General features: G+C 68.4%; 791 protein-coding genes, 12 tRNA genes, 81 pseudogenes and 4 riboswitches (2 of these 888 running past the window's edge). Of the genes and pseudogenes, 369 read left to right on the plus strand and 515 right to left on the minus strand.

The features are described 5' to 3' along the window. A protein-coding gene (locus ACZZ93_RS04145) for a CitMHS family transporter (protein WP_463510516.1) crosses the window boundary here: on the minus strand, positions 1 to 378 show its 5' portion. 1,167 nt of this gene lie to the left of the window's left edge; 378 of the gene's 1,545 nt are visible here — the first part of the coding sequence; its start codon is at positions 376 to 378; its stop codon lies beyond the left edge, outside the window. Between the two features lie 157 nt (positions 379 to 535). Here ACZZ93_RS04145 and ACZZ93_RS04150 point away from each other — a divergent pair, with 157 nt between their 5' ends. Then, positions 536 to 2,185, plus strand: a complete 1,650-nt coding sequence (locus tag ACZZ93_RS04150; protein ID WP_463510517.1) for a sensor histidine kinase — start codon at positions 536 to 538, stop codon at positions 2,183 to 2,185. Further along, a complete protein-coding gene (locus tag ACZZ93_RS04155; RefSeq protein ID WP_056278385.1) occupies positions 2,182 to 2,835 on the plus strand; it encodes a response regulator in 654 nt (217 codons plus the stop codon). Before ACZZ93_RS04150 ends, ACZZ93_RS04155 begins: the two co-directional genes overlap by 4 nt. Positions 2,836 to 2,862: 27 nt before the next feature. Here ACZZ93_RS04155 and prfA read toward each other — a convergent pair whose 3' ends face one another. The 5 genes from prfA to lysA form a co-directional block, all read right to left on the minus strand. After that, positions 2,863 to 3,942 carry a peptide chain release factor 1 gene (gene prfA, locus ACZZ93_RS04160; protein ID WP_056278381.1) on the minus strand — a complete coding sequence of 360 codons (1,080 nt, stop codon included), beginning with the start codon at positions 3,940 to 3,942 and terminating at the stop codon, positions 2,863 to 2,865. A gap of 11 nt (positions 3,943 to 3,953) precedes the next feature. Next, complete coding sequence (gene rho, locus ACZZ93_RS04165; RefSeq protein WP_463510518.1) at positions 3,954 to 5,936, minus strand: transcription termination factor Rho; 1,983 nt, start codon at positions 5,934 to 5,936, stop codon at positions 3,954 to 3,956. A gap of 198 nt (positions 5,937 to 6,134) precedes the next feature. Beyond that, the gene (gene thrB, locus ACZZ93_RS04170; protein ID WP_463510519.1) at positions 6,135 to 7,064 is read right to left on the minus strand and encodes a homoserine kinase; all 930 of its coding nucleotides are present in this window, start codon (positions 7,062 to 7,064) and stop codon (positions 6,135 to 6,137) included. Between the two features lie 2 nt (positions 7,065 to 7,066). Next, complete coding sequence (locus tag ACZZ93_RS04175; RefSeq protein WP_053095745.1) at positions 7,067 to 8,374, minus strand: homoserine dehydrogenase; 1,308 nt, start codon at positions 8,372 to 8,374, stop codon at positions 7,067 to 7,069. Between the two features lie 66 nt (positions 8,375 to 8,440). After that, positions 8,441 to 9,850 carry a diaminopimelate decarboxylase gene (gene lysA, locus ACZZ93_RS04180; RefSeq protein WP_261987733.1) on the minus strand — a complete coding sequence of 470 codons (1,410 nt, stop codon included), beginning with the start codon at positions 9,848 to 9,850 and terminating at the stop codon, positions 8,441 to 8,443. A gap of 285 nt (positions 9,851 to 10,135) precedes the next feature. Between lysA and ACZZ93_RS04185 the strand changes: the two are divergent. Both ACZZ93_RS04185 and ACZZ93_RS04190 read left to right on the plus strand, forming a co-directional pair. Beyond that, a pseudogene (locus ACZZ93_RS04185) lies at positions 10,136 to 10,840 on the plus strand (YhjD/YihY/BrkB family envelope integrity protein); the annotation flags it as partial. Positions 10,841 to 10,872: 32 nt separating this feature from the next. Further along, positions 10,873 to 11,055 (plus strand): hypothetical protein, encoded by a 183-nt coding sequence (locus ACZZ93_RS04190; protein WP_463510520.1) that lies wholly within the window; start codon positions 10,873 to 10,875, stop codon positions 11,053 to 11,055. A gap of 7 nt (positions 11,056 to 11,062) precedes the next feature. Here the strand turns inward: ACZZ93_RS04190 and ACZZ93_RS04195 are convergent, their stop codons facing one another. Next, positions 11,063 to 11,914: a DUF2993 domain-containing protein gene (locus ACZZ93_RS04195; protein WP_463510521.1), complete on the minus strand. Its 852-nt coding sequence runs from the start codon at positions 11,912 to 11,914 to the stop codon at positions 11,063 to 11,065. 38 nt (positions 11,915 to 11,952) lie between these two features. Further along, a pseudogene (gene argS / locus ACZZ93_RS04200) lies at positions 11,953 to 13,616 on the minus strand (arginine--tRNA ligase). A 70-nt stretch (positions 13,617 to 13,686) separates the two neighbouring features. On the opposite strand from argS, the gene ACZZ93_RS04205 reads away from it, so the two are divergent. After that, positions 13,687 to 14,496 carry an SGNH/GDSL hydrolase family protein gene (locus ACZZ93_RS04205; protein WP_463510522.1) on the plus strand — a complete coding sequence of 270 codons (810 nt, stop codon included), beginning with the start codon at positions 13,687 to 13,689 and terminating at the stop codon, positions 14,494 to 14,496. Between the two features lie 16 nt (positions 14,497 to 14,512). After that, positions 14,513 to 14,585, plus strand: a tRNA-Arg gene (locus tag ACZZ93_RS04210). Between the two features lie 106 nt (positions 14,586 to 14,691). Here the strand turns inward: ACZZ93_RS04210 and ACZZ93_RS04215 are convergent. Beyond that, positions 14,692 to 15,249, minus strand: a complete 558-nt coding sequence (locus ACZZ93_RS04215; protein WP_463510523.1) for a YegP family protein — start codon at positions 15,247 to 15,249, stop codon at positions 14,692 to 14,694. 57 nt (positions 15,250 to 15,306) lie between these two features. Next, positions 15,307 to 15,528, minus strand: coding sequence for a hypothetical protein (locus ACZZ93_RS04220; protein ID WP_230100619.1), 222 nt, complete (start codon positions 15,526 to 15,528; stop codon positions 15,307 to 15,309). Between the two features lie 106 nt (positions 15,529 to 15,634). Here ACZZ93_RS04220 and ACZZ93_RS04225 point away from each other — a divergent pair, with 106 nt between their 5' ends. Beyond that, entirely contained in the window at positions 15,635 to 15,949 is a 315-nt protein-coding gene (locus ACZZ93_RS04225; protein WP_072591100.1) for a hypothetical protein, read from the plus strand. A gap of 373 nt (positions 15,950 to 16,322) precedes the next feature. Here the strand turns inward: ACZZ93_RS04225 and ACZZ93_RS04230 are convergent, their stop codons facing one another. Both ACZZ93_RS04230 and ACZZ93_RS04235 read right to left on the minus strand, forming a co-directional pair. After that, a complete protein-coding gene (locus ACZZ93_RS04230; protein WP_463510524.1) occupies positions 16,323 to 17,930 on the minus strand; it encodes a DHA2 family efflux MFS transporter permease subunit in 1,608 nt (535 codons plus the stop codon). 14 nt (positions 17,931 to 17,944) lie between these two features. Continuing rightward, complete coding sequence (locus ACZZ93_RS04235; RefSeq protein ID WP_463510525.1) at positions 17,945 to 18,784, minus strand: SDR family NAD(P)-dependent oxidoreductase; 840 nt, start codon at positions 18,782 to 18,784, stop codon at positions 17,945 to 17,947. Positions 18,785 to 19,034: 250 nt separating this feature from the next. Between ACZZ93_RS04235 and ACZZ93_RS04240 the strand changes: the two genes are divergently transcribed. From ACZZ93_RS04240 to ACZZ93_RS04260, 5 genes are all read left to right on the plus strand, one after another. Next, positions 19,035 to 19,409: a MarR family winged helix-turn-helix transcriptional regulator gene (locus tag ACZZ93_RS04240; protein ID WP_463511720.1), complete on the plus strand. Its 375-nt coding sequence runs from the start codon at positions 19,035 to 19,037 to the stop codon at positions 19,407 to 19,409. Between the two features lie 129 nt (positions 19,410 to 19,538). Beyond that, positions 19,539 to 20,495: an HAD family hydrolase gene (locus ACZZ93_RS04245; RefSeq protein WP_400340834.1), complete on the plus strand. Its 957-nt coding sequence runs from the start codon at positions 19,539 to 19,541 to the stop codon at positions 20,493 to 20,495. Between the two features lie 31 nt (positions 20,496 to 20,526). After that, the gene (locus ACZZ93_RS04250; RefSeq protein ID WP_463510526.1) at positions 20,527 to 21,609 is read left to right on the plus strand and encodes an AI-2E family transporter; all 1,083 of its coding nucleotides are present in this window, start codon (positions 20,527 to 20,529) and stop codon (positions 21,607 to 21,609) included. Next, positions 21,606 to 22,313, plus strand: coding sequence for a potassium channel family protein (locus ACZZ93_RS04255; protein ID WP_198032394.1), 708 nt, complete (start codon positions 21,606 to 21,608; stop codon positions 22,311 to 22,313). The genes ACZZ93_RS04250 and ACZZ93_RS04255 overlap by 4 nt, the downstream gene beginning before the upstream one ends. Before the next feature lie 74 nt (positions 22,314 to 22,387). Continuing rightward, positions 22,388 to 24,016 (plus strand): SulP family inorganic anion transporter, encoded by a 1,629-nt coding sequence (locus ACZZ93_RS04260; RefSeq protein WP_463510527.1) that lies wholly within the window; start codon positions 22,388 to 22,390, stop codon positions 24,014 to 24,016. A 16-nt stretch (positions 24,017 to 24,032) separates the two neighbouring features. Here the strand turns inward: ACZZ93_RS04260 and ACZZ93_RS04265 are convergent, their stop codons facing one another. The 11 genes from ACZZ93_RS04265 to ACZZ93_RS04315 all read right to left on the minus strand — a co-directional run bounded on the left by ACZZ93_RS04265 (position 24,033) and on the right by ACZZ93_RS04315 (position 34,674). Further along, on the minus strand, positions 24,033 to 24,161 hold the full coding sequence (locus ACZZ93_RS04265) for a hypothetical protein (protein ID WP_463506679.1): 129 nt from the start codon (positions 24,159 to 24,161) through the stop codon (positions 24,033 to 24,035). Continuing rightward, positions 24,158 to 26,365, minus strand: coding sequence for an arylsulfatase (locus tag ACZZ93_RS04270; protein ID WP_463510528.1), 2,208 nt, complete (start codon positions 26,363 to 26,365; stop codon positions 24,158 to 24,160). Before ACZZ93_RS04270 ends, ACZZ93_RS04265 begins: the two co-directional genes overlap by 4 nt. Before the next feature lie 105 nt (positions 26,366 to 26,470). Further along, entirely contained in the window at positions 26,471 to 28,168 is a 1,698-nt protein-coding gene (locus ACZZ93_RS04275) for a SulP family inorganic anion transporter (protein ID WP_222839166.1), read from the minus strand. Positions 28,169 to 28,178: 10 nt separating this feature from the next. Next, positions 28,179 to 28,808 (minus strand): hypothetical protein, encoded by a 630-nt coding sequence (locus tag ACZZ93_RS04280; protein ID WP_463510529.1) that lies wholly within the window; start codon positions 28,806 to 28,808, stop codon positions 28,179 to 28,181. A gap of 76 nt (positions 28,809 to 28,884) precedes the next feature. After that, positions 28,885 to 30,249, minus strand: a complete 1,365-nt coding sequence (locus tag ACZZ93_RS04285) for a coiled-coil domain-containing protein (RefSeq protein ID WP_463510530.1) — start codon at positions 30,247 to 30,249, stop codon at positions 28,885 to 28,887. 25 nt (positions 30,250 to 30,274) lie between these two features. After that, positions 30,275 to 30,949, minus strand: coding sequence for a GAP family protein (locus ACZZ93_RS04290; protein WP_072591091.1), 675 nt, complete (start codon positions 30,947 to 30,949; stop codon positions 30,275 to 30,277). Between the two features lie 31 nt (positions 30,950 to 30,980). Then, positions 30,981 to 31,076 carry an SHOCT domain-containing protein gene (locus tag ACZZ93_RS04295; RefSeq protein WP_463510531.1) on the minus strand — a complete coding sequence of 32 codons (96 nt, stop codon included), beginning with the start codon at positions 31,074 to 31,076 and terminating at the stop codon, positions 30,981 to 30,983. Beyond that, the gene (locus tag ACZZ93_RS04300; RefSeq protein WP_463510532.1) at positions 31,073 to 31,336 is read right to left on the minus strand and encodes an SHOCT domain-containing protein; all 264 of its coding nucleotides are present in this window, start codon (positions 31,334 to 31,336) and stop codon (positions 31,073 to 31,075) included. Before ACZZ93_RS04300 ends, ACZZ93_RS04295 begins: the two co-directional genes overlap by 4 nt. A gap of 1 nt (position 31,337) precedes the next feature. Next, positions 31,338 to 31,769: a DUF6325 family protein gene (locus ACZZ93_RS04305; protein ID WP_053095726.1), complete on the minus strand. Its 432-nt coding sequence runs from the start codon at positions 31,767 to 31,769 to the stop codon at positions 31,338 to 31,340. Then, on the minus strand, positions 31,762 to 33,435 hold the full coding sequence (locus tag ACZZ93_RS04310; protein ID WP_295101634.1) for a SulP family inorganic anion transporter: 1,674 nt from the start codon (positions 33,433 to 33,435) through the stop codon (positions 31,762 to 31,764). The genes ACZZ93_RS04305 and ACZZ93_RS04310 overlap by 8 nt, the downstream gene beginning before the upstream one ends. Before the next feature lie 108 nt (positions 33,436 to 33,543). Continuing rightward, positions 33,544 to 34,674: an AI-2E family transporter gene (locus ACZZ93_RS04315; protein ID WP_463510533.1), complete on the minus strand. Its 1,131-nt coding sequence runs from the start codon at positions 34,672 to 34,674 to the stop codon at positions 33,544 to 33,546. Positions 34,675 to 34,805: 131 nt separating this feature from the next. Between ACZZ93_RS04315 and ACZZ93_RS04320 the strand changes: the two genes are divergently transcribed. Next, positions 34,806 to 35,192, plus strand: coding sequence for an SHOCT domain-containing protein (locus ACZZ93_RS04320; RefSeq protein WP_053095723.1), 387 nt, complete (start codon positions 34,806 to 34,808; stop codon positions 35,190 to 35,192). Positions 35,193 to 35,472: 280 nt separating this feature from the next. Beyond that, positions 35,473 to 35,640, plus strand: coding sequence for a hypothetical protein (locus tag ACZZ93_RS04325; RefSeq protein WP_463510534.1), 168 nt, complete (start codon positions 35,473 to 35,475; stop codon positions 35,638 to 35,640). 34 nt (positions 35,641 to 35,674) lie between these two features. Here ACZZ93_RS04325 and ACZZ93_RS04330 read toward each other — a convergent pair whose 3' ends face one another. Further along, positions 35,675 to 36,793 carry a helix-turn-helix transcriptional regulator gene (locus ACZZ93_RS04330; RefSeq protein WP_463510535.1) on the minus strand — a complete coding sequence of 373 codons (1,119 nt, stop codon included), beginning with the start codon at positions 36,791 to 36,793 and terminating at the stop codon, positions 35,675 to 35,677. A gap of 571 nt (positions 36,794 to 37,364) precedes the next feature. Further along, positions 37,365 to 38,213, minus strand: coding sequence for an AAA family ATPase (locus tag ACZZ93_RS04335; protein ID WP_463510536.1), 849 nt, complete (start codon positions 38,211 to 38,213; stop codon positions 37,365 to 37,367). A gap of 225 nt (positions 38,214 to 38,438) precedes the next feature. On the opposite strand from ACZZ93_RS04335, the gene ACZZ93_RS04340 reads away from it, so the two are divergent. The 9 genes from ACZZ93_RS04340 to ACZZ93_RS04380 all read left to right on the plus strand — a co-directional run bounded on the left by ACZZ93_RS04340 (position 38,439) and on the right by ACZZ93_RS04380 (position 48,276). Beyond that, positions 38,439 to 39,152 carry a GAP family protein gene (locus tag ACZZ93_RS04340; protein ID WP_072591087.1) on the plus strand — a complete coding sequence of 238 codons (714 nt, stop codon included), beginning with the start codon at positions 38,439 to 38,441 and terminating at the stop codon, positions 39,150 to 39,152. 111 nt (positions 39,153 to 39,263) lie between these two features. Next, entirely contained in the window at positions 39,264 to 41,606 is a 2,343-nt protein-coding gene (locus ACZZ93_RS04345) for an arylsulfatase (protein ID WP_400340819.1), read from the plus strand. Between the two features lie 90 nt (positions 41,607 to 41,696). Further along, positions 41,697 to 41,978 carry a MarR family winged helix-turn-helix transcriptional regulator gene (locus ACZZ93_RS04350; RefSeq protein WP_463510537.1) on the plus strand — a complete coding sequence of 94 codons (282 nt, stop codon included), beginning with the start codon at positions 41,697 to 41,699 and terminating at the stop codon, positions 41,976 to 41,978. Next, positions 41,897 to 42,124, plus strand: coding sequence for a transcriptional regulator, SarA/Rot family (locus ACZZ93_RS04355; RefSeq protein WP_463511721.1), 228 nt, complete (start codon positions 41,897 to 41,899; stop codon positions 42,122 to 42,124). The genes ACZZ93_RS04350 and ACZZ93_RS04355 overlap by 82 nt, the downstream gene beginning before the upstream one ends. A 25-nt stretch (positions 42,125 to 42,149) precedes the next feature. Further along, the gene (locus ACZZ93_RS04360) at positions 42,150 to 42,572 is read left to right on the plus strand and encodes an organic hydroperoxide resistance protein (protein ID WP_053095718.1); all 423 of its coding nucleotides are present in this window, start codon (positions 42,150 to 42,152) and stop codon (positions 42,570 to 42,572) included. Positions 42,573 to 42,616: 44 nt separating this feature from the next. Further along, on the plus strand, positions 42,617 to 43,594 hold the full coding sequence (locus ACZZ93_RS04365; RefSeq protein ID WP_463510538.1) for a zinc-binding dehydrogenase: 978 nt from the start codon (positions 42,617 to 42,619) through the stop codon (positions 43,592 to 43,594). Positions 43,595 to 43,692: 98 nt separating this feature from the next. Then, positions 43,693 to 46,116: a glycosyl hydrolase family 95 catalytic domain-containing protein gene (locus tag ACZZ93_RS04370; RefSeq protein ID WP_463510539.1), complete on the plus strand. Its 2,424-nt coding sequence runs from the start codon at positions 43,693 to 43,695 to the stop codon at positions 46,114 to 46,116. Continuing rightward, positions 46,106 to 47,110 carry an acetylxylan esterase gene (locus ACZZ93_RS04375; protein WP_463510540.1) on the plus strand — a complete coding sequence of 335 codons (1,005 nt, stop codon included), beginning with the start codon at positions 46,106 to 46,108 and terminating at the stop codon, positions 47,108 to 47,110. Before ACZZ93_RS04370 ends, ACZZ93_RS04375 begins: the two co-directional genes overlap by 11 nt. Beyond that, a complete protein-coding gene (locus tag ACZZ93_RS04380; protein WP_083569309.1) occupies positions 47,110 to 48,276 on the plus strand; it encodes an ROK family transcriptional regulator in 1,167 nt (388 codons plus the stop codon). The genes ACZZ93_RS04375 and ACZZ93_RS04380 overlap by 1 nt, the downstream gene beginning before the upstream one ends. Positions 48,277 to 48,406: 130 nt before the next feature. Here the strand turns inward: ACZZ93_RS04380 and ACZZ93_RS04385 are convergent, their stop codons facing one another. The 3 genes from ACZZ93_RS04385 to ACZZ93_RS04395 all read right to left on the minus strand — a co-directional run bounded on the left by ACZZ93_RS04385 (position 48,407) and on the right by ACZZ93_RS04395 (position 52,055). After that, complete coding sequence (locus tag ACZZ93_RS04385; RefSeq protein ID WP_053095713.1) at positions 48,407 to 50,035, minus strand: extracellular solute-binding protein; 1,629 nt, start codon at positions 50,033 to 50,035, stop codon at positions 48,407 to 48,409. Positions 50,036 to 50,100: 65 nt separating this feature from the next. Next, complete coding sequence (locus tag ACZZ93_RS04390; protein WP_230100627.1) at positions 50,101 to 51,084, minus strand: carbohydrate ABC transporter permease; 984 nt, start codon at positions 51,082 to 51,084, stop codon at positions 50,101 to 50,103. Continuing rightward, entirely contained in the window at positions 51,081 to 52,055 is a 975-nt protein-coding gene (locus ACZZ93_RS04395) for an ABC transporter permease (protein ID WP_463510541.1), read from the minus strand. Before ACZZ93_RS04395 ends, ACZZ93_RS04390 begins: the two co-directional genes overlap by 4 nt. 453 nt (positions 52,056 to 52,508) lie before the next feature. Here ACZZ93_RS04395 and ACZZ93_RS04400 point away from each other — a divergent pair, with 453 nt between their 5' ends. From ACZZ93_RS04400 to ACZZ93_RS04410, 3 genes are all read left to right on the plus strand, one after another. After that, on the plus strand, positions 52,509 to 54,422 hold the full coding sequence (locus ACZZ93_RS04400) for an alpha-galactosidase (RefSeq protein WP_463510542.1): 1,914 nt from the start codon (positions 52,509 to 52,511) through the stop codon (positions 54,420 to 54,422). An 89-nt stretch (positions 54,423 to 54,511) separates the two neighbouring features. Then, the gene (locus tag ACZZ93_RS04405) at positions 54,512 to 57,091 is read left to right on the plus strand and encodes a X2-like carbohydrate binding domain-containing protein (RefSeq protein ID WP_463510543.1); all 2,580 of its coding nucleotides are present in this window, start codon (positions 54,512 to 54,514) and stop codon (positions 57,089 to 57,091) included. An 88-nt stretch (positions 57,092 to 57,179) separates the two neighbouring features. Further along, positions 57,180 to 57,581, plus strand: a complete 402-nt coding sequence (locus tag ACZZ93_RS04410) for a RidA family protein (RefSeq protein ID WP_463510544.1) — start codon at positions 57,180 to 57,182, stop codon at positions 57,579 to 57,581. 15 nt (positions 57,582 to 57,596) lie between these two features. Here the strand turns inward: ACZZ93_RS04410 and ACZZ93_RS04415 are convergent, their stop codons facing one another. The 5 genes and pseudogenes from ACZZ93_RS04415 to ACZZ93_RS04435 form a co-directional block, all read right to left on the minus strand. Next, on the minus strand, positions 57,597 to 58,673 hold the full coding sequence (locus ACZZ93_RS04415; protein ID WP_463510545.1) for a DNA polymerase IV: 1,077 nt from the start codon (positions 58,671 to 58,673) through the stop codon (positions 57,597 to 57,599). Positions 58,674 to 58,737: 64 nt separating this feature from the next. Beyond that, a complete protein-coding gene (locus tag ACZZ93_RS04420) occupies positions 58,738 to 59,130 on the minus strand; it encodes a DUF1304 domain-containing protein (RefSeq protein WP_053095709.1) in 393 nt (130 codons plus the stop codon). Between the two features lie 28 nt (positions 59,131 to 59,158). Continuing rightward, on the minus strand, positions 59,159 to 60,052 hold the full coding sequence (locus ACZZ93_RS04425) for a CPBP family intramembrane glutamic endopeptidase (protein WP_463510546.1): 894 nt from the start codon (positions 60,050 to 60,052) through the stop codon (positions 59,159 to 59,161). Beyond that, positions 60,049 to 60,774: a tRNA (guanosine(46)-N7)-methyltransferase TrmB gene (gene trmB / locus ACZZ93_RS04430; RefSeq protein WP_463510547.1), complete on the minus strand. Its 726-nt coding sequence runs from the start codon at positions 60,772 to 60,774 to the stop codon at positions 60,049 to 60,051. Before trmB ends, ACZZ93_RS04425 begins: the two co-directional genes overlap by 4 nt. A 43-nt stretch (positions 60,775 to 60,817) precedes the next feature. Further along, positions 60,818 to 61,656: pseudogene (locus tag ACZZ93_RS04435) on the minus strand (DUF3097 domain-containing protein). Between the two features lie 122 nt (positions 61,657 to 61,778). On the opposite strand from ACZZ93_RS04435, the gene ACZZ93_RS04440 reads away from it, so the two are divergent. The 4 genes from ACZZ93_RS04440 to ACZZ93_RS04455 all read left to right on the plus strand — a co-directional run bounded on the left by ACZZ93_RS04440 (position 61,779) and on the right by ACZZ93_RS04455 (position 65,938). Beyond that, on the plus strand, positions 61,779 to 63,827 hold the full coding sequence (locus ACZZ93_RS04440; protein ID WP_372984425.1) for a TPM domain-containing protein: 2,049 nt from the start codon (positions 61,779 to 61,781) through the stop codon (positions 63,825 to 63,827). Positions 63,828 to 63,882: 55 nt separating this feature from the next. After that, positions 63,883 to 64,626 carry a PspA/IM30 family protein gene (locus ACZZ93_RS04445; RefSeq protein ID WP_053095704.1) on the plus strand — a complete coding sequence of 248 codons (744 nt, stop codon included), beginning with the start codon at positions 63,883 to 63,885 and terminating at the stop codon, positions 64,624 to 64,626. 93 nt (positions 64,627 to 64,719) lie between these two features. Further along, positions 64,720 to 65,361 (plus strand): arginase family protein, encoded by a 642-nt coding sequence (locus tag ACZZ93_RS04450; RefSeq protein WP_463510548.1) that lies wholly within the window; start codon positions 64,720 to 64,722, stop codon positions 65,359 to 65,361. Positions 65,362 to 65,491: 130 nt separating this feature from the next. Further along, the gene (locus ACZZ93_RS04455) at positions 65,492 to 65,938 is read left to right on the plus strand and encodes a hypothetical protein (protein ID WP_053095702.1); all 447 of its coding nucleotides are present in this window, start codon (positions 65,492 to 65,494) and stop codon (positions 65,936 to 65,938) included. A gap of 13 nt (positions 65,939 to 65,951) precedes the next feature. Here the strand turns inward: ACZZ93_RS04455 and ACZZ93_RS04460 are convergent, their stop codons facing one another. Genes ACZZ93_RS04460 through ACZZ93_RS04470 form a run of 3 tightly spaced genes read right to left on the minus strand, consistent with a single transcriptional unit; the run spans position 65,952 to position 67,657 of the window. Then, positions 65,952 to 66,422 (minus strand): SIP domain-containing protein, encoded by a 471-nt coding sequence (locus tag ACZZ93_RS04460; RefSeq protein WP_053095701.1) that lies wholly within the window; start codon positions 66,420 to 66,422, stop codon positions 65,952 to 65,954. Between the two features lie 33 nt (positions 66,423 to 66,455). Beyond that, positions 66,456 to 67,178, minus strand: coding sequence for a tyrosine-protein phosphatase (locus ACZZ93_RS04465; RefSeq protein ID WP_187249459.1), 723 nt, complete (start codon positions 67,176 to 67,178; stop codon positions 66,456 to 66,458). Then, positions 67,175 to 67,657 (minus strand): carboxymuconolactone decarboxylase family protein, encoded by a 483-nt coding sequence (locus tag ACZZ93_RS04470; protein WP_056278311.1) that lies wholly within the window; start codon positions 67,655 to 67,657, stop codon positions 67,175 to 67,177. Before ACZZ93_RS04470 ends, ACZZ93_RS04465 begins: the two co-directional genes overlap by 4 nt. Positions 67,658 to 68,091: 434 nt before the next feature. On the opposite strand from ACZZ93_RS04470, the gene ACZZ93_RS04475 reads away from it, so the two are divergent. The 6 genes and pseudogenes from ACZZ93_RS04475 to ACZZ93_RS04500 all read left to right on the plus strand — a co-directional run bounded on the left by ACZZ93_RS04475 (position 68,092) and on the right by ACZZ93_RS04500 (position 73,773). After that, a complete protein-coding gene (locus ACZZ93_RS04475; protein WP_463510549.1) occupies positions 68,092 to 68,754 on the plus strand; it encodes an alpha/beta fold hydrolase in 663 nt (220 codons plus the stop codon). 94 nt (positions 68,755 to 68,848) lie between these two features. Continuing rightward, complete coding sequence (locus tag ACZZ93_RS04480; RefSeq protein ID WP_463510550.1) at positions 68,849 to 70,369, plus strand: ABC transporter substrate-binding protein; 1,521 nt, start codon at positions 68,849 to 68,851, stop codon at positions 70,367 to 70,369. A gap of 13 nt (positions 70,370 to 70,382) precedes the next feature. Further along, positions 70,383 to 71,328, plus strand: a pseudogene (locus ACZZ93_RS04485) (ABC transporter permease). Next, positions 71,328 to 72,194, plus strand: coding sequence for an ABC transporter permease (locus ACZZ93_RS04490; RefSeq protein ID WP_463510551.1), 867 nt, complete (start codon positions 71,328 to 71,330; stop codon positions 72,192 to 72,194). Before ACZZ93_RS04485 ends, ACZZ93_RS04490 begins: the two are co-directional and overlap by 1 nt. After that, positions 72,191 to 72,982, plus strand: coding sequence for an ATP-binding cassette domain-containing protein (locus ACZZ93_RS04495; RefSeq protein WP_463510552.1), 792 nt, complete (start codon positions 72,191 to 72,193; stop codon positions 72,980 to 72,982). Before ACZZ93_RS04490 ends, ACZZ93_RS04495 begins: the two co-directional genes overlap by 4 nt. Further along, the gene (locus tag ACZZ93_RS04500; protein WP_463510553.1) at positions 72,979 to 73,773 is read left to right on the plus strand and encodes an ABC transporter ATP-binding protein; all 795 of its coding nucleotides are present in this window, start codon (positions 72,979 to 72,981) and stop codon (positions 73,771 to 73,773) included. The genes ACZZ93_RS04495 and ACZZ93_RS04500 overlap by 4 nt, the downstream gene beginning before the upstream one ends. Positions 73,774 to 73,782: 9 nt before the next feature. On the opposite strand, the gene ACZZ93_RS04505 is transcribed toward ACZZ93_RS04500, so the two are convergent. The 4 genes and pseudogenes from ACZZ93_RS04505 to ACZZ93_RS04520 all read right to left on the minus strand — a co-directional run bounded on the left by ACZZ93_RS04505 (position 73,783) and on the right by ACZZ93_RS04520 (position 76,881). Beyond that, on the minus strand, positions 73,783 to 74,400 hold the full coding sequence (locus ACZZ93_RS04505; protein ID WP_320487976.1) for a GNAT family N-acetyltransferase: 618 nt from the start codon (positions 74,398 to 74,400) through the stop codon (positions 73,783 to 73,785). A gap of 9 nt (positions 74,401 to 74,409) precedes the next feature. Then, entirely contained in the window at positions 74,410 to 75,114 is a 705-nt protein-coding gene (locus ACZZ93_RS04510; protein ID WP_463510554.1) for a uracil-DNA glycosylase, read from the minus strand. Positions 75,115 to 75,116: 2 nt separating this feature from the next. After that, positions 75,117 to 75,898 (minus strand): annotated as a pseudogene (locus ACZZ93_RS04515) (SDR family oxidoreductase). After that, positions 75,892 to 76,881, minus strand: a complete 990-nt coding sequence (locus tag ACZZ93_RS04520; RefSeq protein WP_463510555.1) for a DMT family transporter — start codon at positions 76,879 to 76,881, stop codon at positions 75,892 to 75,894. The pseudogene ACZZ93_RS04515 and the gene ACZZ93_RS04520 overlap by 7 nt, the downstream one beginning before the upstream one ends. A gap of 34 nt (positions 76,882 to 76,915) precedes the next feature. Between ACZZ93_RS04520 and ACZZ93_RS04525 the strand changes: the two genes are divergently transcribed. From ACZZ93_RS04525 to metX, 4 genes are all read left to right on the plus strand, one after another. Next, on the plus strand, positions 76,916 to 77,506 hold the full coding sequence (locus tag ACZZ93_RS04525; protein ID WP_400340783.1) for a TetR/AcrR family transcriptional regulator: 591 nt from the start codon (positions 76,916 to 76,918) through the stop codon (positions 77,504 to 77,506). A gap of 143 nt (positions 77,507 to 77,649) precedes the next feature. Beyond that, positions 77,650 to 78,972, plus strand: coding sequence for a bifunctional o-acetylhomoserine/o-acetylserine sulfhydrylase (locus tag ACZZ93_RS04530; protein WP_056278296.1), 1,323 nt, complete (start codon positions 77,650 to 77,652; stop codon positions 78,970 to 78,972). Between the two features lie 209 nt (positions 78,973 to 79,181). After that, entirely contained in the window at positions 79,182 to 80,027 is an 846-nt protein-coding gene (locus ACZZ93_RS04535; protein WP_463508076.1) for an endonuclease/exonuclease/phosphatase family protein, read from the plus strand. Positions 80,028 to 80,110: 83 nt separating this feature from the next. Then, positions 80,111 to 81,319 carry a homoserine O-acetyltransferase MetX gene (gene metX / locus ACZZ93_RS04540; RefSeq protein WP_053095688.1) on the plus strand — a complete coding sequence of 403 codons (1,209 nt, stop codon included), beginning with the start codon at positions 80,111 to 80,113 and terminating at the stop codon, positions 81,317 to 81,319. Here metX and ACZZ93_RS04545 read toward each other — a convergent pair. The 5 genes and pseudogenes from ACZZ93_RS04545 to ACZZ93_RS04565 all read right to left on the minus strand — a co-directional run bounded on the left by ACZZ93_RS04545 (position 81,316) and on the right by ACZZ93_RS04565 (position 85,590). Continuing rightward, positions 81,316 to 81,924 (minus strand): NUDIX hydrolase, encoded by a 609-nt coding sequence (locus ACZZ93_RS04545; protein WP_463510556.1) that lies wholly within the window; start codon positions 81,922 to 81,924, stop codon positions 81,316 to 81,318. The genes metX and ACZZ93_RS04545 overlap by 4 nt on opposite strands. A 28-nt stretch (positions 81,925 to 81,952) precedes the next feature. After that, positions 81,953 to 83,173 (minus strand): MFS transporter, encoded by a 1,221-nt coding sequence (locus ACZZ93_RS04550; protein WP_372984416.1) that lies wholly within the window; start codon positions 83,171 to 83,173, stop codon positions 81,953 to 81,955. A 9-nt stretch (positions 83,174 to 83,182) separates the two neighbouring features. After that, positions 83,183 to 83,514, minus strand: a pseudogene (locus ACZZ93_RS04555) (thiamine-binding protein). A gap of 4 nt (positions 83,515 to 83,518) precedes the next feature. Continuing rightward, positions 83,519 to 84,757 (minus strand): glycosyltransferase 87 family protein, encoded by a 1,239-nt coding sequence (locus ACZZ93_RS04560; RefSeq protein WP_072591066.1) that lies wholly within the window; start codon positions 84,755 to 84,757, stop codon positions 83,519 to 83,521. After that, positions 84,754 to 85,590: an NAD(P)H-hydrate dehydratase gene (locus ACZZ93_RS04565; RefSeq protein ID WP_072591065.1), complete on the minus strand. Its 837-nt coding sequence runs from the start codon at positions 85,588 to 85,590 to the stop codon at positions 84,754 to 84,756. The genes ACZZ93_RS04560 and ACZZ93_RS04565 overlap by 4 nt, the downstream gene beginning before the upstream one ends. Before the next feature lie 56 nt (positions 85,591 to 85,646). Between ACZZ93_RS04565 and ACZZ93_RS04570 the strand changes: the two genes are divergently transcribed. Next, complete coding sequence (locus ACZZ93_RS04570) at positions 85,647 to 86,714, plus strand: NADH:flavin oxidoreductase/NADH oxidase (protein WP_463510557.1); 1,068 nt, start codon at positions 85,647 to 85,649, stop codon at positions 86,712 to 86,714. Between the two features lie 60 nt (positions 86,715 to 86,774). Here ACZZ93_RS04570 and ACZZ93_RS04575 read toward each other — a convergent pair whose 3' ends face one another. The 3 genes from ACZZ93_RS04575 to guaB1 form a co-directional block, all read right to left on the minus strand. Continuing rightward, on the minus strand, positions 86,775 to 87,836 hold the full coding sequence (locus ACZZ93_RS04575) for a hemolysin family protein (RefSeq protein WP_053095682.1): 1,062 nt from the start codon (positions 87,834 to 87,836) through the stop codon (positions 86,775 to 86,777). Continuing rightward, on the minus strand, positions 87,833 to 89,149 hold the full coding sequence (locus ACZZ93_RS04580; protein ID WP_053095681.1) for a hemolysin family protein: 1,317 nt from the start codon (positions 89,147 to 89,149) through the stop codon (positions 87,833 to 87,835). Before ACZZ93_RS04580 ends, ACZZ93_RS04575 begins: the two co-directional genes overlap by 4 nt. Before the next feature lie 114 nt (positions 89,150 to 89,263). Continuing rightward, positions 89,264 to 90,718, minus strand: a complete 1,455-nt coding sequence (gene guaB1, locus ACZZ93_RS04585) for a GMP reductase (RefSeq protein WP_463510558.1) — start codon at positions 90,716 to 90,718, stop codon at positions 89,264 to 89,266. A gap of 218 nt (positions 90,719 to 90,936) precedes the next feature. Between guaB1 and ACZZ93_RS04590 the strand changes: the two genes are divergently transcribed. Further along, complete coding sequence (locus ACZZ93_RS04590; protein WP_463510559.1) at positions 90,937 to 94,560, plus strand: multifunctional oxoglutarate decarboxylase/oxoglutarate dehydrogenase thiamine pyrophosphate-binding subunit/dihydrolipoyllysine-residue succinyltransferase subunit; 3,624 nt, start codon at positions 90,937 to 90,939, stop codon at positions 94,558 to 94,560. A 61-nt stretch (positions 94,561 to 94,621) separates the two neighbouring features. Here ACZZ93_RS04590 and ACZZ93_RS04595 read toward each other — a convergent pair whose 3' ends face one another. The 3 genes from ACZZ93_RS04595 to ACZZ93_RS04605 all read right to left on the minus strand — a co-directional run bounded on the left by ACZZ93_RS04595 (position 94,622) and on the right by ACZZ93_RS04605 (position 96,901). Further along, positions 94,622 to 95,926, minus strand: coding sequence for a GNAT family N-acetyltransferase (locus ACZZ93_RS04595; RefSeq protein WP_463510560.1), 1,305 nt, complete (start codon positions 95,924 to 95,926; stop codon positions 94,622 to 94,624). 64 nt (positions 95,927 to 95,990) lie between these two features. After that, positions 95,991 to 96,236, minus strand: coding sequence for a zf-HC2 domain-containing protein (locus ACZZ93_RS04600; protein ID WP_053095677.1), 246 nt, complete (start codon positions 96,234 to 96,236; stop codon positions 95,991 to 95,993). Further along, positions 96,233 to 96,901, minus strand: a complete 669-nt coding sequence (locus tag ACZZ93_RS04605; RefSeq protein WP_053095676.1) for a sigma-70 family RNA polymerase sigma factor — start codon at positions 96,899 to 96,901, stop codon at positions 96,233 to 96,235. Before ACZZ93_RS04605 ends, ACZZ93_RS04600 begins: the two co-directional genes overlap by 4 nt. 85 nt (positions 96,902 to 96,986) lie before the next feature. On the opposite strand from ACZZ93_RS04605, the gene aroA reads away from it, so the two are divergent. The 3 genes from aroA to bcp are packed head-to-tail and all read left to right on the plus strand — an operon-like array spanning position 96,987 to position 99,844. Then, positions 96,987 to 98,294: a 3-phosphoshikimate 1-carboxyvinyltransferase gene (aroA, locus tag ACZZ93_RS04610; RefSeq protein ID WP_463511722.1), complete on the plus strand. Its 1,308-nt coding sequence runs from the start codon at positions 96,987 to 96,989 to the stop codon at positions 98,292 to 98,294. After that, a complete protein-coding gene (rsgA, locus tag ACZZ93_RS04615) occupies positions 98,291 to 99,361 on the plus strand; it encodes a ribosome small subunit-dependent GTPase A (protein ID WP_053099066.1) in 1,071 nt (356 codons plus the stop codon). The genes aroA and rsgA overlap by 4 nt, the downstream gene beginning before the upstream one ends. Positions 99,362 to 99,370: 9 nt before the next feature. Continuing rightward, on the plus strand, positions 99,371 to 99,844 hold the full coding sequence (gene bcp / locus ACZZ93_RS04620; protein ID WP_463510561.1) for a thioredoxin-dependent thiol peroxidase: 474 nt from the start codon (positions 99,371 to 99,373) through the stop codon (positions 99,842 to 99,844). Positions 99,845 to 99,847: 3 nt separating this feature from the next. Here bcp and ACZZ93_RS04625 read toward each other — a convergent pair whose 3' ends face one another. Next, complete coding sequence (locus ACZZ93_RS04625) at positions 99,848 to 100,231, minus strand: hypothetical protein (protein ID WP_053095673.1); 384 nt, start codon at positions 100,229 to 100,231, stop codon at positions 99,848 to 99,850. A gap of 235 nt (positions 100,232 to 100,466) precedes the next feature. Between ACZZ93_RS04625 and ACZZ93_RS04630 the strand changes: the two genes are divergently transcribed. Then, positions 100,467 to 100,715 (plus strand): WhiB family transcriptional regulator, encoded by a 249-nt coding sequence (locus ACZZ93_RS04630; RefSeq protein ID WP_028503730.1) that lies wholly within the window; start codon positions 100,467 to 100,469, stop codon positions 100,713 to 100,715. A 71-nt stretch (positions 100,716 to 100,786) separates the two neighbouring features. On the opposite strand, the pseudogene ACZZ93_RS04635 reads toward ACZZ93_RS04630, so the two are convergent. Both ACZZ93_RS04635 and ACZZ93_RS04640 read right to left on the minus strand, forming a co-directional pair. Then, a pseudogene (locus ACZZ93_RS04635) lies at positions 100,787 to 102,270 on the minus strand (sensor histidine kinase). A gap of 24 nt (positions 102,271 to 102,294) precedes the next feature. Beyond that, positions 102,295 to 102,680, minus strand: a pseudogene (locus ACZZ93_RS04640) (Rv3235 family protein). A 94-nt stretch (positions 102,681 to 102,774) separates the two neighbouring features. On the opposite strand from ACZZ93_RS04640, the gene ACZZ93_RS04645 reads away from it, so the two are divergent. After that, positions 102,775 to 103,419 carry a hypothetical protein gene (locus tag ACZZ93_RS04645; protein ID WP_222839164.1) on the plus strand — a complete coding sequence of 215 codons (645 nt, stop codon included), beginning with the start codon at positions 102,775 to 102,777 and terminating at the stop codon, positions 103,417 to 103,419. Here the strand turns inward: ACZZ93_RS04645 and ACZZ93_RS04650 are convergent. Then, complete coding sequence (locus tag ACZZ93_RS04650) at positions 103,407 to 103,685, minus strand: helix-turn-helix domain-containing protein (protein WP_053095671.1); 279 nt, start codon at positions 103,683 to 103,685, stop codon at positions 103,407 to 103,409. The genes ACZZ93_RS04645 and ACZZ93_RS04650 overlap by 13 nt on opposite strands. A gap of 97 nt (positions 103,686 to 103,782) precedes the next feature. On the opposite strand from ACZZ93_RS04650, the gene ACZZ93_RS04655 reads away from it, so the two are divergent. Both ACZZ93_RS04655 and ACZZ93_RS04660 read left to right on the plus strand, forming a co-directional pair. After that, positions 103,783 to 104,403, plus strand: a complete 621-nt coding sequence (locus ACZZ93_RS04655) for a CpaB family protein (RefSeq protein ID WP_056278253.1) — start codon at positions 103,783 to 103,785, stop codon at positions 104,401 to 104,403. Continuing rightward, positions 104,400 to 105,641 (plus strand): AAA family ATPase, encoded by a 1,242-nt coding sequence (locus ACZZ93_RS04660; RefSeq protein WP_463510562.1) that lies wholly within the window; start codon positions 104,400 to 104,402, stop codon positions 105,639 to 105,641. Before ACZZ93_RS04655 ends, ACZZ93_RS04660 begins: the two co-directional genes overlap by 4 nt. On the opposite strand, the pseudogene ACZZ93_RS04665 reads toward ACZZ93_RS04660, so the two are convergent. Together ACZZ93_RS04665 and secA are read right to left on the minus strand one after the other, a co-directional pair. Beyond that, a pseudogene (locus ACZZ93_RS04665) lies at positions 105,565 to 106,790 on the minus strand (pyridoxal phosphate-dependent aminotransferase). The gene ACZZ93_RS04660 and the pseudogene ACZZ93_RS04665 overlap by 77 nt on opposite strands. Positions 106,791 to 106,857: 67 nt before the next feature. After that, positions 106,858 to 109,665 carry a preprotein translocase subunit SecA gene (gene secA, locus ACZZ93_RS04670; RefSeq protein ID WP_463510563.1) on the minus strand — a complete coding sequence of 936 codons (2,808 nt, stop codon included), beginning with the start codon at positions 109,663 to 109,665 and terminating at the stop codon, positions 106,858 to 106,860. A 175-nt stretch (positions 109,666 to 109,840) separates the two neighbouring features. On the opposite strand from secA, the gene ACZZ93_RS04675 reads away from it, so the two are divergent. Beyond that, on the plus strand, positions 109,841 to 110,443 hold the full coding sequence (locus ACZZ93_RS04675) for a PadR family transcriptional regulator (protein ID WP_053095667.1): 603 nt from the start codon (positions 109,841 to 109,843) through the stop codon (positions 110,441 to 110,443). A gap of 62 nt (positions 110,444 to 110,505) precedes the next feature. Beyond that, a complete protein-coding gene (locus ACZZ93_RS04680) occupies positions 110,506 to 111,843 on the plus strand; it encodes a coiled-coil domain-containing protein (protein ID WP_463510564.1) in 1,338 nt (445 codons plus the stop codon). A gap of 63 nt (positions 111,844 to 111,906) precedes the next feature. On the opposite strand, the gene hpf is transcribed toward ACZZ93_RS04680, so the two are convergent. The 5 genes and pseudogenes from hpf to mtrA all read right to left on the minus strand — a co-directional run bounded on the left by hpf (position 111,907) and on the right by mtrA (position 117,535). Beyond that, positions 111,907 to 112,563, minus strand: coding sequence for a ribosome hibernation-promoting factor, HPF/YfiA family (gene hpf / locus ACZZ93_RS04685; RefSeq protein ID WP_053095665.1), 657 nt, complete (start codon positions 112,561 to 112,563; stop codon positions 111,907 to 111,909). 94 nt (positions 112,564 to 112,657) lie between these two features. After that, positions 112,658 to 113,347 (minus strand): ComF family protein, encoded by a 690-nt coding sequence (locus ACZZ93_RS04690; RefSeq protein WP_072591055.1) that lies wholly within the window; start codon positions 113,345 to 113,347, stop codon positions 112,658 to 112,660. Between the two features lie 109 nt (positions 113,348 to 113,456). Further along, entirely contained in the window at positions 113,457 to 115,175 is a 1,719-nt protein-coding gene (locus tag ACZZ93_RS04695) for a GerMN domain-containing protein (RefSeq protein WP_053095663.1), read from the minus strand. Then, positions 115,172 to 116,848, minus strand: coding sequence for an MtrAB system histidine kinase MtrB (gene mtrB, locus ACZZ93_RS04700; protein ID WP_053095662.1), 1,677 nt, complete (start codon positions 116,846 to 116,848; stop codon positions 115,172 to 115,174). Before mtrB ends, ACZZ93_RS04695 begins: the two co-directional genes overlap by 4 nt. A gap of 7 nt (positions 116,849 to 116,855) precedes the next feature. Further along, positions 116,856 to 117,535 (minus strand): annotated as a pseudogene (gene mtrA / locus ACZZ93_RS04705) (MtrAB system response regulator MtrA). A gap of 96 nt (positions 117,536 to 117,631) precedes the next feature. On the opposite strand from mtrA, the gene ACZZ93_RS04710 reads away from it, so the two are divergent. From ACZZ93_RS04710 to ACZZ93_RS04735, 6 genes and pseudogenes are all read left to right on the plus strand, one after another. Continuing rightward, positions 117,632 to 117,901 carry a hypothetical protein gene (locus ACZZ93_RS04710; protein WP_463510565.1) on the plus strand — a complete coding sequence of 90 codons (270 nt, stop codon included), beginning with the start codon at positions 117,632 to 117,634 and terminating at the stop codon, positions 117,899 to 117,901. Then, positions 117,898 to 118,230: a hypothetical protein gene (locus tag ACZZ93_RS04715; RefSeq protein WP_463510566.1), complete on the plus strand. Its 333-nt coding sequence runs from the start codon at positions 117,898 to 117,900 to the stop codon at positions 118,228 to 118,230. Before ACZZ93_RS04710 ends, ACZZ93_RS04715 begins: the two co-directional genes overlap by 4 nt. Before the next feature lie 17 nt (positions 118,231 to 118,247). Then, a complete protein-coding gene (locus ACZZ93_RS04720; RefSeq protein ID WP_463510567.1) occupies positions 118,248 to 119,660 on the plus strand; it encodes a DUF4129 domain-containing protein in 1,413 nt (470 codons plus the stop codon). Next, complete coding sequence (locus ACZZ93_RS04725; protein ID WP_463510568.1) at positions 119,657 to 120,850, plus strand: DUF4350 domain-containing protein; 1,194 nt, start codon at positions 119,657 to 119,659, stop codon at positions 120,848 to 120,850. The genes ACZZ93_RS04720 and ACZZ93_RS04725 overlap by 4 nt, the downstream gene beginning before the upstream one ends. Before the next feature lie 99 nt (positions 120,851 to 120,949). Further along, positions 120,950 to 121,873, plus strand: a complete 924-nt coding sequence (locus tag ACZZ93_RS04730; protein ID WP_222839202.1) for an AAA family ATPase — start codon at positions 120,950 to 120,952, stop codon at positions 121,871 to 121,873. Continuing rightward, positions 121,874 to 123,179: pseudogene (locus tag ACZZ93_RS04735) on the plus strand (DUF58 domain-containing protein). Between the two features lie 10 nt (positions 123,180 to 123,189). On the opposite strand, the gene ACZZ93_RS04740 reads toward ACZZ93_RS04735, so the two are convergent. Continuing rightward, the gene (locus ACZZ93_RS04740) at positions 123,190 to 124,182 is read right to left on the minus strand and encodes a stage II sporulation protein M (RefSeq protein ID WP_053095656.1); all 993 of its coding nucleotides are present in this window, start codon (positions 124,180 to 124,182) and stop codon (positions 123,190 to 123,192) included. Positions 124,183 to 124,198: 16 nt separating this feature from the next. Between ACZZ93_RS04740 and ACZZ93_RS04745 the strand changes: the two genes are divergently transcribed. Continuing rightward, positions 124,199 to 125,008, plus strand: coding sequence for an RDD family protein (locus tag ACZZ93_RS04745; protein ID WP_053095655.1), 810 nt, complete (start codon positions 124,199 to 124,201; stop codon positions 125,006 to 125,008). 32 nt (positions 125,009 to 125,040) lie between these two features. Here the strand turns inward: ACZZ93_RS04745 and ACZZ93_RS04750 are convergent, their stop codons facing one another. The 5 genes from ACZZ93_RS04750 to ACZZ93_RS04770 all read right to left on the minus strand — a co-directional run bounded on the left by ACZZ93_RS04750 (position 125,041) and on the right by ACZZ93_RS04770 (position 128,348). Then, on the minus strand, positions 125,041 to 126,255 hold the full coding sequence (locus ACZZ93_RS04750; protein WP_320487955.1) for an ABC transporter permease: 1,215 nt from the start codon (positions 126,253 to 126,255) through the stop codon (positions 125,041 to 125,043). Continuing rightward, positions 126,252 to 127,106: an ABC transporter ATP-binding protein gene (locus ACZZ93_RS04755; protein WP_372984452.1), complete on the minus strand. Its 855-nt coding sequence runs from the start codon at positions 127,104 to 127,106 to the stop codon at positions 126,252 to 126,254. The genes ACZZ93_RS04750 and ACZZ93_RS04755 overlap by 4 nt, the downstream gene beginning before the upstream one ends. Continuing rightward, entirely contained in the window at positions 127,103 to 127,471 is a 369-nt protein-coding gene (locus tag ACZZ93_RS04760) for a hypothetical protein (RefSeq protein WP_463510569.1), read from the minus strand. The genes ACZZ93_RS04755 and ACZZ93_RS04760 overlap by 4 nt, the downstream gene beginning before the upstream one ends. Further along, positions 127,468 to 128,061, minus strand: coding sequence for a biotin/lipoyl-containing protein (locus ACZZ93_RS04765; protein WP_463510570.1), 594 nt, complete (start codon positions 128,059 to 128,061; stop codon positions 127,468 to 127,470). Before ACZZ93_RS04765 ends, ACZZ93_RS04760 begins: the two co-directional genes overlap by 4 nt. 80 nt (positions 128,062 to 128,141) lie before the next feature. Further along, positions 128,142 to 128,348 (minus strand): DUF3499 family protein, encoded by a 207-nt coding sequence (locus ACZZ93_RS04770; protein WP_053095653.1) that lies wholly within the window; start codon positions 128,346 to 128,348, stop codon positions 128,142 to 128,144. Between the two features lie 165 nt (positions 128,349 to 128,513). On the opposite strand from ACZZ93_RS04770, the gene ACZZ93_RS04775 reads away from it, so the two are divergent. Further along, the gene (locus ACZZ93_RS04775) at positions 128,514 to 128,855 is read left to right on the plus strand and encodes a metallopeptidase family protein (protein ID WP_053095652.1); all 342 of its coding nucleotides are present in this window, start codon (positions 128,514 to 128,516) and stop codon (positions 128,853 to 128,855) included. A 30-nt stretch (positions 128,856 to 128,885) separates the two neighbouring features. Here the strand turns inward: ACZZ93_RS04775 and ACZZ93_RS04780 are convergent, their stop codons facing one another. From ACZZ93_RS04780 to manA, 4 genes are all read right to left on the minus strand, one after another. After that, on the minus strand, positions 128,886 to 130,268 hold the full coding sequence (locus tag ACZZ93_RS04780) for a DUF5719 family protein (protein WP_463510571.1): 1,383 nt from the start codon (positions 130,266 to 130,268) through the stop codon (positions 128,886 to 128,888). After that, positions 130,265 to 133,246: a glycosyltransferase gene (locus ACZZ93_RS04785; protein ID WP_463510572.1), complete on the minus strand. Its 2,982-nt coding sequence runs from the start codon at positions 133,244 to 133,246 to the stop codon at positions 130,265 to 130,267. The genes ACZZ93_RS04780 and ACZZ93_RS04785 overlap by 4 nt, the downstream gene beginning before the upstream one ends. Positions 133,247 to 133,338: 92 nt before the next feature. Continuing rightward, positions 133,339 to 133,656 carry a WhiB family transcriptional regulator gene (locus tag ACZZ93_RS04790; protein WP_072591048.1) on the minus strand — a complete coding sequence of 106 codons (318 nt, stop codon included), beginning with the start codon at positions 133,654 to 133,656 and terminating at the stop codon, positions 133,339 to 133,341. A 158-nt stretch (positions 133,657 to 133,814) separates the two neighbouring features. Beyond that, complete coding sequence (gene manA, locus ACZZ93_RS04795; protein ID WP_463510573.1) at positions 133,815 to 134,957, minus strand: mannose-6-phosphate isomerase, class I; 1,143 nt, start codon at positions 134,955 to 134,957, stop codon at positions 133,815 to 133,817. Between the two features lie 84 nt (positions 134,958 to 135,041). Between manA and ACZZ93_RS04800 the strand changes: the two genes are divergently transcribed. The 4 genes from ACZZ93_RS04800 (at position 135,042) to ACZZ93_RS04815 (ending at position 139,432) form a co-directional block, all read left to right on the plus strand. Continuing rightward, the gene (locus ACZZ93_RS04800) at positions 135,042 to 136,457 is read left to right on the plus strand and encodes an O-antigen ligase family protein (protein ID WP_463510574.1); all 1,416 of its coding nucleotides are present in this window, start codon (positions 135,042 to 135,044) and stop codon (positions 136,455 to 136,457) included. Beyond that, complete coding sequence (locus ACZZ93_RS04805; protein ID WP_053095648.1) at positions 136,454 to 137,752, plus strand: O-antigen ligase family protein; 1,299 nt, start codon at positions 136,454 to 136,456, stop codon at positions 137,750 to 137,752. The genes ACZZ93_RS04800 and ACZZ93_RS04805 overlap by 4 nt, the downstream gene beginning before the upstream one ends. Positions 137,753 to 137,850: 98 nt before the next feature. Continuing rightward, positions 137,851 to 138,807, plus strand: a complete 957-nt coding sequence (locus ACZZ93_RS04810; protein WP_463510575.1) for a glycosyltransferase family 2 protein — start codon at positions 137,851 to 137,853, stop codon at positions 138,805 to 138,807. 4 nt (positions 138,808 to 138,811) lie between these two features. Further along, positions 138,812 to 139,432 carry a hypothetical protein gene (locus tag ACZZ93_RS04815; RefSeq protein ID WP_463510576.1) on the plus strand — a complete coding sequence of 207 codons (621 nt, stop codon included), beginning with the start codon at positions 138,812 to 138,814 and terminating at the stop codon, positions 139,430 to 139,432. A 29-nt stretch (positions 139,433 to 139,461) separates the two neighbouring features. Here ACZZ93_RS04815 and ACZZ93_RS04820 read toward each other — a convergent pair whose 3' ends face one another. Further along, positions 139,462 to 139,827, minus strand: a complete 366-nt coding sequence (locus tag ACZZ93_RS04820) for a hypothetical protein (protein ID WP_053095645.1) — start codon at positions 139,825 to 139,827, stop codon at positions 139,462 to 139,464. Beyond that, positions 139,828 to 140,559 carry a hypothetical protein gene (locus tag ACZZ93_RS04825; protein WP_463510577.1) on the minus strand — a complete coding sequence of 244 codons (732 nt, stop codon included), beginning with the start codon at positions 140,557 to 140,559 and terminating at the stop codon, positions 139,828 to 139,830. 92 nt (positions 140,560 to 140,651) lie between these two features. On the opposite strand from ACZZ93_RS04825, the gene pseI reads away from it, so the two are divergent. Beyond that, the gene (gene pseI / locus ACZZ93_RS04830) at positions 140,652 to 141,713 is read left to right on the plus strand and encodes a pseudaminic acid synthase (RefSeq protein ID WP_463510578.1); all 1,062 of its coding nucleotides are present in this window, start codon (positions 140,652 to 140,654) and stop codon (positions 141,711 to 141,713) included. Positions 141,714 to 141,723: 10 nt separating this feature from the next. Here pseI and ACZZ93_RS04835 read toward each other — a convergent pair whose 3' ends face one another. Then, entirely contained in the window at positions 141,724 to 143,208 is a 1,485-nt protein-coding gene (locus ACZZ93_RS04835; RefSeq protein WP_463510579.1) for a GNAT family N-acetyltransferase, read from the minus strand. A 106-nt stretch (positions 143,209 to 143,314) separates the two neighbouring features. On the opposite strand from ACZZ93_RS04835, the gene pseB reads away from it, so the two are divergent. Genes pseB through ACZZ93_RS04850 form a run of 3 tightly spaced genes read left to right on the plus strand, consistent with a single transcriptional unit; the run spans position 143,315 to position 146,159 of the window. After that, a complete protein-coding gene (gene pseB / locus ACZZ93_RS04840; protein ID WP_056278197.1) occupies positions 143,315 to 144,304 on the plus strand; it encodes a UDP-N-acetylglucosamine 4,6-dehydratase (inverting) in 990 nt (329 codons plus the stop codon). 2 nt (positions 144,305 to 144,306) lie between these two features. After that, positions 144,307 to 145,431, plus strand: a complete 1,125-nt coding sequence (locus ACZZ93_RS04845) for a DegT/DnrJ/EryC1/StrS family aminotransferase (protein WP_463497428.1) — start codon at positions 144,307 to 144,309, stop codon at positions 145,429 to 145,431. Next, positions 145,317 to 146,159, plus strand: coding sequence for a cytidylyltransferase domain-containing protein (locus tag ACZZ93_RS04850; RefSeq protein ID WP_463497431.1), 843 nt, complete (start codon positions 145,317 to 145,319; stop codon positions 146,157 to 146,159). The genes ACZZ93_RS04845 and ACZZ93_RS04850 overlap by 115 nt, the downstream gene beginning before the upstream one ends. A gap of 25 nt (positions 146,160 to 146,184) precedes the next feature. Here the strand turns inward: ACZZ93_RS04850 and ACZZ93_RS04855 are convergent, their stop codons facing one another. From ACZZ93_RS04855 to rfbA, 9 genes and pseudogenes are all read right to left on the minus strand, one after another. Then, positions 146,185 to 146,922, minus strand: coding sequence for an ABC transporter ATP-binding protein (locus ACZZ93_RS04855; protein WP_053095640.1), 738 nt, complete (start codon positions 146,920 to 146,922; stop codon positions 146,185 to 146,187). Next, positions 146,919 to 147,740, minus strand: coding sequence for an ABC transporter permease (locus tag ACZZ93_RS04860; protein WP_295105250.1), 822 nt, complete (start codon positions 147,738 to 147,740; stop codon positions 146,919 to 146,921). Before ACZZ93_RS04860 ends, ACZZ93_RS04855 begins: the two co-directional genes overlap by 4 nt. Before the next feature lie 10 nt (positions 147,741 to 147,750). Beyond that, complete coding sequence (gene glf / locus ACZZ93_RS04865; protein ID WP_320487942.1) at positions 147,751 to 148,887, minus strand: UDP-galactopyranose mutase; 1,137 nt, start codon at positions 148,885 to 148,887, stop codon at positions 147,751 to 147,753. 92 nt (positions 148,888 to 148,979) lie between these two features. Then, entirely contained in the window at positions 148,980 to 149,618 is a 639-nt protein-coding gene (locus ACZZ93_RS04870) for an SGNH hydrolase domain-containing protein (RefSeq protein ID WP_463510580.1), read from the minus strand. After that, positions 149,618 to 151,057, minus strand: a complete 1,440-nt coding sequence (locus ACZZ93_RS04875) for an acyltransferase family protein (RefSeq protein ID WP_463510581.1) — start codon at positions 151,055 to 151,057, stop codon at positions 149,618 to 149,620. The genes ACZZ93_RS04870 and ACZZ93_RS04875 overlap by 1 nt, the downstream gene beginning before the upstream one ends. 67 nt (positions 151,058 to 151,124) lie before the next feature. Beyond that, on the minus strand, positions 151,125 to 153,215 hold the full coding sequence (locus ACZZ93_RS04880) for an acyltransferase family protein (RefSeq protein WP_463510582.1): 2,091 nt from the start codon (positions 153,213 to 153,215) through the stop codon (positions 151,125 to 151,127). A gap of 50 nt (positions 153,216 to 153,265) precedes the next feature. After that, positions 153,266 to 154,680: pseudogene (gene rfbD, locus ACZZ93_RS04885) on the minus strand (dTDP-4-dehydrorhamnose reductase). 4 nt (positions 154,681 to 154,684) lie between these two features. Then, positions 154,685 to 155,683 (minus strand): dTDP-glucose 4,6-dehydratase, encoded by a 999-nt coding sequence (gene rfbB / locus ACZZ93_RS04890; RefSeq protein ID WP_053095634.1) that lies wholly within the window; start codon positions 155,681 to 155,683, stop codon positions 154,685 to 154,687. Beyond that, a complete protein-coding gene (gene rfbA / locus ACZZ93_RS04895) occupies positions 155,683 to 156,552 on the minus strand; it encodes a glucose-1-phosphate thymidylyltransferase RfbA (RefSeq protein ID WP_053095633.1) in 870 nt (289 codons plus the stop codon). The genes rfbB and rfbA overlap by 1 nt, the downstream gene beginning before the upstream one ends. 181 nt (positions 156,553 to 156,733) lie before the next feature. Here rfbA and ACZZ93_RS04900 point away from each other — a divergent pair, with 181 nt between their 5' ends. The 4 genes from ACZZ93_RS04900 to ACZZ93_RS04915 are packed head-to-tail and all read left to right on the plus strand — an operon-like array spanning position 156,734 to position 161,061. Beyond that, positions 156,734 to 158,947, plus strand: coding sequence for a hypothetical protein (locus ACZZ93_RS04900; protein ID WP_463510583.1), 2,214 nt, complete (start codon positions 156,734 to 156,736; stop codon positions 158,945 to 158,947). A 37-nt stretch (positions 158,948 to 158,984) separates the two neighbouring features. Next, a complete protein-coding gene (locus ACZZ93_RS04905) occupies positions 158,985 to 159,740 on the plus strand; it encodes a glycosyltransferase family 2 protein (RefSeq protein ID WP_053095631.1) in 756 nt (251 codons plus the stop codon). Next, on the plus strand, positions 159,737 to 160,135 hold the full coding sequence (locus ACZZ93_RS04910) for a DUF2304 domain-containing protein (RefSeq protein ID WP_053095630.1): 399 nt from the start codon (positions 159,737 to 159,739) through the stop codon (positions 160,133 to 160,135). The genes ACZZ93_RS04905 and ACZZ93_RS04910 overlap by 4 nt, the downstream gene beginning before the upstream one ends. Beyond that, positions 160,132 to 161,061: a glycosyltransferase gene (locus ACZZ93_RS04915; RefSeq protein WP_463510584.1), complete on the plus strand. Its 930-nt coding sequence runs from the start codon at positions 160,132 to 160,134 to the stop codon at positions 161,059 to 161,061. The genes ACZZ93_RS04910 and ACZZ93_RS04915 overlap by 4 nt, the downstream gene beginning before the upstream one ends. Positions 161,062 to 161,088: 27 nt before the next feature. Here ACZZ93_RS04915 and ACZZ93_RS04920 read toward each other — a convergent pair whose 3' ends face one another. Continuing rightward, positions 161,089 to 162,090 (minus strand): glycosyltransferase, encoded by a 1,002-nt coding sequence (locus ACZZ93_RS04920; RefSeq protein ID WP_400340726.1) that lies wholly within the window; start codon positions 162,088 to 162,090, stop codon positions 161,089 to 161,091. 110 nt (positions 162,091 to 162,200) lie between these two features. Here ACZZ93_RS04920 and ACZZ93_RS04925 point away from each other — a divergent pair, with 110 nt between their 5' ends. After that, entirely contained in the window at positions 162,201 to 163,463 is a 1,263-nt protein-coding gene (locus ACZZ93_RS04925) for a lipopolysaccharide biosynthesis protein (protein WP_372984657.1), read from the plus strand. Continuing rightward, positions 163,456 to 164,229 carry a glycosyltransferase gene (locus ACZZ93_RS04930; protein WP_372984656.1) on the plus strand — a complete coding sequence of 258 codons (774 nt, stop codon included), beginning with the start codon at positions 163,456 to 163,458 and terminating at the stop codon, positions 164,227 to 164,229. Before ACZZ93_RS04925 ends, ACZZ93_RS04930 begins: the two co-directional genes overlap by 8 nt. Before the next feature lie 32 nt (positions 164,230 to 164,261). Here the strand turns inward: ACZZ93_RS04930 and ACZZ93_RS04935 are convergent, their stop codons facing one another. The 6 genes and pseudogenes from ACZZ93_RS04935 to ACZZ93_RS04960 all read right to left on the minus strand — a co-directional run bounded on the left by ACZZ93_RS04935 (position 164,262) and on the right by ACZZ93_RS04960 (position 169,665). Beyond that, positions 164,262 to 165,152, minus strand: a complete 891-nt coding sequence (locus ACZZ93_RS04935; RefSeq protein ID WP_372984655.1) for a glycosyltransferase — start codon at positions 165,150 to 165,152, stop codon at positions 164,262 to 164,264. Beyond that, complete coding sequence (locus ACZZ93_RS04940) at positions 165,149 to 167,089, minus strand: DUF6541 family protein (protein ID WP_372984654.1); 1,941 nt, start codon at positions 167,087 to 167,089, stop codon at positions 165,149 to 165,151. Before ACZZ93_RS04940 ends, ACZZ93_RS04935 begins: the two co-directional genes overlap by 4 nt. Beyond that, positions 167,086 to 167,718: a glycosyltransferase family protein gene (locus ACZZ93_RS04945; RefSeq protein ID WP_463511777.1), complete on the minus strand. Its 633-nt coding sequence runs from the start codon at positions 167,716 to 167,718 to the stop codon at positions 167,086 to 167,088. Before ACZZ93_RS04945 ends, ACZZ93_RS04940 begins: the two co-directional genes overlap by 4 nt. Positions 167,719 to 167,840: 122 nt before the next feature. Beyond that, positions 167,841 to 168,011 (minus strand): annotated as a pseudogene (locus ACZZ93_RS04950) (glycosyltransferase); the annotation flags it as partial. Beyond that, the gene (locus ACZZ93_RS04955; protein WP_463510585.1) at positions 167,981 to 169,105 is read right to left on the minus strand and encodes a glycosyltransferase; all 1,125 of its coding nucleotides are present in this window, start codon (positions 169,103 to 169,105) and stop codon (positions 167,981 to 167,983) included. The gene ACZZ93_RS04955 and the pseudogene ACZZ93_RS04950, both read right to left, overlap by 31 nt. Next, positions 169,102 to 169,665, minus strand: a complete 564-nt coding sequence (locus ACZZ93_RS04960; RefSeq protein ID WP_463510586.1) for a hypothetical protein — start codon at positions 169,663 to 169,665, stop codon at positions 169,102 to 169,104. Before ACZZ93_RS04960 ends, ACZZ93_RS04955 begins: the two co-directional genes overlap by 4 nt. 231 nt (positions 169,666 to 169,896) lie before the next feature. Between ACZZ93_RS04960 and ACZZ93_RS04965 the strand changes: the two genes are divergently transcribed. The 3 genes from ACZZ93_RS04965 to ACZZ93_RS04975 are packed head-to-tail and all read left to right on the plus strand — an operon-like array spanning position 169,897 to position 171,456. Next, entirely contained in the window at positions 169,897 to 170,481 is a 585-nt protein-coding gene (locus tag ACZZ93_RS04965) for an ABC transporter permease (protein WP_463510587.1), read from the plus strand. After that, complete coding sequence (locus tag ACZZ93_RS04970; protein WP_463510588.1) at positions 170,478 to 170,729, plus strand: hypothetical protein; 252 nt, start codon at positions 170,478 to 170,480, stop codon at positions 170,727 to 170,729. The genes ACZZ93_RS04965 and ACZZ93_RS04970 overlap by 4 nt, the downstream gene beginning before the upstream one ends. Further along, complete coding sequence (locus tag ACZZ93_RS04975) at positions 170,713 to 171,456, plus strand: ABC transporter ATP-binding protein (RefSeq protein WP_053095621.1); 744 nt, start codon at positions 170,713 to 170,715, stop codon at positions 171,454 to 171,456. The genes ACZZ93_RS04970 and ACZZ93_RS04975 overlap by 17 nt, the downstream gene beginning before the upstream one ends. Positions 171,457 to 171,509: 53 nt before the next feature. On the opposite strand, the gene ACZZ93_RS04980 is transcribed toward ACZZ93_RS04975, so the two are convergent. Continuing rightward, positions 171,510 to 172,583, minus strand: a complete 1,074-nt coding sequence (locus ACZZ93_RS04980) for a glycosyltransferase (RefSeq protein ID WP_372984653.1) — start codon at positions 172,581 to 172,583, stop codon at positions 171,510 to 171,512. A 109-nt stretch (positions 172,584 to 172,692) separates the two neighbouring features. Between ACZZ93_RS04980 and ACZZ93_RS04985 the strand changes: the two genes are divergently transcribed. After that, on the plus strand, positions 172,693 to 174,453 hold the full coding sequence (locus tag ACZZ93_RS04985; protein ID WP_372984652.1) for a DUF4012 domain-containing protein: 1,761 nt from the start codon (positions 172,693 to 172,695) through the stop codon (positions 174,451 to 174,453). A 143-nt stretch (positions 174,454 to 174,596) separates the two neighbouring features. Beyond that, positions 174,597 to 175,178, plus strand: coding sequence for a hypothetical protein (locus ACZZ93_RS04990; RefSeq protein ID WP_053095618.1), 582 nt, complete (start codon positions 174,597 to 174,599; stop codon positions 175,176 to 175,178). Positions 175,179 to 175,366: 188 nt separating this feature from the next. On the opposite strand, the gene ACZZ93_RS04995 is transcribed toward ACZZ93_RS04990, so the two are convergent. The 6 genes from ACZZ93_RS04995 to ACZZ93_RS05020 form a co-directional block, all read right to left on the minus strand. After that, on the minus strand, positions 175,367 to 176,737 hold the full coding sequence (locus tag ACZZ93_RS04995) for an LCP family glycopolymer transferase (protein ID WP_463510589.1): 1,371 nt from the start codon (positions 176,735 to 176,737) through the stop codon (positions 175,367 to 175,369). 80 nt (positions 176,738 to 176,817) lie between these two features. Then, on the minus strand, positions 176,818 to 177,285 hold the full coding sequence (gene purE, locus ACZZ93_RS05000; RefSeq protein ID WP_053099056.1) for a 5-(carboxyamino)imidazole ribonucleotide mutase: 468 nt from the start codon (positions 177,283 to 177,285) through the stop codon (positions 176,818 to 176,820). A gap of 109 nt (positions 177,286 to 177,394) precedes the next feature. Then, the gene (locus ACZZ93_RS05005) at positions 177,395 to 178,519 is read right to left on the minus strand and encodes a 5-(carboxyamino)imidazole ribonucleotide synthase (RefSeq protein ID WP_053095616.1); all 1,125 of its coding nucleotides are present in this window, start codon (positions 178,517 to 178,519) and stop codon (positions 177,395 to 177,397) included. A 90-nt stretch (positions 178,520 to 178,609) separates the two neighbouring features. After that, positions 178,610 to 179,164 (minus strand): PH domain-containing protein, encoded by a 555-nt coding sequence (locus ACZZ93_RS05010; RefSeq protein WP_056278146.1) that lies wholly within the window; start codon positions 179,162 to 179,164, stop codon positions 178,610 to 178,612. A gap of 57 nt (positions 179,165 to 179,221) precedes the next feature. Then, positions 179,222 to 179,986 carry a biotin--[acetyl-CoA-carboxylase] ligase gene (locus ACZZ93_RS05015; protein ID WP_372984649.1) on the minus strand — a complete coding sequence of 255 codons (765 nt, stop codon included), beginning with the start codon at positions 179,984 to 179,986 and terminating at the stop codon, positions 179,222 to 179,224. Between the two features lies 1 nt (position 179,987). Further along, on the minus strand, positions 179,988 to 181,271 hold the full coding sequence (locus tag ACZZ93_RS05020) for a CDP-glycerol glycerophosphotransferase family protein (RefSeq protein WP_072591026.1): 1,284 nt from the start codon (positions 181,269 to 181,271) through the stop codon (positions 179,988 to 179,990). Positions 181,272 to 181,424: 153 nt separating this feature from the next. Here ACZZ93_RS05020 and ACZZ93_RS05025 point away from each other — a divergent pair. Next, positions 181,425 to 182,448, plus strand: a pseudogene (locus ACZZ93_RS05025) (glycosyltransferase family 2 protein). Between the two features lie 21 nt (positions 182,449 to 182,469). Here ACZZ93_RS05025 and ACZZ93_RS05030 read toward each other — a convergent pair. The 3 genes from ACZZ93_RS05030 to ACZZ93_RS05040 form a co-directional block, all read right to left on the minus strand. After that, positions 182,470 to 183,906, minus strand: a complete 1,437-nt coding sequence (locus tag ACZZ93_RS05030) for a CDP-glycerol glycerophosphotransferase family protein (protein WP_230100651.1) — start codon at positions 183,904 to 183,906, stop codon at positions 182,470 to 182,472. Beyond that, complete coding sequence (locus tag ACZZ93_RS05035) at positions 183,903 to 185,048, minus strand: CDP-glycerol glycerophosphotransferase family protein (protein ID WP_463510590.1); 1,146 nt, start codon at positions 185,046 to 185,048, stop codon at positions 183,903 to 183,905. Before ACZZ93_RS05035 ends, ACZZ93_RS05030 begins: the two co-directional genes overlap by 4 nt. A gap of 160 nt (positions 185,049 to 185,208) precedes the next feature. Next, entirely contained in the window at positions 185,209 to 186,801 is a 1,593-nt protein-coding gene (locus tag ACZZ93_RS05040; RefSeq protein ID WP_463510591.1) for a S1C family serine protease, read from the minus strand. Between the two features lie 100 nt (positions 186,802 to 186,901). On the opposite strand from ACZZ93_RS05040, the gene ACZZ93_RS05045 reads away from it, so the two are divergent. Then, positions 186,902 to 188,101, plus strand: a complete 1,200-nt coding sequence (locus tag ACZZ93_RS05045) for an aminotransferase class I/II-fold pyridoxal phosphate-dependent enzyme (protein ID WP_463510592.1) — start codon at positions 186,902 to 186,904, stop codon at positions 188,099 to 188,101. 10 nt (positions 188,102 to 188,111) lie between these two features. Here the strand turns inward: ACZZ93_RS05045 and ACZZ93_RS05050 are convergent, their stop codons facing one another. After that, complete coding sequence (locus ACZZ93_RS05050; protein ID WP_463510593.1) at positions 188,112 to 188,933, minus strand: carbon-nitrogen hydrolase family protein; 822 nt, start codon at positions 188,931 to 188,933, stop codon at positions 188,112 to 188,114. Positions 188,934 to 189,012: 79 nt separating this feature from the next. On the opposite strand from ACZZ93_RS05050, the gene ACZZ93_RS05055 reads away from it, so the two are divergent. Then, positions 189,013 to 189,086: transfer RNA gene (locus ACZZ93_RS05055), tRNA-Met, on the plus strand. Between the two features lie 120 nt (positions 189,087 to 189,206). On the opposite strand, the gene ACZZ93_RS05060 is transcribed toward ACZZ93_RS05055, so the two are convergent. Together ACZZ93_RS05060 and ACZZ93_RS05065 are read right to left on the minus strand one after the other, a co-directional pair. Then, the gene (locus tag ACZZ93_RS05060; RefSeq protein ID WP_463510594.1) at positions 189,207 to 189,674 is read right to left on the minus strand and encodes a hypothetical protein; all 468 of its coding nucleotides are present in this window, start codon (positions 189,672 to 189,674) and stop codon (positions 189,207 to 189,209) included. A gap of 4 nt (positions 189,675 to 189,678) precedes the next feature. Beyond that, positions 189,679 to 190,998, minus strand: coding sequence for a hypothetical protein (locus ACZZ93_RS05065; RefSeq protein WP_053095606.1), 1,320 nt, complete (start codon positions 190,996 to 190,998; stop codon positions 189,679 to 189,681). Positions 190,999 to 191,216: 218 nt separating this feature from the next. Between ACZZ93_RS05065 and ACZZ93_RS05070 the strand changes: the two genes are divergently transcribed. After that, positions 191,217 to 191,810 (plus strand): hypothetical protein, encoded by a 594-nt coding sequence (locus ACZZ93_RS05070; RefSeq protein WP_072591017.1) that lies wholly within the window; start codon positions 191,217 to 191,219, stop codon positions 191,808 to 191,810. A 151-nt stretch (positions 191,811 to 191,961) separates the two neighbouring features. On the opposite strand, the gene ACZZ93_RS05075 is transcribed toward ACZZ93_RS05070, so the two are convergent. Both ACZZ93_RS05075 and ACZZ93_RS05080 read right to left on the minus strand, forming a co-directional pair. Next, positions 191,962 to 194,856 carry a UPF0182 family membrane protein gene (locus ACZZ93_RS05075; protein WP_053095604.1) on the minus strand — a complete coding sequence of 965 codons (2,895 nt, stop codon included), beginning with the start codon at positions 194,854 to 194,856 and terminating at the stop codon, positions 191,962 to 191,964. A gap of 46 nt (positions 194,857 to 194,902) precedes the next feature. Next, on the minus strand, positions 194,903 to 195,997 hold the full coding sequence (locus ACZZ93_RS05080; RefSeq protein WP_463506742.1) for a YlbL family protein: 1,095 nt from the start codon (positions 195,995 to 195,997) through the stop codon (positions 194,903 to 194,905). A 117-nt stretch (positions 195,998 to 196,114) separates the two neighbouring features. Between ACZZ93_RS05080 and ACZZ93_RS05085 the strand changes: the two genes are divergently transcribed. Further along, entirely contained in the window at positions 196,115 to 197,521 is a 1,407-nt protein-coding gene (locus tag ACZZ93_RS05085) for a zinc-dependent metalloprotease (RefSeq protein ID WP_394194306.1), read from the plus strand. 789 nt (positions 197,522 to 198,310) lie between these two features. On the opposite strand, the pseudogene ACZZ93_RS05090 reads toward ACZZ93_RS05085, so the two are convergent. Together ACZZ93_RS05090 and nudC are read right to left on the minus strand one after the other, a co-directional pair. Then, positions 198,311 to 200,031, minus strand: a pseudogene (locus tag ACZZ93_RS05090) (ATP-dependent helicase). Beyond that, the gene (gene nudC, locus ACZZ93_RS05095) at positions 200,028 to 200,927 is read right to left on the minus strand and encodes an NAD(+) diphosphatase (protein ID WP_463510595.1); all 900 of its coding nucleotides are present in this window, start codon (positions 200,925 to 200,927) and stop codon (positions 200,028 to 200,030) included. The pseudogene ACZZ93_RS05090 and the gene nudC overlap by 4 nt, the downstream one beginning before the upstream one ends. 64 nt (positions 200,928 to 200,991) lie before the next feature. On the opposite strand from nudC, the gene ACZZ93_RS05100 reads away from it, so the two are divergent. Continuing rightward, positions 200,992 to 202,341 (plus strand): phosphotransferase, encoded by a 1,350-nt coding sequence (locus ACZZ93_RS05100; protein WP_463510596.1) that lies wholly within the window; start codon positions 200,992 to 200,994, stop codon positions 202,339 to 202,341. Here ACZZ93_RS05100 and ACZZ93_RS05105 read toward each other — a convergent pair. The 4 genes and pseudogenes from ACZZ93_RS05105 to ACZZ93_RS05120 all read right to left on the minus strand — a co-directional run. Beyond that, positions 202,290 to 205,724: pseudogene (locus ACZZ93_RS05105) on the minus strand (UvrD-helicase domain-containing protein); the annotation flags it as partial. The gene ACZZ93_RS05100 and the pseudogene ACZZ93_RS05105 overlap by 52 nt on opposite strands. 4 nt (positions 205,725 to 205,728) lie before the next feature. Further along, positions 205,729 to 206,214, minus strand: a complete 486-nt coding sequence (locus ACZZ93_RS05110; RefSeq protein WP_463510597.1) for a PD-(D/E)XK nuclease family protein — start codon at positions 206,212 to 206,214, stop codon at positions 205,729 to 205,731. A gap of 10 nt (positions 206,215 to 206,224) precedes the next feature. Next, a pseudogene (locus ACZZ93_RS05115) lies at positions 206,225 to 207,361 on the minus strand (PD-(D/E)XK nuclease family protein); the annotation flags it as partial. Positions 207,362 to 208,143: 782 nt separating this feature from the next. Further along, positions 208,144 to 208,989, minus strand: a pseudogene (locus ACZZ93_RS05120) (UvrD-helicase domain-containing protein); the annotation flags it as partial. A gap of 156 nt (positions 208,990 to 209,145) precedes the next feature. Here ACZZ93_RS05120 and ACZZ93_RS05125 point away from each other — a divergent pair. Together ACZZ93_RS05125 and ACZZ93_RS05130 are read left to right on the plus strand one after the other, a co-directional pair. Next, positions 209,146 to 209,370 (plus strand): DUF3107 domain-containing protein, encoded by a 225-nt coding sequence (locus tag ACZZ93_RS05125; protein WP_053095596.1) that lies wholly within the window; start codon positions 209,146 to 209,148, stop codon positions 209,368 to 209,370. A 7-nt stretch (positions 209,371 to 209,377) separates the two neighbouring features. Next, complete coding sequence (locus tag ACZZ93_RS05130) at positions 209,378 to 209,665, plus strand: hypothetical protein (protein ID WP_072591011.1); 288 nt, start codon at positions 209,378 to 209,380, stop codon at positions 209,663 to 209,665. Between the two features lie 22 nt (positions 209,666 to 209,687). On the opposite strand, the gene ACZZ93_RS05135 is transcribed toward ACZZ93_RS05130, so the two are convergent. Beyond that, positions 209,688 to 210,401, minus strand: coding sequence for a ferritin-like fold-containing protein (locus ACZZ93_RS05135; protein ID WP_053095594.1), 714 nt, complete (start codon positions 210,399 to 210,401; stop codon positions 209,688 to 209,690). A gap of 167 nt (positions 210,402 to 210,568) precedes the next feature. On the opposite strand from ACZZ93_RS05135, the gene ACZZ93_RS05140 reads away from it, so the two are divergent. Next, on the plus strand, positions 210,569 to 212,092 hold the full coding sequence (locus ACZZ93_RS05140) for a DEAD/DEAH box helicase (protein ID WP_053095593.1): 1,524 nt from the start codon (positions 210,569 to 210,571) through the stop codon (positions 212,090 to 212,092). 73 nt (positions 212,093 to 212,165) lie between these two features. On the opposite strand, the gene ACZZ93_RS05145 is transcribed toward ACZZ93_RS05140, so the two are convergent. Next, positions 212,166 to 213,041 carry a PHP domain-containing protein gene (locus ACZZ93_RS05145; protein WP_187249398.1) on the minus strand — a complete coding sequence of 292 codons (876 nt, stop codon included), beginning with the start codon at positions 213,039 to 213,041 and terminating at the stop codon, positions 212,166 to 212,168. Positions 213,042 to 213,129: 88 nt separating this feature from the next. Between ACZZ93_RS05145 and ACZZ93_RS05150 the strand changes: the two genes are divergently transcribed. The 3 genes from ACZZ93_RS05150 to ACZZ93_RS05160 are packed head-to-tail and all read left to right on the plus strand — an operon-like array spanning position 213,130 to position 216,507. Continuing rightward, the gene (locus ACZZ93_RS05150; protein WP_463510598.1) at positions 213,130 to 214,149 is read left to right on the plus strand and encodes an endonuclease/exonuclease/phosphatase family protein; all 1,020 of its coding nucleotides are present in this window, start codon (positions 213,130 to 213,132) and stop codon (positions 214,147 to 214,149) included. A gap of 37 nt (positions 214,150 to 214,186) precedes the next feature. Further along, the gene (locus ACZZ93_RS05155) at positions 214,187 to 215,608 is read left to right on the plus strand and encodes an aminopeptidase P family protein (RefSeq protein ID WP_072591008.1); all 1,422 of its coding nucleotides are present in this window, start codon (positions 214,187 to 214,189) and stop codon (positions 215,606 to 215,608) included. An 8-nt stretch (positions 215,609 to 215,616) separates the two neighbouring features. After that, a complete protein-coding gene (locus tag ACZZ93_RS05160) occupies positions 215,617 to 216,507 on the plus strand; it encodes a phosphotransferase (protein ID WP_463510599.1) in 891 nt (296 codons plus the stop codon). Between the two features lie 4 nt (positions 216,508 to 216,511). Here the strand turns inward: ACZZ93_RS05160 and ACZZ93_RS05165 are convergent, their stop codons facing one another. Genes ACZZ93_RS05165 through ACZZ93_RS05180 form a run of 4 tightly spaced genes read right to left on the minus strand, consistent with a single transcriptional unit; the run spans position 216,512 to position 219,476 of the window. Further along, positions 216,512 to 217,267, minus strand: a complete 756-nt coding sequence (locus ACZZ93_RS05165) for a metallophosphoesterase family protein (protein ID WP_230100663.1) — start codon at positions 217,265 to 217,267, stop codon at positions 216,512 to 216,514. 12 nt (positions 217,268 to 217,279) lie between these two features. Then, positions 217,280 to 217,930, minus strand: a complete 651-nt coding sequence (locus ACZZ93_RS05170; RefSeq protein WP_463510600.1) for an alpha/beta hydrolase family protein — start codon at positions 217,928 to 217,930, stop codon at positions 217,280 to 217,282. Next, positions 217,930 to 218,709 (minus strand): DUF4870 domain-containing protein, encoded by a 780-nt coding sequence (locus ACZZ93_RS05175; RefSeq protein ID WP_463510601.1) that lies wholly within the window; start codon positions 218,707 to 218,709, stop codon positions 217,930 to 217,932. The genes ACZZ93_RS05170 and ACZZ93_RS05175 overlap by 1 nt, the downstream gene beginning before the upstream one ends. Next, the gene (locus ACZZ93_RS05180; RefSeq protein ID WP_463510602.1) at positions 218,709 to 219,476 is read right to left on the minus strand and encodes a YflT domain-containing protein; all 768 of its coding nucleotides are present in this window, start codon (positions 219,474 to 219,476) and stop codon (positions 218,709 to 218,711) included. The genes ACZZ93_RS05175 and ACZZ93_RS05180 overlap by 1 nt, the downstream gene beginning before the upstream one ends. Before the next feature lie 101 nt (positions 219,477 to 219,577). On the opposite strand from ACZZ93_RS05180, the gene ACZZ93_RS05185 reads away from it, so the two are divergent. From ACZZ93_RS05185 to ACZZ93_RS05200, 4 genes are read left to right on the plus strand one after another with little or no spacing between them, the layout of a single operon-like run. Continuing rightward, complete coding sequence (locus ACZZ93_RS05185) at positions 219,578 to 220,843, plus strand: magnesium transporter MgtE N-terminal domain-containing protein (protein WP_053095585.1); 1,266 nt, start codon at positions 219,578 to 219,580, stop codon at positions 220,841 to 220,843. After that, positions 220,843 to 221,382 carry a DUF1003 domain-containing protein gene (locus tag ACZZ93_RS05190; protein WP_463497482.1) on the plus strand — a complete coding sequence of 180 codons (540 nt, stop codon included), beginning with the start codon at positions 220,843 to 220,845 and terminating at the stop codon, positions 221,380 to 221,382. Before ACZZ93_RS05185 ends, ACZZ93_RS05190 begins: the two co-directional genes overlap by 1 nt. Continuing rightward, entirely contained in the window at positions 221,379 to 222,497 is a 1,119-nt protein-coding gene (locus tag ACZZ93_RS05195; protein ID WP_463510603.1) for an Mrp/NBP35 family ATP-binding protein, read from the plus strand. The genes ACZZ93_RS05190 and ACZZ93_RS05195 overlap by 4 nt, the downstream gene beginning before the upstream one ends. Before the next feature lie 8 nt (positions 222,498 to 222,505). Next, positions 222,506 to 222,979 (plus strand): YcxB family protein, encoded by a 474-nt coding sequence (locus tag ACZZ93_RS05200; protein WP_372984634.1) that lies wholly within the window; start codon positions 222,506 to 222,508, stop codon positions 222,977 to 222,979. 38 nt (positions 222,980 to 223,017) lie between these two features. Here the strand turns inward: ACZZ93_RS05200 and ACZZ93_RS05205 are convergent, their stop codons facing one another. Next, positions 223,018 to 223,404 carry a Sec-independent protein translocase family protein gene (locus tag ACZZ93_RS05205; protein ID WP_053095581.1) on the minus strand — a complete coding sequence of 129 codons (387 nt, stop codon included), beginning with the start codon at positions 223,402 to 223,404 and terminating at the stop codon, positions 223,018 to 223,020. A gap of 89 nt (positions 223,405 to 223,493) precedes the next feature. Between ACZZ93_RS05205 and ACZZ93_RS05210 the strand changes: the two genes are divergently transcribed. Further along, positions 223,494 to 224,129 carry an O-methyltransferase gene (locus ACZZ93_RS05210; RefSeq protein ID WP_053095580.1) on the plus strand — a complete coding sequence of 212 codons (636 nt, stop codon included), beginning with the start codon at positions 223,494 to 223,496 and terminating at the stop codon, positions 224,127 to 224,129. A gap of 91 nt (positions 224,130 to 224,220) precedes the next feature. On the opposite strand, the gene ACZZ93_RS05215 is transcribed toward ACZZ93_RS05210, so the two are convergent. The 3 genes from ACZZ93_RS05215 to dapE form a co-directional block, all read right to left on the minus strand. Continuing rightward, positions 224,221 to 224,394, minus strand: a complete 174-nt coding sequence (locus ACZZ93_RS05215) for a DUF3117 domain-containing protein (protein WP_067122349.1) — start codon at positions 224,392 to 224,394, stop codon at positions 224,221 to 224,223. Positions 224,395 to 224,490: 96 nt separating this feature from the next. Next, positions 224,491 to 225,708 (minus strand): hypothetical protein, encoded by a 1,218-nt coding sequence (locus ACZZ93_RS05220; RefSeq protein WP_187249392.1) that lies wholly within the window; start codon positions 225,706 to 225,708, stop codon positions 224,491 to 224,493. Continuing rightward, the gene (gene dapE / locus ACZZ93_RS05225) at positions 225,690 to 226,763 is read right to left on the minus strand and encodes a succinyl-diaminopimelate desuccinylase (protein WP_463510604.1); all 1,074 of its coding nucleotides are present in this window, start codon (positions 226,761 to 226,763) and stop codon (positions 225,690 to 225,692) included. Before dapE ends, ACZZ93_RS05220 begins: the two co-directional genes overlap by 19 nt. A 65-nt stretch (positions 226,764 to 226,828) precedes the next feature. Here dapE and dapD point away from each other — a divergent pair, with 65 nt between their 5' ends. Together dapD and ACZZ93_RS05235 are read left to right on the plus strand one after the other, a co-directional pair. Continuing rightward, a complete protein-coding gene (gene dapD, locus ACZZ93_RS05230; RefSeq protein ID WP_463510605.1) occupies positions 226,829 to 227,782 on the plus strand; it encodes a 2,3,4,5-tetrahydropyridine-2,6-dicarboxylate N-succinyltransferase in 954 nt (317 codons plus the stop codon). 227 nt (positions 227,783 to 228,009) lie between these two features. Further along, positions 228,010 to 229,410 (plus strand): DEAD/DEAH box helicase, encoded by a 1,401-nt coding sequence (locus ACZZ93_RS05235; RefSeq protein ID WP_463510606.1) that lies wholly within the window; start codon positions 228,010 to 228,012, stop codon positions 229,408 to 229,410. Positions 229,411 to 229,485: 75 nt separating this feature from the next. Here the strand turns inward: ACZZ93_RS05235 and ACZZ93_RS05240 are convergent, their stop codons facing one another. From ACZZ93_RS05240 to ACZZ93_RS05270, 7 genes and pseudogenes are all read right to left on the minus strand, one after another. Further along, a complete protein-coding gene (locus tag ACZZ93_RS05240) occupies positions 229,486 to 229,956 on the minus strand; it encodes an SRPBCC family protein (protein WP_053095575.1) in 471 nt (156 codons plus the stop codon). 11 nt (positions 229,957 to 229,967) lie between these two features. Beyond that, positions 229,968 to 231,287, minus strand: coding sequence for a citrate synthase (locus ACZZ93_RS05245; protein WP_187249390.1), 1,320 nt, complete (start codon positions 231,285 to 231,287; stop codon positions 229,968 to 229,970). Positions 231,288 to 231,431: 144 nt separating this feature from the next. Then, positions 231,432 to 232,543 (minus strand): annotated as a pseudogene (dapC, locus tag ACZZ93_RS05250) (succinyldiaminopimelate transaminase). Between the two features lie 3 nt (positions 232,544 to 232,546). Further along, the gene (gene fdxA, locus ACZZ93_RS05255; RefSeq protein ID WP_042542002.1) at positions 232,547 to 232,867 is read right to left on the minus strand and encodes a ferredoxin; all 321 of its coding nucleotides are present in this window, start codon (positions 232,865 to 232,867) and stop codon (positions 232,547 to 232,549) included. A 9-nt stretch (positions 232,868 to 232,876) separates the two neighbouring features. Beyond that, complete coding sequence (locus ACZZ93_RS05260) at positions 232,877 to 233,353, minus strand: histidinol dehydrogenase (RefSeq protein ID WP_230100669.1); 477 nt, start codon at positions 233,351 to 233,353, stop codon at positions 232,877 to 232,879. A gap of 35 nt (positions 233,354 to 233,388) precedes the next feature. After that, the gene (locus ACZZ93_RS05265) at positions 233,389 to 233,703 is read right to left on the minus strand and encodes an AzlD domain-containing protein (RefSeq protein WP_053095573.1); all 315 of its coding nucleotides are present in this window, start codon (positions 233,701 to 233,703) and stop codon (positions 233,389 to 233,391) included. Beyond that, positions 233,700 to 234,407: an AzlC family ABC transporter permease gene (locus tag ACZZ93_RS05270; RefSeq protein WP_463510607.1), complete on the minus strand. Its 708-nt coding sequence runs from the start codon at positions 234,405 to 234,407 to the stop codon at positions 233,700 to 233,702. Before ACZZ93_RS05270 ends, ACZZ93_RS05265 begins: the two co-directional genes overlap by 4 nt. Before the next feature lie 93 nt (positions 234,408 to 234,500). Between ACZZ93_RS05270 and ACZZ93_RS05275 the strand changes: the two genes are divergently transcribed. Continuing rightward, complete coding sequence (locus tag ACZZ93_RS05275) at positions 234,501 to 235,049, plus strand: helix-turn-helix domain-containing protein (protein WP_463497496.1); 549 nt, start codon at positions 234,501 to 234,503, stop codon at positions 235,047 to 235,049. A 3-nt stretch (positions 235,050 to 235,052) separates the two neighbouring features. On the opposite strand, the gene ACZZ93_RS05280 is transcribed toward ACZZ93_RS05275, so the two are convergent. The 4 genes from ACZZ93_RS05280 to typA all read right to left on the minus strand — a co-directional run bounded on the left by ACZZ93_RS05280 (position 235,053) and on the right by typA (position 240,861). Further along, the gene (locus ACZZ93_RS05280) at positions 235,053 to 236,684 is read right to left on the minus strand and encodes an MFS transporter (RefSeq protein ID WP_463510608.1); all 1,632 of its coding nucleotides are present in this window, start codon (positions 236,682 to 236,684) and stop codon (positions 235,053 to 235,055) included. Positions 236,685 to 236,712: 28 nt separating this feature from the next. Next, positions 236,713 to 237,726 (minus strand): glutaminase A, encoded by a 1,014-nt coding sequence (gene glsA / locus ACZZ93_RS05285; RefSeq protein WP_053095570.1) that lies wholly within the window; start codon positions 237,724 to 237,726, stop codon positions 236,713 to 236,715. 172 nt (positions 237,727 to 237,898) lie between these two features. Further along, positions 237,899 to 238,783, minus strand: a complete 885-nt coding sequence (locus ACZZ93_RS05290; protein WP_463510609.1) for an aggregation-promoting factor C-terminal-like domain-containing protein — start codon at positions 238,781 to 238,783, stop codon at positions 237,899 to 237,901. 164 nt (positions 238,784 to 238,947) lie between these two features. Continuing rightward, positions 238,948 to 240,861, minus strand: coding sequence for a translational GTPase TypA (gene typA, locus ACZZ93_RS05295; protein WP_053095568.1), 1,914 nt, complete (start codon positions 240,859 to 240,861; stop codon positions 238,948 to 238,950). Positions 240,862 to 241,017: 156 nt separating this feature from the next. Between typA and ACZZ93_RS05300 the strand changes: the two genes are divergently transcribed. Next, positions 241,018 to 241,749 carry a CPBP family intramembrane glutamic endopeptidase gene (locus ACZZ93_RS05300; RefSeq protein WP_463510610.1) on the plus strand — a complete coding sequence of 244 codons (732 nt, stop codon included), beginning with the start codon at positions 241,018 to 241,020 and terminating at the stop codon, positions 241,747 to 241,749. Between the two features lie 14 nt (positions 241,750 to 241,763). On the opposite strand, the gene ACZZ93_RS05305 is transcribed toward ACZZ93_RS05300, so the two are convergent. The 13 genes and pseudogenes from ACZZ93_RS05305 to ACZZ93_RS05365 form a co-directional block, all read right to left on the minus strand. Continuing rightward, positions 241,764 to 242,324, minus strand: a complete 561-nt coding sequence (locus ACZZ93_RS05305) for a PH domain-containing protein (RefSeq protein ID WP_295104154.1) — start codon at positions 242,322 to 242,324, stop codon at positions 241,764 to 241,766. Positions 242,325 to 242,326: 2 nt separating this feature from the next. After that, positions 242,327 to 244,000: a dipeptide ABC transporter ATP-binding protein gene (locus ACZZ93_RS05310; RefSeq protein WP_053095566.1), complete on the minus strand. Its 1,674-nt coding sequence runs from the start codon at positions 243,998 to 244,000 to the stop codon at positions 242,327 to 242,329. Beyond that, positions 243,997 to 244,941: an ABC transporter permease gene (locus ACZZ93_RS05315; RefSeq protein ID WP_053095565.1), complete on the minus strand. Its 945-nt coding sequence runs from the start codon at positions 244,939 to 244,941 to the stop codon at positions 243,997 to 243,999. Before ACZZ93_RS05315 ends, ACZZ93_RS05310 begins: the two co-directional genes overlap by 4 nt. Next, complete coding sequence (locus tag ACZZ93_RS05320) at positions 244,934 to 245,860, minus strand: ABC transporter permease (protein WP_053095564.1); 927 nt, start codon at positions 245,858 to 245,860, stop codon at positions 244,934 to 244,936. The genes ACZZ93_RS05315 and ACZZ93_RS05320 overlap by 8 nt, the downstream gene beginning before the upstream one ends. Positions 245,861 to 245,961: 101 nt before the next feature. Beyond that, positions 245,962 to 247,599 carry a peptide ABC transporter substrate-binding protein gene (locus ACZZ93_RS05325; RefSeq protein WP_150115049.1) on the minus strand — a complete coding sequence of 546 codons (1,638 nt, stop codon included), beginning with the start codon at positions 247,597 to 247,599 and terminating at the stop codon, positions 245,962 to 245,964. Between the two features lie 225 nt (positions 247,600 to 247,824). Then, entirely contained in the window at positions 247,825 to 250,656 is a 2,832-nt protein-coding gene (gene gcvP, locus ACZZ93_RS05330) for an aminomethyl-transferring glycine dehydrogenase (RefSeq protein ID WP_463511723.1), read from the minus strand. A gap of 61 nt (positions 250,657 to 250,717) precedes the next feature. Then, the gene (gene gcvH / locus ACZZ93_RS05335; RefSeq protein WP_463497501.1) at positions 250,718 to 251,095 is read right to left on the minus strand and encodes a glycine cleavage system protein GcvH; all 378 of its coding nucleotides are present in this window, start codon (positions 251,093 to 251,095) and stop codon (positions 250,718 to 250,720) included. Then, positions 251,092 to 252,276: a glycine cleavage system aminomethyltransferase GcvT gene (locus ACZZ93_RS05340; protein ID WP_463510611.1), complete on the minus strand. Its 1,185-nt coding sequence runs from the start codon at positions 252,274 to 252,276 to the stop codon at positions 251,092 to 251,094. The genes gcvH and ACZZ93_RS05340 overlap by 4 nt, the downstream gene beginning before the upstream one ends. 50 nt (positions 252,277 to 252,326) lie before the next feature. Then, positions 252,327 to 252,429: riboswitch (glycine riboswitch) on the minus strand. Position 252,430: 1 nt separating this feature from the next. Then, positions 252,431 to 252,525, minus strand: a riboswitch (glycine riboswitch). Between the two features lie 127 nt (positions 252,526 to 252,652). After that, positions 252,653 to 253,489 (minus strand): ABC transporter ATP-binding protein, encoded by an 837-nt coding sequence (locus ACZZ93_RS05345; RefSeq protein ID WP_463510612.1) that lies wholly within the window; start codon positions 253,487 to 253,489, stop codon positions 252,653 to 252,655. After that, positions 253,486 to 254,346: pseudogene (locus ACZZ93_RS05350) on the minus strand (ABC transporter ATP-binding protein). Before ACZZ93_RS05350 ends, ACZZ93_RS05345 begins: the two are co-directional and overlap by 4 nt. Further along, on the minus strand, positions 254,343 to 255,323 hold the full coding sequence (locus tag ACZZ93_RS05355) for an ABC transporter permease (RefSeq protein ID WP_053095558.1): 981 nt from the start codon (positions 255,321 to 255,323) through the stop codon (positions 254,343 to 254,345). Before ACZZ93_RS05355 ends, ACZZ93_RS05350 begins: the two are co-directional and overlap by 4 nt. Beyond that, the gene (locus ACZZ93_RS05360; RefSeq protein WP_053095557.1) at positions 255,316 to 256,311 is read right to left on the minus strand and encodes an ABC transporter permease; all 996 of its coding nucleotides are present in this window, start codon (positions 256,309 to 256,311) and stop codon (positions 255,316 to 255,318) included. The genes ACZZ93_RS05355 and ACZZ93_RS05360 overlap by 8 nt, the downstream gene beginning before the upstream one ends. 39 nt (positions 256,312 to 256,350) lie before the next feature. Beyond that, the gene (locus ACZZ93_RS05365; RefSeq protein WP_056278036.1) at positions 256,351 to 258,042 is read right to left on the minus strand and encodes an ABC transporter substrate-binding protein; all 1,692 of its coding nucleotides are present in this window, start codon (positions 258,040 to 258,042) and stop codon (positions 256,351 to 256,353) included. Between the two features lie 243 nt (positions 258,043 to 258,285). On the opposite strand from ACZZ93_RS05365, the pseudogene ACZZ93_RS05370 reads away from it, so the two are divergent. The 8 genes and pseudogenes from ACZZ93_RS05370 to ACZZ93_RS05405 all read left to right on the plus strand — a co-directional run. Continuing rightward, a pseudogene (locus ACZZ93_RS05370) lies at positions 258,286 to 258,981 on the plus strand (NUDIX hydrolase); the annotation flags it as partial. A 16-nt stretch (positions 258,982 to 258,997) separates the two neighbouring features. Further along, positions 258,998 to 260,335: a quinolinate synthase NadA gene (gene nadA / locus ACZZ93_RS05375; RefSeq protein ID WP_463510613.1), complete on the plus strand. Its 1,338-nt coding sequence runs from the start codon at positions 258,998 to 259,000 to the stop codon at positions 260,333 to 260,335. After that, positions 260,332 to 261,845, plus strand: a pseudogene (nadB, locus tag ACZZ93_RS05380) (L-aspartate oxidase). Before nadA ends, nadB begins: the two are co-directional and overlap by 4 nt. After that, positions 261,845 to 262,695 (plus strand): annotated as a pseudogene (gene nadC / locus ACZZ93_RS05385) (carboxylating nicotinate-nucleotide diphosphorylase). The pseudogenes nadB and nadC overlap by 1 nt, the downstream one beginning before the upstream one ends. Positions 262,696 to 262,700: 5 nt before the next feature. Next, positions 262,701 to 263,838: pseudogene (locus ACZZ93_RS05390) on the plus strand (cysteine desulfurase family protein). A gap of 36 nt (positions 263,839 to 263,874) precedes the next feature. Beyond that, a complete protein-coding gene (locus ACZZ93_RS05395; protein ID WP_463510614.1) occupies positions 263,875 to 264,141 on the plus strand; it encodes a glycosyltransferase family 2 protein in 267 nt (88 codons plus the stop codon). A gap of 101 nt (positions 264,142 to 264,242) precedes the next feature. Next, positions 264,243 to 264,821, plus strand: a complete 579-nt coding sequence (locus ACZZ93_RS05400) for a hypothetical protein (RefSeq protein ID WP_463510615.1) — start codon at positions 264,243 to 264,245, stop codon at positions 264,819 to 264,821. Between the two features lie 20 nt (positions 264,822 to 264,841). Continuing rightward, positions 264,842 to 265,615: an SDR family NAD(P)-dependent oxidoreductase gene (locus ACZZ93_RS05405; protein ID WP_463510616.1), complete on the plus strand. Its 774-nt coding sequence runs from the start codon at positions 264,842 to 264,844 to the stop codon at positions 265,613 to 265,615. A 7-nt stretch (positions 265,616 to 265,622) separates the two neighbouring features. Here the strand turns inward: ACZZ93_RS05405 and ACZZ93_RS05410 are convergent, their stop codons facing one another. Next, on the minus strand, positions 265,623 to 267,668 hold the full coding sequence (locus ACZZ93_RS05410) for an ABC transporter ATP-binding protein (RefSeq protein WP_053099050.1): 2,046 nt from the start codon (positions 267,666 to 267,668) through the stop codon (positions 265,623 to 265,625). 241 nt (positions 267,669 to 267,909) lie between these two features. On the opposite strand from ACZZ93_RS05410, the gene ACZZ93_RS05415 reads away from it, so the two are divergent. After that, the gene (locus tag ACZZ93_RS05415; protein ID WP_463511724.1) at positions 267,910 to 269,316 is read left to right on the plus strand and encodes an MDR family MFS transporter; all 1,407 of its coding nucleotides are present in this window, start codon (positions 267,910 to 267,912) and stop codon (positions 269,314 to 269,316) included. Between the two features lie 26 nt (positions 269,317 to 269,342). Here ACZZ93_RS05415 and ACZZ93_RS05420 read toward each other — a convergent pair whose 3' ends face one another. Beyond that, positions 269,343 to 269,486 (minus strand): hypothetical protein, encoded by a 144-nt coding sequence (locus ACZZ93_RS05420; RefSeq protein WP_164481686.1) that lies wholly within the window; start codon positions 269,484 to 269,486, stop codon positions 269,343 to 269,345. Between the two features lie 96 nt (positions 269,487 to 269,582). Between ACZZ93_RS05420 and ACZZ93_RS05425 the strand changes: the two genes are divergently transcribed. Then, the gene (locus ACZZ93_RS05425) at positions 269,583 to 270,164 is read left to right on the plus strand and encodes a 1-acyl-sn-glycerol-3-phosphate acyltransferase (RefSeq protein WP_187249373.1); all 582 of its coding nucleotides are present in this window, start codon (positions 269,583 to 269,585) and stop codon (positions 270,162 to 270,164) included. Between the two features lie 10 nt (positions 270,165 to 270,174). Here the strand turns inward: ACZZ93_RS05425 and ACZZ93_RS05430 are convergent, their stop codons facing one another. Then, a complete protein-coding gene (locus tag ACZZ93_RS05430; RefSeq protein ID WP_053095546.1) occupies positions 270,175 to 270,396 on the minus strand; it encodes a hypothetical protein in 222 nt (73 codons plus the stop codon). 69 nt (positions 270,397 to 270,465) lie between these two features. Here ACZZ93_RS05430 and ACZZ93_RS05435 point away from each other — a divergent pair, with 69 nt between their 5' ends. Then, positions 270,466 to 270,999 (plus strand): DUF6328 family protein, encoded by a 534-nt coding sequence (locus tag ACZZ93_RS05435; protein ID WP_053095545.1) that lies wholly within the window; start codon positions 270,466 to 270,468, stop codon positions 270,997 to 270,999. A 9-nt stretch (positions 271,000 to 271,008) separates the two neighbouring features. Here ACZZ93_RS05435 and ACZZ93_RS05440 read toward each other — a convergent pair whose 3' ends face one another. Then, positions 271,009 to 271,563, minus strand: a complete 555-nt coding sequence (locus tag ACZZ93_RS05440; protein WP_053095544.1) for a Dps family protein — start codon at positions 271,561 to 271,563, stop codon at positions 271,009 to 271,011. 96 nt (positions 271,564 to 271,659) lie between these two features. Between ACZZ93_RS05440 and ACZZ93_RS05445 the strand changes: the two genes are divergently transcribed. From ACZZ93_RS05445 to ACZZ93_RS05455, 3 genes are all read left to right on the plus strand, one after another. Further along, the gene (locus ACZZ93_RS05445; RefSeq protein ID WP_463510617.1) at positions 271,660 to 272,169 is read left to right on the plus strand and encodes a GNAT family N-acetyltransferase; all 510 of its coding nucleotides are present in this window, start codon (positions 271,660 to 271,662) and stop codon (positions 272,167 to 272,169) included. Positions 272,170 to 272,273: 104 nt separating this feature from the next. Continuing rightward, positions 272,274 to 272,573, plus strand: coding sequence for a Fe-S cluster assembly protein HesB (locus ACZZ93_RS05450; protein ID WP_053095543.1), 300 nt, complete (start codon positions 272,274 to 272,276; stop codon positions 272,571 to 272,573). 131 nt (positions 272,574 to 272,704) lie between these two features. Next, complete coding sequence (locus ACZZ93_RS05455; protein ID WP_463510618.1) at positions 272,705 to 273,007, plus strand: LysR family transcriptional regulator; 303 nt, start codon at positions 272,705 to 272,707, stop codon at positions 273,005 to 273,007. Between the two features lie 44 nt (positions 273,008 to 273,051). Here ACZZ93_RS05455 and ACZZ93_RS05460 read toward each other — a convergent pair whose 3' ends face one another. From ACZZ93_RS05460 to ACZZ93_RS05475, 4 genes are read right to left on the minus strand one after another with little or no spacing between them, the layout of a single operon-like run. Beyond that, positions 273,052 to 274,716 carry an ABC-F family ATP-binding cassette domain-containing protein gene (locus ACZZ93_RS05460; protein WP_463510619.1) on the minus strand — a complete coding sequence of 555 codons (1,665 nt, stop codon included), beginning with the start codon at positions 274,714 to 274,716 and terminating at the stop codon, positions 273,052 to 273,054. 55 nt (positions 274,717 to 274,771) lie between these two features. Then, positions 274,772 to 275,020 carry a DUF4190 domain-containing protein gene (locus ACZZ93_RS05465; protein ID WP_463510620.1) on the minus strand — a complete coding sequence of 83 codons (249 nt, stop codon included), beginning with the start codon at positions 275,018 to 275,020 and terminating at the stop codon, positions 274,772 to 274,774. Positions 275,021 to 275,046: 26 nt separating this feature from the next. Continuing rightward, positions 275,047 to 275,583 (minus strand): isochorismatase family protein, encoded by a 537-nt coding sequence (locus ACZZ93_RS05470; RefSeq protein ID WP_463510621.1) that lies wholly within the window; start codon positions 275,581 to 275,583, stop codon positions 275,047 to 275,049. A gap of 5 nt (positions 275,584 to 275,588) precedes the next feature. Beyond that, positions 275,589 to 276,152, minus strand: a complete 564-nt coding sequence (locus ACZZ93_RS05475) for an alpha/beta fold hydrolase (RefSeq protein WP_053095540.1) — start codon at positions 276,150 to 276,152, stop codon at positions 275,589 to 275,591. A 232-nt stretch (positions 276,153 to 276,384) separates the two neighbouring features. Between ACZZ93_RS05475 and ACZZ93_RS05480 the strand changes: the two genes are divergently transcribed. Beyond that, positions 276,385 to 277,491 (plus strand): N(5)-(carboxyethyl)ornithine synthase, encoded by a 1,107-nt coding sequence (locus ACZZ93_RS05480; protein ID WP_053099047.1) that lies wholly within the window; start codon positions 276,385 to 276,387, stop codon positions 277,489 to 277,491. Here the strand turns inward: ACZZ93_RS05480 and ACZZ93_RS05485 are convergent. Then, positions 277,467 to 279,269 (minus strand): GNAT family N-acetyltransferase, encoded by a 1,803-nt coding sequence (locus ACZZ93_RS05485; RefSeq protein WP_463510622.1) that lies wholly within the window; start codon positions 279,267 to 279,269, stop codon positions 277,467 to 277,469. The two genes, ACZZ93_RS05480 and ACZZ93_RS05485, sit on opposite strands and share 25 nt — an antisense overlap. A gap of 84 nt (positions 279,270 to 279,353) precedes the next feature. Between ACZZ93_RS05485 and ACZZ93_RS05490 the strand changes: the two genes are divergently transcribed. Together ACZZ93_RS05490 and ACZZ93_RS05495 are read left to right on the plus strand one after the other, a co-directional pair. Continuing rightward, positions 279,354 to 280,133, plus strand: a complete 780-nt coding sequence (locus ACZZ93_RS05490; protein ID WP_463510623.1) for an alpha/beta fold hydrolase — start codon at positions 279,354 to 279,356, stop codon at positions 280,131 to 280,133. 106 nt (positions 280,134 to 280,239) lie between these two features. After that, positions 280,240 to 280,572, plus strand: coding sequence for a hypothetical protein (locus ACZZ93_RS05495; RefSeq protein ID WP_463510624.1), 333 nt, complete (start codon positions 280,240 to 280,242; stop codon positions 280,570 to 280,572). 63 nt (positions 280,573 to 280,635) lie between these two features. On the opposite strand, the gene ychF is transcribed toward ACZZ93_RS05495, so the two are convergent. Then, positions 280,636 to 281,709 carry a redox-regulated ATPase YchF gene (gene ychF / locus ACZZ93_RS05500; protein ID WP_056277996.1) on the minus strand — a complete coding sequence of 358 codons (1,074 nt, stop codon included), beginning with the start codon at positions 281,707 to 281,709 and terminating at the stop codon, positions 280,636 to 280,638. 50 nt (positions 281,710 to 281,759) lie between these two features. After that, positions 281,760 to 282,512, minus strand: a complete 753-nt coding sequence (locus ACZZ93_RS05505; protein ID WP_463510625.1) for a class I SAM-dependent methyltransferase — start codon at positions 282,510 to 282,512, stop codon at positions 281,760 to 281,762. Positions 282,513 to 282,571: 59 nt separating this feature from the next. On the opposite strand from ACZZ93_RS05505, the gene ACZZ93_RS05510 reads away from it, so the two are divergent. Further along, on the plus strand, positions 282,572 to 283,165 hold the full coding sequence (locus tag ACZZ93_RS05510; RefSeq protein ID WP_053095533.1) for an exonuclease domain-containing protein: 594 nt from the start codon (positions 282,572 to 282,574) through the stop codon (positions 283,163 to 283,165). A 44-nt stretch (positions 283,166 to 283,209) separates the two neighbouring features. Further along, a complete protein-coding gene (locus tag ACZZ93_RS05515; protein WP_463511725.1) occupies positions 283,210 to 284,562 on the plus strand; it encodes a DNA recombination protein RmuC in 1,353 nt (450 codons plus the stop codon). Between the two features lie 2 nt (positions 284,563 to 284,564). Here ACZZ93_RS05515 and ACZZ93_RS05520 read toward each other — a convergent pair whose 3' ends face one another. Together ACZZ93_RS05520 and glpX are read right to left on the minus strand one after the other, a co-directional pair. Then, entirely contained in the window at positions 284,565 to 284,861 is a 297-nt protein-coding gene (locus ACZZ93_RS05520) for a hypothetical protein (protein ID WP_053095531.1), read from the minus strand. A gap of 170 nt (positions 284,862 to 285,031) precedes the next feature. After that, on the minus strand, positions 285,032 to 285,964 hold the full coding sequence (glpX, locus tag ACZZ93_RS05525; protein WP_463510626.1) for a class II fructose-bisphosphatase: 933 nt from the start codon (positions 285,962 to 285,964) through the stop codon (positions 285,032 to 285,034). 236 nt (positions 285,965 to 286,200) lie between these two features. Here glpX and fbaA point away from each other — a divergent pair, with 236 nt between their 5' ends. Further along, a complete protein-coding gene (fbaA, locus tag ACZZ93_RS05530) occupies positions 286,201 to 287,229 on the plus strand; it encodes a class II fructose-bisphosphate aldolase (protein ID WP_053095529.1) in 1,029 nt (342 codons plus the stop codon). A gap of 62 nt (positions 287,230 to 287,291) precedes the next feature. Here the strand turns inward: fbaA and ACZZ93_RS05535 are convergent, their stop codons facing one another. From ACZZ93_RS05535 to ACZZ93_RS05545, 3 genes are all read right to left on the minus strand, one after another. Continuing rightward, positions 287,292 to 287,831, minus strand: a complete 540-nt coding sequence (locus ACZZ93_RS05535; protein ID WP_463510627.1) for a DUF6264 family protein — start codon at positions 287,829 to 287,831, stop codon at positions 287,292 to 287,294. 275 nt (positions 287,832 to 288,106) lie between these two features. Continuing rightward, the gene (locus ACZZ93_RS05540; RefSeq protein WP_053095527.1) at positions 288,107 to 288,898 is read right to left on the minus strand and encodes an IclR family transcriptional regulator; all 792 of its coding nucleotides are present in this window, start codon (positions 288,896 to 288,898) and stop codon (positions 288,107 to 288,109) included. Between the two features lie 2 nt (positions 288,899 to 288,900). Continuing rightward, positions 288,901 to 289,944 carry a 4-hydroxy-3-methylbut-2-enyl diphosphate reductase gene (locus ACZZ93_RS05545; RefSeq protein WP_053099044.1) on the minus strand — a complete coding sequence of 348 codons (1,044 nt, stop codon included), beginning with the start codon at positions 289,942 to 289,944 and terminating at the stop codon, positions 288,901 to 288,903. 90 nt (positions 289,945 to 290,034) lie between these two features. Here ACZZ93_RS05545 and xseA point away from each other — a divergent pair. From xseA to ACZZ93_RS05570, 5 genes and pseudogenes are all read left to right on the plus strand, one after another. Then, a pseudogene (gene xseA, locus ACZZ93_RS05550) lies at positions 290,035 to 291,326 on the plus strand (exodeoxyribonuclease VII large subunit). A 31-nt stretch (positions 291,327 to 291,357) separates the two neighbouring features. Beyond that, the gene (locus tag ACZZ93_RS05555) at positions 291,358 to 291,597 is read left to right on the plus strand and encodes an exodeoxyribonuclease VII small subunit (RefSeq protein ID WP_053095525.1); all 240 of its coding nucleotides are present in this window, start codon (positions 291,358 to 291,360) and stop codon (positions 291,595 to 291,597) included. Beyond that, positions 291,594 to 292,232 (plus strand): DUF4245 family protein, encoded by a 639-nt coding sequence (locus tag ACZZ93_RS05560; RefSeq protein WP_053095524.1) that lies wholly within the window; start codon positions 291,594 to 291,596, stop codon positions 292,230 to 292,232. Before ACZZ93_RS05555 ends, ACZZ93_RS05560 begins: the two co-directional genes overlap by 4 nt. A 5-nt stretch (positions 292,233 to 292,237) precedes the next feature. Then, entirely contained in the window at positions 292,238 to 292,927 is a 690-nt protein-coding gene (locus ACZZ93_RS05565; protein ID WP_053095523.1) for a carbonic anhydrase, read from the plus strand. Beyond that, the gene (locus tag ACZZ93_RS05570) at positions 292,924 to 294,339 is read left to right on the plus strand and encodes a class II fumarate hydratase (RefSeq protein ID WP_053095522.1); all 1,416 of its coding nucleotides are present in this window, start codon (positions 292,924 to 292,926) and stop codon (positions 294,337 to 294,339) included. Before ACZZ93_RS05565 ends, ACZZ93_RS05570 begins: the two co-directional genes overlap by 4 nt. A gap of 68 nt (positions 294,340 to 294,407) precedes the next feature. Here the strand turns inward: ACZZ93_RS05570 and ACZZ93_RS05575 are convergent, their stop codons facing one another. The 4 genes from ACZZ93_RS05575 to ACZZ93_RS05590 all read right to left on the minus strand — a co-directional run bounded on the left by ACZZ93_RS05575 (position 294,408) and on the right by ACZZ93_RS05590 (position 299,348). Then, on the minus strand, positions 294,408 to 294,614 hold the full coding sequence (locus tag ACZZ93_RS05575) for a YbdD/YjiX family protein (protein ID WP_463510628.1): 207 nt from the start codon (positions 294,612 to 294,614) through the stop codon (positions 294,408 to 294,410). Next, positions 294,614 to 296,845 carry a carbon starvation CstA family protein gene (locus tag ACZZ93_RS05580; RefSeq protein ID WP_072590977.1) on the minus strand — a complete coding sequence of 744 codons (2,232 nt, stop codon included), beginning with the start codon at positions 296,843 to 296,845 and terminating at the stop codon, positions 294,614 to 294,616. The genes ACZZ93_RS05575 and ACZZ93_RS05580 overlap by 1 nt, the downstream gene beginning before the upstream one ends. Positions 296,846 to 296,988: 143 nt before the next feature. Then, positions 296,989 to 298,371 carry a PhoH family protein gene (locus ACZZ93_RS05585; protein ID WP_372984294.1) on the minus strand — a complete coding sequence of 461 codons (1,383 nt, stop codon included), beginning with the start codon at positions 298,369 to 298,371 and terminating at the stop codon, positions 296,989 to 296,991. A gap of 197 nt (positions 298,372 to 298,568) precedes the next feature. Beyond that, positions 298,569 to 299,348: an isoprenyl transferase gene (locus ACZZ93_RS05590; RefSeq protein ID WP_056277965.1), complete on the minus strand. Its 780-nt coding sequence runs from the start codon at positions 299,346 to 299,348 to the stop codon at positions 298,569 to 298,571. 96 nt (positions 299,349 to 299,444) lie between these two features. Between ACZZ93_RS05590 and trhA the strand changes: the two are divergent. After that, positions 299,445 to 300,172: pseudogene (gene trhA / locus ACZZ93_RS05595) on the plus strand (PAQR family membrane homeostasis protein TrhA). A gap of 16 nt (positions 300,173 to 300,188) precedes the next feature. Here the strand turns inward: trhA and ACZZ93_RS05600 are convergent. Continuing rightward, positions 300,189 to 300,473 (minus strand): hypothetical protein, encoded by a 285-nt coding sequence (locus tag ACZZ93_RS05600; protein ID WP_053095516.1) that lies wholly within the window; start codon positions 300,471 to 300,473, stop codon positions 300,189 to 300,191. A 69-nt stretch (positions 300,474 to 300,542) separates the two neighbouring features. Between ACZZ93_RS05600 and ACZZ93_RS05605 the strand changes: the two genes are divergently transcribed. Together ACZZ93_RS05605 and greA are read left to right on the plus strand one after the other, a co-directional pair. After that, positions 300,543 to 300,929: a DUF4307 domain-containing protein gene (locus ACZZ93_RS05605; RefSeq protein WP_053095515.1), complete on the plus strand. Its 387-nt coding sequence runs from the start codon at positions 300,543 to 300,545 to the stop codon at positions 300,927 to 300,929. 96 nt (positions 300,930 to 301,025) lie between these two features. Further along, positions 301,026 to 301,514 (plus strand): transcription elongation factor GreA, encoded by a 489-nt coding sequence (gene greA / locus ACZZ93_RS05610; protein ID WP_463510629.1) that lies wholly within the window; start codon positions 301,026 to 301,028, stop codon positions 301,512 to 301,514. A gap of 76 nt (positions 301,515 to 301,590) precedes the next feature. Here the strand turns inward: greA and ilvA are convergent, their stop codons facing one another. Beyond that, positions 301,591 to 302,820, minus strand: coding sequence for a threonine ammonia-lyase (ilvA, locus tag ACZZ93_RS05615; RefSeq protein ID WP_053095513.1), 1,230 nt, complete (start codon positions 302,818 to 302,820; stop codon positions 301,591 to 301,593). After that, positions 302,817 to 304,013 carry an AI-2E family transporter gene (locus ACZZ93_RS05620; protein WP_463510630.1) on the minus strand — a complete coding sequence of 399 codons (1,197 nt, stop codon included), beginning with the start codon at positions 304,011 to 304,013 and terminating at the stop codon, positions 302,817 to 302,819. The genes ilvA and ACZZ93_RS05620 overlap by 4 nt, the downstream gene beginning before the upstream one ends. Before the next feature lie 79 nt (positions 304,014 to 304,092). Between ACZZ93_RS05620 and ACZZ93_RS05625 the strand changes: the two genes are divergently transcribed. Continuing rightward, positions 304,093 to 305,355 carry a winged helix-turn-helix domain-containing protein gene (locus tag ACZZ93_RS05625; RefSeq protein ID WP_056277957.1) on the plus strand — a complete coding sequence of 421 codons (1,263 nt, stop codon included), beginning with the start codon at positions 304,093 to 304,095 and terminating at the stop codon, positions 305,353 to 305,355. Continuing rightward, a complete protein-coding gene (locus ACZZ93_RS05630) occupies positions 305,352 to 305,837 on the plus strand; it encodes a hypothetical protein (RefSeq protein ID WP_320491299.1) in 486 nt (161 codons plus the stop codon). The genes ACZZ93_RS05625 and ACZZ93_RS05630 overlap by 4 nt, the downstream gene beginning before the upstream one ends. A 90-nt stretch (positions 305,838 to 305,927) precedes the next feature. Here ACZZ93_RS05630 and ACZZ93_RS05635 read toward each other — a convergent pair whose 3' ends face one another. From ACZZ93_RS05635 to ACZZ93_RS05645, 3 genes are all read right to left on the minus strand, one after another. After that, complete coding sequence (locus ACZZ93_RS05635; RefSeq protein WP_042542063.1) at positions 305,928 to 306,494, minus strand: LemA family protein; 567 nt, start codon at positions 306,492 to 306,494, stop codon at positions 305,928 to 305,930. Between the two features lie 87 nt (positions 306,495 to 306,581). Continuing rightward, positions 306,582 to 307,895, minus strand: coding sequence for a D-arabinono-1,4-lactone oxidase (locus ACZZ93_RS05640; protein ID WP_372984291.1), 1,314 nt, complete (start codon positions 307,893 to 307,895; stop codon positions 306,582 to 306,584). Then, the gene (locus ACZZ93_RS05645; protein WP_053095509.1) at positions 307,892 to 309,139 is read right to left on the minus strand and encodes an alanine racemase; all 1,248 of its coding nucleotides are present in this window, start codon (positions 309,137 to 309,139) and stop codon (positions 307,892 to 307,894) included. Before ACZZ93_RS05645 ends, ACZZ93_RS05640 begins: the two co-directional genes overlap by 4 nt. 322 nt (positions 309,140 to 309,461) lie before the next feature. Here ACZZ93_RS05645 and ACZZ93_RS05650 point away from each other — a divergent pair. Further along, a tRNA-Leu gene (locus ACZZ93_RS05650) sits at positions 309,462 to 309,534 on the plus strand. An 11-nt stretch (positions 309,535 to 309,545) separates the two neighbouring features. Here the strand turns inward: ACZZ93_RS05650 and ACZZ93_RS05655 are convergent. From ACZZ93_RS05655 to ACZZ93_RS05705, 11 genes are all read right to left on the minus strand, one after another. Further along, entirely contained in the window at positions 309,546 to 310,256 is a 711-nt protein-coding gene (locus tag ACZZ93_RS05655) for a DedA family protein (RefSeq protein WP_463510631.1), read from the minus strand. Positions 310,257 to 311,352: 1,096 nt separating this feature from the next. Continuing rightward, on the minus strand, positions 311,353 to 312,822 hold the full coding sequence (locus ACZZ93_RS05660; protein ID WP_053099042.1) for an NAD(P)/FAD-dependent oxidoreductase: 1,470 nt from the start codon (positions 312,820 to 312,822) through the stop codon (positions 311,353 to 311,355). Positions 312,823 to 312,861: 39 nt separating this feature from the next. Continuing rightward, entirely contained in the window at positions 312,862 to 314,139 is a 1,278-nt protein-coding gene (locus ACZZ93_RS05665; protein WP_463510632.1) for a S8 family serine peptidase, read from the minus strand. A gap of 11 nt (positions 314,140 to 314,150) precedes the next feature. Then, complete coding sequence (locus ACZZ93_RS05670; protein ID WP_053095505.1) at positions 314,151 to 314,693, minus strand: DUF501 domain-containing protein; 543 nt, start codon at positions 314,691 to 314,693, stop codon at positions 314,151 to 314,153. A gap of 68 nt (positions 314,694 to 314,761) precedes the next feature. Continuing rightward, entirely contained in the window at positions 314,762 to 315,325 is a 564-nt protein-coding gene (locus ACZZ93_RS05675) for an FtsB family cell division protein (RefSeq protein ID WP_463510633.1), read from the minus strand. 53 nt (positions 315,326 to 315,378) lie between these two features. Beyond that, entirely contained in the window at positions 315,379 to 316,659 is a 1,281-nt protein-coding gene (eno, locus tag ACZZ93_RS05680) for a phosphopyruvate hydratase (RefSeq protein WP_463510634.1), read from the minus strand. A 99-nt stretch (positions 316,660 to 316,758) separates the two neighbouring features. Continuing rightward, complete coding sequence (locus ACZZ93_RS05685; protein ID WP_053095503.1) at positions 316,759 to 317,418, minus strand: O-methyltransferase; 660 nt, start codon at positions 317,416 to 317,418, stop codon at positions 316,759 to 316,761. 31 nt (positions 317,419 to 317,449) lie between these two features. Next, a complete protein-coding gene (locus ACZZ93_RS05690) occupies positions 317,450 to 318,400 on the minus strand; it encodes a lysostaphin resistance A-like protein (protein WP_463510635.1) in 951 nt (316 codons plus the stop codon). A gap of 109 nt (positions 318,401 to 318,509) precedes the next feature. Beyond that, positions 318,510 to 318,962 carry a hypothetical protein gene (locus ACZZ93_RS05695; RefSeq protein ID WP_463510636.1) on the minus strand — a complete coding sequence of 151 codons (453 nt, stop codon included), beginning with the start codon at positions 318,960 to 318,962 and terminating at the stop codon, positions 318,510 to 318,512. Then, positions 318,959 to 319,528: a DUF1648 domain-containing protein gene (locus ACZZ93_RS05700; protein ID WP_463510637.1), complete on the minus strand. Its 570-nt coding sequence runs from the start codon at positions 319,526 to 319,528 to the stop codon at positions 318,959 to 318,961. Before ACZZ93_RS05700 ends, ACZZ93_RS05695 begins: the two co-directional genes overlap by 4 nt. Beyond that, positions 319,525 to 319,875, minus strand: a complete 351-nt coding sequence (locus tag ACZZ93_RS05705) for a GntR family transcriptional regulator (protein WP_072590965.1) — start codon at positions 319,873 to 319,875, stop codon at positions 319,525 to 319,527. Before ACZZ93_RS05705 ends, ACZZ93_RS05700 begins: the two co-directional genes overlap by 4 nt. Before the next feature lie 100 nt (positions 319,876 to 319,975). On the opposite strand from ACZZ93_RS05705, the gene ACZZ93_RS05710 reads away from it, so the two are divergent. After that, positions 319,976 to 320,446: a PaaI family thioesterase gene (locus ACZZ93_RS05710; protein WP_053095499.1), complete on the plus strand. Its 471-nt coding sequence runs from the start codon at positions 319,976 to 319,978 to the stop codon at positions 320,444 to 320,446. A 48-nt stretch (positions 320,447 to 320,494) separates the two neighbouring features. After that, a pseudogene (locus ACZZ93_RS05715) lies at positions 320,495 to 321,720 on the plus strand (APC family permease). Here the strand turns inward: ACZZ93_RS05715 and ACZZ93_RS05720 are convergent. Further along, a complete protein-coding gene (locus ACZZ93_RS05720) occupies positions 321,721 to 322,524 on the minus strand; it encodes an AraC family transcriptional regulator (RefSeq protein WP_463510638.1) in 804 nt (267 codons plus the stop codon). Between the two features lie 155 nt (positions 322,525 to 322,679). On the opposite strand from ACZZ93_RS05720, the gene ACZZ93_RS05725 reads away from it, so the two are divergent. Next, entirely contained in the window at positions 322,680 to 323,204 is a 525-nt protein-coding gene (locus tag ACZZ93_RS05725; RefSeq protein WP_056279003.1) for a VOC family protein, read from the plus strand. Here the strand turns inward: ACZZ93_RS05725 and ACZZ93_RS05730 are convergent. From ACZZ93_RS05730 to ACZZ93_RS05745, 4 genes are all read right to left on the minus strand, one after another. After that, positions 323,173 to 323,985 (minus strand): SGNH/GDSL hydrolase family protein, encoded by an 813-nt coding sequence (locus ACZZ93_RS05730; protein ID WP_463510639.1) that lies wholly within the window; start codon positions 323,983 to 323,985, stop codon positions 323,173 to 323,175. The genes ACZZ93_RS05725 and ACZZ93_RS05730 overlap by 32 nt on opposite strands. Before the next feature lie 53 nt (positions 323,986 to 324,038). Further along, positions 324,039 to 325,289, minus strand: a complete 1,251-nt coding sequence (locus tag ACZZ93_RS05735) for a histidine--tRNA ligase (RefSeq protein WP_463511726.1) — start codon at positions 325,287 to 325,289, stop codon at positions 324,039 to 324,041. Between the two features lie 65 nt (positions 325,290 to 325,354). Further along, on the minus strand, positions 325,355 to 325,969 hold the full coding sequence (locus tag ACZZ93_RS05740; protein ID WP_053099038.1) for a nucleoside triphosphate pyrophosphohydrolase: 615 nt from the start codon (positions 325,967 to 325,969) through the stop codon (positions 325,355 to 325,357). A gap of 85 nt (positions 325,970 to 326,054) precedes the next feature. Next, positions 326,055 to 327,221 carry a Na+/H+ antiporter NhaA gene (locus ACZZ93_RS05745; protein ID WP_187249349.1) on the minus strand — a complete coding sequence of 389 codons (1,167 nt, stop codon included), beginning with the start codon at positions 327,219 to 327,221 and terminating at the stop codon, positions 326,055 to 326,057. A gap of 44 nt (positions 327,222 to 327,265) precedes the next feature. Between ACZZ93_RS05745 and ACZZ93_RS05750 the strand changes: the two are divergent. Then, a pseudogene (locus tag ACZZ93_RS05750) lies at positions 327,266 to 329,993 on the plus strand (phosphoenolpyruvate carboxylase). Positions 329,994 to 330,144: 151 nt separating this feature from the next. Continuing rightward, on the plus strand, positions 330,145 to 331,515 hold the full coding sequence (gene gdhA, locus ACZZ93_RS05755; protein ID WP_056277909.1) for an NADP-specific glutamate dehydrogenase: 1,371 nt from the start codon (positions 330,145 to 330,147) through the stop codon (positions 331,513 to 331,515). An 84-nt stretch (positions 331,516 to 331,599) separates the two neighbouring features. Here gdhA and ACZZ93_RS05760 read toward each other — a convergent pair whose 3' ends face one another. From ACZZ93_RS05760 to ACZZ93_RS05770, 3 genes are all read right to left on the minus strand, one after another. Then, positions 331,600 to 333,033 (minus strand): APC family permease, encoded by a 1,434-nt coding sequence (locus ACZZ93_RS05760; protein ID WP_463510640.1) that lies wholly within the window; start codon positions 333,031 to 333,033, stop codon positions 331,600 to 331,602. A 157-nt stretch (positions 333,034 to 333,190) separates the two neighbouring features. Next, complete coding sequence (locus tag ACZZ93_RS05765) at positions 333,191 to 336,271, minus strand: aminotransferase (RefSeq protein WP_463510641.1); 3,081 nt, start codon at positions 336,269 to 336,271, stop codon at positions 333,191 to 333,193. Next, the gene (locus ACZZ93_RS05770) at positions 336,268 to 336,894 is read right to left on the minus strand and encodes a gamma carbonic anhydrase family protein (protein WP_072590958.1); all 627 of its coding nucleotides are present in this window, start codon (positions 336,892 to 336,894) and stop codon (positions 336,268 to 336,270) included. Before ACZZ93_RS05770 ends, ACZZ93_RS05765 begins: the two co-directional genes overlap by 4 nt. 152 nt (positions 336,895 to 337,046) lie before the next feature. Here ACZZ93_RS05770 and ACZZ93_RS05775 point away from each other — a divergent pair, with 152 nt between their 5' ends. Next, positions 337,047 to 337,928, plus strand: coding sequence for an SDR family oxidoreductase (locus tag ACZZ93_RS05775; RefSeq protein ID WP_463510642.1), 882 nt, complete (start codon positions 337,047 to 337,049; stop codon positions 337,926 to 337,928). Positions 337,929 to 337,953: 25 nt separating this feature from the next. On the opposite strand, the pseudogene mfd reads toward ACZZ93_RS05775, so the two are convergent. Further along, a pseudogene (gene mfd, locus ACZZ93_RS05780) lies at positions 337,954 to 341,530 on the minus strand (transcription-repair coupling factor). 80 nt (positions 341,531 to 341,610) lie between these two features. On the opposite strand from mfd, the gene ACZZ93_RS05785 reads away from it, so the two are divergent. The 7 genes and pseudogenes from ACZZ93_RS05785 to ACZZ93_RS05815 all read left to right on the plus strand — a co-directional run bounded on the left by ACZZ93_RS05785 (position 341,611) and on the right by ACZZ93_RS05815 (position 347,193). Continuing rightward, positions 341,611 to 342,174, plus strand: a complete 564-nt coding sequence (locus ACZZ93_RS05785; RefSeq protein ID WP_053095489.1) for a GNAT family N-acetyltransferase — start codon at positions 341,611 to 341,613, stop codon at positions 342,172 to 342,174. 33 nt (positions 342,175 to 342,207) lie between these two features. Next, a complete protein-coding gene (locus ACZZ93_RS05790) occupies positions 342,208 to 343,071 on the plus strand; it encodes an Fpg/Nei family DNA glycosylase (RefSeq protein ID WP_394194348.1) in 864 nt (287 codons plus the stop codon). Positions 343,072 to 343,125: 54 nt separating this feature from the next. Beyond that, positions 343,126 to 343,271, plus strand: a riboswitch (FMN riboswitch). Positions 343,272 to 343,342: 71 nt separating this feature from the next. After that, a pseudogene (gene ribD, locus ACZZ93_RS05795) lies at positions 343,343 to 344,376 on the plus strand (bifunctional diaminohydroxyphosphoribosylaminopyrimidine deaminase/5-amino-6-(5-phosphoribosylamino)uracil reductase RibD). Beyond that, positions 344,376 to 345,005, plus strand: coding sequence for a riboflavin synthase (locus ACZZ93_RS05800; RefSeq protein WP_072590953.1), 630 nt, complete (start codon positions 344,376 to 344,378; stop codon positions 345,003 to 345,005). The pseudogene ribD and the gene ACZZ93_RS05800 overlap by 1 nt, the downstream one beginning before the upstream one ends. Next, positions 345,002 to 346,270 carry a bifunctional 3,4-dihydroxy-2-butanone-4-phosphate synthase/GTP cyclohydrolase II gene (locus ACZZ93_RS05805; RefSeq protein ID WP_053095485.1) on the plus strand — a complete coding sequence of 423 codons (1,269 nt, stop codon included), beginning with the start codon at positions 345,002 to 345,004 and terminating at the stop codon, positions 346,268 to 346,270. Before ACZZ93_RS05800 ends, ACZZ93_RS05805 begins: the two co-directional genes overlap by 4 nt. Next, the gene (ribH, locus tag ACZZ93_RS05810; RefSeq protein ID WP_053095484.1) at positions 346,267 to 346,740 is read left to right on the plus strand and encodes a 6,7-dimethyl-8-ribityllumazine synthase; all 474 of its coding nucleotides are present in this window, start codon (positions 346,267 to 346,269) and stop codon (positions 346,738 to 346,740) included. Before ACZZ93_RS05805 ends, ribH begins: the two co-directional genes overlap by 4 nt. A gap of 93 nt (positions 346,741 to 346,833) precedes the next feature. Continuing rightward, complete coding sequence (locus tag ACZZ93_RS05815; protein WP_072590951.1) at positions 346,834 to 347,193, plus strand: Fe-S protein; 360 nt, start codon at positions 346,834 to 346,836, stop codon at positions 347,191 to 347,193. Positions 347,194 to 347,273: 80 nt separating this feature from the next. Here ACZZ93_RS05815 and ACZZ93_RS05820 read toward each other — a convergent pair whose 3' ends face one another. Further along, complete coding sequence (locus ACZZ93_RS05820) at positions 347,274 to 348,263, minus strand: LacI family DNA-binding transcriptional regulator (RefSeq protein WP_463511727.1); 990 nt, start codon at positions 348,261 to 348,263, stop codon at positions 347,274 to 347,276. Between the two features lie 160 nt (positions 348,264 to 348,423). Here ACZZ93_RS05820 and ACZZ93_RS05825 point away from each other — a divergent pair, with 160 nt between their 5' ends. The 5 genes and pseudogenes from ACZZ93_RS05825 to ACZZ93_RS05845 all read left to right on the plus strand — a co-directional run bounded on the left by ACZZ93_RS05825 (position 348,424) and on the right by ACZZ93_RS05845 (position 353,868). Beyond that, on the plus strand, positions 348,424 to 349,341 hold the full coding sequence (locus ACZZ93_RS05825; protein WP_056277859.1) for a carbohydrate ABC transporter permease: 918 nt from the start codon (positions 348,424 to 348,426) through the stop codon (positions 349,339 to 349,341). Positions 349,342 to 349,386: 45 nt separating this feature from the next. Beyond that, a complete protein-coding gene (locus tag ACZZ93_RS05830; RefSeq protein ID WP_056277856.1) occupies positions 349,387 to 350,232 on the plus strand; it encodes a carbohydrate ABC transporter permease in 846 nt (281 codons plus the stop codon). 67 nt (positions 350,233 to 350,299) lie between these two features. Further along, positions 350,300 to 351,657: pseudogene (locus ACZZ93_RS05835) on the plus strand (ABC transporter substrate-binding protein). Between the two features lie 65 nt (positions 351,658 to 351,722). Then, positions 351,723 to 353,465, plus strand: coding sequence for a glycoside hydrolase family 35 protein (locus tag ACZZ93_RS05840; RefSeq protein WP_463510643.1), 1,743 nt, complete (start codon positions 351,723 to 351,725; stop codon positions 353,463 to 353,465). A 37-nt stretch (positions 353,466 to 353,502) separates the two neighbouring features. Beyond that, positions 353,503 to 353,868, plus strand: coding sequence for an HNH endonuclease (locus ACZZ93_RS05845; RefSeq protein ID WP_053099033.1), 366 nt, complete (start codon positions 353,503 to 353,505; stop codon positions 353,866 to 353,868). Positions 353,869 to 353,877: 9 nt separating this feature from the next. On the opposite strand, the gene ACZZ93_RS05850 is transcribed toward ACZZ93_RS05845, so the two are convergent. Together ACZZ93_RS05850 and ACZZ93_RS05855 are read right to left on the minus strand one after the other, a co-directional pair. Next, positions 353,878 to 354,399, minus strand: a complete 522-nt coding sequence (locus tag ACZZ93_RS05850; RefSeq protein WP_053095477.1) for a hypothetical protein — start codon at positions 354,397 to 354,399, stop codon at positions 353,878 to 353,880. Then, positions 354,396 to 354,893, minus strand: coding sequence for a metallophosphoesterase family protein (locus ACZZ93_RS05855; protein WP_056277844.1), 498 nt, complete (start codon positions 354,891 to 354,893; stop codon positions 354,396 to 354,398). The genes ACZZ93_RS05850 and ACZZ93_RS05855 overlap by 4 nt, the downstream gene beginning before the upstream one ends. 147 nt (positions 354,894 to 355,040) lie before the next feature. On the opposite strand from ACZZ93_RS05855, the gene ACZZ93_RS05860 reads away from it, so the two are divergent. After that, the gene (locus ACZZ93_RS05860; protein ID WP_463510644.1) at positions 355,041 to 356,501 is read left to right on the plus strand and encodes an MFS transporter; all 1,461 of its coding nucleotides are present in this window, start codon (positions 355,041 to 355,043) and stop codon (positions 356,499 to 356,501) included. Between the two features lie 62 nt (positions 356,502 to 356,563). On the opposite strand, the gene ACZZ93_RS05865 is transcribed toward ACZZ93_RS05860, so the two are convergent. After that, positions 356,564 to 357,595, minus strand: a complete 1,032-nt coding sequence (locus ACZZ93_RS05865; RefSeq protein WP_463510645.1) for a S66 family peptidase — start codon at positions 357,593 to 357,595, stop codon at positions 356,564 to 356,566. Positions 357,596 to 357,687: 92 nt separating this feature from the next. On the opposite strand from ACZZ93_RS05865, the gene ACZZ93_RS05870 reads away from it, so the two are divergent. Next, the gene (locus ACZZ93_RS05870) at positions 357,688 to 357,894 is read left to right on the plus strand and encodes an AsnC family protein (protein WP_463510646.1); all 207 of its coding nucleotides are present in this window, start codon (positions 357,688 to 357,690) and stop codon (positions 357,892 to 357,894) included. Positions 357,895 to 357,972: 78 nt separating this feature from the next. Next, positions 357,973 to 359,854 (plus strand): annotated as a pseudogene (locus ACZZ93_RS05875) (ABC transporter ATP-binding protein). 160 nt (positions 359,855 to 360,014) lie between these two features. On the opposite strand, the gene ACZZ93_RS05880 reads toward ACZZ93_RS05875, so the two are convergent. Next, a complete protein-coding gene (locus ACZZ93_RS05880; RefSeq protein ID WP_463510647.1) occupies positions 360,015 to 361,787 on the minus strand; it encodes a phosphoenolpyruvate carboxykinase (GTP) in 1,773 nt (590 codons plus the stop codon). A gap of 198 nt (positions 361,788 to 361,985) precedes the next feature. On the opposite strand from ACZZ93_RS05880, the pseudogene ACZZ93_RS05885 reads away from it, so the two are divergent. Continuing rightward, a pseudogene (locus ACZZ93_RS05885) lies at positions 361,986 to 363,427 on the plus strand (helix-turn-helix domain-containing protein). Positions 363,428 to 363,446: 19 nt separating this feature from the next. Here the strand turns inward: ACZZ93_RS05885 and ACZZ93_RS05890 are convergent. The 3 genes and pseudogenes from ACZZ93_RS05890 to ACZZ93_RS05900 form a co-directional block, all read right to left on the minus strand. Further along, entirely contained in the window at positions 363,447 to 364,508 is a 1,062-nt protein-coding gene (locus ACZZ93_RS05890; protein WP_463510648.1) for a winged helix DNA-binding domain-containing protein, read from the minus strand. A gap of 36 nt (positions 364,509 to 364,544) precedes the next feature. Beyond that, a pseudogene (locus tag ACZZ93_RS05895) lies at positions 364,545 to 365,992 on the minus strand (glyceraldehyde-3-phosphate dehydrogenase). A gap of 163 nt (positions 365,993 to 366,155) precedes the next feature. Continuing rightward, positions 366,156 to 366,695, minus strand: coding sequence for a hypothetical protein (locus tag ACZZ93_RS05900; RefSeq protein ID WP_463510649.1), 540 nt, complete (start codon positions 366,693 to 366,695; stop codon positions 366,156 to 366,158). A 58-nt stretch (positions 366,696 to 366,753) separates the two neighbouring features. Here ACZZ93_RS05900 and ACZZ93_RS05905 point away from each other — a divergent pair, with 58 nt between their 5' ends. Together ACZZ93_RS05905 and ACZZ93_RS05910 are read left to right on the plus strand one after the other, a co-directional pair. Continuing rightward, complete coding sequence (locus tag ACZZ93_RS05905) at positions 366,754 to 367,347, plus strand: TetR/AcrR family transcriptional regulator (protein WP_222839151.1); 594 nt, start codon at positions 366,754 to 366,756, stop codon at positions 367,345 to 367,347. Between the two features lie 152 nt (positions 367,348 to 367,499). Beyond that, the gene (locus ACZZ93_RS05910; RefSeq protein ID WP_463510650.1) at positions 367,500 to 369,479 is read left to right on the plus strand and encodes a primary-amine oxidase; all 1,980 of its coding nucleotides are present in this window, start codon (positions 367,500 to 367,502) and stop codon (positions 369,477 to 369,479) included. A gap of 79 nt (positions 369,480 to 369,558) precedes the next feature. Here ACZZ93_RS05910 and murQ read toward each other — a convergent pair whose 3' ends face one another. Continuing rightward, positions 369,559 to 370,494, minus strand: coding sequence for an N-acetylmuramic acid 6-phosphate etherase (gene murQ / locus ACZZ93_RS05915; RefSeq protein WP_463510651.1), 936 nt, complete (start codon positions 370,492 to 370,494; stop codon positions 369,559 to 369,561). Further along, positions 370,484 to 371,434, minus strand: coding sequence for a BadF/BadG/BcrA/BcrD ATPase family protein (locus tag ACZZ93_RS05920; protein ID WP_463510652.1), 951 nt, complete (start codon positions 371,432 to 371,434; stop codon positions 370,484 to 370,486). The genes murQ and ACZZ93_RS05920 overlap by 11 nt, the downstream gene beginning before the upstream one ends. 79 nt (positions 371,435 to 371,513) lie before the next feature. Here ACZZ93_RS05920 and ACZZ93_RS05925 point away from each other — a divergent pair, with 79 nt between their 5' ends. Continuing rightward, a complete protein-coding gene (locus tag ACZZ93_RS05925; RefSeq protein ID WP_463510653.1) occupies positions 371,514 to 372,368 on the plus strand; it encodes a MurR/RpiR family transcriptional regulator in 855 nt (284 codons plus the stop codon). A 10-nt stretch (positions 372,369 to 372,378) separates the two neighbouring features. Here the strand turns inward: ACZZ93_RS05925 and ACZZ93_RS05930 are convergent, their stop codons facing one another. Next, complete coding sequence (locus ACZZ93_RS05930; RefSeq protein ID WP_463510654.1) at positions 372,379 to 373,521, minus strand: DUF998 domain-containing protein; 1,143 nt, start codon at positions 373,519 to 373,521, stop codon at positions 372,379 to 372,381. A gap of 112 nt (positions 373,522 to 373,633) precedes the next feature. Between ACZZ93_RS05930 and ACZZ93_RS05935 the strand changes: the two genes are divergently transcribed. Beyond that, positions 373,634 to 374,590, plus strand: coding sequence for an AraC-like ligand-binding domain-containing protein (locus ACZZ93_RS05935; protein WP_053095460.1), 957 nt, complete (start codon positions 373,634 to 373,636; stop codon positions 374,588 to 374,590). A gap of 25 nt (positions 374,591 to 374,615) precedes the next feature. On the opposite strand, the gene ACZZ93_RS05940 is transcribed toward ACZZ93_RS05935, so the two are convergent. Further along, a complete protein-coding gene (locus ACZZ93_RS05940; RefSeq protein WP_295102509.1) occupies positions 374,616 to 375,008 on the minus strand; it encodes a hypothetical protein in 393 nt (130 codons plus the stop codon). A gap of 218 nt (positions 375,009 to 375,226) precedes the next feature. Here ACZZ93_RS05940 and ACZZ93_RS05945 point away from each other — a divergent pair, with 218 nt between their 5' ends. From ACZZ93_RS05945 to ACZZ93_RS05975, 7 genes are all read left to right on the plus strand, one after another. After that, a complete protein-coding gene (locus tag ACZZ93_RS05945; protein ID WP_463510655.1) occupies positions 375,227 to 376,018 on the plus strand; it encodes a MoaF C-terminal domain-containing protein in 792 nt (263 codons plus the stop codon). A 31-nt stretch (positions 376,019 to 376,049) separates the two neighbouring features. Then, entirely contained in the window at positions 376,050 to 376,439 is a 390-nt protein-coding gene (locus tag ACZZ93_RS05950) for a nuclear transport factor 2 family protein (RefSeq protein WP_072590934.1), read from the plus strand. A 36-nt stretch (positions 376,440 to 376,475) separates the two neighbouring features. Then, entirely contained in the window at positions 376,476 to 377,645 is a 1,170-nt protein-coding gene (locus ACZZ93_RS05955; protein WP_072590933.1) for an ABC transporter substrate-binding protein, read from the plus strand. Positions 377,646 to 377,716: 71 nt separating this feature from the next. Continuing rightward, positions 377,717 to 378,577 carry an ABC transporter permease subunit gene (locus tag ACZZ93_RS05960; protein WP_053095455.1) on the plus strand — a complete coding sequence of 287 codons (861 nt, stop codon included), beginning with the start codon at positions 377,717 to 377,719 and terminating at the stop codon, positions 378,575 to 378,577. Then, the gene (locus ACZZ93_RS05965; protein ID WP_463510656.1) at positions 378,564 to 380,336 is read left to right on the plus strand and encodes a branched-chain amino acid ABC transporter ATP-binding protein/permease; all 1,773 of its coding nucleotides are present in this window, start codon (positions 378,564 to 378,566) and stop codon (positions 380,334 to 380,336) included. The genes ACZZ93_RS05960 and ACZZ93_RS05965 overlap by 14 nt, the downstream gene beginning before the upstream one ends. Further along, positions 380,333 to 381,025 (plus strand): ABC transporter ATP-binding protein, encoded by a 693-nt coding sequence (locus ACZZ93_RS05970; protein WP_053095453.1) that lies wholly within the window; start codon positions 380,333 to 380,335, stop codon positions 381,023 to 381,025. Before ACZZ93_RS05965 ends, ACZZ93_RS05970 begins: the two co-directional genes overlap by 4 nt. A 45-nt stretch (positions 381,026 to 381,070) precedes the next feature. Beyond that, on the plus strand, positions 381,071 to 381,721 hold the full coding sequence (locus ACZZ93_RS05975) for an HAD-IA family hydrolase (RefSeq protein ID WP_072590931.1): 651 nt from the start codon (positions 381,071 to 381,073) through the stop codon (positions 381,719 to 381,721). 45 nt (positions 381,722 to 381,766) lie between these two features. Here the strand turns inward: ACZZ93_RS05975 and ACZZ93_RS05980 are convergent, their stop codons facing one another. From ACZZ93_RS05980 to ACZZ93_RS05995, 4 genes are all read right to left on the minus strand, one after another. Beyond that, on the minus strand, positions 381,767 to 382,696 hold the full coding sequence (locus ACZZ93_RS05980; RefSeq protein WP_463510657.1) for an HNH endonuclease signature motif containing protein: 930 nt from the start codon (positions 382,694 to 382,696) through the stop codon (positions 381,767 to 381,769). Further along, on the minus strand, positions 382,641 to 383,210 hold the full coding sequence (locus ACZZ93_RS05985) for a hypothetical protein (RefSeq protein ID WP_463510658.1): 570 nt from the start codon (positions 383,208 to 383,210) through the stop codon (positions 382,641 to 382,643). Before ACZZ93_RS05985 ends, ACZZ93_RS05980 begins: the two co-directional genes overlap by 56 nt. Before the next feature lie 343 nt (positions 383,211 to 383,553). Next, positions 383,554 to 384,369 carry an SDR family NAD(P)-dependent oxidoreductase gene (locus tag ACZZ93_RS05990; RefSeq protein ID WP_053095450.1) on the minus strand — a complete coding sequence of 272 codons (816 nt, stop codon included), beginning with the start codon at positions 384,367 to 384,369 and terminating at the stop codon, positions 383,554 to 383,556. 72 nt (positions 384,370 to 384,441) lie between these two features. After that, positions 384,442 to 385,089: an SDR family NAD(P)-dependent oxidoreductase gene (locus ACZZ93_RS05995; protein WP_463510659.1), complete on the minus strand. Its 648-nt coding sequence runs from the start codon at positions 385,087 to 385,089 to the stop codon at positions 384,442 to 384,444. 341 nt (positions 385,090 to 385,430) lie between these two features. On the opposite strand from ACZZ93_RS05995, the gene ACZZ93_RS06000 reads away from it, so the two are divergent. Genes ACZZ93_RS06000 through ACZZ93_RS06010 form a run of 3 tightly spaced genes read left to right on the plus strand, consistent with a single transcriptional unit; the run spans position 385,431 to position 389,406 of the window. Further along, positions 385,431 to 386,888, plus strand: a complete 1,458-nt coding sequence (locus tag ACZZ93_RS06000; protein ID WP_053095448.1) for an APC family permease — start codon at positions 385,431 to 385,433, stop codon at positions 386,886 to 386,888. A gap of 33 nt (positions 386,889 to 386,921) precedes the next feature. Further along, the gene (locus ACZZ93_RS06005; protein WP_463510660.1) at positions 386,922 to 387,761 is read left to right on the plus strand and encodes a molybdenum cofactor biosynthesis F family protein; all 840 of its coding nucleotides are present in this window, start codon (positions 386,922 to 386,924) and stop codon (positions 387,759 to 387,761) included. A gap of 1 nt (position 387,762) precedes the next feature. Next, on the plus strand, positions 387,763 to 389,406 hold the full coding sequence (locus ACZZ93_RS06010) for an amidohydrolase (protein WP_463506808.1): 1,644 nt from the start codon (positions 387,763 to 387,765) through the stop codon (positions 389,404 to 389,406). 182 nt (positions 389,407 to 389,588) lie between these two features. Here ACZZ93_RS06010 and ACZZ93_RS06015 read toward each other — a convergent pair. The 3 genes and pseudogenes from ACZZ93_RS06015 to ACZZ93_RS06025 form a co-directional block, all read right to left on the minus strand. Next, positions 389,589 to 391,051: pseudogene (locus ACZZ93_RS06015) on the minus strand (GMC family oxidoreductase). Continuing rightward, positions 391,048 to 392,493, minus strand: coding sequence for an aldehyde dehydrogenase family protein (locus ACZZ93_RS06020; RefSeq protein WP_463510661.1), 1,446 nt, complete (start codon positions 392,491 to 392,493; stop codon positions 391,048 to 391,050). Before ACZZ93_RS06020 ends, ACZZ93_RS06015 begins: the two are co-directional and overlap by 4 nt. Before the next feature lie 134 nt (positions 392,494 to 392,627). Beyond that, positions 392,628 to 393,065 carry an Lrp/AsnC family transcriptional regulator gene (locus tag ACZZ93_RS06025; protein WP_187250130.1) on the minus strand — a complete coding sequence of 146 codons (438 nt, stop codon included), beginning with the start codon at positions 393,063 to 393,065 and terminating at the stop codon, positions 392,628 to 392,630. A gap of 151 nt (positions 393,066 to 393,216) precedes the next feature. On the opposite strand from ACZZ93_RS06025, the gene pdhA reads away from it, so the two are divergent. From pdhA to ACZZ93_RS06045, 4 genes are all read left to right on the plus strand, one after another. Beyond that, complete coding sequence (pdhA, locus tag ACZZ93_RS06030; protein ID WP_463510662.1) at positions 393,217 to 394,317, plus strand: pyruvate dehydrogenase (acetyl-transferring) E1 component subunit alpha; 1,101 nt, start codon at positions 393,217 to 393,219, stop codon at positions 394,315 to 394,317. Beyond that, positions 394,314 to 395,342, plus strand: coding sequence for an alpha-ketoacid dehydrogenase subunit beta (locus ACZZ93_RS06035; protein ID WP_363522041.1), 1,029 nt, complete (start codon positions 394,314 to 394,316; stop codon positions 395,340 to 395,342). Before pdhA ends, ACZZ93_RS06035 begins: the two co-directional genes overlap by 4 nt. Beyond that, entirely contained in the window at positions 395,339 to 396,739 is a 1,401-nt protein-coding gene (locus ACZZ93_RS06040; RefSeq protein ID WP_463497646.1) for a dihydrolipoamide acetyltransferase family protein, read from the plus strand. Before ACZZ93_RS06035 ends, ACZZ93_RS06040 begins: the two co-directional genes overlap by 4 nt. Positions 396,740 to 396,888: 149 nt before the next feature. Next, complete coding sequence (locus ACZZ93_RS06045) at positions 396,889 to 398,208, plus strand: MFS transporter (RefSeq protein ID WP_056277770.1); 1,320 nt, start codon at positions 396,889 to 396,891, stop codon at positions 398,206 to 398,208. Between the two features lie 53 nt (positions 398,209 to 398,261). On the opposite strand, the gene ACZZ93_RS06050 is transcribed toward ACZZ93_RS06045, so the two are convergent. From ACZZ93_RS06050 to dhaK, 4 genes and pseudogenes are all read right to left on the minus strand, one after another. Continuing rightward, positions 398,262 to 399,551, minus strand: a complete 1,290-nt coding sequence (locus ACZZ93_RS06050) for a hypothetical protein (RefSeq protein ID WP_463510663.1) — start codon at positions 399,549 to 399,551, stop codon at positions 398,262 to 398,264. Between the two features lie 145 nt (positions 399,552 to 399,696). Continuing rightward, positions 399,697 to 402,069 (minus strand): phosphoenolpyruvate--protein phosphotransferase, encoded by a 2,373-nt coding sequence (ptsP, locus tag ACZZ93_RS06055; protein ID WP_463510664.1) that lies wholly within the window; start codon positions 402,067 to 402,069, stop codon positions 399,697 to 399,699. A 91-nt stretch (positions 402,070 to 402,160) separates the two neighbouring features. After that, positions 402,161 to 402,800 (minus strand): annotated as a pseudogene (gene dhaL, locus ACZZ93_RS06060) (dihydroxyacetone kinase subunit DhaL). Next, positions 402,800 to 403,790, minus strand: a pseudogene (dhaK, locus tag ACZZ93_RS06065) (dihydroxyacetone kinase subunit DhaK). Before dhaK ends, dhaL begins: the two co-directional pseudogenes overlap by 1 nt. Positions 403,791 to 403,948: 158 nt before the next feature. Between dhaK and ACZZ93_RS06070 the strand changes: the two are divergent. Next, positions 403,949 to 404,716, plus strand: a complete 768-nt coding sequence (locus ACZZ93_RS06070; RefSeq protein WP_053099028.1) for an IclR family transcriptional regulator — start codon at positions 403,949 to 403,951, stop codon at positions 404,714 to 404,716. A gap of 32 nt (positions 404,717 to 404,748) precedes the next feature. Here the strand turns inward: ACZZ93_RS06070 and ACZZ93_RS06075 are convergent, their stop codons facing one another. Beyond that, positions 404,749 to 405,333, minus strand: a complete 585-nt coding sequence (locus ACZZ93_RS06075) for a TetR/AcrR family transcriptional regulator (protein ID WP_463510665.1) — start codon at positions 405,331 to 405,333, stop codon at positions 404,749 to 404,751. A gap of 111 nt (positions 405,334 to 405,444) precedes the next feature. On the opposite strand from ACZZ93_RS06075, the pseudogene ACZZ93_RS06080 reads away from it, so the two are divergent. The 6 genes and pseudogenes from ACZZ93_RS06080 to paaK all read left to right on the plus strand — a co-directional run bounded on the left by ACZZ93_RS06080 (position 405,445) and on the right by paaK (position 412,025). Beyond that, positions 405,445 to 406,631, plus strand: a pseudogene (locus ACZZ93_RS06080) (thiolase family protein). Then, positions 406,628 to 407,356 carry an enoyl-CoA hydratase/isomerase family protein gene (locus ACZZ93_RS06085; RefSeq protein WP_463510666.1) on the plus strand — a complete coding sequence of 243 codons (729 nt, stop codon included), beginning with the start codon at positions 406,628 to 406,630 and terminating at the stop codon, positions 407,354 to 407,356. The pseudogene ACZZ93_RS06080 and the gene ACZZ93_RS06085 overlap by 4 nt, the downstream one beginning before the upstream one ends. Continuing rightward, positions 407,353 to 408,218, plus strand: a pseudogene (locus ACZZ93_RS06090) (3-hydroxyacyl-CoA dehydrogenase family protein). Before ACZZ93_RS06085 ends, ACZZ93_RS06090 begins: the two are co-directional and overlap by 4 nt. Further along, a complete protein-coding gene (gene paaZ, locus ACZZ93_RS06095) occupies positions 408,215 to 410,296 on the plus strand; it encodes a phenylacetic acid degradation bifunctional protein PaaZ (protein WP_463510667.1) in 2,082 nt (693 codons plus the stop codon). The pseudogene ACZZ93_RS06090 and the gene paaZ overlap by 4 nt, the downstream one beginning before the upstream one ends. Positions 410,297 to 410,301: 5 nt before the next feature. Further along, positions 410,302 to 410,685: a hydroxyphenylacetyl-CoA thioesterase PaaI gene (gene paaI / locus ACZZ93_RS06100; RefSeq protein WP_082297754.1), complete on the plus strand. Its 384-nt coding sequence runs from the start codon at positions 410,302 to 410,304 to the stop codon at positions 410,683 to 410,685. A gap of 44 nt (positions 410,686 to 410,729) precedes the next feature. Continuing rightward, a complete protein-coding gene (paaK, locus tag ACZZ93_RS06105; protein ID WP_463510668.1) occupies positions 410,730 to 412,025 on the plus strand; it encodes a phenylacetate--CoA ligase PaaK in 1,296 nt (431 codons plus the stop codon). Between the two features lie 24 nt (positions 412,026 to 412,049). On the opposite strand, the pseudogene ACZZ93_RS06110 reads toward paaK, so the two are convergent. Next, a pseudogene (locus ACZZ93_RS06110) lies at positions 412,050 to 414,167 on the minus strand (RecQ family ATP-dependent DNA helicase). 94 nt (positions 414,168 to 414,261) lie between these two features. Here ACZZ93_RS06110 and ACZZ93_RS06115 point away from each other — a divergent pair. From ACZZ93_RS06115 to ACZZ93_RS06150, 8 genes are all read left to right on the plus strand, one after another. Beyond that, the gene (locus ACZZ93_RS06115; RefSeq protein ID WP_053095430.1) at positions 414,262 to 414,681 is read left to right on the plus strand and encodes a hypothetical protein; all 420 of its coding nucleotides are present in this window, start codon (positions 414,262 to 414,264) and stop codon (positions 414,679 to 414,681) included. Between the two features lie 121 nt (positions 414,682 to 414,802). Next, on the plus strand, positions 414,803 to 415,780 hold the full coding sequence (gene paaA, locus ACZZ93_RS06120; RefSeq protein WP_285363146.1) for a 1,2-phenylacetyl-CoA epoxidase subunit PaaA: 978 nt from the start codon (positions 414,803 to 414,805) through the stop codon (positions 415,778 to 415,780). Further along, complete coding sequence (gene paaB / locus ACZZ93_RS06125; protein WP_463510669.1) at positions 415,780 to 416,085, plus strand: 1,2-phenylacetyl-CoA epoxidase subunit PaaB; 306 nt, start codon at positions 415,780 to 415,782, stop codon at positions 416,083 to 416,085. The genes paaA and paaB overlap by 1 nt, the downstream gene beginning before the upstream one ends. Next, positions 416,082 to 416,924, plus strand: a complete 843-nt coding sequence (paaC, locus tag ACZZ93_RS06130) for a 1,2-phenylacetyl-CoA epoxidase subunit PaaC (protein WP_463506817.1) — start codon at positions 416,082 to 416,084, stop codon at positions 416,922 to 416,924. The genes paaB and paaC overlap by 4 nt, the downstream gene beginning before the upstream one ends. Continuing rightward, positions 416,918 to 417,424 carry a 1,2-phenylacetyl-CoA epoxidase subunit PaaD gene (gene paaD / locus ACZZ93_RS06135; RefSeq protein WP_056277465.1) on the plus strand — a complete coding sequence of 169 codons (507 nt, stop codon included), beginning with the start codon at positions 416,918 to 416,920 and terminating at the stop codon, positions 417,422 to 417,424. The genes paaC and paaD overlap by 7 nt, the downstream gene beginning before the upstream one ends. Next, on the plus strand, positions 417,424 to 418,602 hold the full coding sequence (gene paaE / locus ACZZ93_RS06140; protein ID WP_463510670.1) for a 1,2-phenylacetyl-CoA epoxidase subunit PaaE: 1,179 nt from the start codon (positions 417,424 to 417,426) through the stop codon (positions 418,600 to 418,602). Before paaD ends, paaE begins: the two co-directional genes overlap by 1 nt. Before the next feature lie 10 nt (positions 418,603 to 418,612). Next, positions 418,613 to 419,383, plus strand: coding sequence for an enoyl-CoA hydratase/isomerase family protein (locus ACZZ93_RS06145; protein WP_463510671.1), 771 nt, complete (start codon positions 418,613 to 418,615; stop codon positions 419,381 to 419,383). Between the two features lie 78 nt (positions 419,384 to 419,461). Beyond that, a complete protein-coding gene (locus tag ACZZ93_RS06150) occupies positions 419,462 to 420,985 on the plus strand; it encodes an ATP-dependent DNA ligase (RefSeq protein WP_463510672.1) in 1,524 nt (507 codons plus the stop codon). Between the two features lie 6 nt (positions 420,986 to 420,991). Here the strand turns inward: ACZZ93_RS06150 and ACZZ93_RS06155 are convergent, their stop codons facing one another. The 4 genes and pseudogenes from ACZZ93_RS06155 to ACZZ93_RS06170 all read right to left on the minus strand — a co-directional run bounded on the left by ACZZ93_RS06155 (position 420,992) and on the right by ACZZ93_RS06170 (position 425,004). Then, positions 420,992 to 421,501: a phosphoribosyltransferase gene (locus tag ACZZ93_RS06155; RefSeq protein ID WP_053099026.1), complete on the minus strand. Its 510-nt coding sequence runs from the start codon at positions 421,499 to 421,501 to the stop codon at positions 420,992 to 420,994. Next, positions 421,498 to 422,394 carry a transglutaminase family protein gene (locus ACZZ93_RS06160; protein WP_463510673.1) on the minus strand — a complete coding sequence of 299 codons (897 nt, stop codon included), beginning with the start codon at positions 422,392 to 422,394 and terminating at the stop codon, positions 421,498 to 421,500. Before ACZZ93_RS06160 ends, ACZZ93_RS06155 begins: the two co-directional genes overlap by 4 nt. Next, a pseudogene (locus ACZZ93_RS06165) lies at positions 422,391 to 423,316 on the minus strand (alpha-E domain-containing protein). The gene ACZZ93_RS06160 and the pseudogene ACZZ93_RS06165 overlap by 4 nt, the downstream one beginning before the upstream one ends. Then, positions 423,310 to 425,004: a circularly permuted type 2 ATP-grasp protein gene (locus tag ACZZ93_RS06170; RefSeq protein ID WP_400340534.1), complete on the minus strand. Its 1,695-nt coding sequence runs from the start codon at positions 425,002 to 425,004 to the stop codon at positions 423,310 to 423,312. The pseudogene ACZZ93_RS06165 and the gene ACZZ93_RS06170 overlap by 7 nt, the downstream one beginning before the upstream one ends. A gap of 204 nt (positions 425,005 to 425,208) precedes the next feature. On the opposite strand from ACZZ93_RS06170, the gene ACZZ93_RS06175 reads away from it, so the two are divergent. The 3 genes from ACZZ93_RS06175 to ACZZ93_RS06185 are packed head-to-tail and all read left to right on the plus strand — an operon-like array spanning position 425,209 to position 428,332. After that, a complete protein-coding gene (locus ACZZ93_RS06175; protein WP_463510674.1) occupies positions 425,209 to 426,972 on the plus strand; it encodes a thiamine pyrophosphate-binding protein in 1,764 nt (587 codons plus the stop codon). Between the two features lie 27 nt (positions 426,973 to 426,999). Next, entirely contained in the window at positions 427,000 to 427,854 is an 855-nt protein-coding gene (locus ACZZ93_RS06180; protein ID WP_463510675.1) for a PhzF family phenazine biosynthesis protein, read from the plus strand. A gap of 37 nt (positions 427,855 to 427,891) precedes the next feature. Then, positions 427,892 to 428,332, plus strand: a complete 441-nt coding sequence (locus ACZZ93_RS06185) for an NUDIX hydrolase (RefSeq protein ID WP_463510676.1) — start codon at positions 427,892 to 427,894, stop codon at positions 428,330 to 428,332. Between the two features lie 19 nt (positions 428,333 to 428,351). Here the strand turns inward: ACZZ93_RS06185 and ACZZ93_RS06190 are convergent, their stop codons facing one another. Together ACZZ93_RS06190 and ACZZ93_RS06195 are read right to left on the minus strand one after the other, a co-directional pair. Further along, entirely contained in the window at positions 428,352 to 428,732 is a 381-nt protein-coding gene (locus tag ACZZ93_RS06190; protein ID WP_072590904.1) for a VOC family protein, read from the minus strand. A gap of 211 nt (positions 428,733 to 428,943) precedes the next feature. Next, positions 428,944 to 430,815: an FAD-dependent monooxygenase gene (locus tag ACZZ93_RS06195; protein WP_463510677.1), complete on the minus strand. Its 1,872-nt coding sequence runs from the start codon at positions 430,813 to 430,815 to the stop codon at positions 428,944 to 428,946. A gap of 132 nt (positions 430,816 to 430,947) precedes the next feature. Here ACZZ93_RS06195 and ACZZ93_RS06200 point away from each other — a divergent pair, with 132 nt between their 5' ends. Then, the gene (locus ACZZ93_RS06200) at positions 430,948 to 431,649 is read left to right on the plus strand and encodes an IclR family transcriptional regulator (protein WP_053095415.1); all 702 of its coding nucleotides are present in this window, start codon (positions 430,948 to 430,950) and stop codon (positions 431,647 to 431,649) included. A gap of 92 nt (positions 431,650 to 431,741) precedes the next feature. Here the strand turns inward: ACZZ93_RS06200 and ACZZ93_RS06205 are convergent, their stop codons facing one another. Beyond that, positions 431,742 to 433,121, minus strand: coding sequence for an MFS transporter (locus ACZZ93_RS06205; protein WP_053095414.1), 1,380 nt, complete (start codon positions 433,119 to 433,121; stop codon positions 431,742 to 431,744). 154 nt (positions 433,122 to 433,275) lie between these two features. Here ACZZ93_RS06205 and ACZZ93_RS06210 point away from each other — a divergent pair. The 8 genes and pseudogenes from ACZZ93_RS06210 to ACZZ93_RS06245 all read left to right on the plus strand — a co-directional run bounded on the left by ACZZ93_RS06210 (position 433,276) and on the right by ACZZ93_RS06245 (position 441,756). Next, positions 433,276 to 434,729, plus strand: a pseudogene (locus tag ACZZ93_RS06210) (fumarylacetoacetate hydrolase family protein). After that, a complete protein-coding gene (locus tag ACZZ93_RS06215; RefSeq protein ID WP_053095412.1) occupies positions 434,726 to 435,412 on the plus strand; it encodes a GntR family transcriptional regulator in 687 nt (228 codons plus the stop codon). The pseudogene ACZZ93_RS06210 and the gene ACZZ93_RS06215 overlap by 4 nt, the downstream one beginning before the upstream one ends. Further along, entirely contained in the window at positions 435,409 to 436,905 is a 1,497-nt protein-coding gene (hpaE, locus tag ACZZ93_RS06220; RefSeq protein WP_463510678.1) for a 5-carboxymethyl-2-hydroxymuconate semialdehyde dehydrogenase, read from the plus strand. The genes ACZZ93_RS06215 and hpaE overlap by 4 nt, the downstream gene beginning before the upstream one ends. 13 nt (positions 436,906 to 436,918) lie before the next feature. Beyond that, positions 436,919 to 438,081 (plus strand): annotated as a pseudogene (gene hpaD, locus ACZZ93_RS06225) (3,4-dihydroxyphenylacetate 2,3-dioxygenase). Positions 438,082 to 438,131: 50 nt separating this feature from the next. Next, a complete protein-coding gene (locus ACZZ93_RS06230) occupies positions 438,132 to 438,917 on the plus strand; it encodes a fumarylacetoacetate hydrolase family protein (protein WP_295102880.1) in 786 nt (261 codons plus the stop codon). Next, positions 438,902 to 439,705, plus strand: a complete 804-nt coding sequence (locus ACZZ93_RS06235; RefSeq protein ID WP_463510679.1) for an HpcH/HpaI aldolase family protein — start codon at positions 438,902 to 438,904, stop codon at positions 439,703 to 439,705. The genes ACZZ93_RS06230 and ACZZ93_RS06235 overlap by 16 nt, the downstream gene beginning before the upstream one ends. Before the next feature lie 58 nt (positions 439,706 to 439,763). Continuing rightward, entirely contained in the window at positions 439,764 to 441,011 is a 1,248-nt protein-coding gene (locus tag ACZZ93_RS06240; protein ID WP_463510680.1) for an MFS transporter, read from the plus strand. 22 nt (positions 441,012 to 441,033) lie between these two features. Beyond that, entirely contained in the window at positions 441,034 to 441,756 is a 723-nt protein-coding gene (locus ACZZ93_RS06245) for a DUF6882 domain-containing protein (RefSeq protein ID WP_463506830.1), read from the plus strand. A 20-nt stretch (positions 441,757 to 441,776) separates the two neighbouring features. Here ACZZ93_RS06245 and ACZZ93_RS06250 read toward each other — a convergent pair whose 3' ends face one another. Next, complete coding sequence (locus ACZZ93_RS06250) at positions 441,777 to 442,253, minus strand: DUF4188 domain-containing protein (protein WP_072590897.1); 477 nt, start codon at positions 442,251 to 442,253, stop codon at positions 441,777 to 441,779. A gap of 127 nt (positions 442,254 to 442,380) precedes the next feature. On the opposite strand from ACZZ93_RS06250, the gene ACZZ93_RS06255 reads away from it, so the two are divergent. Beyond that, complete coding sequence (locus ACZZ93_RS06255; RefSeq protein ID WP_463510681.1) at positions 442,381 to 443,493, plus strand: TetR/AcrR family transcriptional regulator; 1,113 nt, start codon at positions 442,381 to 442,383, stop codon at positions 443,491 to 443,493. A 101-nt stretch (positions 443,494 to 443,594) separates the two neighbouring features. Here the strand turns inward: ACZZ93_RS06255 and ACZZ93_RS06260 are convergent, their stop codons facing one another. Then, positions 443,595 to 444,473, minus strand: a complete 879-nt coding sequence (locus ACZZ93_RS06260) for a bifunctional methylenetetrahydrofolate dehydrogenase/methenyltetrahydrofolate cyclohydrolase (protein ID WP_285363161.1) — start codon at positions 444,471 to 444,473, stop codon at positions 443,595 to 443,597. Continuing rightward, positions 444,470 to 445,744: a serine hydroxymethyltransferase gene (glyA, locus tag ACZZ93_RS06265; protein ID WP_053095402.1), complete on the minus strand. Its 1,275-nt coding sequence runs from the start codon at positions 445,742 to 445,744 to the stop codon at positions 444,470 to 444,472. Before glyA ends, ACZZ93_RS06260 begins: the two co-directional genes overlap by 4 nt. A gap of 35 nt (positions 445,745 to 445,779) precedes the next feature. Further along, positions 445,780 to 445,864, minus strand: a riboswitch (ZMP/ZTP riboswitch). 52 nt (positions 445,865 to 445,916) lie between these two features. On the opposite strand from glyA, the gene ACZZ93_RS06270 reads away from it, so the two are divergent. The 6 genes from ACZZ93_RS06270 (at position 445,917) to ACZZ93_RS06295 (ending at position 453,569) form a co-directional block, all read left to right on the plus strand. Then, complete coding sequence (locus ACZZ93_RS06270; RefSeq protein ID WP_463510682.1) at positions 445,917 to 447,446, plus strand: family 20 glycosylhydrolase; 1,530 nt, start codon at positions 445,917 to 445,919, stop codon at positions 447,444 to 447,446. Continuing rightward, complete coding sequence (nagA, locus tag ACZZ93_RS06275; RefSeq protein WP_463510683.1) at positions 447,443 to 448,609, plus strand: N-acetylglucosamine-6-phosphate deacetylase; 1,167 nt, start codon at positions 447,443 to 447,445, stop codon at positions 448,607 to 448,609. The genes ACZZ93_RS06270 and nagA overlap by 4 nt, the downstream gene beginning before the upstream one ends. A gap of 424 nt (positions 448,610 to 449,033) precedes the next feature. Then, the gene (locus tag ACZZ93_RS06280) at positions 449,034 to 451,406 is read left to right on the plus strand and encodes a sigma-70 family RNA polymerase sigma factor (protein ID WP_463510684.1); all 2,373 of its coding nucleotides are present in this window, start codon (positions 449,034 to 449,036) and stop codon (positions 451,404 to 451,406) included. 30 nt (positions 451,407 to 451,436) lie between these two features. Next, a complete protein-coding gene (locus ACZZ93_RS06285; RefSeq protein WP_053095398.1) occupies positions 451,437 to 451,808 on the plus strand; it encodes a YrdB family protein in 372 nt (123 codons plus the stop codon). After that, positions 451,805 to 453,169: an FAD-binding oxidoreductase gene (locus ACZZ93_RS06290; protein ID WP_463510685.1), complete on the plus strand. Its 1,365-nt coding sequence runs from the start codon at positions 451,805 to 451,807 to the stop codon at positions 453,167 to 453,169. The genes ACZZ93_RS06285 and ACZZ93_RS06290 overlap by 4 nt, the downstream gene beginning before the upstream one ends. Beyond that, the gene (locus ACZZ93_RS06295) at positions 453,162 to 453,569 is read left to right on the plus strand and encodes an NUDIX hydrolase (RefSeq protein ID WP_072590891.1); all 408 of its coding nucleotides are present in this window, start codon (positions 453,162 to 453,164) and stop codon (positions 453,567 to 453,569) included. The genes ACZZ93_RS06290 and ACZZ93_RS06295 overlap by 8 nt, the downstream gene beginning before the upstream one ends. A gap of 12 nt (positions 453,570 to 453,581) precedes the next feature. Here the strand turns inward: ACZZ93_RS06295 and nagB are convergent, their stop codons facing one another. From nagB to ACZZ93_RS06325, 6 genes are all read right to left on the minus strand, one after another. Continuing rightward, positions 453,582 to 454,361, minus strand: a complete 780-nt coding sequence (gene nagB / locus ACZZ93_RS06300; RefSeq protein WP_072590890.1) for a glucosamine-6-phosphate deaminase — start codon at positions 454,359 to 454,361, stop codon at positions 453,582 to 453,584. Continuing rightward, positions 454,354 to 455,319 carry an ROK family protein gene (locus ACZZ93_RS06305; protein WP_463510686.1) on the minus strand — a complete coding sequence of 322 codons (966 nt, stop codon included), beginning with the start codon at positions 455,317 to 455,319 and terminating at the stop codon, positions 454,354 to 454,356. Before ACZZ93_RS06305 ends, nagB begins: the two co-directional genes overlap by 8 nt. 58 nt (positions 455,320 to 455,377) lie before the next feature. Continuing rightward, positions 455,378 to 456,565, minus strand: coding sequence for an ROK family transcriptional regulator (locus ACZZ93_RS06310; protein ID WP_056277392.1), 1,188 nt, complete (start codon positions 456,563 to 456,565; stop codon positions 455,378 to 455,380). Between the two features lie 79 nt (positions 456,566 to 456,644). Beyond that, entirely contained in the window at positions 456,645 to 457,871 is a 1,227-nt protein-coding gene (locus ACZZ93_RS06315) for a beta-N-acetylhexosaminidase (RefSeq protein WP_463510687.1), read from the minus strand. Next, positions 457,829 to 459,898, minus strand: coding sequence for an N-acyl-D-amino-acid deacylase family protein (locus tag ACZZ93_RS06320; RefSeq protein ID WP_463510688.1), 2,070 nt, complete (start codon positions 459,896 to 459,898; stop codon positions 457,829 to 457,831). The genes ACZZ93_RS06315 and ACZZ93_RS06320 overlap by 43 nt, the downstream gene beginning before the upstream one ends. Continuing rightward, positions 459,889 to 461,106, minus strand: coding sequence for an alanine racemase (locus ACZZ93_RS06325; RefSeq protein WP_463510689.1), 1,218 nt, complete (start codon positions 461,104 to 461,106; stop codon positions 459,889 to 459,891). Before ACZZ93_RS06325 ends, ACZZ93_RS06320 begins: the two co-directional genes overlap by 10 nt. A gap of 25 nt (positions 461,107 to 461,131) precedes the next feature. Between ACZZ93_RS06325 and ACZZ93_RS06330 the strand changes: the two genes are divergently transcribed. Together ACZZ93_RS06330 and ACZZ93_RS06335 are read left to right on the plus strand one after the other, a co-directional pair. Next, positions 461,132 to 461,539 (plus strand): RidA family protein, encoded by a 408-nt coding sequence (locus ACZZ93_RS06330; RefSeq protein WP_053095391.1) that lies wholly within the window; start codon positions 461,132 to 461,134, stop codon positions 461,537 to 461,539. A 99-nt stretch (positions 461,540 to 461,638) separates the two neighbouring features. Next, positions 461,639 to 463,153 (plus strand): L,D-transpeptidase family protein, encoded by a 1,515-nt coding sequence (locus ACZZ93_RS06335; protein ID WP_230101198.1) that lies wholly within the window; start codon positions 461,639 to 461,641, stop codon positions 463,151 to 463,153. Between the two features lie 115 nt (positions 463,154 to 463,268). Here ACZZ93_RS06335 and ACZZ93_RS06340 read toward each other — a convergent pair. Next, positions 463,269 to 465,487 (minus strand): annotated as a pseudogene (locus ACZZ93_RS06340) (NADP-dependent isocitrate dehydrogenase). Positions 465,488 to 465,666: 179 nt separating this feature from the next. Here ACZZ93_RS06340 and ACZZ93_RS06345 point away from each other — a divergent pair. The 7 genes from ACZZ93_RS06345 to ACZZ93_RS06375 all read left to right on the plus strand — a co-directional run bounded on the left by ACZZ93_RS06345 (position 465,667) and on the right by ACZZ93_RS06375 (position 474,357). After that, positions 465,667 to 466,125 carry a GNAT family N-acetyltransferase gene (locus ACZZ93_RS06345; protein WP_053099400.1) on the plus strand — a complete coding sequence of 153 codons (459 nt, stop codon included), beginning with the start codon at positions 465,667 to 465,669 and terminating at the stop codon, positions 466,123 to 466,125. A 212-nt stretch (positions 466,126 to 466,337) separates the two neighbouring features. Beyond that, positions 466,338 to 467,351, plus strand: a complete 1,014-nt coding sequence (locus tag ACZZ93_RS06350; protein WP_463510690.1) for a LacI family DNA-binding transcriptional regulator — start codon at positions 466,338 to 466,340, stop codon at positions 467,349 to 467,351. A 123-nt stretch (positions 467,352 to 467,474) separates the two neighbouring features. Continuing rightward, positions 467,475 to 468,782 (plus strand): ABC transporter substrate-binding protein, encoded by a 1,308-nt coding sequence (locus tag ACZZ93_RS06355; RefSeq protein WP_295102591.1) that lies wholly within the window; start codon positions 467,475 to 467,477, stop codon positions 468,780 to 468,782. A gap of 58 nt (positions 468,783 to 468,840) precedes the next feature. Beyond that, positions 468,841 to 469,806 carry a carbohydrate ABC transporter permease gene (locus tag ACZZ93_RS06360; protein WP_157538122.1) on the plus strand — a complete coding sequence of 322 codons (966 nt, stop codon included), beginning with the start codon at positions 468,841 to 468,843 and terminating at the stop codon, positions 469,804 to 469,806. Further along, positions 469,806 to 470,693, plus strand: a complete 888-nt coding sequence (locus ACZZ93_RS06365; protein ID WP_198032385.1) for a carbohydrate ABC transporter permease — start codon at positions 469,806 to 469,808, stop codon at positions 470,691 to 470,693. Before ACZZ93_RS06360 ends, ACZZ93_RS06365 begins: the two co-directional genes overlap by 1 nt. Continuing rightward, positions 470,693 to 472,927 (plus strand): alpha-xylosidase, encoded by a 2,235-nt coding sequence (gene yicI, locus ACZZ93_RS06370; RefSeq protein WP_463510691.1) that lies wholly within the window; start codon positions 470,693 to 470,695, stop codon positions 472,925 to 472,927. The genes ACZZ93_RS06365 and yicI overlap by 1 nt, the downstream gene beginning before the upstream one ends. After that, on the plus strand, positions 472,924 to 474,357 hold the full coding sequence (locus tag ACZZ93_RS06375; RefSeq protein WP_463510692.1) for a GH1 family beta-glucosidase: 1,434 nt from the start codon (positions 472,924 to 472,926) through the stop codon (positions 474,355 to 474,357). Before yicI ends, ACZZ93_RS06375 begins: the two co-directional genes overlap by 4 nt. Positions 474,358 to 474,411: 54 nt before the next feature. On the opposite strand, the gene ACZZ93_RS06380 is transcribed toward ACZZ93_RS06375, so the two are convergent. Further along, positions 474,412 to 475,215, minus strand: a complete 804-nt coding sequence (locus ACZZ93_RS06380; RefSeq protein WP_072590883.1) for a hypothetical protein — start codon at positions 475,213 to 475,215, stop codon at positions 474,412 to 474,414. Positions 475,216 to 475,632: 417 nt separating this feature from the next. On the opposite strand from ACZZ93_RS06380, the gene ACZZ93_RS06385 reads away from it, so the two are divergent. Beyond that, positions 475,633 to 476,370, plus strand: coding sequence for an endonuclease domain-containing protein (locus ACZZ93_RS06385; RefSeq protein WP_463510693.1), 738 nt, complete (start codon positions 475,633 to 475,635; stop codon positions 476,368 to 476,370). A 125-nt stretch (positions 476,371 to 476,495) separates the two neighbouring features. On the opposite strand, the gene ACZZ93_RS06390 is transcribed toward ACZZ93_RS06385, so the two are convergent. The 7 genes and pseudogenes from ACZZ93_RS06390 to gabT form a co-directional block, all read right to left on the minus strand. Then, positions 476,496 to 478,310 carry an ABC transporter ATP-binding protein gene (locus ACZZ93_RS06390; RefSeq protein ID WP_053099015.1) on the minus strand — a complete coding sequence of 605 codons (1,815 nt, stop codon included), beginning with the start codon at positions 478,308 to 478,310 and terminating at the stop codon, positions 476,496 to 476,498. Further along, a complete protein-coding gene (locus ACZZ93_RS06395; RefSeq protein ID WP_463510694.1) occupies positions 478,307 to 480,238 on the minus strand; it encodes an ABC transporter ATP-binding protein in 1,932 nt (643 codons plus the stop codon). Before ACZZ93_RS06395 ends, ACZZ93_RS06390 begins: the two co-directional genes overlap by 4 nt. Positions 480,239 to 480,509: 271 nt before the next feature. Next, positions 480,510 to 481,007, minus strand: coding sequence for a methylated-DNA--[protein]-cysteine S-methyltransferase (locus ACZZ93_RS06400; protein ID WP_400340497.1), 498 nt, complete (start codon positions 481,005 to 481,007; stop codon positions 480,510 to 480,512). Then, positions 481,004 to 482,503, minus strand: coding sequence for a DNA-3-methyladenine glycosylase 2 family protein (locus ACZZ93_RS06405; RefSeq protein WP_463510695.1), 1,500 nt, complete (start codon positions 482,501 to 482,503; stop codon positions 481,004 to 481,006). Before ACZZ93_RS06405 ends, ACZZ93_RS06400 begins: the two co-directional genes overlap by 4 nt. An 81-nt stretch (positions 482,504 to 482,584) precedes the next feature. Next, a pseudogene (locus ACZZ93_RS06410) lies at positions 482,585 to 484,032 on the minus strand (aldehyde dehydrogenase family protein). Beyond that, positions 484,029 to 485,213 (minus strand): acyl-CoA dehydrogenase family protein, encoded by a 1,185-nt coding sequence (locus ACZZ93_RS06415; protein ID WP_463510696.1) that lies wholly within the window; start codon positions 485,211 to 485,213, stop codon positions 484,029 to 484,031. The pseudogene ACZZ93_RS06410 and the gene ACZZ93_RS06415 overlap by 4 nt, the downstream one beginning before the upstream one ends. After that, positions 485,210 to 486,535 carry a 4-aminobutyrate--2-oxoglutarate transaminase gene (gene gabT / locus ACZZ93_RS06420; protein ID WP_463510697.1) on the minus strand — a complete coding sequence of 442 codons (1,326 nt, stop codon included), beginning with the start codon at positions 486,533 to 486,535 and terminating at the stop codon, positions 485,210 to 485,212. The genes ACZZ93_RS06415 and gabT overlap by 4 nt, the downstream gene beginning before the upstream one ends. Before the next feature lie 89 nt (positions 486,536 to 486,624). Between gabT and ACZZ93_RS06425 the strand changes: the two genes are divergently transcribed. Together ACZZ93_RS06425 and ACZZ93_RS06430 are read left to right on the plus strand one after the other, a co-directional pair. After that, a complete protein-coding gene (locus tag ACZZ93_RS06425) occupies positions 486,625 to 487,284 on the plus strand; it encodes a PucR family transcriptional regulator ligand-binding domain-containing protein (protein ID WP_463510698.1) in 660 nt (219 codons plus the stop codon). Positions 487,285 to 487,504: 220 nt separating this feature from the next. After that, entirely contained in the window at positions 487,505 to 487,972 is a 468-nt protein-coding gene (locus ACZZ93_RS06430) for a helix-turn-helix domain-containing protein (protein ID WP_463510699.1), read from the plus strand. Here ACZZ93_RS06430 and ACZZ93_RS06435 read toward each other — a convergent pair. Further along, positions 487,969 to 489,120: a CaiB/BaiF CoA transferase family protein gene (locus tag ACZZ93_RS06435; RefSeq protein WP_072590877.1), complete on the minus strand. Its 1,152-nt coding sequence runs from the start codon at positions 489,118 to 489,120 to the stop codon at positions 487,969 to 487,971. The two genes, ACZZ93_RS06430 and ACZZ93_RS06435, sit on opposite strands and share 4 nt — an antisense overlap. Then, positions 489,117 to 490,136, minus strand: a complete 1,020-nt coding sequence (locus ACZZ93_RS06440) for a LacI family DNA-binding transcriptional regulator (protein ID WP_072590876.1) — start codon at positions 490,134 to 490,136, stop codon at positions 489,117 to 489,119. Before ACZZ93_RS06440 ends, ACZZ93_RS06435 begins: the two co-directional genes overlap by 4 nt. Positions 490,137 to 490,277: 141 nt before the next feature. Between ACZZ93_RS06440 and ACZZ93_RS06445 the strand changes: the two genes are divergently transcribed. The 12 genes and pseudogenes from ACZZ93_RS06445 (at position 490,278) to ACZZ93_RS06500 (ending at position 500,856) form a co-directional block, all read left to right on the plus strand. Beyond that, a complete protein-coding gene (locus ACZZ93_RS06445; RefSeq protein ID WP_463510700.1) occupies positions 490,278 to 492,305 on the plus strand; it encodes a primary-amine oxidase in 2,028 nt (675 codons plus the stop codon). 37 nt (positions 492,306 to 492,342) lie between these two features. After that, complete coding sequence (locus ACZZ93_RS06450) at positions 492,343 to 493,440, plus strand: ABC transporter substrate-binding protein (protein WP_463510701.1); 1,098 nt, start codon at positions 492,343 to 492,345, stop codon at positions 493,438 to 493,440. Beyond that, the gene (locus tag ACZZ93_RS06455; protein ID WP_463510702.1) at positions 493,437 to 493,952 is read left to right on the plus strand and encodes an ABC transporter substrate-binding protein; all 516 of its coding nucleotides are present in this window, start codon (positions 493,437 to 493,439) and stop codon (positions 493,950 to 493,952) included. The genes ACZZ93_RS06450 and ACZZ93_RS06455 overlap by 4 nt, the downstream gene beginning before the upstream one ends. Position 493,953: 1 nt before the next feature. Continuing rightward, a pseudogene (locus tag ACZZ93_RS06460) lies at positions 493,954 to 494,835 on the plus strand (ABC transporter permease); the annotation flags it as partial. A gap of 79 nt (positions 494,836 to 494,914) precedes the next feature. Beyond that, on the plus strand, positions 494,915 to 495,799 hold the full coding sequence (locus tag ACZZ93_RS06465; protein WP_400340482.1) for an ABC transporter permease: 885 nt from the start codon (positions 494,915 to 494,917) through the stop codon (positions 495,797 to 495,799). Further along, on the plus strand, positions 495,796 to 496,791 hold the full coding sequence (locus ACZZ93_RS06470) for an ABC transporter ATP-binding protein (RefSeq protein WP_463510703.1): 996 nt from the start codon (positions 495,796 to 495,798) through the stop codon (positions 496,789 to 496,791). Before ACZZ93_RS06465 ends, ACZZ93_RS06470 begins: the two co-directional genes overlap by 4 nt. Then, complete coding sequence (locus tag ACZZ93_RS06475; protein ID WP_072590872.1) at positions 496,788 to 497,561, plus strand: ATP-binding cassette domain-containing protein; 774 nt, start codon at positions 496,788 to 496,790, stop codon at positions 497,559 to 497,561. Before ACZZ93_RS06470 ends, ACZZ93_RS06475 begins: the two co-directional genes overlap by 4 nt. Further along, a complete protein-coding gene (locus ACZZ93_RS06480; protein ID WP_463510704.1) occupies positions 497,558 to 498,577 on the plus strand; it encodes a P1 family peptidase in 1,020 nt (339 codons plus the stop codon). The genes ACZZ93_RS06475 and ACZZ93_RS06480 overlap by 4 nt, the downstream gene beginning before the upstream one ends. Next, positions 498,547 to 499,224 carry an FMN-binding negative transcriptional regulator gene (locus tag ACZZ93_RS06485; protein WP_463510705.1) on the plus strand — a complete coding sequence of 226 codons (678 nt, stop codon included), beginning with the start codon at positions 498,547 to 498,549 and terminating at the stop codon, positions 499,222 to 499,224. Before ACZZ93_RS06480 ends, ACZZ93_RS06485 begins: the two co-directional genes overlap by 31 nt. After that, on the plus strand, positions 499,221 to 500,060 hold the full coding sequence (locus tag ACZZ93_RS06490) for a C45 family autoproteolytic acyltransferase/hydolase (RefSeq protein WP_463510706.1): 840 nt from the start codon (positions 499,221 to 499,223) through the stop codon (positions 500,058 to 500,060). The genes ACZZ93_RS06485 and ACZZ93_RS06490 overlap by 4 nt, the downstream gene beginning before the upstream one ends. Positions 500,061 to 500,086: 26 nt before the next feature. Beyond that, positions 500,087 to 500,320, plus strand: coding sequence for a hypothetical protein (locus ACZZ93_RS06495; RefSeq protein ID WP_463510707.1), 234 nt, complete (start codon positions 500,087 to 500,089; stop codon positions 500,318 to 500,320). Beyond that, positions 500,317 to 500,856 carry a hypothetical protein gene (locus ACZZ93_RS06500; protein ID WP_463510708.1) on the plus strand — a complete coding sequence of 180 codons (540 nt, stop codon included), beginning with the start codon at positions 500,317 to 500,319 and terminating at the stop codon, positions 500,854 to 500,856. The genes ACZZ93_RS06495 and ACZZ93_RS06500 overlap by 4 nt, the downstream gene beginning before the upstream one ends. Before the next feature lie 29 nt (positions 500,857 to 500,885). Here the strand turns inward: ACZZ93_RS06500 and purH are convergent, their stop codons facing one another. The 3 genes and pseudogenes from purH to ACZZ93_RS06515 all read right to left on the minus strand — a co-directional run bounded on the left by purH (position 500,886) and on the right by ACZZ93_RS06515 (position 504,557). Next, entirely contained in the window at positions 500,886 to 502,493 is a 1,608-nt protein-coding gene (gene purH / locus ACZZ93_RS06505) for a bifunctional phosphoribosylaminoimidazolecarboxamide formyltransferase/IMP cyclohydrolase (RefSeq protein ID WP_053099011.1), read from the minus strand. 39 nt (positions 502,494 to 502,532) lie between these two features. Continuing rightward, entirely contained in the window at positions 502,533 to 503,120 is a 588-nt protein-coding gene (gene purN, locus ACZZ93_RS06510) for a phosphoribosylglycinamide formyltransferase (RefSeq protein ID WP_056277354.1), read from the minus strand. A gap of 43 nt (positions 503,121 to 503,163) precedes the next feature. After that, positions 503,164 to 504,557, minus strand: a pseudogene (locus tag ACZZ93_RS06515) (cell division protein PerM). Positions 504,558 to 504,648: 91 nt separating this feature from the next. Between ACZZ93_RS06515 and ACZZ93_RS06520 the strand changes: the two are divergent. Further along, the gene (locus ACZZ93_RS06520) at positions 504,649 to 506,106 is read left to right on the plus strand and encodes an NCS2 family permease (RefSeq protein WP_463510709.1); all 1,458 of its coding nucleotides are present in this window, start codon (positions 504,649 to 504,651) and stop codon (positions 506,104 to 506,106) included. A gap of 138 nt (positions 506,107 to 506,244) precedes the next feature. Here ACZZ93_RS06520 and sucD read toward each other — a convergent pair whose 3' ends face one another. Both sucD and sucC read right to left on the minus strand, forming a co-directional pair. After that, entirely contained in the window at positions 506,245 to 507,147 is a 903-nt protein-coding gene (sucD, locus tag ACZZ93_RS06525) for a succinate--CoA ligase subunit alpha (RefSeq protein WP_056277351.1), read from the minus strand. Positions 507,148 to 507,174: 27 nt separating this feature from the next. After that, positions 507,175 to 508,341: an ADP-forming succinate--CoA ligase subunit beta gene (sucC, locus tag ACZZ93_RS06530; RefSeq protein WP_053099006.1), complete on the minus strand. Its 1,167-nt coding sequence runs from the start codon at positions 508,339 to 508,341 to the stop codon at positions 507,175 to 507,177. A 164-nt stretch (positions 508,342 to 508,505) separates the two neighbouring features. Here sucC and ACZZ93_RS06535 point away from each other — a divergent pair, with 164 nt between their 5' ends. The 8 genes and pseudogenes from ACZZ93_RS06535 (at position 508,506) to ACZZ93_RS06570 (ending at position 513,745) form a co-directional block, all read left to right on the plus strand. Next, complete coding sequence (locus tag ACZZ93_RS06535; RefSeq protein ID WP_056277348.1) at positions 508,506 to 508,919, plus strand: YbaB/EbfC family nucleoid-associated protein; 414 nt, start codon at positions 508,506 to 508,508, stop codon at positions 508,917 to 508,919. Continuing rightward, the gene (locus ACZZ93_RS06540) at positions 508,919 to 509,248 is read left to right on the plus strand and encodes a type VII secretion target (RefSeq protein WP_053099004.1); all 330 of its coding nucleotides are present in this window, start codon (positions 508,919 to 508,921) and stop codon (positions 509,246 to 509,248) included. The genes ACZZ93_RS06535 and ACZZ93_RS06540 overlap by 1 nt, the downstream gene beginning before the upstream one ends. After that, the gene (locus ACZZ93_RS06545) at positions 509,245 to 510,705 is read left to right on the plus strand and encodes a glycohydrolase toxin TNT-related protein (protein WP_463510710.1); all 1,461 of its coding nucleotides are present in this window, start codon (positions 509,245 to 509,247) and stop codon (positions 510,703 to 510,705) included. Before ACZZ93_RS06540 ends, ACZZ93_RS06545 begins: the two co-directional genes overlap by 4 nt. After that, positions 510,702 to 510,986 (plus strand): hypothetical protein, encoded by a 285-nt coding sequence (locus ACZZ93_RS06550; RefSeq protein WP_463510711.1) that lies wholly within the window; start codon positions 510,702 to 510,704, stop codon positions 510,984 to 510,986. The genes ACZZ93_RS06545 and ACZZ93_RS06550 overlap by 4 nt, the downstream gene beginning before the upstream one ends. Next, positions 510,983 to 511,426: a hypothetical protein gene (locus ACZZ93_RS06555; RefSeq protein WP_463510712.1), complete on the plus strand. Its 444-nt coding sequence runs from the start codon at positions 510,983 to 510,985 to the stop codon at positions 511,424 to 511,426. The genes ACZZ93_RS06550 and ACZZ93_RS06555 overlap by 4 nt, the downstream gene beginning before the upstream one ends. Further along, positions 511,423 to 511,683, plus strand: a complete 261-nt coding sequence (locus ACZZ93_RS06560) for a hypothetical protein (protein WP_053099000.1) — start codon at positions 511,423 to 511,425, stop codon at positions 511,681 to 511,683. The genes ACZZ93_RS06555 and ACZZ93_RS06560 overlap by 4 nt, the downstream gene beginning before the upstream one ends. A 91-nt stretch (positions 511,684 to 511,774) precedes the next feature. Continuing rightward, on the plus strand, positions 511,775 to 512,437 hold the full coding sequence (locus ACZZ93_RS06565) for a TetR/AcrR family transcriptional regulator (RefSeq protein WP_053098999.1): 663 nt from the start codon (positions 511,775 to 511,777) through the stop codon (positions 512,435 to 512,437). A gap of 95 nt (positions 512,438 to 512,532) precedes the next feature. Then, a pseudogene (locus tag ACZZ93_RS06570) lies at positions 512,533 to 513,745 on the plus strand (acyl-CoA dehydrogenase family protein). A gap of 30 nt (positions 513,746 to 513,775) precedes the next feature. Here ACZZ93_RS06570 and ACZZ93_RS06575 read toward each other — a convergent pair. Beyond that, the gene (locus ACZZ93_RS06575; RefSeq protein ID WP_053098997.1) at positions 513,776 to 514,261 is read right to left on the minus strand and encodes a hypothetical protein; all 486 of its coding nucleotides are present in this window, start codon (positions 514,259 to 514,261) and stop codon (positions 513,776 to 513,778) included. A gap of 41 nt (positions 514,262 to 514,302) precedes the next feature. Here ACZZ93_RS06575 and ACZZ93_RS06580 point away from each other — a divergent pair, with 41 nt between their 5' ends. Next, positions 514,303 to 515,754, plus strand: coding sequence for a phytoene desaturase family protein (locus ACZZ93_RS06580; RefSeq protein ID WP_463497738.1), 1,452 nt, complete (start codon positions 514,303 to 514,305; stop codon positions 515,752 to 515,754). 50 nt (positions 515,755 to 515,804) lie between these two features. Then, positions 515,805 to 516,848: an ATP-dependent DNA ligase gene (locus ACZZ93_RS06585; RefSeq protein WP_463510713.1), complete on the plus strand. Its 1,044-nt coding sequence runs from the start codon at positions 515,805 to 515,807 to the stop codon at positions 516,846 to 516,848. A gap of 3 nt (positions 516,849 to 516,851) precedes the next feature. Here ACZZ93_RS06585 and ligD read toward each other — a convergent pair whose 3' ends face one another. The 5 genes from ligD to ACZZ93_RS06610 all read right to left on the minus strand — a co-directional run bounded on the left by ligD (position 516,852) and on the right by ACZZ93_RS06610 (position 524,508). Continuing rightward, positions 516,852 to 517,904 carry a non-homologous end-joining DNA ligase gene (ligD, locus tag ACZZ93_RS06590; protein ID WP_463510714.1) on the minus strand — a complete coding sequence of 351 codons (1,053 nt, stop codon included), beginning with the start codon at positions 517,902 to 517,904 and terminating at the stop codon, positions 516,852 to 516,854. A 41-nt stretch (positions 517,905 to 517,945) separates the two neighbouring features. Continuing rightward, the gene (locus tag ACZZ93_RS06595; RefSeq protein WP_053098993.1) at positions 517,946 to 519,079 is read right to left on the minus strand and encodes an SseB family protein; all 1,134 of its coding nucleotides are present in this window, start codon (positions 519,077 to 519,079) and stop codon (positions 517,946 to 517,948) included. 26 nt (positions 519,080 to 519,105) lie between these two features. Next, entirely contained in the window at positions 519,106 to 521,550 is a 2,445-nt protein-coding gene (locus ACZZ93_RS06600) for an ATP-dependent helicase (RefSeq protein ID WP_463511728.1), read from the minus strand. Between the two features lie 115 nt (positions 521,551 to 521,665). Beyond that, positions 521,666 to 524,359, minus strand: a complete 2,694-nt coding sequence (locus tag ACZZ93_RS06605; protein WP_463511729.1) for a lamin tail domain-containing protein — start codon at positions 524,357 to 524,359, stop codon at positions 521,666 to 521,668. Further along, complete coding sequence (locus ACZZ93_RS06610) at positions 524,320 to 524,508, minus strand: hypothetical protein (protein WP_463510715.1); 189 nt, start codon at positions 524,506 to 524,508, stop codon at positions 524,320 to 524,322. Before ACZZ93_RS06610 ends, ACZZ93_RS06605 begins: the two co-directional genes overlap by 40 nt. Before the next feature lie 165 nt (positions 524,509 to 524,673). Here ACZZ93_RS06610 and ACZZ93_RS06615 point away from each other — a divergent pair, with 165 nt between their 5' ends. Together ACZZ93_RS06615 and ACZZ93_RS06620 are read left to right on the plus strand one after the other, a co-directional pair. Further along, positions 524,674 to 525,069 carry a YccF domain-containing protein gene (locus tag ACZZ93_RS06615; protein WP_187250071.1) on the plus strand — a complete coding sequence of 132 codons (396 nt, stop codon included), beginning with the start codon at positions 524,674 to 524,676 and terminating at the stop codon, positions 525,067 to 525,069. Positions 525,070 to 525,098: 29 nt separating this feature from the next. After that, positions 525,099 to 525,560: a hemerythrin domain-containing protein gene (locus tag ACZZ93_RS06620; protein WP_187250070.1), complete on the plus strand. Its 462-nt coding sequence runs from the start codon at positions 525,099 to 525,101 to the stop codon at positions 525,558 to 525,560. 6 nt (positions 525,561 to 525,566) lie between these two features. Here the strand turns inward: ACZZ93_RS06620 and ACZZ93_RS06625 are convergent, their stop codons facing one another. Beyond that, on the minus strand, positions 525,567 to 526,553 hold the full coding sequence (locus tag ACZZ93_RS06625; protein ID WP_447647477.1) for a glycerophosphodiester phosphodiesterase family protein: 987 nt from the start codon (positions 526,551 to 526,553) through the stop codon (positions 525,567 to 525,569). Between the two features lie 87 nt (positions 526,554 to 526,640). On the opposite strand from ACZZ93_RS06625, the gene ACZZ93_RS06630 reads away from it, so the two are divergent. Next, positions 526,641 to 527,564 carry a Bax inhibitor-1/YccA family protein gene (locus tag ACZZ93_RS06630; RefSeq protein ID WP_463510716.1) on the plus strand — a complete coding sequence of 308 codons (924 nt, stop codon included), beginning with the start codon at positions 526,641 to 526,643 and terminating at the stop codon, positions 527,562 to 527,564. A gap of 159 nt (positions 527,565 to 527,723) precedes the next feature. Continuing rightward, the gene (locus tag ACZZ93_RS06635; protein ID WP_053098987.1) at positions 527,724 to 527,996 is read left to right on the plus strand and encodes a GlsB/YeaQ/YmgE family stress response membrane protein; all 273 of its coding nucleotides are present in this window, start codon (positions 527,724 to 527,726) and stop codon (positions 527,994 to 527,996) included. Positions 527,997 to 528,073: 77 nt separating this feature from the next. Here ACZZ93_RS06635 and ACZZ93_RS06640 read toward each other — a convergent pair. The 10 genes and pseudogenes from ACZZ93_RS06640 to ACZZ93_RS06685 all read right to left on the minus strand — a co-directional run bounded on the left by ACZZ93_RS06640 (position 528,074) and on the right by ACZZ93_RS06685 (position 539,276). Next, positions 528,074 to 529,362 (minus strand): annotated as a pseudogene (locus ACZZ93_RS06640) (RNA polymerase sigma factor). Position 529,363: 1 nt separating this feature from the next. Next, positions 529,364 to 529,791: pseudogene (locus ACZZ93_RS06645) on the minus strand (YciI family protein). A gap of 112 nt (positions 529,792 to 529,903) precedes the next feature. Next, positions 529,904 to 530,841, minus strand: a pseudogene (locus ACZZ93_RS06650) (L-lactate dehydrogenase). A gap of 81 nt (positions 530,842 to 530,922) precedes the next feature. Next, entirely contained in the window at positions 530,923 to 532,509 is a 1,587-nt protein-coding gene (guaA, locus tag ACZZ93_RS06655; RefSeq protein ID WP_072590861.1) for a glutamine-hydrolyzing GMP synthase, read from the minus strand. Continuing rightward, positions 532,506 to 532,976 carry a DUF3817 domain-containing protein gene (locus ACZZ93_RS06660; protein ID WP_463510717.1) on the minus strand — a complete coding sequence of 157 codons (471 nt, stop codon included), beginning with the start codon at positions 532,974 to 532,976 and terminating at the stop codon, positions 532,506 to 532,508. The genes guaA and ACZZ93_RS06660 overlap by 4 nt, the downstream gene beginning before the upstream one ends. Positions 532,977 to 533,016: 40 nt before the next feature. Then, positions 533,017 to 535,185, minus strand: coding sequence for an ADP-dependent glucokinase/phosphofructokinase (locus ACZZ93_RS06665; RefSeq protein WP_463510718.1), 2,169 nt, complete (start codon positions 535,183 to 535,185; stop codon positions 533,017 to 533,019). A 30-nt stretch (positions 535,186 to 535,215) separates the two neighbouring features. After that, entirely contained in the window at positions 535,216 to 536,079 is an 864-nt protein-coding gene (locus ACZZ93_RS06670) for a ketose-bisphosphate aldolase (RefSeq protein WP_053098979.1), read from the minus strand. 46 nt (positions 536,080 to 536,125) lie between these two features. Continuing rightward, positions 536,126 to 536,971 (minus strand): carbohydrate ABC transporter permease, encoded by an 846-nt coding sequence (locus ACZZ93_RS06675; protein ID WP_053098978.1) that lies wholly within the window; start codon positions 536,969 to 536,971, stop codon positions 536,126 to 536,128. Between the two features lie 2 nt (positions 536,972 to 536,973). Next, the gene (locus tag ACZZ93_RS06680) at positions 536,974 to 537,897 is read right to left on the minus strand and encodes a carbohydrate ABC transporter permease (RefSeq protein ID WP_053098977.1); all 924 of its coding nucleotides are present in this window, start codon (positions 537,895 to 537,897) and stop codon (positions 536,974 to 536,976) included. 83 nt (positions 537,898 to 537,980) lie between these two features. Then, positions 537,981 to 539,276, minus strand: coding sequence for an ABC transporter substrate-binding protein (locus ACZZ93_RS06685; RefSeq protein ID WP_056277298.1), 1,296 nt, complete (start codon positions 539,274 to 539,276; stop codon positions 537,981 to 537,983). Between the two features lie 249 nt (positions 539,277 to 539,525). On the opposite strand from ACZZ93_RS06685, the gene ACZZ93_RS06690 reads away from it, so the two are divergent. Further along, positions 539,526 to 540,332: a DeoR/GlpR family DNA-binding transcription regulator gene (locus ACZZ93_RS06690; protein ID WP_053098975.1), complete on the plus strand. Its 807-nt coding sequence runs from the start codon at positions 539,526 to 539,528 to the stop codon at positions 540,330 to 540,332. Here the strand turns inward: ACZZ93_RS06690 and ACZZ93_RS06695 are convergent. Beyond that, a complete protein-coding gene (locus ACZZ93_RS06695) occupies positions 540,245 to 540,691 on the minus strand; it encodes a hypothetical protein (protein ID WP_463510719.1) in 447 nt (148 codons plus the stop codon). The genes ACZZ93_RS06690 and ACZZ93_RS06695 overlap by 88 nt on opposite strands. A gap of 92 nt (positions 540,692 to 540,783) precedes the next feature. Between ACZZ93_RS06695 and ACZZ93_RS06700 the strand changes: the two genes are divergently transcribed. Then, positions 540,784 to 541,014, plus strand: coding sequence for a hypothetical protein (locus ACZZ93_RS06700; protein WP_463510720.1), 231 nt, complete (start codon positions 540,784 to 540,786; stop codon positions 541,012 to 541,014). A gap of 382 nt (positions 541,015 to 541,396) precedes the next feature. On the opposite strand, the gene ACZZ93_RS06705 is transcribed toward ACZZ93_RS06700, so the two are convergent. The 6 genes from ACZZ93_RS06705 to ACZZ93_RS06730 form a co-directional block, all read right to left on the minus strand. After that, positions 541,397 to 541,744, minus strand: a complete 348-nt coding sequence (locus ACZZ93_RS06705) for a hypothetical protein (protein ID WP_463510721.1) — start codon at positions 541,742 to 541,744, stop codon at positions 541,397 to 541,399. Then, positions 541,737 to 542,285 carry a hypothetical protein gene (locus tag ACZZ93_RS06710; RefSeq protein WP_463510722.1) on the minus strand — a complete coding sequence of 183 codons (549 nt, stop codon included), beginning with the start codon at positions 542,283 to 542,285 and terminating at the stop codon, positions 541,737 to 541,739. Before ACZZ93_RS06710 ends, ACZZ93_RS06705 begins: the two co-directional genes overlap by 8 nt. 22 nt (positions 542,286 to 542,307) lie before the next feature. Continuing rightward, positions 542,308 to 542,598 carry a WXG100 family type VII secretion target gene (locus ACZZ93_RS06715; RefSeq protein ID WP_463510723.1) on the minus strand — a complete coding sequence of 97 codons (291 nt, stop codon included), beginning with the start codon at positions 542,596 to 542,598 and terminating at the stop codon, positions 542,308 to 542,310. 129 nt (positions 542,599 to 542,727) lie between these two features. Further along, the gene (locus tag ACZZ93_RS06720) at positions 542,728 to 547,368 is read right to left on the minus strand and encodes an ExeM/NucH family extracellular endonuclease (protein WP_463510724.1); all 4,641 of its coding nucleotides are present in this window, start codon (positions 547,366 to 547,368) and stop codon (positions 542,728 to 542,730) included. A gap of 245 nt (positions 547,369 to 547,613) precedes the next feature. Next, the gene (locus ACZZ93_RS06725) at positions 547,614 to 548,372 is read right to left on the minus strand and encodes an SURF1 family protein (protein WP_082298004.1); all 759 of its coding nucleotides are present in this window, start codon (positions 548,370 to 548,372) and stop codon (positions 547,614 to 547,616) included. Positions 548,373 to 548,429: 57 nt separating this feature from the next. After that, on the minus strand, positions 548,430 to 549,545 hold the full coding sequence (locus tag ACZZ93_RS06730) for a GuaB3 family IMP dehydrogenase-related protein (RefSeq protein WP_053098967.1): 1,116 nt from the start codon (positions 549,543 to 549,545) through the stop codon (positions 548,430 to 548,432). Between the two features lie 76 nt (positions 549,546 to 549,621). Between ACZZ93_RS06730 and ACZZ93_RS06735 the strand changes: the two genes are divergently transcribed. After that, entirely contained in the window at positions 549,622 to 550,701 is a 1,080-nt protein-coding gene (locus tag ACZZ93_RS06735) for an FAD-dependent oxidoreductase (RefSeq protein WP_463510725.1), read from the plus strand. 2 nt (positions 550,702 to 550,703) lie between these two features. On the opposite strand, the gene ACZZ93_RS06740 is transcribed toward ACZZ93_RS06735, so the two are convergent. The 8 genes and pseudogenes from ACZZ93_RS06740 to ACZZ93_RS06775 form a co-directional block, all read right to left on the minus strand. After that, complete coding sequence (locus ACZZ93_RS06740; protein ID WP_463510726.1) at positions 550,704 to 552,392, minus strand: ABC-F family ATP-binding cassette domain-containing protein; 1,689 nt, start codon at positions 552,390 to 552,392, stop codon at positions 550,704 to 550,706. 65 nt (positions 552,393 to 552,457) lie between these two features. Next, the gene (locus ACZZ93_RS06745; protein ID WP_463510727.1) at positions 552,458 to 554,242 is read right to left on the minus strand and encodes a sensor histidine kinase; all 1,785 of its coding nucleotides are present in this window, start codon (positions 554,240 to 554,242) and stop codon (positions 552,458 to 552,460) included. Continuing rightward, entirely contained in the window at positions 554,239 to 554,586 is a 348-nt protein-coding gene (locus ACZZ93_RS06750; protein WP_053098963.1) for a response regulator transcription factor, read from the minus strand. The genes ACZZ93_RS06745 and ACZZ93_RS06750 overlap by 4 nt, the downstream gene beginning before the upstream one ends. Further along, positions 554,583 to 554,726, minus strand: coding sequence for a hypothetical protein (locus tag ACZZ93_RS06755; RefSeq protein ID WP_171821987.1), 144 nt, complete (start codon positions 554,724 to 554,726; stop codon positions 554,583 to 554,585). The genes ACZZ93_RS06750 and ACZZ93_RS06755 overlap by 4 nt, the downstream gene beginning before the upstream one ends. Then, on the minus strand, positions 554,723 to 556,210 hold the full coding sequence (locus tag ACZZ93_RS06760) for a glycosyltransferase family 2 protein (RefSeq protein WP_463510728.1): 1,488 nt from the start codon (positions 556,208 to 556,210) through the stop codon (positions 554,723 to 554,725). Before ACZZ93_RS06760 ends, ACZZ93_RS06755 begins: the two co-directional genes overlap by 4 nt. Continuing rightward, positions 556,210 to 556,923, minus strand: a complete 714-nt coding sequence (locus ACZZ93_RS06765) for a PHP domain-containing protein (RefSeq protein WP_072590852.1) — start codon at positions 556,921 to 556,923, stop codon at positions 556,210 to 556,212. Before ACZZ93_RS06765 ends, ACZZ93_RS06760 begins: the two co-directional genes overlap by 1 nt. Next, the gene (locus ACZZ93_RS06770) at positions 556,920 to 557,909 is read right to left on the minus strand and encodes an ATP-grasp domain-containing protein (protein ID WP_463510729.1); all 990 of its coding nucleotides are present in this window, start codon (positions 557,907 to 557,909) and stop codon (positions 556,920 to 556,922) included. The genes ACZZ93_RS06765 and ACZZ93_RS06770 overlap by 4 nt, the downstream gene beginning before the upstream one ends. Further along, positions 557,909 to 558,951, minus strand: a pseudogene (locus ACZZ93_RS06775) (PIG-L deacetylase family protein). The gene ACZZ93_RS06770 and the pseudogene ACZZ93_RS06775 overlap by 1 nt, the downstream one beginning before the upstream one ends. Before the next feature lie 217 nt (positions 558,952 to 559,168). Between ACZZ93_RS06775 and ACZZ93_RS06780 the strand changes: the two are divergent. Continuing rightward, on the plus strand, positions 559,169 to 559,582 hold the full coding sequence (locus ACZZ93_RS06780; RefSeq protein ID WP_056277275.1) for a hypothetical protein: 414 nt from the start codon (positions 559,169 to 559,171) through the stop codon (positions 559,580 to 559,582). A 61-nt stretch (positions 559,583 to 559,643) separates the two neighbouring features. Here the strand turns inward: ACZZ93_RS06780 and guaB are convergent, their stop codons facing one another. Then, a complete protein-coding gene (guaB, locus tag ACZZ93_RS06785) occupies positions 559,644 to 561,146 on the minus strand; it encodes an IMP dehydrogenase (protein ID WP_053098958.1) in 1,503 nt (500 codons plus the stop codon). A 300-nt stretch (positions 561,147 to 561,446) separates the two neighbouring features. Between guaB and ACZZ93_RS06790 the strand changes: the two genes are divergently transcribed. The 5 genes and pseudogenes from ACZZ93_RS06790 to ACZZ93_RS06810 all read left to right on the plus strand — a co-directional run bounded on the left by ACZZ93_RS06790 (position 561,447) and on the right by ACZZ93_RS06810 (position 565,517). Further along, complete coding sequence (locus ACZZ93_RS06790; RefSeq protein ID WP_463510730.1) at positions 561,447 to 562,313, plus strand: branched-chain amino acid ABC transporter permease; 867 nt, start codon at positions 561,447 to 561,449, stop codon at positions 562,311 to 562,313. A gap of 8 nt (positions 562,314 to 562,321) precedes the next feature. Continuing rightward, positions 562,322 to 562,762 carry a branched-chain amino acid ABC transporter permease gene (locus ACZZ93_RS06795; RefSeq protein ID WP_463510731.1) on the plus strand — a complete coding sequence of 147 codons (441 nt, stop codon included), beginning with the start codon at positions 562,322 to 562,324 and terminating at the stop codon, positions 562,760 to 562,762. Positions 562,763 to 562,767: 5 nt separating this feature from the next. Continuing rightward, a complete protein-coding gene (locus ACZZ93_RS06800) occupies positions 562,768 to 563,745 on the plus strand; it encodes a branched-chain amino acid ABC transporter permease (RefSeq protein WP_463510732.1) in 978 nt (325 codons plus the stop codon). A gap of 46 nt (positions 563,746 to 563,791) precedes the next feature. Then, entirely contained in the window at positions 563,792 to 564,757 is a 966-nt protein-coding gene (locus tag ACZZ93_RS06805) for an ABC transporter ATP-binding protein (RefSeq protein WP_053099395.1), read from the plus strand. Then, a pseudogene (locus ACZZ93_RS06810) lies at positions 564,754 to 565,517 on the plus strand (ABC transporter ATP-binding protein). The gene ACZZ93_RS06805 and the pseudogene ACZZ93_RS06810 overlap by 4 nt, the downstream one beginning before the upstream one ends. Positions 565,518 to 565,635: 118 nt before the next feature. Here the strand turns inward: ACZZ93_RS06810 and ACZZ93_RS06815 are convergent. From ACZZ93_RS06815 to groES, 3 genes are all read right to left on the minus strand, one after another. Continuing rightward, entirely contained in the window at positions 565,636 to 566,913 is a 1,278-nt protein-coding gene (locus ACZZ93_RS06815) for an ABC transporter substrate-binding protein (protein ID WP_463510733.1), read from the minus strand. Between the two features lie 144 nt (positions 566,914 to 567,057). Beyond that, positions 567,058 to 567,915: an EamA family transporter RarD gene (gene rarD, locus ACZZ93_RS06820; protein ID WP_463510734.1), complete on the minus strand. Its 858-nt coding sequence runs from the start codon at positions 567,913 to 567,915 to the stop codon at positions 567,058 to 567,060. A 223-nt stretch (positions 567,916 to 568,138) separates the two neighbouring features. After that, complete coding sequence (gene groES / locus ACZZ93_RS06825) at positions 568,139 to 568,435, minus strand: co-chaperone GroES (RefSeq protein ID WP_039394204.1); 297 nt, start codon at positions 568,433 to 568,435, stop codon at positions 568,139 to 568,141. Between the two features lie 143 nt (positions 568,436 to 568,578). On the opposite strand from groES, the gene ACZZ93_RS06830 reads away from it, so the two are divergent. Then, positions 568,579 to 569,787: a class I SAM-dependent methyltransferase gene (locus ACZZ93_RS06830; RefSeq protein WP_463510735.1), complete on the plus strand. Its 1,209-nt coding sequence runs from the start codon at positions 568,579 to 568,581 to the stop codon at positions 569,785 to 569,787. Positions 569,788 to 569,801: 14 nt separating this feature from the next. On the opposite strand, the gene ACZZ93_RS06835 is transcribed toward ACZZ93_RS06830, so the two are convergent. The 11 genes and pseudogenes from ACZZ93_RS06835 to coaA form a co-directional block, all read right to left on the minus strand. Continuing rightward, positions 569,802 to 571,025 carry a hypothetical protein gene (locus tag ACZZ93_RS06835; protein WP_400340424.1) on the minus strand — a complete coding sequence of 408 codons (1,224 nt, stop codon included), beginning with the start codon at positions 571,023 to 571,025 and terminating at the stop codon, positions 569,802 to 569,804. After that, positions 571,009 to 572,070, minus strand: a complete 1,062-nt coding sequence (locus ACZZ93_RS06840; RefSeq protein WP_400340422.1) for a hypothetical protein — start codon at positions 572,068 to 572,070, stop codon at positions 571,009 to 571,011. The genes ACZZ93_RS06835 and ACZZ93_RS06840 overlap by 17 nt, the downstream gene beginning before the upstream one ends. A 3-nt stretch (positions 572,071 to 572,073) precedes the next feature. Further along, the gene (locus ACZZ93_RS06845; protein ID WP_053098950.1) at positions 572,074 to 572,586 is read right to left on the minus strand and encodes a hypothetical protein; all 513 of its coding nucleotides are present in this window, start codon (positions 572,584 to 572,586) and stop codon (positions 572,074 to 572,076) included. After that, positions 572,586 to 573,656, minus strand: a complete 1,071-nt coding sequence (tsaD, locus tag ACZZ93_RS06850; protein ID WP_320491066.1) for a tRNA (adenosine(37)-N6)-threonylcarbamoyltransferase complex transferase subunit TsaD — start codon at positions 573,654 to 573,656, stop codon at positions 572,586 to 572,588. Before tsaD ends, ACZZ93_RS06845 begins: the two co-directional genes overlap by 1 nt. Further along, a complete protein-coding gene (gene rimI / locus ACZZ93_RS06855) occupies positions 573,653 to 574,159 on the minus strand; it encodes a ribosomal protein S18-alanine N-acetyltransferase (RefSeq protein WP_053098948.1) in 507 nt (168 codons plus the stop codon). The genes tsaD and rimI overlap by 4 nt, the downstream gene beginning before the upstream one ends. Beyond that, positions 574,156 to 574,779: a tRNA (adenosine(37)-N6)-threonylcarbamoyltransferase complex dimerization subunit type 1 TsaB gene (gene tsaB, locus ACZZ93_RS06860; RefSeq protein ID WP_463510736.1), complete on the minus strand. Its 624-nt coding sequence runs from the start codon at positions 574,777 to 574,779 to the stop codon at positions 574,156 to 574,158. Before tsaB ends, rimI begins: the two co-directional genes overlap by 4 nt. Before the next feature lie 20 nt (positions 574,780 to 574,799). Next, a complete protein-coding gene (gene tsaE, locus ACZZ93_RS06865) occupies positions 574,800 to 575,297 on the minus strand; it encodes a tRNA (adenosine(37)-N6)-threonylcarbamoyltransferase complex ATPase subunit type 1 TsaE (RefSeq protein WP_053098946.1) in 498 nt (165 codons plus the stop codon). Further along, positions 575,294 to 576,400 (minus strand): alanine racemase, encoded by a 1,107-nt coding sequence (alr, locus tag ACZZ93_RS06870; RefSeq protein WP_056277250.1) that lies wholly within the window; start codon positions 576,398 to 576,400, stop codon positions 575,294 to 575,296. Before alr ends, tsaE begins: the two co-directional genes overlap by 4 nt. Next, positions 576,397 to 576,755: pseudogene (locus tag ACZZ93_RS06875) on the minus strand (holo-ACP synthase). Before ACZZ93_RS06875 ends, alr begins: the two are co-directional and overlap by 4 nt. Positions 576,756 to 576,866: 111 nt before the next feature. Continuing rightward, a pseudogene (gene glmS, locus ACZZ93_RS06880) lies at positions 576,867 to 578,713 on the minus strand (glutamine--fructose-6-phosphate transaminase (isomerizing)). A 56-nt stretch (positions 578,714 to 578,769) separates the two neighbouring features. After that, on the minus strand, positions 578,770 to 579,714 hold the full coding sequence (coaA, locus tag ACZZ93_RS06885) for a type I pantothenate kinase (RefSeq protein ID WP_053098942.1): 945 nt from the start codon (positions 579,712 to 579,714) through the stop codon (positions 578,770 to 578,772). A gap of 36 nt (positions 579,715 to 579,750) precedes the next feature. Here coaA and ACZZ93_RS06890 point away from each other — a divergent pair, with 36 nt between their 5' ends. Continuing rightward, positions 579,751 to 580,695, plus strand: a complete 945-nt coding sequence (locus tag ACZZ93_RS06890; RefSeq protein WP_053098941.1) for a Ppx/GppA phosphatase family protein — start codon at positions 579,751 to 579,753, stop codon at positions 580,693 to 580,695. Between the two features lie 34 nt (positions 580,696 to 580,729). Here ACZZ93_RS06890 and glmM read toward each other — a convergent pair whose 3' ends face one another. The 9 genes and pseudogenes from glmM to ACZZ93_RS06935 form a co-directional block, all read right to left on the minus strand. Next, positions 580,730 to 582,088 (minus strand): phosphoglucosamine mutase, encoded by a 1,359-nt coding sequence (gene glmM / locus ACZZ93_RS06895; RefSeq protein WP_053098940.1) that lies wholly within the window; start codon positions 582,086 to 582,088, stop codon positions 580,730 to 580,732. A gap of 14 nt (positions 582,089 to 582,102) precedes the next feature. Continuing rightward, positions 582,103 to 582,588, minus strand: coding sequence for a 30S ribosomal protein S9 (gene rpsI / locus ACZZ93_RS06900; RefSeq protein WP_042539158.1), 486 nt, complete (start codon positions 582,586 to 582,588; stop codon positions 582,103 to 582,105). A 27-nt stretch (positions 582,589 to 582,615) separates the two neighbouring features. Beyond that, on the minus strand, positions 582,616 to 583,062 hold the full coding sequence (gene rplM, locus ACZZ93_RS06905) for a 50S ribosomal protein L13 (RefSeq protein ID WP_045253410.1): 447 nt from the start codon (positions 583,060 to 583,062) through the stop codon (positions 582,616 to 582,618). Between the two features lie 177 nt (positions 583,063 to 583,239). Further along, positions 583,240 to 583,908 (minus strand): endonuclease/exonuclease/phosphatase family protein, encoded by a 669-nt coding sequence (locus ACZZ93_RS06910; RefSeq protein WP_053098939.1) that lies wholly within the window; start codon positions 583,906 to 583,908, stop codon positions 583,240 to 583,242. Between the two features lie 19 nt (positions 583,909 to 583,927). Then, positions 583,928 to 584,107, minus strand: a complete 180-nt coding sequence (locus ACZZ93_RS06915) for a hypothetical protein (protein WP_463510737.1) — start codon at positions 584,105 to 584,107, stop codon at positions 583,928 to 583,930. Next, positions 584,080 to 585,204: a hypothetical protein gene (locus tag ACZZ93_RS06920; protein ID WP_463510738.1), complete on the minus strand. Its 1,125-nt coding sequence runs from the start codon at positions 585,202 to 585,204 to the stop codon at positions 584,080 to 584,082. The genes ACZZ93_RS06915 and ACZZ93_RS06920 overlap by 28 nt, the downstream gene beginning before the upstream one ends. Positions 585,205 to 585,218: 14 nt before the next feature. Next, positions 585,219 to 586,066: pseudogene (gene truA / locus ACZZ93_RS06925) on the minus strand (tRNA pseudouridine(38-40) synthase TruA). 55 nt (positions 586,067 to 586,121) lie between these two features. Continuing rightward, the gene (locus ACZZ93_RS06930) at positions 586,122 to 587,660 is read right to left on the minus strand and encodes an APC family permease (protein ID WP_463510739.1); all 1,539 of its coding nucleotides are present in this window, start codon (positions 587,658 to 587,660) and stop codon (positions 586,122 to 586,124) included. A gap of 90 nt (positions 587,661 to 587,750) precedes the next feature. Next, positions 587,751 to 588,125: a winged helix-turn-helix transcriptional regulator gene (locus tag ACZZ93_RS06935; RefSeq protein ID WP_053098935.1), complete on the minus strand. Its 375-nt coding sequence runs from the start codon at positions 588,123 to 588,125 to the stop codon at positions 587,751 to 587,753. Positions 588,126 to 588,219: 94 nt separating this feature from the next. Between ACZZ93_RS06935 and ACZZ93_RS06940 the strand changes: the two genes are divergently transcribed. Then, positions 588,220 to 589,065: an SDR family oxidoreductase gene (locus ACZZ93_RS06940; protein ID WP_463510740.1), complete on the plus strand. Its 846-nt coding sequence runs from the start codon at positions 588,220 to 588,222 to the stop codon at positions 589,063 to 589,065. Between the two features lie 85 nt (positions 589,066 to 589,150). Here the strand turns inward: ACZZ93_RS06940 and ACZZ93_RS06945 are convergent, their stop codons facing one another. The 8 genes from ACZZ93_RS06945 to ACZZ93_RS06980 all read right to left on the minus strand — a co-directional run bounded on the left by ACZZ93_RS06945 (position 589,151) and on the right by ACZZ93_RS06980 (position 594,674). Beyond that, positions 589,151 to 589,504: a hypothetical protein gene (locus ACZZ93_RS06945; protein WP_187250043.1), complete on the minus strand. Its 354-nt coding sequence runs from the start codon at positions 589,502 to 589,504 to the stop codon at positions 589,151 to 589,153. Further along, positions 589,501 to 590,124, minus strand: coding sequence for an Asp23/Gls24 family envelope stress response protein (locus ACZZ93_RS06950; RefSeq protein ID WP_053098932.1), 624 nt, complete (start codon positions 590,122 to 590,124; stop codon positions 589,501 to 589,503). Before ACZZ93_RS06950 ends, ACZZ93_RS06945 begins: the two co-directional genes overlap by 4 nt. After that, on the minus strand, positions 590,121 to 590,687 hold the full coding sequence (locus ACZZ93_RS06955) for an RNA polymerase sigma factor (RefSeq protein ID WP_056277222.1): 567 nt from the start codon (positions 590,685 to 590,687) through the stop codon (positions 590,121 to 590,123). The genes ACZZ93_RS06950 and ACZZ93_RS06955 overlap by 4 nt, the downstream gene beginning before the upstream one ends. 123 nt (positions 590,688 to 590,810) lie before the next feature. Next, entirely contained in the window at positions 590,811 to 591,278 is a 468-nt protein-coding gene (locus tag ACZZ93_RS06960; RefSeq protein ID WP_463510741.1) for an Asp23/Gls24 family envelope stress response protein, read from the minus strand. 159 nt (positions 591,279 to 591,437) lie between these two features. Then, entirely contained in the window at positions 591,438 to 592,001 is a 564-nt protein-coding gene (locus ACZZ93_RS06965; protein ID WP_463510742.1) for a M20/M25/M40 family metallo-hydrolase, read from the minus strand. Further along, on the minus strand, positions 591,956 to 592,630 hold the full coding sequence (locus tag ACZZ93_RS06970; RefSeq protein ID WP_463510743.1) for a M20 metallopeptidase family protein: 675 nt from the start codon (positions 592,628 to 592,630) through the stop codon (positions 591,956 to 591,958). The genes ACZZ93_RS06965 and ACZZ93_RS06970 overlap by 46 nt, the downstream gene beginning before the upstream one ends. Continuing rightward, the gene (locus ACZZ93_RS06975; protein ID WP_372984332.1) at positions 592,627 to 594,069 is read right to left on the minus strand and encodes an MFS transporter; all 1,443 of its coding nucleotides are present in this window, start codon (positions 594,067 to 594,069) and stop codon (positions 592,627 to 592,629) included. Before ACZZ93_RS06975 ends, ACZZ93_RS06970 begins: the two co-directional genes overlap by 4 nt. After that, positions 594,066 to 594,674 carry a TetR/AcrR family transcriptional regulator gene (locus ACZZ93_RS06980; RefSeq protein WP_372984331.1) on the minus strand — a complete coding sequence of 203 codons (609 nt, stop codon included), beginning with the start codon at positions 594,672 to 594,674 and terminating at the stop codon, positions 594,066 to 594,068. Before ACZZ93_RS06980 ends, ACZZ93_RS06975 begins: the two co-directional genes overlap by 4 nt. Before the next feature lie 107 nt (positions 594,675 to 594,781). Between ACZZ93_RS06980 and ACZZ93_RS06985 the strand changes: the two genes are divergently transcribed. Continuing rightward, positions 594,782 to 595,393 (plus strand): TetR/AcrR family transcriptional regulator, encoded by a 612-nt coding sequence (locus tag ACZZ93_RS06985; RefSeq protein WP_463510744.1) that lies wholly within the window; start codon positions 594,782 to 594,784, stop codon positions 595,391 to 595,393. Then, the gene (locus ACZZ93_RS06990; protein WP_463510745.1) at positions 595,394 to 597,073 is read left to right on the plus strand and encodes an MDR family MFS transporter; all 1,680 of its coding nucleotides are present in this window, start codon (positions 595,394 to 595,396) and stop codon (positions 597,071 to 597,073) included. Between the two features lie 26 nt (positions 597,074 to 597,099). Here the strand turns inward: ACZZ93_RS06990 and ACZZ93_RS06995 are convergent, their stop codons facing one another. The 11 genes and pseudogenes from ACZZ93_RS06995 to ACZZ93_RS07045 all read right to left on the minus strand — a co-directional run bounded on the left by ACZZ93_RS06995 (position 597,100) and on the right by ACZZ93_RS07045 (position 606,006). Beyond that, entirely contained in the window at positions 597,100 to 597,315 is a 216-nt protein-coding gene (locus ACZZ93_RS06995) for a hypothetical protein (protein ID WP_463510746.1), read from the minus strand. A gap of 197 nt (positions 597,316 to 597,512) precedes the next feature. After that, positions 597,513 to 597,586 (minus strand) — tRNA-Met (locus ACZZ93_RS07000). A gap of 34 nt (positions 597,587 to 597,620) precedes the next feature. Next, a tRNA-Thr gene (locus ACZZ93_RS07005) sits at positions 597,621 to 597,692 on the minus strand. A 67-nt stretch (positions 597,693 to 597,759) separates the two neighbouring features. Then, entirely contained in the window at positions 597,760 to 599,061 is a 1,302-nt protein-coding gene (locus ACZZ93_RS07010; protein ID WP_463510747.1) for a M23 family metallopeptidase, read from the minus strand. Between the two features lie 123 nt (positions 599,062 to 599,184). Next, a pseudogene (locus ACZZ93_RS07015) lies at positions 599,185 to 599,978 on the minus strand (inositol monophosphatase family protein). Next, a complete protein-coding gene (locus ACZZ93_RS07020) occupies positions 599,975 to 600,994 on the minus strand; it encodes a hypothetical protein (protein ID WP_157538099.1) in 1,020 nt (339 codons plus the stop codon). Before ACZZ93_RS07020 ends, ACZZ93_RS07015 begins: the two are co-directional and overlap by 4 nt. A 78-nt stretch (positions 600,995 to 601,072) precedes the next feature. Next, on the minus strand, positions 601,073 to 601,867 hold the full coding sequence (locus ACZZ93_RS07025; protein ID WP_463510748.1) for an enoyl-CoA hydratase/isomerase family protein: 795 nt from the start codon (positions 601,865 to 601,867) through the stop codon (positions 601,073 to 601,075). A gap of 45 nt (positions 601,868 to 601,912) precedes the next feature. Further along, entirely contained in the window at positions 601,913 to 602,404 is a 492-nt protein-coding gene (locus tag ACZZ93_RS07030; protein ID WP_053098921.1) for an FBP domain-containing protein, read from the minus strand. 261 nt (positions 602,405 to 602,665) lie between these two features. After that, positions 602,666 to 604,564 (minus strand): helix-turn-helix transcriptional regulator, encoded by a 1,899-nt coding sequence (locus ACZZ93_RS07035; protein ID WP_463510749.1) that lies wholly within the window; start codon positions 604,562 to 604,564, stop codon positions 602,666 to 602,668. Further along, the gene (locus ACZZ93_RS07040; protein WP_463510750.1) at positions 604,564 to 605,307 is read right to left on the minus strand and encodes an ATP-binding protein; all 744 of its coding nucleotides are present in this window, start codon (positions 605,305 to 605,307) and stop codon (positions 604,564 to 604,566) included. The genes ACZZ93_RS07035 and ACZZ93_RS07040 overlap by 1 nt, the downstream gene beginning before the upstream one ends. A 120-nt stretch (positions 605,308 to 605,427) precedes the next feature. After that, the gene (locus tag ACZZ93_RS07045; protein WP_463510751.1) at positions 605,428 to 606,006 is read right to left on the minus strand and encodes a FadR/GntR family transcriptional regulator; all 579 of its coding nucleotides are present in this window, start codon (positions 606,004 to 606,006) and stop codon (positions 605,428 to 605,430) included. A 266-nt stretch (positions 606,007 to 606,272) separates the two neighbouring features. Between ACZZ93_RS07045 and ACZZ93_RS07050 the strand changes: the two genes are divergently transcribed. Both ACZZ93_RS07050 and ACZZ93_RS07055 read left to right on the plus strand, forming a co-directional pair. Then, positions 606,273 to 607,682, plus strand: coding sequence for a GntP family permease (locus tag ACZZ93_RS07050; RefSeq protein ID WP_372984322.1), 1,410 nt, complete (start codon positions 606,273 to 606,275; stop codon positions 607,680 to 607,682). A gap of 10 nt (positions 607,683 to 607,692) precedes the next feature. Beyond that, positions 607,693 to 608,208: a gluconokinase gene (locus ACZZ93_RS07055; protein ID WP_372984381.1), complete on the plus strand. Its 516-nt coding sequence runs from the start codon at positions 607,693 to 607,695 to the stop codon at positions 608,206 to 608,208. Positions 608,209 to 608,728: 520 nt separating this feature from the next. Here ACZZ93_RS07055 and ACZZ93_RS07060 read toward each other — a convergent pair. From ACZZ93_RS07060 to ACZZ93_RS07070, 3 genes are read right to left on the minus strand one after another with little or no spacing between them, the layout of a single operon-like run. After that, entirely contained in the window at positions 608,729 to 609,202 is a 474-nt protein-coding gene (locus ACZZ93_RS07060) for a heme-binding protein (RefSeq protein WP_053098916.1), read from the minus strand. Positions 609,203 to 609,228: 26 nt separating this feature from the next. Next, the gene (locus ACZZ93_RS07065) at positions 609,229 to 610,092 is read right to left on the minus strand and encodes an FHA domain-containing protein (protein ID WP_463510752.1); all 864 of its coding nucleotides are present in this window, start codon (positions 610,090 to 610,092) and stop codon (positions 609,229 to 609,231) included. 12 nt (positions 610,093 to 610,104) lie between these two features. Next, entirely contained in the window at positions 610,105 to 610,371 is a 267-nt protein-coding gene (locus ACZZ93_RS07070) for a hypothetical protein (RefSeq protein WP_463510753.1), read from the minus strand. A gap of 218 nt (positions 610,372 to 610,589) precedes the next feature. Between ACZZ93_RS07070 and ACZZ93_RS07075 the strand changes: the two genes are divergently transcribed. Then, positions 610,590 to 611,183, plus strand: a complete 594-nt coding sequence (locus ACZZ93_RS07075) for a fasciclin domain-containing protein (RefSeq protein ID WP_463510754.1) — start codon at positions 610,590 to 610,592, stop codon at positions 611,181 to 611,183. A gap of 230 nt (positions 611,184 to 611,413) precedes the next feature. Here the strand turns inward: ACZZ93_RS07075 and ACZZ93_RS07080 are convergent, their stop codons facing one another. The 8 genes from ACZZ93_RS07080 to ACZZ93_RS07115 form a co-directional block, all read right to left on the minus strand. Continuing rightward, positions 611,414 to 611,806: a hypothetical protein gene (locus tag ACZZ93_RS07080; RefSeq protein ID WP_463510755.1), complete on the minus strand. Its 393-nt coding sequence runs from the start codon at positions 611,804 to 611,806 to the stop codon at positions 611,414 to 611,416. Between the two features lie 307 nt (positions 611,807 to 612,113). Continuing rightward, a complete protein-coding gene (locus tag ACZZ93_RS07085; RefSeq protein WP_463510756.1) occupies positions 612,114 to 612,629 on the minus strand; it encodes a hypothetical protein in 516 nt (171 codons plus the stop codon). A gap of 66 nt (positions 612,630 to 612,695) precedes the next feature. After that, entirely contained in the window at positions 612,696 to 613,670 is a 975-nt protein-coding gene (locus ACZZ93_RS07090) for a hypothetical protein (RefSeq protein WP_463510757.1), read from the minus strand. After that, positions 613,667 to 614,275, minus strand: a complete 609-nt coding sequence (locus ACZZ93_RS07095) for an RNA polymerase sigma factor (RefSeq protein WP_463510758.1) — start codon at positions 614,273 to 614,275, stop codon at positions 613,667 to 613,669. The genes ACZZ93_RS07090 and ACZZ93_RS07095 overlap by 4 nt, the downstream gene beginning before the upstream one ends. A 26-nt stretch (positions 614,276 to 614,301) precedes the next feature. Continuing rightward, complete coding sequence (locus tag ACZZ93_RS07100) at positions 614,302 to 614,754, minus strand: hypothetical protein (protein WP_463510759.1); 453 nt, start codon at positions 614,752 to 614,754, stop codon at positions 614,302 to 614,304. A gap of 343 nt (positions 614,755 to 615,097) precedes the next feature. Continuing rightward, positions 615,098 to 615,316: a hypothetical protein gene (locus ACZZ93_RS07105; RefSeq protein WP_400340382.1), complete on the minus strand. Its 219-nt coding sequence runs from the start codon at positions 615,314 to 615,316 to the stop codon at positions 615,098 to 615,100. A 284-nt stretch (positions 615,317 to 615,600) separates the two neighbouring features. Then, positions 615,601 to 615,685 (minus strand) — tRNA-Tyr (locus ACZZ93_RS07110). Between the two features lie 86 nt (positions 615,686 to 615,771). Continuing rightward, on the minus strand, positions 615,772 to 616,701 hold the full coding sequence (locus ACZZ93_RS07115) for a carbohydrate kinase family protein (protein ID WP_072590821.1): 930 nt from the start codon (positions 616,699 to 616,701) through the stop codon (positions 615,772 to 615,774). Positions 616,702 to 616,786: 85 nt separating this feature from the next. Between ACZZ93_RS07115 and ACZZ93_RS07120 the strand changes: the two genes are divergently transcribed. Continuing rightward, on the plus strand, positions 616,787 to 617,377 hold the full coding sequence (locus tag ACZZ93_RS07120; protein ID WP_394195296.1) for a hypothetical protein: 591 nt from the start codon (positions 616,787 to 616,789) through the stop codon (positions 617,375 to 617,377). An 87-nt stretch (positions 617,378 to 617,464) separates the two neighbouring features. Here the strand turns inward: ACZZ93_RS07120 and rpoC are convergent, their stop codons facing one another. From rpoC to ACZZ93_RS07150, 6 genes and pseudogenes are all read right to left on the minus strand, one after another. After that, on the minus strand, positions 617,465 to 621,340 hold the full coding sequence (gene rpoC, locus ACZZ93_RS07125; RefSeq protein ID WP_053098902.1) for a DNA-directed RNA polymerase subunit beta': 3,876 nt from the start codon (positions 621,338 to 621,340) through the stop codon (positions 617,465 to 617,467). Between the two features lie 85 nt (positions 621,341 to 621,425). Next, complete coding sequence (rpoB, locus tag ACZZ93_RS07130) at positions 621,426 to 624,929, minus strand: DNA-directed RNA polymerase subunit beta (RefSeq protein WP_053098901.1); 3,504 nt, start codon at positions 624,927 to 624,929, stop codon at positions 621,426 to 621,428. 267 nt (positions 624,930 to 625,196) lie between these two features. Then, positions 625,197 to 626,896, minus strand: a pseudogene (locus ACZZ93_RS07135) (ABC transporter ATP-binding protein). After that, positions 626,893 to 627,857: pseudogene (locus ACZZ93_RS07140) on the minus strand (ABC transporter permease). Before ACZZ93_RS07140 ends, ACZZ93_RS07135 begins: the two co-directional pseudogenes overlap by 4 nt. Before the next feature lie 34 nt (positions 627,858 to 627,891). Further along, positions 627,892 to 628,896, minus strand: coding sequence for an ABC transporter permease (locus tag ACZZ93_RS07145; protein WP_053098898.1), 1,005 nt, complete (start codon positions 628,894 to 628,896; stop codon positions 627,892 to 627,894). 86 nt (positions 628,897 to 628,982) lie between these two features. After that, positions 628,983 to 630,656 carry an ABC transporter substrate-binding protein gene (locus ACZZ93_RS07150; RefSeq protein WP_463510760.1) on the minus strand — a complete coding sequence of 558 codons (1,674 nt, stop codon included), beginning with the start codon at positions 630,654 to 630,656 and terminating at the stop codon, positions 628,983 to 628,985. Positions 630,657 to 630,887: 231 nt separating this feature from the next. Between ACZZ93_RS07150 and ACZZ93_RS07155 the strand changes: the two genes are divergently transcribed. Then, positions 630,888 to 631,745, plus strand: coding sequence for a sugar kinase (locus tag ACZZ93_RS07155; protein WP_463511730.1), 858 nt, complete (start codon positions 630,888 to 630,890; stop codon positions 631,743 to 631,745). A 69-nt stretch (positions 631,746 to 631,814) separates the two neighbouring features. Here ACZZ93_RS07155 and ACZZ93_RS07160 read toward each other — a convergent pair whose 3' ends face one another. Genes ACZZ93_RS07160 through ACZZ93_RS07180 form a run of 5 tightly spaced genes read right to left on the minus strand, consistent with a single transcriptional unit; the run spans position 631,815 to position 637,318 of the window. Beyond that, the gene (locus ACZZ93_RS07160) at positions 631,815 to 632,681 is read right to left on the minus strand and encodes a MurR/RpiR family transcriptional regulator (protein WP_056277179.1); all 867 of its coding nucleotides are present in this window, start codon (positions 632,679 to 632,681) and stop codon (positions 631,815 to 631,817) included. A 14-nt stretch (positions 632,682 to 632,695) separates the two neighbouring features. Further along, the gene (locus ACZZ93_RS07165) at positions 632,696 to 634,207 is read right to left on the minus strand and encodes a glycoside hydrolase family 3 N-terminal domain-containing protein (protein ID WP_463510761.1); all 1,512 of its coding nucleotides are present in this window, start codon (positions 634,205 to 634,207) and stop codon (positions 632,696 to 632,698) included. Next, a complete protein-coding gene (locus tag ACZZ93_RS07170) occupies positions 634,204 to 635,037 on the minus strand; it encodes a carbohydrate ABC transporter permease (RefSeq protein WP_053098893.1) in 834 nt (277 codons plus the stop codon). The genes ACZZ93_RS07165 and ACZZ93_RS07170 overlap by 4 nt, the downstream gene beginning before the upstream one ends. Next, a complete protein-coding gene (locus ACZZ93_RS07175; RefSeq protein WP_053098892.1) occupies positions 635,034 to 636,011 on the minus strand; it encodes a carbohydrate ABC transporter permease in 978 nt (325 codons plus the stop codon). Before ACZZ93_RS07175 ends, ACZZ93_RS07170 begins: the two co-directional genes overlap by 4 nt. 14 nt (positions 636,012 to 636,025) lie before the next feature. Then, positions 636,026 to 637,318: a sugar ABC transporter substrate-binding protein gene (locus ACZZ93_RS07180; protein ID WP_463510762.1), complete on the minus strand. Its 1,293-nt coding sequence runs from the start codon at positions 637,316 to 637,318 to the stop codon at positions 636,026 to 636,028. 222 nt (positions 637,319 to 637,540) lie between these two features. Here ACZZ93_RS07180 and ACZZ93_RS07185 point away from each other — a divergent pair. The 3 genes and pseudogenes from ACZZ93_RS07185 (at position 637,541) to ACZZ93_RS07195 (ending at position 639,582) form a co-directional block, all read left to right on the plus strand. Beyond that, positions 637,541 to 638,399 (plus strand): annotated as a pseudogene (locus tag ACZZ93_RS07185) (spermidine synthase). A gap of 100 nt (positions 638,400 to 638,499) precedes the next feature. Next, a complete protein-coding gene (locus ACZZ93_RS07190) occupies positions 638,500 to 639,027 on the plus strand; it encodes a hypothetical protein (protein WP_056277172.1) in 528 nt (175 codons plus the stop codon). A gap of 66 nt (positions 639,028 to 639,093) precedes the next feature. Further along, the gene (locus ACZZ93_RS07195; RefSeq protein ID WP_053098888.1) at positions 639,094 to 639,582 is read left to right on the plus strand and encodes a SprT-like domain-containing protein; all 489 of its coding nucleotides are present in this window, start codon (positions 639,094 to 639,096) and stop codon (positions 639,580 to 639,582) included. A 51-nt stretch (positions 639,583 to 639,633) separates the two neighbouring features. Here the strand turns inward: ACZZ93_RS07195 and ACZZ93_RS07200 are convergent, their stop codons facing one another. The 13 genes and pseudogenes from ACZZ93_RS07200 to ACZZ93_RS07260 all read right to left on the minus strand — a co-directional run bounded on the left by ACZZ93_RS07200 (position 639,634) and on the right by ACZZ93_RS07260 (position 649,513). Further along, on the minus strand, positions 639,634 to 640,152 hold the full coding sequence (locus tag ACZZ93_RS07200; RefSeq protein WP_295103537.1) for a DUF3054 domain-containing protein: 519 nt from the start codon (positions 640,150 to 640,152) through the stop codon (positions 639,634 to 639,636). Between the two features lie 137 nt (positions 640,153 to 640,289). After that, a complete protein-coding gene (locus tag ACZZ93_RS07205) occupies positions 640,290 to 640,946 on the minus strand; it encodes a 2-phosphosulfolactate phosphatase (protein WP_463510763.1) in 657 nt (218 codons plus the stop codon). An 80-nt stretch (positions 640,947 to 641,026) separates the two neighbouring features. Beyond that, the gene (locus tag ACZZ93_RS07210; RefSeq protein WP_072590816.1) at positions 641,027 to 642,499 is read right to left on the minus strand and encodes an ABC transporter permease; all 1,473 of its coding nucleotides are present in this window, start codon (positions 642,497 to 642,499) and stop codon (positions 641,027 to 641,029) included. Then, complete coding sequence (locus ACZZ93_RS07215; protein ID WP_463511778.1) at positions 642,496 to 642,738, minus strand: hypothetical protein; 243 nt, start codon at positions 642,736 to 642,738, stop codon at positions 642,496 to 642,498. The genes ACZZ93_RS07210 and ACZZ93_RS07215 overlap by 4 nt, the downstream gene beginning before the upstream one ends. Positions 642,739 to 642,777: 39 nt before the next feature. Beyond that, positions 642,778 to 642,828, minus strand: a pseudogene (locus ACZZ93_RS07220) (hypothetical protein); the annotation flags it as partial. A gap of 19 nt (positions 642,829 to 642,847) precedes the next feature. Beyond that, positions 642,848 to 643,255, minus strand: a complete 408-nt coding sequence (locus ACZZ93_RS07225; protein WP_463510764.1) for an ATP-binding cassette domain-containing protein — start codon at positions 643,253 to 643,255, stop codon at positions 642,848 to 642,850. A 94-nt stretch (positions 643,256 to 643,349) separates the two neighbouring features. Beyond that, a complete protein-coding gene (locus ACZZ93_RS07230) occupies positions 643,350 to 643,985 on the minus strand; it encodes a response regulator (protein WP_053098884.1) in 636 nt (211 codons plus the stop codon). Next, positions 643,982 to 645,157: an ATP-binding protein gene (locus ACZZ93_RS07235; protein WP_285365038.1), complete on the minus strand. Its 1,176-nt coding sequence runs from the start codon at positions 645,155 to 645,157 to the stop codon at positions 643,982 to 643,984. Before ACZZ93_RS07235 ends, ACZZ93_RS07230 begins: the two co-directional genes overlap by 4 nt. A gap of 62 nt (positions 645,158 to 645,219) precedes the next feature. Beyond that, on the minus strand, positions 645,220 to 646,011 hold the full coding sequence (locus ACZZ93_RS07240; RefSeq protein WP_463510765.1) for a class I SAM-dependent methyltransferase: 792 nt from the start codon (positions 646,009 to 646,011) through the stop codon (positions 645,220 to 645,222). Positions 646,012 to 646,053: 42 nt separating this feature from the next. Next, positions 646,054 to 647,212: pseudogene (locus tag ACZZ93_RS07245) on the minus strand (AMP-binding protein). 16 nt (positions 647,213 to 647,228) lie between these two features. Next, positions 647,229 to 648,140, minus strand: coding sequence for a 1,4-dihydroxy-2-naphthoyl-CoA synthase (locus ACZZ93_RS07250; protein ID WP_053098880.1), 912 nt, complete (start codon positions 648,138 to 648,140; stop codon positions 647,229 to 647,231). 79 nt (positions 648,141 to 648,219) lie between these two features. After that, on the minus strand, positions 648,220 to 649,179 hold the full coding sequence (locus tag ACZZ93_RS07255) for a permease prefix domain 1-containing protein (RefSeq protein WP_463510766.1): 960 nt from the start codon (positions 649,177 to 649,179) through the stop codon (positions 648,220 to 648,222). Between the two features lies 1 nt (position 649,180). Next, the gene (locus ACZZ93_RS07260; RefSeq protein WP_082586537.1) at positions 649,181 to 649,513 is read right to left on the minus strand and encodes a PadR family transcriptional regulator; all 333 of its coding nucleotides are present in this window, start codon (positions 649,511 to 649,513) and stop codon (positions 649,181 to 649,183) included. A 78-nt stretch (positions 649,514 to 649,591) separates the two neighbouring features. Here ACZZ93_RS07260 and ACZZ93_RS07265 point away from each other — a divergent pair, with 78 nt between their 5' ends. Both ACZZ93_RS07265 and ACZZ93_RS07270 read left to right on the plus strand, forming a co-directional pair. Then, positions 649,592 to 650,611, plus strand: a complete 1,020-nt coding sequence (locus ACZZ93_RS07265; RefSeq protein WP_463510767.1) for a GNAT family N-acetyltransferase — start codon at positions 649,592 to 649,594, stop codon at positions 650,609 to 650,611. Between the two features lie 58 nt (positions 650,612 to 650,669). Next, a complete protein-coding gene (locus ACZZ93_RS07270; protein WP_053098876.1) occupies positions 650,670 to 651,647 on the plus strand; it encodes an o-succinylbenzoate synthase in 978 nt (325 codons plus the stop codon). A gap of 19 nt (positions 651,648 to 651,666) precedes the next feature. On the opposite strand, the gene ACZZ93_RS07275 is transcribed toward ACZZ93_RS07270, so the two are convergent. Then, the gene (locus tag ACZZ93_RS07275) at positions 651,667 to 652,290 is read right to left on the minus strand and encodes a TetR/AcrR family transcriptional regulator (protein WP_053098875.1); all 624 of its coding nucleotides are present in this window, start codon (positions 652,288 to 652,290) and stop codon (positions 651,667 to 651,669) included. A gap of 121 nt (positions 652,291 to 652,411) precedes the next feature. On the opposite strand from ACZZ93_RS07275, the pseudogene ACZZ93_RS07280 reads away from it, so the two are divergent. The 4 genes and pseudogenes from ACZZ93_RS07280 to ACZZ93_RS07295 all read left to right on the plus strand — a co-directional run bounded on the left by ACZZ93_RS07280 (position 652,412) and on the right by ACZZ93_RS07295 (position 657,838). Continuing rightward, positions 652,412 to 655,212 (plus strand): annotated as a pseudogene (locus ACZZ93_RS07280) (MMPL family transporter). Then, the gene (locus ACZZ93_RS07285; protein WP_463510768.1) at positions 655,209 to 656,966 is read left to right on the plus strand and encodes a YhgE/Pip domain-containing protein; all 1,758 of its coding nucleotides are present in this window, start codon (positions 655,209 to 655,211) and stop codon (positions 656,964 to 656,966) included. Before ACZZ93_RS07280 ends, ACZZ93_RS07285 begins: the two are co-directional and overlap by 4 nt. Next, positions 656,912 to 657,091, plus strand: a complete 180-nt coding sequence (locus tag ACZZ93_RS07290) for a hypothetical protein (protein WP_463510769.1) — start codon at positions 656,912 to 656,914, stop codon at positions 657,089 to 657,091. Before ACZZ93_RS07285 ends, ACZZ93_RS07290 begins: the two co-directional genes overlap by 55 nt. Positions 657,092 to 657,256: 165 nt before the next feature. Beyond that, positions 657,257 to 657,838, plus strand: a complete 582-nt coding sequence (locus ACZZ93_RS07295) for a 2'-5' RNA ligase family protein (protein ID WP_083569431.1) — start codon at positions 657,257 to 657,259, stop codon at positions 657,836 to 657,838. Between the two features lie 15 nt (positions 657,839 to 657,853). Here ACZZ93_RS07295 and ccsB read toward each other — a convergent pair whose 3' ends face one another. The 5 genes and pseudogenes from ccsB to ACZZ93_RS07320 form a co-directional block, all read right to left on the minus strand. Beyond that, the gene (ccsB, locus tag ACZZ93_RS07300) at positions 657,854 to 658,840 is read right to left on the minus strand and encodes a c-type cytochrome biogenesis protein CcsB (RefSeq protein WP_463510770.1); all 987 of its coding nucleotides are present in this window, start codon (positions 658,838 to 658,840) and stop codon (positions 657,854 to 657,856) included. Positions 658,841 to 658,931: 91 nt separating this feature from the next. Further along, positions 658,932 to 660,679 (minus strand): annotated as a pseudogene (gene resB, locus ACZZ93_RS07305) (cytochrome c biogenesis protein ResB); the annotation flags it as partial. Between the two features lie 28 nt (positions 660,680 to 660,707). Beyond that, positions 660,708 to 661,487: a cytochrome c biogenesis CcdA family protein gene (locus tag ACZZ93_RS07310; protein ID WP_053098870.1), complete on the minus strand. Its 780-nt coding sequence runs from the start codon at positions 661,485 to 661,487 to the stop codon at positions 660,708 to 660,710. 16 nt (positions 661,488 to 661,503) lie between these two features. Beyond that, positions 661,504 to 662,157 (minus strand): TlpA family protein disulfide reductase, encoded by a 654-nt coding sequence (locus ACZZ93_RS07315; protein WP_082297998.1) that lies wholly within the window; start codon positions 662,155 to 662,157, stop codon positions 661,504 to 661,506. A 64-nt stretch (positions 662,158 to 662,221) separates the two neighbouring features. Then, positions 662,222 to 662,626, minus strand: coding sequence for a MerR family transcriptional regulator (locus ACZZ93_RS07320; RefSeq protein ID WP_463510771.1), 405 nt, complete (start codon positions 662,624 to 662,626; stop codon positions 662,222 to 662,224). A gap of 61 nt (positions 662,627 to 662,687) precedes the next feature. Here ACZZ93_RS07320 and ACZZ93_RS07325 point away from each other — a divergent pair, with 61 nt between their 5' ends. Further along, positions 662,688 to 662,930 carry an FAD-dependent oxidoreductase gene (locus ACZZ93_RS07325; protein WP_463510772.1) on the plus strand — a complete coding sequence of 81 codons (243 nt, stop codon included), beginning with the start codon at positions 662,688 to 662,690 and terminating at the stop codon, positions 662,928 to 662,930. Then, positions 662,927 to 663,586, plus strand: a complete 660-nt coding sequence (locus tag ACZZ93_RS07330) for an NAD(P)/FAD-dependent oxidoreductase (protein ID WP_463510773.1) — start codon at positions 662,927 to 662,929, stop codon at positions 663,584 to 663,586. Before ACZZ93_RS07325 ends, ACZZ93_RS07330 begins: the two co-directional genes overlap by 4 nt. A gap of 29 nt (positions 663,587 to 663,615) precedes the next feature. Here ACZZ93_RS07330 and ACZZ93_RS07335 read toward each other — a convergent pair whose 3' ends face one another. Both ACZZ93_RS07335 and ACZZ93_RS07340 read right to left on the minus strand, forming a co-directional pair. Continuing rightward, complete coding sequence (locus tag ACZZ93_RS07335; RefSeq protein ID WP_187249997.1) at positions 663,616 to 664,245, minus strand: histidine phosphatase family protein; 630 nt, start codon at positions 664,243 to 664,245, stop codon at positions 663,616 to 663,618. Between the two features lies 1 nt (position 664,246). Then, on the minus strand, positions 664,247 to 664,621 hold the full coding sequence (locus ACZZ93_RS07340) for a DUF5684 domain-containing protein (RefSeq protein ID WP_053098866.1): 375 nt from the start codon (positions 664,619 to 664,621) through the stop codon (positions 664,247 to 664,249). A 116-nt stretch (positions 664,622 to 664,737) separates the two neighbouring features. On the opposite strand from ACZZ93_RS07340, the gene aspS reads away from it, so the two are divergent. After that, the gene (gene aspS / locus ACZZ93_RS07345) at positions 664,738 to 666,519 is read left to right on the plus strand and encodes an aspartate--tRNA ligase (protein WP_053098865.1); all 1,782 of its coding nucleotides are present in this window, start codon (positions 664,738 to 664,740) and stop codon (positions 666,517 to 666,519) included. Positions 666,520 to 666,767: 248 nt separating this feature from the next. Here the strand turns inward: aspS and ACZZ93_RS07350 are convergent, their stop codons facing one another. Then, complete coding sequence (locus tag ACZZ93_RS07350) at positions 666,768 to 667,595, minus strand: sulfite exporter TauE/SafE family protein (RefSeq protein ID WP_187249995.1); 828 nt, start codon at positions 667,593 to 667,595, stop codon at positions 666,768 to 666,770. A gap of 169 nt (positions 667,596 to 667,764) precedes the next feature. On the opposite strand from ACZZ93_RS07350, the gene ACZZ93_RS07355 reads away from it, so the two are divergent. From ACZZ93_RS07355 to ACZZ93_RS07375, 5 genes are all read left to right on the plus strand, one after another. Beyond that, positions 667,765 to 668,904 (plus strand): ABC transporter substrate-binding protein, encoded by a 1,140-nt coding sequence (locus ACZZ93_RS07355; RefSeq protein WP_463510774.1) that lies wholly within the window; start codon positions 667,765 to 667,767, stop codon positions 668,902 to 668,904. 127 nt (positions 668,905 to 669,031) lie between these two features. Then, the gene (locus ACZZ93_RS07360) at positions 669,032 to 669,850 is read left to right on the plus strand and encodes an ABC transporter permease (protein ID WP_363519958.1); all 819 of its coding nucleotides are present in this window, start codon (positions 669,032 to 669,034) and stop codon (positions 669,848 to 669,850) included. Next, a complete protein-coding gene (locus tag ACZZ93_RS07365; RefSeq protein WP_072590800.1) occupies positions 669,847 to 670,641 on the plus strand; it encodes an ABC transporter permease in 795 nt (264 codons plus the stop codon). The genes ACZZ93_RS07360 and ACZZ93_RS07365 overlap by 4 nt, the downstream gene beginning before the upstream one ends. Continuing rightward, positions 670,638 to 671,717: an ABC transporter ATP-binding protein gene (locus ACZZ93_RS07370; RefSeq protein ID WP_056277111.1), complete on the plus strand. Its 1,080-nt coding sequence runs from the start codon at positions 670,638 to 670,640 to the stop codon at positions 671,715 to 671,717. Before ACZZ93_RS07365 ends, ACZZ93_RS07370 begins: the two co-directional genes overlap by 4 nt. Before the next feature lie 86 nt (positions 671,718 to 671,803). Next, positions 671,804 to 671,980 carry a YegP family protein gene (locus ACZZ93_RS07375; RefSeq protein WP_463510775.1) on the plus strand — a complete coding sequence of 59 codons (177 nt, stop codon included), beginning with the start codon at positions 671,804 to 671,806 and terminating at the stop codon, positions 671,978 to 671,980. 84 nt (positions 671,981 to 672,064) lie between these two features. On the opposite strand, the gene ACZZ93_RS07380 is transcribed toward ACZZ93_RS07375, so the two are convergent. Genes ACZZ93_RS07380 through ACZZ93_RS07390 form a run of 3 tightly spaced genes read right to left on the minus strand, consistent with a single transcriptional unit; the run spans position 672,065 to position 674,464 of the window. After that, positions 672,065 to 672,820 carry an amino acid ABC transporter ATP-binding protein gene (locus ACZZ93_RS07380; RefSeq protein ID WP_053098859.1) on the minus strand — a complete coding sequence of 252 codons (756 nt, stop codon included), beginning with the start codon at positions 672,818 to 672,820 and terminating at the stop codon, positions 672,065 to 672,067. Then, positions 672,817 to 673,614: an amino acid ABC transporter permease gene (locus ACZZ93_RS07385; RefSeq protein ID WP_053098858.1), complete on the minus strand. Its 798-nt coding sequence runs from the start codon at positions 673,612 to 673,614 to the stop codon at positions 672,817 to 672,819. Before ACZZ93_RS07385 ends, ACZZ93_RS07380 begins: the two co-directional genes overlap by 4 nt. A gap of 34 nt (positions 673,615 to 673,648) precedes the next feature. Continuing rightward, positions 673,649 to 674,464, minus strand: coding sequence for a transporter substrate-binding domain-containing protein (locus ACZZ93_RS07390; RefSeq protein ID WP_053098857.1), 816 nt, complete (start codon positions 674,462 to 674,464; stop codon positions 673,649 to 673,651). A gap of 239 nt (positions 674,465 to 674,703) precedes the next feature. Here ACZZ93_RS07390 and ACZZ93_RS07395 point away from each other — a divergent pair, with 239 nt between their 5' ends. The 3 genes from ACZZ93_RS07395 to ACZZ93_RS07405 all read left to right on the plus strand — a co-directional run bounded on the left by ACZZ93_RS07395 (position 674,704) and on the right by ACZZ93_RS07405 (position 680,573). After that, positions 674,704 to 675,261, plus strand: a complete 558-nt coding sequence (locus ACZZ93_RS07395; RefSeq protein ID WP_463510776.1) for a hypothetical protein — start codon at positions 674,704 to 674,706, stop codon at positions 675,259 to 675,261. A gap of 84 nt (positions 675,262 to 675,345) precedes the next feature. Further along, a complete protein-coding gene (locus tag ACZZ93_RS07400) occupies positions 675,346 to 679,275 on the plus strand; it encodes a Pls/PosA family non-ribosomal peptide synthetase (protein ID WP_463510777.1) in 3,930 nt (1,309 codons plus the stop codon). Beyond that, positions 679,272 to 680,573, plus strand: a complete 1,302-nt coding sequence (locus ACZZ93_RS07405; RefSeq protein ID WP_463510778.1) for a M1 family metallopeptidase — start codon at positions 679,272 to 679,274, stop codon at positions 680,571 to 680,573. Before ACZZ93_RS07400 ends, ACZZ93_RS07405 begins: the two co-directional genes overlap by 4 nt. 682 nt (positions 680,574 to 681,255) lie before the next feature. On the opposite strand, the gene ACZZ93_RS07410 is transcribed toward ACZZ93_RS07405, so the two are convergent. The 6 genes from ACZZ93_RS07410 to ACZZ93_RS07435 all read right to left on the minus strand — a co-directional run bounded on the left by ACZZ93_RS07410 (position 681,256) and on the right by ACZZ93_RS07435 (position 683,389). Further along, positions 681,256 to 681,555 carry a Dabb family protein gene (locus ACZZ93_RS07410; RefSeq protein ID WP_053098852.1) on the minus strand — a complete coding sequence of 100 codons (300 nt, stop codon included), beginning with the start codon at positions 681,553 to 681,555 and terminating at the stop codon, positions 681,256 to 681,258. After that, entirely contained in the window at positions 681,552 to 681,842 is a 291-nt protein-coding gene (locus ACZZ93_RS07415) for a glutaredoxin family protein (RefSeq protein ID WP_053098851.1), read from the minus strand. Before ACZZ93_RS07415 ends, ACZZ93_RS07410 begins: the two co-directional genes overlap by 4 nt. Further along, positions 681,839 to 682,141 carry a rhodanese-like domain-containing protein gene (locus ACZZ93_RS07420; RefSeq protein WP_053098850.1) on the minus strand — a complete coding sequence of 101 codons (303 nt, stop codon included), beginning with the start codon at positions 682,139 to 682,141 and terminating at the stop codon, positions 681,839 to 681,841. The genes ACZZ93_RS07415 and ACZZ93_RS07420 overlap by 4 nt, the downstream gene beginning before the upstream one ends. A gap of 81 nt (positions 682,142 to 682,222) precedes the next feature. Continuing rightward, a complete protein-coding gene (locus ACZZ93_RS07425) occupies positions 682,223 to 682,321 on the minus strand; it encodes a 30S ribosomal protein bS22 (protein ID WP_003792170.1) in 99 nt (32 codons plus the stop codon). Positions 682,322 to 682,456: 135 nt separating this feature from the next. Beyond that, entirely contained in the window at positions 682,457 to 682,648 is a 192-nt protein-coding gene (locus ACZZ93_RS07430; RefSeq protein ID WP_053098849.1) for a helix-turn-helix domain-containing protein, read from the minus strand. A gap of 324 nt (positions 682,649 to 682,972) precedes the next feature. Next, positions 682,973 to 683,389, minus strand: coding sequence for an ArsR/SmtB family transcription factor (locus tag ACZZ93_RS07435; protein ID WP_053099390.1), 417 nt, complete (start codon positions 683,387 to 683,389; stop codon positions 682,973 to 682,975). A 104-nt stretch (positions 683,390 to 683,493) separates the two neighbouring features. Between ACZZ93_RS07435 and ACZZ93_RS07440 the strand changes: the two genes are divergently transcribed. Together ACZZ93_RS07440 and ACZZ93_RS07445 are read left to right on the plus strand one after the other, a co-directional pair. Next, a complete protein-coding gene (locus ACZZ93_RS07440) occupies positions 683,494 to 684,924 on the plus strand; it encodes a TrkH family potassium uptake protein (protein ID WP_053098848.1) in 1,431 nt (476 codons plus the stop codon). Beyond that, the gene (locus ACZZ93_RS07445; RefSeq protein ID WP_047520565.1) at positions 684,917 to 685,588 is read left to right on the plus strand and encodes a potassium channel family protein; all 672 of its coding nucleotides are present in this window, start codon (positions 684,917 to 684,919) and stop codon (positions 685,586 to 685,588) included. The genes ACZZ93_RS07440 and ACZZ93_RS07445 overlap by 8 nt, the downstream gene beginning before the upstream one ends. A gap of 21 nt (positions 685,589 to 685,609) precedes the next feature. Here the strand turns inward: ACZZ93_RS07445 and ACZZ93_RS07450 are convergent, their stop codons facing one another. Together ACZZ93_RS07450 and proC are read right to left on the minus strand one after the other, a co-directional pair. Next, positions 685,610 to 685,897, minus strand: coding sequence for a DUF1905 domain-containing protein (locus ACZZ93_RS07450; protein ID WP_053098847.1), 288 nt, complete (start codon positions 685,895 to 685,897; stop codon positions 685,610 to 685,612). 1 nt (position 685,898) lies between these two features. Next, on the minus strand, positions 685,899 to 686,738 hold the full coding sequence (gene proC, locus ACZZ93_RS07455) for a pyrroline-5-carboxylate reductase (protein ID WP_400340329.1): 840 nt from the start codon (positions 686,736 to 686,738) through the stop codon (positions 685,899 to 685,901). 60 nt (positions 686,739 to 686,798) lie between these two features. Here proC and ACZZ93_RS07460 point away from each other — a divergent pair, with 60 nt between their 5' ends. Next, positions 686,799 to 687,770, plus strand: coding sequence for a cation diffusion facilitator family transporter (locus ACZZ93_RS07460; protein ID WP_072590790.1), 972 nt, complete (start codon positions 686,799 to 686,801; stop codon positions 687,768 to 687,770). A 23-nt stretch (positions 687,771 to 687,793) separates the two neighbouring features. On the opposite strand, the gene tadA is transcribed toward ACZZ93_RS07460, so the two are convergent. Beyond that, complete coding sequence (gene tadA, locus ACZZ93_RS07465) at positions 687,794 to 688,249, minus strand: tRNA adenosine(34) deaminase TadA (protein ID WP_056277087.1); 456 nt, start codon at positions 688,247 to 688,249, stop codon at positions 687,794 to 687,796. 81 nt (positions 688,250 to 688,330) lie between these two features. Here tadA and upp point away from each other — a divergent pair, with 81 nt between their 5' ends. After that, positions 688,331 to 688,963, plus strand: a complete 633-nt coding sequence (upp, locus tag ACZZ93_RS07470; RefSeq protein ID WP_042538962.1) for a uracil phosphoribosyltransferase — start codon at positions 688,331 to 688,333, stop codon at positions 688,961 to 688,963. Here the strand turns inward: upp and ACZZ93_RS07475 are convergent. Then, positions 688,948 to 689,928, minus strand: coding sequence for a LysR family transcriptional regulator (locus tag ACZZ93_RS07475; RefSeq protein ID WP_056277084.1), 981 nt, complete (start codon positions 689,926 to 689,928; stop codon positions 688,948 to 688,950). The two genes, upp and ACZZ93_RS07475, sit on opposite strands and share 16 nt — an antisense overlap. A 122-nt stretch (positions 689,929 to 690,050) precedes the next feature. Here ACZZ93_RS07475 and ACZZ93_RS07480 point away from each other — a divergent pair. Further along, positions 690,051 to 691,057, plus strand: a pseudogene (locus ACZZ93_RS07480) (putative oxygenase MesX). A gap of 20 nt (positions 691,058 to 691,077) precedes the next feature. Then, positions 691,078 to 692,115, plus strand: a complete 1,038-nt coding sequence (locus tag ACZZ93_RS07485; RefSeq protein WP_295101159.1) for a methionine synthase — start codon at positions 691,078 to 691,080, stop codon at positions 692,113 to 692,115. Positions 692,116 to 692,143: 28 nt separating this feature from the next. On the opposite strand, the gene ACZZ93_RS07490 is transcribed toward ACZZ93_RS07485, so the two are convergent. The 3 genes and pseudogenes from ACZZ93_RS07490 to nadE all read right to left on the minus strand — a co-directional run bounded on the left by ACZZ93_RS07490 (position 692,144) and on the right by nadE (position 697,314). Continuing rightward, on the minus strand, positions 692,144 to 692,557 hold the full coding sequence (locus tag ACZZ93_RS07490) for a GNAT family N-acetyltransferase (RefSeq protein ID WP_463510779.1): 414 nt from the start codon (positions 692,555 to 692,557) through the stop codon (positions 692,144 to 692,146). A gap of 401 nt (positions 692,558 to 692,958) precedes the next feature. Beyond that, positions 692,959 to 696,427: pseudogene (locus tag ACZZ93_RS07495) on the minus strand (TM0106 family RecB-like putative nuclease). A gap of 68 nt (positions 696,428 to 696,495) precedes the next feature. Then, a complete protein-coding gene (gene nadE, locus ACZZ93_RS07500) occupies positions 696,496 to 697,314 on the minus strand; it encodes an ammonia-dependent NAD(+) synthetase (protein ID WP_053098839.1) in 819 nt (272 codons plus the stop codon). A 112-nt stretch (positions 697,315 to 697,426) separates the two neighbouring features. On the opposite strand from nadE, the gene ACZZ93_RS07505 reads away from it, so the two are divergent. Beyond that, on the plus strand, positions 697,427 to 697,984 hold the full coding sequence (locus tag ACZZ93_RS07505; RefSeq protein WP_463510780.1) for a phosphorylase family protein: 558 nt from the start codon (positions 697,427 to 697,429) through the stop codon (positions 697,982 to 697,984). Between the two features lie 26 nt (positions 697,985 to 698,010). Here ACZZ93_RS07505 and ACZZ93_RS07510 read toward each other — a convergent pair whose 3' ends face one another. From ACZZ93_RS07510 to ACZZ93_RS07535, 6 genes and pseudogenes are all read right to left on the minus strand, one after another. After that, entirely contained in the window at positions 698,011 to 701,007 is a 2,997-nt protein-coding gene (locus tag ACZZ93_RS07510; RefSeq protein ID WP_463510781.1) for an AAA family ATPase, read from the minus strand. 51 nt (positions 701,008 to 701,058) lie between these two features. Then, positions 701,059 to 701,187: a hypothetical protein gene (locus tag ACZZ93_RS07515; RefSeq protein WP_463511779.1), complete on the minus strand. Its 129-nt coding sequence runs from the start codon at positions 701,185 to 701,187 to the stop codon at positions 701,059 to 701,061. Between the two features lie 63 nt (positions 701,188 to 701,250). Next, a pseudogene (locus tag ACZZ93_RS07520) lies at positions 701,251 to 701,421 on the minus strand (exonuclease SbcCD subunit D C-terminal domain-containing protein); the annotation flags it as partial. Positions 701,422 to 701,576: 155 nt separating this feature from the next. After that, positions 701,577 to 702,212: pseudogene (locus ACZZ93_RS07525) on the minus strand (metallophosphoesterase family protein); the annotation flags it as partial. Between the two features lie 109 nt (positions 702,213 to 702,321). After that, on the minus strand, positions 702,322 to 703,767 hold the full coding sequence (locus tag ACZZ93_RS07530) for an MFS transporter (RefSeq protein WP_053098835.1): 1,446 nt from the start codon (positions 703,765 to 703,767) through the stop codon (positions 702,322 to 702,324). A gap of 153 nt (positions 703,768 to 703,920) precedes the next feature. After that, positions 703,921 to 704,229, minus strand: a complete 309-nt coding sequence (locus tag ACZZ93_RS07535) for a GNAT family N-acetyltransferase (RefSeq protein WP_053099389.1) — start codon at positions 704,227 to 704,229, stop codon at positions 703,921 to 703,923. A gap of 328 nt (positions 704,230 to 704,557) precedes the next feature. On the opposite strand from ACZZ93_RS07535, the gene ACZZ93_RS07540 reads away from it, so the two are divergent. Genes ACZZ93_RS07540 through ACZZ93_RS07550 form a run of 3 tightly spaced genes read left to right on the plus strand, consistent with a single transcriptional unit; the run spans position 704,558 to position 706,488 of the window. Then, positions 704,558 to 705,259, plus strand: coding sequence for a winged helix-turn-helix domain-containing protein (locus ACZZ93_RS07540; RefSeq protein ID WP_463510782.1), 702 nt, complete (start codon positions 704,558 to 704,560; stop codon positions 705,257 to 705,259). A 34-nt stretch (positions 705,260 to 705,293) separates the two neighbouring features. Then, a complete protein-coding gene (locus ACZZ93_RS07545) occupies positions 705,294 to 706,286 on the plus strand; it encodes a DNA-3-methyladenine glycosylase family protein (RefSeq protein WP_463510783.1) in 993 nt (330 codons plus the stop codon). Between the two features lie 4 nt (positions 706,287 to 706,290). Continuing rightward, complete coding sequence (locus ACZZ93_RS07550; protein ID WP_053098832.1) at positions 706,291 to 706,488, plus strand: hypothetical protein; 198 nt, start codon at positions 706,291 to 706,293, stop codon at positions 706,486 to 706,488. 3 nt (positions 706,489 to 706,491) lie between these two features. Here ACZZ93_RS07550 and ACZZ93_RS07555 read toward each other — a convergent pair whose 3' ends face one another. Genes ACZZ93_RS07555 through ACZZ93_RS07570 form a run of 4 tightly spaced genes read right to left on the minus strand, consistent with a single transcriptional unit; the run spans position 706,492 to position 710,305 of the window. Next, complete coding sequence (locus ACZZ93_RS07555; RefSeq protein ID WP_285365125.1) at positions 706,492 to 707,247, minus strand: iron ABC transporter ATP-binding protein; 756 nt, start codon at positions 707,245 to 707,247, stop codon at positions 706,492 to 706,494. After that, entirely contained in the window at positions 707,244 to 708,269 is a 1,026-nt protein-coding gene (locus tag ACZZ93_RS07560) for an iron chelate uptake ABC transporter family permease subunit (RefSeq protein WP_187249980.1), read from the minus strand. Before ACZZ93_RS07560 ends, ACZZ93_RS07555 begins: the two co-directional genes overlap by 4 nt. Beyond that, a complete protein-coding gene (locus ACZZ93_RS07565; RefSeq protein WP_463510784.1) occupies positions 708,262 to 709,260 on the minus strand; it encodes an iron chelate uptake ABC transporter family permease subunit in 999 nt (332 codons plus the stop codon). The genes ACZZ93_RS07560 and ACZZ93_RS07565 overlap by 8 nt, the downstream gene beginning before the upstream one ends. 52 nt (positions 709,261 to 709,312) lie before the next feature. Beyond that, the gene (locus ACZZ93_RS07570; RefSeq protein WP_463510785.1) at positions 709,313 to 710,305 is read right to left on the minus strand and encodes a siderophore ABC transporter substrate-binding protein; all 993 of its coding nucleotides are present in this window, start codon (positions 710,303 to 710,305) and stop codon (positions 709,313 to 709,315) included. Positions 710,306 to 710,407: 102 nt separating this feature from the next. Between ACZZ93_RS07570 and ACZZ93_RS07575 the strand changes: the two genes are divergently transcribed. From ACZZ93_RS07575 to ACZZ93_RS07585, 3 genes are all read left to right on the plus strand, one after another. After that, positions 710,408 to 711,175, plus strand: a complete 768-nt coding sequence (locus ACZZ93_RS07575) for a siderophore-interacting protein (protein WP_187249977.1) — start codon at positions 710,408 to 710,410, stop codon at positions 711,173 to 711,175. 33 nt (positions 711,176 to 711,208) lie between these two features. Then, positions 711,209 to 711,613 (plus strand): VOC family protein, encoded by a 405-nt coding sequence (locus tag ACZZ93_RS07580; protein WP_053098827.1) that lies wholly within the window; start codon positions 711,209 to 711,211, stop codon positions 711,611 to 711,613. A 147-nt stretch (positions 711,614 to 711,760) separates the two neighbouring features. After that, entirely contained in the window at positions 711,761 to 712,018 is a 258-nt protein-coding gene (locus ACZZ93_RS07585) for a hypothetical protein (protein WP_072592217.1), read from the plus strand. Between the two features lie 24 nt (positions 712,019 to 712,042). On the opposite strand, the gene ACZZ93_RS07590 is transcribed toward ACZZ93_RS07585, so the two are convergent. Further along, complete coding sequence (locus ACZZ93_RS07590) at positions 712,043 to 713,497, minus strand: MFS transporter (RefSeq protein WP_463510786.1); 1,455 nt, start codon at positions 713,495 to 713,497, stop codon at positions 712,043 to 712,045. A 151-nt stretch (positions 713,498 to 713,648) separates the two neighbouring features. Next, positions 713,649 to 715,076, minus strand: a pseudogene (locus tag ACZZ93_RS07595) (M20/M25/M40 family metallo-hydrolase); the annotation flags it as partial. On the opposite strand from ACZZ93_RS07595, the gene ACZZ93_RS07600 reads away from it, so the two are divergent. The 4 genes from ACZZ93_RS07600 (at position 714,985) to ACZZ93_RS07615 (ending at position 717,268) form a co-directional block, all read left to right on the plus strand. After that, positions 714,985 to 715,995: an FUSC family protein gene (locus ACZZ93_RS07600; RefSeq protein WP_053098824.1), complete on the plus strand. Its 1,011-nt coding sequence runs from the start codon at positions 714,985 to 714,987 to the stop codon at positions 715,993 to 715,995. The pseudogene ACZZ93_RS07595 and the gene ACZZ93_RS07600 sit on opposite strands and share 92 nt — an antisense overlap. A 40-nt stretch (positions 715,996 to 716,035) precedes the next feature. Then, positions 716,036 to 716,434, plus strand: a complete 399-nt coding sequence (locus ACZZ93_RS07605; protein ID WP_053098823.1) for a DUF1801 domain-containing protein — start codon at positions 716,036 to 716,038, stop codon at positions 716,432 to 716,434. Between the two features lie 62 nt (positions 716,435 to 716,496). Beyond that, on the plus strand, positions 716,497 to 716,763 hold the full coding sequence (locus tag ACZZ93_RS07610) for a thioredoxin domain-containing protein (protein WP_053098822.1): 267 nt from the start codon (positions 716,497 to 716,499) through the stop codon (positions 716,761 to 716,763). Between the two features lie 94 nt (positions 716,764 to 716,857). Then, positions 716,858 to 717,268, plus strand: a complete 411-nt coding sequence (locus ACZZ93_RS07615) for a VOC family protein (protein WP_053098821.1) — start codon at positions 716,858 to 716,860, stop codon at positions 717,266 to 717,268. A gap of 5 nt (positions 717,269 to 717,273) precedes the next feature. Here ACZZ93_RS07615 and thrC read toward each other — a convergent pair whose 3' ends face one another. Continuing rightward, the gene (gene thrC / locus ACZZ93_RS07620) at positions 717,274 to 718,677 is read right to left on the minus strand and encodes a threonine synthase (RefSeq protein WP_072592216.1); all 1,404 of its coding nucleotides are present in this window, start codon (positions 718,675 to 718,677) and stop codon (positions 717,274 to 717,276) included. A 294-nt stretch (positions 718,678 to 718,971) separates the two neighbouring features. Between thrC and ACZZ93_RS07625 the strand changes: the two genes are divergently transcribed. From ACZZ93_RS07625 to treZ, 4 genes and pseudogenes are all read left to right on the plus strand, one after another. Continuing rightward, positions 718,972 to 719,139: a hypothetical protein gene (locus ACZZ93_RS07625; RefSeq protein ID WP_463510787.1), complete on the plus strand. Its 168-nt coding sequence runs from the start codon at positions 718,972 to 718,974 to the stop codon at positions 719,137 to 719,139. Next, positions 719,136 to 721,344, plus strand: a pseudogene (glgX, locus tag ACZZ93_RS07630) (glycogen debranching protein GlgX). Before ACZZ93_RS07625 ends, glgX begins: the two are co-directional and overlap by 4 nt. Beyond that, complete coding sequence (treY, locus tag ACZZ93_RS07635; protein ID WP_463510788.1) at positions 721,341 to 723,689, plus strand: malto-oligosyltrehalose synthase; 2,349 nt, start codon at positions 721,341 to 721,343, stop codon at positions 723,687 to 723,689. The pseudogene glgX and the gene treY overlap by 4 nt, the downstream one beginning before the upstream one ends. Beyond that, positions 723,686 to 725,442, plus strand: a pseudogene (gene treZ, locus ACZZ93_RS07640) (malto-oligosyltrehalose trehalohydrolase). Before treY ends, treZ begins: the two are co-directional and overlap by 4 nt. Positions 725,443 to 725,458: 16 nt before the next feature. Here the strand turns inward: treZ and ACZZ93_RS07645 are convergent. Beyond that, on the minus strand, positions 725,459 to 725,929 hold the full coding sequence (locus ACZZ93_RS07645) for a GNAT family N-acetyltransferase (RefSeq protein WP_463510789.1): 471 nt from the start codon (positions 725,927 to 725,929) through the stop codon (positions 725,459 to 725,461). A 121-nt stretch (positions 725,930 to 726,050) separates the two neighbouring features. Between ACZZ93_RS07645 and ACZZ93_RS07650 the strand changes: the two genes are divergently transcribed. Next, positions 726,051 to 726,386: an ArsR/SmtB family transcription factor gene (locus ACZZ93_RS07650; protein ID WP_053099385.1), complete on the plus strand. Its 336-nt coding sequence runs from the start codon at positions 726,051 to 726,053 to the stop codon at positions 726,384 to 726,386. Beyond that, positions 726,386 to 727,096, plus strand: a complete 711-nt coding sequence (locus tag ACZZ93_RS07655; RefSeq protein ID WP_463510790.1) for a cation efflux transmembrane domain-containing protein — start codon at positions 726,386 to 726,388, stop codon at positions 727,094 to 727,096. The genes ACZZ93_RS07650 and ACZZ93_RS07655 overlap by 1 nt, the downstream gene beginning before the upstream one ends. Positions 727,097 to 727,302: 206 nt before the next feature. On the opposite strand, the gene ACZZ93_RS07660 is transcribed toward ACZZ93_RS07655, so the two are convergent. Both ACZZ93_RS07660 and ACZZ93_RS07665 read right to left on the minus strand, forming a co-directional pair. Further along, entirely contained in the window at positions 727,303 to 727,905 is a 603-nt protein-coding gene (locus ACZZ93_RS07660) for a response regulator transcription factor (RefSeq protein WP_053098815.1), read from the minus strand. Further along, positions 727,902 to 729,122 (minus strand): sensor histidine kinase, encoded by a 1,221-nt coding sequence (locus ACZZ93_RS07665; RefSeq protein WP_463510791.1) that lies wholly within the window; start codon positions 729,120 to 729,122, stop codon positions 727,902 to 727,904. The genes ACZZ93_RS07660 and ACZZ93_RS07665 overlap by 4 nt, the downstream gene beginning before the upstream one ends. 154 nt (positions 729,123 to 729,276) lie before the next feature. On the opposite strand from ACZZ93_RS07665, the gene ACZZ93_RS07670 reads away from it, so the two are divergent. Continuing rightward, positions 729,277 to 729,819 (plus strand): hypothetical protein, encoded by a 543-nt coding sequence (locus ACZZ93_RS07670; protein ID WP_053098813.1) that lies wholly within the window; start codon positions 729,277 to 729,279, stop codon positions 729,817 to 729,819. A 66-nt stretch (positions 729,820 to 729,885) separates the two neighbouring features. On the opposite strand, the gene ACZZ93_RS07675 is transcribed toward ACZZ93_RS07670, so the two are convergent. The 6 genes from ACZZ93_RS07675 to ACZZ93_RS07700 all read right to left on the minus strand — a co-directional run bounded on the left by ACZZ93_RS07675 (position 729,886) and on the right by ACZZ93_RS07700 (position 734,186). Continuing rightward, positions 729,886 to 730,590 (minus strand): DUF5979 domain-containing protein, encoded by a 705-nt coding sequence (locus tag ACZZ93_RS07675; RefSeq protein WP_463510792.1) that lies wholly within the window; start codon positions 730,588 to 730,590, stop codon positions 729,886 to 729,888. Positions 730,591 to 730,874: 284 nt separating this feature from the next. Beyond that, entirely contained in the window at positions 730,875 to 731,435 is a 561-nt protein-coding gene (locus tag ACZZ93_RS07680) for an Ig-like domain-containing protein (protein ID WP_463510793.1), read from the minus strand. Between the two features lie 250 nt (positions 731,436 to 731,685). Next, complete coding sequence (locus ACZZ93_RS07685) at positions 731,686 to 732,372, minus strand: response regulator (protein WP_372983871.1); 687 nt, start codon at positions 732,370 to 732,372, stop codon at positions 731,686 to 731,688. Continuing rightward, positions 732,369 to 733,148, minus strand: a complete 780-nt coding sequence (locus ACZZ93_RS07690) for a sensor histidine kinase (RefSeq protein WP_463510794.1) — start codon at positions 733,146 to 733,148, stop codon at positions 732,369 to 732,371. Before ACZZ93_RS07690 ends, ACZZ93_RS07685 begins: the two co-directional genes overlap by 4 nt. Continuing rightward, positions 733,145 to 733,483: a hypothetical protein gene (locus tag ACZZ93_RS07695; RefSeq protein ID WP_463510795.1), complete on the minus strand. Its 339-nt coding sequence runs from the start codon at positions 733,481 to 733,483 to the stop codon at positions 733,145 to 733,147. Before ACZZ93_RS07695 ends, ACZZ93_RS07690 begins: the two co-directional genes overlap by 4 nt. A gap of 4 nt (positions 733,484 to 733,487) precedes the next feature. Next, a complete protein-coding gene (locus tag ACZZ93_RS07700) occupies positions 733,488 to 734,186 on the minus strand; it encodes a DUF2306 domain-containing protein (RefSeq protein WP_372983869.1) in 699 nt (232 codons plus the stop codon). A gap of 131 nt (positions 734,187 to 734,317) precedes the next feature. Between ACZZ93_RS07700 and ACZZ93_RS07705 the strand changes: the two genes are divergently transcribed. Together ACZZ93_RS07705 and ACZZ93_RS07710 are read left to right on the plus strand one after the other, a co-directional pair. Next, positions 734,318 to 735,334 (plus strand): NAD(P)-dependent alcohol dehydrogenase, encoded by a 1,017-nt coding sequence (locus tag ACZZ93_RS07705; protein ID WP_372983868.1) that lies wholly within the window; start codon positions 734,318 to 734,320, stop codon positions 735,332 to 735,334. A 124-nt stretch (positions 735,335 to 735,458) separates the two neighbouring features. After that, positions 735,459 to 736,361, plus strand: a complete 903-nt coding sequence (locus tag ACZZ93_RS07710; RefSeq protein ID WP_372983867.1) for a PfkB family carbohydrate kinase — start codon at positions 735,459 to 735,461, stop codon at positions 736,359 to 736,361. A 17-nt stretch (positions 736,362 to 736,378) separates the two neighbouring features. Here ACZZ93_RS07710 and ACZZ93_RS07715 read toward each other — a convergent pair whose 3' ends face one another. After that, the gene (locus ACZZ93_RS07715) at positions 736,379 to 737,962 is read right to left on the minus strand and encodes an SLC13 family permease (protein ID WP_372983866.1); all 1,584 of its coding nucleotides are present in this window, start codon (positions 737,960 to 737,962) and stop codon (positions 736,379 to 736,381) included. A gap of 308 nt (positions 737,963 to 738,270) precedes the next feature. Here ACZZ93_RS07715 and ACZZ93_RS07720 point away from each other — a divergent pair, with 308 nt between their 5' ends. The 3 genes and pseudogenes from ACZZ93_RS07720 (at position 738,271) to hrpB (ending at position 743,207) form a co-directional block, all read left to right on the plus strand. Further along, the gene (locus ACZZ93_RS07720) at positions 738,271 to 738,699 is read left to right on the plus strand and encodes a MarR family winged helix-turn-helix transcriptional regulator (protein WP_053098809.1); all 429 of its coding nucleotides are present in this window, start codon (positions 738,271 to 738,273) and stop codon (positions 738,697 to 738,699) included. Positions 738,700 to 738,949: 250 nt separating this feature from the next. Next, entirely contained in the window at positions 738,950 to 740,551 is a 1,602-nt protein-coding gene (locus tag ACZZ93_RS07725) for an SPFH domain-containing protein (RefSeq protein ID WP_053098808.1), read from the plus strand. 74 nt (positions 740,552 to 740,625) lie between these two features. Continuing rightward, positions 740,626 to 743,207 (plus strand): annotated as a pseudogene (gene hrpB, locus ACZZ93_RS07730) (ATP-dependent helicase HrpB). A gap of 7 nt (positions 743,208 to 743,214) precedes the next feature. On the opposite strand, the gene ACZZ93_RS07735 reads toward hrpB, so the two are convergent. The 5 genes from ACZZ93_RS07735 to ACZZ93_RS07755 form a co-directional block, all read right to left on the minus strand. Next, entirely contained in the window at positions 743,215 to 743,949 is a 735-nt protein-coding gene (locus ACZZ93_RS07735) for an ABC transporter permease (protein WP_320490879.1), read from the minus strand. Next, on the minus strand, positions 743,946 to 744,719 hold the full coding sequence (locus tag ACZZ93_RS07740; RefSeq protein WP_463511731.1) for an ABC transporter ATP-binding protein: 774 nt from the start codon (positions 744,717 to 744,719) through the stop codon (positions 743,946 to 743,948). Before ACZZ93_RS07740 ends, ACZZ93_RS07735 begins: the two co-directional genes overlap by 4 nt. A 99-nt stretch (positions 744,720 to 744,818) precedes the next feature. Further along, entirely contained in the window at positions 744,819 to 745,415 is a 597-nt protein-coding gene (locus ACZZ93_RS07745) for a TetR/AcrR family transcriptional regulator (RefSeq protein WP_320490876.1), read from the minus strand. A 34-nt stretch (positions 745,416 to 745,449) separates the two neighbouring features. Beyond that, a complete protein-coding gene (locus ACZZ93_RS07750) occupies positions 745,450 to 746,202 on the minus strand; it encodes an AAA family ATPase (RefSeq protein ID WP_463510796.1) in 753 nt (250 codons plus the stop codon). Positions 746,203 to 746,254: 52 nt separating this feature from the next. After that, entirely contained in the window at positions 746,255 to 747,748 is a 1,494-nt protein-coding gene (locus tag ACZZ93_RS07755; RefSeq protein WP_072590750.1) for an L-serine ammonia-lyase, iron-sulfur-dependent, subunit alpha, read from the minus strand. A 118-nt stretch (positions 747,749 to 747,866) separates the two neighbouring features. On the opposite strand from ACZZ93_RS07755, the gene ACZZ93_RS07760 reads away from it, so the two are divergent. Then, positions 747,867 to 748,184, plus strand: a complete 318-nt coding sequence (locus ACZZ93_RS07760) for a hypothetical protein (protein ID WP_072592208.1) — start codon at positions 747,867 to 747,869, stop codon at positions 748,182 to 748,184. A gap of 74 nt (positions 748,185 to 748,258) precedes the next feature. Here the strand turns inward: ACZZ93_RS07760 and ACZZ93_RS07765 are convergent. Continuing rightward, a pseudogene (locus ACZZ93_RS07765) lies at positions 748,259 to 749,987 on the minus strand (L-aspartate oxidase). A gap of 71 nt (positions 749,988 to 750,058) precedes the next feature. Between ACZZ93_RS07765 and ACZZ93_RS07770 the strand changes: the two are divergent. Further along, complete coding sequence (locus tag ACZZ93_RS07770) at positions 750,059 to 750,991, plus strand: LysR family transcriptional regulator (RefSeq protein ID WP_056276933.1); 933 nt, start codon at positions 750,059 to 750,061, stop codon at positions 750,989 to 750,991. 6 nt (positions 750,992 to 750,997) lie between these two features. On the opposite strand, the gene ACZZ93_RS07775 is transcribed toward ACZZ93_RS07770, so the two are convergent. The 5 genes from ACZZ93_RS07775 to ACZZ93_RS07795 form a co-directional block, all read right to left on the minus strand. Then, the gene (locus ACZZ93_RS07775) at positions 750,998 to 752,044 is read right to left on the minus strand and encodes a family 43 glycosylhydrolase (RefSeq protein WP_463510797.1); all 1,047 of its coding nucleotides are present in this window, start codon (positions 752,042 to 752,044) and stop codon (positions 750,998 to 751,000) included. Next, on the minus strand, positions 752,041 to 754,665 hold the full coding sequence (locus tag ACZZ93_RS07780; RefSeq protein ID WP_463510798.1) for a family 78 glycoside hydrolase catalytic domain: 2,625 nt from the start codon (positions 754,663 to 754,665) through the stop codon (positions 752,041 to 752,043). The genes ACZZ93_RS07775 and ACZZ93_RS07780 overlap by 4 nt, the downstream gene beginning before the upstream one ends. Before the next feature lies 1 nt (position 754,666). Further along, positions 754,667 to 755,572, minus strand: coding sequence for a carbohydrate ABC transporter permease (locus tag ACZZ93_RS07785; RefSeq protein WP_230101259.1), 906 nt, complete (start codon positions 755,570 to 755,572; stop codon positions 754,667 to 754,669). A gap of 4 nt (positions 755,573 to 755,576) precedes the next feature. Further along, positions 755,577 to 756,461: a carbohydrate ABC transporter permease gene (locus tag ACZZ93_RS07790; protein ID WP_053098799.1), complete on the minus strand. Its 885-nt coding sequence runs from the start codon at positions 756,459 to 756,461 to the stop codon at positions 755,577 to 755,579. Between the two features lie 63 nt (positions 756,462 to 756,524). Then, entirely contained in the window at positions 756,525 to 757,850 is a 1,326-nt protein-coding gene (locus tag ACZZ93_RS07795) for an ABC transporter substrate-binding protein (RefSeq protein ID WP_463510799.1), read from the minus strand. A gap of 205 nt (positions 757,851 to 758,055) precedes the next feature. Between ACZZ93_RS07795 and ACZZ93_RS07800 the strand changes: the two genes are divergently transcribed. Next, the gene (locus ACZZ93_RS07800; protein WP_053098797.1) at positions 758,056 to 759,063 is read left to right on the plus strand and encodes a LacI family DNA-binding transcriptional regulator; all 1,008 of its coding nucleotides are present in this window, start codon (positions 758,056 to 758,058) and stop codon (positions 759,061 to 759,063) included. Between the two features lie 218 nt (positions 759,064 to 759,281). On the opposite strand, the gene ACZZ93_RS07805 is transcribed toward ACZZ93_RS07800, so the two are convergent. Together ACZZ93_RS07805 and ACZZ93_RS07810 are read right to left on the minus strand one after the other, a co-directional pair. Continuing rightward, a tRNA-Arg gene (locus ACZZ93_RS07805) sits at positions 759,282 to 759,354 on the minus strand. A 66-nt stretch (positions 759,355 to 759,420) separates the two neighbouring features. Further along, positions 759,421 to 760,002 (minus strand): asparagine synthase, encoded by a 582-nt coding sequence (locus ACZZ93_RS07810; RefSeq protein ID WP_072590748.1) that lies wholly within the window; start codon positions 760,000 to 760,002, stop codon positions 759,421 to 759,423. Positions 760,003 to 760,130: 128 nt separating this feature from the next. On the opposite strand from ACZZ93_RS07810, the gene ACZZ93_RS07815 reads away from it, so the two are divergent. Beyond that, complete coding sequence (locus ACZZ93_RS07815) at positions 760,131 to 760,970, plus strand: SDR family NAD(P)-dependent oxidoreductase (protein WP_372983840.1); 840 nt, start codon at positions 760,131 to 760,133, stop codon at positions 760,968 to 760,970. A 1-nt stretch (position 760,971) separates the two neighbouring features. On the opposite strand, the gene ACZZ93_RS07820 is transcribed toward ACZZ93_RS07815, so the two are convergent. The 9 genes and pseudogenes from ACZZ93_RS07820 to ACZZ93_RS07860 all read right to left on the minus strand — a co-directional run bounded on the left by ACZZ93_RS07820 (position 760,972) and on the right by ACZZ93_RS07860 (position 768,551). Continuing rightward, a complete protein-coding gene (locus ACZZ93_RS07820; RefSeq protein ID WP_372983839.1) occupies positions 760,972 to 761,835 on the minus strand; it encodes a hypothetical protein in 864 nt (287 codons plus the stop codon). 10 nt (positions 761,836 to 761,845) lie between these two features. Continuing rightward, positions 761,846 to 762,091, minus strand: coding sequence for a hypothetical protein (locus ACZZ93_RS07825; RefSeq protein ID WP_072590746.1), 246 nt, complete (start codon positions 762,089 to 762,091; stop codon positions 761,846 to 761,848). Positions 762,092 to 762,242: 151 nt separating this feature from the next. Next, positions 762,243 to 762,893: a GntR family transcriptional regulator gene (locus tag ACZZ93_RS07830; RefSeq protein ID WP_053098794.1), complete on the minus strand. Its 651-nt coding sequence runs from the start codon at positions 762,891 to 762,893 to the stop codon at positions 762,243 to 762,245. Positions 762,894 to 763,029: 136 nt separating this feature from the next. Then, a complete protein-coding gene (locus tag ACZZ93_RS07835; protein WP_285365206.1) occupies positions 763,030 to 763,671 on the minus strand; it encodes an NADPH-dependent F420 reductase in 642 nt (213 codons plus the stop codon). 56 nt (positions 763,672 to 763,727) lie between these two features. Then, a complete protein-coding gene (locus ACZZ93_RS07840) occupies positions 763,728 to 764,675 on the minus strand; it encodes a GNAT family N-acetyltransferase (RefSeq protein WP_372983838.1) in 948 nt (315 codons plus the stop codon). A 31-nt stretch (positions 764,676 to 764,706) separates the two neighbouring features. Next, entirely contained in the window at positions 764,707 to 765,141 is a 435-nt protein-coding gene (gene sufU / locus ACZZ93_RS07845; protein ID WP_056276906.1) for a Fe-S cluster assembly sulfur transfer protein SufU, read from the minus strand. Then, positions 765,138 to 766,441 (minus strand): annotated as a pseudogene (locus ACZZ93_RS07850) (cysteine desulfurase). The gene sufU and the pseudogene ACZZ93_RS07850 overlap by 4 nt, the downstream one beginning before the upstream one ends. Before the next feature lie 74 nt (positions 766,442 to 766,515). Beyond that, on the minus strand, positions 766,516 to 768,261 hold the full coding sequence (locus ACZZ93_RS07855; protein ID WP_463510800.1) for an Ig-like domain-containing protein: 1,746 nt from the start codon (positions 768,259 to 768,261) through the stop codon (positions 766,516 to 766,518). Continuing rightward, positions 768,156 to 768,551 carry an RNA polymerase sigma factor gene (locus ACZZ93_RS07860; protein ID WP_463510801.1) on the minus strand — a complete coding sequence of 132 codons (396 nt, stop codon included), beginning with the start codon at positions 768,549 to 768,551 and terminating at the stop codon, positions 768,156 to 768,158. Before ACZZ93_RS07860 ends, ACZZ93_RS07855 begins: the two co-directional genes overlap by 106 nt. A 272-nt stretch (positions 768,552 to 768,823) precedes the next feature. On the opposite strand from ACZZ93_RS07860, the gene ACZZ93_RS07865 reads away from it, so the two are divergent. After that, positions 768,824 to 770,290: a PucR family transcriptional regulator gene (locus tag ACZZ93_RS07865; RefSeq protein ID WP_463497917.1), complete on the plus strand. Its 1,467-nt coding sequence runs from the start codon at positions 768,824 to 768,826 to the stop codon at positions 770,288 to 770,290. Between the two features lie 4 nt (positions 770,291 to 770,294). On the opposite strand, the gene ACZZ93_RS07870 is transcribed toward ACZZ93_RS07865, so the two are convergent. From ACZZ93_RS07870 to ACZZ93_RS07895, 6 genes are all read right to left on the minus strand, one after another. Further along, positions 770,295 to 772,193, minus strand: coding sequence for a sigma-70 family RNA polymerase sigma factor (locus ACZZ93_RS07870; RefSeq protein WP_463510802.1), 1,899 nt, complete (start codon positions 772,191 to 772,193; stop codon positions 770,295 to 770,297). Between the two features lie 259 nt (positions 772,194 to 772,452). Continuing rightward, a complete protein-coding gene (locus ACZZ93_RS07875; protein WP_463510803.1) occupies positions 772,453 to 772,668 on the minus strand; it encodes a hypothetical protein in 216 nt (71 codons plus the stop codon). Beyond that, positions 772,665 to 773,045, minus strand: a complete 381-nt coding sequence (locus tag ACZZ93_RS07880; protein WP_463510804.1) for a hypothetical protein — start codon at positions 773,043 to 773,045, stop codon at positions 772,665 to 772,667. The genes ACZZ93_RS07875 and ACZZ93_RS07880 overlap by 4 nt, the downstream gene beginning before the upstream one ends. After that, a complete protein-coding gene (locus ACZZ93_RS07885; protein WP_463510805.1) occupies positions 773,042 to 774,004 on the minus strand; it encodes a class C sortase in 963 nt (320 codons plus the stop codon). The genes ACZZ93_RS07880 and ACZZ93_RS07885 overlap by 4 nt, the downstream gene beginning before the upstream one ends. A 100-nt stretch (positions 774,005 to 774,104) precedes the next feature. Continuing rightward, positions 774,105 to 775,586, minus strand: coding sequence for a SpaH/EbpB family LPXTG-anchored major pilin (locus tag ACZZ93_RS07890; RefSeq protein WP_053098784.1), 1,482 nt, complete (start codon positions 775,584 to 775,586; stop codon positions 774,105 to 774,107). 67 nt (positions 775,587 to 775,653) lie between these two features. After that, the gene (locus ACZZ93_RS07895; protein ID WP_463510806.1) at positions 775,654 to 778,179 is read right to left on the minus strand and encodes a prealbumin-like fold domain-containing protein; all 2,526 of its coding nucleotides are present in this window, start codon (positions 778,177 to 778,179) and stop codon (positions 775,654 to 775,656) included. Between the two features lie 209 nt (positions 778,180 to 778,388). On the opposite strand from ACZZ93_RS07895, the gene ACZZ93_RS07900 reads away from it, so the two are divergent. After that, positions 778,389 to 779,036 carry a LysE family translocator gene (locus tag ACZZ93_RS07900; protein ID WP_072590739.1) on the plus strand — a complete coding sequence of 216 codons (648 nt, stop codon included), beginning with the start codon at positions 778,389 to 778,391 and terminating at the stop codon, positions 779,034 to 779,036. A 9-nt stretch (positions 779,037 to 779,045) separates the two neighbouring features. Here ACZZ93_RS07900 and ACZZ93_RS07905 read toward each other — a convergent pair whose 3' ends face one another. The 5 genes from ACZZ93_RS07905 to ACZZ93_RS07925 form a co-directional block, all read right to left on the minus strand. After that, on the minus strand, positions 779,046 to 779,843 hold the full coding sequence (locus ACZZ93_RS07905; protein ID WP_187249947.1) for a DUF1206 domain-containing protein: 798 nt from the start codon (positions 779,841 to 779,843) through the stop codon (positions 779,046 to 779,048). 66 nt (positions 779,844 to 779,909) lie between these two features. Next, positions 779,910 to 780,542: a GyrI-like domain-containing protein gene (locus ACZZ93_RS07910; RefSeq protein ID WP_463510807.1), complete on the minus strand. Its 633-nt coding sequence runs from the start codon at positions 780,540 to 780,542 to the stop codon at positions 779,910 to 779,912. 108 nt (positions 780,543 to 780,650) lie between these two features. Then, positions 780,651 to 781,514, minus strand: a complete 864-nt coding sequence (locus tag ACZZ93_RS07915; RefSeq protein WP_072590736.1) for an AraC family transcriptional regulator — start codon at positions 781,512 to 781,514, stop codon at positions 780,651 to 780,653. Positions 781,515 to 781,603: 89 nt separating this feature from the next. Further along, on the minus strand, positions 781,604 to 781,978 hold the full coding sequence (locus ACZZ93_RS07920) for an ROK family protein (RefSeq protein ID WP_463510808.1): 375 nt from the start codon (positions 781,976 to 781,978) through the stop codon (positions 781,604 to 781,606). Then, the gene (locus ACZZ93_RS07925) at positions 781,975 to 782,772 is read right to left on the minus strand and encodes an ROK family protein (protein WP_463510809.1); all 798 of its coding nucleotides are present in this window, start codon (positions 782,770 to 782,772) and stop codon (positions 781,975 to 781,977) included. Before ACZZ93_RS07925 ends, ACZZ93_RS07920 begins: the two co-directional genes overlap by 4 nt. Before the next feature lie 86 nt (positions 782,773 to 782,858). On the opposite strand from ACZZ93_RS07925, the gene xylA reads away from it, so the two are divergent. Beyond that, on the plus strand, positions 782,859 to 784,046 hold the full coding sequence (xylA, locus tag ACZZ93_RS07930) for a xylose isomerase (RefSeq protein ID WP_056276871.1): 1,188 nt from the start codon (positions 782,859 to 782,861) through the stop codon (positions 784,044 to 784,046). A 5-nt stretch (positions 784,047 to 784,051) separates the two neighbouring features. Continuing rightward, positions 784,052 to 785,337 (plus strand): annotated as a pseudogene (gene xylB, locus ACZZ93_RS07935) (xylulokinase). Between the two features lie 151 nt (positions 785,338 to 785,488). On the opposite strand, the gene ACZZ93_RS07940 reads toward xylB, so the two are convergent. Genes ACZZ93_RS07940 through ACZZ93_RS07955 form a run of 4 tightly spaced genes read right to left on the minus strand, consistent with a single transcriptional unit; the run spans position 785,489 to position 788,403 of the window. Further along, the gene (locus tag ACZZ93_RS07940; protein ID WP_463510810.1) at positions 785,489 to 786,550 is read right to left on the minus strand and encodes a Gfo/Idh/MocA family protein; all 1,062 of its coding nucleotides are present in this window, start codon (positions 786,548 to 786,550) and stop codon (positions 785,489 to 785,491) included. A 19-nt stretch (positions 786,551 to 786,569) separates the two neighbouring features. Next, positions 786,570 to 787,277, minus strand: a complete 708-nt coding sequence (locus ACZZ93_RS07945) for a cupin domain-containing protein (RefSeq protein WP_463510811.1) — start codon at positions 787,275 to 787,277, stop codon at positions 786,570 to 786,572. After that, positions 787,274 to 787,894 carry a Gfo/Idh/MocA family protein gene (locus tag ACZZ93_RS07950; RefSeq protein ID WP_463510812.1) on the minus strand — a complete coding sequence of 207 codons (621 nt, stop codon included), beginning with the start codon at positions 787,892 to 787,894 and terminating at the stop codon, positions 787,274 to 787,276. Before ACZZ93_RS07950 ends, ACZZ93_RS07945 begins: the two co-directional genes overlap by 4 nt. Continuing rightward, positions 787,864 to 788,403, minus strand: coding sequence for a Gfo/Idh/MocA family protein (locus ACZZ93_RS07955; RefSeq protein ID WP_463510813.1), 540 nt, complete (start codon positions 788,401 to 788,403; stop codon positions 787,864 to 787,866). The genes ACZZ93_RS07950 and ACZZ93_RS07955 overlap by 31 nt, the downstream gene beginning before the upstream one ends. A gap of 99 nt (positions 788,404 to 788,502) precedes the next feature. Between ACZZ93_RS07955 and ACZZ93_RS07960 the strand changes: the two genes are divergently transcribed. Genes ACZZ93_RS07960 through ACZZ93_RS07970 form a run of 3 tightly spaced genes read left to right on the plus strand, consistent with a single transcriptional unit; the run spans position 788,503 to position 790,879 of the window. Next, positions 788,503 to 789,486, plus strand: a complete 984-nt coding sequence (locus tag ACZZ93_RS07960; RefSeq protein WP_053098772.1) for a LacI family DNA-binding transcriptional regulator — start codon at positions 788,503 to 788,505, stop codon at positions 789,484 to 789,486. Positions 789,487 to 789,508: 22 nt separating this feature from the next. Continuing rightward, complete coding sequence (locus tag ACZZ93_RS07965) at positions 789,509 to 790,444, plus strand: NAD(P)-dependent oxidoreductase (protein WP_056276856.1); 936 nt, start codon at positions 789,509 to 789,511, stop codon at positions 790,442 to 790,444. 39 nt (positions 790,445 to 790,483) lie between these two features. Beyond that, on the plus strand, positions 790,484 to 790,879 hold the full coding sequence (locus ACZZ93_RS07970) for a VOC family protein (RefSeq protein ID WP_463510814.1): 396 nt from the start codon (positions 790,484 to 790,486) through the stop codon (positions 790,877 to 790,879). Between the two features lie 9 nt (positions 790,880 to 790,888). Here the strand turns inward: ACZZ93_RS07970 and ACZZ93_RS07975 are convergent, their stop codons facing one another. From ACZZ93_RS07975 to ACZZ93_RS07985, 3 genes are all read right to left on the minus strand, one after another. Beyond that, complete coding sequence (locus ACZZ93_RS07975; RefSeq protein WP_463510815.1) at positions 790,889 to 791,863, minus strand: NAD-dependent epimerase/dehydratase family protein; 975 nt, start codon at positions 791,861 to 791,863, stop codon at positions 790,889 to 790,891. A gap of 38 nt (positions 791,864 to 791,901) precedes the next feature. After that, positions 791,902 to 792,558, minus strand: coding sequence for a GntR family transcriptional regulator (locus ACZZ93_RS07980; RefSeq protein WP_463510816.1), 657 nt, complete (start codon positions 792,556 to 792,558; stop codon positions 791,902 to 791,904). A gap of 98 nt (positions 792,559 to 792,656) precedes the next feature. Further along, a complete protein-coding gene (locus ACZZ93_RS07985) occupies positions 792,657 to 793,697 on the minus strand; it encodes an aldo/keto reductase (protein ID WP_463510817.1) in 1,041 nt (346 codons plus the stop codon). Positions 793,698 to 793,924: 227 nt separating this feature from the next. Between ACZZ93_RS07985 and ACZZ93_RS07990 the strand changes: the two genes are divergently transcribed. Further along, positions 793,925 to 796,549 carry an excinuclease ABC subunit UvrA gene (locus tag ACZZ93_RS07990; protein ID WP_463510818.1) on the plus strand — a complete coding sequence of 875 codons (2,625 nt, stop codon included), beginning with the start codon at positions 793,925 to 793,927 and terminating at the stop codon, positions 796,547 to 796,549. A gap of 37 nt (positions 796,550 to 796,586) precedes the next feature. On the opposite strand, the gene ACZZ93_RS07995 is transcribed toward ACZZ93_RS07990, so the two are convergent. The 9 genes from ACZZ93_RS07995 to ACZZ93_RS08035 all read right to left on the minus strand — a co-directional run bounded on the left by ACZZ93_RS07995 (position 796,587) and on the right by ACZZ93_RS08035 (position 805,892). Beyond that, positions 796,587 to 796,675: transfer RNA gene (locus ACZZ93_RS07995), tRNA-Ser, on the minus strand. A gap of 202 nt (positions 796,676 to 796,877) precedes the next feature. Next, complete coding sequence (locus ACZZ93_RS08000) at positions 796,878 to 797,879, minus strand: LacI family DNA-binding transcriptional regulator (RefSeq protein WP_463510819.1); 1,002 nt, start codon at positions 797,877 to 797,879, stop codon at positions 796,878 to 796,880. Positions 797,880 to 797,921: 42 nt separating this feature from the next. Further along, a complete protein-coding gene (locus ACZZ93_RS08005; protein WP_463510820.1) occupies positions 797,922 to 798,599 on the minus strand; it encodes a hypothetical protein in 678 nt (225 codons plus the stop codon). A gap of 2 nt (positions 798,600 to 798,601) precedes the next feature. Next, the gene (locus ACZZ93_RS08010) at positions 798,602 to 799,543 is read right to left on the minus strand and encodes a carbohydrate ABC transporter permease (protein ID WP_053098764.1); all 942 of its coding nucleotides are present in this window, start codon (positions 799,541 to 799,543) and stop codon (positions 798,602 to 798,604) included. Continuing rightward, positions 799,540 to 800,541: a carbohydrate ABC transporter permease gene (locus ACZZ93_RS08015; RefSeq protein WP_053098763.1), complete on the minus strand. Its 1,002-nt coding sequence runs from the start codon at positions 800,539 to 800,541 to the stop codon at positions 799,540 to 799,542. Before ACZZ93_RS08015 ends, ACZZ93_RS08010 begins: the two co-directional genes overlap by 4 nt. A gap of 67 nt (positions 800,542 to 800,608) precedes the next feature. Next, the gene (locus ACZZ93_RS08020) at positions 800,609 to 801,904 is read right to left on the minus strand and encodes an ABC transporter substrate-binding protein (RefSeq protein WP_463510821.1); all 1,296 of its coding nucleotides are present in this window, start codon (positions 801,902 to 801,904) and stop codon (positions 800,609 to 800,611) included. Positions 801,905 to 802,067: 163 nt separating this feature from the next. After that, the gene (locus tag ACZZ93_RS08025; RefSeq protein ID WP_463510822.1) at positions 802,068 to 803,000 is read right to left on the minus strand and encodes a glycoside hydrolase family protein; all 933 of its coding nucleotides are present in this window, start codon (positions 802,998 to 803,000) and stop codon (positions 802,068 to 802,070) included. Continuing rightward, the gene (locus ACZZ93_RS08030; RefSeq protein ID WP_463510823.1) at positions 802,997 to 804,088 is read right to left on the minus strand and encodes a Gfo/Idh/MocA family protein; all 1,092 of its coding nucleotides are present in this window, start codon (positions 804,086 to 804,088) and stop codon (positions 802,997 to 802,999) included. Before ACZZ93_RS08030 ends, ACZZ93_RS08025 begins: the two co-directional genes overlap by 4 nt. A gap of 28 nt (positions 804,089 to 804,116) precedes the next feature. Next, on the minus strand, positions 804,117 to 805,892 hold the full coding sequence (locus ACZZ93_RS08035) for an ABC transporter ATP-binding protein (RefSeq protein ID WP_187249932.1): 1,776 nt from the start codon (positions 805,890 to 805,892) through the stop codon (positions 804,117 to 804,119). A gap of 65 nt (positions 805,893 to 805,957) precedes the next feature. Between ACZZ93_RS08035 and ACZZ93_RS08040 the strand changes: the two genes are divergently transcribed. From ACZZ93_RS08040 to ACZZ93_RS08065, 6 genes are all read left to right on the plus strand, one after another. Further along, positions 805,958 to 806,923, plus strand: a complete 966-nt coding sequence (locus ACZZ93_RS08040) for a serine hydrolase domain-containing protein (RefSeq protein ID WP_463510824.1) — start codon at positions 805,958 to 805,960, stop codon at positions 806,921 to 806,923. 95 nt (positions 806,924 to 807,018) lie between these two features. Beyond that, positions 807,019 to 807,411: an L-rhamnose mutarotase gene (locus ACZZ93_RS08045; protein WP_463510825.1), complete on the plus strand. Its 393-nt coding sequence runs from the start codon at positions 807,019 to 807,021 to the stop codon at positions 807,409 to 807,411. Beyond that, entirely contained in the window at positions 807,408 to 808,574 is a 1,167-nt protein-coding gene (rhaI, locus tag ACZZ93_RS08050; RefSeq protein WP_053098756.1) for an L-rhamnose isomerase, read from the plus strand. The genes ACZZ93_RS08045 and rhaI overlap by 4 nt, the downstream gene beginning before the upstream one ends. A gap of 75 nt (positions 808,575 to 808,649) precedes the next feature. Further along, a complete protein-coding gene (locus tag ACZZ93_RS08055) occupies positions 808,650 to 809,504 on the plus strand; it encodes an alpha/beta hydrolase (protein ID WP_056276823.1) in 855 nt (284 codons plus the stop codon). Further along, on the plus strand, positions 809,501 to 811,537 hold the full coding sequence (locus tag ACZZ93_RS08060) for a bifunctional aldolase/short-chain dehydrogenase (RefSeq protein WP_463510826.1): 2,037 nt from the start codon (positions 809,501 to 809,503) through the stop codon (positions 811,535 to 811,537). Before ACZZ93_RS08055 ends, ACZZ93_RS08060 begins: the two co-directional genes overlap by 4 nt. Next, on the plus strand, positions 811,534 to 812,931 hold the full coding sequence (locus ACZZ93_RS08065; protein ID WP_463510827.1) for a rhamnulokinase: 1,398 nt from the start codon (positions 811,534 to 811,536) through the stop codon (positions 812,929 to 812,931). Before ACZZ93_RS08060 ends, ACZZ93_RS08065 begins: the two co-directional genes overlap by 4 nt. 174 nt (positions 812,932 to 813,105) lie before the next feature. Here ACZZ93_RS08065 and rhaS read toward each other — a convergent pair whose 3' ends face one another. Genes rhaS through ACZZ93_RS08085 form a run of 4 tightly spaced genes read right to left on the minus strand, consistent with a single transcriptional unit; the run spans position 813,106 to position 817,811 of the window. Beyond that, positions 813,106 to 814,149: a rhamnose ABC transporter substrate-binding protein gene (gene rhaS, locus ACZZ93_RS08070; RefSeq protein WP_056276817.1), complete on the minus strand. Its 1,044-nt coding sequence runs from the start codon at positions 814,147 to 814,149 to the stop codon at positions 813,106 to 813,108. 55 nt (positions 814,150 to 814,204) lie between these two features. Continuing rightward, positions 814,205 to 815,257 (minus strand): ABC transporter permease, encoded by a 1,053-nt coding sequence (locus tag ACZZ93_RS08075; protein WP_053098751.1) that lies wholly within the window; start codon positions 815,255 to 815,257, stop codon positions 814,205 to 814,207. Then, complete coding sequence (locus tag ACZZ93_RS08080; RefSeq protein ID WP_463510828.1) at positions 815,254 to 816,285, minus strand: ABC transporter permease; 1,032 nt, start codon at positions 816,283 to 816,285, stop codon at positions 815,254 to 815,256. The genes ACZZ93_RS08075 and ACZZ93_RS08080 overlap by 4 nt, the downstream gene beginning before the upstream one ends. Further along, on the minus strand, positions 816,282 to 817,811 hold the full coding sequence (locus tag ACZZ93_RS08085) for a sugar ABC transporter ATP-binding protein (RefSeq protein WP_463510829.1): 1,530 nt from the start codon (positions 817,809 to 817,811) through the stop codon (positions 816,282 to 816,284). The genes ACZZ93_RS08080 and ACZZ93_RS08085 overlap by 4 nt, the downstream gene beginning before the upstream one ends. Positions 817,812 to 817,961: 150 nt before the next feature. Here ACZZ93_RS08085 and ACZZ93_RS08090 point away from each other — a divergent pair, with 150 nt between their 5' ends. Next, positions 817,962 to 818,969 carry a LacI family DNA-binding transcriptional regulator gene (locus ACZZ93_RS08090; RefSeq protein WP_463510830.1) on the plus strand — a complete coding sequence of 336 codons (1,008 nt, stop codon included), beginning with the start codon at positions 817,962 to 817,964 and terminating at the stop codon, positions 818,967 to 818,969. Positions 818,970 to 819,060: 91 nt separating this feature from the next. On the opposite strand, the gene ACZZ93_RS08095 is transcribed toward ACZZ93_RS08090, so the two are convergent. After that, the gene (locus ACZZ93_RS08095) at positions 819,061 to 820,104 is read right to left on the minus strand and encodes a M24 family metallopeptidase (RefSeq protein WP_463510831.1); all 1,044 of its coding nucleotides are present in this window, start codon (positions 820,102 to 820,104) and stop codon (positions 819,061 to 819,063) included. A gap of 74 nt (positions 820,105 to 820,178) precedes the next feature. On the opposite strand from ACZZ93_RS08095, the gene ACZZ93_RS08100 reads away from it, so the two are divergent. From ACZZ93_RS08100 to ACZZ93_RS08115, 4 genes are all read left to right on the plus strand, one after another. Next, positions 820,179 to 821,183, plus strand: coding sequence for a LacI family DNA-binding transcriptional regulator (locus ACZZ93_RS08100; protein WP_463510832.1), 1,005 nt, complete (start codon positions 820,179 to 820,181; stop codon positions 821,181 to 821,183). Positions 821,184 to 821,268: 85 nt separating this feature from the next. After that, positions 821,269 to 822,597 (plus strand): Gfo/Idh/MocA family protein, encoded by a 1,329-nt coding sequence (locus ACZZ93_RS08105; protein ID WP_056276812.1) that lies wholly within the window; start codon positions 821,269 to 821,271, stop codon positions 822,595 to 822,597. Further along, positions 822,594 to 823,490, plus strand: coding sequence for an NAD-dependent epimerase/dehydratase family protein (locus tag ACZZ93_RS08110; RefSeq protein ID WP_056276808.1), 897 nt, complete (start codon positions 822,594 to 822,596; stop codon positions 823,488 to 823,490). The genes ACZZ93_RS08105 and ACZZ93_RS08110 overlap by 4 nt, the downstream gene beginning before the upstream one ends. After that, positions 823,487 to 824,590: a mandelate racemase/muconate lactonizing enzyme family protein gene (locus tag ACZZ93_RS08115; protein ID WP_463510833.1), complete on the plus strand. Its 1,104-nt coding sequence runs from the start codon at positions 823,487 to 823,489 to the stop codon at positions 824,588 to 824,590. The genes ACZZ93_RS08110 and ACZZ93_RS08115 overlap by 4 nt, the downstream gene beginning before the upstream one ends. 23 nt (positions 824,591 to 824,613) lie before the next feature. Here the strand turns inward: ACZZ93_RS08115 and ACZZ93_RS08120 are convergent, their stop codons facing one another. After that, positions 824,614 to 826,902, minus strand: a complete 2,289-nt coding sequence (locus tag ACZZ93_RS08120; protein WP_463510834.1) for a glycoside hydrolase family 3 C-terminal domain-containing protein — start codon at positions 826,900 to 826,902, stop codon at positions 824,614 to 824,616. Positions 826,903 to 826,995: 93 nt separating this feature from the next. On the opposite strand from ACZZ93_RS08120, the gene ACZZ93_RS08125 reads away from it, so the two are divergent. Beyond that, entirely contained in the window at positions 826,996 to 827,592 is a 597-nt protein-coding gene (locus ACZZ93_RS08125; protein ID WP_463510835.1) for a TetR/AcrR family transcriptional regulator, read from the plus strand. A 69-nt stretch (positions 827,593 to 827,661) separates the two neighbouring features. Here the strand turns inward: ACZZ93_RS08125 and ACZZ93_RS08130 are convergent, their stop codons facing one another. From ACZZ93_RS08130 to serS, 4 genes are all read right to left on the minus strand, one after another. Then, the gene (locus tag ACZZ93_RS08130; RefSeq protein WP_072590709.1) at positions 827,662 to 828,915 is read right to left on the minus strand and encodes an LCP family protein; all 1,254 of its coding nucleotides are present in this window, start codon (positions 828,913 to 828,915) and stop codon (positions 827,662 to 827,664) included. 50 nt (positions 828,916 to 828,965) lie between these two features. After that, positions 828,966 to 829,050: transfer RNA gene (locus ACZZ93_RS08135), tRNA-Ser, on the minus strand. 42 nt (positions 829,051 to 829,092) lie between these two features. Then, positions 829,093 to 829,914, minus strand: coding sequence for an HAD family hydrolase (locus tag ACZZ93_RS08140; protein WP_463510836.1), 822 nt, complete (start codon positions 829,912 to 829,914; stop codon positions 829,093 to 829,095). Continuing rightward, on the minus strand, positions 829,911 to 831,194 hold the full coding sequence (gene serS, locus ACZZ93_RS08145) for a serine--tRNA ligase (protein ID WP_463510837.1): 1,284 nt from the start codon (positions 831,192 to 831,194) through the stop codon (positions 829,911 to 829,913). The genes ACZZ93_RS08140 and serS overlap by 4 nt, the downstream gene beginning before the upstream one ends. 74 nt (positions 831,195 to 831,268) lie before the next feature. On the opposite strand from serS, the gene ACZZ93_RS08150 reads away from it, so the two are divergent. Then, on the plus strand, positions 831,269 to 832,267 hold the full coding sequence (locus tag ACZZ93_RS08150) for a diacylglycerol/lipid kinase family protein (protein ID WP_053098739.1): 999 nt from the start codon (positions 831,269 to 831,271) through the stop codon (positions 832,265 to 832,267). Between the two features lie 28 nt (positions 832,268 to 832,295). Here ACZZ93_RS08150 and ACZZ93_RS08155 read toward each other — a convergent pair whose 3' ends face one another. Then, complete coding sequence (locus ACZZ93_RS08155) at positions 832,296 to 832,490, minus strand: hypothetical protein (protein ID WP_463510838.1); 195 nt, start codon at positions 832,488 to 832,490, stop codon at positions 832,296 to 832,298. 24 nt (positions 832,491 to 832,514) lie between these two features. Between ACZZ93_RS08155 and ACZZ93_RS08160 the strand changes: the two genes are divergently transcribed. Beyond that, positions 832,515 to 832,640: a hypothetical protein gene (locus tag ACZZ93_RS08160; RefSeq protein ID WP_463510839.1), complete on the plus strand. Its 126-nt coding sequence runs from the start codon at positions 832,515 to 832,517 to the stop codon at positions 832,638 to 832,640. Between the two features lie 445 nt (positions 832,641 to 833,085). On the opposite strand, the pseudogene cls reads toward ACZZ93_RS08160, so the two are convergent. Both cls and ACZZ93_RS08170 read right to left on the minus strand, forming a co-directional pair. Further along, positions 833,086 to 834,545 (minus strand): annotated as a pseudogene (gene cls / locus ACZZ93_RS08165) (cardiolipin synthase). Positions 834,546 to 834,645: 100 nt separating this feature from the next. Beyond that, positions 834,646 to 834,819 (minus strand): hypothetical protein, encoded by a 174-nt coding sequence (locus ACZZ93_RS08170; RefSeq protein ID WP_171821981.1) that lies wholly within the window; start codon positions 834,817 to 834,819, stop codon positions 834,646 to 834,648. A 120-nt stretch (positions 834,820 to 834,939) separates the two neighbouring features. Here ACZZ93_RS08170 and ACZZ93_RS08175 point away from each other — a divergent pair, with 120 nt between their 5' ends. Then, complete coding sequence (locus tag ACZZ93_RS08175; RefSeq protein WP_463510840.1) at positions 834,940 to 836,058, plus strand: DUF4192 family protein; 1,119 nt, start codon at positions 834,940 to 834,942, stop codon at positions 836,056 to 836,058. Here the strand turns inward: ACZZ93_RS08175 and lysS are convergent. Then, positions 836,051 to 837,576, minus strand: a pseudogene (gene lysS, locus ACZZ93_RS08180) (lysine--tRNA ligase). The gene ACZZ93_RS08175 and the pseudogene lysS sit on opposite strands and share 8 nt — an antisense overlap. An 80-nt stretch (positions 837,577 to 837,656) precedes the next feature. Here lysS and ACZZ93_RS08185 point away from each other — a divergent pair. Next, on the plus strand, positions 837,657 to 839,498 hold the full coding sequence (locus ACZZ93_RS08185; RefSeq protein ID WP_463510841.1) for a DUF2207 domain-containing protein: 1,842 nt from the start codon (positions 837,657 to 837,659) through the stop codon (positions 839,496 to 839,498). Between the two features lie 2 nt (positions 839,499 to 839,500). Here the strand turns inward: ACZZ93_RS08185 and ACZZ93_RS08190 are convergent, their stop codons facing one another. From ACZZ93_RS08190 to hpt, 10 genes are all read right to left on the minus strand, one after another. Beyond that, positions 839,501 to 840,205 carry a DUF2520 domain-containing protein gene (locus tag ACZZ93_RS08190; protein WP_053098733.1) on the minus strand — a complete coding sequence of 235 codons (705 nt, stop codon included), beginning with the start codon at positions 840,203 to 840,205 and terminating at the stop codon, positions 839,501 to 839,503. Next, a complete protein-coding gene (locus ACZZ93_RS08195; protein ID WP_463510842.1) occupies positions 840,198 to 842,174 on the minus strand; it encodes a PH domain-containing protein in 1,977 nt (658 codons plus the stop codon). Before ACZZ93_RS08195 ends, ACZZ93_RS08190 begins: the two co-directional genes overlap by 8 nt. Continuing rightward, positions 842,171 to 842,767: a PH domain-containing protein gene (locus ACZZ93_RS08200; RefSeq protein WP_053098732.1), complete on the minus strand. Its 597-nt coding sequence runs from the start codon at positions 842,765 to 842,767 to the stop codon at positions 842,171 to 842,173. The genes ACZZ93_RS08195 and ACZZ93_RS08200 overlap by 4 nt, the downstream gene beginning before the upstream one ends. Beyond that, entirely contained in the window at positions 842,703 to 843,200 is a 498-nt protein-coding gene (locus tag ACZZ93_RS08205) for a DUF3180 domain-containing protein (protein ID WP_463510843.1), read from the minus strand. Before ACZZ93_RS08205 ends, ACZZ93_RS08200 begins: the two co-directional genes overlap by 65 nt. Next, a complete protein-coding gene (gene folK / locus ACZZ93_RS08210) occupies positions 843,197 to 843,736 on the minus strand; it encodes a 2-amino-4-hydroxy-6-hydroxymethyldihydropteridine diphosphokinase (RefSeq protein WP_053098730.1) in 540 nt (179 codons plus the stop codon). Before folK ends, ACZZ93_RS08205 begins: the two co-directional genes overlap by 4 nt. Further along, positions 843,733 to 844,125, minus strand: coding sequence for a dihydroneopterin aldolase (folB, locus tag ACZZ93_RS08215; protein WP_056276771.1), 393 nt, complete (start codon positions 844,123 to 844,125; stop codon positions 843,733 to 843,735). The genes folK and folB overlap by 4 nt, the downstream gene beginning before the upstream one ends. A gap of 3 nt (positions 844,126 to 844,128) precedes the next feature. Further along, positions 844,129 to 844,929, minus strand: coding sequence for a dihydropteroate synthase (gene folP / locus ACZZ93_RS08220; protein ID WP_285365292.1), 801 nt, complete (start codon positions 844,927 to 844,929; stop codon positions 844,129 to 844,131). Then, the gene (gene folE, locus ACZZ93_RS08225; RefSeq protein WP_053098727.1) at positions 844,926 to 845,525 is read right to left on the minus strand and encodes a GTP cyclohydrolase I; all 600 of its coding nucleotides are present in this window, start codon (positions 845,523 to 845,525) and stop codon (positions 844,926 to 844,928) included. The genes folP and folE overlap by 4 nt, the downstream gene beginning before the upstream one ends. 3 nt (positions 845,526 to 845,528) lie before the next feature. Next, entirely contained in the window at positions 845,529 to 847,529 is a 2,001-nt protein-coding gene (ftsH, locus tag ACZZ93_RS08230) for an ATP-dependent zinc metalloprotease FtsH (protein ID WP_056276765.1), read from the minus strand. 81 nt (positions 847,530 to 847,610) lie between these two features. Beyond that, positions 847,611 to 848,162: a hypoxanthine phosphoribosyltransferase gene (hpt, locus tag ACZZ93_RS08235; RefSeq protein WP_053098725.1), complete on the minus strand. Its 552-nt coding sequence runs from the start codon at positions 848,160 to 848,162 to the stop codon at positions 847,611 to 847,613. Positions 848,163 to 848,299: 137 nt separating this feature from the next. On the opposite strand from hpt, the gene ACZZ93_RS08240 reads away from it, so the two are divergent. Next, entirely contained in the window at positions 848,300 to 848,887 is a 588-nt protein-coding gene (locus tag ACZZ93_RS08240; protein ID WP_463510844.1) for a DUF937 domain-containing protein, read from the plus strand. A 92-nt stretch (positions 848,888 to 848,979) separates the two neighbouring features. On the opposite strand, the pseudogene tilS reads toward ACZZ93_RS08240, so the two are convergent. After that, positions 848,980 to 849,965 (minus strand): annotated as a pseudogene (gene tilS, locus ACZZ93_RS08245) (tRNA lysidine(34) synthetase TilS). A 77-nt stretch (positions 849,966 to 850,042) separates the two neighbouring features. On the opposite strand from tilS, the gene ACZZ93_RS08250 reads away from it, so the two are divergent. Further along, a complete protein-coding gene (locus tag ACZZ93_RS08250; RefSeq protein ID WP_463510845.1) occupies positions 850,043 to 850,699 on the plus strand; it encodes a TMEM175 family protein in 657 nt (218 codons plus the stop codon). On the opposite strand, the pseudogene ACZZ93_RS08255 reads toward ACZZ93_RS08250, so the two are convergent. Further along, positions 850,666 to 851,462 (minus strand): annotated as a pseudogene (locus ACZZ93_RS08255) (3-hydroxybutyrate dehydrogenase). The gene ACZZ93_RS08250 and the pseudogene ACZZ93_RS08255 overlap by 34 nt on opposite strands. Next, positions 851,459 to 852,838 (minus strand): MFS transporter, encoded by a 1,380-nt coding sequence (locus tag ACZZ93_RS08260; RefSeq protein ID WP_463510846.1) that lies wholly within the window; start codon positions 852,836 to 852,838, stop codon positions 851,459 to 851,461. The pseudogene ACZZ93_RS08255 and the gene ACZZ93_RS08260 overlap by 4 nt, the downstream one beginning before the upstream one ends. Before the next feature lie 111 nt (positions 852,839 to 852,949). Here ACZZ93_RS08260 and ACZZ93_RS08265 point away from each other — a divergent pair, with 111 nt between their 5' ends. Together ACZZ93_RS08265 and ACZZ93_RS08270 are read left to right on the plus strand one after the other, a co-directional pair. Continuing rightward, on the plus strand, positions 852,950 to 853,921 hold the full coding sequence (locus ACZZ93_RS08265) for a LysR family transcriptional regulator (RefSeq protein WP_463510847.1): 972 nt from the start codon (positions 852,950 to 852,952) through the stop codon (positions 853,919 to 853,921). Between the two features lie 68 nt (positions 853,922 to 853,989). Beyond that, positions 853,990 to 854,481: an inorganic diphosphatase gene (locus ACZZ93_RS08270; protein ID WP_053098719.1), complete on the plus strand. Its 492-nt coding sequence runs from the start codon at positions 853,990 to 853,992 to the stop codon at positions 854,479 to 854,481. A gap of 67 nt (positions 854,482 to 854,548) precedes the next feature. Here the strand turns inward: ACZZ93_RS08270 and ACZZ93_RS08275 are convergent, their stop codons facing one another. Further along, complete coding sequence (locus tag ACZZ93_RS08275) at positions 854,549 to 855,916, minus strand: peptidoglycan DD-metalloendopeptidase family protein (protein WP_053098718.1); 1,368 nt, start codon at positions 855,914 to 855,916, stop codon at positions 854,549 to 854,551. A gap of 211 nt (positions 855,917 to 856,127) precedes the next feature. Between ACZZ93_RS08275 and ACZZ93_RS08280 the strand changes: the two genes are divergently transcribed. From ACZZ93_RS08280 to ACZZ93_RS08300, 5 genes are all read left to right on the plus strand, one after another. Beyond that, positions 856,128 to 856,200, plus strand: a tRNA-Glu gene (locus ACZZ93_RS08280). Positions 856,201 to 856,229: 29 nt separating this feature from the next. Next, positions 856,230 to 856,303: transfer RNA gene (locus ACZZ93_RS08285), tRNA-Asp, on the plus strand. 70 nt (positions 856,304 to 856,373) lie between these two features. Next, a tRNA-Phe gene (locus tag ACZZ93_RS08290) sits at positions 856,374 to 856,446 on the plus strand. Positions 856,447 to 856,706: 260 nt separating this feature from the next. After that, positions 856,707 to 857,330 (plus strand): GntR family transcriptional regulator, encoded by a 624-nt coding sequence (locus ACZZ93_RS08295; protein ID WP_082297981.1) that lies wholly within the window; start codon positions 856,707 to 856,709, stop codon positions 857,328 to 857,330. Between the two features lie 317 nt (positions 857,331 to 857,647). Continuing rightward, a complete protein-coding gene (locus ACZZ93_RS08300) occupies positions 857,648 to 858,568 on the plus strand; it encodes an AEC family transporter (protein WP_463510848.1) in 921 nt (306 codons plus the stop codon). Here ACZZ93_RS08300 and ACZZ93_RS08305 read toward each other — a convergent pair. Then, a complete protein-coding gene (locus ACZZ93_RS08305) occupies positions 858,549 to 859,283 on the minus strand; it encodes a DUF2071 domain-containing protein (RefSeq protein WP_463510849.1) in 735 nt (244 codons plus the stop codon). The two genes, ACZZ93_RS08300 and ACZZ93_RS08305, sit on opposite strands and share 20 nt — an antisense overlap. Before the next feature lie 69 nt (positions 859,284 to 859,352). Here ACZZ93_RS08305 and ACZZ93_RS08310 point away from each other — a divergent pair, with 69 nt between their 5' ends. The 4 genes from ACZZ93_RS08310 to ACZZ93_RS08325 all read left to right on the plus strand — a co-directional run bounded on the left by ACZZ93_RS08310 (position 859,353) and on the right by ACZZ93_RS08325 (position 863,294). Further along, positions 859,353 to 859,856 (plus strand): hypothetical protein, encoded by a 504-nt coding sequence (locus tag ACZZ93_RS08310; protein WP_431738718.1) that lies wholly within the window; start codon positions 859,353 to 859,355, stop codon positions 859,854 to 859,856. A gap of 163 nt (positions 859,857 to 860,019) precedes the next feature. Continuing rightward, the gene (locus tag ACZZ93_RS08315; protein WP_463510850.1) at positions 860,020 to 861,450 is read left to right on the plus strand and encodes a cell division initiation protein; all 1,431 of its coding nucleotides are present in this window, start codon (positions 860,020 to 860,022) and stop codon (positions 861,448 to 861,450) included. Positions 861,451 to 861,561: 111 nt separating this feature from the next. After that, entirely contained in the window at positions 861,562 to 862,467 is a 906-nt protein-coding gene (locus ACZZ93_RS08320; protein WP_463510851.1) for an ABC transporter ATP-binding protein, read from the plus strand. Beyond that, on the plus strand, positions 862,464 to 863,294 hold the full coding sequence (locus ACZZ93_RS08325) for an ABC transporter permease (protein WP_053098711.1): 831 nt from the start codon (positions 862,464 to 862,466) through the stop codon (positions 863,292 to 863,294). The genes ACZZ93_RS08320 and ACZZ93_RS08325 overlap by 4 nt, the downstream gene beginning before the upstream one ends. A gap of 79 nt (positions 863,295 to 863,373) precedes the next feature. Here ACZZ93_RS08325 and ACZZ93_RS08330 read toward each other — a convergent pair whose 3' ends face one another. From ACZZ93_RS08330 to ACZZ93_RS08360, 7 genes are all read right to left on the minus strand, one after another. Continuing rightward, positions 863,374 to 864,492 (minus strand): fatty acid desaturase family protein, encoded by a 1,119-nt coding sequence (locus ACZZ93_RS08330; protein WP_053098710.1) that lies wholly within the window; start codon positions 864,490 to 864,492, stop codon positions 863,374 to 863,376. A 148-nt stretch (positions 864,493 to 864,640) separates the two neighbouring features. Then, entirely contained in the window at positions 864,641 to 864,925 is a 285-nt protein-coding gene (locus tag ACZZ93_RS08335; protein WP_150115151.1) for a hypothetical protein, read from the minus strand. A 158-nt stretch (positions 864,926 to 865,083) separates the two neighbouring features. Further along, complete coding sequence (locus ACZZ93_RS08340; protein WP_463510852.1) at positions 865,084 to 865,491, minus strand: Sec-independent protein translocase subunit TatA/TatB; 408 nt, start codon at positions 865,489 to 865,491, stop codon at positions 865,084 to 865,086. Then, positions 865,488 to 866,282, minus strand: a complete 795-nt coding sequence (gene tatC / locus ACZZ93_RS08345) for a twin-arginine translocase subunit TatC (RefSeq protein ID WP_320491445.1) — start codon at positions 866,280 to 866,282, stop codon at positions 865,488 to 865,490. Before tatC ends, ACZZ93_RS08340 begins: the two co-directional genes overlap by 4 nt. Positions 866,283 to 866,285: 3 nt before the next feature. Beyond that, positions 866,286 to 866,528, minus strand: coding sequence for a twin-arginine translocase TatA/TatE family subunit (locus tag ACZZ93_RS08350; RefSeq protein WP_463510853.1), 243 nt, complete (start codon positions 866,526 to 866,528; stop codon positions 866,286 to 866,288). Positions 866,529 to 866,570: 42 nt separating this feature from the next. Beyond that, positions 866,571 to 867,545, minus strand: coding sequence for an intradiol ring-cleavage dioxygenase (locus ACZZ93_RS08355; protein ID WP_463510854.1), 975 nt, complete (start codon positions 867,543 to 867,545; stop codon positions 866,571 to 866,573). 89 nt (positions 867,546 to 867,634) lie between these two features. After that, positions 867,635 to 868,765 (minus strand): low temperature requirement protein A, encoded by a 1,131-nt coding sequence (locus ACZZ93_RS08360; RefSeq protein ID WP_463511732.1) that lies wholly within the window; start codon positions 868,763 to 868,765, stop codon positions 867,635 to 867,637. A gap of 354 nt (positions 868,766 to 869,119) precedes the next feature. On the opposite strand from ACZZ93_RS08360, the gene ACZZ93_RS08365 reads away from it, so the two are divergent. The 8 genes from ACZZ93_RS08365 to ACZZ93_RS08400 all read left to right on the plus strand — a co-directional run bounded on the left by ACZZ93_RS08365 (position 869,120) and on the right by ACZZ93_RS08400 (position 880,619). Beyond that, positions 869,120 to 870,652, plus strand: coding sequence for a sugar transferase (locus ACZZ93_RS08365; RefSeq protein ID WP_053098704.1), 1,533 nt, complete (start codon positions 869,120 to 869,122; stop codon positions 870,650 to 870,652). Between the two features lie 98 nt (positions 870,653 to 870,750). Next, positions 870,751 to 871,899, plus strand: coding sequence for a DUF1972 domain-containing protein (locus ACZZ93_RS08370; protein ID WP_053098703.1), 1,149 nt, complete (start codon positions 870,751 to 870,753; stop codon positions 871,897 to 871,899). Continuing rightward, complete coding sequence (locus ACZZ93_RS08375; RefSeq protein WP_053098702.1) at positions 871,896 to 873,011, plus strand: Gfo/Idh/MocA family protein; 1,116 nt, start codon at positions 871,896 to 871,898, stop codon at positions 873,009 to 873,011. The genes ACZZ93_RS08370 and ACZZ93_RS08375 overlap by 4 nt, the downstream gene beginning before the upstream one ends. 2 nt (positions 873,012 to 873,013) lie before the next feature. Then, positions 873,014 to 873,901, plus strand: coding sequence for a hypothetical protein (locus ACZZ93_RS08380; protein WP_200955152.1), 888 nt, complete (start codon positions 873,014 to 873,016; stop codon positions 873,899 to 873,901). A gap of 1 nt (position 873,902) precedes the next feature. Continuing rightward, a complete protein-coding gene (locus tag ACZZ93_RS08385) occupies positions 873,903 to 875,039 on the plus strand; it encodes a glycosyltransferase family 4 protein (RefSeq protein WP_463510855.1) in 1,137 nt (378 codons plus the stop codon). Positions 875,040 to 875,225: 186 nt separating this feature from the next. Next, complete coding sequence (locus ACZZ93_RS08390; RefSeq protein ID WP_053098699.1) at positions 875,226 to 875,843, plus strand: DUF4352 domain-containing protein; 618 nt, start codon at positions 875,226 to 875,228, stop codon at positions 875,841 to 875,843. Positions 875,844 to 875,907: 64 nt separating this feature from the next. Then, complete coding sequence (locus ACZZ93_RS08395) at positions 875,908 to 876,585, plus strand: hypothetical protein (protein ID WP_463510856.1); 678 nt, start codon at positions 875,908 to 875,910, stop codon at positions 876,583 to 876,585. After that, positions 876,585 to 880,619 carry a PKD domain-containing protein gene (locus ACZZ93_RS08400; RefSeq protein WP_463510857.1) on the plus strand — a complete coding sequence of 1,345 codons (4,035 nt, stop codon included), beginning with the start codon at positions 876,585 to 876,587 and terminating at the stop codon, positions 880,617 to 880,619. The genes ACZZ93_RS08395 and ACZZ93_RS08400 overlap by 1 nt, the downstream gene beginning before the upstream one ends. 57 nt (positions 880,620 to 880,676) lie before the next feature. Here the strand turns inward: ACZZ93_RS08400 and ACZZ93_RS08405 are convergent, their stop codons facing one another. From ACZZ93_RS08405 to ACZZ93_RS08440, 8 genes are all read right to left on the minus strand, one after another. Beyond that, positions 880,677 to 883,076 carry a right-handed parallel beta-helix repeat-containing protein gene (locus ACZZ93_RS08405; protein WP_171821980.1) on the minus strand — a complete coding sequence of 800 codons (2,400 nt, stop codon included), beginning with the start codon at positions 883,074 to 883,076 and terminating at the stop codon, positions 880,677 to 880,679. Between the two features lie 283 nt (positions 883,077 to 883,359). Continuing rightward, complete coding sequence (locus ACZZ93_RS08410; RefSeq protein ID WP_082298073.1) at positions 883,360 to 883,983, minus strand: CDP-alcohol phosphatidyltransferase family protein; 624 nt, start codon at positions 883,981 to 883,983, stop codon at positions 883,360 to 883,362. 89 nt (positions 883,984 to 884,072) lie between these two features. Beyond that, a complete protein-coding gene (locus ACZZ93_RS08415; protein ID WP_463510858.1) occupies positions 884,073 to 889,364 on the minus strand; it encodes a PKD domain-containing protein in 5,292 nt (1,763 codons plus the stop codon). 155 nt (positions 889,365 to 889,519) lie between these two features. Further along, entirely contained in the window at positions 889,520 to 890,074 is a 555-nt protein-coding gene (locus ACZZ93_RS08420) for a hypothetical protein (RefSeq protein WP_463510859.1), read from the minus strand. A 149-nt stretch (positions 890,075 to 890,223) separates the two neighbouring features. Further along, on the minus strand, positions 890,224 to 891,423 hold the full coding sequence (locus tag ACZZ93_RS08425; protein ID WP_150115149.1) for an O-antigen ligase family protein: 1,200 nt from the start codon (positions 891,421 to 891,423) through the stop codon (positions 890,224 to 890,226). A 61-nt stretch (positions 891,424 to 891,484) separates the two neighbouring features. Then, positions 891,485 to 892,810, minus strand: a complete 1,326-nt coding sequence (locus tag ACZZ93_RS08430) for a hypothetical protein (RefSeq protein ID WP_463507005.1) — start codon at positions 892,808 to 892,810, stop codon at positions 891,485 to 891,487. Between the two features lie 36 nt (positions 892,811 to 892,846). Continuing rightward, on the minus strand, positions 892,847 to 894,076 hold the full coding sequence (locus ACZZ93_RS08435) for a lipopolysaccharide biosynthesis protein (protein ID WP_400340164.1): 1,230 nt from the start codon (positions 894,074 to 894,076) through the stop codon (positions 892,847 to 892,849). A gap of 106 nt (positions 894,077 to 894,182) precedes the next feature. Next, positions 894,183 to 895,361: a glycosyltransferase gene (locus ACZZ93_RS08440; RefSeq protein WP_463510860.1), complete on the minus strand. Its 1,179-nt coding sequence runs from the start codon at positions 895,359 to 895,361 to the stop codon at positions 894,183 to 894,185. A 162-nt stretch (positions 895,362 to 895,523) separates the two neighbouring features. On the opposite strand from ACZZ93_RS08440, the gene ACZZ93_RS08445 reads away from it, so the two are divergent. Beyond that, on the plus strand, positions 895,524 to 895,985 hold the full coding sequence (locus ACZZ93_RS08445; RefSeq protein ID WP_463510861.1) for an adenylyltransferase/cytidyltransferase family protein: 462 nt from the start codon (positions 895,524 to 895,526) through the stop codon (positions 895,983 to 895,985). A 49-nt stretch (positions 895,986 to 896,034) separates the two neighbouring features. Here the strand turns inward: ACZZ93_RS08445 and ACZZ93_RS08450 are convergent, their stop codons facing one another. Next, positions 896,035 to 896,427: an SIP domain-containing protein gene (locus tag ACZZ93_RS08450; protein WP_056276678.1), complete on the minus strand. Its 393-nt coding sequence runs from the start codon at positions 896,425 to 896,427 to the stop codon at positions 896,035 to 896,037. Between the two features lie 108 nt (positions 896,428 to 896,535). Between ACZZ93_RS08450 and ACZZ93_RS08455 the strand changes: the two genes are divergently transcribed. The 5 genes from ACZZ93_RS08455 to ACZZ93_RS08475 are packed head-to-tail and all read left to right on the plus strand — an operon-like array spanning position 896,536 to position 900,016. Continuing rightward, entirely contained in the window at positions 896,536 to 896,799 is a 264-nt protein-coding gene (locus ACZZ93_RS08455) for a glutaredoxin family protein (RefSeq protein WP_053098687.1), read from the plus strand. Positions 896,800 to 896,837: 38 nt separating this feature from the next. Then, on the plus strand, positions 896,838 to 897,275 hold the full coding sequence (locus tag ACZZ93_RS08460; RefSeq protein WP_463510862.1) for an MFS transporter: 438 nt from the start codon (positions 896,838 to 896,840) through the stop codon (positions 897,273 to 897,275). Then, positions 897,170 to 898,234, plus strand: a complete 1,065-nt coding sequence (locus tag ACZZ93_RS08465) for an MFS transporter (RefSeq protein WP_463510863.1) — start codon at positions 897,170 to 897,172, stop codon at positions 898,232 to 898,234. Before ACZZ93_RS08460 ends, ACZZ93_RS08465 begins: the two co-directional genes overlap by 106 nt. Before the next feature lie 28 nt (positions 898,235 to 898,262). Further along, the gene (locus ACZZ93_RS08470) at positions 898,263 to 899,720 is read left to right on the plus strand and encodes an aldehyde dehydrogenase family protein (RefSeq protein ID WP_463510864.1); all 1,458 of its coding nucleotides are present in this window, start codon (positions 898,263 to 898,265) and stop codon (positions 899,718 to 899,720) included. Further along, complete coding sequence (locus ACZZ93_RS08475) at positions 899,717 to 900,016, plus strand: hypothetical protein (protein WP_463510865.1); 300 nt, start codon at positions 899,717 to 899,719, stop codon at positions 900,014 to 900,016. Before ACZZ93_RS08470 ends, ACZZ93_RS08475 begins: the two co-directional genes overlap by 4 nt. A 24-nt stretch (positions 900,017 to 900,040) precedes the next feature. On the opposite strand, the gene pip is transcribed toward ACZZ93_RS08475, so the two are convergent. Next, the gene (gene pip / locus ACZZ93_RS08480; RefSeq protein WP_463510866.1) at positions 900,041 to 901,003 is read right to left on the minus strand and encodes a prolyl aminopeptidase; all 963 of its coding nucleotides are present in this window, start codon (positions 901,001 to 901,003) and stop codon (positions 900,041 to 900,043) included. Between the two features lie 9 nt (positions 901,004 to 901,012). Then, positions 901,013 to 901,893, minus strand: a pseudogene (ypfJ, locus tag ACZZ93_RS08485) (KPN_02809 family neutral zinc metallopeptidase). A 50-nt stretch (positions 901,894 to 901,943) separates the two neighbouring features. On the opposite strand from ypfJ, the pseudogene ACZZ93_RS08490 reads away from it, so the two are divergent. Both ACZZ93_RS08490 and ACZZ93_RS08495 read left to right on the plus strand, forming a co-directional pair. Then, positions 901,944 to 902,932 (plus strand): annotated as a pseudogene (locus ACZZ93_RS08490) (malate dehydrogenase). A 52-nt stretch (positions 902,933 to 902,984) separates the two neighbouring features. Beyond that, the gene (locus ACZZ93_RS08495) at positions 902,985 to 903,455 is read left to right on the plus strand and encodes a recombinase family protein (protein WP_056276664.1); all 471 of its coding nucleotides are present in this window, start codon (positions 902,985 to 902,987) and stop codon (positions 903,453 to 903,455) included. 25 nt (positions 903,456 to 903,480) lie between these two features. On the opposite strand, the gene ACZZ93_RS08500 is transcribed toward ACZZ93_RS08495, so the two are convergent. From ACZZ93_RS08500 to ACZZ93_RS08555, 12 genes are all read right to left on the minus strand, one after another. Then, complete coding sequence (locus ACZZ93_RS08500) at positions 903,481 to 904,233, minus strand: hypothetical protein (RefSeq protein ID WP_056276661.1); 753 nt, start codon at positions 904,231 to 904,233, stop codon at positions 903,481 to 903,483. Beyond that, positions 904,233 to 905,444, minus strand: a complete 1,212-nt coding sequence (locus ACZZ93_RS08505) for a hypothetical protein (protein WP_056276658.1) — start codon at positions 905,442 to 905,444, stop codon at positions 904,233 to 904,235. The genes ACZZ93_RS08500 and ACZZ93_RS08505 overlap by 1 nt, the downstream gene beginning before the upstream one ends. Further along, positions 905,444 to 905,740 (minus strand): hypothetical protein, encoded by a 297-nt coding sequence (locus tag ACZZ93_RS08510; RefSeq protein ID WP_053098679.1) that lies wholly within the window; start codon positions 905,738 to 905,740, stop codon positions 905,444 to 905,446. Before ACZZ93_RS08510 ends, ACZZ93_RS08505 begins: the two co-directional genes overlap by 1 nt. Continuing rightward, a complete protein-coding gene (locus ACZZ93_RS08515) occupies positions 905,737 to 906,039 on the minus strand; it encodes an SAV_915 family protein (protein WP_053098678.1) in 303 nt (100 codons plus the stop codon). Before ACZZ93_RS08515 ends, ACZZ93_RS08510 begins: the two co-directional genes overlap by 4 nt. Positions 906,040 to 906,058: 19 nt before the next feature. After that, positions 906,059 to 910,033: a type VII secretion protein EccCa gene (gene eccCa, locus ACZZ93_RS08520; RefSeq protein ID WP_463510867.1), complete on the minus strand. Its 3,975-nt coding sequence runs from the start codon at positions 910,031 to 910,033 to the stop codon at positions 906,059 to 906,061. Further along, positions 910,030 to 911,274, minus strand: a complete 1,245-nt coding sequence (locus ACZZ93_RS08525; RefSeq protein WP_053098676.1) for an FHA domain-containing protein — start codon at positions 911,272 to 911,274, stop codon at positions 910,030 to 910,032. The genes eccCa and ACZZ93_RS08525 overlap by 4 nt, the downstream gene beginning before the upstream one ends. After that, entirely contained in the window at positions 911,271 to 912,635 is a 1,365-nt protein-coding gene (locus ACZZ93_RS08530) for a hypothetical protein (RefSeq protein ID WP_053098675.1), read from the minus strand. Before ACZZ93_RS08530 ends, ACZZ93_RS08525 begins: the two co-directional genes overlap by 4 nt. Before the next feature lie 118 nt (positions 912,636 to 912,753). Next, a complete protein-coding gene (locus ACZZ93_RS08535; RefSeq protein ID WP_053098674.1) occupies positions 912,754 to 914,190 on the minus strand; it encodes a hypothetical protein in 1,437 nt (478 codons plus the stop codon). Continuing rightward, complete coding sequence (locus tag ACZZ93_RS08540; protein ID WP_463510868.1) at positions 914,180 to 915,517, minus strand: S8 family peptidase; 1,338 nt, start codon at positions 915,515 to 915,517, stop codon at positions 914,180 to 914,182. The genes ACZZ93_RS08535 and ACZZ93_RS08540 overlap by 11 nt, the downstream gene beginning before the upstream one ends. Next, positions 915,517 to 915,954, minus strand: coding sequence for a hypothetical protein (locus ACZZ93_RS08545; protein ID WP_053098672.1), 438 nt, complete (start codon positions 915,952 to 915,954; stop codon positions 915,517 to 915,519). The genes ACZZ93_RS08540 and ACZZ93_RS08545 overlap by 1 nt, the downstream gene beginning before the upstream one ends. 127 nt (positions 915,955 to 916,081) lie before the next feature. After that, positions 916,082 to 916,363: a WXG100 family type VII secretion target gene (locus ACZZ93_RS08550; RefSeq protein ID WP_082298072.1), complete on the minus strand. Its 282-nt coding sequence runs from the start codon at positions 916,361 to 916,363 to the stop codon at positions 916,082 to 916,084. 41 nt (positions 916,364 to 916,404) lie between these two features. Beyond that, complete coding sequence (locus ACZZ93_RS08555; RefSeq protein WP_053098670.1) at positions 916,405 to 916,719, minus strand: WXG100 family type VII secretion target; 315 nt, start codon at positions 916,717 to 916,719, stop codon at positions 916,405 to 916,407. Between the two features lie 443 nt (positions 916,720 to 917,162). Between ACZZ93_RS08555 and eccD the strand changes: the two genes are divergently transcribed. Next, positions 917,163 to 917,362, plus strand: partial view of a type VII secretion integral membrane protein EccD gene (gene eccD / locus ACZZ93_RS08560; RefSeq protein ID WP_056276643.1) — the 5' end (the start) only. 1,135 nt of this gene lie beyond the right edge of the window; only the first 200 of its 1,335 coding nucleotides appear in the window; the start codon lies at positions 917,163 to 917,165; its stop codon lies beyond the right edge, outside the window.

The raw sequence follows: 917,362 nt of genomic DNA on the forward strand, positions 1-917,362 counted from the left end.
CAGCACGACCTTCGCCGGGTCATCACCGAGAACACGTGTGATCACCCGGATCAGCGGATCGAACAGGCCGACGTCGATCATGATGCCGAAGAACATGATCGCGAACATCAGCAGCGCTGCGGTCGGGGCCATCGTGGCGATCGAATCGAGGATCATGTCGCCCATGCCGAGCCCCGCACCGGCGAACAGCCCGAACACGGTCGGCACGAGGATCAGCGCCACCATGGGCGTCAGTCGCTTCGTCATGATCAGCGTCATGAAGACCAGCACCATGGTGAATCCCAGGAGGACCAGAACCCATTCGGGCGGCACGAACGCGAGGTCGTAGGTCGGCGCCTCTTCTGCGGCCGTGGACAGGCCGGTGAGTGCATCGAGCATGCTGTGACTCCTTCGTCGAAGCTCCGTCGACTGCGACGGATCCTGACGAGACTAGGCAATCCCTCCCCGCAGAGCGCGGTATGCCGCATTCTCGGATGTTGTGCGCGTAGCGTGGGTTCTGCGCATATTGCGCGGGAGCAGAGAAGGAAGGACCACGGTGTCGACGACGACGACGCGACCTCGGTTCGCGACCCGCACGCTGCTGCTGCATCTCGCCACGGTCGCCCTTGTCGTCGTGATGTGCACCGGCGTGTACCTCCTTCTCGCCGTGCAGCAGCTTCGCACCGAAGCCGAGTCCACCGCCCTCGGCATCGCCCGGACCCTCGCCCAGGACCCGCAGGTCCGCGACGAGGTCGCACGAATCTCGGCCGCCGAAGAGGCGCCGGACCCGGACGAGCTCAGGAAGGGCGAGCTCGCGCGCCTTGCAGCGGACGTCTCTGACCGCACCGGTGCACTGTTCGTCGTCATCGCCGATGAGGACGGCATCCGCCTCGCCCATCCGACCAGTTCACGCATCGGCCAGATGGTGAGCACACCCTTCGAGGAGGTGCTCGCCGGGAACGAGGTGGTCGACTGGCAGACCGGAACCCTCGGCGAGTCGGCTCGCGCCAAGGTCCCCGTGCTCGACGATGCGGGGATCCCCGTCGGCGAGGTCAGCGTCGGATTCGAGCGCACAGGCGTCTTCGATGACCTGCCTCCGCTGCTCGCGGTGATCGGCATTACCGCCGCCGGTGCCCTGGCGCTGGCTCTCCTCGCTTTCCTGCTGCTGCGCCGTCGCTGGGAGCGCCTGACGCTCGGCGTGCAGCCCGAGGAGCTTGTGGCGCTCGTGCAGAACCAGACAGCAGTGCTGAATGGCGTGGATGACGGCGTCCTGGCCGTCGACACGGCAGGGATCGTGCGGGTGAGCAATGATGCGGCCGATCGGATGCTCGGTCTCGACGCCGCTGTGGGACGACGGCTGGCGGAGCTCTCGCTGCCGACCGCTGTCGTCGAGACCGCGACGGGAGCGCCCACGACGTCGAGCACCGTCGTGGACAACCGCGTGCTCTACATCGATTCCCGTCCGGTGATCCGCGACGGCAGGCCGCTCGGACATGTGCTGATCATCCGTGACCGCACCGACCTCATCGCTCTGACGGAGCGACTGGAGACCGTGCAAGCCGTGACCGCCGCCCTGCGCGTGCAGCGTCACGAGTTCGCGAACCGGATGCACGTGGTCGCGGGGCTCATCGACGCAGCCAGGATCGACGATGCCCGGGGATTCCTCGATGAGCTCGTCGAGCGCGGCTCGGTCGCATTCCCCGTCGCCGGGCTCGACCTGCTCAGCGACCCGTTCCTGCACTCTTTCCTGGGCGCCAAGGGGATCGAGGCCGGTGAACGCGGCGTCTCCCTGCGCGTCGCGGACGAGAGCCAGCTGATCGGCAGCGTGGCAGAACCGGAGGACGTCGCCGCCGTCGTGGGCAACCTCGTCGACAACGCGGTGACCGCCGCCGTCGCCGGAGCGCGGACTCCCCGCTGGGTCGAGGTCGCGGTGCTCGGAGACGGCGACGCGCTCGTCGTCACGGTCGCAGACTCGGGACCGGGCCTCGCGGGGATCGACCCGATGGCTCCGAGTCAGCCGCGCGACGACGACACAGACCGCGTGCACGGCCGCGGGCTCGGCATCCCGTTGGCTCGAGACATCGCGCGACGCCGCGGCGGCGATCTCTGGGTCATCGACGCCGGAGGCGAGGAGCACGGTGCCGTGTTCGCCGCTCGACTCGGTGGCGCCGTCACCGACACATCGACGACTGAGGAGAACCGATGAACGATCCCCTGCGGGTGCTGATCCTCGACGACGACTTCCGCGTCGGACGACTGCACCGGAGCATCATCGACGACCAGCCCGGATTCTCGGCACTGGAGCCCGTCCGCACCCTCGCCGAGGCACGGGACGGCATCCGCTCATCACGCCCTGACCTCCTCCTGGCGGACGTCTTCCTCCCGGACGGAGACGGCATCGCCCTCGTGCGCGAGAGCGGCGTGGACGCGATCCTCATCTCGGCCGCCGACGACGCGCCGACGATTCGACGCGCGCTCAGATCGGGCGCCGTCGGGTACCTGCTGAAGCCGTTCGATCGTCGGGCGCTGGTCGGTCTGCTCGAGCGCTACGCGCGGTACCGCAACCTGCTCGCCGGAGATCGTCCCCTTCGCCAGGAGGACACCGATCGCGCCCTGGCGATCCTCCACGGATCCGGAGAACCGGTGTCTGTCTCGCGATCCGCGACCGAGCAGCTGGTGCTCGCCGCTCTCGGCGACGGCGAGGCGTCGGCGGCAGAAGTCGGAGAGCGCGTCGGGATCTCCCGTGCCACCGCGCAGCGCCACCTCGCGGCTCTCGCTGCTCGGACGGTCGTGGAGGTCCGCCTGCGTTACGGGGCGACCGGACGGCCGGAGCACCGGTACGCGGCCCGCTCCTGACCCGCGCCGCAGCTCAGCGGCGTCACCTCAGGAGTCGGAGCCCACCGCGGCGAGTCGAGCCTCTTCGTCGGCCTGGATCGCACTCTCGATGATCGGCTCGAGAGCGCCGTCCATCACCTGATCGAGGTTGTAGGCCTTGAATCCCGTGCGGTGGTCGGCGATGCGATTCTCGGGGAAGTTGTAGGTGCGGATGCGCTCGGACCGATCCATGCCGCGGATCTGCGACTTGCGTGCATCGGATGCCGCGGCATCCAGCTCCTCCTGCTGCTTCGCCAGCAGTCGCGCCCGGAGCACGCGCATCGCGGCCTCACGGTTCTGCAGCTGCGACTTCTCGTTCTGCATCGACACGACGATTCCACTGGGCACGTGGGTGATGCGCACCGCCGAGTCGGTCGTGTTGACCGACTGACCGCCCGGGCCCGAGGACCGGAAGACATCGATCTTCAGGTCGTTCTGATTGATCGCGATCTCGTCGGGCTCGTCGACCTCGGGGAACACCAGCACTCCGGTGGTCGAGGTGTGGATCCGCCCCTGCGACTCGGTCGCGGGCACGCGCTGCACGCGGTGCACGCCGCCTTCGTACTTCAGGTGCGCCCAGACGCCCTGGGCGGGGTCCGAGGACGATCCCTTGATCGCGACCTGGACGTCCTTGTAGCCGCCGAGATCGGATTCGTTGCGCTCGAGGAGCTCGGTCTTCCAGCCCTTGGAGGCTGCGTACTGGATGTACATGCGCAGCAGATCCGCGGCGAACAGCGCCGACTCGGCGCCGCCCTCCCCCGCCTTGATCTCCATGATGACGTCGCGCGCGTCATCGGGATCGCGTGGGATGAGCAGTCGGCGCAGCTTCTCCTGCGATGACTGCACCCCCTCTTCGAGGGTCGGGATCTCAGCGGCGAACGCCTCGTCCTCGCGGGCGAGCTCCCTCGCGGCGTCGAGGTCATCGGATGCCGCCGCCCACGCCTCATAGGCGGCGACGATCCGCGACAGCTCGGCGTAGCGACGGTTGACGCGCTTCGCCCGAGCAGCATCGGCGTGCACCGCCGGGTCGGAGAGCTCCTCCTGCACCCGGCGATGCTCGTCGATCAGAGTCTGGACGGACTCGAACACCCCGGCTCCGCTCAGCGGATGTTGTTGTCGTGTCCGTGCGCACCCGAGGGGAGCGTCGGAATCGACTTCTGCATCTGCACGAGGAACTCGACGTTCGAGTGGGTCTCCCTGAGCTTGCCCAGGACGACCTCGAGCGCCTGCTGCTGGTCGAGGCCTGCAAGGGCGCGACGCAGCTTCCAGGTGATCTTGACCTCGTCGGTCGACAGCAGCATCTCTTCGCGGCGGGTGCTCGACGCGTTGACGTCGACGGCCGGGAAGATGCGCTTGTCGGCGAGCTGGCGCGACAGGCGCAGTTCGCTGTTGCCGGTGCCCTTGAACTCCTCGAAGATCACCTCGTCCATCTTGGAGCCGGTCTCGACCAGCGCCGTGGCGAGGATCGTCAGGGATCCGCCGTTCTCGATGTTGCGCGCAGCACCGAAGAAGCGCTTGGGCGGGTACAGCGCCGAGGCGTCGACGCCACCCGAGAGCACCCGTCCGGATGCCGGAGCAGCGAGGTTGTACGCACGGCCGAGGCGGGTGATCGAGTCGAGCAGCACGACGACGTCGCGGCCCAGCTCGACGAGACGCTTGGCGCGCTCGATGGCGAGCTCGGCGACCGTGGTGTGGTCTTCTGCCGGACGGTCGAAGGTCGAGGCGATGACCTCGCCCTTCACCGTGCGCTCCATGTCGGTGACCTCTTCGGGACGCTCGTCGACGAGCACGACCATGAGGTGGACCTCGGGGTTGTTCTGCGCGATCGCGTTGGCGATCTGCTGCAGGACGATCGTCTTGCCGGCCTTGGGCGGCGCGACGATGAGGCCGCGCTGTCCCTTGCCGATCGGGGCCACGAGATCGATGATGCGCTGCGTGAGCTTCTCGGGCGCCGTCTCGAGACGCAGACGCTCCTGCGGGTAGAGCGGCGTGAGCTTGCCGAACTCCACACGGGTCGCGGCGTCGTCGATCGACAGGCCGTTGATCGAGTCGACCTTCACCAGCGCGTTGTACTTCTGGCGGCCCTGCTGCTCGCCCTCGCGGGGCTGCTTGATCGAGCCGACGATCGCGTCGCCCTTGCGGAGGTTGTACTTCTTGACCTGTCCGAGCGACACGTAGACGTCGCTGGGGCCGGCGAGGTATCCGGTCGTGCGGACGAAGGCGTAGTTGTCGAGCACGTCGAGGATTCCGGCGATCGGGACGAGGACGTCGTCCTCGCCGATCTCGGTGTCGAACTCGTCCGTCGGCGCGCCGCCGCGGCGCTTGTTGCGCTGACGGTTGCGGCCGTTGCCGCCCTCGTCTTCGGCGGGTGCCGTCTGCGGCGGCTGCTGCTGCTGGGGTTGCTGCTCGCCGCCCTGGCCGTTGCCGTTCTGGCCGCGTCCGCGGTTACGGCTGCGGTTGCGGTTGCGGTTGCGACCGCCCTGCTCCTCGCCGTCGCCGGAATCCGAGGAGGAGTCCGCCGCGGGTGCTGCCTCGGCCGGTGCGGCGTCAGCGGGCTTCTCGGCTGCGGGAGTCTCGGCCTCGGCAGCAGGCTTCTTCGCCGTGCGGCGTCCGCGACCGGTGGTCTTCTTCGGCTCGTCGGCAGAACCCGCCTCTGCGGAACCGGCGTCCGCGGAGCCGTTGGACTCTGCGGTCTTCGCTGCGGGAGCCTCGGTGGATTCGGCGGGTGCCGGCGCGGAGGCTGCAGGAGCCTCGGCGGTCGCCGCAGGAGACTCAGCGTTCTCTGCGTCAGCCTTCTTCGCACGGCTGCGGCGAGGGGCCTTCGCCTTGGGTGCCGCGTCTGCGGCGGGTGCCTCGGCTGCGGGAGCCTGGGTGGCCGGTGCGCTGTCGGTGGATGCTGCGGCCTTCTCGGCCTTCTCAGCCTTCGCGGCGGCGGTCGCGGTGCTCGCACGGCGCGGAGCGCGCTTGCGGGCCGGTGCGACCTCGGTCGCGGCGGTCGTCGCGGCGTCGGAGCTCGCGGCCTTCGCCGCAGCCTCGGCGGCGGGTGCCGCCTGGTCGTTCTGGGTCTCGGAGAAATTCTCCACGAGTACTCCCTCTTTGGTCTCGGGGACATGAGCGGCACGCGCACAACGGGTGCTGCGCGCGATCGCACGGGCTGACGCTCGGCGTCAGCCAGCCTCTGCACTGGGTTCTCGGAAAGAACGAGGTTCTCGGTGAGAGCAGTGCGACAGGGGTTTTGCGTGCGGGTCTTGCAGAGTTGCAATGGGGCCAGATTCACGCAGTTACGTGGAGCCCTCCGCTCGATTCCCCACTGTACCACCACGCACGTCGACCGCGAGCAGCAGCGCATCCCACGGGGTGTCGGTCGTCGATTCCGCCAGTTCCACGGCGTCCTGACGACTTCCGGGGCCGTCTGCGAGAACCAGCACGCTGGGTCCGGCGCCGGACACCACGGCGGCGAAACCTGCCGCACGGAGCGTCTGGACGAGCCGCTGCGTCTCGGGCATCGCCTCGGCGCGGTAGTCCTGATGCAGTCGGTCGGCGGTCGCGTCGAACAGCAGCTCCGGGCTCTGCATCAGCGCGGCGATGAGCAGCGCCGAGCGCGAGACGTTGAAGACCGCATCGGCCGTCGACACCTGCGGCGGCTGCAGCGATCGCGCCCTCGACGTCGACATCGTGTACGACGGAACGAGCACGAGCGGCGAGACGCCGCGGTGCACGAGGAGCTTCTTGTGCTGGGGACCTCGTTCGCCGACCCAGGCGATCGTCAGACCGCCGAACAGCGCGGGAGCCACGTTGTCGGGGTGCCCTTCGATCTCGGTGGCGAGGCGCAGCATGTCGGCGTCGTCGATGTCGACGTCGCCCTCGAGCAGGCCCTTCGCCGCGAGGATCCCCGCCGCGACCGCCGCGCCGGAGGACCCGAGTCCGCGCCCGTGGGGCACCCCGTTCTCCGCGACGATGCGCAGGCCCGGGACGGCGCGATCGACGTCGGCGTACACGTGAGCGATCGTGCGGACGATCAGGTTCGAGTCGTCACGAGGGATCTCGCTCGCGCCGGAACCCGAGACCTCGATCTCGAGCTCGCCGGCGGCGAGCTCGGTCACGAGAAGCGTGTCGTAGACGCTGAGCGCGAGTCCGAGCGTGTCGAATCCGGGACCGAGGTTGGCGCTGGTCGCCGGCACGGTCACCTCGACCGTGCGCCCTGCCGCCATCGTCACTCGCCTTCCACGCGGAGCACCGAGACGACCCGCTCGACGACAGAGCTGGCGGCGAGTGCGTCGACCGTGGCGCTGAGCGCGGCGTCCGTGGCCCGGTGCGTGCCGATGACGAGACGAGCGGTGGGCTCGTCCTCTCCTTCGACCGTCTGCACCACGGTCGCGACGGAGACCGATCCGTCGCTGAGGATGCCGGCGACGGTCGCGAGCACACCGGGCGCGTCCGAGACCTCGAGGGTGATCTGGTAGCGGGTGGTGACATGACCGATCGGCACCACCGGGAGGTTGGCCCTGGTGGACTCCCCCACGCCGACGCCGCCGGCGATGTGCCGTCGGGCCGCCGACACGACGTCTCCGAGCACGGCGGATGCGGTCTGCACGCCACCGGCGCCTGCGCCGTAGAACATGAGCGAGCCCGCAGCCTCGGCCTCGACGAACACGGCGTTGTTGGCGCCGTGCACCGACGCGAGAGGGTGCGACGTCGGCACGAGGGCCGGGTAGACGCGCACCGAGATCGACTCGGTGCCGTTGGCCTCGATGCGCTCGCACACGGCGAGCAGCTTGATGACGAAGCCGGCTGCGCGCGCCTCATCGATCATCGACGCGGTGATGGTCGTGATGCCCTCGCGGTACACGGCGTCGAGCGGAACAGCCGTGTGGAAGGCGAGGCTCGCGAGGATCGCGGCCTTCTGCGCGGCGTCGTATCCCTCGACGTCGGCGGTCGGGTCGGCCTCGGCGTATCCGAGACGCTGCGCGTCGGCGAGCACATCGGCGAAGTCGGCGCCCTCGGTGTCCATGCGGTCGAGGATGTAGTTGGTCGTTCCGTTCACGATTCCCATGATGCGCACCACGCGGTCACCGGCGAGAGAGTCGCGCAGCGGGCGGATGATCGGGATGGCACCGGCGGCGGCGGCCTCATAGTAGACGGATGCGCCCACGCGGTCGGCCGCTTCGAAGAGCTCGGGGCCGTGAGTGGCCAGCAGCGCCTTGTTGGCGGTCACGACGTCGGCACCGGAGCCGATCGCCTGCAGGATGCTCGTGCGGGCGGGCTCGATGCCGCCGATCAGCTCGATCACGATGTCGGAGCCGAGGATCAGCGATTCGGCATCGGTCGTGAACAGCTCTTTCGGCAGATCGGTCTCGCGCGGCGCATCGAGGTTGCGCACCGCGATGCCGGCCAGCTCCAGCGTGGCACCGGCCCGGTCGGCGAGCTCATCGCCGTGGCGCAGCAGCAGGGCGGCCACCTGGGAGCCGACCGCTCCGGCGCCGAGGAGCGCCACCCGAAGTCGTCGATACTCAGTCGTCATTGCATCTCTCCTTAGGAGGGTGGTTCAGTCGTGCTTCGCCGGGGACCGCGTCGTTCGTCGCGCGGATCACCCGTGGCTCTCGGGGGCCGCGACACCGACGTCGCGAGACAGCACGTCGGCGATCGTCTCACCGCGGACGATGACCGCCGATCGGCCGTCGCTCACAGCGACGATCGGAGGGCGAGGGACATGGTTGTAGTTGCTCGCGAGCGGCGCACAGTACGCACCGGTCGAGGGGACCGCGAGCAGATCGCCGGGAGAGACGTCGGCCGGAAGGTACTCATGGTCGACGACGATGTCGCCGGACTCGCAGTGCTTGCCCACGACCCTGCTGAGCTGCGGCGAGCCGATGCCGATCCGGGAGGCGAGTCGAGCCGAGAACTGCGCGTCGTACAGCGCCGTCCTGGCGTTGTCGCTCATTCCGCCGTCGACGCTGATGTAGCGCCGGGTCGCGCCCGAATCGAGCGCGACGTCCTTGGTCGTCCCGACCTCGTAGAGCGTCACTCCGGCAGTGCCGACGATGGCCCTGCCCGGCTCGAACGACAGCGCGGGCACGGGGATGCCTCGCGCGGCGCAGCCTTCGGCGACGGCGGCGACGATCTCGCCCGCGAGGGTCTCGATCGGCGTCGGATCGTCGACGCTCGTGTAGGCGATTCCGAACCCTCCGCCGAGGTTGAGCTGCGGAACCGGTCCGCCCTCGAGGAGAGTCGCATGGAGCTCGAGCACGCGCGACGCCGACTCGCGGAAGCCCGCGACGCCGAAGATCTGCGATCCGATGTGGCAGTGAAGGCCGGCGAACTCGATTCCCGGGATCTCCCTGATGCGGGCGACGGCCTGCTCGGCCTCGGGCAGCGGGAAGCCGAACTTCTGGTCTTCGTGGGCCGTCGCGAGGAAGTCGTGCGTCTCGGCGTGCACGCCGCTGATGACCCGCACCAGCACCCGCTGCACAGCGCCGGTCCTGGCGGTGATCGCCGCGAGACGCTCGATCTCGATCGCGCTGTCGACGATGATCGTGCCGATGCCCACCTCGACCGCGCGCTCGAGCTCGGCGACCGACTTGTTGTTCCCGTGGAACCCCAGCGACGACGGAGAGACGCCGGCCGCGAGTGCGACCTCGAGTTCACCACCGGTGCACACGTCGACGTTGAGTCCCTCTTCGGTCACCCAGCGCGCGATCGTCGTGGTCAGCAGCGCCTTGCCGGCGTAATACACCCGCGCAGTCGTGCCGTGGGCGGCGGCGGCCGCGTCGAAGGACGAGCGGAAGGCGCGGGCCCGAGATCGCACCTCGTCCTCGTCGATCACGAGCAGCGGCGTGCCGTACGACTCCGCGAGATCGGTGGCGGAGATCCCCGCGAGCCGCAGCGCTCCGTCGTCACCGCGGACGGCGGACGCCGGCCACACGGCGGTGGGAAGATCATTCGCGTCGTCGGGCACGACGAGCCATTCCGGGGCGAGCGAGTCGGCAGGGGAAAGCAAGGAACACCAATCGTGGGACGGGTCTCGGGCGGATGCGCGCACTGCGAGGTTGCCCCCGATTCTAGGGCACCGTGCATGCCGCATCAGTCATGGTGACGCCCGGCGTCAACCCCCTGCGGACACATCCCACCGACTCCTAAGGTGGTGGAGATGAGCACCGAATCCGCAGCACCCGATGCCCGACGCCCCGGCTTGATCGCGCGCGTCAGCGCGTCGGCGATCCGCTGGGCTCTGACACGGCGCCCGGTCCGCGCGTTCCTGCTCTACTCCGAGCGGCGGGGCCCGATGCTCGCCGACAGCGTGACATACCGCGCTCTGTTCAGCGTCTTCGCCGCCGTGCTCCTGGGGTTCTCGATCGCCGCTCTCTGGCTCGCAGGCAATCCCGACGTCTGGAACGCGATCGTCTCCGCCGTGCAGTCCGTGGTTCCCGGTCTCATCGGCGAAGACGGCGTCGTCAACCCCGACGATCTCAAGGAGCCGATCTCGCTCTCCGTCGCGGGCGCCATCTCGACGGTCGCGCTGATCGGCTCGGCGCTCGGCGCCGTCGGATCGCTGCGCACCGCGGTGCGCGTCCTCGCCGGAACCGCGCATGCCGACGTGCTGTTCATCTGGGTCATGCTCCGCAACCTGCTGCTCGCGGCCGGCGTCGCCGTGCTGTTCGTCGCCGCAGCGGCCGTCACATTCGCCGGTCGGCTCGGGATCACCTGGATCAGCGGTCTGCTCGGCATTCCCGAGGATTCGCCCGCTGCATCCTGGAGCATCCGGATCGTCTCCCTGGTCGTCGTGCTGGCACTCGACACGGTGCTCATCGCCGGGGTGTTCCGTCTGCTCTCCGGGCTGCGCCCCGCAGCCCGCTCGCTCTGGATCGGGTCCCTCATCGGCGGAGTCGGGCTGCTCGTGCTGCAGGAGCTGTCCGGCCTGTTCATCGGCGGCGCGACGAGCAACCCCCTCCTCGCCTCCTTCGCCACCCTGCTGGCGCTGCTCATCTGGCTCAACCTGTCGACCCAGGTCATCCTGATCGCGTGCGCCTACATCGTCACGTCGGAGGAGGAACGCAAGGACCGGGTGCACGCGCGGTTCGGCGCGACGACCTTCCCCAGCGACGTGTGCAGCGCGCCGAAGCGGAGGTCGCGCTGGCGACGTCCGAGCTTCGGGAGGCGCAGAAGGCCGAGCGCGAGGCCCGTCTCGGAACCGACGAGGACTGAGCCCGTCTCAGGGGCAGGTGCCCTTCTCGAGCAGGGTCTGATCGGTCGCGATCGCACCGTCGACGTCGACGTCGATCACAGCCTCCGATCCGTCGATCTGGAGGCCCGTGAGGGTGATGCCAGCGGGAAGCTGGTCCGCGATGCAGATGCGCTGCGTCTGAGTGAGCTGCTCCCCCAGAGCACCGAGACTCGAGCCGACCTGATCCGCGTCGACCTCGAGTCCGCCGACGGTGAGGCCGACAGGAGTGAGCTCGAGATCTCCCTCGGCCACCCCCGGGGTCACCGTGAGCGATACCGGGATGGCGAGGCCGAGAACGCTCACCGAACCCGCGACCGTCGCGTTCGGCGATTCGAGCGTGACCGTGTCGATCGGCAACTCGGTGTTCGAGAGCAGGGACGTGAACTGGGACTCGTCGATGCGGATCGTGCCGGATGCGGATGCGAGGTCACCACCGCGCAGCGGCACGCCCGTGGCGGTGACGTCGACGGCGCCCGTGATCCCCTCCAGCGTGACCGAGTCGGTCGACAGATGCAGGGTGTCCAGCGTTCCGCCGATCAGCTGCGGGATCAGGATGCCGTCGGCTTCGACGGCGAGCTTCTGGTCGGCCGGCAGGTCGAGCTGCTCGATCACCATGTCCCGCACGATGCCGGGCAGGACAGCGCGCGCGATGAGCTCCGCAGCGACGGCGAGAACAGCGAGAACGACCACGACGATCAGCAGCACCCAGGGCCAGCGCTTGCGCGCGCGCTTCGGCGGTGTGGCACCGGCATCCCCGCCGTCCTTCCCACCAGGGATCACGAGCGTCGGATGCTCGGAATCCGCGGACGGGTAAGGAAGGGTGTGATTGTCGTCGCTCATGCTGCCATCCTGCCCTACGGCACGGACGACAGCAGAGGTCACATGCGCTCGGGAGCGGACACGCCGAGCAGGTCGAGGCCGTTGCGGAAGACCTGCCCTGCGGCGTCATTGAGCCACAGACGCGTGCGGTGCACGGTCTCGATGGGGTCGTCGCCCTGCGGGATCACGCGGCAGTTGTCGTACCAGCGGTGGTACAGACCGGCGAGCTCCTCGAGGTAGCGCGCGACGCGGTGCGGCTCGCGCACCTCGGCTGCAAACGCCACGATGCGCGGGAACTCCTGCAGAGCGCCGAGCAGAGCGCTCTCGGTCTCATGCGTGAGCGTCTCGGGCGCGAACTCCGAGCGATCCACACCGGAGTCGGCGGCATTGCGGGCCACGTTGTGCGTGCGAGCATGCGCGTACTGCACGTAGAACACCGGGTTGTCGTTCGTGCGCTTCTGCAGCAGCTCAGGATCGAGAGCGAGCGGGGAGTCAGCAGGCGAACGCTCGAGCGAGTAGCGCAGCGCATCGGTGCCGAGCCATTCGCGCAGATCGTCCATCTCGATGATGTTGCCCGCACGCTTGCTCAGCCGCGCTCCCCCGACCGAGACCAGCTGACCGATCAGCACCTCGACGTTCTTCTCGGGGTCTTCCCCGGCGGCTCCGGCGATCGCCTTGAGGCGGTGGACGTAGCCGTGGTGGTCGGCTCCGAGAAGGTACAGCTTGTACTCGAAGCCTCGGTCACCCTTGTTCAGGTAGTACGCGGCGTCGGCGGCGAAGTACGTGTACTCGCCGTTGGAGCGACGGATCACGCGATCCTTGTCGTCACCGAAGTCGGTGGTGCGCACCCACACTGCACCCTCGTCGTCGAACACGTGTCCCTGCTCGCGCAGGCGGTCGACGGCGCGATCGACGAAGCTGACGCCGGCCGCGTCCTTGGCGTGCAGCGTGCGCTCCGAGAACCACACGTCGAAGTCGACGTTGAACTTCGAGAGCGACTGCTTCTGCTCCTCCAGCTGGAAACCGTAGGCGAGCTCCCGCGCGACGACCACCTGCTCGTCACCGGAGAGCTCGAGCAGGTCCGGACGCGCCTCGAGAACACGAGCGGCCAGATCGCCGATGTAGCTGCCGGCGTACCCGCCCTCGGGAGTTGGTTCGCCCTTGACTGCGGCCAGCACCGAATTCGCGAAGCGCTCCATCTGCACTCCGGCATCGTTGATGTAGTACTCCTCGCGACCTTCGCGCCGGAGGCCGCGAGCACCCGGGCGATCGCATCGCCGAGCGCCGCCCAGCGAGTGTGGCCGATGTGCAGCGGCCCGGTCGGGTTCGCGCTCACGAACTCGATGTTGATGCTGTGACCGGCCTGCGTGTCGTTGCGCCCGTACTCGGCGCCGGCTTCGACGATGAGCTTCGCCAGCGCGCCGGCGGCAGCCGCGTCGAGGCGGATGTTGATGAAGCCCGGCCCTGCGACCTCGGCGGTCTGCACGCCATCCACCTGCGCGAGGCCGTCGGCGATCTGCTGCGCCAGCTCGCGCGGGTTCGTGCCGAACGGCTTCGCCAGGCGCATCGCGATGTTCGAGGCCCAGTCGCCGTGGTCGCGGTTGCGCGGACGTTCGAACACGATGTCCGACGCGGACAGCGAGAACGGCTCGCCAGGACGTCGTTCCTCGGCGATCGGTGCGAGGACGGCGAGGAGGGCTGTGGCGAGCGATTCAGGGTTCATAGGCCTCCCAGTTTACGGCGCGTCACGCGCCCGAATTTGCGAGGGCGGATTCGTGATCTACAGTCATGCCATGAAGGCCGCATCCGCCCGCTATCGTCTGCCCGTCGCGGGCCTCGCCGTCGCAGTGATCCTGGCGGTCGCGGCAGTCGTCCTCGGCGTGTGGCGGCCCTGGGTTCCGATGCCGTCTTCGGCACCCGTCGGTGCTGCGGCGGCAGCGGACGAATCGGTCGCGATCGCGCCGGTTCCCCTTCTTCTTCCGGAGCATCCGACCGTTCTCGTGTTCGGCGACTCCTGGACCTACGGCTCGGCCGCGACCGAGCCGACCCTCGGATACGCCTATCAGCTCGCCGACCTGATCGACGGACAGACGATCGTCGACGGAGTCCGCGGCAGCGGGTACCTCAAGCCCGGACTCGATGGCCCGGCCTTCGGTGTGCGCATCGCCGCTCTGGACCCGACACTCACTCCCGACCTGATCATCCTCCAGGGGTCGATCAACGACCGGGCGCAGGGCGAGGCCGGATACCGCGAGGCCGTCACCGCCGCGTGGGATGCCATGGCTGCGAAGTATCCGCAGGCATCGATCGTCATTCTGGGGCCGGCGCCGCACGAACTTCCCGTGGGCGCTGAGACCGCGCGCATCGACGCCGATCTCGGTGAACTCGCCGCCGCTCGCGGATGGTGGTACATCTCCCCCGTCGCACAGAACTGGATCACCGACCAGAACTACCTGTCGGTCATCGACGTCGAGATCGGCCGCAAGCATCCGTCGACCGACGGCCACCGCTACCTCGCCGAGAAGCTGGCCGCAGCGCTCGGCGAACTGGGCGACGCGCCGGTGACCGAGGCCGGTGGGTCGGAGACCACTCCCGAGCAGTGATATTGTCGATCGGTACGCCTCCGTAGCTCAGTGGATAGAGCGCCGGTTTCCGGTACCGTAGGTCGCAGGTTCGACTCCTGTCGGGGGCACACACGGGTCACGCGCTGCATAAATGAGAATTCGCACGCGGAGCCCGAGATATCGAGAAAGGCCGCCTGGTTCCAGGCGGCCTTTCTCGTTGCGCTCGCGGCCCACTTACTCCGGTGGCTCGCTGCCGAGTTCACGACGGGCCAGTTCGAGCGAGCTCATTGCGGCAGCCTTGCTGGAATGCCCCTCACTGACGGCCAGGTAGTGGCCTCCCGCGCTCTTGAGGCGCCATCGGTAGTCTCCGGACGCGTCGCGGTAGACCTCGAACCGGCCCTTCGGCCCTGGCTCCACTCTGCCGAGCGCAGCGGCGACCGCCGGGTTCCTGACATCCGCGAGGATCGTCGCGCGCAGCTGCGCCGCCGGCGCCTCAGCCACCCTCGTGAGAGACGAGAGGATGCTCACCGCGGTCGCCCGATCCTCGTCCGTGACCCACCGCTCGCGCGCGAGCGCCTCGATGAGCGTGAGGCCGCTCGCTGCCTCCTTGAGATCGGAGCTGAACGCGAGCGCGTGTGCGTGCTCGAATCGGCGCGACCACTCCTGACGAGCATCCGTGGCTCGCTGGGTCCGCCTCGTCAGCATGAAGCTGACGACAGACCAGATCAGTCCGACTCCTGCCGCGCCGGCCGCGATGATCGCGGCAAGGAGTGTCGCGCCGGAGTCCGTCATGCCCACACGATAGCGCGCACCGACCGAGCCGGGACAAGGATTCCGTCCGCCTGACCCCTAGTCGTAGCTGTGGTGCACATGCCACCCGTCCTCACCCCGGAAGACGTCGAACACCAGGGAGTGGCCCTCGTCATCCGTGCCCTGGAACCGCCATCCGTACAACCCTCGCTCCGACTCCGGCGCCGCTGACCAGATCGAGTCCCTGAGTCGCGTGGGCGTGTCGGAGACCTTCCACCGACGCCCGGCGAAGACCATTCGCGACGGGATGTCGTCGACCATCCATATAGTCGCAGGCAGATGAGCAGGAGCTGGTCGCATGAGTCGAGAATAGAACAAATCTTCGAATCTTGCTACCGTTGTCACTGGGCCGGAGAAGGGAGCCGGCATGGGCACGAGCAAGCGCCTGGCAGCCCACTACGACATGCGCTCTCAGCATCAGACCATCCTCACCGCAGCGCGCGCCGGCGCTCTTCAATCCCTGACGGAGCGCGAGCTCGCGCTCCGGGAACAGCCCGTCACGATCTATCCGCAGCCGTATCGTGCGGTCCGCGCGTGGGTGCGCTTCGGGCCCGAAGCGGTGCGGGTCGATGCGAAGCTCGCGCGGTCGACACCGTTGGCCGCAGGCATCGAGTTCCGGGCAGGCGACCGGACGTTCCGGTGCTGGGTGTGGGGCAATGCGGTGACCGTCGATGAGGGCTAGCGAGACCGACTTCGGAGCAGAGGCTCTCGACGCCGGAACAGAAGTTCGTCGGGAGACCTCCTGCTCGCCATCGGCCAGCTATCGAGCCACTGGACTCTGACGGACGAGCAGCACGCCACTCTGATCGACATGCTCGTCGATGCGGGCGGGCTCACGGTGCTGGCTGAGTCGCAGGACCGGCTCGGCCGAGACTCGGTCGGGCTCCGGGTGAGCGATGAGGGGACGTCCTACGAGAACACCCTCCTCATCTCCGAGGACACCGGCCGGATCACAGGCATCGAGAACGAGCTGACGAAAGCCGATGGAGTTCATCCCGGCCGGCGTCGTCGGCTACACGGTGTGGGACATCGAGTAGCCCCGGCACTTGACGGAATCAGGCGGCCGACGTCGCGTCGGGCTGGTCCTCACGTCGGGTCTTGGCGGTCGCTCCGAGGGAGATCGTCGACAGGAGACCGAGGGACAGGAACCCTGCCGCCGTCCACGCCGCGAAACGCGTGCCGTCGGAGAACGCGGCCTTGGCGTCGTCGGCGATGTCAGCCGTCTCGGGCTGCGCCTCCAGTCCGCTGATCGCTCCGCCCGCACTGTCGACGACGGCCGACACGATCTGATCACGCTGCTCGGCCGGGAGTCCCCGAGCGTCGAGTGATGACGCGAGTATCCCCGCCGTGCTCGTGAACAGCACGGTGCCGAGCACTGCGACCCCGAGTGCTGCACCGAGCTGTCGTGACGTCGACTGCGTGCCCGAAGCCGCGCCGCTGTCGTCGACCGGCACATCGGCGAGCACGACGCCGGTCAGCTGAGCGGTGGCGAGGCCGACACCGAGGCCGTAGACGAAGAGGAACGGGATCAGCGGCACCCACGACGCATCGGGGGCGATGACGAAGCCGACTCCGGCGACGCCGATGATCTCGGCGATGAGGCCCGCACGGACGACCCACACCGGAGCGATCTTTCCGCTGGCCGCCCCCGCGGCACCGCTCGCGACGAAGGATCCGAGGGCGAGCGCGAGCAGCAGGAGTCCGGTCTGCAGCGCATCGAAGCCGAGGACGAACTGCAGCCACAGCGGCAGAGCGAGGATGATGCCGAACTCTCCCAGCGACACGACTGTCGCCGCGATGTTGCCGTTGCGGAACGAGGGGATGGAGAACAGACGCAGAGCAAGCAGCGTGGACCTGCCCTGCCGCTCGCGATGCACACCCCATGTGATGAACGCGACGAGTGCCACGATCGCCAGCGCGAAGGCGAAGGGGATCGGAGAGACATCGAGCGGCCAGGCCCAGTCGCCGATCTGCGGACGTTGGTCGACGAGCCACCAGCCGTACGTGCGCCCCTCGATGAGGCCGAACACGAGGCTGGCCATGGTGATGACCGAGAGGATCGCCCCGACCACATCGATCTTCGACGTCCGGTCGCTGCGCGACTCCGCCACCGTGAGCAGCACGCCGATGACGATGATGATGCCCAGCGGGATGTTGATCCCGAACGCCCACCGCCAGGAGAAGGCAGTCGTCAGCCATCCGCCGAGCAGCGGTCCCACAGCGGCCATTCCGCCGATCGTCGACCCCCACACCGCGAAGGCGATCCCCCGCTCGCGGCCGCGGAAGGTGGCGTTGATGATCGACAGCGTGGTCGGCAGGATCATCGATCCGCCCACTCCCTGCGCAAGACGGGCGAGGATCAGCATCCCGCCGTCCGGAGCGAAGGCCGCGAGCACCGAGGATGCGGCGAAGACCAGGACTCCGATGATCATCACGCGCCGACGCCCAAACCGATCCGCGAGGCTGCCGAACACGAGCAGCAGCGCGGCGAACACCAGCGTGTACGCCTCCTGCACCCACTGCACTTCGGTGGAGGTGATGCCGAGATCGTCGACGATCGCCGGAATCGCCACATTCACGATCGTCGAGTCGACGATGATCAGCGAGACGGCGATGCTGATGAAGACCAGGCCCACCCAGCGCAGGCGAATGTAGCGTTCCATGACTACTAGCTTAGCTAGCAATAAGCGCGGCGTGCGGTTTTTTCGATCTCGCGGTGCACCCGGCTACAGCATCGCGGTGAGCACTCCCCCTCCGCCCGCAGCGCCGCGCCGTTGGTAGCCGATGAGCGAGGACTGGCGATGTAGGTCACCAGACTCGCGATCTCATCGGGGTCGATGAACCGCTCGAGCAGCGTCGTACGGTTCTGACCGATGATGGAGCCTTTCATCACCTCGGGCGGAAGGGACTGCGCCTCTGCCACGGCTGCAACGCTCGCCGCCACCCCGTCCGAATACGTCGGCCCTCCGAGGATCGTGTTCACGGTCACCGCGGTGCCTCTGGTGCGCTTGGCCAGCCCGCTGCCGAGAGCGGCCATCGCGGCCTTCGTCGTGCCGTAGTGCACCATGTCGGCGGGGATGTTCACCCCGGACTCGCTGCTGATGAAGACGACACGGCCCCACCCCCGCGCGAGCATGCCTGCGAGAAGGTGGCGGGACAGCCGGACTCCGCTCATGACGTTCACCTCGAAGTAGCGAGTCCAGTCGTCGTCCGTGATCGTCTCGAACTCGGCAAGGCCGAAGATTCCCACATTGTTGACGAGAATGTCGACGTCGCCCAAGGCTTCCGTCAGTCGCTCCACCTCTTCTCGCCTCGCGAAGTCCGCCGCCAGCCCTGAGACCGTCGAGCCGGGGTGCTCCGCACGCAGTCGCCGGACCGCCGCATCCACACGCTGCTCATCACGTCCGTTCACCGTCACGTCCACGCCTTCGCGGGCGAGCGCGGAGGCGATCGCGAACCCGATGCCCTGCGTCGAGCCGCTGATGAACGCCGTCTTCCCGTGCAGCTGCAGATCCATGGTGCTTCCTCTCCTCGACGCACACGCGTCTCTTTACTTGCTTGGGAAAGTTAACCGTAGATCCTGGGGCTTGCTCAGGCAAGTTCACCGATAACCATCTCCGAGGCACGATGACCTAGTCTGAGGTCATGTCAGAGCAGCCGGACGCCTCCCCCTGACCACGGAACAGCTCGAGATCTGGGCATCCGTCGCCACGCTCATCGAACGACTGCCGACGGCACTCGACGCGCAGCTGCAACGCGACAGCGGTCTGACGCACTTCGAGCACGGCATACTGTTCGCTCTCGACTCGGCGCCCGAACGATCGCTGCGCCTGAGTGTGCTCGCCGGGTACGCGAGCTGCACCCTCTCGCGCCTCTCGCGGGCGATCACCCGTCTCGAATCGAGAGACTGGGTGCGTCGCGTCGCGGACCCCGATGACGGGCGCTTCACGCTCGGAGTGCTGACGGCGGCGGGACACGAGAAGGTCACACGGTCGACGCCCGGCCACCACGCTCTCGTGCAGCAGCTCGTCTTCGACGCGATCACCGCCGCGCAAGCTCGACAGCTCGCGACGATCAGTCGACGGATCTCGTCGGCTGTCGGGCCGGACTCCGGCTGGAGCCCCACGGCAGCAGCCGGCTGAGGCCCGAGCACGGCTGCGCTCCCTCGCCCGAAGCGGGTGACGGGGTCTCCACCGCGCGCTCGGCCGGTGTCAGGATGGGCCGACGAACGGCCTGCACGACGCACCAGTATCGAGAGAATCGAGAGCGCGATGGACGACCCGGCACAGCTGCGATCCTGGAACCAGGGCGCGACGCGCGACGCGATCGAGCGCTTCGTCCTGTCGGTCACGGAAGGTGCGGACGCGGTTCCCGTCGAAGAGCGCATCGCCGTGTTCGACAACGACGGCACCCTCTGGTCGGAGAAGCCCATGCCGACGCAGCTCCACTACGTCGTCGAGCAGTGGCGTGTGGCCGCCGAGCTCGACCCGGAGCTCGCGCAGAAGCAGCCGTACCGCGCCGCCGTGAGCGGAGATCTCGCGTGGCTGGGCGCGGCCATCGACAAGCACTATTCGGGTGACGACTCGGATCTGGGCGTCATCCTCCAAGCCCTCGGCGGACTCACCGATGGCGTCAGCGTGGAGAAGTACGCCGAGTCGGTGGCGGAGTTCTTCGCGACCGCGACACATCCCGTGCTGCAGCGACGCTACGCCGACGCGGTCTATCAGCCGATGGTGGAGCTCCTCCGGTATCTCGAGCAGCACGGCTTCACCTGCTACATCGTGTCAGGCGGCGAGCGCGATTTCATGCGACCCATGACGCAGAGCAACTACGGCATACCGCCGGAACGCGTCATCGGCTCGGCGTTCGGGCTCGGCTACGACGCGGAGAAGGCGGTGGTGCGCTACGCGCCGTCTTTGGCGTTCTTCGATGACGGGCCGGAGAAGCCCGTGCGGATCTGGAGCAGGATCGGACGCCGACCGCTCTTCGCAGCCGGGAACTCCAACGGCGACATGCCGATGCTCGATTTCGCTCGCCGTGGCCCCCGTCCGGGCCTGGCCCTGCTGATCCACCATGACGACGACTCCCGCGAGGACACTCCGTACGATGCCGGTGCAGAGACGGCTCTCGCGAGCGCCGTCGACGCCGGTTACATCGTCGTGAGCGTGCGAGACGACTGGGAGACGGTGTTCCCGGGCGTTTCCGGATCACCCGCAGACGTGCCGTGAGCACCCCCGCGCCGCCGGCACCCACGTCCTCGTGGTGCTGGCGTGCGCGACGATCGCACTGGCGGGAGCATGGCTCCTCCGCGACGTGATCGCGCCGCTCGCGGTCGCTCTGGTGGTCGTCGTGATCTGCAGCCCGGCGAGCAGCGCTCTCGTCCGGCGCGGGTGGCCACGAGGACTCGGCGTGACGGCGATCATCCTCCTCGCCTACTCTGTGCTGCTCACGATGGGCGCCTTGGTGTGGATCGCCGGAGTGCAGTTCATCGATCTCCTCGGCGACCTCTCCCCCGGCGGCGATCTCACGCATGTCGCATCGCAGCTCGACAGCTGGGCCGCTCTGGGCACCGGAGGCCCGAGCTCGGACTCCGGTGACGCCGCGCGCATCGTCGTGCCCGCTCTCATCGCCGTCGCCCAGGGCGTGAGCAGCGCTGTCCTCGGCATCGCCGTCGCTCTCTTCCTGGTCTGCGCCTACGTGGTCGTGATGGCGGTGGATGCCGGACGCTACCAGCATGCGTCGACCGTGTTCGGCGCTCACAAGGCCGAGACGATCGCGCGCATATCGCGGCTGAACACGAACATCCGGCGCTACTACGTGGTGAACACCGTGTTCGGCGCCATCGTCGCGACGCTGGACGGCCTCGCGCTCTGGTGGCTGGGAGTGCCGGCCCCCGTCCTCTGGGCCGTCCTGGCCTTCGTGACGAACTTCATCCCCAACATCGGATTCGTCATCGGACTCGTGCCCCCGGCGATCATGGCTCTCGCGGTGGGTGGGTGGCCGCTGCTTCTCGGCGTGGTGATCGTGTACTGCGTCGTCAACGTCGTTCTGCAGGTGTTCGTTCAGCCGGCTTTCGTCAGTGATGCCGTCGGGCTCAGCGTCACGCTGAGCTTCTTCGCCGTCGTGTTCTGGACCGTGATCATCGGACCGGTCGGTGCTCTGCTGGCTGTGCCGCTGACTCTCCTGGCGCGCACTCTGCTTCTCGAAGGCAGTGACGACACCCTCTGGCTGCGCTGGGTATCGGGAGACCGCGGCGCTCGCCCGTCACCGGCGACCAGGGAAGGGCGCGTCGTTCGTCGCATCCCCTGGGATTCACGCCGCGTCCGACGGTGGTCGCGGTGACCGACGACGTGACCGGCACCGCCCGAGACGAGCCGCAGGGTGCGCGGGAGACGCTGCAGCGCTGGGAGTCCGCTGCGACCGTTCCCCTCACGGTGCTCGGCCTCGGCTTCATCGTCGCGTACTCGGTGATCGTGCTCGTGCCGGGCCTTCCAGACTGGGTACGCCTCGTGCTCGTGGTCGAGATCGCGATCACCTGGCTCGCATTGGTCATCGACCTCATCGTGCGGGTGGCGCTCACCCCGGCCGGGAGCCGCGTCGCATTCCTGGTGCACCATCCCGTCGAAGTCCTGTCCGTTGTCGTCCCCCTGTTCCGAGCGTTCCGAGTCGTCGAGCTCGCACGTGGCCTCCCCTATTTCCATCGTCGCACCGGCGACGCGGTCCGGGCGCAGATCATCACCTTCGCCCTCGCGTACACGGTGCTCTTCGTCTACTTCATCTCGCTCGCCACCCTGCAGGTGGAGCGCGGCGCCCCTGAGGCGACGATCATCGACTTCGGCACGGCGATCTGGTGGGCGTGCGTCACCATCGCGACAGTCGGCTACGGCGACACCTACCCGGTGACGACTCTCGGACGGGTGTACGCGGTGTGTCTGATGATCGGGGGCATCGCGATCGTGGGCACCACCTCGGCGCTCGTCATCTCGTACATCGGAGACCGGGTGCGACGGATCACCCACCGCGACGAGACCCGTGAGCAGCTGTGACCGACACGACGCTCCTCGCCCTCGACGGGTGACATGCCGGCGACCGGTCTGCGTCTCGATGCCAGCATGAGCATATGAGCGACCACGCCACGCGACGCGCCCCGCGAGTCCTCCTGCCGAGCATGGCGGGGTACCGTCGCGAATGGCTGATGCGCGATGTCGTCGCCGGCCTCGCAGCCGGTGCCGTCGTGGTGCCGCAGGCGATGGCATACGCCACCATCGCGAACCTGCCCGTGCAGGTAGGGCTCTACACGTGCATCATCCCGATGCTGGTGTATGCGCTGCTCGGCGGGTCCCGCGCGATGAGCGTGTCGACGACGTCGACCATCGCCACTCTCACGGCCACGACGCTGGTGACGGCATCCGTCGCGTCGAGCGTCGAGGACCCGGCCGGAAGCCTGATGACCCTGGCGATGCTGGTCGGTCTGCTGCTCATCGGTGCGCGCCTGCTGCGGTGGGGATCCCTGGTCGAGAACATCAGTGCGGCGACGATCCTGGGGGTCAAGATCGGTGTCGGCGGCACAGTCGCCGTGGGGCAGCTCCCGAAGCTTCTGGGCGAGACATCGGAAGTCTCGGGAGAGGGGTTCTTCCGAACCATCGAGGCCGCGATCGCGGCCGCTGCGAGCATCAACCTGCCCACGGTCGCGCTCTCGGTCGGGAGCCTGATCGTCCTCCTCGTGCTGAAGCGGTTCGCCCCTAGGATCCCCGGAACCCTCGTCGTCGTGGTCGGCGGAATCGTCCTCGTCGCACTCGCGAACCTCGACGAGAGAGGTGTGGCGCTCATCGATCCCGTGCCCTCGGGACTCCCGACCCCCGGCATTCCCGACCTCACGCAGATCGGAGCGCTGCTTCCCGGCGCCCTCGCGATCGCGGTGATGGTCTTCCTCGAGACCGCGGCAGTCGCGCGCAGCATGCGCCGCATGACCGAGCCCGCCATCGACGCCGACCAGGAGCTCGTCGCCGTGGGAGCCGCCAACCTCGCCGGCACCTTCTTCACCGTGCTCCCCGCCGCCGGCGGGTTCTCGCAGAGCGCGGTCAATCGGGACGCCGGTGCCAGGACCCAGCTCGCGACGCTCGTCACTGTCGCGCTCGCGATCGTGGTCGCCGTCTTCCTCGGCCCGGTGGTCTCGCTGCTTCCCCAGGCGACTCTCGCGGCGATGGTCTTCCTCGCCGTGGCCGGGCTCATCGACATCCCCCTGCTGGTCCGGTGGGCGCGGATCAGTCCGACGGACTTCTGGATCGCGCTCATCGTCGCCGTGCTCGGCCTGACCGTCGGGCTGCTGGCCGCAGTGGCCGCCGGAGTGGCGTTGACGCTGATCCTGGTACTGCGAGAGCTCAACATCCCGCGGCTCGAGATCATCGGAGAGCGCGACGGACGCCTCGCGATCCACACTGTCCGCGGGCTCTACACGGCCAACGCTCTCGCATGCGAGAGGGCGATCATGGACATCGTCGCCGAACGGCCCGAACCGGTGCGCATCGTGATCCTCGACGCCCTGCGGCTCGACATCGTCACGATCACGGTCCTCGACATGCTGGAGGACCTCGACCGTGAGCTTACCGCGATGGGCAGCACGCTGCACATCGCCGCGCTGCCGGAACGTGCCACGGCGATCGCGGTGAAGACCGAGTGGTATCAGCGCATGATCGCCGAGGGCCGGGTGCATGCGAACGTCGACGAGGCGTTCACCGCGACCGGCTAGAGGCCGGGCCTGCGGTCTACTCCCGGGAGAGCATCGCGGCGGCCTCCAGTTCGAGATCGAGGTACTGCTCGCCGCTGACGTCGACACCGACCCCGAGCAGCTTGCCCCCGGTGAACGGGAACGGCACCCCGTACTGGCTGCTCACCGGATCCGCGCTGTCCCATCCGATGCAGAGCCCGTCTCCGCACAGCGTGAACTTGCCGATCTGGGCACGCATCGGTCCGGAGGCGACCGCCTGGTCGTCGACGTAGAGCGTGGCTGTGCCGAGCGACTCTCCGTGCTCCCCCGCCCCTCCCGCACGAACTCCACGCCGAGGGTGTGCGGACCGGGAGTCAGCTCCTCGGAAGTGAAGGTCTGCTCCGGCGGGATGCCGAGGAAGTTGTACACGTAGGTGAGGCGGTTGTCCTTGATGAACAGCGAGTGCCCGCCGAACCTCGATCCGTGGGCGAACAGCACCCCCTGTGCGCCCTCGTCGAGCACGACGTCGGCGATGATCATGTACGAGCGCCCTCGCACGTTGACCGCGACGCTCTCGGGCACCGCTGCGGTGTCGGGGTAGTAGACGTACCGCTCCCGGGGCTTCTCGGCCTGGGGCCGATCGATGGTGAGCTGCTCTCTCGCGGAGCGGTCGTCCAGAGGAAGGACGAAGTTGGCATCGGCCTCCTCGAACCACGCGGCGATGAGCTCCTTCAGCTTCTCAGGCTCGCTGGCCGCGAGGTCGTTCGACTCCGAACGGTCGACCTCGACGTTGTAGAGCTCCCATACGTCGTCCTCGAAGTGTCCTTTGCCGGTCAGCGGCGCGTGCACGGCAGCCGCCTTCCAGCCGTCCTTCCAGATCCCTCTCGTGCCGAGCATCGAGTAATACTGCGTCTTCTTCTCGGTCGCCGCATCCGGCGCCGCGTCGAAGCTGTACTTCATCGAGACCCCGTCGAGCGGATGCTGCTCCACGCCACGGAAGACCTCAGGCATGTCGATGCCGACCACGTCGAGCACCGTGGCGACCACGTCGACCGAGTGGTGGTACTGGTGACGCAGCTCTCCCTGCGCGCGGATGCCCTTCGGCCAGTGGATGACCATCGGGTCGCACGTGCCGCCGGCGAACTGCGAGTAGCGCTTGAACATCTGGAACGGTGTCGAGAACGCCACCGCCCAACCCGTCGGATAGTGGTTGTAGGTGTCAGCAGACCCCAGGCGATCGAGCATCGCCAGGTTCTCGGCGAGGTCGTCCGGGTATCCGTTGAAGAACTTGTTCTCATTGACGGAGCCGTTGGGGCTGCCCTCGCCCGACGCACCGTTGTCGGCGCAGTAGAAGACCAGCGTGTTGTCCAGCTGGCCGCTCTCCTCGAGATAGTCGATGATGCGCCCGACCTGCGCGTCGGTGTACTCGGAGAACCCGGCGAACACCTCCGCGAACCTCGCGAACAGACGCTTCTCGTCGTCGTTCAGCTCGTCCCAGGGGCGCACCTCGTCGGCGGGGTTCGCGACGTCGTCCGGCAGCGGGTTGATCGGCGTCAGGGCAGTCCCCTCCGGGACGATGCCCTTCTCGACCATGCGGGCGAGCACCCACTCGCGATACGCGTCATAGCCGTCGTCGAACGCGCCCTTGTACTTGTCGATGTACTCCTGCGGCGCGTGGTGGGGCGCGTGGTTGGCACCCGGGCAGAACCACATGTACCAGGGCTTCGACGGGTTCGAGGACTGCTGGTTGCGGATCATCCGCAGAGCCTGATCCGCGAGGTCCTTCGAGAGGTGGTATCCCTCCTCCGGCGTCGCGGGGGCGTCGATGAAGTGGTTGTCCTCGACGAGATCGGGATACCAGTTGTTCGTCTCGCCGCCGAGGAAGCCGTAGAAGCGGTCGAAGCCGAGCTGAAGGGGCCACATCGAGCGGTTGCCGCCCGGGGCGACGTCCTCCTCGGGGACGTTGTGGTTCTTGCCGACCCAGAACGTCGAGTATCCGTTCTGCTGCAGGATCTGACCGACCGTGGCGCATTCGGCAGGGAGCCGCCCCGCGAACCCCGGGAAGCCGTTCGTACCCTCCATGATCACGCCCGCACGGTTGACGTGATGGTTGCGGCCGGTGAGCATGGTCGACCGGGTCGGCGAGCACAGCGACGTGGTGTGCCACTGCGTGTACGTGAGACCCGCTTGCGCGAGGCGATCCATGGTCGGCATGTTGATGCGTCCGCCGTACGGGGACCAGGAGGCGAGGCCGGTGTCGTCGTAGAGGACCACCAGCACGTTCGGCGCGCCCTCGGGTGCCACCGGCAGCTCGTACGGCGACCAGTCGGGCACGGAGTCCCGGACGTCCAGCTCGATCCTGCCCGAGAAGTCCGCGTTGAATTCCGACATCGTCTCTCCTTCGTCGCCGTATGAGAAATGGTCCGTCCCGAGGAGGCTAGTCATGCCGCGATCCCCCACCCTCACGCGTCACCCGTGAAGGGTGAGGGACATCGATCACCCGGCGTCGAGTCGGCGACGCGACACCTCGGCGAGCGCGTCCTGCAGCGCGTCTCCGAGTCGGGGCTGCTCGACGAAGATGTTCTCCTCGCCGACGACGGCGCGCACCCCCGTCGACGCCAGCTGCGCCTGCACCCGGGGGCCGACGCCCGCGACCATCAGAGTGGCCCCCACCGCCGCAAGCTCTTGGGCGTAAGTGCGGATCATCGTGAGGAAGGTCACTCCCAGCTCGTCCGTGCCGCGGAGGCGGATGATCACGAATGCTCCGGGGCTGCTGTGCTCGGCGTCGGGCAGCTGCTGACGGAACGAGGGCGCGGAGGCGAAGAACAGACTACCGTAGGGGGTCAGCACGACCGTCTCCCCCGGTTCGAGGGTCGGGGGCGGATCCTGCTCGATCGGACGCCCGTTCGGCTCGTCGAACACCCACCGACGCACCCGCACGCGATTCGACTGGCGTGCGATCTGCAGCACCACGGCGAGACCGACACCTGCGAGCACCGCGTACTGCAGCGGGATGAGGAGCGTGAGCGCGAAGGTGACGAGGAACACGGCGATCTGCACGGCGCCCGTCTTGAACACCATGACGATCTGCCGCGGCTTGACCGTGCGGACTCCGACCAGGATCAGGAGGCCGGCGAGCGCGGGCATCGCGATGTATCCGATGAGCGGCCCGAACACGAGCACGCTGAGCACCATCACGACGGCGGCGATGAGATTGCCGGCCGCACTGCGGGCGCCTGCTGCCCGGGACAGCGCCGTCGCCGACATGGATCCTCCGACGGGGATGCCCTGCAGCATCCCGGTGGCGATGTTGGCGATGCCCTGCCCGCGGAAGTCGGCGGAGGCATCGGGGTAGCGACCGTCGGGGTTCGGGATGGACCCGGAGATCGCGGCTCCCTGCACGAGACCGACCAGTGCGAGCGACAGCGCGGGGACGATGAGCACGAAGATCATCGACAGGTCGGGCAAGGAGATCGAGGGAAGACTCCGACCCGCCTCTGCCACGTCGGAGATCGTCGCGACCGCGCCGTCGGGCAGCACCACGGCGAGCGCGGATCCGACGATGATCGCGACGACCATCGAGAGCGCGCCGAGCGGGGTGCGCTCGAGCAGAAGAATCAGTCCGATCGTGACGGTGCCCACGATCACGGACCACCAGCTGATCTGCAGCAGGTTCGCGGCGATGTCGACGACCCTCAGCAGACGAGCGTCGGCATCGCTGTCGAACCCCGTGAAGTTCTCGAGCTGACTGAGCACGATGTTGACGGCGACGGCGTTGACGAATCCGATCAGCACCGCCGTCGGGATGAAGCGCACGAGGCTGCCCAGCCGTGCGACGCCGAGCACCAGCATCACGATGCCTGCCATCACGGTCAGCATCGCCATCGCGCCCATGCCGTCGTCTCCGTGGACCTCGGGCACATCGGCGATGATCACCGCCATCGCGCCTGTCGCCTGCACGGACATGAAGACCGATCCGGTGGCCAGCGCGCCGGCGAACGTCCCGACGATGTAGGCGTTCAACCCCATCACGGGGTTCACCCCGGCGAGCAGACCCGACGCGAGCCCGTCGGGGACGCTCTCGACCCCCAGCACGATTCCGGCCTTCAGATCGCTGAGGATGGTGCGGCGCGAGCCGAACCGACGCCGATAGCGCAACCAGCGCTGTCGCAGCTCCTCCCCGGTCATCTGCATCGGAGCGGAGTCAGATCTTGATCGGGAACGTCAGCAGGATCACGAGCCCCACGAGGGCGATCACACCGCTGAGTGCGAGGAATGTCCTGCGCCGCCAGACCGCGCTCTGGTGCTGCGACAGTGCGGCGAAGAACAGCACCAGGGCGAACAGCACCGTCAGCAGCGAATAGTCGTCGCCGCGCTGGTTGTTGGCGAGGGCCTCGTCGAATTTCGCATCGGCTCGCGCGTTGAGCTCCTCGGCCTCCCTCGTGCCCGGGGGCACGTACTCCTTCATCACGAACGGTCCCTGCGATTCGCGGTCTTCAGCGATCCAGGCGTCGAACGCGACCGTGAACTCGGGGGTGAACCGCTGCTCGATGAACTGCACCAGCTCCTGCCTGCCGTCCGCCTCCGCCAGCACCCACTCGGTGTAGATGGTGAGGTCGTACTGACGCGCGGCCTGGGCTGTCGACTGGGCCGACGCCGCCTGCACCCGGGCACTGGATGCCTGGCTGAAGGCGATCGACATCTCGCCGCCCCACTTCGACGCCTCGAATCCGCACCATGCCGTGACGACCGCGGTGATCGAGAGCAGGACGACCGTGACGATGTCGAGGATCCGCGTGGCTCTCGTGCGTTCGGGTGTCGAGTCGTCCGTCATGCGCCCATCTTCTGCGTTGATCCGTGTCGAATGCAGCGGCGCTCACCCGTCGAGGGTGAGCGCCGCCGGGGCCGGGCTAGCTCACGGCATCCGGAGCACGCTCCGTCAGAGTCTCCGACACCGGTTCGGCTCGCGGATCACGTGCCACTGGCGCGATGTCCGCGTCCCCCTCCGGCCGACGCAGCAGCTCGATGAGGATCGCGAGGACCAGCAGGCCCGCTCCGACTCCGATGACCACCCCGAACGACACCGGTCGCGTGACGATCAGCAGCGTCATCGCCGCGAGCGCACCGACGAGGAAGATCGGACCTCGGAAGCGGTCCACCCCTCGACCGAAGGCACCGGTCGTGAGGCCTCGCCGCTCGGCCGCACCGCGTACGGCCGAGAACCCGCTCTCGAGGAGTCCCCTGAACGCGACCGCCGTTCGACCCGAGCCTGCGAGCCACGCCCAGATCGCGATCAGCACACCGACGAGGGCGAGCGCGGCGATCGTTCCCGCAAGGAGCGACGTGAGCTGTTCGAACAGCGCCGTCGCCGCCGCGGCCGACATGATCGACGGGCTCACCGCGCGGATGAACACACCTCGCCCGATGCCCATGCCCGCCGTGAGCAGCAGGAACACGAGAGCGAAACCTGCGCTCGACCAGAAGAGCGCTCGAGGTCGATCGCGCATCAGCAGCACGCCGGCGACGAAGAGGCCGAGCACGAGCCACGGCAGCCAGAAGCCGCCGATGTCCGCGACCTGGTACACCGTGCGCACCAGTGCGAGGGCATCCGCCTGGGCGATGGGAATCGACCTGTCGATCTCGGGGATCACGTCGGCGAGGCCGATCCCGCGCTCCGACATCGCCTCTTTGACCCGGTCGATCACCACTCCGAGTTCGATCGTGACCGCACCGTCGTCGCCGAGCTGCACCGCCGTGCCCGGTGCGTTCTGGATGATCGCCGTGGCCCGCTCATGGGTGAAGCGCAGCGACTGCGTCCAGATGTCGGCGAACTGGTCTGACCGCACCACATCGCGCACCACTCCGTCGATCAGCGAGATCGCGCCGTTCGCGGCGGGGCCCTCGAGCAGCGAGATCGCCGTGTCGGCGCGCGGTGGAAGCCCGAGCGACCGGATGCCGTCGAACACCTCGCCGACGACCGCCGAGATGTCGACCTGCTCGTCTATCGCGGTGGTCACCTGATCGGCGACGAAATCCTGCACATCCGGATCGGACGCGAGCGGGGCGAATGTGGCGACGAAGCGCTCGGTGTCGACCAACTGCAGACGGGCCCAGGTTCCCATCGCGGCGACGGGCGCGAGCACCACAGCCAGCACGAGCAGGATCGCACCGACGACGCTCTTCGCTCGGAATCGTCGCTTCTTCGGCGTGCGGAGTTCGTCGTTCTCCCGTTCGAGCGCGACGACGCGCTCGCGGAGCTCATCCAGTTCACTCATCCGAGTCCCCTCCGTTCTGCGTCGCTCACCCGAAGGCGGCGATGCCCTTGCCGATGATCACCACACCCAGCACGAGAAGCAGCACCGTCATGATGACGGCGTTCTCCGCCTGCAGCCAGTCGCGCAATCTGCCCAGCGGCGCGCGCAGGCGCTCCGACGCGAGCAGGAATCCGACGACCGGGATCAACACCGTCGACGACGCGAGGATCGTGTAGATCACCACCACGACGACCATGTCTCCGACACCGAGCCCCGCGCCACCCAGAGTCACGCCGGCACTGGCTCCGAGCAGCAGGTTCTTGGGGTTCAGCGCCGCGAGCAGCAGTCCGAGCCCGAGTGCCGCGAAGAACGTCATCCCGTCGATCTGCGCCATCCACTTCGGCATCTCGGGCTGTGCGCCCGGCTTCGGCCGACCCCGCCATTGGCGCACCGCCATGAGCAGCATCAGCACACCGAGGACGAGCTGCACCACCCCGAGAATCGGAGTGGCTCCGTCGCCGGACTGGTCCGGGAGGACCGACGAGAGGGCGGCGAACAGCACAGCCACGATCACGATCCCCCCGAGCCATCCGACGAGGAAGCCGACCCCTGTGGAGCGGGCGCGGGGAGACATCAGCATCAGGATGCCGGCGATCACCGGCAGCGGGCTGATCGCGATGCCCACCGCGAGCGGCAGCAGCTGACCGATCACCGGACCCATGACGTCTCCCTCTCCTCGCCCGCTCGGCCGCTCAGCTCAGCAGCTTCTGCTTCGCGGCGGAGAACTCCTCCTCCGACAGCACGCCGGAGTCTCGCAGCGATGCCAGCTGCTGGAGCTTGGCGATCATGTCGTCTGCGCCGCCCGCAGCCGGAGGCGCAGGGGAGCTGCGGGAGCGGCTGCGTACTGCGCCGCCGCGTTCTGGGCTGCAGCATCTATCTGCGCCTGCTGCTGGGCGGCCTCGTACTGCTGCTGCTCGTACTGTCCTTCCGCCCGCTGCTGCTGGTGACGCATCGACGCCCCCGACACCGCCGACGCGGTTCCTGCGACGACTGCTGTTCTCGCGGCGAGTCCGATCAGTCCCGGACGGCCGAATCTCCTCAGAGGCATGTCACTCTCCTTCCTGCTCGAGGATGTCCATCATGGCGTTGACGACCGGGGCGGGGATGCGGTCGGTCCGCAGCACCTCTCCCCCGGCACGTGCGAGGTTCTCGGCGAGCGCCCTCGCGAAGGCGAGCTCGAGCACGACGATCGCGGCCGAGCTGCCGGCGGGCACGAGCTCGGCGAGCATCTCGATGTCCTCGTCGCCGGCGAGGCCTGCGGCCAGCGGGTCGAGCTCGCTGAGGCCCGGCACCTCGCCCGCTTCGAGGTCGAAGACCTCGATCTCCCCGTCGTCCGATTTCGCGAGGACGACGACATCGAGCAGTCGCACCGTCCCCGCGCCTATGAGGTCGTCCAGCGCTCCGAAGATGCTCGGATCCGGATGCCTCCCCTCGAACCCGACGAGGTAGTACTCCACGGGTCCGTAGCGGAAATCATTCATCTCGTGTTCCTCTCTCTGACGGTGCGCGCGCGCTGAGCTCTTCGATCGCCGCACGATTGGTGTCGAAGACCCTCTGGTCGTCGAGGATCCCCAGCTTCTTCAGTCGGTCTTCCGCCGATGCGCGCAGACGGCTGAACGACACCGTCACGCCATGGGATCGCATCGACTCCATGAGGCTCTCGAACGATTCCGCCGCGGTGACATCCGCATCGGTGACCGCCTCCATGTCGATGACGAGGTGGCGCACGGCACCCGGCCCCGGCGCCTCGACCGCCGAGCGCACCGCCGTCGCGAACGCATCCGCATTCGCGAAGAACAGCGGCGCAGCCATCCGCACCACGACGATCCCGGGTGCGGTCATCGCGCCCGGTTGCGCGGCGTCGAGCAGCGATGCCGTCGGCCGATCATCGTCGGCGAGCACGTCGATCGCCGGGCTCGACGCGCGCCTCGCCAGGTTGATGAGAGCGAGCACGAAGGCGATCAGGATGCCGGGGATGGAACCGACGAACAGCGTCACCAGGAAGCACACGGCGCCGATGGCGAACTCGAACCGATCGATCCGCCACAGTGCGGCGAATTCCCTGATGCCCAGCAGCGGGAGGATCGCGACCCCCACGATCGCGCCGATCGCGGGCGAGGGGATGTCCTCGAGCAGTCCGGTGCCGAACAGCAGCAGCAGCAGTGTCCCGGCGGCGAGCACGAGCGAGGGCAGCTGAGTGCGCGAGCCCGACTGGTCCATCGCCGCGGTGCGGCTGGTCGACGACCCGACGGCGAAGCTGCCCTGGGCCCCGGCGGCGATGTTCGCGACGCCGAACGCGAGCAGGTCTCGGTTCGGAGACGTGCGGTAATGCCGCTTCTCGCCGTACGAGCGGGAGACGAGCAGCCCCTCGGCCGTGGTCACGAGGGTCAGAGCCATGGCCGACGGCACGAGCAGCAGCCACGTCTGCCAGTCGAGCACGGGCCAGGTGAGGGTCGGTGCGCCCGCAGGCACCTCGCCGAGCACGGCCACGCCACGATCCGCGAGGCCGGTGCCGAGCACCACCACGGTGGCGAGCACCATCACGACGAGCGCCCAGGGCACCGCGCTCAGCATCCGCCGACCCAGCACGAGGATCGCGACCGACGCGATGGAGATCGCGAGCGACCACGGGTTCGTGGTGCCGAGACCCCCGACGAGACCCGCCAGCTTGTCGACGAACTCGCCGCCTGAATCGATCGAGACGCCCAGCATCTTGGCGATCTGCGAGACGAGGATGTCGAGGGCCAGGCCCCCGACGAATCCGACCAGGATCGGCTTCGAGAGGAAGTTCGCGAGGAATCCCAGTTTGAAGACCGCGAGCAGCACGAACATGACGCCGCAGATGATCGCCTGCGCGAGTGCCATGGTGATGTAGTCGTCTGAGCCGGCCGCGGCGAGGCCTCCGATCGAGGAGGCGACCAGCGCCGCCGCCGCCGCGTCCGGCGAGGCGACGAGCTGTCTCGACGAGACGACCAGCACGTAGACGATCGTCGGCACGACGAGTGCGTAGAGCCCTGCGGTCGGGGGAAGACCTGCGATCTGCGCATACCCGATGTTCAGGGGGATCGCGATCGCGAGGAGCGTGACGCCGGCGAGCAGTTCACGCACGAGGTTGTGACGGGTGACGCCGGCCAGCGGTCTCTGCACCTCGTCACCTCCGCGCTCGCGCCCTCGATGCGGGACGATGTGCCCATGCTGACATCGGTGCGTCGGCGGAGACGCCGCCGCTCACCCGAAGGGGGTGAAGGGCGCCGGTCACTCGATGGGCGGCGTCGTCTCGCTGTCCTGGCGCGGGATCCACACCTGGCGGATGACGATCAGGATCGATGCGGTGATCGGGATCGCGACGAGCGCCCCGAGCAGACCGAGAAGCGTGGCGCCGATCATCGCGCCGATGATCACGAGCACGCTCGGCACGGCGGCAGCGCGACCCATCACCCGCGGCGTGACGACGTAGGCCTCGATCTGGATGTAGGCGAAGTACGCGATCACGAAGATCAGCGCAGCCGTCGGGCTCACGAACAGCGTGGCGATGCCGCCGATCACGAGGAAGACCAGTGACCCGATCATCGGCACGAGGGTGACGAAGAACGCGGCGATCGCCAGCACCGCCGGCGCGGGCGACCCCACGAGCAGCTGGAGGACGAGCACCACGGCGGCATTGATGGACGACAGCGTGACTCCCCCGGCGACCACCCCGCCCACCGACGACGTCACCTCGTCGAGCAGTCGTGAGAAGCTCGCTCGCCGATAGGCGGGGACGAGCCGAGCGACTGACTGCTTGATGCTCTCCAGCGACGCGACGAAGTAGAGCGTCAGCACCGAGACCATCACGAAGCTCGACACCGCCCCGATGACTCCGAATCCCGCTTTCAGGACCCCTCCCGAGATCGTCAGGAACGATGACAGGGTCGTGAGCGACTGCACCCCCTCCGCGACCACCGCCGAGAGGTCGACGCCGAGATTGCGTTCGAGATCGAGGTACCACTGGCTCTGCTGCATCGACTCGATCGCCTCGGGCGCACCGACGACCACCGCGGCGAGCTGACGCACGATGGCCGGAACGACGACGAGCAGGATCGCGACGACGAGCAGCAGGAAGGCGACCGCGACGATCGCGACGCCGATGGGGCGGCTTACGCCGCGGCGCTCCAGCGCCCGCACCGCCGGATCGAGCCCGAGGGCGAGGAAGACGCCGAGGAAGATCGACATCAGCACGGTGGAGATGCCCGCGATCGTGGCGGCGATCGCCATCGCGAGAAGCACTCCGAGGGCGACCGCGAAACCCGAGCGCAGCGGATGCGCCGGGAGCACTCGCTGCAGACGACCCCACCGCGACGGGGTCGCCGGCGTGGCCACAGGATCCTGCGGGTCGGTCACATCCACACGAGGACTGTATCGAGGCGTCCGGACGGGTCCGGGCGGCCGCTCGCCCGCTCCGGGTGAGGGGGCGGCGATTTCGATGATGCTCGGTGCCACTATCACCACAGACAGAAACTCAACGAGAGGAGTCTGCAATGTCCATATGGGATAGCTTCTGGGCCATCATCTGGTGGTTCTTCTGGGCTTTCGTATTCATCTCCTACCTGATGGTGCTCTTCAACATCGTCGCTGACCTGTTCCGTGACCATGCGCTGAACGGATGGCTCAAAGCGCTGTGGATCATCTTCCTGGTCTTCGTGCCCTTCCTCACGGCACTGGTGTACCTGATCGCCCGCGGCCCCGGCATGGCAGAGCGCAACGTCTCGTCCATGCAGGCGCAGCAGCACGCGGCCGACAGCTACATCCGCAGCGTCGCCGGCAGCAGCCCGAGCGACGAGATCGACAAGGCGGCCAAGCTCCTGGCCTCCGGAACGATCACCGAGGCGGAGTTCGCCTCCATCAAGGCTCGGGCCCTGGCCTGACAGCCGAGACTGGGGCGGGCGGACAGATGCCTCGCGAACTCGGGGATGTGCAGATCCTCGTCGTGAGGATCGGATCCGACCGTCCCAGTCCTGCACTGCTCGAGTCGCTGCTGCGCCAGGTCGAGAGCAGCACGGTGCAGCTGCTCGACTTCTTCCTCCTGCATCGACGGAGCGAAGGGGCTACGACCTCACCGAGATCGACGAAGCCGAGTTCTCGCTCGCCGGTCTGTCACTGCAGATCGCAGGCCTGGTCGGCAGCGACGACGCCCGGCGCATCGCGATGGAGCTCCCTGTCGGCGCCTGGGCAGCCGTGGTTCTCGTGGAGCCGATGTGGTTCGCACAGCTCTCCTCCGACCTCGCCCGTCTCGGCCACCCGCTCATCGGAACCTATTCCGTGTCCGCGGCGACGGCCAACGCGGTCTGGGAGCGCGCCCGTCGCCGCACCTGAGGGTGGGATATCACCCGGGTGCGGAGCCTGCGCCTCACAGCGTGGTCCGCACGGCCTCCCGTCGCGACGACACCGCCAGCTTGCGATAGATCGACCGCTGATGGGTCTTCACCGTGTTGATGGACAGGCCCAGCTCGCTCGCGATCTCCGGGAGAGTGCGAGAGGTCTGCAGCTGCCGGAAGACGTCTCTCTCACGGTCGGACAGCGAGCCGGTCACGGGACTCGCTGCATCCGATGCCAGGCATCGGCCGATGAAGTCCTCGAATTCGGAGCCATGGTGCACGTGCTCGCTGAGGAGTCGCCGGACAGCCGTCTCCCGGCGCCCGAACGGCAGACGCACGTTCTCGCCTGACGCGACCGCGATCGCCGCCTCGCACAGGTCATGCGCCTTGTCGTGATCGCCCACGTGACGGCGCATGACCGCGGCCGTGATCAGCGTCGATGACTTGACGTACGAGACCTCCGCGAAGATGCGCATGGATCGCAGCATCTCCAACGCCGCGGCGTAGTCTCCACCCCGGCGGAGCACCCCGGCGAGCGCGACGCCGATGAGGGGGAGGTCGGGGATCGCCAGGTGTCGGCGAGCGATCCGCAGGGCTCGCTCCTCGTTTCCGACGGCCTCCTCGAGGAGTGCGATGGCCGACTCTCGGAACACGGGCCACGAGACGCCGTGGAGCAGTTCGAGGGGGATGTCCTGGACGCCGATCGCAGCCCGTCGGCATGCTGCGGCCTCGCCTCCCTCTGCGGCCGCGTACGCCAGCATCATCCGCGCGACCGCCGTGAATGACGGGTCATGCCCGCTGGTCAGAAGCACCGCCTCGAAGTGCCGCACCGCATCGTCGGTCTCACCCGCCCAGTAGGCGACCAGACCGGCTGCTGCTGAGGTGCTGCCGCCGGCATAGCCGATCGCGGCCGACAGCGCGGTGCCGGGTGCCTGGATCTCGGCGAGGGTTCTCTCCGCATCCGTGAACCGGCCCTCCCAGGTCTGGCCGAATGCGAGGTGGCCGAGCGCCCGCTTCCACAGCCCCACCTCGCCCGAGCCCTCGATCTCTCGGGCTGCGGCGCCGAAGTACTCGGCCGGAAGCGTGGGGTTGGTGGGATGCCGGATCTCCGACCATCCGATGAGGTAGTTGACGGCGGCGCGGTCGACCATGAGCTCTTTCGAGCTGGCGAGCAGCGAACGCAACGTGGAACCCGCCGACATCGCGTGCGCGCGGTCATCGGCGACGAACAGCTGTGCGATCGCGAGGGTCGTCGAGCATCCTCCCCGGCGCGCTGGTGTGCGGCCTCGGCGCGATCCAGCAGCTCGCGGGCGAGATGATGCTCGCCCAGCACATCCGTCGCGCAGGCTCGGACGGCGAAGATCTCGGCGTCGTCCGGGTGATAGCCCAGCAGGACGGTGGCGAGGCGCTCGACCTCGGCCGCGCACACTCCCATGACCAGACGCATCCAGTGGCGCATGAAGGTGGCTCTGGCCCCCGTCGGATCGTTCGCCCGCAGCGAGTGCGCGACCGACATCAGGGGATCGGTGGCCTCCCAGAACTGCGCCACGCGTCTATGACGCTCGGCGCTGCGCTCGGGATCCTTGCGAGCGATCTCGATGCACTGCCGAGCGAACGAGCCATGCCAGCGGTAGACGACGCCGTGCGGCGCCTCGAACCGGTCGAGGAAGAGCCCGAGCCTCACGCAGTCGTCGAGCAGCGACGCCGCATCAGCACGCCCGGTCACAGCGCTCGCGAGCTCTGGCGTGAGCTCATGGCAGATGGCGGCATCGAGCACGAACTCTCTGGTCTCGTCAGGCAGCGCGCTGAGCACGTGGTCGCGCACGTAGTCGCCGAGGAACGCGGATGCCGTCGCGGCGTCGGATGAGGGCGCGCCCCGCCGATCGCCACGAGCTTCACGGCGATCGGCCATCCGTGCGTCTCGCGCAGGATCGTCTCTGCGTCCAGCCCCGTCGCCCCCACGCCCGCGATCCGCTCGATCTCGGACCGCGTGAAGCGCAGTGTGTCGGATCCGACGAAGGCGCCGGGGTCCATCAGATGCTCCCGCGACAGCGTGATGTCCAGGAGGGTCGTTCCCACGAGCACCAGGTGGAGATTGTCCGGCGGCTGTTCGGCCAGCAGTCCGAGCAGTCCGTCTCGCCAGTGCTCACCGGCGCGCTGCGCGTCGTCGATGACGAGGTGCACGATGTCGTCGACCGTCTCGAGGCCCTCGCAGATCTCGGCGTAGGCACGCATCGGGTCGAGGAGACCGCGTGTGAGGGCGAGGGAGCGGCCCGCTCGCTCACTGCCGACGATCAGCGCATCGACCACTCCCTGCGCGAGGAACCCGGGTTCAGCATCCGACGGAGTCAGAGCGAGCCAGGCGAGTTCGTCGGTGCCGGATGCCCATTCGGCGACCGCCGTCGTCTTGCCGTACCCGCTCGGAGCGCTGACGACGCTGAGGTGCCGCCCGCTCGCCGCCTCGACCAGCGCATCGTTCACACGCGCTCGCCGCACGCCTCCCGGTTGTCGTTCCGGAGGGCGGAAGCGCACAGCGGGTACAGGACGAGACAGGCGCGTGGGGGAGGCCATGCCCTCAACCTAGCGACGGGCGGTATATCGGACAAGAGCATGTCTCCCTGACGATCACCAGTCGGTGGGAGCGATTCCACGTCGCCACGTCACCGACGACACCGTCCCGCGAGCCCTCACCCGCATCGGGTGAGGGACACGCCATCCGCGCCGTCCTCGGTGCACTCTGAGATCAGCGCGCCGGATCGTGCGCGGGGAGGTTCGCGATGACGGATGAGGCCGCCCATGGGTGAACTGCTGGTCACACTCATCCCCGTCGCGCTCGGAGTCGTCCTGAGCCCCTTGGCGATCATGGCTCTGGTGGCCGTGCTGCTCTCCCGACGAGCGAGTGCGAACGGCATCGCGTTCCTGATCGGGTGGGTCGTGGGGCTCGCCGGCCTTCTGGCGCTGGCTCTCTGGCTCTTCGGCGTCTTCGAGGTGCACGGGCTTCGCGAACCGCCGCTCTGGGTGCCGATCCTCCGCCTGGTGATCGGACTGTTCCTCGCGGGCGCCGCCGTCTGGGTCTACCGCAAGGGCTCTGCGCGCATCCGTCAGATGGCCGCCGCATCCTCGCCCCAGCAGGTGGTCGCGGCCGCTCCGCAGCTGCCGGGGTGGTTGCATGCCGTCGAGACGTTCCGACCCGTGCGCACCGGATTCCTCGGGCTGGCGCTCTTCGTGCTGAACCCCGTCGACGCGTCCTGCGCCATCATCGCGGCGCTCGACATCTCGCTCGCGCAGGTCGGCGACGACGCGGTCTGGGTCGCCCTGGCGTTCGTGGTCGTCGGCACGTTGCCGATCGCGGTGCCGGTGTTCTACGTCGCGATCCGAGGCGAGCGCTCGCAGCCGCTGCTCGACTCCGCCCGACGATGGGTCGCCGGAAACACCCATGTGATGAACGCCGCTCTGCTGCTCGTGATCGGCGCCCTCCAGCTGCAGAAGGGCATCTCAGGGCTCCTGTGAGCGAACGAATTCGTTGCGTCATGACGCACCATGACTCGCCCCGATCCACTTCGGGTCGGCCGGCTGCACTGCTCGGGAACACCGCGTTCCCGAGAGACGAAGGAGGCAGAGATGGTCCGTGAATTCCAAGGGAAGATCGAGCTCGACGTCCGCGATTCGCAGGCGGACTGGGACGCCTTCCTCGCCTCGCCGCCGCCGCAGGGGGCGCCGAACGTGCTGGTGGTGCTCTACGACGACACCGGTATGGCCGCGTGGTCCCCCTACGGAGGCAGGATCAACATGCCGACCATGGATCGGCTGGCGAAGAACGGTCTGACGTACTCGCAGTGGCACACGACCGCACTCTGCTCACCCACGCGTTCGACCTTTCTCACGGGCCGGAACCACCACCAGAACGGCTTCGCCACCATCTCGGAGTCGTCGACCGGATTCCCGGGCTACAACTCGCACATCCCCGAGTCGAACGCGACCATGGCACATGTCCTCCGCGACGCGGGCTGGGCGACTTTCTGGGTGGGCAAGAACCACAACGTCCCGATCGACGAGTGGACCGCGGGGGCGTCGAAGAAGCACTGGCCGCTGGCGCAGGGCTACGACCGCTTCTACGGCTTCATCGGCGGCGAGACGAACAACTGGTATCCCTCGCTCGCGGAGGACAACCATTACATCGATCAGCCCTATCTGCCGGAGCAGGGCTACCACCTGTCGAAGGACCTCGCCGATCAGGCGCTGACGATGATCCGAGACGTCAAGCAGACCGAGCCCGACAAGCCGTGGTACCTCTGGTTCTGCCCGGGTGCCAACCACGCGCCCCACCACGCGCCGCAGGAGTACATCGACAAGTACAAGGGCGCCTTCGACGACGGCTACGACGCCTATCGCGAATGGGTGCTCGCCCGGATGATCGAACGCGGCATCCTGCCGGAGGACACCGAGCTCACCGCGTTCAATCCGATGCCGGACGGCACGTTCAACCCCACCGACGAGGTGCGGCCCTGGGACACGCTGAATGACGAGGAGAAGGCGATGTTCTCGCGGATGGCCGAGGTCTACGCGGGATTCAGTGAGTACACCGACTCGCAGATCGGACGCATCGTGGACTATCTCGAGGATTCCGGTCAACTCGACAACACGCTGATCCTGTACTGCGCCGACAACGGGGCATCCGGTGAAGGCAGCCCCAACGGATCGGTCAACGAGGGCAAGATCTTCGGCGGCTACCCCGACGACGAGGCGGAGAACCTGCGGATGGTCGACAAGCTCGGCTCTCCCGAGACGTACAACCACTACCCCACCGGCTGGGCGGCCGCCTTCTCGACGCCCTACAAGATGTTCAAGCGTTACACCTATCAGGGCGGTGTCTGCGACCCTCTGGTGATTCACTGGCCCGCCGGAATGCGGGCGCGTGGCGAGGTGCGGCATCAGTACCACCACTCGACTGACATCGTGCCGACCATTCTGGAGGCGTGCGGGGTGCAGTTCCCCGACGTGTACAACGGCGTCGAGCAGACGCCGCTCGCGGGGGTCTCGATGACCTATTCATTCGATGCGGCCGCCGACGGGCCGACCGAGAAGCACACGCAGTACTACGAGATGCTCGGCCAGCGCGGCATCTGGCACGACGGGTGGAAGGCCGTCGCCGTGCACGGCCCCATGGCCGGCACGAGCGGGTTCGAGAACGACGAGTGGGAGCTTTACCACACGGATGTCGACAGGGCGGAGGCCGTGAACCTGGCGGCCGAGCACCCGGATCGTCTCGAGGAGCTCAAGGCGCTCTGGATGGAAGAGGCGAAGGCCAACGATGTGCTGCCCCTGAACGACCTGCAGATCATCGGCAACCCGAAGGACTTCGAGACCTTCGTCGCGATGGAGTTCCACCAGCCGGCGCCGCCGTCCGGACGTTTCGTGTACTACCCGGGCACGACTGAGGTGCCGGAGCGCTCTGCGGCGAACACGCACAACGTGTCGTACAAGATCGCGGCCGAGATCGAGTTCACGCCCGAGACCGAGGGCGTCATCTTCGCCCACGGCTCACGGTTCGGCGGCCATGCGCTCGTCGTGAAGGACGGCGAGGTGCATTACCTCTACAACTTCCTCGGGATCCCGCCGGAGGATCGCGTCTCCGCTCCTGCGCCGACCTCCGGCAGACACATCATCGGCGTGGAGTTCACCAAGGAGGGCATGGGCGAGCACCGCGAGGGCGTCGGTCCGGTGAAGCTGTACATCGACGAGCAGCAGGTCGGCGAGAAGAGGATCCGGACCGTGCTGGGACACTTCTCGCTCTGCGGCGAGGGACTGACGATCGGCCGTGACAGCGCCGACCCCGTCTCGTCTCTGTACGGCTACGGGTTCGACTTCACCGGAGGAGAGATCGCGCAGGTGGTGTTCGACATCGCTGATGACGCCTACCTCGACCTGGAGGCGCATCTGGCCGCGGCGATGGCCAGGGATTGACGGAGCGCGCACCCGGGATCTCGGCATCCCGGGTGCGCAGTCTCTCGCAGATAGGTTGTGCACAATTTAATCGCGTGCAATACTCGAGGTATGGCCGTGACCGATGAGATGGTGTGCTTCTCGCTGTACTCCGCCGCCCGAGCGACGACGCAGGCGTACCGTGCCCTCCTGGCGCCGTGGGGTCTGACCTACCCGCAGTACCTCGTGCTCGCGATCCTCTGGATGGAGGGCGAGCAGACGATCGGCTCGCTGGGCGACGCCATGCAGCTCGACTCCGGCACCCTCTCCCCCTGGTCCGCCGCCTCGAGCAGGCGGGCTATGTCGCGCGGGCCCGCAGCTCGGCTGATGAGCGCGTCGTCACCGTGCGCCTGACCGACACCGGCATGGCTCTGCGCACCGAAGTCGCTCCGGTTCACACCAAGATCGCCGCCCTCGCCGGAATGCAGGACGACGACCAGCGTCACCGCCTGATCACCGAGCTGCAGGAGCTCACCGCACGCCTGCAGCTCGCCGACTGACCCCAACCCGGAAGGAGTCCACACGATGGACGCTCTCTACACCGCCGAAGCACTCGCCACCGGAGCCGGACGAAACGGCCGCGTCACCACAGGCGAGGGCCGACTCGACCTCGACCTCGCCATCCCGAAGGAGATGGGCGGCAGCGGCGACGGCGCCAACCCCGAGCAGCTGTTCGCGGCCGGGTACGCCGCCTGCTTCCACTCCGCGCTGCAGACCGTCGCGCGTGCGCAGAAGGTGAAGATCACCGATTCGTCGGTCGGGGCCCGCGTGCAGATCGGGTCGAACGGCGAGGGCGGATTCGGCCTCGCCGTGCAGCTCGAGGTCGTCATCCCCGACCTTCCGCACGAGCAGGCCCAGGCGCTCGCAGACGCCGCCCACCAGGTCTGCCCGTACTCCAACGCGACGCGCGGCAACATCGACGTCGCGATCACCGTCTCCGACGACTGATCCCGCTCGACCTCCACCACGACCGATCCCACAAGGAGAACATCATGCGCGCCCTCACCCACGAGACCTTCGGAGAACCCGAAGAGGTCCTCACCGTCACCGAGCGTCCGACGCCGGAGCCCGGCCCCGGGCAGGTCCGACTGAAGATCGTCCTCTCGCCCATCCACAACCACGACCTGTGGACCATCCGCGGCACCTACGGCTTCAAGCCGGAGCTCCCGGCAGCATCGGGCACCGAGGCTCTGGGAATCGTGGATGCTCTCGGCGAGGGCGTCGACGATCTCTCCGTCGGTCAGCGCGTCGCGACGGGAGGCACCTTCGGCGCCTGGGCGGAGTACGTCGTCGCGAACGCCGCGGGCCTCATCCCCGTGCCGGAGTCGCTCAGCGACGAGAGCGCCGCGCAGCTCGTGTCGATGCCGTTCAGCACCATCAGCCTGCTGCACTTCCTGGGCGCCGAGAAGGGCGACTGGATCGTCCAGAACGCGGCGAACGGCGCGGTCGGTCGCATGCTGGCACAGCTCGGCGCCGCTCGTGGCATCAACGTCATCGGGCTCGTCCGGCGCTCGGCCGGGGTCGATGAACTGCGCGAGCAGGGCATCGAGAACGTGGTCTCCACGGATGCGGACGACTGGCGCGAGCAGGTCGCCGCGATCACCGGTGGCGCGCACGTCGCCTTCGGCATCGACTCGGTGGGCGGCTCGTCGGCCGGCGACGTCCTGTCGCTCCTCGGCGAGGGTGGCACTCTCGTCGCGTTCGGTGCCATGAACTCCCCCACGATGGAGATCGCCTCGGGCGATGTCATCTTCAAGCAGGCGACCGTCAAGGGCTTCTGGGGCAGCAAGGTGATCCAGACCATGGATGCCGGCACGCGCGGCGCCCTGTTCGGCGAACTGATCCAGCGCGTCAGCGACCGCACGCTGACCCTGCCCGTCGCCGGCGTCTTCGATGCGGCAGATGCCGCCGAGGCAGTCCGCGCGAGCAACACCGCGGGCCGGGTGGGCAAGGTTCTCCTGCAGTTCTGACCTGGTCAGGCGCAGGGCGGTCGGATTACTTGACAGCGGCAATTAATGCCGCCTACGCTGACGGTGACATCGAGATCGATCGAACACACCGGAGTGCGATGACCGACACCCTGCGCCTCACCTGGGACGCCCCCGCCACCCGCTGGGAGGAGGCGACGCCCCTCGGCAACGGCCGCATCGGCGCGATGGCGTTCGGCGGCTCCGACGGCCACTATCAGCTGAACGACTCGACGATCTGGTCGGGAACGCCCGACGGCCCCGCTCGCGCATTGCAGAAGGTGCGTGACGGGGGTGCCGGTCCCGAACGGCTCGCGGCCGTCCGTGAGGCCCTCGCAGCCGCCGACGTGCGCCGGGCGGAGGAGCTGCTGATGGCGTTCGAGGGCCCCTACTCGCAGGAGTTCCTCCCTCTCGCCGATCTGCTCGTGCGCGTGGCGGACGCTCGATCGGATGAGACCATCCCCGCTCGCATCCTCGATCTCGACAGGGCGACCCTCGTCGAGTCACTGCGAACCCCCGCCGGTCGAGTGACGCGACGGTCCTGGGTCTCAGCTCCGGCTCACGCCCTGATCATCGAGCTCACCTCGGACGACGAGTTCGAGACCACCATCGAGCTGTCCACCCCGCTCCGCGGTCGCGTCGTCGACGTGTCCGACGCGCTCGTGCTGGATGTGCAGGTTCCGATCGACGGCGCCCCGCTGCACGAGGACTCCGTCGACCCCCTGCGCTATGCCGACGACGATGCCGAGTTCGACGCCTACGCGGCCGTCGCCGTCTCCCTCGACTCGGATGGCGAGGTGGGTCGCCGCGACGATCGCATCGTCGTCCGCCATGCCCGCCGCCTGCTGATCGCCCTGTCCACTTCGTCGCGCGCCGGGTCGTGGTGGGCCGACGCCGACGGGGACTGGCGGATCGCCTCACGCGAGGCGATCCGGGATCGCGCACGAGAGAGGGCGGAGGCCGCGGCTCAGCGCGACGCCTCGTCTCTCCTCGCCGAACACGTCGCCGACCGGCGCCGCATGACTCGGGCGCGATTCGCGATCGGCAGTCGGCGTGAGGGCGAGTGGAGCGTCGATCGCGACGTTCTCCGCGGCTCCGACCCCCTGCTCCGCGCGACGATCGCCGCTGAATTCGGGATGTACCTCCTCGCGTCGAGCTCTCGTGCCGGCAGCCCTGCGGCCAACCTGCAGGGGATCTGGAACGACCAGCTGCAACCGGCCTGGTCGTCGAACTACACGATCAACATCAACACCGAGATGAACTACTGGGCGGCGCCGATGCTGCTCGATCCTGATGTCCTCGAGCCGTTGATCTCCCTCGTCGAGCGCCTCGCCCGCACAGGCTCCGACACCGCCAGGGAGCTGTACGGAACACGCGGATGGGTCGCCCATCACAACAGCGACGTCTGGGGGTGGAGCCTGCCGGTCGGCGACGGGCACGGCGCGGCGAGCTGGGCGATATGGATGATGGGCGGTGTCTGGCTCACCCACAACCTCTGGGACGCGTACGAGTTCGGTGGCGACGATGAGCTGCTCCGCGCTCGCATCTGGCCGCTGATGCGGGGCGCGGTGGAGTTCTGCCTCGACTGGCTGACTCCGGGCCCCGACGGGCACCTGCACACCTCGCCGTCGACGGCCCCCGAGAACTCCTATGTGGCCGCCGACGGTCTGCCGACGCCGCTCGGCCTGACCGCGACGTCGGATCTCAGCCTCATCGGCTCGCTCTTCGAGCGCGCGCTCGTCGCGATCCGCCGACTCGGCATCGACGACGCACTGGAAGCCGAGGTGCGCGAGGCGCTGGCAGCCCTCGCTCCATTGCGTGTCGGCTCCGACGGCCGACTGCTCGAATGGTCCGAAGAGGTCGACGAGCATGAACCGCTGCATCGGCACCTCTCCCCCGTGGTCGGACTTTTCCCCCTCGACCAGGTGACGCCCGAGCGGACTCCGGAGCTGTTCGACGCGTCTGTGGCGCTCATCGACGCACGCGGGCCGGGAGCCATGGGCTGGTCGTGGGCGTGGAAGGTGGCACTGCGCGCCAGGGCACGGCAGGGCGACATCGCCGCATCGCTGCTCGAGGAGGCGCTGACGCCGTTCGACGGCGACGCCACGCGGCACGGGCCCGTCGACGGCTCGGAGTGGGGAGGCCTGCTCCCCAACCTCTTCAGCACGCATCCGCCCTTCCAGATCGACGGCAACCTCGGATTCCCCGCCGCGATCACCGAGATGCTCGTGCAGAGCCACGGCGGCACAGTGCGTCTGCTTCCCGCGCTCCCCGCATCCTGGACCCACGGAGACGTCCAGGGCATCGCCGTGCGACCGGGCCTCGTGCTCGACCTCGCCTGGGCGGACGGGCGGGTGATATCGGGTGCGCTCCGCAACCCCGGCGAGCGCGACAGGGAGGTCTCCGTCTCGAACGGCGAGCGGGAGGCGATCATCGCTGTGCCGCCGGGCGCTCGGATCGACCTCGCCGATCATGATCTTCTCTTCTCCGCGTCGGCCGACCAGGAGGAGTCCCGTGCGCGGTGAGGTGCGTGATGTCGTCGCCCCCACCACGCAGACCGAGCCTGATGACTTCGATGCCTTCTGGGCGGACACGATCGCTCGCACTCGGAGCTTTCCGCTCGACCTCTCCGTGACCCCGATGCCCACGCGTCTCACTCAGATAGACGTGTACGACGTGTCGTTCCGCGGGTACGGCGGAACACCGATCCATGCCTGGCTGCGCGTGCCGCACGGTGCCGCGGAGCCCCTCCCCGGGCTCGTGCAGTTCTTCGGCTACGGCAACGGCCGAGGTCATGCCCTGCGCGATCTGCGATGGGCTGCCGCGGGCTACGCGCACTTGGTGGTGGACGCGCGGGGGCAGGGACACGGCGACACCGATGACGATCATGCCGACGGCGGTCCGTCCGCCGGCGGATTCCTCACCCGCGGCATCCGCTCGCCTCAGGAGTACTACTACCGCAGGGTGTATGCGGATGCCGTGCGAGCCGTCGACGCGCTCCGTGCCGTCGACGTCGTCGACGCGGCTCGCGTCGGTGCGGTGGGCGCGAGCCAGGGAGGCGGAATCGCGCTCGCGATCGCCGGCCTGGTCCCCGACCTCGCCGTCGCGATCGTGCAGGCACCTTTCCTCTGCGAACTCGACCGGGCCGCCACGCTGAGCACCGAGCACCCGTACGCCTTGCTCACGCAGTACTTCGCGGATCGGCGCGGCGACGCCGCAGCGGCTCTCGAGACGCTCCGATATTTCGACGGGATCAACCACGCGAAGCGTGCGACGGCCCCGGCTCTGCTGAGCACGGGACTCCTCGACGGCATCGCGCCGCCCGAGACCGTGCTGCCCGCATTCGCCGCGTACGGCGGCCATAAGACCGTGGTCCTGTGGCCGTACAACGGGCACGAGGCCGGCGGAGACCTCGACGAGGAGAACGCCCTGGAGTTCGCGGCCGAGCACCTGGGCCTGCACAGCCGACCGCCTCTCGGCGGATTCGCTACGATAGCCGACACGACACGAAGGACCTGATGGACCACGACACCGCAGCGCGAACCACCCTGATCCGCTCGGCGTCCGACGCGGGATCACGGGTCTTCGAGACGATCCTGACGCGCAGTCCCATCAGCCGGATCGACATCGCCCGCCAGACGGGGCTCTCCCAGGCCGCTGTCACGAAGGCGGTGGCCCCGCTCGTCGCGGCCGGCCTCGTCGACGCGCCGCCCGCCTCGCATCGCGACGGCACCCCCGGACGCCCGGTGAGCCCTGTCTCCATCGTCCTCGAGTCGATGGTCATGATCGGCGTCAAGGTCAACGTCGACGAGATCATCGCCGTCGCGACCGATCTCGCCACGACCGTGCTCGCCAGCACCCGTCGTGCGCTTCCCGCCGACGATCCCCACACCGTCATCGACGCCATCTCCGACGTCGTCGCCGCGCTCGCGGCCGAGCTCGGCGAGAGCGCGTCGGCCATCGCGGGAGTCGGAGTGTCGGTGTCGGGTGACGTCGACAGCATCACCGGGATCGTGCGCGAGTCGAACATCATGGGGTGGGCGGACGTGCCGCTCGGCGACCTGCTCCAGGAGCGCCTCCCCTGGCCCGTCACGCTCGAGAACGACGTGCACGCGCTGACGATCGGAGAGCACTGGTTCGGTGTCGGGCTCGGCACCGCCTCGTTCGCGATCGTCACCATCGGACGCGGGATCGGCAGCGGACTGCACCTCAACGGAGAGGTCGTGAGCGGGGCGTTCGGTGTCGCGGGCGAGATCGGGCACCTGCCGCTCGCCGATCCGGCACTCGTCTGTCCGTGCGGGCGTCGCGGCTGCGTCGAGGCCGCCGCCTCGACCGGAGCGATCGAGGCGGCGGTCTCCGGTGCCCTCGGCCGGCCGGTCGCGATCGATGAAGCCGTGGCTCTCGCCCACGCCGGAGACGCCGACGCCGACGCCGCATTCCGCGAAGCGGCCCGCCTCATCGGCACGGCCATCGCCACACTCGTTAACCTCACCGGTCCCGAAGTCGTCATCATCGGCGGCGAGGGCGTCTCGGACTTCGACCTGTTCGAGAAGACCCTGCACGACGCGTTCGAGGCGCACGCGTTCGGCGCTGCGGCGCGCTGCCGCATCCTGACCCGTCCGCACACCTTCGAGGACTGGGCGCGAGGCGCATCCGCCGCCGCCATCCAGTCGCTCGTGCGCTGACCGTTCGGGACGAGCGGAAGAGAGGGGACGGATGCCATCGGCATCCGTCCCCTTCTCTTGCCCAGCCCGCCACGGTCCGCAGCGCAGAGATGCGCGGGACGGATGATCCGTCCCGCGCATCCCGTGTCGATCAGAGTGCGTCGTACGCGGTCTGCAGCAGCTCCAGGTAGCGTGCGAGCCCGAGGCCCTCGATGTCGGCGACGTACGCGTCCCACGCGCCGTCGTCCGTGATGTCGCGCTGCCCCGTGACGAACTCCGCCTGGGCCTGCGTGATGTAGGTGGCGATGTTCGTCTGCAGCTCCGCGAGCTCGGCCGAGGTCTCGAGGTCGGGCCACAGCTTCTCGATCGGGAAGATCACGCTCTCGTCGGGCTGGAAGGGCTCGTACTCCTGCGTCGCGTAAAGCAGACGTCGCTCGTATCCGTCGGGCGTGTAGATGTCCTCCGGCACGACCTGGGCGTTGCGGAACTCCAGCGAGTCCCAGTACTGCGACATCGAACGCCACGCGGCGTTGGAGGTCTCGTCATACGTGATGGGACGGAATGTCGGCTCGAGCTCGGGGTCGAGCGCGAGGTCGCCGTCGACCGCGGGCACCCACGCCTCCCCCTCCGGTCCCATCGACGCGCGGATCTGGCCCTCGTCCGTCGCGAGGTAGTCGAGCAGCTTGATGGCCTCGATGCGCTCGTCCTCGGTCGACTTGTTGGTCAGCGCGAACGTGCCCACCGGATTCACCGGCGACCGCCACGTGGCGAGCTGAGTGCCGTCCGGACCCGCGATCGGCGCGACCGCGTCGTAGTTCTTGTCACGTCCGTCAGGAGAGTCCGCCGAGACGAACACGTACGGGTGCAGCGTGACGGCGGAGCCGAGGATCTGCGCGTCCCCGCTGTCTCCGAGCGCCTTGAGGGCGTCGCCGTTCTGCGTGAACGCCCCGGTGTCGAGCAGCCCTTCCTGCGCCAGCGACGTGATGTACTCCAGCCCCGCCCGCCAGCTGTCCGAGGTGGCGTTCAGCGCGACCTCATCGCCGTCGAGCACGAGAGGCGGCGGGCTCGAGGGTCCGCCGACCGGCGCATAGGTGAAGGCGTTCATCAGATAGTTGATGATCGGCTCCGACGCCGAGCCGCTCAGCGGCACCTCGTCGGCGGCGCCGTTGCCGTTCGGGTCGCCGTCCTTGAAGGCGCGCAGCACCGTGCGCAGCTCCTCGGTGGTGGTCGGCTGCTCGAGTCCCAGGGCGTCGAGCCAGGTCGTGTTCATCCAGAGCTTCGACGGGTAGCTGCAGTGGAAGCACTCGCTCCACTGGGTGATCGCGTAGATGTGGCCGTCAGGCGCGGTGACCGACTGCTTCCAATCGGGCTTCTCCTCGAATCGCTCGGCGAGGTTGGGGGCGTATTCGTCGATGAGGTCTTCGAGGGGCACGAGCACCCCCTGCTGCCCGTACTTGAGGATCTCATTGCGCGAGAATCCGTCGACCCACGGCACGAGGAAGTACGCGTCGGGGTAGTCGCCGCTGGCGAGCGAGATCTGTCTCTTCTCCCCCGCGACGCTGCCGTCGTAGGTCGTGGTCTGCCAGTCGAAGTCGATGTCGAACTTCTTCTCGACCTCCTGGGTGAACAGATTGTCCTTGAGCGAGCCGTTCTCGCCTTGCGGGCCGAATGCGACGAGCTGGCCGTTGTCGTCGCTCGCCGGGGTGCAGGCGGCGAGCGCCAGTCCCGTCGCGACGACGGTGACCGCCGCGATCGCGCCTCGTGTGATGCGGTGTGTCATTGCCGGAATCTCCTTTGACCGGTTCAGGTGTGCGGGTGTGTGTGGTGGGTCTGTGAGAGGAGTGGTCAGCCCTTGACGGCGCCGACCATGATCCCCTTGCTGAAGTGCTTCGCGACGAACGGGTACACGATCAGCATCGGCACGGTGGCGATGATGACGGTCGAGTACTTGAGCAGGTCGGCGAGCTCTCGACGTTCGAGCTGGGCGGCCAGGTCACCGCCGCCTCCGCCGTCATTGAGGATGAGGATGCCTCGCAGCACGAGCTGCAGCGGCTGCAGGTCGGCGTCGCGCAGATAGAGCAGCGCGTCGAAGTATGAGTTCCACTGCATGATCGCGTACATCAGCGCGATGACCGCGAGCAGCGGCTTGGCGAGCGGCAGCACGATGGTCCAGAGGATGCGGAGTTCGCTCGCACCGTCGAGCTGTGCCGCCTCGTAGACCTCGTCCGGGATCGACGAACGGAAGTAGACCATCGCGATGATCACCTGCCAGACGCCGATCGCGTTCGGGAGGAGCATCGACCATCGGGTGTCGAGCAGGCCGAGCGACTGGACGACGATGTACATCGGGATCACTCCACCGGAGAACAGCATCGTGAAGACGACGCCGCCGGTGAGGGTCTTGCGCCCGAACAGGTTCGCCCGGGACAGCGGATACGCGATGGCGACCGTGCCGGCGACGCTGATGATCGTGCCGACCACGGTGTAGAACACAGAGTTGCCGAATCCGCGGAGGATCGCGGGGTTGTTGAGAGCTTCGGTGTACCCACGGAGGGTGAAGTCGACGGGCCAGAACAGCACCCGGCCGGATGACACCGCCTGAGGGCTGGAGAACGAGCTGGCGACGATGTTCAGCAGCGGCAGGAGCACGACGAGCAGGAAGACCGTCAACAGCAGGTAGGCGGCGATCACGAAGACGCGATCCGCTCTGGTCTCCTTCACCTTCACCCCGGAGGCCACGGGGTCCCGTCGGCGGCGGCCGCGCCCTGAGCCCGATCCGACGACGATCTCCTCGGTGAGCAGGGGCTGCTCTCTGATCACGGTGCTCACCACAGCCCACTTCCTGTCACTCGCTTGGATAAGCCGTTGACGACGAGCAGGAGCACGAGGCTGATGACGGCGTTGAAGAGTCCGATGGTGGCTCCGAGGCTGAAGTTGGCGTTCAGGATGCCGGTCTTGTAGACGTACGTCGGGATGATCTCCGACGTCGAGAGGTTCAGTGCGTTCTGCAGGAGGAACGCCTTCTCGAACCCGATCGCCATGATGTTGCCGACCCCGAGGATCAGGATGATCGTCGCTGTCGGCAGCAGGGACGGCAGGTCGACGTACCAGATCTTCTGCAGCCGTGATGCGCCGTCGATCTTGGCGGCCTCGTAGAGGGAGGTGTCCACGGACGCGAGGGCGGCGAGGTAGATGACCGCGGAGTACCCGGTGGTCGTCCAGATGTCTGTCGCCACATAGATGTGCCGGAAGAAGTCGGCGCTCGCCAGCAGATCGACCTGACCTGCGCCGAAGAAGTTCAGCGTCCGGCCCAGGATGCCCACGCGTGGAGACAGCAGCAGGATCGTCATCGACACGATCACGACGGTGGAGATGAAGTACGGCGCGTACGTGACGAGCTGGACCGTGCGGGTGAAGAACCGCAGTCGGACCTCGTTGAGCAGGATCGCGAGGATGATCGGCAGCGGGAAGCTCGCGATGAGGGTGTAGACCGCGAGGATGAACGTGTTGCCGATGAGCTTGGGGAACACCGGGTTGCGGAAGAGTGCGGTGAAGTTGTCGAATCCCACCCAGGGACTCCCCCACACGCCGTCGATGGGGTTGTAGTTCTTGAACGCGATGACCGCGTTGGCCATCGGCACGTATCGGAACACGATGAACCAGATGACGGGCAGGAGCAGCAGCAGGTACAGCTGCCAGTAGCGGCGCAGGCTGCGGACGAATCGCGAACGTGCGTCGGTGCGTCGAGGACTCGGCGGCGAGATCTCGACCGGTGGTGCGTGCTCAGCACTGAGCTTCATGATCGCCCTCCCAGGGCAGGATTACTTTACGTCGTAATAAAATCACGCCGAGCCGAAAAAGTAAACGCTCGATTTCCGGTCGGCGATTTCGAGGATCGCTTGCACGTCCATCTCAAACGTGATTTATTGACGTTGTCAAGTAACTACCGGAGGGTCTCATCCCATGACTTCCCGTGCAGACACCGTCGTCGCACTCCGCGCCGCTGGTGCCGCCTTCATCGTCCAGATCTCCGACCCGATCCCCCGTGTGCTGCACTGGGGCGCGGACCTCGGAGACCTCGATCCCGCAGCCGTCTCGGCGCTCGCCCTCACCGCCGGGCCCGCCCAGCTGAACAACTCCCCCGACATCCCGCGTGCCTTCTCCGCACTGCCCACCGAGTACGAGGGCTGGTCGGGAACCGCAGCTCTCTCCGGTCACGCGAGCGGACGCGCCACGACCCCCGACCTCGACTCGTGGGACACGATGTCGAGATCCCGTCCGACGGCGTCGGCGGGCGCATCGTCCTCCGGTTCGACGACACGATCAGCGGCATCCGCACCGAACTCGCGTATCACCTCGATCCGCACGGAGTTCTCGCGGTCGACACGTCCCTCGCACGCGACGCCGCCCTCAGTCCGCGCATCGGCCGGACCCCCTACACGGTGGGCGCCGCGCTGTCGCTGCTTCCGCTCCCCGAGCGCGCGACGGAGATCCTCGACTTCACCGGGAAGTGGTGCCGTGAGCGCTCCCCGCAGCGTTCGCCCTTCGGCTTCGGCACCCACCGTCGCGCCGCGCACCGCGGCAAGCCGGGACACGACTCGCCCTTCCTGCTCGCGGCCGGAACCGCCGGATTCGGCTTCCGGCACGGAGAGATCTGGGCCGTGCACCTCGCGTGGAGCGGTGAACAGCAGTACCTCGCCGAGCGCCTTCCCGAGGGCGCCGGCGTGTTCAGTTCGGTCATCGGAGCCGGTGAGGAGCTCCACCCGGGCGAGATCATCCTCGAAGACGGCGACCGCTACGACACACCGACCGCGCTGTTCCTCTGGTCCGACAGCGGACTCGACGCGATCAGCGACCGACTCCACCGGCGCCTGCGCGCGCGTGCGACGCATCCGCGCTCGCCGCGACCCCTGGTGCTCAACACCTGGGAGGCGGTCTACTTCGACCACGACCTCGAGCGCCTCACCGCGCTGATCGAGCGTGCGGCGGAGGTGGGGGTCGAGCGCATCGTGCTCGACGACGGCTGGTTCCGCGGACGCCGCGAAGCGGATGCCGGCCTGGGCGACTGGTTCGTCGACGATGAGGTGTGGCCGGACGGACTCGGGCCCCTCGTCGATGTCGTGCGTGCTCAGGGGATGCAGTTCGGTCTCTGGTTCGAGCCCGAGATGATCAATCTCGACTCCGATCTCGCGCGCGCCCATCCGGACTGGGTACTGGGTCCGGCCGAGGGCCTCGGCCCGGAATCCCGGTCGCAGCACGTTCTCGACATCGCGCGCCCCGAGGCGTACGACTACCTTCTCGCGCGTCTCGACGCTCTCGTGCGCGAGCACTCGATCGACTACCTGAAATGGGATCACAACCGCGATCTTCTCGAAGCGGTCAGTCGCGGCGGCGATGGGGACAGGCCCAGCGTGCACCGGCAGACCGCCGCGCTCTACCGCCTGCTCGACGAGCTGCGCTCGCGGCACCCGGGGCTCGAGATCGAGACATGCTCGGGCGGCGGCGGACGCATCGACCTCGGGATCCTCGACCGCACCGATCGTGTCTGGGCCTCGGACTGCAACGATCCGGTCGAACGCGTCCAGATCGAGCGGTGGACGCGCAGCCTCGTCCCTCCCGAACTCATCGGCTCCCACCTCGGCTCCGCGCGATCGCACACCACCGCCCGCACCACCGATCTGTCGTTCCGTCTGGCGACGTCGCTGACCGCGCACGCCGGCATCGAGCAGGACCTCACCGTCGTCGACGACGGCGAGCTGGCGGCGATCGCCCGCTGGACCGCGATGTACCGCGAATTCCGCGACCTGCTGCACAGCGGTCGCGTCGTCAACGCGGACCTCGCGGATCCCGCGACATCACTCTCGGGAATCGTGGCCCGAGACGCAACCGAGGCGCTGTTCACCTGGAGCCGGTTCACGACATCGGCATCGGGCCAGTCCGGTCGGGTGCGTTTTCCCGGACTGGATGCCGCTGCGCCGTACACCGTCCGGATCCGCGAAGATCTCGGCGCGTCGAGCAGACACGGTGGAGACCCCGAGTGGGTGACGGCCGCCGTCGCCGTCCCGGTCGAGATGCCGGGGTCCGTCCTCGCCACCGCCGGCGTCCCCCTGCCGACGCTCAATCCGCAGCAGGCGATGCTCATCGAGATCAGGCGCGCAGACGGCTGACGGTCACACCTCCTTCCCATCCCCCGACAGAGCAGTCGAACGAGAGGAAAGCAATGAACGCACACCGACAGAGAAGGAGAGCGGCCTCGTTGACCGCGGCACTCGCCGCGACAGCGATCGTCCTCGCTCTGGCACCTGGCGCGAGCTGGGCCACCGAGGCGACACCGGAACCGATTCCGGCGCCTGAGACGACGCCGACGACGGCTCCCGCGCCGACGGACGACCCGGCACCGACCGAAGAGCCGGCACCGATTGAAGAGCCGGCACCGATTGAAGAGCCGGCACCGGAACCTGGTCCCTCGAGCACCCCGGAGCAGGAGCCACCGGCGGATGCGACGCGCACGCCTGCGGACGAGACCGAAGACGGCATCTCGAACCGATCGGCCGCCCCCTACATGGGCTGGAGCAGCTACAGCATGCAGGTGTACGAAGGAGGCCAGTGGATCACCGCCGATCAGATCATGGCTCAGTCGGATGCCATGCATGACAAGCTCCAGGATTACGGCTACGACTACATCAACATCGACGCCGGCTGGAACGGAGGCCAGGACGAGTACGGACGCCCCATTCCCAGCACGACGCTGTTCCCCGACGGGCTCGACGCGGTGATCGACCACGTGCACGACAACGGCCAGAAGGTGGGTCTGTATCTGATTCCCGGGATGAGCCTCGAGACGGCGCAGAAGGCGCTCCCGATCTACGGCGCTCCCGGCTGCACGACCGAGAATCTGCTCAAGCAGCCTCTCCAGCAGGGCGACTACTGGGGCTACGGGTACCGACTCGACTTCGACAACCCCTGCACCGAGAAGTACATCGACTCGATCGCCGATCTGCTCGGCGAATGGGGAGTCGACTTCATCAAGTTCGACAGCGTCACCCCCGGCTCCGGAATCAGCGACCTGTCGATGGACGCCCGCGAGGAGGTCGCCGCCTGGTCTCGGGCGCTCGACCGCAACGACATCTGGTTCGAGCTCTCCTGGGCGGTCGACATCGACTACGCGGACTACTGGAAGCAGTATGCAGACGGCTGGCGCATCGACTGGGACGTCGAGTGCTACTGCGGCGATGAGGCCCTGACCACCTGGGAGAACGTCGCTCGCCTGTTCCCGAGGCTCTCGGACTGGTGGCGCCACGCCGGGCCCGCAGGCTGGAACGACCTCGACTCCCTCAACGTGGGCAACGGGAAGATGGACGGCCTCACGCGCGACGAACGCCGCACCGCGACGACGCTCTGGGCGACCTCCGCGGCGCCGATGTACCTGGGCAACGATCTGACGAACCTCGACGAGTACGGGCTCGAGCTGATCACCAACCGTGAGGTCATCGCCGTGAACCAGGCAGGCGTGCCCGCTCGCCCCGTCTCGACGGCCACGAAGCAGCAGGTCTGGTACGCACTGAACCCGGATGGCACCTACACCGTGGCGCTGTACAACCTGGGCCGTGCAGACGCCGACATCACGGTCGACTGGTCCGACATCGGACTCGACGGCTCCGCGAAGGTCCGCGATCTCTGGGCCGGCAAGAACCTGGGATCGGAAGCGGAGGGCTTCACCGCCGAGAGCGTGCCGATCCACGGCGTGCGCCTGCTGAAGGTGACGCCCGCGAAGCAGGCGGCACTCACCGTCAACGACGACTCGCTGCGGGTCGGCTACGACGGGGCGTGGGTGCGCAACGACGGCAACGAGGTGCCTGCGACATCGCAGCCCTTCACCGTCGCGGTGTCCGACACCCCGGGTGGAGGCACGCCCGAACCGCCCGCCACCGGGCTGACAGTGACCCTGAACGACGACGATTCACGCATCGGCTACAGCGGGTCCTGGGGCGACAGCAACAACCGCGGGCTGGGCGACCACGGCGACGACGTCCACTACGTCGAGACGAACGGAGCGGCCTTCGAGTACACGTTCCAGGGAACCGGGATCCAGTACGTCACCGAGAAGCACGAATCGCAGGGCGAGGTCGAGGTCTACCTCGACGGACAGCTGGTCGAGACCGTCGACACCTCGCTGCCCGCGGCCGACGGGCGCCTCTCCCAGCAGGTGGTCTACGCCGTCGCCGATCTCGCGAGCGGAACTCACACCCTGCGGGTGGTCAAGAAGTCCGGATCCTTCATGCTGCTCGACAAGCTCGTCGTCACTCTCGACAGCCAGCTGAGCACGACCTCGGGTGCGTTCAACAAGGCCGCTCCCGCCGACGTGACGGTCGATGTGCTGCGCGACCCGAGCGAGCTCTCCTCGATCAGCCTCGGCGGTGAGCCGCTCGAGCGCGACGCCGCCTACACGCTGTCCGGATCGACGGTCACACTGAAGTCGTCGTACCTCGCCGCACTCCCGGTGGGGGACGCGACGCTGGACTTCGCGTTCACCGGAGATCATCTCGACGATGTCCACGCCACCACGGCCGACGGCGACTCCGTGTCGTTCACGTTCCGCGGGACGGGCGTCGCGTGGCTCGGCCCGAAGGCACCCGACCAGGGAGCCGTCGATGTGTACATCGACGGCAAGAAGGTGAAGAGCGTCGACACCCACGCCGAGTCGCGCGTCTCGAATCAGACCCTGTTCGAGGCGACCGGGCTGAAGGACGGCGAGCACACGATCAAGGTCGTGAAGACGTCGGGAGACGTGCTCCGCACGGACGTGTTCCGATACACGGTCAAGAAGGTCGGCTGACCCCCGTCGGGGCGGGCCCCGTGCCCGCCCCGATGCACCGCCGACGAACCCTCTCGCGGATGTCCGCCCCCGGGTGCACACTCTGCAGATGGAGATCACACTCGCACAGCCGGCGGGACTCGTGATGAGCCCCGCCTTCAGTCATGTCGCCGTCGTCCCGCCCAGGGCCACGACGATCCACGTCGGCGGCCAGAACGGCGTCGATGAGACGGGCGCGCTCGTCTCGACGGATGCCGCCGAGCAGTCGCTCCGAGCGGTCGAGAACGCTCGGATCGCGCTCGAGTCGGCGGGCGCGGGCCTCGACGATGTCATCAGCTGGACGATCTACATCCACCAGGATGCCGATCTTCGTGCCGCCTACGGTGCCGTCGCAGCGACGCTCGCCCGTGACGGCGCCCCTCCGCTGGTGACCGCAGCCCTCGTGGCCGGCCTCGGCGTCCCAGGCGCAGTGATCGAGGTGAGCGCGATCGCCGCCGTCATCCGCGAATGACCGCGGCGGGCCGACTCAGATCCTTCCGCGCACCGGGGTCCTCTCGGCCGAGTCACCGCCCTCGGGCATCGCCATCTCCGCGCGGACGCCGAGCAGTCTGACCTCCCGGTCATGATCGAGCGTGGCACCGAGCGCCAGTGCCGCCTCGATGACCGTCGCGCGCCGGTTGGTCGGCTCCGGCAGCTTGCGGCCGAAGGTCTTGGTCTCGAACGGCGCATAGCGCACCTTCAGATGCACGCGGACGACCGGGCGCCCCTCGGCGGCGCAGTCCTCGAAGGCCTGCCCCGCCAGTTCGGTCAGCGCCGCCTGAACCTCTGCAGTCGTCGTGAGGTTCTGCTGGTACGTCATCTCGCGACTGTGGCTGCGGGCCACCCATGGGGTGCTGTCGACCACGGTCGGACCGAGGCCCGAGCCCAGCCCGTGGTACCAGACGCCCATCCGCGGTCCGAACTCCGCGATGAGCTCTGCCTCGTCCGCGTCAGCGAGTTCCCGGACCGTCGTTACGCCGTGGGTGGCGAGCCGCTTCTGAACCTTCGGGCCGACTCCCCACAGGTCCCGAGTAGGCCGGTCTCCCATCACGTCGAACCAGTTCTCGGCGGTGAGCCGGAAGACGCCCCGGGGCTTGCCGAACTCCGTGGCGATCTTGGCCCGCACCTTGTTGTCGCCGATGCCGACCGAGCAGTGCAGTGCCGTCGACTCGAGCACCGCGTTCTGCGCGCTGCGCGCCGTCTGCTCGGGGTCGTCCGTGGTCACGCCGAGAAAGCATTCGTCCCAGCCGATGACCTCGAGCACCACCCCGGGCAGTGCACGCAGTGTCGACATCACCTCGGTCGAGGCCGACTCATACGCGTCGTGGTCCACCGGCAGGAAGACCGCGTTCTCAGGCGCCTTGCGTGCCGCGATCTTCAGCGGCATGCCGGATCCGATGCCGAACTTCCGCGCCTCGTACGACGCCGTCGACACGACGGCGCGCTCCGTCGGGTCGCCCCGGCCGCCGACGATCACGGGGAGCCCGGCGAGCTCCGGTCGGCGCAGAACCTCGACCGCAGCGATGAACTGATCCATGTCGACGTGCAGCACCCAGTCGGTCATGCACCGAGTGTGGCCCGTACCGGGCGAGTTGTCACCCTCGGACACGATCAGCACATCACCGAGATCAGCCGATCGAGACGGCGATCGCGGTCGCGATCACGGCGAGGAGCGGCAGCGTGCCCTGCATCACTGCGGCGCGTGCCTTCGTGCGATCGGAGAGGATCAGCACCAGTGCGGCGGCGAGCATCATCCCCGTTCCGGCGAACACGAGAGTCAGTCCCACCGTTGTGAAGCCGATGATCACGAAGCCGACGCCGAGCAGCGCGGTCAGCGCGAGGAACAGGTTGTAGAAGCCCTGGTTGAAGGCGAGCGCCTTCGTCGTGAGGGCGTCCGCCTCGCTCGCGACGCCGAAGATCTTCCTCGTCTCGGGCTCTGTCCATCTCAGCGACTCGAGCGCGAAGATGAAGACGTGGAAGGCGGCAGCGGCCGCGGCGAGGACGAGTCCGACGATGAGCATGACTCGATCGTATCGATGTCCGCTCGCGCTAGATCAGGAAGATCGGCAGAAGCCCGGGGTTGTGGGCGTGTACGAGCACCCCGAACACCACCGCATCGAACAGCAGGTGCACCGTGACGACATAGGCCAGCGAGTGCGTCCGCATGAAGATGAACCCCTGCAGCAGCGCGAACGGGATGGTCAGCAGCGGTCCCCACTCGCGATAGCCCAGCTCCCACAGGAATGAGACGAACACGATCATCTGCAGCACGTTGGCGAGGGCGTCGGGGAAATGCCTGCGCAGCAGGGCGAAGACGGTGCAGATGAAGAACAGCTCGTCCCAGATGCCGACCGCTCCGACGCCGACGAACAGCCGGGCGATGAGGTCGGGCGAGTCCACGACCGGCCAGTTCTGATAGACGCCGCTGGTGATGAAGTAGAACGGCAGGATCAGCCAGCCGAGCACCAGGACGGCGACGAGCCAGCCCCACTGCAGGCGCCCCCACCGGCGATGCGCCCGCCAGGGGAAGCCGATCGCCCGGTCGCGGAACACGAAGCGGGAGACGACGTACGGAACCGCCACCGCGCCGCCGAGGGCGAGCGTGAACCGCAGCATCGCGAGGTTGTCGAGCTCTGCCGCGAGCGGGATCACGCTGACGATGAGCATGCCGAGGGCGATCAGGGACAGGTCCCTGGTGAGCGAGGGCTGACGGCTGGTCCCCACGACTCGGGCGCTCTCTCGACGCGTGCCCACGCGCACCGTCTGATCCGCCGTCACCGGCAGACGGCGCTCAATGAGCCACGCGCTCCCGACGCCGAGTGCGAGCAGCGCCCAGCCGAGCCACGGGATCTGCACCACGAAGAACGCCGGTGCCGCAGCGCACACGAAGAGCGCGGAGACGACCGCCGGCCACGTCGCCGAGATGCGCTGCGCGGTGATCACGCGCGCGACTTCCGCCGATACACGAGATCGCGGATGTCTCGCCCCTTGGCGATCCCCTTGCGTTCGAATGCGGTCATGACGCGTCCATCGAATCGCTCGGCCCAGTCGCCGTCGAAGGCGCGCTCGAACAGAGGCTCCGCGTCGAGCACCTCGCGCATCTGCAGCGCGTAGTCCTCCCAGTCGGTCGCGAGGCGGAGCAGACCGCCGTCACGGAGTGCGCGAGCGGCGGTGTCGGCGAACCCATGGCGGACGAGACGGCGCTTGGTGTGCTTCTTCTTGTGCCACGGATCAGGGAAGAAGATCCAGACCTCTGCCGCTGCCGCTTCGGGGAGGTACGACGAGAGCACCTCCGGCGCATTCGCCTCGACCACGCGGACGTTGCGAGCGCCTTCGCGGTCGGCGTCGAGCATGGTCCTGGCGAGGCCCGCGCGGAAGACCTCGACCGCGAGGAAGTCGTCGTCGGGGCGGGACGATGCGGCGGCGACGATGGCGTGCCCCTGACCGGAGCCGATCTCGACGTACAGGTCCGCATCCCGCCCGTACTCGGAGGCGGGATCGAGACGCGCCTCCGGGTGCACCGAGGTCCAGGCGACATCGCGGGGCACGTCGAGGAGGTAGTGCGGTCCGAGCTCTTCGAACGCGCGCTCCTGAGCATCGGACATCCGGCCGCTGCGGCGCACGAAGGAGACCGGTTCGTCGCGGAAGGTGCGGGGTTCGGGCATGCTTCCAGGGTAGTCGGCGGCGCTGAACGCCACCGACCGCCTGTCAGGAGGCCGGTGCCGTCACGAAGTCGATCAGCTCCTCCACCCGACCGAGGAGCGCGGGCTCGAGGTCGCGGTAGGTGTGCACCTTCGACAGGATGTGCTGCCAGGCGCGACCGGTGTCCGCCTGCGTCTCGTACGGCCACCCGAATGCGCGGCAGATCCCGGTCTTCCAGTCCGTGCCCCGGGGGATCTCCGGCCATCTCGCGATACCGAGAGCCCGAGGGTGACGCACTGCCAGACATCCACGAACGGGTGGCCGACGATCTTCACATGCCTGCCGTGCGGACCCCGGGCGACGGCGTCGGCGATGCGCGATTCCTTCGACCCGGGCACGAGGTGATCCACGAGGACCCCGTAGCGGCGCGATGCGCTGGGAGGCTCTGCGGCGAGCAGCTCGTCGAGCAGGTCGACTCCCTGCAGGAACTCGACGACGACGCCCTCGACCCGCAGGTCCGCTCCCCATACCTTCTCGACCAGCTCGGCGTCGTGCTTGCCCTCGACCAGGATCCGGCTGGGAAGCGCGACCCTGGCTCGTTGATCGGCGGCGACGAACGAGCCGGATGCCGTGCGTCGGAGGCCCTGCTCCTTCGCGGCCGGGACCGTGAGCCGCACCGGTGATCCGTCGATCAGGAACCCGCCTCCGAGCGGGAAGAGGCGCTTGCGCCCCACCCGGTCCTCGAGTTCGACGTTGCCGCCCTGCACCCGTGTGACCGCTCCGCAGAATCCGTCCTGCGCCACCTCGACGACGAGATCGAGCTCGGCGGGAACCTGCGGCACCGGCTTGGCTGCTCGTTCCCTCCAGCCGGCAGCGAGCACATCGGATCCGTACCTGTCGTCCATGCCATCCAGCGTATGTGTCTCCGCTGAGGGCGAACGGCTATCCCCGCTCGGAAGGTGTCGCGTGTCGGCCTCTGTGCATAGACTCGTGCCATGGGGCTCGGCTGCCGGTCGGAGGGAACACGATGAAGACACGGTGGCTGGCGCTGGCCGCACTGACTGCGGCGGCTGCAGCAGCCGCGTTCTCCGCATCTGCTGCCTCCGCGACCGACCCCGTGACGCTCGACTCGGGATACGTGACGGACGACGCCGACGTCCTCAGCCCGAGCCAAGAAGACGCCGTCGAGGCTCGACTCCAGACGCTCAGCGACAATTCCTCGTCCGATCTCTTCGTCGTCCTCGTCGATGACTTCACCTCGCCGACCGACAACGTCGCCTGGGCCGATACCGTCGCAGAGAACAACAACCTCGGCTCCGAGCAGTACCTGCTCGCGATCGCGGTAGAGGGACGCAGCTACTACATCTCGGCAGCACCCGACGGCCCGCTCAGCGACAGCAAGCTCGACGACGTGGAAGACAAGATCCAGGGTCTGGCCGCACAGGAGGACTGGGAGGGCATGATCGTCCTCGCCGCCGACGAGATCGAGGGCGACGGCGGTGCGGGCGCTCTACGGGCCACACTGATCGTGGTCGCCGTCATCGCGGTCGGCCTGATCATCTGGCTGATCATCGCCCTCATTCGCCGCGCGCGTCGCAATGCCGCGATCCGCAGGCGTGGCGCCATGCCCGAGACGCCCGATCCGAACGATCCGTTCTCCACGCTGACCGACGAGCAGGTGGAGACGCAGGCGGGGGCCGCACTCGTGCAGGCGGACGATGCGATCACCTCGAGCCGCGAGGAGCTCGGCTTCGCCGTCGCCCAGTTCGGCGACGCGGCGACCGCCGAGTTCAGCGGAGCAGTCGAGACCGCGAAGTCGAAGATGTCCGAGGCCTTCGATCTGAAGCAGAAGCTCGACGACGAGATCGAGGACACCGTCCACGATCGCCGCGCCTGGCACATCCGCATCATCCGGCTGTGCGACGAGATCGACGACGTCCTCGACGAGAACACCGACGCGTTCGACGCGCTCCGCAAGCTCGAGCAGAACGCACCACAGGAACTCGACAGAGTCCGCGGCGAGCGAGCCGCTCTCGTCCCGCTTCTGACTTCCGCGGCTCCCGCTCTGGCCGCGCTGTCCGCCACATACGACGCATCGGCACTGAGCACGGTGTCCGACAACCCGGCACAGGCTCAGGAGCGGGCAGCCCTGGCCGACCGCTCGATCGAGGCCGCGCAGCAGGCGATAGCGGCCGGTCGCTCCGGCGAGGCGGCGTTCGCCATCCGCACGGCCGAGCAGTCGGTGGCGCAGGCGACACAGCTGGTCGAGGCCATCACCGCGCTGGGCACCGAACTCTCCCGTATCGAATCGCAGGCGCAGGCTCTCGTCGCCGAGCTGCAGGCCGACATCGCCGCGGCACAGCAGCTGCCTGACGCCGGAGGCACGCTCGCCGCGGTCGCGGCCGCAACCTCGCAGCAGCTGCAGCGTGCGCAGGCCGACCTCTCCGGAGCATCGCGCAGTCCGCAGCGCGTGCTCGAAGCGCTCAGCGCGGCGAACACGCAGATCGACGCCGCGATCGCGGAGGGCACCCAGGCCGTGGAACGGGCGCGACGCGTGCAGCAGCTTCTCGAGCAGACCCTGACGCAGGCGGGCTCCGAGATCCGAGCAGCGCGCGAGTACATCGAGACGCGGCGGGGAACCGTCGGCTCCACGGCTCGCACCCGCCTCTCCCAGGCCGACGCGACCCTTACTCAGGCCGTGAGTCTGCGGTCGTCGGATCCCGAGACCGCGCTCGCAGAAGCAGGACGCGCGCTCGAACTCGCCCGGCAGGCCACCTCGTCCGCCCAGGCGGATGTCGCGGCCATGAGTCCGAGCCGCTATGAGAGCGGATGGGGCGGCGCCGGCGGCAGCATCTTCGGCGGCGGATCAGGCTCCGGCGGTTCCGGCCTCGGCGGCGACATCCTGGGCGGCATCATCGGCGGTCTGCTCTCGGGCGGCGGCGGAGGCGGCGGCTCCTCGCGCAGCAGCAGCTGGCGTTCCAGCGGTGGCGGCGGGTTCCGCAGCTCCGGTTTCGGCGGAGGCGGCGGCAGCCGCTCCAGCGGCCGCAGCGGCCGTTCGGGAGGGCGACGCTTCTGAACCGCACACCTATCGACCCCAGACATCGAGTCCGACCCTCTGAAAGGAACCACGCATGACCAAGCAGTCCATCTTCGGACGTATCTCGACCCTCGTCCGCGCGAACATCAACTCGCTCCTGGACTCTGCGGAAGACCCGCAGAAGATGATCGACCAGCTCGTTCGCGACTACACGAACAGCATCGCCGACGCGGAGTCGGCCATCGCCGAGACCATCGGCAACCTGCGTCTGCTGGAGCGCGACCACGAGGAAGACGTCCAGGCCGCCACCGAGTGGGGCAACAAGGCTCTCGCCGCCAGCCGCAAGGCCGACGAGATGCGCTCCACCGGCGACGCCGCCGATGCCGACAAGTTCGACAACCTCGCGAAGATCGCTCTGCAGCGCCAGATCAGCGCCGAGCGCGAGGCGACCGGGGCCGAGCCGCAGATCGCCGCTCAGACCGAGATCGTCGACAAGCTGAAGTCCGGCCTCAACGGCATGAAGGACAAGCTCGGCGAGCTGAAGAACAAGCGCAGCGAGCTGCTCGCCCGCGCCAAGGTCGCCGAGGCTCAGACGAAGGTGCAGGATGCGGTCTCCTCGATCAACGTCCTCGACCCCACCAGCGAGCTGGGACGTTTCGAAGACAAGGTCCGCCGTCAGGAGGCCCTCGCCCAGGGCAAGATCGAGCTCGCGGCATCCAGCCTCGACGCTCAGTTCGAGAGCCTCGAAGACCTCGGTGAGCTCACCGAGGTCGAGGCTCGTCTCGCCGAGCTGAAGGCGGGCGGCTCCGCCCCTCGCCAGGCCATCGAAGGCTCCTGACACACCTGCGGGTGCCTCGGATCCTCGCGTCCGAGGCACCCGCTCCTCTTCTCAGCTGGAGGCACCCATGGTGCGTTTCCTCGTCGTCCCGCAGTGGCAGGGCTCCCCGCCGCTCGCGCGATGCTGCTCGTCGACGGCGCCTCGGCGATCGCCGGCGACCTTCCGCGTGCCGCGACCACGGTGCTCGATGTGCCGGTCGAAGCCGGTGAATCCCTCGGCACCGGCGTCCGCCGACTCAGCGCTCTCCTTCGCACCCGAGAGCTCGTCGAAACCGGCATGACCGCCGACACCGTGATCATCGGCGGCGACTGCAGCGTGACCGTCGCCGCCCTGGCGGCTCTTCTCGGCGGAACCGACGACCTGGCCGTCGTGTGGTGCGATGCCCACGCCGACCTGCACACGCCGGACACCTCACCCTCCGGAGCGTTCTCCGGCATGGCGCTCCGCGCGGTACTCGGCGACGGAGAGCCTCAACTCGCGCTCTCGCCCGGGATCCCCCGCGATCGGGTGGTCACGGTGGGCATGCGCAATCTCGACGACGACGAGGTCACCGCCCTCGACGGCCTCGCCCAGCTCTCCGTCGACGATCTGGAATCGCCCGACGCTCTCGCCGACGCGGTCGAAGCGACCGGCGCGCGCCGCGTATGGGTGCACATCGACGTCGATGTGCTCGACCCTGCGGAGATCGCCGGCGTCTCCTCCCCGCACCGTTCGGACTCTCGCCCGCGAGTCTGAGCACCGCGATCCGCGCACTGCGGTCCCGTGTGCCGCTGGCGGGCGCCACCATCGCGGGGTTCGCCCCTCGCTCACCCGTTGACGCGGTCGACGACCTCGGCGCGCTGCTCCGTCTCGTCGGAGCCGTCGCATGACGTCCGACTGGCGGCCGGCCGCCGAGCGCGCTGTGGCTCGCGGTCGGAGACTCGACCGCCGGATCCCCGCGTTCCTCCTGCGTTCGCCGATCAGCCGGATCGGCTACTGGTGGGGCACGTCCGTGGGCTGGATCTGGGGGTCCCTGTGGAGCACGGGTCCCGTCGAACGCCGATCGGGCCTGTGGGTGTTCCAGGGGATGCCGAACTGGACGTTCAACCGCGGCGGAGTGTGCGTCGGCGGCTGCTTCCTGACGGGTGACGCCCGTCCGAGCGACGCCGTGCTGCGCCACGAGGCGGTGCACAAGGCGCAGTGGCTGCGCTACGGCATCCTGCTTCCTGTGCTCTACCTGTTCGCGGGCAGGGATCCGCTGCGCAACCGCTTCGAGATCGAGGCAGGCCTGGAAGACGGCAACTACGTGCGCCGCAGCAGGTCGCGGCCGTAGAGCGCGGAAGCGCTCAGCGGTCGACGGGCAGCAGCCCGAAGCGCTCCGGAGCGTGGATCTGAGCAGGCTGGATCTCGAGGGCGCCCGTCAGGTGCTCGACGATGTCAGCCGTGCCGAGGAAGCCTCCGAGAAGAGTGACGTGGGTGTCGAGCTCGTCGTCGCAGAGCATCTCGTCTGCCCATGCGCAGGTCGCTCGGGCGAGAGCCTCGCCGGGTGCGCACGCTCGCCCGCTTCCCGGTGCGCCCGATCGCTGGGATCGAGCGAGCCACGTGACTGTCATGCGTCCAGGGGCTTCGATCACGCCGATGTCGGACGCGTCGGCGACCTCGATGAAGATCCGACCCGACGCGCACAGCGGCAGAGTGGCGAGGAAGACCTCGAGCTCGGTGAGCGAGTGCTCGTCGGCCGTCACCAGGTGGTGAGCACGGCGACGTGCGGCGCGGCGCTCGGCACGCGTGCTGCGGGTCTCGAGGAAGGTCTCCATGATGCATCCATCATACAGCACATGAAGGGTTGCCTAACCTTGCTCGGGGACTTCTTCCACAAGTGCGCATCGCAGAGCCTCGAGTTCCTGGTCCGTCATCCCGTTCGCGCGCAGGTAGCCGGCGGCCGAACCCCAACGTTCGTCGACCTGCTCGAGCAGCGCCCGCATCACCGGTGCCGGCGACTGCGTCGCCAGAGCGACGGCGTGCACCGCCTGCGGATGCTGCGACCTCAGGTACGCGGCGATGCGCTGCGACCGCTCGGCGGGCAGCAGCGACTCCGTGAGCGCGTAGTCCGCGACGATCGCCTCACGGTCGGCGCCCACTGCGGCGAGCGCGAGCGCGACGGTCACCCCGGTGCGGTCCTTGCCGACCGTGCAGTGGACGAGAGTCGGCTCCCCCTCAGCGATGATGCGGATCGCGGCGACGAGCCGATCTCCGCTCTCCTCGAGCAGGTGCAGATAGAGATCCTCCAGGCTCGTGTCCGTCTCGAAGAACGACCGCACGGATCCGAGGAACAGCGGAAGGTGAGTGGTGTCGGGACCCTCGATCTCGGTCGGCTCTGCGGCGACCTCTTCGCCGTCGCGGAGATCGACGATGTGAGCGACGCGGCGACGGACCTCGTTCACCCCGGCAGTGGTCGCCGCCGAGAGCTGGCCGGATCGCAACAGCACGCCCGAACGGATCCGACCACCGTCTGCGAGCATCCCTCCGACGTCGCGGAAGTTGTTGACCCCGTCGACCTCGAGAACGCTCATGCCTGCGCCTGCGCCTGCGGCGAGCGCGGCGGAACCGGGTATCTTCCGGCGATCACGACTCGGTTGAAGGCGTTGATCGAGATGCAGGCCCAGCTCAGTGCCGCGTACTCCTTCTCGGTGAACACTCCACCGACCCGGTCGTACACGTCGTCGGAGATGCCCTCCTCGGAGATGAAGGTGAAAGCCTCGGCGAGCTCGAGCGCGGCTTCCTCGCGGTCACTGAAGACATTGCTCTCGCGCCACGTCGCGATCTGCATGAGCGTGTCGGTGTCGATGCCCGCCTTGAGCGCGCGATCCACATGCAGACGCGTGCAGTAGCTGCACCCGTTGAGTTGCGACGAGTGGATCATCACGATCTCCTTGAGCCGATCGTCGATCCCGTTGGCTGCGCAGATGTCTCCCACGGTGCGGGCGAAGGCGTCGAGCGCCTGGTAGGCCGCCGGCTCGGTCTTTGAGAGGTGCACTCGCGTCTCGCTCATGGCTCAATGATATTCCGTTGTGCACTCAAGCTGGCGAGCCGCTCACAGGAAGCGAGAATGCAGAGCGCGAAATGACAGCGCCGATTTGATACCTTTTCGCCAAGGGTGAGCCGGGTTACGGCAAACATAATGCTCCCGCATTTCCCCACCACCCTCGAAGCAGAGCAGAATATGCAGGTGGCGATCGACACCAGCGAGTTCAGCTATCTTCCCGCACAGGCGCAGACGATGGGGGTCTCCGAACCGTCCGTTCGACGCGTGACGCTGCCCCTGCCGGACGGCCGCCAGGTGAGCGCGCTGCGATTCGGCGACGAGGCACCTCGAGTGACACTGCTGCACGGCGCCGGTCTCAATGCGCACACGTGGGACACGACCGTGCTCGCGCTCCAGCAGCCGGTGCTGGCGATCGACCTCGCCGGTCACGGCGACTCGTCGTGGCGCGACGACCTCGATTACACCCTCGCACTCTCGCCCTCGACGTCGCCGCGGCGCTCGACGCCTGGACGGACGCCCCGCAGCTGGTCGTGGGCCACTCCCTCGGCGGCCTCACCGGCGCCGCTCTCGCCGCTGCCCGTCCCGACCTCGTGTCGGAGCTGATCGTGGTCGACATCACCCCGGGCATCGACACGTCCGCCGGGCCCGCCGCCCTGCGCGAGTTCTACGCCGGCCCCACGGATTTCGAGACGCGCGACGAGCTCGTCGACCGCGCGATCTCGTTCGGGTTCGGGGGCGCCAGGTCTGACACCGAGCGGGGCGTGTTCCTGAACACCCGCGTGCGCGCCGACGGCCGCGTCGAGTGGAAGCACCACTTCGCGCACCTCGCGGCCCAGACGCTCGCTGCGCACGACCGCGGCGACGTCTCGGCGCCGTCCGCACTTCACACCACCGGCTGGCAGGATCTCTCGCAGACGTCGGCACCCCTCACGCTCCTCCGCGCCATCGACGGCTTCGTGACCGCAGCGGATGCGCAGGAGTTCGCCGATCGTCTGCCTCAGGCCCGCGTGGTCGCCGTCCAGGCCACCCACAACGTTCAGGAGACCGCGCCCGGGCAGCTCGCCGCGGTGATCTCGTCCTCGCTCCCGCCGCACGGAATGTGACGTTCCGTTCCACATTCCGCCCTCACCCACCCGACACATCCCTAGGCTCGATCCATCGGCACACAGCAACTGCCGCACCGAGAGGAAACAACCCATGTTCCGACGTACGCGACGACTCGCGCTGATCTCCGCCATCGCGGCGAGCGCCATCGTCCTCACCGCCTGCGCAGGTGCCGCAGAGCCCGAGACCACTGAGCCCGTCGGAGAACCCGATCCCGACGCGACGCTCCAGGTGGGGCTCGTCCTCGAACCCACCAATCTCGACATCCGTCACACCAGCGGCGCCGCCCTCGAGCAGATCCTCATCGACAACATCTACGAGGGTCTGATCAGCCGGACGCAGGAGAACGAGATCGTGCCCCGTCTCGCCTCGGACTACGAGGTCTCCGACGACGGACTCACCTACACGTTCACCCTCAACGAGGGCATCACGTTCCACAGCGGAACCGCACTCACCTCGGCCGACGTGGTCGCCTCGTACGAGGCCGTCCGCACGGACGCGACGCTGCAGGGCAACGCCGAGTTCGCCTCGGTGGCCTCTATCACCGCCCCGGACCCCGCGACGGTGCAGATCGTGCTCACGGAGCCGAACCAGAACTTCCTGTTCTCGCTCACCGGGCCTGCGGGTCTCGTCTTCCAGACGGGCGACACGACCGACCTCAAGACCGCCGAGAACGGAACCGGCCCCTTCACCCTGACTCGGTGGAACAAGGGCAGCGCCATCACCTTCGCCCGCAACGACGCCTATTGGGGCGAACCGGCGGGAGTCGCCGAGGTCGAGTTCCAGTACATCCCCGACTTCACCGCCGGAGTGAACACCGCTCTCGACGGCGGGGTTCAGGTTCTCACAGCCGTCGACCCGAATCTCGCCCCGCAGCTCGAGGATTCCGGCGACTTCACCCTCACGACCGGCCGCACCACAGACAAGGCCACGCTCGCGTTCAACAACGCCAAGGCGCCTCTCGACGACGTGCGGGTACGCGAGGCACTCCGCCTCGCGATCGATCACGGGGCTCTCGTCGAGGCCGTCGGTGCGGGATCCACCCTGTACGGACCGATCCCCGAGCTGGACCCCGGTTACGAGGACCTCTCCGATGTCGTCTCCTACGATCCGGAGAAGGCGAAGGAGTTGCTTGCAGAAGCCGGCCAGGAGGATCTCGAGCTCACCCTGACGATCCCCAGCTTCTACGGAACGACGGTCCCCAAGGTGCTCATCTCGGACTTCCAGAAGGTCGGCGTCACCCTCGATGTCGACTCCGTCGAGTTCCCGGCCTGGTTGGAGGACGTCTACACCAACCACGACTACGACCTCAGCTTCGTGCTGCACGTCGAGCCGCGCGACTTCGGCAACTTCGCGGACCCCGACTACTACTTCGGCTACGACAACGCCGAGGTGCAGGGCCTGTACACCGAGGCGCTGGCCGAGGTCGATCCCGACAAGTCCGCGGACCTGCTCGCCGAAGCCGCGCGCATCGTGTCCGAGGACCACGCGGCGGACTGGCTGTACAACGGTGCGACCATCACGGCCGTGAGCCCGCTCGTGACCGGCTTCCCCGAGGACTCGATCAACTCCCGCATCAACCTGGCCGGGGTGACCGTGGCCACCGAGAAGTGATGACGCGCACGTCGTGATCCGCTACGCGCTCGTTCGAGGAGCCCTGCTCATCGCAGGGCTCCTCGTCTCGAGTGCGGTGATCTTCCTGACCCTCAGGGTCTTCCCCGGCGATGTCGCGCAGCTGATCGCGGGTACGCAGGCCTCCCCCGACGAGGTGGAGGCCCTACGCGAATCCCTCGGTCTGAACCGTCCTCTCCCCGCGCAGTACGCGGAGTGGATCGGCGGGATCTTCCGCGGCGATCTTGGCACGTCGCTCCTCTCGGGCGCCTCGGTCGGCGAGGAGCTGCTCGAGAAGGCGCAGGTCACGGTCCCGCTCGGCATCCTCTCCCTGCTCATCGCCGTCCTCATCGCCGTGCCATTCGGCATTCTGGCCGCGCTTCGTCGTGGCGGTCGCGGGGGCACGGCGCTGAGCGTGGGCGCGCAGGCTCTCGCCGCGGTGCCCGTCGTCTGGGCGGGCATGATGCTCATCGTCGTCTTCTCGGTCTGGCTCGGCTGGCTTCCCCGCAGGGCTTCCCCGCACCGGGTGGAGCACGCCCTGGCGAGCGATCGAATCGCTGCTGCTGCCCGCTCTCACGATCGGCATCGTCGAGGGCGCGATGCTCATGAGATTCGTGCGCAGTGCGACCCTGCAGGCTGCGGGACAGGACTTCGTCCGCACCGCCGCCGCCAAGGGACTCACCCGCACGCGCGCCCTCATCTCCCACGGCATACCGGCAGTCGGACTCTCGATCATCACTGTCCTCGGACTGCAGGTCGCGGGCATCATCGTCGGCTCGGTCGTCATCGAGCAGCTGTTCACCCTCCCGGGTATCGGGCGGATGCTCGTGGCCGACGTCGGAACGCGCGACCTCGTCAAGGTGCAGAGCGAGCTGCTCGTGCTCACCGGTTTCGTGCTCGTGGTGGGCTTCCTCGTCGATCTGGTCCATCGTGCGATCGATCCTCGGCAGAGGGAGGCCTGATGTCCGGTTGGCTGTCGAGACTGTGGCGGACCGCGACCGGGCGATTCGGTCTGATCGTCGTCGCCATCGTCGCTCTCACGGCGCTCGTCTCGCTGTTCTGGACGCCGTTCGACCCGCAGGAGTCCGATCTGGCGGCTCGCTGGGATGTCCCCGGCTGGCCGCATCTGCTCGGCACCGACGACACCGGGCGCGACATCCTCAGTCTGCTCATGGCGGGCTCTCGGACGACGGTGTTCGTGAGCATCGGCGCCGGGCTCGTCGCCACGGTCGTCGGCATCGCCCTGGCCGCGCTCGGCGCGCTCACGGCACGGTGGCTGCGTGAGACGGTGGCCGTGCTCGTCGACATCCTGATCGCCTTCCCCGTGCTGCTCATCGCGATGATGATCTCGTCGGTCTGGGGCGGCTCGCTCTGGGTGGTGATCTGGTCGGTGGGCATCGGCTTCGGCGTCAACATCGCTCGCGTCACCCGACCAGAGCTGCGCCGCGTGCAGCAGAGCGACTTCGTCCTCGCCGCGCGGGCCTCCGGCCTGACGACCGGTCAGAGCCTCGCGCGCCACCTGCTGCCCAACGTCGCGCCCGTGTTCATCGTGCAGCTGTCGTGGTCGATGGCGGTCGCCGTGCTCGCCGAAGCGGGACTGTCGTACCTGGGCTTCGGCGCGTCGGTGGTGGAGCCGAGCTGGGGGCTGCTGCTCGCCGATCTCCAGCGCTACATCGGCGTGCATCCCCTCTCGGTCATCTGGCCGGGCCTCGCGATCACGATCACGGTGCTCGCTCTCAACCTCCTGGGCGACGGCCTGCGCGAGGCCACCGATCCCACGCTGCGCCATCGCGCCGCCGAGATCCACACGCCGGCGGTGATCGCATGAGTCTCGAAGTGACCGACCTCGTCGTCCGCATCGACGGACGGCCGGTGGTCGACGGCGTCTCGTTCGAGGTGTCGGACGGATCGCGCCTGGGCCTGATCGGCGAATCCGGATCCGGCAAGTCCTTGACCGCCCTGGCCGTTCTCGGGCTCCTTCCCGACGGCGCGACCGCGAGCGGCAGCATCCGCTGGAACGGCACTGAGCTGATCGGAATGCCGGATCGCGAGCTCGCCCGCCTGCGCGGTGACGAGATCGGGATCGTCTTCCAGGAGCCGCGCACCGCTCTGAACCCGATCCGCACGGTCGGCAGGCAGATCGCCGAGTCGATCCGCATCCACGAGGGCATCGGTCGACGAGAGGCCCGAGAGCGAGCGATCCAGGAGGCGGCTCGCGTGCGCCTGCCCGACCCGACGTCGATCGTCGATCGGTATCCGCACCAGCTGTCCGGCGGTCAGAGGCAGCGGGTGGCGATCGCGATGGCGCTCGCGTGCCGACCGCGTCTGCTCATCGCCGATGAGCCGACGACCGCTCTCGACGTCACGATCCAAGCCGAGATCCTCGCTCTGCTGTTGAACCTCGTCGAGGAGCAGGGCATGTCACTCGTGTTCATCACCCACGATCTCGCCGTCCTCGCTCAGGTCGCGACCCAGGGCGTGGTTCTCGAAGACGGCCACGTGGTCGAGGCGGCTCCCGTGAGCACGCTCCTCACCGCCCCGACGTCGCCGATCACCCAGGGGCTGCTCCGCGACGCGACCGCGACCCTGTGGCGGCCCGAGGGAGGCACGCGATGAGCCTGATCGAGGCGCGGTCTCTGCGGCGTGACTTCGTGATCCCCAAGCGCTCCGCCTTCGAGCCGACGCGCAGGCAGACAGCCTTGGCGCCGACAGACCTCGACATCGTCGAGGGGTCGTCCGTCGGGATCATCGGCGAATCCGGGTCGGGGAAATCGACGCTCGTCAGACTGCTGCTCGGACTCGACCGTCCGACGTCCGGCACCGTCACCGTCGACGGAAGAGCCGTGGATGCCGCGGCATCCGCCCGCTCGCTGCACTGGCTGCGCCGTCAGACCGGGCTCGTGTTCCAGGACCCGTACGCATCGCTGGACCCTCGGATGACCGCCGCCCAGATCATCCGCGAGCCCCTCTGGGCGCTCGGCATCGAGGGAGACCACCGCGCGCGCGTGCGCGAAGTGCTCGAGCAGGTCGGCCTCGAACCCGAGATGGGCGACCGCTACCCGCATGAGTTCTCGGGAGGGCAGCGGCAGCGGATCGCGTTGGCCCGCGCCATCGTGCATCGACCCCGCATCCTCGTCGGAGACGAGCCCCTGTCGGCGCTCGACGTGACCGTGCGAGCTCAGATCCTTGAGCTCCTGATCGAGCTGCGACGCAGCGCCGACCTGACGCTCGTCCTGGTGTCGCACGACATCGGCGTGGTGCAGAACCTGTGCGACACGGTGGTCGTGATGAAGGACGGCGCCGTCGTCGAGCGAGGATCCACCGCGGACGTGCTGCTGCGCCCGACGCAGGGCTACACGAAGGCGCTCCTCGCCGCGATCCCCGTGATCCCCGCTCCCCCGTCGTGAGCAGGGTCGTCAGCGCGTCGAGCTCGTGCTGAAGAACTTCCGCCGACGGCTGGGACGCAGCGCGCGGCGCATGTAGACGGTCCCGAGGTCGCGGCCGAACTTGTGCCCGACTCGGCCCATCCGTCCGGCCTCGACGAAGCCGAGCTTCGCGTGGAGCCGGATCGAGGCGTCGGCCTTCGTGTCGCTGATCACGGCCACCATCTCGCGGATGCCGAGCTGTTCGCAGGCGTCGATGAGCGCCTGCAGCAGCGCAGCTCCGAGCCCCTTGCCGCCGGCTCCCGGACCGAGGTAAATCGAGTCCTCGACCGTGTACCGGTACGCGTTCTTGCCCGCCCACGGCTGCGCCAGCGCGTACCCGATCACGACCCCCGCCGGCGAGACCGCCACCAGGAAGGGCAGGCCGAGCTTGCTCAGCAGCGCGAACTTCTCACGCCAGTAGGGGATGCTGCTGCGCCGCTCATCGAGAGTGACCACCGAATTGCTGACGAAATGGTTGTAGATCTCGCGCACGTACGGGAGGTCGCCCGAACGTGCGGGGCGGATCGAGTACGAGAACACGTCGGGTTCGGGCTGCGGGCGCAGATGGCGCGGCAGCACACGGCGGCGATCACCGGGCTCGAACTGCATGCGATCAGCTTAGAGGGGCGCTTCGCCGACGCGCCAGTCGATCGGACTCGCACCGAGCCCGTCGAGCAGCTCGTTCGCTCGCGAGAACGGCCGAGAGCCGAAGAATCCGCGCCGTGCGGAGAGCGGAGACGGGTGCGCCGAGGCGATCACGGGGGTCTCGCCGAGGAGGGGCTGCAGATTCGCGGCGTCCTTGCCCCACAGGATCGCGACGAGCGGCTGGCCCCGCGCGACGAGTGCGCGGATCGCGAGCTCGGTCACCTGCTCCCATCCCCAGCGGCGATGGGAGCCGGCCTCGCCGGGCCGCACGGTCAGCACCCTGTTGAGCAGCAGGACCCCCTGGTCGCTCCACGCGGACAGATCTCCGTGGGGGGCGGGCGGGATGCCGAGATCGCTCTCGAGTTCCCGGTAGATGTTCCCCAGGCTGCGCGGCAGCGGCCGCACGTCATGGTCGACGGCGAACGACAGCCCGATCGGGTGCCCGGGAGTCGGATACGGGTCCTGGCCGGTGATGAGCACCTTGACGTCGGACATCGGGCGTTCGAAGGCGCGCAGCACGTGATCGCCCGCGGGAAGATACCCGCGTCCTGCGCCCTGCTCCTCCCGGAGCCGCTCCCCGAGGGCGGTGATCGTCTGCTGAGCCGGAGCGAGTGCGTCCGCCCATTCGGGGTCCATGAGACCGTCGCCTGCGAGCTCGGCGAGAGTGCGCGCGGTCATCCTCAGTCGATCGGCCGCACGCGCAGCGGTCCGCGGGCGAGAAGATGGTTGGCCGACTGCGCGACGGGTCGCATCGTGACGAGGTCGAGATTCACGTGAGCGGGCGCGTCGAGGGCATAGGCGATCACGTCGGCGACGTCCTCGGCGCGCAGCGGCGCCTCGACGCCCGAATACACGGCCTCTGCCGCGACCGCGTCTCCGCCCAGACGGTTGAGCGTGAACTCCTCGGTGTGCACCATTCCGGGAGCGATCTCGGACACGCGGATCGGCTCGCCGTTCAACTCGAGACGGAGGGCGTGCACGAGCATGGCCTGCGCGGCCTTGGCGGCGTTGTAGCCTCCGCCACCCGGGTAGGCCACCTGGGCGGCCGTCGAGGTCACGAACACGGTGTCCGCGTGACCGTCCGCGGCGGCTGCCCGACGAAGCAGAGGCAGGAGCCCCGCCACCAGACGCTGGCTCGAGAGCACGTTCGCGTCGTACATCCACTGCCAGTCGTCGATCGACGCGTTCTCGATGCGATCCGTGCCTCGCGCTCCGCCCGCGACCTGCACGAGAGCGTGCACGGGTCCCGAATCCTCGAGCTCCGAGACCAGCGCTGCGACGGCTTCCGGGTTCGTCAGGTCGCACGCGATCGTCGACGCCCCGGTCTCCGCCGAGAGCGCCTCCAGTCGGGACGCCCGTCGTGCGACTCCCACGACCCCCAGCCGCGGGCGCGCAGCGCGCGCACCGTCGCCTGTCCGATACCCGAACTCGCACCCGTCACCACTGCACGCCTGTTCACCATTCCTCCACCGTACGATGTTCCGGCCGCGAAAGCCGCTGCGCATCGTCGGGTCGTCTCGACGCGCCGCGTCGGGAGTCAACGCGCGCCGACCGGACCTCGGAGACGAGGACGAGTGCGACCCCGGCTCCGCACAGGGCGAATCCGGCGATCGTGAGGATCGTCAGAGGCTCCCCCAGCAGGATGGTTCCGGCCAGTGACGTCGTCGGCGCGATCAGGAAGAGCAGCGCCTGCAGGGCGGTGATGCCGATGCGCTTCAGCAGCCACCAGTACAGACCGTATGCGGCGAGCGTCGGAGCGGCCGCGGTCAGCACCACGGCGAGCCAGAACGATCCGGAGGCGGGCGGAACCAGCGTCCCCGTCACCGCCGCGATCACCACGAGCAGCGCCGCCGTCACCGTCACGTGGACGGTCAGCGTCACGAGCACGCCGGTCTGCACCCCGGTCTTCCGCTGCAGCAGGGTGCCGACGATGAGGCACACCATGGCGACGGCCGGCAGCGCATAGGCCGCCGGTGGAGCCTCGGTGGCGCCGAGCTGCGACTGGACGACGAGCAGCACTCCGATCGCGCCCACTCCGAGCCCGACCCATTGAGCTCCGCGCACGCGCAGACCGAGGATGGGCCCGACGAGCACAGCCACCACCAGGGGCTGCACCGCGTCGATGAGAGCCACGGTGCCGGTGGCGATGCCTGCGGCGACGGCACCGTAGACCGCGATGCAGTAGCCGAACTGCGCGAAGATCCCTATCGAGGCCTGGATCCGGAGCTGCTCACGTCGGTGCATCCCCGTCGCCGCTCCTGAGACGACGACGAGCACGAGCAGCGCGACGGCCAGGGGTGCGAACCGCCACACGAGGAGCGTCAGGGGCGAGACCTCGACGGTGGCGAACGCCGGGATGATGAACCCCGAGCTCCAGGTCACGACGAATGCGGTCGCGGCGGTCGCCGTCGTCACGACCCGAAGTACACCGATCTGTTTACTCATGATGCCGACTATACAGACTGGTATAGTCGTCCGCATGACCTCGTCCGTTCCCGAACTCGTCCCGCTCACGCCCGGAGGGCGGCGCGTTCTCGACGCCGCATCCCGACTGTTCTACGAGCGAGGCATCCACGCGGTCGGGGTCGACACGATCGCCGAGGCGGCCGGAGTCACGAAGAAGACGCTCTACGACCGCTTCGGGTCGAAGGAGGCGCTGGTCGTCTCCTACCTCCAGCACCGGGATGCGCGGTGGCGCGACCACGTCGCCGGCCAGCTCGCCCGGGTGCCCCGCCCCGGCGCCGACCGTGTGCTCGCGGTCTTCGACGCCGCGATCTCCTGGTCCGACGAGAACAGCCCGAAGGGATGCAGCGCGATCAACGCCCGAGCCGAGATCGGCGAGGGCAACGACGACCACCCGGTGTTCCCCGAGGTGTCTCGCCAGAAGGCCTGGCTCCTCGATCTGTTCGAGGAGCTCTGCAGCGAAGCGGGGATCACCGATCCGCAGGCGATGGCACAGGCGATGATGCTGCTGTACGAGGGCGCGATCGTCACGGTCGGGATGACGACGTTCGCCGAGCCGTTCGCGATCGCTCGCACGTGGGCGGCCAGGCTGCTCGGCCGGCCCTGAACCCGCACGCGCACCGGCGCCGGGATCCGGCCGGTGTTCATTACGTCACATTTCCCACCCACTGTTGACAACTTCCGATATTCCGTACTGTCGCATCAACGACATCAGTCGAATCGACCTTCCAACAGTTCCAGGGGGAACACATGTCCGCACCCGAGACCTGGCGTTTCGAGACCAAGCAGATCCACTCCGGCGCTGCTCCCGACCCCGTGACCAAGGCCCGCGCCACTCCGATCTACCAGACCACGTCCTACGTGTTCGACAGCGCGGATCACGCCGCGAACCTGTTCGCCCTGGCGGAGTTCGGCAACATCTACACCCGCATCCAGAACCCGACGCAGGACGTCCTGGAGCAGCGCCTCGCGGCGCTCGAGGGGGGCACCGGAGCCCTCGTCCTCGCCAGCGGTCAGGCGGCGTCGACGTTCGCTGTGCTGAACATCGCGCAGGCCGGTGACCACATCGTCTCGTCCAGCTCGATCTACGGCGGCACGTACAACCTGTTCAAGTACACGCTCGCCAAGCTCGGCATCGAGGTCACGTTCGTCGAGAACCAGGACGACCCCGAGGAGTGGCGCCGCGCACTGCGACCGAACACCAAGCTCTTCTTCGCGGAGACCATCGGCAATCCGCAGATCAACATCCTCGACATCCGCACCGTCGCAGACGTGGCGCACGAGGGCGGCGTCCCGCTGATCGTCGACAACACGATCGCGACTCCGTACCTGATCCGCCCGTTCGAGCACGGGGCCGACATCGTCGTGCACTCGGTCACCAAGTTCCTCGGCGGCCACGGCACCACCATCGGCGGCGCGATCATCGACGGCGGCACCTTCGAGTGGTCGAAGAACGTCGAGCGCTTCCCCGGCCTCACCGAGCCCGACCCGTCGTACCACGGCGCGAGCTACACCGCCGCGGTCGGTGACCCGCTCGCCTACATCATCAAGGCCCGGGTGCAGCTGCTCCGCGACCTCGGCTCGGCCATCGCGCCGCAGAGCGCCTGGAACCTCATCCAGGGCATCGAGACGCTGTCGCTGCGCATCGAGCGTCACGTGCAGAACGCCCAGGAGATCGCCGAGTGGCTCGACAGCCGGGACGACGTGGCATCCGTCAACTACTCTGGCCTGCCCTCGTCGCCCTGGTACGCCAAGGCGAACCAGTACGCGCCCAAGGGCGTCGGCGCGGTGCTGTCGTTCGAGCTCAAGGGCGGCGTCGAAGCCGGTCGCGAGTTCGTCAACAGCCTGTCGCTGTTCAGCCACCTCGCGAACATCGGCGACGTGCGCTCTCTCGTCATCCACCCGGCGTCGACCACCCACGCGCAGCTCACGCCCGAGCAGCAGCTCACGGCCGGCGTCACCCCCGGCCTCGTGCGACTGTCGGTGGGCATCGAGAACATCGACGACCTCAAGGCAGACCTCGACGAGGCACTCGCCGCGGCTCGCCGCGTGTCGGAGGCCGCTCGCGCCTGACCGCCATCACGCAGAGCAAGTGCCCCGGGCTTCGGCTCGGGGCACTTCTCGTCCCCGGCTCGTTCGGCCCGTGCACAGGCGGCGCGGACGACAATGAGAACCCACCCGAGGAGCTCACGATCACCGCCACGACGCATCCGCCGACCCGCCGACGCACGCACGTACCTGCGGGGCGAGCCATCGCCGTCGTCGCACTGGTCGTGCTGGTCATGATCGTGTGCGTCTGGGTCCCGGGCGTGGTGGGAACCGCGGCCGCTGCGCTTCTCCCCTGGTGCGGTCTCGCGCTCGGAGTGCTGGCGGTGGTCGCCCTCCTCCTCGCCCGACGTGTCCTCCTGGTGCTGCTCGTGCCTATCGTCGCGTGGATGCTGGCGATCGCTCCGTCTGCTCCGGGCTTCGCATCGGGCAGCGCCGACGAATCGCCCGGCGTGCGGATAGTCAGCCAGAACGTGCGCGCCCACTCCGGTGGCGCGGCGGAATCCGCGACAGACCTCGCTGGCTCCGGCGCCGAGGTCATCGCCCTCACCGAGCTCGACGCCGACAGCCTCGCGGCGGCACGCGACACGCTCGCCGCCGACTACCCGCACTCGTATGCCGTCGGCACGGTCGCCGTGTGGAGCCGCCTGCCGATCGCGGATGCGCAGGCGCTGTCGCTCGGACTCGACTGGAAGCGCGCACTGCGTGTGGTCGTGAACGCGCCGGACGGCGACGTGGCCGTCTACGTCATGCACGCGGCGTCCGTCCGCCCGGGCGTGCAGAGCGAGCGGGACGCGATGCTGTCCGGCATCGCCGATGCCGTCGCCGCCGATTCATCGGGGTCGGTCGTCGTCGTCGGCGACTTCAACGCCGCCTCTGCAGATCCTGCCCTGGGCGCCATCCGATCTCAGCTCGACTGGGTCAGGCCGACCGACGGCGCCCTCGGGTTCACGTGGCCCGCCGCACTCCCGCTCGCCAGGATCGATCATGTCTTCACGCGCGGCCTGACCGTGCTCGGTTCGACGACCATGCGGGCAGGCAGCAGCGACCACCTGGCGACGGTCACCACCCTCGCGTTCTGAGCGATCCGACGACGCATCCGTCCGCGGCGCACCGGGCGCGTAACCTGCGGCCGGCGCGTCGCGCGTCAGGCGAGAATGGAAGCATGGACTGGCAGACGACCTCTGAGGACACGGTGCCGTCGGCGCCCGTGACGGAGGCCGACGTGCGCCTGCTTCGCGCACGACCTCCCGCCACCGGCGCCTGGCGCGACGGGGACCCGGCCGGCGGACGGCGTTTCACCTCGTTCGGCGCTTTCCCGACCGAGAGCGGCGCCGAGCTCCCGGGCTTCCGCCTCGCGTTCGAGACCTGGGGCGAGCTGAACGACGACCGGGACAACGCGATCCTCGTCCTGCATGCGCTCACCGGCGACAGTCACGTGCGCGGCGCCGCCGGGGCGGGACACCCGACCGCCGGCTGGTGGGAGGACATCACCGGCCCCGGAGCACCGCTCGACACCGACCGCTGGTTCGTCATCGCACCCAACATGCTCGGCGGCTGCCAGGGCTCCACCGGCCCGGCCAGCATCGCCCCCTCCGGATACGAGTGGGCCTCGCGCTTCCCCTACCTGACGATCCGCGACCAGGTCGCCGCGCAGGTACGCCTCGCCGACTCGCTGGGCATCGACACCTGGGCCGCGGTGATCGGCGGCTCCATGGGCGGGATGCACGCGCTCGAATGGGCGGTCTCGCACCCCGAGCGTGTCGCTCGCCTCGCCGTGCTGTCGTCGCCTCCGGTCACGACAGCCGATCAGATCGCCCTGAACACGGTGCAGCTCGAGACCATCCGGATGGATCCCCGGTTCCTGGGCGGCGAGTACTACGATCTGGCCGACGGCGACGGCCCGCACCGCGGACTGGCGCTCGCCCGTCGCATGGCACTGCTCAACTATCGCAGTCCGATCGAGCTCAACCAGCGGTTCCAGCGCTCGTGGCAGTCAGGGGTGTCGCCTCTCGGCCATGGCGGACGTTTCGCGGTCGAGTCGTACCTGGACTTCCACGGCAACAAGTTCACCCGCCGTTTCGACGCGAACAGCTACATCACCCTCGTCGAGGCGATGAACTCGCACGACGTCGGCCGCGATCGCGGCGGGGTCGAAGAGGCGCTGCGCGCCGTGACGGCGACGACGCTCGTCCTCGGCATCGACAGCGACCGCCTCTTCCCCGTCGACGGCCAGCACCGCATCTCCCGCAGCATCCCGAACACCCTCGACGGCACCGAGGCCGTGGTGCTGAACAGCGATTTCGGGCATGACGGCTTCCTCATCGAGACCGAGGCGGTCGGCAGCAACCTGCGGCGGCTGCTCGCGAGCTAGATCAGATCGATCGTCCACGGCAGGGATCCGGTGCGCAGCCGCAGGCCCTCCCACTCGAAGTCGGTGCCCTGTGGCGACTGGACCACTCGGGTCGCGAAGTGCTGCGCCTCGCCAGCCGACGCGAGAGCGTCCTCGGCCGTGTCGAACCGGCTGAGCTGATGCAGGGTGACCCAGGTCGGCGGGAAGAGCGTCCACTCCCCCGTCGCATGCCTCGACAGAGCTTCGGCAGGGCTCAGCCAGACCGCGTCGACGACCTCGTCGGGCGAGAACCGCAGGTCCCCTCGCGGCGCTCCGGCGAGGAAGAACCACGTCCGGATGCGGATCGGCGCCTCGGCCGGCGGCTGCCAGCAGGACAGCAGCACCGGATCGGCGATCGTCAGGCCGACCTCCTCGCGCGTCTCACGGATCGCCGCTCGACGCGCGTCGTCGCTCTCCTCCGCCCCCGCGCGGCGGTCGGACGGCTCCACCTTGCCGCCCGGGAACACCCACGCACCGGCGAACGAACCGCGATCCGGCCGGCGCATCAGCAGCACAGCGAAGCCGCCGGGTGTCGAGCGCAGCAGCACGGCCGTCCCGGCGACGGGCAGATGGTCGAGATCGGTCACAGCCTCACTCTATGAGGCGCAATGCCGCTCAGGCCTGAACGAGGACGGGCCTGCGCGCCTCTGTGCGATACGACAGCAACGCGATCACGAGGCCCGCGACGGCGAGGGCCGCCCCCGTCCACGACGGCGCGACGAAGCCCCATCCGGCCGCGATCACCATGCCGCCGAGGAACGCGCCGAGGCTGTTGCCGATGTTGAGCGCAGAGTGGTTCATCGCCGCGGCGATCGACTGATTGTCTCCGGCGACATCCATCAACCGCGTCTGGATCGTCGGGCTGAGCACCGAGGACACGAAGCCCACGACGAATACGAGGAGGGCGAGGCTGACGATCCAGAATGCGAGCACGGCGAGGAGTGCGAACACGAGCGCCATCGCTGCGAGTCCGAAGAGCAGCGTGCGTCGCAGGTCGATGTCGGCGAGATGCCCGCCGACGAGGTTGCCGGCGGTCATGCCCAATCCCATCAGCACCAGCACGATCGGCACCGCCCACTCGGGAGAGCCCGCCACCTCGGTCACCAGGGGCGCGATGTAGCTGTAGACCGCGAAGAAGCCGCCGAACCCGATCGCACCGACGCCGAGCGTGAACCAGACCTGCGGGATGCGGAACACGCCGAGCTCCTCGCGCATGGTCCGGCCGGGAGAGCCGGGATGCTCGGGCACGAAGAAGATGATGCAGACGGTCGCGAGGGCGAAGACGAGGGTCACGACCGCGAAGGCTGCCCGCCACCCCCAGAGCTGACCGAGGAAGGTCCCGAACGGCACCCCGACCACGTTCGCCACCGTCAATCCGGTGAGGATGAAGGCGACGCCCTTGGCTCGGTTGCCCGGCCCCATCACGTCAGCCGCGACCAGCGCGCCGATGCCGAAGTAGGCGCCGTGAGGCAGCCCCGCGAGGAATCGCGAGGCACCGACGAGTTCGAAGGTCGGGAGGAAGACCGTGAGCGCGTTGAACAGGGTCAGCGCCAGAGCCAGCCCGATCATCACGCGATGCCGCGGGTAGCGCGCGACGAAGCCGGCGATCGTAGGAGCTCCGACGACGACGCCGAGAGCGTAGAGCGAGATCAGCCAGCCGGCCTGGCTCAGCGCGTCTTCGGGGCTGCTGGCCCACAGCGTGGGCAGCAGCTCGTCAGCGATGTTGGGCAGCAGGCCCATGACGACGAACTCGGTCATGCCGATGCCGAAGCTGCCGATGGCGAGGGAGAGGAGCGCCCACTTCGCCGCACCCCTCGATTCAGTCGAGGGATTCACCCGTCGAGTCTACGGGGTGTCCGAGTCGTCGATCGCCGCTTCGAGCCGCTCGATCTTCGCATCGAGCTCCCCGCGTACCCGGGTCGGATGTCAGCCTTGAGCACCAGCGAGACCCGCGACCCGAACGGCATCACGGCCTCGGTCGCGCGCTTGACGACGTCCATCACCGAGTCCCAGTCCGGTCCTTCGATCTCGGTGAACATGCTGGTCGTGCGGTGCGGCAGTCCCGACTCGCGCACGACCCGCACGGCGGCGGCGACCGCGTCGTGGACCGACGCGTCTGAGCGCTCCGATCCGTCGGAGGGTGTGCCGCTCGGCGCGACGGAGAAGGCGATCAACATGGGTTCACTCCCGGGTGGTGGACGGATTGCGGGCGGGCACACGGACGACGGCGCGGATGCCGACGGCGAGGAGCACGATGAGGAGGACGTTCCGCGCGGTCAGGATGACGATGGGCTGCAGCTCCGCGCGCAGCAGCGCGTCGTAGCTGAGCGGGTAGACCAGGCACGTGAGGGCACAGAGCGCGAGCACGAGCACGGCGGGCCAGACGGCTCGTGCGCGGTCGAAGACGAACCACAGGATGACCGGAGCGATCAGCCACGTCTGGAACTGCGGTGAGCCCACCTTGTTCATCACGATCAGGGTCGTGACGAGACTCAGCGCGAGAGGAGGCAACAGCCGCGCCGACGATGCGCCCCGCGCAGCCTTGAGTCCCCCGACGACCATCACGACGACCACGAGGACCGCCATCAGCGGTGTGAGCACCGCACTGACCGCGTCCGCACCCTGAGCACTGATCTGGAAGGTCAGGATGTCGAAGCTGTACTCGATGCGAGCGGCACCCGAGATCGCGAGCCAGAGGAACGGGGTCGCCGCGACGGCTTCGATCTGGAGGCCCCGCCCGGTCTGCTCCGTCAGGAATCCGAAGATCTCGGTGTCGGCTCCGAGCAGGAACAGCAGCGAGATGACGACGGCGGACACGGCTGCAGCCGTGAGCAGGACGCGCATCCTGCTCACGAGCGCGACCACGGCGGCGAGCACGAGGGCGGCCGGCCAGATCTTGATCCAGGCGCCGATCGTCAGCAGCGCGGCTGCCGCAGCGGGGCGTCGGACCAGCCAGAGCCCGCCGATCACCGCCAGAGGCACGGTGATCGCGTCGATGCGGTACATCGCGATCGGGCCGAGCAGAAGCAGGGCGGCGACCCAGAACCACGCCGCCGCACGCCGCGGACGAGATGATGCGCGGCCGAGAAGCACCGCGAAGGCGATCGCATCGAGCACCGTCACAAGCGCAGCCCACGCGATCAGATAGGCCTCCGAGGCGCCCACGACGGCGATGAGCGGGGCCGACAGGACCTTGGCGAGCAGCATGGGAACGAGCGCGAGCTGGGGATAGACCCACGACTCGGTGATCCCGACGATCGCTCCTCCCGAGAGCGCGGCGGTCGACCAGGGTTCGTAGACCAGCACCACGTCGCCCATCGGCTGGCTCGGGTACAGCCACCCCGTGACCGCGATCGCGATATGCACGGTCGCGAACGCGCTCCACAGCGCGACGAGACGAACCGTCGTGGTGCGACTCACGCGATGACGTCCGCGATCGCGCGAGGAAGAGCCTCCGCGACATCCAGGGCGACGATCGGATGCCCCTGCGCGCCGCCGATTGCGCCGATGCCCGCAGCGATGCGCCCGGCGTGACCGTGCAGCCAGGCGGCGGCGGCCGCGATCTCCGCAGTCGATGCGTCGACCTCGCCCGCGAGCAGCGCTCCGAGAACACCCCCGAGGACATCACCGGTGCCGGCCGTCGCCAGCCAGCCGGTGCCTGCCTCCACTCGGATGACGCCGCCGTCGGGGTCTGCGATCAGCGTCTGCGCGCCCTTCAGCAGCACGGTCGCGTCGATCTCGCTCGCCACGCGGGCGACCGCGGTCGCCCGATCATCGTCACCGGCGAAGCCGAGCTGAGTCTGCAGCCGCTCGAACTCGCGTCGATGCGGCGTCAGCACGAGCGGCGCGCGGCTCCCGGGCGCGAGATCCAGTGCCCCCGCGTCGACGACCACCGGGACGGAGCCGTCGAGCAGGTCGCGGAGCTCGCGTTCCTCGTCGGAGGTCCTGCTCGCGGCATTCGTCCCCGATCCGATGACCCAGGCGCCGACGCGTGCGCCGGCGGCCCGCGGGCTGACCACCGTCTCGGGGCGGCGAGCGATCACGGCATCCGCCGCTCGTCCCTCACCGATATACCGGACGAATCCTGCTCCGGCACGCCACGCCGCTTCCACGCCGAGCACGGCTGCGCCGGGGTAGTCCGAAGACCCGGTGCGCAGGCCCACGACCCCGCGGGAGTACTTGTCGTCATCCGCGCCCGGCACGCGCAGGAGGCGGGCGGTGTCGTCGCGGGACCAATCGCGTGCGTCGGGCATGACTCCACGTTAGTGCGACGGCCCTCCTCGCCCCAGCCGCACAGTAGCGTCGAGGGGTGAGCATTCTCTTCTCTCCCCTGAGCATCCGTTCCTCCGCTTTCCGCAACCGGCTCTGGGTGTCCCCCATGTGCATGTACAGCGCGGTGGAGGGCGTCGTGCAGGAGTGGCACCACACTCACCTCGCGCAGTTCGCCTCCGGCGGCGCGGGTCTGATCGTCGCCGAGGCGACCGCTGTCGTGCCGGAAGGTCGCATCTCACCGCGAGACGCCGGGCTCTGGAACGACGAGCAGCGCGACGCCTGGGCGCCGATCGTCGAGGCGATCCACTCGCGCGGTGCCGCTGCGGGCATCCAATTGGCGCACGCCGGCCGCAAGGCGTCGACCTGGTGGCCCTGGGCCGACGAGCGCGGATCCGTGCCCGAGACCGACGGCGGATGGACGACCACGGCCCCGTCCGCGATCGCCTTCGAGGGCTTCGCCGCACCGGTCGCACTCGATGCGGCCGGCATCGACGCCGTCGTGGCGGGATTCGCCGCCGCCACTCGACGGGCGCTCGACGCCGGCTTCGACGTGCTCGAGGTCCACGGCGCACACGGATACCTGCTGCACCAGTTCCTCTCTCCTCTGTCGAACCTGCGGGACGACGAGTACGGCGGATCGCTCGAGAACCGGGCTCGGCTGCTCCTCCGGGTGGTCGACGCGATCCGCGAGGTTGCCGGTGACGATGTGCCGGTGTTCGTCCGCATCTCGGCGACCGATCACGCCGAGGGCGGGTTCACGCCCGAGGAGGCGGCGACGGTGAGCACCTGGGCCACCGAGCACGGGGCCGATCTCATCGACGTCTCCAGCGGCGGGCTCGTCGCGCATCAGCAGATCAGCGTGTTCCCCGGATACCAGGTGCCGCTGGCCGAGTCGGTACGCCAGGGCGGACGCATCCCGGTGTCCGCCGTGGGCCTGATCACCGCTGCCGAACAGGCCGAGCAGGTGCTCGCCGACGGGGCCGCCGACGCGATCTTCGCCGGCCGGGAGTGGCTGCGCGACCCGCACTTCGCGCTCCGCGCCGCGCACGAACTCGGCGCGGACATCACCTGGCCGCCGCAGTACGAGCGAGCGCACTGGCGCTGACCACCACCCACGGCGAAGGCCCCGGTCCGCTCGGACCGAGGCCTTCGTCATGTGTGCGGCTCAGTGGCCGCGGATGCGACGGGTCGCGTCCTGCACCTCGCCCACGAGCTCCTCGAGGATGTCCTCCAGGAAGAGCACGGCGGTCGTGCGCCCCTGGGAGTCGCGCACCTTCGCCAGGTGTCGACCCGCTCGGCGCATCACCGCGAGTGCGTCTTCCAGATCCGTGTCCTCCTGGATCGGCACCATGTGGTTGATGCGCTTCGAGGGCAGCGGCTCGACCAGCTTCGCGGCAGAGCCCGGCCCGTCCGACGCCCGCAGGATGTCCTTCAGGTGGACGTACCCGACCGGCGCACCCTCGTCGTCGACGATCACGTAGCGCGAGAATCCGTACCGGGCGACGGCCTTCTCGATGTCGTCGGGCGTCGTGGACTGCGGAAGGGTCACGAGATCGCTGAGCGGAACAGCCACGTCGCGAGCCTTCTTGTCGGTGAACTCCACGGCGGCCGCGACCGTGCCCGCCGTGTCGGTGAGCACGCCCTCGCGCCGTGACTGGTCGACGATCGTCGCGACCTCGTCGAGTGTGAACGTCGACGCCGCCTCGTTCTTGGGCTCGACCCGGAACAGCCGCAGCACGCCGTTGGCGGCCGCGTTCAGCAGCCAGATCACCGGCATGAAGATCTTCGACACCAACACGAGCGGCGGCGCGAGTATGAGCACCGCGCGATCCGGCACCGAGAACGCGAGGTTCTTCGGCACCATCTCACCGAACACGACGTGAAGGAACGACACGATGAGCAGGGCGATCGTGAACGACACCGCGTCGACGACGCCGTCCGACCAGCCGATCGCGTGCAGCGGCACAGCGAGCAGATGGTGGATGGCGGGCTCTGAGACGTTCAGGATCAGCAGCGAGCAGATGGTGATGCCCAGCTGCGAGGTCGCGAGCATCAGCGTCGCGTGCTCCATCGCGTAGAGCGCGGTCTTGGCCGAGCGCGACCCGCGGTCGGCCTTCGGCTCGATCTGCGATCGACGCGCGGAGATCACCGCGAACTCTGCGCCCACGAAGAACGCGTTCGCCACCAGCAGCACGACCAGCCAGGCCAGTCCTCCCCAGTCGTTCATCGTCCGACCACCTCTCCCGGCAGATCCGGACTCGGAACGTAGCGGATCCGATCGACGCGGCGACCGTCCATCCGGACGACCTGGAGCGTGCCCGTGTCGAGGGCGACCTCGTCGCCCACCGACGGCACGCGCTCGAGGACGCTCATGACATACCCGCCCACGGTGTCGTACACATCTCCCTCGGGAACCTCCACACCCGCTCTGCGGCGCAGCTCATCGGGCCGCAGCTCCCCGGGGAACGTGATGCCGTCCCGATTGCGGACGACACCGGCGCGCGTGCGGTCGTGCTCGTCGGAGACCTCGCCCACGAGTTCCTCCACGAGGTCCTCCAGCGTGACGAGACCGGCAGTTCCGCCGTACTCGTCGACGACCACCGCGAGCTGATATCCGCGGGCTCTGAGCTCAGAGATGAGCGCATCGACGTGCACGGTCTCCGGCACGCGCAGCGGATCGGTCGAGAGCGCGCCGACAGGGACCTCGCCGCGTCGCTCGCGCGGCACGGAGATCGCGGCCTTGAGGTGAACGACACCCGTGATGTCGTCGAGATCGTCGTCGTACACCGGGAAGCGACTGTGCCCCGTCCGGCGAGCGAGCTGGATGACGTCGTCCGCCGAGTCTCCGACGGCGAGCGCATGCATGCTCGGCCGTGCCGTCATCACATCGGCGGCCGTCAATCGCGAGAACGTCAGGGTGCGGTCGAGCAGGCTGGCGGTGTCGGCTTCGAGCAGCCCGGCGCTCGCCGAACGACGCACGAGAGAGGAGAGCTCTTCCGCGCTGCGGGCGCCCGAGAGCTCCTCCTTCGGCTCGATGCCGATGCTCCGCAGGACCCCGTTCGCGCTGCCGTTGAGCACGACGACGGCGGGCTTGAAGACGGTGGTGAAGGCGACCTGGAACGGGATGACGAGCTTCGCGGTCGCGAGCGGCAGAGCGAGAGCGAAGTTCTTCGGAACGAGCTCGCCGAGGATCATCGACAGCACCGTGGCGACCAGCATGGCGACGATGGTGGCGATCGGGCCGACGGCCGCGTCGGGGATGCTCCACGCGACGAGCGTCGGACCGAGGAGGTTCGAGAGCGCCGGCTCCATCGTGTACCCGGTCAGCAGTGTCGTCAGGGTGATGCCGAGCTGGGCGGACGACAGGTGGGTCGAGGTGTGCTTGAGTGCGCTGATCGTCAGCGACAGGCGGGACTCGCCCCGGGCCTGGCGGGCTTCGAGGTCGGCACGGTCGAGATTGACCAGCGCGAACTCGCTCGCGACGAACAGCCCCGTGCCCACAGTGAGCAGAAGCCCCACGCCCAAGAGGATGTAGTCCATCAGTCGTTCCTCCCGATACGGAGAGGCAGGCAGTGGGGCGATGTACTACAACTGGGAGGGTCGTCCATGGTGTCCACGATTCTACGGGATGCCGGTGCGACGGAGGACGGGCCGCTACCAGCTGACCGGCAGCGCCTTGCCCTCTTCGTATCCGGCCGCGGACTGCAGCCCGACGAGCGCCCTGTCGTGGAACTCTGGCACCGAAGACGCACCGGCATAGGTGAACGACGACCGCACGCCCGAGGTGATCATGTCGAGCAGGTCCTCGAGTCCCGGGCGCAGCGGATCGAGGTAGATCTTCGACGAGGAGATCCCCTCCGCGAACAGCTCCTTCCGTGCGCGCTCATAGGCATCGAGGCGTCCGAATCGGGCCTGCACCGCCTTCGTCGAGGCCATCCCCCAGGATTCCTTGTAGAGACGGCCCTCCGCGTCGCTCTGCAGCTCTCCGGGCGCTTCGATCGTCCCGGCGAACCAGGAGCCGACCATGACGGATGCCGCGCCTGCGGCGAGCGCGAGCGCCACATCACGCGGATATCGCACGCCCCCGTCCGCCCAGACGTGCGCGCCCTGCTCGCGTGCCGCTTCTGCGGTCTCGAGCACGGCGGAGAACTGCGGTCGGCCGACCGCGGTCATCATCCGCGTCGTGCACATGGCGCCGGGCCCCACGCCGACCTTGAGGATCGAGGCGCCCGCCTCGACGAGGTCCGTGACGCCGTCGGCGGTGACGATGTTCCCCGCCACGATCGGGATGCCGAGGTCCAGAGCGGCCACGGCGCTCAGCGCACGCAGCATCCCCTCCTGGTGCCCGTGCGCCGTGTCGACCACGAGCACGTCGACGCCTGCGGCCGCCAGTGCCTTCGCCTTGGCGGCGACGTCTCCGTTGATGCCGACCGCCGCCGCGACGGCGAGACGGCCGTCGCGGTCCAGGGCCGGCCGATACAGCGTCGAGCGCAGAGCACTGCGCGCGCTGAGGGTGCCCACGAGATGTCCGTGGTGCGTGATCGTGACCATGTCGACGCCCGCGTCGGTGATCACGTCGAACGCATGACGCTCGGATCCGATGTCGTCGGCGTCGAGCGACGGTGTGCCGACGTGCACGAGATCGCCCAGCTGCGCATCGGGCAGCGCGGTCGCCAGCCGTGTCGCGGGCAGGACGCCGAGGATCCTCTCCGCATCGTGCGGTGCCTCTCCCGTGGCGACGACGATGCCGTGCCCGGCGGTGGCCGGCATCAGACGAAGGGCATCCGCCACCGACGCCTCGGGCGGCAGCACGATCGGCGTGTCCCACAGCACCGGCTGCGCCTTGACATCGCGGATCGCGGCGTCCAGCCCCTGCAGGGGCATGTCCTGCGGAAGCACTCCGAGCCCGCCCCGCCGTGCGAGCACCGCGGCGAGCCGAGGACCGGTGACGGAGTTCATGTTCGAGGCCACGATCGGGAGCGTCGCGGGAGTCCCGTCCTGCGGCGCCAGATCGACCTGCAGACGACTCGTGACAGCCGATCGTCGCGGCACGAGGAACACGTCGGAATAGGTCAGATCGACTGCGGGTGACTCACCGGAGAACTCCATACCCCCACGGTACTCAGATAGCGCCGCCGAGGGCGCATGCCTTCGACGAATGCCCGAGGAAACACGTTAGGCTTGGAAGTCGAGAGTGTGCGGGCCCGGACGCATCACGCGTCCTGGTGTGCATATATGGACTTCAGCGATGAAAGAGGGCGATCGAGCGTGTCGAACCAGGTGACCGGCGTCGGGGGCGACGGGGGTTCGGAGCCAATTCCTGGCTCGTGGAAGAGCTCTACGAGCAGTACAAGGTGAACCGCGACTCCGTCGACAAGGAGTGGTGGCCGATCCTCGAGAAGTACCAGTCGGATGCCGCGACCGGCAGCGCGGTCCCCGCAGCCGCCACGGAGCAGCCGGCTCACCCCGTGACCGCGCCCATCCCGGTCATCGGCGCACAGCCCGTCGCACGGACCACGACCAAGCCCGCCGCTGCAGCCCCGATCCCCGCGCAGGCTCCGAAGCCCGCAGCCAAGGCCGAGGCGCCCGAGTCAGCCGAGCCCGTCGAAGAGGACAAGGTCACGCCCCTCCGCGGTCTGCCCAAGACCCTCGCCGCGAACATGGACGAGTCGCTGACGGTTCCGACCGCGACGAGCGTGCGTACGGTGCCCGCGAAGCTGATGATCGACAACCGGATCGTCATCAACAACCACATGGCGCGCACGCGCGGCGGCAAGATCAGCTTCACCCACCTCATCGGCTGGGCGCTGATCCGCACGCTCGACGAGTTCCGCAGCCAGAACGTCTTCTACGCCGAGATCGACGGCAAGCCCTCGGTCGTGGCTCCGGCTCACGTGAACCTCGGCATCGCGATCGATCTGCCCAAGCCCGACGGCACGCGCGCTCTGATGGTCCCCAGCATCAAGCGCGCCGACACGCTGACCTTCAGCGAGTACCTCGTCGCCTACGAAGACCTCGTGACGCGCGCCCGCAACAACAAGCTGACGGCGGCCGACTTCCAGGGCACCACGGTCTCACTCACCAACCCCGGCGGCATCGGCACCGTGCACTCCGTACCTCGTCTGATGAAGGGGCAGGGCTGCATCATCGGCGCCGGTGCCCTCGAGTACCCGGCCGAGTTCCAGGGAGCGAGCGAGAAGACGCTCAACGAGCTGGCGATCGGCAAGACGATCACGCTGACGAGCACCTATGACCACCGAGTCATCCAGGGCGCCGGCTCCGGCGAGTTCCTGAAGAAGGTCCACGAGCTCCTGATCGGACAGCGCGGCTTCTACGACGACATCTTCGCCGCTCTGCGCATCCCGTACTCCCCCATCCGCTGGAACCCCGACATCGCGGTGGATCTCGCCGAGCGCGTCGACAAGCAGTCCCGCGTGCAGGAGCTCATCAACTCGTTCCGCGTGCGCGGTCACCTGATGGCCGACATCGATCCGCTCGAGTACGTCCAGCGCTCGCACCCCGACCTCGAGATCGAGAGCCACGGGCTCACCTTCTGGGATCTCGACCGCGAGTTCGTGACGGGCGGGTTCGGTGGCCGTCGGGTCGCCAAGCTGCGCGACATCCTCGGCGTCCTTCGCGACTCGTACTGCCGCACGCTCGGCATCGAGTACATGCACATCCAGGACCCGGAGCAGCGCCGCTGGTTCCAGGAGAAGGTCGAGGTCAAGTACCAGAAGCCCGGCCACGACGAGCAGCTGCGGGTTCTCCGCAAGCTCAACGAGGCCGAGGCGTTCGAGACCTTCCTGCAGACCAAGTTCGTCGGCCAGAAGCGGTTCTCGCTCGAGGGCGGCGAGTCTCTCGTCCCGCTGCTCGACGAGATCCTGCAGGGTGCGGCCACATCCGGACTCGAGGGCGCCGCGATCGGCATGGCGCACCGCGGCCGTCTGAACGTGCTGACGAACATCGCGGGCAAGACCTACGGCCACGTGTTCCAGGAGTTCGAGGGCACGCAGACCCCCGGCAACCAGCGCGGCTCGGGCGATGTGAAGTACCACCTGGGCACCGAGGGAACGTTCGTCGCCGATGACGGCTCCGAGCTCCCGGTGTATCTGGCCGCGAACCCGTCTCACCTCGAGACGGTCGACGGAGTCCTCGAGGGCATCGTGCGCGCCAAGCAGGACCGCAAGCCGATCGGCACGTTCGCCTGGCTGCCGATCCTCGTGCACGGCGACGCTGCGTTCGCCGGTCAGGGCGTGGTGGTCGAGACGCTGCAGATGTCTCAGCTGCGCGGGTATCGCACCGGCGGCACGATCCACGTGGTGGTCAACAACCAGGTCGGCTTCACGACCCTCCCGAACGACTCGCGTTCCTCGGTGTACTCGACCGATGTCGCGAAGACCATCCAGGCACCCGTGTTCCACGTGAACGGCGACGACCCCGAGGCTGTGATCCACGTCGCGCAGCTCGCGTTCGAATACCGCGAGCGGTTCCACCGCGACGTCGTCATCGACCTCGTCTGCTACCGCCGCCGCGGTCACAACGAGGGAGACGACCCCTCGATGACGCAGCCGCTGATGACCGACCTGATCCAGGCGAAGCGATCGGTGCGCAAGCTGTACACGGAGTCGCTCGTCGGTCGTGGCGACATCACCGAAGAGGAGTACGACGAGGCCAAGGCCGACTTCCAGAACCGTCTGGAGATCGCGTTCGCCGAGACGCACGCCGCCGAGACCGGTGCCAACCCGGTCGCGCAGGATCTGCCGCCGGTCGACGAGCAGGTCGGCGCTCCGGAGATCACCGGAGTCTCGAACGAGGTCATCCAGCTCATCGGCGACGCGTTCGTGAACAAGCCCGAGGGCTTCACCGTGCACCCCAAGCTGCAGCAGCAGCTCGAGAAACGTCTCGACATGAGCCGCAACGGCAACATCGACTGGGGCTTCGGCGAGCTTCTCGCCTTCGGTTCGCTCCTCGTCGAGGGAACGCCCGTGCGGCTCGCCGGGCAGGACTCGCGACGCGGCACGTTCGTGCAGCGTCACGCGACTCTGCACGACCGCGCGAACGGCCAGGAGTGGCTGCCGCTGTCGAACCTCTCCGAGTCCCAGGGCCGCTTCTTCGTCTACGACTCGCTCCTCAGCGAGTATGCGGCGCTCGGCTTCGAGTACGGCTACTCCGTCGAGGCTCCCGAGGCCCTCGTGCTGTGGGAGGCCCAGTTCGGCGACTTCGTCAACGGTGCTCAGTCGGTCATCGACGAGTACATCTCGGCGGCGGAGCAGAAGTGGGGACAGCAGTCCAGCGTCACGCTGCTCCTCCCCCACGGCTACGAGGGTCAGGGGCCGGACCACTCCTCCTCGCGCATCGAGCGGTTCCTGCAGATGTGCGCGCAGGACAACATGATCGTCGCGCGCCCCTCGACGCCCGCGTCGTACTTCCACCTGCTGCGCCGCCAGGCCTACGCGCGTCCGCGCAAGCCGCTCATCGTCTTCACCCCGAAGGCCATGCTGCGTCTGCGTGGGGCGACGAGCCCGGTCGAGGCCTTCACGCAGGGCCGTTTCGAGCCGGTTCTCGATGACAACCGGGGCCTCGATCGCAATGCCGTGAAGCGCGTCCTCGTGCACTCCGGCAAGGTGCACTGGGATCTCAAGGCCGAACTCGAGAAGAACCCGAACCCCGAGATCGCGCTGGTCAGGCTCGAGCAGCTCTACCCGACCCCGATCGACGGACTGAAGGCCATCACCGATTCGTACCCGAACGCCGAGCTGGTGTGGGTGCAGGAGGAGCCGGAGAACCAGGGAGCCTGGCCGTTCCTGGCACTCGCCTTCGCCGATGTCCCGGGTGACCGCAGCTTCCGTCCGGTGTCGCGTCCGGCTTCGGCATCGCCCGCGACGGGCTCGTCGAAGGTGCACGCAGCGGAGCAGGCGAAGCTGCTGCGGGATGCCCTCACGCTCGGCTGATACTCGGCAGACACGAAGGGGCGCCTCGACTTCGGTCGAGGCGCCCCTTTCGTCTGAGAGTTCAGTACCAGATGTCGAGTGCCGGCGCGGGGAATGCCACGAACGCGCGGTCCAGCTCTTCGACGACGGCGGCGTCGGCATCGATCCGTCCGGCGACGTGCAGAGACGAGGCCCGCACACCCCCGGCATAGAGGATGGAGAGCGCGGACACATCGAGCTCCGCATCCACGGCCGCGGCATCGTCCACGGCCTCGACGGATGCCTCCCCCGTCTCGTCGACGCGCAGACGCCAGCCACCCGACGCGAAGCCGAGCGGATCGCGAACGCGCAGAATCACATCGATGGGCGCCGAGTACCGTCGCGCAGGGAGAGCCGCGGGGACGTCGAGCAGGCGCAGCCAGCCATGGTCGTGCACCGTCTGTGTGACACCACGCGGGTCGCGAACCAGCCACGGAAGGGCATCGTCGAGCGGGCGCAGATCAGCGGTGACCTCGTCGACGAGATCGTGCTGCAGCGCGAAGCCCCACAGGGCGGCAGTCGCTTCGGGAGTCTCCGCGACCAGCAGGCGCACGGCGAGGGCGAATCGGAAGGATCCGGTGCGCTCGCTGAGGGTGAAGGCCATCGCCCCCCGCACCTCGCCGTCCGCATCGACGAAGCGGATGCCGCGCACCTGATCGCGGTCGGTGTCACTCGGTGACAGGCCGGCGATGCCGGTCCATCGCGAGTGCCACCCGGGGATCTGGCCGCCACGATGACCGCGGACCCGATCATGCACCGCTCCGAGTTCCGCGGCGAGCGACTCGCGGTCGAGGTATTCGACGCGGCCGTCCGAAGACGGACCTGCCCAGCCGGCGCGACGGGTATCGACCGTGACGCGCGACATATGCACAGCCGACCCGAAGCCGTACCTGCCGTAGATTGTCGCCTCCGAGACCGTCAGCCCCGCGATAGGCACTCCTGCCGTCGCCGCTGCCCTGAGCTCGCCCTCGAGGAGCGCTCGCGCGATGCCGCGACGTCGGTGCGTGGCCGACACCGTGACTCCGCTGATCGCCCACATCGGGATCTCGCCCCCACCGGGCAGCGTCAGCGGCGTGACCCAGGAGTCGATCGTGGCGACCGGAGGGGCGTCCGTCGCCGCTGCGTCGTAGACGCCGATGTTGCGTCGCGACTCGAAGGCCGCTCGGCCGAAGGCGAGCACCTCCGGTGTGGGCTCCGCGCCGAGGAAACCTCGGGTCATCGCCCTCTGGAAGCTCTCGGACTGTGCGTCGTCAGCGGTGTCGACGACCCGGTAGACCAGCGATTCCGCCGCCAGTCGCTCGGTGGAGGTCGGATCGGCCGGGATGTCGCGTGAATCGATGAGCGTCATGCTTCCAGCCTATGGGCGGATCCCGACATCACGATCTCAGGGGTCGACGGCTGCTCGCCCGCGGTCAGTGCTGAGCGGACTGCACCTCGCGCAGTCGCGCGAACACCTGGTCGCGCAGCTCCTCCGGAGCCGTCTCCTTGCAGGCGCGCGCCACGACCTCGGTGAGGGTCGTCGCCACGAGTGCCTCGTCCCGACAGGACGGGCAGTTCTCGAGATGCTCGCGGATCTCCGTGTGCTCGGTGTTGCAGACCTCGTTGCGGAGGTACTCCTCGAGATCCTTGCGGGCCTTGTCGCAGCCGCAGTCGGTCATTTCTTGCTCCTCGGGTCGGCCGCGGAGATTCCCCGCTCCACGGCGTAGTCAGCCAGCAGCTCCCGCAGCATCCGCCTGCCTCTATGCAGGCGACTCATCACGGTGCCGATGGGCGTCTTCATGATGTCCGCGATCTCCTGGTAGGCGAAGCCCTCGACGTCCGCGAGGTACACCGCCAGCCGGAAGTCCTCGGGTACGGCCTGCAACGCGTCCTTGACGACCGATGCGGGCATGTGGTCGATGGCTTCCGCCTCGGCCGAACGGCTGTGCGACGCGGTGGTCGTGGTCGACTCCGCACCGCCCATCTGCCAGTCCTCGAGCTCGTCGATCGTGCCCTGGAACGGCTCCCGCTGCTTCTTGCGGTAGATGTTGATGTAGGTGTTCGTGAGGATCCGATAGAGCCACGCCTTGAGGTTCGTGCCCTGCGAGAATGTCGCCCAGGATCCGTACGCCTTGACGAAGGTCTCCTGCACGAGGTCAGCAGCATCAGCCGGGTTGCGCGTCATGCGCATCGCCGCGGCGTAGAGCTGATCCATGAACGGGATCGCCTGTTCCTCGAATTCGCGCCGAGGGTCGCTGACCGTCTCTGCGGTTGCCGTGTCATCCATCACCGGCCAGTCTAGGCGGGCGAGGTCCACCGACTCGCGTTCCAGCGTTGCGAGCATGCTCTCTCCTTGTCGTCGAGCGCCCGGATTCCGTCATGCGAGCACTCGCGTTTACTAAGGTGGGAACCGATGAGCGCCAACAGGTATTCCCCTCCCTGTCCAGGGCGTCTACGTCGCGCCGACCAGCGCGAACGCCGTCCACGCGACCGTGACGATCCCGGGTTCGAAATCGCTCACGAATCGCGAGCTCATCATCGCCGCGATCGCTGACGGACCGGGCCGGCTCATCGCTCCGCTGCACTCCGACGACTCCCGCCGGATGATCGACGCGCTGCGTGCGTTGGGTGTGGGCATCGAGGAGGTCGACGGCAACGGAGACTTCGGCCCCGATCTGGCGATCACTCCCGCCAAACTCGTCGGCGGCACCACGATCGACTGCGGACAGGCCGGCACGGTCATGCGCTTCATCGCGCCGCTCGCGGGCCTCGCGCAGCACGACGTGCACCTCACCGCTCACGAGACCGCCCTGCACAGGCCGATGGGCGGCCTCATCAGCGCACTGCGCGACCTGGGAGTCGACATCGACGACGAGGGGACGTGGGCGCTGCCGTTCACGGTCCGCGGGCACGGCCGCATCCGCGGTGGACGGGTCGAGATCGATGCCTCGGCATCCAGCCAGTTCGTCTCGGGCCTGCTGCTCGCGGCGCCGCGGTTCGACGTGGGTCTGCACCTGGTGCACACCGGCGAGCATCTGCCGAGCCTGCCCCACATCGACATGACGATCGAGGCGCTGAGTCGTCGTGGCATTCGCATCGAGCGGCCCGCCACCGGAGAGTGGCTCGTCGAAGCGGGGGTGCCCCGCGCCAAGGAGATCGCCATCGAGCCCGATCTCTCGAACGCCGCGCCGTTCCTCGCCGCGGCCCTGGTCACGGGCGGGGCGGTGTCGGTTCCCGGCTGGCCGGTGCACTCCACTCAGCCCGGCGCACTGCTTCCCGAGATCCTGCAGGCGATGGGCGCGCACGTCGGCCGGCACAGCGGGACGCTGACGGTCAGGGCCGGCTCCGAGATCCGCGGACTCGACATGGACCTGTCCGCAGCGAGCGAGCTGACTCCCACCCTCGTCGGGCTCGCGGCGTTCGCGTCCGGCCCGACGACGATCCGCGGAATCGGTCACATCCGACTCCACGAGACCGATCGCATCGCGGCCCTCGTGGGCAACATCCGCGCGCTGGGAGGCGAGGCCGAGGAGCTCTCCGACGGTCTGCGCATCATCCCGCGGGATCTGCACGGCGGCGGCTGGGCGGCGCACCACGACCACCGCATGGCGACGACGGGCGCCCTCATCGGCCTGCGCGTTCCGGGAGTCGAGATCGACGACATCGGAACGACATCGAAGACCCTCCCTGAATTCACCCTCCTGTGGGAGCGCATGCTGCGGGGCGCGTCCGCGTGAGCTGGCTCGACGACTCCGACGACCTCGAGGACGACTTCGAGGACTTCGATGAGAGCAGCATCCGCGCGCGTCCGAACCCGAAGGCGAATCGCCCCCGCACGAAGCGGCGGCCCGCCCATGACGATGCGCAGATCGGACGCGTCCTCGGTGTCGACCGCGGCCGCTACTCCGTGCTGCTCGATGAGGACACGCCCGACGAGCGGATGATCACCGCGGCACGGGCACGAGAACTCCGCAGGAACCCGATCGTGACGGGCGACCAGGCGAAGGTCGTCGGTGACATCTCCGGCGAGGACGGCACGCTGGGGCGCATCATCGGCATCGCCGATCGCACCTCTCTGCTCAGGCGCAGCGCCGACGACACCGACCAGGTCGAGCGCGTCATCGTCGCGAACGCCGATCAGATGCTGGTCGTCGTCGCCGCGGCCGACCCCGAGCCGCGAGCCCGACTGGTCGACCGCTATCTCGTCGCCGCTCTGGACGCCGGCATCCGCCCGCTCCTCGTCGTGACCAAGACCGACCTGGCCGATCCCAGCGCCTTCCTGTCGCACTTCGACGGCCTCGACCTGCGCGTCTTCACGAGTGCGCAGGACGAGATGCCCGTCGATGAGATCGGCGCGGCACTGGTCGGTCACTCGACGGTCTTCGTCGGCCACTCCGGCGTGGGCAAGTCGACGCTCGTGAACGCCCTGGTTCCCAGCGCGCTCCGCGCTACAGGGCACGTCAACCAGGTCACCGGCCGTGGCAGGCACACCTCCTCGTCCACCGTCTCTCTGCGGTACGTCGGCCCCGAGGGTCGCGGTTGGGTGATCGACACCCCGGGGGTCCGGTCCTTCGGACTCGGGCACGTCAACCCCGCGAACATCCTCGCCGCATTCACCGAGCTCGCCGAGATCGCCGAGAACTGTCCGCGCGGCTGCACGCACCTCGCCGATGCCCCGGATTGCGCTCTCATCGAAGCCGCGGAGAGCGGCGAGCTCAGCGAGACGGGACGAGCGCGTCTGGACTCCCTCCAGCGGCTCCTGCAGACCTTCGCCGACAAGGCGGAGCAGACGCCCGGCCGCTAGGCTGGAGGGGTGACTGTGCGCCTGGAACCCGGAACCGCTGCCCCCGACTTCGCTCTCCTCGACCAAGACGGACAGACCGTCACCCTCGACGATCTGCGCGGCCGCAAGACGGTGCTGTACTTCTATCCCGCGGCCATGACCCCGGGCTGCACGACTCAGGCCTGCGACTTCCGCGACAGCATCTCGTCGCTCGAGGGCGCCGGATACCGGGTGGTCGGGGTCTCGCGCGACGAGCCTGCAAAGCTCGCCGAGTTCCGCGAGCGCGACGGCCTCACCTTCACCCTTCTCAGCGACCCCGACCACGCGGTGCACTCCGCGTACGGCGTATGGGGCGAGAAGATGAACTACGGCAAGGTCGTGGAGGGCGTCATCCGATCGACCTTCGTGCTCGATGAGCAGGGCACGATCGCACTCGCCCAGCACAACGTCAAGGCCACCGGACACGTCGCGCGCCTGCGCAAGCTCCTCGGCGTCGACGCCTGACGGTCACTCCGCCGGGCGCTCGTTCTCGGCTCGCGTGCTGGCGATCAGCAGCGCGAAGCACAGCAGTGCTGGCAGACCCACTCCGACGGTGAACGCCCACGCGACCGGCTGCAGCGTCAGCGAGGCGAGCGCGAGCGCGATGGCGAGCACCTGGAAGACGACGCCACCCGATCGCGCCCATGACCGCCCCGTCCTCGTCCCGATCGCGAACGCGATGAGCGCGGCGGCGCCGAGGAGAGTGAGCACGATGAGAGCGAGCGCTGTCGGCAGTGAGGCTGCGTCCCCTGCACCGAGGCCCACGAGCTCGATGAGAGCGAAGACGATCAAGGCGGCGCCCTCCGCCGCGAGAACCGCGGATGCCGCCAGAGCGAGGCCGGGTGAGCGCACAGTTGTCTCCTGAGAATCGGATGAGAACGGCGGAAACCCTTGATTTCGCCGGTTTCATGTAACAGAATAGACAGCGTCATGTGCTCCCACAGCGGCGTGGGGCGGGCTTCGAGCTCGCATCACAGAAAGCGGGCATCCGTCCGTATCTCATACAGGGTAGCTGAACCCGATCTGCACCCGAAATCCGAGTCGTCGCAGTGCGTCGATTTCTGAAAAACCACACCGAGGAGCCCCCATGGACTGGCGCGATAAGGCCGCCTGCTTGACTGTCGACCCCGAACTGTTCTTCCCTGTCGGGAACACGGGTCCGGCCGTCGACCAGATCGAGAAGGCGAAGACCGTCTGCGCCACCTGCACGGTGACCGAGATCTGCCTGCAGTACGCCCTCGAGTCCAGCCAGGACTCGGGCGTGTGGGGCGGCCTCTCCGAGGACGAGCGCCGCGCACTCAAGCGCCGCGCCGCCCGCGCCCGCCGCGCCTCCTGAACATCGAGAAGCGGCCCGAGACGATGTCTCGGGCCGCTTCTGCGTATCTGCTCACCGCCGCAGCGGACTCGTCACGCGGTGAGCCAGCGGAGCGGGATGTCGATGACGACCTCGGTGCCCTCTCCCTCGCTCCCCCGCCACTCGATCGATCCGCTGAGTTCCCCCTGGATCAGGGTGCGGATGATCTGCGTTCCCAGTCCCTGACCGATGCGCCCCTCCGGCAGGCCCTTGCCGGTGTCGTGCACCGTGACGCGCAGATTCTCCTCGGTGCGCGCGGCGTCGATCGTGACCATGCCCTCCTGCCCTGCGAGGCCGTGCTCCACCGCGTTCGTGACGACCTCGGTGAGCGCGAGAGCCAACGGCGTCGCATACTCGCTCGGCAGGACCCCGAAGCGCCCGGTCGACCGAGTGCGCGCACGGGTGTTCGGCGCGGATGCGACCTCGGCGACGAGCTTCAGAACCCGGTGGAACACCTCGTCGAAGTCGACCTTCTGAGTCAGCCCCTGAGCGAGGGTGTCGTGAACCACCGCGATGGAGTCCACACGTCTCATCGCCTGGGTCAGCGCATCGCGCGCCTCGTCCGAGTGCGTACGACGCGCCTGGATGCGCAACAGCGATGCGACCGTCTGCAGGTTGTTCTTGACACGGTGATGGATCTCACGGATCGTCGCGTCCTTGGTGATGAGCTCCTGCTCCTGATGACGCAGCTCCGACACGTCCCGGCACAGGACGATGGCACCGATGCGCGTCCCGTGATCCTTGAGGGGAATCGCCCGCAGCGAGACAGTGACGCCGCGTGCTTCGATGTCGGTGCGCCACGGGGCGCGCCCCGTCACGACGACGGGCAGCGACTCGTCGACCTGTCGCGACGGCGGCACGAGCCTGGTGGTGACCTCGGCGAGAGACTCGCCCTCCAGTTCGTCATCGAAACCCATGCGATTGAACGCCGAGAGCGCGTTCGGACTGGCGAACGTCGTGATGCCGTCGACGTCGATCCGGATCAAGCCGTCTGACGCTCGGGGAGCTCCGCGGCGCGGGAGGTCGGAGCCGCCGGATCGGGAAAGCTGCCGTCGGCGATCATCCGGAAGATGTCGTTCGCGCACTCGTCGAACGTGATCTGCTGTCGCGACGGCGTCCGGGCCTCGCCGAGGTTCGTGTGCCGGGTGACGACGCCGATGACGGTCCCCTGGTGCTCACTGCCGCGGCGCTCGTTGACGATCGGCACCGCTCTCACGCGCGTCGGGGTCTCCTCGAACCAATCCGGCGAGGACGAGTCCACGATCTCCGCCGAATCGAACGCCCCCTGTACCTGCGTGCGCCACTGCGGCCGCACCCGCTCGCCCACGATGTCGCGGTAGAACAGGGTGGCCGCTCCGCTCGGACGGGCGTGGGCTACGGCGACGAACGATCCATCGTCGGTCTCGATCCAGACGACGATGTCCGCCGACGCGAGGTCCGCGAGAAGCTGACCGTCGCCGGCGAGTCGATGCAGCCACTCGACATCGTTCTCGGCAAGACGGCCCTGGGCATTGGCGAGGTCGCTGAGCGTTGACACCCCACCAGCCTAGAGCGCGTCCGCTCAGAGAACGGCCAGCGACGTCGCCCGCCAGCGTCGGTCGAGACCTTCGAGGCGAATCGCCACCGCCCGGGTGCGACCGGGACCCGCGACCACGACGACGGCCTCCACCTTGCCGTCCACCGGTTCCGTCACGCGGATCGACAGGATCTCGAAAGTCGGGCGCGCAGGCGAGACCCCCTCGCGCTGCGCGCCCTCGCCGACAGATTCGCCCGCGTCACCAAACTCCGGTACGCGTCTTCATTGAACCAGCGGGCGAGCTGATCGACTTCTCTGACTCCCGCGAGCACCTCGAGCACGCCCTGGGTCAGGCTCCGCAGCAGCGGACTCGGATCCGGCAGCTCGGCGCGGGGCGTCGGCTGTGGTGCGAAGTACTCGTGAAGCATCATCTGAGGCACTCTCCATCGGGAAGACTGCGCCAAGTAGAGCATGCGTCGACTGGCCGATCCGGTCGCGTTCGTGATGTATGTGGATAACTCGTACATGCGCTCCCGGACTTCATTTACGGTGGTCCGCGTGCACTGGGATCGACTGTTCGAAGACCTCGAAGGCCAGCTGGCCTCCGAGTGGGAGAGCGAGCGCGCGGCGCTCGACGCCGAGTCGGAGCGCCTGCGCATCTCGAGGCTCGAGCTTCGCAGCCGGCTCAGAGTGCTCTGCGCATCGGCCGCTCCCGCCACCCTGGATCTGCCGGGTGGAGCTCGCGTTCGGGCACGACTGAACGCGCTGGGCTCCGATTGGATCGCTGCGACGATCGCGCAGGCCGAGGAATCACGGACGACGCGGTCGACCGTGATCGTCCCCCTCCACGCGCTCCGCGGACTCACCGTCGATCACGGCCTGCTGCTGTCGAGCCTGGACGAAGAGGACGACCCCGCCCCCGTGCTCCGCGAGCGCATGTCGCTCGGGTTCGTCCTCCGTGACCTCGCCCGGCGGCGGGTTCCGGTCAGAATCGTCAGCGTCGATGCATCCGACCTCCACGGGACGATCGACCGAGCGGGTGCGGACCATCTGGATCTCGCCCTGCACGACCCGGGCGAGGCGAGGACCGCCTCGGCGGTGCGTGCGTTCCAGATCATCCCGTTCGCAGCCGTCACGTCGGTTCAGACCGCGGGAGATCAGATGCCGTGACGGCGGGATGTGCCCCAGACCTCTGGGAAACTCGCCTCATTCGCCTCACGCCACAGCGCCATCCGTCTGGCCTCTTCGGACTGCTCGGCGAGATACTCCGAAAGGCTCGACTCCTCGACGCGCCACCGGGCGGGTGCACCGAGCTTGGACCCGCGCAGACGCCCGGCGTAGACGAGTTCGATGACCTCGTCGACCCCGATGCTCAGCAGTTCCGCCACCTGCGCCGGCGCGAGGAAGCGCTGCGTGGCCGGAGAGGGATGGGGCATGCTCCCATTCTCCCCCTGCCGTGCCGATACGCCAGGGCCGATCCGATGCTGTGGATAAGTCTCGAGCAGCCGCGGCGATTTCTGTGACCATGTCGCCATGAGCAAGTTCTCCCGTTCACGGCGTGCCGTCTGGGGTGATGCCCGCTTCCTGATCGGCATCGCCGTGGTCGCGCTGTCTGTCGCCGGCGTGTGGGCCGTCGTCTCCTCCTCCGGCGCCACGACACCGGTACTCCAGGCGACGCGAACGATACCGCTCGGCGAAGCGCTCGTCTCCGGTGACTTCCAGGTGGTGGACGTGGGACTCGGCGCCGTCTCGGATCGCTACCTCGCGCCCCAAGACCTTCGGCCCGGTCAGATCGCGTCCCGGACGGTCGTCGACGGCGAGCTGATGCCGACTTCTGCCGCCGAGGACGCGGATGCGAACAGAACCACCACGATCGTCGTCGAGAGCAGCACCGGCATCCCGGCCGATGTGGGCGCCGGGAGCATCATCGAACTCTGGCATTCTCCTCCGGTGGACGATGGCGCCCTCCCGGGGACGCCGCGCATCCTCGTCGCCGATGCGATCGTCACATCGGTGACGAAGACCGAAGGAATGCTCGCCGCCGACGGCACCACGGCTGAGATCGTGATCGACCGAGCGGATGTCGCCGATGTGCTGTCCGCTATCACCGGCGGCTCTGTCCTGTCCGTCGTGCCGATCGGCTCGACCTCATGACGTCGGTAGTCATCGCGCTACCCGATTCCCGTGCACGCACCCTGGCCGAGGAACTCGAGCTCGAAGGCATCAGCGTGGTTTCCGTCGTCGCGCCGAGCAGGATCCTGCCCCTGCCCGACGGCGTCGATGCCGTCATCATTCCCGCCAGCCGCGCGGTGCTGACGCCCGCGCTGGTCGCCGACTGCGACAGGGCAGGAGTGCGGATCCTGCCGCTCGGCGACGGCGACAGCAGACTGCTCGGGCGCTATGGCCTCGCGGCCGCACTCCCGACAGAAGCGCGCGGCTGGGAGATCGCTGCAGCGCTCACCGCCGACCTTGCGGGCTCCGTCGAGCGAATCGCGCATTCTCCGCGTCGTGTCACGGTGGTCTGGGGTCCGTCCGGTGCGCCGGGACGATCGACCGTCGCGATCCAGCTCGCCGTCGAGCTGTCCAGGGCAGGACGCCGCACTGCCCTGGTGGATGCCGACACCGTCGCTCCCTCCCTCGCGCTGCTGCTGGGACTCAGCGATGATGCACCCGGGATCGCCGCCGCGTGCCGTCGGGCAGAACTCGGCGCACTCGACTCGGCAGAACTCACACGGCTGGCGACCGTCCTCGACACGAGCGCAGGAGAGATCGAGGTCCTCGGGGGCATCAATCGCCCTGGGCGCTGGCCGGAACTCGGCGCACGTCGATTGGAGGCGACGCTGCGCGCATGCCGCAGCTGGGCAGAGGAGACCGTCGTCGACGTCGCGAGCGCCTTCGACGCCGACGATGAGGCGACGTACGACCTCACCGGCCCGCGTCGCCACGCAGCCACCGTTGCCGCGCTGCAGGAGGCAGACCTGATCATCGCCATCGCGGCGGCCGACCCGCTCGGCATGAGCAGGTTCATCAGGGAGCATGCCGAGCTACGACGGCTCACGACCCCGACGCCCATCAGAGTGGTGGTGAACCGCGTGCGCCCCGGCCCCCTGGGCATGGATGCGCGAGGTCAGATCCGGCGCACGCTCGAGAGGTTCGCCGGCATCGCGGACGTCGCGTTCCTCCCTTTCGATCAGCGGGCCGCCGACGCCGCCGTCCTGCACGCCCGACCGATGGCGGACCTCACTCCGCGCTCGTCCCTCGTCGCCGGCGTGCGCCGCGTCGTGGAGACTCTCGTCTCCACATCAGCAGAGCCGCCTACTGGCGGTAGCTCGAGAGGAAGTTCCCGAGGCGCTCGACGGCTTCTGCGAGCACGCGGGGCTCGGGGAGCGTGACGAGTCGGAGGTGGTCGGGGTCGGCCAGTTGAAGCCGGTTCCCTGCACGAGGAGGATGTGTTCGGAGACCAGCAGGTCGTAGACCAGCTTCGCGTCGTCCCTGATCTCGTGGACGTTCGGGTCCAGACGAGGGAAGGCGTACAACGCACCGACGGGCTTGACGCACGAGACACCGGGGATCGATTCGAGTCCCTTCCAGGCGATGTCACGCTGCTCATGCAGGCGCCCGGTCGGCGCGATCAGCGAGTCGATGGACTGCACTCCCCCGAGAGCCGCCTGAACCGCGTACTGGGCGGGGACGTTCGGGCAGAGACGCGTCGAGGCGAGCAGGTTGATCCCCTCGAGGAACCCCTTCGCGTGGTCCTGCGGCCCGGTGATCACGAGCCACCCGGACCGGAAGCCGGCGACCCGGTAGGTCTTCGAGAGCCCGTTGAACGTCAGACACAGCAGGTCCGGCGCCAGGGTCGCCGTCGGGATGTGCACCGCATCATCGAACAGGATGCGATCGTAGATCTCGTCGGAAAGCAGCAGCAGCTGGTTCTCACGGGCGATCTGCACCATGCCCTCGAGAACTTCGCGTGAGTAGACCACGCCGGTCGGGTTGTTGGGGTTGATGATGACGAGAGCCTTGGTGCGCGGAGTGATCTTGGATCGGATGTCCTCGAGGTCGGGCTGCCATCCGTTGTCCTCATCGCACAGGTAATGGACCGGGGTGCCGTCAGCAAGACTCGTCATGGCGGTCCACAGCGGGTAGTCGGGTGCCGGGATGAGCACCTCATCGCCCTCGTCGAGAAGAGCCTGCATCGTCATCGTGATGAGCTCGGAGACGCCGTTGCCGAGGAAGACATCCTCGGGATCGAATCGCGGGAACCCGGGGATCTCCTCGTACCGGCTGACGACTGCTCGCCGTGCCGAGATGATCCCCTTGCTGTCGCTGTACCCGTGGGCGGTCGGAAGCGCGGCCAGCATGTCGTGCACGATCTGGTGGGGTGCCTCGAAGCCGAAGATGGCGGGGTTGCCCGTGTTGAGCTTGAGGATCCGATGTCCCTCGGCCTCGAGCCGCGCCGCCTCGACGAGCGTGTTTCCACGGATCTCGTACAGGACGTTCTTGAGCTTCGACGACTGGTCGAAGTGGCGCGTTGGTGTCATTGAGCAAGCCTACAATGACGCGACGAGGGGCCGATCCCCACGGACCGGCCCCTCGTCATGCGCTCTGCTACTTCTTCTTCTTGCCCTGCGCCCGCCGCTGCTCGCGGTTGCCCGCGGGAGCTGCCGAGCCCTCGGTGCGCTGCCCGAATGCACCGCGCGGAGCCTCAGCCGACTCGGCCTCCTCGGCGGGCGCCTGACGCGCGGCCGCTGACTGACGAAGCTTCTCGGTCGCGGCCTGCTGAACCTGACCGCGGTCGTTGCGGACCTCGACCTCGCCGGCGTCGTTCGCTGCGGAGTACTCGAGCCGCTGGTCTCCACCGTCTTCGGCGAGGCCCTTCGCCTCGACCTCGGCCGTCTGCGAATCGCCCGCCCGACGCACCTCGACCTCGAGATTGTAGAGGTAGCCGACCGACTCCTCCTTGATCTGCCCCATCATCGACTGGAACATCGCGTAGCCCTCGCGCTGGTACTCGATGAGCGGGTCGCGCTGCGCCATCGCACGGAGACCGATGCCGTCCTTGAGGTAGTCCATCTCGTAGAGGTGGTCGCGCCAGCGGCGATCGAGCACCTGCAGCACCACGCGTCGTTCGAGCTCACGCGTCGCCGCTTCTCCGAGCGACTCCTCACGAGTCTCGTATGCGATCTTCGCGTCCGACAGCAGCTCGCGGGTCAGACCCTCTGCGGTGATGCCACCCTTGCGGCCGGCAGCCTCGGACACGACCTCGTCGATGGTCACGCTCACCGGGTACAGCGTCTTGAGCTCGGTCCAGAGTGCGTCGAAGTCCCAGCTCTCGTTGTGACCCTCGCCGGTGTGATCGCGTACCACTCCACTGATCGCGTCCTCGATGAAGTGCTGGACGCGGTCGGCGATGTCATCGCCCTGCAGGATGTGACGGCGGTCGGCGTAGATCGCCTCGCGCTGACGGTTCAGGACGTCGTCGTACTTGAGGACGTTCTTGCGCATCTCGGCATTGCGCGACTCGACCTGCGACTGCGCGCTGCGGATCGCCCGCGACACCAGGCCCGACTCGATCGGGACGTCGTCGGGGAAGTTGGTGCGCGCGAGGATCGCCTCGGCGGCGCCCGACTGGAACAGGCGCATGAGATCGTCGGTGAGGCTCAGATAGAAACGGCTCTCGCCCGGGTCGCCCTGACGGCCCGAGCGACCTCGCAGCTGGTTGTCGATGCGGCGCGACTCATGGCGCTCCGTACCCAGGACGTAGAGCCCACCGGCCTCGATGACCTTCTCGGCCTCTTCGGACACGATGGACTTCATCGCCTCGTACGTCTCGTCCCACGCGATCTCGTACTCCTCGGGCGTCTCGACGGGGTCGAGTCCCTTGCCCTTGAGCTCCTGCACGGCGAGGAACTCGGCGTTGCCGCCGAGCATGATGTCGGTTCCACGACCGGCCATGTTGGTGGCGACGGTCACGGCGCCGAGGCGCCCCGCACGAGCGACGATCTCGGCCTCGCGCGCGTGGTTCTTCGCGTTGAGGACCTCGTGCTTGACGCCCTTCTTCGCGAGGAGCCGCGACAGGTACTCGCTCTTCTCGACGCTCACGGTGCCCACGAGCACCGGCTGGCCCTGCGCGTGACGCTCCGCGATGTCCTCGACCACCTGCGTGAACTTGGCGGTCTCGTTCTTGTAGACGAGGTCGGACTGGTCCTTGCGGATCATCGGACGATTCGTCGGGATCGGGATGACACCGAGCTTGTAGGTCGACATGAACTCGGCCGCTTCGGTCTCGGCGGTACCGGTCATGCCGGCGAGCTTGTCGTACAGGCGGAAGTAGTTCTGAAGCGTGACCGTGGCGAGAGTCTGGTTCTCGGCCTTGACCGGCACGGCCTCCTTCGCCTCGATGGCCTGGTGGATGCCCTCGTTGTAGCGACGTCCGACCAGGATGCGACCGGTGTGCTCGTCGACGATCATGACCTCGTCGTTCATGACGACGTAGTCGGTGTCCTTCTTGAACAGGGCGAGGGCCTTGATCGAGTTGTTGAGGAACGAGATCAGCGGCGTGTTCGCGGACTCGTACAGGTTGTCGATGCCGAGGTAGTCCTCGACCTTCTCGATGCCGGGTTCGAGAACGCCGACGGTGCGCTTCTTCTCGTCGACCTCGTAGTCGACGCCCGCCTCGAGGGTGCGCGCGATCTTCGCGAACTCCGCGAACCAGCGGTTCGCCTCACCGGAAGACGGTCCTGAGATGATCAGCGGCGTGCGCGCCTCATCGATCAGGATGGAGTCGACCTCGTCGACGATCGCGAAGTAGTGCTCGCGCTGGACGAGGTCTTCCTTGCGCCACGCCATGTTGTCGCGGAGGTAGTCGAAGCCGAACTCGTTGTTCGTGCCGTAGGTGATGTCGGACGCATACTGCTCGCGGCGCACAGCCGGGGTCTGGCCCGAGACGATGATTCCCGTCGACATGCCGAGGGCCCGGTACACGCGCCCCATGAGCTCTGCCTGATAGCTCGCGAGGAAGTCGTTGACCGTGATCACGTGGACGCCCTCGCCCGCGATCGCATTGAGGTACGCCGGGAAGGTCGCGACCAGGGTCTTGCCCTCACCGGTCTTCATCTCTGCGATGTTGCCGAGGTGGAGAGCAGCACCACCCATGATCTGCACGTCGTACGCGCGCATACCGAGGGTGCGCTTCGCCGCTTCGCGCACGGCGGCGAACGCCTCGGGCATGAGCTGATCGAGCGACTCGCCCTTCGCGAACCGCTCACGCAGCTCGGTGGTCTCGTTGCGAAGTTCGTCGTCCGTGAGCTTGGAGATGTCCTCTTCCAGCGCGTTCACGGCCTTGACCACCTGGTTCAGGCGTCGGATGACCCGCCCTTCTCCAGCGCGCAGCAGCTTCTCAAGAGGATTGGCCACAGATGTCATCTCCCTGTCGATGGTTCCGGCGGCGCCGCGTGTCGGGCGCGTGCCAGGCATACCTTGTCATGTTACCGGTCCGTGACCTGCACGTCGTCTGCACGTCGTCTGCATGGCGTGCCTCCAACGCGTTTCCGAGTATGTATATATTGGTCCACGACACCGGGAGGTCCATATGTCGGTCCGACAGAGTCTGCTCGCGATCCTCGCTCAGGGCCCCTGCTACGGCTACCAGTTGCGGCACGAGTTCGACCGCCGCACGGGCTCGGTATGGCCGCTCAACGTCGGTCAGATCTACAACACGCTCGAGCGCCTCGAGCGTGACGGGCTCGTCGCTCGCGGTGCAGCGGACGAGCACGGCCACGTCTACTGGGAGATCACGGCCACCGGCGCGTCCGAGGTGGACCGCTGGCTCGCGTCTCCCGCGCCACGAAGCCAGGCGACGCGCAACGAGCTCGCCATCAAGCTGGCTGTGGCGGCAACCCTCCCCGGCGCGGACGCCGCCCGAGTCATCGCGGCCCAGCGCGCGGCGTCGGAAGAGCATCTCGCAGATCTCACCGCGACGAGGGCGACGCGCGAGGACGACAGCCCCGAGGGGCTCGCGTGGTCGCTCGTCGTCGATTCGATGATCTTCACGGCGGAGGCCGAGGTCCGCTGGCTCGACCATGTGCAGACCCGGCTCGCCCAGCACCCTGTCCACGCCCTCGCTCTCGAGTTGACTACCGATCGACCCAAACGTGGCAGGCCGTCGAGGGCAGACGTGGCGGCACTCGTCTGACGGGTTTCGCCCCAAGCGTATGCACAGCCAGCGGCGTCGCCCGGGAAACTAGGATCAGTCCTATGGCTGGAATATGGGGCAGACGCAAGCGCGAGCAGGAAGAGCTGGCCGCACAGGACGCCGACCTGGCTCGCCGCGCTGAGCAGGCACTCGTCTCGGCGGACGAGCGCATCAGGAGCACGTCCGACGAGCTGGCGTTCGCGGAGGCCGAACTCGGGGAGCAGCTGACTCGCGACCTGAAGAAGGCGCTCGCTGCGGTGCGCACGCATCTGCGCGAGGCATTTCAGCTCCACCAGCTCAACCACGATGAGATTCCCGACACGCCTGAGGAGCTCCGCACCCGCAACGCGCGGATCATCCAGCTGTGCGATTGGGCGCAGGATCTGCTCGACGAGAAGACGTCGGATCTCGCGGCATCGATCTCGAAGGTGCGTCGCGCACCCGAGATCATCGCCCAGGTGCGTGCCGATGCCGAGGCGCTGAGCGCACGGATCCCGCACACGAACGAGACCGTCGCGCGTCTCTACGCGCGTTACTCGGACTCGGCGATGCACCAGATCACGGCGAGCGCCGCCGAAGCAGAGCAGCTGATCGCGTTCGCAACGCACGGCGCGGCCGTCTCAGAGCGTCGCCGCGCGGCGAAGCAGAACGAGGAGGCGAACCTCGCACTGGAGACCGCCACCGAGGCCACGCGTCGTGCTTCCGCGCTGCTCGACGCCGTGGAGGACTTCGAGATCGAAGCGCTGCGAGCGGAGTCGACCCTTGCCGAGGTCGTCGCTGATTCACGCAACGACCTCATCGCCGCGCGCACCGCACCCCAGGTGCCGGCCGTCGCGGTCGCCGTCTCCGCGCTGCAGGACGCGCTGAGCGCCCTGTCGCCCGCGGGGACCCCCGGGGATCCCTTCGCCGAGCTGTCGCAGCTGCGCGACGCGAACACGGCTCTCGACGACGCGATCGCCACCGCTCGGCACCGCGAGGCGCACCCGCTGCCCAGCATCCAGCAGGTGCAGCATGCGATCGATGATGCCGACCGCCAGCTCGGCGTCGCCCGCGGACTCATCGCCGGGCACCGCGGCTGGATCGGCGCCGACGCGCGCACGCGCCTCGCCGAGGCCGAGAGGCTGCGGGTCGATCTGTCGGATCTGCTTCCGGCGGAAGAGACGCGCGACGAGGCTCTGGCCAGTGCACGACGCGTCGCACACCTGGCTTCTGAGGCCCTGCAGCTCGCCCAGCGCGACATCGATTCCTCACGGCCGCAGGATCAGGGCTGGGGCGGCGGAAACGGCTGGGGCGGCGGCGGCTGGAGCGGCGGGGGCCGACGCGGCGGTGGCGGCGACGTCGCCTCGGGCATCCTCGGCGGTCTCGTCATCGGCAGCATCCTCGACGGCATCTTCGACTGACGCCGTCGCACAACGCGACGACGGCCCGGCTCCCTCTGGAGCCGGGCCGTCGTCGTCTCAGCCTCAGGAGGCGAGCGCCTCAGTGGGCGGAGCCTGCGTCTCGAGAGCGATCACACCGTAATCCCAGCCCTTGCGTCGGTAGACGACGCTCGGGTGGTCGGTGCGCACGTCCACGAACAGGAAGAAATCGTGCCCGACCAACTCCATCCGGTCGACGGCCTCTTCGACGGTCATCCATTCCGCTCCGAAGTTCTTGGTGCGGATGACCACCGGTGAGTAGACCTCGTCGTCCTCGTTCTGGATCGGCACGTTGCCGGTCGCGACGGCCCGCAGGACATCCACGGATGCCGGCTGGACATCGATGCCCTCCAGTGCTCCGCTCTCCTTCTCGAAGTGCGCCCCGCGTGGGTGCTGACGTCCGTCGACTCGCTTCTCCTTCGCTCGACGAAGCTGCTCGGCCATCTTGTCGACGGCCATGTCGAGTGCGACGAACTTGTCTCCGTCCGTGGCTTCAGCGCGCACGACGGGGCCCTTGCTGACGAGCGTGAGCTCCACGGTCTCGTCCGGCACGTGACCGTTGCGGTACACCCGGTGGGTGACCTTGACATCCAGCCGTTGCGCACGGGACGCGAACGTCTGGATCTTGGCGATCTTCTCTTCGACAACGGCTCGGAATCGATCGGTGATACCCACCCCGACGCCAACGATGCTCGTTTCCATTGCTGCCTCCTTGTCCCGGTCCTCCCGGCCAAGGGCGGACCGTGGTCGCCTTGTGACCCCCCACGGTAGTCGGCCTGACCTCGGATGTCACGGGTCAGTTGCTGCGTGTCCCCGATGCGTTCACATTCCGTTCGCTGTGACGCGGCGTGGCGGCGAGCGCGACCGCTGCCAGGACATGGGCGCCCGCGTCTTTCAGCGCGCGAGCCGCCTCATCGAACGTCGCACCCGTCGTGACCACGTCGTCGACGAGCACGACGGTCTCACCCTCGAGCACACGTCGCGCTCGCATGCTCCCGCGGACGTTCTCCGCTCGGCTCACGGAATCGAGGCCTCGCTGATCCGTGCGCCGGCCCCGCAGAACGAGCAACCGGTCGGGAAGCCGACCCGCCCGCCGGATCAGCAGCTCGGGCACCCGGTAGCCGCGCCGTCGAAAGGCGGCCACCGATGTCGGGATCGGCACGAGGTGGAGCGGTCGATCGGCATCCGGGCGTGCCTCGAGCACGTCGACCACCTCCCCCAGCGCCGATCCGAACGGGCGAGCGAGCAGCGTCTCGCCGTCGTCCTTCATCCTGCGGATGCATCGCGCCGCGACCGACTCGAAGGGCATCGCCGCGCGGACCTCCAGTCCGGCGGGCGTGCGGCGGACGAGCGGCTCCGGTCGGATGCTCTGTCGGCACGAGCCGCAGAGCAGCGTCTCGGGCCGGTCGCACCCCGCGCAGGTCGCCGCGAGCAGAAGGGCGAGTATCTCGAGTCCTACGGCGCGGGCCGGTGGATGCGGTGACATCCGTCGATGCTCTCGCAACAATCCGGCGCCGGGGCTGCAGAGGCTGCGCGGAACGCGGCCGTCATGGACTATCAGTCGATGTCGGACGGCCGTGCAGGGACAGTCGCGCTCAGTGCCCCGCACGCGTCGCGAGAAGTGAGACTCCGCTGATCGACTCGCTCCATGCCGAGCCCGCACGGGCGAACACGGCGCCGTCCGCGCCCAGCACTCGCAGACCGGTGGCTGCGCGCGCACCCGCCAGGGACACCGCGCCGGTCGGAGCCACCTCTGACGTGCCAGGCCCTCCGACCACCTGCGTGACGACCATCCGGTCTGCGGGATCCGTCAGCAGTCCGAGACGATCCGCGCCCAGCCAGACGAGGCCGATGGCGCCGCCGTCGAGCTGCGCCAGCGGCTCGGTGGGCCCGAGCTCGGTCGGAAGCCCGGCCTCATCGCGGATCACCGATGACACGACGATCCAGCGCTCGCCCCCGATCACGACGGCCGCGGCGACGCGGGCCCCATCCGCCGAGACGCGGATGGCGGATACGGAGGAGGCCTCCGGCCACGCGCCCGCGATGCTCTGAGGGGCGACATCGCTGCCGATCGCCTGCAGAGCCGCCGGTGCGTTAGACGGGACCGACCACGTGTAGTCGTAGGGATCCATGGACGGCCGCACCAGCGATGGGCGGTCGTCCAGCTCGTTGAAGCTACCTTCACCTGCGAGCCACACGTGCCCGTCGATGAGCTGCACGGCCGCGTGGGAGCTGTCGACCGACACGTCGACCGCTGTGACGGGCTGACCCGCGTTCACGATCTGGTCCGAGACGCCGGGGATCGGCGTGATCTCGCCGCCGACCAGCATGCCGAAAGTCCCGTCCTTCAGCACGAGGCTGCCCGGATCGGCCTTGTCCGTCACGACCTCGACGACCCCGGCCTCCAGTGTGCGGCCGTCGACCGTGAAGCGCACCTGGTCGATCTGCACGCCCCCGGCGGTCAGGGTCGCCTGGAGCTGAGTGCGCATGCGCGCGAGGGTGGTCGGGTCGAGGCCCAGCGCCGCCCGGTTCAGGGCGACGTCGGCGATCTGGTCGGGGTCGATCGGCACGGAGTCCCGTGCGAGCTGCACCTCCTGCGGGAACGCGCTCTGCACGGCCGGATCGAGCCAGGGGCTGGGCGCGCCGCCGATCAGCGACTGCGCGATGGTCGTCGCCACCGTGGCGCGTCGAGGGAACCAGCGCACATCGGGCACGAGTCGTTCCCACGTCTGATCGAAGTACTGCAGCGCGTAGTCGTCGTACACGCGCGAGAACCTGGATTCGTCGATCACCACGCCGTCCGGAGCCTCGGCGATCCGCCACTGGCCGTCTGTGAGTTCGACCACGAAGGCCGAGTTCGAGGCGCCGAACGCCTCGGAGTACGCTCCGGTCGCGTCGACGCTGGCGACCTGATCGAAGGCGACCCTCACGTCGGCCGTGTCGCCGTCATCGGCATCGTCGTCTTCGTCGACATTCGAGCTGAACGAGCGGGTCGCCGAGCTCACATCGATCGACACGCCGGTGTTCGGACGCCAGGTCGATGCGAGCTCCGGGGTGAGAAAGCTGCGAGCGGTGTTCCAGTTGTCGGCCGGGGTGATCGCGGCCTCCATGAAGCCTTCGACGATCGCCGCAGGCCCCGCGCCGTCCACTGGACCCGAAGCGAGCGGGAGGAAGTCCTGCCCCTCGGGGGACGCCCCGAGAGGCTTTCCCGGCTGTGCGTCTCCGCTGGTCGGAAGACCTGTGCACGCTGACAGGATGAGCACGGTCGCCGCGATCACGAGACCACGCAGCGCGCGCCGAGTCCGCGCGGTCATTCGATGCTCCCTCGATCGAAGAGCTCCGCCGGGACATCGGCGAGCTGGATCGGCTGCGTGGCATCGCCGAGTTCGGCGAGCGGCTCCTGCGGCTCGATCGGGATGGGCGAAGGCCCATCCGTCGCATCGCCACGGCGAGGCAGGGTCAGAACGAAGTTCGTCCCGACGCCGAGTTCGGACCACACCGCGAGCGATCCGCCGTGGAGAGTCGCATCGCCCAGCGCGATCGACAGTCCGAGCCCCGTGCCCCCGAGAGTGCGCTGGCGGGAGGGATCAGCGCGCCAGAATCGGTCGAACACCCGCTCGGCATCCGCCGGGTCCATGCCGAGCCCGAAGTCGCGGACGCCGGCGGCGACCGCATGCTGATTGCTGTCGACGGTGACCACGATCGGCCGGCCCTCGCCGTGCTCGATCGCATTGCCGATCAGGTTGCGCAGCACTCGTCGCACCCGCCGAGGATCCATGTCGACCGGCGAATAACCGCCGGGGGCGACGAGCCTCAGCTCGCTGCCGCGATCGTCGGCGAGAGGACGCATCTGCTCGATGATGTCCTCTGCCAGATGCGCGAGGCTCGTCGCCTCGAGCTCGAGCTGCACGGAGCCTGCGTCGTAGCGGCTGATCTCGAGCAGATCCGACAGCAGCGTCTCGAACCGCTGCACCTGCGTGTGCAGGAGCTCGGTGGTGCGAGCGGTCGTCGGATCGAACTCCTCCCGCTGATCGTTCAGCATGTCGGCGGCGAGGCGGATCGTGGTGAGCGGAGTCCGCAGCTCATGCGACACATCTGACACGAAGCGCTGCTGCACGAGTGACAGTTCGCCGAGCTCCTTGATCTGGGATTCGATGCTGTCGGCCATGGCGTTGAAGGAGCGTCCCAGGGTCGCGATCTCGTCTTCCCCGTGCACGTCGATGCGGACGCCGAGGTCGCCCGAGGCCAGACGTGCGCTCGTCTCGGCAGCCTCGACGATCGGCGTCGACACGGTGCGGAGAACGATGAAGGAGATCGCGGCGACGATCGCCACCAGACCTATGCCGGCGACCCACAGGGTGCGCTGCACGAAGGTGAGAGTGTTGTCCGCATCCGCGAGGTCGTACGCGAAGTAGATCTCGAACGGCCCCGCCTCGGGAACCCGCAGCTGCTGCCCCACGATGATCCCGGGCACAGCTCGGCCGCCGACCTCGAGTGATACGGACTGCCAGGACTGCCAGTCGTCGAACTCGACCACCCTGTTCCTGAGGCCCGAGGTGATCAGATTGTCGCTCAGCCCGGCGGTGAAGCCGTTGAGCGGGACGTCGGGGTCGACCTCCATGCGGAATCCGGCAAGACCTTCGGCCGTCGAATTGCGTCCGAGGTCCTCCTGCACGCTGTCCCACAGCTCCGGCAGGGCTGCCGGGTCATCGCCCAGCGCCGTCGCGTCCAGGGTCGCCTGCGCCTGGTTCACCGAGCGGGCCGCGTCTTCGAGCGCCTCGTTCTTGCGGGATTCGAACAGATCGTTCTGGATCACCAGCGCCATCGTCACGCAGGTGATCAGGATCGCGGTGGACGTCAGCAGAAGCGTGATCGTGAGCGTCCGGAATCGCAGAGAACTGCGCCACAACGCCTGGACGACGGTCGGCCAGCCACGCCAGTCGCGGATGACAGCGACCGCCGTGGTGGTCGCTGTGGTCGCGGCCATCGTGGGCCTAGCCCGCGCTCCCGGCACGGTAGCCGACGCCCCGTACCGTCATGACGATCTTGGGGTTGTCCGGGTCGAGTTCGACCTTCGCCCGCAGACGCTGCACGTGCACGTTGACCAGCCGCGTATCGGCCTTGTAGTGGTAACCCCACACCTGCTCGAGCAGCATCTCCCTCGAGAACACCTGCTGGGGCTTCGACGCGAGCGCGACGAGCAGCTGGAACTCCAGTGGAGTGAGAGCGATCGGAGCCGTGCCGCGGCGCACCTCATGGGCGTCGACGTCGACGGTGAGGTCTCCCACGCGCAGCTGCTCCCCACGTTCTGCGACGTGGGCCGCAGTCGGGTTCTGATACGAGCGACGAGCTCCTTCGGATTGAAGGGCTTGACGATGTAGTCGTCGGCTCCGACCTCGAGTCCTCTGACCACATCAGCGGTGTCGCTGCGGGCGGTGAGCATGATGACGGGGACTCCGGATTCGGCGCGGATGCGCGTGCAGATCTCGATGCCGTCCATCCCGGGCAGCATCAGGTCGAGCAGCACGAGATCAGGACGCTGTGCGCGCCACTCGTCGACCGCCCGCGCACCGTCGGCGCAGAACACCGGCTCGAAACCTTCCGTGCGCAGCACGATGCCGATCATCTCGGCGAGCGCGGTGTCGTCGTCGACCACAAGAATGCGTGAGGTCATAACTGTTACCTTATGGCACTCAGTACCACGCTCCTCCTGTCTACGCGCCCGACGGGTCATGTGACACGATGGGAGCGCACGACGGAGGGAGTGCCGGTGAGCGGCCAGACATGGACCCCTGCCCCGAAGAAGGGCATCATCCCCCTGCATCCGCTGACGTTCGGGATGCTGTTGAGCAAGTCGTTCGTCGCACTGCGCCACAACCCCAAGGTCCTCTTCGGCTTCGGAGTCGTCATCCAGCTCGCGGTCGTGGTGCTCAGCGCCACGGTGATGGGCTTCGTGTTCGTCACGACGTTCACGCGGCTCGAGTCGCTCTCTCCTCCTCCCCGGACTTCGAGGCCGTGTTCGCCGGAACGATCGCGATGAACATCGTCGCGGGCATCTCCGTCGGTCTCGCGTCCGTCGCTTTCACCGCTCTGATGCAGGGCGTCGTCGCAGCCGAGATCGGCTACGCCGCGATCGGGGTGAAGGCCACGCTGAAGACCCTCTGGCGCAAGATGACCCCGTCGTTCTGGCGGCTGGCCGCCTTCGCTTCGCTCTCGGTCATCTTCATCTTCGGTGTGATCGTCATCCTCTTCGTCATCGTCGCCGGCTTCGTCGCCAGCGGGCTCGGCGGATCCGCTGAGGCCATCGGCGGCGTCGTCATCCTCGTGCTGCTCGTCCTGCTCACGACGATCCCCTCCTGGTCTGGCTGACGACCAAGCTGCTGCTGGTGCCGTCCATCCTCGTCCTCGAGCGCGCGAAGCTCCGCGATGCGCTCGTGCGCTCGTGGCGACTCACCCGCGGTCGCTTCTGGATCGCCTGGGGAGTCACCTTCCTGATCGGCGCGATCATGGGTGCCGCGATGCAGCTCGTGAATCTCCCCGTGTCGCTGCTGAGCTCGATGCTCGGATCGGTCATCGCCCCGACCGGCTCTGCGGACACTGCCGCGATCATGGGGTTCGTCTTCGCCCTCCTCGCCCCGCAGATCCTGCTCCTCGTGCTGCAGGCCATCACGCTCGTGGTGCAGAGCACCGCAGGCACCCTCGTTTATCTCGACAGTCGGATGCGCTACGAGGGTCTCGACCAGGCGCTGATCAGTCATGTCGAGCGACGCGACCTGGGGTGGACGGAGGAACAGCTCGGCGACCCCTTCGTCGTCGACGCCACGCGCGCCGTCTCGAGTGCACCGCCACCCAAGCAGGTGCCCGAATGGGCGACGATGACGCCGGCCGGCTATGAGGCGCAGCCGTATGGAGGGCAGCCATACCCGGCACAGCCATACCCGGCACAGCCGTACCCGGCACAGCCGTACCCCGGGCAGCAGTACGGGTACCCGACTCAGCCTCCCCCTGCACAGTCGCCATACGCGCCGCCGGCTGCGACCGTCCCGCCTCAGCCACCGGCGTATCGGCCGGCACCGGCGCCCGCCGCTCCCCGGCATCCTCAGCGCCCGCGGACGACTCCACCTGGGCGGCCCCGGAGCGGGCAGCGAAGGATCTGCATGATCCGCCCGCTGGACGATGTGCTGGTGCCCGACGGAGACGAGGCGAGACAGTGGGCCGAGCAGGAGCTCTCCGACCCGCGCTATGCCGATGCGAAGCCGACGTGGTTCGATCTCGTCGCGCGTGACATCGGACGGTTCCTCGCCGATCTGTTCAGCTCCGACAACGGCGCCAGCGTCGGGCCGTCTGCACTGATCATCGTCAGCGTCATCGTCTTCGGCGCTCTTGTGGCGGCCCTCATCATCTGGGGTCGCCCTCGCCGCTCCCAGGCGATCCGTCGGCCGGGTGCCGGGCTTCTCGGCGCCGAGGACGACCGCTCGGCGGCGCAGCTTCGGGCGGACGCCGACCGTGCCGCGCGAGCGGCGGACTGGGACGAGGCGACGGTCCTGCGGTTCCGCGCGCTCGCGAGAGGACTCCTCGAGCGCGACCTCATCGAGCCGTCCCCCGGCGCGACGGCCCAGGCGATCGCGCGCGAGGTCTCTGTCGTGTTCCCTGCGGAGACGACGCCCGTCCGCCAGGCCGCCGTGTTCTTCGATGACGTGCGCTATCTGCGGCATCCCGCGACCGCTGATCGCTACGCGGAGCTCGCAGCGACAGACGACCGTCTCAGTGCCCTGCGCCCGGAAGCAGTGACCGCGTGAGCGTTCTCGAGCAGCGGGACGTCCCCGCGTCGACCGCCGAACGCGCGCCTCGAGGCCGACGGTCGCGAGCTCTGCTCGGATGGCTGATCATCGTGGCGCTCGTCCTCGGCGGCGTCTTCGTCGCGATTCAGGTCGGTGTGCGCATGCCCGATCAGCGGGGTTCGCTCGATCCCGAGAGCGTGAGCGACTCGGGTGCCATGGCCATCGCGCAGATCCTGCAGGAGAACGGTGTCGAGGTCTCGGTCTTCCGTTCGCGCACCGAGGCACGCCAAGCGCTCGATGACGACGCCACGCTCGTGATGGCGAATCCGTACACGCTCTCCGACGAGGCGATCACCGAGCTCATCGAGCCCGCCGACCGGGTGGTCTTCCTGTCGAGCAGTACGCACCTGCTGAGCCTCTTGAGGATCGGCGACAACGCCACCCCGGATTTCACCCCGGTGCAGGCGGACTGCGACGCACCCGAGTTCGCGGACGTCGGCTCGATCCGTCCTGATCGGCTGTTCACGCCCACCGACGGCGTGGAGGGATGCTTCGGCGACGACGACGCGGCGGCCGTGCTCATCGATGAGAGCGACGGAGCCACGCATGTCGTCGTCGAGGGTGCGCGCCTCTTCAGCAACGCCTATCTCGCGGATGACGGCAACGCCGCACTCGCGCTCGCGCTGCTCGGACAGACCGAGCGCGTCGTCTGGTACGTGCCCAGTTTCGGCGACACGGACATCGAGGGTGAGACCGAGGACACCCTCGGGTCGCTCACACCGGGATGGGTGACACCGGCCATCCTGCTGCTCATGCTGGCCGGCGTCGCGGCAGCACTGTGGCGCGGTCAGCGCTTCGGACCGCTCGTCGCCGAGACGCTGCCGGTGACGGTCCGCGCCTCGGAGACCATGCACGGTCGCGCACGTCTGACCGCGAAGGCCGGCGACGCCGCGCACGCGGGCGAAGCTCTCCGAGACGGGAGCGGGCGCCGCCTGGCGCGCAGGCTCGGCCTCGCTGTCACCGCGAGTGCCGAGGAGGTCGCGGATGCCGCAGCCGACCGGCTGCGCGTGCCGCGTGGCTCGCTGCACGAGCTGCTCGCGGGCGCGCCACCCGTCGACGATCCGTCACTGATCGACCTCGCGCGCCGACTGCAGGAACTCGAGAGCGCCGTCGACGCCTCGTCCTTCACGGAGCGGAGATCCGAATGAACCGCCCCCGCCGAACCGCCGTCCATCCATCATCCGACCGGAAGCCGAGGACACCACGTGACCGCTGAGAACTTCAACGACGCCGAGCTGCGTCAGGCGATGCACCGCGTGCGCACGGAGGTCGACAAGGCCGTCGTGGGCCAGGCGGGCACGGTGACCGGCCTGCTGGTGTCGCTGCTCGCGCGAGGACATGTGCTGCTCGAGGGCGTGCCCGGGGTGGCGAAGACCCTGGTCGTGCGATCGTTCGCCCGGGCGCTCGGCCTCGACACGAAGCGCGTGCAGTTCACCCCCGACCTCATGCCGGGAGACGTCACCGGTTCGCTGGTCTACGACGCCCGCACGGGCGAGTTCGACTTCCGTGCGGGTCCGGTGTTCACGAACATCCTTCTCGCCGACGAGATCAACCGCACGCCTCCGAAGACCCAGGCCGCCCTGCTCGAGGCGATGGAAGAACGTCAGGTGTCCGCCGACGGTGTCAGCCGAGCTCTGCCCGACCCGTTCCTCGTCGCCGCGACGCAGAACCCGATCGAGCACGAGGGCACGTATTCGCTGCCGGAGGCCCAGCTCGACCGCTTCCTGATGAAGCTGGTCGTGGGAATGCCGGAGCGGGATGCCGAGGTGTCCGTGCTGCGCAAGCACGCCTCCGGCTTCTCCCCGCGCGAGCTCACCGGCGTGGAGGCGACCGTCTCCGCGGACGAGATCCGTGCGGCTCAGGATGCGGCAGGACGCGTCGAGGTCACCGATGACGTCCTCGGCTATGTCGTCGACCTCGCCAGAGCCACGAGGCAGTCGCCCTCGGTCGAGCTCGGCGCGAGCCCCCGCGCTTCCACGGGTCTGCTCGCCGCTGCGAAGGCATGGGCGTGGCTCAACGCATCCTCTGCCGTCACGCCGGATCACGTGCAGACGATGCTCGTCCCCGTCTGGCGGCACCGGCTGCAGCTCCGTCCGGACGCCCAGATGGAGGGCGTGTCCGCGGATGCCGTGCTCACATCCGTCGTCCAGCAGACCAGGGTGCCGATCTAGGTGTTCGTCACCGGCCGTCTCGCGCTTGCCGTCGCCGTCGGCATCGTCCCGCTCGTCCTCGCCGGGCTGGCGGACTTCCCGCCCTATGCCGCCCTCGGCATCTGGGTGCTGCTCTGCGTCCTGCTGATCGTCGTCGACGTGCTGCTGGCTCCGAGCCCCCGCTCCGTCGTCGTGACCAGGCGCGTGCCTACCCGCACCCGCATCGGCGAGCAGGTCCCCGTGAGCGTCGCGCTGCAGAATCAGGGTCCGCGGACGCTCCATGCGCTGATCCGCGATGCCTGGCAGCCGACGGCCGGAGCGGGTGAGGCCCGTCAGCGACTCAGCGTCCCGCCGGGTGAACGGCGACGCGTCTCCATCCCCCTGCTGCCACGACGTCGCGGCGAGCTGGCGAGCGAGTTCGTGATGATCCGCTCGCTCGGTCCGCTCGGCCTCGCCGGCCGGCAGGCCCGTCACCTCGTACGCGGGACCATCCGGGTGCTGCCCGCCTTCTCGTCGCGGAAGCACCTCCTCCCGCCTCGCCCGTCTGCGGGAGCTCGACGGGAACACGAGCATCCAGGTGCGCGGTCAGGGCACCGAGTTCGACTCGCTCCGTGAGTACGTCCGAGGGGATGACGTGCGGTCGATCGACTGGCGCGCCACCGCTCGCGCGGGCACCACGATGCTGAGGACGTGGCGACCGGAGCGCGACCGCCACGTCGTGATCATCATCGACACCGGCCGCACGGCCGCCGCGCGCGTCGGCGACGGCACGAGGGTCGATGCCGCCCTGGAGGCGTCTCTTCTGCTCGCGGCCCTCGCCGCGCGTGCGGGCGACCACGTGCATCTGCTCATGTACGACCGGGTCGTGCGGGCGCGCGTGACCGGTGTGGAGGGGACAGCGCTGCTTCCGGCGCTGACCGATGCGATGGCTCCGGTGCACGCGCGTCTCGTCGACACCGATTGGCCGGGTGCTTTCGCTGCCGTGCGCACGCTCACGACCCGTCCGTCGCTCATCGTGGTGCTCACCGCTCAGGATGCGGCCGAGTCGGCTCGCGGATTCCTCGGTGCGTTCCCCGACGCGAGCAGGTCGACATCGATCCTCGTCGGTTCGGTCACCGACGACGGCATCGCGGATCTCACGACGCGGCGCGGATCTCGGGAGGAGATCTACCTCGCTGCGGCGGCCGAACGCACGATGCGCGACGCGGAGAACGTGGCCGACGCGGTGCGCCGCGCGGGAGGCGAGGCGATCGCCGCTGACCCCGAGTCGCTGCCTCCGAGGATCGCAGACCGGTACCTGGAGCTGAAGGCCGCCGGGCGCCTCTGAACGCAGAGAGTCAGCCGGCCAGGAGCCTGGGCGTACCTGCCTCGTACTCGACGAGGTCTCCGGTCTCGCCGCGGCGATACGCTCGACCGCCGATCACGAGCATATAGATGAGGAACGCGGCGAGGGCGGCGACGCCGATGCCGATCTTGACCGGCCAGGGCAGCGCCCACCCCGTCACGAATCCCTCGATCAGTCCGGACACGAACAGCGCGAAGACGAGTCCGATCGCCACTGTCGCGAGCGAGCGTCCCTCGGACGCGAGTGACTCGCCTCTCGAACGGTGTCCCGGCGCGACCCACGACCAGAACAGGTGCAGACCCGCCGCAGCCGCGACGAAGATCGACGTCATCTCCAGCAGTCCGTGCGGGAGGATGTAGAGGATCATCACATCGACCTGGTCGTGTGCGGCCATGACGGCGCCCGACACGCCCAGCCCCATCGCGTTCTGCACGAGGACGTTGATCGGCCAGATGCCGGTGATGCCGAACAGCACGCATTGCAGGGCGATCCAGGCGTTGTTCCACCAGACCATGCCCATGAACACCGCGGCCGGGTTCTCGGTGTAATAGCCGGTGAAGCTCTCGTCGGCGTACTGCTCCAGCAGGTCCGGCGGGCCGAGGGTCGCGAGGAGTGCCGGATCTGCGGAGATCCATGTCGCGGTCCCGACGACGATCGCGATGAATGACGCCGCGATCACGAGCGTCGTCCAGCGCAGTCGATAGAGCGCGGCGGGCAGCTGCAGCGAGAAGAATCGGCCGGTCTGGGTGAGGATGCTGTCGGACGCCCCGGTGAGTCGCAGCCGCGCGCGCACGAGGATCGTCGAGAGGTACGCACCTTGAGGCGACTCCCCCACCGAGGTCTTGAGCTCAGCGAGATCCGCGGACGCCGCGCGGTAGCGGACGATCAGCTCGTCGACGCCCGCGCCGTCGAGCCGAGCACGGCTCAGCTGGTCGAGCCGTTCCCACTCGGCGCGGCGTGCATCTGTCAGCGCATCGGCATCCACCTGATTTACTGTACTCATGTCCGCTGCGCTCGATGCATCCGACGAGGTCCTCTCGGGCGAGGCCGTCGCGATCGACGTGCAGCCGATCGGCTTCGTGTTGCGAGCCGCGGGCGCGATCATCGACCTCCTGGTCGGCCTCGCGGTGTTCCTGTCGACGATCTTCCTGCGGATCTGGCTCCTCGACATCGGCGTCCTGACCCAGGCGACAGACACGATCGCCTTGATCGCCTCGATCGTGATCAGCTTCGTGGTGCTGCCGATCACCATGGAGGTCGCCCTCAAGGGCCGCAGCCTGGGCAAGCTCGCCGTCGGGGGTCGGATCGTGCGACTCGACGGTGGCGCGACCGGTTTCCGCCATGCGTTCATCAGGGCACTCCTCGGCGTCCTCGAGATCTACATGACGCTGGGCAGCATCGCGGTGCTCGCCGGAGCGTTCAGCGCCCGCTCGCAGCGGCTGGGAGACATGGTCGCCGGCACCTACAGCCAGCGCGTGCGCACGCCGAAGCTGATCCCGAGCGTCCCCGTGCTGCCGCCGATGCTCGCCGGCTGGGCGCAGATCGCCGATGTCGCGCGCCTCCCCGACCGTCTCGCGCGCCGCATCTCGCAGTTCCTGCAGAGCGCTCAGCGGATGGTCCCGTCAGCTCGCGCCCGAGTGGCGCAGGATCTCCTGACCGAGGCATCGCCGTTCGTCTCGCCTCTGCCTCAGGCCGCCCCGGAGGTTGCGCTCATCGGCATCACCGTGCTGCGGCGCGAGCGGGAGCGCAGAGCGCTGGAGAACGCCGACCGCCGAGCGGAGAAGCTCACCGGTCGACGCGTCGGGGCCTGAGCACACCGGTCTCTTCGCGAACCCCGGCGCCGTCAGAATCGGATCGCGTCGATCACCTTGACGCGAAGGGCGACCAGTGCAGGGATGAAGCCGGCGACGGCGCCCACCAGGATCGACGCGGCGAGCCCCACGAAGGCCGCGCGCATCGGGAACGGCGGCACGTCCTGGATCCCGTAGAACAGCGAGGTGACGACCCAGTCCGAGCGGAGCACCGCGACGACGATCGCGATGCCGACGAGCCCCGCCACCGTCGTCGCGACGAGGCTCTCGAGGAAGACCGAGAAGAAGACCCGGCCCGAGGTGGCGCCGAATGCGCGACGCACGCCGATCTCACGCACTCGCTGCCGCATCGCGACGAGCTGGATGTTGATCAGACTCAGAGCTCCCAGCGCGAGGATCACGGCAGCGATGCCGCCGGTGACCATCTCGAAGGTCGCCTGCGCATCCAGCGCACCCGGCTGAGCAGCCCAGTCCGAGCGGCTCACCGACACCGTCTGCCCGTCCGGGAGCCCTGCGCGAAGATCCATGGCGAGCACGGGTGCGATCTCGTCGACCTGCTCCTGTCCGAGCCAGACCTCGTACTGCGGCCAGGCGCTCTCCGGCAGAGCATCGACGCGGGCACGATACGCGTCGTAGAGGATGTCGACCCGAAGCTCCTCGTCTCCGAACCCCTGGCGAGGCACGACACCCACGACCTGATAAGTGCCACCCGCAGGCCCCGCGAGCGTGAGAATCGGATGCTCCGCGACGGGCGTGCGACCGATGCGATCCCACAGCGCCTCCGTGATCACGACGGGCGGGGAGAGTGCGTCGGCATCCGCATCCCGCATCCATCGGCCCACGAGCAGCTGCTCGCGGTGGATCTCGGAGTAGAGCGGATCGATCAATCGTGAGTTGACATCGACGATGCCGTCCGGCAGCTGCACCGGAACGACCATGCCCTGCGCGATCCGGGCCGTGTGGCTGAACTCGAACCGCTCGGTGACGCGCGTGAACCTCTCATCGAAGGCGTCGAAGTCGACCGGCGCCCCGTCGTCGCTGCTGATCGTGACGACCAGGGTCGCCGCCCTGCCTCCCCAGCGATCCGACTGCTCCGCCTGGAACTGACGCTGATATTCGGAGACGGCGACGACCCCGGTGAGGGCTGCCACCGAGACCGCGATGCCGATCAGGCTGAGCAGCACACGCAGCTTGTGGACGCGGATCTCCGCCCACGCATCCGACAGCGCTCCGAGGATGCCGGTCATGACGCGGCTCCGCGACGCGAGTACGGCATGGCCGGCATGCTGCCGGGTGTCGGCATCTCGGCCCCGGTGGACGCAGCCGCCGGTGCGGATGCGGCCGGGACGGATGAAGAGGGAACGGATGCGGAGGGAACGGACGCCGCGAGGGTCGAGGCTTCGAAGGCGCGGCTGAGATCCGCAGGCTCGAGGACCCCGGCGTCGAGTCGGTAGTGCCGTCGGGCACGGGCGGCCACATGGAGGTCGTGCGTGATGGTCACGAGCGCCGCGTCGGTCTCGGTCGCGACCTCGTCGAGCAGCGACATGACGGACGCGCCCGTGTCGATGTCGAGTGCGCCGGTCGGCTCGTCCGCGAGGATCAGCACGGGCCTGCGCACGAGGGCCCTCGCGATCGCGACCCGCTGCTGCTCTCCTCCCGAGAGTCGATCGGCGACCTGCTCGATGCGATGACCGAGGCCGACTCTCTCGAGCATGTCAGCGGCGATCTGCCTCCTGTTCCAGAACAGCCGACCGCGCGCATGGCCGAGTGGCATCATCACATTGTCGAGCGCGGTGCGCCCCGGGAGCAGATTGAACTGTTGGAACACGAAGCCGACGTTGTCGCCGCGCAGCCGGTCCAGCCGCCCCGACCGCATCCGACGCACTTCGCGATCCTCGAACGACACGGAGCCGGTGGTCGGAGCGTCGAGCATCCCGAGGATGTTGAGCAGCGTCGACTTCCCGGAGCCCGACCTGCCGACGATCGAGACGTGATCACCCGCACTGACCTCGAGCGTGATCCCTCGCAGGATCTCCAGCTCCGAGTCGTCAGCGAGCCGGACGCTCTTCGTCACATCGCTCAGCGCGACGAGAGTCACCAGCTGACCCCGCTGTCGCACTGCTCGACTCCGGGAGCCACCTCGTAGCAGACCTCCTCGACCGGGGCGACGAAGCCGGGGACGAACTGGCGGATCGACTCCCCCTCTTCGAGGCCGGAGACCACCTCGACCATGGCCCCGTCACTCACGCCGAGCTCGACCGCTCGCTCTTCCGGTTCAGCGCCGTCGCCGGCATCGACCCAGACGTTGCCCGTGCCCGCGCCACCCTGCACAGCGGTGACCGGCACCACCAGGGCGTCATCCACCTGCCCGAGCGCCAGATCCATCGTCGCCGGCAGACCGGCGAAGACGACCTGGTCACCGGGCACCGCGCATCGCACGCTCGCTGTGCCCTCGGCGCTCACCTGCACCCGCACTCCTGTGCACACGAACGGCGCGGGCCCCCGGTGATCGTCACCGATGCGTCGGCCGGCGCATTCACCAGGCGGTACAGCTGGACCGGCTCGACGGTCGCGAGCAGGTGGTAGCGCGCGGGCGTGAGCGTGAAGATCTCGGTTCCGGTGGATGTCGCCTGACCCTTCACGAGAGCGATCTCCGAGACGTCGCCGGCCTCCGGCGCGACGACGTCCACATCCTTCTTGGGCTCGTCCTGCCTGATCGTGAAGAGCTTCTGCCCCGCCGCGACGGTCGCCCCGTCGGGGACATGCACCGCGACGACCGTTCCGGTGATCTCCGACCGCACCGGGAACGCGTCGTCGCGTGCGACGTTGCCGCTCAGGGTGAGAGCGTTCACCACCGAGCCCCGTTCGACCGGGATGACGGGATCGACGATCGACGACTCGGGGCTGACCATCGCCTCTGTGGCGTCCGGGAAGAACGCGATCTTCACGAGAGCCGCGGCGCACGCACCGAAGACGAGAACGAGAAGAAGAGGGAAGATCCAGCGTCGCCAGACGATCACGGCTGCCTTTCCGGCGGCGCCGCCCTGGCGCATCCGCGGTCAGCGTATCGGCATGCGTCGATGACCCACCCGCCCCGAGGCGGCGTGTCCCCGTCGGCGATGCGGACGGTATATCAGGCGCGAAGCGCCTCGTGCCGGACGACGAGCCATCCCGCGGGAACGGACAGGCGGTCCGCATGCTGTGCGCACAGATCGTGCGCGTTCGGGTGGCGCGCCATCCCCAGGGGCCCGAGCGCGGCCATCTGATCGCCGTAGTCGTAGGTGAGAGTGGCCACGGCCTCGCGCGCGCAGCCGACCTTAGAGCAGAGTCTTCCGTCCATTCACGCCAGGCTACGTCGAGGTTCATCGGATGAGCGGATGCCGCGCCGCCGCGCCCGTCGGACTCGGCCTAGACTTTCGCTATGCCCCGTCGCTCCCGCACCTCTGACGCACCCCGCCGCGGGGCCAGGCACGGGCGCCACGGTCGGCTCGGACGCAGCGAGGTCGTGCGCCCTCCACTCGCCCCTCTCGACGGGCGCATCGACCGGTTCGATCTGACCGTCGGCACTGCGGTGGAGTTCCTTCGAGGAACCTGGCCCGAACTGCAGGAGGTGCGGTTCGAGATCGGCGCCATGCCCGCGTTCGAGGCCGCAGACGAGGTCCCGCGCTGGTACCTCGATCACGAGAAGGCGCGCATCGTGCTCTTCCGGCTTCCCATCGAACGGCTGCTGCCGCCGGGACACGACGACTCCGCCCACCGCAGGATGGCGATCGAGAGCGCCGTGTTCAGAGCTGCGGCCGAGTACGTCGGCCGCGAGCCCTGGGACCTCGGCGGCCACGAGCACTGAGCTCAGAGACCGTCCTCGCCGGTCCGCGGGTCACGGGTAGACGGTGATGCTCTGCTGCGCCCCCGCAGCCGGCCATACCGGCCAGACCGCGAGCGCTCCGGGCGCGCTCATCGTGACGGAGGCATGCACCGGCGCCGAGGTCGACAGCGCATACACCGTGCGCGGCGTCACATCGACCGACGCCGACGAGTGGGCGGGGACAGTGACCTCGACGGGCTCTCCGCCCGATGTCGATGCGACCTGCACCGTCGCATCGACATCCTCGTCGTTGGCGAGCACGAGGCGCGGCGTCGGCCCGGCAGGAACGGCGACGTACACGTCATCCTCGAGCTCCGGCGCCGGCGTGACCCAGGCGAAATCGTCCTGCGGCCCGGCGACATCCTGCTGCCGCACCGCGGCGAGCACAGGGTTGTCCGATTCGATGCTCATCGTGTAGTCCCCCGGCGACAGCGCGGAGAGCGACAGCTCGGTGGGTGCGTCGGCGGTGAGCGGAACGGTGAACTCGTCGGCGATCGTCGACGCACCGACCTCTCTGACCGTCACGACGGCCTGGGAATCGACCTCGGGTGACATCAGCCGCAGAACCGCCATGTCTGCGTTGTCGCCCTGGTTCTCGAAGACCTGGATGCCCGGGAGCACCGGCTGACGCTGCGCAGCGGGAACCGCATCCTGCAGGTCGATGCCCGAGGGATCGAGGGTCCGGGTGAGCGACGACTGCAGTACAGCGCGCACGGGCGACCCTGTCGCGGTCACCTTGACGATCGGGAAGTCCGATCCGGCGGCGATCGATGACAGCGCGAGCGCGACCTGAGACTCCGCGGGGACGATCACGGTGCTGGACGCCCGCGCAGACCCGAACACGCCGAGAGAAACAGTGGAGGGCACGACCCCGGGGTTCGTGAGAACGATCAGGTCCTCGGTCCCGGTGGCGACCGTTCCGCCGACGAGCCACGACTCGATGCCCGCAGGACGGCAGGGCGCCGCGGCGAGACCGAACAGGTCCGCCTCCTGCACGCTGACCGACTCCGTGGCGCCGAGCAGCGGCGCCTGGCGTCCCTTGACAGGGCCCACGAGGCGTTGCGCGGATCCGCCGTCGGCGAGGTCCTTCGCAGGCAGGGGACTCGACTCCGGTCGCCCGGATGACCCCTCGGAGGTCAGTTGGGGAGACGCCGCCGACACCATCTCGAGCGGGTTGGAGGGATCTCGACCGACCGCGCGAAGGTCACCGTTGCAGACGAGAACGGTGTCACCCGGAAGGGGCGCCACCTGCGCCTGAGCGGGCTCGTGCGAGACAGTCGGCCACGGCGCGGTGATGCCGACGACGACACCGACGACGCACGCTCCTGCGACGACGGCGCCTGTCAGGACTCGAGCGCCGGTCGCCGCCACCCGGAATGCGCGGTTGCGGGTCATCGCCGCTCCTCCTCACCCTGTTCGGTCGACGGATGGGCCTCGACTGCCGCATCCGGCTCGGGCCCGTCCGAGGGCGCGGCGTCGGCTGTTGCGGCTGTCTCAGCGACCTCCGGATCGCCGTGCGGTTCTGCGGCGCCGTCGCGGTCCTCGGGGTGCCGAGGCAGCACGAGCGGCTCTTCCGGTGCTCGTCCGACGATGCGCGAGCGGGCGCGGGCTGCTCGCCGCGACGCACGTGTCGGCACGGACAGCAGCAGCGCCGCGAGCACGAGCACGAGCTGGACCGTGATCACGAGGCGCGCTGTCGCCTGCTGAGCGGCCGAGAGCGGAGCCCGTGGCGAGGCGTCGGCCTCGAGCCTGTAGAGCACACCACGGTCGGTCGAGCCGGCCTGGACGAAACCGGCCCGCTGGTCGAGCGATGTCACCGCGGCCGTGCGCAGAGAGCGAGCACGGTCCGACTCCTCACCCGAGACCTCTGCGAGCAGGACGTACGAGATCCCCGTCCGAGCCAGCTCATCAGCCGCATCGAAGTCCCTGGCCGAGAGCAGATCGACCGCGAGCGTCGTGAGGTCGGAGCCGCGCAGCTCCGTCGCTGTCGAGAGGATCGTCGTCTGGGCGCTCAGCGTCTCGCTTCCGCCCCACGCCACCTCGATCGCCAGGCCGCCGTCGTTCTGCGGGGTGAGCACGAGGGTTCCGATCTGACGGTCGGCACCCGCCTGCGCTGCGACATACGCCGGCAGCGTCGATGCGGGACCGTCTCGGAGCTCCGATTCGTCCGCGTGGACCGCGGCCAGGGCAGGAACAGCGCACACGGCGATCGCAAGACCGGCGACCGCCGCGCTGAGCACCCGGACCCGTGGCATGGTCACCGCGGTGTCGAGCGTCACGAGGGCGGCTCCGGTGACGCCGATCCACGCGAGGCTGAGACCCGATCCCGGCCAGATGGCGACGGGAGTCCCCTGGGCGAAGGACACGGCGACTCCCACGGCCAAGAACGCGGTGGCCAGGCCGCAGAGCGCGACGAGCAGAAGAGTGATTCCGGCTCGCCAGCGCGGGGCGACCGCTGATGCGAGAGCGAGGAGCGCGAGCGGGGCGAGCAGCACCCCCACCCACGGCGCGAGCTCGAGGCCGAGCCACGTCGCCCACCCGGCCATGTCACCGCTGGGGAACCCGCTGGCCAGCGCGAGCCTGCCTGCGGCATCGGCAGCTGCCTGCGGACCGGCCCAGATCGAGCCGGGATCCGCGAGCACCGCGAGGATGTCTCCGCGGCTCAGCTGCCAGACCACGAGCGGCGCGAAGAGGGCGACGGCGGGAATCGGCACCCAGACCAGGCGGACGGCTCCGCGGATACGAGCGCCCGCGAGGGTGATGCCGAGCGCCACGACCCACAGCAGGAGGAGTGCCGGGGCGAGCGAGGGCGCACATGCCGTGACCGCGGCGAAGAGGAGCGACGCTGCACCTGCCGCGCCCCACGAACGATGGGCCACCGCCCCTGCGTGGAAGAGCCAGGGCAGGAGGAGGTGCACCAGCACAGCGGCGGGGCGACCGTCGACGAGCGCGGTGAGGAAGGTGGGAGCGAGCGCCCACACGATTCCGGCGAAGATGCGCAGACCCGCACGATCGGTCACTCGCGTGGCCGCGAACCAGCCGCCGAGCACGGCGAGGGGCAGCGCCAGCACCCAGAGGAGCACGAGGGAGAACGACGGGGCCGCCGGCCAGAGGGAGCCGAGCACAGCGAGCACTCCGGAGAAGGGATCCGCGGGGCCGACGACGTCGACTCCGAGACCGCGCAGACCCCAGGCGGCGTCATTCCACAGCGCACCCACCGTCGACCGCAGCGGAAGCAGCGCACCGCCACCGAGCACGGGCCACGCGAGGATCGTCGTGAAGGTCGCGATGCTGACGACGAGGGCGCCCAGCACCGCCCAGGCGCCGCCGCCCGAGAAGAACCGGAGCTCACTGACCGCTCCGCCCTCGCTGCCGTGGCCGTCATCCAGCCGACGACGAAGATCGGAGCTGCTCACACGCAGCGGGGCGATGCTCGACCAGCTCGAGGTGCGGAAGGAGCGGATGCGAGAACGAGACCGCGCGATCGCGCCGAAGCGGAACATCGCCGTCACCGCAGCCGCCCACTCGGGCGCGACGGCCTCCGGCCTCTTGCCGATCAGGTCGGCCATGGATCGCCAGAGCGCGAGAGGAAGCAGAGTGAGCCAGTGCAGCGGGACGGAGATCGCCGGGGCATAAGCGAGGCGGCGGTGCAGCTGGGCGAGTCTGGTCGCGAACGCGCGCCTGCCCCGCGCGGTCGGAGGTGTCCCTGGTCCGTCCGGAGACACGGATACGCGGGCCGAGGGCGCGAGCACGACGCGTCCGCCGCCGAGGCGGGCACGGACTCCGAGGTCGAGACCCAGGTCGGCTCCCGCGAGCGCCGGATCCGGACGCAGCGCATCGCGGACCTCGCCGCGGATCAGCATGCCGCGGATGTCCGCACCGAGCGCGTCGTCGCTGGCATCGTGCTGTCCTTGGTCGAGCTCGCCGCCGGCCAGCTCCACCGAGCGCCCCAGAGTCGTCATGCTGACGCCCAGAGAGACGATCTCGCGGTCGTTGTCGGTCTGCACGAGCTTGGGCGCCACGATCGCCGCCGACGGAGATCGTTCGAGAGTGCCGATCAGGCGCTCGAGCGCTCGCGGGTGCGGAGCGGTGTCCTGTGCGAGCAGCCAGACGGCGCTGCCCTCGAGTATGCGGGGTCGGGCGAGTTCGACGGCATCCGCGAATGAGGTGTTGCCGCGCGCCTGGATGATGCCCTCGACTGTGCTCGTCACGGCCTCGCTCTCGCGAGCCGACGCCGCGTCGCCGCACATCACCAGGGTGATGGCGGCTGCGGGCGTCGTCTGGGAGCGCAACGCATCGAGTGTGCGGAGCAGCTGCGCGCGGGCGGAGGAACCGGGGCGCGCGACGATGATTGCGTGAACTCGGGCTGGCATGACGTGGTCAGCCTATGCGTGCGACAGGAATCGGGGGCTGACCCGACCCGGCGTGGCCGCGAAGCTATGAACGCGGACGAATCACTGCCGGGTCAGCTCGCGCGACGCTTGAGCTTGCGGCGCTCGCGCTCGGAGAGCCCGCCCCAGATTCCGAAGCGCTCGTCGTTGTTGAGCGCGTACTCGAGGCACTCGCCGCGGACATCGCAGGACGTGCAGATCCTCTTGGCGTCGCGGGTCGATCCGCCCTTCTCGGGGAAGAAGGCCTCAGGATCAGTCTGCGAGCACAGTGCATCGCTCTGCCATGCGAGAGCATTGTCATCGTCGGTCTCGACCTTGCGAACCCCGGGAACACCGAGGTTGATCGGATCGACGAACCAGTTCTCCGGTACGTCTGAACGGTAACCCGTCATCTCGCTCTCCAACCCCTAAATTCCGCCCCCTCGGCGGGCCGTGCTCAACTAATTACACCCGTGTCATTCCCATCGGTCAAGTCGCGGATCGTAAACCCTCAATCCGGTCTTGAAGGTTCTTGACCTCCGTACGGCGTGTCGCACGTCCGCCCGAGGAGTCAGCGGCCGGAGGCGAGATCGCCGGGCGATGCGACGAACGCCTCGCCCTGGCCGCCGACGGTCAATCGAACCTCGTCGGCGGACGCGAACGCGACGGTGCCGACCGGAACATCGAGCACTGCACCGTCCGCACCGCCCACCCTGACGCGACCGGACGTCGCAAGGACCATCGTCGGTCCGTCCACGTCGATGACGACGTCCTGGCCGTCGAGTTCGACCCTTTTCAGCGAGAAGTCCGCGACGGGCACCGGGTACTCCGTGATCGCACCATCCGTCGTCGGGCGCAGCACGGGCACCTCGCCGGTCGTCGTGTCGAGGACCGAGAGCAGCTCGGCCACATCGATGCGCTTGGGCGTGAGACCGCCGCGCAGGACGTTGTCGCTCGCCGCCATGATCTCCACTCCGAGACCGGCGATGTAGGCATGCAGGAGCCCGGCCCGCAGGAAGATGCCCTCGCCCCTGCGAAGCACCACGTGGTTCATAAGCAGCGCGACGACCACACCGGGGTCTCCCGGATAGGTCTCCGCGATCGCCGCCACACCGCGGAGCGTCTCGGCCCATTCCCCCGACGCGGAGGCTGCGGCCGCGCTCACACAGGCGACGACGTCGTCGACCACGGACCGCGCATCGCCGGACAGCAGCCAGCCGATCGTGTCGCGCAGGACGTCGCCCTCACCGCGGAGACGATCAGCGAGTTCCTCGACCCCGGCGCTCTGCCCCAACTCCCCCAGCAGGCCCAGGGTGTCGCCGACGGGGCGCAGCCCGCTCAGGGATTCGAACCGTTCGCTCAGGGCGACGATCAGCTCGGGCTTGTGGTTGTCATCGCGGTAGTTGCGAGTCGGGTCCGTGGCGTCGAGCGTCGATTCCTTCGCCCACCCGGCTCTCGCCTGCTCGACGGTCGGGTGCACCTGGATGGACAGGGGCGATGCGGCCGCGAGGAGCTTGAGCAGGTACGGCAGAGCACCGCCCGTGACGGCGTCCAGCGTCCCGCCGCCCTGCACGTCGGACGGGTCTCCCGGGTGGTCGCCGAACCACACCTCCGCCTCAGGCGCACCCGTGGGGGTGCGGCCTTCCAGGTCGGCCAGGAGCGTCGGGGATCCCCACGCGTAGTCACGGGGTGCATTCGAGAGACTGAGCAGCATGCCACCAGGCTATTGGCAGGGAACCCACGGTGCCACGACCGTCCCATCGGTGACTCCCGACTTCCGCGCGGTAGCCTGAACGCGATGGCGCAATACACGAAGCACCCGGTCGCCGCCCCGCCCGCCGCTCCCGAGCGCGAGTCCACGGGGCATCTTCTGCTGCGCGGGTACATCGGCCTGGTGCTGTTCGCGACCTTCGCGCACTCGGCGGTGTACAACCTCGTGGGCGAGATCGGCGCATTCATCACCCTCGTCGTGTTCCTGATCGCGACGCTCTCCATCGGCGTTCCGATGATCGCCCGTCGCAGACCTGCCGCGTTCGCGTGGCGTCGCCTCCCCTGGGCCGCCGTCGCTTACACCACGCTGGCCCTGCTCTCGATCGCGTGGTCTCAGTGGCGCGGAGCGACCGTCATCACCTGGGTCCTGCTCGCCACCGTCACGGTGAACGCGCTCTTCATCGTCCACGTGCTGACCTGGCACGAGATCGTGCGGGCGCTCGCTTCCGCGTTCAAGTGGATCCTCGGCCTGTCCCTCGCGCTCGAACTGTGGGTCGCCCTTGTGGTCCACGCTCCGATCCTGCCGAACTTCTTCGTGCGGCCGGACGGCGAGACCGACGCCCACTGGTACTGGGTTCGCGGCAACCTCGTGGACGGCGGCCGGATCCAGGGCATCGTGGGCAATTCGAACGTGCTCGCCATCATCTGCCTGTTCGCGATACTCACCTTCGGCGTGCTGTTCGCCGCGCGCACGCGCTGGCGCACCACTCTCGCGCTCTGGGCCCTCCTCGCGGGATACTTCCTCGTCCGGGCCGGATCCGCGACGGCATACGTGTGCGCCGCCGCTGCCGCCGCAGTCCTGGTCGTCGCCCTGCTGATGCGCCGCGCGACGTCTCCGGGCGCACGAACACGACTGTATGTGCTGTTCATCGGCGGTGCCGTGGTCATCGGATCCGCCGTCTGGCTCCTGCGTGAACCCCTGTTCGCCCTCATCGGTCGCAGCGCAGACCTCACCGGGCGCTCCGACAAGATCTGGGACAAGGTCCTCGCGCGTGCCGCGGAGCATCCGATCTTCGGCAACGGGTTCTCGAGTCCCTGGGTCCCCTTCGATCCTGCCTTCGCCGGATGGATCGAGGATCACGGCATCACGGTGTTCCACGCGCACAACATGTGGCTCGACGTCCTGATGCAGCTGGGCGTGGTGGGGGTCGTCCTCATGGCTCTCGCCTATCTCAGCCTGCTCTGGCGTTCGTGGTTCTTCGCCATCGACCGCCCGCGCTGGGATCTGAGGTCGGACCGCGACTATTCGGCGATCACTCTGCTTCCGAGCCTCTTCACGGTCGTGCTGCTCGTGCAGGGTCTGACGGAATCGACCCCGATCATGCTCTGGGGCTGGATGCTGCTGGTCCTGCTCTCGTTCAAGATCAAGGTCGTGCCCCTGGTCGGCGTCGGTGAACGCGAGCGTGTGATCGAGCGCGGCGAGCGAAGCCGGCGGGTTCCGTGACGCCCGAACGTCGTCTGAGCGATCTGCTCGGCTCGGCCGAGTTCGCCCGCGCGTACACGATCGCGGTCCTCACAGCGGTCTTCTCGTCGTTCGCGATCGAGCACATCGCCTCATCGGTCACCCTCGCGACGATCATCGCCGTCCTGTGCGTCGTCGGCGCCTGGATCCTGTGGGTGCGCAGGGAGGAGCTGTCGCTGCTGCGGATCGCTCCCTCCTCGCTGCTGGCCTTCCTGGCGTGGGCCGCCGTCAGCATCGTGTGGACGACCGACAAGTCCGACACCGCTTTCGGTTGGATGGAGCTCTTCGGCTTCGCCTTCCTGGCGATCACCGTCGGCCACATCCGCGACACCCTCCAGACCGTCCGAGCCCTGGGCGACTCGCTGAGGTTCCTCCTCCTCGTGTCTCTGGGCCTGGAGCTCCTCTCCGGCGTGCTGCTCGACACGCCCTTCCTCTTCCTCGGCATCCAGGGAGACCTGGCCGTCGGCGGACCCGTGCAGGGGATCTTCGGCAGCAGGAACATGCTCGGTTTCGTCACCGTGATCGCACTCATCACTTTCGTGGTGGAGTGGCGGTCGCAGTCGCTGACCGCTCGCATCGCGATCCCCTCGATCGCGCTCGCGGCGCTGCTGGCCTTCTTCTCCTCCTCCCCCACCGTGCTCGTGCTCGCGGCCGCAGTCGGCGTCGTCGCCGTCGCGCTCGCGATCGTCCGTCACACCCCGCCCGAGCGGCGGACCATCGTGCAGTGGGTGCTCGGTGTCCTCGTCGCTCTCGCCCTCGCCGCCGCGTTCGCACTGCGCCATGTGATCATCGCGCTGCTCGATGCCGGGTCGGACTTCTCGATCAGAGCGACCCTGTGGAACACGATCCTCGATTTCGTCGCTCTCAAGCCGGTCGAGGGGTGGGGCTGGTACGGCGCGTGGGCCCGCGGAGAGTTCCCGTTCACGTACATCAACTTCCTGCTCGACGACCACCACCAGAGCGCGCTGAACGCGTACTTCGACGTCCTGCTGCAACTGGGCGCCGCCGGCCTCGTGCTCTTCCTCCTGTTCGGCGGCATCGCCACCGTCCGGTCCTGGCTCGTCGCGAGCGCTCGACGTTCGGTGGTCTACGCCTGGACCCCGCTCATGCTCGTCACACTCGCCGTCGAGTCGATGTTCGAGAGCTTCACGATCGTCGGCGCGGGCTGGTTCATGCTCGTGCTCTGTGCGCTGCGGGCCGGCCAGACGAGGTCGTGGCGGGAGAACATCGACGCCGCGCACACCGGAGCGATCCCGACGCTGCGTCCCGAACGCTGACCTCCGCGCCGCGCCCTCGGCGGATTCCGAACTGCTCCGGGTAGGGTGGATCTGCTCGCGGCGCCCTGCGGGCCCCGAGCCTCCGGAGATTTCACCTCGTGACTCACGCCCCCTTCGACCCGGCCTCCGCGACGATCGTCATCGTCACGTACAACCGGTCTCACCTCCTGACCGGCCTCCTCGAGAGCATCACGGCGATGGACCCGAAGCCGGGCCACGTCGTGATCATCGACAACGCCTCGTCCGACGACACCACCGAGGTCGTCGACTCCTTCCGTCCTCGGCTCGGCACCGAGATCATCTACCGACGCCTCGAGACGAACACCGGTGGGTCGGGCGGCTTCAGCGAAGGCATGCGCACGGCGTACGAGCTGGGTTCGGAGTGGATCTGGATGATGGATGACGACGTCGAGGTCGTGACCGACGGCCTGGCGAAGATGGGCAAGTGGGCCCCGCGGTTCAAGAGCATCCAGGGCCGCCGGTACGACTACGACGGCAGCGAGTTCTACTGGCAGTACCGGATCGCTGAGCGCATGGGCATCCCGATCCCGTTCGCGCCGTCCGGGTTCGATGCGTCGGGCTACAAGGAGATGAACAGCGGATGCTTCGAGGGCATGTTCATCCATAGGTCCATCGTCAGGCAGATCGGTCTGCCCGATCACCGCTTCTTCATCTACTGGGATGACCAGATGTACGGATGGCTCGCCTCGCGCAAGACCACTGCGGTGATCGTCGACGAGTTCGTCCTGCGACGCACTCGCGAGATCAAGCAGTGGGACATGGGCATCCGCCACATGAACGCGTCGAGCAACGCCTACCGGTTCTACATCATGCGCAACCGCGCATACATCAAGCACTACTACCGCGTGCACGGCAACTACAACCCGGTGCTGTTCGGACTCGGGACGTCGATGACGTTCGCGAAGGAGCTCATCCGTCTGCTGTTCGTCGAGCGCACGGTGCGAGGAACGAGCAACCTGTTCCGGGGGCTCAAGGAGGGCGGCAAGCTCGGCCGCGATCGCTCCTGGACGCCTATGCCCGCTCTGGAGGATTGACATCATGACCGACGACACGCAGCCGGAGCTCCGCTGGGCCCCGCTGGAGCCGAAGCCGAGCAATCGTGGTCGGATCTGGCTCATCGTCGGACTCGTCGTCGCCGTGCTCGTCATCGTGGGCGTGCTGCTGTTCTTCCTCCTCCCGCGGGGCGAGACCCCGACTCCGGGAGCCAGCGGCTCGCCCTCCCCTTCCGCGTCGGCATCGACATCCCCGTCCCCGTCCCCGTCAGCGTCGCCGACGCAGACCGAGACCCCTCAGCCGACGGCGGAGCCCGCGCCGACGATGACACCGATCACGACCCCGCCCCCCGTCGCGGACCCCTCGGTCGCCGCCTTCCGCGGACAGGTTCAGGGGTGGCTCGATGATGCGCTGACAGGACTGCAGATCGTCAGCGAGTCCAGTGGACAGGACGCGACCGAGGTCATCGAGAGCCTCCAGGCCGACGCGCAGCGGCTCGGCGAGAGCGCTCCGCCCTCATCCATCGAATCCGCCTGGGGCAGCGCGCTGAGCGAGTACGATCAGGCGCTCACCTCGCTGCACTCCGACGCGGCCGCAGGGATGCAGCCGAGCGTCGACAGCGCACGCTCGGCTGCGAATCGGCTTCGAGGCCTCGTCGGGCTCTGACCCCGCGGCGGCGGCCCGATCCGTTCGGCTCAGTCGCCGTCGGACTCGAGGCGGCGCAGGCGCTCCTCGTAGTGCGCCGCGAGTTCGAGGCGCAGTCGCGCGCGCTCGTGCTCCGACTGGGCGCGGCTGAGCGCCTCGTCGGCTTCCAGATCAGCCACATCGAGGCGCACGCGCAGCCACTCGAACCGCTGTTCGAGCGCGGCGACCTGAGGAGCGATGCGATCGAACTCGGATCTGATGTAAGAGAAGTCGGCCTGGGTTCCCGCGAGGCGTGCCTCGTAGTCGCGCTGCGCGTGTTCGACCTGCTCGAGAGCACGCCCCATGCGGGCGTCCACTCTCGCGTCTACACGGCGTTCGACGACGGCGTCGAGTCTGCGACGGAGTCGGTTCAGCATTCAGTCCTCAATCATTCGGGTGATTGTCGATGGTCTGTGGGATTCAGCGGTGATACGTGACGCGGCCGGAGTCGATCCAGTGCCGCACGAGCGCCGACTCCAGGTCGATCCGGTGCTCTGCTCCGACCGCCGAGGGTCTCCGTAGGCGTGGTTCCATGATGTCTGATCCGGCGCGTCGACGAAGGAGAATCCGGCCGCATCGACCGCGGCGTCCGGGAACAGGCGGGTGGCGATCCAGAGCATCACCGTCCCCGTCGTCGCCCACTGGCCACCGCTGCGCGGATCGGCCCCCATCGCCTCGCCGAGTGGCAGCACCACCTCGCGGTTCGGCATCGTCACGATTCCGAGATCCGCGGGCCAGAAGGCCGGGAGCTTCGGGTTCTCCCAGAGCAGGCGCCCGGGTTCGATCATCAGGTAGAGGCGCTCGGAGTAGCCCTCGAAGAACCAGGGCGTCGGACGCACACCACGATTGAACACGACGACGTCGGCGCGCCGACCCACCGACGGCATGCCGTCGACGTCGTCGACACGGAAGCCGTTGACTCGGAACACGATGTCAGCCGTGTCGATCATCGCGGCGCGCTCGTCGGACGGCTCGAGCGGCTGATTTCCGACGACGGCGATCCGACGAGCGGTATCCGCTCGCCCGTATGCCGTGACGAGCGGACGGAGTCGGTCGTAGAAGTCGACCTCTCCGGCAATCGCCCTGTCATCGCCGACAAGATCCGTCACACGCCCCATGAGACCTCAGCTTAGGGCACGGCGGCGGCTGTCCCATCGGCGGGGCGGCGAGTCACGGAGAGGACGCGTCTAGAGTTGTCGGCGTGACTTCTTCGCAGACCATCCCGCTCTCCACGGCGAGCATCGGCACCGGCTCCCCCGTGTTCACGATCGCTGAGATGTCGGGAAACCACAACGGCGACATCGATCGGGCGCTCGCGATCGTCGACGCGGTCGCCGCCACAGGCGCCGACGCTCTCAAGATCCAGACTTACACCGCCGACACGCTCACGATCGACTCCGACAAGCCCGCCTTCCGGGTCGCGAGCGACCACGGGCTCTGGGGCGGCAGGAACCTCTATTCCCTCTACCAGGAGGCTCACACGCCGTGGGAGTGGCATGCGCCGATCTTCGATCGCGCGCGCAGCCATGGACTCATCCCCTTCTCGACGCCCTTCGATCCGAGCTCGGTCTCGTTCCTCGAAGAGCTGGGGGTCGAGATCTACAAGACGGCATCCGCTGAGATCGTCGACATCCCGCTCCTCCGGGAGGTCGCCCGCACCGGTAAGCCGATGATCGTGTCGACCGGCATGGCGACGCTCTCGGAGATCGATGCGGCGGTCACCGCCATCCGCGGTGCCGGTGGCACCCAGCTCGTGCTGCTGGCCTGCACAGCGGCCTATCCCGCGGTTCCCGAAGAGGCGCGACTGGGCAACATCGCGGCGCTCCGAGACGCCTTCGACGTGCCGGTGGGGCTCTCGGACCACACGCTCGGGATCGGGGTCGCGGTCGCCGCTGCGGCCCTCGGCGCGGTCGTGATCGAGAAGCACGTCACGCTCGACCGAACGGACGGCGGCGTCGACGCGGACTTCTCTCTCACACCCGACGAGTTCAGCGCTCTCGTCGTGGCCTCCGAACAGGCGCGCGTCGCGTCCGCGAGCAGTGTGTCCTTCGGACCGACCGCTCAGGAAGAAGCGGTGCTCGCCCTTCGCCGTTCGCTGTTCGTCGTCACCGACGTCCGAGCGGGCGACACCGTGGGACCCGAGAACGTGCGGTCGATCCGCCCCGCCGGCGGACTCCGCCCCGATGACTTCGCCCTGGTGAGCGGACGCACGTTCACGCGAGACGTCGAACGCGGCACCCCGCTGACCTGGGATGCGCTCTAGACCGCGAGTCCTACGAGAGCCGCCACCGGGCGAGGGTGAGGAAGCCGTCATCGTCGGCGGGCAGGTACGGCAGATAGCCGGCGCGCTCGAACAATCGTCGTGATGCGACGTTGTCGCCGTGCACGGTGGCCACCATGCGCACCGGCGGCTGTGCGGCGAGGGCTCGCTCCGCGGCCTGGAGCACCGATGCCGCCAGCCCGCGGCCACGGCTCTCGGGTGCGACCGTGATCGAGATCTCCCACTCGTCGGCCGACCGTCGGTCCCATCGGCAGGTGGCGACCGGCACGCCGTCGGACTCGACGATCAGGAGTCGCCGGTCGGGGTTCCGCAGGCTTCGCGCGAGCCAATCGGTGTGCGAACTCCAGTCGATCTCGCCGCGTGAGCGCGAGCCGGAGCGGACCTCCGGGTCGTTGCGCCACTCGAACAGTCTCCGCCCGTCGTCGACGTTCGCCGCACGGGCGACGAGTCCGGAGGGAGGCTCGACGGAAGGGCGGGTCGTCAGCAGCTGTTCCCAGGACGCCACGATCCGCCAGCTCCCGAGTCCGTCGACGGTCCGCTTCAGCTCGGCGGCCGTCCGGGCGAGCGATGCCGGAGAAGCCAGGAGATCGGCGAGCGCGCCGATCCTCTCCTCGAGTCCGTGATGGGGCGGCTCCCCGAGGCCCACCGCGAGCCCCTGTTCGACGACCTGACGGTAGCCGACCCGCTGGTTGTCCGCCACGCAGACGAGCGCCATGGGAAGACCCATGCACGCGAAGTCCCAGACCGAGGTGCCGGCAGCCGTCACGGCCAGGTCGTGGGACGCGGCGATCGCGGGGAGGTCCTCGACGAAGCCGAGGACCTGGACGGCATGACGCGAGGACCCCGCCGCGGACAGCACGTCGGGACGCCGCCGGGGGTCGATCACCGTGATCTCCACCGGAGAAGGAACGCGATCGAACGCGGCGACGACGCGCGCGGTCACGCCGTGAGGGTCCGTGCCGCCCATCACGATCAGCACGCGAGGCGCTGCCGCCGCCGTTTTCCGGGCGTCGCGCTGAGCGAGCACCTGAGCGCGTACGACAGCCGCGTCGATCCCGGCCAGATGACTCCGGCTGCGTTCAGGACTCGCGAAGGTGCGCTCGGACGCCAGATTGGCATCGATGGCCAGATCGGCATCGCGCACACCGAACGGACCATCCTGCATGTTGCTGAGCAGCACTGCGAGGGACGAGAGATCGGGGACTTCGCGATAGGTGTCCAGATGGATCACGTCGGCGTCCCGCCCGAGCTCCGCGAAGTCGCCGAGGCTCGCCGCGGCGCCGTCCACGGTGAGCAGCTCGAGTTCCGGATCCATCCGGCGCAGGACCTCCGCGCCGACCGCATCCACATCGCCGAACACCGACGCCGCCCACCCCCGGTCCCGCGCCTCGCGGGCGATGGTGAGAGTGCGCATGAGGTGCCCCATGCCCGCCTCGACACCGGCATTGCAGTGCAGGAGGACCCGTCGCCCGCTCATCACACGTCCCTCTCCTCGGGGGCGCGGCTGCGCCCACCCGATAGGATAGGCCGGGCATGGAACAACCCGAGCATCCGTGCCATCACGACAACGCTGAGGAGACAGAGTGTCGGTTCTCGAGGGCGCGAGCATCCTCATCACTGGCGGCACCGGGTCGTTCGGCAAGGCGTTCATACGTCACGCCCTGACCCACATCAATCCCCGGCGTCTCGTGATCTTCTCGCGCGACGAACTCAAACAGTACGAGGTGCGGCAGCAGTTCGGCGACGACCCTCGACTCCGGTGGTTCATCGGCGACATCCGCGACGAGAGGCGACTCGCTCGCGCGCTGCACGGCGTCGACTACGTCGTTCACGCCGCTGCCCTCAAGCAGGTGGACACGGCCGAGTACAACCCGTTCGAGTTCGTGAAGACGAACATCCTCGGCAGCCAGAACGTGATCGAGGCGTCGATCGACGCCGGTGTGAAGCGCGTCGTCGCGCTGTCGACGGACAAGGCCTCGAGTCCGATCAACCTCTACGGTGCGACCAAGCTCACGGCCGACAAGCTCTTCATCACCGGCAATCACTACGCAGCCGCGTACGACACGCGGTTCGCGGTGGTCCGCTACGGCAACGTCATGGGATCCCGCGGCTCGGTCATCCCCTTCTTCTCCCGCCTGGGTGCCGAGGGAAAGCCGCTTCCCATCACTGATCTTCGATGCACGCGGTTCTTCATCACACTCCCCCAGGCGGTCGAGATGGTGATCGACACGTTCGAGCTCATGCAGGGCGGCGAGCTCCTCGTTCCGCGGATCCCGTCGATGAAGGTCACCGATCTCGCCCACGCCGTCGTGCCGGGAGCGGAACTCGTCGATGTGGGCCTGCGCCCGGGCGAGAAGCTCCACGAGGAGATGATCAGCCCGGAAGAGGGCCGTCGCGCCGTCACGGTCAGCGATGGGAAGTACTTCATCATCCAGCCCGACCTCGCGTCCTGGGGCTATCAGATGCCCGCCGGAGCCGTACCCGTGCCGGAGGGCTTCGCGTACCGGTCGGACAGCAACGATCAGTGGTACTCGCAGCAGGAGATCTCCGAGATCATCGAGGCGGGGATCTGACGATGCTGCCCTACGGACGGCAGTCGATCTCCGAGGAGGACATCCAGGCCGTCGTCGAGGTGCTCCGTGGCGACTGGCTCACGACCGGCCCGGCAGTGGCCGCATTCGAAGCGCGACTCGGCGAGATCGCCGGCGGGCACCGGGCGGTCACCGCGACCTCGGGCACGGCGGCGCTGCACATGGCGTACGCGGCTGCGGGGGTCACGCACGGAGACACCGTGATCTCGACTCCGATGACCTTCATCGCCACGACCTCGATGGCGTCGGTCCTCGGGGCCGACATCGTCTTCGCAGACGTCGAGGAGGACACAGCGCTCATCGACCCGGACGCGGTCGACGCCCTGGTCGATGAACGCACCAAGGTGATCGCCGCCGTGGACTATGCGGGACACCCCGCCGACTACGACAGACTGACAGAGATCGCGGCGCGTGTGAACGCGCTCGTCCTCGACGACGCCGCCCATTCGATCGGCAGCACGTACCGGGGTCGGCCGGTCGGCGATCTCGCGGACCTGACGACGTTCTCGTTCTTCCCGACGAAGAACCTCACGACCGGCGAGGGCGGTGCGCTCGTCGCCAAGGATCCGAAGATCGCCCAGCGCGCCCATGAGTTCCACTTCATCGGGCTGGTGCGGGATGCCGATCGCTTCGCGATGACGACGGAAGGCGCGTGGCATCAGGAAGTCCATGAGTTCGGGTTCAATTATCGCCTCGACGACATCGCCTGTGCACTCGGGATCGCCCAGCTGGCGCGGCTCGACTCGTTCCGGCGGCGACGCGCCGAGATCACGCGGCGCTACGACGCGGCTCTCGCAGGCGTCGACGGGGTCCGTACTCCGATCCAGCGTGACGACGTCGAGCTGATCCGGCATCTCTATCCGGTGCGCATCCTCGACGGACGCCGTCGGACGGTCTTCGACCGGATGCGCGCGGACGGCATCGGGGTGCAGGTCAACTACATGCCCGTGTACTGGCACCCCGTGTACGCGGACGCCGGTTATCGCCGCGGAATGTGCCCGAACGCGGAGGCCTTCTACGCCGAGGAGCTCTCGCTCCCCATCCACCCCGAGCTCACCGACGACCAGGTCGACCAGGTCGTCGAGTCGCTCCTCAGGGCTCTGCGTTGACGCGGATCGGGATCATCACGCAGGCGCGGATGACCAGCACCCGTCTTCCGGGGAAGGTGCTGATCCCGGCCGGCGGCCGCTCCATGCTCGACCACCACCTCGACAGGCTCGCCGCCACCGATCTGCCGATCGTGCTCGCCACCACCACGAACGCCGCAGACGACCCTCTCGCCGGGCTCGGGCACGCACGCGGCATCGACGTGTTCCGCGGCAGCGAGACCGATGTGCTGAGTCGGTTCGCGGGGGCGGCTTCCTCCGCCGAGTTGGATGTCGTCGTCCGAGTGACGTCGGACTGCCCGCTGATCGATCCCGCCGTGGTCCTCGAAGGCGTCCGTCGATTCATCGAGCTGGACGATCCTCACGCTCATGTCTCCAACGTCCTCCAGCGCACGTACCCGCGAGGCTTCGACTTCGAGGTGTTCTCCGCGGCCGCTCTCGCCGACGCCGACCGGAACGCCACCGAGCCGGCGGAGCGCGAGCACGTCACCCCTTATCTCTACGCGGGCGGGTCACCGCGGGCGAACATCCACTCGATCACGCAGGACGTCGATGCCTCGCACTATCGGGTGACGCTGGACACTCCGGAGGACCTGACGGTCATCCGCAGGCTGATCGAGGAGCACGGTGCCGCGTCGCTGGACGCGACCGGGATCGTGGCGGTGCTCGACGCGCATCCCGACCTGGCCGCGGTCAACGCGCACGTCGAACAGAAGAAGCTCGGCGAATGACCGGGAGATCGCCGGCGAATCCCGCTCAGCCGCGGTTGTAGTCGGCGTTGTACCGGTCGAGGACGTCGGTGATCGGCCCGTCCAGGGCGAGCGTGCCCTTGTCGAGATACAGACCTCGGGTGCAGAAGCGACGGAGGTCCCGCTCGTTGTGGCTGACGAAGAAGAGCGTGCGCCCTTCGGCGAGGAGCTCGTCGATGCGCTTGTAGCACTTGTCTTTGAACGCCTTGTCTCCAACGGCGAGAACCTCGTCAACGAGCAGGATCGGCTCGTCGAGCTGGGACACGACCGAGAACGCCAGGCGCACCTTCATGCCGTTGGACAGGTGCTTGTAGGGAGTGTCCTCGAATCCCGCCAGCTCGGCGAAGGCGATCATGTCGTCGTAGCGCAGCGCGACAGCGTCGCGCGGCATTCCGTGCAGACCCGCCATCAAGGCGACATTCTCCCGCACGGTCAGATCTCCCACGAAGCCGCCCGTGATCTCGATCAGCGGGGCGACTCCACCGTGCACGGTCACCGCCCCTTCGTCGGGGAGCAGCACGTTCGCGACGAGACGGAGCAGCGTGGACTTGCCCTGGCCGTTGCGCCCGACGACGCCGATCGACTCCCCCTGCTGCACCGTGAACGAGACGTCACGCAGTGCCCAGAACTCACCCGAGCGCGACCGCCGCGCCGCAGGGGCGAACAGGTCTTTGAAGTTCTGGCGCCCACGGCGATTGCGGCGGAACCGAACGCCCAGCCCGTTGGCCTCGATCGCGACGGTCATCCCAGCTCCTTCAGAACGGTGCGCTCGAGGGACCGGAAGGTCCATACGCCGAGCGCCAGAATGACGAGGGTCATGCCCACGCTGACCAGCAGAGTGAAGGGGTTCCACTGGTCGGGGAAGAACGGCATCCGATAGAGCATGAAGATCCCGGCGAGAGGATTGAATGCACCGAGCGTCTGGAAGATGCCGGGGAGGTCGGTGACGTTGTAGATGATCGGAGTCGCATAGAACATGGCGCGCAGAATCAGCGCGGTCGTGCGCTCCAGGTCGACGAAGAGGACGCAGAGCGGGGCGACCAGAAGCCCCAGGCCCACGAGCAGGACGGTCTGCAGGAAGATCGCGACCGGCACCCAGAGGACTCCCCAGCCCACCTGCACCGTGTGCGCCGGATCCTGCTCGACCAGCAGGTTGATGATCACGAAGGCAGCGAGCACAGGCAGCGAGAAGAGGAACTCGATTCCCTTGCTCAACACGATGCGGTTGACCCAGATCGAGCGCGGGATCGCGGTGGATCGTACGAGCCGCGCATCCTTCTTGAACGCGCGCGTGAAGTCCGTGACCGACGTGTTGAACCACACCCAGGGCAGCAGAGCGCTGATGAGGAACACGATGTACGGGTCCTCGCCGACGTCGCGGTTGAAGATCTGCGTGAAGACGAACCAGTAGATCACGCTCATGACGAGCGGATCGAGCACCGACCACAGATAGCCGAGCAGGCTCGTCGAGTACCGCACCTTGAGGTCTCTGGCCGACAACAACCACAGAGAATGCAGATAGCGCCGGGGCGTCCCGGGCGCCCCGACAGCAGCGTGACTCACGGTGTCGAGTCTACGAGAGCGAGTTGTTCCACAGCGACAGCGCCGAGCCGATGGCCATGTGCATGTCGAGGTACTGGTACGTGCCGAGGCGTCCGCCGAAGTGCACGTCCTTCTCGCCCCTCGTGAGCTCGCGATAGGCGAGCAGGCCGTCACGGTCCGTCGGGGTGTTCACCGGGTAGTACGGCTCGTCCTCGCGGTTCGCGAAGCGAGAGAACTCCCGCATGATGACCGTCTTGTCCGACTCGTAGACGTCCTTGCGCTCCGGGTGGAAATGCTTGAACTCGTGGATGCGCGTGTACGGCACGTCCATGTCGGGGTAGTTCATCACGCTGGTGCCCTGGAAGTCGCCGATGTTCAGCACCTCCTGCTCGAAGTCGAGCGTGCGCCAGCTGAGGGCACCCGCCGTGTAATCGAAGTAGCGGTCCACGGGGCCTGTGTAGACGATGGGCAGCTGTCCGACCGTCGCCCTCTTGTTCAGGGGCTGAGCCTCATCGAAGAAGTCGACGTTCAGCTTCACCTCGATGTTGGGGTGATCGGCCATCCGCTCGATCCACGCGGTGTAGCCGTCCGTCGGCAGCCCCTCCCACGTGTCGTTGAAGTAGCGGTTGTCGTAGGTGTATCGCACAGGCAGGCGGCTGATGATGTCGCCGGACAGCTTCTGCGGATCCGTCTGCCACTGCTTTGCGGTGTAGTCGCGGAAGAACGCCTCGAACAGGGGGCGGCCGACGAGCGCGATGCCCTTCTCCTCGAAGTTGGACGCCGTCTTGACGTCGAACTCCCCCGCCTGCTCGCGCACGAGGGCCCGTGCCTGGTCGGGCGTATAGGCCGACTGGAAGAACTGGTTGATCGTGCCGAGGTTGACCGGCATCGGGAACACGGTGCCCTTGTGCGTCGTGTACACGCGGTGCACGTAGTTCGTGAAGCTCGTGAAACGGTTGACGTACTCCCACACCGTGGCGTTGGAGGTGTGGAACAGATGCGCGCCGTAGCGGTGGACCTCGATGCCCGTCTCGGGCTCGGCCTCGCTGTAGGCGTTCCCGCCGATGTGGTGGCGACGGTCGATGACCGTCACCTTGCGGCCTGCATCGGCGGCGCGTTCTGCGATGGTGAGGCCGAAGAAGCCCGACCCGACGACAAGAAGATCCATATTGCTGCTTTCTGCCCACAAGGCTGACATCCGCACGGCGTCGCGCGGCACACAGCAGACAACTCTACCTGCAGCGCACTCGGCGCTACCTGTCAGCCCGCCTCGGTGCCGACACGCCCTCCCACGTCCAGCATCTGCTGGAGCATCGGGGCGAGCGTGCGCCCATACGAGTCGGAGAGGTGATTGTCGTCGATGTAGACGGCGACGTTGCCGATCGAGCCCCTGCACACGCCCTCAGGACACAGCCAGGGTCGGAAGTCCACCGCGATCACCCCGTCAGCCGCCGTGAGATCGTCGAAATCCTCTCCGTCGACGAAGGCGAGTTCGGGCACGTCGCACGATGCGGCGTCGGCACCCGGAACGACCTCCGAATCCTCCGACACGCACTCGTACATGTCGAAATCGAAGCGAGGATTGTCGCGCACGGCGATCACCTGGATGCCGTTCGCCGTGAGCTCCTCCGCGATCTCGCGGATCCCCTCGACGAGAACCTCGGGAGACGAGGGCGTCGCCCGGGTCGCGACCAGGTAGACCGCATCCGGCTGGACCCTCATCGCATACTCGATCGCCGCGGCGCGCCACTCGTCGCAGGGTGTACCCGCCGCCGACCAGGTCGGAGCTCCGATGCCGATGGCGCACCCTCCCTTCAGCAGGGCAACGAGGCCCCATCCCTGCTGATCGGCGAGAACGGCGAGAGGCGACATGAGCTGCTGTGCGTGCGAATCCCCCATCACGAGCACTCGCCAGGCGTCGGAGTCCTTCGCTGCCGCGGTCTGGGCGCAGCTGCCTGCCAGCGCAGGCTCCACAGGTTCGAGGTCTCCGCGCAGCTGCCGTTCAGGTCCACCCACTCGTCATCGAGCGCCGTGGCCGGCGGCATCAGCGGGAGATCGGTGACGGCGAGATCGATCGGCGAGTTGATCTGGGCGGCACCCGGATACCCGCCGCTGTCGCTGTCCATCAGCGCCGCCGCACGATGCTGGATCGTGAGCTGCCAGGCGGCGAGGGGTGCGGCGACCAGCAGGACCGAGGCCGCGAGTGCGAGGACGCCGAGACGACGGGAGCCATCGAAGAACGCGGCGTCGCGGATCGGGCGCTCCACGAGCGTCGACACGATCCGCGCCAGCACGAACGAGACCAGGACGATACCGGCGCCGGCCAGCCATCCCGGCTCGGACCTGCCGCTCACCATCATCCAGGTCACGAGGACCGGCCAGTGGACGAGGTAGAGCGCGTACGCGTCATGGGAGACGAATCGCAGCGGCGCCGACTCGAGGATCATCGCGGGGCCGCCACGCGGGCGGTCGCGCCCGGCGACGATGACGAGCGCCGTGCAGATCACCGGCCACAGAGCGAGATACCCGGGGAATCCGCCCTGCACGTCGAGCACGATTCCGCACATGACGATGCCGACGATCCCGACCCAACCGAGGAGTGCGGCGATCGACGGTCGGACGCGGACATGCGGGAGAGCGATCGCGACGAGCGAGCCGGCCGCGAACTCCCACAGTCGCGTGCGGGTGTCGAAATAGGCGAAGGACTGGGCGCGCATCGTCTCGACGACCGAGAATGCGAGCGAGGCGACGAAGATCGTCCCGAAGACGACGGCGAGTGCGGGGATGACGAGGTGGCGCCGACGACGGAGGATCAGCCAGACCGCGGCGATGATGAGCGGCCACAGGATGAAGACCTGTCCTTGGACCGACAGCGACCAGAAGTGCTGGAACGGACTCGGGGTCACGGAGTCGCGAGCGTAGTAGTCGACCTCCGACAGGGCCAGCGTCCAGTTCTCGACGTAGAAGAGACTCGACCAGGCCTCACGCCAGACGCGCGGCCACTCGGTCTGCGGATACGCCGCGAACGCGACGCCGAGGACGCCGACGATCGTCACGGCCGCGGCGGGCAGCAGCCGCTGGAAGCGGCGCAACCAGAAGGACGCGAGCGCGAGCGGACGCTCCGACCCGACTCGTCGCACGAACGACGCGGTGAGGAAGAAGGCGGAGACCATCAGGAACACGTCGACGCCGCCCGAGACGCGCCCCAGCCACACGTGGTACGCCACGACCAGCAGGATGGCGAGCGCGCGCAGACCGTCGATGTCCGCGCGGCGGGTGAGCGGATCCCCGGCGACAGGCGCGGTCGGAGGAAGCGGTGTCGGGTGCGTCGTTTTCATGAGGGGCGGCGTATCGGCGAGGGGTGTCGCCGCAGTCGTCTCGGGTCGACCGTCTGCCTCTGCCAGCCTATCCGCCCGTTGCGAGCAGTCGCTCGGCCGCCGCGTCGATCTCGGTTCCCAGCAGTCTGGCGTATTCGAGATTGAGATGATCCGCGTCGTAGTAGACGGGGATGCCGCCGACCACGGCGTAGCACGATGTCGCGTCGCAGAATCGGTCGGTCAGATCCAGCACGCTGATCGACGGTGACTCTGCCTGAGCGCCCGCCACGACCACCGGGTCGACCGGGTGTGCCTCGGCTCGAGGGCGCGCGCAGGACTTCGGGTCCTCGGCATTGTGCAGCACGCAGTCGGGGCTTCTGACCTCAGCGTTGAACGGAGGATCCGCCAGCGCGAGCACCTTGATCCCCTCCTCGCTCCACCGCGTCCAGTAATCGAGCAGTCCGTCCGACATCTGATCGACCTGCGGCCGGTCGCTGCCGTCGTCCACCAGCTGGAGCCGCGACGCCATCGCGGTGATGACGAGGTCCGGATCCTCTTCGGCGACGGTGTCGGCGAGGTCGCTCGACCACTCGCGGCACCTCTCGACGTCGGCGGCACCCCACGCGCTGCGGAACCCGATGAACTCGACGTCGGCTGCGGGACACCCGCCGTAGAAACTCGTGTCGACGATCCAGCCGTGCTCCTCTGCGATGTCGAACACAGCTCCCTGCCACTGCTGCGCATGGGAGTCCCCGATGAGCCACACCCTCGTCGGATCCTCTTCGCCTCGCGAGAAATCGCACTCGTGGGTGGTCTTGAGGTCCCCATACGTGAGAATCGGCAGGAACTCGCCGCACTCCGCAGGCGTGTAGAAGTACTCGTTCTTCTTGGTCATCACCGAATAGTCCGCAGCCCCGAAAGGGTCGTCGCACTCGGCCCCCGGTGCGAGCGCCGAAGGCCCTTCGCACGTCGACGCGGCGAGGTCGTCCGGTGGGCTGTCCGCCTCGACCCTCGCCGCATATGCGGCAAGGACCGCCGCCACGAGCGCCGCGATGACGAGCATCCCCGTGACCATGAGCCCGAACGCGCGGCGCGAGGAGCCGCGCCAATATCCCCAGGTCTGTCCGGCGTCTTCGACGAACCTCTTCGTGAGCACGGCCAACACCAGCGAGATGGCCAGAACCGCGATCTTCGAGAGAGTGCTCGCTTCGCCACCGATGACGAACGGGGCGACGACGATGAGCGGCCAGTGCCAGAGATAGAGCGAGTACGAGATTCCGCCGATCCACTGCACAGGTCTCAGTGCGGTCACCTTCGCATGCCAGAGAGCGGCGTGCGAGTTTCCGGCGAGGATCACCGCTGCGGTGCCGAGAACCGGCAGCAGTGCGGCGTACCCGGGGAAAGAAGTCGCATGATCATAGGCGAAGGCGGCGACGACGATGAGGCCGAACCCGAGCAGGCTGACGATGTCGGCCGCGGCGAGTCCGAGCGGGATTCGACTGCCGAGCAGCGCGACCGCCCCGCCGATTGCGAATTCCCACCCGCGCGTGAACGTCGCGAAGTACGCCTGAGGCGGAGCCATGGTCGTGTAGACGACGCTGGCGACGAAGGAGGCGACCCCCACCAGCGCGACGACCGCGATCAGCGCCGTGGCCGTCCGCGCTCTCACTCCGCGTCGCGTGTCCGGTCGTCCGGTGCGCCGCGACACGGCCAGCGCGGCCACCAGCAGCACGGGCCAGACGATGTAGAACTGCTCTTCGACCGAGAGCGACCAATAGTGCTGGACCACGCTCGCCGCATCATTGAGCGCCGAGTAGTTGACCGACATCGATGCCAGGAACCAGTTCTCGACGTACCCCGCGCTCGCTGCGACCTCCCAGGCGCCCCGCTCCCAGCGAGGGTAGGGAAGGAACAGCACGAGAAGCACGAGCGACACCGCGAGGACGAGCAGCGCCGCCGGAAGCAGGCGCCGGATCCGTCGGGCGTAGAACGCACCGAGGCGCACTCCCCCGGTCCGTGTCATCTCGCCCACCAGGTGCCCCGTGATGAGGAAGCCGGAGATCACGAAGAACACATCGACTCCGACGTAGCCGCCGGGCAGGCGCATCGGCCAGAGGTGATTGAGCACCACCAGGCCGATGGCCACGGCGCGAAGTGCTTGGATGTCGGTTCGGAACACCCGCGCCTTCGGCGCCGCGGTCGGAGCGTCTGCGCTCCGCAACGACACGCTCACGACCCGAGATACTCCCTGAGGAGCTCGTCTCCCACGCGAGGGGTGAAGCCGATGCTCTGCACCCGGGTCAGGTCGAGGACGCTGTTCGTGGGGCGCGGGGCGACGGGCGACGTCGCCGCGGCGAAGTACGCGTCAGTCGACACACCCGTGACCCGCGCCGGATCCTCGCCGACGAGTTCGAACACACGGCGGGCGATGTCGGCCCAGGTGACGCTCTCGCCCTCGGACGTCAGGTTGTAGACGCCGAACGGCGGGCGGGTCTCGACGAGGGTGCGGATGAGGCGCGCGATCTCTTCAGCGAACGTGAGTCTCCCCGCTGGTCGTCGACGACCTTCGGGTCGACTCCCTTCGCGGCCAGCGACGCCATGGTGCGCACGAAGTTCCCACCACTCCCGATCACCCACGAGGTGCGGACGATGTAGTGACGAGGGGCTGTGGAGACGGCGAGATCGCCCGCCGCCTTCGACTGGCCGTAGACGCCGAGTGGACACACGACGTCGTCCTCCGTGTACGGTCGCTCGGCGGTTCCGTCGAAGACGTAGTCACTCGACACATGCACGAGGGTGATGCCGTGCTCCGCAGCGATGCGAGCGAGAGCTGCCGGTCCGGCGGCGTTGACCGCCCACGCATCCCGCCTGCCCTCGGGCGTCTCCGCACGATCCACGGCCGTGTACGCGGCGGCGTTGATGATCGTGTCGTAGTCGCGCCACCGTCGCGCGTCGGTCAGAGTCGTCGATCCGAGATCGAAATCCGCTCGCGTCGTCCATTCGACGCTGCCGACGCCTTCGAACTCGGCTCGCAGCGCGGTTCCCAGCTGCCCGCCCGAGCCGATGACGAGGGTCTTCTTCGGGGCGACCGGCTCGACATCCGCGAGACGCGGGTGTGCGAGGTCCTTCGCAGACACCTCGGCCTCGGCGAGCGGGATGGGCCACTCGATCGCGACGGTCTCGTCAGCGAGATTCAGGAACGAGTACGAGGCGTCCGGCGACCAGTGATCGTTCACGAGGTAGGTGTACGCGGTGTCAGGCTCGAGGGTCTGGTAGGAGTTGCCGACGCCGCGAGGCACGAAGATCGCCTTCGAGGGATCCAGCTCCGCCGTGAAGACCGCTCCGAATGTCGGGCCTTCTCGCAGGTCGACCCAGGCCCCGAAGATCCGACCGGTCGCGATCGACACCCACTTGTCCCACGGCTCGGCGTGGATCCCTCGGGTCGTGCCGACGGCGTCGTTGAAGGAGACGTTGTTCTGCACCGGACCGAAATCGGCGAGGCCCAGTGCGGTCATCTTCTCGCGCTGCCAGTTCTCCTTGAACCATCCGCGCGAGTCGCCGTGCACGGGCAGATCGAAGATCTCGAGCCCGGGAATCGTCGTCTCGGTGCGACTCAGAGGCTTTCCGAAGTCGATCTCGCTCACCGGGTCACTGTCCCTTCGACGCGTAGAACGCCTCGGTCTGGTCCTTGGACGGCGCCCACCACGATTCGTTGTCGCGGTACCAGGCGATGGTCGCGGCGAGTCCGGACTCGAAGTCGGCGAACTCCGGCTTCCAGCCCAGCTCGGTGCGCAGCTTGGTGGAATCGATCGCGTACCGCAGATCGTGGCCTGCGCGGTCCGTGACGTGGTCGTACGCGTCTCGCGGCTGGCCCATCTCCTCGAGGATGAGCTCGACGACGTCCTTGTTGTTCCGCTCTCCGTCGGCGCCGATCAGATAGGTCTCGCCGATCCGACCCTTCTCCAGGATCGTGAGCACGGCGGACGAGTGATCGTTCGCGTGGATCCAGTCCCGGACGTTCTCCCCGGCGCCGTAGAGCTTCGGCCGGATACCGCGGATGACATTGGTGATCTGCCGAGGGATGAACTTCTCGACGTGCTGGTAGGGGCCGTAGTTGTTGGAGCAGTTCGAGATCGTCGCCTGGACGCCGAACGAGCGGACCCACGCGCGCACGAGCAGGTCGCTGCCGGCCTTCGTCGACGAGTACGGCGACGAGGGGTTGTACGGCGTCTGCTCGGTGAACCGCTCGGGGTCGTCGAGCTCGAGGTCGCCGTACACCTCGTCGGTCGAGATGTGGTGGAACCGCGTCTCGTGCCGACGCGCCGCTTCCAGCAGCGTGTACGTGCCGATGATGTTCGTGTCCAGGAAGGGACGAGGACTGTGCAGCGAGTTGTCGTTGTGCGACTCCGCCGCGTAGTGCACCACGGCGTCCGCTTCTGCGGTGAGCCCGTCGACGAGCTCGGCATCGGTGATGTCACCGTGCACGAATCGCACCCGGTTCTCGGGGAGCCCCTCGAGCGACGCCCGGTTTCCGGCATAGGTCAGCGCGTCGAGCACCGTGACGGTGTGATCGGTGTTCTCCACCGCGTAGTGGACGAAGTTCGAGCCGATGAAACCGGCGCCTCCGGTGACGAGGATGTTCGACATCAACGACCTCTTTCCAGGGTCTCGAGCAGGTAGGTGCCGTATCCGGACTTCACGAGCTTCGTGGCCCGCTCGCGCAGGTCATCGTCGGTGAGGAAGCCCTGACGCCAGGCGACCTCCTCGGGGACGCCGATGCGCAGACCCGTGCGGCGCTCCATGGTGCGCACGTAGTCGCCGGCATCCGACATCTGGTCGAAGGTCCCGGTGTCGAGCCACGCTGTTCCGCGCGGGAGCACCTCCACCTGGAGCGCGCCTCGTTCGAGATAGGCGCGGTTGATGTCGGTGATCTCGTACTCGCCGCGAGCGCTGGGCTCGAGGGCGCGAGCGATCTCGACGACGTCGTTGTCGTAGAAATAGAGTCCGGGTACGGCGTAGTTGCTCTTGGGGTGCTCGGGCTTCTCCTCGAGCGAGACGGCACGACCGTCGGCATCGAACTCGACCACTCCGTAGGCGTTGGGCTCCGCCACCCAGTAGGCGAACACGGCGCCGCCCTCGACATCGGTGTAGCGCTTGAGCTGCGTTCCGAGCCCCGGGCCGTAGAGCAGGTTGTCACCGAGCACGAGGGCGACCTTGTCGTCGCCGATGAAGTCGGCTCCGATCACGAAGGCCTGTGCGAGGCCGTCCGGCGACGGCTGCTGCGCGAACGTGAGATTGACCCCGAACTGCGAGCCGTCACCGAGAAGACGCTCGAACTGCTCGGCGTCGTGAGGCGTGGTGATGATCAGGATGTCCCGGATCCCCGCCAGCATCAGCGTCGACAGCGGGTAGTAGACCATCGGCTTGTCGTACACGGGTATCAGCTGCTTGGAGATGCCGATCGTGATCGGATGCAGTCGGGTTCCTGAGCCACCAGCGAGAATTATGCCTTTCACCCCCATATCGTGCCACATCCCAGCTGGGACTCAGACAGGCACGATTTACTTGCGTCACATCGTTCACACTGGCATCGTCTGTGCATTTCCGTCACAATGAGCAGGTGACCGGCTCAAAATCCCCCACCTGCTCGGCCTCATCGCCAGTGCAGCGGCTGTCGTCTTCGCCGCATCCCTGCTCGTGGCGACGCCGGCCAACGCCGTCGCGCCCTCCTCCTCCGGCGCTCTGTCGACTGCGGGGGCCACGCTGACATCCTCGACCGCGGTGACGGGTTCCGCGGACGCATCCATCCGGGACACCGCGAACCTCGCGCAGTTCAAGCCGGGGAACATCATCTCCGATGGCGTGTTCTTCCAGAGCGACACCATGTCCGCCGGCCAGATCGACTCGTTCTTCCGCGGGAAGGTGGCTTCGTGCCGAGGTGGGTACGTCTGCCTCAAGGACTACCGTCAGAACACACCGAACCGTCCTGCGGACAGCTACTGCCGCGGATACTCCGGAGCACCGAACGAGTCGGCGGCGACGATCATCGCGCGGGTCGCGCAGTCCTGCGGCATCAACCCGCGGGTGCTCATCGTCATGCTCGAGAAGGAGCAGAGCCTGGTCACGCACACGTGGCCGAGCACCTGGCGCTTCGACAAGGCCCTCGGCCAGGGGTGCCCGGACACTGCGCCGTGCGATCCGGCCTACGCAGGCTTCTTCTACCAGATCTACGGCGCCGCCCGGCAGATGCAGATCTACGCCGAGGGACGCTGGTTCACGTACTACGCGCCGGGGAAGACCTGGAACATCCTCTACCACCCGGACCCCAACCGGGCCTGCGGGTCCGCCCCGGTCAGGGTCGAGAACAAGGCGACCGCCGCTCTGTACTACTACACGCCCTACCAGCCGAATCGGGCGGCGCTCAACGCCGGATACGGCACCGGGGACGGATGCTCCAGCTACGGCAATCGCAACTTCTACCAGCTCTTCACCGATTGGTTCGGCAGCACTCAGACGACGGGCGCCGCTCCGGCCACCCTCGCGCAGGTGCCGGGTCGCGCGGAGATCTACCTCGTGCAGTCCGGTGTCCGCCACCATGTCGTCGCTGCCGAGGACCTCGCCGCGCTGCGGTCGAGGCTCGGCGGTGCCGTGTCCGTGGCCGCGGCGTACCTCGACCCGATGCCCGAGGGCAAGCCGGTCACGCGGTACGTGCACGACCCTCGCACCGGGACGCTGTACCTCCTGGAACCGGACGGCACCCGCCATCGCTTCGTCGACGCTGCTCAAGTCGCCCTGTTCGGATACGCGTTCAGCTCGTACGTCAACCTCACCGGCACTACTGCGGACCGATTCTCCGAGGGTGCCCCTGTCGGTTCGTTCTTCCGCTCGGGGGCGGACCCCGAGGTCTACCTCTACCAGGGCGGTCTGCGCAGGCATGTGGCCAACCAGCAGACCTGGCTCGAGGTCTCCAAAGGAACATCCGGGTACGTCGCGTCGATGAAGCCGTCCGCGGCCGCATCGATCGGCAACGGGCTCCTCGTCATCAAGGCGAACAGCCTGATCCGCGCCGCGGGAACACAGGATGTGTTCCTCACGCTTCTCGGCGACCGCCTGCTGCGCGTACCGAGCACCGCCCTCGCCCGTGAGTTCGGCGCTGCCGGCATCACCGTGGTGCCGAGCAGCTCGGTCGCAGCCAACACGAGAGTCGGTTCGACGCTCACCCCCGTCGTCTCGTGCGGCAGCAGCACTCTGATCGCCGCGGGCGGCAAGCTCCATCCGGTGTCGGGCACGCAGTATGGCGGCATCAAGCCGACCACGCTGGGCAGCGGGGAATGCGGCGCGATGCCCCGCTCGAAGACCACGGTCTCCGCACCTCTGTTCATCCAGCCGCAGGGAGCCCCGGAGATCTACGTCGTCTCGGGCGGCACGCTGCGTCATGTGCCGTCCCCTGCCGACCTGCTGGCCCTCAACGGGTCCAGGCCGTTGAAGGTGCTGCCCTGGTCACCGGCCACCGTCGAATGGTTCGGCACCGGTGCGGCGAACCTGCCCGAGAAGTCGTTCGTGCGCTTCACCGGGCGCGAGGAGATCTACCGATACGAGAACGGGACGTTGCGTCACGTCCGCAGCATCACGACCCTGCTCCAGCTGAACGGGGGAACCGCGCCGCGCGAATACGTGCTCCCGGGTGATCAGCTGTCGCGATACAAGGTGGGATCCCCTCTGCTGACCAGCGGAACCGACTTCGTGCAGTTCACCGGCGCGCCGGAGATCTACTTCTACGAGAACGGCAAGCTCCGACATGTGACGTCGATCGGGGTTCTCCTCCGGCTCGGTGGAGGGCGTGCACCCGCAGTGCTCCAGCTCGCCCCCGCCTTCAAGGCCGACTACGCCATGGGCGCTCCGATCACGTGATCGTCGCGTTCGGCCGATCGGATAGGATCGGTGAACTATGAGCTTGTCGTCGGACCGTGTCCTCGTGATCGTCCCCGCATGGAACGAGGCCCGCAACGTCGGACGCACCGTGCACGAGATCCGGGCAGCGAGCGCCGACTTCGATCTGCTCGTCGTCGACGACGGATCGACCGATGACACGAGCGCGGTCGCGCGAGAGGCCGGCGCCACGGTCATCTCCCTCCCCTTCAACCTCGGCGTCGGCGGAGCGATGCGCACCGGCTTCACCTACGCGAAGCGCCACGGCTACACGCGGGCCATCCAGGTCGACGCCGACGGCCAGCACAACCCCGTCGACATCGCGCGAGTCCTCGACGGTCTCGACACCGCGGACATCTCGATCGGCGCACGTTTCGCGGACGTCGGCGACTATTCGGTTCGCGGCCCGCGCCACTGGGCGATGGTGTTCCTGGCCAAGACCGTGTCCCGGGTCGCGAAGACCCGTCTGACAGACGTGACGAGCGGCTTCCGCGCTGCCAACAGCAGAGCCATCGAACAGTACGTCCGCTATTACCCCGCCGAGTACCTCGGCGACACCATCGACTCGCTCGTCGCAGCGTGCCACGCCGGATTGACGGTGACGCAGGTGCCGGTGGCGATGCGCCCGCGCGTGCACGGCACCCCGAGTCAGGGCCCGATCGGAGCATCGATCTACCTGCTGCGTTCGGTGTTCACCCTCGGCCTGGCGATGCTGCGACGACCCGGTTCGACGAGTCGGTCCACATCCGTGGGCGAACCGGAGGTCGCACGATGATCGTCATCGTCGGGATCGCTCTCGCTCTCGTCATCCTCGCACTGGTCTTCTGGATGCTGCTGACGCGACGTCTTCGCGAGAAGTACGCGGTGATGTGGATCGTCATCGCGCTGAGCGTCCTGCTGCTCGGGATCTTCCCCCAGCTCCTGCTCTGGGCGACATCGCTGCTCGGCGTGCAAGTGCCGGCGAACCTGCTGTTCGCTCTCGCGATCACCCTGCTCCTGGGAGTCGCGCTGCACCTCTCCTGGGAGCTCTCCCAGGCAGAGGACGAGATCCGCCGCGTCGCGGAGGAAGCGGCGCTGTCGCGCGCCGAGATCGACAGGTTGGATCGCCGCATCGCCGCTCTGGAGGCTCAGCACCGCGGCCGCGACGCCGACAGCGCTCCCCCGGCATGACGTCCGGAGCCCCGAGCGCCGATGTCTGGGGCGTCGTCACCGTGCATCGCCCGGCACAGGTGCCTCCGCTTCTGGGAGATCTCGCTCCGCAAGTCACCGGCATCATCGTGGTCGATGACGGCAGCGGTGCAGAGTTCGACGTGATCCGCGCGGACATCGCATCGACCGGTGCGCAGGTGATCACGTTGGAGAGCAACCGCGGCATCGGTGCGGCACTGAATCACGGCATCCGCTGCGCCATCGAACACGGCGCGAGCGCGGTCGTGACATTCGACCAGGACTCGACCATCGCCCCCGGCTTCGTCGCCGCTCTGGGCGCCGCGCACGAGCATGCGCGCGCGCACGGCGTTTCCGCGGGCCCCGTGGTTCCGGAGTTCTTCGCGGACGTCTCCCAGGCCGGGTCATCGACGCCGCAGGGAGTGGTCCACGCCGCCCACGCGATCCAGTCCGGCATGTATCTTCCGTCAGAGGTGCTCGAACGGGTCGGGCTGATGGACGAAGCCCTCTTCATCGACCTCGTGGATACGGACTTCGAGATCCGCTGCCTGGATGCCGACCTGCCGTGCATCGTCGCCCCCGGCCTCCGCCTGCCCCACCGCCTGGGTGCACGCTACCGGGTACCCGGCCCGCTCGGAGCGGTGCTTCCCACCCTCACGCTGAGCACGCCGTTCCGGTACTACTACAGGGCGAGGAATCGGATCGTCGTGGGACGGCGGCATCCGCGTCATCGGGCGCGCCTGCGTCGCGACGCGCGAGCCGACTACGCGTACTTCCTCATCGCGTGGATGCTGGCCAGGCCCCGATCCACCATGCGCAAGCTGCTCATCGCGGGGTTCCGTGACGGACGCGCTGAGCGCCTGGGCAGGATGAGCCCGGAACTCGCCGCTGACGCCGCTCGAGTCACCTGGCGCGCGCGCCCTGTGTGACCGGCGCGAGATTTGCGAACGGACCGCTCAGCGTGCCACCGTCGGAGTGCGCCGCCGGCCCCGGATCAGCCACCCCGCTGCCCAGCTCGCGACATAGGCGATGACGAAAGGCGTCGGGACGGCCCGCGCGCGGCGAACCCTCCGCAACATCCCCAGGGTCACCGGCAGTCGCCGACCCGAGCCGAAGAGCCGATCCAACTCGATCGCGCGTGCCGCGCGGGGATCACGCTCCAGGAGCGTCTGCGCCATGAGCTGGCGCCACCCCACATAGATCCAGAACAGCATCCGGGTCATCGCGGACGGCGTCGCCGCCCCCTCGTACCGCACGGCGAACGTGACGGCATTGCCCCAGGCTCTCCGCAGAGTCGCGATCGGTCCGAGTCTCAGCCTGCTCGGGTCGCCGAACACGTTCGCGGAGTGCTGCACGTAGTCCTGCACGACCTCATCCACGATGCGACCGCCTCCCTGCGCCATCCCGACGACAGCAAGCCAGTGATCGTGCGCGACCGTGTGTGAGGAGAGGCGGGGAAACGGCAGCGCCGTCGTCAGCAGGTCTCGGCGGAAGAGGCACAACGAACCGGTGAACTGATTCACGATCATCGTCGATGCCGGGTCGAGCTGCCGGCGGTCGGTGAATCCGAGCACCTCGTCACCGGGATGGGACACCAGACGCGCCTGCCCGGAGACGATCGCCGAATGCGAGAGGTACGGGAGCAGCTTCTCGAGCTTGTCGGGATACCAGAAGTCGTCCTGGTCGCTCAGCGCCACCCACTCGGTCTCGGCGGGCACCGCTGCGAGACCCCTCTCGAAGTTCAGGTAGAAACCCAGGCGTCTGCCGTCCGCGACGATGCGGAAGCGCTCGTCCCCGGCCGCGACCTCGGCGACGACCTCCTCGACGGTCTCCAGTTCTCCGTCGACGGAGATGATGCACTCCCAGTCGGTGACCGTCTGATCGCGAATAGAGGCGAGCTGGCGGCTGAAGAGTTCCCGGGAAGGTCGGTAGGCGGCGAGCACGATGACACCAACCATGGGACCCTGACCTCTCGTTCACGCCGACTCAAGTAGTCTAGGGTCGCACGCGTTCACGTCCGCGCCATCCGGAATGGTGTCGGGCCGCAATGGTCCGAGGAGTCCCATCGATGAAGGTTCTGCTGTCACGCTTCGCGGGCTTCAGCGCCGTTCCTCTGATCTCATTCATCGCGCCGCTGTTCCTGCTGCCGATCATCCCGAACGTCTTCGGTCTGGCGGCGTGGGGCTCCGTGGGCACGGCTCAGGCCGTGGGAACCGTCTGCGCGATAGTCGCGGGATTCGGCTGGAACATCTCGGGCGGAGCGCGCATCGCGCTCAGTGCCGACGACGACGCCCGACGTCAGCTCTTCGGTGATTCGTTCTGGTGCCGCGGACTGCTCGTCGTCGCGGCGGGACTCGTCGGTGCCGCCCTCAGCTCGGCCCTGGTTCCCCCCGAGTTCCGCCTTGTCGCCGCCCTCGTCACGCTGGCGACCACCGCCGCGGCCATGACCGTCGTCTGGTACGCAGTCGGCGTCGGGGATGCGCGGGTCGTCCTGCTGTTCGAGACCGTGCCAGTGAGCCTCAGCGTCGCTCTCGCGATCCCGCTCCTCCTGCTCACCGAGCAGCTGCTGTGGTATCCGGTCCTCACTCTGATCGGCTTCCTCACCGGCCCGCTGCTTCTGAACCTCCGCCTCTACCGACGACCCGTGCCTCCGTTCGCCGGGCGGCGCGTCCTGCGCGCATATCGCGCGAACGTCTCGGTCGCCGCGGCCGAGACGATCGGCGGAACCTACACCTCTGCGCCCATCCCGCTCGCCCAGGGCCTCCTCGGCGCGACGGCCAGTGGTCAGGCGACCTCCGCCGACAAGTTCTTCCGCATCGCCCTCTTCGCCGTCACGGTGCTGTCGAACACTCTGCAGAAGTGGGTGCTCGAAGTGTCTTATGCGCATGGCCGGGCGCGCCGCCATCTCGTGGCATTCGGCCTCCACACAGCCCTCGCTCTCTTCGGCGGTACGGCGCTGGCTCTGCTCGGCCCTGTGCTGTCCACGCTCCTGTTCGGCCGCGCGGCGACGCCCGAGATCGCCGTGTTCCTGGGCTTCGGCGCCACCTTCGCGCTGACGAGCCTGACGACCCCCTTCATCCGCAACGTCCTGGTGCCGGCCGGCCTCAACCGCTACGTGCTCTACGGCACCCTCGGCGCCGCTGTCGTCGGAGTGCCGCTCATGATCTGGGCGTCCCAGTGGGGTCTCAGCGGGATCATCGCCGGCCTCGCCGCCTCGGAGCTCGTGATCCTCGCCGTCGTCGGGTCGGCCGGAACACATCATCTGCTGCGGGAGAGGCGGGCGGCTTTCGCTCTCGTGGCACCGTCTGAGCGAGGAGTCGCACATGACTGAGACCGTGTGCGTATGCATGGCGACGTACAACGGCACAGGGTATCTGCGCGAGCAACTCGACTCGATCCTCGCGGGACTGCGGCCGGACGATCAGGTCGTCATCGTCGACGACGCGAGTACCGACGGCACCGTCGCCCTTCTCGAGACATACCGCGATGCGCGCGTGACCGTGTACAGAAACCCGAAGAACCTCGGTTACGTCAAGACGTTCGAGCGTGCGCTGTCGCTGGCGGACCGTGACGTCATCTTCCTCTCCGACCAGGACGATGAGTGGGTCGCCGGGCGTCGCGACCTGTTGGTCGAGGCACTCCGCGACCGCTCGATCGCCGCCGGCGACCTGGTGCTGCTCCCTGACGACTCGCCACTGAGCTCGCCGCTCACCGGACGACCCTGGCGCCTCGCTCCGCTCCCCTCGGGCGGATCGCTGGCGAACGAGCTGCGTCTGCTGGCCGGCGATGCCCCCTACTACGGCTGCGCGATGGCGATCCGACGTGAGGCCTCGGAGCTGATCCTGCCTTTCCCCGGGTTCCTGGTCGAGTCCCACGACCTGTGGATCGCGACGGTGGGCAACACGGCCCGTGTGCTCGCGCATGTGCAGAGCCCGGTTCTGCGACGTCGGCTGCACGATGCCAATGCGTCGGCACCGAGACCACGGGGTCTCCGCAAGGCTCTGCAGTCGCGGTGGATGCTTCTCCGTGCCTGGCGCGAGGCATCACGTCGCGTCGCCGCGGCACGACGACTCAGCCGAGGCGGCTCAGCCCCGTAGACAGCGGCTGAGCCTTTTCCGCGCGCGGAACCTCAGCGGGGATCCGCGACGTGCGCCAGGGCCGACCGCACACCCCGCGCCGTGCCATGCCTCAGGACGAGGGGCAACGCGGCGATCCCGTGCAGACGGGACATGAGACGTACTCTCGCGGTCCGCGCTGTGCGGCTCCATCCCCGCGCAGCGGCCGATCGACGCGCGATGCGGTAGTACCTACGCTCGTCGAGGAAACGACTGCCGTCGAGCAGCGTCTTCTGAGACGCGCTCGCCAGATGACGCCGATAGGAGAACGCGAGCGGCGGCGTATACGCCAGCGTGCCCCCGTCGAACGCGATGTCCATGAGGAGAGCGAGATCCTGGATGACGGCGAGGTCATCCGTGAAGTCGATCCTGCGCAGCGTCTCGACCCGCAGCGAGAGCGAGGGCCAATACAGCCAGTTGCCCCGGATCAGCGTCGTGGCCATGTCAGGGCCGTTGAACACGGTGATCCCCTGGCCCTTCGGGGTGAGCAGGCGCTGCTTGATCCGATCGACGAGGGGCAGCACGACCGCGCCGCGCTCATCGATGACCTGGACTCCCGGCTGGATCACATCCGCGTGGGGCACGGCACGCGCCGCGGCGCGGACGACCGCCACGTAGTTCGGGTGCAGGAGGTCGTCGCAGCCGAGGATCGTGACGAAGTCCCCGGACGCGCGGCGGACCGACTCCCGGAAGTTCTCGGTGATCCCGATGTTGTGCTCGTTCCGGGTGTAGATGATCCGCTCGTCCAACTCCTCGTCGAAGTGCGCCGCGACAGAGTCATCGGGATAACAGTCGTCGATGACGGTCAGCCGCCAGTCCGGGTCCGTCTGGGCGCGCACCGATTCGACGGTCTCGTAGAGCTGTTCGGGGTCTCCCCAGAAAGGCACGAAGATCTCGTACGTCATGAGCCGAGTCCGCACGAGACGATCTTGTAGAGCTTCGCATCTCCGCGCTGCTCGACGAGCTCGACGTAAGGCGAGCTCTCGAGGTCCTCGAGTCCCGAGTAGTCGCCGTCGTTCTCCTGGAAGTCGCCGTCGGCGCTGAAGTCGAGGACGTACGCGACACCGGTGTCCTCGAGGGCGTCGCACACCTGCGGAGAGTCGCCGTCTGTGTTCAGCTTCGTGTTGATCGCCTCGGCGTCGTCGGTGAGATCCATCAGGAGATGCGGCATGAGGACGCGTCGTCCGCTCACGCCATAGGCGAAGGACGCTCCGGTCCACGGGTCTCCCGCGATGACGGCGTCCTCGGGAACGAGCTCGTCGAGATCCTCCATGAGATCGAGCTCGTCCGGAGACAGGATCGGCCCACCCGGTCGCAGCTCGTAGGTGAACTCGATATCTGCTGCGGCCTGCCGGATCGCGGCGTTCTGGGTGACTCCGACGAGTGCGATCACGACGACGGCGATCAGGACGATCGGCAGACGCTCGGAGAAGCGCCGCACCGGCGCGAGCAGCCGCTGGCGCAAAAGCCATGTGACCAGCACGATGCCACCGAGCGCAGCGAGCGGGAGGACTCCGATCGCCCAGAACGCGGCGATACGAGGCGGGTTGTTGTACCACGGGGCCGTGAACCAGAACCGGAGCGTCTCATACGGTGACGCCGACACGATGATATAGAGCACGGCGGAGATGACCGCCATCGCCAGGACCGACCACCGCGCATAGGTGCCTCGGCGGATCACGCTGTACGCGCCGATGATCATCAGAGCGGTGATCCCGAGCGAACTCGGGTAGCCGTACACGCTCGCCGCGACGACCTCACCGATGGAGTCGGGCACGGTGTTGATGATGGGCCAGTAGATCTGGCTTCCGGGGGGACGCACGACCTGCAGGAGGACCACGCCGACGGCGGCGTAGGCGACGAGCAGGCCGATCGCGATCACCCGCGGGCGTCCGGGAGCCCTCATCTGATGCAGAAGCCTGGCGAGGACGAAGGGCACCGTGAGAGCGACGACCGCCATGAGAGCCCCGGGGTGCGCGACACCCAGGCCCGGCACGACGAGCACCAACAGCAGGGCCCAGTCCTGGCGACGCGACACTCGCCCGGGCCTGAGAAGCCACCAGGCGACGACGATCGCGGCCGGAGCCACGGCCAGGCCGAGGAACAGCGGATAGAGCACCCCGTAGTGCAGGAGCAGGAAGGGGAAGGCCGGGAAGGCGGCAGCCAGAGCGCCCGCGATCACCGTCATGATCTGGTTTCGTCCCAGAAGCTCGCGCACGAGGAACACCGCGCCGATCGGCCAGACGACCGCCGCGACGACGATGATCATCGCATTGGTAGCGAGGGGCACGGATGCCCCGCTCAGAGCGACGACGATGGAGACGAGCGCGTGCCATCCGGACGGGTAGAAGGGGACGCCGGCCGGCGACGTCATGCTTCCCAGCCACAGCGGCGATGCGTTCCCGGTGTCCAGGACGTACTGCACAGCGTTCAGATGGAAGAAGTTGTCGTAACGCTGTGAGAAGAACTCCGGGTCGTGCATGCTCCGCACGAGCACGAACGCGATCAGCGCAGCGGGCACTGCGATGGAGACGATGATCGCGACCAGCTGCCTCGCGCTCACGTGCGTGCGTGGTCGCGCCGGGACTCCGACGTGCTTCGACCAGAAGAAGGCGGCGAGCGACGCCACCGCGGTGAGTACGAGGACGGGCAGGATGCTCCATCGGATTCCCACGAAAGGCGCTGCGATGGCGGCGACCGCGACGAGGGAGACGCTCAGCGCCGGTGCCAGCGCGAGGAGTCTCATTCCGCGCAGGCGGAGGAGGAAGCCGAGCAGGAGTCCCGGGAGGAAGAGAAGAGCTCCGGTGACGATCAGTGCGGGCAGGATCGAGACCCAGCTCACGCCGCCTCAGCCTCCGGGTAGCGGACCTTCGGATTGAAGGTGATGCCCTTCAGCCACTTGCCGAGCAGCTTCGCGCGCAGATCCAGCGGGACGCGACCGCGGTGCAGGCTCACGAAGAGCCGTGCGCCGAACTCGATGAAGTACAGGAATCCGCGATGGTGCAGCTGCCAGGAGGCCTCGTTGCGCACGCCGTACGAGAACTTCCAGAGGCTCTTGCGGTCGACCATCGCGAAGTTCACTCCGCGGTTGTCGCCCATGTCGTGGACCACGACGCTGTCGAGCACCTGCACGCCCGGGCAGCGAGCGGTGAGGCGAAGGGTGTACTCGCGGTCGTCGAACCAGATGAAGTACTCGGAGTACGGAAGCCCGTACTCCGCGATCGCCCAGCGTGGAATGAGCACGGAGACGAACGAGCACGCTGTGACCATGACATTGTTCTGGCCCTTGACGAGCAGACGGCCCCAGTCCCACGTCGTCACGGGGTTGTTCATCTCGCAGATGCTGCCGTCGGTGAACTCGACGACGGAACATGCGAAGGGGACGTCGCCGCCGAGTTCCTGGACGGCCCCGTCGAATCCGGCGATGAGGCTCTCGAGCGCTTCCGGCTTCGGATAGCAGTCATCGTCCATGATCCACACGTGGTCCGCGCCGGAGGCGTATCCGCGCAGCATCCCCTCGGAGAAGCCACCCGCTCCCCGGAGTTGGTCGACATGGTCACGACTTCGAGGGGGACGGACGTCTCGAGGGATGCCAGGTACTCCGCCGTGCCGTCGGTCGAGGCGTTGTCGATGACGAACAGCGTCTCGACGGCGTGCGTCTGCGCCTCGATCGATGCGATCACCGTCTTCAGCTTCTCGAGCCGATTGAACGTGACGACCACTCCAGCGACACTCACCATGAGCCCACCTCTTCCTTGAACCATGAACTCGCGGACTGCTGGGACAGCAACTTCTTCTCCGCCTTGCGCTCCTTCCGCCACAGCGCTTCCCTCGACTCCTCGTCGTCGACGAGCGGGGCCACCGCCTCGGCGAGTCGACGGGCGGCGACACGTGCGTGACGCGGAACCAGAGCGGATTCGGGGATGATGTCGCTCTGTGCCCCGACATCCGTCGAGATCACGGGCACACCGTGTGCGATCGCCTCGAGCGTCGTGAGCGTGAGTCCCTCATTGTGCGACGCGACGACGAGCACATGCGCTTCATCGAGCGTCTCGGAGACAGGGGTGTCCGAGCTGCGTCGGACGATGTCCTCCCCCAGCCCCTCGGCACGGATGATGTCATCGACCCAGCTCGACAGCTCGCCGCCGCCGTGAAGGATGAAACGCAGCGAGTATCCCTGGCGCTTCAACCGCCTCGCCATGGTGATGTACACCTCGGGCGCCTTCTGCCGGGCCATCCGGCCGATGAACGCGACGGTGAACTGCTCACCCGCGGTCCGCGGACGGAACACGGCATCCTTCGGCTTCACGGTGAGTCCGCCGAGCGGTGCCATGACCACACGGTCAGCAGGGATGCGCTGCACATCGGTCATCCAGCGGGCGAGGCTCGGCGAGATGACGTGATGCGTCGTGATCGATCGGGACGCGATCGCACTGCTCAGCGGATACCCGCCGCCGGTGTACTCGACGATGTGAGTGCTGTCGATGATGGGGATGCCAGGACGCGAGGCGGCGATCCAGGCGACCCGGTCGTACAGCCACTGATTGTGGTGGATGACGACACCGCGCACGTCGAAGGTGCGCAGCAGCGAGCGGAGCAGCGGTTCGACGCCGGCGGTCTGCGAGGTGACGGTGGGCTCGGAGAACGGGATCAGCAGCGCTCCGTCGAGCTCGGGCCGTGTGACCCATGGCTGGTGAGAGTCCCGATTGGTCAGCACGATGGGAAGGAAGCCGGCCTCGCGCACCAGACGCACCGTCTCGAACGCCCAGAGTTCGGCGCCACCGAGCTCGAACCAGTGGAGTCCGATGATCACGGCCTTCGGCGCCCCGTCGAGAACCGGGCCGGCCGGCACGATCACGTCGTCCTCGTGTGCGCCCCCGGACGGAACTCCGCCTCGTAATCGCGAGGCTCGATGGCCGTCGTGAGCTTGCGGCGGAATCTGAGCAGCGAGAGGTCCCGGGCGTCGTCGTAGAGCAGCGGCGCGCGCGACTTGACGCTCCGTGCGATCCGGCCGACCAGGCCGGGACGCTGCGGGCGGTAAGGGTCCGAGTCGAGCACATCGTCGGATGACACGTGCAGATGCCTGGCGGGCGACGCCACGAGACGGGCCGAGGCCGCTTCCGCACGCTCGCGCTCACGCTCTTCGACGGAGACGGAGCTGACGATGTCGAAGCTCCCGATGCGGTGTCGGTTGTTCCTCGAGAGTCCGTCGAACGTGCTGTCGTCGGTCAGTCGAGGCGTCGTCTCCACCGAGCCGTCGTAGAGATGGATCCGCAGCTTTCGCTGAGGTGCCATGAGCGCGTGGAAGTTCAACGCGCCGACGAGAAGGCGGCGTTCGCGCTCCGACAGATCGGCGCCCGTCTGCGGGTCCTCGAAGCGGAAGAGTGCAGGCTGATCGAGAGCTTGAAGAGGTGTCACGGATACAGTTTGCTTTCGGATCGACGGACGCACGAGACCTCCGCGATCCTACCAGCGGCCCAGCCCCTGACCCTGGGTTGCGCCTGTGCCGCGCGTTCGGACGCATCCCCATCGATCTGCCAGGGACACCGCGCGGAGGATCGTATGATTGCTCTCGGTGCGCCCGAGACCGTCGGCGCCTCGGAAGGTGGAATCGCGGTGCAACAGGCTCGCACAGCCGACGACCAGAGAATGACGACTCCTGGCGCGAATCGAGGGCTCCTCGAGGTCTTCCGGCAACGGCATCTCCTCTCGCTCATCGTGCGCAAGGAAGTCCAGATCCGGTATCGGGGTTCCATCTTCGGCTGGCTGTGGTCGTACGTGAAGCCACTCGTGCAGTTCGTGGTGTTCTTCGTCGCGATCGGCGTGTTCCTCGGCCTGAACGACCGCGTCGACTACTTCCCGATCTATCTGCTCTCGGGCATCACCGTCGTCACCTTCTTCAACGAGGCGTTCTCCAACGGCACCCGGTCCCTGGTCGACAACGCGGCGCTCATCAAGAAGATCTACCTGCCTCGCGAGATGTTCCCGATCGCCAGCATGATGATCGCCGCCGTGAACACGGTGCCGCAGATCATCGTCGTGATCGCCATCTCGCTGTTCTTCGGGTGGGCGCCCACCTTCGCCTCGCTCGGCGCCATCCTTCTCGCACTCGTCATCATCGCCGTGCTCGCCAGTGGCCTCGGGCTCTTCTTCGGGTCGATCAACGTGACGTTCCGCGATGCGCAGAGCTTCGTCGAGATCATCGTGATGGTCGCGATCTGGGCCTCCCCGTGATGTACGAGTGGACGCAGGTCGCCAATGTCGTACCCGACTGGCTCTTCGTCCTCTATCGACTGAACCCCATCACCGCCGCCGTGGAGCTCTTCCACTACGGCGTCTGGTTCCCGCTCGGGCCTGACGCGTCCCCGCTCCCCGACGTGTGGATGTACGGGCTCATCGCCCTCGTGACGTCTCTCATCGCGCTGGTCATCGGCCAGCTCGTCTTCCGCCGACTGGAGGGCCGCTTTGCCCAAGATCTCTGATGCGCAGCCACTTCCGCGGATCATCATCGACGACGTCCACAAGACGTTCAAACTCCGGCACACGCATTCGATCAAGGAGACGGCTCTCGCCGCGATCCGTCGCAAGCCGCTGACGACCGACTTCCACGCCCTGGACGGCGTGTCGTTCGACATCCAGCAAGGCGAATCCGTCGCTCTCCTCGGTTTCAACGGATCGGGCAAGTCGACGATGCTCAAGCTGATCTCGGGTGTTCTCGAGCCCGATGCCGGCACCGTGCTCACTCGCGGCCGCATCGCCGGCCTGATCGAGGTCGGCGCGGGGTTCCACCCCGATCTGTCCGGACGCGAGAACATCTTCCTCAACGCCGCGATCCTCGGCATGAGCAAGAAGGAGACCGAGGCTCGGTACGACGAGATCGTCGCGTTCAGCGAGATCGAGCAGTTCATCGACACCGAGGTGAAGCACTATTCGTCCGGCATGTTCCTCAGACTCGCGTTCTCCGTGGCGATCCACACCGAGATGGACGTCCTGCTGATCGACGAGATCCTCTCGGTCGGCGACGAGCCGTTCCAGAAGAAGTGCCTCGCTCGCGTGCGCGAACTGCACGCTGAGGGGAAGACGCTCGTCGTGGTCAGCCACGACCTCAACATGGTCTCGAACCTGTGCGACCGCGGCATCCTGCTTCAGAAGGGCAAAGTGCGCTTCGACGGACCGAGCGCGGAAGCCGTCGAGGTCATGCGCTCCTGAGAGCGCTCGGACGCCGGCGCAGCGCGCTCGGCGACCGCGCGCGGATGTGCGTCTCAGAGATCCGCGTGGAGTCCCCACACACGCTCGGCCGCGCCGAGCCAGGAGAACGACCTCGATCGATCCGCGCCGAGCACGCTCAGACGCCGTGCGCCGTCGCCGACCGCATCGACGACGGCCTCGACCATCTCGGTCGACGGCACGATCGCGCCCCCGTCAGCGATCACATCCTGATGGACTCCGCTGTCGACGGCGACCACCGGCACACCGAGGGTCATGGCCTCGACCGCACGCCATGGCCACGCAGCGCGTGGGCTGGTCGCGACCAGCGCCGACGCCCCGGCGAAGACGGCCGCCCGATCCTCCGTCGACAGAGCGCCACGGATGTGGGCCCGTGCTTCAGGCAGCCCTGTGGCCACTGCGACCTCGACGAGTCGCGGTTCTGCCCCCTCCGGAGCGTCGAGCACGACGGCATCCCTGCCGGATGCGACAGCTGCCCGGAAGCCGTGCTCGAGCGACTGCGCCGATCCGGTGAGCAGCACATACCCTTCCGTCAGGGACAGAGCGGCTCGTCGTTCTCGCGCGTCGAGGGGCATCACCAGAGCAGTTGGGGCGGCCCCAGGGATGACGCGAATCCGTCCGCTCAGCTTCGCGATCTCCGCCAGTCGCTCACCGACCGAGTGGGAGGGCACCACGACGGCATCCGCGTGCTTGACGGCTCGCTTCAGCATCGCCCGCTGCCAGGCGACCACGGACTTGGTGAGCGAATCCGGCTCGTCCCACGCCTGCAGATCCCACAGGGTGACTGTCGTCTGATCGAGGTCGTGCAGGCGGTCGTGACGCACCAGCGGAGCCATCAGGGTCGGCGAGTGGATGAGCCCTCCGCCCACCCCGGGGACGATGCCCAACTGCCAGGACGCCGCGAGCTCGCGCCGCGCGAGTGACAGTCTGCGCACGTCGACCAGACCCGGGATCTGCACGTCGACGCCCGACGGGACGATGGCCTCGACCTCGCACCCGGAGGGGGCGGTCGAGATGAGCGCAGCGGTGAGGTCCGACGCCGCTGAGGCGTGGTCCGCGTGCACGACATGCGTCAGCTGATCCAGAACAACACGCAGCCGAGCACCCATGCGACAACAGTAATCGCCCACCCGCCCCGAACCTGGGAGCAGCACCGGGTGCGCGGAGGATTGCGGGGCCGTCCGCCGCCGATATCTCGCTTCGTGCTTGAATGCAGGGGTGAGTGACGGACGCCTGCCTGTACGTCGTCGATGGTTGCGGTGGACCATCGGCGCGATCGTGACCCTCGTCGTGCTCGCGATCGGCTGGGTCGGCATCCGTGGGATCGGAGCCGTGAACGATCTGCAGCAGGTCTCGGCCGCGTCGTCGAAGCTCAAGCAGGCGATCGGGCAGGGCGACCTCGACACAGCCGCAACGCTCTCTGCGCGCATCGCTCACCACGCACGGTCCGCGCACGACCTGACATCCGATCCGATCTGGTCAGGCTTCGGTCTGCTGCCCTGGCTCGGACCGAACTTCTCGGCGGTGAGCGACGTCGCCGAGATCGCCGACGACGTCGCGTCGGACGCGCTCGTTCCGGTGCTGGCCGCCGCTGAGGAACTCGATCTGGCGAGTCTGGGACTCTCCGGCGGAGTGGTAGATCTCACGCCTTTCGCGCAGATCGAGCCCCCGTTGGCTGAGGCGAGTGCCACGCTGACCTCTGCGGAGACGCGAGCGCTCGACATCGACGCGGGCGCGACGATTCCTCCGCTCGCCGATGCCGTGAGAGAGATGCGATCGGCCGTCACGCAGGCTGCCACCGTCGTGGGAGCGCTGCATGGAGCGTCCGCGCTGCTGCCGAGCATGCTCGGCGGAGAGGGTCCCCGCAATTATGTGCTCGCGATGCAGAACAATGCCGAGCTGCGATCGTCCGGCGGAATCATCGGGGCGATCGCCCTGCTGCACGCCGAGAACGGCCGGATCACGCTCGTCCAGCAGGCCTCCGTTCCGGATTTCCCCTCCCTCGACACGCCGCTGCCGTTGAGCGAGTCGACCGTCGCCCTCTTCGAGGACAGCCCCGGTCGGTATATGCAGAACCTGACGAGCATTCCGGATTTCACGGAAGCAGGCCCCGCGATCGCGGCACGATGGCAGAACCGATTCGGGCACCCCATCGACGGCGTCATCGCGGTCGACGCCGTGATGACGGAGAACCTCGTCGCAGCCACGGGCCCGCTCACCTTCGGGCCGTTCAGCGCGACGAAAGACACCGTCGTGGGCCTGCTGATCTCGGAGATCTACGCCAGCGTGCCCGATCCGGCGGCGCAGGATGAGATCTTCTCCCAGGCGGCGGGAGCGCTGCTGTCCGCTGCGCTGACCGAAGCGGCCCCGAAGGATCTCGTCGCCGCCCTCGCCGAGTCGGCCGATGAGCGACGCATCCGCATCTGGAGCGCGCATGAGGACGAAGAGGCGATCCTGTCGGCGTCGACGCTCGGCGGGGCGCTGCCCGAGGACGGCCCCCAGACCCACGTCGGCGTGCTCTTCAACGACACGACCGGCGGGAAGATGGACTTCTACGCGGACGCGGCCATCACGACGTCGATCGGCACGTGCGACGGCGAACCGACCACGCAGGTGACGGTGACCTGGAAGAACGACGCGCCCGCGGACGCCGGGACGGCGCTGCCGCCATACGTGACCGCTAACGGGTTCTACGGAGTACCCGCCGGGTCGACCAGGACCCTGATCACCGTGTACGGCCCCGAGGGCGCGACCCCGTCTCATATCGATCGCGACGGAGAAGAGGTCAGTGTGCAAACGGCTCTGCTCGGCTCCCGCTCCGCCGTTCAGCACGAGGTGCTGCTGGCTCCGGGCGAATCGTCGACGATCACCGTCGAATATCAGGGAACCGGCGCCGGAGAACGACTGACGGTGGTCGATCACACGCCCATGGTCACCGCACCCGACGTGTCCCGCGAACAACTGCGTTGCACGTCGTGACTTTCCTGATTCGATGATGTAGGGTCATTCTCACTGGGGAATATCTGAGTTCTGCAATTCTGTCGTGGGGACAGGAAGAGCTCACGCAGTCGGATGCAGGGGTGTATCCGAAGGCGATTCCGCGTGTATTTCTGGGGAGAATCATGCTGAAGAAACTGGCTGCCATCAGCCTTACCGCTGGCGTACTCGTGCTCATGGCACCTGCTGTCGCCTCCGCCTCACCGGTCGTTCCGACCGAGTCCGACTCGTATGCCGGCACGCCGCGGGTGAGCGTCGATGATCCGATCATCGACATCTGCGAAGTGTCCACCGTCGTCTTCGGCGCAGGCTATTTCCTGCCGTCTGAGAACGTCGGAGTGTCGGTCTCTGGCCTCAACGCGGGCGACTCCGCTGTCTCGGGCAACACGGCCGCGGCGGACGGCAGCCTCGTCGTCACCTTCCGCCCGCCGGCCGACGGCGAGGGCTCCTACGCACTCGCCTTCGACGGGTCGCGGTCGTACACGGCGACGATCACCGTCTCGCACGGCCACGATTCAGCGGTGAGCTGCGACCACGATCCCGGTGTCGCGGCCGCGGGCACGGAGCTTCCGCTCACCGGCGGCGGGCTCGAGCTCGCCCTCACGGGCGGCAGCGTCTCGCCGTGGGTTCTCGGAGGTGGGGCAGCTGCTCTGGTGGCTGGTGGAGTACTCGTCGCCACAGGCGTCACGCGCCGTAAGCGCGCCTAGGTCAGGTCCCCGCTTTCAGCGGGAACCGACTGGACGACGGTGATCCCTCCCCTCCGATCACCGTCGTCTGGTGAATCCGGTCCTGAACCGGAGGCCCACGGCCGCCACCTTCACTCTCAGGTGGCGGCCGTGGGCTCACTCATGTGCACCGGCCGTTCGAGGGAGAACATCCCGATCGACGTCACCGATCACGGAGTCGGCGTCGGCGTCTCCGTCGGCGGGTGCAGCGTCTGCCGGACCAGCTCGTGGATGTACCCGTAGTCAGGGGTGTGCTCGTCCACCCCGTTGTCAGGAGTGAGCTCGATCGTGGTGACGGTCTGCTCCCGGGCCTTCGTCATCAGGTCGAAAAACTCGGGCAGCTTGTCCTGAGGCAGATCGGTGCTGATCAGCGCGGTACCCGCGGCGGCCACCTCGTTGAAGCGCGTGAGCACCGTCTGCGGGGTGAACTGCGCGAGGATCGCCTCCTGCAGTTCGCGCTGGCGCTTCATCCGATCCCAGTCGCTCGTCGTGTACCGCGATCGCGCATACCACTGCGCCGTGTCACCGTCCATGTGCTGCTCGCCGACCTCGATCCACCCGATCGCCCATGCGTCGACGTCATACGGGTCGGTGCCCTCGGGTGGGCCACCCTTGGGCAGCCGCTCCGTCACAGTGATGTCCACACCGCCGAGCGCGTCGACGAGCGCAGCGAAGCCGTGCATGTCGACGAAGACGTAGTACGGGATCTCGATGCCGAGAACGCCCTCCGCCGCATCCTTGGTCGCCTCGATGCCGGGATCGGAACCGTGCGATGCGGCGTCCGGGTACAGGCCGGTGCCGTTGTCGTCACGGCAGATCTCTGCGGCATTGCGCACGTGGTTCATCCAGCCGTTCCAGCCGCACGCGCTGGAGCTGTGACCCTCGAAGCCGTTCGGATACAGAGCCTGCATCGGGCTTCCCTCGCTGAAGGGTGCATTGGGCAGCTCGCGCGGGATCCCGGTGATCGTCACGGCGCCGGTGGTCGCGTTCACCGAGACCACCGAGATGCTGTCGAACCTCATCGAGTCTCGGCCCTCGCCGCTGTCCGCTCCGAGCAGCAGGATGTTGTAATACCCCTCGCTCGGCGGCAGGCTGGGCCCGCTCTGTCCGAAGATCGTGCTGATCGTTCCCCGGGCTGTGCCGACGTACGACGCCGCGTATGCCGTTCCGGTTCCGACGAGACCGAGCAGAAGCAGGGCGACGAGTGGGATCGCGAAGTTGGACGGGCCCGGGACCCTGACCAGTCGGACGAGCCGCAGCACATCGAAGGTGAGCACCACCCACAGCACGAGGTAGGCGATCAGCAGCACCTGGACGAGAGTCAGGATGACCGCGGAGAACCAGCCTCCGCCGACCGTGAGCCACAGCAGCACAGGACGAGCGAACAACGCCAGCCCCGCGCCCACGATCACGAGCAGCCATGCGGTCAGCGTCGCCCCGAGACCGAAGCGTCCGAGCCTGCGATTGCCGGCGAGGACCTGGGCGGAACCGGGCACCAGCAGGTTGAGCAGCACCAGCCACCACCCGCGTTTGGTCATCATCCCCGCATCGGCGGTGTTCGGATGCCGGATCGGGCGGCTCTCGATCAGTGGTCGCGCCGTACCTCGCGGCGGCGCAAGGGTCACAGGGACCCCTTCAGCCGATCGTTCTTCTCCTCGACCTGCGCTTCGAGGTCGAGCGCGTAGGCCTCGACACGATCGGCGAGGTCATCGTCGGAGGTGCCGAGAATCCGCGCCGCGAGGATGCCCGCGTTGCGCGCTCCCGCTATCGACACCGTCGCGACCGGGATTCCGGCAGGCATCTGCACGATGGAGAGAAGCGAGTCCATCCCGTCGAGGTACGCGAGCGGAACGGGGACTCCGATGACCGGCAACGCGGTCATCGAGGCCAGCATCCCGGGAAGATGAGCGGCCCCGCCGGCACCTGCGATGATCACACGGATGCCGCGACCGCGCGCTTCCCGCGCGTACTGCATGAGCTTGTCGGGGGTGCGGTGCGCCGAGACGACCTCCACCTCGTGCGGGATAGCGAAGTCGCTCAGCGACTGAGAGGCGTCGCTCATCACGCGCCAGTCGGAGTCGGAACCCATGACGACGCCGACGAGGGGCGCGGTGGAGGAGTGCAGTGGCTCAGTCACCCACTCAGGCTACGGTCTGGTGCTGGGAGAAACCCCGAACGGCACACCCCTGACCGCACGCTCAGTCGAAGTGCGCCGCCGCGGCGCGCGCGACGTACACCGCGTCGTCGAGGTCGTCGCCCGTCACATTGACGTGCCCGACCTTGCGACCCGGTCGCGGGCTCTTTCCGTAGGTGTGGATCTTCGCCGACGGATGCTCGGACATGGCTCCGGCGAAACGGTCGCCGAGCGTGCCGGTCTGCGGCCCTCCGAGGATGTTCACCATCACGGACCACGCCGCCTGAGGCGCGGTGTCGCCGAGGGGCAGGTCCGCGACAGCGCGCAGGTGCTGTTCGAACTGCCCGGTCACTGCGCCGTCCTGGCTCCAGTGGCCGCTGTTGTGCGGACGCATGGCGAGTTCGTTCACGAGGATGCGCTCATCGTCGGTCTCGAAGAGCTCGACCGCGAGCATCCCGGTGACCCCGAGTCCTTCCGCGATCGATCGACCGATCTCCTCGGCGACCCGGACGAGGCGCTCGGCCGCATGAGGCGCCGGCGCTATCACCTCTGCGCACACACCCCCGCGCTGCACCGTCTCGACCACCGGGTAGGCGACGATCTGGCCGCCCGGACGACGAGCCACCTGCTGCGCGAGCTCGCGCACGAATCCGACCAGCTCCTCGACCAGCAGCGCCTCGCCGTCGGCGAGCCCGTCGAACCAGTCCTGAGCCTCGCCGGCCTCTCGGACCACGCGGACTCCCTTGCCGTCGTATCCGCCGCGGGGGGTCTTCACGACACCCTGCCCGTCGTGCTCGTCGAGGAATGCCTGCAGCTCGGAGGAGTCGCGCACCGGCGCCCAGTCCGGCTGAGGAACCCCGAGCTCTTCGAGCCTCGCCCTCATCAGGAGCTTGTCCTGGGCGAACTGCAGGGCGTCCGGCCCCGGGTGCACGGCGACCCCGTCGGCAACCAGTGCCCGCAGCACCTCCTGCGGCACGTGCTCGTGGTCGAAGGTGACGACGTCCACGTCGCGGACGAACGCGCGGACGACCTCGAGGTCGTGGTAGTCGCCGACCGCCGTCGCGGCGAGCTGCGCGGACATCCCCTCGTCCTCAGCGAGCACCCTCAGCTCGAGTCCGAGTTCGACCGCCGGAGCGATCATCATCCGAGCCAGCTGGCCTCCACCGATCACACCAACGCGCAGCGCCATGGGCCGCCTCCATTTCGTCCTGACCATTCTCGCGCATCAGCGCGAGCGCCGTTCACGCGTCCCGCCCGACCCGCCGACGCGGTACCGCGCTCAGAATCCGGCAGTGCCGTCGTGACCTGACTGCGCATCGCGGTGCGCCAGAATCTGGCTCACCTCGATCTGATCGGCCAGTGTCTCGTGCACGAGCGTCACGTTCGGGACATTGGGCAGACGCAACGGTGCATCGACCCCATTCGAGAGCGTGATCGTTCCGACGCCCCACATCCGCTGGATCATGCCGCGGCGGACGCCGATCGTGTATCCCCGAGCGTGCGACATCTCCCGCCTGTTGCGGGCGCCGATACCGTGATTGACGATGACCCTCCGCGTGGTGAGAGTAACGGAGCGCGAGTACCAGATGACCCAGGGCACGACGACCAACAGGAGGACGATCGCTCCGGCTGCACTCAGCAGCATCCAGTTCTCGAACGGCGCCGGGAGGTTGTCGTAGAAGAAGGACGTCGCACCGAAGACGGCGATGAGCACGAGCGCCGACCAGAAGAGCCTCCGGGCGTGAGTGCGGAACCGGGCGATGAGCAGCTCTTCCGCGGGCGCACCCGGCGGTGGCATCGTCGGCCTTCCGCCGAGAGTCACGGGCTGAGTCACCCCTCCATTGTGCCCGCAACCGCCGACATCGCCGCTCGCGCGCCGGGCGTGTCAGACTCACGCCGGACGGACGTGCACCACATCTCCGGCAGAGATCGACGTGTCGCCGCCCTCCGCCTGCACGACGAGCCGACCGTCCACGTCGAGTCCGGTGGCTCTTCCGACGAGGACGGAGTCGCCGGGAAGGGAGACCCTGACGTCGAGACCGATCGTGGCGCACCGCTCGCTCGCGGCGGCGTGGAGACCGCTCGAGACGGCGTCGCCCGCTGCCGCGAGCTCGGCGACCAGCTGATCGAGTGCGCGCAGGTAGGTGGCGAGAAGCCTGTCGGCGTCGGCCTCGACGCCGAGGATCGCGAAGGACGTCGCGGTCGGCACCGGAAGCTCCGACCCTGTCATCGCCGTGTTCACACCGGTTCCGACGACGACGGCATCCTGAGTCGCCTGCGCCAGGATTCCGCAGATCTTGCGACCGTCGACCAAGATGTCGTTCGGCCATTTGACCGCCACGTCGTGGTCGGGAAGCTGTTCGGCGATCGCATCCGCCATCGCCACTCCGGCCGCGAGCGGGATCCAGCCTCGCGAATCCGCCGCCGAGGGCAGCCTCCGCAGCAGCACGGAGACGGCGAGCGATGCGCCAGGTGCGGATGTCCAGGAGCGGCCGAGTCTGCCGCGCCCCGCCGTCTGGTTGTCGGTGAGGACAACGGACAGGTGCGGCGTCGACGGCGAATCGCGCGCTCGCTCGCTCAAGATGTCGTTCGTCGAGCCTGCTTCGGTCAGCACCTCGAGACGTGAGGCGACCGCGGCAGTGAGTGGAAGGTCCACGTCAGACCTCCTCTTCGTCGGCCTCTTCGTCGTCATCGTCCTCATCGGTGCGCACTGCCCCGATCTCGTTCGCCTGCCAACGATCCCACTTCTGCATGAGCTGCGCGATCGCGGCGTGGAACTTCTCCGTGGCCACTCCGGGGGTCGTGTCTCCGAAGTAGTGCTGCACCCACATGCGCAGCCTCGCGATGGCGACCTCGTCGGCACGCACGCGTTCCACCTCGGCGACGATGTCACCCGCAGCGCCTGCGTCGAGCCATTCACAGTCCGACAGGTAGCCGTTGGTGTCGATCGATGCCCTCTCGTCGGCCGGCCGTGTGATCATCAGCGGCTTGCCTACTGCGAGGCGGTCGTAGACCATCGCCGAGATGTCGACGATCGCGACATCGGCGGCGGCCAGCTGCCATCCGAGCTCCGCGCCGTCGTCGTAGACGTGCTGTGCGGACGGATCCGCGGCGTTGGCGGCCGCGATGGCGGCGATGATGCGTCGGTGCGCGGCACCGTACGCGTCGTCGATCACGCCGCTTCGCGGGTGCGGGCGGTAGATCACGCGGTGCCTCTCCGAGGCGAGCAGCGTCGTGACGAGGGTCTCGCCGTGGGTGGCGATCGACCCGTAGTGCGCGCTCGGGCGGTCGCCCTCCCACGTCGGGGCGTAGAGCACCACGGTGCGCTCGTCCGGAACGTACGGCAGCGTGCCCGAGTAGTGGTCGGCCTGCGGCCGGCCGATCTCGATCGTCCGTCGATCGATGTCCCAGTCCCAGAGAGTCCGTGACAGGCGGTCACGGGCAGCCTGTCCTGCGACCAGGGCGTAGTCGTACGCCTTGTACTGATTGGTCGTCATGTACATCTTGTCCGACTCGCCGTGATTGATGAACACGTGCCAGCGCCTGCCGTAGCGGAACATCTGGAAGTTGCGGGTGTTCTGATTCACGTAGAGGACGACACGGATGTCCTGCGTGCTGAGGAAGCGTTCGAGATCACGGATCGTCGGGACGAAGGCGACGGGAGGACCGGCCTCGTCGAGCAGCTTGTCGGCGCCCGTCGCCGACCGGGACAGCACGACGACGGGCCAGTGCTTCGACAGCTCCACGAGAGGGCGATACCACTGCCGCATCTGGTACATGTTCACGTCGCCGTCGGCGAAGTACACCGCCACCTGGTAGTGCTCCGGCGGGTGCGGTTCGCGCTCGGCGAGGCGCCGCCGCACTCGCTGCACAGCCTTGCGCGAGGCGAGCGCCCGCTTCAGCAGACGGTAGGCCTTCTTCGCATCGGACACAGCACCCATCCCTCCAGGATACCGAGTGCGGCGGCTCGCCCGGCCTGACGCCTTCCGAGATCACCGGTGCCGGGAATCAGCGAACGCGCGAGAAGCGCATGCCATGATCGTCATGTGCCTGACAACGACATCGCCGCCCCGGAGAACGGAGTGTCTTTCGTCATGCCCGTGCTCAACGAGCGCGCCTATCTGGAGCACGCAGTCGCCTCCGTGCTCCAGCAGGAGCTCACTGTCCCGGCCGAGCTGGTGCTCGCGCTCGGGCCTTCCACCGACGGCACGACGGAGCTCGCTCAGCGCCTGGCCGCCGGGGACGCGCGGATCCGGCTCGTCGACAACCCCGCAGCTCACATCCCGGTCGGATTGAACGCCGCGATCCGGGCCAGCCGCTTCGCGACCATCGTCCGCGTCGACGCCCATTCCGAACTCGCTCCGGGCTATGCGGCCCTCGCCCTCGCGACTCTCGAACGCACGGGTGCCGCGAACGTCGGCGGTGTGATGCGCGCTGACGGACGCACGCCGTTCCAGACCTCCGTCGCGCGCCTCTACAACTCCCCGTCGGCCTCGGCGGGGGGCCTATCACGGCGGCACCCACGAGGGCGAGGCCGAATCCGCCTACCTCGGCGTCATGCGTCGGTCGGTGCTCGACGAGGTCGGGCTCTTCGACGAGTCGATACGTCGCGGAGAGGACTGGGAGCTCAACCTCCGCATCCGCCAGGCAGGACATCTCGTCTGGTTCGATCCCGATCTCTCGGTGACCTACTGGCCTCGCGAGAGCTGGCTGCGCCTCGCCCGTCAGTTCCGGGCCACGGGCGCGTGGCGCGGCGAACTCGTGCGACGATACGGACGCCGCAACGGCATCCGGTACTTCGCTCCCCCGGCACTCGTCGTCCTCGTCGCGGCCGCTCTCCTCACCGGCGTCCTGCAGCTGACCGGCATCCTCTTCGGCGCTCTCTCGCTCGTCGTCGGGGCCGTGGTCTATCTGCCGCTGGTGGCGTATCTGCTGCTCGTGGTGGGCGTCGCCTGCCTTCCCGGCGGTGGCGGGCTGCGCCAGAGACTGTGGACACTGCTGGTTCTGCCCACCATGCACCTCTCCTGGGGCCTCGGCTTCATCGAGGGCGTGCTGCGCGGCGCTCGCGACACGGTCGACGCGTCCCGACTCGGCACCCGCAACACGCCACTCCCCTGACGCGCCGCACCGCCGACCGGCTCAACGGGTGACGTACCCCTGGTCCAGGATCCGCGCGACGACCCGCTCGGCGGAGCGACCGTCATCCCGCGGGTTGAACTGCGCCCGCCAGGCACGATATCGCTCGGCATAGACGTTCCCGTGCTCGCCGTCGGCGAGTGCCGCGACCAGTTCATCCTGCGTGCGGACCAGAGGGCCGGGGGCGCGGGTCTCGAGATCGAAGTAGAACCCACGGAGCTCTCCGCGATAGTGGTCGAGGTCGGGCACGAGGAAGAACATCGGCTTGCCCGTGACACTGAAATCGAACATCACCGAGGAATAGTCGGTGATCAACACGTCGGCGGCGAGCAGAAGCTGCGAGGTCTCGGGGTATCCGGTGACGTCGATCACGCGAGCGCCCGCTCGGTCCCGTCCCGTGTCGATCGTGCGCGAGTGGCCGCGCACGAGCACGACGGAGTCCGTCTGCCTCGCGAGCTCCTCCGCGTCGATGAAGTCGACCATCTCGGGTCGGTCGTCGCGCCAGGTGGGCGCATACAGCAGCACGCGCTCGCCGTCGGCGATGCCCAGGTCCGCGCGGATCGCTGCGGCATCCCCGGTGACCAGAGCGTCGTTCCGCGGATACCCCTCGACCCAGATGGGCCGTCCGAAGAATGCGTATGCCTTGCGGAGAATGCGCTCGGAGTAGGTGTTCTGTGCCAGGAGCACGTCCCAGCGTCGAGACTCCTTGATGACCGCCGCCATCCGTCGAGGAGCGAACCCCGGACGGTGCAGCGCCAGCCGCTTCAGGGGCGTGCCGTGCCAGGTCTGCAGCACCTTCTGGCCGGGCTTGCGGGCGAAGCGACGGCGCAGCCAGTCGTTGACCACGAGCAGGCGGGATGCCGCGCGGGCACGCCACCACTCCGGGCTGCCTTCGACCACCGCGATCGCCCCGTCGGGAACCGCCACCGACAGGTCGACCACACTCCAGTAGCGCGTGACGTCCGGCGCCTGCGCGAACAAGGCGCGGTCGATCGCCTGCGGGTTGCAGCCGACGGCACGTCCGTAGAAGCTCTCGAAGAAGACGGCGTTCTCGGTCGCCCCGGGATGCGCGAGGTAGCGGCCCTCGAGCGTCGCCTGCCCCTCGCTCGTCTCATAGGCGGGATCGATCGGGGCCGCGATGCGCACGGTCGTCCCGTCGACGGCTACGCGCACGCCGGTCAGCACCTCCGCTGCGACGAGGAGATCACCGAGCTCCACGTCTGCAATGTGCAGCTCGTAGTCCCCAGTCGGCAGGGGGAGCTCAGGGCCGCCCCACCGTGCTGCGCGCAGCGGGAACGTCGCCTTCCAGGTCTTGCCTCCGCCGGTGATGCGCGCGCCGACCCGGGCGCGCGGCCCGATCAGCTCGGCGGTGGTGGGGCGCTGGCCGGCGCCTGCGATGACCAGCGTCTCTGCCGCCTCATCGATCCGGGCCGTGGTCATGCTGCTCCCTTCGGCGCGGGGATCCCCCGCGCACGGATTGTCTCGTAGACGCGCCGGGTGTTGCCGCCGTCGCGGAAGGCGTGCATCTCCGCGCTGAGCGTATCCGAACGCTCGGCGCGTGCAGAGAAGAGGTCCTCGTCGTCCAGAAGTGCAGACAGCTGCGGCAAGAGCGAGTCCCAGCCGGTCGCGGCGTCGTCGCCGGCGACGTCCTGGAACCGACCGTAGAAGCCTCTCGTCCGCGCGTAGTCCTCGGCGTCGGGAGCGAGGAACAGCACCGGCATTCTCAAGAGTCCCACGTCGTACGCCATCGAGGAGTAGTCGGTGATGAGCACATCGATCGCCGGCAGCACCGGCGTGACGTCGGTCAGCAGGCCGGAGCCGAGCATCCGCACCCTTCTGCTGGGCAGCGGAGGCGCATACCCGCCCTCTCCGAGCGGGTGGGAGCGAACGAGCAGCACGGCATCCCGCTGCTCGAGCATCTGGATGATCCGCACCCACTGAGTCGCCGACGGGACTGCCGGATCATCGGCTCCGTCGCGCCAGGTCGGGGCGTAGAGGATCGTCCGAGATGCGGTCGGCAATTCGCCGACGACGCGCGCCAGCGCATCGGACGCGGCGGCCCGACGCTCGGTCGGGTCGCCTGCGGACAGCACGTCGACGCGCGGCTCGCCCGTGACGACGACGCGGCCGTCGCCGAGCGCGAAGGCCGACTCGAGCCGACCCCTCGACCGGTGCGATGCGGCCGGGAAGACTCGAATCCGCTGAGCGGCTCGGCGGTACAGGAAGCCGACGAGACGACGCAGCAGCGGCGCACCGGGGACGTCCGGGACCTGCGTGGTCGCGGGTGAGTCCATTCCGATCCGCTTGAGGGGGATGCCGTGCCAGAGCTGCACGACGAAGGCACCGGACACCGCATAGCGGTTGACGTCGCCGAGGCCGTGCGTGACGACGACGACGCGGGCACGCGCCGTCGCCCACCACCCTCGCAGGCTGCCCTTGCGCACCGTGCGGAGGCCGAGCGCCGCGGCATCGTGGTCTTCCCGATCGGAGGACGTGAGCCACACGGTGTCGTGCCCCTCGGCTGCGGCGACACGGTGCAGGGCGAGAGCCCCATCCCCGACGCCTGCACCGCACCCGAACACCCATCGGGCCCCGCGCGGAATCACGAGGGTGCCGGCGCGTCCGGCGAGGTAGAGCGGTATCCGAAGCAGCTTGGCCGCATTGCCGGAGCCGAAGAGAAGGACGCCACCCCGCGAGCCTATCGCGGGGTGGCGTCCTTCTCGGTGAGCACGGTTGCCGGAGTCAGCCGGCGAGGTCGCCCAGGGTCACATCGGCCTCGTATTCCTTGCCGCCACGGATGTACGTGACCTTCGCGTCGCTGCCCCCGGCTGCCGCCCGCACCTGCGCCGTGAGGTCGCTGGCGCTCGTGATGGGCACGCCGTTGAACGCGGTCACGATGTCATCGGCCTTCAGCCCGCCGGCCGCGGCGGCGCCGCCACCGGTGACATCCGCGATGTAGGCACCCGACACGTCGGCATCCTCGACGCTGGCCGCATCCTGCACCGACGCCCCGAGCAGGCCATGGGTGGCTGCGCCGTCGGCGATGATCTCCTCCGACACCCGCTGAGCGATGTTCGCGGGGATGGCGAAGCCGATCCCGATGGATCCCGACTCCTCCGAGCTCCCGGAGCTCGCGATCGCGACGTTGATGCCGATGAGCTCGCCCTTGCTGTTCACGAGCGCGCCGCCGGAGTTGCCGTGGTTGATGGCGGCATCCGTCTGGATCACGGCGATCGAGATCGACTCCGACGTCTGCTGCGAGGTGTTGCCGGGCAGATCGAACTGGAACGGGCCCTCGCCCTCCTCAGGCGTCTGCTGCTCGTTCTGCGGAGCATCTTCCGAGGACGAGTCCGGAAGCGCCGACGACGCGATCTGGATGCTGCGGTTCAGAGCACTGACGATTCCGGTCGTGACCGAGTTCGACAGGCCGAGCGGCGCGCCCAGAGCCACCGCGGTGTCCCCCACGTTGAGCTTGGAGGAGTCTGCGAAGTCGATCGGGGTGAGATCTGTCGCGTCCTCGAGCTTGATGACGGCGAGGTCGTAGATCGGGTCGGTCCCGACGACGGTCGCCGAGAAGATGCGGCCGTCCGACGTGGTGACGCGGATCGTGGGATCGGCGACTGCGCCGCCGAGCGTCACCACGTGAGTGTTCGTGAGCACGTAGCCGTCGTCGCTGATGATGACGCCCGATCCGCTGCCGCCCTGATCGGAGCCGGCCACCTCGATGGTGACGACCGACGGGAGCGCCGCGGTCGCGACGGCCGTCGTCTCGTTGACGGAGCCGGGGTTGTTGACGGTGATGGTCTCGGGACCCTGGGCGACGCCCGTCGAACCCTGGTCGGAGATCCCGTTGAGGATCGCTCCGCCGCCGAAGCCCGCGACACCGCCGACGAGCGCAGCCGCCACGACGATCGCGGCGAACTTCACTCCGGCGCGCGGCTTCTGCTCTTTGACCTTGACGGAGCCGTCGATCGGCTGCCCGGGCTGCGCTCCGGTGTGCAGACCGAACGCCGCACCGGGAGAGGCCGCGGCCGGTCCGCCGACCGGGCCCGATGCGTGGCCAGGGTGGTGTCCCGGCGCTCCGAGGTACTGCTGCGGGACGGTCTGGGCGTCCGGCGCCACCGGGGCGGTCGGCGCCTCGAATGCCGGCGCGGGTGACGATGTGAACGTCGCGGGAACGTGGTGTCCCTGATATGGCCCCGGGGCGGCGACGATGCCGGGGGTCTGAGCGGCGGCATCCGTCGTCGAACGGTCGACGACCTCTGCTGCCTCGGTGGACGGCGCTGCATCATTCGACGCAGGTGCCGTGTGGTCCTGGGTGCTGTCTTCGTTCATGGTGTGTGCTCCTTCAACAACGCCCTCTCAGAGTGACGTCTGTATCTGTGCGTTTCGTATGGCGAAGATGAGTTTCACCTATGGCCTTAGCCTGTTCTTCATGAGTGTCATCCCCGGCGCATGGCGGCGCACGGCAGCGGGAGCCGGTCTGCTCGCACCAGACGGAACCGTCGCGCCCACCATCTTCGCAGAGATGTCCGCTGCTGCGGCCCGAACCGGTGCGATCAATCTCGGCCAGGGCTTCCCCGACGAGGACGGTCCTGCAGAGGTGCTCGACGCTGCCAGGGACGCGATCTCCCGCGGGGTGAATCAGTACCCGCCCGGAAGAGGGAACGCCGACCTGCTCGCCGCGATCAGCGAACACCAGCGGCGCTTCTACGGGCTCGAGGTCGACCCCTCCACAGAGGTGATCGTGACGGCCGGTGCCACCGAGGCGCTGACCGCGACGCTGCTCGCCCTCATCGACGGTCCTGACGACGAGGTCGTCGTCTTCGAGCCGTACTACGACTCCTACGCGGCGGCGGTCGCTCTCGCCGGCGCACGACTGCGCACGGTGCCGTTGCGAGCACCGGACTTCCAGCCCGATCTGGAGCAGCTGGCGGCCGCGGTGTCCGACCGCACGCGCATCATCCTGGTCAATGACCCCCACAACCCCACCGGAGCCGTCTTCGGTCGCGAGGTGCTCTCGGAGGTCGTCCGTCTCGCCGACCTGCACGATGCGATCATCGTCACCGACGAGGTCTACGAGCATCTCGCTTTCCAGATCCCGCACACCCCCGTCGCCACCCTGCCGGGTGCCGCCGAGCGCACGCTCACGATCTCGTCGGCAGGCAAGACGTTCTCCGCGACCGGTTGGAAGATCGGCTGGGTGCACGGCCCCGCCGATCTCATCACCGCTGTGCTGACCGTGAAGCAGTATCTGACATACGTGAACGGCTCGCCGTTCCAGCCGGCGATCGCCGTGGGTCTGCGCCTCGGAGATGCGTTCTTCGCGGATGCCGCGTCGACGCTGGCGCGCAAGCACGAGATACTCGGCGCCGGCCTGCGCGCCGCCGGGTTCACCGTGCATCCGCCCCAGGGCGGCTATTTCACGGTGGCCGACGCGTCAGCGATCGGCGGAGCGGATGCCGCGGAGTTCTGCCGCGCACTTCCCGAACGCGCAGGAGTGGTGGCGATCCCGCTGACCGCCTTCGTGTCGCAGTCGCGCCGATGCGAGTACGCCGGGCTCGTCCGCTTCGCGGCGTGCAAACGCGTCGAGATCCTGGAGGACGCGGCGACGAGGCTCGCGACGAGCTTCTGAACGCTCCCGTTCAGCGCGGACCGACGGCGTAGCGGCGCCCGCGCAGGGACGGGTTCACTGCCCGCACGCGATCGATCGTGCTCCGCTCGACTGTCGCGACCGCGATGCCCTCGGTCGTTCCCACCCCGGCGAGCACGACGCCCTGCGGATCGACGATCTGCGAGTGCCCGACGCCGATCGGGGTCGGGTGGTCGGCGGCGATCACGTACGCGGTGTTCTCGATGGCGCGTGCCGCCAGCAGCGTGGTCCAGTGGTGCTCCTTGAGCGGACCGCGGACCCACTCGGCCGGCACCACCAGGGCGTCGGCGCCGGCATCCATCAGAGTGCGCGACACCTCGGGGAATCGCAGGTCGTAACAGGTCATCAGTCCGAATCGGATGCCCGCGAGCTCGAACGTCGCCGCTCCCCCGACCTCCCCCGCCTCGACCCAGTCGGACTCGGTCTGGCCGAAGGCGTCATACAGGTGCTGCTTGCGATAGGTCGCGAGGATGCCGTCGCCGCGCACCGCGACCACCGTGTTCCTCACATGAGCGGCGTCCGAGGCCAGCTCGGCCAGCCCCGCCACGATCACCACTGCGTAGTCGGAGGCCAGCGCAGTCAGTGTCGACACGAACTCACCATCGAGTGGCTCCGCGTTCTCGGCGAGAGTGGCGTCCATCGGATCCACGAAGTAGCTCGAGTACTCGGGGAACACGACCAGCCTGGCACCGCGTGCGGCGGCCTCCGCCGTCAGCTCCGCGATCCGATCCCGGTTGGCGGCGCGGGAGGCGGTGGGGGCGAACTGACAGACGGCGACGGGCACAGCGACGGGCACGGCGGGGGTCTCTGGCATGCTCCCATCCTCTCGCACACGCGTCCTCGCGGCCTCGATTCGCGCACTCCTGATTCGCGTGTTAGGCTATTGATCGTGCCGCGGGGTGGAGCAGTTCGGTAGCTCGCCGGGCTCATAACCCGGAGGTCGCAGGTTCAAATCCTGTCCCCGCAACGAGAATGCGACACACGAAAGGCCCCTGATCGGGAGATATTCCGATCAGGGGCCTTTCGCATGTGTACCTCACGCCGGCCTCGCAGCCGAGCGACATCGAGATCGCTCGGCTGCGAAGGATCAGCGGTAGCTGAGTGTGAGCTCAGGACCGGTCGGCTCGACGAACTTGACTCGGACGCTGCCCAGCGCCGCCGCGCCGGCCGCGACGTAGCTCATCACGACGCGGTCCCTGTTCGCGGCTCCGCCGTCCGGCAGGATGAGGACGCGCGCGACCGAGAGCGCGTCCACGAAGTCACCCGCCGAGGCGCCCCCGACCCGGCCCTGTTCCCAGGTGCGGAAGACACTCGCCGCGGGTGAGCTGTCGCGCTGCACTCCCTCGGAGATGGTGGTGCGCGCCATCTCGTCGAGGAAGGCGAGATTGTCGAGAACCATATCGACGTCGTTGAGGACGGACTCGTCGAAGCGGTCCGGATAGTCGATCTCGATGCGCACCTGCACATCGTCTCCGTCGAACGGCACCGAGCCGTTCATCGCGCCTCCTCCGGTTCCGCCGTCGAGGGTGATCTGTCCGAGATGACGGCTCTCCATCAGCTCACACCCCCAGATTCGCGCTGAGGATCTCTTCGGCAAGGAGGCGCGAGACCTCCTGCGAAGCCGCGGAATCCGACGAGAAGAAGTCCTCGACAGTCGCGTCGAACAGCTGATGCCCTCGGGCATACTCGGCCACGGTGAGGGCCAGGCAGCGCGCCGTCAGCGCGTAGAGGTCGCTCGCCGCGTAATGCGTGCCGTTCGACGAGCGCCCGACACCGGCGCCGCGGGGAGTCGGGTTCGACGCCGGCGCGCTCCCGAGCGCCGCTGCGGCACTGGCGAGCTCCGTATCGATCCGGCCCATGCTGTTCGACACCACGGTCGCATTGCTCCTGTCCATGCTCATCGTGCCGTCACCGACCGGATACGGGCCGAGAGCGAACGCGTCCAGATTGTAGGTGGCGTTGTCGGAGCGGATGATGCTCGCGGCTTCGGTCATCGCGTCGTTGAGCTCGTTCTCCTGCTTCTCGAGCGCCTTGTCGAGATTGCCGAGCGCCTCGTCGAGAGACGACAGGATGTCGGAATAGGTGTTGCCCTCGATGACGACGTTGCGGGCGATCCCCTGCACGGCGCTGCTGGCCGCGCCGGCGATTCCCGAGAGCACGGCCGCTGCGGCCACCGTGCCCGTGCCGGCCGTCACGATCGCGGATACGACGCCCGCCACCGCTCCGACGACGGTCAGCACGAGCGTCCCGTTGGCCGCAGCGGCGTTCCCCGCCTTCTGGTCCCAGGCGGCGCGAGCGCTGTCGCAGATCGACACGACGTCCTGTCGCGCGGCGGGCCACATGGCGGCCTGAGCGCTGTAGTTGAGCTGGAGGATCACGCATGCGTCCCCCAGGCCGTGGGTGACGGACTGGAACTGGATGTAGTACTTGTCGATGAACGCGGGCTTGAAGCTGCCCTCGATCTTGTTCGCCATCATCTCGTGCACCGAGTCGTTGGCTGTGCCGATCGCACCGGTGTTCTGCACCGACGCACCCGCGCCCGAGGTGCCGAGGATCGCGGCTGCCGCCGAGGTCGCACTCGCCGGTGCCTCGCAGGCGTCGCCGCCGTCCGGCAGATCAAGCCACTTCGACACGCGGGCATCGATCGCGGCCCGGATGTCGTCGAAAGCCGGTGCGACCGAGTGGTTCACGCCGTTGCCGTCGCCCCCGCCCTCGCCTGCCGCATTCGGCCGGTTGTAGAAGTTGAGCATGAAGCCCCACTTCGCGTAGATCTGGTCATTTCCCCAGTTCGGGTGAAAGCCCTGGTCCGCCATGAAACAGTCGATCGCGGCGCGCTTCATCTTGCCGATGATGTCCGGCAACTCCGAATAGTCAGGCATATCTCGATCCCCTCCAGTCTCGATTTCCGTGAAGTGCCGCCCGGACATCTCTCGACGCGTCGGGGCGGCTCCACCGAGAGACTAATCGATTCCCGGACTCCTTCGCTCGCGACCAGACGACACCCGCATCGCCCTCGGATCCACTCGTTAGACTGTCCCACCGAACGGCGCGACCGTCGACGGCGGCGCGGTCGGTGGAAACAATGACCCGGAGGTCCATGATGACGCAGACTCCCGACAGCGCCGCGGGGAACCGTCCCGCGCTCGCATCAGGCTCATCGCGGCGCGCGATCGTCAGCCTCTGGATCGGCGCCGTGGCTCTGCTGATCTCCGTCGCACTGATCGTGCTCCTCGTGCCCGTACCGGCCCTGCTCCCGGTCGCAGCAGCCGCCGCGCTGCTGGCGATCGTCGCTCTCCTGCTGGCCGGTCGAGCGAGACGCTCCGCGGTCGCTCGCACGGGAACGGCGGCCGTCGTCGTCGCAGCGGTCGCCCTCATCGTCGATCTCATTCTCGTCGTCGTGATGGCAGTCGGCGTCCTCGCCGGCAACGGCCTCAACCACGTCGAGGTGCGTGCCACGGGCGGACCCACATTCACGGTCTCCTTCGCCGATGACACACAGGCGTACGACGAGGAGTGGGCCTCCAGCGGCTGGAAGCAGTACACGACGACCGGCGATTCGGCGGAGATCGTCGTCACCGCCCCGGACGACGACACGGACGCGACCGTGAGCTGTCAGATTCTGTGGAACGACGAGCTGGTCGTCGAGCAGAGCGGCACGGGCTCCGTGACCTGCCGTTACGACGCGGACTGACCGACCGGACTGATCGGCCCGGGCGGATCGAGGCGGCGTCAGCGGACTGCTCGTCGCCCCCGGCGCCTGCCTCCGCGAGCGTCGGCAGAAACGGACGATGCCGCCCCTCGCGAACGAGGGACGGCATCGTGTGCAGACGGGGCCGGGGCTGTTACTCCCCCGAGGCGGCTTCCAGTCCGAGCAGCGTGTTCACGGCATCCGTGAGGCGCTTGTCGGCCTCGGCGAACTTGGTCAGGTCGCCTGCCTTCAATGCGGCCTCTCGGTCGGTCAGCGCCTGCTGCGCGGCTGCAAGAGCCTCAGCCTCGGCGTCGGTCGGCACCGTCGGCTCGGTCGGGACCTCACCGGTGTCCGGGTCGGGCTCGGTCGGCTCGACCTCATCGTCTCCACCGGTCGCACCGGCATCACCGCCGAAGAGGGTGTCGAGCGCGGCGGTCAGCGTGTCTTCGAACGCGACCTTGTCGCCGAAGGCCACGAGGACCTTCTGCAGACGCGGCAGCTTGGTGCCCTCCGAGGACTGCACGTACACCGGCTGCACGTAGAGCAGACCGCCGCCCACGGGCAGAGTGAGGAGGTTTCCGTACAGCACCTCGGACTCGCCCTGCTGCAGCAGGTTGAGCTGCGGCACCACAGCCGTGTCCGAGTTGTAGGTGTTCTGCACCTGGCCGGGGCCCGGCACGGTCGTATCGGTGTCGATCTCGAGCATCCGAAGCTGGCCGTAGCCCTCCGCCTTCACGCCGGCCTCCGATCCGGCATCCGAGTCGACCGCGAGATAGCCCATCAGCACGTCGCGGTTGCTGCCGCCCTGCGCCGAAGGAATGAACGTCGAGAACATCGAGAAGCGCGGGGAATCCTGACCCGGCATCTGCATCGTCAGGTAGTACGGCGGCTGCAGGACCTGCTCGCTGCGCGGGTCGTTCGGCGTCTGCCAGCGGTTGTCCTGCTGCGCGAAGGAGCCGGCGGTGTCGATGTGGTAGGTGCCGAGGATGTCGCGCTGCACCTTGAACAGGTCTGTCGGGTAGCGGACGTGGCTCATCAGATCGGCCGACATGTCGCTCACCGGCTTGAGCGTCGACGGGTAGATGTTCTGCCAGGTCTGCAGCACGGGATCCTGGTCGTCCCATGCGTACAGGGTGACCGAACCGTCGTAGGCGTCGACCGTGGCCTTGACCGAGTTGCGGATGTAGTTGATCTCGTCGATCGCGAGCGTCGGCGACGGGAGGTTCGAGTCGGCGATCGCATCCGACAGGCTCACGTTCGTCGAGTAGGGGTAGGTCGAGCTCGTGGTGTATCCGTCGACGATCCAGACGATCCTGCCGTCCACGACGCTCGGGTACGGGTCGCTGTCGAGCTCGAGGTACGGGGCGACCTTCTGCACGCGCGTCTTGGGATCGCGGTCATACAGGATCTGCGAGTCGTCGTTCACGAGGTTCGAGAACAGGATCTGCTCCGACTGGAACTTCAGCGCGTACAGCAGCTTCGTGAAGCTGCTCCCGATCTTCGGTCCGCCGTCTCCCTCGAACGTCGTCTTGGTCTCGCTGGCGCCGTCCTTGCCTCGCGGATAGTCGATCTCGACAGGATCGGTTCCGTCGGGAGAGCCGACGATCGAGTACTCCGGCGAGTTCTCGCCGAAGTACACGCGCGGCTCGAACTCCTCCTGCTGGGTGAGGAAGCCGTCGGACGGGATGCCACGCTCGAGGAAGACCGGCTCGCCGTCGGGCGTGCGCTGGTTGCCCGCTGCGACGACCAAGCCGTAGCCGTGCGTGTAGACAGCGGCGCGGTTGTTCCAGTTCGTGACGTCGACGCCGTTCATGTCGAGGTCGCGGACGGAGACGACCGTGTCCTGCATCTCACCGCCGATCTCGTAGCGGTCGACGTCGAGCTTCTCCTGGAACTGGTAGTAGCCGCGGTACTGCTCGAGCTGGCGCACGGCGGGGCTGATCACGTTGGGGTCGACGATGCGGATCGATGCGGTGGTCTCGGCGTCTTCACGCAGCTGGCCGGCCTCGGCATCGGTCTCGGCTTCGAACGGGGTGGTCTCGAGGTCGGCGACCCCGTACGCCTCCTTGGTGCCGTCGATGTTCCGCTGGTAGAACTCCGCCTGGTAGGCGTTCTGGTTCGGGCGGACCTGGAACGTGGTGACGGCCCACGGGAATCCGACGCCGACGACGAGCGAGGCGACGATGAGCAGCGCGGTCGCGGCGAGAGGGAACCGCCACCGGCCGATGACGGCCGTGACGAAGAAGAGGATGGCGACGAGCGCGGCGATGATCGCGAGGATCGCGAGGCCGGGGATCGTGGCGTTGACGCCCGTGTAGGCCGGGCCGACGATGCGGTCGTCCTGTGCGACGAGGGTCTTGTAGCGGTCGAGCCACAGGCTCGCCGCCTGAACCAGAAGGTACAGCCCCGCGATCACAGCGAGCTGGATGCGTGCGGGCTTCGAGATGCGCAGCTCGCCCTGACCGATGCGGACCGACCCGTAGAGGTACGACACCAGCGCGGTGACGATGAGGGTGAGCAGCAGGACCGCAGACACGAAAGCCAGCAGGATCGAGTAGAACGGCATCGCGAACATGTAGAAGCCGGTGTCGACGCCGAACTGCGGGTCGGTGGCGTCGGTCGCGACGCCGTTGGCCCAGAGCCAGACGGTCTTCCACTGGCTGGCCGCCGAGAAGCCGGCGAAGAGACCGAAGAAGATCGGCATGCCCCACATCGCGAGGCGGCGGAGCGGCTCGATGACCTCCTGGTACCTGTCGAGCTGCGAGCTGAGCCGCACGTAGACGGGGCGCAGTCGGTACGCGAGCTGGATGGCGACGAACAGCGGCACGGCCATGCCGAGGAATCCGACGACGAACATCACCGCCGTGGCGAACCATTGGGTGGTGAGCACTCCCGCGAAGCCCACCTGGTCGAACCAGAGGAATTCGGTGTAGAGCGACGCGAAGACGAAGAAGGCGGCGATCAGCGCGGCGATGATCGCCAGCGAGATACCGAAGATTCTTCGCGAGGTTCGGGGAGTGGCCGGGTTCGGTGCAGAAGTCGAGGTCACCCTCCCATCCTAGGCACGCCTTACTGTGCTGCGGCTGTCATACCTGTCACGGGGAGGTCACGACGTCGCAGGTCGGGAGCGATCCCACGTCGCCGCCGTCCGCGATCACCTCGAGCGCGTCGAGCGATTCCTCCAGCGTCGAGGTGCTGATCACGGTCAGTCCGTCCGGCACGTGGCCGGTGACCTCGTCGCAGTTCGTCGACGGAGCGAGGAAGTACTCCGCCCCCGCATCACGGGCACCGTAGAGCTTCTGACGGATGCCGCCGATCGGCCCGACCGTCCCATCGGCCTCGATCGTGCCGGTGCCGGCGACGTTCTCGCCGCCGTTCAACTCCCCTTCGGTGAGGGTGTCGATGATGCCGAGCGCGAACATCATCCCGGCGCTGGGTCCACCGACGTTGTCGAGCTGGAGCGTCACATCGATCTCGAAATCGTAGTCCGTGCGCAACGTGACACCGATCAGCCACGTCGTCACGTCACCGTCGGTCTGCTCGACGGGCGTCACCTCGACCACCTGTTCCTCGCCGGAGCGCTGCACGGTGAGCGAGACCGGCGCGCCCTCCCCATCCTGGATCGCCTGACGCAGTTGCTTCGCGGAGGTCACCGCGGCGCCGTCCACGGCGGTGATGACGTCCTCCGCCTCGAGCGCTCCCTCCGCCGGTGCATCCTCGACGACCTCCTGGACGACGACCTCGGCTCCGGTGTCGTAGCCCAGCTCGTTGAGCGCTGCCGCGGTCGCCTCGTGCTGCGAGTCCACCATGAGTGTCGCGTTGCGTTCGTCGCGCTGCTCCGTCGTGACGCCTTCGGGGAACACGGAGTCGAGAGGCACCACCGCTCGTGAGGAGTCCATCCACGCGAGAGCGAGCTCGAACCAGCTCGGGGTGCGCTCACGGTTTCCGACGACCTGCACGGTCGTGAGGTCGAGAGTCCCTCCGGTCTCGAACGTCTCGGCGCCGTCGACCTGGATGAGCGGAACCTGCTCGCCGTCGGCTCCTGCCGCGGTGCCGAGGGTGTCGTAGACCGGGCCCGGACGCTGGATCACGTAAGGCGTCGGGAGGAAGGTCAGCACGACGAGCGCGATCAACGCGACGACCAGCGCCCAGACTCCCAGTCCGAGCTTGACAGACCGGGTTCGATCCACAGGGTTCCTCCGTCGTTCGCGGGCGGCGTACAGCGATCTGCCCGCTTCGGGGTCTCGCGGCCGATCCTGTGACTAGCGTAGATGCCACGGCTTTAGGCGTGCTGAGAGGCGAGCGACATGTCAGACAACGACCCGACCCCCGAGGACTTCCAAGAGTTCCTCCGACGCATGATGTCCGGCCAGGGTGCCGGAGACATCGACCCCGAGGCGCTGCAGAACGCCTTCGCGGGCATGGATGGGATCCAGATCGACCCGGCGATGATGCAGACGATCATGTCGCAGCTGCAGGGTGCGTTCGGCGGCGATCCCTGGGAGAACGCGCTGCGGCAGGCGCTGCACATCGCCAACCGCGACGGTCTCGGCATCACCGACGGCTCGCGGACCTCGCTCGTCGACTCCTTCGCCCTCGCGGACCTCTGGCTCGGCGAGGCGACCACGATCTCCGAACTCGGCGAGTCGCCGAAGGCCATGACGCGCGGCGAATGGGTCGAAGCGACCCTGCCCGTGTGGAAGGAGATCGCCGGCCCCGTGTCGACGAGCATCGCCGATGCGCTCACCAGCGCGCTCGACACGCAGGTGCCCGAAGAGATGCGCGACGTCGTGCAGGGCGCGGGCAAGCTCATGCGCGGTCTCGGCGGCTCGGTCTTCGCGGCGCAGTTCGGCCAGGTCCTCGGCAACCTCGCACTCGAAGTGGTGTCGGGCGGAGACGTCGGCATCCCGGTGCTTCCGGCCGGCACTGCCGCTGTCATCCCCCAGAACCTGACAGCGTTCGGCGAGGGTCTCGAGATCCCCGAAGACCAGATCACCCTCTATCTCGCGACCCGCGAACTCGCATACGCCCGGCTGTATCGCCACTCGAAGTGGCTGCACCTGCACGTCATGGCGCAGATCACCGATTTCGCCCGCGGGGTCACGGTCGACGTGGATGCACTCGAGGACGTCGCAAGCCGCCTCGACCCGTCCAACCCCGAAGAGCTCCGCGCGGCCATCGAAGGCGGTGCGCTGCTTCCCACGCAGACCGACGCGCAGCGCGAGGCACTGGACCGACTCGAGAACCTCGTCGCGACGATCGACGGCTGGGTCGACGTCGTGACCGCGCAGGCCACCTCCCGTCTTCCCGACGGTGCCCGCATCGCAGAAGCCGCTCGTCGCCGCCGCGCGGTGGGCGGTCCCGCCGAGGACGCGCTCGGCGCTCTCGTCGGACTCAAGCTGCGGCCCCGTCGTCTGCGCGAGGCATCGGCCATGTGGCAGGCGGTGACAGACGCCGTGGGCATCGCCGGGCGCGACTCCCTGTGGGACTACCCCGACCTCATGCCGACGTCGGACGACATCGACGACCCGTCGGCGCTCGTGGCGCGACTGCAGGCGAGCGCGCGGGGAGAGCAGCCGGTCGCCGATGAGTTCGACGAGGCGCTGGCACGTCTGCTGGATGGCGACGACTTCTCGCGAGAGCAGCCGGAGACGCCCGAAGGCGAGCAGGACACCGACGGTGACGACGGCCCGGGAGGCGACCGACCCGTGTGACCGACGGGGCGGCAGAGGCGCGAGGACTTTTCCACGGATGCCCGCGACTCCCCCACCGGGAGCTCGGCTTTGCGCAGAATCGAGGGATGTCTCCTCTGACACCCAAGACCATCACTCGTCTGGACCCCGCGGTTCCGCTGCTCTGGCGCGACGGTGAGACCCTGCAGATCGGCATCGAGGGGACGCTGCGCATCGCCGCCTCGGAGCCGTGGGTCGAGCGTCTGATCGCTCGGATGGCCGCCGGATTCCGGCGCGGGGGCTTCGATGTCGTGGCACATGCCGCCGGCGCCCCGCGCGCAGAGGCGCGGATGCTGTTGTCGCGGCTCGAGCCGCTGCTCGTCGACGATTCTCCCGCTCCCCCGGCTGCGTGGGTGGAGAGCATCGACGTCGCCGACGCGCGATGCGAGTTCCGCATGCGCGAGGCGCTCCTCGACGAGGGCATCGCCGTCGGCGATCGGGAGAATCCCCGCGACATCGGCATCGTGCTGGTCGAAGGTGCGGCGGCCGCGCTGCACTTCGCACGCTACCTTCGCGACGACACGTCGCACCTGCCGGTCGCGCTCGAGCGAGGACGGATCACGGTCGGACCCCTGGTGGTACCCGGCGAATCGGCCTGCCTGACCTGCCGCGACGAGCATGAACGCGAGCGCGACGATGCCTGGCCCCGCATGCACGCCCAACTCATCGGGCGCGGCGCGGGTCCGATCAGTGCCGCGCGGATCACGGAGGCGGCGACGCTCGTCGCGCGGCTGCTCGCAGAGAGCGCGGCCCCGGGCTCGTTCGTCGAGATCAGCGGCGAGGGGCGCCGCGACTGGCGCTCGGTGACGTTTCACGAAGAATGCCGGTGCCGCGGGCAGTCGTTCCCATCTCTGCCAGGAACCGCGACGGGGCGCGTTCCCCGCGTCCCGCTGAGCGCGACCACGACAGCGAGAGAGTACGCGCGGCCCGCGTGACGCCGACGTAAGCGAGGCGGCGCTCTTCGTCGATCGCCTCGAAGCCGGTGGCGTAGGAGATCGGGAGTGCGCCCTCCGCCCACCCCGCGAGGTAGACATGCGGCCATTCGAGACCCTTGGCGGCGTGCAACGTCGACAGAGTCACGGTGCGCATGGTGGGCTCGTGCTGGTCCTTCGCGCGCGCCATGAGCGCGTCGCTGAAGGTGCGCAGGGTCTCATCGGGTCCGGCGTCTTCGGCGAGACGCAGAATCGCCCGTCGAGCCTCCCAGCCGTCGCGCTGAGCTCCCCGGCCGCCGGTGGCTCGTCGGAGAGACCGAGCTCGCGGAGGACCCTCTGGACCCCGGGCAGGAAACCGTGCTCGGTCGGCGCGACCGCGGCGGCCCGCAGGGCCAGGATCGCCTGTCGCACCTCGGGCATCGCGAAGAACCGGGTTCCACCCAGCACCGATGTCGCGATGCCCTCGGCGGCGAGCGCCTGCTGCAGCACCGCGGACTGCGCATGAGCCCGGTAGAGCACGGCGATCTCTGAGGGCGACGCCCCTGACTCGATCCGCGCTGCCACGGCGGCGGCGATCCCCTCTGCCTCGTCGCGCTCGGAGTCGTACGCCGTGACCGTGGGCGAATCCGCGTTGAACGTCTCTCTCGCCGGGACGAGTTCGAGGGCGCCCGGCCGCCCCTTCATCAGGGCGTTCGCCGCTTCGAGGATCGGGGCCTGAGAACGGTAGTTGGTCTCGAGTCGCACGACCGTGGCATCGGGATGCCGCCGCTCGAACTCGAGGAGGAATCGCTGTTCGGCGCCGGCGAACGAGTAGATGGTCTGACTCGCGTCACCGACGACGCAGATGTCCTTGCGATCGCCCAGCCAGAGTTCGAGCAGGCGGTTCTGGAGCGGAGAGACGTCCTGGTACTCGTCGACCGTGAAATGCCGATACTGCTCGTGCACGGACGCTGCGACGCGAGGTTCGGCCTCGAGCATCCCGGCGCAGGCCAGCAGCACGTCCTCGAAATCAAGTTGGCGCCGCTCGTCCTTCAACGCCTCATAGCGCTGCTGCAGTTCGACGAACTGAGCGGAGTCGACGCCGCTCAACGTGCGGCCGAGCGACGCGTGCTGTTCGATCGACAACATCGACACCTTGCGCCATTCGATCTCCGAGGCGAGGTCGCGAAGCGTCGCGGTGCTCGGCCGCAGTCGCATCGCGTCGGCAGCCTGGCCGAGCAGCCTCACCTTGTTGTCGATGATCGACGGAGCGGGTGATCCGGCCAGTGTGGGCCAGAAGAAGTTCAGCTGGGCGAGGGCGGCGGCATGGAATGTCCGCGCGGCCACGCCCTCGACGCCGAGCGCGCGCAGACGACCCCTGAGCTCGCCCGCCGCCTTGGCCGTGAAGGTCACCGCCATGACGCGCGACGGCGAGTATGCACCGGTGTCGACACCATGGGCGATCCGGTGGGTGATCACTCGGGTCTTCCCGGTTCCCGCACCTGCGAGCACGGCGACGGGACCGCGCAGCACGGATGCCGCCTCCCGCTGTCGATCGTCGAGGGCTTCGAGCGCGCTCACGCGCGCTCCTCGAACCAGTCGAGGATCAGTGCGCGGGCGATGGACGCGGGTCCGGGGAGGCCGACGGGTCCGTCACCGGCGAGAGCGGACCCGATCTCGTCACGGGTGAACCAGCGGACGTCGATGATCTCCTCCCCGTCGGGCCGCAGCTCGTGCTCATCCAGAGCGACGGCACGGAAGCCGAGCATGAGCGAGCGAGGGAACGGCCACGGCTGAGACGAGACGTAACTCAGCGAGGCCAGCCGAACGCCGGATTCCTCCTCGAGCTCACGATGCACGGTCGACTCCAACGACTCGCCCGCCTCGGTGAATCCGGCGAAGCAGGAGTACATCCGGCCGCCCCAGTTGGCGTTCGCCCCGAGCAGGAGCCGTTCGCCGTCAGAGCTCTCCACCGCGACGATGACGGCTGGGTCCGTCCGAGGGAAGTGCTCGCGACCGCAGACGAGGCAGCGGCGCGACCATCCGGCCTGGCGCAGCTCCGTCCCTCCGCCGCATCGGGGGCAGAACGGTGCGTCCCGCAGCCAGCCTCCCAGCGCGAGCGCCTCGATGAGCAGCTCCGTGTCACCCGAGCCGAGACGCGCGCCGAGGTCGCGGAGTCCCAGCCACACCTCGTCGGGTGCGGTGTCGACGGTGTCGCCCTCGGGCTGCAGAACGGCGAGAAGCACGGCGGTACCGTCACCTTCGCGCCCGAGGAGCGCCCAGGTCGCATCGACGATCTCGGCGGCGGGAACCCGCAGCAGCGTGGCCGATTCGAGGTCGGCGCCCGAAATGCGCACGCGGCCGTCTCGTACGGCGATGACCCGCGTCGCCTCGTCGGCGCGCAGACGATCGAGGACTCCGGGTTCGACCCGCAGATCCGCTGCGCGATCGAGGGATGTGCTGCTGCCGGCGATCATCGTCTCCCTCTCTCACGGGCGTGGCGGAAGCTGGACCACCCCCACGTCCACCTACCCTGGAGGCATGGGACGCTCTCCATTCACTCTAGCCGCGGCGGTGACTGCCGCACTGCCCGGCGCCGAGGTGATCGGGGCCCGCACGCTCAGCGCCGACGGTGACGGACGCTTCGACTCCGCGGTCGCCACTCTCGCAGACGGGCGCGAGCTCGCGATCCGTGTCGCCGATGACGACGAGACCTCACGCGAGCTGGCCGCCGAGGCCCTCGCGCTGCGGGCTCTGACGGCCGGTGCGCGGGCGATGCTCCCCTTCCGAGCCCCCGAATACATCGGCGAGACGCGACTCGCAGACGCCCGCGCGCTCGTGACGGAGCTGCTGCCCGGATTCCAGATCGAGGCGGCGATGGTGCCGGCCGGCCGTGGCGCCGCCGAATCGATGGGTGCGGCGATCGCGGCAGTGCACTCCCTGCCCACCTCGGTCGTGAGAGGCGCCGGGTTGACGACGCGGTCTGCGCAGGAGAGCCGCGACGAACTCGCTCGACTGATCGACTCCGCGGCATCGACCGGGCGCGTCCCCGCGCGGCTCACGGTGCGATGGCGCGACGCCGTCGCCGACGACGATCTCTGGCGGTTCGAATCGACGGTCGTGCTGGGCGGCGTGCAGTCGACCTCCTTCATCTTCCGGGACGACCCGGATCTCGGTCCCGAGGTCACCGGACTCATCGGCTGGCATTCGCTGGCCGTCGGAGATCCGGCGATCGATCTGTCGTGGCTGTCCACCGCCCCTGATGCGGCGCACGACGTCCATGCCGCGTACGCTCGGGCCGCCGACCGCGGGCCGGACGGCGCTCTCGAGGTGCGCGCACGCCTGCTCGCCGAGCTCGAATTCGCCCGATGGCTCGTCCACGGCGACTCCTTGCACCGACCCGACATCGTCGACGACGCCGCCGCCCTTCTCGAGGCACTCGCCGAAGGATTGCACAGCGACGATCTCGGCGTGATCGCGTCGCGCAACGAGGGCGTCGAGTCCGCCCTGGACGCGCTCGACAGAGTGCCGGCACGTGCCTCGGCGGGGGCCGACACGTCGATGCAGACCGACGCGTACAACCCGAACGAGCTGTGGCGCGACGACGACGCCGACGGTCCTGATGGCGATGCCGACGATCAGGCGACGAGCGATCTCAGCGACGCCGCCGCGGACGCCGCTCGTCGTCTCGAGGTCGGTGGCCTCGAGACCGAGGATCTTTCAGGCGTGCGCAGGCACACCGCGCAGGAGCCCGCCGCGGAGCGACGCCCGGTCGATGACCCGGCGCGGACTGAGCGAGCGGACGGCTCAGACGAGGGATCACCGGAAGATGAGGCTCAGCGGGCCGCCCGAGCAGCGCTCCAGCGCTGGAAGAGCTCCGACTCGGAGTAGACGCGGTCACCGCGGATGACGAGGTCGTCCGCGACGTAGTACAGCGCCACGTCGATCTCCTCCAGGGGCACTCCGAAACGACGGTGGTAGGCGAGACGGTAGAGCGCGAGCTGCAGCATCCGCTCCTCCCGTTCCCGAGGTGTGCGTGGGGCCTTGCCCGTCTTCCAGTCGACGATCTCGATGCGCCCGCCGCGATCTTCACGTCGATAGACCGCGTCGAGTTTGCAGATGACGATATGGCGTTCGTCACCCGGCACAGCGCCACCCAGCGCGAAGTCGATCTCGATCTCGACCGCGATGGGCTTGAGCGCTCCCCACTCGCTGGCCTCGAAGATCGACTGCAGGGTCTCGAGGTCGGCGGCATCGGCGGACGAGACCTCCGCTCCGCCGACGGTCTCGACGAACGAGAGATCATCCTCGTCGACCTCCCACAGCGACTCGTCGACGCGCTGACCGACGCCGACGAGTTCGCTCCGCCGCTCGACCCATGCGTGGAACAGCGTGCCCAGCCGGGTCTGCCGATACGGCCGCTCAGGCATCGGACGGACGATGGAAGACACGGTGTCGGTGAAATCGGTGACGTAGTCCTTGAAGCGGGAGGCCGGCACCCGGGTGGGCGGTGATGCGTCGGTGCCACGCAATCGGGCGGCGCGCTCGGCGAGCAGACGCGCCAGTTCGGGAGCGGCCTCCGGCTCCCCGTCGGCTGCCGCGCGCACGGCAGCGGCGGCTGCCTCGACGACTCCACGCCGAGCGCCGAGCGGGTCGAGAGGCCAGGTGAGCGTCGCGCCGGGGCCGTCGTAGGGGTTCTCGTCCGGATCCACGGGCTCGATCGGAGCGATTCCGAGAATCTCCATCGCCTCGGTCAGATAGGGGCTCGGCTTCTTCGGCTGCTTCTGCCCCGCCCAGTGGGCCCCGGTCAGAAGCAGATGACTGCGCGCCCTGGTGACGGCGACGTAGGCGAGTCGACGCTCCTCCTCCTGCTGATACTCGCGGTAGGCGTCCTTGAAGACCGTGATCGCGCCCGGCGCTGTCTTGCTCCTGCTGGTCAGCGATGCGATACCTGCCTTCAGCCGCTTCGCCGCATCGAGCTCTTCGTCCGAGGGCGCGATCCAACTGAAGGTCGGCAGGGCCGCGCTGTCGCCTCGCAGAGCGAACGGCAGCACTCCGAAGCCGAACCATCCTGAGGTGTCCGTCGGGCGCGACGGCAGTTCGCCCTCGACCATGCGGACGACGGCGACCGCATCCCACTCCAACCCCTTGGATCCGTGGATCGTCAGAAGCTGGACGACCCCGGGTTCGGGCGGCTCGGGCCGCGGCACCAGCTCGTCTGTGCTCTCGGCCTTCTCCAACCAGGCGAGGAGACTCGAGATGGTCCCCCGTTCGTCTGCGGCGAGGAACGACCGAACCTCGTCAGTGAACGCGCGCAGCTGCGTCGCCGCGATACGCGCCGGCCCTCTGGTCTCGTTCGCTGCGAGCTCGATGTCCAAACGCAGCTCGAGCTCGATCAGCCTCAGCAGATCGGGAAGCGGAAGCGACGACGCCCGTCGGAGGCGTTCGAGCATCTCGCCCGCGGCACGGATGCGAGAACGCCCGTCCGGCGTGATTCCGGCGAGAAGGCGGTAGTCGTCGCTGAGACCGCGGAGCACGTCGACGGCGTCGATGATCGACAGCGCCTCGTCCGCCCCCCGTGACGCGCGGATGCGTTTGCGGAGCTCGTCGTCCAGCGGCAGCAGCCCGCTGTCCCGACGGGAGAGCTCCGCCGCGAGCTGCTGCAACGCCGCCATGTCGGCGACACCGACGGAGAATCGAGGACCGACGAGGAGCCTGATCAACGCAGAGCCCGCCGTCGGATCGTGCAGCACGCGCAGCGTCGACACGACATCGACGACCTCTGGGGTCGCCAGGAGTCCCCCGAGCCCCAGGATGCGGTGCGGAATCCCTTCTGCGGCAAGGGCCGCCGCGAACGTCTGCATGTGCCGCTTCGACCGGAACAGCACCGCTCCGGTATGCGGCTTCGCGAGGTCGTCGTGCTCCGCGCGACGCGCCGCGAACCATTCGGCGACCGCGCGAGCCTCGTCATCGACGGTGAGCGGGAAGCTCATCTCGACCGCCCCGGGGCCGGCGCCGGGACGAGACTCGAGCGGTGGCACATCCAATCCGGGCCTGCGCAGCGGACCGAGGATGCGGTTGGCGACACCGAGGATGCTCCGGTCGTTGCGCCAGCTCGTCATCAGACTGTAGTTGCCGACGCTCTCGTGTTCGGAGAAGGTGCGCGCGAAGGCGTGCAGATTGTCCGCGCTGGCGCCTCGCCATCCGTAGATCGACTGGTGCGGATCCCCGACCGCCATCACCGCGGTGTCGCGGAAGAGTCGGGCGAGGAACTGCGTCTGGATCACCGAGGTGTCCTGGTATTCGTCCAGCAGCACCACCTGATGCTGCTGCCGCAGGTCCTCGCGCACGTCGGGAGACGACTCCACGATGTCGTAGGCGCCGCTGACCTGGTCGGCGAAGTCCAGCACTCCGCGGCGCTCCTTCTCGGCGATGTAATCGCGCACCAGGACGGACAGAGCGGGAAGAGCGCGCAGGTTCGCAGCCGCGGTCGCGACCTCCGCGTTGCTGAGGTACGGCTCGAACGCCTCGGCCTGGCGCAGCGCGATGCGATCGGCGCGGTCGAGATCGACCCGGTGATCGAGCGAGTCGCCGGCCAATCTCTGAACCGCGTCGACCACCCCCGCCACCGACCGGTCGATCTCCTCCAGCTCCGGCAGGTCGGCGCGCAGCACCACGTCGCGCACGAGCATCCAGGATGCGGCCTGGCTGAGCATGGCGACGTCGGAGTCGCGGCCGATGCGCGCCGCGTGCTCGCGCACGATGCCATCCGCGAACGCGTTGTAGGTCGAGACCTTCGGACGGATCAACAGATCCTCGGCCGAACGGGGGTCGAGACCGCCCCGGTGCCGAAACGTGCGGCGAGCTCGTCGAGCACCTGCGATCGGACGACCTCGCGCTGTCTGGCGTTCGCGGCTCTCGACACCCGATCGAGGGCACCGCTCGCCACGATCTCGGGCAGGTGCGGCAGCAGTCCTCGTCTCCCGTATTCGTCGATGAGCGCCAGACGGACGCCGATGCGCTCCGCGAGCTCACCCGCGGCCTTGCGCGTGAAGGTCAGGCCGAGGATCTGATCGCGTCGCACATGCCCGTTCGCGACCAGCCAGACGACGCGTCCGGCCATCGTCTCGGTCTTTCCGCTGCCCGCGCCCGCGACCACCAGGGCCGGCGCCGGTGGCGACTCGATCACCCGCTGCTGAGCCTCCGTCGGTGCGGGGAGACCGAGCGCGGCGGCGACGTCCAGAGCAGAGATCCCGTTCCCCGCTCCCGTCCACGCCGTCACGCGCTCACCGCGGCGACGGTGTGGATGCGGCACGGCTGGACTCGCCATTGCGTATCCGCGCAGTGAGCCTCGACATGGGCCGTGAAGCTCGCCGCCGACATCCCTCGGGCGGCTTCCGCGATCCGCCCGAGGAACTGGACACGCTCTTCACCGGCGAGGGTGTGCTGGTGCGCGACGCGGAAATCGCTGCCGGCCAGGGTCTTGGCGACCAGGACGAGGCGCGCGCCGGCGAGGGCCGCAGGATCCGCTCCCGCCACGAGTCCTTCCTGCACCGCCACCTGGTATGCGGCGAGCTGGGCGTGGTCCGCCACCTTCTGCTCGCTCTCCGGCTCGTACTTGCCGGTCTTCAAGTCCACGACCACGACGCGCTCCCCGCTCTGCGCATCGGCCATGCGCGTCCACTTCTGTCCCCGCGCCTGCATGCTCTCCACCACCCGCGGTGTACGCCTCGACCCGGTCGATGAAGCCGTGCACGATCGCATGGTGCGGATGGGGGTCGCCGTCGACGCTCGCCACACGCACGCCCGGAGCGATGCCCTCCTGCTCGGGCACCTCGACCGCGAACCGGAACTCCACCTCGCCGGCGATCACCCGACCGCCTTCGTCCGCCACGTCCGACAGGTAGCTGTGCAGTCGCTCGATGTACAGATCGGCGCGGCGCCTCTCCTTGCGACCTATCCAGGCCGTCTCGAAATCGAGCTCCGGCCAATGCTCGGCCAGGACGTCACGCAGACGGTCCAGTTCGCCGTCGGGCACCTGCTCCATCGCCTCGTGGATGATCGTGCCGATTCCGGCCGACGGCGGCATCACGGTGTCGCCGCCCAGGGCGGACACCGCCCAGTTCAGCTCGCACTCCTCGAAGGACTCCATCCGCGACGGCGAGACCCGGGCGGCGTCGACGGCGAGGTCGTGCAGCGGTGCATCGGTCGTCGGCGGCGTCACTCCGTACCACTCGTCCGGATCGGCACCCGGCACTCCCTCCCGCGCGAGCACCGCCAGCTGGGCGGAGGCGTGGTCTCGGGCGGCACGGACGCTCGAGGTCGTCAGTACCCGACGATGACGCGCGACGAGACCGCGCAGCGTGAGCGGGTGCTCGGCCGAGGCATGCAGCTCGGGCGGGTCGGGCGGCGGGAGGAAGCCGAAGAACGCACTGGGTGTCATGTCGTCGTCATCGACCGCGGTGATGAGGAGTCTGCTCCGCGAACGAGAGATGGCACGGACGAACAGCCGCAGCTCATCGTGCAGAGCGGCGCGGCGCCTGTCGAGTGCCTCGGGCGGGTGCTCGGCGGTTCCGGTGCGGGATGCGAGCAGTGCGTCGGCGAGACGCCAGGACTGGAGCATCCCGCCGCGCAGCCGCACATTCGGCCAGATTCCGTCCTGCACTCCGGCCACCACGACCGCGTCGAACTCCGTTCCGAGTGCGGTCGCCGGTGTGAGCAGGGTCACACGGCCCGGCCGGTCAGGACTCGAGAGGGAGTCTTCGGGCACCTCGCTGTCGAGGATGTCGCGCACGAAGACCTCCGGCTTCTCGTTCGGGGTGCGCTCGACGAATCGCTTGGCCGCACCGAACAGGGAGACGAGCGCATCGAGGGCTCGCGCCGTCTCCGCGCCGCTGGTCTGCAACGACATCTCACGCCAGGCGATCTGGAGCTTGCGCCCGTCGACCGCTCTGGCCTGGTCCCAGACCCGCCACAGGAGATCGTGGATCGTCTCGCCGTCGGCAGCCGCGGCGGCCACATCTGCGATCGTCGCGGCGAAGCGCGCGGCCAGGCGCGATTCCTGGGCGTCGATGAGCGTGAAGTGGTCGGGCGATGCCAGCGCCTGGCGCAGCAGTTCCCGTGCGGGCGTCGAGCCCCCAGGTCGAGCTCGATATGGCGCAGACGAGCGCGAAGGCGTCGGAGCCCGATCGCATCCATGCCTCCGAAGGGAGTGCGGAGCGCCTCCTCCCAGTCCTGGGGAGTCCGCTCCTCGGCCGGCGTGAGGGCCAGGCGCACGATGCCGACGATGTCGCGCACGATCGGCTCGGAGCCGAGAGGACGTTGCACGCCCGCGGCTCTCGTCGGGATCTCCCGCGCGGCGAGCTCTGCGTCGAGCTGCGTGACCTGCCTGGTGTCGTGTGCGATGACCGCGATGCGATCCCACGGGACGTCATCCACGAGATGCCATTCGCGCATGACACCCGCGATGCGGTCGAGCTCTTCATGCGGTGACGGGGCGATGAAGGTGCTCACGTCGCCGGGGGCGCCCGGGCTGTGCGCGGCGACGGGCTCGGGCGCGCGCCTGTGGTCGACGCGACCCGACACGCCGATCGCCTGCGTGACGGTGCGGGTCAGCGCGGTGAGCGCCGGCGCCTGACGATGAGGGACATCGAGCACGTGGACCTCGCCCAGCGCCGTGGCGAGCCGCGCGAACAACTCGGGGCTCGCGCCGCGGAAAGCTCCGGAGGAGATGTCAGGATCGCCGAAGGCGAGCACTGCCGTGCCTCGCGCACGGAGCGCCTCGACCACCGCGATGCCACCGCGTGTCAGCTCCTGCGCGTCGTCGATGAGCACCACCCTGAGGTCGGCGAGAGGGCCGAGGGCACTCGGCTCGGCGGTGCGCAGGATCGTGCACGCCTCGGCGAGCAGGTCTGCCGCGTCGCGGTGGGATGCCCGCGCCAGGTCGAGCACGGCGCGGTATTCGACGAGGAACTCGGCGACGGACGACCAGGCGGGGACATCGGACGTGCGCAGCTCGTCGGGCTGCGCCCCCAGTTCGACGCATTCCGCGAGGAAGGCACGGAGCTCGGAGCGGAACCCCTTGGAGGTGCGTACGGCGGGGCTCAGCGCCTGCGGCCAGTCGATGCGCTCGTCCTCCGCATCGCCGGCGAGGAGCTCGGCGATCAGGCGGTCCTGGTCTGCGCCGGTCAGCAGAGCCGGTGGCTCCGCCCCTTCGCGAACCATCGCTCCGCGCACCACCTGGAATGCGAACGACCCGAGCGACCTGGCCAGCGGCCCAGGAGTGGCCTGACCGATCCTGACCCCGATGCGGTCCCGCAGCGCGGTCGCCGCCTGCCTGCTGGGAGTGAGGACGAGGACCTGCTCCGGACGCATCCGCGCTGTGTCGAGCAGATGGACGACGCGCTCGGTGAGAGTGCGGGTCTTGCCTGTGCCGGGCGCCCCGATGATGACGCCGGATGCCGAGGCGTCTGCACCGATCACGGCGTTCTGCGCGGCATCCTCTGTCATGTCCTCCACGCTACTGCGGCGCGCCGACATCACCGGGCGTCGGCGTCTCGCGACGGTGTGCGCTCAGGGCGAAACCGGCCCGATCCGCGGATCACGTCACCTCGCCGCCCGGTAGAGTTGGGCTCAGTCGTCGACCTCCGAGGTCGACTCGACCACAGCATCGTCGACTGGAAAACAGGAGTACGCGTGGAAATCCGCATCGGCATCATCAACACCGGCCGTGAGCTCAGCTTCGAGACCGCATCGAGCGCGGACGAGGTCCGCACGCAGGTCTCCTCGGCTCTCGAGCAGAACACTTCTCACCTGAGCTTCGCCGATGTCAAGGGCAACTCCTACCTGGTTCCGACCGCGAACCTCGCGTACATCGAGCTCGGCACCGAGGAGTCTCGTCGCGTCGGCTTCTTCGCCTGACCCCACGATGTACATCCTCCTCGCTCTCGTCGGGGCGTGCGCGCTCGGCATCGCGGCCCACTACATGATCGGTGGGCGGGAGTTGCGCGGGGTCGCTCTCACCCCCGCTGTCGCCACGGCCCTCGCGGCCGTCATCTACACCGGCCTGCAGTGGCTCGGCGTGGGCGAGGACAGCATCTGGCTATGGCTCGCGAGCGTCGTGGGCTCCGTCGGCATCGCGGCAGTCGTCACCGTCGCGATCGTCGCGTCGCGCCGACGCAGCGATGCCGCGGCCAAGGCGGCACTCGGCATCTGACGCCGCCGGCCGGGTCCGTCGGCTAGGAGGCGAGACCCATCGCATCCATGCGGCGTGCGTGCGCGCCCATCAGCTCGGTGTAGACCAATTCGACGCGGTCCTCGCTCATCGCGGCGAGCTCGGGCTGACGCAGCGCCGACCGGCACACCAGGATCGTGTCCCCCACGAGCCGGCGCGCCCACATCGAGAGCAGCGACCGCCACTCGCCGTCGCCGTCGATCGTCTCCTGGATGATGGCGACGATCTCGTGTCGCGCATCGTCCTCGGAGAGGATCTCCGCGACCCTCTCCCCCGTGTCGCCGTAGCTCGAGGCGAGTGCGAAGTAGAAGTCGTCGAGCATCCCTGCCGTGATGTAGACGGCGAGGAGAGTCTCCCGCGGACGCGCGCCGATGGTCTTGCGCCGGAAGGCGTCGAGGTTCTCCCGGAACGGGAGCATGAGCTGCGTCGGATCGTCTCCGCGCTCCGCGATGAGTTCGACGATCGCCCGATGCTTGGTGAGCGCAGCACCGGCTGCCCGGGAGAGCGCCTCCTTCTCGGAGAGCTCCGGAGTCGCCCTGATCAGCCGCGTGAGCGTCTCGAAGTACCCCAGCTGGAGGTACGCCGCCTGTCCCAGGAATCGCGGCAGCTCCGGCGCGAGTTCGGCGAAGTCGACCCGCGTCGCCGCTCCTTGATCGCCCCGACTGCGCAACGTCATCGTGCGCCGGGGCGTCCTACGCTTCCAGAACCAGTTCACCACGGGGTTCACACTACCCGGGGGACGCGATATTCCCGGGCGTCGCCACCCCCTCGGGTAGGCTGTCCCTGTCCCCGCCGTCGGAGCGGGGCCCGCGCCTGTGGCACAAGAGACGGCGTGGATCCGTGAACATGGCGATCCTCGCAGGTCGCCGGACAGGCATCTGAACATTGACAACCTTCGCTGATCTCGGAATCGATCAGGACATCATCGACGCTCTCGCCTCCAAGGGCATCGTCGACGCATTCCCGATCCAGGAGCAGACCATCCCCCTCGGCCTTCCGGGCCAGGACATCATCGGCCAGGCCAAGACCGGAACAGGCAAGACCTTCGGCTTCGGCATCCCCGTGGTGCAGCGGCTCGGCCTCGACCCCGAGCACGGCGTCAAGGCGCTCATCGTGGTGCCGACGCGCGAGCTCGCGGTGCAGGTGTACGAGGACATCGACCTGCTGACGAGCAACCGCTCCACCAGCGTCGTCGCGATCTACGGCGGCAAGGCATACGAGGGCCAGATCGACCAGCTCAAGGCGGGCGCCCAGATCGTCGTCGGCACGCCCGGTCGCCTGATCGACCTCGCCGGCCAGCGTCTGCTCGACCTCTCCAACGCGACCGAGGTCGTGCTCGACGAGGCCGACAAGATGCTCGACCTCGGATTCCTCGCGGACATCGAGAAGATCTTCCAGAAGGTCCCGGCCGTCCGTCACACCCAGCTGTTCTCCGCGACCATGCCCGGACCGATCGTCGCGCTGGCTCGTCGGTTCATGACGAACCCGATCCACATCCGCGCGACCGACCCCGACGAGGGTCTCACGCAGGCGAACATCAAGCACCTGGTGTACCGCGCCCACTCGCTCGACAAGGACGAGATCATCGCCCGCATCCTCCAGGCGGAGGGTCGCGGCAAGACGGTGATCTTCACCCGTACCAAGCGGGCCGCGCAGCGCCTCGTCGACGAGCTCAGCGACCGCGGCTTCAACGTCGGCGGCGTGCACGGCGACATGGGACAGGACCAGCGCGAGCGGTCGATGGCCGCGTTCAAGGCCGGCAAGCGCGACGTCCTCGTCGCGACCGATGTCGCCGCCCGCGGCATCGACGTCGACGATGTGACGCACGTCATCAACCACACCATCCCCGACGAGGACAAGACCTACCTGCACCGCGCCGGTCGCACCGGCCGGGCGGGCAAGACCGGCATCGCCGTGACCTTCGTCGACTGGGAGGACCTGCACAAGTGGGCGCTGATCAACCGCGCCCTCGAGTTCGGGCAGCCCGACCCGGTCGAGACCTACTCCTCGAGCCCGCACCTGTTCAGTGACCTCGACATCCCCGCAGGCACCAAGGGCCGTCTCGTCTCGGCTCCCAAGACCCAGTCGGTCAAGACCGAGCGCGCACCGCGCCCCGAGCGTGCGGCCGATGCCGCGGCCGAGGGCACGGATGAGGGCGGCACCCGCCGTCGTCGGCGTCGTCGGGGCGGCTCGACCCCGGTGGGCTCGACGTTCGCCGAGGGCGCTGCCGACGCATCACCCGGAGACTCTCAGTCCTCGCCGTCAGCGGACCGCGGCGCCGAGGGCGCCGGCACCCACGACGGCGCAGGCAAGGAGCACCACGACGGCAAGCCGGCCCCGGCCCGTCGTCGCCGTCGTCGCCGCGGGGGTTCGGGCGGCGCGGGAGCGGCTCCGGTCGTCGGAGCCTGATCGACTCCACCTCAGGGACTCACAGAGGGGCGGATGCTGCAGCTGCGGCATCCGCCCCTCTGCCGTCCCGGCGTCAGGCGTAGCGGGGCGCGGAGCCGGTCGCGCGCTCGATCAGTCGCTCCACCATCTCGTCGGATGTGGTGTTCTCGCCCGGCAGATTGGGTTTCCCGGTGCCGTGATAGTCGCTCGAGCCGGTGACGATGAGATCGTGCTTCGCGGCGATCGCGTGCAGCGTCTTCCGGCCTGCCGCGGTGTTCTCCCGATGATCGATCTCGAAACCGCCCAGGCCTGCGGCGATGAGCTGCTCGATGAACGGCACCGGCATCATGTGGTCGCGGCCGATCGTGGCAGGGTGCGCGATGATCGCCACCCCTCCGGCCTCGGTGATCAGACGCACTGCCGTGAGGGGGTCGGGCGCGTAGTGCGGCTCGTAGTAGCCCTCTCTGGGGTGCAGAATCCCGTCGAACGCCTCGGTACGGTCGCGCACGATTCCGCGCGCCACAAGGGCATCGGCGATGTGCGGACGGCCGACCGTCGCGTCGAGAGTGGTCTGGGCGAGGACATCGTCCCAGTCGAGGTCGTAGTCACGACCGATGCTGCGGACGATCCGCTCGGCACGACCGATCCGGTCGCCTCTGATGCGATCGGTCTCGGATCCGAGCGCCTCGTCGAGCGGATCGAAGAGGTAGCCCAGCACGTGCACACTGCGCCACTCGTGTTTCGCGGAGAGTTCCATGCCGGGGATGAACGTCATCCCGAGCTCGGCCGTCGCCGCTGCCGCCTCGTCCCACCCCGTCGTGCGATCGTGATCGGTCAGCGCCATCGTGCGCACCCCGAACCGGTGTGCCTGGCGCACGACATCGCCGGGCGACTCCGTTCCGTCCGAGTGGTTCGAGTGCATGTGCAGGTCGGACGGACCGGCGAAACGGCGGGATCGAGCGGTGGCCATGCTCCGAGCGTACCGACGACCGTGGACGTCGGCCGCGCACGCCTGTCGCTCTAGGGACTTCACAGAGAGGACTTCTAGGCTGAAGAGGATGTTTCGACTACTGGGGATCCTCGTCACCGTGCTGCTCGCGATCGCGACGGCCGTCGTCGTCTGGCCGCAGTTCTTCCATCTCGAGCAGACCTATCCGTTCGCGCAGATCGTCGCCGCCCGCGGCGTGGTCCTGGCGGCATTCCTCCTCGTCGCGGCCGTTTCGCTGCTGCTCCTGTTCGCGAAGCCGTTGCGCGGCTTCGCGGCATCCGTACTGATCGTCGCCCTGCTCGGCGCCGGTGCGACGGGAGTCATCGGCTTCATGCGCGGGTTCGGCGCGGACACGCTCCCCGCCGCCACCGATTCGAGCATCCGGGTGCTCACCTGGAACACCGCCGGCGACGAGGTGTCCGCCGAGGAGATCGCGCGGGAGATCCTCGAGCGTGGCGCCGACGTCGTCGCATTGCCCGAGACCACCGAAGAGGTGGGCGAGCAGATCGCCGTGCTGCTGCGCGATCAGGATCACCCCATGTGGGTGCACCATGTGCAGTTCAAGCCCGACGTCGTCGACGGCCCCAAGTCCTGGCACACGACCGTCCTCGTCTCCCCCGACCTCGGCGAGTACTCCGTGATCGAGTCGTCCGAGGACGGCTCCAACAACACCGGCTCGGTGCCCAGCGCGGTGCTGATGCCGGTCGATGGCGAGGGTCCGACGATCGTCGCGGTGCACGCCGTCGCGCCCCGGATGGAGGACATGGCGCAGTGGCAGAGCGACCTGCGCTGGATCGCCGACCAGTGCCCCGAGGGGAACTTCATCCTCGCGGGTGACTTCAACGCGACGATCGACCACATGGCGGGGCTCGGCGTCGACGGCGGCGACATGGGGTACTGCCGCGACGGCGCGAGCCGCTCCGGCAACGGATACAGCGGCACATGGCCGAGCTCGCTGCCGGCGCTGCTGAGCACCCCGATCGACCACGTCATGGCGTCGCCGAGCTGGTCCACGACGGGTTCCGTCGTGATCGGCGGCTCGGGAAGCGACCACCGCGGTCTCGTGGTGCAGCTCGAACCCGCAGGCTGACATGCCGTGGCCGTCGCTCAGGTGACAGACTGGAGGGATGAGCACCGCTGAGCGCGACACGATCGCAGAGCCCACGACCGAGACTCCCGCCGAGACGACCACCACGAATCGGAAGCAGCCCTTCCCCCGCGGATTCCTCGACACGATCTCGACCGGATGGGCGGAGCGCCCCGAGTCGATCCCCGCGCCGCGAGCGCAGGCGCCGTTCGCCGCCGTGCGTCGCGCCGCCCTGTCCGCTGCCTTCCCCGGCAAGCGACTCGTCATCCCTGCCGGTTCGCTCAAGCAGCGCAGCAACGACACCGACTACCCGTACCGTGCGCATTCGGCCTTCGCACACCTCACGGGATGGGCTTCGGATGCCGAGCCCGACTCGATCCTCGTGTTCGAGCCGGCCGAGTCCGGCCACGATGTGACGCTGTACTTCCGGGAGCGCGCCGATCGCACCACCACGGAGTTCTATGCGGACGCCACGGTCGGTGAATTCTGGATCGGCCCTCGCCCGTCTCTCGCCGGCGTCGCGGCAGACCTCGACATCGCGACCGACCACCTCGAGAGGTTCTCGGCCGCCGAGGGAGAGCTCGTGCTCGACGAGGACGACGACCTCACCCGCTTCGTCTCGGAGCTGCGGCTCGTGAAGGACGAGTACGAGATCGCCGAGATGCGCCGAGCGGTGGACATCACCGCGCAGGGATTCGAGGACGTCATCCGTTCGCTTCCCGACGCGATCGCTCATGCTCGCGGCGAGCGCGTCGTCGAGGGCGTCTTCCACCGCCGCGCGCGCGAGGACGGCAACGGCGAGGGCTACGACACGATCGCCGCATCGGGTCCCCATGCCTGCTACCTGCACTGGACCCGCAACGACGGCACGGTCGTGCCGGGAGACCTCATCCTCGTCGACGCGGGCGTCGAAGCGGACAGCCTGTACACCGCGGACATCACCCGCACGCTCCCCGTCTCCGGAACCTTCACCGAGGTGCAGCGCCGGGTGTACGAGACGGTGCGCGAGGCCGCTGATGCCGCGTTCGCCGCGGCTCGCATCGGGGTGCGCTTCCGCGAGGTCCACGAGGCGGCCATGCGCGTCATCGCCGCGCGCGTCGCCGAGTGGGGAATGCTCCCCGTGACCGCGCAGGAGGCGCTGGACGGCGACACCGGCGGGCAGCACCGCCGCTACATGGTGCACGGCACGTCGCACCACCTCGGCATCGACGTCCATGACTGCGCGCAGGCCCGGCGGGAGATGTACTACGACGGCATCCTCGCCCCGGGAATGGTCTTCACGATCGAACCCGGCCTCTACTTCCAGATCGACGACCTCACCGTTCCCGAGGAGTACCGGGGTATCGGTGTGCGAATCGAGGACGACATCCTGATGACCGAGGACGGCCCGGTGAACCTCTCGGCGGACATCCCGCGCACGGCGGACGAGGTCGAAGCCTGGATCGCACGAGTCCAGCACTGACCTCACGGATGCACGAGGGCGAGCTCGCACTCACGGACGATCGCGCTGCGCGGCTGATCGCGCAGACGTTCCCCGAGCTCGCCCACCTGCCGATCGAGCGCGTCCGCTCGACGGGCACGGTGAACACGATCTTCCGGATCGGCGACGACCTCGCGGCACGGTTCCCGCTCGTCGCAGAATCGCGCGATGTCCTCGGCGCCGAGGCCGCGGCGATGGCTGAGCTCGCCGACGTCTGCGTCGTGCCGGCGACGCGGCCTGTCGGACTCGCCGCGGCGACCGAGGAGCATCCGTCTGCCTGGTCGATCCAGACCTGGTTGGCGGGTGTCGCCGCGACCCCCGCCGGCCACGCATCGTCGGAGTCGCTCGTCTCGGACGTCTCCGGGCTGATCGCTGCGCTGCGGTCGACCGAGACCCGCGGACGGAAGTTCGACGGGCGCGGCCGCGGTGGTGTTCTCCGCGACCACGACGAGTGGGTCGCGCTCTGCATCGAGCGCAGCGCGCACCAGGTCGATCCTGATCGCGTGGATCGGCTCTGGAGCTCGCTGCGCGACGCGCCCCGCGAGGGTGCGGACGTCATGAGCCACCGGGACCTCACGCCGTTCAACCTGCTGGTGGCGGACGGTCGTCTCGTCGGTGTCCTCGACGGCGGGGGCTTCGGCCCTGCCGACCCTGCGCTCGATCTCGTCGCCGCGTGGCATCTGTTCGACGCTCGGGGGCGATCCGTCGTGCGTGACCGTCTGCGCGTCTCCGACAGCGAGTGGCGGCGAGGAGCAGCCTGGGCGCTGCAGCAGGCGATGGGCCTCGTCTGGTACTACGAGTCCTCGAACCCCGCCATGAGCGGTCTGGGACGGTCGACGATGAGGCGTCTGCTCGACGATCCGGACCTCGCGAACCTCTGAGCGATCATGGCGTCGCCGTCTGCGATGCCTGCCGCCCTCGATATACGGCGGTGCGGAGCTCGACGGCCCAGACATCGGCGGTCGGCATGTCGAGCGATTCGGCGACGGCGATCTCGGCCTCGACGTCGTAGGGCACGCGCACGAACTGGATCCCGAAGGGATCGTCCGCCGACTGTCCTCCTTCGAGGATCACGTAGGACGGAACGGGTGTGTCGAGCGGGTTCCCGACGCTTCCGACGTTGAACAGCGTACGTCCGTCGTTCGATTCGATGTAGGCGTCGTGGATGTCGGCGTAGCCCACCACATCGGGCAGCGGGCCGTCGCCGGTCATCTCCGTCGCCTCGAACATCGCGGAGAACTGCTCGGGCGTGTGGGCGAAGTGCACGCGGACGTGCGGGCTCTGCGCCGACGCGTGGAACAGGCGGATCCGATGACCGCTGAGGACCAGATCGACACTCAGCGGAAGCGACCGGAGCCACGCCCTGCTCGGCGCCGACAGCTCATCTCGCCACCACAGCATCTCGGACGGCCCGTCGTCGGGGATGGTCGGCAGGAAGTCGTCCCAGTTGCCGCGGACGTTCACCTCGCACACGTCGCGGCAGCGCCGCACGGCGTCCTCGCCTCGTGGCCCCTTGCCCGCCGTGTCTCCGAGGTTGACGATGCGGGCGATGCCCCGGCGATGGATGTCGGCGAGCACCGCCTCGAGAGCGGTCAGGTTTCCGTGGACATCGGAGATCAGGGCGACGCGTTCGAGACTCACCCTGCCATGCTGTCAGGGCCGGACGAACTCCGCGACGATCGGCGCGAGCGACGCGCCGATGTCGGATGCCGCACGCTTGCGCCCCTTCACCTCGAAGGTGTGACCGCCACCCTCGATCCAGACGAGGCGGGCGTCCTGACACGTGGAGACGACGTCATCGAACTGTGTCAGAGGTTGGATGAAGGGGTCGTTCGTACCCTCGACGAACAGCTGCGGCGCAGCGACCGCCGGCAGGTGGTCGGCTCTCGGCTTCTCCGGTCTGCCCGGAGCGTGCAGCGGGTAGCCGAGGTAGACGAGACCGTCGACCGCCAGTCCCTCGGCCACGGCCATCGATGCCATGCGTCCGCCGTAGGACTTGCCTGTGGCCCAGATGGCGGCCTCCGCGTCGAGATCGCGCGCGAAGGCCACCACCGCGTTCCACGTCGCGATCGCGTGCGCCGCAGGCCCCGGCATCCTGCGCCCCTGCTCCACGTAGGGGAAGTTGAACCGCAGGGTGGAGAATCCCCGGTCCGAGAGCGCATCCGAGAATCCCACGAGGAATGGATGGTCCTTGCCCGCACCGGCGCCGTGGGCGATCAGGACTGTCGCGCCGTTGTCGCCGGGCGCCCAGTCGGCAGAGACCGTCGTCACCCCGGAGGGCAGCTCGACAGGGATCTCGATCATCAGGCCCGCAGGTACGGGATGGCGAACGGCACGCGCATGACCTTGCCGCTCGACGCACGCACCATCCCCACGATCACGAGCACGACGTGCAGCACCGAGAGCGCGAAATAGAGCGTGATGGGGATGCCGAGCGGGTAGAAGCCGGTGGTCGGCGAATCGGAGGTCAGCGCGAAGAGCAGCACGAAGTGCGTGACCAGGAGCACCGTGGAGACCAGAAGGTACGTCAGCCCCCAGTTCAGCGCAGCGCGAGCGTTCTCACGCGCGACCCCGCCGTATCGACGGGACGCCCCGCCGCTCACGGCCATGGCGAGTCCGGACGCGAGTCCGCCGACGAACGGGAACGGGATGAGGATCAGCAGGCCCAGTGCCCACGGAAGCAGACCCCGCGGGGGGACGGCCGCAGGGTAGGCGCCGACGGGGTACCCCTGTACGGGGTAGGCCGGCGGCGCGTAGCCCGGTGCCGATTGCTGCGGCGCGTAGCCCGGCGCCTGAGGCGGCGCATACCCCGGGGCCTGGGGTGCCGCATACCCCGGGGCCTGGGGTGCCGCATACCCGGAGCCCTGCGGCGGTGCGTACGCGGAGCCCTGTGGCGGTGCGTAGCCGTGCGACTGCTGCGGGGCTGAGCCGGGCGCCGGCGGCGGGGCGTACGGGTTCAGCGGACGGGCCGGCGCCGCGGGCTGCTGCCCGTCAGGGAAGGGCGGAACGGGAGGCACGGGCGGCGGTGCGGGCTGCGCCGATCGCTCGGACGGGGTCGACGGATCGCGGGGTGCGTCTGACATCAGGCGGGCTCCGCAGACTTCGGAGGAACCCCCGCGCCACCGGTCCCGGGCGCCGCGGGAGACGGCGGCTCCGGATCCGCGGGCCTCGGCGGGACGGCCGGCTCTGCAGGCGGAGTCTCACCGCCGCCCAGCGGCGGTGTCGGCTCGCTGCCGGGAGTCGGATCGGCTCCGGGCGTCGACTCTTCGGGCGTCGGCTGTGTCGTGGTCGTCGGCTGTCCGGCCGGTTCGTGCGCGCCGGGGGTGATGCGCTCGCCGTACCGCGGCGGCTCGTCGAGGTTCAACGGTGCCCGCGCCGGTGCCGGCGTGGCCGCACCCAGGGCGAGACGGGCCTTCGCGAGCGAAGCGGCCTGGACGCGGACCTCGTAGTGATCGGCCGCGAACTGCGTGACGCTCGCGAAGTCGCGGCGTCGCCGCACGATCGCATACGTGACGAGGCTCAGAAGCATCCCGAGTGCGACGCCGATGAAGACGAATCCGACGAACAGCTGGATCGGAACCTCCGGGTTGCCGATCACGAGGATCGCAGAGAGGAAGAGACCGATGAGCACGCCGTTGATCGCTCCCGATCGGGCGGCTGCTGCATAGCCCAGACGCCCGGTGATGCGCTCGACCGTCCGGACGCTCTGTCCGATGATCGCGATGTCCCGGGCGGGCACCTCCTGGGCGATCAGTTTCGACACCGTCTTCTGGGCGCCTTCGTAATCGCGTGTGGAGGCGACGATCTCGCCCTCATCGCGGCTGTCGGCTGGACGGTTCAGCATGCTCATCCCGCCATTGTTCCATGCCTTGTGGTGACAGGGCCGGGAGTGTGTCGTGCAGCGGTGCCGCCGGGGGCCACCCCTGCGACACCGGCGACTACGCTGGACGAGTGAGCACACAACGGGTATTCGCCGCGCGCCTTGCTGGCTGCGCCGTCTTCGACCCCGTGGGCGACCGGCTCGGCAAAGTCCGTGATGTCGTCATCGTGTACCGAAGTACGGGTGCTCCCCGCGTCATCGGCCTCGTCGTCGAGATCCCCGGGCGCAGACAGGTCTTCCTCTCCATCGGACGGGTGACGTCGATCCGCGCGGGCCAGGTGATCAGCACCGGTCTCATCAATGTGCGCAGATTCTCACCGCGCGCCGGCGAGGTGCGCGTTCTCGCCGAGCTCCTCGGGCGTCGGGTGAGCCTCGTCGACGGCAGCGGCACCGCCGTGATCGAAGACGTCGCCATCGAGCCGAACCGCATCGGGGAATGGGCGATCAGTCAGCTCTTCCTGCGTCGACCGAAGACCAGCGCCTCTCCGTTCGCGAAGGGACCGACCACGTTCGCAGCCTGGAGCGAGGTCGCCGAGCAGCACTCCCCCGGCGAGTCCCAGTCGGCCGAGCAGCTCGTCGCGTCGTACTCGGAGCTCCACGCAGCCGACCTCGCGAACACCCTGCTCGACCTCCCCCAGCAGCGCATGATCGAGGTGGCCGAGGAGCTCTCGGACGACCGCCTGGCCGATGCCCTGGAGGAGATGCCCGAAGACGAGCAGGTGCATATCCTCGATCGACTCGGCGACGAGCGCGCCGCCGACATCCTCGACCAGATGGAACCGGACGACGCCGCGGACCTCCTCGCGCAGCTTCCGCCGAATCGTCTCGAGCAGCTGCTCGAGCTGATGGAGCCCGAAGAGGCCGAGGACGTCAGGATGCTGCTCCGTTACGGCCCCGACACGGCCGGTGGACTCATGACGCCCGAGCCGATCATCCTGTCGGCCGACGCGACGGTGGCCGAGGCGCTCGCCCTCATCCGGCGCCACGAGTTGCACCCCGCCCTTGCCGCCGCGGTCTTCGTGACCCTGCCGCCGTTCGAGACGCCGACCGGTCGACTGCTCGGCATGGTGCACTTCCAGCGGATGCTGCGCTACCCGCCGCACGAACGTCTCGGGGCCATCATGGACGACAGCCTCGAGCCGGTGCGGGTCACCGCGTCCGCCGCTGAGGTCGCCAGGATGCTGGCGAGCTACGACCTCGTCTCCCTCCCCGTGATCGACGCCGCCCACCGACTGGTCGGCGCGATCAGCATCGACGACGTCCTCGACTACCTGCTGCCCGATGACTGGCGCACGCACGACAGCGACGAGCCGACGGTCTCCAAGGAGGTGCGCTGATGCCCCGGTCGCGCTCGCCTCGGCTCGACGCACCCCTGGGCCGCGGCACCTCCCGCCAGCGCTCGACGTCTCGTGATCGCTTCGGCCGTTTCACCGAGTGGGTCGCCCGCGCCATGGGCACCCCCGCGTTCCTGCTGATCCTCACTCTGTTCTGTGTGCTCTGGATCTGCTGGAACACACTGCTGCCCGACCACCTGCGCTTCGATGACGCGGCGCTCGGTTTCACGGCCCTCACCCTCATGCTCTCGCTGCAGGCGTCGTACGCGGCCCCTCTGATCCTTCTCGCGCAGAACCGCCAGGACGACCGTGACCGAGTGCAGATCGAACAGGATCGTCAGCGGGCCGAGCGCAACCTCGCCGACACCGAGTACCTCGCCCGTGAGATCGTCGCGCTGCGGATGTCGCTCGAGGAGCGCAACAACCAGGTCGTGACCCGCGATGTGCTGCGGCAGGAGCTCAAGTCGCTGCTCGCCGAGCTCGGAGACCATGACGACGAGCCGGTCGAGCGACGCCCCCGCGGCCGCGCCGCATCATCATGAGCACCGCTGATTCCGTGCGGGCGGCCGTAGCCGCGGTCACAGATCCCGAGCTGCGACGCCCCATCGGCGATCTCGACATGGTCAGGGAGATCGACGTCGACGGTTCGCGCGCGCACGTCGCGATCGTCCTCACGATCGTCGGCTGCCCGGCTGCCGCCCGCATCGAATCGGACGTCCGCGCGGCCGCCGCCTCCGTGCCGGGGATCACCGAGGTGGACGTCGAGGTCGGTGTCATGACGCCCACCGAGCGCAAGGCGCTCACCGAGAAGCTGCGCGACGGCCGGCCGCCGCGCCAGATGCCCTTCGGCCCGGACTCGCTCACGCGGGTGATCCTCGTCTCCAGCGGCAAGGGCGGGGTCGGCAAGTCCACGGTGACGGCGAACCTCGCGGTCGCACTCGCCGCGCAGGGTCTCGCAGTCGGTCTCGTCGACGCCGATGTGCACGGCTTCTCGATCCCCGGGCTCCTCGGCATCCCCGCGGGGACACAGCCCACGCGCATCGACGACCTCATGCTCCCGCCCGTCGCCCACGGAGTGAAGACGATCTCCATCGGCATGTTCCTGCGCGACGGCGAGGCCGTGGTGGCCTGGCGCGGTCCGATGCTGCACCGCACAGTGCAGCAGTTCCTGACGGACGTGTTCTTCGGCGACCTCGACATCCTGCTGATCGACATGCCCCCCGGCACCGGCGACATCGCGATCTCGATCGGGCAGCTGTTGCCGCACGCCGAGGTGCTCGTCGTGACGACCCCGCAGGCGGCCGCATCCGACGTCGCGATCCGCAGCGGGCTGGTTGCGCGTCAGACGGGTCAGCGGGTGATCGGCGTGGTCGAGAACATGGGCGCGCTCACCCTGCCGGACGGCACCGTGATAGACCTGTTCGGCTCGGGTGGAGGTGCCGCCGTCGCAGAGGCGCTGTCCGAGACGCAGTCCGTCCCACTGCTGGCGTCGATCCCGCTCAGCCCCGCGCTGCGCTCCGGAGGCGACGACGGTGTGCCGGTCGTCCTGAGCGACGGCGCCGATGCGGCGGCGACGGCGATCCGTGATCTGGCGCGCACTCTCGCCGGACAGGGGCGCGGACTCGCCGGCCGGTCGCTTCCCATGAATGTCGGATAGGCCCGACCATGACTGTCACCGTCGATGAGCGGTTGCTTCGGGGAATGGCTCGAGATGCCGCGGTCTACGCGCTCACTCGTCCTGCGGCGATCGTGATGTGGATCGCCCTCGCTGCAGCGCTCGCGCTGAGCATCCTGAATCTGAGCGCGACCGGAGGCAACCCGGGGCTATCGGGTCTGCTCCCCGTCGCGAGCATCGGTCTGATGGTCTATGCCGTCGTGATGACGATCGTCGGAGCACGGCGTGCCGTGCATTCGGCGACCCCGCCAGGCACCGTCGTCTGGGTGCGACTGGGCGACACTGCCCTGCACATCGGCGCGGGGCGTCGCTCGTCCGACATCGACTACAGCACCTTCCAGAGCGTGCGAGCAGGCGCTGACGCGGTACTGCTCAAGCTGCGTGGCGCGTCGGCGATCACCGCCATCCCCCGGTCACTGGTGACGGACGACGACCTCGCCACGCTGCGCGCGCGCATCGGCTGAGCCTTCGCAGCGGAGCTCCGCCGGGCGGAGACTCGGGCTCATGTCGCTTCGGAATCGTACGGCGGAGGGCTCGCGACCGAGAACTCCGGTCGCACCCTCGCCGTCCGCACCGGTTTCACCGTCGGCTCCGCAACGACTGCCTCCGCACGGGCGGGACCGGGCGCAGCGTCGTCTTCGAAGAGCGCGTCGCGGATGATGCGCCGGGGGTCGTACTGCCGTGGATCGAGTTTGCGCCAGTCGACGTCGTCGATCTCGGGACCCATCTCGTCGCGGACACGCGATTTGGTGTCGCGGAGGAACTCGCCGGCGCGCCGAGCGAGCTTGGCGACGCTCTCGGCGTAGCGGGGCAGCCGCTCCGGTCCGATGAGAAGCACAGCGATCAGACCAATGAGCAGCAGCTTCTCGAAGGTGATCCCGAACTGCATCTGTCCAGGCTACCGCCGCGCCTGCCGTTGTGCCGCGCACCGAGCGCATACCCTGGGAGAACACATATCTCAGTCGGGAGAATCAGGCAATGAGCGAGAACGATGCGAATGCACGTTTCATCCGCGAGTCCATCGCGGAGCCGTCGCCGATCGCCCGCGCGCGTGCGCACGCCATCGAACTCGGCGCGTCGCCGATCAGCGCGGCCGTCGGCTCGCAGATCGCCGTGCTGGCCGCCGCGACCGGTGCCAGATCGATCGTCGAGATCGGCACGGGCGCCGGAGTCTCGGGTCTCTGGCTGCTGCGCGGCGCGCCGCAGGCGGTGCTGACCTCGATCGACAACGAGCCCGAGCACCTCGCCGCCGCCCGTCAGGCCTTCTCCGACGCACGCGTCCCCGCGACGAAGGCGCGTTTCATCACAGGTCGCGCGGCCGACGTGCTGCCCCGCATGAACGAGGCGTCATACGACATCGTGCTGGTCGATGCCGACCCCGAGAACGTCATCGACTACGTCGAGCATGGCCTGCGGCTGGTGCGTCGAGGCGGAATGGTTCTCGTCCCCCGCATTCTCGGAGGCGGCCGTGTCGCCGATCCGGTGCAGCGCGACGAGGTGACCTCCGCCTACCGCTCGCTCGTGCAGGAGACTCAGGAGTCATCAGCCGTGCTCGCGACCGTCTCTGCCTCCGGCGAGGGGCTGCTGCAGCTGATCAGCGTCGGCGAGAGCTGAGCCGAACACCGTCGTGAACGGACGGAAGAGGGCGACGGATCATCGATCCGTCGCCCTCTTCGTGAATCCGCGTGCGCGAATTCGAGTTCGATCAGGCGGGCGTCACGACGGCTGCCAGCACGTCGTGAAGCTCCTTCGCCTCTGCGTCGTTCACGGAGACGACCAAACGGCCGCCGCCTTCGAGCGGGACGCGCACGATGATGAGTCGCCCTTCTTTCACGGCCTCCATGGGTCCGTCTCCGGTCCTCGGCTTCATCGCTGCCATCGTGGGCTCCTTTTCCTCCGGTGGTATGCGATCAGTTTATCGGGTGTTACCGGAACCTGGATGTCCCCTATGAAGAAATGCATCAAGCCTTAACATTCACGGCACCTGCCAGAAGGTGTTCCCCAGGGCGTAGATGTGGAATATCCACAGCCACTGCCCCAGCAGGCAGACGGCCAGGACCCCGAGCCGCCAGACGCGCGAGCGCGGCACCGCGAGTGCTCCCCAGATCGGGCTCACGGGCAGCAGCAGCCGGAAGGTGCTCGACTGAGGGAAGAACACCGCGAGCAGGTAGAGGAGGTAACTCGCGCTCCACAGCCGCAGGTCGGGACCCAGCGCACGCACCTGCGGCACGTAGAGCAGGGCGGCACCCGCTGCCACCACCAGGAGCGCGACGGCGACCGGCCCCCACGAGCCGGGGAGTCCCCACTGACCGAACCAGAACTGGGATGCCTGGACCCACCCTTCGAAAGGCACGAACCCGTCGACACCGCCCACGAGCCAGTTGCGACGCCAAGAGAGCTCGGTCGCCAGGTACGCACCGGGATCGCCGGTCACGACACCGGCGATGACCTGCCACGAGAAGCCCGCGACCGTGGCGAGTGCGCCGAGCGCCACGATGTGCATGATCTCCCGCGGGGCGAGCGGATCATCCCTGCGATGCCACCAGCGGAGGATGCCGTGCAGACCCAGGTACAGCGCGAACGCGAGAATCCCCGGTCTGGTGAACGCCATCACGGGGATGAGGAGATACAGCCATGCGTAGTTCCGTCGCACCGTGGCATCGAGAGCCAGGAAGAGCAGCAGCAGGAACAGGGTCTCGGCGTACCCCACCTGGAACATCGCCGCGATCGGTCCGGAGGCGAAGAACACCACCGCCCACATCGCCGCACGCGCGCCGATCCGATCGCGCAGCAATCGGTGCAGCGCGAGACAGGCGAGGTAGCCGGCCACGAATGACAGCAGGAAGGCGCCCATCCCCCACGACCCGAACACGAAGCCGATCGCCTTGGCGGCGAAGGCGAACACCGGCATGAACGCCCAGGCGTTCTCAGCGACGTCACCCGATTCGGTGAGCGGCAGATCCGAGGGGTATCCCTCTTCGGCGACGAGCCAGTACCACTGCGCGTCCCACCCGACGATGAAATCGGCGAGGCCCGGTTCTGCGCCGAACCTCGACAGCGATGTCGACTGCGTCGCCGCCGCGATCATCATCGCGGTCGTCACCGCGCGAGCGGCGAGGTAGATCAGGGCCACGCGCAGCGCCAGTGGCGCTGCGGCCCACCGGCGGGTCGCGGTCAGCGCGAGCTGAGCCATGCGCGCAGTCCTCGCTCGACGGCGTCGATCTGCGCGAGCGGCACGCGCTCCTCGTCATGGTGCGCGAGGTGCGGGTCTCCCGGTCCGTAGTTCACGGCGGGGATGCCGAGGGCGGAGAACCGAGCGACATCGGTCCAGCCGTACTTCGGGCGAGGCTCGGCGCCGACGGCGGCTACGAAGTCTTGGGCGATCGGCGCGTCGAGGCCCGGCCGCGCGCCTTCTGCGGCGTCCGTGACCTCCACGTCGAAGCCGGCGAGGAGGTTGCGGATGTGCGCTTCTGCATCTGCTGCCGACTTGCTCGGAGCGAACCGGTAGTTCACCTCGACCTCGCAGGCATCGGGGATCACGTTGCCTGCGACCCCGCCTGTGATGCGCACGGCGCTCATGCTCTCCCGATACAGGAGTCCGTCGACCGCGATCTCTCGTGCACGGTACTCGGCCAGGCGCGCGAGGATCGGGGCTGCCCGATGGATGGCGTTCTCACCGATCCACGCACGTGCCGCGTGCGCACGCACGCCGGTGGTGCGCACGATCGCGCGCATCGTGCCGTTGCAGCCACCCTCGACCTCGCCGTTGGACGGCTCGCCGAGGATCGCGAAGTCGGCCTGGAAGAGATCCGGCCGCACCGCGGCGAGGAGCGCCAGCCCGTTCTTCGAGGCCTCCACCTCTTCGTTGTCGTACCACATCCAGGTGATGTCGACCGAGGGCTCGGTGAGCTCGGCGGCGAGCTTCAGCTGCACAGCGGTGCCGCTCTTCATGTCGACGGTTCCCCGGCCCCAGATGTACTCGACGCCGTCGATCTCGACGTCCTTCGTCGGCACGTTGCCGTTGATCGGCACGGTGTCGATGTGTCCGGCGATCGCGACCCGCTGCGCTCGCCCGAGATCGGTGCGCGCGACGATCGTGTTGCCGTGGCGGATCACCTCGAGATGGGGATACGCGGAGATCGCCTGCTCGATGGCATCCGCAAGCGCCTTCTCGTCACCCGACACGCTCGGGATGTCGCAGATCGCACGGGTCAGGTCGACGGAGGACGCGGTCAGATCGAGCATCATGACCCCAGCCTACTTACCCCGACATCTGGACCATCCCCCGTCGCCGGTAGCGATACCGTGGAGGTATGACTGAGGCGCGCACCGTGTGGGGTACTGGACTGTCGACGATCGCCGGTGACGGCACCGTACTCGATGCCTGGTTCCCCGAGGTGACGGCCGTCGAGCCCGGTGCCGACGACGCGGCCACCGCGCTCGCGGCGCTCGAGGAGTTCACCGGTCCGGACGAACGTCGCAACGTCTCGGTGCAGACGGTACAGCTGCAGATCGATCTCGATGCGGCGCCGGCCTCGACCGCTGACGCCTATCTGCGGCTGCACACACTGTCGCACCTCCTGGTGCGACCGAACGAACTCAACCTCGACGGCATCTTCGCGCATCTGCCGAACGTGGCGTGGACGAACGCCGGCCCCATGCACCCCGTGGATGCCGCGCGGCTTCGACCCGTGCTCCAGCGCTCAGGGATCCAGGTTCAGGGGCTCGACAAGTTCCCCCGGCTCACCGACTACGTGCAGCCTGCCGGTGTGCGCATCGCAGATGCGTCGCGCGTCCGCCTGGGCGCGCACCTCTCCCCCGGCACGACCGTCATGCACGAGGGCTTCGTGAACTTCAACGCAGGCACCCTCGGTGCGTCGATGGTCGAAGGACGTATCTCCCAGGGCGTCGTAGTGGGCGACGGCAGCGACATCGGCGGCGGCTCGTCGATCATGGGCACGCTCTCGGGCGGCGGCGCACACCGCGTCTCCATCGGGGCACGCACGCTGCTGGGAGCCAACGCGGGCATCGGCATCTCGCTCGGCGATGACTGCGTCGTAGAGGCCGGACTGTACGTGACGGCCGGCACGAAGGTCGTGCTGGTCGACGGCCCGGCGACGCCTGACGGCGGCAGGAAGACCGCCAGGGGTTCCGAGCTGTCCGGACGCGACGGACTGCTGTTCCGCCGCAACTCGCTGAGCGGCGCGGTCGAAGCCGTGCAGCGCGCCGGCGTCGGTGTGACCCTCAACGACGCACTCCACGCCTGATCGCGCGACTCGCTGAGAGCGGGCCGTCTCAGCCTTCTCCGGGACTGCCGTGATAGTGTCGCGGTGACGCCACTCGCACTGCGAGACGTCTGCGTCGTCGACACGCTCCCGCGCCACTTGCCTGGTTCTGGCCATTTCGAACGGCGAAACGATGCGCGATCCCGCGCCGTCGCCCACCTTTCGCACCCGGCCCCTCGGCTCGTGCGTGCATTTCTCGGAGATACTTCATGACTTCCTTCCTCGATCTCGGCGTGCCCGCCGACCTCGCCGCCGTCCTCGCGAAGGACGGCAAGACCGAGGCGTTCGCGATTCAGCGCGACACGCTTCCCGACTCGCTCGGCGGACGCGACCTCCTCGGCCGCGGCCGCACCGGCAGCGGCAAGACGATCGCCTTCGCGCTCCCCCTCGTCGCCCGCCTCGCCGCCTCGTCGCGCAAGAGCCGCCCCGGGCACCCCCGAGGACTCGTCCTCGCTCCGACCCGTGAGCTCGCGACCCAGATCGCCGCGACCATCGCGCCCCTCGCCGAGGCGAAGGGCCTGCGCGTCACCACCGTCTTCGGCGGCGTCAGCCAGCGTCCCCAGGAACAGGCCATGCGCAACGGCGTCGACATCGTCGTCGCGTGCCCCGGCCGCCTCGAAGACCTGATGAAGCAGCGGGTCGTGCAGCTCGACTCCGTCGAGGTGACTGTGCTCGACGAGGCCGATCACATGGCCGACCTCGGCTTCCTGCCGGGTGTCACCCGCATCCTCACCGCCACGCCCGCCGGCGGACAGCGCCTGCTGTTCAGCGCCACGCTGGACCGCGGCATCGACACCCTCGCCCACCGGTTCCTCTCGAACGCCGTGAGCCACGAGGTGGACGAGGAGAGCGTGCCCGTCGGCGAGATGACGCACCGCGTGCTCGTCGTCGATTCCACCGACAACAAGACCACTCTCGTGCGCGAGCTCGCCTCGGGCACCGGTCGCCGCATCCTCTTCACCCGCACGAAGCACCAGGCGAAGAAGCTCGCGAAGCAGCTGACCGCGGCGGGCATCCCCGCTGTCGATCTGCACGGAAACCTCTCGCAGAACGCGCGTGAGCGCAACCTCGGCGCCTTCTCGTCAGATCCCGCCGACGGAGGCGTGCGCGTCCTCGTCGCGACCGACGTCGCCGCCCGTGGCGTGCACGTCGACAACGTCGACCTCGTCGTCCACGTCGATCCGCCCATGGAGCACAAGGCATACCTGCACCGCTCCGGCCGCACCGCCCGTGCGGGAGCCGCGGGAACCGTCGTCACGGTGGTCCTCCCCGAGCAGCGTCGTGATGTGAAGGACCTCCTGCGCAAGGCGTCGATCACCGCCGCACTCGAGCCCGTCACGTCGAACGCCGTCACCGAGCTCGTCCCCGAGCGTGCGCCGCACGTGCGTCCGGCTCCGGTTCAGCCCCAGCAGCAGCAGCGTCAGTCGTCGAAGCAGCGCCCCGCCGGCGGCGAGCGCAATTCAGCGGCAAACCCGCCGTCGCGCCGCAGCCGTCGTCCCCGCTCGGGCCAGGGCGGCCAGGGCGCCACGGCCGGCAGCCGTCAGGGTGGCCAGGGCGGATCCCGCTCCGGTGGCCAGGGCGGCCGTGGTCGCGGCTCGCAGGGCCGCTGACCCGAGAGACATACAGGCGGGTGCGCCGACGCTCAGCGTCGGGGCACCCGCCTTCTTCGTCCCGCCTGCGCGAGGTCAGCCGCGAACGGCGGCCAGCACCTGCGGGTCTGAGCACCCTCGGGCGAAACCGGCGATGCGCCGACGGATCTCGAACCCGAGCACCCGCGCGCCGATCCACTCGGCGATCGGCGCGAGCCAGGTCGGCTGACACGAGAAGTTGTACTTCCAGACGGCGAGCGTGCCCTCAGGCACCTCGGTGAACCGCCAGCCTCCGCCGAGCTTCGTGAAGAACCACGGCCCGGTCTCCATGACCATCCCGACGTTCCTCGGCGGGGCGTAGGACACATACCGGCTCACCATCGACAAGCCGAAGCGCTGCCTGGTGAACGTCCGTACATCCTTGGCCGCGACATCGGCGCCATCGAGGAAGTGCTGCTCACTGATGAACGGATCCCACCGGCGTCGGATCGCACCCGTCGTCTGTGAGACGGCGAAGGCCGTCGCCGGATCCACCGGCACGACGGCCTCCGCGCTCACGACAGGCATCGCGAGTCGATTCAGCGGGTCTGGAAGGTGCGCTCGGGAGATCCTGTGTAGAGCTGCTGCGGGCGACCGATCTTGGTCTGCGGGTCGAGCTGCAGCTCGCGCCACTGTGCGAGCCAACCGGGCAGACGGCCGATCGCGAACAGCACGGTGAACATGCGCGTCGGGAAGCCCATCGCCTTGTAGATCACGCCGGTGTAGAAGTCGACGTTCGGGTAGAGACGACGCTCCTTGAAGTAATCGTCGGCGAGAGCCAGCTCCTCGAGCTCCTGAGCGAGGTCGAGCAGCGGATCCGTGACGCCGAGCTCGGCGAGCACCTCGCCCGCCGCCTCCTTGACGAGCTTGGCGCGCGGGTCGTAGTTCTTGTAGACCCGGTGCCCGAAGCCCATCAGCTTCACGCCCTCTTCCTTGTTCTTCACCCGCTCGACGAAGCGCGAGACGCTCTGACCGGAATCGCGGATCTGCCCGAGCATGGTGAGCACGGCTTCGTTCGCACCGCCGTGCAGCGGGCCGGAGAGAGCCTGGATGCCGGCGGAGATCGAGGCGAACTGGTTCGCGCCCGTCGAGCCGACGAGACGCACAGTCGAGGTCGACGCGTTCTGCTCGTGGTCCTCGTGCAGGATCAGCAGCAGCTCGAGGGCCTTCGACATCACGGGGTTGACCTGATACTCCTCGGAATGCACGCCGAAGTTGAGCTTCAGGAAGTTCTCGACGAAGCCGAGGGAGTTGTCTGGGTACAGGAACGCCTGGCCGATGCTCTTCTTGTGTGCATACGCCGCGATGACCGGCAGCTTGGCCAGCATCCGGATCATGTTCAGCTCGACGTGCTCGGGGTTGTGCGGGTCGGTCTGACCCTCGTAGTAGGTCGAGAGGGCTGCGACGGCAGACGACAGCACCGACATGGGGTGCGCGGTGTGCGGAAGCGCCGAGAAGAAGCGCTTGAGGTCTTCATGCAGCAGTGTGTGCCGACGGATCTTCTCGTCGAACTCGGCGAGCTCGGCGGCGGAGGGAAGCTCGCCGTAGATGAGGAGCCAGGCGACCTCGAGGTAGCTCGTCGAACCGGCAAGCTGCTCGATCGGATACCCGCGGTAGCGCAGGATGCCCTTGTCTCCGTCGATGAACGTGATCGCGGACTTCGTCGACGCCGTGTTGACGAACCCGTAGTCGAGTCCCGTGTAACCCGTCTGCCGCGTCAGCGTCGAGAAGTCGATGCTGTCGTTGCCGGCCGTGCCGCGCACGAGTGGGAATTCAGCGGTCGTATCGCCGATCGTCAGCTTCGCCGTCGCCTGCTGCTCTGCCGCTGCGCTCACGCGGGCCTCCTCATGGATCTTCATCAAGTCGGATGTGGCGATGTCACGGCGCTGTGCACCAGGTCAGTTCGAGATCGTCGATACACGACCGAATCGCCTTTACAGCCTAGTAGGCACACAGGCCTACTGTGACAACCGACAAAAGAACCACTGATCTGAGGCCAGAACCTACACGGCCTGTGCGTGCAGACGCCGCGCGCCCTCAGCGATCCTGTCGGAGGGAGCCGTCAGAGCCAGTCGCACGTGCTGGGTCGAGAACTCACCGTAGAACGGACCGGGACCCGCCAGGATGCCGAGATCGGCGAGCCGCTCGATGCTCGCCCAGGCGTCCTGCCCCTCCGTCGCCCACAGGTAGAGCCCGGCCTCCGAGCCGTCGATCCGGAACCCCGCCGCCTCGAGCGCAGGCCGCAGCATGTCGCGTCGCGCTCGGTAGAGCGCCTTCTGAGCGGCGACGTGCTCGTCATCGCCCAGCGCCACTGCCATGGCGTGCTGCACCGGCTCTGGCGGCATCAGGCCCAGGTGCTTGCGCGCGGTGAGCAGTTCGCCGACGATGCGCGCACACCCTGCGACGAATGCCGCACGATAGCCGGCGAGATTCGACTGCTTGCTGAGCGAGTAGACGCTGAGCAGATTCGCCCTGCTGCCACCGGTCACGCGAGGATCGAGGATCGACGGAATCGGCTCAGTCGCCCAGCGGCCGTCCCAGCCGAGCTCGGCGTAGCACTCGTCGCTCGCGAGCACGGCTCCCAGCTCTCGAGCCCGCTCGACCGCAGCAGCCAGTTCCTCCACGCTCCAGGTACGGCCGTCCGGATTTCCGGGCGTGTTGATCCAGATGAGCTTGGTGCCGTCAGGCCACTCCGTCGGATCGTCGGACGGCAGCGGGGTCGCTCCCACGACGCGAGCACCCACCTCATAGGTCGGGTAGGCGATTCGGGGATGCACCACGATGTCGCCCTCCCCCAGGCCCAGAAGAGTCGGCAGCAGAGCCACCAGCTCCTTCGAGCCGATGGTGGGCAGGACGTTGGCGACGGTCAGGTCGCTCACTCCCTGCGCCGCGCATACCACTCGACGATCGCCTCACGAAGGGCGGGAGTGCCGACGGTCTGAGGGTAGGCGTGCGCATCGGTCGCCTCCGACAGCGCCCGGCGGATCAGCTCGGGCGTCGGGTCGACGGGCGAACCGACCGACAGGTCGACGATTCCGTCCGGATGACGCGCGGCGCGTTCGCGGTAGGGAACGACCGCATCCCACGGGTAGTCGGCGAGGTCGCGAACACTCACGGACTACTCGCCCTGCGGCGGGAGAGCGGCGATGATCGGGTGATCGTGTGCGATGACGCCGACCTTGGCCGCACCGCCCGGGGAGCCCACCTCGTCGAAGAACTCGACGTTGGCCTTGTAGTAGTCCTGCCATTCATCCGGCAGGTCGTCTTCGTAGTAGATCGCCTCGACCGGGCAGACGGGTTCGCAGGCGCCGCAGTCGACGCATTCGTCGGGGTGGATGTACAGCGAGCGTTCGCCCTCATAGATACAGTCAACGGGGCACTCGTCGATGCAGGCGCGATCCTTGACATCGACGCACGGGAGGGCGATCACATACGTCACCCCTCCAGTCTACGACTCGCCGCCGGTCCGATCGCCCAGGACGGGGGCACGAGGGGCGGTCGCCTCGTCTGCGCCGGGCGCCGTGCCGGATGCCGCGGCCGTCGACGCCTGCGCCTCGGTGCGAGTCGGAAGCCGCGAGAACGAGGGCCATGCGACAGCGAGGAGCACGAGCCCCGCGACGAGATAGGTCCAGATGCGACCGCTGAGCGTGTCTTCGACCACCACCGATCCCCCGGGCCCGACGCCGGAGATGAGCACCAGCATGCCGAGCATGCCGAGCCCCGCGGCGAGAGTCGCGCCTCGGTCGTGGGTGAGCGCGCGGATCGCGACGAGGATCGCGCCGCACGCGATCGCTCCGACGATGAGTCCGACGGGCACGGGACCCCACATGAGGCTGTGACCGATCGTCCCTGCGACGCCGAACACGCCGCCGACGAGAGCCGCGGCGATCCAGGAGAGCACCCGGGAGATCCATCCGATACGCACGAGTCGATCCTACGCGCGCCGCCGCGAAGGGGCGCTCAGACAGCGAGCCCGAACAGGCGCAGGAGAGCCGCGACGAGGGCGGCCGCGACCACCACGACGAGGAACGACTGACGCAGCCAGAGAAGCCCGGCCGCGACGAGCAGAGCGGGAACCCGTGCATCGACGACGACGGCCTGCCCGGCTCCGAGGGTCTGCACGGCCACGAGCGCGGCGAGCAGGGCCACGGTGAGCAGATCGGAGATGCGCGCCGGTCGCGGTGCCTCGAGCACCGAGGGCGGCACGAGGTACCCGGCGGCCTTCAGAGCGAGGCAGATCACCGCAGCGAGAAGGATCGCACTCCAGATGCTCACGCGGCGGCCTCCCCACCGTCGGGTGCGGAGGCATCGACTCGACCGAGCCAGTTGAACCAGCCCACGATGATCGCGACGACGGCTGCCACGAGCACGGGCAGCCCGGGCATGATGAACGGCGTGAGGGCGGCCGCCACCACCGCCGCAGCCACCCCGACCGCTATGGCCTGACGTTCCTTCAGGCGCGGCCAGAGCAGAGCCAGGAACGCCGCGGCCGCCGCAGCATCCAGCCCCCAGGTCTTGGGGTCACCGAGCACGTCGCCGACGAGTGCCCCGATCAGGGTCGTGATGTTCCAGCCGATGAAGATGCCGATCCCGGTGACCCAGAAGCCGACCTGCCTCAGCCGCGGATCAGTCTGCGAGATGGCCACGGCGGTCGACTCGTCGATCGTGAAGTGCGCCGCCGCTATCCGCCGTCCGGTGGTCGTGCCGACGACGGGTGACATCCGCATGCCGTATGCGACATTGCGCACTCCCAGCAGCGCGGCCGACGCGATCGCCGACGGCAGTGCGGACACTCCTCCGGCGGCGAAGACTCCGACGAAGGCGAACTGCGACCCGCCCGTGAACATCAGCAGGCTCAGCACGCACGCCTGCCAGACGTCGAGTCCGGATGCCACGGCCAGCGCGCCGAACGAGATGCCATAGGCGCTGGTGGCGACGACTCCCAGCGCTTCACGCCAGACCTCGCGGTCGGCGCTCATCGAACGATCGTTCGCTGCGGTGAACACATGACCATCATTCTGAACGCGGTGTCCGGGATAGTCAAGCGAACGATCGTTTGACATGATGAACACATGGAGGAACTCCGAACACGCATCGCCCGCACTCTGCGCAGAGAGAGGGAGAGAGCCGGACTGTCCGTGTCGGAGTTGGCGCGTCGAGCGGGAATCTCGAAGGCGACCGTCTCCCAGCTGGAGTCCGGTGCCGGCAACCCCAGCGTCGAGACGCTCTGGGCGCTCGGCGTCGCGCTCGGGGTGCCGTTCGCCGTCCTCGTCGATCAGCAGAGCAACGCGCCGACGCTCATCCGCGCCGATGATCTCACGGGCGTCCCGTCGTCGGTCGCCGCGTACAGCGCGACCCTGCTCTCAGCGAGCCCGCCGGGTGCGAGGCGGGATGTGTACCTGATCCACGCGGATCCGGGGGATCCACGCCGCTCCGATCCGCATCACGTGGGAACGACCGAACACGTGATCCTCATCTCCGGCCAGGCTCGGATCGGTCCGTCGGACGCCCCCGTGCTGCTGAACCCGGGCGACTATCTCTCGTACGCCGGAGACGCGCCCCACGTGTTCGAGGCGACCATCGCCTCGACCAGTGCGGTGCTCATCTCGGAGCTGCGCTGAGCATCACTTCGGCGCGGAGCCCGAGACCGGTGACGGGTCCGGGATCTCGTCCGGCTTGTACTTCGGCAGCCGGGATGCAGGCAGGATCGCCACGGCACTGAGTCCCGCGAGCAGCAGCAGGCCGAGTCGCAGCGTCCCCAGACGGGACTCCTCGTTGACGGCCACCGCCGCGTCGACCTGCTCGGGCGTCGCATCCGTCTGCTCGAGTGCTGCGCGCAGGTCGTCGTTGCTGACGAAGTTCAGGTTGTCCATGTCGACCTGCGCGACGAGCGACGGCGGCAGCTCGGGGTGCTCGACGACCGCGCGGCCGATGCTCACCCCGAGGAGCGAGACGAGGAGTGCGCCGGCCAGAGCGGTCCCGACCGCCGAGGCGAGATTCTGCGTGGTGCCGCGCAACGAGCCGACATCACCCGCGAGCTCAGCCGGCGCCGCGGTGACGAGCACGTTGAAGACGAGGGTCACGAGCGCACCCTGACCGATGCCGAACACGACCAGCCCGAGGATCGTCGGAAGCGTCTCCCAGTTGTTGTTCACCACGAAGGACAGCCAGACGAGCGCGACCGTGGTGAGGATGAAGCCGAAGACGCCGATGACCCGCGGCGGGTAGCGCTTGTAGAACCGGACGACGAGTGTGGCGGTGATGAACACGGTCAGGTTGAAAGGCATCATCGCGAGCGACGTGTCGAAGGGCGTCCTTCCCTGCACGATCTGGATGTACAGGGGGATGGTGAAGTTCACGCATGCCTCGAGCGCCACGACGATGAACATCGCGTACACGGCAGCGCGCTCCTTCGACGAGTCGAGGATGCTGAGGTCGATCAGCGGCACCTTGCCCTCGGCCATCCGACGGCGAGTCCAGACGAAGAAGCATTGACCGAGCACGATCCCGACGACGACGAAGGCGGGCGCAGGCGAGAGCCCGAGGATGTTGAAGGGTGCGGCCTCGGTCGCAGCGACGGCACCCCACCCGTTGAGGTTGTTGAAACCCAGGGTCAGAAGCACGATGGCCGCGCCGATGAGGAGCGACGCCACGAGGTCGATGCGGATCGACGCGTCTCCCCCATCACCTCGCAGCGTGAAGCTGAACGCGAAGACGACCACGGCGATGCCGAACACGATGAAGAACATCGGCCGCCATCCGACCAGGGTGCCGAGCGTGCCGCCGATGAGGAACGCGGTGACTCCCGAAATGGCTCGGGCGGACCCGATCGCACCGATCGCCGTCGCCTGCTGCGCGCCCCGATAGTTCTCGGCGATCAGCGCCACGATCGAGGGGACGATGATCGCTGCGGCGGCGCCGGCGACCGCCTGCCCCGCGATGGCCCAGCCCACACTCGGGGACACGATCATCAGCACCGACGACGCGGCGAACAGGCCGATCACGATCCGGAAGATGAGGACCCAGCCGACCCGCTGACCGAGCTTCGCGCCGGTCATCACGAGGGCGGCCACGGCGAGGCCGTACATCACGATGGTGGTGCTGGCGACCGTCGGCGGCACGCCGAACTCACTGACCATGCCACCGAGGGATATCGGCAGGGCTGCCACGTTGAACGACATGAGCACCTGGGCGAGGAAGAGACTGACGAGCGGCATCCAGGAGGTCTTCGTGGATGCCGGAGAAGTGAGTGTCATGGCAGGGTCCTCTGAGCGGGAAAGGAGGTCAGTCCGTCGACCGAGCGGTCGGCGCGGGCGCGGAGGCGAACAGGTTCAGTCCGAGAGCGCGGGAGAGGTGACCGATGGCGAGCTGCGATCGCACGGAGTTTCCCGCCGCGTCGAGGCGCGGTGAGAATCCGGCGACGGCACCCTTGCCCGGCGCGACGGCGACGATCCCTCCTGCCACACCCGACTTGGCGGGCAGCCCGATCTCGAACAGCCACTCACCCGAGGCCTCGTAGAGGCCCGTGGATGCCACCACTGCGAGAGTGTCGCGGCAGACGTCCGCAGAGACCACCCGCTCGCCCGTGATCGGATTCACGCCGCCGTCGGCGAGCGTCGCCCCCATCACCGCGAGGTCGTGGGCCGTGACGCTGAGAGCGCACTGACGCGTGTAGACGTCGACGACCTCGTCGGGGTCGCCGACCAGCCGTCCGTAGCTGCGGAGCAGCCAGCCCATCGCCCGGTTGCGCTCGTTGGTCGCGGCTTCCGAGGCGTACACCACGCCGTCGAGGCTCAGCGCGCGGCCGGCGAAAGCAGAGAGCCCCTCGCGCACGCGCTCCCACTGCTCGACAGCCGTCTGCCCCGGCATCAGTGCCGTCGTCGCGATCGCACCGGCGTTGACCATCGGATTCATGGGGTGTCCGCCGTTGAGCTCGAGCGCCATCAGGGAGTTGAAGGCGAGACCGGTGTTGTTGACGCCGACGATGTCGCGCACCCGCTCATGGCCGTGCTCCTGGATCGCCAGGGCGTAGACGAACATCTTCGAGATCGACTGGATCGAGAACGGATGCTGCGCATCCCCGGCGTCATGCAGGCCGCCGTCGACCTCGATGACCGCGAGACCGAACAGCTCGGGGTCGGCCTCGGCGAGCACCGGGATGTAGTCGGCGACCGCGCCGCCGTGGTCCTGCGCATACAGGCGATGAGCCTCACGCACGAGCTGGTCGACCCTCTCCCACCCGGGCAGCCCACCCGTCGAGACCTGCTGCGGGATGCCAGCCAGCGCCGCGACGTCCATGCGTTCTCCTTCGAGTCCACGACCCCCCAGCCGTCATCGCTCACCGTAGTGCCAATGCGTCGCGCTGCCTAGAGCATGCAGTGCCCTGTTGCGACACATGTCCGGACACACCGAGACCCACCACCGCACGCAGGCGGGGTGGGTCTCGGAGGGAGGTGTGCGGAGCTGCGGCTCAGTACCAGTTCACCGACTGGGAGTGGCCCCACGCACTGCAGGGGGTGCCGTAGACCGACGAGATGTACCCGAGGCCCCAGCGGATCTGAGTGGCCGCGTTGGTCTGCCAGTCGGACCCGGCTGACGCCATCTTGCTTCCGGGCAGAGCCTGCGGGATCCCCGTCGCGCCACCCGAGGCGTTGTACGCCTTGTAGTTCCAGCCGGACTCCTTGGTCCACAGCGAGTTCAGGCAGAAGAACTGGTCCTCGCCCCAGCCGTACTCGCTCGACGCGATGTCGCGAGCCGCGGCCTTCGCGCCGTCGACAGTGTTCGTCTGAGCGAGCGCCGCGGCCTCAGCCGCCGCCTGGGCCGCAGCCGCGTCCGCAGCGGCCTTCGCCTCCTGGGCCGCGACATAGGACGCCTGCAGCGCAGCGGTCTCCGCGACGATCTCGTCGGTTCCGGTGACTGCGTACGCGGTCAGGCTCGAGAGCTCCCTGTTCGAGAAGTCATCACGGTCCGCCAGCTGATCGACCCACGTGGTCACGTCAGCGGTGTCGACGCTCGAGGGTGCGGCGCCCAGATCGAGGCCCGATGCCGCGACCTCTGCGTTCAGCGCCTCAGCTGCCGCGACGGCATCCTGAGCGGCGACCATCGTGAGCGCCGAGTCATCCGCGCTCTTGGCCGGGGCGTCCGGCTCGCCGGTGACGAACGAGGTGACGCCTGCGACGGCGTCCGGCAACTCGGCGCCGGCCGCGGGGGCGGACACGATGCCGACCGTCAGAGCGAGGCCGAGCACGCCGCCGGTGATCGTTCCGAGAATCAGTTTCGGGCGACGCGCCGTGATGGCGTTACGAGCTGTCGCCGCCGCGTGGGCGCGCCGAAGCGCACGGGTGGTGTGAAGCATTGGGTTCGACTTTCGGGTCGTCGTACGCCCGTCACAGGACACTCATCGGGAGATCGCCCCAGGCGCAAGGTAACGATTCTGCAACGGCGCTCCTGGACGTTTCGTGAGAAGGGGCCCTGTACCGCCGTTTCCGGCGGTACAGGGCCCCTTCTCTCAGACGATTCTCAGACGTTCGCGTCCTGGCGCTTCAGGCGAGCGGTCTCACGCGCACGAGTGTTCGCGTCGAGATTCACCTTGCGGATGCGGACGACCTCGGGCGTGACCTCGACGCATTCGTCGTCACGGGCGAACTCGAGGCTCTCCTCGAGCGTCAGCTGGCGCGGGGGCGTCATCGACTCGAAGGTGTCGGAGCTCGCCGCACGCATGTTGGTGAGCTTCTTCTCCTTCGTGATGTTGACGTCCATGTCATCGGCGCGGGAGTTCTCGCCGATGACCATGCCCTCGTAGACCTCCTGCGTGGGCTGCACGAAGAACGACATGCGCTCCTGCAGGGCGATCATCGCGAACGGAGTCACGACGCCCTGACGGTCGGCCACGATCGAGCCGTTCTGACGGGTCGTGATGGAACCGGCCCACGGCTCGTAGCCGTGCGAGATCGCGTTCGCGATGCCGGTGCCTCGGGTCGTCGTGAGGAACTCGCTGCGGAACCCGATGAGACCGCGCGACGGGACGATGAACTCCATGCGGACCCAGCCGGTGCCGTGGTTCGTCATGTTCTCCATGCGGCCCTTGCGGTTCGCCAGAAGCTGCGTGATCGCGCCGAGGTGCTCCTCCGGCGTGTCGATCGTGAGGTGCTCGAACGGCTCGTACGTCTTGCCGTCGATCTTCTTCGTGACCACCTGCGGCTTGCCGACGGTGAGCTCGAAGCCCTCACGGCGCATGTTCTCGACGAGGATGGCCAGCGCCAGCTCTCCGCGGCCCTGCACCTCCCAGGCGTCCGGGCGTCCGATGTCGACGACCTTGAGCGAGACGTTGCCGATCAGCTCCTTGTCGAGACGGTCCTTGACCATGCGAGCGGTGAGCTTGTGACCCTTGACCTTGCCCATGAGCGGCGAGGTGTTGGTGCCGATCGTCATCGAGATGGCCGGGTCGTCGACGGTGATCGCGGGAAGCGGCCGGACATCCTCGGGGTCGGCGATCGTCTCACCGATCGTGATGTTCTCGAAGCCGGCGATGGCGACGATGTCGCCCGGGCCCGCCGAATCGGCCGGGTAGCGCTCGAGCGCCCGCGTCTTGAGCAGCTCGGTGATGCGTGCGTTCTGGTGCGTGCCGTCAGCGCGGACCCAGGCGACCGTCTGGCCCTTCTTCAGCGTGCCGTTGAAGACGCGCAGCAGAGCGAGACGACCGAGGAAGGGGCTGGAGTCGAGGTTGGTGACCCAGGCCTGCAGCGGGTGCTCGTCGTCGTAGGCGGGAGCGGGGACGTGCTCGAGGATCGCCTCGAACAGCGGCTCGAGGTCGTCGTTGTCGGGCAGCGATCCGTCGGCGGGGCGGTTCTGCGAGGCCGCGCCGGCACGGCCGGACGCGTAGACGACGGGAACGTCGAGCAGGGCGTCGACATCGAGGTCGGGCACGTCGTCGACGAGGTCGGACGCGAGGCCGAGCAGCAGGTCGTGGGCCTCTTCCTCGACCTCGGCGATACGAGCGTCGGGACGGTCGGTCTTGTTGACCAGGAGGATGACGGGCAGCTTGGCCTCGAGAGCCTTGCGCAGCACGAAACGGGTCTGCGGGAGCGGGCCCTCACTGGCATCGACGAGCAGCACGACGCCGTCGACCATCGACAGGCCGCGCTCGACCTCACCACCGAAGTCGGCGTGGCCGGGGGTGTCGATCACGTTGATCGTGATCTCCTTGCCCTGAGCATGCTTGCCCTTGTAGGTGATCGCCGTGTTCTTGGCGAGGATCGTGATGCCCTTCTCGCGCTCGAGGTCGTTCGAGTCCATCGCGCGCTCATCGACGTGGGCGTGTTCGCCGAACGAGCCGGTCTGACGCAGCATGGCGTCGACGAGAGTGGTCTTGCCGTGGTCGACGTGCGCGACGATTGCGACGTTGCGGAGGTCAGAGCGAAGGGCGTGCGCCATGCAGATGTCCTAAAGAGTGTGGGGTTTTGCCGAGAAGCCGACGTTCCAGACTATCGTATTCGGGCGAGTCGTTCCTGAGCGCTCTCGAAGTAGCATCGTGATCGTGACCGTCGCCGACCTCTCCCCGCTCCCTCACGCAGTCGTCTGTGGTGGGAGGTGGCGATCGTCCTCGCGCTCGGCCTCGGTCAGTCAGCGGTGTATGCGGTCGTTCAGCTGGCGTACCGCCTCACCGACGAGACGCCGCTCGCCGACCAGACCGCGACCCTGAACCCCTCCCGGAGCGATCGGGAGATCTTCGACCTGATCTACCAGATCCTGTCGATCGGCTTCTCCCTCGTCCCGGTGCTGCTGGTGTGCTTCCTTCTCTGGCAATCCTCGAGGCCGCACCTCGCGCGCCTGGGTCTCGACGGCACCCGGGTGGGTCCGGACGTCGGTCGCGGGATCCTCCTGGTGGCAGCCATCGGCATCCCGGGCATCGGGCTGTATCTCGCCGGCCGCGCACTCGGGCTGTTCGTCGCGGTGAATCCCGCGGGGCTCGACAGCCACTGGTGGACCATCCCGGTGCTTCTCCTCGCTGCAGCGCGCGCATCGCTGCAGGAGGAGTTCGTCGTGCTCGGATATCTCTTCGCCCGGCTCAGGCAGCTCGGCTGGGGTCCGTGGGCCATCATCGTCGCCACATCGCTGCTGCGCGCGAGCTACCACCTCTACCAGGGGCCCGGCGCCTTCATCGGCAACTTCGCGATGGGCCTGCTGTTCGGCTGGCTGTTCCAGCGCAGTGGCCGGCTGATGCCGTTCCTGGTGGCGCACTTCCTGATCGACGCGACCGTGTTCGTCGGCTACCCCTGGGCCGCGGCGACCTGGCCGGCGCTGTTCGGGTTGCCCGGCTGAGAGCCGAGGCGAGGTCAGCCGTTCGCGATCAGGATCGACGCCACGGCCCAGAGCACGATGACACCGAGGGCGATGAGCGCCCGATAGTCCCACGTGCGGCGGATCGGCGCGTCCGCACCGGAGAGAGCCGCCTGCCAGCGGTCACGGACGTCGGTGAGGTCGCGGAGCGCGACGGGGGCCTTGGCCTCGTCGTCGCCGGTCGCGCGTCGCACCGGCCGCGCTCGAGCCGGCCCTCCGTAGCTCGACAGGTCGGTGCCGTCGTCGAGCGAGAAGACGAGCTGCCAGCGCAGGTCGACGTCGCGCACGCGGCTCCAGCCGAACGAGGTGCGACGCAGCATGTTCTGCACCATCGCTCCCTGGTCGTCGATGCGGACGACCGAGACGAAAGCGATCTCGTAGACCACCCAGAGTCCGAGCAGCACCCAGGGCGCGAGCAGGAGCATCTGGCCCCAGCCGGCGCGTACGACGGCGTCGCCGAGCAGGAAGATCGCGAGCAGCGAGCACAGCACGAGGGAGACAGGCCCGGAGGCCGCACGGAAAGTCCGTGCGGCCTCCGGTCGAGGGTCGATGCTCACTCTCAGTGACCGCCGAGGGTGATGGTCGCCCCGGGGATCGCCTTGAGCAGACGATCGGTGTACTCCTGCTGGGGATTCGCGAAGATCTCGTCGACAGTGCCCTGCTCGACGATCTTGCCCTTCTCCATGACGCACACCAGATCGCTCGACACTCGGACGACCGCGAGGTCGTGAGTGATGAACAGGTAGGTGAGCCCGAGCTCCGACTGGAGCTCGGCCAGCAGCTGCAGCACCTGATCCTGCACCAGCACGTCGAGCGCCGACACCGCCTCGTCGAGGACGATGATGTCGGGCTTGAGCGCGAGAGCGCGTGCGATCGCGACACGCTGACGCTGACCGCCCGAGAGCTCGTTCGGATACCGGGTCGCGAGGACGCGCGGAAGCGAGACCTGGTCGAGCAGCTCCTCGACCCGCTCGCGCTGCGAGGCGCGATCGCCGACGCCGTGGATCTGCATCGGCTCGGCGATCGTGTTGCCGATGTTGCGCAGTGGATCGAGCGAGCCGTACGGGTCCTGGAAGACCGGCTGCATGCGCCGACGCAGACCGAACGCCTGCGCATTCGACAGCCTCGACACATCCTGCCCGTCGATCTCGATGGTTCCGCTGGTCGGCTCTTCGAGCTTCAGCACCATCTTGGCGACCGTGGACTTGCCAGAGCCCGACTCGCCCACGAGCGCGAGCGTCTTGCCGCGAGGGATCTCGAAGGACACGTCGTCGACAGCGCGGAACGCTTCACTGCGGAAGTTCCCCTGGCGGATCCGGTAGTCCTTCGTGAGTCCGGCGACGCGCACCGTCGGCGGGATGTCGGCGAGGTCGTCGAGCGTCTCGATCCCCCGGTCCTCCACCACCGCCTGGATGCGCTGCGATGCGACGCTGGGCGCCGCGGCGACCAGTCGCTTCGTGTACGGGTGCTGCGGGTTCTCGAGGATCTCGCGGCTGGGACCGGACTCGACGATGTTGCCGCCGTTCATCACGATGATCTTGTCCGCACGCTCGGCTGCGAGACCGAGATCGTGCGTGATCAGGAGCACCGAGGTGCCCTTGTCACGGGTGAGCGACGCCATGTGGTCGAGGATCACGCGCTGCACAGTGACGTCGAGAGCCGAGGTCGGCTCGTCGGCGATGAGCAGCTTGGGGTCGGCCGCGAGGCCCATCCCGATCAGCGCGCGCTGGCGCATGCCTCCCGAGAACTGGTGCGGGAACTGGTGCAGACGCTTCTCGGCGTCGGCGAGTCCGGCCTGCTGCAGCACCTCGACGGTGCGCGCCTTGGCCGCGTCGCGCCCCTGGGCGATGCCGTTCGCACGGATCGCCTCCTTCACCTGGAAGCCGATGCTCCAGACGGGGTTGAGATTCGACATCGGGTCCTGCGGCACGAAGCCGATGTCCCGGCCTCGGACGGCCTCGATCTCGCGACGGTTGAGCGTCGTGAGCTCGCGCCCCTCGAGGGTGATCGATCCCGCGGTGACCTGGCCGGTGCCGGGCAGCAGGTTCACGATGGCCGTGGCCGTCGTGGACTTGCCCGAGCCCGACTCGCCCACGATCGCGACGGTCTCTCCGGGCATGACGTCGAAGCTCACTCCGTGGAGCACTTCGCGCAGACCCTCCTGCGTGCGGAACGCGACGCTCAGGTCGCGGATGCTCAGCAGCGGGACCTGTTCGGTGATTCGCTCGCTCATCGGCGTGCCCTCGCCTTCGGGTCGAGGGCGTCTCGGATGAGCTCGCCCAGGGTGACGAACGCCAGCACCGCGAGGGTGAGGGCGATCGACGGATAGATGAGCGCCATCGGCGCGACACGCAGCGATGCCTGAGCCTTCGCGATGTCATTTCCCCACGACATCACGTCGCTGCCGAGCCCCACCCCGAGGAACGAGAGCGTCGCTTCCGCGACGATCGCGGCGGCGAGGCCGAGCGTCGAGACGACGAGCAGCGGAGCGATGGCGTTCGGGACCACGTGGTTCAGGAGGATCTTGAACTTCGACTGACCGAGCGCCTGCGACGCCATCACGAAGTCCGCCTGACGCACACGGAGCACCTCGGCCCGCACGACGCGAGCCGTGGACGCCCAGGCGAACGCTCCGATGGCGAACGCGAGCGTCCACACCGAACGGGAATCCCGGAACACGGTCATCACGACGACGGCCGCGAGGATGTACGGGATGGCGAAGAAGATGTCGCCGATGCGCGAGAGCACCGAGTCGAGCCATCCGCCGTAGAAGCCCGCGAGAGCTCCCATGATCAGGCCGAGAACGGACGAGATCAGCGTCGCGATGAGGCCGACGGCCAGCGACGTCTGAGCACCCCAGACGATGCGCGCATAGATGTCGCAGCCCTGGAACGTGAACCCGAGCGGGTGTCCGTCCGTCGGACCGCCGTTGCTGTTCGACAGCTGGCAGTCGTTGTTCGGCGGCGTCGCGGTGAACAGAGTCGGCCACAGCGCCATCACGAGGAAGAACAGCGCGAGGACGACCGAGAACCAGAACAGCGGACGACGACGCAGGTCGAACCAGGCGTCACGCCAGAGGTTGCTGGGCTTGTCCGAGATCCGAACGGCGTCGACCGCGATCGACTCCGTCTCGATCGGAGCGACGTAGTGCTTCTGAGATGTGGGATCAGGCATAGCGAATCCTCGGGTCGAGCAGACCGTAGAGCAGGTCGATGAGAAGGTTCACCAACACGTACAGGATGACGAACACGGTCACGAACGAGACGACCGTGGGTCCCTCGCCGCGCTGGATCGCCTGGAAGAGCGTGTTTCCCACACCGGGGACGTTGAAGATGCCCTCGGTGACGGTGGCGCCCACGAGCAGCACGCCGAAGTTCGTGGCGGAGTTCGTGATCACCGGGATCAGGGAGTTGCGCAGCACGTGCACGGGCAGCACGCGGTTGCGCGAGAGGCCCTTGCTGTACGCCGTGCGCACCCAGTCCTGGTTCAGGGTCTCGATGACCGAGCTGCGCATGAGACGCATGCTCACCGCATAGAGGCTGAAACCGAGCACGATCGCCGGCAGCCACAGCCCGCCCCAGTCGTTGTCCGCACCCACCGTGGGCTTGAACCAGCCGAGCTGGATCGCGAGGAAGTACTGCGCGAGGAACGCCACCACGAAGATCGGGATCGCGATCGCGACCAGCGCCACGACGAGCGAGACGTTGTCGAACAGCTTGCCCTTGCGCAGCGCCGAGATGGTGCCGATGACGATGGCGAGCACGAACTCGATGGCGATGGCCATCACTGCGAGTCGGCCGGTGACAGGAAGCGTGGCGGCGAGCACAGCCGAGACCGGGCGGCCCGAGTAGGTCGTGCCCAGGTCGCCCTGGAAGACGCCGGTGATGTAGTACCAGTACTGCACGATGAACGGCTGGTCCAGGTGGTACTGCGCGCGCAACTGCTCGACGACCGCCGGGTTGGGCGTCTTGTCGCCGAACAGGGCGAGGATCGGGTCGCCGGGCATGGCGAACACGAGGAAGTAAATGAGCAGGGTGGCTCCGAAGAAGACCGGGATCACCTGCAGGAGACGTCTCAGAATGTAACCGAGCATCCGCTTGTCCCTTCTTGAGGGGAAAGAAAGCTACGTGAACACAAGCCTGTGAGGCGGTGACGAAGAATCGTCACCGCCTCACAGGTGAAGTGCCGTCAGACTTACTCGCCGGCCTTCGTGATTTCGTAGTACAGCGGAACCGAGTTCCAGCCGAACGTGACGTTGTCGACGTTCTCGCTGAAGCCACCGGTCACGTTCGAGTACCACAGCGGGATCGCGGGAAGGTCCTGGAACAGGACCTCCTGCGCCTTGGTGAAGTCCTCGATCTGAGCCTCGGCGTCGGGGTTGCTGATGCCGGCGGAGATGAGCTCGTCGAACTCGGGGTTCGTGTAGTCACCGTCGTTGGAGCCTGCGCCGGTGGCGTAGAGCGGTCCGAGGAAGTTGTACAGACCCGGGTAGTCGGCCTGCCAGCCCGAGCGCGCAGCCGTGGTGATGGTGCGGTCGTTGATCTTCGTGCGAAGGTCCTGGAAGGTCGGGTACGGGTCACCCGATGCCTCGATGCCGAGCGTGTTCTTGATGCTGTTGCTCACCGCGTCGACCCAGGCGTCGTGGCCGCCGTCGGAGTTGTACGCGATCTTGAACTCGCCGTCCCACGGTGCGATGGCGTCGGCCTCAGCCCACAGCTCCTTCGCCTTCTCGGGGTCGAAGTCGAGGACCTCGCTGCCGGGAACCGAGTCGGACCAGCCGTCGATGACCGGAGAGGTGAAGTCGGATGCCGGGGTGCGGGTGCCCGAGAAGATCGTCTCGGTGATCTCCTCGCGGTTGATCGCCATCGATAGCGCCTGACGACGCAGCTGGCCCTCTTCGCCGCTGAAGTGCGGGAGGAACTGGCCGATGGTGAAGGACTGGAACACAGCGGAGGGCTGGTTCACAGCACGGTCGCCGAGCTCGTCGGTGAAGACCGGGAGCGAGTTCGTCGGGATCGCGTCGATGACGTCGACCTCGTTCGACAGCAGGTCGGCGTATGCGGCCTCCTGCGTGGCGTAGAACTTGATGGTCAGACCGCCGTTGGCGGCCTGACGGCCACCGTCGTAGTCGTCGTTGCGGACGAGGTCGATCTGGACGTCGTGCTGCCACGCGTCTTCGCCGTCGATCATGTACGGACCGTTGCCGATCGGGTTCTGACCGAACGCTTCCATGTCCTCGAACGCGACGTCGGGGAGCGGGTAGAAGGCCGAGTAGCCGAGACGCAGAGCGAAGTCGGATGCCGGCTTGTTCAGCGCGATCGTGAAGGTGTAGTCATCGACCTGCTTGAGACCCGTGAGCTCGGAGTCGGTGTCGTAGCTGAAGCCCTCGATGTCCTCGAAGAAGTAGCTGGAGAGGTGAGCGTTCGACGCCTTGGCGCCCTCGTTCCACGCCTTGATGAAGTTGTCGGCGGTGACTTCTTCACCGTCGGTGAAGGTCAGGCCTTCCTTGATCTTGACGGTGAGGTTCTGCGGGTCCTCCGTGGTGATCTCCTCAGCCACGTCGTTGACGGGCTTGCCGTCGGCGTCGTAGTAGATCAGACCGGCGAAGATCTCGTCGAGGATCTTTCCGCCGCCCACCTCGTTGGTGTTGGTGGGGATCAGCGGGTTCTCGGGCTCCGAGCCGTTCGTGGTGATGATGGCGTCGGCGTCGGTGTTCGCACCGGAGCCGCCGTCGCCTTCATTGCCGCTTCCACCGCTCGCGCAGCCCGCGAGCGCCAGGGCGCCGATCGCGAACAGCGCAGTGCCCGCAAGGGCGATCTTGTTGCGCTTCACTTTGTGTCCTCCTGTGGACGGGTATTCATCAGACTGCGCGCTCATCGTCGAACGCGTAGGGATAGTTGACTGTAACCCGCGGTTTCGTGGACGCCGCTCTCGGCTAATGAACCGTTACTGAGTGGTGACCAACTGAAACATCCCCGAAACACGCGGAAATGCACGGAAACGAGTGACGGCGTCGTGTCCGCATGGACACGACGCCGTCACCCCTCAGGATTCGGTTCAGGCGAACGCCTCGATCGGCGGGCAGGCGCACACGAGGTTGCGGTCACCGTACGCCTGGTCGATGCGGCGCACGGGCGGCCAGTACTTGCCTGCCACCAGAGCGTGCACCGGATAGGCGGCGTCTTCACGGCTGTAGGCGTGCTCCCACTCCCCCGCGATCAGCGAGACTGCGGTGTGCGGAGCGTTGACGAGAGGGTTGTCGTCCGCGGGCCAGCGCCCGGCGGCGACGGCATCCGCTTCGGCCTTGATCATGATCATGGCCTCGATGAACCGCTCGATCTCGCCGAGGTCCTCGGACTCGGTGGGCTCGACCATCAGAGTCCCCGCGACCGGGAACGACATGGTCGGTGCGTGGAAGCCGAAGTCGATCAGTCGCTTGGCGACGTCGTCGACGGTGATCCCGGTCTCCTCGCGAAGCGGACGCAGGTCGAGGATGCACTCGTGCGCCACCCGGCCGTCCTCCCCCGCGTACAGCACGGGGAAGTGCTCGCCCAGGCGCGCGGCGATGTAGTTCGCGGACAGCACGGCGGCCGCGGTCGCGTGACGGAGGCCGTCGGCGCCCATCATCCGCACATAGGACCAGGAGATCGGCAGGATGCCCGCAGATCCGTAGGGTGCCGCCGACACCGCGCCGCCTTCGAAGACGAATCCGCCCGCATGCTCCGCCCGCTGCGCGAGCGGGTGCGACGGCAGGTGGGCCGCGAGGTGCGCCTTGGCCGCGACGGGGCCCACACCGGGGCCGCCGCCGCCGTGCGGGATCGCGAACGTCTTGTGCAGGTTGAGGTGCGAGACGTCGCCGCCGAGATCGCCGAACCGGGCGTAGCCGAGCAGCGCGTTGAGGTTCGCTCCGTCCACGTACACCTGGCCGCCGGCGTCGTGCACCGCGGTCGTGATCTCGACCACGTCCTGCTCGTAGACGCCATGCGTCGACGGGTAGGTGATCATCAGCGCCGAGAGCTCGTCGGCGTGCGCCGCGATCTTCGCCCGCAGGTCGTCGAGGTCGACGTTCCCGAGCTCATCGCACGCCACGACGACGACCTTCATTCCGGCGAGCACTGCGGAGGCCGCGTTGGTGCCGTGCGCGGACGACGGGATCAGGCACACCGTGCGCTGCGTGTCGCCGTTCGCGAGGTGGTAGCCGCGGATGGCGAGGAGGCCGGCCAGCTCGCCCTGCGAGCCGGCGTTCGGCTGCAGCGAGACGGCGTCGTACCCCGTGACCTCGGCGAGCCACGCTTCGAGCTGCGTGATCATGTCGAGATACCCCGCGACATCGGATGCCGGCGCGAACGGGTGGATGCCCGCGAACTCCGGCCACGTGATCGATGCCATCTCGGTCGCCGCGTTGAGCTTCATCGTGCAGGACCCGAGCGGGATCATGCCGCGGTCGAGCGCATAGTCACGATCGGCGAGGCTCTTGAGATAGCGCATCATCGCCGTCTCGCTGCGGTGCGCGTGGAAGACGGGGTGCGTGAGGTACTCGTCCTGACGGAGCAGATCGCCGGGGAGGCCGCCCTGCGAACCGGAGCCGAAGAATCCGAATGCGCGCTCCCGGGCACCGCCGAAGACCTGAGCGACCTGATGGAGCTCGGCGACCGTCGTGGTCTCGTCGATCGAGATGCCGATCGTATCGGCATCCGCGGCGTGCAGCAGGATGCCGAATCCGTGATGGGCCTGCTCCACGAACTCGGCAGCGCGCCCCGGCACCCGCACCTGGAGGGTGTCGAAGAACGAGTCGTGGACGACGTCCGCACCCGCATCGGCGAGCCAGTCGCGCAGCATCGCGGTCTTGGCCGCGACCTCCCGGGCGATCGCCTTCAGTCCATCGGGACCGTGGTAGACGGCGTACATCGACGCCATCACGGCGAGCAGCACCTGAGCGGTGCAGATGTTGCTCGTCGCCTTCTCGCGGCGGATGTGCTGCTCGCGGGTCTGCAGCGACAGCCGATACGCCGGCTTGCCGTCGGCATCGACAGAGACGCCGACGAGACGGCCGGGCAGCTGACGTTCGAGCCCTGCGCGCACAGCCATGTAGCCCGCGTGCGGGCCTCCGAAGCCGATCGGCACGCCGAAGCGCTGCGTCGTCCCGACCGCGACATCGGCCCCGAGCGAGCCGGGCGACGCGATGAGGGTGAGCGCGAGGAGGTCGGCCGCGACGACGGCGAGCCCGCCCGCGAGGTGCGCCGCATCGATCACGGCCGCCGGGTTCCAGACTCGCCCGGAGGCCCCCGGGTACTGCACGAAGACGCCAAACAGCTCGGCGGGCAGCTCCTCGCCCGCCGCGAAATCGACGGACACCAGTTCGATGCCCACGGCCTCGGCACGGGTCTCGAGCAGTGCCTTCGTCTGCGGGAACGCGTCGGCGTCGACGGCGAAGACGTTCGACACCTTCTTCGACGCGCGGCGTGCCAGCAGCATCCCCTCGACCACAGCGGTCGATTCGTCGAGCATCGACGCGTTCGCGGTGGTCAGGCCGGTCAGTTCGGCGACCATCGTCTGGAAGTTGATGAGTGCTTCGAGGCGACCCTGCGAGATCTCGGGCTGGTACGGCGTGTACGCGGTGTACCACGACGGATTCTCGAGCACGTTGCGCTGGATCACCTGAGGGGTGATCGTGCCGTAGTACCCGAGACCGATCATCGGCCGGTTCACCGTGTTGCGGGACGCGAGCGCTCGCAGCTCGGCGAGCGCCTCGGTCTCGCTCGCTGCGCGCGGGATCACGGACTCGGTGGAGGCGGGGGTGAAGATCGAAGCGGGCACGGCCTGACGCATCAGCGCCTCGACCGGGCTCCAGTCCTCGAGCTTCGACTCGACGCCCAGCGTGTCGAGCATCTGGCGCTGGGCGGCGGCGGTGGTTCCGATATGACGATCGGCGAAAGAGACCACTGGACGATCAGCCCTCCGTGAGAGCGACGTACGCGTCGCGGTCCATCAGGCCCTCGAGCGCACCGGTGGCGACGGAGACCTTGATGAGCCAGCCTCCGTCGAACGGCTCGGCGTTCACGAGCGACGGGTCGTCGACGACGGCGTCGTTGATCTCGACGACCGTGCCGGTGACCGGGGCGTAGAGTTCGCCGACCGACTTGGTCGACTCGATCTCACCGACGACCGACCCTGCGGTGATCTCGGTGCCGACGGCGGGGAGTTCGACGAACACGACGTCTCCCAGCTTGTCGGCCGCGTAGTCGGTGATCCCGATGGTCACGGTGTCACCGTCAGCGGCGATCCACTCGTGCTCGTCGGTATAGCTGAGTGCGTTGAGATCGGTCATTTGGTCCTCCGGTAGAAAGGCAGGGCGGTCACGGTCGCGGGGATCCTGGTCCCCCGCACATCAAGGAATACTGCGGTTCCCGCGGCAGCGGAAGAAGGTGCCACGTAGGCCATCGCGATCGGGTGGCCGAGCGTCGGGCTCAGTGCACCGCTGGTGACCTCGCCCAGCACGATGCCGTCCGCGTCGACCACCGAGTAGCCCGCGCGTCCGGCACGCTTGCCCTCGGCGACCAGGCCGACGAGCACCGGAGCGTCGGATGCGGCATCCACCGCTCCCTTGCCGATGAAGTCATCTTTGTCGGACACCACCACTCGCCCGAGACCGGCCTGAGACGGCTTCGTCTCGCGCGAGAGCTCGTGACCGTAGAGAGGCATCCCCGCTTCGAGCCGGAGGGTGTCGCGCGCGGCGAGGCCCGCGGGGACGAGCCCGTGCGGCTCACCCGCCTCGACGAGGGCGTCCCACAGGGCGGGTGCGTCGGCGGCTCTCACCAGAAGCTCGAATCCGTCCTCACCCGTGTAGCCGGTGCGGGCGAGCAGCAGCGGTGCACCCTGGAACAGCGCATCGGCCCAGGCGTAGTACTTCTGCTCCGCCCACGGGGTGCCGAGATCGCTGATCCCCGGCGTCGACGAGACGATCGCCTCGGAGGCGGGGCCCTGGACCGCGAGCAGGGCATAGTCGTCGGAGACGTCTTCGACGTCCACGCCCCTGTCGCCGATGAACCCCGCGAAGCTGCGATCCTCTCCCTCGGCCCTGGCGGGCATCTCGCGTTCGATCCGTGATGGGAACGAACGGACGCGCGATGCGAACGCCTGGTCGACGAATCCGCGGTTTCCCGCGTTCGCGATCACCAGGAAGCGGTCGTCTGCGAGCCGGTAGACGATGACGTCGTCGATGATCCCGCCGTCGTCGGCGAGCATCAGGGAGTACTTCGCCTTGCCGACCGCCATCGCCGACAGCCGGCCCGCGAGCGAGTAGTCGAGGAACTCCCCGGCGAAGTCGCCGGTGACGAGGAACTCCGCCATATGGGAGATGTCGAAGATGCCGGCCGCCTGCCGCACGGCGTGGTGCTCGGCGAGGTCGGACGTGTATCGCACCGGCATCTGCCAACCGCCGAAGTCGGTGAACGATGCACCGAGCGCCTCGTGGCGCTCACGCAGCGGGGTGTAGCGGGGGTCGGACATGGAGTTCTCCCGGGCTGGATCGGGCGGAACAGCGACGCTGCTCCTGGGAACTCCCCTCTGTCATGGGCCTGAGAGCTTCGCCCAGAGACTGGGCTTTCACCGTCGGCGGATCCGAGCAGACGCGGCGTCGCTCGAGATCGCTTTTCAGAGTGGCCGGAACCGCGCGGTACGCGTACCTGAGAGATTGGCGGGGAGGCTTGCTCCTTCGGTGCCCGGCTGCATTCGCCGGGGCTCTCCCGCGTGGGTCATTCGGCCTGTCTTCACTTGTGGCCTCAGTCTAGCGGGTCGACGTCGTCGGCACAGGCCGCAGAAAGCCGCGCTCCCCCGACGCCCCGAAGGTGGGGCGCCAGGCGAGCGCGGCGTCATGCACTGGAGGTCAGTGACCCGCCAGCTCGGCTCTGACCTCGTCTCTCAGACGCCCGAGGTTCTCGGGCTCGGGCGCGGCGCCCAGCAATGTCCTGGTGTACTCGTGCTGCGGATTGAGGATGACCTCGTCGGCGGGGCCGCGCTCGACGACATCGCCCTTGTAGAGCACCATGATCTCGTCGCTGAAGTGACGTGCCGTCGCGAGATCGTGCGTGATGTAGAGCACGCCGAGGTTCTCCTCCCGCTGCAGATCTGCCAGCAGGTTGAGCACTCCCAGTCGGATCGAGACATCGAGCATCGAGACCGGCTCATCCGCGACGATGAACCGCGCTCCCGGGGCGAGCGCACGAGCGATCGCCACGCGCTGCCGCTGGCCACCGGACAGCTCATGCGGGCGACGTTCGGCGAAGCTCTCGCCGGGCGACAGCCGCACGCGATCGAGCAGCTCGATCGCCCGCGCCCGCACCTGGGAGCCAGACAGCTTGGGGTGGTGGAGCCGGATCGGCCGCTCCAGGTGATGGATGATCGTGTGGAAGGGGTTGAGTGACGCGAAGGGGTCCTGGAAGACCATCTGCACCTGGGAGCGGTAGTCCTCCACGGCGCGGCCGCGCATGCCCGAGTCCTTGCCGTCGAGCAGGATCTGCCCGCCCGTCGGCGTCTCGAGCTTCATCAGCATCCGGGCGATCGTCGACTTGCCCGACCCGGATTCGCCGACGAGAGCGACCGTCTTCCCCGCTTCGATGGTGAACGAGACGTCCTTCACTGCGTGCAGGACCGACGTCTTGAGGCCGGATCGCAGCGTGAAGTCCTTCACCAGGTTGCGGGCTTCGAGGGTGGGAGCACTCATCGGACCTCCTCCTGACTGGGCTGGTTGCCGGTGCGGACGAAATCTCCGCGCTCGCCGGTCAGACTCGGGAAGCTCGACAACAGCTTCTTGGTGTATTCGTGCTGGGGCGTGCGGTAGATCTCCTCCGCGGTGCCCTCCTCGACGATCTGCCCCTGCAGCATCACGGCGATGCGGTCGCTGATCTCGATCAGCATGGGCAGGTCGTGCGTGATGAAGATCACCGCGAAGCCCAGCCGCTCACGCAACCGCATGATCTCGCGGATGATCCCGCGCTGCACGACCACGTCGAGCGCCGTGGTCGGCTCGTCCATGATCATCACCTGAGGGTCCAGCGCGAGCGCCATCGCGATCATCATGCGCTGACGCATGCCACCGGACAGCTCATGGGGAAGCTCGTCAGCCTCGACGGGTCGACCCCGACCAGGGTCAGCAGCTCTTCGGCCCGCGCCTGCTTGTCCTTCTTGGACATGCCGGGGCGATGGGTCTCAAAGATGTCGAAGATCTGCGCCTTGACGCTGATGACCGGATTGAGCGAGTTCATCGCTCCCTGGAACACCATCGAGATCTTGTCCCAGCGGAAGGCCCGCAGCCCATCGCCGTCGAGAGCGACGATGTCGATGTCGTGGCCGTCGCGGTCATGGAACACGATCTCGCCGCTGGTCATGAGCGCAGGAGCCTTGAGCAGCCGATTCATGCCGTAGGCGAGCGTCGTCTTGCCGCAGCCGGACTCACCGGCGAGGCCGAGGATCTCGCCTCGGTTGAGTGTGAGAGACGTTGCGGACCGCCTTCACGGGCGGATCCACCTCGTACTCGATCGACACGTCCCGTGCGGTCAGCACGGCATCCGGAGCGCTCATGCGGCGACCCCCTTCGTCTTGGCCGCCTTGCGCACGCGCCGAGCGGCGTCGGGTGCATTGCGGAGCTTGGGGTTGATGACCTCGTCGATCGCGAAGTTGATGAGCGAGAGTCCGGCGCCGAGCATGGCGATCATGATTCCCGGTGGGACGAACCACCACCAGGCGCCTCGTCCGAGCGCCTGACCTGACTGCGCGTCGTTGAGGATCGTCCCCCAGGTGATGGAGGAGTTGGGGCCGAGACCGAGGTATGAGAGTCCGGCCTCGCCGAGGATCGCGAAGATGATCGCGAACAGGAACTGCGCGGTGAGCAACGGCAGCAGGTTCGGCATGATCTCGACCAGGATGACGCGGAAGGATCGCTCTCCCGCGACCTTGGACGCGTAGACGTAGTCACGGGTGCGCAGAGATCGGGTCTGCAGCCTGAGCACGTAGGCGGCACCGGCCCAGGACGTGATGCCGAGCACGAACGCGACGAGCTGCCAGCTGCGCTGCGGGACGAAGGAGGAGATCACCATCACCAGCGGCAGGCCGGGGATCACGATCATCACGTTGGTCAGCAGCGCCAGGGTGTCCTCGCGCCATCCGCCGAGGTACCCCGCGAGGACTCCGAAGACAAGCGACAGGATGATGGCTATTCCGCCCGCTACCACGCCCACGAGGAGCGAGCCCTGGGCGCCGATGGCGAGCTGGGCGAACATGTCGTTGCCCAGCTTGGTGGTGCCCAACCAGTGCTCCGGCGAGGGCGGGAGCAGTGCGGGGTTGTCGGTGCTTCGAGGGTCCTGCGAGAAGATCGGCGCGATGATCGCGAACAGAACGATCGCGATCACGATGCTCGCGCCGATGATGAACTTCGTCGATGAGGTGGGAAGGACGCGGCGGCGTCTGCGGCCCCGCTGGGTGGCGAGAGAGATCGTGCTCGCAGGCTGGGTCATGGGCTGATCCTTCGTGATCAGCACTGTGTTCTCGGTGTCAGACATTCTGGCGAGCCCTCGGGTCGATGAAGCCATAGACGAGGTCCATGATGAAGTTGGCGGCGAGCACCGTGATCGTGATGACGAGGAAGAGTCCCTGCATCAGCGCGTAGTCGTTGTTCGTGACCGCCTGGAACATCAGCTTCCCGATGCCCGGGTAGGTGAAGACCTGCTCCATGACGATGGAGCCGGCGACAACGAATCCCAGGGTGATCGAGAAGCCGGCGATCGACGGGATCGCGGCATTGCGGGCGGCGTACGTGGTCATGATGCGACGCGGACGGAGCCCCTTGGCCTCGGCCGTGAGCACGTAGTCCTCGGCCATGGTCTGCACCATCATGTTGCGCATCCCGAACATCCAGCCGCCCACCGACGAGATCACGATCGTCAGTGCGGGCAGGATGGCGTGCGAGAGCGCATCCATGAAGAACGCCCAGGTCGGCTCGGGACCGTCCGGGAAGTCGAACACGTCGTAGCCGCCGAAGATCGGGAACCAGCCGAGCCCGACCGCGAACACCGAGACGAGCAGCAGCGCCATCCAGAAGTACGGGATGGACTGCAGCACGGTGGTCGCCGGGATGAGGTGGTCGACCCACGTTCCCCGCTTCCATCCCGCCCAGGCGCCGAGGACGACGCCGAGGATGAAGGAGATCACGGTCACCGTGCCGACGAGGATGAGCGTCCAGGGCAGCGCCTGCCCGATCAGCTCGCTCACCGGCGCGGGGAACTTGGTGACGGAGATGCCCAGGTCGCCCTGGAACATGCGCCCCCAGTACGCGATGTACTGATCCCAGAGGGACGAGTCATCACCGCCGAGAAGCAGCTTGATGTTGCGGATCGTGGTCTCGGAGACCTCGCCGCCCGCTCGCTGCATCTTGGCGATCATGATGTCCGCCGGGTTCCCCGGCATGAGCCGGGGAAGCAGGAAGTTGAGTGAGATCGCGGCCCATAGCGTGAACGCGTAGAACCCGATTCTTCGTGCATAGAACTTCATGTCACTGACCGCGCTTCCTGCTCCCCCGACTCCATGTGCTTAGTTCGCCGGCTCGAGCTGCGTCAGGACGTAGCCCGCCGCGATCGCACCCCAGGACGGCGGGAAGGCGTAGAGGTCCTCCTCCGTCGGCCATCCCGTGAAGTCCTTCGTGTTGTAGAAGGTCTGCGTCGCGTTGATCACGAGCGGGATGTAGGGCAGATCACGGACGATCTCGGTCTGGATCGTGCCGTACAGCTCCTTCTTCTCTGCCTCGTCGTTCGTGCTGATCGCGGCCTGGACGGCCGTGTCGACGACGGGGTTGCTGTATCGGCTGAAGTTCCAACGCCCCGCGGGCACCTCCGAGCCCACCGCTGCGGTCGAACCGACGGTCGTGCCGCCGAACCAGTCGCGGTAGATCTGGAACGGGTCGGCCACCGAGGTTCCGACCACACCGCCGACGATCAGCTGGAACTCACCGCCCTGACGGGCGTCCGAGAATTCCTGCCACTGCACCGTGGATGCCGTGATCTTGATGCCGGCAGCCTCTGCCTGCTCGGCGATCAGCTTCGCCGCATCGTTGTAGTCGGTCCAGCCGTCGACCGAGATCAGGCTGAGCTCGAGCGGCACGCCGTCCTTCGCGTAGAAGTCGCCGTCCTTCGTGTAGCCGGCGGCCTCGAGGATCTCGCCAGCCTCGTCGGCGTTCGCCTCCTGGGGGCTGATCTCGTTGGCGGAGTCCGCGACCCACTTCTCGTCACGGGGCAGCAGCGCGAAGGTCGGCGAGATGTCGCCGGTCAGACCGACGAACGCCTTGTCCTTGATGGCCGCGCGGTCGATCGCGACGTTGAGCGCCTGTCGAACCGCGACGTCGGTCTGGGGACCCGTGCAGCCGAGCTCGGCGTTCGAGCACGTGTACAGGACGGTCGGGTCCTGCGGCGTGTTGATCCAATCGATCGCTCCGTTGCCCGTGACGTCGTCCGGGTTCGGGATGAACATGCCCGTCCAGTCGAGCTTGCCGGCGGCGAGCAGGTCCTGTGCGGTCTGGTTGTTGTCGACCGCGATGTACTGGACCTTCTTGACTCCGAGCTCGTCGGCGTCGCGGAAGTTCTCGTTGGCGACGAGCGTGTACGACTCGCTCGTCGTCTTGTCGACCACGTAGGCGCCGGAGCCGACCGGCTCTTCGTTGGCGAAGTTCGCGAAGTCGGTGACCTCCGCCCACACGTGCTCGGGGAGGATGTAGGTCGAACCGAGGCGCTGGAACTCGGTCGTGTACTGCGCGGTCGTGTACGTGAGGACGACCGTGGTGTCGTCGGTCGCCTCCGCCGAGACGAGACCGTTGCCCTCAGGGTTGTTGGCCTCGTAGGTGAAGGAGAACGCGACGTCGGCGGCGGTCAGCGGCTCTCCGTCGCTCCACTTGAGATCGGGCTTGATGGCGATCGTGATCACCGTGCCGTCCTCGTTGTATTCGTACGAGTCTCCGATCAGACCGACGGGCTCGGAATCCGCCGTCTTGTTGAAGAAGAACAGCGGCTCGTAGATCGGCCCGAGTGCACCGTGGAGCACGGTCGGGGCGAACGGGTTGTAGTTCGCGGTGATGGGGGTCTGGCTGCCGGCCCAGACACGAAGAGCACGGTCGCCATCGCCACCGCTCCCCTCGTTGCCTCCGCCTGCGCCACAGGCCGTCAGGCCCAGGGCGAGGACGGATGCCCCCGCCACAGCGGTGAGCGCGATCTTGCGCCTTCCGTTACGGATCATTCTGTATTTCCTCTCGGTGCTGCACTGCAGGAGGGATTTCTCCGGGTGGAGTCGAACTCCGGACGGAGTTCGCAACAGATCCCGAAAGGGATTTGTTAGGACAGTAACCTAACAAATCCCTTTCATAGCGACAAGAGTCCAGAACGCTGGTATATAACGTTTCGGCCTCAGGGGCGGTGACGTCATGAAGATGCACTAACAGTCGAGATGACACTAAGATCGGAGCAGGAGGTTAAGGTACATATGACCCAAAGTAGAGGCATCGACGTCGCCGTGTCGACCGTGATCCTCACCCTTCGACGCACCGAGGACGGCTCGGCGGTGCTCGCGCTGCCACTCGTGCTGCGCACGCGCGAGCCGTTCGCCGGCCAGTGGGCCCTCCCCGGCGGCTGGCTCACCGAGACCGAATCGGCTGTCGACGCCGCAGCCAGGACTCTGGCCGAGACGACGGGACTGACGCCGAGCTATCTCGAGCAGCTCTACGCCTTCGGGGCCGTCGACCGCTCCCCCACCCGCGTCGTGTCGATCGTGTACTGGGCACTGCTCCGCCAGGATGACGTCGACGCGCAGAGCGCGGCGCATCGGGCATCCGGCAAGGCTCCGGAGAACGTGCGCTGGGTCGACCTCGATGAGCTCCCGGCGCTGGCCTTCGATCACACGAAGATCGTCGAGTACGCCCTGTGGCGACTGCGGAACAAGGTCGGCTACAGCCGCGTCGCCCACGGCTTCCTTCCTGCCGAGTTCACCCTGGCGGATCTCCGCGAGGCGTACGAGGCCATTCTCGGCAAGCACCTGGATCCGGCCAACTTCCGCCGCCAGGTCGAATCCGCCGGCAACCTCCTTCCCACCGACCGGTTCCGCACCGGCAACCACCGACCCGCCCGCCTGTACCGCTACAACACCGACGTCGAGCTGGCCGATCACGGCCCCTCGGCCCCGAGGAGACGAGCACCCGATGAGCATCACCTTCGTTCCCACACCGGTCGTCCAGCCGATCGACGCCTCTGTCGATCACGCGATCCAGTCGATCGTGTCCGGCGCCTCGACCGACGCGACGTGCGCGACCGACCTCGCCGCCGGCCCCTGGGACTTCGACTCCCGCCCCGGATACGGTCCCGGGTCGTCGATGGGCGACGTCATCCCCACCGGCGCTCCGCGGCAGGGAGAGCTCCCCGCCGAGTACCGAGAGGCCGGCGAGGCCGACCTCGACGAGCGCATCCGCATCGCGAAGGCCACCCTCGGTGACCGCGCCGTCGTGCTCGGGCACTTCTACCAGCGCGAAGAGGTCGTGCGGCACGCCGACTACGTGGGCGACTCGTTCCAGCTCGCGACCGCGGCGAAGGAGCGTTCGAACGCCGAGGCGATCGTGTTCTGCGGAGTGCACTTCATGGCCGAGACGGCTGACCTGCTCTCGGGACCCGACCAGGCCGTGATCCTGCCCAATCTGGCGGCCGGATGCTCGATGGCCGACATGGCGGACATCGATCAGGTCGAGGACTGCTGGGAGCAGCTCGCGGACGTGCTGGGCGACCTCGACACACCCGATGCGGGTGGACGAGTGCCGGTGATCCCCGTCACATATATGAACTCGTCGGCCGCGATCAAGGGCTTCGTCGGGCGCCACGGCGGAATCGTGTGCACCTCCTCGAATGCGCAGACCGTACTCGAGTGGGCGTTCGAGCGCGGTCAGCGCGTGCTCTTCTTCCCCGACCAGCACCTCGGCCGCAACACCGCGAAGGCGATGGGCGTACCGCTCGAGCGGATGCCGATGTGGAACCCGCGCCAGGCGCTCGGCGGATCCTCCGCGGCACAGCTCGTCGACTCGCAGGTGATCCTCTGGCACGGGTTCTGCTCGGTGCACCGCCGTTTCACCGTGGATCAGATCGACCAGGCGCGGGCCGAGCACCCCGGGGTCCGGGTGATCGTGCACCCCGAGTGCCCCATGGCCGTCGTGGACGCGGCGGACGAGGCGGGATCGACCGACTACATCCGTCGGGCGATCGCCGCGGCGACCACGCCGACCACCTTCGCGATCGGCACCGAGATCAACCTCGTCCGTCGCCTCGCGGCGCAGTTCCCCCAGCACGAGATCTTCTGCCTGGACCCGGTGGTGTGCCCCTGCTCGACGATGTACCGCATCCACCCCGGGTATCTCGCCTGGGTGCTCGAAGAGCTCGTCGCGGGCCGCACGCCGAATCGGATCACGGTGACGGCGGACGTGGCCGACCCCGCCCGCATCGCCCTCGAACGGATGCTGGCGGCGAAGCCGCCCGTGGCGGCGAGCGCCCGATGAACGTCGTCGTCGTCGGCTCGGGCATCGCCGGACTCACGACGGCCCTGCACGCGCACGAGACCGGCCACTCGGTCACGATCGTGACGAAGGGTGCGCTGGGCGACGGCTGCACAGGGTACGCGCAGGGCGGCGTCGCCGGAATCTACGGCGTCGGCGACTCGGCGGCACAGCACGCCGCAGACACCATCGATGCCGGAGCAGGACTCTCGGATCCCGCCGCGGTCGATGTTCTCGTGCACGAGGGCGCGACCAGGATCGCGGAGCTGATCGCCCGAGGCGTCGCGTTCGACCGCTCACCCGACGGGCGGGTGCTGCTCGGGCGGGAGGCCGCGCACCGTCACGCACGCATCGTGCACGCCGGAGGGGATGCCACGGGAGCAGCGATCACCCGGGCGTTGGTGGCCTCGGTCCGCGACGCGGATGTCACCGTCGTGGAGGGCGCCTTCCTGGCCGACGTGATCGCCGAGGACGGCGTCGTGCGCGGCGTGCGTGTCCAGGTCGGCGGGGCGGTCTCGGAGCTCTCCGCCGACGCGGTCGTGCTCGCCACGGGCGGCGCAGGGCACCTGTACTCGCACACCACGAATCCCCTCGGCACCACGGGTGACGGCATCGCCGCCGCCGTGCGGATCGGGGCCGCGGTGGCCGACCTCGAGTTCGTGCAGTTCCATCCGACGATCCTGGCCGAGGGTCCCGCCTTCCTCGTCTCGGAAGCGGTCCGCGGCGAAGGGGCGACGCTGGTGGACGCCGACGGTCGGCGATTCGTCTTCGACAGCCACCCGGACGGCGAGCTCGCCCCGCGCGACGTCGTCGCGCGGGCGATCGCCCGCCAGTCCGCCCGACAGGGCTCCCCGTGCGTCTCGACGCGACCAGGATCGGCGGACTCAGGCTCGCGCAGCGGTTCCCGACGATCGATCGAGTGACGCGGGAACGCGGTCTCGACTGGGGCTCCGCTCCGATCCCGGTGACACCCGCCGCCCACTATCTGATGGGAGGCGTCGTCACCGACCTCGACGGGCGCACCTCCGTCCCCGGGCTCTTCGCCGTGGGCGAGGTCGCGCGCACCGGCGTGCACGGTGCGAATCGTCTCGCCTCGAACTCGCTGCTCGAAGGCGCGGTCTTCGGAGCCCGCGCGGCAGCCGCGCTCGGCACGCCCTGGCAGCATCCTCCCGTCAGCTCGCAGCGCGGCTCGGCGCCTCGCGCACCTCTGTCCGAGGAGTCGGAATCCACCGGCGAGATCGCTGTCGGCGCCGACTTCAGTCGCGCAGCGCTGCAGCGCCTGATGTGGGACCACGTCGGCCTGCTGCGCTCGGAAGAGGGTCTGCGACACGCCGCAACCATCGTCGGCCGCTGGCTCGCCGCGATTCCCGAGCCGGCCACCGTCCGCGAGCGCGAGGATGCGAACCTCCTCCTGCTCGCCCGCGCGACCGCGTCTGCCGCGCTCGCTCGCACCGATTCCGTCGGTGCGCACTTCCGCGAACCCCTCGCCTCACCTCTCCTGGAGACAGTCTGATGCTCACCGCCGCCCACATCACCCGCGTCGTCAGCGCAGCCCTCGAGGAAGACGCCCCCTGGGGCGACCTGACGAGCGCGACCCTGCTTCCCGCGGATGCCACCGCCACTGCCGACCTCGTCGCCCGCGAAGCGGGCACCTTCAGCGGCGGCGAGGTGTTCGCGGCCGCGTTCCACCTCACCGATCCGGCGATCGCGGTCGACGTGCATGTGGGCGACGGAGACGCCTTCGATGCGGGCGACGTGCTCGCCTCGGTATCCGGCTCGGCCCGCGGCATCCTCACCGCCGAGCGCATCGCTCTGAACTTCACCCAGCGGATGAGCGGTGTCGCGACAGCCACCGCCGCCTACGTGCGCGCGGTCGAGGGGACATCGGCGCGGATCGCCGACACGCGGAAGACGACCCCGGGCATGCGAGCGTTCGAACGGCATGCGGTGCTCTCGGGCGGTGGTCACAACCACCGGTTCTCGCTGTCCGATGCGGTGATGGCCAAGGACAACCATCTCGCGGTGCTGAAGCGCTCGGGCGTCGACCTCGCCTCGGCTCTGCGGGATGCGCTCTCCCGACTGCCTCACACGACGCACGTGGTCGTCGAGGTCGACCGGCTCGATCAGATCCCCGCCGTGCTCGACGGGGTGCGCACACGGTGCTGCTCGACAACTTCTCTCTCGACGACCTGCGCGCCGGAGTCTCGATGATCGGCGATCGCGCGCAGGTCGAAGCCTCGGGCGGGGTCGCTCTCGACACGGTCGGGGCGATCGCGGCGACCGGGGTCGACGTCATCTCGGTCGGCGCCCTGACGCACTCCGCCCGGGCGCTCGATCTCGGTCTCGACGTGCGGATCGACTGACGGGGATGCTCTATCTCGATCACGCCGCAACGGCTCCGGTGCGACCGGAGGTCGTCGAGGCCATGCGCCCGTTTCTGACCGGGGTCTTCGGCAATCCGTCGAGCCACCACACGTACGGTGAGGCCGCGGCGAGCGCACTCGACGACGCGCGGTCGCGGGTGGCCCGAGTGCTCGGCATGCGCGCGGGCGATGTGATCTTCACATCCGGTGGAACGGAATCGAACAATCTCGCGGTGAAGGGCATCGTGCTGGCAGCCCTCGCACGCGGTCGCCGGCATCTGGTCGTCTCGCCGATCGAGCACGAGTCGATCCTCGAATCCGCCGACCACCTGCGGCGCTTCCACGACGTCGAGGTGACGCCGATCCCCGTCGACGGCCTCGGCAGGATCTCCGTCGCCGCTCTGACCCAGGCACTGCGCGATGACACCGCACTGGTCGCCCTCGGACACGCCAACAACGAGATCGGCACGGTCCAGGACGTCGCCTCCCTCGCAGCAGCCGCGAGGGAGGCAGGCGTCCCGGTGCATGTCGACGCCGTGCAGTCTGCGGGGTGGCTGCCGCTCAGCGGCCTCGGAGCGGATGCCGTCGCGATCGCCGGGCACAAGCTCGGAGCTCCGAAGGGGTCGGAGCGCTCGCCGTGCGAGGGCGCGTCGCGCTCGAGCCGCTCATGCACGGGGGCGGCCAGGAACGAGGACGCCGTTCGGGCACCGAGAACGTCGCGGGCGCGGTGGCCCTCGCGACAGCGCTGGAGCTCGCCGACGCGGAGCGCGAGGAGGCGAGCGCCCGGGTCGCTGAGTCGACGGGGCGCTTCATCACCGCGGTGCACGCACTCGTGCCGCAGGCGGCCCTCACCGGCGACCCCGTGACACGGCTGCCCGGCACGGCGAGCTTCACGTTCGCCGGAGTCAGCGGGGAGGCTGTCCTGCTCGAGCTCGAGCGTCGGGGCGTGGTGTCGTCGAGCGGTTCTGCCTGCGCCGCCGGAAGCGACGAGCCCTCGCATGTGCTTCTCGCATGCGGGATCTCCCCGCGGTCGCGCAGACCTCTGTGCGGTTCACCTTCGGACGCGAGGCGCTCCCGCACGACCTGGCCGAACGGCTCGCCGGGCTGGTCGCCGAATCGGTGCGCGCGGTCACCCACCCCTGAACGACGAGCCCGACCGGCCGGCCATAGACTCGGCTCGTGACCGCCTCCGCCCCGATCGTGACCCTGATCGTCCCCGGCCGCGACATCGGCGCCTTCGCTCCTGCCGCACTCGAGTCGCTGCGCTCGCAGACCGAGACGCGGTGGAACGCGATCCTCATCGACGACGGATCCAGAGACGACACGGCGGAGATCTTCGCCGCGGCCGCCGCATCGGATCCACGGTTCCGGGCGGTGCAGCACGAGGCGTCCCGCGGCCTGGGTGCCGCGCGGAACGTCGGCATCGACCTCGTCGACACTCCCTGATCGGCTTCCTCGACGGAGACGACGAACTCACGCCCTCTGCCCTCGAACGACTCGTCGGGACGCTCGCCGAGACCGGCAGCGATTTCGTCGCCGGCGCCTACGTGCGGTCGCGCTTCGACGGCGAGCGCTACGTCGCGGGGCGCGTGCAGCCGTGGGTGTCGGCAGCGACGTCGCCTGAACGACTCGCCACCACGATCGTGGAGCACCCTCGAGCGAGCGCGAACATCGTGGCTTGGTCGAAGGTCAGCCGCACCGAGTTCTGGAACGATCTGAGGTTCCCCGAGGGCGTCGCCTACGAGGATCAGGTGGTCGCCCAGCTGATGTACACACGGGCGCGCAGCTTCGATGTCATCCCCGACACCGTGGTGCGCTGGCGCCTGCGCGCGGACGGCACCTCGATCACGCAGGGGCGTGCGAAGCTCCCCGTGCTGCGCGACTATCTCACGGCTCTGCGCGGAGGAATCCGCGTGCTGCACGAGGCGGGCGCACAGGCCGCCGTCACCGCCCGTCTCGAGCTGATCCTGGCCATGGACATTCCGCCGCTGCTCGAGATCGCGCGCACGCACACCGAACCGGACTACTCAGACGAGGTCGACGCGTTCGTCGCCGAGATCGAAGCACTCCCCGAGCACGCCGCCGCCCGCCCCGATCCCGCCCTCACCGCCGCGCTGGCGTGGTGAGACGCGCACTCTGGAGACCGATGAACCAGTACCTCGCCGACCTCTTCTCGCTCGAGGGTCGCACCGCCGTCGTCACGGGTGGCAGCTCGGGCATCGGACGCGGCATCGCGACGGCACTCGCGAGCGCAGGCGCCTCGACCGTGATCGTGGCGCGCGGTGAAGCGCGGATTGCTGAGACCGTGGCGGAGCTCACCCGCGCCGGATGCCGAGCGGCAGGAGTCGTCGGAGACCTCGGCACGCGGGAGGGAATCCGAGCCCTCGCTGAAGCGGCCGTCGAGCCGTTCGGCGAGCCGGACATCCTGGTGAACTCCGCAGGGATCAACATCCGCCCGCCGTTCTCCGAGATCACCGAGGACGACTGGGACGCGACGATGACCGTGAATGCGCTCGCCCCTTTCCTGCTCGGCCAGCGCTATGCCACCGGCATGGCCGAGCGGGGCTACGGGCGCCTGATCCACATCAGCTCACAGCAGGCGCACCGCGCGTTCGTCGGCAGCGGCGTCTACGGCGCCTCGAAGGGAGCCGTGGAGTCGCTGATGCGCTCGGAGGCCGAGGCATGGGGAGGCACCGGAGTCACGAGCAACAGTCTCGTCCCGGGGTTCGTGCTCACCCCGCTCAACGCCCGGCTGCAGGAGGACCCCGAGCAGATCGCCGCCCTCGCCGCACGGACCATGATCGGACGCAACGGACTGCCGTCGGATTTCGCGGCCGCGGCCGTGTTCCTCGCCGGCGCCGGCTCGAGCTACGTCACCGGGCAGTCGCTGTTCATCGACGGCGGCCTGTCGGTGCACTGAGCACGTCTCACCCCTCGGCCGGGTAGACCCGCTCGTCGGCACGGGACACGTCGAGCAGCGGAACCGGAGCGGTGAGCGCGTCGACCGCATCCGCCCCGGCGGAATCCTCCGGAGCCCGGTCGGCCCGACGGTGGGCGAGGGCCGCGCGCACGCCTCCCGAGACGGCCGTCTCGACGGCCCTCTCCGTATCGAGCACACGCGAAGCGGCCACCTGCTGCGCGGCGAGCTCGGCATAGAGACCGCCCCGCGCGAGGAGCTCTGCGTGAGTGCCCGACTCCACGATCAGGCCGGCTTCGACGACATGGATGACGTCGGCCCCCATGATCGTCGAGAGTCGATGCGCGATCGTCAGCGTCGTGCGCCCCTTGGCCGCTTCGTCCAACGCCTCCTGCACGACGCGCTCCGACACCGTGTCGAGAGCGGACGTCGCTTCGTCGAGCAGCAGCACGGGCGGATCCTTCAACAGCACTCGGGCGATCGCGATGCGCTGCTTCTCACCGCCCGAGAGACGGTATCCCCGTTCTCCGACCACGGTGTCATAGCCGTCTTCGAACCCGCTGATGATGTGATGGATGTTCGCTGCGGTGCAGGCGGCGATCATCTCCTCGTCCGTCGCGTCGGGTCTGGCGTACAGCAGGTTCTCGCGGATCGTCGCGTGGAACAGGTACGTCTCCTGCGAGACGATGCCGACCTGGTCGATGATCGACTCCTGCGTGAGGGTCTTCACGTCCGCTCCCGCGAACAGCACCGCGCCGCCATGCGCCTCGTACAGTCTCGGCGCCAGATACAGCACCGTCGTCTTGCCCGCACCCGAGGGACCGACGAATGCGACGTGCTGACCGGGCTCGGCCACGAAGGAGACGCCCTGCAGGGTGGGGCGAGCATCGGGTGCCGCGTCCGGATAGCGGAAGACGACGTCGGCGAACTCGATCCGTCCCCGTGGCCCCGGCGCTTCAGCGACCGTGATCGCATCCGGGGCGTCCTGGATCTCGGGCACCAGGTCGAGGTACTCGAAGATGCGCGCGAACAGCGCAGACGACGTCTGGAGGTCGAGCGACACCCGCATGAGGCCCATCAGCGGCTGCAGCAGACGGGCCTGGACGGTCGTGAAGGCGACGACGGTTCCCGCGGTGATCGCGCCGGTGCCGCCGGCGATCAGGTAGCCCGAGACGAGGTAGATGACCGCGGGGACGCTCGCCATCAGCACCTGGACGACCGCGAAGAAGCCCTGCCCGCTCATCGCCCGCCGTACCTGCAGCCTCACCTGGTTGCGGTTCTCGGCCTGGTATCGCTGCGATTCGGTGCGCTGTCGGTTGAACGCCTTCGACAGGAGCATCCCCGACACGCTCAGAGTCTCCTGCGTGATGGAGGTGAGCTCGGACAGCGACTCCTGGGTCTCGCCGGCGATGCGCGCACGGACCTGCCCCACGCGTCGTTGCACGATGATGAGGAACGGCATGAGCACGACAGCGATCAGCGTGAGTCGCCAATCGATCAGGATCATCGCGACGAGGGAGGCGATGACCGTCACGACATTGCCGAGGATGCTGGTCACGGTGTTGGTCAGGACGCCCGAGACGCCGCCGACGTCGTTCTGCAGACGCGACTGGATGACGCCGGTCTTCGTCCGGGTGAAGAATCCGAGCTCCATGGCCTGCAGATGCTCGAACAGCCGGACCCGCAGATCGCCCGTGACGCTGTTGCCGACGGTCGAGGTGAGCCAGGTCTGCGCGACGCCGAGGACGGCGGAGAGGAGGAAGAGCCCGACCATCGCCGAGACCAGCCAGATCAGGAGCTGCAGCTGGGGGCCACCGCCGTCGACGGGGAAGAGCGCGTCGTCGAAGATGCGCTGCACGATCAGCGGCGGGATCACGGCGATGGCGGCGCCGATCACGACCAATACGCCGGTCCAGAAGATGCGCCAGCGGTACGGACGGAACAGCGCGATCACCCTGGATCCGAGCCCGCTGATGCGCGGTGCCTCGGCGTTGAGCCGACGCTGTGCGCTCTCGTCCACACCGCGGAATCCCCCGCGTCCACCACCCATGCTCATGTCGCCAGCGTAGTCAGCACGCATGACCCCGGGACGCGCTCAGCGCGGGCGTCCGTCCGCTGAGAGCGGATTCAAAGGGATCCGGAATGAAATGTCCGAACCTGTGGTTACGCTGAGTGGTCCCCGCGCACTCGCGCGATCTCCCCTCTCTTCAGTGCCTTGGAGGCCGTATGTCTGCCGTCGACACCGGGTCGATCACCACGCCCCTCCCGCGCGCAGCGGCGAGATCGCCCGCAGCGACATGCGCGTGATCTGGCTCCTGCTCGTCGCCGCGTTCGTCGCGATCCTCAACGAGACCACGATGGGCATCGCGATCCCCCATCTGAACGTCGATCTGGGCATCCCGCCCGAGCTCGGCCAGTGGCTGACGAGCGCATTCATGCTCACCATGGCGGTCGTCATCCCGACGACCGGGTTCATCCTGCAGCGCTTCACGACCCGTCAGGTCTTCATCGCCGCGATGATCTCGTTCTCGCTCGGAACCCTGGTCGCCCTCGTGGCGCCCGGATTCGAGATCCTCCTCGCCGGCCGCGTCATCCAGGCCGCCGGCACGGGCATCATGATGCCGCTCCTCATGACCACCATCATGAACGTCGTCCCCGCCCAGTCGCGCGGACGCATGATGGGGCGCGTCGGACTCGTCATCTCGCTCGCTCCCGCGATCGGACCGACGCTCGCCGGTGCGGTCCTCGAGACGCTCCACTGGCGTGCGCTGTTCGCGATCATCCTGCCCATCGCGCTCGTCTCGCTGCTCATCGGCGTCAAGTGGATGACCAACCTGGGTGAGACCCGCGTGGTCCCCCTCGATGTCGTCTCCATCCCGCTCGCCGCTCTCGGATTCGGCGGCATCGTCTTCGGTCTCAGCCAGTTCGGCGGCGAAGGCGGATCCGGCGAGACCGCCGGTGTCGTCGCTCTCGTCGTGGGTGCCGTCGCACTCGCGCTGTTCGTGTGGCGCCAGCTGGTGCTGCAGCGGGTCGACGACGCACTGCTCGACCTGCGCGTGTTCCGCTCGGCGAACTTCACGTTCTCGGTCGTCATCATGACGATCCTCGCGCTGTCGATGTTCGGGACGCTGACCCTTCTGCCGCAGTACCTGCAGAACGTCGCCGGCCTCAACGCCCTCGAGTCCGGCCTCATCCTCCTTCCCGGTTCGGTGCTGATGGGCCTGCTCGGCCCCATCATGGGTCGGGTGTACGACGCACGCGGCACTCGCCCGCTGCTGATCCCCGGAACGATCCTGGTGTCGGCCGCGCTGTTCTACTACTCGACCGTCGGCGAGCACACCGTGTGGTGGGTCCTCATCATCGTGCAGGCGGCCATGTCGGTCGGACTCGCGATGTCGTTCACGCCGTTGTTCTCCGCGTCGCTCGGGTCGCTGCAGCGTTCGCTGTACTCACACGGCTCCGCTGTGCTGAACACCCTCCAGCAGGTCGGTGGCGCGGCGGGCGTGGCGGTGCTGACGGTGACGTACTCCGCCATCCTGCACGCCGGAGAAGCCGAAGGGCTCCCCACGGCGGTCGCCGGTGCGCCGGGTGCCCGCATGGCATTCCTCATCGCCGCGATCATCTCGCTGGCTGCGGTGGCGCTGAGCCCCTTCGTCCGCAAGCCGGCAGACGACGTCTCCGGCGGAGCGCACGGCGGGCACTGATCGTCCCGCTGCGGCGGCGTCTCCTGCTACTGCGTCTTCGGCGCAGGGAAGTGGCAGACGCCGCCGCTGCAGTACCCGGCGGCGTCGTCATCAAGCAGGTTCGGAGTTCCGGTCAGCGGCTGAAGCACGGTCGGTGCGTCCTGCTCGGCGGAGTCCTGTGTCTTGGCCATCACTCGATCGTACGCCTGTGGCGACGGCATGGCGCGGAAATGCGGCGGCGGCCGGGGGGCGGCTGATCATCAGACGTTCTGCCCTACGGTGGACGAGTGCTCAAACGACTCCTCGCCCGCTTCTTCTGGGCAGTCAGCCGCTGGACCCTCACCGCCGAGGCCACTCCTCAGAGACCCACCATCCTCATCGGTGCGCCGCACACGTCCAACTGGGACTTCGTGCTCATGCTGGCGATCGCGTGGAGACTGGGCATCGAGGTGCACTGGCTCGGCAAGAACAGCCTGTTCCGCGGGTGGCGGGGTCCGATCATGCGTCGTCTCGGCGGCATCGCCGTCGACCGCGCCGACCCGGCGCGGGTCGTCAACGACGTCGTGGAGCAGGTCCATTCCGGCGGCGTCTTCGGCCTCGTGATCACGCCCGACGGCACTCGCGGGGGCAACGAGTACTGGAAGTCCGGCTTCTATCGGATCGCACGAGAGACCGGGATGCCGGTGACTCTCGGTTTCGTCGACCGCACCACGATGACCACCGGACTCGGCCCCACGATCGAGCTGACGGGGGACGTCGCCGCCGACATGGACAGGATCCGGGCGTTCTACGCAGACAAGGCCGGTCTCCGTCCCGAACGCCGCACCGTTCCGCGGCTGCGCGAGGAGCACGCGAACGGCGACAGCTGACAACGCCGTTTCAAGCCGAGTCCTCCTGCTCGATCTCCGACCGGGCCTCGGAACGGGCGTACTCGAGATCGTCGTCGGACAGCGTCTCGGCCATGCCGACCACAGCCCCGGTGATCGTCCTGATCTCATCCCGCGTCCGCTCGCCGAGGTGCGGCGCGGTGTCTCCGAGCACCTCGACTCGCGCCTCGAGCGACAGCCCGGGCCACCACTCGCGGATCGGTGGAAGCGTCATCCCCTGCTCCTCGAGTGCATCTGCGCAAGAGTCTGGACAGACTCCGAGCGGTGCCGCAAAACTGACTGCATGGAACCCGACCACCGATCTGCACCGTCGAGCGAGCTCGACGACCGACGAGACGGACGCGACGAGACTCGGAACGAGCGCGCCGACCGCAACTGGGAGGAGCTCCTGCAGGAGCTGCGAGTGATGCAGACCGGTACGCAGATCCTCACCGGATTCCTGCTGGCCGTCGCCTTCACTCCCCGCTTCGAGGACATGGACGAGGTCCAGCGGGATCTGTACGTGGTGCTGGTGGCACTCGCCGCGCTGGCGACGATCCTGGCGCTCGCGCCGGTGGGCATGCATCGGGCGCTGTTCGGTCGCCGCCGCAAACCCGAACTCGTCCGGGTGGCCGCTCGGATTGTGAAGATCGACCTCGTGGCGATCTCCGCACTGACGATCGGTGTGACCACCCTCATCATCGACTTCACCGTCGATCGCGCCGCCGGGCTCATCGCGCTCGTCTCCTCACTGGTCGCGGTCCTCCTTCTCTGGCTCGTCCTCCCGCGCCTGGTCCGGCGAGAGGCCGACCGTACGCGGGAGGACGAGCGAGAGTGAGACGTCAGCTCAGCTGGTCGCGGGAGTGCGGTTCTCGGCACTCACCATCCACGCGAACTGCTCCAGGCTCTCGAGCACCGCGTGCAGGATGTCGGCCGACGTGGGGTCTTCCTCGTCGACGGCATCGTGCACGTCGCGGATCGTCCCGATCGTCGCCTCGAGGCGCGCGGTGATGAGGTCGATCGTGTCGGTCGTCGAGACCTCGCCCATCGGGAACGCGGGAAGAGAGGTCGATTCCGCGATCGTGTCCGTGCGTCCGTCGGGCACCGCGTGCAGTGCCCGCATCCGCTCGGCGACCGTGTCGCTGAACGTGCGCGCGGCGTCGATGATCTCGTCGAGCTGACGGTGGGTGTCGCGGAAGTTGCGTCCGACGACGTTCCAGTGAGCCTGCTTGCCCTGTAGTGAGAGCTCGATCAGGTCGACCAGCACGAGCTGCAGGTTCGCGGCGAGGGTGGGCGACGCCGTGAATCCCTTCTCGGCGTTCTGCCTTCTCGTCGTCTTCGCTCCGCGCTTGGATGCGGTGCCGGTCTTGGACGCGCTCTTGGACGTGCTCTTCTCAGCCATGAGTCCTCCTGGGGTTGGAAACTGCGAGACTAGCTCCGCTCGCGACCCGTATCGAGGGGGTTGACAGTCCCCCCGGTCTCATCAGATCGTGGCGCAGTGACGAAATCAGAGAGAGCACAGACCGAGATCGACGACCACGCATCGGATGTGGTGATCGGCCCGACCTCGGAGTCGGATGCGGGTGAGGTGCTCACCCTGCAGCGCGCGGCGTTCGTGTCGGAGGCGCAGATCTACGGCAGCGCCGATATGCCCCCGCTGACCCAGACGCTCCCCGAAGTGGAGGCCGAGCTGCGTTCCAGCAGCGGCCTCGCGGCGCGGAAGGACGGACGGCTGGTCGGGGTCATCCGGTTCGTCGAGGACGACGGCGTGCTGCTGATCGGCAGGATCGCGATCGCGCCCGACATGCAGGGAGAGGGCATCGGGCGCACGCTGCTCGACGCGGCCGAACGCGCGTCGAGCGCGGATGTGGCCGAGCTCTTCACCGGCAGTCTGAGCGAGGCCAACATCCGCCTGTACGAGTCATGCGGATACGAGAAGGCCGAGCGCGTGCCGCAGGGCGACGGAACCGAGCAGGTGTTCCTGAGAAAACCTCTGCATCAGGTGTGAGACCCCTCTGAACGGGCGCGTCGGGTTGAATCGTCCCGCCGAGTGCGGAATCGTGGCCCGTCACGCCGCACCCACGTCGTGACCGCAACCGGAAGGAGAGTCTTGTGCTCACCCTCACCGATAACGCCACCGCAATCGTGAACACCCTCGTCAGCCGTCAGACCGACGCTGACGACGCCGGGCTTCGCATCCACTCCACGCCCGCCCCTGGACCGGATGGGGGTGCGCGCCTCGCCGTCCTCGTGACGCCGGACCCGGAACCCGACGACCAGGTCGTCGAGGTGTCGGGCACCCGACTCTTCCTCGATGAGACCGCCGCAGCCGCGCTCGATGACAAGGTGCTCGACGCCGGCGTCGATGACGAGGGATCCGTGTCCTTCGCCGTGCTTCCGCAGGTCTCCTGAGGAGATCCGCCACCGGATGCCGCGGCTCATCGAGCCGCGGCATCCGTGCGTCTGGGACTGCCGCGCATCCGCCTCGCGTAGGTTAGACGGAGACCCGTGATCGTCGCGGATCCAGAAGGACCGTTCCCCGCATGAAGCTGGCATTGCTCCGTCGCTACGTCGTCCTCGCTGAGACGCTGCACTTCCCCCGAGCCGCTTCCCAGCTGGGCATTCCCCTGGCCTCCCTGTACACCTCTCTCGACAAGCTCGAGGACGAGGTCGGACACACGCTGATCAATCGCGAAGGGACGCCGCGACTCACGAACGTGGGAGAGCTGTTCCTCGCTGAAGCGCAGGCGACCGTGGCCGCCGCTCCCCGCCCGCGCCGAAGACGGCGGGCCCGGCGGGCGGCAAGGCCAAGGCGTCCAAGGGCAAAGGTCGCGCGCCCATCGTGAAGGGTCAGCCGAAGCCCTACAAGAAGCGTCAGGGTCGCTGAGCCTCAGCGTTCGGTGACCTGGCCGCTCTCGACGGACCACCGCCGATCGGTCTGGACGGCCTCCAGCATCCGTCGGTCGTGCGTGACCAGCAGCAGAGTTCCGGTGTACGACTGGAGCGCCTGCTCGAGCTGTTCGATCGCCGGCAGGTCGAGGTGGTTGGTCGGCTCGTCGAGGACGAGCAGATTGACTCCCCGCGCCTGCAGCAGCGCCAGTGCCGCCCGCGTGCGTTCACCCGGTGACAGGGCTTCGACGGAACGCGTGACGTGGTCTGCCCTCAGACCGAACTTCGCCAGCAGAGTGCGCACCTCGGCCGACGACATCTCGGGCACGAGAGCCTCGAACGCATCGGCGAGCGCAGAATCGCCGATCAGCAGCGACCGAGCCTGGTCGATCTCGCCGATCTGCACGCTGCTCCCGAGCGCCGCGGTCCCCTCGACGGGTTGCTGTCGTCCGAGGAGCCCACGGAGCAGAGTCGACTTGCCGGCGCCGTTGGGACCGGTGATTCCGATGCGGTCGCCGACGTCCACCTGCAGCGACAGCGGCCCCAGCGTGAACGCGCCCTGCTGGAAGACCGCACCGTTGAGTGTCGAGACCACGCTGCTCGATCGGGGCGCCGAGCCGATCGAGAACTCCAGCTGCCATTCCTTGCGCGGCTCCTCGACCTCGTCGAGGCGGGCGATCCGGCTCTCCATCTGACGCACCTTCTGCGCCTGCTTCTCGCTCGACTCCGTCGACGCCTTGCGCCTGATCTTGTCGTTGTCCGGAGCCTTCTTCATCGCGTTCCGGACGCCCTGGCTCGACCATTCTCGCTGGGTGCGCGCCCGCGCGACGAGGTCCGCCTTCTTGTCGGCGAACTCGTCGTACTTCTCCCGCAGGTGCCGACGCACGACGGCGCGTTCCTCGATGTAGGCGTCGTAGCCGCCCCCGTAGAGACGATTCGATCCCTGGGCGAGATCGAGTTCGAGCACGCGGGTGACGCTGCGAGCCAGGAACTCGCGGTCGTGGCTGACGAGAACGACGCCGCCGCGGAGACCGCGTACGAACGCCTCGAGGCGCTCCAGCCCATCGAGGTCGAGGTCGTTGGTCGGCTCGTCGAGGAAGACGATGTCGAACCGCGACAGCAGCAGTGCGGCGAGTCCGACGCGAGCCGCCTGGCCGCCGGACAGGCCGGTCATGAGCGCGTCCTCCGCGACGCCGCTCGTGCTCGGGAGTCCGAGGTCGGCGAGCACCGCAGGGATGCGCTCCTCGAGATCGGCGGCACCGCTCGCGAGCCACCGATCGAGCGCCTGAGAATAGGTGTCGGCGGGGTCCGTGCCCGCCGGGGCGAGCGTGGGATCGCCGAGCGCCGCTGCAGCGGCATCCATCTCACTCGTCGCCGTCGCGCAGCCCGTGCGGCGCGCGATGTATCCCGCCACCGTCTCGCCGTCGACGCGCTCATGCTCCTGAGGCAGCCAGCCGACGAAAGCGTCGGTGGGCGCGAGCGAGATCGACCCACCCATCGGCGCATCCACACCGGCGAGCAGGCGGAGCAGAGTCGATTTCCCCGCGCCGTTCGCGCCTACCACGCCGATGACGTCACCGGGAGCGACAGTCAGGTCGAGGCCCTCGAAGAGGATGCGGTGGCCGTAGCCGCCTGCCAGGTTCTGGGCGACGAGGGTGGCGGTCATCAGACCAGTCTGTCAGGCTCACGGCTGGTCCACGCCCGCCCCGGCCCGGTGACCGTCAGGCCACGGCACGGAGGAAGAGCGAGAACCAGAGGATGAAGAAGGCGACCTGAGCGAGCGTGCCGAGGATGCCGATCACCATCGCCCACCGAGCGAGGCCCCGGCCGGACTCGGTGTTCCCGGGAGCGTCCAGCTGTCGGCGCGCGAAGATCGACAGGATCACACCCGCGAGAGGGATCACGAACGCGGCGATGAAGCCCACCAGGGCGAGCAGGTTCGTCTTGGCCTGAGCTGCATACTGGGTCACGAGATCAATATAGGGCGCGGCTCTCGTCAGAGCGCGACCTGATCATGCGTCGCGATCGCGAACTCCTGCCCGGGATACCGCAGTCCCGAGAAGTACATGTTCGTGTGCGCGACGATCTGCTCACCTGAGATCGGCACGCCGTCCCACTCCGTGTCGACCGTCGTGTGCGCGTCACTCACGAGGGTCACGTCATAGCCTTCCGCCGCCGCGCGCTGCATCGTGGTGCGTACGCAGAAGTCGGACTGCGCGCCGGTGATCACCAGTCGTGTCGCGCCGAGGGCGTCCAGGGTCTCGCGCAGGTTCGTGTCGGCGAAGGAGTCGCGGTAGCTCTTGCGAACCAACGGCTCTCCTTCGTGCCGCCGCAGCGGCGCGGCGAGCTCCCACTCGGGTGTGCCCACTCCGACGGGGTCGTGGTGGACCCAGACCACGGGAACCCCACCGTCGCGAGCGCGCTCGACGAGGCTTGCGGCACGCGCGAGCACACTGTGCTCGTCGAAGCATCCCGGCATCACGCCGGCCTGCAGGTCGATCGCGAGGACGACAGTGCGGCCAGATGATGGCATCCGAGTCAGTCCCAGTCCAGGTATTCCTCGATGATCACGCCGGTCTCGATCGGGTGGTGCATCGGGAACAGGTGGTCGCCGGCGATCGTCTTGATGCTGGAACGGTCAGGCATCGTGGCCTGCAACGCCTCGGCAGTGGCGGCCGGGGTGTCGGTGTCTTCGGTTCCCTGAACGATCAGCACGGGGATCGCCGGTGCGACGGCGATGTCGACGTCCTCGACGCCGAGCAGCAGCAGACCGTTGGCCCGGTCGCTGTGCGCTGCCACGAGGGCGCGTGCGATCGTCCCACCGAAGCCATGACCGCCGACCCAGGTGTCCTCGATTCCGACGTGATCGATCACGTCGATGACGTCGTCGACACGCTCGTCGAGCGAGGCATCGGATGCCGCGCGGTGTCCGATCCGCAGCACATGGAAACCCGCCTCTTCGGCGAGATAGTGCGCGGCGACGCCCAGCACGTCGGCGGCGAGTCCCTGCTCCTGGATCAGAACCAGCTTGACCGGACCGTCTCCCTCATCCACGAAGGGGATCGCGCGGCCCTCTGGCTCGAAGATCTGGGTATCGGTCATGGGCGCGCGGCTCCTCGTTCGGATGTCAGGGATCGCTTTCCAGCGTAGTCGAGCCCGTCGGCGGAGATCGGCCCCGCCCCACCTCAGGCGCGCAGGGGCGTAGAGTCAGGCCAGGAGCTGACTCTGGTTCCCCGAAGATGGGAACCCGTTGTCAGACACGACACGCTCGTCCGTCCATACCCCGACCTCCGGCCCGGAGCTTCTGACCCTCGGCCTGCTGGCGAACTCCTCGATGGAGAACGAACGGCGCCTCCCGATCCATCCCCGCCATCTCGACCGCATCGACGCGGATGTGCGCGCTCGCATGATCGTCGAGCACGGGTACGGCGCCGACTTCCAGCTGGAGCCCGGCTATGTGGAGTCCCGCGTGGGCCGGGTCGCCGCGCGGTCTGACGTGCTCGCCTCCGCTGACGTGCTGCTGCTGCCCAAGCCGCAGCTCGCGGATGTCGCCGAGATCAGCGCTGGCGGCATCCTGTGGGGCTGGCCGCACTGCGTGCAGGACGTCGCTCTCACGCAGACCGCGATCGACAGCCGTCTCACGCTGATCGCCTTCGAGGCCATGAACCACTGGACCCCGCAGGGAGACATGAGCCTGCACGTCTTCCACAAGAACAACGAGCTGGCCGGCTACTGCTCGGTCATCCATGCGATGAGCCTCGTCGGCTCGACCGGGGACTACGGCCCGCGCCTGCGCGCAGTCGTCATCGGCTTCGGGGCGACGGCACGCGGCGCGGTGACGGCATTGAATGCTCACGGGGTGCACGACATCGAAGTCCTCACTCAGCGCGGGGCGGCCGCCGTGGGCTCCCCCATCCACAACTCGCACCTCACTCAGCTGAACACCGACGACGGCCCCACGCACCTCAGCGAGGTCGAGACGGAGGACGGCTCCGTGCTGCTCCCCGACTTCCTGGCGACGTACGACATCGTCGTGAACTGCACCCTGCAGGATGTCGCGGCGCCGTTGACGTATCTGCGCACCGAGGACCTGTCCCGTTTCGCCTCGGGCAGCCTGATCATCGATGTGTCGTGCGACGAGGGCATGGGCTTCGAGTGGGCGACCCCGACGACCTTCGACGAGCCGATGTTCACGGTGGGTCAGGGCGTGAACTACTACGCCGTCGACCACAGCCCGTCGTATCTCTGGAACTCGGCCACGTGGGACATCAGCGAAGCTCTCCTGCCTTTCCTCCGCACTGTGCTCGAAGGCCCCGACGCGTGGGCCGAGAGCTCGACGCTCACACGCGCGATCGAGATCCGCGACGGAATGATCCAGAACCCGAGCATCCTGAGCTTCCAGGGACGATCGACGGATTACCCGCACGCCCTGGCAGTGTGACGCGCGCTAGATGTTCCGTTTGAGCCCGACGTGGGCCGTCTGGTAGCCGAGCCGGGTGTAGAACGCGCGGGTGCGATCCCGAGCCTCGTCTGTGGTGATCTGTGACAGCGTCGCCCCCGCGCACGACCGAACTCGTGCGCCCACTCCAGCATCGCCGCGCCCAGGCCCCGTGATCGCTCCGCCGTCGCGACACGCAGTCCCTCGATCTGCAGTCGGGTCGACCCGCCGCGAGAGAGCCCCGGGATGACGGTCAACTGCATGGTGGCGACGATGCGGTCGGCGCTGTCCCGGACGACCCCCAGGTAGTTGGATGCGTCGCGGATGACGGCGCGGAAGCCCGCCTCGTATCGGTCGAGTTCGACACTCTCACGGTCTGCACCGAATCGATCGTCCGACAGCAGCGCTGCGATCGCCTCGATGTCATCCCGAGTCGCCCGCTCGACACGGAAGGTTCGGCCCGCCACCTGCAGTCGTCCCCGCACTGAGGACCGCGCGTCGGCCTGCATCCTGGCTACGAGCAGGTCGAGCCATCCGCCGACATTGGTGCGAGCCTCTGCGGTGTCGGGATAGCGGCATCTCAGGTGCAGACCGGACTCGTCCAGGATGAACCACAGCATGACGCCGTCGGTGTCGGTTGCCGCGCTGACGTACTGGGCGTCGAGCCCGACGGAGTCGATCCGCACGGGCAGCCTGCGCAGATCCAGCCACGAGATCGCGAACATCCCTGGAGCCACCGGCATCCCACCCCACGGTGCGAGCACATCTGCGAGCGGCCACGCACCGAGTTGTACTGCTTCCTTGACGGCCGCTGCTGCAGCGTGCGGTTCGGCGAGCTCCGATTCGAGGACGGAATTCGTGATGAACCAGCCGACCGAGTCATGCCAGTCGTCCTCGAAGCGACTGTGCACGGGAAACACGGCTCGCAGCGCAGTACCCGCGACTTCGCGCGTCACCGCAGTCATCGCGACGACCGCAGATGCGAGCGTGGAGACGCCATCGTCACGGGCCTGCGCGGCGAATGCCGCGGCGTCGTCGACATCGAACACATCGCGCACTTCCACGCGCTCGCGATGTGGCTCGGGTGCGCCCAGCGACAGGGGGAACTGCGGCATCACACCGCCGCTGTCCGCGATGATCGCTTCCCATCGCCGCCGCACGTGGTCCGGTGCAGGGTCCTTGTCCAGCAGCGCCTGCGTGTGTTCGACGAACGCCGGCGCCGACCTCGGCGTCGACATCGGCTTCGCGCCCGTCTTGCCCGCGTCCAGCGCGGACAGCAGATCGCGCACGATCACGAGCATCGACCACATGTCGACGTGCGCGTGGTCCGCCGCGATCACGACCGTGAGCCCCGCAGCGGTCTCCAGCACGCACAGCCGATGGGACGGACGTCCGTACGGGGAGCACTCCGCGTCGAGGATATCGCGCAGCGCGTCATTGACCGCCTGACCAGGGCCCACCTGGTGCTCGACCCAGCTTCCGGGGCTGATCCCGATCTCGTGAAGCGTCGGATCGCCATCCGCACCACGTGCGAAGGCCGATCGCAGCGTGCCATGTCGAGCGACGACAGCCAGCCACGCATCCGCGATCGACTCACGATCGGTCTGTGCGGGCAACCGGAACGACAGAGCCATCCAGGAGCCGGGTCGGTCACCCGCCCCCACATGCAGTCGCTGGTCGAACGACACGGGGAGTCGCCGCCCGAGCGCAGACGCGCTGACGTCGTACCCCCAGAGCCGTCCGAAGGGGAGGCGGAGGTGCGTGACGTTGGTCAGTCGCATGGGTAGCACCATATCGTCCGGATAACCTGATCACTCAACACGACTGCCCGAGCAGACTCGCTCAGTCATCGATCGAGGAGCCTGATGCCCACCTTCGAGGTACCCGGAGCCGAGCTGGCTGTCGCCCTGAGCGATGAAGGCGGGCACCCCGTCGTCCAGCTGCATGGCCTCACGTCGAGTCGGGCCCGCGACCGGGTGCTCAATCTCGACCTCGGTCGCGGACTGAGCGGAACTCGACTCCTGCGGTACGACGCACGCGGCCATGGCCGTTCGACCGGGCGGAAGGTTGCCGACGACTATCGCTGGCCGAACCTGGCGGATGATCTTCTGCGGTTGCTCGATCATTGGTTCCCCGGCGAGCGCGTCCACGGGGTCGGCCCCTCGATGGGTGCCGCGACCCTTCTGCACGCTGCGTCGCTCGAGCCGGACCGCTTCACCGGACTCACACTCATGGTGCCGCCCACCGGGTGGAAGACCAGACCCGATCAAGCGGATATCTACCGAGCCGCGGCTGCGCTGATCGAAGCCGATGGTGTCGAGGCGTTCCTCGCCGGCACGCGCGGATCGACGCCACCCCCGGCCACCGTCTCGGCCACGGAGACATGGCCCGACGTCGCCGATGCCCTTCTGCCGTCGTTGTTTCGCGGTGCAGCGCTCAGCGACCTGCCCGCCCCTGAGGTGGTCGCAGGGATCGATGTGCCGACGACGATATTGGCCTGGGTGGACGACCCCGGCCACCCGCTGTCGACCGCAGAATCCCTCGCCGAGCTGCTCCCGCACGCGACCCTGACGGTCGCCCGCACTCCTGCAGATGTCGAAGCCTGGCCCGAGCTCTTGAGTCAGGATGTCGAGCGTCGCAGCTAGACCGGCTGTGCGCGCCGAGTTCGATCGCGGCTCCCCGGCATGGCGATCATCGCCCGTCGCTGTCACGCTCGTATCCGCACCGACCGCGCAGTGATATCTTCATGCGGTGAGGCCAGAATTCGGGGATACCGCAGACGCGACTTTCGCCGTCACCCTCGTGGTGGACATGCCGATCACCAAGCTCCATGCGCTGGACGTCATCGCTTTCGCGGCGGACAGCGCCATCCGAGACGCCCGCACCGCGTCCCCTCGGGTACCGCTGTCGCCCGACGCCTGGGCAGAGGTGCAGATCCCACGTTTCGCGGATCCGCCGCCGATCGCCATCGACGTCTGCTCTGACGCAAGCGTCGACGTCGCGAGCGCTGCCGCCGACCGCCTCGCGGAGGCACTGACGCAGGTCGGCTGGACCGTGCGTGCTCGACGTAGCGACGAGATCTGATTCGCACCCCGCGGCTTCGTGCGCGCCCGTGCCGATCTCCTCAGCACTCCGGCGGAACCTCGCTCAGTTGTTGAAGCGGAACTCCACGACGTCGCCGTCCTGCATGACGTAGTCCTTGCCCTCGAGGCGGGCCTTGCCCTTGGAGCGGGCTTCGACGACGGACCCGGTCTCGACGAGGTCGTCGAACGAGACGATCTCAGCCTTGATGAAGCCCTTCTCGAAGTCGGTGTGGATGACTCCGGCGGCCTGCGGCGCCTTGGATCCCTTGGGGATCGTCCACGCGCGCGCCTCTTTCGGGCCAGCCGTGAGGTAGGTCTGCAGACCCAGAGTGTCGAACCCGATGCGGGCGAGCTGGTCGAGACCGGACTCGTCCTGCCCGGTCGACGCGAGCAGCTCTGCGGCATCCTCGGGGTCGAGGTCGATCAGCTCGGACTCGATCTTGGCGTCGAGGAAGATGGCCTTCGCCGGGGCGACCAGCGCGGCGAGCTCCGCCTTGCGGGCGTCGTCGGTGAGCACGCCCTCGTCGACGTTGAAGACGAAGATGACCGGCTTGGCGGTGAGGAGCCCGAGCTCGCGGATCGGCGTCAGATCGATGCCTGCGACGGACAGCAGCACACCGCGCTCGAGCGCATCCTTCGCCGCGTTGGCGGTCTCGAGGACGACGGGCTCGATCTTCTTGCCGCGGACCTCCTTCTCGTACCGCGTGATCGCCTTGTCGACGGTCTCGAGGTCGGCCAGCATGAGCTCGGCGTTGATGGTCTCCATGTCGGATGCCGGATTGACCGCACCGTCCACGTGCACGACATCGTCATCTGCGAACCCGCGCACGACCTGGGCGATGGCATCCGCCTCACGGATGTTCGCGAGGAACTTGTTGCCGAGTCCCTCGCCCTCGCTCGCGCCGCGCACGATGCCGGCGATGTCGACGAACGACACCGCGGCGGGCAGGATGCGCTCGCTGCCGAAGATCTCGGCGAGCTTGTCGAGACGAGGATCGGGCAGGTTCACCACCCCGACGTTCGGCTCGATCGTCGCGAACGGATAGTTCGCCGCGAGCACGTCGTTCTTGGTCAGAGCGTTGAAGAGGGTGGACTTGCCGACATTGGGCAGGCCGACGATTCCGATAGTGAGAGCCACGGGGGTCGAGTCTACCGGTCGCAGATGCGCAGCCCCTGCGGGTGTCGGCGTCAGGCTCGCACGGCGCGGAATGCGTGCGTCACGTAGGGCAGGTCGATCGTCCTCTCTTCACGGTCGAGTCCGAGCTCGTCGAACAGCACGTCCATCTGGCGTGTGATCTCTGAGCGTTCGTCGTCCGACGCCGCGATCAGGTAGCTGCGCGAGCGCGCCATCTGATGCAGCTGCGTCCGGTTCATCGCCCGGGTCCACTCCCGCTGCTGCTTCTCGATCCCCGTGAAGGGGGCGTCGATGCGCGGGCCGTCGGAGCCGGGTCCGTTGACCATGTCCTCCGCCGGACTGCTGTGCATGATGTCAGTGAGACGGCGCACCCAGTCCGCGCGTTCGTCGCGGATGTTCCAGATCAGCCCCAGCACTCCCCCGGTACGGACGACTCGTCCGAGTTCGAGGGACGCCGCAGACGGCTCGACCCAGTGCCAGGCCTGACCCAGCACGGCGGCGTCGAGGCTGGCGTCGGGCAGCGGCATCCGTTCGGCTGTTCCCTGGAATGTCGGAACACCGGGAACGCTCCGCCGCAGTGTCGCGAGCATGGCGGCGTCCGGATCCACGGCGACGACCTCGGCATCCGGGGCCTGCGCGAGCACACGTGTGAGCTTTCCGGTGCCCGCGCCCACGTCGGCGATGCGACGGGAGCCGTGAGGCATCGGATCGAGCATCCACGACACGGCCTCGAAGGGATACTCGGGTCTTCCCGCCTCGTAGTTCGCGGCCTCGGCGCCGAAGGATGTCGCTCGGTCGGTACTCATGTCGCCAGCCTACGGCGCGTCATCCTGGAGCGTCTCGGATGCCGGGAGAGAGTGGGGATGTGCCACTGGATTTCACCGCAATCGACTTCGAGACGGCGAACTCCAGCCCCGCCTCGGCCTGCTCCGTCGGCCTCGTACGGGTGCGCGACGGCAGGATCGTCGCCACCGCCGGATGGTTGATCCGCCCGCCCGCCGGTCACGACGAGTTCCAGGAGTGGAACACCAAGATCCACGGCATCCGCGCCCACGACGTGATCGACGCGGCCACCTGGGCCGATCAGTTCGACCGCCTGTGCGCCTTCGCCGGCGCCGACGTGCTCGTGGCGCACAACGCGGGCTTCGACCTCAATGTGCTCCGCCGGGCTTCCGAGGCCACCGGCGGCGACTGCCCGCCGTATCGCTCGCTGTGCAGCCTGCAGGTGGCTCGCAAGACCTACGACCTCGAGTCGTACCGACTCCCGAAGGCCGCAGAGGCTGCGGGCTTCACCGGCTTCTCGCACCATGACGCGCTTGCGGACGCGCTCGCGTGCGCCCACATCATCATCGACGCCGCTCGCCGACACGGCGCGTCCGACGTCTTCTCCCTGGCGGATGCCTTGTCGCTGCGAGTGACCGAGCCGGTCCTCGCCACCCCGGAGCGCGCGGTCGCCTGAGTCGCACCGGACGAATGTCCGTGGCCGAGCGCATCATGGAGCACATGGATGCTCTCATGCTCGTTCTTCTCCTGGTCGCGCTCGCGGCCGGCGCCGCCGTGGGGTGGTTCCTCCGCGGATCGCGCGGAGCAGCAGACCTCGCTCGCGCCGAGGCCGAGCTCGCCGCAGCTCGAGACGATCGCGACCGACAGTACGACCTGTATCGGGATGCCGTCGAGCACGCGAGGCTCGAGCAGCGCGCCGAGGCGCAGCGGGTGCAGCAGCAGAATGCGGTGCTCACCGCTCTCGCTCCCGTGCGCGAGAGTCTCCAGCAGATGCAGCAGAAGGTCTCGGCGATCGAGCAGGAGCGTCATGCGCAGTTCGGATCGCTCGCGGAGCAGCTCAGGCGCGCGCAGGAGTCCGACGAGGCGTTGCGCTCGACGACCGAGTCGCTCGCCGGAGCACTGCGCTCGACCGCCACACGAGGGGTCTGGGGTGAGACGCAGCTGCGACGGGTCGTCGAGGCCGCAGGGCTGATCCGACACGTCGACTTCGATCTGCAGTCCAGCATCTCGTCGGACCGGGGTCAGGGACGGCCCGACATGGTGATCCGTCTCGCCGGCGGCACATCGATCGCGGTCGACGCCAAGGTTCCGCTCGATGCCTACCTCGAGGCATCGGCACTGCCGATCGGGGACGCGCATGAGACACAGCGTCGCTCCCACATGCAGAAGCACGTGAAGGCCGTTCGCGCGCACGTGGACGCACTCGCGAAGAAGGCGTACTGGACGGGCCTCGACGCCAGTCCTGAGTTCGTCATCTGCTTCCTGCCGAGCGAGTCGCTGCTCGCCGCAGCCATCGACGAAGACCCGACGCTGCTGGACTACGCATTCACGAAGAAGGTGGCGCTCGCGTCCCCGGTGAATCTGTGGGCCGTGCTCAAGACCGTGGCATACAGCTGGACGCAGCAAGAGGTGTCGACCGAGGCGCGCGCACTGCTGAATCTCGGCACCCAGCTCTACGACCGACTCGGCGTCCTCGCGGGGCACGCCGACGATCTGCGCCGCGCACTCGAGCGCACGGTCGACAGCTACAACAGATTCGCGGGTTCGCTCGAGAGCCGTGTGCTCGTGACGGCCAGGCAGTTCCCCGGAATCAGCGCGTCGACGCTCGGCTCCGCCCCACCGGCGATCACCGCGCAGACGCGACGCTTCACCTCGGCAGAGCTCATGAGGGGCTCCGGTGCGGAGATCGGCTCCGAGCTCCGCATCCCCCATGCTGCTGACGATGCATCCGCTGCGCCGGGTACGTCGATCCAGGCCGATGTCGGAGACGTTCGCGGCCGGGTCAGCGACGACGAATCAGCGAACTCGGATTCAGCATCCCGACCGGTCGAGACGGAAGAGACCCGTTACTGAGATCAGGCGACGCCCGGTACGCCGCTGAGCAGCAGGATCACGAGGCCACTGGTCACGACGAAAGCTCCGACCATCCACCAGGAGCTGATCTCGTGCCCCTCGTCGAGGCGCTTGCGGAACAGCACGTCCGCACGTCGAGCGGGATCTGAGACAGCCGTCTTGACGACAGGCGCCGCCGGAGTCGCGATCGGCAGAGGCACTCCGGCCTCGTCGACGTTGATCCGCATGATCCGGCCGGTCGGCGTCGTCACGATCTTGGTCGGCGTGCCCTGGGAACCATTCGTGTGCTGCGTTGTCATCGGTCTGCCCTCCTGTGCCTGCGGTGCCTGGCGGCTCCGTCGACGGCGACAAATCCAGTGTCAATTGTCACACGAACGCACGAGAAAGCTCGGCTCAGCACCGCACAGGCGGTACCGGGTCGGTAACGATGAGGGGCCCGTTCCCGACTCGCGCTCTCAGGTCTCGGCAGTCAGAGCCACTTCGAGACGAGGTGCTCCGAGGCGATCCGGCGAAGGGTTCCCGAGGCACCGCGCAGCACGACGCTCTCGGTGTAGATGTAGCCGCCCTCGCGTCGGACGCCGGCCACCAGCTGGCCGTCCGTGACGCCGGTGGCGACGAAGATCGTGTTGTCCCCGCGCACGAGATCGTCGGCCTCGTAGACCTTGTCCATGTCGAGGCCGGCATCGATTCCGCGCTGGCGCTCATCGTCGTCGCGAGGCCAGAGACGCCCCTGGATGTGACCGCCGAGAGCCTTGATCGCACACGCCGTCACGATTCCCTCGGGGCTGCCGCCCACCCCGACGCACATGTCGGTTCGGGCCGCGTGACGCGCCGCGTTGATCCCGCCGGCGACGTCGCCGTCGCTCATGAGTCGCGTCCCGGCACCGGCATCCCGGATCTCCTGGATCAGCTGCTCGTGACGCGGACGGTTCAGCACCGAGACGACGATCTCGTCCACCGGCTTGCCGAGAGCCCCCGCGAGTTTGCGGATGTTCTCGCCGATCGGCAGGCGGATGTCGACCACTCCGACACCGGCAGGGCCCGTGACGAGCTTGTCCATATAGAAGACGCTGGACGCGTCGAGCATCGATCCGCGATCGGAGACGGCGATGACCGAGAGCGCATTCTGACGTCCTGCTGCGGTCAGCGAGGTGCCATCGATCGGGTCGACCGCGATGTCGCACTCCGGGCCGCTGCCGGTGCCGACCTCTTCGCCGTTGAAGAGCATCGGAGCATTGTCCTTCTCGCCCTCACCGATGACCACTCGCCCCTGAAAGGCCACTGTCCCGAGGAAGGCACGCATCGCATCGACGGCGGCGCCGTCCGCCGCCTCCTTCGCGCCACGACCGATGAACGGAACGGCGCGGATGGCGGCTGCTTCAGTAGCCCGCACCAGCTCCATCGCGAGGTTTCGATCCGGACGAAGGGGCTGAGATCCGCTGTAAGACTAACCATGCGGTCAGCCTAACCAGCGTGAACGTCTGAAACGGCAGTTTTCGGTCGAGTGACGACGAAGGAATCCCGATTCTTAACACACGGGTAGGAGGGCGTGCTCGCCCCGTCGTCGCCGACAGCATCCGGCAGTCAGCCCCGATAGAGTGACTGCTGTCCCGGCTTCCCCAAATCGCAGGAGTTCTCATGCCCGTCGCCACCCCGGATCAGTACGCCGAAATGCTCGACCGCGCGAAGGCCGGCGGCTTCGCGTACCCGGCTTTCAACGTCTCGAGCTCGCAGACCATCAACTCCGTCCTCCAGGGCCTGACCGAGGCAGGTTCCGACGGAATCATCCAGGTCACCACCGGCGGCGCCGACTACTTCGCCGGCCACACGGTCAAGGCCCGCGCGACCGGCGCACTCGCCTTCGCGCGCTTCGCGACCGAGGTCGCGAAGAACTACCCGATCACCGTCGCGCTGCACACCGACCACTGCCCGAAGGATGCTCTCGCCGGCTTCGTCGAGCCGCTGATCTCCGCCTCCGAAGACGAGGTCAAGGCGGGACGCAACCCGATCTTCCAGTCCCACATGTGGGACGGCTCGGCCGTGCCGCTCGCGGAGAACATCGAGATCGCCAAGGATCTCCTGCCCCGCATGAAGAACATCAACGCCATCCTCGAGGTCGAGATCGGCGTCGTCGGCGGCGAGGAAGACGGTGTGGCGCACGAGGGATCCAACGATGCCCTCTACACGACGTTCGCGGACGTCGACCAGGCCGTACAGGCGCTCGGTCTCGGCGAGCAGGGGCGCTACATCGCAGCCCTCACGTTCGGCAACGTCCACGGCGTCTACAAGCCGGGCGGAGTGAAGCTGCGTCCCGAGCTCCTCGGAGAGATCCAGCAGCAGGTCGCCGCGAAGTACAACACCGGCGCGAAGCCGCTCGACCTCGTCTTCCACGGCGGTTCTGGTTCGACCGATGAGGAGATCGCCCTCGCGGTGGCCAACGGCGTCATCAAGATGAACATCGACACCGACACGCAGTACGCCTACACGCGTGCCATCGCGGACTACATGTTCAAGAACTACGACGGTGTGCTCAAGGTCGACGGCGAGGTCGGCAACAAGAAGCAGTATGACCCGCGCGCCTGGGGCAAGATCGCGGAGACGGCCATGGCCGCTCGCGTCGTCGAGTCCACGCGCCAGCTCGGCTCGTACGGCCAGTCCCAGAGCTGATCCAGCCTGACAACGCAGATGCCCCCGACCGAACGGCCGGGGGCATCTCCTGTTTCACGGGGTCATCCACCCGCCGTCTGGGCGACGAAGTCGATGAACGCCGGGTCGTTCATCAGCGGAATCGCGGCGCATACAGACGCCACGAGCAGGGTCACGGCCGCACCGACCAGCGGAACCCACCACGAGAGCTTGCCGGCGCGCAGGCGTCGGATCGACAGGAAAGCGGTGAGCGACCAGCCCACGGCGAGCACTATCGCCGCGACGGTGCCCCAGATCCGGCCCTCAGCGAAGTTGGTGAACTCGCCGTCCACGCCGAGCACCGTCATCATCTGACTCATCGCGGTGGAGAAGTCGAGGTATGACAGTCCTGTCATCACGACATTGATCAGCCCGTAGGCGAGCAGTGCGATGGTCACGAAGCGATCGACGGGACGCGGACGAGCCGCTGCCGATGCGGACGGGACTCGGTCACCGGGAGCGGGCGCGTTCTCGGTCCCGCTCACATCCACAGCCGGCACCTCGCCCAGCGGCGGCAGCCCTGCTGCCCTCCGCTGCTCTTCGAGGGTCGCGATTTCGCCGTACTGGGGACGCTGATCGGTCATTCGGCCATGGTATCCGCCCGGTCTCTGCACGACTCACAGACTGCGGGCGTCAAAGAATGGCGGCCCCGGAGGAGTGGGGACTCCTCGGGGCCGCGGACTCGGAACGCTGGGGACGCTCGTCATCCAAGTGGGGTGAGGAACGCTGGGGACATTCCTCCACCTGTAGCGCCGATTGCACAGACGACTACACCTCACATGTTAGGAAAGCGCGTGCCCGAGCACCAGAGGCACTTCTTCAGATAGTGAAGAGCATCAGACGGGCGACGCGTGCTGCGTCAGATCGGCGTCGCCAGACGGGCTGCGCCGCCGCCCAGAGCGTCCGCCCCCAACTGCATGGACAACCGCCTCGCCACGAGCTTGAGCTTCCCGACCAGGCCGCGATCGAAGCGCGGGTGTCCCACCGGAAGCGAGACGGCGAGTGAGGCTCTGACGCTCGGGGCGATCACGGGAACGGCGATGCAGGTATTGCCGATGGCATACTCCTCGCGGTCCACGGCGAACCCCGGAGAGCGGTCGAGCTCCGCGATCAGCGCACGCCGGTCACTGATCGTGCGAGACGTGAGTTCCTCCAGCGGATGCCGCGAGAGATAGTCGTCACGCTCCTCTCCGCTCAGATCGCTGAGGATCTGCTTGCCGAGCGCCGTGGCATGCGCGCTCGAATCCAGACCCACCCACAGATCGAGCCGAGGACTGCGCGGGGCATCCACGATGTCGATGAGGTGCACTTCGCCGTCCTGATAGCGGGACAGGTATGCGGAAGCACCCACCTCGTCGGCGGTCTGACGCAGGGCCATGCGGACGTGCGCGAAGAACACGCCCCCGGCGTCGGACTGCAGCCGGAAGGCGGGGAAGTTCTCGCCGAGGACCAGACCGTCGGGCTCGCTCACGAGATACCCCTCATGCACCAGTGTGCGCACGAGGTTGTAGGTCGTGCCCGGGGTGAGGCCGGTTCGCATGGCGAGAGTCTTGACCGGCACCGGGCGCGGAGAGTTCGCGACCATGTCGACGAGTCGGAGCGCGCGCTGCACCGAGCCGATCAGCGTCGGCGCCGCCTCTGTGGCGGCCACCGTCAGGCGTTCCCGCTGGAGGAACGGCCTCCCAGCGCACGAGCATCTCGCTGACCCGCGGCATCCTGTCGCAGCTCCTTGGGCAGGGAGAACATGAGGTCCTCCTCCGCCGTCTTGACCTCTTCGACGTCGCGGTAACCCGCTCCGTCGAGTGCGTCGAGGACCTCGCGAACCAGCACCTCGGGCACGGAGGCGCCGGAGGTGACACCGACCGTCGCGACGCCGTCGAGCCACTCCTGCTTTACCTCTTCGGCGTAGTCCACGCGATAGGCGGCCTTCGCGCCGTATTCGAGCGCGACCTCGACGAGGCGCACCGAATTCGACGAGTTCGAGGAACCGACGACGATCACGAGGTCGGCGTTCGCCGCGACCTTCTTGATGGCGACCTGGCGGTTCTGCGTGGCGTAGCAGATGTCATCGGACGGCGGATTGTGCATCTCGGGGAACCGGGCCCGCAGTCGGTTCACGGTCTCCATGGTCTCGTCGACCGAGAGCGTGGTCTGCGAGAGCCAGACCACCTTCGAGGGGTCCTTCACCTGCACGGTGTCGGCTTCGGCGGGCGAGTTCACGATGGTCACATGCTCGGGAGCCTCTCCCGCGGTGCCCTCGACCTCTTCGTGCCCCTCGTGGCCGATGAGCAGGATCTCGAAATCGTCGCGGGCGAAACGCACTGCCTCGCGGTGCACCTTGGTGACCAGCGGGCAGGTCGCGTCGATGGCGTGCAGGCCGCGGTCCGACGCCGCTTCGACGACCGCGGGCGAGACTCCGTGCGCACTGAAGACGACGTGAGCGCCCTCGGGAACCTCGTCGACCTCCTCGACGAAGATCGCGCCCTTCTCCTCGAGCTCGGTGACGACGTGGATGTTATGCACGATCTGCTTGCGCACGTAGACCGGCGCGCCGTAGCGCTCGAGCGCCTTCTCGACGGCGACCACAGCCCGGTCGACGCCGGCGCAGTATCCGCGCGGAGCGGCGAGCAGAACACGCTTGTTCCCGACGACCGGGTTATCCTGAAGCCGCCCGGCCGCCCCACGTACTCGGGGGATGCGCGGCAGAGGCAGATGAACGGCAGTCGAGGTCACCCTTGAATTCTACCGCCGAGAACCTGAGCAGGAGCGGGAAGGGGCACCGAGCGCATGACGGTCTTCGAAGCATCGACGCGTCCTGGCGAGACTCCGCCGGCGGATGCGGTCGCCCCACGCGACTCCTCGGCGGACGCACCGACCTCGGTCGCACGCCTGAACGCCACGATCCGCGACTTCGTGGCGCGCTGGAACACGGTGTGGGTCGAAGGCGAGATCACCTCCTGGAACGTGCGCGGGGGCAACATCTTCGCCCGGCTCAAGGACACCCGCTCCGACGCGCAGATCTCCATCAGGATCTGGTCGAGTGTGCGCCCGCGGATCCCCGGTGATCTGGCTGTCGGCGACCATGTCGTCGCCGCCGTCAAGGCCGACTACTTCGTCAAGGCCGGCGATTTCAGCTTCGCCGTCTCGGCGATGAAGCACGTGGGCCTCGGCGATCAGTTGGAGAAGCTGGAGAAGCTGCGACTGCAGCTGCGCCAGGAGGGCCTGTTCGACGCGTCGCGCAAGAAGCGCCTCCCGTTCCTCCCCCATGTGATCGGCCTGATCACGGGAGAGAAGTCGGATGCCGAGAAGGACGTACACCGCAACGCCGAGTTGCGCTGGCCCCAGGTGCGCTTCCGCACGGAGTATGCGGCTGTTCAGGGCGACCGGTGCGTCCCCGAGACCCTCGCCGCTCTGGCACGACTGGATGCCGACCCGGATGTCGACGTGATCGTCATCGCCCGCGGCGGCGGCGATCCGCAGACGCTGCTCGGATTCAGTGACGAACGGCTCGTCCGGGCTGTGGCCGCGGCAACGACTCCGATCGTCAGCGCGATCGGACACGAGAACGATCATCCGCTTCTGGACGACGTGGCCGACCTGCGCGCATCGACTCCGACGGATGCTGCGAAGCGCGTCGTACCCGACGTCAGCGAGCAGCGGGCGCTGATCGCGCAGCTGCGATCCCGAGCCACGACCCGACTGACGCAGCGGCTGTCGCACGACATCGCGCAGCTCGAGCAGCTGCGGTCCCGTCCCTCGCTGCGCTCCCCCGACCCGATCATCGAGTCGCGTTCTCAGGACGTGTGGCTGCTGCTCTCGCGAGGACGCGACACGATCACCCGTCAGCACGATGCGGCCGGCCGTGCGACGAGCGAGCTGCGAGCCTCACTGCGGGCGCTCTCCCCGCGGCCACGCTGTCGCGCGGCTATGCGATCGCCCATCTCGAGGGCGGAGTGATCCTCCGCGACGCCGCCGACGCTCCGGCCGGCAGCAGCCTGACGATCACGGTCGACCGCGGCTCGATCGCGGCCCGTTCCGAGGGCGAGATCGCGGAAGCACCGGTGCCCCGCTCCGGATGAGCGGGTCCCGCGCACCGCGTAGGATGGAGGCGTGAGTGCGCCGAACGACACCCCTGTGGACACGCTGTCATTCGAGGCCGCTCGCGATGAGCTCGTGAAGGTCGTCTCCGAGCTCGAACAGGGCGCTCCGACCCTCGAGCAGTCGCTCGCTCTCTGGGAGCGCGGCGAGGCCCTGGCGGCCCGCTGCGAGGAATGGCTGCTCGGCGCCAAGCGTCGCCTCGAGGCCGCCCGTGCCACGTCGACCGGTGCCGCCGACGGAGACGACTCATGAGCAAGCCCGCTCCCATCGTCGCCGAACTGGGCCGGCCGGAGACCCCCGAAGAGACGGCGGCCCGCAAGGCCGCGTCGAGCAAGGCCTATCGCTCGAGCCAGACGGTGCGCAGCCTGGTGGCCGCTCTGATCGTCACGCTGGCCATCGTCACGGTGATCGTGCTCGCAGTTCCCCGTGGCGAACCCGCGACCGCCCAGAAGATCGACGTGGTCGGCGTAGCCGCGGACGTGGAGTCCACCATGGATCGCCCGGTGATCGTGCCCGACCTGGCCGACTTCTGGAGAGTCAACACGGCCGAGCTCACGAGCGGCGCGACGACGGTCTGGGATGTCACCCTCGCCCCGTCAGCCGAGGATGAGCGCGGATTCATCAAGCTGGCACAGGCCTTCGACGCCGACGCAGCCTGGGCCCCGCAGCGCCTCAACGGAACCGCGCCGACGGACACGACGTCGATCGGCGGGCTGGAGTGGGACGTCTACGACCTCGGCGATGCCGGTGCGAAGCAGAACATCACCTATGCGATCGGCACCCAGGCGGGTGACGACTACCTGCTGCTCTACGGCTCACGCTCCGCCGACTCCACCGCCGAGCTCGCCGAGTCCCTCGTCCCCCAGATCCGCGACCTCTCGGAGTAGCCCTCATGACAGACACGCTCACGCCCGCCGCCGCCTGGAAGCAGATGCAGGAGGGCAACCAGCGATTCGTCGATGACGCCCCGCGGCACCCGAATCAGGATGTCGCCCGACGCAAGCACCTGGCTGCGGCGCAGCATCCTGTCGCCACCCTGTTCGGATGCTCCGACTCCCGGCTGGCCGCGGAGATCATCTTCGACCTGGGGCTCGGCGACCTGTTCGTCGTCCGCAATGCCGGTCAGGTGATCGGCGAGTCGATCGTCGCGAGCCTCGAGTACGCGGTCGCGGTGCTGAACGTCCCCCTGATCGTCGTGCTCGCACACGACTCGTGCGGTGCTGTGCGCGCCGCCATCGACGGCACCGCGATCGACGCGGCGCCGCTGCCGCCGCACATCTGGAAGCTCATCGCACCGATCGTGCCTGCGGCCCGGAAGGTGCTCGTCGAGAGCGGCGGGACCACGGTCGCCGAGATCGACGCCGACCTGGTCGGCCAGGAGCACCTGCGCAACACGGTCCGCGACCTGCTGCAGTCGTCCGAGGTGATCTCCCACGCCGTCGCCGAGGGTCGTCTGGGCATCGTCGGCGCCAACTACCGTCTGGCCGAGGGAACCGCGATTCCCGTCATCACGGTCGGACTCGACACAGACGGAAACGACACCGAGGGGCACAGCCCCGCAACCAAGGAGGGTTCGGAATGACCGACCAGCACAGCGGCGCAGACGCGCAGGGCTACCGCATCGAGCACGACACGATGGGCGAGGTGCGGGTTCCCGTGAACGCGCTCTACGGCGCACAGACGCAGCGCGCCGTCGAGAACTTCCCGATCTCGGGCAAGGGCCTCGAATCCACGCAGATCGCCGCCCTCGCGCGCATCAAGAAGGCCGCCGCGCTCGCGAACAAGGAGCTGGGCACGCTCGATGGGGCCATCGCGGACGCGATCGCCCAGGCCGCCGACGAGGTCGCATCCGGTGCACATGACGGCGAGTTCCCCGTCGACACCTACCAGACGGGCTCCGGCACGTCGTCGAACATGAACATGAACGAGGTGCTCGCGACGCTCGCGACGCGCATCCTCGGTGCGGATGTGCACCCGAACGACCATGTGAACGCCTCGCAGTCGTCGAACGACGTGTTCCCGACCTCGGTGCACATCGCGGTCACGCAGGCGCTCATCGACACCCTCATCCCCGCGCTCGACCACCTCGCCGTCGCCTTCGAGGCGAAGGCCGAGCTGTGGAAGGACGCGGTGAAGTCGGGTCGCACGCACCTCATGGACGCCACGCCCGTCACCCTGGGCCAGGAGTTCGGCGGCTACGCCCGTCAGATGCGCCTCGGCATCGAGCGCGTGCAGTCGGCCCTCCCCCGCGTCGCCGAGGTCCCGCTCGGCGGCACCGCCACCGGCACCGGCATCAACACGCCGCTCGGATTCCCGCAGAAGGTCATCGAGCTGCTCGCAGCCGAGACCGAGCTTCCGATCACCGAGGCCAAGGATCACTTCGAGGCACAGGCCAACCGCGACGGTCTCGTCGAGGCGTCCGGCGCGCTGCGCACGATCGCCGTCTCGCTGACCAAGATCAACAACGACCTGCGCTGGATGGGCTCCGGCCCCAACACCGGACTCGGCGAACTGCACATCCCCGACCTGCAGCCGGGTTCCTCGATCATGCCCGGAAAGGTGAACCCGGTCGTCCCCGAGGCCGTGCTGATGGTGTGCGCACGAGTGATCGGCAACGACGCGACCGTCGCCTGGGCCGGAGCATCCGGCTCGTTCGAGCTCAACGTCGCGATCCCGGTCATGGGCACCGCCGTCCTCGAGTCGATCCGTCTGCTCGCCAACGCCTCGCGCGTGCTCGCCGACAAGACCGTCGACGGACTGCAGGCGAACCTCGACCGCGCGGCGGCTTTCGCCGGAATGAGCCCGTCGATCGTCACCCCGCTCAACAAGCTCATCGGCTACGAGGCTGCGGCGAAGATCGCCAAGCACTCGGTCGCGAAGGGCATCACGGTGCGCGACGCCGTGATCGACCTCGGCTATGTCGAGCGCGGAGACCTGACGCTCGAGCAGCTCGACGAGAAGCTCGACCTGCTGTCGATGACCCACCCGGGTTGATCACCGGATACTGACACGACGGGTGCCGCAGGGACTTGTTCCCTGCGGCATCCGTCGTCTCTGTCCCCTCAGCAGCAGCGGGCTCCGGGGTCGGCATCCTGCTGGGCGTAGTGCGCCTGCCAGAACTCGCGTTCGGTGAGCGGCTCTCGCTCGGGATGCCGCTCCCGCTCGTGCGCGACGTAGGCCGTGTACCGCGACTGCCCTGTCACGCCGTTCATGTACCAGGCGACGGAGTGCCAGATCCTGCGCGCCGCCTCGGCGACCGCCGCAGACATCAGTGCCCCCTCGTCGGCTGGGCGGACGAGGGCAGCGCGTTCCACTCCTTCTCGACCGCGCGCTCCTCCGGTGAGGCGATGAGTCCTGCCGGAGCGAACCGACGCGACGGCACCTCCGGGTCTTCGTGGTCGATGATCGGCCCGGGTCGCACCGCCTGGATGACCTTGACGATCGAGATCGTGATGACGATCACAGACAGCACGAGGAAAGTCACCGACAGGATGCCCTGGATCATCGTGTTGCGCACCACCGCCTCCATCGCGGCGACGCTGGTCGCCGTGCCGAACGACGTCTCGCCCGCAGCGAGCGCGTCGCGGAAGGCGACGTGATTGGCGAAGTACCCGACCTGCGGCACGCTCGAGAAGATCTTCTGCAGCGACGCCGTGACGGTGACGACCGTCACGAATGCCAGCGGCAGAGCGACCACCCAGAGAACCGTGAACGTGCGCCTGCGGGCGACGATGGTGAGCACCACCGCGAGCGCGATGGCCGCCAGCAGCTGATTGGCGATGCCGAACAACGGGAACAGGGTGTTGATGCCGCCGAGAGGGTCCGTGACGCCCATGATCAGCACCGCGCCCCAGCCCGCGACCATCACCGCCGTGCAGATCCAGGCCCCGGCCCGCCACGACGTGTCCTTGAAACGGGGGATGACGTTGCCGACCGAGTCCTGCAGCATGAATCGCGCGACACGGGTGCCGGCATCCACCGCGGTCAGGATGAACAGCGCCTCGAACATGATCGCGAAGTGATACCAGAACGCCATCATCCCGGTGCCGCCGATCCACTGCTGCATGATGTGCGCGAGGCCGAGAGCGAGGGTCGGCGCACCGCCGGTGCGGGAGACGATCGACTCCTCCCCCACAGCTTCGGCCGTGCTCGTGAGCATCTCGGGGGTCAGGTTCACCCCCGTCAGCCCGAGGCTGTTGACGAACTGCACGGCGCCTTCGACGGTGCCGAGGGTCGCGGCCGGCGAGGAGTTCATCGCGAAGTACAGACCACGGTCGATCGAGATCGCGGCGACGAGCGCCATGATCGCGACGAATGACTCCATGAGCATGCCGCCGTAGCCGATGAAGCGGGTCTGCTTCTCCTTCTCGATCATCTTCGGCGTGGTGCCCGACGCGATGAGCGCATGGAATCCGCTCAGCGCTCCGCAGGCGATCGTCACGAACAGGAACGGGAAGAGGGACCCCGCCCAGACCGGCCCCGTCTCCCCCGCCGCGAATTCGCTGAAGGCCGGGACGGTGATCTCCGGCCGCACGAAGAGAATCGCGACGGCGAGTGCCACGATCACGCCGATCTTCATGAACGTCGAGAGGTAGTCGCGCGGAGCGAGCAGCATCCACACCGGCAGCACCGCGGCGATGAAGCCGTAGATGATGATCCCCCACGCGATCGTCGTGCGGTCGAGGGTGAAGACCGCCTGACCCCAGTCGGTCTCGGCGACCATCCCGCCGCCGATGATCGCCGCCATCAGCAGCACGAACCCGATGAGCGACACCTCGGTGATCTTGCCTGGTCGGATCCACCGGAGGTACGCACCCATGAACAGGGCGATCGGGATCGTCATGGCCACGGAGAACACGCCCCAGGGGCTCTCGCCGAGGGCATTCACCACGACGAGAGCGAGGATCGCCGTGATGATGATCATGATGAGGAGTGTGGCGACGATGGCCGCCGTGCCGCCGAATCGACCGAGCTCATCGCGGGCCATCTGGCCGAGAGAGCGCCCGCCCCGGCGCATCGAGAAGAACATCACGAGGTAGTCCTGCACGGCACCTGCCAGGACGACTCCGACGATGATCCAGATCGTGCCCGGCAGGTAGCCCATCTGCGCGGCGAGTACGGGTCCCACGAGAGGGCCGGCACCCGCGATCGCGGCGAAGTGGTGTCCGAACAGCACTCGACGGTCGGTCGCGACGTAGTCCTTGCCGTCCGCCTTGTACTCGGCGGGTGTCGCGCGTCGGTCGTTCGGCTTGACGAGGTTGCGCTCGATGAACTTCGAGTAGAAACGGTAGAAGACGAGATAGGTGCAGACCGCCGCGAACACGAACCAGATCGCGTTCACCGTCTCGCCTCTGACGATGGCGAGCATCGTCCAGGCGACACCGCCCAGTAGCGCGATCGCCGCCCAGAGGACGATCTTCAGCGGTGTCCAGCGCGGCTTCTCATCGACAGCCACCGGGGGAAGCGAGTGGTCTTCGACAGTCTTCGTTGTGTCACTCATGGCGCATCACTCCATCGTCTGCGTTCGGTGCCACGAGCGTAATCCGACGACCACGCCGACGGAAGCGAATCGCCGACGCATCCGCCGGAACATGCGACAGCGGATGCCGTGACACCACGGCATCCGCTGTCGGACCACTCAGGTCAGCTGAGTTCGCCCCCTTCGAGAAGCTCGGTCACCAGGGCGGCGATCGCGGAGCGCTCGGACCGCATCAGCGTCACGTGGGCGAACAGGTCATGCCCCTTGAGCGTCTCGATCACGCTGGCGATGCCGTCATGACGGCCGACACGGAGGTTGTCGCGCTGGCCGACGTCGTGGGTCAGGATCACGCGCGAGTTCTGCCCCATGCGGCTGAGGACGGTCAGCAGCACGTTGCGCTCGAGCGACTGCGCCTCGTCGACGATCACGAACGCGTCGTGCAGCGACCGACCGCGGATGTGCGTGAGCGGGAGCACCTCGAGAATGCCCCGTTCGACGACCTCCTCCATGACGTTGCCTGACACGACCGAACCGAGCGTGTCGAACACCGCCTGCCCCCACGGGCCCATCTTCTCGCCCTGATCGCCGGGCAGGTAGCCGAGCTCCTGGCCTCCGACGGCGAACAGCGGGCGGAAGACGATGATCTTCTTCTGCTGCTGTCGTTCGAGCACCGCCTCGAGGCCGGCGCAGAGAGCCAGGGCGGACTTTCCGGTGCCCGCGCGCCCGCCCAGCGAGACGATGCCGATGTCAGGGTCGGTGAGCAGGTCGATCGCGATCCGCTGCTCGGCGGACCGCCCGTGCATGCCGAAGATGTCGCGGTCGCCGCGGACGAGCTTGTACTCGCCGTCTCCCGTGATCCTGCCGAGTGCGGAACCGCGCTCGGAGTGGATGATGAGCCCGGTGTTCACCGGCAGGCCCCTCGCATCTTCGCTGATGCCCACCTCGCTCTCGTAGAGATCGCTGATCTCGTCACCGGACAGGTCGAGCGTGGTGATTCCGGTCCATCCCGAATCGACGGCCTGCTCGGCGAGGTACTCCTCGGCACGCAGACCGAGCGAGGCCGCCTTGACGCGCATCGGGAGGTCCTTCGAGACGATCGTGACGTCCTGACCGTCCTGCGCGAGGTTCATCGCGACCGAGAGGATGCGGGTGTCGTTGTCGCTCAGCCGGATGCCGGCCGGGAGCACCGAGGAGTCCGTGTTGGCCAGCTCGACCCGAAGCGTGCCGCCCTCGCCGACCTCGACGGGGAAGTCCAGCCGTCCGTGCTCGACACGAAGGTCATCGAGGTGGCGAAGCGCCTGACGGGCGAAGTATCCGATCTCCGGGTCGTGCCGCTTGCCTTCGAGTTCGGTGATGACCACCACCGGAAGGACGACCGAGTGCTCGGCGAACCGGAAGAACGCCTGCGGATCGCTCAGCAGGACGGACGTGTCGAGCACATAGGTCCGAAGATCCTGATCAGGACCCTCCGCCCCCGCTCGCGTCGTCGTCTTACGGGTGGACTGCTGCGCGGTGCTGGTGGACTGCTGCGCTGTACGTGAGGTCACGACCCACTCCCGACCCGGGGAACTCCCGGTTATTCGAACGAGTCGACCAGGGGGTCACGAGTCGTCATCCTGAGGCCGACCCGACGGGCACCTTGCCCGATGCCTAGAAGCTACGACCAGCCGCCGACATTTGACGAACTCGACACGCCACGAGTTCGTTACGTGTTGGTTAACGCGGGGTGGCGTCGTCGTCGAGGTCAGCGGCCGAAGCGCCGGTCGCGGTCGGCGAAGTCGCGGATCGCGCGAAGGAAATCGACCTGGCGCAGGTCCGGCCCGAGCGCCTCCACGAAGTAGAACTCGCTGTGGGCGCTCTGCCAGAGCAGGAAGTCGCTCAGACGCTGCTCGCCGCTCGTGCGGATGACGAGATCGGGGTCCGGCTGGCCGCCGGTGTACAGATGCTCCCCGATCATCTCGGGGGTCAGATGAGCGGCGAGGTCCTCGATCGTACCGCCGGACGCCTGATGCGCCGTGACGATGCTGCGCACCGCATCGACGATCTCGTTGCGCCCGCCGTAGCCGACCGCGAGGTTGACGTGGAGGCCGGTGTGGTCGCGCGTGCGCTCCTGTGCGTCGTCCAGCACCTTCGCGAGCTCCGCGGGAAGGATGTCGGAGCGTCCGACGTGCTTCACACGCCAATTGCCCTCGCGCGACAGTGCCTCGGCGAGCTCGGCGATGATCTCGATCAGATCGGCGAGCTCGGCGGAGTCGCGCTTTCGCAGGTTGTCGCTCGACAGGAGATACAGCGACACGACCCGCACCCCGAGTTCGTCGCACCAGCCGAGGAACTCGCGCATCTTGGCGGCACCCGCCCTGTGTCCCTCCGCGGGAGTCTCGTAGCCGAGCTGCCTGGCCCAGCGCCGATTGCCGTCGATCATCATGGCGACGTGATGGGGAACGGTCTCCGGATCGAGATGGCGGCGCAGCCGGCTGGTGTAGAGGCGGTACAGCGGCCCCCGCCCCTGACCATCGCGTGTCATCACCTCCCTACGCTATCGTGTCGGCGTCGGCGGACCCAGGGCCGACGCTCAGGATATGTACGCTCGCCTGCATGGGAGCCCGCATAGAGTGAAGGCGTGAGCACTCCCGACTCCTCGGTACCTGACGTCCCCCAGCTGCCCCTCCTGGAGGAGGCCGCGCACGACGCCGCCGTCGAGATCAAGCCGACCTGGCGCGGCTGGATCCACGCGGCCACGTTCCCCGTCGCGATCGTCGCCGGGGTGGTGCTGATCACCGTCGCGCAGGGCGGCGCGGCCAAGTGGGCCGCCGCCGTGTTCATGGCCACCTCGCTGCTACTCTTCGGCAACTCCGCTCTCTATCACCGGATCGACTGGAGCCCGAAGGTCAAGGTGATCCTCAAGCGGATCGACCACGCGAACATCCTGCTGCTGATCGCCGGCACCTATACGCCGCTCGCCGTGCTCGCGCTGCCCCTCAGAAGGGCGCCCTGCTGCTCGTGTTCGTGTGGAGCGGGGCGCTTCTCGGCATCCTGTTCCGGGTGTTCTGGATCAATGCTCCGCGGTGGCTGTACGTCGCCCTCTACCTGCTTCTGGGCTGGGCTGCGGTGATGTACCTCGCCGACCTCTTCGTCGCGAACGCCACGATGATGGTGCTCGTCATCGTCGGAGGGCTCCTCTACACGGGGGGCGCAGTCGTCTACGCGATCAAGAAGCCCAACCCGTGGCCCGGCCATTTCGGGTTCCACGAGATCTTCCACGTGTGCACGGTGCTCGCGTTCCTGTGCCACTGGGTCGCGTGTCTGCTCATCGCCCTCGCACCGCTGTCCCCGTCACTCGGGGCCTGACCCGCCGAAGGCTCGGTCAGCGCTTCTCGGGGTCGTCGTCGCCCTCGCGCACGATCGGCAGGTCGGCATCCGTCTCGGTCGCCTCGTCAGCCGCCCGCGCGGCCTCTTCGGCGTCGAGCTCATCCCTGACCTCTTCGCGGTAGCGGACCCGACGGATGCGACGGTTCATGTCGAGGATCAGCAGGATCACCGCGATCAGGATGATCACGACGGCGGCGAAGCCGACGAATCCGGGCGTGACCAGCTCCGGTGCCACCGTCATCGTGGGCGTCGGCATCGGTGTCTCGGTCAGAGCGAGCATGGAGTCTGCCTTTCATGCGCAGGTCGCATAACCTGGAGTTACCAGCCTAACGACCGGAAGACCCACCCCGTGACGACCGCACAACAGCTCGATGACCGCTACGGTCGCACCCGCTCCCGCCGGGGGCCATGGATCGTCCTGATCGCCATCGCGGCACTTCTCGTCGGCGCGTTCGGCTGGATGATCGTCGCGGCGCAGATGAACGCGGTCGACTCGGACGATCTCGGCTTCGATCTGGTGGATGAGCACAGCGTCACCGTGCGCTTTCAGATCACCGGGGTGCAGGGCAAGGACGTGGCCTGCATCGTCGAGGCGCTGGACGAGGAGTTCGGGGTCGTCGGCTGGAAGGTCGTCGAGATCCCCGCCGGAGATGCCCATTCGCAGGCGCTCTCTGCCACGGTTCCCACCGTCTCGAGCGCCACGACAGGTTTGGTGAACAGCTGCTGGGTCGCTTAGACTCGAGCCAGACAGATGACGCCCTGGCACCGTGCCGGGGCGTCTTGGCATATCCCCCGCGGAACGTCGCCGGGTACCTAACGAAGGAGCTTCGTCATGTCTACTGACGCTCAGGTTCCCTTCCTCACGCAGGAAGCGTATGACCGGCTCGTCGCCGAGCTCGAGCACCTCTCCACCACCGGTCGCGAAGAGATCGCCAAGCGCATCGAAGCGGCACGCGAAGAGGGCGACCTCAAGGAGAACGGCGGGTACCACGCCGCCAAGGACGAGCAGGGCAAGCAGGAGGCGCGGATCCGCACCCTCGAGAACCTTCTCAAGACCGCCAAGGTCGGCGAGGCGCCCGCGAGCCGCGGCATCGTCGAGCCCGGCACGGTCGTGACCGCCGTGGTCGCCGGTGGCGAAGAGGTCTTCCTCCTCGGCAGCCGTGAGATCGCCGTGGGCAGCGACCTCGACGTGTACAGCGAGGCCAGCCCGCTCGGACAGGCGATCCTCGGACTCGAGGTCGGCGAGAAGTCCTCGTACGAGGCGCCGAACGGCCGCGCGATCTCGGTCGAGATCGTGAACGTCGAGACCTACACCGGCTGACGCGCTCCGATCACGCGCGCGTTCCGCGACGACAGAAGGCCCCGTCCGAATGGACGGGGCCTTCTGTCGTCGCGGGTCAGTCCGGAACGATCATCGGCTGGAAGCCGGCACGACGGAGGGTGTCGAGGGTGTGCTCGGAATGCTCGGTGCCCCGCGTCTCGACGCTGAGCTCGAGGAAGACCTCGCTGATCTGCAGCCCGTGCCCGTGACGGGTGTGCATCGCCTCGATCACGTTGGCGCCGGCCTCCGCGATCAGCTCGGACACCCGCGCCAGCTGACCGGGACGGTCGGGCAGCGGGATGCGGATCGTCAGGTACCGGCCGGATGCCGCCAGACCGTGAGAGACCACGCGCTGCAGCAGCAGCGGGTCGATGTTGCCACCGGAGACCACGGCCATGGTCTTGCCGCTGGCCTTCACCTTGCCGGCGAGGATCGCGGCGACTCCGACGGCACCCGCCGGCTCCGCGATCACCTTGGACTGCTCGAGCAGCACGAGGATGGCGCGTGCGAGGTCGTCGTCCGTCACCGTGACGACCTCGTCGACGAGGTCCTTGATGATCTCGAACGGGATGGCGCCGGGGCGCGCGACCAGGATGCCGTCGGCGATCGTGGGCTTCGTCTCGATGTCGACCGGGTATCCCGCTTCGAGCGAGGGAAGCATCGCCGCGGCGTTCTCGGCCTGGACGCCGATGATGCGGACGGTGCGGCCCATCTCGGCGGCCTTCGCCTTCACCGCGGCGGCGACACCGGCGATCAGGCCTCCCCCGCCGATCCCCAGCACGATCGTGTCGACGTCCGGAGCGTCCTCGAGCAGCTCGAGTCCGAGCGTGCCTTGGCCGATGACGACATCGCGGTGGTCGAACGGATGGATGATCACCGCTCCCGTGCGCTCGGCGAACTCGGCGGCGAGCCGCAGCGACGTCGCGACCGTCTCTCCCTCGAGCACGACCTCGGCGCCGTAGCTCCTGGTCGCCAGCAGCTTGGGCACCGGGATGCCGATCGGCACGAAGATGGTCGCCGGGATTCCGAGGGTCTGCGCCGCGAGGGCGACGCCCTGCGCGTGATTGCCGGCGGAGGCCGCGACCACGCCGCGCGCGCGCTCTTCGGCACTCAGCTGGGAGAGGCGATATGCGGATCCCCGGATCTTGAAGGACCCCGTTCGCTGCAGGTTCTCCATCTTGAGCACGACCGGCGCTCCGAGGACATCCGACAGAGCGCGCGAAGGCAACGTCGGCGTCCGCGTGATCACCTCAGCCAGACTCTGAGCTGCCTTCTCGAACTCGTCCAGGCTGGGGACTGCGCTCATCGATTCCTCCGTCTCCGCTCGCGCGGAACTGTGCTCCAGATTAGGTCTGCGTTCGGGACGTCGCCGGTCTTCCACGACCCCGTGCTGACGGTCACCGCTGCGACGTTGACGAACGCTGCGAGAGGCACCGCGAACAGCGCTCCGGGGATGCCGCCGACCATCGAGCCGCCGGCGACGACGAGCACGACCGCGAGCGGGTGCACCTTCACCGCGGAGCCCATCAGGATCGGCTGCAGGATGTGCCCCTCGAGCTGCTGCACGCCGAGCACGACGGCCAGCATCGCCAGAGCGATCCACGGCCCGTTGTAGACGAGGGCCAGCAGGATCGCGATCGCGCCGGTCACGACCGCACCGACGATCGGCACGAAGGATCCGAGGAAGACGAGCACGGCGACCGGGATCGCCAGCGGGACGCCGAGCAGAGCGGCACCCACGCCGATGCCGACCGCGTCGATCGCGGCCACCAGCAGCTGCGTGCGGGCGTAGTTGACGATCGTCGCGAAGCCGTTGCTCGCGGCCGCGTCGGCGGCCGGTCGCGCCGCGCGCGGGAACAGGCGCAGCGTCCAGCGCCAGATCCCCCGACCGTCGGCGAGCAGGCAGATCAGGATGAACAGTGAGAGGACCGCTCCGGTCACCACATGCGCGGCGGTCGTGCCGACCGCGAGAGCCCCGTTGAGGAGCGTCTGCGTCTGCTCGTTGATGATGCCGAGGCCCTGATCGATGTAGTCCTGGATCTGCGTCTCACTCAGGTGCAGCGGTCCGTTGAGAAGGAACTGCCGGAACTCCTCGATCGCCTGGGAACTCCGCGCCTGCACGTCGGGCAGCTGGGCGCGGACCTGCCAGATGACGAGCCAGAGCAGCAGGGAGACGATCGCGAGCGTGCCGATGATCGACAGCGCCACTGCCAGCCAGCGCGGGAACCGGTGGCGCAGCATCCACTGGAATCCCGGCCACAGCAGAGCCGTGATGAGGATGCCGACCATGAGCGGGATCACGAGGAGCTTCAGCTCGATCACGAGCCAGATGAATCCGGCCACCACCGCTGCGATCAGCAGGATGCGCCAGGAATATGCGGCCGTGATGCGGAGTCCTCGCGGGACGGCTTCATCGGCCTCGGTGGTCACCGTGCGATCCGGCGAGACCGGGCGCGGACGGAAGAGGTCTCTCAGCCGTGGACGCAGCTCTTCGCTCATCGCCCAAGTCTACGGCGCGGGCGCCGCGCGTCCGGACGTACGAGGCCCGGATGTCGGCGCTCGGAGATACCCTGACGAGGTGACCGAGACCCTCAGCTCCGCCCAGGCCCGTCGCATCGCGCTGGCCGCGCAGGGTTTCTCCCGCGCACGCCCCGCATCGGTGTCGGCCCGACACATCCACCGGGTGATGGATCGGCTGGGCGTGCTGCAGATCGACTCGGTCAACGTGTTCGCGAGGTCGCACTACATGCCGCTGTTCTCGCGTCTGGGAGCCTACGATCCCGCGCTGTTCGATCGGGTGTTCCACTCCCGGACCACCCACTACGTCGAGTACATGGCTCATGAGGCGACGTTCATCCCCATCGAGGATTGGCCGCTGTGGCGATTCCGGATGGATCACTTCCGCGCTCGATGGGCGGCGGCCGACTCGTGGATGAGCCTGAACACGCGGACGCTGCGCTGGGTGCAGGACGAGCTCAGGGCGCGGGGCCCACTGCGACCGGCGGATCTCCGAGAAGATGCGCCCCGCGAGCGCGGCACGTGGTGGGACTGGGATGACGTCAAGCTCGCACTCGAGCATCTGTGGCGCACCGGGGACGTCGCGATCAGCGGTCGGAAGGGCTTCGAGCGCAGCTACGCTCTCGCCGAGCAGGTGATCCCCGACGCCATCCTGTCGCGCCACGTGCCGCGGGACGATGCGATCCGCGAGCTCACACGTCGGGCGGCGCGCTCGTCGGGAGTCGCGACGCAGTCGGATCTCGCCGACTACCACCGCATCCGCGATCGCGCGGCGGTCTCGCAGTCGATCGCCGATCTGGTCGACACGGGCGAGCTGCTCCCGGTGTCGGTGCGGGGCTGGGACCGCGGTGGGCGCCCGCTCCCGAGCTGGCGACATCGTGATGCCGTGCTGCCGCGCCGCATCGACGCGTCAGCGCTGCTGACACCGTTCGATCCCGTCGTCTGGTTCCGCGACAGAGCGCTGCGCGCCTTCGAGCTCGACTACAGGATCGAGATCTACGTCCCCGCCGACAAGCGGCGATACGGCTACTACTCGCTGCCCGTGCTCGTCGGCGACCGGATCGTGGCCCGCGTCGATCTGAAGGCCGACCGCGCGACGTCGACGCTTCAGGTGCAGTCGGCCTGGTGGGAACCTCAGGCCAGGCCTGACGCCGACGCTGAGCGGATCGCCGCAGAGCTGGCGCTCGCAGCGGAATGGCAGGGCCTCGCGCATGTCTCGGTCTCGCGGTGGGGCACCGCGGCAGAGGCTCTTCACGCCGCACTCTCGGTTCGCCCGGACACGTCCGTGCGTCGCCATGTGCACGCGAGAGAGGTGCCCTCGTGAATCGCCGCAGGGCATGGGCGATCGGCGGCGTCGGTGCCGCTCTCGTCGTCGTGGTGGCGGCATCATGGCTGTGGCTGTCATCCGGCGATGTGTCCCCTGCTGCCGGTCCCCCGGCGACGAGCAGCGCACCGACGCCTGAGATCGATGTGCGCACGACCGCACAGCAGGCGCTGGACGACCACCTCGAGGAGTGCACGTCTGCGGAGGTCTCCGATGACGCCGTTCCCGACGGATGCGGGATCAGGATCCCCTGGGGCACCGAGTTCGCCTCGGTCGACGACGTCCGGTTCCGCATAGAGCAGCTGCCGGTCCTGGAGCTCACGGACGGTGGATTCGTCGCCGACGGGGGCGTCCTCGTCGCCACCGTGTCTGGCACAGGTCAGGACGGCAGTCCGAGGACCGAGACGTATCGCACGGACTCCTGGACGCTCCGCGGTGGCGTGACCGTCGAGGGTGACGTTGTGGAGCTCGACGTCTGGTGAGCGTCGCTCAGGCCCCGCGATCGACTCGCCACGGGCGGCCGGACATGCAGAAGGCCCGATGCGCTGGTGCGCACCGGGCCTTCTGACACATCAGAACTGCACGCGTGGCGGCTCGGAGATCGCGCCGCTGTCGGCGACCTCGAAGAACTCGCGCTCGGTGAATCCGAGTCCCTTGGCGAAGAGATTGTTGGGGAAGACCTTGATCTTGGTGTTCAGCTCGCGGACCCCGCCGTTGTAGAAGCGGCGCGCAGCCTGGATCTTGTCCTCGGTGTCGACGAGGGCCTGCTGCACCTGAAGGAAGTTCTGGCTCGCCTGCAGCTGCGGATAGGCCTCGGCGACCGCGAACAGGCTGCGGAGCGCCTGCTGCAGATGACCTTCGGCGATGCCCGCCTCGCCGGGGCTGCCGGCAGACAGCGTCTCCGCTCGCGCACGCGTGACGTTCTCGAACACCGCCTTCTCGTGCGAGGCGTAGCCCTTCACCGTCTCGATGAGGTTGGGTATCAGATCCGCTCTGCGCTTCAGCTGAACCGTGATGCCGCTCCAGGCCTCGTCGACGCGGACGTTGAGCTGCACCAGCGAGTTGTAGGTCGCCCAGAGGTAGATTCCGATGAGCAGAATCACACCGACGACGATCAGTACCGGCACGAGCCATTCCATCAGAGGCCCACCCTTCCTCGTGTTTGTCTCATCCTATCGGCGCAGCCTGCGCGTCGACTGGGTGTGCGACGGTCAGCTGCAGCCCCGTCATGCGCCGAGAACGCGATCCAGGTATCGGTTCGTGAATCGGCGATCCGGGTCGAGCCGGTCGCGCACGGCGGTGAAGTCGTCGAACCGCGGATAGCGCTCTCGCAGCTGCTCGGCGGTCAGCGTGTGCAGCTTGCCCCAGTGGGGGCGTCCGCCGTGCTCGAGCATGATCTGCTCCACGGCCTCGAAGTACACCGAAGGATCGGCGCGCCAGTAGCGGTGGACCGCGATGTACCCCGTGGCCCTGCCGTACGCCGTCGACAGCCACCTGTCGTCGCCCGCCGCGAAGCGCACCTCGATCGGGAATTCGATGCGCCATCCTCGTCGCTCGATGAGCTCGCGCACGGCGCGGAAGGCCGGCACGACGTTCTCGACGGGCAGCGCGTACTCCATCTCGCGGAACCGCACCGTGCGGCTCTGTGTAAGGACGCGGTGCGACAGCTCGGTGTAGCGCCGGTCGCCCGTGAGCTTCACCGCGAGCCTGTTGAACGGCGGAGTGATGACGGGTGCCACCTGCCCGGCGGCGCATACCGCCCGGTATACGCCGTTCGAGAGCAGGGTCTCATCGATCCAGCGCCCTACGACGGGGAGAGGCTGCCGCCGAGTCGACTCCGGCAGTCTGGTCTGTCTCTTGGTCAGAGCGATGTCCGTGTGCGGGAACCAGTAGAACTCGAAGTGGTCCGATTCCTCGACCCGACTGTGCAGGGTCTCGAGAACGTCGTCGAGAGGCGCTGGCTCGTCGACTGCCTCCATGAGGAGGTTCGGCACGCACTGCAGCGTGATGTCGACCAGGATCCCGAGTGCGCCGAGCCCCAGAGTGACCGCGGGCAGCAGATCGGTGTTCTGCCTCTCGTCCACTCTCAGGAACTCGCCGGCTGCGGTCACCATGGTCGCCGCGACGACCTGTGTGGCGAGTCCCCCGAACCCGGACCCGGTCCCATGGGTCCCGGTCGAGATCGCGCCGGAGATGGACTGACGGTCGATGTCGCCGAGGTTCTCCATGGCGAGACCGAACGGCGCAAGCAGTGAGGGGATGCGGTGCAGCCGGGTTCCCGCGAGCAGAGTCGCGCGGCCGGTGGACGCGTCGGCCGATACGAGTCCTTGCATGTCGTCGAGTTCCAGGAGCACCCCGGGGGCGACGGCGATGCCCGTGAAGCTGTGCCCCGCTCCGACCGCCTTCACGGTGAGACCTTGCGACACAGCCGCCCGGACGGCGCGCTGCACCCCTTCCGGCGTGCGCGGGCGCTCGACGCGGAGCGGCTTCACCTGCGCCGACCGCCCCCAGTTCTGCCAGGTTCCGCCGATCCGGGTCACAGGAACGCCTTCCCCTCGCCGCGATACGTGGGAAGCTCGTCGACGATCTCGTCGCCGGAGACGAGCTGGTAGCTGTCGATGCGCTCGGCAGGCTCGCCGCTCTTCGCGTGGCGGAACCAGACCCGATCGCCCACTCCGAGGTGCTGGGCCTCTCGCCCCTGCAGCGGTGTCTGCACCTCGCCCGCGGCCTCGCGCGACAGAGTGCGCAGTCCCTGCGGCCAGACGGGCGACGGCTGTCGCGACGTCACGGCGGGGCCCGAGGCGATCCATCCGCCACCGAGCACGGTCGCGATGTCGGCGGCCGGCCGCCGCACCACGTCGAACGCGAACGCGGACGCCGGTGCCGGGCGGAAGGATCGATACCCGTCGAAGAGGTGCCCTCCGAGCAGTCCGCTGCCGGCACTCGCCTCGGTCAGCGATTCGTCGCTGCCGGTGAACTCGAGGGAGCCGGTCCCTCCGCCGTTGAGGAACTCGAGAGGGGCGATCTCCGAGAGTGCGCCGACGATCGCGGCTCGTCGGTCTCGCAGCTCTGACCGGGAGCGCGCCTGCATCAGACGGATCACCGGCGCGTCCGGTCCCGCGTTGTCGCCCTGCCCGGCGATCTGGGCCTCGTACATCTGCAGGCCGACGAGCGTGAAGCCGGGGCGTCGGACGATCGTACGAGCGAAGGCCGCCACCTCTCCCGGAGTGAACAGCGCGGACCTGCGGACGCCGATATGACCGAGCGCCGCCGATCGCAGTGAGGCGTCCGCGTCGATCGCGACACGGATGTCGGGGCGATGGCCGGCAGGCGCGACGCTGTCGACGATGTCGAGATGCGCCGGGTCGTCGACCATGAGCGTGATGCGCCGCACCGCCTCTTCTGATTCGAAGAGCTGCGCGAGTCCCGCGCGATCGACCGTCGGGTAGCCGATCACGATGTCGTCATGGGTCTCGGCGAGCCAGAGCGCTTCGGCGAGGGTGAACGCGAGAATCCCCCGGTAGCCGGGAAGCTGCAGCACCGCGTCGAGCACCGAGCGCACGCGCACCGACTTCGAGGCGACGCGGATCGGCAGTCCGCCCGCACGGACCAGCAGATCCAGGGCGTTGTGCCGGAGCGCTTCTCTGTCGATCACCGCCACGGGAGCAGAGAGGTGGCCGGTCGCCGCAGACAGGCGCGGCCAGTACCGTGACGGGTCGTGCCACTCGGGGGAGACTGCGTTTCGTCCCTGATCGGGGCTCATATCGGCGATGAGGTCGAGCACTCCCCACCCTATGTCCAGCGCGGACGCGGATTCATGCTTTCTGAGATCGAGTCGCAGCGCAGTCGTACGGCCACGTCCGGAATCCCGGTACTTTAGCCGCAATGCTCGTAATGAACATCCACGGTCGCCGTCTCTATCACTGAGGCCGTCATTCGTGGCGGCTCACCGGCCGTGCCCGGCCGGTTGCCGGGGGTAGCGATGCTGTCTCAGCAGCATCACAGGGAGACGGGCGCTGGGACGCCCGTCTCCCTTCGCCCTGTCCGTGCGGGATGCGGCGCCGGAGCGGCCGATATACCCGTGTAATCTGAGCCAGTCACATGGAGCCCCCGTAGCCCAATGGCAGAGGCAGGCGACTTAAAATCGCTTCAGTCTGGGTTCGAGTCCCAGCGGGGGCACAGCGCGCTTCTCAGCCATCCGCGCGTCCATCTGCCGCGCCGCGGGTCTGTCCGTTCGCGGATGCCGACCCGCGCGCCTCACGGATTCGGCGCAGGACCAGCACACCGACGGCGATCGCCAGCGCTGAATACACGGCGTAGTCGAGATACCCGAGCAGGTGCTCGAGCTGCTCGTGCTGGGTTCCCAGCAGGGCACCCACCCCGATGAGCAGAGTGTTCCAGAGGCCGCTGCCCACGATGGTGTAGACGCTGAATCGCGCCAGGTTCATCCGCGTGGCACCCGCAGGGATCGAGATCAGGCTGCGGACTCCGGGGACCATCCGCCCCACGAGCACCGTCCACCCTCCGCTTCGCTGGAACCAGGCCACTCCCCGGTCCAGATCGCCGCGGCTGACCAGCTTGGTGGCCGCGAGAAGCCGCACCGCCCGCTCGATGCCGATGGCCGCCCCGAGCCAGTAGAGCAGGAGCGCTCCGATCCATGAGGCGAGGGTGCTCCACACGATCAGCCAGCCGAGCGTGAGGTCGCCGCTCTGGCTCAGGTACCCGGCGAACGGCAGGATCACCTCGCTCGGAATGGGCGGGACGAGGACCTCGAGGAACACCAGCACGCCCACGCCGATGTCGCCGAGCTGGGTGAGGATGTCGGCGGCGAACCCGGTGAGGCCGGAGAATCCGTGATCCGACGGCGATGACTCGGCGGCCGCCATGATCGCGCCGCTCATCGGCCGAACAGATCGCCGATTCCGGGGATGCCGAGGTCGCCGAGCCGCTGACCCCATTCGCTCGCGGTGTCGCCGAGGCCCGAGACGGTCTCACCGGCCGATCCGAGAACACCCTCAGCGGCTCCCGCGAGCTCCTCTCCGCCGAGTCCGCTCGCGATCGCCTCGACGTCGACACCCTGCGCGAGCGCGTCGAAGTCGACACCGAGCCCGGCCGCCTGCTCGAGAAGGGGGCGGCGACGGCACTGCCGACGGCGCCGACCGCCACGATGCCCAACGCGCCCACGGCGGCGCCGCCGACGGCACCGGCAGCGCCGAACCCGCGCACCCGCGACAGGATGCCGCGCATGCGTCCGGGGTGCGCCGCCTCGGAGCGCCCGGCCGCGCGTGCGAGATCCTCCGGCGAGGACGAGGTCGGGCGTTCGCCGGGCGCGAGCTCCGTGTTCATGCGCTCCTGCACCTGCGCGCGCTGCGCCGGCGTCAGCCGCGCGAACGCCTCGCGATGGATCTGCTCGACGCGGTGCGGATCGGCGGTCTCGAGCAGGTAGTCGTATCGTGCGATCGCGGCCCGGTCGGCGTCCGACCCCGATCCGGCTGCACGGGAGGCGGAGGCGGCACCGGCAGGAGGCGGAGAGTACGGGTCACGCGACGTCCGGTGCACCGGCGGAGGAGAGTATCGATCATTCTCCGGGTGACGCCGTCCGGGCGCGGGAGGCGTCTGCCCCCGCGAGCCGTCGCGATCCGTGCGGGATCCGCTCTCGTCGAGATCGAGGGCGCGAGCGGCCATCCCGAGCAGTCGGTTGAGTTTTCCCATGGTGACGATTCCTTCGTGGTGTGGACGACCACGGGTCTCGACAGCGGTGCGGTGAGGGTCCTTGGCCGTCCGCGGATACGGACGCCAGGTCTCCTCCACCCTCACGGGCCGGTGGGCCGGGACACGACCTCGTATCCGTAATGACGACACCACCGCAGACGGGAGTACTCCCCTTGCGCTGCCGACGGTAGCAAGCGCGCCTATGAACGGGGTGCGAGACACGCCCCGTCGGCGGAGACGACGAACGCCCCGACTCCGGAGGAATCGGGGCGTTCGAGGAGAGGACTACTTGGCGGCAGCCGTCTCGGCGGTCTTCTTGGCGGCCGGCTTCTTGGCACCGGTCTTCTGGCCGGCGGGCTTCTCGTCAGCAGCCTTGTCGACGGCGGTCGCCTGCGCGGCCGGAGCCGTGACGGCGGGAGCCGGCGCATCGGCGGCCGGACGCGGGCGAGCGGCGAACTCCTCGAAGACATAGCGCGGGTTCTGGACCGTCTCGAGGTTCACCAGGTCGCGACCGAGCCACAGGTTGTTCCACCAGCCCCACACCACGCGGAACTTGCGCTCCCACGTGGGCATCGCGAGGCCGTGGTATCCACGGTGGGCGACCCAGGCGACGAACCCCTTGAGGGCGATCTTGCCGGACTGGAAGACACCGTTGTAGAGCCCGAGGCCCGCGACGGCGCCGAGGTTCTTGTGGAAGTACTCCTTCGGGTCCTCGCCACGCAGCACGGCGACGATGTTCTTCGCGAGGAGCTTCGCCTGACGGACGGCGTGCTGGGCGTTCGGCACGCAGAAGCCGCCGACGCCACCACCGGACAGGTCGGGGACGGCAGAGACGTCACCGGCGGCCCAGGCCCCGGGAACGAAGGCCTCGGGGGTGCCGACACGGAGGTCTGCACGGGTCTGGATGCGGCCGCGCTCCTCGATCGGGAGGTCGCCACCGCGCACCACCGTCGGGTTCGCCATGACACCGGCGGTCCAGACGATCAGATCGGTGGGGATGACCTCACCCGTCGACAGCTCGACGTTGCCGTCGACCGCGCTGGTGAGCTGCGTGTCGAGGTGCACGTTGGCGCCGCGCTTCGCGAGGTCCTTGAGCACCCACTCGCTCGTCTGCAGCGAGACCTCGGGCATGATGCGCCCCATCGCCTCGATCAGGTGGAAGTGGGTGTCGTCGAAGGTCAGCTGCGGGTACTTGCTGACCAGCGACGAGGCGAGCGAGCGCAGCTCGGCGAACACCTCGATGCCGGCGAAGCCACCGCCGACGACGACGACGGAGAGCAGGCGATCACGCGCGGGGCCCGCAGGCAGCGACGCCGCCTTGTCGAAGTTCGACATCAGGCGGTCACGGATCGCGACGGCCTCCTCGATCGTCTTCAGGCCGATCGCGTTGTCGGCGATGCCCGGGATCGGGAAGGTGCGCGAGACGGCACCCGCGGTCACCACGATCTGGTCGTACGCGAACTCGTACGGCTCGCCCACGGGAGGCGTGATCGTCGCGACCTTCTCGGCGTGGTTGATTCCGGTCACCTTGGCGGTGAGCACGTTCGTGCGCTTGAGGTGACGACGGTGGGCGACCACCGAGTGTCGGGCTTCGATCGAGCCGGCGGCCACCTCGGGGAGGAACGGCTGGTACGTCATGTACGGCAGCGGGTCGACCATGGTGACGTCTGCTTCACCCTTGCGAAGGTGCTTCTCCAGCTTCCACGCCGTGTAGAAGCCTGCATAGCCTCCACCGACGATCAGAATCTTGGGCACAGTGCTGTTCTGAGGCACAGGGGGACAACTCCTCGGGAGTCAGGAATGTGGCGTGCGTGCGCGCGCCGATCGGATGCGCCGGGCAGCTGCGGTGACGCCAAGCGCTATCAGGATACCAGGGACTGTGAGCGCGATGAGCGGCAGGGTACCGTAGCGCAGCGATTCAGCGCTGGGAAGCAGCGGTGAACCGGCTTCCGTCGGCGCGTCCGCATCCGGCAGAGGCGGCACCTCGACCGGCGCGGCGGTGGGTTCCGGCTGCGGGACCGTCTCCGCCCGACGGAACAGGCGGACCCACTCGGCGAGGTCTCCCATGGGGTTCTCGGAGACCTTGGGCACGTCCCTGCTGATCGCCGCCTCGGCATCCACCAGACCATAGCCGTAGAGGGGGTCGGGAGGGTCCGCCATGCCGGGGACCTCGATCGCCGTCTTGATGATGCGGTTGATGACGTTGGCGGCATCGAGCTCGGGATGCGCAGACCGGACGAGGGCCGCGATGCCCGCGACGATGGGCGCCGCACCGCTGGTGCCGCTCCAGGGCACGACCGTGCCGTCCGCCGAGACACCGCGCAGGCCCTCGCTGGGTGCCGCGATGCCGATGGTGATCCCCTGCGTCGAGGCTTCGATGCTCGCCGTGCCCGTCTGATCGACTCCGCCGACCGTGAGCACGCCGGGGATCGTCGCGGGGGCGCCGATGATGTCGGTGCCGCTCCCCCGATTGCCCGCCGCGACCACGACCACGACGTCGTTCTCGAAGGCGTAGAGGAACGCGTCGTCCCAACTCTTGTCCCAGTCCAGCGTGTTCGTGGTGAACGAGAGGTTGATGATGTCCGCCCCGTGATCGACCGCCCAGCGCATCGCCTTCGCCACCTGCTCGGTGAACGGCACGGCGGCAGCTGCGCCGAACCCCACGGAGATCGAGAGCAGGTCGGCTTCGGGGGCGACGCCGATCATGCCCTTGCCGTCGGCCGCGCCGCGCCCGGCGGCGAGGGATGCGACCCACGAGCCGTGATTGCCGTCGATGGCACCCACCGGGGTGCGCCCGTCGGGTGTCCCGGTGCCGGACACGTCCGTGCCGCCGACGACGGCCCCGTCGAACACTCCCGGGACCTTGGCGATCCCGGTGTCGATGACGGCGATGGTCACTCCGTCGCCGCGGGTGGTCTGCCAGGCGTCTCGGATCCCGGCGCCATCGAGCCAGTATTCGGCGGCGCGCACCGGATCGGCGGGATCATCGGGCACCGGCGGCGGCGTCGCCGCTGCGCCGAGGAGCAGGACGGATGCCACGATCGTCGCCACCGCGACGCCGTTGCGCAGCATCCGCGGCGGCCTCATTCGGTCGACGCCTCGACGTCGCGCAGCGCCGCGCCCGGGGCGTCGCACCGGCACTTCTCGGGAGACCACGTCGAACGCTCGAGCGCCACGTCGCCGATCGGGTTCACGCCGGGGCCGGCCGCGAGAGCGTGACCGGCCAGAGCGTGCAGGCACTTGACGCGCGTGGGCATGCCGCCCGCCGAGATGCCGTCGATCTCAGTGACCTCCCCGAACTGCGCACGATCGGCGAGGTAGGCCTCGTGCGCCGCGAGGTAGGCCGCCGCGACCCCGTCGTCCTCGGCGAGGAGCGCCGCGAGCTCTGGCATGACCTGCGTGGCCTCGAGAGTCGACATGGCCGCAGTCGCGGCAGGGTGGGTGAGGTAGTAGAAGGTGGGGAACGGCGTTCCGTCCGGCAGCCTCGGCGTGGTGGCGACGACCGTGGGGTTGCCGCAGACGCAACGGGCTGCGATGCCGACGACGCCGCGAGCGGTTCTCCCCAACTGGGCCGACACCACGGCGAGTTCGGCGGTCGTGGGGGCGGGGAATGGCGGCGTGGTCACCCGACCAGCGTACGGGAGCCGACCGGGAGGATGCTCGGAGCACACGCCCCGTGCGGCGGCGGCGCAGGTCAGCGGGCGACTGCGGCCGTGTCGCTGAGTCCGGCGGACGTGAGAGTGCGCAGGAGCTGCGGCATCCAGTCGGAGGGCGTCTCCTCGAGCGTGTCGCTGACCGGGCCCTGCTGCTGCGGAAGCGCGGCGGGGTCGAGGTCGTTGTCGATCAGGTACACGACCTCGCCGGGCTTGACGTAGTACAGGCGCTCACGCGCCTGGGTGGTGATGTACGCCGGGTCGTTCCAGCGTTCACGCTCTTTCTCGAGCGCGGCGATCTGGTCTTCGGAGACCTGGATCGACTGCTCCAGAGCCGAGATCTTCTGCCTCTGATCGATGAAGGTGCCGAGCGTAGGCACCAGCACCCATGCGCCGAGGACCACGAGAGACAGCATGATGACCGAGAAGGCCGACAGGCGGATGCCGGAGGCCCACTCGCGCACATCGACCCTGCGGTCCTGCGCGCCTCTGCTCGCCGCGCCCCGGGGCGTCCGACCCGCGGTGCGCTGTGCGGGCGACGGCGGCGCTGAGGCGGGCCGGGACGACCCCGGAGACGCCGAAGGAGGAGCCGGTCGTCGTGCCACGGCTCCTCCTCCGTTCGAGCCGCTCAGGCGGCTTCTGTCTGTCTCAGCTGTGTTCAGCCCTGGTAGCGCGGGAACGCGGAACGGCCGGCGAAGACAGCCGCGTCGCCCAGCTCCTCCTCGATGCGCAGAAGCTGATTGTACTTCGCGACGCGCTCGCTGCGAGCAGGCGCACCCGCCTTGATCTGACCCGCGTTCGTCGCGACCACGAGGTCGGCGATCGTCGTGTCCTCGGTCTCACCCGAGCGGTGCGACAGCATGGCGGTGTAACCCGAGCGCTGCGCCAGGCTGACCGCGTCGAACGTCTCGGTGAGCGTTCCGATCTGGTTGACCTTCACGAGCAGCGAGTTGGCGACGCCGCGCTTGATGCCGTCAGCCAGACGCGTCGGGTTCGTGACGAACAGGTCGTCTCCGACGAGCTGGACCTTCGAGCCGAGAGCGTCGGTGAGGAGCTTCCAGTTGTCCCAGTCATCCTCGGCGAGGGCGTCCTCGATCGTGACGATCGGGAAGTCGTTGACCAGACCCTGGTAGTACTCGATCAGCTCGGGGCCGGTCCAGTCCTTGTTGTCGAGGCGGTACACGCCGTCGCTGAAGAACTCGGTCGCTGCGACGTCGAGGCCGAGCGCGATCTCGGTGCCCGGCTTGAAGCCGGCCTTCTCGATCGCCTTGACGAGGAAGTCGAGACCCTCGCGGTTGCTGGGCAGGTCGGGGGCGAAGCCGCCCTCGTCGCCGAGTCCCGTCGCGTAGCCGGCGGCCTTCAGCTCGCCGCGCAGCACGTGGTAGGTCTCGACACCCCAGCGGAGCGCCTCGGAGTACGTCTCGGCGCCGATCGGCGCGAGGAAGAACTCCTGCATGTCGATGCCGTTGTCGGCGTGCTCGCCGCCGTTGATCACGTTGAAGAGCGGCACGGGCAGCACGTGCGCGTTGGGGCCGCCCAGGTAGCGGAACAGGGGCAGATCGGCCGAGTCGGCCGCGGCCTTCGCGACGGCGAGGCTGACGCCGAGGATCGCGTTGGCGCCGGTGCGCTGCTTGTTCTCGGTGCCGTCGGTCTCGATCAGGATCTCGTCGACGATGCGCTGCTCGCTCGCCTCGATGCCCTCGAGCGCCGGTCCGAGCTCGTCGATGATGGCGTCGACGGCCTTGAGCACGCCCTTGCCGCCATAACGGCTCTTGTCGCCGTCGCGCAGCTCGTACGCCTCGAATGCGCCGGTGGATGCACCCGACGGGACGGCTGCCCGCTGGACTACGCCGTCGTCGAGGAGCACCTCCACCTCAACGGTCGGGTTTCCGCGCGAGTCGAGAATCTCGCGTGCGCCTATAGCCTCGATCAGTGCCACTGATGTGCTCCTTGCTCAGAGAAAAGGTGTGTGGAGCGTCGTCGATCCGCGCCCAGTCTAGCCCGCCCGAACCTCAGCACCCGGGTCGGGGTCGGAGGTTCACACGACGACAGCGAGCGCGACGCCATCCCAGCCTTTGACACCGACCGTCTGCAGCGCGGTGGCGTCGAAGCGCGGGTCCTCGCCCAGCATCCGCAGTGCATCCCTGGTGCCGACGACCTTGGGGTCGGCCGCATCGTCGCGCACGATCTCACCCTCCCGTCCGATGTTGTCGAGCACGATCACGGTTCCGGGATGGCCCAGTTTCGCGGCCCAGTCGAGGTAGACCGTGTTCGACTCCTTGTCGGCGTCGATGAAGACCAGGTCGAAGCCGCCGACCAGCGTGGGGAGCACGTCGGCACCTCGGCCGATCCGGATGTCGACGCGGTCTCCGACGCCGGCGGCATCGATGCTCGCGCGGGCCACGGCGGCGTTGTCCGCTTCGGCCTCGACGGTGATCACCCGCCCCTCGGGACCCACCGCCCGTGCGAGCCAGATCGTCGAGTACCCGCCGAGCGTTCCGATCTCCAGCACGCGGCGAGCGCCGCTGATGCGGGCGAGGAGGTTGAGGAGCTTGCCGCCGACCGGCGCGACCTCGATCTCGGGAAGACCGGCATCGTGCTGAGCGGCCAGCGCCGCCTCCAGCTGCGGATCATGACCGACGAGGAGATCAGCGAGATAGGCGTCGGCATTCGACCAGGCGGCGGGAGTGGATTCCATGCCCTCAGCAAACCGTGAGCCCCGAAGAGCGTCAAGAGGGTTGCGGACCCCTCCCGGCTCGGGGAGCGGACAGCAGCCGCCCGGGCGCGCCCGCGAGCTCGGGCTGACGACGGAACTGGCCCGTGAGTGCCAATGCGGCGATCACCGCCGCCGCGACGATCCATCCCGCGACGCCGAGAGGTCCGGCGAGTGCGAGATCGGGCTGCGATGCGGCGAAGATGAGGACGAGTCCGGCGGCCGCGTTCAGCGAGCCGTGCGCGAGGACGGCGGGCCAGACCGATGCGGAGCGCAGACGCAGCCAGCCCAGCAGCACACCCCAGGCCATGCAGCCGCCGATTATGAACAGCACGCCGGTGATGTCGGTGCGCCCGAAGTTGTAGCCCAGCAGGATCACCGGGCTGTGCCAGAAGCCCCAGATCGCTCCGCTGATGAGGAGTGCCGGCCACGTGCCGAGCGGTCGCAGGGCCGGGACGAGCCACCCGCGCCAGCCGAGTTCTTCGCCGAACGCCAGCACACTGTTGATCAGGGCGCCGACAGGGATCATCACGGTCTGCGAGATCACGATGAGCTCGATCGGGGGCATCGGCGCACCGGCGGGCAGCGACCTCGCGATCTCAGCGGAGAACGCCGAGAACGTCGGGTCGAGCTGCACCCATCCGAAGGCCGCCGCGACCACGATGCCGAGCGCGACGAGAACCGGAGGGACGAGCCAGCCCGCCACCATCAGCCAGACGACCCGCCTGGCCGGGCGCAGGGGCCAGATGCCCAGGAAGCGGAGCCGCTCCCCCGGTGCCGGCACACGCAGGGCGAGGGTGACCACGAGCGCGGCGAGCGCGGGGGTCAGCATCATCACGGGCAGCAGGAACCAGGTGCTGGGCTCGGCGAGGCCGTCGCCCAGCCACAGCGGCAGGGCGACGAGCCAGGCGAGCCCGCACGCGAGCGCGACGAAGAGGACGACGGATGCGGCTCTGATGCGGGTCATGGATTGACTCCCGGTTCGGTGTCGGTGTGCTGTTCGGTGTCGATGTGCTGTTCGGTGTCGATGTGCTGTTCGGTGTCGATGTGCTGTTCGGTGTCGATGTGCGGAGCGATCATCGGGATGCTGCGGAAGCGAGGACGGATGCCGCTGTGGAGGCGTCGTCGACGGTGACGACGAATACGCGACCGTCTGTGCGGGTGATCTCGAGGGCCTCGCCGGTGCGCAGCACGAATCCGCGCCGCCCGTCGGTGCCGATTCGGTAGCCCCAGCCGCCGAACTCGGCGAACGGGTCGACCTGCACCGCGCGAGCGCTGGCGATGTCGGCCGCGGCGATCTCGAGACGCGGCCATCCGGCGACGGAGCGCACCCGAAGGCCAGCGGTGCCCGCCCGCACCCGGAACGACAGACCGGTCGCCACGACGATGACGAGGACCACAGTGATGCCCGCCACGATCCACCCGGCGGCGATGCCCCGGGCGAGCAGCAGCACGCTCACGGCGACCGTGAAGAAGACGCTGATCCCGAGGACGACCTGGCCACTGCGGGCCACGTTCACGGTCTTCATCCACACGGCGCGCTCGTGGTCGGCGAGAGGAGAGGTGCCGCCGGATCCGCGGACGCGACGGACGCGACGGGCACCTTCGGCTGCGCGAACCATCCGATCACCCCGAGGCCGGCGGCGATCGCGACGATGACCGGGACCCAGAGGGTGATGTCGGGCGCCTCGGTCGCATCGGAGAGCCCTCGCTGGGAGCCGGTCGTCGTGATCGCGAGCATGGACATCGGGCCCGCCATCGCGAGGCCGGCCGCTCCGAGCAGACGGGCGGTCGTCGACCACTGCGACTGAGGAAGCGGCCCGCCCGAGCCCCGTGGGGGCAGCCTGTGCGAGACCAGGACGATGATCGCGAACATCGCCACGATCCCTCCGCCCAGGCCGATCAGCATGACCAGTGGCGTCCACCGCGGCGCGAAGCCATCGGCCCCGTCGAGGCCCCAGTGGATCGCCGCAGGATCGGGGATGTCGGGCAGCCACGCCAGGACGATGACGGCGGCGAGCACGATCAGAGCGGCGGGGACGATGACCCCGACCCACCAGAAGGCGGTGCGGGCGCGGCGGATCTCGGGGGTCATGCGTCGGTCTCCTTGATGAGCGCGGCCAGTGTCGAGGAAGAGAGTCCGAGGGATGCGGCGCGGGCGACGAGCGCGGCGATGTCCTGTGAGAGCTCGGCGAGCGGAGATGCAGCAGCGGACACCACCGCTCCCCTGCCACGGCGCAGATCGATCAGCCCCTCGTCGCGCAGCTGCTGATAGGCACGGAGCACGGTGTGCAGGTTGATCTCGAGCGCCTCGGCGAGTTCACGGGCGGCAGGCAGCCGGTCACCCGGCACGAGACGTCCGGCGAGGACATCGGCGCGGACGGATGCCGCGACCTGATCGAAGAGCGGCCGAGCGCTGTCGGCGTCGATGCGGATCAGCATCCCGTCCTCCAATCTTCTATTAGTTCTACATAAACTATAACAACTGTCGCAACCCTCCAGCGAGCTTTGTCCGGATCAGGCCGTCGGCCACACTGACCTCATGCGCATCACTCCCCGTCGTCTCGCCACGGGCATGAGCCTGTGGGTCCCCAATCTGTTCAGCGGCATCCGCATCCGCCGCTTCAGCGAGGACTGGACGCACGCCACGGTCGAGCTGCACGTCAACGTGTTCACCCGCAATTACGTGAAGACGGCATTCGGCGGCTCGATGTCCGCGATGACGGACCCGTACTTCTTCATGCTCGTGATGCATCAGCTCGGCCGGGACTATGTCGTCTGGGACACCCGGGGCGAGATCGAGTTCGTCAAGCCCGGGCGCGGGGTGCTGACGGCCGAGTTCGAGGTCAGCCGCGAGCGGGCCGAGGAGATCCGCGAGCGGGCGCACGGCGGTGCGAAGGTGCTCGAGTGGTTCGAGACCGTCATCACCGACCGCGACGGAGACGTCGTCGCCAGAGTCCGCCGACAGGTCTACATCCGCGAGAAGCAGCGCGTCACCGCCGCTCGGAGCTGACGGCGACGGCGATACCGGACGTTCACCCGGACGTGACACGATGACGGGATGCCCCTCGCCCGCCGCCTGACACTGGTCGACGCCGTCGCGATCGGTCTCGGTTCGATGATCGGCGCCGGCGTGTTCTCCGTGTGGGCACCGGCCATGGGAGTCGCCGGAAGCGGCATCCTGATCGCCCTGGCGATCGCCGCGATCGTCGCCTACTGCAACGCGACCGCCTCGGCGCAGCTCGCCGCCGCGCATCCTGTCGCCGGCGGCACCTACGCGTACGCCCGCGCCGAAATCGGCCCGTGGTGGGGATTCGTCGCCGGATGGAGCTTCGTGATCGGCAAGATCGCCAGCTGCGCGGCGATGGCCATGACCTTCGCCGCCTACGCCGCACCGGACGGCTGGCAGGTGCCGGTCGCCGTCGCTGCCGTCGTCGCTCTCGCGGCGGTCAACTGCTTCGGCGTGACGCGAACCGCCCTCGTCACGCGCATCCTCGTCGTGTGCTCGCTGCTCGGACTCGCTGTGGTGGTCGCGGTGGGCCTCGGCGGTTCCTCGTCTACCGCCCCGGCTCCCCTTCCGGATGCCTCCGCGTACGGGGTGCTGCAGGGCGCAGGCCTGCTCTTCTTCGCGTTCGCGGGATACGCGCGCATCGCGACGATGGGCGAAGAGGTCGTCGACCCCGCCCGGACGATCCCCCGGGCGATCGCCCTGGCCCTCGGCGGCACGGTCGTCGTCTACACGCTCGTCGCGATCACGGTCGTCATCGTGCTCGGCGGCGACGCGGTCACGAGCACCACCCTCTCGCCGATGTCGTCACGGCCTCGGGGTGGACGGCTCTCACTCCTGTCGTCCGCGTGGCCGCGGCCGCCGCCTCGCTCGGAGCTCTGCTCGCCCTCCTGACCGGCATCGGTCGCACCACACTGGCGATGGCTCGCGAAGAGGATCTGCCGCGCTTCCTCGCGAAGGTCGACGAGCGTTGGCACGCACCCCGTCGGGCCGAGATCACGATCGCGGTCATCATCGTGATGATCGTGCTCGTCGCCGATCTGCGCGACGCGATCGGCTTCTCCTCGTTCGGTGTGCTTCTGTACTACCTCATCGCCAATGCGGCGGCATTCCGCCAGCGCACTGCGGCTCGCCGCTATCCGCGGGTGCTGCAGGTCGTCGGTGCGCTCGGGTGCCTCGTGCTGGTGAACACGCTGCCGGTGGTGGCTTCGGTGGTGGGTACCGCGGTCGTGCTGGTCGGTGTGCTCTATCGGATGATCCGGCTGCGGCTCGCGCGCTGATCAGGATGATGCGGCAGCACTCCGAACGTCCTGCGCGGAGGACGTTCGGTACGCGCGGGGCGCGATTCCGAGCACGTTCCGGAAGTCGCGGGTGAGATGGGCGTGATCCGCGTACCCCAGGTCGGCGGCGAGATCCGCCAGATCGACCGATGGGTGCAGACGCAGGTGCTCCGCGGCCTCCTGCAGCCTGCGGCGCCGGATCATAGCGGCCGGCGACACTCCGACGTGACGATGGGCGAGGCGCTGCAGCGTGCGCAGCGAGACCGCGAGTCGGGTCGCGGCCTCCTCGACCGAGTCGGCCGCGCCCTCCTCCATGAGCACCTCGACCAGCGCGTTCGCATGCCTCGCACTGTCGTCGAGGGGTCCGACCCGACGAGCCAGCCACTCCGAGAACACCGCGACGGCGCGTTCGCGATGCCCCTCTCCCGACGCCATCGCAGCACTGACCCCGTCCGCGAGCTCGGGAGCGACGACCGGCTGCTCGGAATCGACGAGTGCGGCAGGGTCGTCGATGAGGGCCGCGACAGCTGCGGGTCGCAGCAGGGCGCCCACTGCCCAGCCCGTGCCGGTCAGCTCGCGATGCGAAGCCCGTGTCGTCGCCCCGGACAGACTCACGTCACCGTTCTCGACGACGAGGTTCAGCGCCGGGTAGCCGACGATCTCCTGGCGAGACGATCGAGCGGGCTCGATGCTCCACTCGGCGATCCAGAACCACACCGCGAGGTCCCGCGCGGCGGTCGCAGGCGGCAGACGATGGAAGTCCGGCAGCCGGGCCGGATACAGCACACCGCGGGTCGCACGCATCGCTAGCCGCCGGCGAGGATCGCCACGGTGACCCGCATGGCGGACACGGTCGGTCCGAGGTCGTCGACGTCCATGCCTCGACCCTATGACCCCGGCGCACGATCGTGTCGCGCAAGTTCAAGCGCGCGTCTGCGACTGCTCCTTACTGTGGCTGCATGAGCACCGAGAACAGGACCGGCGTGACCGGCGAGCACACGACGGACGGCCGACCGAACAGCGCGACCTCCCTCACTCCCTTCCTCGCGGTCCCCCGGGCGCGGGAGGCGATCGAGTTCTACCGGGACGTCTTCGGCGCTCGCGTCATCGATGTCACGGAGTTCGGCGGTGTCGTCGCCCATGCGGACCTCGACTTCGGGTTCGGCCACCTGCAGCTGGGCGAGCCGAGCCCCGACTATCATCTGGTTTCTGCGCCGTCGGGAGACGACGACTGCTACTCGATGGGACTCTATGTCTCGGACGTCGACGCCGTCGTCGAGCGTGCCGTCGCCGCGGGCGCAACCGTGCGCGAGGCTCCGTCGGCGTTCGTGTCGGGAGACCGATTCGCCAGCATCCGGGATCCGTTCGGCGTGCGATGGTCGGTGATGACCCGGGTCGAAGACCTCTCGGACGAGGAGAGCGCACGGCGGGTCGCCGACTGGGCGGCGTCCTTCAGCGCTGCCCCGTCTGACGGCGCGAGCTGAGCGCGGTCTCGGCAGCCCGACACGCGGCCGGGAGCAGTGCCTCCGCCGTGCGCCGATAGCCGAGCGGACTCGGGTGGAAGCGATCGAGGCTGAACATCGCCTCCGGATCGTCGAAGAACATCGGGCCGACGGCGCGGCGGAGGTCGACGGGGTGCGCGCCCTCGGCACGAGCGGTCTCGGCCTGTACCCTGGCGAGTCGACGGGACATGCTCGACATCAGGCGCCGCAGAGGCTGCGGTACGGGGCGGAGGGCTCCGAGATCGGGACAGGTGCCGACCACGACCTCCGTACCCCGAGCACGCAGCCGTCGGACGGCCTCCCGCAGGCGCTGCGTCGAGACGGCGACGGGGATGCGGTGCGTCACGTCGTTGCCCCCGACCACGATCACGGCGACATGCGGGGCGTAGTCCTCGGGCAGCGCGTCGAGCTGGGCGGCGAGGTCGGGCGATTCGGACCCGACGACGGCGGCCGTGCGCAGATGGACCGGTCGTCGCATCCGTCGCGCCAGACCCTTGGCGAGTCGTCCGCCCAGTGTCTCCTTGCGCCGCTCGGCGCCGAGGCCCGCCGCCAGCGAGTCTCCGAGCACGAGCAGATCGATCGGCATGCCGTCGAGCGAACGACGCCAGACGCGGTCGGCGTCGATCGACTCCTCACCGAGCGGCTTGCCGATGCGTCGACGCGCGATCGCGGCCTGTCGGGTGAGGACGACCCGGATTCCGGCGGCGGCCACCGCGGTGGCGACACCCACCGCCGCGACGGCGACGAACGGCGGTCGACTCATGTCCCGATTCGACCGGAACGGCGTGAACGCCGAGTGAACGGCATCCGCCGAGCTCAGGAGAGGGGCTTGAGCTCCAGCTCCGAGGTGCCCGCCGAGACGGTCGCGAACTCCGTGTATCCGTCGGCGGCCGAGCGCTCGAGCAGGGCTTTCACGTTCTTCGTGCGCCGTTCCAGCCGCACTCGCGCCCCGGAGCCCACGAGACCCGCCTTGTGCATGACGAGCTCGGCGACCGGCACGTCGGCGTCATGGATGAGCACGACGGCGCGCTCGCCGGCATCCGCGCCCGCCGTCACGAGGTCGACGAGGCGCTCGAAGCCCAGCGAGAACCCGACGGCTGGGACCTGCTGGCCGAGGAAGCGGCCGATCATGCCGTCATAGCGACCACCGCCGCCGAGCGAGTACGACACCGAAGGGTGGGCCAGCTCGAAGATCGTGCCCGTGTAGTAGCCCATGCCGCGCACGAGGAACGGGTCGAAGACCAGCGGGATGTCGGTCGCGCCTCGGCCGGCGGCGACGGCCTCGCCGATCGCGACGAGGTGTCCGACGATCTCGTCCGGGGCACCGTCGGGAAGCGCCTTGCTGATCTGACGTTCGCCGAAGGGGTTGTACTCCATGGTCTGCGGGCGCAGGAGGAAGGCTTCGAACGCGTCGACGGCCGATGGCGCCGAACCGCGCTCGCGCAGCTCGGCGGCGACGCCGTCGGGCCCGATCTTGTCGAGCTTGTCGATCGTGATGAGGACCCCGGGACGTTCGTCGCCCGTGAAGCCGAAGCTGTCGAGCATCCAGTCCAGCGCACGGCGGTCATTGATGCGCACGGTGGCGCCCTCGAGACCCAGTGCGTCGACCGCATCGAGCGAGGCGACCATGAGCTCGGCCTCCGCGCGCGAGGAGTCGTCGCCGATGATGTCGATGTCGCATTGCACGAACTGGCGGTAGCGCCCCTTCTGCGGTCGCTCGGCACGCCAGACCGGACCGATCTGGATCGCGCGGAACACACCGGGGAGCTGAGCGCGATTGCTCGCGTAGAAGCGCGCGAGCGGAACCGTGAGGTCGTATCGCAGACCGAGGTCGGCCAGGGCGCCCTGGTCGTCGGCGGCGTCGCGGATGGCATCCGCATCGAGGCCGCGGCGCAGCACGTTGTAGGCGAGCTTCTCGTTGTCGCCGCCGATGCCGGCGTGCAGTCGCGAGTACTCCTCGAGCGCCGGGGTCTCGATCTCGTCGAACCCGTGCGAGCGGTAACGATCACGGATCACGGAGAGGACGCGCTCGCGGCGAGCCTTGTCGGCGGGGAGGATGTCGCGCATTCCGCGCGGCGGGTTCACAGTAGCCACGCCTCCATCTTTCCAGGTCGGCGGGCCAGGCCGTGGACTCAGGCTTCGGATTCCGCCTCGCGGACCTCGGCCTCGACCGCTCGGAGCCGTTCGCGCAGCGCTCGTTCGGCATCCCAGCCCTCGGCGCGCGCGACCGCCACGAGGCGGAGAAGTGCGTCGCCGAGCTCTGCTTCCGAGGAGGGCGCCGGTCCAGCCCCGTCCGCGTCGGTCCGGGCGACGACGACGCCGGCCCCCTCGGCTCGACCGGCGACCTTCTGTGCCAGCGCGAGCGCCGGCATACCGCGCGGGATCCCGTCGAGGACGCTGCGTCTCGCGCGTTTCTCCGCCGCCTTCGCGGCGTTCCAGTGCACCAGGACCTCTTCAGGGGTCGTCGCGACCTCGTCCGCGAAGACGTGAGGATGCCGCCGCACCATCTTCTCGGTGAGCGTGGCCGCGACATCGTCGATGTCGAACGGGTCGTCGGGGTCCTGCGCGGCGATCGCGGCGTGGAACAGCACCTGCCAGAGCAGGTCGCCGAGCTCCTCACGCAGGTCGGCCCGTGAGCCGTCCTCGACGGCGTCGATCACCTCGTGCGACTCCTCGATGAGATACGGCACGAGATCACGATGGGTGATCTGCTGCGACCAGACGCAGCGATCCCGGACCTCGCGCATCGTCTCGGCTGCGGCGCGCAGCGGGTCGCGGGCGGGCTCTGCACTCACCGGTCCTCCTTCGAACGCCACTCGGGTCGCCTCGCGGTCACGAGGTCACGGCGCCCCGTCGTCGGTACGTACGGGCGCGGAGTGACACGATCACACCCGAGAGCACGAGAGCCACGAGCGAGCCGACGAGCACACCGAGGATGGCCTGATCGCGGGTGCCGGCGTCGGCCGCGAAGGCGAGGTTGGCGAGCAGAAGCGAGACGGTGAAGCCGATGCCGCCCAGCGCGCCGGCGGCGAAGATGTCGGCGAACGGCAGGGCCGGCGCCGCGCCTCGGGGCCGGATCCGCATCGCGAGCCACCCGAACAGGGAGATGCCGATGATCTTTCCGACGGGCAGCGCCACGACGATCCCCCAGAAGGCGGGAGAGAGCTCCGACGGTGCGAGGGCGGGGATCACCACGAAGGCGGCGACGAACGCGAAGATCGGCAGGATCGCGCCGTTCACGGTCGGTTCGAGCACGTGCCTGGTGCGCGCGGCAGGAACGGGCGACATCACGAGCCCGAGCATCACGCCGGCGATGGTGGCGTGGATGCCCGACGAGGCCACCAGGCCCCAGGCGACGACGCCGACGATGATCATCGCGACGGCCACCGCCGGATGCCCCTTGGCGTGGAGCAGTCTGCTGAGCAGCCAGAACGCGACGACGGCGGCGACGGCGAGCGCGAGGAACAGCCACTGCACGTCGTGCGCGAAGAGGACCGCGATGAAGATGATGCCGATGATGTCGTCGAGGATCGCGAGCGCGAGCAGGAAGACGCGGACGTTCGACGGAAGCCCCCGTCCGAACATCGCGAGCACGCCGAGCGCGAAGGCGATGTCGGTCGCCGTCGGGATGGGCCAGCCCGTGGCGGTCGCGGAGTCGCCCGCGATGAGCAGATAGACAGCGATCGGCACCAGCACACCGCCGGCGGCGGCGATGGCCGGCTGCACGGCCTTGCTGGGCGAATCGAGCTCGCCGTGGGTGAGCTCGTGCCGCAGCTCGATCGCCACCACGAGGAAGAACACGGCGAGAAGCCCGTCGGACACCCAGTGCTCGATCGAGAGGTCGAGCACTGTGCCGGGCACGGCGATGTGGAAGTCGAGCACCGCGGCGAGCGCATCATGCGAGGGAAGATTCGCCAGCAGGATGCCGAGCCCTGCCGCGACGAGGAGCAGGACAGCAGGGAACTGCTGGCCACGGAGAGGGTTCGCGGAGATGCGCATCGCCCCCATGGTAGTTGCGAGCGCCCCGCACGTCTCACATCGTCATGCGTTCAGAGCACGACCCCGACCCGGGATACTCTCGAACGGTGACCCCCGAACACGCCTTCCCCGAGCCCACTGACACCTCGGCCATCCGCATCATCGGCCGTTTCGAAGCGGGCCGCGGCATTCCGGATGCCATGCGCACCGATGTCAGAATGCTCGGCGCCCTTCTCGGCCAGGTACTGCGCGAAGCAGGCGGTGACGACCTCTTCGAGGACGTCGAGCGGCTGCGGCTGGCGACGATCCAGGCCTATGACGAAGAGACCTCCGACGCCTTCGATCGGGCGGCCGCGATCGCCGAGTCGTTCAGCATCGCGCGCGCCGACGAGGTCGCCCGGGCGTTCACCTGCTACTTCCACCTCGTCAATCTCGCCGAGGAGCACCAGCGCGTGCGGGTGCTCCGCGAGCGGGCCGGCCAGCCGGGCCGCGAGGATGCGGCCGACACCGTCGCCACCGCCTATGCGCGTCTGAAGACGGAGGTCGGTGACGACGAGGCGCTCCGCCGTCTCGAGGGCCTGCGCTTCCACCCGGTGTTCACCGCCCACCCGACCGAGGCACGCCGTCGCGCGGTGTCGTCGAGCATCCGCCGCCTCTCCGAGCTGCTCACCCAGCACGACGCCGCGAGCGAGGGCGGCTCGGAGGAGCACCGCGCGCGCCGGAGGATGCTGGAGGAGATCGACACCCTCTGGCGCACCGCGCCGCTCCGCGCCGAGAAGCCCTCGCCGACTGACGAGGTGCGCACGGTCATGGGCGTGTTCGACGAGACCCTGTTCACCACCGTGCCGCACGTGTACCGGCGCATCGACGACGCACTCCGCGGCGACGACTCCGGCTCGAGCGCTCCGGTCGTGCCCGCGTTCGTGCGCATCGGGTCCTGGGTCGGCGGCGACCGCGACGGCAACCCGTTCGTGACCGCATCCGTCACCCGTGAGGCGTCACAGATCGCCTCCGACCACGTGCTGCGGGGGCTGGAGCGCGCACTCGAGCGCATCGGCCGCGCCCTCACGCTGGACGCCGAGGACACCCTGCGAGCGCCGGAGTCACGGCGCTGTGGGAGGCCTTCGCCGCCGCTGAGCCGCGCGTCGCCGAGGAGCTGGGCGCCCGCTCCCCGGTGAGCCGCACCGCCGCGTGCTGCTCGCCCTCGCCCACCGTGTCGCGGCCACCCGCCGTGGCGAGGAGCAGCGCTACTCGCGCCCCGAGGAGCTGCTCGACGACCTGCGCACGGTGCAGTCGTCGCTGGCGGATGCGGGCGCGAAGCGCCATGCGTTCGGCGGCGTGCAGCACCTCATCTGGCAGGTGGAGACCTACGGCTTCCATCTGACCGAGCTCGAGGTGCGTCAGCACTCGCAGGTGCATCGCAAGGCGCTCTCGGAGCTCTCCAGCGGCGACGCGATCAGCGCGCAGACCGAGGAGGTGCTCGAGGTCTTCCGCGTGATCGCCGAGATCCAGCGAGACCGCGGCCTGCGGGCTGCCGGCCGCTATGTCGTGTCGTTCACTCAGTCGGCGTCCGACCTCGCGAACGTGTATGCGCTCGCGAGGCACGCGCTGGGCGACGACGCCCCCGTGCTCGACGTCGTTCCGCTGTTCGAGACCTTCGCCGACCTGCAGGCGGCGCCTGCCATCCTCGCGGAGGCCGTGACGTTCCCGGAGTTCCAGGAACGCCTCGCCGCGACGGGCAACCGGCTCGAGGTCATGCTCGGCTACTCCGACTCGTCGAAGGACGTCGGCCCGGTCGCCGCGAACCTCGCCCTGTACGAGGCGCAGGAGAAGATCGCGCAGTGGGCCAAGGACTCCGACATCGAACTGACCCTGTTCCATGGTCGCGGCGGTGCTCTGGGCCGAGGCGGCGGACCCGCCAATTCGGCCATCCTCGCTCAGCCGCCGCACTCGGTCGACGGTCGCTTCAAGCTCACCGAGCAGGGCGAGGTCATCTTCGCGCGCTACGGCGAGCCTGCCATCGCGATGCGCCACATCGATCAGGTCGCCGCGGCGACGCTGCTCGCCTCGTCTCCGTCCGTCGAGAAGCACACGAGCGACGCCGCCGCACGCTTCGCCGACATCGCCGCCGTCATGGACACCTCGTCGCGCGAGCGATTCTTCTCGCTCGTCAAGGCGGAGGGTTTCGCCCCCTGGTTCGCCACGGTCACCCCTCTCGAGGAGATCGGCCTGCTCGCCCTGGGCTCCCGTCCGGCTCGACGCGGACTGTCGGTCGAGTCGCTGGAAGACCTGCGGGCGATCCCGTGGGTCTTCGCCTGGACCCAGGCCCGCATCAACCTCGCCGGCTGGTTCGGACTCGGAACCGCTCTCGCCGCCGTCGGCGACGAGGCCCATCTCGCCGAGGCCTATCGCGACTGGCCGCTGCTGCGCACCATGATCGACAACGTCGCCATGAGCCTCGCGAAGACCGATGAGCGCATCGCCCGCCAGTACCTCGCCCTCGGCGATCGGGACGATCTCGCGCAGCTCGTGCTCGACGAGCTGTCGCTGACGCGCGAGTGGGTCATCCGTCTCACCGGCGGCGTGGGCCTGCTCGAGAACAAGCCGATCCTGCAGCGCGCCGTGCAGCTGCGCACTCCGTACGTCGACGCCCTGTCGCTGCTGCAGCTGCGCGCCCTCCGCGCACTGCGCGACCCGGCCGAGGCGACCGGCTCGGGTGCCGACGACGAGCAGCGGCGACTGCTGCTGCTCTCGGTGAGCGGCGTCGCGGCGGGCCTCCAGAACACCGGGTGACCCCCGCGTCGTCGTCCCCGAACAAGCGCATGCCGGTGTGAAGGTGCTCACCTCGGCGTGCCCGCTAGAGTGAAAACTTCGCCGTATCCGGCGCACCCTCACGCGACACGATCGCACGCAGCACCATCCCCCGATCAGAAAGCTCTTTCGCGTGACCTCTCCGTCTTCCGTCGACTTCCATCCGCTCGCCGACGACGTGCAGCCCGTGTTCGACACGGTGCTCGCCCGCAGCCCGCACGAGCCCGAGTTCCAGCAGGCCGTGCACGAGGTGCTGAACTCGATCGCACCGGTGCTCGCGCGCAACCCGCAGTACGTCGACGGCGGCATCCTCGAGCGTCTGGTGGAGCCGGAGCGGCAGATCCTGTTCCGCGTGCCGTGGGTCGACGATGCCGGGCGTCTGCAGGTCAACCGCGGCTACCGCATCCAGTTCTCCTCGGTGCTCGGACCGTACAAGGGCGGCCTGCGCTTCCACCCGTCGGTCAACCTGTCGATCATCAAGTTCCTCGGGTTCGAGCAGATCTTCAAGAACGCACTGACCGGCCAGGGCATCGGCGGCGGCAAGGGCGGATCCGACTTCGACCCGCACGGCAGGTCGGATGCCGAGATCATGCGCTTCTGCCAGTCGTTCATGAACGAGCTCTACCGTCACCTCGGCGAGCACACCGACGTCCCCGCCGGCGACATCGGCGTCGGCGGTCGCGAGATCGGCTACCTGTTCGGCCAGTACCGCAAGATCACCAACCGCCACGAGTCCGGCATGTTCACCGGCAAGGGCACCGGCTGGGGTGGCGCAGAGGTGCGCACCGAGGCGACCGGCTACGGCGCGGTGTTCTTCGCACAGGAGATGCTCGGCGTGCACAGCGACTCGCTCGACGGCAAGCGCGTCGGCGTCTCGGGCTCGGGCAACGTCGCGATCTACGCGATCCAGAAGGCATCCCAGCTCGGCGCGACCGCCGTCACGGCATCCGACTCGTCGGGGTACGTCGTCGACGACGCCGGCATCGACGTCGACCTGCTGCGCCAGATCAAGGAGGTCGAGCGCGCGCGCATCGTCGAGTACGCCCACCGTCGCCCCGGCGCCCGATTCATCGAGGGCGGCAGCGTCTGGGAGGTCCCGGTCGACATCGCCGTGCCGTCGGCGACCCAGAACGAACTCGATCTCCACGCCGCCGAGACCCTGATCGCCAACGGCGTGCGAGCGGTCTCGGAGGGCGCGAACATGCCCTGCGTCCCCGCTGCCGTCGATGCGTTCCAGAGCGCCGGAGTCCTCTTCGCTCCGGGCAAGGCCGCGAACGCGGGAGGCGTCGCCACCTCCGCTCTCGAGATGAGCCAGAACGCGTCTCGCCAGCGGTGGAGCTTCGACGCGAGCGAGAACAAGCTGCGCGAGATCATGGCGGACATCCACCGCGCCGCGTTCGACGCCGCGGAGCGCTACGACGTGGCCGGCGACTATGTCGCCGGGGCGAACATCGCGGGCTTCGAGCGCGTCGCGGGCGCGATGCTCGCCCAGGGCGTGATCTGACCGGAGTCGCACCCACTGCGCACGACACAAGAGCCGCCTCCCTCCCGGGCAGGCGGCTCTTGCGCGTCTCTACGCCTGAGGTGCTCAGTTCTCGTCGACCGGCGCCTTCACGACCTTGTTGAACCCGGTCACGGCCTGGTTCTCATCGAACGCGACCACCTTCTTGCGGAACCCCTTCGTGATCACGGCGAGGTAGATCAGGCCGAGAGCGGTCCAGATGAGCCCCCCGGTCAGGGCGTCGGAGTGCAGGTTCACCCACAGCAGACCTGTGAGGAGCATGCCGATGCCCGGCATGACGATGTACGAGAAGATGTCGCGCGGTGTGTGGCGCCGCCCCTTGCGCACGGCGAACCAGGCGATCACCGAGATGTTGACGAAGGTGAACGCGATCAGGGCGCCGTAGTTGATCCACGCCGCGATCAGCTCGAGGGTGAACGGGATCGCGAGCAGCGAGATCGCGCCGACCAGCACGATGTTGAAGGTCGGCGTGTGGGTGCGCGGGTTGATGTAGCCGAAGGCCTTCTGCGGAAGGACGTTGTTGCGACCCATCACGAGCAGCATCCGCGAGACCGATGCGTGCGAGGCGAGACCCGAGGCGAGCGTGGCGCAGAAGCCCGCGGCGGTCAGCACGGCCATGAGCACGTTGCCCCCGACGAGGTTTCCGATGATCGGCAGCGTCGAATCCTCGACGTACTGCATGTCGCCACCGGGTGCGAACTCGTTCCAGTCGGGGAAGCGCAGCTGCGTGACGTACGCGGCGACGAGGAAGATCGCGCCGCCGAGCAGCACGGTCAGCAGGATCGCCTTGGGCATCGTCTTCGGATCCTTCGCCTCCTCGGCGTACATCGTCACGGCGTCGAACCCGATGAACGAGAAGCAGACGATCGTCGCGCCCATGAGCACCGCGCCGATCGTCGCACCGTCGTGGATGAAAGGCGCGGCCGATGCGATCGTGCCCGCTCCTTCGCCGCGCATCAGCTGCGCGACGACCATGACGACGAACACGACCATCACGACGATCGAGAACACGAGCAGGATCATGTTCATGTTCGAGGTGCCGCGCATCGTCATGTAGATGATGCTCGTGACGAGGATGCAGTACAGCACGACCCAGATCCAGCCGGGGATGTCGGGGAAGAGCGCTTCGAGGTAGCTGCGGATGATGAGGCAGTTGACCATCGGGAGCAGCACATAGTCGATGAGCGAGGTCCAGCCGACCATGAACCCGAGGTTCGGGTGGATCGACTCACGGACGTACGTGTACGCAGAGCCGGCGCTCGGGATGGCGCGGGAGATCTTGCCGTAGCTGATGGCGGTGAACACCATCACGACGAGGGCGACGAGGTAGGCCGCGGGGACGACGTTGTCGGTGTCGCGAGCCACCATGCCGAACGTGTCGAAGACGACGGTCGGTGTCATGTAGCCGAGTCCGAGACCGACGATCGCCCAGAGGCCGAGATTGCGGCGGAGGGTTCCTCCGCCCTGCGCGAGCGGCTTCGTCTTGATGGGCGTGACCATGAGTACTCCTTCGGGAACAGCGCATGGGCCGGACTTCGGGCGGTCCGACACTGACGCTCAGTATGTACCCCGGAGATTCGTCAGCGGAAGAGCGGATCTGATTCGAAATACGCATTTAACATGCCGAGAACCGACTCGATTCGAAGACCCCGCTCGATCACCAGCCCTCGGTGAGCACGCGGTCGAGCATCGCGACGACATGGTCGGCGCTCTCGACCGACAGACAGAGCGGGGGTTTGATCTTCAGCACGTTCGAGCGCTCCGAGGTGGTGAGCACGATCACGCCGAGCTCGCGAAGCCTCTCGCAGATCGCGGCCGCCTCGGCCGCCGCCGGGTGCAGGGTCTCGGGGTCGCGCACGAGCTCGACCCCGAGGTACAGACCCTGCCCGTGCACAGGCCCGACGATCGGATGCCGTAGCGCGAGTCCACGGAGCGACTCCGCCAGATGCCGACCGACGTCGAGCGCATTGCGCTGCAGGTCGTCCTCGACCATGGCATCGAGGACCGCGAGGCCGACGCTGCTGCTGAGCGTGCTGCCACCGCCCGAGGAGAAGAACTGGCCCTGCTCGCTCAGCGCGTCGGCGATCCTCTTCGAGGTGATCACGCCGCCGATCGGGAAGCCGTTGCCCATCGGCTTCGCGATCGTGACGATGTCGGGGATCACTCCGGACTGCTCGAATCCCCAGAACGTGGATCCCATGCGCCCGAAGCCCACCTGCACCTCGTCGGCGATGCACAGGCCACCGTGTGAACGCACGAGGTCGTACGCACCGGTCAGATATCCGTCGGGAAGGACCACCCCGCCCGCGTTGCCGAGCACGGACTCGCACACGAACCCGGCCGGATCCCGGCCCTCGACGCTGAGTCGGTCGAGGTCGGCGGCGAGGTCGGCGAGGTACCGGTCCGCCGAGTCCTGGCCGCGGTGCGTGCCGCGGAACGAGTTGGGCACATCCGCGACGTGCACCCAGTCGGGACGCGTCGCGAGCGCATCAGGATTGTCATAGGCGCTGGTGCTGACCGCATCGCTCGCCATCGTCCACCCGTGATAGGCCTCTCGCAACGCGACGAGAGTTCGTCGGCCGGTGGCCGCCTGCGCGAGACGGATGCCGAGGTCCACCGCCTCCGATCCGCTGTTCACGAGCAGCACGGTGTCGAGGCCGCTCCCCTCGGGCATCAGCGCGATCAGTCGCTCGCTGTACTCGGCGAGGCCGCGGAACAGGAACCTGGAGTTCGTGGCGAGCGTCTTCAGCTGGCGGTTCGCCGCTGCCGCGACTCGCGGGTGCCCGTGGCCGAGCCCGGCGACGTTGTTCACCATGTCGATGTAGCTGCGACCGGTCGTGTCGACGAGGTGGTGCCGCCAGCCTCGCTCGATCTGCGGCGGGTGCTCGTAATAGCGCTCCTGTGCGGCAGCGAAGATGCGCTCGCGGCGCTCGAGCTCCTGACCGGCCTCGTCGCGCTGCGCGGCGGACCGGAGGCCCAGCAGCGGAGCGGGGTCCGCGGTGAAGCGACGCCAGGCCGCGACGCGTTCCGGGGTGACGAGCCGCGCGGCGATCGGCGGATTCGGCAGCGGGGAGCGGAGCGGCGGAGCATCCCCTCGCGTCAGCCCGATGACCATCGTGCGGTTCTCGAAGGATGCGGCGAGCCTGCCGATGCTCTCGCCCCTCTCGACTCTCCCGCTGCGATTCGGCTCGATGTCGGTGCCGCGGAGCGCGAGCCTCCACCCGCCGTCGAGCTCGATGTGCACCCCGTCGTCGGTGATCTTCAGCTCCCCCGCGGTCGGCGCGACCAGTCGCGACGACGGACCGGGGGCGACATGCACCTCCGTCTCCACCGGCCAGGTGGCGGCCGCGCTCACGGCGTCGACGGTCGTCCGGGTGAGCCGGAAGACGCCGTAGGGAACCACGGCAGCGCGAGCACCCGCCGCGTGGGCCTCGGCCACGAGAATCGCCTCGGCATCCGGATGCGACCAGCGCCCTGCATCGAGCCCCTCGGCTTCGACGCCCGGATCGACCACGAGGACTCGGCCGTCGAGATCGGGAAGCAGCATCGACAGTTCCCGGCGGGAAGCGTCGGGTACGTCGGGAGCGTCAGGCACGTCGGGAGCGTCCCCCGGGATCTCGTCACCCGGAATCTCGGCACCCGGAATCTCGGCATCCGGAGTCCCCGCATCCGGAGTCTCATCCGGAGTCTCGGCATCCGACATCTCGAACTCCGGAGACGCGAACCCGAGCCGCGCGAGCACGTGCTCGGACATCTCGGCGAGCGGAACGGCGGTCGCCGCGTCGAAGATGGCCTGCTCCCCCTCGATCCTCTCGCGGGCGTAGTCGTTGTCCCCGTCGATCGCGAGCTGACGCCAGCCGCTCGCGACGAGCAGCGCTGCTCTCAGCACGACGAGGGGCCACACCGCGACCGCCTCGTCGCGAGTGAGCGGGGCATCGGCGTGGAACGCCGCGACGGTGTCGAGTGCGCGAAGCGGGCGCTCCGGCTCATGGTGCAGCATCGACGAGACGCAGACAGCCAGTTCCGCGACGCGCCAACCGAGACCCAGGTCTCCCAGATCGAGCACCGTGTGCGGGTGCAGCCGCGAGTCAGCACCGCGCATTCCGGTGACGTTGTCGTCGGTCAGGTCGCCATGGATCGGCTGCACAGGCAGGCCGGCAGCGACGGTCGAGACAGCGGCGTGAGCCTCATCGGCTGCCGTGCGCACGCGCACGCGCAGTTCGGCCTCGGTCACTGCCGGGGCCAGCGCGATGATCTGCTCGTACGCGACGCGCATGTCCCACATCTGCTCACGGTCGAGCCCCGGATGCACGAGACCTGCGAGCGCGTTCACGGATGCCCCAGCCAGCGTGCCGAACTCCCCCAGGACGACGGGAGCGAGATAGCCCGCGTCGACCATCGGCTCGCCCTCGGCGAACTCGCTGCGCCGCACCGCGAATCCTCGCCAGCGCTGGGTGAGCTCACCGTCGAGCCCGGGGAGCACGGTGGGAACACGAACGCCGGCTGCGCGGTAGGCGTCGAGCGCCGCATGCTGCGCGGCTCTCGCGTCGTCGCCGAACACCGGGTTGTCGACGCGCAGCACGCTGCGTGATCCGTCCGGCTCGATCAGGACGAAGTTCCGGTCCTGGTTGCTACCGAGCTCGCTCGCCTGGGCGTCGACCCCGTAGCAGTCGCGAGCGATCAGCGCGGCGTCCTCCGTGCTGATGTCCGGTCGGACGAGCCCTGCCCCGTCACTCACCCTCGGCCCGCCGCGTGGCCGTCGGCATCGAGACGCACGTCGTCGGCATGCCGGGCCAGGGAACTGCCGTACCGCTCGGTCAGCTGAACCATCAGGTCGGGGGTGTCGCGGTCCACGCCGAAGACGTGCCCCGGGAAGTCGAGCTCGGGCTGGGCCGCGGAGATCTCCTCCTCGCGGTCGGGAGAGAGGAGCTGGACGGGATCCCCGACCGCGACCCAGCCGATCGGCACGACGGTGCCGGACGGCAGCACCGCCCGCCGGTGCACGATGGCGTTCACGCGCACCTCGCACCGGTCCCCGACCAGCGCGCCGTTGAAGATCCGGGCGCCCGACGCGAGGAAGACCTCTTCGCCGACGGTCGCACCCGCGATGCTCGCGAGGGTTCCGACGAGCGTGTGCGAGCCGATGTGCACGGCGTTCGCGGCCGTCGCCCTGATGAGCGCGTTCTCCATCACGATCACGTGCTCGCCGAGCGTGATGGGCCCGCCCTCGGCGGTGATCACGGCGCCGTGCAGCACTTGGCAGTCCGGTCCGATCGTCACGTCTCCGGAGATCACGGCGGTGGGAGCGACGACGGCGGTGTCATGGATCCGGGGCCGAGCCCCGAGGTGCTCGTACAACATGACGCCAGCGTAGTGGTGCAGCGCACGGGACGAGAAGGCCGACGGCGGCGTCCTGCTACGCTGACGCCCATGCAATGCAGGTGACTCGATCTCTCCCCCGCCTCCGGCCGCCCCTCGGCATGCCGCGGCATCCTCGATCGAAAGGCATCCTCATGCACTCCGCCGACCTTCCCCTGCTCGGACGCACCGCGCTCGTGACCGGCGTCTCGCGCAGGCGCGGCATCGGATTCGCGACCGCCACGACGCTCGCCTCCCTCGGCGCGAACGTGTTCGTCCATCACTTCCGCCCGCATGATCTCGACCACCCCTGGGGCGGCGACGATCTCGACGCCGTCCGCACCGGCATCCGGGACTCGCTCGCATCCGGAGCGGTGATGGGCGACGCCGAGGCGGATCTCCGTGACCCCGACAGCATCGAACCGCTGCTCGATGCGGCGTCCTCGCTGTCAGGACGGCTCGACATCGTCGTCTGCAATCAGGCGATGAGCGGAGGCGACGGGACGATCTTCGACATGACCGCCGACCGGCTGGATGCGCACTGGCAGGCGAACGCGCGCGCATCGCTGCTGCTCACCGCGGGCCTGGCGCGTCGAGTCCGGGTCGAGCTCGGCGGCGCGGACACCCTCGTCGCCCGCCCGGGCGACAGCATCCCCTCACTCGGCCCGTTCGAGAAGCCGACGGCGCACGTCATCTGGATGACCTCCGGTCAGGGCCACGGAGCGATGCGCGGAGAGATCTCCTATGCGACGAGCAAGGCCGCGCTCGCGGGCATCACGCGGTCGACGGCGGCGGAGCTGCTCGACGTCGGGATCGTGCTGAACACCGTCAACCCAGGCCCCGTGAACACGGGCTACCTCGATGCGGACACCACGGATCGCGATCTCTCCGGCGTCGACGAATGGATCGCCGGCACGCCGTTCGGCCGAGTCGGTCGACCGGACGACCCGGCGCGGCTGATCGGCTGGCTGTGCACCGACGCCGGCTCCTGGGTGGTGGGTCAGGTGCTGACCACGGACGGCGGGTTCTCGCTGTGACGCACGCGAGGTCGCTGCGCCGCGCCTAGGCGTCGACGGTCTTCTCGGCCGACACGGGCTCGGGGAAGATCGCGGTGAACAGCTGCCCGACCCACTCGAGCAGCTCGGCCGCCTGCAGCGGTTCGAGGCCGACTCCCACGGCGGCCGGCACGGTGGGCATGGGCACGACGAGGGCCTCACCCCCGGCGACCAGCTTCGCCTTGGGATACAGCCGCTGCAGACGCACCTTGATCGAGTCCTCGAGCCGCGCCGGCGCGATGCGCAGGTTCGATCCCATGACCACCACGTCGGAGAGTCCTGCTCTGGCCGCGCGCCGACGCAGACGTGCGACGGCGATCAGACCCTCGACCTCGTCGGGCGGGGTGCCGTAGCGGTCGGTGAGCTCGTCGATGACGAGGTCGATCGCGTCGTCCTTCGCCGTGGCCGCCGAGGCGGAGGAGAGCTTCTGGTAAGCCTCGAGACGGAGTCGCTCGCTGTCGATGTAGTGCTCCGGAATGCGCGCGTCCAAAGGCAGCTCGAGTCGCAGCTCCTGTCCCGACTCGACATCCTCGCCCCGGAACGTCGCGACGGCCTCGCCGATCATCCGAAGGTAGAGATCGAATCCGACGCCGGCGATATGCCCGGCCTGCTCGCCGCCGAGCAGGTTGCCCGCGCCGCGCAGTTCGAGGTCCTTGAGCGCGACCTGCATGCCGGAGCCGAGGTCGTTGTTCACGGCGATCGTCTGGAGTCGGTCAGCCGCCGTCTCGCTCAGCGGCTTCATCTCGTCGTAGAGGAAGTAGGCGTACGCACGCTCGCGACCTCGCCCGACACGTCCGCGCAGCTGATGCAGCTGGCTGAGTCCGTACTTGTCGGCGCGGTCGATGATGATCGTGTTCGCGTTCGAGATGTCGAGGCCGGTCTCGATGATCGTCGTCGAGACGAGCACGTCGAACTTGCGCTCCCAGAAGTCGTCGACGACCTGCTCGAGCGCGTGCTCGCCCATCTGACCGTGTGCGACCGCGATGCGCGCCTCGGGCACGAGCTCTGCGAGCTGTGCCGCGACCCGCTGGATCGACTGCACACGGTTGTGCACGAAGAACACCTGTCCCTCGCGCAGGATCTCGCGCCGGATCGCCGCCGCGATCTGCTTGTCGCTGCGGGGGCCGACGAACGAGAGGATCGGATGCCGGTCCTCCGGCGGGGTGGCGAGCGTCGACATCTCGCGGATGCCGGTGACCGCCATCTCGAGCGTGCGCGGGATCGGCGTCGCACTCATCGCGAGGATGTCGACGTTGGTCTTCATCTTCTTGAGGGTGTCCTTGTGCTCGACGCCGAAGCGCTGCTCCTCGTCGATGATCATCAGACCGAGGTCCTTGAACATGACCTGGTCGGTGAGGATGCGATGCGTGCCGATCACCATGTCGACCGTGCCGTCGAGCAGGCCGTCGAGCGTGAGACGAGCCTCCTTGTCGGTCTGGAAGCGGGACAGCGGCCGCACCTTGACCGGGAATCCGGCGAAGCGCTCGGTGAAGGTCTCGAGATGCTGCTTCACGAGAAGCGTGGTCGGCACCAGCATCGCGACCTGTTTGCCGTCCTGGATCGCCTTGAACGCCGCACGCACGGCGACCTCGGTCTTGCCGAACCCGACATCGCCCGAGAGCAGGCGGTCCATCGGGATCGGCCGCTCCATGTCGGCCTTGATCTCGTCGATGGTCTGCAGCTGATCGAGGGTCTCCGCGAACGGGAACGCCTCTTCGAGCTCGCGCTGCCAGGGCGTGTCCGGACCGAAGGCATGCCCCTTGGCGCTCATCCGCGCCGAATACAGCTTGACGAGCTCGACGGCGATGTCGCGCACGGCCTTGCGCGCCTTGCCCTTCGCCTGCGACCAATCACTGCCGCCCATCTTCGAGAGCGTGGGGCCCTCGCCGCCGACGTACTTCGAGAGCAGGTCGAGCTGGTCAGTCGGCACGTAGAGCTTGTCGCCCGGGTAGCCGCGCTTCGACGGCGCGTACTCGAGCACGAGGTAGTCGCGCACCGACTTGGTCGCATTGCGGCCCCCGTGGAGACCTCGCGCTGCGTCATCTCGACGAAGCGGCCGATGCCGTGGGTGTTGTGCACGACGAAGTCGCCCTGTTTGAGCTGCAACGGGTCGACGACGTTCTTGCGACGCGAGGCGAGCTTCTTGACGACCCGCTGGTCGCCGCCGATGGTGCGGCCGTAGAACTCGTTGTCGGTGAGGACGGCGAGCTTCGCCTCGCCGATCTGGAAGCCGGCCTCGACGGATCCTGTGACGAGCGTCGCGACGCCGGTGTCGGGCGCCTCGATGAGCTCGGAGACGATGCGCGCGGCGATGCCGCGGTCGGAGAGCACGTCGCGGGCGCGGTCGACGAGTCCGGCACCGGCGGCGATGACCACCACGCGCCACCCTTCGGCCACCTTGGCGTCGACGAACGAGATCGCGCCGTCGACGTTGCCGTGGAACGACGGGATGACCTGGGCGTCGATGGTCTCGGCATCCTCGCCGCCCATCGCGAACGGGCTCAGCCGCCACCACACGCCGCCACGGTCGCGGACGACCTCGCGCAGTCGGGCGATGGTGAGGAAGTCGCCGGCGCCGAGGTCGATGGGCGCCGATGCGCCGGACGTCGCCGCACTCCAGGCCGCATCGAGGAACTCGCGGTTCGTCTCGCCCAGCGTGATGGCCCGCGCGCTGGAGCGCTCGGGATCGACGACCGCGGTCGCGCTGCCCTCGGGCAGATACTCGGCCAGGGACTTGAGCGGACCGGACACCGCCGGGAGCAGCGACTCCATTCCCTCGACCGGAATGCCCTCTGCCATCTTCTCGAGCATGCCGGCGATCGCCGGGAAGCCGCCGATCAGCGCCCGCGCACGATCGCGCACATCGGGGGTCAGCAGCAGCTCGCGGCTCGGAGGCAGATCGACGCCGTCGACGTCGCCCGGAAGCGAGCGCTGGTCGGCGACGGAGAACGCGCGGATCTGGTCGACCTCATCGCCGAAGAACTCGACGCGGAAGGGGTGTTCCGAGATCGCGGGGAAGACGTCGAGGATGCCGCCGCGCACGGCGAACTCGCCGCGACGCGACACCATGTCGACGCGCGAGTAGGCGCGCTCGACCAGCTGCTCGACGACGCGGTCGAGCTCATGACCGCGCGTGCCGGCGCGCAGCTCGAGCGGAGCGATCTCGCCGAGGTTGCCGGCGATGGGCTGGAGCGCTGCTCGCACCGAGGCGACGACGACGAGGGGGTGGTCACCCGACCACTCGGCGACGCGACGGAGGGTCTGCAGTCGCTGACCGACGGTGTCGGGGCTGGGACTCAGTCGCTCATGCGGCAGTGTCTCCCACGCGGGGAAGGTCACGACCTCGGCGTCGGGGATGTAGGCGCCGAGCGCCGCGGCGAGGCTCTCGGCGCGCCGCCCCGTGGGGACGACGGTCAGCAGCGCTGCGGGATGACCCGCGGCGCGCCGCTCTCGAGCAGGCCGGCGAGCGCCGGCGCGTCGAGGCCGTCGACGAGGCCGAGATCGGCATCGGTCTGCGCCCAGCCGAGGGCGTCACGAAAAAGAGACGCCTCTTCCAAGGCGCGCAGAATCCCCGGAACAGTCACCGGACAAGCCTAGTCGCGGCCGCCGACACCGGGACCGGGAGCCGCCCGCACACGCGTTCTCCGACCCGTAGGATTCCGGGATGGAACCGGTCACCCTCACCACGGACCGCCTCACGCTGCATGTGCCGCACGAGTCGGACATCGACGCGATCGTCGCAGCCTGCCAGGATCCGGAGATCCCGCGGTGGACGACCGTGCCGAGCCCCTACACGCGAGAGCATGCCGCGGACTATGTGCGCCTGATCGGCGAGTGGTGGGCCGACGGGAGCCAGACGATCTGGTGCGCGTATCGCGACGAGGAGCTCGTCGCCTCGATCGGGTTGCACCACATCACGCCGCACCACACCGGCGGGCACGCGGAGCTCGGATACTGGGTCACCGCTGCCGCGCGCGGCAACGGCTACCTCGTCGAGGCCGCGCGCGCCGTCGTCGACTGGGGCTTCGACGAGCTCGGTCTCGCACGGCTGGGCTGGCGGGCGGTCGCGGGCAACATCCCGTCGGCACGGTCGGCGAGGGCGCTCGGGTTCCGCTACGAGGGATTCGCACGCCAGGCGCTCACGAGCGAGCGCGGCCGCGACGACGGCTGGTTCGGCGGACTCCTCGCATCCGACGACCGCACACCGGTCGACTGGCCGGTGCTCTAGTCGCGTGTCCGACCCCGATGGCAGGATGAACGCATGCCGGAGATGCCGGAAGTACAGGGCCTGACCACATTCCTCACCCAGCGCGCGGTGGGGCGGACGATCGTGCGAACCAGCGTGGGCGCGATCGCCGCGCTCAAGACATACGACCCGCCGAACTCCGCACTGCACGGTCAGCGGATCACTGCGGCCTCTCGACGGGGAAAGTTCGTCGTGCTCTCGTGCGGCGACGACCTGCATCTCGTCTTCCACCTGGCCAAGGCGGGCTGGCTGCGCTGGTACGAGACGCTGCCCACGACGCCGATCAAACCCGGCAAGTCGCCCATCGCCGTCCGTGTCGGCCTCGACGACGAGAGCGGATTCGACCTCACCGAGGCCGGCACCAAGAAGTCGCTCGCCGTGTATGTCGTGCGCGACCCGCAGGACGTCCCGGGGATCGCCCGGCTCGGGCCCGACCCTCTCGACGAGTCGTTCACCCGGGAGGTCTTCGGCGGTCTGCTCCAGGGGCGGCGCACGCAGATCAAGGGCCTGCTCCGCGATCAGGGCGTGATCGCCGGAATCGGGAATGCCTACTCCGACGAGATCCTGCACGCCGCGCGGATGTCGCCGTACGCGATCGCCGACAAGCTCGACGACGACGAGGTCGATCGCCTGTATGCCGCCATGCAGACGACTCTCGCGGATGCGGTCGCCGAGGCCTCGGGCAAGCCGCCGGCCGACCTCAAAGACGCCAAGCGCCGTGGGATGCAGGTGCATGCTCGTCGTGGCGAGGCCTGCCCCGTGTGCGGCGACACGGTGCGCAGCGTCTTCTTCGCAGATCGCTCGATGGAGTACTGCCCGACGTGCCAGACCGGTGGCAAACCGCTCGCCGATCGCCGGTTGTCACGGCTGCTCAAGTAGCACTTCGACGCGGAATGAAATGCATCCGGATGTGTTGAGTACACTCAGAGCATCAACGTGCTCCGGGGTCGGTGAGAATCCGAACCGGCGGTGACAGTCCGCGAGCGTCTCGGTTCTCCGAGATGCCGATCCGGTGGAATTCCGGGACCGACGGTGGTGCGAGGCCCAGCCTCGCTAGTCCGGAAGGGAGGCAGCACGGTGCGCCGCCGCGCGCGCGTTCTGCCGACGTCTCCCTCGAGGAGATCCCCCGGAGCCTCAGAGAGGACCACGGATGGCAGTGAACGAGGCGGAACGCCGGGCGATGACCCGTGCGCTCGAGCTCGCGACGCTCGGCCCTCGCGGAGTGAACCCGCAGGTCGGCGCCGTCATCCTCTCCCCCGACGGCGAGATCATCGCCGAAGGCTGGCACCACGGCGCCGGAACGCCCCACGCCGAGGTCGATGCCCTCTCGCGACTCTCCGCCGGCGCCGCCGAGGGGGCGACCGCTGTCGTCACCCTCGAACCGTGCAACCACACCGGTCGCACCGGCCCCTGCGCCGTCGCGCTGATCGAGGCCGGCGTCTCGCGTGTCGTCTACGCCCTCGATGATCCGGGAGCCGTCTCGGGCGGCGGGGCCGACCGCCTCCGCTCGGCGGGCGTCAGCGTCGATGCGGGCGAACAGAGCGATGTCGCACACCGCATCATCGACGGCTGGCTCACCGCTCAGCGCCTCGGCCGCCCCCACGTCACCGTGAAGTGGGCGCAGTCCCTCGACGGCCGCGCGGCGGCATCCGACGGCAGCAGCCAGTGGATCACCGGACCTGAAGCCCGCGCAGACGTCCATCGACGTCGCGCTGCGGCCGATGCGATCGTCGTCGGCACAGGCACTCTGCTCTCCGACGATCCCTCGCTGACGGCTCGCGACGGCGAGGCGCTCCATGAACACCAGCCCGTCCCGGTCGTGATCGGCTCGCGCATCACCCCCGACGATGCGGCGATCCGCCGGCATCCGCAGACTCCGCTCTTCTACGACACCCATGATCTGCATGCAGTGCTCGCCGACCTGCACGCTCGCGGCATCCAGAGCGTGTTCATCGAGGGGGCCCGACGCTGGCGAGCGCCTTCGTCGCCGCGGGGCTCGCCGATCGCGTGCTCGTCTACATCGCGCCGGTGCTGCTCGGCGGCGACCGGCTGGCACTGACCGACATCGGCGTCGGATCCATCGACGCCGCCCGACGACTGACGATCGACCAGTGGCAGCCCCTCGGGTCCGACCTGCTCGCGATCGCTCATCCCGCGCTCACCACCGAAGAAGGAGCCGCCTGATGTTCACCGGAATCATCGAGGAGATCGGCGAGATCACCGCTATCGCGCCCGCCGGAGACGGCTGGCGGCTGACGGTTCGCGCCCCCAAGGCGGTCTCCGACGCCGTGCACGGCGAGTCCATCGCGGTCTCGGGAGTCTGCCTCACCGTCGTCGACTCGACCGGCGACACCTTCGACGCCGACGTCATGAGGCAGACCCTCGACGTGGCCGCTCTGGGCGGCGCATCCGTCGGCACCCGCGTGAACATCGAGAAGGCGATGCCGGTCGGCGCGCGGCTCGGCGGTCACATCGTGCAGGGACATGTCGACGGCGTCGGCGATGTCCTCGAGGTGCGACCCGGCGAGCAGTGGAGCGTGCTGCGCATCTCGCTGCCCGACGACCTCGCGCCGCTCGTGGTCGACAAGGGCTCCATCTCGGTCGACGGCACCTCCCTCACCGTGAGCGCGGTCAGCGCTGTCGACGCGGACGCTCACTGGTTCGAGATCTCGCTCATCCCCGAGACTCTCGCCGCCACCACCCTCGGCTCCCGCGCGGTCGGCGACCGCGTCAACCTCGAGACCGACATCCTCGCCCGTCACGTCGAGCGCCTGCTGGCGTTCCGGGCAGCACCGGAAGGAGGCTCGCGATGAGCCTTTCCACCATCACCGAAGCCCTCGAGGCCCTTCGCGCGGGGCGCCCCGTGCTCGTCGCAGACGACGAGAACCGCGAGAACGAGGGCGACGTCATCATGTCGGCCGAGCTCGCCACGCCCGAATGGGTGGCATGGACGGTCCGCTGGTCGTCGGGGTTCATCTGCGCGCCGATGCCCGCCGACCTCGCCGACAACCTCAACCTGCAGCCCATGGTGGCCGCCTCCGAGGACGCCCGTTCGACCGCCTACACCGTGAGCGTCGACGCGGCCGAAGGCGTGACCACCGGAATCAGCGCGCACGACCGCGCGCACACGCTGAACGTCCTGGCGAATCCCGATTCGACCGCGACGAGCATCATCCGCCCCGGTCACGTCCTGCCGCTGCGCGCCGTCGACGGCGGAGTGCGCGAGCGCAGCGGCCACACCGAGGCCGCGGTCGATCTGATGAAGCTCGCGGGCCTGCGGCCCGTGGGCGCGATCGCCGAGGTCGTGGCAGAGGACGGCAGCATGATGCGACTGCCCGGACTCATCGAGCTGGGTGCACGCGACGGAGTGCCGGTCATCACGATCGAGCAGCTCATCGCCCACCTCAACGAGGTCGACCCCACCGGCTGGTCGCCCGAACGCGCCAGTCGCCGTGTCAGCCTGCGGGCCGACGCGACCGTGCCGACCACGCACGGGACCTTCCGGTTCCTCGCCTACAAGGACCGGGTGACCGGCACCGATCACATCGCCGTCGTGTCGGGCGAGCCCGGCGAGACCGCCCTCGTGCGCGTGCACTCCGAGTGCCTGACCGGAGAGGCCTTCGGGTCGCTCAAATGCGAATGCGGCCCGCAGCTCGACGCCGCCCTCGACGCGATCGAGCAGGACGGCGGCATCGTCATCTACATGCGTGGCCACGAAGGTCGCGGAATCGGCCTGATCAACAAGCTCCGTGCCTACAGCCTGCAGGAGGAGGGGCTCGACACGGTCGATGCGAATCTCGCACTCGGGCTTCCCGCGGATGCACGGGACTACGCGGCTGCGGCCGGCATCCTCGCCGATCTCGGCGTCTCGAAGGTTCGCCTGTTGACCAACAACACCGACAAGGTGAACCAGCTGCGCACCCTCGGACTCGATGTCGTCGAGCAGGTGCCGCTGATCGTCGGCGTCGGACCGAACAACCATCAATACCTCGAGACCAAGCGTGACCGCATGGGTCACATCATCGGTGAGGCGGAGCTCGCAGAAGCTCTCGCCGACGGACGGAAGGACGACGCATGAGCGGCGCAGGAGCACCCAAGACCGAGAAGATCGACGGACGAGGCCTGAAGGTCGTCATCGTCGCCGGTACCTGGCACGACGTCATCACGAACGGCCTCATCGCCGGCGCCCAGCGTGTGCTCGATGACGCGGACGCCGACTACCGCCTCGTCCGCGTGCCGGGGTCGTTCGAACTCGCCCTCGCCGCCCAAGCCGCCTTCGCAGGTGGAGCGGATGCCGTCGTCGCACTCGGCGTGATCATCCGCGGAGGCACCCCGCACTTCGAATACGTCTCGGCAGCCACGACCGACGGACTGACGCGGGTCTCGCTCGACGCCGGCAAGCCCGTCGGATTCGGCGTGCTGACGCTCGACGACGAGAAGCAGGGCCTCGACCGCGCCGGACTCGAGGGCTCGAAGGAGGACAAGGGCGCGGAGGCTGCGGATGCCGCGCTGCGCACGGCGCTCCTGGTGCGCTCGCTGCGCGGCTGAGGCCGGCCCTCGCGTGGGCTGAGGTCAGCCTGGCCCGGTAGGTCAGCCTCCCCTTGGTGGCGCGCACGTCCTGCGTGCTCGTACCGTGAGGGCATGGAGACTCTGCGGCACGTCGTTCTGTTCGTCCATCTCATCGGCTTCGCAGTGCTGTTCGGCGCCTGGGCGGTGCAGGCGTTCGGCGGCACGCGCGAGTTCACGCGCCTGATGAGCATCGGCATGACCATCGCAGCGATCGCGGGTCTCGCCCTCGCCGCTCCGTGGGGTCTGCCGGAGGGCGTCGAGATGAACTACGCCAAGATCGGCACGAAGCTCGTGGTGCTGCTCGCGATCGGTGCGCTCCTCGGCATCGGCACGTCGAAGCAGCGCAAGTCCGGCAGCGTGCCGCCCGCGATGTTCTGGCTCGTCGGCATCCTGACCGCCCTCAACGCGGGCATCGCCGCCATCTGGCGCTGACTCTCCTTCCCTTCCGCCGGATCAGCGGATTCTGACCTCGGGGAGCTGGGTGCGAGGGGGCGCGCGAGAGGATGCCGGAGTCAGCGCGCGGCGCGCGGCGGGGCCGAGCTCTCGCGCACGATGAGCTCGGTGCCGACGAGCGGCGTCTGACTGCGCTCTCCCCCATCGAGCTCGGCGAGGAGGGCGTCGACCGCGAGAGCGCCGACCTTCTCGGGATGCTGCTGCACCGTGGTCAGCGGCGGCCACAGTTGGGCGGCATCCGGCAGGCCGTCGAACCCGACCACGCTGACGTCGCCGGGAATGTCTCGACCGGCCTCGCGGAATGCCCGCACGACGCCGATCGCCATCTGGTCGTTCGCCGCGAACACGGCGGTGACGCCGTCGTCGTCACGCAGGCGGAGCCCGGCGCGATAGCCGGATTCGGCTGACCAGTCGCCCTGCAGCGGATCGGGTGCAACGATGCCGCGCTCCACGAGAGTCGAGCGCCAGGATTCGCGTCGACGCTCTGCGGAATAGGACTTCGCCGGTCCTGCGACGTGCCAGACGGTCTCATGGCCGAGGTCGAGCAGGTGCTCGGTCGCGAGGCGCGCCCCTTGAGCCTGATCCGTGTCGACGAACGGGTGAGTCGTGCCGCGGTTCGAGTCGACGAGCACGACGGGCAGACCGTCGGGGATCTCGACCTCGGCCTCGTCGAGCTGATGCGCCTCGATCACGATGATGATCCCGTCGACGGCGTGCTCCTCCAGGCGGCGGAAGGCTCCCGCGACGGTGTCGCGGGCACTGGACTCGACGGGGATGAGGGTGAGGGCGTATCCCATCTGCGAGGCGCGCACCGCGATCGCATCGAGCGTGCGCTGGTTGCCGTACGAGCTGAAGGAGAACATGATGACGCCGATCGCCCGGAATCGGCCGGATCGCAGCGCACGAGCCGCGCTGTTGGGCCGGTAGCCGAGCCGCTGCATGGCGTCTTCGACGCGCTCCCTGGTGGCGGCGCCGACGTAGCCGCGCGCGTTCACGACGCGCGACACGGTCTGTCCGGAGACGCCGGCCTCGCGGGCCACGTCCTCCATGGAGGGGTCTCGCCGCCGCTGCGGCGGCTCTGCCGACTGTACCGAGGTCACGAGCACTCATCCATTCATGTGTTGACGTTGACACACTAGCAGTGCATCGAATATGTTGACGTTGACACACGGCGCTGTGAGCGCCCGATCTCTAAGAAGGTTCTCGTCAATGACGACTCAAGATTCCGCAGCCCTGGCGGACCACGGCATCCGCCGGCGCGAGAAGCGCGACTGGAAGGGATGGGCCTTCGTCGGCCCGTTCATGGTCGTCTTCGCCCTGGTCTTCCTGACCCCGCTCGCCTACGCGCTCTACCTCAGCTTCTTCCAGGAGAAGCTGATCGGCGGCACGGCGTTCGTCGGGTTCGACAACTACGTCCGCGCGCTCACCGACCCGCAGTTCTGGGAGGCGTTCGGCCGCGTGGTGCTGTTCCTCGTGGTGCAGGTGCCGATCATGCTCGTCCTGGCGCTGGCCGCGGCGCTCGCCCTCGACAGCGCACGCCTGCGCGGCGCATCGTTCTTCCGCATCCTGATCTTCCTGCCGTACGCGGTGCCCGCGGTCGTCGCGGTGCTCATGTGGGGGTACATCTACGGCGACCAGTTCGGTCTGACGTCGAACTTCAACGACTTCCTCGGCAGCGACCTCATCACGCCCTTCGCCCGGGAGTGGATCCTGGTCTCGATCGGCAACATCGTGACCTGGCAGTTCGTCGGCTACAACATGCTGATCTTCTACTCGTCGCTGAAGACCATCCCCACCGACATGTACGAGGCGGCGTCGCTCGACGGCGCGGGTGCCTGGCGCACGATCTTCTCGATCAAGATCCCCTCGGTGCGCGGTGCTCTCGTGATCGCCACGATCTTCTCGATCATCGGCAGCTTCCAGCTCTTCAACGAACCCAACATCCTGCGGCCCCTGGCTCCGAACGTGATCACGACGTACTTCACCCCCAACATGTACGCGTACAACCTCTCGTTCGCCGGACAGCAGTTCAACTACGCCGCGACGATCGCCATCATCATGGGCGTCATCACCGCAGTGATCGCCTACGTCGTGCAGCTGCGCGGCTCGAAGTCGGAGGTGCGCTGACATGGCACTCCCCTCGCCCGTCCCTCGCAGAAGCGCCACGATCTGATGAATCCGCGCAAGTCGAAGATCCTGCTGATCGTCATGGTGATGTACGCCCTGTACACACTGGTGCCGCTCGTCTGGCTGCTGTTCAGCTCGACCAAGACGCAGTCCGGGCTGTTCAGCTCGTTCGGGCTCTGGTTCTCCGACGACTTCGCATTCGTCGACAATCTGGTGGCGACCTTCTCGTATCAGGACGGCATCTTCCTGCGCTGGCTCGGCAACACGCTGCTCTACGTCGTGGTCGGCGCCGGAGGCGCGACGCTGCTCGCCACCATGGCCGGCTACGGCCTGGCGAAGTACCGCTTCCCCGGCCGCCGCGCGGTGTTCGCCGTCGTGCTCGGCGCGGTCGCCGTGCCGGGCACCGCCCTCGCCGTGCCGACCTTCCTGCTCTTCAGCGAGCTCGGGCTCACGAACACCCCGTGGGCAGTGATCATCCCCTCGCTGATCAGCCCGTTCGGTCTGTACCTGATCTGGGTGTTCGCGTCGGAGTCCGTGCCGACCGAGCTGCTGGAAGCGGCCCGCATCGACGGCGCCGGAGAGTTCCGCACCTTCTTCACGATCTCGATGCGACTGCTCGCACCGGGCATCGTGACGGTGACCCTGTTCACCGTGGTCGCGACGTGGAACAACTACTTCCTGCCGCTGATCATGCTCTCCGACCCGGCCTGGTACCCGCTCACCGTCGGCCTGAACCAGTGGAGCGCTCAGGCGATCGGCGCCGGATCTCAGCCGATCTACAACCTCGTGATCATGGGCTCCCTCCTCACCATCATCCCGATCGTCATCGCCTTCCTGCTGCTGCAGAGGTTCTGGCAGTCAGGTCTCACCGCCGGAAGCGTCAAGCAGTAGCCTCCGGCACCCTCCGCACCGCCCCCTGTCGGTCCGACGCTGGACCGCACCCCGAAAGGACACAGCAATGAAGCACCTTCCCTCACCCGCCGCACGGCGCACCCTCACGGTGCTCGCGGCCGGAACCGTGGCAGCGCTGGCGCTGGCCGGCTGCAGCACCGGCGACTCCGGCTCCGGCGGCAGCGCTGCCGGCGACGGCTCGTTCGACTCCGTCGAGGCCGCTCTCGAGAAGGGCGGCGAGATCACGTACTGGTCGTGGACCCCTCCGCCGAGGCTCAGGTCGAGGCGTTCGAGAAGGAGTACCCGAACGTCAAGGTGAACGTGGTCAACGCGGGCACCAACAACGAGGAGTACACCAAGCTGCAGAACGCCATCAAGGCGGGCTCCGGCGCCCCCGACGTCGTGCAGATGGAGTACTACGCCTTCCCGCAGTTCGCGCTGACGGATGCCTTCGTCGACCTCTCGCAGTACGGCTTCGCCGACTTCGAGGACGACTACACCGCCTCGACCTGGAACTCCGTCACCGACGGCGACGCGATCTACGGCCTGCCGCAGGACTCCGGCCCCATGGCGCTCTTCTACAACAAGGCCGTGTTCGACGCCGCCGGCGTCGCCGTGCCCACCACGTGGGACGAGTACTACGAGGCGGCGAAGGCGATCCACGCCGCGAACCCCGACGCCTACATCACGAATGACACCGGCGACGCCGGCTTCGCGACCTCGATGATCTGGCAGGCCGGCGGCAAGCCGTTCGAGACGTCGGGCACCGACGTCACGATCGACCTGCAGGACGACGGATCGAAGAAGTGGACCGAGAACTGGAACCGCCTCGTCGAGGAGGACCTGCTCGCGCCCTACGGCAGCTGGAGCGACGAGTGGTTCCGCGCTCTCGGCGACGGCAGCCTCGCGACCCTCGTGATCGGCGCCTGGATGCCGGGCAACCTGATCACGGGCGCCCCCGACGGTGCCGGTGACTGGCGCGTCGCTCCGATGCCGACCTACGACGGCACCCCGGCGACCGCGGAGAACGGCGGCGGCGGCCAGGCCGTGACCACGCAGAGCAAGAACCCGGCACTCGCCGCCGGATTCCTGTGGTGGCTGAACAACTCGGAGGAGAGCATCTCGACGTTCCTCGAGTCCGGCGGATTCCCGTCGACGACCGCCGAGCTGTCGAGCGAGGAGTTCCTCGCCGACGCGCCCGAGTACTTCGGCGGCCAGAAGATCAACGAGGTCCTCGCCGCAGCGGCCGACGATGTGGTCGAGGGCTGGAGCTACCTGCCCTACCAGGTCTACGGCAACAGCATCTTCGGAGACACCGTGGGCCAGTCGTACCAGAACGGAACCGACCTGAACGAGGGCCTCATGACCTGGCAGGACGCGCTGGTCGAGTACGGCAACTCGCAGGGCTTCGCCGTCAACAAGTAATCGCACGTCCGGGCCGGACGGGGACTCGCTCTCCGTCCGGCCCTCCCCATCGAAAGCACCTCATCGTGACCTCCTTCTCCATCGGCGAGACAGACTTCCTCCGCGCCGGGCTCCCCCACCAGGTGATCTCCGGTGCCATCCACTACTTCCGGGTGCACCCCGACCAGTGGCAGGACCGCATCCGCAAGGCCCGCCTGATGGGACTCAACACGATCGAGACCTACGTCGCATGGAACGCTCACGAGCCGCGGCGCGGCGAGTGGGATGCCACGGGTTGGAACGACCTGGGCCGGTTCCTCGACCTGATCCAGGCGGAGGGCATGGATGCGATCGTGCGGCCCGGCCCCTACATCTGCGCCGAGTGGCACAACGGCGGGCTGCCGAACTGGCTCACCGCGGGCGAGCGCGAGCTGCGCTCCTCCGAGCCGACGTTCCTCGCCGATGTCAGCGACTACCTCCGCCGGGTCTACGACATCGTCGCGCCCCGGCAGATCGACCGTGGCGGCTCGGTCGTGCTCGTGCAGATCGAGAACGAGTACGGCGCGTACGGCTCGGACAAGGACTACCTCGAGGCGCTCGTCGCCCTCACCCGAGAAGCCGGTATCACCGTGCCCCTCACCACGGTCGACCAGCCGACCGACTGGATGCTGGCAGACGGCAGCCTCCCCGAGCTACACAAGACCGGATCCTTCGGATCGCGCAGCGCCGAGCGCCTCGCCACCCTGCGCTCCCACCAGCCCACCGGCCCCCTGATGTGCTCCGAGTTCTGGGACGGCTGGTTCGACTGGTGGGGCGGCGTGCATCACACGACCGACGTGGACACCGCCGCCGCCGATCTCGACGAACTGCTGGCCGCGGGGGCCTCGGTGAACATCTACATGTTCCACGGCGGCACGAACTTCGGTCTCACGAACGGTGCCAACCACAAGGGCCGTTACCTGCCGATCGTCACGTCATACGACTACGACGCGCCTCTCGACGAGGCCGGCAACCCGACCGCGAAGTTCTTCGCCTTCCGCGACGTCATCGCGAAGTACGCGCCCGTCCCCGACGAGCTGCCCGCCGCGGCCACCGCGGCACCGGTCTTCTCCGTGCCGCTGAAGCCGGCGGGATCATGGACGGATGCCGCGGCATCGACGCCCGCATCCGCAGTTCCGCGGACATTCGACGAGCTGGAGCACCTGAGCGCTCTGATCCGCTACGACGTCGAGCTTCCCGAAGGTCGCGGCGGTCAGCTCGTGCTCGACGAGGTGCGCGACCTCGCCTGGGTGAGCGTCGACGGCCAGCCCGTCGGCACGCTCTCCCGCACCCGTCACGACCGTTCCCTGCGGATTCCCGCAGGACGGACGCTCAGCATCCTCGTCGAGGAGGGCGGCCGCGTGAACTACGACCACCGACTCGGCGAGCAGAAGGGTCTGATCGGCGTTCCTGCCCTCGACGGCACGCCGCTGACCGGCTGGCACTCGACCGCGCTGGACGTCGCAGGGATCGCGGCGGAGATCGGCTCCAGCGGCGGGAACACGTCGAGCGGCCCGGGAAGCGCACCCTCTGCGTGGGTCGCAGACTTCGCGCTCGACTCCGCCGCCGACCTGTTCCTCGACACCGTTGCCTGGAGCAAGGGCTATGCGTTCGTCAACGGGTTCTTCCTCGGACGGTACTGGCGCAACGGGCCGCAGCGCACCCTCTTCGTGCCGGCCCCGGCGACGCGAGCGGGAGACAACCGGCTCATCGTGCTCGAGTTGGAGCAGCTGCTCGCGCCCACGGCCGACTTCGTGCCGGCGCTCGCTCTCGGCGACACCGAGGAATAGATCACAGGCACGGGCATCCGCCCAGTACCGTGTGTCTGTGCCGCGCCGAAGATTCTCCACCCCCACGCCCGCTGCGCGCGCCCGTCATGCGAAGCGGCGCCGGGGCCGGGTGGCCAGAGCGGACAACGACCTCACCGCCGAGCAGTGGGCCTCGCTGCAGGAGGCCTGGGGCGGATGTGCGTACTGCGGAGCGGGCGACATCGCGCTCCAACGCGACTGCGTGATGCCGATCTCCCGCGGCGGTCGCTACACCGTCGAGAACGTGGTGCCCGCGTGCGGGTCCTGCAACGCGAGCAAGCGCAACGACGAGGTCACGTCGTGGCTCCGACGCAAGCGACTCGACGAGCGCGCCTTCCTCAGCCGGTATGACGCCATTCTCCGCGACCTGCGCCCGACCGACTGATCGGGCCCGTCACCCGCTGCGGCGGGACTTCCAGACGGCCGCGGTGAGGTGCGCGGCGTCGGCCCGGGTGATGCTCTGCCAGTTGCGACCGCCCCGCGCGAACGACTCGTGCACGCCGGACGGCACCGCGGCCGGCTCCACCGGACGATCGAGCCAGTCGCACGCGCGCACGTGCACGAGGTCGACTGCACGGGCTTCGCCCGACGCGTCGTAGCGCCAGGGCCCGGCGATCCGGCCGAGCCACAGCAGTCCGTCGACGTCGCGCGTCCAGACGAACGACCCCTCGGAAACCGAGGAGAACCTCTCGAGCCTGCGCGCCGCCCGCTCACCGAAGGCGGCATCGACTGCGGCGAGCGCGTCGGCCGGCGACTCCGGGATGCGGTCGAGGCGACCTCCCACTCCGCAGACCCCGATCCGCAGCGCGCGCTCGACCGCGAGCCCCTCGCGCACCCCGTCGTCGCGCGATCGCATCGGGGCGCGGTACGCCGCGGGAACCTCGATGTCGTCGCCCGCGCGAGGTGCGGTGGTCATGCGAGCGGCACCAGCGTGGCGTCGACCCGTGCGCCGTCGATCGCGACCGACATCATCGTGCAGACGGGCTGCCTGCGGCGGTCGGTCGGCGACCCTGGGTTCAGCAGGCGCATCCCGGATGGGGCGACGGTGTCCCACGGGATGTGGGAGTGGCCGAACACGAGCAGGTCGACGCCCGGGAACGCCGCATCCATCCGCTCCTCGCGCCGCTGCTTCGGTCCGGTCTCGTGCACCACAGCGACCTCGACGTCCTCGACCGTCAGCCGTGCGATCTCGGGCAGTCGCTCTCGCAGCGCGGGGCCGTCGTTGTTCCCGTGGACGCCGACGAGCAGCCGCGACCGGGACTCGATCAGATCCAGCGTCGCGAGGTCGATCCAGTCCCCCGCGTGCACGACGATGTCGGCGTCGTCGACCGCTCGCAGCACCGCGTCGGGCAGTCGCTTGGCACGGGCGGGCACATGCGTATCGGCGATCAGCAGCAGTCTCGTCGTCACGGTTCTCCGTCTCGGGTGGGCACGGGCATCCGCCTCCGACTCTACGCACGCGGTCCAGCGGGATGTCATACGCACCCAGCAAACGTTCAGGAAGGCGTAGGATCTCTCGGTGCCTTGGTATACCGGGCCATGGATTTAAGGAGCTGTATGAGTACGTCCACCGCCCCCGCGAACCCGCGTTCGCGTGTCATCACGGCGAGCCTGGTCGGCACCACGATCGAGTTCTACGACTTCTACGCCTATGCGACAGCGGCCGTGCTCGTGTTTCCCGTGCTGTTCTTCCCCACCGGCAACGACACCACGTCGCTGCTGTCATCGTTCGCCGTGTTCGGCGCCGCCATGGTCGCCCGCCCCATCGGCGCGGTCGTCTTCGGCCACTTCGGCGACAGGTTCGGACGCAAGGCGACGCTCGTCGCCTCGCTGCTCACGATGGGCATCGCGACCTTCATCATCGGCCTCCTTCCCACGTTCCAGCAGATCGGCTGGTGGGCGGCACTGCTGCTGCTGATCCTGCGCCTCGCTCAGGGCTTCGCCCTCGGCGGCGAGTGGTCGGGTGCCGCGCTGGTCGCCACCGAGAACGCTCCGGCCGGCAAGCGCGCCTGGTACGGCACGTTCCCGCAGCTGGGCGCACCGCTCGGCTTCATCATCGCCAACTTCCTCTTCCTCGGCATCAACTGGCTGCTTCCCCACGCCGACAACCCCGCGCTGAAGTCCGAGGCCTTCCTGTCGTGGGGCTGGCGCATCCCGTTCCTGTTCTCGGCCGTCATGGTCATCATCGGCCTGTGGGTGCGTCTGAAGCTCGTCGAGTCCGACACCTTCAAGAAGGCCGAGAAGAAGGGGGCGATCCGCAAGCTGCCCCTCGCGACCGTGTTCCGCCACCACTGGAAGCAGCTGATCCTCGGCACGTTCATCATGCTGGCGACGTACGTGCTGTTCTACCTGATGACCAACTTCACCCTGGCGTACGGCACCAAGCCGGCCACGCTCGAGACGGCGTCCGCCGCCGCTCAGGCCGCTGCCGAGGCGACGGGCAAGGACTTCGACGCGTCGGCCTTCGCCGCGCAGTTCTATCCGGGACTCGGGTTCGCCTACACGGACTTCGTGCTCATGCAGATCGTCGGCGTCGTGTTCTTCGGCATCTTCACCCTGCTCTCCGGTCCCATCGCCGACACGATCGGGCGTCGCAAGCTGCTGCTGTGGGTCACCGGGCTCATCATCGTGTTCGGCTTCACGTTCAATGCGTTCCTGCTCCCCGCGATGGACCCGAAGTTCACGGGCGCCCTCGCGCAGGCGTTCCTCGTGTTCGGGTTCATGCTCATGGGCGCGACGTTCGGTCCGATGGGAGCGCTGCTGCCCGAGCTCTTCCCGACGAACGTCCGCTACACGGGATCCGCGATCTCCTACAACGTCTCGTCGATCCTCGGCGCAGCCGTCGCTCCGCTCATCGCGCTCTGGCTCTGGGAGCTCGGCGACGGCGCTCCGTGGCTGGTGGGACTGTACCTGTCGGCGATGGGAGTGCTGACCTTCATCGCGCTCCTGCTGTCGAAGGAGACCAAGGACAACGACTACGAATCGGACCTCGGAGTCGCGGCCGCCGTCGAACTCTGACGCGCTCGTCCACGCGAAGGGCGGCATCTCCTCGGGAGGTGCCGCCCTTCGTCGTCCGGCGGTCAGTAGGCGGCGTGGATGGTGCGCGTCGAGCCGTCGAGCACCATCGTCCCGCCGAACGGCACGATCCACTGCGGCCGCGTGTGGCCGAAAGGCACCCCGACGCAGACCACCGCGTCGGGGTTGTACCGCGAGACCGTCTCGATCACCGCATCCCGTTGCGCGGCGCGCAGCGCGTCTGCCTCGGTCGACGAGGGGAGGAACTCGAGATCGCTCACGGGCGGACGCGCGACGACCACTCCCGCGACCACATCGAGGATCCCACGCTCGCCCAGCCCGCGCATCCATCGCGCCACCCAGCTCGCCGGCGGACGCTCCTCGCTGGTCTCGAGCAGCAGGATCCCGCCGCGCAGGTCGTATGCCGAGGGCAGCCTGTCGGCGAGCGCGAGCTGATCGACGACCTCGAGGCAGCCGCCCCAGGTGCGACCTTCGACGCGGACAGCCGGACCCGACCAGGTCCAGTCCTCGGTCGCGACCCGATCGCCGTATTCGCTGAGAGCGCGCGGGTCCGTCCAGCGCCTCCCCACATCTTCCGACTCTCCGGGCTCCGTGATCTCGACCGTGCCGCCGTCGAGCAGCGCCGCGCGCAGCGACCGCAGATGCACGTCGTCGACCGCGGGCCCCGGACCGAGATGCACGGCCGTGGATCCGCCGTAGTAGCCGCGGATCCCGAGGCTCCACAGCCAGTTGAGGATGTTGGTGTTGTCGCTGTAGCCGAGGAACGGCTTCGGGTCGGCCTGGGCGAGCGCGGCGTCGAGGTGCGGCACCACCAGGATCTGGTCGTCCCCGCCGATCGTCGCCAGGATCGCCCGGATGCTCGGGTCGGCGAAGGCCGCGTTCACGTCGGCGGCCCGGGCTTCAGGACTCGCATCGAGCTGCCGCGTGGTCGGATACTCGACCGGGATCAGTCCGGTCAGCTGCTCGAGTCGGCTGAGCGCCTGCTCGTGGAGCTCGGGCGCGACCGCGGGCGCGGCGAAGGCGGGCGACAGGACGGCGACGCGGTCGCCGGGCACGGGTTTCGATGCGGACAGCATCGGCCCAGTCTCGCATCCTGAGCACCGAGATAACGTCAATGCATGTTGACAAGGGGGCGATCGTCAACAAGTATTGACGCAGGAGGTTCCCCATGACCATGAAGACCGCCATCGCACAGGATGACGCCGGCGAGCCGCTCTCGGAGCTCCACCGCCTCGCCGCTCTGCGCAGCGAGCTGGCCAGGGCCGAGGAGTCACAGGTGCGACGGGCGCGCAATCTCGGCTATTCCTGGCAGGCGATCGCGAGCTCCCTCGGCGTCTCGAAGCAGGCGGCGCACCGCCGTTTCGGCAGGCACTGACACTCATACAGCCCATCCACAGGATCCGCCCGCACACGAAGTACGGTCGAACTACCCCCTTTCAGAACGAGGTCCCGCATGTCCAGCACGGCGACATCACGCCGACGCGGACGCGGCGCGCACTACGACGGCCCGCGCGCCACTTTCCGCCAGCTCCTCCCCTTCCTCTTCGAGCACAGGCGCACGCTCATCGTCGTCGCTGTGCTCAGCGTCTTCGGGGCGGCCACCTCGCTCGCGCAACCGCTGCTGGTCGGGCAGCTCATCGAAGCCGTGCAGTCCGATCAGGGCCTCGGGATCCTGGTGTGGGTCCTCGTCGGTCTCGTGATCGTGTCGTCGATCATCTCCGGCTACCAGCACTATCTGCTGCAGCGCACCGGCACCGCGGTCGTGTACTCGAGCCGTCGCAAGCTGATCTCGCGCATCCTTCACCTGCCCATCAGCGAGTTCGACGCCCGCCGGACCGGAGACCTCGTCTCGCGCGTGGGCACCGACACGACACTGCTCTACGCCGTGCTCACCCAGGGACTGGCGGATGCCGTCGGCAGCGCGATCCTCTTCCTCGGCGCGCTGATCGCGATGCTCGTGATCGACCCGGTCCTGCTGCTGCTCATCGTCGTCGTGATCGGAGCCTCGGTCGTCGTCGTCACGGCGCTCAGCGGCCGCATCCGCACCGCGTCCACCGCTCAGCAGGAGAAGGTCGGCGAACTCGCCTCCGGGGTCGAGCGCGCCGTCGGCTCGATCCGCACCGTGCGCGCCTCGGGAGCCACCGAGCGCGAGACCGAGACCGTGTCGGCGATCGCCTCGGAGGCCTACGGCATCGGGGTGCGGATCGCCAAGATCTCGTCGCTCGTGGTCCCCATCGCCGGAGTCGCACTGCAGGTGTCGCTCCTGGTGGTGCTGGGCGTCGGCGGCTTCCGGGTCGCGGCCGGCACGATCACGATCGCCTCGCTGATCACGTTCATCCTGTTCCTGTTCATGCTCGTGATGCCGCTCGCCACCACCTTCGGGGCGATCACCTCGGTGAACCAGGCACTCGGCGCCCTCGGCCGCATCCAGGAGGTGCTGAACCTGCCGACGGAGACCCAGCACGACGCCGAGATCGCCGCATCCGTCCCCCGCGATGCGGCAGACCCTCGCTCCGGCGATCGAGTTCCGTGACGTGCGCTTCCGCTATCCCGAGAACGTGGTCGCCGCTCGCCTCGCCGCCGCGAAGGAGGCGCAGACGCTTCTGGCCGACGCGCACCTCGAACCGACCGACGACTCGGCCGCCGTGGCGGAGCGCGAGGTGCTGCGCGGCGTCTCGTTCGCGGTGCCCCGAGGTGCGCGCGTCGCGCTCGTCGGGCCCAGCGGTGCCGGCAAGAGCACGATCCTCTCGCTCGTGGAGCGCTTCTACGACCCGACAGGCGGTTCGATCCGCCTCTACGGCCACGACTCGCGCACCTACCCGCGCGACGAGCTGCGCGCGCAGTTCGGCTACGTCGAGCAGGACGCCCCCACTCTCGCCGGCACGCTCGGCGACAACCTGCGTCTCGCCTCGCCGGATGCCTCGGATGCGGCCTGCGAACAGGTGCTGCGCGCGGTGAACCTGGGCGACGTGCTCGATCGCGATCCGCTGCGTCTCGATGCCCCCGTCGGCGAAGACGGCGTGATGCTCTCAGGAGGAGAACGCCAGCGTCTCGCGATCGCTCGCGCGCTGCTCACCGACGCACCGATCCTGCTGCTCGACGAGTCGACCTCGTCGCTCGACGGCGTGAACGAGCAGCGCATGCGCGAGGCCATCGACGCGGTCTCGACCGATCGCACCCTCATCGTGATCGCTCATCGACTGTCGACCGTCGTCGACAGCGATCTCATCGTCGTGCTGCAGGACGGCGCAGTGGTCGGTCAGGGCACTCACGCCGAGCTGATCGAGTCGACGCCGCTCTATCGCGACCTGGCTCGGCACCAGCTGCTCGCCTGAGCGTCGCGGCAGGGGCGCACGCGGTCAGCGCGGGAGAAGTACGCGAAGGCGGGATGCCGGAGACCACTCAGCCATGGGTTCGTCTCTGACGTCCCGCCTTCGCGGGTCTGGGGCCACGGGGGCCGTGGAGCGCCGGCTCCCCGAACCGGCGCCCGGTCTGTCACGCCTTGTCGAGGCGGTAGCGCAGCGAGGCGAGCTCGGCCCGGAGGGCGGCGGGGACCTTGTCGCCGAAGGTGTCGTAGAACTCCTCGGTGAGGTCGGCCTCGGTCTTCCAGGCGTCGGTGTCGATCGAGAAGAGCTCCTCGAGGTCGGCCTCGGGCACGTCGATGCCGTCGAGATTGAGGTCCTCGATCAGCGGCAGGCGACCGATCGGGCTGTCGACCGTCGAGACCTCGCCGGAGACGCGACGGATGATCCAGTCGACGACTCGCGAGTTGTCGCCGAATCCGGGCCACAGGAAGCGGCCGTCCGCGCCACGACGGAACCAGTTCACCTGGAAGATGCGCGGTGCGCGGTCGAACCGGAGACCACGGCCGACCTTCAGCCAGTGACCGAAGTAGTCGGCCATGTTGTAGCCGCAGAACGGGAGCATGGCGAACGGATCGCGACGCAGCTCGCCGACCTTGCCCTCCGCAGCCGCGGTGCGCTCGGACGAGATGTTGGAGCCGAGGAACACGCCGTGGGTCCAGTCGGTGGCCTCGACGACGAGCGGCACATTGGTCGCCCGACGTCCGCCGAAGAGGATCACGTCGAGCGGCACCGCCTCCTCCCAGTCCTCCGAGATCTGCGGGCACTGCGCGGCCGAGACCGTGAAGCGCGAGTTCGGATGCGCGGCGGGGCGGCCGGAGTCCGGCGTCCAGTCGTTGCCCTCCCAGTCCGTGAGGTGGGCGGGCGCCTGATCGGTCAGACCCTCCCACCAGACGTCTCCGTCGGGGCGGAGTGCGACGTTCGTGAAGATCGTGTTGCCCCAGAGGGTCTCGACCGCCGTGACGTTCGTCGACTCGCCCGTGCCCGGCGCGACGCCGAAGAACCCGGCTTCCGGGTTGATCGCCCAGAGGCGGCCGTCTTCACCGGGGCGGATCCACGCGATGTCGTCGCCGAGCGTCTCGACGCGCCATCCCGGGATGGTCGGGCGCAGCATCGCGAGGTTCGTCTTGCCGCACGCGGAGGGGAACGCCGCAGCCACGTGGTACGCCTTGCCCGTGGGATCGATCACCCGGATGAGCAGCATGTGCTCGGCGAGCCAGCCCTCGTCGCGGGCGATGACCGAGGCGATGCGCAGGGCGAAGCACTTCTTCGCGAGGATCGCGTTGCCGCCGTAGCCCGAGCCGAAGGAGTAGACCTCGAGCGTCTCGGGGAAGTGCACGATGTACTTGTCGTCGTTGCAGGGCCACTCGACGTCGGGCTCTCCCGCAGCGAGCGGCGCGCCGACGGAGTGCACGGTCTTGACCCACGGAGCGCCGTCGGCGATCTGGCGGGTGACCGCATCGCCGACGCGTGTCATGATGCCGATCGACGCGACAGCGTAGGCGCTGTCGGTGACCTGGACGCCGATGTGCGAGAGCGGTCCCCCGACGGGCCCCATCGAGAAGGGCACGACGAACATCGTGCGGCCTCGCATGGATCCCTCGAAGATCTCGGTCATCTTCTCGCGCATCTGCGCAGGAGGAGCCCAGTTGTTGGTCGGGCCGGCGTCCTCTTCACTCTCGGACGAGATGTAGGTGCGGCCCTCCGTGCGTGCGACGTCGCTGGGGTGCGAGCGGGCGAGGTACGAGCCGGGACGCCACTCGGGGTTCAGCTTGATCAGCTTGCCCTCGTCGACGAGCCCGCGCAGCAGCCAGTCGTTCTCGGCACGCGAGCCGTCGACCCAGTGGATCGAGGCCGGCTGCGTGAGCGCCGCGATCTCATCGACCCAGGCGGCGAGCTCTGCCATCGCAGGGGTGTCATACGTCGGAGCCGTCCCGAAGGTGCGCACAGGTGCGACAGATGATGCTCGGGGGTGAAGACTTCGGCGATCGCCATGACTACTCCTTTGAAGTGAGGGGCGTTTGTTCCATCTTCTTCCGATTCGTGCACGACTTTCTGCCATTCCGGGCGATAAGAATCGCGCTTCTTTCGCTAGTATCAAGGAATGGCTCCTTCCGGCATCCACCTCGCGACTCTCGGCCACCGCATCAGGCACCACCGCCTCGAGAAGGGCTTCACGCTCGATGAGCTGGGCGCACTCGTCGGCGTCGCCGGTTCGCAGCTGAGCCTGATCGAGAACGGCAAGCGCGAACCGAAGCTCTCGCTGCTGCAGGCCATCGCGCTGGCGACGGGCACCGAGGTCACCGACCTCATCTCGGGCGAGCCGCCGAACCGTCGCGCCGCTCTCGAGATCGAACTCGAACGCGCCCAGGAGAGCCCGGTGTTCCGGCAGCTCGGCATCACCCCCGTGCGCGTCACGAAGGGGATGAGCGACGAGACGATCGAGTCGCTTCTGGGCCTTCATCGCGAACTCCAGCGACGCGAACGAGAGGCGATCGCCACGCCCGAAGAAGCCAGACGAGCGAACACCGAGCTGCGTCTGCGGATGCGCGAGCAGAACAACTACCTCGCGGACATCGAGAGACTCGCTGAGAAGCAGCTGCGGTCCGCCGGGCACGTGCAGGGCGCGCTGACGCACCGCACCGTGAGCATCATGGCCGACAAGCTCGGCTTCGAACTGATCTACGTCAACGATCTGCCGCACTCGACCCGCTCGGTCACCGACCTCGAGAACGGGCGCATCTACCTGCCGCCCGCATCGATCCCCGGGGTCACGGCCTGCGGTCCATGGCACTGCAGGCGATGGCGCACCGACTGCTCGGCCACACCCCGCCCACCGACTACGCCGACTTCCTGCAGCAGCGGCTCGAGATCAACTACTTCGCCGCCGCGTGCCTGATGCCCGAGACGGCGTCCGTCGCCTTCCTGCAGCAGGCGAAGAAGGATCGCAACCTCGCGGTCGAAGACTTCCGCGACGCATTCGGCGTGACCCACGAAGCGGCCGGGATGCGCATGACGAACCTCCTCACCCAACACCTGGGCATGTCACTGCACTTCCTCCGTGTCGACGCCACCGGTGCGATCACGAGGGTCTACGAGAACGACGACCTCCCCCTGCCGATGGACGTCACGGGCGCTGTCGAGGGCCAGCGGGTGTGCCGGAAGTTCCAGGCGCGCGCGGCGTTCACGCAGCAGAACCGCACGAACGAACACCACCAGTACACCGACACACCCTCCGGCACCTTCTGGTGCTCGACGCAGACCGGCGCCTCGACCGACGGCGAGTTCTCGATCACGGTGGGCGTTCCCTTCGACGACGCGCGCTGGTGGCGTGGACGCGAGACCGCCGACCGCGCGGTCTCGACCTGCCCGGATGAGGCGTGCTGCCGCCGCCCCTCGGCCGACCTCACCGAACGGTGGAACGGGAAGGCCTGGCCGAGCGCCCGCGTGCACACTCACATGTTCTCGCCGCTCCCCCGTGGCGCGTTCCCCGGCGTCGATGACAACGAGGTCTACAACTTCCTCGGACGCCACGCGAGCGAGTGATCCGCGCCGACTCGGCGACTCAGCCGTCGAGGAAGCGCGTGAACCGAGCGAGCGCCGCCCGCACCGCCTCGTCGTCGACCGGCCGCGAATCCGGCACTGAGTCGAAGAGCTCCGGCGGAGAACCGAGCGAGGCGCTCGCGTGCGTCCAGCATCCGATCACCCGGCCGTCGGCGACGAGCGTCGCCCGCACCATGCCGTTCTTGCCCGGTCCGGCGAGAGCGAGATGCTCAGGGGCGCAGACGTCCGTGCGGTCGGCGTAGGAGATGTAGTACTCGTCGAAGGCTCCGAGCGCCAGCACCGCCGGGGCACTCGATGACCGCCGCGGACGAGCGACGCCGACGAACATACCCTCGTCGACCTCGACCACGCGAGCCGCCGCGCGATCTCGCGCCTCGCGCGCCTGCCCCAGCGTGAGGCCGGACCACCAGGCGAAGTCCGCGACGCCGGCCGGACCGTGCCCGTCGATGTAGCGCACGAAGAGCTCGGCGAGCGGATCGTCGGGCGCCGCATGCTCGCTGATGTGCTGCTCGACGAGCACGAAGCGCTGCTCCCGGCTCACACCATCGCGCGCGACGACCTGACCCTGGCAGATCAGCCCGTCGAGCGTGAGCTCGCTCAGCAGATGGATGCCGCGCTGCCCGGCAGGATCGATGCCGATACCGGCGAACACCTCGAACATCTCGGCCCGCGTGAGTCCTCCGTCGCGCAGACGCGGCACCGCCGCCGCCACGACCGCGGCGACCATCGACGCATCGATCCCGAGATCGCGACGCCTGCCCGCCGCCTGCTGACGCTGCCGCGCGGCGGTCACCGAGAGCACCCAGCGCAGGTCACGCGCCGGGATGATGTGCAGCGTGCCGCGCATGGTCCACGCGCGCACCAGGTCGCCCCGGGCGAAGGCCCGGTCGACCGCGCGGAGCGGCGGCTCGCCACGGGTGCGCGAAGCCAGGACCCACCGTCCGGCGGTGAAGTCCTGGCTCTGCACCGCGAGCATGTGCGACGCGGCATCCGTCACCGTGCGCGCCGGAGCGCTGAGACGATGCGAGCGGAGCCGCTCGGCGCGCAGAGTCGCGGTCTTCATGCCCTCATCATGCCGGGCACGACCGACATCGCGCACTCACCCGTGCAGCGTCACCTCGCGACGTTCCGGCAGCACGATGGGGTGCGAGCCCGCCATGACCTCGAGCACGCGGATCACCTGGCAGGAGTAGCCGTACTCGTTGTCGTACCAGACGTACAGCACGACGTCGCGGTCGTTCGCGATGGTCGCGAGACCGTCGACGATGCCCGCGCGATGCGAGCCGACGAAGTCCGTCGAGACGACCTCGGGGCTCTCGACGTAGTCGATCTGCTGACGCAGCTTCGAGTGCAGCGAGACGCGACGCAGGTAGTCGTTGAGCTCGTCCTTGACCGCGGGGCGCTCGAGGCCGAGGTGCAGCACGGCCAGCGAGACATCGGGGGTCGGCACGCGGATCGCAGAGCCGGTGAGCTTGCCCTCGAGCTCGGGCAGCGCGCGCGCGACGGCCTTGGCCGCCCCCGTCTCGGTGATCACCATGTTGAGCATGGCAGACCGGCCGCGACGATCGCCGCTGTGGAAGTTGTCGATCAGGTTCTGGTCGTTGGTGAACGAGTGCACGGTCTCGACGTGCCCGCGCACGATCCCGTAGGCCTCATCGATCGCCTTGAGCACGGGGGTGATGGCGTTCGTCGTGCAGGAGGCGGCGGTGATGATGCGGTCGTCCGCCTCGATCGTGTCGTCGTTGATCCCGTGCACGATGTTCTTCAGCGCGCCCTTGCCGGGTGCGGTGAGCAGCACGCGAGCGACGCCGGTCGATTCCAGGTGCCGGCTGAGTCCTGCGTCGTCGCGCCAGCGTCCCGTGTTGTCGACGACGATCGCGTCGTGGATGTCGTACGCCGTGTAATCGATCGTCGAGGGGTCGTCGGAGTAGATCACCTGGATGCGGGTGCCGTTCGCGATGATCTGGTCGGTGTCCTCATCGACCGTCACGGAGCCTGCGAAGCGGCCGTGCACCGAGTCGCGCAGCAGCAGCGACGCGCGCTTGACGAGATCGTTCTCCGAACCGCGGCGCACGACGATGGCCCGCAGACGCAGGCCACTGCCACCACCCGTGTGCGCGATGAGGATGCGCGCAAGCAGGCGCCCGATGCGTCCGAAGCCGTAGAGCACGACATCGGTGGGGGCCGCTGCGACCGCTCCGACCGCCGGCGCGAGCGCCTCGGCCAGATAGGCGTCGAGGGGCAGCTCGCTGTCGGAATGACCTGCGGCGAGGCGCGCGAGGTCGAGCGAGGATGCACCGGGGGCGAGTTCGTGGACGCCCTCGAGCACGGCCAGAGTCTCGTCGACGGCGAGTCGCTCATGCCCGAGCTGCGCCACCCTGTCGTGCACCTCGACGATGCCGGTGGCCGACAGACCGAGAAGTCGGTGGCCGTGGAGGAGGTGACCACATCACGCTCGCGCTTGAGGGCGCCGATGAGCGGGATCATCCGCTCGGCCAGCTCTTCTCTCGCCGTCCAGTCGTCATGGGGTGCGGCGGTTACGTTCATCTGCGTCCTTGCATGTGTGAGCGCGCCGAGGTCGCCGGCGCGCGAGATTGCCGGGTGAGCTTCGGGGGATGCCTCCAGGGTACGCGCCGGGCGCGAGGGTTCTGAAATCAGAGGCCACGCGCTGCCCCGACCGGCCTCGGTGGCCGATCCGACTGGCCGGCCGTCAGAACCCGAGGCACATGACGGAGACTCCCGCCGCCATCGCCCACGACTCGACCGCGAGCAGGTGGGCGGTACGCCCCTGATGCACGGGGACGAGCACCCACTCGGCGACGACCGTCCAGAGCACGACGCCGATGACGCCGACTATCACGAGCGCCGAGAGGAGCCCGCCGAGCCCATGCCCACCGTGAGCCCCGACCTCGACCGCCCCCGCCATCGCCTGGCCCGTCGACAGGCTCTCGAACGAGCAGATCGCCATGACGAGCGACACCAGTGCGCGGTGGCAGCAGGTGGCGGCCGCGGGCGTTCCGCGCACGCCCGCCGTGCCGAGCATCGCGGAGACGAGGAGCACGAGTGCGGTCACCAGGCCGATCAGCGGATCGCCACCGCTCACCGCGATCACGATCATCGCCGCTGCCATGATCAGGGCGCTCTGCCTCCCCTGCCACGGCACAGCCCGCCAGACGGCGATGCACGCAGCGGCGGAGACGACGGCGGCGAGCGCCATCAGCCACGGTGCTGCGGGGAGGAGGTGATCCACACACGCATCATATTGATCAATCGCTCAAAATAGCGAGACCCGTGACTCATGCACCAGGATGGAGCATGTGCCCCGCGTCGTAGACCACGATGAGCGCCGCCGGCAGATCGCCGAGGCGCTGCTCGCCGTCGCCGCTCGCGACGGACATGAAGCGGTGTCGTCTCGCGCGGTCGCCAAAGAGCTCGGTGTCGCCACCGGCTCTCTCTGGCACTACTTCGACGGATTCGACGACGTCGTGCGTGCAGCCGCTGTGGAGATCACCCGACGCACCGACGAGCGCATCCGGTCGGTGACGACCGGGCTCCGCGGGCTGAGCAGACTCGACGCCCTCATGCGGGAGGTCCTCCCCGTCGACGCGGAGACGCGCACGGAAGCGTATGTCGTCGTCGGATTCTGGGGCCGCCTCGCGACCCTCGCCTCAGACCCGGACGCCGGCTCCCCCACTCGCGCGACCTGGCAGAACGGCATCAGCGAAGCCATCGACGAAGCGGTCGCCGACGGCGAGCTGTCCCCCACCACACCGAAGCACGCGGTGATGTCGCTGCTCCGTTCGATCACCTACGGACAGCAGGTGCTGGAGGTCACCGAGCCCCGTGGCGCGGACGCTCACCTCGCGGTGCTCGACAGCATCCTCGCGCCCTGGCGCGCCTGAGTCACTGCCACACCCCGCACGCTCGCGCCACCTGCCAGCCGCGCACGCTCACTCGGCCTACTGACGATGTGCTCTTGTGCGCCTCGTCGCGCCGTCGTACCATCGACCCAATCCGTTTATTGAGCGAACGCTCGAAATAGTGAGGTACGCCGATGTCCCACCCCCAGCCCGTCACCATCGACAGGATCGCCGCGCCGCACCCGCTCGACCCCCTCACCGGCGAGGAGATCGCGGCGGCCCGAGCCGTGCTCGAGTCCGCCGGACTGCTCGGCGAGACCGTCCGCGTGCCGATGCTGCTGCCCGATGAGCCCACCAAGGAGGAGCTCGCCGCATGGAGGCCGGGCGCCCGCATCGATCGCCGCATCGACGCGACCCTGCTCGACACCGCGACCGGCGTCGCGAGCGAAGTCGTCGTCTCGATCACCCGCGGCGAGGTGCTGCGCGCCGAGCGGGTCCCCAACGATGCGCCACCCTACGGCCAGCCCCAGTACCTCTTCGAGGAGTACGAGCGCGCTGAGGCGATCGCGAAGGCGTCACCAGAATGGCAGGCGGCGATGACGCGCCGAGGGCTCGCCGCGCACATGGCTCTCGCGTTCTGCGGACCGCTCGCACCCGGGTACACCGGCCGCGCCGATGAGGTGGGCCGCCGGGTCATCCGCTCTCTCACCTTCCTCAAATACGACGAGCACGACTCCCCCTGGGCGCATCCCGTCGAAGGGCTGGTCGTGCACATCGACCTCACGACGAACAGCGTGATCCGCATCGACGACGAGGGCGACGTGCCTGTGCCGGCGGGCCACGGAAACTACTACCCCGAGGTGCAGGGCGCCGCGCGCACCTCGCTCAAGCCGATCGAGATCACGCAGCCGGAAGGCCCCAGCTTCGCCGTCAGCGGCTCGCTCGTCGAGTGGGAGAACTGGTCGATGCGGGTGAGCTTCAACGCTCGCGAGGGTCTCGTGCTGCACGACGTCAGGTTCGACGGACGGTCGGTTCTCAGTCGGGCGAGCGTGCCCGAGATGGTCGTGCCCTACGGCGACACCGCACCCGGGCGCTTCTGGATCAGCTACTTCGACGCCGGCGAGTACCTTCTCGGCAAGAACGCGAACCACCTCGAGCTCGGCTGCGACTGCCTGGGGGTGATCCGCTATCTCGACGGCTATGTCGCCGACGACCACGGCCATCCGGTGCGCATCCCGAACGTGGTGTGCATGCACGAGGAGGACTACGGCATCCTCTGGAAGCACACCGACCTCGCCGGCCGCTCGGACGTGCGCCGCTCGCGCCGCTTCGTGGTGTCGTACTTCTCGACGATCGGCAACTACGACTACGGGTTCTACTGGCACTTCTCCCTCGACGGCTCGATCGAGGTCGTCGCCAAGGCCACGGGGATCGTGTTCGCCGGCGCCGGCGAACCGGGGGTGCGGCAGAAGCACGCCACCGAGCTCGCGCCGGGCGTCTTCGCGCCAGTGCACCAGCACCTGTTCTGCGCACGGCTCGATGTCGCGGTCGACGGCGAGGAGAACCGTCTGGTCGAGATCGACGCGCAGCGCATCCCGATGGGGCCGGACAACCCGTTCGGCAATGCCTTCACGTGGTCGGAGACTCCGTTGCTCTCTGAGGGCGGGGCGCAGCGGGAGGCGGACACCTCGGTCGCGCGCGCGTGGGAGGTGCAGAGCACCACTCGGACGAACCACGTCGGCCGCCCCACGGCCTATCACCTGATCCCGGAGCCCACCGCTCTGCTGATGGCCGACCCCGCGTCATCCGTCGCCGCGCGTGCAGCGTTCGCGACCAAGCATCTCTGGGCCACCCGCCATGAACACGGGCAGATCTGGCCGGCCGGCCGGTATCCGAACGCGCACCAGGGAGGCTCCGGCCTGCCGGAGTACTCGGCGGGCGACCGTTCGCTCGACGGCGAGGACATCGTGCTGTGGCACACTTTCGGACTCACGCACTTCCCGCGCCCCGAGGACTGGCCGATCATGCCGGTCGACTATGCCGGATTCTGGTTCAAGCCGAACGGCTTCCTCGATCAGAACCCCGCAATGGATGTTCCTGAGTCGTCTCAGGCGCACGTCACCGAGGACGCCGGATGCTGCGGAGGTGGCGAGGGCTGCACCTGCTCCCATTGAGCCGCGGCGTCGGCCTCGGCGGTCGACGCGGCGTCGTCATCGGGAACGCCCTGGCGGAAGCACGCGGCGAAGGTACCCCTCACGACAGTGCGGCGATCGCGACACGGAGGATGCCGTCGGCGCTGTCGAGCGCGTGGGCCGAGGCTTCTGCGGACGCCCCCGTGGCGACCATCAGGATCGCGAGCTTGACCGATCCCCCCGCCGCATCCAGGGCGGCGGAAGCCTGGTCGACCTCTGCGCCGGTGAGCTCCGTCACGGTGCGGATCGAGCGCGCGCGCAGCTTCTCGTTCGTCGCCTGAAGATCGACCATCACGCCGTGATAGGTCTTGCCGAGCTTGATCATCGACAGCGTGGTGAGCATGTTCACGATGAGCTTCTGGGCTGTTCCCGACTTCAGACGCGTCGATCCCGAGATGAACTCGGGCCCCGTGACCACCTCGATCGCGATCTCGGCGACCGCACCGATCTCGGATGCCGGATTCGAGGCGATCGCCACGGTGAGCGCGCCGACTCCCCGAGCGAACTCCAGACCGCCGACGACGTACGGGGTGCGACCCGACGCCGAGATCCCGACGACGGCGTCGCGCTCGGTGAGGCCGAGCTCGCGCAGCGAGGCCGCTGCCGCCGCGTCGTCGTCCTCGGCATTCTCGACCGCCGACCGGATGGCCGTCTCGCCTCCGGCGATCAGCCCCACCACCATCGAGGGGTCGGTGCCGAAGGTCGGCGGGCATTCGCTCGCGTCGAGAACTCCGACGCGGCCTGCGGTGCCCGCCCCGAGATAGATGAGTCGTCCGCCGGCGCGGAAGCGGGCGGTGATGCCGTCGACCGCCGCGGCGATCTCCGCACTCCGCTCGCCGACGGCCGCCGGCACACGATGATCTTCCGCGTTCATGCGCCGCACGAGCTCATCGGTGTCGAGCAGATCGAGGTCGCCGCGATCGGTCGTCGACGCCTCGGTGCCGAGCGTCGAGAGGACGTCGAGGAGCGCGGTCAGTCTGGCGTGTTCATTCGGCACGATGCACGAACCTTTCGTGGGGAAGATCGGTGCGCTCCGCGAGCAGGAGCGCACCGTCGAGGGCGTCGCCGGAGGAGACGACGACCGTGCGGTCAGCGGCGCGGAGCGCCTGGGCGAGCGACGAGCGGAACCAGACATGGTCGGTGAGCCCTCCGTGCAGGGCGACCTCGCGACTGCTCGAGGACGCCGCGATCGCCGACGCGACGAGCAGGCGGATGCCCTCGGCGGCGATGTCCGCGGAGACGGCGTCGCCGCTCTGCGCCGCATCGAGGAGCAGCGGCGCCAGAGTCGCGAGACGGCGAGGCACCGGCCCGTCCATGGAGATCCAGGCGGGAACCGCGGCGGGCTCGCCGATCGTCGCCGCGACCGCATCGGTGAGCACGGTCTCGACCGCGAGCCCGACCGAGGCGCGCAGGACGGCACGCAGCGCCTCGCGCCCGAACCAGGATCCGCTGCCGAGGTCTCCCAGCTCGGGCCCCCACCCGTCGACCAGCGTCGCCACCTCGCCGTCGATGCCGAGGGCCGCAGCGCCCGTTCCGGCGATCAGCAGTACGCCCGCACCGCCCCCGAGCGCTCCGGCATGAGCGGACACCACGTCGGAGGTCACCGCGACGGGCACGTGAAAGGCATCGGCGAGGACGGCGGCGAGCTCTGATGCGGCCTCGGGGGCGGCCCAGGCTCCGGCCGCACCCACCGAGACCACGGAGATCTGTGCATCGAGATGATCTCTCATCGGCAGAATCGCGGCGAGAGCTGCGTCGACGCCGCCTGCGGCCGCGAGCCCGGGAGCCCCGATCCCGTCGTACACGGGACGCCGGGGCACTCGACGCTCATCCGCGGCAGAGACGATGGCAGAGTCGACGCCGGATGATTCGGCGATCACGGCCCGGCAGCGCGACTTGCCGAGGTCGACGGCGACGAGAGCATGCGAAGAGGGCATGGAAATAGTCTACGCACGAGCATCCGATCATGAAAGAATTGTTCACACGCCCGAAATCCGCCTCTGACGCAGGAGAGCCATGAGCATCCAGACGACGATCGCCTCGGCCGCCGAGAAGCTGCCGCCGTCGCTGGCCCGCATCGCTCGGACGATCGCCGACGATCCCACCATCGTCGTCGACAGCACGATCACCGAGATCGCGGCGAGGTGCGACACGTCGGTCGCCTCTGTCGTCCGCTTCTGCCGCACCATCGGCGTGAACGGCTACGCCGCGCTGCGGATGGCGCTGGCCACAGAGCTCGGTCGCGAATCCGTGCAGTTCCCCGCGGCATCCGGTTTCGGATCCGAGATCTCCGCGGCCGACACCCTGCGGGAGGCGACCGCGAAGGTCGCCGCACTCGAGCTGCTGGCCATCGAGGAGACCGTCGCGAACCTCGACTACGACGAGCTCGCGGCCGCGGTCGAGGCGATCGACGACGCCGACCGCGTCCTGCTCTTCGGGATCGGCGCGAGCGGACAGGCGGCTGCGGATCTCGGCCGCAAGCTGCTCCGCATCGGACATGCGGCGATCGTCCTGACGGACGCGCACGAGGCGAGCGCCGCCGCATCGCTCGGAGCGAGGAAGACCGTGGCGATCGGGTTCTCCCACTCGGGAACGACCCGCGAGACCGTGCACTTCCTGCAGACGGCACGGGCTGCATCCGGCACCACGATCGGCGTCACGGGTGGGCCGGCCTCGCCGCTCGCCGAGAACTGCGACCACGCCCTGCTCACGCGGGCGCGTGAGCCTCGCCTCCGCGCGGGCGCGATGGTGAGCCGCATCGCGCAGCTCGCACTGGTCGACTGCATGTTCGTCGGTGTCGCCCAGCGCCGGCACGCGCACACCATCCATGCGCTGCAGCGCACGGCGGATGCCACGCAGCCGCTGCGCTGAGGACCGACGCTCAGGCCGGGGTCGGACCGGGCCGCTGCCCCGCGTGCACGGACCCGGCGGGGTGCGCTGATGCGGCGGGGTGCACCGATCCTGCGGTCCGGAGGAACACGATGATCCAGCTGAAGATCAGCACCGCCGCGATCAGTTCGACCGCCGTGAGGTTGTAGTAGCCGACGGCGAAGAACACGCCGAGCAGCACGATCACGAGCACGTAGATCCACCCGAGCACCACGAACACCCGTGGGATCGTGCGCACGAACCAGGGCAGCCCCACGACGATCACGGCGAACGCGACGGTCATCCCGGTGGCGACGGTGTTGTGCACGAGGAAGAACTCGTCGACCGGGAAGATCCCGACGCACGCGAGGAAGATCCCGATCAGGATCAGCCCGCCTCGCACCACGCGCCGTCCGCGACGATCGACGTGGTCGTCGACCGGCAGTCCCGCCGTGGCATAGCGGGCGATCGTCGTCACCAGGACCCCGGCGATGATCAACGTCGCGTTGAAGGCCAGAGACGCGCTGTTGCTGCTCATCCCCAGCGCCGACAGGTTGTCCCGCCACCAGTGCACATCGCTGGAGGCGAGCATCGCCGCGAAGGCGCCCACCACGAGGAAGACCGCCAGGACGAGGGAGAGCACCATCGGCGTGAGCGCCACCGCGCTCAGGAACGTCACATAGGCGGTGAGGGCGAACGCGACGGCCACCAGGATCGCCCCGGGGAAGGCGAACACCGGGGCGTCGGTGAAGCTGCGATCGAGCAGTTCGGCGATTCCGAGCCATCCGAGGTACGCGATCGCGGCGTGCGCGAAGGCGATGGCGGCCAGGTCGTACCAGCGGAGCCGATCCCCGGGGACGCTGAATCCATCACGGGTGCCGTCCGGCGCGACCGCCGCCGGTCGCACGACGAGACGCCCGAGCGCGAACGCCAGGACGGCGGTGATCGCGCCGCCGTAGGCGGCGAACGCGCCGATCGAGCCGGTGCCGCTGATCGCCATCTCCTGACCCCAGAAGACCGGCCACCCGATGGCGAAGCCGAGCACGAAGAACACCGCCCCGACTATGAGCGCGGTGGCCTCGAAGACCGCATCCGCTGTGTCGGGTCCGCGCAGCTGACGCAGGACCTGCATGACCTTCTCGCCGAGATATCGCATCACTGGCCTCCGCCCACATCATAGAAGCCTCGCCCTCCGGACCGCGCCGGTGATAGCATCACGGCACGGATCGTATACAACGTCGTCGTTCCACCACCCGAGGTGATCAGTCATGAACGGTGCACTCGCCGCCCCCGCCGAATCGGTGTCGACGCTCGTCGCGCGCAACATCAGCGAGTTCCGGGCCGCCGTCTCGGAGTCCTTCGTGCCGCTCCAGGTGTCGACGGCCGGGCCCGACCACTTCCGCGGGATCATCCGCGGCGCCTCGGTCGACGAGGTGCACGTCAACGAGGTGCGCGCCACCTCGCACGTCGTCGAGCGGACACCCGAGCTCATCGCACGCAGCGACCGGTCGTACTTCAAGCTGAGCCTCATGCTCGCCGGCACCGGGATGCTGATCCAGGACGACCGGGAGGCCGTGCTCCAGGCCGGCGACCTCGCCGTCTACGACACCGACCGCCCGTACTCGCTGGTCTTCGACGACGACTTCCGCACGATGGTCGTGATGTTCCCCAAGCACCTGATCAGCCTGCCCTCCGACATGATCGGCCAGCTCACCGCGGTGCGCATCTCGGGTCAGGGCGGTCTCGGCGGAATGGTCGTGCCGTATCTGACGCAGCTCGCCGGCAACCTCGACCAGCTCGCCGGCACGACAGGGGCACGACTGGCGCACAGCGCGCTCGACCTCGTCACGACGGTGTTCACCCGCGAGCTGGGCCTCGACGAGGTGTCGGCCGACCCTCATCGCGCGCTCGTGCAGCGCATCCGCTCGTACATCGACCGCAACCTCGCCTCGACGGATCTCGGACCCGCGACCATCGCATCGGCGCACTTCATCTCGACCCGCCACCTGCACGGCCTGTTCCAGGAGCAGGGCGTGACGGTGTCGACCTGGATCCGCACCCGCCGCCTCGAGCAGTGCCGTCGCGATCTGCTCGACCCGATGCTCGCCGACCGGCCCGTCGCCGCGATCGCGGCCCGATGGGGCTTCGTGGATGCGGCGCACTTCAGCCGCGCGTTCAAGTCGGCGTTCGGCATCTCCCCCAGCGAGTACCGCGCGGCGCACTGAGCGCAGCGCAGCGGGAGAACGTCCGTCAGGGGACGTAGACCGGCGGCGCGAACATCGTGCCGCCGTACAGCATCTGCACGGCGACGAAGCCCGGCAGCGACACGGCCGCCACGAGCGCGAGCGCGAGCATCGCACTGAGAAGCACCCCGCGGCGTCCTCCGTCCCGGACGGCGAAGAAGGCGCCGATCGCGATCAGGGCGTGGAGCACCAGCACGGGCACGAGGCCGATGGTGAACCCCCAGCCCTCCATCGTCGACCCTGCGGAGACGGCCTTCGACTGCTCGCTGAACTCCTCCTCGTACGACATCCCGCACCAGACCCACGCGACGGCGAAGAACAGGAGAGCGAAGAAGACGGATGCCGTCCCGGCGACCGCCTTGACCGCCGGCGAGAGGGCGGCCCGGGGTTCTGTTCGCATGACTCATCCTGACACCCGCCCGGAGCCGCGCCGCTGACGCCACGGCGGATTCCCAGGCCCGTCCTTGCTCTGCAGGGCACGCCGGTTGACTGTCGGCGCGCGATGGCGACGCTTCTCTTGAGCGGATGCCAGGGCGAGCCGGAGCATGAGGCAAGCACACCGCGAGGATGCGGTGCCCGGAGCGAGGACGCTCCGCCGCATGCGACGTCAGGACTCCCATGACCGCTCCCGTCACGACCGATCCCGCACTCGACGAATGGCGCACGTACGACGAGTTCGCCGCCGGGATCGACACCTTCCGACTGCCGAACACCTCGCTGTCGGGCACCGCGCTGACGCTCACGCTCGACGATGGATCCGCGCTGGCGCTGACGTTCGATGCGGTCGCTGTCACCTGGTCAGGACTCGGCGAGTCGGGCACCGACCCGTACGACGCCGTCGCGGTGCGCGACGACGTCGTCTTCGTGAACATCCCGCTGGAGAGCCGTGAACGCGAAGCGATCACCGTCGTCTATTCGACCTCGACCCACCGGGCCACCGTCGTGCGTTCACGCATCGCCGCCGAGGCTGTCGAGGGCACACCGCAGGTCGGTCAGGACTTCTGGGCGGCGACGACCGATGCCGGTCCCGCGACGGGCGAGGTGCCGGGGCCGAGCCGAGACCTCATCGGCAAGCGCAACATCTATCGGTACAGCCCGCACCACCTCTACGAGCACGTCTACATCTCGAGCCGGCGTTACGCCTGGCAGTGCCTCGAGGGCGTGCAGCGGGGCCACGGCGACATGGACCTGTCGACCGTCTGGAAGTTCGCCGACGGCCTCTACCTCTTCTGCTTCCGGGAGTTCCGCATCGCGGTCGCGAGCGTCTGGCTGCACGACCTCGGCTACCAGCTCATGACGACGGGGATCTTCCTCGGCCTCACCGGCGACGGCGCCGCGGAGCACTCCCGCGGCGGCGGTCACATCTATCCGCTCGGGTCCGTCGACTACCCCGACGCCCAGCCCGTCTGACCCCGCGACGAGATCCAGGAGAGGACCTCCCATGAGCAACGCCGACATCATCGCAGCGCACTACGCGGCCAGCGACCGCGGCGACCTCGACGGCATGCTGGCGCCGCTCGCCGACGACGTGAGCTGGACCGAGGCCGCCGGGTTCCCGTACGCCGGCACGTACATCGGGCCGGATGCGGTCGCGGCAGGCGTCTTCCAGCGCATCCAGGACGAGTGGGACGACTACACGGTCGCGATCGACGAGGTCATCGACGGCGGCGACGTGGTCGTCGGCATCGGCACCTACTCGGGCACGTACCGCGCGACCGGCCGATTCTTCGCGGCACGTGTCGCGCATGTCTGGCGCCTGGCCGATCACCGGGTCGTCGCGTTCGAGCAGTTCACCGACACCGAACTGGTCAACCGCGCGCTGCGCGACTGACCGCAGCACGACAAGCACACGAGAGGCAGGAATCACATGAACAAGCGAGTATCCGGCACTGCGGCGCTCATCGCCGTGGCAGCCCTCACTCTGGCCGGTTGCGCCGGCGGGGACGGCAGCGGTGGTGGCGGCGACGCCCCGATCGTCGTCGGCTCCGTGAACACGATCAGCGGTCCGGCGACGTTCCCTGAGGCGTCGCAGGCGGCGGCCGCGGTGTTCGACGCCTTCAACGAGGCCGGAGGCCTCGACGGACGCACCATCGAGTACAAGACCCTCGATGACAAGGGCGACCCAGCCACAGCCACCGCGTCAGCCCGAGAGCTCGTCGGCAGCGACGGGGCCGTCGCGCTGGTCGGATCAGCGAGCCTGATCGAGTGCGAGATCAACGCGAAGTACTACGAGCAGGAGGAGATCCTCTCGCTGCCCGGCATCGGAGTCGATACCGGCTGCTTCGCGAGCGACAACATCTCCCCCGCCAACGTCGGTCCGTTCAACGACATGACCCTCACGCTGCAGTACGGCTCGGAGGTGCTCGGACTCGACGACATCTGCATCCTGCTGGAGATCGCAGGATCCACCCGACCCACCTACCAGGCGGCGATCGACAAGTGGACCGAGATCACGGGCAAGGAGCCGAAGTACGTCGACGACACCGTGCCGTACGGCGCCTCGGACTACACGCCCTACATCGTGAAGGCCCGCGAACAGGGCTGCAAGGCGCTCGCGATCAACCCCGTCGAGCCCGACGCGATCGGCCAGGTCAAGGCCGCGAACGCGCAGGGCTGGGACGACGTGACCTGGCTCTATCTGACGAGCGTCTACAGCGAGAACTTCGCGGATGCGATCGATGACGCCGGGGCCGGCATCTACGTGCCCGCCGAGTTCTACCCGTTCACGGACGACGACGAGATCAACACCGACTGGCGGGAGCTGATGGAGGCCAACGACATCCCCCTCACCTCGTTCAGCCAGGGCGGATACCTCGCCGCGACCTACTTCATCGAGGTGCTCGAGGGCATGGACGGCGACATCACCCGCGAGACGGTCACCGAGGCGCTGCGCGGAATGGATCCCATCGAGAACCCCATGGTCGGAACGCCCTACGCCTTCGGCACGCAGAACACCGCGGGATGGCCGATCATCCTCGAATCCGGCACGAACGCCTGGGAGAAGGTCGCCGACGACTGGCTCCGCATCGGCGAGTAGCCGCCCTTCACCTGCCGCCGAGCGCATTCTCGGCGGCAGGTCCTCTCCCCTCACACCAGAAAGGACGCCTCATGCTGCAAGGCGCCATCGCCGGTCTCGCCGCCGGCGGTCTCTATGCGGTCCTCGGAGTGTGCCTGACCCTGATGTCGCGCCTCGTGCGGGTCGTCAACTTCGCCCAGGCCGCGACCGGGATGTTCGGTGCCTTCAGCGCCGTGTGGTTCGTCAGCGAACTGGGGGTACCGATCTGGCTCGGCTCCGTGCTCGGCGTCGTCGTCGGCGGGGCGCTCTCCGCCACCATCGGGTGGATCGCCGCGACCTGGCTCTCCGAGGCCTCCACCACCACTCGCTCGGCGATGACCGTCGGTCCGCTTCTCCTGCTCATCTCGATGTCGTTCATCCTGTTCGGCAACAAACCGCAGCCGTTCACCCCGATCATCGCGGGCCCCGCCTTCTCGTTCGGGGGCGTGGTGATCAGTCAGGTCACCGTCGCCACCGTCGCCATGGCGGTCGTCACGGCGGTCGTGGTGCGGATCGTGCTGCGCCGGACGAGAGTGGGCACGCAGCTGCGCGCGCTCTCCGAGCGCCCCACCACCGCCGAGCTGCTCGGCATCCGTTCCCGTCCGCTCTCCATCGCGGTGTGGTTCGTGACCGGTGTGATCAGCGCGATCGCCATCATGATCGTGGCGCCGTCGCAGTCGAACGACGCGACCAGCCTCGCGATGCTCATCGTCCCCGCCGCAGCCGCTGCGCTGCTCGGCGGCTTCCGCCGTCTCGACCTCGCCGTCGTCGGCGGAGTCGTACTGGGCGTTCTGGGAGGGCTCGTCGCGCAGATCGACGAGGTCGCGCTCGTGCGCAACTTCCTCCCGTTCCTGTTCATCGTCGTCCTGCTCCTGTGGACGCAGCGCAAGGAGGTGTGGGATGCCGCTCGCTGACCGTCCCTGGTTCCGTCTGTCCTGGCCCCTCGCCGTCGCCGCCGCCGCGGTCGGACTGGGTGCCATCCTGAGCGCGGCGCTTCCGGGCTACTTCGTGTTCCTCGCGATCAGCGCAGTCGTCGCGGCCATCGCGATCCTGGGACTGGGCATCGTCACGGGCTCCGCCGGCATGATCGCGCTGTGCCAGCTCACGTTCGCCGCCGTGGGCGCCTGGATCGTCTCGCTGCTCAACGTCATGCAGGCGCCGGGCGGCTTCGTCGTCTGGCTTCTCCTCGGCGGTATTGCCGCCGGTCTTGTGGGCATCCTCGTCGGGCTCCCCGCACTGCGGCTGCGCGGCGTCAACCTCGCGGTCGTCACCCTCGGCTTCGCTGCCGCGGCGGATGTCACCCTCGTGCAGATCCAGTTCCCCGGGTCCGCCGACGGCACGGCTGTCGAGCGCCCGACGCTGTTCTCGAACGATCGCGAGTTCTTCTTCCTCTCGGTCGTGGTGCTCGCCGTCTGCGCGCTGGGAGTCTTCTTCCTGCAGCGCGGACGGTGGGGCTCGAGCTGGAAGGCGGTCGCCTTCTCGGAACGCGGCACCGCGGCTGCGGGGCAGAGCGTGCAGAGCGCCAAGCTCACCGCGTTCGCCGTCTCGGCCGCACTGGGAGGCATCGCCGGAGGACTCCTCGCCGGCCAGGTGCAGCTTCCGTTCGCATCGAGCTTCACCCCGCTTCAGTCGCTGGCGCTCTACGTCCTCGCCGTCATGTCGGGGGCCCATCTGATCGACATGGCGATCCTCGGCGGCATCCTCTGGGTGCTCGTGCCCGAGCTGCTGAAGCGCTGGGGCGTGCCGCAGGACTGGGCGTTCGTGGTCTTCGGCGTGCTGGGCGTGCAGGCGCTCACCAGCGGGACCAACCTCGGTCAGGGCATCCGCAATCTCATCTGGAAGCGCGCGGATCGCAGGACCGCCTCGGCGAAGCTGACCGCGCTGCCTCCCGATGCGGATGCCGAGGATCGGGCGATCACGACAACGACCACCGCGACGGTCGATGAGCGCGCGCTCGACGGTGCACCGGTGCTCACTGTCGACGGACTCACGGTGCAGTTCGGTGCTCTCACAGCATTGGACGATGTGTCGTTCCAGGTGCCGGCGGCGTCGATCATGGGCCTGATCGGTCCGAACGGGGCAGGCAAGTCGACGTTCGTGGATGCGATCAGCGGGTTCCTGCCGAAGCACGGCGGTCGAGTACTGCTCGGAGATCGTGATCTCGCCGGCCTGTCTCCGACGCGTCGCGCCCGGCTCGGGCTGCGCAGGACCTTCCAGCAGGACAGGGTCCCGCCGTCGCTCACGGTCGGCGCGTACGTGAGGTTCGTCGCTCGACGTCGACTCGCCGCATCCGACATCGATGAGGTTCTCGAGTTCTTCGGATGCCCGCCGGCCGGTGCGCGCCTGTCGAGCGTCGACGTCGGCACCAGGCGACTCGTCGAGGTCGCGGCGAACGTGGCCTTTCGTCCGCGGCTGCTGATCCTCGACGAGCCCGCGGCCGGCCTGTCGCACGATGAGCACCTGGCTCTCGCCGCGCGTCTGCGCGAGCTGCCGGCCCGGTTCGGCGTGGCATTGATCATCATCGAGCACGACCTCGATCTCGTGCGCTCGGTGTGCCCGACGCTGACTGTGCTCGACTTCGGTCGAGTGCTCGCGAGCGGTCCGCAGGCCGAGGTGCTCGCGAACCCGGAGGTCGTGAAGGCGTACATGGGAGAGACGGAGCTGCTGAAGTGAGCGAACTGGTGCTGGACGGGGTGACGGTCAGCCGGGGCGCGGGGCCGGTGATCTCGGATGTGTCGCTGACCGTGCGCGGTGGCGAGGTGCTGGCGCTCGTCGGACCGAACGGGGCCGGCAAGACCAGTCTGATCGAATCGGTGTCGGGGGTGACCCCGCACTCCGCGGGATCGATGATGCTCGACGGCGAGCCGCTCGACAAGCTGTCCCGGGTGTCGAGAGCGCGGCGCGGCATCGTGCACATCGAGCAGGGGCGAGCGGTGTTCCCATCGCTGACCGTGCGCGAGAACATCTCGCTCACCGCGCGGACGCCTGCGGAACAGGATGCGGCGCTCGCGCAGTTCCCTGAGCTCGAGAAGCGCATCGACTCCCCCACCGCGCTGCTGTCGGGTGGCGAGCAGCAGATGGTGGTGCTGGCACGTGCCTTCGCCGCGAAGCCGCGGATCCTGTTGATCGATGAGATGTCGCTCGGTCTCGCGCCTGTCGTGTTCATGCGGCTCATGCCGATCGTGAAGTCGATCGCCGAGTCGGGCGTCGGGGTACTGCTCGTGGAGCAGTTCACGCAGCTCGCCCTGGGCCTGGCTCGCGAGGCCGTGGTGGTGGCCGGTGGGCGCGTCTCCTTCCAGGGCACCGCCGAGGCGTTGAAGGAGGATTCGCAGCTGCTGCACCGCGCGTACCTCGGTGGGTAGCGCCGTCAGGTCGGGCTTCAGATGCTGCGGCAGTAGCCTGAGGGGATGACCGAGACCATCAGCGCCCGCGCCGTCCTGCTCGACATGGACGGCACTCTCGTCGATTCGACGGCTGTCGTGGAACGGCTCTGGCTGGCGTGGGCCGAGCCCCACGGAATCGCTCCCGAGACTGTCTTGAGCGTCGTGCACGGCCGGCAGGGGCACCAGAGCATGGCGATCATGCTGCCGGAGCGCGACCACGAGATCAACATCCGCGAGAACGCGGTGATGCTCGCGAACGAGAGCAAGGATGTCGATGGCGTCATCCCGATCGAGGGTGCGGATGCCCTGCTCGCCGCACTGCTCCCCTACCCCCACGCGATCGTCACCTCGGCCGACGTGACGCTGATGAACGCGCGGATGGGCCAGGCCGGCCTGACCGTGCCCGCACTGACGGTCACGGCCGAGAACGTGTCGGCCTCCAAGCCCGACCCCGAGGGCTTCCTGCTGGGTGCGGAGCTGCTCGGCGTCGACCCCGCCGACTGCGTGGTGTTCGAGGACTCGGGCGCCGGCATCCAGGCCGCGCATGCTGCGGGGATGCGGGTCATCGGCGTGGGCGCGCACGCGACGTCTCATCAGCCGACCTTCCATGTCGATGACCTCTCCCAGGTGGCCGTGATTCCGACGGCGGACGGTTTCGAGCTCGCGATTCGCTGATGCGGTGATACGCTGATGCGGTCGCATCGGTGACGCTCACCCGCGTCATCCGGTGCGGGCGAGCGTCACGGGGAGTGTGAGTCGGGCCACGCTGAGCCTCGGTGTGCGCCATCGTTCGTCGGGATCCCACCATCTCGGTCCTCGTACCTGCGGGACCCCGTCGTCCATGCGGATCTCCCACCCGGAGGTCCCGAGGGATCGGTGGTGCCACCAGCACAACGGGACCCCGTTGTCGGTATGCGTCGGACCGCCCCTGGCATGCTCGACGACATGGTGGATCTCGCACCAGGATGCAGGGACATGGCACCCGGGGATGAGGCATTCTTTGTCTCGGGCGATGATCGCCCGGCGCTGATGCACGGTGAAGACCCGGTCGGTGGTCGTGACCCCGATGATCCTGCCCTCATCGACCAGCACCCGTTGAATCGTCCCCGCGCATCCGACGTGCGCGGCGACGGAGACCGGGACGTGGGCACCGGATCCCGGGATCGTCGCCCACCCACCGTTGCCGCCCATTCCGCCCACGAGATCCGTCGCGTCAACGTTCACGACCAGGACCGGCGCGGAACCGCCGAGGGTGGGCATGTCCTTATGCCGGGCGGCGATCCCGAACACCATCGCGAGAGCGTCGTGACGCTTCTGCGCCGCGGTGCGGTCATCGAGTACACACCGCGGATCCGAGTTGAACGGATCCGCATCGTCACCGTCCGCACCAGCACCAGCACCAGCACCAGCACCAGCGCCCTCGCTCGGGGCGAAGTGCACTCCGGGCATGGGCGGGCCGTCACCTTTGGGGTTGAGGATCGCGTCCAGGATCAGCTGCAGCTGCGCCGCGACGTCTGGGGTCAGATACCCGCGGATCGCGTGCACGCCGTCCGTGAGACGACCGATCGTGATGCCCCGCCGGCGCCGGGAGTCCTCATCCTTCGGTTCCTCCCCATCGGGGGTCGAACATCGACGCGAGATCCTCGGCAAGAGCCTTCAAGTCCTGAGCGGTCGGCGCCGGCCCCGGCTCATCAGCCTCCAGGCCCTCACCATCAGCGTCGACCACGACGCCGTGGCCGCGAGCACACCCCGCCAACGCGACATCCGCCGCCAACCGCTGATCCACCGTCAGCCGATCCCACACCTTCTCGATCGGCCCCGTCGCCGCGAGAAACCCGGCCACACCGACCACCCCGTCCAGCAACGCGAGACGCATCTCCGACCACCGGGCCGGCATCCTCTCCCCCGCCAGACTCACCGGTCGCCGCACCAGATCGACGACCCTGTCGACCCGGGACGCGCCCCGCACATCCACCGACACCGTCCGCTGCAACAGCTCATTCAGGCCACGGCACCCCGCCGAATGCGGAAAGTCGGCGGCGTCGCCCGTCGCGATCGTCTCGACGATCACGGCCTCCGCGCGGCGGAAGACAGCCCCCGCACCCTGCAGAACAGTCACCCGATCCGCATCCGACAACCCCGCCAGCGCGTCATCGGACAGCACCGTGTCGAGGTCGGCGATGACCCGATCCAGAAGCTCCGCAGTGCTGTTCATACCCCCAGTCAACCCGGGGCCACCGACATTCGAGACCCGATACCACCAAGAATTACCCCAGATCAGATCCGTATTCCAATCTCCCGGAATGGCACAGCGAGAGCGCCCAGATCGCGCGCGAGATGCGGGGAAACCCCAAGAGGCGCGACCGACAGGAGGAAGCGGGGAAGAGGCGAAAGACGGGATACGTGAGAACGGAGAACACAGCGGCGTCATCGGAGCGCTAACGACCGAACGGGAACGAGAGCGCCCATGCCGGGAACGACCGACCATGCACCCGAGCGACCGCCTCCTACATCCCCGCCCGGTCGAAGGCGATCGTCGGCACATCAACGACGTGTGACCCGCCATCCGCCACGATCACGGCACCGGTGACGTACGACGACTCCCCCGATCCCAGGAACCGCACGACCGACGCGATCTCCGCCGGCCGAGCCGGGCGCCGCAGCGGCACATCCGCCGTGACGGTCGCATACGCCTCTTCCCGCGAGCCCAGCCCGGCATGGGTGGCGAACTCGTCCATCTCGTCGTCGGCCATCGGCGTCTGCACCCACCCTGGGCACACCGCGTTGACGCGCACACCCTGCCTTCCGTAGTCGCGGGCGAGGGTCCGCGTCAGCCCGATCAGCGCGTGCTTGCCCACGGTGTATCCCGCCACCGACGGACCCGCGAAGAGACCTGCGAGAGACGACACGATCACGATCTGTCCTTTCGCCTCGATCAGCGCAGGCAACGCCTCTCGCGCCATGACGAACGCCGTGGTGAGGTTCGCCCGGATCGCCGCATCCCAGCTGTCGTCGTCGGTGTCGGCGACCGGCGAGAAGCCGTGTCCGCCGGCATTCGCCACCAGCACGTCGAGGCGCCCGAACGTCGCGAGCACCTCCGCCACCGCTGCCTGCGCCGATGCGGTGTCCGCGGCATCCGCGATGATCGGATGCGCGCCGACGGCGTCGGCCACGGCGCGCAGCGGCTCGGGCCGACGCCCCACGACCACGACGTGCGCACCTTCAGCGGCATACCGTTCGGCGATCGCCGCCCCGATGCCGGTACCTCCGCCGGTGATCACGATGACCCGCCCGGAGACCGTCGATCCCACTGCACTACCCATGTTCGCTCCTGTTCTCGCCGCGCTCACGCGCTCTCGCCGCGCTCATGCGCAGGTCCGTCGTCCCCGAGACCATCAGGCCGGGAATCCTGATCGGGCCGAGTACCCGAAATCACTGAGGATGGTCGTGCCGTTGATCGCTCTGCTGCGCGGCGACACGAGATACAGCACGTGTGAAGCGACGTCCTCGGGCGTCTGCACCTCGAAAGCCGGGGAGACGAACGCATACTCCCCGAGGTCTCCACGGCTCATCGGGGTGTCGACGATCGACGGCGCCACCGTGTTCACCCGGACATCAGAGCCGGCGAGATCCACCGACAACGATCGCCCCAGCTGCACGAGCGCGGCCTTCGATGCGCAATAGGGCGCCATGCCGGGTGACGACACGAACGCCGAGTCGCTCGCGAGCAGCACGACGGATGCCGAAGGCGACGCCCGCAACGCGGGAAGGACCTGCGCGAGAACCAGGAACGCCCCCGTGACATTGACCGCGAACACGGCGTTCCAGTCGTGAAGCGAGATCTGCTCGATCGTCGATCCGACCGGACCCGAGATCCCCGCGCAGCACACGACCGCATCCACCCCGCCGAGCTCCTCGACGGACGTGGAGACCGCCAGCGCGACCTGTGTCTCGTCGGTGACATCGACCACCCGGACCACAGCGTCACCGCATCCGCGTGCCGTCTCTGCGAGCGCAACGGCATCCCGATCGAGGAGCGCCACGCGCACCCCTCCGCGGCGAGCGCGCGGGCGGTCGCGCGGCCGATACCGCTCGCGGCGCCGGTGATCAGCGCGGTCGTGCCCGTCAGCTGCAGGTCCATGATCTCCTCGAGACATCGCCGCGGCGCCGGCGGCGCTCCGCGAGGACGGCGGTGTCATCACCGTCATCCTGCTCCGCCGGATCCGGGCCGGGAACACGACCAGGACGGCTGTGCGCGCTGGCACCATCGTCCTTCGCTCAGGGTCAACCGCAGCGCTCCCGGCACGAGCAGACTCGCTGTATCGACGAACCCCTCGTCGTCGATGCCGTGCCGACACGGCCGTCACCGAGCAAAGGAGCCGACGTGGCAGACCCGATATCTGCGTCCACGACGCAGCAGGACCACACCTCTCTTCGACCCGGCGCGCTGGGCGTCGCCGGGATCGTCTTCCTCGTGCTCGCCGCCGTCGCACCACTGACCGGCATCGTCGTCGTCGCCTCGCTGGCGATCGCCCTCGGAAACGGCGGCGGCACGCCGATGGCCTTCTTCATCGTGGCCGCGATCCTGCTGCTGTTCGCCGTGGGATACGCGCAGATGTCGAAGCAGCTGGTCAACGCCGGCGGCTTCTACGCCTTCGTCGTGAAGGGCCTCGGTCGCACGGGCGGTCTGGTCGCCGGCCTCATCGCCACGCTCGGCTACAACTTCTTCGTCGTCGGCACGATCGGCACCAGCGGCTTCTTCATGCAGAACATCATCCGCGACCTCACCGGCCTCGACGTGCACTGGCTCATCTGGGGTCTGCTGTCGATCGTCGTGTGCTTCGTGCTCGCACGGGTCGGGGTGGACTTCTCGTCGAAGATCCTCGGTGTGTGCCTCGTGCTCGAGGTGCTGATGCTCGTGGTGTTCGACGTGTCGGTGCTCGTGCAGACCGGATACGACGTGGCCGCGTTCAGCCCGGAAGCCGTGTTCTCGGGGTCGCTGCCGATCGGCCTCCTCCTGGCCGCGACGGGCTTCCTCGGCTTCGAGGCGACCGCCCTGTTCAGCGAAGAGGCGAAGCAGCCGCTGCGCACGATCCCGCGGGCGACGTACACCTCGATCATCGCGATCGGCGTGATCCTCGGCGTCACCACCTGGGCGGTGGTGAGCGCGACCGGCGTCGCGCAGGCGCAGGCAACCGCTCTCGAGCACCTGCCGACGGGCGACCTGATCTTCATGCTGTCGCAGCAGTACCTCGGGGGCCCGCTGACGACCGTGATGATGATCCTGCTGCTGGTCAGTCTGTTCGCGGCGATGCTCGCGTTCCACAACTCCGCGACGCGCTATCTCTACTCCCTCGGGCGCTCGCGGATCCTGCCGCACGCTCTGGCCCGCACGCGCCGCAACGGCGCCCCGCAGCTGGCCGGGATCGTGCAGGCATCGTTCGCGGCGATCGTGGCGATCATCTTCGCGATCGCCGGTGCCGACCCCATCCTCACGCTCGTGCCGGCGATGCTCGGCTTCGGCACCCTGAGCGTGCTGATCCTGCAGGGGCTCGCCGCGATCTCGATCGTCGTGTACTTCCGCCGTGCCGGCGATCCACGATGGTGGAGCACGTTCATCGCACCCGGAATCGGATTCCTCGGCATCGCCGCGATCTCGGTGCTGGCGATCGTGAACTTCAACATCGTCGCCGGATCCGAGGAGCTCGCCATCCGTCTCATGCCGCTGCTGCTCGTGGTGGCGCTGATCGGCGGCATCGTCTACGGCGCGTATCTCAAGCGCTCCCGGCCCGCCGTGTACGAGGGCCTCGCATCCGACCTCGAGCGCTTCAGCGACCGCTGACGCTCCCGCAACCCCACTCACCTGAGGAGAGACATGACGACCCTGAACCCCGCAGACACCTCCACCTGGCTCCCGCTCGAGGGCCTGGCTCCCGGCTTCGACGCGAACAAGGCTCCGCACACGACAGCGTTGAGCGGCCGGGAGATCACCGTCGTGGACGTCCGGGGAACCCGCATCTCGCACCGGTTCGCCGACACCACGGTCGCGTGGGACTACCGGCCCGGTGCCGACGACACGACAGCACCCGCCTCCGACACCGACGACTACGAGGCGTTCGAGGTCGACGACGACCTGTACTTCGTGCAGTTCCATCACAACTACCTGCCGAACGAAGCAGTGTCTCTGATAGTCGACCTGCGCCACGGCCGCGCCCTCGCCGTCATCTCGGTGATCCTGCCCGCGCCCGAGCAGGGACGCACCCGCGTGCAGCACGTCTTCGCGCCGAGCATCATCGACGGAGCGACCGTGACGGGTGCAGAGCCGGCGCCGACGACGACGCTCATCGGTCGCCGGGTCGAGTGGATCTACAGCGAGGAGCACGCCTACGAGCACGTGTACCTCTCGGAGCGCTGGTACTCATGGCAGTGCCTCGCCGGCCCCGAGCGCGGCCTCGCAGACACCGACGAGAACAGCGTGTGGGAGGTGCGCCCCGGGATCTACGTCTTCGCGTGGCGCGAGAAGGTCATCCCCTGCGCATCGGTCACGATCGCCGACCATCGGGACGTGAACGCGATCCGCTCGCACGGGGTTCTCTTCGGGCTCGACGAGTCGGGTGAGGTGCCCACGCACTTCACGTTCGGCGCTCACGGCCGACTGCTCTCGACGACCCATCACGCGAACGGCCTCGAGCCGGCGCTCTTCGGAACCCTCTGAGATGACGACGGCCGAGCTCATCGTGACGGGCTCGGTGATCCGCACGGCGGATCACCGAGCACCGATCGTCGAGGCATTCGCGGTGCGCGACGGGCGGATCCTCGACGTCGGCACGCGGGCCGAGATGGACGCGCACCGCGGACCGGACACGAGGATGCTGGATGTCGGCGATGCCGCGGTCTACCCCGGCTTCGTCGACGTGCACAACCACCACGCTCTCGCCGGGCGCACCGAGCTGTTCGAGCTCTCGCTGCCGCCCTCGCTGGGCCTCGACGACATCCTCGACCTGGTGCGCGAGAAGGCCAGCGCGCTGCCGCCCGACGCGTGGATCGTGGGCGGCCCGGTGTCGACAACTCTGCTGCCCGGCCTCGCGAACAGCGCGATCAGGCAGCGTCTCGATGAGGCGGCCGGCGGTCGCCCCGTCGTCCTGGTCGAGGACTCGAGGCACAACAGGTGGGCGAGCACGCGGGCGCTGCAGCTCGCCGGGATCACCGCCGACAGCATCCCCTCCGGTGGAGTCACCGTGCTCGATCCCGATGACGGCACGCCGACCGGGGTGCTGTTCGAGGCAGCGGGAATCCCGGTGCAGGAGGCCTACGATCGCAGCGGTGGGCTGACGGGCGAGCAGCACGTGGCCGCGTCGCGCCGCGGCGTCGAGATCCTCAACTCCTACGGCATCACGACCTTCCAGGATGCCGGAGTGTCGACCGACATCCTCGCCGCCCTCGCGACCCTCGACCGGTCGCACGAGCTCACCGCCTGGGTCGTCTCGTCGCTGCTGATCAACGATGAGATCTTCGGGTTCGATCCGATCGGCACCCCGCTCATCGACCTCGGTGAGCAGTTCCGCACCCCGCACCACCGGCCCGACTTCGTGAAGATCTTCCTCGACGGAGTACCACCCGCGCGCACGGCGTCGTTCCTCGAGCCGTATATCGCGGATGCCGTGCACGGTGCGCACTTCCACGGCGAGACGACGATGGACTTCGACGAGCTGCACACCTGGCTGCGGTCGGTGGCCGAGCGCGGACTCGGCGCCAAGGTGCACTGCACGGGAGACGGATCGGCGCGTCTCGTGCTCGACGTCGCCGAGCGCATCCGGTCCGACGGCTTCACCACCCCGATCCAGATCGCGCACGGCCAGTTCCTCGCCGACGACGACATCCCGCGCTTGCGAGCCCTCGACGTCTCGGCCGACATCTCGCCGTTCATCTGGTTCCCGGGTGTGATCCCGCAGGCGCTGGCCGAGGTCCTCGGCGACCGCGCCGAGCATTCGCAGCCCAACCGTGCCCTGCTCGACGCTGGCGCGCTCGTCGCCGGCGGCTCGGACTGGCCGGTGAGCGAATCGCCGAACACCCTCGAGGGGCTGCAGGGTCTCGTCACGCGCGCCGATCCTCTCGGCCGAGCGCCCGGCGTCCTCTGGCCCGAGCAGGCGATCACGGCGGAGGAGGCCTTGCAGGTCTTCACGATCAATGCCGCGACCGCGATGGGCCTCGGCGCGGAGACCGGATCGCTGACGCCGGGCAAGTCCGCGGACTTCGTCGTGCTCGCCCGGGATGCGATCGCCGGCCCGGCCGACGAGATCGTGCACACTCCCGTGCGGTCGACGTGGTTCGCCGGTCGCGAGGTGTACTCCGCGGGCTGATCACGTCGCATGCCGTGCGCGTCATTTCCCTGCGGGGTCGATGACGCACCGCTCAGCAGCGATTCGGATGCGTTGGTGACCCCGCATGCGGGACGACACGCAGGTTCGACCTCGCACGCCGGATGAGACGCTGATGCCCCCTTCCACCTACTCGGCAGGAGGGGGCATCGCGAGCGTCGACGTCAGCGTCCGAGCAGGAACCTCGCCCCCAGCTCGCCGATCATCGCCGCGGGGGCGTTGGTGTTGCCCGTCGGAACGGTGGGGATCACCGACGCGTCGATCACGCTCAGCCCCTCGAGACCGCGCACCCGCAGCAGCGGGTCGACCACCGCCTCGGCATCCGATCCCATCCGGCAGGTGCCGACCTGGTGGTGGTAGGTGATGGCCGTGCGGCGCACCCAGTCGTCGATCCCGTCGTCCGACACGTCGGGGCCGGGGTACACCTCGGTCGCTCCCCATTCCTCGGCGAGCGCCGGCTGCGCGCCGATCCGGCGGCACTGACGAACCGATGCCGCGAGCGCTGCCACGTCCCTGTCGTCTTCGAGCGCGGCGAGGTCGATCAGAGGCGGGTCCGCGAGATCCGGACCGGACAGGGTGAGCCCACCGCGGCTGTACGGCGTCACGAGACCGGCCATGAGGGTGAATCCGTCATCCCCTCGAGGTTCGAGATCGCCCCACATCGGCACCGAGAAGTGGATGGGCTGAGTGTCGGGCTCGGCGAGGTCGTCGCGGCTGCGCCAGAACAGGTGCGACTGCGTGACCGAGACGCCCGGCTGCGGCGGTCCGACCGGCCTCTCGGTCGTGAAGATGACCGGTGAGAGCAGATGGTCGTGCAGGTTCTTGCCGACGCCCGGTGCATCCAGCACGACGGGGATGCCGAGCGCGGCGAGCTCGTCGGCGGGGCCGATGCCCGAGCGCAGGAGGATCACGGGTGATCCGATCGCACCGGCCGACAGCACGACCTCGTCGGCGAAGACCTCCTCGGAGTCGGCGCCCGAGCCGAGTCGGACTCCGACGGCGCGGCCCTCCTCGACGATCACCGAATGCACCTCGCGCTCGGTGAGGATCGTGAGCCTGTCGACGACCGGCTGCGCGTAGGCCATCCACGTGTTCACCCGCCGGCCGTCGCGGATCGTCACCTGCTGCTGCGAGACGCCGTCGAGGGTGCCGCCGTTGTAGTCCGGGTTGCGGGGCAGCCCCTCTTCGACGGCTGCGTCGATGATCGAGGCCTGGATCGGCGAGAGCTCGTAGTCGTCGGTGACGGGCAGCACATCGTGCTCGAGCGCGGCGAAGACGGGTTCGACCGTGTTCCAGCCCCACCCCGTCGCGCCCGCGCGTTCCCAGGCGTCGTAGTCGGAGGCGGCGCCGCGCACCCAGATCATGGCGTTGAGCGCATGCGAGCCTCCGGTGACCTTCCCGCGCGGCAGGTGCAGTCGGCGTCCGCCGGCGTGCTTCTGCGGAACGGTGAAGAAGTCCCAGTCGTCGGCGGAGTGCCACAGCTCCCCGCCCTCGACGGGTCGTGGATCGCCGGATTCGCGTCGTATCCTCCGGCTTCGATCAGCGTCACCTCGACGCCGGCGTCCACCAGGCGTCGCGCGACGATCGCGCCCGAGGTCCCGGCCCCGACGACGATCGCGGACCTCATGCCTGCGCCTTGCGGCCCGGCCCCGACACGACCTGCGTCACGGCGACGGACTTGAGCCCCTCGACACCGAACTCCAGGCCGTAGCCCGAGCTCTTCACGCCGCCGAACGGCACCATCGGGTGCAGCCCTCCGTGCGAGTTGATCCACACCGTGCCGGACTCCATGCGCGTCGCCGCCTCGCGGGCGGCGTCCGGATCGCTCGACCACACCGATGCGCCGAGACCGACGTCGACCGAGTTGGCGAACGCGAACGCCTCGTCGACGTCGCTGTACCGGATCACCGGCAGCGCCGGGCCGAACTGCTCCTCCTGCACGAGGGCCGCGTCGTTGTCGATGTCGGCGACGATCGTGGGGCGATAGAAGAGCTCGCCGAGCTCAGGAGCCGCCTCGCCACCCGTGACGACACGGGCGCCGCGACCCTTCGCCTCGTCGACCAGGCGCGACACGATGTCGAACTGGGCGCGATTCTGCAGCGGACCCAGCACGTTGTCCTCATCGAGCCCGTTGCCCATCGGGACGGATGCCGCGATCTCGGCGAGCGCGGTGACGACCTCGTCGTAGACGGAGTCGTGCACGTAGAGGCGCTTCATCGCGGCGCAGGTCTGACCGGTGTTGATGAAGGCGCCCCAGAAGAGGTCCAGCGCGATCGCCGACACATCGGTGCCCGGCAGCACGATGCCGGCGTCGTTCCCGCCGAGCTCGAGGGTGAGGCGGGCGAGGTTGCCTGCCGAGCTCTCGATGATGCGTCGCCCGGTGGCGGTGGATCCGGTGAACATGATCTTGTCGATGTCGGGGTGCGAGGCGAGGCGCGCACCCACCTCGCGATCGCCGGAGACACCGATCAGAACGTCGGCGGGCAGCACGTCGTTCATCACCGCCAGCATCGCGAGGACGCTCAGGGGCGTGTACTCGCTCGGCTTCGCGACGACGGTGTTGCCCATGCGCAGCGACGGACCGATCTGCCAGATAGTGATCATGAGCGGCCAGTTCCACGGACCGATCGCGCCGACCACTCCGGCGGCCTTGTAGACGAGCTCGGCGTGCAGGGTCTCGTCGTCGACGAGCACCTGCGACTCGAGCGGGATCGACGCATTGGTGCGCAGCCAGGCCGAGCACGCATCCAGTTCGAAGCGCGCGTTGGGGCCGTTCAACGGCTTGCCCTGCTCGCGCGAAAGCAGGTGCGCGAGCGCCTCGGCGTTCGCGTCGATCGCATCGGCCGCAGCGATCAGCAGCTCGCTGCGCTTCGCGTGGCCGAGGGACTCCCAGCCGGGCTGAGCGGCTCGCGCTCGCGCGATCGCATCGTCGAGGTCGCTGACCGAGTGCTCGGGCGCACGACCCATGACCTCGCGTGTGGCGGCATCCGGGATGTCTCGCCCCGCGCCCTCCGGCGCCTGGATGCGGTCGAGCAGCGCGGCGGCTGCGGATGCGGCGGATTCGGACATCGGGACTCTCCTTCGAGCGGGACGCATGCCAAGGATCTGGCGGGTCGTCTCATTGTCGAACGCGATGCGACAGCCCACTTGTCGCGGAGCGCGCCGCAGATGTCCGAGTGCGAAGGGATGACCTCCCCACCCGCTCAGATCAGGGTGAAGTCCTCGAAGATGAGGGTCGTGCGTGTGGAGCGGATCGAGGGGATCGCCTGGATGTCCTCCAAGACGATGCGGCGGAGGTCGCGCGCGTCACTCGCCCGCACGAGCAGGATGACGTCGAAGTCACCGCCGACGAGCGCCATGTGCTCGATCTCGGGAATCATCCGCAGCCTGGCGCTGACCTCCTGCCAGGTGGCCTGCTCGATGGCGAGTGTCACGTAGGCGCTCGCATGATGGCCGAGCAGCACGGGGTCGGTGCGCACCGAGTAGCCGGTGATGATGCCCGCATCGGTCAGCCGCTTGATCCGTGCGTGAGCGCCCGCTCTCGAGATGTGCACGGCCTCGGCGATGGCGGTCATCGACGCCCGGGCGTCGATCCGCAGCTGCTCGAGAATCGCGTGATCGGTGTCGTCCAGCGTGATCATGGAACCCCTTCGTCCTCTGCCTGAATTCTGACATTTCGTCACGGAGGTGAGCAAGTAGATCGCATTCGTCCACGATGCGCCGAATGTTCTTGGACGTCTGTCGCGAGGAGAGCATGCTGGCGTCATCGAGTTCGGCAAGGAGGGCGAACGGATGGAACACGCACACCTGCTCCCGCGCGACACGGCGGTGCAGCTCATCGACGCAGAGGGGCGTGTCTTCGACGACCCGCACTTCCCGCTGCCGGATACGGACACCCTGCTCGCCGCCTATCGCGGTCTCGTCGAGGGGCGCCGCATCAACGATCAGGCCAGCGCTCTCGTCCGGCAGGGCCGCCTCGCCGTCTACCCGTCGTCGCACGGTCAGGAGGCCTGCCAGATCGGAGCGGCCCTCGCCCTCGACGCCGGCGACTGGCTCTTCCCCACGTATCGGGACTCGGTCGCGGTGATCGCCCGGGGTGTCGCACCGGCCGAGGCGATGGTGCTGCTGAAGGGCGACTGGCATTCGGGTTACGACGTGCGAGCGCACCACGTCGCGCCTCAGGCCACTCCGCTCGCCACACAGCTGCTGCACGCGGTCGGCTTCGCGTATGCCGCGAAGAAGCGCGGAGAGCAGACGGCCGTCCTGGCACTGTGCGGCGACGGTGCGACCAGTGAGGGCGACTTCCACGAGGCGCTGAACTTCGCCGCCGTCTTCCGTGTGCCGGTCGTCTTCCTCGTGCAGAACAACGAGTTCGCGATCTCGGTGCCGCTCAGCCGCCAGACCGCCGCGCCGTCGCTGGCCCACAAGGCGATCGGATACGGGATGCCGGGGCAGCGCGTCGACGGCAACGACGTCGCCGCCGTGCTGGCCGTTCTCGGCGAGGCCATCGCCCATGCCCGCTCGGGCGACGGGCCGACGCTCATCGAGGCGCACACCTATCGGATGCAGGCGCACACGAACGCCGACGACGACACGCGCTATCGCGAGCGCGCCGAGGTCCAGGCATGGGTCGAGCGCGACCCGCTGACGCGACTGCGAGCACACCTGACGAGCGCCGGCGTCCTCACGGCCGACCGTGAAGCCGAGTACGCGGCGGAGGCCGAGAAGACCGCCGCGGCGATGCGAGAGGCGCTCAACGTCGATGCCGAGATCGATCCCGAGGATCTGTTCCGCTTCGTCACAGAGACCCGCTCTCCGCAGCGCGAGGAGCAGTGGCAGATGCTGAGGGACGAGATCGCACGCAACCACGCAGCAGCCGGAGGTGCACGATGACCATCGCCCACGACGACATCCGGGTCGACACCGGCGCACTGTCCGTGTCGACCATGAGCATGGCCGCCGCGCTGAACCTCGCCCTCGCGGATGCGATCGAGAGCGATCCCGAGGTCGTCGTCTTCGGCGAGGACGTCGGAGCGCTCGGCGGCGTGTTCCGCATCACCGACGGACTCACGGCGCGGTTCGGCGAGGACCGCTGCTTCGACACCCCGCTCGCCGAATCCGGCATCGTCGGTACAGCCGTCGGCATGGCCATGAACGGCATGCGCCCCGTCGTCGAGCTGCAGTTCGACGCCTTCGCACTGCCGGCGTTCGAGCAGATCGTCAGTCACGTCGCGAAGCTCGGCAACCGGACGCGCGGTGCGGTGCGGATGCCGCTCGTGATCCGCATCCCCTTCGGCGGCGGCATCGGCGGGGTCGAGCACCACTGCGACTCCTCCGAGGCGTACTACGCGCACACCCCGGGCCTCACCGTCGTGAGCCCGTCGACTCCCCAGGACGCCTATTCGCTGCTCCGGGCGGCGATCGCCTCGCCCGACCCGGTGATCTTCCTCGAGCCGAAGAAGCTGTACTGGACGAAGGGAGAGGTCGACACCTCGGCGACGGCGGACATCGGCTCCGCCCGCATCGCCCGCGAGGGCACCGACGTCACCCTGCTCGCCTACGGCGCCTCGGTGCCGCTCGCGCTCGAGGCCGCCGATGTGGCGGCATCCGAGGGGCGCAGCGTGCAGGTCGTCGACATCCGTTCGCTGTCCCCGTTCGACGACGCCACGGTCACAGCCGCCGTGCGCGCGACCGGACGAGCGGTCGTGATCGCCGAGGCTCCCGGATTCGCCAGCGTGGCCTCCGAGATCCAGGCGCGCGTCTTCGAGCGCTGCTTCGAGTACCTCGAGGCTCCGGTGCGCCGCGTCACCGGATTCGACACCCCCTACGCCCCGCCCAAGCTCGAGCACTGGTACCTGCCCGACGTCGACCGCGTGCTGGACGCCATCGACTCGCTGCACTGGGAGGACGAGTCATGACGGCGCTGACCACCCACGTCTTCCGGCTGCCGGACCTCGGCGAGGGACTCACCGAGGCCGGACTCGTGCAGTGGCTCGTCTGCGTCGGCGACACGATCGTCACCGACCAGGCGATCGCCGAGGTCGAGACGGCGAAGAGCGTGGTCGAGCTGCCCTCGCCCTTCGCCGGCGTCGTCACCGCCCTGCACGGAGAACCGGGCGAGACCATCGACGTCGGAGCGCCGGTGCTCGAGGTCGCCGACGGCGCTTCTTCTTCTGCGGATTCTTCCTCGGCGGACGCTCCGGACACCCATGCGGGAGGCGATCTCCGTGCGGATGCCGGCGATCCGGAGCAGGAGGCGTACCGCGAAGAGGAGCGCGCAGGGTCCGGCAACGTCCTGATCGGCTATGGGACCTCGGAGCGCGGCGCGACCGGCCGACGGCGCCCGAAGGCGACGGCGGCATCCGAGATGCCACGCGAGAAGCCGGACGCGAATGCTTCGGAACGGCGGCCCGTGGCCGTCCGCTCTCCCCTGGTGCGACGACTCGCCCGCGACCTCGGACTCGACGTCCACGCCATCACCCCGACCGGCCATGACGGCGCCGTCACGCGCGCCGACGTGCTGGCGGCCGCTGTCGACGACGCCGTCGACGGGGCAGCGGCGCAGCATCGCCGCGATGATCACCAGCCGCAGTCCGCGAACGCCGAACGTCTCGACGGCCTCGCCGTCGTCTCCCGTGAGCGGATGTCCCCGCTGCGCAAGGCGGTCAGCGGACGACTGACCCGCAGCCGCTCCGAGATCCCCGAGGCCACGGTCTGGGTCGACGTGGATGCCACCGAGCTCTGGAATCTGCGCTCCGAGATGGTTCCGGCCGGCGGCAGGGCCCCGTCGATCACTGCCCTCGTGGCACGCTTCGTCGTGCTCGCGCTCGCGGAGCATCCGGTGCTCGCCTCCCGCCTGAGCGACGACGGGTCGGAGATCATCTCCTTCGACGGCCTCAACCTCGGCGTCGCCGCCGACACCGAGCGCGGCCTCCTGGTGCCCGTCATCCCGCGGGCGCACGAGCTCACCGTCGAACAGCTCGATGTCGCGCTGCGCGAGCTGTCGGCGACGGCGCGTTCGGGGGCGATGCCTCCGGAGCGGCTGCGGGGGTCGACGTTCACCCTCAACAACTACGGCGGGCTCGGGGTCGACGGCTCGGCCGCGATCATCAACCACCCCGACGTCGCGATCCTCGGCATCGGTCGCATCATCGAGCGCCCGTGGGTGATCGACGGTCAGATCGTCGCCCGCCGCGTCGCTCAACTGTCACTGGTGTTCGATCACCGCGTGTGCGACGGCGGGTATGCGGCGAGCTTCCTCCGCCGCGTCACGGAGCTCATCGAGCATCCGCTGCGCGCGTTCGGCAACGTGTGAGGACGTCTGAGTCGCGCGGTCGCAGATGTGGGGCTTGGGTCGCCCGGCCACCGTGCGCTACTCTCATCAATTACTGACCGACCATTCGGTAAGTAGCTCGGGGTGACGCAGCGTCGCTCCTCCGCACCCGCAGAACAATGGAGTTCTTCATGACGTCAGCAGTATCCGCGCGCACCTCGACGGCGCGAATGCCCGCCGAGGAGCGGCGAGTCCTCGCCAGCACCCTGGTCGGCACCTCGATCGAGTGGTACGACTTCTTCATCTACGCGCAAGCAGCAGGCCTCGTGCTCGCGCCGCTCTTCCTCGCCCCGATCGCTGAGGAGAACAAGGGATTCGCGCAGATCCTCTCCTTCGCCACGATCGGGATCTCCTTCCTCTTCCGCCCCTTGGGAGCCATCGTCGCCGGGCACCTGGGCGACAAGCTGGGCCGCAAGAAGATGCTCGTCTTCACGCTCGTGATGATGGGACTCTCCACCTCGCTGATCGGCGTGCTGCCGACGTACGCCGCGATCGGCGTCGCCGCTCCGATCCTTCTCATCGTGCTCCGCATCCTGCAGGGGTTCTCGGCGGGCGGCGAGTGGGGCGGAGCGGCACTGATGGCCGTCGAGCACGCCCCCACGGCCCGCCGGGGGCTCTTCGGCGCCTTCCCGCAGATCGGCGTCCCGATCGGCATGATCCTCGCCACAGCCACGCTCTGGGTGCTGACGAGCTCGATGTCCCCCGAGGCGTTCCTCGAGTGGGGCTGGCGGATCCCGTTCCTGATGTCGATCGTGCTGATCGCCGTCGGCTACGTGATCAGGCGCGCCGTCGACGAGAGCCCCGTCTTCGAGGATCTCCGTCGTCGTCGCCAGGAGGCCTCCGCGCCGCTGGGTCGCCTGTTCCGCAAGAACACCAAGCAGGTCGTGCTCACTGCCCTGATCTTCATCGGCAACAACGCCGCCGGGTACCTGCTCATCGCGTTCTTCGCGACCTACGCCGTCACCGCCCTCGGCATGGAGCGTCCTCCCGTGCTGCTGGCGACGACGCTCGCGTCGTTCGGCTGGCTCATCTTCACGCTCTGGGGCGGCCACCTCTCCGATCGTCTCGGACGCGTCCGCACCTTCCAGATCGGGTACATCGCGCTCGCGCTGTGGGCGGTGCCGATGTGGTTCCTGATCGACACGGCGAACATCTTCTGGTACTTCGTGGCGCTGTTCGTGATGACGTTCGCGCTCGGGCTCTCGTACGGCCCGCAGGCGGCTCTCTATGCCGAGATGTTCCCGGCCAACGTCCGCTACTCGGGCGTCTCGATCGGATACGCGCTGGGTGCCATCCTCGGCGGGGCGTTCGCACCGATGATCGCGGAGGCTCTGATGAACCAGTTCCAGGCGGCCTGGACGATCGGCGTCTACATCGCCATCACGGCGGTGATCTCCCTCATCGCCGTGTCGATGGTGAAGGAGACCAAGGGCGTGGATCTGCACGCCTGATCATCGTCTTCCCGGCATGCTGCGGGCCGGTCGGTCATCCGACCGGCCCGTCGTCAGCCGAAGACCAGCGGCGTGCGTACCGTCGCGTCCTCGACCGTGATGCCGACGATCGTCGCCCCCTCCTCGAGCACCTCGCGATCGGCTTGGAAACGGAAGACCTGCCCGTCGCGCGTCGTGACGGCGTAGAAGTGATCGCTCGACGACACGACCTCGACCACGGTGCCTCCGGGGTAAGCAGCCATCGCATCCGCGACGGGGGCGCCGAGGCGGATATCACCTCGCGACGGCAGCGCGGCTCCGTCACCGACGGTGTCGCCGAGGCTGCGGTCGCTCCCGACGGTGATCGACCCGACGGCATCGCCGGCCTCGACGGGGCGCACCAGGATCGTCCCCGCCTCCGCGGGGGCGATGAGGGTCCACGGGCCGCCGTCGTACTCGGGTTCGACGACCTGCGCGTCCTCGCCGGCGGCGGCGACCGCGGACTCGACCGAGTCGCCGAGTCGGAGCGGACCCACGCCGCCGACTCCGACCTGCCAGTCACTCCACGCGGTTCCGGGATCGCCGGACGGGTCTGTCTCGGCGACGGGCGGGTTCTCGGTGAGCTCCTCGACCAGCCCGGACCGGGCCTCCTCGGCGCGTTCTCGAAGCAGCAGCGCCGCCGCCTCGGCGTCGAAGTCGCGATCGCCGCTGAAAGGCTGCCACAGCTGCACGATCACGTTCCCGGTCGAGGCGAACGCGCTGAACGACCGCCAGTCCAGCGCCGCATCGATCAGCGAGCCCGCGAAGGCCCGGGTGTTCTCGGACGCTTCGGGGATCACGGCATCGAAGGAGACGGTTCCCTCTTTGACGAACTCGGCGCACTGCTCGGCCGCCTGGAGCAGCTGATCCATGCGGCCCTCGGCGTGAGCCTCGTCGGCGAACTGCATGATCGTCATCCGGCCGAAGCCGTTCGTGGGATCCGTCGGCACCTGCCACTCGATCGTCCTCGCCCCGACGCTGCCGAGTGACTGCTCGGCGTAGAGAGCGTCGCAGATCGGCGGATCCGCAGGGAGGCTTCCTCCGTCCGATATCTGTTCGAGGACCGGCGACGGATCGCCGACGTCCGTGGCGTCCGGAACGATCCCCACGATCTCCTCGGGGGCGAGCGCGAATGCGTCGAGCTCGTCGCCGACGAACACGATCGGTCCGGCATACGGCTCGGGCGCGGCGGTCGTCCGGGACGGCGATGGCGACGGAGGCGATGACGTCTGGGGACTCGGGGCGCAGGCGCTCACGGCGGCCACGGCGCCGATCCCGATCAAGGCGAGCGTCACTCGCGCTCGACCCGTGATGAAGACAGCCATTGAATCCTCCGACCTCGTCATTCGCCGATGCAGACGTCCCCTCCTCGGAGCCTAGGCGCGCTGGGACGACCTCGACCAGGAGCCCGTGCATGTCGAGATCAGAATGATGCCGGACAGCGCATATGTCGTTGACGGGACGACCGCGTCACTCTCCGTTGAGTACGGCGGCTGCGGCGGCGCGGGCATCGACAGCCGTCGCTGCTCTCAGGACCGCTTCCGCAGCGGCATCGCACTGTTCGCCCGTGACGCCCGCGAGCGCCGCCGCGACTCGACCCAGCGCACGGGGTGTCATCGACAGCGACGTGACGCCGAGCCCCACGAGCACGGCGGCCAGAGCGGGATCGGCAGCGGCCTCGCCGCATACCCCCACCGGCAGGCCCCACCGGCGTCCGGCCGCACCCGCCTGCCCGATCAGTCGCAGCACGGCCGGCTGCCACGGATCGTTCAGATCGCCCAGCTCTCCGAGCAGTCGATCAGCCGCGAGCGCGTACTGGGCGAGGTCGTTGGTCCCGATGCTCACGAAGTCGACGACCTCGAGCATCTCCGACGCGAGGAGCGCGGCGGAGGGCGTCTCGATCATCACCCCCACAGTCTCCAGTCCGGCTTCTCGCGCACGCTCCGCGAAGTCGCGTGCCTCATCGACCGTGGCCACCATCGGAGCCATCACCTCGACGAGTGCCGACTCCGCCCCCGCGGCGAGCGCCAGTGCCCTGAGCTGATCGTCCAGCAGCTTCGGGGCCCGTCGCGCGATCCGGAGTCCCCGCACGCCGAGGGCGGGATTGTCCTCCGCGTCGGAGTTCGCGAAAGGCAGCGGTTTGTCACTGCCGGCATCGAGCGTGCGCACCACGACCCTCTGCCCCGGAAACGCGGCGAGGACACCTCGGTAGGCGTCGACCTGCTCGTCGATCGTCGGTGCGTCGGCGCGGTCGAGGAAGCAGAACTCGGTGCGGAAGAGACCGACGCCCTGGGCCTTCGAGGCAGCGGCCACGACGGCCTCGGCCGCTCCCCCGACATTGGCGAGGAGCGGGATGCGCCGTCCGTCGGCGAGCACCCCCTCGCCGTCGAACGGCACCACGAGCGACGCGGCCTTCGCCTCGGTGACTCGAGAGCTGCTCGGGTCGATCTCGACCGTGCCCCGATCGCCGTCGACGAGCACGACCGCACCGCGCGGGATCCCGGTCGCGCCGATGACTCCGACCACTGCGGGGATTCCGAGCGACCGGGCGATGATCGCCGTGTGCGAGGTGGGGCCGCCCTGCTCCGTCACGAGCGCGACGCAGTTGCCGCCTTCCAAGGCTGCCGTGTCCGCGGGGGCGAGATCCGACGCGACCAGCACGAAAGGCTCATCACGCTCGGGAACGCCCGGCATCTCGACCTCGAGGATCTCCGCGATCATCCGATCACGGACGTCGCGGATGTCGGCCGCTCGCTCGGCCATCCGCCCACCGAGAGCCGCGAGTCCTTTCTCGTGCGCCGCCGATGTCTCCCAGATCGCCCGCGCGGCCGTTCGACCCCGCGTCCGCACGAGGTCCGCCGCCTCGGCCACCAGTTCGGGGTCGGAGGCCAGCAGACGCGACGCGTCGAGGATCGCCCGAGCCTCGCCGGTCGCCGCCCTCGTGCGCGCCCTCAGCTGGTCTGCCACCGCCACCGCGGCCCACTCGATCGCAGATGCCTCGGCCTCCCGATCACCAGGCGCGACGACGGTGCTCTCCTCCGGCTCACGCACGCGCGCGGCGAGGAGCACGGCCTCGGCGGCGACCCTGCCCGAGCTCACGCCGCGACCACGCAGCACGTCGCCTGCCCGGACGGGAGGGGACTCGAGGGCTGCCTCTGCAGCGTGCGCCCCGACCGACCCCGAGGCGACGGCGTCGACGTCCGTGCCTTCACCGAATCCGTCGTCGAAAAGGGCCACCAGTCGGTCGAGCGCCCCCTCGGCGTCGCGCCCGAGTGCCGACAGCTCGATCCGGTCGCCCTGCCTGGCACCGAGGATCAGCAGTCGTGACAGGCTCGCACCCGACGCCTCAGTCCCGTCGGGCAGTCGACGCAGTCGCACATCGATGCCCGCCGATGCCTCGGCGATCAGAGCCGCCGGTCGCGCGTGGATACCGAGCGCATTGCGCACGACCACCGTCCGCGTCACGGCACCCGACCGGTCGGTCGATGCGGACTCGATCGGAGCGGCTTCCGTCGACGGGTCCTCGAGCTGGCCGCTCTTGGCGGCGAGCGCGATCGACGCCTCCCCCGCGACGACGTCCAGCGATGCGCCGGCAGCGGCCGACACGACGGCCGCCAGCAGCCCTTCCACGAACGGCGCGGGGGCGAGGCGCACCGGCACATCGCTCGTCCGCAGCTCCAGCGCGAGCTCGGCGCTCAGCACTGCGGAGCCGAGATCCATCAGCACCAGGACACCGTCGCAGTCGGCGGCCAGCTCGTCGATCGCCGCGGCGACAGCGACGGCATCCGTGCCGAGGACGGGCGCGCCGTCGGCATCCGTTCCGGCGCCTGCGGCGACTCTCACTCGCGCTCCCCGCCCTGCACCATCTGCAGGGCGAGCTCCAGCGCCGCCTCCCCGAGTCGAGCACTGTGGGAGACGGCGACGATGCCGATCATCAGGAGGATTCCGCGGTCGCCTGGGCGAGGGACTCGAACAGCAGTGTCGTCGACGCCGCACCGGGGTCGAGATGGCCGGCGCTGCGTTCCCCGAGATAGCTCGCACGTCCCTTCCGGGCGACGAGCGATTCGGTGGCATCCCGACCGGACGCGGCAGCCTCTGCGGCCGCCGCCGTCGCGGCAGACAGGTCTCCCTCCGGAGATCGCGGCGTCGAAGGCGTCCACCGCGGGCGCCATGGCGTCGAACATGGTCTTGTCGCCGGCCTCGGCCTTGCCGCGAGCGACGATGCCATCGAGGCCGGCACGCAGCGAGCCGCCGAGTCCGGCGCCATCGAGCTCGGTCACGGGCCCTGCAGCCATCCCCATCCGCAGGAACAGCGTGCCGTAGAGCGGCCCGCTGGCGCCTCCGACCGAGCTCACGAGAGTCATGCCGACGGTCTTGAGCAGCTCGTCGACCGTGTCGGGCACACCCGAGTCGAGCTTCGCCACGACCGCATCCATGCCACGGGCCATGTTCGCGCCGTGGTCGGCGTCTCCGATCGCCGAGTCCAGCTCGGTGAGCCATTCGCGCTTCTCGGCGATGACGTCGCGGAACCGCCGGATCCAGTCGGCCAGGGCCGCGGTGTCGATCGCCGCCATCATGCCCCCCACCGCAGTCCGGGGGTGTTGACGGGTGCGTCCCACAGCCTGAGCAGCTCGTCGTCGGCCTTCAGCACCGTGAGCGAGCAGCCGGCCATGTCGAGCGAGGTGATGTAGTCGCCGACCAGGTTGCGGGCGATCTGCACTCCCGCCTGCTCGAGCAGCGCGGCCACCTCGCCGTACATCAGATACAGCTCGATCAACGGGGATCCGCCCATGCCGTTGAGCATCACGATGGCGGGACCTGAGACGTCGAGATCGGCGAGGATCGGCTCCACGAGTTGCCGGGCGATCTCGGATGCCGGCGCCAGTGGCTCCCGGTGCCGACCGGGCTCGCCATGGATGCCGATGCCGATCTCCATCTGGTCCTCGGGCAGATCGAACGTCGGCTTGCCCGCTGCGGGAACCGTGCAGCTGGTGAGCGCCATGCCCATCGACCGCCCCTGTCCGTTGATGCGCTTCGCGAGGGCGACGACGGCATCGAGATCCTGCCCCTCCTCAGCCGCGGCGCCGACCAGCTTTTCGAGCAGCACCGTGAGTCCGACGCCACGACGCCCTGCCGTGTAGAGCGAGTCTTGCACGGCGACATCGTCATCGACGATCACGGTGCCGACCTCGATGCCCTCCATCGAGGCGAGCTCCGCCGCCATCTCGAAGTTGAGCACGTCTCCCGTGTAGTTCTTCACGATGTGCAGCACACCGGCCCCGCGATCGACGGCCTTCGTGGCGGCCTGCACTCGATCGGGGTGGGCGAGGTGAAGACCTCGCCGGCGACGGCGGCGTCGAGCATGCCGACGCCCACGTATCCCCCATGCAGCGGTTCGTGGCCGGACCCTCCACCCGAGACGATCGCGACCTTCCCTCCGCCTTCGGCGTCGAGCGGGTGATCACGTGCGTCTCGAGGTCGACCGAGAGCTCCGGATGCGCGAGTGCGACGCCGCGCAGCGACTCGACCAGCACATCGGCGGGGTTGTTGATGAGCTTCTTCATCGTTCGATCTCCTTTGATCTCTACGGCGGCGCTCTTTCGCAATATTGGAAAGTTATTCGTCAATGTCGAATATGCTCGGGCGCAGTCGAGTTGTCAAGATCGACCTGACGACCGATGCGACCGCCCGGCTCGACGACGATCCGGAGAGAGGAGCCGCGATGATCCAGGCCATCGATCGCGCAGCGAAAGTGCTCGAGCTGCTGCAGGGTGCGCGCCATCTCGGCATCACGGATCTCGCGCTCGCCCTGAGCCTTCCCCCGTCGACCGTGCACGGGATCGTCAAGTCCCTGCGCGAGCACGGACTCGTCGCGAAGGAGCGCGGCGGGCAGCGCTACATGCTCGGTCCCACCCTGCTGCGGCTGAGCAACGTCTACCTCGACACCCTCGACGTCCGGGCCAGAGCCATGCGGTGGACGCAGGAGCTCGCACGCCGCACGAACCTGCCGGTGCGCCTCGGGGCGCCGCACTTCCACGAGGTGCTCGTGATCCACCACGACCTGCGTCCGGACGACAGCCAGCAGATGCTCGAGACCGGCGTGGCGATCCCCGCGCATGCCTCCGCGATGGGAAAGGTCCTGCTGGCGCACGACCTCGGCTTCCAGCGCACCGTCTTCGAGCGGCCGCTGCACAGCCTCACCGGGGACACGATCACCGACGTCGCCCGACTGCTGCTCGACCTGCCGGCCATCGCCGAGCGGGGCAGCGCCTCGGAGACCGATGAGGCCGTGCTCGGAGAGTCGTCCGTCGCCGCGCCGGTCGCCGACGCGTCGAACGACATCGTCGCCGCGGTCGCCGTCGTGATGCCCACATCGCAGGCGCCCGCCTCGGACGCGGTGCTCAACGCGCTGCGCGAGACGGCGCGCAACATCTCCCGCGAGCTCGGAGCGACCAGCTGGCCTCCCCGCGTGGCGCCGGCCGACGACTGAGCCCGCTCAGCGGGACTGCAGCCCGTCGAGGCTCACCCGCAGGATGTCCTCCCCCAGCTCCTCGGGATCGACGGGACCCCGGGTCGATACCACTCGACGACCGAGTTGATCATCCCGAAGATGAGCCTGGTGGCGACCGCCGCATCGACGTCGTCGCGGATCAGCCCCTCGGTCTGCGCTTCCGACACGATCGCGGTCACGCGCTGGTCGAACGCACGTCTGCGCACCAGCGCGGAGGTCTCGACATCGCCGTTCCCCCGCACGCGCAGCAGCAGCGTCACCGAGGGGAGCTTCTCGGTGAGCGCCCGCACCGCGCCGCGGATGATCGCCCGCAGCCGGTCGGAGGCCAGCGAGTGCTGCGCGGTCGCGTCATCGACGACGGCCTCGAGCGCATCGAGCGCATCGTTCAGCGCGAGCTCGAGGATCGCCGACTTGGATTCGAAGTGGTGGTACAGCGCCGACTTCGTCAGCCCCAGCGTCGCGCTGAGGTCGGCCACGCTCGTCGCGTCGTAGCCGTGCTCGTTGAAGACCTTGACGGCGACCGCGAGCACCTGTTCGCGGTCATAACCTGGCCGGCCTCGCTTGGGGGCCGGCGCCTGGATTCCGGGCTCTGCCATGGGCCCAGTCTGTCAGTCCGGATGAGTTGCCATTCGCGGAAGGATCTGAGATCGTATTCCTGACCGATCGGTCTGAAATTATCGCCAGCGTGGGCGTTCGAGAGGATGACGATGTCCGAGGCCTATCTCGTCGACGGGGTCCGCACCCCGTCGGTCGCTACGGAGGCGCACTCGCCGGCATCCGTCCGGACGATCTGGCGGCCCTCGTCGTCGCCGCCACAGTCTCGCGAGCCGCCATCCCCGGCGACGACATCGACGAGGTGATCCTCGGCGCCGCGAATCAGGCGGGCGAGGACAACCGCAACGTCGCACGGATGGCCGTGCTGCTCGCGGACCTCCCCGATTCGATCCCCGGATTGACCGTCAACCGCCTCTGCGCCTCAGGGATGTCAGCCATCGCACTCGCCGCGAACGCCGTGCGCGCAGGGGACGCCGACCTCATCGTCGCCGGTGGCGTCGAGTCCATGACACGCGCGCCCTGGGTGCAGGCGAAGCCCGAGCGGGCATGGGCCAAGCCCGGCGCGGCCTTCGACACGTCGATCGGCTGGCGCTTCACGAACCCGCGGCTGAGCGCCCGCGACAAGGCCACGTTCTCGATGCCCGAGACCGCCGAAGAGGTCGCACGCATCGACGGGATCACCAGAGCGGATGCCGACGCCTTCGCGCTTCTGAGCCATCAGCGCGCCATCTCGGCGATCGACGGGGGACGCCTCGCCCCCGAGATCGTGGGCGTCGAGACGGGCCGCGGACTCGTCGACACCGACGAAGGCCCGCGCAGGGACAGCACGCTCGACGCGCTGGCCGCACTCCGTCCGGTCGTCGCAGGCGGCCAGGTCGTCACGGCGGGCAACTCCAGTTCCTTGAACGACGGAGCCTCGGCGATCATCGTGGCGAGCGCCGAAGCGGTCGAGCGACATGGCCTTCGTCCGCGCGCACGGATCGTCGCCTCGGCGACCGCCGCGCTCGCCCCCGAGATCATGGGCCTGGGTCCCGTGCCGGCAACACAGAAGGCACTCGCGAAGGCGGGCCTGCAGGTCGGCGGCCTCGGTGCCGTCGAGCTCAACGAGGCCTTCGCCTCGCAGTCCCTCGCCTGCATCCGCCGCCTCCGACTCGACCCGTCGATCGTCAACGCCGACGGCGGAGCCATCGCGCTCGGCCATCCCCTCGGCTCCAGCGGATCCCGTCTGATCCTCACACTGCTCGGCCGACTCGAGCGCGAGAACGCGCGCTACGGTCTGGCCACGATGTGCGTCGGCGTGGGTCAGGGCACCGCGATGATCGTGGAGCGTCTGACATGACTCTGCGCATCGAGGAGCATCGAGACCGGGTGATCGCCACGCTCGACCGGCCCGAGAAGCGCAACGCCATCGACCAGGCGACGATCGACGCACTGCACGAGCTCTGCGCGATGCTCGAGCGGACGCCGCGCACGCTGATCATCACCGGCACCGACGGCGTCTTCGCGGCGGGCGCCGACATCGCCCAGCTGCGCGATCGCACCGCCGACGACGCCCGACGCGCCATCAATGCGACCGCATTCATCCGCATCCATGATCTCCCGATGCCGGTGATCGCCGCACTCGACGGATACGCGCTCGGGGGCGGAGCCGAACTCGCCTACGCCGCCGACATCCGCATCGCGACGCCGTCCCTCCGCATCGGCAACCCCGAGACCGGGCTCGGCATCATCGCCGCAGCCGGCGCGACCTGGCGCCTGCCCGAGATCGTCGGAGACGCGAGGGCGAGCGAGCTGCTCCTCACCGGCCGAGCTCTGGATGCCGAAGAGGCGCTGAGGTGGGGACTCGTGTCGTCGCTCCATCCGGCCGACGAGCTGCTCGCGGCCGCACACCGGATCGTCGATCGCATCGCGGCGAACGATCCCCTCGCGACGCAGCACACCAAACGCGCTCTGCGCACTCCGCGAGCAGGCCACCCGGCGATCGAGGTCGAACTGCAGGCCGAGCTGTTCGAGTCGCCCGAGAAGATCCGCCGCATGACCGACTTCCTGGAGAAGAGACGATGAGCGACATCGGCAGCGCCCCGTATCGGGTCGGCGTGCTCGGAGGCGGCCGCATGGGAGCCGGCATCGCACATGCGTTCCTGCTCGCCGGATCTCACGTCAGCGTGATCGAGCGCGATGCGGCGAGCGCCGACGCGGCGCTGACCCGCATCGGCGACAGCATCCGCAGATCCGTCGACCGCGACCCTCTCTCGACGAGGCCGAATTGACCGCGCGCATCACGACCGGCGTCGATCCCGGAGCCTTCGTCGCGGTCGACCTCGCGATCGAGGCGGTTCCCGAAGATCGCGCCCTCAAGGAGGACGCGCTGTCGCGGGCCGAAGCCGTGCTGCCCCCGTCGGCGGTTCTGGCGAGCAACACCTCGTCGATCTCGATCGACGATCTCGCTGCGGGTCGCAGGCATCCGGAGCGATTCCTCGGCCTGCACTTCTTCAATCCGGTGCCCGCATCGGCCCTGGTCGAGGTCGTGCGCGGCGCAGCGACCGACCGGGCGGTCGTCGAGAGCGCCACCGCCTGGGTGGCCGCCCTCGGCAAGACGCCGATCGTCGTCAGCGACTCCCCGGGCTTCGCGTCGTCGCGGCTGGGCGTGATGCTGGGCCTCGAGGCGATCCGGATGCTCGAGGAGGGCGTCGCCTCGGCCGCCGACATCGATGCCGCGATGACGCTGGGGTATCGGCATCCGATGGGTCCGCTGCGCACCACCGACATCGTCGGGCTCGATGTACGCCTCGGCATCGCCGAAGAGCTGGAGCGCACGCTCGGCGAGCGATTCGCTGCACCGGAACTGCTGCGCCGCATGGTCGCCGAGGGAAAGCTGGGCCGCAAGAGCGGCGAAGGGTTCTACGCATGGAACGAGGAGAGATGACCGAGTATCTGCCGAGCTACGTCCAGGGCGAGTGGTGGACGCCGTCGTCGCCCACGCGATCCGCAGAGGTCCGCGATGCGTCCACCGGCGACGTCGTCGCCGTCGTGTCGACCGCGGGCCTCGACCTGGCCGGGGCACTGGAGTACGCCCGCTCCGTCGGGCAGAAGAGCCTCGGTGCGCTCACGTTCCACCAGCGGGCCGTGCTGCTGAAGCAGTTCGCTCTCGCTCTCACCGAGCGCAAGGACGAGCTGTATGCGCTGTCCGCCCGTACCGGCGCCACGAAGGCCGACTCGTGGGTCGACATCGACGGCGGCATCGGCGTGCTCTTCTCGTACTCGGGCAAGGGTCGCCGCGAGCTGCCGAACAGCCGCGTGCATGTCGACGGCCCCGCGGAGCCGCTGTCGAAGGACGGGTCGTTCCTGGGTCGTCATGTCTACACGACGCTCCCCGGGGTCGCTGTGCAGATCAACGCGTTCAACTTCCCGGTGTGGGGTTCGCTCGAGAAGTTCGCACCCGCGTTCCTCGCCGGCATGCCGACGCTCGTGAAGCCCGCGACACCCACGGGCTACGTCGCCGAGGCGATGGTGCGCATCCTCGTCGAATCGGGACTGCTGCCCGACGGATCGCTGCAGCTCGTCAGCGGCAGCGTGCCTGACCTGTTCGAGAACCTGCGGCTCGGCGACATCGTCGGGTTCACCGGCAGCGCGTCGACCGCGGAGAGCCTCAAAGCCCACGCCGCAGTGCAGACCGGCGGTGTGCGGTTCACCGCCGAGACCGACTCGATCAACGCCTCGGTGCTCGGCACAGACGCGATCGAGGGCACCCCGGAGTTCGACGCGTACGTGCGCCAGCTCGTCACCGAGATGACGAGCAAGGCCGGCCAGAAGTGCACGGCCATCCGGCGAGCGATCGTGCCGGCGGGCTCGGCCGACGCGATCATCGGCGCCGTGCAGGCGCGCCTCGCTGAGAAGACCGTGCTGGGCGACCCCCGCGCCGAGGGCGTCACCATGGGTCCCCTGGCCTCGACGGGGCAGCGCGATGAGGTGCTGCGCCAGGTGGATCGCCTGCAGGCGGCGGGCGGGCAGGTCGTCGTCGGGACGACGGATGCTCCCGAGGTCCGTCGCGCAGACGGCAGCACCGGCACCGCACCCGACGGAGCCTTCGTGTCGCCGCTGCTGCTGCGCTTCGAGGACTCGCAGTCCGACGCGGCGCACTCGATCGAGGCCTTCGGCCCCGTGTCGTCGCTGCTCACCTACGACACCATCGCCGAGGCCGCAGCGCTCGTCGCCCGAGGTGGCGGCTCGCTGGTCACCAGCATCGCCACGCATGACCCGGCGCAGGCCGTGGAGCTCGCCACGCGCATCGCACCGTTCAACGGCCGGATGCTGCTGCTCGACCGCGACGATGCACGATCGTCGACCGGGCACGGATCGCCCCTGCCCAACCTCGTGCACGGCGGCCCCGGTCGAGCCGGCGGCGGTGAGGAGCTCGGCGGCATCCGCGCGGTGCTGCATCACATGCAGCGCACGGCAGTGCAGGGTTCACCCGAGATGCTGACTGCCTTGACGGGTGTCTGGCACGCGGGGGCGGCCGCGCGCAGCGACGGTCGGCATCCGTTCCGCAAGTCGCTCGCGGAACTCCGCATCGGCGACCAGATCGTCTCCGGCTCGCGCGAGGTGACCCTCGCCGACATCGAGACGTTCGCGCACTTCACGGGCGACACGTTCTACGCCCACATGGACGAGGCATCCGCCGCCGCGAACCCGTTCTTCCCCGGACGGGTCGCGCACGGCTACCTGCTCGTCTCGTGGGCCGCGGGTCTCTTCGTCGATCCGGAGCCCGGACCCGTGCTCGCGAACTACGGTCTGGAGAACCTGCGATTCATCACGCCGGTCTCCCCCGGCGACACGATCCGCGTCGAGCTGACCGCGAAGCAGATCACGCCGCGTGAGACGGACGAGTACGGAGAGGTGCGCTGGGACGCGGTGATCCGCAATCAGAGCGACGAGCTCGTCGCCACCTACGACGTGCTCACGCTGGTGAACAAGCAGCCGACACCCGAGGTCGTCGCCGCATGAGAGAGATGATGCAGCGCGATGCCGCATCGCAGATGCTCGGCATGACCGTCGAGGAGGACGCCCCCGGAGAGGCCGTCGTCTCGATGACCGTGCGCGACGACATGCTGAACGGGTTCGCCATCACGCATGGCGGACTGGTGTTCACCCTCGCCGACACCGCCTTCGCGATCGCCTGCAACGAGGACGATCGCGTCACGGTCGCGGGTGGTGCCGACATCACCTTCCTGAAATCCACGACCGCCGGCCAGCGACTGACAGCGCGCGCGGTGCGCCGTGTCGTCAGCGGACGCAACGGCCTGTACGACGTGACGGTGACGGACGAATCGGGCGATGTCGTCGCCGAGGTCCGCGGCCGCTCGCTCACGACGAACCGCTCGCACCCCGCCTGAGCGCACGCACGCTCACTGCTCTGTCCCCGACGAAGGAGTCGACGATGACCGCAACACATGCCGAGATCGGCGCCGAGGCCGAGCTTCATTCGCCTGAACGACTGGCGCGGCTGCAGCTGCAGCGCCTGCAGTGGACCGTCCGGCATGCCTACGAGAACGTGCCGACCTATCGCCGCAAGTTCGACGAGCACGGCGTGCACCCCGACGATGTGCGCACCCTCGACGACGTGCGGCGTCTGCCGTTCACCACCAAGGCCGACCTGCGCGAGAGCTATCCGTTCGGCATGTTCGCCGTGCCGATGGCCGACGTGCGACGCGTCCACGCGTCGTCGGGCACGACGGGGCGGCCGACCGTCGTCGGCTACACCGAAGGAGACCTCGACCGGTGGAGCGACCTGGTGGCGCGGTCGTTGCACTCCGCGGGCATCCGCGCGGGGATGAAGGTACACAACGCCTACGGCTACGGGCTCTTCACCGGCGGACTCGGCGCGCATGCCGGGATCGAGCGTCTCGGAGCGACCGTGATCCCGGTGTCGGGAGGGCAGACCGCCCGGCAGGTGCAGCTGATCACGGATTTCGAACCGGATGCCATCCTCTGCACGCCGAGCTATCTGCTCACGATCGCTGACGCGATGGAAGCCTCGGGCATCGATCCGACGACCACGTCGCTGCGCGTCGCGGTGCTCGGCGCCGAGCCGTGGACGAACGAGATGCGTCGTGAGATCGAGCGGCGACTGAACATCGATGCCGTCGACATCTACGGGCTCAGCGAGGTGATGGGGCCGGGGGTCGCGAGCGAGAGCGTGCTCACGAAAGACGGCCCGCACATCTGGGAGGACCATTTCCTGCCCGAGATCATCGACGGAGAGACCGGGGAACGGCTGCCGGACGATGCGCTCGGCGAGCTCGTCTTCACGTCGCTGACCAAAGAGGCTTTTCCTGTGATCCGGTATCGCACGCGCGATCTGACGCGCCTGCTGCCGGGAACCACCTTTCCGGCGCTTCGACGCATGGAGAAGATCACCGGCCGCAACGACGACATGATCATCCTGCGCGGCGTGAACCTCTTCCCCACCCAGATCGAGGAGCTGGTGATGGGCATCGAGACGCTCACCCCGCACTTCGTGCTCGAGCTGCACCACGTCGGGCAGCTCGACACGATGACCGTGCGCATCGAGCGACACCCGTCGCTGAGTGCCGAGGACTGCGATGCCGCCGCTGCGGTGCTCACCCACCGCATCAAGATGCACATCGGCACCAGCGTCGACGTGACGGTCGAGGAGCCGGGCACGCTGCCCCGGAGCGAGGGCAAATACCAGCGGGTCTACGACCTGCGGTAGGGCTCGAGCCGGGTGTCCCCGCCGTCAGCCGCGCAGCGCGAGCACGAACGGGAGCACGTCGCTCACCCCCGCCTGGCGCAGCGTGCGCGCGGCGACCGTGAGCGTCCAGCGGCTGTCGGCGAGATCGTCGACGAGCAGCACGGGACCGGTCGGCACGTCGAGGCCCTGCGCGCTGAATCTGTCCCACAGACCTGCCAGCCGGAACACGCTGTTGCCACCGGGTTGGCCCGTCGGCCCGCCGTTCACGAGGTCGAGCGCACCGAGATACGGCAGGCGGCCGATCTCGGCGATCCCGCGGGCGAGCGAGTCGACGAGCAGCGGATGCGATCGCGACGGCATGGCGACGACCGCGACGGGGCGCTCGGCCCACCCCCAGTCGGCGAGCACGCGCACGCAGCCGCCGAGAACCTGGGGCGTCACCACCGCGTCAGGGGCGCCCGCCGCGAAGAGCTCGCGCAGCGTGCCGCCCCAGCCGAGGTCGGTGAGACGGGCGAGTGCGCGCCCTTCTCCGGCCTGCTCCCCGCGGGGATGCGCCCTTCACCGGCACGTCGAGCTTGTCGGCTCCGGTCGGCCAGGCGCGACGAGGCTCGACCGGGACACCGACGCGATCGAGCGATTCCGCGGCCTGCGTCGTCGCCGATTCGCCGATCTCGCTCGGGAACCAGATGCCGGCGCAGTTGTCGCATCTCCCGCAGGGCGCAGCCGTGTCGTCGTCGAGTGAGCGCTGGAGGAATTCCATGCGGCATCCGTCGGTCTGCTCGTAGTCGATCATGTGCTGCTGCTCGGCGCGACGCTCGGCCGCGATGCGCTCATAGCGCTCGGCGTCGTAGGCCCACGGCTGCCCCGTCGCGACCCACCCGCCCTGCACCCGGCGCACCGCGCCGTCGACGTCGAGAACCTTGAGCAGCAGTTCGAGCGGAGTACGCCGGATGTCGACCATCGCCTCGAGCGCGGGCGTCGAGATGGGCTGATCGCCGAGGGCGGCGATCACCCGCTCGGCGCGCTCCCGATCCGGCATCGACGCGGTCGCGAAGTAGTGCCAGATGTCGCGGTCTTCGACGCCGGGCAGCAGGAGCACGTCGGCGCTCTCGCTCGCACGACCGGCACGGCCGACCTGCTGGTAGTACGCGACCGGCGACGACGGCGCGCCGAGGTGCAGCACGAAACCGAGGTCCGGCTTGTCGAAGCCCATCCCGAGCGCGCTCGTGGCGACGAGGGCCTTGACCTCGTTGCGCTTCAGCATCCCTTCCGACTCGGTGCGCTCGTCGGTGTCGGTCTGTCCGGTGTACGCGCGCACGTCGTGCCCGTGGTCGCGCAGCAGCCGGGCGGTGTCGACCGCGGCCGCGACCGTCAGGGTGTAGATGATGCCCGAACCGGGCAGGTCGTCGATATGACTGAGCAGCCACGCGAGCCGGCTGGCGGAGTCGCGCAGACGCAGGACGCCGAGACGCAGCGAGGTGCGCGCGAGCGGGCCGCGGATCGTGAGCACCTCGGAGCCGGCGGCATCCGACGCCCCTCCCGTGCCGAGCTGCTCGGCGACGTCGGCCACGACCCTGCTGTTCGCGGTCGCCGTCGTCGCGAGCACGGGCACCTCGGGCGGCATCTGCTCGATGAGGTCGCGCAGCCGCCGGTAATCGGGGCGGAAGTCGTGCCCCCAGTCGCTGATGCAGTGCGCCTCGTCGACCACCAGCATGCCGATCCGTCGAACCAGCGCCGGCAGCTGCTGCTCGCGGAACGCGGGATTGTTGAGTCGTTCGGGAGAGACGAGCAGCACATCGACCTCGTCTCGGTCGAGCTGCTCCATGACCTCCGACCACTCGTGCGCATTGGTCGAGTTGATCGCCACCGCTCGAACGCCTGCCCGCTCGGCCGCGGCGATCTGATCGCGCATCAGCGCGAGAAGCGGCGAGACGAGGACGGTCGGCCCTGCCCCCTGGCGGCGCAGCAGCAGCGTCGCGACGAAGTACACAGCCGACTTGCCCCACCCGGTGCGCTGCACGACGAGCGCGCGGCGGCGCCCTCGACCAGAGCCTCGATCGCCTCGTACTGACCGTCGTGGAAGTCGGCGTCCGGGCGGCCGACCAGCTCGCGCAGAGCCGAGAGCGCAGCGGTGCGGGTGTCGACAGAGGCGGGAGAAGTCATGTCTCCACTCTGCCCGATGCCTCCGACACCCGGTGTGCCACCATCCACAGGCGGATTCGAGCCGAGCCTCGGTGACGTCGTCTAGCGTGGGACGATGATCACGCGAGAACTGGCCGTATCCCTGCGCGACGCCGGACTCGTGTGGCACCCCGCCGAGGGCGACCGCTTTCAGCTCGATCTCCCGAACGATGTCGAGCTCGAGGCCGAAGCCGATGTCTTCACGGTCAGCGAGATGACGATCGAGGCCCGCCAGACCCCGAGCGGCACGGACCTCGCCTTCAACGGCACGACGGAGTGGGCGCTCGACGCCGTGACCCTCGCGGACGCGGTGTGGCTCCCCCGCGAGGATCAGCTGCGTGAGCTGCTGCGCGGCACCTTCCGGGCGCTGAGCCGCCTCTCCGACACCTTCGTGGTCGAGGTCGAGATCGCCGGCGAGACCCTGCGTTTCGAGCATCCGGATCCCTCCGAGGCGTACGGCAGAGCCCTCCTCGACCTCGTCTCCCGCTCTCGCTGAGCAACTCTCCGAGCATCTCGCCGAGCGCCGCATCGGGGTCTTCCTTGCGCCGCGACGACCTCCGTGTCAGAATTACCTAACGACCGGTCAGTAAAGCGGATCGGAAACCGAGGAGTCGATGATGACCAGCCCCGCAGATCTCTCCCTCGTCGACGGAGAGCTGTCCGACGACGAGCGCCTGTTCGACGAGCTCATCGCGAACGAGCAGCGCATCGAGCCTCGCGACTGGATGCCCGATGCCTATCGCAAGACGCTGATCCGTCAGATCTCGCAGCACGCGCACTCCGAGATCATCGGCATGCAGCCGGAGGGCAACTGGATCACCCGGGCGCCGAGCCTCAAGCGCAAGGCGATCCTGATGGCCAAGGTCCAGGACGAGGCGGGGCACGGACTCTATCTCTACTCCGCCGCACAGACGCTCGGCATCACGCGCGACGAGATGATGGATCAGCTCATCAGCGGCAAGGCCAAGTACTCGTCGATCTTCAACTACCCGACCCCCACCTGGGCCGACATGGGGGCGATCGGGTGGCTCGTCGACGGAGCCGCCATCTGCAACCAGGTGCCGCTGTGCCGCGCCTCCTACGGGCCCTACGGCCGCGCGATGGTGCGCGTCTGCAAGGAGGAGTCGTTCCATCAGCGCCAGGGATTCGAGATCCTGCTGTCGCTGATGCAGGGAACCGACGAGCAGAAGAAGATGGCGCAGGATGCCGTGAACCGCTGGTACTGGCCGAGCCTGGCGATGTTCGGTCCGCCCGACGACCAGTCCCCCAACTCCGCGCAGTCGATGAAGTGGAAGATCAAGCGCTTCACGAACGACGAGCTGCGTCAGCGCTTCGTCAGCATGCTCGTGCCCCAGGCCGAGATCCTCGGCGTGACCCTGCCCGACCCTGATCTGCGCTTCGACGACGAGACCGGCCAGTACGTGATCGGCGAGATCGACTGGGACGAGTTCTTCGAGGTTCTGCGCGGCAACGGCCCCTGCAATGCCGAGCGTCTCGAACGCCGCCGCACGGCCCATGAGGACGGCGCGTGGGTGCGCGAGGCTGCGGCCGAGTACGCCCGCAAGCAGGCGCTGAAGACGAAGGCGGTGGCGTGATGGCGACGCCCGGTGCCGACGACCGCGAGCCCTGGCCTCTCTGGGAGGTCTTCGTCCGCGCGAACCGCGGCCTGAGCCACGTCCACGTCGGGTCGCTGCACGCCCCGGATGCCGACATGGCCATCCGCAACGCCCGCGATCTCTACACGCGACGCGGCGAGGGCGTGTCGATCTGGGCGGTGCCCGCCGAGGCGATCACGACCAGCGACCCCGACGCGAAGGGCGCCTACTTCGAGAGCCCCGCCGGCAAGAACTATCGGCACGCCGTGTACTACACGGCGTCCGAGGAGGTGCCGCACCTGTGAGCCACATCCAGGGCGATATCCACGGCGACCCGCACGGGGACGTCTCGGTCGACGAGCTGCGGCTCGGTGACGAGCTCACCGGAACCGGCTCCGCGGCGGCATCCGCCGACGTCGCCGAGTACGCGCTCTGGCTCGGCGACGACGCGCTGATCCTGTCGCAGCAGCTCGGTGAGTGGATCTCCCGCGCGCCCGAACTCGAAGAGGACGTCGCCCTCGGCAACATCGCGCTCGACCTGCTCGGGCATGCCCGCTCGTTCCTGCACTTCGCGGGGTCTTTCGACGGACGCTCCGAAGACGATCTCGCGTACTTCCGCGACGAACCGGAGTTCCGCTGCGCCTGGATCGTGGAGCAGCCCAACGGCGACTTCGCGCAGACCATCGCCCGCCAGTTCGTCGTGTCGACCTACATGTTCGAGCTGTACTCGGCCCTGCGGGCGAGCAGCGACCCGACCCTCGCGGCGATCGCCGAGAAGTCCCTCAAAGAGGTCGACTACCACCGAGACCACGCGGTGCAGTGGGTGCTGCGGCTCGCCGGCGGCACCGACGAATCCCGGCGGCGGATGATCCGCGCGCTGGGCGACGTCTGGCCGTATGCCGACGAGCTCTTCCGCGACGAGCCCCTGATCGACCGCCTCGGGGACGCCGCGGCGCGTCCGTCGACGCTGCGAGCGGGCTTCGACGCCGTCGTCGCCGCCGTCTTCGCCGAGGCCGAGCTGACGCTTCCCGCCGTCGCGGCATCCTCGGCCGGAGGACGGCGAGGAGCGCACGCGAGTCCGTTCGGCCATGTCCTCGCGGAGATGCAGGTCCTGGCGCGACGGCATCCGGGAGCATCATGGTGACCGGCACGCTGCAGACCGCGCCCCGGTCGACCGCGTGGCGGATCGCCGCGGCCGTGGCCGACCCCGAGGTGCCCGTGCTGACGATCGAGGACCTCGGCGTGCTGCGCGCGGTCACCGTCGACGGCGACGTGGTGCGCGTCGACATCACCCCCACCTACAGCGGGTGCCCGGCGATGGACACGATCCGCGACGACGTCATCCTCGCTCTGACCGCCGCGGGATACTCACGGGTCGAGGTCCGGCTCGTGCTCTCCCCCGCATGGACGACGGACTGGATGTCGGATGCCGGCAGGCAGAAGCTCGCCGAGTACGGCATCGCGCCTCCGACCGGGCGCTCGGCGATCTCGTCCGGCCCGATTCGCCTCGCGATCAGCGTGCGGTGCCCTCGGTGCGGCTCGCTGGACACCCGCGAGGTCTCGCGCTTCGGTTCGACCTCGTGCAAGGCGCTGTTCGAATGCCGCGCCTGCCTCGAACCCTTCGACCACTTCAAGGTGCACTGATGTCGCTGTTCGCCCTCTCCGATCCCGCGCCCGCGCCGTCGCCTCGTCGAGCCGCCGCGCCGACGAAGAAGCGCGCGCGCTTCCACACCCTCGCCGTCGAGGAGGTGCGGCCGCTGACCGACGACTCGGTCGAGGTGACCTTCTCGGTTCCGGCCGACCTCGCCGACGACTACGACCACCTGCCCGGCCAGTATGTCGCCCTGCGCACGTCGCTCGACGGCACGGAGGTGCGCCGGTCGTACTCGCTGTGCCGCGCACCCGAGCACCGCACGGCAGAGCAGATCTCCGCCGGTGTCCCGACCCGGCTCAGCGTCGCCGTGAAGCGCGACGAGGGCGGGCTCTTCTCGACCTGGGCGCAGACGGGCCTTCACCCCGGGTTCGAGATCGACGTGATGAGTCCGCAGGGCACGTTCACCTCCGGGCTCGACGATCTCGATCAGCATCACGTCGTGGGCATCGCTGCCGGTTCCGGCATCACGCCGCTGATGGCTCTCGCCCACACCGTGCTGACGCGCTCCGACTCCTCCCGATTCACCCTGCTCTACACGAACCGCTCGACGCTCGACGTGATGTTCCTCGAGGATCTCGCCGACCTCAAGGATCGCTACCCGACGCGCCTGACGCTGCACCATGTGCTGTCCCGCGAGCAGCGCACGGCCCCCGTGCTCTCCGGACGCATCGACGAGGAGAAGCTGCGCACCATCCTGCGAGCGCTCATCGATCCGACCGACGTCGACGAATGGTTCCTGTGCGGACCGCTCTCGCTGGTCGACCTGTGCCGAGAGGTGCTCGCCGACGTCGGTGTGCCGCGTGAGCACATCCGCTTCGAGCTCTTCACGACGGGTGACGAGCCGGCGCGCGCCGCCCGCCCTGTCGAGGTGCGCGCGGGCGAGAAGACGATCCGCATCGAGGTGAATCTCGACGGCGTCTCGTCGACCGTCGAGAGTCCGGTCGACGCGCACGAGTCCGTGCTCAACGCCGCTCTGCGGGTGCGACCCGATGCGCCGTTCGCGTGTGCGGGCGGCGTCTGCGGAACCTGCCGTGCGAGGGTCATCGAGGGCAGCGTGACGATGACGGAGAACTACGCGCTCGAGCCCGACGAGCTCGAGCGCGGCTACGTCCTCACCTGCCAATCCCACCCCACGAGCGACCGCATCGTGGTCGACTACGACGTCTGAGGAGCATCGGATGATCGATCTGACCGTCGCCGACGACGTCGCCACCGTCGTCCTGAATGCGCCGACGAAACGGAATTCACTCGACGAGCAGGCGCTCCGCGATCTCGGCCGCGCCTACGACGAGGCGGATGCCGCGGGAGTGCGCGCGCTGGTGCTGCGGGGCGAGGGCCGGGCCTTCTGCGCCGGTCGCGACATCTCGGGCGTCGACCCCCGTGACGACGACGTGATCGGGTATCTCGGCGGGCTCGTGACCCCGCTGCTGCAGCGGATGGGACGGTTCCCCGCCCCGACCTTCGCGGTGGCGCACGGCGCCTGTCTCGGCGTCGGCCTCGGACTCCTCATCGCCACCGACGTCGTGTACGTCGCAGAGTCGGCCAAGATCGGGTCACCGTTCGCCGCGCTCGGTGCCACTCTCGACTCCGGCGGCCACGCCCTCTTCGTCGAACGTCTCGGGGCGCACCGGGCACTCGACCTCATCTACACCGGTCGGCTGATGAGCGGCACCGAGGCCGTGTCAGCGGGGCTCTTCTCCCGGGTGCTGCCCGACGACGAGGTCGTGCAGGCGACGACGGATGCCGCGGCGACCGCTGCGCGTGGCGCCACCGCCGCCTTCCTGGCGAGCAAGCAGCTGGTCGCCAGGATCCGCGACGAGCGCCTGGCGCTGTGGGAGTCGATCGATCTCGAGAACGCCGCCCAGGCCGCCCTGTGCGACACCGACGACTACCGCGAGGGGTTCGCGGCGTTCCAGGAGAAGCGCACGCCGGAGTTCCGCGGCCGCTGAGTCGCATCCGCTTACTGCGGCAGGACGGACGGACGCAAGGCCGTCGCCGATGTCGGATGCCGGTGCGAGACTGCCTGCATGTTGCTCTCGGAGCTCGTCTCCACCGCCGAAGAGGTCACCGCCACCGCATCGCGCCTGGCGAAGATCGACGCCGTGTCCCGGCTGCTCGCACGCGCTGACGCGGCCGACGTGCCCGCCCTCGTCGGGCTGCTGCTCGCGACGCCGCGACAGGGACGGCTGGGTGTCGGCTGGCGCGGAGTGGCGGCGCTCGACGTGCAGCACGCTGCCGAGCCCTCCCTGTCGATCCGTGATGTCGATGACGCGTTCGAGGCCTTGACCGGCTCGTCCGGGTCGGGGTCGACCGCGGCGCGTTCCGCGATCCTCTCGACCCTCGCGTCGCGAGCGACGGCTCCCGAATGGGACTTCCTGTCGCGGGCCATGCTCGGCGAGCTGCGCACGGGCGCGCTCGGCGGCGTCCTGCTCGATGCCATCGCCCGTGCCGCGGATCGCCCGGCGGCATCGGTGCGACGAGCAGCGATGCTCTCCGGCGACCTGGGCGAGACCGCCGTGCTCGCACTGACCGGCACGGAGGACGAACTCGATGCGGTCGGCCTGGTGGTCGGTCGCCCCGTGCTGCCGATGCTCGCATCGACCGCGGCCACCCCGACCGCCGCGCTCGACATCACCGGCACCGCGTCCGTCGAGTACAAGCTCGATGGCGCGCGCATCCAGGTGCATCGCCAGGGAGACGATGTGAGCGTCTACACCCGCAGCCTCGCCGACATCACCCACCGGGTGCCGGAGATCGTCGAGATCGTGCGCGCGCTCCCCGCACACGATCTGATCCTCGACGGTGAGACGCTGTCACTCGACGAAGACGGCGGCCCTCGGCCGTTCCAGCAGACGATGTCGCGGTTCGGGGCAGACGTCTCGCGCGAGCTCGTGCTGCGGCCCTGGTTCTTCGACATCCTGCACGTCGACGGACGCGATCTGCTCGACGAGCCCCTGTCCACCCGCCTGACCGAACTCGAGAGGGTCGTCGGCGAATGGCGTATGCCGGGCATCGTCACCGACGACGCCGAAGCGGCCGAGCAGCTGTCGCGCGAGGCTCTCGCCGCGGGCCACGAAGGGGTGCTCGTCAAAGGGATCGATGCGCCCTATTCGGCGGGACGCCGCGGCAAGTCCTGGGTCAAGGTCAAGCCCGTGCTCACGTACGACCTGGTCGTGCTCGCCGCCGAATGGGGGTCGGGTCGGCGCCAGGGGCTCCTGTCGAACCTGCACCTCGGCGCACTCGACCCGACCGGCGAGTTCGGCGAGCCCGGCGGTCTCGTCATGGTCGGCAAGACGTTCAAGGGGCTCACCGACGAGCTGCTGCGCTGGCAGACGGAGAACTTCCCGCCGCTCGAGACGAGGCGCACGCAGGGCGCGGTGTTCCTGAGACCGGAGTTCGTGGTCGAGATCGCGATCGACGGCGTGCAGCGCTCGCCGCGATACCCCGGAGGCATCGCGTTGAGGTTCGCGAGAGTCAAGGGCTATCGACCCGACAAGAACCCTGCCGACGCCGACACGATAAAGACCCTGCGGGCGCTGCTGCGCGGGTGATTCCCGTCAGGCCGACGGAGCGAGACCGAGGTCCTCTTCGCGCACCGTGCCCTGGAACGACCAGGGGAAGTTGATCCACAGGTCGGTGTCCTTCCAGGCGTAGTCGGGCTGGATGATCGTCGACGGCTTGGTGTAGATCGTGACCGAGCGCACGTCGGCACCCTTGTCCTTCAGCAGCTGCACGGCGAGGGCGAGCGTGCGACCCGAATCTGCGACGTCGTCGACCAGCAGCACGCGTCGACCGTCGAGATACGCCATGTCGAGTTCGGGCGGCAGCACCTCCGGCGCGTCGAGCACCGTGCCGATGCCGGTGTAGAACTCGACGTTGATCGCACCGCAGTTCTTCGCTCCGAGACCGTAGGCGATGGCACCGGCAGGCAGCAGACCGCCCCGCGCGATGGCCACCACCACCTCGGGCATGAAGCCGCTGTCCAGGATCCGGCGCGCGAGGTCTCGCGTCGCGGATCCGAAGCCGTCCCAGGTGAGCGTCTCGCGCTCGATCGATGCATCCGTCATCGTCTCATTCTCCTGCACCACCACTCGAACTCCCGCCACGCCGTCGCCTCAGCCGAGGCGCGTGACCTCGACCGAGACGAACAGCTCGGAGGCGCTGGGTCCCGCGTACACCCCGCGCAGCGGTGCGACATCGGCGTAGTCCCGACCGTGGCCGACATAGACGTGCGATTCGCCGATGTCGACGAGGTTGGTGGGGTCGTATCCGCGCCACTCGCCGGAGTACCACTCGACCCAGGCGTGCGACTCCCCGTCACAGCCTGTCCGATCGCGGCCGTCGGATCGGGATGCAGGTACCCCGACACGTAGCGCGCCGGGATCCCCGCGGCGCGCAGCACGCCCAGCGCCACATGAGCGATGTCCTGGCAGACGCCGGACCGGGTGGGCCACGCGTCGCGGGCGGTCGAGCTCACGCCGGTGACGCCGCTGCGATACTCCATGGCCTCCCCGACGGTGCGGCAGATCTCCCGGGCCGTCTCGTCGACGCCACCACCCTCCGCTTCGATGTGCAGGGCGAGGTCGCGCATCTCGTCATCGGGAGCGGTGGCAGGGGTCTGCGCCACGCATTCCGCGAGTTCGAGCGATTGGGGTATCCGGGCTGCCAGTTCGTCCCAGTCGATGTCCGCCTCTCCCGTCGGCAGCGGCCTCACATCCACCACGCTCGTCGCGGTGACCGAGAGCATCTGATGCGGGGTCAGCAGCTCGAACGTCGAGACCCGGGTGTCCCAGTAGTCGGTGTACGAGTGCTGGGTCGCGGTCGGCGATATGTCGAGCGTCGCCTGCAGCACGAACTGTCCGTCCCGGGAGTGCGGCAGCATCCGCGCCTCGTTGTACGACGCCGTCGCCGGCTGCTCGTAGCGGAAGCCGGTGCGGTGAACGATCTTGAGCCGACTCACAGCGCCTCTCCGATCCACACCGGCATCGCGATCGAGGGGAAGTACCGCTCCCTGATCGCGTCACTCGCCACCGACATCCCCACCTGGACCTCCTCCATGCTCTCCGACAGCCGATGCACGGTGTCGCCGATCGGTCGGTACTCGAGCTCCGACCGCATGCGTCCCAAGACGCGATGCGCCCGATCGGGCACGCCGAACGCACCCGCCGGATCGATACCGCGCAGACACTCCTCGGCCTGGAGGATGCTCGAGAGCACCGATCGGGGGAACAGCCGGTCGATCAGGAGGAACTCCACGGCGGACGCTCCCGTGGGCACCGCCCGGTGGCTGCGCAGATGGGCTTCGTATGCCCCGCAGCTGCGCAGCAGCGTCGTCCAGCTCGGCCCCCTGCATCGGTCAGCGACCGCGTCGCCAGCAGCCGCGCCGTCATGTCCGCGCGCTCGATCGAGCGGCCGAGCACGAAGAAGTGCCAGGCCTCATCCCGGCTCGTCGAGGAGTCGACGACCCCGAAGGCCAGCGCCGACCGATCACGCACCCAGCGGAAGAACGGGTGCGTCTTGTCCGAGGCGATCCGCCGCGGCATCCGTGCGTTCGACTCGTTCAGCGTCTCCCAGAGGTCCGTCGAGATGATCTCGCGCGCTCGACGAGCGTTCTCCCGCGCCGCCGCGATCGAATGGGCGATCGACGCGGAGTGCTCACGATCCAGCGCGAGCAGCCGCACGACGTCGTCCCGGCTCAGCACGGTGCCGGCATCCGCCGTCGTCCCCATCACCGACAGGAGCGCCCGACATGCGGTGTCCTCCTCGACCCACGGATCCTCGAGCAGCAGCTGCAGGTGCACATCGAGGATGCGGGCGGTTCCGTCGGCGCGCTCGACGTAGCGGCCGATCCAGAACAGCGCCTCGGCGATGCGACTCAGCATCCTGCGCCTCCCTGCTGCTGCTGTTGCTGCTGCTGTTGCTGCTGTTGCTGCTGGTGGTGACGCAGGTCCAGGTCCTCGTCCTGCGGAGACGAGAGGAAGGGCGGATGCGGTTCCTCACGCGCCGGAGCGACCACGGCGATCGCCCCGGTCGCCAGCGACACCTCGTCTGCGGCGGCGTCCGGGTCGCCGTCCAGAGTCGACGTCGGCCCGGTGAAGAGCGACGGATCCAACACCCAGGTGTCCTTCGACCCTCCGCCCTGGCTCGAGTTCACGACGAGCTGCCCCTCGGGCAGAGCGACGCGCGTGAGACCGCCGGGCAGCACCCAGATGTCGTGCCCGTCATTCACGGCGAAGGGTCGCAGATCGACGTGTCTCGGGCGGAATCCGTCCTCCACGAGCGTCGGGATGGTCGAGAGCTGCACGACCGGCTGGGCGATCCAGCCTCGGGGATCCGCCCGCAGCGACCGACGCAGCTCGTCCAGCGTCTCGCGCGACGCGTCGGGACCGACGACCAGCCCCTTCCCGCCGGATCCGTCGACCGGCTTCACCACCAGCTCGTCGAGCCTGTCGAGCACCTCCTCCAGCGCGTCCGGCTCCTCGAGCCGCCAGGTGTCGACGTTCGGGATCACCGGCTCCTCTCCCAGGTAGTAGCGGATCAGATCGGGGACGTACGTGTACACGAGCTTGTCGTCGGCCACGCCGTTGCCGACGGCGTTCGCGAGCGTCACGGTGCCGAGGCGCGCCGCGAGCATCAGCCCCGGTGCGCCCAGCACCGAGTCCGGACGGAACTGCTGCGGGTCGAGGAACTCGTCATCGACCCTGCGGTAGATCACGTCCACCCGCGTCGGCCCCGAGGTCGTGTGCATCCACACCCGACCGCCCGAGCAGAAGAGATCGCGTCCTTCGACGAGCTCGATGCCCATCATGCGAGCGAGCAGGGTGTGCTCGTAGTACGCCGAGTTGTGCACCCCGGGGGTCAGCACGACGACGGTCGGATCATCGACGCCGTCCGGCGCCGCCGCACGCAGCGCCTGGAGCAGCCGCCCGGGGTAGTCGACGACGGGACGCACGCGCAGGCTGGTGAACAGCTCGGGGAGCGTCTGCGCCATCACCCGGCGATTCGCGAGCACGTAGCTGACGCCGCTCGGCACGCGCACGTTGTCCTCGAGCACGCGCCAGGCTCCGAGCTCGTCGCGGATGACGTCGATCCCCGCGACATGGATGCGCACGCCGTTCGCTCCGACGATGCCGGCCGCCTGACGGTGGAAGTGCGCGGAGGAGCTGATCAGCGACGAGGGGATCACGCCGTCCTGCACCGCATGCTGCCGGCCGTAGACGTCGGCGAGGAAGGCCTCGAGCGCACGCACCCGCTGCTTCACCCCCGACTCGACATAGCGCCAGTCGTCGGCGGCGACCACGCGAGGCACCACGTCGAGCGGGAACGGACGCTCCTCCCCGGCGAAGTCGAACGTCACGCCCTGCGCGAGGTACGAACTGGCGAGCGCGTCGGTCCGTGCCCTCAGCTCGGCGTCGTCCATGCTCGCGAGCGCGGGATACATGTCCTGATAGGGCAGGCGCACTCCCCCACCACCGGGCTGCGCATCGGCAGGGAACATCTCGTCCCACGGCGCGGCCCCCGCTCGCTGCGGCGACCGGCGCGAGGTGTATCCGTCGAACAGTGACTCCATGGCCGCATGTTTCCGTGTCGCGGTTTCGGCGGTGTTACGCGCGCAAGTCGGCGCCGCGTCGGCACGGGCGCGATAGGATTTACGCGTCCGGCGCTCTCCGACGCCGGTGCCTGAAAAAGAGGCACGAAGCTCCCCACGATGACGCGGGGGCGAGACACATACGGAATACGAACGTTCTCCGTCCCTGTCTCGAAAGGCTTTCGCATGCCCTCCGTCTCCGCGCACGTCGCACTCACTCTCGCCCAGCACATCGACGCCGTCTTCGGTGTGATGGGCAACGGCAACGCCTACTTCCTCGATGCGATCGAGACCCAGACGAATGCCGTCTTCACGGCCGTCCGTCATGAGCAGGGCGCAGTGGTCGCCGCCGATGCGCACTTCCGCGCGTCCGGCAGGATCGCTGCGGGCACCTCGACCTACGGCGCCGGTTTCACGAACACCCTCACAGCACTCGCCGAGGCCGTGCAGGCGCATGTCCCCCTCGTGCTGGTGGTGGGCGATGAGCCGACGTCCGGTCCTCGTCCATGGGACGTCGACCAGATCGCCCTGGCCTCGGCGGTCGGTGCCCGCACCTATACGGTCGGGCACGCGGATGCCGCAGCGACCACCGTCATCGCGATCGAGCACGCACTGACCTACCGCGTGCCCGTCGTGCTGGCGATCCCCTACGACGTGGCCTCACGCGAGGCCGGCCCGGTGCCCGAGGCTCCGCTGCCCCGCATCCCCGCGCCGCTCGCGCCGCGCGGCGAGTTCGCCGAGGGCACGCTCGACGAGATCGCCCAGGCGCTTCACGGAGCATCGCGCCCCTTCCTGCTGGCGGGTCGCGGCGCCTGGCTCGCGGGGGCCGGTGCGGCGCTCGGCGAGCTGGCGTCCCTCACCGGCGCTCTGACGGCCTCGTCGGCGCTGGGGCGCGGTGTCTTCCCCGACACCCGGTTCGACCTCGGTGTCACGGGAGGATTCGGGGCCGACGGCGCCATGGAACTCGTGCGCACCGCCGATGTCGCCGTCGTGTTCGGCGCCTCCCTGAACCAGTTCACGATGCGATTCGGCGAACTCTTCGCACCGGGCACCAGGGTCTTCCAGATCGACATCGCGCCCGCAGCCACGCACCCGCACGTCGGCGGCTTCGTGCGTGCGGATGCTCGCGTGGCGGCCGAGGAGCTCGTCGCCCGGGTCGGCTCGCTCGGCTCCGGCGCCGCCCCTGAGAGCGGTTCTGCCGAGCACGGCCTCGGAGCGGAGGCACACCGCACCGAGACTCCGACTGTCCAGCACGGCGAGTCGTACCCGGCATCCGACGCTGTGCCCGCACAGCCGTGGCGCGAGACGGTCGACGTCGAGGCCGCACGCGCGTACGACGAGGGCGACGAGCTCGCTCCCGACGGACGCCTCGACCCCCGCTCCGCCGCGCGTCGCATCGCCGAGCTCCTGCCCCCCGACCGCGTCGTCGTCTCCGACGGCGGCCACTTCATCGGCTGGGCGAACATGTACTGGCCGGTCGAGGCCCCCGACCGCATGATGATGGTCGGCACCGCCTTCCAGTCGATCGGGCAGGGCTGGCCGAGTGTCGTCGGCGCAGCCCTCGCCCGCCGCGAGTCGACCGTCGTGCTGACGTCGGGCGACGGCGGCGGACTCATGGCGATCGCCGACCTCGAGTCGGCAGTGCGCGCGGCAGCGGGTCGAGGCATCGCCGTGATCTGGAACGACGCCGCCTACGGTGCCGAGGTCAACCTCTACGGGCTCAAGGGGCTCGCCGAGGGCCCGATGCGCATCCCCGAGGTCGACTTCGCGGCGTTCGGCGCCGCGGTGGGCGCGGAGGGCGTCGTCGTGAAGACGCTCGCAGACCTCGATCGACTCGCCACATGGACGCAGGAGGATGCTGCGACGCGGCGGTTCCTGCTGCTCGACCTGCGCATCTCGGGTGACGTGATCGCGCCCTACCAGCAGGAGATCATCCGCGTGAATTCCTGACCTCGCCGAGTCGCTAGGCTCCTCGTCATGACCGAGAATTCCGGAGTCCTGCGATACAGCGCATTCGCCGCGACGCCCGACGGCGGCAACCCCGCGGGAGTCGTACTCGATGGCTCAGATCTGAGCGACGCGCAGATGCAGCGGATCGCCGTGGATGTCGGATTCTCCGAGACCGCCTTCCTCGTCGCACGCACCGATGGCGACGGTGTGCCGCGCTACCGGGCGCGTTACTGGTCGCCGGCGGCTGAGGTGCCGTTCTGCGGACACGCGACCGTCGCGACGGCGGTCGCCCTCGCCGAGCGCGACGGGCCGGGCGATGTCGTGTTCGACACGAACGCGGGCGCTGTGACGCTGCGCTCGACGGTGGATCGGGATGGCGCGGTGACCGTGTCGTTCACGAGCGTCGAGCCGCAGGTGCGCGATCTCGACTCCGACGTGCTCGACCGGTTCCTCGCGCTGCTCGGACTCACCCCGGCGGATCTCGATGAGCGCTTCCCCGCCAAGGAATCGTTCGCCGGCAACTGGCATCCGATCGTCGTGCTCCGTGATCGGGACCTGTTCGATCAGTTCCGCTTCTCGCCCGCCGAGGTCGCCGCACTCATGCGCGAGCAGGGGTGGTTCGGCACCTCGACAGTGCTGCACGCGGCGAGCACCGCCGACTTCGATGCCCGCAACCTCTTCCCGGTGGGACGGATCACCGAGGACCCGGCGACGGGCTCGGCGGCTGCATCGGTCGGGGCGTATCTGCGCGACCTCGGACACCCGGCGACGACCGTCCGCATCCATCAGGGCGCTCACGTGCGTCGTCCGAGCCTCTTGACCGTGACGATCCCGCCGACCGGCGGAATCGAGGTCTCCGGCGGGGCGTCCCTCCTGACCTGAGCCCGTCGTCACACACCCGCTGCGTTAGCCTTCCGAGATGCCTGCCATCCGCAACATCGCCGTCGGCCTGCCCGTCAAGGACGGACACCTGCTCGCGCTCGAAGGGCACGACGCCTCGCGCGGCCTGGACTTCCTCCGGGCGATCGGCGGCGGGATCGAATTCGGTGAGACCGCCGCAGAAGCTCTCGGTCGCGAGTTCAGGGAGGAGCTCGGCGTCACTCTCGAGGGCGCCGAGCCACTCGGCGTCTTCGAGAACATCTTCACGTACGAAGGCGCGCCCGGTCACGAGATCGCCCATGTGTTCGCGGTGACATCCGCCGAGCTGGATGCGGTGCCCCTCGACGCCGAGCTTCACATCCTCGACGAGGGCAGCCCGGTGCGCTGGGTGCCGATCGACGACATCCGTGCCGGCACCCGCGTCCTGTTCCCCGAGGGCGCACCGGAAGCGCTGCTCACCCTCGTCGAGCGCGTCCGGTGAGCGTCCGGATCACGGCACGTCAGGACTGCGCGCCGTAGTCGGGAAGCTCCTGCAGTGTCCAGGTGTTGCCGTCGGGGTCGTCGAAGGTGACGAAACGGCCCCACGCCTGCTCATCCACCCCCTGCGCCTCAACGCCGAGGCCCTTCAGATGCGCCAGCGCCTCATCGGCATCCGGAACGACCACCTGGATCGTGTTCTGCTGCCCCGGCAGCAGTCCCTCGCCCAGGTTGGTGCCGAAGGCGATCGAGCAGGCCGACCCCGGCGGTGTCATCTGCACGAACCTCAGGCCCTCGTAGGGCACCTGATCATGATCGGCGTGGAAGCCGATCCTCTCGTAGAACTCCTTCGACCGGTCGACATCCGAGACCGGGACGAAGATCAATTCGATCTTCCACTCCATCGCGCACTCCTCCTGTCGGGGCGCCTTCGCCCATCGGCCCTCAGAGTACGCGGGGCCTCCGACACCCGCCAGAGGCTCTCACCCGAAGCAGTCTGCGCTCGTCACTGACGCCCGATGGGAGGAGATCTGCGACCGGGAGGGCGCCCTGCGCAGGAAGCACCTCCCGATCGCAGATCCCCTCCGGATCGCAGATCCCCTCCGGATCGCAGGCTCAGGATGCCGGCAGCAGCGCCCCCTCGAAGAACGACGCCAGCTCGTCCGTCGCGTCGAGGGGCAGGATCGCGGCGACGTACTGATCGGGCCGCACTACGACGATGACGCCGTCGCGCGACAGCTCCCGCGCCTCGAAGATGTCGGTCTCGGTCCACTTCGACGGGCCGGCCGCGTAGACCTTCTCCCAGTCGGTGAGCCCGAGCGGACCGGTCTTCGGCTGGAACAGCGCAGGCGCCGAGGTGACCTCGACCTCCTCGTGCGGCTGCTGGTAGATCGCCTTGACGTCGAAGACGGCATCGGTGTCGGCATCCGCAGGCGTGAACCGGGAGAGCACCGGAGCCGCCGACTCGGCCCACGCGTCGAGCGTCGCCGCATCGCGACCCGCGAACGCGTAGACGCGCCAGCGCCCGTCCGCCTTGGCGTGGTGCCCGAGATGGATCGCGTTGCCGTCGCCCACCCGCACGACCTCGGCCGACTTGAAGCGCTTGCCGAGGGGGAATCCGCCCGCAAGTGCCTGATGTGCGTCCGAGCCGGTGATCATCGACGAGGTGTACTGCGTCATGAAGCCGGAGGGGAACTCCGCCGTCGCCAGGTAGTACGTCGCGAGGTCCGTGGGGTCGGTGATCTCCGACGGCTTGCGCGCCATCAGGGTCGACCACTCCCGATCGAAGTCGATGAGCTGCTGCGCGACCGGCCGACGCTCAGCACCGTAGGTCGCGAGCAGCGCCTCGGGCGCCCGACCGGTCAGCACCGATCCGAGTTTCCAGCCGAGGTTGAACCCGTCCTGCATCGACACGTTCATGCCCTGGCCGGCCTTCGCGCTGTGGGTGTGGCAGGCATCGCCCGTGAGGAACACGTGCGGCGTGCGACCCGACCCGTCGATCACGTCGTCGAACCCGTCGGTGACCCGGTGGCCGACCTCGTAGACGCTGTGCCACGCGACCTCCTTCACGTCCAGCGTGTAGGGGCTGAGGATCGCGTTCGCCTTGGCGATGATGTCCTCGATGGGCGTCTGCCGCACGCGGTGGTCGTCGTCCTCGGCGACCTCGCCGAGGTCGATGTACATCCGGCTGAGGTACCCGCCCTCCCGCGGGATGTGCAGGATGTTGCCCGCCTCCGAGTTGATCGCGCACTTGGTGCGCCAGTCGGGGAAGTCGGTGTTCACGAGGACGTCCATGACACCCCAGGCATGCGCAGCGCTGCCGCCGACGTGCGTGCGGCCGATCGCCTGGCGCACGCCGCTGCGTGCGCCGTCGCAGCCGACGACGTACTTCGCGCGGATCGTGCGCTCTTCGCCGGTCCGCTCCCCTGCGACGTAGCGCAGAGAGACCTCGACCGGGTGCTCGCCCTCGTCGTGCACGGTGAGTCCGGCGAATTCGATGCCGTAGTCGGGCGCGATGCGGCCGGGACCGTTCGACGCCGCCTCGGCGAAGTAGTCGAGCACGCGTGCCTGGTTGACGATGAGGTGCGGGAACTCGCAGATGTCGTAGGCGTAGTCCGCCGTCCGCGACGTGCGGACGATCTCGTCGGACTTCTCGGGATTCGGACCCCAGAAGTTCATCCAGCCGATGTTGTAGGCCTCGGCGATGATGCGCTCGGCGAATCCGAACGCCTGGAACGTCTCGACGCTGCGCGGCTGGATGCCGTCGGCCTGCCCGAGCACCAGACGGCCCTCGCGCTTCTCGATGATGCGCGTGGAGATGTCGGGATACTGCGACATCTGCGCCGCGAGCAGCATGCCGGCGGGGCCCGAGCCGACGATCAGCACATCGATCTCGTCGGGGAGGTCGGCGGGCCGGTCCGCGCCGAGCCCCGCGGCGTCCTTCACGCGGGGGTCTCCGGAGACATAGCCGTGGTGGTGGAACTGCATCGTCGTCGATTCCTTCCGGACTTCTCTGTCAGGTATTGCCTTCGAACGGCACGTGTTCTATATTCGAACACGACGTTCTACTATTGAACACAGCTTAGGGACGGTCGTCTCGAAACGCAAGGGAGCGCACGCATGCCCGAAGGCACTCCGGCCTCGCAGACCCTGAGCCGCGGCATCCGCATCCTGGAGGTTCTCGCCGATGCGCGGATCCCCCTCACGATCGACGAGATCGCCGCGCGACTCGACGTACATCGCTCGGTGGCGTATCGCCTGCTGCGCACCCTGGAAGACCACCGACTCATCGGAAGGGACGCCTCAGGCGCCGTGACCCTGGGACCGCGCATGGCCGCGCTGGCAGCGGGCGTGGCTCACGATCTGCAGGCCGAGGCCATCCCCGAGCTGACCGCGATCGCCAACGAGCTCGGCATGACCTGCTTCCTCGGCGTGCTCGACGGCGATGACTGCATCACACTCGCGAGCATCGAACCCCGCCACGCGATCGCGAGCGTCGCCCAGCGACCGGGCGCCAGGCACTCCGTCACGGTCGGAGCGCCCGGCAAGGCGATCCTCACGCAGCTCCCGGTGTCCCAGTGGCCCGGAGAACCGGGGGCGACACTGCGCGCAGAGGTCGACCGAGCTCGCGCCCGCGGATATGCGACGAGCCATGACGAGGTCATCCCCACCGTGCAGTCCGTCGCCGTGCCCCTCGTGCTGCGCGGCCAGCGGCCCGCGGCGATCGCGGTCGTCCACGTCGCGACCGCCCTCGACGACGCCGAGATCGCGGACCGCCTGAGGCGCTCGGCATCCGCGATCCGCGACGCGCTCGACGGCTGAGCGCTCGGCGGCGGAGAACCGGACCGACGCTCTCCTGCACACGCACGAACGCACGCCCGCCAGGCGGACGTGCGCTCGTGCGTGGATGCGGGTCAGGCCCTGGCGAGCCCGCGGATCGGGCTCACGGACTGCTCCTCCTCGTGATCCGGCCCCAGCGGGATGCCCGAGCGATCACGCAGCAGCAGCGTCGCCACGAGGCCGAGCAGCGTCATGCCGGCGAGATACCACGTGACGGCCTGCGTCGAGCCGGTCGCCTGCACGATGGCGGTCGCGATGGTCGGCGCGAACGCACCGCCGGCGATGGCGCCGATCGCATACGAGATCGAGACGCCCGAGAAGCGGATGCTGGCGGGGAAGAGCTCGGTGTAGAGCGCCGCCTGCGGCCCGTAGGTGAAGCCAAGACCGATCGTGAGGATCGCGAGGCCGGCGAACAGCAGTCCGACCTGGCCGGTGTTCACGAGCGGGAAGAGCGTGAACACACCGACGAGCTGCATCACCCAGCCGATGATGTAGGTGGTGCGCCGACCGATGCGGTCCGACAGCCACCCGGCGATGAGCGTCGTGATGAGCCAGGTGACGGCCGAGCCGGTGACCGCCCACAGCACCGGTCCGCGCTCGAGACCGATCGGGCCCTCGGGGTTGGTGGCGTAGCCCTGGATGTATCCGCCGGTCGTCATGTACCCGACCGCGTTGTTGCCGGCGAAGACGAGGGCGGCGACGATGACGAGCAGGAGGTGCTTGCGGAACAGCTGCACGATCGGCATGCTCGCCTTCTCCTTGCGCTCGGCGAGCTCGATGAACACCGGGCTCTCCTCGACCTTGCGGCGCACGTAGTAGCCGACCAGGATCAGGACGACGCTGAGCAGGAACGGGATGCGCCAGCCCCACTGGATGAACTGGTCTCCGGGGGCGATCGCCGTCATCAGCGCCATCACTCCCGACGCGAGCAGCAGACCGAGCGGCACACCGATCTGGGGCGATGCGCCGAAGATCCCGCGCTTCTTCTTCGGGGCGTGCTCGACGGCCATCAGCACCGCACCGCCCCACTCGCCTCCGGCCGAGATGCCCTGCAGGATGCGCAGCAGCACCAGCAGGATGGGTGCGGCGATCCCGATCGCGTCGTAGGTCGGCAGGACTCCGATGAGCGCGGTCGCCGCTCCCATCAGGATCAGCGTCCACATGAGAACGGTCTTGCGCCCGAGCTTGTCGCCGTAGTGTCCCGCGAGGAACGCTCCGAGCGGGCGGAAGAGGAAGCTGACGCCCACGGTGGCGAAGGCGATCAACGCGCTGTTCGCGCCGAGCGGCTCGAAGAAGAGCTGCCCGAAGACCAGCCCGACCGCCGTGGCGTAGATGAAGAAGTCGTACCACTCGACCGTGGTGCCGACGACGGTGGCGAACACGACCCGGCGCCGATCGGCCGGTGTCGCGATGGTTCCGGTGGGTGTGAACCCAGCCTGTGACTGCCCGCTCATAGGGGTGTCTCCTTTGATTGTGACCGCATTGTCACGGCTCGCGTCCGAGGTGTGTCGAGTTGCTTGCCGAGGGGTGACACGATGATATATGATTTCGAATACGACGCACAAGGCGTCGACGTGAAGCGCGAGGAGGCGCCCCGTGACGGCATCCATGACCCGCCCCGGCAAGATCATCGCGATCCATCTGAGCTACGCCTCCCGTGCCGACCAGCGCGGCCGGCGCCCCGCAGCTCCCTCCTACTTCTTCAAGCCGGCGAGTTCCGTCGGTGTCTCCGGGGGCACGGTCGAGCGCCCGGCCGGCACCGAGCTGCTCGCCTTCGAGGGCGAGATCGCGCTCGTCATCGGCACCCCTGCCCGCCGCGTCTCGCTCGATGACGCGTGGAGCCATGTCGGCTGGGTCACCGCCTCGAACGACCTCGGCCTCTACGACCTGCGCGCCAACGACAAGGGATCCAACGTGCGATCCAAGGGCGGCGACGGCTACACGCCTCTCGGCCCAGAGCTGATCGACGCCCGCGCGGTCGACCCCGCGGCCCTGCGTGTCCGGGCCTGGGTCAACGGAGACCTGCGCCAGGACGACACCACCGCCGGCCTCATCTTCCCCCTCGCCCAGCTGGTCGCCGACCTCTCTCAGCACTTCACGCTCGAACCCGGCGACGTCATCCTCACCGGCACGCCCGCGGGTTCCTCCGTGATCGTCCCCGGCGATGTGGTCGAGATCGAGGTGGATGCTCCGGATGCCGAGGGCTCCCCTCCTCGGGACGCCTGGTGACCACCGTCACGCAGGGCGATGTGCCCTTCGACGCCGAGGTCGGCTCGCTTCCCGCCGTCGACGACCTGCAGCGCACCGAGGCATGGGGCTCCCGCGAAGACGCGGGCCTGCCGCCTGAGGCCACATCCGCGCTGTCCCCCGAGCTCCGCGCCAAGCTGTGGGAAGCTCCGACAGCCGGCCTCTCGTCGCAGCTGCGCAAGCGCGGACACCACTCGTGCTTCATCGATGGCGTCTCTGCGAACCTCCCCGGCAGCAAGATCGTCGGCACAGCCAAGACGCTGCGCTTCGTGCCGTTCAGAGAAGACCTGTTCGCGAGCCATGGCGGCGGATACAACGCCCAGAAGCGGGCGTTCGATGCCGTCGGCGAGGGCGAGATCATCGTGATCGAAGCGCGCGGCGACGCGACCACCGGAACACTGGGCGACATCCTCGCGCTCCGCGCCCGCGCCCGCGGCGCCGCCGGAGTCGTGACCGACGGCGGTGTGCGCGACTTCGACGCGGTCGCCGAGATCGGCCTCCCGGTCTTCTCGCAGGGCGCTCATCCCTCCGTCCTCGGACGCAGGCACGTGCCGTGGGACTCCGACGTCACCATCTCGTGCGGAGGCGCCACGGTCCAGCCGGGCGACATCATCGTGGGCGACGGCGACGGCGTCATCGTGATCCCTCCCTCGCTCGCCGAGCAGGTCGCAGACGATGCTCTCGCGCAGGAGATCGAGGACGCGTGGATCGCCGAGCAGGTCGCCGCCGGACATCCGGTCGACGGCCTCTTCCCGCTCAACGCCGCGTGGCGGGAGAAGTACGAAGCCGCCACCGGCACCGGTGCCGGCTCATGACGACGGTGGCGAACTCCAGCAAGTCGGAGCAGGCGTACGCCTGGATCCGCTCACGGATCTCGGGACACGTCTTCGGCCCCGGTTACCGTCTGGTGCTGGGATCGTTGGCGGAAGAGCTCGGGATGAGCGTCGTGCCGGTGCGTGAAGCGATCCGCCGGCTCGAAGCCGAGGGCCTCGTGACGTTCGAGCGCAACGTGGGCGCGCGGGTGACCCTCGTCGACGAGAGCGAATACGCGCACACGATGCAGACGCTCGGGCTGGTCGAAGGCTCGGCCACCGCCCTCTCCGCTCCCTTCCTCGACGCCGAGGCGCTCGACGCCGCGGAGGCGGTGAACGAGCGGATGATCCAGATGCTCGGTCATCTCGACGCCCATGCGTTCACCGAGCTCAACAGGCAGTTCCATTCGCTGCTCTTCGAACCCTGCCCGAATCCGCACCTGCTCGACCTCGTGCACCGTGGCTGGGCGCGGCTGTCCGGCATCCGGGATTCGACCTTCGCCTACGTGCCCGGCCGGGCTCAGCACTCGGTCGAGGAGCACGCGCAGATCCTCGAGCTGATCCGAACGGGCGCCGACCCGCTCGAGATCGAGCTCGCCGCCCGCAACCACCGCCTGCGCACGAGGGACGCCTTCCTCGACGCGCTGCACACCCGTTCTCACCACAACTCAGGAGACGAGTCATGACCGATTCCCGCATCCCCGCAGACCTGCCCGACCACATCCAGCACTACATCGACGGAGCGTTCGTCGACTCCGTCGACGGTGACACGTTCGATGTGCTCGATCCGGTGACGAACAAGACCTACACGACCGCAGCCGCCGGCAAGAAGGCCGACATCGAGCTCGCCGTCGCCGCTGCCACGCGCGCATTCAACGAGGGCCCCTGGCCTCGGATGCTGCCGCGGGAGCGCTCGCGGGTGCTGCACAGGATCGCCGACATCGTCGAGTCGCGGGATGCCCGCCTCGCCGAGCTCGAGTCGTACGACTCTGGCCTGCCGATCACCCAGGCGCTCGGCCAGGCCCGCCGCGCGGCCGAGAACTTCCGCTTCTTCGCCGACCTGATCGTCGCCCAGTCCGATGACGCCTTCAAGGTTCCCGGCAAGCAGATGAACTACGTCAACCGCAAGCCGATCGGCGTCGCCGGCCTCATCACGCCGTGGAACACGCCGTTCATGCTCGAGTCGTGGAAGCTCGGCCCCGCACTCGCGACCGGCAACACCGTGGTGCTCAAGCCCGCCGAGTTCACGCCGCTCTCCGCCTCGCTCTGGGCGGGCATCTTCGAGGAGGCCGGGCTGCCGCAGGGCGTGTTCAATCTCGTGAACGGCCTCGGCGAAGACGCCGGAGACGCCCTCGTGAAGCACCCCGACGTGCCGCTCATCTCGTTCACGGGCGAGAGCTCGACCGGACAGCTGATCTTCGGCAACGCCGCACCGTTCCTCAAGGGCCTGTCGATGGAGCTCGGCGGCAAGTCCCCCGCCGTCGTCTTCGCCGATGCCGATATCGAGGCCGCGGTCGACGCGACGATCTTCGGCGTGTTCTCCCTCAACGGCGAGCGCTGCACCGCCGGCTCCCGCATCCTCGTCGAGCGCTCCATCTACGAGGAGTTCGTCGAGCGCTACGCCGCCCAGGCGAAGCGCGTGAAGGTCGGCTACCCGCACGACCCGGCCACCGAGGTCGGCGCGCTCGTGCACCCCGAGCACTACGACAAGGTGATGAGCTACGTCGAGATCGGCAAGACCGAGGGCCGCCTCGTCGCCGGCGGCGGCCGCCCCGAGGGCTTCGACGAGGGCAACTTCGTCGCGCCGACGGTGTTCGCCGACGTCTCCCCCGATGCCCGCATCTTCCAGGAGGAGATCTTCGGCCCCGTCGTCGCCATCACCCCGTTCGACTCCGACGACGAGGCGCTCTCGCTCGCGAACAACACGAAGTACGGCCTGGCCGCCTACATCTGGACGAACGACCTGAAGCGCGCCCACAACTTCGCGCAGTCCGTGGAGGCGGGCATGGTGTGGCTGAACAGCAACAACGTGCGCGACCTGCGCACCCCCTTCGGCGGCGTCAAGGCTTCGGGCCTGGGCCACGAGGGCGGCTACCGCTCGATCGACTTCTACACCGACCAGCAGAGCGTGCACATCACGCTCGGCGGCGCGCACAACCCGACCTTCGGCAAGAACTGAGCAAGGACCCGACATGACCGACAAGACTGCGAAGACGCTGACCTCCTCGGGCTACTACGTGAGCCAGGAGGCTCCGATCGAGACCGCCAACCCGATCGCGACGCCCGAGAGCACTCCCCGGACGTGCTGCGCTGCGCCTACATGGAGCTGGTCGTCACCGACCTCGCGGCCTCGCGGGTGTTCTACGTCGACGTCCTGGGGCTGTATGTCACCGAAGAGGACGACAAGGCGATCTACCTCCGCTCGACCGAGGAGTTCATCCACCACAACCTCGTGCTGCGCAAGGGGCCGATCGCCGCTGTCGCCGCGTTCTCCTACCGCGTGCGCTCGGCTGAGGATCTCGACCTCGCCGTGGCGTTCTACACCGAGCTCGGCTGCGACGTGCGCCGCAACCCGGAGGGCTTCGTCAAGGGCGTCGGCGACTCGGTGCGCGTGGTCGACCCGCTGGGCTTCCCCATCGAGTTCTTCCACCAGTCCGACCACGTCGAGCGCATGTCGTGGCGCTACGACCTGCACATCCCGGGCGAGCTCGTTCGACTCGACCACTTCAACCAGGTCACCCCCGACGTGCCCCGCGCCGTGAAGTTCATGCAGGATCTGGGGTTCCGCGTCACGGAGGACATCCAGGACGACGAGGGCACCGTCTACGCGGCCTGGATGCGCCGCAAGCCCACCGTGCACGACACGGCGATGACCGGCGGCGACGGGCCGCGCATGCACCATGTGTGCTTCGCGACCCACGAGAAGCACAACATCCTCGCGATCTGCGACAAGCTCGGAGCCCTCCGCCGCTCCGACGCCATCGAGCGCGGGCCCGGCCGTCACGGCGTCTCGAACGCGTTCTACCTCTACCTCCGCGACCCCGACGGTCACCGCGTCGAGGTCTACACGCAGGACTACTACACCGGCGACCCCGACAACCCCGTCATCACCTGGGATGTGCACGACAACCAGCGTCGGGACTGGTGGGGCAACCCGGTCGTCCCGTCCTGGTACACCGAGGCCTCGCTCGTTCTCGACCTCGACGGCAACCCCCAGCCCGTCGTCGCCCGCACCGACGACTCCGAGATGGCCGTCACGATCGGCGCCGACGGCTTCTCGTACACGCGACCCGGCGACGACGAGGCCATGCCGGAGTACAAGCAGGGCGAGTACAAGCTCGGCCACCAGCTCTGATCGATTCATCCGCAGGTTCGCACGCAGGTTCGCACACAGAGGAGAGACGGATGCTGTCACCTGACATCGTCGCGCAGATCGCCGGAGAGCTCGCCGAGGCCGACCGGACCCACTCCGTGATCCCCCGGATCACCGCCCGGTACCCGGACGCGACGGTCGAGGATTCATACGCGATCCAGGGGGTCTGGCGCGACTCGCAGATCGCCGCGGGACGCCGTCTCGTCGGACGCAAGATCGGATTGACGTCGAAGGCGATGCAGCAGGCCACCGGCATCACCGAGCCCGACTACGGGGTGATGTTCGACGACACCGTCTACGAGTCGGGTGCCGAGATCCCGGTCGACCACTTCTCGAACGTGCGCATCGAGGTCGAGCTCGCGTTCGTGCTCAAGCATCCGCTCGAGGGACCCGACTGCACGCTCGACGACGCCCTCGCCGCGATCGACTACGCCGTGCCGGCGCTCGAGGTGCTGAACTCGCACATCGAGCTCGAGGGCAGGACGATCGTCGACACGATCAGCGACAACGCCGCCTACGGGGCCATGGTCCTCGGCGATGTGCACAGGCGCCCGGACGAGATCGACCTGCGATGGGTGCCCGGCGTGCTCTCGCGCAACGGCGAGATCGAGGAGACCGGAGTCGCCGCCGGCGTGCTGGGCCACCCCGCCACCGGCGTCGCCTGGCTCGCGAACAAGTTCCACCAGCACGGCGCGCGTCTCGAGGCCGGCGAGGTCATCCTGGCAGGATCGTTCACACGCCCGATGTGGGTGTCTCGCGGCGATCAGGTGCTGTGCGACTACGGACCGATGGGAACGATCGAATGCCGCTTCATCTGAGCCCCTCCTTCCGCGAGCATCTCGCCGTCTCCGATCGCCCGCTCATCGGGATGTGGGCGTGCTCAGGCAGTGCCCTCGTCACCGAGGTGGCTGCGGGCTCGGGCCTCGACTGGCTGCTGATCGACATGGAGCATTCGGCCAACACGCTCGAGTCCACGCTGCTGCAGCTGCAGGTCGTCGCCGCCTATCCGATCACCCCGGTGGTGCGCGTGCCGTCCAACGACATCGTGGCGATCAAGCAGGTCCTCGACCTCGGAGCACAGAACCTCATCGTCCCGATGGTCTCGTCGGCCGAGGAGGCACGCGCGGCCGTCTCGGCGACCCGCTATCCGCCAGAAGGCGTCCGAGGAGTCGGGAGCGCGCTCGCCCGCAGCGCGCGCTGGAACCGGGTCGACGGCTACCTGCGCGACTCGGCGCGGCACACCTCCCTCACCGTGCAGATCGAGACGGTCGCCGGGGTGGAGGCCGCCTCCGAGATCGCGGCGGTCGAGGGCGTGGACGCCGTGTTCGTGGGCCCGTCCGATCTCTCCGCGTCGATGGGACTGCTCGGCCAGCAGACGCATCCGGATGTCGTCGCCGCCGTCGAGCAGGTGTTCGCCGCGGTCGCGGCCGCAGGCACGCCCGTCGGTGTGAACGCCTTCGATCCCTCCGCCGCCGATGCGTACACCGCCGCCGGCGCGGACTTCGTGGCGGTCGGTGCCGACGTGGCGATGCTGGCACGCGCATCCGAGGCTCTGGCCGCCCGCTTCATCCCGGCATCCGACGACACGACCCGCGCCAGCTACTGACGCCTGCCGCTGCCCTCGAGTGGCAGGATTGACGGATGCAGAGCAGCGACGAGCCGTCATGATCCGCGCCCTCGCAGCGATGCAGGACCGAGGATTCCGCTGGTTCTTCCTCGCCCGCGCCATCACTCTGATCGCAGGGTCGATGTCGTCGATCGCGCTGGCCTTCGCCGTGCTCGAGATCGACAACGACGCACGCTCGCTCTCCCTGGTCCTGGCCGCCTTCACCGTCAGCAACATCGTCTTCCTGCTCTTCGGCGGCGTGATCGCCGACCGGCTGCCTCGCGCGCTGATCATCCAGTCCTGCTACGTCATCGACATCGTGACGGTCGGCGCGATGGCCGCCCTCCTGTTCAGCGGCACAGCCACGGTTCCCCTGCTCGCTCTGCTGTCGGTCGTGAACGGTGCGTCCACCGCGTTCGTCCTCCCCGCCATGCAGGGGATCATCCCGCAGCTGACCTCCCCCGAGCACCTGCAGCAGGCCAACGCGATGCTGTCGTTCGTGCGCTCGGCGACCACGATCGGCGGCCCGATCATCGCGGGCATCGTCGTGGCCGCGGCCGGCCCCGCCTGGGCCATGGTCGTGCAGGCGATCGGCTGGGTCATCGCGATCCCCGTCCTGGCGATGGTCCGACTGCCTCCGCCTGATCATGCGGGCGGAACCACGATGTTCCACGACCTCAGGATCGGGTGGCAGGAGTTCTGGAGTCGCACGTGGCTGTGGGTCATCGTTCTCGCCTTCATGGTGATGAACGCCATCCACATCGGCGCGTGGGGCGTCGTCGGTCCGTACATCGCCAAGAACGACGAACGGCTCGGCATCGCCGGCTGGGGGTGGGTCGTCAGCGCCGAAGGCGTCGGCATCCTGCTCATGACCCTCGTCCTGATGTGGTTCCCGCTGAAACGCCCCCTGCGCTACGGCATGATCGGCATGGCCGCGTTCGCGATCCCGCTCACCGTCCTCGGCGTGCACCCCGCGGTGGTGCTGCTCGCCATCGCCGCCTTCCTCGCCGGCGCCGGGGCCGAGGTGTTCAGCACCGGGTGGAACCTCGCGATGATGGAGAACATCCCGGGCGACAAGCTGTCCCGCGTCTCGAGCTACGACATGCTCGGCAGCTTCGTCGTGATGCCGATCGGCACCCTCGTCTACGGCTGGCTGATCACCCGCAGCGATGTCGAGACGGTGCTGGTCACCTCGGGGATCCTCTATGCCGTGCTCGCCGCCGTGACACTGGTGGTACCGAGTGTCTGGCGGATGGGCCGCCCCTCCGATGCAGTGTCCCCGCGCTCGGAGTTGGCGGATTCATAGCAATCCGGGCGAGACTGTGGGCATGACCTTCGCCGCGCTCCAGCCGCTCGCAGACCGTGCCGCACTGTTCTCCGCCCTCCGTCAGGACTCCCTGGCCACCGCCCTCGAGGACCTCGGTGACAATCGATGGGATGCCGACATGGCGGCGGGCACCCTCACCTTCACCTCGAACGCCGATGCCGCGCGCCGACTCGTGGCCCGCGCCCACCTCGTCGCGACGATCGCCCCCGGTCCCCGCTCGCTGCTCTGGGCGTGGGCGCACCCGCAGGGCGACCCTGCCGGCATCGCCGGCCAGCTGCGCGATTACGGCAGGGAGCACGGCATCCCGGAGCTGAGCGAGCAGGAGCTCCCCTTCCCCGCGGACGCCGCCGGCGACGCCGACTGGATCACCGCAGCCGCCCACACGGTCGGCGCGGTCGCGGTCGAGCTCACCGGTCGAGCGCCCTACTACCTCGCGCCGGTCGGCGGCGGCACGTACGCCGTCTTCCTGCTCGATGCGCCGCTCCCCGCCCTGACCGTCGCCGCAGCCTCCATCGCCCTTCCGCGGATCCTCTCGGGCCTGGCTCTGCCTGATGCCCGGACGGCGGTCTGGGACGCCGCCCGTCTCGCCGGGTGGAACCTCACGTGGACCGACGAGGCGTTCTCGGGGGCCACGGTCGCCGACGGCACGGGCACTGCGACCTTCCGCTTCGACGAGCAGGCTCGCATCACGAACATCGAGAGCAGCCTGCACCCCCAGGGCTGAGCTCTGATGATGCCGGCGCGTCAGCGACCCATCCGCTGGCGCGCCGTCTTCATGCCCGGCCCCACGGGGACGTGCGCGGTCGCCGCCGCGAGTCCGAATGCCGGCATGTCGACGTAGACGGCCTCCAGATCCGCTGTCGGCACCTGATAGGTCTCATGCCACACGCCGACGCTCCCCGTTCCTTGCAGCGTGCGCATGAAGTCGCGCCAGGGCTGCAGATGGGGTGCGTCGCGGTCGGCGGCGAACCGCTGCAGATGCTCCGGACTCTCCCAGTACGACAGCAGGATCGTCGTGCGACCGAACCAGCTGTGCACTCCGAGCATCCCCGCCTCCGGGTGCGTCACGAGATGCTGCAGCATCGGGGGCATCTTGCTGGCCGTCCGCCACACCCTGCCGAGCTGCCACCACCGATTGGCTCGCATCCCGATCAGGAAGACCGTCACATCCGATCGTTCCGGAGCGGCGGTGAACCTGCCGGGGAAGACGTGCTGAGTCATGCGCTCTCCTTGGAACATCGTTACGTAACTGCGTTATGCAACAACGTTACGATAAGATCGATCCCATGGCAAGACCTCCCTGTACGACGACGCCCTGCGCGACCGCCTGCTCGACGCGACGGCCGAGATGGTCGACGACAAGGGCCCCGAGCGGATCAGTCTCCGCGACATCGCACAGACCGCGGGCACCTCGACCTCAGCGGTCTACGCGCTGTTCGGCGGGAAGACCGAACTGCTCGTCGCGGTCATCGAGCACGGCTTCGCGTCGTTCGGCGAGGCGCAGGCCACGGCCGAACCGGAAGGGCTCCGCGCACTCGGATTCGCGTATCGGACGTGGGCGATGGAGAATCCCGCGCTCTACCGCCTCATGTTCGGCGGCGGAGTGGCGACCGAGGACTGCCGCCCCGCTGACGCGACCATGAGCACGGCGATGGCGCCGCTCGTGCGCGCGCTCGCGGCCCGCGTCGACGAACCGCAGGTCATGGCCGCCGCTCTCACCGTCTGGGCGCAGGTGCATGGAGCCGTGAGCCTCGAACTCGCCGGGGTCACTCCCCGCTCGTCCCGTGGGACTCCGTCTACGGCACCGTGGTCGATGCGGTCGAACGCGCGTTTCCCGCACGCTGATCCCCACCAGGCTCCGCACGGAGATGCCGCGGCATCCGAGAGTGTGTGGAATTCTGATCAGATGAAGAACGGAATCGTCCGGTTCGCCGCACTCTACGTGTTCAACGTCGCGGTGCTGCTGCTCATCGGCCTGCTGTCGTCGGGTGTCTCTGTCGGGTTCACCGCGCTGTGGGCGGCCGTCATCCTGACGCTCGCGGCGCTCTTCGTGAAGCCGCTGCTCACCACGGCGTTCCGCAACGCGGCGGCGAAGTCCGCGGCCGATCGCACGAGGACCGGCGAGAAGGTCGTCCAGTACGTCCTCGTCTATCTCGTCGAGCTGCTCATCTGGGTGGCCGTCGTCTGGCTGAGCGGCGTCCGCGCCTCGGGCTTCTGGAGCTACGCGCTCCCGCCGCTCTTCCTGCTGTTCGGCTGGATGATCTACGACCAGGTCGACGACAGGCTGCGGGCGAAGGCCGGCGAGCTGTACGACGCCGTGCAGGGCAAGGTGTCGCGCCGCAAGCCGGCGCCCGCAGCCTCCACGCCCGCCCCGGAGACGACCGCCGCCGCGGAGGCGCGGGAGGAGCTCCACGACGGTCTGACCCCGGAGCAGCGGCGGATGCTCGACGAGCTGGGCTGAACGCAGACGGTCCCGATCCCGGGCCTCACCCCGATCCGCAGGCGGATCGGAAGGGAGGTCCACGGATCGGGACCGACGATGCAGATCGAGACCGGCGACGGTCAGACCAGGCGTTCCGCCGCCTCGACGACGTTGGTCATGAGCAGGGCGACGGTCATCGGACCGACTCCGCCCGGGTTCGGCGACACCCAGCCCGCGACCTCGGCGACATCCGGGTGTACGTCTCCGAAGACGAGGTTCTTGCCCGTCTCGGGGTCGGTCTCGCGGGTCACGCCGACGTCGAGCACGGCGGCCCCCGGCTTGACGTCCTCGGCGCGGATGAGGTGCTTGACGCCCGCGGCGGCGACGATGACGTCGGCCTCCTGCAGGTACCGCGGCATGTCGACCGTGCCGGTGTGCGTGAGCGTGACCGTGGCGTTCAGGTCGCGTCGCGTCAGCAGCAGGCCGATCGAGCGACCGATCGTCACGCCTCGTCCGACGACCACGACGTGCTTGCCGGCGAAGTCGTAGCCGTTGCGCAGCAGCAGCTCGATGACACCGCGCGGCGTGCACGGCAGCGGGGTGTGGATCGGGTTGTTGACGTTGAGCACGAGTCGACCGAGGTTGGTCGGGTGCAGTCCGTCCGCATCCTTCGCCGGGTCGATCCGCTCGAGGATCGCGTCCGTGTCGATGTGCTTCGGCAGCGGCAGCTGCACGATGTATCCGTGGCAGTCCGGATCGGCGTTGAGCTCGTCGATCAGCGCCTCGACGTCGGCCTGGGTGGCATCGGCCGGCAGCTCGCGTTGGATCGAGTTCATCCCGATCGCCTCGGACTGACGGTGCTTCATACCGACGTAGAGCTGAGATGCCGGGTCGGCTCCGACGAGAACGGTCGCGATGCCGGGCACCACGCCCTTCGCCTTCAGCGCGGCGACCCGTTCGGTGAGCTCGGCCTTGATCGCGGCCGACGCCGCCTTGCCGTCGAGGATCTTCGCGGTCACTGCTGCAGGTCCGGGTAGAGCGGGAAGCCTGCGGCGAGCGCATCGACACGCGCACGGAGCGCCTCGACGTCGGCGCCGGGGAGCAGCGCGAGTGCGATCACGTCGGCGACCTCGGTGAACTCGGCGTCGCCGAAGCCGCGGGTGGCGAGTGCCGGCGTCCCGATGCGCAGACCCGAGGTGACCATCGGCGGGCGCGGGTCGTTCGGCACCGCATTGCGGTTGACGGTGATGTGGATGTCGTGCAGCAGGTCCTCGGCCTGCTTGCCGTCGATCGCGGCGTCACGCAGGTCGACGAGCACCAGGTGCACGTCGGTGCCGCCGGAGCGCACCCCGATGCCGGCATCCTTCACATCCTGCTGCGAGAGACGCTCGGCGAGGATTGACGCTCCGCGCAGCGTGCGCTCCTGGCGCTCCTTGAACTCCGGGGTGCCCGCGAGCTTGAACGCCGTCGCCTTCGCGGCGATCACGTGCATCAGGGGGCCGCCCTGCTGCCCCGGGAACACAGCCGTGTTGAGCTTCTTCGCGAGGTCGGCGTCGTTCGTCAGGATGAAGCCCGAACGGGGGCCGCCGATCGTCTTGTGCACGGTCGACGAGACGACGTGGGCGTGCGGCACCGGGTTCGGGTGGAGGCCGGCGGCGACGAGGCCGGCGAAGTGCGCCATGTCGACCCAGAGCAGCGCGCCGACCTCGTCGGCGATCGCACGGAAGGCGGCGAAGTCGAGCGTGCGCGGGTATGCCGACCAGCCGGCGATGATGACCTTCGGCTTGTGCTCGAGGGCGAGGCGACGCACCTCGTCCATGTCGATGGTCGAGGTCTCTGGGTCGACGCCGTAGGCGACGATGTCGTACAGGCGGCCGGAGAAGTTGATCTTCATGCCGTGAGTGAGGTGACCGCCCTGGTCGAGGGCGAGGCCGAGCAGCGTGTCGCCGGGCCGAGCGATCGCGTGCAGCACGGCGGCGTTCGCGGATGCTCCCGAGTGCGGCTGGACGTTGGCGAACTCCGCGCCGAACAGGTCCTTGGCGCGCTGGATCGCGAGCTCCTCCGCGACGTCGACCTCTTCGCAGCCGCCGTAGTAACGACGGCCGGGGTATCCCTCGGCGTACTTGTTCGTCAGCACCGAGCCCTGGGACTGGAGCACGGAGACGGGCACGAAGTTCTCGGATGCGATCATCTCGAGGAACGTCTGCTGCCGTGCGAGCTCTCGGTCGAGGACCTGTGCGATCTCGGGGTCGACCTCGGAGAGTGGGGCGTTGAAGTAACGGTCGGTCATGACATGCTCCTCTGACAACGGATTCGAAGGGTGTACCTATCGGCCCAGGCGCGCGGTCGAATTCCGTGGTCAGTCGCTCCCCGGTGGTAGTCCACCCAGACGCCAGTCGCGACGTGAGAAAGCATAGCGGATTTCCCTGTGCTGCCGACTCTGCGCACGGTAGGTTTTGTTCATGGTCCTTCCCCATTCCATGCCCCTTGTTCCTCTTCCCGCTTCCTCCATCGCCGTGGATGGTCGGCTGCCCGTCTCCGACGGCTTGCGAGTCATCGGCGACTCCCCCGCGGCGGCCCAGCTGATCGACGCCGTCGCGCGCCGCAGCGGCATCCGGCTGTCGCACTCGACGGACAGCGACGGCGCCGGCGACGGCGTCGCGTCGACGATCGTCCTGCGGATCGACCCCACCACGGCGCCCGAAGGATACGGGCTCACTGTCGGCGACTCCGTCGAGATCGTGGGCGGCGACGAGGCAGGGCTCTTCTACGGCGTGCAGACGCTGCTGCAGCTGCTCCGCGAGGACGGCGAGGGATGGGCGTTCCTGCGCGCCGAGATCACCGACGCGCCACGATTCGCACGTCGCGGCGTCATGCTCGACGTCACGCGTCACTTCTTCGACGTCGATGAGGTCAAGAAGTTCATCGACAGCACCAGTGCCCTGAAGTTCAATCACCTGCACCTGCACCTCAGCGACGACCAGGGCTGGCGCATCCAGATCGACTCGTGGCCGAAGCTCACCGAGCTCGCCTCGTCCACGGCCTCCCTCGGCGACCCCGGCGGCTTCTACACGAAGGACGACTATCGCGAGATCGTCGCGTACGCCGCTGAGCGGCACATGGTCGTGATCCCTGAGATCGACCTCCCCGGTCACACGCACGCCATCGGCGTCGCGTATCCGGAGCTCGTCGAGGATCCGGTCATGAACGACAGCCTGATCGCCGAATCGGCGCGCCTGGGGCAGTCGCTCCCCGTCGCAGGCGAGCCCTATCTCGGGTGGGGCGTCGGGCACTCGAGCGTCCGCATCCATGAAGAGCGCACCTACGAGTTCGTCCGTGACGTCGTGCGCGAGCTCGCCGAGATGACCCCGGGTCCGTACATCCACATCGGCGGCGACGAGTCCCTCGGCACCCCGCAGGCGGACTTCGATCTGTTCGTCGAGCGCGCCACCGCGATCGTGTTCGAGGAGGGCAAGATCCCCGTCGCCTGGCACGAGGTGGGCGCAGCGAAGGACATCGCCGAGGGGACGATCGGCCAGTACTGGGGCAAGACGACACCCGAGGGATCGCACGCTGAGGAGGCGGCGCACTTCGTCGAGCGCGGCGGGGCGCTGATCATGTCGACCGCCGACGTCGCCTACCTCGACATGAAGTACACCGAGGATTTTCCGCTCGGACTCACCTGGGCCGCGATCATCGATGTCCGCAGGGCGTACGAGTGGGAGCCGACCGCTGTGCTCGACGTCCCGGAGTCCGCGATCCTCGGCATCGAGGCTCCGCTGTGGAGCGAGACCACCCGCACCCTGAGCGAGGTCGAGCAGCTGGTCTTCCCGCGGGCCGCCGCTCAGGCGGAGGTCGCGTGGTCACCGCGCGACGCCGACGGCCGGGACTGGGAGTCGTTCCGCGGGCGACTCGGCGCACTCGCCCCGCTGTGGAAGGCTGAGGGCGTGGACTTCCACCCCGCAGACGAGATCCCCTGGAGCGAGCGATGACATCCGTTTCGACAGCGACGGGATCGGTCGTCATCCACTCGGCCCGACTGATCGACGACGGCGTCGAGGTCGCGGACGCCTGGGTTCGCATGGAACACGGGCGGGTCGCCGCTCTCGGCACCGGCCAGACGTGGGCCCCCGCCGATGAGGTCGTCGACGCGACCGTCGTCGCCGGGCCGGATGCCGTGCTCACACCCGGATTCATCGACATCCACTGCCACGGCGGCGCCGGAGCGTCGTTCGACGGCGGGCCGGAGGCGATCCGCTCGGCTCGCGCTCTGCACCGCGCTCATGGCACGACACGATCGGTGATCTCCCTCGTCACCGCCCCCGTCGACGCCCTCGCTCGACGCGTGGCGCAGATCGCCGACCTGATGGAGTCGGATGCCGACATCCTGGGTTCGCATCTGGAAGGGCCGTTCCTCGACCCGGCGCACCACGGAGCTCACGAGCCGTCGCTGCTGCGCACTCCGACACGAGACGACGTCGCCCGCCTGCTCGACGCCGGCCGCGGGACGATCCGGCAGGTGACGATCGCACCGGAGCTCCCCGGCGGTCTCGAGGCGATCCGGATGATCGTGGACGCCGGCGCTGTCGCAGCGGTGGGACACACGAGTGCGGATGCCGCGACTGCGGACGCGGCATTCGAGACCGGCGCCTCCGTGCTGACCCACGCCTTCAACGCCATGCCCGGAATCCATCACCGAGCGCCGGGGCCGGTACTGGCGGCGGCGGCCGACCGCCGGGTCGTGCTCGAGGTGATCGCCGACGACATCCACCTCGACCCGCACGTGGTCAAGCTCGTGTTCGACTCGGCACCCGGTCGCGTCGCACTCATCACGGATGCCATGGCGGCTGCCGGCAGCGCCGACGGGCACTACGACCTGGGTGCGGTGAGCGTGACGGTCCTCGACGGCATCGCGCGCGCGGACGACACGGGATCGATCGCGGGGTCGACGCTCACCCTCGACGTGGCGCTGCGCAGGGCGACCGCGGCGGGCGCACCTCTCACGGAAGCCGTCCGGGCGCTCACCGAGACACCGGCGGGAGCGATCGGATACGGCGACCGGATCGGTCGCCTGGCGGTCGGGTTCGTCGCTGACGCGGTGCTGCTGAACGCACAGCTGCAGGTCGCTCGCGTGTGGGTCGGCGACCGGCCGTAGCCCGGTGCGGGTGAGGGGCCGCCGTTCCCCAGATCGGCGACCCCGTCACAATTCCCCCACGTTGCGAGAGCTGGCGGGCCGAGCGCTCCTCCCCGAGGTGCCCGACCCACCATGCCGGTGCACTTACCCCTTGCACCAGCGCCTGAGCTCCGCCCCCGGTGGAGCCCCATGGCTGTCTCTAGTGATGAGACGACGTCGACGCCGATTCATTACGCGATTTCTCAGATCTTTTTCACGGTTCTTCCGCGCGCCCGACTGATCTGCCCGTGATCAGGTCTTTATTCGCCCCCGGTCTTCTGCGAGCACTTTTCGAGAAGGGGTGGCAAGCCTGAGAGATAGGAGAGAGAATGGAGATGACGCGTGATGAAAATGGGGTTCACGCGTCTCTTCATGTGGAGGCGCACTCGCGCTCCACGACAGATGGATGACAGTGGATCAGGACAGCACTTCACACGAGGAAACGATCGCCGACGCCGATCTCGTCCTGCGCACCCGCTCGGGTGACGCGGCGGCCTTCGGCGAACTGTGGAGGCGGCACTATCCCTCCGGCATGTCGGTCGCGCGATCGATCACGTCGTCGATCGACCCCGACGACCTCGTGCAGGAGTCCTACACCCGCATCTATCAGGCGATCATCAAGGGCGGCGGACCGAACGGATCGTTCCGCGCCTACCTGTTCACGAGCATCCGCAACACCGCCGCCGCCTGGGGCCGCTCTCGACGCGAGTCCGCCATCGACGAGCTCGACTCCGTCGCCGATCCCGACAGCACCGACCAGGCGGCCAACGAGGCCCTCGATCGCAGCCTGACCGCGCAGGCGTTCCGCAGCCTGCCCTCCCGCTGGCAGGAAGTGCTCTGGTACACAGAGATCGAGCAGATGAAGCCGCAGGAGGCCGCGACCCTGCTCGGCATGAAGTCCGGCGCCGTCTCGCAGCTGGCTTTCAGAGCGCGTGAAGGACTTCGCGAAGCGTGGATCCAGGCTCACCTCCGCAGCGCGGCCGAAGGTTCCGACTGCCGGTGGACCATCGAGCACCTGGGTGCCTACTCGCGCGGCAACCTCAGCACGCGGGACCACAACCGTCTCGAGCAGCACCTCGACCAGTGCGCACGCTGCATGATCGTCGCCGCTGAGGCGAAGGACGTCTCCAAGCGGCTGGCCCTCGTGCTGCTGCCGCTCGTCCTCGGCGTCACGGGTTCCGCAGGCTACCTCGCCACCCTCCAGGGTGGCGGTACGCCCATCGTCGCGCTCGCGGCCATGCCCTCGGGGATCACCGAGGGAGCTGTCGTGGCTGCGGGAGGCGGAGCAGCCGCCGCCGGATCGTCGAGCGGCACCGGTGGAGGCGGCGCGACCGGCGCAGGCACAGCGACCGGTGGCGGAGCCGGTGGCACGGCGACCGGAGGTATCTTCAGCGGAGTCGGTGCGCTCGTCAGCGCAGGATCGGCGGCCCTCGTGGTCGCCGGCGTCGTGGCGGCCGCCACAATCATCCCGAGCCTCACGGGCGCGACGCCCGCGGCATCGATGCCGAGTGCGGGCGACAGCGATTCCTCGTCGATCAGTGCAGACGTCGGGCCCGACGAGTCGATGTCCGACGACAAGACGCCGATCGTCGATGAAGCGGAGACCGAGCCCGAGCCCGTCACCCCGCCCGTCGAAGCACCCGTCACCCCCCAGCCCGCTGAGGACATCGCGCCGGCGATCGTCTCACCCCCGGCCCCGACCGAGTCGACCGCGCCGGCGCTGCCCGAGTCCACGTCCCCTCCCGTGGACGAAGAGCCTGACGACGAGAACCCCGACGGCGAGAACCCCGATGGCGAGGTCCCGGGCGAGAACCCCGGAGAGACCCCCGGCGGCGAAACCCCCGGCGAGAACCCCGGAGAAACCCCCGGCGGCGAAACCCCCGGGGAGAACCCCGGAGAAACCCCCGGCGGCGAAACCCCCGGCGGCGAGACCCCCGGCGGCGAAACCCCCGGCGAGAACCCCGGAGAAACCCCCGGCGGCGAAACCCCCGGCGAGAACCCCGGAGAAACCCCCGGCGGCGAAACCCCCGGCGAGAACCCCGGAGAAACCCCCGGCGGCGAAACCCCCGGCGAGAACCCCGGAGAAACCCCCGGCGGCGAAACCCCCGGCGAGAACCCCACGGAACCGGCCGCGCCGACGACTCCGATCGAAGTGAGCCTCGCGAGCATCTGCCTCGACGCACGCGCTGTCACCTATGTGACCGTGAATGTGTCCGGCGAACCGGGCGCGGACATCGAAGCGCTGCTCGGCGGACGCCGCGGCGGCGTCGACGGCACATCGCTGAGTGACGCAGGGACCGGCACGATCGAGTTGCGCCCCGGTCTCGTCCAGATTCTCCTCGGCGCGCCCCTCGAGGTCCACTACGTGACGGCGTCCGGTCCGATGCTGCCGACGACCACGAGCCTCTCGGCTCTCGGGGTGACCCTCGGTTCCGTGGCCCTCGCTCCCTCGTGCGGAGGGCCGGCTGCGGATCCCGCCGAGACGGTACCCTCCGAGCCGACTCCGGACGACGCGATCGCGCCGATCCCCGAGCCGACGGACGAGGCAGCACCCGCTGCCCCGACCGAGTCCCCGGACGCCGAGGCGTCCCCTGAGACGCCGGCACCCGAGACGGAGGCCCCGGCCGCTCCCGTCGAGACCGCTCCTCCGGCAGAGCCCGTGACCGAGGACCAGACCGCCCTTCCGGCAGAGCCTGCCCCCGCTGACGACACCGCGCCCGCCGACGAGACCGCGCCGGTCGACCAGGTGGCCGCAGACGAGGCCGCGCCCGCGCTCTGACCCGCCATCGGCGGCGAATAGACTGGATCCATGTCCCAGGATCCCGCCTCCGTTCCCGGCGTCGACCGCCCCACCATCACCGCTCTCGACGTCGTCCGATCGGTCGTCCTGATCGTCGCAGTGGGCACCCTCGCCCTGTGGGGATTCGCCACCTGGCCCTTCCCGTACAACGTCATCCTCGGCATCGGGGCTCCGGTCGTCGTGATCCTGATCTGGGCGCTCTTCCTCTCGCCGCGACCCGTCCTGCGACTGCATCCGTTCCTTCGCGTCGTCGTCGAGCTGCTGATCTACGTCGGCGTCACGATCGCGTGGTGGCTGATGGACCAGCCCCTCATCGGCATCGCGTTCGCCGTGGTCGCCGTCGGCGCAGGCGTCGTGAGCGGCCGGCGTCGCATCCGATGAGCGCCCTCGACCTGCTCGTCGCCGCACTCGGCGACATCGTCGACACCGATGCGACGGTCCTCGAAGAAGCCCGCGCCGACAGATCCGGGCATGCGGCGCCCGGGCGGCCGCTCGCGGTCGTGCACGCCGAGACGGTCGAGCACGTCCAGACGGTGATGCGCATCGCGACCGAGACGGCGACCCCTGTCGTGGTGCGTGGCGCCGGCACCGGTCTCGCCGGCGCGGCGAACGGCGGCGAGGGCGAGATCGTCCTGTCCACTCGCCGGATGACCGCGATCCACGAGATCCGGGCCGACGACCTGCTTGCCGTCGTCGAACCCGGAATCCTCAACGCCGACCTCAACGACGTGCTCGCGGAGCACGGACTCTGGTGGGCGCCGGATCCTGCGAGCCGTGCGATCTCGACGGTCGGCGGCAACATCGCCACCGGAGCGGGTGGGCTGCTCTGTGCGAAGTACGGCGTCGTGCGAGACGCGGTCCTCGGTGTCGATCTGGTTCTCGCCGACGGCCGACTGCTGCACCTCGGCCACCGCAGCGTCAAAGGCGTGACAGGACTCGACCTCACCTCGCTCGTGATCGGCTCCGAGGGCACGCTGGGCGTGGTCGTCGGCGCCACCCTCAAGCTGCGCCGACTGGTCGAGGGAACGACCTGCACGGTGACGGCCGTCTTCCCCGATGTGCGTGCCGCAGCGTCCGCCTCGGCCGCGGTCACCGCCTCGGGTGCGCAGCCGGCGATCATGGAGCTGATGGACTCCGCGAGCCTCGCCGCCGTCGCAGCCCTGCTCGACCTCCCCTCGCCCCTGGCCGGGAGCGCCCAGCTGACGATCCAGACCGATGGTCCGGCGGCAGTGGCCGAGGCGACGATGATCTCCGACATCCTGACGACTCATCAGGGTGTGACCGAGGTCTCCCATGACCGCGAAGAAGGAGAGCGCCTCCTGGCCATCCGGCGTGCCATGCACCCCGCCATGTCGGCGCTCGGCACGACCCTCATCGAAGACGTGTCGGTGCCGCGCAGCGCCATGCCCGCCATGTTCGACGAGATCGCCCGCATCGAGAAGGCCTACTCGATGGCGATCCCCACGGTCGCTCACGCGGGCGACGGCAACCTGCATCCGAACTTCATCTTCGAGGGCGCAGAGCCTCCCGCTGAGGTCTGGGCGGCGGCGGACGAGCTGTTCCGGGCCGCGATCGCGCTCGGCGGCACGCTGACCGGAGAGCACGGGATCGGAACGCTGAAGAGCCGCTGGTTGGCCGACGAGCTCGGAGACGACCAGTGGGAGCTGCAGCGTCAGATCACTCGGGTGTTCGATCCGCTGGGAATCCTCAACCCCGGCAAGGTCTTCGCTCCCGATGCCTGACATCCACGTCAGCGCCGCGGTCATCGTCGATGACGCCGGCAGGGTGCTCGTCGTGCGCAAGCAGGGCACGACGCGCTTCATGCAACCCGGCGGCAAGCCCGAGCCCGGGGAGACCCCGTCGCAGACGCTGATCCGCGAGCTGCACGAAGAGCTCGGCCTTCGCCTGGACGAGGGCGATCTGGAGCCGCTCGGCACGTTCGTCTCCGAGGCGGCCAACGAGCCCGGTCACCGAGTCGTGGCCGACGCGTTCTCGGTGTCCATCGCCGCGGCCGAGGTCGTCGTCCAGGCGGAGCTCGCCGAGCTGCGATGGATCACACCCGCGGATGCCGAGACGCTGCCGCTGGCGCCCCTCAGCGTCGAGCACCTGCTGCCGCTGGCGTGGCCGACGACTCGGCCCTGAGAGCCGACCGCGTCAGATCCCCTGCCAGCTCGGCTTGTTCGCGAAGGTGTAGCGGTAGTAGTCGGCGAGCTTCAGCCGGGACGCCGCGGCCTCGTCGACGACGACGGTCGCGTGCGGGTGCAGCTGGATCGCCGAACCCGGGAGGATGGCCGACAGCGGCCCCTCGACGGCATCCGCCACGGCCTGTGCCTTGCCCTCTCCGAAGGCGAGCAGCACGAGGTGCCGAGCGCGAAGGATCGTGCCGAGCCCCTGGGTGATGCAGTGCATGGGCACGTCGTCGATCGAGTCGAAGAAGCGGGCGTTGTCTTCGCGGGTCTGCTCGGTGAGGGTCTTCACGCGCGTGCGCGAGGCGAACGACGAGCCGGGTTCGTTGAAGCCGATGTGTCCGTCGGTGCCGATGCCGAGGATCTGCAGATCCACTCCTCCGGCCGCGTCGATCGCGGCCTCGTAGTCGTCACCTGCGTGCTGGATGGTGGCCTGTGCGCCGTTGGGCACATGGATCCGTCGCGGGTCGAGCCCGAGCGGCTCGACGACCTCGCGGGTGATGACCGAGCGGTAGCTCTCGGGATGAGCGGGGTCGATCCCGACGTACTCGTCCAGGGCGAAACCGCGCACCTGCGAGACGTCGCGACCCGCGAGCCTGTCTCGCAGCGCCTTGTAGACGGGGAGGGGCGTCGAACCGGTGGCGAGGCCGAGCACGGCATCCGCACGTCCGTCGATCAGCTCGACGATCTCGGCGGCGACGAGGGCGCCTGCCGCTTCTGCGTTCTCGACGATGACGACTTCAGCCATGGGAAACGGTCTCCTTAGAGGGGGTGGTTGCGCCGACGACCGCGGCCCCGAAGGCCGCGGCGGGAGAGCCGGCAGGGAGCAGTTCGATCCTGTCGTCCAGGTGGAGCGAGCGCATGAAGGGCGAGGCCTCGGCATCGGACCGGAGAGCGTCGCGGATGCCCGTGTAGAGCCTGTCGCCGAGCGAAGTGAGGCCGCCGCCGATGATCACGCGTTCGACGTCGGCGGAGAGCACGAGCGCACGCACCGCCGCGGCCCCGCCGTGGAAGAGATCGGCGCGGAGCGCGAGCGCCCGTTCGTCACCGGCGTCGGCTGCGTCGAAGATGTCGCGCACCGGGAGCGCACCGGGACGATCCCAGGCTCGGGCGAGCGCGCCTCCGCCGCAGAAGGTCTCGATGCAGCCGCGCTGTCCGCAGCCGCAGAGACGGCCGTTCGGGTCGACCGAGAGGTGCCCGACCTCCCCGGCCGTGCCTCGCGCCCCACGCCAGATCGTGCCGTCGACGACGATCCCGGCAGCGACCCCGGTGCCGAGATTGAGATAGGCCATCGACCCGTCGACGCCGCGCAGCACCGCAGCCCCGAGGGCGGCCGCTTTCACGTCGTTCTCCACGCGGACGGGGATACCCAGCTGTCGACCGGCGTGCCCGGCGAGATCCAGGGACTCGACGCCGAGATTCACGGCATGGAGCACCCGACCGGTGTCGGCGTCGACCAGCCCGGGGATCCCGACGCCCACCGATCTGACCGACGAGCGAGCGAATCCTCCCTCGTCGGCGAGCGCATCGACCGTCTCGAGGATGCTGACGACGACTGCCTCCTCACCCCAGCCGGTGGGTCGGCGCAGGCGCGCCAGAATGTCTCCGTCCGCGGACACCGCGACGGCATCGATCTTGGTTCCGCCGACGTCCAGGCCCACTCGTATGGGCCGACCGGACAGGTCGACGGCGAGCGCATCCGTCATCGGATGGTGCCCCTGCTCGTCTTCGGCTCGTGGACGCGGTCGCTCCCGCCGGTACGGATCACGAGACGCCCAGCTGGCTGGACAGCACCATCACGGCGGCACCGCGCAGGACGATGTCGTCCTGGTGTGTGCGGCGGATGAGCGCGTCCTCGAAGACGCCCTCGAGCGTGCGCGCGTGCAGGGTCTCGACCGCGGCGTCGATCAACACGCCGTCGAGCAGATCCTCAGGACCCGAGAGCACGACCTCGGACAGATCGAGTGCCGCGACGATCGGGGCGATCGCGATGCCCATGCGGGTGCCCGCATCGCGGAGGATCTCGTCGCGCGATCCGGGGGCGTCTGCGATGGCGGGACGCAGCCGCGTCTCACTCAGCCACGCTTCGAGGCAGCCGTCTTTGCCGCACGCGCAGCGGGGTCCACCGTCGGTGCCCACGACGACGTGGCCGATCTCGCCCGCTGCGAAGCGACTGCCGAGCAGCGGCTGGCTGCCGGTGATGACGCCGGCTCCGACTCCGCGACCGATCTTGATGAGCATGAAGTCGGCCTTCGCCTCGCCGAACGTGTACTCGGCGAGCACCGCGGCGTTGGCGTCGTTGCGCACGAGGACCGGCAGATCGAGATCGACGCCCAGCTTCGCCTCGAGAGGGAGATTGCTCCACCCGAGGTTGGGCGAGCTGAGCACGACGCCGTCAGGACGCACGACACCGGGGCTGCCGATCCCGACGCCGAGGATGGGCTGCGTGGCCGTCTCGGCGAGCGCTCGGGCCAGCTCCAGCGTGGCGGCGTAGGCGGCGTCGCCGTCTGCGCTCTCGGGTCGCGGCACCTCGCGGCGCTCGAGCACGTCGCCGTCGAGGCTGAGCAGAGCGCCGACGAAGGCATGGGGGCCGGAGAGATCGATCCCGATGATCTGGTGCCCGACTCGGTCGATGTCGATGAGGATCGGAGGCTTGCCCGGTCCGACCGTCTCGCGCACTCCCATCTCGACGACGATGCCGTCGGAGATGAACTCCGCGACGAGGTCGGAGATGGTGACCCGAGTGAGGCCGGTCTCGCGAGAGAGGTCCGCTCGACTCATCGCTCCCGAGTGATAGAGCGTCTGCAGCACGAGCGCGCGGTTGTGACCGCGAGCGTGTTCCGGGAGCACCTTCGAGCGAGAGCGCAGGTGGCGCCCCGGGCCGAAGGCGTGCGCGCTCGCGGCGACGTAATCTGGCGACGTCGAAGGACGCGATCCATCCGATACGGACATGTTTGTTAGTAGACCTTACGAACAAAAATTTCGCAACCCCTGCCACAGTTAGCACAGGGAGGGTTACGGAAACGTTACATTATGCCGAGAGTACTCCGGCGGCGGTGCCCGACGAGTCCGCCAGGCCTTCGACGAGGCCCGCGACTATCGCCTGCCGCGCCTCGCGTGTCAGAGGCTTCCCCGGCACTCCAGGACGCCTCTGCACGGGCGTCGGACCGTCGAAAGGACGATACCGCACACCGGACTCGGCGAGGCGTCTGAGATGGACGGGAAGACGTCGCGCGAACCCCTCATACGAGGGTGGTTCGCCGCCGTCCCACAGCCGTTCGGCGATCGCTGCGAGACGAGGGAACATCGCGAAGTCGACCCGATCTCTCGTCGGGAGGTGCTCGGTCCACACGTTGGCCTGTCCGCCGGCCGCGCCGTCCTCGATGCGCAGCGTGTACGCCTGCTCGATCAGCAGCGGCGGGCCGACCCGGATCGGCTCCTCCGCCGACTCCGACTGGGGGTAGTCGAGATACACCTCGAGGTCGGGGCACGCGATCACGGGGATGCCGCGCCTCAGCGCCTCGCGCATCGCGACGGGACCCCGCCACGCGAGGATCCGCACACCCTCGGGGACATCGCCCTCGAGCACCTCGTCCCATGCCAGGGCGATGCGCCCACGGCTGCGGAGGTGGGCGACGAAATGATCGGTGAACCAGGGCTGCACGTCGTGGGGAGTCGCGAGACCGAGCTCGCCCATCCGCTCGCGCGCAGCGGCGCTCTGCGCCCACTCGGTGACCGGCACCTCGTCGCCGCCGATGCCGATCCACGGAGAGTCGAAGAGGTCGCACAGGGCGTCGATCGCCGCGCGCCCGAACGCGAGGGCGTCATCCGTCGGCGCGAGGGTGCGAGGGTTCACGCCGAAGCGCGACCACGGCGCGACAGCGCGCTCGCTCGCATCCGCGTTGCCGAGCGCGGGGTACGCGGCGAGCGCCGCCTGGATGTGCCCGGGCAGTTCGACTTCCGGCACGACCGTCACGAATCGCTCCGCGGCGTAGGCGACCAGGTCGCGCAGCTCCGCATCCGTGTAATGACCCTCGTGCAGCCCCGGCACCACTGTGGCGTGCGGCCCGTGGCCCCGCTGTGTCTCCTCGCGGCGCGCGCCCACCTCTGTGAGCAGCGGATAACCCGGCACCTCGAAGCGCCAGCCCTGATCGTCGGTGAGGTGGAGGTGCAGCACCGTGAGATGGTGGTCGGCCATCAGATCGACGAGTCGCTTCAGGTCCTCGACCGGGCGGAAGTGCCGCGCGACATCGAGCATGACCCCCGCCAGGTGTGAGCCGGAGCAGACTGCCATGTTCCTGCGGGGATCCGAGCGCGATCGGAGCCGGGCTCGCGCAGCTGCCGGAGCAGCGTGACGCCCCGGAACACGCCCGCCGCACTCGCCCCCGCGACTTCGATTCCCTCGGCCGTCACCGTCACGCGGAATGCCTCGGCGCCGACACGCCCTCGAGCGAACGGCTCCCCCGCGAGAGACTCGTCGATCCTCAGCGTGATCGCGGATGCCGCATTCCCGGTTTCGAGATGCTCGCCGAGACGGGATGCGCTCGCGACGAGCGCTTCCGGGGCCGACACCGGGGTGTGAACCGTCCACTCGAACGGCTCGGCAGCGGGATCGATCACCGACGGGATGTTCGGGACCGGGGCACGATGCGCGGCGGGCGTCATTCGCAGCGCTCGACCCGGTGTCGCACCGGACGCGTGTCCCGCCAGCACCACCGGCACACCGCCGACGAGCACCTCGTCGACGCCGATCGGCGCCTCGTGGGGAGCATCGAAGGTCGCCCCCGCCGTGATGGTCTCGGGATCGAACAGCACGAGGTCGGCCGTGGCTCCCTCGCGGATCACACCCCGCGGCGCATCACCCCGGTCGAGGCCCAGCCGCATCGCCGGCGTGCCGGACAGGTGCTGCACAGCCTGTTCGAGGGAGAGCACCCCGAGTTCTCGCACGTAGTGCCCGAGATAGCGCGGGAAGGTCCCTCGGCCCCGCGGGTGCGGTCTCGCGCCGATCAGGATCCCGTCGCTGCCGCCGCTGTGCCGCGGGTGCCGCATGATCGTGCGGACGTTCTCCTCGTCGCCGATGTGCATCAGGATGCCGGTGGCCCCCGCATCCTCGAGGATCGTGTCCAACACCACGTCGACGGAGCGCCTGCCGGACGACTCGGCGATCTCCGCGACGGTCCGTCCGACGAGGTCCGCGAGTTCGGGCGACGAGGTGCCGGAGATCTGGATGGCCGACCAGTCGGCACGCTCCCCGTGGAAACCGTCGCAGCCGATCTCCTCGAGCTCGACGCGGACGGTCTCGCGTCCGCTCTCATCGAGCGCAGCGAGGGTCGCGAGCAGGTCGCCGCTCTCGGCCAGTCGGCTCGGAAGCAGCGCCGCGAGCGTGGTGGCACCGGGAAGATAAGGGTAGGTGTCGAGGGTCACGTCGACGCCGTCGTCGAGGGCCTCATCGACCAGAGCGAGCAGCTCTGCCGCACGCCCGCGGTTCGGAGCGAAGTTCATGGTCGCATGCGTGAGATGGATCGGACACCCGGTGCGACGGCCGATGTCGAGCGCCTCCCGATAGGCGTCCAGGGCTCCCCCGCCGTAGCTTCGGGTGTGGGGCGCCCAGTAGCCGCCGCGTTCGGCGACGACTCGGCAGAGCGCTTCCAGCTCCGCCGTGTCGGCGTACATCCCCGGGGTGTAGGTCAATCCGCTCGACATGCCGAACGCGCCTGCGTCGAGCGCCGCGCCGAGGATGCCGGACATCGCTGCGATCTCCGCAGGTGTGGCCGCCCGGTTCTCGTGACCGACCACCATCATGCGCAGATTGCCCTGCGGCACCAGGACCGCGGCGTTGCCCACCGCGGCCGAGTCGATCGCAGCGAGCAGGTCATCCATCGAACGCCAGGGGACGGCGGGCGGCATGCCGTTCCAGCCCGCGATCTGAGCCGGGATCACCGCCGCCGTCGCGTCGTCGAGCGGGGCATAGCCGAGCCCGTCCTGGCCGAGCACCTCCGTCGTGACGCCCTGGAGGATCTTCGCGTCGTGGGCTGCTCCCTGCAGCACGGCCAGCTCGCTGTGCGCGTGCATGTCGATGAACCCGGGAGCCAGCACCCGCCCCGCCCCCGCGACCTCCACCGCATCCGCCGGCAGTTCCAGGACCCTCTCATCTCCGTCGCGGATCACCGCGACGATGCGGGCTCCTTCGACCGCGACGTCGGCCGCGAACCTCTCGGCTCCGGTGCCGTCGACCACGGTGACGCCTCGGTACACCCGCACGGGCTTCTCGGTGCTCAGAAGCATGTCGCGACCGCTCCGATCACCCGGGGGTCCGCCGCATCCGGGTCGTCGATGACCGCCACCACGCGCCATTTGTCGAAAGCCGTGCAGGGATGCGACAGCCCGAGACGCACGACGTCGCCGACGGAGACATCCGCCCCATCTGCAAGAGCGAGGAAGGCGTGCTGGTCGTTCAGGGCCGTGATCCGCCCCTCGACCGATTGCGGGACCGGCAGGTCGAGGTCGAACGGCACATCTCGACGGCCCGCGTCCAGCAGTGCGAGTCCCTCTTCGGGCTGCGAGACGACGCGCGACCACGCGTGCATGGCGGAACGCAGCGGCGCCGTCGATGTCAGGGCGCCGAACGGCGACATGCGCGAGTAGAAGCCGTCGTCGTGAATCTGGAACGCACCCGACCGCAGCACGATGTCGGCATCCGCTCCGTGAGGGGCCAGGATCGCCGCTGCCCGGTCGGGGAAGGCGCTGCCTCCTGCGCTGAGCACGGGCCGAACGCCGGGCGGATACTCGAGGCGACGGTGCAGGTCGACGAGTGTGGACAGATAGGCGTCGACGGCGGCGACAGACGCCTCCGACCGGTCGGGACCGAACGGTCCTTCGTAGCCGGCGACTCCGGCGAGCCGCAGACCGGGGGCCGCGACGATCGCCTGGGAGATGCGCTCCCCCTCTTCCACGCTGCGTGCGCCCGTGCGCCCGCCCCGGCCACCGAGTTCGACGAGCACGTCGAGAGGACGCTCGGCGTCGTGAAGCGCCTCGGCGAGGATGCCGACGGTCTCGACGGAGTCCGCCCAGCAGAGGATCCGGAGATCGCCCGCCGCAGCGAGCAGAGCGCCGAGGTGGTGCGCGGCGCCACGATCCGTGACGGCGTTCGCGATGAGCACGGTGGAGACCCCTGCCTCCACCGCGACTTCGGCCTGCCACGGCGTCGCGACGGAGATCCCCCATGCGCCGGCATCGAGCAGCCGCTGCCAGAGCGCCGGCGCCATCGTCGTCTTCCCGTGCGGTGCGAGGACGACTCCCTGTTCCGCCGCCCAGGCGAAGACGGTCGATTCGTTGTGGGAGAGCGCCGCCTCGTGGACCGTCAGCACCGGCGTCACGAGATCGGACAGGTGCAGGCCCGCGTCGGGTACCTCCGACAGCCGCAGCCCCGCGGAACGCGGAGGGAAACCCTTCGCCCAGGTGCCGAGAACAGGATCCGGGATTTGTAGAGGCATCTAACAAGGCTACTAGGCTGGTCGCATGACCGCGAAGATCCGAGTGTCGACCGACGCCGCCCCCGCTCCCGCTCACACCTTCTCGCAGGGGATCCGAAAGGGCCCGATCGTGCAGGTCTCCGGACAGGGCCCTGTCGACCCCCAGACGAGCGAATACCTCTTCCCCGGCGATGTCGCGGCTCAGACCACGCGCACGCTCGAGAACGTCAAGGCGATCGTCGAGGCATCCGGCGCGACATTCGACGATGTCGTGATGCTGCGCGTCTACCTGACCAAGCGCGAGGACTTCGCGATCATGAACGACGCGTATGGCGCGTTCGTGACAGCGCACACCACCAGCGGGGTCCTGCCTTCGCGCACGACCGTCTTCACTGGCCTCCCCCGCGAGGAGATGCTGGTCGAGATCGACGGCCTCGCCGTCATCAGCGACTGACGCATCGGGAATTTCCGCGGTCCACGGACCGTTGCCTCCTCGTTATCAGCGATCGCGTAGCATATCGCTAAGGACACGTGAGAAACCGGGGGTGAGTTCGTGACCGATCTGATCTCAGCGCAGGATGCGAAGACCGAGAAGCTGACCGAGGCGACCGCCTCCGGCGACCAGCCGAATCCTGTCGCGCCCGCCGACTCCGGCGACGCACCCACCGACTCCCAGCCGCCGCGCAGCGGCGACCAGGAACTCGCCTGGGCGCCGATCGAACCGGCTCCGAAGAAGAAGCGCCTCGGCCTGTGGATCGGCCTCGGCGTGGGCGCGCTGGCCCTGGGCACGGCCGCCGCCTCGATGATCCTGATCGCGCCGGGCACCACGGTCGCCGGGATTCCCGTCGGCTGGCTCACGCCCGGTGCCGCGGCCGACACGATCCAGGCCCACGTCGCCGATGCAGAGGTCACTCTGACCGGAGCAGGCGGCGACACCGTGCTGACGGGAGCGGATCTCGGCGCCGAGATCGACGCGACCGCACTCGCGGACGCCGCTTTCGCGGAGCGTCCGCTCTGGAACGTGACCGCCTGGATGGGTGAACCCGTCGCCGGCGAGATCACTCTCGATCCCGCGACGGCCGAGGCCGCGTTGCGTGAGGCCGTGCCGTCGAGTTTCGAAGACGCGGTCGATGCCGGCGTCGTCTTCGACGCCGCAGGCGGTGGCTACGCGATCACCCCCTCAGCCACCGGGACGGCCGTCGACCTCGACGGTCTCACCGCCGCCATCGTCGACACGATCGCGGACGGTGGCACGAGCCTCGAGTTCTCCGGCGACCCGGCCGAAGCCGCGCCGGCGATCACTGATGAAGACGCCACGGCTTTCGCGACCTCACTGAACACGATGCTCGGCTCGATCGGCTTCTACATCGGCGAAGAGCGCACGGTGCCCGTCGACGCGGCGACCGCCTCGACCTGGATCTCCGTCGTCGACGACGGTGGCGAGCTCAGCGTGGTCGCCGACGAGGCTTCGATCCAGGCGACGATCGATGCTCTCCCTGCAGCCGTCGACCGGGCCCCGGTCAACGCGACGAACATCGTCGATTCGGCCGGCAAGATCCTCCGCACCGAGGCCGAGGGAGTGAGCGGTCGCGCGATCGGCGACACCTCTGCCCTCGCATCAGACGTCGCGACGAAGCTCGAGGCCGGCGAGGGCATCTTCCCCATCGAGGTCACCGAGACGCCGTTCGAGTCCGTCAACCTCGTGCGCAAGATCGATGTCGACCTCGGGTCGCAGACCGCGACCCTCATCGAGAACGGCGCGGTCGTGCGCTCCTGGGCGATCTCCTCGGGCAAGAGCGCGACACCCACCGACACCGGCAACTTCCGCGTCTACGCGCACGTGCGCGAGCAGACCATGAAGAGCCGCGAGCCGGACGGCTCGATCACCGAGACGCCCAACGTCCCCTGGGTCACCTACTTCAACGGCGACGAGGGCTTCCACGGCACGTACTGGCACAACGACTTCGGCAATCCCCGCAGCCACGGTTGCGTGAACATGCCGATCGATGTGGCTCGGTACGTCTACGAATGGTCGCCCGTGGGCCTCGAGGTCGCGGTCCACTACTGATCCCCGCTCTCACCGAGCAGATCCCCCGCACGCGACGCGTCGTCGATTCCGCGGAGGGATCACGCGAAGAAGGGCCGGATGCTCTCGCATCCGGCCCCTTCTTCTGTGATCTGCGTCAGCTCAGCGCGTCGACGATGCCGTTCAGCGTGGTGGACGGGCGCATGACTGCGGTGACGAGCGCGTCGTCGGGGCGGTAGTAGCCGCCGATCTCGACGGGCTTGCCCTGCACGGCGTTGAGCTCGGAGACGATCTTCTCCTCGTTCTCGGCGAGCGTGGCGGCGATCGGTGCGAAGGACGCGGCGAGCTCGGCATCCTTCGTCTGCTTCGCCAGCTCCTGCGCCCAGTACAGACCCAGGTAGAAGTGGCTGCCGCGGTTGTCGATCGTGCCGAGAGCGCGGCCCGGGGAGCGGTCCTCTTCGAGGAACGTTCCGGTCGCCGCATCGAGGGTCTCCGCGAGGACCCGGGCCTTCTCGTTCCCGGTGCGGTCGGCGAAGTGCTCGAGCGACGCGGCCAGCGCGAAGAACTCGCCCAGCGAGTCCCACCGCAGGTAGTTCTCCTCGACGAGCTGCTGCACGTGCTTGGGGCCGATCCGCCGGCGCCCGTCTCGAAGAGGCCACCGCCGGCGAGCAGCGGGACGATCGACAGCATCTTCGCGCTGGTGCCGACCTCGAGGATCGGGAACAGGTCGGTCAGGTAGTCGCGCAGCACGTTGCCCGTCACCGAGATGGTGTCGAGGCCGTGGCGCATCCGCGCCAGCGTGTAGCGAGTGGCTTCCTCGGGAGCGAGGATCGTGATCGTGAGGCCCTTGGTGTCGAGCGTCGCGAGACCCTGGTGCACCTTGGCGATGATCTGCGCGTCGTGCGAGCGGTTGGCATCGAGCCAGAACACCGCGGGCACGCCCGTGGCGCGAGCGCGGGAGACGGCGAGCTTGACCCAGTCCATCACCGGGATGTGCTTCGTCTGCGTCGCACGCCAGATGTCACCCGCGCCGACCTCGTGCTCGATCAGCACGGTGCCCTCGCTGTCGAGCACCTGAACAGTGCCTGCGGCGGCGATCTCGAACGTCTTGTCGTGGCTGCCGTACTCCTCAGCCGCCTGCGCCATGAGGCCCACGTTCGGCACGGTGCCGATCGTGGCGGGGTCGAGCGGGCCGTTGGCGATCACATCGTCGATGACCGCCTGATAGACGCTCGCATACGAGGAGTCCGGGATCACCGCGAGCGTGTCGGCCTCGCCGCCGTCCTTGCCCCACAGCTTGCCGCCGTTGCGGACGAGTGCGGGCATGGAGGCGTCGACGATGACGTCGCTCGGGACGTGCAGGTTCGTGGTCCCCTTGTCGGAGTTCACATACGAGAGACGCGGCCCCTCGGCGATGGCCCTGTCGAATGCTGCGGCGATCTCGTCGCCGTCGGCGATGTCACCGAGGCCCGAGAGGATCGAGCCGAGACCGTCGTTGGGGTTGAGTCCCGCGGCGGCCAGCTTGTCGCCGTACTGCGCGAACACGTCCTTGAAGAACACCCTCACGACGTGACCGAAGATGATCGGGTCGCTGACCTTCATCATGGTGGCCTTGAGGTGCACCGAGTAGAGGACGTCGTCGTTCTTCGCCGTCTCGAGCGTCTCGGCGAGGAAGGCGTCGAGGTGCGCGGCCGAGAGGAACGTCGCGTCGATGATCTCGCGCGGAAGGACCTTCAGCCCCTCCTTGAGGATCGTCACAGTGCCGTCTGCGGCGGTGTGGCGGAAGGTCAGGACGTCGTCATGGGCGGCGACCCAGGAGCGCTCGTTGTGCTTGAAGTCGTCGTGACCGAGCGTCGCGACGCGGGTCTTCGATCCCTCGGCGAACGGCTTGTTGCGGTGCGGGTGCTTCTTCGCGTAGTTCTTCACGGCCAGAGGTGCCCGACGGTCGCTGTTCCCCTCGCGGAGCACGGGGTTCACCGCTGAGCCCTTGATGCGGTCGTAGCGGGCGCGGACGTCCTTCTCCTCGAGAGAGGTCGGCTCGTCCGGGAAGTCGGGGATGTCGTAGCCCTGGGCCTGCAGCTCGGCGATCGCGCCCTTGAGCTGCGGGATCGAGGCCGAGATGTTCGGCAGCTTGATGATGTTCGCCTCGGGGAGCGTGGCGAGGCCACCGAGCTCGGCGAGGGAATCACCGACCTGCTGCTCCGGGGTGAGCTTCTGCGGGAATGCCGCGAGGATGCGTCCGCCGAGCGAGATGTCGCGGGTCTCGACCTCGATGCCCGCCTGCCCCGTGTAGGCCTTGATGATCGGCAGGAAGGAAGCGGTGGCGAGAGCCGGAGCCTCGTCCGTGTAGGTGTAGATGATGGCGTCGTCGGTCACCAGGAGGTTCTCCGTTCGCGAGGGCATATTTGTCTCGATACCAAGATACCTGAGCCGCTCCCGACGCACGTTCGCCGGGAGGCGGGGTGGACATCGACTTCCGGCATTCCGCAGAGCTGCACCCCTGACGAAAGTCGAGGTTTCTGCGCGGCGACCCGATGAGGGGCTAGCCTGTGATCATGTCCGAACTGCGCATGGTCGAACTCTCCGCTGCGACGATCGTCGCCGTGAACAACATGTCGCTCAAGCCCGGACAGGAGCAGTTCCTCGCTCCGGTGTCCTATGGCATCGCCGCGACCGTCATCAACCCCCAGACCTCCTGGCAGCGAGTCGTCCTCGACGACGACCAGGTCGTCGGTTTCGTCAGTGCGAACTTCGACGCCGACGCCCCGGAAGAGCACTTCCGCTCCGTGCTGTGGCGCATCAACGTCGACGCCGACGACCAGGGCAAGGGCGTGGGTCGCTTCGCGGTCGAGCAGCTCATCGAAGAGGCGCGAGTCCGCGGATTCGACCACGTCAACGTCATCTACGAGGCCGGAGAAGACGGCCCCGAGGCGTTCTTCCTGCGTGTCGGCTTCACCCCTGTCGGCGAGACCGAGTACTCCGAGGTCATCGCTCAGATCCGCATCCCTTCGTAGACCGGCGGCGGGGTCTCGAATCCCCTCCCCCATCGAGGCCCCGTCGCCCGGTCCGGTGAATCGATGGGACCGCTCCCGCGTTCTCCGCGATCGATTTGTTGCGAGTGACCACAAAAAGGTTGCGCGCAGCGTCGAACCGTGCCTATCATCGCTGTCAGAGGCGGGAGCGAAACGCTTCGACGATGTGACCGAAACACGACGATGGAGTCCTGATGACGACGATCCACGAGGTGGCAGAAGCCGCCGGAGTGTCGATCAGCACGGTCTCCTACGCTCTGAGCGGCAAGCGCCCCGTCTCCGAGAAGACGCGCCGACGCATCGAGGACGCGGTGCACACGCTCGGTTACGAACCCGACGCCGGAGCACGGATGCTCGCCGGGCGCCGCACGCAGATCTTCGGGCTCACCGAGCCCCTCCGCGCCGACACGCACGCCCCGACCCACATGGCGTTCGTGCTCGCGACCGCGGTCGCCGCGCGGCGCCGCGGTTACGACATCCTCCTCCTGACCGACGAGCAGGCGTCAGAGGGCATGAACCGCGTCGCCGCGAGCAATCTGGTCGACGCCATCCTCGTGCTCGACGTCGCCCCCGACGACGAGCGCGCGGACATCGCCCGCTCCCTGCGCTCCCCCACCGTGTTCATCGGCATCCCCGACGACGCCCGGGATCTGACCTGTGTCGACCTCGACTTCGAGGCGACGGGGCATCTCGCGATGGATCGACTGGCCGATGCCGGACATACGTCGGTCACGCTGTTCGGCCAGACCGAGGTCTCCTACCGGAAGTCGAACTTCCCTCGCCGCCTGCTCCTCGGCGTGCAGGAGCGAGCGGCCGAGCGTGGCGTCGACCTGGACTGGGTGACGACGGGCGTCACGACCACCGACGCCTCCTCCGTGCGCGCGGCCGCAGAGCTGGCGCTGGAGCGCGGCGTCCGCGCCTTCATCGTCCACGCCGTCGGCGACGTCCACGACGTCCTCCTCGAGACGATCTCGTCCCAGGGGCTGACGGTGGGAGAAGACGTCTCCGTCATCTCGGCGGCCGCATCGTTCGACACGTCTGCGCTCGTCGTCCCGATCGACACGATCCCGCTCGTACCCCAGAGGTCGTGCGAGCTCGCCGTCGACCTCGCGGTGCAACGCCTGGAGGAACCGGGCCTGCCCGCGCAGATCCACCTGATCCCACCTGAGTACCAGTCCGCCGGCTCCGTCGCCTCCGCTCGGGAGTGACGGGCGTCGACCACGCAGCCGCATCGCGATCATCGAAACGCTTCGACGATCGCCTCATCACAACTGAACACCCGACCCACTGAAGTGTCCGGCCCCAGGGCCACCGAGAAAGGAGTGCCGACGATGGCACGCACCACCCGCAGGACGAAGACGTTGGCGGCTCTCGCCGCTCTCACCGCGACAGGCATCGCCCTAAGCGGATGCACCGCCGGTTCCGGCGACGAGGGGGGCGGCGGCGACACCCTCAAGCTCTGGCACTACGAGGGCGCCGACAGCGCGATGGGCAAGGCGTGGGCCGAGGCAATCGCGATCTTCGAGGAGGAGACCGGCGCGAAGGTCGAGTTCGAGGAGAAGTCCTTCGAGCAGATCCAGAAGACCGCCAGTCAGGTGCTCGACACAGACGCCGCCCCCGACCTCATGGAGTTCAACAAGGGCAACGCGACGGCCGGCTTCCTCGCCTCCACCGGCCTGATCGCCGACATCTCCGACGCCGTCGAGGAGTACGGGTGGGACGAGAAGCTCGCACCCTCTCTCCAGACCACCGCGAAGTACTCCGAAGACGGTGTGATGGGCGGTGACACGTGGTTCGGCGTCCCGAACTACGGCGAGTTCGTCGGCGTCTACTACAACCAGGACGCGTTCGCCGCGGCAGGGCTCGAGATCCCCACCACCTACGAGGAGTTCGTCGACGTGCTCGACGCGTTCGTCGCACAGGGAGTCACCCCTCTCGCCGAGGCCGGTGCGGAGTACCCACTCGGACAGCTGTGGTATCAGCTCGCGCTGCTCGAGGGAGACCGCGACTTCGTCGACTCCTATCAGCTCTACGACGGAGAGGTCGATTGGCAGGGCCCGGAGGTCACCGCCGCCTCCGAGACGCTCCAGGAATACGTCGACAAGGGCTACATCGCCTCGGACGTCTCGTCGGTCAAGGCCGAGGACGCCGGTGTCTCGTTCATCAACGGCACCTCACCGATCTTCGTCTCGGGCTCCTGGTGGTTCGGACGCTTCGTCTCGGAGGCCACCGGCTTCGATTGGACGATGACGGCGTTCCCTGGAGCGGATCTCTCGCTCGGCTCGTCCGGCAACCTGTGGGTCGTCCCCGAGAACGCCGCGAACAAGGAGCTCGCGTACGAGTTCATCGACATCACGATGCGGCCGGAGATCCAGGCGATCATCGGCAACAACGGCGGCCTCCCCGTCGCGGCAGACACCGCCGACATCACCGATGAGAAGAGCGCGGCCCTGATCGAGACGTTCAACGGCGTGCTCGACGCCGACGGACTCTCGTTCTACCCCGACTGGCCCGCCCCCGGCTTCTACGACGTGATCGTCCAGGAGCTCCAGGGTCTGATCACCGGCACGCAGGACGCCGAGACGACCAACACCAACCTCGGCGAGCAGTACGACGAGGGCACGGCCGAATTCCGTTGATCCACTCGCGGGGGCGGCGACCGCGCGTCGCCGCCCCCGCATCCTCCTGGAGATGAACATGTCACTCGTCACCCGCCGAGAGGGCCGCACGAAGCTGCCGCCCGAAGAGCCGTCGATCCCGCAGCGCAGCGGTGGGACCGGCGCCTACTGGATGTACCTGCTCCCGGGCTTCGTCCTGCTCCTCGTCGTCGTCATCGTCCCGCTGATCTGGAACGTGTATCTGACCTTCACGAAGTGGAAGGGCGTCCGCACACCGGAGTTCATCGGTCTCGAGAACTGGCAGAAGATCCTCACCGACAGCGACTTCTGGACCTCGTTCACGAACTCGGTGTGGATGATCATCGCCATGGTCGTGGTGCCCACGATCGTCGGTCTCATCGTCGCCGCCCTTCTCTTCGACGTCGTCGGACGCAAGTTCGGCGGCAAGGTGGGCAGCTTCCTGCGGGCGACGTACTACCTCCCCCAGATCCTCCCGATCGCCGTCGCCGGCATCGTGATCGGCTGGATCGTCCGGCCGGGTGGCGACGGTGCGCTGAACCAGATCCTCGGATGGTTCGGCATCCCCGCCTACGACTGGCTCGGCCAGATGCCCTCGGCCCTCATCGTGCTGATGGTCGTCATGGTGTGGGTGCAGCTCGGCTACCCCGTGGTCGTCTTCATGGCGGCGCTGCAGCGCGTCGACCCTGAGCTCTACGAAGCCGCCGAACTCGACGGGGCGAACTGGTTCCAGCGATTCTCGGCGATCACGATGAGTATCATCCGCCCGGAGATCTTCGTCGTCACTCTGACCTGCACGATCGCGGCGCTCAAGGTCTTCGGCCCCGTCTACATCATCACCCGCGGCGGCCCCGCAGGCGCCACCCTGGTGCCCGCGTACTACGCCTACCAGGAGTTCTTCACGAAGCGGAACGTCGGCTACGGCGCGACCATCGCCACCGTGCTGACCATCGTCGTGGTGATCGTGTCGATCATCTTCATCCGCGTGCAGAACTCGCTCGAGCGCAAGGAAAGGGCGGGTCTCTGATGCACGCCACCACCGCCATCGTCACCGGCAAGCCGGCCACCAGCCGTCCGCGCGGCGGCATGACCAAGAAGCGTCCGATCGACTGGCTCATGCTCGCCCTCGTCGTGATCGGTGCGCTGCTGATCATCGCGCCGTTCTACCTCGTGCTGGTCAACTCGTTCAAGTCGCCGGTCGACTACGCGACGTCGGGTCCGCTGGCGTTCCCCGAGACCCTCGACTTCGGCGGGATCATCAAGTTCTGGGAGAGGGTGAACTTCCCCGAGAAGGTCTGGAACTCGCTCTTCATCGCTGGCGTGGTCTCCGTCCTCGCCGTGGTCATCTCGATGCTCAACGCCTTCGCGATCGGCATCGGGCGAGTCCGCGGACGCAGCTGGATCGTGCTGCTCTTCCTGCTCGCGAACCTGCTGCCCCAGGAGGCCCTCCTCTACCCGCTCTACTACATGTTCAAGTCCGTCGGCCTGTACGACAACGTGTGGTCGGTGATCATCGTCTTCACCGTGATCCAGGCGGCGTTCGGCACGTATCTGCTGTCGTCGGTCTACGGGACGTTCCCGAAGGAGATCCTCGAGGCGGCGTCTCTCGACGGCGCGAGCCGCTGGCAGATCCTGTGGCGGGTCGTCTTCCCGATCAGCCGTCCGACCCTGTCGGTGCTGCTCATCTTCTTCTTCATCTGGACGTGGAACGAGTTCCTGATCCCGCTGACCTTCCTCGCGTCGAACGCCAACCAGACGGTCCCCGTGGCGATCAGCGTGCTGCAGGGCGACCGGCTCATGGACGTCACGACGACGAGCGCGTCCGCGCTGCTCGGCATCATCCCCACGCTCATCTTCTTCCTCATCTTCCAGCGCACCCTCACGCGCGGCATCACGGCAGGAGCAGTCAAGTAATGAAGTTCACCGACGGGTTCTGGCAACTGCGTCCAGGGGTCACCGCGCTGTACGCGCAGGAGGCCTATGACATCGCCGAGACCACCGACACCCCCGACGGGCGAGGGATCGTCATCACGGCGCCCACCATGGTGATCGCCAAGCGCGGCGACACCCTGAACCGTCCCGTGCTCACGACCACGCTCTCCTCTCCCGCCGAAGGGGTGGTGCGCGTGCGCATCGCACACCACGAAGGCGGCCGCTGGCACGGCGGATTCGGCCTCCCCGGCGCAGGAGCGGGGGCCGCCGCCGTGTCCGTGAGCGAGGCGGGCGGCGTCCTGGATGCCGGTTCGCTCGTGGCGCGGATCACCCACGGTGCGCCGTGGGGCCTGTCCTTCGAGGTCGACGGCAGGCGTGTGACCGGAAGCGGGCACAAGGCTCAGGGTTACGTCCGGCTCGCTCCGGATGCGCAGGTGGATGCCGGAATCGTCGACAACGCCCGCCAGGGCGGCTCGACCCCCAGCGGATCCGTCTTCGTGCACGAGCAGCTCGACCTGGGAGTGGGCGAGCTCATCTACGGCCTCGGCGAGCGCTTCGGCCCGCTGGTGAAGAACGGTCAGTCGGTGGACATCTGGAACGCCGACGGCGGGACCTCGAGCGAGCAGGCGTACAAGAGCATCCCGTTCCATGTGTCGAACCGCGGGTACGGGGTTCTCGTGAACGATCCGGGCCATGTGTCGTACGAGATCGGCTCGGAATCCGTCGAGCGCGTGCAGTTCTCGGTCTCGGGAGAGGTGCTCGAGTACTTCCTCATCGCCGGTCCGACGCCGAAGGAGGTCCTCTCGCGCTACACCGCTCTCACCGGACGGCCGCCGGTGGTTCCCGCCTGGTCGTACGGGCTCTGGCTGTCGACGAGCTTCACGACCGACTACGACGAGCAGACCGTCAACTCGTTCATCGACGAGATGGCGGCGCGGGAGCTGCCGGTGTCGGTGTTCCATTTCGACTGCTTCTGGATGCGGGAATTCAACTGGACCGACTTCGTCTGGGATTCGCGGGTGTTCCCCGATCCCGAGGGCATGCTGTCGCGACTGCACGACAAGGACCTGCGCGTCTGCGTCTGGATCAACCCCTACATCGCCCAGCGCTCCCCGCTGTTCCGCGAGGCCGCCGACCAGGGCTTCCTCGTGCAGCGCCCCGACGGATCGGTCTGGCAGTGGGACCTGTGGCAGGCGGGGATGGGTCTCGTGGACTTCACGAACCCCGGGGCCACCGCCTGGTACCAGTCGAAGCTCCGTGGGTTGATCGACCAGGGCGTGGACTGCTTCAAGACCGACTTCGGCGAGCGCATCCCGACCGAGGTCGTCTGGGCCGACGGCTCCGACCCCGAGCGCATGCACAACCTGTACACCGATCTCTACAATCGCGCGGTGCACGATGTGCTCGTCGACGCCCGCGGCGCGGATGACGCCGTGCTGTTCGCGCGCTCGGCCACGGCGGGCGGACAGAGCATGCCGGTGCACTGGGGCGGGGATTCCACCTCGACCTATGCGTCGATGGCCGAGACCCTGCGCGGAGGGCTGTCGCTGGCGCTCAGCGGCTTCGCCTTCTGGAGTCACGACATCGGGGGCTTCGAGGGCACTCCGGATGCCGGGGTCTTCAAACGCTGGACGGCGTTCGGCCTGCTCGGCTCGCACTCCCGCTTCCACGGCTCGAGCTCGTACCGGGTGCCGTGGGCCTTCGACGAGGAAGCCGTCGACGTGACGAGGCGCTTCACCCAGCTCAAGATGCAGCTCATGCCCTACCTCTATCAGCAGGGCATCATCGCCTCGAGAACCGGGCTGCCGGTGATGCGTCCGATGCAGCTGGAGTTCCCGGACGACCCGGCCGTCGGCTACCTCGACCGGCAGTACATGCTGGGCTCTGACCTGCTCGTCGCGCCGGTCTTCTCGGAGGACGGAACGGTGGAGTTCTATCTCCCGGAGGGCGAGTGGACGTCGCTGCTGACCGGAGAGACGGTCGCGGGCGGCGGATGGCGCCGGGAGACCCATGCCTTCGATTCACTGCCGCTGTGCGTGCGCCCCGGCACCGCGCTCCCCTGGGGCGCCCGCACCGATCGGCCGGACTACGACTATCACGACGGCCTGCGACTGCGCGTGTTCCCCGGCGGATCGGGGTCGACGACGGTGACGGTCACGAGCCCCGACGGCCGTGAGAAGATCTACGAAACCGACCTGACGGAGGTGACCCGGTGACCCTCTCCCCCGCCGATGACTACCGCGGATCCGGACTCGTCCTCGCCGAGGGCTTCACGTTCGGATCGGCGACCGCCGCGTACCAGATCGAGGGTGCGGCAGACGAGGACGGCAGGACGCCGTCGATCTGGGACACGTTCAGCCGAACGCCGGGCAAGGTGTGGAACGGCGACACCGGCGATGTGGCCTGCGATCACTACCATCGCGTCGATGAGGACCTCGACCTGATGTCGGATCTCGGACTGCAGGCCTACCGATTCTCGATCGCCTGGCCGCGCATCGTCCCTGCGGTAGACGGACGAGTCAATCAGGCGGGCATCGACTTCTACTCGCGTCTCGTCGACGGACTCCTCGAGCGCGGCATCCGCCCCGTGGCGACCCTCTACCACTGGGATCTTCCGCAGTACCTCGAGGATGCGGGCGGGTGGACCTCTCGCGCCACGACCGATGCCTTCGAGCGATACGCGTCGATCGTGGGCGCAGCACTGGGCGACCGGGTACACACCTGGACCACGCTCAACGAGCCCTGGTGCTCCGCCTATCTGGGCTACGGTCAGGGCGGTCACGCGCCGGGTCGGCACGAGCCCGCCTCCGCGCTGTCGGCCGTGCACCACCTGAACCTCGCGCACGGGCGCGCCATCCAGGCGCTCCGGGCGACGTCGACCGGTGACCCGGACTACTCGGTGACGTTGAACTTCCATGTCCTGCGCGGCGTCGGCGACGGCGCTGACGAGGCCATGCGCCGGATCGACGGTCTCGCGAATCGCGCCTTCACCCACCCGATGCTGCGCGGCGAGTACCCCGCAGACCTCCTCGACGACACGGCATCGGTCACCGACTGGTCGTTCGTGCAGGATGGCGACCTCGCCACGATCAACCAGCCGATCGACGTCCTCGGGGTCAACTACTACTCGACGGCGACCGTCCGCCTGTGGGACGGGGTGTCGGAGAAGCAGCAGAACGACGGGCACAAGGGCACGGCCGGAGGCACGGCGTGGCCGGGCAGCGATCAGCTGGTCGAGTTCGTCGAGCAGCCGGGGCCGTACACGGCGATGGGATGGAACATCGCGCCCGAGGGACTGGAGGAGCTGCTCGTCTCGCTGTCGGAGCAGTTCCCGTCGCAGCCGCTCATGGTCACCGAGAACGGGGCGGCGTTCGACGACCAGGTGGCTGAGGACGGCTCCGTCCCCGATCCCGAGCGCACCGACTACCTGCGCAGGCACTTCACGGCCGCTCATCGTGCGATCCAGCGCGGTGTCGACCTGCGCGGCTACTTCGTGTGGTCGCTCCTCGACAACTTCGAGTGGGGCTACGGCTATGCCAAGAGATTCGGCATCGTGCGCGTGGACTTCGACTCGCTCGAACGCACCGTCAAGGACTCGGGGCACTGGTATCGACAGCTGATCGCCTCACGGACGATCGGCGCCTGAGGCACTGCACTCACGTGAGCATCGAGCGCCGTCTTCGCCCTGCGGAGGCGGCGCTCAGCGCTTGTCCGGGCGTTTGCGTTCGTTCCACGCGGCGAACGCCGATGCGGCGGCGCCGGCGGCACGGTCGATCGCCTCGGCCGACCGACTGATCACATCCTGCGCGGCATCCTGCCAGGTGGACGATGCCGAGGACGCCTCTCCCGCGTGCACCCGAGCGGCGTGCTCGGCCGCTTCGAAGGCCCGCTCGAGATCGGCGACGGCGTCGCGGTACGCGGCGAAGTCCGCCGCGCTGACCCTTCCGGTGGCGGCGCGGCGCATCTCGACCGCGTGCGCTGCCGCGCGCAGATACGCCGCAGTCGCCGGCTGTCGGACGTCGGTCATCTCCGGGTAGGCGATCTGCAGCCCCGGATCGGTCTCGTAGCTCATCCAGCGCACGACGATCGCCTCGTGCTGCGCCTGAAGCCTCTCCAGGGGGCGTGGTGCGGATGCCGGCGGGATCGCCGCACGGGCGGCGTTCAGGCGCACCTGCTTGGCGCGGACGTCGGCGGACGCGGCTTTGGCGTCGTTCTCCTTCGCCCGCAGCATCCGCTTGGCACCCGCGACCTGCTCCGGGGTCGCACGCCGCGCGCTGCGTTCGGCCGAGATGCGGGCGACGTCGGCGCGCGCCAGCTTGACGGCCATCCGCCTCTCGACCGCCGTCTGCCTGGCGGCTTTGAGATCATGCCGAGCCGCGTCGTACTCGAGTCGGCGTCCGCTCTTGATGCTGCGGCGACGCAGCCCGACCGCGCCGGCTGCGACACCCCCGGCTGCGGCGGGCGCGATCCACCACAACTCGACGGCGAGCAGCAGCGGATCCATACCTCGATGGTACCCAGAGCCAAGGCTCGTGTCCCTTCCCCCTCTCCCCCTCTCCCCTCCCCTCCTCCCTCCTCCTGTCCCCCTCCTCCTGTCCCTCTCCCTCTCCTCCCTCGTGTCTCCCTCCCCACATCTGCGGCTTTGGTCACCTTCTGCGGCCAGGGCCGAAGCTCACGGCCGCAGAAGCTCACCCGAGCCGCCGAAGTGGAGGGCGTGACTGCCCCTCCACATCCCGCTTCGGCAGTCGGTTCTCCTCAGGATGCGGGTAGCCGGCTTTCGAGGAGGTGGGCGGGGCGGCATCCTGAGGCGATAGATCTGAGGGAATGGCTCACTGCGCGAGGCGGCATCGCCCACCGATCGGACGCTGCCGAACACGGTTTCGCCCCGAGACAGGTTCGTGGGGCGATCAGCTCCGGAGCAGTGCGCCGCCTGCGCGCTCAGTGGGTGGCCCTGGCATCGGCTCCCGACGACCTGGTGGCGGCTGCCGCGGCATCCGCGCGGCTGACCTGCGTGTCGCTCGCACGTCGTCGCGGGTGGTGGGTGCCGGATCGAGCGCCGGGCGGTCTGCACCTGCAGGTCGGGCCCAATGCGCACCGCCACCGAGATGACGCGACCCTGCATTGGGGCGCGCCGCTCGTCGACTGCGGCCCGCGGCGACTCACGGCGTCCGTCGAAGACGCTTTGGCGCACATCGCCGGCTGCTGCCTCCACGAGGACGCACGGGTGATCTGGGAGTCGGCCGTCCGCATCGAACGGCTCGACGTCGAAGCTCTTCGACTGGTGGAATGGCGTGAGCCGCGGTCGCGCGCACTAGCCGAGGAGGTCATCGGACTGTCGGACTCCGGCCTGGAGACGATGGTGGTCGTACGGCTCAGTGGTTGGGGTGTGCCCCTGCGCCAGCAGGTCCAGCTCGCGGGTCGCCGGGTCGACATCGTGATCGGCTCACACCTGGTCGTGCAGATCGACGGATACGCACATCACTCCTCGTCGGCGCAGCGGGGATCCGATGTCGCCCATGATGCCGAGCTGCGCCTGCGCGGGTACACCGTGTTGCGGCTGTCCTATGCGCAGATCGTGCACGGGTGGGAAGACGTCGAGCGCACTCTGCAGGCCGCGATCGCGCGGGGGCTGCATCTTCCACCCCGTCAGCGCCGATGATGGCCAACGGTTCGTGCGGCCACAGTCACCTTCTGCGGCCACGACTTCTCGTCGTGGCCGCAGAAGTGCGCCGTGGCCGCAGAAGACGCGGAGGACGACAGCAGTCGCGCTCGCTCAGGCGACGGTCACACCAGCGTCTGCTGCCAGGCGGCGTGCAACTGAGCGAACTTGCCCGTGCCGCTGATGAGGGTCTCCGGGGTGTCGTCCTCGATGATCTTGCCGTGCTCCATCACGAGCACCCGGTCGGCGATCGCGACCGTCGACAGCCGGTGCGCGATGATGATCGCCGTGCGGTCCTTGAGGAGCGTCTGCAGCGCATCCTGGATCAGACGTTCCGAGGGGATGTCGAGCGACGCGGTCGCCTCGTCGAGGATCAGCACCGCAGGGTCCGCGAGGAACGCCCGCGCGAACGAGATCAGCTGACGCTGCCCCGCCGACACCCGGCCACCCCGCTTGTTGACGTCGGTGCCGTATCCGTCGGGCAGCGACGAGATGAACTCGTCTGCCCCGACCGCGCGGGCAGCCGCACGGATCTCATCCAGCGAGGCATCGGGCTTTCCGAGAGCGATGTTGTCGGCGACCGTGCCGCTGAACAGGTAGGCCTCCTGCGTGACCATCACGATGGCGCGACGCAGGTCCTTCGGATGCAGGCTGCGCAGGTCGACTCCATCGAGCGTGACCGTGCCGATCGACGGGTCGTAGAACCGGGAGATCAGCTTCGCCAGAGTGGACTTCCCCGCGCCCGTGGTACCCACCAGCGCGATCGTCTGCCCGGCAGGGATGTCGAGCGAGAAGTTCGGCAGGATGGTCTTCTCGCCGTTGTATCCGAACGTGACCTCGTCGAACCGCACGTGTCCGCGCGACTCCCACAGGTCGACCGGCTTCTCGGGATCCGGAACCGTCGGCACCTCTTCGAGCACTCCAGACACCTTCTCCAGGGCCGCGGTGGCGGACTGGTAGGAGTTCAGGAACATCGCGATCTCCTGCATCGGCGCGAAGAAGTTGCGCACGTACAGCACGGCCGACAGCAGCACGCCGACGGTGAGGGTCTCGTTCGAGACCCTGATGCCGCCCCACAGCACGACGATTCCGAGCACGAGCGCCGCGACGCCCATCAGGCCGGGCTCGAACGTGCCGAACAGCAGCATCGAGCGTCGGTTGACGTCCCGGTAGTCGCCGGCGATCTTCTGGAAGGTCACGTCGTTGCGAGGCTCCTTGCGGAAGGCCTTGACGGCACGGATGCCGGTCATGGTCTCGACGAACTGCACGATGACCTTCGCGCTGATGACGCGCGACTCACGGTAGACGAGTTGCGAGCGCGAGTAGAACCAGCGCATCAGGAAGAACAGGGGTACGCCGCCGATCGCGAGGATGAGCCCGGACTGCCAGTCCCACACGCACAGCGCGATGAAGGTGAACAGGCCGAACAGCACGCCGGAGACGAGCTCGTTCAGCCCGCCGTCGAGCAGCTCCTTGATCGAGTCGAGGTCGCTCGTCTGACGCGAGATGATGCGACCGGACGTGTAGGACTCGTGGAACTCCAGGCTGAGGCGCTGGGTGTGCAGGAAGATCCGCTTGCGGAGGTCGAGCAGCACTGCCTGCGTGAGCTTGGCCGCGATGATCACGTACCAGGCGATCATCGCCGCCGCGACGGCGCCGGCGAGAAGGTAGATCCCGCCGATCATGAAGGTCGGCATCCAATCGGCGCGCTCGAGCACGGCGGGCAGGGCACGGTCGAGACCGATGCTGATGAGGATCGGTCCCGCGACCTGGAGCGCCGTCGAGATGACGAGAACGATGGCCGCCAGAGTGATCTGCGGCTTCAGCGGACGCACGAGCGATCCCAGGAGCCGGAGCGACCGCCGACGGATGGCCCGGCTCTCCTCCTTGGTGTAGCTGGAGCGGTCTTCGTCCTGGGTTCCGGTGATCGCGGAGCTCATCGCTGCACCTCCTTCTCGGTGATGATGTCTTCGTCGGCGGCGTCCTGGCGGATCCCGTCCTGCACGACGGCGTCGATCTCGTCTTCCTCATCGCGGATGATCGGGATCGCGCCGGTGCGCGCCGCCTCCTCAGCCTCGAGGCTGGAGATGACGTGGCGGTAGTGACGACTCGTCTTCAGCAGCTCGCTGTGCGTCCCGACGGCGGTGACTCGGCCCGATTCGAGCAGCGCGACCCGGTCGGCCAGAGCCACGGTCGAGGGCCTGTGCGCCACGATCATGGCGGTCGTATCGGCCAGCACGTGCCGCAGCGCCTCCTCGACGAGAGCCTCGGTGTCGACGTCGAGCGCCGACAACGGGTCATCGAGCACGAGCACCTTCGGCTTGGCGGCGACCGCCCTGGCCAGTGCGAGACGCTGACGCTGTCCGCCGGACAGGCTCAACCCTTCCTCGCCGATGACGGTCTCGACCCCCTCGGGGAGCGAGTCCACGAAAGAGGCCTGTGCCACGTCGAGCGCTTCGCGCAGCACTCGTTCGGCCTCGTCGCTGTGCACGTCGAGATCGGCCCGTCCGAGCAGGACGTTCTCGCGCACGGTGGCCGAGAACAGCGTGGCGTCCTCGAACGCCATCGCGATGTGCTGACGCAGCTCGGCGAGCGGCAGGTCGCGCACGTCGACGCCGTCGAGCGCCACGCGCCCGCCGGTGACATCGTAGAGGCGCGTGGGCAGGGTGGTCAGGGTGGTCTTGCCGCTGCCGGTCAGCCCCACGAGCGCCATGGTCTCGCCCGGGCGCAGCACGAGATCGATGCCGTCGAGCAGATCGCGCTCGTTCGCGCCCGCGTCCTGGTACCGGAAGTGCGCCTTGTCGAATGCGAGCTCGCCACGGGGTTCCGCGATGTGCACGGGGTTCTCGGGGTCGGTGATGCTGTTCGTCTCGGAGTAGATGTCGAACACGCGATCGGTCGCCGTGCGGGCGTCGAGCATGAACGAGAACAGGAACCCGATCGATTCGATCGGCCAGCGCAGCACGACGGCCATGGCGAAGAACGCGAACAGCTGAGCCTCGTCGATCTGTCCCTGCGAGATCAGCCAGATGCCGGACATCAAGCTCAGCCCGAACGCGATCTGCGGCATGAGATCGAGCCAGAACCAGATCGACGCGATCGCGCCGGCCTTGCTCATCTCGGTCTCACGCAGCGTCTCGGCCTGGCGGCTGAAGCGGCTCAGAGCGTGCTTGCCCCGACCGAACGCCTTGAGCACGCGGATGCCGTGCACGCTCTCCTCGACGCTGGTGGCGAGGTCGCCGGCCTGGTCCTGGCTGCGGCGAGTGAGCGCGCCGTAACGCTTCTCGAAGAGGTAGCCGCGGATCCAGAGCGGAATGGCGGTGACGATGAAGATCACTCCCAGCAGCCAGTGCCAGCGGAACAGGAGCACGGATCCGATGATGATGGTCAGGACGTTGACCACCAGCAGGACGAGGCCGAAGGCCAGCCACCGGCGGATCAGGCCGATGTCCTGCATCATCCGGCTCAGCAGCTGCCCCGACTGCCAGCGGTCATGGAAGGAGACCGGCAGCGTCTGCAGGCGCGAGTAGAGCTCGGTGCGCATCTTGTACTCGACCTGTGTTGCGGGGTTGAGCACGAACTGGCGGCGCAGCCAGACCATGAGCGCCTCACCCAGCGCGAGGCCGAAGACCGCGAGCGCACCCCAGGCGATCGCATCGATCGCGCCCGTCCGCACAGGACCGCGGATGATCTGCTCGAGGACGATCGGAATCATCAGTGCGATGATCGCGGCGACGAGCGCGCTCGCGGCGCCTCCCGCGAGCCGCCAGATGACGGGCTTGACGAAAGGCTTCAGGCGCCACAGTGCGGCCGGTGTGGAAAGGGAGGAGGAAGGGGAGGCGTTCTGCGATGAAGGCGAGGAAGACATGTCTCTCAGACGAGTTTCGTATGGGGAAGCGGTTGCTGAAGGCGGCAGACGCAGCGAAGGACTCTCGGAGTCCGGCATCCGGTGGTCGTGCGTGTCGGAAAGTGGCTCTAGCGGAGCGGGCGCACCGGGGTCGAGCCGAGAGCGGCGATCTGCACAGCGGCGATCGATGTCATGGTGTCCTCCTCAGGGGCTCGGCTATGTCGTCCCGGTCGGTGCGACAGCCCACCAGCCTATTCCTGTGAACAAGCTGAGCACAAGAGAGATTCCCGATTCATCCCCGCGCGGCTTCTCGCTCCAGCAGGCTCGCCTTGACGTCGAGGCCCCAGGCGAACCCGCCGAGGGTGCCATCCGACCGCAGCACACGGTGGCACGGCACGAACAGCGCGGGGGCGTTGCGGGCGCAGATCGATGCCGCGGCGCGCACCGCACGGGGGTTGCCGAGCCGCGCTGCGAACGAGGTGTAGGTCAGCGGCTCCCCCGGCTCGATCGACCTCAGCGCCGACCATCCGGTGAGCTGGAGCGCCGTGCCCGTCTGCTTCACGGCGACCGCGTCGATCGCCGAGAGGTCCCCGGCATAGAACGAGAGCGCAGCGGCAGCCGCATCCGTCTCGCCCTCGCGCACCTCCGTCGGCCGCACCGGGACGGCGAGCCGTGCGAGGATCGTCGCCTGGTCGGCCGTCCATCCAGAGGCGAGCACCCGCTGACGGTCGTCGGCGAGGATGGTGAACGGTCCGTCGAGCGTCTCGATGGTCTGGATGATGGCGTTCATGAGGTCTCCTTCACAAGGGCGGTGGTCTGTCTCGCGCTCGGCCGTCGAACCGGACGTGCGGGCGCTGCTCGCCAGAGGTGAGCACTGAGATAACTGCGCCACGGGGCAGCCCGCTCGGCCCACGCGACCAGCGGCAGCGGATCCGCCGGCAGTCCGGACGCGGCGGCCCCCGCACGAAGTGCGACGTCGCCGGGGAGCAGCACGTCGGGGTCGCCCAGCACCCGCATCCGGACATAGTCGGCCGTCCAGGGGCCGATGCCGGGCATCGCGAGCAGGGCAGCGCGCTGCTCGACTCCGTCGTCGCCGACCGTGAGAGCGAGGCTGCCGTCGGCGAGGGCCGTGGCTGCGCCGACGATCGCCCTGATGCGGGCGGCCGGTCCGCGCAGCACCGAGGCCCCGTGCTCGGCGATCGCCGCCATCGTCGGGAAGAGCAGCCCCTGCTCCGTGCGCTCCCCCAGCGCGTCGGCGAGCGCGGTGAGGGCAGTGCGCGCAGCGACGACGGTGATCTGCTGACCGACCATGGCACGGATCAGCATCTCGTGCGGATCCGCCGAGCCCGGCGCGCGGATGCCCGGAGTGCGCGCGACCAGCGGAGCGATCTCGGGGTGGGCGCTCAGCGCCTCGTCGACCGCGAGAGGGTCGGCGTCGAGGTCGAAGATCCGTCGCACGGTCGACACCAGCGGAGCGAGGTCGCCGAGCTGAGCGACGCGCGCCCGAAGGTGCAGTCGCTGCGTCGAGTCCTGATGCACTTCGAACCACGCGGGCCCGCCCGCCATACGCAGGTGCCGAGAGAAAGATGTGGTCGCGGCCTCTTCGACCCCCGATACCGCACGCGCAGCCATCCACTGGAAGATTCCGGACGCATCGAGCGGCCCGCGGTACGGGAGGACGAGGTCGATCGCACCGGGAGCAGCGGATGCCGGGGTCTTCCGTCGAGCCCGGAGCTCGCCCGGAGTCATAGTGAACACCTCGCGGATCGTGTCGTTGCACTGCCGAATGCTCGCGAAACCCGCCGAGAAAGCCACATCCGAGATCTGCATGTCCGTGCCTACCAGCAGCATGCGCGCCGTGTGCGCGCGATGCGCCCGCGCGAGGGCGAGTGGACCTGCCCCCAGCTCGGTCGAGAGCAGTCGGGTCAGGTGCCGTGTCGAATAGCCGAGACGCAAGGCGAGGCCCGACACTCCCTCGCGCTCGACGACGCCCGAGGCGATGAGACGCATCGCCCGCGCCGCGACGTCACTGCGCAGGTCCCACGCAGGCGAGCCCGGGGCAGCTTCTGGCAGACAGCGCTTGCACGCCCGGAAGCCCGCCTCGTGCGCCGCTGCGCTGGTGGGATAGAAGGTGACGTTCTGCGGCTTGGGCGTGCGCGCGGGGCAACTCGGACGGCAGTAGATCCCGGTAGAGCGCACGGCGGTCACGAACTGCCCGTCGAAGCGGGTGTCACGCGCGCTGATCGCACGGTATCGCTCATCGAAGTCGGTCACGGGGAAGCTCATGCCTCCACTCTGCCACCGCCCTCCGACATGGACTGGCGGAAATCGGACATCACGGTGGAGACGCTGACCCCCACTGAGAGATCAGCCCTTCAGATACACCGTCGCGGTCTCGGTGAAGAACTCCCGGGCCGCGGCGCCCTGCTCCTTCGGCCCGAGCGCACTCGCGCCGCTGCCGCCGAACGGCACGTGCAGATCGGCACCGGCCGACGCCGAGTTAATGTGCACGACACCCGCCCTGATGTCCTCGATCGCGCTGAGCGCATCCGCGAGACCGGTCGTGAAGACCGCGGTCGAGAGGCCGTAGTCGCTGTCGTTGACGAGCGCGATCCCCGCTTCGGTGCTCGATACCCTGCGCACGCCTATCACGGGGCCGAACAGCTCCTCCGTCCACAGCTCGCCAGGGTCGTCCTCATTCAGCTCGAACACCGACGGTGCGATGAAATAGCCGTCGTCGAGGTCGCCGGCCGCGTACGGTTCCGGAGCGACCACTGCTGTCGCAGTCGTTCGCGCGCGCGCGATGGCGGCCGCGACGCGGTCTCGCGCGGAGCCATCGACGACTGGCCCGACCTCGACGGCCTCGTCTTCGGCGTCGCCCACGACCATCCGCTCGGTCCGTGCGGCGAGCCGACGCAGGAACTCGTCGGCGACCGCGTGGTGCACGATCACCCGTGAGGTCGCGGTGCACTTCTGTCCTGCTGCGCGAAAAGCCCCGATCGCCACCTGCTCCACAGCGACGTCGAGGTCTGCGTCGGCGAGCACGAGCGAGGCGTTCTTGCCGCCCAACTCGCCCTGGAACGGGACACCGCGGGCAGCCAGCTGCGCTGCGATGATCCTGCCTACCTTCGTGGAGCCGGTGAAGGTCACCGCGTCCACATCCGGATGCGAGACGATCGCCTCGCCGACGGCGGCCGTGCCGTTCACGAGGTTCAGCACACCCCGGGGCAGTCCAGCCTGCTCGAGCGCCTCGGCGAATCGCATCGCGAGCACCGGCACGAACGTCGCGGGTTTCCAGACCACCGTGTTGCCCCAGACCAGGGCAGGAGCGAGCTTCCACGCCGGGATCGAGATCGGGAAGTTGAACGGCGTGATCGCCCCGACGACGCCCACAGGTCTTCTGATCACGAGGATGCGCTCCCCGGAGTCGGCGACTCGAAGACACCGCCGCTCTGGCGTTCGACCTCTTGGGCGTGGAAACGGAGGATGTTCGCTGAATGCCCGGTCTCGGCGATCGCCTCTGCGAGCGTCTTGCCCTCTTCGCGGGCGAGCTCCCGACCCCACTCGTCACGATGCGCCTCGATGATGTCGGCTGCACGGAGAAGGATGCCGGCGCGTGCGCGTGCCGGCATGCGACGCCAACCGTCGAAGGCCGCACGGGCCGCGGCATAGGCGCGGTCAACATCGGCATCCGACGCTCCCGCCCCCTCGGTGACGATGTCGCTCGGTCGGCTCGGATTGACGTCGACGAGGGCCTCTCCCCCACCCTCGACCCAGGTCCCGTCGATGAAGTGGCGCAGGGCGATGACGGTCATGATGCTCCCTCGGTGATGGTGCTGCGGAAGGCGGAGAAGCCAGTGATGTGGGCCCCCAACACGAGTGTGTGCACCTCGTCGGTGCCCTCATATGTGCGGACCGATTCCAGGTTGGCGGCGTGGCGGAGCGGCGAGTAGTCACCGGACACCCCGTTTCCCCCGAGGACGGTCCTCGCCTCCCGGGCGATGGCGATGGCCGCCCTGGTGTTGCTGAGCTTGGCGACCGAGATCTGATGCGGCGCGAGCTTTCCGGCATCCTTCAGCCTGCCGAGTCGCAGCGCGAGCAGCTGGGCCTTCTCGATCTCGATCGCCATGTCGACGAGCTTCTGCTGGGTGAGCTGGAACGCGGCGATCGGCTGGTTGAACTGGATGCGGGTGCGGGCGTACGAGAGGGCCGTGGCGTAGCTGTCGCGCGCGGCGCCGATCACCCCCCAGCCGATGCCGTAGCGCGCCTCGTTGAGGCACGAGAACGGGGCGCGAAGACCGCGAGCCTCCGGAAGCTGCGCGGTCGCCGGCAGGCGCACGTCGGTGAGCGTGATGTCGCACTGGATCGATGCGCGCATCGACAGCTTGGGGGCGATCGGCGTCGCGACGAAGCCGTCGGAATCCGTGGGCACGATGAAGCCGCGAACGCCGTCATCCGTCTGCGCCCAGATGATCGCGACCTGCGCGATGGAGGCGAGACCGATCCACCGCTTCGCGCCGTTGATCACCCAGCCGTCGCCGTCGCGACGAGCGAATGTGGTCATGCTCGAAGGATCAGACCCCGAGTTGGGCTCGGTGAGTCCGAAGCATCCGATCACCTCGCCGCGTGCCATGCGAGGCAACCACTCCTGCTTCTGATGCTCGCTGCCGTGCTTGTGGATGGCGCTCATCGCGAGCGAACCCTGCACCGACACGAAGGTGCGCAGACCCGAGTCGCCCGCTTCGAGCTCCATCGCGGCGAGTCCGTACTCGACCGCGCTTCGACCGGCGCACCCGTATCCCGACAGATGCATGCCGAGCAGTCCGAGCTCGGCCAGCTCCGGCACGAGCTCGGTCGGGAAGATCGCGCGTTCGTACCAGTCGGCGATGTGGGGACGGATGCGGGCGTCGACGAAGGCACGCACACGGTCGCGCGTCGCCCGTTCGTCGTCGCTGAGCATCTCGTCGAAGTCGAGCAGATCGGGAACGACGGTCATGCTCCGGCCTCCTCGGCGGCGATGGAGCGGATGGAACGGCTGAGGATCTCGAGCCCGGTGTCGAGCACGGCAGGGTCGATCACGAGCGGCGGCAGCAGGCGGATGACGTTGCCGTGCGTGCCGCAGGTCAGCGTGAGCACCCCCGCCGCGTGGCAGGCGGCGGTGACGCGCTGAGCGAGGTCGGCGCGCGGCGCGAGAGAGTCGGGGTCGGCGAATTCGAGGGCCATCATCGCTCCTCGCCCTCGCACCTCGGCGATCACCGGGAGCTCGGCGAGAAGCGGCTCGAGGTGGGCTCGGATGCTCTGTTCGATGCGCGCCACGCCCGGCAGCAGCTCAGGGTCTTCGAGCACGTCGAACACGGCGAGCGCCGCGGCGCAGGCGAGGGGGTTGCCCGCGTACGTGCCGCCGAGGCCGCCCGTGTGCGCGGCGTCCATGATCTCGGCGCGGCCCGTGACGGCGCTCAACGGCAGCCCGCCACCGAGGGCTTTGGCCGTGAGCGTGATGTCGCCCGCGACCCCCTCGTGCTCGCTCGCGAAGAGGCGACCTGTGCGGCCGAGGCCGCTCTGGATCTCGTCGATGACGAGCACGATCCCGTGCGTGTCCGCGATCCGGCGGAGCCCCGGAAGGAACCCTTCGGCAGGGACGATGAATCCGCCCTCGCCCTGGATCGGCTCGACGACGAGCGCGGCGAAGTGGTCGGCGCCGTGCTCGATGACGACCCGCTCGATCTCGGCGAGTGCGGCATCGGCGCCCTCTCCACGCAACGGGTTGGCGTTCGGCCCCCGCACGACGTCGTTCGGGAAGGGGCCGAACGTGGTCTTGTACGGGTGCTCCTTGGCGGTCATCGCCATGGTCAGCAGGGAACGGCCGTGGTAGGCCTCGTCGATCACGAGCACCCCTGGTCGGCCGGTGTATGCCCGGGCGATCTTCACCGCGTTCTCGACGGCTTCGGCCCCCGTGCTGAACAGGGCGGTGCGCTTGTCGAAGTCGCCGGGCACGTGGGCGTTGAGCCATTCGGCCACCCGCACGAACCCTTCGTACTCGGTCACCATGAAGCAGGTGTGGGTGAAGAGGTCGAGCTGGGCGGCGACGTTCTCACGCACTCGAGGATTCGCCGCACCGACGCTGGTGACGGCGATGCCCGAGGCGAGATCGATGAGCGTGTTGCCGTCGACGTCCTCGAGCGTCGAGGTGCCGGCGCGCGCGATGAAGACGGGAAGGGTGATTCCGAAACCGGAGGCGACGGCGGCGGTGCGCTGAGCGTGGAGCTCGCGCGAGCGCGGGCCGGGAATCTCGGTGATCAGATGCGGAGCGGAGGTCATGAGGTCGACGCTAGATCGCGCCGGAGGCGACAGGGGCAACACTTCGCCCAGTCTTGATGCCCACCCTGTGCGTACTGCACAATGGCGGCATGGTCTCGCTGGGTGAACTCGCTCTCGCATCGGGCGCCTCTTTGCGCCCGCTCGCACCGTTCGACGCCGCACGCAGCATCACCGGGGTGCATGTCTCGGAGCTCGACGACCCCGGCCGCTATCTCGACGGCGGCGAACTGCTGCTCACCACCGGCATCCCGTTGCACTCCCACTCGGCCGAGGCCTACGTCGACAGACTCGCCGAACAGGGCATCGGCGCGATCGGGATCGGTCTCGGCGAGGGGTGGGAGTACGCGCCGAGCGCGCTGGTGGAGCGCTGCCGCGCGACCGGCATACCGATCTTCGAAGTGCCGGACGGCGTTCCGTTCCTCGACGTCTCCCGAGCGTTCTGGTCGCTCGCGGGCCGCGGCGGCCAGGAGGAGGCGATGCGCACCGCGCATGCCCACACCCGTCTCGTGCAGGCCGCGGCCGGGCCTGATCCGATCACCGCGGTCGTGCGGGTGATGGCGCAGGCCATCGGGGGATGGGTCGCGTGGCTGCCGATCGGCCCTGGCGGCTCGACGGACATCCTGCACCCCCGTCGCTCGAGGGGATGCTGCCCTCCGTGCGCACAGACGTGGAGAGGTCGCTGCTGCGCTCCGGCGTCGAGGCGGCCTCGTTCGTATCGCACGGTTCGACGGTCGTCGCCCATGCGGTGACAGACGGCGAACGCACCCGCGGTGCGCTCGCGCTCGGCGCGGGCAGACCTTTCGGCAGCTCGGATCGCCAACTCGCCCTCACCGCCACCGCATTGCTGCGGCTGCTGAGCGCGCGCGAGCGCGGGGTCCGACGCCCGAGGAATGGATCGCCGAACTCGCGATTCGCGGCGAACCCGCGGCGGCCCGCGCCCTCGCCGGCGCCTCCGGCATCGAGATGCCGATGCTCTTCCGCGTCCTGGCCGGGGTCGGTGCGACCGTCGACGGAGGATTCGGCGCCGGGGCCCCGCATGCGGGCGTGCACCTCACCCTGCTCTCCGCCGAGGCAGACGCGACGCCCGATTCCGGAGTCCTCAGCGGACCGGTCGGCCTGGAAGACGTCGCTGCCGCGACAGCCCGGGTCATCGCCCTCCACCGCGCCGATCCCGGCGCAGGAGCCCGCACCGATCCGGATTCGCGGTCACGCCGCTGGGCTGATCTGCTGGCGCACACCGAGCCGGAACTGCGGCGCACGGTCATCGCGTACCTGCGCAACCGTCATCAGGCCGAGCGGACGGCACGGGAACTCGGCGTGCACCGGAACACCATCCGGCCGAGGATCACGACCGCCGAGAAGATGCTCGACGCCTCGCTCGATGACCCGGATGTCGCGGCAGAACTGTGGCTCGCACTCCGCGATCGTGGGCTCTAGCGATCGGCATCCAACCAGGCCCGCACGGACTCGTCATGCTCGCCGAGCCGTGGGGGTGCGGACGCCGTCACCGGGATCGCCGGGGACCAGGTGAGCGGTGAGCGGATCTGCCTCGACCGACGCCCGTCGCCACCGACGGCATCCCACACGGGCTCGAGGCCGAGCTCCTCGGCGAGCGCGATCCCGTCGCCGATCGAGTTGACGACACCGGCGGCCACGCCGATGCGATTCAGCCTCGCGGCCCACGCCGCCGCCGTGTCCGCAGCCAGCGCGGACTCGAGCGCGACGACGAGTTCCTCGCGATGCGCGACGCGGTCGGGGTTCGTGAGGAACCGCGGGTCGGCGGCGAGCTGCGCGCATCCGAGTTCCACGGTCATCCGGGCGAACTGTGCGTCGTTGCCGCAGGCGACAGCGATCGGCGCATCGGCGCACCGCAGCGATTCGTAGGGAGCGATCGACGGATGCCGGTTGCCCAGCCTTCCGGGCTCGGTACCCGCTCCGAGGTGCGCCGACATCTGATTGACCAACGCCGCCTGCAGGCTCGACAGCAGGTTGACGTCGATCCTCGAGCCGCGCCCCGTCAGCTCCCGCCTGCGGAGGGCCGCGAGGATGCCGATCACCGCGTCCTTGCCGGTCAGCACGTCGACCAGGGCGACACCGGCCTTCATGGCATCGCCGCCGGTCTCGCCGGTGATGTGCATGAGGCCGCCGACCGCCTGGGCGACGAAGTCGTATCCGGGGAGCGCAGCGCCGTCCCCCAACCCGAAGCCGCTGACCGAGACGTAGACGAGACCGGGATGCTCGGCGGCGAGAGAGTCCCAGTCGAACCCGAGTTTCGCGAAGAGCCCCGGTCGGAAGTTCTCGATGACCACATCGCTTCTCGCGATCAGTTCGCGAGCGCGCGCCGCATCGTCCGGATCGGTGAGGTCGAGAGCCACGGACTCCTTGCCGCGGTTGGCGGATTCGAAATACGTCGTGATCCCTGACTCGGCATAGGGCGGACCCCACGCCCTCGTGTCGTCGCCCGTGCCGGGCCTCTCGACCTTGACGACCCGCGCCCCGAGATCGGCGAGGGTCATGGTCGCCAGCGGCCCCGCGAGCACGCGGGAGAAGTCCGCGACGACGATCCCGTCGAGCGGCGCGCTCACCGGCGCACCCGCAGCGCCTGCGAGGTGGACTCCCGTGCGACGACCGTGATCGGGAACTCCACATCGGTGCCGGATGCCACCCGGCCGTCGAGCAGGTCGATGAGGAGCTCGGCGCAGGCGACTCCCGAGTCGCGGGGGCGCAGATCGATCGAGGTGATCGACGGAGTCAGGAAGGGCAGCGACGGATGGTCGACGCACGAGACGACCGTGATGTCCTCGCCGACCGTGCGACCCAGGCGCCCGAGCACGGCGACGACCTCGATCGCACTCGAGTCCGGGCCGCAGATGATCACGTCGGTGTCGGGATTCGTCTGCAGCAGCCGTTCGGTCGACTCGCGCACCGCGTGCCATGGCGCCTCGAACGAGATCGGCGCGATGACCGGATCGAGGCCGCGCGCCGCGCATCCTCTCCGATAGCCCGAGACGAGCTGGCGCGACCAGTCCGTCGCATCCGGGGCGACCAGCAACGCGGGATGCTGCGCCTCAGTGACGTCGATCTCGTCGAGGAGCCGGAGCATCGCCGCCTCGTGCGATGACCAGATGACGCCGTCGGGAACCCCCTCGATGTCGTCGGGCAGGTGCTCCTGCGTGACGATCGGGATGCCGGAGGCCATGAGCGACGGGAGTCCGGGATCCCCCGAGACGGGGTCGCCGATGATCAACCCGTCCGCCCGGATGGGCCGGGAACGGCCGGAAGACGCCGACGGGCTCACAATGGTCACGTCGATGTCGTGGGCCGCCGCGCTCGTGACGATTCCGAAGGTGAACGCCATGTAGTACGACGACCGGGACACGACCTCGGGGAGCACGATCCCGATCGTGCCGATCGCACCTCCGCGGAGGTGTCGCGCCGCCGTGTTGACCGAATACCCGAGCTCGGCTGCCGCCGCCAGCACGGCCTCCCGGGTGGCCGAAGACACGCGACCGCCGCCGCTGAGCGCGTCGGACGCCGTGGTCTTTCCGACCCCCGCGCGCCGAGCGACATCGATCAATCTGGCGCGTCGTGGCTCTTGCATGCGGCCGAGTCTAGCCACACGGAGCAAGCCGTAATCCACTCGAAACACATAGGGTCTTGCGCCGTAACACGCTTTTCGCATACTTTTGCCGGAACGTTCCGGCACGCAGACGTTCCGGCACCGACTTCCGATGGAGACTCCATGAACTGCAGCTGTTCCTCGTCCGACCACGTCCAGCGCTCGCGCCGCCTCGGCGATGAGTCCGGTGCGCCGTACGCGACGCTCTCGGCGGACGAGCTGCAGCGCGCCGCCGAGATCCTCCGCGCTGAAGGCGCACTCGGCGACGAGCACCGCATCGCCTACATCGGACTCGACGAGCCCGACCGCACCGAGGTCGTCGCCGGCCGATCCGTCCCCCGCCGCGCTCGCGTGCAGCTCCTCGACGTCGACAGCGGACGCGCTCGGGCGCTCTCGGTGGATCTCGGCTCCGGCACGCTCGTGAAGGACGTCGACATCGACCCCGAGATCGACGGCCAGGTGCCGCTGCTCCAGGAGGAGCACGTGATCATCCGCGAGCTCATCGGCGCCGACGCGCGCTGGGCCACCGCGCTCTCGGCTCGAGGAATCGACGACCCGAGCACCGTGGCGCTCGCCGGCCTGTCGGCGGGCCGCTACCCGATCGAAGGCGAGAGCGGACGCCGACTGGCGCGCGTGCTCGGGCACCACCAGCCGACCCCGCAGACCATGCCCTGGGCGCACCCGATCGACGGCCTCGTCGCGTACGTCGATCTCGCGAGCCGAACGGTCGTCGACGTCATCGACACGGGGGTGATGCCGATCCCTCAGGAGACCGCCGACTACCACGTGCCAGGCACCTTCGGCCCCGAGCGCACGACGCAGAAGCCGATCGTCATCACGCAACCGGAGGGACCGAGCTTCTCGTTCGACGGCGACGTGATCTCGTGGGAGAAGTGGTCGCTGCGCATCGGCTACGACATGCGGGAGGGTCTCATCCTGCACGGCATCGGCTTCGAGGACGACGGACGTGTGCGTCCGATCGTGCACCGCGCCTCGATCGCCGAGATGCTCGTCCCTTACGGCGACCCGGGGCCGGTGCGCTTCTGGCAGAACTACTTCGACACCGGCGAATACCAGCTCGGACGACTGGTGAACTCGCTCGAACTCGGCTGCGACTGCGTCGGCGACATCACCTATCTCGACGTACCGATCGCCGATGCGCGAGGGAACGTCAAGGTTCTGCCCAACGCCATCTGCATCCACGAGGAGGATGCCGGTGTGCTCTGGAAGCACACCGAGCAGTTCACCGGCTCGAGCGATGTGCGACGACAGCGCCGCCTGGTCATCTCGTTCTTCGTCACCGTCGGCAACTACGACTACGGCTTCTACTGGTACCTCTACCTCGACGGCAAGATCGAGTTCGAGGCCAAGGCCACCGGCCTCGTCTTCACCGCCGCCTACGACGAGCGCACCAGCCGGTTCGCGAGCGAACTGGCACCGGGCCTTGCCGCCCCCTACCACCAGCATCTGTTCTGCGCCCGCCTCGACATGGCGGTCGACGACGGCCCGGCCGTGATCGACGAGATCGATGTCGGAGCCCTGCCGATCGACGACCACAACGTGCACGGCAGCGCGATCGGCTTCACGACCACCCGGCTGCGGAGCGAGCAGGAGGGACGCCGTCGCGCCAACGCGACGGTCGATCGCACCTGGCGCGTGAGCAGCGCGACCGCGAAGAATCGTCTCGGCCGACCGACCTCCTATGTGCTGACCCCTGAGGGCAAGCCCGTGCTGCTGGCGCAGCCCGAATCGGTGATCGCGTCGCGTGCAAGGTTCGCGACGTCCGATCTGTGGGTCACCGCCTACGACCCCGATGAGCGCTACCCCGCCGGCGACGTCGTCAATCAGAGCGCGCCCGAGCAGGGGCTCCCCGCCTTCGTCGCCGACGACGCCTCGCTCGACGGCGCCGACCTCGTGCTCTGGCATACGTTCGGTCTCACCCATTTCCCCCGCACCGAGGACTGGCCGATCATGCCCGTCGACACGTGCGGGTTCACCCTCAGACCCCACGACTTCTTCGACCGGAACCCGACCCTCGACGTCCCGGCCTCCCCCACCGCATGCGCCTGCGCTCACGAGGACACAGGCACTGCGCACTCCGAGCACCACCTGCATCACCTCTCTGTCCGCCCGTCGTCGCACCACGGCTGATCAGCCGTCGTCCGGCATCCCGAAGGGAAACACCGACATGCACACAGCAGCTCGCGCGGGGGTGGCGATGTCCGCCATCGCCGTCCTCGCACTCACCGGATGCGCAGCCGGCGCCTCACCAGACACCGAACCGACACAGGAAGAGGCGGCACCCGGCTTCCTCGCCGTCGCCGACGACGCATTCGACGACGGTGGCGACCTCGTCGTCCAGGTCGACTACGACACCGCAGAGGCCGGCGGTCTCGACCCGCAGGGTGCGGCGACCGCGCGCTCGTGGATGCTGGAGGGACTGTCGTACGAGACCCTCACCACGATCGACGAGAATCTCGACGTCGCGCCGTCTCTCGCCACCTCGTGGAAGACGCCGAGCGACACCGAGTACGTCTTCACGCTCGCCGATGACGCGGTGTTCTCGAACGGCCGTGCCATGACGGCTGCCGATGTCGCCGGCAGCCTGCAGCGTCTCATCGACACCCCGACCACGTGGACGGGTCAGCTCGGCCCGATCGCCTCGATCGAGGAGACCGGCGATCTCGAGGTCACGGTCACCCTGTCTGAGCCCTACGCACCGTTCCTCGCCGCGCTGGCGAACACCCCCGCCGCCGTCCTGCCCATGGCCGAGATCGAGGCAGGCGAGATCGACATCACGACCGAGATGGTCGGCACAGGCCCCCTCGTCGCGACCGCGCACCGACAGGATGAGGAGTGGACGTTCGAGCCGAACGAGCACCACCCCGACGCCGCCTCGCTGGGCTTCTCGACGCTGACGATCGACATCGTCGGCGATGAGGCCACCAGGGCCGCAGCCCTCCGCGACGGATCGGCCGACTTCGCCGTGCTCAACTCCATCGACTCGGCGGAGCTCCTGGCGAACGCGCAGGAGGTCAGCGTCGTCGGACAGAAGAACACCGACTTCCACTACCTGATGATCAACTCCCTCACGGGCGATGAGGCGCTGCAGGATGAGGACGTGCGCTTCGCCATCAACAGCGCGATCGATCGTGATGCGATCAACGAACTCGCATTCGGCGGCTCGACCGCGGCCACCGGGGTCACCCTGCCGGTCTTCCCGACTCGTGCCTCGCTGCGGACCTCCCCTCGGCCGCACACGACGTCGCCGCGGCGAAAGCGGTGATCGACGAGGTCGGAGGCCTCGAGCTCGACCTCGTCGTGTACACCGATGAGCCGGTGCTCGCCCAGATCGCTCAGGTCATGCAGCAGAACCTCGCCGAGATCGGCGTGACGGTCGAGATCCAGCAGGTCGATTACGCCACCTACTCCGATCAGGTGTACGGCAGCCCCGCGACATTCGACCTCGCTTTGAGCTGGTTCGCCGGCTACGCGGATCCTGCGATGGTCACGACCTGGTGGAACCCCGAGGTCGCCGGCTTCTCGGCCGTCTTCATGAAGGGCTCAGACGAACTCGACGGGCTGATCGCCGACGGATACTCGACCGAGCCGGGGGCCGACCGGGCCGCCGTGTTCGAGAACCTCTGCGCCGTCGCCGACGAGCAGAGCGAGATGGTGCCGCTGGTACTGCGTCCGTCCACGATCGGATGGAACACCGAGTCGCTGTCGCCGACGCTCAGCAGCGACGAGGGCTACGGCAACTTCCTGCGCTACATCACCCAGTTCCGCGCCAGCTGACATGGCCGTCGCTCTGTGGTCGCTCCGGCGCATCGGCGCCGCACTGGTGACGCTCGTCGTCGTCTCGGTGCTGATCTTCGCGTCCGTCCGTCTCATGCCGGGCGACTACATCGACCTCGTCCTGGGTCCGCTCGCCACCGAGGCGCAGCGGGCCCAGGCGGTGGCCGAGTCCGGGCTCGACGACCCGGTCGTCGCGCAGTACTTCCACTGGCTGTTCGGCGTTCTCACCGGTGACCTCGGCTACTCGTTCGTCTCGAACGTGTCGGTCACCGACGAGTTCGCCGCACGCCTTCCCGTCACGGCGACGATCGCGCTGCTGACGATCATCGTCACCCTGCTCGTCGGCATCCCGCTCGGCTTCTTCGCCGCCCTGCGATCGGAGGGTTCGGCCGGTGCCGTCGGCCGGATCGTCAGTGCGCTCGGCATCAGCATCCCCGAGTTCCTGCTCGCGGGCGTCGTGGTCTTCGCCGTCTCGACCCTCGGACTCGGGGTCTCGGTCGGCCGGTTCGCGCCGTTCGCCGTCGACCCTGCGCGCTTCTTCGGGGCGCTCGTGCTTCCGGTCACGGTCCTCGCCGTCGGCTGTGTCGCCGTCGTCGCGAGGAACACCAGGGATGCCGTCATGAACGTCCTCGTCGAACCGCACGTGCAGGCTGCCGTGGCACGAGGCGAGACCCCCTGGTTCATCATCCGTCACCACGTGCTCCGCAACGCGGCAGCCCCCATCCTGACGATCGTCGGCGCTCTGATCGCCGTCCTCCTCGGCGGCACAGTGATCGTCGAGTTCGTGTTCAACATCCCGGGCATGGGCTCGTACCTGCAGACGGCTCTCGGGCGGCGCGACTACGCGATCGTCCAGAGCGCGGTGCTGCTCGCCGCCATCGTGTTCATCGTCGCGAGCCTGCTCGTCGACCTCATCGCCAATGCGCTGGACCCCCGTCTGCGCCTGACCGGAGGAGCCGCCGATGACCATCGCCCCCACAGCCACGCACCGCGTCCGCGCGGCGGGCGACGCGACGCGCGGCGCCTGGCGTCGCAGCGATGCCGTGCTGCGCACCGCGATCGTCGTGCTCGGTCTCGTCGTCGTGATCACCGTGATCGCCGTACTCACCGGCCTCGCCGGGTCGACGACCGCGACGGTCGGCGGCAGGCTCGAGAGCCCGTCGGCGCTCGCGCCGTTCGGCACCGACAACCTCGGACGCTCGCTCCTCCCCCGCCTCTTCCAGGGCACGGCGACCACCCTCGTCGTGTCGATCGTCGCCGTGGTCTGCTCGGCGGTGGTCAGCACCGTGCTCGGAATGCTCGCCGGCTACTACGGCGGGGCGGTGAACGAGGCGGTGATGCGCGTCGCCGACGTGCTCTACGCGTTCCCCGCTCTCGTGCTCGCCATCCTCGTCTCCGCCCTCCTCGGGCCCGGTCGGCCGGCGGCGATCATCAGCATCGTCGTCATCACCATCCCTCTCATGACCCGCGTGGTGCGCATCGCGACCCGGGCCGTGGCCGAGCGGGACTTCATCGTCTCTGCGCGCATCAGCGGAGTCCGAACCCCGGTGATCTTCGTCCGTCGACTGCTGCCGAACATCGCAGGGACCATCGCCGTGCAGGCGAGCTACGCGCTCTCCGTCGCGATCCTCGTCGAGGGAGGACTGAGCTTCCTCGGCTTCGGCGTGCAGGCTCCTGAGGCATCCCTCGGCCTTCTCATCCAACAGGGGATGCTGTACATGACCCAGGCCCCCCAGCTCGTGATCGTCCCCGGCGCCGTGCTGGTGGTCTCGATCCTGTGCATCAACATCATCGGCGACGGCCTCCGTGACCGATTCGAACCGCGAGAGACGAGGTCCCTCCGATGACCGCCGTACGCATCAGCGATCTGGCACTGGAGTTCACGGGCACCACCACTGTCAGGGCCCTCGACGGGGTCGACCTCGACGTCGCAGACGGCAGTTCGGTCGCGATCGTGGGCGAGTCGGGATCCGGCAAGTCGACGCTCGCCTCCGTCATCGGCCGCCTGCATCCGCGTTCGGCGCAGATCGTCAGCGGCCTGATCGAGGTCGACGGGATCGACGTGCTCGGTCTCGACGACGACGCGCTGCGCGGCTACCGACGCGACACCCTCGCCTATATCGCGCAGGATCCGATCGGCTCGCTCGATCCGACGATGCGCATCGGCGCCCAGCTGAAGCTCGTGCTCCGCGCGGTCGGCGACGACGGCTCTCCCCGCCGCCAGGTCGAGTTGCTGGAGGGCATGCAGATCGCCGATCCCGCGCGCGTCATCCGACTCTTCCCCCATCAGATCTCGGGCGGGATGGCCCAGCGTGTGGCCATCGCGATGGCCATGTGCCGCCGCCCCCGGCTGCTGATCGCCGATGAGCCGACCGCGGCGCTCGACAGCCAGGTGCGCGAAGAGGTCATCCGGCTGCTGTTCGCTCAGGCGAAGGAGCAGGGCACGACCATCCTCTGGCTCAGTCACGATCTGCCGGCCGTCGCGCGCTGGTGCGACGAGGTCGCCGTCATGTACGCCGGCCGGGTCGTCGAACGCGGTCCGGCATCCGCGGTGCTCGGCACCCCGGTGCACCCGTATGCTCGAGCGCTCGCGGCGACGGATCCCTCGCGTGCGAAACGGGGAGAGCGGCTCTCGAGCATCCCGGGCTCCCCTCCGGTGCTGCATGGCGAGGCGGAGGGCTGCGCCTTCGCCGCACGCTGCGCTCATCGGATCGATGCGTGCGAGGTCGTCAGGCCCGAGCCCGTGTCGCCACGGCACAGCCTCTGCATCCGCACCGCGGATCTCGTGCTGGCCGATCGGCGAGCAGGACTCATCCCCGACGAGGAGGTGTCGGCATGAGCGCGTCCTCCGCGACTCCGACCGTCGAACTCGACGACGTCAGCGTCGTCTTCCCATCGGGCTTCGGCGCGGGTCGACGAGAGGTCAGAGCCATGTCGGGAGTCTCGTTCTCGGTGGCGCCGGGTGAGACGCTCGGCCTCGTCGGCGAGTCCGGCTCGGGCAAGACGACGACAGGGACAGTCGTGCTCGGATTGCAGCACCCCGACTCCGGGGCCGTGCGGTTCCAGGGAGCGCCGCTAGCCAGGAGCCTGCGATCCCGCGCCGGGCGGATGCAGGCGGTCCTGCAGCATCCGCGGTGGGCGCTCGACCCGCGCTCGACCGTGCTGTCATCGGTGCTGGAGCCCGTGCTCGTGCACGAACGTCGCACGTCGGCGACCGAGGAGCGGGCCCTGGCGATGCTCGAGAGCGTCGGACTGCCGGCCTCGTTCGCCACTCGCCGTCCCCACCAGCTCTCGGGAGGACAGCTGCAGAGAGTGAGCGTCGCACGTGCGCTCGTGACCCACCCCGCCTTCATCGTCTTCGACGAGGCCGTCAGCGCGCTCGACGTCTCGGTGCAGGCGCAGATCCTCAACCTCATCCAGGACCTGCAGGCGGAACACGGCTTCGCCGCCCTGTTCATCTCGCACGACCTGGCGGCCGTCCGCTACATCTCCCATCATGTGGCGGTGATGCGCGCCGGCGAGATCGTCGAGCACGCCCCGACCGAGGTCTTCTACGACCTGCCCAGCCATCCCTATTCGCGTCAACTGTTCCAGGAGCTCTCATCGTGACCGACACCCACCGTCTCGCCCCCGTCCTTGCCGCAGGACCACGTCGATCCAACGGCGACTACGCCCTCTCCCCTGTGCACGGCACCGATCGTGGGCAGGTCGAGTACGACTTCCCCGGCGTGCTCCTCGGAACGGCCGAATACACCGAAGGTCCGACCGGAGCGACGGTGCTGTCGATCCCAGCCGGCGCTCGGACATTCACCGACCGGCGCGGCGGCGCCGTGGGCGCCAGCGGACTGTACGGATACAACCACGCCATCTGCCTCGCCGGAGGTTCGGTGTACGGCCTCTCCGCCGTGGCGGGCGTGTCTGAGGCGCTGTTCGAGCGCGCCGAGCACCGCTCCGGTTTCGACCAGCTGCAGCTCGTGTCGGGCGCCATCATCTACGACTACTCGGTGCGCGAGAACTCCGTCTTCCCCGACACCACGCTCGGCAAGGCCGCCCTGCAGGCCGCACGTCAGGGCGTCGTCGAAGTGGGCCGCGTCGGCGGCGGCGCCTCGGCCTCATCCGGAAAGGTCGACCCCGCCCGAGTGGAGTTCACGGGCCAGGGAGTCGCATTCCGCCAGGTGGGTGATGTCAAGGTCCTCGTCGTGACGGTGCTCAACCCCTACGGAGTGATCCTCGATCGCTCGGGCAGGATCATCCGCGGCAACTACGACGCGAGCACCGGCGAGCGCCGCCACCCGGCGCTGGACTACGAAGAGGCGATCGGGGAGTCCCGACTGGTCGACTCGATGTCGGGCAACACGACGATCACCGCGGTCGTGACGAACGTGCAGCTCACCGACACCGAGCTCAAGCAGTTCGGCCTGCAGGTGCACAGCTCGATGCACCGCGGCATCCAGCCCTTCCACACCCCGCTCGACGGCGACACGCTCTTCGCGCTGACGACCGACGAGGTCGCGCTGCCCGAGAATCCCAGCACGTCCCGGGGCCGGCTCTCGCTGAACTCCACCGCCGTCGCCACCCTCGCGGGCGAGACGGCGTGGGACGCGATCCTCTGCGCGGCGGGCTGACCGTGTACGAGTTCGAGAAGTACCTCGCCCCCTCGCAGCACGAGGTCAACGAGCTGGTCCGCCGACACCCGTTCGCGCTCATCGTGACGAACGGCGGCGGCGCGGCCGGCGCACCCACGGTCACGCACACCCCGGTGATCATCGAGCGGATGGCACCGGACGGCGGCTTCGTCGGCGGAGAGCTGCTCGGCCATATCGCGCGGAAGAACCCGCAGTGGCAGCAGATCACCGACGGCGACTCGGTGCTGCTGGTGTTCTCCGGCCCCCACGACTACGTGTCGCCGACGACCTATGCCGATGACCCCAACGTGCCGACGTGGGACTACGCGGCCGTGCACCTGACGGCCAGGGTGACCGTGCTCGAGGATGCGAGCGACGGCATGCATGTCGTCACACGAACCGTCGAGGAGCTCGAGAGCCTCGAGCAGACGGCGTGGGACATGCAGAGCTCGCTGCCCACGTTCGAGCGCATCGTCGGGGGGATCGTGTCGTTCCGGTTCGAGATCATCGAGCAGCGCGCGGTCTTCAAGGTCAGTCAGGACAAGCCCCTCGAGGTGCGCGAGCGCGTCGCCGCCGCATCCCGTGCCCGCGGCTGCCCCTATGGTGACGTCGCCGAACTCGTCGAGCGCATCGGAGGAGACCGGTGATCGTCCACGAGTGGTCTGCGGAGGCAGGCGAGCCGCAGGAGGAAGGACGCCGGTTCGGTGCCCACTGGTCGCCTCAGCTGGCCGCCACCCGCGACTCGTACCTGAGACTCTTCGCGCAATCGGGTGTTCCCGCCGAGCGCGCCCGAGCGGTCGCCGACGAGTGCCGGGCGATGACCGAGACCCACGCCGCCGAGATCGCCGACGAGTTCGTCGGGATCGCCGAGGGCAGCGGCCTGTCGCTGACCGACGTGCATCTGCTGACCGCTCGCACCGAGATCCTGGCGCGCATGACGCCGTCGATGGAGTGCTCGACGGTCGTGTACGTGCCCGATGACGCGAGCGCACCCCGCACTCTGCAGACCTGGGACTGGCACGAGACGCTGTCGAACGAGACCGTGGTGCGGCGCCTGCGATCGGCATCGGGAACCGGTGTCGTGACCTTCTGCGAGTTCGGGCAGCCGGCGAAGATCGGCGTGAACGATCGAGGCCTCGGACTCCACTTCAACATCCTCCATCACCGATCCGACGGATCGCAGGCCGGGGTGCCCGTGCACGTTCTCGCCCGCATGATCCTCGACCGTGCGTCGACGGTCGCCGACGCGGTCGAGATCGCCCGGAGCGTCCCGCTCGCAGCGTCCAGCGTCCTGACCGTCGCGGCCTTCGACGGCCAGGCGGCCGAGGCCGCAGCCGTCGAGGTCTCCCCGCGGGGGTCGCGGTGCTGCCTGTTCCCCGCGGACGCACCTTGGCCCACACGAATCACTTCCTCGACGAGACCCTCGCCGCCGGCGAGTACTCGCCGTACGAGACCACGAGCGTGCCTCGATACCGGTGTCTGACGGAGGCAGCGGACCTTGCTCGGATCGTGGATGATCGCGAGCGGGCCCTCGCGTTCGGAGCCATCCCCGACGCACCGATCTCGGTGCGCGCGCGGGCCGATCAGCCGGAACACCTCCGCTGGGAGACGAAGCTCACGGTCGCTCTCGACGTCGCGACGGGTGCTCTGTCCTTCGCCGCCGCGGCGCCGGCCGACGTCGTCGACGCCGAGTGGCGTCGTGTGGGCATCCTGAGCGACGTGCGTCCCGCGTCCATCCGATGAACGACCTCCTGCACCTCGCCGCCTTGGCACTGGCGACGATCGGTGCGGGGTCGTTGATCGGCATGCGGCATGGAGTCGGTGCTCCCGAGTTCGCGGCGGCCGTACTCATGCTGGCGGGCATGGGCGATGCCATGACGGTCGCGCTGCTGCCTCCCGTCGTGTGGTTCGCCCTGATGCTCCCCGCCGCGATCGTTCTCGCGATCCGCTGCCGGGCGCCGGCTGTGCTCGGAGACCGGAGCGCGCGCGCAGGCGGCAAGATGTCGGCCCACCTGGCACTCGGACTCGTCTCGACCGCCGCGCTGATCCTGCTGATGGCGGCGATTCCCGGGACCGACGTCACCGACGCGGCCGTCTCTTCCACGCACCCGCACGGTGGGGGCGCAGGGATGCCGCAGGTGCTCGGCGTGACTCTCGGACTCGGAGCGATCCTGCTCTCGACGATCGCATTGCGCTCGGAGCGGTCCTGGCTCCACCGAGTGCATCACACCACGATGGCGGCATCGACGGTAGCGATGTCCGCCATCGTGGTGTTCTGAGCGCCGGCCGTCATCGACGGCCGGACGACTCAGTGGAAGAAGTGACGCTCCCCGGTGAAGAACATCGTGACGCCGGCCTTGCGTGCGGCGTCGACGACCTCTTCATCGCGCACCGAGCCACCGGGCTGCACGATCGCGGTGACGCCCGCATCGATGAGCACCTGCGCACCGTCGGCGAACGGGAAGAAGGCATCGGAGGCAGCGACAGAACCGGCTGCACGATCACCGGCTCGCTCGACCGCGAGGCGGCACGAGTCGACACGGTTGACCTGCCCCATGCCGACGCCGACCGTGGCGTTGTCCTTCGCGAGCACGATCGCGTTCGACTTGACGGCGCGGCACGCCTTCCACGCGAAGATGAGGTTCTCCATCTCCTCGTCGCTGGGGCGCTCGCCCGAGACGAGCTCCCAGTTCTTCGCGACCGAGACGATGTCGTCGGGGAACCGATCGGCATCCTGCAGCAGAAGTCCGCCCGAGACGAGGCGCACATCCATGCGCTCCTGCTGCCAGTCCTCCGGCAGCTGCAGCAGACGCAGGTTCTTCTTCGCCTTGAACACCTCGAGGGCTGCGGGTTCGAACGACGGCGCGACGATGACCTCGGTGAAGATGTCCTTCAGATTCTCGGCCATCTTGAGGGTGACGGTGCCGTTCGCGGCGATCACTCCCCCGTAGGCCGACACCGGGTCGCACTCGTGGGCGCGGATGTGCGCGCTCGCGATCGGGTCGAGGGCGTTCGGGGCGGTCGTGGCGATGCCGCACGGGTTCGCGTGCTTGATGATCGCGACGGCCGGCTTCACCATGTCGTAGGCGGCGCGCAGCGCGGCATCCGCGTCGACGTAGTTGTTGTACGACATCTCCTTGCCCTGCAGCTGCGTCGCCTGGGCGATGCCGTGGCCGCCGACACGCGTGTAGATCGCGCCGCGCTGGTGCGAGTTCTCGCCGTAGCGCAGCGTCGCCAGCAGCTCGGCCTGGATCGTCAGGTGCGTCGGCAGGTCCTCGCCCTCGCCGAGCGTGCCCTCCGCGAACCATGAGGCCACCGCGGTGTCGTAGGCGGCGGTGTGGGCGAAGGCGCGGGCCGCGAGCTCGCGGCGCTGCGTCAGCGTGGTGCCGCCGTTCTCGATGGCGCTGATGATGCCCGGGTACGACTGCGGCGAGACGACGATCGCGACGTTCGCGTGGTTCTTGGCCGCGGCGCGCACCATGGCGGGGCCGCCGATGTCGATCTGCTCGACCACGTCGTCGCCCTCAGCACCGGAGGCGACCGTCTCGACGAAGGGATACAGGTTCACAACGACGAGCTCGAACGGCGCGATGTCGAGATCCGCGAGCTGACGTTCGTGATCCTCGAGGCGCAGGTCCGCGAGCAGACCGCCGTGGATCTTCGGGTGCAGCGTCTTCACACGACCGTCGAGCATCTCGGCGACTCCCGTGACGGCGGCGACGTCGGTCACCTCGAAGCCCGCCTCGCGGATCGTGGAGGCCGTCGAGCCGGTCGAGACGATCTGCACGCCCGCGCCGGCGAGAGCGGCGGCGAGATCGAGCAGACCGGACTTGTCGCTCACCGAGACGAGTGCGCGGCGAACCGGGACGGTGTCGCGATCGCGGTACAGCGAGTGGTCGTGGCGGGGGCCGGCCATGATGGGCTCCTTCGTGCGAGGGGGCGTGCGTGGATCGGTTCAGGATGCTGAGGTCAGCGAGAGCTCACCGGTCGCGATGCGGCGCACCACGTCGATGAGAAGTCGGCGCTCGACGGGCTTGATGCGCTCGTGGAGGCTGTGCTCGGTGTCACCGGCGACGACCGGCACGCGCTCCTGCGCGAGGATCGGGCCGGTGTCGACGCCGTCGTCGACGACGATCACGCTCGCGCCGGTCTCCGAGACGCCCGCGGCGAGCGCGTCGCGCACTCCGTGTGCGCCGGGGAACTCGGGCAGGTATGCGGGATGCGTGTTGATCAGTCGTGGCGAGAGGTCGGCGACGAGGGCGGCAGGAAGCAGACGCATCAGGCCGCTGAGCACGACGAGGTCTGCGTTCCAGACGGCGAGCTGGCGGCCGAGCTCTTCGCCCCAGGCTTCGCGCGATTCGTGCTCGTGCCACGGAACCGTGAAGCTCGGGATGCCGAACTCCTCGGCGTGGGCCAGGCCGTCGGCTTCGCGGTCGGCGCCGACGACCACCACCCGCGCAGGGAAATCGGGGTGGCGAGCAGCCTCGAGGAGGGCGCGAAGGTTCGAGCCGGTGCCCGAGATGAGAACGGCGACCGTGAGCACGCGCCCAGTCTACCGGGGCCGATGGGAGGCCCCGAGCCGCATGTCAGCCGACGGGATCGCGCGGATCGCGCCGCGGGAGCCGGAATCCGCCCGCGTCATCCAGCGGCGCCGTGTCATAGGTCGACGGTCCGTCCGGCCAGCCGACCGTTCCGTCGCTGGGATCCGTGCGTGCGTTCGACACCGCATCGGATGCCGTCATCTCGGCGACCCAGCGGTCGGTGCGCTCTTCCGCGAGCTCATCGCGATTGCGGGGCGACAGGAGCAGGATCGCTGCGCCGAGCAGGACCTCTCCTCCCAGCGCGAGAGCGAACGGCAGCGGGGCAGGCCCGGCTTCGGAGAGCCGCCCCGGCCCCATCGACCCTCCGGCGAACAGGGCGGCGATCGCGGCGACAGCGGCGGTCAGCACGCCGATCCCGATGGCGATCGTCGCACGGGGGGCGAGGCCGAGCGGCGTGCCCTCCCAGACGAGGCGGGACCGGACCGCCCAGCCGGCGAAGGCACCGGCGCCGATCGGGAGGATGATGACGATGAGCATCCAGATCGACGTGCTCTCGGGAAGCAGCCCCAGCACGGGGATTCCGGGGACCACGCCGAGCTGGGTGCCCGCCGGGGACACCGCTGTGCCGACGCCCACGGCGAATCCGGGTCCGGCGAGCCAAGACGCCGCCCAGACGAGGATGGTGGGCAGATAGGCGAGATGCCCGAGAGTGATGACTCCGGCGCCGAGCGCATCGACCCGCGCCGCCTGGAAGAGGGCCACCATCTCGCCGCCTCGTGCCGCCGTGAGCACGGCGACAGCCACTGCGGAGACCGCGGTGGTCCCCACGACGGCGAAGGCCGCTCCGCGCACGGCCGCACTCGGAACCGGCCCCCAATCGCCCCACGAGTCGACGACGTCGTGGATCCGGTCGAGGAAGCCGCCGTCACCGTCCTCCCAGGCGATGCGGACGGCACCGCACACGGCGCCCACGAGATAGACGGCTGTCGGAAGCAGGATCGCCTCGACGACGGGCGTCTCGACGGCTCCGAGATGAGCGGTCAGTGCGACTCCGGTCGCGATCGCCGCGAACGTGAGGGAGCCGGCGAGCGAGCCGAGGAGCCAGGCCCCGCGCGCGCGGCGCGGGTGCCGGAGCGGGCTGCGAAGAGCAGCGTGAAGATCAGGAACGCGAGCGGTGTCACCGAGAGCGTGAAGGCGGCGGCCGCCGGTGCGATGCCCGTCGTGCGGAGCACCTCGGTCGATACGTCGATGCTCAGCGGCACGCCGTGGCCGAACTGCCACAGGGTGCCGGTGAGCGGCCAGAGCGCTCCCCAGTCGGCCGTGACGCCGAACGAGAGCGTCCAGAGCAGGGTGAGCGGCGCCAGCAGGACCACGAGACCGACCGCCGCAGCGATTGCGGCATCGAAGGCGGCGAGGAGCGCGACGAGGAGGCGTTGCATATCGAATCGAGACTACGACGAGAACCCTGTCGTCGCCTGTGGGCGCGCGCGACTCGGGCGACACGATATCGTCTCCAGCGGAGGTTTCCCGATGACAACTGCCCCGTCCCCCACCCGCTCAGAGGCCCAACCCAAGAACGCCCTCGACCGCTTCTTCGAGATCAGCAAGCGCGGATCCACGATCGGCACCGAGATCCGAGGGGGCCTGGTGACCTTCGTCACGATGGCCTACATCGTGATCCTCAACCCGATCATCCTGTCCGGCTCGGCCGACGTCGCCGGCGACACGCTCGATTTCAGCGCCGTCGGCGCCGCCACCGCGTTGACCGCCGGCATCATGACGATCCTGTTCGGTCTCATCACCCGCCTGCCGTTCGGCTTCGCCGCCGGCCTCGGCATCAACGCCTTCGTGGCCTTCTCGGTCGTCGGTCAGGTCACCTGGCCCGAGGCGATGGCTCTCGTGATGATCAACGGTCTCGTCATCGTGCTTCTCGCGGCGACCGGCCTGCGCAAGATGATCTTCGACGCGGTTCCGTTCCAGCTGAAGATCGCGATCACGGTCGGAATCGGCCTGTTCATCGCCTTCATCGGGTTCGTGAACTCCGGCTTCGTCACCGCGACCGGCAGCGCATCTCCGCCGGTCGGTCTCGGCGTCGGCGGATCGGTCGCGACCGTGCCCACCGTGCTGTTCATCGTCACGCTCATCGTCACCGGCATCCTGGTCGCGCGCAAGGTCAAGGGCGGGCTGCTCATCGGCCTCGTCACCGGCACCGTCCTCGCGGTGATCGTCGAGGCGATCTGGCATCTCGGAGCCGCATCCGACGACAACGCGGGCGGCTGGGGGCTCACGGTTCCGACTCTCACGGGATCGCCGTTCGGTCTGCCCGACCTGAGCCTGGTCGGCGCGGTCGACTTCAGCTTCGACTTCAGCAAGGTGAGCCTCGTCGCGATCGTGATGATCGTCTTCACCCTCGTCTTCTCGAACTTCTTCGACGCCATGGGCACCATGACCGGTCTCGCCAAGGAGGCCGACCTCGCGAACGAGAACGGCGACTTCCCGCGCATCAAGTCGGCGCTGGTCGTCGAAGGTGTCGGCGCGATCGTCGGTGGTGGTACGTCCTCGTCGTCGAGCACCGTGTTCATCGAGTCCGGAGCGGGTATCGGCGAGGGTGCGCGCACCGGATTCGCCAACCTGATCACGGGTGGCATGTTCCTGCTCGCGATGTTCCTCACGCCGCTCACCTCGATCGTCCCGACCGAGATCGCGGCCGCCGCGCTCGTGATCGTCGGCGCGATGATGATGGCGCAGATCAAGTACATCGACCTCACGGAGTTCGACGTGCTGCTGCCCGTCTTCCTGACCGTGACCGTGATGCCGCTGACCTACTCGATCGCCAACGGAATCGGCGCCGGCTTCGTCAGCTGGGTGCTCATCCAGGCGTTCTCCGGCAAGGCCCGCAAGATCAGCCCGCTGCTGTGGATCGTCGCCGTCGGCTTCCTGATCTTCTTCGCCCGAGGTCCCATCGAGGCGCTCTTCGGCGTCGCCTGAGCGACGACGAACAACACGAAGGGCGGATGCTGCGGCATCCGCCCTTCGTCGTCCCTACGCACATGGCGTGTCGAAAGCGTCCGGGCATAGAAGAAGGCCCCGGAGTGGAGTCCAGGGCCTTCTCCTCCAGTCTAGCGCTTAGAGCGACTCGACGATCTCACGCATGAGTGCGGCCGTCTCGGACGGCGTCTTGCCGACCTTGACCCCCGCGGCCTCGAGGGCCTCCTTCTTCGCCTGGGCGGTGCCCGCGGAGCCCGACACGATCGCGCCGGCGTGGCCCATGGTCTTGCCCTCGGGAGCCGTGAAGCCCGCGACGTAGCCGACGACCGGCTTGGTGACGTGCGCCTTGATGTAGTCGGCCGCGCGCTCTTCGGCGTCGCCACCGATCTCGCCGATCATCACGATCGCCTTGGTCTCGGGGTCGGCCTCGAACGCGGCGAGCGCGTCGATGTGCGTCGTGCCGATGACGGGGTCGCCGCCGATGCCGATGGCCGTCGAGAAGCCCAGGTCGCGCAGCTCGAACATCATCTGGTACGTCAGGGTGCCCGACTTCGACACGAGCCCGATCGGTCCCTTTCCGGTGATGTTCGCCGGCGTGATGCCGACGAGCGCCTCACCGGGGGTGATGATCCCGGGGCAGTTCGGTCCGATGATGCGAGTCGTGTTGCCCTTGCTCTGGGCGTACGCCCAGGCCTCTGCCGAGTCGCCGACGGGGACACCCTCGGTGATCACGACGAGCAGCGGGATCTCGGCATCGATGGCCTCGATCATCGCGTCCTTGGTGAAGGCGCCGGGCACGAAGGCGATCGACACATCTGCGCCGGTCTCCTTCATGGCCTCGGCGACCGAGCCGAAGACGGGGAGCTCGACGGCGTTGCCGTCCTTGTCGGTGTGCGCGACCGTGGTGCCGGCCTTGCGTGCGTTCACGCCGCCGACGACCTGGGTGCCGGCCTTCAGCATGAGCGCCGTGTGCTTGGTGCCCTCGCCGCCGGTGATGCCCTGGACGATGACCTTGGAATCCTTGTTGAGGTAGATCGACATTTCTCTAGTCCTTGTGTCTCTCTGCGATCAGGCGTTGGCGAGTTCGGCGGCCTTGTCGGCGCCTTCGTCCATGGTGCTGGCGAGCGTGACGAGCGGGTGCGCGTACTCGGCGAGGATCGCACGACCCTCGTCGACGCGGTTGCCGTCGAGGCGCACGACCAGCGGCTTGGACGCCGTGGAGCCGAGCGTCTCGAGTGCGCCCTTGATGCCGTTGGCGACGGCGTCGCACGCCGTGATGCCGCCGAAGACATTGACGAACACGCTCTTGACCTGCGGGTCGCCCAGGATGACGTCGAGGCCTGCGGCCATGACCTCTGCCGAGGCGCCGCCGCCGATGTCGAGGAAGTTCGCGGGCTTGACGCCGTTGTGGTTCTCGCCGGCGTAGGCGACCACGTCGAGCGTCGACATGACGAGACCTGCGCCGTTGCCGATGATGCCGACCTCGCCGTCGAGCTTGACGTAGTTCAGACCGCTCTTCTTGGCCTTGGCCTCGAGCGGGTCCGCTGCGTCCTTGTCCTCGAGCGCCTCGTGCTCGGGGTGGCGGATCTCGGAGGCGTTGTCGTCGAGCGTGACCTTGCCGTCGAGGGCGATGATGTCGCCCTCTTCGGTGCGGACCAGCGGGTTGACCTCGACGAGAGTCGCGTCCTCGCCCTTGTAGACGTCGAAGAGCTTGACGAACACGTCGGAGACCTTCTCGATGAGGTCCTCCGGGAAGTTGGCGGCACGAGCGATCTCGACGGCCTTCTCCTTGTCGATGCCGGTCAGCGGGTTGACCTCGACGCGCGCGAGCGCCTCGGGACGCTCGACCGCGAGCTCCTCGATCTCCATGCCGCCCTCGACCGAGCAGAGGCTCAGGTACGAGCGGTTGGCACGGTCGAGCAGCACGGAGAAGTAGAACTCCTCAGCGATGCGGGCACCCTGCGCGACCATGACGCGCTTGACGATGTGGCCCTTGATGTCGAGACCGAGGATGGCCTTGGCCGCCTCGTACGCCTCGTCGGGGGTCTTGGCGACCTTGACGCCGCCGGCCTTGCCACGACCACCGGTCTTGACCTGGGCCTTGACGACGACGACGCCGCCGATCTTCTCAGCGGCTGCCTTCACCTCCTCAGGGGTGTCGGCGACGATGCCGGCGAGGACCGGCACTCCGTACTTCTCGAAAACGTCTCGTGCCTGGTACTCGTACAGATCCACTGTGCTTCCTTCACTGGGCTGCGGCCTGAAATTCTCTCGATGTCGAGACATCGATCAATCCCCCAGCCTACTACCGCCGCCTGAGCGCCCCTACGTCCGCAGAGCGCGGGCGACGAGCCGATGTCGTCCGGTAGCATTCTTGTGCGTTGAATCAGGGGGAGACAATGACGGACACGTTCGACTGGTCGGATCCGATCGCCACACGGGCCCGCATCGAGCAGCAGGTCAGAGACGCAGAGCGCCGCGCGGCACAGGCCGAGCAGGTGCGCGACGACATCGCTGCCGTGCGTGAGCGGGCGACGTCGCCTGGCCGTGATGTCGCGGTCACGGTGGACTCCTCCGGTCGGCTCGCCGAGGTCACGCTCACGGATGCCGCATACGACCGATCCCCCGCAGCGCTGGGCGCTCTGATCGTCTCCCTCGCCGGAGATGCGCAGCGCGCGGCCGGCGCGAAGGCCGTCGAGATCGCCGCCGAGGCGTTCGGCGCGGACGACGCAGCCGTCGAGCACCTGCGTGAAGAGATCGCTCAGCTCCCCGACCCGAGTCAGGACGGCCAGCCACGGATCGAGTACCGCTGATGGCGGAGCTGATCGCGGTAGACACCGAGACGGTGCGCAGGCACGCGCAGCGCGTCGGCCAGATCGCGTCGGATGTCAGGCTCGCCGAGAACGCCGCCGGGTCGATGAACGTCGGCGGCGGGGCGTTCGGGGTGATGTGCGCATTCCTGGTTCCGCCTGCGCAACTCGTCTCGTCGATCGCCATCGGCGCGATCTCCGCCGCGGCGACCATGCTCGAGCAGTCCGAGGAACAGCTCAAAGGTCTCGCCGATGACTTCGATGAGGGCGAGCAGCGACAGCTCGACACGATCAGCGGTCTGATGGCATCGGTCGAGGGCGGCGTCCGATGACGCCGCCGAACCCGCTGGTGGCCGGACCGATCGATCCGACGACGCCGTTCAGCGGCGCAGGGCTGCTCGAGGACGGCTATGAGCTCGTCAACGCCATCGAGAGCGGAGACTGGGTGGCCGGAGGCCTCGCATCGTTCTCCGCCCTGGCGAACACCGTCGCGACGGCGATGGATCCGCTCGGATCGCTGATCGCGGCGGGTCTGGGCTGGCTCATGGACCATCTCGAGCCGCTCAAAGGCTGGCTCAACGACCTGACCGGCGACGCAGGTGAAGTCGCCGGATTCGCCGCGACGTGGGGCAACATCGCCCAGCATCTGCAGCAGGCGGGCGAGACCCTCGATTCCCGACTCGCCGACGTGAGCTCGATGTCGGGCGAGGCGATCGCCGCGTACCTCCGACTCCAGGCGGACGTCGCCGCTCATATCTCCGCCGCGGGCGCGTGGGCGGGCGGCATGAAGACCGGCATGGAAGCGGCATCCATGCTCGTCCAGGTCGTTCATGAGCTCGTGCGCGACACGCTCTCGCAGCTCGTGGGCTCGCTGATCTCCTACGCGAGCACGCTGGTCATCTCACTCGGCACCGCCACCCCATATGTCATCGCGCAGGCGACGAGCCGCGTCTCGGCGATGACCGCCCGGATCTCCGGCACGGTGCTCAAGCTCGTCGACGCCGTCACGGCTCTCGCCAAGCACCTGGACGAACTCAAGGCGCTCTTCCAGCGCCTCGGAGACCTCTTCTCGCGCGGTCCGGGCGGCGGAAACGCTCCCTCCGGTCCCGGAGCACCGCACAGCCCGAACGGCACACCTCCCCGCACCCCGCCCGACGGCACGACGCCGGACGGGCCCGCCTCGCCCGGTCCCAGCGTGCGCGACCAGAGCATGCTCACCGACGAGCAGCTCCAGACATATCTCGAGCGCAACTACCCGCAGTACGCCGACGACTTCGCCGACACCGGCACGCTCCCACCCGACGTGCAGATCCCCAAGGGGCCTGAGGTCCTTCAGCCGGATGGGAGCATCGACTGGAGCCAGGTGCCCGGCGGCGGGTACGTGCTGGATGCCAACGACAATCCGATCCGACAGCCGCACACGCCGCAGCCCGGTGACGTGCTCGACCGCTACGGTCCCCCCGACGGTCGATACACCTCACCGGTGCCGGATGACGGGCCGTACACGTACGACCAGCGTTCCCTGCCCTACGTCGAGAATCCCGCGCATTACCACCGCTACGAGGTCGTCGGCGATCTGTCCGATCTGCGTGGTGCGTTCGACAGCGCCCCTCAGCACGTCAAGGACGAACTCCTGGCGGGCGGTCTCAAGCCCGAATACCTCGGTTCACAGGGGTACCAGGGAGACATCGCGCCCGGATTCGGCTCGCCGGGTGGCGGCTCCCAGGTGCAGCTTCCGCTCACCGCCGAGCAGCTCATCGCGCTGGGCCTGCTTAAGGAGATCCCATGACGAACCTCACCGCCGCCGACGCACAGCGCATCATCCAGGAGGAACAGCTCACCGCCACCGCGAACTGGTTCGGGCGCACCGGCCGTCGCGAACGGTCGGCATGGATCGATCGCGACGGCGATGAGTGGATCGTGTGGGACACCGACGAGCGCGGCGACCGGTTCTTCGGCCCGTCGCGCTTCTCCTCCGAAGCCGAGGCTCTCGACCAGTTCCTGCGGATGGCACGGTCGCACAAGGCAGCGGATTCCACCGCTGTGCGCCGGATCGGGGACTCCGCATGACCGAGGTCTGGATCGGCCCCGACGGCCGCGCCCTCACTCGCGAGCCCGTGCCGGCCGGCGCGGAGGTCTGGGACATGTACGGCCCCGTGAACACCCGCTACGTCTACCTCGTCGAGAACGGGCAGCCCGCTGCGTATCCTGAGCGCTCGCTCCCCTGGGTCGAGAATCCGTCGGCGTACCACCAGTTCATCGTCATCGGCGATTGCGTACACGTCCGTGCCGCATACGAGGGATCCGGCGATGCCGCGCTTCGCCGCGACCTGGATGATCTCGTGGACATCGGCTACTACCGCTGGGACGAGCCCATCTACAGCGGCAGGGTGGCTCCCGCATTCGGCGAACCCGGCGGCGCCACCCAGCTCGTGCTGCCCCTGCCGCTCTCGTTCTATCTGCGACTCGGACTCGTGCGCGAACTGAGCGTCCCTGGAGGACTGGCATGAACCGTGACACCGTGCTCGCCGACCTCCGCGCACGCGGTCATGCCGGGTACTCCCTCTTCGAGGACCCGCGCGGCAAGCCGAACGTCATCGTCCTGACCTTCGGCAGGAACGGTTTCCAGACCTGGATCCAAGACGAACGCGCACAACCCATCGCCGGTTCGCTCCGCGCCTTCGACGCGGAATCCGAGGCCCTCGCCGACTTCACCCACCGGGTGGAGATCTGGAACCGCGTCAGCGGCGTCCGTCCGACGGCATAGACGGCCACGCCTCCGTCCGGTCGCAACGGCCTCACGCCCTACGGCGACCGCCCATGATCGTCGACGACATCGACAGGTCTAGGCTCATTCCATGCACGAATCCGCAGAACTGCGCACCGGCGTCGTGGCCGCTGCACTCGAGCTCTTCGCGTCACAGGGCTTCGACCAGACCTCCGTCGAGCAGATCGCGAAGGCCGCAGGCGTCTCACGCTCGACCTTCTTCCGCCAGTTCGGCGGCAAAGAGGATGTGGTCTTCGCGGACCATGAGGTGCTGCTCGACCAGTTGCGGACCTTCCTCGCGGAAGGGCATGACGATCCCTGGCGTGCGGTCTGCGCGGCATCCGAGTCGGTCTTCGCCCACTTCGCGCACGATCCCGAACTCGCGCGTCGCCGCTATCAGATCGTCCGCCAGGTGCCGGTGCTCCGTGAGCGCGAGATCATCACGGTGTTCCGCTACGAGCGGCTGTTCGACGACTATCTGCGCAGCTCGCTCCCCGGGATCGATCCTCTCGATGCCGTCGGGTTCTCCGCCCTCGTCACCGCCGTGCACAACCATGTGCTGCGGCAGCTGCTGCGCGGCAAGAAGAAGGTGCCGCTCTCGACGCTGCAGACGGCGCTCGCCGACGTCCGCCGCCGCTACGGGGTGCCTTCCGACGCGGTCTCCGAGGCTCCGGATGACGTGGTCGTCGCCGTGTTCCCTCGCTCGATGCCGATCGCCGAGGTCACCCGGCGCCTGCGCTCTCAACTCGACTGAACCAGGACTCTCTCCACCGGAGTCGTGAAACCGAGTTTCACAGCGTACGATACTTGGTGTCACGAAGGAGTCACCATGAGCACCGCAGCCTCTCCCTGCCCGGCGAGCGCGTCTCGTCGTACGACATCACCGGGCGACAGGACAGCGATTATTACGCCGTCTTCGCCGACATCCCCGACGCCGACCGGTCGGCCTGGGATCGCGCCAAGGCCTACATCGACGAGGTCGGGCCTCAGATGGCGGACGCCTGGGATCGCGCGGAGTATCCGCTCGAGGCTGCGCGCCGAATGGGCGAGATGGATCTCGTCGTCGATGGCATCGAGCATCCTGCCCTCACCCGGCTCTCCCCCTCGCTGCCGGGCTCGTGAACATGGAGATCTCGCGCGGCGACGGGTCGCTCGGCACCGTGCTCGCCGTCCAAGGCGGGCTCGCGCTGCGCACCTTGGCGCTCTTCGGATCCCCCGCTCAGCAGGAGAAGTGGCTCACGGCTCTGGCAGACGGCTCGGTCTTCGGATCCTTCGCCCTCACCGAGCCCGACCACGGGTCTGACTCGGTATCGCTGGAGACCGTGGCCCGCCGCGATGGCGACGAGTGGGTCATCCGCGGCGCGAAGAAGTGGATCGGCAACGGCGCCTCGGGCGGCATCACTTTCGTCTGGGCCCGCGTCGACGACGAGAGGGCGCCCGAACACGGTGCGGTCCGGTGCTTCCTCGTCGAACAGGACACCCTGGATACTCAGGGACCCCGATCCGCGGCAAGGCCTCGCTGAGGGCGATCCACCAGGCTCACATCGTGCTCGACGACGTCCGGGTGCCGCTCGACTCCGTGCTCCCTGGCACCAAGAGCTTCAAGGACGCGTCGGTCGTCCTCTACGCCACCCGCTCAGGGGTCGCGTGGTCGGCCCTCGGCCACGCGACGGCCTGCTACGAGGCGGCGCTGGCCTACTCGACCCAGCGCATCCAGTTCGGCAAGCCGCTCGCCAAGTTCCAGATGGTGCAGGAGCGCCTCACGCACATGCTCGAGGACCTCACGGCCATGCAGCTGTACTGCCGTCGCCTCGCAGACCTCGAGACCGCGGGTGAGCTTCGCCCCACGCAGGCCTCGCTGGCGAAGTTCCACAACACGCGAGCAGCTCGACGCGTGGCATCCGTCGCCCGTGACCTCCTCGGCGGCAACGGCATCCTGCTCGAGAACGGTGTGATGCAGCACATGGCCGACATCGAGGCGATCCACACCTATGAGGGCACCGAGAGCGTGCAGGCGCTGCTGCTCGGGCGCGACATCACGGGGATGAGCGCCTTCACCTGAGCGCTCACCACCGCGGTGCCGACGAGGACGTCAGTCGCAGCCGCAGCCGCCGGCCGGCGTCTTCACCATGAAGCAGACGTCGCACACGCCGTAGTCGCGCTCTTCCGTCTTGGTCGCGCGCTCGGCCTTCGGCGCAGCCGCGACACGAGGGGTCGTCGATCTCTTCGCCTTGACAGGCGCGATCGGGCGGAACTCGCTCGGGTGCGTCACGTAGAAGTACGGTGCGCGGCCCTCGCTCGGCTGCAGTCGCAGGGGCGTCGAGCCGATGACGATCGTCTCGTCCTCGGTGAAGCCGTTGGTGTAGGTCTTGCCGATGTGCAGCGGGGCGCCGTCGCCGCGGCGGATAGCCTCGATGTAGCGACCGCGGTCGATATAGGAGGAGATGCCGACGGCGTCGGTGATCGCGGAGATGAACTCGTGGTTCTCCTCGGCGATGCGATGCGCGCGGAGCGCCTCCGCGAGGGTTCGGTACGGACGGGAGTTGCCTGTGGGGGTCGGGCCCTGAACTTCATTCATTTCCTCAAGGATCTCACGCCCGGGCATGGAAGACTGGCCGAATGGCACGCGCGACGATCATCGGCTCCGGACCGAACGGCCTGGCGGCGGCTGTGTCCCTCGCGCGCGCCGGCTACGAGGTGCACGTGCTCGAAGCTGCCGACACGATCGGCGGCGGAGTCCGCACGACGGAATCGACCCTCTCGGGCTTCCGGCACGACGTCTGCGCCGCCGTGCACCCGGCCGCGCTCTCTTCGTCGTTCTTCCAGGCGTTCGGCCTCGCCGAACGGGTGGACTGGATCCTCCCCGACATCTCGTACGCGCACCCGCTAGACGGCGGCAGAGCCGGAATCGCATGGCGCGACATCGAACGCACCGCGGCAGGGCTCGGCGTCGACGAGCGGGCCTGGCTGTCGCTCCTGCGCCCGCTCAGCACTCACGTCGAGGGTGTCGTCGACTTCACCGGCAATCAGATGCTCAGGGTGCCTCGCGAGCCGATCACGGCTCTCCGGTTCGCCCTGCGGATGCTCGACCAGGGCACGCCGCTCGCCCGGCGCAGCTTCCGCACCGAAGAGGCCGCCGCGCTGATGGCCGGTGTCCTGGCGCACGCGAACACCCCGCTCCCCTCGCTCGCCGGTGCCGCAGCCGGGCTGCTGCTCGCCGCGCAGGCGCACGCCGGCGGATGGATGTACCCGCGAGGCGGCGCGCAGCGCATCGCCGACAGCATGGTCGCCGATATCGAGGCCCATGGCGGATCCGTCGAATCGGGCATCCACGTCACCGACCTGGGATCGCTCGACTGGGGCGACCCCGCCCGTGGTGATCTGCTGATGCTGAACACATCGCCCCGCCTCACCCTCACCCATCCGGACATCCCCGCGGCCTACGCGCGGGCGATCCGCAACTACCGATACGGCCCCGCCGCTGCGAAGGTGGATTTCGCTCTCGACGGGCCGATTCCCTGGGCGAATCCCGACGTCGCCCAGTCGCCCACCGTCCACATCGGCGGATCGGCCGCGGAGACGTGGGCGAGTGAGAACGCTGTCGCCCGGGGACGGATCAGCGACCGACCGTACGTCCTGACGGTGCAGCCCTCGGTCTTCGACCCCAGCAGGGCGCCGGAGGGCAAGGCGGTGCTGTGGGCGTACATCCATGTTCCCCAGGACTCCGATCTCGACGCCACCGAACTCATCACGCGTCAGGTCGAGCGATTCGCACCGGGATTCCGGGACCTCATCCTCGCGCACCACTCGGTGCCGGCGTCGTCGCGCGAGGCGGTCAACCCGTCGGAGATCGGCGGCGACATCCTCGGCGGGGCGTTCACGATCCCGCAGGCGCTGCGGCGCCCGGTCCTCGGCGTCGCGCCCTGGCGCACTCCGATGCACGGGGTGTACCTCGCGTCGGCGTCGACACCGCCCGGCCCGGGCGTCAACGGCATGGCGGGATGGCATGCCGCCCGCACGGCGCTCAAGGATGCCGGCATGCGCGTCTCCCTCGACGACCTCTTCTCCTGACGGGCGAAATCACCCTTCTGCCACGACGCGACCGACGCCAGGATGGATCCATGCGCTACGAGATCCCGTCCCCGATGCTGGCGAAGGCGGCAGCATCCGTCCCCGATCCCGCGAAGACCGCCGGAGGGCTGCTGTTCGAGCCCAAGTGGGACGGATTCCGCGGGCTGATCGCCTGGGACGGCGAGACCGTCGAGATCGGCTCCCGCGGCGCGAAACCGCTGACGAGATACTTCCCCGAGCTCGTCGAGGCGATCCCGCGACTGCTTCCGAGGTCGTGCCTGCTCGACGGAGAGATCGTCGTGGCCACGGGACACGAGGGGGCGCAGCGACTCGATTGGGAGGCGCTGAGTCAGCGCATCCATCCCGCGGCCTCACGAGTGGCGAAGCTCGCCGCGGAGACGCCTGCGATGTTCATCGCCTTCGATCTGCTGGCCGTCGACGACGAAGACCTCCTGAGCACTCCGTTCGCCGAACGCCGCGCGCGCCTGGAGAACCTGATGGAAGGGGTCGAGCATCCCCTGCACATCACGCGCACCACCCGCGATCGGGACGCCGCCGTGCGCTGGCTCGCCGAGTTCGAGGGCGCAGGGCTAGACGGGGTCGTCGCCAAGCCACTCGATCAGCCGTACGCGCCCGGAAAGCGCACCCTCATCAAGATCAAGCATGCCCGCACCGCTGACGTGGTCGCGCTCGGCTACCGCGTGCACAAGTCCGGGTCGGGCGTCGGGTCTCTGCTCGTCGGCCTCTACGACTCCGACGGCACCCTGCGGCAGGTCGGCGGCGTGGCCGCATGGAGTGATGTGCGCCGCCGGGAGCTCGTCGAGGAGCTCGCCCCGCTCGTGCAGCGCGACGACTCCGGCGAGGCCCTCACCGGCGAGGGTGAGCGTTCGCGCTTCAGCGGGTCCAAGGATGTCTCGTTCGTCCGGCTGCGCCCCGAGCTCGTGCTCGAGGTGCGCTACGACCAGCTCGAGGGTTCGCGGTTCCGCCATACGGTGCAGTTCGACCGCTGGCGTCCGGACCGGGATGCGCGCTCGTGCACCTACGACCAGCTCGACACCGTGGCCGGGTACGACCTGGCCGAGGTCATCGGCTGAGGCTCACTCCTCGACGGGATCACCGTTCGCATCCCAGTGGGCGTCGACCTTCTTGCTGGGCTGCACGCGTGGGGGCTCCCCGGGCATCTTGGGGAACTCGGGCGGGAACGACAACTCGCCGAGGCCCGCCGCCTTGTCCCGCTCCCACCACTCGAGAAGCGTGTCGATGCGCCCCGGCTCGTCCTGCTTGCCCGCCCAGGGATCACCGACCTCGGCGAGTCTCTTCGGGATGCTGCGGACGGTGAAGACCGCGGGGTCGAGACCGTCCAGCTCGTCCCAGTGCACGGGCGTCGAGACCGTGGCCCCGGGAAGCGCGCGGGGGCTGTAGGCACCGGCCATCGTGCGGTCGCGGTTCGCCTGGTTGAAGTCGATGAAGACCCGCTGACCACGCTCCTCCTTCCACCAGCTCATCGTGACCTGCCCCGGCATCCGTCGCTCCAGCTCGCGGCCGGCTGCGATCACGGCGTGCCGCACATCGAGGAACTCATGAGTCGGTTCGATGGGCGCGAACACGTGCAGTCCACGGTTGCCGCTGGTCTTCACGAACGCGGTGAGACCGACCTCCTCGAGCACCTCTCTCAGCGCGTGCGCGGCGGGGATGGCATCCGCGAACCCCGTGCCGGGCTGCGGGTCGAGGTCGATCCGCAACTCGACGGGATTGTCCGGGTCGGTGGCGAGGGACGCCCAGGGGTGGAAGACGATCGTGTTCATCTGCGCCGCCCAGACGATCGCGCTCGGGCGATTCAGGACGATCTGCGGATGCCGACGCGCACTGTTGTAGGTCACGGTGACGGCGTCGACATAGTCGGGCGTTCCCTTGGGCGGGTTCTTCGAGAAGAACCCGTCGCTTCCCACGCCGTCGCGGAAGCGCTCGAGCGAGACGGGACGATTCCCGTTCGCCTCGAGGAACGGCACGCTGACGAGCTGGAAGTACTCCGCGAGCTCGGCCTTCGTGATGCCGTCCTTCGGCCAGACGACCCTGTTCGGGCTCGAGAGCGCGACCTCGCGCTCTCCATCGGGATCGATGACTGTCAGGGTCACGCGTTCTGAGGCCATGCTCCGACCCTAGAGGGCCGGTGCGACGCGGGGGAAGCCCGTCAGTCGTCGATGTCGATCGCGAGGATCAGCACCGAGGTGAGAGCGTCGCGCTCGACCACGATGCTGGGGCCGGCCGGATCGATGATGACCCCGGCCATATCGATGTGGCTGGAGAGGATCTTGGCCAGCTGCAGCGGCTCGAACGGCAGCGGTCGATCGCCCCGACCGAGCGCGAGCACCTCGAGCGGGTGCGAGAAGAGCTGGAGGAACCGCTTGCCGTCGGGAGTCTGCGCTTCGGCGATCCCGACCTGTCCGCCGGGATTTCCCTCGTTGACGGCGACCCACATGCGCTTCGTCGCGAGCGCCTCACCGACCTTCGATGCGGTGTCCTGCTCTCGCGGCGCGGCGATCAGCGACTTGACCGTCATGTCGACGTCTGCCTGCTCGAGCGCCTTCTGCAGGAGCTCGGACGGGAACACCACGCGGTGCGGTGCAGAGGCGTTGTCGACGATGAGGCCGGCGAAGTCACCCGAGACGACCTGCTGCAGAACGGACGTGACAGGCTGGGCGACGGCAGATGTCGCCGTCGGGTCCTTCTCGAGCTGCACGGAGTCTCGGACAGCGGCGGCCGAACTGAACGCGAGCATGAACTGACGATCGCCATCACGCACGACCGCGACAGCGAGAGGCTTGCCCTCACTGATCTGCGCGCGTGCGTCACCGTTGACGCGGATGTACATGTGCCCCTGCAGCGCCTGGCGGAGCACTCCGAGCAGCTGCTCGTTCGTGGCGCCCTGCTCGACCTCTTTCAGGGATTCACGCAGCAGGACGTTGTCCTTCATGCCCGGGACGGTCTCGGTCTGCTCGGGCGGCATCGCGGGCGCCAGCGGCAGTCGACGCTCGGGCTCGGCCACGGGGGCGGGTGCCGGCGCAGCGGGAGCAGGGGCGGGTGCTGTCGCAGGCGCCGATGCTGCCGGCGCGTCAGGACCGGGCAGCTCGACCTCCGGTCCCGCCTGAGCACCGACCCCACGGAACGCCTGGACGGAGATACCGATGGTGGGCGTGGCCTCGGCGGCGTCCGCCGGCGCCTCCGCACCGTCCGGAGTCTCGTCGGCGGACTCCTCGGTCTCGGTGTCGAACTGGTCGGCGACGACGTCGTCGGCGGACTTCTTGCGGCGGGAGAACAGGGCCATATCAGCCAGCCTAACCCGCCAGAGGGCTAGATCTTCTCGATCGGCGCGACCTTGATCAGGAGCTTCTTCTGGCCGGCGGAATCGAAGCGCACGTGCGCGATGCGCTTGGCACCCTCGCCCGTCACCGCGTCGACCCGTCCGTCGCCGAAGTCCGTGTGGCGGATGCGATCCCCGGCGGCGAGTTCGAGGTCGCCGTTGTCACGCATCTTCGCCGTCACGCGGTTGGGGAACTTGTCCATCGCGGTCGAGAGCGGCTTGAGAGAGTCGCGCCCCGGCAGCTGCTTCACCGCGAAACGGTCGCCGGAACCGGAGCCGCCGGAGCCGCCGAATCCGCCTGCCCGGCGCGCATTGAGCGCACGGGACTGCATGCCTCCCCGGGAGTTGACGTCGCCGGGCGACTGGCGCCAGTCGATGAGTCCGGCGGGGATCTCCTGCAGGAAGCGGCTGGGCATCGCGACCGAGACCTCGCCGAACTGGGCCCTGGTCATCGCGAGCGACAGGTGCAGGCGCTTCCGCGCGCGCGTGATGCCGACGTAGAAGAGCCTCCGCTCTTCCTGAGGACCGCCCGGCTCCCCCGCCGAGATGCGGTGCGGGATCAGATCCTCTTCGACGCCGGTCACGAAGACCGCGTCGTACTCGAGCCCCTTCGCGGTGTGCATCGTCATCATCGACACCGACCCTGATTCGTCATCGAGGTCATCGGCATCCGAGACCAGGGCGACCTCTGTGAGGAAGTCCACGATCGTCCCGTCAGGATTGTTGCGCGCGAAGTCCCGCGCGACGGCGACGAACTCGTCGAGGTTCTCGACGCGCGCCTCATCCTGTGGGTCGCGGCTCGCCCGCAGGGCGTCGAGGTAGCCGCTCTTCGACAGCAGCACGCTGAGCCCGTCGGCGACGGTGGTCGGAGCGGGAACCTCGCCGGAGGCGGGGAGCATGATCTCCGTCGCCTCGGCCAGCACGGCGTCGAGCTGGGCGATGCCGGCCTGGATCTTCGGACCGAAGCCCAGCTGCTCGGGCACGGACAGGGCCTGCCGGAACGTGATGTCGTGGTCTTCGGCGAACCGGGCGATCGCCGTCTCGGTCACATCGCCGATGCCGCGCCTGGGCTTGTTCAGGATGCGGCGGACAGCCATCTCGTCGGCCGGGTTCGCGACGGCGACCAGGTAGGCGAGGGCGTCCTTGATCTCGGCACGCTCGTAGAACTTCGTGCCGCCCATGATCTTGTAGGGCACGGCGGAGCGGATGAAGATCTCCTCCAGCGCACGCGATTGCGAGTTCGTGCGGTAGAAGACGGCCATCTCGGAGTACGGCATGCCGGCGCGGTGCAGCGCCTCGACCTCGTCGGCGACGAATTGGGCCTCATCGTGCTGGGAGTACCCGGTGAAGCCGACGATCATGTCGCCGTCGCCCTTGTCGCTCCAGAGCTTCTTGTCCTTGCGGTCGAAGTTGTTGCCGATCACCGCGTTCGCCGCCGAGAGGATGTTCTGCGTCGAACGGTAGTTCTGCTCGAGCAGCACGACGCGAGCGCCGGGGAAGTCGCGCTCGAACTCGCTGATGTTGCGGATGTCGGCGCCGCGGAAGGCGTAGATCGACTGGTCGGAATCACCCACCACGGTGAGTGACGCGCCTTCGAGCTCCGGCGTGGTCTCCGGCTCGAAGATCATCATGCCGTCGGAGGCATACGGATCGGGCGAATCGCCCGAGACCGGACGCGTCAGCTCGTGGATGAGGGCGTACTGAGCGTGGTTCGTATCCTGGTACTCGTCGACCAGCACATGACGGAACCTGCGCCGATAGGTGTCGGCGACCTGCGGGAAGGCGCGGAACAGATAGACGGTCTGGCCGATCAGGTCGTCGAAGTCGAACGCGTTCGCCTTCTGCAGCTGCCGCTGGTAGTCGGCGAAAAGCTCGACGAAGATCCGCTCGGCCGGGTCGTTCATGTTCGCCTGTCGCGCATACGCGTCGGCATCCGACAGCTCGTTCTTGAGCTTGGAGATGCGCGACTGCACGGCCCCGGGCGTGAGACCGTAGGCATCGGCCTCGTGCTGCTTGACCAGCCGCTTGATGAGCGCCCGCGAATCACCGGAGTCGTAGATCGTGAACGACTTGGTGAACCCGAACTGCTGAGCCTCACGCCGGAGGATCCGCACGCAGGCGGAGTGGAACGTCGAGATCCACATGCCCCGCGCCGCGTCGCCCACGATCGCCTCGACGCGCTCGCGCATCTCACCGGCGGCCTTGTTGGTGAAGGTGATCGCGAGGATCTGGCTGGGCCATGCCTCGCGTGACCTCAGCAGAGAGGCGATGCGCCGTGTCAGCACGCTGGTCTTGCCGGAGCCTGCACCCGCGACGATCAGCAGCGCGGGTCCGCGGTAGGTCACCGCTTCGAGCTGCTGCGGGTTGAGGCCGGCGAGGAGGTCGTCCTGTCCCTGCGCTCCGGTGGAGCGAGGGCCGACGGATCCGGGGACGATGAGGGGGCTTCGGTCATGGCTCTACGAGTCTAGGCCGCGCCACCGACACTGCCGGCGGATGGGGCGGATGCACGGGATCGCGTGCATCCGCCCCACCGTCGTCGCGTCGCTCGTGTCAGCTGACGCGCCGGCGCCGACCGGCGACGAGCGCACCGCCGACGACGAGCATCAGGGCCAGAGCGATCAGGGCCACGGGCACCTCCGCGCCGGTCGCAGCGAGGCCGGCGGCACCGTCACGGTCGTCACCGGAAGGCGCGCCGCCGGGCTGGCTCGAGACCGGGCCTTCGCCAGGAGTCTGCCCCGGGTTCTCCCCGGGCCCTTCGCCGGGCGTCTCTCCGGTCACTCCGGGAAGGGTGCCGACTCGCAGCGCCTCGGCGGCGAAACCGTCGGCGAACCACCAGACCGGACGCTCACCGTCGACCGACAGCGAGGCCGGGGCGGTCGCGAATCCCTCGTTGTTGATGTCGGGCATGCCGGCAGGGCGGGCGAAGTGCGCGATGCCGGGCTGTTCGGTGCCGTTCAGCGTGATCTGGGCCGACTGCCCCTGGCAGCCGTCGTCGCAGACCGCCCACAGCACGTCGAGCACGCTGTCGTAGTCGAGCGCCATGACGCCGGGCAGACCGGGTGCGATCTCCGACACCAGCGTGGCCTGGCCGTCGGCGCCGAGCGCGAACGCGTAGACGTGACCGTTGTCCTCGACCGCGACGAAGAACAGGCCGCCGCCGTGTCCGGCGTAGTCTGCCGAGTCGTACGGGGCCGCGGTGTTGACGTCGAAGAGTGCGCCGTCAAGAGCGCTGTCCGGCACCCACTGCACCGCCTCCATGCCGAGGTTCGCTCCCACGGCGGGGAGCGACGAGGTCAGATCCCACTCCTGCTCGGCGACGAGGTCGTCGGCGGAGGCTTCGGGGTCGACCCTCAGGATGGTGTTCTGGTTCACGCCCTTGGCGCTGTTGTCGCGCTCGGAGGCGACGTAGACCGATCCCTCGCCGTCGACGGTGATGCCCTCGGTGTCGGGGCCTGCGGCGTTCGGGTCGCCGGCATCCTTCTGGAATCGCACACGCTTGCCCGACTCCCACCCGGCGATCTGCGAGAACGAGCCGTCGGCGTGGGCCTCGAGCTTCCAGATGCGCCCCTCGCCGTTGTCCACGGCCCAGAGGAACGATCCGTCCGACGTCTCCTGCACGTCGAGACCCGAGCTGTCCTCGAGGAACGTCGGCGCGGTGTCGAGCACCCGGACGTCGGCCGAACCCGGCCATGGCGAGACGGGGATCTCGCCGGCGCAGATGTTCGCCGCACCCTTCGTGCTCTCCGCGGTCGCCGCGAAGGTGCCGGCGATGTCCGGGCAGCGCCCCCACGTGGTGGCCGCGTGCCCTGCGCCCCACGTGGTGGAGTCGATGAGCAGATCTCCGTCGAAGACGCGAACGGAGTCGCCGTCACCCAGACCGAAGCCGAGGTCCGTGCCCTCGATGACGAGGTATCCGCCCGCGGCGATGGTGGTCGCGGCCGGAATGACGTAGGAGTGGGTGTCGTCGTCGTCCTTCACGACGACGCCGGAGACGTCGAGGGCGGATGCGGTCGGGTTGACGAGTTCGATCCAGTCACCGGGCGATCCGCCGTCGGACTCGACCTCGTTGATCCGCACCGGGTTGCCGCACGCGTTGCGCTGGCCCTTGGTCGAGACCGCGATGTCGGCGAACTCTCCAGCTCCGTCCGCGCATCGCGCGAGGACGCCCGCCGCATGCGCCGCGTAGACGTGCTCGTCGACGATGTTGAGGTTCGCGTCGCGCAGCGTGACGGTGTCGCCGTTGCCCAGACCGAACACGAAGTCCTTCGGCTGGTCGAAGACGAGGTACGCGCCGGGTTCGAGCACGGTGCCCGCGGGCAGCGGCGTCGTCTCCGCCGCGTGGCCGACCGGGTCGCCGTCCATGACGGTCCAGCCGGAGAGGTCGACCGGTGTGCTGCCCGAGTTGACGACCTCGACCCAGTCGGTCGCGTCGCCGTCGGATTCGATCTCGTTGATCACGACGTCCGGCATGACGCACGTGTTCGTCACCCCCGGGGTCGCATATGCGAGCACGAAGGCGCCCTCTCCGTCGGGGCAGCGTGCGAGGGTCGCGGCGATGGCGTCGCCGTCGATGGCGGCATGGCCGCTCCATGCCTGCGTGTCGTCGACCAGCACGCCAGCCGTGTCGAACAGGCGGATGCGGTCGGCGCTGCCGATTCCGATCGGATCGCGGAAGGCCGTCTCGACGCCACCGACGAGACCGATGGTGCCCTCCTCGACAACGAGGAACTCGCCCGCGGCGATCTCCGTGCCCGGCAGGAACTGCCAGCGGTGGTCGTCGGAGTTGTCGCGGATCTCGTAGCCCGAGATGTCGAGAGGGGCATCGCCCGCGTTGTGGAACTCCACCCAGTCCGCCGGCTGCGAGTCGACCTCATTGATCGCGATGGTGCCGCCCAGAGGTTCGTCGGATGCGAAGACGTTCGCCGCGCCCTTCGTGGACTCGGACGTCTCCGCCCATTCGACGATGCCGTCGACCTCCCGCGCTCCCCAGGACACTGCAGCGTGAGCCGCCCACGATGTCTCGTCCACGAGCACGGCGCTCGGGTCGAACAGTCGCACCTGGTCTTCTTTGCCGAGGCCGAAGGCGAAGTCGCCCGCTCCGGCATCGGCCTGGTCGAGAACGAGATGCGCGCCGGGCTCGATCACCGATCCGTCCGGGAATGTGTACGCCTCATCTTCGCCGTCGTCCTTGACGACGAAACCGCTCAGGTCGACCGCGACGGCCGACGTGTTGACGAACTCGATCCAGTCGCCGGGTGCTCCCCGCTCGACTCGACTTCGTTGATGCGGACACCGGGTTCGGCTCCGGTGGCGGCGAGCGGCACGGCGAGCAGGGCGGCAGCGCTGAGTGCGCAGACCGTCGTGACCGCAGCCGCAGAGTGCAGGCGGGACATAGGGCTCCTGAGGGAATCAGTCGGGTAGGACTCCACATCAGCGATCCCGCATGGCCGAACGACGGCGTGCAGGTGCACGGATGGTGAACGACCGGTGGCGGTTCGCCATCGGCCCGGGAGGCCGCGAACAGGCGGATGCTCAGCCGTCGATGCGAGAATCGGCCCGTGCGCACGATCCTCAACATCATCTGGCTGATCTTCGCCGGACTCGCTCTCTTCCTCGGCTACATGCTGGCCGGCATCCTGCTGTGCATTCCGATCGTGACGATCCCCTGGGCCATCGCCTCGTTCCGCATCGCCCGCTACGCGATCTGGCCGTTCGGGCGTGAGATCGTCAGCAAGCCGACCTCCGGAGTCGGCTCGTTCCTCGGCAACGTGCTCTGGGTCATCCTCGCCGGCTGGTGGTTGGCGATCGGACACATCGTCTCCGGCCTCGCGCTCTGCATCACGATCATCGGCATCCCGATGGGCATCGCCGACTTCAAGATGGTGCCCGTCTCGCTGATGCCTCTCGGCAAGGAGATCGTGTCGCGCCGCGGCGCCTTCGACCGCACGCTCTGACCGCGGATGCCGGCTCTAGAATTGCCGGGATGGATGCCGATCGCCTGATCGCCTGGGACGCAGAGCTGCGCCGGGCGCACACGAGACTCCGCGCCGCCCTCGAGGCCACGAGGGAGGCGGTGCAGGACGGTTCGGATGCTCCGGATGCCGCGCGCGAGCTCGCGCTGTTCTGCATCGGCTTCTGCTCGGCCCTCGATGGGCATCATCTGAGCGAGGACCGCGCCCTGTTCCCCGCGCTGCGCGACCAGCACCCGGAACTCGGCGACGTGATCGCCAAGCTGATGCAGGATCACTCGATGCTGGCCCACCTGCTCGGAGGACTCCGCACGGCCGTCGAGAGCGGAGAGGGCAGCGAGACGCTGAAGCGCCACCTCGACGGCATCGGCGCGATCATGGAGTCGCACTTCCGCTTCGAGGAGCGCGAGATCCTCGAGCCGCTGCGAGCGCTCCACCTCGATCGCCCCGTTCCGGACGTGCTCGGCCCGTTCTGATCGAGGTCAGCCGCGAAAGAATCCGACCCCGAGGTCGGGGTGATCGACGAAGACCCCGTCGACTCCCGTGCGAGCGATGACGCCCCATTCGGCCTCGTAGTCCCCGTAGGCGCTCTTGCCTCCGTGGCCGCGGAACTCCGCCGAGAGGAAGGCGTTCTCCGGCCGACAGGTCCATGTGAAGACCGCGAGTCCGCGCGCGTGCGCATCGGGGACGATCGAGTTGCCTGCGGCGAGCAGCATGCGCTTGTCGACGCTGATTCCGTCGACCCGGCCGACGAGCGCATCGAGTCCCTGCGGGGTGACGGTGGCCGCATACGTGGGCGCCTGCGTGCCCTGAGCGACGACCAGATCGTACGCGCGCCCCGACGCCTCGATCAGATAGACGTACGACGCCGCGATGCCTCGGGCCCTCAGCTGTCCGAGGATCGTCGACTCGAAGGACTCCACGATCAGCGGCAGCTCGCCCTCGGCCCACCCCGCCGCACGCAGGTCGCGTTCGATCAGCGGCGCGAGGTCGAGGCCGATGCTCGCGAAGTATGTGGCGTGCTTGACCTCGAGCACCACGCCGATCTCGCGTCCGTACTCGACCGAGCCGGCCCGGACGATGTCGAGCACGTCGGTCAACCGCAGGATCGCCTGCGAACCGTCGAAGCTCGCGCTCGACACGCGCACCTTCGGGAGGCGCTCCCGGCTGCGCAACGTCGTGAGCTCATCCCAGGTGAAGTCCTCGGTGAACCAGCCGGTGAGGGCCTCGCCGTCGACGCGCTTGGTCGTCTTCCGGTCGGCGAACTCCCGGTGCTCGGCCACATCCGTGGTGCCGGAGATCTCGTTCTCGTGCCGCACGATGAGCACGCCGTCCTTCGTGGCGACGACGTCGGGTTCGACCGCATCGACTCCCATCGCGAGGGCGAGCTCGTATGACGAGCGACTGTGTTCCGGACGATAGCCGGGCGCACCGCGATGCCCGATCACGAGAGGCGATTTCCTGGGCACGCTCTCAGCGTAGAACACCCTGATGACCTGCCCTTCCGGGTATCGTGGAGGAAAGCGACCTACAACCCACTTTGGAGTGAGGCCCACATGAGCAACTTCGCCTTCAACAACCCGGCGTTCCAGCAGCAGGATCCGCGCAACGTCGCGACCTACCCGGGTGCCCCGCAGGAGCGCAGGGGCGCAAGCCGCGTCGTTCCAGCACGGCACCATGGACGCCGCGGCGAACGCACAGCTGGAGGGCATGTACGCGGCTCCCCGGCCGGCGCGATCGAGACCGACCGCATGTCCGTCGAGGACACCGTCTGGAAGACCGCCGGACTCTTCGCCATCCTGCTCGTCACCGCCGCCGTCGGCTGGTTCCTGACTCTGGGCGGCGTCGCCGCTCCCGAGCTGAACCCCTACAACCGCTTCGAGCCGAACCTCATGCCGTGGATCGTCGGCGCACTCGGCGGCTTCGTGCTCGCGATGGTCATCACGTTCACCTCGCGCAAGAAGGTCCGCCCCGCGCTGATCTTCGCCTACGCCGCATTCGAGGGCCTCTTCGTCGGCGGCATCTCGGCGTTCTTCGAGGTCATGTGGCCCGGCATCGTCGTGCAGGCCACGCTCGCCACGGTCTCGGTCGTCGGCGTGACCCTCGCTCTCTTCGCCAGCGGCAAGATTCGCGCGTCGAAGAAGGCCACCAAGATCTTCATGATCGCCATGGTCGGCTACCTCGTGTTCTCGCTGCTGAACCTCGTGCTCATGTGGACCGGCGTCCTCCCCCAGGGTCAGGCGTTCGGCCTCTACAGCCAGCCCATCTTCGGCATCCCGCTCGGTCTGATCATCGGCGTCCTGGTCGTCATCATGGCGGCCTACTCGCTGGTCCTCGACTTCGACCAGATCCAGCAGGGCGTGCGCAACGGCGCTCCCCGCAAGTACGGCTGGCTCGGCGCCTTCGGCATCATGGTCACGGTCGTCTGGCTCTACGTCGAGATCCTGCGCATCATCGCGATCGTCCGCGGCAACAACTGACCGCGAACCGCCTCACTCAGAGGCCCGTCCCTTCGGGGGCGGGCCTCTTGGCATATCCGAGGCCTCCAGCGCAAGGGGTTGGCTGATAATCAGCTGAGAGGGCACAGTGGATCACACGAGCCCTGGCACCCCAGGGCTCACGAAACAAAGGAGCTGAACATGAGCTTTCTCGGATTCCTTCTTCTCGGCCTCATCGCCGGAGCCATCGCGAAGCTGATCCTTCCCGGCAAGCAGGGTGGCGGATGGTTCATCACCCTCCTGCTCGGCGTCGTCGGCGCCCTCCTCGGCGGCTGGCTCGGAAGCCTGATCCTGAACCGTCCTCTCACGGAGTTCTGGGACCTGGGCACGTGGCTCCTCGCCATCGGCGGCTCGATCATCGTGCTGCTGATCTACGGCCTGATCGTCAACCGCGGCAGCAAGGCCCGCAGCTGACCTCATAGCAACACAGGAAACCGCCCTCTTCCCCAGCGACGCTGGTGAAGAGGGCGGTTTCTCTGTGTGCCGTCTGCTCAGCGCGCGTCGGCCTTGGCCCGCAGCAGCGCCCGCTCCCTGTCGTTGCCTGCGAGCGCTGCGGCGACGGCGAACTCGCTGCGCGCCTCCTCCGCGCGACCGAGTCGCAGCAGCAGTTCCCCCGCGTCGCGGGCAGCAGGTGGTAACCGGCCAGCGCACCCGAGGCGCCGAGCCGGTCGATGATCTGCAGAGCGGATGCCGGGCCCGTCGCCATCGCGACGGCAGCCGCCCGGTTGAGCTCCACGACCGGCGAGGGAGCGATCCGACCGAGCGCCTCGTACAGGAGCACGATCCGCTCCCAGTCGGTGTCGTCGACGGACGCGGCTGTCGCATGGCATTCCGCGATCCCCGCCTGAAGGCCGTAGGGGCCGCGACCCGAGCCGAGTGCGTCAGCGGCCGCGAGCGCAGCACGTCCCCGCGCGATGCGGCTGCGATCCCAGCGACGACGGTCCTGGTCGGACAGGAGCACCGGTTCGCCGTGGGCATCGATCCGGGCGGGGAACCGCGCGGCGGTGAGCTCCATCAGGGCCAGCAGGCTGTGCACGTCGCGCTCGCGCGGCATCAGCGCGGCCAGCACCCGCGTGAGTCTGATCGCCTCGAGACTCAGCTCGGGGCGCATCCAGTCGGGACCGCTGCTCGCGGCGTGCCCCTCGTTGAAGATCAGGTAGAGCACGCCCAGGATCGCTCCCAGGCGCTCTGCGTGCTCCTCCCGTGGTGGCATCTCGAACGGGACCTGCGCCGCACCGAGAGTCTTCTTGGCCCGCACGATGCGCTGCTGCACGGTCGCCGTCGGCACGAGGAACGCCCGGGCGATCTCCTCGCTCGACAGGCCGCCCACCACGCGGAGGGTGAGCGCCACCTGCGCCTCGCGCGAGAGCACCGGGTGGCACGAGATGAAGATCAGCCGCAGCACGTCGTCGTCGACCGCATCCGGGTCCCAGGGCGGCGCGTCTGCGGCATCCGCCTGCTCTCGCTCGAGGTCGTGGGCGAGCACGGCCATCCGGTCGTCGAGACGTTCGCGGCGCCGCCAGCCGTCGATCGCCTTGCGCTTCGCGACCGCCGTGAGCCAGGCGGCGCCGTTGCGCGGCACGCCCTCGACCGGCCACTGCCGCAGGGCATCGAGCAGCGCCTCCTGCGCGAGGTCCTCGGCGAGGCCGAAGTCGCCGACCACACGCGTCAGGGTCGCGACGATCTTCGCCGACTCGATGCGCCACACGGCGGCGACGGCCCGCCGCACGCCCTCGTCGGGTGCGTGGCGGACCGTCTCGCGGTGTGCGGAGTCGGTCATCTCACTGCTGGGCGCGACGCGCCTCTTCCTCTTCGCGCCAGCCCTTCTCCTTCTCGATCCACTCGTTGTCGGCCGGGAAGTCGGACTCGTCGGTCACGCGCCGCACCTCGAGGAACGACCCCTTGCCGAGGGAGCCCTGCTCGCCCACTCCGCCGCCTCTTCACGACTGGAGACCTCGAGGATCCAGAAGCCGTTGAACAGCTCCTTCGTCTCTCCGTAGGGGCCGTCGGTGATGAGAGGCTTCTCGGCGCTGAAGTCGACGACGAATCCCTCCGCCGCGTCGCTGAGGCCCTCGCCCGCAGCCAGCACGCCGGCCTTGATCATCGACTCGTTGTACTTGCCCATCGCCTCGATGACCTGCTCGAACGGCATCTCCTTGTACGCCTCGACCGCTTCGTCGTTCGAGCGCATGATCAGCATGTACTTCATGGTGTTCTCCTCGGTGGTGGGGCCGCCTGTCGACCCTCTCATTGAAGACGTCGAACGAAGGTGCCGCAGATCGACATCTCCGCGAAAAACTCTGGGATTCTCCGATGGCCGTTCAGTCGAGCTCGTCGACCGCAGCCCGGATCGCGTCGGCCGAGGCCCGCAGCAGTGCGAGTTCGTGCTCGCTCATGGGCGTCTCGGCCAACGGCACGGCCCCGGCAGCGCCCACCACCGAGGGCACCGACAGCGCGACACCGCGAAGCCCGTATTCGCCGTCGAGCACCGTCGCGACCGGAAGCACCGCCCGCTCATCGTGCAGCACTGCCTCGGCGATGCGGGCGCAGCTGACGCCGATCGCGAGATTCGTGGCTCCCTTGCCGCGGATGACGGCATAGGCCGCATCGCGCACCTCGACGGCGATGCGGTCGAGCTCGTCGACGGTGAACGGCTCATCGGCGGGCCAGTCGAGAATCGGCACCGAGCCGATGGTCGCGTTCGACCAGAGCGGGAACTCCGTGTCGCCGTGCTCGCCCACGATGTCGGCGTGCACGCTCGCGGTGCTCACATTCGCGCGATGCGCGAGCCGCCAGCGCAGACGCGACGTGTCGAGCACGGTTCCGGATCCGAAGACGCGATGCGGCGGCAGGCCCGAGACACGCTGGGCGACGACCGTCATCACATCGGCCGGATTCGTGACGATGATGAAGACGGCGTTCGGCGCGCGCTCGACGAGCTGCGGCATGAGCTTCTCGAGCAGACGAGCGTTGATGCCCGAGAGCTCCATGCGGGTCTGTCCCGGCTGCTGCTTCGCTCCGGCGGTGACGACGATCACGTCGCTGCCCTCGACGACGGCGAGGTCGGAGCCGCCGCTCACGGCCGCGGAGGTGAACTGCGTCCCGTGCGCGAGATCGAGCACCTCGGCATCCACCTTGTCGGTGGCGATGTCGTAGAGCGCGACCTCGGCCGCACTCCCCGGATCAGCGCCGCATACGCGACGCTGACGCCCACACTGCCTGCACCGATCACCGTGATCTTCGTCCGCGCCTTGGTCATACGCTCATCCTGCCCGAAATAACGCGAACGGGCACGGACCGTGATGGTCCGTGCCCGTTCGAGATCAGGTGAGCGAGACGCTCACTCCCATTCGATGGTCCCCGGCGGCTTCGACGTCACGTCGAGCACGACGCGGTTGACGTCACGCACGCCGTTGGTGATCCGGTTGGAGATCTTGGCCAGCACGTCATAGGGCAGGCGTGTCCAGTCGGCGGTCATGGCGTCTTCACTCGACACCGGACGCAGCACGATCGGGTGGCCGTAGGTGCGTCCGTCGCCCTGCACGCCGACCGAGCGGACGTCGGCGAGGAGAACGACCGGGCACTGCCAGATGTCCTGGTCGAGTCCGGCCTTGGTGAGCTCCTCGCGAGCGATGGCATCGGCCTCGCGGAGGATCTCGAGGCGGTCCTGCGTGACCTCGCCGATGATACGGATTCCGAGGCCGGGGCCGGGGAACGGCTGGCGCCCGACGATGGCCTCGGGGATGCCGAGCTCGCGGCCGATCGCACGGACCTCGTCCTTGAACAGCGCGCGCAGCGGCTCGATGAGCTCGAAGTCGAGGTCATCCGGCAGTCCGCCGACGTTGTGATGCGACTTGATGTTCGCGGTGCCTGCACCGCCGCCCGACTCGACGACGTCGGGGTAGAGCGTGCCCTGCACGAGGAACTTGACCGGGGCGCCGCCCGAGGCCTTCGCCTCGGCGACGAGGTCGAGCTGCACCTTCTCGAAAGCGCGGATGAATTCGCGCCCGATGATCTTGCGCTTCTCCTCGGGGTCGGTGACGCCCTTGAGATGACCGAGGAAGACATCTGCCGCGTCGACCGTGATCAGACGCACGCCGGTCGACTCGACGTAGTCCTTCTCGACCTGCTCGCGCTCGCCCTTGCGGAGAAGGCCGTGGTCGACGAACACCGCGGTCAGCTGGTCGCCGATCGCCTTGTGCACGAGCGCGGTCGAGACCGCCGAGTCGACACCGCCGGAGAGCGCGGAGATGACGCGGGCGTCACCGACCTGCTCGCGGATGCGCTCGACCTGCTCGGCGATCACGTTGTCGCTGTTCCAGTCGGAGGCGAGCCCGGCTCCCTTGTGCAGGAAGTTCTCGAGCACCTGCTGTCCGTGGTCGGAGTGCTTGACCTCGGGATGCCACTGCACACCGTAGAAGCCGCGCTCCTCGTTGGCGAACGCCGCGACCTTCGTGGCGTCGGTCGTGGCGAGCACGTCGAACCCCTCGGGCGCCTTGGCGACCTGGTCGCCGTGGCTCATCCAGACGTTCTGCGCTGCCGGCTGGCCGCCGAGCAGCGTGCCGCCGTCGCCGGAGATGACGGCATCCGTCGCGCCGTACTCGCGAAGCCCGGTGTTCGCGACCTCGCCGCCGAGCGTCTGCGCCATGTACTGGAAGCCGTAGCAGATGCCCAGCGTGGGCACTCCGAGGTCGAACACGGCCGGGTCGAGGCGCGGGGCGCCCTCTTCGTAGACCGACGACGGACCACCCGAGAGGATGATGGCGACGGGGTTCTTCTCGGCGATCTCGGCGGCCGTGGCGGTGTGCGGCACGATCTCGCTGTAGACACCCGCCTCACGCACTCGGCGGGCGATCAGCTGCGCGTACTGCGCGCCGAAGTCGACGACGAGCGCGGGGCGCTGCTGGGTCTCGGACTGTTCGGTCACCGGACACCTTCCGTGGCAGGGGCGGGGGCCGCGGCGGCCTCCCGGGAAGCGAGGTAGGCCTTGAAGTCGCGGGCGACGATGGCCTCCATGAAGAACGACAGCAGCGGGATGACGCCGCCGAGCGCGAGCAGGATGAAGCGCAGGAACGGCCAGCGCATCAGGCTCCACATCCGGAAGCACGCGAAGAGGTAGACGACGTAGAACCAGCCGTGCGCGACGAGGATCGAGAGCGAGATGTTGAGTCCGTCGCCGGTCGATTCGAGGCCCTCGGGTCCCTCGACCACGGGTGCGAACCACAGCAGACCGCCGGATCCCCCTGCGAAGAGCTCGAGTCGGATCGGCGTGTACTTCAGCACCATCTCGGCGACCAGCAGGAGCAGCATGACTCCGGTGATGATCGACGCGATCTGGTAGAACTTCAGCGCACCACGGATCGCCGGAAAGCTGGCGACTTTCGGTTCGGGCATGGCTCCAGTCTAGCCGGGGAGAGTCCGCGTCGATTCCGAGTCAGGGCGCGGGCGGGCGGGCGACGAGAAGCTCGCCCGCGCCCGTCGCCTCGAGCACCCCGGCCGCGTCCGGCACGAGCAGCGAGGAACCGATGCGGAGTCTCCGTCCGTCGATCTCGATGTCACCGCCGCTCACGATCACGATCGAGAAGCCGCGACCGACGACGGTCGAGCCGTCGACGGGGATCCGCTCGAGTCGGAAGTACTCGTCCGCGGCGGCTGGAAAGACGGAACCGGAATCGGGGGCGGTTCCGATCAGCGCATCCAGGTCGGCCGCCGAACGCCCACGGGTGTTCACCGCGGCGAGCGCCAGCTCGAAGCCGAGGCCGAGATGCCCGGCCTCCGCACCGTCGATCGCGAAGCCGTCCCACTCGAGAAGGATCGACAGATCTTCGGGCTGCTGGAGTTCGAGCAGCAGGATGCCGGCGCCGATCGCGTGCAGTTCGCCCGGCGGCACCCAGACGACGTCGCCCGCAACGACCTCCACCTCGTGCAGCAGACCGAGCAGTGCGTCCACGTCCTGCCGATCCACGAGGTCGGCGAGCGCCGCGGCATCGACGTCCTCCCGCAGTCCGACATGCACCGTGCCGCCCTGCAGCATGTACCACGCCTCTGCCTTGCCGTGTGCTCGACCGAGATGCGTCGCTGCGAAGTCGTCGTGCGGGTGCGCATGCACCGGCAGCCGCTGCCCCGCGTCCAACAGCTTCACGAGCAGTCGTGTGTCCGCACCCCACCGTGCGACGTGGGCATCGCCCAGCCAGGCCGTCGGATCGTGCTCGATCACGTCACGCAGCACTCGGCCGTCCGGGAGCGTGGTGAGCCCGAGCAGGGGCTCGCCGTTGACCGTGGTCGTCGAGCCGATCCAGTCCTCCGGCTCGCGGGGAGCGTCACTGGCTTCGCCGCGGAAGGCGCTGATGCGCGCACCGCCGCGGTAGAAGCGCTCGGCGGGCCGGTTGGACGACAGCAGGATCGGGTTCACACGTTCTCCTTCGATCGCACGGCTCCGGCGAGGAAGCCGCCGACGAACGTGTCGCCGAGTCCGACGGTCGTCGGTGTGGCGACGTCGAGCGAGAATGCGGCGACCCCGGCGGAACCGGGCAGACCGGCCTCGACAGCGGCGACGAGCGCCTCCTCCCCCGTGGCGGGGCATCGCATCGGTGTCGTCGACGTCCGCGGCGGTCAGGGCGTCGCCCACGCGGTAGCGGGTGGCGGCGACGCGGACGGCGGAGTCGAGGGCGGCACCGTGCCGGGCGGCATCCGGTCCGATGGCGATCGCCCAGTAGCGGGTGTGCACGACGAGTGCCCGCGCGGGGATGATCGCGTGCACCGCGCGGAGGGCGCGGATGACGTCGTCGGTGTCGAGGAGGTTCACCGCGCGTCCGAGGTACTCCTGCAGCTCATCCTCGTTCATGCCGTAGACATGGATCTGCGGCAGCAGACGGCGGCGCACGGTGTCGGCGAAATCGCGCGTGTAGAAGCCCGCGTCCTCGTAGTAGACGAGCGCGTCGTCGGGGAGGCTGCGCATCGCGCTCTGCACCTCGGCGAGCCGGAGCTCCAGCAGGTCGTGATTCTGCATCGTGTTGAATCCAGAGACGAGGAAGACGCCCGCGTCGGCCAGCGTCGTCGGCAGATCGGTGGCGAGCAGCATCGTCCGGTTCGGCGGATCGTTCGCGAAGATCAGCCGATTGGGCGCGGGCGACAGGACGTCGCCGTCCGTGAGGCGCACGTGCGCGCCGACCGGATACTGCACGATCAGATGCGGGTCGAGGGTGTCCTCGGTCGCCGAGCAGATGTAGGAGATCGTGTCCGGCAGCAGACGACGGACGTTGTCGTCGATGCTGACGAGGTGCTGCACGCTCGGGATGCCGAGGGCGTCGAGCACGAGCCCCGCTCGCACACCGGTGCCCCCGAGCGTGATCGCGTGCTCGAAGTGCGACACGAAGTCCTCGATCACCTCGGACGAGGCGACGAAACGCTCCGCCCCGGTCCCCGAGGCGACGAACGCGAGCACCGCCACCAGCAACGACCGTTCGTCGGTGATCGGCGCCGTGGTGGTGAGCTCGTGCCGCCGCACTCCGTGCGCGTGCGCCAGCCTGTCGAACACCGACGAATCCCACTTCAGCTCGTAGTCGACGGTGCCGCCGAGTCCGAGTACGAGAGTTCTGCCCACGTCGCCGATCATCCTTCCGAGATCCGGGATTCAGTACAGCGACGCCTTGCCGTCCGCACCGAACAGCTCGATCTTCTCAGCAGCGGTGGCTTTCATGGCCTCGAGCGCCGCCGGCTGGATCGCGTTCGGCTCGCGCAGACGCTGATCGGTGCCGAGGATCTCGCGCATGCGGTTGTGGTACGAGACCTTGATGTCGCTCGAGATGTTGATCTTGTTCACACCCAGCTCGACGGCGCGGCGGAGTTCCGCATCCGGGTTCGAGGATCCGCCATGCAGCACGAGCGGGATGCCGACCGCGGCCTTGATCTGCTCGAGCAGGTCGTGACGCAGCTCGGGGTTCTTGTCGCTCGGGTACAGGCCGTGCGACGTGCCGATCGCGATGGCGAGACTGTCGACGCCTGTCTCCTCGACGAAGCGCACCGCGTCTTCCGGGTTCGTGTAGATGATCTCGGCCGCTCCCGACTCGCCGTAGCTGTCGTTGGCGCCGATCGTGCCGAGTTCGCCCTCGACCTGGATGCCGACGGCATGCGCCGCGTCGACCACCTTGCGCGTGAGCGCGACGTTCTCGTCGAACGGCAGCAGCGATGCGTCGATCATGACCGAGGTGAAGCCGGCCTTGATGGCCGAGATGATCTCCTCGTAGCTTCCGCCGTGGTCCCAGTGGATCGCGACGGGCACGCTCGACCGGTGGGCGCGGGCGTGCATCGCGGGGATGAGGTCGGTGGTGATGTGCGACACCTCGTCGGGGTGGATCGCGATGATGACCGGAGCGGCCTTCTCCTCGCTGATGTCCATGATTCCGTTGAACATCGCCCAGTCGCTGATGTTGAACGCCGGGATGGCGAAGTTGTTGGCATTGGCGACATCGAGGATGGATTTGCCGGTGTAGAGCACGTGATTTCTCCTGTTTCGTGGTGGTCGTGGATCCGTCGGGACGACGTCAGCTCTTCACGGACCCCGCCGTGAGACCGCTGATGAAGTACCGCTGGAAGATGAGGAAGAGGATGAGGACCGGGATCGAGCCGAGCACGCTCATCGCCATGATCTGGTTCCACTCGTACGAGTGCTGCCCCATGAGCAGCTGGATGCCGATGGGCACCGTGCGCATGTCGATCGTGCGGGTGAGGGTGAGAGCGAAGAGGTACTCGTTCCACGCGATCATGAACGTGTAGATGCCGACGGACACGATCCCGGGGATCGAGATCGGCACGAGGATGCGCCACAGGGCGGTCATGGATCCGGCGCCGTCGACGCGGACGGCCTCGTCGAGCTCCTTGGGGAGGGTGTTGAAGTAGCCGGTCATCATGATGATCGCGTAGGGCAGCGTGAACACCATGTAGGTGAGGATCAGCCCGAGGTACGAGTTGTACAGCCCGAGCGCCACCATCAGACCGAAGTACGGGATCAGCAGGGTGATGGGTGGTACGGCCTGCACGCTGACGATGACAACGTTGAGGATGCGCTTGCCCCGGAAGTCGAACCGGCTGAACGCGTACGCCGCCTGGATCGCGACGAGGAGGGTGAGGATCGTGACGGAGCCCGCGACGACGTAGCTGTTGAAGAAGAACCGCATCGTCTCGGGGTTCGTGAAGATCGCGATGTAGGCGTCGAACGAGAACGTGTCGGTGACCAGACGAGGAGGCAGTTCGAAGATCTGCGTGTTCGACTTGAACGAGCTCGACAGCATCCACAGCACGGGCCCTGCGGCGAACACTGCTCCGAGGATGAGGCCGATCATGACCCCGGTCTTGGCGACGCGGCGCTGGTTCTGCACGGTGAGAGCCATGGTCAGTCCCTCGCTTTCTGGTGACGGACGTAGAAGACGGCGAGCACCATCGACATGAGCAGGACCAGCACGGCGGAGGTCGCCGCGAGCGAGAAGTCGTACTTCGCGAAGGCGAGCTTGTAGGTGAAGGTGCTGAGCACCTCGGTCACGTCGATCGGTCCGCCACCCGTGGTCATCCAGATGAGCGCGAACTGCTGCGACGTCCAGATCAGGTCGAGCAGCACGAGGCTGACGATGATGGGACGCAGCTGCGGGATGGTGACGTTCCAGAAGCGCTGCACGGCACCCGCGCCATCGACGGTGGCAGCCTCGTTCAGCTCATTCGGGATGCCCTGGAGGCCGGCCAGCAGGCTGACCATGAAGAAGGGGTATCCCGCCCAGATGTTGATGAAGATGATGGTGCCGAGCGCGAGCTGCGGCGATGCGAGCCATTCGATGTCGGTGTTGAGCAGGAAGTTCACCACACCGTTCGGGGCCAGGAGCATCCGCCACAGCACGGCGATCACGGCGACCGTGAACAGCCACGGCAGCACGTACAGGGCCCGGAAGAAGGACCGTGAGAACCGACCGAGCAGCGGGCTGTTGAGCATCATCGCGAAGGCGAGACCGAGCACCAGGTGCGCCACCACGCTGGTCACCGTGAAGAGGATGGTGTTGCCCGTCGCCTTCCAGAAGCGCGGATCCGACAGGATCTCGACGTAGTTGCCGATGCCGACGAACTCGGGCGACTTGTTCAGGATCACGTTGTCCTGGAACGAATAGCCGATCACCATGACGATCGGCACGATCATCAGCACGAACAGCAGGATGATGGTCGGCGAGAGGAAGGCGTACGACTCGGTCGTCTTGCGCAGCTGCCGTCGGCGACGCGACAGCGCGACTCCGGTGACGATCACCTCGGTGTCGTCGGACGTTCTCAGGCTCATGGGAAGCGTGGCTCCTTGGTTGGTCGGGTGCCGCATCGCATCGGGAGCGATGCGGCACCCCGTTCAATGCGGGTCGTGGGAGATCAGAACTCCGCGACCCACGCGTCCTGCGCCTTCTTGAGCGCGTCGTCGATCGACTGCTGACCGTCGAAGGCCGACTGCAGCTGCTCGCCGAGCTGACGCATAAGCTCCTCCGCCACGGGGAGCCCGGTGAACTCGTTCGCCGGGTAGCCCGCCTGGTAGATCTCGAACGCCGTCTTGAACAGCTCATCGTCCTCGACGAACCCGGGGACCGACTTCGAGTTGCCGGGGAACGCGTTCGCCATCGTCGAGAGCTCCGAGTTGGTCTGCTCGCTCATGAGGAACTCGACGAGCTTGAATGCCGCCTCCTTGTGCTCCGAGTTCTCGGCGACGCCGATGCCCCAGGATGCGTAGGGGATGCCGCGCTCGCCGTCGTATCCGTCCTCGGCCGGCAGCGCCGAGATCGAGAACTTCAGATCGGGGTTCGTCTCGCGGATCAGGTTGATGTGCGCGAGCGAGTCGATCATCATGCCGACACGACCGTTGGTGAACTCCTCGACCTTGTCCTGCTCCTTCATCGTGAAGGAACCGGAGGCGATCGAGCCGTCATCCCACATGCCGCCGATGAAGTCGACCGCCGACGTCACATCGTCGTTCGTCAGATCGGGCTGACCGTCTTCGAGCATCGAGCCTCCGGAGGCCCACACCCACGACATGACGTCGTTCTGCACGCCGTTCGGCGCTTCCAGGGAGAGCGGGAGCACCCAGCCCGACACGTCGCCGCCGAGCGCCGAGACCTTCGATGCCGCGTCGGCGAACTCCGTGCGCGTGGCCGGCGGGGCGGTGACGCCCGCATCTGCCAGCAGCGTGTCGTTGGTGAACATCGGGTAGACGAAGTTCACCACCGGGATCATGTATGTGCTGTCGTCGACCTGGATCTGGCTCGCCAGCTCGCTGTCGTCGTAGTCGTACTCCTCCATGAGTGCGGTGAGGTCTGCGATCACTCCCTGAGAGGCGAAGTCGTTGACCCACGCGCCGTCGAGGCCGACGACGTCCGGCATGGTGCCGGAGGCCGCTCCCGCGAACAGCTGCTCCTTGGTCGATGCGTACGGTCCGCTCACGAGCTTGACCGTGACGCCCGGGTTGGCGTCCTCGAATTCGTCGATGAGCGCCCGGAACTCACCGTCGGGGAGCTCGGGCTCCCACCACTGGGCGAACTCGATGGTGACGTCTCCGCCATCCCCTCCATCGGTTCCGCTGTCGCCTGCCGCGCACCCTGCCACGGCCAGGACTGTCACGGCTGCTGTCGCTGCGCCGGCGAGCTTCAGAATGCGTCGCCCTCGCCCCACTGTGATCATCACTTCTCCTCTTCGAGATCGTGCCGCATTCGCGCTTCAATGCTTGTTCATGCGGTTTTGAGCAATGTTATGCCGTAGTTTGCGAGATGGTCAAGCATTCTCTGCATCTATTTCGACTTGTAACTACAGATTTCACGACTGTACCCGCATTGTCACGGCGAAAACCAAGTTGGTCGCGTGGATACGTCGGATGCCGATCTCTGCCGAAGTCTGCCGGTTTATCTGCGCACCTGTGCTAGAGATGTCTGCATGGAAGCAACTCCGTCGCCCAAGCGTCGACTCCCCGCCGGCCGCAAAGCCGACCTCGCCGCCTACGTCGAACAGGTCGGCGAAGTGACCGTCGGAGGTCTCGCAGAGCACTTCCACGTCTCGATCGACACGATCCGTCGGGACCTCGATCAGCTCGACCGAGAGGGCGTCGTCATCCGCACCCACGGCGGAGCGGTCAGCGCCGAGGGGCAGCTCAAGGACCGGGCGCTCGACGTCCGTCTCCGGCTGCAGACGGAGGAGAAGGAGACGATCGCGCGTCTCGCGGCGGGACTCATCGACGACGGAGCGGTGGTGATGCTCAACGCCGGAACGACGACGCTGGCTCTCGCTCGGGCGCTTCGCAACCATCGCGACCTGACGATCGCCACGAACAACCTGCGGATCCCCGCGGAGATCTCGCCATCCGCCTTCCGCGACCTCTACGTGTTCGGCGGGGCCGTGCGGGCGATCACCCAGGCCACCACCGGACCCGTCGCGTTCATGATGACCCCGGGCGGCCCGGAAGTGGACATCCGCTGCGATCTGGCACTGATCGCCGTGGGCGCCATCGACGAGGCCGGGTTCTCGACGTCGAACATGGGGGACGCGAACATGATGGCCGAGATGATCCAGCGGGCCGAGCGCACCGCGATCCTCGCCGACTCGTCGAAGTTCGGCCGACGCCTGTTCGCTCAGGTCACCACGCTCGACCGAGCCGACTACCTGGTGACGGATTCGTCTCCGGCCCCGGCCTTCGCCGCCGCTCTCGCGCAGGCAGAGGTCGAGGTCATCAGCCCCTCAGCCTGACCGCCCTCGTCATCGGGAGGCGACCGGGCCACCGGGGGTGGGGGAACAGCCGCGATCAGGCGCGACCCGGTGATCGCGGCGGCGACGATCGCCGCCGTGCCGGCGACCGGCAGCAGGGCGAGCGCGAACGCCGCGCTCGCCCCGAAGGCGAACGAGAAGACCAGGAACGCCGCCCAGGCGACCACGCCGACTCCGACCCACATCCACTGCATCCTGGTCGTCTCTGTGCGAAGTGCCGTGGCCGTGATCGGTCGCCCGTGATGGATGACGTTCTCCGTCCATTGGCGACCGTCCCACCACCTCTGGGTGCGTCGGTGGACGTCGTACCAGCCCGGCGCAGCGGGTCCGCCGCCGCTCATGAGGCGAACGAGGGCTGGGGCCACGAGGGCAGAGCGGTGGACGAGAGAACCCCGAGAGCACGGATGCGCGAGACTCCGAGTCGCCTCGTCCGATGAAGTACCCGATCACGTTCAGCAGCAGTCCGATGATGCCGATCGCCAGTCCCACCCACGCGACGGGCGTCGCGAAACCGCCGACGATGGCGACGACGAGTCCGGCGATGCCGACGACCCCGCCGATCGCGTTGAACAGGTTCGAGGAGTACCAGGCGTCCTGCGATGCTGCCGCATCCCGGAGCACGCGTACCAGCGCGTCGATCGACGTCTCGAGTTCGTCGATCTGATCCTCATGGAGGTCATACGCCGACAGGTAGTGCCGTGCCGCGTCGGAGTCCCATGCTCCGCTTCCCAGCCCGGCCAGTCGAGCCGTGGTGCATTCCGCATCGACGCGACTCTGCACAGTGCCGATCCCTTGCACCAGCTTGTCCGCTTCGGCGCGCAGAACGGTGGGAAGACCCATGCGTGCGACCCTGTCGCGCATCGCATTGAGTATCTCCCGCATGATCCCGATGTTGGCGAGGAGCGCTGCCATCGCTGCGTGATACGCGGCGTCCTTCGCCCAGTCCGGCCAAGGAACACCGAACGTCGAAAGGCTGTCGGCCCACTCACGCGCCACGGCCGGTGCCCCTCGCTCCGCCCTGTCGAGTTCTCTGAGCCCATCGTCGATCACGTCGAGGATCCATTGCCCCATCGCCTCCGGATGCATACCTCACGCCCCCTGATGTCGCGACCGACCTCGTCTTCGGTCTTCTCATAGATCTCCGCCACCTGCTCGAGCCGCGACCCCATGGCACGGAAGAGCGCGCCGCCGTCACGAACCTTCTGCCGGAGGTCGGCCGCCGCCGCGAGATACTCGTCGCGAAGGGCTTCGAACCCCGGCTGATCCGAGAACGCCCAGTATTCGAAGGTGTCCGAGATGCTGTCGGCGCCGGCCGCGAGAGTGTCGCCCCAACCCCGCCAGAGTTCGGCGTCAGCCCTCAGCACCCCCGTATCGACTGCGTACCCGTCACTCATCGTCGCCCCCGTCATCAACGCCTGCGCGTCGGGTGATCACCGTGTTCACGGTCGTCTTCACGGCATCCGCGAACTCGACCGCGGTGGCGGACGCCCTCCACGCCGCATCGATCGTGACCGAGAACTGACCCAATGCGTCGACCTCGACCGTCAACTCGGGGAAGACGTGCCGCTCGGATTCGCCGTGAGGCTCGGCCACCACGGCGTCGATCGCATCCTCAGCCGGCAACCCGCCCTGCAACAGCTGCATCACCTGGTGCGCTTTCGCCGAGACATCGGGCATGGCTGAGATGCCCGCGAGCGCAAGAGCGGAGTCTGTGGCTGCGGCGAGCGCGGTGGCCGCCGCGTTCATGTAGCCGCTCGGATCGACGGCGACCGACGAGACGAGCCCCCGGGCATCGGCCTCGATCTCGACGAGTGTGCCACGCTGAGCGACCTCGCGGGTCAGCCGCGCCATCTCGGCCGAGAAGTCCGAGGCGATCTGTCGGGACCGGCCGCGGAGAGCGTCGATGCGGGCGGTCAGGTCGTCTGAGGGAGTCATGCGAGAGGCATCCTGGTTCGTGTCAGGCGACGAGGTCGATGATGGTCGCTTCGGCGTGGCGATAGCTCGCGAGTGCGCGCTGCAGGGCCCTGATCGCGCTCGTCAGCTCGTCGAGACTGTAGGCATGGTCCGCTTGCCACTGGGCGTGCCGACTCTCGTAGGCGTCTGCGGCTTCGCCGTCCCAACCTGCGAGCATCAGCTCCGAAGCGCTGTCGAGAGCGGCACCCTCGGCCTGCAGATCGGAAAGCGACCCGAGCAGAACATCGATCATGGTCTGGATCTGGCCGAAATCGACCTCGACTGCTACCCCCATGCCAGCACCATAGCATCCGTCCTCCGCGCTGCAACGCGGCACCCTGACGAACCACGGGAACGACGAAGGCCGCCGGGATCACTCCCGACGGCCTTCGTGCGTGTCAGACGGGCGTGCCGCCTATCGAGGTCAGAACCAGCCGGAGATGAGATCCCACAGCCAGTCGATGATGCCGCCGATGATGCCGCCCGCGCGGTTCACGGTGACGGTGGCCGTCGCCTCATCGCCGTCGGCCTGAGCGACCGCGACCGTGTACTTGCCCGGCTGCGTGCTCTTCGGCACCGTGACGGTGGTCGAGAACGTGCCTTCTGCGGTGACCTGAACGGTGCCGACGTCGAGGGCCGCGCCCTTCTTCGGTCGCAGCTGCACGGTCACCGTCTCACCCGGCTGGTAGCCCTCGCCGGTGATCGTGAGCTTCTTGCCCGCTGCCACCTTCGACGAGCCGAGGTCGATCGATCCTGCGAACTCGACCGGCTCCTCCCCCGCGATCGAGAACGGCACCTGCACGGTGGTCCCGGTACCGGCGACGGCGACGGTGAGCAGCTGCTCACCGAAGACACCCGCCGGAACCGTGAAGCCGAGCGACGCGCGCCCTGCCTCATCGGTCGTGTCGACGATCGTGGGATCGACGGCGCTCGCAGCGAGCTGGGTGCCGCCGAGCGACAGGGTCACCTCGCCGGGCGCCTGCTCCCCCGCACTGAACGCCAGCGACGAGAGAGCGACCGTCACCTGGTCGCCGGCGCTGTAGCCGTCGGCATCCGGTGCACTGACCGAGACTCCCACCGCGCGCTGCGCGAGGTCGGGGGTCGCCGTCTTGTTCGCATCGAACCAGTCGACCATCGACTGCAGGTCGATCTTGCCGGTGTCACGCTTGCTCGAGCCCTCCTTGAAGGTGAAGAAGTTGTCTCCACCCCCGGCGAGGAACGAGTTCGCTGCGACCGTGTAGTTCGCCGCAGGGTCGATCGGCGTGCCGTTGAGCGTGATCGACGTGATCCTCGATCCCTGAGCCGCGGCCGGATCGTAGGTGTAGACGAGACCTTCCGATACGCCGAGCTTCAGGAACGGACGGGCCGAGCCTGCCGGCTGCCACTGCTCTTCGAGCACGCCCTTGAGCTGCACGCCGCTCAGCGACAGGGTCACCAGCGTGTTGGCGAACGGCTGCACCGTGGCCGCCTCGCGGTAGGTGACATTGCCGTTCGGGTCGTTGGCGTTCGACGAGGCGTACGTCAGGTTGGCGCGGATGCCTCCCGGGTTCATCAGCGCGATGTCCGCACCGGTGGACCACTTCTGCACGTCGGCGACGAAGTTGCCGATGGTGGACTCCCCACCGCGGTTCTCCGAGCCGTTCGTCTGACGAGCGCGGTTGAAGTCGGCGGTGATGTCTCCGACCTTGACCGCGCCGAGCACGTCGGCCTCAGCCTTCGCCTTCGCGACGATGTCGGCGACCTCCGGGACGGCCGGGTAGAGCGCCTTCCCTGCCGAGGTGAGGGGCTTGATCTCGTTGGTGATCGAGATCAGGTCCTTCGTCTTCGGGTCGACCTGGATGTTCATCAGTCCGAGGTTCTCGCCGTACTGCCCGGCCGAGATGACCGGACGCCCGTCGATCACGTGGTTGTAGGCGAGGTGCGTGTGTGCCGAGACGATCGCGTTCACGTCATCGTCCACGCCGTAGACGATCTCGCCCAGGGGCGAATCCGGCGTGATGCTCGACAGCTCGACGCTCGATGCTCCCTCGTGAACGAGAAGGATGACGACATCCGCTTCGCCGTTGGACGCGTCTCCGTCACGCAGGTCGTCGGCCACGGCGTTCACCGAATCGACGATGCTGCGCACCTCGAGATCCGCGATGCCCTCAGGCGACACGAGCGAGTCGAGGTCTTCGGTGACGGCGCCGACGAAGCCGACGCGCACGCCGTCGAGCTCCTTCACCCAGGCCGGTGCGAGCGCGGGCTCGCCCGTCTCGGTGACGAACACGTTCGACGAGATGTACTCCCAGTCCGCGCGGTCCTGCACGCGGTCGCGCAGGTCCTCCCAGCCCTGGTCGAACTCGTGGTTGCCCGCGGCACTGACGTCGAGGCCGGCGGCGTTGAGCGCGTCGATCGTCGGGTTGTCATCGTTGATGAAGGAGGTGAACGTCGATGCGCCGATCAGATCGCCGACACCGGCGAAGATCGTGTTCGGGTTCTCGGAACGGAACTGCTGCACGGCTCCGGCGACGACCGCCGCGCCTGCGGCAGCGCCGTCGGCCTCGATGCGACCGTGGAAGTCGTTCATGGTGACGACGTCGATGCTCACCGGCGGGACCTCGGAGGAGACGCCGACGATGATCGGGTCGTGGTCGCTGGAGCGGAACGGTGTTCCCGCCTCGGTGGCGCCGAACGCGTAGCCGCGGTCGCTCCACTCCGGAGAGTTGATGCTCCACACACCCGCGCCCGTGATGGATGCGGCGAGCGACGGCGACGCGAGCACGTGGTCGAGCGAGCCGAGCTCGCCGTCGAACGTGTACGTGTGCTGTTCCGGAGCCTTCTCGCGTGCGACGTCGCTCCACCCCTCGCTCGTGAAGACCTCGATCGGGTCCTCCTTCGCGTAGGCGTTGAAGTCACCGATCAGCAGGATGTCGCTGCTGCCGGTCGTCTCCTCGATCTCGGTGGTGAAGGTCTTGAGCGAGTTCGCCTGCTTCACGCGGTCGGCGTTGAAGAAGCCCTGGCCGTCTGCCGGCTCGGCGCCGCCGCCCTCGGGTGCCGACTTCGACTTGAAGTGGTTCGCCACCACCGTGACGACGCGTCCGTCGATGTCGAACGCCTGCGCGATCGGCTCGCGGGCGTTGCCCCAGACGCTCTCGTCCGTCACGGTCAGGCTGTCGCCGACCGTCTCGACCGCGTCCTTCTTGTAGATGATCGCGCTCGTGATGAAGTCGGTCGTCGCCGAGTCGTTCAGCTCATCGGGAGTGCGCACGTAGTCCCACTCCGCGCTGCCGAGTGCGTCGTTGAGCCCGTCGACCAGATCGGCCAGCGCCTCGTCGAGCGAGCCGCCGAGCTTGATCGAGTTCTCGATCTCCATCAGCGACACGATCTCGGCGTCGAGGCCGTTGATCGCCGCGACGATCTTCGACTTCTGGATCTCGAACTGGGCAGCATTCGCCGCGCCTCGTGCGTTCGAGTTCTCGCTCTTCAGCGTGGTGAAGTAGTTGAAGACGTTGAACGACGCCACCTGCACGTCGCCGCCGACTGTCGGGGCGGTGTCCGTGCGAGGGTTCGTGGGCTGGAAGCCGACCTTCAGGTCGGCGGACGACGTGCTGTCGATCGGCACGACCGGCTGAAGACGCCAGTCGTCGAAGCCGTACTGGAGCACGTACGCGTTCTCGCTGAAGTCGACCGTGTCGCCGTTGCGGACGACGAGGTCCTTCGTGAAGTACGGCTGGTCGTTGGGGTGCCCGCTGTTCGAGACCTGGATCGACCACCCGTCGTCGAGCAGGATCCGGTTGGCGCGGTTCGCCGCGGTGATCGCCGCCGCCTCGGCTCCCGGGCGCACAAGCTCCGTGCTCTTGACGTTGAGATCCGCCCCGGCGTTCAGCCAGAGGGTTCCGAAGTTGAAGAGCTGGTGGCTGGAAGCCAGGCGATAGGTGCCCGCCGGGGCCACGTACATGTTCTCGTACTGCTCACGGTCGCCGCCGACGGCGGCATCGGGAAGCAGGGTGACCTCGGGAACGCCCACCCCTGCCTGCAGGACCGAGATGCCGGTCAGCGCTGCCGGGTTGATCTGCGTCTGGCCGAAGTACTCGCTGACCGAGCCGGTGACCGAGACGCGATCGCCGATCGCGAGCGTGGGAGCGAGCGCGTTGAGGAAGACGAAGACGCCGTCCGATGCGCCGGGGGTCGCGTCGACCGCGCCGCCGGAGCCCTCGGTCTGGATCACGATGCCCTTGTAGCCGCCGGTCCGATAGTCGGCGGTGACGATGCCCTCGACCGTGACCGTCTGGCCGTTCAGCGGCGAGACATCGGTCGTTCCCTGGACGTCGGCGATCGACACGTCGGTCGGCTCGGGCTCAGGCTCAGGATCGGGGTCGGGGTCGGGGTCGGGAACCGTGCCCGCATTCTGCGGCGTGATGGTGGCCGACAGGCTGAAGTCCGCCTTGTTGTCGTCGGTGTCCTTGCCGCCCGTGCGGTTGAGCGATTTGACGTCGGTGTTGCCCGTGGGAGGAGTCGCGGCGGCAGTCTCGAATGTGTTCGAGGTGCCGTAGCCGAGCACGTCGATGACGCCGTCGACACCCGTGACCGAGCCGGGGGTCAGCGTGACCGCCGCGGTGCCCTCGACCAGCGCGAGAGTGCCGTTCGTTCCGCTCGGGTTGAGGGTGCTGACGACGTCGGCCGTCGGCAGTGCTGCGCCGTTGGCTCCGTTGCTGCCCGCCTGCACGAGATAGTGGCCGCCGGCGGGGATGACGCCGGTCAGCGGCGCGACGCCGTTCGAACCGCCCGTTCCTGTCGCGGATCGATACTGCAGCGAGAGCCCGTCGAGGGTGACGGGTGCCGCCGTGGGGTTGTAGAGCTCGACGAACTTGTTGGTGAACGCCGCCCCGGCACTGCCCCCGGAGAGGTAGGCCTCGTTGATCACCACCCCCGTTCCCGAGACGTCTGCGGAGGCTGGCGCGGCGATCAGGGCGCTGGCGCCCAGTGCGGCGACGCAGGTGGCGGCGAGAACGCCGAGACGCCCCCGACTTCTGCGGTCTGACCCGGGAACCTGATGGTTCGCGGCGTCGGGAGCGGACATCATCTGTGTTGTCTCCTCGGGTGTGTTCTGGCGACGGCTCTCGTGAAACCGGGCGGTGCGGGCTCTCAGCCGACGCACATGTGAGCGAGCATACGGAGGCCCTCCGACAACCTCAACGGAGTTTTCCGATTGGTAACCAAGCCCTCACCGAACGTCCGGACCCGCCCCTGACGAAGGTGGAATATCGGACCGCGAACCGCTCACATGCGCGCGATGCGCCGCGCGGATGCGGGTCGGGTCAGGCGGAATCAGACGGAGTCGCCGGCGGCGGTCGCTGCGTCCTCGAACTCCTCGACCTCACGCTCCCAGGCGTCCTTGGCGAGTCGATACCAGAGGTAGAAGGCGAACCCGGCGAAGATCGCCCACTCCGCGGCATAGAAGATGTTGAGCCAGTTCACCGGCGACTGCTCCTCGGGTGCAGGCGAGGAGATGTCCGTGAGACCTGCCGTCGCCGTGATCGAGGCGAGGTACGGCCGATACACGTCGAGCTCGTCGACGTCGTGCCAGTGGCTGAGCAGCGCAGCGGTCGACATGCGGTCCATGCGCTGGGGATCGTCCTTCGGCGGCACCGATGGCCCCTCGTCCGAGATCACCCGACCGACGAGGGATACGTCCTCTGCGCTCTCATCGAGCTTCTCGACGGCCGCCTCGGCGACGGCACGGTCGGCGGTCCAGCCGATCGCGACCGCGATCGATGTGCGCTCCGCGACCCGCAGCTGACCGGTCACCCAGTAGCCCTCGACGCCGTCATTGAACCGACTCGACACGATGAGGAAGTCATCGCGGATCCAGGTCCCCGACGTCTCGACCTTCTGCCCGACCAGCGGCTCGGGGAGGTACGCACCCGGCTCGACCACATCGGTCAGCGGTCGCACCTGCTCGGTCGCTCCTGCGGGCGGCGGATCGGTCTCGATCGCGCGCTCGAGCTGCCACTGCCCCAGCCACGCGAACACGCCGGCCACCACGAGGCACAGCACGAGCATCCCGATCCAGCGTCCCCGGAGCATGACCTCGCGGAGAGTCGGGGGGAACAGAGCAGCAGAAGTCACGGCGTGGTGCGGGCCTCAGGCCTCGTACGGTGCGAGGACGACCTCGACCCGCTGGAATTCCTTGAGGTCGGAGTATCCGGTGGTGGCCATCGACTTGCGCAGCGCCCCGATGAGGTTCGCCGTGCCGTCGACGACGGGCGCCGGACCGTAGAGGATCTCCTCGAGCGTGCCGATGCCGCCGACCTCGACGCGACGACCGCGCGGGAGCTTGGGGTGATGCGCCTCGGGACCCCAGTGGAAGCCACGACCCGGTGCATCGGTGGCGCGTGCGAGGGCGACGCCGAGCATGACCGCGTCAGCACCCATCGCGAGTGCCTTGACGATGTCACCGGACGTGCCGACGCCACCGTCTGCGATGACGTGCACGTAGCGTCCGCCGGACTCGTCGAGGTAGTCACGGCGGGCCGCGGCCACGTCCGAGACGGCCGTGGCCATCGGAGCGTGGATGCCGAGGGTCGCACGCGTGGTCGACGCCGCTCCCCCGCCGAAGCCGACGAGGACACCGGCCGCACCCGTGCGCATCAGATGCAGGGCCGCGGTGTAGGTGGCTGCGCCTCCGACGATGACGGGCACGTCGAGGTCGTAGATGAACTTCTTGAGATTCAGTGGCTCGTCGACGCTCGAGACGTGCTCGGCCGACACGGTGGTTCCGCGGATGACGAACAGGTCGACCCCTGCGGCGGCGACCGTGTCGTAGAACTCCTGCGTGCGCTGCGGCGTCAGCGATCCGGCGACGGTCACTCCGGCTTCACGGATCTCGGCGAGACGCTGCGTGATGAGCGCGGGCTTGATCGGCTCGGAGTAGAGCTGCTGCATGCGCGCGGTCGCCTCTCCCTCACCGAGGGATGCGATCTCCGCAAGAAGGGGCTCAGGGTTCTCGTAACGGGTCCACAGTCCTTCGAGGTCGAGGACGCCGAGTCCGCCGAGCTGCCCGAGCATGATCGCCGTCTGAGGGCTCACGACGGAGTCCATCGGTGCGCCGAGCACCGGGATCCCGAAGCCGAAGGCGTCGATCGTCCAGGCGGTCGACACGTCCTCCGGGTTGCGGGTGCGCCGCGAGGGCACCACCGCGATGTCGTCGAACGTGTACGCGCGACGCGCACGCTTGCCTCGGCCGAGCTCGATCTCCATGGTCACCACCCCAGACTACCGGGCGTACGCGATGACACCGACGGCTGGGAGACTGAGAGCGAGGTCGGGAGGCAATATGTCGGATTCGGTGGAGGTCGCCGTCGTCGGTGGCGGCGTGATGGGCCTTGCGACCGCGTGGGAGCTCACCCGTCGGGGGATGAAGCCCGTCGTCTTCGAGCGCTTCGCCCGTGGCCACCACCAGGGCGCCTCGCACGGCGCCACGCGCAACTTCAACAACGCCTACGACGAGGAGCACTATCTCGACCTGCTCGTCCGCGCACGCGCCGGATGGGACACCCTCGGGCAGGTGGGCGGCGAGCCGCTGCTGCGTCTGCACGGCCTGGTCACCCACGGAGATGTCGACGTCGCCGCGATCGAACGGCGGCTGACCGAGCGCGGCATCCACGCCGAGATGCTGACGGCGCACGAGGCATCGTCGCGATGGTCGGGCATGCGCTTCGGCGACGATGTGCTCTTCTCCCGCGACGCGGGCGTCGCCCGCGCATCCGCCGCGCTGGGCGAGTTCGAGCGACGGATCGTCGCCGCGGGAGGCGAGGTGCGCTGGGAGACCCCCGTCACGCGGATCGACGAGACCGACGAGGGCGTCGACATCGTGCTGCCTGACGCCCGCGTGCGGGCGGACGTCGTCGTCGTCGCGGCCGGCGCCTGGACCGAGCGGATGCTTCCCGGCATCCCGCTGCCGCGCCTGGAGGTCACCGAGGAGTTCCCCGCGCACTTCCACCCCGCCGCCGACTCGGTATGGCCCTCGTTCAATCACTACGTCGATCCCGGCCGCTACCCGGCGACGGTCTACGGGATGCCGACGCCCGGCGAGGGCGTCAAGGTCGGGTTCCATCGCGTGGGCGACGTCGTCGACCCGGATGCCCGCCCGCACGCGGTGACGCACGCGCAGGCCCTCGCCGACTATGCGGGCGAGTGGATGCCGGGCCTCGACCCGGCATCCGCGGAGCCGATCAGCTGCACCTATACCTCGACCGATGACAGCGCCTTCGTGCTCGACCGATCGGGGCGGATCGTCGTCGGCGCCGGCTTCTCCGGCCACGGCTTCAAGTTCGCCCCTGGCGTGGGCGCGACCCTCGCCGATCTGGCCCTCGATCCCTCCGCTCGCGCGGCGGAGCCGTTCCGACTGCGCTGAACTCAGCGGGCTCGCACCACGCGGCGCTCGTCCCACACGGGGGCATCGGCTTCGTACACCTCGCCGTCCGAGCCGAACACGAGGAACCGGTCGAACGAGCGGGCGAACCAGCGATCATGCGTGACCGCGAGCACGGTCCCCTCGAAACGACGCAGAGCGTCTTCGAGCGCCTCGGCCGACTCGATGTCCAGGTTGTCCGTCGGCTCGTCGAGCAGCAACAGCGTCGCACCGGAGAGCTCGAGCAGCAGCACCTGGAAGCGGGCCTGCTGGCCGCCCGACAGCGATTCGAAGGTCTGCTGCGCCTGCCGCACGAGTCCGTACCGGTCGAGCGCCGAGCTCGCGGCATCCCGCGGCATGCCGGCCCGTCGTTCGTCTCCCCTGTGGAGGATCTCGAGCAGCGTTCGGCCGACGAACTCGGGATGCGCATGCGTCTGCGCGAACAGCCCCGGCACGACGCGCGCTCCCAGCACGGCCTGCCCACGGTGATCGACCGTCGCGAGCTGCTCCCCGGTGGACGTCACGTGACCCAGCGTCGGGTCCGGATCGCTGCCCCCGCGTGCGAGGAGGCGAAGGAAGTGCGACTTCCCCGATCCGTTCGACCCGAGCACGGCGACCCGATCGCCGTACCAGACCTCGGCGTCGAACGGCCTCATCAGGCCGGAGAGCTCGAGCCCGCGTGCGACCACCGCGCGCTTGCCCGTGCGTGACCCTCGCAGCCTCATGTCGAAGTCCTGAGCCGGGGGTCGCTCCTCCGGCGGTCCGGCCTCCTCGAATTTGCGCAGTCGCGTCTGCGCCGCCTGGTACCGCGACGCGAATCCGTCGTTCGCCGACGCCTTCACCTTGAGGTTCGCGACGAGGGTCCGCAGCTTCTCGTGCTGCTCGTCCCACCGGCGGCGCAGCTCGTCGAGTCTGTCCATGCGGTCGCTGCGCGCCTGGTGGTAGGTCGCGAATCCGCCGCCGTGCACCCACGCCGAGGCCCCCGCGCCGCCGGGCTCGAGGGTGATCAGCCGATCGACCGCACGTGCCAGCAGCTCCCGGTCGTGCGATACCAGCAGCACGGTCTTCGGCGTCTGCCTGAGCTGCTCCTCGAGCCAGCGCTTGGTGGGAACGTCCAGATAGTTGTCCGGCTCGTCGAGCAGCAGCACCTCGTCGGGTCCGCGCAGCAGCGCCTCCAGAGCGAGTCGCTTCTGCTCGCCACCCGACAGCGTCGTGAGATCGCGGAAGCGGGCACGCTCGAAGGGCACTCCCAACGCGGCGACCGTGCACTGGTCCCAGACCGTCTCGTGCTCGTAGCCGCCGGCATCCGCGTACTCCGCGATCGCCGTCGCATACGCCATCTGCGTGTCGTGCTCATCGCGCTCGATCAGCGCGTCCTCCGCAGCCTCGAGAGCCTGCGCCGCCTGCCGGATGCGATGGGGTGCGACCCGCACCAGCAGCTCGTGAACGGTCTGACCGGACTCGCCGTGGCCGACGAACTGGTCCATCACGCCGAGGCCGCCGTCGATCGTCACGACGCCGTCATCGGCGGGCTGGTCGCCTCGGATGATGCGGAGCAGCGTCGTCTTACCGGCCCCATTGGGCCCGATGAGGGCACTCGTCGACCCGGCTCCGACGCGAAAGGTCGTCTCGTCCAACAGCGGTCTGCCGTCGGGAAGGGTCAGCGAGACCCCCGCAACATCTATGTATCCCACCGTGCGTGGCCGTCCTTCCGCCCGCTTGGCGAGCCGACCAGGCTATCAGCAATCGGGCCGACCGGTCAGCGAGTGCGGCCGACCACCTGGATCGCCTCGGTGCGCGGCGCCGCCGGGAGCAGCATCCGGAACTCGGTGCCGACGCCCTCTCTGCTCGTCACGTCCATCGTGCCGCCGTGGGCGAGCACGATCGCCCGGGTGATCGTGAGGCCCAGCCCGACGCCGGGCACGGCGTTGCGGGTCGCTGTCGACGCGCGGAAGAATCGGGTGAACAGCATGCCCTGCTCGTCTTCGGGGATGCCCACACCGGTGTCGCGCACGGAGAGCTCGACGCCTCCGTCGACGAGACGCACGCCCGCGGTGACCCGCCCGCCCGCAGCGGTGAACTTGATCGCATTCGAGAGCAGGTTGTCGAGGGCCTGTCCGATACGTCCCGAGTCGACCGAGAGCACGACGGGAGTCGCCGGGATCTCGGCCACGATCTCGATGCCCTCGCGCTGCGCATGCGGGCCGGACGATGCGACGGCGCTGCGCACCAGCTCGGTGACGTCGGCGTCTCGGCGCTCGAGCGGGAAGCGGCCCGATTCCACCTGGGCGGTGAACAGCAGGTCCCCGACGAGGTTGAGCAGGCGCTGGGCGTTGCGCTCGATGATGTCGACGAACTCCTGCTGGTCGGTCGTCAGAGGCTGCGCGGGATCGTTCTGCAGCAGGTCGAGGAAGCCGATGATGGCGCTGAGCGGTGTCCGCAGCTCGTGCGAGATCATGCCGACGAACTCGTCCTTCATGCGCGCGACCTCCACCGCCCTGGTCTCGTCGGTGATCACCAGCAGGTAACCGTGTCGGGAGCCGTCGGAGTCCTGGTACGGAGTGACGGTGACGCGCGCGGGAACCGTCGATCCGCCGACGGTCGCCACGTCGATGTGCGAGTCCACCGGCAGACCGGCGTCGGCATCGTCGAACAGCGCACGCAGGCCGGGGTGCAGCCCGTCGTCAGCGCGTGCGGCGGCCTCGGTCGCGAACGGGGCGAGAGCGTGCGAGGGGAAGAAGCGGTCCACCGGAACGGCGGCGAGCGCGTCCGGCACCGCCATGCCGAGCAGGCGCACCGCACCCGGATTCCATGCCGTGATCACCCCGCAGTTGTCGGTGGCGATGACCGCCTGGCCGGTGATGGAGTTCCACAGGCTCGTGAAGGACTCGGAGAGCGCGCGGTACTGCTGCTCGCTCGACTTCAGCTGCTCGAGCATCGCCTCGTTCGCGGCGAGAGCGGCCGTGCGCTCGACGACATGCGCCTCGGCCTGGGCCGTGCGCAGTCTCTGCAGTCGGGAGAGCTCGTTCACGATCGCACCGACGGTGGCGAACACCAGCGGGCCGATGACACCGCGAAGCCAGGCCACGGGGTCTTCCGGGGGATCGATGATGTTCGGCATGAGCAGCGCGATCGATGAGAACACACCGACGATCACGACCTGGCGGCGACCGGGGGCTGCGGCGATCCAGATGACCGGGAGGAGCACGAATGAGGAGAAGAGGGATGCCGGCCCGCCGGTACCCGCCCTGATCGCACCCAATCCGAGGATGTCGATCATCGGAATGAGCATCACGACCCAGCCGTCGTACACCCCGCGCACCGAGAGCACGGCCGCGAGTGCCGTCACCACCGCGATGGTGGCGAGGCCGAAGATCGCGACGCCAGTGTCGGTCACCGGGATGCCGGGGATCGTGAACATGAGGACGGAGGCGACCGCGACGGCGATCGCCGTGGGACCCTGCTTCATCAGCGGCGTCGGATTGTCGAAGTACCGGCGCCAGCTGCGCTCCATCGTCTGCTGGACGGTGCTGGTCGGAGTCATCGTGCCACTTCTCTGAGGAGTGCCCGCAGTTCGGCCCCGATGATCGGCTTGGGCAGTGCCGCGTCGGCGTCGGGGTAGTCGGCGACGTCGAGCACGGAACTCACGATCAGGAAGCACTCCGGGAAGCGGGTCTTGATGAGTCTCGCCAGCTCCGAGCCGCTGATGCCGGGCAGCAGCAGGTCGAGCACGGCGACGACCGGTGAGATCGTCGAGAATGCGGCGATCGCCGATTCGGCGTCCACCGCGGCGAACACGTCGAAGCCCTCGCGGTCGAGATAGCGCTTCAGGAGCGCCGTCTGGTCTGCGCTGTCCTCGACCACGAGGGCCAGCGGCCGCGCGGTCATCGCAGGAACAGCTCTCGCACGATCACGATGACGACGACGATGCCCAGGGCGAGGAGGGCCTGCGGGATCAGGAGCTTCTCCCGACGGGCGTCGGCGGCGATCTCCTCCTCCTCGGCGCTTCTCGAAGGTGCTTCGGTCATGAGTCGACCCGTCCGATCTTCTCGGTCTTGATCCATGCGGCGTCGGCGTGGCGCCACTCTTTGATGTAGGAGTCCACCGTGATGGCGCAGAGCAGCGAGCCGTACCCGCAGACGTAGAGCAGCAGCCCGGCGAAGAACCGTCCTGCCGGCAGGGGCTCGACGACACGGGCGAGCCAGATCCCGAGCATCGAGATCGGTCCCCAGAGGTAGAAGACGACAGCCCACATCAACCGCGTCTCGTCGGTGAGCGCGAGCCCGAGGTTGTTCAGGCCCGATTCGAACAGCCAGGGGAACAGGGCGATCGCCATCAGGATGAGGGCGCCGAGCCCGGGGAACATCAGCGCCTCACGCCACGACTGTCGGCCGATCCGCCCATCGAGCTGCACGGCGTAGAGCATCGAGAACAGATAGATGCACGCGGCGGCGATCCACATGAATCGGAACACGAACTCGGCGATGTCGCTGTGCAGGACGAGCAGCACGAGCAGCGCGGTGGCTGCGAGGATCATGAAGGCCGGCAGCAGCAGGATGGTGAACCACGCGAGCCCGAAGGCGAAGCTGCCGAGGTTGTGCACTCGGCTCGGGCGGAACCACAGATGCCGGTAGATCGACGTCAGCTGCACATTGCCGCGGGCCCACCGGAGGCGCTGCTTCCACAGACTGTCGATCGTGCGCGGCTCTTCGGCCAGCACGACCGCGTGCGGCTCGAACACCATCCTGCGTCCGGCCAGCTGCCCTTCGAAGGTCGTCATGGTGTCCTCGGCGAGCGTTCCCGTCGGGATCCGGCCGCCGATCGCCTCGAGATTCGCGCGTGAATGCAGCTGCGCACCTCCGGCGAGGCACGCGATCGCTCCCCCGACGTTCTGCGTCCGCCGGGCCGAGAGCTGCCCGATGACGTACTCGATCGCGATGAACCGGGTGAGGTAGTTGCGGTCGCGACTGCCCTCGGCGATGTACGCGGTGACGGCGCCGACCTTCTCATCGGCGAGATGCCGGCTCATCTTGCGCAGCGAATCCCGCGCGAAGATCACATCGGCGTCCATGATCAGCACCGCTTCGGTCCACTCGTCCGCGAGCACGATGTCGAGTCCGTGGTTGAGCGTGTGCGCCTTGCCCTCGCCGCCCTTGTCCCGACGCAGATGCACGACCCGTCCGGGGAATGCCGCCGCCTTCGCGGCGACCACCTCGGGGGTGTCATCGGTCGATGCATCGTCGATGACGAAGATGCGCAGGCGGTCGGCCGGGTACTCGAGCTGCATCAGGCGTTCGATCGCCTGGCCGAGCACGAGGCCCTCGTTCCACGCCGGGATCAGCACCGCGACGCGGGGATGGTGCGGTGCCGCCTTGCCGTAGTGGTTGCGGAACGCGTGCACGGGCAGGGCGAGGAACTGCAGCCCGGTGTTGATCACCGGCAGGGTGCCGACCAGCACGCAGAGCAGGAGGATGACGACGACGACGGTCTCGACCCAGTTCAGTTCGGCCATCAGCTCGCCCTCCATCGGTCGAGGATCTCTGTCACGCGCGCGTAGCGTCCGACGTCGGACGCGATGTGGCTGTCCGTGGACGCGACGATCTCGGCGCCGGCGCTGCGCAGCGCGTCGAGCAGGGGGATGCCGGGGCAGCCCCACTTCTCGTTCACCTCGACCTGCGTGTCGGTCTCGGCCGCCGTCGTCGCCCACGCGGTGATGCGATCGGCACCGAGTTCCGCTTCGGAGAGACCGATCTTGGGCAGGATCGAGAAGCAGTGGGCGAGCTGATTGCCGGGGTGACGTCGCATCGCCGCGATCAGTGCTGACACGAGCTGATCGAGCGCGTCCTCGGCGGCCCAGCCGGCGTCGAGCCGTTCGCGGACGGCGCTCGGACCGAGGGGTCCGTCGATTCCGGGGAACTGGTGGTCGGCGATCAGGATGCGATCGATCCCGCTCGGCAGCTCGGGGATGTCCAGTTCTCCCGAGGCATCGAGGATCTTCGCCTCGACTCCCGTCAGTACCGTCAGATCCTCGGGCACGCGCAGCGCCCTCACCGCCGCGAGGTACTCGGGCACCCAGGGCGTCGACTGCCGCACGTGGTCGACCAGGCGCACGGTCGTGAGACCGGCAGCGGATGCCGCGGCGACGTTCTCGGCGAGAGTGGAGACCGCGTCATCCGAGAACGTCGAATGCACGTGGTGGTCGCCTCGCAGCAGCGCGTGACTCACAGTTCCTCCTGATGTCCCGCGTGCGCGGAGACGAGGATCTCTTCGACATCGACGATCACGTCCTCGAGGAAGCGCACCGACGCGATCTCGCGGAAGGCGACCGTCGACGGGATCCCGCGGCCCAGGAACAGGTCGGCGACGAGCGAGGGGATGTCGACTCCCGCGGCGATCGTGAGCGGAAGCGCGCCAGGGAATCGGGGATTCACCTCGAGGAGCACCGCTCGGCCGTCGCGGTCGCGCCGGAGCTGGACGTTGGCGACGCCGACGAGTCCGATCGCCCGGGCGATGGATGCCGCCGCGTTCTCGAGTTCGTCGTCGTGCACCGTGCGCCCCGCGATGGCTACACCGGAGTCGACCCTGGCTCGGGTCCGCGGCACCGCCGCGACGACCGAGCCGGAGGCATCTGCGATCACATCGACCGAGTACTCCTCGCCCGGGAGGAAGTCCTGCACGATGAGTCCTTCGTCCTGCGGCAGCGCTTCGAGCGCCGCCCGGTCGGGGACGAGCCGTACGCCGCGGCTGCCGGCTCCCTGACGAGGCTTGGCGAAGACGGGGAACTCCCAATCGACCGCCAGCGCATCGGGGCCCGCGAGGACAGTACGCGGCGTGAGACCGGTCGACTCGCACCGCTCGGCGAGCAGCAGCTTGTCGAGGGCGATGGAGAGCGTGTCCTGCGAGGGCGCGGCGAGCACAGCCGGAGCCAGCTCCTCGCGCCTGCCGGCGAGCGCGATCAGCTCGACATCGACGGTGGAGATCACGAGATCGAGCCGGTCATCCTCGACCATGCGGGCTATCGCCGAGACGAAGTCGTCATCGCGCCCCGGCGGCACGAGACGGCGGTGCGTCGGCGGCACGAGGTAGATGCCACTCGCCCAGCCGTCCATGTCCGCGGCGAAGACCTCGAGGTCTTCACGACGAAGCAGCGAGCGGATGACGGCGACGCCCGCCGGGCCACCGGCGCCCGTCACCAGTACGCGCGCGCTCATCAGCTCTCCCGTCGCGTGAGTTCGTGGGCGCCGATGAACTCGGCGGTCTCACGGACGACCTCGAGCGGCTCGACCGCCGATCCTCCGCCGAAGCGGGACCAGTAGCGAGCGGTGGCCGTCACGAACTCGGGTTCGAGGTAGTCCCGGGTCGCCGTCTGCGAGCCGAAGCATTCGAGCAGCCGCAGCTTCTGACCGATGTACTGGTCGATGCGGACGAACCGCGTCGGGCGGAAGTCGATCGTCGCCGAGGGGCTCTGGTAGCAGGCGACCGTTCCGACCCGCCGGGTCGCGGCGATCGTCGCCTCGCTCACCGCTCGGTGATCCTGGTGCCGATCGTTCGACGAGTGCGTGTAGACGATCGTCGGCTGGACCTCCTGCACGACCTCCTCGATCAACCGGACCGTGGCTCCGCCGCCGGAGATCTCGGTGTCGATGAGGTCTTTGACGAACAGTCGCGCACCGAGCATCTCCGCCGAGGCGAGCGATTCGTGCTGCCTGCTGTCAGCGTCTCCCCGCGCGCACCGCGCGAGAGGGTGAGGATCGTGATCGAGTCGCCCGCCTGGGAGTGCGCGGCGAGGAGTCCCCCGACGCCGATCTCGACATCGTCGGGGTGCGCGCCGATGGCGAGCACCACCTCTTTGGTGCGGTTGGCCTCGCGGCGCGTGCGGCCCTCCGTCACGAGCCGGGTGACCGCCTCGACGAGCTTCACGTTGTCGAGCGGCTTGGTGAGGAACTCGTCGGCCTGCGCGCGCAGAGCCGAGACGGCGTACTCGACCGAGACGTGCGCGGTCATGACGACCACCGGCAGGAGCGGGTCGTTCCGACGCAGCTGCGCGAGCAGCTCCAGCCCGTCGAGTCCGGGCATCTCGATGTCCGTGACGACCACGTCCGGCGTGAAGGTCTCGAGCCGCGCGACGGCGGACTCGCCATCGTGAGCGACCACGACCTCGCAGCCGGCCCGCCTCTCGAGCACGGTCTTGACGAGCAGGGCGACGTCTGGGTCGTCGTCGACGACGAGGACGCGGGGAGCATCCTGGGGCATATCTGCAGCTCTCAGTGGGGAAGTCCCCCTGCCGGTCAGCGGCCGGCGTAGCACTCCCTGCGCCCTTCGCGCAGTGAGCTCGAGGGGAAGTCGAGCGGGTGTCTCTAAATACTGGCATATCAACAGACCGCCGCGATGGCGGCCACGGCTTCTCCCTCAGTACTCTCGAGGATGAAAGCGGTCTGCGGACGGCCGCCCCTCTCGAAACGGAGCGACCATGACCGACTCGACGCGGCCCGAAGACCCGCAGTACAGCCCTCCCGCGTGGGACGGAGCGCGACCGGCGGATGCCGCCGTGGATCCTGCCGCCTACCCGATGGCCGGCCCGGGACAGCCCACGCCATACACCTCCCCCGCCGGGCAGGGGCTGGCGGTCGCGGGACTCGTCCTGGCCTTCGTCATCGCTCCGCTCGGACTGATCCTGAGCATCGTCGCCGCCGTCAGGCTCGGCAAGGCCGGGGCACCGCGCGGCCTCGCCATCGCGGGAATCGCGGTCGGCGCCGTCATCACCGTCATCTGGATCATCGGCATCATCGTGCTCGTGAGCGTCTTCGCGAACCTGTTCGCGATGTGCGCCGACCTCGGTCCGGGCGTGTGGCAGGTCGGCGGAGTCACCTACACCTGCAGCTGAGTTCGCAGCCGAACGAGAAAGGGGCCGGATGCGATCGCATCCGGCCCCTTCTCGATTCGTCTCAGCGCTTGTAGTTCGGCGCCTCGACCACGATCTGCACGTCGTGCGGGTGCGACTCCTTGAGACCCGCCGCGGTGATGCGCACGAACTTGCCGCGCTGCTTGAGCTCTTCGATGGTGCGGGCTCCGACGTAGAACATCGACTGCCGCAGTCCGCCGACCAGCTGATACGCGACGGCCGACACGGGGCCGCGGTACGGCACCTGTCCCTCGATGCCCTCGGGGATCAGCTTGTCGTCGCTGGGCACGTCGGCCTGGAAGTAGCGGTCCTTCGAGTACGAGGTCTGCTTGCCGCGGGTCTGCATGGCCCCGAGGGAGCCCATGCCGCGGTACTGCTTGAACTGCTTGCCCGACTGGAAGACGATCTCGCCCGGCGACTCGTCGGTGCCGGCGAGCAGCGAGCCGAGCATCACGGCGTCAGCACCCGCGACGAGCGCCTTGGCGATGTCGCCGGAGTACTGCAGACCACCGTCGGCGATCACAGGGACGCCGGCCGGACGTGCGGCGAGCGACGCCTCGTAGACGGCCGTGACCTGGGGCACGCCGACGCCGGCGACGACGCGCGTCGTGCAGATGGAGCCTGGCCCCACGCCCACCTTGACCGCGTCGACACCTGCGTCGATGAGCGCCTGAGCGCCCTCGCGGGTGGCGACGTTGCCGCCGATGACATCGATGTGCGCGAAGCTCTCGTCCGCCTTGAGCCGCGTGACGAGGTCGATCACGCCCTGTGACTGGCCGTTGGCCGTGTCGACGACGAGGACGTCGACTCCGGCGTCGCGCAGCGCCTCTGCGCGCTCCCAAGCATCGCCGAAGAAGCCGATGGCCGCGCCGACACGCAGACGACCCTGGTCGTCCTTCGTGGCGAGCGGGTACTTCTCGCTCTTGTCGAAGTCCTTGATGGTGATGAGACCGGCCAGCTTGCCGTCCTCATCGATGAGCGGCAGCTTCTCGACACGGTGATGCGCGAACAGGGCGATGACCTCGCCGGCGGCGACGCCCACCGGTGCGGTGACGAGACCCTCCGACGTCATGACGTCCTTCACGAAGGTGGTCTGACGCTCGAAGCCCGAGACGAAGCGCATGTCGCGGTTGGTGATGATGCCGACGAGGCGGCCGTCGGGGTCGACGACCGGCAGACCCGAGATGCGGTACTTGGCGCAGAGCGCGTCGACCTCTTCGACGGTCGCGTCGGGCGACGTCGTGATCGGGTCGGTGATCATGCCCGACTCGCTGCGCTTGACGCGGTCGACATGGGCCGCCTGATCGGCGATGGAGAGGTTGCGGTGCAGGATGCCGATGCCGCCCTCTCGCGCCATCGCGATGGCCATGCGGGATTCGGTGACCGTGTCCATGGCGCTGGAGAGCAGCGGAGTCGCGACCGAGATACGGCGAGTGATCCGCGACGAGGTGTCTGCCTCGCTGGGGATGACGTCGGTGTGCCCGGGAAGGAGCAGCACATCGTCGTACGTGAGTCCGACGAAGCCGAAGGGGTCGTGCTGGTCCATGGATAGTCCTCCTGCGGGCGCGATCTGGGGCGAGGGTGTACCAATTCTAAGTGCGGAGCGGCTGAGGAAATTCCCTGCGCCCGCTGACATCGCGCGCAGGACGCCCCGGATGACCTATCGGTATTTCGCAACTTCGTGATGGGATCGTTCTCACCGTGAGCAGATCGTGCCTTGGTCGAAACAGAGCCGACACATTACGCTCATACCGTCGTACATCAGGGCCGATGAACAACTCCGTCATGGCCTGTGTACTGGGCTGGAGGTTCTGTGCGTCCGACGATCTCGGCGAATCGAAGCGGAATGCGGTGGGTCATCATCCTGCTCGCGTCGCTCCTCGCCATCGCTTTCCTGTGGTTGCAGCCTCCTGCTGCGGCTTCCGCCGAAGAAACGGACGACGGCCAGGAGATCACAGACTTCTACTTCGCCGGTGTCATCACCTTCGATGACGACCCCGTCGAAGGCGTCGTGATGACGATCGAGGGCGGCGGCTTCGAAGGCGAGACCGAGACCGACGCCGAGGGCAAGTGGCGCCTGTACGTGCCCGAGAAGGACACGTACACGCTCACCGTCGACGAGGAGACCCTCCCCGACGGCGTGATCGTCGATGCGGCGCAGCTGCCCGAGGGCACTCAGCCCATCGCCGGCACGACGGCGTCGTTCGAGGTCGAGTTCGGCCTGACCGGCACGAAGATCCTCAACCTCTTCCTCGGTGAGGGCGAGAGGATGACGACGTCCTTCATCGACCAGCTCCTCTCACGTCTCGTGGGCGGCCTGAACTTCGGTCTGCTGCTGGCGCTCGCCTCCATGGGCGCGGCGCTCATCTACGGCACGACGCGGCTGTCGAACTTCGCTCACGCCGAGATGGTCACCTGGGGCGGCCTGGTCGCCCTCGTGACGACGAGCTTCTGGCATCTGCCGCTGTGGCTCGGCATCATCGCCGCCGTGATCGGAGGCGGTCTCTTCGGCTGGGCCCTGGATGCCGGCATCTGGCGTCCGCTGCGACGACGAGGCCTCGGTGTCGTGCAGCTGATGATCGTCAGCATCGGTCTGTCTCTCGCCCTGCGCTATGCGTTCCAGTACATGATCGGTGGTGGCACGCGCCAGCTCCCGGGGCCAGCCCCGAGCCGTTCCGTTTCGGTCCGATCTCGCTGTCCTACATCGACCTGATCGGCATCGTGGTCAGCATCGTCGTGATCGTGGGCGTCGCGTTCTTCCTCACCCGCACCCGCATCGGCAAGGCGACCCGCGCCATCTCCGACAACCCGCAGCTCGCCGCAGCATCCGGCATCGACGTCGACAAGGTCGTGCGCTACGTCTGGATCCTGTCCGGCACGCTCGCCGCCATCTCCGGCATCCTCTGGGCCTACTTCCGCCCCGGCGTGAAGTGGGACATGGGCATGCAGATGCTGTTGCTCATCTTCGCCGCCATCACCCTCGGCGGGCTCGGCACGGCGTTCGGTGCGCTCGTCGGCTCCCTCATCGTCGGCATCGCGGTCGAGGTCTCCACCCTCTGGATCCCCTCGGATCTGAAGTATGCGAGCGCCCTGGTCGTGCTCATCGTGATCCTCCTCGTCAGACCTCAGGGCCTGCTGGGACGCAGGGAAAGGTTGGGCTGATCGCCATGGACTTCGGAAGCATCTTCTCGAACACAGCCGTCTATCTGTTCAGCCCCGTCACCCTCGCCTACGCGCTGGCGGCGACCGGTCTGGCCGTGCACTTCGGCTATGCGGGCCTGCTCAACTTCGGCATGGCCGCCTTCATGGCGGTCGGCGGATACGGCTACGCGATCTCCGTGCTGACCTTCGGGCTCCCCTGGTGGGTCGGCATGCTCATCGGTCTCATGGGGGGCGCGTTCTTCGCAGTCCTCCTCGGAATCCCGACGCTGCGGCTCCGTGCCGACTACCTCGCGATCGCGACGATCGCCGCGGGTGAGATCGTACGACTGCTCTTCACCACCCAGATCTTCGACGAGTACACCAACTCGGCCGACGGTCTCGCGCAGTTCAACGGCGGGTTCCGCGACGCGAATCCGTTCCCGCCTGGCACCTACGGCTTCGGGCCGTGGACCTACAGCGCGAACGACCTGTGGAACCGGGTGTTCGGACTCATCGTGCTGCTCGTCGCGATCCTGCTGGTCTGGTCGCTCATGCGCAGCCCGTGGGGGCGCGTCCTCAAGGGAATCCGCGAGGATGAGGATGCCGTGCGCTCGCTCGGCAAGAACGTCTTCGCCTACAAGATGCAGGCGCTCGTCGTCGGTGGCGTGATCGGCGCAGCCGGAGGCATCGTCTTCGTCCTCCCCTCGGCTGTCGTGCCGGGCAGCTACACGACCTCGCTCACGTTCTTCCTGTGGACGATCCTGCTGCTGGGCGGCGCGGCCACCGTGTTCGGCCCGACGCTCGGGGCCATCCTCTTCTGGGTCGTCTTCGCTTTCATGGCGAACCTGCTCCCGGCGATGGCGCGGTCCGGAATCCTGCCCATGTCCGACAGCCAGGCCTCGACCCTGGTGTTCATCTTCGTCGGCATCGCCCTGATGCTGCTCGTGATCTTCCGACCTCAGGGCATCCTCGGAGACAAGAGGGAGATGACCTTTGTCAAATGAACTGACCCCCGACGAAAGCGCCCAGACGGCGCCCGCGACCGGGAGCATCCGCCGACCGAAGACCACCGGACTCGCCAAGGGCCCTGCGGCCCCCGGCGTGCCGAAGGTCGATCCCATCCTGATCGCGGATGCTGTGCAGCGGCGCTTCGGCGGTCTGACGGCCGTCGACGTCGACCACGTCGAGATCCCTCGCGGCGCCATCACCGCTCTGATCGGCCCGAACGGAGCAGGGAAGACGACCCTGTTCAACCTGCTCTGCGGTTTCGACAAGCCGAACAGCGGGACCTGGTCGTTCGACGGCACGAGCCTCTCGGGCGTTCCCTCCTTCAAGGTGGCGCGCATGGGGCAGGTGCGCACGTTCCAGCTGACCAAGTCGCTGTCGCTGCTCACCGTGCTCGAGAACATGAAGCTCGGTGCTCCGGGACAGCGCGGCGAGGGCTTCTGGTCGAGCCTGTTCCCGTTCCTGTGGCGCAAGCAGGATCAGGAGATCGAGGTCAAGGCCCGCGAGCTGCTGGCCCGCTTCAAGCTCGACGCCAAGGAGAAGGACTTCGCCGCGGCGCTCTCGGGCGGCCAGCGCAAGCTCCTCGAGATGGCGCGAGCGCTCATGAGCGATCCGACCCTGGTGATGCTCGACGAGCCGATGGCCGGCGTCAATCCGGCGCTGACCCAGTCGCTCCTCGATCACATCCTCGACCTCAAGGGCCTGGGCATGACGGTGCTGTTCGTCGAGCACGACATGCACATGGTCCGCCACATCGCCGACTGGGTCGTGGTCATGGCCGAGGGCAAGGTCGTCGCCGAGGGCCCGCCCGACGAGGTCATGGAGGACCCGGCCGTGGTCGACGCCTATCTCGGCGCCCACCAGGACCTCGATCTCGGTGCCGTGACCGGTCGCATCCCCGTGATCGAGAACGCCACCGCCGCCAAGCTCCGCGAGCAGATCGAAGCAGAAGCCGAGGCGGAGCTCGAAGCGACGAGCACGCCGGATCACGACCAGAAGGACAACGCATGAGCGCCGAGACCTCCGCTGCGGCACCGCGAACGGACGACATCGTCGTCGAGCTGAAGGACGTGCACGCCGGCTACCTGCCCGGTGTGAACATCCTCAACGGCGCCAACCTCGTCGCCCGACAGGGCGAGCTGATCGGCATCATCGGCCCCAACGGCGCCGGCAAGTCGACCCTGCTGAAGGCGATCTTCGGGATGGTGAACGTCCGCAGCGGCGAGATCACCGTGAACGGAGAGAGCATCATCGGGTTGAAGGCCGACAAGCTCGTCAAGCGGGGCGTCGCCTTCGTGCCGCAGACGAACAATGTGTTCCCCTCGCTCTCCATCGAGGAGAACTTGCAGATGGGGCTGTATCAGAACCCCAAGATCTACGCCGAGCGCCTCGAGTTCGTCACCGGCATCTTCGCCGAACTCGGCAAGCGCCTCAAGCAGCGCGCCGGGTCGCTCTCGGGCGGCGAGCGGCAGATGGTGGCGATGTCGAGGGCACTCATGATGGACCCGTCGGTGCTGCTTCTCGACGAGCCCTCCGCCGGCCTCTCCCCGTGCGTCAGGACGATGCGTTCATCCGCGTCTCCGACATCAACAAGGCGGGCGTGACGACGATCATGGTCGAGCAGAACGCGCGGCGCTGCCTGCAGATCTGCGACCGCGGCTACGTGCTCGACCAGGGCAAGGATGCGTACGAGGGCACCGGACGCGACCTGCTGAACGATCCGAAGGTCATCGGCCTCTACCTCGGAACTCTCGGCACCGACGCCGCCTGAGGGCTCCCACGACAGAGGGGCGGATGCGACTCGCATCCGCCCCTCTTCTGTCCCCTCGCGCAGCGGGCACGCACACGACGAAGGCCCCGGATCGAGGATCCGGGGCCTTCGCTCGTGATCAGTTGGTGCGGGAGATCAGGTTGTCGGCGCCGTACTCGTACGTGCCGATCGATGCACCCTGCGGGTCGCCGTTCTCATCGAACGTGATCTCGCCGGAGTAGCCGTCGTAGTCGGCGGTTCCACCGTCGTTGATGATCGCCGCGCAGTCCTCGAAGCTGGTGCACTTCTCACCGTCTCCGCTGCCGCCCGAGACCTCGGCCATCTTCGCAGCGATGTCCGCGCCCTCGGTCGAACCGGCGGCGAGAGACGCGAGTGCGACGAGCACGACCGCGTCGTAGGCCTCGGCTGCGTAGGTGAAGTCGTTGACCTCGGGGTTGCCCTCACCGGTCCAGAACGTCTGCAGACGGTCGGTGAAGTCGTCCTCGAGCGCCGGTCCCGGCTTCGTGCCCTGTGCGCCCTCGAGCGAGAACGGGAAGTTCGTGTCGGGCGAGGAGCCGTAGTCCGACAGGTTTCCGTCGACGAGGTAGAACTTGTCGGGCGAGATGCCGGCGTTGACCAGCAGCGGGGCGATGGTCTTGAACTGGTCGAACGACACGATCGCGACGGCGTCGGGGTTCTGAGCCTTGATCGTCTCGACCTGTGCGTCGAACTGACCGTCACCGACGTTGTACGACGCGTCAGCGACGACCTCGCCACCCGCGTTCTCGAACGTCGACTTGATGTTGTCGAACAGTCCGGTTCCGTAGGCATCGTTCTGGTAGATCACGCCGAGGGTCTTGTGTCCGTCTTCGGCGATCAGGTTGCCGAGGACCTCACCCTGCAGAAGGTCGCTGGGCGCGGTGCGGAAGTAGAGACCGTTGTCGTCCCAGTCGGTGAAGTCCGGGCCGGTGTTCGAGGCCGAGATCTGCAGGATGCCGGCGCTGACGTTTCCGTCGAGGATCAGGCGGGAGACGCCCGACGCCGCGGCACCGACGATGGCGGTGACGCCCGCGCCCTGGAGCTTGCTGATCGACGTCTCGTAGGCCTTGGTGTCGGTGTCGCCTTCGTCCTCAGCCGTCAGGTTGATCTTGACGCCGGCAGCAGCATCGTTGACCTCCTTGACCGCGAGGCCGACGCCGGATTCCATGGGCGGGCCGAGGAACGACAGCGAACCGGTCTGCGGCAGCAGCGAGCCGAGCTCGAGCGTGAGGTCGGCCGACGATCCGCCGCCGCCGCCACCGTCGGACGGCTCCTCAGAGGGCGTGCCGCTGCAGCCTGCGACGACGATCGCCGAGACGCTCAGCAGCGCGACTCCGGCGAGAATCTTGGCGCTGCGCGAGCGCGTGAATGAGGTCATGATGCTCCCTTGCGTGACTGGCCGTGGATTGTGACCACGGTCGGGTGCTCTAACACTAGGACTGAAAGGCTTCGCGTAGGGGTCGCCGATGTTTCGGTGCGTTAACGATCCGACACCGAGTTTCCGGACGGGTGAACCGGGAGTTCAGACGAGTGTCGGCTGATCGATCCGGCGTCCGCGACGCGCGGCGAGCAGCAGGTCGATCACGAACACGAGGATCGCGACCCAGACGATGATGAAGCCCGCCCACCGCTCGGCCGGCATCGGCTCGCCGAGCACGACCGCGCCGATGATGAACTGCATGACGGGGGTGATGAACTGGATCATCCCGATGACGGTGAGGTTGATGCGCCGGGTGCCCGCGGCGAAGAGCAGCAGGGGCACTGCCGTGGCCACACCGGCGAACGCGAGAAGCACCGCATGCCACGCACCGTGCGAGCCCATCGTGATCCCGGCGGGGGTGGCGGCGACGAGGATCAGCTGCACGACGGCGATCGGGATCAGCCAGAACGACTCGAGCGTGAGTCCGCTGACCGCATCGACCGCGGGGCCGATCTTCTTCTTGATGAGTCCGTAGACGCCGAACGAGGCGGTCAGCGAGAGGGCGATCCACGGGAACTCGCCGTAGAAGAGGACGATCACGATCACGGCGACCGCCGCGATGCCGATCGCCGCCCACTGGAGCCTGCGGATGCGCTCCTTGAGCACGAACACCCCGAGCAGCACGGTGGTGATCGGGTTGATGAAGTACCCGAGGCTGGTCTCCACGATGTTCCCGGAGAGGGTTCCGATGAGGAACACCTGCCAGTTGACGTAGATCAGGACACCCGCCAGAGCCGTCCATCCCACCAGCCTCGGCTGTCGGACGATGACGCCGAAGGCGGCCCAGCCGCGCATCACGGTGAGGAGGAGCAGGCAGAAGACGAACGACAGCAGCACGCGCCACGCGACTACTTCCCACGGACCGGTGGGCACGAGCAGCAGGAAGTAGAGGGGCAGCACGCCCCAGAGCAGATACGCTCCCCCGCGTACGCGACACCCGCCGTCTGAGTGGCTCGGGAGGCGGCATTCGTCGGGGTCACCGCACAACCCTATGCCCGTCGCCGCGCCGCCTCCGCCCCACGAGACCCGCCGTCCGGACATTGGCAGGAATCGATGCACCGGTGGCCGAACACGCAGGAAGGCCCGGATGCGTGATGCATCCGGGCCTTCCGAAGACGTTGTCTCAGCGGACGACGACTGCGAGCACGTCGCGAGCCGACAGGACGAGGTACTCGTCTGCGCCGAACTTCACCTCGGTGCCGCCGTACTTGCTGTAGAGCACACGGTCGCCCACGGCGACGTCGAGCGGAACGCGGTTGCCGTTGTCATCGATGCGGCCGGGGCCCACGGCCACGACCTCGCCCTCCTGGGGCTTCTCCTTGGCGGTGTCGGGGATGACCAGGCCACTCGCGGTGGTCTGCTCGGCCTCGACCTGCTTGATGACGATGCGGTCCTCGAGCGGCTTGATGGAAACCGACACGGTCTACCTCTTCTTTCTTGACGCTGACAGGAAGACTTTTCGCACTCTCAACCCGAGAGTGCTAATCCAGTCTAGGCGTTCCGCTGGCACTCACGCAATGCGAGTGCCAATGCGGCGAACAGCCCGCCGCCTAAGCTGGGGCAGTGGAGATCTCCGAGCTGCGCGCACTGCTCACCCCCGAGGGCCTGAAGACGCTGGACGAACTCGGCCCCGTCGACGAGGTCGCCGACGTCGCTCGGATCGTATCCCGGCTGCGTGCGGCCGGCCACTCGCCCGAGCTCGTCTCGGCCGTGGTCGGACAGGCACGACTTCGCACCAAGGCGAAAGGCAAGTTCGGCGACTTCGCGGCCCGGATGCTGTTCACCCGGGCCGGACTCGAGCAGGCGACACGGCTGGGCGTGGCCGCCCGGCATGCCCAGCGGATGCGCCGCGCCGGCATCACTCGCGTCGCGGATCTCGGCTGCGGCATCGGCGGGGATTCTCTTGCCTTCGCCGGTGCAGGGCTCGACGTCGTCGCCGTCGACGCCGACGAGGTGACCTCGGCGATCGCGGCGTACAACCTGGCGCCTCTCGGAGACAGCGCGAGGGTGATCCACGGCACGGCCGAGGCGCACGTGCCCGTCGAGGGCCACGAGAACCAGGCGATCTGGATGGATCCGGCCCGCCGCACCGCCGGGCACAGCGAGACGCGCCGGGTCTCGTCCGATGACTACTCTCCGCCGCTGGACTGGGCCTTCGATGTGGCCTCGCGCACATCGACGGGCATCAAGCTCGGTCCCGGTCACGACCGCGATTCGCTTCCCGTCGACGCCGAGGCGCAGTGGGTGAGCGCAGACGGCAGCGTGGTCGAGCTCGTGCTCTGGACGCGCGCACTCGCCCGCGACGGCATCCGCCGTTCCGCCCTCGTGATCCGCGGCGAGCGCTCACATGAACTCACCGCAGGCGCCGACGCCGTCGACGAGCCCGTGCGGGAACTCGGCGCGTTCCTGCACGAGCCGGACGGGGCGGTGATCCGGGCGCGTCTGATCGGCGATGTCGCGCGCAGCCTCGACGCGGGAATGCTCGACGAGCGCATCGCGTATCTCACCTCCGACGCCGCGGTCACCAGTCCGTTCGTGCAGTCGTTCCGGGTGCGCGAGACGATGCCGGCGAACCCGAAGGCGATCAGCGCCGTCCTCAAGGCGAACGACATCGGCTCCCTCGAGATCAAGAAGCGCGGCATGGACATCGACCCCGCGGCCTTCCGCAAGAAGCTGGCGCTGCGGGGCGAGCAGACCGCGACGCTGATCCTCACTCGCGTGGGTGATCAGCGACGAGCGATCCTCGCCCATCGGGTGCCGACAGCCGGCTGACGTCTACCCGGCGCCTAGCCCTCGGAGTCGTCGGACGGGATGTCGACCTGGATCGGATCCTGGTATTCGCCGCCGAGCTCGAGCGTCTCACCGGGCCTCACCGTCTGCTCTGCCGTCGCCGTCGTGCTGTCTCCGGACACCACGAGGTAGGGCATGCCGTTCGACGTGTACGCGAGACGCACGCTCCAGTCGGAGATCATCCCTCCGGCCTCGTCCACGATGGTTCCGGCGACCTCGATGACGTCCGCCGACGATTGTCCCTCGCTCGCCGGGCGGCATTCGACGGCCTGGACGGCATCGACGACGAGGCAGTCCTGGATGTCGTCGCTCTCGACGCGCTGTGCGCGCCAGACCGGGGCATCGCGGAAGTACCCGACGACCGAGAAGGAGAACTCTTCGAAACCCTCCTCGACCAGCTGCTCGGCGCGTTCCCGCTCGTCGCCCTGGAACTGCGACAACCAGGAGTTCTCGTCCGAACGCCATCGCTGGATGATGCCGACGACCTCCCCGTTCATCGCTCGCGCGGCCGACGCCCAGATCTCCTCGAGCCCCTCGTCCCCCTCCCCCGGCACCGCGACGCTCGCGTTCAGGCCGATGCCGTTCCCGTTGTCGAGATCGGCCGCGGGCTGGCACTGATCCGCCGACTTGTCGGCGGCGTCGAGCGTCAGGCACACCGTCTCGCCGTCGTCCTTCGTCGCGTACCAGACGAGGGCGTCCTCGTCCTGTCCGATCGCGCGCAGACTGCCCGGGTCGAACCCGCCCTCGGCCTGCAATTCCGCACGCCGCTCCTGCTGCGCGGAAGTCAACGCGACGGCATCGCCGGAACGCCCGAAGAGCGCCCAGCCGGTGCCGAGACCGATCACGAGCAGAAGTGCGGATGCCGCGGCGATCGCCTTCCAGTGCTGACGGAATGCCGCGCGGAGGCCTCCGGTCTCGGTGGACTGACTTCCGTCGTCCGCGTGTTCGACGGGCGCGCTGGGGGAAGCGTCGGCGACGGGTGCCTGACCGTCACGGAACGGCTTCTCCGACGTCGGCGGCTCGTGGGCCGGTCCCTGCCCGACCGGCGCGTCGACCCGGTCGCGCGGGCCAGGGTCGACCCGGTCAGGCCTGCCAGGCTCGCCGCGCAGCGATTCGAGCTCTCTCAGCCTCGCCGCCTCGGCCTCGGTCAGGCCGCCGTCGCGGCCGTACGCTTTGACCTGCAGTGCGCGCAGCTCAGCAGAGTCACTCTCCTGCAGCATCGTCGCCCTCCCAGCCCTTCGTCACGGTCAGGTACTGCTGACCGTAGCCGAACCGGTACTCGTAGCGGGTCGTCTTCCCCTCACCCACGACGTCGAGCACGAGCGTCCTGTCCGCGTCGGCGAGCATGATGCTGTCATCGCAGGCCATCGGAGGGTCGGGCATCGACCCGTCGTAGACGAGACAGTACCTCTGCGTGGACATGTCGATCCCCGTCCAGATCGGCACGTCATCGTCGTAGCCGGCGACCAGGATCGTCCGCCGGTCCAGTCCCGTCCGCTCGGCGAGGGCGGTCGCCGCCTCCGCCTCGTCGGGGCTGGCGAACATCGCCGTGGACTGCGGCGAGGTGATGTAGCTGCGGGTGACGACCGCCGGCTCGCCGGCCGGCGTGAGGAACATCTGCGCCTCGACGTCATAAGTCTGACTCTGGCTCACGGGTTTCGTGAGAGTGGCATTCACGCCCTGGACCACGGCCTGCTCCCGCGTCGTGCACGCGGGAGCCGTCGCGTCCTCGTGTCCGAGCACCAGGCACACGTCAGCGCGCTCGTTCTTCGTCGCGAACCAGATCACGACGCCTTCTTCCTCCGCCATGGCCCGCACCGACCCCGGGTCGAAGCCCCCCGATGCGACGATCGCGCTCTGCCACTCCTCCTGCTGGGCGCTGAGCTGCATCGGCGCGGGACCCCGGTCGGTGAAGAGAAGCCAGCCCAGCGCGAGGCCGATGACCGCGAAGGCCGTGGCGACCGCGACCGCGAGACGCCGATGGTGTCGCAGCGCGATGAGCGGGGACTCGCCCTGGCGCTCGACGTCCACGACCGGGTCGGCAGGTGACGCGCTCCCCTCCTCCTCGGCAACGCCCCGCGGAGCCTGCGCAGGGTCCGGCGCACGCGTCTCCGGACTTCTCGTCGCCGGCGGCCCCGCCAGACGCGTCTTCGCGGATTCCAGCTCGCGCAGCCGCGCTGCATCCGCCGCGCTCAACGCCCCCGCACGGCCGTACGCCCGCGCCTGGAGCGCGCGCAGCTCGACGGATCGGTCCGCGTCGAGCATCGGCTATCCGAGTCTCTCGAACTGCATCCCGGCCCAGACGAGCCAGCCGAGGCTGTAGACGGTCGCACACAGACCGAGAACGAGCGCCCAACGAGCGATGGCGCGGCTCTCGACCGGTCGGCGCAGCGACATGATCGACGCGATCACGGCGACGATGGCGATCGGGATGCCCCAACCGACGAAGAACGACGCGGCCAAGGCGACGACCGCCGCCATCAGCGCCCAGGGAGCGAGGCGGGTGTCGTCCACGGCGGACGTGCCCGTCGCCGGCTCCCAGTCGCTCTCCCGACCGATGTCCTCGGCGACCGGCCCCGTGACGACCACCGGCTCGACTCCGACCGGGCCGGTGGGGAGCTTCGTGTATCCCTCGCGGCGCGACCCAGGTATGCGTGCCGACCCCGCCGGATGCTCGACCTCGCCGCTCGGGCGCTCGATCCTGGTCGGCGGCACCGCGGCACTCGAGGCGGGCCCCGGTTCTGCACCCGCCCTATCCGGAGTGCGAGGCACGTCGCTCATCACATCACCGCGACGCGCTCGTCGACCTGGATCTCGGTGACGGGAAGCGTCGAGTCGGCTCCGAACGCCAGCGTCGACGGGCGACGGCCGGACGCGATGAGCTCCGCGGCGAGCGCCGCGATCATCGCGCCGTTGTCGGTGCACAGCGTCAACGGCGGGATGCGCACCGTCACGCCGGCCTTCTCCGCCCTCGCGAGGGCGACCTCGCGGAGTCGTCGGTTGGCGATCACTCCTCCACCGAGCAGCAGGCGGGGCACGCCGAGGTCTGCGCACGCGGCGAGCGCCTTCGTCACGAGCACATCGACGACCGCCTCACGGAAGCTCGCGGCGACGTCGGCGACGGGCACGGGAACGCCGTCTGCCTCGCAGCGCTCGACCCAGCGCGCGACAGCGGTCTTGAGCCCGGAGAAGGAGAAGTCGTAACGGTGCTTCGCGAGGTCGGAGGCGCGCGAAAGCCCTCGAGGGAAGCGGATCGCGTTCGGATCTCCGTCGAGTGCCGCTCGATCGATCTCGGGTCCGCCGGGGTACGGCAGCGACAGCAGTCGGGCGACCTTGTCGAACGCCTCCCCCGCGGCATCGTCCATGGTCTCGCCCAGCATCTCGACGTCGGTCGTGAGATCGCGCACGTGCAGCAGCGAGGTGTGCCCGCCCGATACCAGCAGCGCGATCGTCGGGTACTCCAGCGGCTCGGAGTCGGGAGTCAGGATGTCGGCGGCGATGTGTCCGACCAGGTGATTGACCGCGTACAGCGGCTTGTCGAGCGACACCGCCAGCCCCTTGGCGGCGCCGACGCCGACCATGAGCGCTCCCGCGAGGCCGGGTCCGCTCGTGACGGCCACCGCGTCGAGGTCGCCGAGCCGCACGCCGGCCTCGGCCAGGGCGGCGTCGATCGAGGGTTGCAGCGCCTCGAGATGGGCGCGGGCGGCGACCTCGGGAACCACTCCGCCGTAGCGGGCGTGCTCGTCCATGCTCGACGCGATCGTGTTCGAGAGCAGCGTGCGTCCGCGGACGATCCCGATGCCGGTCTCGTCGCAGCTCGTCTCGATGCCCAGCACCAGCGGCTCGGTCATGAGGTCGCCTCCTTCGCGGCATCCGACGCCGTCTCATCTCGATGCTCGGAGCGCGGATGCTGCAGGGCGAGGCGCATCACGATCGCGTCGACGTCGTCGGGCTGGTAGTAGCGGGGGCGACGTCCGATCTCCTCGAACCCCTCCGAGCGGTACAGCCCCTCGGCACCGGGGTTGTCTGCCCGCACCTCGAGGAAGACCTCTCTGGCTCCGCGTTCCACCGCGGCATCGAGAAGGGACCGCAGAAGCGCCCGGCCGCGACCGCGACCGCGGTGCTCGACGTCGAACGCGATGGTCTGGATGTCGGCGTCACTCGACCCCTGCAGTGCACGGACTCCGCCGTAGCCGATGATCGCGCCGTCCTGCTCGTCGACCAGATAGCGTCCGTGCGGGCTCGCGAGCTCCAGGGCCATCGCCTCCGAGCTCCACGCGTCGGTGGGGAACGAGCGGTGCTCTATCGCCATGATGGCGTCGAGATCGTCTGGCGTCGCGTCGCGCAGCGTCATGACGCCACCTTCTTGGGCGCTCCCGGCACGGTGACGTCGGGCTGACGCAGATAGATCGGCTCGGTGCCCGCGAGTGTGCGCCCGGCAGCCAACGCCCTCGCGCCCACGCGAGCCAGATCGACGCCCGACAGCGTCTCCACATCGATACGGCGGATCCCCTGGAGGTGCTCGTCGGCGTCGACGCGTGCGACCAGCACGGTGTCGGTGATGACGTGCGGGATGCCGTCGGCATCCGTTCCGTCGAAGACGGTGATGGCGACCTCTCGGCGGCGGGCGTCCGTCACGATGGCGAACGGCCCGGTCACGGCGTGATGCTCGACGGCCGTGAGCGCTGCGGCGAAGTGGCTCGGCACGGGGACGACGGGGATGCCACGCCCCAGCGCGAACGTGCGTGCCGTCGCGATGCCGATGCGGAGTCCGGTGAACGGCCCCGGGCCCATACCGGCCACCACATGATCGATCGGGCCTGATCCGGGCGCGTCGAGGGCCCGCACGAGCAGCTCGCCGATGACCTCCGCGTGACGGAGCGGATCGGCGGCCGAGGCATCTGACAGACGCGTGCCGTCGTCGTCGATGAGGGCGACGGCGGTGCCCAGGGAGGTGTCGACGGCGAGGATCACCTCTCCAGGGTAGTCGTCGTTCAGCCGGTGATCGCTGAGCGTCCGCCACGCGTGATCGACACGTGCCGCGGTGCGTCGGCGTCGAGCTCCGAGGGGTCGAGCTCGTCGTCACCGCCGACGGGACGCTCCAGCTCGATGTCCCACCAGGTCTCGGCCAGGTCCTCGGCCATCCCGCGTCCCCACTCGATCACCACGACCGATCGTGCGAGGTCGAGGTCGAGATCGTCGAGCTCTGCCCCTGAGCCGAGCCGGTAGGCGTCGACGTGCACGAGCGGCGCGCGTCCGACGAGCGAGGGGTGCGTGCGGGCGATCACGAAGGTGGGGCTCTGCACGGGGCCGCGTACGCCCAGACCCTCCGCGAGTCCGCGAGTGAACGTCGTCTTGCCTGCGCCGAGCGGGCCGGTGAGGATCAGCAGGTCGCCCGCTTCGAGCTGCTCGCCGATGCGGAAGCCGAGCTGCTCCATCGCGTCCGAGGTCTCGATCTCGCGGCGCCCCAGGAAGGACGGGTCGACGCTCATGCCGACCGCCGGGGAACACGGGCGCCGATGCGCGTCACGATCTCGTAGTCGATGGTCGATGCGGCGTTCGCCCACTCCGATGCCGAGGGCACGCCGAGCGTCGGGTCGCCGAACAGCACGACCTCGTCGCCGATCGACACCGGGGCGTCCCCGACGTCCACGACGAACTGGTCCATGGCGATGCGGCCGACGTTCGTGTATCGGCGCCCGGCGATCGATACGGGCAGGCGCCCGGATGCGTGGCGCGGCACGCCGTCGGCGTATCCCAGCGGGACGAGCACCAGCGTCGTGTCGCGGGAGGTGCGGTGGTCGTATCCGTACGACACCCCGGCGCCGGCCGGCACGCGGCGGACGGCGGCGATCGCCCCCCGCAGCGTCATGGCCGGGCGAAGCCCCAGCTCCGCAGAAGAGCGGTCGTCGAACGGCGAGAGGCCGTAGATGCCGATGCCGATGCGCACGGCGTCCAGACGCATCTCCGGCAGGTCGATCGCGGCCGCTGTCGCCGCGATGTGCCGGATCTCGGGATGGATGCCGAACGACGCCGCCGCCGTGACCGCCTCCTCGAACTTCGCGAGTGCCTCACGGTCGTCCTGGGGCGACGTGTTCGAGAGGTGGCTGAAGAGCCCGACGATGCGCAGCCGCCCGATGCGTTCGAGGCGCGCGGCTTCGGCGAGCACACGACGCCAGTCCGCCGGGGCGATGCCGTTGCGCGACAGCCCGGTCTCGAACTTGAGGTGCACGCCGACCGGGCGGTCGACCGAGGCGACCGCTCCCGCCGCTTCGAGCTGGTCGAACGACGAGATTCCCACCTCGATGTCGTGCGCCGCAGCCTGGTCGAAACGCTCGCCCGGCGCGTGCAGCCAGGCGACGATCGGAGCGGTGATGCCCTGACGACGAAGTTCGAGCGCCTCAGGGATCTCGGCGACCCCCAGACGAGTGGCACCCCCGGCGAGGGCGGCGACGGCAGTCGCGGCAGCCCCGTGGCCGTAGGCGTTCGCCTTCACGACGGCGATGACCTGCACGCCGGTGAGTCTGCGGAAATGGCGGACGTTGTCGCTGATGGCATCCAGCTCGATGCGGGCTTCGCGGAACGGAACGGTCACAGCGGCTCTCCTTCGGCGACCACGAACGCTGCGGCGAGCCCCGCGTCATGGGTGAGGGTCAGGTGCAATCGGGTGATCCCGCGCTCTGCGACGACGTCGGCGGTGGAACCGGAGAGCACGAAATGCGGGCGGCCGGATGCCTCGGAGGCGATCTCGATCTCGATCCAGTGCACGCCGTCAGAGCCGCCGAGCGTCTTGATCAGGGCTTCCTTCGCGGCATAGCGCGCGGCGAGCGACGGCAGTCTGAGACCCCGCTCCCCGGCGCGAACAGCCGCTCCCGAAGCCGCGGCGTGCGCTCCATCGTCCGCTCGAACCGCGGGATGTCCACGAGGTCGATGCCGGTCCCGATGATCACCAGTTCAGCCTAGTCGCGGCATCCCGAATCGGTCGGCCCAGCCTCTGCACGGCGCCCGTGCCCCGGATGGGTGACGTGTCTCGACGAGCCGCCTCCGGAGGCCGACGACGCTTACTCGACGGTGACGGACTTGGCGAGGTTGCGCGGCTGGTCGACGTCGAGCCCCTTGGCCGTGGCGAGCGCCATCGCGAAGATCTGCAGCGGGACGACAGCGAGCAGCGGCTCGAACATCGCGCCGGCGAGCGGGATGCGGATGACCTCGTCGGCGAACGGCAGCACGGCCGCATCGCCCTCTTCCGCCACCACGATCACCCGAGCTCCGCGAGCACGGATCTCCTGGATGTTCGAGACGACCTTGGAGTGGACCACAGCCGAGTGTCGAGGCGACGGCACCAGCACGAAGACGGGCTGTCCGGGCTCGATCAGTGCGATCGGGCCGTGCTTCAGCTCGCCGGCGGCGAAGCCCTCCGCGTGGATGTACGAGATCTCCTTGAGCTTCAGCGCGCCTTCGAGTGCGATCGGGAAGCCCACGTGGCGACCGAGGAACAGCACCGAACGAGTGTCGGCCATCCAGCTCGCGAGCTGGGTGACATGCTCCTGCTCGCTCTCGAGGACCTTGGCGATCTTCTCGGGAAGGGCGGTGAGCTCGGCGACGTCGACCGACGCATCCTGGACGGAGCCGCGCACGCGCCCCACGTGCAGGCCGAGCAGCAGCAGAGCGGTGATCTGCGCCGAGAAGGCTTTCGTCGACGCCACTGCGACCTCGGGCCCGGCGTGGGTGTAGACCACCGCATCGGACTCGCGAGGGATCGTCGCACCCTGCGTGTTGCAGATGGAGAGGGTGCGCGCGCCGCGCTCCTCGCGTACTTGACGGCCATCAACGTGTCCATCGTCTCACCGGACTGGCTGATCGAGATCACGAGGGTGTCGTCGCCGATCACCGGGTCGCGGTAGCGGAACTCGTGCGCCAGCTCGACGTCGACGGGGACCCGCGCCCACTGCTCGATCGCGTACTTGCCGACGAGCGCCGAGTACGCGGCCGTACCGCAGGCGGTGATGATGATGCGGTTGATGCCGAGGAACAGGTCGTCGAGCCCGTCGAGCTCGGGGATCACGACCTGGTCGCCCTGGATGCGGCCACGGATCGTGTTGGCGACCGCCTCGGGCTGCTCGGCGACCTCCTTGGCCATGAAGCTCGACCAGCCACCCTTCTCGGCGGCGGCGGCGTCCCACGAGACGTCGAACGGCTCGGCCTCGACAGGCGTGCCGGCGAAGTCGGTGACGGTGACGGCGTCCGGGGTGATCGAGACGATCTGGTCCTGGCCGATGGCCAGTGCCTTGCGGGTGTGCTCGATGAACGCGGCGACGTCGGAGCCGAGGAAGTTCTCACCCTCGCCGAGGCCGATCACCAGGGGCGAGTTGCGGCGAGCACCCACGACCAGGCCCGGGTGGTCCTGATGCATCGCGAGCAGGGTGAAAGCGCCCTCGAGGCGGTTGACGACGGCGCGGAACGCGCCCTGCAGGTCTCCGCCGTTGTTGCGGTACTCGCGGCCGAGCAGCGCGGCAGCGACCTCGGTGTCGGTCTCGCTGCGGAAGCTGACGCCATCGGCGAGCAGCTCGTCGCGGAGCGAGGCGAAGTTCTCGATGATGCCGTTGTGGATCACGGCGAGCTTGTCGTCATCGGCGAGATGCGGGTGCGCATTCTCGTCGGTGGGCCCACCGTGGGTGGCCCAGCGGGTGTGCCCGATGCCCGTGTTGCCGTCCGACAGCTCGGCATCCTTCAGCGAATCGCGCAGCATGGCGAGCTTTCCCGCCTTCTTGCGCATCCCGAGGGAACCGTCGCCGTCGATGACGGCGACACCCGCGGAGTCATACCCGCGGTACTCGAGACGGGCGAGGCCTGCGAGCAGGATGTCCTGGCTGGGCCGCGGGCCCACGTATCCGACGATTCCACACATGTCGTCAAGAGTAAGGCGGGCTTTTTGCGAAGGTTCCGAACGAAATAGCCGACCGGTTAGAGCTTCCGCAGGAGCACGCTCTCGACGCTGTGGTCGACGCCCTTGTTGAGCACGAGACGCGCGCGATGCTTGGTCGGCATCACGTTCTCGACCAGGTTCGGCATGTTGATCTCGTTCCAATAGCCGAGAGCCGTCGTGATCGCCTCGTCATCGGTCAGGTGGGCGAAGACGTTGAAGTAGGACGAGGGATTCGAGAACGCGCCCTGGCGCAGTGCGAGGAACCGATCGACGTACCACTTCTCGATGTGCGAGGTGTCGGCGTCGACGAAGATCGAGAAGTCGAAGAGGTCGCTGACGGCCACGTCATTGGGGGCGGGCGGCGGCTGGAGGACGTTCAGGCCCTCGACGATCACGACGTCGGGGCGACGGACGACCACATGGGCGTCGGGGACGATGTCGTAGCGCATGTGCGAGTAGAACGGCGCCCGCACCTCTGCCGCACCGCTCTTCACCTCGGTGAGGAACTCGAGCAGCGCCCTCCGGTCGTAGGACTCCGGAAAACCCTTGCGCTCCATCAGCCCCCTGCGCTCGAGCTCGGCATTCGAATACAGGAACCCGTCCGTCGTTACGAGCTCGACGCGAGGGGTGCCCGGCCAGCGGCTCATCAGCTCGCGCAGCAGACGGGCGATCGTCGACTTTCCGACGGCGACGGAGCCGGCGACTCCGACCACGAACGGGGTCGTGGAATCGTCCTCCTGAAGGAACGAGCTGGTCGCGGCGCCCAGACGCTTGGTGGCCGTCGCGTAGAGGCTCAGCAGTCGACTGAGCGGCAGATAGACCTCGCGCACCTCGGCGAGGTCGAGCCGGTCGCCGATGCCCCGGAGTTCGACGACCTCGGTCTCGGTGAGCGGCTGGTCGAGTCCCGCCGCCAATCGCGCCCATTCATCGCGCCCGATCTCGCGATACGGAGACAGCGGCAGCGTGGGGTCGGCGGTGGTCACGGATACATCGTAACGGCGCACGAGTAGTCTCTATCCGTGCGCCTGGGAGTACTCGACATCGGTTCCAACACCGTCCACATGCTCGCCGCCGACGTCCGCCCCGGCGGCAGGCCGCTGGCGACCACCAGCGACCGCACCGTCCTGCGCCTGATGCGCTACCTCACGGATGACGGATCGATCTCGGAAGAGGGGGTGCGCGCACTCGAAGCGGCCGTGGCCCAGGCGCGCGCGGTCGCGGAAGCCGAGCGGGTCGATGAGCTGCTCGCCACCGCGACGAGTGCGGTGCGCGACGCCCGGAACGGTGCCGACGTGATCGCCCGCATCGAAGCCGCCCTCGGCCAGCCTCTGCAGGTGCTCGATGGAGAGACCGAGGCCGAACTCACCTTCCTCGCCGTTCGGCGCTGGTTCGGCTGGTCGGCCGGCCAGCTCCTTCTCCTCGACATCGGCGGCGGATCGCTCGAGGTCGCGGCGGGCGGTGACGAGCTTCCCGACGCCGCGGCATCCGTCCCACTCGGAGCCGGTCGGATGACCGTGCAGTTCCTTCCGCAGGACCCGCCGGGCGAAGACGACGTCGAGCGGCTTCGCGAGCACGCGAGCGCCACCCTTGCCGAGGTGCTTCCCCGATTCACCGCGCTCCCGCGGCCCGATCACGTCGTCGGCTCCTCGAAGGCGATCCGATCTCTGGCTCGACTGGCCGGCTATCCGGTTCCCGGCTGGTCGGGGATCCAGCGCATGGTGCTGCCGCGAGCAGCGCTGGGATCGTGGATCCCTCGACTCGCTCGCCTGCCCGCTTCCGCGCGACAGGAGCTGCCCGGGATCACGGCGGATCGCACGTTCCAGATCGTCGCCGCCGCCGTATCGCTGCACACGGCCATGACGGCGCTCGACGTCGACGAGCTCGAAGTGTCGCCGTGGGCTCTGCGCGAGGGCGTGCTGCTGAGATACATCGAGCAGTTGAACTGGAGCGCGCCGCGCGACTGACCAGGGGTCGGTGCCGCACGGCGCGCTCGACGGTTCAGAGGGAAAGGCGCTCCCGCACCACATCGACGAGGCGGTCCGCGTACGACTGCGCGGATTCCGCATCCGGTGCCTCGACCATGACTCGGACGAGCGCCTCGGTGCCCGACTTGCGCAGGAGCACCCGGCCCGTCTCGCCGAGTTCGGCTGCGACCTCGCGAACGGCCTGCTGCACGACGGCATCGGACTCGAGCGCGTCCTTGTCGACGTCGCGGACGTTGATCAGCACCTGCGGGTAGACGGTCATCACGCTCGCGAGCTCGGCGATCGTCTTGTTCTGGCGCGCCATCTCGGCGACGAGGTGGAGCCCTGTGAGCAGACCGTCACCGGTGGTCGCGAACTCGCTCATGATGACGTGTCCGGACTGCTCTCCGCCCAGGGCGTAGCCGCCCCGGTTCATGTCCTCGAGAACGTAGCGGTCGCCCACCGCGGTCTGTCGAACCGTGATCCCCTGCTCGCGCATGGCGATGTGCAGACCCAGATTGCTCATCACGGTGGCGACGAGGGTGTCGTCGGTGAGGTGACCGCGTTCCTTCATCGCGACCGCGAGGATCGCCATGATCTGATCGCCGTCGATGACGTTGCCCTGAGCGTCGACAGCCAGGCATCGATCGGCATCGCCGTCATGCGCGATCCCGATGTCGGCACCGAGACGGACGACAGCCTCGGCGAGCTGGTCGAGGTGCGTCGAACCGACGCCGTCGTTGATGTTCCAGCCGTCCGGATCGGCACCGATCACGGTGACATCGGCCCCGGCATCGCGGAAGGTCTCCGGCGAGACGCCGGATGCGGCGCCGTGGGCGCAGTCGAGCACGACCTTAATGCCGTTGAGCCGGTTCGGCAGCGAGCCGAGCAAGTGGACGACGTAGCGGTCTTCGGCGTCGGAGAATCGGATGATCCTGCCCACGCCGGCACCGGTCGGACGCAGCTTCTCGCCGGCCATGGCCTCTTCGATCCGCTGCTCGACGACATCGGGCAGCTTCACGCCGCCGCGGGCGAAGATCTTGATCCCGTTGTCGGGTGCCGCGTTGTGCGAGGCCGAGATCATCACACCGAAGTCGGCGTCGCGGTCGGCGACGAGGAACGCGAGAGCCGGCGTCGGGATCACTCCGGCCTCGAGCACGTCGACGCCGGAGGATGCGAGTCCTGCGGAGACGGCAGCGGTCAGGAAGTGACCGGAGACGCGGGGGTCGCGGGCCACGACTGCAGTGAGTCGCTTGCCTTCGGCTTTACGAGCCTCCGCAGTACGGCCCTGGCCCAGGACGACAGCAGTCGCCTGGGCCAGGGTGAGCGCGAGGTCGGCGGTGAGGATGCCATTGGCAAGCCCTCGCACGCCGTCCGTGCCAAAGATCGGCATCGGAGCGGTGGACCTTAACGCTTCGAGTACTGAGGCGCCTTGCGGGCCTTCTTGAGTCCAGCCTTCTTGCGCTCCTTGACGCGAGCGTCGCGCGACAGGAAGCCGGCCTTCTTCAGGGTCGGACGGTTGTTCTCCTCGTCGATGCCGTTGAGCGAACGAGCGATGCCGAGACGCAGTGCACCGGCCTGGCCCGAGGGGCCACCGCCCGAGATGCGCGCGATGACGTCGTAGCCGCCGGCGAGGTTGAGGATGGTGAACGGGTCGTTGATCAGCTGCTGGTGCAGCTTGTTCGGGAAGTAGTCCTCGAGCGTGCGGCCGTTGACCGTGATCGTTCCCGAGCCGGGGACGAGACGCACGCGGGCGATGGCCTGCTTGCGACGGCCGACAGCGGCACCCGGGACGCTCAGCACGGGGCGGGGAGCCGCCTCGACTGCGTCGGTCTCGGGAGTCGACGTCGAGAAGTTCTGGGGGTTTTCGGTGGTGTCCTGGATGTCAGCCACGAGTATGTCCTTAAGTCTTTACGGCGCTTACTGGGCGACCTGGTCGAGGGTGTACGTCTTCGGCTGCTGAGCGGCGTGCGGGTGCTCTCCACCGACGTAGACCTTGAGCTTCGACAGCTGCTGACGGCCGATGCTGTTCTTGGGGAGCATGCCACGGATGGCCTTCTCGACAGCACGGACCGGGTTCTTCTCCATGAGCTCGGCGTAGGTGACCGACTTCAGGCCGCCCGGGTAACCCGAGTGGCGGTAGGCCAGCTTCTTCTGGAGCTTCTGACCGGTGAGCGCGACCTTGTCGGCGTTCACGATGATGACGAAGTCACCCGAGTCGATGTGGTTGGCGAAGGTGGGCTTGTGCTTGCCACGCAGGAGCGTAGCGGCGTGCGAGGCCAGACGGCCGAGAACGACGTCAGTGGCGTCGATGACGACCCAGTCACGCTGGACCTCGCCGGCCTTAGGGGTGTAAGTGCGCGTCACGATAGTGCTGCTTTCTTGTTCGAACGGAGAAGTTCGTGAATCCCACTCCGGGGTGGTTCTTCCCTACAGGGAGGAACACGCCAGTGGAGGGCTCACGTTCGTGGCACTCGGCAGTCGAGTACCAAAGTGACAGCTTACGTCATTCCGAGCGTTCTCCCAAACCGGGCCGGTCGGCGGTCAGTCGAAGCGGGTGGTCACCAGGATCGGACGGTGGTCGCTCATCCCCTGCGGGAGCGTGGTGACCCGCTGGATCTCGAAGCCGACAGAGGTGGCGAAGTCGTAGTGGCCGCGGAACACGCGGTACCGGGTGTAGGTGTGATCGTCGCTCAGTGTCAGCGCGTATCCGTGTTCGCGGATCGTCTGACCGAGGTTCTCCTTGAACACGGGGTAGTTGTAGTCGCCGACCATCAGCTGCGGCAGTCCCTCGCCGAGCGTCGCCAGCTCGGTGAGCGCCGCCCGGATCTGATGCCGCCGCAGGGAGTTCAGGGCCGTGAGCGGCGCCGCATGGAACGACGCGGCGATGAACTCGCGCCCCGCGTCGATGTCCCGCAGCCGTGCGCCCAGGACCCGCTCGTGCGCGGGCTTGGCGATGCGGTCGTGCAGCGACTTCTTCAGCTCGATCGTGCGGATGCCCTGCAGGTGGAACTCGCTCGCGCGATAGAACATCGCGAGTCCCAGCCGGTTGCCCTGCGTCGCATCCGCGAGGGTGAGGTCTCCGATGGTCTCCGGCAGGTCCGCGACATCGCACTCCTGCAGGCACAGGATGTCAGGATCGTGCGTCGAGGCCAGCGCCGCGAGCTCTCCTGCGGCGCGGTGCTTCTGCAAGTTGTACGAGATGACCTTCATCGCACTTCACGGTAGTGCGTCAGTCTTGGATTCCGGTGGCAATCGCCCGCCCTCGCGTCGTCGCGTCGCCGCGGCGTCCGACGTCGCCGGGGAACAGTGCATCCCGCGCGAGTTGGCGCTCTCTGCGACGTCGGCTCGAATCCGCCCAGCCGATGACGAAGCCCGAGGCGATCAGCACGACGGCGGCGACGAGGGCCACCGTGCGTCCATCGCCGTCCAGTCCGCCCAGATCGCGCCGGTGCCCACGATGAGAGCACCCGCCCCGACCACGGACAGACCGATCTGCAGCCGGACCATCGACCGATTGCCCGAGAGCAGGGACTCGACCAGGCTCGTGTCGACGCGACGCGGCACGCCGTCCGAGACCCACCGCACCAGCGCGCGCTCGCGCGAGAACTGCAGGACGACTCCCCCGAGCCAGGCGACGATGCCGAGGGCGGCGCACATCGCGATCGCTGCGCCGCTGGTCAGGCTCAGCACATCGATGCCGTTCTCGATGGGCTCGTCCCAGTAGACCGGGTCGCAGGTGCGGCACTGCTGTCGCATGAACACCGACAGCATGAAGGCCGCGAGCGAGAGGAGCGTCGCCGTCAGCAGGATCTTCGCGATCCGGCCGACCGTCCGCGCGCCCGGCACCGCGAGCCAGCGGGGCACGACGGTGCGCATCGCCGCGTCCCTGCGGTCGGCGTCGCGCCTTTCCGCGAGCGGCACCAGCCGCTTCCACCGGCTCCACTGCGTGCTCATCCGCGGCCCAACGCGCTCGACGGCTCGTCGCCCGAGTCGTCGCACCGCCGCGGCGCCGGCGGCCAGCACGGCGATGACGAGGAGCGCGACCCAGCTCACCGCATCCTCACGGAGATCTTCCGTGAAGAGCACCCCCAGCGCGAAGAGGGCGCCGAGTCCCACCACGCACCAGAACATCACCGTGCCGGTCTTCTGCAGGAGTGCGGCCGGTGACGCCTGCAGCGTCTGGCGCAGGGAGTGCTGCGGCACGGCATCCGGGTTCTCGAGCGCAGCGGCTTCGACGGCGCGCAGTGCCGCGAAGCGTTCGGCGACCACGACGACGGGGACGAGAGCTGCCAGCAGCGCGGCCGCGAGCAGGAAGACGCCCATGCTCGCTCGGAACAGAGGGTCGAGGTCGATCTGCCAGTACAGGGACGACAGCGCCTTTTCCCCCACGATGCCGACCACGATGATGCCGACGAACGTGTAGAGCGTGCCGACGATCAGCCCGATGCAGGTGTCGACCAGCGCTCGCCAGAACGCCCAGCCCGGGGAGGTGACTTCGACGAACATCGCAGCCCGTCGACTCATGCGCTCGTGCCGTCACGACGGGCGCGCGTCTGCTCCGCCCTGGTCGACAGCAGATCGTCGGCGGGATAGCCGACCTCGGTGAGCGTGAGTCCCCGCGCCGCCAGGACCTTGAACTCGCTGGTGCGGGTGAGCGCGTCGCGCAGCACGACCAGATCGTCGATGTCGAGACGCCCTTCCCCCACGGCGACACACGCGCCGACGAGGGCCCGCACCATGCTGTGGCAGAACGCGTCGGCCTTCACCTCGGCGACCAGCACACCCTCGGCGTCCCTCGACCAGCGGTAGTCGAGGAGCGTCCGGATCGTCGTGGCCTCCTCACGAGGTTTGCAGTAGGCCGCGAAATCGTGGAGTCCGATGAGCGTCCGCGCCGCGGCATCCATCGCCTGGTCGTCGAGAACGCCGCGGTGCGCGGTCGTGTCGTGGCGTCGAAGAGGGTCGTACCCCGCCGTCGAGTCGGCGAGACGGTAGCGGTAACGCCGCCAGACCGCAGAGAATCGGGCGTCGAATCCATCCGGAGCGATGGACGAGCGCGTGACGGTCGCATCGGGGTAGGCGCCGAGCACTCCCTCATCCGTCGCGCGATCGACGCCGCAGGGTCCTGCGGCGCACGACCCTGACGCGACTCGATGCGGGCCCACTGCTCCTCGTCGAGGTCGACGTGCGCGACCTGACCCAGGGCGTGGACCCCGGCATCCGTCCGTCCTGCGACGACGAACTGCACCTCGGAGCCGACGATGCGAGCAAGCGCGGCCTCGAGAGTCCCCTGCACTGTGCGCAGGGTGGGCTGCTTGGCCCACCCGCGGAAGTGGGTGCCGTCGTAGGCGATGTCGAGCCGGATGCGCACGGATAAAGCCTAGGGCGTACCCGCGCGCGATCCGGCTCGGACAGGATGCCGCAGCTCAGATGCCGCCGTCGATCGAGCGGATCAGGCCCGGCTCGTCGGGCACCATCACCTGGGTGTCGCGGTTGAGGCTCTCGCCGCGGAAGAACCTCTTCGACCGCGGGAACAGGTACCAGACGAACATGAGCACGAGGCCGAACGCGAGCGCTCCGATGCCGATCACGAAGGTGCCGCCGATGCCGAAGAGCACCGTGTAGCCGTAGTCCACGTCCCACATGTCGATCGCCGACTGCACGAAGGCCCAGGTGAGCATGGCCGCGCCCAGCACCGGGAACAGCCCCTTGACGAGGAAGTCGCGCGCCGAGCGGGTGAGGTCCTTGCGGAAGTACCAGGCGCAGGCGAACCCGGTGATGGCGTAGTAGAACGCGATCGCCAGACCGAGCGACAGGATCGAGTCCTGGAGGATGTCGTCGCTGATCAGGGTCATGCCGATGTAGTACGCGATGGCCACGACCCCCATGACGATGGTCGAGAAGGACGGAGTCTTGTAGGTCGGGTGCACGTCCTTGAACTTCGCCGGCAGAGCGCGGTACACGCCCATCGCGAGGGTGCCGCGGGCGGTGGGGAGGATCGTGGTCTGCGTCGACGAGATGGCCGAGAGCACGACGGCGACCACGAGCACCCAGCCGAACGGGCCGAGCAGGCCGTCCTTGATCGCCAGGAAGAAGTCGTCGGCATTGGCCTCGTTGCCGAGCCCGGTGCCCTCCGACCCGAGACCGGCGTACATCATCGCGGCGATCGTGACGCCGACGTAGGTGACGAGGAGGATGACGGTCGTCAGCAGCGCCGCGCGACCGGGGATTTTCTTGGGATCCTTAGTCTCCTCGTTGAGCGCGAGGCACGTGTCCCAGCCCCAGTAGATGAAGAGAGCGAGCAGGATCGACTCGGTGAATCCGGGCCAGCTGGTGAACGCGAACGGGTTCAGCCATTCCATCTCGAACGGCGTCGGGTTCGGGGCGGTACCCGCGAAGAACTGCCAGAGAGCGGCGACGACGAAGATCGCCAGAGCGAGGTACTGGATGCCCAGCAGAACGTTCTGGATGCGCTCACCGATCTCGACGCCGCGCCAGCTGACCCAGGTCATCGCGGCGATGAACAGCACAGCGACGAGGACGATCCGCCAGTCGTTGTTCTCGAGATCGAACCCGATCAGGGACCAGAAGTAGACCGATGCGATCTGGGCGAGGTTGGCGAGCACCACCATGCCGGCGACTGCGACACCCCAGCCGCCCATCCAGCCGACCCAGGGACCGAACGCCTTCGTCCCCCACGTGAACGTGGTGCCGCAGTCGGGGACGGCGTTGTTCAGCTCACGGTAGGCGAAGGCGATCAGCAGCATCGGCACGAACGCGATGATGAACGCGATCGGTGCCTGAGCTCCGACGGCCAGCACCACATAGCCGAGCGTCGCGACGAGTGAGTAGACGGGGGCCGTCGAGGCCAGGCCGATGACGGTCGAGCCCCACAGACCGAGGGTGCCGGCGGCCAGGCCCTTGCCGTCGGGGCGTTCGAGATGGATCGGCGTCGTAGCTGACATGCTCAGAACATACGGGTACCGCGTATATCGCGTCAATCCTTTTCTTATACCGACGGATTCCGTGGGCGTCTGCGCAACTGAGCGACGGAATCAGTCGAGTGAGTCACGAACGATCATTCCGTCGGCGTGGTCGGCGACCCACTCGACGAGCGGCAGCATCCGCCCCATGAGATCCCGCCCGAGAGGAGTCAGGCTGTACTCGACGTGCGGAGGCACCGTCGGGAAGGACTCACGACGCACCAGCCCGTCGTCGGCGAGGGTTCGCAGGGTCGAGGCGAGCATCTTCTCGCTGATGCCGCCGACCTCGCGGCGCAGTTCGCCCCAGCGATGGGTGCCGTCGGAGAGGGACGAGAGCACGAGCACGCCCCACTTGCTCATCACGTGGTCGAGGATGACGCGGGTGCTGCATCCCGGCTCGAAGATCTGCGGAGTCGACTCACGGATCTGTGCATAACTAACCGTCATGTAGGTACCTTACTTCAAAGTGGGTACCCGCAGTATGGAATGTTCCGACACGGTGGCCAGGTTATCGCCTCTGTCACCTACGAAAGGACACCCCATGACCATCCTCGTCACCGGTGCGACCGGCAACCTCGGACGCCTCGTCATCGCCAGCCTCCTCGAGCGCGGCGCCGACCCGCAGTCGATCATCGCCGGCGCCCGCGATGTCGCGAAGGCCGAGGATCTCGGCGTGCGGGTCGCGCGGCTCGACTACACCGACCCCTCCTCCGTCACCTCCGCCCTCGAGGGCGTGGACAGCGTCCTGCTGATCTCGGGTTCCGAGGTCGGGCAGCGCGTCGCGCAGCACCAGGCGGTCATCGACGCCGCCCGGTCCGCCGGTGTCACGAAGTTCGTCTACACCAGCGCTCCGAAGGCCACGACGAGCGATCTCGTGCTCGCCCCCGAACACAAGGCCACCGAGGAGCTCATCACGGCGTCCGGTCTCGCGGCAGTCATCCTGCGCAACAACTGGTACACCGAGAACTACGCCGCTGACCTCGCCCTTGCAGCCGAGACCGGAGTGCTCGCCTCCGGAGCCGGCGACGGCCGCGTCGCGTCGGCCAGCCGCAAGGACTTCGCCGAGGCCGCAGCCGTCGTGCTGCTCGAAGACGGTCACATCGGGCAGGTGTATGAACTCGGCGGCGACGTCGCGTGGGACTACACCGAGCTCGCAGCCGCGATCGCGGAGGTCTCCGGCCGCGACGTGACCTATCAGCCGCTCACGGCCGACGAGCAGCTCGCCGGACTCCAGGCGGCCGGTCTCGACGAGGGCACGGCGGGCTTCGTCGTCGCTCTGGATGCCGGCATCGCGTCGGGCGCGCTCTCCGAGTCGGACGGCACGCTCGCGCGCCTCATCGGCCGTCCCACGACGCCTCTCGTCGAGGGCCTGCGCACCATCGCCTGATCCGCCGTTCGGCATCAGGCCGACCGCCCCACCAGGAGGCGCCGATCCTAGCCCAGGACCGGCGCCTCAGCGCGCTCACGCGGACTCAGTCCGACGATGCCTCCCGAGGATGGACATACGCGATCGTGAGCACGATCTCGACGGGCCCCAGCCCGTCCTCCGCCAGGACCTTCCCCAAGGCCCCGCGGACGTCCTGCAGCAGCTCGACGGCACTCGCCGAGTACTCGATGCCGAGCGATGCCTCGACCACGACGCCCTCGTCGGCGACGCGAACCGCCACGAGCGGCTCGTCGACCCGGCTGATGCCGATCGCGACCGCACCTTCTCCGACGAGATTCGACACCAGTGAGCCCGCCCGGTAGACGCTGCGCACACCCGGCGTGGCCAGCACGGCCGCCTCGATCCTCTCAGCGAGTCCCGTGGGATCGGTAACGCTCATGGTGTCTCCTCCGCCGCGCTGCTGATTCTCTGGATGTCCCGCACGGTGACGTCGATCGCGGTCACCGTGAGGGACGTCTGCCGCCGCAGACGCTCGGCGACCTCTTCGCGGAGCCGGTCCACCGCCTGCGGGATCGACTCGCCGTAGACGGCGTTGACCTCGATCGCGATGCGGATCGGCTCGCCCACGGCGGTGACGTCGCCGTCGAGTGTCGACCGCCCGACCAGAATGCCGGGCACAGCGTTCTCCGCCGAGCGGATGAGGCCCCGGACTGCCCCCTCGGTGATTCCGAAGTCGACCGCGGGGTCGGTCTCTGCGAACGGGATCCGACGCCCGGCGCGGGCGTCCAGGGCGATGCCCGAGAGGATGCGATCGACCCAGCTGTCATCGACCTCGGGCATGGCGGCGGCATCGGCGTCGATCAGCTGACCGCCGAGGCCGTGCAGCCGCTCGAGTGCGTCGAGAGCGAGCTGGCATCCCGGCGAGCCCTCGATCGACGGGTCGAGGGGAACCCTCCCTGCTTCGAGATAGTCGCTCAGCTCTTCGAGCGTGTGCCCGTCGAGATCGCCCGGTTCGAGACCGAGCTGACGGACGTCGGGGGTCGCCTGATCATCGCTCATCGCCAGGCCTCCATTCGCACGATCATGAATTTGCGGGCTCTGGCGAGAAGGCCACGCGCCGTCGACACCGATATGTCGAGCTCGGCGGCGATCTCGTCGTACGAGTACCCGCCCATCTCCCTGAGCACCCAGCACTCTCGCTGGGCGGCCGGCAGCTCCTGCAACGCCGCCCCCAGCGCCTCGATCCCCGCGCGGGCCTCGACGACGCGCGCCGGAGCACCCTGCGGCGGCGCGGCCTGCTCCACGTCGTCGACGTCGATCATCGGTCGCAGTGCGCGGATGCGATCCACCGCCTTGCGGCTCACGATGCGCATCAGCCAGCTCTTGACCTTCGCGGGGTCGTCCAGTTCGGAGAACCGCTGCCACGCGGTCACGAACGTCTCCTGGACGATGTCGTCGACATCGGCCGAGGCGTTCAGCATCCGCTGCGTGTACGCGCGCATCATCGGCGTGTACCTGCGCACCAGCACCGCGAATGCGGCGACGTCCCCATCCATCGCCCGACCGGCGACGATCCGGTCGTCCGCCTGCTCGAGTGCAGAGCGAAAGCGTTCCCCAGCCATGCGTCGACTCCCTTTTCCATTCCCCCGAATAGATTCGGAGCGGACCCGTGATCGGATCGGATCATCGACCCGATCACGAGGTCACGAGATGCTGATCCGATCACTCGTTCGCATCTCGATGGATCACAGGACACGCGTCTCCACGGCGTCGTCGGCGGCGGCGGCGACGTCGTCCGACGCGTCATCGGAGGGGATGTGGACGTCGTTGATGGTGACGTTGACCTCGACCGCCTGCTTGCCGACGAACTCGCTCATCGCGACGGAGATCGCCGCGCGGACATCGTCCGCGACCTTCTGCAACGATGCCGGGTACTCGGCGACGATCGTCACGTCGACCGCGACCTGCGTCTCGCCCACTTCGACGCTGACACCCTGGGTCAGGTCGGTGGAGTTGAGAACATCACGGATGGCTCCGACGGCGCGAGCGGCTCCGCCACCGAGCGCGTACACACCGGGAACCTCTCGCGCCGCGATGCCCGCGATCTTCGCGACCACGCCGTTCTCGATGATCGTCGCACCCGTCGAGGCGACGGTCGAACCTGCCGGGGCGACCTGGACCTTGGGCTGCTGTGCGTTCGAGACGTTCGCCATCATGTGCTCCTTCGTCAGTGTGTTCCGATCCCCTGCGGGGAGGGCCGCAGTGCAGCGACACCACTAAGACGGATGCTACGAACGATTCGTCACAAATTGGTCGTCATTCGTGACGGAGGCCGCTCCCCGACGGGGAGCGGCCTCCGCTGGGAGGGGACGTCAGCGAGCCGTGCGGGCGAATGCGACGGATGCCAGCGCCGCAGCCTGGTCGCCGAGCACCGCGTCGTCGAACAGCACCCTCGGCGAGTGGTTCCACTCGATCGTGCTCGGGTCCGCGTCGGGCGGCGAGGTCATCAGCGCGATGAACGTGCCGGGCACCTCGTCGAGGACGAAGGCGAAGTCCTCTGATCCCATCATCGGCGTCGGCATGATGACGACGCGCTGCTCGCCGAAGACACCCTGCAGCACGTCGACGGTCTCGGCCGTCTCTGCGGGGTCGTTCACGGTCACCGGATACATCGTGTCGAAGCGCACGTCGGCGGTGAGGCCGTGCGCGGCCGCCACCCCCTCGATCACCCGAGGCAGCCCCTCCTGGAGGGTCGCGAGCGACGCGGGCGACATGTTGCGGACGGTCGCAGCGAGCTCGACCTGCTCGGGGATGACGTTGACCGCTCCCTCGCCCGTCGAGAGCCGGGTCACCGACAGCACCACGGGATCGAAGGCATCGAATCGCCGTGTCACGAAGCTCTGGAGCGCCAGCACGATCTCGGCCGCGGCGGGCACCGGATCGAGCGTCTGATGAGGCTGCGAACCGTGCCCTCCCTGCCGTCGACCGTGACGAAGAGCTGGTTGGATCCGGCGGCCACCGCTCCGCTCCTCGTCGCGAAGAGGCCGCGCGGACCCGGTGCGACATGGATCGCGTACGCGGCGACCGGACGTTCACCGGCCGCGTCGAGCAGCCCCTCCTCGATCATGACCTTCGCGCCCCCGTGTCCCTCCTCCCCCGGCTGGAACATGAAGATCACCGAGCCGTGCAGCTCGTCGCGTCTCTCCGAGAGAAGCCTCGCCGCGCCCACGAGGCCCGCGGTGTGCAGGTCGTGCCCGCACGCGTGCATGGTGCCGTTGGTGGAGGCGAACTCCAGACCGGTCGTCTCCTCGATCGGCAGGGCGTCCATGTCACCGCGCAGCAGCACCGCGGGCCCCGGCCGCCCTCCGCGCAGAACCGCCACGACCGAGGTGGTGCGCGTGCCGGTGGTGATCTCGAGGGGCAGTCCTTCGAGCGCGTCGAGAACCTTCTGCTGCGTGCGCGGCAGGTCGAGTCCGAGCTCGGGGTCGGCGTGCAGAGCTCGTCGCAGGGCGACCAGGTCGGGCAGGATCGCGACGGCATCGGCCGCGAAATCGGGGGCGCTCAAGAGTGGGCCTTTCGTGCGGAGGAGTCGGTGAGGCGCGGCATCCGCATGAATGCGAGCGCGAGGGCGGAGATGATGAACGCGCCGGCGCAGACGCTCCAGATGGTGATGTAACCGCCGATCGACGAGCTGAGGGATCCGGATGCGGTGAAGCCCGCGAGCAGCACGGCGAACACCGCGCCGGCAGCCGACCCTCCGAGGGTGCGCAGCGAGTTGTAGACCCCGGCCGCGATCCCGGTCGAATCGCTCGGGGCCAGTTCGGCGACGAGCGCGGGGAGAGCTCCGAGGAGGAAGCCCATGCCGATCCCGTTGATCGCCGAGATCATGAAGATCTGCCACAGCTCCTCGTGGAACGCGATCTGGATGAGCGATCCCGATGCGGCCAGGACCGCACCGGTGACCAGGACCGCGCGGATGCCGATTCTGCGAGCGATCGGCGCGAAGGTGGCGGCGCCGACCGTCGCGAGGATCGTCACGACCGCCGTCACGGCCGACGCTGTGCCGGCCGTCGCCGCGAAGCCGTAGCCCGAGACGTCAGGGTCGGCGGTGAGGAACGTCGTCGACGGCGCCTGCGCGCCGAACATGACCATGCCGAACAGGAATGCGGTCAGGTAGACAGGTCCGAGCCGGGGCGAGACGATCAGCCGCACGTCGATGGCCGGAGATGCCACGCGCAGCTCCCACAGCACCCACAACGCGAAGATCACGACCGCCGCGACCAGGGTGACGATGGTCGACATCGATCCGAAGCCCTCGCTGGACGCGAGACGCAGGCCGAAGAGCAGCACGACCATCGCGAGACCGATGCCGATGAATCCGAGGACGTCGATCTTCGCACCGGTGCGCGACGTGGATTCGGGGACTTTGAAGAACACCGCGTAGACGCTGACCGCGACGAACACCACGGGCACGAGCAGGGTGAGGGTCAGCGAGGGCAGCACGGACGAGAACACGCCCGCCGAGATCGTGCCGAGAATCGCGCCACCCGTCAGGCAGGACACGAGCAGACCGATCGAGGTCCGCGCGGTTTCGCCCTTGATGCGGTTGTGCACGAGAGCGATCTCGAGCGGGAGCCAGACGGCGAGCGGCCCGACGAGGATCCGGGCGGCGAGCACCAGCGGATAGCTCGGCAGGAACGCGGTGACGAGGGTGCCGATCAGCACCGCGACCACGGCGATCCGCAGCATCCGGCGATGCCCGAAGATGTCTCCGAGCTTCGAGAGCAGCGGCACGCAGACTGCGGCCGCCAGAGTCTGGACCGTGAGGAACCAGGTGATGTCGGCGTCCGACACCTGGAGGTGTCCTGCGATCTCGCCGAGCAGAGGGGCGTAGAACCCCTGGACGAATCCGCTCGCGAGTTCGCAGAAGACGAGGAAGCCGACGACGGCGCGGGCGCTCACCTTCGGCAGGGATGCGGTCAGGGGTGGAGTGTCAGTGGTCAAGGGGAAGCCTGTTCATCAGCGTCTGCAATGCGACGCGGCGGGGTGCTGACGAGAGCGTCGATGATGTCGACGTAGTGGCGCTCATCGATGTGGATGCGCTTGACGGACTGCCGGTACAGGGTGAGCCCGGCGATCGTGTCGAGAAGGATGTCGTGGTGGACGTCCTCCGGGAGTTCGCCGCGGGAGATGGCGCGATCGATGATCTCGACACCCTGCCGACGGCGGTGCTGGAAGAAGGAGTCCCACAGGGTGGGAAAGACATCCGGCTCGAACATCGCGCGGAGTCCGTGACTCTGCTCCGGGGACAGCTCCTGGTTGCGCTGGTTCTGCAGCACGTGTTCGAGCAGATCAGCGCGGACGCTGCCCCGGTCGGGCATCGCCCCGATCTCGACCTGCGATCGGAGCACCGCGGCGACGAGCGCGCCCTTGTCCGCGTATCGGCGGTAGATCGCGGTCTTGCCGCAGCCCACGGCCTTGGCCACCTGCTCGACGCTCAGCGCCTGGTAGCCGCGCCGCCCGAGCATCTCGCCGGCGGTCGTGAGGATCCGTCGCGTGAGGTCCTCGTCAGTGGGGCGGCCGGGCTTCTCGGTCGAGTCGGATGTCATGGCCCAACGATACGATACGGAGTGTTTCGTAAATATTACGGATTCGACACGATCGGAGCACGGAGCTCACAGTGCACTCTTAGGTTCAGAGTGCAATATTGCACTTCATGAGCGAGAGTGCAGATTCATTGCGAGAGCAGCGCAAGAGGGAGACGTCCCGCGCACTCACCGACGAGGCTCGCCGACTGACGACCGAGCACGGTTTCGCCGGCTTCACCGTCGAGGAGCTCTGCTCTGCGGTCGGCGTCTCGCGGCGTACGTTCTTCAACTACTTCGAGAGCAAGGAGAACGCCGTCTTCGGGTTCGCCGCGATCGACTCGCGACAGGAAGCGCTCGAGGCCGCCTTCGTCGCGCAGGACGGCGAGCTGCTCGACGACTTCATCGGGTTGACGATCGCGCGATTCGAGCTCTTCAATCCCCTCGACGACGCACCGGCCCTGTTCGCGGTGATCGAGCAGGAGCCTCGACTGCTCAAGGCCGCATTCGAGCAGCTGGCGAAGAACGAGAGGCGCGACGGCGGGCTCGTCGTTCAGCGAAGCGGTGGAGGCGACGATGCCGCGCTGCGCGCCGAGGTCATGGTCCACACTGTCGGCGCCCTGGTGCGCCTGTGCATGGACCAGCTGCTGCACCACCACTCGACCGACTCCTTCAGCGACCTCGTCAGCCGACGCCTCGAGATCGCTCGCACCGTGTTCGCACCATCACAGAAAGCCCACTGAATGTCCGCCACCGCCACCAAGGATGCGCCCTTCCTGCTCACGAAGCGCCGCATCTGGATCATCTTCAGCGCCCTGATAGCGGGCATGCTGCTCTCGAGCCTCGACCAGACGATCGTTTCGACCGCCATGCCGACCATCGTCGGACAGCTCGGCGGCGTCGACCACCAGGTCTGGATCACCACGGCCTATCTGCTCGCGACCACCATCGTCATGCCCATCTACGGCAAGTTCGGTGACGTCCTGGGCAGACGCAACCTCTTCCTCGTCGCGATCGCGCTGTTCACGCTCGCGTCCGTCGGATGCGCCTTCGCCACCGACTTCTGGATGTTCGTGATCTTCCGCGCACTGCAGGGCCTCGGCGGCGGCGGTCTGATGATCCTGTCGCAGGCGATCATCGCCGACATCGTCCCCGCGAACGAGCGCGGCAAGTACATGGGTCCCCTGGGCGCCGTCTTCGGTCTGTCGGCCGTCGCCGGCCCCCTGCTCGGCGGGTTCTTCGTCGACCACCTCACCTGGCAGTGGGCGTTCTACATCAACATCCCGGTCGGAATCGCCGCCTTCATCATCGCCCTCGTCGCGTTGAAGCTGCCCAGCAAGAAGGCCCAGAAGCCGATCGACATCTTCGGCGTCATCTTCCTCTCGATAGCGACGACCTGTCTGATCTTCTTCACCGACTTCGGCGGCGACAAGGAGTTCGGCTGGGATTCGCTCGCCACATGGGCCTGGGGAGCCGGGCTCATCGTGGCCGCGACCGCATTCGTCATCACCGAGGCCAAGGTGCAGGACCCGATCATCCCGCTGAGCCTCTTCCGCAATCCGATCTTCGTCAACGCGACCGCGATCGGTCTCGTGCTCGGCATCGGGATGTTCGCGGCGATCGGGTTCGTCCCGACGTTCCTGCAGATGTCGTCGGGCACGTCGGCCGCCGCATCCGGTCTGCTGATGATCCCGATGATGGTGGGACTGATCGGAACGTCGATCTTCTCGGGCATCGCAATCTCGAAGACGGGGAAGTACAAGATCTACCCGATCGTCGGAACGATCCTGACGGGCATCGCGATGATCTCGATGACCACCCTCTCGGCCGAGACGCCGATCTGGCTGATCTGCGCCTTCCTCTTCGTGTTCGGCGCCGGTCTGGGCCTGATCATGCAGGTCGTCGTGCTGGTCGTGCAGAACGCCGTCCCCGCCGGCGAGATCGGCACAGCTACGAGCACGAACAACTACTTCCGCGAAGTGGGTGCATCACTCGGAACCGCCGTCTTCGGCACGATCTTCACCACCCGCCTGACCGAGAACCTGCTCGGCGTCTTCGCCGACGCCGGAGCATCACCGGATGCCGCCTCGCAGGCGGCGTCGACGATCGACCCCGCGACGTTGAACTCGCTGCCGGACGAGGTCAGGGACGGCATCGTCACGGCCTACGCGGATGCCCTCGCACCGGTCTTCTGGTACCTGGTGCCCTTCATCGCTCTCGCTCTGGTGCTCTCGCTGTTCCTCAAGCAGATCCCGCTGTCGGATCAGGCGGGGCTCGTCGCTCGGGGCGAGGCCATCAGCGGCGAGGAGGCGGAGCGTCTCGAGGCGGAGCAGCGCGGCGGCTCCGGTCGAAGTGAAGCCGCCCCCGGCGACGAGGACCGCATCGCAGCCGGTCGGCGCGACATCTCGCCCACCGGTCGCTGACTTTTCACGAAAGACGGGCCCGCTCCTCAGATGAGGAGCGGGCCCGTCTTTCGTGCGTGGTCAGGGAGGTCGCCGACCTCGAGCTCGTCCGGGTGATCCGCGTTGTCGCCGTCGGCCTTCTGGCTCTCACCCGGGGTGGCGGGGTCGACCTCGGGGTCCGGGTCGTTCGTCACGAAGTCGGCGTCCACGCCGGTCGCGTCGATCTCGGCGCCTTCGTCCGGTGCTGCCTGGGGGTCTGACATGAGTCGGCTCCTATCGTCCGGGTATTGGACGACCAGTGTGACCGCCGCAGGCCTCGCCACGGCATCCCCTTGACATCGCGCACGCCGAGCCGCATCCGATCCGGTGGGTACCGCGCGAACATCGTGCCCGGAGTGCATGTCGGTCGATCGTGAGCCCGGGTACGCAAAAACCCCGGGAATCCCGGGGTTTTCATCTGTAGCAGGAGCGGGGCTTGAACCCGCGACCTCACGATTATGAGTCGTGCGCTCTGACCAGCTGAGCTACCCTGCCACACCGCATCCGCATCGCAGATACGAACGCTGTGAGCCCCGAGTCAGGATTGAACTGACGACCCCTTCCTTACCATGGAAGTGCTCTGCCACTGAGCTATCGGGGCGTGCTGCCCCTCGCGGGGCAACCACACGAGAATACCATCACTGTGGCGTCCTCATGAAATCGAGGTGTCAGTACGAGGTCCGACCCGCGTTCTCGCGCAACCACGGCAGCGGATCGATCGTGCCGCCGTTGATGATGATCTCGAAGTGCAGGTGCGCTCCGTAGGAACGACCGGTGTTTCCGGTGTGGCCGACGACGTCGCCGACCTTCACGGTCTGCCCGGGCTTGACCTGCAGCGAGCCGTACTGCATGTGCGAGTAGTGGCTCGTGACGATCTGTCCGTCGATCACGTGGTCGATGTACACGGTGACGCCGTAGGCGCCGCCCTGCTCGGTGGCGATGCGCACCACGCCGTCGGCGATCGCCTGGATGGGCGCTCCCTCACCGGGGACGAAGTCGATTCCCTCGTGCAGACGACCCCAGCGCATGCCGTATCCCGAGCTCATACCCACGCCGACCTTGAACGGCCACTGGATGGCAGCCTCGGCGTCGTTGGTGAAGACCTCGTTCGAGTAGTTGATGCCCTCTTCCGATGCCACCTGGATGAGAGACACGCTCGAGAAGCTGTCGGAGCGCGCGAGCGGCTCGTTCTGCACGTCGGAAGACGTGACGAACGCCTGGATCTCGTCGTCGGATGCAGCCTTCGACGCCGTACCCGATGCAGCGACGAGGGACGTCGACGCGAGCGACGGCGTTCCCTGCACTGCGGCGACGGCTTCGGCAGGAAGGGTCATGCCGACGGCGAGGAGACCGGCGAGGCTCATCACGCCGACGGTCGCGCCGACGGCGAGGAACTTGCGTGCAGACGGGCGACGGCGCACGACATGCTCGACCGGAGTCTCGTCAGCCTCGGCGGCCTCCGTCGGGTCCTCGGCGGGCTCGGCCGCGGCCTCGGGTGCCACGCGACGGAATGCACGGGCAGCCGTCTCGAAGGCATCCTCGTCGCTCGAACGGTGGCTTGCGTCGTCGGCGCGTTCGGAGTCGGGCTGATCGTGCTCGGCTGCTGCGGGCATCGCAATCGGCTCGGCGACGATCGGCTCGATGACGATCGGCTCGGCGACGTCCGCGGGAGCCTCATCGGTCTCGCTCACGACGACGTCGGCGGAGTCGGATGCTGCTGACGCCGCCGCGACCGCGGCCGCGGCGATGAAGACCTCTGCGGTGTTCAGTCGCTGGCGGGCGGCACGGCGAGACAGGGGAGCCTCGGAGGGGACGGCCGTGGCTTCGGAGACGGGCGCGGCTTCGGAGACGGGCGCGGCTTCGGAGACGGCTTCCGTCACTCCTGCCGCGGAGGCCTCGAAGGCCGCAGTGCGGGGACGGCTGGAGCGGCGCGTGGGCGCAGAGGCAGCCTGGGGATTCTCGAAGGGCAAATCAGATTCTCTCGGGTTCAAACGTCAAGCTCGGGGGCGCTTACGACCTTCACCGATTCGGGCCGATGAAAGTAACGATCGGATAAACCCTAGCCTGATCCACCTGTGAATGCCATGAATCGTTCACGTTTCATCTCGAAGAATATCGAGGACTCGCTGATGGACCTCAGTGCCACCCGCGATGAGCATGGGTCTCGCGGAGGCACGGTCGATCAGTGAGACATCGCCCCCCGCCTCGGTGACCAGCAGCGCGCCTGCCGCGTGATCCCACGGCTTCAGGCCGCGCTCGAAGTAGCCGTCCAGCCGCCCGGAGGCCACGAAAGCGAGGTCGAGGGCGGCAGAGCCTGCGCGGCGGAGGTCTCTCGCGATCGGCATGATCCTGCGCACGGTCGCGAGGTCGCCGTCATGCGTCGCGGGGTCGTAGCCGAATCCGGTGGCGAGCAGCGCTCCCGCCGGCGTCTCGGTCGTGACCGACAGCCGCACGTCGCCCAGGAAGGCGCCATGACCTCGAGCGGCGGTGAACATCTCGGCGGTTGCGGGCGCGTAGACGGCAGCGGCGAGCGCCTCCCACTCCCCGCGACTGCGCTGCCCCTCACTGCCGCGATGCTCACGGCATAGGAGGGGATTCCGTAGGCGTAGTTCACCGTGCCGTCGATCGGATCGACGACCCAGGTGATGCCGGTCACGCCGGGTTCAGCCTCCGACTCTTCGCCCAGGAAGCCGTCGCCGGGTCGAGCGACCCTCAGCCGGTCGCGGACGAGCGCTTCGACTTCGCGATCGGCATCGGTGACGATGTCCGCCAGCGTCGACTTCGTGGCGGCGAGGTGCACGCCCTCGTCGCGACGGCGCCGCGCCAGGTCGCCCGCCTCGCGTGCGATCCGGCGGGCGAGGTCAGCCAGTTCGAGTTCGATGCTCACTGGGGAGGCAGCGGCGGAGCCGGCGGGTAGGCGTCGTGAGCAGTGGGAGCCGGCGGGTACGCGTCGTGAGCCGCGGGCGCGGGCGGAGCCGGAGGCGTCGCCGGGCCCTGCGAGTACGGCTCAGGCGCGGTCGGGAACGGCGCGACGGGGAACCCCTGCGGCGCGGGAGCGACAGGGAGCGCCTGCTGCGGCTGCGGCGACGGGTGGCCGGTGTAGTAGGCATTCCAGTCCGGCGAGCCGTCGGGCAGCACCGGCAGGGGCGTCACACCGTCTGCGTAGGTCGGCCATGCCGGAGCGGCTGCGACACTCTGCGCCGCGGCGGCGGCACGAGCGCCGGCCGGCTTGCGAGGAGCGAACAGGGCGTTGAGCAGCGGGATCAACGTGGTTCCGACCGCGGCCAGGATCGTGAGTGCGACGACGATTCGCCAGTACAGCTCGCCGTAGTCGAAGGTGTGCGGGAAGGTGAGGAAGAAGATCAGCATGGCCACGAGGCCGCCGAGGAACACGATCGTCGCGATGTAGATGATGCGGGTGAACGTCGTCACGTGACGCTGCGCGGCCGGAGTGAACAGCCTCACGTGCAGCAGGGCGAGCTGGAGGATTCCCACCACGAGCAGCAGCTGGAAGAAGCGCTCTGCACCGGTGAAGAACGCGTCGTCCTCGGGCAGCCAGATCTTGACCGCTCCGACCAGCAGAGCCACGATCCAGCTGACCATGCTCGACAGCGCGAGCCAGTCGGGACGGTTGGGGGCGAGTCCCGCCTCGAGGATCGCGATCCCTGCGAACGCGGCGAGCAGGAGGATCGTGAGGAATGCCCGCCCGATCAGCCCGTCCTGATCACCGATCAGAACCCAGACGACGCAGACGAGCGCCGCGGCGATGAGTGCACCGATGGCGATCCAGATCGCCCCTCTGATGAGAAGGGACATGTTCTTCTTCTCGACCAGCGCGGGGGGCTGCTGGGTGATCTCCGGCTGCGACATCGCGTTCCTCTCGTTGAGCGGCGTTGCGTTCATCCTTGCATGCGTCGGCGCGGAGGCAGGAGCCTCGACATGATCCGTGGATACATCGGGGCGAACCGGCTCCCGCGGGAATCAGCCCTTGCGTGCGGATGCCGCGGCGAACGCGGCGATCCGGGCCTGAGCGTCCGGGGTCGCCAGGGAGGCGCCGATCGAGCGCGCCTCCTCGCTCAGCTGTTCGGCGAACGTCCGCTCGGGCTGAGAGCGGACGAGGCGCTTCGCGTGACCGTACGCTTCAGCCGCACCGGCGAGCCAGAAGCGGGCGATCTCTTCCGCACGCGCCCTCACCCGGCCGGCTTCGTCCGCAGAGTCGGCCCCGTCGACGGCCTCTGCGACGAGGCCCCATTCCACGGCTTCCGCGGCCGTCAGGAGGCGGTCCTGCAGCACCAGCTGCAGCGCGCGGCGCTGTCCGACCGCTCGAGCGAGCTGAGCCGAGACCGACAGGTCGGGTGTCAGCCCGATGTTCGCATAGAGGCTGCCCAGCCGAGAGCGTGAGCCGACCACGGCGTAGTCGCTGCTGAGCAGGATGCCGAGCCCGCCGCCGGCGGTCGTCCCGTGGGCTGCGGCGACGACCGGCACCGCAGACTCGGTCAGCGACCGGATCCCGGCGTTGATGACTTCGGCCAGGGCCGTGGTCTCGTCACCCGATCCCATCGTCGTCGCCATCTCGATGACATCACCGCCGGCGCAGAACGCGGGGCCCGCCGCATCGATCAGGATCGCCTTCGCATCCGTGCGCGACGTCGCCTCGGCCGTCGCGTCGCGCCACGCGTGCGCCAGATCGGAGTTGAAGGCATTGAGCCGCGCCGGACGGTTCAGTGTGAGCCGGGCCAGCCCCTCATCGACGGTGAACAGGATGGCATCGTTCATGGCTTCTCCTTCGAGCGCAGACGTATGCGACCAGGCTAACCGTGATCAGGCCTGCTGCCTCACGCGGCCCACGAAGGCCTCCATTCGCCGCCTCGTGCCATCGAGACGGACGTCCACCTGTCCGGGGGCGAGGATCTCGTTCGGGGCGAGCGGGTGGGCGAGTCTCACGTTCTCGTGACAGGAGAGATCGGCGCACATGTAGGTGCCGACGGAGTCGCCCCGCTCACCGGCCTCACCTGCGAGCCGTGCTGAGAAGAGCGCCACCTGGTTTCCCGGCTGCATGGTGTGGCAGATGTTGCACATGCCCGAACGACCCCGGCCGGGGTCCGAGACTCGCAGCACGAACCCCGAGACCTCACCGTCGTGCTGAGTGAGCACGTAGCCGCGCCGACCCGCACTCGGGTCTCGCCACGCGAAGAAGTCCAGGTAGTCCCAGTCGATCAGGACGAAGTCGTGGGGCATCTCCATGACCCGCAGCTCGTCGGCATCCGCATTGACGAACGAGGCACGGACGTCTGCTTCGGTGAGCGCTCGCATCGCTCCAGTCTATGAACACCGGTGCGCATGGGGTCGCGGCCAGGCGTCCGAGATCGCGGCGAGGCGCGGCCAGGGTGAGTTCCAGGGCGAAATACCGCGTGTTCGATGCGCTCTCTCACGACCCCGACGCGCCCGCACCTATCGTGAACACAGGTCGACGAGAGCACGAACCCCCAGGTTCACCCCTCCCACGCTCCCGACTCTGAGGCGCACCACGCGTCACCCGAACTCGGGGTGCGCCTCGATCGACCGGTCAGTCGCTCAGTCCTCGAGCAGCCCCAGCTCTGCGGCGCGCAGAAGAGCCTGCTCCCTGTTCGACGCACCGAGCTTGCGATACGCGCTGCGACGTTGGACCTTCACCGTGTTCGGTGAGACGAAGAGTGCCGCGGCGAGCGCGTCGGTGGACGACGTCCTCCGCAGCTCTCGCATCACCGCGAGTTCTCTCGACGTGAGCCTGACCGGGGGCGGCAGCGCCGGGAACGGGCATCCGTCCGAGGCGCGCGCGAGATAGGAGTCGAGGAATTCCTGCTCGGTCGGCGCGCACAGTTCGCGCACCTCGCTCAGCACGTCACCGGCGAAGAGCGCGAGCGGAGCCTGAGAGCGCTGCTCTCGCATCACGGCGACGGCGCGAGACATCGCGCGGGCAGATGCCTCACGCCTGCCCAACCGTGCTGCCGCGGCTGAGGACGTGATGGCTGCGAGGCAGAGCCGGTCGAGGTCCGGGTCGCGTTCGGCCTGGGCGACCTCGGCCGCGGCGTAGGAACGCGCGTCGTCACCGGTGAGGAGCGCGACGAACGCCTCGACGGCGAGCCGAGCCGGATCATCGCCCGGGAGCCCGGCCGCAGTCCGTCGGGCCGCCGTCTGGTCGCCGAGCGCCAGCGACGCCATCGCCTGCGCGACAGTCAGCCGGGACGATCCGTAGTCGGAGACCGCCGAGTTCACGCCCCGTCCGAGCGAATGGGCGATGGCCAACGATGCCTCGGCCGCGTGCCCCTCACGCACCTCGATCTCGCTCTGAGCGCAGACGAGGTAGGGCCAGAGCTCCGTCGTTCCCAGGTGGTGTGCGATCGAATCCGTACGGCGTCTGGCCTCGTCGAGATCGAGCGCCGCGATGGCGATGACGGCGTGGGCGATCTGCTCCAGTATCCCGAACTGCTCCGATCGCCAGGCGGGCGGCGGATCGGCGCCGTCGATCTCGTCGAGGACCCGCCGCGCATCGGACAGCCGTCCCCGCAGGGCGTATACGCCGGCGAGAGTCGCAGCGCAGTGATACCAGCCGCCGTCGTCATCGGGCATCCGCAGACCGACACCGTCTTCGAGGATCATGACGGTATGCGCGACCTGAATCGTCATGCCGAGCTCCAGGACCTCGATGGCATCCGAGATCCGACCCAGCTGAAAGAAGCTGAGCCCGCAGTTGCTGAGCAGCAGCGCCGCGAATCCGGTGCACTCCGCACGCTGCTCGGCATCCATCGTGTGGAAGACCTGAACAACCAGATCGGCGGACATCCCGGATCGCCGGAACTGCCCGGCGAACCGCTCGGCCAGCGCCTTCGCGCTGAGCATCCAGAACCGCTCGACGGGGTCGTCGTCGACGCCCCGGCGGCCGAGTGACAGCGCGGCGCCCTGAAAATAGGCGAACGCACGCAGCCGTTGACCGAGACGCAGCAGGACCAAAGCCAGCAGCATGCCGAGCAGCGGATGACGCGCGAGCACGAGAGGATTCTCGCGACGCAGCAGCGTCTCGACTTCGCGCGGACTCGACCGGGAGAGGATGAACCACGACTTGCGCCCGAGGCGCACCGCGAGGACGTAGTCCCTCGCTCTCATCGCGTTGGTCAGCGCCTCGAGATGGCGGCCGTGCTCGGAGGCCCACAGCGCGACTGTTCGGCGGATCGGTGCCACGGCGTCGAGTGGCCGCTGATCGAGTCTGCGCGCGAGCGCTTCGCGCAGCAGCGGGGTGTAGACGAACGCGAGACCGTCATCCGCCGGTTCCCACATGCCCAGCCCGTAGAGCTCGGCCCGATCCAGGTGCTCGTCCCCGCCATCCGGCCATCCGAGACGCCGGACGATCTCGCGCGTCACTCTCCCCGGCACCGAAGTTCGAAGCAGGAACTCCTGGAAGTCGGCCGGAGCATCCGGACCGATCAGGCTGGCCATCAGAGCATCAGCGAGCCCTTGCACCTCGACTGCGGCGATCTCGACCGGTTCCCGATGGGTCGCGAGAGCAAGCCCCAACGCTCGGGCTGCGAGGGGCAGTGCGCTCTCCTCACCGAGCGGATGCGGGGGAGCGCCTGACCGGATACGCGTTCCACCACCGCCCGAGCTTCGTCACACGTGAAGAAGAGATGCGCGGGTCCGACGACGCACACGTCCGCGGATGCGAGCATCTGCAGCGTCCGCGTCACCGTCGAGCGGCGCGTCGCCACGACGATCCGCAGCAGCGGGGCCGCGTCGAGAAGATCGAGAGCCCGCCCGAGAAGCGACCGCTCATCGGCCCGCTCCGCATTGTCGATCAGTAGGACGCACGGGCGACTCAGGTCGCCGAGCAGACGCGCGAGCTCGCCGCCCGGATCCCGGACGCTGTCGAACCCACGCAGCGCCGAGCGAGCGGTGCTCCGATCAGCGATCAAGTCCTGGACGATGACCTTGGTCAGGATCTCGCGAAGCATGAGGTGCTCGTTCGTGACGCTCTCGTCGAACCCGAGTCGCACCGCAGCAGCCGCTCGCTCTTCCTGCACCGTCGCCCACTGGCTCAGCAGAACCGACTTCCCACCTCCGGCGGGGCCGCTGATGACCGTCAGAGCATGCCCTCGATCGAAGATCTCCGTCAGCCGCGGACGATCGAGCATGTGCAGGGGAAGACGCGCGCCGCGCGCACGTCCGCCTGTCCCCTGCTCCATCGCCGGCCTCCCCCGAGAACGCGAAACTCTCCGCGATCCGATCGTAGGTCTGCGAACGATTCCGGAATACTGCGAAAGCCGACGTATACCGAGATATCGGCTGAGTATGCCGCTCTTCGGCTATTCGGCAGCGCGCTGCATCGCCTCGTCGGCCTCCATGACGATGCTCCGCATCGCTGACGCGGCGGCATCGGCATCTCCGCCCGCAACCGCAAACGCGACATCCCGATGCCACTGCACAGCGCTCTGATTGGCCACGTGCGGCATGAGGTCATGCGCCGTGCGCCCCCTGAGCACCGCCTCGACCATGCCGCCCAGAGCGGCGAGCATCCGATTGCCGGACGAATCCAGCAGAAGACGGTGAAGCCTGATGTCCGCGCTGAGGTAGCGCTCTCGGTCGGCCTCGTGGTCCTCCTCGCTCATCGCGACGACGAGTGAGACGAGCTCGACCTTCTGTTCCGACGTCGCGTTCACCGCAGCGAGTCGTGCAGCGAGCGGTTCGATCACGGAACGGAGCTGGCTGAGCTCCCGAAGCTGCTCATCGCGACCGGGGCCCGCGAGTCGCCACGCGATCACCTCGGGCGCGTAGACGTTCCAATCGGCGCGCGGCCGCACCTCGACACCCGATTTCCGCCGCACCCAGACAAGACCGAAGGACTCGAGGACCCGCACCGCCTCACGGGCGGCGGAGCGGGACACTCCCCGCTCCTGAGCGAGCTCCACCGTCAGCATCCGCGACCCCGGGGGTGCTCGCCGTCGACGATCGCGCGACCGAGCTCGGCGACGAGCGAGTCGTGGACAGGGCTTGCAGGGCCGGCGACGGTCATATGTCGAGTATGCCCGCCACGGGGTCGTTGACGTGGGACGTCTCAGGCGATTGTTTCGGTTATGTTGCGCATGACGTGGTATGCGTGCTTATTATGTACGGCATAAGGTCGTAAACCACGCCCGGATCAAGGAAGCTCATGGCACTCTTCACCCCCGCCGCCGACGCGCTCATGACGGCAGTCGCCGACACGGCAGCCCCTGACCGCCCCGCCGGTCAGCTGATCACCGCCGCAGTGCTCGGGATCGCGATCATCATCGTCCTCATCACGTGGGTGAAGCTGCATCCCTTCCTGTCGCTCACCATCGGCGCGCTCGCCACCGGCGCGATCGCCGGCATGGACATCGCGGCATCGGTCACCAGCTTCTCGACCGGATTCGGCACCACGATGGGCGGGGTGGGAATCCTGATCGCCCTCGGTGCCATCTACGGAAAGCTCCTCGCCGACTCGGGTGGTGCCGACCGCATCGTCGATACGCTCGTCAGCCGTGCCAGCGCACGGTCGCTGCCGTGGGTCATGGGACTCATCGGTGCGGTCATCGGTCTCCCGATGTTCTTCGAGGTCGGCCTCGTGCTCCTCGTGCCGGTCATCATCCTCGTCGCACGGCGCTCCGGGGCGCCACTCATGCGCATCGCGATCCCGACGCTCGCCGGCCTCTCGGCCATGCACGGCCTCGTGCCGCCGCACCCGGGCCCGCTCGCCGCGATCGACGCGCTCGGAGCCAACCTCGGCCTCACCCTCGCCTTCGGTGTGATCGTCGCGATCCCCGCCGTGATCATCTCTGGGCCGCTGTTCGCCCGCTTCGCCGAGCGCTGGGTCGACGTCCCGGTCCCCGAGCTGTTCGTGACGGACGAGGACGAGGGCATCGAGCAGCGTCGCCGCCCGTCGTTCGGCGCGACGCTCTTCAGCATCCTGCTCCCCGTGTTCCTCATGCTCGCCAAGGCTGTCGCCGACATCTCGGCCGCAGGCTCCGACGCCCCGTGGAAGGTCGCGCTCGACTTCCTCGGCACGCCGGTCATAGCCCTGCTCATCGCCGTGCTCGCCGGATTCTTCATCCTCGGCCGCGGCGCCGGATTCGACCGCACGAAGATCAACGACATCGTCGGCTCGTCGCTCGGCCCGATCGCAGGCATCCTGCTGATCGTCGGCGCGGGTGGCGGATTCAAGCAGGTGCTGGTCGACACCGGCATCGGCAACGTGATCGCCCAGTTCGTCTCCGGGTCGTCCGTCTCCGTGCTGATCCTCGCGTGGCTGGTCGCCGTGGTCATCCGCATCGCCACGGGATCCGCGACCGTCGCGACGATCACCGCCGCCGGCATCCTGCAGCCGCTCACCGAGACCCTCGACTCCCCCATGGTCGCGCTGCTGGTGCTCGCGATCGGCTCGGGCTCGGTGTTCCTGTCGCATGTCAATGATGCGGGTTTCTGGCTCATCAAGGAGTACTTCGGCCTCAGCATCCCGCAGACTCTGAAGTCATGGACAGTACTCGAATGCCTCATCTCCGTCACCGGTCTCGCCGGCGTCCTCGTCCTGAGCATGTTCGTCTGAGCGCGCCATGATGTCCGTCAACGCACCCGTCCTCGTCTTCATGGGCGTCGCCAGCACCGGAAAGTCGACCGTGGCAGCGATGCTCGCCGGCCGTCTCGGCTGGGCGTTCGAAGAGGGCGACGACCTGCATCCCGAGGCGAACGTCGCCAAGATGGCTGCCGGCCACGCTCTGAACGACGAGGACCGCTGGCCCTGGCTCGACCGCATCGCCGAGTGGATCGATGAGCGCATCGACGCCGGCGAGCCCGGCATCGTGACCTGCTCCGCCCTGCGACGCAGCTACCGCGACGTGCTTCGCCGGGATGCGGTCACGTTCGTGCACTTCGCCGGCGAGCGCGAGCTGATCCTCGAGCGGATGCTGCGCCGCCAGGGGCACTTCATGCCCGCCACACTGCTCGACTCGCAGTTCGCGACGCTCGAGCCCCTGGAGGCGGACGAGCGGGCCATCGAGATCGACATCGCTCTGACGCCGGCTGAGCAGGCCGCTCAGATCGCGTCACGGCTGCGGTTGCACCCGGACTACTGAGACGATGCCTCGGCCCGCGACACTCTGAGTCATGAAGAACTCGATGCGGCGCGCTGTGCGGATCCTGGTCGCGGCGACGACGCTCAGCGTCGGGCTGACTGGCTGCTCGCCCTCCTCCGGCGGAACTCAGCCTGCGAACGATGCGTCGACTGCGGAGACGACCCTTGGCGCCGGTTCGGTCAGCGACGCCCCTCGTGCGAGCCCTCTCAGCTGCGATGGCGTGGCTGTGATGTTGACGGTCGATCCGCTGTCAGCCACCGCCGGGCAGACGGTCTCCGTGTCAGTGCATCCCCCCGAGTGCCTCGACGAGCTCTGGGCGGGCGAGGTGATCATCCGCTCCCCGAGGGCGATCTGCGCACCGGTTCACGTCTCGAGGTCGGAGCGACCTCGGTGTCGGTCGAGGTGCCGCCCGATCTCACGGGGACGCCGATGCTGATGCTCGTACCCGATCTCGATTGCGAGCGATCAGGTGCGACCGGCGACTGCCACTATCCATACGCGGAGATCGAGATCCGCGCCGCTACTCCGTGAGCAGACCCAGCCCTGCGATCCCCTCGACGACCAGGTCGTGGTCGTCCGACGACGGAAGTCCCGACACCGTCGCGACCGCGACGACACCCACACCGTCGACGCGGATCGGCACCGACCCACCCGCGACCGCGTAGACGACCGGATCGAGCCATCCCGGCTCGTACATATCCCGGCCGCCATTCTCGATGCGCGCTTCGAGCAGGGCCGTGCTGGTCTCGAACCTGAGAGCGGTCGCCGCCTTCTTCGCCGCCCATGCGTCGTTGTCGGCCGTCGCGCCCGGCAGAGATGCGTGGAAGAGGACCCCTGACGGGGTGCGCACGTCCACCGCGACCGGGTGACCCTCGGCCAATGCCCGTTCTGCGATCGAGCGACCCAGCTCCCATGCGTCCCTGCGGTCGAAGCGGCGCAGGACGAGTTCGACGTGCTCCTTCTCGAGCTGCGCGATCCGTGTCTGGTCACTCATGTCCGGTACCTCTCGTGTGCGTCTGTTCAGCCGAGTTCCCCCGATCCGTACGGTCGAATCGGCTGCTGCCTCTGGAAGGCGTACTCGCCGCCCTGACGCCCTCCGAAGGGGCGTCCGTGATCGGCGAACTCCTCACGATAGAACGCCAGCCGCCAGGATCCGATCTCGATCCGCGATCCGGTGCGCAGAATCCGGGCATCCTCCGAGCTGTGCGGCAGATTGGGCCGCCCGCCGCCGGTGGGGGCGTACGAATACAGGACGTACTCGTCGTCCTCGTTGTGGCGGACTTCGGCGTGCAGCGCCTCCACTCCCTCGAGCCGCAGGTCGGCGTCCTTGCCCGAGCCGATCGTCGTCCGTCCGGGAAGGAGATCGAACTCACGCGGCCTGGTGCTGTTCCAGTCGCCGTTCCCGACCGCGAAGATCAGCCGTGGTCGACCGGATCCGGGAAGGTAGTGGGTGGTCGTCACCCGCCGCGGCACCCGACGTGCCAACGTGGGAACGAGGGGGAAGAGAGTGGGCGGCGGGGCGGGGAGGCGGAACCGGCTGCCATCGTCCCGGTGCTTCACCTCCGAGAGCAGCGCCGACAGATGTCCGAGCCTGATGTGCGACGACCCGGCGATCGCACGGCCGACAGGCCCTGACCTGACGTCTCCGAGCTGGACCAGAGTCCCCTTCGGCCCTTCCACACGCACGCTGAGGCCTCGTCGCGACAAGGCATCGGCGAGAGGTGCCAGCTGCGTGAGCTCGCGGCGCCCCATGCCGGTGAGGCCAGCAGTGGACTCGAACGAGATGACGACCTCCCGACCCGCGGCACGCACCGTGAAGCGAGTCGGAGATGCGCCGTCCGAAGCGACGTGCTCGACCTTCAGGTCGATATCGAGACGGATCATGGTGGCAGGCCGTCAGGCCGGCCGGCTCTCGCCGGACTCGCTGTCGCTGGTCGTCACGCGCAGCGTGCCGTTGAACTTCCACGTCGCGCGAGGCGCATCCGGCCCGATATCCCGAGGGACTTCCACGGTCATGTCCTCGAACGTGTAGTTGACCGCCGCTCCGCGACCGGTCAGATAGGCCCACATCTCTCGGCCGAGATCCGTCCAGTCCGTGACCGATGCTCCACTCGGCCCCGAGGCCTCGGAGAACAGTCCGGACGTTTCCTTCTCATCACTCATGGGGTGCTCCTTCGCTGGTGCCCGGTGGTGTTGAAGCGATTATGCGCGCCCCCGATCACTCTGTCCATATGTTTTTGAATACAGTCCAGAAACTCTCTTCCGCTCTCCGAGGCAGCTCAGAGAAACTTCGCGGCCGGTGCATCCAAACGGCGGTGACCAGCGGAATAACCCTGTGTCACGACCCTCGCCGTGACCCCGATCGACAATGGAGTTGAACGATGACTGGAAAGATCCGCGCCTCCCTCGCAGGGGTGGCCGCACTCGCCCTCGTCCTGACCGCCGCGCCCGCTCAGGCAGCCGAGACAGCACACCCCTCGGGGAGCATCGTCGATGTTCTCGTCACCGCCTCAGGAGGAGGCGCTCCAGACCGAAACGCCAACGACTACGACCTGCTCGTCCAGGCGGTGCTCGCCACCGGCCTCGACAGCACGCTCGCAAATCCGGCGGGAACGTTCACCGTCTTCGCTCCGAACGATCGAGCCTTCCTGCGGCTGGTGTCCGACCTGACGGGCACCGCACCCGCATCCGAGGCGGCGGCACTGACCACGCTCACGACCGCCTTCACCACCGACCAGATCGCCGACATCCTGCTGTACCACGTCGTCGCAGGCAAGAAGCTGGGCCCGATCAAGGTCATCACGTCGAAGTCGCTCACCATGGCCAACGGCGGGGTCGTCCGGGCGCGCGGCGTCTTCTTGCGTGACGAGAGCCCCACCCTGCGGGACCCGGCCCTGGTGCTGTGGCGGGTGAACATCACCGCGAACAATGGAGTGATCCACACGATCGATCGCGTCCTGGTTCCTGCGATGTGAGCACGCCGTGGAAAGGAAACGCCCCCGAGGACGGGGGCGTTTCTCCGGCTCGTGGATCTCGTGATCGAGAACAACGAACAGATGGTGGGGTTTTCCCGTATCTCCCCGAGTCCTACCCTTTACAGGGATCGGGGCCCGCGATTCCTAGGCGTTTCCCACGCGTTCCTTTCGCGATTCCCACGGATACCCCCGACTGCCCTACTCCTGCTTGAGGTGCCAGCGGGCGAAACTCAGGATTCGGCCGCGGCGCCGTCGTCCTCAGGTTCTGGCTCTCCCCAGGGCTGCAGCGCGAGGGCCGCAGCGATGGCACGGTCTCGGGCGGCCGTCCACCTCGCCGCTTCTTGCGACCCGAACGATGTCGCGACCTCGCGGAGCTTGTCACCGACCAGAACGCAGGCCGCGCTCACCATCGCGGCGGCCTCCACCAGCAGGTTTTGTGGCAGAACGAAGCCTTCGGTGGTGAGGAACATCTGCAGCGCACTCAGCTCACCGTGGGCAACACCCGACAGCTGGGAGTAACGGGGGCGAGATCCATTGTCTGGTGCCGCCGCTTCCAAAAGGTTGGTCGCCAGCTCCGTGTAGCTGGGCGAGCGCACCTTGCTCCCACCGACCTCCTGGACCATGGCCCGGCCGCGTTGACCGAGTCTTCGAGAACTTCCATATGGTCGGCGGCCGCCAGACAGATCGTTCGGATACCTCCGAGAACGTTCGCGATGTGTGTCGAGCCCTCGCTCGTCGTCCAGTTCGCGTCTGACTCCAACCATTCCTCAGCGGGCGTCCCGAGACTTGGGCGGCGAGGGTCCACGCTCAACGCCAGAGCGCTGAGACCATGAGCGGCCTGCAGGACGGAGAGTCGGACCAGCTGGAGGCCCTCGCGAGTAGCGTGCACCTTTTGCCAAGACACCGACAGATCAAGGTCTACATGCTCGGTCATGCTCCGCCGTTGGAGAGACAGTGCGACAGCGCCGCGTGCAGGAGCGGCGCCTCTTCGACGTCAACGGCCTTGGCAGCACGCTCGATAGCCGGGATGTCATCAACATGCAACCTGAGCGCACCCGCCCCGATCTTCTCGATGCCGCGTACGAGGGACAGAACATACTCAAGCGCGGAAGCAGCGCGGTCTTCGTCGGACAAGGAACGCAGCGCGGTCTCGATGACTGAGGCCATGTGTTGGCTCTGCTGCTCCAGGTTGTCGAGATGCAATTCTGTTCCCCGGGCACCGTGGAGGATCGCAGCTTGGATGACAGGGTCGTTGAATCGGTCGAAGTTCGCCGGCGACAGGACATGGCCGAACCCGGGCTGTTCGAACAGTGAGAACTTGGCGTCTTTTGTGTGACGTGCGCGATGCAGCACCGACGAGATGGTGAAGTACACCTCCGCGTGACTGGCGGTCGTCATGTCGCCGATCTCGGGCTCCCAGAACGCGAAGTTCGGATTGAGAGTCATCGGCAGCACCATGCCCGAAGTCCCGTAGTTGCTCGGTAGGAAACCGGACCGGTCACCGAGAGGCGCCTAATTGGCGTCCCAGAGTGTGTATCCAATGACGCCAGCGGGGATGAAATCCTGAGCAGCCGTCAGCTCGTTCTCCATGCCGACGATCCGGCCGGTGTCGCGGGAGATGAGAACCGTGTCTTGGTAGGTCGTTGCCGGGTCCGCGACGCGCAATCCGATGACATCGCGCCCCAGTCGGTCCGTTGACTCGCCCAGGACGGTGACACCACCGGCCTCGACCAGCCGGTCGATGAGGATGTTGTGCTGCTCATTCGCCAAGGTCCAATAGCTCAACAGCCGGCCGATGACGACGAGGACCTCGCCCGATGATGAGGACTCCGTCGCGCCGAGGCTGGTGAGTGCCTTGTCCATCGACTCGCGAGACCCGTCATTCAGGTTCATCACATCGGCGGGGATCTTCAGATCCTGTGGTGCCGTCACCAGCTGTGTGATGGTGTCACCCGGTTGATACGGGCTCTCCTCGATGCCTTCGGGTCGCACACCGTCTGGCCAGTGAGATTCCCCGGCGATGATGGTGCTGCGGGACCCGGTCTCGGGCGCCCACTCGAATGTGACCCTCTGGGGCACAGACTCGACGCGTTCTTTCGCCAGGTCGATACTCCACCCCCACACGAGCGAGGAGACTCGACGTTCCTGGACCACGCTCACCGTCGACCCGAGGCGCTCCTTCGCCTCCTGCACGACTGTCGCAAGCGGCTGAGCGTTGTCATACTGCAACGGCGGAGGTGTGAGCGCTGTGGCCCGCTGGGCCGGTGCGAGAACGTTGGTCGCGACGATCACAATGGCCACGATGGCCGCCACTGCGACGGCAAAGCGCCCCCACGCCCATCCTCGCCGTTGTCGCGCGGGGGCGTACGTGCCTCGGATGATGCTCTCGCGCACAGCGATGGCCTGAACACTGAGCTCGTCAGCGGACGCCGTGGCGGGGTTGACAGCACGGAGCAGGCGGTCGATCTCGTCGTCAGGAATGATCACGATCTCCGCTCCCTCGGTTCAAGCTGTGCCCGCAGTTTCGCTCGTGCGCGAGTGAGGGTCGTCCACACAGCCGCCTGACTGGAACGAAGGACATCGGCGATCTCTCCGGCGCTGAGCTCATCCCAGTAGGTGAGGACAACGACCTGTCGCTCTCGAGCGCTGAGCGACTTCATCGCCTGTTGCAGCGCCAACGCGTCCAGCGGATGGATGGTGTCAGCTGCGCTGCGCAGTCCGCGGGTGAGAGCTTCCATCGCCCGCGCGCGAGAGTGAGCCTTTCGGTCGACGTCACGTAGCTTGTTGTCGGCGGTGCGGATGAACCATCGCAAGCCCATCGGCTTCACCGCGTCCAACTTCCGCCATGCGATGACGAACACCTCAGCTGCGATCTCGTTGACCTCGTCGGAGTTGTCGAGGTAGCACTCGAGATGCCGGTGCACCTTCGGCCAGTACTCGTTGAACAGCGACCGGAAGACCACGGCCTTGTTCGGGGCCGGTGCACCTGCAGCAATATGTGTCGGGACGAATGGGAAATCTTCAGCGACAGCGAAGACGACACGGAGTCCGTCCCCGAACCCCCATCGCATCACTGCAGCCGCCTCACTCATCGCACGTACCTTTCAGGCTAACCCGACTAAAGAGTGCAGAGGAGGTTCGTCGTGCCGGTTCCCACATCGGTTGAACTGTTCGGACCGGCGGTCCCGAGGACGGTCGCGGCGGAGTTGCGCGCGCGAACCAAACCAGAACTGCGCCCGTTAGCGATAGACCCGACCGACCGAAGCGCCGAGGTGTTCACGTTCGTGCAGATGGTGAACGTCAGTTTCGATCCACTCATCCCGCTCCCGCTGTACGCGCAGTACGTGCCCGTGCCGCAGTTTCCCACTGCGCGGGCTGAGGTCGACTCGGTGGTGAGCGTCATCCCTAGTTCGGGCCACACCACCGTGGTGTCGCTGAGGGCGATACCGCCCGGCACCGCCTCCAGCGCATACTCGACATCGGGATGGAAGTCGTCGGACGCGTGCGCGACGGCGGGGCTCAAAGTCGCGGCGACGAGCACTGCGACAGCGACGCTGAGGATTCGTTTCATGATGCCTCCGAGGCAGGCGGGCGTGGACCGCGTACACACACGGGTCAGGGCGTGGGTGCGCCCGTAATTCAGTATCTGCCGAGGCGTGTTCGCAGCTGGTGGCTAGGAGGCGCCCTTGCAGTTGCCGCAGAATCCTTACAAACATTTTCGGAGGGTGTCACCCCGGACAACGGTCCAGAGAAGACCTGGGACGCTAATCCCCATCTCGACACGATGTTCTGTGAGAAAAGCCAGAATCGGATCCGCGGCGGCAACAAGGTTGCCTCGTCCGGTGAGTCGTTCGTCCAAGGCGAGCGCTGTGCTGCCTGCAAGCGTCAGCTTCGAACCACCAGGGGCGCAGTCTTCAAGCCGGGAACCGAAACAGGCCTCCCGTGAGACGGTCCAGCTCCGCGTCGATCCCCTTCACGATGTCTCGTGTCTCCATGCTCTCGCCACGGAACGCGACCTCGAAGGCGCCGGTCAGTGCCAGGCTCCGAACCGCGCAGACGACGAAGCCGAACAGGAGTGCTCTCGTGGGAGTGAGGACTCGAAGGTACGGCAAGGCCGCCGGGTCGATTTCCACCTCGACACCCTCCGCTTCATACACCTGCTACGTCGAGACTGAGCTCGCCCTGCGACGCTCTCGTCGTGCTTGTTGTCTCATCGGGTGAGCTGCCACTGCCCGACGGTCGCGCACAGTGCGACCCAGCCAGCCCAGGTACCTCTGGGCGGCCTGCCGACAGCTCACGCAAGAAGCAGAACTGGCACCGAAACGAGGAAAGCCCCCGGTATTCCCGGGGGCTTTCCTCGTTTGACCTGGCATTCTGAGATACGAGAACAAAATCCTCGAGATCCGGGAATACCCCATGGTGGCGAGTGAGGGATTCGAACCCCCGAATGCTGAGCAGTCTGATTTACAGTCAGATCCCTTTGGCCGCTTGGGTAACTCGCCAGAGCGCACCCGTCCGACTTCGACAGCCAACCGGGGGCACGATAGATAATCATACCTGCCGAGGGCAAGCGTGAGAAATCGAGCGCTCAGCTGCCGAACACGCCGCGATCGGCGTCAGCGATCGACTCCGGAGTCCGCAGCAGGCCGCCCTCGGCTCGGCACGTCGCAGCGGCCACATCCATGGCTCGATCGAGCAGGTGCTGCCAGCCTTCCGCATCGGAGGGTGTCCCCTGAGCAAGGCCGGCCGCCACGGCCGCGAGAGTCGCATCTCCGGCTCCCACGGTGTCGACGACGCGACCGGGCAGCGTCGAGATGGGCGCCGTGACGATGCCGGCATCCGACTCGAGGGCTGCACCATCGGCGCCTGCGGTCGCGAGCACCGCGCTCACCCCGAGCGCGCGCAGCCGCGCCCTCAGCGCATCGAGATCGCCGTCATAGAGGAGAGCCGCATCATCGGCGCCGATCTTGACGATCGACGCTCCTGCGGCGGCGCGCTCGAAGCCCTGCACAAACTCGGCACCGTCGCTCAGCATCCCCGACCGTGGGTTCGGGTCGACAGCGAGGCGAGTGTCGCCGACGGCGTCGAGCAGGGCGTCGACCTCACCGGGCACGTCGAAGGGGAAGCAGCTGACGGCCACGAGATCCGAATCGGCGATCGCACGGACAGCCTCGTCGGAATAGCGGATGCTGCGCCGCTGCGCGGCCTCGTTGAACACGTAGACGGGCTCGCCGTCGGGACCACGCTGCACGATCGCCCGGGACGAGCCCAGAGGCGCCTCGCTGGCGATCAGCCGCACGTCGTGATCGTCGAGGTATTCGCGAATGTGCGCCCCCGCTTCGTCGTCCCCGACCATCGCGATCAGGGTGGTCGGCACGCCGAGCCTGCGAAGACCGACGGCGACGTTCAGTGCCGCGCCGCCGACCAGCTCACGCACCCCGCCGACGTCGTGGATCTCGTCGATCAGCGCGTCTCCGACGACGACTGCACCGGGCATACGGGAGGAATCATCACTCATTCCGCCGACACTACCGCGAGAGCGGCTTCTGCGGCGGTTCGGTCAGCCTCCCTGCGCGGGCTGGGCACAGCGCTACGGTGAGCGCATGAACGCTCGAATCGCCGCCGGCGCTGCGGCTCTCCTGCTCCTCGCCGTGCTCACCGGCTGCGATCCGACCGGTTCGGGCACCACACCGTCGAACGATTCCGCTGAACCGTCGTCGAGTCCGGGACCGGACGAATCGGAGAGCCCGTCGCCCTCTCCCACACCGACAGAGACTCCGATCGCTCTGCCGACCGACTGCAGGGCGATCCTCTCGGACGACGTGCTCGCACAGCTCGAGGGAGTGCCACTCAATGACGCGGCCTTCGGGCCGTCCGGGGTCGGAGACGACGGTGAGCTCACCTGCATCTGGGCGGATCCGAAGGCGGACACCACCCGGCTGGTCACCACCATCTCCCTGATGAACCGAGGGCCGGCCCTCGACATGCTGAACGCTCTCGTGGCCGACGAGGGCTACACGTGCTTCACTCCCGACGGCGGCACGCGCTGCGAGAAGACCTGGCAGAACGAGCAGTACCCTGTCACCGACGGTCGCACCCTCTTCTGGCGGGACGACGTGCTGATCGACTCCCAGTACTCGAATCTCGCGCCCGAGGGATACACCTCGAGCATCGTGGCGCACCTCTTCGACTGATCCGTCCCCCTGTCCACGGCAGGCACCCCGGATCCGGGCACGAAGAAGGCCCCGGGCGAATCGCCCGGGGCCTTCTCACTCACTCGATCAGTTGTACGTACCCGGCGTGATGTCGTCCGTCGAGAACGCGTCGAAGTCGACGTAACCGAAGTCGCCGTCGGCGTACGCACCGTCGGATGCGAAGATCCGGTTCGGGTAGCGCTCGCTCTTGGCTTCCTCCGTCGCCTCGACCGTGACGTCGCGGTACTTCGAGAGACCGGTTCCGGCGGGGATGAGCTTTCCGATGATGACGTTCTCCTTGAGACCGACCAGCGGGTCGCGCTTGCCCTCCATGGCGGCCTGCGTGAGAACGCGGGTCGTCTCCTGGAAGGAAGCGGCCGACAGCCACGACTCGGTCGCGAGCGACGCCTTCGTGATACCCATCAGCTCCGGACGGCCGGACGCGGGGCGCTTGCCCTCTGCCACAGCCTCGCGGTTGATCGCCTGGTAGCGCTTGAGGTCGACCATCTCACCCGGGAGCAGGGTCGTGTCGGCGTGATCGACGACGGTGACCTTGCGGAGCATCTGACGGACGATGACCTCGATGTGCTTGTCGTGGATCGGCACACCCTGCGAGCGGTAGACACCCTGGACGCCGCCGACGAGGTAACGCTGCACCTCGCGGGCACCCATGACGCGCATGACCTCCTTGGGGTCGAGCGTGCCGACCAGGAGAGGCTGACCGACCGTGACGTGCTGACCGTCCTCGACCAGAAGCGTCGCACGCTTCAGGACCGGGTAGATCACTTCCTCGTCACCGTTGTCGGGCGTCAGAATGACCTTCTTGGCCTTGTCCGTCTCGTCGATCGTGATGCGGCCATCGGCCTCGGCGATCGGCGATGCGGCCTTCGGGGTGCGAGCCTCGAAGAGCTCCTGCACGCGGGGCAGACCCTGCGTGATGTCATCTGCCGACGCCGAACCACCGGTGTGGAACGTACGCATCGTCAGCTGGGTACCGGGCTCACCGATCGACTGTGCCGCGATGATGCCGACGGCCTCGCCGATGTCGACGGTCTTACCCGTCGCGAGCGAACGGCCGTAGCACTGCGCGCAGACACCGACGGCGGAGTCGCAGGTGAGGACCGAGCGCACCTTGATGCTCTCGACACCGAGACCGACCAGCTTGTCGATGAGAACGTCACCCACGTCGTCGCCGGCAGAGGCGAGGACCTCGCCCTTGCTGTCGACCACGTCGGAGGCCAGCGTACGAGCGAACACCGAGTTCTCGACGTTCGCGTCGCGCACGAGCTCACCCTGCGAGTTCGGAGCGGCGATCGGGAGCTCGAGGCCCTTCGACGTGCCGCAGTCCTCTTCGCGGATGATGACGTCCTGCGAGACATCCACCAGACGACGGGTCAGGTAACCCGAGTCGGCGGTACGCAGAGCGGTGTCGGCGAGACCCTTACGGGTACCGTGCGTCGCGATGAAGTACTCCGCAACCGACAGACCCTCGCGGTACGAGGAGATGATCGGACGCGGGATGATCTCACCCTTGGGGTTGTTCACCAGACCACGCATACCGGCGATGTTCCGGATCTGCAGCCAGTTACCACGAGCACCCGACGACACCATGCGGTTGATGGTGTTGTCCTCGGGGAAGTTGGCCTTCATCGCAGCCTGGACCTCGTCGGTCGCCTCGGTCCAGATCTTGATGAGCTCCTGACGACGCTCGACGTCGGTCGTGAGGCCCTTCTCGTACTGGGACTGGACCTTCGCGGCCTGCTTCTCGTAGCCCGCGACGATCTCAGCCTTGTTCGGCGGCGTGAGGATGTCGCTCAGGGCGACGGTCACACCCGAGCGCGTGGCCCAGTAGAAACCGGCGTCCTTGATGCGGTCCAGCGACGCAGCCGTCTCGACCTTGGGGTACTCCTCGGCCAGCTTGTTGACGATCTGCGACAGCTTGTTCTTGTCAGCCTGCTCGCGGACGAACGGGTATCCCTTGGGCAGCGTGTCGTTGAAGATCGCCTGACCGAGCGATGCGTCGACGAGACCGTGACGCTCGTAGCCCTCGGGAGCTTCGCCCTCGAGGAACGTGAGACCCGGGATGCGGATGCGGACCTTGGCCTGCAGGTCGAGGGTTCCCTCGTCCTTCGCCAGGATCGCCTCGCCCACCGAACCGAATGCACGACCCTCACCGGCTGCGCCCGCCTTGACCGTGGTCAGGTGGTGCAGACCGATGATCATGTCCTGCGAAGGCAGGGTGACCGGGCGTCCGTCGGACGGCTTCAGGATGTTGTTCGACGCGAGCATGAGCACGCGGGCCTCGGCCTGAGCCTCGACCGACAGCGGCAGGTGGACAGCCATCTGGTCACCGTCGAAGTCGGCGTTGAACGCCGCGCAGACGAGCGGGTGCAGCTGGATGGCCTTGCCCTCGACGAGCTGAGGCTCGAAGGCCTGGATGCCGAGACGGTGCAGCGTGGGCGCGCGGTTGAGCAGCACCGGACGCTCGCGGATGATCTCCTCGAGCACGTCCCAGACCTCGGGACGCGTGCGCTCGACGGCGCGCTTGGCCGCCTTGATGTTCTGCGAGTGACCGAGGTCGATCAGGCGCTTGATGACGAACGGCTTGAAGAGCTCCAGAGCCATCTGCTTGGGCAGACCGCACTGGTGCAGCTTCAGCTGCGGACCGACGATGATGACCGAACGGCCCGAGTAGTCGACGCGCTTGCCGAGCAGGTTCTGGCGGAAACGACCCTGCTTACCCTTCAGCATGTCGCTGAGGGACTTCAGGGCACGGTTGCCGGTACCGGTGACGGGACGACCACGGCGACCGTTGTCGAACAGTGCGTCGACGGCCTCCTGCAGCATCCGCTTCTCGTTGTTGACGATGATCTCGGGAGCACCGAGGTCGATCAGACGACGAAGACGGTTGTTGCGGTTGATCACACGACGGTAGAGGTCGTTGAGGTCGGAGGTCGCGAAGCGGCCACCGTCGAGCTGCACCATCGGGCGCAGCTCCGGCGGGATCACCGGAACGACGTCGAGGACCATGGCGGCCGGGCTCATGCCGGTCTCCAGGAACGAGTTGACGACCTTCAGACGCTTGATCGCGCGGATCTTGCGCTGGCCCTTGCCCTCGGAGATCTGCAGGTGCAGGCTCTCCGCCTCGGCTGCCAGGTCGAACGCCGCGAGGCGACGCTGGATCGACTCGGCGCCCATGTAGGCCTCGAAGTACTGACCGAAGCGGTCCTGGAGCTCGTGGAAGACGTCGTCCTCGGGACGCAGTGCGCCGACCTCGAGCGTGCGGAAGTCCTCCCACACGCGCTCGAGCTTGGCGATCGCCTCGTCGGCACCCTTGCGGATGAGCGACATCTCCTTCTCGGCGGCGTCCTTGACCTTCTTCTTCGCGTCAGCCTTGGCGCCCTCCGCCTCGAGGGAAGCGAGCTCCTCCTCCAGGCGAGCCAGGCGCTCGGCGATCTTCGCGTCGCGGCGGTCTCCGAGCGTCTTCAGCTCGAGACGGATGTTGTTCTCCTGCGTGCCCAGGTCGCGGTGACGAGCATCCTCGTCGACCGAGATGACCATGTAGGCGGCGAAGTAGATGACCTTCTCGAGGTCCTTCGGCGCCATGTCGAGCAGGTACCCGAGACGCGAGGGAACACCCTTGAAGTACCAGATGTGGGTGACGGGAGCGGCGAGCTCGATGTGACCCATGCGCTCACGACGGACCGAGGACTTGGTGACCTCGACGCCGCAGCGCTCGCAGACGATGCCCTTGAAGCGGACACGCTTGTACTTGCCGCAGGCGCACTCCCAGTCGCGGGACGGGCCGAAGATCTGCTCTCCGAAGAGACCGTCCTTCTCCGGCTTCAGGGTGCGGTAGTTGATGGTTTCAGGCTTCTTGACCTCGCCGTAGGACCAGGCGCGGATGTGGTCCGCGGTGGCCAGGCCGATGCGAAGCTCATCGAAAGTGTTTGACTCGAGCACAAATTCTCCTGTGTAGGAATTCTTCTGAAGAAATCGGGGAGGTGGGCCGCCGACCGGGCGTGACGCGCGGTCGGCGGCCTGGACCTTAGATCTCGTCGATCGAGGCGGCCTCGAAGCGGCTGGAGATGTTGATGCCGAGTTCCTCCGCAGCGCGGAAGGCCTCGTCGTCGGTGTCACGCAGGTTGACGAGCGTGCCGTCTGCCGAGAGGACCTCGACGTTCAGGCAGAGCGACTGCATCTCCTTCATGAGCACCTTGAAGGACTCGGGGATGCCGGGCTCCTGGATGTTCTCACCCTTGACGATCGCCTCGTACACCTTGACGCGGCCGAGGATGTCGTCGGACTTGATCGTGAGGAGCTCCTGGAGCGCGTATGCGGCGCCGTAGGCCTCGAGGGCCCACACCTCCATCTCACCGAATCGCTGGCCACCGAACTGCGCCTTACCACCGAGCGGCTGCTGGGTGATCATCGAGTACGGACCCGTCGAACGTGCGTGGATCTTGTCGTCGACCAGGTGGTGCAGCTTCAGGATGTACATGTAGCCCACCGAGATCGGCGCCGGGAACGGCTCACCGGAGCGGCCGTCGAACAGCTGCGTCTTTCCGGTCGAGTCGATCAGGCGGATGCCGTCACGGGTCGGGGTGGTCGCGTCGAGGAGACCGGAGATCTCCTCCTCGCTCGCACCGTCGAACACCGGGGTCGCGACCTTGGTGCCGGGGGCAGCCTCGAACGCGTCCTTGGGGAGTCGCGCAGCCCACTCCGGGGTGCCTTCGACCTTCCAGCCCTGCTTCGCGATCCACCCGAGGTGGGTCTCGAGCACCTGGCCGAAGTTCATTCGACCGGGGATGCCCAGCGGGTTCAGGACGATGTCGACCGGGGTTCCGTCCGCGAGGAACGGCATGTCCTCGATCGGGAGGATCTTGGCGATGACACCCTTGTTGCCGTGACGACCGGCGAGCTTGTCACCCTCGGTGATCTTGCGCTTCTGGGCGATGTAGACCACGACGCGGCGGTTGACACCGGAGCCGAGCTCGTCGTCGCCGTCCTCGGCGTTGAACTCCTTGACGGCGATGATCGTGCCCTGCTCGCCGTGGGGCACCTTGAGAGAGGTGTCACGGACTTCGCGGCTCTTCTCGTTGAAGATCGCGCGGAGCAGACGCTCTTCCGCCGACAGCTCGGTCTCGCCCTTCGGCGTGACCTTGCCGACGAGGATGTCGCCGGGGCGGACCTCGGCACCGATGCGGATGATGCCGCGCTCGTCGAGATCCTTCAGGAGCTCGGGGCTGACGTTGGGGAGGTCACGGGTGATCTCCTCCTTGCCGAGCTTCGTGTCGCGCGCGTCGACCTCGTACTCCTCGATGTGGATCGAGGAGAGGGTGTCGTCCTTGACCAGGTCCTGGCTCAGGATGATCGCGTCCTCGAAGTTGTAGCCCTCCCACGTCATGAACGCGACGAGGAGGTTCTTTCCGAGTGCCAGTTCGCCGTTCTCGGTGGCGGGGCCATCGGCGATGACCTCTCCGACCTCGACGCGGTCGCCCTCGTTGACGACGACCTTCTGGTTGTACGACGTGCCCTGGTTCGAGCGGTCGAACTTGCGCAGGTGGTAGTCCTGCGTTCCACCCTCGTCGAGCATGACGGTAACGCGGTCTGCGGAGACCTCGGTGACGACACCCGGCTTCTCAGCCGTGAGCACGTCGCCGGCGTCGATGGCCGTGTAGCCCTCCATACCGGTTCCGACGAGCGGCGAGTCGCTGCGGAGCAGCGGCACAGCCTGACGCTGCATGTTGGCGCCCATGAGTGCGCGCTGTGCGTCGTCGTGCTCGAGGAAGGGCACGAGCGAGGTCGCGACCGACACCATCTGGCGCGGCGAGACGTCGATGTAGCCGATCTCCTCCGGAAGGAAGAGGTCCACCTCACCGCTACCGCCCTTGGGGCGCGCGAGGACGTGGCTCTCGCGGAAGCGACCGTTCTTGTCGAGCGGGGCGTTCGCCTGCGCGATGTTGAAGTCGACCTCTTCGGAAGCGGTCAGGTAATCGATGTGCTCGGTGACGACGCCACCCTCGACCTTGCGGTACGGGGTCTCGATGAAACCGAACGAGTTGATGCGCGCGAACGTCGCGAGAGCACCGATCAGACCGATGTTCGGGCCTTCAGGGGTCTCGATGGGGCACATGCGGCCGTAGTGCGACGGGTGGACGTCACGGACCTCGACGCCTGCGCGGTCACGGCTCAGACCACCGGGGCCGAGAGCCGAGAGGCGGCGCTTGTTGGTCAGACCCGCGAGCGGGTTGTTCTGGTCCATGAACTGCGACAGCTGCGAGGTTCCGAAGAACTCCTTGATCGCGGCGACGACGGGGCGCACGTTGATCAGGGTCTGCGGCGTGATCGCCTCGATGTCCTGCGTGGTCATGCGCTCGCGGACGACGCGCTCCATGCGGGACAGACCGGTGCGGACCTGGTTCTGGATCAGCTCGCCGACCGCGCGGATGCGACGGTTGCCGAAGTTGTCGATGTCATCGGTCGCGATGCGGATGTCGGCCTTCTTGCCCGAGCGGATGCCGGGGAAGGTCTCTTCCGTGCCTGCGTGCAGACGCACGAGGTACTTGATCGTCGCGACGATGTCCTGAACCGTGAGGACCGAGTCGGTCAGCGGAGCGTCGAGACCGAGCTTGTGGTTGATCTTGTAACGACCCACCTTCGCGAGGTCGTAGCGCTTCGGGTTAAAGTAGAAGTTGTCGAGGAGCGCGCGGGCGGCCTCGGCGGCGACCTGCTCGCCCGGACGCAGCTTGCGGTAGATGTCGCGGAGCGCATCTTCCTTCGTGACGATCGTGTCCTTCGCGAGCGTCTCCTCGATCGAGGTGTAGCCGGCGAACTCCGTGAGGATCTCCTCGCTGGTCATGCCCAGCGCCTTGAGGAACACGGTGACCGACTGCTTGCGCTTGCGGTCGACGCGCACGCCGACCTGGTCGCGCTTGTCGATCTCGAACTCGAGCCATGCACCACGGCTCGGGATGACGCGAGCCGACACGATGTCCTTGTCGGACGTCTTGTCGGGGGTCTTGTCGAAGTACACACCGGGCGAACGCACGAGCTGCGAGACGACGACGCGCTCGGAGCCGTTGATGATGAACGTTCCCTTGTCGGTCTGCAGCGGGAAGTCGCCCATGAAGACCGTCTGGGTCTTGATCTCACCCGTGAGGTGGTTCATGAACTCGGCCTCGACGTACAGCGGAGCGGCGTACGTCTTGCCGCGCTCCTTGCACTCCTCGATCGAGTACTTCTCCGGCTCGAGGTAAGGGTTGGTGAACGACAGCTGCATCGTCTCGCCGAGGTCCTCGATCGGAGAGATCTCCTCGAAGATCTCGCCGAGACCGCTGTTCTCGTTCACGTCGGTGCGGCCGGCCTTCTTGGCCTCTGCGACTCGAGCCTTCCAGGCGTCGTTGCCGACGAGCCATCCGAAGGATTCCGTCTGCAGAGCGAGAAGGTCAGGGACCGTCAGCGTGTCGGAGATCTTGGCGAACGAAAGACGGGAAGCTCCGCGTCCGTTCTTGGTGGTGGTGGATGTGGATGCGTTGCGAGCAGCAGCCAAGGGAATAACCTCCGTGAGCCCCGCAGGGCTTCTCGATTCCTTTGTCGTCAGGTGGAGTGTGCGCTCAAAGACTCAACGAAATGCCGACCACCATATGAGGGCACGGAGAAGCGAGCGCAACTACCAACTATACGCGCGATCTTGCGACATGGCAAGCGCAATCCTTGACCTTCTTCGGATGCTGCGGTAATGGCACCCGGAAGCGTCGTCCGTCGACCCGTGCGCCCGCCCCGGAGCTCGCGCTCGGGGCGGGACGCATCGTCGTCGTCAGGAGGCGATGTTGAGTTCGTTCCCCGGGATCGACGCCAGCAGACGTCGCGTGTACGGGTCTCGAGGATTCGTGAAGATCTCCTCCGAGGATGCCGCCTCGACGAGCGAGCCGTCCTTCATCACGCACACGTAGTCGCTGATCAGGCGGACCACGGCGAGGTCGTGGGAGATGAAGAGATAGCTGAGTCCGTACTCGGTCTGCAGGTCGCCCAGCAGGTTCAGGATCTGATCCTGCACGAGGACGTCGAGCGCTGACACGGGTTCGTCGCACACGATCAGCTCGGGCGAGAGCGCGAGCGCACGGGCGATCGCGACACGCTGACGCTGACCGCCGGACAGCTCGGACGGATACCGGCGCAGCATCGACTGCGGCAGCGCCACGTCGTCGAGCAGCTGCCGGACGCGCTTGCGCCGATCAGCGCCGCTCCCCGCTTGTAGAAGTCCAGCGGCTCGGAGATGAGGCGCTCGATGGTGAACATCGGATTCAGGCTCGAGTACGGATCCTGGAAGATCGGCTGCACCTTCTGCCGGAAGTCCCGGGTCTCCGCGCGGGTGAGCGAGGAGACGTCCTTTCCCTCGTAGCGGATGAGACCGCTCGTCGGCTCGATGATCTTCAGCAGCATCCGCGCGGTCGTCGTCTTGCCCGAACCGGACTCGCCGACGATCGCCACCGTCTCGCCGCGCGGGATGGCGAGCGACACGTCGTTCACGGCGACGAAGTCCTCTTTCTGCCCACGGACCGGATAGACCTTGGTGAGGTTCTCGATCTCGACGATGTTGTCCGCTGTCGGCAGGGCGAGCGCGCTCGAGGCATCCTCGGCTGCGTTCGGATCGGACGGACGCTCCTCGGCGTGGAACGCCTCCGGGCGCAGACGCGCGGCAGCCACCGACGGCGCCGCCTGCACGAGCGACTGCGTGTAGGGGTGCTGCGGATTCTCGAGGATCTGCTTCGCCGGCCCTTGCTCGACCACCTTGCCGCGGTGCATCACGATGACGCGCTCGGCACGCTCGGCCGCGAGTCCCAGATCGTGCGTGATGAGCAGCACGGCGGTGCCGAGCTCGCGCGTCATGTCGCCGATCTGGTCGAGGATCGTCTGCTGCACCGTCACGTCGAGCGCGCTCGTCGGCTCGTCCGCGATCAGCAGGCGCGGTTTGCACGCCAGGCCGATCGCGATCAGCGCGCGCTGGCGCATGCCGCCGGAGAACTCGTGCGGGTACTGCTTCGCGCGTTTCTCGGGATCCGGCAGTCCGGCTGCTGTCAGCGCCTCGACGACCTTCTGCTGCACGTTCTGCCTGGTGGCGAGTCCGTGGGCGAGCAGGGTCTCGGCGACCTGGGTGCCGATCTTCGCGACCGGATTCAGGTTCGACATGGGGTCCTGCGGCACGAGGCCGATGTCGCGCCCGCGGATGGTGCGCAGCTCGCTCTCGGGAGCGCGGGTGATGTCCTTGCCGTCGAGGCGGATGCTGCCGCCGGCCACGCGCCCGCCACCGGCGAGCAGCCCGATGATGGCCATGGCAGTGGTCGACTTGCCCGACCCGGACTCCCCCACGATCGCGACGGTCTGGCCCGGCGCGATCTCGAGGTCGACTCCCTCGACGGCGTGCACGACGCCGTCCATGGTGGCGAAGTCGACCGCCAGCCCTTCGACGGACAGCAGCGGAGCGTCCGTGGTCCGTGTCTCTTTCGCAGCGTTCATCGTGCTCTCGTCCTCGGGTCCATGGCCTCGCGCAGGGCTTCACCGAACAGGGTGAAACCGAGCGCGGTGACCGCGATGCAGATGCCGGGCAGGAATGCCAGCCATGGCGCGATGGCCAGCTCGGCCTGGGCGTAGGTGAGCATGCGGCCCCACTCGGCCGTCTCGGGACGACCGCCGCCGAGACCGAGGAACGACAGCGCCGCCGCATCGATCACCGCCGTCGCGAGCGTGAGCGTGCCCTGCACGATGACAGGTCCGATGGCGTTCGGCAGCACGTGCGACATGGTGATCTGCCCGCGACCGAGCCCCAGCGTCTGGGCGGAGAGCACGTAGTCGCTCGATCGCTGCTGCAGCATCGACGCCCGCAGGAGGCGGGCGAAGATCGGAACCTGGGATGCTCCGATGGCGATCATCACCGCGAAGGGCGTCTGGCCCAGGATCGCGGCGATGGATACCGCCAGCAGCAGGTTCGGCACCGACAGGATGATGTCGACGACGCGCATGATGAGGGTGTCGACCCATCCGCCGAACGTGCCGGCGAGGAGTCCGAGGATCATTCCGCCGACCAGACCGAGCGCGGTCGAGATCACACCGATCAGCAGCGACGCCTGCGCACCCCAGATGAGCTTGGAGAGCACATCGCCGCCGAAGCGGTCGAGCCCGAGGGGGAACTCCGGCAGCTCCCCGGACCGGGGATGTGCGTCGGCGTGATGTACTTCGCGCCGGGCAACGCCGTCTCGGGGTACGGAGCGAGCAGTGGCGCGAGCACCGAGACGAGGACGAACACCAGCACGATGCCGGCGCCGATCCAGGCCGTCGGGTTGCGGCGGAGGCGGCGGAACACGTCGCGCCAGAACCCGCCGGGCCCCTCTTTGAGGCCGGCCTGATTCACGGCGACCGTGTCGACGACCGAGCCGCTCGCCGCGGACGGTCCCTGCGCGGGTGGGAGCGAGATGGTCATGACGCCACCCCCTTTCGGAGAACGAGACGGATCATCACTGCACCCGCACTCTCGGATCGATGAAGCTGTACGACACGTCGACGGCCAGGTTGATCAGCGCGTAGGCGATCGCGATGAAGATGATGAACCCCTGCAGCACGGGGAAGTCCCGTGTGAAGATCGCCCTCGCGAGGAAGGACCCGATGCCGGGGAACGCGAAGACGGTCTCGGTGAGCACTGCCCCCGAGATCAGGAGCCCGGTCTGCAGACCGATCGTCGTGATCACCGGCAGCATCGCGTTGCGGAGGATGAAGCGACTGCGCAGCGTCGACGAGCCGACGCCCTTCGCCCGCCCCGTCCGCACGTAGTCCGCGTTCTGCACTTCGAGCACGCTCGCCCTGGTGATGCGGACGATGATCGCGAGCGGGATGGTGCCGAGCGCGAGTGCCGGGAGCACCAGGTGCATGAGGGCATCCCACGAGGCGTCGAACTCGCCGGTGATGATGCCGTCCCACACATAGAACCCCGTCGGATGGGTGGCGTCTATTCGTGGGTTCTGCCTGCCGTCCGACGGCAGCCAGCCGAGCTGCACGGCGAACACGTACTTGAGGATGAAGGCGAGGAAGAACACCGGGATGGTGATGCCGATGAGACTCAGCACGACCGACGCGTGGTCGGTGAACTTGCCGTGGCGGCGAGCGGCCCAGTATCCGAGCGGGATGCCCACGCCGACCGCGAAGATGAGCGCGACGACGCTCAGCTCGATCGTGGCCGGGAATCGGCGGAAGAACTCCTCCGTGACCGGCCGGTTGGTCTGGATCGATGTGCCGAAGTCGCCCTGCAGCAGGCGGCCGACCCAGATGAAGTACTGCTCGATGATGGGCTTGTTGAAGCCATAGAGCTCGTTGACCCTCGCGATGGCCTCGGGTGTCGCTTTCTCGCCGAGAAGCGCGACGGCCGGGCCGCCGGGGAGGGCCCTGACCCAGGCGAACAGCAGGATGCTGAGGCCGATCAGGGTGGGGATGAGGAAAAGCAGTCGTCTGCCGATGGTGCGCAGCAAGAGGTCTCCGTTGATCAGAAGGTGCGCCGGGCCCGGGTCCTCGCGGCGAGCGCGGGGACCCGGGTGGGCAACTCAGTCGGTCAGACCTACTCGGTGAGGACGATGTCCGTGAAGACCTCGTCGTTCACCGGGCTGGCGGGGTAGCTCTCGACACGCGGGTCGAACGCCAGTGTGGGCGCCGGGTGCGCGAGCGGGACACCGGGGATGAACTGCGCGACCATCTCGTTGATCTCCTCGTAGAGGGCCGTCTGGTCCTCGAGGTTGGAGACGCCGCGAGCCTCGTTGAGCTTCTGGAACAGCTCCGGGTTGTCGAAGCCCCACTCGGAGCTCTGCTGCCCGAAGAAGACGCCGACGAAGTTGTCCGTGTCGTTGTAGTCACCGGTCCAGCCGAGCAGGTGGATGCCGTGGTCCGACGTGCCGGTGGTGCGGTCGAGGTACTCGACCCACTCCTCCGAGACCGGGGTGGTCTCGACGCCGACCTCGGCGAGCTGCGACGAGAGGACCGTGAAGATCTGCTCGGGGTCCGGCATGTAGGGACGCGAGACGTTGACCGGGTAGTTGAAGGTCAGCTTCAGCGGGTTGGCCTCGTCGTAGCCGGCCTCTGCCAGCAGCTCCTTGGCCTTCTCGGGGTCGTAGTCGTAGGTCGTGACATCGGGGTTGTAGCCGTTGACGGTGTCGGGCACGAACTCGATCGCCTTCTCGGTGCCCTCGGGCAGGACCTGGCTGATCAGGGCATCCTTGTCGACCGCGTACGAGAGCGCCTCGCGGACCTTCGGGTCCTGCAGCTCAGGGAGCGCCTGGTTGAACGCGAGGTACAGGATCGTGAACGGAGGACGGGAGACCATGGTGAAGCCGTCGTCCTCGAGTGCCTGCGTGTCGGCCGGACCGACGAGGTCGTAGCCGTCGATGGAGCCGGACTCGAGAGCCTGACGACGCGCGGTCGGGTCGTCGATCGTGCGGAAGATGATCTCGTCGATCTGACCCGCCTCGCCCCAGTAGTCGTCGTACGCCTTGAGCGAGACCTGCTCGCCCGGCGCCCACTCGTCGAACTGGTACGGGCCGGTGCCGACCGGGTGCCCCATCGCGTACTCCGAGAGGACGGGTGCCTCGGCCGAGCCGCTGACCTCGTCAGCACCGAACTCCTGCAGGGCCGAAGGGCTCTGCATGGAGAAGGACGGCAGCGACAGCGACGCCACGAACCCTGCGAACGGCTTGTTCAGGTCGATCGTCACGGAGTAGTCGCCGTCGGGGGTGCAGGACTTGTAGACGGCGTCAGCCGGGTTGTCCGCGTAGCCCTTGAAGAGCTTGTTGTAGTAGTAGCCGAACGCCTCGGAGGCCGCGAGGCCGGTCCAGTTGAACCAGCGGTCGAAGTTCGCGCATACGGCTTCGGCGTTGAACGGCGTGCCGTCGTGGAAGGTCACGTCCTCCTTCAGCGTGAAGGTGTGGCTCATGCCGTCTTCGGACGATTCCCACGACTCGGCCAGCAGCGGTGCCGGGTCGGCCGTGCCGGGCTCGGTGCCGACGAGGCCCTCGAAGATCTGACGCGAGACGCGGAAGCTCTCGCCGTCCTGGGCGAAGGCCGGGTCGAGGCTCGCCGGGTCGGAGGACGCCGCGAACACGAAGGTTCCGTCGACATCGCCGGACGCCTCTCCGCCGTCGTCGCCGCGCTCGCTGGCGACGCATCCTGAGAGGACCATCGCGGCGACTGCCGCTCCGGTGACGGCGATGAGACCTCGCCGACGCATGACTGAGTGGTGCATTGTGTGACCTTCCTGTCGAGCGCTGCTGTGCGCGTTCCGAAGACATCGTCGACTTCGGAAACGGTGATTCCTTGAAACTACCCAGTGCGCAGACCGATGCCAAACACCTGCAGGTTTCATTCCTGTTACGGATGTCCGGGGGTGTGGCCGATCCGGTAATCTCCAGAGCGTGCCCGACACGTCTCCCTCGCCGTCTGCGTCGGCGAGGGCCTCGTCTCCTTCGTCCCGGCCATCGCCGCGCCCCTCGAGGACGTGCGGACGTTCCACCGCTCGCTCGCCGGAGCGGAGTGGAACACGGCGATCGCACTGGCCTCGGCCGGCATCCGCACCGCCGTCGTCTCCCGTGTGGGCGACGACGGGTTCGGGCGCTTCCTCACCGCCGAGCTGCGCCGGCACGAGGTCGACGACTCCGCCGTGGAGATCGACGCCGAGGCGCCCACCGGCCTCTACGTCAAGGAGCTGTCGCCGCGTCCGGACGGCTCCGTCGACGGGACCATGCACTACTACCGCTCGGGCTCCGCGGCCGCGGCCCTGTCGCCGGCGACGCTCGACTCCCCCGCGGCATCCGCGCTGCTGTCACAGGCCGCCCTCGTGCACACCTCGGGGATCACGCCTGCTCTCTCGGACACCGCTCACGCAGCGCAGAACGTCCTCTTCGATGCGCCGCGCGACGGGCGGCTGCTCAGCTTCGACGTGAACTGGCGACCTGCGCTGTGGCGCGGGCGACAGGACGAGGGGCGCGCGGTGATCGCGGACTACGTCCGCCGCGCCGACATCGCGTTCTGCACACGCCCCGACGCCGAGGCGGTCTTCGGCACCGGCGAGCCCGATCGACTGCGCGAGCTGTTCCCCGAACCGAGGTATCTGCTGGCCACGAGTCCAGACGGCGCTGTGGCCTTCGACGGCGCCGAGCGCACCGACAGCAGGTCGCTCGATGTCCCCGTCGTGGAGTCCATCGGCGCCGGAGATGCGTTCGCCGCCGGATTCCTGGCCGGCGTCCTGTCGGGACTCTCGCTCACCGGCAGCCTCGCTCGCGCGCACCGGATCGCGACCAGGGCACTGGTCAGCACCCGAGACCACATCGACTGATCAGCGGCGCTGTTCCTGCCGGTCGCCACGGGCACCGGTGACGGTCGACGGGTATCTCATCGCCTGCCTCTAGCGACGTCGACGCGGCGCCGCAGCGTCGTGCGTCAGCTGGAGCGGGATGACCACGGGTTCGCCCCGGTGCTGGACGACCCGGACGAAGAGGATGTCGACCAGCGCCAGCTGCGCGATGCGGCTCGACATCGCGGCCATGCGGAACGGCGACTCCTGCGCGTAGGTGATCAGCGAGACGTCTGCAGCGAGCGCGAGCGTCGAGTCGGGCGCGCTGGTGATGGCCACCGACAAGGCGCCCGCATCTCTGGCGATCTCGACAGCCCGGACGACCTCCTGCGTCTCGCCCCCGTGGGAGAATGCGATGACGACGTCCTCCGGGGTCCGCAGCGACGCCGTCGTGAGGGCGAGGTGCGGATCGGCGGAGTGCGCGACCGAGCACCCGATGCGCGCGAGCTTCTGCTGAAGGTCCTGAGCGGTCAACGACGATGCGGCCTGCCCGAACAGATCGACGTGGCGCGCCGCCACGACGGCCCTGGCGACGCGGTCGAGCGCGTCGGCGTCCAGTCCGAGCGCCGTCTTCTCGATCGCGTCGATCTCCTGTGCCGCGAGCTTCGCGGCGATGGCGGACGGCTCGTCATCGGGATCGATCGCCGTGGTGTCGAGGCCGAAGCGCGCCTGCTGCGCCTGAGCGAGCGTGATCGTGCGGGCGACCGCGACCCGCAGCTCCCGGTATCCGCTGAAGCCGAGCGACTGCGCGAAGCGAGCCACGGTCGACAGCGATGTGTGACAGAGCTGGGCGAGGTCGTTGATGGCGAGGTCGACGACGAGCGTGGGGTCTCCGAGGATCGTCTCCGCGACCCGTGCTTCTGCAGCACTCAGTCGGGGAACGGATCGGCGCACCAGCGCGAGAACATCGGCGTCCACGGTGTCATCCTGCCTCAGTCGGCGGCACCTGCGCTGTCGGGCGACGGATCGGCGCGGCGCGACGAGCCCCCGATCAGTCGATCTCTGGCGGCCTGGGCTCCGATCCGGCTCGCGGATCCGACCTCCACGAGCGCGAGGGGCAGAGGCTGCCGTGCCGCGAGTCCGACGTTGACCACGACCGCGTCGGGATCACGCAGAGCGGCGCGCTCGACGAGCGCACGCTGCCCGTCGTCGGTGTCTGGACGATCCACGAGGACGACCGTCAGTCCGTCTGCCGCGACAGCCGCGTCGAGAGCCCCATCCTGCTCGTCGATCGTCGTCCGTGCGACGTCGACGCGCACGCGATGACCGTCTGCCGCCAGAGTCTCAGCCACGTACGCCGACGCGCTGTCGACCGCGAGCGTCGAACGTCGGCGAGCATCGACGACGGCGAGCGCCTCGGCATCGCGCGTCACTCCTGTGATCGCGCGTCGGACGATGTCCGATCCGTCGTAGTCGACGGGAGTCGCAGTCTCGGCACGGACGCTCAGCGTCTGAGCCAGGCGGGAGACCCTCCCGGCCGCTTCGGCGAGTCGCTCGCGAGAGAGTGAGCCGTCGTCCACCGCCGCGAGGATCCCGTCGCGCGCGGCGAGGAAGTCTCGACGGTCCTGGTCGGGGAGCGTGGCCTCACCGCGGTTCGTCGGGTTGCCGATGCACAGCAGATCCGCTCCGGCCGCGAGGGCACGCGCGGCGCCTTCGCCGATGCCGACGGTCTCGCGGATGGCCGCCATGTCGAGGGCATCCGTGATGATCACGCCGTCGAAGCCCCAGCCACGGAGCAGCCCGAGCACTCGGGGGCTCAGCGTCGCCGGCTCGGCGCCCCAGGCGGGAACGACGATGTGCGCGGTCATGACGGCGTCGACACCTGCGGCCACCGCCGCGCGGAACGGCTCGAGGTGCACGCGCTCGAACTCCTCGATCCCCAGCGAGATCTCGGGCAGTGCGTGGTGCGAGTCGGTGTGCGTGTCACCGTGCCCCGGGAAGTGCTTGACGCACGCCGCGACCGCCGTGCTCTGCAGTCCCTCCACCGCCGCCTGCACGTGTCGGGCGACGAGCTTCTGGTCGCTGCCGAAGGAACGGACGCCGATCACAGGATTCCGCGGATCGGTGTTCACATCCGCGACGGGACCGAGCACGACGTTGCCGCCGATCGCGGCCACTCGTCGAGCTAGCTCGGCACCCGATGCCCGCGTCGCCTCGACGTCGTCGACGATGCCCAGCTGAGCCGCCCCCGGAAGCGTGGAGCCGGCTGCGGACTCGAGGCGTGTGACGTTGCCGCCCTCCTCGTCGATCCCGATCAGCGCGTCCGGATTGGCCCGGAGGATCTCGTCGCTCAGAGCCGGAAGTCCCTCGCCGACGTTCTGACTGAAGTACACGACACCCGCGAGGCCGTCGCGCAGCTCGTCGAGAAGCCATTCGGGGGCCTCCGTGCCGAGGAACCCCGGCCAGAGCACCCCGTTGGCGAGGCGGACGAGGTCGTCGGTCATCCCTTCACCGCTCCCGCGACCATGCCGGCCGAGAGACGACGCTGCACGATCACGAAGAACACCATCACCGGGATCGTGATGATCGTCGACGCGGCCATGATGCTGCCCCAGTCGTTGGAGTGCAGGCCGAAGAACGACTTCAGTCCGATCGAGACCGTGTACTGGTCGGTCGCGCTGCCGAGGATCGTCATGGCGAAGATGAACTCGTTCCAGGCCGTGATGAAGCTGAAGATGCTGGTCGCGACGAGACCGGGCATCACCAGCGGCAGCAGGATCGAGCGGAACATCCGCCACCAGCTGGCGCCGTCGATGTACGCGGCCTCCTCGAGCTCGACGGGAACGGCGGCGACGAATCCGCGCAGCATCCAGATCCCGAACGCCAGCGAGAGCGCGACGTACACGACCATCAGGCCGAGGATGCTGTTGAGCAGCCCGAGGCTCTTGACCTGCAGGAAGAGCGGGATGACGAGGGCCTCGAGCGGAACCATCTGCACGACGAGGATCATCATCAGGATGGTCGTGCGGAACTTGAAGCGGAACCGGGCGACCGCGACAGCCGCGAGCAGACACACGAGGGCGCTGACCAGGACGGTGACGAGAGCCACGATCGCGGAGTTGCGGAGGTAGGTGCCGAAACCGCCGTCGGTGAGGACGAAGGCGAAGTTGTCGAACGTGAACTCCTGAGGCAGCAGCGACTGCCCTCCGCTGGACGCCTTGGCGTCGAGCGCACTGGAGACCATCCAGTAGACGGGGAACAGCGTGAAGATCAGGACGGCGGCGATCGCGATGCCGGTGCCGACGCGCGACATGACAGACGGGCGGGGGTTCACAGCTCGTCCTCCTTCATGAGGGAGCGGATGTACACGATCGTGATGCCGATCAGCACGAGGGTGAGCAGCACGGCGAGCGCGGCACCGAAGCCGTAGCGGTTCTGGCCGAAGGATTCGACGTACGACCAGACGCCGAGGTTCAGCACCGATCGGTTGCCGCCGCCTCCACCGGGCATCAGGTAGACCTGCGCGAAGACCTTGAAGTCCCAGATCGTCGACAGGATGATCACGACCGAGAAGACGGGCTTGAGAGTGGGGAAGATGATCTTCCAGAACCGCATCCACGCGTTCGCGCCGTCGAGCGCGGCCGCCTCGAGCATCTCCTTCGAGACGCCGAGCAGGCCCGCGAGCACCGTGATGGCGACGAACGGGAAGCCGTGGTGCACGACGTTCAGCAGCACGATCGCGTAGAACGACCACTGATTGGTGAACCAGTTCACCGGGTCGTCCATCAGGCCGAGATCCTGCAGGACGGTGTTGAAGATGCCGCGGTCGGCATCGAAGATGAACGTCCAGACGTAGGTTCCGGTGACGGCGGGCATCGCCCACGCCACCATGATGCAGCTCGAGACGATGGTGCGCCACACCGTGCCCAGCTTCGCGAGCAGCAGCGCCACGAGCGTGCCGACCGCGACCGTGACGAACACGGCGACGGCGGCGAAGCCGACGGTGTTCGGCAGGACGACGGTCCACAGTGTCGGGTTGGTGAGCGCCTCGACGTAATTGTCGACGCCGATCCAGTTGTTCTCGCCGGTGTTGATCTCGCGAAGACCGTAGTCCTGCAGCGAGAAGATGACGACCTGGATGAGCGGCCAGAGCATGAGCACCGCGAGGATGACCAGCCCGGGGGCGAGAAGAAGCCAGGGGCGGGCCGTGATCAGCGAGAAACCCCGCTTGGGCGGCCGGCCGCCGGCCACGGAGGCGGAGGTGGACTCCGCCTTCGTGACCGGCAGTGGCGCTTGCACCATCGACATGAAGGGATACAGCCTTACTGGTTGAGCAGATCGGTCATCTCAGCGGCGGCGTCCTTCGTCGCCGTGGCGACGTCCTTCTGCCCGCTGAGGATCGCCTGGATCATCGAGTTGGTGGTCTTCTTCGCCTGAACGGCACCGAAGTTCGGGGTGACCGGCACGGATGCGCCGCCCTCGACCATCTGCTGCGCGAACGGAGCGACGAGCGGGTCGGTCGAGGCCAGGGCCTCCTCCATCGCGGACTGCACTCCCGGGAAATATCCGGTCTCGTCAGCCCACTTCTCGGCGAACTCGCCCGTGGTCATCAGCTTGACGAACTCCCATGCGAGGTCGGCGTTCTTGGTCGTGTTGAAGACCGACAGGTGCGAGCCGCCGAGCACGGACGGAGCGATGCCGCCGTCCTCGCCGGGGATCACGGCGGCGCCGATCTTGCCCTCGAGCTCGGGGTTGGCCTCGATCAGAGCCTTCGGGGTCCAGGAGCCCGAGAGCATCATGGCGACGTTGCCCTGCGTGAACGAGTCACGGAGGTCCGTCTCCTTCCAGGTCGTGGCCCCGGCGGAGGAGAAGCCGTGCTCGGTCGCGAGTCCGGTGTAGAACTCGATGCCGGCCTGCGACTCCTTGCTGTCGAGTTCGCTCGTCCAGGTCTTGCCGTCGAGGGTCGCGACCTCGCCGCCGGCGCCCCAGACCCAGGGGTACACCTGGAACTCCGCGTCACCCGCGACGGGGAACGGCAGCATGTCGGGCTTGGCGGCCTTGATGGCCTCGCCAGCGGTGACGATGTCGTCCCACGTCTTCGGGGCCTCGAGACCGAGCTCCTCGAACACGTCGGTGCGGTAGACGATGGAGCGGACTCCGGCGTACCAGGGCATGCCGTACAGCTCGTCTTCGTAGGTGCCGGCGACCGCGAGGCCCTCGACGAGGTCGTCACGCAGGCCGTCTTCGGCGTCGACGTACTCGTCGAGCGGCTCGAGGGCACCTGCGTCCGCGAACTCCGCGGTCCAGGTGGTTCCGGTCTCGGCGATGTCGGGCGTGGTGCCGCCGGCGATCGACGTGACGAAGCGATCGTGAGCGTCCGCCCACTGGATCTCCTCGATCTTGACCGTGGCGCCGGTCTCGTCTTCGAAGGCGCTCGAGACCTCGTCGTAGAACGCGCTCGCGTCCGGGTTCGTGCCCTTCATGATCCAGACGGTGAGCTCCTGGCCCTCTCCGTCGACGGCTCCGCCGGTGTCGGCTCCGCCGCCGGCACAGGCCGCCAGGCCCAGGGTGGCCACGGCGCCCAGCGCCACGACCGGAAGAATGCGCTTGTGCATCAGGGATCTCCTCTTTGAACGTCCTGGCGGCATCGGGTGCCTACCACGTAGGAAAAAGTATTCATCACTAACTAATTCCCTGCAAGTTATTCTCGGAAACGTCATGCGGCCGTAACATCGAGCCTCCGCGGCAGACTCGCGGCGAGTCAGCAGCCCTCAATCCTCCCATCGCGTGAGCCGACCACACGATGTCGAGGCGGAGTGAGCGCGTAGTCTCGGAGGATGGGCAGGACGCGAGCGAAGGACACCGAGCACCCGCAGGTCCGTCTCGACCACGGAGGCATCGCCCGCATCGTGCCGTCGGAGTTCACCAGCGGATTCGAGCTCATCGTCGACGACACCCCGCAGTCGCACGTCGACCTGGATGACCCCACGCACCTGCACTTCGAGTACATCGTGCGGATGGGCGCCGTGATCGACCAGCTCGCTGCCGGCCCCCTGACCGCGGTGCACCTCGGCGCGGGCGCACTGACGATCCCCCGCTACATCGATGCGACCCGCCCCGGTTCTCGGCAGCAGGTGATCGAGCTCGAGGCACCGCTGGCCACCCTCGTGCGCGAGCACCTCCCCCTGCCGCGAGGCGCGGCCATCCGGCTCCGCATCGGAGATGCCCGCGAGGGCGTCCGCCGCCTCCCCGGCGATCGTCGGCACCTGCGATCTGGTGGTGTCCGACGTCTACTCCGGAGCCCAGACGCCGGCCCACCTCACCAGCATCGAGTTCTACCGCGAACTCGCCGAACTGCTCGCGCCCGCCGGCGTGCTGCTCGTGAACGTCGCCGACGGGCCGGGCCTCGCGTTCGCCCGGCGACAGGTCGCGACGATCGCGGAGGTTCTGCCCGAGATCGGCGTCCTCGCCGACACCCAGGTGCTGAAGGGGCGCAGGTTCGGCAACCTCGTGATCGCCGCATCGGCGGCTCCCCTGCCGACCGAATGGCTGCCCAGGATGCTCGCCGCGGGGCCACATCCCGCCAAGATCGCGCAGGGTGCCGAGGTGACCGCCTTCGTGCAGGGTGCGCGCGTGGTGACCGATGCGGATGCCGTCGCCTCCCCTCGTCCGGACGCCTCGCTGTTCCTCCGCTGAGGCCTCGATCGAGATCGGATGCGGGGCCGTGGGGCGTGCCGCCCCGACGACTTCGCCGACGCGAGGCACACTTGACGGGGGACGCTGCGGAAGGAGAGCAATGAGTTTCATCCAGGGATACGACCCGGAGAGCCTTCGCGAGCTGGTCGACCTCGGTGAATGCGCCGCACGGCTGGAGGAGATCGAGAGCCAGCGGAGCCTTCCGGCACTGCTGGAGCGGGTCTGGCTGCTGAAGGTCCTCGACCGTCTGGACGAAGCGCTCCCCCTCGCCGATGAGGCCGTGCGCCAGTCGCGCATGGCGGGCACACGCAAGGACGTCCTGCGCTCGAGGGTGCTGCACGCCACGATCCTGCAGCACCGCGGCGCCCACGCCGCCGCCGAGCAGGAGCTCGCGACGTGCGCCGCCGAAGCCGAGGGACAGCGCTGGCTGTCGATCGCCGCGTTCGCGCACCACCATCACGGCAGGAACGCCTACGAGGCCGGCGACTACGAGACCGCTCGCGAGAGCTTCAAGCAGTCCCTCTTCCTGCGCCGCGAGGCCGGGGCCGAGGACCGAGAGCTCGAGACGGTGCTGCTCGCCATCGAAGCCGCCGAGCGGCGCCGCACGACGCAGCTCGTCGCGGGCTGACGGCAGCACACGCCCGCCGGTGCCCCGCTGAGGGGCGATGTCGGCGGTATGGCTTAGCCTGATCGCATGGCGGAACTTGACCGGGTGCGCGTCTGGGGCGAGGCACTGATCACGCTGCACCTCGACGACAGCTGGTCATTCGGCTTCGACCACGCGAAGCGTCGGGCGGGGCAGTGCGACTACACGAAGAAGCGCATCACCGTGTCGCGGTATCTGGCTGCGCGGTTCGAGGACGACGAGATCCATCAGGTGCTGCTGCACGAGGTGGCGCATGCCCTCGCGGGTCATGAAGCGGCCCACGGCCCGACCTGGAAGCGCGTGGCCCGAGACCTGGGCTACGTCGGCGGAACCACCCACCATGGCGAGACGGCGGTCGAACTCGCGCCGTGGGTCGGCCAGTGCCCCGCTGGTCACGTGACCTACCGCCATCGGCGTCCGTCACGCGCCACATCGTGCGCGCGGTGCTCCCGCTCGTACGACGCGCGCTACCTGTTCGACTGGACTCGGCGCGAGATCACGGCCGACACAAGGCTCGCGGCGCAGATGTCGCGCTGATCCGCGCACGACGTCGACCCGCCCCGAGCGCCGCGAACCCGCAGAGTGCGGTCAGCGCGCGTGAGGACCTGATTCCGGATCGGCCTCGGGCGAGGGTTCCTCCTGCGCTCGCTCCGAGGCTGCCGCGTCGGCGGGTGCGTCCCGGTCGACGGGAGTGTCGTCATCCTCCCGCTCCTCAGGCCGCCCGCGCGCCGCACCGACGTCGCTCGCACGCCCCGCACGCCGACGCAGGAGCGCTGCCACGGCTCGCCACCCGACGAGGAAGACGCCGAGCACGAGGGTCGTGACGATGATGAACGCGATCTGCGCGGTGTCCCCCGCCACGACCCGCAGCAGCAGCCCGCCGACCACGGTGACGAGCCAGACGACGGCACCCCAGGCCAGCGACCACGGACGACGCGGTCTCGCCGGCAGAAGCGCGGCCACGACGTGACCCAGCAGGAGGGCGACGATGAACGGCCAGGCGGTGAGCAGGAACCCGCCGGGATCTTCTCCGTGCGAGGCACGGCCGATCACGGCGAAGACGAGCACCAGGACGGCATCGACGATGAAAGCGGGGACGAACCTCATGCCATGACCCTACGTCGCGGAACACGAAACCCGTGCCGGATGCACGGCCTGTTGCCGAGCGCGTGCAGGGACGAGATCCACAGGCGCCTCACCCCCGAGCGGGGATGGCCTGCGCGCCGGGGACGACCGCAGACCGCTCAGTCGAAGGCGACGAAGAGCCCATCACGCAGCACGGGGACGACATCCAGGGCGTCGAGCTCGGCGGCGTCCGACACCGTCGTCGGCGCGGCACCGGACGCCCGCATCCGCTCGGTCGCGGCGACCCCGTCCGCGAGCTCACGCGCCGAACCGCTCGCGCTGACCATGTGGCGCAGCGCCCTCTTCAGCGCGCGGAATCCCTCGGCGGCCACGGCCGCATCGGGCGCCGTGTGGTCTATGCCGAGTTCGGTGAGCGCGGCGATGATCGAGCCGGCTCCCAGGTGGTCTTCGACCGCGAAACGCACGGCGCCCGCGGCGTCGGCTTCGCCCGCGGCGATCACGCTCACGGAAGTGCGTGACTGGTTGCGCTCCTGCAGCGTCGCGATCGCTCGTGCCACTGCCGCCGCGTTGCGAAGACTTCCGATCAGCACGACCGCGTCGCCGGCGCGGGCGGCGACCGCGGCGCCGTTGCGGGACCATTCACGCGCGTCGTCGAGCGAGACCGCGGAGCCCGACGCGACAGCGTCTGCCACCGTCGACGAGAAGCGGAGCACGTCGACCACCACGACGACATCGGCGGTCGCGAGGCGATCGAGCCCGTCGACGCCCCACTCGAGACGCACCTGATACGTGGACTGGTCGAACGGAGACGGCATCCGTCCAGCCTAGAACGACCGCCCCGGTGCCGATGCCCCGATGACCGATTCGGTCATCGGGGCATCCTCAGGCGTCGTCGTCAGTCGGCGGCCAGTGCGTCGACGGGCGCCACGCGGGTGGCGAGGCGGGTCGGCGTCGCGGCAGCCACCAGGGTCAGCACAGCGGTCGCCGCGACGATGATGACCACGGGCAGCCAGGGCACGTGCGGTGCGACGAGCCCGGCGGCCTCGAAGTCGGGCAGGGTCGGCACGGAGCCGAGCAGCGACTGCGCCGCGATCCATCCGTAGGCGATGCCCAGGATCAACCCGGTCAGCGTGGCGGCCACCGTGATGTGCGCCGCCTCGAGCAGCACCATGCGGCGCACCTGCCCATTGGACAGGCCGATGGACCGGAGGAGTCCGAGCTCGCGACGACGCTGCACGACGCCGATCGTCAGAAGGTTGACGAGACCGACCGCGGCGATCACCGCCGACACCGCCACGAGCACCATCATCACCGATGCGAAGGCGTCGAACGGGGTGAAGAACTCCGCAGGCGTCTCACCCTCGACCTGACCGATCAGCATCTGCTTGACCGATTCGAGCGCGACCGCGAACATCGTGACCAGTGTGACCCCCATCACGACGCCGATCGCCATGCGCGACGAGCGCTCGGGATAGCGGAGGGCATTCTCGGCCGCGAGCCGTGCCGTGGCACTCGATCCGAACATCCGCCCGACCAGACGCAGCACGGGAGGCATGAACAGCACCGATCCGAGCGCGAGTCCGGTGAAGGAGAGCAGTCCGCCGACGAAGGCGACGACCACCCCGAGCGGGTGCACGAGGCCGACGACGACCCCTGCCGCCAGCAGCACGGTGCCGGAAGCCAGCAGGATCCATGCGCCGATGTGCCGCCCGGGGCGGGACAGCTCTTCGTGAGTGCGCTCGACCGACCCGCCGATCGCCTGCAGCGGCGTGACGGCGAGGACGCGTCTGGAGCCCACCCATGCCGCCGCCCAGGTCGTGAGCGCGACGCCGACGACCGGCAAGGCGATGAACGGCTGGGCGAGAGAGAACCCCTGCGGCACGTTCTCGATCAGTCCGGAACCGATCTGCACGCCGACCGCGGCGATCACGAGGCCGGCGAGAAGCCCGAGTGCCGCGCCGATGACGCCCACCGCGAAGCCCTGCCGGCCGACCACGGCCCGCTGGGACCTCGCGGTCGCGCCGATGAGCCGCATCAGGGCGATCTGACGCGTGCGCCCGGCGATGATCGTCGAGAACGTGTTCGCGGTGACGATCGCGGCGACGTACATCGCGACGCCCGTGAGCAGCACCGAGAGCAGTCCCACGATGAACGCGAGCGTCTCGCTGTCGCCGATGAAGGGGTCGGCCTGCAGCACGGCTCCGAGGTAGGCCGTGGTCTCGACCAGCACCACTCCGAAGGCGGCCGAGAGCGCTGCGACCAGGATGCTGGCGCCCATGCCCCGGTCGCGCAGCCAGGCGAGGCGCGGACCGGTCGCGGACGTCTGCGGTACGACGGCGAGAGTCGGAGACTCGATGACGGCGCTCATGCCGCGACCTCGGCGGCGAGCATGTAGGCCGAGATCTCCTCGGCGGTCTGGCGCGGGTGGTCGGCGACGATCCGGCCGTCTCCGAGGAACAGCACCCGGTCGGCATGGCTCGCCGCGATCGCGTCGTGGGTGACCATGGCGATGGACTGTCCGTGCTCGCGGCTCGCGGTGGCCAGCAGCTGCAGCACCTCGCGCCCCGTGCGGGAATCGAGATTGCCCGTGGGCTCGTCGGCGAACACGAGATCGGGCGCCGTGGCGAGCGCACGGGCGATGGCGACGCGCTGCTGCTGGCCCCCGAGAGCTGATGCGGTCGGTGCTGCAGACGGGATCCGAGCCCGAGCGTCTGGATCAGTCCATCGATGCGCGCCTTCTCGATCGCGCTGGGTCGCCGCCCGTCGAGTTCGAACGGCAGCATGATGTTGCCGAGGGCGGTGAGCGTCGGCACGAGGTTGAACGCCTGGAAGATGAAGCCGACCCGGCGGCGGCGCAGGATCGTGAGATCGAGGTCTCCGAGCTCCGTGATCTCGGTGTCGCCGATCCAGCTCCTCCCTGCGTCGGGGTGTCGAGGCCGGCCATGATGTGCATGAGCGTGGACTTGCCCGAACCGGACGGTCCCATGATGGCGGTGAACTGTCCGCGGCGGATGCCGACGCTGACGTCGTCCAGCGCGTGGACGGTGCCCTCGCCGGCGCCGTAGGTCTTCTTGAGGTGCTGGACGCGGGCTGCGAGCCCGAGGTCGGTGGTCGTGATCTCCATGCCTTCGACGCTACGGACGCCGGCTGCTCCGCCGCGTCGGCCTGACGGCGCATCCGCCTACATCGCAAGGATGATCCCGCGGACAGGAATCAGGTCAGGCGAGTCCGTGCTCGAACGCGAAGACCACCAGCTGCACCCGGTCGCGGAGGGTGAGCTTCGTCAGGATGCGGCTGATGTGGGTCTTGACGGTCGCCTCGCTGAGATATTCGCGAGCGGCGATCTCGGAGTTCGAGAGCCCCCGGGCGGCGAGCGCGAAGATCTCGCGCTCACGCTCGGTCAGCGCGGAGAACTGCACCGGCACCGGCTTCGGCTCCTCGGCGAAGTGCTCGAACAGCTCGCGGGTCGCCGACGCGGCGATGACGCTCGAGCCCGCGTGGACGGTGCGGATCGCGGCGAGGAGGAACTCGGGGTCGGCGTCCTTCAGGAGGAATCCGCTCGCCCCCTGACGGATCGCGCGAGCGGCGGCCTCGTCGAGGTCGAAGGTCGTGAGCATGACGATGCGCGGCGGGTCGGGCTGAGCGAGGATCTCGGCGGTCGCAGCGAGCCCGTCCATGACCGGCATCCTGATGTCCATCAGCACCACGTCCGGTCGAGTCGCGTGCACGAGAGCGACGGCTTCGCGGCCATCGCCCGCTTCTCCGACGACGTCGAGGTCGGGCTGCGAGGCGAGCAGCATGCGGACTCCGGCGCGGAACAGCGCCTGATCATCGACGAGGACGACCCTGATCATGCGACTTCTCCGATCGGGAGCGAGGCGCGGACGACGAACTGCGCTCCCTGGCGCTCCGCCTGAAGGCTACCGCCGACGAGCTGCGCCCGTTCACGCATGCCGATCACCCCGTGACCGCCGCCGATCTGCGGCTGATCCCGTCCCACGGTGTTGCGCACCTGGATGTCGACACGGTCGGGAAGCCACGCGAGGTGCACGTCGACCGCGCCGTCGCCGTGACGGATGGCGTTCGTGAGCGCCTCCTGGAGGATCCGGTACACCGCGAGCTGGATGGCTCCCGGCGGCTCCCCCGGCGGCATCGGATCGACGGTGATCCGGGGCTCGACTCCCGCCTGACGCACCTGCGCGAACAGCGACTCGAGGTCTGCGAGCGTCGGCTGGGGACCGTCCCCCTGTCGGTGGCGCAGCTGCGTGAGCAGCAGACGCACGTCGCTCAGGGCGCTGCGAGCGGTCTGGGCGATGGTCCCGAGGGCCTCGGTGGCCATCTCGGGCTTCGCGGCGGCCGCATACCTGGCGCCGTCGGCCTGCGCGATCACCACGGCCAGCGAGTGCGCGACGATGTCGTGCATGTCGCGGGCGATCCGCACACGCTCCTGCTCCTCCGCCGCGAGCGACTCCGCCTTCAGCTGCGCCGAACGGGTGCTCCGCGCGCGCAGCACCACCCGCCACAGCAGACCGCAGACCCACGCGAATCCGAGCGCGAGCACCGAGACGACCAGGAGCAGCGTGCCGGTCGTCAGCTGATCCCACCCGCTGGCGCCGGAGGTGACGCCCGTGACGACGACCAGGTAGACCGCCGAGACCAGAGCACCGAGCAGCGCCGAGCCGAAACCCCACCACAGCACCGCGCGGGACCCCCAGGCGGCGGTCGCGTAGAGCACCAGGAGGATCGCCACATCGATCGGCAGCGGACCGAATCCGGACAGCATCTGCACGATCGCGCCCGCCCAGGCCACGGCGAGCGCGAGTCCGGGGGCGAGCCTGCCGATCGCGACTCCGCCGAACATCAGGATGCCCGCGGTGACGATCGCCGCGACCGCCGCACCGCTGATCCCCTCGCCGACCGCCCCCGGGCCGTAGAAGACGACGGAGAACGGCGTGAGGATGACGAAGAGCAGCGCCGCCCCGACGATGTCGAGCACGAGCGCCGTACGGGAGAGCGGGCGGATCACTCCCCACGCTACGCGGCACGGCATCCGCCTCGCATCCGCCTGCAGATGTATCCGCGGTCCGGTCAGGCGCGGGCGATGATCTCGCCGTGCGGCACGAGGTACCAGCCGTCGCCGTCGTCGGCCCAGCGCTTCCATGCGTCGCTGATCTCCTGCAGGTCGCCCCGCGTCGCCATCTCGCCGTCGACCAGCTGCCGGGCGAGCGCGGACTCGAGGATGCGATCGGCCCACATGCCGCCCCACCATGCGCGGTCCTCTGGGGTCGCGTATGTCCACGTGGAGGACGTCGCCGTGATGTCGTCGAATCCGGCGGCCCGCGCCCAGGCGAGCAGTCGACGCCCGGCATCGGGCTCGCCGCCGTTCGCTCGGGCCGCGCGACGATAGAGGTCGAGCCATCGATCGAGCTCGGGCAGGATCGGGAACCAGAGGAAGCCCGCGTAGTCGGCGTCGCGCACCCCCACGACACCACCCGGCGCCGTCACCCGACGCATCTCCCGGAGCGCCTGCACGGGGTCGCCGACGTGCTGCAGCACCTGGTGCGCATGCACGACGTCGAAGCTGTCGTCGGCGAAGGAGAGCGCATGCACGTCCTCGACCGCGAAGTCGAGGTTGTCCAGTCCCCTGCGCGATGCGAGATCGCGCGACAGCGAGAGTGCGTTCTCATCGATCTCGGTCGCCGTGACATGGGCGACGGTGCCGGCGAAGTCGATCGTGATGGTGCCTGGCCCCGCTCCGACATCGAGAAGCCGGGTGGTCTCTGTCAGGTGCGGGCGGAGGTACTCCGCCGAGTTGGAGATGTCGCGACTGCTGTGCGAGCGGAGGACGGTCTCGTGATGCCCGTGGGTGTAGGTGGCCATGGCTCAGTCTGTCAGTGCTCTTCTCGCCGCTGAAATCCGCCCTCAGTGCAGTTCGGCGACGGCCCGCCTGATCGACTCGCGGTCCGGCTTCCCTGAGGCCAGCACGGCCAGTTCGTCGACCATGATCAGCCGAGCCGGTCTCGCGTGCCTGCCGAGCTCGGCGGCGACGAGATCCCTCGCGTGCGCGAGCTGCTCGGCCTCGCTGCGCCGCAGCGCCTCGCCTCTCGGGGCGACGATGACCGAGGCCTCGCCCCATCGCTCGTCCGGCACGCCGACCACGACGGCATCGGTGAGACCCGGAACGCCGCGCACCAACCGCTCGACCCGATCGAGCGAGATGTTGATGCCGCCGGAGACGATCACGTTGTCGGCACGACCGTGCACCCGCACGACGCCGTCGTCGTAGAGCCCGAGATCGCCGGTGTGATACCAGCGGATGCCGTGCTCGTCGCGCGAGAAGTTCTTCGCCGTGAGCTCCCCGTCGCCGAGATAGCCGTCAGCGAGCATCGGACCGGCGATGCGCAACTCTCCGTCGACCGTGCGCACGGCGACGGTGTCGAGGGACGCCGTCGTAGACGCATCCCCCGCTCGTCTCGGTAGAGCCATAGGTGCGGACGAGTCGGATGCCGAGATCGGCGGCGCGGTCGCGCAGCGGTTCCGGCAGCGCCTGGCCACCCACGAGGATCGCCCGGTACGCCTGAAGGGCCGCACGCACAGGTCGGTCGTCAGCCGCATCGAGAAGCGTCGACAGCTGCGCGGGGACGAGCGAGGTGTACAGCTCGGGGATGCCGGCGGAACCGCCCGGCAGCGGGCGGAGCATCGACAGCGTCGCGTCGGCGAACGAATCGGGCGAGAACCGACCGCTCAGCGCGACAGGGAGCGTGCCTGCCATCAGAGACCGCACGATGACCTGGAGTCCGGCCACGTATCCGGCGGGCAGGGCGAGCAGCCAGCGCCCGCCGCCCACTCTCGACGCCGTCGCCTCGGCACTCGCCCGCAGCGCCTCGCCGCTCAACGCGACCCGCTTGGGGACCCCGCTGGAGCCCGAGGTGGCGATCACGACGGCCGTGCCGTCCGGCACCCATTTCGGGGCGTCTCCGAGCATCCCGAATCCGAGCGCCGGCCCGCCGTCGAGCGCGCGCGCCAGAGCGGCCCGCAGTTCGGCCGGATCCTCGGCATCCGTCGGCGTCAGCGCGACCATGTGCGTCTCGATCCGCTCAGTAGTGCCAGGGGAACGAGGTCCAGTCGGCGTCCCGCTTCTCGAGGAACGAGTCGCGGCCCTCGACCGCTTCATCGGTGCCGTAGGCGAGACGCGTGGCCTCGCCCGCGAACACCTGCTGCCCCACGAGCCCGTCGTCCACCGCGTTGAAGGCGAACTTCAGCATGCGGATCGCCGTGGGCGACTTGGTGAGCACGGTGCGCGCCATCTTCAGCGCCTCGCGCTCGAGGTCGGCATGGGGCACGACCCGGTTGACCGCCCCGGCCTCGTACGCCCGCTGCGCCGAGTACTCCTCGGCGAGGAAGAACACCTCGCGCGCGAACTTCTGCCCGGTCTGCCTCGCCATGTACGCCGATCCGTACCCCGCGTCGAAGCTGCCGACATCGGCGTCGGTCTGCTTGAACCGCGCCTCCTCGGCGGAGGCGATCGTGAGGTCGCACACCACGTGCAGCGAGTGCCCTCCGCCGGCCGCCCAGCCCGGCACGACGGCGATGACGACCTTCGGCATGAAGCGGATGAGGCGCTGGACCTCGAGGATGTGCAGGCGACCGGCGCGAGCCGGATCGTGCACGGTCGTCTCGTCATCGGAGTACTTGTATCCGTCGCGGCCGCGGATGCGCTGGTCGCCGCCCGAGCAGAACGCCCACCCGCCGTCCTTCGGACTCGGTCCGTTGCCGGTGAGGAGGACCGCGCCGATGCGGGGGTTCTGCCGTGCGTCGTCGAGTGCCCGGTAGAGCTCGTCGACCGTGTGCGGGCGGAAGGCGTTGCGCACCTCGGGGCGGTTGAACGCGATGCGCGCGACTCCGCCGTCCGTGCTCACGTGGGCGGTGATGTCGGTGTAGTCCTCGGCACCGGGCGCGAGCACCCATTCGTCCGGGTCGAACAGGTCTGAGACGAATGCGCTGGTCACAGCATCCAGCCTATTCCCGCCCGGGTTGCACACGGAGACGGCGTCGCCCCGAAGAGGCGACGCCGTCTGCGTGCGGTGATCAGCCGCGGCGAGCGCGAGCGGTCTTGATCCAGCCGTCGACGATGTCCCAGATCGGGAACGCGATGAGGGCGAACCCGGTGATCACGGTCAGGATGCGCATCGTCTCATCGGTCACGCCGTTGTCGGTGAAGACGAAGCGGAGGAACTCGGGGTTGAGCAGCTCGCCCTGCACCAGCAGCGTCAGCGACCAGACGGCGAACACCGCCGCGAGCAGGGTGTTGACCACAGCGGCACCGATCGTCCAGCGGCGCCGAGCGTAGACCACCACCGTCAGCAGCGCCTCGGCGACGAAGAGCCCGAGGAAGAACGTGATCCCCCAGGGCCACAGACCCGGGTTCAGGATCGCGATGGGATCTCCTTCCGTCGGGAAGAAGCCGATGAATGCGTCCCAGAAGACCGCGCCCACCCCCAGCACGAGGAACACGAGCGACGCGATCGCATCCGCCCTGCCGGCTCCGTTCTGGGTCGGCTCGGGCAGCTGGTCGACGTCCCACTTCACCCCGGTGTCCGCTCCGGTGCGCTCGAGGATGAAGAAGACCAGGGTCACCCAGAAGCAGACGTGCACGATGACCGAGATGCCGACCGTGACGGCGGCGGCGATCATCGTTCCGATGGGTGCGCGCTCGATCGCCTGCGCGATCGCGACACCGCCCATCGCGCACACCGGCACGATGATGAGCAGCAGCTTGAGCAGCCGCCACCACACGAGGTAGTACCGGGGTCCGATCAGGTGCAGCGGCCGGTCGGCGTAGCCGGCGGCGAGGACGCCGGGGTCGCCCAGCTCTGTGAGGACCGCCCGTTCGGCCTCGGCCGGGTCGTCCCCCTGTTCGAGTCTCGCGTCGATCGCGTCGGCGATGGATCCTTCGAGCTCGGCGCGGACGTCGTCCTGCACATCGGGTGTGAGGCTGCGGATCGTGGCGCTGATGTATCGCTCGGTGAGCGTGGCCGTCGAGGGCATGTCAGTTCTCCTCAGCTGTGAGGGTCGCGATCGCCGTCGTGAGCGATCGCCATTCTTCGGTCAGGGTGTCGGCGAGCCGGATGCCGGCTTCCGATGTGCGGTAGAACTTGCGGGGCCGCGCCTCGTCGGTGTTCCACTCGCTCGTCAGGTACTCCTGCTTCTCGAGACGCCGAAGCAGCGGGTACAGCGTGTTCGCATCGGTGGCGAAGCCGCGGCGCTCGAGGTCTTCGAGCAGCCCGTAGCCGTACCCCGCCGTGCGCAGCAGCTGCAGGCACGCCAGCACCACGGTGCCGCGGCGCAGTTCCTGCAGATGCGTGTCGAGGGTCTCGTTCATGTCCGTCACATTACTGTGCGTCACACACCATTGTCAATCACACATTTATGTGAGGGACAAGGCGCGTACGGTGGTCGCATGGCGATCGAGATCCTCTGCATCGACGCGACCGATGACCGGTCCGTCGATGCATGGTGGGATGCGTACGCCACCGCCGAACGCGCGGATCGCGGCGCGGATGCCGTCGTGTGGTCGCTCGAGGAGTCGCGCAGCGAGCTGCAGCAGGAGTCGGCCGTCGTCGACCGACGCGCCTATCTGCTGCGCCACGCCGACCGGATCGTCGGCTCCGCGAGCCTCGCGCTCCCCCTGAAGGACAACACCCACGTCGCCCATCTCGCGATCAGCGTGCCGCCCGAGCACCGACGGCGCGGCATCGGCTCCGAGGCCCTCGCGTTCCTCGAGGCGGAGGTCACGGCGTCCGGTCGGACGATCGCGCAGGGGGCGACATCGTGGCGCCACGCACTCGGTTCGGAGGGCGCCGGATCGCCGGGGCGTGAGTTCGCACGCGCCCGCGGCTACAGCCTGGCCCTCGGCGACGTACAGAGCAGGCTCGACCTCCCGGTCGACCCCGCACTGCTCGACCGGATCGAGGGCGACATCGCATCGGCGATCGCTCCGTACGAGATCCGCAGCTGGGTCGGCCGCATCCCCGACGAGGTCGTGGAACGCTGGACGATCCTCGACGCCGCGCTCGAGACCGAAGCCCCGACCGGCGAACTCGCCATCGAACCCCAGAGACCCGATGTCGACAGCATCCGCGAGAGCGAGGAACTGCTCGACCGCCAGAGGCGCGTGTCATTCGGGGCCATCGCCCTCGCGGCCGACGGCGAGGCCGCGGCGTATTCGCAGCTCGTCGTGTCGACCGACGACGGCAACGCCTATCAGTGGGGCACGCTCGTGCGCACCGCGGACCGGGGGCACCGGCTCGGCATCGCGGTCAAGGCAGCCAATCTCCGGCTGCTGCAGAGGGAGGCGCCGCAGACCCGCGCCGTCTACACCTACAACGCCGAGTCGAACGCGCACATGCTCGCCGTCAACACCGCGCTCGGGTTCCGCCCCAGCGAGCGGATGGGCGAACTGCAGAAGCGCCTGCGCTGAGGCGGACCCGTCGGCACGGCGGATCCCCGACAAGGCGTCGACAGAGCAGAATAAGCACATGCTCCCACCGCTCGCAGATCTGCTCGGCTCGGCCAGGGTCGTCTCGCTTCCGATGCACACCCGCTTCCGCGGGGTCGACAAGAGAGAGGCGCTGCTCGTCGAAGGGCCGGAGGGATGGGCGGAATTCTCTCCGTTCGTCGAGTACGACGATCTCGAGTCGGCCACCTGGCTCGCGGCGGCGATCGACTTCGCCTGGAGGACGCAGCCCGAACCTCTCCGCGAGCGCATCGGCGTGAACGCCACCATCCCGGCTGTCGAGGCGGCGCAGGTCGCCGAAGTGCTGGCCCGCTTCGCCGGCTGCCGCACCGCCAAGGTCAAGGTCGCGGAACCCGGGCAGACGCTCGCAGACGACATCGCCCGTGTGCGGGCCGTGCGCGAGGCCATGGGGCCGGAGGGTCGCATCCGCGTCGATGCCAACGGCCTGTGGAACGTCGACGAGGCCGAGCACGCCGTGCATGCGCTCAACGAGTTCGATCTCGAGTACGTCGAGCAGCCGTGCGCGACAGTGCCGGAGCTCGCCGAACTGCGCACCCGGGTGAAGTACATGGGCATTCCGGTGGCCGCCGACGAGAGCATCCGCAAGTCCTCCGACCCGCTCGCGGTCGCGCGCGAGAAGGCCGCCGACCTGCTCGTCATCAAGGCGCAGCCGCTCGGGGGCATCACGCATGCGCTGCAGATCATCACCGCCGCGGGCCTGCCCGTCGTGGTCTCCAGCGCGCTCGACACCGCGATCGGACTCTCCCAGGGTGCGGCGCTCGCCGCCGCCCTGCCGACTCTCGACTACGACTGCGGGCTCGGCACGGCATCCCTGTTCCTCGACGATGTCGCCGACCTGCGCCCGGTGGACGGCTCGATCCCGGCAGCTCGGGTCACCCCGGATCCCGATGCTTTGGCGCGGCTCGCCGCCTCGGACGACCGACGGGACTGGTGGCTCGATCGCCTCGCGCGGTGCTACGCCGTGCTCGACGCGCGCTGAGCGCCGTTCGTCTGCGAGGTCACTCCGCGAGCAGCAGCTGCACGAGCCGCCCGAGCTCCTCGCCGCTGGAATGCCGCAGCTGGTCGGAGTCCTGACCGGCCATCGCTCCGCGAACGGTCATGCCCTCCCAGATGATCATGAGCATGCGCGCGGCCTCTTCGGCGGGAACCTTCAGCTCGAGCGAGCTCACCGAGACGATGTCCGTGATGATCACGGCGATGCTCGACACCATCTCGCGCTCCTGCACGAGGTAGGCAGCGCCGAACTGATGGTCACGCAGAGCACGGATCCGGATCTCGCTCATCAGCATGACGCCCAGGCGGTCATCGCCGCCCGCGTCCATGATCCGCTGGACGAGCTCGACCGGGTCGCATCCCTCTGACAGACCGCCCTCGGCGGCGATCTCGTCGACGCGGTCACGCACCGCATTGACGCGCTGCTCGCCGACGCTGCCGGCGAGCACGAGGAAGAGCTCGTCCTTCGACTCGAAATTCGAATAGAACGCGCCGCGGGTGAACCCGGCGCGATCGCAGACCGCTTCGACGGAGGCGCCGTCGAGGCCTACCTCGGCGAAGACCTGCGCGGCCGCATCGAGGAGCCGGGCTCGCGTGTTCTCCCGGCTGCGGGTGGCGGGTGTCGTCATCGAATCCTCCTGCCTCTCATTCTCACACCCCGCACACAGACTCCGGGGCTCGGACCACCTTACGATACAGGTATGTATTGGATACACCTGTGTATCCAGCCCGTATTCCCTGAGGAGCCTCGTGTCCACACTCCTGTCCTCGCTCGGTCGCTGGTCCTACCGGCACCCGTGGCGCGTTCTCGTCTCCTGGCTGCTCGCCCTCGGCATCGCGGGGGCCGGCGCCCTCGTCCTCGGGGCTGGCACGGACAACTCCTTCTCGATCCCGGGCACCGAGTCCCAGGCCGGCCTCGAGCAGCTCAACCGCTCGTTCCCCGCGGTCAGCGGCACCAGCGCGCAGATCATCGTGGTCGCCGCCGACGGCGACTCGATCACGGATGACGCATATAAGACCGACATCGAGGATGCCGTCGACCTGCTCGCCGACCTCGACGACTCGGTGCTCTCGGCGACCTCCCCGTTCGACGAGATGGTCAGCGGCATGATCAACGACGACGAGACGGCCGGTATCATCCGCCTGCAGTTCGACGGCCAGGCCAGCGATGTCTCGGAGGAGACGCAGGATGACCTGCGAGCCGTCGTGGCCGAACTCGCCGACGAGCTGCCGGACGGATCACAGACCTCCCTCGGCGGAGAGCTCTTCGCCACCTCCATCCCCGGCGTCACGCTCACCGAGGCCGTGGGTCTGCTGATCGCGCTGCTGGTGCTGATCGTCACGTTCCGCTCGTTCGTCGTCGCAGGACTCCCGCTGCTCACGGCAGTGCTCGGTGTGGGCATCTCGATGGCCGGCATCTTCGCCGCCACCGCCTTCGCCACGGTCTCGTCGACCACTCCCTCCTCGCCCTGATGCTCGGGCTCGCCGTCGGAATCGACTACGCACTGTTCATCATGGCCAGGCACCAGGATCAGGTCCGCGAGGGAGTCGACCCCGAGGAGTCGACAGCGCGGGCTGTGGGCACGGCAGGCTCGGCGGTGGTGTTCGCGGGCGTGACCGTGCTGATCGCCCTGATCGGACTCGGGTTCGCGGGCATCCCGTTCCTGACGACGATGGGCATCGCGGCCTCCGCCGCCGTCGCGGTCGCCGTCGCCATCGCCGTGACGCTCACCCCCGCTCTGCTCGGCTTCATGAAGGGCCGCGTCGCCGGTCGACCGCGCCGGGCTCCGAAGGCGAAGAAGGGCAAGGCAGCCCCCGCGCAGCGCCGTCGCTTCAGCGAGCGCTGGGTGACCGGCGTCACCCGGCGTCCGATCCTCGTATCCCTGGCCGTCGTGCTCGGGCTCGGCATCATCGCCGTGCCCGCCCTCAGCCTGAATCTCGCGCTGCCCAACGCGGGCGTGCTGCCGCAGGACTCCGAAGCGCGGCAGAGCTACGACCTGGTCGGCGAGCAGTTCGGTCCCGGGTTCAACGGACCGCTGATCCTGACGGGCACGATCGTCACGTCGACCGATCCGCTGACGCTGATGGAGGACCTCGGCGACGAGGTCGCCCAGATCGACGGGGTCAAGGAGGTCGCCCTCGCCACCCCGAACGAGACCGCAGACACCGGCATCGTGCAGATCATCCCCGAGACCGCACCCGATGACCCCGCGACGGCCGATCTCGTGCGCGAGCTGCGCTCGCACCACGACGAGTGGCTCGACGAGTTCGGCATCGACCTGAAGGTGACCGGGTTCACCGCGGTGGGCATCGACATCTCCGACCAGCTGGGCAACGCCCTTCTCCCGTTCGGCATCTTCGTCATCGGCCTGTCCCTGATCCTGCTCACGATCGTGTTCCGCTCACTCTGGGTGCCGGTCACGGCAGCCGCCGGCTATCTGCTCTCGATCGTCGCCGCGTTCGGCATCGTGGGAGCCGTGTTCGAGTGGGGCTGGTTCGCCGACGCCCTCCATGTCGCGAAGGTCGGTCCGATCATCAGCTTCATGCCGATCATCCTGATGGGTGTGCTGTTCGGGCTCGCGATGGATTACCAGGTGTTCCTGGTGTCTCGGATGCGCGAGGACTTCGTGCACGATCCCGACGGCAGGAGCCCCGATCGCGCGACTCGCCGAGCCGCGGCACTGCGTGCCGTGCGCAGCGGCTTCACGGGATCGGCGAAGGTCGTCACCGCTGCCGGCCTCATCATGTTCGCCGTCTTCGTGGCGTTCGTCCCCGAAGGCGACTCGTCGCTCAAGCCGATCGCGCTGGGCCTCGCGGCCGGCATCGCGATCGACGCGTTCCTGGTGAGGATGACGCTGATCCCTGCACTCATGGCCATCCTCGGGGAGCGCGCGTGGGAGATCCCGGCCTGGCTGGAGCGGATCCTCCCGAGCGTCGACATCGAAGGAGAGGCGGTCGAACGCGAGCGTCACCTGGCGGGCTGGCCGGGCGACGACTCGATCGTCGCCGCCGACGACCTCACGATGACGGATGCCGGCATCGACGGCCTCCACCTGCGCCTCGCACCCGGGGCCTCCGCCGTGCTCACCGGATCGTCAGCCGGCGCATTGCGCGCGCTCGCTCTGACGATCGCCGGGCGGGCGACTGCGGACGACGGCCGCCTCCGGGTCGCAGGCCATCTTCTGCCCGGTCGATCCGCGTGGGTGCGGGCGCATGTCGGAGCGGTCATGGCCGTGGATGCCGCGAGCCTGTCGGCCGACCTCGCCGAGGCACTGCGCGGACGGCCGGCTCTCGTGGTGATCGACGGAGCCGACCGGCTCTCCCGCCCCGAACGCGATCAGCTCGCGGCGCGACTGCGCGACTCCCGCAGCACGACGGCGATGCTGCTCACCGCGCTCGATCCCCAGGCGGCCCTGGAGATCCTGGCCGATGCCGGCCGTTCATCGGCTGACACGATCGACATCGACGCGCCAGCCGCACAGTCGCAATCCGAGTCCCCGGTGCCCCGCATCGTCGACGGCACCACCGAATCGACCGAGGTGAACGCATGACCCTCCCCATCGAACGCGCCCGTTCGCGCAAGCCCATCACGTGGCTGACGATCCTCGGCGTCCTGCTGCTTCCCGCGGCAGTGGGCGGCATCCTGGTCGCTGCCCTGCAGAATCCCACCGAGCGTCTCGAGTCGATGACCGCGGCGATCGTCAACCTCGACGAGCCCGTCGAGATCGACGGGCAGCTCACTCCGCTCGGTCGACAGCTCGCCTCGGGGCTCGTCGAAGGGTCGGACGAGCTCGATTCCAACCTCACCTGGGTGATCTCGAACGAGGACGACGCCGCCGACGGTCTCGCCGACGGCTCGTATCAGGCCGTCATCACGATCCCCGAGGACTTCTCGGCCGCAGCGACCTCGGCGGGGCAGGCGATCTCGAACGGCGGCGGCGACGCGGAGCAGGCCACGATCCAGGTCACCACCCCGGAGGACGGGCTCGTCGCCGATGACCTGATCACGAGTCAGATCGCGAACGTGGCGGCCTCGAGCATGGGCACACTGCTGTCGGAGGCGACGACGGAGAACATCCTCGTCGGCTTCACCACGATCGGAGACCAGATCGGCGAGGCCGCGGACGGCGCCGCCGAACTCGCCACCGGCGCGCGGGATGCGGCCACGGGAGCCGCGGCGATCCCCGACGGCGCGACTCAGCTCGCCTCCGGTGCCACGGAGCTCGGAAACGGCGCATCCTCCTTGGCATCCGGGCTCGACACACTCGCGTCGAAGACCCGCGAGGCCGCGAACGGCGCGAGCCAGATCGGCACCGGGCTGACCGCAGGCGCGACGGAGCTGCAGAATCAGGCCGGTGGCGCCCAGCAGCTCGCCGCCGGGTCAGCGCAGCTGGCGACAGGCCTGCAGCAGCTCGCGGAAAACTGCGTGCCCAGCGGGTTCCCTCAGGAGTACTGCGATCAGATCGCCGCGCTCTCGGCCGGTGCCACGCAGACGGACGCCGGGGTCCAGCAGCTGGCCACGCTGCCCGCCACGCTCGCGGCCCAGCTCGGCGAGGCGGGTGCGGGGGCGACGGGTCTCGCGGACGGTCTGAACCAGTTGGCGTCGCAGGGTCTCGACGAATCGGCGAGCGGTGCACGAGCACTGGCGACGGGCGCATCCCAGCTGTCGGACGGAGCGACCGAGCTCGCGACCGGTGCCGACGAGCTCGCGACCGGCCTCGACACCCTCGCCACGGGAACCGGCGATCTCGCGAGCGGCCTGCGCACCGCATCCGATTCGCTCCCCTCGTTCAGCGACTCCGAGTCGACCTCGCTCGCGTCGGTGATCGCCGATCCGGTGGCGTCCAAGGGCACCGACGGCGCCACGATCTTCGGCCCGACCGCGATTCCGCTGCTCGCCGCCGTGGTGCTGTGGTTCGGGTCTCTCGCCTCGTTCCTGGTCATGCGGGCCTACACCGCGCGCACCCTGACCTCCCGGCGCTCGTCGGCCGGACTCGCCCTGCGCGCCTTCGCCCCGGCTGCCGCCATCGGTGCAGCCCAGGGTCTGCTGGTGTCGCTCATCGTGCAGATCGTCGCCGGATACGACGCCGCGGCCTGGTGGGCCTTCGCAGGAATCGCCGTGCTCGCCGGGGTCGCCTTCGCGGCCGTGAACCAGGCGCTCGTCGCGGTCTTCGGCGGCGTCGGCCGCTGGGTCAGCGCGCTCGTCGGCGTGCTCGCGATCGCGACCGGTCTGATCTCGACCGTGCCGGGATGGCTGGTGGATCTCGGCGCATCGCTGCCGACCTCCCCGCGTTCGCCGGGCTGATCACCGCGAACGGAGGCGCAGCCGCAGCCCTCATCGTCTGGGGCGTGCTGTCGCTCGTCGCGACCACCGTCGCGGTGGCGCTGCGGCGCACCACCTCCGTGAAGGCGGCCCTCGCGACGGCGTGAACCACCTCGCCGAGCACCGCTTCGGACCACGACGCAGGACGCGCCGCGCATCGATCACGATGCGCGGCGCGTCCTGTATCCGCTCCGAATCCGTGCCCGCTCGCGATCGAACGGTATTCGGACGTGTGCCCGCGCACGTACGATCAGAGGATGCGTCGCCCCTTCATGACCTCTCCCGCCCAGCTCGAATCACTCGAGGGACAGCAGTATCTCGTGCTGCGGCCCACGCGGGCCGTGTCGGACGTGTACCGGGCCGAGCAGAGGTCGGCGCTCGGCCGGATGGATGCTCCGCACCCGCACACCGAGCACGTCACCCTGCGCGCGTTCCATGAGCCCGAGCGCCGCGAAGAGCTGCTCGCGCTGATCCGCGAGTGGGCGGTGGCGCAGCGTCCGATCGAGGTCGTCGCCGAGGCCGTCGACGTGTTCCCCGCACCCTGGCAGGTCGTCATCCTGCGGCTGCGGCGCACCGCATCCATCGTGTCGGCGTACTCCACACTCAGCGAAGCGCTCGAGGGAACGGACTTCCGCCGTCTCGACGAGCGCAGCACGGACGACTGGACGTTCCACCTGTCGGTGATCTATGCGAAGACGCTCGCGCCCGCGGCGTGGACGGAGCTGTCGCACAAGTCGCGGCGCTCGCTCAGCTCGCGCCCCGCCGAGACCATCAGCGAAGTCGAGCTCGTCTGGTACGAAGACGGAGCCGAGCACTCCGAGGTCATCCCCTTCGGACTGCGCTCGTTCAGATGAGCCGCGCTCGGGCGCTCAGCTGAGGCCCGAGTATGCGTGCAGACCCTTGAAGAAGACGTTGACGATCGTGAAGTTGAAGAGCACGGCCGAGAAGCCGACGATCGCCAGCCACGCCGAGGGGTTGCCGCGCCAGCCGCGCGTCGCGCGAGCGTGGATGTACCCGGCGTAGAGAACCCAGATGACGAAGGTCCAGGTCTCCTTGACGTCGAAGCCCCAGAAGCGGCTCCAGGCGTAGTAGGCCCAGATGGAGCCGGCGATCAGCGTGAACGTCCAGAGGATGAAGCCGATGATCGTGAAGCGGTAGGCCATGCTCTCGAGCCGCTCGGACCCGGGGAACGTGCGCAGGAATCCGGGGCCGGTCTTCTCCGCGCCCTCGGAGATGAGGCGCTCGCGACGCGACTGCATCAGCTGGATCACCGAGAGGGCGAAGGCCAGAGCGAAGAACGCGGTGCCGAGCGAGGCCACGAAGACGTGGATCACCAGCCACACGCTCTTCAGCGGGTCCATCAGGGGCGAGACGTCGACGTAGAAGTTCGTGGCGGAGAGACCCAGCAGCACGACGACCAGACCGGTGATGAACGTGCCGAGGAAGCGCAGATCGATGCGCGTCAGCACCACCAGGAACACGGCGACGATCAGCAGCGTTCCCATCATCGCGAATTCGTAGAGGTTGGCCCACGGCACTCGCCCGGCCGCGAGACCACGGGTGAGCGTGGCGGCGAGATGGAAGATGAACGCGAGCACTGTCAGCGAGGTCCCGATGCGGGCCATCACGAAGCGCTGAGGCGCGGCCTCGGAGCCGGATGCCGCGGCAGCCGTCGCCGCCTTGCCGCCGCGCGAGCGGGTTCCGGCTCCGACGAGTTCGAACTCCTGCACGGTCGCCGCGTCCGCGGACAGCTGCGACCGACGGGCGAGGTCGAAGGCGTAGGCCACGAAGGCCGCCGCATAGATCGCGATCGCCGTCCACAGCAGGATCGGCGAGATCACTTCGAGATCGAACATGGTGTCAGTCTACTTTCGGGGTGTCGGATGCGGGGCGCGCGGAGTCGCGGTCGGCGGGCGTCTCGGGTGCCGTCGCCGCCTGGTCGGAGTCATCGGCGTCGGAGCCGTCAGCCTCAGGGTCTTCAGCCTCTGAGGCGTCGGTGTCGGTGTCGGGCTCCTCGACCTCGACCGCCGTCGTGACTCCGGCCGCGTCCATCAGACGCGCATGGCCTGCCACGAGGTCGTCGACGGCCGTCGCGAGCGTCGGGTCCTCGCCGCGAGCGAGACCGGCGTACTCGAGAGCGACGGTGCCGTCCTGTGCCGTCGCCTTGACCCACACCCGGCGTCGCGGGATGAACAGGGCGAGCATCAGACCGCCGAGCGCGAGAAGCGCGAAGCCGAGCACCCAGGGGCCAGACGCGTCGCGGTGGATCTGCAACGAGGCGAAGCGCTTGACCGATTGCGACGCGTCTGTCGCACCCGCCGGGGACTCGTCCTCGAAGGTCACGGTTCCCAAGCCGTTCGGCAGGTCGGCGGTCTGTCCGGGTGCCAGCTCGATCGATTCGAGGTCCGTCGTGCGCCCGGTGACCTTGGTCATACCGGTGGTGTCGAGCACGTAGACCGACCGCGGGATGCCCTCGTTGATGCCCAGGTCGCCGGTGTAGACGTCGAGCGTGAGGGTCGGGTTGGTGAGGTCGCCGAATCCCGAGAAGAACGCGCCGGTGTCGAGCACCCCCGTCGTCGGGTAGAAGAAGCCGACGAGGCCGACCTGCTCGCTGAGGCCGTCGGGGATCTTGATGACGCCCAGCGAGGTCATGTTGTTGTCCTGCGGCAGGAACGGCGTGCTGTTCGTGAACACCACGTCCCCATCGGGGTTGCGCACGGTGATCGTCGGCGCGTAGCCGTTGCCGAGCAGGAAGACGTTGTCGTCGGCGACGCCGAGGGGCTCGTTGACCTTGACCGATCCGGTGCGCTCCTCGCCGTTCTCCTGCACGGTGACGTTGGCCGAGAAGTCGCCTGCCTGGCCCGAGCCCGGCTCGCCGAACGGCTGGTACGTGACGTCGAAGCTGTCGAGACGCATCGAGTAGGGCGCGAGTGCTCCGTCGCTCACGAAGCGGCCGCGGTTCATCGAGTCGTAGTCGAGCAGGGTGTTCGCGAACGTCTCGCCCTCGACCAGGACGCGCTGTCCGGTGTACGCGAACCCTCCCCCGACGCCCACCGTGATCAGGACGCCGACGAGAGCGAGGTGGAAGAGCAGGTTGCCCGACTCACGCCAGTAGCCGCGCTCGGCCGAGACCGACGACGATCGTTTGTCGTCGTACCGCTCGACCCGGTAGCCCAGGGCTTTGAGCTGCTTCTGCGCGATGTCGATCGATGCGGCGGCCTCTGCCGGAGCATCCATCGAGGTGCGCTCGACCGCGCGGAAGTCGGCGAGGCGCTTCAGACGTGCAGGGGTGCGCGGGGGCGTGCCCGCAGGGCCTTCGCATGGTGGCGGATGCGCGGGATCACACAGCCGACCAGCGAGGCGAACAGCAGCAGGTAGATCGCCGAGAACCACGGCGAGAGGTAGACGTCGAACATCTTCAGCCCGTCGAGCACGGGGAAGAGATCGGGGTTGTCGCGCTCCCACTGCGTGACGCCGTTGGGGTCGGCCATCCGCTGGGGGAAGATCGAGCCGGGGATCGCCGCGATCGCGAGCACGAGCAGCAGGATCAACGCAGTGCGCATCGAGGTCAGCTGACGCCATCCCCAGCGCAGCCAGCCCACGAATCCGAGGCGGGGCTGGGTGATCGACTCTTCGCCGTCGACGTGGTCGGACGGCCGGAGCGGATCGCTCGACCTCACGGTTGTGCTGCTCACGTCATCCTTCCGATGCGTCTTCTTCTGATCAGATCGGGAGGTCGACACTGCTCATCACCGCCGTCAGTCGGGACATGATGTCCGTCCAGAGCCCCGTGACCATCAGCAGCCCGAGGAGGATGAGCAGCACGCCGCCGATCACGTTCACGACGCGGATGTGCCGGCGCAGGAATCCGATCGCCTTCGTCGCCCATCCGAAGCCGAGCGCGACCAGCAGGAACGGGATGCCGAGGCCGAGCGAGTACGCCAGCCCGAGCAGGCCCGCCCGCACCGGGTCGCCGGCGTTGAACGAGAGGGCGAAGATCGCGGTGAGCGTGGGTCCGAGGCACGGCGCCCATCCGATGCCGAGGGCGATGCCGAGCAGCGGTGCGCCGATCAGGCCGGCCTTCGAGTCGACATGGAATCGCAGCTCGCGCTGGGCGAACCCGAACAGACCGAGGAACACGAGGCCCATCAGGATGATCACGCCGCCGAGGATGCGAGTGATCAGCTCGCCCCACTGCAGCAGGAAGACGTTGGCGAGCCCGCCGAGCGCGGTGAGGGACACGAACACGAGGCTGAAGCCGAGGATGAAGAGCAGCACGCCCACGACGAGTCGGCCGCGAGCGGGGGCCTCGACCGTCGACACCGCCGAGCCGTCCGTCGGGTTCGGGACGCGGCGGGGGGCGACCGCTCCCCCGAGGAATCCGAGGTAGCCCGGCACCAGGGGCAGCACGCACGGCGACAGGAACGACACGAGGCCCGCGAGCAGCGCGACGGGGATCGCAAGCCAGAGGGCTCCCGATCCGATGATGACTTCGGGGTTCACGCCGCTCCCGGGAGACTCACGAGTCCTCCGCGAGCGCGTCCTTGACGAGCGTCGAGAGGATCGAGGTGCCGTCGATGGGCCCGATGATGCGGGCGGCCACGCGACCCTGCTTGTCGAGCACGAGAGTGGTGGGGGTCGCCTGGATCGGCACCGACGACGCGAAGGCGAGCTTCGCCTCGGCCGTGTCGACGTCGATGAGGCTCGGGTAGGTCACACCGAACTCGGCGGAGAACGCCTTCGCGGTGTCGGCCTGATCGCGCGTGTTGATGCCCAGGAAGGCGACGTCGTCGCCGCCATGCTCCTGCCAGACGCTCTCGAGGTCTTCCGCCTCGAGGCGGCACGGGGCGCATCCGGCGTACCAGAAGTTGACGACCGTGACCTTGCCCGCGAGGTCAGAGCTGGAGAAGTCCTCGCCGTCCTCAGTGAGTCCGCCGAAATCGGTGACGGGTTCGCCGCGTTCGGCGACCGGAATCTCGACGATCGCTCCGTCTGCCGCGACATAGCCCGGGTTGTCACCGCTGAGGAACGAGTCGTTCACGGGATCGGGAGCGCAGGCGCTCAGACCGATGGCGAGCACCGCGGCGAGCGCGGCCCCGACCGCGCGGCGAGATGGCCGGATGCGGGAGGAGCGGCCGCTGCGGATCGGACGAACCGTCGAGGCGAGTGGCACGATTCCCAGTTTACGCGGGGGTTCCTATGCATGGGCCGGATGCCCCGGGGGTGCTCGCCCGCCGTCAGAGACGCGCGAGGACGTCCTCCACGCTGGCCCGGAAGCGCGGGCAGGTGGCGATGTCGTGCGACCGGCATCCCATCGCGTGCTCGGTCATCTCCCGCGATCGGCGCATGTCCTCCATGCGCCGATCGAGATCGTCGAGGTGCCGCTGCAGCACCTCGTGACGCCCCGCACTGCCGTCGTCGAGGAGCACGGCGATCTGATCGAGGGTCATCCCGGCTGCCTTGCTGCGCTGGATGACAGCGATCCGCACGACGTCGTCCTGGCCGTAGCGGCGCCTCCCTGCGGTGTCCCGCGCGGGGCGCAGCAGGCCGACCGACTCCCAGTGCCTGAGCACGTTCGTGGGCAGCTCGAAGCGTTCGGCGAGCTCTCCCACGGACCACGGACTCTCGATGCTTGACTTCATGTTGACATGAAGTCACAGACTGAGGACGAACGCAAGCGAGCACCCCTCGGAAGGACCCCACATGTATGACGCGATCGTGATCGGCGCAGGCCCCGCCGGCCTCCAGGCGGCATTGACCCTCGGGCGGATGCACCGCCCCACGCTGCTTCTGGATTCGGGCGAATACCGCAACGGCACCGTGCTGCACATGCACAACGTCGTCGCGAACGACGGGACTCCCCGACGGAGTTCCGCGCGACGGCGCGAGCGCAGCTCGCCGAGTACCCGGATGTCGAGCTCCGCGACGTCGGAGCACAGACGGTGACCGGCTCAGACGGCGGCTTCGTCGTACGACTCGCCGACGGCGAGACGGTCGAGACCCGACATGTCATCCTCGCGACCGGCGTCGCCGACGATCTCCCCGACATCCCCGGACTTCAGGACCTCTGGGGCACGAAGGCCTTCAGCTGCCCGTTCTGCGACGGTCACGAGCACGCCGGTCGCTCGATCGGCATCCTCGGGCCCGCTCCTCGCGCCGATCACCTGATCGGGCTGCTCGGGCGCATCGTCGGCGACGTCACGGTGTTCCCCGTCGAGCAGCCGTTCTCGGCCGACGAGACGCGGACTCTCGAAGGCCTGGGCGTTCGGGTCAGTGCGGAACCGGTGGCCGCCGTCGCGCCGGAGGCGGCTGATGTGCGCATCACCACCGCGTCGACCGCGCACACCGTGGCCGGCGTGTTCGTGGCATCCGGTTCACTGCGCCACCGTGCGCCGTTCGCCGATCAGCTCGGCCTGGAACTGCTGCCCTCCGGCTCGATCGAGATCGACGACTTCGGGCGCACATCGCAGCCCGGGGTCTTCGCGGCGGGCGACCTCGCGCACCGGGCGTCGCTTCCCGGACCCATAGCATCGGTGCTGCTCGCGTCCGCTGCCGGTCAGATGGCGGCGGTCGGCGTCATCCAGTCGCTGATGGCGCACTGACCGCAGCGGAAGGGAGACCGAGGCGAGGGTCAGACTGCTCCCACGTCCACCGCACCGCCGGTCGCCGCAGGTTCGGCGTAATCGACCTCACGCCACACGTCGCCCACCAGCTCGAACGAGGTGACGCTCGACAGTGCGCAGCGCCGGGTGCGCGGGTCGTGCTGCAGGGGCAGACCCGCCACCCGGAGGTGGGTGATCCAGATCGGCGCCTGATGGGACACCATCACCAGATCGCCGTCGTCGACCGACCGCCACGCCTCGGCCATCATGCCCAGCATCCGCTCGGCGATCGACGCGTAGGGCTCACCCCAGCTGGGCAGCGACGGCTGCCGCAGGTGCCACCACTTGAGCGGGTTCAGAAGCGAGCGGCGCATCTGCGTGCCCTCGAACACGTTGGTCGGCTCGATCAGGCGGATGTCGATCTCGGGCGAGAGGCCGAAGCGCTCGGCGAACGGCTCAGCAGACTCCTGCGCCCGCTCGAGCGGAGAGGAGTAGAGCCCCGCGACCGGACGATCGAGCCCGGCGATGTGATCGGCGGCGGCTCGAGCCATCTTCCGTCCCGCCCTGCTCAGGTGATAGTCGGGGAGCCGACCGTAGAGCACGCGCTTCGGGTTGTGCACCTCGCCGTGGCGGACGAGGTGCAGTCGCGATGCCACCACGTCACGCCCTGCTGTAGCGGGAGTCGCCGAAGCCGAGGATGAGATACCCGATATAGGGGAAGACGAAGAGCAGGAAGAAGGAGAAGAGCCCGCCCTTGCCGAACCGCTCGCCGAGTCGCACCGCCACGATGATCCCGAAGACGAAGCCGACGATGGGGATGAGATAGAGCAGTGCGAGCCAGCCGGACATCCCGGCGATCTTCACGAGGAACACCACGTTCACGATCGGGATGACGGCGAGGATGCCGGGGTACCCCGCCTTGGTGAACACCTTCCACAGACCGACCGCGACGAGGACGTAGAAGACGAGCACGATGAGTCCGGTCGTGCCGGAGAAGATCGACGCGTACAGGTCGGAGATGCCGTTGGAGTCCATGGTGACCCTTTCTGTCGTGGCGATCCTACTGACCGATATGCCGCGGGCAGAGGAGGCGACACCCGCCCACATAGAATGGGCGGGTTCATCATTTCCCAGATCAGGAGGAATCCTCCGTGCTTCGCACCCACTCGGCAGGCTCACTGCGAGCCGAGCATATCGGTCAGACCGTCACCCTCTCGGGTTGGGTCGATCGCCGTCGTGATCACGGAGGAGTCGCGTTCATCGATCTTCGGGATGCGTCCGGCATCGCGCAGGTCGTCATCCGCGATGAGGAGATCGCGCACCCGCTGCGCAACGAGTTCGTCCTCAAGGTCACCGGCGAGGTCTCGCGTCGCCCCGAGGGCAACGCGAACCCCAACCTGCCCACCGGCGAGATCGAGCTCATCGCGACCGACGTCGAGGTGCTGAACGAGTCCGCTCCGCTGCCGTTCCAGGTGTCGACCGCCGTCGCCGACACCGAGACGGTCGGCGAGGAGGCGCGCCTCAAGTACCGCTATCTCGACCTGCGTCGCCCCGCCGCGGCATCCGCTCTGCGTCTGCGCTCGAACGTCTACAAGGCCGTCCGCGATGTGCTGCACGGCGAGGACTTCACCGAGGTCGAGACGCCGACCCTCACGCGCTCGACGCCCGAGGGCGCCCGCGACTTCGTCGTGCCCGCCCGTCTGCACCCGGGCAGCTGGTACGCCCTGCCGCAGTCGCCGCAGCTGTTCAAGCAGCTGCTCATGGTCGGCGGCGTCGAGAAGTACTACCAGATCGCCCGCTGCTACCGCGACGAGGACTTCCGCGCCGACCGCCAGCCGGAGTTCACGCAGCTCGACATCGAGATGAGCTTCGTCGACCAGGAAGACGTCATCACGCTGATGGAGTCGCTCATCGTCGCGATGTGGAAGACCATCGGCGTCGACGTGCAGACCCCGCTGCCCCGCATGACCTACGCCGAGGCGATGGCCAAGTACGGCTCCGACAAGCCCGACCTGCGCTTCGGACTCGAGCTGGTCGAGGCGACCGAGTACTTCGCCGAGACCCCGTTCCGGGTGTTCCAGGCCGAGTACGTCGGCGCGGTCGTCATGCCCGGCGGTGCGAGCCAGCCCCGCAAGCAGCTCGACGCGTGGCAGGACTGGGCCAAGCAGCGCGGTGCGCGTGGCCTCGCGTACGTCCTCTTCAACGAGGACGGCTCGCTCGGCGGCCCCGCCGCCAAGAACCTGTCCGAGGCGGAGCAGGCGGGCCTCGCCGAGTTCGTCGGCGCATCCGCGGGTGACTGCGTGTTCTTCGCCGCCGGATCGACGAAGGAGAGCCGTGCACTGCTCGGCGCCGCCCGCGTCGAGATCGGACGTCGTCTCGGCTTCCTGAACCCCGACGAGTTCGCGTTCACGTGGGTCGTCGACGCTCCGATGTTCGAGCCGGCAGCGGATGCCGTGGCGTCGGGTGACGTCGCCGTCGGCGCCGGAGCCTGGACGGCCGTGCACCACGCGTTCACGGGGCCGAAGCCGGAGTTCCAGGACACGTTCGACACCGACCCCGGTTCGGCTCTCGCCTATGCATACGACATCGTGTGCAACGGCTCCGAGCTCGGCGGCGGATCGATCCGCATCCACCGCGAAGACGTGCAGAAGCGCGTGTTCGAGGTCATGGGCATCAGCGACGAGGTCGCGCAGGAGCAGTTCGGCTTCCTGCTGGACGCTTTCAAGTTCGGCGCCCCGCCGCACGGTGGAATCGCCCTCGGCATGGACCGCGTGCTGCAGCACCTGTCGAAGACCGAGTCGATCCGCGACGTCATCGCCTTCCCGAAGTCGGGCAACGGGTTCGACCCGCTGACAGCCGCTCCGGCACCGATCACGGCCGAGCAGCGCGCCGAGGCCGGCGTCGACTTCGAGCCCGAGGACGACGAGGCCTGACGCCACATCGCCCGTCGCACCGAGACCCCGTTCCGCTCAGCGGAGCGGGGTCTCTGCGTATGCGCCAGGCCGGATCCCGGACGCATGCACCGCGCATCCCCCGCTCGGCCGAATGCGTCAGGATCGGCCGGACTCGCCGAATCCGGCCGTGACACGCGCAGAATACCGCGCGGACGGCGAGCGGATGCCGGAGCGCAGGCGGATGCCGGAGCGCAGGCGCGGAGGCGGAGGTGCGCCAGCGCGGATGCTCAGCGCAGCTGCGCGAGCGCCGGAACGATGTTCTCGTTCCACACGTCGACGCCGAGCTTGGCGATGAGGGCGACCACCACGACGAGGAACACGACGCGGATGAAGGTCGTGCCGCGCGAGATGGCCATGCGGGATCCGAGGTAGCTGCCTGCGACGTTCGCGACCGCGAGGATGCCGCCGAGCAGCCACAGCACGGCGCCGTGCGGGATGAAGAGCAGCAGGGCGCCGGTGTTCGTGGCCAGGTTGACGATCTTCGCCTTCGCGCTCGCCTGCAGGAAGTCGTAGCCGAGCAGCGCGACGAGCGAGATCACCAGGAACGTGCCGGTGCCCGGCCCGATCAGACCGTCGTAGAAGCCGATCACGAGCCCTGAGAGACCCGCCATGATGTGGTGCTTGTGCCCGCTGAAGCGCAGCCGCGTCGCGGCGCCCATCTGCGGGCGGAAGGCGGTGAAGAGCGCGACGGCGAGCAGCGCGACCACGATGATCGGCTTGAAGGCGGCGGCCGGCAGAACAGTCGCGACGGCAGCTCCCCCGAACGATCCGACCAGGGCGATCGCGGCCATCGGCAGAGCCGTGCGGATATCGGGTTTCGCACGTCGGTAGTAGGTGACGCTGCTCGTGGCCGTGCCGAACACGGACGCGAGCTTGTTGGTCGCGAGAGCCTGGATCGGCGAGATCCCGGGGATCAGCAGCAGGGCGGGGAGCTGCAGCAGACCGCCCCCTCCCACCACCGCATCGATCCACCCGGCAGCGAAGGCCGCGACGACGACGAGGATCAGCGTGCCCCAGGTGAGCTGTTCGAGCCCGAGCACACTGCCGATGTCCATCCGTCCAGGATGTCAGACCACGCGGCACCTCGAACGCCACTGCAGTCCGACCCGTCACACCCTCGACACCTGTCGTTCACCCGAGCCGCGATCATCGGCAACCCTCGGCTCATAGTGTCCTCTCGCAACCCGAATCCGGCTCACAGCGCCGGGCACCGAGAGGACCCTGATGACCAACTTCCACCGCCGCGCACGAATCGGCGCCGGCATCGCCCTGTTCACGACCGCCGCGCTGGGTCTCACCGCCTGCGCCACCGGCGCGGAGGCCCCGGCCGCAGGCAGCGACGCTGTCGACTCCGCATCCGCGACCTCGGTCGAGGACTTCGGTTCCTTCGCCGACCTCGAAGAGGCCGCGAAGGCCGAGGGCCAGCTCAATGTCATCGCGCTTCCGCGTGACTGGGCGAACTACGGGGAGATCCTCGACCTGTTCGCCGAGAAGTACCCCGAGATCACGATCAACGAGGCCTCTCCCGACGTGTCGAGCGCCGAGGAGATCCAGGCTGCGAAGACGAACGAGGGCCTCGACACCGCGCCCGACGTGTTCGACCTGGGTCTGACCGTCGCATTGCAGAACACCGACGTCTTCGCGCCGTACCAGGTGCAGACGTGGGACGAGATCCCCGACGCTCTCAAGGAGCCGACCGGCCTCTTCGTCGGCGACTACGGCGGATACATGTCGATCGGCTACGACTCCTCGAAGTTCGACGCTCCCGAGTCGCTCGACGATCTGAAGGATGCCGCCTACAAGGGCGCCGTCGCCATCAACGGAGACCCGACGCAGGCCGGCGCGGCCTTCGCCGCCGTGGGCCTCGCGACCGTGCAGTCCGACGGCACCCTCGACGACTTCCAGCCCGGCATCGACTTCTTCTCCGACCTCCAGAAGGCCGGCAACCTGCTCAAGGTCGATGTGACCACCGCGACCGTGGCCAGCGGCGAGACCCCTGTCGTCTTCGACTGGGACTACCTGAACGCGGCGCACGCCACCGACAACAAGGACTGGAAGGTCGTCGTCCTCGACGGCACGGGCTACGCGGGCTACTACAACCAGGCGATCAACAAGGATGCTCCGAACCCGGCCGCCGCACGCCTGTGGCAGGAGTTCCTCTACAGCGACGAGGTGCAGAACCTGTGGCTCAAGGGCGGCGCACGCCCGGCCCGCATGGAGGCCATGACCGAGGCCGGCACCATCGACGCCGACCTGGCTGCTGCTCTTCCCGAGGTCCCCAGCGAGACGGTCGTCCCGACCGAGGAGCAGTCGACGAACGCCGGCACGCTGCTCGGCGAGAAGTGGGCCGCGGCGGTCCAGTGACGACTGCCACCGCAGCGGGGGCGGATGCCGCGGCATCCGCCCCCGTCTCCCCGCAGCGCACAGCGCTGGGCCTGCGACCTCGTCGCGGGCCCAGCGCTCCGCGCCGTCCGTCGCCTGGCTCGGTCTCGTGCCCTTCGCCGCTTACGTCGTGCTCTTCCTCGCCGTTCCGACCCTCCTCGCGATCGGCTCCGGCTTCTTCACGAAGGACGGGTCGTTCACCTGGTCGAACCTGTCGGCCCTGGCAGACCCCGTCGTCCTCACCACGTTCGCCAACTCCGCCGGCCTGTCGCTGCTGACCGCCGTCGTCGGCGCGATCGCGGGTGCTCTGGTCTGCTATGCCCTGCTCGGCATGAACCCGGACGGCGCCGTGCGCTCGACCGTGGATGCTGCGGCCGGCGTCCTCGCCCAGTTCGGCGGCGTGATGCTCGCCTTCGCCTTCATCGCCACGATCGGCATCCAGGGGGTCGTCACCCTCTTCCTCAAGAACGACCTCGGCATCGACATCTTCGCGAACGGCACGTGGCTCTACGAGCTTCCCGGGCTGATCCTCCCGTACATCTACTTCCAGATCCCGCTCATGGTGATCACCTTCATGCCCGCCCTCGCAGCCCTCAAGCCGCAGTGGGCCGAGGCGAACCTCACGCTCGGCGGCACGCGCGCGAGCTTCTGGCTGCGCATCGGCGTCCCCGTGCTCGCACCCTCGTTCCTCGCGAGCCTCCTGCTGCTCTTCGCGAACGCCTTCTCGTCGTACGCCACCGCCGCCGCCCTCGCCAGTCAGGGTTCGCAGATCGTGCCGCTGCAGATCCGCGCCGCCCTCACGAGCGAGACTCTTCTCGGCCGTGAGAATCTCGCCGGCGCGCTCGCGCTCGGCATGATCGTCATCGTGGGAGTCGTGATGGCCCTGTACTCGCTCATCCAGCGTCGGGCAGCGAGGTGGCAGTCATGAACCGCCTCGGCCCGTCACTCGCGACCCGCTGGATCATCGGCGTGGTCGTCGGCGCATTCTTCGCGATCCCGCTCGTCTCGACCCTGCTCTACACGCTGCGCCAGACCGACGGCAGTCTCGGCCTCGAGCGGTGGGCCGCGCTCTTCGATCCCGCGAAGTCGGCGGCGATCAGGCCGATCTGGATGGGCCTGGGCAACTCCCTGGTCCTCGCGGTCGTGACCGTCGCGATCGTGCTCCTGCTGCTCGCACCGACCATGATCCTGGTGAACCTGCGCTTCGCGAAGCTCAAACCCGTCTTCGAGTTCGCCGTGCTGCTGCCGATCTCGATCCCCGCGATCGTGCTGGTCGTGGGTCTCGCACCGATCTACCTGCAGATCGGACGCACCCTCGGCACCGGCACGTGGACGCTGGCCTTCGCCTACGGCATCACCGTGCTGCCGTTCGCGTACCGTTCGATCCAGGCCTCCATCGACGCCGCCGACCTGCGCACGCTCGCCGAAGCCGCCCGATCCCTCGGCGCCGGCTGGCCTACCGTCGTGCTGAAGGTGCTCGCTCCCAACCTGCGTCAGGGACTCCTCGCGGCGTCTCTGATCTCGATCGCCGTCGTGCTCGGCGAGTTCACGATCGCCTCGCTCCTCAACCGCCAGGTGTTCCAGACGGCCATGGTCGTCGTGCAGAAGCAGGATCCGTACGCTCCGGCGATCTTCACCCTGCTGGCGCTGCTGTTCGTCTTCCTGCTTCTGCTTCTCATCGGCCGCGTCGCCCGCGGCACCGGAAAGGCCCGCTCATGACCCTCCCCCAGACCGCCGACAACATGCTGCTCGCCGAAGCCGGAGAGGGCACGCGCGTGCAACTGCAGGGCATCGTGAAGAGCTACTCGGGCAACACGGTGCTGCACGGCGTCGATCTCGACATCGCCCCCGGTGAGTTCGTCTCGCTGCTCGGCCCCTCCGGCTGCGGCAAGACGACGCTGCTTCGCGTGCTCGCGGGACTCGAGGGGCTCGACAGCGGTGCGGTGCTGCTCGGCGGCAACGATGTCTCGCGGGTGCCCACGAACAAGCGGGACATCGGCATGGTGTTCCAGTCGTACTCCCTGTTCCCGCACCTGCGGGTCGCGGAGAACACGGCGTTCGGGCTGCGTCGCCGCGGCGTCGGCAAGGCCGAGGCGGCAACGCGCGCCCTCGATGCCCTCGCGCTCGTGGGGCTCTCGGACTTCGCCGATCGCTACCCGCATCAGCTCTCCGGAGGTCAGCAGCAGCGCGTCGCGCTCGCCCGCGCTCTGGTCACCGAGCCGAAGGTCCTGCTTCTCGACGAGCCGCTCTCTGCCCTCGATGCGAAGGTGCGGGTGCAGCTGCGCGATGAGATCCGGCGCATCCAGCTGCGGCTCGGCATCACCACAGTGTTCGTCACGCACGACCAGGAGGAGGCCCTCGCGGTCTCCGACCGGATCGCCGTGATGAACGCCGGCACCATCGAGCAGATCGGAACCCCGGAGCAGCTCTACACGACGCCGTCCACGGCGGGCGTCGCCGCCTTCGTCGGGCTCTCGAGCGTCGTCTCGGGTGTCGCCGAGGGTGATCACGTGGTCGTGTGGGGTCAGAAGCTTCCCCTGCAGTCGCCGGCCGACGGGCCCGTCGACGTGTATCTGCGCCCGGAGAACGTGCACTTCGCATCCGAGGCCGATGCCGCGACCGATGCGCTGGTGCAGGAGAGCACGTTCCTCGGCAGCATGCGCCGCACGCTCGTGCGCACCGAATCAGGCGAGCTGGTGCGCCTCCAGCACGCTCCGGGCATCCACCCGGCCTTCGGCGATCGCGTGCGGATCGCCGTCGCTCCCGAGCCCGTCGCCGTGCATCCGCGCGGCTGACCGAGCCCTATCGCTGGCGCAGTACTCCGAGATACCGTGATGCTCGAGGGCCTCGTGCCCTCCTCACCGTCGAGAAAGGACACCTCATGGCAGGCACGTTCGAGCTGTACACCGACAAGTCCGGCGAGTACCGGTTCCGCCTCAAGTCCGGCAACGGCGAGGTGATCGCGATCAGCGAGGGCTACTCGTCGAAATCGTCCGCGCTGAACGGCATCGACTCGGTGCGCCGCAATGCCGTGGATGCCGAGGTCGTGGAGGCCTGACCTCGCACCGCACTCTCCGCACACGAGACCCCCTCGCGCTGACTCAGCAGGAGGGGGTCTCGTCGTGACAGGTGAGACGCGAACTCAGAGGACGCGAGCCAGGAAGTCCTGCGTACGCGGATGCTGCGGGTTCGCGAGCACCTCGCGCGGGTCACCCTCTTCGACGATGTAGCCGCCGTCCATGAAGATCAGACGTGATCCGACCTCGCGGGCGAAGCCCATCTCGTGCGTGACGACGAGCATCGTCATGCCCTCGTCCGCGAGCGAGCGCATGACCTGCAGCACCTCGCCGACGAGCTCGGGGTCGAGCGCCGACGTCGGCTCGTCGAACAGCATCATGTCCGGGTTCATGCACAGCGCCCGCGCGATCGCGACACGCTGCTGCTGACCGCCCGACAGGTGTCCGGGAAAGGCGTCCGCCTTCTCGGCGAGCCCGACGCGTCCGAGCATCTCCTTCGCGACCCGCTCAGCCTCAGCCTTGGACCGCTTCTTCACGCGCTGCTGCGCGATCATGAGGTTGCCCATCACATCGAGGTGGGGGAAGAGGTTGAAGCTCTGGAACACCATGCCGATGCGGGTGCGCACCCGGTCGATGTCGACATCGGGATCAGTGATGTCGATCCCCTCGATGAGCACCTTGCCGCCGGTCGGCTCCTCGAGCAGGTTCACCGAGCGCAGCAGCGTCGACTTGCCCGAGCCCGACGGGCCGATGATGCAGACGACCTCTCCGGCGGTGACGGTGAGGTCGATGCCCTTGAGCACCTCGTTGTCGCCGAAGCTCTTCACGAGCCCCTGCAGGTCGATCGCGGGGGCGTGGACGTCAATCAGATCGGTGATCATCGCTGCCTCGACATCCTTCGTTCCAGGTACGCACTGAAGCGCGTGAGGGGGATCGTCACGATCAGGTAGAGGGCCGCCGCCATGATGAGCGGCGTTCCGTTCGCGTTCTGCGTGCTCGCGTCACGCGCGAAGTTCGTCAGCTCCTTCGACCAGATGAAGGAACCTGCCACGAAGAGCAGCGACGTGTCCTTCAGCAGCAGGACGAACTCGTTGGTCAGCGGCGGGATGATGATGCGGAACCCCTGCGGGACCACGATCCAGAACGTCGTCTTCATGGGCGACATGCCGAGCGAACGTGCCGCCTCGGTCTGCCCCTTCGGAACGGCCTGGATGCCGGCGCGGATCGTCTCGGCCATGTACGCCGATGCGACCAGGATCAGACCGATCAGGCCGAGCACGACCGGGCCGCCGAGCTTCGTGCCTGGCACGCCGAGTCCGATCGGCAGGATGAACGCGATGGCGAAGATCGTGAGGATCGCGGGAAGCCCGCGGAAGAGCTCGATCCATGCCGTCGCGATCCATCGGAAGGGTCCGATGGACGACAGCTTCAGCAGCGCGAGCACGACGCCGAGCAGCAGACCGCCGGCGAACGCGACGGCCGTGAACCACAGAGTGTTCACGAGCGCCGTGGTGATGATGCCCGGAAGCATCTTCGCCGCGACCTCCGGGTTGAAATACAGCTGCGCGATGCGGGCCCAGTCGGTGCTGACGATCAGCCAGACGGCGACCGCGATCAGCACCGCATAGACGGTGTACCGATACAGCTTGCTCTTCGTGGTGCGCCTCAACGCCATTGTCAAGGTCTCCCTGTCCTACGTCGCTCGCCGATTACTTCGCGGTGAAGTAGGTGTCGTAGATCGTCTGGTAGTCGCCGCTGTCGCGGAGATCCTGCAGCGCGCCGTCGATCGCCTCGCGCAGAGCATCCTTCTCGCCCTTCGCGTATGCGAAACCGTACGACTCGCCGGTCTCGTACTCCTCGACGATCTTGTACGCGCTGTCGGCCTTCTCGTGCTCGAGGTTCACCGGCTGGTCCTGAAGGATCGCGTCGATCTGTCCGGCCTGCATCGCGGGCCACAGCTCTCCGTCGGAGGGGTACTGGACGAGTTCTGCGCCCTCGGCGTTCTCGGTCGCGTAGGCCTCTCCGGTGGTGCCCTGCTGCACGCCGACGTTCTTGCCCGAGAGATCGTCGATCGATTCGATGCCCGAGTCGGTGCGCACGAGCAGCGACTGCAGCGACTCGTAGTACGGCTCGGAGAAGTCGATGTTCGCCTTGCGCTCGTCGGTGATCGTCATGGCCGAGGCGCCGACGTCGCACTGTCCGGCGGCGAGCGTGGTGCCCGACTGCAGCGCGTCGAATCCGACGTCCTGCACCGAGAGCTTCAGGTCGAGCTCCTTCGCGATCGCGTCGAGCAGGTCGATGTCGAAGCCGGTGTAACCCGTGCCGTTGTCGCCGCCCTCGAACTCGAACGGTGCGTAAGGGATGTCGGAGCAGACCGTCAGGGTGCCCGCCTCGATGAGGTCGTACTCGTCGCCGGCCGCAGGCTCACCCGATCCCGCGTCACTGCCGCCGGTCGCGCATCCGGCGAGGGCGAGGGTGGCGGTCGCGGCGAGCGCGATCCCGGCGATGATGTTGCGACGCTGCATGTCAGCTCCTGAAGGACGAGGGTGTGGTTCCCCACGGACGGGTAGGAGAACATCTAAACATGCACCACCGGGCCGAACCCGCCGTCGGCCGCCTTCTGCGGATCACATTTGTGTTGCAAGTGTGACCGAATATGACGGGCGTGTTACGCACGATGCGGCACCGATCGTTCACCTTGCCTGAGTATCCTCTGTGCCGACACCCCGAGCCGACACGCTCCGGACTCAGAGGAGACCCGATCATGGCAAAGAAGACCTCAGCACAGCGCACCGCCGAAGCCGCTCTCGACGCGGCGAAGGATGCGGCGAAGGACGCGAAGAAGCTGATCAAGTCCCTGCCCAAGAAGGACGCCAAGAAGCTGAAGCCTCTCGTCGAGGACGCGAAGGACGCGGCGAAAGTCTCGAAGAAGAAGGTCGCGGACCGGCCCAAGAAGGTCGCGAAGTCGGCGACCGCGGCGACCGCGCGCCTCACCCAGGCCACCGCACGTCTGGAGGCCGAGAAGAAGGCGTCGGACAGGAAGTCCGCCGCGAAGAAGGACCAGAAGAAGGCCGACAAGAAGTCCGCCGTCGAGCCGACGCCGGATGCGAAGCAGCCGGCCCCGAAGAAGGCCCCCAGAAGGCCGAGACGAAGAAGGCCGTGGCCAAGAAGGCCGTGGTCGCGGCTCCGACCGTCGAGCCGACGGTCACGATCACGACCCCGACGTCGGCACCCGCACTGGCACCAGCAGCAGCACCAGCACCCGCACCTGCACCGGCACCAACAGAGACCTCTGCAGCGGCACCGGAGCTCAGCGCGCTGACCCTGGTCCAGCTGCGCGCCCGCGCCCGCGCCGAGGGCCGCACCGGATACTCGCGCCTGACGAAGGCCGCTCTGCTCGACCTCCTTGCGCGCTGACGTGCAGGAGGCGCTCGACCGGGGCGCCGACGCGCCTCCTCCCCGCACGCTGATCGACATCCTTCAGGAGACGACCCGGCGATATCCCGACGCCTCGGCCATCGAGGACGCGGACGGGGCGCTCAGCTACGCCGAGTTGCTCGCGCATGTCTGGCGTACGGCGGCCCTGCTGCACGAGAGAGGCGTGCGCCGCGGCGACCGCGTCGGCATCCGCATGTCGTCCGGACACCGCGAGCTGTACATCGCGATCCTCGGCACCATCGCGGCGGGCGCCGCCTATGTCCCCGTCGATGCCGACGACCCGCAGGAGCGTGCCGATCTCGTGTTCCACGAGGCCCGCATCGCGGGCACGATCACCGACGCCGGCTACATGCCGGCCGGGGCGACCGAGGCGGTCGATCTCCTCGGCGGCGAGTCACCTCATCCGCGCACCTCCGCGATCCCGATCGTCGCGCCGCCGACTGTCGACGACGACGCCTGGATCATCTTCACCTCCGGGTCGACCGGCGTGCCCAAGGGCGTCGCGGTCTCGCACCGTTCGGCCGCGGCCTTCGTCGACGCCGAGGCACGTCTGTTCCTCCAGGCCGCACCGCTGAGTCCCGGTGATCGCGTGCTCGCAGGCCTCTCGGTCGCCTTCGACGCGTCCTGTGAGGAGATGTGGCTCGCGTGGGGCCACGGCGCCTGCCTGGTGCCCGCACCGCGAGCTCTCGTGCGCTCGGGCGAAGACCTGGGGCCGTGGCTGCTCGGCCACGGCATCACCGTCGTCTCGACGGTGCCGACGCTCGCCGCCCTCTGGCCGCAGGACGCGATCGAGAACGTGCGCCTGCTGATCTTCGGCGGGGAGGCCTGCCCGCCCGAGCTCGTCGCCCGGTTGGCGTCGGACGGACGTGAGGTATGGAACACCTACGGCCCGACCGAGGCCACGGTGGTGGCCTGCGCCTCGCTGATGGAAGGCACAGGTCCGGTGCGCATCGGCCTCCCGCTCGACGGGTGGTCGCTCGCCGTGGTCGATGCTGACGGACAGCGCGTCGCCGAAGGCGAGACCGGCGAGCTGATCATCGGCGGAGTCGGTCTCGCCCGGTACCTCGACCCTGCGAAGGATGCCGAGAAGTACGCGCGCATGCCCACTCTCGGCTGGGACCGGGCCTACCGCTCCGGCGACGTCGTGCGGGTCGAGTCCGAGGGACTGATCTTCCAGGGTCGCGCCGATGACCAGGTCAAGATCGGCGGCCGCCGCATCGAGCTCGGCGAGGTCGAGGCGGCGCTGCAGGCGCTGAGCTCCGTCTCGGCGGCGACCGTGGTGGTGCAGAAGACCGAGACGGGCATGCCGATCCTCGTCGGCTATGTCGTGCCCGACGAGGGGTTCGACCGGCAGGTGGCGCGTGGTGAGCTCTCGGAGACGCTTCCCGCTCCGCTGATCCCCCTGCTCGCCATCGTCGACGACCTGCCCGTCCGCACGTCCGGGAAGGTCGACAAGGCGGCTCTCCCCTGGCCGCTCGATTCCGGCGACGCGAACGACTCGTCCCTGTCCGGCACGGCGGCGTGGCTCGCCGAGCAGTGGTTCGCCGTGCTCGGCGTGCGCCCGGGCGACGAGGACGCCGACTTCTTCCAGCTCGGCGGCGGGTCGCTCGCGGCCGCCCAGCTGGTCTCCCGCCTGCGCACCCGGGCGCCGGAGTTCACGATGACCGACGTCTACGATCTGCCGCGGCTGCGCCAGATGTCGGATGCCGTCGACGATGAGGCCGATGATGAGGACGCCGAGGAACGCGTCTTCAGCCAGCCCGTCCCGACCCCCCGACGGATGCAGTGGGTGCAGACGATCGCGGGTCTCCCGCTGTTCGTGTTCACCGGCATCCGCTGGCTGCTGTACCTGCTCGCCGCGAGCTGGCTCCTGCGGCTGTCCCCCGGATTCGAATTCCTGCCCGCTGTTCCGGTGTGGACGATCATCGTCGGCCTGCTGATCTTCGTCACCCCGGTGGGGAAGATGACGATCGCCGCCGTCGCCGCGCGTCTGCTGCTCGCCGGACTCCGCCCTGGCGACTATCCGCGCGGCGGCGGAGTGCATCTGCGTCTGTGGCTCGCGGAGCAGATCGCCCAGCAGGTCGACCCGGTCGGCCTGGCCGGTGCTCCCTGGGTCGTCTACTACGCACGAGCTCTCGGCGCCCGCATCCACAGAGATGTCGATCTGCACACCGTCCCGCCGATCACGGGCATGCTCGACATCGGCTCCGGAGCCTCCGTCGAGCCCGAGGTCGACCTCACCGGCTATTGGATCGATGGCGACACCGTGCGCATCGGCGGCATCCGCATCGGCGCGGGAGCGACCATCGGCGCCCGCAGCACCCTCGCCCCCGGCACGAAGATCGGTCGCGGCGCCGAGATCGCACCCGGCTCGGCCGTGTTCGGTCGGGTCCGCGCCGGGCAGCGCTGGGCAGGATCGCCGGCGGCACGCGTCGGCGGAGTGTCGCGGCCGTTCGCGGAGGGCCGCCCACCCAGCCGCACCCGGTGGTTGTGGGCCTACGCCGTCTCCTCCGCCGCGCTCGGCGTCCTCCCTGTCCTCTCGCTCGCCGCCGGCGCCTGGGTGCTCGCGCTGGGCATGCGCGGGTCCGACTCCCTGACAGCGGCCGTCCCGAGCATCCTGGCGCTGCTGGTTCCCGCAGTGCTGCTCGCCGGATTCGTGTTCGCCGGTCTCGTGCTCGTCTTCGTGCGTGTGCTCGGAGCCGGTCTCGGCGAAGGCGTGTACCCGGTGCGCTCGCGCATCGCCTGGCAGGCGTGGACGACCGAGCGTCTGCTCGATTCCGCCCGTACCTTCCTCTTCCCGCTGTACTCGAGTAGTGCCACTCCCTTCTGGCTCAGGGCCCTCGGGGCCGAGGTCGGGCGCGACGTCGAGGCGTCGACCGTGCTGCTCATCCCGAAGCTCACGACCATCGCCGACGGAGCGTTCCTCGCCGACGACACCATGGTCGCGACCTACGAGCTGCAGGGCGGATGGATGCGGCTGGGCACCGCGCGCATCGGCAAGCGCGCGTTCCTCGGCAACTCCGGCATGGCCGCCGGTGGGCACAACGTGCCTCGCGACGGCCTCGTCGCCGTCCTGTCCGTCGCTCCGCCCAAGGCCAAGGCGGGCTCATCGTGGCTGGGCTCGCCCGCCGCGCGACTGCGCCGTGTGGTGAACGACTCCGATCTCGAGCGCACTTATCGCCCGCGCCCGGGACTCCGCCTCGCGCGGGCTCTGTGGGAGCTGTGCCGCATCATCCCGGTGTTCGTGACCTGCGCGATCGGAGTGAGTGTGATGCTCACGCTCGCCGCGGTGGTCGAGGCCTGGGGACTCGCATGGGCCGTGCTGCTCTCGAGCGCCGTGATGCTCGCCGCAGGCGCCTTCGCCGCTCTGATCACCACCGCCGCCAAGTGGCTGATCGTGGGGCCGATCCGTGCCGGCGAGCATCCGCTCTGGTCGAGCTTCGTGTGGCGCACGGAGGTGTCGGACACCTTCACGGAGATGGTGGCCGCACCCTGGTTCGCCAATGCCGCATCGGGCACTCCTGCACTCGCCATCTGGCTGCGCACCCTCGGCGCGAAGATCGGCCGAGGCGTCTGGACCGACAGCTATTGGCTGCCCGAGCCCGACCTGGTCACCCTCGGGGACGGTGCGACCGTGAACCGCGGATGTGTGGTTCAGACGCATCTGTTCCATGATCGAGTGATGAGCATCGACGCAGTGACCCTCGAGAGTGGTGCGACCCTCGGTCCGCACAGCGTGATCCTGCCCGCGGCCACGATCGGATCGGATGCCACGGTCGGGCCCGCCTCACTCGTGATGCGGGGCGAGTTCGTGCCGATCGGCAGTCGATGGAGCGGCAACCCCATCGGGCCGTGGCGTGCCGTCAAAGTGCGCTCCTACCAGGCCTCGAACGCATGACCGTCGACCCCTACACCCCGCACAGCGGCGATCGGCGCTACGGGGTGCTGCACTACGACCTGGCCATCGACTATCGCGTGACCACGAACCGCATCGCGGGCACGGCGACGATCCGACTGCAGATGCAGGAATCGGCGAAGCACGTCTCGTTCGACCTCGTCGGGCTCAATGTCACGAAGGTGCGGGTCGTCGGTGATCGCGCCGCCTCGTTCAGACAGGACGACAGGCGGCTCAAAGTGGTCTTCGGGGGCGAGCGGGCGAGCGGTCAGGAGCTCACGGTCGCGGTCGAGTACTCCGGTTCTCCGTCGCCCCGGCGCACTCGATGGGGGCTCCTCGGGTGGGAAGAACTCGAAGACGGCGTGCTCGTCGCGTCGCAGCCGACCGGCGCGCCGACCTGGTTCCCCTGCAACGACCTGCCCTCGGACAAGGCGACTTATCGGTTGGAGTTCACGGCCGATCCCGAGTACACCGTGGTCAGCGGCGGTGCAGCCACGCGATCGACGCAGCGCGGTCGCACCCGATGGATCTTCGAGCAGCCGGTGCCGACCGCGACATACCTGATGACCGTGCAGATCGGCCAGTACGACGATGACAGGGTCGCTCTCGGCACGACTCCCGGGCGTCTGTTCCACCCGCGGGCGCTCGCGGGCCGCGTGCGCTCCGACTTCGCCCCGCTGCCGCACATGATGGAGACGTTCGTCGAAGCCTTCGGCACGTATCCCTACGAGTCCTACAAGGTCGTCATCACACCCGACGATCTCGAGATCCCCCTCGAAGCGCAGGGCATGGCGATCTTCGGTGCCAATCACGTGGACGGAGCCGGGGGCAGCGAGCGCCTCATCGCGCATGAGCTCGCGCACCAGTGGTTCGGCAACAGCGTCGGCGTCGCCCGCTGGCGGGACATCTGGCTGAACGAGGGATTCGCCTGCTACGCCGAGTGGCTGTGGTCGGAAGCGTCCGGCGCGTCGACCGCCCACGAGAACGCTCTGGCCCATCACGCGGCCCTCCGCGGCCTTCCCCAGGATCTGCTGCTCTCGGATCCCGGTCCGAACGACATGTTCGACGATCGCGTCTACAAGCGCGGCGCCCTCACCCTGCATGCCCTGCGACTCACGATCGGCGATGAGCGGTTCTTCGCTCTGACGCGGGAGTGGACCGCGCGGTTCGCGCGACTCGCTGTCACCAGCGACGACTTCCTCGGCCTCGTCGGCGAGGTGGCCGACGACCGGGCGCGCACCCTGGTGCGGACCTGGATCGACGAACTCCCGCTGCCCGCACTTCCTGCATCCCGGTCCTGAGACCGAGCGGGATCACCCCGAGCGACGCTCAGCACGTACCCCGGTGGGCCGACCAGCGTCGTGACGTCGATCGTGGCGGCACGACCCGGAAGCGCTGCCGACCACACGCAGGGATCCGTGTTCGCGCGCGGTCGGAGGAGCACCTCTGACGGCTCTGTCTCGAATCCGCGACCATCCGCCTTGACCGCCGCCTCGATGCGCGTCCACCCCGCGAGATCCGGGGCGGCGCCGTCAGGGAACATCGTTCGCAGCTCGTCGACCCGGCCGGCCGCAGATGCCTGCTCGACATCGACGCCGAGCGACGCCGCAGTCCCCACCGCTGCCGGAGCCACTGCGACGACGACGAGACCCTCCGCATGACTCACGCTGAGCAAGACGCCGTCGGCGCGCGGCCGACCATGGTCCGCCCCGCACCTGGCACAGCGGCTCGAGATGACGACGTCGTGCGTTCCGGTGATCCTGCGCACGAGGGCGCGCATCAGTGCCCTGCCGGCGAGGAACGCCTGGGCACGGCTGCCGCTCAGCTCGCGGAGGCGTTCCCGCTGACCCATCGCTGCGGCATCGGCTTCAGTGAAATCGTGCAGCTGCGAGGGCGATGCCCAGGCGATCGTGATGTCATGCCAGGTGGTCTCGCCTGCGATTCCCCCTGCGCTCATCACACCGAGAACCGCCGATCAGAGGTTCAGAGTTCGAAGTCGACGGCCACACGGGAGGCGACGACCGAGCGCACATACGCCACGACCTCTTCGTGCGCCGGGTGCACCTGATACTCCTCGAGAGCAGCGATCGAATCGACGTCCGCGACGAGGGTGACGTCCCAGTTCGCGTCGGGATAGGCGACGTTCGCGCCCGCGGTGATCGAGCGCAGCTGCGGCACGACGCCGTCGAGAGCGTTCAGACGACGGGCGACCTCGGCGGCCTGCTCGGCGCGTGTCGCCGCATCGTCGGCTGCGAGCTTCCAGGTGACGACGTGACGGATCATCGGGCTTCCTTCTCGAGTGCGTCCTGCTGCACGGCTGATTCGAGCGCGTCGCGCAGTCGGTCGGCGGACAGACGCCAGTGCGCGTGCAGGTCGCCGTCGATCAGGACGACGGGGATCTTCTCCCACCACAGCTCGTAGAGCACAGGATCGTCGGCGATCGAGGCCTCCACGATCTCGATGCGCTCGGCTGCCGCGTCAGGCAGGTCGGCGACGACGGCGTCGATGATCTCGGACGCGACATCGCAGAGATGGCAGTCCGGCTTGCCGATGAGGGTCAGCGTGGTCACGCCGACGGCACCTCGATATCGCGGCCCTGCGCGATCCACTCGCCCGTTCCGCCCTCGACGTTGGTGGCGTCGTATCCGCGGGACTCGAGCGCTTCGACGACGCGCGCCGACCGCCCACCCGCTTGGCAGATGACGTCGAACGACTCTGCGGGCAGCTCTTCGAGCCGGTTGCCGATCTCGGACATCGGGATGTTGACGGCCCCGGGCACGTGACCGGCGGCGAACTCATCCACCTCTCGGACATCGATGAGCGGGGTGTTCGACCGCTCGGCGAGCTCGGTGACGGTGATCGACTTCATGGCATGCTCCTGCGACGAGTGGGAAACCGGGGGCAGAGACACAAAGCGCCCGTCCGGAGACAGGCGCTCGTGTCTGGTCGCTTACTTCTTGTTGCGACGCTGGTGGCGAGTCTTACGAAGCAGCTTGCGGTGCTTCTTCTTCGCCATGCGCTTGCGGCGCTTCTTGATGACAGAACCCACGGAAACCTCACTAAGTCAGTGGCTGGGTGTCGTCGGTGACGGACACCCGGGTACGGGCACGGAAAAATGCCTCGGATCAGTCTAGCAAACCGTGGAGCTTCCGCTGCACGCGCTCACGAGACGACGCCGAGGACGTCAGCCGACGTCGGCTATCGGTCGCTGCAGGGCCTCGGCGACCGCGGATTCCGGAACACGGAAACTGCGACCGAAGCGGATGGCTGGCAGCTCCCCAGCGTGCACCATCCGATAGACCGTCATCTTCGACACACGCATGAGTTCGGCGACCTCGGCCACCGTAAGGAACCGGACATCTGGAACCTCGGGCATCCCACGTACCCCTTTCTGGATTGTGTGCACACTCTATGGGCAAGGTGGGACACGTGTAAACCCATGTGGCCTGTGTGATCAGTGTGCATCCCCGATGGTCGCGAAGGCGCGCACGGGAAAGGTCCCGAATCGGCGCATGGCCCGCGGAACGGGCGACGTCACAGCGGAGACATAGGAGGTATGCCGGAACCGCTCAGACTGCCCTGCGAGGCTGACCACACGACTCACGATGGCACCATCCGAGTCACGCGGGCTGGGGCCCGCGGCCTCGCCCCTGACGACACGCCCCCGATCGTCAGGGGCGATGTGTGTCTCCGGCCGCGATCAGCCGCCGAGGCGCTTGAGGGCCGTCGCGACCACGTGCTTCGCCGATGCCGCGGCGCGGCCGACGACCTCGGCCGCGTGTGCGGCTCCGTCGGGCAGCGGCAGTCCGGGGTAGTCGATGTCGGGTGCGTCGTCGCCGTAGGCATCCATGAGGAAGGGCACGAGCCAGTCGTCGACGACCTCGAGCGGCTCGACGGCCAAGCTGTAGAAACGACGCTGCCCGTCTTCGCGGACGCTGACCAGCTCGGCCTCGCGCAGGACCTTCAGATGCTTCGAGACGGTCGGCTGGCTGATGCCGAGGTCGGCGACGATCTGGCTCACGCTCGTTCCGGCGTCCCCTTCGGCGGTGCGTCGCAGGAGAAGCTGGAGAATGTCTCGCCTCGTACCGTCTGCGATCACGTCGAAGATGTCCGTCATGTGATCAGGGTAGTCGTCCCCGGCACGGAGTACCATGACGAAGGCTCGGCGATCAGCGCCGTGCATCCGCGTACGTCGGAGCAGGAAGATCGAAGGGGGACGCGATGTCGGGCATCGTTTCGGCGTCGTCGCCTCGACAGCGTCTCCAGAACGCCGCCTCCTGGGGCAAGCACATCATCACGTCGTCGCCCTCGCGCTTCGCGATCGTCATCTTCGCGCTGCTCATCCTGGTCTTCACGGTGCTGCTCTCGCTGCCGATCGCCTCGGCCTCGCGCACGGTCACGCCGTTGGCCGATGCACTGTTCACCGCGGTCTCCACCATCTGCGTCACGGGACTCGCGACCGTCGACATGGCGACGTACTGGTCGCCCTTCGGTCACGTGCTGATCTTCATCGGCGTCAACATCGGCGCGCTCGGCGTTCTCACCCTCGCCTCGTTGATGGGCATGCTCATCTCCAAGAGACTGGGACTCCGCGCCAAGCTCCTCGCCGCGGGAGACACCAACCCCCTTCGCGCGCACGGTGGCGTGGTGAACGAGAGCCAGACCGTCCGGCTGGGCGAGGTCGGTCAGCTCCTGACGACCGTGGCCGTCTCCGCGCTGATCATCGAGGGCGTGCTCGCGGTCCTCCTCTACCCCGCACTCGTGATGGCCGGGGTCGAGCCGATCGCAGCGCTCTGGGAGGCCCCCTACTTCGCCGCGATGGCCTTCACCAACACCGGCTTCGCGCCGAATGCCGGCGGAGTCGCCGTGTTCGCCGACGACTATCTGGTCCTCACGCTGCTGATGGCAGGCGTGTTCCTCGGCAGCATCGGCTTTCCGGTGATCTACACCCTGGCCAAGCACGTGTGGCACGTGAAGAAGTGGTCGCTGCACACCAAGCTCACCCTGGTCACCACGGTGCTGCTCTTCGTGCTCGGCGCCGCCGTCTTCCTGATCCTCGAGTACGCGAACCCGAAGACGTTCGGGTCGATGGATGCCGCGGACACGACCTTCCAGGCGTTCTTCCTGTCCGCGATGACGAGGTCGGGCGGCTTCAACGTGATCGAGATGGACGATCTGAACGGCTCATCCCTCCTCGCCGCGAGCATGCTGATGTTCGTCGGCGGCGGCTCGGCCTCCACCGCAGGCGGAATCAAGGTGACGACCCTCGCGGTGCTCGCGATCGCGGTGTGGTCCGAGGCCAAGGGCCGTCAGTCCGTCGAGGCGTTCGGCCGTCGCATCCCCAGCGACGTGCAGCGCGTCGCGTTGAGCGTCGTCGCCTGGGGAGCCACGATCGTGGCACTCTCGACGATCATCATCGCCCAGATCACCAAGGCGGACATCAGCCACGTCCTCTTCGACGTCATCTCGGCTTTCGCCACCGTCGGACTCTCGACCGGCCTCACCGCCGATCTCCCCGACGCCGGTTCGTACGTCCTCGCGACCACCATCTTCATGGGGCGCGTTGGTACAGTGACTCTCGCCGCGGCCGTCGCCGCGACATCGCGAACGCAGTACTACTCACTGCCCGTGGAAAGGCCGATCGTTGGTTGAAGTCCTCCGGGGCGACGCTCCCGTCCTCGTCATCGGTCTCGGCCGGTTCGGTGCCGCCTGCGCAGGCGAACTCGATCGTCTCGACCGCGAGGTCCTGGCGATCGACGACAACCTCGAGCTCGTGCAGAAATGGTCGGACCGCGTCACGCACACGGTGCAGGCCGACGCCAAGAACATCGACGCCCTGCGGCAGATCGGCGCGCAGGACTTCCAGGTCGCCGTCGTCGCCGTCGGTTCGTCGATCGAGGCGTCGGTGCTGATCACCGCGAACCTCGTCGACCTCAAGGTGCCACAGATCTGGGCCAAGGCGGTCTCGCAGTCGCACGGCAAGATCCTCGCCCGCGTCGGAGCCAACCACGTCATCTACCCCGAGCGAGAAGCCGGTGAGCGCGTCGCGCACCTCGTCTCCGGGCGGATGCTCGACTTCATCCGCTTCGACGACGACTTCGTGCTGGCCAAGATGTACCCGCCGAAGTTCATCCGCGGCGTGGGTCTGAACGAGTCGGGCGTGCGCAGCAAGTACAAGGTCACGGTCGTGGGAGTGAAGAGCCCGGGCAAGCCGTTCCGCTACGCCGAGGCGAACACGATCGTCACCAACCACGATCTGATCATCGTCTCGGGCACCAACAGCGACATCGAGCGCTTCGCCGCCCTCGACCGCTGACCGGCATCCGCGCGACGGACGTCAGGCGTCGATGTCGAGCGCGATCTCGACGAGGTCGTCGACGCCGACGCCCTCACGGTCTTGCAGGGCCTTCTTGATCGGCACGATGTAGCCGCCGTCCTTGGGCCAGAGGGCGGTGGTCACCGTCGTGTCGCCGATCGTGACGGATGCGGGGATCATCCCCCATCCGTAGGTGACGACGCTCGCGACCTCACCGATCATCTCGCTCTCCGCCGGCGGCACGGTGACGAAATGGAACGGCGCGGGACCGCGCCAGAACCAGATCTCCCCCGAGAACCGCAGCTGCATGTCAGGCTCCGGCCGCGAGTTCCTTCGCGCGGGCGAGCGCGGCAGCGGCGGCATCCGCGAAGGTGCGATCGAGGTGCGCGTCCTGCAGCACCGCCACGGCCTTCTCGGTGGTGCCCTTGGGGCTCGTGACCCTGCGGCGGAGCTCGGACGGCTCCTCACCTGACGCATCGAGCAGCGCAGTGGCGCCGATGAAGGTCTGCTCCACCATGACCCGCGCGTCGCTCTCGCTGAAGCCCATTCCGACGGCTGCCTTCGTCAGCTCCTCGATGAGCAGGTAGACGTAGGCGGGGCCGGAACCCGAGATCGTCGAGAGGGCGTCGATCTGCGATTCGGGAACCTCGACGACCGCACCCACGGTGGCGAAGAGGCGGTGCACGAGGGCGAGATCGTCGTCGGATGCCGCTGCCCCCGCGGCCAGACCGGTGACTCCTTTGCCAACTGTCGAGGGCGTGTTCGGCATCGATCGGATGACCCGCACGTCGGCGCCGAGGTTGTCGGCGAAGGTCTGGAGCGTGACTCCCGCAGCCAGGCTCACGACGATCGCGTCGTCGGCCAGATGCGAGGCGATCTCGCGCAGCAGATCGGGCACCATCGCGGGCTTCACCCCGACGAGGACGATGCGAGCCTTCGCGACCGCATCCGCGTTGCCGTCGGTGGTCTCGGACAGGGCGATGCTCCTGACCCCGTCGAGGTCGGCGAGGGCCGCCGCCTTCTCGGGCGTGCGGTTCGTCGCGGTGATTCCCCCGTCGACCTGGATGCCGGATGCGACCACCCCTCGGAGGATCGCGCCGCCCATCGATCCGGCACCGAGGAACGCGAGAGCGGGAAGCGAGTCAGCCATGTCGCCATCCTACGGCGGGCGCACCAGGCGACCACGGACGAGCCGATCTAGACTCGACGCATGAGTGCATCCGGCGGCGGCAAGGCCATTCTCGCGGCGTTCCTGGCGAACCTGGGCATAGCCCTGGCGAAGTTCCTCGCGTGGGCGCTGTCGGGATCCGCATCCATGCTCGCCGAGGCGATCCACTCGGTCGCCGACTCCGGCAACCAGCTGCTGCTCATGCTGGGCGGACGCAAGGCGAAGCGCGAGGCGGACAGGGCGCACCCCTTCGGCTACGGGCGGGAACGGTACGTCTACGCGTTCGTGGTGTCGATCATCCTGTTCTCCGTCGGAGGTCTGTTCGCGATCTACGAGGCGATCGACAAGCTCACGCACCCGCATGAACTCGACAAGACGTGGTGGTGGCTGCCGATCGTCGTGTTGGTGGTCGCGATCGGCCTCGAGTCGTTCTCGCTGCGCACCGCCGTCAGAGAGAGCAATCTCGTCCGTGACACGGGCCAGTCCTGGGTGTCGTTCGTGCGCCGCGCGAAGGCGCCGGAGCTCCCCGTCGTGCTCCTCGAGGACGTCGGGGCACTCACCGGTCTCACGTTCGCACTGCTCGGCGTCGGGCTCACCGTGATCACCGGAAACCCGCTGTTCGACGCACTCGGCACATTGATGATCGGCATCCTGCTCGTGCTCATCGCGATCGTGCTCGGCGTCGAGACGAAGAGCCTCCTCGTGGGCGAGGGCGCCACGCAGGCCGATCACGATCGCATCGTCGACGCGATCAACGCGGGCGACGAGATCGAGAAGATCATCCACATGAAGACCCTCTACCTGGGCCCGGACGAGCTCATGGTCGCGGCGAAGATCGCACTCAACGCGAACAAGCCGCTGCGCGAGGCAGCTGTCGACATCGATGCGATCGAGGCCCGCATCCGCGAGGCTCTTCCGATCGCACGCGTGATCTACATCGAGCCCGACGTGTACCGGCCGTCGCTCGACCCCGAGCCGTCGACCGACGTCTTCGTGCTCAAGTCCTCCGACTGATCGCTCGCGGGGTGCCGTGGCCGTCAGCGCCGCTGCTCGAAGAAGCTCCGCAGCAGGGCCGTGGCGGCATCCGCTTCGACCCCGCCGACGACCTCGGCGCGGTACGGCAGCCGACGGTCGCGCAGCACGTCGTACATGGAGCCGGCGGCCCCCGCCTTGTCGTCCCACGCGCCGAAGACGACGCGGCCGATCCGCGCCTGCAGGATCGCCCCCGCGCACATGATGCAGGGCTCGAGGGTCACGACGAGGGTGTGGCCGTCGAGATTCCACGAGCCGACGGATGCCGCGGCCGACCGCAGCGCCGCGATCTCGGCGTGCCCCGTGGGGTCGTGGGTCGCCTCACGATGATTACGTCCTTCGGCGATGATCCGGCCCTCTGCGTCGAGCACCACCGCGCCGACCGGGATCTCCGAGGCCGCCGACGCCTCGGCCGCGAGCTCGAGCGCGCGTCGCATCGCACGGGCGTCGGAGGCGGTCATGCGTCGAGCCTACGACAGCCGCTCGGGCAGCCGACGGCATCCGATGTCGTACCGGAGCCCCCGGCGCATTAGCCTGTATCCATGCGTGTCCACGTCGCCGACCACCCTCTCGTCACTCACAAGCTCTCGGTGCTGCGCGACCATCGCACCCCGTCGCCCGTCTTCCGGCAGCTGACCGAAGAGCTCGTGACGCTTCTCGCGTATGAGGCGACCCGCAACGTGAAGGTCAGTCCGGTCGAGATCACCACTCCCGTGACGACGACGATGGGCGTGAAGATCTCGGAGCCCCGTCCGATCGTCGTGCCGATCCTGCGCGCCGGCCTCGGCATGCTCGAGGGCCTGGTGAAGCTGCTGCCGACGGCAGAGGTCGGGTTCCTGGGCATGGTCCGCGACGAGGAGACCTTCGAGCCGACCACCTACGCCGAGCGCCTTCCCGACGACCTGAGCGATCGTCAGTGCTTCGCGATCGATCCGATGCTCGCGACCGGCGGCTCACTGGCTGCCGCCATCCAGTTCCTCTTCGACCGCGGGGCCAAGGACGTCACGGCGATCTGCCTGCTCGGCACTCCCGAAGGCCTCGCCGCCATCGAGGCGCTCGTCGGAGACCGCGACGTGACGATCGTGCTCGGGGCCCTGGATGAGCGCCTCAATGAGAAGGGCTACATCGTGCCCGGACTCGGCGACGCCGGCGATCGGCTCTACGGCACCGTCTGACGGATCTCCGGCTCGCGCGGTTCGTCCTCGAGAAGGGGCACGCCGAAGCTCGCCACCACGTCTCGCACCTCGCCAAGGTACTGCTGAGCCTGTTCGGTGAGCGGTATGGCCGTGCGTCCGATCCAGCCGATCTCGATGCGCTCGTCGACGTCGAGGGGCACGGCGACGATCTCGGGATCGAGATCGTCGCTGATGATGCCGGTCGAGATCGTGTATCCGTCGAGACCGATCATCAGGTTGAAGATCGTCGCTCGATCGGAGACCCTGATCTCCCGCGCACTCGAGAGGGTCGAGAGGATCTCCTCCGCGAAGTAGAACGAGTTGTTCGCGCCCTGGTCGAAGGTGAGACGCGGAAGGCCGACGAGATCGTCGAGGGTCGCACGGTCTCGCGACGCGAGTGCGTTCCGCCGTGAGACGAAGATGTGCGGCTCGGCGATGAAGAGCGGATGGAATGCGAGACCCGAGTCCCGCAGGAGCTTGTCGATCACGTTGCGGTTGAAGTCGTTGCGGAAGAGGATGCCGAGTTCGCTGCGGAGCGTCCGCACATCCTCGATGATGTCCCACGTGCGGGTCTCGCGGAGCGAGAACTCGTATTCGGCGGCGCTCGAGCGCTTGACCATCCGCACGAATGCGTCGACGGCGAAGGAGTAGTGCTGGGTGGAGACCCCGAGGAGGCGGCGCGACGGTGGCCGCCCGAGGTAGCGCTGCTCGAGAAGCTCGGCCTGCTCGACGATCTGTCTGGCATACCCGAGGAACTCCGTGCCGTCGCTCGTGAGCGTCACCCCTCGCGCCGACCGGGTGAGCAGATCGCGTCCGACTCGGCTCTCGAGGTCTTTCATCGCCGCGGACATCGTGGGCTGCGCGACATAGAGCACGTCGGCCGCCGCGGTGATGGATCCCTCCGCAGCGACCTCGATGAAGTACTGGAGCTGTTGCAGTGTGATCCCGCTCGATCGCCTAGGCATAGGAGAAGGCTATATCACCGCATAGCGGAGCCGAATTACCCGATAGCTCTGGCATCGCTGCACTATGAGATCACCGCTTTCGCGAGGCCAGATCGGCCTCCCCTCTCCCGGATTGGCCCCTCATGGCGAACGAGATCACGTTCAGCATCACGACCACTCGCTTCGACGAGGACTATGCCCCGTCCGACAGCTCGCGCATCACCACGAACTTCGCCAACCTCGCGCGCGGCGAGCGCCGCCAGCAGAACCTCCGCAACGCCCTGGAGATGATCGACCGTCGCTTCAACGACCTCGCGGGCGGCGACGAGCGCTACACGGTCGAGCTCGACATCGTCTCGGTGCAGTTGCGATTCGCCGATGGCAACGACGAGGAGTTCCCGGTGCTCGAGGTGCTCGACGTCCACATCGTCGACCGGCTGACCGGCGAACGCCACCATGGGATCGTGGGAAACAACTTCTCCTCCTACCTCCGCGACTACGACTTCAGCGTCGTCCTGCCTGCGGCGAGCGCGGCCGCCGGCGGATTCTCCACTCCCGACGACTTCGGCGTGCTGCACGGCAAGCTCTTCCAACATTTCCTCGAGTCCGAGGCGTACCAGGAGCGCTTCTCGACCCTGCCGGTGATCTGCATCAGCGTCTCGACCAGCAGGACCTATCAGCGCAACGGCAACCACCACCCCGTGCTCGGCGCCGAGTACGTGCAGGACTCCTTCTCGCTCACCGACGAGTACTTCGGGAAGATGGGGCTGCAGGTCCGCTACTTCATGCCACGCGGCAGCGTCGCCCCCTCGCCTTCTACTTCCGCGGCGACCTCCTGAGCGACTACTCCGATCTGCAGCTCATCGGCACGATCAGCACCATGGAGACCTTCCAGAAGATCTACCGGCCTGAGATCTACAACGCGAATGCGCCCGCCGAGAGCGTCTACCGTCCGAGCCTCGCCCACGACGACTATCAGCAGACGGAGATCACGTACGACCGCGAGGAGCGCAGCCAGCTCGCCGTCGTGCAGGGACGCTACGCCGATGAGCACTTCGTCACGCCGCACCGGACGGTGCTGGACCAGTGGGCTGCCGGGTATCCCGCTCCGTCGTCCCCCGTGTCCGCCTCCCCCGTTGCGGTCCGATGACCGGCCGCGGATCGTCGACCGTGCGAGAACTCCTCCCCACCTCGATCGTCGGAAGTCTGCCCAAGCCGGCGTGGCTCGCCCGGCCCGAAGTCCTCTGGTCGCCGTGGGAGCTTCAGGGCGATGCGCTCGTGGAGGGCAAGCATGACGCCCTGCGCGCCGCAGTGCACGAGCAGCGTCGACGCGGGATCGACATCATCAGCGACGGGGAGCAGACCCGTCAGCACTTCGTCACCACCTTCATCGAGCATCTCGACGGAGTCGACTTCGAGAATCGGGAGACGGTCCGCATCCGCGACCGCTATGACGCGAGCGTGCCGACCGTCGTCGGCGCAGTGAGCCGTCGCGCGCCCGTGTTCGTGGACGACGCGGCCTTTCTGCGCCAGCAGACCGACCAGCCGATCAAGTGGGCGCTGCCTGGCCCGATGACGATGATCGACACGCTGTCGGACCGCCACTACCGCAGCCGCGAGAAGCTGGCATGGGAGTTCGCGACGATCCTCAATCAGGAGGCGAAAGAGCTCGAGGCAGCCGGAGTCGACATCATCCAGTTCGACGAGCCCGCGTTCAACGTGTTCTTCGACGAGATGAAGGACTGGGGCGTCGCTGCTCTGGAGCGGGCAGCAGAAGGATTGCGTGCGGAGACCGCGGTCCACATCTGCTACGGCTACGGGATCAAGGCCAACAACGATTGGAAGGCGACCCTCGGAGCCGAGTGGAGGCAGTACGAGGAGTCGTTCCCCCTTCTGCAGCGATCCACCATCGACATCGTCTCGCTGGAGAGCCACCACTCCCACGTGCCGCTCGACCTCATCGAGCTGATCCGCGGCAAGAAGGTGATGCTCGGCGCGATCGATGTCGCGAGCGAGCAGATCGAGACTCCGGAAGAAGTCGCCGACACCCTGCGGCGCGCGCTCGAGTTCGTCGATGCGGACCTGCTCATCCCCAGCTCGAACTGCGGGATGGCGCCCCTACCGAGGCGCGTCGCTCTCGACAAGATGAGCGCCCTGTCAGCGGGAGCGCGAATCGTGCGCGACGAACTCGGCGGCACCGGCGCCTGACCGCGCTCGAGCAGCCGCGTCGTGTGACTCACACCCTCAGGAGGTAGCAGCGCTCCTCGCCGTACTTCGTGAAACCCGCTCGCGCGAGGATCGGCGCGGAGGTGGCGGTGCGCCCCTTCACCAGCGCCGTGGTCGCTCCCCGTGTCGCGCTCTGGCGAAGCCGCTCCACGAGGATGGCACGGTAGGCCCCTCGTCCCCGTGCCTGCTCGATCGTCGCCGCTCCCCAGAGGCGTGCGAAGCCGTCGACGATCGTGCAGCCGCCCGTGCTGACCGCCTCGCCGTCCGCGCCGAGACGGGCGAGAACACGCACCTGCGTGCCTGCGTCGTACGCCGATGTGATCTCGTCGAGTTCGATGCGCAGGCCTTCGTCATCGAGCGGCTGCTGCTTCCAGACCGGCACATTGATCGCGTCGACTTCGCGAACCTGCTCGAGCGTTCGCACGACCTCCGCCCTGGCTTCAGGCGGGACATCGCTCGCGACGCTGCGATCGTGGCGCTGTCGATCGGGCTCGCGAAGACGGCTACGGTGTCGATGTGCTCGGCTCCGCGCTTGCGGAGCTCGGCTTCGAGATCGGGGCGGTCGGACGCGTTGGTCCAGAACCGCAGCTCGCTCTCGTCCCACGCCCTCGTGCGGTCGATGGCGTGTTCTACGACGGTTGCGGCATCCGCATCCGAGTCGACCTGAGAGCCGCGCACTCCGCCACCGAATCGCGTCGGATACCGCACCAGCTGCAGATGGCTCCGCTGCTGCTCGCTGCCGCGGGGAAACCACACCCACGCGGCCGAGGCTCGCAGGACATCATCGATCGTGTGAGTCATCGCTCTCCTCTGCCGACGGCGACCTCAGCTCGCCGCTCCGACCAGACGCGCGAAGGCGCTCATCCGAGCGACCCCCTCGGGAGTGCGCGGAAGATCGTCGAGCAGGGCCGGTGAGTGGATGAGGTACGCCGCGACCTGCGCCCTCGAGATCGCCACGTTCAACCGATTCTGCAGCAGGAGGAACTCCGGGCCTCGCGGAGCATCGCGTCCGCTGGACGCCGCGAGCGAGGTGATCGAGACCACCGCCTCCTTGCCCTGGAAGTTGTCGACCGTGCCGACCGGGACGTCGTGGAAGCCCGCCGCGGCGAGCGCATCGTGCACGGTCTGACGCTGGGCGTTGTACGGCGCGACGACGATGATGTCGTTCTGCGCCAGGGGCGCGCCGTGGACTCCGCATCATTGTCGGTGAACGTGCGTCCGACGAGACCGCGTACCAGCGCCACCACTTCGGCCGCCTCTTCCGGCGACTCTGTGGCGTTGCCTCGATGCCGCAGCGGGACGACGTGGAGCCCCGCGTCGACGCCGTCGATCGACCGCCTCTCGGTTCCGGGTGCCGAGGCGAGCTGGCCCGCGTACGCGAGCCTGGACACCGGGGCCGCGACGAACGGATGCATGCGCCACGATCTCGCGAGGAAGTAGCCGTGATCGGGCTTGATGACCGCGTCGCCGTCCATGACCCAGCCGAGCGCCGAGGTGTCGACCGGCTCGGGGTGCGCGCCCTGACTGACCTGAGGAAGCTGCTGCGGGTCTCCGAGGAGCAGCAGGTTCTTCGCTCCGGCCGCGACGGCGATCGTCGACGCGAGCGAGAACTGCCCTGCTTCGTCGACCACGAGGAGATCGAGCCCTCCGCGCTCGACGCGGGCGGTGTTGCTGAAGTCCCACGCTGTGCCGCCGACGACCGCACCGTGCTCGGCGTGCTCGGCGAGGAATGACGCCATGCCGTTCTTGGGGATGACGGTGTAGCCCGGCTCGACGGAGGGGTCTTTCGGAGCCTTGCCGACCTGACTCGCCGGCACGCCGTCGGCGACGACTCGTTCGAGGAGGTTCTCGATGATCGCGTGGGACTGCGCCACGACACCGATCCGGAATCCGTGCTCCTTCACCAGCCGGGCGATCACCTGCGAGCCCGTGTAGGTCTTGCCGGTCCCCGGGGGCCCTGCACGGCGAGGTAGCTGCGGTCGAGATCGAGCACGCCTCGGACGATGGCGTCGATCACGTCGTCGCCCTGCTCGGGCAGCCGACGACCGGACAGCGTGCGCGGAGGGATGCGACGAAGCACGTCGGTGGCCGCGTCACGCGGGAACCCGGGTGCGGCCGCGTGGACGGAGTCCGCCCACTCATCGATCGCGCCCTGCAGCGAGACGACGCGTGGCGGCGCAGCCGGAGTGAGAGCGAGGGGAAGCTCGTCCCAGGTCTGCCCCTGGATCGCCGTCTCGGTGATCAGGTAGCCGTCGTCGAGCAACTCGGCGACCGTGACGGTGTGAGGGACGTGCACCGCTCGTGACGGTGCCTCGGTGTCGAAGGGAGCCGGCACCGGATACAGGGCGAACGGCTGCGCCCCGGCGCCCAGAGTGGTGCCCGGCGACACCTCGCCGCGGATCTCGATGTCGCGCGACATCACCCGTCGGCCCTCGCCGATGCTCCAGTCCCTCTGCACGCGCGATGAGGCGCGGTCGATGCGCACGACGTCACGCGTGCCGTCCCACATCGTGACGGGTTCGCGCAGGCGCTGGAAGTGCGAGACCCAGAAGCTCTTCGCCTCGCGCGGGAAGTAGTCGATCGCCGCGGCCGCGATGCGATGCACCTGACCGTCTTCGCCTGCGTCGACCGCGCGCTCCGCATCGGCGAGCAGTGACACCGAGCGCGGTGACGGCTCGTAGATCACCTCGTCCGCTTCATCCGGCGGCGCCGGAGTCACGCCCTCAGCCCTCGCGATGTCGATCAGCCAGTTGCGGAGGCGCCGGGTGGAGACGCAGTCGTAGCGGTTGTAGTCGGCGAGGTCGGCGAACACGGCATCCGCTTCTTCCTGCTCCCCCGCCGCCGCGAGCTCTCGAGCCGCGACGTACTGCACGATCGAGTCATCGCCCTTCTGGACGTCGCTCGTGCGCACATCCGCGCCCATGTAGAGAGGCTCGAGCTTCTTGATGGAGTACGACCTCGTGCCGACCCGCACGGTCCGCAGCACGAGCGGATACAGGTCGACGAACACTCCTTCACGCAGCAGTCGATCGATCTCACCCTCACGGACGCCGTGCCGCGCCGCCATGGCCACGAGGTGCGAGGTCTCATACGGCGCGTAGTGATAGATGTGCATGCCCGGATGAGCCGCGCGCCTCAGCTTCACGAAGTCGAGGAACCTCTCGAACGCCTCGCGTTCCGCCGCGAAATCGTGTGCCCAGAGCGCGGTGTACTGATCGGAGTTGTCGACCCATCCGAAGAGGTAGTCGATCCCCCAGTGAGCCTGGCCGTCCGGCGCCGGCTCGGTGTAGAGAGGGTCACCCTCGAAGTCGAAGAAGATGTCTCCGTGGCTCGGCACCGGGAGCGTATGGATCGCGGCCGCGTAGTGCACGTCATAGGTCGGCGCACCGTCGGCATCCGCCTGGATCTGCAGTCGGGCCTGTGCCCTCAGAGTCTCGAACGTGTCGGTGTTCATGCCGTCAGGGGGCGTGGGCGCCTCTGCCAAGGCGTCGATGGTCTCGATGCCGGCGGCTCTCAGTCGCGCACGCTGCACGGGCCGCATGCGGGCGACCATGAGGAGATCTCGGTGCGCGATCACCTTTTCCTCGCAGGTGGCGCAGCGCCCGCACGCCACGACCTCGAGATCGCCACGGTCGTCGCCCCACGCCAGCGCCGCCCCAGCGGAACCGTCGCCGATGCGACGATCTGCGATGAGCGCGCGCAGACGCGCCCGTCGCACCTGGAACAACGGGAGGAGGTCGTCGACGGAGTGGGTGCTCACTGAGCCGTCGCCGAGGATGAGGTCGACCTCGTCGGATCGTGGGATGCCGAGCCGATCGAGCTGATCGACATATGCCGCGAGCTGCATGAGGGCCGTGACCCGCGCTTTTCGGGCGAGCTTCGAATCCTGCACCCGCCAGCGACCGTCGTCGTCGCGCTTCAGGAAATCTGCGAATCCCACGAACTCGGGTGTAGCGAAAGCCGCCTGGAAGACGACGACAGCGTCGGAGCCGAGTGCCTGAACCGTCTCTTCGACCGCCGCCGCCAGGGCAACTGCGTCGACGGACGACACCTTCTCGACGAGATGCACCCGATCGGCGCCGAGATCATCGAGATAGCGCGCCAAGACGTTCCGCTCATGCACGTCTCCGAGCAGCGCCGCCCGCGCCAGCGTCGCGTCTTCGGGCTCGTCGACCGCGGGGACCCGCCCCAGCTTGGCGTCGATCGCACGACACCACGCGAACTCGCATTCGGCGGCCGCCTTGAGGTCGCTCGCGCTCCAGATGACGCGCTGCGCCTGAGTGTCGATCCGCACGATGCTCCCGTTCTGTCGGACACTTCGACACTAGCCGCGGCATCCGACACGGGATCACGATGGGCCGCTCAGCGCCACCAGGAGTCGTCGGGCGTCACGGGCAGGTTGCGCTTGTGCTGGGTGGCGAGATAGCGCGACTCGATGCGCCCGGCGACCTCCGGGTCGACCTGGCGCCCTTCGAGGAAGTCGTCGATCTGCTCGTAGGTGAGTCCGAGCTCGTCCTCATCGGCGCGACCGGGCTGACCGTCGAGCAGATCGGCGGTGGGCACCTTGTAGGCGAGCTGGTCGGGAGCGTCGAGGAGCAGGAGAAGCGAACGCCCCTGCCTCTTGGTGAGCCCGGAGAGCGGGAGGATGTCGGCGGCCCCGTCGCCGAACTTCGTGTAGAAGCCCGTCACGGCCTCAGCCGCGTGGTCGGTGCCGATCACGAGCAGACCGTCGTGGCCGGCCAGCGCGTACTGCGTCACCATGCGCACTCGCGCCTTGATGTTGCCGCGATTGAAGTCGCTGATGTCGCTCGTGACGGCGAACTCGATGTCCTCCTCGACGCCGTCGACGCCGTTCTGGATGTTCACCTCGACCGACGCATCCGGCTCGATGAACTCGAGTGCTGCCTGGGCATCCGCCGCGTCCTTCTGGATGCGGTACGGCAGCCGGACGGCGAGGAACTTCGCCTCCCCGCCCTCTGCTCGCACCCGCTCGACGGCGAGCTGCGCCAGACGACCGGCGAGTGTCGAGTCCTGACCGCCCGAGATGCCGAGCACGAAACCTTTCGCGCCGGTGGTGCGCAGGTAGTCGACGAGGAACTGCACGCGGCGCTCCACCTCGATCTCGGGGTCGATCTCGGCCCTCACGCCGAGCGCTTCAGAGATCTGCTGCTGCAGGGTCATGTGTTCCTCCGGTCTACCCGACGTCAGTATCCTCCTCCAGTGTTACATCGAGATGACGTGGATCGCACGCGCGTGACTCCGCGGCGGCCGATGCACCTGAGAGGATGGCGGAGTGAAACTTCTCGTCGCAGCCATGGCCTCCGAACTCGCAGCGTTCCCGGAAGAGCTCGAGGGATTCGACCAGCTCGTGACCGGCGAGGGCAAGATGCAGGCCGTCTACGCCCTGACCCGTGCGCTCGACGCCAAGGAGTACTCCGAGGTCGTGGTCGTCGGCACCGCCGGTGGGATCGACCCTGAACTCGAGGCGACGGTCCACGAGATCGGCAGCGCGCTGCAGCATGACGTGTTCGACCTCGACGGTGTCGCAGGGCAGCACGTGTCTCTGCCGGCGCGCTTGTCGACGGGCCGCGAGGGTGTGCTGATCGCGACCGGAGACAGCTTCGTCGGCGATGCGGGGATCACGGCCGTCATCCGGCCGTCCGGTGCGGGACTGGTCGACATGGAGACCTATGCGTACATCTGGGTCGCCGGCAAGTTCGGGGTGCCGATCCGTGCTTTCCGTGCGATCTCCGATCGAGCCGAGGACGGTGCGCTCGTCGACTTCCGCGAGGCGATCGCCCGCTGCAGCGTGCAGCTGCGCGAGGTGATCCGTCGGGAGTACGGCGTCTGAGACGGGCACCGCGTCGGTGCGGGGTCTCAGCGCGTCTCGATGACGCTCGGCCCGTTCGGCGTCGCGCGTACGGAGAGCTGCGCGGGGATCTGCTCCTGCATCGCTTCGACGTGGCTGATCACCCCGACGGTGCGACCGCCCTGTCGGAGCTCGTCGAGGGTGCGCATAGCGACGTCGAGCGTGTCGCCGTCGAGGGATCCGAACCCCTCGTCGATGAAGAGGGTGTCGAGACGGATGCCGCCGGCTCGCGCCGTGACCACCTCGGCGAGTCCGAGAGCGAGGGCGAGCGAACTCAGGAACGTCTCGCCGCCTGACAGGGACTGCGCTGGCCTTGTCTGGCCGGTGAATGCGTCGAACACGACGATCCCGAGCCCGGATGCCGCGCCGCGCGCGGCGAGCGCGTCGGAGTGACGCAGTTGGTAGCGCCCGGTCGACATGTCACCGAGGCGTCGATTGGCCGCCTCGACGATCTCCTCGAGCTCCGCGGCCAGCACGAACGTCTCGAGGGTCATCTTGCGCGTGTTCGCACCGCGCCCGGCGATGGTGTCGGCCAGGTTCTGCAGGACTTCGTACTCGGCGGCGTCCTCCGCGGTGCGCGCGTGCTCGGCGGCGGCGGCCTCGATGAGTGCCGCGAGCTGCTCCGCCACGGCGGCAGCTCGCCCGGCTTCGTCGACCGCTGCCGACCAGCGCTGCCGAGCGGCGAGGGACCTCAGCTCGGCGGGATCGAGATCGATCGGCTCCTCGGGCAGCGTGCGCAGTTCGAGGTCGAGGAGAATCGCGCGCTCCTTCTCTCTGAGCACGGCATGCTGCGTGATCCGGCTCTCGAGCGCCGCCTGGGAAGCGGCGGAGCGCAGCGCCCGCTCGACAGCGGCCACGTCGGGAAACTCGGACGCGGCGAGTGCGGCGTCCCGCTCGAGCATCGCCGCGGTCGCCGCCTCTGCTCTGCGCTCACGTTCGGCCGACGCCTCGACCAGCGCGAGAGCAGCCTGAACTTCATCGAGCGTCGCAGCGAGCCGCGCTGCCACGGAGTCGAACGGTCCTTTCGCATCGGCGATCGCCTGACGCGCCTCGGCCATGCGCTGAGCCACGAGCGAGTGCTCCTCGCGGGCTGCGGCCAGCGCGGCGGAGTCACGTTCGCGATCGATCTCGAGCCGCCGGATGCGTTCGATCAGGGCGTCGCGCCGCTGTTCGAGCCTCGTCCGCTCGTGCGAGGCCTCGACGCTCTCCGCGTGTGCGGCGGTCGCGTCGTGCAACTCTGTGGCCGCCTCATCGACTGCTCGGCCGTCGGCCCGGGTGACTGCGGCGGCGAGATCCGCACGCAGCGAGGACACGTGCTCGGCGGCGTCCCGCTCACGCCGGGCGATGATGTCGCGCTCGGTCTCGGCTTCGTCGACGTCGTCGGCGGACACCGGATCCGTGTGCACGGCGGGAGCGGGATGCTCGGGGGATCCGCATACCGGACACGCTTCGTCGTCCTGCAGGGAAGCCGCCAGCTCTCCCGCGATGCCGTCGAGGCGGCGCTGTCTGAGCTGAGCCAGCGCCGTCTGGGCCGCGGCGAGCGCGGCGCTGGCCTCAGCGAGCTCTCGCTCCGCTCCGCCGTGCGCGACACGGAGGCGTTCCGCCTCGAGCGCCGCGGCATGCCGCACGGCGGCACCATCTCGCGCTGCAGCCAGATCCGCGACGCGATCGGCACGCTGCCTCGCGGCGTCGCGGTCCAGAGTGAGCTGTTCGAGCTGTCCCGGAAGAGCGACGCGATCGGCCTCCGCCGCCTCGATGCGCGCGGTCGCCGCCGCCACGGCATCCGCGGCCGCGGTGAGTTCGGCGTCGAGAGCGGACGCGGAACCCTCCAGTTCCGCCGCCCGCTGCCACGTGCCCGTCTGCCTGGTGCGTTCAGCCGCCCATTCCGCGAGATCGTCCGTGACGATGTCGTGAGCCGCCCACACGGCGCGTGCGCGCTTCTCGGCTTCGACCGAAGCATCGAGCGCAGAAGACGCCGTCGCCGCGGCCGTGATCGGGCCCCGAAGAAGCTCCGCAGTCCGAGCCTCGTGCAGTTCCGTCCGCGCGTCCGCGATCCGAGGCTCCTCGGCCTCGAGACGATCGAGCGCTGCCCTGGCACGATCGCGCTCGATCTGCGCCCTCTGCTCGTCTCGCAGCGTCGCGAGCGCCGCGTCCGCGGCATCCGACTCCTTCTCGGCGTCGACACGCTCCGCCGCGCGACGCTCGGCGCGGTAGTCCGCTCGAGCCTGAGCGCGACGCAGACGGTCGAGACGCTCGTCCGTCGTCATCACGAGGGACTCCGCCTCACTCGAAGCGGTGTCGCCTCCCTGCGCGTCGCTGTCATGCCCGAGGTCGGCGTTGTCGACCAGTCGCTCGCCTTCGTCGAGGCGGGCTGACACGGTGGCGAGACGGGCTCCGAGCGACCGCTCCGCCGCCTTGCGTCGCTCGTCGAAACGTGTCTGCACGTCCTCGAACCGCTCGGTGCCGAACAGCCGCCGCAGCAGTGCCTGCCGCTCACGGCTGCCGGCGAGCAGGAACTCCGAGAAGCGGTTCTGCGCGAGCAGGATCACCTGCAGGAACTGCTCACGGCTGAGCTGCAGGATCTCGTCGAGTTCGTAGGCTGCCTCGCGCTCCTTCGCAGCGAGTCCGATCCACTCGCCGCCGACCAGCGTGTCGAGCTGCACGGCTGCCGACTGCACCGTCATCCCGCCGCCACGCTTCTTGGGCCGCTCGTACTCGGGCGAACGTGTGACCCGGTATCGGCCGGCCGGAGTGCTGAACTCGACGACGACCTCGGTGACGTCGTCGGGCTCGCAGTGGTCGCTGCGCAGTCGCTTCTCGCCACCCTCGTACCGTGGCACCCCACCGTAGAGAGCGAAGCAGACCGCATCGAGGATGCTGGATTTGCCTGCTCCCGTGCGACCGGCGATCAGGAAGATGCCGTCGTCTGCGAAGGCGTCGAAGTCGACGACCTGACGATCGCGGAACGGCCCGAAGCCCTCGACCTCGAGGAGGTGCAGCTGCATCAGAGCGCCTCCTTCGCTGTCGGAGAGTCTTCGCGTCGAGCGGCCACCGGACTAGACGAGGGCTTCTGCACGAACGCGGTCATCGAGCACCTCGCGGATCAGCTCGGCCTCGCGCTCGGTCGCCCCGTGTCCTGAGCGGACGTGCTCGAGGAAGGCCTCGATCCGTTCAGGATCGGTCACGGCACCCTGCAATCTCTCGACGTACGACCGCTCGATCGTCTCCGAGGTCTGGGACGGCTGATGCTGCACCATCGCGCAGTGCGGATACCGCTCACGGAGTCGGCGCATCGGCTCTGTCTGGGCGAGCGCGTCGGTGTAGACCGCGCAGACCCAGTCCTCCGCGTGAGCGGCGACGTTCTCGGTCGACAGGATCTCCTCGAGGGTGCCCGTGAGCGTGACGAGACGGCGAGGCACGGGGAGCTCGAGCCACTCGACCGATGCCAGTCCGGTCGCGTCGAGCTCGACCAGCCAGGACCCGCGCGGCTTGTTCTGCTCGCCGAAGCTGTAATGCAGGGGGCGCCCGAGTAGCGCACGCGCTCGCTGATCTGCTGGCGCCCGTGGATGTGACCGAGGGCGACGTAGTCGGGACCGTCGAACACGGTCAGCGGCACGACGTCGAGACCGCCCTGCCGGACCTCGCGCTCGAGGCCCACCGTGGCGTCGACCCCGGCGGAGAAGCAGTGGGCGATCGCGACGGACCGGCCGGGGTGTTCATTCATACCGACCCGTACGAGGTCCATGGCGTGCGCCAGCGTCTGCGCCTGCGTGCGCAGTTCGGCCCCGTTCCAGTGCTGTCGGACGATGGCGGGCTCGAGGTAGGGGATGCCGAAGAAGTGCACGGGGCCGTCGGCGTCTGTCAGTGTCACCGGAGTGCCGATCGCGAGGGGGTCGGTCAGCACATGGATGCCGTCACGCAGCAGTCGCGCCTGGAACCCCAGCCGCGCGGCGGAGTCGTGGTTGCCGCTCGTGACGATCACACGGGCCCCCGTCTCGTGCAGCGCCACAAGAGCGTCACCGAGAAGCGTGTACGCGGGGCCGGCGGGGGTCGCCGAGTCGAACACGTCGCCGGCGACGATGACGACGTCGACCGCGTGGTCGCGAACCTGCGCCGTGAGCGCCCCGAGCACCTCGGCCAGCGCGTCCATGGTCGAGTTGCCATGGAAGGTGCGGCCGATGTGCCAGTCGGAGGTGTGCAGGATTCGCATACTCACACGCTACGAACCCCCACCGACATTCGGTCCGAGGCGTGCCGTGGCGCCCGTTCCCCGCATCGAGATCTCCGCGATCCGGCCGAGAGAGGACGCCACGACGACGTCAGTGCGCAGCGACGGCCAGTCCCGGCTGCGCCGGCATCAGCTCGTCCTTCGTGCCCCGCACCATCACCGCGGCGATCACGGCGGCGACGAGCATGAGGATCGACGCGACGATGAAGACCCAGCCGTAAGCGTCGGTCAGCTGCCCGGGGTCGAGATCCGCCTGGGCGTGCCCTCCGACCGACGCGGCGTACACGGCTGTGAACACCGACAGGCCGATCGATCCGCCGATCTGCATGGCCGAGTTGGCGACTGCCGACGCGATGCCCGCGTCGTGCGGAGCCACTCCGGTGAGAGCGAGGTTCTGCAGCGGGATGAAGACGAAGCCCATGCCGACGCCGAGCAGCACGAGCGCCGGGGCGATCTGCACCAGGTAGGCGCCGTCCGGGGTGATGCCCGACAACAGGAACAGACCCGCCGCGGCGATGAGCGGTCCGACGATCATCATCGGCCGCGGTCCGATCACTCCGAGCAGCTTGGTCGCGATCGGGGCGATGATCATCGTGGCGATCGGCAGCGGCAGGGTCGCCGCGCCCGCCTGAAGCGCGCCCATCCCGAGCACGAACTGCAGGTGGAAGGTCAGGTAGAGCGTCGCGCCGATCATGATCGCTCCGGCCACGCCCTGGATCAGGAACGCACCACCCCTGACCCGGTCCGCGACGACCCGCAGCGGAAGGAGCGGCTGGGCCACGCGGCTCTCGACCCAGACGAACGCGGCGAGCAGCACGACTCCGAGCACGAGGAAGGTGATGGTGAGCGGGTCGCCCCAGCCGTTCTCGGCGAGGCTGAACCCGTAGACGAGGGAGCCGAGACCGAGGGTCACGGTGATCGCGCCCCAGACGTCGTAGCGGTTGTCGCCGTCCGCCTTGCTCTCCGTCAGGAAGAGCGCTCCGCCGATCAGTCCGATCGCGACGAAGAACAGGTTGACGAGCAGGCACCAGCGCCAATCGGTGAACTCGGTGAGGAATCCGCCCAGGAGCAGACCGACGGCCGCTCCTGTTCCTGCGACCGTCCCGAAGACGGCGAACGCCGTGTTGCGCTCCTTCCCGGAGGGGAAGGTCACGGTGAGGAGAGCGAGGGCGGCGGGAGCGAGGAGCGCGGCGAAGACCCCCTGGAGGCCGCGCGCGAGGATCAGCTCCCAGCCGGACTGCGCGAGGCCGCCGAACAGGGACGCCGCGCCGAACCCCACCATCCCGATCATGAAGGTGCGCTTGCGACCGAGGTAGTCGGCGATGCGTCCTCCGAGCAGAAGCAGCGCGCCGAAGGCGAGGGCGTAGGCCGTGACCACCCACTGACGCTGGCCGTCGCTCAGACCGAGCGATGCCTGCGCCTGCGGCAGGGCGATGCTGACGATGGTGCCGTCGAGGACGACGATCAGCTGCGTGAGGGAGATGACGACGAGCGCCCACCACCGTGTCTGGGGGCGGGCGCGCAGGGACGATGACATGGAAGAACCTCCGGTGTCGGGGACGATGCCGGAGGTTTCGAGCCTCGGACCAGCGCGCATCAGCGCCTGACCACCTCAGCCGACGGGGCTGAGCAGAGCATCCATATTACCGGAGGAATGACGCCGCGTAACACAGCGTCACACGTCGATGCGTCAGCGCGAGCGCAGCAGGGACGCGTGCTCGGGATGCGCCTGGAACCAGTCGGCGACATACCAGCACACGGCGTCGACCTTGCGATCTCCGCGCTCCTCGATCTCGGCGACCGCTCCCTCCACGACGACACCCGCGTAGCCGTGGCCGCGGAAAGTCGGGATGGTGAAGGCTCGCGTCAGGGCGATCGTGTTCCCGTCGTCGCGATAGTCGAGCACGCTGACGAGCTGCCCGTCGCGCGTCAGCGTGTACCGCGAGGCGTCCTTCTCATCAGTGAGGATGAAGCCGGCAGCGAGGGTCGAAGTGGTCACCTTCTCCACGTTACGCCTCGCTCCCCGGCCGGCGGCCGTTTTGACACGCGCGGACTTCTTCCGACATAATCCCCCCATGACTACCAACGCAAGCCCTTTGTCCGCCCAGGAGGCGAACAGGACTGCCGGGATGATGATGCCCGGTCGCGTTGGCATGTGTTGCCGAATGTGTCGCTGAACGAACAGCCACTCCGTCTGACCTGACTTCTCGCGATCTGCGAGGACTGGTCTCCGAGCACCCACCCCGTGCTCGCTTCCCGGCTCGCCCGGTCATTCATGCAACGCATCAGAGCCTTCTTCCGGCTCACGTCCTGAGGACTACATCATCATGTCGAACATCGCACTTCTCGAGCGTCCCGCCGCCGCCACCGCCGTCCGCACCGTCTCGTCGGAGCCCGCCGCACCGCTCGATGCAGATCTTCCCGCCGTCCGCTCGCCGCGAGGATTCGCCCTCTACGTCGGTCTCGACGAGATCAAGGCGGCCGAAGCTGGCGTCAGCCTCCCGCTCCTGGTCGACGCTCTGCGCCGCACCCTCGCCGAGCTCGCACCGGGTGCCGAGACGCACGCCACCGTCGCCCTGGCCCCGCACGGCTCCGGCGGCCGCGACCTCGACGTCGTCCGTCTCGCACTGCACGAGCCGGGTGCGATCGCACGCACCAAGGCCGCGGCCGAAGAGGAGGCGACCGACGAAGAAGCCGGCGTCGTGGTCGACATCTCGCGCAAGCGCGTGCTGATCGACGGCGAGTCCGCGGCGTTCACCTACAAGGAGTTCGAGCTGCTGCAGTACCTCGTGCTCCGTGAAGGACGGACGATCGAGCGCAGCGAGCTGGTCTCCGCGCTCTGGCAGGCGCAGGACGACGAGACTCCCGGCGAGCGCACGATCGACGTGCACGTGCGGCGTCTGCGAGCGAAGCTCGGCCGCTACGAGGACATCGTCCGCACCGTGCGCGGCATCGGCTACCGCTTCGACCGGCACGCCGACGTCGTCATCCGCTACGGCCACGGAACACCCTCGCCCGACCGCTTCTGATCCGAGTGTCAGCCCCGCCACGTATGGTGGGCGCATGACCCTGACCGCGGATGCCGGAGCCGCCGATGCGGCCTCCCGCGGCGCGCCGCGCGAGACCGTGTATCGGCCGGCCGCACCCGTCGATCTCCGCGCGACGGTGGGCATGCTGCGACGGGGGCCCGGCGACCCGACCATGGTGTTCGACGGCCCGGTGATCTGGCGCACGCTGCGAACGCCGCTCGGTCCTGCCGCACTCGCGCTGCGCGCCCGCGGCGACGAGATCATCGCCACGGCGTGGGGCGACGGAGCGGAGCACGCGCTCGACAGCGTCCCGGAGCTGTGCGGCGCGAACGACGACCCCACCGGCTTCGATCCCTCCCATCATCCGCTGATCGCCGACGTCGCACGCCGGTCGGTCGGCATCCGCCTGGCTCGCACGGGCGTCGTGTTCGACGCTCTCGCGTGCGCGATCATCGAGCAGAAGGTGACCGGCCTCGAGGCGTTCCGCGCATGGAGACAGCTCGTCACGAAGTTCGGCGAGCGCGCACCCGGTCCCACCCCGAGGCCGATGTACACCGCCCCCACCGCCGCGCAGTGGCGCCGCATCCCGTCGTGGGACTGGCACCGGGTCGCGGTGCAGCCGCCGCAGTCGAAGACCGTCGTGCGCGCCGCCGAGCGCGCTGAGAGCGTCTCGCGCGCACTTCTGGCCGCCCCCGCCGGCGAGGAGCGCGATCGCGTGCTGACGAGCTTGCCGGGCGTCGGCATCTGGACCTCGGCCGAGACCCGCATCAGAGCCCTCGGCGATCCTGACGCCGTGAGCGTCGGGGACTACCACCTGGCCCATCAGGTCGGCTATGCCCTCACGGGCCACCGCACGGATGACGACGGGATGCTCGAGCTGCTCGCCCCGTGGGCCGGCCACCGGCAGCGAGTGATCCGCCTCATCTTCGCGAGCAGGGTGAGCGAACCCCGTCGTGGGCCGCGGCTCTCCCCGAAGATCATCGGAGTCGCTGACCCTGCCGCACGGCGCGGATCGCCCCTAGGCTGAGGCCATGTCCCGCAACGCACTCCGCTTCTCCGTCACGGCAGGGCTGCTCATCGTCGGTGTCGTGATCGGCCTGATCTTCCAGAACGTCTGGCTCGGCATCCTGCTCGCCGCGATCGTCTGGCTCGGCTGGTTCATCGGCTACGAGTCCCGGCGCGGCCACAACACCGGCGTCAACGACGAGGACCACGGCGTCGAGCTCTGAGCGTCAGTAGTAGACCGCCAACGGACCGGACGGCCCCTCGACCACCCGCACGGGCGTATCGAACACCCGGGTGAGCACGTCGCCGGTCATGATCTCGGCGGGCGCCCCGAACTCGATGACGGCTCCGTCCTTCATGGCGCAGATGTGGTCGGCGTAGTGCCCCGCGAAGTTGATGTCATGCAGCACGATGACGATCGTGCGCCCCAGCTCCTCCGACGCCCGGCGCAGGTGCTTCATCATCTGCACGGCGTGCTTCATGTCGAGGTTGTTGAGTGGCTCGTCGAGCAGAACGAACTCGGTGTCCTGCGCCAGGACCATGGCGACGTAGGCTCGCTGTCGCTGGCCGCCGGAGAGCTCGTCCAGGTATCGACCTTCGAGGTCCCCGAGATCGAGGAAGTCGATCGCTCTGCTGATGAGCTCCTCGTCGGCGCGCGTCAGCCGGCCCTTCGAATGCGGGAAGCGCCCGAAGCCCACCAGCTGGCGCACGGTGAGACGGGTGACGAAGTGGTTCTCCTGCCGCAGCACCGAGACGATCTTGGCGAGATCCTTCGACTTCGTGGTCGCCACGTCGTATCCGGCGATCTCGATCGCTCCGGCGTCCATGCCGCCGAGCCGGCCGATCATCGTCAGCAGAGTCGACTTTCCCGCGCCGTTCGGACCGATCAGTGCCGTGATGCCGCCGGAGGGGATCCGGAGGTCCACAGGGCCGATCGCGACCTGGTCGCTGTAGTCGCGGCGGACGCCGTCGAGTGTGATCACAGCCTGCCCTTTCTGAGGATGACGACGAGGAACACGGTTCCTCCGACGAGTTCGATGAGGATCGACACCATGCCCTGCGCGTAGAAGACGTTCTTCATGACGAAGTACGCCCCGGCGAGGATCGTGAAGGCGGTGAGCACCGCCACCGGGAAGATGAGCCGGTGGTCGTATGTATCGGCGAACTGGTACGCGAGGGTCGCGACGAGGAAGCCGAGGAACGTCATCGGGCCCACCAGCGCGGTGGAGGTCGCCATCAGCACGGCGACGAGGAAGAGCACGGCATAGAGCTCGCGCTTGTGGTCGAGTCCGAGCGAGCGCGACACGTCGGGTCCGAGCGCGAGGAGATTCAGCCGCCGTGCCCGCAGCCACAGCAGCGCGGACGCGGCGACGCACAGCGGGATCGCGAGCGGCAGGTAGGACGCGTCCGCGTTGGAGACGTTGCCGAACAGGCGAGCCGCCAGCACGTCGAACTCGCTCGGTGTGAGCAGCCGCTGCATGAAGGTCGAGATCGCCCCGAGTCCGCCGCCGATGATGATCCCGATCAGGAGCATGATCTGGAGGTTTCCGTAGCGCCCCGACAGCAGCCATCCGTAGAGCGCCATCGCGAGCCCCACCATGATGACGACCTGCAGGCCGAACTGCCAGACGCCCTGGATCGCGACGAGCCCTGCGACGCCGAACAGGTAGACCGTAGTCGTCTGCACCACCCGATAGAGCGATTCGAACCCCATGATCGACGGCGTGATGATGCGGTTGTTCGTGACCGTCTGAAAGCTCACGGTCGCGATCGCCTGCGCCACCGCGACCACTGCCATCACGGTCACATTCGTCACGCGGAGCTTCGCGATGCGCCAGAACCCAGGCGATCCGATCGGCATGGGGTTGTCCCAGGCGAGCAGGGCGAAGGCGAAGGCCGCGGAGAGGACGATGAGGACGCCCAGCACCAGGGCGTAGCGACGGCGCGCACGCGCGGATGTGAAGGATCCGGAGGTGCGGGCATCGACCGCGAGTGCGCTAGCCACGACGACGCTGCCTCAGCAGGAGGAGGATGAAGACGATCGCGCCGACGATCCCGAGGATCAGCGAGACCGGGACCTCGAACGGCATGATGATCGTGCGGCCGATGATGTCGCAGACCGTGACGATCGCGATGCCCAGCAGACACACCCACGGCAGGTTGCTGCGCAGGTCGTCTCCTCGGACCATCGAGACGACGTTGGGCACGATCAGCCCGAGGAACGGGAGGTTGCCGACGACGACCGTGACGACTCCGGTGGTGACGGCGATCAGCACGGTCCCGAGCAGGATCACGCGGTTGTAGTCGACGCCGACGTTGGTGGCGATCTCCTCCCCGAGTCCGGCGATCGTGAGGCGGTCCGCCACGATGAAGACGACGACCCCGACGACCGCCACGATCCAGAGCATCTCGTACTGCCCGCGGAGCACCGAGGTGAAGCTGCCGGCGAACCAGACGCCGATCGCCTGGAGCGAGTCGGTGACGAGCGCGAAGTACGTCGACACCGATCCGACGACGGCGCCGAGCATGATCCCGACGATCGGGACGATGAGCGACGACCGGAGCGAGACGCGACGCAGGAACGCGAAGAAGACCATCGTGCCGATGAAGGCGGCGATGATGGCGCCCGTCATCCTCAACGGGATCGACGGGTTCGGCACCAGCACCATGACGGTCAGCAGACCGAGCCCTGCCCACTCGGTCGTGCCGGTGGTCGTGGGTTCGACGAAGCGGTTCTGGGTGAGGAGCTGCATCACGAGTCCGGCCATCGCCATGGCGGCTCCCGCGAGGACGAGCGCGATCGTGCGCGGCACGCGGGTGATCTGGAACATCTCCGCGCCGTCCGCGGCCCCCGCGATGTCGTACACACCCGTGAAGAGCGACACGACGAGGAGTGCGACGACGACGAGGATGCCGACGAGCAGCTTCACGTCGAAGAGCCGCCCGACGGAACGGGGCGACTCGATGGATGCGGTGCGGGTGTGGGTGCGGGTCATCATGCGACGCCGGACGGCGGCATCCGCTCGGAGCGGATGCCGCCGGTCGGCCCTACTTCTGCGCGGCCTCGAGCGCGTCGGCGAGGTCCTCGAGGAACGTGGTGTACGTCTGGATGCCCTCGTTCAGGTAGGTGTCCGTGGGCATGTAGACGATCTGCTCGTCAGCGACGGCGGTGACGCCGGCGAGCGCCTCCGAGCTCTCGAGGATCTCGGACGCCTGCACGTAGTCGGGGGTCTCGGCGGCGAAGACCGCATCGCGGTCGAGCACGAGAAGCCAGTCGGGGTTGGAGGAGGCGATCGCCTCGACGGAGATGTCGTCGCCCTGGTGGTCGTCGGAGGCGTCATCGACCTCGAGCGCCGGCGTCAGACCGAGGATGTCGTAGATCGGTCCGAGCGAGCGCCCGACGGTCGGCGCGAGGTACCCGATCTCGCCGCCGGAGGTGTTCACCGCCATGACGGTGTCGGCGTCGTCGTATGCGGCCTTGGCCCGCTCGACGGCCGCGCCGAAATCGTCGACGAGCGCCTGCGCCTCGTCCTGCTTGCCGAAGATCTCGCCGAGGACGGTGGTCTGACGCTTGAGCTCCTCGTCGAAGGGCTCGCCCTCGCGCGGCTCGAGGTCGATGATCGTGGCGTCCGGCACGAGCTCGGCGATCGCCTCGTTGTGCTGGGTGAATCGCTGGCCGCTGATGATGAGGTCGGGTTCGACGGCGACGATCGCCTCGAGGTCGGGCTCGCTGTGCAGGCCGATGTCGACGATCGACTCGTCGTCGAGGTACGACACGGTGTCCGGCATGAGCGCGACAGCGCCGGCCGAGAGCTCGACTCCCCAGTCGGAGAGGGTCTGGAACGTGCGGTTGTCCAGTGCGACGACGGATGCAGGGGGCGTGGCGATCTCGTGCGATCCGCTGTTGTCCTCGACGGTGACCGAGTCCGCTGCGGCTGCGGTCCCCTGCGGCTCGGCGTCGGAGCCGGAGGCGCAGCCGGCGAGGGTGAGGAGGCCGACGAGACCGACGCTCGTAGCGGTGAGGATTCTGGGCATGGACATGGAGAGACTCCTGTTCTGCGGTGATGAGTGCGCGGAAACGGCGCGGGAACGGCGGACTTAGGATGCCCTAACTCCACCTCCAAGATAGGTTAGCCTTACTTTATGAGCGATACGAAATCCCGCTTCTCCATCGAGCGCCGCGGCCTCGATCTGCGCTTCCGCACCGTCACGCTGACCGCCCGGGAATGGCTGGCCCCTGGCTACGTGCGTGTCCGGCTCAGTGGCAGTGACCTCGAGGGCTTCGACTCTCCCGGCTCCGACGACCACATGCGCCTCTTCTTCCCGTCCGGTCCCGTGGAGTCCCTCGAGCAGATGCGGGAGGCGCCGAGTCGCGAGTACACACCTCTCGCCTGGGGCGACGACTGGCTCGACGTCGAGTTCGCGGTGCACGGCGACGCAGGGGTCGGCGCCCCGTGGGCCGCGACCGCTCCGCTGGGTGCATCGATCGGAGTCGGTGGCCCCCGCGGTTCGGCCGTGCTCAGCGGCAGCCCCGGATCCTGGCTTCTCGTCGGAGACGAGACCGCCATCCCGGCGATCCGACGCTTCGCCTCGTCGATACCCGCCGGGGTGCCCGCCCGCATCGTGATCGAGACGGCCTCCGTCGGCCGGGAGATCGAGATCGACACCCCGGTCGACGTGGAATGGCTGCACCGTGGCGACGCCGCCGAAGGCTCCGCCCTCATCGCATTCCTCGACCGCCTGACCGCCGACGATTCGGTCGGCGACGACCCGTTCGTGTTCATCGCCGCCGAGCAGTCGGTCGTGAAGCCCGGGCGCGCGCTGCTCAGCCGGTGGGGCGTCGACTCCGCGAACGCGGTGGTCAAGGGCTATTGGAAGCGAGGCGAAGCGGAGTACCACGCTCCGCACTAGTGCGATCCGGGCGCCGACTGGAAGACTGGACGCATGGCTCTTCTGGATCACCTGGGCATCACCGTCAACGAGCTGGAGCGCGGTCGCGCGCAGTTCCATCCCGTGCTGACGGCCCTCGGCTATCAGAGCGGCGGCGAGGACGACCACTCGATCTCGTGGCACAACGGCGACGAGACCGAGATCATCCTGTACGCCTGGGATGAGGAATCCGGGCCCCATCGTCACGGCCGCGTGGGATGGCAGCACATCGCTTTCTCGGTGTCGACGCGAGACGAGGTCGACCGCCTTCACGCCGTCGCGCGCGATGCGGGATGGTCGGCCGTGCGCGAGCCCAAGGAATATCCGCGATACACGGAGCGCTACTACGCCTCGTTCGTGGAGGATGCCGACGGCATCCGTATCGAGTTCATGCACAACCCGCCGCGCGAGTCCGAGTGACGCGCGAGCTCTGCGGCGGGTGAGCCCGGCTCTCCTGCACACCGAGGCCGGAACACGAGTTCCTCCCACTGTTCGGGATGGCGGTATACAGCGACGCCTCTTCCGATTCCTCGTCTGGAACGATGCGAGGATGACACGGTGCACCTCATGAACGACGCTCAGATCTGGACCATGATCGGGTGCTTCACCGCGCTCATGTTCGGCATGCTCACGGTCGTCTCGACGTTGTTCATCCGCGTGGTGCGCACCGAGATCGGCGGGCTGCGCGGGGAGATGAACGCACAGATCGGCGGACTCCGGGGCGAGATGAACGCCCGCTTCGATGCCGTGAACACGCGGATCGACGGACTCGACCGCGACATGCAGGCCGTCGTCAAGCGCTCATTCGGCCTCGACCGCGACTGACACCGGCAGCCGGCCGCCCGCAGCTTAGACCACGGGTGCGGCGACGGCCTCGGCATCCGTGCGGTCGGTGAAGGCTTCTTTCGGAACGAAAACGAGGATCGCGGCGGCGATCAGCGCGGTCACACCGCAGACCACCCACACGGTGATGTACCCGGCGAATGATCCCGCAGTGCCTTCGACCGCCCCGCTCACGCCGTTGAGGAGCGCGATCCCGAAGATGCACGAGGCGATCGCTCCGCCCACGGTCTTGACCGAGTTCGTGAGGCCTGTCGCGACGCCCGTCTGGGTCGCCGGAGCCGCCGACGCCGCAGCCGCGGGAAGGGCGGCCACGAGAGCACCCGAGCCGAGGCCGACGATGACCATGTTGGTCACCACCTGCACGTACGAATCGTGGAACGGAAGGAACAGCAGGAAGCCGATGCCGACGAGCAGGGATGCGCCCATCAGGGTGATCCGCGGAGTCAGCAGACGAGCGATGAGCGGGAACAGCAGGGCTCCCGCGATCATCGCGATCAGGTAGAGCCCGATGATCAGGGACGTCGCGAAACCCGAGGTTCCGAGCCCGTAGCCGTAGACACCGGGGTCGGTGCGGGCGAATGTCGACAGCGGCGCCTGTGCACCCAGCACGCTCACCCCGAACAGGCCGGCGGTGAGGAAGACCGGGCCGAGTGCCGGCGAGCGGAACATGCGCACGTCGATGAGCGGGTCGTCGCAGCGCAGTTCCCAGAGCACGAACGGGATGACGAGCAGAAGGCCGAGGACGACGACGGCCCAGGACCAGGGGTTGACGAGTCCGCCCTCGAGACGGAGCAGGCTGAGACCCCCGGTGAAGCAGATCAGCGCGAGCGAGATCAGCACGACGCCGACAGTGTCGAAGACACCGCCGGTCGGATCGGGAGACTCCTTCACCCCGAACAGGATCACGAAGAAGCACACGACGATGAGCACGGCGGGGATGAGCAGCACCACCGTCAGGGGCAGGACATCGATCAGGGCTCCACCCACGAGCGCACCGATGATCGCGCCGCCTTCGAGCGCCGCGACGAGGAGTCCCGCGGCCTTCGCCGTGATCGACGAACGCCCCTCCATGCGACGGGAGCGCGACCAGATGAGCGCGATCTCGAGCGGCAGCCAGACGACGTAGAACCCCATCAGCGTCCAGCCGATCAGGAACACGGGGAACGAATCGGTGAAGGGCAGGACGAGCGCCGCCGCGGCGGTGAGCGCCGTCGAGATGAGCAGCATCCGCTTGTGGCCGACCATGTCGCCGAGCTTCGCGAAAGCGGGCACCACCAGAGCCGACAGCATGAGCTGCGTGCCCTCGAGCCAGTTGACATCGGCGTCGTGGATGCCGAGGTGCCGCGCGATGTCTGTGAGCATGGGCGTGTAGTAGCCCTGCAGCACGCCGCTGGTGAACTCGACGAAGGCGAGGAAGCCGACGACGGTGGCGAGGGTTCCCAGAGTTCGGGTGCGCGTCATCGCGGCTCCTCGGTGAAAGGACTGGATCGGGCACCGAAGCGCCCGCGGAGGGTGAGATCACCCTAGCCGCTCGAGGAGCGCCCGATGGAACCGCTCCCCGCTCGAGCGCGACGATCTCGACGTTCTCATCGACGCCGTGGATCGACGCCCGCTGTGCGTTCGACATCTCGAGCGGCGCGAAGCGGTAGACGGCGGGGGCGAAACGGTGGAAGTGGCGGGAGTCCGTCGCCGCCATCATCACGTACGGTACCGCGGGGACTCCCGGGTGAGAGACGGCGAGAGCGTCGGCGAGCAGCGTGAACTGGGCGTTGTCGCTCGCGGACTCGGGCGACGGCTCGCTCGCCTCCTCGACGGATACGGTGATGAGCGGATCCCGGATGCGCCGACGCACCCGCAGCACCGTCTGCTGCGTCGTCTCACCCAGCGCGATGCGCAGGTTGACCGTCGCCGAGGCCTGCGACGGCAGGACGTTCGCGGCAGTGCCGCCCGACTGCATGGTCGGAGCCACCGTTGTGCGCACGAGTGCTGCGGGCTCGCCGCCGAGCGCGGCGAACAGCCGGCCGGTGACCGGCGGGGCCGAGCCGAGCAGCCTGAGCAGATGCCCTGCCAGACCGGGAGTCTGAGCTCCGAGCTGCGACAGCATCCGTCCGATCGCCTTCGACGGACGCGGTCGGAACGTGCGGGGGCCAAGCCGATCGACGGCCCTCGCCACGCGCCGGACCGCTGTGAGAGCGGGCGGTGCCGAGGCGTGACCGCCCTCACCACGCGCCGAGAGCGTGAGCGTCATGACGCCCTTCTCCCCCACGCCGATCATCGCCGCCCGTCCCGGAACGAAGGGCAGCGGCGCATCCACGACGGCGCCGCCCTCGTCCACCACGAGCCACGGGATGATGCCGCGATCGCGCAGGACGCGGGCGATCTCCTCGGCTGCTCGACCGAAGGTCTCCTCATTGCCCCCGAACGACAGGTAGACGTCCCGTGCGGGGGTGAACCCGTCGGCGAGCAGGTTCTCGACCGCCTCGAGCACGACGATCAGCGGACCCTTGTCATCGAGAGCACCACGACCGTAGACGACTCCGTCGGCGATGACGCCCTCGAACGGGGGATGCGTCCATGCGTCGCTCTCGTCGACGGGGACGACGTCATAATGCGCCATCAGCACGACCGGCCCCGCAGCGCCGGCGTCCCTGCCCGTCCAGTGGAAGAGCAGCCCGAAATCGGTGTGCCGTTCGAGTGCGAGATGCTCGTGGACGAGCGGGTAGAGCTGCGCGATCAGAGCGACGAACGACTCGAACGGCTCGGTTCCGCGCTCCTCGACCTCGGCCGACACGGTCGGCAGCTGGATCATCTGCGAAAGCCGTTCGGCGATTCCCGGTCGAGGTTCCGTCACGTCGGCCATCGTATCGCCGGGGACGATTCCCGCCGGCTCGCCGCACTCCGGTCGACGTCCGTCCTGCTCAGCGCCGGCGACGCGAGACAATGGAGGGATGAGCCTGTTCGCCCTGGCGCCCAAGCGCGGTCCGCGCTGGCATCTCGCCACCCAAGCGGCGCTGGGCATCGCGGTGCCGATAGCGGTCATGACCGTGCTCGGCGAGGCGTCGCTCGGCTACGTCGCGGCCTCGGGCGCGTTCACGGTCCTCTTCGCCGGGACGGCACCGGTGATCGATCGGGCGAGGATCCTGCCGTTCGTCGCCGCGGGCCTCATCGTCAGCGCCGCTCTCGGAGTGGCTGTCTCCGCCAACGCCTGGCTCGTGAGCATCGGCGTCGTGGTGGTCGCGGTCGTCAGCGCTGCCCTGGCGTTCGGGTTCCGGCTCGGCCCGCCCGGACCGCTCTTCTTCGTGCTGGTGTTCGGCCTGTCGGCGCACGTCGTGGCGAGCTCGCCCCTGGCACCGCTGACCTACCTCGGGGCACTCGCGGCCGGCTGCGTGTTCTCCTATCTGGTCGCGATGGCGCCGCTTCTGCGTCCCCGAGCGCGCTCGATCTCCGCTCGGCCGCTGAGCGAGCTGCTCCCGGGCCCCGCGTTCACCCCCGATTCGCGCATGCTCGTGATCCGGGTCGCGATCGTCGCCGTCATCGGCGTCCTGCTGGGACTGGTGATCGACCCCACCCGGACGTACTGGATCGTGGGGTCGGCGGTGGCGGTGATCGGCGTGGCCGCCGCCCGTCGCGCCGCCGTCCAGCGCGGACTCCATCGCATGCTCGGAACCGTGGTCGGGGCCGGCGTGTACGCGCTGCTCGCGCTGCTGCATCCGTCGGGGCTGTGGCTCGCTCTGCTGCTGGGCGCGCTGCAGTTCACGATCGAGCTCGTCGTCGTCAGGCACTACGCTCTCGCGCTCGTCTTCATCACCCCTCTGGTGCTTCTGCTGACGGGCGCAGCGACGGGCGAGATCGGTTCGATGGACGTCGCCGGGGAGAGGATCGTCGACACCCTCGTCGGAGCTGCTCTGGGTGCGATCTCCGGCTTGCTGCATCCGCGCGCGACCACGTCTTCCGTGTGACTCCCTCGACGTCTGCCGTCGCACGCGCCATACTCGCAGCATGACCCGTGCGCCTGAGATCGCCGACTACCACCGCAGGCTCAGCTCGGAGGATCGACTGATCTGCGACCTCCTCGCGGACGAGATCGACCGAGCACTCCCCGACGCCGCCGCCAAGGTCTGGCACGCGCACCCGGTCTGGTTCCTCGACGGCAATCCGATCGTCGGATACGACCGCTTGAAGGATGCCGTCCGACTGATGTTCTGGAGCGGCCAGTCGTTCGCAGAGCCCGGACTCGTCGCCTCAGGATCCTTCGAGGCCGCCGAGAAGAGATTCACCTCCGCCTCGGAGATCGACACCGACCGGCTCGCCGTCTGGCTGTCGGAGTCGCGGGTCGTGCAATGGGACTACGAGCACATCCGCACGAACCGGGGCCTCGTCAAGCGCACCTCGTTCTGATCGCGGCTCGGGAACACCGCGAGACGGTGCGCGGTTGCACCTCGAGAGCCGAGAGGAGAGCCATGGAACTGACGCTCGTGACCTCCGCGTTCTGCGGAGCGTGCTCGCGCACCCGCTCGGTCGTGGAGGACGCCGTGCGCTACCTTCCCGACGCGACCGTCACCGAGATCGACGTCGCGAGAGAACCGGATGCCGCGGAGGCGCTCGACATCCGCTTCACCCCGACCGTCATCATCCGCGATGATTCGGGCGCAGAAGTGTTCCGCGCCGAAGGTGTGCCGACGGTGCCTCAGGTGCTCACGGCGGCGGTGAAGGCCCTCCCCGCCTGAGCGCGACGTCGCTCTTGCGGATGTCCGACCCCCGGCGCAGAATGAGCCGCAGCGGGACCGACGGCGGCCCCGCCTGACAAGGCTGGGGGCAGTCATGGCCAATCTCAATCCCTATCTCTCGTTCCGCACCGAGGCGCGACAGGCGATGGAGTTCTATCAGGGCGTGCTCGGCGGTGATCTCGAGATCAACGTGTTCGGCGAGTTCCCCGACATGGTCCAGAACCCGGATCAGCACGATCTCGTGATGCATGCGCAGCTCACGACGCCGGACGGCCTGGTGCTCATGGCCTCAGACACCCCCGACGGCATCCCGTTCGAGCCGCCCCAGGGATTCTCGGTCTCACTCAGCGGCAACTCGCAGGAGAAGACGCAACAGGTCTGGGACGCCCTGTCCGACGGTGCGGCGATCACCATGCCGCTCGACACCCCGCCGTGGGGCGGCACGTTCGGAATGCTCGTCGATCGTTTCGGAGTCCCCTGGATGCTGCACGGCGACCCGGAGTGAGTCGCTCAGCGCAGGGCTTCGGCCTCGATGAACGCTCGGAGCTCGTGCTCGTCGTCGGCCATCTCGGTCCTGCGCTGCGGAGCGTCGAGCATCGCGCGCAGCTCTGAGGAGTACTCGAGCTCGACGCCGATCGCCTCGCGGATCGTCTCGGCGAACTTCTGCGGCTTCGCCGTCTCGAGCACCAGCATGGGCACGCCGGGCTCGACGTTCTCGCGAGCGACCTTGACTCCGTCGGCAGTGTGCGGGTCGATGATGTCCCCCGTCGCCTCGTAGACGGACCTGATCGTCGCGAGCCTGTCGTCGTGCGTCGAGGTGCCGCTGACGATGCCGAACTCCTCGACGAAACGCGCCAGATCGGAGGTGAAATCGAAGAAACCCTGGGTGTCGAGCTCCTGCCAGGCCTTCACGACGCGGCTCGCGTCGCGACCCACGAGTTCGAAGATGAAGCGCTCGAGGTTCGACGCCTTCGAGATGTCCATCGACGGGCTCGAGGTGGCGAGCGTCTGCGCGGCGCTCCGCGGCCGGTAGACGCCGGTGCGGAAGAACTCGTCGAGGACGTTGTTCTCGTTGGCGGCGAGCACGAGGCGACGGATGGGCAGCCCCATCTCCTTCGCGAAGAACCCCGAGAGGATGTTGCCGAAGTTTCCGGACGGCACCGTGAACGACACCTCGGTCCATCCCCCGGCGTCCGTCGCACGCAGCCACGCCCAGAAGTAGTAGACGACCTGGGCGGTGATGCGGGCGAGGTTGATCGAGTTGACCGCACCGAGGTGCTGAGCGCGCTTGAAGTCGAGGTCGCCGGCGAGGGACTTGACGAGGTTCTGGCAATCGTCGAACACGCCGTCGACGACGATGTTGTGGATGTTGTCATCGTCGAGCGAGAACATCTGCGCGCGCTGGAACGCACTCATGCGCCCCTTCGGGGACAGCATGAACACCGAGATGCGGTCCTTGCCGCGAAGAGCGTGCTCGGCAGCCGAGCCGGTGTCTCCCGAGGTCGCGCCGAGGATGTTGAGGACAGAGCCCTTGCGCTCGAGCGCGTACTCGACGACCTGCCCGAGGAACTGCATGGCCATGTCCTTGAAAGCGAGGGTCGGCCCCTCGGAGAGACCCACCAGGGTGAGATCGTCGCCGATCGACCGCAGGGGCACGACCTCTTCAGGGAACGGCTCGTAGGCGGCCTCCGTCATGCGGGCGAGATCGGCCCGCGGGATGTCCGTGGCGAAGAGACCGAGCACCTCGGTGGCGAGCTGCGGATACGTCAGGGCACGCCAGCGCTCGAGCGTCTCTCCGTCGACCGTGGGCATCGTCTCGGGGACGGCCAGTCCTCCGTCGGGCGCGAGCCCCTCGAGCAGGGTCTCGCAGTACGGCAGCGGCTGCATGCCGCCTCGGGTGGAGATGTACTGCACGGGAGCTCCTCGGTTCGGGATCGGCACGGGGCTTCCATTGTCGCAGGTGGGCGCGGGGTGATTTCACGATCAGGATGCGCGTCTCACGACATAGCGCGTTCATCGCGCGGAGGCAATGGTGTTCCGCTGTGAACTCGTATCTCTTAGCGTGGACCCCATCAACAGAACAGGAGCCCTCATGACTGCGAAGACCCATACCGCGCATGACCACAAGCCCGCGGACGGCCAGGCTCCCACGACAGCCTCGACGCCGGCCGAACCCTCTACGAGCGTGTCGACCTCGATCGCTACGTCGTGCTGCACGACGGCCCCGTCGGATACGTCGAGCACGTGCATCCTGTCTTCGTCTGCTATGTCGGCCACCCCTACCCGCACGCCGACGAGATCGCTCAGGTGCATGACTTCCACGACGCGGTGAGGACTGTCCTGCACCGCGCCGTCTCGAAGCGGCGCGCTCAGTGAGCCACGAGGTCTGGCCCGGTTCCCCTACCCGCTCGGCGCGACCTTCGACGGCCAGGGCACGAACTTCGCCCTGTTCCGCGAGGGCGCCGAGAAGGTCGAACTGTGCCTGTTCGACGACGACGGCAGCGAGGAGCGCGTCCCGCTCGAAGAGGTCGACGCGTTCGTCTGGCACGGCTATCTGCCCTCCGTGCAGCCGGGACAGCTCTACGGATACCGCGTGCACGGACCGTACGACCCCGCTCAGGGAAAGCGATTCAACCCGAACAAGCTCCTCCTCGACCCGTACGCGAAATCCGTGGCCGGCCGGGTCGACTGGGGGCAGCCCCTGTTCGGCTACGACTTCGGCGACCCCGATTCCCGCAACGATGAAGACTCCGCCGCGACGATGGTCAAGGGCGTCGTCGTGAACCCGTTCTTCGAGTGGGCGGGCGACCGACTGCCCAAGACCCCTTACGCACAGAGCGTGATCTACGAGGCGCACGTCAAGGGACTGACCCAGCTGCACCCGGACATCCCCGAGGAGCTGCGGGGCACGTATGCGGCCATCGGCCACCCGTCGGTCATCGAGCACCTGGTGCACCTCGGCGTCACCGCGATCGAGCTGATGCCGGTGCATCAGTTCGTCTACGACTCGACCCTCGAGGAAAAGGGCCTCACGAACTACTGGGGCTACAACACGCTCGCCTTCTTCGCGCCGCACAACGACTACTCCTCCAGCGGGCAGCACGGTCAGCAGGTGCAGGAGTTCAAGGCCATGGTGCGCGCACTGCACTCGGCGGGGATCGAGGTCATCCTCGACGTGGTCTACAACCACACCGCCGAGGGCAACCACATGGGGCCGATGCTGTCGATGCGGGGCATCGACAACGAGGCGTACTACCGCCTCGAAGAGGACCGTCGCTACTACACCGACTACACGGGCACGGGCAACAGCCTCAACGCCGGCAACCCGCACGCGCTGCAGCTGATCATGGACTCGCTGCGGTACTGGGTCACGGAGATGCATGTCGACGGCTTCCGCTTCGATCTCGCCTCGACTCTCGCGCGCGAGTTCTACGACGTCGACCGTCTCGCGGCCTTCTTCGAGCTGGTGCAGCAGGATCCGATCGTCTCGCAGGTGAAGCTCATCGCCGAGCCGTGGGATGTGGGCCCCGGCGGATACCAGGTCGGCAACTTCCTCCGCAGTGGACGGAGTGGAACGGCAAGTACCGCGACACCGTGCGCGACTTCTGGCGCGGTGAGCCGCAGGCGCTCGGCGAGTTCGCATCGCGTCTCACCGGTTCCGCCGACCTGTACGAGCACTCCGGTCGGCGTCCCGTGGCGTCGATCAACTTCGTCACCGCTCACGACGGCTTCACGCTGCGCGACCTCGTGTCGTACAACGAGAAGCACAACGAGGCCAACGGCGAGGACAACAACGACGGCGAATCCCACAACCGCTCGAGCAACAACGGCGTCGAGGGGTCCACCGACGACGAGACGATCAACCGCGTCCGCGCCCGACAGCAGCGCAACTTCCTCGCGACACTGCTGCTGTCGCAGGGAGTGCCGATGATCGCGCACGGCGACGAGCTCGGTCGCACCCAGGACGGCAACAACAACGGTTACGCGCAGGACAACGAGCTCACCTGGGTCGATTGGGAGGCGGCGGATCGTCCTCTCGTCGAGTTCACGGCAGCGGTGGCGAGACTGCGCCGCATGCACCCGACGTTCCGCCGCAGCCGGTTCTTCGACGGCCGGCCGGTGCGGTCGGAGGACGGCGAACGAGTGCCGGATGTGGTCTGGCTGCGACCCGACGGCCGCCGGATGGAGCCCGAGGACTGGGATTCCGGATTCGGTCTCGCGATCGGCATGTTCTTGAACGGACAAGGCATCCGCGAGAAGGACCGCCGTGGACAGCCGGTGACGGATCAGAACTTCCTCGTCTACTTCCACAGCGGGACGGAGGCTATCGACGCCGTGCTCCCCGACGAGCGCCACGGGCGTGCGTGGGAGGTCGCCGTCGACACCGCCGGCGACCGTGCCGGAGGCGACGCGATCGACGCCGGCGCTCCGGTGACCCTCGAAGCCAACTCGATGCTGGTGCTGCGCGAAGTCGATCAGACCGAGGTGCCGACGGACGACTCCGTCGAGGCCTCGCTGCGCATCCAGACCGAGCGCGCCGAAGCTCCGTCACCCGCCCCGACCCCGGAGCTGCCTCGATGACCCACCGCCCGCTCTCGACCTATCGTCTGCAGATCCGAGCGGGTTTCACGCTCGACGACGCGGCATCGATCACGGAGTACCTCACCGAGCTGGGTGCCTCGTGGGCGTACCTCTCACCACTGCTCGCGGCCGTGCCGGGGTCGGACCACGGCTACGACGTCGTCGATCATTCCCGGGTCGACGATGCCCGCGGTGGCCCCGAGGGGCTCGAGCGCTTCTCCGCCGCGGCCCGCTCAGCGGGGCTCGGGGTCCTCGTCGACATCGTCCCGAACCACGTCGGCGTGGCCGTCCCGCGCGCGAACCTCTGGTGGTGGGATCTGCTGCGGCTCGGGCGCTCATCGCGCCATGCGCTGGCATTCGACGTCGACCCGCGACTGTCCGACGGACGGGTGCGACTGCCGATCCTCGGGTCGTCGCTCGCGGAGGTGCTGTCAGCCGATGAGATCGTCGTCGACACGACCCCGGCCGACGATGCCCCCGACGGAACGCTGTCGTACTTCGACCACGTGCTTCCCCTGGCACCGGGATCGGGAGAGCTCGCAGACGATCTGCCTGCCCTCCTCGACGCCCAGCACTACGAGCTGCGGTTCTGGGAGGACCAGAACACCGACCTCGACTACCGTCGGTTCTTCGCCGTGTCCGAGCTCGCCGGCATCCGCGTCGAGATCCCGGATGTCTTCGAGGAGTCGCACCGCGAGATCGCCCGGTGGATCACCGACGGTCTGGCCGACGGACTCCGCGTCGACCATCCCGACGGGCTGACGGATCCCGGCGAGTACCTCGAGCGACTCGCCGACATCACCCGCGGCGCGTACACGGTCGTCGAGAAGATCCTCGAACCGGGTGAGCAGCTGCCGTCCTGGTGGCGCACCGACGGCACGACCGGCTACGACGCGATGGGCGAGATCGACCGCGTGCTGATCGACGGCGACGGAGTCGCAGCCCTCGACCTCCTCGACTCGCGGCTGCGGGACGAGACCGGTCTGCCGGCCGCGAAGTCCTGGGCCGACCTGATCCACTCCACGAAGCGGATGATCGCCGACGACCTCCTGCAGTCCGAGGTGCGACGCCTCGTCAGGGCTCTGCCGTTCGGCGTGGTCGGCGCCGAGGACGCGCTCGCCGAGATCGTGGCGAGCTTCCCGGTCTACCGGTCCTACCTCCCGGCGGGACGCGAGCATCTGCAGCACGCGATCGACGACGCCGCACGGCGCCGCCCCGACCTCGCGGGATCGATCGCCGAGCTGACGCCCCTGCTGCTCGACACCTCGCTCGAAGTCTCGCAGCGCTTTCCGCAGGTGACGGGAGCGGTGATGGCCAAGGGTGTGGAGGACACCGCGTTCTACCGCCACACCCGCCTCGGCACCCTCACCGAGGTCGGCGGCGATCCCTCGATCGCCTCCGTCTCGGTCGACGAGTTCCATGACGCCCAGCAGGCGCGGCTCGCGTCGTGGCCGTACTCGCTCACCGCTCTGTCGACCCATGACACCAAGCGATCCGAGGACGTCCGTGCGCGTCTGTCGGTGCTCTCCGAGATTCCGGACCGCTGGGCGCAGGTGCTGACCGAGCTCCGTGCCGTCGCCTCGACAGGACACGGGCCACTCGATTCCCTTCTCTGGCAGGCCGCGGTCGGAGCATGGCCGATCTCGTCGGAGCGCCTGCTCGCCTACGGGCTGAAGGCCGCGCGCGAGGCTGCGGAATCGACCGGATGGCAGCATCCGGATCTCGAGTTCGAGAAGGGCGTCGACGCGATCGCCGAGGCGGCGAACGGGCGGGCTCGACCGATCCTCGAGGGATTCGTCGGCGAGATCGTCGACCCCGGTCGAGTCAACTCGCTGTCCGCGAAGCTCCTGCAGCTCGCAGCCCCCGGTGTGCCCGACGTCTACCAGGGCACCGAGCTGTGGGACCACTCGCTCGTCGACCCCGACAACCGGCGGCCGGTCGATTTCGCAGCGCGTTCGGCGATGCTGGGTCGACTCGATGCCGACGTCTCTCGCGGCATCCTTCCTCCCATCGACGACTCGGGCCTCGCGAAGATGCTCGTCACGTCGCGCACGTTGCGTCTGCGCCGGGACAACCCCGAGCTCTTCTACCGGTATCGCCCGGGCGGTGTCGCCGGTGAGGCGTCGGATCATGTGGTCGCGATGGACCGGGGCGGTGTGCTGGCGGTGGCGTCGCGTCTGCCCGTCGGACTCGAGCGCCGCGGCGGATGGGGCGACACCGTGCTGCTGCGCCGCGAACTGCCGGCGACGGACGCGATCACCGGTCGCCGCTTCGGCCGCGGTCCGGTCCGGCTGGCCGACCTGCTCGACACGTATCCGGTCGCGCTGCTGGTGGACGAGCGATGATCTCGGTCTGGGCTCCCCGCGCCGACAGCGTGCGGCTGCGTCGTCTGACACCCGCGTGCACCACGATCTCGGAGCACGACCTCACGTCGGCTGATGACGGTTCGGGATGGTGGAGCACCGATGTGGCGATGTCCGAGGGCGAGCGCTATGGCTTCCTCCTCGGCGACAGCAACGACCTGCGCCCTGATCCGCGGTCGCTGCGGCAGCCGCGGGGCGTGCACGGGCCCTCGGCTCTCTTCGATCCGGCCCGCTTCGAGTGGACCGACGGGGACTGGCGCGGTGCGCCGCTCGACGGTGGCGTGATCTACGAGCTGCACGTCGGGACATTCACACCGGACGGCACGCTCGACGCGCTCATCGGGCATCTCGATCACCTCGTCGAACTCGGCATCACGCATGTCGAGCTGCTCCCGGTCAACGCGTTCAGCGGCGACTGGAACTGGGGTTACGACGGCGTGCTCTGGTACGCCGTGCATGAGGGGTACGGCGGACCCGCCGCATACCAGCGGTTCGTCGACGCCGCCCACTCACGCGGCATCGCGGTGATCCAGGACGTCGTCTACAACCACCTCGGACCCAGCGGCAACTACCTGCCCGAGTTCGGTCCGTATCTGCGCGAGGGCCGGCACACGGCGTGGGGCGACTCGGTGAACCTCGACGAGCCGGCCGTGCGCGAGTACATCATCGAGAACGCGCTGATGTGGCTCCGTGACTTCCACGTCGACGGGCTGCGGCTCGACGCCGTGCACGCACTGCACGACGAGAGCACCCCGCACCTCCTGCACGAGCTGTCCGAGCGCGTCGATGCGCTCGCTCGCGAGGTCGATCGCCCGCTGAGCCTGATCGCCGAGTCGGATCTGAACGACCCGGTCATGGTCCTCTCCCACGAGGAGGAGGGAACGGCCTCACCGCGCAGTGGTCAGACGACTGGCATCACGCGGTGCACGTCGCGCTCACCGGCGAGACCGACGGGTACTACGCCGACTTCGCCGCGCCGGACGCGCTGGCGAAGGTCACTCAGACCGGGTTCTTCCACGACGGGACGTACTCGTCGTTCCGCGGGCGCACGCACGGCGCGCCGCTGCCGCCGAGCGTCCCTGCCTGGCGACTGGTCACATTCGCGCAGGACCACGACCAGATCGGCAACCGTGCAGCGGGAGATCGGCTGACCGCTTCGCTCTCCTCCGATCGACTCGCCGTCGCCGCGGTTCTCACCCTGACCGCACCGGGCACCCCCATGCTGTTCATGGGCGAGGAATGGGCTGCGTCCACCCCGTGGCAGTTCTTCACCTCGCACAAAGAACCGGAGCTCGCGAAAGCCACCGCGGAGGGGCGGATCGCGGAGTTCGCGCGCATGGGGTGGGACCCGGCCGCCGTGCCCGACCCACAGGACCCGGCTACGTTCGAGCGATCGCGGCTGGACTGGAGCGAGCTCGCATCGGCATCGCACGCCCGCATCTTCGATCTGTATCGACGCCTGATCGCCCTGCGGCGCGAGGTGCCCGAGTTGACCGATCCCGAGATGTCGCACAACCACGTCATCGTGTCGAAGACGGAGGGCGCACCGGAGAAACGGGCCTACCGGATCGAACGAGGCGAGGTGTCGGTGCTCGTGAATCTCGCCGAGCAGGAGGTGGAGTTCGATCTCGCCCCCGACTCGCGGATACTGCTGGAGACGGCGCCCGTGCGGACGATCGCGCGGACCATCGTGCTCGCACCCGAGTCCGCGGCGATCGTCGCACCTGCGCGCTGATCGCCTTTCGGCCAGGTCAGAGAGACTTGGCGAAGCACAGGGACAGACCGCTGCCGATGTAGTGGCCGAACAGCGGGATCGGTCCGTAGCCCTCGCGTTCGTAGAAGCGCACGGCATCCGGCTGAGCGGTGCCCGTCTCGAGCACGAGGGACCGGATGCCGAGCAGGCGCGCTTCTCCCTCGAGTGCGCGCAGCAGCGCCACGGCCGCGCCGGTACCGCGCGCGGAGGGAGCCGCGTACATCCGCTTGATCTCTGCGATGTCGGTTCCGAGCACGGCCGGATCGAGGGGTCGGAGACCGCCGCATACGATGGCGAGCCCGCTCTCTTCTCGTGCGACGAGGAAGACGGGCACGTCGTCCGCCGAGGGGATGACGCCCGGCTCATGGTCGTCGCTGCCGTACCGCGCATCGAGTTCGCTGCGCTGCGCGGCCCTGAGCCGCTCCGCATCCGGATGCGACCATGTCACCCGCTCGACCGTCACTCCCATGTCGCCCTCTCGATCCGATGTCGCCGCCCGATTCACGGTACCGAGCGAAGATGTCGGGGATGTTGCCGCGCGTCACCATAGATTCACGATTCTCTTAATTCACGCTTTTCTGTACAGTTGCATCGTGACCCTCGCCGCCTCGCCCACCCATACCGCCGCCGTCGCCCGCCTGGGTCATGCCCTGTCGGACTCGACGCGCGCAGCCATCCTGCTGGCGCTTCGAGCGGCGCCGGCGTACCCGTCCGACATCGCGGACGAGCTCGGGGTCAGCCGACAGCTCCTGTCGAACCATCTCGCGTGCCTTCGAGGATGCGGGCTCGTCGAAAGCGTCCAGGACGGACGCCGCAGCCGCTATGCGCTCGCCGACCCGCATCTCGCGACCGCGCTCGACGAGCTCATGCGCATCACGCTGATCGTCGAACCGGACTGCTGCGACGGCGAAGGATGCAGCTGCTGATGTCGACGAGCACTCTCACCGCCGAACGACGCGCGACTCTGCACCGCCGCATCCGCCTCATCGTGGCGTTCACGATCGTCTACAACGTGATCGAGGCGGCCGTCGCGATCGCCGCAGGGTCAGTCGCATCGTCGGCCGCGCTGATCGGGTTCGGGCTCGACTCGAGCATCGAGGTGCTCTCGGCAGCGGCCGTGGCCTGGCAGTTCACGCGACGCGACCCCGAGCGCTGGGAGACGCCCACCCTCCGTGTCATCGCCGTCGCGTTCTTCGCTCTCGCGGCCTATGTCGTCACGTCGTCGGTGCTGTCGCTGCTCGGCGGTGATCGGCCGGAGCACAGCACGGTCGGTCTGGTGCTGACCGCGGTCAGTGTGATCGTGATGCCGCTCGTGTCGTTCGCCGAGCGACGCGCCGGCCTCGAGGTCGGGTCGACCACGGCCGTCGCCGACTCGAAGCAGACGCTGATCTGCAGCTACCTCTCGGCCGCCGTGCTCATCGGACTCGGCGTCAACAGCCTGTTCGGGTGGTGGTGGGCGGATGCCGTCGCCGGCCTCGTCATCGCGGTCTTCGCGGTACGCGAGGGTCTCGAAGCCTGGAAGGGCGACGCCTGTGCCACTTCGATCGGCATGATCCTCGAGGACGAGCACGAGCACCACGACCACGACCACGAGCACGACGACCACCGTCACGACGACGCGCGTCACATGCACTGACGACCACGGAGTTCCAGAAAGAATTCCCGCCCGCGTCACTTTCCGTCGAGTTCGGGGTCTTGCATACGAGACCTGAAGTCGGCCTGGGGGGATACGAGCCGGTTTCGGGTCTGAGCCGCACTCTCCCCTTTGAGCGGCTCGCGGGTGGGGCAACTCCCACGGCCCCACCCGCCCTTCCGGGCTTCACGGGTCAGGCGTCCGCGCAGTCAGATCCAGCCGCGCTCCTCGGCCATCAGCACCGCCTGCTGGCGGGTGCCGACCGACAGCTTCGCGAGCACCGCCGAGATGTGGTTGCGCACCGTGCCGGGCGCGAGCGAGAGGGTCCTGGCGATCTGGGTCGTCGTCTCACCGCGGCGCCCGGCGCGGAGCACGTCCAGCTCCCGATCCGTGAGGGGCGACCGTTCGTCGCTCAGCGCGTCGGCCGCGATCTCAGGATCGACGTAGCGGGCACCCGCGGCGACCCTGCGGATGACATCGGCGACCTGATCCGCTCCTCGTGACTTCGGCAGGAAGCCCGCGACACCCGATGCGAGAGCCCGCCGAAGGACCCCGGGACGCGCGTGACGGGTGACCACCACGCAGCGCGTGACGATGGCTCGGTTCAGTCGCTCCGCGACCTCCACACCGTCGAGACCGGGCATCTCGAGATCGAGCAGGCACACGTCGGGCGTCAGAGCGAGCGCGGCAGCGAGCGCCTGCTCACCGTCGGCGCACTCGGCGACCACCTCGATGTCTCCTTCCAGACGCAACAGGGCGGCGAGCGCCGAACGGATCATCCCCTCGTCGTCAGCGAGGAGCACACGGATCATCGGCTCTGCCCATCTGCGGTCGACACATCGGATCGCGGAACCGTCACCGAGACGATGAACTCGTCGGCATCCTCGCGGATCTCCAGGGTTCCTCCCGCCTCCGAGATCCGGCGTCGCACTCCGTCGAGGCCCGACCCGACGGGGTGTGTCGCCACGCCGGTCACCACATCGTTCGCGACCTCGTAGCGCCACCCGTCGTCGACCCTGCGAAGGTCGAGCCGAGCCCGTCGCCCGGCCCCGTGCCTCAGGACGTTCGTGGTCGTCTCCCTGATGACGGGACCGAGAGCCGATGACGGCGCCTCATCGGCGTCGGGTGCGATGTCGGCCTCGACGGAGAGTCCGGCCGCGGCGAGAAGGTCTCGGGCATTCGCCACCTCGTCACCCAGCGGCACCGAGCGGAAGCGCGTCGCCAGATCTCGGGTCCCCTGCCTGGCTTCGTCGACGCTGACCCTGGCGGCCCGGAGCTGCTCGAGAGCGGCGTCGGGATCGATCCTCATCAGGCGCTCGGCCAGTTCGAGCTGCAACGCGATCACCTGCAGGTGGTGCCCCTGGAGGTCGTGCACGTCGGTCGCCACGCGCAGACGCTCCTGCGTCGCGGCGAGGCGGGCCTCCGACGCCCTCGCACGATCGACGGCGACCAGCACATCCCACCACCACAGCGAGCTCACCGACATCGCCGGGATGAGGATCGCGTACAGCGCAGGGATCCAGCCGGGGAGCGCGATCTCGGTCGCGCCCCGAGCGGCGTCGGCGACGGCGACGAGCACGAGCACCACGGTGGTCAGGACGACCATCCGCAGGCGCACCCCCTTGGGCCAGTTGAGCAGCAGCACCGACTGAGCGATGGGCATGAGCGCGAGCAGCCAGCTGTCGAGCACGAGGCCGCCCGCGATCCCGTAGCCGACCGCGATGAGCAGCGGAAGGGCGATGCGCGTCCACGCGATGCCCGGCTCGGCATCCAGCCGGTGGCGATAGTCCGCGAGCAGCACGATGGTGGAGCCCCACCAGAGCAGGCCACCCACGCCGACGACGAACGCCGCCGTCGCATCGCCGGGCACGGCGAGCGCCTGCAGCGTCCAGACCAGCACCAGGAAGAGCTCGAGGAAGGCCACGGCCGACACCGTGTACCACCAGGTCGCGGTGATGCCTCGGGCGAGCTGGCGGGCTCCCGGGGGTGGGTCGTCGGCAGGATCGACGACCGGAGAAGTGCTGCGCATGCCCCCACGATACGGGCGTGACACATGTCATGGATGCCGCGGGCGAACCACCCGGAAAGCAGTGACGGTTCGGCACTGCCGCAGCGCGACACCAGACGGTGGACTGGATGCATCGCGACGGAGACACCGTCGCTCAGACCGGCAGGAGCCACCCATGAATCTCATCGAGACCTTCCAGGGCTTCGTCGCCCAGGTGCCTGAACTCATTCAGCCGCTCATCGTCGCCCTCGCGGGCGCCATCCCCTTCATCGAGGGCGAGGGAGCCGTGTCGATCGGCATCATCGGCGGCATCAATCCGGTGATCGCGGCCGTCGCGGCGATCGTCGGCAACTTCCTCTGCGTGGCCGTGCTCGTCATCGCGAGCTCCGGTGCACGCACCGCGATCGTGAACCGGTCCCGCAGCCGGCAGGCCGTTGCGGCCGGTGGCGGAGCCGTCGAGGCAGCACCCGCAGACACGATCGACTCCGACCGCGGTGGCGCCCGCCGCGAGAAGTTCCAGCGGGCGTTCGAGCGCTACGGCGTGCCGGGGGTCAGCCTGCTCGGTCCGCTGCTGCTGCCGACGCAGTTCACCGCCACGATGCTCGCCGCGGCGGGTGTCGGCAAGGTCCGCATCCTCATCTGGCAGGCTGTCGCGATCATCGGCTGGACGACGATCGTCGCGGTGATCGTCGGCAGCGCCGTCTACGCGATCCGCTGAGACAACGACGTCGAACGCACGGAAGCCCACTCGCCGAACGCGAGTGGGCTTCCGTGCGTGTCGGGGTCAGCGACATCCGGCGCTCGAACGGCGCCTGGCGGCGATTCCGGTGGCCAGTCCGCCACCGACGATCAGTGCGACCGCCAACGACAGGAATGCCGCGCCCGATTCGCCTCCCGTCAGAGCGAGCTCGCCGGGAGCCGCGACCGGGGTCTGCGTCGGCGCCGGAGTCGGTGCCGGAGTTGCGACCGGCGTCGGGGTCGGGGTCGGAACCGGCGTGGCCGGGGTCGGCGTCGGCGTCGGCGTCGGCGTCGGCGTCACGACGGGCACCGGGTTGGCGATGTTGGTGAGGGTGAGCTCGATACCGGCCGTGGTTTCCGGCGTGACCTCGAAGGTGCCGTCTCCGACGTCGACGACGCCGTCGCCGGTGATCGTCCACTCACCCCAGGTCACACCCTGGATCTCAGGCAGATCGATCTCCTCGATCACGAAGGTCGAACCGAGCGGAGCACGTCCGCTGAGCACCGACTCCCCCACCGGAACCGTCATCGTTGTGGCTGCCGCATCCGAACCCTCGACCGAATAGCGCACGGTGTAGATCGCATCCCGAGCGGCATCCGCCTGCGCGCCGGTGAGCTCCTTCGTGATGCCGAACGTCGTGTACGAGACACCACTGCCGTCGCCACCACCCGTTTCGACGACCGTGTGGGTCGCCGAGGTCGCGAACGTGTTGACGATCGCGTGGTTACCGAAGACATCTCCCTCGGACACCGGCGCATCCGCCTGCGTGTAATACAGCAGCTCATACGCGAATCCGCCCGTCGGCAGACCGGATGCAGCGAACTCGAACGACTGTCCGTCGCCGGCGATGTCGATCGTGTACGCAGAGGGGTCGACCTCGCTCCAGTCGCCGACCTGTGCACCGTTCTCGACGGCCCGCCGGCTCAGCCGGACGTCGCCGGTGTAGTGATGGTCGGTGCGGCCGGCGTCGAGCGTGTCGGCGATCGTGAAGGCACCGTCGTCGACATAGCCGCTCGGAATACCGATGACCCACTTCAGGAGTCCAGGGTCGCGGTCTCGCCGCCGTACTTGTAGGGCTCGTCCTCTTCCGCCGAATCTCCCGGTACGACTCCGCCGTCACCGGGCAGGTCGACGATCTCGATCGTGTCGCCCAGGTCGAACTCGACGGTCTCGCTGGTCGTCGACTGCGAAGCCCGCGCCTCCATCCAGAACGAGCCGCCGACCTCCTCGAGGCCGCCGACCGCTGCGGTCAGAGTGCACACCATGTCCGGCCCCTGCCCGGCAGCGACGACGCAGTTCGCCATGACCAGACCCGTCGCCGGGTCTGTGATCGTGAACTCACCGGCCGACTGACGACTGAACTCCGCGGGCAGGGTCATCCCGAAGGTCTCCCCTGCCTGCGCCCCGGTCGGGACGGCCCACTCGCCCGTGATCCGCACGGTCTGCCACTGCACCAACGGACCACCGCCGTTCTCGTTCTCGAGCGAGACGCTGCCGATCGCCCCCGGATAGGTCACGGACGGAGCCGCCATCGCGGGTGCGGTGGAGCCGAGCAGCCCCGCGATCGCCAAGACCATCCCCACGATGATCGCCACGATGCCGCGCTGTCGCGGCCTCGCTCCCTCGGCTCTCCTGGCCTCATTCATCCTCTTCGTCCGTGCACGCACGACACCACGCTCCCCAGTCATCGTTCTCCCCATCCGATTCGCGTCGCTCCCAATGCGACACATCTAAGAGATCAGGAAAAGGCGGGGGGATTACGCGGCAACCGGTATACAACTCCGATATACCGGGATGCGGTGGTGGCTGCGGCGTATCGCGGACTGCCTCGACGCGTCCCGGCCGTCATCGATTCCGGTGTTCCTCGCCCGTGGCTCGCGGGCTCATGCGCCCCGTCTGATGCGCCCAGATCGCGATCTCGACGCGATTGCGGACCCCGAGCTTGGTCATGAGGCTCGCCACGTGCGTCTTCACCGTGCTGAGGGTGATGAACAGCTCGCGCGCGATCTCGCCGTTACTCAGCCCCGCAGACACCTTCGCGAGCACCTGCTCCTCACGCTCGGTCAGCGACTCGACCGGCGGCGGCGATGGTGCGGCGGCGGCCGATCCGGCGAAGGCCTCGAGCAGGCGCACCGTCACGTTGGGGGCGATCAGGGCATCACCGCTCGCTGCGGCGCGGATCGCCTGGGCGAGCAGCTCCGACCCGGCGTCCTTGAGCAGGAAACCTCTGGCGCCGGCGCGCAATCCCGCGAAGATGTACTCGTCGAGGTCGAAGGTCGTGATGAGGACGACCGCCATGGGATCGGGCACCCCTGGGCCGGCGAGCATCCGGGTCGCCTCGATGCCATCAAGGGAGGGCATCCGGATGTCGAACAGGCACACGTCCGGTCGCAGACTGCGGGCGAGGGCGACCGCTTCGGTGCCGTCGGCCGCCTGACCGACGACTTCGATGTCGGTTTGGGCGCCGAGGATCATGCTCAGTCCGGTGCGCACGAGTTCCTGATCGTCGGCGACGAGCACTCGGATCATCATGGCGCCCACCCGGCGCGGGGCAGCACCGCGTTGACGATCCATCCGCCGCCTGACGCCGGACCCGCCTCGCAGGCACCGCCGAGGAGGGCAGCACGCTCCCTCATGCCGATGATGCCGAAGCCGGGAGTCGGCGACGCGGCCACGTCTCCGTCGTTCGTCACTCTCAGGCGCACACCACCCGCGTCTGCTTCCACGCGGACGTCGACGCAGGTGACCTGTCGCGCGTGACGGAGGGCGTTGGTCACCGATTCCTGCGCGAGACGGAAGACGGCGGCAGCCACGGGTGGCGGGATGCTGTCATCGTTGCGCGCGACCTCGACGACGACGACCGTTCCGCCCGGCCGCGTTCCGGCGAGCTGCGCGATGTCGTCCAGCTGCGCGCTCGGCGCGAGCTCGGCCGTCTCGCCCTGCCGCAGGACTCGCACCATCGACCTCAGCTCGCTCAGCGTCCTGGCCGCCTCCGCCTCGATCACGCCGAGCGCATCCTGCGCTGCGCGCGAGTCCCGCCCGGCCACCGCGATGCCCGCCTGGGCGCGGATCGCGATCGCCGAGACATGGTGGGCGACCGTGTCGTGCAGGTCGCGAGCCAGGTGCTCGCGCTCCAGCATCCGGATCCGGTCGAGGCTTCGTCGTCTCGATCCCGCCCGGTAGCGAAAGGCGATGCCGAACAGGACGACCGTCAGCAGCAGCGCGAACCCCCCGACGAGTTCATCGAAGCCTTCCCCGCGGACGAATGTCAGCGCGAGGCTCGCCAGGAGGATGGCCGACCCGATCACGAGGTGGCGACCTGCCCCCACCGGTACACGGCGTACACGTTCACCATCACGAAGAGACTCGAGTACAGCGCCGAGTCGGGCAGGAGCAGATCGACCGGCACCATCACGATGATGAGCATGAGAAGCGGCTTCGTGCGGCGCCACAGCACGGTCGGCAGCACGACGAGGAGGGCGATCACCGCGAACAGCGGCTGCGTCAGGTCGGTGCGGACGATGCCCTCGACCACGGCCAGGACGGCGACGAGGGCCAGGAGCACCCAATCCCGCCAGACTCGGGACGGCGGAGGGGGCACAGCGCTCGGCGCACTCCACACGGAACGCACGAGCCCGGTCACGCTGTCATGATACAAGCGCACCACGACGCGACACCCCGCGCGTCCGCCGGCGAGAGCGGCGCCGGATGAGCAGCTCCGCCACGGCACTGTTGATCATGAACGCGGCGGCGACGAGCCATGCCTCACCGAAGGCGTCGACCTCACCGAGGGGGATCGTCCACAGCGCGAAGACGAGCGCCTGGGTTCCTCCCGACACGGCGGTGGCGTAGGCGCGGGTCATCCAGGCTCCGTGCGCCACGAAGTCGCGTCGTGTGATCGCGATCACGCCCCGCACGAGGAACAGGGTCATCGCCACGGCGAAGACGAGACGAACCATCGCGAGCGCGAGTTCATCCGGTGGACCACCGAAGAAGACCGCTAGCCAGGCCGCTGAGAGGGCCGCGACGAATCCTGCGGGAATCAGCATGCGGCCGGCCACGCGGTGCCAGGCATGCCGCGTTCGCAGCGCGGGTGAGAACTGGAATGCCCCGAGAACGCAGTAGACGGTCATCGCCACGATGTGCGCGACGATCGCGACCGTCGACGCCAGGAGGAGAGTCCTCACGGGTTCCCCGCTCACGTCCTGCAGACGAAGCACTCCACCGATCACGGGAAGCACGCTGAGCAGCAGAAGGCCGGTGATCGCCGGCCACCCGCTCTTCGATCGCCGACGCCGCTCCTTCTGCTCGGGAGTCGATCGGGCGGCCTTCATCTGCTGCGACATGTCTCGATGCTCGTCTCATCGACAGTCGGGGGCATCGGCCGTCAGCACGGACTCGGAACCGTACTTTCGGCCGAGCGGATCCGGGCTTCCTGGCCGATGACGAGCATCCCCGGGACGACCAGCATCGAGACATGACCACTGACACGACCATGACCGCGGCCGTCTACCACCGCTTCGGCGCCCCTGAGGAGGTCCGCCTCGAACAGCGGGCGGTCCCCACGCCCCGGCCCGGCGATGTGCTCATCCGGGTGCACGCGAGCACCGTGAGCGTCGGCGATCATCGCGCCCGCGCTCGGGACATCCCGGCCGGCCTCGGGGTGCTCGCCGCAGTCGGACTCGGCGTGTTCCGTCCCAGTCGGCCGATCCTGGGCATGGATGCCGCGGGCGTCGTCGCGGCTGTCGGCTCGGGCGTCACCGCCTTCGCACCCGGCGACAGGGTGATCGCCTCGACCGGCGGAGCGTTCGGCGGTCATGCCGAGTACGTGCGCCTGTCTGCCGACGGCCCGATCACCAGAGCTCCCGACACGATGAGCTTCGAAGAGGCGGTGACGCTGGTGTTCGGCGGCATCACCGCGCAGTGCTTCTTCGCCCAGGTCGCGATCGGCCCCGGCACCTCCGTGCTCGTCAACGGAGCATCCGGCGCGGTCGGCACTGCCGCGATACAACTCGCGAAGCAGCTCGGAGCAGACGTCACCGCCGTCACGAGCGGCGGCAACGTCCCACTGGTCGCGTCCCTCGGCGCCGATCGGGTCATCGACTACACCCGCGAGGAGTTCGCGGCGGGGGGCGACACGTACGACGTGATCGTCGACTGCGTCGGCAATGCCCCTTTCAGCCGGGTGGAGACACTCATCAACCCCGGCGGTGCACTGCTGCTCGTCATCAGCGATCTGCGGTCGATGCTGACGAGCCGCAGGCACACTCGCCGGTCGGGAAAGCTCGTCACCTGGAACGTCGGCACGCCGGGCGCGGAGGACCTCGCCCACCTCGTGCGCCTCGCGGATTCCGGTCGCTTCCGGGCCGTCATCGACAGGACCTTCGAGCTGGCCGACATCGTCGAGGCGCACCGCTATGTCGACACCGGCCGCAAGCGGGGAAACGTGGTGCTGCGCATCCCCCAGCCCGGAGCGAACCACGCGCATGGGTGATGACCGGCAGCATCTCGCTCGACATCGCGGCTAACAGCGGCGCCCCGCTCGCGCAATGCCCTCTCGGTGGGCGTCGTCGACGCTTAGCCTCGTGCTGTCACGATGGTCGAAGGGCGGCGCACCCATGTCGGAGAGAAGAGACCGCTTCGCGGTGTTCGGCCAGATCGCCCAGGATCTGGTCCTCAGGGGAGATGCGCTCCCCGAGCCGGATGAGTCCGTCAGCGTGTCGGAGCTGCGACGGCTCCTCGGCGGCAAAGGCGCGAACCAGGCCGTAGGCCTTCGTCAGCTCGGGGGTTCGGTCGCGATCGTCGGCGTGGTCGGAGAGGACGACATCGGAGAGCGGCTCGTCACCGCCCTGCTGCACGACGCAATCGATGTCTGCGGGGTGGTGCGGCGCGGGGGCTCGGCCGTGCTGGTGGACGTCGTCGATCCGGCATCGCGGCGCATGCTGCTCGAGCACGTCCCGCCGACGTCGCTGTTGAGCGTCGCGGATGTCGAGGCATCGGCGAGCGGTGTCAGCCGTGCAGGCACGATCTGTCTGCAGTCTCAGCAACCGGGCGATGCACTGTCGGCCGCTCTGATGATCGCGCGACGAGCGGACGCGACGGTGGCGCTCGACGGAGCGCCCGAACCGGAGGTTCGCGACGATCTGCTCGCCGGAGCGGACGTCGTGCGTGCCGACGCCACGGAAGCCGAAGGACTGACGGGGATCGCCGTGTCGAACCTGGACTCGGCTCACGAGGCGTGCCGGTGGCTGCTCGCTCGCGGACCCCGCATCGCGGCCGTGGAGGTGGCGGGCGAAGGCGACCTCGTCGTCTGGGAGGACGGCAGCGCCTACCGCGCACATGACGACGACGAGACCGTGGTGGACCGCACGGGAGGCGGCGACGCATTCTTCGTGGGACTCGTGCGGGGTATCGCGAACGGGTGGTCGATGGATCGCGTCGCGGATCTCGCTGCACGGGCTGCCGCGTCGACCGTGGCACGGCTGGGCGGTCGGCCGGAACTCGCGCACCTCGTGCGGTGATGCCGCGTGATCGGGAGTCAGAACGGCCAGATGAGCGGGACGTAGAGCACCGCGACGGCGACGTAGATCGCGACGAGTGGGAGACCGAGACGCCAGTAGTCACCGAATCGGTAGCCGGCGGGCTGCATGACCATGAGATTCACGGGTGTCGCGATCGGCGTCAGGAACGCAGCCGCTCCGACGACCGTGAGCGCCATCATGAACGGCTGCACGCTGACGCCCATGCTCGATGCGACCGACACCGCGATCGGCGCGATGACGAGCACGGTCGCCACGTTCGAGATGAACTGCCCGAGGATCACCGACGCGACGCAGATGGCGAGCAGAGCGAGATGGGGCGAGGTGTTGCCGACCAGCTGGAGAACCGCGTCGCCGACGAGATCGGCGGCGCCGGTGGAGACGAACGCCGATGACAGCGGGATCATCCCGGCGATGAGCGTGACAGTGGGCCACGAGATCGCCGAGAAGGTCTGCGTCACGGTGAGCACCCGTGTGACGATGAGGGCACCGGCCGCGAGAAGGCCAGCGATGACGGGCGGGACGACACCCGTGGCGAGGAGCACGACCATCGCTCCGAGGATCACCAGCGCGCGCCGCGCACCCCGGCCGAGCGGCACTGTCCGCTGCATCTGCTGGGGCGAGCTGACCGGAATCACATCGGGTGAGGTCGTATAGCGGTGCAGTGCCTCCCACGGCCCCTGGACGAGCACGGAGTCACCCGCCTGCAGCGTGACCGCGCCGGTCGCCCTTCCGCCCACGTCGCCCGGACGGCTGCCGTGCCGGAGCGCGAGGATCACCAGGTCCTCCTGTCGCGTCGTCATCCCGGGCGAGACGACCCGGCCGATCAGGCTCGACCTCGGCCCGATGAGCACCTCCGCGACGCCCTCGCCGACCGTGAAGAGGCTGCCCGTATCGAGCGCGACGTCATACGTCTCGCGCCAGGCGCGGGCATCGTGACTCGGGTCGGCGGGCTCCTCGAGACGGTCCGGAACGCGCTCGGGCAGGAGCCTGTCTCCGAGCGCGAGCACGAGCACGACCGTCAGGACGACCATCGGGATGCCGACGATCGCGAACTCGAAATACCCGAACGCACGCCCACCGGCCTCCGCAGCCGCCTCGGACACGAGGATGTTGACCGGCGTTCCGGTGAGCGTGAGGAGCGACCCCGCTCCGGCGGCGAATGCGAGCGGGAGGAGCATGCGCGACGGCGCGATGCCTGCCCGTACCGCGACGAGCACCACGATCGGAAGGAGGGCAGCCACGGCACCGTTGATGCTGATCACCGCCGACAGCACGGCGGCCAGCAGACACACGATGAGCAGCAGGCGCGAACGGCTCTTGCCGGCGCGGCGCATGAGCTGCCGTCCCACCCACGACGTGACGCCCGTGACATCCAGCGCCTCACTGACGATGAACAGAGCGACGATGAACAGGACGATGGGATCGCCGAACCCGGCGAAGGCGTCGCCGAGCGAGAGCACTCCCGTCGCCCACAGAGCGATGGGCACCGCCATCGCGACGATGACCATCGGGATGCGGTTCGACACGAACGCGATCACGGCCGCACCGAGTATGAGGAAGGTGATGATCTCGGGGTTCATCGCGTGTCTCCGGTGTCGGGGTGCGCATGAGCGCGAATGGGAAGGCTGTCGGCGGCGAGCGTGTCGTCCCCTGTTCAGGAGACATCACCATCTTCGCCTGCCCTCAGCCGGATCGCTGCGCAGGCCCGTCGAGATTTCCGTGACCAAACCGTTGCATTCGTTACCTCGCCGTTATAGAGTGATCGCACGGTGAATGTTTGCTGTGGCATACACCGCATGTGATTGCAGGACACTCTTGGTGCAAGGGACAAGGGCCGGTCGGGAGCCTCTCCGACCGGCCCTTTACTGTTGCCAGTACGCTGTTCTCCATGACCGATCGCAAGCTCGCCCTCGAGGCCTGGGAGAGCCTGTTCCGTGCACAGCACGAGCTGTTCACGGAGATGAACACCGACTTCGATGACACCGATCTCGGGCAGGCGGAGTATGACGTGCTGCTCACGGTGACCCGCTCCCCCGGCATGTCGGCCCGCCTGCGCGACGTCACGGCGAACATGCTGATCAGCCAGCCGAGCGTCTCGCGCCTCGTCGACCGCATGGTCGCCCGCGGACTCGTCTCGAAGTGCCCCGACCCCGACGACGGGCGCGGTGCGCTGATCAGGGCCACCGACGCGGGTGTGCGCCAGTTCCGCAGCGTCGCCACGGTGCATGGCCGGTCGATCGCCGAGCGGATGTCGCGCCTCGACGACGCCGAGCTGAAGACGCTCCGCGATCTGGCGGAGAAGCTCCGCGGTCGCTGACCCCGACGCACGCACGCAATCCGCGGTCGCTGACCGAACGAGCTCGGCGCATACGGAGGGTTTCCGCCGTACGGAGGATGCCACGGCGCCGAGTCTCCTCCGTATCGCAGATCTCCTCCGCATCGCCGAGATCCGGCGGCATCCCGCCCCGACACCCTCCCCTCTTTTCTGGCAGGGTGGAGCGTGAACGCCCGCGCGGCCGCGCCGGCATCCACGACCGCCCCCTCGGGGGGAACCAGGGAGGTCATCCATGGAGATCGCCGGAATCGTCGGCATCCTGATCATCGTCGGGATCGGCATAGCCATCGCTATCGTCGTCCTGCTCATCCTGCTGCTGTTCGCACGCAGCTGGATCAAGGTGGCTCGCGCCGATGAGGCGCTCGTCATCTCGGGGCGCAAGCAGAAGGTGCAGCGGGCCGTCATCTCGGCCGACGGCACGACCAGAGACGAGATGTCGGAGTCGCCCGTCACGGTCATCGTGAACGGCAAGTCCCTCGTCAACCCGATCACCCAGCGCCACGAGATCATCTCGCTGCGCTCGCGTCAGGTGTCGCTCAACGCCGAGGCCCAGTCGCTCGACAGCGTCACCCTCAACGTCGACGGCGTCGCCATCGTGAAGATCGGCTCCGACCCCATCCTCGTGCGCCGCGCCGCCGAGCGTTTCGCCTCGCAGGACAAGGCGATCGAGCAGTTCACCACTGAGCAGCTCGAAGGTGCGCTCCGTGGAATCGTCGCGACGCTGTCTGTCGTCGAGCTCATGCGCGAGCGCAAGAAGTTCTCCGACCAGATCGCCGCCGACGTCTCGCAGGAGCTCGCCGAGCAGGGTCTGATCCTCGACTCGTTCCAGATCAAGGGCATCACCGACAAGGTCGGCTACATCCAGTCGCTCGGTGCTCCCGAGATCCAGGCGAAGCGTCAGTCTGCCGAGATCTCGCAGACCAACGCCGACCGCGCGATCAATCAGAAGAACATCGCCAACCAGGAAGCCAACCTGGTCGAGCAGACAGCTCTCGACACGAACACCGCCAACGCCAACGCCGGCATCGGTCGGGCTCGCGCCGAGGCCGAGCAGGCCGAGAACCTCGCCCGCGAGCAGGCGCAGCAGGCCGTGCTGCAGCAGCAGGCGGAGAACCGCCAGGCCCAGCTCGACGCCGACGTCAAGCGCGTCGCCGACGCACAGCGCTATGAGGCAGAGACCCGGGCACAGGCCGAGCTCTACACGCGTGAGCGTGCGGCGGAGGCGGGCGCGATCGAGCAGGTGAAGCAGGCCGAGGCCCGCACCCGCATCGCCGAGCAGCAGGCGCAGGCCGACAAGGCCAAGGCCGACGGTGAGGCCGCAGCCGCGATCGCCCGAGCCACCGGTGAGGCCGACGCACTGCGTGCGCAGGCCGAGGCCGAGTCCGAGGCCCGCCGACTGCGTGCGAACGCCGAAGCAGACGCCATCCGCGCCGAGGGTGAGGCGCGAGCCGCCGCCGTCGAGGCAGAGGCGAAGGCCATCGCCTCGAACCAGGACGCGTTCCTGTCGCAGCGGGTGCTCGACACCCTGCCGTCGATCATGGCCGAGTTCTCGAAGGGCTACGCCGCGATCGGCAGCGTCTCGATCATCGGCGGCTCCGGCGAGGACGGCGCGTCGAGCGTCGTCGGCGCCGACAGCGCGAAGGCACTCAAGTCGGTGTTCGACAGCGTCAGCGCGGCGACCGGCCTCGACCTCGCGTCGATCATCCAGGGCCAGGCCGTGGGTCGCGGGATCGGCGAAGGCGTGGCTGCGGCATCCGCACCGTCGACGCCGACCCGCCAGTCTGCCCCGACCACCCCGCCGCCGCCGGCACCTCCGGCTCCCGCAGCGGAGTAGTCAGCACACAGCGCACAGCGGATGCCGCGGCCGATTCGGTCGCGGCATCCGTCGTCTCCGCCACCCCGTGCTCCATGACTCCGGAGACCAGGCAGACTGAGGGAATGACTGCCGCCGCCTTCGACCTCGCCGCCATCGGCGCCGGGCTCTCGTTCGCGGCCGCGCTGGACGAACTCGGGGGCGCGCTCGACGGGAGCGGATCAGTGGTCGTGAGCGCCCCGCCCGGCACGGGCAAGACCACTCTCGTGCCGCCGCTGCTGGCGTCACTGTCGTCCGGGCGCGTGATCGTCACCCAGCCTCGCCGCGTCGCGGCTCGCGCCGCAGCCCGCCGCCTCGCTCATCTCGACGGCTCGGCGCTCGGCACCCGCGTGGGCTTCACCGTGCGCGGCGAGCGCTCGGCAGGTGCGGCGACCCGCATCGAGTTCGTCACCGCCGGAGTGCTGCTGCGTCGCATGATCGACGACCCCGGCCTCGACGGTGTGGATGCCGTCATCCTCGACGAGGTGCACGAGCGCGCACTCGAGACCGACCTGCTGATCGGCCTGCTCTCGGAGGTCCGCGAGCTGCGCGACGACCTCGTGGTCGTCGCCATGTCGGCGACGCTGGATGCCGCGCGCATCGCCTCCGTCCTCGGCACCGACGACCTGCCCGCGCCGATCGTCGACCACGCTGTGCCGGCGTTCCCTCTCACCGAGCGCTGGGCTCCCAGCCCGACGCCGCGCCTCGATGAGCGCGGTGTCACCTGGGGCTTCCTCGACCACGTCGCACGCACGACGACAGCGGCCGCACTCGAGCTGGTCCGCGAGAACCCTCGGGCCGATGTGCTGGTGTTCGCCCCGGGCGCGCGGGAGGTGTCGGAGATCGCCCGCCGCATCCGCGATGCGAGCGCGGCGTTCGACGTGCGAGAGCTGCACGGTCAGATCCCCGCGGCGGAGCAGGATGCCGTGATCCGCGGGCGTCGACGGGATGAGCCTCCGCGCATCATCGTGACGACCTCGCTCGCGGAGTCGTCGCTCACCGTGCCCGGAGTGCGCCTCGTCGTCGACAGCTGTCTGTCGCGGCATCCGCAACGTGATGCCGCCCGCGGCATGACGGGTCTGGTCACGACTGCCGCGTCGCGCTCGTCATGCGTGCAGCGCGCCGGTCGCGCCACGCGCCAGGGACCGGGCGTCGTCATCCGCTGCGTCGACGAACGCACCTATGCGGCCGCCCCGGCCCGCCCGGCACCCGAGATCGCGGTGACCGACCTCGCGGATGCCGCCCTGCTGCTCGCCTGCTGGGGTGCCCCGGGTGCAGAAGGCCTGCGCATGCTCGACCCGCCGCCCCCAGACAACCTGGCCGATGCCGTCTCGGTGCTGCGCGGTCTCGGCGCGATCGACGACGAGGGCCGCGCCACGGCCGAGGGTCGAGCTCTCGCCCGGATCCCCGCCGACCCCCGGCTCGCCCGCGCTCTCCGTGACGGCGGCCCGGTCGTCGGCAGCCGTCTCGCCGCAGAGGTCGTCGCCGTGCTCGGCGGCGACCTGCGCATCGCCGAGGCCGACGTCGCACAGGCGCTCATCACCCTGCGCGGCGGACGGACACCGGACGCTCGCCGCTGGCGTGACGACGCGAACCGCCTCGAGCGCATGATCGCTCCGGCGCGGGACATGCGATCGGATCTCGACGGCGTCGGACTCGTGATCGCACTCGCGTTCCCCGACCGGATCGCGCATCGCGTCGAGCGCACCGCCGACGGAGCGGTCTTCCTCCTGGCATCCGGAACCCGTGCCGGAGTCACCGGCCCGCTCGCCGCAGTCGAGTGGCTCGCGGTCGCCGACGTCGCGCGGGCCACGGCCCGAGTGGCGGCCGGGTCAGGCGCGATCATCCGATCCGCGGCTGTGCTCACGGAAGCCCAGATGGAACGCGCTGCGAGCCCCTGCTGACCGACCGAGTCGAGGCGGAGTTCACGGGAGGTCGCGTGCAGGCGCGCCGTGAGCGCCGCGTCGGTGCGATCCTGCGTTCGTCCTCGCCCGTGCGCCCCTCTGCTCAAGAGGGGCGGGATGCCGTGCGCCGCGCGATCCTGCGCGACGGGCTCGGCATGTTCGCCTGGTCGGATGCCGCGACCGCGTTCCGACGCCGATTGGCCCTGCTGCGGCGAGAGCTCGGCGGCCCGTGGCCCGACGTGTCGGATTCCGGGCTGCTCGGCACTCTCGATGACTGGCTCGCTCCCGAGCTCGACACCCTGGCGGGCGGCACCCCCGCAGCGCGAGTGGATCTGTCCTCGGCTCTGCGTCGACTGCTGCCGTGGCCCGAGGCGGCGCGCCTCGACGAGCTCGCACCCGAGCGCCTCGCGGTGCCGAGCGGATCCCGTATCCGCATCGCCTACCCCGACCCGGACGACACCTCGGGACCCCCGGTCGTCGCTGTGAAGCTGCAGGAGTGCTTCGGCTGGGCCGAGACCCCTCGACTGGTCGACGGACGCGTGCCGGTGCTGTTCCATCTGCTGTCGCCCGCGGGGCGCCCTCTCGCGGTCACCGACGACCTCGCCTCGTTCTGGTCGGGCCCCTACGCCCAGGTTCGCGCGGAGATGCGAGGGCGCTACCCGAGGCATCCCTGGCCGGAGGACCCGTGGGCGGCCGTGCCCACGAAGCACACCAAGAACCGCGCCGCGCGCTGACCCTGCCTCACGCGGTGCGACGTCGCAGGGTCAGCGAGGCGAGGACGAGCGCTCCGACTCCGAAGGCGACGACGACCAGCAGGGGTCCGTACACGTCCCACCCCTCGTCGCCGGCCGTGACGGCGTTGATCGTGTCGATCGCATAGCTCAGCGGCAGCCAGTCCGAGATGGCGTACAGCACGTCGGGCATCTGATCGCGCGGCATGAAGAGCCCGCCGAGGATGATCTGCGGGAAGACGAGCAGCGGCATGAACTGCACCGCCTGGAACTCGGTCTGCGCGAACGCGCTCGCGAGGAGCCCAAGCGCGGTGCCCAGGAGAGCGTCGACGACGGCGACGAGCCCTAGCTGCCAGAGCTCACCCTCGACGTCGAGCCCGCAGACGCCGACCGCGAACGACACGGTGATGATCGCCTGCAGCAGCGCCATCAGCCCGAACGCCAGGGCATAGCCGAGAATGAAGTCGGCCTTGCCGAGCGGAGTGGTCATCAGACGTTCGAGGGTGCCGGAGCGTCGCTCCCGCAGAGTGGTGATCGAGGTGATCAGGAACATCACGATGAACGGGAACAGCGCGAGGATCGCTCCCCCGAACTGATCGAACACGCCGTCCTGATCGCTGAAGAGCCACGCGAAGAGTCCGACCAGCAGGCTCGGCGCGATCAGCATCAGCGCGATCGAGCGAGGATCGTGCCGCAGCTGTCCGAGCACCCGGGCGGCGGTGGCGAGCATCCGACCGCCGTTCATTCCGAGGCCTCCCGCCGTGCACGCCGGGTGCTGCCCGCCGCTGGACCCCCGGTCGCTCGGCTGTCCCGCTCGATCAGGGCGAGGAACGCCGCCTCGGGCTCCGTCGTGCCCGTGTCGGCGAGGAGTCCGGCTGGGTCCGTGTCGGCGATGATCCGCCCGCCCCGCATCAGCACGAGCCGATCGCATCGCAGCGCCTCGTCCATCACGTGACTCGAGACGATCATGGTGACGCCGCGCGCGGCGAGGCCGCGGAACAGGTCCCACAGTTCGGCGCGCAGCACGGGGTCGAGGCCGACCGTGGGTTCGTCGAGGACGATGAGCTCGGGGGATCCGATCAGTGCCATCCCCAGCGAGATGCGCGTCGCCTGGCCACCGCTGAGCGAGTCGACGAGCTGGGCGGCCTGCGCCCGAAGCCCGACCTCGTCGAGCACCCGGTCGACGTCGCCCTTCGGTGCTTTCAGCACCGCCGCGAAGTACGAGAGGTTCTGCCGGACGGTGAGATCGCCGTACACGGCGGCACCCTGTGTTCCGTACGCCACCCGATGCCGCAGCCGCGGCGATCCGCCCGGTTCCCCCAGCACCGTCACCATGCCGGCGGTGATCCGCTGCACACCCACGATCGAGCGCATCAGCGTGGTCTTGCCGCATCCCGAGGGACCCAGCAAGCCGGTGATCTCGCCCCGGGGGATCACCAGGTCGACACCGTCGAAGACCTGCGTCCTTCCGCGTCGCACTCGCAGCCCCGAGATCTCGACCGCCGCTTTATTCATCATGTGATGAATTATCCGCCGCGCGAGTCGCGGGGTCAACGGGCACTCGTGCGCGGAACCGAGGCGCGATGCAGGCGGCAGTGCGGCGCGTGGCCCGCGCTATTCGAAGAGGTAGCGCTGCACGGTCGGTCCGACCCGCGAGACGATGTCATCGACGGATGCCGAGGCGATCGGCGCGAGCCGCAGCACGTAGCGCGTGAGCAGCAGGCCGGCGATCTGCGAGGCGACGAGTGTGGCACGCAGCTCGGCATCCGCGACGCCGAGCGTCTTCGCGATCCGGCCGATGAGTTCGCGCGAGAGGAACCCCGCGAGAAGGGGCGTGGTGAGCCGGCTGCCGATCGCCGTCCGAATGAGCATGACCCCGCGGCGACGGATGTCGGGCTGCTCGAAGGCCTCGAGCACGTACCGCACGAGACGCTCGCCGACGGCGTCACGCGGACCCGCGACGATGGCCGGCACGTCGATGTCGGGGCGCAGCGGAATGCCGACCGCCTCAGCGAAGAGGTCTGCCTTCGTGCCGAAGTAGTGGTGCACGAGCGCCGAGTCGACGTCGGCACGAGCCGCGATCGAGCGCACCGTCGTGCCGTCGTATCCGTGCTCGCCGAACTCGTCGACTGCGGCGGCGATGATGCGTTCGCGCGCATCGGACACGCCACGCGGACGCCCGCGCTTCTTGGGCGCACGCTGCTCGGTCATGGCGCCAGCCTACGACCAGATCTGCGCGCTCCCCTCAGTCGAGCAGATGCCGCAGGTACCGCGGCGGGTCCTGCAGGAACGACCGCCAGTGGTTCACCAGCTCGAGGTCGTTCCACTCGGCGGGACGGATGCCCCACTCCCCCACTTCGAGGATGCGAGCTCCCGGCAGCGCGGCGAGCACCGGCGAGTGCGTCGCGCACAGCACCTGACCACCGTCGTCGACGATGCGCTGCAGCACCGCGATCAGGGCGAGGGTGGACTGGAACGAGAGCGCTGCCTCTGGCTCGTCGAGACAGTAGAAGCCGGGTTCATCGAATCGGCTGTCGAGCAGAGCGAGGAAGGACTCGCCGTGGCTCATCTCGTGGAACGCCACGTCGCCCCTCGCGGAGGGATTCTCTTCGAGGTAGGTGTAGAACGAGTGCATGGTCTCGGCTCGCAGGAAGAATCCCCAGCGGTTGGCTCCGACTCCGCGCTGCAGCTGCAGCCACTCCGACAGCGGCGACTCGCTGGGGCGCGTGCTGTGCATCGCCTGGCGGGACCCTCCCTCGGGCGAGAGCCCGTAGGCGACGGCGATGCCCTCGACGATCGTCGACTTGCCGCTGCCGTTCTCGCCGACGAGGAAGGTCACCCCGGGAGCGAGATCGATGCCTTCCTCGAGCACCTGGGCGACGGCGGGAATGGTGGTCGGCCACACGCGGCCGGAATCCGGCGCGTCACCATTCGCGCGCACGGCGACGATGGGCTGCTCCCGCCGCCTGCGACTGCCCGGGGTCCAGATCGATTCCATGCGCGCCTCCTCAGAGGAGGCTATCCGCAGCCGCCGACGCGCCCGGAATGACTCAGCACTCGATGACGTTAACCGCGAGACCACCCTCGCTGGTCTCCTTGTACTTGGTCGACATGTCGATTCCGGTCTGGCGCATCGTCTCGACCACCGCGTCGAGGGAGACATAGTGGCTGCCGTCGCCGCGCAGCGCCAGACGGGCGGCCGTCACCGCCGTCGACGCGGCGATCGCATTGCGCTCGATGCACGGAATCTGCACGAGGCCGCCGATCGGGTCGCAGGTGAGCCCGAGGTGGTGCTCCATCGCGATCTCGGCGGCGTTCTCGATCTGCCGGTTGGTGCCGCCCATCACGGCGGTGAGCCCTCCGGCAGCCATCGCGCAGGCCGAGCCGACCTCGGCCTGGCAGCCGCCCTCGGCCCCCGAGATCGAGGCGTTGGCCTTGAACAGCGAGCCCAGCGCCGTGGCCGTGAGGAGGAACCGACGGATGCCACGGCGGCGGTTCGCGTCGGCGACGGCGTCGTCGTCCTCGGCCTGCGCCGCCTCGATCGCCCGCGTGCCGTCGAAGCCGAGCAGCGCACTGCCGACGAGTTCTCCGTACGGCGTCACGGCATTGCCCGCACCGAGGCCCGAATCCGCCAGGAACCGCCACCAGTACATCGCGACGGCGGGGAGGATGCCGGCCGCGCCGTTGGTCGGCGCCGTGACGACGCGACCGCCCGCCGCGTTCTCTTCGTTGACCGCGAGCGCGAAGGCACCGAGCCACTCTCCCGGCAGCTCGCGATGACCGTCGGCCTCCGCCTCCTCGAGCTGCGCGCGGATCATGCTCGCCCGCCTCTTGACCTTGAGCATCCCCGGCAGGACGCCGTCCGAGTGCAGTCCGTTCTCGACGCACGCAGCCATGGCGTCCCAGATCGCATCGAGTCCGGCGGCGACCTCTTCTTCCGAGCGCTCAGCGGTCTCGTTGAGTCGCGCGATCTCGGCGATCGACAGTCCGTGCTCGTCGCACAGTGCGAGCAGCGACGCGGCGTCGGCATACGAGTAGGGCAGTGGGGCCGAGGCGAGCTTCGCCTCCTCGCCGTCCCGGCGGATGAACCCGCCGCCGACGGAGTAATAGGTCTCTTCGGCGACGACACCGCCGGCATCGTCCCGGGCGGTTATGGTCATCGCGTTCGGATGACCGGGCAGCCGGGTTCGCGGCTCGAAGACGATGTCGGCCTTCGAGAACGGGATCTCATGGACCCCGTCGACGCGCACCGTGGCGCCGTCGCGAAGGTCGGTCCAGGCGGCGCGCACGTCGGCCGGGTCGCAGCTCTCCGGCGACAGCCCGCGAAGGCCCGCGACGACCGCATCCGGCGTGCCGTGACCGATTCCGGTGGCGCCGAGAGAGCCGTACAGCGTGCATCCGATGCGTGCGACGCGATCGAGAGCTCCGGACGAGCGCAGGCGCTGAGCGAACGCGAGGGCCGCCCGCATCGGCCCGACCGTGTGGGAGCTCGAGGGGCCCACTCCGATGGAGAAGAGATCGAAGGCCGAGACGTACGCTGTCACCTCCTCAGCCTACGTCGTGCGCAGGAAGACGGACGCTCCGGAGGCTGTCGTCAAGGCCCTTCTCGCCTCGCAGCCGCTGACGGATGCTGGGGGTGCACTCGATGCGAAAGGGACGATCATGACGAACAGCACGCCCGAGCAGGACCCGACCTCCGGCCTCGACCCCGAGGCCCAGACCCCCACTCCCACGCCCTCGTCCGGCGATGCCGGCGAGTTCAAGGATCCGGCGAACACCGCCGAGAAGCCGGCGGAGGCGGAGTCCCCCGAAGACGCGGATCCGTCGGAGGTTCCGAGCAACGACGAACTCGAAGAGCCGAGCACCGAGAAGGAGCCCTCGGAAGAGCCCAAGGCTCCGTCGCGAAACGACCCCGAGCCCGACCATGAGGCGGTCGGGATCGGGGTCATCGACGGTCCGGAGACCGACGAGGGCGACTGAGCGACTCCTACCTCGCTCGACCACCCCCGCTTCCGTCGCGATGCACCCTGCGACGGGAGCGAGTTCGGATGCGGCTATTCGACGAGCTTGCCCTCGGTGTCGACCTCGCGCATGAGCTCGGCGATCTCGGCGGGGATCTCCGGGATCGACTCGCGCGTGACTCCGCCGGTCAGCGACCAGACGAGGTTGACCTGCAGCGTCGGGTCGGTGTCGGGGTAGTCGCTGCGGTTGTGACATCCGCGCGTCTCCCGACGCTCCAGCGCAGCCTCGAGAGTGGCTCGCGCGGCGAGCGCCGATGCCTTGAGGTCGAAGGCATGCGCGAGATCCTGGAATCCGGCGATGTCCGGGTGGATGCCGATGTCCTCCATCCGCCCCTCGATCATGTCGAGTTCGGCGAGGCCGGCACGGAGTCCGTCCTCCGACCGCACGACACCGGCGTGCTGGGTCATGGTGTTGCGGATCGCGCGCTGCAGGGCTCGCACATTCTCGCGACCGTCGGCCGTGAGAAGGTCATCGATCTCGGCGCGGGCCTGGGCGACCGCGTCCGCCGAGCGGCGCTGAGCGTCGAGCCCCGCGGCATGCGCCATGGCCGCCTGCCCGACGATGCGCCCGTAGACGAGCAGCTCGATGAGCGAATTGCCGCCGAGGCGGTTGGCTCCGTGCAGGCCGCTCGATGCCTCGCCGATCGCGTAGAGCCCGTCGACGTCGGTCTGGTGGTCGTCGGGACGCACCCACACGCCACCCATCGAGTAGTGCGCGGTGGGCGCGATCTCGATCGGATCGGTCGTGATGTCGAGCATCTGCAACTCCATCATCGTCTGGTAGACGCGGGGCAGACGGGTCATGATCGTCTCACGCGGCAGATGCGAGACGTCGAGCCAGACGCCGCCGTTCTCGGTGCCCCGCCCTTCGGCGATCTCGGTGTACGCGGCGAGCGCGACACGGTCGCGTGTCGAGAGCTCCATGCGCTCAGGATCGTACTTCGACATGAAGCGCTCACCGAGGGCGTTGCGCAGGATCCCGCCCTCGCCGCGGGCCGCCTCCGAGATCAGGGTCCCGGCGGCGTTCTCGGGCTCGATGATCCCGGACGGGTGGAACTGCACGAGCTCCGGGTCCCGCAGGCGGGCGCCCGCATCGACCGCGAGCCGGAACGAGTCTCCGGTGTTCTCGTCCCGTCGTGACGAGGTGCGGCGCCAGATGCGGTTGTGCCCGCCCGCGGCGAGGATCACGGCATCCGCGTGGATGAGGTAGCGCGTGCCGTCCGACTGGTCGAAGCCGTAGGCGCCGAAGACGACGTTGTCGCGCACGAGCAGACGCGTGATGTAGACGTGGTCGAGGATCGGCACTTCGAGCTGTTCGGCCTTCGCGACGAGGGTGCGCTGGATCTCGAGACCCGTGTAGTCGCCGGCGAAGGCCGTGCGACGGAAGGTGTGCGCCCCGAAGAACCGCTGCGAGATGCGGCCGTCGTCCTCGCGGGCGAAGTCCATGCCCCAGCGCTCGAGATCCCGGATGCCGCGCTCGGCCCCCTGCGTCACGATCTCGACCGTGTGCGGGTTGGCGAGCAGGTAGCTCTCCTTGATCGTGTCGGCGGCGTGCTGCTGCCAGCTGTCGGCCTCGTCCATGGTGCCCAGCGCGGCGTTGATGCCGCCGGCGGCGAGAGGTGTGCGCGTCCTGGCGCGGGCGCTTGCCGACGGCGAGGACGTCGATGCCGTGCTCGGCGACCTCGATCGCCGCCCGCAGCCCGGAGCCGCCGGTGCCGATGACCAGGACCGTGGTGGAGATCTGACGTTCGCGAGTGCTCATGCCTTCCACGCTAAGTACGGTGTCCCGATAACTCCAATGCATTGTTCTACTGGTATCGATACACTGAAAACATGAACCTCGAGCAGCTCCGCGGGTTCGTCGAGGTCGCCCGCCTCGGCCATTTCACCCGCGCCTCCGAGCACCTGCACCTCGCCCAGCCGTCGCTCAGCCGACAGATCTCGACACTCGAACGCGAGCTCGGCGCCGAGCTCTTCCACCGGGCGCGCGGGCACATCGGACTCACCGCCGCCGGAGAGGCCCTGCTCCCCCGCGCTCAGCGCATGCTCGCCGAGTCCGACGCGATCCGCGAGGAGATGGCCGAGCTCGCCGGACTCCGCCGTGGCCGCGTGCGACTCGGCGCACCGCCCACCCTCTGCATCAGCCTCGTCGCCGAGGCGATCAGCACCTTCCACGCCGCCCACCCGGGCGTCGACCTGCACCTCACCGAGAGTGGGTCGAGGCTGCTCGTCGATCAGCTGGCCGTGGGTGCCGTCGACATCGCGCTCATCACGGAGTCGGAAGGTCCGCCGCCGTCGGGCTTCAGCCTGACGCGCATGCCGCTGCTGACCGAAGAGCTGGTGGTCGTGTCCGCGGCATCCGAGCCTCCCGTCTCGACCTCCACGGTGATGAGCCTCGCCCACCTCGCCACCCTGCCGCTGATCGCGCTCGACGAGACCTATGAGCTGCGGGCGACGACCGATGCGGCCTTCCGCTCGGCAGGGCTGACCCCGAACTTCGTCCTCGAGGGCGCCGAGATGGACGCGCTGCTCCGCTTCGTCGAACGAGGCGTCGGCGTGGCCGTGGTTCCGGCGATGGTGCTGCTCGATCAGCCGGCGCTGCGGTCGGTCAGGATCTCGCACCCGATGATGAGGCGCACGGTGAGCCTGGCCCACCGTGCGGACGTCACGCCGGCCGTCGCGGTGGCCGCGATGCGTCACGTGATCGTCGGCACGGCCGCTGAGGTCGCCCGCCGAGACCCTGCCATCACGAGCCTGCTCGACTGAGGTCGCTCAGGCGTCTTCGTACTCGTCGGGAGACCACTCGTCGCGCCAGTCGATGATCGGCCGGTCGCCCTCGAATCGGATCGGCAGCCAGACGTAGTCGGCGATCGAGGTGTCGACGTAGGCGAATTCCTCCATCGGCTCGTCGCCGTCCTTCCCCGGTGCGAAATGCTCGATGAACGCCTGTCGCGCGCGGTCGCCGTGCTCGAGATACCGCGGCAGCCACCGATCGGCGACGGCGATATAGAGGTCCTTCTTTCCTGGATGCCGGAACACCGATGAGATCTGGGAGTGGAACGAGGTGCGCGACTCGTCGCCCGGATGCAGGTCGCCGAGCACCTCGAACGGACCGTGATAGCTGCGCGCCACCGCCGATTCGGACGGGTTCGGGTAGTACCCCGTGGTGCCGGAGGTCAGCAGGTAGTGCAGTCCGCCGCGCTGGAAGTGCGCCGGAGCCTCGCGCACGTACGGCGGCTGCGGCTGCGGGAAGTGGGTCGAGTAGTACCCGGTGACATCGGTGTAGTCGCTGGTGAGGTCGGCGCAGATCATCTCGGAATGCACCCGTTCGAAGTAGTAGTACCCCTTGCCGTCGTGCGGATCGACGACCAGATCGAAATCCCCGGCGCTCATGTCGAGCGGACGCAGCCAGGTGCGCTGGATCTCGTACGGACCGAGGATACTGTCACTGGTGAGCACCGTCGAGCGCTGCACCGATCCCTTCGTCATGACCTTGACCCAGCACACGTACGTGCGGGTCTCGGCGTTGAAGATGATGTGCGGTCGGTCGAGCCCCTGAGTCGGATGCAGCGGTGAGGACTCGTCGTCCTCGTTCGGCGGGATGATGACACCCCGGTCGTCCCAGTTCACGAGGTCGTTCGACGAGTAGCACCGCACTCCCCAGTGCCAGATCCCGCTCCCCGGCGTCGAGAACTCCTTGTTCTCGCCGTACCAGTAGTGCACGCCGTCGACGGTGATGACGGATCCGCCGTGGGCGTGGATGCGCTCGCCTTTCGTGTCGAGCCACACCTGCCCCGGCCGGATGTGCTGCTGAGTCATGCTGCTCCCTCGGTCTCGAGAACGGGCTCCGGTCTGCGCCAGCCGAAGAACGGCCGTTCGGGGTCGTCCTCCACGGCGCGGAACGTCGTGGTGAACGAGTGGCGCCCGGGGCCGACGGGGATCTCCTCCGCGGATCCCGGAAGAACGAGCACGCCGACGGATGCCGCGGGCACCTCGACGTCGATGGACAGGCGCTCGCCGTCACGCCGCCACGCGATCGACGCCGTGCCGCGAACGCTGTCGTACCGCGCACTCGCGTGCTCGAGACGACCGCCCGGCTGCGGCTCGAAGCGGATCCTCTCCCACCCGGGCGCATCCGCCGCGAGCCCCGCGACCACCCGGTGCAGGAAGTCGGCGACGGCTCCGAGCGCGTAGTGGTTGAACGACGTCATGTCGCCGGGGTTGATGGATCCGTCCGGCAGCATGCTGTCCCAGCGCTCCCAGATCGTCGTCGCGCCCATGCTGACCGGATACAGCCAAGACGGCAGCTCGTCCTGCAGCAGCAGGTGATAGGCGTAGTCCATGCTTCCCGCGCGCACCAGCGCATCGCAGATGATCGGGGTGCCGACGAAACCGGTCGAGATGTGGAAGCCGCCCGCTCCGACGAGCTCCTGCAGCCGGGAGCCGGCCCGCCGCACCTGCTCCTCGTTCTCGAAGAGCTCGAACACCAGCGCGACGGCGATCGACGTCGGAGTGTCGCTGACCACGCGGCCGCTGTCGCTGAGGAACTCATCCTGGAAGGCCCGGGACGCTCGTTCGGCGACACCGCGATAGTGCGCGGCATCCGCCTCCTCGCCGAGCAGAGCAGCAGCGTCGGCCACGATGCGCGCCGTGCGCACGTGATAGGCGGTCGCGACCAGGTATTTGTCGGTGTGGGACTTGCCGGGGTCCTCCGGTGGTGCGGTCGGGTCGAGCCAGTCGCCCAGCTGGAAGCCGGTGTTCCAGAGTCCTGTGTGATCGGTGAGCTCGTCGACCAGGTCGACCCAGGCGCGCATGCTCGGGTACTGGTCGGAGAGGATCCGGATGTCGCCGTCGTTGCGGTACATCTCCCACGGCACGATCACGGCCGCATCGCCCCACGCGGCCGTCGGGAAGTTCGGGAAGCCGCACTCGACCCATGGTACGAAGTTGGGTACATGCCCCTGATCAGCCTGCTCGACAGCGAGGTCGCGCAGCCATCCGGTGAGAGTGCCGTGGGCCGCGAACAGGCGCAGCGCGGTGGGCGCGAACACCTGGATGTCGCCGGTCCACCCCACGCGCTCGTCACGCTGCGGGCAGTCGGTCGGCAGATCGACGAAGTTGTCGCGCATGCTCCACACGACGTTCGAGTGCAGCCTGTCGAGCCCGTCGTTCGACGACTCGAACCAGCCGGTGCGCCGCATGCCGGTGTGGATCACCACCGCCTCGACGTCTCCGTCGCGGAGCTCGCCCGGCCAGTTCTCGAGCTCGGCGTACTGGAAGCCGTGGATCGTGAAGCGAGGGGTGTAGATCTCCTCACCCGAACCCGCGGCGGTGTAGCTGTCGACCGATGTCGCCGCCCGGAGCGGACGGATGCCGAGTTCGCCGTTCTCGATGACCTCCGCGTGGTGGAGCGTCACGGTGTGACCGGCATCCGCTCGCACCCGGATACGGAGCACCCCCGAGATGTTCTGACCGAAGTCGAGACGGATGCGGCCGCTCGGCTGACGCTCGACCGTGACCGGGCGCAGCGTCTCGGTCTCCTGCACCGACAGAGCGGTCGGCGGTTCGATCGCCGCCGGGAAATCGGTTCGGGGCAACATGGCCGCCGGACTCCAGGTGGAGGCGTCGAATCCCGGCGCGGACCAGCCGCCCTCCGTCAACCGCGCATCGAAGCTCTCGCCCTCATACAACCCGACCGCGGTGATCGGCGACGGCGCCGTGAGCCACTCGAGGGACACCTGTCGAGTGACACCGTCCGCCGTGGTGACCTCGAGCTGCGCGAGCAGCGCGACATCCGATCCGTAGATGTCCCACACGCCCCCGTCGAACCCGATGTGACCGCGATACCAGCCGTCGGCGAGCCATGCGCCGATCACGTTCTCTCCGGCACGAAGCGCCGCGGTGACGTCGTGCGTCTGGTAGCGCAGACGATGGCCATAGCTCGTCCACCCCGGTGCGAGCACGTCGTCCCCGACACGCTCACCGTTGACCTCGAGCTCGTACACGCCGTGCGCCGTGGAGTGGATCCGGGCCCGCACGATGTCGCCGGGCAGTGCACCCTCGGCGATGGCAGCCCGCAGCAGATACGCGGGCCGCGGTGCCGTGCGGTCGGCCACGACCGAGGGCGAGGCGAAGTCGACCTGCCAGTCGTCACCGAGCCCGGACTCGATCCGCACCGGTTCGCTCCAGGGGCCGGAATCGAGGGCGCGGATGCGCAGGTCTCCCCCGGCGCGTGGCGCGAGAGGCGCGAACGGCCAGGCGACGCGCTGCGTCGACGTCGTGCGCTCGGCGCGCACCGTTCCGTCGTCGGCGACGAACTCCAGTTCGAAGGCGTCTGCCGCAGCATCCGCCACGAAGGAGATCCGCGGTTCGGCTTCGCCGATGCCGAGGGTCTTGCCTCCGCGCCTGTTCTCCAGCCAGATCTCGATGATGTTCGTCATGTCAGCCCTTCACCGATCCGGCGGTCAGGCCCTTCATGACCTGCTGGTTGAGGAACACGTAGATGAGCAGCGTCCCGAGCACGTTGACCGAGATCGCGGCGAAGGTCGGCCCGTACTGCACCGCTCCGTACTCTCCGGTGAAGTTGAGCAGTCCGACCTGGATCGTGCGCAGGTCGCTGCTGTTGGTGAACGTCAGGGCGATGAGCAGGTCGTTCCAGAGGAAGAAGAACTGCACGAGACCGATCGTGAACAGGGCGTTCTTGACCAGCGGGAGGCCGATCGAGAAGAACGAACGGAAGATGGATGCGCCGTCGAGTGTCGACGCCTCGAAGATCTCCCGAGGCACCGAGCGGAAGAAGGTCGCCATCATGAACACGGTCAACGGCATCCCCAGCGCCACGTAGGTGATGATGAGCGGCCACAGCGTGCCGGTCATGTTCGTGCGGAAGTAGATCGTGAACAGCGGCAGCAGGATCATCTGCGCAGGCACCATGATGCCCGCGAGGAAGAGCAGCAGCACCGTGCCGCGCCCCTTCCAGACCATGACCTCGAGCGCGAAGCCGGCTGCGGTGCCGAAGACCAGGATGATCGCCAGCGACGGGAACACTGCGACGACGCTGTTGAGGATGTACTTGCCGAACTCGCCGGTGGTGAACACCTCGATGTAGTTGACGATGTCCCACGACTGCGGCAGAGCCCAGAACGGCTCGTTGAGGAACTCGTTCTGCGTCTTGAACGAGCCGAGCAGCATCCACAGGATCGGATAGACCTCGACGATGAGCAGCACGGCGATGAGCAGCCGGATCGGCAGCCGTCGGAAGAAGTCTCTGGCGCCTCGACGGTTCGGATCGACGTCGCGGCGGGTGGGCAGCGGGGTGCCCGTGACGATGGCGGTTGTCGCACTCACTGGTTCAGTCCTTCGTCAGATCGCGGCGGGTGGAGCGGAAGATGAAGACCGTGAACAGCAGGCACAGGATCGTCAGCATGAGGGCGATCGTGCTCCCGTACCCGTAGTCGCCGTAGGCGAACGAGGTGCGGAACATGTACAGGGTCAGCGGCGTGGTCGCGTTGCCGGGTCCGCCGTTGGTCAGCGCCACGACCGTGTCGAAGACCTTCAGCGTGCCGTTGATGCTGAAGATGATCGACGACAGCAGCACGGGCAGCGACAGCGGCAGGACGATCGTGCGGATGAGCTTCCAGCCGGATGCCCCGTCGATGCGCGCCGACTCGATCAACTCATCGGGGATGTCGACGAGTCCGGCGTACAGCAGCACGGCATAGAAGCCCATCGACCGCCAGAGGTCCATCGCGATGATCACCCAGAAGGAGGCATCAGGAGTGCCGAACCAGTCGAGGTTCTGCCCTCCGAGGATCCCGAGGAACGAGTTCACCGGTCCGACGGTCGGCGCGGCCTCGAACAGTCGCTGGAACAGCAGCGCGACCGCCACCGTGGGGAGCACCACGGGGAAGAACACGATCGTGCGGATGATCCCCGATCCCTTGCGCAGCCAGAAGACGTACATCAGAGAGAGCAGATAGCCCACGATCACCTGCAGGGCGGTGAGGATGAGCGCGTACTTCAGGGTGAAGAAGATCGCGTCCCAGGCGGCCGGGTCCTGGAAGAACTTGGTGAAATTGTCGAACCCGTTGAAGGTGAAGCCCGTGATGGGGTTGCCGTCCTGCACCGTGTAGAACAGCGACCACACGATCGGGACGAGCATGACGAGGGAGTAGACGAGCAGCGCGGGTCCGAGCAGGACGAAGATGGCGCGCTTGTCACCGAGGACTTTGTGCATGGTGGATCTCCTGATGCGACGAGGACGGTCTCGGGGCGGGCGGATGCCCGCCCCGAGAGTGGGTCAGCCTTCGTCGTTGGCGGCCTGGACGAGCGTCATGAACTCTTCGCCGGAGAGGCTGCCGTTGGCGAGACCTGCACCGTTGTTCTGGCTGATGCCGGTCGCCTTCGGGGTGAAGAGCGCCTCGAACCAGAGCACGCTCGACGGAGCGTTCGCGATCTCGTCCTGCACGGTCTGCGTCGTCGAGGGCAGATCGGCGGGAGGGTTGTCGACCACGAAGCCCGAGACGACACCGCTCTCGTTCAGCGCCGTGTCGCCGTAGCCCTCAGCGATGCACTTCAGCCACGCGGCCGCTTCATCGTCGTAGTTCTTCTCGGCGAACATCACCGGGATGCCGACGTTGGCCGGGATCTGGTCGATGCTGCCCTCGCCGCCCTCGACTGCGGGGAAGCGCGCGAAGCCGACGTTGTCGACCCCGATCTGGTTCTGCTCCTCGTCGTTGAAGTTCGCCAGCGCCCAGCTGCCCATGTAGTAGAAGGCGGCTTTCCCGCTGAGGAACAGGTTCATCGAGGCGTTGTAGTCGATCGAGCCGACGGCGTCACCGAAGTATCCGGCCTTGCCGAGTTCAGCGACCGCGTCTGCGGCGGCGACGTATTCGGGGTCCGTCAGCTTCGCATCGCCGTCCGCGACCCTCTGGAGTGCGTCGGGGCCGAGCGTGCGGAAGATGTAGTCGCCGACGAGGCGGGTGACGGGCCAGCCGTCCTTGCCCGCGGTGGCGAACGGCTGGACGCCGGCGTCCTTGAGCGTGGCTGCGGCATCGACGAGGTCGTCCCACGTCTCGGGCACCTCGATGTCGTTCTTCTCGAGAAGCTCCTTGTTGTACCAGAACCCCTCGATGTTGAACTCGGTCGGCAGCGCGTACAGCGCACCGTCACCGTAGAGCGCCTTGACCGTCGATTCAGCCGCGGGCAGCAGCCGGTCGGAGACGCCCAGGTCGTCGAGCGCCTGGGAGAGGTCGAGCACCTTGCCTCCGTCGATGAACTCCGACATGAGCGCGGGGGTGCCGGCAGCCATCTGCATGTCCGACAGACCGTCCTGACTCGCGAGCAGCTGGAGCTGCTGGTCCCACTGCGTGCCCGAGATGTCATCGGACGTCAGCGGCGCCGCGTCGGCCGCAGCCTTGCACTGGTCGCCGGCGAGGGTCTCGAGCGTGCTGATGATCGTGGTGTTCTCGGTCTGGCCGAGATAGGTGAATTCGCCGGAACCGGCGCCGGACTCGGAGCCCGATCCTCCGGAGCCGCCGGAGCAGGCGGAGAGCGCGAGAGCGCCGACGCCGATGAGCGCGATTGCGGGGGCCAGGCGACGGGCGCGCCTCATTGCTGTGGTCACTGTTCCTCCTTGAAGAGCGACGCCTCTTTTGAAGCGCTTCATTCACACCATGCCATAGAAAAAAGGCGTTGTCAAGAGAGTTACGCATCACAAATGAAGCGCTTCACGAATAGTGATGCTCTAGAGTTGAAGAGCCAGGTCATGGCGACGATGCCGAGGAGGATGACGTGACCGACACTCCCCGCCCGGGCGCTCGAAGCCCAGCATGGCGGACGTCGCCGCTCACGCGGGAGTCGCCCTCGGCACTGTGTCCAACACCCTCAACAATCCCGAGAAGGTGCGAGAGGCGACCCGCCGCAAGGTGCTGTCATCCATCGCCGAGCTCGGATTCGTCCGCAACGATGCCGCGCGCTCTCTCGCCGCGGGAAACAGCACCTCGGTCGGCCTGGTGCTGGCCGACCTCGGCAACTCCTTCTTCGTCGACATCGCGCGCGGCGCCGAGAGAGCGCTGCGGCGCCACAAGATGGACGTGCTGATCGTCAACTCGGACGTCGACCCCGATCGCGAGGTGCACAACCTCGAGCTGCTCGACCGTTCGCGCGTGGCCGGCATCATCCTCGCCCCTCTCGACACGGCGCTCGCGAAGTCGCCGCATCCCGAGAACCGCACCACTCCGACCGTGCTGGTGAACTTCGAGTCCCCGTCTCTCGCGTACCCGGGAGTCACCGTCGACGAGCGCCACGGCGGGGCGCTCGCCGCATCGCACCTGATCGCGCTCGGGCGCCGACGACTTCTCTTCGTGGGCGGTCCGCGTTTCCTCACGGCCGTCAACCAGCGCTGGGAGGGCGCCGAGCAGGCGACCGCCGCGCACCCCGACGCGCGCATCGAGATCCTCGAGACGCGAGGCGTGAACATCAGGCACGGACGGGATGCCGGACGGCAGATCCTCGCCCGCGGTGCGGGCGCCTACGACGCGATCGTCGCAGCATCCGATCTCGTGGCCATCGGCCTCATCCAGATCCTCAACGAGGTGCCCGGATTCTCGGTTCCGAACGACATCGCCATCACCGGCTACGACAACAACCACTTCGCGTCCGAGAGTGCGATCCCGATCAGCACGGTGAGTCAGCCGGGCGAGGAGATGGGCGCCGTCGCAGCAGATCTCCTGCTGGAGCGCATCGCCGACCCCGGTGCGGCGGCGCGCAGCGTCACCCTCGAGCCGCGCCTGCTCCCCCGCACGTCCACCCTCGGCGAGATGTGGCGCAGGGACTGACCTGCAGTCATATCACCGCTCGCTCGCTGCGACGGAGATCACCCGTACCGAAGGTCTGAAACTCGCATCCGCTCCTTCGCAGCGTGAGTTCTCCTTCGCTGGATGGGCGTTCGCTGGATGGGCGTGAGGGCCGAAAAGTGGAGCCGAAGATGGAGACCGCATGGATGCCGGACAACGCAAAACCCCCGCCGCTTGCGCGACGGGGGTTTCAGCTGATGTGCGCCCGAAGGGACTCGAACCCCTAACCTTCTGATCCGTAGTCAGATGCTCTATCCATTGAGCTACGGGCGCTCCTGGACCGCTCAGCGGGCCGTAGAACAGCCTACAACAGACGAGACGCGAAAGCGAAACGAGCGCTCACTCGTCACTGTCGGGCGTGTTCTGCTTGTTCTTCCGCTTCGCTTTCGCACGCTGCAGAGACGACAGCGCCTGCAGGTCGACGAGTCGCAGCGCCTGCATCCGCGCCTCGCGCATCCGGTCGTAATCGGGGTCCTGATCGGGTCGCATGCCTTCGACGCGCAGCCGACGATCGAGGTTGTGCCGCACGTCGGCCCAGGCGCCTTCGCGCGCCTCTTCGACGATGACGCGCAGGGCGGCCTCGTCCTCCATCATGTCGCGCAGCTTGGTCGCGACCCCGTGCGACTGCTTGGCCCTCCGACGCAGGTTGCGCACGTCGCGGTCCCGGTAGTCATGTGTTCCCGACGGGTCGGAATGGCGACCGCGAGCGCGTTTGCGCAGCTCGGTCAGGTTGCGCTCGACCTCTTCGGACTCCTCGGCCATCGCCCGCAGCGCTTCCCGCGCATCGGCGACGTACTTGTCCGTGTCGAAGACGCCGTTCTCGGCGATCGTGCCGATGAGGATGTGATTCTTCACGGCGAGGCGCGCCGCAGCGGTCGCGATCGCAACGCCTTCGGCGATGGCATCCGCTGTTCGTCCCACCCCTACCTCCTCCCTTCGAGAGTACCGGTATCGCTCGGGGATGCAGTGGGCCAGAATGGATCGGAATCGGGTCTCTCCGACCCGCTCCACGACCGGCTGCTCTCCCGATCGCCGCCAGGAGGGATGCGATGAAGCGTCTCACGCTCACCGGAAGCACGACGGTCATCACGGGCGCTGCGAGCGGGATGGGTGCCGACATCGCCCGGCTGCTCGCTCGCCGACGCGTGCATCTGGCGCTCATCGACCACAACGCCGACGGCCTCGCAGCCATCGCCGCCGAGCTCACGGGCGCCATCGTCACCACCCATGTGGTCGATCTCCGCGACGACGACGCCGTCTTCGCCACGGCCGCGGAGATCACCGCGGCGCACCCCAGGGTGAATGCTCTGATCACGTGCGCGGGCTCGTCGATGCTCGGCGACCTCGACCAGCTGACCATGGAGGAGATGCGCTGGCTGACGGATGTGAACCTCTGGGGCACGGTGTCGATCACGAAGGCGCTGCTCCCCGCCCTGCGCGCGGCGCCGGCCGCCCACATCACTCACCTCGCCAGCGTCTACGCGCTGGCAGCCCCCGCGGGACGCATCCCCTACTCCCTGAGCAAGTTCGCGGTGCGCGGGTTCTCCGAGGCCCTGCGCCACGAACTCGACGGCACCTCGGTGACGGTGGGAGCGGTGTATCCCGCCGGCGTGCGCACGGGCATCATCCTGCACGGACGGTATGCCGCGGCGATCGAGCCGGCCGTCGCCGCGCGAGCCGCGGCCGCCCAGGCGGCGATGTACCACACGGAGCCCGCGGATGCCGCGGCGCTGATCGTGCGCGCGACCGCACGTCGCCGCGCCCGCACGATGGTCGGACGCGAGGCGCGACTGATCGATGTGCTCACCCGCGTCGCCCCGTCGAGCTACTGGCGGGTCATGCGGCGTCCCCTGCGCGAGGCCATCGACACGACGACGCCGATCGCCTGAGTCAGCCGACTGCGCCGACCCAGATCCCGGACGCCCACGCCTGCTGGTCGGCGTCGCACCCGACAGATCCCGGATATCCGCGAACCACCGCCATGCAGTTCGCAAGGAACTCGGCGTCTCCTCCGAACGCGGAGTAGTAGGCATCTGACGACGTCAGGGCGCCCCACACCCGGAATTGGTAGATGTGCGCCAGCTCATGCGCCATCGCCCAGTTCAGTCGGTCGGCACTCCAGTCGACGATGTCGGCGCGGTACTTGATGAAGCCGCCGCTGTTCGCGCACGCCGGCGCGGTCCCTCCCGCACAGGAAGCCGATTCGTAGAGCCCGACTCCCCCGCCGCCGACCTGGTCGAGAGCGGCACGCACGCGCGCGTACCCGTCCGGACCGCTCGATGCCCACGCGGGGCCCGAGGGAGCGGCGTACTGCGCCGTCTCCCAGCTGCCGATGTCCTGACCCACCTTGTCGATGAGGGCATGCACGGTGGCTGTGGCGGCGACCACGGTCGCCGGGTTCTTGCGCTCGTCGAGCACTGACTGCTGGGCCGACTGCGCGGAGGCCCTGTGTGCCGAGGTGTCGACCTTGCCGACTGCTCCCTCGATCGCCGCAGTCAGCGCCGCGATCTGGTCGACGAAAGCGGGCCGCACCTCGAGGACTGCGGCACGCGCGGCGGTGTCCTTCTCGGCGATCGCGATCGATCCGTCGAGGTGGTCCGTGCGCATCTCCGCCGTACGGATCGACTGCGCCAGCGACCGCAGCTCGGCGATCGCCTCTGCCCTGTCCTCGTCCAGGGCCGCGGCGCGACCGACGACGCCCGCAGTCAGCATCACTGCTGCGACGATCGTCACGGAGAGGAACCGCCGGATCACAGAGTTCGCCTCATGGCAGGAACCCGGAGGTGTCGGTGAGCAGCGTCTCCTGTTCGGCGATGGTGGTGCGCAGTGCCGTCAGCTGCTCGGCAAGACGGAGGTTCACCTCGCGCGCGAGCTCGAGCCGCTCTTCCGCCTGGACGACAGCCGCCCTCGCCTCGGCGAGGGCATCCACACGCTGCTGATCCGCGACAGCGATGAGCACCGTTCCGCCGAGGAGCAGCAGTCCCCCCGCGACGACGGCGACGCCTCTCATATCGCTCCCCAGGACACGACTCTCCGGAACCATTCCGTATGGCCAATATATCCCCGCGGGAGACCGCTCTCCAGGCCGGTCGGTGGTCGGCCGCGCGGCGCGGTCGTGCGCTGCGTTCGCGCGGCACGCCGGGCCGGGCCGATCAGATCGACTATGCCTGGTCGCTGAGGCGTCGCTCGGCGGCTTCCTGCCCGCTGGCCAGATGGCGCGGGACCATCACGCGCAGGGCGTCCGTGTCACGTGCGGCGACCGCTTCGAGGATCAGCCGATGCTCCTCAGCCATCGCGAGCAGATCGTCGTGCTGCCCGAAGAGCCAGCGCAGCCGTGTGACGAACACCGCGATGAGTTCGCCCAGCATCTCGTTGCCGGCGAGCTCGGCCGAGATCTCGTGGAACTCGCCCGCAGCGATTCGCGCTGCCTCGATCTCGCCCGCGGATGCTGCGGCGAATTCGCGCTCATAGGCCGCCCGAAGCCGCGCGATCCCCTCGTCGGTGTGACGTTCGGCGGCGAAGACGAAGATCAGGGTCTCGATCGCCTCGCGGACCTCCCCGAAATCCCGGATGTCCCGATGCGTGAACTCCCGCACGACTGCCCAGGTCCGCGGGCGTGCGACGACCACTCCCTCGCCGACGAGAGTGCGGATGGCCTCGCGCACCGGAAGCCGCGAGACGTTGAGCTCGGCCGCGATATCTCGTTCGACCAGCCGGGAACCGGGGGCGCGCCGACCGAGCACGATGTCATCGCGAAGAACGCGCGTCACCCGCACCGACTCGAGTTCGCCGGTAGTCCCCACCCCCGCCATGACCGAATTGTCTCACTCGGAGAACCGCCCGACAAGTTTGGTATCCCAACGCGGCGCATATGTTACGGGTACTCCATCGGGGCGGACAGAGAAAGGGGAGCGAATGCCTCGGCATCCGCTCCCCTCGTCCGTGCCGTCAGGGCAGACGGTTGGCGATCGCGAGGTTCGCCGTCAGTTCGTCCGCGTTCTGGCGCACGACGTATGCCGGGCGATCCCGCTCGACCCTCCAGGACTCGCTGAGGGGTCCGACGTTGACCGTGTCGAAGCCGGCCTCGTCGTAGAAGCGGGTGACGAAGGCGACGGCCTCGGCGTCATCGCCGGCTGTGGCGAGGGCGCGTCGATCGGGTGTGCCCGCGGGCGATCCGTCGGTCGTGATGTCGGCCGCGAGGATGTGGTTGAACGCCTTGGCGATGCGGGACGTCGGCAGCTGCGCCTGCAGAAGCTCCGATGTGGTGGTCTCGCCGCGGTCGAGGGCCTCGATGTGCCCATCGCGCTCGAAGTAGTAGTTGTTCGTGTCGAGCACGATCTTGCCCGCGAGCTGCTCGACCGGCAGCTCGTCGATCTTGCCCAGGGGGACGGTGACGACCACGGCGTCTCCGGCCGCAGCCGCATCCACCGCGGTTGCGGCAGTCGCTCGATCGCCGAGTTCTGCGACGAGATCCGAGAGCGTCTCCGGTCCACGGGAGTTCGCGATCACCACGTCGTAGCCGTTCGCCACGGCGACCCGTGCGATCTGGCTGCCGATGTGTCCTGCACCGATGATTCCGAGAGTAGTCATGTTGGGCCCAACGCCCGTCTCGCGCCGCTATTCCCGCGCGACCCCGCGTGTCGCGATCACACTGTGAGCAGGAAGCGCTCCTCGACCCGCCGATAGCCGAGGCTCTCGTAGAGACGGATCGCGGAGGCGTTGAAACCGAAGACATGCAGCCCGATCGAGTCGGCACCGAGTCGTGCGGCCTCGCGCTCGGCCGCGAGCATGAGATCACGACCATAGCCCTTGCGGCGCTGGTCCTCGGCGACCTCGATGTCGAGGATGAACCCGTGCGGGCGCCCTCCTCGCCGACGGACGCCGATCCACAGCACCCCGACCTCGATGCCGTCCACGTGGGCGGTGAACAGCTCCTGCCCCTCCGAATCGATGCCGTCCGGCAGCTCGAGCTCCATCTGCCGGTGCGACTCGACGACGGCATCCTCCGCCGAATACCGACCGGATGCCACCAGGTCTTCCGCAAAGGCCGTCTCAGACGCGGCAGCGAAGCTCGCGAAGCGCTCCGGGGTCATCGGCGCCACGACGAACGCGCCGTCTGACGGCTGTGCCGCCCGAGACGGCAGCGGTTCGAGAAGCATCTGGATCGACGCGACCTCGAATCCCCGCCCCTCGACGAAACCGCGACCAGCGGTGTCGGACGAATGCAGGGCGACACTCAGACGACCGACCTGCTGCCTCCGCGCGAGCGTCGTCAGCTCGTCGAGGAGGCCGTCGAGCTGTCGACCACTCGGCTCGGTCGCGAACGCGAGATCGACGATGAACAGCACGCCGTTGTTCGCGGCGAGCCAGACGGTGCCGATCCGGGCGTCGCCGTCATCGATCGTGAGGATGAGCGAGGTCTCGGTGTCGTGCCCTGCGGGGAGCAGCTCGTCGAGCACGGCGTCCACGTGCGAGACGGCATCGTCGCCGACGTGCATCCCGGACTCCTGCCGCAGCGACACGAGTCGTGCTCTCGTGGCCTCGCGCCAGTCGTCGAAGGCGTCTGCGGTGAGAGGAGTCAGTTCAAGAGGCATGATTCCATCCTGCACCGCATCGCCTCGGTGCTCAGGACTTGTGGAGTGCATCCTCCGCAGCGACCCAGGCGAGCATGGCGCACTTCACCCGTGCCACGTATCGCGAGACGCCCCCGAGAGCAGCGGCATCGCCGAGCAGCTCTTCATCCGGTTCGATCTTGCCGCGCGAACGCATCGCCTCGCGGAACGCGGCGATGCGGATCTCGAGCTCGTCGACCGTGAGCCCCTCGGCGAGCTCGGCGAGCAGCGACGCGGATGCCTGCGAGATGGCGCATCCGTGCCCTTCCCACGCGATCGCCTCGATGCCGCCGTCGGCGCCGCGGTGCACTTGCAGAGTCACCTCGTCACCGCAGGTCGGGTTCACCTGGTGCGACTGCGCGGCGATCTCACCCCGGAGCCCGAACCCGTGCGGGGTGCGGGAGTGATCGAGGATGAGCTCTTGATACAGGTTCTGCAGATCGCTCATGCGCCCCTCCGGAAGAAGTCGATCGCACCCTGGACGCCGTCGATCACGGCGTCGATCTCGTCATCGGTCGTGTACAGGTACGTGCTGGCCCTCGTCGAGGAGGTGACACCGAGGCGACGATGCAGCGGCTGTGCGCAGTGGTGTCCGACACGCACCGCGATGCCGCGATCATCGAGGAACTGCCCGACATCGTGCGAGTGGATGCCTTCGACGTCGAAGCTCGCGAGGCCCACACGCGGCAGATCGATGCCGGCACCGAGCACGCGCACCCCATCGATGGCCGTGAGCCCCTCGACGAGTCGCGCGCCGAATGCAGCCTCGTGCGCCGCGATGCGCGGCATCCCCACCGCCGCCAGATAGTCGATCGCCGCGGCGAGCGCGACCGCCTGGGACACCCGCTGGGTGCCGGCTTCGAACCGCTGCGGCGGCGGCAGGTACGCCGCCTCCGTCGTGGTGACGGTGGTGATCATCGATCCACCCGTCAGGAACGGCGGCATGGCCTCGAGCAGCTCGCGCCGCCCGTAGAGCGCGCCGATTCCCGTCGGCCCGAGCATCTTGTGACCGGACACCACGGCGAAGTCGACGTCGAGTGCGCGGACATCCAGCGGCAGATGGGGTGCCGACTGGCAGGCGTCGAGCACGACGAGCGCGCCGACGGCGCGCGCACGCGCCACAAGATGCTCGACCGGATTGATGACGCCGAGCACGTTCGACACATGCGTGACGGCGATGAGCTTCGTGCGGTCGGTGATGAGATCTGCGGCGGCGTCGAGCCGGAGGGCACCGTCGTCGTCGAGCGGGATGACCCGCAGGGTCGCTCCTGTGCGGGCCGCGAGCTCCTGCCACGGGATGAGGTTGGCGTGATGCTCCATCGCGGTCGTGACGATCTCGTCGCCCTCGCGCAGACGCAGGCGCTCGGCTGCCGCTCCCCGCGGCCGAGCGAGGCGTTCGAGATCGAATACGCGATGAGGTTGAGCGCCTCGGTGGCGTTCGACGTCCACACGATCTCGCCCTCGTCGGCACCCACGAACCGCGCGACGGCGGCCCGAGCGTCCTCGAACACCTCGGTGGCCTCGGCCGCGAGAGTGTGCGCACCACGGTGAACGGCCGCGTTGAGGGTGGTGGCGAACTCGCGTTCGGCGTCGAGCACGGCGAGCGGACGCTGCGACGTCGCACCCGAATCCAGATACACGAGCGGGTGCCCGTTGACCTCGGAGCGCAGGATCGGGAAGTCCTCGCGGAGTCGCCTCACCTCGACATCGGTCAGCGGGCCGCCCCCGTCGGGGCGATCACGTCGGATTCGCGGGAGATGCTCATCCTTCTAGCTTCTCATCTGGCGCACCCCCGCGGGGCCCTGCGCACACGGGGCGACGGTCAGGGAACGACGAGGATGTAGTCCGTGTCCGAGATGCCGAGGATCCCCGTCGCCGGGTCGACGTAGCGCAGGGTGATCCGATGGAGTCCGGGCCGGATGTCGATGAACGACACGATGGTCGAGGAGTCGTCGAGCAGCGCGAGCGATGTCGTCTCCCCGTCCAGGGACACGGATGCCGTCGAGCCGGCGACGCCGCGGACGTCGAGCGAGAGGTCATCCCGTCGCCCGTCGCCGTCGGAGTCGACGCGGGAGATCGCACCGTCCGAGTCTTCGGCGAGCCCCGGAACCGGGAAGTAGAGGCGCCCCGTCGGATCACTCACCGTCCGCACGCCGGTGGTCCGGGATGTGTGGCGCATCGAGATCGACATGCCCTGGTGAAGCGTGTCGACATCGGGGCGCACCGAGAAATCTCCGTCAGGACCGACGAGGGTGGAGGCGATCACGAGGCCGGTCTCGTCGATGATCTGCACCGCTGCTCCCGGAGTTCCCGTGCCGGTGATGGTCGGGGGAACAGTCGTCCCCGGCAGGATGCTCCAGTCCATCGTCACCGGCTCGACGACGGGAGGCTCGATGACCGGAGGGTCGATCACGGGAGGGTCGACGACCGGAGGGTCGACGGCAGGCGGCTCGACGACCGGAGGGTCGACGGCAGGCGGCTCGACGACCGGCGGGTCGACGACAGGAGGGTCGACCACCGGAGGGTCGACGACAGGAGGGTCGACCACCGGAGGGTCGACGACCGGAGGGTCGACGACAGGAGGCTCGACCACCGGAGAGTCGACGACAGGAGGGTCGACGACCGGCGCCTTCACGACGGGAGGCGCGATGACCGAGGGGCCGCCGGCGGGAGGCGCGACCACGGACGGGTCGACCACCGGGGGAACCACGATGATCGGGTCGATGACGACCTCGGGGCCGGCGTGCTCCTCGGGAACGGTCACGGGCGTATGCGGGTCGACACCCGTCTCGGCCTCCTCCGCCGGCGCGATCGGGCTCGGGACCGCCGTCGATTCGGGCGACATGATCGGCGCCGGAGATGCGACGACGAGCGCGGACGAAGGTGTCGACGACTCCTCGGCGTTCGGCGCGCCCACGGGCGCCAGCTGTGCGGCCACCGCTGCGACCGCGACGACGGCCCCGGCTGCCGCGACGGATCCGCCGACGACCAGCCATCGAGCGGTGCCCCTGGGCAGCCAGGCCGGCGCAGACGCAGCCGTCGCAGGCGCAGGAGAGCCGACCGAATAGGCTAACGCCGCCGGTCCGCCGATGATCACGGGAAGCAGCACGGCGCGCAGCTTCGATGACGCCTGCTCGATCTCGGCGCTCGCCATCGTGCACCGCTGGCAGCGCTCCAGGTGCGCGTCGAATCGCGCTCGGTCGGCACGCGCCACATGGCGCCTGCGCCCCTGCGCCACGATGCGCTCGCAGACCCACCGGCATTCCGGGTCACGTCCCGGTTCCTTGATGTGGGCCTGCAGCCAGGCGAGCTTGAAGCCCTCGCGCGCCCGGGCCGCCAGCACCGAGACGGCGTTGGGAGTCATGCCCATGAGCGGCGCGATCTCACGCGGCTTCATGCCCTCGACCTCGAGGTACCAGAGCAGTGTGCGCCACCGTTCGGGGAGGTCCTTGAACGCCACCGTCAGCAGCGCCTTGTCAGAGAGCAGGTCGAGCGAATCCTCCGTGTGCTCGGTCGGAAGCTCCTCGATGTATTCGAGCGCGACGACGTCCTTCTGCTTTCCTCCCATGTGGCGGCCGCGCTGCGCACGGCCGCGAAGATGTAGGGACGGAACGCATCCGTCGGACCTCCGCCATTGCGGATCGCGCTGAAGGTCTTGGCGAACGCCTCACTGACGAGATCCTCGGGGTCGATCGAGCTCGTGATCGAACGCGCCGCGCGGAGAGCTGCCGGCGAGTGACGATCCCACAGCACGCCGAACGCACTGCTGTTCCCCGCTCGGGTCGCGAGGACGAGCTCGTCGTCACTCGTCTCGGGATCGATCCGCGTGCGCCGCTCGCGCACTGTCGACGAGCTCATGGCGCGACCCGTTCGGCGCGAATCGAGGCAGGAGCAACGGACGGGTCGTTCACAGGGATCCCTTTCGACTTCTTACTGTCAGTCTCGCGACATCGCGATCTGACCGGTATGTAGATTCATACGAGAGTTCTTGACACCGAATAGAGAAGATTCCATGGCCTTCGATGACATCCGCGCCGAAGCCCCGACGTTGCGCGACGCGCTTCGCCTGAGCGACGGGAGGCTCTTCTCCCCGTCGAAGCACGCGGCTCGATGCCAGGACGTACGTGGGCGTGGAGTTCTACGATCCGTCGGCATCCGCATCCGACTACACCGATCGCATCGTCCTCGGGGCCGGTGTCGCGACGACGAGCGTTCCGGCCCTCGTCGCCGAGCTGGCCGATGTCGGGGCGGCCGCGCTTGTGGTGCGCCCTCCCGATGACGGCGATGGCCTGGAGCGCACTGCCCTCGATCTGCACGTCGCCCTGCCTGTCCTCCACCACAGTGACGGGGACTGGGCACAGCTGGCGAACGTCCTGCGGTCGCTGCTGAGCGGTCACTCGATCGGCCGGGTCTCGGGTGTGCGACTGGGAGACCTCTTCGGCCTCGCCAACGCCATCGCCACCCTCGCGGACGGCGCCGTCAGCATCGTCGACTCGACCGGTCAGATCGTCGGCTACTCCACGCACAGCGAGCAGCCGATCGACGACGTCCGTCGACGCACCACTCTGCTGCTGCAGGAGGACATCTCGATCGCATCCGACTCGCGCTACCGGTCGCTGCTCCGCGCCAGCGAGGCACGGCACTTCCCCTCGAGCACCGACGAGTTCGGACGCGTCGGGATCGCCGTGCGAGCGTCCGGCGAGCTGCTCGGCTCTCTCTGGGTGATCCAGATCGATCCATCGCCGGCCGCCCGGACCCGGTCCCTGCTGGAGGAGATGGAACCGATCGTGGCCCAGCATCTGCTTCGTGCTCGAGCGGAGGCGGGCGACCGGGACCGTCGGACATCCGACCTGCTCCGCACGCTTCTCGAAGATCGACGGCATGCCCGCGGCGCGGCGTCGCAGCTCCTCATCCGTCCCGAAGCCGGATGCACGGTCGTGTGCTTCCGGATCACCACGTTCGACGAGGTGGAGGCGATGCGCGGTCTGCAGCGAGTACTCCATCTGGCGATGAGCGTGTCCGGCGCCGCCTTCCCCGGCTCCCACAGCGCGGTCGTCGGCTCGGAGGTCGTGACGCTCATCCCGGGCCCGAACGCCGCTGCGGTCGAGACCTTCACCCAGGCGGTGATCCGGATCGACGACGCGTTGATCGCCGGCATCGGCACGCGCGCGTACGACATCAACGGCATCGGCCGTTCCTATCGTGAGGCCGGGGCCACGGCCGGCGTGCTCGTGAGTTCGTCGCTCCGCGACGACCATGAGCCCCGCATCGCGACCTTCGACGAGATGCGCGATCGCCTGGCGATCCTCCAGGTCGCCGACCTGATCGACGGCCTGGATGCCACGGTCGGCGACGCCGCGAGCATCCTCGCCGAGCATGATGCCGCGCAGGGCACCCGTCTGACGCACACCATGCGGGTCTTCCTCGACCAGCTCGGCAGTGTGCGTGAGACCGCCAGCGCACTGCACGTTCACCAGAACACCGTCCGGTATCGGCTCGATGTCGTGCGCAACGAGCTCGGGATCGACATCGATTCGCCGGCCACGCGACTCTGGCTCTGGCTCCGGCTGTCGGCGACCGCGCGCACCGCAGTGTGAGGACTCATTCGATCGCCGCCGGCAGCAGCACGGTCACTCCGGCACGACCCGTGGACGGCTCGATGTACCGGGCGGCGACGAACGGCTCACCGACACCGGATCGCACGACGATCCCGTCGATGTCGTCGGTCGCGAGCCGCACAGTGCGCGATCGCCCCTGCTCATCGAGCAGCTCGACCCATGCATCCGGTGCGGCGCTCAGATGCAGACAGCTGACCGCGCCGAGGGACGCCTCAGGACAGGCGTCCTGGTCCGCGGCCGCGATCGTGGGCGTCGCGAAGGTGAGCGGCCCCATCGCCTCCGCCCACTCGGTGACTCCGGTCGCCGCGTCGTACTGCCTCACGCTGAGCGTCATGCCCTGACGCAGGGCTTCGCCCGAGACGTCGAGCACGAATGCGCCGTCCTCGTCGATCACCCCGGTGTCGAGCATGACGCCGCTCTCGTCGGTCACCGTGACGACCGCGCCTGCAGCGCCGACCCCCTCGATCAGATCCGGCACGAGAGAGTCCTGGGCGATCGACCGGGTGATGCGGAACTCCGCCAGGTCGATGGGCGGCGGTGTCTCCGACGGAGCGTCGGTCGGGGTCGGAGTCGGGGTCGGAACCGCTGTCGACGGGGCCGGGGCGATACTGAGCGGGGTCAGTGGGGGCTGCCTCTCGCCGGGTCCTGGAGTCTCCGGTTCACGGCTCGCGTCCGAATCGGGCTCCAGTCCCGCATCGACCTCGGGCTCCGGCGACGGCAGGGGCTGCGGTTCGGGCATCGGCTCCGATGCGGGCGGCTGAGTCGGGAAGCGCGGCAGATCTTCGAGAACCGGGCCCGCCTCACCGGAGACCGACGCCTCGGAGATCGACCGGGTGAGTTCCGAATCGTCCGATTCCTCGGCCGACAGACTCAGGACGCTGCCCGCCAGGATGACGGCGCCGACCACGACGACGGCGGTCGCCGCCAAGGCGGCCAAGCCACCGGCCGGTACCACCGCCGCTGCTCCGTGCGCGGCGACAGGCGCCCCCGCGCCGATCGAGGAGGTTGCTGCATCGGCCCAGCCAGACGACCCGGTGGACCCCACCACGGAGCTCGCGCCCATGACCTGCGCCTCCGCGGAGGCATCACCGGTGTAGATCGCCGCCGCCACGCCTCCCAACAGCGCGGCAGGCAGGATCGCCCGCAGCCGCTGCGAGACGGTATCGATCTCCGCGGCGACGATCCGGCATCCGCCGCACACGCTCATGTGCTCTCTGAAACGGTCGGCGTCGCCGACCGCGACCGGACGACCGCGACGGTCGACCACGCGCTCGCAGAACCACCTGCAGTCCTCAGACCGCGAGGGATCGTGGATGTGCGCCTCGAGCCAGGCGCGTTTGAAGCTGTCGCGTGCGCGCGCCGCCAGAGCGGAGACCGCATTGGCCGTCATCCCCATCAGGGGCGCGAGCTCTCGCGGCTTCATGCCCTCGACCTCGAGATACCAGAGCAGCGTGCGATGCCGAGCCGACAGCGTGCCGAACACGGCCGCGATGCTGGATCGCTCGGCGATGCGCTCGAAGGCATCGCCGCCCTCCGACGACAGATCGCCCTCCGAGATCAGGTCGATCGACAGGTCGGTCCCGTTGCGGGACCAGCGCGCGGCCGTGTTGCGCAGCGTGGCGAGGAGATACGGCCGGAACGCGTCGCTCGGCCCGCCGCCCGCCTTGGTCACCCGGAGTATCGACGCGAACGCCTCGCTCACGAGATCGTCGGGATCCGCCGAGGGCGAGATCGCTCGGGCGGCTCGGCGCGCGGATTCGACATGCCGGCGCCACAGGAGGGCGAAGTCGCCGATGTCGCCACCCCGCACCGCCTCGATGATCTCGGCATCGGACGGCTCACCCGAGATGTCGTCGTCGTCGAGATACTTACCGAGGATCATGCTGCTCCGGATGCTGTCGAGTCCGGCATCGCGAGCGCAGCGCCGAAGACGGTTGAGGGACGAGGCAGTGGGGATGCCTCGTCCCTCCGACTCTCGTAAGGGTCGAATCCGCTCTGAGAAGGTTCGGCCGGGGAGTGGTCGACCTCTGCTGTGCGGGCGTCGGCCGGGAACCCGACGCGAGGCCGATGGCCATACCTACAAGACCGGTATGACCGGAAATCGTGACGGTCAGAACCCGAGATTCTCGCTGTGCAGGACATCAGCTGCCGCTCGCCGCCGGGTCCACGGGCGCGAGCGACAGGAAGCGCATCTTGTTCTCGCCGTAGAAGCACGTCTGGACCATGAACTCCCCCGTCATACCGGTGAGTTCTTCGACGTTCGACCACTTGGGCGTGTGCCGCTCCTCGACCACCTCGTAGATCATGTCGGAGCCCTCGACGGTGACCCGCTGACCGAGCTCCCAGCCGAGGATCACGTCTCCCCGCAGTTGTTGTGTGCGGCGAACAGCGGCAGCACGTCGTCGATGCGGTAGCTGACCATCTCGGTGAACGTGCCGTCGCATCGGTCGAGCTCGACCATCCCGCCCTCGACCCCGAGCCTGATGACGGGAAGCTCGTCGGGCGCGAAGACCTCATGGAACGTCTTCAGCACCGAGACTTTGACGTCACCGGTCACTTTGTCGACCGCATCGGGGGCGAGCACGGATGCGGAGAGGAAGGATGCTCCCAGTCCGACGAGCAGGATGCTGGTCGACAGCAGACCGATACGTCGCCGCGGGCGGCGGCGTGTCACGGGCTCGCCGGGTTCGTCGCCGTTCGCGGCGGTGCGGTCCACTGCGACGTCGACCGTCATGAGTCGGAGCCAGCGGACACGTGCGTCGCTCGTCGGCCGCTGCGGTTCTTCCGGGCACGGCGAGGCTTGACGACGATGAACGTGAGTGCCGGCACTCCGACGACGAGCAGTGCCCACCACGGGAAGCCGGCGGGGTCGGTGGTGTCCGCGATGGTCGTCACGGCGGAGTCCTCGGTCGGAGCATCGATGCGCTCTGCGCGCACGAGCAGGCGGTGCGTGTTGACGCCGGTGGGCGTGCACGTGACGAGCGTGAGGTAGTCCTTGCCGGCGACCTGACGCAGGTCTTCCGCGTCGTCGGGAAGAACGGTCTTGGTCTGATCGACCTCGTAGTAGAGGTCTTCGCCCAGTGCGCTGACGATGATGACGTCGCCCTCGACGAGTTCATCGATGTCATCGAAGAGGGTGGCCTGCACGAAGCCGTTGTGGCCGGTGAGCACCGAATGCGTCCCCGGTCCACCGACAGGAAGCGATGAGCCGTAGAGGTGCCCGATACCGCGAGACAGTGTGTCTTCATCGGTGCCGTGGAAGACCGGCAGATCGACGTGGATGCTCGGAATGCGAATCCGCGCCATCGTGTCGGTTCCCTCGGTGGTCAGAGTGTCGAAGTACGCCGAGGCCCCCTCGCCGATCGCCGTCTGCTGTCCGTCTGCTCCGAGGGCATACGGGTCGCGCAGCGGCCCGGTCGGAAGATTCTCGTTGTACTCCTCAGCGGCGGCGAGCATCTCGTCGACCGCCTCATCGGGGATCTGCTCGACGGACTCGATGTACCCGTCGACGTCGGTGTCGTGAGACCAGGCCGAGAACCAGGAGGCCGCGGTCGGGTAGACGAGGACCACGATGCCGATGGTCGCGATGAGCATGACGATCGACTGGCTCCATCCCCACCGCGCCTTCTGGGCGGTGGCACCCGTAGCGGGTCGCGCTGGGGCGTCCGGTGCGGACGCGTCGATGAGGGTCATGCTGCGCTTTCTGATCGGAGCTGGAGAAGAAGTAGGTGGAAACGAATGGGCCGTGCGGGGAAGGGATCTCTTCACCTCCCCGCACGGCCGGTCTTTCGGGTTACGCCTGTGCTGCGGCCTTGCGACGGCTGCGGATGGCGAGCAGGACCGCTCCACCGAGCAGCATGACGCCGCCGGCGAGGAACAGGGTCGTGCCGGTGCCACCGGTCAGCGGCAGGGTGAAGCCGGCGTTCGAGGGAACGTTGACGACCTCGAGGTCGACGCCCACAGCCGAGGTGGCGGCGGTGACGGTGAACTCGATCGGAGCTGCGAGCAGCTCGAATCCGTCGGGTGCGACGATCTCAGCGAGCCAGTACGACTGGTAGCCGTCTTCGCCCACGGCGACGGTGGCGTTGTCAGCCCAGTCGGAGTAGCGCAGACCCGAGATGGTCACGGTGCCGTCAGCGGCGACCGCGAACTCGGTCGAACCGGCGAGAGCGATGGCGTTGGTGCCGTCGATCGCGTCCTGCTGGGTCGGGTACACCGAGAACACTGCACCGGTGAGCGGTGCGCCGGCCTTGTCGGTCTTCTCGACCGTGATGTCGCCCCACTTGGTGATGACCTCGGGGGTGACGGTGGGTCCGCCGGGCTCGCCCGGTGCGACCGTGTACGAACCGGCGTTCGGGTAGAGCACTGCCGTGTTGGCGATCTCGCCGACCGTGTTGACCTCGGCGGTGATGACGACCTGAACCTCGGTGGCCGGGTGAGCCGCGAGAACTGCGCGACCCGCAGCGGTGAACTCGACCGTCACCGCGTTGGTGGCGGCGTCGTGGACGACCGTGTAGTCACCCGCAGCGAGCGGGGTCCCGTCGACGAGCGTCACAGCGGCGCTCACGTAGTCGAGCTTGGCGTCGAGCGTGTCGACGATCTTGTAGCCGTCGATGACTGCGACGTTGGGGATGCCTGCCGTGATCGTGAAGTCGATCTCGTCGCCGAGCTTGATGTCGGCCGAGTCCTCGACGGTCTTGGTCGCCTCGGTGAGGGCGTTCTTCGGGTAGACGTGCACGTCGTACAGCCACGTGCTGTCATCGGCCGGGTCCGTCAACGGGACCGTCACGAGGAACGGGGCCACGCCGGTGGAGCCAGCGAGCGGAGCGGTCTCCACCACGAAGTAGAGGCCGAGGTCGAGGTTCGCCAGGGCGATCTCACCGTTCGCGTCGGTCAGGGTCTGACCGCCGATCGCGCTGGCCGTGTATCCGGCAGCCGTGATGTCAGCGACGCTGTCGGGGTTCAGGTCGGCGAGATCGTTCGCGTCGACCCAGCCCTGGTTGCTCGTCAGGTCGATCGTGTCGACCTTGTAGACCGTGAAGCCCACGCCCGGCAGCGGTGCCAGTGCGACGTTCTGCTCGGTGCCGTCGTTCGGCAGGCCGGTGGGCGTCTCGGGTGCCTCGAACTTGTGGATCGTCAGCGAACCGACGGCGTCCGGGTCGACGAGGTTGGGCGTCGCGGCGCTTGCAGGCGCTGCGAGGGTCAGCGCGGCGACGCCTGCGACGAGCAGACCTGCCGCGACGCGGGATCCGCGTCCGTTGTTGGGAGTGTTCACTGTGTCTCTCTCTAGGTGGCCAGGTCGCCCTGGTGGGTTGCAGATGGTGGATTGTGAGAAGTGCAGATCAGATCTGCGGGTCTGTGGTGTCGGCACGTGTGTTGCGTCGGCGGACCCAGAGGGCCAGCCCGCCCGCGCCGAGCACGGTCAGGGAACCGGCGAGGATGTAGGGCAGTGCGCCCGTCCCTCCGGTGGTCGGAAGGGTCAGCGCCGGCACGTCGCGCACCGTGATGATCTGACCGGTGGAGGTCACCGCCTGATCGCCGCCTGCGGTGATGCTCACCGTGCGGTCCGGGTTGATGACGAACTTCACGGGAGCGGCGAGCAGGCTGAACCCGTCGGGTGCCGTCAGCTCGCTCAACCAGTACGTACCGGCCGGGATGCTGTCGATCTGGAACAGACCGGTCTCGACCCCGTTGATGGTGAAGGGAAGCGCCGTGCCCGGCTGCCCGTTCGCGTCTGCGAGCACCGCGAACGAGGAGCCGTCCATGCGCACCCAGGTGTTCGCTGCCGCTTCGCCGACCTTCTCGACCTTCAGCGGGATGCGGAACGGCTCGACGGGGGTCTCGGTGCTGTCGTTGTTCGAGCGCACCGGACCGCCCTTGGGGTCGGTTCCCGTGGAGTAGGCCGTGTTGATGACCTTCTTCGCGTCGACGTCTGCCTGGCCGATGACGTACGGCGCATTCGCGGCGCACGTCGAGATCTGGGTCGGCGCGATCGTCGTGGGCGTGCAGGTGACGGTGATGTTGCGCTGCGTCAGGCGGTCATCGACCACGGTGATGTTCGCGACCGTGATGTTTCCGGTGTTGGTGACGGTGAACGCGTACATGATGTGGTCGCCGAGCCCGGTCACGCCGTCCTGATCGATGTCCACGACCGAGGCGGTCTTGTCGAGCACGAGAGCGGGCGTCCAGGTGGCGGGGATGATCTCGTCATCGGTGTCCGTGACGTTCGGTCCGACCGCCGGCGTTCCGGTGGCCCGTGCGACGTTCGTCAGCGGAGCGCTGTCGAGGTCCGCCTGCTGCACCACGTAGGTGGCCGTGCAGGTCATCTTGGCGCCACTGGCGAGTGTGGATCCCTGAATCGGTGTGCAGGACAGCGTCGTCATGTCGCCCGCACCCGAGAACGTGTCCTCGGTGATCCGCACGTTCGTGAGGTTCGTGTTGAGCGTCGTGTTCGTCGCGGCCTTGGGAGTCGTGTTGGTCGCCACGAAGCTGTAGGTGATGACGTCGCCGACCTTCGAGTACACCTTGTCGGGATCGGTGTCGCTCGTCACGGCGACGCCGTTCACGGCGGTGATGCTCTTGACGATGTCGATCGACGGCTGGATGACCTCGAGCGACGCGTTGGCCGGCGGGTTCAGGTTCGTCGTGATGTTGGCGGGGCCGTTGATGTAGGTGCCGTTCACCGTCGAAGTGACATCGACCGTGATCGTGCACGATGCCTGTCCAAGGGCGAGGTCGCCGCCGGTGACCGACACCGAGGTTCCGCCGGCCGGCGCCGTGACCACATAAGCCGCACCGGTGCGCTGCGTGCAGGTGCCGCCGACGTTCGGGGCCGCCGCGATCTTGAGGTTCGTCGGCAGCGCGTCGGTGATGGTCCAATCGCTCTTGGCCATCAGGTCGGTCGTGTTCGTGACGGTCAGCGTCATCTTCGAGGTCGAGCCGTTGGTGATCACGGTCGGGCTGAACGCCTTGTCGAGCTGTGGGGTCACATCGACGATCTGCGGCAGATCGAAGGCGACGTCGTTGCCCGCGCCGGTGGCCGTCGCGTTGTAGAGCATCAGACCGAGGTTCGCCGTGGTTCCGACGGGCACCTGGTAGGCGGCCGACTGCAGCTTCGCGATCTGCGTCTCCCAGACCGTGTTGTTCGTGCACGGGTTCAGTCCTGTGCTCAGGGTGATCGGGGTGCCGTTCACGAGGAGGCTGAAGGTCTCCTTGGGCTGGTTCGCTCCGCCGGCTGCGGGGCAGTTGACCGCAGCGAAGTATGCGGAGACCGCGTAGTAGTGACCGCCGATGGCCGGGATGGTGTTGACCGTACGGAACTGCGTGCCCGCGGCGATCGCTCCGTTCGTCGCATTCGTGTACGACGTCAGCACCTGGTTGGTCGCGGCCTGCGTCGTCGTCTGGCCCTGCGCGACTCCGAGCGCACGAGCCATCTGCTGCAGCGTCGTCCACGTCGTGCTGACGTTGTTCAGGCAGCCCAGGTCAGTGACGGGCGCCGTCGGAGTCGCACCGCTCATGATCCAGCCGTTGCACTGGTTGCCGGCCGGGGTGTACTGCGTCGAAGCCGTGTACGTCGAGTTCGCGGCTGCCGCACCGCCGACGTACGTGGTGATCGACCGTGCGGCGAGTGCTGCGCTCTGGTTCGAGAAGTCCTCGGTGTACACCGGAGTACCCGGCTGAGGCGTTCCCGGTGTGCCGGGCACCGTCGCCGCGGCTGTGATTCCACTGTTGGGGGCGAGCGTCGCTCCGGCGACGAGCACGCCGGCGATGGCGAGCACGCCGAGCAGCCGCGTGATCGCCCGTCGGCGAGGCGCGACTGCGGAGCGTAATGGCCGCTCCGTCGTGCGGTGGTGCGAGCGAATGCTCATGAATGTCCCAATCCCGGCATGCCCTCGGCCCGCCGGATACGGCGGAGCGCGAGAGGCGGATGCCTGTCCCCGAAAGTCGTGTGTGTCCCCAGTGCGAGACAGGAAGCAGAAGCCGCCCGTCACATACCCAGACCCCGGCGCGGACTTTTTATGACGGGCGTGGGAGAAAACTTTTCGGGGGCCTCTTCGGGCTGCCCTAAGCTCGCACCATGTTCAGCGCCGAGACCCTCGCGACCTTCGTCGTGGCCGCGTTCGTCATGGTCGTGATCCCCGGACCGACAGTGCTGTTCACGATCGGCCGGGCGATGGCCCTGGGGAGACTGGGCGGGTTCCTCAGCATCCTGGGCACGGCGCTCGGCTCGATCCTGCTCGTCGTCGCCGTCGCCTTGGGCGTCGGCACCGTCGTGGCGCAGTCGATCGTGCTGTTCACGATCGTGAAGGTGCTGGGCGCCGGCTACCTCGTCTTCCTCGGCGTCCAGGCCATCCGGCATCGAAAAGATGCCGCGGCCACGGTGACAGGACCTGTGGCACGGCGATCAGGCGTGCGTCTGCTCGGTGAGGGGTTCGTCGTCGGGGTCACCAACCCCAAGTCGATCGCCTTCTTCCTGGCGATCCTTCCTCAGTTCGTCGACCTGCACGCAGGGTCGGTGCCGATGCAGCTCTTCGTGCTCGGCACGATCGTCGTCGCGATCGGAGTGGCGTGCGATGCGATCTGGGTGCTGCTGGCGAGCGCCGCGCGCGAATGGTTCGGACGCTCTCCGCGACGCATCGAGGCGATGGGCGCCACCGGCGGCGTGCTCATGATCGGGCTCGGCGCGTTCCTCCTGCTATGGAACGACAAGCCTGCGAACGCCTGAGGCCGAGACTCACATACGCGCGAAGCGGGCGCGGACCATCGAGAAGACGCCGTAGATCGCGAGTCCGACCCCGACGAGCCAGAGGATCGCTCGGCCCAGGGGCAGGTCGACGAGGCTCCGCAGAGCCGCGTCGAGACCAGCGGCCTTCTGCGGATCCTGCGTCCACGCGGCGACCACGAAGAGCGCTCCGGTGACCGCGATCGCGATTCCCTTGGCGATGTAGCCGGCGACGCCGAGGGCGATGATCCCGGGCCGCGACGGGCCCGTCGGGACATCCATCGTCTTCTCGAAGCCCCGAGTGAATCCGATGACGATGAATCCGATGCCGACACCCGCGACGGTCAGACCGAGGACGATGAGCGCCACGATGCCACCCGGCGCCGAGAGCACGACGGCGCTGAGCGCCCGAGAGGTGTCTTCGGATTCGACGTGCCCGCCGAAGGCGAAGATCAGGGCCAAGCCGGCGATCACGAGGTACGCGCCCGCGATGCCGATCAGCTTGATCCTCATCCCCCACTTCCTGGTCTCCTTGCCGCCGGTGAGGAGACCGCTGGCGACCTGCCAGACAGCGAGCGCGATCAGGGCCACCGCGATCACGCCGAGGACCAGCCCGCCGACGGGCGTCGAGCGGATCTGCTCCATCGCGCCGTCCTGATCGGCGTCTCCACCGCCGCCGCTGGCGATCGACACGGCGATCGCCCCGATGATGATGTGCACGAGGCCGATCACCACGAATCCCGCCCGCGCCACGCGCCGGAAGGCATCGGATCGCTGCGCCGTGCGCGCGGCACCCTTCGCTGAGGTCATCCGAGCAGGATATCTGTCGGCGCGAAGACGTCGGAGGGGTTGCGTCGTCGCTGAGAGCCGCCCTCGTCAGGTCGCCCTCTCGACGGGTTGGCGCAGGATCGTCCGGAGCTTCGCCGGTTCGACCCGTCGGACATCGCTGAGGTAGATCTCGTGGTGCAGGCCCGTCATCGACAGGCCGTTCTCGGGGATGAATCGATGGTGCAGCTCGTCGAGCACCGGGGCCTCGTCGTCGTAGGAGCCGACATGGAGCGTCTGCACGCTGAGCCCTTCGTCGAGGGTCTCGAGACGCACGGAGCGGAGGGCGGGTGCAGGCTGCTTCTTCTTCGCCAGCTTCGCCTCGACCGTGTCGACCGCGTGGTCGAACATCTCCGGAGTGACGTGGTCGGGCACCATGATCAGGAGAGTCCACCGCCACGCCGATTTGTCGCGGCGCGACGTGAACGACTCCATGTCGGGCGCGTGCCACTGCCCCTCGAGCGGCATCACGACCGTGTCGATCCCGAGCTGCTCCCTGCTCGCGAACTTGAGCGCGTAGGCGATCGGGAAGAGTGCGGACACTGCGTCCTGGTATGCCTGGGCGGTGTTGGGATCGCCCGCCCCGTCGACCATCAGATACTGCATCGAGGGAACATCGAGGATGCGGAACTCCCCGTGCTTCGCCTGATAGGCGTCGAGGGTCTTCTTCGGGTCGAGCGCCATCGCGGGTCCTCTCACGGCGGAATCGGCATCCGTCCGTCGGCACAGTGTCGCACGGGCGACGGACGTCAGGGTGGTCGGCGCGCATCCGCGCCGACCACCCTGACGCGCTCAGGCGGGCTCGACCGCGAGCCACAGCTCGCAGGACGCGTGCGTCCCGGTGAACTCGAGATACCGGACGATCGAGGGCGCGGGCCGCAGCCGCCACGGATTCGACGGGAACCACTCCGTCGCCGTCGCGGCCCACAGCGTCTGCAGGGTCTCCGGGAACGGCCCCGTGGCGGCGAAGACCGCCCAGGCGCCCGCCTCGACCCTCACGACATCGAGATCGTCGGGCACCGAGGTGGTCGGCCGCACGGAGACTCCGTGCAGGTAGGTGAGCTCGGTGCCCTCCGGCGCATCCTGAGCGATGTCCCCCGTGATGGCCAGGATCCCCTCGGGCTGCGCATCGCTCAGCGCCTTGAGGCGAGCATGCTCCTCCGGGGCGATCGAGGAGATGTGCGCCTGGATGTGCGGATTGGTGCCCTCGTGGATGAGCGGCACTCGTGCGGCATGGCCGACGAGGACGAGCTCGGGGGTGGTGGTGATGGTGACGTGCATCGGGGTGCTCCCTTCGACGCTCAGGCGGAACCGGAGCGTGGGTTGTGTGCGGAGAGGACCCCCGTCTCGGCGCGCATCGACCGGGCTGATCCCGTGCACGGCGCGGAACGCGCGACCGAACGCCTCGATCGAGCCGTACCCGTGTCGCACGGCGACGTCGAGCACGTTCGGGGCGCCGGCGGCGAGTTCTGCGCCGGCCAGCGTCATCCGCCGACGGCGGACGTATTCCGACAGCGGCATCCCCGCCAGAGCCGAGAACATCCGGCGCAGGTGGTACTCCGTCGTGCCGTGCACGCGAGCGAACCCGGCGACGTCGATCTCGTCGCCGGTGCCTGCCTCGACGAGATCGACCAGTGCGTTGAGCGTTCCGATCATGAGGTCCTCCTTTCCCCACCATCGTGCGGCCCGAGGGCGATCTGCGACCCGACTTTCCGTGTCGGATCCGATCGATCGCCTCTCGGAGGTCAGCTCCGCTCGCCCGGATCGGCGAGCAGGTCGGCGAATGCCAGCTCGGCCGCGCCGATCAGCAGCCTGTCAGCGCCGAGAGCGGCCGGGCGGATCTCGAGCGCCTCAGCGCTCTCCGACATCGCGAGCGCCGTCACATCGTCGACGATCTGATCCGCCCGCAGATCGGCGAGGGTGGCGAGGAATCCGCCCAGCACCACGAGAGCAGGATTGAGCACGTTCACGGCATTGGCCAGCGCGCTCGCGAGCACATGCGCCTGACGCGTGATCTCGGCGGCCACCACCGGCGAGTCGGATTCGGAGAGCTCGGCGGCGAGCGTCTCATCGTCGGCCGAGTCGAGGCCGACCGCATCGAGAAGCAGCCGGCGGCTCACCTCGGCCTCGAGCACACCGTCGCGAGTGCGGCGGTCGGCGTCTGCCGAGATCCGGGGTCTGTTCTGACCGAACTCCCCGCGTACCCACCCGCCCCGGCGACCGGCCTCCCGTGGATGATCAGTCCGCCTCCGATACCCGACGCACCTCCGTTCAGGTAGACCACGTCGTCGATCCCCCGGCCGGCGCCGTAGCGGTGCTCGGCGATGGCTCCGAGCGTGGCGTCGTTGTCGACGAAAGCCGCAGACGCCGTCGCCGAACGGACGAGATCGGCGAGCGGCACATCGGTCCAGCCGAGATGAGGCGCATTGCGCACGACACCGTCGGATGTTCGCACGAGGCCGGGGACCGCGACACCGATCGCCGCGATCCGTGCCGCGGCGAGCGCCCCTTCGCGCCAGGCGGCGATGCGATCGGCGATCGTCGACACCACCGCATCCGGCGTCGGGACGGTCTCGTTCGGCAGGCGCTCGCGCAGGACGATGCTGCGGTCGAGGCCGATCGCAGCGATCTCGATCGCGTCGACCTCAGGGTTCACCGCGATGGCGACGACGCGAGCCGACGCCGTCACGACCGGTGAGGGACGCCCCACACGGCCGGGTACGTCGGGTATGCGCTCGTCGACGAGACCGCGTCTGACGAGCTCTGCGACGAGGTCGGCGATCGTCGAGCGGTTGAGCCCGGTCTGCTCGGTCAGCGCGGCTCTCGACTGCGCGCCGTTCTCGTGCACGAGCCGCAGGAGGAGGGCGAGGTTGTGCGGGCGGGTGCCCAGCGCGGGGCTCGGCTGCGTCGGCATCCCTTCACTGTAGGGGGTGGACGCACCTTCTGTCATGGGATATGTTGTGAATCACAACTTATTCGATGACCTGCACAGGAGCAGCCATGACCACCCCCACCCGTGACGACAAGTTCTCCTTCGGCCTGTGGACCGTCGGCTACAACGGCGCCGACCCGTTCGGCGGCCCCACGCGCCCGGCGCTCGACGTGGTGCACGCCGTCGAGAAGCTCGCCGAGCTCGGCGCGTACGGCCTGACCTTCCACGACGACGACCTGTTCGCCTTCGGCTCGACCGATGCCGAGCGCCAGACTCAGATCGACCGCCTGAAGGGTGCGCTCTCCGACACCGGCCTCGTCGTGCCGATGGTCACCACCAACCTCTTCAGCGCGCCGATCTTCAAGGACGGCGGTTTCACCTCGAACGACCGCGACGTGCGCCGCTACGCGCTCCGCAAGGTGTTCCGTCAGCTCGATCTCGGTGCCGAGCTCGGGGCCAAGACCTTCGTCATGTGGGGTGGCCGCGAGGGTGCCGAGTACGACTCCGCCAAGGACATCCGCCAGGCGCTCGAGCGCTACCGCGAGGCCGTCAACCTGCTCGGCGACTACGTCACCGACAAGGGCTACGACATCCGCTTCGCGATCGAGCCGAAGCCCAACGAGCCGCGCGGCGACATCCTGCTGCCGACGCTGGGCCACGCCATCGCCTTCATCGACTCGCTCGAGCGCCCTGAGCTCGTCGGCGTGAACCCCGAGGTCGGGCACGAGCAGATGGCAGGACTCAACTTCACCGCGGGCATCGCTCAGGCGCTGTTCCACGGCAAGCTCTTCCACATCGATCTCAACGGCCAGCGCGGCATCAAGTACGACCAGGACCTCGTCTTCGGACACGGCGACCTGCACAACGCCTTCTCGCTCGTCGATCTGCTCGAGAACGGCGGCCCCGGTGGAGTGCCCGCCTACGACGGCCCCCGTCACTTCGACTACAAGCCGAGCCGCACCGAAGACGAGAAGGGCGTGTGGGAGTCGGCCGCCGCGAACATGCGCACGTACCTGCTGCTCAAGGAGCGGGCGGCCGCATTCCGCGCCGACCCCGAGGTGCAGGAGGCGCTCGCCGCCGCCCGCGTCGACGAGCTCTCGACGCCGACCCTCAACCCCGGAGAGAGCTACGACGACTTCCTCGCCGATCGCTCGGCATACGAGGACTTCGACGCGAACTCGTACTTCGGCGGCAAGGGCTTCGGGTTCGTCCGGCTGCAGCAGCTCGCGACCGAGCACCTGCTCGGCGCTCGCTGATCGTCATGCCACTGGTTCTCGGGGTCGACTCGTCGACCCAGTCGTGCAAGGTCGTCGTCGTCGACACGTCGACCGGGGCGGTCGTCCGCTCCGGTCGCGCGTCGCACCCGGAGGGGACGTCGGTCGACCCCGAAGCCTGGTGGCAGGCGCTGAACGCCGCGATCGCGGAGGCGGGGTCGCTCGACGACATCGCCGCGTGGTCGATCGGCGGGCAGCAGCACGGCCTCGTCGCGCTCGACGAGTCGGGTGCGGTGATCCGCGATGCGCTGCTGTGGAACGACACACGTTCCGGGGTGCGGCGCACGATCTGATCGGCGAGTTCGGTGCGTCCGAACTCGCCGACCGCACCGGCCTCGTGCCCGTCGCCTCGTTCACGATCACCAAGCTGCGCTGGCTGCGCGACCACGAACCGGAGAACGCGGCACGGGTCGCCGCCGTCGCTCTGCCGCACGACTGGCTGACGTGGCGTCTACGCGGGTTCGGACCCGACAACCCCGTGCTCGACGAGCTGGTGACCGATCGGTCCGACGCCTCCGGCACCGGATACTGGAACCCGTCGACGGGCGACTATGACCGCGAGCTGCTGGTGGCGGCGCTCGGCCATGACGCGATCCTCCCCCGGGTGCTCGCCCACGACGAGTGGGTGACGGATGCCGACGACCGGCGCGTCGGTGCGGGAGCGGGTGACAACGCGGCCGCCGTGCTCGGACTCGGCGCCGTGCCGGGTGATGTGGTCGTGTCGATCGGCACCTCGGGCACGGTCTGCGCCATCAGCACCACTCCTCTGAGTGACCCGACCGGGACCGTCGCGGGCTTCGCCGATGCCTCGGGCAACTTCCTGCCTCTCGTCGCCACGCTCAACGCCGCGCGGGTGGTCGACGTGACCGCTGCGCTGCTCGGGGTCACGCACAGCGAGTTCAGCGACCTCGCGCTGCGGGCCGCCCCCGGCGCGGGCGGCCTCACTCTGCTCCCCTACTTCGAGGGCGAGCGCACCCCGAATCTGCCGGATGCCTCGGCCTCCCTCTCGGGGATGACACTCGCCTCGACGACGAGGGAGAACCTCGCCCGCGCCGCCGTCGAGGGGATGCTCCGAGGACTCGGCGCCGGGCTCGATGCACTGCGCGATCTCGGCATCCCGCTCGAACGCGCCCTGCTGATCGGCGGCGGAGCGCAGTCGGAGGCCGTGCGTCGCATCGCGCCGGAGATCCTCGGCCTGCCGGTCGAGGTGCCCGAGCCCGGCGAGTACGTCGCGCTCGGCGCCGCCCGGCAGGCATCACAGCTCGTCGGCTGATCCCGCCGGAACGCACCCCGTCGGAACGCACCCCGTCGGGAGGAGATCTCCTTGCCGAGAGGACGAATTCGCCGCATCCGTCCTCCCGAAGCGCAGTTCTCCTCCCGAGCGGGCGACCGAACGACCGAGCACACGAGCGAGGCGGATGCCGTCAGCCGGCCAGCACCCTGGCGTCCCGCTGGGCGATGATGCTCAGCTCCGCCGCAGCGAAGGCGTGCGCCTGCGTCATCGCGTGCTCGGTGCGGTCGATGCAGTCGCGGATCAGCTGACCGAAGAAGGGGAACCCCGTCTTCCCTGTCGCGTCGAAGCGGAACTGTCCGTCCTGATCGACGAGCAGCACCTGTCCGCCGCCGTTGTCGGTCGTGATGTCGGTGTACTTGCGCAATTCGATGTATCCGTCGGTGCCGAGCAGCACGGTGCGACCGTCGCCGAAGACGTCGAGCCCCGCCGGGGTGAACCAGTCGACGCGCACGTAGCCGGTGGTGCCGTTGTCGAGCACGACGTGGGCGTCTCCGAAGTCCTGCAGGCCCGGAGTGTCGGGGTGCGCGTAGTTGGCGACGGTCGAGCTCACGATCTCGCCGGTCGTCGCGCCCGTGTAGTACAGCATCTGCTCGAAGTTGTGACTGCCGATGTCGCAGATGATGCCGCCGTACTGCTCGGTGTCGTAGAACCAGTCGGGCCGCCCCGTGCCGATGCGATGGGGGCCGAATGACGCGACCTGCAGCACGGTGCCGATCGCGCCCCGGTCGATCAGCTGGCCGGCGAGGATCGCCGCCTCGGAATGCACGCGCTCGCCGTAGTACACGGCGAACTTCCGCCCGGTGCGCTCGACGGCCTCTCGAGCGGCATCGAGGTCGTGCATCGTCGTGATGGCGGGTTTGTCGGCGAAGAAGTCCTTGCCCGCGTCGAGCACGCGCACGCCGAGTGGAGCCCGCCGATTCGCGATCGATGCACTGGCGACGAGCCGCACCTCCGAGTCGTCGAGCACCTCCTGCTCGCTCGCGGCGGCACGCGCCTGCGGGAAGCGTTCGAGGAAGTCGGCGATCTTCACCGGGTCCTCGTCGAAGACCAGCGAAAGGGTCGCGCCGGCCTCGATCAGCTGCTCGACCATGCCGACGATGTGACCGTGATCCAGTCCGATCGCGGCGAAGACGAACTCGCCGGGTGCGACGACAGGTTCGGGGAGCGGATCGAAGGTGTAGGTGCGGGTCATCGCCGGGTCTCCTCGTGGTTCATGTCATAGGTGCGCAGGCGTCCGCACATGCCGAATCCGCGGTCTCCCCCGAGGGTACGGCTTCGTGCACGCGAGCATCGGCCAGGTGCGCCACCGAACCGGATGCCACGGCATCGGCGAGCGCCACCGAGCGCTCGGCCTGAGCCAGCGGACCCTGGCGCACGAGGTCGCCCCACGCCTCGGCGCGGTGGCGTACGAGCACACCGGCGGCGGCATGGAACGCGCGGAGCGCGCCGTGATCCGCACCCGAGACGGCATCCCGCAGCGTCTCGAATCCCGTCACGGCGAGATCGCGTCGTCGGGCCGCTCGCTCAGCGCGTTCATCTGCATCGTCTCCGAGCGAGGCCGCCGCCGCATACGCGTCGGGGTCGCCCACGATCTCGGCGGGGAACGTCATCACCGCATCACCCGCCTCGGGGAGTCCGGCGTCGCTCATCAGCACGACGACCCGCAGGTCGCCGCCGTTCACGGCACGGTGGATGGTGCCAGGGGTGAACCAGACGACGGACCCCGACCTCAGCGGGGTCTCATGGAACCCGGCGGCGTCGATCGTCTGCAGGGCTCCCTCACCGGAGATCACGACATAGGCCTCGGTCGAGACGAGGTGCATGTGAGGGCTGCCGCCGCAGATGCCGTCCGGCGCGGCATCCGGGTAGACGTCGAGGTGCGACAGCGATGTGCCGCCGGGGAACGAGGATGCGGTCACGATGCCGCCTCCACGAGCGACGCGGTCTTCTCGAAGAAGTGCGGGGCGTTCGCCACCAGCTGTCCCGCCCGATAGTAGGGATCGGACGCCGTGATCGGCAGCGAGACGAACTGGCGCTCGAAGCCGGACTTGTAGATCGCGGTCACCACCTCGACCGCATCGCGGCCGTCCTGTCCGCCGGCGATCGGGACTCTCCCCTCACGGATCGCGCTGAGCAGGTCGCCGATCTGGCCCTCATGCCCGAGGTGGGCGAGCGGGGCACGGCCGGCGACGAGCTCCTCGATGCGTGCGACGGCCTCGGGGTCTCCGCCGTCAGCGGGAAATCCGTCGCGTCGGGACTGCTCGGCGACGACGGAGAACGGCTGGGACACCCGGGCGTTCGCCCCCTGGATCACGATCGCCTGCTCCTCCCCGTGGTGCACCACGGAGCTGGTCAGCTGCGCGAGCCCCCGTTCGTAGCGGAAGACGGCGACCGAGAGATCCTCGACTTCGGCGTTGTCGTGCTGCGCGTTGGCGAGCATGGCCGTGATCTCGGCCGGGCGTCCGAGCAGCCACAACAGCAGGTCGATGTGGTGGATGGCGTGGTTCAGCGTGCAGCCGCCCCCTCTTTCTCCCAAGTGCCGCGCCACCAGAGGTCGTAGTACGGCAGCCCACGCCACCACGCCGAGTCGACCCGGACGTGCGAGATCGATCCGAGCAGACCCGAGTCCACGACCTCCTTCAGCGCGGCGAGATCGTCGCGGAAGCGGTTCTGCGCGACGACGGACAGCACACGGCCCGAACGCTCCTGCGCGGCGAGCATCGCATCGCACTCCTCGAGGGACGGAGCCATGGGCTTCTCGACCAGCACGTGGATGCCGGCATCGAGCGCAGCGATCGCGAGCGAGGCGTGCGTCGACGGCGGGGTCGCGATGCTCACCAGGTCGACGAGACCCGAGGCGATCATCGCGAGCGGATCATCGAACGTCGCCGCCCGCGTGAGCCCGAACGCCTCGGCCTTCTGCGCGGCCCGCCCGGGGATGACGTCGGCGAGCGCGGCGATCTCGCAGTCGCCCGCGAAGGCGAGGTATCCGCTGATGTGCGCGTCGGCGATCCCGCCGGTGCCGATGATGCCGATCCTGAGCATTCGCTGCCTCCCCGATGAGGTGTTACTACGTATTACTAAGACGTAGTAGATACTATCGAGACAGACACCCGCCACGTCAAGCCCGGAAAGGAGGATGCCGTGGAGAAACGCCCGACCAGCCACGACGTCGCCCACCTCGCCGGGGTCTCGCAGTCCACCGTCTCTTTCGTCTTCACCGGGCGGCCGGGGATCTCCGAGGCGACGCGCGAGCGGGTGCTTCGCGCAGCATCCGAGCTGAACTACCGACCCAACCTGGCCGCCCGGTCCATGCGCACCCAGCGCACCGGCCGCCTCGCCGTCGTCGTGCCGATCGCCACGATGAATCCGCTCACGCTGCTCTCCGGCGCGATCTCCGCCGCGCGCGAGGCAGGCTACGTCGTGGAGGTGGTGAGCCTGCCCGAGGAGGCGACCGCGCGCGACGATCGCCTCGCCGATCTCATCGGGTCGGGGCAGTACGAGGGCGTGCTCGCGTTCACGCCCCTGCCCGCCACCGACTCCCCCGCCGACGGCCCCGTCGTGCTCTCGGTCGGCGAGTTCGATGACGCGATGCACATGACCGGCGCATTCACCGATTCGCGACCCATCACCGAGATGATCGAACGCCTCGCGGCACAGGGACATCGGAGATTCGTGCATCTGGCCGGCCCCGACGACTTCCCGTCGGCACGAGCCCGTCGCGCGGCCTACCTCGAAGCGATCGAGCGTCTCGGACTCGAGTCGCTCGGTGTGTTCGGAGAGGAATGGAGCGGCAGCGCCGGCGAGGCCGCCGTCGACAGGCTGCCCGCAGACGCACCGCCGCTCGCCGTGATCGCCGCCAACGACGTGATCGCGACCGGAGCCATCCGAGCGGCGACACGACGCGGATGGACGCTGCCCGACGACGTCGCCGTCACGGGGTGGGACGATCACCCCCAGAGCGCGTTCCTCGTGCCGTCGCTGACGAGCGTGTCGCAGGACCGCGAGAGACTGGGCGCCTACTCGATGCACCGTCTGATCGCAGCCGTCCGCGGCGGCGATGAGCCGATGAAGCCCGACGGTCTGCTGACCGTCATCTGGCGCGAGTCGACCGATTCTCCCCACTGACCGCCGAGACCTGGAGGCGCACATGAAGATCCTGATCCCGAACACCATCGAGCTGCCGGTGACCGCAGACGTCGAGACCGTCGTCTACGACATCGACGCCGAGATTCCCGCCGAGCACCGTGACGCCGAAGCGCTCGTCGTCTGGCACAACTCCTCGTCGTGGCTCCGGGAAGCCGCCCGCGCACTGCCCCGCCTGCGTCTCGTCCAGGCCCTCGCCTCCGGCGCGGATGCGGTTCTCAACGCCGGGTTCGGCGCCGACGTGCGCATCTGCTCCGGTCGCTCGCTGCATGACGGACCCGTCGCCGAGCATGCGCTGACCCTGATCCTGAGCGCCGTTCGACGTCTCGACCGGCTGCGCGACGCTCAGCGCGAGCACGTCTGGGACGAGGCGTTCAACGAGGAGCAGAGCGCCGCGCCCACTCGCGCGCTCTACACGCTGTCCGGCGCCCGCGTGACCATCTGGGGATTCGGTTCGATCGCCTCGACGCTCGCGCCGTTCCTCACCGCACTCGGCGCGGAGGTGCAGGGCATCGCCCGCACCGCCGGAGAGCGATCCGGGTATCGGGTGCACTCGGATGCCGATGCAGCCGCCGTGCTGGCTGACACCGACGTGCTCGTCTCGATCCTGCCCGCCACCGACGAGACCGCCGACCTGTTCGACGCCGAGCTCTTCCTCGCGCTCAAGCCAGGCGCGGTGTTCGTGAACGTCGGTCGTGGTGTGACCGTCGACGAGGCTGCGCTGATCGCGGCGCTGGAGTCGGGACAGCTGCGCGCCGCGGCGATCGATGTCGCGAAGTCCGAGCCGCTTCCGGCATCCGACGTGCTGTGGGACGCACCGAACCTGCTCATCACCCCTCACATCGCCGGCAACCGTCCGGTCGGAGCGGCACGCCTGGTCGACCAGAACGTGACCCGCCTCCTCGCGGGCGATGATCTCCTCAACCAGGTGCACCCCTAGGGTCTGGACACCGCGGGGCGAGCGGCGCATGCTGAGGGCATGACCGCCTTTCAGACCACACACGCGTTCAGCGGGTTCAGCGTCGACGACATCGACGCCGCCCGCTCCTTCTACGGCGACACCCTCGGCATGGACGTCACCACCAATGCCATGGGGTTCCTCGACATCAGCCTGCCCGACGGCGGATCGATCCTCGTCTACGGCAAGCCGAACCATGAGCCCGCGAGCTTCACGATCCTGAACTTCCCGGTGGACGACGTCGAAGCAGCCGTCGACGAGCTCAACGAGCGGGGCGTCGTGACCAAGATCTACGACGACTCGGAGTTCGCCACCGATGAGAAGGGCATCCTGCGAGGCGGTCCCGATCGAGGGCCCGACATCGCCTGGTTCACGGACCCCGCCGGCAACGTCCTCGCCGTGCTCGCCGCCCGCTGAGCGCCGCTCTCAGGCGAGGAGCGAGTCGAAGAGCTCGTTCACGGCCGGGTCGACGCGCTGCAGCTCGGGATGCGCGTCGTGCCAGTCGATGATCTCGCGCGCCGCGGTGTGCAGTGGCACGAGCGGGGCGAAGTCCGGCACGAGGTGGCGGACCTTGGTGTTGTCGAAGACGACGGAGTGCGCCATGTCACCCGTGAGCTGCCCGGCGCGGTCGGGTGCGGCATCCTCGATCGCCGCACTCGTGGCGTACCGGATCTTCGGCTCTGCTCCCGCCGCGCGACCGAGGATCGCGTAGATCTCGTTCCAGGTGTAGACGAAGTCGCTCGTGATCTGGAAGGTGTCGCCGTAGGCGAGCGGGTTGCCGAGCAGCCCCGCGAAGCCGACCGCGAAGTCGCTCGAGTGCGTGAGCGTCCACAGCGACGTGCCGTCGCCGTGGACGATGATCTCCTCACCCCGGCGGATGCGGTCGATCGCCGTCCACCCTCCGAACGCCGGGATCGTCCACTTGTCGTAGGTGTGCGAAGGCCGCAGCACCGTGACCGGGAATCCGCGATCCCGGTACGCGGCGGTCAGCAGGTCCTCGCAGGCGATCTTGTCGCGCGAGTACTGCCAGTACGGATTGCGCAGCGGTGTGGACTCGGTGATCGGAAGACGAGAGACCGGCTTCTGGTAGGCGGATGCCGAACTGATGAAGACGTACTGTCCCGTCCGGCCCTCGAAGCGGTCGATGTCCCGCTGCACCTGATCCGGCGTGAAGGCGATCATGTCGGCGACGACATCGAACTCACGACCGGCGAGGGCGGCGTCGACCGCTGCTGCATCCGACACATCCGCCGTCAGCACCTCGACGCCGTCAGCGGGCTCGCGCTGCGACTGTCCGCGATTCAGCAGAGTGACCTCCATCCCCCGGGACGCCGCGAGCGCACTCGCCGCCGAGGAGATGATTCCGGTTCCACCGATGAACAACACCGTCGTCGCAGTCATGCATCCGACTCTAGCGACGGGTCAGGCGGGGAGGCCGCCTAGGCGAGGTGCTCGAAGAGCGCGCGGACGGCCCCTTCGACGGCATCCGGATCCTCCGCACGGATCGCGTGGGCGACGGCTTCGGCCGCAGCGACCAGCCCGGGTGTCGCGTCGTCTCCGGGTACAGTCTCGGAGAACTGCAGCGCGCATTGAGCGAGGATCGTGGCCTCGACCAGGTGCATCGCCTGTCGCGGATGCCGCACGAGATCGTCGACGGCGGTGAGGAACGCGATGGCCGCGGCGTCGCGGTCGGCTGCGGCCTGCGCGCGACCGATCTCCTCGGCATACGCCGCGAGATCGGAGCGGACGCCTTCCGCGGCCGTGGGCAGCGCCGTGCGGAGCGCCGTCCCCGCGAGCACGCCGGCGTAGCTGATGACGGCACGCGACTCGCGTGCGGTGAGGTCCGCGACCTTGGTGTAGCGCGCGGGAGTGACCTCGACCAGTCCGATGTCACGCAGCCGGATGATCGCTTCGCGGATCGGGTTGAGCGACATGTCGAGCTCTCGGGCGAAGCGCATCGTGTTGAGCGTGTCGCCCGACCGATAGTCCCCCCGCAGGATCGCCCCGAGGATGTGCTGGAAGGCAAGTTCGGGCAGCGGCACGGCACCGCGATGGGTCCAGTGGTGCGTCCGTGGATCCGCGTAGGCGATGGTCATTGGTGCTCCCCAGGTCCGTTGTGTACGCCCCCTGTGACAGGGGCCCCCACTAGACAGACTCGCTGCCGCCCGGAATATTACGCAGCGCCAGGGAAAAGTCAGACGACGGTGGCGCCGGGCGCCGCAGCGAACTCCTCGAGAGCGGTGACGACGTCGTCGGAGAGCTCGACCTGGCTGGCCGCCACCGCGTCGTCGATCTGGCCCGTGCGCGATGCACCGATGATCGCGGTGGTCACCACGGAGTCCCGCAGCACCCACGCGACGGCGAGCTGGGGAATCGAGAGGCCCGCGTCCTTCGCGACGCGGTCGATGCCGCGGATGCGCTCGAGGTAGCTGTCGGTGAGCGCGGACCCGTTCAGGAAATGGCTGTTCGCGGCACGCGAGTCGGCCGGGACGTCACCATCGATGTACTTGCCGGTGAGCAGGCCCTGCGCGAGCGGCGAGAACACGGCGCTGCCGATCTCCAGCTCGCGCAGCGCCGCGAACAGCTCGGCCTCGGGAGTGCGGTCGAACAGCGAGTACCGCGGCTGGTGCAACAGCAGCCTCACGCCCTGATCCGCGAGCAGCTGATACGCGCGACGCGCCAGCTCGGCCGGGTAGTTCGAGATGCCCACGTACAGCGCCTTGCCGCTGCGCACGATGTCGGCGAGCGCCGTGACCGTCTCCTCCAGCGGGGTCTCGGGGTCGGGGCGGTGCGAGTAGAACACGTCGACGTAGTCGGTGTTCATGCGCTGCAGACTCTGCTCGAGCGAGCGCATGAGGTACTTGCGCGATCCGCCGTCGCCGAACGGCCCCGGCCACATGTCGTAGCCGGCCTTGGTCGTGACGAACAGCTCGTCACGGTAGCGGGCGAGCCCGCTGTCGAGAACGGCCCCGAACGTCGACTCGGCGGACCCGTACGGCGGACCGTAGTTGTTCGCGAGGTCGATGTGCACGACACCGCGGTCGAACGCGTGCACCACGATCTCGCGCTGACTGTCGAAGGTGCGGTCGCGACCGAAGTTCTGCCAGAGTCCGAGCGACACCTTCGGCAGCTTCACCCCGCTGGAGCCTGCGCGCTGGAACGGCACGTCGGTGTAGCGGGTGGCCGCAGCCTCGTAGGCATGCGTCAGGCGGGGGTCATCGGCGGCGATGGGCATGAGGGACGCTCCTGGATCCGAGGCGGGAAGAGCTTCAGGATAGCGCTTTCTCGCACAGCGGGACCAGGACTCCGATGCATGCTGCGCCGGCATACGGGTGTCCGCGCTCGCAGGCCCGACCGACCGCTGTCAACCACACCGACGAAGTCCGACGGTCGGGGTAGCGTGACGGAGAGACGGCGATCATCGCATTCACCCCGCTCCCCGCGGGAAACGAGAAGAGGTCCATGATGGGCGGGACCCCACCGTCGAAGCTGTCCGGCACGTCGAACGCCATCGTCGTGACCGGAGCACGGGTGCACAATCTTCGCGACGTGAGCGTCGCGATACCCCGCGACGCCCTCGTGGCCTTCACCGGCGTCTCCGGCTCGGGCAAGAGCTCCCTCGCATTCGGCACGTTGTACGCCGAGGCGCAGCGTCGGTACTTCGAGTCGGTGGCGCCCTACGCGAGGCGCCTGATGAGCCAGGTCGACATCCCCGACGTCGACGCCATCGGCGGGCTGCCTCCGGCGGTGGCCCTCCCCCAGCAGCGCACCGCGGGAAGCGCTCGATCGACCGTCGGCAGCGCCACGTCGATCGGCAACGTCATCCGCATGCTGTTCTCGCGAGTGGGCACATACCCCAGTGGGGCGGAGCCGCTGTTCGCCGAGGACTTCTCCGCGAACACCGTGCAGGGCGCGTGCCCGCGCTGCCACGGGATCGGGCAGGTGTACGACGTGCCGCTGCACCTCATGGTCCCCGACGAGTCGCTGTCGATCCGCGACCGTGCGCTCGACGCCTGGCCGCGCGCCTGGCACGGCAAGCAGCTCATCGACAGCCTGATATCGCTCGGCTACGACATCGACATCCCGTGGCGCGATCTGCCTGAGAAGCAGCGTCAGTGGGTGCTCTACACCGAGGAGTCCCCTCAGGTTCCGGTGTTCACCGACCGCGGCCCGGCGCAGGTGCGCAAGGCCGTCGCGGCCGGCATTGAGCCCTCGTACATGAGCACGTTCGTCGGCGTGAGGCAGTACGTGCTCAACACCTTCGCCAACTCGAAGAGCGCGAAGATGCGCGAGAAGGCGGCGAGCTTCATGGTCAGCGTCCGCTGCCCGATGTGCGACGGACGCCGCCTGAAGCCCGAGGCGCTCGCCGTGACGTTCGCCGGTCTCGACATCACCGAGATGGCCGCAAAGCCACTCGCGGACCTCGAGGCACTCCTCGAGACGGCACTCGACTCCTCCGGCAACGGAACGGATGCCCCCGGCGCCGGTGGCGAAGCGCTCCCACCCGAGAAGAAGCTCGCGGCGCACCGGCTGGTCGACGAGCTGCGCGATCGGATCTCCCCCATCATCGAGCTCGGTCTGGGCTACCTCTCGCTGGATCGCTCGACCCCGACGCTCTCGTCGGGTGAGCTGCAGCGCATGCGGCTCGCGACCCAGGTGCTGTCACAGCTGTTCGGGGTCATGTTCGTGCTCGACGAGCCGTCTGCCGGCCTCCACCCCGCCGACGGCGAAGCGCTCGTGCGCATCCTCCGCTCGTTGCGAGACTCCGGAAACACGGTCTTCTTCGTCGAGCACTCCCTCGACGTGATCCGGCATGCGGACTGGATCGTCGACATCGGCCCCGGAGCGGGATCCACCGGCGGTGAGATCGTCTATTCCGGCCCGATCGACGGGCTGCGGGACGCGGAGCGCTCCCAGACGAGACGATATCTGTTCGCCGACGACCTGCGGGCCGAGCAGCCGACGGCACAGCCGCAGGCCCCTCGCGAGCCCGATGCCGAACTCGTGCTCGTCGACGTCTCGCGGAACAATCTCCGCAGCGTCTCGGTGTCGATCCCCCTCGGCTGCCTCACCGCCGTCACGGGCGTCTCCGGTTCGGGCAAGTCGTCTCTCGTCACCCAGGCCCTGCCCGACCTGCTGCAGAGCAGCCTCTCCAGCGAGGTGGACGGCTCGTCGACCGACACGTCGACGAGGGAAGAGCAGGGCAGCGCAGCAGCTGATCCGCTGTTCTCCGCACCGATCGCCCACACGACGGGTCGCGCCTCCGGCCCCGCCGACCGCGTGCGACGCGTGGTGCAGGTCAGTCAGAAGCCGATCGGCCGCACCTCTCGATCGAACGTGGCGACGTACACCGGGCTCTTCGACCGCGTCCGCGCGCTGTTCGCCGCGACACCGGAAGCACGTCGGAGGCGCTACGCCGCGAGCCGGTTCTCGTTCAACCTGGCGAGCGGGAGATGCCCCACGTGCAAGGGCGAGGGCACGGTCGAGGTGGAGCTGCTCTTCCTCCCCACCGTCCACGCCCCCTGCGGCACCTGCGGCGGCACGCGCTACAACCCGGAGACCCTCGAGATCGAGCTCCACGGGCACACCATCGCCGACGTCCTCGCCCTGAGCGTGAACGACGCGCGTGTCCTCTTCGAGGACGATGCCGACGTCGCGCGACACCTCGATGCCCTCCTCGACGTTGGGCTCGGGTATCTGCCGCTGGGCCAGTCGGCGACCGAGCTCTCCGGCGGCGAGGCGCAGCGCGTGAAGCTGGCGTCCGAACTGCGGCGCGCCCAGCACGGCGACACCCTCTACCTGCTCGATGAGCCCACCTCAGGACTGCATCCGTCGGACACCGATCGGCTGCTCGTCCATCTTCAGCATCTCGTCGACGCCGGCAACACGGTCGTGATGGTCGAGCACGACATGCGCGTGGTCGCACAGGCCGACTGGGTGATCGACATGGGACCGGGAGCCGGAGAGCTCGGCGGCACTGTCGTGGCGCAGGGAACTCCGCGTTCCGTCGCCGCCGCGAGCGGAAGCACCACGGCGTCGTACCTCGCGGATGCCATCGCGGCTCAGGAACTCGGAGTCAGCGCCTGAGAACAGAAAATCCCTGCCGAGGCAGGGATTCCTTCTGCGGAGACGAGGGGATTTGAACCCCTGGTCCCCGTGAGGGGACTCCACCTTAGCAGGGTGGTGCACTCGGCCGGACTATGCGACGTCTCCAGGCATCCGAACCGTGAAGAGCGGATGCACCTTGCAATCATAACGGGTTCCCGTGGCTGGAACGAATCGGGGCTCAGGGTCCTCGGCCGGGCCGCCTGCAGGACGAAAGCACATCTGCAGGACGAGACCCGACGGATGCTCCCGCATCCGTGCTCCGGTCATGCACACAGCACGGGTGACGGCGCGTGACCGAGACGATCCCTCAGCCGGCGCTCGATTCGCGCACCACGAGTTCGGGCTGGAACCGCACGCGACGGTCGTGCTCGACGCCGTCGAGCTCCTTCAGCAGCAGATCCACCCCGGTCCAGCCGAGCAGCCTGGCGGGCTGGCGCACGGAGCTCAGCGGCACGACGGTCGCCGAGGCGAAGTCGATGTCGTCATAGCCGACCATGGCGATGTCCTGGGGCACACGGATGCCGGAGCCGAAGCTGAACGCCTGCAGCAGCCCGACGGCGAGCAGGTCGTTCGCGGCGAAGACGGCATCCGGGCGCGATTCAGGCCCACGCGCCGCGATGGCCTCGCCCGCAGCCCTGCCCTGGAGCACCGTGAGCGCGGACTGCTCGAAGATCTCGAGAGTGACATCGGGGTGAGCGGCGGCGGCCGCCTGCACGCCGCGCAGACGATCGGCGACCTGCTGCACCGACTGCGGTCCTCCGACGAATGCCAGCCGGCGACGTCCCGAAGCCAGCAGGTGATCGGCAGCCAGGCGTCCGCCTTCGACGTCATCGACCGAGACCGACGGCAGCAGCCCCTCCTCCACCTCGCGGTCGACGAGGATCACCGGCATGCCGCCCGCGGCGAATCGATGCACGGCCGAGAGGTCGTCGGTGGCGGGTGTGAGCAGCACGCCGTTGACCCGCTGCTCCTGGAAGAGCTCGAGGTGCGCGACCTGGCGCTCGTCTCGCTCGTCGCTGTTGCCGAGCAGCACCGTCATGCCGGCATCCGCTGCCCGGTCCTCCGCGCCGCGCACGACCTCGGCGAAGAACGGGTTGCCGATGTCGGGCACCACGAGTCCGATGCTGCGGCTGCGACCTGCGCGCAGCTGCCTGGCGGCGTCGTTGCGCACGAAGCCGAGTTCCTGGATCACCCGCTGCACGCGCTCGACCGTCTTGGCGGACACGCGCTCGGGCTGATTGAGCACGTTCGAGACGGTGCCGACCGAGACGCCGGCCGCAGCCGCCACGTCCTTCACCCCTACCGCCATGGCCTGCCTCCATCCGTCCGCGCGTGCGCCACGACTACCTTCTCATTCCGCGGGGTGAACTCCGCGCCGACGACGCCCGGGAACCGCGACGACGGCGAGCGCCGCGCAGCCGATGCCCGCGATGAACAGGGGCGCGAGCGCCCAGGTCACGACACCGGTGAAGACGGCCGCGGCCGCGATGTACGCGGCTCCGGCGGCATCCGCTGTGATCATCCCCGGCACCGCGCGGACCGCGGCGTTCCACCCGGTCGACGGCGACCAGGCGCCGGCGGCGAGCAGCACGGCGACCGCGAGAGCGAGCAGCCCCGCCCAGCCGATGACCGCGATGATCTCGCCACCGGGCAGTGCGCCCGAGCCCGCGAGCACGACGTCGACCGTGAGCACGGCGGCGATCAGCGCCGCCGGCACCCCGACGCGGAGCGAGGGCAGGATGCCGGTGCGCACGTCGTCCCAGAACAGGGCCGTGCGCGAATCCTCCGCGGCGACGAAGCGACGCAGGTGACGGATGCCGGCGGCCAGGGCGATCGGCAGCGTGACGACGCCGAGGGCGATGATCGTCATCAGTAGTCCGACCGTGAGCACCTCGCCGAACAGACCGAACTTGGCGGTCGCTCCGGGGTTGACCCCGGGCTCGACACCGGCGACCGTCGGGCCGGCGCCCGACCGCGCCTCGCGCTTCGCCGCCCGGTGCGCCCGACGCTCTGCGTTGATGACCGACATGACTAGCCCTTCAGTCCCTGCGTGGCGACTCCGTCGACGAGGAAGCGCTGGAAGACCACGAAGAACAGCAGCACCGGCACGAGGGCCACGAACGACGCCGTGACCGTCGCGCCGTAGTCGGACGACGAGGTCTGGTCGTTGTAGAGGCGCAGCGCGATCGGCAGCGGGTAGTTCTCGGGGCTCGTCAGGTAGAGCAGCGGGCCGAGGAAGTCGTTCCACGCCCAGATGAACGAGAAGATCGCGCAGGTGATCAGGGCGGGCTTGATGAGCGGCAGGATGATCGACCAGAAGATCCGCAGGTGGCCTGCTCCGTCGATGCGCGCCGCTTCATCCATGTCGCGGGGCATCTGGCGGATGAACTGCACGAGAAGGAAGACGAAGAACGCCTCGGTGGCGAGGAACTTCGGCAGGATCAGCGGGATGAAGGTGTCGACCCATCCGAGCTGGTTGAAGATGATGTACTGCGGGATGATCACGACGTGGAACGGCAGCAGCAGCGTGCCGATCATCGCGGCGAACAGCACGCCGAGTCCCTTGAACTGCACTCGTGCGAAGGCGTAGGCGGCGAGCGCCGACGAGAGCACCGTGCCGACGACGGCCGAGACCGCGAGGATCAGCGAGTTCAGGAAGAAGCGCCACATCGGCACTCCGGCGATGCCCTCCATGACCTTCCCGTAGTTGTCGAGCGTCGGCGCCTGCGGCAGCAGCCCCGGGTTCTGACCGAACTCGGAGTTCGGCTTGAACGTCGACAGGAACAGCCACAACAACGGGTAGAGCACCACCGCGGTGAGCACGAGGAGACCGATGAACCAGATGACGGTCTGCCAGGTCTTGCGCTTGATGCGTCGACGCGGGGCGGGCGGACCGACGGGCGTCGTCTGCTGCGCGGCGAAGACCGGAGTGGATGCGGCGCCGGACGTGGTCGCCTGATTGGAGGTGCTCATTTGTCGTCTCCCGAGTAGTGCACCCACGACCTCTGAGTGCGGAAGAGGATGAAGGCGATGATCGCGACGACGACGAGCAGGACCCACGCGATCGCGGCCGCGTAGCCCATCTGTCCGTCGGAGAACCCTCGCTTGTACAGGTACACGGTGATGAAGTTCGTCATGCCGGCGGGGCCGCCGGTGCCGTTCGAGATGATGTACGCCGAGGCGAACACCTGGAACGCGCCGATGAGACCGAGCAGCAGGTTGAAGAACATCACCGGGGAGAGCATCGGGATCGTCACCGCGCGGAACCGACGGTAGGCGTTCGCGCCGTCCATCTCTGCGGCCTCGTACAGCTCCTTGGGGATCTGCTTGAGACCCGCGAGGAAGATCACCATCGTGGCTCCGAACTGCCAGACGGCGAGCAGGATCATCATCGGGAGCACGAGGCTCGGGTTGCCGATCCATCCGCCGAGATCCACGCCGAAGATCTGCAGACCGCTGTCGACCGGACCGTCGGAGGAGAACATGGCCCGCCACACGATGGCGACCGAGACCGAGCCGCCGATGAGGGACGGCGCGTAGAAGGCGGAGCGGAAGAAGCCGGCGCCCTTGTCGCGGTAGTTCAGGAGCATCGCGACGCCGAGGGCGGCCGCGAGGGTGATCGGAGTGCCGATGAAGACGTAGACGAGGGTGATCTGCGCCGACTGGATGAAGTTCGGGTCGCTCGTGAAGAGTCGGATGTAGTTGTCCAGCCCGATCCACTTGGGCGGCTGGAAGATGTTGTACTTCGTGAAGGAGAGGTACAGGGAGTAGATCATCGGCACGGCGGTGAGACCGAAGAAGCCGATGAGCCACGGGGTGAGGAACGCATAGCCGGTCGCCGTCTCACGCCGCAGACGTGCGCGCTGGCCCGGCCGCGCGAGTTCGTTCTCGGGGCGGCGGCCGCTGCGCAGCGCTCGCCCTCGCCCGGACTTCTTGCCCGTGACGATCGTCCTGGTCGCCGTCGTGCTCATGACAGCTCCTTCCGAAGTGGATGGGATGCGGTGGGCCGGGCGGATGCCACCCGGCCCACCGACGGGATCACTGGTTGAGGACGACGTCCATCTCGGAGAAGAACTGCGTCACGGCCTCGTCGACCGTCGTGGTGCCGAAGTTCAGCTCGGTGCCCAGCACCCGGAACTTCTCCTCGAGGGTGCCGTAGCCGACGATCGGCACGGGCGGAGCGTCGCCGAGGCGGTCGGCGATCGACTCCTCGTAGTCCTTGACGAGCTGGCTCATGGGATCGAGCTCTGCGGCCTCGAGAGCGGTCTCGGATGCGGGGAGGCCACGGTTGGTGCCGAAGATCTCGCCGGACTCGGGCGAGTTGACCAGGAAGTTGACGAGCGTCGCCGCCGCCTCCGGGTGCTCGGTCTTGGCCGAGATCGTGTGCAGCATCGAGGGCTTCAGGTACAGATCCTTCGCGCCCTCCTTCGTGACCGGCGGGGCGACGAGGCCGAGCTCGGTGTAGCTCTCGCCGAGGTTGGCGAGGTAGCCCGCACCGAAGTTGTCCCACGTCAGCTCGCTGGCGTTCTTCGCGGCGTCGAACGCGGTGAGGGGGTTGAGCTCCTCGACGACCTGCTGCGGAACGACGACTCCGTCACGGATGTCGTCTCCGGCCTCCCAGAACTCCTTCAGACGGTCTTCGTCGAAGCCGGGCGTGCCGTCTTCGTCGAACAGGTTCTTGCCCTCGCTGCGCAGCTGCAGCTCGAAGTTCTGGATGCGCCCCGTCCAGTCGGACCCGCCCCAGAACTCACCCGCGCCGGCATCGGTGATCTCGCCCATCCACTCGTCGTAGTCCTCCCAGTCGCCCCCGGGGAACTCCTCGACGCCTGCGGTCTCGAGCAGCTGGGGGTTGGTGAAAACGCCCCACGCGTTGGTCGAGGTGGTGATGCCGTAGGTCGTGTCATCGACGACGCCGATGCCGAGGATGTTCTCGGAGAGCGGCTCGGTGTCGATGACCGAGCCGAGGTAGGGCTCGAGGTCGAGCAGCAGGCCGTTCTCCGAGTACTGACGCAGGTACGAGTAGTCGAACTGCATGACGTCGGGGAGTCCGCCGCCGGCGGCCTCGGTCTGGCGCTTCTCCCAGAACTCCGGGAACCCGAGGAACGTCGCGTTCACCGAGATGTTCGGGTACTCCTCGTTGAATGCCTCGATCGCCTGGTTGTAGAGATCGGCGCGGACGTCGTTGCCCCAGAACGCCAGGTCGAGGGTGACCTTCTCGTCGGGGTCGTACGTGGGCTCGCCCTCGGGGCTGCCTCCGCCGGCGCAGCCGGCGAGTACCAGCGCTGCGCTGGTGGCGACGGCCGCTGCGGCCGCCAGACGCTTCTTGCTGAACATCGTTGTCCTCTCTGATGAACGTCCTCGTTCGGCAGGGCCGCGGAACGCCTGTGTCCATGTGGTGCGGGATGCGATCTCCATCGTGCGGGGAAAACGCTTACCTGCACGCTAATCCAGATTGAAACGTTTCGCAACCGGCAATTCGCGGCGGGGATTACATCGATTACCGCGGGGTCTTCGATCCTCTCACGATCAGCTTCCCGCCCTCGACCTCGAGCCCCACGCGATGCACGGCGGATCGCCTCTGCTCGCCCGTCGCAGCGTGGGCCGGAGCCCGCTCCGCGGCGGCGGCGGCGAAGAAGTAGAACCACAGGTCGTCGCCGACGCGCACCTGCGCGCCGTGACTGCCGACCCCTCCGGTCGGCAGATCAGCGAGGATCACGGCATCCGCATCACCCTGACGCGTCCAGCGCGTGCCGTCGTCGGAGCGATAGACGCCCATCCCCCGCCACTCGTCCACGATCAGCCACCAGAGACCGCCGAGCTCGAACACGGTCGGCCCCTCGTGCGGCCGTCCTCCGATCGCGACGCCGTCGAGGGACCAGTCCACGAGGTCGGGCGATGACGCGACCATGGTCACCGAGTCCGCCGCCTCATCCTTGTACCAGAGGCGCCACAGTCCGTCGGGCGTGCGCGCGACGGCCGCATCGATCACACGATCGCTGCTCAGCACGAGCGGGCCGCATCTCGACCAGTGCCTCAGGTCGTCGGAGGCGTACTCGACGATGGCGCGAGCAAACCCCGGCCAGCGGTCGGGGATGCCGTCGATCTCGGTGAGATGCATCCGCCAGCGCGCACCGTCCCAGAAGACCTCCGGGGCCCAGTGGGTGCGGTCGACCTCGGCGGGCGGCGGGCCGGTCTCGAGGACGAGATCGGATGCCGTGGGCTCGAGCGTTCCGTCGTAGTGCCAGTCCAGGCCGTCGGTCGATGTCGCGACCCCGATCCGGCTGCCGTGCACCCACGACACCCCCGGTCCCGCATCGGCGAGGCTCGCCCGACGCTGGGTGTAGAACATCCACCACAGCCCGTCGGCGTCGACCACGACCCGCGGGTCGGTGGCGCCGTCGTAGACGGGGTCGCGGTAGAGCTCTCTCATCTGCGGAGATCGGTGACCGGACTCGCGAAGCCGGCCCGGTGCGTGGGGTGCGAGCCCAGAAGCTCGGGGGTGATCACCGTGCCGTCTGCGGCGGCCGAGGCGTAGATGGCCGCCACGATCTCGAGCGAGCGTGCGGGCGCATCAGCGGTAGGAGGCAGGGGTGCGCCCTCCAGCAGAGCGTCGAACACGTCGCGCAGCAGCGGCTCGTGGTCGCTGCGCTCCTCGGCATCCGGGAACGCCCATCCCTCGGCCTCCGGCTCGAAGCCGGGCGCCGGGGTGATCCGCCAGTTCTCATGACCGTGGCCGTAGACGTGGTCGACCGTGACCGTGGCCTTCTGGGTGTCGATGCGGATAGAGCTCGTCTCTCGCGGCGACACGGCACTGGTGACGAGCTGCGCGACCACTCCCCGGTCGAAGACGATGGTCGCGGTCGAGACGTCCTCGGTCTCGGTCTCGCGGTCGAGCCGCCAGAGCCTGCCCTGCACCGACGACCAGTCGCCCAGCAGGTGCGCGAGCAGGTCGATCTGGTGGATGCCGTGGCCCAGGGTCGTTCCGCCGCCCTCCGTCTCCCACTTGCCGCGCCACGGCACCGCGAAGTAGTCGGCGTCACGGAACCAGAGCGTCTGACACACGGCGACGAGCGGGCGGCCGAGGGCTCCGCTCTGCAGCAGCCCGCGCACGTGCGCCGCGGCCGTGCCGGTGCGCTGCTGGAAGACGACCGCCAGCTGCCTGCCCGCGGCCTCGGCCGCCGCGCGCATCTCGTCGAGCTCATCGAGCGACGGTGCCGGCGGCTTCTCGACGATCACATGCGCGCCGGCTGCGAAGGCTGCGAGCGACTGCGAACGGTGCGGCCCGGGCGGCGTGCAGATGAGCACGACGTCGGGGTGCTCGGCGGCGAGCATCTCCTCGAGGTCGCCGTAGGCGGCATCGATGCCGTATCGGCCGGCGAACTCCTGCGCCTTCTCCCGGCTGAGGTCGGCGACGGCGATGAGCTCGGCGCGCGGGTACGCGGCGACCGCGCGGGCGTGCGCGTTCGCCACCGCCCCGGTGCCGACCAGGGCCGCGCGAAGGGTCTTCTCGGTTGTCATCGTTCCTCCTCAGGACGCTGAGCCGGGGTCATCTGATGCCGTTCTGCACCAGGTGCAGGCGGGCGTATCGCCCGTCGGCGGCGAGCAGCTCGTCGTGCGAGCCCTGTTCGACGATACGTCCGTGCTCGAGCACGACGATGCGATCGGCCTGCCGGATCGTCGACAGCCGGTGCGCGACCACGAGCGTCGTGCGACCGCGCATGAGCCGTTCGAGGGCCTCTTTGACGAGTCCCTCGGACTCGGGGTCGAGCGCGCTCGTCGCCTCGTCGAGCAGCAGGATCCGCGGATCGCGCACGAGCGCGCGGGCGATCGCCAGACGCTGGCGCTGACCACCCGAGAGGCGCGCTCCGCGCTCGCCGACCACCGTGTCCCACCCCTGCGACTGCTCGCTCACGAACTCCCACGCGTTGGCGTCTCGCAGCGCCTGTTCGACGCGATCGGGCGTGACGTCGGGCATGCCGTAGGCGATGTTGTCGAAGACCGATCCCTCGAACAGCACCGACTCCTGCGGCACGACCGAGATCGACCGGCGCACGGTGCGCAGGTCGAGCTCCTGCATGTCGGCGCCGTCGAGCACGATGCGGCCGCTCGTCGGACGGACGAATCCGAGCACGAGGTTCAGGAGGGTCGACTTGCCCGAGCCCGACGATCCCACGAAGGCGACCGTCTCGCCGGGGGCGATCCGCAGATCGATCTCGAACAGGGCGTCGTCGTCGGCATCCGCGTAGCGATGCGTCGCAGAGTCGAGCACGATCTCTCCGGCGACCGCCGAGACGACGCGCTTGCCGGAGTTCTGCTCGACGTCGGGCTCTTGCAGCACCTCGGCGATCGAGCGCACCGACTCGAGCCCGCGGGCGCCGACGGGAATGAGCATGAGCAGCTGGGTGAGCCCGCCGGTCAGCAGCGTGAAGTAGCTCGAGAGCATCACGACCTCGCCCGGCGTGATCGGGAGGAAGCCGGTGAGCGCGCACACGGCGGCGAGCATGAGGCAGGCGACGCCGAGCAGCTGCATCGCGACCCAGGAGATCGAGGCCACCCGGCCGTTCAGCAGGTCGAGGTCGAGTCCGGCGCGGCGCACGCCATCCGCCCCGCCCGCGACGCGGTTGATCGCCGTCTCCTCGAGCCCGTGAGCGCGGGTGACCGGGATCAGCGACGCCATCTCGCCGACGCGGGCCGACAGCGTCTCGATCTCGCGCCGGAAGACCTCGTTGCGACGCTGCGATCGATTGCGCATGCCGTAGCGGATGCCGATCGCGATCGGCACGGCGAGGGCGTACACGGGAAGGAACTGCGGCACGGTGACCGCCGTCATGCTGAGTGCGCCGAGCATCACCATGGTCGACGACAGGAGCGGATGCGTGACCTGCTGCAGCATGAGCTCGACGTTCTCGACGTCGCGCACCACCTTCGTCTGCACGATCGAGGAGCTCATCCTCGTGTGGTACCCGATCGAGAGGCTCTGCAGTCGCGCGGTGAGGGCGTTGCGGAGATCGGCACCGAGGTCTCGCACCACGGTCATGAAGTTGCGGGTGTAGATGATGTGGTTCGGGTAGTTCTGCAGCAGCAGCACGGCGGCCAGCGCGAACCACCACAGCACCTCGGTGACATCGCCGTCGCTCGCCACGACGTCGATGATCGCGGCGGTGATCACCGGCAGGAACCAGAGCGGGATCTCCTTGATCGCGAAGGCCGTGATCGCGAAGGTCAGTCGCCAGGGACGGCGGGCGACGAGGCGCAGTACGGAGCGGGTGGGGTGATCACCGTCGATGAGCGCGGCCGGATGGGAAAGCGCTTTCTGTGCCATGGTCCTATCGTAGAGTCACCGCACCCGTCTGGGAAGCGCGACCATCCGAATCAGCAGGAGCAGCCATGACCTTCGACGCAGCATTCGACTGGGCACGTGGTCACGTGCAGGCGGAGCGCCTGCCCACAGCCGTGCTCGGCATGGCCACCGCCGACGGGATCGTCGACCTCGAGGGCTTCGGGGCCGCGACGGATGCCGTGTATCCGCTGTTCTCGATCACGAAGGTGCTCACCGGCATCACGGCGACGCGCGCCATCGAGCGGGGTCTGCTCACCCCGAACACTCCGCTCGCCGACGCCCTGCCGCAGTTCGGCACCTCTCGTGACGACATCGTGCGGCTGTGGCACCTCGCGTCCCACACCTCGGGGATCTCCGAGCCGGCTCTCGACACCGCGCTTCCGCTGCGCGACGAGCTGCTCAGCCAGGGGCGGGACTTCGCCGCCGGCACCGCGTCGCGGTATTCCACCCTGGCCTTCGAGGGGATCGCGGCGCTGATCGAGCACGCGACCGGTTCGACCTGGGATGCCGGCACATTCGACTGGGCGCATCGCATCGGCGCGATCGGCCTGACCCTCGACCCGAGCGAGTCCCTCGGGGTTCCGGATGCCGCGGTCGGCGGACTCGACCTCGACCGGTTCCACGCCACGCGTGCTCCCGGCGCAGGACTCCTGGGCAGAGCCGAGGATCTCCTGCACCTCGGCGCCGAGCTGCTGCGCATCGGCCAGGGCGCGAAAGACGGCATCCTGTCTCCGGCGGGACTGGCCATGATGCTCCGCCCGCTGACCGGCGCGATCCCCCGCCTCGACCCGTACCCCTCTGAGCGCGGTCAGGACTGGGGCTTCACGTTCAACCTGCGCTCACGAGCGCCGGGGCTGGTGGACCGTGACGTCTTCGGCCACGGCGGGTGGGCGGGCACGGAGTTCTGGGTGCACCCGACGGCGGGCGTCTGCTGGGTGCTGCTCACGAACGCGGCCGTGCGCCCGGGCGTGGACGCCGATCAGCTCGACAACGCGGTCATCACCGCCGTGTGACCGCCGACGCTCGCTTGACACGTCGCTCGCCCGTGTCTAGGGTTGAGACATTGAATGAAACGATTCAAAATCCGCTCGATGAAGAGAGAACCAACATGACCCGCGTCGCGTTCCAGTTGCAGGTGCGTCCTGAACTGCTCGACGAATACCTCGCCCGTCACTCGCCGGTCCGGCCCGAGATGCTGGCCGAGATCGCAGCCGCCGGCCGCCGTAACTACACGCTGTTCCTCGCCGAGGGCGGCACGCTCGTCGGCTACTACGAGACCGACGACGATGCCGCCGCCCAGGCGTATCTCGCCGCCTCGCCCGTCGCCGCGCGCTGGGAGTCCGAGATGAGCCGATTCTTCATCGGTCTCGACGGACGCCCCGACCAGGCCGCCACCGCACTCGCCGAGGTGTTCCACCTCGAAGACCAGCTCGCCGACGCCGGCGACTCCCCCGCATCAGACATCGACAACCGCACCGACACCGAAGGCAGCGCCTCATGAGCATCCTCTCGTCCGACAACCTCGCCGCCCTCGAACAGCAGGGCATCGAACTCCCCAGCTGGGCGTTCGGCAACTCCGGCACGCGCTTCAAGGTGTTCGGCACGCCCGGCACGCCCCGCGACCCGTGGGAGAAGATCGCGGATGCCGCGCAGGTGAACAAGTACACGGCGCTCGCACCCTCGGTCGCCCTGCACATCCCGTGGGACCTGGTCGACTCGTTCTCCGACCTGCGCAAGCACGCCGAGGACCTCGGCGTGACCCTGGGCACCATCAACTCCAACACGTTCCAGGACGACGACTACAAGTTCGGCGCGCTGACCCACGAAGACCCGTCGATCCGCCAGAAGGCGATCGACCACCACCTCGCCTGCATCGACGTGATGGATGCCACGGGCAGCCGCGACCTGAAGATCTGGCTCGCCGAGGGCTCGAACTACCCGGGGCAGGCCGACCTGCGCGGCCGTCAGGACCGCCTGCAGGAGTCGCTGCAGCAGATCTACGCACGCCTCGGCGACGACCAGCGCCTCGTGCTCGAGTACAAGTTCTTCGAGCCGGCGTTCTACCACACCGATGTTCCCGACTGGGGCACGTCCTACGCCCAGGTCTCGTCCCTCGGCGACAAGGCCATGGTGTGCCTCGACACGGGCCACCACGCACCCGGCACCAACATCGAGTTCATCGTCATGCAGCTGCTGCGCCTCGGCAAGCTCGGGTCGTTCGACTTCAACTCGCGCTTCTACGCCGACGACGATCTCATCGTGGGCGCGGCCGATCCCTTCCAGCTGTTCCGCATCCTGTTCGAGGTCGTGCGCGGCGGCGGCCTGAACAACCCCGATGTGGCGTTCATGCTCGACCAGTGCCACAACGTCGAGGACAAGATCCCCGGTCAGATCCGCTCGGTGCTCAACGTGCAGGAGATGACGGCGCGTGCGCTGATCGTCGACCGCGACGCCCTGACCGCGGCGCAGAAGTCCGGCGACGTGCTCGCCGCCAACGCCGTCTTCATGGACGCGTTCTACACCGACGTGCGCCCCGCGCTCGCCGAATGGCGAGAGTCGCGCGGCCTCGCAGCCGACCCGATGGCGGCCTACGCCGAGTCGGGCTACCAGCAGAAGATCGCCGCCGACCGCGTCGGTGGCGTGCAGGCCGGCTGGGGCGCCTGAGCCCGCACCCCGACCCGTCGGGATGCGGGAGCCGATCCCCGCATCCCGACGCCCCCCGACAGAACGGATGACACCGTGAACGAGCAGGTGCTCGACGGACCGCACGGACCGCTGCGCGTGCGGGTGTACACCCCGACCTCTCCCGTCGGCCCCGGACTCGTCTGGGTGCACGGCGGAGGGTTCGCCGCCGGTGAGATCGACATGCCGGAGGCCGACTGGGTCGCGCAGAGCTTCGCCGAGCGCGGCATCGCCGTGGTGTCGGTCGACTACGCGCTGGCTCCCTTCCCTCGCACCTGGGCTGCGGCAGCCGGGGCACCCGAGCGAGAGGGCGTGCACTACCCGGTCGCCTCCGAGGAGGTCGAGGCCGCATTCCGTTGGGCGGTCGACTCCGGCCTCACCGAGGGGCCGTGGTCGATCGGCGGAGCGAGCGCCGGCGGCAACCTCGCGGCCGGCGCGGCACTGCGCCTCAGTCACGGTCCCGGGCCCTTCCCTGCGCTCGCGGTGCTCGCCTATCCGACGCTCCACGCCGTGCAGGCAGCCCCGGATGCTGCGCTGCGCGCCGCCCTCGACGCGGACCCCGATGCCGACGTGTTCGGCCCCGACCCGGTGCGCGGCATGTACGAGAACTACCTCGGCGGGCCGGTCGACGGTGGCGACGTCTACGCCGTGCCCGGCACCGCGTCCCCCGCCCAGCTCTCGCATTTCCCCGCCACGATCATGATCAACGGCGAGGTCGACGAGCTCCGTGTCTCCGGCGAGGCGTTCGGCGCCCTGCTGCGCGACGCGGGCGTCGAAATCGACATCTCGACCGAGGCGGGCACCCGCCACGGCCACCTCAATCAGCCCGAACTCGCGGCAGCGACAGCATCGATCGACCGCTTCGCCGCCCGCATCCTCGCCACGTCTCCACAGAACAGGGAACAGCCATGACCAACCCCACCGCCGCCGCCCTCATCGAGCGGTCGAACCGCCTGGGCGCCGACCCGAAGAACACCAACTACGCCGGTGGCAACACGTCGGCGAAGGGCACGGAGACCGACCCCGTCACGGGTCAGCCCGTCGAGCTGATGTGGGTCAAGGGTTCGGGTGGAGACCTCGGCACGCTCACAGAGCAGGGTCTCGCCGTGCTGCGCCTCGACCGCATGCGCGCACTCGTCGACGTCTACCCGGGCCTCGACCGTGAGGATGAGATGGTCGCCGCGTTCGACTACTGCCTGCACGGCAAGGGCGGTGCAGCTCCGTCGATCGACACCGCGATGCACGGGCTCGTCGACGCCGCGCACGTCGACCACCTGCACCCCGACTCGGGCATCGCGATCGCCACCGCGGCCGACGGCGAAGAGCTGACGGCGAAGATCTTCGGCGACAAGGTCGTGTGGGTTCCGTGGCGTCGCCCCGGATTCCAGCTCGGACTCGACATCGCCGCCATCAAGGCGAAGAACCCGCAGGCCATCGGCACGATCCTCGGCGGCCACGGCATCACCGCCTGGGGCGACACGTCGGAGGAGGCCGAAGCCAACTCCCTCTGGATCATCGACACCGCGGCCGCCTACATCGAGGCCAACGGCAAGGCCGATCCGTTCGGCGGCGTCCGTGCCGGCTTCGAGGCACTCCCCGAGGCCGAGCGGCGTGAGCGCGCAGCGGCCCTCGCCGGCACCATTCGCGGGATCGCGTCGACCGACAAGCCGATGGTCGGCCACTTCACCGACTCCGACGTCGTCCTCGACTTCCTCGCCTCCGAGCGCGCCCCTGAACTCGCGGCTCTCGGCACCAGCTGCCCCGACCACTTCCTGCGCACCAAGGTCAAGCCGCTGATCCTCGACCTGCCGGTCACGGCATCCGCCGATGAGCAGATCGCCCGTCTGCACGAACTGCACACCGAGTACCGCGCCGACTACCAGGCCTACTACGACGCGCACGCGACCGCCGAGTCGCCCGCGATCCGCGGCGCCGACCCGCTCATCGTGCTCGTGCCCGGCATCGGAATGTTCGCCTACGGCGCCAACAAGCAGACCGCCCGCGTCGCCGGTGAGTTCTACGTCAACGCGATCAACGTCATGCGCGGCGCCGAGGCACTGTCGACCTACTCGCCCATCTCTGACGCCGAGAAGTTCGACATCGAGTACTGGGCGCTCGAAGAGGCCAAGCTGCAGCGCATGCCGAAGCCGAAGTCGCACCAGGGACGCATCGCCTTCGTCACCGGAGCCGCCAGCGGCATCGGCAAGGCCATCGCCACCCGCCTCGCCGCAGAGGGCGCCTGCGTCGTCATCGCCGACCTCGACCTCGAGAAGGCACAGGCGGCCGCCGCCGAGCTGGGCAGCACCGACGTCGCGATCGGCGTCGCGGCGAACGTCGCCGATGCGGATGCCATCCAAGCGGCGCTGAACGACGCCGTGCTCGCGTTCGGCGGCGTCGACCTCGTCGTCAACAACGCCGGTCTCTCGCTGTCGAAGCCGCTGCTCGAGACCACCGAGAAGGACTGGGATCTGCAGCACGACGTCATGGCGAAGGGCTCGTTCCTCGTGTCGAAGGCCGCGGCCCGCGTGCTGATCGACCAGAAGCTCGGCGGCGACATCATCTACATCTCGTCGAAGAACTCCGTCTTCGCCGGCCCCAACAACATCGCCTACTCGGCGACCAAGGCCGACCAGGCCCACCAGGTGCGGCTGCTGGCCGTCGAGCTCGGCGAGTTCGGCATCCGCGTCAACGGCATCAACCCCGACGGTGTCGTGCGCGGCTCGGGTATCTTCGCCTCCGGCTGGGGCGCGAACCGTGCCGCGACCTACGGTGTCGCCGAAGAGGACCTCGGCCAGTTCTACGCCAACCGCACGATCCTCAAGCGCGAGGTCGTTCCCGAGAACGTGGCGGATGCCGTCTACGTGCTGACGGGTCCCGAGCTGAGCCGCACGACCGGTCTCCATATCCCGGTCGACTCCGGCGTCGCTGCGGCGTTCCTGCGATGACGGTGCGGTCCGTCGCCGCCGTCGACCTCGGAGCGACCAGCGGTCGCGTCATGATCGGCCGGATCGGCGACGGCCGGCTCGACCTCGAACTCGTCTCGCGGTTCCCGAACGGGCCCGTCGAGCGCGAAGACGGTCTGCACTGGGACTTCGGCGCTCTCTACGAGCACGTCGTCGCAGGGCTCGCCGAGGCGGTACGGCGCGAACCGGCGATCGAGAGCGTCGGCATCGACTCGTGGGCCGTCGACTACGGCCTGCTGCGAGACGGCGAACTCCTCGCCGAGCCGTTCCACTACCGCGACGCGCGCACGGCGCGCGGGGTCGACGAGGTGCACACGGTCGCGCCCTTCGCCGAGCTCTACGGCCGCAACGGACTGCAGTTCCTGCCGTTCAACACGCTGTACCAGTACCGCGTCGATGCCCGCCTCGCCGACGCCGACACCGCGTTGCTCATTCCCGACCTCATCGCGTTCCTGCTCACCGGAACAGCGGTGGCCGAGCGGACGAACGCCTCGACCACCGGGCTCCTCGGCGTCGAGTCGGGCGAGTGGGACGCCGAGCTCGCCGAGCGCATCGGCATCCCGACGCACATCCTGCCGACGCTCGTCGATCCGGGCGAGACGATCGGCACACTCCGCGCGGACCTGGTCGAGCGCATCGGCAAGAAGCTGCCGGTGATCGCGGTCGGGTCGCACGACACAGCATCCGCCGTCGTCGCCGCTCCCCTGTCGACCCCGCACTCCGCCTACATCTCGTGCGGCACCTGGGGGCTGGTCGGCGTCGAGCTGACCGAGCCGGTGCTGACGGATGCCGCGCGCGAGGCGAACTTCACGCACGAGCTCGGCGTGGACCGTCGCTACCGCTTCCTGCACAACGTGACGGGGCTCTGGCTGCTGAGCGAGACCGTGCGCGCGTGGGAGGCGGAGGACGGCTCGCGGATCGACCTGCCCGAGCTGCTGGCCGCGGCCTCCGCCGTGACAGACGACGTGCCCCTCTTCGACGCGAACGACGCGTCGCTCAGCGCACCGGGAGACATGCCAGCGCGCATCGCGACACTGCTCGGGGCCGAGGCTCCGACGACGCGACCCGCCTTCGCCCGATCGATCGTCGAGTCGATCGCGACCGCCTTCGCGGATGCCGTGCAGACGGCAGCCGATCTGTCAGGGCGCGCACTCGACAGCATCCACCTCGTGGGAGGCGGCTCGCTGAACCGTCTGCTGTGCCAGGCCACCGCGGATCGCACCGGCCGTCCCGTGCTCGCCGGCCCCGTCGAGGCGACAGCCCTCGGCAACGTGCTCGTGCAGGCACGGGCTCTCGGCGCCGCCCCGGCATCCCTCGAGGAGCTGCGCGCCCTCGTCGCCGCGACGCACGAACCGGAGCGCTTCGACCCGCGCTGACTCCCTCACACCCGTCGCAGCCCCTCATCCGACCGCCCGTATCCCCGATGGATGCCGGTGTGAATCCCTGTGCGGCTGCGGACGCCCGCCCTGTCCGGCGCCGGAGAACGCACACCGCGGCGCACACGGAAAGGGGCGCCGAGGCCGAAGCCCGACGCCCCTCACGAACTCGACTCAGAAGTCGAACTCGCCGATGTTGTCTGCGTTGAACTCGAACGGGTCGCCGAGAAGAACGACGCCGTCGGCGCCGACCGTGTACTCGCCGAGGTCTCCGGCCTCGAAGGTGTCGCCCTCTTCGCCGGTGATCTCACCCTCGATCAGCGCCTTGGAGGCGAACGCGGCCAGGTAGCCGAGGTCGGCAGGGTTCCACAGCGCGAACGCGGTGACGGTGCCGTCTTCGACGTACTCGCGCATCTGGTTCGGCGTGCCGAGACCGGTGATGGCGACCTTGCCCTTGTAGTCCGAGGTGGACACGTACCGCGCCGCAGCCGCGATGCCGACCGTGGTGGGCGAGATGATGCCCTTCAGGTTCGGGTGGCTCTGCAGCAGCGCAGCGGTCTTGTCGAACGACGTCTGGTCGTCGTCGTCACCGTAGACGGTCTCGACGATCGTGATGTCGGGGTACTCGCTGGCGACGTACTCCTTCATCAGGTCGATCCAGGCGTTCTGGTTGGTCGCGTTGGCGGATGCCGACAGGATCGCGACCTCGCCGGCTCCGCCGATCTGGTCGGCGATCAGGTCGACCTGCACCTTGGCGATGCCCTCGGAGTCGGCCTGGTTGATGAACAGGTCGCGGCACTCGGGGTTCGTGTCGGAGTCGAAGGTGACGACCTTGACGCCGGCGTCACGGGCCTCGTTCAGCGCGTCGCAGATCGCCTTCGGGTCGTTCGCCGAGACGACGAGCGCGCCCACGGCCTGCTGCGTCGCGGTGTTGATGTAGCTGACCTGGGCGTCGGGGGTGGCCTCGGCCGGGCCGACCTCGGCGAACGTGCCGCCGAACTCGTCGACGGCGGTCTTGCCGCCCTCGCTCGAGGTGTCGAAGTACGGGTTGCCGAGGTTCTTGGGCAGGAACGTGATCGCGAGGTTGTCGGATCCGCCTTCACCCTCTGAACCCGAGCCTCCGGATCCGCCGCTGGTGTCGGCGCAGCCGCTCAGCACGAGCGCTGCGGCCACGGCGACCGCCGCGAACCCCGCGATCTTCTTACGTGCAAACGTCATTGTTCTTCCTTTCGTGATGATCACCGCTGGCGGGTGCCGGCGATGAGAGGCTGCCTCATGGTGCGGGAGAGGCTGCTACGCGCAGTGGCGGACCGGCCTTCGCGCGGACGCGCTGCGCCCAGGCGAGGACGCTCGCTGCGACGACCGAGAAGATCAGCAGCCCGCCGGTGATGATGTTGATGACGTCGGACGTGACTCCGGCGAGGCGCAGGCTGCTGCCCAGCACCCCGATCAGGAGAACGGCGGCGACGACGCCGTGCAGGTGTCCCCGTCCGCCGAACACCGACACTCCGCCGAGCACCACGGCCGCGATGACCTGCAGTTCGAGCCCGGTGGCGTTGTCGCCTCGGGCGCTGCCGAACCGCAGCGTGTAGAAGATGCCTGCGAAGGCGGCGACCACGCCCGAGAGCACGAACAGGATGAACTTCGTCCGTTCGACGTCGACGCCCGAGAACCGCGCGGCGTCCTTCGACAGACCGATCGCGAAGACACCACGGCCGAAGGGCGTGAAGTGCAGCAGCACGGCGAACAGCACCAGCAGGATCAGGAACGGGATGACGATGTACGGGATGGTCGTCCCGGCGATCTTCGCCTTCGCGAGCGCCGTCCATGTCTCGGGGAAGTCCGTGACGGCCGTGGTGCCGAGCAGGCCGACCGCAAGCCCGCGGAAGAGTGCGAGTGTGCCGATCGTGACGGCGAGCGACGGCAGCCCGACGATCGTGACGAGGAACCCGTTGAAGGCTCCGCCGACGACGCCGACGAGGAGGGCCGCAAGGGCGGCGACCTCGAAGGGAGCACCCGACTCGGTGAGGACTCCGGTGACGACGCTGGCGAGCCCCACCATGGATCCCACCGACAGGTCGATCTCGCCCGTGATCATGACGAGCGTCATGGGCAGCGCGATGAGCAGGATCGGTGCGACGTCGAGCAGGAGGTAGTTCGCGGTGATCGGCTGGGCGAAGCCGCGGATCGTGACGGCCGCCACGATCGTCACCAGCACGAGGAGCGCGATGATCGCGAACTCGCGGTTGATGAAGATGCGCCGCCACAGCGGACGGTCGTAGTCGCGGATGACGCGGGTCGACGTCGTCGTCGTTGTCGTGGTCATGATTCGTCCCTCGCCTCGATGAGCTGGCGTCTCTGTCTGACCGCGAGCACCCGGTCGAGCACGATGGCCCCGATGATGAGCACACCGACCACGGCACGCTGCCAGAAGTCCGGGATGCCGAGAATGGGCAGCGCGCGGTTGATGGTCATCAGGAGCATCGCGCCGATGGCCGCGCCCCAGACCGTGCCGACACCGCCGGTGATCGCGATGCCACCGATGACGGCTGCGCCGACGGCATCCAGCTCCCAGCCGCTTCCCGCCTGCGAGCTGATGGATCCGTATCGCGCGGCGTAGAAGACGCCGGCGAGACCTGCGAGTGCACCCGAGAGGACGAACGCGGAGAGCACCCGACGGGTGACCTTGAGGCCGTAGAGCTCGGCCGCCGAGGGGTCGGAGCCGATCGCGTAGTACTCGCGTCCGCCCCGGATGTTGCGCAGATACCAGGCCGCGAGCGCGAGCACGATCACCGCGATGATCGTCAGCACAGGGATGAACAGGATCTGCTGCGTGCCGAGTACGAGGAAGTCCTTGGGCATGTCGGAGGCGTTGATGCGATCGCTGCCGGTCCACAGCACGTTGATGCCGCGGTAGGCATAGAGCGTGCCGAGCGTGATCACCATGGCCGGCACCTTCGCGAAGGCGACCAGCGCGCCGTTCACGAGGCCGAGGAAGGCCCCGAGCAGGACGGCCGCGATCACGACGACCACGATCGGGATGCCGGGGACGTCGACGAAGAGTCGTCCGGTCAGGTAGGCCGTGAGGCCCATCACCGAGCCCACCGACAGATCGACGTTGCGCGTGATGATGACGATCGCCTGGCCCACGGCGACGAGCATGAGGATCGACGGCGTGAGCAGCAGATCGCGCCAGCCGTCGGAGCTGAAGAGGAACGCCGGGTTCTTGACGGTCGCGGCGATCACGACGAGCACGAGCGCGGCGAGGATGCCGAACTCGCGTGCACGGCCGATGCCGCCGGGCTTCTTCGCGATCGCCGGAGCGGCGGCCGCGGGTGCGGTGGTGGTGCTCATGAGTGCAGCTCCGATGAGTGGGTGGCGGCGAACATGACGTTCTCGCTGGTGGCCTCGTCGCGGGAGATCTCGGCGGTGATGCGTCCTTCGCGCATCACGAGCACGCGATCCGCCATGCCGAGCACCTCGGGCAGCTCGGACGAGATCATCAGGATGCCCATGCCCTCGCCGGCGAGCTGCGACAGCAGTCGGTGCACCTCGGACTTGGTGCCGACGTCGATGCCGCGGGTCGGTTCGTCGATGATGAGGACGCGCGGGTCGGTGGCCAGCCACTTGGCCAGCACGACCTTCTGCTGATTGCCGCCCGAGAGCGTGGACGCCACGGTGTCGAGCGCGTGCGTCTTCACCTCGAGGCGCGACGCCCACTCCTTCGCCGCACGGTTCTCGATGCCGCTCGTGATGAGTCCCCACTTCGAGAGGCGCCGGCGGATGGCGAGCGTGATGTTGCCTCCGACGCTCGCGTCGATCACGAGGCCCTGCTTGCGGCGGTCCTCGGGAACGAGCGCGAGTCCGCTGCGCATCGCGGCGGTCGGGTTGCGGCGGGCGACGCCCGCGCCGAGCATCCGCACCTCTCCCTCGTCGTAGGGATCGACGCCGAAGATCGCGCGGGCGACCTCCGAGCGACCGGCGCCGACGAGACCTGCCAGTGCGACGATCTCGCCCGCGCGCACCGTGAACGAGATGTCATGGAAGACGCCGGGACGGGTGAGCGCTGTGACCTCGAGCAGCGGCTCGCCGATGGAGGCCTCCTGCTTGGGGAACAGCTCGGTGACGTCGCGGCCGACCATCTGGCGCACCAGTTCGTCGACCGTGGTCTCGGCGATGGGAGTGGTGTCGATGTATGCCCCGTCACGCATGACGGTGACGGTGTCGCACAGGTCGAACACCTCGTCGAAGCGATGCGAGATGAAGAGGATCGCGCGTCCCTCGTCGCGGAGGCTCCGCGCGACCGCGAAGAGTCGGTCGACCTCGACGCCGCTGAGTGCGGCCGTCGGCTCGTCCATGATCAGCACGCTCGCGTCGAGGGAGATGGCCTTGGCGATCTCGATGATCTGCTGGTCGGCGATCGACAGACCCTCGGTGATGCGGTCGGGGTCGAGCGTCACGCCCAGGCGGCGGAAGATCCGGTCGACTTCGGTGCGCATGGCCTTGCGGTCGATGCGGCCGAGGAAGCCGGTGGGCTGACGTCCCATGAAGATGTTCTCGGTGACCGAGAGATCGGGGAACAGCGTCGGCTCCTGGTAGATGACCGCGATGCCCGCGGCCTTCGACTGGGCGGTGCTGGTGAAATCGACATCGTCGCCGTGCAGACGGAAGTCGCCCGAGTCGCGGCGGTACAGACCGGCCATGATCTTCACGAGCGTGGACTTGCCCGCGCCGTTCTCGCCGATGAGGGCGTGGATCGAGCCGGGGCGGAGCGTCAGGCTGCCGGAGCGGAGTGCGACGACGGGGCCGAAGGACTTCACCACCCGATGCAGCTCGAGCGCGGTGGGGGGAGCGCTGCGGGCGGAGGCTGCGTCTACCACTGGCTTTCCTCTCCGTTGAGGGGGATGATGATCGGAATGAACTTTACCTGAATCGATTCAAGCTCGTTTCAGGCTAGTGTATGTGATGCCGGTCTCAGGTCAACCCCCGATGCCGAAGCGTGATCCGCCCGACGACGAGAGGACTGCCGAATGTCGGTCAGCATCCGCGATGTCGCCGTTCGCGCTGGCGTCTCCGTCGGCACCGTCTCGAACGTCCTGAACCGACCGGACGAGGTCTCCAGCGAGTCGGTCGAGCGAGTGACGCAGGCGATCGAAGAGCTCGGCTACGTGCGAAACGACGCCGCCCGCAAGCTCAGAGCGGGCGTGAGCACGACCGTCGGATTCGTCGTGCTCGACGGCCAGAACCCCTTCTACAACGATGTCGTGCGCGGTGCCGAAGACGAGGCGTCCAGCCACGGCATCGCGATCCTGTACGGCAACACCGACGACGACCCGTCCCGCGAGAAGGTCTATCTCGACCTGTTTCGCGAGCAGCAGGTGCGCGGCCTGCTCATCGCCCCCTACGGCGACGTCATGACGCAGCTGCGCAAGTTCCGAGCGAGCGGGATCGCGACGGTTCTCGTCGACCGATTCAGCGCCGACAGCGGGTTCTCGTCGGTGTCGGTCGACAGCGTCGCGGGTGGGCGGCTGGCGGTCGAGCACCTCATCGAGGGCGGTCGGCGGCGGATCGCCTTCGTCGGCGGCCCCTTCGACATGCGTCAGGTCACCGACCGTCTCGCGGGCGCTCGCGCGGCGGCCGAGAACGCGGCGGTGCACGTCGAGCTCGAGGTCGTGCCGACGGCGGCGATGACGGTCGAAGAGGGCGTCGCCGCCGGAGCGCGCCTGCTCACCCGCCCTCGGCGCGAGTGGCCCGACGCGCTCTTCGCCGCCAACGATCTGCTCGCCCTCGGCCTGCTGCAGTCGCTCGTGTCGGGCGGACGCCTGCTCGTCCCCGACGAGATCGCGCTGATCGGCTTCGACGACAATCCGTTCGCGGCCGCCGCCGCGGTGCCGTTGTCATCCATCCGGCAGCCCAGCCGCATGATCGGTCGCACGGCGCTGCGGATCGTGCTCGAAGAGGCGGCCGACCCCGAGAGCATCCCCCGCCAGACCGTGTTCCCACCCGAGCTGATCGTGCGTAGCTCGACCGGCGGCTGACCCGGGGCCGCCTTCCCCGGACCTCGGCGGCTCACGTGCGTCCGCAACCTGAGCCGGCATTCGGCGCCGAGCCCCGCCATCGAACCCCCGATCAGGTCCGATACGCCCTCGAGACCGGCCGATGCAGCCCCTCGTACTCGACCGACGGCCAGCGCTCATCGACCGTGAGCACCTCCCAGCCGTCATCTGTGCGCAGCAGGGTGTCTTCGACTTTGCGGCCCGGTGCGGTCGGATTCCAGGCGAACGCCTGATCCTCGACGATCAGATCCGCAGTGGATGCCGTGGCGCGGGGATCGCGACCGGCATACCCGGTCGGTCCGCCCTGGTGGTGGCGCTGCCATTCGTCAGCGTCGAACCCGAAGCGGGCGTACGCCGCGATGCCCGCCGTGAACGCGTCGTTCAGATGGGCTCCCGGCACTGACGCATCGAGGAAAGCCCGCTCCACGCCCCAGATCGGCTCGTCATCGACGGATGCGCCGACCCAGCGTGTCGCGTTGGCGATGAGCCCGTTCCGACGCCCGCACACGACGATCATCGCCCGCCCTCCGAGCAGCCCGGCGGTCGGAAGCGGATGCCGGAACGCAGTCCGATCGGAACCGGCGACCAGCACGACGAGCGGATCGATCCCCCGGGCGATCAGCTCGGCGGAGACGATCGCGGCGACCGTCCGCTCGCTCTGCTCCGGACCGACGCGGACGAGCGCATCCGTCAGCGCCTCTGCCGTCTCCCGTCCGAGAAGTCGATATCTGGCACGCTCGGCCGGCAGCAGGCGCGCGCGAGCCGCGCGCAGTTCAGCCGCCACATGCGATTCGGCGACGCCGGCCTCCTCAGCCGCGGCGGCAGCGGGTGGGATCCACCACGGCACCCGCACCACCCGCGCGGCATCCTCCGGCAGCAGCTCCTCGGCGATCAGCCGATCGGCCTCGTTCTCGGCGATGAAGAGCACATCGCCCTGCGCCTCCGCCCGCACCGCGAGCACCGGAGGACCCGCGAGCGACACATGCGTGCGCACGCCCTCGAGGTACCACGACAGCGATTCGTGAGAGACGAGCACCACGGGCGCCCCGTCGACCTCTCGGCGCACGCGCGCCAGCCGATCCTGCTTCTCGGCGCGGTCCTCGGATGCTCCAGCCATGAGACCCTCCCTGAAGAACGTTTTCTCGTAGTATGACGACAGCCGCGACCTCTCGCGGACACGAAGGGATGCCGATGGCACGCGAATCGTCACGCCCCGGCATCACCGACGTCGCGAAACTCGCCGGCGTCTCTCTGTCGACGGTGTCGCGCGCGATGAACGGCAACCCGACGGTCGATCCGGCGCTCGCCGAGCGCGTGCAGGCAGCCGCTGCGCAACTCGGCTACACGGCGAACCCCGTCGCACGGAGCCTGGTGCTCGGCCGCACCCAGACCATCGCCGTCGTGATCCCCGACCTCGAGAACCCGACGTTCCAGGCGATCCTGCGTGGCCTCAGCCGCGCGGCCGCGGCCGACGGATATCACGTGCTGGTCGCCGACTCGCGTGAGGACCTGGATGAAGAGCAGGCGCTCGCCCGATCGACCAGGCTGCGCACCGACGGCGTGATCCTCTGCGCCCCTCGAATGCCCGAGGAGGACCTCGGCCGACTGCTGCCGACGCTCTCCCCCGCCGTCGTGATCAACCGCGGCCCGCAGACGAGCACTCCCGTGGTCGGCGCCGACTACGGATCCGGCATGCGCGAGATCGTCGACCACCTCACCTCGCTCGGCCACCGCCGGCTCGTCTATCTCGCCGGTGCCACCCGCAGCGTGACGCACAGGGCGCGGCAGGATGCGATCGCGGCGGAGCTCTCCCGGACCGACGGGCTCGAAGTCGAGGAGATCACCGCAGGCGTCGACTTCGACAGCGGCACCGCGGTCGCCGACCAGGTTCTCGCGAGCGGAGCCACCGCAGTGATCGCCTACAACGACCTCGTCGCCATGGGGCTGCTCTCGGCCCTGACCGTGCGCGGTGTCGACGTGCCGGAGCAGCTGTCGATCACGGGTTTCGACGACATCCCCTTCGCCGCCTACACCTCACCCCCGCTCACGACCGTGGCCGTTCCCGCGGTCGAGATCGGCGCAGCCGCATGGGCTGCGATGCACGACCAGCTCACCGGCGGCGATCCCACGGCAGCGCTCACCTTCACGCCGACCCTGATCGTGCGCGGCAGCACCGCCACCGTGCACACGCCCTGAACCGTCGGCGGTCCCGGGGCCTGACACCTCTCCTGTGCTATCGTCGAGAAAACGTTTCCTGACCGGAGATCGAAGAGAGATCACGATGACGAAGACCCGCTACGCCCTCGCCGGTGCCGGAGCCCGCGCGCAGATGTACGTCGAGGGGATCATCGGCACGCACCGTGACCGCGCCGAGCTCGTGGCGATCATCGAGCCGAACCCGGTGCGGGCCGGGCACTACGCCGACCGCATCGCGGAGGTCGGCGCGCCGGCGCCCCGCCTCGCCACCCCCGACGAGCTCGAGCAGGTGATCAGCGACGAGCGGGTCGACCGGGTCATCATCTGCTCCCGCGACGACCTCCACGCCGAGCTGATCGTCCGGTCGCTCGAAGCGGGCGCCGACGTCGTCGTCGAGAAGCCGCTCACGATCGACGCGGCGAGCGCCGCCCGCATCGAAGACGCCGTCGAGCGCACCGGTCGCCAGGTCGTGCTGACCTTCAACTATCGCTACTCGCCCCGCAACAGCGCACTGCGCCAGGTGATCCAGGACGGCACGATCGGCGACGTCACGTCCGTGGACTTCTCGTGGATGCTCGACACGAACCACGGCGCCGACTACTTCCGCCGCTGGCACCGCGAGAAGAAGAACTCGGGCGGTCTGCTCGTGCACAAGTCGAGCCACCACTTCGACCTCGTCAACTGGTGGATCCGCTCACAGCCGACCCGCGTCTTCGCGTCCGGCGGCCTGCGTTTCTACGGAGCCGAGAACGCGGCCGGCCGTGGCCTCGGCGAGCGACCGGCGCGAGGCACCCACGACGACGGCGACCTGTTCGAACTCGACCTGCGCACCGATGAGCGTCTCACCGCGCTCTACCTCGACGCCGAGGAGCACGACGGGTACCGGCGCGATCTCGACGTGTTCAGCGAAGGCATCACGATCGAGGACAACCTCGCACTCGTCGTCGACTATGCGTCCGGCGCGACGATGTCGTACTCGTTGAACGCGCACTCCCCCTGGGAGGGCTACCGCGTCGCCGTCAACGGCACCCTCGGCCGGGTCGAGCTCGAGGTGGTCGAGCGCGGCGCCGTGCTCGCGGGCGAGGGACTGCACCCGCACATCGACCCCAGCCTCTCCGGCGGCCACGGCACGACCGCACTGCGCCCTGAGAGCGAGCGTCTGATCGTGCAGCGCCACTGGGAAGAGGCCTACGAGGTGCCGATCGACGGCGGCGACGGAGGCCACGGCGGTGGAGACGAGCTGCTGCTGTCCGATGTCTTCGAGGGCCCCGGGGACGACCCCCTCGCGCGTCCGGCCGACTGGACCGACGGCATCCGCTCGATCGCTGTGGGCATCGCGGGCAACCGCTCACTCGAGACGGGCCTTCCCGTGAAGGTCGACGAGCTCGGGATCGCCCTGCTGGCGCGGCCATGAGGATCATCGTCACCGGCGGTTCGGGCAGACTCGGACGCACCCTGGTGACGGGCCTCGCAGATGCCGGGCACGAGATCGTCTCGATCGACCGGGAGCCGAGCGCGGCCCTCGACCGGGACGGGATCACGCAGGCGTCCCTCGACCTGACGGACGCGGATGCCACGGCATCCGCTCTCGCCGCGACGTCGGCGGATGCACTGATCCATCTCGCGGCGATCGCAGTGCCGTTCAGCGCACCCGAGGACGTGATCATCCGCACGAACGCGGCTCTCGCCCAGTCGGTGCTGGGCGGAGCCGTACGGGCCGGCATCCACCGCGTCGTCGCGGCGTCGAGTCCCACCGTGGTCGGCTATGGCGCACCTCGCGGCTGGACCCCTGAGCGCCTCCCCCTCGACGAGACGTCGCCGACCGAGCCCTGGAACGCCTACGCCCTGTCGAAGCTGCTCATCGAGCAGACCGTCGACATGCTGCGGCGTCAGGCCGGCGACGACGTGCGCTTCGCCTCCTTCCGCCCCTGCTACGTGATCGCCCCGGAGGAGTGGGCCGGCGCTCTCACCCAGCAGGGCCACACCGTTCTCGATCGTCTCGACGATCCGGCGCTCTCCGCGCCCGCGCTCTTCAACTATGTCGACGCCCGCGACGTCGCAGCCTTCACCGACACCCTCCTCGCCGCGCTCGACCATATCCCGAACGGCGAGAGATTCTTCGTGGGAGCCGACGATGCCCTCGCCCGCCGCCCGCTGAGCGAGCTGCTGCCCGAGTTCCACCCCGGCACCGAGCACGCGGCCGCGGCGCTGACCGGCACTTCCCCCGCCTTCTCGTCCGACAAGGCCGCCCGACTCCTCGGCTGGCGCCCGTCCCGCACCTGGCGCGCAGAGCTGGCACTGCTGTGACCACGATCCGGAGCCTGTCGACTCGTCTGCAGAGGGTGCCGCTGACTCGCCCGTGGGCTGCCGACGTCACCTCCGTCGGCGTGATCGCGACTCACGTCATGCGCTCCGACGGTGGCGAGGGATGGGGCTTCTCGTGGAGTCCGCAGATCGGCGCGCCCGCCGTGCAGGCGCTGCTCGAGCATGACATCGCTCCCGCCGCGGTCGGCCGCTCCGCCACCCCCGGCGAGAGCTGGCACGGGATGTGGGAGCACCTGCACGAAGCCGGAGGCGGGGGGATCACGACGATCGCACTCGCCGGTCTGGACCTGGCGCTGTGGGATGCGGAGGCGCGGTCGACCGGCGTCTCGGTGTCGGAGTCGATCGGCCGCCGCCGCGAACGGGTGCGCGCCTACGGCTCAGGCGTGAACCTGCACTACTCGCTCGACGAACTGCTCGCCCAGGTGCAGCGCTGGATCGATGCGGGGTTCGAGGCGGTCAAGATCAAGGTCGGAAAGCCCGACATGGCCGAGGACGCCGATCGGGTCGCCGCCGTCCGCGAGCTGCTCGGCCCTGATCGGGGGCTGATGATCGACGCGAACCAGCGGTGGGATCTGGCGCGGGCGACCGCATCCGTCGAGGTCCTGTCGCGCTTCGACCTCGCCTGGATCGAAGAGCCCCTGCGCGCCGACGACCTCGACGGACACACGGAACTCGCACGGCGCATCGACGTGCCTATCGCGCTCGGCGAGAATCTGCACACCGCGCACCGTTTCGGCGACTTCCTGCGCGCGGGTGCGGCGCAGATCCTGCAGCCCAACATCGTGCGGGTCGGCGGGATCACGCCGTTCCTCCGCATCGCCGAGCTGGTCGCCGCGCACGGTGCGACCCTGCACCCGCACCTTCTGCCCGAGCTCTCGGGTCAGCTCGCGCTGACTCTGCCCGACACCGGCCACGAGGTCCTGGTCGAAGACGTCGAAGACGCCGGCTTCGGTGCACTGGGAGCTCTCGCCGACCCCTCGCCGGTGACGATCGCCGACGGCCACCTCACCGAGAACGCGCACCACGGTCTCGGGCTCCGCTTCGCTCCCCTGCTCGACGACGGGGCCCGCCTCGGCGCCTGAGTTCTCGGCGCCGAGGCGTGCGGTCAGGCCTGCGGCAGCGCGCCGGCGTTCGCTCCGGCGAGCAGCTCCTCGACCTGCTCGTGCGTCACGTCCACCCCCGGGAATCCGATGAGGCGGCCGATCGGGAACGACGCCATCATCTTCTCCATGGCCTCGTCGTTGGGCATCATCGATGCCGCCGACGAATCGGCGCCGCTCAGTTCGCCCAGGAAGCCGCCGAGCGCGCCCATCATGATCGGCCCCGCGACGGGGTGCGCCATCACATCGCCGATCGAGGAGTTCATGGTGAGGGGCAGCGAGACCACATCACCCGCCACCTCGACGGTCGCGGTGGAGCGGATGTCGCGGCTCGATGCCGCGACGTCGATGCGGTACTCGCCGGGCTCGACGATCCAGCGGTCGACGCGGACGTCCCAGTAGGCGAGGTCCTCGCGACGGATGACCAGCTCGACCGTCCGGGTCTCGCCCGCGGCGATCGCCACCGAGGCGAAGGCCTTGAGCTCGCGAGGCGCGCGCTGGACGACCGAGGACACCGGAGCGGCGTACACCTGCACGATCTCGCGGCCGTCGCGGGTTCCGGTGTTGGTCACGTCGACGCGCACGGCGATGTCACCGTTCTCGGCCGCTTCGACCGTTGCCTCGCCGTACGAGAAGGCCGTGTACGAGAGCCCGTGGCCGAACGGGAACGTGACATCGAGTCCCTTGGCGTCGTACCAGCGGTAGCCGACCAGCACTCCCTCGCCGTAGCGGACATGACCGAACTCGCCGGGGAAGCTGCCGAACGACGGGTTGTCCTCCACACGCACCGGCACCGTCTCGGTGAGCTTGCCCGACGGGTTCACGGCGCCGTAGAGCACGTCGGCGACCGCTCCGCCGCCCGCCTGTCCGAGCAGCCAGGTCTCGACGATCGCGGGCACCCGGTCGGCGAAGGGCAGCGCGACGACGCCGCCGTTCGAGAGCACGACGACCGTCGCGGGATTCGCCTCGATCACGGCGTCGAGCACCGCCAGCTGAGCCGCCGGAAGGTCGATGTGCTCGCGGTCGAAGCCCTCCGACTCCTCTGCGGCGGGGAGGCCGAGGAACACGACCGCGACATCCGCTGCGGACGCGGCGGCGACCGCCTCCGCGCGCAGGTCGTCAGCGGAGCGACCGGATGCGGCGGTGTCGCCGCCTTCCACGGCGAAGCCCGGCGCATATGCGACGTCGTCCCCACCGATCGCGCGCAGCTCGTCCAGCGCCTTGTCGACCCTGGTCGGGTTGATGAGCGACGATCCTGCTCCCTGGAATCGCGGCTCGGTGGCGAAGGCGCCGATGACCGCGATGCGCTGCTCGGGGGCGAGCGGCAGCAGGTCTCCGTCGTTCTTGAGCAGCACGATCGAGCGACCGGCCGCCTCCCTGGCGAGCGCATGGTGCGCGTCGACGTCGAGCGGGCCGGAGACGGCCGGACGCCGCTGCGCCTTGCGGACCAGATCGATCGCGCGGTCGGCCGCTGTGTCCAGCACGCTCTCAGCGAGCGCGCCCGCGCGCACGGCAGCGACGAGCTGCGCATCCGTCCGGCCTCCGGACGACGGCATCTCGAGATCGAGGCCGGCGGCGACGCCCGCCACACGGTCGTTCACGGCGCCCCAGTCCGACACGACGAGGCCGTCGAAGCCCCAGTCGTCGCGGAGCACCTGGGTGAGCAGCCAGGGGTCCTCCGATGCGTAGACGCCGTTGATGCGGTTGTACGAGCACATGACCGTCCATGGCTGAGCGTCCTTGACCACGCGCTCGAAGCCACGCAGGTAGATCTCGTGCAGCGGTCGCGGGTCGACGTCGGAGCTCGCCCGCATCCGGTCGAACTCCTGGTTGTTCGCGGCGAAGTGCTTCAGCGACGTGCCGACGCCCTGCGACTGCACACCGCGCACCGAGGCGGCACCCAGGGTTCCCGAGACGATCGGGTCTTCGGAGAAGTACTCGAAGTTGCGGCCGCACAGCGGCGACCGCTTGATGTTGATGCCGGGGCCCAGCACGATCGCGACGTCTTCGATGGCCGCCTCGACTCCGATGGCGGCTCCGACCCGCTCGATGAGCTCGGGGTCGAACGACGATCCGATGCCGACGGCCGGCGGGAAGCACGTCGCCGGCACGCTGCTCGAGAGGCCGAGGTGGTCGGTTCCCCCCGACTGCTTGCGCAGGCCGTGCGGCCCGTCGGTCATCATGATCGACGGCAGACCGACGCGATCGATGGCCTTCGTGGTCCAGAAGTCCGCGCCGCTCGTGAGCGACGCCTTCTCCTCGAGGGTGAGATCGGATGCCGAGGTGTCGGTCATGGTCTTCCTTTCGCGCGCGACAACGGTGTCTTGCGAAAACTATATGCCAGTAAGTATTGGATCTCAAACGTTGTTCAGGATTACTCTCGAGGAATGGCACGACGAGGTTCATACGCGAAGGGCGTCGCCAGGCGCGAGGAGATCCTCGAGAGCGCTCTCGATGTGATCGGCCGCAAGGGCTATCAGAACGCCTCACTCAAGCAGATAGCCGAACTCGTCGGCGTCACCCCGGCCGCCCTGCTGCACTACTTCGGCAGCAAGGAGGAGCTGTTCACCGAGGTGCTGCGCACGCGCGACGAACACGACGGGATGGCGCCGCAGACCTCGAACTCCGAAGACGCGAAGTCCGCCTTCGTCGACGTCATCCGCCACAACACCGAGGTCCCGGGTGTCGTGGAACTGTTCTCCCGACTCTCCGTCGATGCCGTCGACCCCGCGCATCCCGCGCATCAGTACTTCCTCGAGCGCAGCGAGCGACTCCGCGAGAGCATCACCGACGCCTTCGCCCACGATGCCGACCGTCGAGCCGCTCTCGATCCGGACACCATGGCGCGCGTGATCCAGGCGGTCGCCGACGGACTCCAACTGCAGTGGATGATCGACCGCTCGGTCGACATGCCCGGCATCATCAGCGCTCTGATGGATGTGCTCTACCCGCCGACCGATCAGCCCGACGCGCAACAGGGCTGAATGCGGAGAACCGCCCCTCGCGCTGTAGGCGAGGGGCGGTTCTTCGTGACGGAGAGTGCAGTCGGCGCGTCAGCGCACGTTCCCGTTCGAGCAGGTCTGCTGTGCGGCCGAGTTGCCCTTGATCGTGTCGGGCAGCGCCACCACGTTCTCGGGTGCGGCCGAGGGGTCCGGCGTCGCCGCCTCCGCTCCCGGCTCCGCCGGTGCCTGCGTTCCCGGGTCAGTGACGACGACGCCGTCGTTCTCGGTGTTCTGATGCGTGACCTGCAGCTGAGCGTTCTGGTTGATCGCGTCCCACATGGCCTCTGCTGACGCCTTGTCCGGCACGACGCGGTTGGGGTCGTCCGGGTCCGTGAAGGTCGGGTACTGCAGGAAGACGATGTCCTCGAAGGGCACGGACTTCACCGCGAGCGCGATCTGCACGATCTTCATCGGGTCGGCCAGCGACGTGCTCGCCTCGACGTTGTCGAGACCGGTCGTCGCGAGCTTCAGCATCATCGGCACGTTGCCGAGCGTCTCGCCGCTGATGAGCGTGCGCGCGAGGCTCGACATGTACTGCTGCTGGTTGCCGATGCGGCCGAGGTCGCTGCCGTCGCCGACTCCGTGTCGGGTCCGCAGGAACTGCAGCGCGGTGATGCCCTCGATCACATGGTTTCCGGCTGCGAGGTCGAGGCCCGTGTACCGGTCCTTGATCGGGGAGGCGAGGCACACCTCGACGCCGCCGATCGCGTTGGTGATCTCGATCACGCCGCCGAAGGTGACCGAGGCCGCGAACTGGATGTCCTGACCGGAGAGGTCGGAGACCGTCTTCGCGACGCAGTTGAGTCCTCCGTCGGTGTAGGCGACGTTGATCTGCTGCTTGTTCATCGCGGAGTGCACCTCGCCCTCTGCGTCCTCGCACTCGGGGATCGGGACCATCATGTCGCGCGGAAGGCTGACGACGGTGATCCGGCGCGGCTCCTCCGACACATGCATGAGGAGGTTCACGTCGTTGAGGGTGCCTTCGGAGTCCGCGCCCGTGCAGCGGTCGCCGAAGTACTGCGCGTACGCCTCTTCGCACGTGTCGACACCGGTGAGCAGCAGATTGAATCCGCCCTTGTACTCACTGATGTCGGGCGGCAGCTCCTCGGTGCTGTCGAGTTCGACAGCGTTGGCCGAGACCGTGCTCGAGAGGTCGTAGACGATGTAGGAGACGACGCCGAAGCCGCTCACCAGGACGACGGCGAGACCGATCGCGATGAATTTGAGCAGTTGACTGAGGGGGCCCGGCGTGTGGAGCTGACCGTGGCGCGCGATGGTGCGGCGGCGTCGCGTGGTGGGACTCACTCGGGGCCTTTCGGTTCAGCGTACGGCGCGGAGGCACCGTCCCTGGAATGCGGAGGGTGTGGGATTCGAACCCACGAGACATCTCTGCCCACTGGTTTTCAAGACCAGCTCCATCGGCCACTCGGACAACCCTCCCGACAGACGAATCTGCCGACAAGCCGTGAGTCTAGCCGAGTTCTATTCTCCCGCGCTGACCTGGGCGGCCGCTGGAAGCGTGTTCAGCGCCATCGCGAGACCGCCGTCCTCGACATCGCCGGTCACCTCGCCCGCGGCATCCTTCACCTCTGTCGGCGCCTGCCCCATGGCGACCGCCCGGCCGTCGAGACCCAGCGCCCAGCCGAACATGCCGATGTCGTTGCGCCCGTCGCCGGCCACGAAGACGTGCCCGCGCTCGAAGCCGAGCTCGGCGCGCACGCGCTCCAGCGCCGTGCCCTTGTCCACTCCCTGCGGTGCGATGTCGAGCCAGGCCGTCCAGCCGATCGCGTAGGAGACCTCATTCAGCCCGGCGTCCGCCACGAGGCGGTGGAAGTCCTCCTCATCGTGCCCGGGAGAGACGACGACGACACGGGACACCGGTTCGGCGACGAGCTCTTCGAAGCCGACCTGCCGTCCGCCGTCGAGCGTCCAGTCGTCCAGGTGCTCGGTGTAGAGCCGCAGCCCTGACCCGAGCTCGACCATGTAGCGGGCTTCCGGGAGCCGCTCGCGCAGCAGAGCGAGCACGGGAGACGGATCGAACGTCTCGATGTGCCACCGCTCCCAGTCGTCTCCCACACGGCGCATGGTCACCGCACCGTTCGAGCACACCACGAAATCGGCGGTCAGCTCGAGCTGCTCGACGTAGCGACGCGTCGCCATCCAGCTGCGTCCGGTGGCGATCGTAACCACATGGCCGGCGTCTCGCAGGCGCGCGACCGCCTCGGGAACACCGGGACTCATCGTCTCGTCCTGCAGGATGATCGTGCCGTCGACGTCGAGCCCGACGAGCCAGGGAGCTGTCACGCGGTCGGCTCCAGAACCTCGAGCCCACCGAGGTACGGGCGCAGCACCTCCGGCACGCGGACCGATCCGTCGGCCTGCTGGTGCGTCTCGAGCAGCGCGACGATCCATCGGGTCGTCGCGAGGGTGCCGTTGAGGGTGGCGACCGGCTGCGTCTTCGCGGTCTGCCCCTCCTGAGCCTCGGGTCGGTGGCGGATGTCGAGACGACGCGCCTGATACGTCGTGCAGTTCGAGGTGGAGGTGAGCTCGCGGAACGCGCCCTGCGTCGGGACCCACGCCTCGATGTCGTACTTGCGTGCGGCGCTGGAGCCCAGGTCGCCGGCGGCGACGTCGATCACGCGGTAGGCGAGACCGAGCGAGGTCAGCATCTCCTCCTGCAGCGCGACGAGGCGCAGGTGCTCGGCCTCCGCGTCCTCCGGGTTGGTGTAGACGAACATCTCGAGCTTGTTGAACTGGTGCACCCGGATGATGCCGCGGGTGTCCTTGCCATGGGAGCCCGCCTCGCGGCGGTAGCAGGTCGACCATCCGGCGTACCGCAGCGCGCCTTTGCCGAGGTCGAGGATCTCGTCCTTGTGGTATCCGGCGAGTGCGACCTCGCTGGTGCCGACGAGGTAGAGGTCGTCGTCCTTGTCCAGGTGATACACCTCGTCGGCGTGCTCGCCGAGGAATCCGGTGCCCTGCATGATCTCGGGCCGCACCAGGGTGGGCGTGATCAGCGGGATGAAGTCGTTCTGCAGCGCCTTGTCGAGGGCGAGGTTCATGAGCGCGATCTCGAGCCGCGCTCCGATCCCGCGCAGGAAGTAGAAGCGGGCGCCCGACACCTTCGCGCCGCGCTCCATGTCGATCGCGCCGAGGATCTCGCCGAGCTCGAGGTGGTCTCGCGGCTCGAAGTCGAATGCGGGGACCTCGCCCACGCGTCGCAGCTCGACGAAGTCCGCCTCGCCGCCCGCGGGGACGCCGTCGACGACGACGTTCTCGATGCGTGCGAGAGCCACCGCCAGGGCGTCTGCCGCCTCGTTCGCCGCCTGCTGCGCCTTCTTGACGCGCTCGGCGAGGTCTTTGACCTGAGCGACGAGCGCCGCCTTCTCCTCCTTGGGAGCCTTCGCCACCAGCTTGCCGAAGGCGTTCTGCTCGGCGCGCAGCTCTTCGAACGCGGCGAGCGCCGCTCGGCGCGATCGGTCAGCCTCGAGCGCGGTGTCGACGGTGCCCTGGTCATTGCCACGGGCGGCCTGAGAGCGGCGGACGATCTCCGGATTTTCGCGGAGGAGTGCGAGGTCGATCATCCATCAAGTCTATGGTGCGGCCCGGGCGCGTCCGCCGCGTCCGGGCGGGCCGACGCCCGGGCTAGAGTAGCGCCATGACCACGAGCGCCACCGGCCGACGCCAGGCAGCGCTCGTCTACAACCCGATCAAGGTCGACGGGAAGCAGCTGCGGGCGCGAGTCCGCGCTCTCTCGCACGAGGCCGGGTGGGAGCATCCGGCCTTCTATCCGACCACGATCGAGGATCCCGGTCAGGGTGCGACGGCCGAGGCCCTCGCACGCGGCGTGGATGTCGTGCTGGTGGCCGGCGGGGACGGCACGGTACGCGCTGTCTCCGAGGCCATCGCCAACACCGGGGTGCCGCTCGCGATCCTGCCGAGTGGCACGGGCAACCTGCTGGCGCGCAATCTCGGACTCCCGCTGGCCGACCCCGACGAGATGATCCGCGCGGCGCTGGGCGAATTCCGCCACGCGATCGACATCGGCTGGGCGCGTCTGACGAGAGAGAGCGGGGAAGACGAGGAGCACGCCTACGTCGTTCTCGCCGGCGTCGGGCTGGATGCCGACATGATCGCCAACACGCGCCCCGACCTCAAGAAGTCGGTCGGCTGGATCGCGTACGTCGACGGCGCGGCGAGGTCGCTCGTGAGCGCCGAGCCGTTCCGATCCGTGTTCCAGATCGACGACGGCCGCCTGCACTCGACGAAGGTGCACAGCATCCTGTTCGCCAATTGCGGGACCCTGCCTGCGGGAATCGCGCTGATCCCCGACGCCTCCATCACCGACGGCGTCCTCGACGTCGCCGTGATCCAGCCGACCGGCGTCTGGGGCTGGCTCGGCGTGTGGCGCAAGATCTGGTGGGACAACTCGGTGCTGCGACGCTCGCGCGCCGGCCGTCGCGTGCTCGAGCGACGGGGCCGGGACGCATCGGTGCACTACTTCCGCGGAGCCGTCGCCGAAGCCGCGGTGACCTCTCCCACCCCGATCGAGCTCGACGGCGACGAGTTCGGGACAGCGGTGCGCATCACGTGCCGGGTCGATCCCGGGGCTCTTCTGCTGGCGCTCCCCGCCGATCACCCGGTCGCATCGCTCTGATCCACCGGGGCGCGCACTTCTTACAGCGTCAGCTGCGCACCTCGACCGTGCCGTCGAGGTTCCCGCCGACGAGCGTGAGGGTGAAGGCGTCATCATCGACGGCGTCCTCGCCGAATTCCAGGATCGTCGCGCGCGGTGCCATGTCCATGGTGCACACCTGATCGTCGTCGGTCGTGAAGGTCGCGGTGCCCGATGCACCAGATCCCTCGAGGCTCTCGACCACCGGGGGCAGCCTGACGAGCCCCACGTGAGCAGCACCAGCGAGCCGTCATCGAACCAGCCGGCACTCGGCGCGTACTCCGTCGATGAGCCGGGGGTGCCGGTGAACGACGGGTCGCCGTCGAGCTCGACGTCGTCGACCATGTCGCCGTAGGTCACCTGCAGAGTGATCTCCTTCGTCGGGTCGACTCCCTCGGGCAGTGCGCCGACGCTCGCGCGGGAGGCCAGGTCAGCGGTGCACGCCTTCTCGCCGTCCGTCTCTGACTCCGGCTCGACCAGCGTCACCGATACCGTCTGCCCCTCGGCCGTCACCGTGTCGACCTGGGGAACGCACGTCGAGGAGCCCCACGTCACCACGGCGAACATGCGGCCGTCATCGAGCAGCGTGCCTTCGACGTCGTCCGAATCGTCGGTGCTCTGCCCGGGCCCGCTCGAGGGGTTCGAGGTCGCCTGCGATCCTGTGGCCCCGGGGCCGATCGTGCACCCCGCGATCAGCAGCAGAGCGGCCAGGGACGAGAGAGCGGCGACGACACGCGACGGGGAAGCCATGCACACAGGGTACCGGCCGCGGTCTGCCGAAAGCACCCCCTATCGGCGCCCTATTGCAGCGCCGAGGTGAGACGGGCGAGGTTGTCGAGGACTGTCGACCGGAGCGGCTGCTGCATCCACTCCTCGAGAGTGAGCTCCCGGCTGAGCGAGCGGTAGACGTCTTCGACCGCGCGCATCTCGAGGACGAACTCCTCGCCGCGGACGAGCATCGACACCTCGAGGTTCAGACCGAACGAGCGCATGTCCATGTTGCTCGAGCCGATCACGGCGACCTGGTCGTCGATGGTCAGACTCTTCGTGTGCAGGATGTACGGCTTGCGATACATCCAGATCCGCACCCCGGCCTTCAGCAGCGCCTCGTAGTAGCTGCGCTGGGCGTGGTACACCATCGCCTGGTCGCCCTCTTCGGAGACGAACAGCTCGACCGCGACCCCTCGGTCGACCGCTGCGGTGACCGCGAGCAGCAGCGCTTCATCCGGCACGAAGTACGGGCTGACGATCATGATCTTCTCTTTGGCCGCGTAGAGCAGCCCGAGGAACAGGCGCAGGTTGTTCTCGACCTCGAACCCCGGTCCCGACGGCACGACCTGGCAGTCCAGGTCGCCCGAGCCCGTCTCGGCGTGCGAGATGTCGATCTCCTGCAGTACCTCGTCGGTCTCGCTGTACCAGTCGCTGAGGAAGATGGCGTTCACGCTCAGCACGACGGGCCCGTCGATGCGGACCATGAGGTCGACCCAGTGCAGACCCCGCTTGATGTTCTTGGGAAGGTTGTAGGTCGAGTCGGTGACGTTCTGGGAGCCGAGGAACGCGACCTTGCCGTCGACCACGAGGAGCTTGCGGTGGTTGCGCAGGTCGGGCCGCTGCATGCGTCCCTTCAGCGGCTGCACCGGCAGCATCAGGTGCCAGTTCGCGCCCATCCGATTGAGCCGGGCGACGGTCTTCCGGTACTTCGGCTTCCACCTGTTCGCCCAGTGGTCCAGCAGCACGCGGACATGCACGCCGCGTTCTGCCACCTCTTCCATCGCGCGGAAGAAGTTGTCCGTCGACGCATCGGACTGGAGGATGTAGAACTCGATGTGGACGTAGTCCTGGGCCTTGCGGATCTCGTCGGCCATCGCGTCGAGCGAGTCCTGATAGTCCGCGATCAGATGCGCGCCGTTGTCGCCGGAGATCGGCAGCGCTCCGAGACGGTGGTTCATCTCGACGAGCGGGGGAACCAGCTCGGCGCATTCGGGCGCAGGGTGCCGAAGTGCAGGTGCTCGCTCGTCTCGGCGATGTACTCGTTGATCTGATCCTGCTTGCGACGCCGCGCTCGCGGCAGCCGTGGATTTCCGATGAGCAGGAAGAGGAACACGCCGACGAACGGGATGAAGAAGACCGCGAGCAGCCAGGCCATCGCCGCCGTGGGACGCCGGTTGCGCGGGATGATGATGATCGCCGTGATGCGGATGGTCAGGTCGAGGGCGATCAGGAACGCCGCGGTCCACCAAGCCCAGATCTCGGGCGTCATCCCTCGTCCTCTCGGCCGCTCGGCACTTCGACGCCGGGCGCTTCAGTGGGCACCGATGACGGTGCGCTGGCTACACAGTAGCCGATGGTTCCGACGCCGCTCAGGAGCGCGGCGGCAGACCGCGTGCGGCCCGCTCCTCGGCTTCGATCCGTGCGTGCACCTTGCGTTCGGTGCGATCGAACCGCAGGATTCCGCGGAGCACGAAGAAGAACACGACGCTCACCCCGATGGTCGGGATGAGCGACCATGCGGCTGCGAGCCAGAAGTTCTCCATGGCTCCATGGTACGCGACTCACTACCCCACTGCTCCTCCACACTCGGGCATAGAAGGGGGAAAGGCCATCGGCGCTGTGGAGACCGACCGCGAGCGTGCTCGTGCGATGAGACTCGCCGGATGACAACACTGCTCCGCGCTTCCGGCTCCGCTGAGTTCCTCAGCATCGTCCCCTCTGTCGCAGGCTTCACTCCGACTGAGAGCCTCGTCCTGCTGCCGTTCCGTGGCACACGCACGTACGGCGCGATGCGACTCGACCTCCCCCGCAGCCACGACGACCTCGCCGACTACGCGGATGCCGCGGTCGGCCTCGTCTCGCGAGTCGAGCGGACGGATGCGGTCGCCCTCGTGGTCTATACGGATGACACCGTGCAGCTCACACGCGACGGGCTGGTGCTCCCCTTCGCCGTCGAGGTCGATGAAGTGCTGGGTCGGGCGGAGGACGCCGGACTGCGTATCGTCGACGCGCTCTGCGTGACCCCCGACGGGTGGTCGAGCTACCTCGACGGCGATCCGCAGGTCCGCCGTCTCGACCGCCTCGCACCCGAGGTGCCGGGCGTCGGCGACGTCTCCGGGGACCAGCTGTCCGGTGCTGCTCTTCCTGCGGTCGGCTTCGCCGACAAGGAGCGGGTGGGGCGCGCACTGCGTGACGTCGGCGGTCTCCTCGAACGAGGCGGCACACCTGGGGCGACGGGCACGGAGAACCCTCAGGCGATCGCGGCGCTCGTGCTCCTCGAGGACATCCCGGCCTTCTTCGAGTCCGTTCTGGCATCCCCGGACGATCTGCCGCCGTTCGCCACCGCGGCCCTCCTGTGGTGCCTCGATCGCCCGCTCTTCCGAGACGTCGCGCTGACCCAATGGGCGACCGATGCGCGCGGCGGCGAGCGCACGCTCCAGGCGCAGCTCGACTTCGCGGGCGCGACGACCAGGGTGCCCGACGACCTGGGCGATGTCTTCCTCGGCCGGGGACCCACTCCTGATCCGCAGCGACTCGCAGTCGCCCTCTCACTCGTCCGCACGGCTGCCGCTCTCGCCCCGCCTGCCGCGAGACCCGCTCCGCTCACCGCTGCGGCATGGCTCTCGTGGGCACTCGGCCGCTCGAGCCATGCCGCGCAGTACCTCGATCTCGTGCGGGCGATCGATCCCGAGTACGGTCTCGCCGCGCTGCTCGCGTCGATGATCGACGCGGCGATGCTGCCGGAGTGGGCGTTCAGACGCGGCGCGACGCCCGCTATTTGACGAGGGGGAAGAGGATGGTCTCGCGGATGCCGAGCCCGGTGATCGCCATCAGCAGGCGATCGATGCCCATGCCCATGCCCCCGGACGGCGGCATGCCGTGCTCGAGCGCACGCAGGAACTCCTCATCGACCGGCATCGCCTCGACGTCACCGCGGGCAGCGAGCTTCGCCTGCTCGACGAAGCGCTCGCGCTGGATGACGGGGTCGACGAGCTCGGAGTATCCGGTCGCCAGCTCGAACCCGCGGATGTACAGATCCCACTTCTCCACGACGCCCTCGATCGAGCGGTGCTCGCGGACGAGGGGCGAGGTGTCGACGGGGAAGTCCATGACGAAGGTCGGGCGCACGAGGTCGCCCTTCACGAAGTGCTCCCACAGCTCTTCGACGAGCTTGCCGTGCGTGGCCTGAGCGGGCAGGTCCACGCCGTTCGCCTCGGCGAAGGCGATCAGGTCCTCGACCGGATCGCTCGGGGTGATCGTGCGACCGGATGCCGCCGACAGCGACTCGTACATCGAGATGCGATCCCATTCGCCACCGAGGTCGTATTCGGTGCCGTCCGCCCAGGTGACCGTGGTCGAACCGGCGACCGCGATCGCCGCCTGCTGCACCAGCTCCTGCGTCAGCGCGGCCATCTGGTTGTAGTCGCCATAGGCCTGATAGGCCTCGAGCATCGCGAACTCGGGGCTGTGGGTCGAGTCTGCGCCCTCGTTGCGGAAGTTGCGGTTGATCTCGTACACCCGCTCGATGCCACCGACCACGGCACGCTTCAGGTACAGCTCGGGCGCGATCCGCAGGTAGAGCTCCGTGTCGAACGCGTTCGAATGGGTGACGAACGGGCGAGCGGATGCTCCACCGTGCTGCACCTGCAGCATCGGGGTCTCGACCTCGAGGTAGTCGTGGCTGCCGAACGTCGCTCGCAGGCTCGCGTTCACCGCCGCACGAGCGCGGACAGTCGTGCGCGCCTGCTCGCGGACGATCAGGTCGAGGTAGCGGCTGCGGACCCGGCCCTCTTCACTGAGCTCCGAGTAAGCATTCGGCAGAGGCAGGATCGCCTTCGAGGCGATCGCCCACCCGTCGGCCATGATCGACAGCTCGCCGCGGCGGCTGGAGATCACCTCGCCGTGCACGAAGACGTGATCCCCGAGGTCGACGTACTCCTTCCAATCGGCGAGCGACTGCTCCCCGACGTTCGCGAGCGAGATCATCGCCTGGATCCGCGAGCCGTCGCCGGCCTGCAGCGTCGCGAAGCACAGCTTGCCCGTATTGCGACTGAACACCACACGACCTGCGACTCCGACGACGACGCCCGTCTCGGCACCCGCCTCGAGCTCGCCGTACTCGGCGCGCAGCGCCGGGATCTGGTGAGTCACCGGCACGCTGACAGGGAACGCTCCCCGCCGGCATCCGCGCGGTTCGCGACCAGACGCTCGCGCTTCGCCAGGCGCACGGCCTTCTGCTCGTGGACGTCTTCTTCGGTGGCGGCGGTGGTCGTCTCGGGCGCGGCAGACGCGTCAGTCATTCGGGGCTCCTTGAAAGTCGTGTCCAGTTTACCGAGGTCCGACCCCTGACCCTGCGGTCGAGTCTGGGTAGCCTCGAAGCATGGCAGCCACCAGACTCGCCCGCACGCTCGTCACGATCGGTCTCACCGCCGCTGCACTGCTCGTGCCCACGACACCGGCAGCTGCAGCAGCAGCGGGACCCGCACCCGCCGCCGGCGCCTCGACCGCAATCCGCGCCGACGTGGACGACTTCTCCTACGCATCGTGGGATGCACGGTACGAGGTGGGTCTCGACGACGACGGCCGCTCGCACATGCACGTCACCGAGTCCCTCACGGCTCGATTCCCCGAGGTCGATCAGAACAAGGGGATCGTCCGCGGCCTTCCGACGAGCTACGAGAACGCGTGGCTCGATGTGCGAGTGCTGTCGGTGACCGACGAGACCGGGGCCGACGTGCCCTACGAGACCGAGCAGGAGGACGGGCTGCTGCTGGTGCTCACCGGCGACGACGACTACGTGCGCGGACTCACGACCTACGTGATCGAATACGAGATGCGCGACGTGATCCTGGCGGCAGACCCCGGAGTCGACGAGTTCTACTGGGACCTGCTTCCTCTCGACAGCACGCAGCCCGTCGAGGACTTCCGTGCGGAGATCGTGTTCGACGAGACGATGACGGATCGGATGACCGGAAACGCCCGCTGCTACACCGGCTACCAGGGATCGACGAACGAGTGCGACCTCGTCGCGTCGCCCGACGGCGCGCACTTCGCTGTCGAGGCGAAAGAGCTCTCCCCCGGCGAGGGGATCACGGTCGCCGTCGGATTCGACCCCGGCACCGCTGTGCAGCCGTCGGCGCGGCAGCCCGATCCCGTGACCGACACCGTTCCCGCGATCGCGGCACTGGGCGGGCTCGGGCTCTCGGTCGGAAGCTGGATCGCCGTGTCGGCGTTCAAGAAGAAGCGACGCACATCCAGCGGCATCATCGTCGCGCAGTACGACGTGCCGGATTCGCTGCCGCCACTGCTGGCCGCCGGGATCGTGCCCGGCGCCAAAGACCCGATCCCCGCAGAGATCATCCACCTCGCGGTACGCGGCCTGCTGCGCATCGAGGAGGGCACCGACGTCGAGCAGCCACGGCTGCGACGCCTTCCGGGTGGGAGGATTCCTGACGAGCTCGACGCCCAGGCACTGGATGCGCTCTTCGTCGGCGCCGACGCCGCAGGAGTCGCCGAGGTTCCGAGTTCGAGCGAAGACTTCGCGGCCCGCATGAAGACGCTGTCGCAGAGCGGCATCGAGGCAGCGGTGTCACGCGGCCTCACCACCAAGGCGCGCAGCAGGGGCGCGATGATCCTGCAGTGGTGTGCGATCGGCGTCGTGCTCGCAGGCTTCACCCTCGGCCTCTGGGGGATCATCGGCGGACGTGTCACAGCGATTCCTGCGTTCGTCGCGATCGCGTTCGGTGTCTTCCTCGTTCTCCTGTCCTCCTTCTACGGCTTCTCGAAGCACACCGTCCTCACCGCCGAAGGCGCCCGACTGTACGAATACCTCATGGGCGTCAGGGAGTTCATCCGCGTCGCCGAAGCCGACCGACTCCGGATGCTCCAGTCGTACACGGGCGCCGAGAGGCGACAGGACGGCAGCGCGAACGTGATCGTCGTCTACGAGCGCCTGCTCCCCTACGCGATGCTGTTCGGCATGGAGAACGAATGGGGCGCCATTCTCGAGCAGGTGTACGCCTACGAGCAACGAGGCGCGTCGTGGATCGGGGATCCCAGCGCGCCCTTCGTCCGCGGTCAGCTCGTGGCGTTCGCTGCGACGTCGCACGCGTCCGCGACGTACGCGGCACCGAGTGCGAGCTCGTCGTCGAGCGCAGGCGGATCGTTCGGCGGCGGCTTCTCCGGCGGAGGCGGTGGAGGCGGCTTCTCGGGCGGTCGCTGACGTCAGAGCAGAGGGGGCGGCCCTGACGCATCGCGGAGCGCCCGTTCGACCGTCGACTGCACCAGGGCGGAGAGGTATCCCCCCGGGTTCTCGACGCCGAGTTCACCGAGGCGCGAGGTGGACTGCGCGATGATCGAGCGTGAGAACTCGGTGACGGTCTGGATCGCGTCGGCGTAGGCCTCCCGATCCGCCTCCGAGATCACGACCGGCTCGCATCCCATCTCGACTGCCAGAGCCTGTGCGATGGGAAGCACCGCCGCCGGAGCGGTGACCGCCGCATAGCTCGCCTGCAGCTGACGCAGATCGATCGACGTGCCCGTGAAGGTGATCGCCGGATGCACGGCGAGCGGGATCGCACCGCTCGAGGCCGCCGGTCGCAGCACCTCGATGCCGTGACCGGGGTCCGTGTGCAGCACGAGCTGGCCGAGCTGCCAGCCTCCGACCTCGGCGATGCCCGCGATCAGGCCCGCCAGCTGATCGTGAGGAACGGCCACCACGACCAGCTCGCTGCGACGCACGACCTCCAGCGCATCGAGGATCGGGACGTCCGGCAGCACCGCTGACGCACGGTCGTCGTCAGAGCCGCTCGTGATGCCGATGATCGCGTGTCCTGCTCCGGCGAGAGCCGCGCCGATGACCGGCCCCACTCGTCCCGCGCCGATGATGCCGACTCCGAGGCGCCCATCGCGGCGCGTCGGATCACTCACCGTTCGGAGCCGGCGCTGCGGGCGGGGCCGGAGGTACGGGCGGAGCGACAGGCACGACAGGCGGAGCGGGCGGCGCGACAGGCGGAGCCGGAGGCACGACAGGCGGAGCCGGAGGCACGACAGGCGGAGCCGGTGGCGCGACAGGCGGAGCCGGAGGCACGACAGGCGGAGCCGGAGGCACGACCGGCGGAGCCGGAGGAGGCAGCGGGGCCCCGGAGACGCCTGCAGCGGCATCCGCCCCGGGGACCGGGTATCCGGGAACCTGCGCTCCCTCGGCATCCGTCACGTATTCGCCCCACCGGTGGGTGTGATCGCGCGCGGCGGCGGCGACCGCTGCCGAGCTCACCCTGTCGAGCAGGTACAGCGCGTCATCGCGTTCGAGACCCGACAGATAGCCCGTGATGAGCCCCTGCACGGAGTGCACCTGCGCACCGGACACACGCTGCGCACGGTCGATCGGCCCCTGCGAGAGCGACACTCCCTGCAGCCGGGCGAGCGGGAAGATCGCCAGCTTGCGCCAGACGATGCCACGCCGGAGCAGGAGTCCGAACTCGGTCAACGCGAAGCCGTGACGCTTCCACGACACGGGCCTGCGCCACCATGCGCGCCGAGGCATCGTCCGGTACGGGTCGCCCTCGACCGGTCCGAGAATGCCGTGCTCCCACACGAGCGGGATGTCGGCGACCGGAGCATCGGGAAGGATCAGCGCGAGCACGCGTTCGACATCGGCGCGCTTGCCGACCGGCAGCACGACGCTGAACTGCTGGGCCGAACCCGACGACTGCTGAGCGGCGCTCTTGCCGCTCATGCGGTTGATCCTGATGGTCCACCAGCCGAACGGCCGCCACAGCAGCGACTGCGTGACCTCCACGGCGAAGATGCGTCCAGGCGGCAGCGTCTCGGTCACGGTCGTCAGCAGACCGTAGGTGATCCGCACGCCGTCGGGCGTCGGAGCGATCGAGTAGCGCAGCGACTTCGAGATCTGCGCCCAGGTGATTCCGACGATCGCGATGATCATGGGGATCGCGATGCCCAGCGTGATCCCGAGACCGAGGAACCCGCCGATGGGGTCTCCGTCGATCAGCGAGCCGATCGCGACGCCGCCGACCGCGATGCCGAAGATGATCCCGAAGAAGATGAGCCAGAGGACGCTCGAGATGAGCTGGGAGCCGACGAGACGCCCGGTCGGGATCTTCACCACACTCTCGGGCTCGACGTCGGCGAGGTCGACGCCGCTGATCAGATCGTTGACGCCGGCGTTCATCGATCCGACGAGCTGTGCCCGTGCCGAACCGGGCGCGACTGTCCCCGAGCCTGCGGCGTCAGAGGAGCGCACGCCGGCCGCGGCGTCCGCAGCTGTGAGTCTGGCTGCGCGCGCACCCGAGGCGAGGCGCAGGATGTCGGTGCGCACCGCCTCTGCGCGCGGAGTCGCGAGGTACTCGAGCTCGACGTTGGAATCGGTGCCGGCACCGACGACCTCGAGCTTCGCGAGTCCGATGATGCGCGCGGGGAACGGACGGGTGAGGTTGACGCCCTGCACCCGGTCGAGCGGAGCGCGACGGTGCGAGCGGAAGACGATGCCCTTGCGGACCTCGACGTGGTCCCCCGTGATCCGGAACTGCTGGAAGCGCCAGACGAACCAGAAGATGAGCACGAGGACGACGACCAGTCCGAGCACGCTGAGCAGCACGATGACGATGAGGTTGTTCTGCAGCACCCAGTCGACGGGATCCCCGCCGCTGTAGTCGTACTGCGCCTCTTCGGGGGTGAAGAGGTCGACGAACCAGGCGATCAGACGGTCGCGAAGGTTGGCGATCGCGATGCCCGCGATGATGATCAGGGCCAGCCCGCCCTTGAAGAGCGGGGTGAGCGGATGCATCCGATGCCACTCGCCGTCGGCGAGGGTCTCGCGCCCGGTGTCCGCGCTGGGCCGCTCTCCCGTCGGTGCCGGCGGCTGGTGCTCGCTCACAGGCCCGTCCGGCGAGTCTCGGCGACCTCGATCAGGGTGTCCCGCAGCGCTTCCGCCGCCGTCTGGGTGAGACCCGGGATCTGCACTCCGGTCGTCGCAGCGGCGGTGACCATCTTCAGCTGGGAGATGCCGAACGCGCGGTCCAGCGGCCCCTGGGTGATGTCGACGAGCTGCATGCGTCCGTAGGGCACGGCGATCATGCGCTGCCAGAGGATGCCCTTGCGGAAGACGATGTCGTCTTCGCGGAGCATGTATCCGATGGCCCTCGCCTGCCTCGGCAGGATGACCATGGTGATCAGCGTGATGAGCACGACGACACCCGCCGGGATCCACGCCCAGGTCTGATGCAGCACGAGCGCGAGAACCGCCGCGACCGCGAGGACGACGGCGATGAAGATCAGGTTCTGCACGTTCTGCGAGACCACGTAGCGAGGGGAGATCTGATGCCAGGTCCCGTCGAGCTCGAGTCTCGCCTCGCTGCGCGCGGTGCGCAGCTGCGGGTACGTGCCCTGGTCGAGGGCCGCGCGGTCAGTGACCTCCGCCGAGTTCAGCGGGGCCGGGATCCCCGGCTCGATCTCTGGGTTCTGAGTCATCAGGATCCTTCGGAAGTATGCAGAACTGTTCGGCGATGAGCGCGGCGACGGTCAGCACGACCGCGCTTCCGATCAGTGCCAGCATCGCCACAGTCGACCCTACCGGGGGATCGATCGGCCGGGAGAGGAGGAACGCCAAGAGGCCCGCTCCGAACCCCGCCATGATCGCCCCGACGAGACTGGACGCGCGGGCCAGCGTCACCGCGCGCGTCGCACGGAACGGATCGATGCGGACGCCGTTGCGGACACTCGCGCGCACGGGCCAGGCGACGCCCAGCGAGGCTGCGCCGATGAGCAGGAGCAGCACGGGCAGCAGCAACGACGGCGTGAAGGTCGTGCGGCCCATCGCCGTCAGCATGTGGTCGAGGACGAAGCCCCCGCCGGCGGCGAGCACGGCGAGGAGCACGAGGAGTCCGATCGAGGTGCGCTTCATCGCTGCTCCCGGCGTCGCAGATCCGCGACGAGGTCGGCGACCCGACCCGCACCGGGAAGCACTGCGTCGCGATCGAGTTCGAGCCACGGCTCGAGGACGAACAACCTCTCGAACGCACGGGGATGCGGCAGCTGCAGTCCGTCACCCTCCGCCGACTCGTCACCGTAGGCGATCAGGTCGAGGTCGAGTGTCCGATCGCCCCATCTCTCCAGGCGCTCGCGGCCGTACTCGTCTTCGATCGCGTGCAGCATGCCGAGCAGGATCGACGGAGCGAGGCGGGTGGTGACCAGGGCGACCGCGTTCACATACCCCGGGGCGTCGGGATCCGGCCCGTCGAGCCGCAGCGCGACGGTTTCGATCAACGAGGACAACCGCACGTCTCTGACCAGCGGCAGTCGCGAGATGCGCTCGGCGGCGGCGCGGATCGTGCCTTCGCGATCACCGAGATTCGCGCCGAAGGCGACGACCGCGACGGCATCCTCGCGCCCGGGTCGCGGGCCGGGGAGACTCGGCGGGTTCGCCAGATTGCGACTCATCGCGACTCCTCCTCGGCGAACTGCTGTCGCGCCCGGTGCACGGTGACGGCGACGTCCGAGAAGGTCAGGGCGATCGGAGCATGCGGCTTGTGCACCGTGACGGTGACGGAGTGCACCCGGGCGTCGGCGAGCGCGACAGCCGCGATGCGATCGGCGAGCGTCTCGATGAGGTTCACCGGCTCGCCCGCGACGACCTCTGCGACTCTCTCGGCGAGCTCTCCGTAGTGCACCGTGTCGGCCACGTCGTCCGATGACGCCGCATCGTCCAGCGGCATCCGAAGGCGCAGATCGATCGTGAACTCCTGACCGTTCTCCCGCTCGTGGTCGTACACGCCGTGCCGACCGAACACGGTCAGTCCGGTGAGGACGATCTCGTCGAGGACATCCATGGTTCATCCCTCCCAGGCATGCACGATGGCCAGAGCGTCGCGGGTGGCACCGACATCGTGGACTCTGACGGCCCAGACTCCGGCGCGGGCGGCGAGGGCGCTCGTGACCGCTGTCGCGAGGTCGCGACGCGCCTCGGACACCGCCGCAGGGTCGGCGCCGATGGTCTCCGCGAGGAACCTCTTCCGGGAGGTGCCCACGAGCACGCGTGGCCCCAGCGCGACGATCTCGTCGAGGCCGCGGAGGACGCCCCAGTTCTGGCCGCCCTTCTTCGAGAATCCGATCCCCGGGTCGACGATCAGGCGCGACGGCGCGATTCCCGCAGCCGCGGCCTCGCCCATGCGCTCGCGCAGCTCTCCCGCGACCTCGCGGGCGGCACGACGATACTCGGCGTGCTCGTACATGTCAGCGGAGAAACCACGCCAGTGGCCGATCGCATAGTCCGCGCCGGACTCGGCGACGGCAGCCAGCATGTCGGGGTCGGCGAGCCCGCCGGAGACGTCGTTGACGATCCGAGCGCCCGCTCGGACGGCCGCCGCCGCAGTCGACGCGTTGATGGTGTCGATGCTCACAGGCGCGCCCTCAGCGACGAGTCGCTCGATCACGGGGAGCACGCGCTCCTGCTCGATCTCCGCCCCCACGCGCTCGGCTCCCGGCCTCGTCGACTCGCCGCCGACGTCGAGCACGGTGGCTCCCTCGGTCCGCAGCCGCAGGCCGTGTTCAACGGCCCGATCCACGTCGAGATACCGACCGCCGTCGCTGAACGAGTCGGGCGTGACGTTGACGATCCCCCAGATCCCCGTCATGCGTGCCCCGCGCTCGGGGCGCCGATCAGCGCGATGAGCTCCGCCCTCGCGATCGGGTCCGTGTACTCGCCGCGGGCGGCGATGGTCAGCGTGGACGCCTCCGGCTGCCGTCCTCCGCGCATCGTCACACAGCCGTGGCTGGCGTCGAGCACGACGAGCACTCCGCGGGTGTCGAGGTGCTCCGCGATCGTGTCGGCGATCTGCTCGCCGAGTCGTTCCTGCACCTGGGGTCGGGTGGCGAGGATCTCGACGACGCGCACGAGCGCGCCCAGCCCGACGACCTGCTCGCCCGGAAGGTAGGCGATGTGCGCGCGCCCCGCGAACGGCAGCAGGTGGTGCTCGCACACCGACCGGAATCGGATGTCCCGCAGCAGCACGGCACCCGAGGGGAGCGTGTCGGGTGCGGGACCCCGGGCGACGCTGATCGTGTGCGCGAGAGGCGCTGCGGGGTCTTCGCCGACCCCGGCGAAGAACTCCGCATACAGATCGCCCATCCGCGTCGGCGTCTGCTTCAGCCCGGGACGGTCAGGGTCTTCGCCGATCGCCTCGAGCAGTTCCCTGGTGAGTCGCTCGACACGCGCGCGGTCGACAGACACGGGTCAGGCCGTCGCTGGTCGAGCCTGACCGGCTCCCGCCGATCCTGGCTGTGTGCGCGGAGCCGACGCCGGCGCCTGGATCGAAGCGGCCAGCGAGACGTCCTTCTTCGGGACCTCGATCGGAGGACGCTCCGAGACGGGGCGGTCTTCGCTCGAGAGCCACAGCGGACGTTCGGGGAGCTTCTTCACCTCGGTGAAGATCTCGGCGATCTGGTTGTGGTCCAGCGTCTCCTCCTCGAGGAGGGCCAGAGCGAGCCTGTCGAGGATGTCGCGGTTGGCGCTGATGACCTCGTACGCCTCGTTGTGCGCCTGCTCGATGAGTGCGCGCACCTCGGCATCCACCCGCTCCGCGACCTTCTCGGAGTACTCGCGGCCACGGCCCATGTCGCGCGCGACGAACATGTCGCCACCCTCGGAACCGAGCTTGACCGGACCCACCTGGGTGGTCATGCCGTACTCGATGACCATCTTGCGGGCGATCGAGGTCGCCTTCTCGATGTCGTTCGAGGCACCGGTGGTCGGGTCGTGGAAGATGATCTCCTCGGCGACGCGGCCACCCATCGCGTACGTGAGCTGATCCTGCAGCTCGTTGCGCGTGACGGAGTACTTGTCGTCGAGCGGCAGCACCATCGTGTAGCCGAGGGCCTTGCCGCGAGGCAGGATCGTGATCTTCGTCACAGGGTCGGTGTAGTTCATCGCCGCAGCTGCGAGAGCGTGACCGCCCTCGTGATACGCGGTGATGAGCTTCTCCTTGTCCTTCATCACGCGGGTGCGACGCTGAGGGCCGGCGATCACACGGTCGATGGCCTCGTCGAGCGCGCGGTTGTCGACCAGCTGCGCATTCGAGCGGGCGGTCAGCAGCGCGGCCTCATTGAGGACGTTCGCGAGATCGGCACCCGTGAATCCGGGAGTCTTGCGGGCGACGACCTCGAGGTCGACGCTCTTCGACAGCGGCTTGCCCTTGCTGTGCACCTCGAGGATCTTCTGGCGGCCGCGGAGGTCAGGGGCGTCGACGCCGATCTGGCGGTCGAAGCGGCCCGGACGCAGCAGCGCGGGGTCGAGGATGTCGGGACGGTTCGTCGCGGCGATCACGATGACGTTCGCGTTCGGGTCGAAGCCGTCCATCTCGACGAGCATCTGGTTGAGCGTCTGCTCGCGCTCGTCGTTTCCGCCGCCCATGCCGGCACCGCGGTGACGACCGACGGCGTCGATCTCATCGATGAAGATGATGGCGGGAGAGTTCTCCTTCGCCACGTTGAACAGGTCGCGCACTCGCGATGCGCCGACACCGACGAACATCTCGACGAAGTCGGAACCCGAGATCGAGTAGAACGGGGCTCCCGCCTCGCCGGCGACCGCGCGGGCGAGCAGCGTCTTTCCGGTTCCGGGAGGGCCGTACAGCAGCACGCCCTTCGGGATGCGGGCGCCGATGGCCTGGAACTTGGCCGGGTCCTGCAGGAACTCCTTGATCTCGTGGAGCTCCTCGATCGCCTCATCCGCACCGGCGACGTCGGCGAAGGTGACGGTCGGGGTCTCCTTGTTGACGAGCTTGGCCTTGGACTTGCCGAACTGCATGACCTTGCCGCCGCCGCCCTGCATCGACGACAGGAGCCACCAGAACAGCAGGCCGAGCAGCACGAGAGGAAGAAGAAGGGAGAGGATGCCGTCGAACCAGGTCGCACGCGGAACGGCATCGTTGAAGCCGTCCTTCGGGTCGGCGTCGTTGATCGCCGTGACCACTTCTTCGGCCCGGGCGTCGACGTAGTAGAACTGCACCTTGTCCGCGCCCTCGAAGGCCTTGGACAGGGTCATGTCGACCCGCTGGTCGCCGTCGGTGTTGACGACCTCGGTCACCGTCTTGCCGCCGAGCAGCTCGAGACCCTCCTGGGTCGTGATCTGCTTGGGGGCGCCGAGGTTCGAGATCAGCAGGAAGCCGCCGAACAGCAGCAGTCCGATCAGAGCGACGTAGATCAGCGGGTTCCGCGTGAGCTTCTTGACATCCATGGTCGGATCAGCGTATCGCGCGCGCCCTAGGTGGCCGCTGTGCGTTCACCCACGGCGTAGCGGGTGCGCCGGAGCGTCCGCTCAGCTGTAGACGTGCGGGGCCAGCACGGCCACATCGCGCAGGTTGCGGTAGCGCTCGTCGTAGTCGAGGCCGTAGCCGACCACGAAGTCGGTCGGGATGTCGAAGCCGACGTACTTGCAGTCGATGACCACCTTCGCGGCCTCGGGCTTGCGGAGGAGGGCGAGCACCTCGATGGACTCCGCACCGCGCGACTCGAAGTTCTCGAGCAGCCAGCTGAGGGTCAGACCCGAGTCGATGATGTCCTCGACGATCAGCACGTGCTTGCCGTTCAGGTCGGTATCGAGGTCCTTGCGGATCTGCACGACACCACTCGACTTGGTGCTCGCACCGTAGCTCGAGACGGCCATCCAGTCCATCGGAGCGTGGAACGGAAGTGCGCGGGCGAAGTCGGCCATGACCATGACCGCGCCCTTGAGCACGCCGACGAGGATGATCTCCTTGCCCTCGTAATCGATCGCCACCTGGGCCGCGAGCTCATCGAGCTTCGCGATGATCTCCTCCTCTGTGACGAGGATCTGAGCAAGGTCGTCCTGGATCTCCGCGGCGCGCATGGATCGATTTTAGGCGACGCATCACCATGGTCCTGCACAGCATCCGCAGATCGTCGACCAGAATTCCGGATGCGCGCCGGCATCCCCACTACTCTGACGGTGTGACGGGCGGACGCCCCGGACGGAAGGATTCACCCATGGCTCTCGACGACATCCTGAAGCAGGTCCCGATCGACGACATCGCCGCGAAGCTCGGAGTCTCCCCCGACGTCGCCAAGGAGGCGGTCGAACAGGGCGGAGCGGTGCTGCTCGGCGGCCTCGCCAAGAACGCCTCGACCGCTGAGGGCTCCTCCGCGATCGAGAACGCGCTCAAGCGCCACGAGGGACGGACCGGTGCGGCGAAGGTCGACGACATCGATCAGACCGACTGCGGCAAGATCGTCTCGCACATCCTCGGCGACGACGAGCAGAAGGTCACCCAGAAGCTCACCGAATCGAAGGAGACCGCCGGCATCGACTTCGGCAAGCTCCTTCCGATCCTCGCTCCGATCGTGATGGGCCTGATCGCCAACGCCACCAAGGACAAGTCCGCGAAGTCCGCGCCTGCAGAGTCGCAGTCGGGCGGCGGCGGAATCGGTGACGTCATCGGCGGCATCCTCGGCGGCGGCTCCACGGGCGGCGGCGGAATCGGAGACATCCTCGGCGGCATCCTCGGCGGCGGAAGCTCGTCGGGCGGCGGCGGAATCGGAGACATCCTCGGCGGCCTGCTGGGCGGAAAGAAGTAGCCCCCGGCAGCCTGCCGGACGACACCCTGCGGCCCCCTCCTGGGGGGGACCGCAGGGTTTCTCCGTCTCTGCGAGGAGTGGGATGCCGCGGCTCAGCGCGCGGTGAACACGATGCGACCGCCCGCTCGAGCCGCCGAGCACCCCGGCAGATCGATGGGCCCCTGACCCGACCAGTCGATCGCCAGACGAGCGACCTCGAGGGTCTGCGATCGGGTCAGGCTCACGCCGAACTCGCTGTCGACCACGAGTCGGATGATGCGGTTGCGGAGAGCGGCGGGGTTCGCGGCGAGCGCGGCGACGCTCACGGAGATCCCCGCCTCGGCGTGCTCGACGATGTCCTCGATCGTCTCGTGGATCATCTCGTCGAACGCCTCGGCGTCTTCGCGCAGCTGCTCGGCGGTGCGCGCGAGCGCCTCGGCGATGCCGGGGCCGAGCTCGGTCTCGAGCACGGGAAGGACCCGGTCGCGCACCCGCACCCGGGCGAACCGATCATCTGTGTTGTGCGGGTCGTCCCAGACCTCGAGATCGGATTCCGCGCAGAACGCTCGTGTGGTCTCGCGCCGCACCCCGAGCATCGGGCGCACCCAGCGCAGTCCGTCATCGTCCTCTCGCACGGAAGCCATCCCCTGCAGGCTCGCGGCGCCGGATCCGCGTGCGAGACCGAGCAGCACCGTCTCGGCCTGGTCGTCGAGCGTATGCCCGAGGATCACGGCCGCCGCACCGGCATCCGTCGCGGCGTCCTTCAGCACCCGGTACCGCGCGTCTCGCGCCGCTGCCTCAGGGCCTCCGTCAGCGCCGACCTCCACGCGCACGACCAGCGCGTCGAGCCCCAGCGCGGCCGCCGCTCTCGCAGTGCGCGCGGCGACGGCATCCGACCCGTTCTGCAGCCCATGGTCGACGGTGAGCGTGCCCACCCGAAGCCCGAGCTTGGGCGCCTCGAAAGCGGTCGCCGCGGCGAGCGCGAGGGAGTCCGCTCCCCGGAGAGAGCGACGACGACTGTCGACCCCTCGGGCAGATCGGCGAGCGCGGTGCGCACGGCGAGGCGGATCTCGGCGATGACGGGAGAGAGCGACGGCACAGACCAACGGTAGATCACGGGGACGGATCACCGCACAGCGCTCGCGCTCGACGGGCATCGCGCTCTAGCCTGGCGCCGTGACGGATCACGTGCTGCGGTTCAGGACCGAACGATTCAAGGCGTTCGTCGACGCGGTCGTCGCCATCGCGATGACGCTGCTGATCCTGCCGCTGATGGAGTCCGTGTCCGAGGCCGCCGCCGGAGGTCTGGGCACCGCCGAGTTCTTGCAGGAGCATGCAGGACAGCTGCTGAGCTTCGGGCTGAGTTTCGTCCTCATCGCCAATTTCTGGATGGGGCACCACCGACAGTACGACGAGGTCACGCGGATCACGAGACCGCTTCTCTGGCTCAACGTGGCCTGGATGGCGACGATCGTCTGGCTGCCGGTGCCTACGGCGATGCTCGGTCAGATGGACACCGACCCGCTGCAGGTGGTCCTCTACATCGGCACGCTCATCGCCACGCAGATCACCACGCTCGGCGCGCGCATCTATCTGCTGCGGCACCCTGACCTGACGAAGACGCCGCCCTCCCGCATCCGTCACGGTGCCGCCGCCGACATCGCCTCGATCCTGCTCTCGGCGGTGGCGATGCTGCTGGCGATCAGCCTCGGAGGGGTGGGGTACCTCGCCCTGCTGCTGCTCTGGCTCACCGGACCTCTGTCATCGCTCCTGGATCGACTGTGGACGCGGCTGGTTCCTCATCGCGCCGACCAGCCGCCGTCCATCGCATAGCTCGCCCCGGTGACCATCGACGCCTCGTCGCTCGCCAGCCAGGCGACCAGCGATGCCACCTCGTCGGGCTCGATCAGGCGCTTGATCGCGCTTTCGGTCAGCATGATCTTCGCCAGCACCTCGGCTTCAGGGATGCCGTGCACACGCGCCTGGTCGGACAGCTGCTTCTCGACCAGCGCCGTGCGCACGTAGCCGGGGTTGACGCAGTTGCTGGTGACGCCGTGCTCCCTCCTTCGAGCGCGGTGGCCTTCGACAGTCCCTCCAGCCCGTGCTTGGCCGCGACGTAGGCGGACTTGTAGGGCGATGCGCGCAGTCCGTGCACCGATGAGACGTTCACGATGCGGCCGAACCCGTTCGCGTACATCTCCGGCAGAGCCGCGCGGATCAGCAGGAACGGAACCTCCAACATGAGGGTCACGATCCGTCGGAAGTCCTCGGGATCGAAATCCTGGATCGGGCTGATGTGCTGGATCCCGGCGTTGTTCACCAGGATGTCGACACCGGCCAGCACGTCGGCCAGCCGGTCGTCGGTGACGGCGGCCGGCTCCAGCAGATCGACCACCCAGCTCGAGCCTCCGACCTCGGCCGCGGCGGCCTCGCACTGCGCGCGATCCTTGTCTGCGACCACGACGTGAGCGCCACGCGCGGCCAATGCTCGCACGACCGCCAGGCCGATCCCGCTGGCGCCTCCCGTCACCAGGGCTCGGCGGCCGCTCAGCGACAGACCGGCCCCACCCGGCCTCTCGATGCTTCGCTCGGTCATGCCGCGCTCACCCGGGGAGTGTTCAGCCCGTGCTTGCGTGCATCCGCGTCATCGATGTCGTGCAGGGACACCCCGCGGGTCTCCTTGAGGGTGACCACCGCGACCGCGGTGACGGCGCAAGCTGCCGCGACGTAGATCGCCACCGGCAGCCACGAGCCGAAGTCCTGCAGCAGGGCCGTGGCGATGATCGGCGCGAGCGAGCCCGCGACGATCGAGGTGACCTGGTACCCCAGGGAGACGCCGGAATAGCGCATGCGGGTCGGGAACATCTCGGCCATGATCGCCGGCTGCCCCGCATACATGAGCGCGTGGAAGCACAGACCGATCGTGACCGCCCCGATGATCACGAACGGGTTCTGGGTGTCGAACATCGGGAAGGCGAAGAACGCCCAGCTGGCTCCGAGCACCGCGCCGGCGAGGTAGACGGGCTTGCGTCCCCAGGCGTCCGAGAGCCGGCCGACCTGCGGGATCACGACGAAGTGGATGGCGTGCGCGACCAGAAGCGCCAGCAGCAGCTGACTCGTGTCGTAGGCGTGCACCGTCTTCAGGTACACGATCGTGAACGAGACGATGATGTAGTACAGGATGTTCTCCGCGAAGCGCAGGCCCATGGCTCCGAAGATGCCCCGCGGGTACTTGCGCACGACCTCGAGCACTCCGTAGCTCACGGCCTTGTCGGCCTCGACCTGTGCGCGGGCCTCGAGGAAGATGGGCGCCTCGCTGACGTGCCGGCGGATGAAATAGCCGATGACGACGACGATCGCCGAGACCCAGAACGCCACGCGCCATCCCCAGCTCAGGAACTGGTCGGCGGGAAGCGCCCAGGACATGCCGAGCAGCACCAGGGTCGCCAGCAGGTTGCCCACCGGGACGGCGGCCTGGGGCCAGCTCGACCAGAACGCGCGAGACCTGTCGGGGCTCTGCTCGGCGACCAGCAGCACGGCACCGCCCCATTCACCGCCGACGGCGAACCCCTGGATGAATCGCAGGAGCACGAGCAGCGCCGGCGCCCAGTAGCCGATCGAATCGAAGCCGGGCAGGCACCCCATCAGGAAGGTCGCGACCCCGACGAGGATGATGGTGATCTGCAGGGTGTGCTTGCGGCCGAGCTTGTCGCCGATCTGGCCGAACACGATGCCGCCGAGCGGACGGGCGATGAATCCGACCGCGTAGGTCAGGAATGCGGCGATGATGCCGTCGAGCTCGGTGCCGGCGTTGGGGAAGAAGAAGGTGCCGAACACGAGCGATGCGGCGGTGGCGTAGAGGAAGAACTCGTACCACTCCACCACCGTGCCCACCATCGAGGCGGCCACGATCTTCTTCAGCCCGGATGTTCGGGTCTCGACCTGCGAGTCGACCGGTTGCTCGACGCCCATGAATGCACTCCTTCGTGTTCTGCAGCGTCCTCGTCGACGGCTGCCTGGCGGGCCGGTATCCCGTCTGCGGGCGGCCCTCGCCAGTATGTGCACGCCCGGCTCTGTGCGCCAATGACCAGTCGAGCAGAGACGGAGTGCACAATTGCAGATGTGACATCTTCCCCGAGTACCTCCGAGCCGCACGCCGACGATCTCCTCATCCTTCTCGCCGTGTCGCGCACCGGTCGCTTCACTACTGCCGGCCAGAGCCTGGGGCTGAATCACACGACAGTCTCGCGACGCATCGCCGCATTGGAGAGAGTCCTCGGCGGGCGGGTCCTCGCCCGCAGCTCGGGAGGGTGGGAGTTGACAGACCTCGGGCGTCGGGCGGTGCGCGCTGCCGAGGACGTGGAGACGGCGGTGGCGACGATCCATGAAGGAGAAGCCGAGTCCGATCAGATAGCCGGGGTCGTGCGGATCTCCGCCACCGACGGGTTCAGTGCGTTCGTCATCGCGCCCGCGGTCGCGCAGCTGCGGCGAAAGTATCCGAGACTCAGCGTCGAGATCGTCAACGTCACCCGGCGGGCTCTGCAGTACCGTTCCGGGCTGGACTTGGAAGTGGTGGTCGGAGAACCGCAGGTGCACCGCGCCGAGGCCATCCGACTCGGCTTCTACACCTTGGGCATGTACGCGTCGCACGGGTACCTGGACGAGCACGGGACGCCCGCCGATTCCCTTGAGCTGAGCAGGCATCCGCTGGTCTACTTCGTCGATTCGATGCTCCAGGTCGACGATCTGGATGCTCCTCGACGACTCGTGCCGGGGATGCCGGATTCGCTCAGCTCGACCAACGTCTTCGTCCATGTCGAGGCCACACGCGCCGGCGCGGGGATCGGCTTCCTTCCGTGCTTCCTGGCCGACGGCCACGCCGATCTGGTGCGGCTCCTCCCCGACGACTTCGCCGAGCGCCTGCCCTACTGGATGGTGCTGCGTCCGGACTCGCTGCGCCAGCCCGCGGTCGCCGCGGTGGCTGCCGCCATCCGCGACCGCACGGCGGCCGTCCAGGATGCACTGCTCGGCATCGCCCCGGCCGCCGAACGCTGACAGCACCCGTCGACGGCCCGGCTAGGCTAGTGCGCGGCATCCAACCGTCATTTCTGAGGAGCACACGCATGGGCGCACACGACGCCGTCATCGAGATCCCGCGCGGCAGCCGCGTGAAGTACGAGGTCGACCACGAGACCGGACGAGTGCACCTCGACCGCGTGCTCTACACGACCTTCGGGTACCCCGCCGACTACGGCTACTTCGACAACACCCTCGGCGAGGACGGCGACCCGCTCGACGTTCTCGTGCTCCTCGACCACGCCATCTACCCCGGCGTCGTCGTCGAGGTGCGCCCGGTCGCCGTGCTCAAGATGAGCGACGAGGCCGGCGGAGACGACAAGCTCGTCGCCGTGCTGTCGAAGGACCCCCGTTGGGCCCACATCCAGGACATCGGCGACGTCGCCGAGTACACCAAGAAGGAGATCGAGCACTTCTTCGAGCACTACAAGGACCTCGAGCCCAACAAGTGGGTCAAGGTCGACGCATGGGGCGACGCCGCAGAGGCGCAGCGCATCCTCGACGAGGCGATCGTCCGCTTCGGCGAGCAGGGTCACTGACCCCAGGCTCCGTCGAGAAGACCCCGGTTCCGCTCAGCGGCCGGGGGTCTTCTCGTTGTGGTCGTTCTCAGACCGAGACGCCGCGATCTGCGAGGAACGTGATCGGGTTGGTGTACGCGCCGTTGATGTACACCTCGAAGTGCAGGTGGCAGCCGACGGATGCTCCGGTGTTGCCCGCATAGGCGATGACCTGACCGGAGTTGACCCATGACCCGCTGCGGACGGCGAAGCCGCCGTCCCTGATGTGGGCATAGCCGGAGGAGACTCCCCCACCGTGCTGGATGCGGATGTAGTTGCCGTAGTTGCCGCGCGGACCGGCGTAGTCGACGGTTCCGGACTGCGCCGCATAGATCGCCGCGCCGCACCCGTTCGCGAGGTCGACGCCGTAGTGGTAGCCGGAGCAGGCTGCGCAGGGCTTGGGCCGGGGGCCGAATCCGGCGCTCCGGTGTCCTCCGTGCGGTCGAACCCAGCCGCCGGAACCCGGCGAGCCGCCGACGCCTCCGCCGCCACCTCCTCCGCCGCCGTTGCCTGCGGCGGCTGCCGCGGCCTCGGCCGCTTCGCGACGCTTGCGCTCCTCCTCCGCGACGCGCACGCCCTCCTTGTACCCGGCCACGGTCGTCGCCGTGGCGTCTTTCAGGGCTGAGAGCTGTGCCTGCATCGTCGCGAGGTTCGCCGACTGCTCGTCGAGCGCAGCCTGAGCGGCGTCCGCAGCGGCCTGAGCCTCGATCATCTTCTGCTCGGCGATCTGCTGCAGGCGATCGCGCTCCGTGCGGGCGACGACAGCCTGATCGGTGAGCTGCTGGGCCGAGTTGCGGGCAGCGACCGCGTTGTCGTGCACCGTCTGGTTGTACTGATAGACCTTGTCCATCGTGCCGAGACGCGAGAGCAGCTGGTCGGCGTTGTCGGCCGAGCCGGCGAAGAACAGCTCGAGGGCGGTGTCGTCGCCGCCGTTGCGATACAGCTGCGCCGCGAGCTGGGCCGCCTTCTTCGTGGCGTCATCGGCGGCGACGGCCTGCTCATCGGCCTTCGACTGGAGCTCCTCCGCGACGGCGATGGCGTCGAAGTAGGCGAGCTGCGCGGCGTTGTACTCCTCGCCCGCGAGCACGGCCTTGGCCTGCGCATCCGCCACCCGCTGCTTGAGCGACTGGATGAGTCCCTCGATGCGCGTGACCTCCGCTGCCTTCGCGGACTCGTTGTTCATGGCGTTCTGCACGTCGTCCCAGCTGGGGTACGAGGCGGCGTACGCGGCGGTCACTCCTGAGGAGACGCCGAAGGCGCTGAGGGCGACGACGCTGAGCGCGCCGAATGTGAGGGCGCTGCGACGGGTGACCGAACGGTCCTTCCAGAACGCGCGGCTCTCCGCAGGGGTCGGCGCGCAGCCGCAGTCGTCGGACGCCGCCGCAGCAGCATCCGACGTGGAGTGATGGTCGTTCACACGGCCCCTTTCGCCGGTTTCACAGATGCCACACTAACAACTTCTTTCACATCCGCACCAGGGGGCGGACAGCGGGAGAGGGCACAGCGATGTGAGTCCATCGTCCTCCTGAACACGCCCGGGAGACAGCAGGCTCGCCCTCGATTCGCGTTTTGCTCAGATCTTCCCTTATGCTTGAGCGTCGGCAAGGAAGTCCTCCGGGACAGACTTCGGCCCCATCGTTTAGCGGCCTAGGACGCCGCCCTTTCACGGCGGTAGCACGGGTTCGAATCCCGTTGGGGTCACTCCTTCCGGTACAATTGAAAACAAGTATGGCCCTGTAGCGCAGTTGGTTAGCGTGCCGCCCTGTCACGGCGGAGGTCGCGGGTTCAAGTCCCGTCAGGGTCGCTCTAAGCGACGGGCCCTTTTCTTCGAGAAGGGCCTTTCGTCTAGATGCGACAGGTCTAGCCGGTCGCATGGCTCTGTAGCTCAGTTGGTAGAGCGCACGACTGAAAATCGTGAGGTCACGGGATCGACGCCCGTCGGAGCCACAGGGTGATCATTACAGTCACCTTAGGAACCCTCGCCTAGCTTCTACATGGCGGGGGTTTCCGCTTTTCCGGTGAGAGTCGGTGTCTGCTCCGCTCCCCTGGGCTGCTGGTTCTGTGCCTGTCGTCACGCGCTCCAGCCACGAGACGACACGTCTCAGGACGACCGTCTCGATGCGTCGAGCAGGTGCACGGGCCGCAGGTCAAACACGCATTCGCTCGGCGGACAGCCCCGCCATACCTATGCGTCGTAATATACCGATATGGGACCTGAACTGCCCGTTGTGCCTGGGGCGCAGCGGAACCTCGGAGCTGAAGAGCTCTTTCGTCGACTCGCGACGTCGATCGCCGACGGCACCTACGCGCCTGGCGCGAAACTGAGCGACAAGGCGATCGCAGACGATCTGGGAGTCACCCGCACCCCCGTCCGAGAGGCCGTGCAGCGACTGGCGCGCGCCGGGCTGATGGAGGTCCACGCGAACCGCTACTCGATGGTCACCGACATCACCGACGAGCGGTCCCGCATCACCCGCGAGTTCGCCGCCTCTCAGGGCGGGGAGATCATCCGTGAGGCCGCGCTTGCGCTGTCCGAGGCGGATCTCGCCATCGCGTGCGAACTGATCGCCGACGCCATCCGGTCCGTCGAAACGGGCGAGGGATGGATCGAAGCCCATGTGGAGCTCTTCGAGTTCCTCACCGACCGCGCGCTCAACGATCTCTATCGACTCATGCTGAGCGACTTCTGGTATCTCGTGTTCCGCGACCTCTACCTCGGCGAGCCCCGGGTGGACACGAAGGAATCGCTCGAGGAGCTCGAGTCCGCGATGCGCGCCCGCAGCGCGAACGCCGGCGTGAAGGCCGTGCAGAGGATGCTCCGCCTGAAGTAACGGCCACTCCCGAGGGAGTTGGTTCCGGTCCCCCGCGCCCGAACGGGGGGACCGGAGCAGTCGATGAGAAGGTCCGCAAGCGCACCCACCCCCATGTGGGCGCTCAAGACCGAGAGAACTCGAGGGCACCGTCTGGTTCGACCGACGGAGAGCGGCAGATGCTGCTCGTCGTGTTCTCAGCGTATGGCCGCACCCCGTCTTGACGCTGATCGGAGCTCATCCATTGACGCGGGCCCACTCCGACTGCTACGGCGGACTCCCGCGCGCCGACCGTGCCGGTGGCGACGACGTGCTTCCGGGCTGGATACGCTCGAACCATGCTCGAGACGCTCACCGGATTCGCCGTCGTGGGAGTCGCGATCGCACTCGGCTATGTGCTGGGCCGGATCGACCTGCTCGGACCGCACGCCCGGCACGTGCTCGGGCGTCTGATCTTCTTCGTGCTGTCGCCGTTCCTGCTCTTCACCGTGCTCGCCCACTCCGATGCGAAGATGCTCTTCTCCTCGCTGCTCCCCGTGTCGGCGATCGCGGCCGTCGCGATCATCGGGATCTACACACTCATCGCGCGGCTCTGGTGGAAGCGCCCGGTCGGAGAGACCCTGATCGGAGCGCTGTCGGCGGGGCAGGTCAACTCGAACAACATCGGCATCCCGTTGTCGCTCTACCTTCTCGGCAGCGCCGCGTACCCCGCACCGGTGGTGCTGATGCAGTTGCTGGTGTTCACCCCGATCTCGCTGACGATCCTCGACGCCGTCACGAGCGATCGCGTCTCGCTGCGCAAGACGCTCGTGCGCACGGCGACGAATCCCATCATCATCGCGTCGCTCCTCGGCACGCTCATCTCGGTGCTGGGCCTCACGGTGCCGCCCATCATCATGGAGCCGGCTCAGCTGATCGCCGATGCCGCCGTGCCGGTTCTGCTGATCAGCTACGGCATCTCCCTGCACGGCCAGCGCGTGCTCGGCGCTCCCGGCCACCGACGGGACATCATCCTCGCCACCTCGCTCAAGCTCATCGCGATGCCGCTGATCGCGTGGGTGGTGGCCGAGTTCGTCTTCGGGCTCTCGCCGGCCGAGGTGCTGATCGTCGTGATCCTCGCCGCGCTCCCGACCGCACAGAACGTCTTCAATTACTCGCAGCGCTACGACATCGGCGAGACGATCTCGCGCGACACCGTATTCCTGACCACTCTCGGCTGCCTGCCCGTGCTGATCCTCATCATGTTCCTGCTGGGCTGAGCACCGCGTCGATCCGGGACTCGCGCACGTCCGACAGCGTCAGCGGAAGATCGCGCATCACGACGACACTGTCGAACACCGCTGAGCCGGCGGGAAGAGCGTCGAAGAACGACGAGCTCATGCTGTGCAGGTGTGCGTTCTCGACCCTCCACGCGTCGGTGGTGAGCGCGACCGATTCGACGCTGCGCCCTCCCCGCGCCGCCGACCAGCCGAGCCGACCGGCGCGATAGAAGTCCGAGGCCTCGTCGATCGAGGCGAAGAGAGAGCTCAACCATGCGCCTCCCACCTCGACATCCGCGCAGAGACTGTGCTCGCCGGCATCCATCGTGACCGCGTAGCGACCATTCCCCTCCTCGATCTCGAACCTCGCTCGGCGATGCACCCCCGGGAACAACCGTCCGCCGAAGATGACCGGATGCCACGCCGAGCTGTGCCGACCGACGATGAAGACGCCTCTCTGCACGCCATCCTCGGTGTCCCACTCGACGGCGACCCGGTGGGCGGCGTTCTCGGAGCGCAGACCCCACCGGCCCCGCGCCCAGCTCGGTCGGATCGACTCCAGCCCCAGCACGCACACGCCGGCCACCGCAGACCCGTCGACGATCTGCGGGCGGAATCCCGTGGGCAGCAAGGAGGAGGCGACCTCCGGCTCGACCCGATAGGTGATCAGGAGTCGCCGACGGAGCTGAGCACGGACACCGCGGATGATCGTCATGCTCCGAATGTAGCACTGGAGCTAAATTCCTCCAAGGCCTCGGGGACGAGGTGCACGTAGGTTGTATCCGTGGACAATCCGCTCATCTACATCGCCGCGATCGGCGCGATCATCGTGCTCGCGATCCTCCTGCCCCGCTGGGTCCGTCGCTCCACCGGCGCCGCCGGCGGCAGAGCAGGGCAGCGTCACGTGGCCGACCGCCTCACCGGGATACTCGAGGAACTGGGCACGACGCTCGTGCTGCAGACGTCTGAGGCCACGGCGAGGGAGATCGTCGACGGGGTCGTGCGTCAGCAGCCACGCAAGTTCACCCCGCTCGCGAGCGGAGGCTACGGCATCCGATTCGTCGCACCGGATGACGCGATCGTGCGGGTGGTCGACGATGAGAACGGGACCCGTCTGCAGGTGGAGAGGATCCGCGAGCATCTGGGCGTTCCCAACACTTCCGAGTTCTGGTCAGACCTGCGCTCCGCCGTCTCCGCCGCAGCACGCGCTGAGGGCGTCCAGGTCTCGCCCGGGCCGCCCTTGCGGCACCGGCGCGACGATGCGACCGAGTCGTGGATCGCGGAGTAGAGAAGCCCAGTGCGTACCGGAACATCGGGTGCATCTCACAGCCGTCGCAACTAGGCTGTGTTACTGCTGATCACGCACCGGCCAGCCCACAGTCGGCCTCGCGACGGCACCATTTCTCATCACAGCTCTCCGTCCCTGTGACCTGCGCCGGAAAGGCCGACCCATGAGTGAATCCCTCGACAACGACCGGACCCCCGACTTCTTCGACAAGCTGATCGAAGAGACGCCGCGCGAGCAGTCCGGCTTCACGGCCTCGTTCCGCGGCTACGACAAGGCGGAGGTCGACTCGGCCCTCAGCACTCTGCGCAATCAGCTGAAGCAGGCGAAGGCCGACCTCGCCGCCACCGAGGCACGTCACGAGGACGCAGTCGAGGCGCTTCGCGAAGAAGAGCGCATCGCCCGCGAAGAGCTCGAGGCGGAGCTCCTCGCCACCAAGGCGAAGGCTGCCGAGACCGAGCAGCAGGTCGCCACCCTCACCAACGAGCTCGTCGACACCCCGCGCGCGGATGGCCAGGAGGCACCGTCGCGGGAGCAGTTCGAGGCGATCCTCCGGGTGGCCGAGGAGCAGGCCAACGTCCTCATCCAGAACGCCGCCGTGCAGGCCGACCGTCTGATGGCGGCCGCGCGCGAAGAGGTCACCGCACAGCGGGCCGAGGCGGATGCCGACGTCACCCGCATCATCGCGCACGCTCAGCACGACGCCGACCAGGTGCGCCTGAAGATCGACACCGAGTACACCGCCCACCAGGCGACGCTCGAGCGCGAGGCCGCTCACGCCGCAGAGCGGGTGCATCAGGCGACGCAGGAGGCCACGGCCATCCGCACCGAGGCGGAGAAGGGCGCTGCGGCGCTCCGCTCGCTCGTCACCCGGGAGACCACCCAGCTGCGCGCCGAAGCTGAGCGCGAGGTGCGCGAGATGAACGCCCGCGTCCTCGAATTCGAGGAGACGCTCACCCGTCGGCAGGACGACGCTCAGCAGGAGTTCCTGGTGCTTCACAACCAGGCCGTCGCCCACGCCGAGCGCATCACCACGGATGCCAACGAGCAGGTGGCCGCTTCGCTCGATCACGCGCAGCGCATCTCGGCGAAGGCTGACGACTACGAGCGCCTGATGCGGTCACAGGCGCAGACCATCGAAGCGGATGCTCAGGTGCGCGCCCGCGACACCCTGGACCGTGCCCGCGTGAAGTCGCAGAAGATCGTCGACTCGGTGACGGGTCACACGTCCGCCGTGCTGCGGGACGCCGAGGACCACGCGCGCCAACTGCGCTGGCAGCAGCAGCAGCTCGCCAGCTTCATGGCCGAGGTGCGCGAGCTGATCCGCCCGGAGGGCATCTTCAGCGACGAGGCATCAGCCGTCGGCTCTGCAGCAGCCGCGTCGCAGGTCGACGACGACACCGAGGCCGATACCGTCGTGGTCGAGGAAGCCGAGCTGATCGACGACTCCGACGACGCGGTCGACGAGGTCACCGGCGACGAGGAGTTCCGCGGTGACGAGGCACTGGAGGACGAGCTCCTCGACGAGAACGCCGAGACGATCGACGGCAAGATCACCATCGAGGTCGTCGAGTCCGATCAGAAGGCCTCCCGCTGAGCGACTTCTCCTGACTGACCGAGCGGGGGCGTGGGCGGATATCCGTCCACGCCCCCGCTTCGTTCACCCGTCCTGCTATCGCTCGGAGCCGTCAGCGTGCACGCTGTACCTATGACAGACAGCGTGATCGAGGTGCGGGATCTCCGCAAGGAGTACGGGGGTGCCGTCGCAGTCGACGGCGTCAGCTTCGACATCCGCCGGGGAGAGACCTTCGCTCTTCTGGGCCCGAACGGCGCGGGCAAGTCGACGACCATCGAGATCCTCGAGGGCTATCGTCACCGCACGTCCGGCGACGTGCGCGTGCTCGGTGTCGACCCCCAGCGCGGCGGTCTGGCGTGGAAGGCGCGACTGGGGATCGTTCTGCAGTCCACCGGAGAGGCCGGCAACTTCACCGTGCGGGAGCTGCTCACCGAGTTCGCCGGTTACTACCCCCACCCTCGTCCGGTCGACGAGGTGATCGCCGCCGTGGGGCTCGAGCACAAGCAGCGATCCAGAGCGGGCAAGCTGTCCGGTGGTCAGCAGCGCCGTCTCGATGTCGCCCTCGGGATCATCGGACGCCCCGAACTCCTGTTCCTCGATGAGCCGACGACCGGCTTCGATCCCGAGGCCCGACAGCAGTTCTGGCAGCTCATCCGCACCCTGAAGTCCGAGGGCACCAGCATCCTGCTGACCACTCACTATCTCGATGAGGCCGCCCGGCTGGGCGATCGCGCGGCGGTGATCACAGACGGGCGCATCGTGGCGATCGGGAAGATCGACGAGATCGGCGGGCCCGAGGCGAGGACGCCGATGGTTCGCTGGAGGGATGCCGCCGGCGTGCGCCACGAGCAGCGCACGACCGCTCCCGGCGCGGTCGTCTCCGAGCTTCAGCGAGCGGGCGGCGAGCCGGACGGCCTCGAGGTCGTGCGTCCCACTCTCGAGGACATCTACCTCGGCCTCATCCGTGAGCACGGAGCCGCATCCGATTCCGATCCGACCGCAGAGGCCCTGCGGGCAGATGTGGCGGAGTCCGCATGAGCACCACGACTGCCACGCCGAACTTCGGGCTCGCTCGCACGGTTCGCCTCGGGGTACGCCGCATCCCGTTCGAACTGCGTCAGTACTTCCGCGCCAGCGACCAGGTCTTCTTCACCTTCCTGTTCCCCACCCTCATGTACCTCATCTTCGCGACGATCTTCACGGGCGACATCGGCGAAGGGCCCGACAAGATCAGCATGGCGACGTACTACCTTCCCGGTCTCGTCGCAGGAGGCATCTTCCTCTCCGGGATGCAGGGCCTGTCGATCGAGATCGCAGTGGAGAAGAGCGACGGAACCCTCAAGCGGCTGGGCAGCACGCCGATCTCACCGGCGACGTACTTCATCGGCAAGATCGGTGAGGTCTTCGTCACCGCGATCCTGCAGATCACTCTGCTGCTGGTCGTCGCGGTCGTCCTCTATCAGGTCGAGCTGCCCTCGGATGCTGAGGCCTGGGGTCGCTTCGCCTGGGTCTTCGTGCTCGGCCTGCTCTCGTGCACGCTTCTCGGCATCGCACTGTCTGCCGTGCCGAGGTCGGGCAAGACGGCGTCCGCCGTGGTGATCCCGGTCGTGCTGCTGCTGCAGTTCATCTCCGGCGTCTACATCGCCTTCACCGCGCTGCCGGAATGGCTGCAGAACGTCGCTTCCGTCTTTCCCCTCAAGTGGATGGCTCAGGGTATGCGCGCGGCGATCCTGCCCGAGTCGTTCTCCTCGGCAGAGCCGAGCGGATCATGGGATCTCGGGCTCGTGGCGGTCGCCCTCGCCGCATGGCTCGTGGTCGGCTTCATCCTCAGCCGCGCGACGTTCCGCTGGATCCGGCGGAACTGACCGTCTGGCATGCGAACGGCCCCATCCCGAAGGATGGGGCCGTTCGATGTGCGGGTCGGCTGCGATGCCGCGAGAGTGTCTACGCCCGGACGAACTGGGCCGCTGCGGGGCAGTCGAACGGATCAGCACCGGCGGCGAGACCGACGCGGTTGAGGTACTCGATCACGATCGCGTACGACCGGCCGAGGCTGGTCTCGGTGTACGGCACGTTGTTGGCGGCGCAGTAGTCGCGCACGACCTCGCGAGCCTTCGAGAGGTGCGGGCGGGGCATGTTCGGGAACAGGTGGTGCTCGACCTGGTAGTTGAGTCCGCCCATGAGCCAGGTGGCCCACCATCCGCCACGGATGTTGCGAGAGGTGCGCACCTGCTTCGAGAAGAAGTCGAGACGGGCGTTGGGATCGATGATCGGCATGCCCTTGTGGTTCGGCGCGAAGGACGCGCCCATGTAGACGCCGAAGACGGCGAGCTGCACACCCATGAAGGCGAATGCCATGCCGAGCGGCAGCATCAGGAACACAGGCACGAGGACGATCGCGAACCGGAGGGCGATAAGGCCCAGCTCGATCCAGCGGCCCTTGGCCTTCTTGCTGGTCACCAGGTGCTTCACGCCCAGGTAGTGGAGGTTCAGGCCCTCGAGCGTCAGCAGCGGGAAGAACAGCCACCCCTGCTTGCGCGTGATCAGACGGACGATACCGCGGGACTGCGCGGCGTCGGTCTCGAGGAACGAGATCGTGTCGACCTCGATGTCGGGGTCCTTGCCGACCTGGTTCGGGTTGCCGTGGTGCTTGGTGTGCTTGGAGTCCCACCAGGAATAGCTGATTCCCACCACGCCGGCGGCGAGGATGCGGGCGAGGCGGAAGTTCGCCGGGCCCGTGGAGAGGATCTGACGATGCGCGGCCTCATGGGCCAGGAACGCCACCTGCGTGAGGATGATGCCGAGAGCCCCGGCCATCAGGAGCTGGAGCCAGCTGTCGCCGAGAAGGATGAAGCCGGTGATGACTCCGCCCAGAGCCACGGCGATGCCGGCGGCCACGAAGATGTAGAACCATCCGGCGCGCTGGAGGAGGCCGGTTTCGCGGATGACCTGCGAGACCTGCTTGTAGGCGTGGGTCATCGGAGGAATGTCCGCATTGCCCGAATACGTCTGACGTACCGGTCCGAGAACTGCGTCGGTCTTTTCGACCTGTGAAATGGAGATGTTGCTCTCCCGTCGATCGGAGCCCTTGAGCTGATGTGAAGCCCAAGGCAGATCGCCGAACGCTTAACTCAGGCTAACCCTGCCCTCATGCGATTTGGGGAATACATCAGCATCCCTTGACGATTCACAGTTCCCCCGCATGGAACGGTCAGGCGCGTGCGCGACGCGGTCGGCTGCGGAGGGCGCGGCGAAAGGGAGAGGTGAGGCTGCGCGGGCGAGATCTCGGCGCATTCGCGCTCTCGAGGGCGTCACGGGCGGCATCCAGCGACTCGAACGAGCCGAGGTCGTCACCGCGCTGGTCGCGGGCGACATGCGCGGTGCCGTCGAATTCGACGAACCCGGCGAACTCGCCGCCGCGGGTCGCGACGTGCACATCTGTGTCGGCCTGTTTCCAGGTCAACGGATCGGAAGGAGGAAAAGTGGTCGTGCTCATGGTGATACTCATTGCTGTGTGACGGGCACGCGTTGTCGCGACCCGCAAGATGTGAGATCGAAGGCGGATGCCGCGCGCATCGATGCGCTTGGTCCGTAATGGCCCTGATCAGTGGCTCCGTGGTGGCCTAGAGGGCGGCCAGAACTCACGTTGCTCCATCAGTCTAGCAGGTCGGCGCCGCGCACGCGGGCCTCCGCCTCAGCGGGCTCCCACACGCGCCGTGGATGACCGGACGATCCAGCCACGATCCAGCGCCCCTCGGGCTCCGGCTGCGGGGCCTCAGCGGCTTTCGAGCCGTCCGGCTCCTCCCCCGCACCCCACGCCTCGCGGATGATCTGCCTCGGGTCGTACTGCCGAGGATCCACGGCGGTCCATTCCTGGCGGATGCTCGCCACTCCGGCCTCCTGCTCGGCTCGCCGCGCCGCCTCGCCGACGGTGAGCGTCACCCGGCGGACGAGGGCGCCGAGACGGCCCGCATAGTCCGGCAGTCGCCGAGGACCGATGATCACGGCTGCGATCAGCGCGACGAGGAACAGCTTCTCGATCGTGAGTCCGAACATCGTCATGCCTCCGTCGTGCCGACGGCCGACTCCCCGACCCTGCGGTCATGCAGCCATGCGAGCAGCAGGGCGATCAGGAACAGCAGGGTCATGGGGATCGCGATCAGGAACATCGACAGCACGTCGGCCGCGGGGGTCACGACCGCACTGAAGAGGACGATCGCGACGACGACGAGACGCCAGCTCCGCGCGATCGCCGCCGCCGACACGACACCGAGCAGGTTGAGCATCACGACGAACACCGGGAGCACGAAGGCGACCCCGGTCGCGAGCACGATCTTGAGGATGAAGTCGACGTAGTACGACGCCTGCAGCAGCGTGCTGTCCTCGGTCGAGGCGAAGCTCGCGAGCAGCTCGACCATGTGGGGGAAGAGAAGGAAGCCCATCAGGCATCCGCCGACGAACAGCGGAACGGATGCCGCCAGGAAGCCGAACGTGTACCTCTTCTCTCTGGTGGTCAGACCCGGAGCGAGGAACGCGAGCAGCTCGTGCATCCAGACGGGACTCGACAGCGCGACACCGGCGAAGAGCGCGATCTTGAGCCGAAGGTCGAAAGCCCCGGTGATGCTGTCGTAGTTGAGGCTCGCATCGCGCGATTCGGCGAGCGCACTGATCGGTGCTCGCACGACCTCGAGGATCTGGTCCGAGAGGAGATACCCGGCGACCACCCCGGTCAGGAGCGCCGCCGTCGCACGGAACGAGCGCGTGCGCGCCTCCCGCAGGTGCGAGGACAGCGGCATCCTGGCCAGGGCGGGCGCGGTGCTCGCCTCGACGGCATCAGCGGCGAGCGAGGACACGGTTTACTCCGCGGGCCGCAGGACGGGCTGCGGGAGGTCTGCGGACTCCCGAGCGTCGACACGGTCCCGGCCCCTCGGCGTCGGCTCGACCCGTGCCTCGTTCGAAGGGTCGGCGACCTCCGATCTGAGGATGCGCATCGACTGGCCGACGCTCTTGGCGAGGGCGGGGAGCTTCGCGGCGCCGAAGACGAGGACGACGATCGCGAGGATGATCAGGGCGTGCCACCCTGTGAGGTTCTGGAGCATGGTCTCTGTTCTTTCGCGTGGAGGGGTTGTCGGGGTTCGGGTTCAGTCGGACGGCGGCTCGCCGCCACCACCGGGGCCGCCCGCGCCGCCCGACGGCGCGGAGCCTGCGCTGGGCGTCGTGGCCGTGTCGACGCCGACCACGAGCGTCGCGGTGTATCCGCTGCCGCCGCCGGTGACAGTGGCCAGCTGAAGGGCGCCGGAGTCGTCGCCGAAGACGTTGTCGCCGGAGAGGCTCGTCTGCGACAGGTTCTGCGTCGAGCCCGGATAGCGGGAATCGGCGTAGACGGTGGCGCAGACATCTTCGGGCAGTGCCAGCTGGGACGTGGCGATGGCGTTGGCCGAGTCGGTGATCGAGGCGAGGTCGGGGTAGACCTCGAAGTGGATGTGCGGCCAGCGGCCCGAGTAGCAGCCGGGGAAGATCGACGTGAACGAGACCTTCCCCTCGGCATCCGCCACCTGCACTCCTCGGAGGTAGGTGACATCCTCGAGCCCCGACGAGTACATCGAGTACTCCCCCTCAGCCGTGCAGTGCCATGCGTACACCGCGACGCCCTCGAAGGGGACGCTGCCGTTCGCGAGGTCGACCACCTGGAACTCGAAGGTCAGCGGGATGCCGTCGGCTGTCGCCGACCCGTCGATCGACGTCGTGATGTCCTGTCGCACGATGCCCGAATCCTCGAGGACGTCCGGTCCGTTCGATCCGTCTCCGGGGTAGGGACCTGCGGTCTCGTCGGGTATCTCGCCGGCCGCTGTCGCGGTCGACGATCCGGACGTCGTCCCCGTATCGCTCGTCGATGTCGACTCGCTCGTGCTGCCACTGCCCGACGGGGCGCACGCGGCGAGCACCATCGCGCCCACCCCGAGTCCGGCGAGTCCGAGAATGCCGCGGCGCGTCACCAGGGTGCGGATGTCGAAGGCGGCGCCCTGATCCACGACCTCCTCATCGGTACGGTCGAGCAGCCGCCCCTCGTAGGTCGGGCCCTCAGGGGTCTGTACGGGTTCGGGAATGCGGCTCATGATCGTGCTCCTCTCGATGTGGATGGGTGTCGATGTACCCATGGTCACGGAGGAGCCGATCAGCGAGCTATGCCGCGTCTATGCAGAATCTATGGCTCTCGACGCACCGGCGGATGGAGGACGAGGACGACCACGATCACCACGAGAACGAGGGCGCTGACCGCGACAGGGATGGGCAGCACGGCGTCGAGGAGGACGACAGCCGCACCGACCGGCACGACGGTGTTCACCACCCTGTCGGCGTTCTCGCGGATCGCGATCCACCAGACGCCGAGCAGGAAGATCGCGATCGGGATGGTCACGGTGAACGACGCCTGGATGGTGGAGAGATGGCTCTCCCCTATCAGGACGTCGAGTTCGACCTCGATGCCCGCTGAGAAGGCGGCGGCCGCGGCGAAGACGAGATAGTGCGTGTACCCGTAGCGGAGCGAGCGGCCGAACGTCGTGATCGCCCTGTGGTGCGGCGCCCAGAAGTAGATCCACCAGAGAGAAGCGGTCACGACCAAGGTCAGCACGGAGATCGAGATGAGAGGGACGAAGGAGTCGAGTTCGTTCTTCGCGTCGATGATCGCATTGGCGGAGGCGAGGAGGCTCTCGCCGAGCACGATCAGGGTGAACAGCCCGTAGCGCTCGGTGATGTGATGCGGATGCCAGGGCGTCTGTCTGCGGCGCTCGGCGAACACGGGCACGCTGACCTCGACGAGAGCGAAGACCACGAAGACCACGAGCTGGAGGGGGCCCGACGGGATGAGCAGGAACAGCACCCAGAGCACCTGCACACCGGCGATCCCGATGGCGTACCGACGCGCGGCGGCCTTGAGATCTCCCGCACCGCGGGACGCCCGGAGCCACTGCGCGATCATGGCCACGCGCATGACGATGTAGCCGATCACCGGGACGGTGAAGTCCCCCTCCTCGAACGCCGCAGGGATGCCGGCAGCGAGCACGAGCACTCCGCCCATCTGGATGATGGTGGTGACGCGATACAACCAGTCGTCTGTGTCGAAGGAGGTGGCGAACCAGGTGAAGTTCATCCACGCCCACCACACCGCGAAGAACACCATCGCGTAGGAGGTGATTCCGTGCACGAAGTCGCCGTGGCTCAGCGCGTGGTGCAGTTGGGCCGAGGCGATGCTCACCGCGACGACGAAGACGAGATCGAAGAACAGCTCGAGCGTGCTGGCCGTGCGATGAGGCTGAGCCGGATCCCTCGGCAGCATGCGGCTGAGATGGAATCGAGGCGCTGAAGTGGTGGTCACGCGGTCAGAATATCGGGGGCCATTCTCCGACTAAGCAGATGTACCGGAATACAGGTTGATCCACTCCCGTGAATTATCTTCCCCTGAACGTTTGGTTCCGCTAGAGTGAACGAAGTCTGCAGTGCCTGCTGCCAGCACCACCGTGTGGGACGGTGACCGCAACCCGTGATGTGGGATCACGGATGCAGCAGGACCCGAGGGGTCGGGAACGCAGACGATGCCATGGACGTGGGGTCCGTGGTCTGGGGAATATCTGGGGATAACTATGGCGCACTGGGGAATTCTGCGTACATTCAAGGCTCAAGGGGCCTCGGCATGACTTCCGTCGAGGATGCTCTGAGCATCACTCGCGCGGGTTCGGTCTTCACGCCGGTCTCTGCTCCGCGAGCCGCGAAGTCGGTCACGCGCACGGTGGTCACACCGCGCGTGTCCGCAACGCTGGAGCGACGTCGCCAGTGGGAGCGGCGTTATCGGATGCGACTGCGGATCACGGATGCTGGGGTCATCCTGTTCGCGGTCGGAATCACAGCAGCGGTCCAGATGATGACCGGTGTCGCAGGGGAAGAGGCCCTGCGCAACGGCATTCTGCTGGCCACGCTCTGGTATCTGATGCTCGGCGCGCTGCACACCCGTGACGCAGCGCTGTTCCGCGCCAGCGCCACCGAGTACCGCGGTGTGGCACACGCGAGTGGATTGGCGTTCGGGATCATCGCCATGCTCAGCGTCGTGCTCGGCTGGCAGACGATGCAGCTCGTGCTGTTGGTCGGCCTGCCGCTCGGTGTCCTCACGCTGCTCGTCACGCGCTGGGCGTGGCGGCACTGGCTGACGGCGCAGCGTGCGCGAGGTCGTTTCGCCTCGCGCACGCTCGTCGTCGGCAACCGCGACGACGTCGAGTACGTCATCCGCACCCTGCACCCGATCGGCGCCTCCGGGTACCAGGTGGTGGGCGCGACGCTGCTCGACGGCAACGCGCGAGATGTCGAAGCACGCGGCGAGCAGTTCCCCGTGCTCGGCAACGTCAACTCCGTCTCCACCGTGGCTGCCGAACTGGGCGCCGACACGATCATCGTCGCAAGCCGCCCAGACGGCGAGCCCGACTTCGTGAAGCACCTCAGCTGGCAGCTCGAGGGCACCGCCGCAGAGCTCGTGCTCTCGAGCCGCCTCACCGATGTCGCGGGCCCGCGCATCTCCTTCGCTCCTGTCGAAGGTCTTCCGCTGATCCAGGTGCAGATCCCCTCGTACGAGGGCGGTCAGCACGTGCTGAAGCGCGCACTCGACATCGCCGTCGCGTCCGTCGCTCTCATCCCGATCGCACTCATCACGCCGATCCTCGCGCTCCTCGTCAAGCTGGACTCGCCCGGACCGCTGTTCTTCTCGCAGGAGCGTGTCGGTCGCGACGGTCGCACCTTCAAGATCATGAAGTTCCGCTCGATGAAGACCGACGCCGAGCAGCAACTCGCGACGCTCAAGGAGCAGAACCAGGGAGCGGGCCTGCTGTTCAAGATGAAGGACGACCCCCGCGTCACGCGGGTGGGCAGGATCCTGCGCAAGCTGTCTCTCGACGAGCTGCCGCAGTTCTGGAACGTCCTCATCGGCGACATGAGCGTCGTGGGTCCGCGCCCGCCGCTGCCCACCGAGGTCACCGCCTACGACGGCACCGTGTTCCGTCGGCTCTACATCAAGCCGGGCATCACGGGCCTGTGGCAGGTCTCCGGGCGCAGCGATCTCTCGTGGGACGAGAGCGTTCGCCTCGACCTGCGCTACGTCGAGAACTGGTCGGTCATGAACGACCTGCAGATCATGTGGCGCACCGCCAAGGTCATGGTCCAGCCCAGCGGGGCATACTAGGTACAGAACACTGTGGTTCGGTCTGCCGGGGAGGCGGATGCAGGGCCGTGATGCAGTGAAATGGGTGCGGGAGCACCCGACATGAGGGGGAAATCACCGTGCCATCAACCGTTCGGATACTTGGCACCCACGGCGTTCCTGCCGCCTATGGCGGCTTCGAGACGGCGGCCGAGAACGTCGGTCTGTATCTTCGCGATCAGGGGTGGAACGTCATCGTCTACTGCCAGCTCCCGGGCGAGGGTCCGACCACGGTCGACGACTGGAACGGTCTCCAGCGCGTGCTCGTGCACGAGCCACGTGAAGGCTGGAAGGGCACGTCGGCATTCGACCTGACCACGATCCGTCACGCGATGCGCGAGCACATCGACGGCGACGTCTGGCTGACCTTCGGCTACAACACCGGTGTCTTCGACGTCTTCCCGCGGCTTCGGCGGATCCCCAACGTCATCAACATGGACGGCATGGAGTGGACACGCAAGCGCTGGGGCATCGTCAAGCAGGGAATCCTGCTGGCGAACGAGCGTCTCGCCGGCTGGGTCGGCGATGTGCTGATCGCCGACCACCCCGTGATCGCGACGTATCTGCGGCGCCACTTCGGCACGCGGCGCGTTCAGACCATCACCTATGGCGCCCACGAGGTCGTCGATGCTCCGACCGCACCCGTCGAGGAACTCGGCCTCGTGCCCGGCAGGTATGCGACCGTCGTCTGCCGACCGATCCCCGAGAACTCCGTTCTCGAGATCGTGCAGGCGTGGTCGGCCACCTCACGGGGAATGCCGTTGGTGGTCGTCGGCCCCTACGGCGAGGACGACCCTTACCACGTGGCTGTGCGGGCGGCGGCATCCGATGAGGTGCTCTTCCCCGGTGCCATCTTCGAGCCGGAGCGGATGCGGTCGCTCCGGTTCCACTCCGCTCTCTATCTGCACGGTCACACTGTCGGTGGGACCAACCCCTCGCTCGTCGAGGCCATGGCCGCAGGCAACCCCGTGATCGCTCACGACAACTCTTACAACACCTGGGTCGCAGGACCCGACAACGCCTACTTCACCGGAGCCGACGATCTCGCCGGCCTGCTCGACGACGTGCTCTCCGATGACAGCAGACGGCAGCGCATGGGCGCCGCCAGCCGCGACAGGTTCCACGCGGAATTCACCTGGACCAAGATCGGCGCCGAGTACGAGAAGGCGCTACAGACGGCACTCGCGCGACGAGGCCACACGCATCAGCAGACAGGGGTAAACGCATGATCGATGTCGCGGTAGTCGGACTGGGGAAGATGGGACTGTCCCACCTGTCGATGATCAAGGCCCACCCAGACGTGAATCTCGTCGGAGTGTGCGATGCGACGGGGTACCTTCTCGACATCCTCGCGAAGTACACGGGGGTCACGACATACAAGGACCTCGACAAGATGCTCGACGAGGCTCGTCCGCAGGCAATCATCATCGCGACGCCGACGCACCTGCACGCCGGCATGATCCGGCGGGCGCTCGAACGCGGCATCCACGTGTTCTGCGAGAAGCCTCTCGTCATCGACCCCGCTGACAGCATCGAGCTCACCGCACTCGCCGAGCAGAAGGGTCTGGTCACACAGGTCGGTTACCACAATCGGTTCGTCGGCGCCTTCCGCGAAGTCAAGCGACTCCTCGACCTCGACGCGATCGGCACCGTGAACACCGCGCTCGCCGAGGCGTACGGCCCCGTCGTGCTCAAGCCCGCCGGGCGCACCTGGCGAAGCGAGCGAGCGACCGGTGGAGGGTGCCTCTACGACTACGCGGCGCATCCGCTCAACCTCCTCACCTGGTACCTGGGCACACCGGAGTCGGTGAGCGGCAGTCAGCTGACGAGCATCTTCTCCGCCCAGATCGACGACGCTGTCGCGAGCACTCTGCACTACCCCGACGGCACGGCGCAGATCATCTCCAACTGGTCTGACGAGTCGCAGCGCAAGATGACCACCAAGATCACGCTGTGGGGCACCAACGGTCGCATCTACGCAGACCGCCAGGAGATCCACGTCTACCTGCGAGACACGGCGACGATCCCCGAGGGATACCGTGTCGGTTGGAACGTCCGATACACCACCGAGCTCACCGAGGCACCGTGGTTCTATCTGCGCGGCGAGGAGTACAGCGCCCAGCTCGACTCGTTCGTGCAGCGTGCGCAGGCCGGTGCGTCCGCCGGCACGAACGACTTCGCGTCGGCCGCGGTCACCGACAGGGTGATCTCCATGATCAGCGAGGACGCGGTGCGCGAGGACTCGCGCCTCACCTCTGACGCAGCATCCGATCTCGCAGTGAACACCGCACCGAAGGGGCGCATCGCGGCGGCATTGACCGCGCTGCGCGGAGGGAAATGACCATGACGACAACCACTCGAACGATGGACCGGCTGCTGTTCGGTGACAACCAGTTCTTCGGCGTCAATCACATGTCAGAAGAGAAGGCACGGGCGCAGCAGATGCGCTTCCAGGACACAGACGCCATCATGAGCGTCCTGGACGCCGCGTACGACGAGGGTGTCCACACCTTCATGTGCACCACTCACGACCGGATCGCCGAGGTGACGGACCACGTCCGCGCGCACCCCGATCGTTACTCGGACATGACCTTCTTCCCGTGTATGCCGTATGCGCACAAGTACGCCAATGCGGTGACGGAAGACGGCTTCCTCGGCGCAATCCGCAAGTTCCTCCCGGAGGAGGGACTCCTCGACAGCATCGCTCGCGGCACCTCCTCGCTCGCCCGCAAAGACATCGAGGGCGTGACGACGCTGCTCATCGACGCCGAGATGAAGATGTTCGAGGGCCTCGACACCCCCGTCATCTGGCTTCAGAACGTGGTCGTCGATTTGCTCTCGGGGCTGGGCTTCACCGACGCGTTCCGCATCTTCGCCGATCACGTGCGCAAGCGCTACAACGCGGAACCCGGTTTCATCACGATGAACCTGCCTCGCCTGCTCGACGACCTCGACAAGGCCGGCGTCGAGAACCCGATCGTGTGCTCGAACATCAACAAGCTCGGCTTCCGTATGTCCGGGGGCGTCGACGCGTACCGCGAGGCGATGGACAAGCGCCCGTTCCGCGCGGTCGCGATGTCGGTGTATGCCAGCGGTGCCATCCCGCCGCGGGAGGCCATCGAATGGGTGACCTCGCTACCGAACCTCGAGTCGATCGTCTTCGGCGCATCGAGCAGGGCGAACATCGCGTCGACAGTGAGTCTCGTCGACGAATACTGGCCGCAGCGCTGACATGCCCACCGGTGATCCCAACGTCGTCCTGATCGCGAACCCCGGTGCCGACCTCTACGGCTCGGATCGGATGGTGCTCGAGACCGTGCGGGCTCTCGTAGGTGCGGGGCGACGAGTCGTCGTCACCGTGCCGGCTTCGGGACCTCTCGTGCCGCTGCTCACGCAGGCGGGTGCCGAGGTGGTCGAATGCTCGACTCCCATCGTGCGCAAGGGCCTGTTGAGTCCGCGCGGGCTGATCAGCCTGTTCGTCACCGCTCTGAGGTCGATCGGACCGGGCCTCCGACTGATCCGGCGCGTCGACCCCGGCGCCGTGATCGTGAACACGATCACTCCCCCGCTGTGGATCGCCCTGGCCCGGTGGAGCCGCCGGCTGACCGTGTGCCATGTCCATGAGGGTGAAGGCTCCGTGTCGGGCATCCTGCGACGCGCGCTCTATCTTCCACTCGTGTTCAGCCATCGGGTGATCGCGAACAGCGATTTCACAAGGCGTGTCCTCGCCGAGGCCGCGCCTCGGGTGCGCTCGCGCACTGTGGTGGTGCACAATGCCGTTCCGAGGCCGCCAGAGGTCGTGCCACCGCGTTCGTCCCTCGTCGCGCCGACCCGCCTTCTGTACGTCGGTCGTCTCTCTCACCGCAAGGGTGTGCATGTCGCGGTCGATGCGCTCGACATCCTCGTCCGCGGTCGCCGGGACGCCCGCCTCGACATCGTCGGAGCCGTCTTCCCGGGCAACGAGTCCTACCTCGAGGAGCTGCACGCTCGCATCGAGCAGCGCGGACTCGGCGAGCGCGTATCCTTCCTCGGCTTCAAGGCCTCCGTGTGGGACGACCTGGCCCGCACAGATCTCTCGCTCGTCACCTCTTTGGTCGACGAGACGTTCGGGAACACCGCTGTCGAGGCCGCGCTGTCCGCGCGCCCCGCAGTCGTGAGCAGGGTCGGGGTCTGCCCGAGGCTGTCAGCGCCTCCCAGAGCGCCACGCTCGTCACCCCCGGCGACGCCGCCGAACTGGCTGCGACCATCGCCGCGAAGATCGACGACTGGCCCGCGCAGGCTCGGCTCGCACTGGCGGATTCCGTCGCCGTTGCTGAGGCGTTCTCGACTGCGCGCTATTCGGACGGCATCCTGGCCGCGCTTGCCCTGAAGGTCTAGCGAACTCTATCCACAGGTCTCTTGTCCCCCATCCGGTGGACATGATATGATCTCGCCACTGGGGATAGTGTCATTTGGGGATGACACAAGCTGACCGATCCGTTCTGAACGGATCGATGTCGGCAACCCTGATTGGGGAATCTGGGGATCGACAATCATGATGATTGCGCGTACAAGCATGTCCATCGCGACCCTCGCGCTCTGCGTGAGCCTGGTCGCTTGCACCGGCAGCAGCGAGGCACCGAGCGGCGGGGGGCCGTCGGCGAATCCGTCGGCGACGTCCACTTCGGATCCGACCGCGGGTGCCGTAGCACCGAGCGAGTCCGACGGGCCGTCTCCGGACGAACCGGTCGCGAAGATCGAGAGGGCGGGCCAGTCGGGCGAACCGAGCGTGAAGGCGGATCCCGCCCGCACCTCGGATGCGGTGTCCTATGACGACGGCGTGAGCGTCGCGATCGACGATGTCACGTTCGCAGCCGAGACGGCGCAGGGCCCCGGGAGCTTCCCGGACCGCGAGTACGCCCGCCTGACGATCACGATCGACAACGGCTCCTCGCAGGCGATCGACCTCGGCACCTCCGTACTGACATTGCTCGACGCTAACGGCGCGACCGCCGTGCGCGTATACGCCGCAGAGGCTGAGACCGTCGACCTCGCCGGTGTCCTGGCAGCCGGAGAGAGCGCCACCGCCGCGTACGCCTTCGCCGTTCCCGCCGATGCGCGCGACGAGGTCACGCTGGTCGTCGACTTCGACGGCGACCATACATCCGCAATCTTCCGCGGAGGGCTCGACTGACATGTCATCACTGAGCCCGCGCGCCACCACTCGACTCGACCGCATCTCAGAACGAGGAACTTCCATGACACGCACCGCCCGCGGAGCAGATCGTCTCCGTCGCGTGATCGCCGCGATCGCCACCGCGGCCACGGCGCTCGCCATGATCGCTTTCATCGCGATGCCGACCGAGTCGGCATCCGCTGACACCCCCGGCCAGCCCGACACCGTCACCGCCGACGTCCTGCCGACGTGGCAGATCAACGGCGTCGTATGGAGCCAGGCGGTCGCCGGGAACACCGTGTACGTCACGGGCAGCTTCACCAAGGCGCGTCCGCCGGGGGTCGCCGTCGGCGGCCCCGGCGAGATCGACGCGAACAACGTGTTCGCCTTCGACATCACCACCGGCAACCCGGTGCCCAACTTCAACCATGCCTTCGACGGCCAGGGCCTCGTCGTGCGGGTCACCCCCGACGGCAAGACGGTCTACTTCGGCGGCGACTTCACCGCTGTCGACGGACAGGCTCGCGCGCATGTGGCCTCGTTCGACGTCGCAACCGGTGCGATGCTCGATTGGGCACCGCGCGCTGACGGACAGGTACGCGGTTTCGCGTTCGCCGGTGACACGGTCTACGTCGGCGGCAACTTCCGCTCCAGCGGGGGCAACCGCGCAGCGAGCTGGCCGCCTGGAGCAGCACGACCAAGGCGATCCTCCCGTGGGCTCCGTCTGCCGCCGGCGACGGATTCGTCTGGGACATGCTGATGAGTCCCGACGCGTCCCGCGTCATCATCGGAGGCTCCTTCACGACGCTCAACGGCGCGTCCGCCTACGGCATGGCATCGATCGACGCCGCGTCGGGCACCGCCCTTCCGTGGGCCGCCACCGACAAGATCAAGACGGCCGGCCTCAATGGCGCGATCTCGAGCCTCAGCACTGACGGCACCCAGGTCTACGGGACGGGCTATGCCTTCGGCGCTGGAGCGTCGTTCGAGGGAACATTCGCTGCGGACCCGTACACGGGCTCGATCAACTGGGTCAACGACTGCCTCGGCGACACCTACGGCTCGTTCCCCAGGGACGGGGTGCTGTACTCCGTCTCGCACAAACACGACTGCAGTGTGGTCGGAGCGTTCGGCGACACGAACCCGCGTTCACGCTGGACCAAGGCCATCGCCGAGAGCACGACACCCACGGGCGTCATCACCAAGAAGGACGCCTACGGCTGGGACTTCACCGGACTCCCGTACACCGAGCAGCTGAACTGGTACCCCGACCTCGAGTTCGGCACCTACACCAGCTCTCGCCAGGCGGCCTGGTCAGTGACCGGCAACGCGAACTACGTGGTGCTCGGCGGCGAGTTCCCGAAGGTGAACAACGTCGCTCAGCAGGGGCTCGTCCGCTTCGGCAAGACGAGCGTCTCGCCGCACGCGGTCGGCCCGGTGTACAACGCGGGCCTCACACCGGCTCCGTACTCGAACGAGTCCGGCGTCGTGCGCGTGCCGTTCACCAGTGTCTGGGATCGTGACAACGCCACGATCACGTACGACGTCTTCCGCAGCCCGTCGGTGAAGATCGCGACCTTCACGCGCAGCGACGGCCGCTTCTGGAACCTCCCGGACCTCAGCATCACCGACACCGGGCAGGCGCCCGGAGCGCAGGTGCGCTACCAGGTCAGGGCCAAGGACGCAGACGGCAACGTCCAGTGGAGCGCGTGGTCGCCCTACGTCACCGTGTCGAGCGCGCCGACCGCTGCATACCGCGCGGCAGTGCGAGCGAGCGGAGCCGAGCATTACTGGCGCCTCGATGAGACCACGGGAACCCGCCTCAAGGACGACATCGGAAACGCAGCGGGCACTGCGACAGGCCTCACGCTCGGCTCGAGCGGCGCGATGACGAACGACACGAACGCGGCCATCACCTCCGCGGGCGGCAGCTCACCGAAGATGACGACGCAGGACGTCAGCGCCGCGCCCGCCGCAGTCACCGTCGAAGCCTGGGTGAAGACCACGAACACCAGGGGCGGACGAATCGTCGGCTTCGGCGACTCGGCCACCGGCACCTCGACCTCGGGCACCACCGATCGCGTGCTCTACCTCGACACCTCGGGGCGAGCGAACTTCGCGATCAACGACGGCTCCTACCGCACGATCTACAGCCGGACCGCCGTGAACGACGGCAACTGGCACCACATCGTGGGTACCGTCGGCAGTGAGGGGATGCAGCTCTTCGTCGACGGCAAGCGCGTCGACCGCGACCAGGCCAGAACCTCGCCGAGGATCTACGACGGGTATTGGCGCATCGGCGCCGACCAGACCAACGGCTTCACCAACAAGCCCACCAACGCGGGACTCGCGGGAACGATCGACGACGTCGCCGTGTATCCGGCGGCCCTGAGCCCGTCGGACATCCAGTCGCACTACCTCGCGAGCGGGCGTTCCGCAGCCTGGACCTCGACTCCGACGGATGTCTACGGCGCCGCCGTATCCACGGACAAGCCTGACCTGTTCTGGCGTCTCAACGAGACCGTTGCGGGAAGCATCGTCGATTCGGCGACCGGCGGCACGACCGGAAACCTCTCCGGCACCGTGACCCGGGGGCAGGCATCCGCGATCGGGGCCGGCACGGCGACCACGTTCAACGGGACGAGCGCGCTCGTCGTCGCTCAGGAGGCTTGGACGGCGCCGAGCACCTACAGCGCCGAGCTGTGGTTCAAGACGACGTCGACCAGGGGTGGGACCCTGATCGGGTTCGGGAACACGACCAGCGGACTGAGCTCGTCGTACGACCGTCACGTGGTGATGCAGAGTGACGGCAAGATCCAGTTCGGAAGCGGGCAGCCGCAGACGACGCTCGTGACCCCCACGGCTTACAACGACGGGCAGTGGCACCATGTGGTGGCCACTCAGGGCACCGGCGGCATGAAACTGTGGTTGGACACGCAGCTGGTGGGCAGCAACTCGATGGCAGGGGCTGAGAACTACCGCGGCTACTGGCGCATCGGCGCGGACCGCACCTGGGGAAGCACACTCAGCAACTACATCGCCGGCACACTCGACGAGGTCGCCGTGTACCCCACCGCTCTCTCTGAGCAGCGGGTGCGCGATCACTTCGCCGCAAGCGGCCGGACAGTGCCAGGACGTGCCCCGGTGGCAGCGTTCACATCTGCGGCGAACAAGCTGAACATCGCGGTCGATGCCAGCACCTCCACCGACGCTGACGGGGGCCCGCTCGTCTACGCCTGGAACTTCGGTGACGGCACCCTGGCGGACGGGCCGACGGCGTCGCACACCTACGCCGCTGGCGGAACGTACACGATCACGCTCAAGGTGACGGACAGCACATCGTTGGTCAACACCCTCACGCGCGCCGTGACGGTCGCTCCGAACCAGGTCCCGACGGCAGTCGTCACCACGAACGCGGATCACCTCGACGTCGCCTTCGACGGGTCGGCATCGACGGATCCTGATGGCACGATCGCCTCGTACGCCTGGGACTTCGGTGACGGCGGGACAGGCACCGGGGCGACCGCGTCGCACAGCTACATGACGGCGGGCACATTCACCGCAACGCTCACCGTCACCGACGACAGCGGCGCCACGGCGACCGCGACTCGCACGGTGACGACGACGCTGGCGCCGAACCAGGATCCGACGGCCGCCTTCACGACGGCGACCGACATGCTCCGGGTCTCGACCGACGCGTCCACGGCGGCGGACCCGGACGGCACCATCGAGTCGTACGCCTGGCAGTTCGGAGACGGTGCGACCGCGACCGGAGCCACCGCGGAGCACACCTACGCGAATGCCGGCACCTACACGGTGACGCTCACGACGACCGACAACAGAGGGGGCACCTCGACGGTCACGCACGACGTCACCGTCGCGCAGAACCAGGCACCGACCGCGGCCTTCACCACGTCGGTCGCGAACCTCACCGCCTCCGTGAACGCCTCCGGCTCCGCGGATGCCGACGGTACCGTCGCCTCCTACGCCTGGGACTTCGGAGACGGCACCTCGGGCTCGGGTTCGACAGCCACGCACGCCTACGCTGCCGGGGGCACGTACACCGTGACTTTGACGGTGACGGATGACCGAGGCGCCACTGCCACCACGACGAACGCGGTCACGGTGGCGGCTCCGCAGGTATGGGCGCAGGACGCCTTCACGCGCACGGCGACCAACGGCTGGGGCACCGCGACGACGACGGGCGGCCCATGGACCATGTTCCCGAGCAGCGCGACGGCCCTCAGCAAGTTCGCAGTCAACGGCACGGGCGGCACGGTCACGCTGTCCGCCGGCAACAACTACTCGGCATCGCTCGCCGGCTCCACGCCGTCGACGAACACCGAGGAGCGGTTCACCGTGGCGTTCAACCAGCCGTCGACCGGCGGCGGCTTCTACTTCTCGGCTCTGGGCCGTCAGATCGACAGTGGCAACGACTACCGCGCGAAGTTCCGTGTAGCCTCCACGGGCGTCGTGTCGCTGTGGCTGACGAAGACGATCGGCGGGGTCGAGACGGTCCTGTCGTCTACGACGATCCCCGGTCTCTCGGTCACCACCGCAGATCAGCTGAGCGTCAGACTGCAGGTCACCGGAACGAACCCGACCACGTTGAAGGCGAAGGTGTGGCGCACGTCGGCCACCGAACCCACCGCGTGGGCACTCACTGCCACGGATGCGACGGCGTCCCTGCAGACCGCCGGCTACGTCGGAGTGAACAGCTACCTGTCGGGGAGCGCGACGGCAGTGCCGGTCGTATACACCTACGACGACTTCTGGTCCGGCCCGGCTCAGTAGGGAAGCAAAGAGGCCGGGGTGCTCACGCACCCCGGCCTCTTGCATGAGTACCGCCGATCAGGGGAAGCGGGCCCCGATGGTCGGCGTCGCAGAACCGAGGATCGTCGCCACCACTGCCGGGATCGTCCGGGCCGACGCGGTCACCCCGGCCAGCAGCCTTCCGGAGCGATCGGTGGCCGCACGACCTTCGATCGCGGTCGAGTTCGCGTCCTGCCCGGTCGTGCCGCGGTACGTCGCCCACGTCGAGAAGACGTAGGGGTTCACGTTCTCCGCGCCGCGCGACCAGACGACGAACCAGGTGGGTGCGGCGGCACCGTTGCGCTGGACCACATTGCCGTCCGAGCGGATGTTCAGCTGCGCGGGTGTGTACCGGTGGGTGTAGTCCTCGACGCACACCGTGCAGTTGCCCGCGCTCTCACCGATGACGTTGTTGCCCATCGAGATGTCGCGGATGAGCCACGGCATCGTCGGGTCCGGGAACGGGCGCCGAGCGTTGTGTCCCGGCACCGACGCGTCAGTGGCGCTTCTGCTGTCCTGCACGACGTTGACGGCGCGGTCGCCGCCGATGATCGTGTTGTTCCAGAGGTTCACACCACCGGTGTTGTTGATCTTGACCCCGTTGCCGACGTTTCGCAGCACGAGGTTGTTGACGAAATCGATCTTCTGCGAGAGCTCGAGGAATGCCCCGGCTCCCTTGTTCTCGATGATGTCGGATCCGGCGATGCGGACGTCGTACACGGACTGGTCGAGCCAGACACCTGGCCCGTCGTTGCGCAGCAACGCGGAATCGGTCACCGTCACGCCGCGCGACTTCGCGATCTTCACTCCGCCGGACACCGGCGATGTGTTGAAATGCTCGGCGTTGTTCTCGATAGCGAGCAGATCATCGATGACGAGCGCATCGGCGTAATTCGCGCCGAGGCCCATGAGGCCGTTGCGTGCGAGCGTGACATCGCGGACCGTGGCGTTCGACGACCCGACGAAGAGTCCTGTCGAGGCGTTGTCGTAGATCACGACGTTCTCGAGAGTCGCCCGCGGCGCCTCGACCGTGACGGCGCCCATCATCCACACGGACGTCGCATAGTTGCGGATGCCGATCCCCCGCACCACGGCTCCCTCGCCTCGGAGCGATAGCGCCTTCGTCAGCGTCGAGGTCTTGACGTTGCGTCCGGTCGGATCGGTGCCGAGGTAGAGGCGGTCGTTCGCGACGTCCGTGAAGAATGTGCCCGCCTTGAGATTCGCGAGCGAGGCGACCTCCGCCTGTGCGACGCCATCGATCCAGACCTGCTCGGGATGCGCGGCCATGGGATGCGCGTCGTTCAGCCATCTCCACCCGGCCTCGGTGCCGTCGGCCTCACCCTTCGTGAACGATGGGGTGGAGTCGAAGTCGTACTTCCAGTCGGCGCTGAACCAGCGTCCACTCGAGCCCTGCCAGTTCTTCAGCGTCGACGCCCCGTCGAACCAGACGGCCTCGCCGGGGTAAGACTGCACCGTGAGCTTCTTGCCCGCGGGGATCACGACCGACTCGTGATACGTGCCTGCCCGAAGCACGAGAGTGGCCCCGGATGCTGCACGGTCGACCGCAGTCTGCACGGTGGCGAAAGGCGCTGCGGACGACCCTGTTCCGGCGGCCGTGCCGCTGGGACTCACGAAGAGCGCACCCGATGGAACGGCGTAGTTCGTCGACCCCACCACCGCAGAACCGGCCGCGGTGCGAGTGCCGGCCACGTTCCAGACCGGGGCTCCACCTGCGGGGGCCGCCGGAGCGGTCGGCGTCGTCGGAGTGGTCGGCGTCGTCGGGGCCGTCGGAGCGGTCGGCGTCGCCGGGGGCGTTGTCGGCTTCACCTCCTGCTTCGTCGTCACCCGAAGATCGTCGAACAGGACCGCGAGTGCGGGAGTGCTCCGCGAGACATAGAGTCGCACTCCGGTGCGGCCGGCGACCGTGAGTCGCTTCGTCGCACGGTCGGTGACGCTGAGCTTCCAGGTGGACGGCTTCACGCCCACGGCGTGCACACGCGCGTCGATGGTGACGGCGACCGTCCCCGCGAGACGGGTCTCGAGCACGAAGGGGACTCCGGCCTTGACCCGCAGGTCCGGAACCGAGGTGTGGCCGAGCGAGGTCTGCACGCCCGCGTTGACTCGGAGCGTCTCGAGAAGGATCACGCCCTTCGGGTCGACGCGCACCTGGGTCTGATAGAAGCCGTCGGCGGTGAGGCGCGACTGCAGGCTCAGGTACACGCCGGAGCCTGCAGTCGGAAGCTTCGGAAGGGTGAAGACCGTGGACTGGGTCGAGTCTCTGACCGACAGGCCGACAGGCCGAGCGGTGACCGTGGCGCCCGGGGCGGCGGCGGTCAGCTTGGCCGCGCCGTTGGCGACCGAGGCTGAGGTCACGGGTGCCGCGTCGTAGGTCGTGCCCTGGGCCGATGTGCCGAGGCCCTTGGTGACGGTACGGGTCATGGAGTCCTGAACCACGACCACGTCTGTCGTCGCCGCCGCAGCGGGTGAGACGACGACCAAGGGGAGTAGAAGTGCGGATAGGGATGCGATGAGGGGGAGGGTTTTTTGCGCATGAGGGGGAGGCTCCGATGTGCTTCTCGTCACTGCAGGGTCGGGGTGGCAGCTACGACATCCGCCTTCGGGTGGCGGATTATCCTAGACCATAGCCTGAATTCCCTGGGTAGTCACGCTGGGTTCGCTGATATCGATTGAGTAAACGACAGCGATCGGAGATCCTTTCGACTCAGCCGAGCGCCGACATCTTTCGGAACCATATGGCCAAGGCCGCGGCCAGGTACAGCAGCGCGGCGAGTCCCAGCAGGCTGTATACCAGCATGAACGCGGGCGCCCAACCCCAGAGCACGAACGCGAAGCACAGCACGCCGTAGTCGGTGGGTAGACCCATCAGAGAACGGACGAGCGAGAATCCCCCGGCCTGCGCTGCCTGCGGCACCCCGCGCTTGCCGCGCAGGAGGTCGTTCAGGATCATCCCGAAGAAGGTGACCGTCGAGATCACGGCGAACCCGAGCGGAACCAGAAGCCAGAGATCGGAGGGCAGCGGGAAGAAGCGGTACCACCCGATCACGACGGCGAGCGGGAGGGAGACGAGCTTGGTCGAATCGAGAACGTGATCGAGCCATTCTCCGGCGAGCGATCCGCCCCCACGCAGTCGCGCCACCTGGCCGTCGGCGCTGTCCCACGCATAGCCGATCGCGAGAAGCAGCCAGACGACGATGCCGAGAACGATGGACGGGGGCACTGTCGCCAGCAGGACGATCCCCGTGAAGGTGAACGCGGCGCTGATGAGCGAGACCTTGTTGGGCGTGAGGCCGGCGGTGTATGCGCCCGCCGCGATCACTCGACCCACCGGACGATTGACGAACACCGAGTAGGCGGGGGCCCCGCGGGCCCTCCCCTTCTGCGCTGCTGAAAGGCTCCGGTAGGCGTCTGCGAAACTCAGGGGGTCACTCCTCGTGCTCGGAAGTCATCGAATGCCACGGTGTACGGAACGCTGCTGAATCCGGACCCCGCGTATGTCGAGATCCCGATGTAGCCGGCGGTCTGCAGGGCTGCGGTGGAATCGGTCGTGGACAGCTGCCAGGCAGCCGGTTCTGTCGTTCCCGCCGCCCAGAGCTTACTCCGCAGCGTCGTCGTACCTGTGCCGAATGCCTGCACTCGCACGTTATATATCGTTCCCGCTGCGAATGTGAACCCGGTGAGGTTCTGCGAGACGAGCGCCGTGCCGCCGCGAGCGAGCTGCGCCGTCACCGAGCCGTCGGCCCCGATCAGCCAGCGTGCACGGTAGTCGTCCGCACCGACGACCCGGGCGAGAGCCGCGACGTAGACCCGCGCGCCCGTCGGCAGTGCGGGGGCCGTGACCGTGAAGGTCAGGTCCGTGCTGGTCGAGGTCGCCGCGTTCAGCGATGCGGTGCGGGTCTGCCCCGCCGCCTGCGTCGTGAACTTCGCGGCGCCGTTGTCGATCGACACGTTCGCCGCTCCGCTGGTCTGCGACCAGACGCCGCCGGTCTGCGCCGTTCCCAGAGCACCGTTCGCCCGACCGAAGTCGTCGGCGGCGAAGGCAGCGCCCGCGGGAGCGACCACGGTCACCGACTGGGTGACGGTGTTCACGGCGCCGGCGTTGTCGGTCACCGTGAGCGTCACCGTGTATGTGCCCGCTGCGGCATACGGGTGCGAAGTCGTCGCGCCCGTGCCGGTGGTGCTGTCACCGAAGTTCCACGCATACGAGGCGATCGAGCCGTCAGGGTCCGTCGATGCCGAGGCATCCACTGCGACGGTGAGATCCGTCGGTGTGGCCGTGAACGAAGCGACCGGGTTCTGGTTCCCCGGGGCCGGAGCCGTCACGGTCACCGGCTTGGTCACCGTGCCCGTCGCACCCTTGTCGTCCGTCACAGTCAGCTTCACCTGATACGTGCCCGCCGCGGCGTACGTGTGCGCCGTCGGCGTCGCTCCCGAACCCGTGGACCCGTCTCCGAACTCCCATGCGTACGACGCGATGGTTCCGTCGGCGTCCGCCGAGGTCGACCCGTCGACCGTCGCTGCGAGGCCGCTCACCGAGCTGGTGAACGCGGCCGTGGGCGCCTGGTTGGCGGGAGGAGTGGGACCGCCCGTGGTCGAGCCTGCCCAGAAGTTGTCGAACCGTGTCTGGAAGGGCACGTTGGTGACGGATCCGCCCAGGTACACCCCGAGTCCGACGTGGCCGGCCGACTGCAGCCCCGCCGTGGAGCTCGTCGTGGTCGACGTCCACGCGGTCGGCTCCGTCGTTCCGACCTTCCAGACCTTCGCCCGGACTGTGGTCGGAGACGTGCCGGTCGCCTCGGTGCGCACATGCAGCGCGTCGCCCGCGGCGACGGTCAGCCCGGTCGGAACCGTGGTCAGCACGGTGGTGGTCTGCTGCAGCTGCAGCTGCACCCCGCCGGTCGGAGACACGATCACACGGGACCTGTAGTCCTCGGTCCCGACGCGGCGTGCCGCCACTGTGTAGTACGCGCTGCCTCCGGTCGGAAGCTGCGGCAGGACCACATCGACGTCCACCGCGGTGTCTGTCGAGGAGACGCCGGTGAGGTAGGCGTACCGCTGCGCTCCTCCGGCGGGCTGCTGGAACGCCGCGTATGCACCGCTGACCAGGTAGTTGGATGCCGTGTTCGACAGCGTCCAGGCCCCACCCGTGTTTGCGGTCCCGAGGCCGCTGGCGGCCGTGCGGTTGAACGAATCCGAGGCGTATGTCACTGCACCGACCGGCGCCGACACGGTGATCGAGGCGGTCTTCTGCGAGGTGGCACCCTCGTCGTCGGTGACGGTCAGGGTGATCGTGTAAGTGCCGGCTGCAGCGTATGTGTGCGTCGCCGTGGCCCCCGAGCCCGCTGCCGTCGAGTCACCCCAGTTCCAGGAGTATCCGGCGATCGTGCCGTCGGTGTCCTGAGAAGCGCTCGCGTCGACGTCGACCTTGAGGTCGGCCGCCGCCGAGGTGAACGACGATACGGGCGCCTGGTTGGCCACCGCCTCGACGATCGCCGTCTCGGTGTCGGTCGCGCCCTTGTCGTCGGTGACCGTGAGGGTCACCGTGTAGGACCCGGCGACGGCGTAGGTGTGCGTCGCCGTAGCACCGGAGCCCGCGGGCGATCCGTCGCCCCAGTTCCAGCTGTAGGCCTGGATCGTGCCGTCGGCGTCAGTCGAGGCCGAGGCGTCGACCGCGAGGCCGAGCTTCGTGACCGCGGTGGTGAAGCTGGCGCTCGGCGCGATGTTCGCCGGCGCGCCGGTCGTTCCCAGCGCGTAGTGCTGAGAGACGGCGGTCTCGGAGATGGGCGTCAGATAGACCGCGACCTCGTCGATGGCTCCGTCGAACTCCCAGTCTCCGGGGCCCCAGGTGACGTCGCCACCCACGTGCCAGTATCCGGTGTAGTCCTGCGCGTTCGTCTGGCCGTTCGACCCCTGCAGCACGCCGTCGACGTAGAGACGCATGCCGGTCGCGCCCTGCGTCGCGACCACCTGATGCCACTGACCGTCGTTGTACGACGCGCTGGTCTGCAGCGTCTCGGCGAAACCGACCCACACGCCGTAGATCAGCTTGCCGTCGGGTGTCATGTAGACGTGTCGGTCGTACCCGGAGGAGTTGCCGTCAGCGCTGTTTCCGAATCCGATGATCTTGCCACCGGTCGTGGTGTCCGTCTTGAACCACGCCTCGAGCGAGTACGACCGCGGGTTCGTGAAGGCGTTCTGGCTGATGACCTGGCCGCCCTCGAACGTGGCCGCCGAGTTGCTGACTCCCTCGAGAGCTCCGTTCGCGCCCTTGGTGACAGCGCCGAAGTAGTTGCCCTTCTGGTTGTAACCGGAGGCGTCTGCCGCGACACTGCCGGTCGACTCGCCGAGACGCCAGTACAGCGCGGGGTCGGCGGCGTAGACGGCTGCGCCGTATGCGTCGCTCGGTGCGGTCGAGCCCTCGAGCTCGCGCCCGGATGCGGTGTAATGGGCGGCTGCCTGCTCGCGCGACAGCGGAGCCCCGTAGATGGCGACCTCGTCGATCTGACCGTCGAAGAACGCGGCTCCAGACCAGGAGGTGTCTCCACCGACACGCCAGTACCCGTTGTACGGCTGGGCAGAGGTGACATCGGTGCGCTGGGCGACCCGGACGCCGTCGATGTAGAGCACCATGCCGCCGTCGCTGAGACCGGCGGACATGTAGTGCCACTGACCGTCGTTGAATGCAGACGACGAACTGATCGTCTGAGATGAGCCGGGGTAGACGCCGAAGGTGACGCGTCCGCTGGCCTCCATGTAGACGTGGCGGTCATAGCTGCCGGATGTGCCGGTCGAGCTGCTGCCGAAGCCGACGATCTTGCCGCCGTCGGTGGAGGTCGTCTTGAACCAGGCCTCGACACCGAAGGTGTCAGGGCCGGCGATGGCCGAGGTGGTCGACGCGAAGCCGTTGGCCGAGCCGTCGAAGTCGGAGGCGTCACGGGAATCCGAGAGCATGGCGCCCGAGGTTCCGCGGGTGACGCCGCTGCGTACCGCGAGGTCCGATGCACCGGCCCAGTCGTACGAGAGGGTCGCGGACGAGTCGTCGAGCGGCCAGTAGCTCAGGGGCGCGTCCTCGAGCACCGCGGTACGGTACGCACTCGGAGCCGCCGAGCCGGACGCCGTCACGGTCGTCGTCCCGCCGAGGATCGAATGACCTTCGTTGTCCGTGGCGCGCACCCGGTATGTGTAGCTCGTGCCGTTCGTGACGGTGGTGTCGACGAACGCCATCGGGGGCAGGCCCCAGTCGGCGGACTTCGACCGGATCTTCTCGTAGGTCTTGACGACCACGTTGTCGCGCAGGACCTCGTACTTCAGGAACTCGCTGTCACGGTCGTAGTTGAGTGGCCAGCTCACGCGGATCGATCCGCCGGTGAGCGCGATCGAGGATGCCGGCCACGCGGTGTTCCAGAGGATAGGGCCCTGTGCGTTCGGAGCCTTGCTGGTCACGGCGAAGCGGGCGAGGCCCTGCTGCCCGGTGTTGTTCACCCGGGTGAACTCGCCGCCGTACACGAGGTACTCGCTGTTGGAGGAGACCGACCACGGACCCTGCGATGCGCCACTGACGTTGCCCGCGTTGAAGGCGGGGAACCAGTGCTGCAGCTTGGGTGCGGGGTTTCCGCCGAAGTCGTAGTAGCCGAGGTTCAGGCCATAGGGCGTGGTGCGCTCGACGTCCTTTGTGACGGCCAGGCCGCGGTAGAACGACCAGGGGTCGCTCTGCGGGAATCCGTCGACGAGGCTGCCGCAGTAGTGCGAGTGGCCAGCCGCGTACACGCTGTCGCCCATGGGCTCGACGTCGTACTGGTCGCCGTGGCAGTCGTTGACCCAGACCAGGTTGCCACTCGACCACGACGCACGGAACGAGCCCTCGAGGTTGCCGCCGTTGCCGAAGACGTAGCCGGTGCCGTAGATGTCGTCGCCGTCGGACTTGAGCGAGAGAATCGCCGCGTCGAGACCGGCGTTGCGGATCACGTTGTTCGCGGAGAAGGGCAGCAGCGAGGCGTCGGATGCCGACACCATGGCCAGTCCGTAACCGGGATTGGAGCTGCCGTTGAGGGTCAGGAAGTTTCCGCCGAGCACGACCTTGTCACCCGCGGGAGAGACGGTGACGACGCGGCCCTGACGTGACTCGAGCACGGGCGCCCAGGGGAGCAGAGTGCCGCTGCGGGTGAAGGCTGCGGCGCCGGAGCGGTCGTTGCCCGAGACTCGGCCGAACGTGCCGGTGATGTACACGGTGTCGTTGGTCGCGGCCACGCCGGAGGTGACGCCGTTGGAGTTCGGGTTGAACGCGGCCAGGTTGCCGCTGGGCAGATCGAACGCGGCGACGCGGTTGCGCGTCTGGGTGTTCACCGTGGTGAAGTCGCCGACGATGTAGAGCCGCGTTCCGTCGGGCGAGGCCTCGACCTGGCGCACCTGGCCGTTGATCGAGGGGGCGAACGACGTGATCAGCGCGCCCGTGCGGATGTCGTAGGCCAGCAGGTTCGATCGGGGCGTCTCGTTCGTCCCCGCGGCCGCGCCCGCCGGGCGTGCGCTGGTGAACTTTCCGGCCGCGTAGACGACGTTGCCCACGACTGCCTGATCCCAGACGATGCCGTTGATCTGAACCGTCGGAAGCGAGTCGGCGGTCACCGTCGGCGCTTCCCCCTCGGGTGGACTGACGTCCGCCTGAGCCGGCGAGATCGCCACCAGCGATCCGAAGGCTATGGCGAGCGTCATCGCGATCGCGATCGATGCTCCCCGTGCGCGGCGTCCCCAAGACAGAGCTGTAGTGCCCATCGTTCATCTCCCCAGATGATGGACCGTTCGCGCTCAACCCCTACATTGGCACCGAACGATGATTCCCCAGTAATCCGTCGTCCGACGGTGACGACCTAAGGTCGAGGACCGACGAAGACGACGTTTGGCGCAGCGGCCAATATATCGACAGTAACACGCACGTCCCCGTCAGGAGAAGAGGGAACTGCAAACTGGTATATCGCATCCGCGCTGGCGCCTGCGGGGATGGAATCCGGCCACACTGTGGTGCCCTCGCCGGTCAAGCCCGCCGCGGGAAGCCGGTCGTCCCCGCCATAGGTCAGAGTGACGTTCGCCCCCGCCGTGTCGACGGGCGCATCCGAATCGTTCGTGAGGCGGACAGTCACCTGGATCGCCGGCCCGCTGGGCTCGCCCGGGATGTCGTTGCCTGCGGTGATCGACTCGATCGCCGTGACTTCGGCGACCACGCCGTCGACCGCGGGGGCGGGTTCGTCGAGAGGCACCTCTTCACCGTCGCCGGGCTTCGCGACGTCGTCGGTGGCACCGGGCGTCGGAGTCTCGAATTCGGTGGGCTGTGGTGTCGGCGTCGGTCCCGGTGTGGTGGTGACCCCCGGTGTGGTCGACGCGCCGGGCTCCCCTGACCTGAGTTGCTGTTCGCGATCACGCCCCACACGATCCCGCCGATGAGGAGCACGGCGACCACGCCGACGATCGTCCATCCACGCCACCCCATCCGCCGCTGCGGACCTCCGACCGACTCAGTCACTGGTCTCTCCTCCGCGCCGGGTCTCCGCGTCGACGACACGGATATTCCGACATTCTAGGTGAGACTCGCCTGTCGCGACCGGCGCCCGTCCACCCGATCGTATTCGGGTCCGACAGGGTCATCGGCGTGCCTGGAACGATGGGTGAGCAATGAGGCCACGACGAAGAACAGGATGAAGGCAGTCGCACTGTCGATGAGACCGCTCTCCGTGACGGAGCGGATGATGACCAGCGTCAGCAAAGGCGTGATGAGCCATCGGCGCCGAGATGAGATCAGCGCGCTCGCCACGCACCACACGATCAGCGCTCCGATCAGCGCGGTGCCGATGAGCCCCGTCTGGGCGAGCAGCGAGGCCCAACTGCTGTCGAGCACCTGCTCGTCACGCCATTTGATGTCGACCGGGATCTTCTTGGCGGAGAGGCCGATGCCGATCCACTTCTGCCATTCGCTCCAGTCCCATCCGATCACGACCCTCCACACGTCGAAACGCGAGTCGAGAGCGGTGGAGGTGTCGTTCGACCCTGCTCGGGTGGCGAGGCTGCCGAAGACGTCGGTGAACGACCCGATCGCGTAGCCGAGTGGAAGAGCGCCGAGAAGAAGGTAGACGACGCTGCGGTCCCGGATGCCGTTGACCACCACTGCGACGCCGATTCCGACCACGATCGCGAGCAGGCCGGTGCGTGATCCGCTCGCCACGGCGATGCCGACCAGGAGGACGGCGGCGAGCAGCCGCCAGACCCGCACGCCGTTGCGCAGCATGAGGATGACGAGACCGACGATCGGCGCCGCCACAAGGCCGGCGAGTTCGTTCGGGTGGATCTCGGGGATACCCCCACCGAGACGACCGCTCGCCGCCAGGCTCGGCAGTCCGGTCACCGCCGCGACGACGGCCACTGAGGCCATCGCCGCGAGCAGGCACACGATGCTCGTCACCCACGGCACCGTCGTAAGGAGGAAGAGGATCGTCGCCATCACCAGGAACATCCTGCCGACGAGGACGATCGTCGCAGAGTCGTTGCCCGCGAGAATCGACCCGAGAACACTGACGAGCAGCGCGACGGCGATCACTCCCGCGGGTGCGATACCGACGGCGACCCGCTCGCGCGTCCGCGCCGCCAGCGCGACCGTCGCGGCGAGCGCGAGAAGCGCGATGAACGCCTTGGCGACAACCACCCCATCCGCGCCGCCGGAGTAGATCGTCGCGCTGCGCCAGGGGATCACGCTCACGATGATCAGCACATAGAGAGCCCCCACCACCGCCACTCTCGCCGCGCTGGGATGGTGCGCGGACTGCTGCCGAGGCGGGCGCTGAAGATCAGTCGGAGCGAGCATGCGAGCCTCCGGCGCCCGCGGCGACGGTGTCGCGATCGGAGACTCGCCACGACTCGGCGATCGAGCCCAGCGACCGAGACCCCGTGTGCAGCATGACGACGCCCAGAGGGCGGACGCCCATGACCCGCAACCGTGTCGCCACGGCGACGAGGTCGGTCGCCGACGTCGAGTTGTGCCTCACCGTGATGATGAGACCGGCGCCCGGGCCCATGAGCTGTTCGATGAGCGCGGATGCGCCGGGTTCGCACACGACGATCACCACGTCGAAGCTGTCGTGCATGGAGCTGACCAGCTCGGGGAGCTCGGAGACGAGCCTCTCGAGCGTGATGGGCTCCGCGGCGACGAAGACCGCTCTCTTGTCCTCATCGTCCGAGATCGTCGCCCCGTCGAGCACCTCGTTCAGGGTGTGCCCATGACCGGCAACGTGGGCCTCGCGGGTATCGATGACACAGGCGGTCGCGCCGATCAGACGCTGCGCTTCGAGCATCCCGGTGACCGCATCGTCGTCGATCGCTCCGTCCGAGGCGGGGACGAGCACATGCGTTCGCATGCGCCCTCCGGCGAGCGCCACGAGGTTCCCGGCCGCCTCCTCGTATGCGACGATCGCGCCGGAGCCGTCATCGGGACGGAGTCGACTGCGCCGCGGGATCTGCCCGATGACCGGGAGACCCGAGGAGCGCCGCACGTCGGAGATGGTCCGAAGCCGACGGTTCGTCGTCGTGCGATAGACCGCGATGATGGCGCCGAGCGCGAGGCCCGCGATGCCGCCGAGTCCGGTGATCGCGGTCACCTGAGGCGAGATCGGCGCAAGGGGAGCGACCGCCGGGAGCACCTGATCGAGTGCCACGGTGTACCGTGCGTCGTCCTCGTCGTTCTCGGTCTCGCCGATCAGCTCCGAGAGATGCGTCGCGGCCGAGTTGGCGATGTCGGTGGCGAGCTCAGCGGTGGGAGCATCAGCGCGCACCACCAACAGCACCGTGTCGGCCGTGTTCTCGGCGGACAGCATCTGTCGAATGTCACGGTCGGTGTACTCGTCCTCGTCGAGGTCGAGTTCTGCGCGCACCTTGTCGATCACCTCGGGGCTGTCGACCAGCGGCGGATAGGACTTGATGCGGGCGAGGCTGAACTGATTCCGCTCGAAGAGAGACGCCTCGGTCGAATCGACACGGAGCAGCAGTGTCGACGTGGCCGCGTACGTCTCGGGCAACAGCTTCGTGACGAACCACCCCATGCCGGCACCGAGCACCGCGAGTACGACGATGACAACCCATCCCTCGCGCAGGATACGTCCATAAGGGACATCTTCCATCGCCAACCCCTCAGCCGAAGACAGGGCCTAAACCTATCATTCACGGTCCTGTGCTCTGTCACCACGCGGGCTGCCGGGGCCACGACCCGCGACGACCAGCCAACGCAGTCCCAGACCCCCGAGCAGTGATGCGACGGCGAGCGCGAACGGCAGCGTCGACGGTTGCGCACCCAGCGCGATCATCACGATCACGGCCGCGATCGCGAGGATCGTGTCGGAGAGACGGATCACGAATACCGCTACCTGGCGACCGGCGACCGCCCCCAACGCCCCGTACGGGGTCACGACAGCGACGGACATTCCGTAGGCCAGCCACGCGATCACAGCAAGCGGGTCGACCTCGACATCGAACAGGAGCGGACTCACCCACGGGATGAGCACCACGGCGATCGCGCTCATCACCACCGTGCCTGCGAGCAGGAAGACCACGACACGGTCGGCCTCGCGTACGGATCCGCTTCCGCCTGCCTTGTGCTGGTCGGCGAAGCGCACGAAGAGGAAGGACGAGAGCCCGCCTATCACGAGGATCAGCGGAGAGGTGTAGGTGCGAGCGGCCTCGAGCAGACCGACGGCGGTGAGCCCGGCGCCGGCGAGCACCAGCAGACGCAGCACGGTGAACAGGCTCGGGCGCAGCACCTGCTGAAGCCCACGCCACATTCCGTACCGCCAGACCGCGGCCATGTCCGCACCACGGAGGCCCACGAGACGCCTGTCGCTCCGAGGTGACAGGAACCAGCCGACGAACGTCGCGACGATCTGTCCCGCGGCGATGCCGCCGAGGAAGGCGGCGAGTGTCAGGGTGCCCGTGACATGCACCGTGAGGATGATGGCGAGCGCGACGACGAATCCTGCGACGTCGGTGATCGCGGTGCGGATGAACAACAGATGCGCGATCAGCATCCGCCGGACGATCTCCTCGACCGCGAACGCGGCGAGGGCAAGTGCGAACAGCGCGGATTCCGCTGCGTCAGAGAATCCGGTGAGCCAGGCGATCAGGAAGGAGCCGACCGCCAGCACCGCGGATGATGCGAGCAGCATCGCCTCGAGGCCTGCCCTGATCGGGCGCTGCGAGCGGTCGAGCACCACGAGGGAATCGCCGACGAGGCCGGTGACGACAGCGGTGGCGACGATCACCACCCCGTACAGGATCGCGAATCGGCCGTACTCCTCGATGCCGAGCAGTCGGGCGACGAGGATCTGCAGGAGCAGACCGATACCCGCCTGCGCCGCCTGCGCGATCACGGCCCCCAGTGCCTTGCGCTTCATGTCGCCTCCCCGCCTGACATCCTCGCACGCCATCGACGGCGCTCGATCCCGGCGTCGGAGCGCGGCCATCCGCAGCACCGGCGGCCCCGGTCGTACGCTCTTCGGCTCAGAGCTCGCCGGGCTTCATCGCCTCGGCATCGATCGCCCGTATGATGCGCAGCGTCGCCGTGTCCGGCTTCGGCTCCCCGTCCTGCGACGCCTCCTTCGCCCGCCGCTGCGGCGCGTAGACCACGAGGGAGTGGAAGAGGAATCGCGCGAAGAAGGCGACGATGAGCGACAGCCCCGTCGCGAGGACACTCGATATATGCCAGGTCTCGACCATGAGCGCCATCACGGGGATCCGCAGTGCGGCTTCGACGTTGTTGAAGGTGAACGACGCGGCGAATCGGCCGCCCAGTCCGCGTGCGTCCGTGCGCATGTCTGCGAAGACGAACCGCTCCTGCAGGAGGAAGTTGCCGATGATCGTGACCTCGGCGCCGATGATCGCGGCCCATATATAAGGAACACCTGCGGCGGTGAGCAGCCACATGATCCCCAGGTTCGCGGCCGCGCCGATCACTCCGATGATCGCGAAGAGCGACATCTTGCCGAATCGGAGTCTGGCCAGGTGCGCCACGAAGGTCGCCCCCTGACGCAGGCTCGCCTTGGAGGTCCCGTGACGACGCTCGCCGAACTCCATCGGCACCTCGGCGATGCGGAGGTCCGTGCGAGCGAGGATCTCGAGGAGGATCTTGAATCCCTGCGGCTTGAGGGCGGCCAGGTCCAGACGCGACCGGTCGACGAGGAAGAACCCGGTCATCGGATCGGTGCTGCGGGCGAGACGGATCGGGAACATCGCCCGTGTCAGCCAGGTGGCCGCCCTGGAGACACCGAAGCGGACCGCCGTTCCCAAGCCGCTCGTGTCGCCGCCGCCGATGTATCTCGAGGCGGCGACGAGATCGGCGCCGCCTTCGCCGTGCCTTCCCAGGAGAACGGGAAGCAGCTCGGGCGGATGCTGCAGGTCGCCGTCCATGACGATGCAGAGATCGTGCTGTGCGGCCTCCAGCCCGACGACGACCGCTCCCCCGAGCCCACCGGTGTTGTCGGCCCGGTGGATCACGCGCACGGGCAGCGGAGCATCGGCTGCCACCCGCTCAACCTCGGCGGCCGTGCTGTCTGTGCTGTCGTCGACGAACAGGATCTCGGCGTCGTACGCGGCGAGCGCGAGCGCGGTGCGGGCCACCAGTTCAGCGACGTTGTCGCGTTCGTTGAAGGTCGGCACGATGACGGTGACCGCTGTCCCCACTGTCCGCCCCCTTCGCCTGTACCGGCATCACTGCGGACTCCATAGTTCCATGTGTTCCTATGCGTCGGGAAACCGCGACCTGCTAGAGTGACGGGATGCGGCTGTGGGAGTCGCTGGGCGGATGGGGATCCGCCTCTGGGGAAATACTGATCTGGGGAGATCATGGGGACGCGCATCGGCTATGCCGTGGGTGCTTTCGACCTGTTTCACGTCGGGCATCTCAACCTTCTTCGTCACGCCAAGCAGCACTGCGACATTCTCGTCGCCGGTGTCGTCAGCGATGAGATGCTGCGGCAGGTGAAGGGCATCGAGCCCGTCATCCCGACCGTTGAGCGGGCGGAGATCGTCCGTCACATCTCGTTCGTCGATGATGTGTACGTCGAGACCACGCCGTCGAAGATGGATTCGTGGCGAGACGTGCAGTTCACGCACTACTTCAAGGGCGACGACTGGCGGGGCACCGAGAAGGGCCTGCGGCTCGAGAGGGAGTTCGGGGAGGTCGGCGTCGAGGTCGTGTACTTCCCGTACACCGCGCACACGTCGAGCTCGTCGCTGCGTCGTGCGCTCGATGCGATCAGCGCAGGCGCGACCGTCGGCGGCGCTCCTGCGCTCGCGACGCGCTGACTGCCCCTGACTGACGGCGGGGCGGGCCCGGGCCGGACCCTGCCGTCAGTCAGTTCGCGACGCCGAGCAGGCTGCGCGCCATCCGTGCGACGTGCGGCGGCGTGTGCGCACCGAGCCAGACCGTCCATTGCAGCGCCGGCTCCGCGCACGTCCACTCGACGCACCAGGAGTGCACCGCGTTCGCGAGGCGCTCGCCTTTCGCATGCTGACGGGCACCGTCACCGCGCAGCAGCCACCGCACGGACACTCCCTCGGGCACGTCGATGTGGCGGAACTGGATGCGAGCGGCCGCCTCGATGAGGATGACCCCCTCGGCATCCCACGGCATGCGAGCGGCGATGGCGGCGATGGCCCCGGCATCGGTCGAATCACCCGCGATCAGCACGACTCCCTCGATGTTCTCCCAGTCCGGATCCTCGAGGTGCTCGCATGCGCTGTTCATACGCCCGAGTATAGGTAAGGGTACCCTTATCTATCAATGGCAGATCAGTCGCATCGCCGCATCCGCCGTCTCGGCGCCTGCCCAGCCGAGCGGCTCTACGCTGGATACATGACTTCTCCTGCAGACTCCGCCATCACGATGTTCGGTGCCGATTGGTGCCGCGACTGCATCCGCACCAAGAAGCAGCTCGACTCCCTCGGCGTGGAGTACACCTATGTCGACCTCGTCGCCGACCCCTCCGCGGCCGACGTCGCGAAGGAGATCTCCGGTCGCACGAACATCCCCGTCGTGGTCTACCCCGACTCCTCGCACCACGTCGAGCCGTCGAACGCGGACGTCGAGTCGAAGCTCCGCGAACTCTCCCTGATCTGACCTGAAGCGGCCTCGTCGCGCACCGATACACTGGCGCGATGAGCACCGCGGCTCGGCCCGAACGGGCGTCCGTCCGCCTGCCCGTTCGCACGGTCGCCCTGTACGCGATCGGCTCGCTCGGCACAGGCGGCTATGCCACGCTGCCCGGGCTCGTGCTGACGTACTTCCTGACCGACAATCTCGGCGTCGCCGCACTCGCGGCCGGTCTCATCGTGACCGCGGCGAAGATCTGGGACGTCGTCATCGACCCCCTGATCGGCGCAGCCTCGGACCGCCAGTACGCGAAGACCGGTTCGCGTCGCGGACTCATGGTCGTCGGCGCTCTGACACTCCCCGTGTTCTTCGCGTTGACTTTCGCGGTGCCGCCGTCGTGGGGGCCCTCGCCGGCGCGGTGTGCGTGCTGCTCGCGTTCCTCGCCACCGCGACGTCATTCAGCCTGTTCCAGGTGCCCTACGTCGCGCTGCCCGCCGAGCTGACGTCGGGGTACGACGAGCGCACCCGCCTGCTCGGGTGGCGCGTGGTCGTGCTCACCGCATCCATCCTGCTCTTCGGCGCCGGTGGACCCGAGTTGAGACGGGCGACCGCCGACCCCGTCACGGGATACCTGCTGATGGGCGTGGTCGCCGGTGTGGTCATCGGCATCGGCATGCTCATCGCATCGCGGACAGCCGATGCGGCCGCGCGGAGCATGGCCGCGGCTGACCGACCGAAGGCCCTCGCCCCCGTGGGCCTGCGTGAGCAGTACGCTGCGGGCCTGCGCACGTTGCGTCGCAGCCAGCCCTTCCGCGCACTGCTCGGCACGTTCCTCCTGCAGGCTCTCGCCACCGGCACGATGCTCGCCGGCGCGCAGTACGTGGCCACCTGGGTGCTGCGCTCGGAGGACGCCGTCACGCTGGTCTTCCTGGCGCTCGTCGGTCCCGCCCTGGTGGCGACGCCGGGGTGGACGATCGTGGCGCGACGTCTGGGCAAGGAGCGGGCGTTCGCGATCGCGAGCGGGGTCTTCCTGATCGCCGCCGCATCGCTCGTCGTCGCGGTCTGGACGCCGGGAGCATGGATGTACGGCTCGATCGCGGTGGCGGGCATCGCCTACGCCGGGCTGCAGTCGCTGCCCATGGCGATGCTTCCCGACGTGATCTCGCACGATGAGCGGCACAGCGGCCGCGGGCAGGCGGGTACCTTCACGGGAGTGTGGACGGCGGGAGAGACCATCGGGTTCGCGCTCGGAGCGAGCGCTGTGTCCCTCACCCTCGCCGCGACGGGCTACGTGTCGAGCGTCGCAGGTGCCACAGCCTCACAACCGGATGCCGCGATCACGGGCATCGTGCTGGCGTTCAGCATCCTCCCCTCGTTCCTGATGGCAGCGAGCCTGCTGACGCTCCGCCGCTACCGTCTGCGTCGCGCCGACATCGACACCCGACCGGAGTACGCGACATAAGCTGGGATCCCGTCCGAAGGAGACGCCGATGACTTCTGCGACAACGCCCGCCGCTTCGACGGCGAGCCCCGAGCTGGGTGAGGCCGAGCGCACTCGCCTCGACACCGCGATCGAGGACCTGCACGCCGGCACCCGAACCTGGGCAGCGCTGACGCTGGCTCAGCGGGTCACGCTCCTGCGGGCCGTCCGCTCGAGCGTCGCCGCCGCTGCTGAGGACTGGGCGCACACCGCAGCCGCCTCGAAGGGCCTCGACGCCCGGCATCCGCTGCGTGGCGAGGAATGGCTCAGCGGTCCCTACAGCGTTCTCGGCGCCCTCGACGCCTACATCGAGACCCTCGCGCGCCTCGCGCACGGCACCAATCCGCTCGACGGGATCACGATCGACCGCGCCCCCGGTGGACGCACCCGCGTGCATGCCTTCCCTCTCACGGGCCTCGATCGGTTCCTGCTCTCGGGCTACACGGGCGAGGTCTGGCTCGAACCCGGGGTGACCCCGAACGGCGCACGCGCCGCGGCCGGACTGGCCCAGCGCACACCCTCGGAATCGGGAGGCGTGGGGCTCGTGCTCGGCGCCGGCAACATCACCTCGATCCCCGTGCTCGACGTGCTCTACGAACTGCTCGCGCACAATCGCACGGCGCTGCTCAAGGTCAATCCGACCCAGGATGCGCTGGTGCCCGTCTACAAGCGGGCGCTCGCACCGCTCATCGGCCCAGGACTGCTGCGCATCACCCGTGGCGGGCCCGAGGTCGGCACCTACCTCACGGGGCATTCCGGCCTCGCGCACGTGCACATCACCGGATCGGCCGCGACCTTCGACACGATCGTGTGGGGCACCGGAGCTGCCGCCACCCGGCGACGCCGTGAGGACCGCCCGCTGCTGAAGAAGCCCATCACCGCCGAGCTCGGCGGAGTATCGCCCATCATCATCGTGCCGGGCGAGTGGACCGACGCCGATCTCACGTACCAGGCCGAGCACGTCGCCACCATGCGCCTGCAGAACAGCGGCCACAACTGCATCGCCGGGCAGGTCGTCATCATGTCCTCCGACTGGGCGCAGGCCGATGACTTCCGGGCGGCCCTCCGCCGCGCCTATGCGAACGCTCCGGAACGACCGATCTGGTACCCGGACTCCCCTCGCGGATGCACCTCGCGACCGACGCGTACCCCGATGCCCTCGTGCTCGGCGACAGGGTGCTGGTCGAGGTCTCCGAGGGCGACGACGCCACGGCGCTGCAGAGCACCGAGTACTTCGCCCCGGTGCTGGGCGTCGTCTCGCTCACCGGAACCGGTCAGGAGTTCCTCGACTCGGCGGTGGCCTATGCGAATGACCGGCTGCAGGGGACCCTCGGGGCGAACCTGCTCATCGAGCCGTCGACTGAGAAGGCCCTCGGCGCCGGATTCGACCGTGCCATCGCCGCCCTGCGCTACGGGTCTATCGCGATCAACGGCTGGACCGCCTTCGGCTTCATCACCCCGACGATGACCTGGGGAGCATTCCCCGGCAGCACGATCGCCGACGTCGGCAGCGGCATCGGAGTGGTCCACAACGCGCTCCTGCTCGACCGCGTCGAGCGCTCGGTGATCCGCGGACCGTTCCGTCCCTTCCCCCGGTCGCTCCCGGTGGCGAATGGCGGCGGACGCCTCAGCATCCTCCCGAAGCCGCCGTGGTTCGTCTCCGCGCGCACGGGGGCGACGGTCAGCGAAGGGCTCACGCGATTCCGCGCCGACGGCGGTCTGATCCGGCTGGTGAAGACGCTGACTGCGGCTCTACGCGCCTGACGCACTCCCTGCGGCCGCGAGCCGTCAGGCCGAGAAGCGGTCGGTCGCTGCACGCAGCGCTCGCTGGATGCCGGGCTCCGTCGCCGAGTGACCCGCGTCGTCGACCACGACGAACTCCGCCTCCGGCCAGGCCACGTGCAGATCCCACGCCGTCATCATCGGCGTGCACACGTCGTGGCGTCCCTGCACGATGACCGTCGGGATATGGCGGATGCCGTCGACACCGTCGATCAGCTGACCCTCGCTCCACCATCCGCGATTCACGAAGAAGTGATTCTCGATCCGGGCGAAGGCGATAGCCGTGTCCGGGTCTGACATCGCCTCGATCTGCGCGGCGTCCGGGCGAAGGGTCACGGTCGACGCCTCCCACCGTGACCAGGCCACCGCCGCCGGACCATGCACCGCAGGGTCGGCGTCGAACAGACGCCGGTGGTAGGCCTCGATCATGTGCGAGCGCTCGAGCACCGGAATCGGAGCGATGAACTCCTCCCACAGGTCGGGGAACAGCGCGGCGGCCCCGCCCTCGTAGAACCATTCGAGCTCTGCGCGCCGAAGGGTGAAGATGCCTCGCAGGATCAGCTCGCTGACGGCATCCGGATGAGCCTGCGCATAGGCGAGTGCGAGCGCGCTACCCCACGATCCCCCGAACACCTGCCACTGCTCGACGCCGAGGTTCTTGCGCAGCAGCTCGATGTCGGCGATCAGGTGCGCGGTGGTGACGAAGCGGAGGTCGGCGTCCGGCGCACTCGCGTGCGGAGTGCTGCGCCCGCAGCCCCTCTGGTCGAACAGCACGATGCGGTAGACCTCCGGGTCGAAGAATCGTCGTTGCCAGGGCGAGGTGCCACTGCCCGGTCCGCCGTGGAGGAAGACCACGGGCTTGCCCTCGGGGTTCCCGCTGACCTCCCAGTACATGCGGTGTCCGTCACCGACGAGCAGCTCGCCCGTCTCATGGGGCTCGATGGGCGGGTACAGCGCGTCCAGGTCCATCGCGCCTGCCTACAGCTCTCCGCCGGACACGGTCAGCGGCTGCTCACAGACGTCCAGACCGTTGGTGTATCCCTGGGCGAACCAGGCCTTGCGCTGCACACTCGTGCCGTGCGTGAAGCTCTCGGGATTGACGGTGCCGGACGACTGCTGCTGGATGTTGTCGTCGCCGACGGTGTTCGCGGCGTTCAAGGCGTCCTCGAGCTCCGCCTCGGTCGGCGGCAGGAGGTAAGGAACCCCGTCGGGGTCCTTCTCCTTCGTCATCTGCCCGATCCACGCACCCGCATAGCAGTCGGCCTGCAGCTCGACGCGCACGCCGTTGCTGTCCGGCCCCGTGCCGTTGTTCGGGTACCTGTCCATGACGCCGGTGATGTACTGGATGTGGTGTCCCCACTCGTGCCCGACGATGTACAGCTGGGCGAGGTTGCCGGCGGATGCTCCGAACTGCTGCTCCATCAGATCGAAGAACGTGGGGTCGATGTAGACCGTCTCATCCGGCGGGCAGTAGAAGGGACCGACCGCGTTCGACGCGGTGCCGCAGGCGGTCGAGGTCGCTCCATCGACCACGATCAGCTGCGGCGGCCGATACGGATCGATGTAGTCCTCCCAGTAGCCGTCGAGCGCGAGCTGGGATGCGGCGACACGGCAGTCGACGTTCTCGTTGGCATCCTCGCCGGTCTGGCAGTTCTCGATCACACTGCCCCCTGCGGCTCCGTCCCGCCACCCGTCGTGCCGCCGCCCAGGAGGCCGGTCAGATCGATGCCGAGCAGGGGCCCGGCGATCAGGGCGATGATGCCGAGCAGGCCGACGCCGCCCGCTCCGGCGACGACGGCACCACGGCCACGTCGGCGGGCCGTGTTGCCGGAGACGTCTGCGTCAGGGTTGAAGGTCATGCCACGAGGGTACTCTGCACCACGGGCTCGCACCGTCGTAGGCTCGAGGCATGACGACCACCATCACGCTCACGGGTGCGGGCGGACAGATCGGCTACGCACTGCTCTTCAGGATCGCCGCAGGAGACCTGCTGGGCCCCGACGAGAAGGTACGGCTGCGGCTGCTCGAGATCCTCAGGGGCTCGGCGCCGCCGAGGGTGCGGCCCTCGAACTGCAGGACGGCGCCTTCGGACTGCTCGAGCACGTCGAGGTCACGGACGACCCGGCCGTCGGCTTCGACGGGTGCGATCTCGCTCTGCTCGTCGGCGCGAGACCGCGCGGGCCGGGCATGGAGCGCGGAGACCTGCTCGCGGCCAACGCCGGCATCTTCGGTCCCCAGGGTGCCGCTATCGCCGCCCATGCCGCGGATGGCGTGCGGGTCACGGTGGTCGGCAACCCGGCGAACACGAACGCGCTGATCGCGTCGGCCTCGGCGGACGGCGTTCCGGCCGAGCGATTCGCGGCGCTCACCCGGCTCGACGAGAATCGCGCCAGAGCCCAGCTGGCGCAGACGCTCGCCGTGCCGGTCGACACCGTGCGACGTGTGCCGATCTGGGGCAATCACTCCGCGACGCAGTTCCCCGACGTCTCGCACGCGACCGTCGGCGGCAGGCCCGTCGCGGATGCGCTCGAGGCCATCGTCGGCGATGTGCCCACGTGGCTCGAGCAGACCTTCATCCCCCGGGTCGCGAAGCGAGGTGCCGAGATCATCGAGGTGCGCGGCTCATCGTCCGTCGCCTCCGCCGCGAACGCCACGATCGAGCATGTGCGCGACTGGGTGCGCGGCACCGACGACTGGACCTCGGCCGGCGTGGTCTCGCATGGCGAGTACGGCGTGCCCGCCGGCCTGATCTCGTCGTTCCCCGTGCGGTCGGTCGACGGAGAATGGCAGATCGTCGAGGGGCTCGAGGTCAGCGAGTGGGCCCGCACGCGCATCGATGCCTCGGTGGCCGAGCTCGTCGAGGAACGGGACGCGGTCACAGCCCTCGGGATGCTCTGAAAGGTCACCGCTCCGGCTCCGCGCAGGGCAGAATGGATGCCGGAGGTGCGCGATGAGCGAGACGATCGATCCTATGAAGGCGACGGCATCCGTCGACGAGGCCCTGACGAGCCCGCTGCATCTGCCGCACGCGGCTGCGGAGTGCCCCAAGTGCTTCACAGAACTGCAGCAGAATCGCGACTTCTGGCTCGCACGCCCTGACGGTTCACGTCTGGTAGGGCTCGTGGTCTCCCGCGAGGGCATGCCCTCGGTGGTCGAGCAGCGCGACGATCTCACGCGTTTCGGGGTGCCGATCGAAGGATTCCGGCACCCCGCTCCCGACATCCTCGAGAGCTGGAGCGATCGGCTGTCGCGATTGATCAGCACACTGAAGCCCGGTGACGTCCTGGTCGTGGCGAACATCAACGCTCTCGGCCGCGACTCCGAAGAGGGCGCGCGTACCGCCAAGGAGCTGCGTCGCCACGGCATCATCGTCAAGGTGCTGAGTCACGACGCGCGTCATCTGGCCGACGCCACGCGCTGAGCTCGCGGGTTCACACGTCTCGCGCTCAGAAGTCTCCCGAGCGAAGCCGAGCGAGAGTTCCCGCTCCGATCTCGGCGCGGGCCTCGGGGCGTTTCCCGTAGAAGGAGACGAGTTCCGCGAGGATCACCGGATCACTCGCGAGATCGCGCGTCGCCCACGAGGATGGACGCGTCGTCGTCGTCCGGACGACCACGCGATCGCCCTCCAACGATGCAGCCGAGATCTCATCCCAGGCCGCATTCACGCGGTTGCGTGGAATCCGCAGCTCGACCCCGTCACGACGCAGGGTGAGGCGATGGCCGTCGAGAGGACGGAACCACGAGCGCACGCCGACGGTGAGCAGGATCAGCCCGATCACCGGCACGCCCAGCAGAGTCAGTATCGTCATCCGTTCGGCAGGAACGGTGAAGATGCTCCACGCCCATCCGGCGAGGAGCAGCGCTCCGGCTGCGACGAACGCGCGCAGCGGCCAGACGACCTCCGCCGCACCGCCGAACACGACCGTCGATCCGTCGACCGCAACCCGTACGACCCTCACTCGTTCGATCCGGAGATGAGCGGTCAACAGCCACGCCGCGACGCCTACCGCCAGCACGACCCCCGATCCGAGGAGCTTCATGGCCGGGGCGGGGTCAGCCAGCAGTGTGACCGCATAGAAGACGACTGCTGCCGTGAGCACGACGCCGAGCACCACCAGCCCCGTCGTCGACCCCTTCTGGCCCTGCCATCCGGCATGGCCGGGAACCCAGACGGTCTCCGCGGTCTTCTCCTGCCCCATCACCCGAACAGACCCTTCCACGCCTTCCCGACGCCGTCACCGACGTCGCCGACGAAATCGGTGGTGTTCTCCCACGCGTCCTCGGCGAAGTCCGTGGTCGCGTCCCATGCGTTCTCCATCCCTGCATCGATGGACTCCCGCACGTCCTGCGGCACCCAGCTCTCGTACGCCCAGACAGCGCCGGCGCCCACTGCCACCGCAGCCCCGCCGACGACGACCGCAGTGCCCCAGACCGGCAGAGTGATCACACCCGCCGCGGCGAGAGCCGCGACGCCAGCGGTGGCAGCGATGCCGCCGATGACACCGCCGCCGATCTCCACAGCAGTGGAGGAGGGGTCGTCACCTGTGGACATGTCGGAACCCAGGTTCCAGATGTCGATGCCCCAGCCCACGACCGGCAGCGCCTTGCCCGCTCGGGAGAGTCGCCGAGCGAGGTCTTCCGCCTCGTCCGCCGCCCAGCGCATTCCGCCGGGGTTGGCCGCCTCAGCAGCCGCCTTCACAGCCGGGTTCCCGGACCGCAGCTCGCGCACGAAGTCGGAGGCCCCGAGGCGGAGATCCTCCGCGTGGGAGACAAGGTCGGTCGCCGTCGTCTTCCACGCGAGCGCCTGCCCTTCGAGGTAGATCTTCGGAGCCTCACCGCCCGCCTCGTGGAGCCCGGCGAGGATCTTCTGTGCGGTGGACTGCGTCGGGAGCCCATCGAGGAAGCCGTCGAGATTCTCGCTGATCCAGACTTCGAGCTCGCCCCACCACGAACCGACGTCCTCGGCGATCTTGTTGTACAGGTCGATGCGGTCGAGGTGCTGCTGCCACTCATCCCAGTACGGATCGTCGCGCGTCGCAGGACACACGGGAATCAGGGAGACCGGCCGACCGATCACCATTCCGTTCACGGGGAGCCCCTCGCCGCGGGCCTTCTCCCGATGCGCGGCGAAGTCCTCCTTCATCCGCTCCAGCTGGCCGGCGTACGAGCGCAGCTTCTCCGCCGCGTCGCGCGCCAACCCTGCGATCTCGTCCGCCGCGTCCGTGGTCCGCGACAGGATGGTGACGTAATCGTCAGCCGATTCGCCGTACCAGTGCGATCGCACGCCCGTGGGGATGAAGCTCGTCGTGCGGGACGAACCGTCGGCCGCGTCTTTCAGACCGGGATCGAGCCACTCCGCAGCCGCCCGCACCTGCGCGGCGTCACCATGGGTGGTCGTGTCGATCGTCATCAGAGGTCCTCGACGATCGTCGCGACCGGGGTGAGCTGATCGATCACGTCCTGCTCGTTCGTCGCGGAATCCTGTGCTATGGCACGGACGATCTCTCCGAGCGTGCCGTTGATCCGGTACAGCGCGTCGACGCCGTCACCGACCCGCATCATGATCGCCGCCACCGCATCGGAAGCGAGGCCACCGTCGACGGCGGTCGGAATGGCGGCGAGCTTGCCTTCGATCGCCTCCACGGCCTCCTCATGCATGCTCGCGTGGACGGCCATGACCTCCGGGTCCATCGCGATGCGAGTCATGCGATCGCCCCGTCCCGTCGATACGACGCGGGCACATCGAGATCGAAGATCACGACGTCGTACGGCTGCGCGCGCTTGATCTCCGCGAGGTCCTCGGTGCGCACCAGGATCCACGGCTGCCGTTCGCCCGCAAGCGTCAGCAGCCGGTCGAGCGCCGTGTATGCGAGGAGAGCGAGCCGCCCGTCCTTCAACTCCCTGATCTCGACGAGCTGCGCCTCCGGAGTCGACGTCACGCTCAACGGCAGATAGAGCACGGGCGGCACCATCGGCTGAGACGGCGTTAGGGGTTCGAAGGTCATGACGGCCTCTCTCTCGGTACTACTGGTAGCTCGGCGGCACCCACAGCAGCTGGGCGGCGACCAGCCCGCGGTCTCGGCTGACGATCTGGGCGCGCCCCGGAATGGCCGGGATCGCCTTGACCTTGCCGATCAGCTGACCCTCCTCGGGGTTTCCCGAGAGCAGGATGCCGGTGGCACCCAGGTCGGTCATCCGCTGGATGATCGGATCGTAGGCCGCGCGGCTGGCTCCGCCGGTGCGACGCGTGAGGATCACGTGGAGCCCGAGGTCGGCGGCCTGCGCGAGCAGAGGTGCGAGCACAGCGACCGGATTGCCCTGCGACGTCGCCACGAGGTCGTAGTCGTCGATCAGCACGAAACCTTCGGCGCCCTTCCACCACGACCGGGAGCGCAGCTGGTCGGGCGTGACATCGGCGCCGGGGATGCGGCTCTGGAAGAACTGCGCGAGCTCGCTCATCCCGCCCTCGGTCATCTCGTGCGACGTGAGGTAGGCGCCGAGATACTCCTGCGGTATCTCGCCCAGCAGCGCGCGGCGATAGTCGACGACGAAGATCTTCGCCTCCGTCGGGCCGTAGAGACGCGTGATCTCATGCACGACACCACGGAGCATCGACGACTTGCCCGAGTCGGCGTCGCCGTAGAGGTAGAGCAGAGGCTCTTCGAGCGGATTGATCGAGAACGGGGCCAGGTTGGCCTCGTCGATTCCCAGCAGGATCTCGCGGGGTTCCGAGCCGTCGGTCGAAGCGGCGGCGGCGACCGCTCGCAGATCGGCGTGGCTGATGCGCGACGGCAGCAGACGAAGCTTCGGACCCGCGGGGCCGTGCCACGCTGATGCCACCCGGGTGACCAGGTCGTCGATGCCGTCGGCCAGCGAGGAGGCGTCATCGACACCGTCGATGCGCGGCAGTGCGGTCAGCATCTGCAGGCCGTTCTCGTTGAGTCCGCGGCCCGGGATCGACGTGACGTTCTCGGCGGCCTTGCGGTTGACCTCGGAGTCGGTCGGATCGCCGAGGCGCAGCTCGATGCGGGTGCCGATGAGGTCCTTGATGTTGGCTCGGACCTCCATCCAGCGCGACGCCGTGATGACGATGTGCACACCGTAGGTGAGGCCTCGCGCGGCGATCGCCTGGATCTGCGGTTCGAGCATCTCGAACTCGGCACGCAGGGTGCCCCAGCCGTCGACCAGCAGGAAGATGTCGCCGTAGCCGTCGTCGGCGAGGCCCTGGGCGCGGCGCTGGCGGTAGGTGTCGATCGAGTCGATGCCGTTCTGACGGAAGTACACCTCGCGGGCGTTGAGCAGGCCCGTGACCTCCGCCACCGTGCGACGCACGATGTCGGGTTCCGAACGCGTGGCCACCCCGCTGATGTGCGTGAACCGCTGCAGGCCGGTGAAGCTGCCGCCGCCGAAGTCGATGACGAAGAACTGCACCTCCTGCGGAGTGTGCGTGAGCGCCAGCGCGACCAACGTGGTGCGGGCGAGGGTGCTCTTGCCGCTGAGCGGAGCGCCCACGATCGCCATGTGACCGGCCGCCCCTCCGAGCGAGATCGCGAGGTTCTCGCGTCGCTGTTCGAGCGGCACGTCGACGATTCCCAGCGGCACGGTGAGTGCGCCGGCGCCCCGCCAGCGCGGGGAGATGAGACCGAGGGCGGGGTCTTCGACGAGGTCGCCGAACAGCTGGTCGAGCGTCGCGGGCGTCTCGAGCGGCGGGAGCCACACCTGATGGGCGGCCGGTCCTCGGCCACTCATCGTCTCGACGGCGATCTCGAACGTGTTGCGCTTCTCTTCGGGCTCGGCGTCGACGACGACCTCAGGCTCGTCGACGGGCGTCTCGGCCCGCCACACGGGTGCTGCGGTGAAGAGCTCGACCGCTGTCGACCCGGTGCTCTGCGCAGAGCCCGATGTCGCGCGGCGCCGGCGGCGGGGCGGGGGCCCGGACACATAGGCGGCGCGGAACTGCGTCATCGTCTCGGTGTCGGACTTCAGGATTCCGGCACCGGGCTGAGTGGGCAGGTGGTACGCGTCAGGAACTCCGAGCACGGTGCGCGACTCAGCGGCCGAGAACGTGCGGAGGCCGATCCGGTACGACAGGTGCGTGTCGAGACCGCGCAGCTTGCCCTCCTCCAGGCGCTGCGAGGAGAGCAGCAGGTGCACCTGGAGCGAACGTCCGAGGCGACCGATGTTGACGAACGTGTCGACGAACTCCGGCTTCGCCGACAGCAGCTCCGAGAACTCGTCGGCGACGATGAGCAGAGCGGGAAGCGGAGCGAGGTCCGTGCGTCCGCCACGGCGGGCCTTCTCGTAGTCTGCGACGTTGGCGAAGGGCCCCGTCGCCCGCAGCAGCTCCTGACGGCGGACCATCTCGCCTTGCAGCGCATCCTGCATACGGTCGACGAGCGAGATCTCCTCGCCGAGGTTAGTGATGATCGCCGAGACGTGGGGCATGTCCGCCATACCGGCGAAGGTGGCACCACCCTTGAAGTCGACCAGCACGAAGTTGAGCTGCTCGGGAGAATGCGTCATCGCCAGCGCGAGCACGAGCGTGCGGAGGACCTCGGACTTGCCCGAACCCGTCGCACCGATGATGAGGCCGTGCGGGCCCATGCCCTGCTGGGCCGATTCCTTGATGTCGAGGATCAGAGGGCTGCCGTCTTCGGTCTGCCCGATGGGCACCCGGAGACGGTCGCGCTCGAGACGCGGAGCCCACGCGGCATCGAGATCGAGATCGCGGACGTCGGGAAGGCCGAGCAGCTCGACGAGCTCCGCCTGATCGGTCGCGCTCTTCTTCTTCGCGATGGTCGTGCCACCCGCGTAGAGGGCGATGAGTCGACGCGCTGTCGCCTCGGCCTCGACGATGCTGATCGAGTCTGCTTCGAACGGACGCGCGGGAACCTGCAGGCTGACCAGCTCGGCTCGGCGACCCTTGTCCCCCGGCTCGAACGCGATGCGCAGGGCGTTCGGATCGTCGAGATCGCCCCACCGTGAGGGGAGGTCGATCACTGTCACACCCTGCACGCCGTCGCCGCTGACGAGCGCGTCGTTGAAGGAGGTGCTGACCCCATCGGTCAGGATGACGATGTGCGGCACCTTGGCACCGGATCCGTCGCGCGCGAAACGCGACCGCTCCCTGACCTCGGCCGGAAGCATCTCCTCGAGCTCCGACAGCTGAGAGCCGATCATGCGCGCAGCGCCGAGTCCGTCCCTGACCGTGCGCGAGTGCGTGTGCGGCATCCACTTCGCCCACTCCCACTGCGGGAGCACCGCCGCGTCCGCCGCGATGACGACCTGCACCGTGTCGGGATCGTGCATCGTCGCGAGGTGCAGCAGGATGGCGCGCGCGAGGCCGCGGGACTCGGTCTCGTCTCCCGTGATCTCGACACGGGCGTAGTCGCGCAGCGTGATGCCGAGCGAGAGGTTCTTCTGGATCTCGTGCGTCAGCATGAAGCGGTGCGCGGCAGAGGCGGCGACCGGGTCGAGCTGGGCGAGCGGCGGCAGCTCCGGCGCCTCGAGCGAGATGCACAGCGGCTGGTCGCTCGTGCCGACACGCACCGTCAGGAAGTCGGGGTCGTTCATCCCGCGTTCCCACACCCTGGTGCGCTCTTCCGCGATGTACGGCAGCGCCGACGGTGCGGGGAGGTGCCAGTTCGCGGCACGGCGCTGCTGGCGCGCCGCGACCCGCACGGTCTGACGCAGCTCGGTCAGGTAGGCGAGATACTCGCGGCGCGAGCCGAGCGTCGCGGCCTGCCGCTGGGATCGCTGACGCCATCCGTTCACCGCCACGAAGCCGAGCGACGACAGCAGGAACATCCCGCCGGTGAGCAGTCCGGTCACCGACTGGTTCGACATCGTGACCATGACGATCGCGCCCACGCTGCCCAGCATCGGCAGGAGGGATCCGAGGATTCCCATACCGCCGTCATTGGGCTGCAGCTCGGGCGGCGCCTGGACGGGGAGCTTTCCGGAGGGGACTCGGGGCGGCGCGAGACGGGGTCCTGTCATGCTCTCTCTCCGGCGCTGCTGTCGGTGGCCAGCAGGAGGCTGATGGTGAAGCTGCGATTGCCGATGCGCACCCGGTCGGCGTCGTCGAGCAGAACGCGCTCACCGGCGACGAGCTCGGTCGTCTGCCCGTCGTCGGATCGGATGTCGGACCCGTTGGTGGAGCCGAAATCGGTCACCCAGGTTCTGCCGCGCGAGTGCTCGAGCCGGAGGTGCGTCTTCGACACCGAGGAGTCGGGGTCGGTCACGGTCACCAGCCGATCGTCGTGCACACTCGCCACCGGCGCGCGACCGATGTTCGCCGCCAGAGGGAGCCCCAGCTGCACGCGCTGGCCGGTGTCGAAGATCAGGAGCAGCGCCCCGGACTCGGATGCCGGAGTCGGAGCATCGGAATGCTGCGCAGCCGCCGGGGCGACGGTGAAGAGCGGCTTGTCGTCACCCTGGGCCGCGGGGGCGGGCTTCTCGGTGCGGTGCGAGGCCGCGCGGGCGTCGGTGGGCTCGGAGTCCTCGTCGACGACGGACGGATGGGCACCGAGAGGCACGACCTGCGGAGGAGCGAGCGGAGTGGCGACCTCGGCGACCGTCGCCTCCTGCGGCGCATCGGCGGGCGCCCGAGGCGGGACGGCGACGACGACCGTGCCGGCCACGCGATCGGCCCACGATTGACGACGTCCGCCACGGTCCCATGCGCTCGAGGCGACGACGACCCAGCTGCCGACCGCGACGAGGAAGCCGGCGCCGGTGATGATCCCCCGCACGAACTGGCGCCCCACGCCGGGCGAGTACGGCCGGTCGCCGCGAGACGCGCGCAGACGCAGCACGGCGTTGCCCAGGGTGAGTCCTGTGCGCGCTTCGAGCACGCACAGGAAGATCGCGAGCTCGGCGACCGTGAGGCCGGCCAGCAGCATGCTGCGAGTGGTGATGAGGACAATGGACGCGGCGAGGATGACGGCGGCGCTGTCGAGCGTGAAGGCGGCGATCCGCGCCCCGGTCCCCGCGGGCGAGCCGACGAAAGCCGGACCGAGCCCGTCTTCGGGTCGTCTCGTCCTGGCGCGTGTCGAGACGATCGGAGTGGGGCTGGGAGGCGCGGATGCGGACCGGAGGGGCGCGCCGTCGACACCGGGGGCCGCGGCGATCAGCGCCGGCGGGAGCGCAGGGACCTCCCCGAGCTGGCCGGGTCCGGGCTGGACGGGCGGGATCGCTCCACCGCCCGGCCAGGACTGTGGTTCACCGTTCCCGCTCATCCGGCCATCATTCCACGAACGAGGGACAGCACATTCGCGTAGAGCAGCGCCGCGGGAAGGGCGAGGGCGACGGCGAGCCATTCGAAGGCGTCACCGAAGCGCGACCAGATGAGCGAGCTCGCACCGCGGGAGACGGGGATGATCACGGCGACCGCCGCGAGGCCCACCGCGAACAGGACGGCGGCGCCGAGCACCTGGAAGCCGGAGCCCAGCGCTGCGGCCGCCTGCAGCCCGGCGACCACGGACACCACCGCCGCCGCCGCACGCGGGAGCCAGCGGAGGATGCGCGACGTCGTGTGCCGAGGGGTCAGGAGGAGTGCGAGCGCGACGCAGACGAGGAGTGCGATACCACCCGAGATCACGAAGGGGTCGTCCGGCCACGGGCGCAGGAAGGCGAGAGGAGCCATGAGCGCGGCGACGACGCTGAGCACCGCCGTTCCGGCGATGAGCCGGGCCGAGGAGTCATCGACGACGGCGATGATGCGCTCGGGCCGGAGCAGCCCGACCGACTCCGGGATCGCTCCTCGAACCGTCCACCGGCTGGTCATGAAGTGCTTGTAGTCGATGAAGTACCCCTCCGGGAGGTTCACCAGGCTGCTGGGCAGTGCGCGCAGCCCGAGCGGCACGAGTCCGAGAGAGATGGCTGCGGCCTCGGCGGGGCCCCATCGCAGCAGCAGCGAGAGCCCCCAGACCGCCGCGAGCCCCACGAGGAGCACCGTCGCCGTTCCGGCGGCCGCGCGCATCGGACGGGCTCGGGCAGAGACGGCGATGACCGAAGTGGTGATGCCCGCGGCAAGGAACCCGGATGCGGCGGAGAGGTGCGCACTCGCGTCGAGCTGAGCCGGGATCAGGAGCGCTCCGGCCGAGAACGACAGGAGGACAGGCGCGAGGACGCCGAGGATGCCGCGCACCCCCGCTGCGGAGTCCCGGCGCGACCATGCGACGGCACCGCTCACGGCGCCGACCACGAGGAGGAGACCGATCAGGAGCCTGAGCAGCGGATCTCCGGCCCCCTGGGCGAAGACCGCGACGAGCAGCAGTCCGCTGACGCCGAGCATCCACCATCGGGCGCCGTGGTCCGCGCGCGAAGGCCGCTCCGGCGCGCCCGTGGCTCGCGCCTGCGGCGCGAGTGCCGTGCGGTCGATCAGCGCGTAGAGGCCTCCGTCGATGAGGTCCTCGCATTCGGTGTCGCCGGGGATCTCGAATCCGCCGGGACCGATCGTCGCGAAGCGATCGGCCGTCGACAGTCCGCTGAGGACGAGCGCGTCATCGAGGGTCTCGTCGAAGGGAAGCGAGAGGTCGAAACGACGGTCCTCACTCTGAAGAACGATCCGACGCCGTTCTACCGTTTCGACTGACATACCTGAACCCTATCGACCGTGTGCGGCTGCTCACTCCGCGGCGTGACCGACCACCGACCATGCACGCGTGCGGGTCGTGGACGGCATCCGCCGTCCACGCCCGCCGCGGTGATCCTGATCAGTCTGCGTGCTCGTCGCGGGAGCCCGCCTGGGCGCCCTTGGCACGCGGACCGCGCTCCTCGTCGTCTTCGAGCTTGGGAGCGATCGGACCACCGAGACCGGAGCGCTTGGCCTTCTCCTCCTCGTCGGCGCCTCCCGCGCCGCCCATCATTCCCATACCCGGACGCATGCCGGAGCCTGCTGCGCCGGACGAGCCCGCCGCACCGCCTGCTCCGCCGACACCGCCGACACCGCCAGCGCCACCGACGCCGCCAGCGCCACCGACACCTGAGCCGAATCCACCCGCGCCGCGCGCACCCACTCCGCCGACGGCGGACTTGCCCAGCAGGCCGCCACTGCCTCTCTGGCCGGCGCCGGACGAGCCTCCGAGTGCCGATCCGCCGAGGGTGCCCATGCTGCCGATACCGGCGATCTTGGATCCCGCAGCGATGGCCGCGGCTCCTGCGCCGCCGCCCACGATGCCGCCGATGCCGCTGCCCCCACCGATGACTCCGCCGGGGAGCGTCGAACCGGGGTGCAACGGATACCCGCCTCCGGTTCCTGAACCGCCGCCGCCGGTGCCTCCCGGCAGCACGCCGCCGCCGGGGAAGTCGACCGTCGGGTCATCGCCGCCGGTATCACCGGGGCCTCCCGGTCCGTCGGGGTCATACTCCCAGTCTCCGGGACCATCGGGAATCGTCGGATAGGTGGGGTCAGGCAGGTACTCGGGGACGGTCGGGTCCGTCGGCGTCGGCGGGACATACTCGCCGACCCCGCCTCCACCGCCACCGGTCTGGTATCCACCGCCACCGGGCGTGTACCCGGACGGGCCGCCGCCGATCCCCGGGGATCCGATCCTCGGGGCGTCGATCTGCGTGCCCGGGATCGGCTCGTCAGAACCGGACGGGGCCTTCGACGACCGGTAGTCGACCTCGTTCATCGCGCGGGCCGCCTGAGCCAGCTTGTTCGTCGGCTCCGTCAGCGACGCCTCGACCTTCTGAACGACCTCGCGCGCGGCATCCTCCCGCTGGTTGCCGAGGAAGTCGCCGATGGCGTCCAGAGCCTTGTCCGCCGCGAGCGGACCGAGGACCGGGTGCACCACCAAGGACGCGCCCTTGGCAGCGTTCGCCCAGAAGGGGTCGATCGATGCCGACGGGAGTTCGGCGGCCGCGATCTCGCGTCGAGCCGAGTTGCCTTCGACGACCGCGGAGTCCACGGCCTCGACGAGTCTGAGAATGGCCGACACCTTCGACCGGATCTCGTCGATGTCAGCGGTCGCCCCCTTGGCGGACTCGCCCTCCCAGAACTCGGAGAGGCGCACGGCCGAGAGCGCTCGCTCCAGTGAGGTGAACGCATTCGTCACGGCCGAGAGCCGCGGGATGATCGAGTCGTCGAGCTGCCGGATGCGGTTCAGTTCCGCCTCGTACCCGCCCGGGCCCATCTGCTTACCGGCCATGGTTTCCCCCTTGTTCGGTGCTGTCTCGTCGTGAGGAGCGTGTCAGTACGATCGCGAGGATGATCCCGCCGATCACCAGCAGCAGGAGGACGATCCCTCCGCCGATGAGCCAGGGCGTGATCGGCGATGCCTGCTGATCGGGTTGCTCGGCGACCGGCGCGTCCGTCGGGACGGGTGTCTGCGCGCCGCCTCCGAGCGCCGCCTTCGCCTCGTTCACGTCGCCGAGAGACGGCTGCGCGTACGTGTCCTCGGTGTCGAAGAGCGGATTCACGTCAGGATATTTCGACGGGTCGACCGCGAGCATCCCCGTGAGGGAGGCCGCTCCATACCCGGTGCTGTCGTTCCACTCCGGCTCGTGCTCGCCCTTGGTGCCCGTGTTGTGGATCAGGCTCTGGATCAGCTGCCCTGCTGTCACATCCGGGTACTTCTGCTTGACCATCGCGAGGAAGCCCGCGACGATAGGCGTCGAGAACGACGTGCCCGACCCGATCTGCTGGGCATCCCAGGAATCCGGGGTCCCCTGCAGGAGGAGCCCGACCCCGGGTGCGGCGACGACGACGTCTTCCGCCAGGTTCGGCTTGCCGTTCGTTCCGGTCTGGATCTTGCCGTCCTCACCGAAGGCCTGCACCGCGACGACTCCATTGAGCCCCGCGGGCCACAGGCTGATCCCGTCCTCGTTCGACATGCCGGCGACGACGACCGCGTCGGAGGCATAGGCGTCGGCGAGACCCTGCCGCATGTTGATGCTGCTTCCGGAGGAGATCGAGATGATGTCGGCGCCATCTGCCGCGGCATCCGAGATCGCGCGGTCGAGAGCGAAACGACCGTCGTCGCCCAGCTCCTCGCCGTTCTCCTGGAGGCACTCCGCATCGCCGCCGTCTTCACCGAGGACGCCGTCGAGGACGCCGGTGCTGTAGAAGACCACCTCTGCCCCCGGCGCCACACCCTTGACCGGGGCACCCCCGGGCGGAGCCTCGCCGGTTCCGGCGATCATCGAGACCACCTGGGTGCCGTGAGAGGACCTGCCGTACTCGGCAGAGACCGCCGGATACGGCTGGCCGGTCGCGTCGAAGCAGTACGAGGAGTCATCGACGGTGACATTCGCCCCGCGGAGCCCGACCACGTCGGGGTTGATCTGACTGTCGATCACGGCGATCTTGATTCCCGCCCCGTCGAAGCCCGCATCGTGCGCCTCTTGGACCTTGCCGCGATCGAACCACCACAGACCCGACGCGGCGGCCGCTGTCGCGCTCGAGGGCACGGCGATCGCGGCGGCCAGCGCCATAGCGCCGACCGCCGCGATCACTCCGCGGCGAGTGCGTCTCATCAGTAGTCGGCCTCTTCGGGCTCATCGGCACCTGTAGACGTCGGTGCAGATGCCTGGACTCCGGCTGAGCCCCCACCCGTCGCGCCGGTCCCAGCGCCTGTCGATGTCGCGGTGTCGCCGTCGCCCTGGGCGACGGCCGAGTCCAGCAGCGACACGATCAGCTTCGTCTCGTCGGCGAGCGACGCGTCCTGCTCGGCGATCTGCATCACGGCGGCGCGAATCACGTCGTGGGTGTCCTGGATCTTGGCGATGGTCCGCGCCGTGGCGTCTCCCATCGACTGCGCGGCATCGGCCACGGCCCGCCGGAAGTCGACGGTGGCCTTCGACGACCCTCCCTCGGAGACCGCCACCTCAGACGGGCTGGGGAACTCCTGCAGCTCACGCAGGATCCGCTTCAGCTCAGCGAACACTCCATCGAAGTCGATTGCGATGCTCATCGACGCCCCTCCCCTTCACAACGGCAGATGATTCCGAAACATCTGCTGCGCCCTCCGACTCGATCGCCGAACAGCACAGCAGACGGCGCGGGCCCGGCGCATCGCTGCGTCGGGCCCGCGCCACGGATCAGGCCCCGAAACGCCCAGCGGCCGACTTGTCGGTCTGGACGTACTGGCCCGAGATCTCCTCGGTCTTGCCCGCGATCTGCGTGAGAAGCTGCTGCATCTCGCTCAGCGAACGGTTCCACTTGGCCTGAGCCTGGTCATACGCCTGCTGCGCGGAACCATCCCACGCCGCACGGAGCTTGCTGACCTCGGACTCGAGACGGTCCAGCTCGGAACGAATACCCTGCGACCCGCTGCGGATCTGCGCTGCCAGAGCGTTGACCTGCTCCGGGCGAACTGACATCGACTGCATCATGTTCTCCTTGAAATCTCTGTGGTCTACGCTCAGGCGCCCATCATCGAGCCGAGGCCCGAGATGGTCTGCTGGTGAGCTTCTTCGGTCGCAGCCTGGTCACGCTCGGTGCCCGCAAGAGCATCCTCGAGCGTCACGAGGACCTCGTTCAGCTGACGCGCCTGCTCGTCCCACCGCGACATCAGCGTCGTGAACGACACAGCAGCCGCACCGGTCCAGAAACCACGCAGCTGCTCGATCTCACCGCGGACCTTCTTGGTCTGCTGGTCGATCCCGGACTTGGTCTCCCGCACCGCCTGGGCTCCGCGACGCAGAGCCCCTTCTTCTGCGGAGATGACATCAGCCATAACTCACTCCCTCCGGTCCACATGGGACACACGTGCGGGGGAGCGCATCCCAGTCTTGGGACGACAACGAAACAACCCCCACGAATCTGTTTCACGACACAGGCTAGAACACATCGGAACGAATCGCCAGATTTCATGATGCATCCGAGCGGAGATCCTGCAGTCGATGGAGAAAATCGAAGATGCTCAGTTCAGCGCCCTGTCACGGCACACGATCAGCGCACTGGTTCCCCCGCGCTTCGAGTATCGAGTAGAGGCTCGAGAGGTCCTGCCTCCGATCACCAGAACGCACAGCGCATCCTCCGGGAGATCGTGCAGTCGATGGAGAAACGTCGCATCCTGCGACTGTGCGTTGTCGCACGCCTCAACTAGGGTGAAAGGCGGAATGCGCAGCCACGGGTCTCCTCCCGCCCGGCTGCACACCATGGAGGGGGCATCGTTCCATGACTCAGAGCAGCGCAACGGCAGGCACCGTGCTGCGGCTTTCCGTCGTCAGCGACGACCGTCGGCTCGACGTCGGCGTGCCGTCGCAGGTCCCGCTGGTCGAGATCATCCCCGGGTTCGCCCGGAGTCTCGGCGTGCTCGACCCGACTCTCACCCACGGCGGCTACTCGTTGCAGCGAGCCGATGGCACACCGCTGGA

The organism is Microbacterium sp. AC026, from assembly GCF_979258475.1.

Coding starts and splice junctions, on each gene's coding strand:
- ACZZ93_RS05910 (WP_463510650.1), top strand. CDS start 367,500: ATGTCCCACCCCCAGCCCGTCACCATCGACAGGATCGCCGCGCCGCAC.
- ACZZ93_RS04365 (WP_463510538.1), top strand. CDS start 42,617: ATGCGCGCCCTCACCCACGAGACCTTCGGAGAACCCGAAGAGGTCCTC.
- ACZZ93_RS06245 (WP_463506830.1), top strand. CDS start 441,034: ATGACCTTCGCCGCGCTCCAGCCGCTCGCAGACCGTGCCGCACTGTTC.
- ACZZ93_RS04875 (WP_463510581.1), bottom strand. CDS start 151,057: ATGAAAACGACGCACCCGACACCGCTTCCTCCGACCGCGCCTGTCGCC.
- ACZZ93_RS07915 (WP_072590736.1), bottom strand. CDS start 781,514: ATGATCGGAACGCTCAACGCACTGGTCGATCTCGTCGAGGCAGGCACC.
- ACZZ93_RS06815 (WP_463510733.1), bottom strand. CDS start 566,913: ATGACCTCATTCACGCGCTCGCGCAGCGCCAAGATTCTCGCCGGAGTC.
- ACZZ93_RS05600 (WP_053095516.1), bottom strand. CDS start 300,473: ATGCTCGCTCTGACCGAGACACCGATGCCGACGCCCACGATGACGGTG.
- ACZZ93_RS04455 (WP_053095702.1), top strand. CDS start 65,492: ATGACGTCCGACTGGCGGCCGGCCGCCGAGCGCGCTGTGGCTCGCGGT.
- ACZZ93_RS08000 (WP_463510819.1), bottom strand. CDS start 797,879: ATGGCGGTAGGGGTGAAGGACGTGGCGGCTGCGGCCGGCGTCTCGGTC.
- hpt (WP_053098725.1), bottom strand. CDS start 848,162: ATGCGCGCCGCGGAGATCCAGGACGACCTTGCTCAGATCCTCGTCACA.
- ftsH (WP_056276765.1), bottom strand. CDS start 847,529: ATGGATGTCAAGAAGCTCACGCGGAACCCGCTGATCTACGTCGCTCTG.
- gabT (WP_463510697.1), bottom strand. CDS start 486,535: ATGACCTCCGCTCCGCATCTGATCACCGAGATTCCCGGCCCGCGCTCG.
- ACZZ93_RS05925 (WP_463510653.1), top strand. CDS start 371,514: ATGAGCATCCAGACGACGATCGCCTCGGCCGCCGAGAAGCTGCCGCCG.
- ACZZ93_RS08075 (WP_053098751.1), bottom strand. CDS start 815,257: ATGACCACGACAACGACGACGACGTCGACCCGCGTCATCCGCGACTAC.
- ACZZ93_RS06115 (WP_053095430.1), top strand. CDS start 414,262: ATGATCACGCGAGAACTGGCCGTATCCCTGCGCGACGCCGGACTCGTG.
- ACZZ93_RS04780 (WP_463510571.1), bottom strand. CDS start 130,268: ATGACCCGCAACCGCGCATTCCGGGTGGCGGCGACCGGCGCTCGAGTC.
- ACZZ93_RS08430 (WP_463507005.1), bottom strand. CDS start 892,810: ATGGAAGATGTCCCTTATGGACGTATCCTGCGCGAGGGATGGGTTGTC.
- serS (WP_463510837.1), bottom strand. CDS start 831,194: ATGATCGACCTCGCACTCCTCCGCGAAAATCCGGAGATCGTCCGCCGC.
- ACZZ93_RS07050 (WP_372984322.1), top strand. CDS start 606,273: ATGGCACTCTTCACCCCCGCCGCCGACGCGCTCATGACGGCAGTCGCC.
- ACZZ93_RS07035 (WP_463510749.1), bottom strand. CDS start 604,564: ATGGCCAGCCTGATCGGTCCGGATGCTCCGGCCGACTTCCAGGAGTTC.
- ACZZ93_RS05005 (WP_053095616.1), bottom strand. CDS start 178,519: ATGGCGCTGCGCGTTGGTGTGATCGGTGGAGGCCAGCTGGCTCGGATG.
- ACZZ93_RS06330 (WP_053095391.1), top strand. CDS start 461,132: ATGACCGCGAAGATCCGAGTGTCGACCGACGCCGCCCCCGCTCCCGCT.
- ACZZ93_RS05560 (WP_053095524.1), top strand. CDS start 291,594: ATGAGCAAGCCCGCTCCCATCGTCGCCGAACTGGGCCGGCCGGAGACC.
- ACZZ93_RS08460 (WP_463510862.1), top strand. CDS start 896,838: ATGAGCACCGCGGCTCGGCCCGAACGGGCGTCCGTCCGCCTGCCCGTT.
- ACZZ93_RS05150 (WP_463510598.1), top strand. CDS start 213,130: ATGTTTCGACTACTGGGGATCCTCGTCACCGTGCTGCTCGCGATCGCG.
- ACZZ93_RS05020 (WP_072591026.1), bottom strand. CDS start 181,271: ATGGGTGCTGTGTCCGATGCGAAGAAGGCCTACCGTCTGCTGAAGCGG.
- ACZZ93_RS07120 (WP_394195296.1), top strand. CDS start 616,787: ATGAACGCTCGAATCGCCGCCGGCGCTGCGGCTCTCCTGCTCCTCGCC.
- ACZZ93_RS07860 (WP_463510801.1), bottom strand. CDS start 768,551: ATGAGCTCGTCGACAGTGCGCGAGCGGCGCACGCGGATCGATCCCGAG.
- ACZZ93_RS05775 (WP_463510642.1), top strand. CDS start 337,047: ATGCACTCCGCCGACCTTCCCCTGCTCGGACGCACCGCGCTCGTGACC.
- ACZZ93_RS06445 (WP_463510700.1), top strand. CDS start 490,278: ATGAACTGCAGCTGTTCCTCGTCCGACCACGTCCAGCGCTCGCGCCGC.
- ACZZ93_RS04820 (WP_053095645.1), bottom strand. CDS start 139,827: ATGCTGAACCGACTCCGTCGCAGACTCGACGCCGTCGTCGAACGCCGT.
- tsaE (WP_053098946.1), bottom strand. CDS start 575,297: ATGAGCGTCGACCCGTCCTTCCTGGGGCGCCGCGAGATCGAGACCTCG.
- ACZZ93_RS07395 (WP_463510776.1), top strand. CDS start 674,704: ATGGCAAAGAAGACCTCAGCACAGCGCACCGCCGAAGCCGCTCTCGAC.
- ACZZ93_RS04750 (WP_320487955.1), bottom strand. CDS start 126,255: ATGACCGGCATCCTCGGAGCGCTGTCGGATGCGTGGGCGGAGATCCGC.
- treY (WP_463510788.1), top strand. CDS start 721,341: ATGACCCACCGCCCGCTCTCGACCTATCGTCTGCAGATCCGAGCGGGT.
- ACZZ93_RS08435 (WP_400340164.1), bottom strand. CDS start 894,076: ATGAAGCGCAAGGCACTGGGGGCCGTGATCGCGCAGGCGGCGCAGGCG.
- ACZZ93_RS07780 (WP_463510798.1), bottom strand. CDS start 754,665: ATGACGAACATCATCGAGATCTGGCTGGAGAACAGGCGCGGAGGCAAG.
- ACZZ93_RS06475 (WP_072590872.1), top strand. CDS start 496,788: ATGAGCGCGTCCTCCGCGACTCCGACCGTCGAACTCGACGACGTCAGC.
- ACZZ93_RS05825 (WP_056277859.1), top strand. CDS start 348,424: ATGACGACTCAAGATTCCGCAGCCCTGGCGGACCACGGCATCCGCCGG.
- ACZZ93_RS04155 (WP_056278385.1), top strand. CDS start 2,182: ATGAACGATCCCCTGCGGGTGCTGATCCTCGACGACGACTTCCGCGTC.
- ACZZ93_RS04935 (WP_372984655.1), bottom strand. CDS start 165,152: ATGACGTACGAGATCTTCGTGCCTTTCTGGGGAGACCCCGAACAGCTC.
- ACZZ93_RS04490 (WP_463510551.1), top strand. CDS start 71,328: ATGTCCGGTTGGCTGTCGAGACTGTGGCGGACCGCGACCGGGCGATTC.
- ACZZ93_RS06010 (WP_463506808.1), top strand. CDS start 387,763: ATGACGACGGCCGAGCTCATCGTGACGGGCTCGGTGATCCGCACGGCG.
- ACZZ93_RS05310 (WP_053095566.1), bottom strand. CDS start 244,000: ATGAGCGAGCGAATCACCGAACAGGTCCCGCTGCTGAGCATCCGCGAC.
- ACZZ93_RS06685 (WP_056277298.1), bottom strand. CDS start 539,276: ATGATCACAGTGGGGCGAGGGCGACGCATTCTGAAGCTCGCCGGCGCA.
- ACZZ93_RS05745 (WP_187249349.1), bottom strand. CDS start 327,221: ATGCGCATCTCCGCGAACCCTCTCCGTGGCCAGCAGTTCCCTGCTGTC.
- ACZZ93_RS05935 (WP_053095460.1), top strand. CDS start 373,634: ATGAACGGTGCACTCGCCGCCCCCGCCGAATCGGTGTCGACGCTCGTC.
- ACZZ93_RS05045 (WP_463510592.1), top strand. CDS start 186,902: ATGAGTGTCATCCCCGGCGCATGGCGGCGCACGGCAGCGGGAGCCGGT.
- ACZZ93_RS07940 (WP_463510810.1), bottom strand. CDS start 786,550: ATGACCCGCACCTACACCTTCGATCCGCTCCCCGAACCTGTCGTCGCA.
- ACZZ93_RS04650 (WP_053095671.1), bottom strand. CDS start 103,685: ATGCCCCATCCCTCTCCGGCCACGCAGCGCTTCCTCGCGCCGGCGCAG.
- ACZZ93_RS04285 (WP_463510530.1), bottom strand. CDS start 30,249: ATGAGTGAACTGGATGAGCTCCGCGAGCGCGTCGTCGCGCTCGAACGG.
- ACZZ93_RS05505 (WP_463510625.1), bottom strand. CDS start 282,512: ATGAGTACCGACCGAGCGACATCCTTCGGCGCCGAGGCCGCGAACTAC.
- purE (WP_053099056.1), bottom strand. CDS start 177,285: ATGGGTTCCGACTCCGACTGGCGCGTGATGAGCGACGCCTCTCAGTCG.
- ACZZ93_RS04350 (WP_463510537.1), top strand. CDS start 41,697: ATGGCCGTGACCGATGAGATGGTGTGCTTCTCGCTGTACTCCGCCGCC.
- ACZZ93_RS08095 (WP_463510831.1), bottom strand. CDS start 820,104: ATGGCTGGAGCATCCGAGGACCGCGCCGAGAAGCAGGATCGGCTGGCG.
- ACZZ93_RS06910 (WP_053098939.1), bottom strand. CDS start 583,908: ATGAAGGTCATCTCGTACAACTTGCAGAAGCACCGCGCCGCAGGAGAG.
- ACZZ93_RS05485 (WP_463510622.1), bottom strand. CDS start 279,269: ATGCGACTGACCAACGTCACGCACCTCCGCCTCCCCTTCGGACGGCTC.
- ACZZ93_RS06280 (WP_463510684.1), top strand. CDS start 449,034: ATGACAGTGGATCAGGACAGCACTTCACACGAGGAAACGATCGCCGAC.
- ACZZ93_RS06960 (WP_463510741.1), bottom strand. CDS start 591,278: ATGGCGAACGTCTCGAACGCACAGCAGCCCAAGGTCCAGGTCGCCCCG.
- ACZZ93_RS06320 (WP_463510688.1), bottom strand. CDS start 459,898: ATGCTTCTGAGCACCGAGAAGCCCGTGCGGGTGTACCGAGGCGTCACC.
- ACZZ93_RS06935 (WP_053098935.1), bottom strand. CDS start 588,125: ATGACGGTTAGTTATGCACAGATCCGTGAGTCGACTCCGCAGATCTTC.
- ACZZ93_RS08415 (WP_463510858.1), bottom strand. CDS start 889,364: ATGACGCTCGCCATAGCCTTCGGATCGCTGGTGGCGATCTCGCCGGCT.
- ACZZ93_RS06500 (WP_463510708.1), top strand. CDS start 500,317: ATGAACGACCTCCTGCACCTCGCCGCCTTGGCACTGGCGACGATCGGT.
- ACZZ93_RS05355 (WP_053095558.1), bottom strand. CDS start 255,323: ATGTCTGACACCGAGAACACAGTGCTGATCACGAAGGATCAGCCCATG.
- ACZZ93_RS08515 (WP_053098678.1), bottom strand. CDS start 906,039: ATGACCTTCGAACCCCTAACGCCGTCTCAGCCGATGGTGCCGCCCGTG.
- ACZZ93_RS07700 (WP_372983869.1), bottom strand. CDS start 734,186: ATGTCGCAGCAGATGAAGGCCGCCCGATCGACTCCCGAGCAGAAGGAG.
- ACZZ93_RS07540 (WP_463510782.1), top strand. CDS start 704,558: ATGTCGAACATCGCACTTCTCGAGCGTCCCGCCGCCGCCACCGCCGTC.
- guaB1 (WP_463510558.1), bottom strand. CDS start 90,718: ATGGAGTTCTCCGGTGAGTCACCCGCAGTCGATCTGACCTATTCCGAC.
- ACZZ93_RS05195 (WP_463510603.1), top strand. CDS start 221,379: ATGAGCACCGCTGATTCCGTGCGGGCGGCCGTAGCCGCGGTCACAGAT.
- ACZZ93_RS07180 (WP_463510762.1), bottom strand. CDS start 637,318: ATGCACAAGCGCATTCTTCCGGTCGTGGCGCTGGGCGCCGTGGCCACC.
- glyA (WP_053095402.1), bottom strand. CDS start 445,744: ATGACCGACCGTTACTTCAACGCCCCACTCTCCGAGGTCGACCCCGAG.
- ACZZ93_RS08120 (WP_463510834.1), bottom strand. CDS start 826,902: ATGACCGACACCTCGGCATCCGATCTCACCCTCGAGGAGAAGGCGTCG.
- ACZZ93_RS06745 (WP_463510727.1), bottom strand. CDS start 554,242: ATGACTCCGACCAGCACCGTCCAGCAGACGATGGAGCGCAGCTGGCGC.
- ACZZ93_RS07910 (WP_463510807.1), bottom strand. CDS start 780,542: ATGGCGCTCGACCCGAAGAAGACCCTCGACGCCTATCAGGCGAAGCAC.
- ACZZ93_RS06470 (WP_463510703.1), top strand. CDS start 495,796: ATGACCGCCGTACGCATCAGCGATCTGGCACTGGAGTTCACGGGCACC.
- ACZZ93_RS04370 (WP_463510539.1), top strand. CDS start 43,693: ATGACCGACACCCTGCGCCTCACCTGGGACGCCCCCGCCACCCGCTGG.
- ACZZ93_RS07370 (WP_056277111.1), top strand. CDS start 670,638: ATGACCCTCCCCCAGACCGCCGACAACATGCTGCTCGCCGAAGCCGGA.
- ACZZ93_RS04215 (WP_463510523.1), bottom strand. CDS start 15,249: ATGACGGACTCCGGCGCGACACTCCTTGCCGCGATCATCGCGGCCGGC.
- ACZZ93_RS07020 (WP_157538099.1), bottom strand. CDS start 600,994: ATGAACGCAACGCCGCTCAACGAGAGGAACGCGATGTCGCAGCCGGAG.
- glpX (WP_463510626.1), bottom strand. CDS start 285,964: ATGGAGCTGGTGCGGGCTACTGAAGCAGCCGCCATCCGCGCCGTTCCG.
- ACZZ93_RS06150 (WP_463510672.1), top strand. CDS start 419,462: ATGTTGCTCTCGGAGCTCGTCTCCACCGCCGAAGAGGTCACCGCCACC.
- ACZZ93_RS07070 (WP_463510753.1), bottom strand. CDS start 610,371: ATGAGTGATGAGAAGGAAACGTCCGGACTGTTCTCCGAGGCCTCGGGG.
- ACZZ93_RS07025 (WP_463510748.1), bottom strand. CDS start 601,867: ATGAACGATGCCATCCTGTTCACCGTCGATGAGGGGCTGGCCCGGCTC.
- ACZZ93_RS05815 (WP_072590951.1), top strand. CDS start 346,834: ATGGAGACTCTGCGGCACGTCGTTCTGTTCGTCCATCTCATCGGCTTC.
- ACZZ93_RS06405 (WP_463510695.1), bottom strand. CDS start 482,503: ATGAGCTTCCCCGTGACCGACTTCGATGAGCGATACCGTGCGATCAGC.
- ACZZ93_RS08205 (WP_463510843.1), bottom strand. CDS start 843,200: ATGAAGCGCACCTCGATCGGACTCCTCGTGCTCCTCGCCGTGCTCGCC.
- ACZZ93_RS08270 (WP_053098719.1), top strand. CDS start 853,990: ATGGGCGCACACGACGCCGTCATCGAGATCCCGCGCGGCAGCCGCGTG.
- ACZZ93_RS07080 (WP_463510755.1), bottom strand. CDS start 611,806: ATGGTCCAGGAGGTCGGTGGGAGCAAGGTGCGCTCGCCCAGCTACACG.
- ACZZ93_RS05720 (WP_463510638.1), bottom strand. CDS start 322,524: ATGCGTGCGACCCGCGGTGTGCTGTATCCGGCCCGGCTGCCGGACTTC.
- ACZZ93_RS04765 (WP_463510570.1), bottom strand. CDS start 128,061: ATGCGCCAGGGCGGCGCCGCCGGAAAGGCAGCCGTGATCGTCTGGCGA.
- ACZZ93_RS04220 (WP_230100619.1), bottom strand. CDS start 15,528: ATGGTCGACGACATCCCGTCGCGAATGGTCTTCGCCGGGCGTCGGTGG.
- ACZZ93_RS05410 (WP_053099050.1), bottom strand. CDS start 267,668: ATGAGCATGGGTGGTGGACGCGGGGGATTCCGCGGTGTGGACGAGAGC.
- ACZZ93_RS08265 (WP_463510847.1), top strand. CDS start 852,950: ATGACCAGTCGAGCAGAGACGGAGTGCACAATTGCAGATGTGACATCT.
- ACZZ93_RS04330 (WP_463510535.1), bottom strand. CDS start 36,793: ATGGTCGACCGCGCCGCCGTCAACTACCTCATCGGATGGTCGGAGATC.
- ACZZ93_RS07240 (WP_463510765.1), bottom strand. CDS start 646,011: ATGGCCACCTACACCCACGGGCATCACGAGACCGTCCTCCGCTCGCAC.
- ACZZ93_RS04305 (WP_053095726.1), bottom strand. CDS start 31,769: ATGAATGATTTCCGCTACGGACCCGTGGAGTACTACCTCGTCGGGTTC.
- ACZZ93_RS08260 (WP_463510846.1), bottom strand. CDS start 852,838: ATGGGCGTCGAGCAACCGGTCGACTCGCAGGTCGAGACCCGAACATCC.
- ACZZ93_RS04920 (WP_400340726.1), bottom strand. CDS start 162,090: ATGGTTGGTGTCATCGTGCTCGCCGCCTACCGACCTTCCCGGGAACTC.
- ACZZ93_RS05730 (WP_463510639.1), bottom strand. CDS start 323,985: ATGAGTCGACCGCCGTTCGTCGCCGTCGCGGCGGTGGGTGTCGCCACC.
- ACZZ93_RS05850 (WP_053095477.1), bottom strand. CDS start 354,399: ATGACCACCGCACCTCGCGCGGGCGACGACATCGAGGTTCCCGCGGCG.
- ACZZ93_RS07815 (WP_372983840.1), top strand. CDS start 760,131: ATGAAGCGTCTCACGCTCACCGGAAGCACGACGGTCATCACGGGCGCT.
- ACZZ93_RS07645 (WP_463510789.1), bottom strand. CDS start 725,929: ATGGGAGTGACGGTCGAGCGGGTGACATGGTCGCATCCGGATGCGGAG.
- ACZZ93_RS07265 (WP_463510767.1), top strand. CDS start 649,592: ATGGCGATCGAGATCCTCTGCATCGACGCGACCGATGACCGGTCCGTC.
- ACZZ93_RS08335 (WP_150115151.1), bottom strand. CDS start 864,925: ATGAGCACGACCACTTTTCCTCCTTCCGATCCGTTGACCTGGAAACAG.
- ACZZ93_RS06770 (WP_463510729.1), bottom strand. CDS start 557,909: ATGAGCGCGCGCGTACTGGTGACGGGCGCCGGTGGCCCGGCGGGCGTC.
- ACZZ93_RS05685 (WP_053095503.1), bottom strand. CDS start 317,418: ATGGAATCCACTCCCGCCGCCTGGTCGAATGCCGACGCCTATCTCGCT.
- ACZZ93_RS07740 (WP_463511731.1), bottom strand. CDS start 744,719: ATGAATAAAGCGGCGGTCGAGATCTCGGGGCTGCGAGTGCGACGCGGA.
- ACZZ93_RS05430 (WP_053095546.1), bottom strand. CDS start 270,396: ATGACGCTTCCACCGATCCGCGAGTGGTGGCCCGGGCTGTCGCTCGAG.
- ACZZ93_RS07600 (WP_053098824.1), top strand. CDS start 714,985: ATGAGCCTGTTCGCCCTGGCGCCCAAGCGCGGTCCGCGCTGGCATCTC.
- ACZZ93_RS07260 (WP_082586537.1), bottom strand. CDS start 649,513: ATGAACGAGACCCTCGACACGCATCTGCAGGAACTGCGCCGCGGCACC.
- metX (WP_053095688.1), top strand. CDS start 80,111: ATGGACTGGCAGACGACCTCTGAGGACACGGTGCCGTCGGCGCCCGTG.
- ACZZ93_RS05060 (WP_463510594.1), bottom strand. CDS start 189,674: ATGGAGAGCCGTCATCTCGGACAGATCACCCTCGACGGCGGAACCGGA.
- ACZZ93_RS04195 (WP_463510521.1), bottom strand. CDS start 11,914: ATGAGCGACGACAATCACACCCTTCCTTACCCGTCCGCGGATTCCGAG.
- ACZZ93_RS08500 (WP_056276661.1), bottom strand. CDS start 904,233: ATGGGGCAGGAGAAGACCGCGGAGACCGTCTGGGTTCCCGGCCATGCC.
- ACZZ93_RS04500 (WP_463510553.1), top strand. CDS start 72,979: ATGAGCCTGATCGAGGCGCGGTCTCTGCGGCGTGACTTCGTGATCCCC.
- ACZZ93_RS06840 (WP_400340422.1), bottom strand. CDS start 572,070: ATGCTCGACGCGGACCGATCCGTCGAGCTGCGCGCGCTCCAGGCGCGG.
- ACZZ93_RS04675 (WP_053095667.1), top strand. CDS start 109,841: ATGTCGGTCCGACAGAGTCTGCTCGCGATCCTCGCTCAGGGCCCCTGC.
- ACZZ93_RS07665 (WP_463510791.1), bottom strand. CDS start 729,122: ATGCGCAGCACTTCTCCGGTCGTCGATCCTGCCGACGACCCACCCCCG.
- ACZZ93_RS06205 (WP_053095414.1), bottom strand. CDS start 433,121: ATGAGCGGGCAGTCACAGGCTGGGTTCACACCCACCGGAACCATCGCG.
- ACZZ93_RS08365 (WP_053098704.1), top strand. CDS start 869,120: ATGACTTCCGTCGAGGATGCTCTGAGCATCACTCGCGCGGGTTCGGTC.
- ACZZ93_RS06085 (WP_463510666.1), top strand. CDS start 406,628: ATGACTCTGCGCATCGAGGAGCATCGAGACCGGGTGATCGCCACGCTC.
- ACZZ93_RS07840 (WP_372983838.1), bottom strand. CDS start 764,675: ATGCCTCTTGAACTGACTCCTCTCACCGCAGACGCCTTCGACGACTGG.
- ACZZ93_RS08445 (WP_463510861.1), top strand. CDS start 895,524: ATGGGGACGCGCATCGGCTATGCCGTGGGTGCTTTCGACCTGTTTCAC.
- ACZZ93_RS04340 (WP_072591087.1), top strand. CDS start 38,439: ATGGGTGAACTGCTGGTCACACTCATCCCCGTCGCGCTCGGAGTCGTC.
- ACZZ93_RS04565 (WP_072591065.1), bottom strand. CDS start 85,590: ATGCCCGACGCACGCGATTGGTCCCGCGACGACACCGCCCGCCTCCTG.
- ACZZ93_RS08540 (WP_463510868.1), bottom strand. CDS start 915,517: ATGAGACGCACTCGCCGCGGAGTGATCGCGGCGGTCGGCGCTATGGCG.
- ACZZ93_RS05475 (WP_053095540.1), bottom strand. CDS start 276,152: ATGACCGATACCCAGATCTTCGAGCCAGAGGGCCGCGCGATCCCCTTC.
- guaB (WP_053098958.1), bottom strand. CDS start 561,146: ATGGACCAGCACGACCCCTTCGGCTTCGTCGGACTCACGTACGACGAT.
- ACZZ93_RS06415 (WP_463510696.1), bottom strand. CDS start 485,213: ATGACCGTCGTTCCCGATCTGCTCGACTTCGACGAGATGCTCAGCGAC.
- ACZZ93_RS08175 (WP_463510840.1), top strand. CDS start 834,940: ATGACAACACTGCTCCGCGCTTCCGGCTCCGCTGAGTTCCTCAGCATC.
- purH (WP_053099011.1), bottom strand. CDS start 502,493: ATGGCCGGCCCCCGCCACGACCACTCGCTGTACCGCGATCGCGACACC.
- paaZ (WP_463510667.1), top strand. CDS start 408,215: ATGACCGAGTATCTGCCGAGCTACGTCCAGGGCGAGTGGTGGACGCCG.
- ACZZ93_RS04855 (WP_053095640.1), bottom strand. CDS start 146,922: ATGACCGTCGCGATCGAGGCCAACGGGCTGGGCGTTCGGTTCCGCCGC.
- ACZZ93_RS04420 (WP_053095709.1), bottom strand. CDS start 59,130: ATGCTCATCGTCGGACTCGTCCTCGCCGCGGCCGCTGCCGCCTTCCAC.
- ACZZ93_RS07385 (WP_053098858.1), bottom strand. CDS start 673,614: ATGGCGTTGAGGCGCACCACGAAGAGCAAGCTGTATCGGTACACCGTC.
- ACZZ93_RS07410 (WP_053098852.1), bottom strand. CDS start 681,555: ATGATCCGTCACGTCGTCACCTGGAAGCTCGCAGCCGACGATGCGGCG.
- ACZZ93_RS07965 (WP_056276856.1), top strand. CDS start 789,509: ATGAAGATCCTGATCCCGAACACCATCGAGCTGCCGGTGACCGCAGAC.
- ACZZ93_RS06450 (WP_463510701.1), top strand. CDS start 492,343: ATGCACACAGCAGCTCGCGCGGGGGTGGCGATGTCCGCCATCGCCGTC.
- ACZZ93_RS07790 (WP_053098799.1), bottom strand. CDS start 756,461: ATGCACAAAGTCCTCGGTGACAAGCGCGCCATCTTCGTCCTGCTCGGA.
- ACZZ93_RS07375 (WP_463510775.1), top strand. CDS start 671,804: ATGGCAGGCACGTTCGAGCTGTACACCGACAAGTCCGGCGAGTACCGG.
- ACZZ93_RS04980 (WP_372984653.1), bottom strand. CDS start 172,583: ATGGGTGCTCGGCTGCGTGTTGTTCTGGATCAGCTGACGCATGTCGTG.
- ACZZ93_RS07985 (WP_463510817.1), bottom strand. CDS start 793,697: ATGCCCATCGCCGCCGATGACCCCCGCCTGACGCATGCCTACGAGGCT.
- thrB (WP_463510519.1), bottom strand. CDS start 7,064: ATGGCGGCAGGGCGCACGGTCGAGGTGACCGTGCCGGCGACCAGCGCC.
- ACZZ93_RS08400 (WP_463510857.1), top strand. CDS start 876,585: ATGAGTCCCGACGCGTCCCGCGTCATCATCGGAGGCTCCTTCACGACG.
- ACZZ93_RS04345 (WP_400340819.1), top strand. CDS start 39,264: ATGGTCCGTGAATTCCAAGGGAAGATCGAGCTCGACGTCCGCGATTCG.
- ACZZ93_RS07720 (WP_053098809.1), top strand. CDS start 738,271: ATGACCGATCGCAAGCTCGCCCTCGAGGCCTGGGAGAGCCTGTTCCGT.
- ACZZ93_RS06175 (WP_463510674.1), top strand. CDS start 425,209: ATGCCCTCCGTCTCCGCGCACGTCGCACTCACTCTCGCCCAGCACATC.
- hpf (WP_053095665.1), bottom strand. CDS start 112,563: ATGGAAACGAGCATCGTTGGCGTCGGGGTGGGTATCACCGATCGATTC.
- ACZZ93_RS07355 (WP_463510774.1), top strand. CDS start 667,765: ATGACCAACTTCCACCGCCGCGCACGAATCGGCGCCGGCATCGCCCTG.
- ACZZ93_RS07275 (WP_053098875.1), bottom strand. CDS start 652,290: ATGACGACACCCGCCACCCGCAGCCGGGAGAACACGCGAGCCCGGCTC.
- ACZZ93_RS06940 (WP_463510740.1), top strand. CDS start 588,220: ATGACCATCCTCGTCACCGGTGCGACCGGCAACCTCGGACGCCTCGTC.
- ACZZ93_RS07065 (WP_463510752.1), bottom strand. CDS start 610,092: ATGATCCGTCTCGATATCGACCTGAAGGTCGAGCACGTCGCTTCGGAC.
- ACZZ93_RS05180 (WP_463510602.1), bottom strand. CDS start 219,476: ATGAGCATGCTGAACCGTCCAGCCGACAGCCGCGATGAGGGCGAGATC.
- sucD (WP_056277351.1), bottom strand. CDS start 507,147: ATGTCGATCTACCTCAACAAGGATTCCAAGGTCATCGTCCAGGGCATC.
- ACZZ93_RS06255 (WP_463510681.1), top strand. CDS start 442,381: ATGGTCGACGACAAGGGCCCCGAGCGGATCAGTCTCCGCGACATCGCA.
- paaI (WP_082297754.1), top strand. CDS start 410,302: ATGATGCAGCGCGATGCCGCATCGCAGATGCTCGGCATGACCGTCGAG.
- ACZZ93_RS06760 (WP_463510728.1), bottom strand. CDS start 556,210: ATGGCCGAACTGAACTGGGTCGAGACCGTCGTCGTCGTCATCCTCCTG.
- ACZZ93_RS07350 (WP_187249995.1), bottom strand. CDS start 667,595: ATGGACATCGGCAGTGTGCTCGGGCTCGAACAGCTCACCTGGGGCACG.
- ACZZ93_RS07975 (WP_463510815.1), bottom strand. CDS start 791,863: ATGACTGCGACGACGGTGTTGTTCATCGGTGGAACCGGAATCATCTCC.
- ACZZ93_RS06400 (WP_400340497.1), bottom strand. CDS start 481,007: ATGAACGCCATCATCCAGACCATCGAGACGCTCGACGGACCGTTCACC.
- ACZZ93_RS06945 (WP_187250043.1), bottom strand. CDS start 589,504: ATGAGCGTTACCGATCCCACGGGACTCGCTGAGAGGATCGAGGCGGCC.
- ACZZ93_RS05740 (WP_053099038.1), bottom strand. CDS start 325,969: ATGCGCGAGGTCCGGGATCGCTGCGTCTGGTCGCAGCAGATCACCCAT.
- ACZZ93_RS06715 (WP_463510723.1), bottom strand. CDS start 542,598: ATGGGGGTAGCAGTCGAGGTCGATTTCGGCCAGATCCAGACCATGATC.
- ACZZ93_RS05690 (WP_463510635.1), bottom strand. CDS start 318,400: ATGACCCGCATCAGAGCCGCATCCGTCGTCCTCTTCGTCGCGCTCGCG.
- ACZZ93_RS07710 (WP_372983867.1), top strand. CDS start 735,459: ATGTCGGAGAGAAGAGACCGCTTCGCGGTGTTCGGCCAGATCGCCCAG.
- ACZZ93_RS08385 (WP_463510855.1), top strand. CDS start 873,903: ATGCCCACCGGTGATCCCAACGTCGTCCTGATCGCGAACCCCGGTGCC.
- ACZZ93_RS06185 (WP_463510676.1), top strand. CDS start 427,892: ATGCCTGCCATCCGCAACATCGCCGTCGGCCTGCCCGTCAAGGACGGA.
- ACZZ93_RS07085 (WP_463510756.1), bottom strand. CDS start 612,629: ATGACTCTCAATCCGAACTTCGCGTTCTGGGAGCCCGAGATCGGCGAC.
- ilvA (WP_053095513.1), bottom strand. CDS start 302,820: ATGAGCGCAGTCCCCAGCCTGGACGAGTTCGAGAAGGCAGCTCAGAGT.
- ACZZ93_RS05940 (WP_295102509.1), bottom strand. CDS start 375,008: ATGCGAACAGAACCCCGGGCCGCCCTCTCGCCGGCGGTCAAGGCGGTC.
- ACZZ93_RS07290 (WP_463510769.1), top strand. CDS start 656,912: ATGGCTGGTGGATCTCGGCGCATCGCTGCCGACCTCCCCGCGTTCGCC.
- ACZZ93_RS06675 (WP_053098978.1), bottom strand. CDS start 536,971: ATGGCTCTCACCGTGCAGAACCAGCGCCGCGTCGCCAAGACCGGGGTC.
- ACZZ93_RS08510 (WP_053098679.1), bottom strand. CDS start 905,740: ATGACTCGCATCGCGATGGACCCGGAGGTCATGGCCGTCCACGCGAGC.
- ACZZ93_RS05760 (WP_463510640.1), bottom strand. CDS start 333,033: ATGGTCACGCCCATCAAGACGAAGCCGCTCGCGCAGGGCGGAGGAACC.
- ACZZ93_RS05280 (WP_463510608.1), bottom strand. CDS start 236,684: ATGACACTCACTTCTCCGGCATCCACGAAGACCTCCTGGATGCCGCTC.
- gcvH (WP_463497501.1), bottom strand. CDS start 251,095: ATGACCGATCTCAACGCACTCAGCTATACCGACGAGCACGAGTGGATC.
- ACZZ93_RS06955 (WP_056277222.1), bottom strand. CDS start 590,687: ATGGCTGGGGAACGCTTTCGCTCTGCACTCGAGCAGGCGGACGACCGG.
- ACZZ93_RS08005 (WP_463510820.1), bottom strand. CDS start 798,599: ATGTCGGTCATCAACGCAGAGCGTCGGGCGCACCGGGCGGCGAAGCGC.
- ACZZ93_RS04580 (WP_053095681.1), bottom strand. CDS start 89,149: ATGGACTACATCCTCTTGGGCGTGGGGCTTCTGCTCACTGTGGGCACG.
- ACZZ93_RS06005 (WP_463510660.1), top strand. CDS start 386,922: ATGACGACCCTGAACCCCGCAGACACCTCCACCTGGCTCCCGCTCGAG.
- ACZZ93_RS07880 (WP_463510804.1), bottom strand. CDS start 773,045: ATGACGGTCGACGTCGCAGTGGACCGCACCGCCGCGAACGGCGACGAA.
- ACZZ93_RS05770 (WP_072590958.1), bottom strand. CDS start 336,894: ATGTTGTACGAGCACCTCGGGGCTCGGCCCCGGATCCATGACACCGCC.
- ACZZ93_RS04320 (WP_053095723.1), top strand. CDS start 34,806: ATGTCCATATGGGATAGCTTCTGGGCCATCATCTGGTGGTTCTTCTGG.
- ACZZ93_RS06020 (WP_463510661.1), bottom strand. CDS start 392,493: ATGTCCGAATCCGCCGCATCCGCAGCCGCCGCGCTGCTCGACCGCATC.
- ACZZ93_RS05490 (WP_463510623.1), top strand. CDS start 279,354: ATGCCCACCTTCGAGGTACCCGGAGCCGAGCTGGCTGTCGCCCTGAGC.
- ACZZ93_RS06190 (WP_072590904.1), bottom strand. CDS start 428,732: ATGGAGTGGAAGATCGAATTGATCTTCGTCCCGGTCTCGGATGTCGAC.
- ACZZ93_RS07200 (WP_295103537.1), bottom strand. CDS start 640,152: ATGAGGTTCGTCCCCGCTTTCATCGTCGATGCCGTCCTGGTGCTCGTC.
- ACZZ93_RS05520 (WP_053095531.1), bottom strand. CDS start 284,861: ATGACAACGCAGCACACGAATGGTTCCCAGGGCACGCCGACCAAGATC.
- ACZZ93_RS05735 (WP_463511726.1), bottom strand. CDS start 325,289: ATGCGCGACATCCTCCCCGCCGACAAGGCTCGCCGCGAGCGCGTCCTC.
- paaK (WP_463510668.1), top strand. CDS start 410,730: ATGACCGCAACACATGCCGAGATCGGCGCCGAGGCCGAGCTTCATTCG.
- ACZZ93_RS08150 (WP_053098739.1), top strand. CDS start 831,269: ATGACCACGAGCGCCACCGGCCGACGCCAGGCAGCGCTCGTCTACAAC.
- ACZZ93_RS04655 (WP_056278253.1), top strand. CDS start 103,783: ATGAGCAAGTTCTCCCGTTCACGGCGTGCCGTCTGGGGTGATGCCCGC.
- ACZZ93_RS07190 (WP_056277172.1), top strand. CDS start 638,500: ATGAGTTTCATCCAGGGATACGACCCGGAGAGCCTTCGCGAGCTGGTC.
- ACZZ93_RS05725 (WP_056279003.1), top strand. CDS start 322,680: ATGAGCACCGAGAACAGGACCGGCGTGACCGGCGAGCACACGACGGAC.
- ACZZ93_RS04295 (WP_463510531.1), bottom strand. CDS start 31,076: ATGATCGCCAAGCTCCAGCAGCTGGCATCGCTGCGAGACTCCGGCGTG.
- ACZZ93_RS07295 (WP_083569431.1), top strand. CDS start 657,257: ATGACCTCTCCCGCCCAGCTCGAATCACTCGAGGGACAGCAGTATCTC.
- ACZZ93_RS04930 (WP_372984656.1), top strand. CDS start 163,456: ATGACTGAGACCGTGTGCGTATGCATGGCGACGTACAACGGCACAGGG.
- ACZZ93_RS04460 (WP_053095701.1), bottom strand. CDS start 66,422: ATGGAGACCTTCCTCGAGACCCGCAGCACGCGTGCCGAGCGCCGCGCC.
- ACZZ93_RS08020 (WP_463510821.1), bottom strand. CDS start 801,904: ATGTTCAGCAAGAAGCGTCTGGCGGCCGCAGCGGCCGTCGCCACCAGC.
- ACZZ93_RS07475 (WP_056277084.1), bottom strand. CDS start 689,928: ATGCCTAGGCGATCGAGCGGGATCACACTGCAACAGCTCCAGTACTTC.
- ACZZ93_RS07825 (WP_072590746.1), bottom strand. CDS start 762,091: ATGAGAGGCGTCGCCGTCGTCGCGGGGGGACTGCTGCTCCTCGGCGGA.
- ACZZ93_RS05240 (WP_053095575.1), bottom strand. CDS start 229,956: ATGCCTGTCGTGAGCGCGGAGGCCGTCGTGCCGGTGGATCCGGCGACG.
- ACZZ93_RS07205 (WP_463510763.1), bottom strand. CDS start 640,946: ATGCCGTCTCCGTTCGACCAGTCCACGTATCAGGTGCGTCTCGAGTGG.
- ACZZ93_RS05315 (WP_053095565.1), bottom strand. CDS start 244,941: ATGCCTGATCCCACATCTCAGAAGCACTACGTCGCTCCGATCGAGACG.
- glf (WP_320487942.1), bottom strand. CDS start 148,887: ATGGATCTTCTTGTCGTCGGGTCGGGCTTCTTCGGCCTCACCATCGCA.
- rimI (WP_053098948.1), bottom strand. CDS start 574,159: ATGACGCTGCGCGACGCGACGCCAGACGATCTCGACGCCATCATGGCG.
- ACZZ93_RS06680 (WP_053098977.1), bottom strand. CDS start 537,897: ATGAGCCTGAGAACGTCCGACGACACCGAGGTGATCGTCACCGGAGTC.
- ACZZ93_RS06950 (WP_053098932.1), bottom strand. CDS start 590,124: ATGAGCGATGATCAGGCGACCCCCGACGTCCGTCAGCTCGGTCTCGAA.
- folP (WP_285365292.1), bottom strand. CDS start 844,929: ATGACGGGGATCTGGGGGATCGTCAACGTCACGCCCGACTCGTTCAGC.
- ACZZ93_RS05235 (WP_463510606.1), top strand. CDS start 228,010: ATGACTTCCTTCCTCGATCTCGGCGTGCCCGCCGACCTCGCCGCCGTC.
- ACZZ93_RS07195 (WP_053098888.1), top strand. CDS start 639,094: ATGGCGGAACTTGACCGGGTGCGCGTCTGGGGCGAGGCACTGATCACG.
- ACZZ93_RS07735 (WP_320490879.1), bottom strand. CDS start 743,949: ATGAACGGCGGTCGGATGCTCGCCACCGCCGCCCGGGTGCTCGGACAG.
- ACZZ93_RS04275 (WP_222839166.1), bottom strand. CDS start 28,168: ATGCAGATGACCGGGGAGGAGCTGCGACAGCGCTGGTTGCGCTATCGG.
- ACZZ93_RS04790 (WP_072591048.1), bottom strand. CDS start 133,656: ATGACGGGTTACCGTTCAGACGTACCGGAGAACTGGTTCGTCGATCCG.
- ACZZ93_RS07655 (WP_463510790.1), top strand. CDS start 726,386: ATGTCGACGAGCACTCTCACCGCCGAACGACGCGCGACTCTGCACCGC.
- ACZZ93_RS06580 (WP_463497738.1), top strand. CDS start 514,303: ATGGCACGCGCGACGATCATCGGCTCCGGACCGAACGGCCTGGCGGCG.
- ACZZ93_RS04260 (WP_463510527.1), top strand. CDS start 22,388: ATGAGCGACCACGCCACGCGACGCGCCCCGCGAGTCCTCCTGCCGAGC.
- ACZZ93_RS06305 (WP_463510686.1), bottom strand. CDS start 455,319: ATGACGGATGCGCTCGCCGTCGACCTGTCCGGTCGGCCCATACGAGTG.
- ACZZ93_RS04870 (WP_463510580.1), bottom strand. CDS start 149,618: ATGGGGGATTCGCACGCACAGCAGCTCATGTCGCCTCTCGCCGTTCTC.
- ACZZ93_RS08200 (WP_053098732.1), bottom strand. CDS start 842,767: ATGACTCAGAACCCAGAGATCGAGCCGGGGATCCCGGCCCCGCTGAAC.
- ACZZ93_RS08060 (WP_463510826.1), top strand. CDS start 809,501: ATGACCAACCCCACCGCCGCCGCCCTCATCGAGCGGTCGAACCGCCTG.
- fbaA (WP_053095529.1), top strand. CDS start 286,201: ATGCCCGTCGCCACCCCGGATCAGTACGCCGAAATGCTCGACCGCGCG.
- rhaS (WP_056276817.1), bottom strand. CDS start 814,149: ATGACGTTTGCACGTAAGAAGATCGCGGGGTTCGCGGCGGTCGCCGTG.
- ACZZ93_RS05945 (WP_463510655.1), top strand. CDS start 375,227: ATGACCGCTCCCGTCACGACCGATCCCGCACTCGACGAATGGCGCACG.
- ACZZ93_RS04630 (WP_028503730.1), top strand. CDS start 100,467: ATGGACTGGCGCGATAAGGCCGCCTGCTTGACTGTCGACCCCGAACTG.
- ACZZ93_RS05220 (WP_187249392.1), bottom strand. CDS start 225,708: ATGGCTCAGCTCGCGCTGACCGCGACCCGCCGGTGGGCCGCAGCGCCA.
- ACZZ93_RS08295 (WP_082297981.1), top strand. CDS start 856,707: ATGGGACCTGAACTGCCCGTTGTGCCTGGGGCGCAGCGGAACCTCGGA.
- ACZZ93_RS06350 (WP_463510690.1), top strand. CDS start 466,338: ATGACGACGATCCACGAGGTGGCAGAAGCCGCCGGAGTGTCGATCAGC.
- ACZZ93_RS08240 (WP_463510844.1), top strand. CDS start 848,300: ATGGCTCTCGACGACATCCTGAAGCAGGTCCCGATCGACGACATCGCC.
- ACZZ93_RS06235 (WP_463510679.1), top strand. CDS start 438,902: ATGCCGCTTCATCTGAGCCCCTCCTTCCGCGAGCATCTCGCCGTCTCC.
- ACZZ93_RS07510 (WP_463510781.1), bottom strand. CDS start 701,007: ATGCAGCTGCACCTCCTCGAGGTCGAGGGCTTCGGGCCGTTCCGCGAT.
- ACZZ93_RS06395 (WP_463510694.1), bottom strand. CDS start 480,238: ATGTCTTCCTCGCCTTCATCGCAGAACGCCTCCCCTTCCTCCTCCCTT.
- ACZZ93_RS05860 (WP_463510644.1), top strand. CDS start 355,041: ATGAGTACGTCCACCGCCCCCGCGAACCCGCGTTCGCGTGTCATCACG.
- ACZZ93_RS04465 (WP_187249459.1), bottom strand. CDS start 67,178: ATGAGCGTTCTCGAGGTCGACGGGGTCAACAACTTCCGCGACGTCGGA.
- ACZZ93_RS07775 (WP_463510797.1), bottom strand. CDS start 752,044: ATGACTCAGCAGCACATCCGGCCGGGGCAGGTGTGGCTCGACACGAAA.
- ACZZ93_RS04595 (WP_463510560.1), bottom strand. CDS start 95,926: ATGACGCTCATCGATTCACGCGACATCCCGGCCGATCCGACCTCCACC.
- ACZZ93_RS08395 (WP_463510856.1), top strand. CDS start 875,908: ATGACACGCACCGCCCGCGGAGCAGATCGTCTCCGTCGCGTGATCGCC.
- ACZZ93_RS05435 (WP_053095545.1), top strand. CDS start 270,466: ATGGAACCCGACCACCGATCTGCACCGTCGAGCGAGCTCGACGACCGA.
- ACZZ93_RS05340 (WP_463510611.1), bottom strand. CDS start 252,276: ATGTCCGACCCCCGCTACACCCCGCTGCGTGAGCGCCACGAGGCGCTC.
- ACZZ93_RS05880 (WP_463510647.1), bottom strand. CDS start 361,787: ATGGCAGAGCTCGCCGCCTGGGTCGATGAGATCGCGGCGCTCACGCAG.
- ACZZ93_RS05870 (WP_463510646.1), top strand. CDS start 357,688: ATGACCATGAAGACCGCCATCGCACAGGATGACGCCGGCGAGCCGCTC.
- ACZZ93_RS04380 (WP_083569309.1), top strand. CDS start 47,110: ATGGACCACGACACCGCAGCGCGAACCACCCTGATCCGCTCGGCGTCC.
- ACZZ93_RS05950 (WP_072590934.1), top strand. CDS start 376,050: ATGAGCAACGCCGACATCATCGCAGCGCACTACGCGGCCAGCGACCGC.
- ACZZ93_RS06170 (WP_400340534.1), bottom strand. CDS start 425,004: ATGGAGTCACTGTTCGACGGATACACCTCGCGCCGGTCGCCGCAGCGA.
- ACZZ93_RS08390 (WP_053098699.1), top strand. CDS start 875,226: ATGTCCATCGCGACCCTCGCGCTCTGCGTGAGCCTGGTCGCTTGCACC.
- ACZZ93_RS07855 (WP_463510800.1), bottom strand. CDS start 768,261: ATGGGAGGAAAGCAGAAGGACGTCGTCGCGCTCGAATACATCGAGGAG.
- ACZZ93_RS06040 (WP_463497646.1), top strand. CDS start 395,339: ATGACGGCGCTGACCACCCACGTCTTCCGGCTGCCGGACCTCGGCGAG.
- ACZZ93_RS06730 (WP_053098967.1), bottom strand. CDS start 549,545: ATGGAGATCGAGCTCGGCCGAGGCAAGCGTGCGCGTCGCGCGTACACG.
- ACZZ93_RS06380 (WP_072590883.1), bottom strand. CDS start 475,215: ATGGATCCGCTGCTGCTCGCCGTCGAGTTGTGGTGGATCGCGCCCGCC.
- ACZZ93_RS07685 (WP_372983871.1), bottom strand. CDS start 732,372: ATGATGATCCGAGTGCTCGTCGCCGACGATCAGGAACTCGTGCGCACC.
- paaE (WP_463510670.1), top strand. CDS start 417,424: ATGTCGCTGTTCGCCCTCTCCGATCCCGCGCCCGCGCCGTCGCCTCGT.
- ACZZ93_RS06360 (WP_157538122.1), top strand. CDS start 468,841: ATGTCACTCGTCACCCGCCGAGAGGGCCGCACGAAGCTGCCGCCCGAA.
- ACZZ93_RS04535 (WP_463508076.1), top strand. CDS start 79,182: ATGATCGTGTGCGTCTGGGTCCCGGGCGTGGTGGGAACCGCGGCCGCT.
- ACZZ93_RS08105 (WP_056276812.1), top strand. CDS start 821,269: ATGACGAAGACCCGCTACGCCCTCGCCGGTGCCGGAGCCCGCGCGCAG.
- ACZZ93_RS05960 (WP_053095455.1), top strand. CDS start 377,717: ATGCTGCAAGGCGCCATCGCCGGTCTCGCCGCCGGCGGTCTCTATGCG.
- ACZZ93_RS08505 (WP_056276658.1), bottom strand. CDS start 905,444: ATGACGATCGACACGACCACCCATGGTGACGCCGCGCAGGTGCGGGCG.
- nudC (WP_463510595.1), bottom strand. CDS start 200,927: ATGATCGCCGGCAGCAGCACATCCCTCGATCGCGCAGCGGATCTGCGG.
- ACZZ93_RS08015 (WP_053098763.1), bottom strand. CDS start 800,541: ATGAGCACGACGGCGACCAGGACGATCGTCACGGGCAAGAAGTCCGGG.
- ACZZ93_RS05215 (WP_067122349.1), bottom strand. CDS start 224,394: ATGGCAGCGATGAAGCCGAGGACCGGAGACGGACCCATGGAGGCCGTG.
- ACZZ93_RS04505 (WP_320487976.1), bottom strand. CDS start 74,400: ATGCAGTTCGAGCCCGGTGATCGCCGCCGTGTGCTGCCGCGCCATCTG.
- ACZZ93_RS07435 (WP_053099390.1), bottom strand. CDS start 683,389: ATGACGGACATCTTCGACGTGATCGCAGACGGTACGAGGCGAGACATT.
- glsA (WP_053095570.1), bottom strand. CDS start 237,726: ATGGACGTCGCGGCGCTGGCTGGCATCCCGCAGCAGGTCTCGACGGGT.
- ACZZ93_RS07320 (WP_463510771.1), bottom strand. CDS start 662,626: ATGAAGTCAAGCATCGAGAGTCCGTGGTCCGTGGGAGAGCTCGCCGAA.
- eccCa (WP_463510867.1), bottom strand. CDS start 910,033: ATGACAGGACCCCGTCTCGCGCCGCCCCGAGTCCCCTCCGGAAAGCTC.
- ACZZ93_RS06990 (WP_463510745.1), top strand. CDS start 595,394: ATGTCCGCCACCGCCACCAAGGATGCGCCCTTCCTGCTCACGAAGCGC.
- ACZZ93_RS04690 (WP_072591055.1), bottom strand. CDS start 113,347: ATGTCACCGCATCCACCGGCCCGCGCCGTAGGACTCGAGATACTCGCC.
- ACZZ93_RS06565 (WP_053098999.1), top strand. CDS start 511,775: ATGCACGAATCCGCAGAACTGCGCACCGGCGTCGTGGCCGCTGCACTC.
- ACZZ93_RS05865 (WP_463510645.1), bottom strand. CDS start 357,595: ATGCTGTCCGCATCGAAACCCGTGCCCGGCGACCGCGTCGCCGTCCTG.
- gcvP (WP_463511723.1), bottom strand. CDS start 250,656: ATGCTCGACACGCTGGGCGTCGAGTCGAAGCTCGAGGACTGGAGCCCG.
- ACZZ93_RS08185 (WP_463510841.1), top strand. CDS start 837,657: ATGGCAGCCACCAGACTCGCCCGCACGCTCGTCACGATCGGTCTCACC.
- ACZZ93_RS04270 (WP_463510528.1), bottom strand. CDS start 26,365: ATGTCGGAATTCAACGCGGACTTCTCGGGCAGGATCGAGCTGGACGTC.
- ACZZ93_RS08010 (WP_053098764.1), bottom strand. CDS start 799,543: ATGAGCACCTCCAATCAGGCGACCACGTCCGGCGCCGCATCCACTCCG.
- pdhA (WP_463510662.1), top strand. CDS start 393,217: ATGGAACACGCACACCTGCTCCCGCGCGACACGGCGGTGCAGCTCATC.
- ACZZ93_RS08300 (WP_463510848.1), top strand. CDS start 857,648: ATGCTCGAGACGCTCACCGGATTCGCCGTCGTGGGAGTCGCGATCGCA.
- nagA (WP_463510683.1), top strand. CDS start 447,443: ATGACATCCGTTTCGACAGCGACGGGATCGGTCGTCATCCACTCGGCC.
- ACZZ93_RS05200 (WP_372984634.1), top strand. CDS start 222,506: ATGACTGTCACCGTCGATGAGCGGTTGCTTCGGGGAATGGCTCGAGAT.
- ACZZ93_RS08455 (WP_053098687.1), top strand. CDS start 896,536: ATGACTTCTCCTGCAGACTCCGCCATCACGATGTTCGGTGCCGATTGG.
- ACZZ93_RS07230 (WP_053098884.1), bottom strand. CDS start 643,985: ATGATCAGGGTCGTCCTCGTCGATGATCAGGCGCTGTTCCGCGCCGGA.
- ACZZ93_RS05705 (WP_072590965.1), bottom strand. CDS start 319,875: ATGCTGATCCGCATCGACGCCGACAGCGCTCGGCCGCTCTTCGATCAG.
- ACZZ93_RS04280 (WP_463510529.1), bottom strand. CDS start 28,808: ATGACGGACGACTCGACACCCGAACGCACGAGAGCCACGCGGATCCTC.
- ACZZ93_RS05440 (WP_053095544.1), bottom strand. CDS start 271,563: ATGGCTGAGAAGAGCACGTCCAAGAGCGCGTCCAAGACCGGCACCGCA.
- ACZZ93_RS07390 (WP_053098857.1), bottom strand. CDS start 674,464: ATGCAGCGTCGCAACATCATCGCCGGGATCGCGCTCGCCGCGACCGCC.
- ACZZ93_RS04335 (WP_463510536.1), bottom strand. CDS start 38,213: ATGGCCTCCCCCACGCGCCTGTCTCGTCCTGTACCCGCTGTGCGCTTC.
- ACZZ93_RS04660 (WP_463510562.1), top strand. CDS start 104,400: ATGACGTCGGTAGTCATCGCGCTACCCGATTCCCGTGCACGCACCCTG.
- ACZZ93_RS08090 (WP_463510830.1), top strand. CDS start 817,962: ATGTCGGTCAGCATCCGCGATGTCGCCGTTCGCGCTGGCGTCTCCGTC.
- ACZZ93_RS08450 (WP_056276678.1), bottom strand. CDS start 896,427: ATGAACAGCGCATGCGAGCACCTCGAGGATCCGGACTGGGAGAACATC.
- ACZZ93_RS06725 (WP_082298004.1), bottom strand. CDS start 548,372: ATGCTCCGGGGACGCTGGATCGGGATGCTCGTGCTGTGCCTCGTGGTG.
- ACZZ93_RS06985 (WP_463510744.1), top strand. CDS start 594,782: ATGAGCGAGAGTGCAGATTCATTGCGAGAGCAGCGCAAGAGGGAGACG.
- ACZZ93_RS05620 (WP_463510630.1), bottom strand. CDS start 304,013: ATGAGCGAAGAGCTGCGTCCACGGCTGAGAGACCTCTTCCGTCCGCGC.
- tsaD (WP_320491066.1), bottom strand. CDS start 573,656: ATGACCGAGCCGCTGGTGCTGGGCATCGAGACGAGCTGCGACGAGACC.
- ACZZ93_RS06285 (WP_053095398.1), top strand. CDS start 451,437: ATGTCCCAGGATCCCGCCTCCGTTCCCGGCGTCGACCGCCCCACCATC.
- ACZZ93_RS07725 (WP_053098808.1), top strand. CDS start 738,950: ATGGAGATCGCCGGAATCGTCGGCATCCTGATCATCGTCGGGATCGGC.
- ACZZ93_RS07270 (WP_053098876.1), top strand. CDS start 650,670: ATGCTCCCACCGCTCGCAGATCTGCTCGGCTCGGCCAGGGTCGTCTCG.
- xylA (WP_056276871.1), top strand. CDS start 782,859: ATGACCACCCCCACCCGTGACGACAAGTTCTCCTTCGGCCTGTGGACC.
- pip (WP_463510866.1), bottom strand. CDS start 901,003: ATGGACCTGGACGCGCTGTACCCGCCCATCGAGCCCCATGAGACGGGC.
- ACZZ93_RS04445 (WP_053095704.1), top strand. CDS start 63,883: ATGACCAAGCAGTCCATCTTCGGACGTATCTCGACCCTCGTCCGCGCG.
- ACZZ93_RS04300 (WP_463510532.1), bottom strand. CDS start 31,336: ATGCCTCTGAGGAGATTCGGCCGTCCGGGACTGATCGGACTCGCCGCG.
- ACZZ93_RS08110 (WP_056276808.1), top strand. CDS start 822,594: ATGAGGATCATCGTCACCGGCGGTTCGGGCAGACTCGGACGCACCCTG.
- hpaE (WP_463510678.1), top strand. CDS start 435,409: ATGACCGATTCCCGCATCCCCGCAGACCTGCCCGACCACATCCAGCAC.
- ACZZ93_RS05110 (WP_463510597.1), bottom strand. CDS start 206,214: ATGCGATCGTGCACGGCTTCATCGACCGGGTCGAGGCGTACACCGCGG.
- ACZZ93_RS06155 (WP_053099026.1), bottom strand. CDS start 421,501: ATGACGGATGCATCGATCGAGCGCGAGACGCTCACCTGGGACGGCTTC.
- ACZZ93_RS07095 (WP_463510758.1), bottom strand. CDS start 614,275: ATGAGTGAGGCGGCTGCAGTGATGCGATGGGGGTTCGGGGACGGACTC.
- ACZZ93_RS07605 (WP_053098823.1), top strand. CDS start 716,036: ATGACCCGTGCGCCTGAGATCGCCGACTACCACCGCAGGCTCAGCTCG.
- greA (WP_463510629.1), top strand. CDS start 301,026: ATGTCTACTGACGCTCAGGTTCCCTTCCTCACGCAGGAAGCGTATGAC.
- ACZZ93_RS07365 (WP_072590800.1), top strand. CDS start 669,847: ATGAACCGCCTCGGCCCGTCACTCGCGACCCGCTGGATCATCGGCGTG.
- ACZZ93_RS08035 (WP_187249932.1), bottom strand. CDS start 805,892: ATGGCACAGAAAGCGCTTTCCCATCCGGCCGCGCTCATCGACGGTGAT.
- ACZZ93_RS07225 (WP_463510764.1), bottom strand. CDS start 643,255: ATGGAGATCACGACCACCGACCTCGGGCTCGCAGCCCGCGTCCAGCAC.
- paaD (WP_056277465.1), top strand. CDS start 416,918: ATGGTGACCGGCACGCTGCAGACCGCGCCCCGGTCGACCGCGTGGCGG.
- ACZZ93_RS05905 (WP_222839151.1), top strand. CDS start 366,754: ATGGAGCATGTGCCCCGCGTCGTAGACCACGATGAGCGCCGCCGGCAG.
- ACZZ93_RS05275 (WP_463497496.1), top strand. CDS start 234,501: ATGGAGGAACTCCGAACACGCATCGCCCGCACTCTGCGCAGAGAGAGG.
- ACZZ93_RS07055 (WP_372984381.1), top strand. CDS start 607,693: ATGTCCGTCAACGCACCCGTCCTCGTCTTCATGGGCGTCGCCAGCACC.
- dapD (WP_463510605.1), top strand. CDS start 226,829: ATGACTGAGGCGCGCACCGTGTGGGGTACTGGACTGTCGACGATCGCC.
- ACZZ93_RS05890 (WP_463510648.1), bottom strand. CDS start 364,508: ATGAAGACCGCGACTCTGCGCGCCGAGCGGCTCCGCTCGCATCGTCTC.
- ACZZ93_RS07900 (WP_072590739.1), top strand. CDS start 778,389: ATGTTCAGCGCCGAGACCCTCGCGACCTTCGTCGTGGCCGCGTTCGTC.
- ACZZ93_RS05460 (WP_463510619.1), bottom strand. CDS start 274,716: ATGACCGCCACCCTCGTCGCCCAGAACCTGGCAGGCGGCTACGGCCAC.
- ACZZ93_RS05170 (WP_463510600.1), bottom strand. CDS start 217,930: ATGATCGAGATCCCTGTCGAGCTGCCCTCCGGGGTGACGACGGTCTCT.
- ACZZ93_RS05590 (WP_056277965.1), bottom strand. CDS start 299,348: ATGACACGCGATGGTCAGGGGCGGGGGCCGCTGTACCGCCTCTACACC.
- ACZZ93_RS06345 (WP_053099400.1), top strand. CDS start 465,667: ATGTCCGAACTGCGCATGGTCGAACTCTCCGCTGCGACGATCGTCGCC.
- ACZZ93_RS04360 (WP_053095718.1), top strand. CDS start 42,150: ATGGACGCTCTCTACACCGCCGAAGCACTCGCCACCGGAGCCGGACGA.
- ACZZ93_RS05040 (WP_463510591.1), bottom strand. CDS start 186,801: ATGAACGAAGACAGCACCCAGGACCACACGGCACCTGCGTCGAATGAT.
- ACZZ93_RS08125 (WP_463510835.1), top strand. CDS start 826,996: ATGGCACGACGAGGTTCATACGCGAAGGGCGTCGCCAGGCGCGAGGAG.
- ACZZ93_RS07210 (WP_072590816.1), bottom strand. CDS start 642,499: ATGAGCGCCGTCATCGAGTCTCCGACTCTCGCCGTCGTACCGCAGACG.
- ACZZ93_RS08350 (WP_463510853.1), bottom strand. CDS start 866,528: ATGCTCCAGAACCTCACAGGGTGGCACGCCCTGATCATCCTCGCGATC.
- ACZZ93_RS04470 (WP_056278311.1), bottom strand. CDS start 67,657: ATGAGCGAGACGCGAGTGCACCTCTCAAAGACCGAGCCGGCGGCCTAC.
- ACZZ93_RS07175 (WP_053098892.1), bottom strand. CDS start 636,011: ATGTCGATGGTGCAAGCGCCACTGCCGGTCACGAAGGCGGAGTCCACC.
- ACZZ93_RS07615 (WP_053098821.1), top strand. CDS start 716,858: ATGGCCAATCTCAATCCCTATCTCTCGTTCCGCACCGAGGCGCGACAG.
- ACZZ93_RS05070 (WP_072591017.1), top strand. CDS start 191,217: ATGATGACGCAGACTCCCGACAGCGCCGCGGGGAACCGTCCCGCGCTC.
- ACZZ93_RS06660 (WP_463510717.1), bottom strand. CDS start 532,976: ATGCCCGAACCGAAAGTCGCCAGCTTTCCGGCGATCCGTGGTGCGCTG.
- ACZZ93_RS05635 (WP_042542063.1), bottom strand. CDS start 306,494: ATGGAATGGCTCGTGCCGGTACTGATCGTCGTCGGTGTGATTCTGCTC.
- ACZZ93_RS05210 (WP_053095580.1), top strand. CDS start 223,494: ATGAGCGAGAACGATGCGAATGCACGTTTCATCCGCGAGTCCATCGCG.
- ACZZ93_RS05695 (WP_463510636.1), bottom strand. CDS start 318,962: ATGAAGACCGTGAACGTGGCCCGCAGTGGCCAGGTCGTCCTCGGGATC.
- ACZZ93_RS05320 (WP_053095564.1), bottom strand. CDS start 245,860: ATGCTCGGTTACATTCTGAGACGTCTCCTGCAGGTGATCCCGGTCTTC.
- ACZZ93_RS06315 (WP_463510687.1), bottom strand. CDS start 457,871: ATGCTCGATGTCGCGCGGCACTTCCGCCCGGTCGAGGACCTGAAGCGA.
- ACZZ93_RS06200 (WP_053095415.1), top strand. CDS start 430,948: ATGCCCGAAGGCACTCCGGCCTCGCAGACCCTGAGCCGCGGCATCCGC.
- ACZZ93_RS05420 (WP_164481686.1), bottom strand. CDS start 269,486: ATGGCCAAGACACAGGACTCCGCCGAGCAGGACGCACCGACCGTGCTT.
- ACZZ93_RS07670 (WP_053098813.1), top strand. CDS start 729,277: ATGAATCTCATCGAGACCTTCCAGGGCTTCGTCGCCCAGGTGCCTGAA.
- ACZZ93_RS05360 (WP_053095557.1), bottom strand. CDS start 256,311: ATGAAGTTCTATGCACGAAGAATCGGGTTCTACGCGTTCACGCTATGG.
- ACZZ93_RS07590 (WP_463510786.1), bottom strand. CDS start 713,497: ATGACGCGCACCCGAACTCTGGGAACCCTCGCCACCGTCGTCGGCTTC.
- ACZZ93_RS07745 (WP_320490876.1), bottom strand. CDS start 745,415: ATGACCGAGCAGCGTGCGCCCAAGAAGCGCGGGCGTCCGCGTGGCGTG.
- ACZZ93_RS07440 (WP_053098848.1), top strand. CDS start 683,494: ATGTCGGGCATCGTTTCGGCGTCGTCGCCTCGACAGCGTCTCCAGAAC.
- ACZZ93_RS07285 (WP_463510768.1), top strand. CDS start 655,209: ATGACCCTCCCCATCGAACGCGCCCGTTCGCGCAAGCCCATCACGTGG.
- ACZZ93_RS08030 (WP_463510823.1), bottom strand. CDS start 804,088: ATGACAACCGAGAAGACCCTTCGCGCGGCCCTGGTCGGCACCGGGGCG.
- ACZZ93_RS08025 (WP_463510822.1), bottom strand. CDS start 803,000: ATGAGAGAGCTCTACCGCGACCCCGTCTACGACGGCGCCACCGACCCG.
- ACZZ93_RS06585 (WP_463510713.1), top strand. CDS start 515,805: ATGCGCTACGAGATCCCGTCCCCGATGCTGGCGAAGGCGGCAGCATCC.
- ACZZ93_RS04905 (WP_053095631.1), top strand. CDS start 158,985: ATGAGCTTGTCGTCGGACCGTGTCCTCGTGATCGTCCCCGCATGGAAC.
- ACZZ93_RS04770 (WP_053095653.1), bottom strand. CDS start 128,348: ATGGACGGAAGACTCTGCTCTAAGGTCGGCTGCGCGCGCGAGGCCGTG.
- ACZZ93_RS05535 (WP_463510627.1), bottom strand. CDS start 287,831: ATGACCGATCAGCGTCCCCAGTACGGCGAAATCGCGACCCTCGAAGAG.
- ACZZ93_RS06230 (WP_295102880.1), top strand. CDS start 438,132: ATGCTGTCACCTGACATCGTCGCGCAGATCGCCGGAGAGCTCGCCGAG.
- ACZZ93_RS06560 (WP_053099000.1), top strand. CDS start 511,423: ATGAACCGTGACACCGTGCTCGCCGACCTCCGCGCACGCGGTCATGCC.
- ACZZ93_RS04925 (WP_372984657.1), top strand. CDS start 162,201: ATGAAGGTTCTGCTGTCACGCTTCGCGGGCTTCAGCGCCGTTCCTCTG.
- ACZZ93_RS04495 (WP_463510552.1), top strand. CDS start 72,191: ATGAGTCTCGAAGTGACCGACCTCGTCGTCCGCATCGACGGACGGCCG.
- ACZZ93_RS04815 (WP_463510576.1), top strand. CDS start 138,812: ATGACCGACGACACGCAGCCGGAGCTCCGCTGGGCCCCGCTGGAGCCG.
- ACZZ93_RS07715 (WP_372983866.1), bottom strand. CDS start 737,962: ATGAACCCCGAGATCATCACCTTCCTCATACTCGGTGCGGCCGTGATC.
- ACZZ93_RS06045 (WP_056277770.1), top strand. CDS start 396,889: ATGACGTCAGCAGTATCCGCGCGCACCTCGACGGCGCGAATGCCCGCC.
- ACZZ93_RS07430 (WP_053098849.1), bottom strand. CDS start 682,648: ATGCCCGAGGTTCCAGATGTCCGGTTCCTTACGGTGGCCGAGGTCGCC.
- ACZZ93_RS04715 (WP_463510566.1), top strand. CDS start 117,898: ATGAACATCGTCGCGGGCATCTCCGTCGGTCTCGCGTCCGTCGCTTTC.
- ACZZ93_RS05270 (WP_463510607.1), bottom strand. CDS start 234,407: ATGAGCGCCGACCGCGAGGTCTGGCGTGAAGCGCTGGGAGTCGTCGCC.
- ACZZ93_RS04205 (WP_463510522.1), top strand. CDS start 13,687: ATGAAGGCCGCATCCGCCCGCTATCGTCTGCCCGTCGCGGGCCTCGCC.
- ACZZ93_RS06980 (WP_372984331.1), bottom strand. CDS start 594,674: ATGACATCCGACTCGACCGAGAAGCCCGGCCGCCCCACTGACGAGGAC.
- ACZZ93_RS05575 (WP_463510628.1), bottom strand. CDS start 294,614: ATGTCTGCGGCGGTCGCCGAGGCGGCGCGCAGGATCTGGCACTCCGTC.
- ACZZ93_RS07040 (WP_463510750.1), bottom strand. CDS start 605,307: ATGGAGCAGGGGACAGGCGGACGTGCGCGCGGCGCGCGTCTTCCCCTG.
- ACZZ93_RS04600 (WP_053095677.1), bottom strand. CDS start 96,236: ATGACCGACTGCGGCTGCGACAAGGCCCGCAAGGATCTCGAGGAGTAC.
- ACZZ93_RS06995 (WP_463510746.1), bottom strand. CDS start 597,315: ATGTCAGACCCCCAGGCAGCACCGGACGAAGGCGCCGAGATCGACGCG.
- ACZZ93_RS06325 (WP_463510689.1), bottom strand. CDS start 461,106: ATGCCTCTACAAATCCCGGATCCTGTTCTCGGCACCTGGGCGAAGGGT.
- ACZZ93_RS08305 (WP_463510849.1), bottom strand. CDS start 859,283: ATGACGATCATCCGCGGTGTCCGTGCTCAGCTCCGTCGGCGACTCCTG.
- ACZZ93_RS06595 (WP_053098993.1), bottom strand. CDS start 519,079: ATGGCCCTGTTCTCCCGCCGCAAGAAGTCCGCCGACGACGTCGTCGCC.
- manA (WP_463510573.1), bottom strand. CDS start 134,957: ATGCTGCTCAGTCTCTCGAATGCACCCCGTGACTACGCGTGGGGATCC.
- ACZZ93_RS04325 (WP_463510534.1), top strand. CDS start 35,473: ATGGAGCTCCCTGTCGGCGCCTGGGCAGCCGTGGTTCTCGTGGAGCCG.
- ACZZ93_RS05700 (WP_463510637.1), bottom strand. CDS start 319,528: ATGACCCCCGAGATCCGCCGCGCCCGCACCGCCTTCTGGTGGGTCGGG.
- ACZZ93_RS04945 (WP_463511777.1), bottom strand. CDS start 167,718: ATGGACGATGACTGCTATCCGAAGCCGGAAGCGCTCGAGAGCCTCATC.
- ACZZ93_RS06630 (WP_463510716.1), top strand. CDS start 526,641: ATGAGCAACTTCGCCTTCAACAACCCGGCGTTCCAGCAGCAGGATCCG.
- ACZZ93_RS04525 (WP_400340783.1), top strand. CDS start 76,916: ATGACCTCGTCCGTTCCCGAACTCGTCCCGCTCACGCCCGGAGGGCGG.
- ACZZ93_RS04225 (WP_072591100.1), top strand. CDS start 15,635: ATGGGCACGAGCAAGCGCCTGGCAGCCCACTACGACATGCGCTCTCAG.
- ACZZ93_RS07770 (WP_056276933.1), top strand. CDS start 750,059: ATGAACCTCGAGCAGCTCCGCGGGTTCGTCGAGGTCGCCCGCCTCGGC.
- ACZZ93_RS06075 (WP_463510665.1), bottom strand. CDS start 405,333: ATGGCAGAGCCCGGAATCCAGGCGCCGGCCCCCAAGCGAGGCCGGCCA.
- ACZZ93_RS05965 (WP_463510656.1), top strand. CDS start 378,564: ATGCCGCTCGCTGACCGTCCCTGGTTCCGTCTGTCCTGGCCCCTCGCC.
- ACZZ93_RS07405 (WP_463510778.1), top strand. CDS start 679,272: ATGACCGTCGACCCCTACACCCCGCACAGCGGCGATCGGCGCTACGGG.
- ACZZ93_RS05820 (WP_463511727.1), bottom strand. CDS start 348,263: ATGGAGGACGTGGCCCGCGAGGCCGGCGTCTCCGGACAGACCGTGTCG.
- ACZZ93_RS05470 (WP_463510621.1), bottom strand. CDS start 275,583: ATGCCATCATCTGGCCGCACTGTCGTCCTCGCGATCGACCTGCAGGCC.
- ACZZ93_RS06550 (WP_463510711.1), top strand. CDS start 510,702: ATGACGAACCTCACCGCCGCCGACGCACAGCGCATCATCCAGGAGGAA.
- rfbB (WP_053095634.1), bottom strand. CDS start 155,683: ATGTCGAACATCCTCGTCACCGGAGGCGCCGGTTTCATCGGCTCGAAC.
- nadA (WP_463510613.1), top strand. CDS start 258,998: ATGAGCATCACCTTCGTTCCCACACCGGTCGTCCAGCCGATCGACGCC.
- ACZZ93_RS06070 (WP_053099028.1), top strand. CDS start 403,949: ATGATCCAGGCCATCGATCGCGCAGCGAAAGTGCTCGAGCTGCTGCAG.
- ACZZ93_RS05990 (WP_053095450.1), bottom strand. CDS start 384,369: ATGGGTAGTGCAGTGGGATCGACGGTCTCCGGGCGGGTCATCGTGATC.
- ACZZ93_RS06195 (WP_463510677.1), bottom strand. CDS start 430,815: ATGCAGTTCCACCACCACGGCTATGTCTCCGGAGACCCCCGCGTGAAG.
- ACZZ93_RS07970 (WP_463510814.1), top strand. CDS start 790,484: ATGACCGCCTTTCAGACCACACACGCGTTCAGCGGGTTCAGCGTCGAC.
- ACZZ93_RS08355 (WP_463510854.1), bottom strand. CDS start 867,545: ATGAGCCGCATTCCCGAACCCGTACAGACCCCTGAGGGCCCGACCTAC.
- ACZZ93_RS06800 (WP_463510732.1), top strand. CDS start 562,768: ATGGACTTCGGAAGCATCTTCTCGAACACAGCCGTCTATCTGTTCAGC.
- ACZZ93_RS07760 (WP_072592208.1), top strand. CDS start 747,867: ATGACGAACAGCACGCCCGAGCAGGACCCGACCTCCGGCCTCGACCCC.
- ACZZ93_RS06240 (WP_463510680.1), top strand. CDS start 439,764: ATGATCCGCGCCCTCGCAGCGATGCAGGACCGAGGATTCCGCTGGTTC.
- paaB (WP_463510669.1), top strand. CDS start 415,780: ATGGCGACGCCCGGTGCCGACGACCGCGAGCCCTGGCCTCTCTGGGAG.
- ACZZ93_RS06575 (WP_053098997.1), bottom strand. CDS start 514,261: ATGAATGAAGTTCAGGGCCCGACCCCCACAGGCAACTCCCGTCCGTAC.
- ACZZ93_RS08340 (WP_463510852.1), bottom strand. CDS start 865,491: ATGACGATGTTCGGACTCACGATCGAGAAGCTGTTCCTCGTCGCGCTG.
- ACZZ93_RS06695 (WP_463510719.1), bottom strand. CDS start 540,691: ATGAGCGGCGGCGGACCCGCTGCGCCGGGCTGGTACGACGTCCACCGA.
- ACZZ93_RS08470 (WP_463510864.1), top strand. CDS start 898,263: ATGACTTCTGCGACAACGCCCGCCGCTTCGACGGCGAGCCCCGAGCTG.
- ACZZ93_RS08530 (WP_053098675.1), bottom strand. CDS start 912,635: ATGTCAGTCGAAACGGTAGAACGGCGTCGGATCGTTCTTCAGAGTGAG.
- ACZZ93_RS06710 (WP_463510722.1), bottom strand. CDS start 542,285: ATGACTCCCTCAGACGACCTGACCGCCCGCATCGACGCTCTCCGCGGC.
- upp (WP_042538962.1), top strand. CDS start 688,331: ATGCGTGTCCACGTCGCCGACCACCCTCTCGTCACTCACAAGCTCTCG.
- ACZZ93_RS06355 (WP_295102591.1), top strand. CDS start 467,475: ATGGCACGCACCACCCGCAGGACGAAGACGTTGGCGGCTCTCGCCGCT.
- ACZZ93_RS04785 (WP_463510572.1), bottom strand. CDS start 133,246: ATGCCAGCCCGAGTTCACGCAATCATCGTCGCGCGCCCCGGTTCCTCC.
- ACZZ93_RS05975 (WP_072590931.1), top strand. CDS start 381,071: ATGACCGAGACCATCAGCGCCCGCGCCGTCCTGCTCGACATGGACGGC.
- ACZZ93_RS07925 (WP_463510809.1), bottom strand. CDS start 782,772: ATGCCGACGCAGCCGAGCCCCGCGCTGGGCACCCGCCCGCACAACCTC.
- ACZZ93_RS07705 (WP_372983868.1), top strand. CDS start 734,318: ATGACCACTGACACGACCATGACCGCGGCCGTCTACCACCGCTTCGGC.
- ACZZ93_RS05570 (WP_053095522.1), top strand. CDS start 292,924: ATGACCGACCAGCACAGCGGCGCAGACGCGCAGGGCTACCGCATCGAG.
- ACZZ93_RS07885 (WP_463510805.1), bottom strand. CDS start 774,004: ATGACCCTCATCGACGCGTCCGCACCGGACGCCCCAGCGCGACCCGCT.
- ACZZ93_RS05345 (WP_463510612.1), bottom strand. CDS start 253,489: ATGAGTGCTCCCACCCTCGAAGCCCGCAACCTGGTGAAGGACTTCACG.
- ACZZ93_RS04680 (WP_463510564.1), top strand. CDS start 110,506: ATGGCTGGAATATGGGGCAGACGCAAGCGCGAGCAGGAAGAGCTGGCC.
- ACZZ93_RS08315 (WP_463510850.1), top strand. CDS start 860,020: ATGAGTGAATCCCTCGACAACGACCGGACCCCCGACTTCTTCGACAAG.
- ACZZ93_RS06610 (WP_463510715.1), bottom strand. CDS start 524,508: ATGTCCCGCCTGCACTCTGCGGCTGCGGTCACGACGGTCTGCGCACTC.
- ACZZ93_RS07990 (WP_463510818.1), top strand. CDS start 793,925: ATGATGGGCGGGACCCCACCGTCGAAGCTGTCCGGCACGTCGAACGCC.
- ACZZ93_RS08545 (WP_053098672.1), bottom strand. CDS start 915,954: ATGAGCATCGCAATCGACTTCGATGGAGTGTTCGCTGAGCTGAAGCGG.
- ACZZ93_RS06555 (WP_463510712.1), top strand. CDS start 510,983: ATGACCGAGGTCTGGATCGGCCCCGACGGCCGCGCCCTCACTCGCGAG.
- tadA (WP_056277087.1), bottom strand. CDS start 688,249: ATGACCGCCTCCGACGCCCGTGCGATGCGACGCGCGCTCGAGCTCGCG.
- ACZZ93_RS06620 (WP_187250070.1), top strand. CDS start 525,099: ATGGATGCCGATCGCCTGATCGCCTGGGACGCAGAGCTGCGCCGGGCG.
- ACZZ93_RS06520 (WP_463510709.1), top strand. CDS start 504,649: ATGACAACTGCCCCGTCCCCCACCCGCTCAGAGGCCCAACCCAAGAAC.
- ACZZ93_RS08065 (WP_463510827.1), top strand. CDS start 811,534: ATGACGGTGCGGTCCGTCGCCGCCGTCGACCTCGGAGCGACCAGCGGT.
- ACZZ93_RS06430 (WP_463510699.1), top strand. CDS start 487,505: ATGCTCTTCCGCGTCCTGGCCGGGGTCGGTGCGACCGTCGACGGAGGA.
- ACZZ93_RS04410 (WP_463510544.1), top strand. CDS start 57,180: ATGGAGATCACACTCGCACAGCCGGCGGGACTCGTGATGAGCCCCGCC.
- ACZZ93_RS07450 (WP_053098847.1), bottom strand. CDS start 685,897: ATGCAGCTGCGGTTCTCGGGGGAGATCTGGTTCTGGCGCGGTCCCGCG.
- yicI (WP_463510691.1), top strand. CDS start 470,693: ATGAAGTTCACCGACGGGTTCTGGCAACTGCGTCCAGGGGTCACCGCG.
- ACZZ93_RS04440 (WP_372984425.1), top strand. CDS start 61,779: ATGAAGACACGGTGGCTGGCGCTGGCCGCACTGACTGCGGCGGCTGCA.
- ACZZ93_RS06145 (WP_463510671.1), top strand. CDS start 418,613: ATGATCGATCTGACCGTCGCCGACGACGTCGCCACCGTCGTCCTGAAT.
- ACZZ93_RS07800 (WP_053098797.1), top strand. CDS start 758,056: ATGGCGGACGTCGCCGCTCACGCGGGAGTCGCCCTCGGCACTGTGTCC.
- ACZZ93_RS04730 (WP_222839202.1), top strand. CDS start 120,950: ATGCACCGCGTGCGCACGGAGGTCGACAAGGCCGTCGTGGGCCAGGCG.
- ACZZ93_RS04915 (WP_463510584.1), top strand. CDS start 160,132: ATGACGTCCGGAGCCCCGAGCGCCGATGTCTGGGGCGTCGTCACCGTG.
- ACZZ93_RS05290 (WP_463510609.1), bottom strand. CDS start 238,783: ATGCTTCACACCACCCGTGCGCTTCGGCGCGCCCACGCGGCGGCGACA.
- ACZZ93_RS07340 (WP_053098866.1), bottom strand. CDS start 664,621: ATGGACTCCAACGGCATCTCCGACCTGTACGCGTCGATCTTCTCCGGC.
- ACZZ93_RS06750 (WP_053098963.1), bottom strand. CDS start 554,586: ATGACCGCGCGGCCGCTGGCCCTCGTGGTCGAGGACAGCGCAGACCAG.
- ACZZ93_RS04385 (WP_053095713.1), bottom strand. CDS start 50,035: ATGACACACCGCATCACACGAGGCGCGATCGCGGCGGTCACCGTCGTC.
- ACZZ93_RS08045 (WP_463510825.1), top strand. CDS start 807,019: ATGACCCGCGTCGCGTTCCAGTTGCAGGTGCGTCCTGAACTGCTCGAC.
- ACZZ93_RS08325 (WP_053098711.1), top strand. CDS start 862,464: ATGAGCACCACGACTGCCACGCCGAACTTCGGGCTCGCTCGCACGGTT.
- ACZZ93_RS06920 (WP_463510738.1), bottom strand. CDS start 585,204: ATGTTCGTCGAAGTCACCTCCCCGGGCTGGGCGTTCTGGCGAGCGCTG.
- ACZZ93_RS05065 (WP_053095606.1), bottom strand. CDS start 190,998: ATGCCTGACTATTCGGAGTTGCCGGACATCATCGGCAAGATGAAGCGC.
- ACZZ93_RS06780 (WP_056277275.1), top strand. CDS start 559,169: ATGACCGACTCGACGCGGCCCGAAGACCCGCAGTACAGCCCTCCCGCG.
- ACZZ93_RS04845 (WP_463497428.1), top strand. CDS start 144,307: ATGCTGCCCTACGGACGGCAGTCGATCTCCGAGGAGGACATCCAGGCC.
- ACZZ93_RS06735 (WP_463510725.1), top strand. CDS start 549,622: ATGTCGGATTCGGTGGAGGTCGCCGTCGTCGGTGGCGGCGTGATGGGC.
- mtrB (WP_053095662.1), bottom strand. CDS start 116,848: ATGGCCGCGACCACAGCGACCACCACGGCGGTCGCTGTCATCCGCGAC.
- ACZZ93_RS07750 (WP_463510796.1), bottom strand. CDS start 746,202: ATGGAATCGATCTGGACCCCGGGCAGTCGCAGGCGGCGGGAGCAGCCC.
- ACZZ93_RS04480 (WP_463510550.1), top strand. CDS start 68,849: ATGTTCCGACGTACGCGACGACTCGCGCTGATCTCCGCCATCGCGGCG.
- ACZZ93_RS07150 (WP_463510760.1), bottom strand. CDS start 630,656: ATGCACCACTCAGTCATGCGTCGGCGAGGTCTCATCGCCGTCACCGGA.
- ACZZ93_RS06425 (WP_463510698.1), top strand. CDS start 486,625: ATGGTCTCGCTGGGTGAACTCGCTCTCGCATCGGGCGCCTCTTTGCGC.
- ACZZ93_RS04245 (WP_400340834.1), top strand. CDS start 19,539: ATGGACGACCCGGCACAGCTGCGATCCTGGAACCAGGGCGCGACGCGC.
- ACZZ93_RS08360 (WP_463511732.1), bottom strand. CDS start 868,765: ATGCTGCCGAGGGATCCGGCTCAGCCTCATCGCACGGCCAGCACGCTC.
- ACZZ93_RS04745 (WP_053095655.1), top strand. CDS start 124,199: ATGTCCGCTGCGCTCGATGCATCCGACGAGGTCCTCTCGGGCGAGGCC.
- ACZZ93_RS05160 (WP_463510599.1), top strand. CDS start 215,617: ATGCACGAGGGCGAGCTCGCACTCACGGACGATCGCGCTGCGCGGCTG.
- ACZZ93_RS08405 (WP_171821980.1), bottom strand. CDS start 883,076: ATGACCCGTACCGTCACCAAGGGCCTCGGCACATCGGCCCAGGGCACG.
- ACZZ93_RS04230 (WP_463510524.1), bottom strand. CDS start 17,930: ATGGAACGCTACATTCGCCTGCGCTGGGTGGGCCTGGTCTTCATCAGC.
- ACZZ93_RS07955 (WP_463510813.1), bottom strand. CDS start 788,403: ATGCTCAGGATCGGCATCATCGGCACCGGCGGGATCGCCGACGCGCAC.
- ACZZ93_RS08080 (WP_463510828.1), bottom strand. CDS start 816,285: ATGAGCACCACCACCGCACCCGCGGCCGCCGCTCCGGCGATCGCGAAG.
- ACZZ93_RS04995 (WP_463510589.1), bottom strand. CDS start 176,737: ATGATGACCAAACGCGGGTGGTGGCTGGTGCTGCTCAACCTGCTGGTG.
- ribH (WP_053095484.1), top strand. CDS start 346,267: ATGAGCGGCGCAGGAGCACCCAAGACCGAGAAGATCGACGGACGAGGC.
- ACZZ93_RS05830 (WP_056277856.1), top strand. CDS start 349,387: ATGAATCCGCGCAAGTCGAAGATCCTGCTGATCGTCATGGTGATGTAC.
- ACZZ93_RS04695 (WP_053095663.1), bottom strand. CDS start 115,175: ATGACCGCGCGGACTCGGCGCGCGCTGCGTGGTCTCGTGATCGCGGCG.
- ACZZ93_RS05515 (WP_463511725.1), top strand. CDS start 283,210: ATGGATGCTCTCATGCTCGTTCTTCTCCTGGTCGCGCTCGCGGCCGGC.
- ACZZ93_RS07570 (WP_463510785.1), bottom strand. CDS start 710,305: ATGTCCATGCCCAGAATCCTCACCGCTACGAGCGTCGGTCTCGTCGGC.
- sufU (WP_056276906.1), bottom strand. CDS start 765,141: ATGAGCGATCTGCAGAACCTGTATCAAGAGCTCATCCTCGATCACTCC.
- ACZZ93_RS05030 (WP_230100651.1), bottom strand. CDS start 183,906: ATGACCACGGCCCGGATCGATGAGGCGGCAGAGACGCTGGTCATCGCA.
- ACZZ93_RS05100 (WP_463510596.1), top strand. CDS start 200,992: ATGGGACGCTCTCCATTCACTCTAGCCGCGGCGGTGACTGCCGCACTG.
- ACZZ93_RS04835 (WP_463510579.1), bottom strand. CDS start 143,208: ATGAGCGGGCGACGGGTCCTCCTGCACTGCAATGCCGGTGTCGAGGCG.
- ACZZ93_RS05415 (WP_463511724.1), top strand. CDS start 267,910: ATGCGCGTGATCTGGCTCCTGCTCGTCGCCGCGTTCGTCGCGATCCTC.
- ACZZ93_RS05085 (WP_394194306.1), top strand. CDS start 196,115: ATGTCAGACAACGACCCGACCCCCGAGGACTTCCAAGAGTTCCTCCGA.
- ACZZ93_RS07165 (WP_463510761.1), bottom strand. CDS start 634,207: ATGACCGACGACCTCGTCCGCCTCGCCAACGGGGTGCTCTGGCCGGGG.
- ACZZ93_RS06700 (WP_463510720.1), top strand. CDS start 540,784: ATGAAGTACCCGATCACGTTCAGCAGCAGTCCGATGATGCCGATCGCC.
- ACZZ93_RS08525 (WP_053098676.1), bottom strand. CDS start 911,274: ATGAGCGGGAACGGTGAACCACAGTCCTGGCCGGGCGGTGGAGCGATC.
- ACZZ93_RS08375 (WP_053098702.1), top strand. CDS start 871,896: ATGATCGATGTCGCGGTAGTCGGACTGGGGAAGATGGGACTGTCCCAC.
- ACZZ93_RS08475 (WP_463510865.1), top strand. CDS start 899,717: ATGACCTGGGGAGCATTCCCCGGCAGCACGATCGCCGACGTCGGCAGC.
- ACZZ93_RS04235 (WP_463510525.1), bottom strand. CDS start 18,784: ATGGATCTGCAGCTGCACGGGAAGACGGCGTTCATCAGCGGCTCGACG.
- ACZZ93_RS08550 (WP_082298072.1), bottom strand. CDS start 916,363: ATGTCAGTTCGCCCGGAGCAGGTCAACGCTCTGGCAGCGCAGATCCGC.
- ACZZ93_RS05480 (WP_053099047.1), top strand. CDS start 276,385: ATGGAGAACGAACGGCGCCTCCCGATCCATCCCCGCCATCTCGACCGC.
- ACZZ93_RS07550 (WP_053098832.1), top strand. CDS start 706,291: ATGTCCCGCAACGCACTCCGCTTCTCCGTCACGGCAGGGCTGCTCATC.
- ACZZ93_RS08535 (WP_053098674.1), bottom strand. CDS start 914,190: ATGGCCGGTAAGCAGATGGGCCCGGGCGGGTACGAGGCGGAACTGAAC.
- ACZZ93_RS05175 (WP_463510601.1), bottom strand. CDS start 218,709: ATGTCAGACGCACCCCGCGATCCGTCGACCCCGTCCGAGCGATCGGCG.
- ACZZ93_RS07545 (WP_463510783.1), top strand. CDS start 705,294: ATGACCCTGACCGCGGATGCCGGAGCCGCCGATGCGGCCTCCCGCGGC.
- ACZZ93_RS06845 (WP_053098950.1), bottom strand. CDS start 572,586: ATGAGCGACGTGCCTCGCACTCCGGATAGGGCGGGTGCAGAACCGGGG.
- ACZZ93_RS04965 (WP_463510587.1), top strand. CDS start 169,897: ATGACGACTCCTGGCGCGAATCGAGGGCTCCTCGAGGTCTTCCGGCAA.
- ACZZ93_RS08040 (WP_463510824.1), top strand. CDS start 805,958: ATGACCTTCGACGCAGCATTCGACTGGGCACGTGGTCACGTGCAGGCG.
- ACZZ93_RS06290 (WP_463510685.1), top strand. CDS start 451,805: ATGAGCGCCCTCGACCTGCTCGTCGCCGCACTCGGCGACATCGTCGAC.
- ACZZ93_RS07660 (WP_053098815.1), bottom strand. CDS start 727,905: ATGATCCGTGTGCTCCTCGCTGACGACGAGGGGATGATCCGTTCGGCG.
- ACZZ93_RS05205 (WP_053095581.1), bottom strand. CDS start 223,404: ATGCAGTTCGGGATCACCTTCGAGAAGCTGCTGCTCATTGGTCTGATC.
- trmB (WP_463510547.1), bottom strand. CDS start 60,774: ATGCCCGAACCCCGCACCTTCCGCGACGAACCGGTCTCCTTCGTGCGC.
- ACZZ93_RS07380 (WP_053098859.1), bottom strand. CDS start 672,820: ATGATCACCGATCTGATTGACGTCCACGCCCCCGCGATCGACCTGCAG.
- ACZZ93_RS04520 (WP_463510555.1), bottom strand. CDS start 76,881: ATGAGTAAACAGATCGGTGTACTTCGGGTCGTGACGACGGCGACCGCC.
- ACZZ93_RS07115 (WP_072590821.1), bottom strand. CDS start 616,701: ATGAGTGATGATTCCTCCCGTATGCCCGGTGCAGTCGTCGTCGGAGAC.
- ACZZ93_RS06635 (WP_053098987.1), top strand. CDS start 527,724: ATGAGCTTTCTCGGATTCCTTCTTCTCGGCCTCATCGCCGGAGCCATC.
- ligD (WP_463510714.1), bottom strand. CDS start 517,904: ATGGCCTCAGAACGCGTGACCCTGACAGTCATCGATCCCGATGGAGAG.
- ACZZ93_RS06755 (WP_171821987.1), bottom strand. CDS start 554,726: ATGACCGAAGCACCTTCGAGAAGCGCCGAGGAGGAGGAGATCGCCGCC.
- ACZZ93_RS07830 (WP_053098794.1), bottom strand. CDS start 762,893: ATGGCGGGGGTGGGGACTACCGGCGAACTCGAGTCGGTGCGGGTGACG.
- ACZZ93_RS06690 (WP_053098975.1), top strand. CDS start 539,526: ATGGAAGCAACTCCGTCGCCCAAGCGTCGACTCCCCGCCGGCCGCAAA.
- ACZZ93_RS07610 (WP_053098822.1), top strand. CDS start 716,497: ATGGAACTGACGCTCGTGACCTCCGCGTTCTGCGGAGCGTGCTCGCGC.
- ACZZ93_RS04605 (WP_053095676.1), bottom strand. CDS start 96,901: ATGCTCGCAACGCTGGAACGCGAGTCGGTGGACCTCGCCCGCCTAGAC.
- ACZZ93_RS06025 (WP_187250130.1), bottom strand. CDS start 393,065: ATGATCACGCTGGACGACACCGATCACGCGATTCTCGAGCAGCTGCGG.
- ACZZ93_RS05565 (WP_053095523.1), top strand. CDS start 292,238: ATGACAGACACGCTCACGCCCGCCGCCGCCTGGAAGCAGATGCAGGAG.
- ACZZ93_RS05050 (WP_463510593.1), bottom strand. CDS start 188,933: ATGCCAGAGACCCCCGCCGTGCCCGTCGCTGTGCCCGTCGCCGTCTGT.
- ACZZ93_RS05145 (WP_187249398.1), bottom strand. CDS start 213,041: ATGGCCACCGCTCGATCCCGCCGTTTCGCCGGTCCGTCCGACCTGCAC.
- ACZZ93_RS07895 (WP_463510806.1), bottom strand. CDS start 778,179: ATGAGCATTCGCTCGCACCACCGCACGACGGAGCGGCCATTACGCTCC.
- ACZZ93_RS07030 (WP_053098921.1), bottom strand. CDS start 602,404: ATGCGAGCGCTCACCGAAGCAGACGTCCGTGCCTCGTTCGTCAATGCG.
- ACZZ93_RS08380 (WP_200955152.1), top strand. CDS start 873,014: ATGACGACAACCACTCGAACGATGGACCGGCTGCTGTTCGGTGACAAC.
- ACZZ93_RS06215 (WP_053095412.1), top strand. CDS start 434,726: ATGACGACGGTGGCGAACTCCAGCAAGTCGGAGCAGGCGTACGCCTGG.
- ACZZ93_RS06545 (WP_463510710.1), top strand. CDS start 509,245: ATGACGCCGCCGAACCCGCTGGTGGCCGGACCGATCGATCCGACGACG.
- ACZZ93_RS04990 (WP_053095618.1), top strand. CDS start 174,597: ATGCTGAAGAAACTGGCTGCCATCAGCCTTACCGCTGGCGTACTCGTG.
- ACZZ93_RS04645 (WP_222839164.1), top strand. CDS start 102,775: ATGCGCTCCCGGACTTCATTTACGGTGGTCCGCGTGCACTGGGATCGA.
- ACZZ93_RS07905 (WP_187249947.1), bottom strand. CDS start 779,843: ATGACCTCAGCGAAGGGTGCCGCGCGCACGGCGCAGCGATCCGATGCC.
- ACZZ93_RS06930 (WP_463510739.1), bottom strand. CDS start 587,660: ATGTCAGCTACGACGCCGATCCATCTCGAACGCCCCGACGGCAAGGGC.
- ACZZ93_RS06035 (WP_363522041.1), top strand. CDS start 394,314: ATGACCATCGCCCACGACGACATCCGGGTCGACACCGGCGCACTGTCC.
- ACZZ93_RS08555 (WP_053098670.1), bottom strand. CDS start 916,719: ATGGCTGATGTCATCTCCGCAGAAGAAGGGGCTCTGCGTCGCGGAGCC.
- nagB (WP_072590890.1), bottom strand. CDS start 454,361: ATGGCTGAAGTCGTCATCGTCGAGAACGCAGAAGCGGCAGGCGCCCTC.
- nadE (WP_053098839.1), bottom strand. CDS start 697,314: ATGACCCTGCAGCAGCAGATCTCTGAAGCGCTCGGCGTGAGGGCCGAG.
- ACZZ93_RS06050 (WP_463510663.1), bottom strand. CDS start 399,551: ATGGCTGTCTTCATCACGGGTCGAGCGCGAGTGACGCTCGCCTTGATC.
- ACZZ93_RS07420 (WP_053098850.1), bottom strand. CDS start 682,141: ATGAAGTCGATCACCGTCACCGAGCTCGCCGAGCGGTCGAACACCCCG.
- ACZZ93_RS08100 (WP_463510832.1), top strand. CDS start 820,179: ATGGCACGCGAATCGTCACGCCCCGGCATCACCGACGTCGCGAAACTC.
- ACZZ93_RS06720 (WP_463510724.1), bottom strand. CDS start 547,368: ATGATGTCCGCTCCCGACGCCGCGAACCATCAGGTTCCCGGGTCAGAC.
- ACZZ93_RS04395 (WP_463510541.1), bottom strand. CDS start 52,055: ATGAAGCTCAGTGCTGAGCACGCACCACCGGTCGAGATCTCGCCGCCG.
- ACZZ93_RS07835 (WP_285365206.1), bottom strand. CDS start 763,671: ATGACTACTCTCGGAATCATCGGTGCAGGACACATCGGCAGCCAGATC.
- ACZZ93_RS07530 (WP_053098835.1), bottom strand. CDS start 703,767: ATGTCATCGTCCCTGCGCGCCCGCCCCCAGACACGGTGGTGGGCGCTC.
- ACZZ93_RS06270 (WP_463510682.1), top strand. CDS start 445,917: ATGGTCCTTCCCCATTCCATGCCCCTTGTTCCTCTTCCCGCTTCCTCC.
- ACZZ93_RS06365 (WP_198032385.1), top strand. CDS start 469,806: ATGCACGCCACCACCGCCATCGTCACCGGCAAGCCGGCCACCAGCCGT.
- ACZZ93_RS05455 (WP_463510618.1), top strand. CDS start 272,705: ATGAAGCTGGCATTGCTCCGTCGCTACGTCGTCCTCGCTGAGACGCTG.
- ACZZ93_RS07870 (WP_463510802.1), bottom strand. CDS start 772,193: ATGATCCTCGGTAAGTATCTCGACGACGACGACATCTCGGGTGAGCCG.
- ACZZ93_RS06465 (WP_400340482.1), top strand. CDS start 494,915: ATGACCATCGCCCCCACAGCCACGCACCGCGTCCGCGCGGCGGGCGAC.
- ACZZ93_RS08170 (WP_171821981.1), bottom strand. CDS start 834,819: ATGGAGAACTTCTGGCTCGCAGCCGCATGGTCGCTCATCCCGACCATC.
- ACZZ93_RS05805 (WP_053095485.1), top strand. CDS start 345,002: ATGAGCCTTTCCACCATCACCGAAGCCCTCGAGGCCCTTCGCGCGGGG.
- ACZZ93_RS05800 (WP_072590953.1), top strand. CDS start 344,376: ATGTTCACCGGAATCATCGAGGAGATCGGCGAGATCACCGCTATCGCG.
- ACZZ93_RS04415 (WP_463510545.1), bottom strand. CDS start 58,673: ATGACCGACTGGGTGCTGCACGTCGACATGGATCAGTTCATCGCTGCG.
- proC (WP_400340329.1), bottom strand. CDS start 686,738: ATGGCTGACTCGCTTCCCGCTCTCGCGTTCCTCGGTGCCGGATCGATG.
- rhaI (WP_053098756.1), top strand. CDS start 807,408: ATGAGCATCCTCTCGTCCGACAACCTCGCCGCCCTCGAACAGCAGGGC.
- ACZZ93_RS06540 (WP_053099004.1), top strand. CDS start 508,919: ATGGCGGAGCTGATCGCGGTAGACACCGAGACGGTGCGCAGGCACGCG.
- folK (WP_053098730.1), bottom strand. CDS start 843,736: ATGAGTCGCAATCTGGCGAACCCGCCGAGTCTCCCCGGCCCGCGACCC.
- paaA (WP_285363146.1), top strand. CDS start 414,803: ATGACCAGCCCCGCAGATCTCTCCCTCGTCGACGGAGAGCTGTCCGAC.
- ACZZ93_RS05190 (WP_463497482.1), top strand. CDS start 220,843: ATGCCCCGGTCGCGCTCGCCTCGGCTCGACGCACCCCTGGGCCGCGGC.
- ACZZ93_RS05245 (WP_187249390.1), bottom strand. CDS start 231,287: ATGAAGATCCATGAGGAGGCCCGCGTGAGCGCAGCGGCAGAGCAGCAG.
- ccsB (WP_463510770.1), bottom strand. CDS start 658,840: ATGTTCGATCTCGAAGTGATCTCGCCGATCCTGCTGTGGACGGCGATC.
- ACZZ93_RS06390 (WP_053099015.1), bottom strand. CDS start 478,310: ATGAGCTCCGCGATCACCGGAACCCAGGACGAAGACCGCTCCAGCTAC.
- ACZZ93_RS07980 (WP_463510816.1), bottom strand. CDS start 792,558: ATGACCATCGCCTACGCGGATCCACGGACGCACCACTGGACCCATCGC.
- ACZZ93_RS08320 (WP_463510851.1), top strand. CDS start 861,562: ATGACAGACAGCGTGATCGAGGTGCGGGATCTCCGCAAGGAGTACGGG.
- ACZZ93_RS06535 (WP_056277348.1), top strand. CDS start 508,506: ATGACGGACACGTTCGACTGGTCGGATCCGATCGCCACACGGGCCCGC.
- ACZZ93_RS05930 (WP_463510654.1), bottom strand. CDS start 373,521: ATGCGATATCTCGGCGAGAAGGTCATGCAGGTCCTGCGTCAGCTGCGC.
- ACZZ93_RS06790 (WP_463510730.1), top strand. CDS start 561,447: ATGCGGTGGGTCATCATCCTGCTCGCGTCGCTCCTCGCCATCGCTTTC.
- dapE (WP_463510604.1), bottom strand. CDS start 226,763: ATGATGCTCGATCTGACCGCGTCCTCCGTCGACCTGACCCGTGCGATC.
- ACZZ93_RS05665 (WP_463510632.1), bottom strand. CDS start 314,139: ATGCTGCGCAACGGCGTCGCGGTGGCGACGATCGTGGCATCCGTCCTG.
- ACZZ93_RS06250 (WP_072590897.1), bottom strand. CDS start 442,253: ATGACTCAGCACGTCTTCCCCGGCAGGTTCACCGCCGCTCCGGAACGA.
- ACZZ93_RS05785 (WP_053095489.1), top strand. CDS start 341,611: ATGGAACCGGTCACCCTCACCACGGACCGCCTCACGCTGCATGTGCCG.
- ACZZ93_RS07575 (WP_187249977.1), top strand. CDS start 710,408: ATGAGCGATACGAAATCCCGCTTCTCCATCGAGCGCCGCGGCCTCGAT.
- ACZZ93_RS06705 (WP_463510721.1), bottom strand. CDS start 541,744: ATGAGTGACGGGTACGCAGTCGATACGGGGGTGCTGAGGGCTGACGCC.
- ACZZ93_RS05790 (WP_394194348.1), top strand. CDS start 342,208: ATGCCGGAGATGCCGGAAGTACAGGGCCTGACCACATTCCTCACCCAG.
- ACZZ93_RS07580 (WP_053098827.1), top strand. CDS start 711,209: ATGGCTCTTCTGGATCACCTGGGCATCACCGTCAACGAGCTGGAGCGC.
- ACZZ93_RS05710 (WP_053095499.1), top strand. CDS start 319,976: ATGCGCATCACTCCCCGTCGTCTCGCCACGGGCATGAGCCTGTGGGTC.
- ACZZ93_RS05580 (WP_072590977.1), bottom strand. CDS start 296,845: ATGAGTGACACAACGAAGACTGTCGAAGACCACTCGCTTCCCCCGGTG.
- ACZZ93_RS04290 (WP_072591091.1), bottom strand. CDS start 30,949: ATGGGTCCGGTGATCGGTCAGCTGCTGCCGCTCGCGGTGGGCATCGCG.
- ACZZ93_RS07585 (WP_072592217.1), top strand. CDS start 711,761: ATGAACGACGCTCAGATCTGGACCATGATCGGGTGCTTCACCGCGCTC.
- ACZZ93_RS05365 (WP_056278036.1), bottom strand. CDS start 258,042: ATGATCCGTAACGGAAGGCGCAAGATCGCGCTCACCGCTGTGGCGGGG.
- ACZZ93_RS05155 (WP_072591008.1), top strand. CDS start 214,187: ATGAGCACCGCTGAGCGCGACACGATCGCAGAGCCCACGACCGAGACT.
- ACZZ93_RS05955 (WP_072590933.1), top strand. CDS start 376,476: ATGAACAAGCGAGTATCCGGCACTGCGGCGCTCATCGCCGTGGCAGCC.
- ACZZ93_RS04510 (WP_463510554.1), bottom strand. CDS start 75,114: ATGACCGCGCGCACTCTCGCCGAGCTCGCAGGCGACGGTCTCATGGAC.
- ACZZ93_RS05920 (WP_463510652.1), bottom strand. CDS start 371,434: ATGCCCTCTTCGCATGCTCTCGTCGCCGTCGACCTCGGCAAGTCGCGC.
- ACZZ93_RS06295 (WP_072590891.1), top strand. CDS start 453,162: ATGCCTGACATCCACGTCAGCGCCGCGGTCATCGTCGATGACGCCGGC.
- folB (WP_056276771.1), bottom strand. CDS start 844,125: ATGGATGTCCTCGACGAGATCGTCCTCACCGGACTGACCGTGTTCGGT.
- glmM (WP_053098940.1), bottom strand. CDS start 582,088: ATGCCGATCTTTGGCACGGACGGCGTGCGAGGGCTTGCCAATGGCATC.
- ACZZ93_RS07325 (WP_463510772.1), top strand. CDS start 662,688: ATGTATGACGCGATCGTGATCGGCGCAGGCCCCGCCGGCCTCCAGGCG.
- ACZZ93_RS07060 (WP_053098916.1), bottom strand. CDS start 609,202: ATGAGTGACCAGACACGGATCGCGCAGCTCGAGAAGGAGCACGTCGAA.
- ACZZ93_RS04910 (WP_053095630.1), top strand. CDS start 159,737: ATGATCGTCATCGTCGGGATCGCTCTCGCTCTCGTCATCCTCGCACTG.
- ACZZ93_RS06440 (WP_072590876.1), bottom strand. CDS start 490,136: ATGCAAGAGCCACGACGCGCCAGATTGATCGATGTCGCTCGGCGCGCG.
- ACZZ93_RS06180 (WP_463510675.1), top strand. CDS start 427,000: ATGACCGAGAATTCCGGAGTCCTGCGATACAGCGCATTCGCCGCGACG.
- ACZZ93_RS07565 (WP_463510784.1), bottom strand. CDS start 709,260: ATGACCCGCACCCACACCCGCACCGCATCCATCGAGTCGCCCCGTTCC.
- ACZZ93_RS04175 (WP_053095745.1), bottom strand. CDS start 8,374: ATGACGACTGAGTATCGACGACTTCGGGTGGCGCTCCTCGGCGCCGGA.
- ACZZ93_RS07460 (WP_072590790.1), top strand. CDS start 686,799: ATGAGTGCATCCGGCGGCGGCAAGGCCATTCTCGCGGCGTTCCTGGCG.
- ACZZ93_RS04575 (WP_053095682.1), bottom strand. CDS start 87,836: ATGAACGACTGGGGAGGACTGGCCTGGCTGGTCGTGCTGCTGGTGGCG.
- ACZZ93_RS06310 (WP_056277392.1), bottom strand. CDS start 456,565: ATGTCCGTATCGGATGGATCGCGTCCTTCGACGTCGCCAGATTACGTC.
- ACZZ93_RS07075 (WP_463510754.1), top strand. CDS start 610,590: ATGACTGGAAAGATCCGCGCCTCCCTCGCAGGGGTGGCCGCACTCGCC.
- ACZZ93_RS05655 (WP_463510631.1), bottom strand. CDS start 310,256: ATGAGCGGCGCGATCATGGCGGCCGCCGAGTCATCGCCGTCGGATCAC.
- ACZZ93_RS06835 (WP_400340424.1), bottom strand. CDS start 571,025: ATGCTGCAGGAGAGTGACTCTGCTGAGCTGCGCGCACTGCAGGTCAAA.
- ACZZ93_RS07255 (WP_463510766.1), bottom strand. CDS start 649,179: ATGCCCTCGACGGCCACGCTCACCGAGCGATACATCAGCGCCACGATC.
- typA (WP_053095568.1), bottom strand. CDS start 240,861: ATGGCGCACGCCCTTCGCTCTGACCTCCGCAACGTCGCAATCGTCGCG.
- ACZZ93_RS08495 (WP_056276664.1), top strand. CDS start 902,985: ATGAGCGAGACGATCGATCCTATGAAGGCGACGGCATCCGTCGACGAG.
- ACZZ93_RS04800 (WP_463510574.1), top strand. CDS start 135,042: ATGGCGCAATACACGAAGCACCCGGTCGCCGCCCCGCCCGCCGCTCCC.
- ACZZ93_RS07100 (WP_463510759.1), bottom strand. CDS start 614,754: ATGAAACGAATCCTCAGCGTCGCTGTCGCAGTGCTCGTCGCCGCGACT.
- ACZZ93_RS05405 (WP_463510616.1), top strand. CDS start 264,842: ATGAACCAGTACCTCGCCGACCTCTTCTCGCTCGAGGGTCGCACCGCC.
- ACZZ93_RS04530 (WP_056278296.1), top strand. CDS start 77,650: ATGTCCGCACCCGAGACCTGGCGTTTCGAGACCAAGCAGATCCACTCC.
- ACZZ93_RS05130 (WP_072591011.1), top strand. CDS start 209,378: ATGTACATCCTCCTCGCTCTCGTCGGGGCGTGCGCGCTCGGCATCGCG.